Here is a 908,701-nt window from a genome sequence, read left to right as displayed (position 1 = left end):
CGGCGGCGACGCAACCGAATTCATGAACCGCGTGAAGAACAAGGAAAAAGGCGTCCGCCTCATGGGCTTCGGCCACCGCGTGTACAAGAACTACGACCCGCGCGCAGCCATCGTCAAGGAATCCGCACACGAGGTGCTCAACCACCTCGGCGGCGACCACCTGCTGGACCTGGCTATGGAGCTCGAAGAGATCGCCCTGAAGGATGACTACTTCGTCGAGCGCAAGCTGTACCCGAACGTCGACTTCTACACCGGCCTGATTTACCGCGCCATGGGCTTCCCGACGGACTTCTTCACCGTCCTGTTCGCCATCGGCCGCCTGCCGGGCTGGATTGCCCACTACCGTGAGCAGTTGGCGATGAACACGAAGATCAACCGCCCGCGCCAGATCTACACCGGTGAGACCCAGCGCGAGTTCGTACCGCGCGACCAGCGCTAAGGAGCGATTTTTCCATGGAGAAGCCCACCATCGACATCCCTGCCGAGCCGGCACCGGTCGACCTGGTCATTGAGGACCTGGTCTCCGGCGAGGGCGAGGAAGCTCAAGCAGGCGGCATGGTCAAGGTCCACTACTTGGGCGTTGACTACGAGACAGGAGAGGAGTTCGACTCGTCTTGGGACCGCGGCGAAGCCGCTGAGTTCCCGCTGACCGGCCTGATCGAGGGATGGCAAGAAGGTATCCCGGGCATGAAGGTTGGCGGCCGCCGCGAACTGACCATCCCGCCGGAGAAGGCCTACGGGCCTGCCGGCGGCGGACACCCGCTGTCGGGCCGCACACTCATCTTCGTCATCGATCTCCTCGAGGCGAATTAATACCCAACGCTCACCCCGGTGAGCGTGCACAATAGGGGGCTATGGAACATTCCGTAGCCCCCTTCGCCACGCTTAACGACGGTTCATCTCTCCCCCTCATCGGCCTCGGCACCTATAAACTGACCGGGCCGGACGCGGCACCCATCATCCGCCGCGCCATCGAGCTGGGGTACCGCCACTTCGACACAGCATCGATGTACGGCAACGAGGACATCCTCGGCCAGACGCTCCGTGAAGCCATTGCGGCCGGTGATGTCACCCGCGAAGAACTCTTTGTCACCTCCAAGGTATGGAACGATGACCAGCACCGAGCCGGTGAAGCTCTAGAGGAGTCGCTGACGCGGAGCGGTCTCGACTACTTCGACCTGTTCCTGGTGCACTGGCCGTGGCCGCAGAACGAAACGTTCATTACCGCGTACGAACAGCTGCTCAGCGCCCGTGAAGCTGGCACGATCCGTTCGGTCGGGGTGGCGAACTTCTACGAAGAAGTGCTGGCCGAGCTGATCGACGCCACCGGTGTCGCCCCCGCCGTCAACCAGGTGGAGATGCACACCGGATTCACCCAGCCTGATCTGCGTGCCTTCCACGATCGCCACGGCATTATTACGGAGGCATGGGCACCGTTGGGTAGGGGAGAGGTGCTTGGTGGGGAAGTGGTGCGGCGAGTCGTCGATAAGCATGCGGACAGCGGGGCAACAGCCGCGCAGGTCGCGCTCGCGCACCTCATGGCGCACGGCGTGTCGGTGATTCCAAAAACCTCGGATCCGCAGCGCTTGGAGGAAAACCTCGGGGCGGTGCACCTCGAGCTCGACAGTGACGATGTGCGTTCTTTAGATGGTGTCGTCGGGGCGCGCCAGTCCAACGATCCGCGTGTTTTCCCTGGCTGAAAGTACTTGCAGTAACTACCTATCGTTGTGGGGGTGGAAGCTCCACAATAGTTTTCGCACGTAAACATGTTTTGCGGGGGTAACCGGGGATGCATGGACGGTTAGATCGTTCAATTCGCCCACGGTTTTGTGTGCTTTAAGTTACATTCGTTGCAGGTTGTAATCACCTCAACTGATGAAAGGACACGGCCATGGCCAATGGTTCGACAGCGGTGTCGCAGCGCAGGGAGCCCACCCCGCAGGACTTCGTGAACATGCAGCAAAGCGAGCAGTTCCAGAAGCTCCGGGGCACCTACCGCACGTTCACCTTCCCGGTCTCTATCGCCTTCTTTGTCTGGTACATCTTCTACGTCGTGTTCGCGACGTTCTGGCCGGACGTCATGGCACAGCCCTTCCTTGGCCTGAACGTGGGCCTGTGGCTGGGTATTGCACAGTTCGTGACCACGTTTGCCATCACCTGGGCATACGTCGTCTACGCGAACAAGAACATCGAGCCGCAGGCAGCGGCGATCCGTGAAGAGATGGAGGGCTAACCCATGAACCCCGACGTTTTTCACCTCGCCCAGGACGCTGCTCCAGAGGGCGCGGGCAACCCGATCCTCAACATTGTCGTCTTCGGTCTGTTCATCGTGATCACCATGGGGATCGTGACAAAGGCCGGCAAGACCACTTCCGAGGCATCCGACTTCTACACCGGCGGCGCACAGTTCTCCGGTACTCAAAACGGTCTGGCCATCGCCGGCGACTACCTCTCTGCCGCGTCCTTCCTCGGCATTGTCGGCGCGATTGCTTTGAGCGGTTACGACGGCTTCTTGTACTCCATCGGCTTCTTCGTCGCATGGTTGGTCGCCCTGCTGCTGGTTGCCGAGCCGCTGCGCAACGTCGGCCGCTTCACCATGGCTGACGTGCTGTCCTTCCGCCTGCGTCAGAAGCCGGTTCGTGTGGCAGCTGCCTTCGGCACCCTGTTCGTGTCGCTGTTCTACCTCATCGCCCAGATGGCCGGTGCCGGCTCGCTGGTCTCGGTGCTGCTGAACCTGCACAGCTTCAGTGCGCAGGCCATCTGCGTCGCCATCGTCGGCGTCATCATGATCGCCTACGTCCTCATCGGCGGTATGAAGGGCACCACCTACGTGCAGATGATCAAGGCCGTCCTTCTGGTCGGCGCCGTGGCCATCATGACGATCCTCTGCTTCGTTGCCGTCAAGGGCGGCATGAACGCGCTGTTCGACCGCGCCATCGACATGCACGCCGGTTCCGAGTACATCAAGGAACAAGGCTACGAAGCATCAGAGATTCTCGCACCGGGTCTGAAATATGGCGGTTCCGTGACCAGCCAGCTCGACTTCATCTCTCTGGGTCTCTCGCTGGTCCTGGGTACCGCTGGCCTGCCGCACGTGCTCATGCGCTTCTATACCGTCCCGACGGCCACCGAAGCACGTAAGTCCGTGACCTGGGCCATCGTCCTCATTGGCTCGTTCTACCTAATGACCCTCGTCCTCGGTTACGCCGCCGGTGCCCTCGTCGGCCCGGACAACATCAACGCTGCGCCCGGTAAGGCGAACTCCGCGGCGCCGCTGCTGGCCTTCGAGCTCGGTGGCTCCATCTTCATGGCGGTCGTCTCCGCCGTCGCGTTCGCGACAGTGCTCGCGGTCGTCGCCGGCCTGGCCATTACGGCATCTGCGTCTGTCGCGCACGACATTTACGACGCCGTGCTTCGCGACGGCCAAGCCTCCGAAGAAGAGCAGGTCCGCGTCTCCCGCATCACCGTGGTCGTCATCGGTATCGTCGCCATCGTCCTGGGCATCCTGGCCATGAAGCAGAACGTGGCCTTCCTGGTCTCCCTAGCATTCGCGATCGCCGCTTCGGCGAACCTGCCGACCATTCTGTTCTCCCTGTACTGGAAGCGCTTCAACACCACCGGTGCTGTTGCCTCCATGTACACCGGTCTGGTCGTCGCGCTGGTGCTCATCTTCTTCTCCCCGGCAGTATCCGGGGCAGAGACCGCAATGTTCGCTAACGCAGACTGGGCATGGTTCCCGCTGACCAGCCCGGGCATTGTCTCCATCCCGGCGGCCTTCCTGGCCGGCATCATCGGCACCTTCGTGGGCAAGCCGGACAACCTGGATGAACTCCAGGCTGAGATGGAAGTCCGCTCGCTGACCGGTGTTGGTGTGGAGGCCCCGGTCGACCACTAGAGCGTTCGCCGGCACGCGTTCACTAGCGAAAAGAAGAGAGGCTGCCCCGTCGTGGGGCAGCCTCTCCGCGTTGCCGGATCCGGGCCAGATTTAGATTGCATCCTTGCCACGTCACGCGAAAACGACCTGGGGTTTTGACGCTGGAAGAAGGTGCCGATGTCATCTATATCTTGGCGGTCCTGCGGCGTCGCCCGCCGCGGCCTAGTTGATGAACTGCTTGGCGAAGTTCACCGCGTTCTCAATATCCTGCGGTTTGACGTTCTGCGCGAAACGCTGCGCCTCCGAGGACATGCCCTGCGGAGTCGGATCGGAGGAGAAGTCTGGCAGGGACGAGTTATCCGGGATGCCCGGAATGCCCTGTGCTGGCTGAGGTACGGGGGCAGGCTTCGCAGGAGCCGGAGCTGGTGCGCGGTTGTTGTTCGCTGCGACCGGTTGCCATTGGCCCCAGTCGGCGGCGTAGACGTTGTTGATGTCGCAGAGGTGGCCGTCGATATGCGTTTGCCACTTGGCTTTCTGGTGAATGGTCGCCCGCGGGTGGAGCTTTCCGCCGGAGCCCCAGTCGTGCTGCCAGTAGTAGGTGCCGATGCCATCTTTGATGCACCACTCAATGGTGTTGTAGTTGCCGTAGACACCGGTGCGCAGGCCCGCCGTGGCAAGTGCTGCCTGGAACGCACGCAGGTACGGGCGGATCTGGTTCTCGTACTGAGCGCGGGAGGGATTGTCATCAATGGCGACGTAGATGGGCTTGTTGTTCGGGCCGCCCGCCGCACGGTGCAGGTTGATGGCCTGCGGAGCGTGGGTGGCTGCAGCGCCCGCGCCGCCGAGCCAGTCAGCGGTCTCTGCACGACCGAACTGGTAGACCGAGGCGGTCCACAGCCCGTTGGCGGCGAAGTCGCGGGTCTCCTTCAATGAGACCGGCTTGCCCAGCATCCAGTCGGCGCCGGGGCGGCGCTGGGACACGTAGCGCACCGCGCCCAAATGGCCGGCCGCACGCACAGAGCGTCCCGACGGAACACCAGCGGCGTAGTCCACCACCGTTCCTACAGGGCGGCGGCCCTGGGCGTCGGCGGACGGGAGGCGGGAGACTCCGGCGGCGCCGAGCAGGGCGAGGGCGGATGCTCGGCTCAGGAAGCGGCGGCGGGAGAAATCGTTAGTAGTCACAATCAAAACATTAGCAACATGAATAACAAGTAGCCAGCGCAAACGTCGAAGCCTCAATTTTCCACTTGTTTTCTAGTCTGGAAAGTGTCATGCTTTCTTATGTGGAAAACAAGGGAGATGCAATGAATGTGACAGAGGTGAATAAATCGCTCGCGGCCGTCCGCGATATTGAGGCGCGCGCCGCGCAGGTGCCGATCCCGTGGGGCATGGTGACTGCCGCGGGGCTGACCTTCGGTCTCGGTGTCGGCATCATGGTGGCCGGATACGTGTGGGGACTGCTTGTCTTTCTCGTTTCGCTAGTTCTCATGATCGTGCTTGATTTTGGCAGCAAGCGGACTGTCCGCACAGCAATGAAGCAGGACGTGCAGTCGGAAGAGAACACATGGAGCTGGAAGCGCTTCTTCACGTTCATCGTGCTCTACACGATCGCGTATATCGGGATGCAGGTCTATGCCGACCATTACCCGGACGGAAACACGGCGGTCGGCATCGTCGTGGGAATCATTGCCGCCGCAGCGATGATTGCGGGTTACGGCCTGACGTGGAGGAAATACCATTGATCGACCCAGTTATTCATCCCCTCAACCGGCTGAAGATCTGCGCGGCACTGCGCGCTGGAGGTGCGACGGAGGGCACGACGCGCCGCGAAATGAAGTTCTCGCGGCTGCGGGATATCACTGATCTGTCGGACGCGACTTTGTCCAAGCAGCTCAGTGTCTTAGAGGAGCACGGCTACGTCTCCAGGTTCCGCGAATACGGGTCAACCCGTGCGAAGGACACCGTGTGGGTGACACTCACCAAGGCAGGGGAAAAGGCCCTCGAAGGCCACCTCGACGCACTCAACCGATACGCTGAGCCGCATGACAACTCTGACTAGGACTCCGCAGGAGCTTGAGCAAGCGCTTATCGACGCCCCCGGGGTCTCCCTCGTACCCACCATGGGTGCGCTGCACAGCGGCCATATCTCGCTCGTCCGGGAGGCTCAGAAGCTGGGCAACCCCGTGGTGGTGAGCATCTTCGTCAACCCCCTGCAGTTCGCGCCGGGGGAGGACCTGGACGCGTACCCGCGCACGCTCGAGGAGGACATCGCGAAGCTCGAGGCGGAAGGCGTTGACGCGGTTTTCGCGCCGAGCGTATCGACGATGTACCCCCACGGTCCCCGCACCACGATCCACCCGGGGCCGCTCGGATCGGTGCTGGAAGGAACAACCCGCCCGACGCATTTCGCTGGTGTGCTCACTGTGGTGGCCAAACTGTTCTGTCTCACCGGTGCCAGCGACGCGTTCTTCGGTGAGAAGGACTACCAGCAGCTGGCTCTCATCCGCCAGATGGTCGAAGACCTGCACCTGCCGGTGCGCGTGCACGGCTGCCCAATCATCCGCGAGGACAGCGGACTGGCATTGTCGTCGCGCAACCGCTACCTGAGCGAGGACGAGCACCGCACTGCGCTGACGTTGTCGCGCGCCCTGGCGGCGGGCAGCTATGACGGGGCCCTGGCGGTTCTCGAGTCCGCCGACGACGTCGACCTCGACTACCTCGCCGTGGCCACGCCGGAACTGGAAGAACTGCCCGATGGTTACACCGGCCCCGCACGCCTGCTCGTCGCCGCCAAGGTGGGGCAGACCCGCCTCATCGACAACGCTGAAATTCAGGTCTAGGCGCTAAAAGGTGTGTTCGTCCGCGGGGAATTCGCCCTCGTGGACGGCGCGCTTGTAATCTGCCGCGGCTGCGCCGAGCGCCTCGCCGACCGCACCGAACTGGCGCACGAAACGCGCGCGGTGGCCGCGTGCTGGGAAATCGGCCAAATCGTGCCAGACCAGCACTTGCGCATCCGTGTCCGGGCCAGCGCCGATGCCGATGGTGGGAACGGGGCAATTGGCGGTGATCTCCTCGGCCAGCTCAGCCGGGACCATCTCGAAAACGACCATGTCCGCGCCCGCTTCGACGACCGCGTTGGTGTCGGCCCAGAGCTGGTCGGCGCTGTCATCGCGGCCCTGGACCTTGAAGCCGCTCAAATTGTCCACGGACTGAGGGGTGAAGCCCACATGGGCGCACACTGCGAGACCGGCGTCCTTGAGCGCCTTGATGCGCGGCGCGATGCGGACACCGCCCTCGAGTTTGACCATGTGGGCGCCGCTGCGGCGGATCATCTCGGTGGCGGTGCGCACGGCTTGCTCGTCGGAAGCTTCATAGCTGCCGAAGGGGAGGTCGGCCACAACGAGCGCGTTACCGGCGCCGCGCACGACGGCTGCGGCTAGGTAGGTCATCTCGTTGACCGAGACTTGGTTGGTGGTCTCGTAGCCGTAGACGACATTGGCGGCGGAGTCGCCGACGAGCATGCATTCGATGCCGGCTTCCGCGAAGACGCGGGCGGTGGAGTAGTCGTAGGCGGTGAGCATCGCCCACTTCTCGCCGTCGAGCTTCTTCTGCCTCAGGTCCGCGACCCGAACTTTCTTGGTGGGGGCCAGGTATCCAGTCATGCAGACAGTCTAGGCACGCGCCGAGGTGATGGCGTCGATAACGTCGGGATCCGCGTCTTCCACATTCACCGCGATGGGGCCCATCGGGCCGGCGTCGGTCGGTGTTTCGTGGCGGGGGAGACGCAGTACTGGGCAGACGATCGGCACGCCGGCGTCGTTGATGATGCGGGCGGAAATGCCGTAAACGCGCTCGAGAAGCTCGGGGGTGAGCACTTCTGCCGGGGTGCCCTTGGCGATGGCGTGCCCGTCCTTGATCACCAGTAGCTCGTCGCAGAAGCGGGCCGCCAGGTTCAGGTCGTGGAGCGCCACGAGCGCCTGGCGGTCGTCGCCGCGGACCTCGTCCTGGATGATCTGCAGCAGTTCCACCTGGTGGCGCAGGTCGAGGGCGGAGGTGGGCTCGTCGAGAAGCATGATGCGCGGTGAGCGCACGAGCATCTGCGCGACGGCGACGAGCTGGCGCTGGCCGCCGGACATGTCGGAAATCATGCGGTCGGACAGCTTCGTGATACCCAGGCGGTGCATGACCGCCGCCGTGTTCTCCAGTGCGTTGTTGGTGCCTTCGCCGCGGCGTCGCGCGGAGACCATGACGGACTCGAAAGCGGTGAGTGTTGCGCGCGAGAGCATGTCCTGCGGCACGTAGCCGACGGCTTGGACGCGCTCCTTGGCGCTCAACGTGCGGCCGTCAACGACGATGTCCGCGCTGCCCTCGGACGGCTTGTTGATGCCGGCGAGCGTTTTCACGAGCGTCGATTTGCCGGCGCCGTTCGGGCCGATGAGGCCGGTGATCTTGCCGTCGTCGAGCGGGCCGAACGTCATGTCGTCGATGATCGTCGTCCGGCCGTACCGCACGGTGAGATTTGTTGCGCTGATGGCCATGGGGGCTTAAGCACTCCTTCCACGCGAGCGGGTGAAGATCAGGAACACGAAGAACGGTACGCCGACGAGCGAGGTAATGATTCCCAGTGGAATGGCCACGCCGGGAATGATCGAGAGCGACACTGCGTACGCGAGGCTCATGAGCATGGCGCCGGCAGCGGTCGCGCCGGGGAGGAAGAATTTCTGGTCTTCGCCGACGATCATGCGTGCGATGTGCGGGCCGACCAGGCCGATGAAACCGATGATGCCGGTGAACGCCACAGACGCGGACGCCAGCAGCGAAGCGACGATCAGGGTGGTCACGCGCAGGCGCTGCACGTTGATGCCGAGCGCCGCCGCACGGTCGTCGCCAAGCCGCAGCGCGGTGAGCCGCCACGAGTTGACCACACAGAAGGGGATCGCCAGAGCGAGCACGACGGCGATCACGATATTCGCCGTCCACGACGCGCGCTGCATCGAGCCCATCGTCCAGAACACGATCTGCTGGAGCGCCTCATTGGAAGCCACGTATTGCAGCAGGGAGAGCACCGCCTGGAAGAAGAAGGACAGGGCGATGCCGAGCAGAATCATCGATTCCGCGTTCGCACCGCGCCAGATCGCCGCGCCCGCGATGATCAGCACCGCGAAGAGAGCGGAGAGCGCCGCGGTGAGCGCGAGGTTGAGCTGCGCGTTCAGGATGAGCGTCCAGCCCATCACGATGGACACCGCCGCGCCGAGAGCAGCCGCGGCTGAGATGCCGAGGGTGAACGGCTCCGCCAACGGGTTGTCCAGGATCGTCTGCATTTGCGCGCCGGACAGCCCCAACGACGCGCCGACGAGCACCGCCATCACCGCCGCCGGGAGGCGGAGAGTGCGCACGACGGTCTCAGTCTGCTGGTCGACGGAATCGGGGTCAAAGACGGCGCGGAAGACGTCGCTAAGCGAAAGATCGATGGGCCCAACGACAACCGCGACGAGGAAGCTCGCGATCGCACCGAGGATCAGGAGAGCAATTGCGATTGCTTTACGACGGCCGCGGCGACGGTAACTTTCAATCCCACGGTCCGGCGAATCCTTCTCTTGCTCGGTGTCGGGCGCTACGCGTGTGGTCATTGAGCTCTTTTCTTATCGCTTATTTGGCTTCGTATCCGTCGAGGAAGAAGGTGCCGCTGTAATCGATCGGCATCCACTCGGCGTGGAAGTCCTCGAAGTCCTTCGCCGGGTCCAGGTCCCCGAATTCCTCCGGGTGGAGCCACTTGGCGAATGCCTCGAGAGCGAACACGTTGTACGGGCTGTCGTAGAACTGATGGTAGACGGCGAAGAAATCGCCCTCCTTAGGGGCCGTCAGTTGTTCCATACCCGGGCCGTGGAGCGGGCCGCCGAAGGACTCGCGTGCCGCTGCCTCGTCGGCCTGGTAGCCCAGCTCGACATGGCTGAACGCGTCGGTCTTCTGCGGGTCGGGCGCCCACTCGCCGCCGGAAACGACGAGCTTGTCCGGGTTGACCTCGACGAGCTTCTCCGGGGTGATCTCCGTTTCATCGGTGCCCAGAATCTCCGGGCCGACATTGTGGCCTCCCGCCGCATCGACGAGCTTGCCCAGGTTGGCGTCGCCCGCGATGGCGCAGCAGTCCTTGAAGCCGGCTGCCATCCACACAACGGTCTTGGGCTTCTCCGTCGTTGTGTCGACGCGCTCGGTGATATCGCTGACTTTCTCGGACCAGAACTTGTTGTAGCTTGCCGCGCGGTCGGACTTGCCGAAGAGATCGCCGAAGAGCTTCATGGACACCTCGGTGTTATTCAGCGGATCCTGGCGGAAGTCGGTGAAGACGTACTTCAGGCCGACCGCGTCCATGTCGGTGAGGAAGCCGTTCTGCTCGGCGACCGTCTTCTGGTCCAGCGTCATGACAACGACATCCGGCTTCTGTGCCAGGAGGTTCTCCACGGTCACATCGCCCTTCTGCAGGGAACCGATCTGCGGCAGCTCCTTGGCCTCCGGGAACTTCTCCAGGATCTTGTCGCGCATGGCCGGCGCCGCCTTTTCAAAGTCGTCGCCGTATGCCACGACCTTCTCAAACGGATTGTCCTGCAAGATAGAGGTGGCGAAGATGCCGCGGCCTTCAGCCAGCAGGATGCGCTCCGGCTGCTTGTCGAAATCGACCGTGCGGCCCGCCGCGTCGGTGACGGTCAGAACTGCCTCGCCGTTTTTCTCGTCCCCGTTGGAACCTGCGGCGTCACTGCCGCTGGAATCGGAGGCGCAGCCGGCGAGACCGAGCACTGCGATGAACGAAAACAGCAGCGCTGCGAGTGTGCGTGGAAACTTCACGATCCACCTTTCGATATAAGTAAGCCTATGCTTAGTTTCGGGTAACCCTTAAAAGGCTAAGGCATGCCTAATTAGAAAACAAGATTGTGCCCTAATGCGGATTTCAGGGTGAGATCCTCGGCCAATGCGGTTCCCTGCACCTACCATTGGGCGCATGATGCCTAGGAGCCTGTCCCCATCTCGCACGCTGAAAGCTCTCGGAGCCGCCGCACTGCTCATGTCTGTTGCTGGTTGCAGTTCAAGCGACGAGACTGCCCAGCAGCAGGAGCGCCAGGCAGACGGCATTAGCGCCAAGAGCGAGCAAGCATGAACGTCGATAACTTCACGATGGCGGACCTTGATATCGACAGCTTCACACTCATAGCTGAGGCATCGGATATTGCCGACTACCGAATCTTCGATGACGGGGTGGATAAGGATAAGTGCAGCTCGTACACCTACGAGGCGCACGGAGTAACTCAAGAAATCACACAGAAAGAGCTCCCATTCAACGCCGATGCCGAGAAGGGCGCTGCGACGCTCCAGCATTCAGTCTTCGATGACGGAATGGAGTTCCCGCTGTACAGCTTGGCTGCTGTTAAGAACGGAGCCTTCATTTCCATCGCTTTGAAAGACGACTCTGAAGAGTCCATCCAAGCCGCCAACGAGACACTCGACCAGGTACTGGCGAGACTGTAGTTTTTCGCGGCCGGTCAAAGGCAATCCGGGCCGCTTCTTTCGTGGCGAGAAGTCGGTGCGGTAACGTAGCTTCTCGTTGCCTCAGTAGCTCAGTGGATAGAGCACGGCTCTCCTAAAGCCGGTGTCGGAAGTTCGATTCTTCTCTGGGGCGCAACTTTTCTGAACACGGAAAGCTCCTCTACCTGTATGCATAGGTGAGGTGTTTTGTGTTGTGCAGGGACCGGCACCAAGGAAGTTCGGGCCGAAACCCGCGCATATCAGCGACCCAATCATTGGCCCGTGTTCTCGGAGGCTAGTCGCGCGTATACGAGGGTGTCGGTCCATTCGCCCTTGCTGAACCAGTTTTGGACGTGATGAGCTTCGAGCCGGAGTCCAACGCGCTTAGCGAGCGCCGCGGAGCCACTGTTACGGGCATCCATCTGCGCGGTGATGCGGTGGAGATGGTATTGATCAAACCCGAGGGCAAGTACCGCGCGGACGGCTTCGCTGGCAAAGCCTTGTCCACCGTGCGTGGGGTGGAGCACCCACCCAATCTCCGCCTGGCGGTGTTCCTTATCTGTGAGCCACAGTGCGACGTCTCCGATAGGGGTGTCGTCATGCTCAATGACCAGTGCAAGTGCAGCAGCCTCTCCATCGAGGTCAGTCTTTGATAGCCGCTCCGTGAGATTGTCGCGGGTGACTTCCAAAGTCCATGGCTCGTCCAACAGGTAACGAGCAACGTCAGGTCGTGAGTACAAATCGTGAAGCCATGCGGCATCGTCTGTCTCATGCAGGCGGAGTCGAAGCCGTTCTGTCGTCAACGGCCACGTGGGTGTGGACACGAGATTGCGCCGGTAATGGATCAACTCCTCGCGATGCCCTGCGGGCGTGGTTCCTACATCTTGTCCAGTCTCGCGGAAGCCCGCCGTCGTCAAGCAGCGTTGGGAGGCCGTGTTCTCCGGAAGCGTGCGTGCCGTCAAGGTTTGAAGCCCACTGCTGCGCGCGAAGCGTGATGCCAGCTCCAAGCCCCGACGGGCATGTCCATCCCCTCGTGCATCGGGATGAATCCAGAACCCAACCTCGGCAGCCGCGGGGCTGATGTCAAAGAGAACCACGGAACCCACGAACCGGTCGGTCTCAGCGTCGGCAAGTGTGAGGGCGGCCAACGTGCCGGACGAGAGGCCCGTCGCGACCTCCTCACGGATCATCCGTCGCACGGACTCGGGGGTGTAGTCGGGTTCGGGCAGGTGGGCGAAGCGCCGAACAGCTTCATCTTTGCTGCCGGCTGCATACGCGTCTGCATCTAGTTCGGAGAGAGGGCGTAGGCGAGTGTTCTCAAAGGTGATCGGGAGGTTTGTGGCATCCAACATATGCCAAAACTAACATAGTTTGGATAGGTGCATGTTTGGTTAGGCTGGTGGGGTGAGTTACTGGGAACACCGAAAACCTGTTCAGCGTCTCCGCGCCGTGGATATTGCGGACATTGCAAGAGCATCAGCGAGGTTGCTGGACGAAGGTGGGCTGAGGGCGCTCACCATGAGAGCTGTGGCTCAACAAGTCGGCGTCGCTCCAGCCAGCCTATACTCCCGCGTGGAGTCAGTCGATGACCTATTCGACCTCGCCCTCGATACAGCGCTTGCAGACGACCCCGTGATGTCGGACTCGATCCGTACCTCCGACCTGCCCACCCTGATGCAAGATTTCTTCACACACCTCACGACCCACCGGTGGGCAGGTCAGGTCATTGGGATGCGCGCGCCCAGGGGCCCTGCTTACCTGGAGTTTTCTGAGCGCATGTGCGTCCTCCTCGAGCGAGAGGGAGTCCCGGACCCGTTGGGAACTGCCTACCGGTTGTCAAACCTAGTAATCGGCGCCTCTCTGACCGCTCCCATGGCACCCGACGAAAAGCGTGTTGCCATCGACCCCGAACAAGCCCCGGCTTATGCGCGCCTCCACGCGGCGCACCACATTAGCCCACAAGAGATCCTCTCCGAAGGCATCAAGAAACTCTTATCTTGACGAACCATCCCGTTTCTCGGGCCAAAGCCGTGACTGTGGAAGACCTTTTTAGCTGCTTATAGGCTTGCGTAGTGTTGTTTTCCCAGGATGGACGATTGCAATCTAGGGTGCCAGCTTAAGCATCTATTTTTCAAAAAGCCCGTATTTTGCAAAATACGAGCTTGAGTGGGCGTTGAAAATTGCAGCCTGGGGGCTAGTTCAGCTCGGCGATCTTCGCCAGCACCTCGCCGGCGGGTGGGTTGGTGGCGTGGGTGCCGTCGGAATAGAGGACGGTGGGCACGACGCGGTTGCCGTTGTTGACGGACTCGACCCAGGCGGAGGCGTCCTCGTTGCCGGGGGCTTCGACGTCGACGATCTCGTGCGGGGCATCGGCGGAGCGCAGGTCCGCGAGCAGCCTGGTGCAAAACGGGCACCAGGAAGTGGCGAAGACGGTGACGGGGGACGTTGTCTCAGGGGTGGCAGCCAACGTTATTGAGCCTTTCGTTTGAATCGTTGGAAGCGGTAGCGAAGGGGAGATTCCTCCACGCCCTCGATGGTCACGCGGCCGCGCTCTGAGGTGAGCCAGTCGGATTCACTGACCAGCTCGAAATCCTCGCTGATCCGCGGGGCGTATACGGCATTGTGGGGGAGGACAGGGGCGAGGGAGACGTCGATAAGCGTGCGCTCGATGACGTCGACCTCGTCGAGCGTGGCTTCGTAGAGTTGTGCCCCGCCGATGATCCACGCGTCGGTGTCGAGGTCGGGCAGGTCGCGGTAGACGTACGCGCCCTTCGACCAGGTGTCCGCTTCACGCGAGGAAATGATGATGTTGGTGCGGCTCGGCAACGGCTTGAAGGGGAGCGATTCCCACGTGCGGCGGCCCATGATGACGGGGTTGCCAAGTGTGGTCTCCTTGAAATGCTTGAGGTCCTCCGGCAGGTGCCACGGCATGTCTGCGCCATCGCCGATGATGTGGTCGACAGACTGCGCCCAGATTGCGCCGAGCATCGCTACACCGAGACCTTCGCTGCGATCGTCGGGTGCGGGTCGTAGCCTGTGACCGCAATGTCGTCGAAGCCGTAGTCGAAGATGGACTCCGCCTTGGCGAGCTCTAGTTGCGGATACGGGCGCGGCTCACGCGAAAGCTGCTCTTTGACCTGTTCAATGTGGTCGTTGTAGATGTGGCAGTCGCCGCCCGTCCAAATCAGCTCGCCGACCTCAAGACCCGCTTGCTGAGCGAACATGTGGGTCAGAAGCGAATAGGACGCGATATTGAACGGGACGCCCAGGAACATGTCTGCCGAACGCTGGTAGACCTGCATGGACAGCTTGCCATCGGCGACATAGAGCTGGAAAAGCAGGTGACAGGGCATGAGCGCCATCTTGTCCAGTTCCGAGACATTCCACGCGGAAACGACGTTGCGGCGCGATTCCGGGTCTTGTTTAAGCAAATCGAGCGCATTCTGGATCTGATCGATGTGCTGGCCATCCGGCGTGGGCCAGGAACGCCACTGCACACCGTAGACAGGGCCGAGCTCGCCGTTGTCATTCGCCCACTCGTTCCAGATGCGGATGCCGTTGTCCTGCAGCCACTTCACATTCGAGTCGCCCTTGAGGAACCACAGCAGCTCCCCGACAACACCCTTGAAGTAGACCTTCTTGGTGGTCAGGAGCGGGAATGAGTCCGACAGGTCGTAGCGCAGCTGCTTGCCAAAGACACTGACCGTGCCTGTGCCCGTGCGGTCTTCTTTGGCAACACCAGTGTCGAGGATCTCGCGGAGGAGGTCCTCGTACGGTGTGTTGATAGCGCTATTGGTGTTAATGGAATCTGTCACTTTGCGATGCCCTCGTAACTGCCATTCTCTTCGAGGTAAGTGGCGGCGTGGGAGAGAATATCGTCGGCAAGCTCGGGGCGGCAAATGAGCAAGTCCGGAATGTAGGTGTCTTGGTTATTGAAGCGGATCTCGGAGCCGTCGAGACGCGAAGCATGCAGGCCTGCTGCCTTAGCGACACCCACCGGCGCCGCCTGGTCCCACTCGTACTGGCCGCCGGCGTGAATGTAGGCGTCATAATCACCGAGCAGCACGTGCATCGCCTTCGCACCGGCCGAACCGATACCTTCAGCGCCAAAACCGAGCTTGTCCGCGATGAAACGGGCGACAGCCGGCGGACGGTTGTGGGACAGCGCAATCTTGCGGGACAGCGGGCCGGCAACGTGGCGGACATCGGAGGACTTGAACACCACGCCCAGGTCCGGCAGGCCGACAGCCGCGTGCGTGGGTACCCCGTCCTCGACGAGGGCGATGTGCACTGCCCAGTCCTGGCGGCCGGTCGCGAACTCTTTTGTTCCGTCGAGCGGATCCACGATCCACACGCGGTTGTTCTCCAGACGGGAAAGATCATCCACTGCTTCTTCGGACAGGAAACCGTCATCCGGGCGGTGCTGCTCTAGGACCCGGGCAATCCAGTTCTGAGCAAGGTCATCGCCGGCTTCCCCGAGCTCGCGTCCGCGCAACAGCCCGACACCGCGGATGCCTTTGAGGATTTCGCCGGTGCCAAGAGCAATCAGGTTAGTCAACCGTGAGTCCGAGTACGTTGCCGTCATGGTTCAAACCATACCGCTATACCGCCAGTGCGCGCGCGCCGTGCCGGGTCGTGGTCGCCGGGGAACTTAACACTCAACTTCACACTTATCTTCACACAAGTGTTATGTAGTGTTATGTTGAGTGTGAAGTTGGAGAGTCTGAGGTGATTTCCGTGAATAAGGATGAGGTAGACGCGCTCATTGCAGATCTGCGCGTGATCGGGGCGGAAGGCCAAGCCGTCGAAATCAAGAGTGGGGTGGGCAAAAACATTCGTGAGACGCTCAGCGCATTCTCTAACTCTGGCAACGGGATCCTTATTGTGGGTTTGAGTGAGGTTGACGGTTTTCAGCCAGTCGTGGGTTTTGATCCCGTCAAGGAGCGCGACGCGCTCGTGTCGCGATGCGACGAACTCACGCCTCCGGTCCGTCCGGTTGTTGACATACACCACATTGATGATGCGCCTGTTCTCGTCGCTGAGATATCAGAACTGAACCGCGAGGATAAACCCTGTTACGTCACAAGTCAGGGGCGGTACAACGGATCCTACATCCGCTCAGGTGACAGCGAGAGACGGCTGAGCAAGTACGAGGTCGACCGGCTTCTTGAGGAAGAGGTTCCACCAAAGTGGGATGAACAGCCAGTCGCTGAAGCGTTTGTAGACGATTTGTCGGAACCTGAATTGTCAGGTTTTCTCAAAGTGCAGAGAAAGCAGCGCCCGAAGACATTTGCCGATGGGGAAGAAAAGGCACTTCGGCGACTCAAAATTCTCGATGGGGACCATCCCACGCTCGCATCTTTGCTCACCATGGGGGATTATCCGCAACAATTCTTTCCCCGTCTCACTGTGACCTTCGGCTTGTTCCCCGGAACAGGTAAGGGCGATGTCACAACCGGAGCGCGGTTGCTGGATAGTGCTACATTCGCCGGAACAATTCCGGAACTCGTCGAAGCTGGTGTGGCAGCCGTCGAGAAGAATATGCGAACTGCAAGCGTGATTGGGGAGGTCTACCGCACCGATGTGCCTGATTATCCGCTGGTGGCTGTGAGGGAAGCGCTGGTGAACGCCCTCATGCACCGCGATTACTCCCCAAGTGCGCAGGGGGGTCAGGTGCAAATCAATATGTTCGTGGACCGGTTGGAGATTACGAGTCCTGGTGGGCTTTACGGCGGTGTGACCGTGGAGAATCTCGGGGACGCAGGCGTTAGTTCATCTCGTAACCAAAGGCTGGCGTCTTTCCTTGAAGATCTGACTTTCGACGGTGGTGGCCCGGTTGCGGAAAACCGCGGTTCAGGCATTGCAACGATGAACCGAGCGCTGCAGGAAGCACTAATGGCGCCACCAGAGTTCATCAACAGGATCACTGATTTCACAGTGATCTTCAGGAAGCGACGCGTGGCACCCCAGGAACGCCACGTCACCGCTTCGGATAGAGTGCACGACCTGTTTACTCAGAGGGAATCGTGGTCAGCGGCGGAGCTGGTCGCCGAAACAGGCTTGAGCCGTAGCGCGGTCACTGGTGCTGTTAAGCAGCTCATCAACTCCGGCACTGTTGAAGCTACTGAGCCGGTCCGCTCGCCACGTCAGCGCTACCGGCTGTCCCGGCGGTCGACATAGCACTCAACTTCACACTTAACTTCACACAGGTGTTATGTAGTGTGAAGTTAAGTGTGAAGTGCTGCCGGGCTAAAGTGATCCCATGCCCGCGAACGTCCTCGACCGCTTCCACCCCCAGGTAGCCACCTGGTTCGAAGAGGTCTTCGCGGGGCCGACTGCAGTCCAGGACCAGGCGTGGCGGTCGATTTCGGAGGGGGAGAACACCCTCGTGGTCGCCCCGACCGGTTCAGGTAAGACGCTCGCCGCCTTCCTATGGTCCCTCAATCAGATGGTGGGTCGCGCGGGGCAGCAATCGCTCCACTTCACTGAAAACGCGGCGTCGCAGCGCAGCACTGAGGGGACGCGCGACGGCGTGCGCGTCCTCTATATCTCTCCGCTGAAAGCGCTCGGTGTGGACGTGGAGAACAACCTCCGCGCGCCGCTCACCGGTATCGCTCGCGTAGCCCAGCGGATGGGTCTGGACATGCCGGACGTTTCCGTCGCGGTGCGCTCGGGGGATACTCCGCAGTCTGAACGCAACCGGCAGGCCCGCAAACCTCCGGACATCCTCATCACTACGCCGGAAAGCCTGTACTTGATGCTGACCAGCAAGTCGGCGGGGATTCTGAAAACCGTCGATACCGTGATCATCGATGAAATCCACGCGCTTGCCGGCACGAAACGCGGTGTGCACTTGGCGCTGTCGCTGGAGCGGCTGCGCCGCCTTGCCGGGAATTTCCAGCGCATTGGTCTCTCGGCAACCGTCCGGCCGCTCGACGCGGTGGCGAATTTCCTGGGGGAGCGCACAACCATCGTCAACCCGCCCGCGGAGAAGAAGTGGAAGCTCGACGTCCACGTGCCCGTTGAGGACATGAGTGACCTGCCGGTGCCCGAAGAGGGATCCCCGATCGGGGATGCGGTTATCGATGTCACTCCGACAGCCGAAGATGTCATTGACTTCGACCTCGCCCCGCCGCCAACTCCGGGCCAATCGTCCATCTGGCCGCACATCGAGGCGCAGTTGTACCGGGAGATCATGGCGCATCGCTCGACGATCGTGTTCGTCAACGCGCGCCGGACCGCGGAGCGCCTGACCAGCCGCCTCAACGAGATCTGGGCGGCGGAGCACGACCCGGAAGCACTCAGCCCGGAACTTCGGCGCCCACCAGCGCAACTGATGAAGGCGACCGACTTGGCAGGCAAAGCCGCGCCAGTGATCGCCCGCGCCCACCACGGCAGCGTGTCCAAAGAAGAGCGCGTGACCACGGAGACTGCCCTGAAGGAAGGCACCCTCAAGGCAGTGGTGTCTACGAGTTCGCTCGAGCTCGGCATCGACATGGGTGCGGTGGACCTGGTCGTCCAGGTCGAATCCCCTCCGTCGGTGGCCTCGGGGCTGCAGCGCGTCGGTCGCGCCGGGCACTCCGTCGGAGCCGTGTCAGAGGGCTCGTTCTACCCAAAGCACCGTTCCGATCTCGTCCAAACAGCGGTCACCGTGCCCCGTATGCGTGAGGGCCTGATCGAGGAGCTGCACACCCCGAAAAGCCCGCTTGACGTGCTCGCACAGCAGACCGTCGCCGCTGTCGCGGTGGAGGACCTCGAAGTCGACGACTGGTACGAGACCGTCACCCGCGCCTGGCCGTACCGTGACCTGGCCCGCGAAGTTTTCGACGCGGTCATTGACCTCGTTGTCGGCGTCTATCCATCCACCGACTTCGCGGAATTGCGTCCCCGCGCGATCCTCGACGGCACCACCCTGAAAGCCCGCCCAGGAGCCCAACGCGTCGCTGTCACGAACGCCGGCACGATTCCAGACCGCGGTATGTTCGGCGTGTTCTTGATCGCAAGCGATCAAGACGGAGGAAGAGGACCGCGCCGCGTCGGGGAGCTCGACGAGGAGATGGTCTATGAATCCCGCGTCGGAGACGTGTTCACACTCGGCGCATCCAGTTGGCGGATTGAGAACATCACGCGCGATCAGGTCCAGGTCAGCCCCGCGCCGGGCCACACCGGCCGCTTGCCGTTCTGGTCCGGCGACAGTTTGGGCCGGCCGTATGAATTGGGTCTTGCGCTTGGCGAGTTTCGTCGAGAAGCGAAAAGCGGCGGTGAGATCGACCCGAGCCTGGATGCGTACGCCCGCGACAACCTCCTGAAATACCTCGACGAGCAGGAGGAAGCGACTGGCATCATCCCTGATGAGAAAACGCTGGTCCTCGAACGCTTCACGGATGAGGTGGGGGACTGGCGGGTCGTGCTGCACACCCCGTTCGGCAAAGGGGTCAATGCCGCGTGGGCGTTGGCGACGGGGTGGCGCGTGGCGCAGGAGACCGGTATGGATGCCCAGGCTGTCGCGGGTGATGACGGCATTGTGCTGCGCCTGCCGCAGGGCGAGAAGGAGCCGGATGCGTCAGTGTTCGGCTTCGACGCAGACGAGATCGCGGACATCGTGACTGAGCAGGTGGGCAACTCAGCGCTCTTCGCCTCCCGGTTCCGCGAGTGCGCCGCCCGCGCGCTGCTTCTTCCGCGCCGCAATCCGGGCAAGCGCGCGCCTTTGTGGCAGCAGCGCCAACGCGCCGAGCAGCTTCTTGACGTCGCCCGCAACTACCCGTCCTTCCCGATCATCCTCGAGACAGTCCGCGAGTGTTTGCAGGATGTCTACGATTTGCCGGCGCTGCAGGACGTGATGCGCCAGCTGGCTACCCGCCGCATCCGCGTCGCTGAGGTGACCACGGATCAGCCGAGCCCCTTCGCCTCGTCGTTGCTGTTCAACTACACCGGCGCGTTCATGTACGAAGGCGACACCCCGCTGGCGGAAAAGCGCGCCGCGGCCCTCTCGCTCGACCCGTCGCTGCTAGCTAAATTGCTGGGCACCGTGGAGCTGCGCGAGCTTCTCGACGCTGATGTCATCGCAGAGGTCGATGCCTCCCTTCGTCGCGTCGGTAAGGCGGACACCTCCGAGCAGTTCGCGGACACGCTGCGGATCGTGGGCCCCATCCCTCTGGATGAATTGACCACTTATACCTCGGTTCCTTTGTCAGGTCTCGAAAAGAGCCTGACAAAGCGAGTCATGGTGGTCCGCATCGGCGGCCGCGAGCATCTGGCGCAATCACTCGATGCGCCATTGCTTCGCGACGGGCTCGGCGTGCCGATCCCTCCCGGCATTCCCGCCCAAGTGGCCACCATCCCGGACGCGCTGAACCAGTTGGTGAGCCGCTGGGTGCGCACGCGCGGGCCGTTCACGCTCCGCGACCTGGCTGAGGCATTCGGCCTGTCGGTCGGTGCGGCCTACACGGCGTTGACCCCGCTGGTTGACGCCGACAAGGTCATTGAAGGCCGCTACCGCCAGGGTGTTGACGAGCAGGAGTACATGGCCGCCGAGGTTCTGCGCATCGTGCGCACCCGGTCGCTCGCCGCTGCCCGCGCGCAGACTCGCCCGGTCTCACAATCGGCGCTCGGCCGGTTCATGCCGGCCTGGCTCAACATCGCCCCTGCCGGCACGCGGCCGCCGTTGCGCGGTGCGGACGGCGTGTATTCGGTCATTGAGCAGCTCGCTGGCGTCCGCCTTCCTGCCAGCGCGTGGGAGTCCATGATCCTCCCGTCGCGCGTGGGCGACTACTCCCCGGAGATGCTCGATGAGCTGACGCTGGGCGGCGAAGTCGTCATCGTCGGGGCTGGCAAGGCCGGCGCACGCGACCCGTGGATCATGCTGCTGCCCGCCGACTACGCCGCCCAACTCATGCCGATCCCGGAAGAACCCTTGCTCAGTCTCACCCAGCAGCAGGTGATGGACAAGATCCGCGCCGGCGGCGGCTACCTGTTCACTGACTTGTTGGATGGTGTCGGTGGTGCGCGCAGCGCGACCACCGACGAGCTCCGCGAGTCCGTGTGGGATCTCGTCGAGGCGGGTCTGATCGCACCTGACTCGTTCGCTCCGATCCGTGCTCGCCTCGCCGGCGGTAAGCATGGGAAGACGGCGCACAGGGCGAAGCGGCGGCCGTCGAGAAGCAGAATCCGCTCTGGGCGCACCACCTTCACCACCGTGACTCCGCCGGACATGACCGGGCGCTGGGCTGCGACACCAACGCCTGACACTGATCCGACGCAACGTTCGCTGGCGCACGGTGAAGCGTGGCTTGACCGTTACGGCGTGGTCACCCGCGGCAGCATCGTCTCCGAGGACATCCCCGGCGGTTTCGCCCTGGCCTATAAGACGCTCTCCGGTTTCGAGGAGTCCGGCAAAGCCATGCGCGGCTACCTCGTCGAAGGGCTCGGCGCCGCGCAATTCTCCACGCCAGCCACGATCGACCGTTTGCGCGGGCACCAGGACTCAGATGACCTCGTCGGCTGGCCGTCCGGCACCAAGGAACCGAAGGTCTACGTGCTTGCCGCCACCGACCCCGCGAACCCCTACGGCGCAGCGTTACCGTGGCCCGAGTCAGGGCCGACACGGACTGCCGGCGCGCTCGTCGTGCTTATCGACGGCCTCCTCGCCGCCCACATCACCCGTGGCGGCAAGACCATGACCACTTTTTTCGACGGCTTCCCCGAAGGGGTCGTCGCTCACGGCGAAAGGGACGCGGAGCTTCTACGCATGGTCGTCGGGGCGCTCGCCGATGTTGTGGGGCAGGGGCGGATGACGCCGTTGACCGTCGAAAAGCTCAACGGCGGGCCCGCGTTCACCCTGAAAGAGTACGGTGCGGCCGGTTCACCGAAGGGCGCGAAGATCGGCGGCAGAACGGTTGCTTCGCCGAAGCGCCGTGGCCGGACGGTGACCGACGCGATCAAGTCGATGGAGCTGGACGACCTCAGCTTCGACGACCCGTCTGACGAGGAGGACACAGATGCCCGAGGGTGATTCCGTCTACCAGCTGTCCAAACGGCTGCAGTTCATGACCGGCCGCGAGGTGACCAAGTGCTCTCTGCGCGTTCCCCGCTTTGCCACCGTCGACTTCACCGGCATGACCGTCGAGCGCGTCTGGCCCTACGGTAAGCACTTGTTCATGCAGTTCGGCGCGGACGGCTACGAGCCCGAGATACTGCACACCCACCTCAAGATGGAGGGAACCTGGTCCGTTCACCGCGCGGGCAGTCGCTGGAAGAAGCCTGGTCACACAGCTCGAGTCGTGCTCCAGCTTGCGGATGCGGCCGGCGATATCGAGCTGGTCGGCCATTCCCTCGGTCTTGTCGACGTCTTCCCTGCCGTCGCGTACGAGGAAGAGATGGGCTATCTCGGCCCAGACATGCTCGCGGAAGACTTCGATTCTGCGGAGGCTTATCGACGCATTCTCGCCGCACCGGAAAGAGAGATCGGGCGCGCGCTGATGGACCAATACCGTGTCGCGGGAATTGGCAACGAATACCGCGCCGAGATCTGCTTCCTCGCCGGCGTCCACCCCGCCCGCACCGTTGGGGAGTTGGGGGAGGAGAAGGTTCGGTCGATCATCGATATCTCCCGCCGCCTCATGTGGACGAACAAAGAGGAGGTCAAACGCGTCTCCACCGGGGTGAAACGGGCCGGGGAGACGGCTTACGTCTTCGGCCGAAACAACAAGCCCTGCCGGCGCTGCGCCACCTTGATCAAAAACGGATTCCTCGGCGGTGCGGGTGACCTAGAGCGCGTGATCTGGTGGTGCCCCACCTGCCAGCCAGAGCCAGAGGGCTGGCCAGAACGCGCCGTGCGGAAAAGTTGACACAGCGGGACCGTGCTCAAACGACTAAAACGCCGTGACCTGCGGTTACGTTGCTAGACGGAAATCCAGTTTGTCAACTTTTCCGCAAGGGACCCGTGAACCCCTACGCCTGCGGTGCGGTCTCGTTGCGCTCACGAATGGCGCGGCGGATGAAGAAGACCAAAAAGCCTAGGATGATGAGGATGAGCAGGACGTAGACGACCTTGGAGTATTGGTCGACGTAGCGCTCGACAACGTCCCAGTTCTCACCGAGCTTGAAACCGAGGTAGATCAGGATGAAGTTCCAAATGCCGGAGCCCAGGGTGGTCCACAGGCCGAAAGTGAGCAGGTTCATTCGGTCGAGGCCGGCGGGAATGGAGATCAGCGAGCGCACGCCGGGGATGAGACGCCCGAAGAAGATCGACGGCTTGCCGTAACGGTCGAACCACTCCAGAGCTTTATCCACGTCGGAGGCCTTGACCAGCCACATCCAATCCGCGATGGCGCGCAGGCGGTCGGCGCCCAACCACGCACCCAGGCCATAGAGCATGTACGCGCCGACGACGGAACCAATGGTCGCCCAGATGAACACCGACACGAAGTTCAGGGAACCCTGCGCGACGGTGAAGCCGCCCAGCGGCAGCACGACCTCCGAGGGGATTGGCGGGAAGAGGTTCTCCAGCAGGATCGCGATGCCGACGCCAGGGGCGCCGAGGGCATCCATGAGGTTGACAATCCAATCGATGATTCCGGACACGCGTCACTCTTTCTTCTGGCGGTCAGTCGTCTAGCACTCTATCCGCTAAAGGTATCTGGACTAGAAACGCGCACCGTTAGATATCTGTTGACCAGGTATGCACCGGGGCGGAGGTCTTCTGATTCTCCAGGTACGCCTCGAGCACACGGGCAAGTGCGTCCTGGCGTTCCGGGGAACCGGGCTTCGTGCCCGCGCCGGTGGAGACCAATGCATCGAGCTGCCACGATGCGCCGTTCTGGCGCCGCCACGCGCGCCCTTCGATGACGCCCAGGTACTTGTCAATCAAGTTCTCGTCGACCTCGAGCATCTCCAACCCGAGTCGCGCTTGGTCTAGGAGGTGGTTGAGGACGAGGTTGGAGACGTCGATACGCCCCAGCGTGGGCCACACAACCCGGGCACCGAGGCCGTCGCGCGCGCCGGCGAAGAAGTTATTCGTCGCATCGGTGAAAGTCAGGCGCGACCAGACGGGTCGAGTCTGTTCGCCGAGGAACTTGACCATGCCGTAGTAGAAGGCTGCGTCCGCAATGATGTCGATGGTCGTCGGGCCCGCCGGGAGGATGCGGTTCTCCACGCGGATGTGGGACAGCTCCGTCGACGGATCGTAAATCGGCCGGTTCCACCGCCAGATCGTGCCGTTCTGCAGATTGAGGTAGTGCAGGCCGGGGCTGTTGCCGTCCATGATCGGTTTGCCTGCTTCGGCGCGGCCTTCCGGGATGAGCGGGGAGAAGTAGCGGACGTTTTCCTCGAACAGGTCGAACACGGACGTGATCCAGCGTTCACCGAACCACACGCGCGGCCGCACGCCCTGGTTAACCAGCTCCGCGGTGCGGGTGTCCATGGACTGTTGGAAGATGGGGATGCGGGATTCGTGCCACACTCGGTGGCCTAAGAACAGTGGGGAATTTGCTCCGAGCGCCACCTGCACGCCCGCGATAGCTTGGGAGGCATTCCACGCGTCCGCGAAACGGTCGGGGGCGACTTGCAGATGCAGCTGCATCGAGGTGCAGGTGGACTCGGTAGCAATGTCCTCAAAGGATTCTCGGTACCGCTCTTCGCGCGCGATGTCGATGTCTACGAGTTCGCCGCGGGCCTGCATCACCGAGTTCGTCAGGGCAGCGTAGCGGTTCTCTTTGGTCATCCACTCGGGGCTTTTCAGGAATTCGGTGGTGACGGTCGGCAGGGTGCCGATCATCGCCATCCGCGCTCCTGCCGCCGTCGCGGCTTCCTGCACATTGTGCAGGCGCTCGTTCAGTCCGTTGTGCAGCCTCGTGAGCCCGTCGCCTTCCATCGACAACGGAGGGTGGTTCACCTCGACGTTGTAGCGCCCGACTTCGGCCTGGTATTCATCTGAAAGCTCAGCGAGCACCGCATCGTTGCAACCCGCAGGCGCTGCATTCTCGTCGACGAGGTTGAGCTCGAGCTCCAAACCGATCGTGCCGTGATCGACGAATTCGGCCTTTTGGAGGTGCTTGTCAAAAACCTCGAGCTCGTCGAGCAGGTAATTGCGGTACTGCGTCCGCTGTTTCGGGGTATAAGAATCGCGTGATACGGCGTCGCCCATGGTTGTCAAGAATAACCGCAGGCGGCGCCGATCAACCGCATTTCATTTACTTTTGTTCGCGGTACCAGCGAATCAGCGCGTCCGTTGAAGCGTCGCCGGTGTCGGGTGTTTCTTCGCCGCTGACAGCGCCCGCCAGCTGGTTGGCCTGCTCTTTGCCCAGCTCAACACCCCACTGGTCGAAGGAGTTGATGCCCCAGATCACGCCTTGGGTGAAGGTGATGTGCTCGTACAGCGCGATGAGCGCGCCAAGCGCGTGCGGTGTGAGTTCTGGGGCGAGGATCGTGGTGGTCGGGCGGTTGCCCGGCATGACCTTGTGCGGCGCCAGCTGCTTATCGACGCCACTTGCCTCCACCTCTTGCTGCGTCCTCCCGAAAGCAAGCACCTTGGTTTGAGCGAAGAAATTCCCCATGAGCAGATCGTGCATCGATCCTTCACCGGTGGCCGTCGGCAGGTCTTCCTTCGGGGTGGCAAAGCCGATGAAGTCCGCCGGGATCATCGTCGTTCCCTGGTGGATGAGCTGGTAAAAGGCGTGCTGCCCGTTCGTGCCCGGTTCTCCCCAGAAGATCTCGCCGGTGTCGACGGTGACGGGGGAGCCGTCGATACGCGTGCTCTTGCCGTTGCTCTCCATGGTGAGCTGCTGAAGGTAGGCGGGGAAGCGGGAGAGGTCCTCGGAGTAGGGGAGCACGGCGTGGGTCTGCGCGCCGTAGAAGTTGCGGTACCAGACGTTGAGCAGGCCCATCAGTGCCGGGACGTTGCGCTCGTTCGGGGTGGTGCGGAAGTGCTCGTCCATCGCGTGGAAGCCCTCGAGGAAACGCATGAAGTCCTGCGGGCCGATGACCGCCATGAGCGACAGACCGATTGCAGAATCGACCGAGTAGCGGCCGCCGACCCAGTCCCAGAACGGGAACATGTTGTCAGTGTCGATGCCGAACTCGGCGACCTTCTCCGCGTTCGTGGACACCGCTACGAAGTGCTTCGCGATGGCGGACTGGTCACCGTCGAACTGCTCCAGCAGCCAACGCTTCGCAGCATGCGCGTTGGACAGGGTCTCCTGCGTGGTGAAGGTCTTCGATGCAACGATGAACAGCGTTTCCTCCGGATTGACCTCATCGAGGACCCGGGACATGTCAGCTGGATCGACGTTAGAGACGAACTCGGCGGTAATGCCCGCCGTGGCGTACGTGCGCAGCGCGTTTGCCGCCATCGCGGGACCCAGGTCCGAGCCGCCGATACCGATGTTGACCACCTTCTTGATCGTGTGGCCGGTGTGTCCCTGCCACTCGCCCGAGCGCAGCTTGGAGGCGAAATCGCGCATCCGGCCCAGCACTTCGTGGACGTCTGCTGCAGCGTCCTGGCCGTCGACTTTCAGATCCCGCTCCGCCGGGATGCGCAGCGCGGTGTGCAGCACAGCACGGTCCTCAGTGGAGTTGATGCGCTCGCCGGTGAACATTTTCTCCGTGGCACCCTTCAGGTCGGCCTCCTCGGCAAGCTCCACGAGCGCGGCGAGAATGTCGGCGTCAACGAGGTTCTTGGACAGGTCGACGTGCAGGCCAGCAGCGTCAAAAGTGTAGGTCTCAGCGCGGTGGTCATCGTGGGCGAACAGTTCGCGCAGGGTGGTCGCCTTCTTCTCGGCGTGAAGCTTGAGCAGGTTGTTCCAGGCAGCGGTGGAGGTGATGTCGGTCATGGCCCCAAGGGTAGTGAAATATCCCGGGCTCTCGGGGTTAATTTTCGGGGATAATGGGCCGCATGAGCATTGTGAAGATCAACGCAATCACTGTCCCTAAGGACGCTGGCGAGCACCTGGAGGAGCGTTTCAAGGCCCGCAAACACGCCATTGACAATCAGCCCGGTTTCGAAGGCTTTCAGCTGCTCCGCCCCGTCAAGGGGGAAGAGCGCTATTTCGTGGTCACCCGCTGGGCGGATGAAGAGTCCTACAACAACTGGTGGGCTGGGGAAGGCCGCTCTGCACACGCACACGGCGAGGGCCGGGAAGGCGGGGAGGCCCGCAAGCCTGTCGCATCCGGTGCGGAACTGCTCGAGTTCGAGGTCGTGCTCGACTCGCTCGAGGAGGACTAGGGGCCCGAGATTTAGTTTGCATAGTTGCACAGGCAAACAATTCTGAACTGGGGTTTTGTCCAGACCGTCACGAGCGAATGCAAACAATATCTTGACGCCGCCTCTAGGCCCTTTCCCGGAGCAACGCGAGGAGGATTCTGGGGAGGTCGTAGAGCGTCCCAGCTGAGATCCGCACGACGGTCCATCCCATGAGCTGGCATTCCAGGTTGATCCGGAAGTCGGTGTCTCGTTGGCCGCGAGCTAGGTGGTGTTCGCCGTCGTACATCAGGGCAATCTTGAGGTCTGTAAGGGCGAGGTCGAAGGTGGTGATGAGGCGTGGGCCGTCGTAAAGCGGGACTTGCTCGGTGAAGGCGAGCCCGTGTGATCCGAATTCCCGCGCGGCCTGTGCCCATTCAGTGTCGCCAATGAGGTTGGGTTTTTCCGTCAGCGCTGTGCACATGAGACGCATCTCAGTTTCTTTGGGCGATTCAGCCCGCGCGCTAGAGAGCTGGAGAACGTTGCGCAGCCATCGGTTGTCCACTCGGCCGCGCGCGGCATCCAGGATGGATTCGGGGGTTACTCCAAGTAGGTGGCGTGAGGCGTCGACTAGCTGGACAGCCCACAGGACGATAGGGTCAGCTACCCATGCTGGGCTTGACCATGAGTGGATCCCTGCGCGGACATCTTGAACAGCTTCAACGACAGCGTCGGCTGGTGCGCTGACGGGTATTTCTAGCCCGTTCCAAATGACGGTCCACGTGCCCTTCGCTTTTCGACGCCTCCTGACCAGCCCCCATTCCCTTTCCCTCCGATCCACCGGTGTGTTCATCGTGGTGTCGCACGAGTCGGCTAGGTAGGGAAAACCCAACAGGGCGAGAGCGCTGAGACCGGCGACCACGCAGTTGGGGTTCTCATGGGCGTGGGCTACAGCTCGTAGACCGGCAGGCACTCGGTAGGCGGTGTTGTGGGGGTGGAATCGGGCATCGTGCCGGGCAAGTTCAGGTGATCGAACCGGGAAGTCTGACGCGAAGAAACCGGAAGAAACCTGAATTCCCCCGCCTGTCCGGTTGAGGGTGCCGGGGACTCGGCGGGAAATAGCCATCCGATCGACGCACGCAAGTTTTGTGTAGCCCATGCCCTTCTTAGACTGCGGGAAGGGTGGTTCGGTTCCCTTGAATCGCGAACAGTGTGGCCTTGTTGGATATAGTTTGCACGCTTGCCGTGGAAGTTAAATCTGACCTGCGGTTTTGTCAGCTCGGAAGGGGCCGGGTGCAAACTATATCCAGGCCGCCCGCTAACTTAGCCCAACTTGCCCCGCCCGAGCCTGAGTAGGATCGCCGCCAGGTTCGGGCCTTCTTCTCCTAGCTCGTCGCGGAACTGGTTGATGATGGCCACCTCGCGGTTGTGCACCAACCGCGTCCCGCCGGAACCCATGCGGGTTTTGCCGATCGCTTGGGAGATCTCGGTGCGGCGCTTCACGGAGTCGAGGATCAGCCGGTCGAGTCGGTCGATTTCTTGACGGTAGCGCTGAATTTCAGCGTCGGAAAGCGGATCGTCGGTGCCCGACGGATGCCTGATCTCGAACTCGCTCATAGCGCTTTATTCTGCCATGACCGGCTGCGGGACAGGTGTGGTACACCCGCCTAGTACGGTTGTACCCATCATGGGAACTGACTTGACTTTGGGGTTGAATCCGCAGCAGAAGGCCGCCGTGGAGCACACGGGCAGCCCGCTGCTCATTGTCGCTGGCGCGGGCTCTGGCAAGACGGCTGTGCTGACGCGGCGCATTGCGTATCTGCTGCAGGAGCGTGGGGTGGCGCCGTGGGAGATTCTGGCGATCACCTTCACCAATAAGGCCGCCGCCGAGATGAAGGAGCGCGTGGGTGCTCTCATCGGCCCGCAGGCGGAGCGAATGTGGGTGGCCACGTTCCACTCTGTGTGTGTGCGTATTCTGCGGCAGCAGGCGCAGCTGGTGCCGGGGCTGAACACGAACTTCACCATTTATGACGGTGATGATTCGCGCCGTTTGCTGGGCATGATCGCCAAAGAGATGAACTTGGACCTGAAGAAGTTCTCCGCGCGGACGCTGGCCAACGGGATCTCGAACCTGAAAAACGAGCTCATTGGTCCGGAGGAGGCGGCTGCGAACGCCCAGACGACGAAGAACCCCTTCGAGGTCACCGTGGCCGCGGTGTACACGCAGTACCAGCGTCGGCTGCGGGAGGGCAATGCGGTGGACTTCGACGATCTGATTGGCGAGGTTGTCGGGTTGTTCAAGCAGCATCCGCAGGTGGTGGAGTACTACCGTCGCCGCTTCCGGCACGTGCTTGTGGATGAGTATCAGGACACCAACCACGCGCAGTACGAGCTGATCCACACCCTCGTCGGCAATGGCCCTGATGCGCCGGAGCTGGCGGTCGTTGGTGATTCGGATCAGTCGATCTACGCCTTCCGCGGCGCGACGATCCGCAACATTGAGGAGTTCGAGCGTGATTACCCCAACGCCACGACGATCCTGCTGGAGCAGAACTACCGCTCGACGCAGAACATCCTTGCCGCAGCGAATGCCGTAATCGCGCAGAATGCTGGCCGTCGCCCGAAGAAGCTGTGGACTGACACGGGCACAGGGGAGAAGATCGTCGGTTACGTCGCGGACAATGAGCACGATGAGGCTCGTTTCGTCTCCACCGAGATCGACGAGCTCACTGATCGGGGAGTGCAGTATGGCGACATTGCCGTGATGTACCGCACCAACAACTCGTCTCGCGCGTTGGAGGATATTTTCATCCGCGCCGGTGTCCCGTACAAGGTTGTCGGCGGCACGCGCTTTTACGAGCGCCGCGAGATCCGAGACATCGTTGCGTACCTGCGCATTCTGGACAACCCGGATGATTCGGTGAGCATGCGACGCATCATCAACGTGCCCAAGCGCGCCATCGGCGACAAAGCGCAGGCGATGGTCGCGCTTCACGCGGACAATCACGGGATGAGTTTCGGGCGCGCGCTTATCGACGGCGCAGCGGGAGAGATCCCCACCCTAGGCCCCCGCGCGAAGAACGCGATCGGCGGTTTTGTCGAGATGATTCAAGGGCTGCGGGACGAGTTACCGGAGCTGAGAAACGAAGTCACCGGAATGCCCGACTTGGGGGCTTTGGTGACGCGCATTCTCGACGTCACTGGGTACAAGGCGGAGTTGGAAGCTTCGAATGATCCGCAGGACGGGGCGCGTTTGGACAACCTCAACGAGTTGGTCTCTGTGGCGCGCGAGTTCTCCTCTGAAGCGGCAAACCAGATGGCCTACGGCGAGGAGTGGGACCCGGAGAGCGGTGAGGCCCAGCCGGGGTCTTTGCAGGCCTTTCTGGAGCGTGTGTCCTTGGTCGCAGACGCGGACCAGATCCCGGATGAGGGTCAGGGCGTGGTCACGCTGATGACTTTGCACACGGCGAAGGGCCTGGAGTTCCCGGTCGTCTTCGTTACCGGATGGGAGGACGGCCAGTTCCCGCACATGCGGGCAATGGGCGATCCAGCTGAGCTCGCGGAGGAGCGTCGTCTCGCCTATGTAGGCATCACGCGTGCCCGGGAGCGGCTCTACCTGACTCGCGCGCTGACACGCTCTTCGTGGGGCAGTCCGATGAACAACCCTGCCAGCCGCTTCCTCGCGGAGGTCCCGGAAGACCTCCTCGACTGGCGCCGGGTTGAACCGGAGTACTCCTTCTCCAACGAAGCGTGGGGGAGTCCCGCGCCTTCGCGGCGTGCAATGCCGCGCCGCGAGCGCACACCTGTGAACAAGGATCTGCACCTGGCTAAGGGCGACCGCGTCAACCACGCTAAGTACGGGCTGGGCACGGTCATGAGTGTCGATGGTGTCGGAGCCAGGGAGACCGTCACCATCGACTTCGGTTCCAGCGGAACCGTGCGGCTGATGCTCATCGGCGGTGTGCCGATGGAAAAGCTCTAGCTACATCTCAATGCCGCGGTCCTTGAGCCACGGCACCGGGTCGATGGCGTTGCCGCCGCCCGGACGGACTTCGAAGTGCAGGTGTGGGCCGGTGGACTGGCCCTCGTTGCCCATCTCGGCGATTTGCTCGCCGGCGGTCACTCGCTGGCCAACGCTCACGTTGAAGGAGTGGACGTGGCCGTAGACGGTGATGGTGCCGTCGTCGTGACGCACGCGGACCCACTTGCCGAAGCCCTGTGCCGGGCCGGCGTTGATCACGGTGCCGTCCATGACGGAGTAGATCGGGGTGCCGATGCCGTTGGCGATGTCGATGCCGTTGTGCATGCGGCCCCAACGCGGGCCGTAGCCTGAGGTGAAGCGGCCCTCTGCCGGAAGGACGACCTTCTGGCCGCTTGGCGCGGTGCCCTCCTGCGGGGTCACGGAGGTGGTGGGGACCTCTACGGTCGCTTCCTCCTCGTCGTACTCCGGCAGCGCGCGTGGGTCGTATACGATGCTGTAGCCGGCCGCAGAGAACGTGGCTCCCTGGGACAGGATGTCGTCGAGGGCCATGCCGATGGACGGCAGGGCGGGGGCGAGACCGTCGACGTCTTCGCCGTCGACAGACACGTTGATGGCGTGCGCGGGGATGGCGGCCAGGGTTGTGAGGGCCACCGCTGCGGCGATCAAGCGTCGTTTCATTGCATCCTTCTTTGCTTCTTCGTCTCTACGCATGGAATGGTCCGTTGAACTCGCCACATGCTAACTGGCTCTGGAGCCCCGATCAATGCTTGGACACCGCCGTTGACGTGCAAATTCGCTCCTGTTGGGGAAGGATCCCACGGAAACGCGCTGGATACGGTAGTTAACTTCTGTGACTATTGTGAAACCTGTGAGTTTTGAGGCGGGGGTATCGGGCGGGGGTGATTTTCCGTGATTGAAACCTGTAACAGAAGCGCCACCATGCAACGAAAAACGCCCCCTTCCCGATAAGGAGGGGGCGTTCTACGGAGGTTCTAAACCGTAATGCCGCGAGCTGCGAGCCACGGCACCGGGTCGACCGGGGTGGTGCCGTCCGGGTGGACCTCAAAGTGGAGGTGGGAGCCGGTGGAGAAGCCGCGGCTACCCATGCCAGCGATCTTCTGACCGGCCTTGACGCGCTCACCGACGGCGACGTCGAGGGTCTCCATGTGGCCGTAGACGGAAACGGTGCCGTCATCGTGGCGCAGGCGGATCCAGTTGCCGTAACCCTGTGCCGGGCCGGAGTCGATGACCACGGCATCAGCCACAGCGATGATCGGGGTGCCCACGGCGTTGGCGATGTCGATGCCGTTGTGCATCGCGCCCCAGCGCATACCAAAACCGGAGGTGAAAGTGCCCTCTGCCGGCTTCATGGACTTCGGTGTGCGGGCAGCCTCGTCTGCTGCCTTGCGCTCCTGTGCGAACTCAACAGCCTTCCCCAGCTGTTCAGAAAGATTGTCCACCGGCTTGTACTCGCTGATCGCCAGGATCTGCGGTGCTTCCTGCGGAGCTGCCTCTTCGGCGGGGGCAATCCCGTCAAAAGCAGTCTGCGCATCGGCAAGGCGGTCATTATTGGCCGCGGTAGCTACCGAAGCGCCGCCAGTTGTCACTGCGCCCGTGGTCAGGGCGACAAGTGCGACACGGCCCTTGTTAGGGGTCTGCTTCCGGTGCTTGCCGTGGGTGCGGCGTGCGCTCGAAGAGTTCAACTTAAACCTCGTTAGATCGTCAATGGGTTACGGGTCGTTCCATAATCGTAACCGAGTTGTTATCTACCGGACACAGATTAGTCAGTTCCAGAACGTTAAGCAACCTTTCGGGCAACTTTAACCAAATCGGGTGGAAGATCTCATGTGTTACGTCGGAAAGCGAAGTGTCTCACAAACGTGTCTGACCACGATTCGCACGTCACCCGTGACAAGGTGGAATGCAATGAGTAAGAAGTCTAGTCCTCCGACGCGTTCGTCCCGAACGTCGCCCACGGTCGCTCGTCGTCGCCCGCGCTCAGTGAATGTATCAGATGCTGCGCGGGCGAACGCGACACCGGCAGCGCCGTCGACGATGAAGGAGCGCGTCCGCCATTACGCGCCGTACATCGGCGTGCCCAATATCGTGCTTGTGCTGGGCATTATCGCCGTCTGCTTGGCTACTATCCTGCTCGCTGGTGGTCGTGTCGCCGCGTTGCCCGCCGCGATCGCAGAGACGTGGTTCGTGCTCCACGGTGTACCTGTGATCCTCGATGGTGTGATCTTGGGCTCACTTCCGCTCTTGCCGGCGGTCTTGGTGGCTGCGTTCATTGCGTGGCGTGTCCGCGTCGCCACGCGTGAGCGGGTGAGTGTGCTGGATCTGTATGCGATCTTTGGCCTTGTGGTGCTCATTCCGTTCACCCTGTCCGCGATAGCGTGGTTCATGGTGGGGGATGCGTCGAGTGTTTTTCCCGTCAGTCCGCCTGCGATTCACAAGGCGCTCTTCATTCCGGTGTTCGTTCACCTCGTTGGGATGGCGTGCGGCATGAGTGAGCGGCTGTGGCGCGCGCTGTTCGACCGTGCCTCATTGCCGGTCGCGTTGATCGGCGCCACCCGCGCAATGGCCACGCTCGCGCTACGCCTCCTTGCGGCCGCGGCGATCGTTTACCTTGTGCTTCTCGCTGTCGGCTACGGACGCATCGCGGACCTTGTCGCCCAGTTCCCGGTTTTGGATGGGGGAGGGGGACTCGCGCTGGTGGGGCTGTGCATCCTCTATCTGCCGAACGCGGTCATCTCCACGCTGTCCGTGTTGCTCGGCGCTCCGATGCAGATCGCCGAGGGCGGTGTCTCTCTCTTCAGTGCCGCACTTGTGCCGCTTCCGCCGCTGCCGCTCTTCGGCGCGATCCCAGGCACTGTGCCCGCGTGGGCGCCAGTGCTGATGATCGTGCCGGCAGCGGTGCTCATCCACTTCGTCGCTTCTCGACGTTTCCTCCCCATCGACATCGCCGCCTGCACCCTCATCGCTGCCGTTTTCGCTCTTGTTGGCGCGCTCATGGCTGGCGGCCATGTCGGTGCGTACGGCTGGATCGGGCCGTCACCTTTGTTCTTCGCCCTAGCGGCACTATGTTGGGTTGGAGGAGTGATTGGCTTGGCCTGGATCGTGGCAGCGATCAGAGGCCGCACTGTGGCAGCAGACGCCGAGGATACTGCGGATGCTGAGGACGCGGATGATGTTGACCACGCGGATGAGGCGGATGTCGTCGACGTGCCAAGGGAGCTCGAGACGGACGAGCGTGAAGACGGCCACCGCGAGGTCGAAGAACCTCAGCCCGAGTCCAAACCCGAGGCGGAAGAATCCGATGAGGGTGTCTCTGAGGGAGAGCAGCCAGCAGGCGGATCCACTGCCTACTCAGTTCTGAAACAGCGGGAAGGCGAAGCCGGGCTCGAGGCCGATGAGGCTGACCCGTTGAGTGAAACGCAGCGCCCCGTCACGGACTAGACTTGGCCGTTGTGTCAGACTCTTCAGGCTCTCCAGAGATTTCCGTTGCCGTGTTGGTGTCGGGGTCGGGGACGCTATTGCAGGCCATCCTTGATCACCAAGGCCGCTACAGCGTAGACTTCGTCGTCGCCGACGTTGAGTGCCCTGCATTGGACCGGGCGCGCGCTGCCGGGATCCGCGCCGAGGTTGTCGCAGTGGATGGTGACCGCGACGAGTGGAATGTCCGTCTCGCGGAGACGGTGGCGAGTACAGACCCCGATGTGGTCGTCTCCGCCGGATTCATGAAGATCCTCGGGCAGGGTTTCTTGGATCGGTTCGAAGGCTCGCTCATCAACACTCACCCAGCACTTCTGCCGGCGTTCCCCGGAGCGCACGCCGTCCGGGACGCTCTGGCGTACGGCGTGAAAGTCACCGGAACGACGGTGCACTACATCGATTCGGGGGTAGACACGGGCGAAATCATTGCCCAGCGTGCGCTGAATGTGCGCGAGGGTGAAACTGAAGAAGAGTTGCACGAACGGATTAAGGTGATGGAGCGCGAGTTGATCGTCGATACGCTCCATCGCGCCACCCCCACGACGACCGGAAAGGTTGAGTTCTCCGCATGACCCGCACACCTATCAAACGTGCCCTGATCAGTGTCTTCGATAAGACGGGCCTGGATGAGCTCGCGACTGCTCTCGCCGAGGCTGGTGTGGAGATCGTCTCCACTGGTTCGACTGCGCAGCACATCAAGGACGCTGGCGCGAACGTGACTGAGGTCGCGGAGCTGACCGGCTTCCCGGAGGTGCTCGAGGGCCGTGTGAAGACGCTGCACCCGCGCGTTCACGCCGGCATTCTGGCTGACCTGCGCAAGGAAGAGCACGTCAAGCAGATCCAGGAGCTCGGTGTGGAGCCGTTCGATCTCGTCGTGGTCAATCTTTACCCGTTTAGTGAGACAGCTGATTCCGGTGCTAGCTTCGACGAGGTCGTCGAGATGATCGACATTGGTGGCCCCTCGATGGTGCGCGCTGCCGCAAAGAACCACCCGTCCGTTGCAGTCGTGGTGGACCCGTCGCGGTACAGCGAAGTCATTGACGCCGTGCGAGGCGGTGGATTCGATGAAGCGCAGCGCCGCCAGCTGGCAGCAGACGCGTTCACGCACACGGCGATCTACGACTCTGAAGTATCCGCCTGGTTCGTTGAGCAACTGGACGAAGGGAGCACGCGGACGACTCTCCGGTACGGCGAAAACCCGCACCAGTCCGCGACCCTCATCTCGGACGGCACCGGCTTGGCGGGTGCCACCCAGCACGGGGGTAAGGAGATGAGCTACAACAACTATCAAGACGCTGACGCTGCCTGGCGCGCGTGCTGGGACCACGAGCGTCCATGCGTGGCCGTGATCAAGCACGCGAACCCGTGCGGCATCGCAGTCTCGGACACCTCTATCGCCGAGGCGCACTCCAAGGCCCACGCCTGCGACCCGGTCAGCGCCTACGGCGGTGTGATCGCCGCCAACCGCGAAGTCACCGTGGAGATGGCTGAGCAAGTCGCCCCGATCTTCACCGAAGTCATCATTGCGCCGGGGTACGCCCCGGAAGCCCTGGAGCTGCTGCAAACCAAGAAGAACCTGCGCATCCTCACCGCCGAGCAGCCAGAGCGTGAAGGAATGGACATCGTGCAGATCTCCGGTGGCACGCTGCTGCAGGATCGCGATATCTACCAAGCCGACGGTGACAATCCGGAGAACTGGGAGCTTGCCGCCGGGGAGCCGGCTGACGAGCAAACTCTTAAGGACCTCGAGTTCGCATGGAATTCCGTGCGATGCGTGAAGTCCAACGCCATCCTCATTGCCCGTGATGGAGCCGCGGTGGGTGTCGGGATGGGGCAAGTCAACCGTCTCGACTCGGCCCGTCTGGCAGTCGAGCGCGCGAACACCCTTGACGAGGGACGTAACCGTTCCAACGGAGCCGTTGCCGCGTCCGATGCTTTCTTCCCCTTCGCCGACGGCTTCCAAATCTTGGCGGACGCAGGGGTGAAGGCAGTGGTGCAGCCGGGCGGTTCCATCCGCGACGATGAGGTTGTGGCAGCGGCCAAGGAAGCTGGCGTGACCATGTACTTCACGGGCACCCGCCACTTCTCGCACTAACCGCCGGTCAAGCCACGCGCCCTTGTAGTGCTTTCCCTGGAAACAGTGCAATAATCAACAGTGTGAGCAACGAATACTGGGGCGCACCCCACAACCAGTACCAGCCTGGTATGTATCCCCCGCAGTACCCGCCGGTGACGCAACAGAAATCATCCAACGCAGGGATGATCATCATGAGCGTCATCGCCGGGCTGTTAGCCATCGCCCTGACGGGATTCCTGGTCTATTACTTCACGACGAATTCGGACGCGAACCGCGCGGCCAATGAGCCCGCCTTGACCAGCGTGCAGCAGCCGAGTGAGGGCGATCGCCCCACCGTCACCCAGACGGTGAACGCGCCCTCGCCGAACGAGCAGCAGCAACCGAAGCCTGCGAACAAGCCCACGAAGAACTACACGGATTATTGGGTCAACGACTCTGATGTGACGACTCCGCAGTTCGCGGCAAACGTGTTCTCCGCCTTTGTGGCTAAGTACAACTCCACCGGTAGCCCGAACGTCACTCTGTACGGTGTGTACAGCCCCGTCACCGGTAAGAACTACGACATGACCTGCCGTGACCAAGGAGCGCACGTGGCATGCACCGGCGGGAACAACGCGGCTGTCTACATTTCTTAGGTCCTGTGCGACGATTTCCCGCGTTCTCATGCGCGACCGTGTGTGCGTTGTTGTTGTCTGCATGCACGGTCGGTTCCAGCAGTCCGGCAGGCGGCGGTGACAGGGGTGTCCTGCCAGAACCATCCATGGGAGCCCCCGCTGACAATGATCCGGTGCACGTGCCCCCGCCGCAGGAGCAGGTCATTCCTCCGGCGCCAGTAGGTGATGCCCAGACCGTGCTGAACGATGCTGTTGCCAATGTGCTCGACGGCTTTGGCGGCCGCGCCGAAGTCGCGGTGTCCGGCCGCGGAGGTGAGTTCTCCGCCGGGGACACCACAGGCTTTGCGGCATGGTCCACAATCAAGGTGCCCATTGCTATCGCCGCGTTGAAGGAGCACCCAGAAATGGCGGGGCAGGCTTCGACGGCCATCATGGTCTCCGACAACGACGCCGCGATGGCGTTGTGGAACAGCGTGTCGCCGGAAGCTGTGGAAGCGGTGCTAGCGGAAGGCGGTACGCCGGTTCCGGTCCAGCGGGAGCGGATCCGGCCGGAGTTCTCGCCCTTCGGCCAAACTGTCTGGTCTGTGGCTGAGCAAGCCCGCTTCGCCTCCAACTTGCAGTGCGTGACCGGCTCTGAACCAGTACTCAGTCTCATGGGCGGGATCACGGTCGACCAGTCCTACGGGTTAGGTACTCTCCCGGGGGCGAGGTTCAAGGGCGGGTGGGGGCCGTCGTCAAGCAATGGTGCGTACGAGGTCCGTCAATTCGGACTTGTGCACGACAGTGTGGGGCGGAATGTCGCCGTAGCTATCGCTGTGACCGCGGGCGACGGCAGTTACGAAAGCGGACAGGCGATGGCGACTCAACTGGCAGCGCAGATCGCTGGTTCGCTCGAGAGTGCTCCTGCGGCGAACTGTTAGCTGTTTTCCAGCAGTTCGATGGTGCGCTCGCCGCGGTCCGGCGGAAGTTCTGCGTGCAAGACGTCGAGCACCGCGTCCGCGAGCATGACCGATGGCGACGGCAGCGCATCCGTGACGAGAGGGTAGGGCGCCTTTCCCGTGTTGTCGCGCATTTCGACGGCTGCGAGCGACATGTGGAATGGCATCTCCACCAGCGGATCGTCGTCTCCGACAATCTCAGCCGCAAAGGAGCGGAAGTAATCCTCCAGCTCAGCGCGTTCCTTATGATACTCCACAAACTCCTCGGAGGTGGCCACTGGCAGCTGGTACAACCGGCCGATATTCCACTTTGAGGACAGCAGTAAGCGAGTTTGAGCAGCAACGAGCGCCCACAGCTTCTGGTTCGCAGACGCATCCGAATCTCGCAGCACCGCGCCAAGAGCGAGCGACGGTTCGATCGTGGACTTCAGCAGGGTCAAGAAAATATCGGCCTTGGAAGGGAAGTGGTAGTACAGCGATGCCTGACGCACGCCCACGGCATCGGCGATTTCGTGTGTGGAGGTTGTGGCGAAACCCTGTTTGGTGAACAGCTCCGCAGACGCGTCGAGGATTTCCTCGCGTGCCGTGCGTCCTGAGCGTCGCGGCGACGACTTCCGTGGCCGTCCGACACTTCCTGCCATTTCTTCCTCCTGGCGACACTGTAAACCTGTCAAGCAAAAGATACCCGATCTTCCGTGCGGCAGCCTAAACCCTTGCCCTGCTTTCCCTGGAAAGCAGGGCTATGATCTGTAGCCATGATGCGCCACCTCGCCGCTTTCCTCGCTGCAGCCGGGATCGCGATGCCCACTATTGCAGTCCCGAACATCGCTGAAATGCCCGTTATCGGCCCTGCCGCAGTGGAAGCGTTCAACCAGATCCCCAGTAACGTCAAGCGTGATCTCGGGTGGCCAACCCCAATGTCCAGCCAAGCTCTGGGATTGAACTCAGCCGCCCCGCAGCAACGCCCTCAACCGGTGAGCATCCAGCCGCAGCTGCAGGGAATTGTCAACCGCGTCAACGCGCGCCACGGCGGGCAGGTCACCATCTCTGTGTTCAGTCCCGGCGCCAGCGCGACGGCAGGGGATAACCGGCCGCAGCCGGCTTTTTCAACAATGAAGGTGCCCGTCTCCATCGCAGCGCTCAAACAGGACGGTCCTCGCTGGTACCGCGATGCAGAATTGGCCGTGACAGTATCTGACAACCCAGCCATGCACCGCATGGCCAATGCCATCCCCACCCACCAGGTGCAGACAGTGCTGGGCGAAGGACGCACCCACACTGCTACTTCCCCGGCGCACAAGATGTCCACACTGTGGACCACGAGCGAGCAGGCGCGCTTCGCGGCGAACCTTCCGTGCGTGAATGGCTCGGGCCCGGTTGTGGGCATGATGGCACGAATCACGCCCGATCAACGTTGGGGATTGGGGCGAATGCCCGGAGCGCGCTTCAAAGGCGGGTGGAACCACCAGGGTGGGGGATACCTAGCCCGCCAGTTCGGTCTCGTGCGCGGGCCGCGCGGCGACGTGGCCATCGCCATTACGGCGTATGCACCCCATGGCGGCTACGGCAAAGCAACGCAAATGCTCAACGACATTGCCTCTGAGCTGAACGGTCAGCTCGGATCCCTGCCTGTCGCCCGCTGCGGCTAGCCCGCGCAAGGCGGCGACAAACAGGCCGCGAAATAGAAGAAGCGCCCGTCTCCCTACATAGGGGAGCGGACGCTTTTCTTACGCTGCTGTCAACCAGTGATTTAGCGGCTGGTGAACGGCAGCAGAGCCATCTCGCGGGCGTTCTTCACGGCGGTGGCCACCTGGCGCTGCTGCTGTGGCGTCAGACCGGTCACGCGGCGGGAACGGATCTTGTGGCGGTCGGAGATGAACAGACGCAAGGTCTCGATGTCCTTGTAGTCGACTGCCTCAATGCCCTTGGCCTTGAGCGGATTCTTCTTCGGGCGGCGGGACTGCTCCATCCGCGCCTTACGGTTGTTGTTGCGCTTCATTATTGGTGCACTCCTTGCTTACCAGGACGACTTGCGGACGCCCGGCAGCTCACCGCGGTGAGCCATCTCGCGCATGCGGACGCGGGAGAGGCCGAACTTGCGGAGGTAGCCGCGGGGGCGACCATCGTGGGAGTCGCGGTTACGAACGCGAGCCGGGGAGGCGTCGCGCGGCTGACGGTTGAGCTCGAACTGAGCCTCGAGACGGTCCTCGTCGGACGTCTCCGGGTTGCGGATGATCGCCTTGAGCTCCTGGCGGCGCTGCGCGTAACGCTCGACGATCTCCTTGCGCTTTTCGTTCTTAGCGATCTTGGACTTCTTAGCCATTTCTATCGCTCCTCGCGGAATTCAACGTGCTTGCGCGCGACCGGGTCGTACTTCTTCAAAGAGATGCGGTCCGGGTTGTTGCGCTTGTTCTTACGGGTGACGTAGGTGTAGCCGGTGCCCGCGGTGCTCTTGAGCTTGATGATCGGGCGGATGTCGTTCTTGGGCATTAGACCTTCTCCCCTCGGGCGCGGATCTGAGCGACGACGGACTCGATGCCGTCACGGTCGATGATCTTCAGACCCTTGGTGGAAACGTTCAGCGTGATGGTACGGCCCTCAGAGGGCAGGTAGAAACGCCGCTTCTGCACGTTGGGGTTCCAACGACGCGAGTGGCGGCGGTGCGAGTGAGACACGGTTTTGCCGAATGACGGCTGCTTTCCCGTGACCTGGCAATGTGCCGACATGGTTACTTCTTTCTCCTAGCCGCTTGAAAACTCGGAGACATGTAATAGCTGACACCACACTCGAAACTAGAAATCGGCCTGGTAGTGAGGATGGCCGGGTGAGCTCGAGGGCGTCAAAAGTCACCGGTTGACTAAGCGTAAACGTGTACTTCGACAACAGCGAGAGTCAACACTACACCCACAGCCGGCGAACTCCTAATCGCTGGAACGGCATCTGCGGCGGCGTCCATGACAGCTTGCATGGTGGGGCAGTGGCCGCAAAATCGGGGACAACCCTGAGGGGAAATCGGTGCGATCCCCGTGGCGGGAGAAACGGTGTTCTTGGTGGGATGAAACCATGAATACTTCCCGCGCTGCGTCGCCTCCTGATGACTTCATTTCTCTAACCACCCCTTCAGATCCAGCCACCCCGCCTCGGCTGCCGCTGACGTGGTGGGGTATCACTGTGCGCGGCGTGGTCGCGGTGGTGATCGTCCTTGGTGCTACCTTCATCCCTCTCGGGCTGATGCTGGTGACGGGCGTCTCAGATCAGCCTGTGGTCGCTGGTCTGCAGCGGTTCGGGTTGAGCGCGATCAACTGCGTGCTGGCGTTTCTGGCTGTCTGGGCGTGGATGCGTTATGCGGAACGACGGCCTTTTGCTGCCACTGGTTTTGGCGGCGCCAAGGTGGTCACGGGGTTGGTCGCAGGAACCGTCGCGGCGGGCGCACTGGTTCTCTTGGCGCATTTGATCGCGGTTGCGTTAGGGATGACCAACGGTGAGATGCCCGAGGAGTTTCCATCTGAGTCGGCCGCAGTCATCATCGGCGCTGTGTTTGAGCTCGCCGGCTTCGCATTTTTGCTGCAGGGCATCCCAGAAGAGTTAGTGTTCCGCGGTTGGCTACTTCGGTCCACGCCAGGCCGCCCGTGGCTAGGGTTCTGGTGGTCGACCGTCGTGTTCACGGTCATGCACTTGTTGTCGCAGGCGGGACAGGAAGGGATTGTGGATCACCTGCTTTATCTGGTCACTTCTTTCGGTATCGCCGTCTTTGCGGCGGTGTGCGCGATGCGCTGGGGTAATGGATGGATAGCGGCGGGTATTCACAGCGGCTTTCACGTGGGAACCCTCATAGCTACCTACACCCTTCCGCCGATCGAGCCGCGGGTGATGTGGGTGCTCCCAGGCGTTCTTTTCACTATCGCGGCTGGTGCGCTCCTTCGCGGCGCCACGCGCAGGGCAGCGGTGCTATTGTCGCGCGCATGAACCCGCAACCCCAGGGGCATGCTTATCGACGCATCGTTGCCCTCGACATCGCCCGCGGCCTGGCGATCCTGGGGACGCTGCTGACAAACATTTGGTTGTTCGCCGGATCGACCGAGGATTTTCTCACCGGCTATTTCCCGGACAAGTCCATCGCTGCACAAGCAATGGATTTTGTACGTGGAACGAGCGGGGCCGACGTCCGATTCGACACCTGGCTGATTGATTCTCTCCTGTATCTGGTCACCGACGGCAAATTCCTAGGTCTATTGACCATCATGTTCGGCATCGGCGTGTAGATCCAACGGCAGAGCCGGTTGCGCCGCGGCATGCCCTGGCCAGGCGGCTACATGTGGCGTGCCGGCGTTCTCGTGCTTGAGGGATTGCTGAACTACATCTTCATCTTCGAGTTCGACGTGCTCATGGGCTACGGTCTGACCGCTCTTGCTGTCGCGCCGATTCTTGCGCGCAGTGAGAAGGTGCAGAAGGGGTGGATGATTGCCGGGCTGTGCGTGCACGCGCTCGTTGTATCTGCATTCACCATGGTTGCCATCGGGTTGAACGTCATGCTGAAGGAGAAGGGCCCGGAGGCGTTGGGCCTTGATGAAATCATGGGGGATTACTCCACCGAGAGCTACTGGGGCATGGTCGAGTTCCGCGCGCGTGACCTCCTCGGCGGCCGATGGGAGGTGCCCATCATGTTCTTCATGGGCATCGGCGTGTTCATCATTGCTGCACGCCTGTACCGTGCAGGGCTCTTCCAACCTGACGGCCACCGGCTGCGCGGGAAGGTCATGGCAATCGGCTTCGGTATCGGTCTCCCGCTGGATTGGATTGTGAGAATTTTCCTCACCATCAGTGGTTTTCCGGTCGCCCGGTACGTCACCTCAACGATGGTGGCTTTCGGGGTTTTGGCGCTCGTCGCTGGTTTCTACGTGAGGAAAGACAACGTGCTCGGCAGCGTGGGCAAGCCCTTCGCGGCCGTCGGGCGCATGGCGCTGACGTGCTACATCCTGCAGAACGTCATTGCATCCGTCATCTTTTATGACTTCGGCTTCGGGGTTGCGCGGCGCATTCAAGGCCCACTTTTCACTTACTGGGTTCTGCTCATCTTCGCGGCTATCGCGGTAGCACTAGTTCTCTTGAGCGTCGTTTGGCTGAATAACTTCAAGCTGGGGCCGGTGGAGATGGTCATGAAACGGATCTATGAGCCGCTGGCGAAGCGGCGGGATCAACGAATTTTGCGCAAGCGGGGCGTAGCGGTGACCACGGGCCCGGAACCGGCAGGGGCGTGATTTTCCTTTTCAACGTGCTGCCGGTAACATCCCTGCAGTCCATTTCGCACCCAACTCAGGCACGATCCGTTTCTGGCGCAGATAGCAGCGCAGAGAAGTGGAACCGACCTGAAGTATCAATCCTGAGGGAAACGAAGAGATGAAAAACGATATCCACCCTGATTACCACCCGGTGATCTTCCAGGACGCAGGTACTGGCCACCAGTTCCTGACACGTTCCACTGCCACCTCCGGCCGTACCGCCCAGTGGGAGGACGGCAACGAGTACCCGCTCATCGTCGTCGATGTCACCAGCGAGTCCCACCCGTTCTGGACGGGCGCGCAGCGTGTCATGGACACCGCTGGCCGCGTTGAGAAGTTCAACCGCCGTTTCGGCGGTATGGCTCGCCGCAAGAAGAAGTCCGACAACTAGTAACGGCCGTTAAGGAGGAGAAGACACCATGGCAACCCCGAAGTTCCGTAAGTCGCGTTCGAACACGCACCACCGCCGCTCCCAGTGGAAGGCCGACAACGCCGCTCTGGTTGAGACCAAGATCGACGGCCAGACTGTGCGTATCCCGCGCCGCCTGGTCAAGGCTGCACAGCAAGGCCTGATCGACGTCGAGCAATTTTAATTCTGCCAATCCCATGTGAAAACCACCACGAAAGTGGTGGTTTTTTCTGTCTAAAAACAGTTAAAGGCCCCTCAATGTCATGAGTTTTAGCTAGGTATGGTCATAATAGTGATATGAAGATCTTGGTGGTCGACGACGAGCAGGCGGTCCGGGAGTCTTTGCGGCGCTCCCTGCAATTCAACGGATACGACGTTGCACTGGCAAAAGACGGTCAGGAGGCGCTTGCGAGCATTGAGCAAGAGCAACCGGACCTGACAGTTCTCGATGTGATGATGCCGCAGCTCGACGGTCTGGGAGTATGCCGTGAATTGCGCTCGTCTGGTTATGACCGGCCGATCCTCATGCTCACTGCCCGCGATGGCGTCTCCGACCGTGTGGCTGGTCTGGACGCGGGGGCGGATGACTACCTGCCCAAGCCATTCGCGCTGGAGGAGCTGCTGGCGCGTGTACGCTCCCTGCTGCGTCGCGCTCGCGCCGATGCCATTCAGCAGGATGCTGAAGGCGGCTCGGAGCTCAGCTTTGAAGATCTCCACCTCGACATTTCTTCTCGCGATGTCCGTCGCGGTGACCGCCACATTTCGCTCACCCGCACGGAGTTCTCCCTGCTTCACCTGCTGTTGCGGAACCCCCGCAAAGTGCTCACCCGGCAGAAGATTCTCGAAGAAGTGTGGGGCCACGAGTTCCCCTCGTCCGGCAACGCCCTTGAGGTCTACATTGGATATCTGCGCCGCAAGACCGAGGCAGACGGGGAGCCCCGTCTCATCCACACCGTGCGCGGTGTCGGGTACGTGATGCGGGAGTCTGCGCCGTGATCCTCCGGCGTGTAGCCGGCGAAACCCAAGACATTCAGGGGGTTAGGTCGCGGGAACTCGAGCTGTCGCGCCCCTCGTCGCTACGCAGCAGGATTGCAACGCTTGCGGCGGTCCTTGTGACCCTCGCTGTCGGTGCAACAGCCCTGCTGTCCTACGTTGCCGTCTCAGGGGCCATGGAGGACGGCGAAGTTCTCGAGCTGGAAGCCCGTACTGTGGCGCTGATGCGCCAAACGCAATACGTGCTTGATACCTCGGGCACGGATGTCGAGATGCTCGGTATGCTGGTTGACCAGTTTCGCACTGACAATCCGGGTTACCGGGTAGCGGTGTCACCTGGTGAGAATCAACCGTTTGTCGGTGATCCCGTTCCCGTAGACAGGTTCGCGCGGAAGGGGCAGGGCCCCGATTGGACGCAGGAAACCTTCAGCAACGAGTGGGTTTCGGTACTCCGCGACGGCGACGGCGTGACTGTTGCGCTTGCCCGCGACACGGGCGGAGTGCTCGCCCAGGACAACCGGTTGCGGGCCACACTCATGGGCATTGTCGGTCTAGGAACGTTGCTGGCCGCACTCAGCGGCTCGCTGATTGCCCGCAGTACGTTGCGTCCGTTGGAGCGTCTCCGGCGTTCTGTCGATCGTGTCCGAGATAGCAACGAGCTTGAGCCTATTGAGGTCGAAGGCGACGACGAATACAGCCGCCTGGCTGAATCCCTCAACGAGATGATGGCTTCGCTCAATGACTCCCGTGTGCGCCAATCGCAGCTCGTCGCCGATGCTGGCCATGAGCTGCGCACCCCGCTGACGTCGATGCGCACCAATATTGAGTTGCTGACAATGCTCCACCGCTCCGGTCAGCGCACCATGATGGCCGAGCAAGAGCTCAACGATCTGGAAGACGATGTCACCGCCCAGATGGAAGAGATGTCGACGTTGATCGGCGACTTGGTGGATCTCGCACGCGAGGATGTTCCGCAGAAGGAGTTCGAGCCGGAGCGTCTGGACGGGGTCCTCACTGACGCTGTCGAACGCGTCAAGCGCCGCCGTCCAGATGTGGAGTTCCGCTTCCGCGCGGACCCGTGGGTGATGGACGCTGATTCGAACGCCCTATCCCGCGCCCCCGTCAATCTCTTGGATAACGCGGCGAAGTGGTCGCCGCCGGGTGGGGTGGTCCGTGTGTCCCTACGTGCAGCGAAGCGCAGCGCCGTGCTCATCATCGACGACTCCGGCCCCGGAATCCCGGTGGAGGAGCGGAGCAAGGTTTTCGAGCGTTTCTACCGCGCGCCAGAGTCCCGCGCTATGCCGGGATCGGGCCTTGGTCTGGCGATCACGCAGCAGGTTCTGCATCGTCATGGGGCCACCATCGCCGTCGAAGAGTCCGACGACGGAGGCACGCGTATCCGCGTCGTCTTTCCCGGCCGCCCGGTGTCGGAGTAAAGCGACCCCGGCACCACACAGTGAGCGAGTAGGAAGTACTACGATGAGCTGAGATTCATCGCGATGTTAGTGACAGCTAGCGGGAGGACAATACCCGATCATGACGTACACGAATGACCCGAACGGTGCTTTTGCCCCTCAGCCGGCCCGGCAACCCATGCTGCAGCCGGAAGCGCAGCCTTTTTCTTCTCAGCCCGTGACTGTGAACACGCGGCAGAAGAAAGGCTTGGGCGCCGGTGGGGCAATCGCTCTGTCACTGGTGACAGCGCTCATCGCGGGTTCGGCCGCCGGCTATGCTGTGAGCCACTTCGCCGGTAACGGATCTGGCTCCGGGCAGAGTCTTGGCATGGGGGCCAGCGACCAGGACAACGCGCTCGAAGCACCTGTGGACAATGACAGGCCGCCAGCGCCGGATGGTTCGGTGGAAAAGGTCGCCGAGTCCGTGCTTCCCGCCGTGGTGTCCATTTCTGTCGTAGCCCGCTCCGGCGCAGCTGAGGGATCCGGTTCGATCATCTCCTCCGACGGGAAGGTGCTAACGAACCACCACGTGGTTGCGGAAGCAGCCGATGGGGATACGAAGATGCAAGTCACGCTTAACGACGGTTCCAAGCATCCCGCCTCATTCATCGCCTCGGATGTCAATACCGATATCGCTGTGATTCAGATTGAGGGGGTGTCTGACCTCCCGGTCGTCCAGTTCGGCAACTCCGACAACTTGGCGGTGGGGCAACCCGTTGTGGCGATCGGTTCGCCGCTGGGGCTGTCTGCGACTGTCACCACTGGCATTGTTTCGGCACTGAATCGACCAGTCCGTGCAGCTCAGGGTGGCGGCGAGAGCTCACTGATGGACGGTATCCAGACGGATGCTGCGATTAACCCGGGCAACTCAGGCGGTCCGCTGGTGGACATGAACGGCCATCTTGTCGGCATGAACTCCGTGATCGCGTCCTTGTCGCAGGGTGCGTCCGGTGAGTCGGGGTCGATCGGTCTCGGGTTCGCCATCCCGTCGAACTTCGCTCGCCGTGTAGCGGACCAGCTGATCAACGAAGGCGAAGCGCGTCAGCCGATGATGGGTGTCCAAGTGGACATCCGCCACAATGCCGACGGCGCGTTGATCGACTCTGTGCAGCCAGGCAGCCCTGCTGACGAGGCTGGATTGAAGCCTGGCGATGTGATTATCCGCGTCAATGACCGGCCGATCGATTCTTCTGATGCCCTGGTGGCAGCTACCCGTTCCTACGACTTCGGTGAGACGGTGACCTTGGAGGTCAAATCTGCTGGATCGGATGAGACCAGAACGGTAGATGTGACTCTGAGTTCGGAGTAGATTTCTAGATGCGAAACTTTTCGGAGTAGCACACCACCTGCCACGAACTGAAGACGAGGAGTAACGGTCATGTCGGACACTCTTGACGCGCTGGACATCCACGAGCCGGACGAGGCTTTTCTGATGGCAACGGAAGCCGAGGTGGAAGTCCCCAGTCAGCCGTGTGCACTCGCAGTCCTGGTGAGCGATCACAAGCAGGGTGGGGCGATCGACGAGGGGACTGACCGTCTCGTCTTCGAACTTCTCCAGGAGATCGGCTTCAAGGTGGACGGCGTCGTGTACGTGAAGTCTAAGAAGTCCGAGATCCGCAAGGTCATCGAGACGGCTGTCGTAGGCGGTGTGGACCTCGTGGTCACGGTCGGCGGCACCGGTGTCGGCCCTCGCGACAAGGCCCCGGAGGCGACCCGCGGTGTCATCGACCAGCTCGTGCCCGGTGTTGCCCAGGCGGTGCGTGCTTCCGGTCAGGCCTGCGGCGCGGTCGACGCATGCACGTCCCGCGGCATCTGCGGCGTGTCCGGGTCCACGGTAGTGGTCAACCTGGCCCCCTCGCGCGCGGCGATTAGGGACGGCATTTCTACGATCTCTCCTCTGGTTGCGCACCTCATCAGCGAGCTGCGCAAGTACAGCGTCCAGTAGTTCCCGCGGTCTTTTCAGGGCAATGGCTTCACGGAAACCCCGCCGCCGCGCTTCTCGTCGGGCTGAGACCGACTATGACAGGCACGCCGACACCCCGATTACTGAGAAAAAAGGAGACGGCGAGCGCTACGTCAATTTCGATGAAGAACCACCGATTCTTGACGAGCGCCCGCCGCATTACGGAGGGGACTAATTTTCTAAGTTGTTTGGGCCTTACGCGCGGGGCGTGTCGGTCGGGGCAGTGCCGTTCTTGCCGGCGAGCAGGTCGCGGATCTCGGTGAGCAGCTCCTGCTCGGTCGGGTCCTCTGCCTCCGGGTCAATGCCCTTGCGGCGCTTCTGCGCTGCGTCCAGCTTGTTCATCGGAGCAACGATGAGGAAGTAGACCACAGCAGCGATCAGCAGGAAGTTGATGATCGCGGTGATCAACGCGCCGAAGTCCACGAAAGTGGCATCGTTGTCCGGCAAGACGTGGAAACCGAGGGGGGAGAAGTCCGCGCCGCCGACCGCGTTGATCAGAGGGTTGATGATGTTTTCAGAGAATGCAGTGACAACCGCCGTGAACGCGGCACCGATGACGACACCGACAGCCAGGTCGATGACGTTGCCGCGCATGATGAAATCTTTGAATCCTTGTAGCACGGTGAGACAAGTTAACATATCAAATGACTATTTGTCTTGCCTGACGCGTTCACCAGTGAGAACAACAGCGAGCGGGGAGGACAGCGAGGCCGCCGCCACCGCCTCCGCTTCGTCGTGAAGGAGAAGGAGTAGAACGCTTCCGGCGGGCGAGTCTTCTGCTCCGCCGGCCAGGACCACTACGCCGTTTGTGGCGATTGTGCGGGCCGCTCCTTCCTGTTCACCGTGATTAATGGTCACCACGGAGACTCGGTCGCCGTGGTGGAGCATCGGAATGATGTCGGGCTCAGCAAGCTTGACGGGCACCATCGTGTAATCTGCACGGTCGCCGGGCACGAGCGCTGAGACGAGATCGGGCCCCAGCAACCGCGTCGGAGTGACTACTTCGCCCGCACTTGCCGTCGACGCCACGATCTGCCCCTCTACATCACTGACCTGGTCGAAAGCGCCGTCGGGCACGATCGCCTCCGGCATTCTTTGCAGCTCAACGTCATCGGCGCTGAGTGGCTCGCCGGGAGAAACTTCGCGGGTGAATGCCAGCACGGCCGGGTCATTGGCCGCTCTGCCGGTGACGGTGGTGAGGGCGGCGGCGAGGAGTAACAGGGCGGCGGTGAGACGTCGTAAAGCAAGCGCGCGGCGGTAGCCAGGAGCGAGTGTGAGAAAGTCCATGCCTTATTGGACTGTCGCAGCCCCCGGACTGGTTCCCTTGAAACGCAAAAACCCTTGCGGGGTGACAGCGCCGTCCACAGGCTTGTCGTGGGGCTCGGAGGGCAGGACGTCGTGCACCTCGTCGTCGTAGACCAGCGCAATCCGGGGAACTGCACCTGCATGCACCAGTGCTCGGTCGTAGTAGCCCGCGCCTTGGCCGAGCCGCATCCCGCGCCGATCCACCCCCAACGCGGGAACAATCACCACGTCACAGCTGCTCAACATCGACGATGGGAAACGCTCACCGGTGGGCTCAGTAATGCCGAAGTGCGCCCCGCGAGCAAGCTGCCCCGGCACATGCAGTGCCCACTCCAACACCCCAGCACCGAGTGTGACGGGCAAGAAGACCTCTAATCCCGTTGCCGCGAGGACGTCGGGAAGCTCCTCGCCCCCGGGTTCAGTAGGCATAGGGGAGTATGCGGCTACGCGGGCGCAGCTGCGGAGATGGGTGAGCAGGTGGTCGCGCACAGCGGCGTCGATAAGCGCCTTGTTTTCGCGCACTCGTCTGCGCTGACGCGCAACCGCACGCAGCTGCCCCTTTGAATCCATCGCTATCCTTTGTACAGCCTGCGGGAGGCTTTAGCTGAATGTCGAATCATTGTGGGTAGACTCACCACTTATGGCATCTACGCGCAAGTCCAACGTGAAAACCGTGATCGTGCCCGCCGCAGGCATGGGCACGAGGTTCCTGCCCGCCACGAAGACGGTGCCGAAGGAACTGCTGCCGGTCGTGGACACTCCGGGCATTGAGCTCATCGCGGAAGAAGCAGCGCAGTTGGGGGCACAGCGCCTGGCAGTCGTGACCGCGCCAGGCAAAGGCGAGGTCATGGAGCACTTCGGCCCATTCGATCAATTGCGCGATACCCTGCTGGCACGCGGCAAGGACGAGCAGGCGCAAAAGGTTGCCCGCGCATCCGACATCATCACGGCGGAGGCTGCCGTGCAGGAAGAGCCGCTGGGCTTGGGCCACGCTGTGGGGTGCGCGGAATCTCTGCTGGGTGATGACGAAGATGTTGTCGCCGTCATGCTGCCCGACGACCTTGTGCTGCCCACCGGCGTGATGGAAAAGATGGCTGAAGTCCGCCACGCTCTCGGCGGGTCAGTACTGTGCGCCTTCGAGGTCGACCCGGAAGACGTGTTCAACTACGGCGTGTTCGATGTCCGCGAGGTTGAGGCCGGCGCTGATGTCGACGCAACCCACGTCAAACGCGTCATGGGCATGGTGGAGAAGCCAGAACCCGCCGAGGCTCCGTCCAACTTCGTCGCCACCGGACGCTACCTGCTCGACCGCGGCATCTTTGACGCTCTGCGCCGCATTGAGCCGGGCAAGGGCGGCGAGCTGCAGCTCACTGACGCGATTGAGCTGATGATCAACGAGGGCCACCCAGTTCACGTCGTCGTCCACGACGGCAAGCGCCACGACCTGGGCAACCCGGGTGGGTACATTCCGGCGAACGTGGACTTCGGCCTCAACCACCCGAAGTACGGTCCCGCGCTCTACAAGGCCATCAAACAGATCGTCGCGGACTTCGAGTCGGAGAACCCACACCTGCGCGACCAGTAGTAGGTTCAAACCATGCGCAGTGTCGACGAGCAGCTGGACATGATCATCGACGCGACGATGACGCCCGAGCCCATCCGCATCGGCATCACCGACGCGTTGGGCTTGATGTGCGCCGAAGAAGTCCAGGCCTCCTCACCACTGCCGGGTTTCTCGCAGGCAGCTGTCGACGGTTACGCGGTGCGCGCGGTCGACGTCGGCGGCGGTCAAACACTGGGTAAGAAAGAAGGACCGGCCGCGGCGGAGACCGAAACGTCACTGCCCGTGGTGGGCGAGGTCGCGGCAGGCTCGCAAAAACCACTGCGCCTCCAGCCACGCCAAGCTGTCCGTGTGGCCACGGGCGCCCCGCTGCCGACGCTTGCAGACGCTGTCTTGCCGCTCGAATGGTCCGACCGCGGCCGCAAACGCGTCTCCCCGCACCGTCCGGTGCGCTCTGGTGATTTCATCCGTAAGGAAGGCGACGACATCCAACCCGGTGACCTGGCTGTGCGCGCTGGTGCCGTGCTCGGCCCAGCGCAGATTGGCCTGCTGGCTGCCACCGGCCGCGATAAGGTGCTGGTGTACCCGCGTCCGCGTGTGACAGTGATGTCTTACGGTCTTGAACTGGTTGACGTTGACCGCAACCCCAGCCTGGGCCAGGTGTATGACGTCAGCTCCTACGCCGTCGCCGCTGCAGCGAAAGACGCAGGTGCGGAGGTCAACCGCGTCGGAATCATCAATGCGGAACCCCGCCGCCTCAAGGAGCAGATTGCCACCCAGGCGCAGCGCAGCGAATTCCTTATTATTACGGGTGCCGTTGGCGGCTCAAGTGCGAAGCCGCTCCAGGAAGCGCTCGGTGAGCTGGGGGAGATCGACACCTCGCGCGTTGCCATGCACCCTGGGTCTGCCCAGGGCTTCGGTCTGATCGGCGAGGACCGGATCCCGGTTTTCCTGCTGCCGTCAAACGCGGTCAGTGCGCTGGTGATCTTCGAGGCGCTGATCAGACCTGCGGTCCGAACGTCGCTGGGCAAGCGCGTGCCCACGCGCCGCACCGTCAAGGCGCGCTCGCTTAACCACATCGAGTCGATTCCGGGCCGCGTGGGCTACGTGCGCGCCCGCCTCATGCGCGATGCGGAAACACGCGACTACCTGGTGGACAGCATTGGTGGCCCGTCCGGCGGCCCGGCCCACCTTCTGGCCGGTCTTGCTGAGGCGAACGCGATGATCCGCATCCCCGTCGACGTGGCGCACGTCGGTCCTGGCGACATCGTCGATGTCATGTTCCTCCAGCAACGGGCATGATCTTCGGCAAGAAATCCCGCCCGCGCTCGGGCCAGCGTCACCCAATCCACCCCGGTTGGCCGGAGCCCACGCCGACGGTGTTCATCCCGGGTGAGAACCGTTTGCGCTTGCGTCCGCTCACCATCCAGGACGGCAGGGACTGGGCGCGCATGCGCATTGCCGACGAGCCCACCCTGCGCCCTGTCGAGCCCACGGTCAGTGGCACGTGGCGCGAGGCCCACTCGCAGTCCGCATGGATGTCTACCTGGACCAACCTGCGCCGCTACGCCCAGGACGGTGTCATCGTTCCGCTGGTCATCGAGCTCGACGGTGCCTTCATCGGCCAAGTCACGTTGGGCAACATTCAGCACGGCGCGATCGGGGAGTGCTGGATCGGGTACTGGGTTCATTCGCCCTATTCGGGCCGGGGCATCGCGACGGTCGCGTGCGCCCTCGGGGTGGACCACGCCTTTGCCCGGATCGGCATGCACCGCGTGACCGCGACCTACCTTCCGGACAACCCGGCTTCCGGCAAGGTACTGGCCAACGCGGGCTTCCGGGAGGAAGGCTTCCTCAAAGAGAATCTGCATATCGACGGCCGCTGGCGTGACCACCACTTTGTCGCCCAGAACATTGATGATTTACCCGGATCAGCTGTGGAAAGGCTCGCCGCACAGGGTTGTTTGTGGATTTAAATTCTGCACCAATTTTCACGGCGTGGTTCGGTCAGAGGCCCACTTTCCGTGGCTAGTGTCTAGCTAACAACTAGCAACCTGTCCTGTGTGCAGAAAGGTCGTGGGCCCATGTCCGGCAGCCTCAGCCTGATCATCGTCCTCATCGTCGTGGTGTGGGCGATCGTTCTCGCTCCGATGGTGTTCGGGGACTCCAAACCCATCAGGCGTTCCGGAGAGGGGTACGACGAAACTCGCGTCCTTCACCAGGGCGGCACCGCTGATGTGCAGGGTCGACGCCGTCCGCGCGTTACCAAAGCGGACATTCACCACTTCGACGACGACAATGATTATGAGGTCGTTGAGCCTGTGAAATCCGACAGCGGTTCGACCTCCTGGAAGAAGCGCAGTGCCGCCGCAGAGCACGATGTCATCGACGCAGAGCCCGAGCCCGCGGCGCTTATCGACGACACCGCAGCCACCGACGACGAGACCGTCACGTATAGCGTCGTTCGCGCCGGTGATTTCGATGACAGTGACGTAGGTGCCGCCGAGTACGAGTTGGACGCGACGTACTTCTCCCCGGAGGATTACGGTTACAGCACCGTCGTCACGCTCGAAGCAGATGAGACTGCGGATCTCGACGCAGATACAAAAGCAGACGCTGATGCCTTCGCTGACGACGAGAGCGCCTCTGATGTGGAGCTGGCCGTTGAGGACGATCTCGACGCAGAAGACCTCGATGTTGACGCTGACGCTGAGGTCGAGCTCGACGAGAGCGAAATCTCTTACGCCCGCGCACGCCGTGGCCGCGGCGGCTGGGACCCGCAGACCGCGCAGCGCGCCCGCGAGGACCGTGCTCGTCGCCGCCAGCGCACCATCCTCGGTCTCGCCGCCGCGACTGCGATCGCAGTCGTGCTCGCGCTCGTCGCTGGCGGCTGGGCATGGGCAGCACCGGTTGTCGTTGCCGGACTTTTGGTCTGGTACTTGGTGGCACTGCGCACCCAGGTCATGCAGGAGCGTGAGCTTCACGCGCGCCGTATGCGCCAGCTCCACCGTGCCCGCCTGGGTGTCGTCTCCTCCGAGGAAGGGGCTCCGGTTCCTGCTCACATGCGCCGTCCAGGCGCTGTGATTGTGGAGATCGACGACGAAAGCGCCGACTTTGCCAACCTGCCCACCTACCGCCGCCCGGTCGAGCAGCTCGACGAACCGGAGACGCAATACCGCGACATCGCCTAACTGCGGCCAGTAACATCACGGGGTATGACTGACGCTTCCGTGACTACTGCTGACCCGACCACCCAGACCAACCCCAACCCGGGCAAATCCGCCCAGCTGTGGGAAAAGTTCAGTGACACCGCGCTCAAGCGTGCGGTGTTTTCTGCCTTTTACTCGGTCAAAGCCCCCTACTTCCGCACCGTCATGCCGCGCGTGCGCGAGGCCGTCCCGGGCCGCTGCGTGGTGCGTTTGGGCAAGTGGTGGGGTGTGCAGAACCACATTGGCACCTTCCACGTGATTGCTGGGCTGAACGGCGCTGAAGCCGCGATGGGCCTGCTGTGCGAAGTGTCGGTTCCGGACACCCACCGTTGGATCCCTCGTGGCATGCGCGCGGACTACCCGAAGAAGTCCACCGGAGGCCTGACCATTACCGCGACCGCGGACTTCCCGGACTTTGACTCCATCACCCGCGAGACGGGCGGACAGCTGGTCACTATTGATTGCCAGATCGTCGACGATGCAGGTGTTGAGCCCATCACCGCCGAGATCGACGTCTGGGTCACCGCGAAGAAGTAACCCCTGAGCCTGAAGGTTCCAGAGACTACGGCAAAGGCTCCGCCTGCTCCTGGTCCACGCGGACGTGGAGCAGCGCCACCCGGCCGTCCGCCACCTGGCGGACGGCCTCTTCCACGGTGTTGTCCACTTGTGCAGGGTCGTCCAGCTTCGCCGCCCACGCGCCGTTCGCTTCGGCCAGCTTGCAGAACTCCGGGTTCTCCAGCTGGGTACCGCTGACCCGACCTGGGTAGTGCTTCTCCTGGTGCATGCGGATCGTGCCGTACTGGGCGTTATCCACGACCACGATGAGAACCGGGGTGTGGTAGCGCACGGCGGTGATCAACTCGTTGCCGTTCATCATGAATTCGCCGTCGCCGGTGAACACGACCGTGAAGCGGTCCGGGAACGCCAGCTTCGACGCGATCCCAGCCGGCAGCGAGTAACCCATCGAACCCAGACGGTTCGCGATCATCGATGGGAATGTCCGCGTAGGGAAGAACCGCTGCGGCCAGAAGCAGTGGTTGCCGGCCCCGTAGGTGCAGATCGCGTCGTCGGGAAGCTGTTTGATGAGTGCCTCCATGACGTCGTGCATGTCCACGCACGCGGCGGGTTCGTCGTAACGCTTTGCGACAGTGGGCAACGTGGAGTGCTCCAGGTGCAGCTCGCGCGCCCGGGTGAACCATTCGCTGGTGTCGGGCGTGGAATCGAGCTCGAGGCTGCCCAGCGCTTCGGCGAAGGCCACCGGGGAGGCGATGATGTGACGCGTGACGGCGGCAGTGTGGCCGACCAAGTCCGGGTCCGGCGTGATCACGATGTTCGCTGCACCAAAGTCCTGCCGGCGGGTGAAATTGTCGGTGGGCTTGTCCCACAGGACGCCGCCGACGGTAATGAGCAGGTCGGCGTCGTCGAGAAGCTGCGCGGTTTCCTCTTTGCGCGCGGTGCCTAGCCACCCGGCGTTGGCAGGGGAGTCGAAGCCGATGCGGTCGGAGGAGCGGGTGTCGCCCACGACCGGGATCTCATGCTCCTCCGCAAACTGCTGGACAGCGTCGCACGCTTCCTGCGTCCAGCCCTGGCCACCTTCGAAGATGAGCGGGCGCTCGGCCTTCTCCAGGTGTTCCTTGAGCACCGCCGCATCGGCATTGGACACGCCTCCATGCGCGACCTTGATGGGCGGAGCGAGCTCACCACCTGGGCACTCGGCGGCTACGACATCTTCCGGCAACCCGACAACGACCGGGCCCGGACGGCCCTGCTGAGCCAAACGCATCGCATTCGCGACGACACCGCTGGCGCGGTCTGGCTCATCAACAATGAACACGCCCTTGGCAATCGAGCCGAACCACTGGTGCGGGTCGAATTCCTGGAAAGACTCGCGGTAGCGGTCTTCGCGCGGAATCAGACCAATGAACAGCACGAGCGGGACGGCGTCCTGCCAGGCGGTGTAGACACCGATCTTGGCGTTGGCAGCACCGGGGCCGCGGGTGACCATGACCACTCCGGGTTTACCGGTCGCCTTACCGTAGGCATCTGCCATGTAGGCGGCGCCGCCCTCGTGGCGGCACACAATGGTGGAAATATCAGTGTCGTGCAAACCGTCAAGCACAGCGAGGTAACTCTCACCGGGGACCAGGAAGACGTGTTCCGTCCCGTGGTCTTCGAGGGTCTGGGCGATGGCCGAACCGACGTGCATGGCTCTCCTTGGTGGGGGCTACTTACCCCACCAAGAGTGCCCTGTCATGCCGGTTTCTGCCACTGACTTAGAACTCGAGCGGCGTCATCCGCAGTCCCGCATCGCGACGCCAAGAGCCCTGCAGATGGGTGTTCACCACACCTGCCGCCTGCATGAACAGCCACGCAGACTTCGGGCCGATGAAGGTGAAGCCGCGGGCTTTGAGGTCTCTGGCCAGCGCAGCAGATTCTTCTGTCCGTTCAGGGATGTCCAGCATCGTTTCCGGTTGCGGCATGATGGCTGGCTGGTAGGCCCACACGAGTTCGGGCAGGCATGTTCCGTCGCGTCGCATCGCCACAGTGGCCTCAGCGTTGGTGATGACGGCGCTGAGTTTCGTCCGGTTACGGATCAGGGCTGGATTGTCCAGCATTTTCTCCACGTCAGCCTCCGTCATCTGCGCCACGACATAGGGGTCAAAATCGCTGAAGGCACGGTTGAGGGCGGGGAACTTCCGCAGCACGGCGCGCATGGAGAGTCCGGATTGCAGGACTTGGAAGCACAGGGCGCGGAACATCTCATTCTCGCTCAGCCCGGGCACACCCCACGTCGTGTCGTAATACAAACGTGTCAGTGGGTCTGTGGCTGCCCACGGCGGGCGGGCCTTGCCGTCTTCGCACATGACGGGGCCGACAATGGCCGGTTTGTCTTCCAACAGGGGCGCGAGCAAGCGGGCGTGCAGCGGGCAGTCGTCGATGGTGAGGAAGTCGAAGGGGAGGTGGTCGTAGGAGCAGGTGCAGTGTGTTTCAAAGTCGAGGTATGTCGTCATACCCTCGTTAGACTGCTGGACGTGCCCGTTTGGTTCCACGTTGTAGGGTTGAATTCATGAATAGACCGGCTGTCCGCGACTTTGCGCTGCTCCTTGCACGTTTCATCGTGGGAGTGGTGTTCATTGCCCGGGGTTACCAGCACTGGGTGGGAACGGGGATGAGCGAGACTGCGCAGCAATTCGCCCAGGCCGGTGTACCGCAGCCACGGTTGGTCGCGTATGTGGCGGGCTCAGTCGAGTTGATCGGCGGTGCCATGCTCATCATCGGGTTGCTCACCACTATCATCGCCGGGTTGATGGCCGTGATGGTGCTGGTGGCAGGCTATTTCATCCACCTTCCGCACGGTTTCTTCGCAGAAGACGGCGGACTAGAGTACCCGCTGATTCTCGCCGTTCTCCTGGGGCTGATCTTCGTGTTCGGCGCGGGCCGGGCGAGCATGGACCGGGTGCTCGTTGATGGTTAGCCACAGCGAGGTGCAAAAAGCGCTCTCTGCGCGTATCGACGGTGAAGACCCCGGCCTAGACAACGCCGTCCTCGACGCTCACCTCGCCGGTTGCCCCGAGTGCCTGGCCTTCTGGGAACGGTCGCTGCGGCTGACCAGCTCCTTGAGCCTGGTGGAGGCTGATGGTGCCATGGTCCCGCCTACAGATCTCTCCGATGTCATCTTTGCTGGGGTGGAGGGCGAATTCCGCCGCGTTTCCTCCCGGCGCGTTGTGGCGTTGGCGGTGGGCCGGATCCTCCTAGTTGTGCTCGGTGTGGTTCACGCGTTCTGGGCCGGTGACTATGTCTTGTCCGCAACGGCTGTCACCGATGATTCCTCCACGGCCCAATTGCTCATCGGGATGGCCGCGGTTCATGTCGGCATTACATCCGCCTTGCTTTTTGCTGCTTGGAAGCCTGCTCAAATCCCCGGAATCTTGCTCATCGTGGGCGCAATGTTCGGCTTCACGGTGGGCTTCGTCGTGCTGGAGGCCGTTTCTGGCAGCGGCACAGCGCCGTGGATGCAGCTGTTCACACTGTTGCTCACCTGTGCTGCGCTGGTGTTCATGTGGTTTGCCGACAAGGGGCTGGCTAACCCGCTGCGGCGCCTCAGTTCGGGCCCGCTGCCGTAGCTAGGTCCAACTCGGTAGCCACATGATCTGCTGGAACCAGCTGTCGGGGATGACAAAGCCGTAGAGGATCGGGGAGAAGTAGAGGAACATCCCGATCACCACAGCTAAGTAGCTCACCACCGTGAACTGGCCCCATATGATCGGGTAGCCGGCGATCTTGTGCAACTTCGGCACGGGCCCGCCCTTCTGCGCTAGGTTCCCCAGCGCCAAAGCTATGAGCACGATGGTGAAGGGGACCAGCGGCGCAGCATAGAAGAAGTACATCTGGCGGTCGAAAGCCGCCAGCCACGGCAAAAAGCCCGCCGCAAAGCCGATCAGCGGCAAGATGACGCGGCGGTCACCACGGGAGATCCACGCCCAGATCGCCCACAGCAGGATCGGGACTGTCAGCCACCAGATCGCGGGTGTGCCGAAGAGGTAGATCATGCGGCGGCACTCTTGCCCGCCGGCGCATTCGATGCCGGTGGAGGAGTAGAACAGGATCGGGCGCGACGCCACCAGCCAAGCCCACGGCTTAGAGTCCCACGGGTGCGAGTGGCCGGATGAGGAGGTCAGCTCACTGTGGAAGTTGAGCACGGACAGGTGGTAGTACAGCCAGCCGCCCAAAGCGTCGGGCAGGTTGCTCAGCCAAGGCCAGTCGGAGTCGGCGATGGTGCCGTCGACCGCCGCGTGGCGGTACACCGAGGTTTCGGAGGCGAACCAAGCGCGCCACGACCACAAGTAGAGAACTGCCGGGATGAGCACGATCGACGCCAGCGCTGATGGAACGTCGCGCAGCAGCGTTCCGGCCACGGGCTTTTCCACGTCGTAGCGCCGCCGCAAGTACACGTCATAAAAGGACGACAGCAATCCGAAGAAGGCGATGTAGTACAGGCCGGACCACTTCACGGCCAGAGCGCACCCGAGTACGACACCGGTGGCAAACCGCCACCAGCGAAAACCCAGCCGGGGGCCGTACGGGCCGGAGGCGGCGATGGTGCCGTCACGCCACGCGCTGTAAAGCCTCTGATGCACTTGGCGCATATCTCCCGCGAGCGTCCACGCGGCTACAACAACGGGAAGCAGAATGAACACATCCAGCATGCCGAAACGGCTGATGACCAGCAGCACACCGTCGCAAAGAGCAATGATGCCCGCGAACATCGCCACTACCCACGACTGCGAGATGCGCCGCGCGAGCAGCATGATGAACACCACAGTCAACGCACCGAACAGGGCCGCCACGAAACGCCAGCCGAGCGGGGTGTAGCCGAACAGTGTTTCACCGAGTGCGACGAGTTTCTTGCCCAGCGGCGGGTGTACAACGAGGCCGTAACCCGGGTTCGACTCAATACCGCCGATGACCGGGTTGAACGACGAACGGTAAATGTCCCAGCCCTGAGGGACGTAGTGCTTCTCGTCGAAAACCGGGGTGCCTTTCGACACTGCCGTGGTCACTCCGATGAATCGCGTGAAGAACGCCAGCACGGCCACCACCGCTGTGGTGATCGTGTCGCGGCGGTCCCAGGGGACCGTCACAGGTGCGGTGGGGGCGGGACGGTCCACGCGCACTTTCTCGGCCACTAGTGTCGAACTCACGGGTGATGATCTTACTGTGTGCCCCGCGCTGCTTGTGACAAGCTGGGTGCATGGACAACACTCTTCCCGCCCATGGTGTCGTGGTGGCCGCCACTCCGTTGGGCAATATCGGTGACGCGTCCCCGCGCCTGAAGGCAGCGCTGGAACGCGCCGACGTGATCGCCGCTGAGGACACCAGGCGGGCCCGCAACCTGGCGGCAGCGCTCGGGGCGGAGATCCGCGGCAGAGTCGTCTCCAACTTCGACCACAACGAGGACAAGCGCACGCGTGAGCTTATCGACGCTGCACGTGCAGGCATCGTCCTCATCGTCACCGACGCAGGCATGCCGCTGGTGTCCGACCCAGGGCATTCCCTTGTCAGCGCTGCCCACGATGCCGGCGTGCCGGTGACGTGCCTGCCTGGGCCGTCGGCCGTGACCACCGCGCTCGCTCTGTCCGGACTGGGCGTGGGCCGGTTCATTTTCGACGGTTTCGCTCCACGGAAGTCTGGTGCGCGTCGGTCATGGCTCGAGTCGCTGCAGACCGAAAAGCGCGCCGTGTGCTTCTTCGAGTCACCCCACCGCACCGCAGCCACGCTCGAGGAGGCCGCGGAGGTCCTCGGGAATGACCGCCGCGCCGCCGTGTGCCGGGAATTGACCAAAACATTTGAGGAAGTCCGCCGCGGAACCCTGGGCGAGCTCGCCGCGTGGGCGGCCGAGGGCGTGCGCGGGGAAGTCACCGTTGTCATCGACGGCACCACCGAAGTGGGGGTAGAGCCGGAGGACTTGGTGGGGGACGTCGAAAAGCTCACAAAAGGCGGCATGCGCTTGAAGGATGCAGTCAAAGAGGTCGCGAAAAATGCGGGAATTAAAGCAGGAGAGCTTTACGACGCCTTCATCGCCGCCCGCAGCCAATAGTCAGCAAAGGTGCACCCTGCGCACATCTCCGTTACCGTCATGTGGGTGAGTAGTGAAGAGAAGATGACAGATCCGCATGACCCGAACATCGACCCGCACGCTGACGACCCGATCGTGACCCACAACCGCCCCGCTACCGCCGAGCTTCAGGACCTTCTGGATGCGCGGAACGACGGCGACCAGCAGAAGATCAGCGACCCGGAGGATGCTATTGAGCGTGCCTCCGAAGACGAGAACCTGAAAATCGACTGGGCGATTGTCGCCCCGCTCGCCGTCATCGTGGTCGCCGTAGTCGTTTGGGGCCTGGCCGCAAAGGAGAGCTTCAGCGCCTTTTCCAGCGCGTCGTTCAGCTGGGTGATCGAGAACCTCGGTTGGGCGTACGTCCTGTTCGGCACTATTTTCGTCGTGTTCGTCATGGTGCTTGCGGTCTCCAAATTCGGCAAAATCCGGCTCGGCGCTTCCGACGAGCAACCGGAATTCACCACCATGTCCTGGATCGCGATGATGTTCGCCGCCGGCATGGGCATCGGCCTGATGTTCTTCGGCGCATCCGAGCCGCTGAACTTCTACCGTGACGGCGTGCCTGGCATGGACAGCGCGGATGCCGTGGGCACATCCATGGCGCAGACGATGTTCCACTGGACCCTTCATCCGTGGTCCGTCTACGCCATCATCGGCCTCGCCATCGCCTACTCCACGTTCCGCCTCGGCCGCAAGCAGCTGCTGTCCAGCGCGTTTATCCCGCTCATCGGACAAAAGCGCGCGGACGGATGGCTGGGCAAGCTTATCGACGGCCTCGCCATCTTCGCCACCATCTTCGGCACCGCCTGCTCCCTGGGACTGGGCGCCCTGCAGATTTCCACTGGCCTGGAGGCCTCCGGACTCGTCGATTCCCCGTCGACCATGTTGACCGTCGGCATCGTCAGTGTCCTGACCCTGGCGTTCCTGCTGTCCGCCATGTCCGGAGTGGGCAAGGGCATCCAGTGGGTTTCGAACTTCAACCTGATCGTGGCGGCGGTGCTGGCCATCTTCGTGTTCGTCTTCGGGCCGACCCTGACGCAGCTGAACCTGCTGCCGACTGCCATTAGTTCCTACCTGGACCAGTTCTTCCTCATGGCGTCGCGCACTGCCGAGTCCGCCGACACCGAGGCAGGGGAGTGGCTCGGTTCCTGGACCATTTTCTACTGGGCATGGTGGATCTCCTGGTCCCCGTTCGTGGGCACCTTCCTGGCTCGTATTTCCCGTGGCCGCACCATCCGTGAATTCTGCTTTGGTGTCACTCTCATCCCGGCTGGCTTGTCCACCGTGTGGTTCTGCATTTTCGGCGGCACCGCCATCCACCTCGAGCAGACCGGTGAGTCCATCTATGGCGAGGGATCGTCCGAGGAGCAGCTGTTCAACCTGCTGCACTCCTTCCCGGGCGGTTTCGCCATGGGCATCCTGGCGCTGATCCTGCTGGGCACCTTCTTCATCACCTCCGCGGATTCCGCCTCGACTGTGATGGGCTCCCTGTCCCAGAACGGCAAGACCGACGCGAAGCCGCTACTGACCGGCATGTGGGGCCTTGCCACCGCAGCCGTCGGCCTGACCCTGCTCATCGCGGGCGGTGACGACGCTTTGGACTCCCTCCAGAGCGTGACCATCGCGGCTGCCACCCCGTTCCTGGTCATTCTCATCCTGCTGATGTTCGCCATCGTGAAGGACGTCAGCAATGACACCATCTACCTGGACATGAAGGAGGAGCAGCGCTTCAACCACCAGCTGGCTGTCGAGCGCCGGATGCACCGCGATGCCATTGCCAAGGCCCGCAAACGGCAGCGCATGTTCGGCACCAAGCGGTAGTCACTTATGCTGGGGCGTATGACTGTCTCCCCGAACAACGCCACCTCCGAAAATGTCCTCGTGTGCGTGGCGTGGCCCTATGCAAACGGGCCACGCCACATCGGCCACGTCGCCGGCTTCGGCGTCCCTTCCGATGTGTTCGCGCGCTACCAGCGCATGGCGGGAAACAACGTGCTCATGGTGTCCGGCACCGACGAGCACGGCACGCCGCTGCTCGTCCAAGCGGACAAGGAAGGCGTGACGGTCAAGGAGCTGGCGGACCGCTACAACCGCCAGATCGTCGAGGACTTGGCCGGTTTGGGTTTGTCCTACGACCTGTTCACCCGCACCACCACCCGTAACCACTACGCGGTGGTGCAGGAGTTGTTCAAGGGCTTGTACGACAACGGGTACATGATCAAGGAGACGACCAAAGGCGCGATCTCCCCGTCGACGGGCCGTACCTTGCCGGACCGCTACATCGAGGGCACGTGCCCGATTTGCGGTGCAGACGATGCCCGCGGCGACCAGTGCGACAACTGCGGAAACCAACTCGACCCAGTCGACCTGATCAATCCGGTTTCTAAGATCAACGGTGAAACACCGGAGTTCGTTGAGACCGAGCACTTCATGCTGGACTTGCCGTCACTAGGCGATGCCCTCAAGGAGTGGCTCGAGGCGCGCCAAGACTGGCGCCCCAACGTGCTGAAGTTCTCGCTCAACCTGCTCGAGGACATGCGTCCGCGCTCCATGACTCGCGACATCGACTGGGGCATCCCCGTTCCTGTCGAAGGCTGGGAGAACGACCCAGGCAAGAAGCTCTACGTGTGGTTCGATGCGGTTATCGGCTACCTGTCCGCCTCTATCGAGTGGGCTGCCCGCTCGGGCAACCTGGACGCCTGGAAGGATTTCTGGCAGGACCCGGCCACGCGCGGTTACTACTTCATGGGCAAGGACAACATCACGTTCCACTCCCAGATCTGGCCCGGTGAGCTGCTGGGATATGCAGGTAAGGGCACGAAGGGCGGCCAGGAGCACCGTCTGGGCACACTGAACCTCCCCACTGAGGTTGTGTCCTCGGAGTTCCTCACCATGTCCGGCTCGAAGTTCTCCTCCTCCAAGGGCGTGGTCATCTATGTCAAGGACTTCCTGGCGGAGTTCGGACCTGACCCGCTGCGCTACTTCATTGCCGTGGCTGGCCCGGAGAACAACGACACTGACTTCACGTGGGACGAGTTCGTCCGCCGCATCAACAACGAGCTGGCGAACGGCTGGGGCAACCTGGTCAACCGCACCGTGTCCATGGCGCACAAGAACTTCGGCGAGGTGCCGCAGCCGGGGGCGTGGAACGAGTCGGATCAGCGCATTCTCGACCTGGCTGCCCGCACGTTCGGCGAGGCCGGCGCGGAGCTTGGTGAGGCCCACTTTAAGAACGCCATCACCAAAATCATGCACGTCGTCGGCGAGGCCAACGCCTACATCGCGGAGCAGGAGCCATGGAAGCTGGCCAAGGACGAGTCTCAGCGCGAGCGCTTGTCGACGGTCCTCTGGACCGCCCTCCAAGTCGTCTCCGATTGCAATGCGATGCTGACCCCTTTCCTGCCGCACACCGCTCAAAAGGTGCACGAGACTCTCGGCCGCGACGGTGTGTGGGCCGCATCCCCGCGCGTGGAGGAGGTCGTGGATAACGCCGAGCATGACGATGCTGGCATGAACCTCATCGGTGTCGGCCTGCCCGAAATCGGCCAGACCTACCCGGTGATCACAGGTGACTACGAACAGCAGCAGGCAACCTGGTCCCGCGTCGACGTTGTGCCGGGCACTCCTTTGGAGAAGCCGCAACCCCTCATTGCGAAGCTCGACCCGGAGCTCGGCGGGACCGGCCCCGAGTGGGCACCGGTGCAGTAGCGGGCTCGGGTCCGGGCTCGCCCCTGCAGAGCTCGATCCTGCTGGGCTCGATCCTGCAAAAGATGACAAACTCGATTCCCGTGTAGAAAAATCCCTGCAGGTCAAGGACTTTTGGGGGACTAAATCGGAATCGAGTTCGTCAACGTTTGCAGCGGGGGGTGAAGTGCTGCGAGTTAGGGTTGCCAGGGCGCCCGTGCGGAAAAGTTGACAAACTGGTTTTCTGTCTAGAGCCATTAGCGCAGGTCAGAACGGTTTGAGCTGCCAACTCGCACTCGAGCTCGTCAACTTTTCCGCAAGCGGGCCGGGAGAGGGTCCATCCAGACCGGCCAGACCATCCAGACCGGCCAGACCCCCTTCCAGCCCTACTCGCCCAAGAACTGCGCGATGAACGCAGTCAGTTTCCCTGTTTCGTCATCTTCGAAGCGGGTATCCACCACGACGAGGGGCGCGGTGTACATGTCGCGGCTGGGGGAGGCGACGACGAGGTCGGTGCCGTAGTCGTCGTTAAGCATCTGCCATTGGAAACCGTGCTCGCGGATGAAGGCGTCGCCGAGCGCGGTGCCGAAGATGCGGGCGGTGTCGCCGCGCGGGTAGGCGCGCTGCAGGTCGGGGTCGAGTGCGAGGTATTCGCCGAGGGTTTCTTCGAAGCTGGCCACGATGTCGCTGATGGAGCCGTTGATTCCGGCGACCGCTGCTTCGGCGAGGTCGCGGTCGATGTGGGCGCGGGTGGCATCGTCGATGTCGGTGAACATGCCCCTAATATAGGCTCGGAGGTATGTCCAAGAAGAAACCGCGCCCTACGCCTGTGTCAGCCGAAGGAATCGCTGGGCTTATTGATGCCCACACGCACCTCGCCTCCTGCAATGCCCGCACCCGCGAGGAGGTCGACGCGATCGTTGAAAGGGCGGTCGACGCTGGTGTGGAGCGGATGTGCACCGTCGGTGACGGGTTGGAAGAAGCGGAGCTGGCTTTGCAGGCTGCCCACTTCAACGAGCGTGTGTTCGCGGCGTGCGCAATTCACCCGACGAGAGCGCATGAGCTTGACGACGCCGCGCGTGAACGGCTTTCAGAAATGGCCCGCGACGAGCGTTGCGTAGCGGTGGGGGAGACCGGTGTGGACACCTATTGGCTCAAGCATGACCCGGAGCGCACCGCCCCGCTCGAGGTGCAGGAGGAGGCGTTTCGTTGGCACATCCAGCTCGCGTGTGAGACGGGCAAGACCTTGATGATCCATAACCGCGAGGGCGACGACGACATGATGCGAATCCTCGCGGATGCGCCGCAGCCGAAGCACGTGATGCTGCACTGCTTCTCTTCACCTCTCGACGTGGCGCGGGAGGCGATCGAGCGCGGTTACGTTTTGTCGTTTGCCGGCAATGTCACGTTCAAGCGCAATGAGGAATTGCGTCAGGCTGCTGCCGAAGCACCGGTGGGGCAGGTGTTGATCGAGACCGATGCGCCGTACATGACGCCCGAGCCGTTCCGGGGCGCACGGAATGAACCGGCCCTGATTGGTCATACTGCGCGCGTTGTGGCTGAGTCTCGTGGGGTTGATGTGACTGAATTGGCGCATGAGGTCAGGAGCACTTTTGGCCGGCTGCTTCAACCTGCGAACTCGCTTGATTAACATGGGAAGTTATCGTATTGTTATCTTCCATGTCACGTCATCGTCGGATCAATAAGAACTCCACCACCCGTGCAGTGATCGCCTCTGGCGCTATCGGAGCTGTCGTCATTGGTGGTGCGACCACTGCTGCCGCAGCCCAGAAAACAATCACCGTTGACCTCAATGGAGAGGAGACGGAACTGAACACCTTCGCGGGCAGTGTTGACGGCGCGCTGGAGGCTGCCGGCGTGGATGTCGGAGACAAGGATCTGGTGCACCCGGCACCGGGCGAGTCGCTGTCCAACGGTGACACCGTGACGGTGCGTACCGCGAAGCCGGTGGGTGTGCGTATCGACGGCGGCCAGGTGCAGCAAGTCACCACCACGGCTGCGACGGTGAATGACTTCTTGGGTGAGATGCCCGGCGTTGCCGGCGGCTCCGCTCACGACTACTCCGCCGACCAGCGCGTCGAGGACGGCATGACGATCGACGTGACCTCCCCGAAGATCGTCTCCATTACTGACGGTGGCAAGACCACCTACACCTCCGCCCCAGCGCGTACTGTCGCCGAGCTGTTGGCGGCCCGCGGCGTGGTCATCGATTCTAACGACCGCGTCACTCCGAGCCTGAACACCCCGGTGACCGAGGATATGGCCGTCAAGATTGAGCGCGTGGACATCACCCAACGCACCGCCACCGAAGAGTTCGAGGCGGATCCGACGTACGTCGACGATGACAGCCTTGCACCGGGTGAAGAGAAGGTCCGCGAGAAGGGTGAGAAGGGCGAGCGCAAGGTCACCCGCCGCCTGGTCACCGTGAACGGCAAGGTCGAGTCCGATGACGTGCTCAAGCGCGAGGAGACCCGTAAGGCTCGCCCCGCTGTGATTGCCCGCGGCAAGCAGCAGGCAGGCGGCAACACTGGCGCGTCCGCACCGGCAGTCGCTGGCGGTTCCGTGTGGGACTCCATCGCACAGTGCGAGTCCGGCGGAAACTGGTCCATCAACACCGGTAACGGCTATTACGGTGGCCTGCAGTTCGCGGCGTCCACGTGGTCCGCTTATGGTGGCGGCCAGTACGCTCCGACGGCTGACCAGGCGACCCGCGAGCAGCAGATTGCCGTCGCTGAGAAGGTCCAGGCGGCTCAGGGGTGGGGCGCGTGGCCAGCGTGCACCGCATCGCTGGGTATCCGCTAGTCTCGGAGGGCATGACTACTTCCCAGCTGCTTGGCCCCGCGGAGATCCGCGCGTTGGCTGAGGAGCTCGAGGTCTCTCCGACGAAAAAGTTGGGGCAGAACTTCGTGCACGACCCGAACACGGTCCGTCGGATCGTTGCTGCCGCTGACCTGGAGGAGCCAGGCATTGCTGAGATGGTTCTCGAAGTCGGACCGGGTTTGGGCTCGCTCACGCTGGGGCTTATCGACGTTGCGAATCACGTCGTCGCCGTCGAAATCGATCCGCGGCTGGCAGCCAAATTGCCGGAAACTGCCGCCGAGCGTAGCGACGCGGATAAGCTCACCGTGCTCAACATGGATGCACTCATGGTGTCCTACGCCGACCTCGACCGGGAGCCGACGGCGCTGGTGGCAAACCTGCCGTACAACGTGGCGGTGCCCGTGCTCCTTCACCTGCTCGAGGAGTTCCCCAGCATCCGCCGCGTGCTGGTCATGGTCCAGCTTGAAGTCGCGGACCGTCTCGCGGCCGCTCCCGGTTCAAAAATTTATGGTGTGCCCAGCGTGAAGGCGTCCTTCTACGGGGATGTGCGCAAGGCGGGGACGATCGGCAAGAACGTCTTCTGGCCGGCGCCGAACATCGAATCGGGGCTCGTGCGCATTGATGTGAACGAGACATTTGACCGCTCGCTGCGGCCCAAGGTCTTTCCGCTTATCGACGCCGCATTTGCCCAGCGCCGCAAAACCCTCCGCGCGTGTTTGACCGGGGTCTATGGATCTGGCCCGGCTGCGGAAGAAGCCTTGCGGGCAGCGGGCATTGACCCGGGTCTACGCGGTGAGAAGCTCTCCGTGGAGGATTTTGTCCGGCTTGCGGAGGTGACTGACTAATGTCACCCGCAGTTCCACTGTTCACGGAATCGTTCTCGGGCCGTGCGCACGGGAAAGTGAACCTCCACCTTGGTGTGGGGGAAGCAAGGGCCGACGGGTACCACGAGTTGTCGACAGTGTTCATGGCCGTCGACAGGCCGGAGACGGTCACCTTGACGCCGGCGGAGGAGGCGTCGATAAGCACGACCTTTCATGTCGAAGAACCTGACGAGGATGTGGACACCCCGCGAAACCTGGCCTGGCGCGCGGTGGAGGCGCTGGCTGGCGCGGCCGGAGACACAGAGGGGGCTAATCTGCCGCCAGTGCGGATTGAGGTAGATAAGACCATCCCCGTCGCAGGCGGCATGGCCGGTGGCTCCGCCGATGCGGCTGCCGCGGTTGTCGCTGCTGAGGCCCTGTTGCTCCACTACGGGTACACAGTGGAGCCGGAAGATCGAGACAACGTATTGAAGGCCCTCGGGGCAGACGTGCCGTTTGCTGCGATGGGCGGCGTCGCGTTGGGCACGGACCGCGGGGACAGCCTCGTGCCGATGATGTGCCGCGGCTCCTACTGGTTTACTTTTCTCAACCCGAAGGTGGGGCTGTCGACTGGAAAGGTCTTCGAGAAGCTCGACGATCTACGCTTCACCTACGCTTCGATGGTCCCGCACATGGACACCGCACTCATTTCCCGGGCGCTGCTTTCTGGCGACCCTCACCAGGTCGGCGCGGCGATGCACAACGATCTTGAACCGGCGGCCCTGGCGTTGCGGCCGTCATTGCAGCAGATCATCCACGATGCCGAAGACGCCGGCGCAATCCGGGCAATGGTGTCTGGATCCGGCCCGACTATTGCCGCGCTGTGTGAGGATCAGGCGGTGGCGCTGCGCGTCGTCGATAAGCTCACGGCGCAAGGAAACATTGATGGTTTCGCCGCACAGGGTCCCGTCGGTGGTGCAGCTCTTCTCTAGAATGGCCACATCATGGCTAACCTGATCAACCTGGAAAATGTGTCCAAGACGTGGGGGCTGAAAACGCTCTTGGATGGAGTCTCTCTCGGCGTGCAAACAGGCGACCGCATCGGCGTTGTCGGTCTCAATGGCGGCGGAAAGACCACGCTGCTGGAGGTGCTCACCGGCATCGAGCCGCCAGATGAGGGGCGCGTGTCCCACACGAACGATCTGCGGATGGCGGTGGTGACGCAGCGTTTCGATCTGCCAGATGAGATGACCGTTGGCCAGGCAGTTGTGGAGCCGCTTGGATTGGAGGTCTTCGAGTGGGCGTCGAATGCGAAGGTCCGCGAGGTGCTTGCCGGCACCGGTGTGGCTGAGCTCGGGTTGGACACACCCGTGGGGCAGTTGTCGGGTGGTGAGCGCCGACGCGTGAACCTTGCCGCTGCGCTCGTGCGTGATCTCGATCTGGTTGTGCTCGATGAGCCGACAAACCACCTCGATGTGGAAGGCGTGCAGTGGCTCGCTGACCATTTGATGAAGCGCAAACTCGCCATCGTGGTGGTCACGCACGACCGCTGGTTCCTGGACACGGTGGCCACCCTGACCTGGGAAGTCCATGACGGCAAGGTGGATGTGTACGAGGGCGGCTACAACGACTGGACCTTCGCCCGTGCTGAGCGTGCACGTCAGGCCGACGCGATTGAGCAGCGTCGCCAGAATCTCGCCCGCAAAGAGCTCGCGTGGTTGCGCCGCGGTGCGCCGGCGCGCACGTCGAAGCCGCGCTACCGCATCGAGGCGGCGGAAGCACTCATTGCGGACGTTCCTGCCCCGCGCGACACGGTCGAGCTCATGGCGTTTTCCAAGCAGCGCCAGGGGCGCGTTGTGATCGAGCTGGAGGACGCACGTATTGACGCTCCGGACGGGCGAACCCTTGTGGACCATCTCACGTGGCGTCTCGCGCCGGGGGAGAGGATCGGTCTCGTCGGCGTGAACGGATCCGGCAAGACGACGCTGCTGCGCGCGTTGGCAGACGATTACCCCCTCGCTGCAGGCCGCCGCGTTGAAGGCCAGACGACCCGTATTGGATGGCTACGCCAAGAGCTCGACGACCTCGACCCGACCCGCCGGGTTATCGACGCCGTCGAAGACGTGGCCACCTACATCACCCTGGGCAAAAAGGAGCTATCTGCCTCCCAGCTGGCGGAACGCCTCGGGTTCTCGCCCAAACGTCAACGCACCCCCGTCGGGGATCTCTCCGGTGGAGAGCGCCGTCGCCTGCAACTGACGCGTGTGCTCATGAGCGAACCGAACGTGCTGCTTCTCGACGAGCCAACCAACGACCTCGACATCGACACCCTCCAGGAACTCGAGGACCTGCTCGACTCGTGGCCGGGGACGCTCGTGGTGATCTCCCACGACCGCTACCTCATCGAGCGCATCGCTGATGTCACGTACGCCCTTTTCGGCGACGGGGACTTGACCAACTTGCCGGGTGGGATTGAGCAGTACCTGGAGCGCAGAAAAGCAATGGAACAGGACTCGGGCGTGCTCAACCTGGGGCAGAACGGGCCGAAGGCTGCGGAGAAGCCGGCTGGCGTCTCACCGCAAGAACGCCGCGAGCTGTCGAAGAAGATGAAGTCGCTCGACCGCAAGATGGAGAAGCTCGACGAGCAGGTGGCCGCGTTGGAGGCGCAGATCACGGCGATGTCGCAGGAGGATGCCCCGGATTTCGAGGCCATCGGAGCCAAGACGGGTGAAGTCGCAGAACTGCGCGGACAGCGTGAAGAACTCGAGCTCGAGTGGCTTGAGCTGGGAGAAATGCTCGAGGGCTAAAGCTCTCAACGTTGTCGAGAACGCGCTGACTTAGCGTCGCTCGACGGGCAGCTCGACCTTTCGCACTGTCCATCCCTCGCGCGACAGGCCCGCCAACACGCCGTGGTCGAGAGGTAGGTGGGCAGCGCCGACGAGAACCAACCCCTCTTTGTCGCGCAGCACGTGATCCAGCTTGCTGGCCAGAGTACGATTGCGCTCAACCATGGCGGGCGAGTTCAGGTCCTTGTCCCGAACCAGTAGCAAGTTTTGCTCTACATAACGCTCAAACATGTCGAATGCGTCGTCCGCGTAGTACTCGTCTAACGCTTCCGCGAGGTCCTCGTTTTCGTGCATGTGTGCAAACTGCTCTTCAACACGTTCAAGGGATTCAACCGGAATCTCTTCCTTCATTGCAACGTCGACGAAGTGAGTTTCAGGCTCGAACGTGCTCTGGTCGAAAAGCTCTGAGCGCAGCTGGGTTTCCACTCTGACCAGCTGCGCAAGTGAACCAACGGGTAAGTGCTCAAGGTGATCTTTCATTGGTGAAAGTCGCGGGGACGCGTTCAACACATTCCGAAGCCGCTCTAAGTCCTCCGGGGAAAGGGTTTCGGATGCAGTTTTCTGGCTCATCTCAGTTTCGCTGCCGAGTTGTTCGAGCCCCTGCTCCCGCAGATCATCAAGGTCGTGGGGGTTGATCTCAACGAACAGTGCCTCTTTGCTCTTGAGGATCTGTTCGAGCTCGCTCACCGGCAACGCGATCTTCGTGTCGTCGATGACGTGGAGGGTTCCGAAGAGAAAGGATTCTTTTCCCTCCGGTGACCTGAGCGACCAGAAGAGAGAATCAGCGAACGGTGTGGATGAGCTCATGAGATTGAGGGTAGCGGACCCCGATTCCCGGCATTCGGGTCCGCAAGGGTAGGTTCACGCCTTAAACTAATCGCAAAATTTTCTCCCTAGGAAAGGAGGGCCCGATGACTACTCAGGACGGCTCCACCAAGGCAGAGGTTGAGACCTCTAATAACGGAAAAGTGGAGGCGCCCAAGGGCGTCGGCTCCGTTATCGGCGCTGTGTTCCTCATGGCGACCAGCTCGATCGGCCCGGGCTTTCTCACCCAGACCAGTGTGTTCACCGTCCGGTTGGGCGCTGCTTTCGCGTTCGCGATTCTCATCTCCATTCTCGTGGATATCGCGATCCAGCTGAATGTGTGGCGCGTGCTCGGTATCTCGGGGCTGCGTGCTAACGAGCTCGGCAACTCGGTGATTCCTGGGCTGGGATGGGTGATGTCGTTACTGGTCTTCGCAGGCGGCATGATCTTCAATATCGGCAACATCGCCGGTGCAGGGCTGGGAATGAATGCCATGCTCGGCCTTGACCCGAAGATCGGCGGCGGGATCTCAGCGGTGATCGCCGTATTGATCTTCCTGTCCAAACGCGCAGGTGTTGCGCTGGACCGCATTGTTGTGGGCCTCGGCGCGATCATGATCCTGCTCATGCTGTACGTCGCTATTGTCTCCCAGCCGCCCGTCGGAGATGCGTTGAAGCAGACGGTCCTCCCCGAGCAAGTGGACTTTGCAGTCATCGTCACGCTAATCGGCGGCTCGGTCGGCGGCTACATCACCTTCGCCGGTGTCCACCGCATCATTGATTCGGGCCAGACCGGTGTGGAGAATATCAAGAATATTTCGAATGCATCTGTGCTGGGCATCGTGGTGATCGGCATCATGCGTGTGCTTCTCTTCCTCGCGGTGCTCGGCGTGGTTGCTACCGGCGTGGTGCTATCCAAGGACAATACGGCCGCCGATGCTTTCTACCAGGCCGCCGGAGAGTTCGGGCTTCGTGCCTTCGGTCTGGTGCTGTGGGCGGCGGGCCTGTCGTCGGTGATCGGTGCGTCCTACACTTCGCTGACATTCGTGACCACGCAGAAGACAGATGTGAAGCTGCGCAACTGGCTCACGGTGGCGTTCATCGTGGTATGCACGATCCTGTTCCTCCTCCTTGGCACTGCGCCGCAGAAACTGCTCATCTTCGCTGGTGCCTTCAACGGGCTTATCCTGCCGATCGGTTTTGCCGTGGTCATGTGGGCCGCGCTGTTCCGCAAGGATCTACTCAAGGGATACAACTACCCGGTGTGGATGAAGGTCATAGGAGTGATTGTGCTCGCAGGAACCTTCTGCATGGGCTTCCGCTCACTCTCCGGATTGGCAGCACTGTGGGCGTAGAAAAGGATCCCGCCCGCGCGCGGGACTACTTCCGCACCCACGACGTGGGCACCACCGCGGGGTGGGCGCCCGGCTACGCGCAGGCGAACCTTATTGCGGTTGACCAGAAGTACGCTTTCGACTTCTTGCTGTTCGCTCAGCGCAACCCGAAGCCGTGCCCGGTGCTCGGCGTTCTCGAGGCAGGCCAACTTAATTCCGAGCTCATGGCCGGCGGCGACATTCGCAAGGATATTCCGGCGTACAGGATCTACAAGCACGGTGTGCTTATCGACGAAATCACCGACGCCACCGGCTACTGGACCGACTCCACGGTGGCATTTCTCATCGGCTGCTCATTCACATTCGAAGACGCCCTCATTGCCGAGGGAATTCCAGTCGCGCATATTGAGCAGGGGCGCAATGTGCCCATGTACCTAACCACCCTCGAGACGGAGCCAGCTGGGGTCTTCGGCGGGCCGATGGTGGTGTCTATGCGCCCGATCCCTGTTAACCGCGTCGCGGACGCTGTGCGGGTCACTTCGCGCTATCCAGCGGTGCATGGTGCGCCGATCCATGTCGGCGACCCGGCGGCGATCGGCATTAAGGATCTTGGGGCACCCGATTTCGGTGACCCCGTGGACATCCCCGCCGGCACTATCCCAGTGTTCTGGGGTTGCGGCGTGACTCCGCAGTCCGTCGTGATGAGTTCCAAGCCGGAGCTGGCCATCTGCCATGCCCCGGGCAAGATGCTCATCACTGATATTCCGGACCGGTCCTACCAGGTTCCGTAAAGAGGGCTTAGGCGATCGTTGCGATCGTCGTTCCCGCCTTCACACGGTCCTTCTCCGACGCGGAGAGCGAGATCGTGCCGGCGGTCGGGGATTTGATGGTGGATTCCATCTTCATGGCCTCGACGGTGGCCAGCGGCTGATCCTTTTCCACGGTGTCGCCGTCGCTGACCATCCACTTCACGATGGTCGACTCGTACTTCACCGTCACAGCCCCTTCACCGCCGCTACCAGCAGTATTCTCCGCGGCGGAAGAAGGTGACTCGCCAGTGACGCCGCCGCGGAGCAAGCTGCGGGGGAAGCCGATCTGGTGCAGGCGCCCGTCGATTTCGATGACGACGGTCTCCCGCTCGTCGTAAATGTGCTCGATATCGGCCGTTTCGTGGTTGGCGCTGGGGGAGTAATTGCCGTCCACCCAGTCGGTGTAGATATCCAGAGAATCGCCGTTGAGCTCCGGAGTATCCACCATGTCGCGGTGGAACGGCAACACTGTGCGCACTCCCTCAATGGTGAATTCCTTCAGGGCTTGGCGGGAGCGCGCCAGAGCCGCGTCGCGGTTCGGGCCGGTGACAATCAGCTTGGCCATCAGCGAGTCGTAGTAGGCGGGGATCTCACTGCCTGTCCGCACCCCAGAGTCGACGCGAATGCCGGGGCCGGTGGGGACGTCGAAACGCGTGACGGAGCCCGGCGCAGGTGCGAAACCGTTGGTGACGTCCTCGGCGTTGATGCGGAACTCGAAGGCGTGCGTGGTGATCTCCGGGTCCCCACCGAAGGACAGCTCCTGGCCGTCAGCGATGCGGAACTGCTCAGCGATGATGTCCACGCCCGTGACCACCTCTGTGACGGGATGCTCCACCTGCACGCGGGTGTTCACCTCCAGGAATGACACGGTGCCATCTTCGGAAACGATATATTCGACGGTTCCGGCACCCACGTAGTTCGCTGCGCGACAGATCTCGCGGGCACCGTCCTCGATGCCGGCGCGCTGCTCGTCGGTGAGGAAGGGTGCGGGGGCTTCCTCGATGAGTTTCTGGAACCGGCGTTGCGTCGAGCAGTCTCGGGTTCCTAGCACTGCGACGTTGCCGTGGGTGTCGGCAAGCACCTGAGCTTCAACGTGGCGCGGGTGGGTGAGAAACTTCTCCACGTAGCATTCCGCACGGCCGAAAGCTTCCTTGGCTTCGCGGCCGGCAGATGCGAAAGCGTCCTCGATGTCAGCCTCGTCGTGGACGACCTTCAAACCGCGTCCACCACCACCGTAAGCGGCCTTAATCGCAATCGGCATGCCGTGTTCTTCCGCGAAGGCGCGGGCCTCCTCCCAGTCGCCGATCGGATCTTCGGTGCCAGGGGCCAGCGGCGCTCCAACCTCCACGGCGACGCGGCGGGCGGCGATCTTGTCACCGAGCAGCTCGATCGACTCGGGAGTGGGGCCAATCCAAGTCAGGCCAGCGTCAACAACTGCACGGGCGAAGTCAGAGTTCTCCGACAGGAAGCCGTAACCGGGGTGGATGCAGTCTGCTCCAACTTTATGCGCCAGGGAGATCAGTGCCGGGACGTTCATGTACGTCTCGGAAGCGCTATTGCCGGGCAGGCGGTAGGCCTCGTCGGCAACGAGCGTGTGCAGCGCGCCGGTGTCAGCGTCGGAATAGACCGCGATGGATCGGATGCCCAGGTCGCGCGCCGCGCGGGCGATGCGGACCGCGATCTCCCCACGGTTGGCAATGAGCACCGCTTTCAAGGATGTCTGAGGTGCAGGAGTGGTCATGGTAGTTAATCTCTTTCGCTGTATCGTTCGAAGCGGATGGTGGAGCCAGGGGAAAGTTGCGCGGCAATGTCGACGTCTTCACTGATCACGGTGGCAATGACGGGATAGCCACCGGTCACTGCGTGGTCACGCAGGAACACGACGGGCTGGCCGCTGGGCGGGATTTGCACGCTGCCGGCCACCATGCCTTCTGAGGGAAGTTCGCCACTGCGATCACGCTGCAGCGGTTCGTCTGTTTCTAGGCGCACGCCGACGCGGTTGGATTCGCCGGTCACCGTGAAAGTCGTGTCAAAGAAACGCTCGACTTCATCTGTGCTGAACCAGTCATCGCGCGGGCCGAGCACGCAGCGCACGGTCGCGGTGTCAGCGGTGACGCGCAGTGGGTTGGACAACAGGGCGTTCGCAGTGTCCGGCTTCTTCAGCGACACGGAAACGGTGTCGCCAGCCTGGATCGGTGCGGGGCCGAGCCCGGAGAGCAGGTCGGTCGCGGCGGAATCCAACTCGGTATCGGCGATGAGCCCGCCGCGCACAGCGATATAAGAGCGCATGCCCACCCGGGGTGGGGCGACAACGAGCTGCGCACCGGCCGGCACAATGATCGGGGTGGCGAGTGGGAACGACCTCTGGCCCACGAACACGTCGGTGTCGGCACCGGTGACGCACACGACGGTTTCCGTCAGTGCCGTCATAGTCAGCCCGCCGATGTTTTCCAGGAGAGTCGCGTTGCGCTTGTTGCCCACCACGTCGTTCGCGATGCGCGCGGACGCACGGTCCGACGATCCGGACGTGGTCACGCCGAGGCTGCCGTTGCCTTGCCTGCCCAGGTCCTGGTAGAGCGTCTGCAGTCCAGCGTCGTCCACAGTGAACAGCGGCATGCGTGGGGGAGTGTCCAGCTCGAAGTGGCTGGTCTCTTGCTCGTGCGCAAGCTTTTCGACGCTGACATAGCGCACCGTATCCCCAGGGCTGACCAACGCCGGAGGCTTAGCGGTGGAGTCCCACATCGGTGTCGTGGTCGTGCCGATGAGCTGCCACCCGCCTGGTGAGGTGCGCGGGTAAACGGCGGAGAAGTCACCAGCCAATGCGACGGCGCCGGCTGGGACCTCAGTACGGGGGGATGAGCGGCGTGGCACGTCGAGTGCGTCTGCCTCGTTTTCAGGGACGCAGTAGGTGAATCCGGGAGCGAATCCGCCAAACCCGGCCTTCCACACGGTGGACGTGTGCCATTCGATGAGTTCGTCGCGGGTCTTGCCCAGGTGTTCAGCTAGTTCGTCGAGGTCTGCGCCGTCGTAGCAAACCTCAATTTCGATCTCGCGGGATTCCTTGCTTCCTGCCGCCTCGGGTTCGAAGTCGCGGAGGAATTCGGCTGCTGCTGTAGCCGCTGAGGTGGAATCAAAGGTGACCAGCACGGTGCGGGCGCCGGCGATGACGTCGGTTTGGCGCTCGAGAGGCTCGGTGCTTAAGGCCGCGTAGAGATCCATGACCTGTTCGAGGCTGTCTAGGTCGACCATGAGTCCGCGCGTGCCCACGCGCTTGATGTCGCGTTTGATGGTGCCGCTCACAGGAAGCTCCTGATCTCAATGCCTTCGTCCTGCAGCTTCGCCACAACGCTGCGGGTCAACTCAACAGAGCCGGGGGAGTCGCCGTGCACGCACACCGATTCCGCAGCAACGTCGACGATACTGCCGTCGATGGCAGTGACGGCACCGGTTGAGGCGACCTGCAACACGCGCTCAGCCACCTGTTGGGCGTCCGTCATCACAGCGTTCGGTTCGCGGCGGGAGACCAAAGTGCCGTCCGGGTTGTACCCGCGGTCCGCGAAGGCTTCACGGATCACCCGCAGGCCAGCCTTTTCTGCGATGTCCACCGCGGCGCCGCCAGGCAGAAGCATGACTGGGAGATCCCCAAAGGCTTTGATGCCGTCGATCACGGCTTGGGCGTGCTTGTCGTGGTGAACGATGGTGTTGTACAGCGCACCGTGCGGCTTGACGTAACGGACCTCCAATCCCTGCGCACGGGCCAGTGCGTCAAGAGCGCCAATTTGGTACAAAGTCTCGTCAGCCAGCTCGGCTGGGTCGTAGTCGATGAAACGACGTCCGAAACCGGCCGGGTCCTTGTAGGCGATGTGGGCGCCGACGGTCACGTTGCTTCTTTTCGCGTCGACAAGCGTCCCTTTAATGGAATGCGGATCACCCGCGTGGAAACCTGTAGCCACGTTGGCGCTGGAGACCATCTCCAGCATGGCTGCGTCGTCGGCGACGGGGTTACCCGCCGTCGTCTCGCCAAGGTCGGCGTTGAGGTCGATGTGCTCGCTCACGGTGCACCACGCTTTCCAGTTCGTCGAAAGTAGTTCTTCCCAGTGTAGTGAGCCGCTCTACACTGGGACTCATGATCCTCATCAATGTCCGTTTCAAGCCCTTGCCCGAAAACACCGAGAACTTCCGCGAACTGGTCGCCGACTTCACTGATGCGTCCCGCAACGAGGCCGGATGCCTGTTCTTCGAGTGGTACCGCAACACCGACCAGCCTGGCGAGTACATCCTCGTCGAGGCGTTCCAGGACGATGCCGCCGAGGCCCACGTCACCTCTGACCACTTCAAGGCCGCACAGGAGCTGTTCCCGAAGATTTTGGAGGAGACCCCGGAGATCATCAACACCCTGATCGAAGGCAAGACCGAGTGGGACGAGATGGCTGAGTTCAAGGTGAACTAGCTGGGGGAATCACCCCGCCGCCTGCCGGGGCGACCCCGCTTGTCAGGTATCTCACAGCCGGGACTACGGTGAAAGCCCATGAGTTCCGACATCAATTCCGAAGCCCGAGATTCCAAAGCAGAGGAATACACTAAGCCCCCGAAGCTGTCGAAGAAGGCTTATGAGAAAGAGCTGCTGCGGCTCCAGGCCGAGCTGGTGAAGTTGCAGCAGTGGGTCGTTGCCACGGGTGCCCGTATCGTCATCGTGATGGAGGGTCGCGACGCCGCTGGCAAGGGCTCGGCGATCAAGCGCATTACCCAGTACCTCAACCCGCGGGTGTGCCGCATTGAGGCATTGCCTAAGCCGACGGAGCGCGAGCAGACGCAGTGGTACTTCCAGCGCTACATTGAGCGCCTGCCTGCGGCTGGGGAGATCGTCATCTTTGACCGCTCCTGGTACAACCGCGCCGGTGTTGAGCGCGTGATGGGCTTCTGCACGACGGACGAGTACCGCCGTTTCCTCCACCAGGCGCCGATCTTTGAACGCCTGCTGGTCGAGGACGGGATCTTGCTGCGCAAGTACTGGTTCTCTGTCTCCGATGAAGAGCAGATTGCGCGTTTCCAGTCCCGCCGCGAAGACCCGTTGCGCCAGTGGAAGCTGTCACCGATGGATCTGGAATCCATCACGAAGTGGGAGGAGTACTCCCGCGCGAAAGACGAGATGTTCGTCCACACCGACATCCCAGAGGCGCCGTGGAACACGGTGGAGAGCGAAGATAAGAAGCGCTCGCGCATCAACGTCATCTCGCATCTGCTGGCCTCGATCCCGTACGAGGACGTTGCACTCGACCTCCCTGAGATCCCGGAGCGGCCCGCCTCCAGCAACTATGAGCGGCCACCGCGCGAGGAGTTCCGTTACGTCCCCGATGTCGCTGCCGACTTGGAGCGCAACAAAAAGGGCAAGAAGAACTAGCGCTTCTTTCCCCGGAACTTGCTCACGGTCCGGTCGCCGGGGATCCAGAAACGGTAGGGGGCGTCAACGTTTTTGCTGATGCCCACCCGCGGCCCAGACTCCCACTCTGGTTCTTCATCGCGTTCGGTCAGCTGGACGGGGGTGCCGTTGTCGGGCAGGGACAGCCCCAGCGCCTGCCCCAAATTTCCGGGTCCGCGCGCAAGGTTCTCGTCGACGACAATATTGCCTTTCGCTTGTCGACGTTCCCGCGCCACGTCGACCCCCTCTACAACCTCACCACCACGCATGAGGCATCCCTGGCCCGTGCCTTCCGGAGCGCAGACAATGTTGCCGTTCAAGTGGATGCCGTAGGAGAGGTAGACGTAGAGCCGGCCCGGCTCGCCGAACATGGCAGCATTACGCTGCGTCTTTCCGCGGTAGGTGTGTGCGGCCTCATCCTCCTCGCCGAGGTAAGCCTCCACCTCTGTCAGCCGGATTGTCACGCCGTTGTGGGTGATCAGGCAGCCGAGCAACTGTGGGCCGACAACGTCAGCGGGTGCGGTGAAATCGATCATTTTCTAGGCGTTGGCCTCCAGCCACCTACGGATTGCTTTGAGAGCACCGTGCTCCGCATTGGTGCCGGTGATCTCGTCGGCGATGGCTTTCAGGTCGCTGTGCGCGTTTCCCATCGCCACGGCGGTGCCAGCAGCTTCGAGCATGGACGTGTCGTTCAGATAGTCACCGATGGCGGCAGTGTCGGCGATGTCGACATCCAGCGATTCCGCGAGTGACGTCAGCGCGGCACCCTTGTTGGCATCGTCGGACATGATGTCCAGCCAGTGCTCGGAGCTGACCGCCGCGTTCACACCGGGGGCTGCTTTCTCAATCAGGGGCACGCCGTCGTCTTCGGCATTGGACTCCACGAACAGGGACACTTTGGTGGTGGGGTTGGAGTCGGTCCGTGCAGCGTCGATAAGCGAACCAACCGCACGCTGCGACACGTAGTACTTGTCCGTCTCCTCCTGTACCCACTGCGGCATGGCCTCGGCAACGTAGGCGTACTCGGGCATGCACACGACGGGGTGAATGGCGGTGTTGCTCTCGCGGACAGCGTCGAGGATCGAAGTGACGGTGTCCAGGGACATCGGCTTGGTAGAGACGATCTCTCCGCGGTGCCACACGACGGCGCCGTTTTCGGCGATGAACGTCTCCAGTCCGCGGCCGTCGAACATTGTCTGCAGTGTGGCCAGCTGGCGGCCCGATGTGGGGGCGATGATCATCCCAGCGTCCTGGGCACGCCCCAGCAGCGGCCAGAATTCGTCGGGAATGTTGCCGTCCGGGTCGACGAGCGTGCCGTCCATGTCCAAAGCAACGATGCGGGGAAAGCTCATAGCAGTCCTTTGTAGGGTATGGAACACTGGTTTCATGAGTGAAAGCAACGAAAATGCGACGCAACCAGTGAAAATCGATGTGGTTCAGTCTACCGGAGTGGTCACGCTCGACCGGCCGAAGGCGCTGAACTCGCTGAACCCGGACATTCTCTACCCGATCATCGAAGCGTTGCACGCCTGGCGCGAGGACGACGCGATTGAGCAAGTGCTGGTTCAATCGAGCGGCAAGCACTTCTGTGCGGGCGGCGATGTGCGGTACGCGCGCGAGCAGATCATGGCCGGCAACCACGACGGCGTCGACGAGTTCTTCCGCCGCGAATACGAGATGAACTACCTCATCTCCGAGTTTCCAAAGCCGTATATCTCACTCATCTCCGGAGTGGTCATGGGTGGCGGTTTGGGCCTGTCTGCACACGGCAGCCACTTCGTGGTCACGCCCGACGCATTCGCTTCGATGCCGGAGATGAACATCGGCTACTTCACCGACGTGGGCATGAGCTGGACGCTGCAGAACCTGCCGAAGCACCCGTCGCAAGGCTTGGGCACGTTCGTCGCGCTTACGGGGTACCGCCTGAAAGCGAATGACATGATGGCCACGGGCCTAGCCACGCACCTCGTTGAATCGCTCGATGGTGTCGCGGAGCGCGTGATCAACGAGGGGGTTGGTGCACTCGACGCGATGGGCATGGAGCACGGCGAAGCGGAGATCGAGAGCATGTATTCGCTTGTCGACGGCACTTTCGCCGGCCCCTGGTCTCACATCCGTGAGCAGCTGACTGGTGAGCTCGGCGAGCTGGCCAACCCGCTGCTGAAGCAGGCCTCACCGGCATCATTGGTCGCCTCGGCGGAGCTGATGGATGCCAACGCCAAGCACGATCTGAAGGGCAGTCTCGACAACGAAGAGAGGTTGGGGTTGAAGATCCGCCGCGAGCCGGATTTCCTCGAAGGAGTACGCGCTGTGCTGGTGGATAAGTCCAACGATGCGGACTTCGCCCCGGAGCCAGGGCCGGAGCGGTACAGGAAAGTACTAGACTAAGTCACTTAGTGGCCTGTGAGCAGGCCAGCTGAAGCACTAACGCATGTAGAGAATGTAAGGAAGGACGCAGACGTGACGGAAGCCGCAGGGCAGCCCCAGAACCTGACCGAGGACTGGAACAACAAGCTGAAGCTCGCCCAGGAAATGCTGCCGCTGATCAGTAAGCTCCACCGCGAGAACAACGCTGTGACATCGATCTACGGCCGCATTCTGGTGGGAATGACAGACATTGAGATCATCAAGGCCCACCGCTACGCCCGCCGCGTGGTCGCCCGCGAGCTTCCGCTGGACGCGACCCTGCCGATTATGCGTGAGCTGTCCACGATGGACCTGGGCACTGCGTCCATCGATCTAGGCCGTCTGGCCAAGAACTACAGCCGCACCGAGGGTGTGGAGCTGCGCACCTTCCTCGAGGAAGAGCTGGCGGAAGTCATCGGTGCTGACAGCCACCGCGTCCCGCGTGACGTGGTCCTCTATGGCTTTGGTCGCATTGGCCGCCTGCTCGCCCGCATCCTTATCGCGCGTGAGGCCCAGTACGGCGGCGTGCGCCTGCGTGCTGTTGTGGTGCGCAAGAAGGGCGAGGACGACATCGTCAAGCGCGCGTCCCTGCTGCGTCGCGATTCCGTCCACGGCGCGTTCAACGGCACGATCACCGTCGATCGTGAGAACGAGATCATCTGGGCTAACGGCACCCCAATCCAGATGATTTACTCCGATGATCCGGGTGCGATCGACTACACCGCCTACGGCATCAACGACGCGATCGTCGTGGACAACACCGGCCGCTGGCGCGACCGTGCTGGCCTGTCCCGCCACCTGGATTCCAAGGGTGTCGCCCGCGCGCTGCTCACCGCGCCGGGCAAGGGCGACGTGAAGAACATTGTCTACGGCGTGAACCACGACATGATCGACGATTCCGAGCAGGACCGTGTGCTGTCCGCCGCGTCGTGCACCACTAATGCGATCACACCAGTGCTCAAGGTCGTTGGTGACCGCTGGGGGGTCAAGCACGGTCACGTTGAGACCGTCCACTCCTACACCAATGACCAGAACCTGGCTGACAACTTCCACAAGGGTGCCCGTCGCGGCCGCGCCGCCGGCCTGAACATGGTGCTCACCGAGACCGGTGCAGCCAAGGCCGTGTCCAAGGCGCTGCCGGAGTTTGAGGGCAAGCTCACCGGTAACGCTATTCGCGTTCCCACCCCGGATGTGTCCATGGCTGTGCTCAACCTCGATCTGGATTCCGAGGTGAACAAGGACGACGTGAACAACTACCTGCGTCGCGTGTCCACTGACTCGGACCTGCGCCAGCAGATCGACTACATCCAGTCCCCGGACATTGTGTCCACCGACTTCGTGGGCACCACCCACGCCGGCATTGTGGACGGGTTGGCCACCATCGCCACCGGCAACCACTTGGTGCTCTACGTGTGGTACGACAACGAGTTCGGCTACTCCAACCAGGTTGTGCGCATCGTCGAGGAGATCGCGGGTGTTCGCCCGAAGATCTTGCCGGAGCGCAAGGATCCGCAGGACATCCGCTAGTGCTCAAACTGACAGGGCAGCTGCAACATTATCCCTGGGGCGATGACTCCAGCATTGCTTCGCTGCAGAACCGCGAACCTTCAGGCAAACCGGAAGCCGAGCTATGGTTCGGTGCGCACCCGAGCGCGCCGTCTTTGACCGATGCCGGCCCGCTCGATGCTGTCATCGCCGCCGACCCCGCGGGGATTCTCGGCCCGCAGTGCGCGGAGACTTTCTCCGGCACGTTGCCGTACCTCGTGAAGATTCTCGCGGCCGCGCAGCCCCTGTCCATTCAGGCGCACCCGTCCATTGCGCAGGCGCGGGAGGGTTTCGCACGGGAGAACGCCGCCGGCATCCCTGTGGACGCGCCCGCACGTAACTACAAGGATGACAACCACAAGCCGGAGATCCTCATTGCGCTGTCTCCGTTCCGTGCGCTTGCAGGATTCCGCCCGGTGGCCAAAACCCGGGTGCTTATCGACGTTCTTGCGCTCCCGGCGCTTAACCCCGCCCAAGAGGTTCTCGCCGACGAAACGATGAGCGAGGAACAACGCCTGCACACGGTGCTGGAGGGGTGGCTGTCGTTGGATGACCCTGCCCCGTTGGCCACCGCTGTCGTTCAGCGGGCGCAAGCCCTCGCTGACGGTGAGACGGATGAGGCGGAACTGATCACCATCGCCCGGAACCTGGAGTTCATTGGGGAGCGGTTCCCCGGCGATGTGGGCATCCTCGCCGCGCTCTTGCTCAACCACGTCGAGCTGGACACAGGTGACGGGCTTTTCTTGCCGGCCGGTAACCTACACGCCTACATCAGCGGCCTCGGTGTGGAAGTGATGGCCAACTCCGACAATGTGCTGCGCGGCGGATTGACCAGCAAGCACATCGATCAGGCAGAACTGCTGAGCATTCTGGAGTTCACGCCGCTGGAGGACCCCACCTTCCACGGCAAGGCCACAGAAACGCTCAGCCTGTACACGCGCAACTTCGACGTTGGCATCCCGGATTTCCGGGTCACCCGCTACTTCGACGAAACTGATGACGAAGAAGAAAACGGCACAATGGTCCGCATTGACGGTGGGGAACCGACCATCATCCTGGTGGTGGAAGGCACCCTGACCATTGCGACTGAGACTTCCTCGCCGCTGGAGTTAGCCCCGGGGGAAGCCGTCTTCGTCGGTGCAGACGAAGGCCTCATTCACGTGGAGACCACCCCAGGGTCTGGTGCCCGGTTCTTCGAAATTGCACCTGGAGAAATAACGAAAGCCGGGTCAATCGACCCGGCCGAGTTCGACTAGCAGCCAGCTACTAGTACTGGTAGCCGCCCGGAGCGCTCGGTCCGCCCGGTGCAGTCTGGGTGACGTCGTTAGCCCGCCACTTGTCTTTGTTCCGGCGGCCCCACAGCAGCCAAACCAGCGCGGCGAAGATGCCAGCGAAGAGAAGGGCGACCAACCAGATGATCCTCGAGGTGCTATCCATCGGCTTGGTGCGGGCGAAGTCAATGACCGCCCAGAGCCACACGATGAAGGAGATCAGGCTGGCGATTCCTAAACCGATGAGCAAGCCTTCGGGGATGACCACGTCGGTGGTGGTGCCGTACTCGCTGTAGGTCTGGGCGAAAAGGTGGACAGATTCGTTGAACATGAGAGGGAGGATTTCCTTTCGGGAAAGTGAACGTCTCGTACAGCGACATCATCAACTGATGTCCTGATCCTTAGACTTTGCATAGAAGCGTAAGGTTACACGTCGAGAGAAAAATTATTTGGCGTGCCCGCTGATGCACTGCTCGTAGTACTCGACCAGTTTTTCTGTGGCCGCGCGCCACGACCACCGCTGCGCCTCTTCGCGGGCGAGGGTTCCCATGGTGTGGCGGCGAGGGGCGTCAATAAGCAACTGCGCGAACGCGTCCGCCCATTGCGCGGCTGAGGCCTCTTTATCCACGAGCAGGCCCGTCTCGCCGTCGTCGATGACGAACGGGATGCCGCCCGCGCGGGCGCCGACGACCGGGACACCAGACGCGAATGACTCCAGCGCGACGAGGCCGAGAGTTTCGGTCAGCGAGGGGAACGCGAACACGTCCGCCGACGCGAATGCTTGCGCGAGCGGTTCGCCCGACATGTAGCCGGTGAAGTGGGTGAACTCGGGGTTGAAGGCCTTCTTCATCTGCTCGTACAGCGGGCCTTCGCCGACCATGGCCAAGCGCGCGCCGGGGATCTTGTCGCGCAGCAGCGGCATGACATCGTTGAGGATGGTCAGATTCTTCTCCGCCGACATGCGCCCGACGTAGAGCAGTAGGGGAGCCTCCGGATTGCCGTCAGTGAGACGCGCCCGCATCTGCTCCGAGTACTTGTCCGGGTGGTAACCGACGGTGTCGACAGCCTTCGGCCACAGCGCCACCTTCTTGAAGCCGTAGCCTGCGGCAGTGTCCATCATGGGGCCGGAGGTGACCAGGTTCATTCCCGCGAGATTGTGCCAGTTCTTGATCAGCCAGATCGACTGCTTATGCACGAAGCCAATGCCCAGATCCTTCGTGTAGGCGGGCACATCCGTGTGGAAGGACGCCAAGAGAGGGATCTTCTGGCGGCGGGCCACAACGGCGGCGTATCCGGCGTACGCGACGGGGTTGACGATGTGCACGATGTCCGGGTCGAACTCTTTGAGGCGCTTGGATATCCGCGGCATCGGCAGACCGACTTTGATCTCCGGGTAAATCCAGTGGAAGGAAATGCTGGGCACAGTCTCCACAGGGAAGCCCGCGTAGGTGTCAGGGGCGTCGCCGGTGGCGAAGATGACTACGTCATGTCCCATTTCCGCCAACTGGTCCACGGTGCGAATGATGCGGGTGACCACACCGTCGATTTTGGGGAGGAAGACCTCCGTGAAGATGGCAATGCGCATGAGGTCGAGCTAGCGCTCGGTCTCCGGCACACCCTCAGCCTGGTTCCCGGTCCACAGGGAGCGGGCGGGGATCTTGGAGCGGTCCACGCGGTCGGCGTAGCGCTTCGCTACCTCTTCCACCTCCTGCAGCAGGCCTTCAGCGAGCTTTGTGGGCTCGAGGCCGAGGCTTAAGAAGGTGTCGTTGGAGACAAAGAGATCGTTCTCGTCGGCCTCCTTGCGCGGGTTGGGCACGAGCGCGTACTCCGTGCCGGAGATGTCGGCGATGAGCTTGGCCAGGTCGCGGACGCGGTGAGTCTCCGTCATCTGGTTGAAGATCTTCACGCGCTCGCCGTTCTCCGGCGGGTTTTCCACCGCGAGCTGGATGCACTTTGCCATGTCGCGGATGTGGATGAACGCGCGGGTCTGGCCGCCGGTGCCGTGCACAGTCAGCGGGTAGCCGATGGCTGCCTGCATGAGGAAGCGGTTGAGCACGGTGCCGTAGTCTCCGTCGTAGTCGAAGCGGTTGATCAGGCGCTCGTCGCGCTCCGTCTGCGGGGTGTGGGTGCCCCAGATGATGCCCTGGTGCAGGTCGGTGATGCGCAGTTCGTCGTTCTTGGCGTAGTACGCGAACAGGTTCTGGTCCAGCACCTTGGTCAGGTGGTACACCGAGCCCGGGTTGGAGGGGTAGAGGATCTGCTGGTCGATCATGCCGTTTTCACCGACGTCGACCTTGATGTCTAGGTAACCCTCCGGGATCTCCATTCCAGCGGTGCCGTAGCCGTACACACCCATGGTTCCCAGGTGGACGATGTGGATGTTCAGGCCAGACTCCACCACCGCCACGAGCAGGTTGTGGGTGGCGTTGACGTTGTTGTCCACGGTGTAACGCTTCGTGCGGTTGTTCTTCATCGAGTACGGTGCGGCGCGCTGCTCGGCGAAGTGGATGATGGTGTCCGGGCGTTCCTCTTCTATGAATCGCTTGAGCGATTCATAGTCTTGGGCGACGTCGATGTTGCGGAACTCGATCGTCTTGCCAGAAACCTCTTTCCACGCTTCCAGACGCTCCTCGATGGGCACGATCGGGGTGAGCGACTGAGCGCCGAGCTCTTCGTCGATGGCACGGCGGGAAAGGTTGTCCACGATGGTGACGTCGTGCCCGAGATCCGAAAGGTGCAGGGAGGAGGGCCACCCGCAGAATCCGTCTCCGCCGAGAACTGCAATCTTCATCGTGTTGTTTCACCTTTCAAGTCGCATGCACAGGTCGCGCGCGTGAACTTTCATGCGCGCAAGCTTCTAGGTCACGTTACCTGCCCGGCTCTACCGGCGCGCGGTATGCAGAGTGAACGTTAGATGACATGGTTGATCAGTTTCTATAACGCCCTCAAACTCGTTCTCAATCTGCTCACGGGCTCACGGGGAGCCGGTATTCTTTTTGGCATGAAAACTTCTGATTCCATCATTATCGTCGGCGCGGGCCTGGCCGGACTTGTCGCAGGCCACGAAGCCGTGAAGGCAGGCCGCAAGGTCGTGTTCATCGACCAGGAAAGCAGGGCGAACCTAGGCGGGCAGGCGTTCTGGTCGCTCGGTGGGCTGTTCATGGTGGGTACCCCGGAGCAGAAGTTGATGGGGGCGAAGGACTTCGAAGACCTCGCGTGGGCGGACTGGGAGAACTCCGCTGATTACGACGATGCGACCGGGCCTGGTGGCGAGGGCAACCACGACTATTGGCCGCGCAGGTGGGGCCGTGAGTTTGTTCGTTTCGCAGCTAACGAGATGCGCGATTACCTCGGCGAGCTGGGTTTGCGTGTGCTCCCGACCGTCGGGTGGGCTGAGCGTGGCTCTGGTGATGCATCTGGGCACGGCAACACTGTGCCGCGTTTCCACCTCACATGGGGCACCGGCCCCGAAGTCGTCCGCGTCTTCCTCGAGCCGCTCGAGGCCGCCGAGAAGCAGGGCAAGGTGGAGTTCCGTAGCCGTCACCGCATGGACGAAATCATCGTGGAAAACGGCAGAGCAGTGGGAGTCAAGGGCATGGTGCTTGCCGACGATTCCTCCGAGCGCGGTTTCGCCTCCAACAACGATGAGGTGGAACCGTTTGAGATCCGCGGCGACGCCGTTGTCATCTCCACCGGAGGCATTGGCGGAAACTTGGATAAGGTCCGCGAAATGTGGCCGGACGACCGTTGGGGCCCGTGCCCGGAGAATATGGTCACGGGTGTTCCCGAGTTCGTCGACGGCCGAGGCATCGGCATCGCGGAGGCAGCTGGTGCGAACCTGGTCAATACCGACCGTATGTGGCACTACCCGGAGGGCATGATCAACTGGGATCCGATTTGGCCGGGCCACGGCATCCGCATCATTCCCGGCCCATCGTCGATGTGGCTCGACGCGACTGGCAAGCGCTTGCCCACGAACCTGTTCCCGGGCTCGGACAACGTTGCCGCCCTGGCCCACATCGGCCGTACGGGACACGGCTATTCCTGGTTCCTTCTCAACCAGCACATTGCCGACAAAGAGTTCATCTTCTCCGGCTCAGAGCAGAATCCGGATCTGACCGACAAGTCGTTCAAGAAGCTCGCCGGCAAACTCGGTCCCGGCACGCATGTGGCCGTCAAGGCGTTCATGGACAACGGCGCGGACTGGGTCATTGCCGACAACCTTGAAGATCTGGTGCGCAAGATGAACGAGCTGGCTGCCGAAACTGCAGACGGTGAGGCCATCGAGGTGAACTACGACCTCGTGCACAAGCAGGTCGTCGAGCGTGACGCCCAGCTGACCAACACCTTCTCCAAGGACGCGCAGATCAACTACATCCGCACGGCACGCAATTTCCTGGGCGACAAGATCGTGCGCTGCGCCGAACCCCACCGCCTTCTGGACGAGAAGGAGGGCCCGCTCATTGCCGTCAAACTGCACATTCTCACCCGCAAGACCCTTGGCGGCATTGAGACAGACTTGAACGGCCGCGCTTTGCACGACGACGGCTCCGTCTTCCCCGGCCTCTACGCCTGCGGTGAAGTCGCCGGATTCGGCGGTGGCGGCTACCACGGCAAGAACGCCCTGGAGGGCACCTTCCTGGGCGGCTGCATTCACTCCGGCAAGCGCGTCGGAGAAAGCGTTGCCAGCGACTCTGCCTAACGTGCAGCCTGGATAGCGGCGGTGGCCGCTTGTCCGCGCAGTCGTTCCCGGTCCTGGTCGGGGATGAGTGAGCCACCGGTGAGCCAGACCAGGTGCGTGGCAGTGTCGGGCACATCAGGCAGCCGCCACGGGATAGTCAGGCCGGCTGTCGCAGACGGTTCGACAACGATGCCGGTGGTGCGCTCGAGCCAGTTGACTCCGGCGAGGAATGTCACGTCTTCGAGGGTGTGGATGCCGTCGAAAAGCGCATCCGCGTGCTTGACGACGAGCGGCGACGGGCGCTGCACAGCTAAACCATCGGCAATGGTGCGCCCGCTCAGGCCGAAGTCCGCGCAGGTGATGTCGGCGCCTTTGCCGGTGGCGAGGCCGAGAGCCATGCACGGGCTGGTGACGGGTTCGACGATATGGCACTGCACCGCGCGGCCGAAGGCCTGCTTGAGACCGAACGCGACCCCGCCGGGGCCGCCGCCGACACCGCAGGGGAGGTAGACGATAAGCGGGGAGTCCGGCGTGAACTCCTTGCCGAGGGCATCGAACTGGGCCTTGAGGCGACGGCCAGCAACGGCGTAACCGGTGAACAGACCGAGCGAGTTCTCGTCGTCGATGAAGAACGCCGATCCGGCTTCGGTAGTTGTGCTTTGTGAAGTCGCCCGGGCCGCCGCGACGGTGTCCGTGAACAGTCCAGGGTGCTCGATGACGGTCGCGCCGCCAGTGCGCAGCCGGTCTTTCTTCCACTGTTTGGCGTCGACGGACATGTGCACCTCGGTGGGGAAGCCCAGCTGCGGGCCGACTGTGCCGATGGACAGCCCTAGGTTGCCCGTGGAAGCAACAGTGATCTTCACACCGGGCTGCTCCTCAGCGAGGCGGAAGACTTCGTGGATCCCGCCGCGGGCTTTGATCGAGCCGCTGATCGGCAGGGCGTCGTCACGCTTAATCCACAGCGGCCCCGACAGGTCGCGCTCGAGGATGCGGGAGAGATAGTCCTTGGTGTCCGGTACTTCCTTGACGGGAGATTCGATGATGCCGGGGCCGAACGCGCCTGACCCAGCGCGGGTTTCGGGATAGTGCTCGGCCACCCACGGAGCGAAGCGGTCGAAACGCTCCGCGGCCTCGTCCACGGCGGCCGCGATATCGGCGTCGAGCTCACGGGTAGTTTCGCGGGCCCAGGAGATTTCTTGGGCGGTGCGGAGGGCGTCGATAAGCGAAAGGGCGCTTGGGGGAGGGGAAGCGGGACGGTCCCAGGGCATGGTCATAAGCACCCATTCTATAAATCTGTTGGAAAGTAGATATTAGCGGGAGTAGAGTTACCCGGGTCACAACCGTTGCATTGTTCCGCGGGAGGAGGCACCTGCAATGACCCGCACCTTCACGCCGAAAGACTCCAAGACTGTCTTCATGAGCGTGGTAGCGTTCCTCATCTCTGCCGGATGGGCCGCGAACCACTTCGCGTCCGTGCTCGTGGTGCTCCGGGAAAACCAGGACATGTCGACGCTGCTAGTCAACAGTGCGTACGGTATCTACGCCCTGGGTCTGTTTCCGTGCCTGATCGCTGGCGGCCTCATCGCGGACCGTTTTGGTTCACGCCCGGCGGTGATGGTCGGCGCGACCGTGGCCATGCTGGGCAACATCGCGCTCATGTTTTGGCAGGAGCACCCGGCGGTATTGCTGGGAGCGCGCTTCGTCGTCGGGCTGGGCGTGGGCCTGGTGGTCAGTGCGGGCACTGCTTGGGCCGGGCGTTTGCGCGGCACAGAAGGCACGACGCTGGCTGGCATCTTCCTCACTTCGGGCTTCATGCTGGGGCCGATCGCCTCCGGGATCATCGCGCACACGGTCAGCGCTAGCAACGCCATTTACATCCCGTACGTGGCGTCGATCCTGCTTTCGCTGTGTGCGATCGTGTTCTCCTTCATCGTCGGCGATGTTCCGCACACTCGGGAAGTCCTGCATCAAGAGGTGGATGAGGAAGACATTCAGCGCGATGCGCTCGACGATGCAGACGATGCAGACGGCGCTCACGACGCAGATGAGCTGGCGCCGGCGGTGGAGCAGTCCGCCGGCAAGGCGTTGGCGACTGCATTCCCCATGGGTCTGTGGGTCTTCGCATGCATGACCTGTGCGATTGTCACCCTGTCCGGACGCGTGGGACAGTACTTCGAGTCTGGGGCGTTCCTGCCGGGCGTTGCCGCTGTGACCGCCTTCGGGTCGGGTCTGGTGATCCAGGCGATCGGCCGGAAGATGAACTTCGGCCCGTACTCCGGTGTCGTCGGTGCGTTGTGCGCGGTAACGGGCATGACGCTGGTGGCGCTCGGCGGAGCAAGCCCATCGATGGTCATGTTCATCGTGGCGTCGGTCTTCTTGGGCCTCGCGTACGGGCTGTGCTTGCGCGAAGGGCTTCTGGACGTTGATACATTCAGCCCGCCCGAAAAGCGTGGCTCTGTCATCGGCATTTACTACGTGGCCACCTACATTGGCTTCGGGTTCCCGCCGTTGATTGAGTGGCTGAGCGGCTTTGTCGGACCATCCCTGCCGTACTGGGTGCTCGCGGTGCTCGCGTTGGCGTCCGCGACAATCCGCACGGTGCAGATCCGCTCTGGTTACCTCACCAGGCCGCAGGCAGCGTAAACGGCTGTTCAAGCACGTGCTGAAGTAGCGCGCATTACTCCAGAACAATGAGTCCCACGTGAATCGTGGCCAACTCATGCTCGTCCGGACCTGGCGGGAGAGCGTGGAGCTCCTCGCGGGTCGCGTCTGTGACGGGAATGATCCAGCCGTAGTTCGGGTCCAACGTGGGGGCACCGCCGGTGATACCGGTCACGAATGTGACGGGACGGGATGTAGGGGAGGTGAGGCGCAAGGGAGCGTCGATAAGCGAAAGCTCCTGGAACGCATCTTCGTCTAGCGTGATGATGACAATGATTTCATCTGTGTCGGGGCTCAAGTTCGCGGTGTGAACCTCGAGTGAGCGTGCTTCCACTTCGCGGGGGTCGCGCGGCATGGCAACGAGCGGGACGGTATCACGGCCGAAGAGCGTGCGGACACGGTCGAAGAGACCCATGTGCTACCTCGGCATGTAGTTCGGGTCGACGCTGCGCCCGGATCGCTTACGACCCGCGAATAGCCACACCAACGAGCCGATGAGGGGGAAGAGGGCGCAGACGATGACCCAAATGAGTTTGGAGACCCCATCGAGATAATCAGCTCTGATAATGGACGCGATCGCCCACACAAAGAGAACAAAAGAAGCCACTGCGAGGAGGGCCATGCCGCCGAGGATCAGGACTTCTAGCCAAGAAACATTGAAACCGAGTTCACCGAATTCAGTCGTGCCCATGGATATAACCTTCCTTTAGTCCTTGCGCTCCCACGGTGGCGGTTCTTGTCCAGGCTGGAGTGGGGTGGTGTGACGCCCCACCTTGTGGCCGAGAAAGATCCACAGCAAGGGCCCGATGACCGGAAGCAAAAGCACCACAATGACCCAGAGCAGCTTGGGCGCAGGTTGAAGGCCTTTATCCAGGATGATGCTGAACAGAGCCCAGAAGAACAGGACGACCGCAGCCACACCGAGCAGCATCATGAACAGGAAGCCGAGACCAAAGGCCGTATCCCCGCTGATGATGGGATCACTTGCCACAAGAACCATGTCTTTAATTTTAACCGAGAAACCTGGCGCAAAGCTGCTGTGAACATGCGCTGCACGTGTGAGCCGGGCAGATAAGGTGAGGGATATGAGCGAGGACGACAGCGCAAAGGGCGCAGACAAAGAGATCATCGCGCGCCCTGCGCAACTAGTCCAAACCTACGGGCCGGGCGAGACAGTCCTGGTGGATCCGCCTGACAAGAACCCCAAGGCTTTGCAAAGGGGAAACCGTCTGAGCTGGAAGGGTTGGAAGCTCGTCATCGCGCGCACTGTGCTCGATTTCGGGCCGATCGCGCTCATGGACCGGGGTGCGACGCTGACGTATTTCACTATTACTGCGATGGCGCCGACTCTGCTCGCGTTTTACTCGCTGGTCACGCTGATGTTCCCGTCAGACAAAGATGACTTGCGCGAGTTCATGGGCGGGGTGATTGAGGACACGGTGCCTGAAGAGCTGCGAGAGCAAGCACTCGACCTTCTCCTCAACGTCGCCGGTACCCCGGAGCAGAGCACCGTGGCCATCATCATTTCGCTATTAGTGTCGCTTTTCTCTTCGTCGGCGTATGTGAGGGCGTTTTCCCGTAGCTGCAACGTGATCTACACCCGTACCGAGGGGCGCAGCTTACCGGTGACCTGGCTGACCATGTGGGGGATCACGGTGCTGATGGTGCTCGGTGGCGTGATCATGGTCGCAGGTGTAGTGCTGCGCACATCGATCGTGGACGCGGTATTAGGGCCCATCGCGGAGCCACTGCGGCTCCAAGGGGTGGTGGACTACCTCAACCAGATCTTCATCCCCGTCTGGAACTGGTTGCGCTACCCAGTGGTGATTCTCGCCGCGATCGCATTGGTGTCCTGCCTGTACTACTTCGCACCGAATGTGCGGCCGGGGCGGTTCCGCCTACTCACCGTCGGCTCTGCACTGGCGCTTGTGGTCATTGGCCTGCTGTGGGCGCTGTTCAACTGGTTCGTGTCCAACTTCGGGCTTCAGAGCGCCTACGGGGCCTTCGGGTCTGTCCTGGCGATGCTCGTGATGGTCTGGGCAATGAATATTGTGCTGCTGCTCGGAGTGAAACTCGACGCGGAGATCTTGCGGGCCAAAGAGCTCCAGATGGGGTGGAACGCGGAAGAGATGGTGCAGGCGGCGCCGAGGTCGCAAGACGCCGTGCTGTTCCGGTATAAGATCGTGGGTTTCCTGCACCGGCTGGCGCGGGATGTCTACGAGGATGCACAGTCCAAGCGCGAGATGGAGGAGCAGGAGAGCGTCAAGCGCAGCGGCGACCGGGACTAACGTTCTTGCGTACGGTGGGTGTCATGTCTCTCATTGACCCCCGCAGCAAGTACCCGACAATCTCCCCGCCCGAACAGCGCCAGCCCCACCCGGGCCTGGACGTTGAAATGGAACCGACCGCCGACATCGGTTTGGAGTCTTACGTGGGTCGTGGCCGCCTCGAAGGCCGCAAAGCGCTGATCACCGGTGGTGACTCCGGCATCGGTGCTGCCGTCGCCATCGCTTACGCCCGTGAGGGTGCTGACGTTGCCATCGCGTACCTGCCAGAAGAGCAGGTCGACGCTGACCGCGTGCTGGCCGCCATTGAGGAGGCCGGCCGCAAGGCTGTGGGCATCCCAGGCGATCTGCAGGATCCAGATACCTGCACCAAGACCGTGCAGACGGCCCTCGACGAGCTGGGTGGCCTGGACATCCTGGTCAACAACGCATCGCGCCAGATCTTCGCCGAATCGTTCCTGGACATCGACGATGAAGAGTTCGATGCCACGATGAAAACCAACATCTACGGCTCCTTCCGCGTGACCAAGGCGGCGTTGCCGCACCTGAAACCCGGCTCGTCCATCCTTTTCACCTCCTCCATTCAGGCGTATGACCCGACGCCGGGCCTGAACCACTACGCCGTGACCAAGGCCGCGATGAACAACATGGCGAAGGGCTTGAGCATGGAGCTGCTGGAAAAGGGCATCCGTGTCAATGCTGTCGCGCCGGGTCCGGTGTGGACCCCGCTGCAGCCGAGCTACGGCCAGCCGATGGAGAAGCTCACCGAGTTCGGCCAGGAATCCGGTCTGGGACGGGCAGGTCAGCCCGTCGAATGTGCTGGTGCTTACGTGTTCTTGGCATCTGAGGAAGCCTCTTTTATCTCCGGTGAGACCCTCGGCGTTACAGGTGGGGCGCTCACGCCCTAAATGGTCCGCAGGCGGCCTGTGACCCCGTACACTGGTGAACCATGATTGACGCACGTGATACTGCTCTCGTCATTGAGGGCGGCGGAACCCGTAACTCCTACACCGCCCCGGTGATCATCAAACTCATTGAGGAAGGTGTCCAATTCGGCTGGGTAGGCGGGGTGTCCGCCGGCGCCATCCACTCCGTGAACTTCCTGTCCGGGGATGCGGAGCGCACCCGCGAGGCATTCACCACCTTCATGGGCCACCCCAAGATCGGCGGCTTGCGCTCGCTCGCACTGGGACGCGGTCTGCTCAACGCAGAATTCATGTTCCAGGACCGCGGCGGTGAGCTGCCGTTCAACATGGACGCGTTCAAACAGGCTGAAACACCGCTCCACATCGAAGCCGTGCGTGCGGACACTGGCGAATCAGTCGCATGGCACAACGAGGAGCTTTTCGACGAAGACTTCATGAACCTGGTCATCCGCGCCTCTTCCACGATGCCGATGTTGATGCCGATGGCGCACATCGACGGCGTGCCGTACGTCGACGGTGCTCTAGGTGACGGCGGTGGCCTTGTCATCGATGCTGCCGAGCAGGCTGGTTTCAAGAAGTTCCTGGTGCTGGGCACCAAGGACCGCAACTATGTGCGCGAGCCGGTCAACCGTCCAGCGATGATCCGCCGTATGTTCCCTAAGTATCCCGAGGTCGCGCGCCGTACGATCGAGCGCCCAGACAAGTACAACCGCGCCAAGGATCGCATCGTTGAGCTGGAGAACGCTGGCAATGCGTACGCGTTCTTCCCGGAGAACATGATGGTGGAAAACGCTGAGTTCAAGGTGCACAAGCTGGAGAAGAACTTCGCCGCTGGTGAAGAGCAGCTGGAGCGCGAGTGGCCCGCTATGAAGGCTTTCCTCGAGGGGTCCGGCGCGTAAACTAGCAAGTTATGATCGATGCCACCGACACTGCCCTTATTCTCGAGGGTGGTGGGATGCGCAACTCTTATACCGCTCCCGCCATCGTCAGATTCATCCAGGAACACGTCGTATTTGGCTGGGCTGGGGGAGTGTCGGCTGGTTCGGGGCATGCGATCAACTACGTGTCCCGCGACGCACACCGTGCCCGCGAGGCGTTCACGAATATGGCTGCCAATGCAGAGTTCGGCGGCTGGAAATCGCTGGCCCGCGGTCGCGGTTACTTCAACGCCGAGTTCATTTATGAGCGCTCCAACGATGTCTTGCCGTTCGACTGGGACGCGTTCCTGTCCAACACGGACACTGAGGTTCACATTGAGGCGGTCCGCGCCGACACTGGCCACACCGTGCAGTGGACGAAGAAGGATCTCGCGAACATCGAGACCGTAGGCAAAGTCACGCGCGCGTCGTCCACGCTGCCGAAGATCATGCCGATGGCAGAGATCGACGGTATCCAGTACGTCGACGGTGCGTTGGGGTATTCGGGGGGCTTGCTTATCGACGCCGCCGAGAAAGCCGGCTTCACCAAATTCCTCGTTCTCGCCACCAAGGAACGGGACTACGTCCGGCCGACGGTGACACGGCCGATCGCGACCCGCAGGTTGTTCAATAAGCATCCCGCCGTCGCAGAGGCATTAATTGTCCGGCCGGGGCGGTACAACGCGTCCAAGAAACGCATTCTGGAGCTAGAGCAAGATGGCCGAGCGAAGGTCTTTTTTCCGGATCAGATGAGCGTGGATGCATCAGAACGCAATGTGACCAAGCTCAACACGAACTACATTCTGGGGCAGGCTCAAATGGAGCGTGAATGGGACGAATGGATGGAATTCCTGGGCGGCTAGGCGCTACAGGCCAGTCCCACGCAATCCGGCGTCAGCCACGTTCAATCCGATAGATGCGCTGCGGGCCATGAACGAAACGTTGGAGGGTTGTGTGAGCTAAAACGCATGCCCTAAACCGGGGCTGACCAGTCATTTCAGGTCTCAGGCGGGCGTATTCTGGAAGGTGACCCCTTTGAGGAGAGTGCGTCCGCATGTCTCTCCACTGACTTTGATTGGAGTGTTCCGCTTGTCATCCGCGGTCAACAACCCCGCGTCATCTTCCACCCCGTCCGAACCCTCCGGTGCCACCGCGCCCTCGACGGCGACGGACCCCAACACCCCCACAGCTGAAGCTAGCAGCGGTGCCCCGGAGAAACCCCAGAGCTCTGGCCGGGGCAAGCTGATTGCTTTCTTCTTGGCCTTCATTGCCCTCGGTGCGGTGCTGATCATCCCGATCGAGACCATCGACTGGCAGGGCCAGATCGCGCTCGGTCTGCTCGCCTTCGCAGTGATTATGTGGGTCACCGAGGCGGTGTCCTATCCGGTCAGTTCCGTGCTGATCATCAGCTTGATTTCCTTGCTGCTCGGATTCTCGCAGGACCCGGAAAACCCCGGTGAGATCGTCGGCACGTCCGCGGCCCTGAAGACAGCGATGGCTGGCTTTTCGTCCTCGGCCGTCGCACTCGTTGCCGCCGCCCTCGCACTGGCCGTGGCGATGCAGGCGACCGGCTTGCACCGCCGCCTCGCCCTGTACGTTCTGCGGTTGGCCGGCGAGAAGACATCGAACATTGTCATCGGCGCGATCATCATCTCCATCATCTTGGCGTTCTTCGTGCCGTCTGCAACGGCCCGCGCCGGCGCCGTCGTGCCGATTCTGCTGGGCATGGTCGCGGCTTTCGGGTTGGCCACCAACTCGAAACTGTCGGCGCTGTTGATCATCACAGCGACCCAGGCCGTATCGGTGTGGAACGTGGGCATCAAAACGGCTGCCGCCCAGAACCTCGTTGCCGTCGGATTCATCGAGTCGGAAATGGGCCGGACCGTGTCGTGGGGTGAATGGTTCCTCTGGGCCGCGCCCTGGTCCGTCCTCATGTCGATCGCGCTCTACTTCATCATGCGCTGGGCGATCAAGCCGGAAACGGAGTCGATTGAGGGCGGGAAGGCGCTCGTCGACAAGCAGCTGGAAGAGATGGGACCGATGTCCGGCGCAGAAAAGCGTCTTACCGCGATCGCGGTAATCCTGTTGCTGTTCTGGGCGACCGAAGGCGTGCTTCACCCCATTGATTCCTCGGTGATCACCATCGTGGCCATCGGCATCATGCTGTTGCCCGGCATTGGCGTCATGGACTGGAAGTACGCTCAGGAGAAGATCAACTGGGGAACGCTCGTCGTCTTCGCTGTCGGTATTTCCTTGGGCATGTTCATGCTGGAGACTGGCGCCGCGACGTGGTTGTCGGAGAAGACCTTCGGCGCCATTGGTTTGCAGAGCATGCCGCTTCTGGCCACCATCGCGCTGGTTTCGCTGTTCAACATCGTGATCCACCTTGGTTTCGCGTCCGCGACCTCGCTGTCGTCGGCGCTCATCCCTGTGTTCATCGCCCTCGCAGCGACATTGGATGTGCCCAACGGCGGATTGGGCTTCGTGGTCATCCAGCAGTTCGTCATCTGCTTCGGCTTCCTGCTGCCGGTCTCCGCCCCGCAGAACATGCTGGCCTACGGTACCGGCGCGTTCACCACCCGCCAGTTCCTCAAGACCGGTATCCCGCTGACGATCATCGGGTACCTGCTGGTGCTGTTGTTCTCGGCGACCTACTGGAACTGGATCGGGCTGGTCTAAACAGCTCGCACCAAACGCGCTAGTCGGCGACGAGCGGCTCCATGGTGAGCTCCGGGTGCTCCTTCTCCACGAAGGCGAGCTTCCACTTGTCGCCGAACAGCGCGATGAGTTCGCCGTCGGTGCGGGTGAAAATTTCTACGCCGCGCTGACGGCCCAGCTCGGGCGCCGACTCCGCGTCGGTGCGCCGCGCCACCGAGTAGGGGATCGGCTCGGTCACTGTCTCGACGTTGTATTCGTTTTCCATGCGGGCCTGCATGACCTCGAACTGCATGGGGCCGACGGCGGCCATGACGGGGGAGGCGTCGCCGCGGGCGTCGTTACGCAAGATCTGCACCACACCCTCGGCATCGAGCTGCTCCAGCGCTTTGCGGAACTGCTTGTATTTGCCCAGCGATTTCGCGCGCAGCGTGCGGAAGTGCTCGGGGGCGAACTGCGGCATCGGCGGGAACTGGACTTTGCGGCCCGTGTAGATCGTGTCGCCCGGCGCCAGGGCGCCTGCGTTGACCAGACCGATGATGTCGCCCGGGAACGCGGTCTCCACGGTGTCGCGGGTGCGGCCGAAGACGGTGAGTGCGTATTTCGTCGAAAAGCTGCGGCCCGACTGCGCGTGAGTGACCTGCATGCCGCGGTCGAACTCGCCGGAGACGACACGCATGAACGCGAGCGTGTCGCGGTGGTTCTTGTCCATGCCCGCCTGCACCTTGAACACGACGCCGGAGAATTCATCGCCGACCGAACGCGACTCATCCATCGCGCTTGTCGACGCCTCCACCGCCGCCGGATCCGACTCACGGCCCTCCGGAGCGGGCGCAATGGCGCACAGCGTGTCCAAAATCTGGTGGACGCCGAAGTTGAGCATGGCAGACGCGAAGATGAGCGGCGAGGTCACGCACTGTTCGAACAGGTCCTGGTTGTGGACGGCACCGTCGGCGGCGAGCAGCTCGGCTTCCTCGATGGCGGTCTCCCACACGTCGCCTTCCTTAGCGGCAGCGTCGTCCGGGGCGAAGTGCTCTTCCGGGGCAATGGTGGAACCACCGGCGGTGCGGGTGAAGTGAATGTACTCGTCGGCTTCACCGTCGTCGTTGACGTGCGCGAGGCCGCGGAAGTCGCCGGCCTCACCGACGGGCCAGTAGAGGGGAGTGGGTTGGAGGTCGATTTCGGTGACGATCTCGTCGACAAGCTCCAGCGGCTCGCGGCCCACGCGGTCCCACTTGTTGATCACCGTGACAATCGGCAACCCGCGGGCTTTGCAGACGCGGAAGAGCTTGAGAGTTTGAGGCTCGAGGCCCTTCGCGGCGTCGATCAGCATGACGGCAGCATCGACGGCAGACAGCACGCGGTAGGTGTCCTCGGAGAAGTCCGCGTGGCCCGGGGTGTCCACGAGGTTGACCACATACGGCTCACCGGTGTGGCCCTCGGGCGCGTATTCGAACTGGAGCGCTGACGATGCGATGGAGATGCCGCGGTCCTTCTCCATCTCCATCCAGTCAGACACCGTGTCCTTGCGGTTGCCCTTGCCGTGCACCGCGCCCGCCTCCGAGATCGCGTGGGCGTGCAGCGCCAGCGCCTCCGTCAACGTCGACTTACCCGCGTCCGGGTGGGCGATGACGGCGAAGGTGCGGCGGCGGGCGGCCTCGGTGACGGTACTCATGACCTGTAGAGGGTAGTCGCTTGTGCGGTGGGAGGGCGAACCAGTGCAAAGCAGCGAAATTAGGACAGCTTCTCGGAGAAAAGCGCCTGGTCGATAGCGATCCCGACGGCCGCCCCTGCACCTGTCGCCTGCGACACTTGGTCGGGAGAGCTGACCACATTGCCCGCTGCCCAGAGACCCGGCTGCGATGTCCGGCCGCGTTCTGTGCGGACCCATCCGTCGACGACATCGCAACCAGCTTCGCGCAGCAGCTCGTCGTTCGGTTCGAAACGTGGGCCGGTGAAACAGGATTCGAACACGAAATGGTGGTTAGTCGTGCGAATTACGGCTTGGTCACCCTCCGCCGAACTGACTTCTAGGACGGGTTCGTCGACGATTTCGATGTTCAGCGAGGAGAAGAGGGCGAGCTCCTCGTCGGGAAGCTCAAGGCCGTTGGGGAAGAAAGTCACGGTCTTCGCCCACTTGGTGAGTAGCTTCGAAATATGGAATGTGAAGCCGGGGTTCTCTCCACCGATGACAGCGAGGTCCGTCCCGTTCACTTCGTACCCGTGACAGTAGGGGCAGTGGAAGACCCGCGTTCCCCACAGTGCGGACAAACCGTACACGTCAGGCAAGACGTCGGTGATTCCGGTAGTGACGAGAACATGCGGGGAATCAATGGCCTTGCTGCTCGCGAGAGTTACGGACCACTTGTCGTGCGACTTTGTCAGGTTCTCAGCGCGGTCCCGCACGATCGTCCCGCCGAACGACTCGAATTCAGCATGACCCTTTTCGAGTAGCTCGACTGGTTTGATCGAGTCCATTCCTAGGATGCCGTGGGCGTGCTCGCTGAACCGGTTGCGCGGCCGCCCTTCGTCGACCAAGCAGACGGACCGATTCGCTCTTGCCAAGTTGATTGCCGCCGCGGTCCCGGCGAAACCTCCGCCGATGATCGTGACATCCATGTCTTAGCCTCCTGGAATTCTTTGGACTGGTTCTCGTTGAAGAAACTAGTTGCTCGAGCTCCACCGCGGGAGGCCCTGATGGCCTTCATTAGAGTGGAGCCGAGTTAGGTGACTTGTACGCAAACGAGAGGAGAAGCAATGAAGATCGGCGTCATCGTCGGATCTATCCGTAAGGGCCGCACCGCGGAGAAGGTGGCCGCCTGGGTGCAGGAGCAGGTGGCCGATCGCAGCGGCGCGGAGTACCAGCTCATCGACCTCGCCGACTTCGACCTGCCGATGTATGACGGTGCCGGCATGCCGATGCTCATGAACCGCGAGTACGACAACGATGAGGTCACCCGCTGGTCGCAAGCCATTGACGCCTGCGACGCGTTCATCTTCATCACGCCGGAGTACAACCACTCGGTCCCGGCAGCGCTGAAGAACGCTGTGGATACGCTCGGCCCCGAGTGGGTGGGCAAGCCGATCGCGTTTGTCGGCTACGGCGGTGTCGGCGCGATCCGCGCCATCGAGCATTGGCGCCAGATCGCCGCGAACTTCCACATGCATGACATCCGCGAGCAGCTCGGCTTTATCCAGGCGATGGAGATGCGCGACGGCTTCCAGCCGATGCCCCATCGCGCCAAGGAGCTCGCCGCGATGTGCGACCGCCTCGAGACGCTCACCGCCCAGCTGAACAAGTAACTCAGCTACGCGGGTGGATCTCGTTCTGCGCGCGCTGCACCCCGTGCTTAACGACGATCCCAGCCGCCTCGGCCGTCAACTCCAACTGCTCCGTCAGAGCTTTCTCCTCGTGTTCTGAGTCCTGCGGCAGCGAGCTGAGCACCCACTCCGGCACGGGCATTCCTTTCGGCGGGCGCCCGATTCCGATCCGAATTCGCACGTAGTCGCGCGTCCCCAGGTGCTCAGTGAGGGACTTCAATCCGTTGTGCCCGTTCTCGTTGCCGCCGAGCTTGATGCGGACTTTGCCGGGTGGGAGGTCGAGCTCGTCGTGAAGCACCACGACGTGATCGGGCGTGATACCCAGTTCACGGGCCAGGGGAGCGATACCCTCGCCGCTCAAGTTCATGAACGTGGTGGAGCGGGCGTAGGCCACCCCGTCAGCGACGGCGACGGTCACTTTGTGTCCGTTGAGCGGGGCCAGGGTGGCCGCGACCTGGTCGAGGAGGATGTCCTGCACCATGTAGCCGACGTTGTGCTTCGTAGCGTCATACCTCGCGCCGGGGTTGCCCAGGCCAACGACAAGCCATTTGGCGTCGGGTAGCCCAGCCGGATCCTTTTCCGCTAGCTGACGGGCGCGAAAGAGGGAGAGCAAGTAGTCGAACACGGGTGCCAGTGTAGGCAGGTTGTCTCTAGGATGATTTCCATGGGTGCGCACCTCCTCGCTTCAACGAGCGATTCAGAGACTGCTGGGCTAGTTTTGTTTCTCATCGTTTCGGTCGTGTGGGTGGTTTTTCTGGTGACTTTCGAGATAGTCAGTACGAGGAGGCGGAAGCGAAAGTACGCTAAAGAGTGGCTCGCTACGTACGGTGAAGCTTCTTTCCGGGCGGCTCAGGAAACGGACTGGCTGGTCAAGGGGCTCAGATCCCCACTCACATTTCCAATGGTCCGCAACCAGTGGGAAACGATCAAGAACCGGTTCGCTGCTGAGCCGTCGTCGCAAGAGGCTGCACGGGATGTGATCAACGCGCACCGCAACATTGCTTATCTTTCGGGGATTGAAAACGGGGACGAACGGTTGCGGAGCCAAGCCGTTAACGAGCTCATGTCAGATGCTGTGGTTTTCGGTGATGAATGGGTATGGCGCAAACTCGGCGCCATGCGGGGAAAAGTGAATGAGCCGGGGTTCTGCGAGGAATTAGCCCGTCATGTGCACGATATGGGTGTCTCCTCGCGCGAGTGGAATGACGCGAATCTCGCTTCCATGGATCTATCGCGATCGAGCTTGAAGAAGTACGCCGGGGTAGTACCGCCGACAGTTGCCCAGCGTGAGTACCGGCCTGGTGCAGGGTTGAACGGGTACATGCCGGCAGCCGCGATCTGGAGCGGTTACGTGAAGCACCTTTCGCTGCAGTCCGCGATCAGAAGCCAGGGTCTTGAGTCCAGAGCTCAAGCCCGCTTCTATCGCCGCTGGTTGCACGGGGAGGTACTGAGGTGACCCCCCATTACTGGAAGAAAGATAGCGCGATCATAGGCGGCGATGTCTATGCCGCCGGTGAGGAGCGAATCGCACGCGACGACGCTTTCTATCACCGCGCAATGGCGGGCATACCAGAAACCGACTGGCTCATTCCGCAGCTGCGTTCACCGCTATCTTTCGGGGCAGCCGAGCAGTGGGCACGTGCGAAGGCGGATATTGTTCCATTGCCCCCAGGGACTAAGAAGAAACAGGTCACAGCTGCCATGCGGTCAGCGCGCCAGATTGCCCGAATCAGTTCCCACACAGCCATTCTCGCTGCCGCGGAGGGCGAAGACGAAGATGCCCGACTGGCTATTGTCGATGATTTGGTCAGCGATCTTGTTTTTGCCGAGAACCACCGGCGTTTCAGCTACAAACCAAACCTGGACATCGAGATGTCTATCCATCGGCTCACCGATCAGGCCCGCGCACTGAAAGGCGATCTGCGGTCCCCGCATTTTTTCGAGGACTTCTTACTTGTGGTGGGGGAGTATGCGATGGTCGTTGTCGCGGCGCGCCCGTGGGCTTTCGTGAATATTAGGCGAGATATCGACTTCGTCCCGCCCCGTTTCGGGGATGAGCTTTTCGTCTTCGGCGCCGGGTACAACGGCTTCATTCCATGGCAATACGCCACTGCGGTTGAAGAGCATCTAGACCGCAGCTCCGCTGATGGCGGTTCCGATAGCGGCGGTGACGGTGGTGGCGGCGACTAAGGGTCGAGTTCATTACATTGGATTGCATGCCCACCGACCTGCCTGCCCCGTTGCCCCGCGTCGTCGCCGCCCCCATGGCCGGCGGCCCGTCCACGCCCGAACTGGTGAATGCCGTCAGTTTTGGGTTCCTGGCCTGGGGCACCTGTTCGTTGGAGCAGGCGCGGGAAGAGCTGGCCCGCGTCGAGGAGCCCTTCGGCATCAACCTCTTCTACCCGCAGGCCGATGAGCCAGCCGCGGCGGACCTGGAGCGGCTCTCCGCAGAACTCGACGAGCCTGTGCCCCCAGCCGACCTGACTTTCGGCTTCCACGACAAGCTGCGTTTGGCCATCGAGGACGGACGAGCCACCATCGTGTCGTCGACCTTCGGCTGCTTCACTCCTGAGGAAGTCCGCATGCTGCATGACGCCGGGATCCAAGCCTGGGTCACCGTCACCAACGAAGTCGACGCGGTCAAGGCGGCCGAGTACGCCGACGGACTCATCGTGCAAGGTCCCGAAGCTGGTGGGCACCGCGCGACGTGGCGGCTGGGGGAGGAGCCGGGGGACCGTAGCGTCGAAAAGCTTCTTGATGGCATCTTCCGCCTCATCAACATCCCCCTCATGGCCGCTGGCGGCGCCCGCGGCCCCGCCGACGTGGAGCGCCTCATCGAGTGGGGCGCGTCATCCGTTGCGTGCGGCAGCGCCTTTTTGCTTGCCGACGAAGCCGGCACCTCCGACACCAACCGCGCCCACCTTCGCGATGCCCGCACCGGCGGTGAGCGCAGCGTTTCTACGCGTGCTTTCTCGGGCCGTTACGCCCGCGGCCTCGGGACCGAGTTCACGCGCACCCATCCCGACCTGCCACCGGTCTATCCTCATCTCAACGCCATGCTCAAACCTCGGCGCAACGACCCAGATTATGCGTATTGCCTGGTCGGTGAGCGGCCGGAGGAGTTGCGCGAGGGCCCGGCGGCCGAGATCGAGGGGTACTTGCTGGGCGCGCGTTAGTCAGGTTCAGTCCAGAACCTCCGGTTCGTGATCGGAGTTCTCCACATTGACGGCATCAGGGGGGAGTCGCTATGTCGGAGCCATACCTCAGTTGATCTGCACGGGCGATGACACGGATGCGCTTGTCGACGTATTTGGTCCAGTCCAGCGGTTGCGGCGAGGTGTCATTACCCAGGATTGCCCACAGCGGGCTTTGGGTAGTTTCTATCCCTCCGGCGACAAGGCCGTCAACTGGTTTCACTGGGTCAAGCTCGATTGCATAGAAAGTAGAAACATTGTCTACGTCGTCCGCGACCTCTTCATGCACTCCTGGGGGAAGCATGTCCTTGAAGTGAACCGCCTTGAGCGTTCCTTCCAGCACTTGCTCTCCTGGCGCAAGGTTGAGGTCTTCCCCCGAATCTCCACTCTCGCCCGGCGCGGCCAATGAATCGGGCTCTGGAATCGGTGCTTCAGTGGAGCATCCCGTGACGCCGACACTGAGAATCGCTGCGGTGAGGACCGCGGCGAGCGCCCGCGTTGTCAGGTGGCGGGTGGACTGGTGCATGGAACCGACCTCTCTACGAATGTCACGCCGTTTCCCGGGGGCAGAATACTGCTGAGGGTTTTCCGGAATACTGCTCGGATAAACATACTGGTCAAAAACGTGCGGCGTGGCTTATTCGGGCGAGCAGTATTCCAGCAGCCCGTCGGCCACGTCCGCGAGCACGATCGGAAGCTCCGCGAACTCCTGCTTGCTGAATGGCTTGAGCACGTAATCTGCGGGGGCTTGCCGCCCGGGCGGGCGCCCGATGCCCACCGCGAGACGGTGGTAATCGGAGGTACCCAATGACTTGGTGACGGACTTCAACCCGTTATGGCCGTGGTCCCCGCCGCCGAGACGGAGCTTGAATTGGCCGAAGTCGAGGTCCAGCTCGTCGTAGATGACGTGAATGTCGGCAGGCTTCGTTCCGTAGTAGCTGGCCAGCGCCTTGACGGGGCCGCCGGAGACATTCATGAAGCCACGCGTGCGCGCGAGAATCGTGCGTCGCGGCATGAGACGACCCGCGGCGAGTTCAGCGACCTCAGTGTTGGTCTTCTTGTGCACGCTCAGTTGGGCGGGCATCGGGGTAGCGCGATCCAGAAGCTCGTCGATCACCATCGCCCCCGCATTATGTCTCGTCTGCGCATAGATAGTGCCCGGGTTGCCTAGGCCCACGACCAGAATGGGGGAATCAGTAGCCACGGGAATTAATTCTACGGGCAATACGGATCAACGGGTGGCGGGTAACCCCGGGACATGCCGAGAGTTGCCGGACCAATGCGAAAGGCCGGCTCCCCGGGGTGGGGGAAGCCGGCCTTGGCAAGTGGGGCGTCGATAAGCGACTTACTCGCTTGCGCCCTCGTCGCCCTCGCCGCCGTCGGCGATCTCGACGGTGCCCTCTGCGTCGCCGTCCTCGCCTTCGGTGTCAGCGCCAGCCTCAGCGCCGCCCTCCTCAACATCAGCGGCAGCAGCCTCGAGCTCTTCGTCGACCTGCTCGTAGGTGACGTTGATGACCAAGAACTCCGGATCGGTGAGCAGCTCTGCACCCTCCGGCAGCTGCAGGTCGGAAGCGAAGATCTGGTCGCCGATCTCCTTGCCCTCGATGGACACGATGATCTCGTCCGGAATCTTCAGGGCCTCGACCTCGATCTCGACAACGTCGAGCTCCTGCAGGACCACGGCATCGGCAGCAGCCTCGCCCTCGTAGGTGACCGGGACCTCGACGTTGACCTTCTCGCCGCGCTTCACGCCCAGCAGGTCGATGTGGTCGATGTTCAGGGTCAGAACGTTCTGGTCGATGTTCTTGACCATGGCGAGGTTCTTCTCGCCGTCGATGTCGAGCTCGAGAATGGCGTTGGTGCCGTCGTTACGCACAAGCGCACTAATCTCGAGGATGTCGACGTGGAAGTGCAAGTTGTCCTCGCCAGAGCTGTAGAGAACGCCGGGGACGCGGCCCGCGGCGCGAAGGCGGCGGGAAGCGCCCTTGCCGAACTCTTCGCGCTTCTCGGCCTTAATAACCGGGTTAGCCATGATGGTTACTCCTGTGTGTTCGGGCCACAAAAAATGCGGCCACTGTGATGACGATGTTCGTGTGCTCGTCGAGTGACCGCGCGCTGTTCTGTCGCTTCTGCTCAAGAACAGCGAGTAAGTACGTATTCGAATCGCGTCGATAACGGCTCCCCGTAGGGCGCCCTCGCCGAGACGCAGTAGAGCTTAACAGCCCACCGCAGGCGGGACCAAAACCCCCGTGCCGCGAATAGTGGGCTAACACCCAACGTTGGCGGTGGTAGACCGGAAAGGGAAAGCATAAGCAATCCGCGATTGAGGGAAACCCCGCATGATGTCCAAGATTGATATTGACCAGCTTCTGGAAAAGGTAGAAAAGCGTCTCCTCATCGGCGGCGAGTGGCGCGACGGCTCGGAGGGTGAGACGTTCGAGGTAGAAAACCCGGCCACGGGGGAGACCATTGCAACCATGGCGTCGGCAAGCCGCGAGGACGCGCTCAAAGCGCTCGCAGCGGCTGATAATGCCCGCGCCGAGTGGGAGCATACCACCCCGCGCGAGCGAGCCGAGATCCTGCGCACGGCATACGACCTCATGCACGAGCGCAAGGCGGAGTTTGCCACCCTTATGTCCCTGGAGATGGGAAAGACGTACGCCGAGGCTGAAGGTGAGGTCGACTACGGCTCCGATTACCTGCTGTGGTTCTCTGAGGAAGCCAACCACTTCTTCGGCAACACCAACGCATACCCAGCCAAGGGCAACCGGATGCTCACCTTCCGTAAGCCGATTGGTCCCTGCCTGCTGATTACGCCGTGGAACTTCCCGCTGTCGATGGCCACGCGCAAGGTGGCTCCGGCGTTGGCGGCCGGCAACACCGTCGTGGTGAAACCTGCTAGCAAAACCCCGCTGACCATTCAGTACTTTGCGCAGACGATGATGGAAGCTGGCCTGCCCGCCGGCGTGATCAACCTGGTTTCCACCGCGAGCTCGAAGGATGTCTCCGAGCCGATCCTGGCCGACAGCCGCCTGCGCAAGCTTTCCTTCACCGGATCGACTCCCGTGGGCGTGACCTTGCTCAAACTGGCGGCGGAGAACGTCGTGCGCACGTCGATGGAGCTCGGGGGTAACGCGCCCGCCATCGTTTTCGGTGATGCTGACATGGATGTCGCAGTCGAGGGTGTGAAGATGGCCAAGATGCGCAACAACGCAGAGGCTTGCACCGCCGCGAACCGGATCTTCGTTCACGAGTCCGTCGCCGACGAGTTCACCGAGAAGTTCGTTGCCGCGGTCAAGGAGATGAAGGTCGACGACCCGTTTGCGGAAGGCGCTGACATCGGCCCGCTCATTGACGAACAGGCGCAGCAAGACATGCAAGAGCTTGTCGACGACGCTGTCTCCCACGGCGGCGAGATCCTCTGCGGAGGCACGCAACTCGACCGCGACGGCTACTTCTTCGAGCCCACCGTGGTCCGCGGCTGCTCCAAGGAAGCCAAGGTATACCGTGAAGAGATCTTCGGCCCGATCGCGCCGATTTTCACCTTCAAGGATGAGGACGAGTTGTGGGAGCTGGCCAACGACACCGAATACGGCCTGGCTTCCTACGTGTTCTCCCAGAACCCCGACGTGATCTTCCGCGCCTCCGACAACTTGGAGTTCGGCATCGTCGGCTTCAACACCGGCGCAGTGTCCGATGCCTCAATCCCGTTCGGTGGTGTCAAGGCGTCGGGTCTGGGGCGCGAGGGCTCGAAGGAGGGCATGCTCGAGTACACCGAGGTGCAGTTCGTCGGCATGCCAGACCCGTACGCGAATAACTAGAGGGTGTGAGGCTGTACAGTCTCGCGCCGCAGCGCCCCGTGACCACCGGGACGCTCCATGACTGTCGCCGCGATGAACAGGCCGATCGCCCAGACAGCCATGGCGATGAGGCCGACGCGGTAGTCGGGCAGTGCGGCCATGAGCACCAGGACCAGCACGAAGTAGGCTCCGCAGATGTAGTTCGCAGCGGGGAAGAGCGGTGCTGTGAAGCTCGAGCTGCGTCCGCTCTTGCGGAAGTTCAGGTGAGCGAAGTTCACTGCAGCCCAGGTGATCAGCTCGGAACCGACCACGACGGCAAGCAACACAGTGAAGATCTTGCCCTCGAAGAAGTAGTTGAGCAGCACGACAGAGCCCATGAGTGCGCAGTTGAACAGCAGCGCACGCAGTGGCAGACCCTTCCTCGTGGTCTGGCCGAAGTACGCGGGGGCTTGACCGTTGAGCGACAGGTCGCGCAGCATGCGGGCACCTGAGTACGTCATGGTGTTGCACACCGAGGCGACCGCGGCGAGGATCACGAGGTTGAGCACGTGGGCGGCGCCGTCAACACCGACAAAGCTAAGCACGCGCACGAAGGGGCTTTCCGACGAGTCCTGGCCATCCCACGGCGCCAGCAGCAGGATCACGCTCATGCCGCCGATGTAGAAGACCAAGATGCGCCAGATCACGGAGTTGATGGCCTTCGGGATCGTGTGTTCCGGATTCTCTGTTTCTCCGGCGGCGGTGCCGATGGACATGATGCCGCCGAAGGTGAAGGTGACCGCAACGAGTGAGAAGACCACGCCGGAAGCACCGAAGGGGAAGAAGCCGCCGTGGTCGGTGAGGTTGTGGAACCCGGCGTCGGCGGAGGGGGTGAGCACCAGCACGAAACCCAGAATGATCATCGCGACGAGTGCGATGACTTTCACGAGGGACAGCCAGTATTCGGCTTCGGCGAAGATGCTCACGCGGGCGGCGTTGATGATCAGCACGACCACCAAGGTGACCAGCGCCGTGATCCAGTGGGGGATCTGCGGGAACCAGAAGTCCAGGAACGTGCCCATGGCGGTGAGCTCGATCATGCCCACCACGATCGTGGTGTACCACCAGTTCCAACCCGCGACGAAGCCCGCGCGGGGGCCGATGAAGTCGCGGGCGTACGCAGCAAACGACCCAGAGACAGGGTTGGCCACCGCCATCTCACCCAGCATGCGCATGAGCAGGTAGACGATTGCACCGACGAAGAGGAAGGTGACCAGCACGCCTGGACCGGCGTAACCAATCGATTCCGCGGATCCAAGGAACAGACCGGTGCCGATGGCGGAGCCCAGCGCGATCATCTGCAGCTGGCGGCTTTTCATTGCCCGCTGCAATCCAGCGTCGCGCTGCTGCAGCGAATGCGGTGCATCCGATGTCACGGTCGCGGCAGGCCCAGCGGGCACGGTGGAACTCCCGCCAGCTGACCCGGCGCCGGCGGGATCAATGTGAGGGGCAGGCACCTTAAGCTTGGCCCTCAAACAGCGTGGTCACGGAACCGTTTTCGAAGATCTCGTGGATCGTGCGGGCGAGCAGCGGCGCAATAGACAGCACGGTGAGGTTCTTCCAGCCCTCGGTGGACTGCGGCAGGGTGTCGGTGGTGATGATTTCTTCGGCGCCGCAGTCGTTGAGGCGCTCGCGGGCCGGGTCGGAGAACACGCCGTGGGTGGTGGCGATGACCACCGAGCGGGCGCCAGCGTCCTTGAGCACGCCGACAGCCCCGGCGATGGTGCCGCCGGTGTCGATCATGTCGTCGAGAAGCACGCAGTCCTTGCCTTCAACGTCACCGACAACGCGGTTGGCCACGACCTTGTTGGCCGCGTCGATGTCGCGGGTCTTGTGGACGAAGGCCATCGGAGCGTCCCCAAGCGTGTTGGCCCACTTCTCAGCCGTCTTCACACGGCCGGCATCGGGGGAGACCACGGCGAGGTTGTCCATGGAGTACTTGGACTTGATGTAGTCGGTCAGGATCGGCATCGCGTGCATGTGGTCGACCGGGCCGTCGAAGAAGCCCTGGATCTGGTCGGTGTGCAAGTCCACGGAGACGATGCGGTCGGCACCCGCGGCGGTGAGCAGGTCAGCGACCAGGCGGGCCGAAATCGGCTCGCGGCCGCGGTGCTTCTTATCCTGGCGGGCGTAGGGGTAGAACGGCAGGATCGCGGTGATGCGCTTGGCGGAGCCACGCTTGAGCGCGTCAATCATGATCAACTGCTCCATGAGCCACTTGTTCAGCGGCTGCGCGTGGGACTGAATGACAAAGCAGTCCGCGCCGCGGACGGACTCGCCGAAGCGAATGAAGATCTCACCGTTGGCGAAGTCGCGGGCGGTGGTGGGGACCAAGTCGATGCCGAGTTCCCGGGCCACGTTCTCCGCCAGCTCTGGGTGGGCGCGGCCGGAGAAGACCTTGAGGTCCTTGTGGCTTTCGACTTTCTTACCGGTCATGGGTGGTGTCGCCTTTCAGTTAGCTCTCGCGTGCGCGCTGGGCAGCCTCCGCCGCGGCGGTGCCGGGGCGCTTGTCTTCCACCCAGCCCTCGATGTTGCGCTGGCGACCTTCCTTGATGGCCAGGGCGCCTGCGGGCACATCCTCAGTGACTACTGTACCTGCGCCTGTATACGCGCCATCACCGACGGTCACCGGAGCGACGAACATGGTGTCGGAGCCGGTGCGGCAGTGGTCGCCGATGGTGGTGCGGTGCTTGTTCACGCCGTCGTAGTTGACGAAGACACTGGACGCGCCGATGTTGGACTCCACGCCGACGGTCGCGTCGCCGATGTAGGTCAGGTGAGGCACCTTTGACCCTTCACCGATCGTGGCGTTCTTGGATTCCACGAAGGCACCGAGCTTGCCGCGCGCGCCCAGTTCTGTACCCGGCCGGATGTAGGTGAACGGGCCGACAGTAGCGTCGTCGCCGATGACGCCGAGTTCGCCGTGGGTGCGCACCACCGACGCCCGCGCACCGACTTCCATGTCGGTCAGGGTGGTGTCAGGGCCGATCACGGCACCGTCGCCAATCTTCGTGGAGCCCCACAGCTGCGTATTCGGGTGGATGGTCACATCTTGGCCGACTTCCACGTCGACGCCGATCCACGTCGTGGCCGGATCGATCACGGTCGCGCCAGCGCGCATCGCGCGTTCAACCAAGCGGCGGTTGAGTTCCTTGCCGGCCTCGGCGAGTTGCACGCGGTCATTCACGCCGGCGAGTTCGCGCGCGTCGGGGGCGATGTGGGCGGCGACTTTGCGGCCGTCGTTACGCGCGATGCCCAGTACGTCTGTGATGTAGAGCTCGCCCTGGGCGTTGTCGGAGGTGATGCGTGTCAGAGCGTCGCGAAGCACGGCGCCATCGAAGGCGAAGACACCGGAGTTGACCTCGCGCACGCGGCGCTGCTCGTCGTTCGCGTCCTTCTCTTCGACAATTTCTTGCACCTGCCCGGCAGAATCGCGGATGATGCGTCCGTACCCGGTGGGGTTGTCGAACTCGAGGGAGAGCACCGTCACCGCGGCCTCTTCGCGTTCATGCTTATCGATGAGCCCCTCAATCGTCTCCGGCGTCAACAGGGGCACATCACCGTTCGTGACCACAACCGTGCCGGTGAACTCGGGGATCGCGGTCAGACCAATCTGCACGGCGTGGCCGGTGCCGTTTTGCTCCTCCTGCACGGCCTGGAGGATCTGGATGCGCATTTCCTCTGCCACCGCGTCGACAGCAGGGGAGACCTGGTCGCGCTGGTGTCCCACCACCGCCACGACATGCGCCGGGTGGATCGCCGCCGCCGCGTGCAGCGAGTGCGACAACAGGCTGCGGCCGCCAATCTCGTGCAGAGTCTTCTGCTTGGTCGACTTCATGCGGGTTCCGGCGCCGGCAGCGAGGACGACAACGGCGCGGGGCTGGTTCGCAGTGTTCGCAGTGTTCGCAGTGTTCACAGCGGGCACAAAAGCTCCTTCTTCAGTGATGGGGAGTCGTGGGCAGTTCGCCCCCACTTTACGCACTGCCATTTAGGAGGCGGAGACTTCCTTCAAGTTCCTCGCTCCGAACACTCCGCACACACCCAGCACAGCCAGGAAGAGCAGCACGGCCTGGGTGCCGAGGACCGCGATGACCGAGTTCACCGCGCCGACGACAAGCAGCATGATGCCCATCACCGTGTTGGAGGCACCCGTGATCAGCGTGCGGCGGTCGCCGTCCGCCATGTCCACGAGGTAGGTCTTTCGGCTCACTCGCACGGTGGTGTGCGCTAGGTTCACCGCGAAGAATCCGAGCGGCATCACCCACGCGTTCACGCTTTCCGGTGCCAGGCGTGCGCTGAGCACCAGCAGCACCAGCACGACAGAGGCAGTTGCGGCGGCCCACGCCATTGTGCTTTTCGACGACTTATCCGACCACCACCCCGACACCCGTCCTCCCAGCAGAGCAGCCCCGCCGGAGGCAACGATGAACGCACCGAGACCTGCGAGATCGGTACCTTGCTCTTGGGCCAGCACCACGATGAATGGGGTGGACAGTGCGGTCACCAGCATCAAGGAGCGCACCACGAGGAACTTCTGCAGGTCTCGGTCACCTTTGACCAGTTCCCACATGTGACCGAAGCCGTGTGCTGTCGCGTTGTCTTCTGGTTCGTATTCCGGTTCCCGAATGCCCGCGAAGACGAGCGCCGCCAGCGCCCACGTGGAAGCGCCCAAAGCTAGCAGCGCGACCATGACCCACTGCGGCAAGTCGTTCGGCAAGAAGAACAGAATCAGGCCGACTGCCAAGGTGAAGCCGCCGCCCAGAGCAGTCGCCCGGCCCGTGATCATTCCGCGGTGACCCTTGGAAATGGTCCGTCCTTGGACGTCTTTGCCGGCAATGGAGCACATGGCTCGGAACAACGCGAGGCCGGCAAGCAGGATGAGGACGGAGATGCCGAGGGCGGTGCCGTCGAAAAGCAATGCGGATACAGCGATGAGCGCGGCGCAGATTGCTTGGCCCACGGATCCTAGGATCCACACGCCTTTGCGCGAGCTCTTGGATGTCACCCACGGCCCCAGTGCGAACTGTGGCAGCATCGAGCCCGACTCGCGGATCGGCACGAGGAAGGAGGTGAATGCCGCCGGTACGCCGGCGGAGGTGAACAGCCACGTCAATACGGTTTTGGGGGCGACGATCTGGTCGCCGATGTTCTGGAACCCGTTGGACCAGATGAAGCGGCGGGCGTTGTGCTCCTCGTGGGGGAGGCTCGTGCCGCCCGATTCGTTCTCGTCTGCGGTCATAACGGAAATAGTAGGCTGGGCAGGAACGCGTGGAAAGCAAGTGTGGGCTAAGAAAGGCTCGCTTGATCTGCGTCCTTGATCAGCGTCGATCGACTTCCTGGGAGGCTATGTGGGCACTATCAGCAGGCGGACGTTCTTCAAAGGCATGATTCTGGCCAGTGCCGCCGCGCTGACGGCCTGCGCTGGCCCCGGTGGTGTGCGCCGCGGCCAACCAGCGCCTGCTGGTGCCGACGCGGACCCGCGTCCACTGCCGATTCCGCCGCTGTACGAAGGCGAGTTGGACGGCACGGACGGCACGACCCGCCGCTTCGAGCTCACTGCGCAGGAAGGCGAATACGAGATAGTGCCCGGCCACACCACGAAGACCTGGGGGTTCAACGGGGCGTGGTTGGGGCCGACGCTACTCATGCGCCGCGGCGAGCACATCGAGATGACCGTGCGCAACGAGGTGCCAGAACCCACCGTCGTGCACTGGCACGGCCTGCACCTCCCGGCCGCAGCCGATGGTGGTCCCGCCTTAATGTTTCCGCCGGGGGAGTCATGGACACCGAGCTGGGATGTCGACCAACCTGCCGCGACGTGCTGGTACCACCCGCACCCGCACGAGACTTCCGCGCTGCACGCCTACCGCGGGCTCGCCGGCGCGATCATCGTCGCCGACGAAGGGCCGGAGACGATTGACTTCCCGTCCGACTACGGTGTCGACGACATCCCGGTGATCATCACCGACGCGAAGTTCACCGCGGACTACCAACTCGACGAGACGATTGACCCCACCTACGGCTTGCTCGGCGACACCCCGTTAGTCAACGGCATCACGCGCCCGCGGTTTGAGGCATCCAGGCGAGTACTGCGCCTGCGGCTCGTCAACGGCGCGACGATGCGCTTCCACCACCTTGAACTCGGCGTGCCGTTCCAGGTCATCGCCACTGACCAGGGGGTACTCAGCGGCCCCGCGCTTGTCGACGGCATCCTGCTCAGCCCCGGCGAACGCGCCGAGATCCTCGTCTACCTCGAACCCGGCAAGGACCTCACGCTGCGCAGCACGGGCGTGCCCGACGGCGGGGGCTTGCCCCGCGAGGAAGCCGCCAACGGATTCGGCCTCCGCGACACCTTCGACCTGCTGCAGATCGCGGTGCCGGAAACCTTGGAGGGCTCCGGCGAGGGTGAAGAGGGAAAGCTGGTCTGGGACATTCACAGTGAAGAACCTTCCGCTGAAGGGGTGCCGGAACGTGAGTGGCGGCTCAACGGCTTCCAGATCAACGAGCAATCCATGGACATGGCGCGTGTTGACGCCGTGATTGACCACTCCGGCCCCGAACTGTGGCACGTGATCAACGAGAACGCAGATTGGCCCCACAACTTCCACATCCACAACGCCCGGTTCAGGGTTCACGACATCCAGGACGGAGAGATTGCCTTCCGGGACGGATGGCACGACACCATCACTATCCCACCGAGATCGCGGGTGTCTTTACTTGTCGTGTTCGGCCAGTATCCCGACCCCACCTTGGCCTACATGTTCCACTGTCACATGCTCTTCCACGAAGATGAAGGCATGATGGGTCAGTTCGTCATCGTGGAACCGGGACAGGAGCCGGCACTAGACCATCCCAACCACTAGGCCTAGCGCCGGCAAGCAAAGAACTAGAGCTTGCTTAAGGCGTAATCGATCTCCTCGTCAGTGAACCCAGCTGCGATGGAAAGGTAACTTCTTAGTTCTTCATCGCTGGTGTCTTGAATGTCTCGTAATTCTTTAGCAGCTTCCAGCGCTTCTTCGTTCCAATCGACGTCGACGTTATCGAGTGCGTAATCGATAGCTTCTTGGGTGTAGCCGTGTCCGTACGTCGTGTTGCCGAGAAGCGACTTCAAGTTGCGCTTGGAAACGCCGCCTACATCAACGTACATCTGCGCGGCTTCGAGGGCGTCTTCGTTGCTGCCAGCGCCACTGGCGGCACCAGTGCTTGCTTGAGAGCTCGGTGCCGTAGACGGCTCTGTTTCTTTTCCGGTCGCACCGCCTATACCGGGCGCGATGGCGCTCGTCGGTGCTGACGTTGCTGACGCTGACGAGTCTGCGTCGTCTCCGTCGGTGAGCAAGAGCACAGCGGCGAGAAGCCCGAGTGCTGCCAGCAGCCCAATGACCGCGATCGCGGTGATCAACCCGTTGTTACTTTTCTTCGTCCCCCCTTGCGTGTACGGGTTGGATGCCCCGGGACGGCCTTGATATCCAGGCATCTGCTGGCCCTGCTGGTACCCGAAACCAGGCCCGTTGGGCCCGGCGGCAAAGTTCTGCTCCGACCCCTGGTGCGGCTGCTGGGCGCCTTGGAACGGATACTGCTGCACCGGTTGAGTGAACTGCCCGCCTTGGTAGGGCCCGCCCTGATTGACCTGCCGGTGGTAGGAACTTTGGGGCTGACCAGTGTTACCGGGGTGTGCTGGTTGCCCGGGTTGGGCGTGTCCTTGCTGCTGGGACAGGTACGGGTTTGGGCGAGGTGAGGTGCCTCCGCGCTGGTTGGAGTCGTTGTTCGGGCCGGGATAAGCGGTGTTCATGACAGGAATGACCTTTCGGGGAAGTTGACGGCACTCATCTTCCTGTTAGATGGGATCAGGAGCGCCCCGGGTTACAAGACATTGTGACAAAGTCGGCTTGTGCGCATACTCACTCGGCGTCAGGTCCGGTTTGAGCCAGACCATCTTCACCGTCGGTGGCCTGCGTGCCTTGTCCCACATTGAACGGTTCTACGCCTTCCATACTGGGCTTTTGGCTGAAAGCGTTGCCCTCGCCGCTGCAGTGCACCGAGGCGAGGAGAGCAACGAAGGCTTATTAGGGGCAGGAGCGGGGATGCGGTATGCTCTTGATCGTCTTTCCCCATGGTGTAATTGGCAACACTACGGTTTTTGGTACCGTCATTCTAGGTTCGAGTCCTGGTGGGGAAGCTTTTTTATTGCCTGCCCAACACCCCAAGCGCTTCGCAGAAAGATTCCATGGCCAACCACACCGAAGACCTTCCCATGCTCGCCGGAGTGCTCACGCAGGCTGCGGGCGACCCGAAGCTGACGGGCTTGCGCGCACGCGTGGGGGATCCCGCGCTCCACGTCACCGGCATCGACCAAGTGCGTCCGTGGGCTGCGGCGGCGCTCTCACGTGAGGTGCCGGTCCTGCTCATTACCGCCACCGGGCATGAGGCAGAGGATCTCGCGGCGGAGATCGCGGCGCTCATCGGCCAGGAGCAGGTCGCTTTGATGCCGGCGCTGGAGACCTTGCCGCACGAGCGCCTTTCGCCTGCGGCGGATGTCATCGGTGCGCGCAACAAGGTGGTGCACAACATCGCATCCACGCGTGTGGTCGTGGCGTCGGCGCGCGCGGCCTGCCAGCCGGTGCTGCCGCCGGTGGCCCCGGTCACGGTGAAACTCGGCGAGGAATACGACTTCGGTGAGCTCACCGAAACCCTGGTCCGCTTCGCGTACGAGCACGTGGACATGGTGGCCAAGCGCGGCGAGTTCGCCACCCGCGGCGGCATCATCGATGTGTTTCCCACGACCGCCGAGCACCCCGTCCGCATCGAGTTCTGGGGTGATGAGGCCACTGATCTGCGCACGTTCGCGGTGGCTGATCAGCGCACCATCGATGATGTCGCCTCCGTCGAGATGCACCCCGCGCGCCAGTTGCTTATCGACGACTCCGTCCGCACCCGCGCCCAAGCCCTTTCCACCGCGCACAGCGGCAACCCGACGTTGGCCCAGTTGCTGGAGCGCGTATCGGAAGGGACCTACGTCGACGGCATGGAGGCGATCGTTCCCGCCCTGACGGATGCGAGCTTCTCCGTGCTGCCGGAGCTCATGCCGGCCGGCTCGATCGTGTTGGTGACCTCTCCGGAGAAGGTGCGCGCCCGCATTGCTGACCTGCAAGCGACCGACCAAGAGTTCCTCGAAGCGGGCTGGGAGGCCGCCGCCATGGGAGCAGAGGGCCCTGTCGCCGCGGAAGGACTCGACGTGTCGGCCAGCTCCTACCGCTCCTTCGAATCACTCGAGGTCTCGGCGCGCGACGCGGACAACGCCTGGTGGACGTTCGCACCGCCCGGCATGTTCACCGCTAATGATGAGGCCACCTTGCCGCTCGAGTACGAGCCCGCCCCCGCACCAAAGGGCGACCCGAAGCAGATCGAGGCGCTGTACGGCCAGGTGAAGCTGCACCTGCAGGGCGGCGGCCGCGCTGCGTTCGTCGCACCAGCCAAGGGCACGATCGAGCGTATGGCGGAAAGGCTGCGCGAAAACAGCGTCTCCGCGCGCATTGCTACCCCGGGCCTGGAGCCGGTCGATGGCCAGGTGACTCTCTATCAGGCTCTGTCCCATGCCGGCCTGAGCTTCCCCGGCCCGGGTCTGGTCGTTTTCACTGAGACCGACGTGACCGGCAACCGTGTCGGCGACATCGCCGGGGCCAAGCGTCGCGCTCCGCGCCGCCGCAACCGCGTCGACCCGCTCGCGCTTAAGCCGGGGGACTACGTTGTTCATGACACTCACGGCATTGGCCGCTTTGTGAAGATGGCTGAGCGCACGATCGGCACCGGCTCTGACGCTGCCCGGCGCGAGTTCATCGTGCTCGAGTACCAGCCCGCCAAGCGCGGCCAACCCGCGGACATGCTGTGGGTTCCGATGGATTCCTTGGACCTGCTGAGCAAGTATTCGGGCGGGGAGCAGCCGTCGTTAAGCAAAATGGGCGGCTCCGACTGGAAGAACACGAAGCGCAAAGCTCGCGCCGCGGTGCGTGAAATCGCCGGTGAACTTGTGGAGCTCTATGCGAAACGCGCGTCCGCGCCGGGGCACGCGTTCGCGGCGGATTCGCCCTGGCAGATGGAGATGGAGGACAACTTCCCCTTCGTCGAAACCGAAGACCAGATGGCTGCGATCGAGGCCGTGAAGTCCGATATGGAAAAGCCCACGCCAATGGACCGCGTCATTGTCGGTGACGTTGGCTTCGGCAAGACCGAGGTCGCCGTGCGCGCCGCGTTCAAGGCGGTGCAGGACGGCAAGCAGGTCGCCGTGCTCGTGCCCACCACACTGCTCGCCCAGCAGCACTACTCGACGTTTTCTCAGCGCATGGACGGGTTCGGGGTGGAGATTCGCGAGCTGTCGCGCTTCACCACGGCCGCGGACGCGAAGAAGATCAGCGCCGGGCTTGCCGACGGCTCCGTCGACATCGTCATTGGCACCCACCGGCTGCTGCAGACGGGTGTGCAGTGGAAGAACCTGGGGCTCATCGTCGTCGATGAGGAGCAGCGCTTTGGTGTCGAGCACAAGGAGCACATCAAGGCCCTGAAATCGCATGTCGACGTGCTCACCATGACCGCGACGCCGATCCCGCGCACCCTGGAGATGTCCCTGACCGGCATCCGCGAGATGACCTCGATCACGACCCCGCCGGAGGACCGCCACCCGGTGCTGACCTACGTCGGCCCGCAGGAGGACAAGCAGGTCGCCGCCGCGATCCGCCGTGAGCTGCTGCGCGACGGCCAGGTGTTTTACATCCACAACAAGGTCGCCGACATTGAGAAGACCGCCCGCCACCTGCGCACCCTTGTACCGGAGGCGCGCATCGTCGTCGCCCACGGCCAGATGAGTGAGCAGGTGCTCGAACAGACCGTGCAAGGGTTTTGGGGCCGCGAATTCGACGTGCTCGTGTGCACGACGATCGTGGAAACTGGCTTGGACATTGCCAACGCCAACACGCTGATCGTCGAAAACGCTCAGAACATGGGTCTGTCGCAGCTCCACCAGCTGCGTGGACGCGTCGGCCGTTCCCGCGAGCGCGGCTATGCCTACTTCCTGTACCCCAAGGACAAGGTGCTCACCGAGACGTCCTACGACCGCTTGGCCACCATCGCCCAGAACAACGACTTGGGCGCCGGCATGGCCGTCGCGCAGAAGGACCTGGAGATGCGCGGCGCCGGCAACGTGCTCGGTGCGGAGCAGTCCGGACACATCGCCGGAGTCGGCTTCGACATGTACGTCCGCCTCGTCGGCGAAGCGGTGGAGACTTTCAAGTCCCTCATGCAGGGTGAAGTCGTCGACGCCACCGACCACGGCCCCAAGGAAATTCGCATCGACCTGCCTGTTGACGCCCACATTCCGGAGACCTATATCAACTCCGAGCGCCTACGCTTAGAGAGCTACCGCAAGCTAGCCGCCGCCCGCGACGAGGACGAGCTGACAACGGTCGCCGACGAACTTGTCGACCGTTTCGGCGATCTTCCCGCCGAGGTCCAGCGTCTCTTCGCGGTGGCACGCGTGCGCCATCAGGCCCGCAAGGCCGGGGTTGCTGACATCACCATGCAGGGCACCCGCCTGAAGTTCCACCCGGTGGACATGGCCGACTCGAAACAGATCCGGCTGAAGCGCCTCTACCCGGGCGCGAACTACCGTGCCGCCGCAAAGGCCATCCAGGTGCCTTTCCCGCGCGAAGGCGGGACGAAGAAGGCGCTCAACGCACCCAACCTGCGCGACGAAGAACTGCTCCAGTGGGTCGCCGACTTCCTGTCTGAGATGTTCGACGTGGACCCGGTGTCCGTGTCGGGGTCCACGGCAGTGGGGGATGGTGCTGCGGACGGCGCAGCCGGGAACGGCGATAAGCGGAAGAAGCGTGTGTTCTCGGTGAGCGAGTAGCCGACTGAACGGGCCAGTGTTCGGTCATGCGCGCACGATGGTGGACAGAACCTCGGCCAGTTTGGTGTTCTCGCCGGTGTCTTGGGAGTGAAAGCGGGCAGCAACGAAAGCGTCGCGAAGCGGATCATCAAGGAACACCGCTGGTTCCAGCACGTAGCCCGCGTTGCGGGCGAGCTCGCTGAAGAACACCACCTGCGCGCGGGTGTTGCCCTCTCGGAAGCTGTGGATGACATTGATTTCACCCCAGGCTTCCGCAAGTTCGATGATGAACTCCTCTCGCGTCAAACCTTTGAGTAGGTTCTTTTCGTCCAAAAGCCGGTACTGCTTTTCGGCTGCTTCGGTGAGGACGGGTCCGGCGGGGTAGTAGGCGTGGCCGTCTTTGGCCATCCATTGCCCAGTTGGGGCGACGCGTTCTTCGCCCGCTCACTCGTACACATCCTGGAAAATGTGGCGGTGGATCGCCTTCATGTGGGCGTAATCGAAGTTGCCGGGGAGGGGGTTGGTGGCGAGCTCATTCAAGCGGAACTCCGTGTTAACCGACTCCAGTACCCGCAGTTTTTCTGGGTCTTCAACGCCGAACGGTTCTTCATCGCTCACGAAGAGGTTGCGTAATGTACGTGTTCCAGGGATGAAGTAGTCATCCCAGTTTCTGAACGCCCCCCGCCGCGCCATTATCCGAGGATGTGTTCTCGAGCCAGCTGTTGAGCTTGTTCGGTTGTGAGCTCACCTGCAGCGTGGGCATCGAGCAATTCCGACAGGTAGGGGTCGGCTGTGCGCCCGCCGGCTAGATTCGCGGCGCCTGCGGAATATTCCCGGATTTCCTTGGGTGAAAGATCAGAAGTTGGGTTGAGGTTTTTCATCGTCCGAGTCATGTGCGACCTCCTTTCTTCCTGCTGATTCTACAGTTGGGAGGCGCTAAAGCTCCAGACCGTCCACCCAGTCCCTGGCGATGACGGCCGGCTCGGCGCGCTCGTCGCCGACGTTGCGGAGGTTCATTTCCACCAGGTCATCAGTGGTCAATGAGGCGTTGACGTTGTTGAGAACGTCGAGCGCTTCGGGCGGCAGTTGGCCGGCGCGGATGACGGGGACGACGTTCTGCGGCGGGATGAGGTTTAGGGGGTCCTCAAGAATCACGAGGTCGGGGCGGTCACCCTTGCCGGTGATGGCGGGGGAGGTGGTGAAGATGTTGGCGGTTTCTGCCGCGCCCTCGACCAACGCCTGAACGGTGAGCGGGCCGCCAGCATCCGAGATCGGCTTCACCCTGATCTTGGACGGGTCAATGCCGTAGACCGACGTTAAACCGGGTGGGCCGTAACGCCGTTCAGCAAATTCGGGCGGGGCAGCCACGGTGATCTGGTCGAGCTTGTCCAAATCGGCGATGGTCTGGATGTCGTTGTCCGCGGCGGTCTCGGCAGTGACGCGATAGGCGTCGGCTGATTCTGCGGGACTGAACTCGCCGACCTCGATGGTCTCGGGCAGGGAGGAGGCGAGGGTGTCGCGGATGGTCTGCTCGTCGGCACCTTCGGGCAGGTCGTCGTAAAAGGCGGCGAGGTTGCCGGCGTACTCGGGCACGACGGTGACGTCGCCGTCCTCCAAGGCGGTCATGTAGACCTCGCGGGAGCCGATGCCGGAAGCGACGTCGACATCGAAACCGGCATCAGAAAGCGCGGCCGCCCAGATCTGGCCGATGATCTCAGCCTCGGGGAAGTTGGCGGTGCCGATGACGATGTCCCCGCTGGCCTCGATCTCCGGCTCCTCGGTCGTCTCAGTCTCCAGCGGGTCACCGGAGGCGCACGCCGCGAGAACCAGTGGCAATAACAGCACCCACACGCGTTTGAGCATTAGCCGTTTCCTTTCACTCGCAGGCCCGCAGGCGTGGCCCAGCGTTGCACAGCAGCCAACAGGAGGTCCATGACCAGCGCCACAAGCGTGACGACGATCGCGCCCGCCACCATCCGTGCGTAATCCTGTACCGCAAGCCCATCGATCAGGTATCGGCCCAACCCGCCCATGCCGATGTAGGCGACGACCACCGCGGTGGCCAGCACCTGGACGACGCAGGACCGCAACCCGCCAAGGATTGTCGGGGCAGCAATGGGTAGCTCGACGTGGCGGAGAATCTGCCGTTCGCTGAATCCGGCAGCGCGGGCGGAGTAGACCACGTCGCGCGAGACCGAGTCGAAGCCTGCCACCACGCCGGCGAGCAGCGGGGCCACGGCGAGCAGCACCAGCACGATGGTGGCGGGAATGATCGGCCAGCTGATCCCGCGCGGAATGGAAATGGCCAACCAGGTGAGCAGGCCGAGGGCAGGCAGAGCACGCAGGGCACCGGAGACAGCGAGCACTGCTGAGGCTCCGCGTTGTGTGTGGCCCACATACATCCCGATGGGCAGTGCAATGAGCACGGCGCAGAGCACAGCCAGGAACGTGTATCCGAGGTGTTCGGCGATCCGCATGGGAAAACCGGTGGCGCCGGACCAGTGGGTTGGGTCGGTGAGGTAGGTGAACGCGTCGATAATCGGTTGCATGGCGGTCAGTGCCTCCACGGCATGGTGAGGCGGGCGATGAGGGTGAGGCAGACGTCGATAAGCACTGCGAGCAGAATCGTGCCCACGAGCCCCGCAATGATCTCGGTGGGGAAGGCGCGCTGGAAGCCTTCCGTGAACAGCGTGCCGAGGGATTGCACGCCAACGAGCGCGCCGACGGAGATGAGTGACACTGTCGATGCCGCCACGACCCGCACCCCGCTCAGCAGCCCGGGGCCGGCTAACGGAAGTTCAACCCGCATCACGCGTGCCAGTGGCGTGTAACCGGCTGCAGTGGCGGATTGGCGTACGGCCCCGGGAACGGCATCGAACGCGTCGGCGGCACTGCGGACCATCAAGGCAATGCCGTAGAGCGTCATCGCGACGACGACGTTGATGGGGGAGAGAATCGAGGTTCCCAACACCAGCGGCATGAAGACGAACATGGCCAAGCCCGGGATGACGTAGATCAGGCTGGTCACCACAACGATGACTTCGCGGAACCGGCCTGAGCGGTGCGCGGCCCAACCGAGCGGGACCGCAATGAGGAAGGACGCAATGATCGCTGGTAGCGCAATGAGCAGGTGGTGCCCGGCAAGGCCTGCGATCATGCCGAGATTGCTGGAAAGCCACGCCCAATTCACCGCAGCACCCCTTTGATGTTGCCGCCTGCGTCGAGGACGAGCGTCTCGCCGTCGCGCTCTACGGTGCGCAGTGTGCGCGCGTCCATGCCGACGAAGTCGCGCACGGCATCGTTCGCGGGGCGCGCCATGATCTCTTCCGGGGACGCTGCTTGCTCGATACGAGCCTGTTCTCCGAGGATGACCACGGTGTCACCGAGATAGAACGCCTCCTCAATGTCATGACTGACAATGAGGATCGTGGTGGCAAGGTTCTCCCGAATGCTCATGATCTCCTGCTGGAGGCCGCGGCGCACCACCGGGTCGACGGCGCCGAAAGGCTCGTCCATGATGAGCACGTCCGGCTGATTCACCAGACCGCGAGCCACCCCGACGCGCTGCGCTTGGCCGCCGGAAAGCTCCGCGGGGTAGCGGTCCTCCAATGCGGGGTCGAGGTTGACCAGCTCGAGCATCTCGGATGCCTTGCGTTTCGCCTCTGACTTGCTCGCTCCGCCGAGTTTGGCGACGTCGGCGACGTTGTCGCGGACGCTGCGGTGGGGCATCAGACCGGAGTGCTGCATGACGTAGCCGATGCTGCGGCGCAGTTGAACTGGGTCCGTGTCCGCAACATCCTCCCCACGCACAAGAACTGCGCCGGTATCGGGCTCGACCATGCGGTTGACCATGCGTAACAGGGTTGTTTTGCCGCAACCGGACGGGCCGACGAAGGCGGTTGTGGAACCCTCCTTGACGGTGTGGGAGAAGCCATTCACTGCCGGTGCAGAGGTTCCAGGGTACGTCTTTGAGACGTCGCGGAATTCAATCACCAAGCCCAGCGTAGCTTGTTGAGCCGGAAAGGAGTGGGTTTACATGTACGGGTTAAAAGAAAAGCGGCATGACGAGCAGCATGGTCACGCTCCACGTCAGGTGCACGGCGATCGGTGAGTACAACCGCCGCGAGCGCGATGCCTCGTAGAACGCCACGGCGCCGAGAACCAGGGCTGAGAACACCAGCAGCGGCACGCCCATTGCGATGGTGACCACGCCGTAGATCAGGGTGGACACCACGCCGACAGAGATTTCCGGGAGCCGGGGGAACCGTTCGCGCAGTTGCCGCGGCACCATGTCGCGGTACACCAGCTCCTCGCCGATCCCGTTGATGACCAGCACAAAGAACGTGGGCAACAGCCCGCCCTGATCCGGGGTGTTCAGCAGCTGCTCGACGGGGCCTGCCAGGAACGGAATGTTCTGCACCACTAGCGCGCCGAGCACGAAGACGATCGCTAAAGCAGCACCGATGAGCACGCCACGGCCGAGTTCACGCCCGATCCTCGGCCCAGCGAACGCGCTCTTGCTGCCCCACAGCCACCAGCCGAGTGCGTACACCGTCGCGGCAAAAAAGGTAAAAGCGTAGAACCCGAGGCTGCCGTCACCCGCATTGCGCGCCAAGAACAGCCCGAGTGCGCCCAGCACGCAGGGGATGACCCAGCCAAAATTCATGCCGCCAGTATAGGTTGGGGGCATGACTCGCACAGCTCTTGTAACAGGTGCCACGGGATTCATCGGGGGAGAGGTCGTGAGCAATTTGCTTGACGACGGATGGCGCGTGCGCATCCTCTGCCGCTCCGCCTCGAAAGCGAGAAAACGCCCTTGGGGCGATAACGTAGACATCGTGGAAGGAGACGCCACCGACCGCGAGGACGTCTCCCGAGCTCTTGAAGGCGTGGACTGCGCCTGGTACCTGCTGCACTCCATGGACAGCGGCTCTGGCTTCGCCGACGAGGAAGCGACAATGGCCCGCCAGTTCGGTGAGGAAGCTGCGCGCCACAAGGTAGGCCGGATCGTTTACCTCGGCGGCTTGCACCCTCAGGGCGTGACCGGGGACTCCGACGATGTCTCCGAGCACCTTGCCTCCCGCATCAAGGTGGGAGAGATCCTTCTGGGTTCCGGCGTTCCCACCGCCGCACTCCAAGCAGGCGTGGTCATCGGTGCCGAATCATTGTCGTTCAAGCTTTTGCGTCACGTGACTGAGCGCGTTCCGCTCTTCATCGCGCCAGATTGGATCACCAACGAGATCACCCCGATTAGCCAGCGCGACATTGTCCACTACCTCGTTGCCGCCGCTGACCTCCCATCCGATCTCAACCGCACGTTCGATGTCGGCGGCCCGGACACCATGCCGTACGTGGAGATGATGCAGCGCTACGCCGAGACCGTGCAGATGCGGCGCCGTCCCTACTTCACCGCCCCAATCATGACCCGCCCCATGGCAGCCCTGGGATTGTCGTTTGTGACGCCGTTGACGTACGGGGAGATCTTGCCGATCTTTGACTCCGTTTCCTCCGACACTGTGGTCAAAGAGCGGGACCTCGAAGACCTCGTCGGCACTCCGGAGGGTGGCAACGATTCATTCGAGTCAGCCGTTATTGAAGCCGCCCTTGGAACGTACCCGCATCACTACAGGTCCACGGCCACCATGTACCACGCGCTCGCGGCGATCTGGTCCCTCTTCGCCCCCGGTAGGAAGTGGTGGCTGCCGCTGAATCTCACCCAAGCGGTGGTCATGGTGCCCACCCTTGCCGACATCAACGAACGGGATGATTCGCAGACCCTGGATGATGCTTCCGGGCTGTCGCCGCTTGGCGCGCCAGCCTCACAGGCTGCCCTAGCGACGGCAATGAACTGGGACTTCAACTGGATCGCCCGTCGGTGGCCCAACAAGTGGACCCGTGGCGCGTGGATGGTCTCCTCGCTCGACCTTGCGCGCCGGGCCTACAAGGAAAAACCGGTGCGTGCCCTCGCTCTGCTGCCGTACATCGCGGGCCAGTTCTTTCTCGTTCCCCGCTCCCGCCGCTAGCGGCGACCGTTGTCATTGACGGCTTCGGGGTGCCGTAGACTCTGGTTCTGTGCGAGCGCTCGCCGCCCGCACGCCCCTATAGCCCAATTGGCAGAGGCAGCGGACTTAAAATCCGTTCAGTGTCGGTTCGAGTCCGACTGGGGGCACTATTTCTTCAGCGCTTCGGGTCGATGACGCAGAACGTCAGCGGGGCAGACCGCATCCGGTAGGTGCCGGGTTCGGCCTCGAGCACAGCCATGATTTCGTGGCGCAGGGCTCGGTTGACCTCGACGGTGATGTGCGCGGACAGCGGGGGTTCCTGAGTGCGCCGCTGTTTGCCTGGACTGTCGCGGCTGAAGGTGACTGACGACGATGCGGCATCCTCGTCCGGCAGAAACCGCAGCCACGCTTCGACACCGTTGCCCGCACCCATGACCGCGAAGGTCCTGTCGTACCCAAGCCGCCAGCGCATAGCGCGGACAACATCTGCGGCAGCTTGAGCGGTCATGTCAATGCGCCCCGATTCATCCACGGCGAAGTAACTGGAGGACACCGCAGATATCGACGAGCCTTCCGCCTCAGTGTGGGAGGTGATGAGGGGGAGGGAGGAGGCGTCGATAAGCAAGGAGCTGCGACGCGGATCGCTCAAGCCGAGCGGAATGCTGTCGCCGAGAACACCCGCGAACTTCAAAGGATCCCAGCGCAATGCCGCCTCAAGCTCATCTGCGGTGACTGCGACGGCGTAAATGAAACGGACCCAGCCGGTGGGGGAGATCGAGAGCTCCAGAATCGGGTCGTTGACGAAGATGAACGCTGACAGCGTCGCGTCCGTGCAGACAGGCGAACGTAAGTCCATGTAGTGGCCCGGCTCGAGCGAATCACCCGATTCACGCAGGTACGCCGCCAAGCGGCGGAGACGGTGGACCGGCCACGTGGGAGGCTCTTCTGTCAGAGGGACCCGCAGGGAAAGCTCTGTCTGAAGCCCGGCGACTGGCTGCGAGCTGTTCGTCCGGGAAATCCCGTGCGTGACGTAGAGGTAGTGGGAGACAGGCTGGTCGAAACGGTATACGAGCACCGCGACACCGTCGCTGAACTCCAGCTCGCCATGCACTGCGACGGGATCCGCGCCCGCCAGCGCCGCGAGATGGTCAAGCAAGAACTCGCTGCCGGTGCGCTTCTTCACCCGGTCGCGCGAGAAGAACCTACGCCTCCAGACCATGGCTTACATACTATTTTGCGCCCGGCGGGAACGAAACGGGCAGTTCTCCCGTTGAACGGTATGATCGAATACCGGTCGAATCTTTGCTTCGAGCTATAAATCAGAAAGGAAACAGGCCAGTGAAATCTTCCAACCCCGTGATGGCGCGACTTCCTCAGTCTGCACAGCAGGCTGGGTTCGGCCAGCCCCAGGGCGGCCACGGCTACAACCCGCAGGGCGGCTCCTACGGCTACGACCAGCAGGGCGGCTACCAGGACCCCTACGGCGCTAGCCAGAACCCTTACGGCCAGGCCGGTTACGCGCAGGATCCGTACGCTGGTGCGACTGGTGAGCGTCCCATCACCGTCGACGACATCGTGACCAAGACAGGCATCACCCTCGCCGTGATCGTGGCATTTGCCCTGATCAACTTCGGTATCGGCATCGCAGTCGACCCGAGCATCTCCATGATCCTCACGTTCGTGGGTGCCATCGGTGGCTTGATCACCGTCCTGATCCACAGCTTCGGCGGCAAGTACGGATCCGCTGCTGTGACCCTGATCTACGCCGCGTTTGAGGGCCTCTTCGTCGGCGGCTTCTCCATGGCCGTCTCCGGCTGGATGCTCGGCAACGCAGACGCTGGCACCCTCGTCTTCCAGGCCGTACTGGGCACGGTTGGTGTCTTCGCCGGCATGCTCTTCGTGTACAAAGTCGGCGCGATCCGCGTTACCCCGAAGTTCACCCGCATCCTCACCGGCTGCATCATCGGCGTGGCCGTCCTGGCCGTCGGCAACCTGCTGATGTTCATCTTCACCGGTATGTCCCCGCTTCGTGATGGCGGCCCGCTGGCCATCGGCTTCTCCCTCGTCTGCATCGTGCTGGCATCCCTGAGCTTCCTCGTCGACTTCGACACTGCCGACAAGCTCGTCCGCATGGGTGCGCCGGCCAAGATGGCATGGGGCGTTGCCCTCGGCCTGGCCGTCACCCTGGTCTGGCTCTACACCGAGATCCTGCGCCTCCTGTCCATCCTCTCCCGCGACTAGGCAACAGGTAGTAACCAACCCGCCTGCCTAGGCGTTTCCTAGGCACCTGCAGCTCGAAGCAGGATTCGTGCCCCCGCACACCGTTCAGCTCCTGAATGGGTGCGGGGGTTTCGATCTGCGGGGGTGCCGCTGACGGGAGCGGGGCTGGGTGGTCGGAGTGGGGTGCGGCCGGTCGGAGTGGGGAAGTGAACGGGAATGAACCTTTGCCTATGAACAAGGTCAGCGCAGAGGGTTTCACCCCAGCACTCAGTTCATAGGCAGAGGTTCATGACACTTTCGGGGTGGATTGCAGAGGGGCGCGCCCGCACTCCTGTCGCGTTCCTGCCGCCCCGCCGCACCCGCCCCCCTTAGGAACGACGAGAAACCCCCGGCAAACAACTGGGGGCTGCAGAGACTCTATTGTTTAGTAGTCCGACTGCGGCATGACATCCTTGCCGTCGATAGAGACCTTGGAGAACACCAGCTGGCCGTCTTTGACATCAGGGGAGGTCAGGGTGATGTTCACGTTCTCCTCGACTCCTTCACGGCCGCCATTGTTGCGGGTGGTGGTGCCCTGTGCGATCTCGTCGGACCACTCTTCCCACACGATGTTAAGGGCGAAGTCGTTGTTGTCCTTGCAGTTCAGGTTGATCTCGACGGGCTGGTGCACGGGGTCGCCGTTGCAACCGATGTACAGCGGGGTGCCGTCCGGTGCGGCCGCTGCACTCTCGCGCTCCGCAGCGGTGGTGGTTGCACTTGCCGTATTCGCGTCGGTGACGTTGGCGGCACTGGTGCTGTCGGTCTCCTGGACCTGGCCCGCGCCCGTCAGGGAGTCAGGGTCCTGGCTCTGTGCGGTGTCCACCTTCTCCTCGGATGCCTGCTCGTTCGGCGGGGAGCAGGCTGCGAGGCCGAGGGCGGTGGCGGCGGCGAAGGCGACTGTGGCGACCTTGCGGGAAGTGCGGGTAGTCACTGCGGAGATCCTTATCGGGTAGAGATGTTGTTGAAGAGGCGGCGCGGTCTACTGAGCTGCGCGAGGAGTCTTGGCCTTAACCGAATCATACGGCTTTGCGGACTCGATCGTCACCGAAATTTCGCGGCCGTTTGGTGCGGTGTAGGTGCGGGTCTCGCCCTCGGTGGCGCCGAGCACGGCTGCGCCGAGCGGGGACTGCTCGGAGTAGGTCTCCAGGTCCTTGTTGTCGGTGGAGGCGGCGCGGGTGCCGATGAGGAAGGTTTCCTTATCGTTCTCGTCGCCGTTGTAGTAGACGTGCACCACGGAACCGACCACGGCCATGCCCTCGACAACGCCGGTGCGCTCAGTGGTGGAGTTGGCCAGCAGCTCGGAGATCTGCTTGATGCGGGCTTCTTCCTGGTCCTGCTGTTCGCGCGCGGCGTCGTAGCCGGCGTTCTCCTTCAGGTCGCCTTCTTCGCGGCGCTCGTTGATCTCGGCGGCGATGGCTGGGCGGTTGTCGATGAGCTGCTGCAGCTCGGCCTCAAGCTTGGCCTTCATTTCCGGGGTGATGTATTGCTGCTGCGAATCAGCCATGGAAGTGTAACCCTCGTTTCGGTTTTTAACGTCAGTGGTCGGTTGGGATCCTAACACAGCGCATGCTTATCGACGGCAGCCGGGTAGGGTCTCCGGCCTGCGGTTTTTAGCGTGCGGCAGTGTGTGCCGCCTCCGTGTCGAGGTAAGAGGGGAACGTGGTCGAGCAGCCGTAGACGCCGCCGGAGACGGGCTGGTCACCCACCGGGATATCCACGTGCATGCGCATCTGCTTCTCCCCGCCGGGTGGGATGACCACGTCGCGGCGGCCGATCTCGGTCATGTCGTAGTTCAGGGAGGTGATGATGCAGTAGGAGGGGACGTCGATAGCTGAGTCGTCGCGTTGGACGTCGAACCAGACGCGGGATGTGGTGTCGTCGACGCGCTCGTGCGAGACGAGGGTGGCGCTGATCGGCTGTGCCTGGCGCTGCATGACGTAACGGCCCAGGAAGACCACGATGAGAGCGACGAGAATGACAGCGACCACGGCGACGACTTTCCCGGAGGTTCCCGACGTGCGTCGCGGCTGCTCGCTGCCGTAGCGTGCGGCGGGACGGTCGATGGTGGTCACGGTGGCTCCTCTACTAAGATGATCTCCCGATCAACCTTAACTCAACCAGCTAACTCAACTAGAGGTGAGTACTACGTGACGGGCTTTCGCTTGCTGGCTATCCACGCGCACCCTGACGATGAGTCATCGAAAGGTGCGGCGACGATGGCGAAGTATGCCCATGAGGGCCACCGCGTCAAGGTGCTCACCTGTACGGGCGGGCAGCGTGGCGACATTTTGAACCCGGCGATGAACAAGCCGGGGATCATTGAGAACATGACCGATGTGCGCCGCGAGGAAATGGCGGCAGCTGCCAACGCGCTGGGTGTGGAGCATGAGTGGCTCGGCTACGTCGATTCCGGGCTGCCGGAGGGCGATCCGCTGCCGCCGCTGCCGGACGGCTGCTTCGCGCTGAAAGATCCGGAGGTTGTGGCGAAGACGCTGGTGGCGGAGATCCGCGAGTTCCGCCCCCACGTGATCATCACCTACGACGAGAATGGCGGCTACCCGCACCCGGACCACATCATGGTTCATAAGGCATCCATGATCGCGTGGGAGAAGGCGGGCGATCCAGAGTTCGCTCCAGAGATCGGTGCACCGTGGGAGCCGCTGAAGCTGTACTACACCCACGGTTTCGTGCCGCAGCGCATGCGTCTACTGCACGACCGCCTGTTGGAAGATGGTGTCATCGGTGACGGTGAGACCAGCCCGTATGAGCCGATGCTGCGCCGGTTCGAGGAGAATTCTTCCGACATCATGCAGCGCGTGACCACTCAGGTGGACTGCGGCGACTACTTCCAGAACCGTGCTGACGCTTTGACAGCCCACGCGACGCAGATCGATCCAAACGGCCCGTTCCTCGCCAGCACCCCTGAGGTGCAGGCTGAGCTGTGGCCCACTGAAGAATTCGAGCTCGCGCGCACCCGTGTGCAGACCGACCTGCCGGAGACGGACCTCTTCGCAGGCATTGAGGAGGAGCATTAATGCTTATCGACGTCACAACCGACACGATCATTCTCGCCCAGCAGATGAACCCCGATGCTCCGGTCGGTCCGGAGTTCGGTAAGGCGGAGCCGATCGGTGCCTTCATCGTGTTGGCTTTGGCCGTCGTCATCTTGCTCATTGGATGGGCGTTTCATCGGAGGTACTCGCGGTTCAATCGTCGTAAAGCATTTGCCGAAGCTCGCGGACTCGACGTGTTCGATGAAGCTGCCGTGGATAAAGCCATGGAAGAAGAAGGTCTGCTGGACCGCCGAAAGAAGTCGATTTTCTAGCGGCTGCGCGCGCTAGGATGAGTGCCATGGCCCTGCTTGAACGAATTCTGTATCCGCTGTACGAACGGCGTTTGAAGCATGAGCTGCAGGGTAAGAACCAGCCGAAACACATCGCCGTCATGGCCGATGGCAACCGCCGCTGGGCGCGCGAGGCTGGATTCACAGATATCGCGCACGGCCACCGTGTCGGGGCCGCGAAGATCGCGGAGCTCGTCGCGTGGTCGGCTGAAATGAACGTCGACGTGGTGACCATTTACTTGCTCTCCACCGAGAACCTCTCGCGCACAGCGGAAGAAGTCCAGCTGCTCTACGACATCATCTCCGGCGTCGTCGATGAACTGTGCAGCGACGAGTTTGAAGCTCGCATCCGGCTCGTGGGGCATCTGGATCTGCTGCCGGAGAAAGTCTCGCAGCGGATGCGTTCGGCAGCGGCGGCGACGGAGGCGAAGAACGGCATCGTGGTCAACATCGCGGTCGGCTACGGAGGCCGCCAGGAGATCGTCGACGCGGTGCAGCACTTCATCCGCGCCAAGGTGGATGAGGGTGTTCCTGCCGCGGAACTCGCGGACCATGTCAGTGTCGAATCGCTTTCGGAGCACCTCTATACCTCCGGCCAGCCCGACCCGGACCTGGTGATCCGCACATCAGGGGAGCAGCGGCTGTCTGGCTTCCTACTGTGGCAGTCCGCCTACTCGGAGATCTGGTTCACCGACACGTACTGGCCGGCGTTCCGCAAGATCGACTTCCTTCGCGCTCTGCGAGATTACTCGCAGCGCTCGCGCCGCTTCGGCAAATAGTTAGATCTTCCGCATCCGGACGCGCTGCACGGAGTGGTCCGCCGCCTTCGACATCACCAGCGATGCGCGGACACGCGTGGGCAGGATGTTCTCCACCAAGTTCGGCAGGTTAATGGTTTGCCAGATGCGGCGGGCTTCGGCGGCGGCGGCTTCGTCAGAAAGCGGGGCGAAGCGGGCGAAGTGCGCGCCTGGCTCTTGGAATGCTGTGTTCTTGAGTTTGATGAAGCGGTCGATGTACCAGCGCTCAATATCTTCCGTCTTGGCGTCGACGTAGACGGAGAAGTCGAACAAGTCGGAGACCATCAGCGTCGGGCCAGTCTGCAGCACGTTGAGGCCCTCGAGGATGAGAATGTCGGGATGGTCTACCACCTGGTACTCGCCAGGGAGAATGTCGTAAGCGTCGTGGGAGTAGACGGGAGCCTTGACGTTGTCGCGGCCAGCTTTGACGTCGGTGACAAAGCGCAGCAGATCGCGCCGGTTATAGGACTCTGGGAAACCTTTGCGCCCAGTGAGATTGCGGGCCGTGAGCTCCGCGGTGGGCAGCAAGAAACCGTCGGTGGTGACCAGATCCACCCGCGGGTGGGACTTCCATCGCTCCAGCAGCACTTGGAGCACACGGGCCGTGGTCGACTTGCCCACCGCGACGGACCCGGCGACACCGATGATGAAGGGCACGTGCCCGGGGTTTTCCCCAAGGAAGGTTTCCGTGGCGGCCGTGAGCTTCTGGCGCGCACGAACCTGCAAATGCAACAGACGCGACAGCGGCAGGTAAATCTCGGCGACCTCGTTGAGATCCATGCTCTCACCGATACCGCGCAGACGCGCAAGCTCGTCCTCGGTGAGCACCTGCGGCATCTCCGCGCGGCGCTCCCGCCAAGCGTCACGCGTCAAATCCAGATAGGGGCTAGGGTCTGCTGGTCGCGGCATGAGGACCATTCTTACACTGCCGTGTGTGGTTGGCCTACTGTGGTGTGCGTAGAAGGCTCGACCCGAAAGGAACGATGATGACCGACGATCTCCGCTACCAAGAGCTCGCCCAGCTAGACCCGGATGTTTATGAGCAGATCCTCGGGGAGGTCTCCCGCCAGCGCAACACTCTGGAGATGATTGCCTCCGAGAACTTCGTGCCGCGCGCTGTGCTGCAGGCCCAGGGGTCGGTGCTGACCAATAAATACGCGGAGGGTTACCCGGGCCGCCGCTACTACGGTGGCTGCGAGAACGTCGACGTCATCGAGGATATCGCGCGCGACCGCGCCAAGGAGCTGTTCGGCGCGGAGTACGCCAACGTCCAGCCGCACTCTGGCGCACAGGCGAACGCCGCTGTGCTGCATGCCCTGATTAAGCCGGGCGACACCATCATGGGTCTGTCCCTGGCTCACGGCGGCCACCTCACCCACGGTATGAAGATCAACTTCTCCGGTCGTCTCTACAACGTTGTCGCCTACGAGGTCGACCCGGACACCATGCTCATCGACATGGATAAGGTCCGCGAGCTGGCGTTGGAGCACAAGCCGCAGGTCATCATCGCTGGCTGGTCCGCTTACCCGCGCACCGTCGACTTCGAGGCGTTCCGGGCGATTGCCGATGAAGTCGGCGCTTACCTGTGGACCGACATGGCCCACTTCGCCGGCCTTGTAGCCGCCGGCCTGCACCCGTCCCCGGTCCCGCACTCTGACGTGGTGTCCACCACGATTCACAAGACCCTCGGCGGCCCGCGCTCCGGCATGATCCTGGCGAAGCAGGACTATGCGAAGCAGCTCAACTCCGCTGTCTTCCCCGGCCAGCAGGGCGGGCCGCTCATGCACGTAGTCGCCGCGAAGGCCACCGCGCTGAAGATTGCCGGCACCCCGGAATTCAAGGACCGCCAGGAGCGCACCCTCGAGGGCGCCCGCATTCTCGCCGAGCGCCTCACCGCATCCGACTGCAAGGAAGTCGGCGTCGACGTTCTTACCGGCGGCACGGATGTCCACCTTGTGCTGGCTGATCTGCGCAATTCCGAGCTCGATGGCCAGCAGGCCGAGGATCTGCTCCACGAGGTCGGCATCACCGTCAACCGCAACGCTGTCCCGAATGACCCGCGCCCGCCGATGGTCACCTCCGGTCTGCGCATCGGCACCTCGGCCCTGGCGACCCGCGGATTTGACCAGCAGGCGTTCACCGAGACCGCCGACATCATCGGTACCGCGCTGGCTCAGGGCACCAACGCCGACGTCGAGTCTCTGCGTGCCCGCGTGACCAAACTGGCGGAGAACTACCCGCTGTACCCGGGTCTTGAAGACTGGAAGATGCTCTAACGCTCTTTCGACTCTTCCGCAGGCCCGTTGCCGCGCTCTTTCGCGTGGATCCGGCGGGCCTCACGCAACCATGCGGGCTGATCCGCCAGAAGAGCCTTGATCTCGTCCGTGGTCAGCGGCTTATCCATGTCGTTCTTCTTCAAGGCAGTAATGGAAATGCCGAGTTTGCGGGCGACTTCGGGGCGGGGGTGGGGGCCGTCGGCGCGCAAAGAACTCAGCCACTGCGGCGGGTTCGTCTGCAGTTCGCGCAACTGGGCGTGTGTGACGGCACCGTCCTGGAACTCCTGCGGTGCTGCCGGAAGGTAAATACCGAGCTTCTTCGCGGCAGTTTCCGGTTTCATGGCTGTGCTGGACGGGGTGTTCGAGGGCGTTTCGCTCATGCCACAGACGGTAGCATCGTGGCATGTCCAGCCCCCTCCGCCTCGCGTTCGTCACTGGCACTGAGCCCGGCAAGTGGTTCGCCCGCTACCGCGCAAACCACCAACTCGAGGAGATTCCCAGCGACGACCCGTTCGAACTCATCGACAGCGGTGCCGCCCAGCTCGCCCTGATGCGCGTACCCGACGAGCGTATCGGGCAACCAGGAGAGCGGTTCCACCACGTGCGTCTCTACGAGGAAAAACCCGGTCTCGCTGTCCCGAAAGACTCGCTCTATGACATCGGGGAGCCCATTTCGCTTATTGACGTCACCGACGAGCCCGTCAACTACACCTATCCCAACGGAACGACCGACGACCTGCGGATGGCGCTCCAAGTCGTAGCAGCGAACGTGGGAGTGGCGTTCGCCCCGGCACCGTTGCTGAAAGTGCTGTCTAAAAAACAGGTCGTTGTCGCGGAGCTGCAAGGGGAGCCGGCGCATGAGCCAACGGCGATTGCGCTCGTGTGGAAGGTGGAGGAAGACTCCGATGCGATCCAGGATTTCGTTGGGGTGGCGAAGGGAAGGACGCGGAACTCGTCGAGAAGCAGCGCTGAGAATCGGGACCGAAACCATCGTTCGGGCGACAAACGAAAACACAAAGTAAAAAGCAAAAGCAGTGGCCAGCGCAAGGGATCCCGCCGCAATTACCCCAAAAAGGGGGGAAGCAGAAAACGTATGTAACGTGAAGTTTGCATAATGGTGAACGGTCTTAAAAGTTAGCTTATGAAAGGACTTCATATTATGAACATCAAGATTAACCGTAAGCTCGGCGCTTCCGTCGCAGCTCTCGCACTGGCCACCAGCCTTGCTGCTTGCTCCGACGATGCTGACAACGCTGACGGCAACGTCGAAGAGGTCGAGGCAACCGAGACCAATGTCGAGACCGTGACCGAGGAGACCGACGCTGAGGGCGAGGGTGAGGACGGCGAGACCGTCGAGATCACCACTCAGGACGGCGAGTCTGTTCTGGTTCCGGCTGCCGCACAGGAAGCTGCTGAGGAGCACAGCGGCGGCAACTGGGGCGACCCGTTCAACGTTGAGTCCCGCGAGGACGGCACCACTCTGATCGAGTACGACGCTGAGAAGAACATCGTTTACTCCGAGGAGACGGGCGCTGTGCCGGTCGTCGGCGAGATCTCTAAGACCTGGAAGGAAGAGGGTGGCTTGGACGCAGAGGTCGGCCTGCCGACCGCGCCTGAGGAGAAGCGCTCCGACGACAACGGCTGGATCCAGGAATTCCAGAACGGCACCATCGAGTGGCTCGAGGAGAACGGCGAGTTCACCGCGAAGATCAGCTAGTTGACGCTGTAACCGGAAATTCACCTTACATCGATGTAATTTCCACTTTGCTCCCCTAGTGTGGCAGGTGTCAGGTACCGCGAAGCACGGTCCTGGCTACCCGACAACCGCACTAGGGGAGCAATTGCATGTTTGACCCTTCTGTTACCCAGATCGACTCCGCACCTGAGCAGCTCACGGCGCACACCGCCTTGAGAACCTACGTGATCGACACGTCAGTCCTTCTGTCTGATCCGTGGGCGTTGAAAAAGTTCGCGGAACACAACGTGGTTCTGCCGCTCGTGGTCATCACGGAGCTCGAGCAGAAGCGCCATCACCCAGAGCTTGGCTGGTTCGCCCGCCAAGCTCTTCGCTTTTTGGAAGACCTGCGCGCCGACTACGACCGGCTCGACCAGCCCATGCCCGTCAACCTTGACGGTGGCATGCTGCACGTGGAACTCAACCACCAGTCTCAAGACAACCTGCCGTCCGCCCTGCGCGGCGGGGAGAATGACAACCGCATCCTCGCCTGCGCCTACAACTTCATGCAGGAAGGTAGGGACACTGTTTTGGTGACTAAGGACGTGCCGCTGCGCGTCAAGGCCGGCGCTGTTGGTTTACCTGCGCAGGAGTACCGCGCACAGGATGTCGTTCTGACCGGGTACACCGGCATGGCTGAGCTCGAGGTCTCCGGGGAAGAGATCGACGAGCTTTATGCCACCGGCTTCTGCGCCATCGACACCGGTGAGCTTCCGGTCCACTGCGGCCTGACGCTCAACGCCGGCAACAAGTCGGCGCTGGCCCGTGTTGCACCTTCGGGCGGGGTCAAGCTCGTGCGCGGCGATATCGACGCGTTCGGTCTGTCCGGCCGTTCCGCTGAGCAGCGGGTCGCGCTCGATCTGCTTCTCGACGATTCCGTCGGCATCGTCTCCATCGGCGGTCGCGCCGGCACCGGTAAGTCGGCGCTGGCACTGTGCGCCGGCCTGGAGTCTGTCCTGGAGCGCGGGGAGCACAAGCGGATCATCGTCTTCCGTCCGCTCTACGCCGTCGGCGGCCAGAACTTGGGCTACCTGCCGGGCGACGAGATGGAGAAGATGAACCCCTGGGCCCAGGCGGTCTACGACACCCTCGAGGGCGTCGTGTCCGATAACGTGCTCGAGGAAGTCGCAGCGCGCGATCTCGTCGAGGTGCTGCCGTTGACGCACATCCGCGGCCGCTCGCTGCATGACGCATTCGTCATCGTCGACGAGGCCCAGTCCCTCGAACGCAACGTGCTCCTGACTGTCCTGTCCCGACTCGGTCGCGGCTCCCGCGTGGTGCTCACCCACGATGTCGCCCAGCGCGACAACCTGCGCGTGGGCCGCCACGACGGTGTTCAGGCTGTCATTGAAAAGCTCAAGGGCCAGGACCTCTTCGGGCATGTGACCCTGACGCGCTCGGAGCGTTCTCCGATCGCGGAGCTGGTGACAGACCTCCTCGAGGACCACGCCTAACCCGTGGGCTCAGCCACGCCGCAGGGCGCTAACCTGCGTCTGCGGCGCGGTTTTCGTGCTGTGGGAGTGACTTGTACGATGGTCGCCATGCCGATTCCCGAGTCCGAACGCGATTTCACAATCCGCCCCATCCGGCCGGAGGACTACCCGCAGGTCCGCGACATCTACGAAGCAGGCCTAGGCACTGGCCATGCTTCGTACGAACAGAATGGGCCGACGTGGCAGAAGTTCGCTACGAACAAGATCATTGAGACGGTGTTTGTCGCCGTCGAAAAGCATGATGATGACCGTGTGCTTGGCTGGGTTGCTGCAGCGCAGGCGTCGACACGCAGCGTGTTCCACGGTGTTGTGGAGGATTCGATCTACATCCACGACGATGCGAAAGGCCGTGGCGTCTCGGGTGCTCTACTGGACAAGCTCATCGAGACGTGCATTGGGTTGAACAAGTGGTCCATCCACTCGTGGATCTTCCCGGAAAACACTGGCTCGGCGGGTCTGCACGAGTCGCGCGGGTTTGTGAAGGTGGGCACCTACCACCAGATGGCACTGATGACATACGGCGAGCTGGCCGGCACCTGGCGCGACACCGACATTTATGAGCTGCTGCTGCCCAAGCCGGGCAAGCAATAGCTGGCAATAACTACTCGACGGTTTCCTTCAGTTTCACCTGCTCAACAGGGAACAACAGCGCCATCGCGACGAGCACGAGCGGAATGAGCAGCAAGAACACTGGAGTCAGGCCGTCGTTGTAGCTGGAGGCGATCGCGTCATGAATAGGGCCGGGTAGCTGGTCCATGATTTCCGGCGTGAGCGCGTTGGGGTCGAAGCCGTCGGTGTACTTCGCGGCTTCTGGACCGAGCTGCTGCAGTGCACGTGGCAGCCGTTCTTCCATGTTGTTTTGCGTGTTGTGGATGAATATGGTGCCCACCACAGACGCGCCGACGGACATACCGATCTGGCGGAAGAAGTTGTTCGCCGCCGTCGCGGTGCCCACCACGCGGATGGGGAAAGAGTTCTGCACGATGAGGATGAGCACCTGCATCACCATGCCCAGCCCGAAGCCGTAAATGAAGATGTAGACGCCGAGCACGCTTAACGACGTCTCCGCCGTCAACCTCGACAACAAGAAGCACCCGAGAGCCACAATGCCCATGCCGACGATCGGGAAAATCTTGTACTGGCCCGTCCGCGAGATCAGCGCGCCGACTCCGATGGAGGTGAGCAGCATGCCGCCGACCATCGGGATCATCATCAGGCCCGCCGCCGTCGGCGACATGGAGTGGACCATTTGCAGGTACGTCGGCAGGTAGGCCATGACGCCGGTCATGGACACACCCAGGACAACACTGGCAGCAGTGGTCAGCGCCATGTTGCGGTTGTCGAACAGGTGCATCGGCACGAGCGGATCGCCCGCCCGCAGCTCCACGAAGACGAAGATTGCGCCCACGACTGCGGCCGCCGCGAGCAGCCCGAGGATGGTCGGGGAGCCCCACGGATACTGCAGCCCGCCCCACGTTGTCGCCAGGATGAGGCACGTCGTCGCAACCGCAAGCAACACCGCCCCGAACCAGTCGAAGCGGAAGTTCTCCCTGTCGCCCTTGGACAGCTTCAACACGATCGCGGAGATCGTCATGGCCAAAATGCCCAGCGGGATGTTCATCCACAATCCCCAGCGCCAGCCGGGACCATCGGTGAACCAGCCGCCGAGAACAGGTCCCAGCACCGAGGAGATGCCGAACACCGCACCCATAACACCCATGTACTTGCCGCGCTCGCGCGCCGGCACGACCTCCGCGATGATCGACTGCGAATTGATCATCATGCCGCCCGCGCCGAAGCCTTGGACCGCGCGGCCGATGATGAGCAACTCCATCGTGTGGGCGAAACCGCCGATGGCCGACCCGATGACAAACAGCCCGATGCAGCCGATGTAGAACCATTTGCGTCCCAAGCCGTCGCCAAGCTTGCCGAAGACAGGCAAAGCAATGGTCATGGTCACCATGAACGCCGAGATCACCCAGCTCATGTGCTCCACACCACCGAGCTCGCCGACGATCGTCGGCAGGGCAGTAGAGAAGATCATCTGCCCCAGCGAGCTCATGAGCATCGTCGTCAGAAGCGCAGCGAACACCAGCCCGACGTTCGGTTTGCCGGCTTCCTGCTCGTGTTCTTCAGTGTGCTGATCGTGTTGAGTTTCCGTCACTCATCGAAGACTACACCTGAAAAACGACATGAAAGAAGGCCCAGCGAGCGAGCACGCTGAGCCTTAAACCGTGGCAGCTAGTTGCGGTCGGTGTTCGCCATCGACAGCACGTCGAGGCGCTTGTCCATCTCTTCTTCAGTGAGGTCGTCGCCGATGAAGCCCAGGTCGATGGTGGCCTGGCGGATGGTGATGCCTTCCTTGACCGCGTGCTTGGCAATCTTGGCGGCGTTTTCGTAACCGATTGCAGAGTTCAGCGGGGTCACGATCGACGGAGAGGACTCGGCGAGGGTGCGCATGCGCTCCTCGCTGGGCTCGATACCGTCGACAAGCTTGGTGGCGAACTGACGGGAGGTGTTCGCCAGCAGACGCGCGGACTCGAGAACGTTGCGCGCCATGACCGGGATGAACACGTTGAGCTCGAACTGGCCCTGGGTGCCGGCGAACGCAACAGCTGCATCGTTACCGATGACCTGCGCAGAGACCTGGGTAGCGGTCTCGCACAGCACCGGGTTGACCTTGCCCGGCATGATGGACGAACCCGGCTGCAGGTCCGGCAGGTGAATCTCGGCGAGGCCGGCGAGCGGGCCGGAACCCATCAAGCGGATGTCATTGGCGATCTTGTACAGGGAGACAGCCACAGAACGCATCGCGCCCGAGAATTCGACCAGACCGTCGCGGTTGGCCTGCGCCTCGAAGTGGTTCTTGGCCTCGGACAGCTGCTCGACACCAGTGAGCTTCTTCAGCTCCTCGGTGACCTTGCCGCCGAACTCAGCCGGAGTGTTGATGCCGGTGCCCACAGCGGTGCCGCCGATGGCCAGCTCACCGAGATGCTCCAGGGTGTTGCGCACGCGCTCAATGCCCAGCTCGATCTGGCGGGCGTAGCCGGAAAACTCCTGACCCAGGGTGACCGGGGTAGCGTCCATGAGGTGGGTGCGGCCGGACTTGACCACTTCCTTCCACTCATTGGCCTTCTTGTCCAGGGACTCGTGCAGCACCTGCAGCGCCGGGATGAGGTCGTTCGCAGCTGCCTCGGTCGCGGCGACGTGGGTCGCGGTGGGGAAGGTGTCGTTGGAGGACTGGCCCATGTTCACGTCATCGTTCGGGTGAACCTCTACACCGTTCGCCTTCGCGATCGACGCGATGACCTCATTGGTGTTCATGTTGGACGAGGTACCGGAACCGGTCTGGAAAACGTCGATCGGGAACTCGTCGTCGTGCTGGCCGTCAGCGATTTCCTTCGCGGCGGCGATAATGGCATCGGCCTTCTCGGCGTCCAGGTTGCCCAGGTCCTTGTTCACCTGCGCACACGCAGCCTTGAGCAGGCCGAGTGCGCGGATCTGCTGCGCCTCGAGCCCACGGCCGGAGATGGGGAAGTTCTCCACGGCACGCTGGGTCTGTGCACGCCACAGCGCGTTCACGGGCACCTTCACTTCACCCATGGTGTCGTGCTCGATGCGGTATTCCTGATCAGCCATAATCATCCTTTGCGGTTGGAACGTGTTCCGGCGCGGGTAGCGCCGCTCCTGACATCCGCCATTATTCCTGATTTGCCGATCCGAGGAGACCGAATAGGGGATACGTCGATCGGCCGCGTTAGTCGTTTTTGCATAAGAAAACCGCCCAGTGATACCGGGCGGCCTAAGTGGGAGGTTTCGTCGTAAAGCGCGGAGCTTAGTTGTTCGGACCGGAGTAGTCCACAACGGAGTATTCGCGCAGCTTGGCCAGCTGGTGCTGGGATTCGACGAGGCGGACGGTTCCGGACTTTGAGCGCATCGCCAAGGAACGGGTGGTAGCGCCGTTGGCGCGGTAGGAGACACCGCGCAGCATGTCGCCGTTGGTCACGCCGGTGGCGGAGAAGTAGCAGTTGTCGGAGCTGACCAGGTCGTTGATGCCCAAGACGCGGGTCAGATCGTGGCCGGCTGCGACGACCTTTTCACGTTCTTCGTCGGACTGCGGGGCGAGCATGCCCTGGATTTCGCCCTCAAGGCACTTCAGGGCGCAGGCAGTGATGACGCCCTCCGGGGTGCCGCCGACGCCCATCGCAATATCGATGGAGTTGTTGTTGCGTGCTGCAGCGATGGCCCCAGCAACGTCGCCGTCCATGATGAAGCGGACCTTCGCACCAGCGGCGCGGATGTCAGCGACGAGCTCGGCGTGGCGCGGGCGGTCGAGGACAACAACAGTAACGTCGCGCGGCTCAATGCCCTTCGCCTTCGCAACGACCTCGATGTTGTGCGCCACCGGCGCCGTGATGTCGATCTTGCCTGCTGCCTCGGGGCCGACGGCGATCTTGTTCATGTAGAACGCATCGGCCGGGTCGTACATGGTGCCGCGCTCAGCGACCGCGATGACGGAGATGGAGTTCGGGCGACCCTCGGCCATCAGGCGGGTGCCGTCAACAGGGTCGACAGCGATGTCGAGCTCTGCACCCTGACCGTTGCCGACGCGCTCGCCGTTGTACAGCATCGGCGCTTCGTCCTTCTCACCTTCACCGATGACGATGATGCCGTCCATGTTCACGGAGTTGATCATCTTGCGCATCGCGTCGACAGCGGCTCCGTCGCCTTCGTTCTTCTTGCCGCGGCCGACCCAGCGGCCGGAGGCTAGGGCGGCGGCCTCCGTGACGCGAACGAGTTCCATCGCTAGATTGCGGTCGGGTGCTTCGACGGGGTTACCCATTGGTTTGTGCCTCCTGGGGCAGTTGCAGATCGATACGTGTATTAGCCTATTGTGGCATTTTTCCTGCTGCTCCGGAGCAATTGGGGTGGGGCGCAGCGGGCATGCCATACTTGCAGGCGTGGCTGACGAGAAACCGCGGATTTTCCAGGACGGCAGGGACATGACGATCAATGTCGTGCTCATTGCCGCGCTCATGATCCTGTCGGTGGCGTTCACTGGGATGTGCGAGTTCAACCCGGGCCGCCCGGAAAACGGCCCAGTACATGAGGTCGACGGCCGCACGTTCATGGAGATGGAGGCCCGCGCAGCCGATTTCCCGGTGCGTTTCCCTCAGATGCCGGAGGGGTGGACGAATAACTCAGCACGCCGCACGCTTATCGACGGCACCCCCGCCCCCGTCGCCGGCTGGGTCACCCCCGGAGAAGGCTTTTTGCAAGTGACCGAAACCGGTGTGCCGGCCGATGAGGCAGCGCAAGCCGATGGGAAGTACCGCGAACTCTCCCGCGAAGAGACCGTCGCGGACTTTCCGGCGACCGTTTACACCTCGGATGCCAAAGATGTGCGTGATCTGTGGGTCGTTGACCTTGACGATGTCCGCTTGCTGGTCACCGGCGCCGCCCCCGATGCCGAATTCCGCGAACTCATTGAAGCGTTCGCCGCTTCCGAGCCGCTGTAATTCGATAGCACTAGCTCACAACAGACCCCAACCCGTCCCCAGTCGCGCCCCGGCCCGAAACCCGGCCCCAGGCCAACCCGTCCTGCCCCGTCCGCGATTAGCTAGAAACAAACGACTGGAATGATCCTTTCGGGCCTGATTTTCGGACGTTCTAGTCGTCTGTTTCTAGCTAATCGGGTTAGGGGAGGGGTAAGGAGGGTTAGGGAGGCTACGCGATGAGTCAGCTGGGCTGGATGAGGCAGCTGGGCCGGATGAGGCGGCTGGGCCGGATGAGTCGGCGGCCTCGGCTGAAGGCGGCTTTACTCTGCCTGTTCCTCATCGTCGGAGCCCTGTTGTAGGGCTTGTTCGATGCGTTTCTCGGCGCCGTCGAGAAGCACTTCGCAGCGCTTGGCTAGGGCTTCACCGCGCTCCCAGTACTTCAGGGATTCGTCGAGGCTCATCTGGCCGAGTTCGAGAATCTTCACGGTTTCAACCAGTTCATCGCGCGCCTGCTCGTAGGACAGGGAGGACGGGTCCGGGATTGCGTCGGCGTTCGGGGTGCCTTGGCCGAAAGTGTTATCTGCCATGGTGGGTTCTCCTTGGGTGCGTAGCTGTTATTCGGCGGGTGTGGCGGCCATGCTGGCTGCGGTGATGGAACCGTCACCAACTCGGATGCGTAGCTGCGAGCCGGGCGGAGCCTGGGCGATGCTGGTCACCACTTCCGGCTCGCTGCCGTCGCGCGGCTGGACCTGGACCACCGCGTAGCCGCGGGCGAGTGTTGCGGCTGGACCGAGGGCGGACACCTGTGCACGCAAGGCCTTGACCTCGGCGGTCTCCTGCTTGAGCAGGCGTGTGATGTCGCGGCGGATGGCTGCGGTGGCGCGGTCGAGTTCCTCGCGGCGCAACGTCACCTGGGTCAGGGGGTTCGCCATAGCGGGGCGGGAACGCACCTGGCTCAGGCCGTGGCGTTCGCGCCTGACCCAGGAGCGCAGGGCGGAGGAGAGGCGGGAGCGGGCGTCGTCAAGCATCTGGCGTTCAGCGACGACATCCGGAACCACACGCTTCGCGGCATCGGTGGGGGTCGCCGCGCGCAGGTCAGCGACGTTGTCCAAGACAGGGTTGTCCGGCTCGTGGCCAATCGCTGAGACGACCGGCGTCGACGCCTCCGCGACCGCACGCTGCAGCGCCTCCTCGGAGAAGGGGAGCAGGTCCTCGACGGAGCCGCCGCCGCGGGCGATGATGATCACGTCGACAGTCTCGTCATCGTCGAGAGTGCGCAGCGCCTCCACGACCTGCGGGACGGTGCCGGCACCTTGAACCGGGGTGTTGATCACGCGGAAGTCCACCGCCGGCCAGCGGTCTTTCGCCACCGACAGCACGTCGCGCTCGGCGGCAGATCCGCGGCCGGTGATCAGCCCGATGCGGCGCGGCAGGAACGGCAGAGGCTTCTTCCGCGCCGGATCGAACAGCCCCTCAGCAGCCAACGTCTTGCGCAGCTGCTCGATCTTCGCCAGCAGCTCACCCTCGCCGACGTGGCGGATCTCCGTGACCCACAAAGAAAAGGAACCGCGTCCGGCGTAGAAGGCGGGTTTGCCGAGGACGATGACGCGGTCGCCGTCGTTAAGCGGGGCGTCGAGCGAGCGCACCATCTTCGTGTCCGCAGTGAGCTGAATGCTCATCTCTTTCTGCGTGTCACGCAGCGTCAGGTAGGAAAACCGCCACGACGGCTTCACATTGATCTGCGTCAGCTGGCCCTCAATCCACAGCCAACCCAAACGCTCAATCCACTGCTTGACGCTGTCATTGACCTGCGAAACAGACCACGGCCTCTCCGGCGTGCTCTTCGGCGGTTGTGCGCCCGCCATGGGCATCAGCCCCCTTCCGTTGTGCGGGACCAGCTTACCTTTTCGCCCGCACATCCATTACCCTTGGGCACATGACGAGCACCGGAAAAAACGTCCTTCTCGCCGCCCCTCGCGGGTACTGCGCTGGTGTTGACCGTGCAGTGGAGACGGTGGAAAAGGCGCTGGAGAAGTACGGCGCCCCCATTTACGTGCGCAAAGAGATCGTGCACAACAAGTACGTCGTGGAGACGCTGTCCAAGCGCGGTGTCATCTTCGTCGAGGAGACCGATGAAGTGCCTGAGGGCGCGCACGTTGTCTTCTCTGCACACGGCGTTTCACCGGCCGTGCGCGAATCGGCACAGCAGCGACAGCTCATTGCTCTCGACGCGTCCTGCCCGCTGGTGACCAAGGTCCACAATGAGGTCAAGCGCTTCGCCCGCGACGGCTACCACATTCTCCTCGTCGGCCATGAAGGCCACGAAGAGGTCGAAGGTACCGCTGGCGAGGCGCCAGACGTGGTGCACCTGGTAGACGGTGTCGAGGGCGTCGACGCCGCCCCTCAGTTCCCGGAGGACCAGAAGCTGGTGTGGTTGTCGCAGACCACGCTGTCGGTCGACGAGACCATGGAGATCGTCGCTCTGCTGCGCAAGAAGTACCCGAATCTGGAAGATCCGCCGAGCGACGATATTTGCTACGCCACCCAGAACCGCCAGGTCGCGGTGAAGGCGATCGCTGAGAAGTGTGAGCTGATGATCGTCGTCGGGTCGCAAAACTCCTCAAACTCGAAGCGTCTCGTTGAGGTTGCTCTGCAAAACGGCACACGCGGTGCGCACCTCATTGATTATGCGCATCAGATCGACGATGCGTGGTTCGACGGTGTGACCACGGTCGGTGTCACCTCCGGCGCATCCGTGCCCGAGATCCTTGTCCGTGAAGTCGTGGAATACCTCGCCGAGCGCGGCTACGACAACGTCGAGCAGGTCACCACGACCACCGAGACCATCACCTTCGCGCTGCCGCGCGACCTGCGCCCGCCGCGCCAGGCTGGGTAGTCGCGGCTAGTCTTCGTAGAGGTCTTCGCGGAGACGGTGACTGACCCGCCGGGATGATCCGCGGCCGCCATCCCGGCTGTCCCACGCACTGTCGCGGCCGTCTTGCGCGCTGACGCGACGGAGATCACGCCCGTCCGAGCGTCGAGCATTGCTGCGCTGCACGGGCTCGTCTCGGCCCTTCGAACGTGCGTTGCTGGGCGCGAGGCGTTGGGCGGGACGCCTAGAAGCGGAGGGCTCGTTGCTTCGTGCCAGTAGCTCTTCAACGGTGACCTTGCCCGGCGTGGTGGTCCGCTCACGGGAGCGTGTCGCCTCACGTCGGGTACGACGATTCGATTCGGAAGCCTGCCTGCGCTGGCGCTGTTCCTGCTGGCGGATCTCTTCGTTGTGCCTTTTCAGCAGCTGGTAGCGCAACAACGCGATGACCAGCGCACCGAGGGTCACCATTGCCATCACGGGGAAGAACTGCACCAGCGGATACAAAATGAGCAGGGCAGAGGTGCGTCCCAGCGATGTTTGGCCTTCCGGAAGTTGGAAGTACGCGTTGAGGGTGCCCGTTACCAACAAAAACAATGTGTACAGCAGCGGGATGGATGCAACGATGAGAAACAGCCCGCGCGGGTTGACAAACGTGACCACGACCAAGGAGGCCACCGCGAACAGCGCTAGGAACGGCCACCCGATTGCTTCGTTGTAGACGGACAGTAGGCCGCCAGTGACAAGGGCCGCGATGATGATGCCCACGCCGGATCCCGTCGAGAAACCGGGCATTGCCGGGTCTGACTGCGTTGAGGATCGGGACGTTGCATGCGACACGTTGTGTGATGTTACCGTGCCGCCGCGCGCGGACAGCTTTTACTCGACGTGGGAGTGCGAACTTTCTTCCCCGTTGGCGGTGCGTGCCCGGGCTGTCACCGCACGGAGTTCAGCGGGTTCACTCGTCGTACGCCCGGGCAAGTCGAGGTCTTTCAGCCGGCGTGCGGTGACCATGACGCGGGCGTCCATTGACCCGAGCGTGGCATTGAACGCCTCGACGGCCTTATCCAACGAGGCGCCGACGCGGTTGTAGTGCTCCGCCATGGTCCCCAACCGCGTGTACAGCTGCGCACCGAGCCGCTGCACCTCGGCCGCCTTTGCGTTGATGTCTTCCTGCTGCCATCCCAGCCCGACGGTGCGCAACAACGCGAACAGGGTGGAGGGGGTGGCGATGACAACGCCTCGCGCAAATGCGTCGTCAAGCAACTGCGGATCTTGCTCGAGCGCTGCGTCGAGGAAGGGGTCGGCGGGGATGAACATGACCACGAACTCGGGCGTCGGCGCGAAAGCCTCGACGTACGCTTTCTGCCCGAGTGTTGCCACGTGCTGCCGCAGTAGGTGGCTGTGCCTGCGCAGATAGCCGGCTTTCTCCTCGGGATCCTCCGTGTTGAGCGCGTCGAGGTAGGCGCTGAACGGCACTTTCGCATCCACCACGATGTTGCGGCCGCGGCTTAACCGGATGATCATGTCGGGGCGGAGCAGCTGACCGTCGATACGCGCTGCTTGCTGCACGTCGAAGTCGCAGTACTTGACCATGCCGCCGAGCTCCACGACACGTTCGAGCTGCATCTCGCCCCAACGCCCGCGCGTGTTCGGTGAGCGCAGCGCGTTGACCAGCTGATCCGTGCGATCGCTCAGCCGTGAACTCGCACGCGTCACGGCCTGCACCTGCCCGGCGAGCGCTGAGTGGGCGACAGCGCGATCTTCATCCATGTCACGCAACTGCGCCGCGAGCTTATCGACGGCCCTCTCCAACGGCTCCAACTCCCGCCGCACATCCTGCCGCGGCGGCTGGGAAGGCGGGGATGCGGGGCGGCGCAATAGGTGCATCGCGGCCGCACCGGCAAGCAGCCCGAGAATGAACGCGAGGAAGACAAGGGTGAAAGTCAGCGCTGGGGACACAGAACTCATGTGTCTCACCCTTGCATACGGTTAGGACATGTCCTCGCCGCCACCCTTGGATGTACCGAACGCAAGTTCGAAACGGCGAGTTTTCCGTGCTGAGCCGTTCGAGCCGTTCGCGCCGTCGCCGCCGGTCTTCGCTGAGGCGGTCTTGTCCTCTGTCGTGTCCGCCGTCTTGTCCATTGCTTTGTCGGAGCGGCGTCGGGCGGCCACCTTGTTCCACTGGCGCACGAGCGTTGAGCCGGGGGAGGGGGCGGGTGCGTCGGGCTCGTCGTCAATGCTCGGCGCTTTCCAGACATGGTTGTCGATGAGCTCATCGCGTTGCGCCGCGCTTTCTTGCTCTTCTGCTTCGGCGAGCGCCTTGCCCACGTCGGTGGCGAACTCGAGATCGTCCGCGCTGACTTCGCCGGCGTGCAGCTGGAGCATGTCCTGCATGTAGCGGAAGATCACGGCAACGGTCGCGGCGGCGGGAACAGCTAGGAACGCGCCGACAAGGCCGAAAAGACCGCCGCCGACGGTGACGGAGACCAAGACGACCACAGGGTGCAGGTTCATCGCGCGAGACTGCAGCAGCGGGGAGAGTACGTTGCCTTCGAGCTGCTGGACGGCGATGACGATGCCCAGGACGATGAGCGCCTCGGTGAACCCGAGCGAAACGAGCGCGATGATGACGGCAAGCGCCCCAGCGACAATTGCGCCGACGAGTGGGATGAAGCCCGCCATGAACGTGATCACCGCAAGGGTGAACGCCATGGGCACGCCGACCGCCCACAGGCCGACGCCGATACAGACAGCGTCGATAAACGAGACGACCGCCTGGGCGCGAATGTATCCGCACAGCGTGTTCCAGATGCGGGTGAGCAGCTCGGTGGCGTGCAGTCCGGCGCGGCCGCCGGTGGCGGAGCGGACCCAGGGGAGGAACTTGGGGCCGTCGTTAAGAAAGAAGAAGGTGAGGACCACGACAACGACGAAGGTGATCATCATCGACGTCGCCGTGCTGATACCGGAGAAAATGCCGCCTGCGATCGCGCCGGCGCGGTTTTGCACCCAGGTGATCGAGTCTTGGACGACTTCGTTGATCTGCTCCGCATCCACGCTGAACGGCAGCGAATCCTGGTTCTGCAGCCATAGCGCCAGGCTTTGCAGCCCTTGCCCAGCCTGGATGGCAAGGACGCGGGAGTTCGTGATGATGTCCGGCAGGATCATCGACACGAAGAACACCAGCACAGCCAGCGCCAGCAGCATCGACATCAGCGCCGACAACGCACCGGGGAGGCCGTGTTTGCGCAGGAAGCTTGTCACGGGTTCGAGCACGGTGCACACGATCAGTGCGAGGACGATCGGCAGGATGCCGGCCCAGAATTTGCCCACGAGGTAGGCCAGCGCACCGATCAGGATGAAGATGGCCACCATCCGCAGCGAGAACAGCGCGGTCGATTTCACCCACGAGTTGAACACCACCGCGCGGTCGACGCGGTTGTCGTATTCGTGGGATTTCTTGTCGCCGGCGTTAGCTTTATCGGAGGCTTTGACCTCCTCCGCGAGCTTTTGCGCGGAACCGGAGGCCATGGCGGCGCCCGCGTCCTCGCCACCCTTCGTCGTTTCAGTCACGGAGACTATTGTGCCCGAAGCACCAGCAGCCCCGCTAAGCAATGCTTATCGACGATTCCTCCCCGCTCACCCAGCAACCACACCCCGTCCGTGATACCTTGCCTGCGAACGCTGCTCTTCCCGTGCCGCGCCTGTTTGCTGAAAGGCCTCCCATGTCGCTGACTCCCGCCCGTTCCCTGAAAGTGACCGCAGCCGCGATGTCCCTCGCGCTCGGTCTGTCGTTCACCGCCGTACCAGAAGCTGTTGCGCAGTCCAGTCAGCCTGGAGGATCCAGCCAGGCAGCCGGTGGGCCGATCTCGTCCAGTCACGTGCACGTCGGTGCTACCTCTGCCGACATGAACTTCTCCTGGCGCACCGCTTACAACGGCCAGGAGTTCGTGAAGTACTACCCGACGGCTAACCCTGAGGCGGTGAACGAAGTGGCCGCTACGGAGGCTGACTTCGGCGCCATCGCCTACCGCGCCAACCACGCCACCGTCACCGGTCTGCAGCCGGGCACCGAGTACACCTACCAGCTCGGTTCCGAGCAGGGAGGCTGGAGCGAAGCGGCGACTTTCCGCACCCAGCCGGCAGGAGACAGCTGGAACTTCCTCACCTTGTCCGACGCGCAGATCGGTGTGAACCTCAAAGTGGACGAGCAGGCTGAGGCGTGGCGCACTGCGGTCCGCCAAGCCACCGGCGCCTACCCGGACTCCCAGTTCATCGTCCACGCCGGTGACCAAGCTGAGGGGTGGGGTGACCCGATCAAACAGTGGGAGGCGTTCTTTACCGCTGAAGAGCTGCAGTCCTACCCGCTCGCTATGGCGAAGGGCAATCACGAGCTGTTGCCCACGTCTATCGTCGATAAGCACTTCAAAGAGCACGGGAACCTGCCAAACGCGAAGCCGGGTGACGCGAACTATTTCTTCGAGCGCAACAATGCCCTGTTCATCGTTTTGGACTCTAACGAAACGGGAAACAAGTACTTCGAGCCGATCGACTCGAAGCGCAAACGGGCGATCGAAAAGCAGTCTCAGTTCGTGCGCGAGACTACCGCTGCCCACGGCGCGGACAAGGATTGGACCATCGTGGTCATGCACCACGCTCCGTACTCCCACGGTGGCCGCTACCACGAGAAAGAGATCACGCAGATGCGCGAAGGCCTTGCGCCGGTGTTCTCCGAAACCGGTGTGGACCTGGTGCTCAACGGCCACGACCACATGTACAACCGCAGCCACCTGATGAACGGCACCGAGCCCGTCATCCCGGAAGACACGCCGAAGCCCGGCGACGTGCTGCGCCCGAAGGCTAATGAGACCGTCTACATGACAACCACGACCGCAGGCGGCGGCAAATACTACGACTTCCACACCCGCGACGGTAAGAAGCGCAAGGAGTTCACCGATGTCTCGCAGACTTACGGTAAGGACTTTGCCATCCCGGAGATCGCCGTGTGGCGCCAAGACTACAACCCGGATTACGCCAACATTGAGGTGAGCAAGAATACGCTCACCGTGCGTACGCACAACGTCGCTGACAACTCGGTTGTCGACGAGTTCACCATCGACCGCAGCGGCGCAGCCCCTGCGCAACCCGGTGGTGGCGAAGGCAATGGCAGCACCTCCGGTTCTTCTGGCTCTTCCCAGCGCAATAGCTAGGGCGGTTCCGCTTGCTCGGCAGGCGGGCGGCATTGCCCGTCAATTCGGCCTCGAGCTGTAACCGTAGCCGCGATAACCTGCGCCTGCCTGTGCCCCGGCCCAGTCTGAACTGGCAGCCGGGGCGTACGTTATGATTGGCCAGCGTGAGCCTTACTCTTGGAATCGTCGGCCTGCCTAACGTGGGCAAATCCACCCTGTTCAACGCGCTGACCCGCAATGAGGTCCTGGCGGCGAACTACCCGTTTGCCACCATTGAACCCAACGTCGGCTTAGTGCCGTTGCCGGACAAGCGCCTGGACCGCCTCGCGGAAATCTTCGAGTCCGCGGAGATCCTTCCGGCGACGGTGTCCTTTGTAGATATCGCCGGCATTGTCAAAGGCGCGTCCGAGGGCGAGGGCATGGGCAACGCTTTCTTGGCCAACATCCGTGAAGCGGACGCGATCTGCCAAGTCGTTCGCGCGTTTTCCGACGACAACGTCATCCACGTCGACGGTCGCGTCGACCCTGCCAGCGACATCTCCGTGATCAACACTGAGCTCATCTTGGCCGACCTGCAGACGATCGAGAAGGCCTTGCCGCGCCTGGAGAAAGACGGCCGCAAAGACAAGGACATCGCCGCCCAGGCCGCCGAAGCCAAAAAGGCACAGGAGATCCTGGAGTCAGATCGGACGCTGTTCGCCGCCTCCAAGTCAGGCGAGATTGACCTCGCGCTCGTGCGCGACTTGCACCTGATGACCGCGAAGCCGTTCCTCTACGTGTTCAACTCCGACGAGGGCGTACTCACCGACGACGCGAAGAAGGCCGAGCTGCGCGAACTCGTCGCACCTGCTGAAGCTGTGTTCCTCGACGCGCAGACTGAGACCGAGCTCCTTGAGCTTGACGACGAAGACGCCGCAGAGCTCCTCGCCGCCGTCGGCCAAGACGAGCCAGGCTTATCGACGCTTGCACGCGCCGGCTTTGAAACCCTCGGCCTGCAGACCTACCTGACTGCTGGTCCGAAGGAGTCCCGCGCCTGGACGATCCACAAGGGCGACACTGCTCCGAAGGCCGCCGGCGTGATTCACACCGACTTTGAGAAGGGCTTCATCAAGGCTGAGATCGTGGCCTTCGAGGACCTCGATGAGCTCGGCTCCATGGCCGAGGCGCGCGCGAAGGGCAAGGTCCGCCAGGAGGGCAAGGACTACGTCATGGCCGATGGTGACGTGGTGGAGTTTCGTTTCAATGTAACCTGAGGCGCGCTAGTGTTAGCGGCATGACGACACGTGCTGCTATTTACCTCCGTATCTCGCTCGATGCTGCCATGGACGGTCTTGCCATCGACCGGCAGCGTCAGGACTGCGAAGCCCTTGCCGAGCAACGCGGCTGGGACGTTGTGCATACCTACGTCGATCAGTCGATCTCCGCGTCAAAGAAGGACGTGGACCGCCCCGACTACGACGCGATGGTGGCGTCTTTCGAGCGCGGCGAGATCGACGCAATCATTTGCTGGGACCTCGACCGCCTCACGCGGCAGCCCTGGCAGCTCGAAGAGTGGATCGACAGGGCAGAAGAGCAGGGGCTGAAACTCGTCACCGCGAACGGTGATGCTGACCTTGCCACCGACGGCGGCAGAATGTACGCGCGTATCAAAGCAGCCGTGGCGCGCGGCGAGATCGAACGCAAAAGCATGCGCCAATCCCGTGCGCAACAGCAGCGCGCCGAGCAGGGCCGCTGGTACTCCGGCGGTGTCCGCCCTATCGGCTACACCTCCACCGGCGAGATCATCCCCTCCGAAGCCGCCGCCGTGCTCGGGATGTTCCGCGCTGTCGAGCGGGGCAACTCCATGCGCGACATCGCACGCGCCCTGTCTGGGGTCAATCAGCCGGGCTTGCCGGATATCCCGACCACGCCGCGCCATATGCACACCGTGGTCACAGAGCGCAACGCACGTCGCCGCGCTGCTGGCCAGGAAGAAAAGCCTGTTCCCGACGCGCAGCCGTGGGCCTACACGTCGTTGCACTCGATCCTGCGCAACCCTGTGTATGCCGGCTACTCCACCTATAAGAAGGCCGAGCGCAAAGGCGTGAAGAACAAGTACCGCCGTGTCACACATATCGTCCGCGACCCCGATACCGGCGAGCCGGTGAAAGGGCAGTGGGAGCCTATCGTCACACCCGATTTGTGGTGGCGTGTGCAGAACGTGCTCGATGATCCCGACCGGCTGACAAACAAGGAGCGCCGGAACACTCGCCGCCATCTCGGCTCGGGCCTGTATGTCTGCGACGAGTGTGGCAACCCCGTGCGCACGCATGCCGACCGCTACCGCTGCGCGGCCTGCGGCTTAGTGCGCACTCACAGCGTTGATGATTTTGTGCTCGCCGTGATCCGCGCCCGCCTTGGCCGTGACGACCTGGCGGACCTGCTGCCGACTGCGGACGACGACGAGGTCAACGCCATCGACGACGAACTCGCTGAGCTTCGCGCAAAGCTTGCCCGCGTCCAGGCTGACTACGACGAGGAGCTTATCGAGGCCCGTGACCTCAAGCGCGCGCGAAACCGTTATGAGCCGCAGATCGAGAAACTCGAAACGCGCCGTGCCCGCCTTGCTGGCGCATCGGCCCTGCTTGACACAACCGGCTACGCCTCGCCCGTGGACGCCTTCGACAACGCAGAGCTTGCCGTGCAGCGCCGTGTCATCAACACCTTGTGCCAGGTGCGCCTGCGCCGTGGCGTGCGTGGCAGCAAGACCTTCAACCCCGAATCAGTCCAGATCGTGTGGAACTAGGTTGCAGTGTATGACACGTCAACAATCGCGCGCATATGCTGTAGTGCGCAACGCTCCTACGAAAGAACGCCACGGGAGCTGGCAGTTCGGGGGAGATCTGCCTTCGTGTATCGGGGGGTGACACTGCTCAACCGTGGCGTTCGCAGGAAGTATGACACGGCTCTTGTCACCCCGCACGTTGAGTGTTGGAGACGTTGATCCTAGTTGTGCCGCATCAGCTTAACCAGCGGCGACGCGGGGATCTAACCATGCTGCGTCGCTAGCGCTCGCACCCGGTAAGCCAAGTATCGGGCTGCGCTAGCGACGCCCGGCGCACATAGGCGCTGCACTGCTGGGATACGCCTGCGACCGGCAGAGCCGGGCCGAATTCGGGATTGGCCATGTACACCCCGTATTCGTGCAAAGGAGCACTGCCATGTCCACTCATTCCCACACGCTTGCATCCCACGGTGAGATCCTCGCGAACCTCCCCGGCATCCTCGGGTTTTACCCGAACAACTCGCTGATCCTCGCGTTCTTCGTCGACGACGAGGGTGTCGACACCATCCGTCTCGGCCCGGTCGCACGGTTCGACCTGGACGAGGCCGTGGAGAAGCTCGCCGAGAGCCGCGAGCGGTTCGCAGCGTGGGTCCACCACCTCGAACTCGACGCTGTTATCGCGTACATGATCAGCGATGACATTGCGCAACCGGTCTTCGACGAGACGGCAACGTATCTCACCAGCGGGGCAGTGCACCTACCGCCGCTGCTCGGGGTGGTGCAGGTGCCCGAGATCGTCACCGGGGCTGCGTGGTGGTCCGTGTATCAGCATCCGCTCATCGACGAGCCGCGCCACGGCGTTGTCGGCGAGGTCGCTGCATCGGCGGCGCTGCGACAAATGCTAGAGCACACCGGCGAGCTGCCGGAGCCGAGCAAAGACGACATCGAGGCACGGTTGAACAGCACCGATCACGGCATCGACGCCGCCGAGCACGCCGACATCATCGAAGACGCGCTGGCGTATATCCCGCCCATGTTCGCAGACATGCTGCAGCGTGAATACGAGCAGGCGGCGGCAGGAATCACCCAGCCGAGCACGCGCGCTGTTCGATCGGCGCTGAAATGCTTCACCACGCCGCGCTTGCGGGACACGCTGCTTGCCGCGCTGCTCGATGAGCCGCAGGCTGGTCTTGCGTTCATAGAGCAGGTTATGCGCGCTGTCCCGACCAGCTGGCCGGGGATGCGGGCGCAGCTCACCGCCACTGTTGCCGTGCTTGCGCACGCCACAGGCCAGCCGGGGCTAGCTGGCGTGGCTGCGCAGCGAGCCACCGAGATCGGGCCAGACGAGAACTTCCCGTCGCTGGTCGCGAAGCTCACCGACATCGGCCAAGGCGAGCGGATGGTCGAACTCGTCCGTGAGGGCGCTGAGAAGACCCGCACGATCTTGTTTGCCGAGTAGCACCACACACCCCGTTGCAGCAATGCAATGGGGTTTCTTTTTCTCGCGGGGCAGGGGAGCGACCCCTAGACAGCAGAGCTGTCTCCAACAGACGGATTGACCATCAATCCGAACAAGGAGGCACGTGATGCGCGATTTCATTCACACCGACCTGGAACTGCTCTACCAGCTCGCCGACGGCATCGACGGCGAGGACGCCGATCCGGGCGCAGCACAAGAACTGCGCGACCTAGAGGCGGCAGGCACACCGCTGCCCTGGGCAGTGCTGTAGCGACAGCGCAACCACCCCGCAGCAGCAAATCCGCTGCTTAAGTGCCCAAATTGCACGGCAAATCACACCCACTCACGTAAGGAGAACCATCATGTCCAACCCCTTCAACAACGGCACCATCGTCGGCAACGCAGCTCGCGCACCGAAGCTGTTCGAGCACGCAAACGGTGGCGCGACGGTGAAACTCAGCGTCTATGCGCGCAACACCTTCAAGAACAAGGCCACCGGCAAGGTGGAAAGCGAGATCGTGGAGCTGACCGGCTACGTCCAGGACGCGAAGAACCCCGGCGTGTTCGGCTACATCGGCTCCGGCGACCGCGTTGCGGTGAGCTACTCGCTGAAAACCGACGTCTACACCGACAAGGACGGCCAGAAGCAGTACCCGCTGGTGGCGCGCATCGACACGGTGCAGCTGATCGATTCCAAGAAGGAGTCCGCTGCGCGCGCAGCCCGTCGCGGAGGTGAGGCGGCGAACGCAGCGCTCGCAGACGCTGAACAAGAACCGTTCTAGTTACAACAACACCCCGCAGGTTTCCCTGCGGGGTTATTTTTTCTTCAAGATACTAGATCCGCCGAGGTCGTGGTCGACCCATACATCGATTCGTACAGTTTGAAGCGTCCCGGGTTTAGTTCCTACCTCAGGTAAGGAAGGATTAGGCACTATGCCCAGAAAGTATTCCGTTGAGTTCAAGGAGAGGGCGGGCCATCAGATCATCGAAATGGTCCGACCCGTGGACGTCGGTCGGAGAAGTCGAACTGGCCACCTTGCGGTGGGTGCATTAGTGGAACACTAAGCGACTTCACGAAGCATTGGACTACGCCACCCCACAGGAAATAGAAACCGAGTACTATCTCACCGAGCCCATCAACACAGGGCCGTAAAAGAAGCGGAACTAAACCCAGGACGCTGCAGAAATTGTGTAGCGTGAATCATGCCGTGGATTTCACTGAGTAAGGATTTCACTCATGATCACTTTGAAGAGACCCTTGATTTTGGCGCCAATGGCAGGGGGGCCATCTACTCCTGAACTTTGTGTCGCGGTAACGAATGCCGGCGGTTTGGGAAATATTGCTGCAGGTTACTTAACTCCAGAAAAGCTGATATCGGCAATTCAACAGGTTGAAGGTGAAGCGGACGGCCCGTACGGGATAAATATATTCTGCCCGCCTCCGGATCGAGAGCGTTCTTCTAAGGAGCAGGACCTATGGAAGCGATACCGCGTCTTACTCGAAACGGATACCCAGATACTTGGGGAGCTACCTGATCGACCCTTTACGGGGGACGACTTTTACCGGGAAAAGATAGACATTGCTTTAAGCTCGCAGGCTCAAGTAGTTTCTTTTACGTTTGGCTACCCTGATGAAACGTTGATCCATGAGTTTCAAGAAGCAGGGAAAAGTGTTGTTTTAAATGCGACAACGCCTCATGAGATCGACTTTCTCGCATCCACCTCGTGTGATGCTATATGTGTTCAGGGGGCAGAAGCTGGAGGCCATCGAGCGACTGTGCTCTCTACCGAGAGTGAGGGATCGACTCATTCTACTTCTGAACTGCTGGAATATGCCTTATCTAAAGTAAGTAAGCCTGTTATTGCTGCAGGTGGTATCGCGACTGCAAAAGAAGCCCTCGCACTCCTTCGCCGGGGTGCATGGGCCATACAGGTGGGCACCCATTTTCTTCTCGCAGATGAGGCGGGGACGAAACATACCCACAAGATTGCTCTGAAAGAGTTACGCGGTCGGCCGACCACCCTTACTAAAGCGTTCACCGGAAGATCGGCTCGCGCCATCACCAATACTTTTACTGAAAAGTACTCCCAGTCCGCTCCGTCGATGTATCCGGAACTTCACCATTTGACTTCAGAGTTAAGAGCAAATGCTAATTACGCTGGCGATGTGGAAAGCCTTAACCTTTGGGCGGGAGTGAACTACGGGTGCGCCCATTCGGCACCTGCGGCCGATATTGTTGATGAGCTGACCCCATATTCTACTTCTCTAGGCGTCGGTCGAGTCGTTCCTCTGGCTGCCCAGGTAGCTGTTGTGGGCGGGGGGCCGAGAGGGCTGGCGGTCGTCGAAAGAACCCTGGACCGGTTGGCGCACAGTATTGATCAAGAAGAAACACCCGTACTGGTCTGGTTTGATGATTCATCCTTCGGATCCGGCAAGGCGTGGAATCCTTATCAGACCCCTGCTCTCCTCATGAATACTGTGGCATCTCAGCTTAGTGGTTTCCCTGATTCCAGCGCCGGTATCGAGGGGAGGTATCTCGAGGGTCCCACATTTTACGAATGGCTGAAATCTGACAAAGCCTCTGCCTTCCTACACTCAGATCCTGTCCTTTTGGAAGAGGCTCTGCAAACGGGTCCAGACACCTATACATCCAGGGCTCTCTATGGCGCTTATCTTCACTGGGTAGCTTCTCAGGTAGTTACTGCCTATCGAGATTATGTAGATATTCGCTTAGTGCCCACGCGAGTGCTATCTATTTCCGATCAAGAGGGGGCATACGCTCTCATGGACTCTGATGGGCACACGGTAGTGGTCAAAAATGTTGTGTTGGCAGTTGGGCATACCTCTCAGCAAATGATTGCACAGGAGGAAAACAATCAGGAGGAAAACAATGGGGAAGCCTGAGGGAGACGCTCACTCCGCTGCGACTGAAACTACCCACCGGGATGCTCTTTTGGTGTCGCGTGGTACCGCCGGCCTAGCAGTAGCCATGGGCTTGGGCAGATTCTTTTACACCCCCATTTTGCCTTTGATGGTAGGTTCCCTGGGTTGGTCGGGACAGTCCAGCGCGTGGATCGCCACCGCCAACTACGCCGGGTATTTTGCGGGTTCTTTGGCGGCCTCCCGAGGGTGGGTGCCGATTTCTAGAAGATTATACAGGGCAGCCCTTGTGTTGACGACAGTGCTCCTGGCGGCGGTTGCTTTCTCTGGCTCACCGTGGTGGCAAATAGCGGTCCGCTTTTTGGCTGGGGCCATCTCAGCTCTAGTTTTCGTCTCGGTGACGCAGAATATTCCCGTGGTCAAACGCCGAGCCCATGATGGTGGAATAATTTACGCTGGGGTTGGGCTAGGCATCCTCATCTCCGGAGGAATTGTCCTCATGGGGGGAAGCGTTCTCTCATGGCGGGCACTGTGGCTTATCTGCGCAGCAGTGAGTGCAGCACTTTCGCTTCTTGCATGGAATTGGCCAATACGTGAAAATCGCTCCGATTCTTCTACTCGGCCACGAAGTGACCAAGGACAGGAATCTTCGCTTGAACCATTGCGGTGGTTATCTGCTGGATATCTCTTCCAAGGCGCAGGCTACATCATCATCGGTACATATCTGGTGGTTCTAGCGCAGCCGGTTTTCGGGCAAACAGCCGCCGCCTCGACGTGGCTGGTAGCTGGATGCGCCACCGCTCCATCCCCGTTGTTTTGGTCGTATGCGGCAAACCGAGTGGGAACCTTCAAAGCGCTTGCTGGATGCTATTTCCTGCAGGTTACAGGTGCTGTCGTGGCAGTCTTCAGTTCTGGGCCCGGTCTTTTGTTTGTGTCGGCGTTTTTGTTCGGAGCTACCTTCATGGGGGTAACGATGCTGACTATTGAAGCGGGTCTCAAAGCGGGGAGCCCAGTTGCGGCGGCTTCCCTAACGACATGGTACAGCTTGGGGCAAATTATGGGCCCTGCGGTTATCGCTGTGGTGTTTAGTAACTCAACTACCTTGAGTTTCGCAGTGGCGGCTGGTTCATTGATTGTCGCGATGTTTTTCACGCTGCGCGGCGCCCACCTTCCTGTTTCCGGCACTGGTAGAAAGCAGGGGTGAAAATGGATAGCACAGAGCATGCCGATTTTCTTCACGTGAGGTTTTATCTCACTGCCTAACGGCAGGGGAACCGTATATTGCGAGCCTTCCAGCTGAGGCTGGTGGCTAAGCTTAGAAGTTCATCTTGAAGCGTCCTGGGTTCAGTTCCTACCTCTGGTAAGGAAGGATTAGGCACTATGCCCAGAAAGTATTCCGTTGAGTTCAAGGAGAAGGCGGGCCATCAGATCATCGAAATGGTCCGACTGGAGTCTTGCTCACTGCAACGCGCCTACACGGAGGTCGGTGAGCTGCTTGGAGTATCCCACCACGCGTTGCGGGCTTGGTACCGTGACAGCGCTTCAGTACGAGATAATTCTGACGCTTCAGGCGGCGAAACAATGGAAGAAGAGCTCAAGCGTCTGCGCCGCGAAAACCGTGAGCTGAAACGAGCAAACGGGATTCTTAAGACAGCTTCGGCTTTTTTCGCAGCGGAACTCGACCGACCCGCGACCAAATGATCTCCTGCATCGACGCGTACAAAGATCAATTTGGGGGCGGACTAAACCCAGGACGCTTCAGTTCCCGTGTCGCTGAGATGGGATTCATCCAACCTTGCCCCCGGAAGAGCCCAGTGCAGGTTGTCGACCACCTGTGGGAGCTCCTGGGCTTACAAGGCCAGGTACCCGTTACGGCTCCCAGAAATACAAGATCTGACCCCTGCGAATGTCGCCCCGGACCTTGAGACCGTCGGTCCCCATTTCAGGTGCTGTTGCAAAGTTGGGGGGAGAGCAGCTTCTTCGACCTCCTCCGATGGTGCTTCATCACACAATGATTCTAAACTTCAGGTGTAACTGGCTCCTGTAGGTGACTGATGATGGTGGCAGCAACTACGAGCGCTGCGGCACCGAAGACTCCACCGGCGACCGCGACGGCTGTGTGGAAGCCTGTGAGGAACGCTCCACTGGCGACCATTTCGCCGAGGACTGCGACGCCGACGACGCTGCCGGTCTGGCGGGCGGCATTGATGACTCCTCCTGCGATGCCGACATGTTCCGGCGGGGCCGAGGCCACTGCGGCCGAGGTCGCGGCCGGCATCGCGAAGGCCATCCCGAATCCAGCTGTGAAGGTCAACACCGCGACCACCACGTAAGGGGTTTCTGCGGTGAGCAGCACGAGGCTGCTGAAGCCGATCGTGCCGACTACCAGGCCGGTGAGCATGGTGGGGAACGCGCCCCACCGGGCGACGGCACGGCCGCCCAGCGGTGACGCGACCACGGCGCTGCACGCCTGTGGTGCCAGCGCGAGGCCTGCCAGCCACGGCTCGTATCCCAGGTACTGCTGGAAGAAGAGGGAGAGCACGAAGAGTTGTCCGAAGAAGCTGAAGTTGAGCGCGAGCCCTACCATTGCGGCCACGGAGAACCGGGCACGAGTGAACAAGGCCATCGGCAGCATCGGGTCCGGGTGTCCTCGCTCTGCGATGATGAACAGGGCGAGGAAGACGCCCCCGGCGATCAGCACGGCTACCTGCCAGGGTGACCATCCGTGTTCGCCTGCGGTGATGACTGCATAGGTTACTGCCACCAGCGTGAGCACGGAGAGCACCTGTCCGGGTAGGTCCACCCGTCTCGCGCGACTGCCCGTGAGCACGGGAATTGCCCACAAGGTGAGCAGACAGCCGATAGCGACGATGGGGAGGTTGACCCAGAACACCGCCCGCCACCCGATCGTCGACACCAGCGCTCCGCCCAGGACCGGTCCGATCGCGGCGGCAACACCTCCTGCGCCGCCCCACAGCCCGATGGCGCGTGCTCGTTCCTTCGGATCGTCGTACACAGCCGACAGCAATGCCAGAGAGCCCGGCACGATCGCTGCCGCGCCCACGCCCTGGACGGCGCGACCAGCGACGAGGAACCCGCCTGTGGGAGCGAGGGCGCACACGGCCGAGAGCACAGCAAAGACCACCAGGCCAGCGAGGTAGACCCTGCGGGCCCCGAGACGGTCGCATGCGGCCCCAGCTGTGAGAAGGAACGCGGCGAACACGAGGGTGTAAGCGTCGACGACCCACTGCAGTGAGCCCACCGTCATGTCGAGGTCAGTGCCGATCTCGGCGAGGGCGACATTGACGATGGTCGTATCGAGCATGACGATGAAGAAACCGAGGAGGGTCGCGACCAGCGCCGTGCGCCGATGCGCGGTCATACGCGAGACTCCAGCGAAGCCTCGGCGGGCGGGTGGCCGAAGTAGGTGCGCTTGTAGAAGTCCTCATCGTAGTGCCCGCGTAGCCGTTGGCGGTCCCCGTTCATCGCGATCGCTCCCTTCGTCTCCTGATGCAATGAATCTGGTGAGTTCAAACTACGCCTGCGATTGTTCGGTCGTCACCGAACAGTTCCGGGTGCACACTGGAGACATGGTTGCGCGCGTGTTTCCTGAAGCGGTCCCGGATATCTCGACAGTCGCGTCGGCTCTGGCTGACTCGTCGCGGGCGGCCATGTGTGCTGCGCTCATGGACGGGCGGGCCTGGACGGTTGGTGAACTGGGCAGGTACGCGGGCCTGGCCCGGTCGACGGCGAGCGAGCATGTTGGCGTGCTCGTCACCCACGGTCTCGTCCACGACATTCGGCAGGGCCGGCACCGCTACATTCGCCTGGCCGGGGAAGACATCGCACGAGTGGTCGAGAGCCTTGGCGTGGTCGCCCGCTCGCCCCTGCCCACTCCTCACAGCCTCAGCGCGTCACGGGCGAATGCGAACCTACGTGAAGGCCGCACCTGTTATCAGCACCTCGCCGGTAAGCTCGGGGTGCGCCTGGCTGAACAACTGGAAGAGCACGAGTTCATCGACTCGCACTGTCAGGTCACTAATCACGGTCATCGCTTGTTCATACAGTGGGGTGTGCCCCCGAAGATGCTCGACACGGGCAGGTCGTGCATGGACTCCACCGAACGCCGCTTCCACCTCGCCGGCCCTCTCGGCACGGGAATCTGCAAGACTCTGCTGGATAAGGAATGGCTTTCCCGCAGGGGTCGTACCCGGGCCGTGCGTCTCACTCCCGCCGGGCGGGCAGCGCTCAACGACGCGGGGATCTCCCTCAATTGACCGACAGCCGTCCCTGAGGGCTTCAGTCGTTCTTTGGCACCGGCGTGACCTTTCGGACGATCGAAAGCCGGTCGGCTTCCGGCCCTAGACGCGGAGATTAACAGTTCGCTCTTTATTCTCTAACGTCAATTAAAAGATTGACCATGATGTCCATACGAGTATTGGGGTCTTCTGTCCGTAGAAGTTCTTCTACCTTGTTTTTAAACTCTGGAGATTCCTTTTTAAAAACAGGTTTTTGTGGCATGTGATAAAACGCCTTCAATAGACGTTCATCTTTTTCAATTTCGCGTGCTACTGAAGAGATTTGCTCGTTAGTCGCCCGGAAGGGGTGAATTTCACAGGCACCGAGTGCTCCAGCCAGAGAGACCCAGTCTTCGGTCTCTTCCATTTCTTTCTTGATGATTCTGAATAAATCATTACGCAACGTGGATCTTAAAAATCTTGCTGTTGACGTTGTTGTTGATGTCGATTGTGTAGCCGCCTGACTTGCTGTCTGTTCGAAAATCAAGTCGGGTTCCGTCGTCTAAGAATACTGTAGAAGGGTTTACCACCGGTTCTTGTCCTTGGGAGGTTTTCGGTTGCCCTTTTCTTGGGTGGTCACCGGTAACAAGTCCGTTCCCCTCATCCCGTAGGTTTTTGGCTGCGTCTGCTTTGCGCTTCGCTGAGTGCGCAATCTGTGAGCTCACCTTTGAGAGGGGGTAGCGTACGTTTGTTTTCGGCTGGTTAATCCATTGTTTATTGCTTTTCGGGTTTTGGTCGCTGCTCCGCTCGTCAACTGTTTCGCTGCTTCTCCCATAGATATCTACGGATCAAGAAGATGGGCAACACTAAAACGAAGTAAAAAGTCATATACCCCGCTACGTGAAGAAGTATACCGTCAGAACTTACTTCGCTCCATGGAACCCCCTCTACGCTTGATGAGGAAACTCCACGCCAACCGGTCACTTGGCTTACGTAGAAGCCAGCGATAACCATTAGCGGTAGTACGATGAAGGAAAACCACCACGGAGGTATCCATGGTTTTCCATTTTTCTGAGTTCTACGTAAAGCCCCTCCGAAACCCATTATAACTTCCTTTCCAGTCCAACTTTTCGCTGATAGCACAAGGACCTGCATAAAGTGCAATCTTTCCAACCCACGCTACGGGCCCACCGATTGCACTAATTCCGTAGTCAAGGGCAACCGTTGCAACATTAACAGAGGCTACTTGGACGATCTTGTCCGCAGCAGCTTTCCACTGTTTATTTTTCAACATAGATCCAATGGCCACCGCCACCCTTCAACGGCATTTTCGCCCAGCTTCCGCGCCAGCCAACATAAGCCATGACGATGGAAGCGCCCACCCAAATGCACACTCCAAGGATCTTGGCACGGGGAACCGTATATTGCTTACAGCCTGTCCAGTTTCTTGTCCCACTCGCGTGGCAGAATGATTCCCGCGCGAGGGTCGGTAGGGGTTTCGCTTCGAGACTCGGGGCGGGGGTCGTTGCGGGGTGTGTAAGGAAGCGTCGGAAAACGTGTAAGCCGCCGTGTAAGTGGCGGCGTGTCTAGAGGTTGGGGAGTTTGGTGAATGCCCCTAATGACACCTGAATTGAGCAGTGAAGTTGCTTGTCATCGTATTAACACATTTGCTGCGCAACAGAATGTCGCTGTCATTTTGCCGGCCCTTCTGCGGGTGTCTCTTCTGCGCAGCACACGCGCCATTGTCCCGGCGGACGTGCTGCGCAATATCTCCGCCACTCAACAGGCCAATTCGCTGCGCAACGTAGTGACACTCCGCTCAGCGTGGCCCAGATTTCTTCGATTCTCGCTGAATTAGAGCGGTTTTAGCGCTATCTCTGGACACTGACCCTGGCGACACCCTGCTAGGCCGCTACAGGGCCGTACAGGGCGGGGGAGAGCAGTGCTACAACTAATCACCGCCATCACGGTCACGCTGCTGTTGCTGCTGGAGGCGGCGTTTCTCGATACGCTCCTGTGCACGTCGGCGCGCGTCACTGTGCTTGCTTGAGGTCTGCGACTTCTTGAACTGCGTATAGCGCTCAAGCAACTCCGGGCTGTCGTGCAGTTCTAGCACCAGGAACTTCTTGTCCAGATGCTCCAACTGCTGTCCTGACTTCACCGCTTCTTCGATGATGATCTTCGCCTCATCTTGTGCTTCGCTGCGGATCTTTTCTGCGTCTCGCTCGGCTTGCTTACGTGCCTCGTCGACTTGGCGTGTGATCGTCTCTGCTTCGCTGCGGGCCGTGGCTGTAATCTCGCTCGCCTTGGACCGCGCAGTCTCTTCGGCCAGGTCGTGCAACTCATCTGCTTGCGCTTCGGCAAGGCCCATGGTCTGCTCAGCATCCTTGCGTGCGTCGCTGCGGATCTGCTCGGCTTCTTGCTCCGCCTTCTCACGTGCCTCGTTGAGCACACGCTCGGCAACAGCGCGGGCCTGTTCTTCGGCGTGCTGCAGCACACTTTGCGCTTTCTCGTTGGCTTCTTGGGCCTGCTTGAGTTCTTTTGCTGCCTGCTCGCGATCACGCTCGATCGCGTCCATGTCGCGCTGCACGGAGCGCTTCTTGACTTCCACTTCACCTTCGCGGTTCTTGAGATCCCGCTCTCGGTCTTGCTGCTCGGTGTAGCGGTCGAGGTTCAGCGACTCGTCGTGTCGTTCGGAGACTTCCAGTTCAACCGGATAACCGAGCGCGTGCATGTGTTCGCGCAGGCCCCGTTGCGCATCGATGAACTTCTGTTGGCCCGATATCTGCTTGCCCTTCTTCGGGCCGGATGTGTACCGCACCGTGGGGTCTGTGTTGTACGCGATGCCAGGGCGGCAACGCAGCGTACCGGGCTTGTCCGGATGAGGGGAGAGGGTGTCCGCCTGAAACTGGATGTGTGGCGTCGATTCGTCGAAGTTCATGTCCCCGCCGGCGACTGCGTCGATACCGCCGGGAATGAAGTTCTCGGCGAGCCAACGCATTGACTCTTCGGGGTACTTCTTTGCTTCTTCGTAGTCGCGGGCGACATAGCGCGGACGTTTCACTTCGCGCCCGTCCACCTCACTGGTGTAGTAGTCGGGGATCTCCTTGCACATCGACTTCGGCAGATACACGACGAACAGCGACGTCTCGAAACTGTTCTTCTGCACGCGCACTCCGTCCATCCGAGGCGTGTACAGCCGCCACAGGACCGTACAGCCATTGCCACAGGGGCGAACCAATCGAGTCGCGGCGCTATGTATCTGTGTCAGCAGCTGCCGCTGGATCTGCTGCGAGCCTGCCGCTCGCAAAACACACGTCGCTGGCGGTGCTCATCACATGCGCTTGCGCGCATATGGCCGCCGCGAGCGTGATACGTCTGCACCGATAGTGTGCTTGTGGCACGGGCCGATATGGAGTGTGTTACTCAGCCCGTGTTGTTGACACCCGCAGCGACATCAACACCGCCTTGCGGCGGATAGCTCGCTGCGGGATTTTCACCACCCTGCAATGACCGCCTGACGGCGGTGCCAGGGTGCAGGGTGTGGCTGTGCGCACCACGTAGGCGATGTCGGTCTTGCCGTGCGGTTAGACACCTTGCGCTCGCAGGCTCGCTGCAGGTGTCTCGATGACGCGGGAAGACGCCGCAAGCGGCGTTTCCACCCGTCATCGGCCCTTACTTTAAGACCGACATACAACGGCTGGCGCCGCATGTGGTGCGCACAGCGTGGCGACCTGCAGGTTTTGCATAGGCACCATGTGCGCTTCGCGCATCAACGGGCCGTTTCGGGTAAGGGTCGAAGACCACTTTAAGACCCGAAACACGCAGGTCGCAGCCCCCTTCTGTGTCAAAACCCCTATGAGTTTGTCGTTATAGGGGTAGAAGGGGGAAAAAGGGCATAAGGGGGTGCGACGCCTCCGCTGCGCTCCGGCGCTCGGCATAGCCGAGGCACTGCACCGGGTATTACTGCTCGCTGGCGCTCGCATAACCCGGTGCCCGGCGCTGGCGCGCCGCCCCCTACAGCCCCAGTCTCAGACCTCGCTCGCTCGGTCTGGCTGGTGCTGTCTTGCCCTCCGCTGCGCTCCGGTCAAGATGCCCAATAGTGCAGCTGACGCTGCACCTTGTGTGATGACCCATGCTTTACGTCACGACACTGCTGGCAATCCGATATATCTTGTCGATATACATTCGGATATGCCAGCATCGATGTGTCGTGTTTGGGTCATCACGAAACGCTCCATTACACCAAGCGTGGCGGCGCATCCTCCTTCGGCTTCGCCGCCTCATCGGCGACGGTGGGTGCGGGCTTATTGCCGTTAAGGTTCATCTCGAACTCTTCGGCATACCCGTGCAGCTGCGCAACCCGTTCTTTCGCCGCTTTGTATGTACGGCGCGCTTCATTCACGGCATCTTTGGCCCGCTGCTCTTCAAGCAGCGCGGCTTCATAATCGTCTTTGAACGACACTGGATCTTCTCCTTGGTTGAGGGACAATTTCTTCATCAGCGTGGGTACACGGCGGCGGGCCGCGCGTGTGCAGTAGCTCGACCACCTCGCATCAGTCCTTGCACCCAGCCCAGGACTCAGCGGGGCCAGCTGAGTCGGACAGCACCGGCACATCGACGTCACCCTTACAGGGCAGTGTCACAGCCTTGAACGCATCCATCACGGTCTGCTTGATGTCCTCTGCACGCTCCCGTGGGACCGAGAGCACGATCTCGTCGTGGACGAAGATGCGCACCATCTCTAGCACCTCGGCAGGCAGGTTCAGCACGCCTTCTAAGAACACGTCTCGGGCCGTGCCTTGGCCGTAGGCCGCCGGGGCTTGGGTGTACGCCTTGGCACGGTCTACCGCGACGCGGCGTCCAAAGCCAGTGGCGATCCAGCCGAGTGCCTTAGCGTGCTTACGCAAGTGGTCTTTGAACGCTTCGAGTTGCGGGAACTCGAAATGCAAACGGTCCAGCTGCTCCTTCGCCTCGACCTCGGAGATGCCAGCGTGGGCTGCAAAACTCTTTGGTCCCATGCCGTAGTTCGCGGCGTGGCCGAGCGCCTTCGCGTCAGACCTGCGCGCCGCGTCACCGAAGACGCGAATCGCCATCTCCGTGTGTGCATCACGGCCAGGGGCGAAGAGGGCAGCATAGGCGGCATCTCCACTACCCGCTGCCATGCAGCGCGCGTCGATCTGCGACAGATCCACCGAGATCAGTTCCTCGTCGGCGCTATCGGCCACGATCATCTCGCGCTGGCGGATGAGCCGCTCATCGCGAGAACCGAACACCGTCATGCCGGGGTTCGTCGTGCTCAGCCGGCCCGTGGCCTGACTCGACGTGATGTGTGGATACACCCGCTCACCGCGCAGGTACTTCTTGATCGTCGTCGCCGGGGTGGAGGACTGCAGCAGTGTCTCCATCTTTGCTGCCAGCTCGACGACCTCGGGCACGTCGGCGTGTGCCTCGGCCAAGTCATTGAGTGCCTTCGCACTGGTGCTGATCGCACCCTTGGCCGTGCGTGGTGCGGCAACACCGAACCGTTCTAAGTACTCGGCAATCGCCTGCTTGCCCGCAGCCGAGGCCCACGGGGCCTTGCCCTCGTCGGGGATACCGACGGTATCGACGAGCCAGGCGCGGATCTCGGCCTTGGTCTGTGCTTCCTCTGCGATGAAGGCGTCGACCTTGGCTGTATCTACGCGCACACCGTGGGACTCGACAACGCTCAATGAGTGCATTTTCTCGTGCTCACGGCGCAGATAGTCCTCGCCGACAGCCTCGATCGTGGCCGGTAACAGCTTTTCATAGACCGCCCCGTTGGCACGCACGTCCTGCAGGGCATATTCGACGTACTCGGGGTTGTCCACCGGGATTTTGTCGAAGCCGCCGTACTGCTTCGCCAGCGCCTTGAGCGCAGACTCGCTACCTGCCAGCAGCTTGCCGTCGACGCCACACCTATGGGCAACAGCGTCGAGGTTGTACTCGAGGTTGCGATTACCACCAGAAGCCAGGCGGACCATGATCAGTGTGTCGCGCACCTTGCCAGCCTTGATCAGCGCACCGACGTCGAGGCCGTAGAGACGCTGCAGCACTGGCAGATCGTACTGCACGATGTTGTGTCCGACGATGGTGTCCGCCTGTTCTAGCAGCGGGATCAGCTCACCTGCGATGTCGGTGGTCGCCACCGGCTCGGCGCCGCCTACCGAGTACGTGGCAAGACGCACGAAGCCAGGATCATCGGTGACGTGCTGGTCATCTGCGCTGCCAGTCTCAAGATCGAACACGACAGTGGTGCTGTCAGCCGGTGCTGCAGGTGCGACAGGCTCATCTGCTGCTGGAGCTGGAGCTGGCGCAGGTGTCGGTGCCGGGGAGGGCGGGGGAGTACCGCCATCGTCACCGTCGTCTCCTCCGCCGAGCGGACCACCACCGCCGAGCGGATCGTCTTCCGGCTTGCCGCGCCACACGACCTTGAACCGGCGTTCGGCGTACTTCGGGACCTCAAGGCTTTCGATAGCTAATCCCTCAAGCGTGCGGTTGTTCAAACTCAGGTACGCACGCTCCAACGCAAAGGCCCGGGCGTCGTCGGTGCCATAAATATCTGCAGGCAGCGGCACATGGGGATCATCCATCCCGAGTTTGGCCCACGCCGTGTCTGCGGAATCGAGATCGTCCTGTTCTTTGATCTTGGCGATGATCTGCTGGATGTCATACCCGCGAAAACCGTTCGGGTAGTCCCCGGAGCCTTGCACCTTGGTGTAGAGCCAGTACAGATGCAGGATATCGGCCAACTCGCCGTCATTGCGTACACGGCGCTGCTCGGCGACACCATCCATGAAATCGCCGTAGCCGACGTGTGTGAGGACACCACCAACGCACTTGTACCACTGCTCAAAACCACCCGTCGGCATACCGTCGCGAGGCAGGGGCCGCCCCGCTGCGATCCATGCCTGCACCAGGGTAAGAACAGCGGTCATCAACTCACGCCGGTGCTCTTTGATATATGCGTTGAGCTGCGGGTACTTGAATCCGCTTCGCGCCTCCGCAAAGTCAGACTGGACCACCAAATCGATATACACGAAGCGTCGGGCCAGATCCCGAGACACTGCTACGTTGTTGCCCGCAAAAATCATCTGCATCACGTTCGGCACACTCACCGTGCGCGATTCACCAAGCACACGGCCGGAGTGCGTCTTTTCGGTAATAGCTGCGGCTAAGGCTTTCGAGTCGATCACACCGCCAGGCTCGTCAAACATCACCAGGGTTTTGCCCTGGATCAACATCGCCGTGAGCACCTTCTCGAACTCATCGTCCTTTGACGGGCACTTCGTCACCGGAACAGGCGCACCAGTGACCAACGTCGACACTGCAGATGCCATCATGCCCTTACCCACGGCTGGGCCGGAGCCAGAGAACAAAAACGCCGGCGAAATCGACACCGAGGGTCGAAACACCATGCTCATGATGAGCGCCATGACACGGCTGAGATCTTGAGGGGTTTTCAACGGGAAGTCGCAGAACAAATCTTCAAGACGTTCTTTGGCCCAAGCGACATCCTCGTCAGTCGGGTTTTCGGGGATATCGAGATCTGCGACATCATCGTCGAGATCGACGAACAGACCCGTCTCCGGCTCAAACTCAGACGTTAAGACAAGCCGCCCGCTCGGCGTGACAATCGGCGTGAAAACAAGGCCGTTGAGATGCGGCAGCTGCTTCGCCCACTTCGGCTGAAAGATCGTGTCGATGTCTTTGGTCGTTGGATCGACAAACTGCACGGAATGTTTTGTCGTGTAATACAGCGTGACCGCATCGCAGATAAGGCTCAAACCGTTTGCACGTGTGACCTTCACGATCGCACGCCGGTTATCCTCAGGCTGGCTTTTGCCGTCAGTTACCTCAAAGATTTCTTCAGGCTCGGTACGCGGCAGCATCTCAACAGCAGTGTTCTCCTGCCGGAATAGCGACTTCCTTCCGTGCATCTTGTAGACCGCCTGCAGCATCATCTCGCGGCGAGCTTGCGGCGTGCCCTCGTTGCAGTCGATCACTGTCGTGTGACGCAGGTTGTTCTCGTCGAGCTTTTCCTCCAGCACTTCTGCGATGGTTTCGCTCTCGTCCAGCTCGGGCATCTTCGGCATCTTGCGTGCGGGCTTGTCCTGCGCCTTGTCGACCCACATGTCGAGCATCTTCGCGCGACTGTCTTCGGGCATCTCGGCAAGCACATCGTCCAGACCTTGCTTGTCTCGACCTGGAACCTGCACAAAGCGCACAGGGGTTGCACCCCACTGCACAAGCAGCTCCCGAAACTCCCGTGCACCGTCGTAGACGTACCGATTCGTGCTCGCGTCAGCATCAGGGATGATGTAAACGGGCAGGTCCATGAACTGTGCAAGCACTGCGTAGTTCTGCATACCTTTCCAGCTCCAGATGCCGGCGATCCGGTAGACGGCGGTTGTTTCGTCGGTGTGCGACAGCGCAGCGAACGCTTGCTTCGCACCCTCGACGATGCACACGCGCTTTGTGTCGTCAGTGACAGCGCGCAGCACCGTCAGCGCAGGCGGTGGTGTGCCCCACTCGTTGTCCTTGGCGGGACCGACATACTTCTTCGGCCGGCCCTTGCTGTCGCACACTGAGCCAGGCTGCGGCTTGACTTGATACGTGGTCCCAGCGCCGACCTCTTCCATCGGAACGACCAGCATGGGCAGGGCAGCGGGGTTGTTCTCGGCGAGATAGCGAAGCGGGGCAGGCACGGCTTCGACGGTGCGCGCTGAGTAGATGCCGCTGGACTCGATGACGTCGTCCGAGATCGCGCTGCTGCGCAACTCGTCGAGGTGCTCGTCGGTGAGCTTCGGCGTCACGGTGTATTCACACGAATCTGTATCATCCGCTTGACCATCAGATACCATAACGGTATCATTAGACGCAGAAACTTCCGCGTCCTGGTTTTGCGAAAATTCTGTTTGCCCCCCGCTGCCCACGGGGGTCTTTTTCTTTGTGTCCATAGCTAAGCAGCACCTCCCAGCACCGTGACAAGCTGCTGTCGCTGGTCATTGGTGAGGCGAGGCGCTGCTTCTGCAACGGCATCGACGAAGCTGTCGAACAGCTGAGGGGCCGGCCGACGCGCGGCCATGAGATAGGCGTCGAGATCGTCTTGGCTAATGCGGTAACCCGACCCGAAGCGGTGGAAAGGCAGCAGACCTTCTTTAATGGCCTTGCGCAACGTCGATTCGGAGCCGAGGCCAAGATCAGTAAGTTCCTGCAGCGTGTAAAAACGCGGTGCCAACGTGGCGGTGCTTGGTGCAGACATGAAAAACACTCCAAGGTTTGTCGAACAGATCGATTCCTTGGTCTGTGAGGTTCACGTCACTAGCAGGTAACGAAACGAGTATCTCGGAGGAACCGCGCCTATCACGGTCGAGGGCAAGCCTCTTTATGAATTATCCTCGGGGTAATCCCCCGCACGTCGCTGGCGCGATCATGCCTGTGATCAGTCGCAACGTACGGTCTGCCACCTATCCTACGGAGCGGGCGCGCATTGCGCAAGCTTTTTGTGAATATCTGTTCACGCAGCGGCTGCGCTTCGCTGACGGCGCTGTGGCGCGCTCTGCGTGGAAAACATCGCGGGTTCACGGAAACACATCTATGTTTCACGGAATCACACATCGGTTCTGCGGAATATACGGGTCTATGCGGAAAACCTATGGGGTACACAGCGCCGGTCTGAGAGGCCGCTGCCGGTGTACTCCGGAAAAATGAAAAAATGAATAGTGGGGACAGACCAACCTTTCATTTTTTTCATTTTTTCGAGGCTCAGGATATTGAAGGGGCTGGGGCCGGGTCTGTGAACCCTATATGTTTTCCGCGCATAGCGGTTTTTAACAACGCACCCTATAGGTTTTCCGCAGAACATAGGTGTGTTTCTGTGCACCACCATATGTTGTCTGTTTTTAGCGGTATGTCGTTGTAGATTCCGCTACAGCGCATCAGCTGCCGCACTTACGCATCGAGCGGTTATTTATCGACGACACTCCGTGGAATTTAAGTTCAATGTGTAGGTTAGCCGAATAAGAAGCTCTGGCAGATGGTGGGGTAATCCTGCTCTGACATCTTATTCCAGCTTGGATGCGCTGGGATTAGGACTGGTCACGTGTGAGAAGGTTTCGTGTACAACTAGGGACATGAACTTTTTGTTGCTCGGTGGTACCGGTTTCCTTGGAGGGCACATTGCGTTTGCAGCAGTCGAGCGAGGACATCAAGTTACTTGCCTCGCGCGGGGTAACGGGAAGGTTCCCAACGGAACCGAATTTGTGAGTTCAGACCGTGACCGTGACGGTGCGTACGATGAGGTTGCGGGGAAAACTTGGGACACCATTGTGGATCTGACGAGTCAGCCGAAGCATGCGCGGGATGCGGCGGCGAAACTCCAGGCCAAGCATCGTATATTTGTGTCTTCGAGCAGCGTATATGAGGATCAGGGAAGTATTTCTTCCGAGTCTGATTCTGTAGTCGCTCCGCTTGAAATTGACTACATGGAGAACATGGGGCAGTACCCAGCCGCAAAGTCTGCTTGCGAAACGACTTATCGAAGCACAAATCGGTCGGTAATGGTAGTTCGACCCGGTCTGATCGCCGGCTACGGCGACGAAACAGGGCGCAGTGGTTACTATCCGTGGCGCTTCGCGCATCCCACGGGTGAGAACGTGATCGTCCCAGACCCGGCGTTTCCCGTCGCTATGATCGATGTGAAAGACCTTGCAGGCTGGATAGTTGAGTCCGCAGAAGTCGGGACTTTCGGAACCTTTAATGCTACGGGGTTTGCTACTTCCTTGTCCGATGTGTTCAAGATTTCGCGGGAGTTAACCGCATCGGAGTCTACGGAGCGACCTTGCTCTGATGAACTGCTTCTCGCTAATGATGTAACCCCGTGGATGGGCCCAAAATCGTTGCCGTTGTGGGTACCAGGTGAACAGTTTCGCAACATCGCGCTACTCGATTGCACCGCAGCCTACGAAGCGGGCCTGCGGATTCGCCCGTTGAAAGAAACATTGGCGGATGCGCTGCGATTCGAAGAGGAACAACACGGTGAAAGACTTGCCGGGCTCAGCGATGAAGAAGAAGTCGTGCTTCGCCAGCGGTTAGAAGATGGTATTTAGTTTCGGCACCAACAGTTCTAGCTGCAGCCAGGACCGTGCTCAGTTGGTTTTCGTTCCGCGACTGACTGTGAGAATGAGTCCGAATCTGGCGTGAGGGCAACTTCGGCGGTGCCAGCTCTTCGTGACGGGGAGCGATCTAGCCTGCGGAGGTTGCCTTTCCGAGCAGAAAACGCCTTGCGGCACACTTTTCAGGTTTCTCGAATCGCTTACAACTGAGTGAGGTAGCCTTCTTTCGCCACTCCGTTGAATTCAAATTTAATGTGTAACGCGGAGCGTTAATGACGTTTCGCGTTATTGGGGGGGGGGAGGTTGAAGAGCGCTGTCTCTAACTCCGGTTTTCGTTCGGCCTCGGTCCATTCCGCTACCTCGTGTGTAGAATCTGCAAGCGGTATCGGGCCGTTGAACTATTAGGTTCACCCACAGTTCCCGTGCCTGCACGCATCGAGAAGGACCAGGTGGTGAACTCGAATGACTCGCCTGGTCCAACGTGTGTGCGCTCGGCGCGTGGTTTAACTCTTATAAGACTTGCCGGTCACAGCCTCAGCGTTTCGCTCGTGCAGCCCGCAGGCCGTTCAAGATCACGATGACTTCAGCGACTTCGTGAACCAACACGACGGCGGCCAGGCCCAGCACACCGCTGATCGCCAGTGGCATCAACACGATGATGATGGCCAGAGACAGCACGATGTTCTGGTTGATGATCCTGCTGCCTCGGCGGGCGTGCTGCAGCGCCTGCGGGATCAGCCGGAGGTCGTGGCCAGTGAAGGCGACGTCAGCGGACTCGATCGCGGCGTCAGAGCCGGTTGCTCCCATCGCAATGCCCACCGTCGCGCCCGCCAGTGCCGGCGCGTCGTTGATGCCGTCGCCGATCATCGCCGTCGGCGTCTTGGAGGAAAATTCGGCGACGATGCTTGCCTTGTCCTCAGGGCGCAGCTCGGCGCGCACGTCGTCGATTCCGGCGATTTCAGCCAGCGCCCGGGCGGTGCGAGTGTTGTCGCCGGTGAGCATGCTCACTTCCACATCGTTGGCGCGCAGGGTCTGCACGGCTTCGGGAACCTCGGGACGCAGCTCGTCGCGGACACCGATCGCTCCGGCGAGAGCGTCATCGACGGTGACTAGGACGCAGGTCTGGCCTTCGGACTCCATGCGCTCAACGTCTGCCTTCAGTGGCCCGGCGTCGATCCACCGGGGGCTGCCCACCAGCACCCGTCGGCCTTCGACGGTGCCGCTGATGCCGTGCCCGGCTTCCTCGCTGATGTCCTGGGCGGCGGGCGCTTCGGGCCCCGCTGCCGCGATCGCCGCGGCGAGGGGGTGCGTCGATTGCTGCTCAACTGCCGCCGCGAAAGTAAGCACCTGCGCCCGATCAAACCTGTCTGCCGGGACCACGCCGGTAACCTCGGGCTGGTTGCGGGTGAGGGTTCCGGTCTTGTCCACCGCCAGGTGACGGATGCCGCCGAGCCGCTCGAACGCCGCGCCAGACTTGATGACCACGCCGAACTGGCTGGCCGCGCCGATCGCGGCCACGACCGTCAGCGGCACGGAGATTGCCAGCGCGCACGGCGACGCTGCGACCAGAACCACCAACGCACGGGTGATCCACGTCTCGGGGTCGCCCAGCAGCGAGCCGATCACGCCGACTAGCACCGCCAGGATCATCACCCCGGGCACTAGGGGTTGGGCAATCCGGTCGGCGATCCGGGCGCGGTCGCCCTTTTCCGCCTGCGCCTGCTCGACCAGGTCCACGAGTGTGGTCAGCGAGTTGTCCGTTCCAGCTGCGGTCGTCTGGACTTCCAGCACACCGGCGGAGTTGATCGCTCCCGCGGGCACCTCGTCGCCGGGCGCAACCTCCTCCGGAATGGATTCTCCGGTGATCGCTGAGGTGTCAAGGCTGGAGCGCCCAGACCGAATGATGCCGTCCGTGGCGATCCGCTCTCCGGGGCGCACGAGCATAAGCTCGCCAGCCGCGAGGTCCTTCGCTGCGACCTCGACCGACGTGCCGTCGCGCAGCACCGTCGCGGTCTGCGGTACCAACTTCAACAGTGCCCGCAGTCCGCCCTGCGCCCGGTCCATCGCCTTGTCTTCCAGCGCCTCGGCGATCGAGTACAGGAACGCTAGCGCCGCGGCCTCTCCGACGTAACCGAGGATTACCGCGCCGACCGCGCTGATGGTCATCAGCAAACCAATGCCGAGCTTGCGCTTCGTGACAAGGTTTCGGATCGCGTCGGGCGCGAACGTATACGCCCCTAGCAGCAGGCCGACCCAGAACAGTACTGTCGCGGGTGTCGCTAGCCCGGACCAGCCCAGCGCCAGGCCTACGCAGAGGGCTACGCCGGAGAAGATCGGCAGTAGCAACTCGGGGTCCTTCCACCATGGCCGATCGAGTTCTTCGATCTCCGTGGCGGGTTCGTGTTCGCATCCACACGCCGAGCTCATGCGTCCTCTCCCTTCTCGCCGCAGCCGGGCACCGAGCACTCAGGGTCGATGCACGGGGCGTTTTCGTCGACAGCCAACGTCGCGTTCACCAGCGCGTTGAGCGCTGCCGCGAGGTGCGGATCGGCGATTTCGTAGCGTGTCTTGCGGCCCTCCGGCTCGGCAACGACGATGCCGCAGTCACGCAGGCAGGTCAGGTGGTTCGAGACGTTTGAGCGGGTCAGGCCCAGGTCGCGCGAAAGTACGGCCGGGTAGCTCGGGCCGTCGAGTAGTGTCATCAGGATTCTGGAACGCGTCGGATCCGCCATGGCCCGGCCGAGCCGGTTCATGACGTCGAGGCGTGAAGCAATAGTCAGCATGTGCTGAACAATACATCGTGTGCTGAACTATTCAAAGTGTGCTGAACTGACAGTTACGCGAAGGTCCTGCGACCTGCAAGAATTAGTCGATGGGATAGCAGATGACTGATCCTTTGTGGTTCGGCTGCCACCCAACGCGGGAGCGACGTGGGTGGCGAGGTTCTCGAGAAAGTTACTTTGCAACTACATACCGTCGAGTTCAAATTTAACGTGTAGTGCTTAACCTCTGCGATGAACTCTTTGATCCCGGGACGTGATGAGGACTGGGGCTATTGTGCTCCCCCGAACGCTACGGCCCGGGGGCACGAGGCTGTGTCGCAGGTGCAAGCGAGAGGACCAGGAGCGAAACACAGACCGCTGAGTCGACGCAGTCACGGTAAAGACGGAGCCGTCTAGGCGGTGCTCGAGGTTGCGCGAGATACGGTGACGCTGGGCGTCGGTAAGCGATGCGCATTCGGCGACATCGATGGAAAGCTGGACTTTGCCGTCCGTCGTGTTGACGCCCTGGCCGCCTGGAGTCGACGATTTCGCGAAACGCTCCGCGAGATCGGCGGCGATGACCGCACCGTCGGGGATCCCCGGGCCGGGCGCTATGGTCAGGTCGTTCATGCCGCCCAGCCTAGGTGCCCACAACCCTTTCTCGTCTCGGCGGAAGCGGAGACCGCGTCGCGACGGCCGGGATCCAGCCTCAGTATTATCCTCGTCACCGGTTGATTCGAACGCTTTTTGCTCCTCCTTCTCCCGTCGGGCTTCGATTTCAGCGGCCTCCGCAGGTGGCAGTGATCGCTGGATCCGCTCGAACTACCGGTTCCGATCAGCGGTCGAAGGATTTTCGCAGCAGCCGGACCTGCGGCGCCGGTGCCGCCGCCGTAGCCTGACGAGCATCCCCGCCATGACGGCCATCACGACGGCGGTCCCGGCACCGATGATCCAGGGATTACCGAGGAGCCCACCGACGCCTGCAAGTGCTCCGCCCGCCGCGATGAACGGCAGGCCGCAGCAGAGCAGCGACGGAAGCGCGCAGCATGCCAGCAAGAGCAGCCCGGTCACTGCAGCGACGACGGGACCGGCGCGCCATTCGTCGCGGTCCTGATCGGCGCTCATCGTCTGCTTCAGGATGAGATCTCCCCGATTGCCTGTGTTGCCGTTCATGCGCAGCACGACAGCAGCGACGGGTCGGTGGTGAAGGCCTTCGCGGCGATCCGGATGCCCTCGGCCATGGTCAGGTAGGGGGCCCAGGCGTTGGCGACCTCGGCGACGGTCCTGCCGAGCACGTGGACGCCTGCGGCGGCGAGCTCCCCGGCGTCCTTGGCGACGGCGGTCAGGCCGAGGATCTCGTTCGTCTCGGCGTTCACGACGATCTTGATGAACCCGCGGGTGTCGCGGTTCACCAAGGCGCGGGGCACGTGGTGCAGGGGCAGGACGCGGCAGTCGCAGCGGATCCCCGCGGCGAGGACGTCCTTCTCGGTCATCCCGACCGCGCCGATCGCGGGCCCGGTGAACGTCACCCGCGGCAGGCGGGCGTAGTCGACGGACCGGTCGGCGTCGGCGAACGCGTTCTCGGCGACGAGGGTGCCGTGGTGGGCGGCGACGTAGACGAACTCGGGGTGCCCGGTCACGTCGCCCGCGGCCCAGACCCGCGGGTTCGAGGACTGCAGCCGGTCGGAGACGACCACCTCGCCGGAGTCTCCGGTATTCACCCCGACCGCATCGAGGTTCAGGCCATCGGTGGCGGGACGGCGTCCGAGGGCGACCAGGACCTGGTCGGCGCGGAACTCCTGCGAGCCGCCGGACAAGGCGGCGGTCACGACGGCCTCGCCTCCCGTGCCGCGGGAGACCCGGGTGGGCACTGCGCGGCTGACGACGCGGATGCCCTCGTCGGCGAACACCTCCTGGAGCGCCTTCGACACCTCCGGCTCCTCCTTCGACGCGAGCCGGGACCGCACGAGCAGCGTGACCTGCGAGCCGAGGCGGGCGAACAGCTGCGCCTGCTCCAGGGCGACGTAGCCGCCGCCGAGCACCAGCAGCGACTCGGGGACCTCCGTCAGCTCCATCGCCGTGGTCGAGGTCAGGTATCCGGTCTCCTCCAGGCCGTCGATCGGCGGTGCCCACGGGCGAGAACCAGTCGCGACCAGGTAGTGGTGGGCCTCGATGGTCTCGACGCTTCCGTCGGATCCGGCAACATCGAGAACCGGCGCATCAGGGGTGCCCACGAACGAGGCGTCGCCGCGGAGGACCTGCCAGCCGTAGGAGTCGGCGACGTCGGCGTACTTCTCGCCGCGCAGCGACTCCACCAACGCTTGCTTCCCAGCGATCAGCGCGGGCATGTCGACGGGATCCGCCGTCGTCGCGATCCCGGGGAACCGGGTTGCGGCGTCGACCGCGACGTGCCGCGCGCCGGCCGCGGCAATGAGCGCCTTCGACGGGACGCAGCCAGTGTTCACGCAGGTGCCGCCGAGCGTCCCGCGCTCGATCATCACCACCGACTTCCCGAGCGTGCTGGCGCGGATCGCAGCGGCGAACGCGCCGCCTCCCGATCCGATGATGGCGAGATCGTACTTCGTAGGCATCGCTGCTCCTGTCAACTCTTGGCTTTCTGCTCTGTCTCAACCATACTGGACCTTCCAGTGCAGGGGAAGGTCAAGCGCGGCCACGGAGGGAGACAGTAATGTGGATCGGAGAACTCGCCGAGAGGGCGGGCACTACCGCGAAGACCCTTCGCTTCTACGAGGAACAGGGCCTTCTGCCCCCGACCGAGCGCACGCCGTCCGGATACCGCGACTACGCGCCCGAGACGGTCGCTCGGATCGACTTCATCCACCGCGGCCAGGCCGCGGGCCTCACCCTCGCCCAGATCCGCCAGATCCTCGACATCCGCGACGGCGGCCATGCGCCCTGCGAGCACGTGCGCGACCTGCTTGACGTGCGCCTCGCTGAGATCGAGCAGCAGATCGCGCAGCTCTCCGTGCTGCGCGACACTATCGCGGACCTTAGCCAGGACGCCGCGCACCCGGATCCTGAAACGTGCAGCACCGATCAAGTGTGTAGGTACTTGTAGACGGCGGGAGTCAATGACTCAAACGCTACAACCCCGATATGCGCTAGCGCATGTCGATGCCGCCGGTGCCCACCTCGATGATTTTGGTGGTGGCCGCGATAGCACACAGCAGCGGCACCGGGGCGGAGGCCTGCAGCGCGAAGTGGTGGACTCGGAAGACGCGTTGTTCACGCCGATTTCGTCCGCAGCCTGGGTGATCTCCAGACGAGTCTTGGCGATCTTTTCCGCAGATGGCCCGCACTAGCTGCCGAAGGCGTAATGCCCGAAGCTTAAGAAGCCGAACGCTTTCATTGGATAACACTCCTTTTGATGGTGTTAACGAGAGGGAGTAACTTTGCAACGACATACCGTTGAGTTCAAATTTAACGTGTAGCGTTATTGACGCTTCGCGTTATGGGGGATAGGGTGAAGCATGATCCAGTCGTTCGCTGACAAGGACACTGAGCGTCTGTGGAATCGAGAGCGGGTTCGCTCGATCGATTCCCGCATTCACTCAGTAGCGCTGCGCAAGCTTCGCCAGCTTGGGTACGCGCAGACTCTTGATGAGTTACGGATTCCCCCGGGAAACCGGCTCGAGGCGTTAAAAGGTGATCGGCGGGGTCAGTTCAGCATACGAATCAACGACCAGTGGCGGATCTGTTTTCGGTGGTCCGCCGCGGGGCCAGAGGAGGTTGAGATCGTTGACTACCACTGACAAGCTCCCTCCGGTTCACCCCGGTGAGATCCTCATGGAGGACTTTCTCAAGGAAATGGGGATCACCCAGCACAAGCTCGCCGTCTCCATCGGCGTTCCGCCCCGCCGGATCAACGAAATTGTTCACGGTAAGCGCGCTGTAACCGCGGACACTGCTCTTCGTCTAGCGAAGTTTTTCGAGATGAGCCCCCAGTTCTGGCTCGGGTTGCAGACCCAGTACGACCTGGATGTGGCAGAAGACAAAATCCTCGCCGAGATCGAGCGAATTCAGCCGGTTCACGCTGTCTCGGCGTAGCGGTTACCCGAACCAGGTCCGTCAGCGTGAGGATATGCACGCGGATGATTCGAACTAGGGAATTTGGGGCCGCCGTCGCGTGGACTTGAGTTCCGAGCGCCGCTTTTTCGCTTCGAGACGGCGTCGCACCGAGCCGCGCGTCGGCTTCGTCTTCCGCCGCGGGGGAGGCGGCGGGGCGAGCGCCTCCCGCAATAGGGTGGCCATGCGCTCGCGCGCCTCAGCACGGTTGCGGACCTGAGACCGCTGCGTCGACGCGCTCACGGTGAGCACCGTGCCGTCCAGGCGGTGTTCTAGGTTGCGCAGGGCGCGGCGGCGTTGGGCGTCGGAAAGCGATGCGCATTCCGCGATATCGATGGAGAGCTGCACTTTGCTGTCCGTCGTGTTGACGCCCTGGCCGCCCGGGCCCGACGCCTTCGCGAACCGCTCCGTCAGATCCGCGGCGGCGACGACGAGGCCGCCGGGGATCCCCGGGCTGGGCGCGATGGTCAGGTCCTGCATGCCGCCCACACTACGTTCTTGCGTCCTGCGTCAACCAACCCAGACCGCAGCCCAGTTGCAACGCAAGTCTAAGCGACCGAACTCCCGGTAAATCTCATCCATCGTGAACCTCCTACCGGAGTCAATCTCGACGGCTGAGCGAAGTTCCTGCAGTTCCTGAAGATCTTCGATTTTCCGCGATGGCGGATCGAGCAAAACTCGGAAACAGTTACGCCCTCAGCACGCGCAAGTTTCGTTACGAGTGATACTTCCTCGCTGCTCAAACGGATTCTCAGGAACATAACTGCTACCGATCTCGTGGAGAAAACCTCTATGCTTTCTTCTCGTCTCGACGGAAACGGAAACCGCGTCGCGTCGTGCGGGTTTCTGTCGCAGATTGATCTTCGTCGCCGGTCGACTCGAGCGCTTTTTGCTCCCCCCGCTCCCGTCGCGCTTCGATTTCTGCGGCCTTTGCAAGCAACCGGTCGTCGTTCATGTCGCGAATTTTCTCAGTGGCTTTTTGCGCTTGATCCACCGCCGATTGGCGGGCGCGGTTCGCAGCATCGACGGTGTCGCCCGCTAGCGACACCACAGATTGACGCCATCCCTGGACGTGGAGACGCTCTGCGTCTTCTACGCCCATCCGCAAATGCTGCGCAAACGCACGAATAATGTCGTGAATTTCGTTCGCGTGCGCGGTGATGTGGCGAGCACGAATCGGGTTTGTGACCCAGACCTGATTGCTCAACGTGGCTGTCTCACGGACGGCTGTATCCATCTCGAGCAGACGTCGGGTGGTCGATTCCAATCGATCCTTGCGCGCGTCGTGTATTCCCTCTCGGTGAGAATCCAGCTGGCGGGGCTCAAACTCATTCACGTGGGCGATCTCCAAGATATACATCCGATCATGGAGGTAGATGCTCCGAGCAGCCACACCCAGCCAAAGCGGCAGATCGCCTTTCAACCCAGCTAGGAGGGTTTCAAGTTTCTTGGAGTTGTTCTTCTGCTTCCGGAGCTGATCAATGGTGTCATCGAGTTGTTCGATGGCGTAAGACTCGATGCCGTTGAGCGCTGATCCGAGGTCGTCGACCTTCGACCAAGTAGTTGAGGAGACGCTACTGCTGCGCCGGTAAGATTTTTCCGCTTCTTCAATCGTGTACTGGATACCCCCAAGCTGCGCTAGTGCGTCAACCTTGCGCTGCCGGAGGAGAGTATCGAGCTTCTCATCGATGACCTCTAGATACTCCTTGATTTCAGCAATTGCTGCCTCAATTGCGGCCTGAGCTGCGATGCCCGCGGCGGTCGAAGTCATAGCGGGCGAAAACTTCACCTCTTGAAACGAGGTGTGTTTGAAGAATCGACTTGGATTGTCAGCGAGCCCAAGATCGCTTCGGCGTAGGACTCCAGGAACCGGTCCAGACGACGTGCGCTGCTGGAGCAGCTTCGCAGTTTCGTCCGTAGCTTTGTAATATTTGCCGGATTTGAACTGCCGGTTTGAAATCGTGCTCAGCACATTGTTAGCGCGGAAAAGCACTTGCGGTGACGCAGGCGAAAACGCGGGTGCAGAAGTAGCGGGAAAGCGGTCTTCCTCGCTAAGGATCAGCAGACCCTCGCCATCTGCCAGGAAAGCCAGGTCCTTGCTTGAAGTCTCCATGTCCAGAAACTGTAGTACTGGCGGGCGGCAAATTCGTCGCAAAGCACTTGCGTTAGCGCCGCGGCAGCACGACCTTGGGGTACTTGCGCACGTAGCCGACCGCGATGACGACGAGTGCTGCGAACGCGCCGATGACGGTCTCCGCGGTGCGGGCGAGCAGCATCGGCCAAACGGGGGAGGCCTCGACCGTCTGCACCATCAGCAGGGCGGTTGGGGTGATGAAGCTGGCGGCATCTTAAGCGGAAAGGTTTCTTTGCGCCGACACGCCGTGGAGTTCAAATTTAACGTGTAACGCGGGGCGTTAATGACGCTTCGCGTTTTTGAGGGTAGGTTGAAGCGCGGTCCAGTCGTTCGCCGACAAGGACGCTGAACGATTGTGGAATCGAGAGCGCGGCGGAGATTGTTGACTACCACTGCCAAGCCCCCTCTACATCCGGGGGAGATCCTCATGGAAGATTTTCTCTGGGAGATGGACATTACTCAGCACAAGCTCGCTTTCTCTATCGGCGTTCTCCCTCGCAGGATCAACGAGATTGTTCACGGAAATCGTGCGATTGCTGCTGACACTGCTGACCTTTCGATCGCGGGCATGAGTGCGAGCGAGGGACTCACAGTCGATCCAGCTTGCTGGCCCGCTGGATAAGGGTAAGCTCGTGGAGTTGAAAAAGCGTGCATGGCTGAACAACTGCGAGATGGAGGCATGCGCGTGAAACCGACCACTCTCGATGGGGGCGTCGCGGAGACATAACTGGGGTGGGCATTTGTCCTAAGCGACACTGAGCGGCGCTTCCGGGAGATTATGGAGGGATAATCGATTGGCTGAGCATCACACGGCCATCGTCGTCGGTGGTGGCCAATCGGGTTTAGCCACGGCATACTACCTGCGGCGCTTCAAAGTGGACTTCTTGATCTTGGACAATCAAGAGGAACCCGGCGGAGCGTGGTTGCACGCGTGGCCGTCACTGACGCTTTTCTCCGCCGCGGGGTTCTCCAATCTGCCCGGCTGGTCTATGCCGCAGTACCCGGGGTACCCGCCGGCAAGCCATGTCATCGACTACCTCGAAAGCTACGAGCGGCGCTACGACCTCCCGGTTAGGCGCCCAGTGCACGTTCGCAGAGTGTCCCATGAGGGAGGGATGTTCTACCTAGATTCGACCGTCGGTCAATTCACAGCGGAGCACGTTGTCGCGGCCACAGGCACGTGGTCTGCGCCCTTCGTGCCCCACTATCCCGGCACCTTCCGCGGACGCCAGTGGCACTCGTCGAACTACCCCGGTCCCGAACCATTCCGCGGCGCGAAGGTCGCGGTGGTCGGTGGGGCGAACTCGGGTGCGCAGATTGCTGCGGACCTTATCGGGACGTCGGAGGTCACATGGTTCACACTTGAGGAGCCTCGCTGGATGCCTGATGATGTCGATGGCCGTGATCTTTTCTTACGCAGCCGCCGTCGGATTCTCGGCGGTGATTCCGGCCCGACCCTCGGGGATATTGTCGCGCTTCCTCATCTACGTGAGCTCCGCGATTCCGGCCAGCTCACCGCTACCCCCATCTTCGATAGCTTGAGCGAGCTCGACCACGACCACTTGATCTGGTGCACTGGTTTCCGTCCAGCCCTCGGCCCATTCCGCCACCTCATGCGTGGCCGCGAACCCGCGGTGCAGAATCTGCATCTCGTCGGTTACGGCAACTGGACCGGCGACGGCTCAGCAACGCTGATGGGTGTCGGGCCCTTTGCCAAACACACTGCCCAGGTAGTCGCGGGCCGTGTCGATGAAGCTCGGCACCAAAAGTTTTGAGATGACGCTTGGTCCCTGAGCAGCTCGATCCTTCCAAGATCCGCGTTGGAGAGCCAGCGCGCTGGGCGAAGGCGTGTCTCAGCGCTTCGCTTGCGCAGCCCGCAGGCCGTTCAAAATCACGATGACTTCGGCGACCTCGTGAACCAACACGACGGCGGCCAGGCCCAGCACGCCGCTGATCGCCAGCGGCATCAACACGATGATGATGGCCAGAGACAGCACGATGTTTTGGTTGATGATCCTGCTGCCTCGGCGGGCGTGCTGCAGCGCTTGCGGGATCAGCCGGAGGTCGTGGCCGGTGAAGGCGACGTCAGCGGACTCGATCGCGGCGTCAGAGCCGGTCGCTCCCATCGCGATGCCCACCGTCGCGCCCGCCAGTGCCGGCGCGTCGTTGATGCCGTCGCCGATCATCGCCGTCGGCGTCTTGGAGGAGAGTTCGGCGACAATGCTCGCCTTGTCCTCGGGTCGCAGCTCGGCGCGCACGTCGTCGATTCCGGCGATTTCAGCCAGCGCCCGGGCGGTGCGAGTGTTGTCACCGGTGAGCATGCTTACTTCCACGTCGTTGGCGTGCAGGGCCTGCACGGCTTCGGGCACCTCGGGCCGCAACTCGTCGCGGACCCCGATCGCCCCAGCGAGAGCGTCATCGACGGTGACCAGGACGCAGGTCTGGCCCTCGGACTCCATGCGCTTAACGTCCGCTTTCAGTGGCCCGGCGTCGATCCATCGGGGGCTGCCCACCAGCACCCGTCGGCCTTCGACGGTGCCGCTGATGCCGCGTCCGGCTTCCTCGCTGATGTCCGAGGCGGTGGGCGCTTCGGGCCCCGCTGCCGCGATCGCCGCGGCGAGGGGGTGCGTGGATTGCTGCTCAACTGCCGCCGCGAAGGCAAGCACTTGCGCCCGATCGAATCCGTCTGCCGGGATCACGCCGGTAACCTCGGGCTGGTTGCGGGTGAGGGTTCCGGTCTTGTCCACCGCCAGGTGACGGATGCCGCCGAGCCGCTCGAACGCCGCGCCGGACTTGATGACTACTCCGAACCGGCTGGCCGCGCCGATCGCGGCCACGACCGTCAGCGGCACGGAGATTGCCAGCGCGCACGGCGACGCTGCGACCAGAACCACTAACGCACGGGTGATCCACGTCTCGGGGTCGCCCAGCAGCGAGCCGATCACGCCGACCAGCACCGCCAGGATCATCACCCCGGGCACTAGGGGTTGGGCAATCCGGTCGGCGATCCGGGCGCGGTCGCCCTTTTCCGCCTGCGCCTGCTCAACCAGGTCCACGAGTGTGGTCAGCGAGTTGTCCGTTCCAGCTGCGGTCGTCTCGACCTCCAGCACACCGGCGGAGTTGATCGCTCCCGCGGGGACCTCGTCGCCGGGCGCGACCTCCTCCGGAATGGATTCTCCGGTGATCGCTGAGGTGTCAAGGCTGGAGCGCCCAGACCGAATGATGCCGTCCGTGGCGATCCGCTCCCCGGGGCGCACGAGCATCAGCTCGCCAGCCACGAGGTCCTTCGCTGCGACTTCGACCGCCGTGCCGTCGCGTAGCACCGTCGCGGTCTGCGGTACCAACTTCAACAGTGCCCGCAGTCCGCCCTGGGCCCGGTCCATCGCCTTGTCTTCCAGTGCCTCGGCGATCGAGTATAGGAACGCTAGCGCCGCGGCCTCTCCGACGAAGCCGAGGATCACCGCGCCGACCGCGCTGATCGTCATCAGCAAGCCAATGCCGAGCTTGCGCTTCATGACAAGGTTCCGTATTGCGCCGGGCGCGAAGGTATACGCCCCTAGCAGCAGGCCGACCCAGAACAGTACTGTTGCGGGTGTCTCCAGCCCGGACCAGTCCAGCGCCAGGCCTATGCAGAGGGCTACGCCGGAGAAGATTGGCAGTAGCAACTCGGGGTCCTTCCACCATGGCCGATCGAGCTCTTCGATCTCCTTGGCGGGTTCGTGTTCGCACCCACACGCCGAGCTCATACGTCCGCTCCCTTCTCGCCGCAGCCGGGCACGGAACACTCAGGGTCGATGCAGGGGGCGTTTTCATCGACAGCCAACGTCGCGTTCACCAGCGCGTCGAGCGCTGCCGCGAGGTGCGGATCGGCGATTTCGTAGCGGGTCTTGCGGCCCTCTGGCTCGGCGACGACGATGCCGCAGTCGCGCAGGCAGGTCAGGTGGTTCGAGACGTTCGAGCGGGTTAGGTCCAGGTCGCGCGAAAGCACGGCCGGGTAGCTCGGGCCGTCAAGTAGGGTCATCAGGATTCTGGAACGCGTCGGATCCGCCATGGCCCGGCCGAGCCGGTTCATGACGTCGAGGCGTGAAGCAATAGTCAGCATGTGCTGAACAATACACGGTACGCCGAACTATTCAACGTAGACTGTACTGACAGTTACGCGAAGGTCATGTGACCTGCAAGAATTAGTCGATGGGGTAGCCGATGACTAGTCCTTTGCGGTTTGGCTGGCACCCCAAGACGGGGGTGACGCGGGTGGCGAACTTCTCCAGAATCTTCACGTTGGCGTCCACGCCCATCCCGCAAAACCAATGCGTGTTTCCGTGCGCCCCATATGTTCTCTGTGTACTGACGCAAATTACTGTTTTTTGATTGTTGCAGGCTAACGAGAAAGTAACTTTGCAACGACATACCGTGGAGTTCAAGTTCCACGTATAGCCCGGTGCTCACCACCCACCCTTGCGGATGAACATGGCAGGCGAAGGAACCCCAATGCGTGATATCGAAAGCCTCGTCGCCGTCGACAATCCGGCCTGGCCCCATCTTCAGCAGGCGCTGGCCGAATCCGACGCCGCCGTGCTGCCCGTCGACCCAGAGCAAGGGCGGCGCTCGCTGTGGGAGCTGCAGGTCACCGCCGCGTCGGCGATGGGAGCCGTCGCGCTGCACACCGGTGGCATCGTCGTAGACCACGGCTGGGTGCGTCTGTACGGCGGCGGCAGCGAGCACTTGCCGAGCATCGCCGAAGCCAACGGGCTGGGAGGTTCCGTTTCAGCGCCGCCCGGCGAGCTCGTCGTCGGGCACGATGTTCTAGGTGGCCTATTCGCCATCGACGGCGGTGCGCTGGGCGTCGCACCCGGCGAGGTCTGCTATTTCGGGTCGGACACCCTCGAATGGGACGGGCTCGGTGGCGGCTACTCGGCATTCCTCCTGGCAGCGCTGGCCGGGCTGGCAGGACGAGGTGGCGTCCTTGGCGCTGAACCAGGGCATCTTTCTCTACCCTCCGCCGTCCACCGTCCAGGGCGGTGGCGTGAGCAAGGCGACGAGGTCGGTCGTCAGTATCCGGGAGCTGCTGGGCACTGCGTGATACGAGGGTCGGTGCAGAGGATAGGACCAACTCCCTTCGAAGTCCCCTGCGACGGTATCCTCCGACTGGATCCCGATCCCGGTGATCTGCCCCGAACTAGGGGATCTGCGGCCGTCGCCGCGTCGACTTGAGCTCTGAACGCCGCTTCTTCGCTTCGCGGTGTCGCCGCACCGAGCCCCGCGTCGGTTTGGTTTTGCGGCGCGGGGGAGGGGGTGGGACGAGCGCCTCGCGCAACAGCGCGGCCATACGCTCGCGAGCCTCGGCGCGGTTGCGGGCCTGCGACCGCTGGGTCGACGCGGCCACGGTGAGGACGGTGCCGTCCAAGCGGTGCTCGAGGTTGCGTAGGATGCGGCGACGTTGGGCGTCGGAAAGCGATGTGCACGCAGCGACATCGAGGGAGAGCTGCACCTTGCTGTCCGTGGTGTTGACGCCCTGACCACCCGGACCCGACGACTTCGAGAACCGTTCCGTCAGGTCGGCGGCGGCGATGACCACACCGCCGGGGACCCCCGAGCCGGGCGCAATGGTCAGATCTTTCATGCTGCCCACCCTACAAGCGGATACTCACAGCTTTGGTATAGGCTCGGTGCTGGTGTAGGAGCTAGCCGCGCTCGGGGTAGCGCACGAGGAGGTCGTCGCCGATGACGGCGCCGTCGTTGAGCGTGGCCTTGCTCAACTTTGCCCCGTCCACACCCATCCCCATGATGTGCTCAACTTCGTCGCCGTGGGCGAGGAGATGGTCGGCGATGATGCGTCGGTGGCAGCGCCACCACACCGCCTCGGAGCACATGATCGCTGTGGGGGTTTCGGTGGCGCTCGCCCGTAACTGCGTGAGCGCGTCTGAGAACTCCTCGCCAAGCGCATGGTCGGCGTAATTGTGGAAGCTGCGGTTACGCCAGTTGCCGTTGACCTCAAACGGTACGGAGTGAGACACGTTGCGCCGCCCGGTCAGGCCCTCGCTTCTGCTGTAAGTGATGCCGCGTGTGGGAAGGTGTTCGGCGAGGTGGTCGTCGTTGAACCACGGGTACTTCCTGGACCCGGGCAGCTTGCGCACATCCACGATGGATTCCACACCAGCAGCCCTGATCATCTCGGTAAAGTCCTCGAACTCGAGGTTGGAGTGGCCCACAGTGAAAATGCGCATGCCTACAACGTTACGCGCGAGGCCGTCACACCCGTATCAGTGTCCGAGTGAAGCAAGCTAGGCTTCGGGGTTGCCTACGCAGAACTCGTTGCCTTCCGGATCCTGCATGACTGTCCATACGAGCCCCGGCGCCTCGTGGGTGCCCAGTTCGGTGGCGCCCAAACCCTTGAGACGCTCCACTAGAGTCTCGCGTTCAACGCCGCCGCCATCGATATGCATGCGGTTTTTCCCAGGCGTGGGATCCTCAACGCGCTGAAACCCCAGCGCCGGAGTCGAATCGACCATGACGAAGTCGCCGTAGTCGGCAGAGATCCCGCAGCCAGTTGCAGCTGACCAGAACTCGGCGAGCTTAGAAGGATCGTGGCAGTCGAAGGTGATTTGGCGGATACCGAAGGTGGTGTCACTCATGGTCCCCATTGTGGGCTCGAGCCATGGCACCTGCAATATTTCTTCGTTTGGTGACATAACCGCTCGGTTAAGTGTCTGATTGAGTGAAGGGAAACTTGAGATGGGTGCCCTCTTTCGTTTCAGTCGCGTTAGGCTGTCGGTGGTCAAGGTCTCATCGGGCCGAATCGATTCCGCGCGATATCGATCTGCCAAGAATCTAGGTTTAGTTGGCCATGACGATTATCTCCGGTCCCGATCACTCTTCCGTCATCCTTCACTCCCACAGTGAAAGCGCTTCCAGCAACCACCGCTACAATCCGCTGCCAACTTCGAACATCGCACTGGCCGTAGTCATTGCTGCCTGCAGCCACTACTGTGCCCTCGGAGGTTAACCCGACGCTGTGGTAGGCACCGGCTGACACGGAGACAACGTTCTCCCACTGCTCGCACCCATCCCCAGTGTGCCTTCATCCCAGCGCAGCTTACGTGACCATCGGACATCAAACCGATTGAGTGTAGATAACCGGCGGAAACGCTCTGAAGATCTCTCCAGTCCGAAACGTTGCACTGGCCTCGAGAGTTGTTCCCCGCTGCTAACGCCCGGCCATCAGCGCGCCCGCTAACGACGTGCCAGTCTCCCGCTGCAACCTCGATTACTTCTCGCCAGTCGTGAAGAGAATCGGATTCGAATCGGCCGGCAACACGCACATTCCCTTCGTTGTCGGTCCCAATGCTGAAGCGCCATCCTGCGGCAACGGATACCATGCTCATCCATTCATCGACATTGCATTGTCCGGCGTGGTTCCAACCGACCGCTTGAACCGTTCCGTCCGTTTGCAGGCCAAGGGTGTGGGACTTCCCAGTATTACGGGCCAGGTGGACCGGAGATGCACTGACCGAATGCAGGCCATTCCATTCGGAGACATTGCACTCTCCATCGAAGTTTGCTCCGGTGGAAAGCGTCGTTCCATTCGAGGCAATACCAATGGTGTGGTTTGCCCCGCGGCAACAATGCTCCTACCCCAACGGGTAGCGGAGCCCGCGTTCTGCATGGCTCACCACCTTAACGGTCATCTAGGTCGTAACGCATGGATGTTTTTAGCGCAGAGGCTGGGAATGCGATTTTTTGGTTCTGTTCCTCGAGTATCCAACCTTGCAGGCTCTCCTGGTTATCCTCATTTATGTCTGATTATGTAGACGTAGTTTGGCCGAGAAGCGGTCCAAGATATTATCCCTGCATATATCGAGGTAATCGTCGAGTCGGCAGAGCACCAGCAGAACAAGGAATACGGAAATGTCAGACACTAGCGAGTTTGAAGATCGTTCAAGCGATTGGAAAACGGGCACCTGGCCACAGAAACTGTGGCGCGAGGCGGTAGGGGAAACCATTCGCGAAGCGAGGACTGAACGTGGGGACCGGCTAACAGACGTCGCGGAGCGTGCGGGGGTTTCCACGCAGTATCTATCGGAGATTGAGCGCGGCTTAAAAGATCCGTCATCTGAGGTGCTTCATGCTGTCTCGGGTGCGCTCGATCTGACAACACGTGAAGTAACGCGCCGGTCATCCGAGCTAATAGAGTGTGCAACCGCGCGTCTAGAGGTGTTTCTCGCGGCTTGATTCTGCTAACAGCAGAATGCGTTGCTGCCAGAGAAGAGCCGATTTTACCATCCACTCATGAACATTCTTCTTCTTGGTGGAACTGGGTTTTTAGGAGCGCACATTGCGCGAGCTGCCCTGACGCGAGGGCACAAGGTGACGTGTTTGGCGCGGGGAACCAACCCTCCCATAGACGGCGTACGGTTCGTGAAAGGCGACCGAGATACTGAAACGGCTCTGAATCCAGTAGCAGATGATTCATGGGATTCGGTCATTGATCTGACGAGCCAGCCGAAACACGCGAGCCGGGTGGTCGAGCAACTTACGGCTGGTCAGGCTATATTCGTATCTTCGAGCAGCGTCTATGCAGACCCGTCTGTGATCAATGCAGAATCAGATGAGATCGTTCCCCCCCTCCAGGATGACTTCATGGTGGACATGCAGCAATACGCCGCGGCGAAGGCAGCATGCGAGAAGGCGTACTTAACAGCATTTCCAAAGGTACTCGTCATTCGACCAGGGTTGATTGGCGGCGCAGGAGATGTAACAGGGCGCAGCGGTTACTACCCATGGCGGTTCGCTAATCCTGTTGCGGATGAAGTCGTTGTGCCGGATCCAAGCTTCCCCGTTGCCATGATCGATGCTCAGGATCTAGCAGACTGGATTGTTAGGTGCGCAGAAAACCGTGCGGACGGTGTAGTAAACGTGGCCGGCGAGCCGACCACCCTTGCAGAGGTGCTCGCAATCTCGCAAAAGATTGCGGGTAATGGTGCCCAGCCGAGAGTAGTAAACGACCAGATGCTTTCAGAACATGGTGTGTCTCCGTGGATGGGTCCTGAATCTTTACCGTTGTGGATACCTGGAACTGACCTACGCAAGATTGCGCTTCTTGATCGCAGTCTCGCGGTAGGAATGGGGTTGAAGATTCGATCGCTCGGAGAGACTCTAGTCTCAGCCTTGAACTATGAACGGCAGCGCGTTGAACCTCGACAAACGGGCCTTAGCGACACCAAAGAACGTGAAATTCTTTCGGCCCCAGGAGCGGGTTCTGGTGCGGAGGCCAATGACTAGGAACGTCTCGCGGAGTTGAGTACGAAGGCGATCACACCCTGCGCGCCATATCCGGGTAGAGGAGCACCACTCCGTCATCGTCAACCTGCAGTTCGACATCGACTCCGCGCGTGCCGCTGGCGTGGCTCACCGTCTGAGAATCAACCGACGCGTAGTACTGGTCGGATGCGATCACCTGGAGCGACGGCATGTCGATCCACGCCATGATGAGTTTCGTTTCCGGTACTGCCGAGCCCAGCAAGCCTAACCGGCGTATCGGCATCGTGTTCGTGAGCGGGCATAGACCGAGGTCGCAATCGAGTGCTTGGGTGAGATCCTCACCCGTGGCGATGCCTGGCGGGGCCATGTCGGCCGGCTGTTGACCGTCCAGCGCAGTTTCGGAGGACCACTTTCCCGTAGCGGACCGGGAGAGGATCAAGCTCCGCTTCCAATCCTCGCCCACAACGGATACGGCAACCCGCTGAGTCGTCCAGTTGTCCCGCGCGTCGAGCTGCCATTCCGCCTTGTAGTCGGAGCCGGTCTGAGTGCCCGTGGCCGCCAGCCCGCCCACTTCGAACCGAACTGTTGCCTCGTTTCGGATGCGGCGATCGCTGACGTGCTCCCACTCATAACTGCGTTCCATGTCGGCGAGTTTAGCCCGCAGCAGGATTAAGCCCGTCGGGCTGGTTCGTAGATGGAGGGGAGGATCAAGGCGGTTCTACATGTTTAATATCGCCCTCCGCGGCGGCACGGTAACGTTTTCCCAGGTGGGATCTTCGCCAACTGACTGAAAGGCGATACTAAAAATCTAGATCCGCCGAGACCCGGGGGCGTATGCGGCGGAGCGGAGTCTTCCTAACCTCTAACCGGCGGTGAAACCGAAAAACCAAGAATGCTATGTGGCCCCGATGGCACGAAGGGACTGCTGGATCTCGTGGTCTAGGTCGAAGGGCTTCTCTGTGCGGCGTTTGACCCATTTGCCGTTCACTCGTTCCAGTTCCCAAGACGCGCCAATACTCCACGAACGGCGGGTACTCCATTGGACGCTAGTCAAAGGGACGGCTTCGCTATAGTGCCCCCTGCGTCCAGTCCACTGACGGTCCCGGTGCTTGAATCCCGTAGGTGTTTCCGTGAGCGTGATGGTGAACCAGTGGCCGTGGGGCAATGAGTCCGGGGCGGATTCGATAACCACGCTGTCCGGGGTGGTGAACACGCGGCAGGGGGTTTCTGCGAGGCGGCGAGACAGTTCTGTCGCCAGGGCGATAACGCCAGGAGTGCCGGTGGTGAAGTGAGGAGGGACGGTAGGGGACACCGTTGGGCGTTGGGGAGCCATAGCCCGGTTCTGTGACGTCTTCTGCGAGGTGAAAGAACAGCGCTCCGGCAATATTCACGAGTACGAACACGATAAGAAACCCGACGGCGATGGTCGCATCGATGTTCATGGCCTCATTCTAAACTGCTCAGCGAGGTAGGCTGTGAGGAAACTGAGCAAGGAGGACGAAATGGCGGAGTCGCACGGTGCGCCCAATGTTCGAGTAGGGGATACGGAGCGCTCGACGGCGTTGGACCGGCTGGGGGAGCACTTCGCCAATGGATATCTCACGCCGGCGGAGTTTGAGGAGCGTTCCGGACAGGCTGCGGCTGCGCGCACCCGCGGTGAAATTAGCGCGCTGTTCACAGATTTGCCTGAGGTCAGTGAGGGTCCGGTTCCAGCTCCAGCGCATCGTGACTCTGACGCCGAGTTGGAGAACATGATTGCCCGTAAACGCAAGCTCGACAGCGCTTTGGCGGTGTTGTGGGCAGCGACGATGACCATGTTCTTCTTGGGCATGTTCGTGTTCAGCTGGGACTACTTTTGGGTCGTCTTACCCGTCGCGGGTGTGTTGACAGCGGGTTTGTACACCTTCTACGGGATCAGCGATGAAGACGATGAGGTGCTCGAAGAAATCATGGAAGACGCCAACAAGGAGCGCGCTGAGCGTCTCCGCTTGGCACACCAGCGCCGCAAAGAGTTGGGGAAGTAGGCCTTAGACCGGCAGTCCGCGGTCGCGTCGCCGCTGCCTGTTTACTAACGCTGCGGCTGTCGCGGCGACGAGCATGACGTTGACCACCCACACCGCGCGCAGGCCGCCGAAGAACGCGCCGACGAACCGTTGCGACATTTTCACCAGCGTGCCCGTCATGTAGGTCAGGGAGATGCTCACTTCGCCGCCGCGCTCGAACGTGGAGTTCATGGCACCCACAGTGAAGGACAGCACATACACCGCGAGCTTATCGACGCCTCCTGCCACCAACCCCGAAGCCACCGTCGACGTGAGACAAATGAACAGGAGGATAGCTTCGCGGGTGCGTGTCGGCGGCAGGTACCGCTGGCCGAGTTGGCTGATCAACGCTCCTACTGCGACGCCGATGAGGAATATCAGCATGATGCTGCCAGCGATGGTGGCCACGTCCCATTTGCCGGCGTTCACGGCGGCGGTCATGCGCGTGGTGTTTCCTCCGTGAGCTCTAGCGGCGGTTAGACATACGGGTCGAGAACCTGCGAACGGGTGATCTTCGGGATCAGCACGATCGCGATGACGGCAACAAAGAGGTAGATCGCGCCCTCGATAGTCCAGTTCCAGGGCGTACTCATTTCCAAACCCATGCTCACCGCGAGGTTGAAACCGACATGCATACCTCCGTGAATACCGCAGGCTGCCCACACTGAGCGAAAATGAACCGCGAGAGCCCCGGCGAGCAGTGCGAAAGCAAAAGTGGGGAAAAGGTAGAGGAATCGTTGTGCTATTCCGTCCTGGCCGCCGCTGGAGACCAGGTGGAGGATCGCGAACACCGCCGCAGAGAGCAGGAGGGCAGGAACCGGCCGCATCCGAGCGCTCTGCAACAGGTAACCGCGGAAAAGGAATTCTTCACCGATGCCTTGAGCCACGTAGGCGGTGAGGAGTACTTCGAACACCACGACACCCCATGGGCTCGGATTTGCGCCGGTGGATTCCGTGGTGGCATGTGTCAATCCAAAGGCATTGGTTAGCCATGCGGAGAACAGGGTGATGAGCGCGGCGAGAAGGGTACCGGCAAGAATGGCCGGAAGCGCGCGGCGGTCAAGCACCAGCCCGGCGGCGCGTGCGGGGCGACCGTCGATGAAGCGGGTGAGCGCCCATGTGAGAAATAGGTAGGTGGCCAACATGATGGTCGTCGCCGCTGCAGTCACAGCCAATGCGGCCCACGGGTTGTCACCGTTCAACGCATTGTTGACTCCGGGTATCAAAGCGAAGGGGACACTAGAGAGCGCGGCCACGAACAGGGCAACGGCGGTCAGCGCGCACCGGGCGATCAGCGGAACCCTTGGACGGGGCCGGGCATCCGGCTCCTGAGTTTGAGGGGCAGTGGTTGAGCGCTCGAGAGAGTGGTCGTCGGGCATGGGCGAGTTCTGTTGAGAGTGCATGCGGTGAGATTAAGACCAGACGAGCCGTCCCCACATCGGGCTGCGGTCACGGTTTTCGCCGCTAAAAGTCATGACCGTGGTCATGGGGTTTGCACCCGCGACCGCTTTAGGATGATGCTATGACACGATTACCTGCGCCTGAGCGCACCTCATCGCCTGAGCAGGATGCGTTGGCGGGTGCGGTGCGCCGTGACCGGAGCGTCGATAGTTTTGGTGCAGATGAACTGATCGGCTGGATGTTCGTGCCTAGCTTGGGTGCCACGGTGTTTCAGGCGGTGGAACTCTTCATTGCCGGCCGAAGGGGAGCGTCGGCGGTCTTGGTCGCCGGCGTGCTGTGTGTTGCGGCGCTGGTGGTACTTCGGCAACGGGTCGATGCCGGCACCGCGCGCGTTCGGGGTGCGTTGGTGTTGTGCATCCTGGCCAGCTTGACCATGATCGTGGCGAACGTCATGGCTGTGCCGTTGATGATGATGGCGCTGACCGTGCTCATCGTCGATGTCTCTTTGCTCGCTGGGATCGTTGCGTGGGTGCTTTTCGGAGTCTTTTTGCTGGTCTTGGGGTGGTGGTTCGGGATTGAGGATGGAGGCCTTTTAGGCAATCTCGTTTCAACGCAGCTGTTGACGGGCTTCGGGATTGCGCTTGGGGCAGCTCTGGCGGATTTGGAACGCCGCCGTGTTGAAGCGACGAGCTTGGCTGCGGAGGTGCAGCGTGGCGCTGTCGTGGAGAAGGAGCTCGTGTTGGCACAGGAGCGCCAGCGGGCGGCCCGGGAGCTTCACGACGGCTTGGGGCATAGCTTGACCTTGGTTGGGATGTCGCTCGAGTACGCGGACCGGATGCATGGCCGCGACCCTGAAGGGGCGATGGAGCAGGTTCGCTCGGCTCGCGCGTTGACGGTGGAGGCACTCGATGAAATGAGGCTATGGGTCAGGGCGCTCAATCCTGTGCGATCTGACCAGCTGCGCGGCCGTGAAGCTCTCGACGCGATCGCGGAATCGTTTCGCGGTACCGGTGTCGTGGTGGGTCTGGACGTCGATGAGCCTTTCCCTAACCTTGGCCATGCAGGTGACTTATTGGTGCTCAGATTCGTCCAGGAAGGATTGACGAATGCGTTGCGGCATTCGAACGCCCGCGTCATCGAGGTCGAAGCCACTGCGTGTGGGGACACTATCCAGGTTGCAGTGACGAATCGCGTTCCGCCAGAAGTAACGCAGCTTGACGACGGACCCTTACCCGAAGGCTTCGGATTGCGCAGCTTGCGTGAGCGAGCGGAAGATCTTGGCGGGACGGTCATGGCGCATGCGGAGGACGGTCAAGTGCGGCTCGTCCTCACGCTGCCATACCAGGAGGCGGCGGTGTCGTGAGTGCTACTGTGCGGGTTGTGCTTGTCGACGATCACCAGCTCATGCGAGGCGGTCTGAGCATGCTGTTAGGCACCGTGGGCGAGGTTGAGGTGGTGGGTGAGGCGGCTGACGGGGCGGAGGCACTGACCGTCATCGAGTGCACAGACCCCGACGTGGTTCTCGCCGATGCACGCATGCCCGGAATGGACGGGCTTGAGCTGACTGCCCAATGCGCACGGCATCATCCCGGTGTACCCGTCATTATTCTCACCACGTTTGACGACACCCCTGTCGTTGAAGGCGCTTTAGCGGCGGGAGCGGCTGGCTTCTTGTTGAAAGACAGTTCCACAGATGACCTCGTCAGCGCGGTGCGCGCGGCCGTCTCCGGCGGTTTGGTCATCGATCCCCGTGTAGCGCGCACGGTCATGACTAAGGAGAGCTCGGCATCCTCGTCGGCTCGGGAGGCGGGAGATTCTAACGGCTTCGGCATCAGCGTGGACGCGCTCCTGGAACAGCTAACTCCCACTGAGAGACGCGTCGCCTCGCTCATCTCCCGCGGGTGGAATAACCGCGAAATTGCCGGCGACCTCGTGCTGGCCGAAGGAACTGTCAAGAATCACGTGTCTGCTGTCATGCGGAAACTCTTGGTGCACGACCGGACCCGGCTCGCGCTGCTCTTGCGGGATCACGAGGACAAGCTCTAAGGCGCCAGCTCAAACTCGATCGGCTCGCTCTCGATGCCGTTGACTACGACGGACACGGCCTGCGTGCCGGGGTAGTAGGTGCGGGTCCCAGTCACGCGGAATGGGTGTGTCTTGGAAATTTCAAGCTCCTCGCCCGGCGCGAGAGTGAAACGGCCGAAGCGGAAGACAGTGGGGCGGCGGCCACCGTTGGCTTTGAGGAAGTGCAGTTTGTAATCCACGAGGACATCGCGCGCGGTGTCGCCGTGGTTGACCAGTGTGGCGGTGAGTTCGACGCTAGACCCAATCGCTGCAGCAACCGGGAATGCCACCGAGTGCAGTTCAATGCCCGCGTCCGGCGCGAAACCGACCACGTCGAGCGCTTCATGGTGGGACTGCTTCACCAGGCCGCGCAGGCTGCGTTCGACCACCCAGGTGACCTCGGGGGAGTCGTTTTCTTCGCGCCACCGCCGCGCTGTCGCCACCGCGAGGTCCGGGTGCGTCTTCGCGATGTCATTGAGGTTGTTGGCCACGGATGTGCGCACGTACAGCGACTCGTCGTTGTAGAGACGGTCGAGCACCGGCAGGATGGGTGACGGATCTTCAGTGAACGGCCTGTGGACGGCGGCCCAGGGGAGGCGGGGGCGGATGCCTTCCGTCGATAAGCGGCGGACATTGTGCGAATCCGACCGCGACCATACGTGGACACACTCCAGCGTGGCCTCCGGGTAGCGTGCCAGGAACGGCCGCACTGCCCACTCGCCGGTGAACACGCGGGTCAGTGCCTCAATCGCGTCAAGCGAGACCTCCGGATGCTCCAGCCCGTAGTCCTCGATGTAGCGGCTGACCGGCCACAGGTGGAACGAGTGGTTGAAATAGCCCTCGCCCTCCGCGAGTTCAGGCCCAAGCTTATCGACGATTCCCGCCACCACCTCCGGATACTCACCCGGTAACCGATCCTTCAGGCCGGCGGCGAACACGCTGACGCGGTCTTTGATCTCAAGGTCGTCGACGCGTGGGGCGACCCAGGCGGCGTACTCCTCGGCGTCGATCCCGAGCTGCTTGCCGAGCTTGTGGGCGGTGTCTGCGCCGAAGTAGTACTTCATCTTCATGGCAGCCACTGTACAGTCGTTCGATTAACCGGGCGGTTCGCAGCTCGCCCCCTACCAGCGAGGAGGCCCGGCAACTAGCTGGCTAGAGCATCACATCCACCACGAAGAACGCGTCTGAGGCAAACGTCAGGATGGGTTTGATCACGCTGTCTCAATGCAGTTTTCGTGCGGTGAAGGACTAAACCGGCAAACCGCGGTTGCGCAGGCGCTGCCGGTTGATAATCGCAACGAGAGCGCCGAACACAATCAGAGCGTTAACGATGTACACGGCATCGGTGCCGAACAACACATATGCGCGACCACCAAGAAGGGCGCCGCACGCCAGAGACGCCCACAAGGCGAAGTGTCCGAGCCAATGCTTGTGGGGGTCACCGAAGAGCGCACCCACAAAGCGCTGGGACATCTTCACCAAGGTCCCCGTCATATAGGTCAGAGCGATCGAGACTTCACCGTCACGCTCGAACGTCGAGTTCATAGCACCTACGGTGAAAGAGAGCATGTACATCGCCGCGAGCTGAGCATCGACAGTAATGAGAATTGATGCGAACGTTGAAGTTAGGCAAATGAACAGGAGAACCGCTTCGCGCGTGCGCGTGTGCGGGAGCATACGACGTCCCAACTGGCTAATGGCTGCGCCTACGCCGACACCTACGAGAAACGTGATCATGATGCTTCCGGTGAGGCCGGCGACTTCCCAGCGCCGCTCGCTCATTGCGGCGGTCAAGCGGGTGGTGTTGCCCGACATGAACGAGAGGAAGTACCCCCCGAGGTACATGAATCCGATGGTGTCCACGAATCCCGTGATCGAAGACAGGTAAATGGCCAAGGCACGCTCAGCATTACGGTACCCCTTCATTTAACTTTCCTTTCTAGAGATGGCACTCGAAAAAGGTTAGTGAGCCGATTCATGGGATCCCCGGAAAGAGAAATAACGGGTCACTGAGAATGAAAATGCGAACCTGTGAGCCGGAGGGCTGTCTGCTGTTGGTCATTCGGCCATTTCCGTCGGCCTGATGTAGTGAAGCGTGCGTGGTCCACGGCACTCAACGGAAGTATGAGTGAACCTAGTGAAACGGATGGTTAATGAAGTTGGGCACCATTTTGCTCAAGGGATTGTGCCCATGGTCTGTGCGGAAGCTGTGGGAACAGGGCAATCTCTTCGAACAGAACATTAAAACGATCTGGTCGATGCAGTCTTTCATGCGCAGGCCGTCTTCCGTCGGCGTGCTGATTCTTGGGTGGTCGATGAGGGTAGAGAAACGCGTCAGTCGCAACCAACCGGCTCAGAGCGTAGGTGCTATCTCTCGTGTCGCGAGAATAGGGGCCCGCAACGGTCTTCGGGGGTTACGTTGCTCGTCAGTCTAACGCGGCCGTTAGCCCGCAAAGCTACAGTGCTCAGAGCGTAGGCGATGGTCAAATGAAGAACCGGAATTGTGCATGTGGTTATATTTTGCTCGCTGCCTGGCAAACCGAGGGTTCATTCCGCCTTCTCCATACTGCAGCTTCGGGTCGGCGCATATGCAACGAAATCGCCGAAACGTACCGGGGCTAATGCACTAATTCTGTGGAATGCGCACAAACTCACGCTGAAAACTTATGAATTCCTGGGCGATTAGAGCTATATTCCTCTACAAAGTAATTTTGATCACGTCCGCTAAATATTGTGCTTCCAGTCAATGTGATGCGGGCGTCGAACCGGAGAGAGGTTACCGTTGAGCACCAAAATTACAGGCCAGGGCGATTCCGCCCAGGCTCAGGCCCGGGAAAACATGGGGCCGCTCGAACGCCTTCTGACCTGGCGTCCGTTTTCCGCGGTCGCACGCACGCTGATCATCCTGGCGATGGTCGTGCCGCTGCTGTTCGCCGGACTGTACATGTGGTCCATGTGGGACCCGACGGGCTCCGTGCCGCAGACGCGCCTGGCTGTGGTCAACAACGACAAGGGCGTTGACCGCGGTGAAGGTGCCGGGATGGAGAATATCGGCGACCAGGTCGTCGAAGGTCTGACCAGCCGCGACTACCTCGACTTCTCCAAAGTGTCGGATGAAGAGGCGAAGCAGGGCCTGCTCACGGGCAAGTACCTGTTCACCGTGACCATCCCGGAGGACTTCTCTGAGAAGGTCGTCAGCGTGATCGACCCGGAGCCGCAGCAAGCGGAGATCCTGATCAACCTCAACGACTACAACGGCACCAACGGTGCGGTGCTGACCTCCGGCCTGCTCCCGCAGATCCAGTCCGAGGTCAAAGCCGAGGTGGCTAAGACCTACGCCGAGGAGGTTCTCGGCGGCATCAACGAGCTTGGCGACGGCATCCGCGCCGCAGCCGACGGCTCCAAGCAGCTCGACGACGGTGCCGGCCAGCTCAAAGAGGGCGCCGGTCGTGCAGTCGATGGCATCAACCAGCTTGACGACGGTGCCACGCAGCTCAACGACGGTACGGGAGAGCTCAAGGAAGGTGTCGGTGAGCTCGGCGACGGTGCAGGTCGCCTCAAGGACGGTGCCTACCAGCTGCGCGACGGCCTGACGCAGCTCGAGGGCGGTACCGACCAGCTCGCCGACGGTGCCCGCCAGATCGACGAAGGCGTCAACAAGCTCACCGACATGCTCATCCCGCTGCTTCAGAACGTGCAGGGTGGCGTGGGCCAGCTCAAGCCGATCGTGGACACGCTGCGCACTGTGGGCATGAACGAGCAGGCCGACAAGATTGACGGCATTGTGAAGCAGCTCGACCCGGAGAATCCGCAGAACGTCGTCAACGACCTCAACCGTCTGCGCGACGGTACCGGCGAGCTCTACGCGAACCTCTCCGACCCGAACATGCCGTACCGTGACGGCCTCAACCGCCTGATCGACGGCTCCAACCAGCTGGCTGACGGTACCGACCAGCTCAACGGCGGTGTCACCCGACTGACCGACGGCGCGAACCGCCTGCACGACGGCACCACCCGCCTCAAGGACGGCACCACCCAGCTTGTCGACGGCGGCGCCCAGCTCCAAGACGGCACCACCCGCCTCAAGGACGGCTCCACCGAGCTGTCCACCAAGCTTGGCGACGGCGCACAGCGCGCCCCCGAGGTCAAAGACATGGACAAGTCCTCCGACCAGATCGCCGTCCCGATCGCCTTCATGGAGGCGAACGAGCACCCGACGCAGCTCGTTGTCGATGAGGCTGACCCGACCGTGAAGGAGCCGTCGAGTGGTTTCTCCATCATCGGCCTCATCGTGATCAACTTCATGCTCATGGCGGTCATGTCCATCCTGCTGCCGCATGCGATTGGCCGCCGCCACAAGGCATCCGGCGCCACCGGCCCGGTCCTGTCCGCGTGGTTGAGCAACTTCGGTGTCAACGTCGCGCTGACTGCACTGCTGGCGTTCGTGTCCATCACCCTCGGCTGGCGCCCGGTGAGCTGGCCCGTCATGATCATGACCCTGCTGCTGATCGACGTGATGGGTACCTCCGTCTTCCAGTTCTTCCGCATCCTGTTCGGACGCGTGGTGGGCGCGATGTTCAATATCGGATTCTTCGCTCTGGGCCTGTTCACCTCCGGCTCCGTCTGGCCGCTGTCTACACTGCCGGCACCGCTGGCGGCCCTGAACCCGTTCCACCCGATGAGCCACGCCCGCAACCTGTTCGTCCGCACTGTCGACGGCATCTACGACAGCGCGTTCTGGACCGGCCTGGTCGTCCTGGTTGTGGTGTCGCTGCTGGCGATCGCCGGATCCATCGTGATTTACAACGCCCGCCGCCAGGCGCTCCACATCGACGACCCGAACGAGAACCCGCGTCAGCGCGAGATCTACCAGCGTGAGATCCGCGAAGGCGAGGAGCCGCTGCAGTCGGTCTTCAGCCGCTAGCTGCTGCCGCGTCCGGCTTTATCCGGCGCTGACGACGAGGATCCACACAGCGATCAGGTGCACGATCGCAGCAACAATGGTCAGGGTGTGGAAGTGCTCGTGGTAGCCGTAGTAGCGGGCCTCGCGCCCAGGCCACTTGAAGCCATAGATCGCGGCACCCACGGTGTAGGCGACACCGCCGACGAAAAGAAGCCACAGCACGGCCGGGTTGGCGTTGTTCCATAGGTAGGGGATGAGCGGGATGATGATCCAGCCCAGCCCGACGTAGATGATGGGGGAGAGCCAGCGCGGGTGGCCCGACCAGAACAACTTCAGCGCGAGGTTGCCCAGCGCACCGACCCATGCGATGGCCAGGGTCCACGCCGCCATCCGCGGCGGTAGCGCGATGACGCACATTGGGGTGTACGTGGAGGCGATGAAGACGGCGATCATGGCGTGGTCGGCTCGCCTCCACGCCTCGACGCCGCGCTGGGTGCGCCACGGGAAGCGGTGGTAGGTCGCCGAGACCGAGAACAGTGCGATCAGGCCGGCACCGTAGATGGTCACGCTCAGCGCCTCCAGCCAGGTGAGCGTCATCCAGGAAAAGGTGATCAGCACGGTGGCGGCGATGGTGGCCGCTTGGGCCGCGAACAGGTGGGCCCAGCCGCGGATGAGGGGGCGCTCGCCACGGTCGGCGATCCAGTGGGTGACGCGGATTTGCTCGCCACTTCTACTTTGCGCAGTCATAACGCCTGCAAGCCTAGTCGCGGCGGGGTGCAATCCCCTCAGTCATCGTGCGAACCCACGCAGCGTCCGCTTGCTTGACGCCGTTGACCGCACCCGGTCCAACAGCGCGGTCGCTGCCCCACACGACCACGTTGCCGTAGCTGTTCCCAGAGAGCATGCCAGGCGTAGATAGTGCGCCGACGTGCGGAAACGCTTCCACCATCCCGGCGAGCTCTGCGCGTGTTTCGGCGAGACCTGCGCGGTCTCCAATGTTGGCCACATAGACCCCGCCGGGGGACAGGGCGCGTGCGACGGCGCGGTAGAACTCGACCGTCGTCACGTGGCGTGGGGTGGTGGGCCCGTCGAAAACATCGCGGATGACAGCGTCGACGCTGCCCGGGGATAGGGAGTGCACGTAGGTGCGGGCGTCGCTGGTGTGGAAGTGGGCGGGGACGTCGAAAAGCGAGCGGGTGAGTTCGCTCAACGCGCCATCGATCTCCACAACGATGTTGCGCGATTCCGGCCAGGATGTTGCGCGATTCCGGCCAGACGTCGGCGCAATAGCGCGGCAGAGAGCACCCGGCACCGCCGAGGTGGACGACGGTGCGCGGCTCGCGCAGGCACGCGGCAATCCACTCCATGTAGTCGAAGCCCAGCACCCGCGGCGCACCCAACACAATGCGTGACGACGGCACACCGTTGACCTCCAACACGTACGCCCCATCGCGCTCCGGGTCGGTGATGATCCGCGCTGACCCGGTGTCGATGGGGTAGGTGCCCGCGGGACGGAACTTCCTGGCGCGTGGCTTGTCCTGACGTCTGCGGGGGCGACTACCAGACGGCGGCAAAACGCATCAAGACGTGAGCGATCGGGTCCGGGAACGGCTTGCGCAGCCACTTCAAGCCACGGTCGGAGAGGCTGACCGAGTGGTGCTGCACCCACTTGATCCACGGCTGCTTGGAAGTGAGCACCTTGATCGTCTCATCCGCAATGTCGCCGGGAGTGAGGTTGACGCCCATGTTCTTCACCGACTGGGCCTTCACGTTGGCCACCTGGGTGGCGGCCCACAGGGGCATCATGTCGTGGACGCGGATGTCGTCATTGCGCCACTCGACCGACAGCGCCTCCGTCATGCCGTTGACGAAGAACTTCGATGCGGAATACGTGGAGATCTCCGGCTGGCCGAAGATCGCCGATGCCGACGACATGGAGATCATCACCGCGTCCTTCGTCGCCTTGAGGTAGGGGTATGCGGCCTGCGCACCGTAGACAACGCCGACGCAGTTGATGTCGGTGAGCAACTGGACCTTCTCCGGATCCTGGTCCACAACCTCGCCATCGATGATGATGCCGGCGTTGTTGAAGAGGAAGTCCAGGCGGCCGCCGGTCTTGGAGGTGAAGTCCTGAAGAGCCGCATCCCAGTTCTCGCGGTCGGTGACGTCCAGGTGGCCGGTGATCAGCTGGCCTTCGGGGATGTCGTCTGTGCCCCAGATGGTCTCGTTGACGTCATAGGAGCCGACGGTCCAGCCCATGTTCAGCAGACGCTGGGCCGTTGCCTTACCGATGCCGGATGCACCACCGGAAATGAAGGCCGCAGGACGCCTCGAAGCATCGGCGACAAAATCCTCCGGCTTCGCGTAGGGGGTTTCGTTCTCGTCATGGCGAAATGGCTTAGCTAAAGGGTTCCACATGAGATACACCTTAGAACTGCAAAACTGTTCGTGGGGGCGAAATGGCTAGAAATTTGTGACCCGGCGCACACATCCGCTAGTTGTCGTTCCACGTCCGAGTCTTATTGAAGAACAGCGCCAGTGCGGCGCCCGCAGCGAGGACTCCGGCAGGTAGCAGGATTGTGGCGGCCATCGCTGTGGCGAATGGTTCGTGCAGCGGCTCCGGGAGTGGCCCAGCGAACGTCGAGTCGCCGTCACCAACACGCGCGGCCAGCTGCGCCGACATCATCGCGGCCACGCTCGCCGACCCGATGACCGCACCGACCTGCCGCACCGTGTTGTACACACTCGACCCAGCCCCCGCCAGCCGCGGATCGAGATTGCGCGTGGCAATCATCGACAGCGGCCCCCACATCATCGAGTTCCCCAAACCATAAAAGACGGAGATGAGCAGCATCCACGCACTGCTTATCGACGGCTGTGTGATCCCCGCCGCCGCCACCATGCTCAACGCAGTCACACTCAAACCGGTGATCACGATCGGTTTCGGGTCGCGCGTATTGGTCAGCTTGCCGATGAACCCAGACAACGCTCCCGACACCACGCCCGAGGGCAAGATCAGCAGAGCTGCCTGCGTGGGCGTGAGAACCTTCACGCTCTGGACGTAAATCATCCACGGGATAGTGAAGGTCGATACCGCGAAACCAACGGTGGCGATGGTGAGGGAGGCGAGAGCGAAATTCCTGTCGTCGAAAAGCGAAAGCGGAACCAGCGCATCGCGCGACGTGCGCGTCTGCCACCACACAAACGCCACGAGCAGCACTGCGCCTGTCGCGATGAGGCCCACCACGCGAATGTCCCAGTTGAAGTTCGCACCCTCCTGAATCCCGAAGATCAAGCAGAACATGCCCGCAGCACTGAGCGCGACACCGAGCCAATCGAAACTGCGCGCGGTGAGTTCCAGTCGGGGGACGTGCTTCCACGCGAGAATGAGGCCGATGATGCCCACCGGCACATTGACGTAGAAGATCCACTCCCAGCCGCCGAGGTCCACGAGGAAGCCACCCAGCAGCGGACCTGCGACTGTGGCGACACCCGCCGTGCCGCCCCACAGGCCCATCGCGGTGCCGCGTTCGTTCGGCGCAAACGTGCGGATCATCACCGACATCGTCTGCGGGGACAACATCGCCCCGCCCAGACCCTGGAACGCGCGGGCGGCGATGAGCACCCCGACCGATCCGACCGCGCCCGCCATCCCGCAGACCAGTGAGGACACGCTGAACAGGGCGAGCCCTGTTAGGTACAGCTTGCGCGGACCGAAGCGGTCGCCCAACCGTCCTGTGATCAGCAGCGGGACAGCGTATGCCAGCAGATAAGCACTGTTGACCCAGATGACCTCGTTGTACGAGGCGTCCAAACTTCCAGCAATCGCCGGGATGGCCACGGCGACGATGGTGGAATCCACGAGGATCATGAAGAATCCGAGCATCATCGACCACAAAGCCGGCCATGGCGAGCGCTGATCTTGGGCGTACGTACTCACCTGGGCGAATCTACTCCTGGCGGGCTCTTCCGGGGTTGGTCGGGCGGGAGTTACTTTTTCAGTATCGCCTTTCAGGTTCATGTCCGAAATCTGACCTGCAGAAACGCTTTCGCTCCGCTGTAAAAGGCGATACTGAGAATCTAGAAACGCTCAGGCGCCGCCGGGAAACCCCAGCGGCGCCTATTCAGTGGTCGTGTCAGTTCCCAGTTACGACATCATTCCCGAGAAAAGGCTTCCGAGTGTCCTCGAAAAGCTTCGGGTTGAAGAAATTGAGCGCACCGATCAGCGCGGCGATGGCAGCCAGCGCACGGAAGAAGCGCAGCACTCCCTTGGCGGCAGAGGATGCGGCGGAGCCATTGTTGTCGTCGGTGTCGCTGTCGCCGTTGTTGCCCTCCACCTTGACCGGCATGGTGACGTCGGTCTTCGCGTCGGTGGTGATGCGCAGGACCAGATCGCCCTTAGCGTCAGTTGGGACGGCCAGCTTGACGGTGGCCTTGCCGGCCTCGCCGTAGCCCTGCTCGCCGAGGTCCGGATCGATGTCGGTAGATGCCTCGGCGAGCTTGTCGCCTCCAGCGTTCTCGAGTGAGACAGTGACTTTCTTGGCCGGGTCGTCGATGGTGTAGATCAGGGAAGACAGATCAATAGTGGCGTCCGTTCCAGGCTTGAGCGGCTGGTCCAGCTTCACGCCCACGGCGGACTGGCCGCGCGGGGCGAGTTCCTCGTCGCTCTTGAGGTACTGGATGAATGCGTCGACATCGAGCAGGCCAATGTTAGACATCTCGGACCCCCGGGTCAGGGCCTCGAAGCTGTCGCCACCGCCGAGCAGGAAGGTGGAACCGGCGATGACGTAGTCCTTCTCCATGTCCATCGGCTTGCCGTCAATGGTGATGGAGGTGATGCGCTGACCCTGCTCCGCGTCCGGGTTGTAGGTGTAGGACACGTTGTTGGACAGGCCGAGCGCAAGACGCGGGCGGTCCTGACCGGGCTTCCACTGCTGCTCGAGGACGTCCTTGAAGTCCTTGCCCTTGATGGACTTGTAGGAGTTCTCGTTGCCGAACGGCTGAACGGAAAACGCCTGCTTGTAGGTCACGTCACCTGCAGGGAGATCGTCGCGGACACCGCCCGCGTTCATGATGCCGATGTCCGGCGTGACGTTCGAGTTCGCCGCGACGCTCCACTTAGCGGCCTCCGCGAGCAGGTTGCTCAGTGAGGATTCGACACCGCGGTTCGTGCCGGATTCTGCGCCCTCGTTCCTGCCGCGAGTGAACGCGACCGGAGTGTTGGCCACGACCTGCTTGCCCTGCTCTTCGGCTTCCGCTGCGGCTGTCGAGACGGTCGTGGCAATCTCCGGGTAGGCCTTGTCACATGCGAGGACGGTGGCATTGTCGACGACCTTCGCCTCATCGACGGTGACCTGCTTGGTTGCACGGTCGATGCTCAAGTCAACGTTAGCGAAGCCCTGGGAGTACTGGCCAGCCTGCGCCACAACCGGGGTGGTGGAGGCATCTGGGTTAACAACCACGTGGGTGTGGCCGAGGAATGCGACGTCGACAGCCTCGAACTTGTCCGGGGCGATGCCGCCGGCGTGGACGAGGGCGACCACAACGTCGGCTTCGCCCTTGTCTTTGAGATCCTCCGCCAGAGTGTTGGTGGTGGCAACTGGGTCGTTCCACGTGATGCCCGCGATGCCGTCCGGGCTGACCAGGTTCGGCATGTCGGCGGTGACGGTACCGATGAAAGCGACCTTCACGCCGTCGACTTCCTCGACGTGGTACGGCTCCGTGCCGTTCACGGAATCAGCGTTCGCTGCAAGATAAGGGAAGGCAGCGTCCGGGATGACACGCTCGGACAAGTCTGCCGCGCCCTTGTCGAATTCGTGGTTGCCCACAGCGGAGACTTTCAGGCCCATCTGGTTGAGGACCTCGATGGTGGGAGCGTCGTCAAGCAGCATGGCCGAGAACGGTGAAGCGCCGATGTTGTCACCGGAGGAGGTGAAAATGTGCGCGTCGCCGAACGGTTCGGCCTCCTGGTCGATGGCGCACTTCAAGCGCTCGGCGCCGGGGATGGAGTTCTTCTCGTCGTGCTCGAAGCGGCCGTGGAAGTCGGTGATATTCGAGATGGAGATCTTGGCGGTCTGTTCGTCGGCGGATGCGACCGGCACGGTCAGAGCGGATGCGGACAGGGCGCTGATCGTCGCGGTAGCGATGGTGGCGCGCAAGTTCTTACGCATGCGTGGGCACCTTTCGGTTCGAAAGCGGTTGGGGGAAAATGTCGGTCCGTACTCAGCTACTGGCACATGCAGAGACAGAGAACCGCAATCGAACCTAAGTCAGAAAGGTGGCGGCGACGTGAAGCTGGAATGTCCGAAACGTTAAGGAATGCCCGAATAGCCACTCAGGTTCACTGTGTCACCACAAGCCGCCGAGGAACTCGCCGACGACCGCGGAACCGAGCTCGTCGAGGTCGGGGGCGACGACGCGGCCGCCGGCGCGGGAGGCTAGTGCGTCGAGAAGCGCGACGAGATTCGGGTCACCTCCAAGGCGGAAGAAGGTGGTATGCGCCCCGCGACGCGTGACAGTATCGAGCTGCGTGACGGTCAGCGCGAGGGTTTCGCGCGTGGTGGGCCAGTAAAAGACAGGCTCTCCGTCCTGGGTGAGGTGGGAGGTCGGTTCCCCGTCGGTGACGATGAGCAGCGTGCGGTTCATGTTCGGATGGCGGGAGAAGAACTGGTCCGCGAGCAGCAGCGCATGGTGCAAGTTCGTGCCTTTTTCCTGCAGCGGCGGCAAGGCGGTCAGCTCGGAGATGTCCATCGTCTGCGCGTAAAGGCCGAAACCGATCAGTGCAAGCTCATCGCCGCGGAACTGCGTAGAGATGAGGTGGTGCAGGGCCAGAGCAGTCTGCTTCATCGGCAGCCAGCGCCCTTCCATCGCCATGGAGAAGGACGTGTCCACGAGCAGGGCCACCGCATTACGGGTTCGGGCCTCCGTTTCCTGGACTTCTACGTCGCCGATCGTGATGTTCACTGGGCCCGCACTCAGGGATCCTTCTGCAGCTTGACGCTGAATCGCATTGGTGATCGTGCGGGTCGTATCCCACGGCTGGGTGTCGCCAAATTCCCAGGCGCGGCTCGAGCCGGTCGGTTCACCGGTCTGGCCGGCGGACGACGAATCCCGGGACCCCTCCCGCGGGGAGAGGTGCTGCGCGGCATCCTGCAGCAGTGACTGGCCGAGTCGGCGCATGGCTTGCGGGGAGAGTTTGAGGCTGCCGTCGTCACCCTTTTGAAGAAGCCCGCCATCGCGCAGCGCCTTCTCCAAGTCTGAGAGTGTGCGCGCGGACACGGCCGCGTCTTGGCCGAGCAGATCTTCGATGTCTTCGAGATCGGCATCCGACGGGGTGAGCCCGGAGAGATCATCGGCCAGTTGGTCGAGACGACCGAGGTCCTCCATTGCGCGGGCTGCGTCGCCCAGCCCCAGCCCCTCGTCTCCTTCGAACTGTTCGCCGCCGTGCCAGTCGAGGTCTGGCCGGATGCCGCGCAGGTTCGCGTCCAACTCGCCCATCAGGTTCATCAATTCCGGCGAGCCGAAAGCCTGCGCGGACAGCTCCATGAGTTCGCGGCGCTGCTCGTCCGTCATCGAGTTGAGCATGCGCTGGGCGGCCGCAGAGCGCTTGGCTAGCAGCTCCACGAGCTCGTCGATCGTGCTGGGGTTCTCCGGGAACTGCGCGCCGTGCTTGTCCATGAAGGCGCGGAAGTCCTCCTCGGTATCTTCGCCGAGGCGGTGCTTGCCCAACAAAATATTGAGGTCCCGCAGCATTTCTGCAATTGCGGCGCGGTCTTCGTCCGTCGCGTTCTCAAGTGCATCCTTCATTCCGGAGAATCGCTGGTCGAGCATCTCCCGGCCGAGCAAGTCCTTGATCTGCTCGAACTTTTCGCGCGCCTCCGAGGATGCCCACTCGTATGTGCCCAGTTCGCTCACTGCGCCGGCAGGGGAACCGGGTAGGTTATCCAGCTGCATTTCCCGCAGTTGCCGGTCCATGTCGTCCATGTGCACGTCGCGGGCGAGTTGGCCGCGTTCGGCGAGCACAGCGTCGTCGAGAAGCTTCTTCACGTCCTGCAGCGTCTTGCCCAAGTTGTGGCGCTGCAGCAGGTTGCGGCGGCGCTCGGAAATGCGCGCGACCAGATCGTCGTAGCCTTCGAAACCGTCAGCACCGCGGCGGAGGTATTCGCGCAGCGCGCGTTCCGGGGAGTAGCCGGCCATGACCTCATTGCCAATTTCTCGCAGTGCCTTCGTCAGGTCCGCCGGGGGAGCCAGGGGGTCCCGTCCGCCGGTATAGCGGGTGTAGCGGGATCTAGCCATAGATTGTTTCGCCTTCTCCAGAGTCTTTCGAGATCTTCCGGGACAAGTAGAGGGATTCGATGCCGAGCTCAATGGCTGCGGCACGGTGGCCGTCCGAACCAGCGCCGTTCTCGGGTGCGAAGGCGGCGGTCAAATCGTCGTACAGCGTTGCGCCGTCAAGGTCCGGCAGGCCGGCGAGGAACTGAGCAGCAGTGACGTGCTCACCCGTGGAGATTGTCCGGGTGCCGTCCAGCGCGGCAATGAGCGGAGCGAAGTCGATTTCGCGCACCGACCGACGCACGGCCCCGGCGATGGCGGTGCGCAGGATGTACTCCAGCAACTCCCATTCGCGTCCTTCCTCGCCGGGTTCGAACTCGACCTTGCCGCCCATCACGTCGACGGCGGCTTCAAGGTCCACCAGGCGGGCAACGGGGTCCTCGCCTGACACAGCGGCGCGGTGGCGAGCTGATGCGGCGACCGTTTCCGCGCCAGCAATGGCAAAGCGTGCGGAAACACCTGCACGCTGGTTCACGGCGGGGGATTCGCGCAGCGCGCGGGTAAACCGTGCGAGGACCTCGAGCAGCACAGGCGGGATCTCGGCTGTGAGATCCGCTTCCTGCTCGATGACTGCCATTTCCGCGGCCAGCTCGAGCGGGTAGTGGGTGCGGATCTCCGCGCCGAAGCGGTCCTTGAGCGGGGTGATGATGCGTCCGCGGTTCGTGTAATCCTCCGGGTTAGCACTCGCCACGACCAGCACATCGAGGGGCAGGCGCAGCATGTACCCGCGGATTTGAATATCTGCTTCCTCCATGACGTTGAGCATGGCTACCTGAATGCGTTCAGCCAGGTCAGGAAGCTCGTTGATGGCCACAATGCCACGGTTGGAGCGGGGGATGAGCCCGTAGTGGATGGTCTCCGGGTCACCGAGCCTGCGGCCTTCGGCCACACGCATCGGGTCCACATCGCCGATCAGATCCGCCACCGATGTGTCTGGGGTGGCGAGCTTCTCGGAGTAGCGTTCGTCGCGGTGCAGCCACGAGATCGGGGTCGCGTCGCCGTTCTCAGACACCAGCGCCCGGGAAGCGTCGGTGATCGGGTGCAGCGGGTGTTCGCGCAGTTCGGAGTTGGTGAGGACAGGGGTCCATTCGTCGAGAAGCGATGGCAACGTGCGCAGCAGACGTGTCTTGCCCTGGCCGCGCTCGCCGAGCAGCACGATGTCGTGGCCGGCAATGATCGCGCGCTCGACTTGCGGAATGACCGTGTTCTCCAGGCCGTGCAGCCCCTCCCACGGGTTGTCGCCTGCCGCCAGCGCTGCGAGAAGATTGTCTCGCAGCTCTTCACGGATTGTCCGGTACGGGTAATTCCCGCTTTCGCGCAGTTCACCGAGGGTCGAGATATTCGGAGCTGAAGTCATGCGCCCCAGACTACTCCGGCTCGCCATACACTGGCCGGGATGACAACTACGCGCGTTCTCCTCATCCGCCACGGTCAAACCCCTACCACCGGTGTCGTTCTGCCTGGTCGGGCGGCGGGCTTGCACCTTTCGGAGACGGGCCGCCAGCAAGCGGAACGTGTCGCTGTGCAGCTCAAGGAACGCTTTTCGCTTATCGACGCCATCTTCACCTCCCCCTTAGAACGTACCCGCGAAACCGCGGAGCCGACCGCCCGCGTTTTCGGGCTGGAGCCGGTCGTTGACGACGCATTCATTGAATGCGATTTCGGCGACTGGACGGGACAGAAGTTGACCGACTTGAGCAAGTTGCCAGAGTGGCAAACCGTGCAGAAGACTCCTAGCCAGTTCCGGTTCCCCGGCGGGGAAAGCTTTGTGGAGATGCAGGACCGAGTCGTCGCCGGAATCGAGCGCGCAGCTGCTCAATTCCCGGGCGGCGTTGTCGCGTGCTTCAGCCATGCAGATCCCATCAAGGCGGCCATTACCCACTACCGCGGTGTGAACCTGGACGAATTCCAGAAAGCGAAAGCAGATCCGGCGTCCGTGACCGTCATTGAGTTCGCCGAAGGAGTGGGCCGCGTTGTCTGACCACACGCTTCAGCCGCCGTTCACGCGGGAGCTCGAGCTGCTTACCCACGGTGAACTAGGTTTCGTGGGGCAGGTGGCTGGGTCGTCGAACATGACCTTCGTCTTCGACATCACCGCTGGCGGCGACCAGGATGACAGTGAGTACGCATGGGCTGTATTCAAGCCAGAAGCAGGGGAGCAGTACCTGCACGACTTCTCGCCCGCTTTATGGCGGAGGGAGCGCGCGGCGTTCCTGCTCAGCGAACACCTTGGATGGCACCTCGTCCCGCCGACTGTCGTGCGCGACATCGAGGGGCTAGGGATCGGTTCGCTGCAGCTGTACATCGACAATGACGGCTCCCACTACTTCCCGCTCTACGAAACGCGCGAGGACCTGCACGACCAGTTTCGCCGCATGGCCGTCTTCGACGTGCTGACCAATAACACCGACCGGAAGTCCGGCCATGTGCTGCTCGGGGAGGGGCCGTCCGGGCCCGAACACGTGTGGGGTATCGATCAAGGCCTGTGCTTTCACCAGGACCCCAAATTGCGTACCGTGATCTGGGACTTCGCAGGCGAGTTCATCGACTCGGCGCTCATCGAGGCCGTTTCGCCGCTCATTCATGACGTTCCGGCCGACATCGCCGAGCTGCTCGAGCCCGCAGAGGTCGAGGCACTGCAGGAACGCGCCCTACGTCTTGCGGGGCTGCCCATGTTCCCGGCTCCGCGCCACCAGTACCAGTTCCCGTGGCCGTTGGTGTAGGGGGGCGTCGACAAGCGAAAGGCCCCGCAACGCACCTCCAGTACGTTCGGGGCCTCTCCGCAGGACGAGCTTTAAACGCCGTCAGTCTCCTGCGGGTCGTTGTCCGCGTCAGCCTTCGTCTCGTGGCGCGTGCCGTGGTCGTGCTCCGGCGGCGCGTAGATGGAGTACAGCTTCGCGGGCTCCGAGCCCTCGTTGGTGAAGTTGTGCCACTTGCCAGCCGGAACGAACGCCGCCCAGTCAGCGCCGACAACCTGGTCGACCTCGAGGTCGGTCTCGGACGCGCCGATCATCGCGCGCAGCTCGCCAGCCTCGAGGCGCAGGAACTGGTCGTGGTCGTCGTGAATTTCCGCGCCGATCTCGCCGCCCGGCGGGATAGTCATCACGGTCAGCTGGAGCTTCTTGCCGGTCCACAGCGTGTCGCGGAAGGCCTCGTTATCCACCGTCGCCTTCTCAATGTCAACGACGTACGGGTTGGGTCCTTGATCAGCCATTGTTCCTCCTTATGTGTTGCGAACATCAGGCACCTTCAGTCTACCTAGAATCCAAGGGCATGGATCTCCCCGAACGCATCCCGCTTAACGACGCTCGACTAGCCCGCATCACCCGCACCAACGCCACCCTCGAGAACCTGCCCGAGCAGCTTGAGGAGGCCTGGGGTGAGCTGGCGCCGTTGATCGAGTACTACGAAACCGGCTGGAGCGGCGACATGCAGAACTACCCCGACGCGCAGTTCGGCGTCCTGTCCGAAGACGGCGTGTGGAACGAGATGGGGCGTTTCTACCAGGCAGTGAAAGAGATCGCCGCCGTCTCCGCGCGCATTGTGCGGGAATACCAAAACGGCGGCGAGTCTAGCGGAGAGGGTTAGTTCAGCGGCACGAGTGTGACGTCGGTAGCTTCCTCCATCGCCTGCTCCTTGTCCAGGCGGTCCAAGGCGTCCTGCGTGATGTCCGACTCGTTGACGTCGAGGACGGTCTGGTCGCCCACCGCACCGCGGTCGACCTCGGCTGGGGCATCCGACGGGGCGATGCCGAAGAACTTGTCCAGGCCCTTCACGTTGAACTGGGTGGACATGTAGCGGGAATTGTTGGACGTGTTCCACTGCGAGACAACCAAGTCCATATTGTCCAGAGTCGAACCCGGAACAATGTAACCGCCGTAGAGCTGGGTGAAGTTGTTCTCGTCCTGGCGGTGGCGCCAATTGCCGTCGCCAGCGACGACGGGGCGGGCCGGCGCAATCTCGTCCCAGTTGCGCGCGATGGTCTCGGACACGCGCACCTCGATGGAGCGGGTTTGAGCGTTGAACATTGCGAGCACCCAGTGGCCGTCGATGTAGCGCAACGACATCTCACCGGCCTTCATGTTCTTGGAGAGCATCGGCTTGCCCATCTTCGAACCCCACGTGCCGGTGGCGGGATCGTGAATCTCCCAGCTTTCGCGGTTGCCAATGTCCTGCTCGCGGAACCGGGACAAATACACCGAGTCTTGGCGACGGAAATCGGACGACACCACGTAGATGAAACCATCCGGCCCCATCTCCCAGCTGATCATGTTGCCCAGACCCCTCATATAGCGCGGGCTTGTCGTGCCCACCGACGTCCACGTGCGGCCGTTGTCAGTGGACTTCCAGATCTGGGTCTCCACGATGTTGCCCAGGCCCGCGTTCCACATGCCCTGCATGTACAAGACCCCGTTGATGTTGATCACATCAGACGGAATCAACGTCAAGTTGTTGTCGTGACGGTAGTTAATGAGCTGTCTTACAGAATCACCACTGTTCAGCGGGCGCTTCAAAGTGATCCGGCCGTTCCCGTCCATCTCAGCGACTGCACCGATGGGGCTGAGCCACTCGCCCTGGCCAAAACCGCGGCCGGTGAACGAGTCGCCGAAGACGATGGCGAATTCCTCCCCGATACCCAGCGGCGCCATGATTCCCAGATCCAACGCACCGGCACCAATGTCGTTTTGGTGAGTGCCCAGCAAGTCACCGACCATCGTGACGTCGAGGCCTTCGCTGACCCGGCTCCAGGGGTTGTTTCCGGGCTTTGCCGCTGGCTTCTCCAACGGCGTGCCGAAGAGCCCGGAGCTGAAGTCACTCGGCGAACTCGACGAGCTCGAGGAAGAAGACGAGCTCTGTGCGTCCGCTACCGCAGGGCTGATCAGGGATACAGCGGCAAGTCCAGCGAGCACGGCGGAAGACGTTGAACGCAGGGGACGCGGGGAACGACGGGAGCGACCGGGACGAAGGAAACGCGGGGTACGCGGGGTATGCATGGGGCTAGCTCGCTTTGATATCCGGGGGCGATGATGCAACCGGATTGGACTCTAGCAAAGGGCGAGTGCTTTATTCCGGCTTCCTGTGGCGCCCGACACTGGACGTATCGTCGGGGCGCCTGTGCCGGCCCGTGCCCTGTGCCGCGCGCCGAGAACGCGTAGCACGCCGCAACCGCACCTTTTCCACCTCGGACAAGTAGGTGTTCTCGCCGGCGAGGTCGGCCGAGGTACTGCTGCGGCCGGGGTTGAACGATATAGGAGCCGGGAAGGACTGCGTAGGCACATGAGCCTGCGCTCGGCGGTGCAGCTCCGACGAAGGCTCTGCAGGGAACAGTGGTCTTCGCCCCGCGCGGGACGCTGGCCGAGCCTCCGGTTCGGCCGGGAACAGCGGCTCCGGCTGAGCCTTCGGCTCTGCGGTGGACAACGGCTCCAGTTTCGCAGCCGGCTCGGGCGGGAACAGTGGCTCCGGCTTCGGACGCTCCGCCGGTTCGGCCGGGAACAGCGGTTCCGGCTTGGGGCGCTCCGCCGGTTCGGCCGGGAACAGCGGTTCCGGCGCTGGTGGCTCCGCGGGGGACGGCTGCTCTGGCGGGAGCACCGGCTCCGGCTCGGGCTTCGGCTCGGGCTTCGTCTTGAACACCGGCTCGAACACCGGCTCCGGCATGGGCTTTGGCCTCGGCGCGGGCTCCGGCTCTGGTTCCGGCTCCGGCTCGAACACGGGCTCCGGCTCCGGTGGCAGCAACGGCTCCTGCTCCGGCTCCGGCGGCAGCAACGGCTCCGGCTCCGGTGGCAGCAACGGCTCCTGCTCCGGTTCTGGGGGCAGCAAAGGCTCTGGTTCCGGCTCGGGCGCTGGTACCGGCTCGAAGACTGGCTCCACCCGCACCCGCGGGGCTGCTTCCGGGGTCTCGTCCTGCGCTGGCGGCTGGTATTTCGGTTCCCAATCCAGGAAGATCTCCCGCGCACCCGGGAACGGGATGACTTGGTCCTCCGGGTCGATGGCGGCATCGAGCTCGACGGTGATGGCTAGGGTGCCGTCGGCGTATTCGTAGACCTGCCAGGGGTCGTCGGAGGTTTCCGGCTCGAGAGGCAGCTCGGGAAGTTGCTGGATTGCGCCCGCCCCAGAAACAGGGGAGACATCGACGCCAATGCGTCCGTTGTTGGCGAAGGCGCGGGCTATGACGGGGGCGGGGGAGGCGTCGATAAGCGAGCGCAAAAGGTCGGCCTCGGGGTGGGGCAATGTGCCGAGTACGCGGCCGTCGCATGTGACCACAATGTCTTGCCCGCGCACCAGCAGCCCCACGAGCCACTGGCCGGGGGACATGTCCGTGATGTCGGAAGCGCTGAACTCGCCCGTGGAGATGTCGACGAAAACGGTTTCGTCGTAGCTGCCGGGCAGCATTACCGAACCGGGGAGCGGGTTGTTGCCCGGAATGACAAATTCGGCCGGTGCGAGGTTGACCGTGACGTCGCAGACACCGGTGCCTGGTGCGACGTCTAGCGTGGCGGTCGCGGTCGGGATCATGCCCGCGTCGTGCACGATGTCGATAGGGAACAGCGTGTCGCGGTCTGCGGCGGCGATCTCACCGATGACGCTGCCGTGCGCCTGCGGCCAGCGCACGCGCCACCCGCCGGAGATCGGGTGCGGTTCCAGTTCAACCGTTGTGAGGCCTGCCTGCCCAGCACCGCCAGCCGTGCCGAGGCTCTCATGCACCGTGGCGTGCATGACGTTGCCCACGCGCACGCGCATGCCGTCGCCTAAGGCGGTCGGCGCAAGGGGGTAGCGCGGGGTCGGTTCCATGACTCGAAACTTTACGCGTTAGGCAACGGCTGAACGAATGGCTGGGTTCGATTGGCAGGGATCATCCAGCTTGGTGGGACTTGCCCAGCATCTTTCGAACCAGCTCCACAACAGCCAGGACGGCGAAGCCGACGATGAGACCCATCACCAGCGACCCAGCAGTATCCACAAGCCAGCCGACGAAGCCGCCGCCGACTGCTTCCACACCGCGGGCGAGAATGTCGTGCGGCCAGTGCCAGCCAAAGACTTCGTCGAAACCACGAATGATCAGGTGTCCGCCGACCCACAGCATGGCTACCGTGCCCACCACACCGATCGCCTTGAGCACGTACGGCATGCCCTTGACCAGGGCAGTGCCCAGCTTTGGCGTATTGCCGCGCTCAACCATGCCCAGACCGATGTCGTCGACTTTCACCAGCAGCGCCACCGCACCGTAGACCGCGATCGTGATGAAGATGGCCACGGCCACCAGCACGAGGAATTCCATCCACAGCGGCTGGTCAGCGACTTCGTCGAGCGCGATGATCATGATCTCCGCAGACAGAATTAGGTCTGTCGTCACAGCGCGCTGGACCAGCGAGTCTTCGCTTTCAGCATCGCGGTTGACGGCGCGCTCTGCTGCTTCATCCTCGTCGTGCAGAAGCTTATCGACGATCTTCTCCGCACCCTCAAAGCACAGATAGGAACCACCAATCATGAGGATGGGCACCAAAGCCCACGGAGCGACGGCGTTGAGCAGTAGCGCGATCGGCAGAATGATGAGCAGCTTGTTGCGCAGCGAACCCTTTGTGATCCGCCAGATCATCGGCAACTCGCGCGCCGGCGTCACCCCCGTGACATATTGCGGCGTCACTGCAGCATCGTCGATTACAACACCTGCAGCTTTAGCGGACGTTTTCGCCGTCATGGCAGCCACGTCATCCATGCTGGATGCGGCGGTGCGGGCGATCAGGGCGACGTCGTCAAGCAGTGCGAGCAAACCACCGGCCATTGTTTGAGCCTTTCTGTAGGGAACGAGCAGAGCCTACCCCGTTATGTATGGTGTGAGCATGTCTGAAACGGTCACATCGACAGCCCGGGTGCGTTTGTCCAGCCCAGGGCGGTGCGGCAAGCGGCTGGCCGCCCACTTCGCTCAGACCATTGACGCGACGTGGGACAGCGACGGTTCCAAAGGCTTGTTCAAATTCCCGGACGCCACGTGCGATGTCATCGGCACCGACGGCGTGCTCATGTTCAGCGTCGAGGGTCCCCGTGACGGCGTTGAGGAGGCCGAACGTCAGGTAGCCACACGCTTGATCCACATCGCGAACGAAGACGATGTCGTCGTCGAGTGGCTACGCGGGGGAGAGACCGTCGCACGTTTCTCGCGCGACAGCGCCTAACCCACCGGCGCCAACTCCACTTCCTCAGCCCATGTCAGTTCGATGCCCTGGGCGCGGAGCCATTCCATCGCGTCGTCGTCGTGTCGGGTGATGCCCTCGACAGCGTTGAGCGTGGCATCGATCGCCTTCTCCGCTTCCGCGGCGCTGATCAGGCCTGCTGAGGTGGCCGCGGCAAGCTCGTCGATGTCGAGCACGTCGATCGCCTCGCCCTGGATGGCCACGAGGTCGACGTACAAGTCGCGTGTGCGCCACACTTCGCCCTCGTGATCAATGGCGGCGATGTCGAAGTAGAAGTCCTGCTCCACATCCACGCCCTCGCGGAAGTGGAAGATGTTGGCGCGCAAGTTGAGTTCCGGCAGCAACCAGCTCTCCAGGTAACCGAACTTCGGGTGGTTGGCCCCACGGGCCATGTACAGGCCGAAATCCGTCACCGTGAACGTGTCCACGTCGCGCAGGTACCCCTTCGGGTCCGTGTTCGTCTTCGACATCGTGTCGAAGGTCTCCTGCTTGACGGGGTGGAGATCCACGGCAGAATCTGCCGCGCCCGGGGTTACCTGGGGGCCTGTGCCAGTCATCTCGATCGCCTTTCCTACATCCGGCGTCCTACTTCACCGTCGCCGTCAGGGCCACCGGTGCGAAGCGGCAGGACTTCCCGCCTGTCTTCACCGCACCGTCGACCACTGCCAGAACGGGTCCGGGGCCCGTGGAGGCCACCCCGGACAAGGTTGCCGGTCCTGTGGGATTAATCCCGTTATTGCCCAGAGGCGTTACACCGCTGCGCAGCGAGCCAACATTCACCCAGTACACATTCATCTGGCCCTGCTGCTTCTCCGCAGCTCCCGTGCCCAGGGCGGTGAAGACGAACGTGCTCTCCCCGGCCTTCGGCGCCGGCTGCGGAGAGTTCGCCGGTCCCGGCACCGCGATAACGGACCCTGTGGAGTGCAGGCCCGGGCCCATGCAGTTCAGCGACACCGTTGGCCAGTACCCCTGGCGAAACGCCGGGCCGTTCGTCGGCAGGGCCGGTCCACCGGTCTGCCCCTTCCCGGCGGTGAACCCGACCGCTGCCAGAAGTGCGTCGCGCACCTGCGGCGGCACCCACGGCTGGCTAGCAAAATCGGTCACGGCGCGCTGGACCTGCGGGGTGGGGCGGCCGAGATCGTCGATAATTTGCGACGACGTGACGTTCGATAGATCCGGCAGTCCCGGGGCAGCGCTCTGCGCGGAGGCGGGAGCGGCCGCACCGGCCACGAGCCCGGCGGCGAGCATGGTCGCCGCAGCAGCAGCCTTCACAGGGCGCGACGGCACTGGCAGGGCCGGCAGGGCGGGGAGCTTCTTCAGCTTCATGGGAGTTGGGTCCTTCGCGTCGGGAAAGTAACGCATTATCACAGGACACTTTAGTTACTTTGAAAACAATTGCAACATAAATATCAATAGTATTCTTACGTCCCAATGTCGGGATTGGGGCGGGCGTTGCGTGTTGTTTCCTGGGTCCTGCTCCGCGTGTGTTGAGTTCTCTGTTGGGTTCTGTCTTCAGTTCGGCTGCGCCCCGACATCGCGTTACCCACCGTATGCGGGTAGGGTTTAACCGTTCAAGCGGGGCTGCCGTTGCGGTGGCGTCGTCACGCAAAAGCAAGAAGGAGCAGATCCGCAGTGTCGCACCCCGAATTCCGCAACGTCGCTATCGTCGCGCACGTTGACCACGGCAAGACCACCCTCGTCAACGGCATGCTGGAGCAGTCCGGCGTGTTCGGTGACCACGGCGAGGTCGCGGACCGCGTCATGGACTCCGGCGATCTCGAGTCCGAGCGCGGCATCACCATTCTGGCGAAGAACACATCCATCCGCCGCAAAGGCGCGGGCAAGGATGGCCGCGATCTAGTTATCAACGTCATTGACACGCCGGGCCACGCGGACTTCGGCGGCGAGGTGGAGCGCGGCCTGTCCATGGTCGACGGTGTTGTTCTGCTTATCGACGCCTCCGAAGGACCCCTCCCGCAAACCCGCTTCGTCCTGGGCAAAGCGCTCGAGGCGAAAAAACCCGTGATCATCTGCGTGAACAAGACCGACCGCCCGGACGCGCGTATCGACGAAGTCGTCGACGAGGCCCAGGACCTGCTCCTCGAGCTCGGCGCGTCATTGGAGGATCCGGATGCGGCTGAAGCCGCAGAGAACCTGCTCGAGCTGCCGGTGCTCTACGCCTCCGGCCGCGCCGGCCGTGCCTCCTTCAACAACCCGGGTAACGGCGGCCTGCCGGACAACGACGACCTGCAGCCGCTTTTCGACGTCATCTACGACGTCCTCCCCGAACCCTCCGCCGACATCGATGCCCCGTTCCAGGCGCAGGTCACCAACCTAGACTCCTCGTCCTTCCTGGGCCGTATCGCGTTGATCCGCGTGTACCGCGGCAGCGTGAAGAAAGGCGACAACGTCGCCTGGGTCCACTACGACTCTGACGGCAACGAGCACGTCAAGAACGTCAAGATCGCCGAACTGCTGGTCACCGAAGGTCTTGAGCGTGTTCCGGCCCAGGGCGAGGTCGTCGCCGGCGACATCGCCGCGGTGTCCGGCATCGACGAGATCATGATCGGCGACACCCTGTGCGACCCGGAGCACGTCGAGGCCCGCGAGCGCATCAAAATCGACGATCCCGCAATCTCCATGACCATCGGCGTGAACACCTCCCCGATGGCCGGCCGCGGCGGTGGCGACAAGCTCACCGCCCGCATGGTCAAGGCGCGCCTGGACCAGGAGCTGATTGGTAACGTCTCCATCAAGGTGCTGCCGACCGACCGCCCCGACGCGTGGGAGGTCCAGGGCCGCGGCGAAATGGCCCTGACCGTTCTGATCGAGACGATGCGCCGCGAAGGCTTCGAGCTGACCGTGGGCAAGCCGCAGGTGGTCACCAAGGAGATCGACGGCAAGACCTATGAGCCCTACGACCACATGGTCATTGACACTCCGTCCGAGCACCAGGGTGCTGTCACCCAGCTCATGGCCAACCGCAAGGGCCAGATGACCGCCATGGGCAACTCTGGCGCCGGTGACTGGGTCCGCATGGAGTTCGACGTCCCGTCCCGCGGCCTGATTGGCTTCCGCACGACGTTCCTCACCGAGACCCGCGGCGCTGGTATTGCCAACAGCTACTCCATCGAGCACCGCCCGTGGGCAGGGGAGATCAAGGGCCGCCCGACTGGCTCGCTCGTTGCCGACCGTTCCGGCCAGGTCACCGCCTACGCGTTGACGCAGCTGGCAGACCGTGGCGATTTCTTCGTCGAGCCCGGCGCGGAAACCTACGAGGGCATGGTCGTCGGCGCGAACAGCCGCGACGAGGACATGGACATCAACATCACCAAGGAGAAGAAGCTGACCAACATGCGTTCTGCCACCGCAGACGCAACGGTCACGCTGGCCAAGGCCAGGACCCTCTCCCTGGATGAGGCCATCGAGTTCTGCGACGACGACGAGTGCGTCGAGGTCACGCCCGAGGTCATGCGCGTGCGCAAGGTGATCCTCAATTCCACCGAGCGCGGCCGTGCACGTTCTCGTGCCAAGCAGATGAACAAGTAGCATTAGCGCGCATGAAAGCAGTTCGCTTGACGACGGTCACGCTCGCGTCGATAAGCCTGCTCTCCTCGTGCGCAGCCAACCCGGGCCCGCCCCCGATCGTCGAAGAGACGGTGACCACGGAGACAGCGACGACGACCGTCCAGCCCGGCCCGACGCGGTCACAAGTCCAGGTCGGGGTGCAGCCGCTGCGCAACGGGCTCAACCCGCACCTCATCGCCGATGAGAATTCGACGGTGCAGGATATTGCTGAGCTCACCCTGCCCAGCGCGTTCGTGGACGGGAAGATGAACACTGATCTGCTCGTCAGCACCAGCGAGCTGCCCGCCGGCGAGGGTGACGAGGACGCGGCAATGACCGTGCGCTACGAAATCAGCCCGGCCGCCCAATGGTCCGACGGCAGTCCCATCACCGGCGCCGACTTCGCCTACCTGTGGCGTGGCATGACCTCCACGCCGGGCACGGTCGACCCGGCCCCGTACCGTGCCGTGAGCGACGTGCGGGTCTCGGGCGGAGGCGGCAAGATCGTCGACGTCGTTTTTGACGAGCCGGTCGGCGATTGGCAGGGAATGTTCCGCAACCTGCTGCCGTCACACCTGCTCGATTCGACCGCAGCCGATTTCGCAGCGGCGCTCGCAGACTCGATCCCAGCTTCGGCCGGCCGCTACATGGTCGACCAAGTCGACCGCGGCAGTGGCATCATCACGCTGAACCGCAATGACAGGTTCTGGGGGCAAAGCCCGGCGAGCATTGACATTCTGACGCTGAATTCGGTGCGCTCCACCGAGCAGGTCGCCGACCGTTTGCGCGCCGGCCAGCTCGCCTTCGTCGATCACGTGCCGGGGGAGACATCGGCCGACGCGTACTCCCTCATCCCCGGAACCCAAGTCCGCACGGAGCGCGGACCACGAGAATTAGGCCTGGTCATGAGCGTCGATTCGCCCATTCTCAATGACCTTGCGGCACGCGAGGAGCTGCGCTCGCTTATCGACGTCCCCCTCATCGCCCGCATCGCCTCCTCCCGCTCCCGCGACGTCGATGCCGCCGAAGCGACTCCGGCGTTGGGTCGAGAAGCGGGAGAGTTGCGCGCGGCCGTCGATAAGCACAGGCCGTTGCGCATCGCCGCCGACCCGCGCGATGACGAGTCGATGCCGGCCACCAGAGCGCTCGTGGACATCCTCAACGGCGAAGGGATCTCCGCGGAGACCGTCGCCGCCGACATGACCGATATTGCGGAGCGACTGCCTGCCGGTGAGATCGATGCGGTGATGAGCTGGTCGTTCACCAACAGCTCGACTGCGTGGGCCAGCAAGGTCCAATGCCCCTACACCGCCGCAACGGAAGCCGGGGACAGCGGCGCCCAGGACAGTGGCGGCGATGGGGCCAACGGCAACGACGCAGGCGGTGCGGGCGCTGACCGCTACGCCTCCGGCAACCTGAGCGGATTATGCACCCCGGACACGGACCGACTAGCCGAGGCAATTCTCGCCGGCGACATCTCCAGCCAACAAGCCCGCGAACAGGTCACCGCCGCTACCGCAATCGAAGCCGTGTGGGTGCCGGTACTGCGCGAGCGCCGGATCATCGTCCTGGGGCAAGGCATCATTGGCCCGTCGCCGAACTTGGAAGAATGGGACCGTGGCCTTGCCGGGGCCGACACATGGAAAGAGGACACAACTGCCAATGAGCAACGCACCACAGAACCCGAGTAACCCCCGCCCCAACGCGCACGCTGATCGTAGAGACCTCACTGGGTACCGCGTCGTCGCCGTCCACGCCCACCCGGACGATGAATCCATCTCCACCGGCGGCGCCCTCGCTGACCTGTCTCGCCGCGGGGCCGACGTCCTCGTTGTGACCTGCACGCTCGGCGAGGAAGGCGAAGTCATCGGCGAGACCTACCAGGGCCTCGTCGACGACCAGGGCCGGGGCGCCAACCAGTTGGGCGGCTTCCGCATCCACGAGCTGGCCCGCGCGTTGGACATCCTCGGCGTGCGCGGCGAGTTCCTCGGCGGGGCGGGGCAGTACAGGGATTCGGGGATGGCGGGGTCGCTGGCGTCACGCAATGCGCGGGCACTCGTGAACTCGGGGCAGCGCGCGATCGACGACCTTGCCGCCGTCTTCGAACGGGAACGGCCCCACCTCGTGCTCACATACGACCCCAACGGCGGTTACGGCCACCCCGACCACATCCGCGCCCACGAGATCACGCACGCCGCCGCCGACCAGATCGGGGGATTACCGCGCATTCTCTGGGCCGCGCGCCTGCGCAGCGAGCTTGAAGCTGAAATCGCCGATGTGGTCCCCGCAGGCTGGACCCGTCCTGCGCCGGGCGAGCTCGATGCCGTCGATACTAGCGACACCTGGGTGGAGATGAACGACACCGTCTACGCCGCCAAGATCGACGCCATGCGCGCCCACGCCACCCAGATCTGGATTGCCGACGGCTCCACCTCCACCACCAACCCCCACGCCGCCTTCGGCCGCGCCCCCTCCGCCGACGTGACCACCTACGCGCTGTCCAATCTCATTGCTCAGCCCGTCATTCGCCGCGAGCACTACCAGCTCGGGGCCGGGCAGCCGCTGGACCACGGTGCTGACCTGCTCAGCGGCATCGCGCTGTGACGCCCGAGCCACCCATGCGCAGGGAGCCGCAGGTCCGCACTGACTTCAGCCCCTCCGAAGCACGCCGGGCCATCGCGTGGCTCAGCATCGGCGCGATGATCGCCGTGCTGCTGCAAGTCACCTCCATCAACACCGCGTGGGGGATCCCGTCTATCGCTACCGCGTTCCTCTTTCAGGGGGTGGTCACGCGGACGGGGCGGTTGTGGACGTCGAAAAGCGTGCGCGTGCTCGTGCCGACCCTCGTGTGGGCCGCCTGCTTTGCAATGCTCTATTTCGGCGTCGACGTCACCAGCGATATCCTGAACAACAATTCCATTCGCGCACTCGCGCTGTTAACCGCCGGTTGCCTCGGAGGGGTTTGGCCCCTCCTACGGCGCAAGTGACATACTTGACGGGCAACAGGAAAACCCAGAGGAGCAACAATGACCTACATCATCGCCGAACCGTGCGTTGATCTGCTCGACCGCGCATGCGTCGAAGAATGCCCCGTCGACTGCATCTACGAGGGCAAACGCATGCTCTACATCCACCCCGACGAGTGCGTGGACTGTGGCGCCTGCGAGCCCGCCTGCCCGGTCGAAGCCATCTTCTACGAAGACGACCTGCCCGAGGAGTGGAACGACTACTACGACGCTAACGTCGCATTTTTCGACGAGCTCGGCTCCCCAGGCGGAGCGGCTGCCGCCGGCAAGTACGACTTCGACCACCCATTCGTGGCCGCGCTGCCGCCGATGCGGGAGTCCTAAATGCCGCGCAGCCCGCTCTCCTCGACCCTGCCTGACTTCCCGTGGGACACGATCCTCGACGTCAAGAAGAAGGCGGCCTCCCACCCGGACGGTTTGATTGACCTGTCCGTGGGCGGGCCCGTGGATCCGGTGCCCCCGACGATCCAGCTCGCCCTCGCAGAGAATGCTGCCGCGCCCGGATACCCGCAGACCATGGGCACCCCGGAGCTGCGCGAGGCGATCGTGTCGGCTCTGGAGCGCCGCTTCGGCATCGCGGGGCTGAACGAGAAATCGGTTCTGCCGACGATCGGCCTGAAAGAGGCCGTCGCGTGGCTGCCGACGCTGCTCGGGCTGCGCGGCGAGACCGTGGTCATCCCAGAAGTGGCGTACCCCACCTACGAAGTCGGGGCACTCATCGCAGGGTGCAACATCGTGCGTTGCGACGATCCCGCCGACGCCCCCCGCGACGCCGCCCTGGTGTTCATCAACTCGCCCTCGAACCCGACCGGCGCCCTGGCATCGGTGGAGCAGCTGCGAGCGTGGGTTGAGTTTGCCCGCGACACCGGCGCGATCGTGGCCTCCGACGAGTGCTACCTCTACCTCGGCTGGACCACCGACCCAGTGTCCATCCTGCACCCGTCCGTGACTGACGGGGACAACACCGGGCTGCTCGCGCTGCACTCGCTGTCGAAGACCTCGAATCTCGCCTCCTACCGCACCGGCATGATCTCCGGCGACGAGAACCTGGTCCAAGAACTGCTGGAGGTGCGCAAACACGCCGGCCTGATCGTGCCTGGCCCGATCCAGCACGCAATGACCGCAGCACTGAGTAGCGACCTCCATGAGGAGCTGCAACGGTCGGTGTACGCCACCCGCCGCGTCGAGTTGCTGAAGGCTTTGCCCGGCGCTGGGTTCACGGTCGATGCATCCGACGCTGGCCTCTACCTCTGGGTGCGCCGCGAAGGCATGAACTCCCGCGAGGCGCTCGACTGGCTCGCCGAGCGCGGCATCCTCGCCGCACCGGGCGATTTTTACGGCCCTGCCGGCGCTCAGCACGTCCGCATTGCGCTGACCGCGACGGACGAGCGCATCGATGCCGCAGTCGCCCGCCTAGCGCAGTAGCGCTTCTGGTTCGTCGCAGCCGCGTCCACGGGCGGTTCGACCGGTTCGTGAGCAAGATAACGCCACGACAATCCCAGAGTTCGCGCGCTACCAGAGTAATGTTGCCGGGAAGTTGCGCGTCGATTCGGGCGCCACTGAGGACTAAGGACGCTCATTGACGGACACTGTGACACCGGCCGAACCACGGCCAGCTGAGGGCGGCGGGAGTACCGCTGTCCGCTTCGCTAACGGCGCACGAGAATTCATCAAATTCGGGATTGTCGGCGGGTCAGGGGTCTTCGTCAACCTTGCGGTGGTTTATGTAGTCAAGAAGGCGCTCGAGCTCGGGTGGGATATCCACGAGAACGAAGTCTTCATGAACTTGTTCGGCACGCGGTGGAACGTCCGCTGGTACCACGTCATCATGACCATTGCGTTTGTGGTGGCAAACACGTGGAACTACCAGCTCAACCGGTCGTGGACGTTCCGCAATGTGCCGAAGAAGTCGTGGTTGCGCGGCTATTTCCCGTTCATGACCACGGGCATTGTCGCATTCCTCGTAAGTCAGACCGTGGCGACGTTGCTGATGAATCCGACATCGCCCATCGCGCTTTCCGACGACATCTTCGACAACTCCACCGGCTTCCGCACAAAATTCTACTGGTCCGCCGCGATTTCGACCCTGGTGGCGATGCCGGTCAACTTCGTCATCAATAAACTCTGGACGTTCGGGAAACCGAAAAGCCCCCTCGCTGTCGTCTAGACCGGCTTCGCCGCCCCTCGAGCTCGCCGCCCTTCGAGTTCCCGCAGTCTAAGCGGCGGCAACTGCAGGACCGAAGAGAGCGTCCATGGCGCCGAACCTATGCCGCTGGTTGGTGCGCACGGTGCCGTACGGGGAGACCCATACTGGCCGGCCGGCGCGGATTGCAATGTGGCCTCGGGAGCGGCGCACGTCCGGGGTGTCGTCGTTAATACGGTTGTGGTAGCGGCACAGCGGAACCAGGTTGGCGATGTTAGTCTCCCCGCCGCGCGCCCATGCTTCCGCGTGATGGACTTGGCAGAAGTCGGCAGCATGGTGGCAGTCCGGGTGAGCGCACATCGGCTGGATTGCCTTGGCCAGGTCGCGTTGCTTGGCGTTGGCCAGACGCTCAGTGCGGTACAGATTCACGGCGCCTTCGGTGGGGTGGAACACTGCGGCTTCCATCTCGTTGCCGCCGGTGGCGATGAACCGGTCCATGAATTCCTTGCCGGTCATGGTGGTGCCGTCGGTCAAGCCGAGGATGACATCGTCGCCGTCGCCGCGCACAATACGCGTCCATTCCGGCAGGGGAACAAGGAGCATGGGGCGGGGTGAGGCTTCGGGGACGCTGCCGTCGCCACGCAATAAGGCGATGAGCTTGCGGGCCATGTGCGCCCCTGGAGATTCGTTAGCACCCATGCCGGCCGTAAGAACGTGCTTGAGGTCGGCGAGGAAGCGTTTACCGGTCGTCAGGGTCAGGGTGGCCATGTCGTCGTCGCCTTCACTGATGGTGGCGCGCTCCTGGCGCGCGGGTGGGTTTTTCGGCGGGACGATCTTCTTGATCAGTGCTCCCAAGGCTTTGAAAGTGCGGGTGGTGCGGCTGGCGGCGTCGAGAAGCTTCAGGCGCATGGTGTGGCGGCGTGTCGCGTGCTTGATGTGCGCGATGGAGCGCTCAATCTTCGCGAGCATGCCCACGGAGAGGCCCAAGCGCATCGCTTTGTTCGAGGCTTTCTCGCGCTTGGCTGCAGATAAGCCATCGCCGAAGTAGGCGTCATGGACAAGTTTCCAGTTGTTCACCACCGACGGCTCCACGCCGGCGCTGAGTGCTTGCTGTTTGTTGAAATCTTTCAACGCCCCCAACCTTGGGGCGCTGAACGCGCTGACAAGGTCATCGAAAGTTTCCATGCCTCAAACGCTAAAAGCCCCGCACAAGGCGGGGCAAGAGCGTGCACACTGCAGTGCGCAACGGGAGTTAGTTCTTGTGCAGTTCTTCGTTGAGCTCGACGGCGTGTGCGCGGGAAGCCTCGACGGCGCCGGTCAGGGAGTTGCGGCGGAACAGGATGTTGTTGTGGCCGGACAGCTCGACGGCCTTGACCTCGTCGCCGGCGGAGCGGCCTAGGTCGGCGGCGATGTTATCGGTGATGACGACCTTGGTGCCGGCGGTGACGTAAAGGCCGGCCTCAACGGTGCAGTTGTCGCCGAGCGAGATGCCGATGCCGGCGTTGGCGCCGAGCAGGCAGCCTTCGCCGATCTTGATGGTTTCCTTGCCGCCGCCGGACAGGGTGCCCATGATGGAGGCGCCGCCGCCGATGTCGGTGCCGTCGCCAACGACCACGCCAGCGGAAATGCGGCCTTCGACCATGGAGGCACCGAGGGTGCCGGCGTTGAAGTTCACGAAGCCTTCGTGCATGACGGTTGTGCCTTCGGCCAGGTGGGCACCGAGGCGGATGCGGTCGGCGTCGCCGATGCGCACGCCGGACGGCACAACGTAATCGACCATGCGGGGGAACTTGTCTACGGAGTAGACAACGACCGGGCCCCTGGCTGCCAGGCGACCGCGTACGACCTGGAAGTCAGACACCTCGCACGGACCGTAGTTGGTCCATACGACGTTGGCCAGCAGACCAAACAGCCCGTCGAGGTTCGCCTCGTGCGGCTTGACTAGGCGGTGGGATAGCAGGTGGAGGCGCAGGTACGCGTCGTATGCATCTGCGGGGGCATCGCTTATCGACGCAATCCGCGTCTCCACTGCCACACGCGCCACCCCACGATCCTCATCCGGCCCGGCCAGGTCTTCGAACTGCTGCGGGGTCTCTTCGAGGCGCGTGGTGCCGGCTTCGGTGACGGACTCCCCAATCTTCGGGGCCGGGTACCAGACATCCAGAACGGTTCCGTCGTGGGTGACGGTGGCCAGGCCCTTAGCAATTGCGGTGGTCATCTCTGTATCAGCTCTTTCTGCTCAGTGATGCGACGTGTCTACGGGGGACACGTCGCGTTGTTTCCGTGAGCCAGCTTAGAGAATCGGGGGCGATATCTCAGCTTTGGCACGCGTGAAACGCTATTAGGCAGAGGTTTTGTTCCCGTCCGGTGCGATTTCAGCGTTGTTTTTGACGCTTCTACCGCGGGTGAGAAGGGACAAGCCCACCAGCACGAGGGAGAGGATGGTGACGGAGATGACTTGGGGGCGGGCGGAGGCGTCGAAAAGCATCAGGACGACCAGGCCGAGGAGCGCGGCGAGCGTGACCCACGGGACCCAGGATGCGCCGCGGACCTGGACGGCGGAGTCGGCGATGCCCGGCTTGAGCTTGATGTAGCTCAGCGTGATCATGATCCACACCACGATGAGGCAGCCACCGGTGGCGTTCATGATGAAGTCGATCATGCCCGGCGGGTTCCACCACTGCAGACCGACAGCCACGAAGGCGAAGAAGACGGAGACGAGCACCGAGTTGATCGGCACGCCGCGGGCGTTGGTGCGCGCCATCCAGCGCGGAGCGTCACCTTCGAGCGCCTGCTGGTAGGCCAGGCGGGACGTGCCGTAGACCTGCGCGTTGAAGGCCGAGAGCAGCGCCAAGACGATGACGGCCTCCATGAAGCCGGCCGCGCCCGGGATGTTGGCCATGTCCAGCACCTGAGTGAAGGGGGATTCTGCGGCGGTGTCCGCGCCGTCGATCTGCGCGTAGGGAAGCAGCAGGATGATCACGATGACCGAGCCGATGTAAAATAGCGCGATACGCCAGATGATGGAGTTGACGGCGTTGCGCACGTTGCGGGCGGGGTCCTCGGATTCGGCGGCGGCGATGGTGACCACCTCGATGCCTCCGAACGCGAAGGCGACGGCGAGAAGGCCGGCGGCGATACCGGCGATGCCGTTGGGGGCGAAACCGGATTCGGTCACGTTGGAGAACCCGACGAAGCCGTTGGCGGGCAACAGGCCGAGCCATAGGGCGGCACCAATGACCAGGAAGAGCAAGATGACGGCGACCTTGATCATGGCGAACCAGTACTCGAACTCGCCGAATCCCTTGACCTGCGCGAGGTTGACGGCGGTGAGAATGCCCACGACGACGAGCGCCGGAATCCACTGCGGCACCCCGAACCAGCCCGCCATGATGGCGGATGCGCCGGTGATCTCCACACCGCACGCCATGATGAGCAGGAACCAGTAGATCCAGCCGAGGAGGAAGCCCGCCCAGTGGCCGTACGCTTGGCGTCCGTACGTCGCGAAAGACCCTGACGACGGGCGTGCCGCCGCCATCTCACCCAACATGCGCATCACGGAGATGACGACGATGCCGGCGATGACGTAGGCCAGCAAAATCGCCGGCCCCGCTGCGCGGATGCCCACGCCGACGCCGAGGAACAGGCCCGCACCGACGGCCGTGCCCAGGCCCATGAGCGTGAGGTGGCGCGACTTCAGGCCGCTGCCGAGTTCAGAATTCGCGTCGTTGGTCAACGCGGTGGGGGTTGCGGTGGCGCCGTGGTTGGCACCGGAGTCAGGTCCGGAGGTGTTAGCGGCAGTAGTCATCGGCGGGGTCCTTCGGTGGTCTTGGTTGTGTTTTCGGCGCGGCGGCGCTTGAACGCGCCGGTGTTGGTCCAGATCAGCCCGGCAACGGTGATCACGGTGACAACGACGGCGACGGCAATGACCTGGAAGCGGCCGCCGTCGTCGGTAAGCATGAGTACAACAATCCCAGCAGCCAGCGCAATGGTTGCCCACGGCAAGACAGACGGGGCCCACATGCGGACATCGGTCAGCTGGCCGGAGGCCTCCAGGCGCGGGTGGAGGCGCAGGAACGAGAACGCGATGGCGAACCAGATCACGATCAAGCAGCCGCCGACGGCGTTGAGCAGGAAGGCGAGCAGCCCCGGCGGGTTCCAGTATTGGAGGGCGACGGCGACGAATCCGAAGATGACGGAGACGATGACGGCGCGCAGGGGGACGCCGCGGGCGTCGGTAAGCGAAAAGGCGCGGGGGGCGTCGCCACGCACGGAGAGGTTGTGCAGGAAGCGCGAGGAACCGTAGATCTGCGTGTTGCACGCGGACAGCAGCGCGACGACGATGACCGCCTCCATAATGCCCACGGCGCCGGGGATGTTGGCCAGGCGCAGCACGGCGGTGAAGGGCGATTCGGAAGCGTCGGACGCGCCGCCGATCTGGTTGAACGGCAGCAACAGCACGATGAGCAGCACGGAGCCGATGTAGAAGACGGAGATGCGCCAGATGATGGTGCGGATCGCGGAGTGGACGGCGACCTCGGGGTCTTCGGATTCGGCGGCAGCGATGGTGACCAGCTCAATGCCGCCGAAGGCGAACGCGACGGCGAGCAGCGCGGTAGCCACGCCGCCCCAGCCGTTGGGCATGAAGCCGACGTCGCTGACATTGGACAGGCCGACAAACGACGTGCCCGGCAGCAGTCCCAGCCACAGCGCGACGCCGAGAATCAGGAACGCCACGATGACTACGACTTTGATCAGCGCGAACCAGAACTCGAACTCGCCGAAATTGCGCACGGCCGCGAAGTTGATCAACGTGAACACGACAATCGCCACAAGCGCCGGAATCCACGGCGAGATGCTGAACCAGGCGGCGATGATAGCGGAGGCACCGGTGATCTCCACGGCCATGATCATGATCATCATGAACCAGTACAGCCAGCCGATAAGGAAGCCGGCCCAGGGCCCGAACGCTTCCTCGGCATAGGTGGAGAAGGTGCCCGACGACGGGCGCGCGGCGACCATCTCGGCGAGCATCTGCATGACGCACACGGTGATGGCGCCAGCAATGATGTAGGCGATGAGCACGGCGGGGCCGGCGGCCTGAATTCCGACACCAGTGCCCAGGAATAGGCCGGCGCCGATAGCTGAGCCGAGTCCCATCATGGTCAGGTGACGGGTTTTCAGCCCGGCGTTCAGGGATGTTGACATAAATGTCAAGTCTAGGAATAGCGGGGGCTGACCAAGAAATCAGGGGAGGACTTCGCGTTACTGCGCGCGCTGCTCGCGGATCACCGGTGTGGCGCTGTGCGCTTCGTTGGTGATGGTGATGTCGGACTGGCCGTTGATGGTGCGGGCGGGAACATAGGATTCGAAGCCGGTGCCGATGCGTGAGTCATGGAGAATGGTGCCCGGTTCGAGCATGACGCCGGCGCCGATTTCGCAGCGGTCGCCCAGGTCGAGGTCAATGATGCCGGCGGAGGGGTGGATGATGCAGTCCGCACCAATGTGGAGCGGGGTGCGGTTGGATCCGCCGGAGCGGCCGGCCATGACGAGCGACGATAGGCCAAGGTCGGAGCCGCCGCCGACGACGCACGCCGATGACAGTCGCCCCTCGATCCGGGCGGCGCCGAGTGTTCCGGAGTTGTAGGAGACGTAGCCTTCGCGGTTCACACTGGTGCCTTCGGCGAGGTAGGCGCCAAGGCGGACGCGCTCGGCCTCGGCGATGGTCACACCGGTGGGCACGACGTAGTCGACCATGCGGGGCAGCCGCTCGATGCCGTAGACGTGAATGGTGCCGCGGGCGCGCAGGTTGGTGCGCACGTACTCGAAGTCGTCGGGCAGGCAGGGTCCTTTGTTCGTCCACGCCACGGGCACGAGGTGCTCGAGGCAGTCGGTCATGTTGATTTCCAGCGGCCGCACCTTGCGGTGGGAGAGCAGGTGCAGGCGCAGGTAGACGTCATGCGCGTCGACGGCGGGGGCATCCAGGTCGGCGATTTCAGTGAGGACGGGCACCACTTCAACGCGGCGGTCCCTGTCCATCCCGACGAGGTTGAGCAGTCGCTGCGAAAGGTCGTTGGCGCTGACGCGGCGGGTGGAGGGGGCGAGGATGTCGGCGGGGTCGCCGATAAGCGACACGGAGGGGTACCAGCTGTCCAGCACGGTACCGTCGGCGGCGATGTTGGCGATTCCTACTGCGCGTGCGGATTGACCCATGCGTCTCATCGTACGAAAGGCCAGTGGTGGTCGCGCGCTAAGATCGCCCACGTGACGTTAGATCTATTTCAGGACCCTGTTGAGCTGACGAAAGCGCTGATCGACATCCCATCGCCGTCGCATGAGGAAGAGAAGATCGCCGATGCGATCGAGGAGGCTTTGTGCGCGTTAGGCGGCGTGGAGGTGATCCGGCGCGGCCACACTCTCATCGCGCGCACGCACCGCGGGTTGGGGCAGCGGGTTGTGCTGGCTGGGCACATCGATACGGTGCCGATCGCCGACAACGTCCCGCACCGAGTTGAAGGCGATACGCTGTTCGGCTGCGGCTCGGTGGACATGAAATCGGGCCTGGCCTGCTATTTGCACGCGTTCGCCACGCTTTACGACGCTTCTTCCCTCACCACCGACCTGACCCTGATCTGTTACGAAGCCGAAGAGGTCGCCGCCCAATACAACGGCCTGGCGCACTTGGAGCGAGATTGCCCGGAGCTGTTCGACGGCGACTTGGCGCTGCTCGGCGAGCCGTCAGGGGCGATTATCGAGGCTGGATGCCAGGGCACGATCCGCGTGTTCGTCGATGCCCGCGGCACCCGCGCCCACTCGGCACGCGCGTGGCTGGGACACAACGCCATTCACGATCTAGCCGGGGTGCTCGGCCGCGTGGCGGCCTACGAGCCGCGCACGGTCACCATCGCCGGGTGCGAGTACCGCGAGGGCCTCAACGTCGTGGGGATAAGCGGGGGAGTGGCCACCAACACCATTCCGGATGAGGCGCGGCTGACAGTGAACTTCCGCTTCGCTCCGGACCGCTCGTTGGAGGACGCCAAGGCGCACCTTGAGTCCGTCCTAGACATTGACGAGAGCCTTGAACTCACCTACGACGATGCGGTCGGCGGCGCTCTGCCGGGTCTCGACGACCCCGTCGCGAAGGGTCTGCTGCGCGCCGTCGGCGGGAACTTCCGTGCCAAGTTCGGATGGACGGATGTGTCGCGGTTCTCTAGTCTGGGGGTTCCGGCCGTGAACTTCGGCCCCGGCGACCCCGGCTTTGCCCACAAGATTGATGAGCAGTGCCCGGTGGACCAGATCCGCACCGTCGCCGACTCTCTGCGCGAGTTCCTCGCTCCGCAGAGTAGGTAAGAGCTGGCAGATGCCGGCCACCTTATAAGTTCAGCACCCCCGCACCCTACGCAAAGGCAAGTTTCCCCCGTGGCCCCACAGATCACACCCCGCCCGGACAGAAACCGCACGCTGTCCGGCCCGATTCTCAAGCGCAATAGAGATAAGGACGGGAGTTCGACCTACGATCAGCGCCTGCTCGAGATGGGCCGCGCCGATCACGATTGGAAGCACGCGGATCCGTGGCGCGTCATGCGCATCACCAGCGAGTTCGTCTCCGGTTTTGATGCACTGCAGGATCTGGGCTGGGCCGTGACTGTTTTCGGGTCGGCACGCCTGGGCGAGGGCACCCCGGAGTACGAGCAGGCCCGCGAGTTGGGCAAGGCCCTTGTTGACGCTGGGTACGCCGTCATCACCGGCGGCGGCCCCGGCCTGATGGAAGGCCCGAACCGTGGCGCGCACGAGGCAGAAGGCATGTCCGTCGGGCTGGGTATTGAGCTGCCGTTCGAGCAGGGCCTCAACGACTGGGTCGACCTGGGTCTGAACTTCCGCTACTTCTTCGCCCGCAAGACGATGTTCTTGAAGTACTCCCAGGGCTTCATCTCGCTTCCCGGCGGCTACGGCACGATGGACGAGGTCTTCGAGGTCCTCTGCATGATCCAGACCGGCAAGGTGACCAACTTCCCGATGGTCCTGTTGGGCACCGAGTTCTGGTCCGGCTTGGTGGACTGGATCCGCGGTCAGCAGCTCGCCCGCGGCCTGATCTCTCCGGGTGATGATGAGCTTTTCCTTGTCACCGACTCCGTCGAAGAAGCCGTGGAGTACATTTGCGCGTCCCACCGCGAGATGACCGACCCGCGGAACATTCACACGCCGCACCAAGCCTGATGGGTGAGATGGCCCGGATCATGGGCATCCTCAACCGCACCCCGGACTCCTTCTACGACAAGGGTGCGACGTATGCCTTCGACAGCGCCGTCGAGCGAGCCCGCCGAATAGTCGCCGAGGGCGCGAGCATTATCGACGTCGGAGGTGTCAAGGCCGGACCCGGCGACACCGTCAGTGTGGCGGAGGAGATCGACCGGATCGTTCCGCTGATTGCTGCGGTCCGCGAGGAAGTCTCCGCAAGCACCGTCGACATTTCCGCCGACACGTGGCGCCCGGAGGTCGCCGAAGCCGCGATTGCGGCGGGCGCCACCATCATCAACGACACGTGGGCGGGCTGGGAGCCGGAGCTCGTCGAGGTCGCCGGCGCCCACAAGGTCGGCTACGTCTGCTCTCACACGGGTGGTGCCACCCCGCGGACACGCCCGCACCGGGTGCATTATGACGACGTGGTCGCTGACATCATCTCCGAAACCACCGCGCTGGCCGAGCGCGCAGTTTCTTGCGGCGTGCCGGAGGACAAGGTCTTCATCGACCCCACACACGACTTCGGCAAGAACACTTTTCACGGCTTGGAGATTCTCCGGCGTGTCGACGAGATCGTCGCCACCGGTTGGCCCGTCCTCATGGCCCTGTCGAACAAGGACTTCATCGAAGAGACACTGGGCAAGAACGGCCAGCCCGTCGGGGAGCGCGTCACCGGAACGCTCGCCGCGACGGCGTGGTGCGCTGCCCGCGGTGTCGCGGCCTTCCGCGTCCACGAGGTCGCCGACACCATGGACGTGCTCTACATGACCGCCGCGATCCAAGGGACTGTACCGCCCCGGGACACCGTCAGAGGACTGGGCTGATGCGCGTTTCAGTCGTGGTGCCGGCGTTGGATGAGGGGGAGACGGTAGGGGGCGTCGTCAAGCAAGCGCGTGCGTCGGGTGCTGATGAAGTTCTTGTCATCGACTCGGATTCGCGCGATGACACGGCGCAGCGTGCGGCAGAGGCGGGCGCGACCGTGGTGAACTGGCGCGACATTGACCCGCAACCTGTGCGCCCCGGCAAGGGGGAGGCGTTGTGGCGCGGGGTGAAGGCGGCGAGCGGCGATGTCGTTGTGTTTCTCGACGCTGATGTCACCACCGTCGAACCGTGGTGGGTCGATACGCTCGCCGCACCGCTCGAGGACCCGGCGATCCACCTGGTCAAGGCCGCGTACCGCCGCGCCAACGACGGCGGCCGCGTCACAGAACTGACCGCGAAACCCCTGCTGCGCCTGTTCTTTCCAGACGTGCCGCAGCTGGACCAGCCACTCGCCGGCGAGTACGCGATTCGCCGCGAGACTGCCCTGCGCCTGCCGTTCGCCGCGGGGTATGGCGTGGAGGCGGGACTGCTTATCGACGTCACCACCCACCACGGCCCCGCATCCGTCACCCAAGTGGACCTCGGGTTGAAAACCCACCGCAACCGGCCGTTGACGGAGCTGACGCAGATGTCCGAAACGGTCGCGCGGACCATTCTGTCGCGCGCAGGGGTGCTCGAGCCGCACGCCGAGCGTCCGCCGTGGGTGCGGTAATATCCCCAGCATGCTGTCTTGGTTGCTGCTCATCCTCGTCATCGCCGCCATCGCCGTGTTCGGCGCGTGGGTGTCCGCGTCGATCTTCGGCCGCGGCGAAGTGCTGCCGCCGATGGATGAGCCGCACGACGTCATGGAAGCCAACCGCGCCGCCGTCGAGGGCGGCCGCATCGACGACATCGCGCTCGAAGTCGTCCCGCGCGGGTACCGCCAGGATCAGGTGGATGCACTCGTGGAGCAGCTCGTCGCCAAGTGCGGGATAGCCCCTGGGGCGGTCCCGGAGCTGGCTCCGGCCGCGCCGAATGAGCGTAAGATTGTAGACACCTTAACCGAGGGTTCTGAGCGAGGATCCTCTCACCTACATGTCGAGGAGTGACACTGCATGGCTGCAATGAAGCCACGTACCGGAAATGGTCCCATGGAGGTTGTGGAGGAAAGCCGCAAGATTGTCATGCGCATTCCGTCCGACGGTGGCGGCCGTCTCGTTGTGGAGCTGAACAACGAAGAGGCGGCTGAGCTGGGCAACCTGCTGCTCGGCGTCGCAGGCGAGTAAGCCGCATGCTGCGAGATATTGTCGACGTTCTCGCTGACCCCGTCGACGGCACACCTTTGCACGGCGCAGATGATTTCGCGCGTCTGGTGTCTGAGTCCGGGCATTCCTACGATGTAGCACGCCAAGGGTATGTCACGCTCGCGTCCGGTGCGGGCATCGCGCATGAGGGTGACAGCCCGGCGATGGTCGTTTCCCGCGAGGCGTTCTTGTCGCGTGGGCACTTCGCGCCGTTCGTGGAGACAGTCACCGAACGCGTCCTCGACGCCCTTGCGCTTAACGACGATTCCTCCGATCCCTCCGCCCCCACCATCCTCGAAGTCGGTGCCGGCACCGGTTACTACCTGGCCCACACGCTCGATGCGGTGGACGGGGCACGCGGGGTCGGTGTGGACATTTCGGTCCCGGCGGCGAAACATCTGGCGAAGTCGCACCCGAGAGTGGGCGCGATCGTCGCGGATGTGTGGCAGGGGCTGCCGGTGCGTGACCAGTCCGTCGACGTGATCACGGTCATCTTCGCGCCGCGCAACCCGGCCGAGTTCGCCCGAGCGCTTGTTGGCGGCGGTGAGGCGATCATTCTCACGCCTCAATCCGGCCACCTCGACGAACTGCGTGAGCCGCTGGGCATCCTCGGCGTCGAAGAGGGCAAAGTCGAGCGAATGCTTGAGCAGGCCGCCGGCTACCTGGAACCGGTCGGCGACGACCCGCACGAATTGATCGAGTTCCCCATGAAGCTCGACCGCGAATCGATTGCCGCCCAGGTGGGCATGAGCCCCTCGGCACGCCATCTCGCCCCGGAGGTTCTCGCCGAGCGCGTCGCCGCTCTACCGGAGACGATGACGGTGACGGCGCGGGCGCAGCTCACCCGCCTCCGGAAGGTCTAGGCGCGAAGGACTTAGCGCGCGGCGTGTTTAGCGCGCAGCGCCGCGGCGCCACTGGTTGAGGATCTGCGCGTCACCGGAGGTGCTCACGCGCAATCCCGTCGCGCCGACCTCGGGCCAGAAGCGGCTGGAGAAGGTGACGGCGCCGCCGCCGGCGAAGATTTCGAGGGCGGAGCCGTCGATAAGCACGGAGATGTGGTCCTCGTCCTCGTCGTCGAGCGAGGCGGAGGCCGGATCACCGTCGTGCCTATCCACGGTGATCTGGTCGCCGGAGTGGGTGATGGTCACGCAGACGTTGTCGGCGGCGTCGACAATCTCGACCTTCACTTCGGAGCCGGCAGGGATGTCGCACATGCCGGTCCACAGCATCGCATGCTCGGTGGCGTCGACGGCGGCGGGCAGGCCCGGAGCGGGGGTCTGGTAGAGCTGCCCGCCGGCGAGGGTGACCACGCGCGGCAGGGACAGGGCGTTGGCCCAGCCTTCCGCTGCCCAGGACGGCTGGGATGTCGGGTCGCCACCGCGACCGGTTTCTGCGAGGAGGCCGAAGATGCGGGCTTCGGCGTAGCGCTCGTCGTCGGAAAGCGTGCCGGGCACGAAGTTGGTGGTGCGGGGGCGGGTGAAGTCGTGGCCGTGGTCGATGCGGCTAAACGGTGCTTTGACGGTGAATTCGTTGCCGTTGAGCTCGCCGATCAGGTAGCCGGATAGGTCCCATTTGTCCAGCTCTTGGGTGAGGAAGAGGACGTCGTAGATGAAGCCGTCGACTTCGTCTCGCAGGCGGAAGATGCGGGGAGCGACGACAGGGACGTCCGAAGGAATGCCGGTGTCGCCGACGAAGCGCAGCGGGCCGATGAGCGTCCAGGTGTCCTCTTCGGCGGATTCGAGCACGACGGGCATGGGGCTGTCGGCCTCACCGGTGCTGGCGAGCATGAGCCAGCCGGATTGGCCCTGCTCACGGTCGTCGGAGGCGCTCCAGTCGGGCACGACACACGGGGAGCGGAAGCGGATGAAGCGGCCTTTGTCTTTCACCACTGGGCCCATGCGGCGCACACCGGGGTCAATCTCGCTGGAGTCGGAGATGTTGTCGCAGAGGGAACCGATGTCGTCGATACGCGCGACCTGGATCGTGGTGCCGGCAGATGTCTCGGACGTGAAGTAGAGGTCGGTGCCTGCGGGTCCAGCGACGACAGAACCGGCGAGCACGCGCGTTTCGCCGCCGACGGGTGCGATGACATCGTTGCACTCGTAGAAGTCGAACGGGTTGCCCTCGGAGAACTTGTGCGCCCAGCGCGCGGGTGCGCCCGGTTCGGCTTCGTACTGGTAGAACAGGTGCCAGTCGTCGCCGTCGCGAAGCATGCCGGCAGCGGCGTCGAGGATGCCGTTGTCCGCAGTGACGTGCAGTTCCGGTCTCAAGGTGCTCAACTGTGCTCCTTTGTTAGATCAGCGACTTGTAAATGTCGACGGTCTCCTGGGCGATCTTGTCCCAGGTGAATTCTTTCTTCACGCGCGCCAGGCCTGCCTGCGCGTAGCGTTTGGTCAGGTCGGCGTCCGCGGCGAGCGTGTTGACGGCCTCGGCCAGATCCTTCTCGAAGGTTTCTGTGTCGTCTTTGTCGTAGTGGACCAGGGTACCTGTCTCACCGTCGACGACAACCTCCGGAATGCCGCCCACGTCGGAGGCGACAACAGCGGTTTCGCACGCCATAGCCTCCAGGTTGACGATGCCCAGCGGCTCATACACCGACGGACAGACGAAGATGTCTGCGGCGGAGTAAATCTCGCGGATTTCTTCCTTCGGCAGCATGTCGGTGACCCAGTACACGCCTCCGCGGCCTTCACGCAGCTTATCGACGAGCGCCTGCGTCTCGTCCGCAATCTCCGGCGTATCCGGAGCACCCGCACAGAGAATGATCTGAATGTCCTCGTCGAAGTCCTGGGCCGCCTTGACCAGGTGGGGGACACCTTTTTGGCGGGTGATGCGGCCGACGAACGCGACGACGGGCTTGGAGGTGTCTACGCCGAGGCGCTCGATGACACCGTTGCTCTCCGCGTCACTAGGGGCGACGCGGTGCCAGTCTTCCGTGTCGATGCCGTTGAGCACGACGTGGACCTTGTCTTCGTCGATGTTCGGGTAGGCCTCGAGGATCGCTTTCTTCATGCCGGTGGAGACACCGATGACCGCGTCGGCGTTTTCCATCGCGTTCTTCTCGGACCAGGAGGAGATGTCGTAACCGCCGCCGAGCTGCTCGCGCTTCCACGGGCGGTCCGGTTCCAGCGAGTGGGCAGTGACCACGTGGGGGACACCGTGCAGGAGGCCAGCAAGGTGGCCGCCCAGGCCGGTGTACCAGGTGTGCGAGTGGACCACGTCGACGTTGTCGGCGGCATGCGCCATCCGGAGACCAGTGGACAGCGTCTTGATCGCGCCGTTGGCCTCGGTCAGTTCCGGGTCGACGCCGTGGACGTAGATGTTCTCGCCCTCGCGCGGTTCGCCCATGCAGTGGACGTCCACGTCGACGATGTCACGCATGAAACGGGTCAGTTCAGTCACGTGGACACCTGCCCCGCCGTACACTTCCGGCGGGTACTCGCGGGTCATCATTCCGACTCTCATGCTTTCCGAGACTAGTGACATTTCAAACCGTGCGCACGGATGGGATTTTCCCTAGTCTGGGCAGTATGAACAGTCGCCAGCCGAATGTCCTCGCCATCGTCCTCGCCGGCGGTGAAGGCAAGCGCCTTTTCCCGCTGACTCTCGACCGTGCCAAGCCTGCCGTGCCCTTTGGCGGTAACTACCGCCTCATCGATTTCGTACTGTCCAACCTGGTCAACGCCGGATATATGCGCATCGCTGTGTTGACGCAGTACAAGTCGCATTCGTTGGACCGTCACGTGGCTACCGCGTGGAACTTCTCCGGCCCGACGCACCAGTACATCGCGTCCGTGCCGGCGCAGCAGCGCCTGGGCAAGCGCTGGTACCAAGGGTCGGCGGACGCGCTGCTGCAGTCGCTCAACCTGATCTTCGACGAGTCTCCGGATTATGTCCTGGTCTTCGGCGCCGACCACGTCTACCGCATGGACCCGGCGCAGATGGTGGAGGACCACATTGCGTCCGGCAAGGAATGCACGGTTGCTGGCATCCGCGTCCCGCGTTCTGAGGCCACGGCGTTCGGGTGCATCCAGGCTGACGAGAACGGCTCCATCACCGAGTTCCTGGAGAAGCCGGCTGACCCTCCGGGCACCCCGGACGACCCGGATGTTACCTACGCGTCGATGGGCAACTACTGCTTCTCCACGGAGGCGCTCATCTCCGCTCTGCGCGAGGACAATGTCAACGAGGCGTCTGAGCACGACATGGGCGGCGACATCATCCCGTTCTTCGTGCGTAAAGGCCAAGCTAATGTTTACGACTTCTCCTCCAACGAGGTTCCGGGCGCGACCGAGCGCGATAAGGGCTACTGGCGTGATGTCGGTACGATCGACAATTTCTACGACGCGCACATGGATCTCATCTCGATCCACCCGGTGTTCAACCTCTACAACAAGTCCTGGCCGATTCACTCGACCGAGGACGAGAACCTGCCGCCGGCAAAGTTCGTCTCCGGCGGTATTGCGCAGGAGTCCATCATTGCGCCGGGTTCGATCATTTCAGGTGCGACGGTGCGCAACTCGGTGCTGTCTACTGACGTGCACGTCGAGGACGGCGCGACGGTCGAATCTTCAGTCCTCATGCCGGGTGTGCGCGTGGGCAAGGGCGCCATTGTCCGCCACGCGATCCTGGACAAGAACGTCTACGTGTCCGACGGCGGCACGGTGGGCATCAACCGTGCCCACGACGAGGAGCGCGAGTTCAAGATCTCTGACGGCGGGGTCACCGTCGTGGGCAAGGGCGAGGTAGTGTACTAGCCTTTTCGCGTCACCAGCGTCACGCCGGCATCCAGCGGCAGACGCGTGACGACGGCCCCCTCAAACCCCTCCACAACCTCATCCGCTTCACGGGCGGCGAGGGTGTCGCGGTCTTTCCGGGAGGGGTCGGCGATGGTGCCGTCGAGAAGCGATCCCACGACCACGAGGGTGCCGCCGGGGCTGAGCAGTGGCCATGCGGCCTCGATCGCGGCCGGCAGGTCGACGGGCTCAACGTCCATGTAAACCACGTGGTACGCCTGCGTGGCCAGGCGGCCCAGCACGTCGACCGGGCGCGAGGGGAGGAACCGGGTGCGCGAGGTGGGGTAGCCCGCTTCGCGGAACAGCGCTTTCGCGCGGTTTTGGTGATCCGCCTCCGGATCGATACAGGTCAATGTGGATTTTTCGGGCAGGCCGTGGAGGATGTGCAGCCCGACGACACCGGCGGCCGGGGTGATCGCCACCGCGCCCGTCGCGCCAGAACCCGCCGCACCTGCGCCTGCAGCCAGGGTGCCCAGCAGGTTGCCGAGGGCGGGGGAGGGGGCGGTGAGGCCGTACTCGGCGGCGTCGGCACGCGCGATGGCATGGTTGGCGTCCATCGGCGCGGATTCGATGTAACTAGTCAGGGAAGTAAATGCAGAATCGCTCACGCGCCTCATCCTACTGGGCCGCGGGGGCAGGGACTGTCAGCAACTTGGCAGGACCTGTTATGGCGTGCGGAAAGGGGATGGGGGACAATAACACCATGAGTTTGGTGTCCTCCGATCAAGAGCTAAGCGGCACGGCCGCATTCGACGCGGGGCACTCTGCGATGCCGACCTGGGCGGAGCTCGTGGAGGAACACGCCGACAGCGTCTACCGTCTCGCGTTTCGTCTTTCCGGTAACCAGCAGGACGCGGAAGATCTGACGCAGGAAACGTTCATGCGCGTGTTCCGCAGCGTGAAGTCCTACAAGGCGGGCACCTTCGAGGGCTGGCTGCACCGCATCACCACCAACCTGTTCCTGGACATGGTGCGCCACCGCAGCAAGATCCGCATGGAGGCTCTGCCGGAGGATTATGAGCGTGTTCCGGGCACCGCGATGACGCCAGAGCAGGCATATAACGTCTCCAACCTGGATCCTGCGCTGCAGGAGGCGCTCGACGAGCTCAGCCCTGAATTCCGTGTCTCCGTCGTGCTGTGTGATGTGGTGGGCATGAGCTACGAAGAGATCGCCAAGACGCTCGGCGTGAAGATGGGCACCGTCCGCTCCCGCATCCACCGCGGCCGCAGCCAGCTGCGCGACTCCCTCGAGGCGAAAGCCCGCACCAACGAGGGGGCCCGCGAGCTCATCCGCGCGCGCTAAGGGGCTCGGCATGCGCCAGTTCGATTCCATCGACCACTTGAGTTACGAGGCTGTCGCCGCGCTTATCGACGGCGAACTGTCCCCCTCCGCCACCCAACGCGCCCACTCGCACCTCGCCGAATGCTCTGACTGCCGGGAGGAAACGCAGCGCCAGCAAGCGGCTGCTGCGGCAGTGCGGTTGCACAATGGGGATGGGTGTTTGCGGGCGCCGCGTTCGCTCGTCGAAAAGCTCGCGTTGATGACGGACGGTGAGATCCCCGCCGAAGAAACGCACTCGCTGTGGTCGAAGTTGCGCGGCGGGTTAAAGTAAAGGCGTGTTTGATTCCATTGGCTGGCTCGAGATCTTTGTTGTCATTCTCGTGGGCCTCATCGTCATCGGGCCTGAGCGCCTGCCTGGAGTCATCGAGGATGTCCGCGCCGCGATTTTCGCTGCCCGCCGCGCCATCAACAACGCCAAGGCCGAGCTGAACGGCGAATTCGACCAGTTCGAGGAATTCCGCCAGCCGATCAACACCGTCACCGAGTACGCCGCGATGGGCCCCAAGCGCGCCATCGCCAAAGTGCTTTTCGACGAAGAAGGCGACTACCTCGACCAATTCGACCCGCGCACAATGATGAACGAGGATCCGCGGCTAGCATCCTCCAGCAACGCGACCGGGTCCACAGCTGCTGGTACTGCTGCGCGGCAGGGCCAGCCGCAGCGGCCGCGGCGCCGTCAGCCGGGGGTGAAGAAGCAGGAGCCGCCCCAGCCCCCGCAGGCTTCGGGCGGGGGATTCTCCTGGGCTGACGTGACCTAGAGCCGCGACCCGCTTATCACGGTGAGCTAACTGTGTATCCCAGATCCTCTAGCACCGAAATTGCAGTTGGAATGTTGTCCCGGATAACCGAGCTGGCTTGTAGTTCGTAGAATTTATCGCGGCTTTCGTCAAGGTGGCGCTGCCAACCGTCCCGCGGCCTAGCTCCGAACTCCTTGACTAGTAGTTCGATGACATCTTCAAGACTAACTCTGAATCGTCGATGACCCATCGGGAAGTGAACGTCTTGCTGGTGCGCTGCGGCATCGTATTTTCCGGCTCGCGCGAGGAGTAGGCCCAACGGCACCGAATCAGAATGAAACTGAAAATGACTAGACGGTTTGTTTCGAGCATCGCGTTCATACTCAACCGCACGATCGGAACGAACTTCTGGAGAGCCTTGAACTGCACCTTGTAACTACTCGTTTCGATGGCTATCTGGGTTCCATCGGAACTCGTGCAGAGACGATATTCGCAGCGGAGGCTCAAACGGTCGCTCCCTGACTGCTCAATTTCCAGTGATTTTGTCAGGTTAAAGGTTGCACGGTTTTTATCTTTGGAGATGAGAAAGTCGCTCAACTCGGTTCTGCCGACGAGAGTGTCGTTAAGTAGGTCCTCGCTTTGCGAGGAGAAGTGGTGAACTTTCGCACTAAAAGTCTGCGAGTCCAAGGGATTCTAACCCTCGATGAGCCAGTTCAGAGATTCGTAGCGGTTGAGCAGACGCTCTTCTTCGAAGTTGATCGCACCCGCGTCTTTCAATCGGCGGAGCACATCAACGGTGTAGGGGGCCATTTCGTTCTTGACGCTGGTGAGCTGCTCCCGGAGCTGAGCTTCACTGAGCTCCTTGAACACTGGTGCTGACATGATTCCTCCTTCGCACTGAGAAACGTGACGTATTCGGGATGAATGCCACAAGAATACTGAACAAGTCAGCAGCCCGCGAATGGCTCGCCAGGTAGGGTGGGACCGCGCTAGTTACCCGTTACGCCGAGATTGAGGTTCTTGCCCGCCAGGGACTCTCGGCGCACCTTGAGCTTCTCAGCGATAGCGTTGATCGCCTGCGCCGAGGGGGAGTCAGGGGCGGAGATGGCAACGGGTGTGCCGTCATCGCCATGCTCGCGCAGCGAGGGATCGAGCGGGACGGAGCCGAGCAGGGGAACGTCCTCGCCGGTGATGACGGAGAGGCGCTCAGCCACGTGCTCGCCGCCGCCGGTGCCGAAAATGTCCAACATGGTGCCGTCGGGCATGGCCATCGCGGACATGTTCTCGATGACGCCGGCGATCTTCTGGCCGGTCTGCTGGGAGATGGAGCCGGCTCGCTCGGCGACCTCCGAGGCGGCGGCCTGCGGGGTGGTCACAATGATCAGCTCTGCGTTGGGCACGAGCTGAGCCACAGAGATGGCGATGTCACCGGTTCCCGGCGGTAAATCCATGAATAAGACGTCGAGCTCGGACCAGTACACATCGGTGAGGAACTGCTGAATAGCCCGGGTGAGCATGGGGCCGCGCCAGACAACGGGAGCGTTGCCTTCCACGAACTGGCCGATGGAGATGTGGCGGACGTCGTGGGCGATCGGGGGGAGGAGCATCTCGTCGACAACCGTGGGGCCTTGGCCGGCCGAGCCCATGAGGCCGGGCACAGAGTGGCCGTAGATATCGGCGTCGAGAATGCCCACGGTCAACCCCTGGGCCGCGAGCGACGTCGCCAAGTTGACTGTCATCGAGGACTTGCCGACACCACCCTTGCCCGACGCGACCGCGAACACGCGCGTCGTCGAACCGGGCTGAGCGAACGGAATGACCGGATCGGACTTGTCACCCTTGAGACGCTGCGCCAACGCGCGGCGCTGCTCCTCGCTCATGGTGTGCATGGTCACGCTGACTTCGCCGACGCCGTCGAGTTCCTCAAGCACCGCGCGCACGTTGCCGTGGATAGTGTCGCGCATCGGGCATGCCGCGATGGTCAGATAGATGCCCACGGCGACATCGCGGCCTTCGATCCGGACAGATTCGACCATGTCGAGGTCGGTGATCGGTTTGCCGATCTCGGGGTCGTCGACACGCGCGAGGGCGTTGCGGACAGCTGCTTCGGTAATTGGTGCGGTGTCACTCATCGTGGGAACAGTATATGTCAGTGCTCAACCTGCTCCTAGCCTGGCATTACAATCATGGGAGTACGCGATATCTATTACCGAATTGAGGATTAGCAGCCATGACCCAGCCGTATAACCAGCAAGCCCGCCCGCAAGCGTTGCAGCGCCCGTCCGGGTGGCCGGTCGGTAGCTTCAATACCTACGCCGAGGCGCAAGCTGCTGTCGACGGCCTGTCCGACCGAGAGTTCCCCGTCGAGAACCTGACCATCGTCGGTGTGGACCTGATGCAGGTGGAGAAGGTCACCGGGCGGCTGACTTGGGGGCGCGTCCTGGGCGGCGGTGCGCTGTCGGGCCTGTGGCTGGGTCTGTTCGTCGGTCTGCTGTTCGCAATGTTCAGCCCCAACGTCTGGGGTTCGCTGTTCACCGCGCTCGTTATCGGTGTCATCTTCGGCCTCATCTTCGCGGCCGCCGGTTATGCATTCACGCAGGGTAAGCGCGACTTCTCCTCCATGACCACCATCGTCGCTGGGCGTTACGACGTCCTCTGCGAAGCCTCCCAAGCCCCCCGCGCCAGGGACATGATCAACCAAATGGGCAAGCCGGGACAGCCCGCGCCGCAGCGGGAGCAGATCCAGCAGGGGCAGCCGCGGGAGCCGCATGTTGGTGCCCAGCCGCACGAGCCGCACGAGCCGCAAGCGCGTCCTCAGACCGCCCAGCCGGAACCGGCACCGCACGAGCGTCCGGTTCAGCCGGAGGAGCTCCGCTGGCGGCCGGTGGGGGTGGAGGCGTCGGAAAGCTACCGCGTTGAACCGCGCGACCACGCTGAAACCAACATTGACCCCGACAACCCGGCTCACCCGGAGCGTTAAGTGCTGGGGAGAAAACTCGCTGTCAACGTCCTCGCAGTGGCCACTGCGCTGACGCTTTCGTCCTGCGCGCAGGACGGTTCTGAACCGGTGGTCATTGCCGCCGATCCTTCCGATCCGGAGCAGTGGGTGCTTGCCGAGATCTACCGGCAGGTCATTGAACTCGACGGCCGCCCGGTCGGCATCGTCGGCGTTGAACTCGCGACTGCCTCAGACAAGCTGGAAATGCTCCAGTCGGGTGAAGCGAATCTGGGAGTCTTCTGCTCCGGCACCCTTGTGGAAGGCGAGAACCCCGGTGAGGAAGCGAAGCTCCGCGCGCAGATCGCCACCGCAAATGAAGAAGACCTGGATATCCAGCACGCAACGTACGACGCTGCTGCTGGCACGCTTCCCGGTGATTTCATGACGTTGGATCCTTCGCCAGCTCAAGGGTGCGAACCCGAGGACGACGGCGGTGCTTTGCAGAATCCGGAAAGCACACGCGGGGTTGAGCCGAGACGCGGGGGCAACGCGAAACCGGAGGACGATATCCCGGAGGGACAGCCCCCAGAAGGGCAACCCACGGACGCACCGCCAACGGACGCACTACCCACGAACGCACCGCCCGCCGAGGCGAGCGAACAGGAGACTCTGCCACGCAACATCATGCCCGTCTTCAAGGTGGGATTGTTCGATCGTGGTATCCGGCAAGCGATGCATAAGGCCACCCGCGCGCTGAGCACGGAGGATCTCCAAAGGCTGGTCGAGCGGACGAAGGCGGAGGGAGACCCGTCGCGTGCCGTGAACGACTGGATGATGGAGAAGACCGGTATGGGCGCTGAACTTCAGCGCATCGTCGAGGAAGGCGAAGCCCGGGACTCCTGAGTCGTGGCGCCCGATGCCCGTGGGGCGCTACAGGTGCCGCGCAAGCGTTACGAAAAGCCCGCCACCCGGAGGTTGAACTCCAGGTGGCGGGCTTTAGGTTCTCTAAGGGGAAGGGTTAGTCGGCGAAAGCTTCGTCGAGAAGCGCCTTCTCCTCTTGCTGGTGCACCTTGGACACGCCGGTCGCAGTCGTGGACTGGGAGCGGCGCGAGATGCGGCGCATCGGCGGCATGTTCTCCACGTAGTTGGCCAGGTGCTCGTTGTAGAACGGCCACGGACCCTGGTTTGCGGGCTCGTCCTGGACGAAGCGGATCTCTTCGGCGTTCGGGTAGTTGGCGAAGGCGTCGGAGAGGCGGTTGAAGGGGATCGGGTGGAGCATCTCGATGCGGATGATCGCGACGTCGTCACGCCCGTCCTTCTGGCGGCGCTTCTCCAACTCGTAGTAGATCTTGCCGGAGCACAGCATGATCGTCTTGACCTTCTCGGCATCGCCGATGACCTTGTTGTTCGCGTCAACGAGGTGCGGGTCATCGATGACGGAACGGAACCCGGTGGTCTCGATGAATTCTGCCGGCTGCGAGACAGCTGCCTTGTTGCGCAGCATGGACTTCGGGGTGAAGATGACCAGCGGGCGGCGCATTTCACCGAGCGCCTGGCGGCGCAGCAGGTGGAAGTGGTTAGCCGGGGTGGACGGCTGAGCGATGGTCATGGACCCCTCAGCAACGAGCTGCAGGAAGCGCTCGATGCGTGCCGACGAGTGGTCCGGGCCCTGGCCCTCGTAACCGTGCGGCAGCAGCATGATCAGGCTGGAAAGCTGGCCCCACTTGGTCTCACCGGAGGAGATGTACTCGTCGATGATGGTCTGGCCGCCGTTGGCGAAGTCGCCGAACTGGGCCTCCCAAGCAACCAGGGCGTCCGGGTTGCCGACGGTGTAGCCGTACTCGAAGCCCAGACCGCCGAACTCCGTCAGAGCGGAGTTGTAGATCTGGAAGCGGCCGCCGTTGCCAGCCTCGATGGCGATGGCGTCGAGCGGGTTGTACTGTTCCGCGGTGCTCGGGTCGAACAGGACACCGTGGCGCTGGGTGAAGGTACCGCGCTTGGAATCCTCGCCGGCGAGGCGGACGAGCTTGCCGCCGTGCGCCAGGGAGCCGAAGGCGAGCAGCTCGCCCCATGCCCAGTCGATGTCGCCACCGTCGAAGGAGCCGCCGCGGGCCTTCAGAACGGTCTTCAGGCGCTTGTTCGGCGTGAAGTCGTCCGGCAGGTTGGCGTAAGCATCAGCCAGCTTCTTGAACAGGTCCTCGTCGATGGAGGTGTCCAGGCCGCGGGTGAGCTCCTGGGACTCGGTGATGCCGGTCTGCTCGGCGGGGGAGCCGCCGCCTTCCTTGACGTCGTTGAACACGGAGTCCAGCTGGTCGTGGAAGTCCTGTGCGGCGATTTCGGCCTCTTCCTCGGTGATATCGCCACGGCCGATGAGGTCCTTGGTGTAGCGGGTACGCACGGAGGGGTGGGAGTCGATGCGCTCGTACATGACCGGCTGGGTTACCGATGGATCATCAGCCTCGTTGTGGCCGCGCAGGCGGTAGCAGATGAGGTCGATGAAGACATCTTTGCCGAATTCGCGGCGGTACTCGGTGGCCAGCTGGCCGACCCATGCGGCTGCTTCAGGGTCGTCGCCGTTGACGTGGAAGACCGGGCAGTCGAAGCCCTTGGCCAGGTCGGTGGCGTAGTAGGTGGAACGGCCCTGGTCCGGGGTGGTGGTGAAGCCGACCTGGTTGTTCACCACGATGTGGACGGTGCCGCCGACATCGTAGCCGGTCAGCTTGGACATGTTCAGGGTCTCCTGAACCACGCCCAGGCCGGTGAAGGAGGCGTCGCCGTGGAGCATCATCGGGACGATCGGGTGGTCGTCGGCGGGCTGGCCGTGGTTGATGATGTCCTGCTTCGCGCGGGCGATACCGACCAGAACCGGGTCGACAGCTTCCAGGTGGGACGGGTTGGCGGCCAGGGAGACCTTGATGTCGCCGTCGCCGAACATCTGGATGTGCTCGCCTTCGAAGCCGAGGTGGTACTTCACGTCGCCGGAGCCGCCCTGCTGGGCGGGCTGCAGGTTGCCCTCGAACTCGCCGAAGATGGTCTTGACCGGCTTGCCCACGATGTTGAACAGCACGTTCAGGCGGCCGCGGTGCGGCATGCCAATGACAACCTCGTCCAGGCCCTGGCCGGCAGCGGTGTCAATGACGGCATCCATGAGCGGGATCAGTGTTTCCGCACCCTCGAGGGAGAAGCGCTTCTGGCCCAGGTACTTGGTCTGCAGGAAGTTCTCGAAGGCCTCAGCGGCGTTGAGCTTCTGCAAGATGTACTTCTGCTCCGCGTTGGTCGGCTTGGGCATGCCCACCTCGAGGCGGTCGCGCAGCCAGTCGCGCTCGTCGCGGTCGAGGACGTGGGTGTACTCGGCACCGACGTGGAGGGTGTAGGCGGCGCGCAGGCGGGTAATCACCTCGCGCAGCGTCATGGTCTCCTTGCCGCCGAAGCCGCCGACGTTGAACGTGCGGTCCAGGTCCCACAGGGTCAGGCCGTGGGTCTCCAGCAGCAGGTCGGACACGTCCGGCTTGGGCAGGCCCGGCTGCTCCCAGTTGAGCGGGTTGGTGTCGGCGATGAGGTGGCCGCGGGAGCGGTACGCCTCAATCAGGTTCATCACACGGGTGGACTTGTCCACACCGGTGTTGGGGATGTCCTGCGCCCAACGCATCGGGGCGTACGGGATGGACATGGCGTCGAAGATTTCGTCCCAGAATTTATCGTCGATAAGCAACTGGGAGATGTCGCGCAGGAACTCGCCGGACTCCGCGCCCTGGATGACGCGGTGGTCGTAGGTGGAGGTCAGCGTGGTCAGCTTGCCCACACCGAGCTCGGCGAGACGGTCCTCAGAAGCACCGGCGAACTCAGCCGGGTAGTCCATCGCGCCGACACCGACGATGGTGCCCTGGCCCTTGGTCAGGCGCGGGATGGAGTGGCGGGTGCCAATACCGCCCGGGTTGGTCAGCTGAATGGTGACACCCTGGAAGTCGTCGATCTTCAGCTTGTTGTCGCGGGCGCGGGCGACAATGTCCTCGTACGCCCGGACAAACTGCTCGAAGGTGAGGGTCTCGCACTCCTTGATGGCGGCGACCACGAGCGCGCGGGTGCCGTCCTTCTGCGGGAGGTCAATAGCTAGACCGAGGTTAATGTGCTCCGGCGTGACCACGAACGGTTTGCCGTCCTTGACGGTGTAGTTGACGTTCATGCCCGGGTGGATCATGGCGGACTTCACAATGGCCCAGCCGATGATGTGCGTGAACGAGATCTTGCCGCCGCGGGTGCGCTTGAGGTGGTCGTTGATCTGCGCACGGTTTTCGAACATGAGCTTGACCGGCATGTCGCGCACGGTCGTCGCCGTCGGAACGGTCAGGGACTCGTCCATGTTCTTAGCGATGGCCTTGAAGGTGCCCTTCAGCTGGGTCTCGCCAGCCTCAGGCAGCGGCTTGACTTTTTCCATCGGGGACGGCTTCGGGGTCTTCTTAGCTGCGTTCTTCTCGGAAGGCTGGGACTTGGCCGTAGTCTCAATCGCCTTGTCCACCTTGGTTTCGCGGCCGTCCTGGGACGGGGCACCGGTGGTCTCAGCGACCTTGGTTTCGGTGCGGGCCCGGTGCGGGCGGTCGTTGGAGCCGCTGTCTGCTGCGGCCTTCTTAGCAGCCGGGGAGGCAAGCGGCGCTCCGGAGTCCGGGGTGCCCTTCTTGTCGAACAACTCGCGCCACTCTTCGTCGACGGAGTTGGGATCCTCCTGGTACTGCTGGAACATCTCATCAACCAGCCAGTCATTTTGGCCGAAAGTGTTCTCGCTGCTCACGGCAGTTGCTCGCCTCGCTTCTTTGTTGTTTTCCGTGTAATCGGTTTGTTTTATCGGGTCAGCTCCGTCACGTGCGGTGCTGGCCATCGACAGCCCACAATACTGCATACTTTCCGCCCTGGCGGAGCAGCTCCTCGTGGGTACCGTCCTCAATGATACGTCCTTGGTCTATGACGAGGATTCGGTCGGCCCTCCGCGCCGTAGCGAGGCGGTGCGCGACGATAACGGAGGTGCGTCCGCGGGTGGTTTTCGCGGCCGCGTCGAGCACGTCGCGTTCGGTCACGGGGTCGAGGGTGGCGGTGGCTTCGTCGAGAAGCACGACGCGCGGGTGGAGGATTTCCGCGCGGGCGAGCGCGATGATTTGGCGCTGGCCGGAACTCAAGCCCCGACCGCGTTCGCCGACGGGGTGGTTGAACCCGCCGGGGATGGAAGCGATGACGCCGAGCGCCCCGATACGCCTGACAGCATCCTCGATCTCGGCCGCGGTGGCATCCGAGACTCCATATGAGATGTTGTCGGCCACAGTCCCGGGAAAGAGGTAGGACTCTTGCGGCACCTGCGCCAGCGCGCGCCGCCAATCCACGAGCGGGAAGTCACGCACGTCCGCGCCGCTCGCGGTCACAGCGCCCGTCACGGGATCATAGAAACGCGCCAACAGCTTGACGACGCTTGATTTGCCCGCCCCCGTCGGCCCCACCAAGGCGACAGTCTGACCTGGCTGGACGGTGACGGCGACATCACTAAGCACATCGGGGCCGTCGGCGGTGTAGGAGAAAGTGACGTTCTCCAGGGCGAGCTCGCCCTGTGCGGCGGTGGCAGCGCCCGTGCGGGTACCGGTGTCGGGAACCGTGGTCTCAGTGTCGAGCAGTTCGCGGATGCGGTCGAAGCTGACGGTGGCTTGCTGCCAAGAGTCGAAAATCTGGCCCAGCTGCTGGATCGGCCCGTAGAGCAGGCTCAAGTACATGGTGAAAGCGACCAGCACACCGACCGACAGGGTGCCGTCGGCGACGCGGGTCGCGCCCACACCGACCACTACTGCTGTCATGATCTGGGTGATCGCTTGCATGCCGTTGAAGTAGAAGGCGACGAGCAGCTGGGAGCGCATGCGCAAGCGCCGATACTTCTCGCTTTCGTCGCGGAAGCCTGCTTCTGCAACCGGCTCCATCAGGTGCATCTGGCTGCTGCGGATGCCGCCGATGAGCTCCGCGAACTCGCCATTGACCGCCGAGATCTGTGCACGGGCTTGGGCGTGGAAACGCTTTGAGTAATGGCGGAACACCACCGTGATCACCGCGATGATCGGCACTGCGGCGAGAGCAATGAGTGCGAGTGAACCGTCCGTTGCCACGAGCATGACAGTGACACCAATGAGCGTGCCGACGGAGACCACCGCTTGCGCCAATCCCGTCTGCAGGAAACTGGATAGCGTGTCGATGTCGGTGGTCATCCGCGTCATGATCCGCCCCGACAGATTCGACTCGAAGTAGCTCAGACCCAGTTTCTGCAAGTGGTCATAACTACGGACCCGCAAGCCGTAGAGGAGCCGCTCGCCGGAGCGCGAGGACAGTACCGTCATTGCTGCGTTCGCAGCCCAGGCGATGACCACAACGATGAGGGCGGCCGCGCCGACGGCCCACAGTGCGCCCGGGTCGCCCGCCTGGATGCCGCGGTCGATCGCGGTGCGCACCAGGGTGGGGAAGGCCAAGTCCGTGAGCACCCCGACCACGAGTAAGAGAGTGACGGCGAGGATGAGCCAGCGCACAGAGCGCAGCATCGCGCGCACACCCTCCGGGATGGTGCCAGTGGGTTGTTCCGTGGCAGGAGGGAGGTGTTCGAGGCGCTCCAACAACTCCGGCGTCGCGGTGACCACGCGGGCGGCACCCCCGCCCCCGCCGCCGCGACCACCGCCACCGCCGAAACCGGCCCCGGCTCCGGCGCCCGCTGCTCGGGTGAGCACGTGCTCGTGGGTTTCCTCAGCGACCTCGGGCCAGAGTTGGTCGTGGGAAGGTTCGGGACGCTGGGCGCGGCCGACATCCGGGTCCATGAGCGCGCGGTAGAGGTCAGTCTCCACAATCTCCTCGCGCGGACCGTCGGCGACCACGCGGCTGCCGCCGCTGCCCTCACCGTCCGCAGGGGAGAGGATGATCACCCGGTCGGCGTGGTCCACCGTCGACTGCCGGTGCGCCACGGCAATGAGAGTCACGCCTTCGAGGTTGTCGCGCAGATTGCGCAGGATAGTCGACTCGGTGGAGGCGTCGATAGCTGAGGTCGCGTCGTCGAGCACGAGCACCGCCGGCTGAGACAGAAGCGCGCGGGCAAGCGCGATGCGTTGACGCTGCCCGCCAGACAACGTCAGGCCGCGCTCGCCGACGACAGTGTCGTAACCGTCGGGGAGGTTCTCGATGAACTCGTCGGCGCAGGCCATCCGTGCCGCGTGGGCGACCTCGGCGTCGGTGACGCCAGCACCCATGGCGATGTTGTCCCGGATGGAGACGGAGAAGAGGAACGCCTCGTCGAAGACGCAGGTGACTGCTTTGAGGATTTCCCTGGCGGGAAAGTCTGAGTAGCGGAACCGTTGCCCGGAGGCGTCGATAAGCGACATGCTCCCGGAATCTGGGGTGTAGAACGCGCCTGCGAGCTGGACTGCCATGGATTTGCCGGCGCCGGCGGGGCCGATGACGCTGACGTGCTCGCCGGGGGAGACGGTGAAGCTGACATCGTCGAGCACACAGCGTCCGTCGGTGGTGAAGGTGACGTGGTCGAAGTCGATGCCGGCGGGGCCGTTAGGCACCGTCGGGGCAGTGGGCGCGGGTTGCTCCGGGGAGAGGGCGAGCACGTCGTCGAGCCGATCAATGCCGCTCATGCCCATCTGCAGCGTGACGTAAGTGTTGGCCAGCATCGACATCGACTGCGTCAGTGACGTCAGATAGACGGTGAAGGCGACGAATCCGCCGACTGTCATGCCGCCGCCGAGCGCGATGAGACCGCCCGCGACGATGGTGACCACCAGCGCGATGTTGGGGAGTTGGGTCAACGTCGGTTGGAACCGGGCGGTGAGCTTGGCGGCGCGCATTTTCACCGCATAGAGGTCGCGGGCGAGCCGGTCGAGCACGGACACCTCATGTTCAGCTCGGCCAAAGGCTTTGACCACGCGGACGCCGGAGACGGTTTGCTCGACGTGGCTGGCTAGCTCTGCCGCAGACTGCTGGTTCGCCCACGTAGCGGCGTACATGGATCTGCGTGAGCGGCCGCCGACCCACACGATGAGCGGCAGGAATCCCAGCGACATCAGTGTCAGCGGAACGTCGAGGGAGAGCATGATCGCCAGCGTGAGCAGCAACTGCACGAGGCGAGTGAGGGCAAGCGGCGCCATGGCGAAGACCGAGAACAGCTGCCCTAAGTCAGTAATCGAGTGCGAAACGATCTGCCCGGTGACAATGTCGTCCTGACCGGGACCGTCAAGGCGATGCAGAGTTCTCAGCAGCTCCACGCGCACCCAGTGCTGCGAGCGGGTGGCCAATGAACCGGCTGCCCAGCGGCGCAGCACCTGGAACGCGAACTGGGCTGCCGCTATACCCACCATCGCCCACGCGATCGTGGTGATGGATCCCTCGCGGGCGCCGGTGGCGACATCAACAGCTGCACCAGTCAAGCCGGGAACGGCGACTTGCAGGACCGCCGCGACCACAGCGGTGATAAGCGTCAGGGCAGCGAATCCCGCATTCGCTTTCAGCGCGCGGGTCAGCAGGGGACTTATTCGGATTCACCCTTCGTGCCGCGAGAGAAGCGGCTGCGCAGAGCGTTTTCCTCCAGCTCGTCAGCGTTACCGGTGATGCCGAGCTTTTCCAGGATGCCCTTCGCCTCTGGGTCGCCTTCGATCTCCGGGCCGTTGTCGCGGTTTTTGCGGAAGACGGAAATCATCGCCGCGAGGCGGGAATTCTTGTCAGACTCTGCCTTGTCCAACTCTTCCTCGACCTCCGTCTTCGGTGGTAGCTCCTGAAGGAACTGGGCCGGCGGGTGACCGAGGTTGTTCGACACGTTGTCCACGACAGCCTTCGCCAGCTTGCGGTTGGCGTACAGGCCGGCCACCGCACCGATGCCGAACGGCATCAGCTTGCCGATCCACATCCGGCGCAGACGCTTCGAGATCGACTTCCTCAGCGCCCGCGTCATCATCGAGTTCGCCTGGTTGAGGGTGGGGCCGGTGAAGTTCTTCAACATCTTCGGTCCTGGCATTCGCGCGGCCTCGGGCCCGATGAGCGTATCGACGATCGCCGTGCCCTGCGTGCCCAGCAAGACCATGAGAACGATCGCTTTGCGGTGTTCCTCGTCGGAGATGTCTGCACCGCGCAGGTACGCGGAACCGACCGTGTAGACAGCCGCCAAATCCACAAACAGGAGGGACTCCCCGGCAATCGCCGCCGTGCCGGTGACGAATCCGACACCGGGGATGGCGGCAGCACCGCCCGCACCGGCACCAGAACCGGCCGCGATAGTGAGGAAGTGCTTATCCATCATCTCCTGGATCTGCTGCGGAGTGGCCTCCGGGTTCGCGCGGCGCAGGCGGTCCACGTAGGCCTCGATCAGCCCGCTCTGCAGCCGGACTGCGCGATCGAGGGCTTTGATGAAGCCCTTGCCGATGGCAGAGGCGTTCTCCTCGAGCTGCGCGGAGTCCGTGTAACCGCCCTGGGGGCCGTTTTCGGCCACGGCTTGATCGTTCTTCTTCTTGCGGCCGAACATGGTGATCTCGTCTCCTTGGGGGTTGGTTGGGGGAACATTAGTGTCGTGTTCCCGGCCACGTCATCATAGGCCGGGATTACATGACACGGCTACAGTTGTCCGCATGGCAGCTGTTTCCGCCACTGACCCCGTCGTGCACACCCATGCTGGGACAGTGCGCGGGGTTGTCGATCCTGGCTCGGGCATGCGCACGTGGCGCGGCATCCCCTACGGGGCACCGACCGGGGGGAAGCACCGCTTCCACGCCCCGCGCCCTCGAGAGGCGTGGCGCGGGGAATTCGACGCCTCCGAGTTCAGCCAGCCCGCCATGCAAGGCACCTACGGGTGGAACGACAAAGTCATTGGCACCGAGGACTGTCTCACCCTCGACATTGTCCGCCCCGACACCGACGATGTTCTGCCTGTCGTCGTCTACATGCACGGCGGGACCTTCCTCACCGGCGCCTCCCACGAGAAGGTGCTGCAAGGCCACGGTCTGGCCGCGGCGGCGGACATCGTCTACGTCTCACTGAACTTCCGGCTCGGTGTGCTCGGTTACCTGGATATGCGCTCGCTCGGGCCGGACTGTGTGGCCAACCCCGCCACGTTGGACCAGATCCTCGCTCTGCACTGGGTGCGCGACAACATCGCCTTCTTCGGTGGGGACCCGGACCGGGTGACCATCATGGGTGAATCCGCAGGCGCCAACGCTGTGACCACCTTGATGAGCTCCCCGCAAGCGCGCGGCCTGTTCCACGGTGCAGTCGCGCAGTCGAATCCCGCCAGCGCGGTGCATGCGCGCGTCCAGGCGGCCATGTGGGTGCGCTCGCTTCTCGACGGCATGGGCATGTCCCGCCTGTCCACCCTCTCCGACCTCCGCGAGGTCGATGGAGAAGAACTAGTCCGCGTAGGCAACTCGTTGCTTGTGCGCTCTGGTGAGATGAAGTACCTCAACCTCGCGTTCATGCCCACGGTGGATGAGAACGTCTTGCCCAAGCACCCCATCGATGCCTTCACCGACAATGAGGAAGCGCCGGTGCCGCTGCTCATCGGCTCTAACTCCGGCGAAGCCAGCTTCACCAAAGCCATGTTCGTCTCCAGCAAGGCCCGCGGCCGGGCCGCGCGCCGGCTGCTAGAGGTTTACGACCCCGACCACGCCGACGCGATCCTGGAGGCCTACGACTGCGCGACCGAACGCTCCGACTTCGCTGAGCTCGTTGCCGACGCCGTGTTCTGGGCGCCGTCGGTGCGCATCGCGACGGAGCACCGCCGGGTTGCGCCGGTGTGGATGTACCACTTCGACTATGTTGTCCCCGCCCTAGAGCGACTCGGAGTGGGCGCGATCCACACCGCTGACCTCGAGGCCATCTTCGGCCACCAGTTCGCGACCCCCGCTGGTTTGCTCACCCGTTTGGGCAAACGCGATGACTTCGCCGCCGTGAGCGAGCGCATGCAGCACCACTGGGGCCTGTTCTTCCACACCGGCCGCCCCGGCGACGACTGGCCGGAGTACGGTTTCCGTTCTGACCAGCGCCCCGGCCGCGCCACCGCCGTCATTCGCACTCAGCCAACCATCGTGTGGGACCCGAAACCCGCCAAGCGCCGCGCCTGGGAAGGCTTCGAGATGACCCAGTGGGGCACAGGCCGCCCTGAGCTGCTGGAGTCCATCGCGGACTTCATCGGCGTCTAGCAGCGAATCCTCATGCAGGCTGCGACCAGCGCAGCTAGGCTAGTGGCGTCCGGGCGCGACTAACCCCGGGAACCAAGGAAGGGAACCGGATCAATGAGCTTCTTCGAGGACATCGCCGCAGGTCTTGACCGTGAGGGCATTGAATCGCGCGTGCACGACGACACCATGTTCGTGCCCATTACCTCCGAGGTGGAGATCCACTTCGTGGAGATCGACCCGCACCTGCCGGCCGCGAACGTCTACATTGCCGCCGCGGACGTCGACGAGGATGACGAAGACTTCGAGGCTGTGCTCGTCTCCGTTGTTTTCTCTGTCGATGACGCAGTGGCGACCGTGGCACGCCACATGGCCACCGATCAGATCATCACGGTGCTGCGTGACCTGCTCGAAGGCACTGACGAGCGCATCGGCGACCTGGAGTTCTTCCAGGATCCGATTGACCCCCACCTGGTTCGTGCGGAGGTCGGTGAGAACGCTGAGCTCCACGTCCAGGTCGAGGTCACAGACGGCACCCCGTGCGCTGCAGTCACGTTTGTCGCGCTGCCTGACACCTACGACGACCTGCTCGACGACGCTATCGGTGAACTCTGGGATTCTGATGGTGATGCCGAGCTGACGGATGAGGACCGCGAGCGCCTCTTCGCCTCCCTCCACGCCGAGGCCTCTGCCGATGCCGAGTCCCTTGACCTGGGCACCTTCTCCGACTTCGACCGGCTTTTCGACGTCCTGTGCCTCGCCGCCGACCAAGCCGAGGATTGGGAATCCCAACTGCTTCCCTTTGACGACGATGACTTCGACGAGCCCGAGGTCTACGACATCTTCGGAGCCGACGACGGCGAAGACGACGAAGACGAGGATGACGACGCGGAAGACCTCGATCCCATTGACGACGTCGACACAGAGGACGAGATCTAACGCCCCTCGCTTAGGCCGCCGCTAGACCCTCGAACATGGAGGGCGGGGAGTAGACGGGGGCGAAGGTGCCGTCGACAAGCCAGACGAAGGTCGCGCCTGTGGGGGAGTAGACCTCGTGCACGGCGCCAGCCATGCTGGACGGAACCAGCGCGCGCACCCATGCCTCGGCGATGTCGCTGTCGACGGTGATGCCGCTGGCGTCAGTGAAGCGGACCTCAATGAGGTAGGCGGGGACATGGCGCTCGCCGAAGCCCTTGATGCGGGCGCGTGCCCGAGGGCCGACGCGGCGCCGGGTAATGGCCACGTTCAGTTGAGGCCCTCCGTCCATGCGGGGGAGAGTACGGGTCGGTGGCCGCCAGTCGGGGTTGGGTCGCGCCAGGGAGCGCGGGTGATGAATGACCGCCTCAATGCGGTCGAGGGTCGGTGCGTGGCTGGAACGGATCTGGCGGGCGAGTTCTTGGCTGTAAGAGCTGTGGCTGATGTATGTCATGGCCCAGAATCTACGAAGTGGCCCAGACACTCCCTCATCGAGGTTCGAACAAGCATTCTACTGCAAGCCGGAGTCCTGCACTTTCACGGGTTCATGTGGCGCAATATTCGGCCGAATCCCTAAATCTGTCCCGGCGCAGTAGGCTCAAACACGCCATGAGCACCCCGAAAAACTCTGAACATGCCGCGCTACCCAAGATCCCCCAGGAGATTTGGGTTCTTGTCGCCGCCGCTTTCCTCATCGCGCTCGGGTATGGGCTCATTGCGCCGATCATCCCGCAGTTCGCGGTGAGCTTCGGCGTCTCGATGGCGGCTGCGGCTGCGGTCGTTTCGGTATTCTCTGGCGCCCGGTTGGTGGGGGCGCCGGGGGCGGGATGGCTCGTCGATAAGCTTGGCTCGCGCAAGGTGTACATCACAGGTCTCCTGGTTGTGGCCGTGACCACCGCGCTTGTGGCGGTAGCGCAGGAGTACTGGCATATGTTGGTGTTGCGGTTCCTTGCGGGGCTGGGCTCGACGATGTTCACGATCTCGGCGCAAGCGCTCATCGTGAAAGTGGCGCCGCCGCGAATTCGTGGGCGGGCGAGCTCGACCTATGCCACGGCGTTCCTGCTGGGCAACATCATCGGCCCGGTTGTTGGTGCGGGCCTGTCGTTTCTAGGTATGCGCTGGCCGTTCGTCATTTACGGCGCTGCCGTTGCTGCCGCGGCCGTGGTCGTTTGGGTGCGTTTGCCCAAGCATGATCGGGACGTGGACCTCGCCGCGCGTCCGCCGATGCGCCTGGATGAGGCATTCGGCCATCCCAGTTACCGCGCGTTGCTCGCCTCCGCCTTTGCCAACGGCTGGGTGAACATGGGCGTGCGCGTGGCGGTCCTCCCGCTGTTCGCTGCCTCGGTTTTCCCGCATGGTGCGGCGGAGGCCGGTCTCGCGCTTGCGGCATTCGCGCTCGGCAACGCCGTCACGCTGCAGTTTTCGGGCAAGCTTGCCGACGACATCGGCCGCAAACCCCTCATCCTTACCGGCCTGGCAGTCACCGCCTTATCCACAGCGGTCATGGGATTCGCCGAGAGCTTCTGGCCGCTCATTGTGATCTCGGTTATCGCCGGCGTCGGTGGGGGACTGCTCGTGCCCAGCCAGCAAGCGAGCCTGGCGGACATCATCGGCAACGACCGCTCCGGCGGCAAGACTATGTCTGTCTTCCAAATGTGCATGGATGCCGGCCAGGTGATCGGGCCGATTCTGATCGGCGCAGCGGCCGGTCAGTTCGGTTTCCCAGTCGCGTTCGGAATCTGCGGTGCCATCGCAGTACTGGCACAGGTCGTCTGGGCAGTCGTCGGCAAGGAAACGCATCCGGAGAAAGCTGACCAATGAGAATCATCCTCGACTGCGACCCGGGTATTGATGACACCTACGCGCTGATCCACCTCACCGCCGCCGCGCACGCCGGTGAGCTGGAGTTGGAGTGCGTGACCACTACGGCCGGCAATGTCGAGGCCGACCAGTGCGCCCGCAACGCCGCTTGGATCCTCTCCCTGTGCAATGTCCCGTGGACTCCACTGGCCGCGGGCATCCCGGAGCCGCTTGGTTGGGAGTTGACCACCACGCCTGACACCCACGGCGACACTGGCCTGGGTTATGCGACTGCCCCTGAGCGTCACATCGAGAGCGACTGGGACATGCTCTGGATTGATGCGATCGAGCGCGGCACCGACGACCTCCATCTCATCGTCAGCGGGCCGATGACCAATCTTGCCGCCTTCGCACGCCTCCACCCGGAGCACTACAAAAAGCTCAAGCACATCACCGTCATGGGCGGCGCATTCAACTACCCGGGCAACACCACGCCCACAGCCGAGTGGAACTTCTGGGTGGACCCGCACGCGGCCAAGGAAGTCTTCGACTCCGCGCCCGTGCCCATCACTCTGTGTCCGCTCAATGTCACCGAGCGCATGGTGCTCACACCCTCTCGCTTGGACGACCTGGTGTCGGCGCTCAGCGGCTCACCGCTCGCAGAGCATCTCGAGCCGATCACGCGGTTCTACTTCGAATTCCACGAGGATGTAGGGGAGGGCTACCGAGCCCAGATCCACGACCTGCTCACGGTCATGGTCGCGCTCGGTCAAGTCCCCAGCGCGGGCGAACTCACCACAATCAACCTCGACCCCGACTCCGAGCTCTTCCGTGGGACCGCCGTTGCCGATGTCAAAGGCATCTGGGAGCGCGAGCCCAACGCCCGCATCATCAGCAACGCGGACATTGACGCAGCATGGGCGCTTTTCGACGCCTCCTGCCGCATCCACTCACGCATTGCCACCGGCGACGCGGAACTCGATCGGCTGAGGCACCTCCGGGCGGAGGACTAAGGGTTGAGAAAGCACCGAACTGGTTATTCTGCGCTAGACAGTTGGTCTGGTGGTCAGTGGAATGGCCCCGGGCAGCGTTTAAAACGGGTAATCTTTAGGGGCATTTATTACGGAATGATCTCCGATTGCTGCAGGTACTGAGTCTAGAAAGGCTATTCGTGTCAGAATTCGATGAAGGTTTCTACGTTATGTTCACTGCGCTCGCGCGTCAGCAGGGGCTTGACTCCGCGGTGCAACAAATGACGAATCTCAACATTTTGCCTGCAGATGAGATCGCGGCGATGCGAGAGAAGTACACAACTGGAATCGCGCGAGTTGCAGGTATCGGCGGGCCCGTTATGGCAAGGGCGCAGGAAAGCTGGTATGCGGGTGCCCAGGCCACTGATCCCAGTTGGAGTCAGTTTGTCAAGTCAATGGAAAGGGAAAACAGGGGAAACCAGGTCCAAGAAGTTCACCTGGCAAGCGATAAAATTATCGGGTTGACACCTAACACTAAGGCAGGAGAAGGAAAGAGAAGGGGGAAGGGTCTTGTAGTCGGTTTTGTTCAGAGCGGTAAGACAACAAACTTCACGGCTGTCGCCGCGAAAGCATCTGATTTGGATTATCGGATGGTCATCGTACTCGCGGGAATTCATAATTCGTTACGCCGCCAGACCCAAACGCGTTTGGAAGAGATCCTGTCTCCAGAAGAGAACCGCGGCCGATGGCAGCCAATCACCAGACGCAATCAGGATTTCGATCTCGTGAGATTGGATGAGGAAGCTAAGGAGGAGGGTAGCGCCTTCAATGCGGAATCTCTGCTCAACAACCCAGGAAAGACTCTGCTCGTTGTTGTTAAAAAGAATCACGTCGTTCTGAGAAAGCTCCGTGACTGGCTCTCTACAGATGCGGCCCAGAAGCAGCTCCAGGAGAATCACGTTCTCGTAATCGACGATGAGGCGGATCAAGCCTCCGTTGAAACAAATACAATCAATCCTCTTATCCGTGAGATCCTTCAGCTCATGCCATTGAGCACCTACATCGGGTACACGGCGACACCGTTCGCAAACGTATTTATTAACCCGCATGTCTCTGACGATCTATACCCGGAGGATTTCATATACCCGCTACCTCGCCCCGAAGGATACTTCGGACCGGAGAAGCTTTTTGGCCGAGACGTGCTTGACGGTGGAGAAGATTTTGACGGGTATGACATGATCCGTGAGATTCCCGAGGAAGATGAGTTCCTCTACAGACCTAGGAAGCGCAACGAGGTGTCCAGCTTCAATCCGACAATGACACCTGAACTGCGAGAAGCGGTGAGGTGGTTCTGCTTAGCCACAGCTGCCCGGTGGAACCGGGAGCATCCCGATGAGTTCGTGAACAGCTCTATGTTGATCCACACATCTTACCAGATCGAAGTGCATCAGAGCTACGAAGAAATGCTCAAAGAGGAAATTACTCAACTGAGCGAAAGTGTAACTTCTTTAGACGAAACTGTTCTGGATGAACTTAGAGAACAGTGGCTTCGAGAAACCGCTGCCGTCGATTCGTCGATCTTTGGTCGGGAGATTGAAACCTTCCACGAAGTTTTAGCTCAACTGCCTGCCGTCCTTAAAGATGTACGGGTAGTAATCGAAAATAGCGGCAGCGCAGAAAGACTCGACTATAAGAAAAAGCAAGATAACACGATCGTTGCAGTCGGCGGAAACACACTGTCCCGCGGCATCACTCTTCTCGGCCTTGTTTCCAGTGTCTTCATTCGACCGAGTAACACTTATGACACATTGATGCAGATGGGGCGATGGTTTGGGTTTCGTGAAGGGTACGAGGAACTCCCACGAATCTGGACGACCGATCAACTGCGAAGATCCTTCCGCCATCTCGCCTTGGTTGAACAAGAGATGAGGTCGGATATGGAAGTGTACGAAAGGCAATCTTTAACACCTAGGGAAGCAGCCGTGCGGATTAGGACTCACCCAACTTTGAGAATTACGGCCAAGATGGGTGCAGCAGTAGCGGCTCAGACATCATTCAATGGTGCTCGACTTCAAATTCGTGATTACGAAATCGATACTGAGACGCTTGAAAAGAACTGGAATGCCGGTGAAGCACTAATAAATGCAGCCAAGCGGCGGTCAACTCCGGAAGAAGTGCAAAGCACACACATCGTATACCGTGATGTTCCGGTTGAGCCTGTGCTGGAGTTTCTTGATAGATATCATGTCTCTTCGGATCAACCGGATGTGGATACTGATGCTATCAAACGCTATATTCAAGGGCGTCTAGCTGCCGATAATCCCCAAATGGGCCTCTGGAACGTGGCGATCCGCGGTGGCGATCGGGAAGAAAAAGTCACAGACTTCGCCGGTCACGAAGTGAGATTAGTCAACCGCGCCCCTCTTAAGGATTCAAAGAGCGGACGCGCTGACATCGGTACATTGATGGTCCCGCAAGATTTGGTTATTGACCTTGATATTCCGAATTCCGAGGCACGAAGGCTCAAGGAATCCGGAATGAAAGAAAAGAGATGGGAATCTCCTGAGGTGAAGGACAAGGGGCTTTTGGTTCTCTACCCGATTGACCGGGAGAGTACAGACACTAGAAAAGCCGGCAGGCGTGCCGATATGAATAGCGCACTCCACGTGCTGGGAGTCGCGATTGTCTTTCCAAGGGCCAACTACTCAGAGAGCGAGCGAACCAAGAAGCAAACTACCCACATGCATGTTGATCTGGGAGCAGTAGAGGCCAACGAAGTAGAAGTAGAACTTGCAGAATCTCCCGAGCAGGTTGATACGTCCAGGGAACTCTACAAAGAAGCGCCATGAATCTAACTCGTTTTGACCTGCACCGAGCGTGGAACCTTGCTGCAGGGTTGCCCAATTCGGATGAATGGAATGCGGTCCGGCTCGGCTTGACAGCAAACGGGAACCAGGTTCTGCTGGCTCTTGACGTGCATGGACTCCGACACTTATTGGTTCCAGCGAAAACGAAGCGCTACTCTCTTAGAGCAAATGGCGAATTAAACGTCGAGGTAGGGCAGAGAGCGTTCAAGTTCTTTGACGATACAACTGAGTATGGCCGTTATGTAGACATTGCATGCTTGAACCCAAATCTAAATGATCAGTTTGACCATTTGGTGCTAGCTGTACTTGAGCGACTGGACGGAAGCCTTGATGGTGCCGAAGAGGCTGTACTCGAGGTGGCAAAGTGGAGGACTCTTTTCGCTACCTTGGCAAAAGCATCCAAGCTTACGGTTGAAGAAAAGATTGGGGCTTTCGCTGAGATCTTTGTGCTCGAGAGTGTCATTCGAAGCCGAGAGGATTTTTCACCCGAAAGTTGGACCGGTCCCCAACGGGAGCCACACGATTTCGAACTCTCTAATTTGTCAATTGAAGTCAAGGGCTTCTCGCAAGACAAGAACCGTGTCCGTATCAATGGCTTAAGGCAGTTAGACCAGACAGATTCCAAACCGCTCCTTCTAGTGATGATCACTGTCGAAGCTCACGATGACGGTTTCGCAATCGGTGAATTGCTCGATCGTGTGATTTCGGGGCGGGTAGATGAACACGCATTACGACAAAGAGCCGCCATGTCTGGGGTTTTCGGCAGTTCTGAGGACAGTGATCGCTTTGTGGTAAAAGGTGCCATGACTTGCTGGGTGGAGGATCCGTTTCCCCGAATCACTGGTTCGGCAATCGAATGTAAGGGGATTACAAACGTGCATTACGACATTTCATTGAACGCAGTGCTCCCCTTCATGTCGGCAGTCGAACCCCAGGATTTGGGTGGAGTTTTCAATGAATGATGCTCGATGGTGGTCCCAGCCGATGCGTCCGGAGGGAGACAACACCGGATCCGGAATCAAGAAACAACTTGGAAAGCCCACTCAGCTCGGTGAGTATGAAGTTTTGATTCGCGAAGCGGTTCAGAACTCGTGGGATGCGCGATTAAGTGATCTTGGAGTTAAGTTTCGTGTAGAGCTTCGCACGCTAGGTGAGAATAGCGTCGAGTGGTCGCGCGTACTTAAAGATGACAATCTTCCAGAGGAACAAGCAGCAGTGCTGAACACTCTGGGTCCAGAGACTGTCATTCTTGTGATTTCAGATCGAGGTACTACTGGGTTAGGCGGCCCTATAAGGTCGGATCGAGTGAATACGACGGATGAGATAGCCAATTTCGTGCAGTTCATGAGGAATGTTGGAGAAGCCCGGGATTCCGAACTAGGAGGCGGTACGTACGGTTACGGGAAGGGAATCTTTTATAGGATTAGTAAAGCTTCGATGATTCTTGTCGACTCCCAGAATAATGGGGCTGGGGATACGCAACGGCGCCTTATGGGGGCTGCGCTCGGAGAAGCTTTCAACTCACCGGACGGTCGGCGATTTACCGGCCGGCATTGGTGGGGCGTGGTCAATGACGGTATCCCTGATCCATTACTGAACGAAGAAGCGCAGCAGCTCGCTACATCACTAGGGCTCCCAGGTTTTGAACGCAACGAAACTGGGACCGACATTATCGTACTTGCCCCAGACTTGACGCTAGAGGATGAGTCAGAAACGCTCTTGTCGCTCGCTACCCGAATTCGCAGTCATGTCTATTGGCATCTTTGGCCGAAGTTTATGACCCCTCAGCGGCCTCGTGGAATAGACTTCTCAATCTCAGTGAATGGAACTGAGCTAGAAATCCCGAAGATTTCTTCAGTGCCTGTCATCAGAAATTTTGCTCGAGCCTTAGACAATATTGCAAAGCGCGAAGGCATTGACTATGAGTTGAAAAAGTATCGTCCTAATTCGCTAGGCGAGTTTGCTGTAGATTATGTTGTTTCTGCGGCATCGCACACGCTGAACGATAATATTCGGAGCATTCTTGATCACGCGGTCATCCATCCTCCGTACCGTCACGTTGCTCGAATGCGTCAAGCAGAGCTCGTCGTTGACTATGTGCCAACTGCGCCTATGCAAACCACTGACGTTGGGTACGTAGGGGTGTTTCGGGCTAGTGCCTTCGCTGATGAGGCCTTCGCCGAATCCGAACCTCCTACGCACGATGTCTGGGCGACAGCAGGATTAACCGGAACCAATCTAGGCATCGTTCGCGGTGCGAAAGGATTCATTGAGTCCGAAACAAATGCTCTGGTGGCAGCGAAATCAGGGGCTCGTTCGCGCTTGGTTCAAGGGCTCGGGAAGGTATCGAGTGAACTGGGCAGTTACTTGGCTCCCACTGCTTTAGTAGGCAACGAAGATTCCCGGGAAGCAGGACAAACGGCTCGCGCTTCCCGAAGCACGAAAACTTTCATTGATCTTGGTCAATCACCTTTACGCCTGGTGGATGGTCGAGCCTGCGTAGAGCACTGTGTTCAAGTGATGGCGAACGAAGATGTTCATATCAGGGCTGTAGCCTACGTTCTACTGGCAAACGGGGCCCGGGAAGACCCTAACAATCGCCCAAGCGGCGCGCAGACCCCAAGTTTCAGAGGGTGGTATCGGGTAGATGACGAAGAGCTCATTAGTTCCGAACCTAAAATTTCCCTGCTCGATCTACGAACCGGTGAAATAGCGGCAAGATTTGATTTCCTTCCCGACACCGCAGTCAAGACGATAGTCGAGATTGTTCATGTTTAGACAAAAAACCGTTCCGTTTCTAACCCCGGAACCTACTACGATTACAGCTGAAGCCTGGCATTACGTAATGGGAGATGAGCGACACCGACTTCCAAAACAATTCGATAATTGGACGCAGGGTACACCTCTGCGGTTAACCAGGAACATCGAAATAGACCGAAACACGATCATCGAACAGACAGGGTTGCCCGAAAACGCGGAGCTTGCAATAGTAGTTAGCTGGTTTAGTGACGCAACGAAAATTCGGCGTCGGGTGTTTCGCGCTCCAATCCACGATCACCCACTTAACGTTGTAGCCAATCTCAACGGAGACGAGATAAGTGCCGGCATCGAGCTGCGGACATCGCTGATAGTCAATCGGGATGTTGCAGATTGCGCTCCTTGGGTTGCAAATAGAGTAGGGAGTGTCCTTCTTGATGAAAGGTTCAGGTTTACTCTTGATCGCGCCGCGTCAGGTTTTCCTATGGCGGTTGTGGATTTTTCGGTTACGCACTTACCCGCAGCAGCGTCGTGGCACTTAGAGTCCTCTACGGTACTTGATTCTAGATTTAGCTCTAGTTTCCAAGTTCTAATAAACGAAAAAGATAAAGCATTAATCGCTGCTCTCGAAGCAGATAAGCCTAACAAAGTGCAATCGCTGCTCTTAGACAACTTGATTTCCGAGGTCTTAGCAGAGACATTACGAATTGCTTACGCCTTGAGGTGCAGTGGAGAACTCGAACTCGAAGGGCACGAATATGGGTCGGTTGGTGAGGTTCTGGCCAATCTTGTTAAGCGAACGGGAGATGTTCCAGTGGATATCTCTTCCGAGGCCGGACGATTGCCATTGATTAGGACGCAATTTGAAGCTTTAGTCAGGGAGCTTGGTGTTGGACGGTTGATGCAATGAGCGAATTCCTAATTTGGCCTCGGATGGGACGTACGGGTGCGGAAGAGCGATTCGGAGAACTGGGGCTCGCGGCAGGCCCGAAAATCGACCTAAGTCTAGGTGCGTTCGACTTCGATGGCGTAGGCTCGCGCGTCCGTCAAGACGACCTTCTTCATGTCCGCGATGAACTCACTGGAATCGCCAGCAGGTACGGTTTTAATCCGCGGTACGGATATTCGCAAGAAGTACTCTTGGACCGAGCAGCTGCGAAAGTTTTGGACCGCGAGTTCATGGCATCATTTAGAGACTTGACACCCATGCGTTGGGCTGAGTCTGGAAGTCGGGAAGTCTGGAGCTGGTTCTCATTAGCACTATTGCCGGATCTCACTCACTGGAGGTGGAAACATGCAGTAGCTCGAAAACGCGGGTCTCGGGAAGGGGAGTGGTACAAGCCGCGCTGGATTGGGTCTGACTTAACAAGACATACCTGGGCTAGGTATTGGTGGCGCTCCGTGCAATTCGAAGCAGACCCTAATCTTATTGATGGATTGAATGAGCACGATTTCAACCATCTTCTGGAACGCGCGGACACCATAGGTGCCAACCCCTTTTTGGTATCGGCCTTTGGCCGAGAGCTACTTGCAATTAGTAACGAGTTGAGGGATGCCGGTGCGGTGAACCGGAGGGAAGTCTTCGAGGACTCCGCTCGTAGGATGCTTAGAAACTTGGCGTATGTGGACGATGCTGCACTAGACGAGACGGAAACTCGCGCTCTGGTCGATAGCTTCATCGCTGAAACTCGTAAGCGCCTAGGCTGACCGCGATACGGACTTTTCAGCCATCTTTTGAGCGGTGATAACATCAGGAGCCGACTGAAAGTGGTGAAGGGTGATCGAAAATTACGTTGGTGGCGATCCTTCGCCTTCGTTAGCTGGAAGTGACAATTCACACCGGTTGAAATCGAAGGGTGGGATTCGCCGCGAGTGGGAGTCCGTATTGGCGGCGGGTGTTGCGGCTAACCGCTTGGACGGGCAAGGCTCCCGGGTGGTCGACTTGTTCTCGGGATGCGGAGGGCTCTCTCTAGGTTTTCAGGCTGCAGGCTTTGACGTTTTGGCTGGCTTCGATCATTGGGAACCGGCAATCGAGACTTACAACTCTAACTTCGGCCATCATGCCGAAATGCTGGATCTCGCAAACTTCGATAAGTCGGCGGGTCGTCTGGGGGAGTTTTCAGCCCTCAGCGAGTTCCCGGCGATTATTGGTGGGCCGCCGTGTCAAGATTTTTCCACCGCGGGGAAAAGGCTAGAGGATGCGAACGCTGATTTGACAAGTCAGTTTGCGGCATTAGTGGGCTTATTTCAACCGTTTTTCTTTGTGATGGAAAACGTGCCCAACGCAAAAAATTTTGGAATTTACAATCGTGCCCTCCAGTCGATGGAACGTGCTGGTTATCATTTGTTTACTCGAGTACTCGATGCATCGGTGATTGGTACACCGCAACGTCGAAAGCGACTGTTCGCTATCGGTACTCAGGATGGCCGAATCACCAACGCCATTCTTGAAGCAATAGTTCGAAAAGAGGAGTCATTCGCTAGAAGTAGAGCCGCTGAAGGGCCTGTCACTCTTCTTGATTGGTTCGGTGAGGGCATTTTGCCGGACGTATACTATCGCCACCCATGGAGCTATGATCGCAGAGGCTTGTTCAGTGTCCGCGAGCCATCTCCCACTATCCGTGGAGTGAACCGCCCAATGCCGAAAACTTACCAATGGCACCCTAAAGACACTTGTGTTCCTGGTTTCGACGTAGCTGCCGCAGATCGTCCATCAATCGGTCCGTTGTCGATCGAGATAAGGAAACAGATTCAAACGTTTCCGGAAGAATTTAGCTTGCTGGGGGCGAGAACGACCCAGGAGCAAATGATCGGGAATGCTGTCCCGGTCTTGCTCGGTTATTTTATAGCGAAGTGCATTGCAGACACGATTTCTAGTGTCAGTTAGGGGGCCTCACGCTGTTCGTCGAAGAATTTCGCAGGCATAGCCCGGTGGAGGTCCCAATCGACTTGGACAGGTTTTTCGCCCCAGAATTTTTCTAGTTTGACATCACCTAGCAGTAAGTAGGGCTGGGCATAGCCGATCGAGTTCTCTCGTGCGGTACGGGCAGCCAATAGAACACGGATTTTCAGATCGTCGTGGTTGATCAGGCGACTCCCGCGTTTTGAATCGGGTGTCAAGTTTGCTGGGGAAACCCATCTAAATTTAGACGGCGAAATTGGGTAGTCCTTGAATCTTCTCGCTGCGCTGAAATTGCGTTTATCCTTCTCCAGTGTGACAAAGAGAAGCGAGCACTTCGGTTGCGTCCCTTAGTGTGGTGTAACGCTTGCTGATGGTGGGCCCAGCTAATGATGGGGCGGCCATCGCTAGTTAACCTTTCGACTCAACTACCACATCTCACCGAAAGGCACAGGACGATGACCGCTGCACCGCATTCTATCGACCCGACAACCTATCTGGACGATCTGCTGGCTCAAGCATCCCCTGATCTGATGCGGCAGATGCTGCAAGGGTTTATCAACCAGATCTTGTCTGCCCAAGCTGACACCGTTTGCGGCGCCGACTACGGTGTCGCCTCTGAGCAGTGCGTCAACCACCGCAACGGCTACCGCCACCGCGACCTGGATACACGTGTGGGCACAATCGATGTGGCTGTACCGAAACTGCGCCACGCCCGCGTTCTTCCCCGACTGGCTGCTTGAGCGCCGTACGCGGGCAGAACGCGCACTATCGACCGTGATCGCCACCTGCTACCTCAAGGGTGTCTCCACCCGCAGGATGAACGACCTGGTGGCCACATTGGGGATTAATAACCTGTCGAAATCCCAGGTGTCGCGCATGGCCGATGAACTCGACGATATGGTCGCCGATTTCCGCAACAGGCCCCTTGATCCCGGCGGGTATGCCTATCTGTCGTGCGACGCTTTGACGATCAAAGTGCGCGAAGGCGGGCGCGTAGTGAAATGTGCAGTCCTGCTCGCCACCGGTGTCAACGCCGACGGCTACCGGGAAATGCTCGGAATGCATGTTGCCACCACGGAGTCCAATGCGTCGTGGAAGGGCTTTTTCGCCGACCTGAAAGCCCGCGGGCTTACCGGGGTGTTCTTAATCACCAGTGACGCGCACGAGGGCATCCAACACGCCATATCTGAAGTCCTGCCCGCTGCCGGTTGGCAGCGCTGCCGCACCCACTTCGCGAAGAATCTCTACGAAAAGGTCCCGAAAACACAGTGGCCGATGGTCTCTGCGATGTACCAGACCATCTTCCAGCAACCTGATGCCACATCCACCTGGGCACAAGCCCGTGAAGTCGTCGATCTGCTGGAACCGAAGTTCCCGACCGTGGCGGCCTACTTGGAAGAATCCCTCGATGAGATCTTGGCGTTTACCGCAGCCCCGAAACCGGTATGGACGAAGATCTGGTCGAACAACCCCACCGAACGGTTAAACCGGGAGATCCGCCGGCGCACCGACGTTGTTGGCATCTTCCCGAACCGCGAATCCATCATCCGGCTTGTCGGCGCGGTCCTAGCCGAACAGCATGACGACTGGATCCAACAGAAACGCTACATGTCACTTTCCGCACTCGAACAAACCAAACAACTCATGCACCGCACACGAGACGATCATGGTGACTGAAGTGTCCTGGGTTTAGTTCCGATCGTTTCTAGAGGAGGATTGGATCATGCCTAGGAAGTTCAGTGACGAGTTCAAGGACAAGGCGGTGCGGTTAGCCGAGGAGCTCGTTGAGCTTGAGGGGTGCTCGAAGTGGGCGGCGGCGGAGGAGATCGGTGAGAAGCTCGGCGTCTCGGCGCACACGCTCAACAACTGGTTGAAGCCTGTCAAAGTGTCCCCCGACGTTCAGCGGAGCACTGGCGAGTCGGTCGACGAGGAACTGAAGCGTCTGCGGAAAGAGATTAAGGAGCTGCGCAGGGCTAATGAGATCTTGAAGACCGCGTCAGCTTTTTTCGCAGCGGAACTCGACCGTCCCACCAGAAGATGATCGAATACATCGACACGTATCGCGATCGCTTCGGGGTCGAGGCCATCTGTCGCACATTGAAAGAGACAGAATGTGGGTTTATCACCTCTCGTGGCTACCGAGCAGCGAAAACACGAGCCCCGTCGGCCAGGAGCTTGTCAGACGCGCTGCTTATCCCCGAATTGGTGAAAGTCTTCAAGGACAACTTCAGCGTGTACGGGGTACGCAAGATGTGGAAGGCCATGCAGCGCGCCGGCTGGGACATCGGTCGTGATCAGACCGCCCGGTTGATGAAAGACCGAGCTGATCTATCCCCACCGGCCGTGGGCATCGGTTGGGGAAGTCGAGATCGCGACCCTTCGATGGGTGCACTGGTGGAACAACCACCGCCTGCACGAGTCATTGGGATACATCACCCCACAAGAGATGGAAGACACCTACTATCAACAATCACACGCCCAGCCGTTGGGCGTTCAATAAGCGGAACGAAAACCAGGACGCTTCAGACCAACACCAGCTAACCGCCTAACCAAACCCAAACTTCATACCGAGCCGAAAGCAGAAACGGCCACACCACTACCCGGGACTTGACCGATGGATGTAAGCTCGAGCTCTTTCGTTGTCATAGATATGCAAGAAGGATCTCACTCGTTTCAGAAGAAATTGTTCCTTCTCAGCGAGTGAGGAAGGCGGCTGAACAAGGCCTTGGGAGCGGAGGACGTTTAGCCATCCACCATGATTCTTGCTTTCGTTCTGGGCCAAGAGTCTTTCCTTGCTGATTTAAAGCTGTTCCCAAGCTTGAACAATCATCTCCACCGCCGGCACATCCGCCGGGGCCCAGTCAAGGGAATCGAGCTCGTCGATAGGCACCCAGCGGGATTCAGCGTGCTCAGTGAGCGTGGGTTCTTGGTCACCGGTCAGGGCGCATTGAAACGTCGATAAGTGAACGGTGCCGAAGTCGTACTTGTGGTTGGTGGTGGTGATGTGGGGGCCGACGGTGGCGTCGATAAGCCATTCTTCTTTGAGCTCGCGCGCGAGGGATTCTTCGGGGGGCTCACCGGGCTCGATTTTGCCGCCGGGGAACTCCCACTTGCCAGCGAGTGCTTTGCCTGGGCCGCGCTGGGCGGCGAAGACGGTGCCGTTACGAATGATCACGGCACCGGTGACTTCAATTGCGGGCTTGGATTCGGCCATGGATTCATCGTAATGGTTGACGTAGCACACGTCTGGAAAAGCAGATAGCTACCAGTGCCAGATACCTCGAAAGTAAACGAAAGGCGAGCACGAGGCAAAAAGCTGGGATAGTGCTTCTGGCTCCCGGGCTGCTGGCAATGATCGGCTCCGCCGTTGATGGGGGCATCTTCATTTGCGTGGGAGTGAAACGCACGTATACCGACGCCCACTGCACCAGGGCTGCCGAACTAGCAGCTAGCTGGTCGTCTAGTTAAACAGGAAGTTCGCTCACCCGCTCCGGATCGACGGCGACGAACGCGATGCCCCTCGTATCTTCCGTGCCGCAGGCGGGGTAGTGGTTGGACTTAATGTCCTCATCACCCGGGACGAGGTAAGCGCTTCCGCTGCAACCCCATCCGTTGGGGGCGGTCCAGAACGCGCCGGAACCCTGCGGCGGCATACCGGACGGCGAGTCAGAGAAGTAGTCGGTGAAGACTTCCATTGCTTCCTCGCAGGTCAACTCGTCCTGCATAGCGACGACACTCAACGTCCCGCCCGTCGCGTTGGTCACCTCGCCGCAGACCGTCCCGGCAGCGGAAGTTTGCTCTTCTTCGGTGGAGGTCTCATCCTCGGAAGGCTCGTCCGACGTGGAGGGTTCTTCCTCGCTTGGGACGGTGTCGGAGGGGGAGGTGGGGGCGTCGTCAAGCGACGTGCTCTCAGAGCTTTGAACGATCGGCGGTTCCTTGATGGGCTCCACGCTGCCGCACGCTACGAGGGTGAGGGTGGAGGCGATGAGGAGTGCGGTGATGCGTCGTGAAGCTGCCATGGGGTTACTCCGGCTTGGGTAATAGCAGCACGCGCGTCTCGGCGTCCCAGCAGTTCACGGTGTATTCCTCGGCATCTTCGGGTTCGCCCTCGAGGCGAGTGCCGCGGCCGCAGCGCCAGTCGTTGGAGACCTGCCAGGTGTCCTCAGACTCCTCAACAGCCTCGGAGTCTTCGGAGGTGAACTCAGTGACGGCCTGCATTGCTTCGTCGCACCGCTCGCCGCCCTGGATGGCGATGACGTTGTATGCCTCGCCGTCGCGGGTGGCCTCACCGCATTGCGGGCCGACGGCCTCGCGGACCACGTCAGGGATGGGGCGCTCGTCGGCGGGAGTGGTCGCGCTCTCGCCGGCAGTTTCGGTGGCCACACTTGTCACGGTGGCTTCCTCGGTTTCCGGTGCTGCGTTCGTGTCCTCGGCGGAGCATGCTGCGAGCGACACGGTGGAAACGATGATGAGAGCGCCTAAACGCCACCTGCGTGAATTCATGCTTTTAAAGATAGTGAATGGCGGCCGCTAAAGGGCCGAAGTGGTGCATTCCATCACATGGGGTGTTGCGTTTGCGCTAAACTCCTCGCGTTAAACCGCATCCCACGGGGCCAGAGCGACGTTCCGCTATCCGAGACTAGGACAGCTCCCATTCGTGCCTCATACTTCGAAGGAGAATTGTGACAACCGGAGATTTTCTAGCCCTGATGGGGGTTTTCGTTGCTGCTGTCGCCGTACCCGGTCCGGATGTCGTGCAGATCATCCGGTTTAGCGTGAAATCACGTGCAGCTGGTGTCGCGTGCGCCACGGGAATCATGGTGGGTTACGCGATCTGGATCGCCACCTCTCTGCTGGGTTTGAGTGCCCTCATGCAAGCTGCACCGCATCTGCTTTCGGTACTGCAGTTAGTGGGTGGAGCCTACCTTTTGTACATGGGCTTCAGTGCAGTGCGAAGTGGCTTCAAAGCGTGGCGGTCTGGAATAGCTACTGATCTGCCTAGTAGCGGAGCTGCTCAGTCAACTGTATCCCAGAGAGCCTTCGTGGTGGGGTTGGCTACGAATTTGTCCAACCCGAAGTCAGTTCTCTTCTTTGGCGCGGTTTTTGCTCAATTTGTTAAACCGGGCATGGGATGGGAATGGATGTTCATCATTCTCGTCACGCTATTCGTGGTCGGTTTTGTCATGTCTGCCGGGTTCGCGGTCTTGGTCGACGTTTTCGCCGGTTTTTTGTCACGCTTCGGACACGCGGTGGACATGATCACCGGATCGATCTTCATCGGCCTAGGAACCTGGATGTTTTCCGAGGGCGCCGTGAACCTGAACAGCCCTCGGAAAGCCTGATTCACCACTACCGGCGGCAGCTATTCCTCGCCGAGATCGAATGCATCCACGTTCGCGAGGCTACGGGGATCCAACCGAGTGGTGATGCCGATCCGGTTCCACGCGTTGATAGTGACAATCGCCATGAGGAGATTGCGCGCGCCCTTCTCGCCGTGGTGCGCCTCAACGCGATCCCACAGCTCGTCCGGCACCGACTCTTCGCCGTGGATCTGCGTCACTGCATCAGTCAGTTCAAGCGCAGCTTGTTCTGCGTCCGAGAAGACGTCGCGGTGGTTCGTCCAGTCTTCAGCCTGGGAGACCTTGTCCTTAGACCAACCGTCTTTGCGTGCGTCACGACGGTGCATCGCCAGGCAGTAGACGCACTGATTGAGCGCAGACGCGCGGAGTTGGACAAGGTGGGAGAAATCTTTCTCAACCCGTGCCCGGACATAAGTTTCAAGGCCCAGCATGGGGGCGTAGGCGACTTTGGGGATGGGCTTTCTATTCCTGTCGGTCATGACACCACGCTACGCGCGAAGTAGTCGGCGGGGACTGTGCGCCCGGTGCGCTCGAGCACGGTAAGCAAAGCAAAAGCGCAGCAAATAGCTATAGATCGCGTGTTCACGTAGGCTTTGGCAGTGATGAATACAGATGACTTCGCGGCCGAGGACCAGGCCGACACCGCCGGCGAGGTTGCCGGCACAGAGGCTGATACGCAGCCTGACACCCACAACACCCAGACTGAAGAGAACACCGAAACTCCGGCTGAGGCTCCGGCCGAGACCTCTGCTGAAAACTCCGAGCCGAACCAGGACGGCGAGAACGCCGAGACTTCCGAGACCAAGCCCGAGGGCTTCAACGGCCTTGGGCTCCCAGCGCCGGTGCTCGACGCGATCAAGCGCGTCGGCTTCGAATCGCCGTCGCAGATCCAGGCTGAGACGATCCCGCTGTTGATGGAAGGCCGCGATGTTGTCGGCCTAGCCCAGACCGGTACCGGTAAGACGGCGGCATTTGCGCTGCCGATTCTGGCGCGCATCGATACGTCGGCACGCTACCCGCAGGCCCTTATCCTCGCGCCGACGCGCGAGCTGGCGCTGCAGGTGTCTGACTCCTTCCAGTCCTTCGCGGACCACCTCGGTGGCATCTCCGTTCTGCCGATCTACGGCGGCCAGGCTTACGGCATTCAGCTGTCGGGCCTGCGCCGGGGCGCGCAGATCATCGTCGGCACGCCAGGCCGCGTCATCGACCACCTGGAGAAGGGCTCGCTGGACATCTCCAACCTGCGCTTCCTCGTGCTGGATGAGGCAGACGAGATGCTCAACATGGGCTTCCAGGAAGACGTGGAGCGCATTCTGGAGGACACCCCCGAAGACAAGCAGGTCGCGCTGTTCTCCGCGACGATGCCGAACGCGATCCGCCGCATCTCGCATGACTACTTGAACGACCCTGAAGAGGTCACAGTCAAGGCGAAGACCCGCACGAACACCAACATCACCCAGCGCTACCTGTTCACCGCGCACCGCAACAAGCTCGACGCCATCACGCGCGTGCTTGAGGTGACTGAGTTCGACGCGATGATCGTCTTCGTCCGCACCAAGCAGGAGACCGAGGAGATCGCCGAGAAGCTGCGAGCACGCGGGTTCTCCGCGGCTGCGATCAACGGCGACATCGCTCAGCAACAGCGCGAGCGTACCGTCGACATGCTTCGCGACGGGCGCTTGGACATCCTCGTGGCCACCGACGTCGCCGCGCGCGGCCTGGATGTGGAGCGAATCTCCCACGTGCTCAACTACGACATCCCGAACGACACGGAGAGCTACGTCCACCGCATCGGCCGCACCGGCCGTGCTGGACGCACCGGTGAAGCGCTGCTGTTCGTTACCCCGCGTGAGCGCCGCATGCTGCGTTCCATTGAGAAGGTCACCGGCGCGAAGATCGAGGAGATGGACCTGCCCACTGTGGATGAGGTCAATGTCTCCCGCATGAACAAGTTCGCCGACTCCATTACCGAGTCCCTCGAAAACGACCAAATGGAACTCTTCCGCGGACTCGTGCGCAGCTACTCGGTCGACCACGACGTGCCAATGGAGGACATCGCCGCCGCGCTTGCCGCACAGCAGCAGGGTGATGAGTTCCTGATGAAGGAGCCCCCGAAGGACAAGCGCGACCGCCGCGAGCGCGAGCGCTTCGACCGTGAGGATCGTCGCGACCGTGACCGCGGGGATCGTGGCCGCGGCCGGGACCGTGGCAACCGCGGGGGCAAGGGCCGGTTCCACAACGACGACGTCAACTTTGACACCTACCGCCTAGACGTGGGCAAGCGTCAGAATGTTCGCCCGGGTGCCATCGTCGGCGCGCTGGCGAATGAGGGCGGTCTGACCAACCGCGACTTCGGCCGCATCACCATTGGCGGCGACTTCACCCTCGTCGAGCTGCCGAAGAACATGGATAAGAGCGTGCTCGACCGCCTGTCCGACACCCGCATCTCCGGCCAGCTGATCAACATTCAGCGCGACACCGGTGCCCCGCCGCGCGACCGTGGTGACAGGGGCGGCCGTGGTGGACGCGGCGGCTACCGCAAGCGTGACGACGACCGCGACCGCGGCCGGGGGCGCGGCGGCCACGGTGGCCGTGGCGGTGGCCGGGGCAAGCGCGACTGGCGCGACTAAGGTTGCGCGCCTGGGCATGAGAAAACCCAGCTACTGAGAGGCGAGGATTCGTCGAAAAGCGAATCTCTTGTTCTTGGTAGCTGGGTTTTGCGTTGGGCCCGTGGAGGGCAGAGGGGTTTAAGCCGGGGATGGCAGGAACATCAGAATCAGCGTCAGGAACCACAGCAGGTTGAAAATGCCTGCGCCGGCAGCTGCCTTGACGCGGGAGGACTCGAAGTCCGGGGTGACGTCGCGAGAGTCGGCCTCGGCCGGGTTGAGGGCGCCGAGGGAACCCATGATCTTGCGCTGCTGCGGGATCACCATGCCGAACAGGAAACCCCACGCCAGGACGGACAGCACGATCGCGGTGTGGAACCAGTAGTTAGAGCGGTAGGAATCCCAGTCGAAGGCCAGCACGGCAGCGCCGAGCAACGGAACCAGCAGGGAGATCATGCCGTAGGTGGAAGAGATGCGGTGGTAGATGGAGGCGCGTCCGAGGGTCTCCTCGCCACCAGCTTGCGCCTTGGCGGCGGCGCCGGGGAACGCGGAGGTGGCTACCATGACCGGACCGATGAGAATGATCGCGGCGGCAACGTGCAGGAAAATGAGGAATGTGGTCATGGCACCTCACTCTACGGAATGCACAGGCATTTCTACATTTGACACGAGTCCCTGCAGGCCAGAACAGTGCCGGCGGATAGCACGTAGATCGGCGCGGGGGAGGGGAAGCTCGTAGCCGCGCGCAATGGCGGCGAGACGTTCCCCGTAGGCGCAACGCACGCGGCGGTTGTCAGGAACCCACTCACTGGGCAGCATGTCGGACTTCGCCTGGTTGGCCTTGGAGGATGTGACCACGAGGTTGATCGGGTCGTTGGCGAAGGCGACGCGCTTCTCCGCCGGCCACGCGTGCGCGCCCATGTCCCAGGCGGCGCGCAGCGGGAAAATGTGGTCGATTTCCACGTCGGCCGGGTCGAGCGGGGCGCCGGTGTAGGGGTCCGTGAAAGGCACCGTATCGGACGGAGCCCACTGGCGGTAAGGGGTGCGGCATGAATCGACGTCCCACGCATCGGCCATGACGGCCTCGCGGGTGGTGCACCCGGTGGGCTGCATGCCCCAGTCGCCGAAGTCTGCGGCACGGTCATAACCCAGGATGGTGGGGCGAGGGGAGGGGGTCGATGGGGCGTCGATAAGCGAACGCGGCGTGGGGAACGGGACCACCGCGACTGTGGCGGCGATGAGCATGGCGAGATAGAAGCGGAACCAAGGCATACCTTGTTGGACTGCGCGGCGGGGGCGATCGGTTCCGTGGGAGGCGCAGACGCCATGAACCTCTGCCTATGAACTGAGTAAACGGCAGCGGCCGGGGGAGGCCACTCAGTTCATAGGCAGAGGTTCATGGACCAGGGGGCTGGGGGCCTGGATGCCGGGGCGCGACCTTGTAACCCAGGGCCCGATACATCACCGCGGCTCGTGGCCGGACATCGCGTTGTCAGTCCCACGCACCTGAGTGTCCTTCAACGCCTGGTCGAAGGGGACTTCCGGGTGCGCCATGGCGTACTCGGTGAGGGCGCCGGCGCGGTCGAACTCGGCCTCAGCGGCGGGGTCCGGCTTGGTGGCCAGGGAGACAATGACCATGGCCAGAGTGGCCAGGATGAAGCCCGGAACCATTTCGTAGATCAGGCCAGATGTGGCCGGAATGGAACCCCAGATGAACACGGTCAGCGCACCGACGATCATGCCGGCCATGGCACCCGGCGCGGTGAGACGGCGCCAGAACAGGGACGCAATGATGACCGGGCCGAATGCGGAACCGAAACCGGCCCACGCGAAGCCGACCAGTCCGAGGATGGTCTCGGACGGGTTGGCGGCCATGAGAATGGCCACCAAAGCGACGATGACCACCATGACGCGGGAGGCGATGAGCAAGGTGCGCTGGGGCAGTTCGCGTTTGGTGAAGCCGCGGAACAGGTCTTCGACAAGGGCGGAGGAGGTGACCAGTAGCTGGGACGACATGGTGGACATGATCGCGGCGAGGACAGCGGTGAGCACCAGGCCGGCGAACAGCGGGTGGAACAGCACGCGGGTCATGTCCAGGAAGATCGTCTCGAAGCCTTCGCGGTCGGTGACGGAGTGCTGCGTTTGGCCGAAGAAGGATGCGCCGATGATCGCGGTGAAAACGGCGCCGATGTAGCAGATGCCCACCCAGATCAGGCCAGAGTTGCGGCCTGATCGTGCCTCGTGCGGGCTGCGCAGCGCCATGAAGCGGGTGATGATGTGCGGCTGGCCCATGTAACCCAGACTCCACGCTAGGTTGCCGATGATGGCGGCCGCGGAGACACCGGTGAAAAAGTTGAAGTAGTCCGGGTTGCCGGTTTCCCACGGGCCGTAGGGGTTGTCCAGCGGGTAGGAGAAGATGCCGCCGGGGTTGTCGATGGCGAATAGGGCCATGACCGGCACGATGATCAGTGCTGCGAACATGACCAGGCCCTGGGCGACGTCGGTGTAGGACACGGCGAAGAATCCGCCGACGAAGGTGTAGATCACCGTGATGGCGCCGACGATGAGCATGCCGGTCATGTAGTCGCCGTCGAAGGTGGACTCGAAGTAACGCCCGCCGGCGACCATGCCGGAGGAGACGTAGAACGTGAAGAAGAAGATGATGATCACCGCGGCGATGACGCGCAGGGCGCGAGTTTGATCGTGTGTGCGGTTTTCAAAGAAGCTCGGCAGGGTGATCGAGTTGTTGGCCACTTCCGAGTAGGCGCGCAGGCGCGGAGCGACCCACTGCCAGTTGGCCCACGACCCGAGAAAGAGGCCGATGACGATCCACAGCTCACTCATGCCGGAGACGAACAAGGCACCGGGCAGACCCATGAGCAGCCAGCCGGACATGTCGGATGCGCCTGCAGAAATACCGGCGACGAACGGCGGCAGGTCGCGGCCGCCGATGACGTAGTCGCCGTACTGGGTGGTGCGGCGCCAACCGTAGTAACCGATGGCGAGCATCAGGCCGAAGTAGATCACCAAAGCGATGATCATCCACGTACTTTCAGTCATGTGCGCTCCTTGAATGAAGTTTCGCAGCGGATAAAAAGCTTGGAATAGGATAACACACAGCTGAGTGCCTGAACTTTTCGCGCCTGCTCTGTTGGTCACCCAGGGTGGTAGAAAAGAGGTTATGCCTAAATTCCTTCTCCACGGCCTGTGGCTTCCCGCCTCAGGGCTCAACTTGTGGGTTGAGCGTGTGGAGGGGCACAAGATTCTCTTGCCTTCGCAGGTTCCGGAAGGCACGTTCCCCCAGGTTGTGGAGTCGCTTATCGACGACTCACGTTTCCGCCGCCGCGACCCGATCACTTTGCAAACACCGAAGGGCCGGCAGGTGCAATTGAAGGTGCCCACGGCTGCGTTCTCGCCCGAGGAGACGGTGCGGTTTTTGAGCCAGGTGGCCATGCTGGATGAGCCGACGCCGGCCGCGACGGCGGCCCAGCGCGCCTCGATTGCCCCGGATCTGTACTGGATCATCCGTCTCTACACCGGGTTGACCCGGTTCGTCCGCGCCGGGCGGGTGAGCATCCGCGTGCGTCCTGACGACGGCATGTGGTTCCCCGAGTGGCAGTTGGGCACCGGGTTAGAGGAGCGCGGCTGGCTGGCGAACATGATCGCCGCCGCCCCAGGCGTGATCACGGTGAACAACTTGAACGTCGCGGAGGACGTTTCCACGAACCTGGTGCACTGGATTGCTTCCGGCTTGTTGGAGCATGTGCGTGGCGAACAACGCGCCTACCCGTGGCACGATTTTGCCGACGCGCTGTTGAAGTCCTCCCCGCTGCGGCGGGGTGGGGCGAGCGTGTCTAAACAGATCGCGCACTGGAACGGCTCGATCACTGCGGTGAACGTGCAGCTGGTGTTCATCGTTGAGGAACCGGCGGACCCGGAGTGTTATGACGCCGCCATGATGGTTGACGGATTGGGCGGGGAACGAGACGGCACGCCTGCCCCCGTGCAGTGGCCGGTGCGTGCTCAAGTCCGGTCCGGCACAGATGCCCCCCGGCCGATCCGGCTGGATGAGTTGGACATGTCCACCATGGCCAGCCTGCGCACCCAGCTGCGCAAGGCCGTCGAAGTGACGCCTTTGCTCGACCCAGAGCTGCACCCGCGCCACCCGGAGACCCCGCGCACACCTCAAGACGGTGACTGGGACAGCTACCTCAGCACCGACGAGATCATGAACCTCGTCGGCCAAACCGCCTACGTCCTCGGTGGGCGCGGGATCAAGGTCATGCTGCCGCGGGCGTGGCAGCGGATGGAGACCAGCGCGAAGCTCTCGGTGACAGAGCCTGCGGAATCAGAGCCGGGTGAAGTCAGCCGGTTCAGCTTCGACCAGCTGGTCGCCTACGACTGGAAACTCTCGCTCGGTGACACCGAGCTCACCCCGGAGGAGATGTCCCAGCTGGTGTCCTCCAAGTCCGGGTTGATCCGTCTGCGGGGCCAATGGGTGCTGGCGGACCAGGCGAGCCTGCGCAAGTCGCGCAAGTACATTGAGTCGCTGACGGAGCAGGAGGTCGAAGACGGCCTCATTACTGCCGACGAACTGCGCCAGCTCGCCCTCGAGTCTGCTGCAGAGCAGGAGGCCGGCGGGCTGGAGATCGCCGGCGACGTTGACGCCCCGGGCTGGCTTCACGCGCTCGTCGGCGGCACTGACCGCCCCGCACCGGAACGTCAGCCCATTCCGGACACCGTGCACGCGGAGCTGCGCGATTACCAGCGCCGTGGCGTGGACTGGTTGTACTTCATGTCGCGCAACAAGCTGGGGGCGGTGCTTGCCGACGACATGGGCCTCGGCAAAACCCTCCAACTGCTCAGCCTGCTCGCCGTGGAGGCGGACCAAGGCCGCAAGACCGGCCCGACGCTGGTGGTCGCTCCGACCTCAGTGGTGGGCAACTGGGCCAGGGAGGCAGAGCGCTTCGTGCCAGGCATGCGCGTCGGCGTTCACCACGGCTCTGGCCGCCTCAAAGGACAGGAGCTCGTGGACGCGATCGGTGAGCTCGACGTGCTGATCACCTCCTACGGCATTGCCGGGCGGGACTACAAGACGCTCGGATTGGTCGAATGGGACCACGTTGTGCTCGATGAGGCGCAGGCGATTAAGAATACGGGGACGCAGGCGTCGAAAAGCGTGCGGGCAATTGGAGCGCGCCACCGCATTGCGCTGACCGGCACCCCGGTGGAGAACCGGCTGGCGGAACTGCGCAGCATCCTCGACTTTGTCAATCCCGGGATTCTGGGTTCGCAGGCGTTCTTCCGGAACCACTTCTCCAAAGTCATCGAGTCGCGCCGGGATGAAGCGTTGGCTGACAATATGCAGGAGCGCCTGCAGCGGCTCACCGGGCCGTTTGTGCTACGAAGGCTGAAGACGGATCCGGCGATCATTGAGGACTTGCCGGAAAAGACCGAGCAAGTGGTCACCGTCGACATGACTCCCGAGCAGGCCGCGCTGTACACCGCGCTGGTCAACGCGATGCAGAAGGAGCTGGAAAGCCGCACCGGTATGGCGCGCAAGGGGTTGGTGCTGTCCACGATCACGCGGATCAAGCAGATCTGCAACCATCCGGCGCACTACCAGGCGGACGGCTCGCCCGTGACGGACAAGGGCAAGCACCGCTCCGGCAAGGTAGCCATGCTCATGGAACTGCTCGACCAGGCGATTGAGACAGACCAGCGTGTGCTCGTGTTCACCCAGTACAAGGCGTTCGGCGACATTCTCCAGCCGTACTTGAGCGACCGGCTGGGCCACGAGATCCCCTTCCTCCACGGGGGCTTGAGCAAGACGCAGCGCGACACGATGGTGGAGCGCTTCCAGGACCCGAACGGGCCGCGCGCGATGATCCTGTCTTTGCGCGCCGGCGGCACCGGCCTGAACCTCACCGCAGCGTCGATGGTGATCCACATGGACCGCTGGTGGAACCCGGCCGTGGAGAACCAGGCGACCGACCGCGCCTACCGCATCGGGCAGAACCGGAACGTGCAGGTGTACAAGATGATCACCCGCGGAACCATGGAGGAATCGATCCAGGACATCTTGGACGGCAAGCTGAAACTCGCCGGCGCTGTCGTGGGCGAAGGCGAAGGCTGGATCACCGAGCTGGGTACCGAAGAGCTGGCCACGTTGATGAGTTACCGCACAGCAGGGGAGGACTAAACCATGGCGCACCCGCAAGAAGGAAACGTCACCTGGGTCAACTTCGCGCAGCGCAAAAAGGTGACCAGTGCGGAAGAAGCGCGCAGCGAACAGGCTGAAGCCGGTGCTGAAGCCGTCGAGCTCCCCTTCAAGCGCACTGCACGCTCGCTGCGGCTCAACCCTGCCGCGGAGATCATTCTGCAAGCCGCTCAGCGCGGTGCCGACCAGGGGCGCTACGGCCGCGGACGCAAGTACGCCGATGAGGGCAATGTCCTCGAGGTCCGGACTGAGATCGGCCGCTTCACCGGCTCTGTCGCCGGCAGCCAAAACGAGCCGTTCACGACGATGATCTTGCTGCCGTACCGCGATGCGGACGCGATCCAACAAGCCCTGGAACTCATGGCGCACAATGCGAACGCGCTCAAGGCCGCCCGCACGGGACGATTCCACAAGGAGCTACTCAACGCACTTGTTGCCGCCGACGGGGAGAAGATCCGCTTCCGCTGCGACTGCCCGGACAACTACGACGTGTGCAAGCACGGGGTTGCGGTGGCCATCAAAGCCGCGGAGCTTATCGACGCTGATCCCACCCTGATCTTCCGCCTGCGCAACCTCGACTTGAACACCTTGGAACAGCAGCTGCGCACAACAGCTGGTGAGCGGGCAAAGCAATCTGCGGCTGAAGGCTCTGAGCAATTCTGGACGGGCCACGAGTTGCCGGATCTGCCGCAACCGAAGACCGCCCCGATGATCGAGGATTCGGACTTGGATCTGCTGCACAAGGCGATGCAGACGATTTCTTTCACCAACATCGACCAGCTGCGGGCGGTGTCTGATCTGGAGGATCTGTACGACGAGCTGACGCGCAGGTGAACGCGTCTCTCACCAGCGTGATCGAACGGATGTTCGGGGTTGTGGTGGCGGTGTCCGGGTCGTTTGGTAGTTGTTAAAGCATGGGCTCGGCACAGGACTCCACACACGTAACCTTCATTCACACCTCGGACTTTCAATGGGGAATGACGCGCTGGTTCCTCGACGGTGAAGACAGCGACGCTCAATCGCGTTTTGAGGATTCCCGCCTGCGCGCGGTGGAGAAACTCGGAAACCTGGCCCGGGAGCACGGTGCGGAGTTCATCGTCGTTGCGGGTGACGTCTTCGACGCGAACGCGTTGAGTGAACGCACGATGGGCCGCGCCCTCGAAGCACTCGGCTCGCTGCCCGTGCCGGTGTTCCTGCTCCCGGGCAACCATGACCCGCTGCTGCCTGGCGCTGCGCTGGAACACGCCGCTCAGCTCAGCAATGTCACCGTTCTGGCAGATAGCACGCCTGTCGAGGCCCGCCCGGGCGTGGAGATCGTCGGCGCACCGCTGCTGGCTCGTTACGCCAACGAGGACTTGGCCGCCCGAGCTCTTGCCCAGCTCGAACCGACTGACAGTGTCCGCATCCTCGTGGCTCACGGCCAGGCCGAAGGCAGGGGAGAGGATGACCCAGCCCTGATCTCACTGACCGGTCTGGAGCAAGCCCTGGCGAACGGAGTGGTCGACTACGTCGCACTGGGCGACACCCATTCGGCCCAGCCAGTGGGTGCCAGCGGCCGGATCTGGTTTTCCGGTTCCCCGGAGACCACGGACTTTCACGACCGGCGCGACAATGTGGCCGGGAATGAGGTGAACTCGGGGAAGGCGTTGGTGGTGAGCGTCGATAAGCGAGCGGCGACCGATGTCGACGTCGATGTCAACGAGCATGCCGTCGGCGAATGGACCTTTGATGCGCTGCACTGGGAGGTCAGCGACGGTGAGGACGTGCGCCGCGTCATTGCGGAGTTGGAGGCGTACCCGCACAAGAGTCGCACTGCGGTGAAGTATTCCTTGGCGGGCACGCTCGGCTTGGAGGCGACGCGGGAACTCGAGGAAGGCCTGGCCGCGCAGCGCAATGTGTTCGGGGCACTGTATGAGCGCGAACGGCTCATGGACCTCCACCTCGAGCCGAATGATGAGGAACTAGCCAATCTGCCGCTTGCCGGTTACGCCCGGGATGCCATGTCCGCATTGCTCGGCGCTGCCGAGACGAGCGATCCCCAGACCGCCCGTGATGCCGTCAACCTGCTGTTCCGTCTGAGCAAGGAGCCGAAATAATGCGCATTCACTCCCTGATCATTGACAATGTGCGCGCCGTGGAGCACCTCGAGCTGACTGACATCCCAGATACCGGCGTCATCCTCATCCACGGCGACAACGAGGCCGGTAAGTCGACCATCCTGGACGCGCTCGACGCGGTGCTGAACATCAAGCACACCTCCACGAAGATCCGGAAACTCAACCCGGTCGGGCGTGACGAGCTGCCGGAGGTGCGTCTCAACGCGACAGTCGGCCCGTACACGTTCGAGATCTACAAACGCTTCGCCAAAGGGGCAAAGGGAAAAGCCGAGCTGAAGATCTTCTCCCCGCGGCCCGAGAACCTTACCGGCGAGCAGGCGCATAACCGTCTGAACGAGATCTTGGCGAACCATGTGGACCAGCAGCTGATGGACACCTTGTTCCTACGTCAAGGGTCACTGCCGGATGCGATCGAAGCCGCCGGGATCCCCACCTTCACCCGTGCGCTGGGAACGTCGCAGGGTGCCGGTGGCCAGTCTGCGCAAGAAGCGGAAGATTCCGGGCTCATGCGCCGCGTGGAGGAGGAGTACCTGCGGTACTTCACCAAATCCGGCAAGCCGACCAAAGACCTCAAGGAATCCGAGACGGCGGTTGAAGCCGCCGAGCAGAAGGTCACTGCCGCCGAGCAGTCCATGCGGGCCTACGAGACCGCGGTCGACGCGTATGCCCAGCACGGCGCTGACATGGCCGCCATTGAGGCTGAACTTCCCGAGGCGGAGCAGGCGCTGTCCCGCCGTGCTGCCGAAGCGGAAGCTGCGCGCGAACTCGCCGCCACACTCGCCGCTGCACAGGACAAGGCTGACCGTGCCGAAAAGGATCTCACACGCGCCAACGACGACATCGAATCCCGCCAGGCTGTCATCGCCGGTGTCGAACACGCCGAAGCTGCCCTCAACACCCTCAAGGAGCAGCACGAGCCGGCCCGTGAGAAGGCTGATGCCGAAAGGAAGGCACTGGCCGAGGCAGAGAAAGCGCACGAGCAGGCCCGTGCGCACGCAGTCACCGCGCGGGACAACCTCGGGTCCGCTGAGCAAGCGCTTGCCGCGGCCAATGCACGGGCACGGGTGGAGGAACTCAACGGAGTTGTCACCCGTCTGGACGCTGTCGAGAAAGAGATCGCCCGCTTGGTCAAGGCGCAGCCGGAGCGCCGGGTCACAGATGCTGACGTCCGCGCGCTTGAGGACGCCACGAGTACCCTGACCGTGCAGCGCAGAATCGTGGAGTCGACAGCAGCACGGCTTGATATTGCCGGGCCGGCTGGCGCCGCATTCACGGTCAACGGTGACGAGGTCTCGTGCGGAGGCACAGACTCCATCGCGCTTTTCGACGGCACTGAGATCCGCATCTCCGACATCACCCTGACCTTCCGCGCCGCCGCCGGGACAGAGACCGCCACCACGGATCTGGACAACGCGGAAGCGGACGTCAACCGCCTGCTCGCTACGATCGGCTGCGAGGACCTAGACGGTGCCCGCCGCCTGCGGGATGAGCACCGCGAGTTGGCGGCAGCTCTAGAGGCCGCCCGTTCCCGTCGCGCTGACATCCTGCGCGGCGCCGAGGCTGACGAGCTGCGCGAGGAGCTGACCCGGCTGCGCGAAGCCGTCGCGACGCACGACGGCGAGATCCCCCCTGTCAACGAAGCGCAAGAAGCACTCGACGCGGCCCGCCGTGCCGATGCCGAAGCCCGCGACACCGTGGCGGACCTTGACGCGAAGATGACCCCGTTGCGCGCGAAACCGCACACGCTTGCGCTGACGGAACTGGAGACCCGCATTGAAGTGCAGCGCGGCAATGTCGAAGCCGCACGCGCCCAGCTCGCCGCCGCACGCGAGAAGCTTTCCGACGAGCAGTTGGCCACCAACCGCGATACCGCGACAGCTGCGCAGACCGCCGCGGCGGCAGAGGCTAACGAGTTGAAGAAGCAAGTCGAACTGGTCGACCCAGAACATGCTGAGGAGCGCCTCCAGGGTGAACGCAACCGTTTGGACAATCTGAACCGGCGCCACCGCCATGCCCACGAAAGTCGTCTGCAGCTGCTGAGCACTGTCAACAGCGCCGACGGTGAAGCAGAGAACCTCGACCGCGCCCGCGCTGAACTGGAGACCGCGACCGTGCGCCGAGATGCGCTGCACCGCAAAGCGAACGCGGCGAAGCTGCTGCGTGACACGATGGTCTTTCACCGTGACTCTGCGCGCGCGAAGTACGCCGCTCCGTTCGCTCAGGCGCTGCAGCGTCATGCGAGCCGCGTGTTCGGCCCCGGCACCGAGTTCACCCTCGATGATCAGCTCCGGGTGCAGGCCCGCACCGTCGACGGCACGACAGTGGATCTGTCGGAACTGTCCGGCGGCGCCAAAGAGCAGATGGCACTGCTCACCCGCTTTGCCATCGCTGACCTGGTGGCCGCAGGGGAGCAGGGGACAACGCCTGTGCCGGTGGTCATCGACGATGCCCTCGGCGCGACCGACCCGAAACGCCTGGAGTCCATGAACGCTGTGTTCACCAAGGCGGGCGAAACAGCCCAGGTCTTCGTTCTCACGTGTTTCCCGCACCGCTTCGATCGCGTCTCGGCGGCGAAGACCGCGTCCATCCAGGAATTGAAAAGGTTCGCAAAGGGAAATTCTTAACCGGATCACAGTTTATAGTTTTTCGTATTAATGTAGAACGCCATGAAGGCAGAACAGCGTTGGCTTACCGACGAGGAACAGGTTCTGTGGCGTCTCATGCTGCAGGCCGCCCGCAAGGTCTCCCGTGTCATGGAGGACACGCTGCTCTGCAGTGCGCAGCTGTCGACGTCCGAGTATGCAGTCCTCGTCGCTCTCAGCGAAGCTGAGGGGGAGAGTCTGCGCCTGCGCGACTTGTGCACCGAGTTGGATTGGGACCGCTCGCGCACGTCCCACCAGATCACGCGCATGGAGCGCCGCGAATTGGTGTCGAAGGAAAAGAGCCCGGGTGACGCGCGTGGTGTCTTGGTGCGCCTGACGGAGACCGGCCGGGATGCGCTCTACCGGGCAGTGCCGGACCACGTGGAAAGCGTCCGGCGCGTGGTATTCGACCACCTCAACACCGACGATGTCCCCGCACTCGAGCGGTTCTTCCAGGGAGTCATGGACGTCGAGAACGTGCCCGGCGGTAAGCGCCAGGTCCCGGACGGGCCGGAGCTGACCTCAGGGTAAAACCCAGGGTCAATATCAGGGCAATCCCCGTTGTCGCAGGTGCCGCGAATGGGTTGAATGGGTGTTGTCAGCGTGAACAGCAGTTAACAACAACATCCACCCCCACCCGAGAAAGGAACCGCCATCATGACCTACCAGCCCAGCCCCCAGCCGCGTAACAACAAGAAGCTCGTGCGCTCCATGAACGACCGTTACATCGCTGGCGTGTGCGGCGGCATCGCCGAGACCTACAACATTGACCCGACGCTCGTGCGCCTCGTGTTCGTCGCGCTGTTCCTCGCGGGCATGTCTGGTCTGCTCATCTACATCATCTGCTGGATCGTCATCCCTAACGCTGAGCTGTACTAATCTCAGCGAAATACGCCAAGTGGTCCCCGTTGCCGACGCGGACGGTTGCGCAGCCGTCCACCCCGGCTGCGGGGACTAACACGTGGTCGATGTGCGAGCGCAGACCCACGATGCCGTCCGTGGGCCATGTGCCCTCCGGGTAGCGGGAGCACATTCGTGCCGAGTCCTGCATCGGCCCCAAATCTGCCATGGGGCCGTGGCGCATGGTTGCGTTGAAGTCGCCGGCGATGATCGCCTTTTCATCGACGTTGACATCGACCCAGCCCGCGATACTGTGCAGGTCCCCGCGCCATTGATCCATGATGCTGGGCAGTGGGGCAGTCGTGTGCACGGCCACGATTGTTGGCCCGGCTGCGATTCGGAACGCCAGCGAACCCCACGTCGTGGGCGGGGCATCGATGTGTTCTAGTTCTCCGAGGTCAGGGTGCACCGCCATGCTCGTTGGTGCGATCCCGCCACCCTGCTCCGAGGTGAAGACACGCTCCGCGAAGGACGTCCCGGCGAATGCCGCTACCACCTTGTCATTGCTCGCCTCCGGAAGAACTACCACGTGCGGGTCAAAACGGTCGACGATGTCCTGCACGTCTGCGGCAGTCAGGGTGTTTTGGCTGTTGTAGGTGACCACCCGGAGCGTCGAAAAGCTTTCCGACGCCCCACTGTCAGAGGACATCTCCTGCGCGTGAAGAGAGCCCGGCAGAAGCGGCGGCACGGGCGCAGCGATGAAGCAGGCGGCGGCCACAGCCCAGACAAGCGGCGCCACGACAAACCGGAAGGCCCCAAGCACCGCCGCAATGACCGCGAGCCCGATGCCGAAAGCAATGGGGAAGGAGACAGCCTGAGCCACCACGACCCGAGTGCTGAGCCATTGCGAAATGCCCGCAGCCGGAAGGAACGCGAGTACGCACAGGAGTAACCCGGCGACGGTGAAGAGCGCGGAAAAGACGAGCTTGCCGGTGCTGGGACGGGTAGGGGATTCCTGCATAGTCAGTCCTATTCGAAGTACGAGCAGATCTCAGGGTCTGTGATGTATCCCTGTTGGCAGCCCCATTCAGCCTGCAATTCGCCGCTGGATGGGTTGGGGTTGCCGTATTCGTCGTACCCGTAACCGTTCACGGCTGCCCCTCCTGGGAGCAAACCAGACTGGCTTTCTTGCTCGAGATAGGCGGGCCCGTCGTTGGCGTAGAAGCAGTACTCGGAGTGTTCGATCGTTCCGTCCGACCATAATGCGGGGCCTGGCGTTCCTACGAGGCACTCGACTACGTAGGGTTCGGTTTCGCTGGTGACGGTATCGGGTTCTGCGGCCACCGATGCAGAGCTTGTAGAGCTAACCGTCTCACTTGTGGTGGTCGTGTGCGTTGCGGTGACCGTCGCGGTGACCTGGACTGGTTCGCTCTGCTCCGAGCTGCACCCGCTCACGCATAGAACACCCGCGAGGATTGCAGGCAACAACCGGTTCATTGTCTCTCCCGAGAAGGTAGGACTCGCGTCTGTCTTCTTTAATCTAGCGGGAGCGCGTGAGGCTCATGCCCGATTAAGTCTCTCATCACCGGCGGTGATAAAGTCAGGTGCGCTGCTTCAAGCAGTACGTCTCCGTAGCTCAGCGGATTAGAGCATCGGTTTCCGGTACCGAAGGTCGCAGGTTCGAATCCTGTCGGGGACACCATGTGTCATCAGTCGCGACATTGTTGACAGATGAGTCGCGACATGGTGGACAAACCGGCGTCTTGGTGTTTATTTTTTCCAAGGCGCCGGTTGTGGTTTTCAGGTCAGTGGGGGTTGGCCTTTTCGCCAGTATGGTTTTTGGTAGTTGCGGGATGTGTCGATGTAGTGCTCGGTGATGGGTTCGCCGGTTTCTTTTAGTGATGTCGTGATGTGGTTGTCGGTGATGATCATCAGGACTTCTTCGCCGCTGTGGGCTCGGCCGATTCCTAGGCTGTAGAGCCTGCCGGCGTAGCGGATGGTGACTTTGCCGCTGGCGGCGACGACGTCGTTGCGGGTGCGCCATTCTTCTTTCGGGGTGAAGGTTGGTTCAGCTTTAGGTCCTGTTGTGTAGGCCTGGTGTGGGGTACGGCGTCCGAGTGATCGGTGGGGGCGTTCGGTGTTGTAGTAGGCGGTGAATTCGTTGAGCTGCCGTTGTAGTTGGGGGATGGTTTCTGCTGGTGGTTGTGCGTTGATCCAGCGTTTGAGTGTTTGGTGGAAGCGTTCGATTTTGCCTTGGGTTTGTGGGTGGCCTGGCCGGCCGTTTTTCTGCTGGATACGGTTGTCGTTAAGTGTTTTCTCGAATGCGTTTCTGCCGCCTTTGCGTCCGGCTAGTCGGGCGGTGAACACCAGCCCGTTGTCAGTGAGTGTGGATGCCGGTGGGCCGTAGGTGTCGATGAGGCGCTGTAGTTCTGCTGCGACAGCTGGCCCTGTAAATGCTGGCCGGGCGGTGATCGATAGCAGGTAGCGGGAGTGGTCGTCGATGAAGTCGAGGACTTCTACGCGCCTGCCGTCGATGAGGAAGAGGTAGGTGATGTCGGCCTGCCAGCATTCGTTGGGCATGGCCGCTTCAAACCTGATGTAGGAGCTGCGTGGTTTCTTTTGCGGTTGCGGGGCAACAAGTCCGGCTTCAGTGATGATCCGGCGGATCGTCGATGTTGACGGCACACGCAGGCCTTGTTGTCCTAAGTGGAAAGCGATGGTGTCGGGCCCTGCGTCGAAACCTGCTTTGGTGAGTTCTTTGCGCATGTCGATGATGTGGTTGCGCAGGGTCTCCGGCACGGCATTGGGGTGGGTGTGCGGCGCGCGCGATTTGGGGGCGATGGCTTGTTCGCCTCCGGCGTCGAACTCGGAGAGGATCTTGTAGATGCGTTGGCGGGAGATGCCGAATCGTTTGGCGACTTTGGTGACTGGTTCGCCTTGATCGCGGACGGCTTTGACGATGGCGAGATTTCGGTTCGGGCTGTTCATCTGTCAACGATGTCCCGACTGATACCAGCACCGTCACTAAACACGCGGGGGTGGCGGGAGGTGTCAATGATGTCGCGACTGAGGTGTCAACCATCACCCCAGATTGTTTCTACCCCCTAAGTGTCAACAATGTCGCGACTGACCTGTCAACCATCAGGAATGCTGTCCCAGGCACGCCGTGTCAACTATGTCATGACTTCAGACACTGTCGGGGACACCATGTGTTGTCTCGAGACATCGTTCCGGTCGAGTTTCGAGATTTCGTCATTTGTGGGTGCCCCATAGTGGGTTGAGTTCGTTGTCTTTTTGGTTGTAGTAGATCTTGTCGTCGCTCATTGTGTAGGCCGCGATATGTTCCCCAGTGGCGGTGATTTTGATGTCGACGTGGTTGTCAACGCAGAGCATTGTGATGGGTTCGCCGCCCCATCGGCGCCCGCACCGCCAGGCCCGGAATGCGCTCGTCGCCGTCGTTGACGTGCTTGGAGCGGTCCTCATCCCACACCACGGTGCCGGAGAAAGCACCCGGAATAACCGGAGTATCAGGGGCGTCAATGACGGGTACAGCGGGGGCGCGTGCACTCTAAGGCTGTGGCTTCGTTCGCTCGATGGCGCGGTTTTGCAGCGCTCCATGGCGGTCTTGTTGCTGCGATCACGCAGGACTGGCTGCAGGTAGGTGTCGCGGACTGAACCGAGAGGGGTGCGCCCGGCCGGGGCCGTTTAGATCGCTGCCGCTACGTCAGAGTCCGAAGGCTCCGCGGCTGACGAGGATCACGATGCCGAGGCCGATGAGAACAATGGGGAAGAGGATGTGCTCCCAGCGTTCGAGCACTTCCGCGATCGGGGGGCGGGTGGCGACGAACTTTGCCAGGGCCACCAGGACCGCGACAAGCGCGAGGAAGATGATGCAGTAAGCGACTACTGCGAGAGGTTCCACGCTGAGGAAGACAGGGGTGTAGACACCGATGTTGTCGCCGCCGTTGGCAAAGGTGACGCCTGCGACTGTCCCCACGCTGACTTTCTTGCCGGCAACCTTGGCCTCGTCGTCATCGTCGTCATCGTCTCCGCTCCAGGCCTGCCATGCGGCCCAGAGGCCGAGGCCCAGAGGGATGAGACCAAAGTACGGGATGGCTGCCGAGGGCAGGAATGCTCCGGCGCCGATGGTCACCAGGATCGCGGCACCGAGGATGCCGGCGAATCCGAGGTACTGGCCGGCCAGAATGCGGGCGGTAGTGCCGCGCTGGCCTGCCCCTCGCGCGAAGAAGAGGGAGAGCACGATGATGTCGTCGATGTTGGTAGCTGCGAACAGGCCTATCGCCTGCAAGACCGTGGTGAGGATCATGCGTCCTCCCCAGCTGCGTAACATCCGGGAAGCGAGCAGGCGGGATCGATGCACGGGGCGCCTTCGTCTACTGCCAGAGTGGCATCGACCAGTGTCGTCAGCGCCTGCGTCAGGTGCGGATCGGCGATCTCGTATCGTGTCCGACGACCCTCTGGCTCGGAGACGACGATCCCGCAATCGCGCAGGCATGCCAGGTGGTTGGACACGTTCGGGCGTGTCAGGTCCAGATCTCGAGCCAGTTCCGCCGGGTAAGCGGGATGGTCGAGCAGGGTCAAGATGATCCGGGATCGAGTGGGGTCGGCCAGTGCACGACCCAGGCGGTTCATCACGTCGAGACGCGAAACGATAGTCAGCATGTACTGAACTATACAGCGAGCACTGAACATGTCAAGTCCGAGGTAGTGGCGTAGCCGCGTGTGCTGCTCAGGAGACAGTGGAAGTGGCAGAGATTCCGGCAAAGTTGCGAAAACAGCGTCGCCCGCTCGAGATCCAAGTTGTGCGCGAATCGTTCTACCGATCAAATAATCCCGCTCCGGTCTCTCAAGCCAGTTTGCTGCCTCGATTATCCTGTGTACCTCTTATGGGAAGTACGGAACGCTAGCGGACTTTGAGCTGAAGGTAGTCGTCTGGGTGAGCTGTGTCCTCAATGCTCAGATTGGTGGGCTGCTGGTCCGCAGGCATGGGGGACACCCAGATCATCTGCTTAGTCTCGCCCGGCTTGAGCATTTCACCGCACGCTGGGTTTCCCGGGACGCGCTCCAGGTAGCCTACGTTTCCCCAAGAAGAACCGTTCGCGAGAATGTTCACGTCAAGCTCGAGTCCGCACGCTAAGTCGATTTCGCGGGTTCCGTTATTGGTCACGTCCGCGGCGACCGAAACCTGCTTCCTGCCCTCGAAAATCGGGCATTTCGACCTCAACGATCGTCGAGGGATCGGCCAAGTTTGTGACACGAATGGTGAAATCGCCGACTGTGCCAGTGAAACGATCGCCGAGTTCAGTGCCAGACTCCTCGGGTGCTTCCCCTTGAGCTCCGGGTTCCTCTTCGGGTTGTTCTTTGCTCTCCTGGGCGCAAGCGGCGAGGCTTAGGGCGAAAGCGAAGGCAGCAGACAGGGTTAGTTTCTTTTCCCTTTTTTCTGATATTCACAACCAGACTCAGAGAATTAGTAAACGTGGAAAGTTGGGCCGCAGCGGGGGAGCGGCAACCTTCGCGGCCGGCCACTTGAGGGGCCAGTGAAGGAAAGATGACCGACGCTCGACGGCACCACTAGTGTCCGGTGGGGCTTTCGTGAACGTGCTGTTAGATGCGTTATGAATATCGCGATGAAGTTTCGCTGTTAAAGGTTCGTTGCCGCCGGCTACACATGTGGCTACAGTCGGCCTTGTCCAACTTAGTGGACGAGTCAACATTGTTCCCAAAGGAGATCCCATGAGCACACTCACTGGCACCTACAACCTAGACCCCGCCCACTCTTCCGTCGGCTTCACCGTGCGCCACGCAATGGTGACGAAGGTCCGTGGCGAGTTCACTGATTACGAAGCGTCCATTACCGTGGCGGAGGACCCGTCGGCAAGCACTGCTACCGGCACTGTGCGCACGGAGAGCATCGACACCCGCAACGAAGACCGCGACGCCCACGTCCGCGGCGAGGACTTCTTCGCAGTCGAGCAGTACCCGGAGATGACGTTCAACGCCACCAGCTTCGACGTCGACGCAAACGGCAACGGCACCGTCACCGGTGACCTGACCATCAAGGGCACCACGAAGCCCGTCACGTTCGAGGTTGAGACGTTCGGTGTGGAAGAAGACCCGTTCGGCAACATCCGCATGGGCTTTGAGGCGCGCACCACGATCAATCGCAGCGAGTTTGGCATCGACTTCCAGGCTCCGTTGAACTCCGGCGGCATGATGCTGAGCGAGAAGGTCGGCATCGAAATCGAGGGTTCTGCGATCAAGCAGTAGCTTATCGACGAGCGTCCGCCCTCCGCCCGCCACTTTCGTGGCGGGCCTTTTGTGCGTGCCGGCAGGTTTCGCTCTTTCTGAAGATGACTCTTGACGGTCAGCGTCCGAGACAGTACTTTCCAAACTGGAAAGTACTTCACGACCCTGGAGAGATGACCATGAACCCGTCAGCTTCTGAAGCGCGCGAGATGCTCGCTCGCGCAAATACCCTGTCCCGCAATGCCGCCCGATTCCCATTAAGCTGGATCGGCTACATCATGCTCTGTGCAGCCGGGCCGCTGTATCTCATCGCTTCCTACTTCAATGGCGGTGGCCCGCCACCACCGATCGTGTGGGCGGTGATTGGGGCATGGGTGTTCTTTGGGATGAACTCGTCCGCTATCTTCGGGGCGCTTTCGGGCCCGGCACCGAAAGGCTTTGGCGCTCGGTGGGGTGTCATGATCGGACTGTGGGGAATCATGTGGGGGTTCAGCCTCTTGGGTCCGAGCATCACTTCCGGACAACTCGTCCTGCAAAGTTACGTTTACCTTGGTCTCGCCCTTGCAGGGCCGGTGTGGGACTATGCCTCGCTGCGCGTTCAGAGGATGAAATAATCCATGGCGCACCTGCGAAACGAGCTTGACCCGGTACTGGCGAATCCGCTGCGCTTTTCCTTGCTCGCTTCTCTTTCCAACGTCGTTGAAATGACGTTCAAGGATCTGCGGGACCATCTGGACACGACGGACTCCACATTGTCGAAGCATGCGACTGCACTGGAATACGCTGGGTATGTCCGAGCCAAGAAAGGCTTTGTCGGTAAGTTGCCGCAGACCCGGTTCGTGATCACCAGGGCTGGGCGAGAGGCGCTCAGCCACCACCTGGAAACGCTCAACCGCATCGCGCAGGGCGGGTGATGCGGAAGCGGCCAGAAAAAGTCAGGGAAACACGCCGGGGTTCAGTAAAATCACAGAGTTCACGGTCTACTATCAGGTTATGAAGCAATGCACTGTCCTCGGCGGACTGCTTTTCGGCGCCGTGAGCTTTCCCATAATCGCGGTTCTAGCTGCGCTTTCCGCGGCAGATCCGGACGGGGCCAATCAAGCTACTACCTCAGCGATCATCGCGCTAGGCAACACTGTAGCGACGCTGTGGATCATCGGCTTGACGTACTACCTCGTCAATCGGCCGGAGATCTCACAGGGCAAGGGCGCGGCTATGCAGACCGCTGTCACCGGGGCAATTCTGCTTGTGCTCGGCTTCGGCTCGACCGCGTTCTACGCCTGGGAGGAAGTAGCCGCAGGTAAGGAACTGCCGACGATCAATCTGCTGGTCTTTCTCATTCCTGTCGGGTTGTTCGTCGTTACAGTCGCGCTATTCATGGCGATGCTGCAAGGCCCTGGAACTCCCACTGGCAATCCCAGGGTGCAGGTCGCACACGCGCACTAGAAACCAGTTCGAACTAAGGGGCTTTCGGTGAACTGGCAAACTCTCACGCCTCCGCGGGCCAAAGACGCACTCGTTGCGGCGTTAGCTATTGTCTCGATGTACGCGCTGCTCATCGGTCAGGCTGTCGGGCTGTGGAAACTAGACGTCGACAGAAGTGTCCTCATCGTTGCTATGCCGTTCATGATGGTGATAGCGCTTGGTCTTCCCGCCTGGTTGTTACTGCGCTACATGCGCAACCGCGGGATCGAAGCGGGGTATCTCCCACTGGGCAAGCGCGGTTGGCACCTCCTGTGGCAGGTGCCGGCCATCATCATCAGCGCCGGCATTGTGACTTCGATCTTGGGGCCGCTCCTTGGGCTGAACAATGCAGAGGACACGTCGGTCTTGGAAGAAGTGGGTGTCGGGCGTGCTCTTCCCATCATTGTCACTTTGGCGGCCTACTTGCTCGTAGGGCCGTTCCTGGAAGAGCTGGTCTTCCGCCGGGTTCTCATGGGGTACTTCGATACGCTCATGCCTGCCGCGCTGAGCGTGATCCTCAGTTCGGTGATCTTCGGGATCGCCCACGTAAGCCCACCGGCAATTCTGTACACGACCTTCTTTGGTCTCGGGTGCGCCCTTGTCACCCGCTGGCACGGCACCTTATGGGCTGGCTTGATCGCGCACGTTGCAAATAATGCGTTGATCCAGCTCACCACGCTGGCTGTGCTCCTAGGGTGAGTGGGGCCAGCGGTGCCAGAACGGCGTAGCTAAATGGAATCTTCTTTGTAAAAGCTTGCCTCAATCTAAGATTGAGAACTACCCGTCCCGCAGAGCTGTAAGAACACCGAATCACACGAAAAGGAAGCACCATGTTGACATCACGCGCACTGAAAACGATTGGGGCGTCCGTCGCTGCGTCCACGCTGCTGCTAGTGGCCGGGTGCAGCTCGGACGAGCAGGGCAATGCAGAAGGGCCGGCCACGGAAACCCAGGGGGAGAGTGCTGAAGCAGCCCCGTCCGAAGAAACGGCGGCTGAGAACTCCGAGTCGGCCGAGGTGAAAGATCTCTCCCAGTTGTTCGATGGCGTCACCTTCAAGAGCGAGCAGGTGGTCACGCAATCACCGGAGCAGATCAAGGACTTGCTCCAGGTGATGAAGGACGTGCAAGCGGCGGATATGTTCGAGTTCGATCCCCCTGAGTGCGGCGAGGAGTTCCAGAGGAACCAAGACGACTTCAACGATGAAGACGTTTCGCCGGAGACCTTCACTGCGGGTGACGTTCAAACCGACGGTTTCGCAGTGGTTGCCTATGACCTAAGCGTGACCAAGGATCCGGAGCGCGATAGAACGACGCCGGACTCAGAAAAGTGCGGAAACTACTCGTTCACGTCGCCCGCAGGCGTAATGAGCGTCGCGGCTGAGGAGCTCCCCTTCACTGCAGATGCGGATGGGGGCTACGCCGTCATCCAGCGGACCGACTCCGAAATGGAGCAGATGTCCACTTACAACACTGTGGCCGAGAAAAACGGCACGCTCGTCAGCTTGAGCGTCAATGATCCCAGCGAGGAAAACATCAAGGCGGCCGAGGAAACACTGGGCATGATCCTCGACCGCCTGTAGGCGGGATTTAGGAGTCCAGCAGCTCCAGCACAGCCTCGCCGACACCGGCTGCGCTCATCGGGTTCTGCCCGGTGACCAGCTTGCCGTCCACGACGACATGCTTCGTCATGGGCAGCTTAGCGGTGGTGTACTCGCCGGCTTGCTCCTTCAGCTTCTCCTCGAGGCTGAAAGGGACTTCGGCTGTGCGCTGAGCCAGTTTCTCTTCGGCCCAGGAGTAGCCGGTGACGTTGCGGCCGTCGAGAAGCGAAGAACCGTCTGCGAGGGTGACGTCGAGCAAACCGACCGGACCGTGGCACACAGCCGAGACAATCTTGTCGGCGTCGGCGAAGTGGGCCACAGCGGCGGTGACTTCCTCGTTAGTGAAGTCGAACATCGTGCCGTGGCCGCCGATCAAGTAGATCCCGTCATAGGAGTCGAGGTCGACGTCGGTGATGGCGGGGGTGTCGTCGAGAAGCGCCATGAACTCCGGGTCTTTGTAGCGCTTGTTCGTGCCGCCCATCTGGATCACCGGGGTTTTCAGGCTCACCGGGTCAATAGGGACAGCGCCGCCATCGACGCTGGCAAGGTCGACCTCGTGGCCGGCCTTGGTCAGCACGTCGTAAAAGTGCGTGAATTCGCCGAGCCACATGCCGGTGTGAATACCGGAGCTCTGGTAGCGGTGGACGCTGGTCGACAGTGCGAGAAACTTCATTCTATTGTCCTTGTGCTTCGAAGTAGCCGGGCGCGTTGAGGGTGGTTGCCTGGCCGGTGCGCAGGTAATCCACCACGAGGCGATCAACAACGGGGTTGCCGAACGCCACGTGGCCATGGCCCGGGCCGTGCACGGTCACCAACTGCGTGCCCATCGTGGAGTGCAGGGTGCCGCGGCCAGCGTACACAGTCTGCGGATCGCGCGTGGCGTTGATCTGCAGGGGACGCACGGCCAGCTTGGAACCGTCGAGATGCGGGCGTCCAACGACCGGTGCAGCTCCGTTGCACATCAATCCGCTCTTGTACATGGCGTTGATGGCGGTGAAGATGTCCCCGGAGATGTAATTGGTGTACAAAGCCTGCGGGATGAGCGTGTAGTCCGGCGGGGTGATGTTCTCGTTGCAGGTCTGCACAGAGAGCAACTGCTGGGTGTGCATTTGTGACAGCTTGAGCTCTTCAGCGACTGCTGGCGGAGGAACCTCACCGACCTGGTCGGCAGTGCCGTTGGTCATGGTGGCCAGCAGGTGCCACTGGCTCGGCTGCGGAATGAGCAGGCGGGTCATGAGCAGCAACTGGGAGTTGGCCTGGTTCGCTCCGGGGTTGAGAATCATGTTGACCACGTTCTCGCCCTCCACGCGGGCCTTGCCGGTGGCGGTCATAAGGTCTGCGCCAGCTTGGCCGGAGCTTGCAAGCCCCGGAGGCAGGTCACCCACGCGCGCCGGCGGGGGAACGAGCGTCGGGTTCGTGCCGGTCTCGGCGACGATCTGGCGGGACCAGTACTGGTAGGCCTTGAGCGGTGTGTCGCCCATCTTGTACTTGTGGTCGTTCATAGACAGCCAGGTGAAGTACTCGTGCAACACCGTCTCGTAGCCTCCCTGCTGGGACGCCATGACGTCGTTCCACGCCATGTTCGGATCCATTGCGGAATCCAGGACGACCTTGTCAGTGTTGGCCGGGTACATCGTGGCGTACACAGACCCGAGAAACGTACCGTACGACAAGCCCATGATGGAGATCCTGTCGTACCCCAGGGCCTGGCGGACCATGTTCCAGTCGCGCGCGTTGTTGTCCGTGGTGATGGACTCCGGGTAACCGGGGCCGCCGGTCTGGCAGCTGCGGCGGACGTATCCGCCCATGTTGGTCACGGAGTCGACCGTGTCGCGCACCACCGCCAGCGGATCTTGTCCGGTCGCCGGGTCTTGGCATTCTAGGGGAGTGGAGTGCGCCAAGCCGCGGGGTTGCACGGCGACCAAGTCCCACTCGTTGCGGATCTCTTGCGGCCAGTTGTACCCGACGTTCTTCGACCCGAAGTAGGTGTAGGCATCGCCGCCAGGGCCGCCCGAGTTACCAAAGAGCACACCGCGCTTCGCTGCCGGCTGCTGCGCCTTGATCTGCAGGAAGCCGAGCGAGATCTTGCGGCCGTCCGGCTGGTCGTAGCGCATCGGAACATCAATCCGGCCGCACTGAGCGCCGTCGACGTCAACGGTGGCGGGGCAGTCTTCCCACGTAATCTTCGGTGCGGACTGAGCTCCGGCCGCCGGAATGACGGCCATCGTCGCGGCTGTGGCAACTGTCGCAACGACAGTTGCCGCCCGCTTCAAGGAAAATACGGTGAACACTGCGATACCTCCCAGGTAAGAAGAATCCTTTTCAAAACTATGTCGCCCATAATAAATCTTGCGCGCGAGAAAAGCGCGGCACGGGAAATGACAGCAGATCGGCCCGCACTTTCCACTCGGAGGGTGCGGGCCGATTTGTGTTCTGGCTGCGGTTGCAGCCGGTAATTAATCCACCACGAACACGATCAAGTCGCGCGGGCCGTGAACGCCTTCCACACGCACGAGCTCAATGTCGGACGTTGCCGACGGACCAGAGATGAGCGTGGCCGGTTTGTACGGGTCGATCTTGCCGAACATCTCGGGCACGCCGTAGACCACGGTGTCCATGGGCACGATGCACAAGTGGCGGTCGGGCACCAGGGACAGGGAGCGGCGGCCGCAGACGGCGGGGCCGTCCTCTAGAACGTCGGACTGCAGCACGATCGTGCCGGTCTGTGCAGCGGACACGACAGAGCTGGTGACCACCGCATCAGCGTCCCCAAGGGTGCGCGGGTCCACAGAAGACTCGTCCGGGGCAGCAGTGCCGGAGAAACCGTCGAAAAGCGACTTCTCCAGGCCCGGCGCGTAGCGCACGTCGTCGCACTCGCGGTCGTGGAGTACCTCGACGATCTTGCCCGGCAGCTCGTCCGCGGAGCACTGGATCACATCGGCCTTGTAGTCCACGAGCCTGTCGACGAGGATTTCACGCAGCTCGTCGCGGCCCAGCGACGACTCAGTGCGGTACTCGTGGGAGTGCTCGACGCTCGCAGACGCGTCTGCGAGCTTCTGCGCGTCGCGGATGCGGGAGAGAATTTCCTCTTTAGCGCTCGTCATTGCGGGCCTCCCCTTGGTTGGTCGAGGCATTGTCCTCGATGGTGTCAGCTGCGACGGAGTCAGAATTCGGGTCAGTGTTGCGGGCAGCACCCTGTGCGCGGGCATCCGCGAGCAACTGCTGCGCCTCATCCGACTCAAACCACTCACGGAAGGACTTCTTCGGCGGCACCGCGGTGTCGCGGTAGTCGGACCAGCCAGACATGAACAGCGGCAGCGAATCAATCACGCCGTTGAAACCGCCGAGGATGCGGCCGGCGGCGGCCATGCGCACCGCCTGGTTCCACAGCTTCTGGTTGCCCATGACAAAGCCAATGGAGGAGAACATCGAACCCTCGAGTGCCGGACGGTGGTTCTTCACCTTCTGGTGGCGCATCTCCAGCAGCACATCGGTGATCGGGATCTTAACGGGGCAGACCTCGTCGCAGCGGCCGCACAGCGAGGACGCGTATGGCAGCGACGCGGTGACGTCATCCGTCGAATCCATGCCCGCCAGCTGCGGGGTGAGGATTGCGCCGATCGGGCCGGGGTAGACCGAACCGTAGGAGTGGCCGCCAGCGCGCTCGTAGACCGGGCACACGTTCAGGCATGCAGAGCAGCGGATGCACTTGAGAGCCTCACGGCCGATCTCGTTGGACAGTGCGGCAGTGCGGCCGTTGTCCATGAGGACAATGTGGAACTCCTGCGGGCCATCTTCCGCGGTCACGCCCGACCAAATCGAGGTGTACGGGTTCATGCGCTCACCGGTCGAAGAACGGGGGAGCAGCTGCATGAACACGCCGAGGTCGTCGAAGGAAGGCAGGAGCTTTTCGACGCCCATCACCGTGATCAGAGTTTCCGGCAGGGTCACGCACATGCGGCCGTTGCCCTCAGACTCCACGATGGACACCGAACCGGTCTCGGCGATGCCGAAGTTGCAGCCGGAGATAGCCACCTTGGCCTTCATGAACTGGTCGCGCAGGAAGGAACGCGCAGCGTCCGCCAGCTCCGAAGGGTCCTCAGTGAGGTCCTGGCGCGCGCCAGGCATCTTCTCGGTGAAGATGTCACGGATCTCTGCGCGGTTGCGGTGGATGGCCGGCACAACGATGTGGGAGGGGAAGTCCTCGCCCAGCTGGACGATGAGCTCCGCCAAGTCGGTCTCCTGAACGTGGATGCCGTCTTCGGCGAGGACCTCATTCAGCGCGATCTCTGCAGTCGCCATGGACTTGACCTTGACCACTTCAGTCTCACCGGTGGCTTTGACCAGGTCGGCGACAATCTGGTTAGCCTCGCGGGCGTCGCGCGCCCAGTGGACGTGGCCGCCGCGGGCGGTGACGTTCTCCTCGAACTGCTCGAGCAGCTCCGGCAGGCGAGCCAACGTGTTGCGCTTGATGGTCGAGCCTGCCTCACGCAGCTGCTGCCAGTCATCCAGCTCATCGACAACACCCTGGCGCTTGAGACGGATCTGAGTAGTCGCGTGGTGCAGATTCCGGCGCTGCGTAGAGTTGTTCAGCTCGTGCTTCGCGTTCTTCTGGAACTTCTCGTACTCGCGGAAGTGACCCGGCTCGAGCGGGGCATGCGGCGGGGTAGTGGGGGTACCGAGTGAGACCTTCACAGCATCTTCTCCTTCGAGTATGCAGCCGACGTCGGCGTCCACGGGTGCGAGCGGGTGGATGCGAGAATCTCCGCGATGTGGATCGCGCGGATGCCGGAGTGCTGGCGGGACATAGCACCGCCGATGTTCATCAGGCAGGACGAGTCGCCAGCGGTGACGTACTCGGCCTCCGTGTCCTTAATGTGGCGCACCTTGTCGCTGACCATCGCCGCCGAAACGTCGGCGTTCTTCACCGCGAAGGTGCCGCCGAAACCGCAGCACTCTTCGACGTTGTCCAGCTCGACGAAGTCGATGCCCTCGACGTTCTTCAGCAGATCCGTCGGGCGGCTGCCGACCTTGATCATGCGGCGCGAGTGGCAGGTGGAGTGGTAGGTCACGCGGTGAGGGAAGAACGCTCCCACATCGGTGGTGCCCATGACATCCACGATGAACTCGGACAGGTCCAAGGTCTTGTTAGCGGCGCGCGTTGCACCGTCGACAAGCCCCTTGGAACCGTAACGGTCAGCGATGCGCACGTGCTGCTCGCGGACGGCACCAGTGCAGGAGCCGGACGGGGTGACAACGTAATCGATCGAATCGTCCGCGAACGCGTCAACGTAGTTCTCAATAATGGGCACCACTTCCTTCTGGTACCCGGTATTGATGTGCATCTGTCCGCAGCAGGTCTGCTCTTTCGGGAAGACGACTTCGCATCCGAGGCGGGACAAAACCAAGGCAGACGCCTTGTGGGCATCGGGGAACAGGGCGTCCCCGATGCAGGTGGAAAATAGGGCTACACGCACTGGTGGCTCCTTTCTGGGTGGGTTGCCGGCCAGTCAGCGTAGAGGTTACTCCCCTTTAGCCCACAGCGGGCGCTAGGGCACTGAGCACGTTCGTCTGCAGGAAGACCATGGTGCACACAGCCAGCAAGAAGACGAAGGACCAGCCGACGACTTTCTTGAAAAGCTCCGACTCTTTGCCCTCCATGTTCACCGCCGTGGCGGCGATGGCGAGGGACTGCGGGGAGATCATCTTGCCCACGACACCACCGGTGGTGTTGGCCGCCAGCATGAGATCCGGGTTGAGGTCCAGGCGCTCGGCGGCCGTGACCTGAAGGTTGGCGAACAGCGCGTTCGCGGACGTGTCCGAGCCGGTGACCGCCACGCCGATCCACCCCAGCATCGGAGCGAGAAAGGCAAACGCGGCGCCGAGGCCTGCGAACCAATAACCAATGGTCACCGTCTGGCCGGAGTAGTTCATCACGTACGCAAGCGCGAGAACCACCACGATGGTCAGCGCGGACCAGCGCATGCGGTAGGCCGTGTCCACGAATTCTTTGCCCACCTGGGCCCAGTTGAGCTGGTAGCGGCCGTTCTCGTCGAAGATGATGTAGACCAACGCGACGATGAGCCCGGAGATGACCAGCAGGGTGCCCGGGTTGTGCAGGTAGGCGAAGGTGTAGTCGGTCTTGACGTCGGTGCCGGTGGAGCTGAGGATGCTGCCTGTCTCAATCCCCGGCCACGGAATGGCCAGTTTGAACGACTTCAGCCATTCAGGGATCGTCGTGCCCAAGTTGGCAATGCCGAAGATGAACACCACGACGGCATAGGGCATCAGTGCCATCCAGACGCGGTTGCCGGGAAGGCTCTCATCTGCTGCTTCAGCGCGCGTCTTGATCGCGGTGGAACCAGCTACCTCGGTCTCGGCATCGTCGCCGTGGGTTCCTGTCCCCGCGTTCGGTGCTACGTCTGCGTCCGGCTGGTCAAGGCCAAGGCGCTCACGCAGCTCCGGCACACCGACCGGTTTCCAGAACTGCAGCAGAACAAACGCCGCGCCAAGGGCGACGATGCAGGCGATGACGTCGGTGAGCTGGTAAGCGAAGTAGTTGGAGGTCCACCACTGTGCAATACCGAAGGACAGGCCGATGGTGACGGCGGCGGGGATGGTCTCGCGGACGCCGCGTCCGCCGTCTACCAGGAAGGCGATGATGAACGGCACGAAGAACGCCAGGAACGGGGTTTGGTGGCCGACAATCGCAGCGATGTTCTCTGTCTGCTCGAGAGTGCGGCCACCGACCTCACCGGCAGTGGTGATCGGGATGGACACCGCGCCGAACGCAACGGGGGCGGTGTTGGCGATCAGCACAATCGATGCCGCCTTCAGCGGGGGGATGCCGAGGGCGAGAATCATCGTCGCGGTGATGGCCACCGGTGCGCCGAATCCTGCGAGCGCTTCAAGCAGGCCACCGAAACAAAAGGCGATGAGCATCGTCTGGATGCGCACATCTCCGTTGCCCATTTTGTCGAACACCCTGCGAAGGTCTTCGAACCGGCCGGCTGCCACGGTGATCTGGTAGAACCAGATCGCGGTGAGGATCACCCAGACAATAGGGAAGAGTCCGTAGAGCCCGCCGCGGAACGCGGACGATACTGCCATGCCGACCGGCATATTGAAGCCGAGCACAGCAACAAGCAGCGCCACGCCCAGCGCAACCAGACCGGACGTGTGAGCGCGCGCTTTGAAACCCAGCAGCATGACGAAAAACGCCAACAGCGGCAAGACCGACACAAGTGCGGATAGTCCTACGCTTCCCGCTACTGCGTCGGTGTGAATCTGAAAGGTCCCCATTGACCATCTCCTCTGCGAATACTTTGCACGGGCAAAAATAATGCAGTCAAAGTATTCCAGTAGCCGCGTGTGTCCGGAGGAAAACGGAGATTTTCACCCAGTTTCATTAAAGGATGAGCAGCGCACCTGCCAGTTCTGCCGGTGTCCGGCCCCTGATCTAGACTTGCTGCCCATGACCCCTGCTGACCTCGCCGCGACTGTCCGCGCCATTACTACCGAAACGCTCGATGCCCACGGGCTTGATTCCTCCGTCGTCCCGGAGACGGTCACCGTCGAGAGGCCCCGCAACCCGGAGCACGGTGATTACGCCACCAATGTCGCACTTCAGGTGGCCAAGAAAGCAGGGACGAACCCGCGGGAGCTCGCCGGCTGGCTTATCGACGCTCTTGTCGCCCTCCCCGAGATCGATTCCGCAGATGTTGCCGGCCCCGGCTTCATTAATCTGCGCCTTGGGGCTGCTGCCACCGGTGGCATTGTGGCCGACATCCTGGCGAAGGGGGAGGCCTACGGCAGCTCGGACATCTACGACGGGGAGAAAATCAACCTGGAGTTCGTCTCCGCCAACCCGACTGGCCCGATCCACCTGGGCGGCACCCGATGGGCAGCCGTCGGTGACTCGTTGGGCCGTGTGCTGGAATTCTCCGGCGCGGAGGTGACCCGCGAGTACTACTTCAACGACCACGGCGGCCAGATCGACCGCTTTGCCCGCTCCCTGGTAGCTGCAGCCAAGAATGAGCCGACCCCCGAGGACGGTTATGGCGGGGAGTACATCGCCGACATTGCCAGCGCGGTTGTCGCGGAGAACCCGGGCATCCTGGAGGGCGATGCAGCGGTAGTGCAAGAAGCTTTTCGGCGCGAGGGCGTCGAGAAGATGTTCGCGCAGATCAAACAGTCCCTGCACGACTTCGGCACCGACTTCGATGTCTTCTTCCACGAGAACTCCCTGTTCGAGTCCGGAGCTGTGGACCGTGCGATCCAGACGCTGAAGGACAACGGCAACCTCTATGAAAACGATGGAGCGTGGTGGCTGCGCTCGACCGACTTCGGCGATGACAAAGACCGCGTCGTGCTCAAGTCCGACGGTGATGCCGCATACATAGCTGGCGACATCGCGTATGTAGCAGACAAGTTCGACCGCGGACACACTCTGGCCATCTACATGCTGGGTGCGGACCACCACGGTTACATCGCCCGCCTGCGCGCAGCCGCCCAGGCGCTGGGATACAACCCGGAGGCAGTCGAGGTCCTCATCGGCCAAATGGTCAACCTGGTCCGCGACGGCCAGCCGGTGAAGATGTCCAAGCGCGCCGGGACAGTGATCACCCTCGACGACTTGGTGGATGTCATTGGTGTGGATGCCGCGCGTTATTCGATGGTGCGCTCCTCGGTCGACTCCACTCTGGACATCGACCTGGACCTGTGGGAGAAGCAGTCCAACGACAACCCCGTCTACTACGTGCAGTACGGCCACACGCGCCTGGCGTCGATCGAACGTAAGGCTGCCGAGGCCGGTGTCGTCCTCGCACGCTCGGACGACGATGAAGAAGTTGATCTGTCCTTGCTCACCCACGAGAAGGAAGGCGACCTGATTCGTACGCTGGGCGAGTTCCCTGCCGTCGTCAAGGCAGCGGCTGAGCTGCGCGAACCGCACCGTATCGCACGCTACGCCGAGGAACTGGCCAGCGTCTTCCACAAGTTCTATGACGCCTGCCAGATCCTGCCCAAGGCAGGGGAGGACCCGCAGCCGATTCACGCCGCCCGTCTCACGCTCGCCTCGGCCTCGCGCCAGGTGCTGGCCAATGCTCTGCGCCTGCTCGGCGTGACCGCTCCGGAGAGGATGTAGACCGATGCTCGATCCCGTTCTGAACACTGCCAATTTGTCGCGCGATGACCTGTTGCGCATGCGCCACAATGAGGCCGGGTGTTTCAATGACCTGCCCGCCCATGTGTGGCCACGAAGCGCGCAGCGGCTTGACGACGGTACAGTCACTATCGCCGGCGTGCCGCTGCCGGACATTGCAGCTGAGTACGGCACCCCTGTGATGGTTGTCGACGAGGACGATTTCCGGTCCCGCTGCCGCGACATGGTTCGCGCTTACGGCAAACCGGAGAACGTGCACTACGCCTCCAAGGCATTCCTGACCACTCACATTGCCCGCTGGGTCAACGAGGAGGGACTGTCGCTCGACGTGGCGAGCGAGAACGAGCTTCTCATTGCCCTACACGCGGGATTCCCGGCAGAGCGCATCACCGTGCACGGCAACAACAAGCCCGATTCGTTCCTGCGCCGCTGCGTGCGCGAAGGTGTCGGCGAAGTGGTCATCGACTCCCACCAGGAGCTCGAGGAGCTTGAGCGCATCGCGGGTGAGGAAGGCACGGTGCAGGAGGTGTTCATCCGCGTCAAACCCGGTGTGGAGGCGCATACGCACGAGTTCATCGCCACCAGCCACGAAGACCAGAAGTTCGGTTTGTCGCTGGTATCTGGCTCCGCCTACCGCGCCGCCGTGGCCGCCAGTGAGGCTGACAACATCCAGCTGACCGGTCTGCACTGCCACGTCGGTTCCCAGGTGTTTGACGCAGAGGGCTTCAAGCTCGCCGCCGCGCGTGTACTGGGGCTGTACGCGCAGATCTACCGCGAGCTGGGCCTGGAGCTCGGCTACCTCGACCTCGGCGGCGGTTACGGCATCGCCTACACCAACGAGGAGCAGCCGCTCGCCGTTGATGACGTGGCGAAGGACTTGCTCAAAGCCGTAGCCGAGAAGGCGGACGAGCTTGGCATCACCCCGCCGGAGGTCATTGTGGAGCCGGGTCGCGCCATTGCCGGCCCCGCCGCTGTGACTGTGTACTCGGTGGGCACGGTCAAGGACGTGCACGTGACTGATGAGGCGACGCGCCGCTACATCGCCGTCGACGGCGGTATGAGCGACAACATCCGCACCGCCCTGTACGGCGCGGATTATGACGCACGCGTGGTCAACCGGCTCACCGACGGCACCCCGCAGGCCACGCGCATGGTCGGTGCGCACTGCGAGTCCGGCGACATCCTCATCAACAACGCCCTGTGGCCGGACGACATTGCCTCCGGCGACCTTATCGCGCTCGCCGCGACGGGTGCCTACTGCTACTCCATGGCATCGAACTACAACTGCTTCGGCCGGCCGGCCGTCGTCAGCGTCAAAGATGGCGTAGTCACTCCGATGGTGCGTAGGGAGACGGTAGAGGACATCCTCGCTCGAGAGGTTTTGTAGACTCGAGAACCATGACTTCACAGACCACTCACAGCGCTGAGGGACACAACGGTAATTACCCGGGCAAGGGCATCGGCCAGCCGGTCGGTGTCGCTGTTCTGGGAATGGGCACGGTGGGCACTGAGGTGCTCCGCCTGATTAGCGAGTTCTCCTCCAATTTGGAGCAGCGCATCGGCGGCCCCATTGATGTTCGTGGTGTCGCTGTGTCTGACTTGGGCAAGCGCCGCGAAGTGCTCGATCTCTTCCCGGACATCGCGCTCACGGACAACGCCTTGGAGCTGATCGACCGCGACGACATCGATGTCGTGGTCGAGGTCATTGGCGGCATCGAGTACCCGCGCCAGTGCGTTCTCGCCGCGCTCAAGGCCGGCAAGTCCGTGGTCACTGCGAACAAGGCTCTCATCGCGGCGCACGCCGACGAGCTTTCCGACGCCGCTAATGAGGCCGGTGTTGACCTCTACTACGAAGCAGCCGTTGCCGCCGCAATCCCCGTCGTGGGAACGCTGCGCCGTTCGCTCGCCGGCGACCAGATCCAGCGCATCTCCGGCATTGTCAACGGCACGACCAACTACGTCCTCGACGCGATGGCGTCGACCGGTATGAGCTACGACGAGGCACTGGCGGAAGCCACCCGCCTGGGGTACGCCGAGGCGGACCCGACCGCCGACGTCGAGGGCCACGATGCCGCCTCTAAGGCCGCCATCTTGGCATCGATGGGCTTCCACTCCCGCGTGACCTACGACGACGTGCACGCGGAGGGCATCACCAACATCACTGCCGAGGACATCGAGGCAGCTAAGGACGCCGGCTTCACCATCAAGCTGCTGGCGATCTGCGAGCGGCTTTTCGACGATGCCGGCAACACCACTTCCGTCGCCGCCCGCGTCCACCCGACGCTGGTGCCGAACGAGCACCCACTGGCGAGCGTCGACAAGTCCTACAACGCTGTCTTCGTTGAGGCCGAAGCCGCTGGCCGTCTCATGTTCTACGGTAACGGCGCGGGTGGCGCGCCCACCGCTTCCGCTGTGCTCGGTGACCTTGTCGGCGCTGCCCGCAACAAGATTCACGGCGGCCGCGCCCCGGCGGACAACCCCTACGCTCACTACCCGGTCGCAGACTTCGGCGATGTGCCGACGCGCTACCACATCGACATGTCGGTCGTGGACCGCGCAGGTGTCCTTGCGGATATTTCTCGCCGCTTCGCTGATGCAGGCATTTCCATTTCGGCTGTTCGTCAGGAAGAGCACGGTGATGCGTCGCGCCTGATCGTCGTCACGCACATGTCGATTGAGCGCAAGCTTGCGGCGATCGTCGAAGAACTGGCCACGCTTGACGACGTCAAGGTTGTCAACTCCGTCATCCGCCTCGACGCCGACGCTGCCGAGTAGTCATGAGCACCGATCTTGAGGTGGGCTTGCGCGCCCGCGTGACCGTGCCCGGTAGCTCGGCGAACCTGGGTCCCGGCTTTGACACACTCGGTTTGGCTTTGGGGATCTACGACACCGTCGAGGTGGAAGTCACCTCCTCCGGCCTTGAGGTGGAGATCTTCGGTGAAGGTGCAGACGACTTGCCCCGCGACGGCTCCCACCTGGTGGTCAAGGCGATCCGGCAGGCGCTGAAGGCCGCCGATGTCGACGCGCCCGGGTTGAAGGTGACCTGCACGAACAATATTCCGCAGTCGCGCGGGCTTGGTTCGTCTGCCTCGGCGGCTGTGGCTGGTGTGGTTGCCGCCAATACTCTCGCCGGCGACGTGCTGGACACCGAGGAAATCGTCCAGATCAGCTCCTCGTTTGAGGGGCACCCGGATAACGCCGCGGCCAGTGTGTTGGGCCAGGCCGTGGTGAGCTGGACCGACATCCCTGTCGATGGTGTATCGCATCCCGTCTACCGCGCCGTTCAGCTTCCAGTCCACCCTGACATCAAGGCGACTGCGCTGGTCCCGAGCTTCCACGCGTCCACCAACGCGGTGCGCAAAGTGCTCCCGTCGCATGTCACCCATACGGATGCGCGGTTCAACGTTTCCCGTACCGCCGTGATGACGGTGGCGGTCCAGCACCACCCGGAGCTGCTGTGGGAAGGCACCCGCGACCGCCTCCACCAGCCCTACCGCGCCGACGTTCTGCCGGTCACGGCTGAGTGGGTCAACCGTCTGCGCAACCGCGGTTACGCCGCGTACCTGTCCGGCGCCGGTCCGACCGCTATGGTGCTCCACCGCGACCCGATCGACCCGAAAATTATCGAGTCCGCGAAGTCGGACGGTTTGCGCGTCCTCGACCTCGAGATCGCCGGGCCGGTAACGGCCGAGCTCTCCCGAGCGTAGGCGCGCAGGGCCGCGTGGGCCCGCAGGGTCCGCGTAGGCTGCGGAAAAGTTGACATCCGCGATCCGGCCTAAACGGCCAACAACTCTCTGACCTGCGTGGACAGTTCTAGGCGGAAATCCGGTTTGTCAACTTTTCCGCACCGGCCGCGCGCACCGGCCGCACCGCTTCGTGCACGGATCGAAAAACCCGGGAATGCCAAAGGGCCGAGGGCATCACGCCCTTGGCCCTTTACTCATGCCCGACCCATGAACGGGGGCGAGCAGCTTTAGTGCTCAGCCACGTACTTGACCGGCTCCGGCAGGCCGCGGTCCTCGCGGACGCGACGGGAGATGGACTCGAGGGAAACGAGCGCATCGACGACCAGTTCTGGGGTGACCGGGAATGGCATGTTGTGGATGGTCTCGTCCTCGGCGGTGGCGGCCTTGGCCACTGCCTCGAGCTCTTCGGTGTCGTCGGGGGAGAGGCCGACTTCGGTCAGGGAGTTCGGCAGGCCCACCTTGGTGGTGAAGGCGATGAAGTCCTCGATCTCCTCGGCATCAGCGCCCTCCATGATGAGCTGGGCGCAGGTGCCCACGTTGACCTTCTGGCCGTGGGTGAGACCGTGGGTCTGATCGGCCGCGGTCAGGCCGTCGTGGATGGCGTGCGCTGCGGCGAGACCGCCGGACTCGAAGCCCAGGCCGGAGAGCAGGGTGTTGGCTTCGACGACTGCGTCGAGGGCGGGGGTGACCACGCCAGCTTTGACGGAGTCGATTGCTGCGAAAGAGTGCTCCCAGAGAATGTCCCAGCACAGTTTTGCCAATGCGCCACCAGCGCGGGTCGGGTGGCCGCCGTTCATGGTGGTGCCGTTGCCGCGGGCGGCGGCGCGGGCCTCGACCCAGGTGGCCAGTGCGTCGCCGATGCCGGCGATGAGGAATTCCACGGGTGCGCCAGCAACGATCTGGGTATCGATGAGAACGAGGTCCGGGTTCTTCGGGTAGAAGCGGTACTCGTCGAAGGCGCCGTCCTCGGTGTAGATCACGGCCAGTGTCGAGGTCGGTGCGTCGGAAGATGCGGCGGTGGGAACGGATGCCCACTTGATGTCGGCCAGGTAGCCGGCGGCCTTCGCGGCGTCGATAGTGGAACCGCCGCCGACACCGACGATGATGTCGTGATTGTTCTCTTTGATCTTTTCGGTCAGTTCGTCGACCGCCTTGGCGGTGGCGAAACGCTTGAACCCGACGCGGGTCAGCGGCAGGTCTGCTTCTTTGAAGCCGTCGGTGAGCTGCTTTTCGACGATGCCCCACACCGTGTCGTCAGAGACGAGCAGCGGGTTATCGCCGAGCTTTTTCAGGTGGGTGCCCAGTTCGTGGATGGCACCTTTGCCTTGGATGTAGCGGGATGGGCTGGAGAAAATATCCGGTGTAGTAGCCATGCCTCCAGGCTACGCAGATTTATAAGGTCGTGTTTTCGGATTGTTCAGTACTTTCGGCACTGCGGGTTCCCGGCCCAGGTAGAGCGATAATGTCGAATTCGTCACGTGAGAGGTGGCCGCGTAGATCCACCTTGTCGAATTTGCCCACCGAGGTCTTGTCGATGGAGCCCACGAACGTCCAGTACTCCGGCGCCATCCACGTCGGCAGCTCTTGGTGGAGTTCCTTGCGCAGCTTCTTGGCCAAGTCGACGGACGGGGTCACGTCGGCGTGCAGGACTGTCACGGCCAAGGGGCGCTCGCCCCATTTCTTGTCGGGGTAGCCGATGACGGCGCACTCGACGACTTCGTCGGCCTCCATGATGAGGTTTTCCAACTGGGCGGAGTAGATCCACTCGCCGCCGGAGCGGATGACGTCGCGGGAACGGTCATAGAGGGTCATGAACCCGTCGGAGGTCACCGTGCCCACGTCACCGGTGCGCATCCAGCCGTCCGCGGTAAAGTGCTCCTCATCGTCGTTGGCGTCTTTACCGCGGAAGGACTGTGCCCGCTCGAGCGCCTCCGGGTTGGCGGGCTGGTAGTAGGAGGCGGCGACCATGTTGCCGCGGACCTGGATTTCACCGTTGTTGCGGTCGGTGCGGGAAACGATCTTTCCTTCGTTGACCACTCGGTATTCCAGCCAGGGGGCGAACCGGCCTTGGGAGATGCGGTAGGCCCAGCGGCGCTCGCCACCGACGCCTGACGGTGGGCGGGCTACCGTGCCCACAGTGGAGGTTTCGGTCATGCCCCAGACGTGGATGACGTCCACACCGTAGCGCTCCTCCCACACCTTGATCAGCGCGGGCGGGGCAGGGGAGCCGCCCACGAAGAGCTCAGTCAAGGACATGCGCTCCGGCGGGTTGTGCAGGTAGTGGACCATGAGCTGGATCCACAGGGTGGGCACGCCGTGGGCGACACGCGGGTGGGTGCCGGCGATGAGCTTCGCCAATGTCGGCGCGGACACGTCCGAGTCAGGCAAGACCAGGGGAGTGCCGGCCAGGAACGCGGTGAACGGCACGCTCCAGCTGAGTACGTGGTAGATCGGGATGCAGCATAGGAAGGACTCACCGTTCGCGATCCCCATCGAGTCGGTCGACCGAAGACTGGTAGCGGTCAGCCAGATAGAACGGTGCGAGTAGGCGATGCCTTTCGGGGCGCCGGATGTCGCCGTCGAATAGCAAATAGCTGCCGCGGTGTTCTCGGGGAGGGAGGGCCAGGTGTAGATGGTGGACGAGCCGTCGAGAAGCGCCTCGTATGCGTGCACCTCGACCCCGTCGAGTTCGGGGATGTCGCCCAAGCCAGTGAAGCAGACCGCGCGCACCGTCGGGCACGACGGCAAAATGCGCCCCAACTTGCCTGCCAAACGCGGGTCGGCGACGATGACTTCTATCTCGGAGTGGTTGATGATGTAGGCGATCTGATCCTCGAGAAGCTGCAGGTTGAGCGGCACGAACACCGAGCCTTTCGCGGCAACGGAGTACATCACTTCGAGGTGCTCAGCGCAGTTGTACATCAGCGTGCCTACGCGCTGATCCCCGTCAATGCCCAGCTTGTCTTCCAACGCGTGCGCGAACGCAGCGGCGCGTGCTCCAATGAGCTCGAAGGTCGTTTCCTCCGCTTCGCCTGAGCGCCATGTGGTCACCTTGGTGCCACCGTGCACGGACGCTCCAAAGTCGAGGATCCGTCCGATGGAAAAAGGCACTTCCTGCATCGTGGAGAGCATGTTGTACACTCTAGCGCGACCACGTTGCCCGATTGTGGTGGGCGTGGGTTACACTAAACGGCAGATCGCGACCCGAGCGGCATTTTCTGCGCTCCCCATACCGCCATTTTTGGCCGTGCGTCCGATCAATCCTTTTCTGGGCTGTCACTTCAAAGTGCGCCTTCAAATGCTTATCGACGTTTGAAGCCCCCGGAAAAACGAGCCACGTCCACACCGCGTGATGCGACGCGGTGAACAATAAGACGAAAGGACATCCGTGACCGATACGGACAACGCAGCGGGCCAGGACCGCCAAGACCTTGCTTCGCTGAAGCTGCCTGAGCTACGCAAGATCGCTGCTGACAAAGGCCTTCGGGGGACCTCCGCCCTGCGCAAGGGCGAACTGATTGAAGCCATCACCACCGGCACCGTGCCGCAGCGCGCCAAGCAGCGCGCTTCCGAGCAGGCAGCCGCAGAGGCATCCGGTGAGCAGCCGACCGGGCGGAACGAGCAGAACGAGCAGAACAACCCGGAGCAGGGGGAGAAGTCTGGCTCCGAAAAGTCTGGTTCTGACAACGATGGCGCAGATTCCGATGAGCAGCGCTACGAATCCCGCTCCGCAGCGCGCCGTGCACGCCGCAACCGCGCCAAGCACGAGCACCGTGCCGAGCAGCGCGGCGACCGCAACGACCAGCAGGACGAGCAGCAGTCCGACGATCACGGCCAGCGTGACAACCGCGACAACGGTGATAACCGCGACAACCGCGACAATCGTGACAACCGTGACAATCAGGGCGGCAACAACCGCCAGAACAATAACCGCGATAACAACCGCGACGGTGAGGGTGGCGGCCGCCGGGGCCGCCGCAACCGCCGGAACCGCCGAAACCGCGACGGTAACAACAACCAGGGCGGCGGCAACAACAACCAGGACTTCGATCCGGAGGATCTGCAGGAGATCGCGGGTATCGTCGACATCGTCGACAACAATGCCGCGTTTGTCCGCACCACGGGTTACCGCGCTAGCCAGGCTGATGTCTTCATCAACAACAACTTGGTCCGCCGCTGCGGCCTGCGCTCGGGCGACGCTGTGATCGGTCAGGTCCGGGCTAACGGCCAAGGCCACACGCACGGTTCTGGCCGTAACCGTCAGCGCTACAACCAGCTGGTGCGCGTGGACACGGTCAACGGGATGAAAGTGGACGACGCGAAGCAGCGTGCTGAGTTCCACAAGCTCACCCCGCTGTACCCGAACCAGCGTCTGCGCCTTGAGACGGAGCCGAATATCCTGACCACCCGCGTGATCGACCTGGTCATGCCGATTGGTAAGGGGCAGCGCGCCTTGATCGTGTCCCCGCCGAAGGCCGGTAAGACGACGATTCTGCAGAACATCGCGAACGCGATCGCGCACAACAACCCTGAGTGCTACCTCATGGTCGTGCTTGTGGATGAGCGCCCGGAGGAAGTCACGGACATGCAACGCTCCGTCAAGGGCGAGGTCATCGCATCGACCTTCGACCGTCCGCCAAGCGAGCACACCGCTGTCGCCGAGCTGGCCATCGAGCGTGCAAAGCGCCTGGTGGAGATGGGCCAGGACGTTGTGGTCCTGCTGGATTCCATCACCCGCCTGGGTCGCGCGTACAACAACTCGTCGCCGGCGTCGGGCCGCATCCTTTCTGGCGGTGTGGACTCCAACGCGCTTTACCCGCCGAAGCGATTCCTGGGTGCAGCGCGCAACATCGAGGACGGCGGTTCGCTGACCATCATCGCTACCGCCATGGTGGAGACCGGGTCCGCTGGTGACACCGTGATCTTCGAGGAGTTCAAGGGCACCGGCAACGCTGAGCTCAAGCTCGACCGCAAGATCGCCGAGCGCCGCGTGTTCCCAGCGGTCGATGTCAACCCGTCCGGCACCCGCAAGGACGAGCTGCTGCTCGCACCGGAGGAAGCGCGCGTCATGCACAAGCTGCGCCGCATTCTTTCTGCGCTGGACCCGCAAGCGGCGATCGACCTTATGATCAAGCAGCTGAAGAAGACGAAGAACAACGGCGAGTTCCTCGTCGGCGTGGCGCAGTCCGCGCCGATGGCCGCCGACACGGAAACCGAGGAGTACCAGTAAATGGCAGCTAACACGCAGGTTTCGCTTGTCGACGACTACGTTTCCGAATACCAGGGCATCCAGGCCCAAATGGGTGACCCGGACGTTGTCGGCGACCAGGATCTCTTCCGCAAGCTGTCGAAGCGCTACGCGCAGCTCCAGCCGATTATCAACGTCAATAACGAGCTGACGCAGGCCCGCGAGGACCTTGAGGCAGCTCAAGAGATGGCGGCCGAGGACAAGGAGTTCGCCGAGGAGGCCACGCGCCTTGAGGGCGAGATTGTCCGCCTCGAAGAGGAGCTGGCTGACCTGCTCGCGCCCCGCGACGAGCATGACGCCGATGACGTGATCATGGAGATCAAAGCCGGCGCCGGCGGCGAGGAAGCCGCGTTGTTTGCTGGCGATCTGGCGCGCATGTACCAGAAGTACGCGGAGAAAGCTGGTTTGTCCTGGGACGTTTTAGACCTGTCCGAGTCCGATCTCGGCGGCGTCAAGGACATGACTGTCGCCGTGAAGGCGAAGAACCCCTCCCGCGACGGTGCATGGTCGATGCTGAAGTTCGAAGGCGGTGTCCACCGCGTGCAGCGTATTCCGGTGACGGAGTCACAGGGACGCATTCAGACGTCGGCAGCCGGCGTGCTGGTGTACCCGGAGCCGGAAGAGGTCGAAGCTGTCGACATCGACGAGAAGGACCTCCGCGTTGACGTCTACCGTTCTTCCGGTAAGGGCGGCCAGGGAGTCAACACGACTGACTCCGCTGTGCGCATCACTCACCTACCCACGGGCATTGTGGTGACGTGCCAGAAAGAGCGTTCCCAGATCCAGAACCGCGCTCGCGCGATGCAGGTGCTCCAGGCCCGCCTGGATCAGCTTGAGCGTGAGAAGGCGGAAGCCGAAGCGGCAGAAGGTCGCGCATCCCAGGTCCGCACCATGGACCGGTCTGAGCGCATCCGCACCTACAACTGGCCGGAGAACCGCATCTCGGACCACCGCATCAACTACAAGTCGAACAACTTGGACGCGGTGCTCGACGGCAACATGGACGACATCATCACCGCGCTGCAGACCCACGAGCGCCAGGAGCGCCTCGAAGCAGAGCAGTAAGGAGACGCAAGGTGCGCTGGAACTCGTCAGAGCTCGCCAATGCAGTGTCGGCAGCTGAGCGCAGGTTCACCGAGGCAGGGGTCGCCTCGCCGTCCTACGATGCGCGGTTCATTGCCGCATCGCTTCTCGACGTATCCAGCCACATCTCCTTACCATTCACCTCTCCCACGGAGATCCCCGACGGGTTCTTCGCCCGATTCGAGGAAGCCGTTTCGCGCCGAGAGAAACATGAGCCGCTGCAGCGCATCATCGGCACCGCACCGTTCGGGATCCATGATCTGAAAGTGGGCCCAGGGGTGTTCATTCCGCGGCCAGAGACTGAAGTCCTCGCGGAATGGGCGGTGGCGGCGTTCGCGGAGTACCTCGACAGTCTCTCCGACGATGAGATTGACGCCCCTGATTTTCAGCCGGTCGTCGTAGATTTAGGTACCGGCTCGGGTGCGTTGGCAATCTATATTGCGCAACGTGTCGATGCGGATTTGGTCATCGGAGTGGAGAAATCTCCCGTAGCGCTTGCCGCGGCCCGAGCCAACGCAGACGAGCATGGTGGTCGCGGTGCTGAGATCCAGATCATCTCCGGTGACATGACCGACCCGCACTTGCTGGAGGAGTACTCCGGCAAGGTCGGCCTTGTGGTGGCGAACCCGCCGTACGTGCCGTTTGAACCCGAAGAGTCCGGCGCTTTGCAGCCGGAGATCTATCACGACCCTCCTGAAGCCGTCTTCTCTGGTGCTGACGGAATGGACGCTATCCGGGGTCTCATCCCCGTGGCGGCGCGTTTATTGGCACCGGGGGGAAAGCTCGGGATTGAGCATGACGACTCGACGGCGGGCCGCACGCGTGAGCTCGTCGATAAGCACGGGGCGTTTGAGCGCGTCGAGAACCTTGCGGACTTAACCGGCAGGGATCGGTTTGTCACGGCGAGTAAACTACGAGAAATCGACTAGAAGGGATTCGCACATGCCGAGCAGAGTCTACGACTGCCTCGACCCGCAGGGCCGGAAGGAAGGCATTGAGGCCGCGACGAACGCTGCGCGCGCGGGGCAGTGCGTGGTCATTCCTACCGACACGGTCTACGGCATCGGTGCCGACGCCTTCAATCCGGATGCCTGCGCGAAACTGCTGGCCACCAAGCGCCGCGGACCGGACATGCCGGTGCCTGTGCTTGTCGGGTCGTGGACCACGATTCAGGGCCTCGTGCGCGAGTTCACCGACACCGCGAAGACCCTTGTGGAAGCTTTCTGGCCCGGTGGCCTATCCATCGTTGTGCCGGAAGCGCCCTCCTTGCCGTGGAACCTGGGCGACACGCGCGGCACTGTGCTGCTGCGCATGCCGCTTCAACCAGTCGCAATCGAGTTGCTGCGCGAGACCGGCCCCATGGCGGTGTCCAGTGCGAACATTTCCGGTGAAGCACCGCCCGTGACAGCGCTGGGTGCGCGCAACCAGTTCGGCGAAGCTGTTCAGGTCTACTTGGACGGCGGCAAGGCAGAGGTGGGGGAGCCGTCCACCATCATCGACATCTCAGGGCCGAGCCCAATCATTCTGCGCGAAGGCGCGATCTCGCCGGAACGCATCGGCGGGGTTCTGGGAATGACGCCTGAACAACTCCGGCGGAAAGATCGCTAAATGTCAGGCGCTGGCGTCCCGCTCCGCGAGCTGGGTCTGGTGATCCTCGTGGCCGCGGTGATCACCTACCTGGCTACAGGCCCCGTGCGCTCCATGCTCGTGCGCACCGGACGAGTGGCCGAGATCCGCGAGCGCGACGTGCATACCCAACCCACTCCGAGCCTCGGGGGAGTGGCGATGTTCACCGGTTTCTTGTCCGCGGTATTCCTGGCCATGCAGCTGCCAGCTCTGACCCGCGGATTCGCTCCGGTCACGCCGGAGATGACGGCTGTGGTCATCGGCGCATTCCTCATCGTCGTGGTAGGCGTCATCGATGACCTATACGAGCTCGCGGCTTTGCCGAAGTTCGCCGGCCAGGTGCTCGCCGCCGTGACCATGGCGGTATTGGGGCTGTCGTTCAATGTCATCTACTTACCTTTCGACGGTGGGACCACGCTCATCCTCGACCAGACGCAAGGCATCATTGTGTCCACGCTAATCACTGTGACTTTGATCAATGCCTTCAACTTTGTCGACGGCATCGACGGCCTCTCCGCTGGGCTGGGGCTCATCGCCGGGGCAGCGATTCTGGTGTTCTCCCTGACTGTCCTGCACGACCAAGGCGGCGCCGTGTCCGCATACCCGCCGGCAATCATCTGTGCCGGTCTCGTGGGCATCTGCGGCGGCATTCTTCCGCACAACTTTGAACCTGCCCGGATCTTCATGGGGGACACCGGAGCAATGCTCATCGGCCTGCTGTTGGCGGCAGCGTCGATCTCCGCGTCCGGCAAGATCAACATGTCTCTGTATGGCACCGCGGACTTCGTGGCACTGATCAGCCCGTTCATTGTCGTCGTGGCCGCGATTGCGCTACCTGTCATCGACCTAGTCATGGCCGTGATCCGCCGCGTATCTCAAGGGAAGAGCCCTTTCTCGGCGGACCGGCAGCACATTCACCACCGACTCCTCGCCCTCGGCCACACCCACCGGCGCACTGTTCTCGTCCTGTATATGTGGGTGACTGCTATCGCGTTCGGTACCGTGAGCTTCTCCATCGTGCCTGCGCGCTACGCGGCGGCATTCACGGCAATCGCGCTCGTGCTAGCAATCGCGGCGACCTCAGTACCGTGGATGCGCGGAAAGATCGGCCCGCAATCTGAGGGATAGTGCGCTCGAGGGACCTGCATCTTATCAATAACTGGCATTCGCCTAAGGTTCTTCCAAGCAGTTTTAATGATTTCGAGGTATCTTGTGGACATGCAAGGTCCCTCGATGCTCAATGAGTTGATAAACGCAACATTAAACTGCTTTAATGGGCACTCCTTAAATGAAGTCTAAGAGCTGAATAATTGATGTATCAGGTAGCAGTCATCCGTTACGGTTCAGCGTTTCCTAGCTTGAAGTCAACTGTGATGCCTACTGCTGCCGATCGAAACTTGCACTAGGAGGTTTGCGGTGCATACAGAGGACAATCGGACATCGGACGAGTTCGATGATCCGTCACTAGCTATCTACGGTGTCGAGGAAGTCCCTGAACCCAGGACATTGGTCGACATCTTTATGGAAACTGTCAATCAGTTTCCAGATGCCCCGGCACTGTCCGGTTCAGATGGAACGCTGACATACCGGGAGCTTGCCGAGCGAATCGATGAACAGGTCGAGATTCTTGCAAGCTACGGAATCGGTGTCGGTGATCGAATTGGAATCCGCGTGCCGTCGGGAACGACCGACCTCTACGTGGCAATTCTGGCAACCATTTGTGCCGGGGCTGCTTACGTGCCTGTGGACTGGGATGACCCAGATTCACGCGCCACGACTGTGTGGGAAGAAGCCAATGTTGCGGCGGTGTACGGCGCGCGCCTGATGCTCACCATGCACCGTGAAGTCGGCGCACAGGTAGAACCCGGACGCCCGGGTCTCAGCGATGACGCATGGATCATCTTCACCTCCGGTTCCACCGGTAAACCGAAAGGCGTTGCGGTGAGCCACCGCTCTGCAGCTGCCCTGGTTGACGCAGAAGCCCGGATGTACCTTGTGGATGCTCCGCTTGGACCGCAAGATCGCGTCATGGCCGGACTGTCCGTTGCCTTCGATGCCTCGTGCGAGGAAATGTGGCTGGCATGGCGCTACGGTGCGACCCTGGTCGCTGCTCCGCGCGACATTGTCCGCTCGGCAGACGCCCTGGGGCAGTGGATCACTGAGCACGAAATCACTGCGGTGTCTACTGTGCCTACGCTCGCGTCTTTCTGGCCCACCGAGTCCCTTAGCGCAGTACGCCTTCTCATTTTCGGTGGAGAAGCACTACCCAAGGAACTTGTGAACCGCCTTGTCGCGCCAGGGCGCGAATTGTGGAACACCTACGGGCCGACCGAAACGACAGTCATCTGTTCGGGCCACAAGATGGAACGACTTGAAAACGACGAACCGGTCCGCATCGGCCGAGCTACACCCGGGTGGGAACTCGCGGTGATCGACCCTGAAACCGAGCAGCCGGTCGAGTGGGGACAATCGGGCGAGCTGGTTGTCGCAGGAGTCGGCCTTGGTAGGTACCTCGACCCTGCTAAGGACGCAGAGAAGTATGCTCCCATCCCTGCCCTTGGGTGGGACCGTGCGTACCGCACAGGAGATCTTGTCGTCGCCGAGCGAGACGGATTGATCTTCGCCGGGCGCACCGATGATCAGATCAAGTTCGGTGGTCGACGAATGGAGCTCGGTGAGATTGACCGAGCCCTGGCCAGCACGCCGGGCATTTCGGCTGCCGCGGCCGCGAAAAAGACTACTGCGGCCGGATCGGACATCATCGTCGGCTACGTCGTTGCTGAGGGTGAGCTTGACCTCCAGGAGGTTCGCGCTCACCTTTCCACAGTGCTGCCGGGCGGCATCGCACCGTCGATCTGCGTCATGGATTCGCTCCCGATGAAAACGTCGGGAAAGGTGGACAGGGGTGCCTTGCCATGGCCGCTGCCAGACTCCGGAGAAGTGACCGCTGGATTGTCCCCTGAGCTGCACTGGCTCGCAGGCAAGTGGGCAGACCAGCTGGGTCCTGTTCCGCTCGAAGCAGATGCCAACTTCTTTGAGAATGGCGGGTCGTCGGTCGCATTGGCCAAGCTCGCCGTCGACTTGCGAGCGGACTACCCAGCACTCGATATCGGCGCGTTGTACGACAACCCGACTCTCGAGGACATGGCCGCCTACCTTGAGACCTTGAATGCGACGCTGGAACCTCGGCCGACGCCGAAGAAGATTCCTTGGTGGACGGGCATCTTCCAGTTCCTTTGGGTGTGCGGAATCTACCTTGTCAACGCGGCGCGCTACGTGGTCGGTGCGTTACTGGTCGTATGGGCCCTCGACGTATTCCTGGATGCCCCGTGGGTCCCGGCACTTCCTTTCTGGCCGCTGCTCATTGGCTGGATCGTCCTGTTCTCGCTACCCGGCAAGGTGGCACAAGCCACGCTTGTCTCACGTTTGCTCACCATCGGTATTCGACCAGGTGAGTATCTCCGCGGCGGGTGGACTCACATGCGAGTGTGGGCTGCTGAGCGGTACGTCACGTACTTGAAGCTCGAGACACTTCTGGGCACCCCGATGGCTCCACTGTTCTTCCGTCTCTTGGGTAATTCGGTCGGACGCGACGGAGAACTGGCGACCATGCCTCCTGTCACCGGTTTGGCCACAATCGGCGACCGAGTGTCGCTGGAACAAGAGGTCGATATCTTGGGCCACTGGATTGAAGGGGACACGTTCATCCTTGGCAGCATCGATATCGAAGATGGGGTCCGTGTCGGCCTTCGCACCTTTGTCACGCCTAACTCCCGCATCGGCGCCAACGCCGAAATCCTCTCGGGCTCGTGTGTTTCCGGTGAGGTCGCTCCGGGTCGCCTTTACGGTGGATCACCACTGGCAGACCGCGGCGAAGCCGGATTGACGTGGCCGGAGCTTTCTCCGGAGGAAGCTGCACGCCGCGGCTCTGTGACACTGGTGAACCGTTTCGAGCGCGGTATCTACTTCGGTGCAGGAATGGCGTGGATGACGCTGCTGCCCGTACTGGCAAGTCTGCCAGGCATCTTGCTGATCTATCCGACAGTGTGGTCCCGCGACCGGTACCAAGATGTGTTTCCGATTCTCGCAGCATGGACACCAGTCTTCATTCTTCTGGTCATGGTGACATGGCTCGCTTTGGTCGTGCTCAGCGTGCGGTTCTGCTCTGTGTTCATCCAGCCCGGGTACTTCCCGCAGCGAAGCACTACTGGCTGGGCGGTGTGGATGACCCACACTCTCCTGCAGAAGACATTGACCTCCACCTACTTCATGTACGCAGGGTGGTTGCCCCCGGCATTCCTGCGCATCCTTGGTGCTCGTGTTGGCGAGGACACCGAGATCTCAACCGTCGAGACCATTCCGCACCTGACCTCCATCGGCGACCGATGCTTCCTTGCGGACCACTCACTGTGCAGTGCTGCACGACAAGGCAACGGATGGGTCCACCTCGGAACGACGGTGGTGAGTGACGGCTCCTTCGTCGGTAATTCCGGAATTGTCGGTGCTGATCACGATCTTCCCGAAGACGCCCTCATCGCAGTGTTGTCTTCTTCCCCTTACCGGCCGGGCCGAGGCACCTCGTGGCTCGGACGTTCCATCCGTGAGATTCCCCGCGCCCACGTCGAAGCCGACGTGGCTCACACGTTCAAGCCACCGCGTTATCTCAAGGTGGCCCGCGCAGTCGTCGAGGCGTTCCGCATCGTGCCGATCATGGTGACGGCGTACCTCGATCTGTTCATCGTGTGGGTGCTCACCGAGATCTACATGCGTGCAGGCATGGGTCAGGCTGGATTCAACGCCGTCTTGTTGTGGGTGTTCCCGGTTGTGCTCGCCGCCGGAATCATCGCAAGTACTGTTCCCATCGTCGCGAAGTGGCTGCTGGTCGGAAGGTTCAAATCAGGCGACCATACCCTGTTCTCCACATTTGTGTGGCGCGGTGAGCTCGTCGATAACTTCGCCGAGTTGCTCGCTGTCCCGTCTTTGATCCGGATGTCGCTGGGTTCCCCTATGCACAACTGGTGGCTGCGCATGATGGGCTGCCATATTGGCAAGCACGTTTGGTGTGAATCGTGGTGGCTGCCTGAATTCGACTTGATCAGGCTCGGCGACCGTTCCACGGTCAACCGCGGAACCGTGTTGCAGACCCACCTGTTCCACGACAGAGTGATGGCCTTGGAGACCGTCGAGTTGGGCATGGGAGCCACCCTCGGCCCGAACAGCTTCATGTTGCCAGGATCGTCCCTAGGCGATCGAACGACGATCGAACCGGGCTCCCTGGTCTTGCGCAACGACGGTATCCCCGCGGATACTGTCTGGTCCGGCAACCCGGTCGCGCACGTAGAAGCGCCAGCAGACGAAGCGCCGGCAGACGATCAATCAGGCAAGGTCACTCTCTCAGATGCGCACTATTCCGCCGTTTGATGCAGTTGATGAAGTAGGAAAACAGCAGTATGTCATCATCAGTGAATCCCTCAACTGAGGAATCCGTAGCTCGCCCCACCCCAGGACCAGCGGGAGTCCGGCCCATTTGGGATGGACAAAAGGAGACGCTACCTCCACCGGAGGATGGTCCGAGCCCCGAAGTTTTGGGGCCGTCCAGGGTACGTTGGACCTCTGATCGGGCGTTCGGGCCCAGTGGCAACCCGAAGCGCATCGTCGGCCTCGATGTCGCGCGCGGGTTCGCGCTGCTTGGCATGATCGCGGTGCACATTCTGCCCGCGTACAGCCCCTATACGGGGCGGCCGACCGTGGTCTGGCAGCTCCTAGCGGGTAATGCCGCTGCGCTGTTCGCTCTCTTGGCGGGAATCTCCGTAGCGCTGATTACTGGCGCGAATAACCCGCATCAGGGCCGGCGGATGACGCGTAGCAGGGTTTCCCTTGTTACCCGTGCGATCCTGATCTTGCTGTTGGGCTTGGCCATCAGCGAGCTGCCCCTGCGTGTCTTCAACATCTTGCCGTACTACGGTCTGATGTTCTTGGTAGCGGTGTTGCTCACCGGGATGCGGATCCGCAGTCTCTTGATCACCGCCGGAGGCTTCATCGTTCTCGGGCCGCTCGCGATTTTCGCGTTGAACTCCTTCGTTGATTACAAGGGCCCCGCAAACCCGAACTTCACGTCCTTGTTCACGCAGCCAGTAGAAACCCTTCTGACACTCCTTGCCGGAGGCACTTATCCCGTGATCACGTGGATGGCCTACATCTGCGTCGGCATGGCGCTAGGACGGATGAACCTGCGCTGGTTGCTGACTGAGGCGCGGCTCATTCTCTGGGGCCTTGTGCTCATCGCCATTGGTTCGATCACGTCGTGGTTTCTCATCGACTACCTTGGCGGCTTTGAGGCGCTCTACTACTACACCGACGGTTATGACGCGGAAGACATCATCGACACGATCGATTACGGTCCCTCGAAGCATCTTCCTACCGACACGTTATGGTGGCTAGCCATTGACGGCCCGCACACGAACACGCCTTTCTCGCTGGTGAAATCACTCGGCTTCGCGGTGCTGTTCCTCGGGCTCACGTTGGTTATCTCGCAGGCACTGCGCCACGTGCTGTTCCCGCTGATCGCGGCTGGATCGATGACGCTGACCATTTATGTCACCCACCTGGTCTCATTCGCCTACTTCACCGACTCGATCAAGGCCTACCGGACGGAATGGTTCCTGGGCCAAGTAATATTCTTCCTCATCTTCGCCAGCTTCTGGCATCTTGCATTCGGCCAGGGGCCCTTGGAGCGCATCATCTCTAAGACGTGCAAGGGCGTGAGTAAGCGACTGGTGCCGAAGAATGCGCCAGTCAGCGAAGACCGCTCCACCGCGGCGCCGGCTGCTGCAGGTGAGAACACCCACACCCCAACAGATGCGGAGCAAAGCGACCCTAGAGAATAAACCTTCAACATTGAGGTACCCGTGACATGAAGAAAACTAAAGAAATGGGCCGCGTACGACACGTGGCGCAACGAGCTATCCTCTCGGTGATCACCGCCGTCGGGGTGGGGCTAAGTGCTGCCGCCTGTAGCAGCGGGGCACACCCAGAGCCCATGACCGCGCGGGACGGAAAAGAATCGCTGAAGCCCATCGGTAGCAAGAGTGGAGAAGCTCAATCTGAGGAAAGCCCCGTCGACAACGAGGGTGAGTTGAGCGACAGCGCTGAGCAGTCGAACGAGCCCGCGCCAAAGATCCCCGAGGTTCTTTACCCGAACGGTGTGGAAACGAGACTGACTCCACCGGGGACAGAATTGCCCTTCGGTGAGCCCGCGATTGTTGCGAGCGCTGATGCTGAAGGCCGTCTGCTGGTCTGGTCCGTGACCCCGTACCAGGGAATTGACCTTGCCCCTGAGCAGGTCGCACTGGCCCCGGCCACGGCCGCCGAAGGCAACAAGGAGTACGTGTGCTTCGCCTACGACATTGCGTACCTCGGCGCGGTCGCCAAGGCTTCTGGTCGCGATGATGTCGTCCCCGGAGTGGGTGACATCAGCGGGGCGGCTGTCGTGCCCCCGGAACTGTTGCCCGGCACCACCGAAGGCGAAACGACAATGCGACTTGTCGGCGGTGCGGACGACGCTTGCGGCATCCCCCCGGCATCGCGGGTGCCGGTGGCCCAAGCGGGTTTGGTTATGAACTACCCATACGCGCGCGCTGCTGTAGCCGCCGTCGAACTGGGCGGCAAAGATGCAGCGCGGCCGGCGACGTTGATGTACCCGTTTGACTACGGTCTTCCCGGTGTTGCCGATGCCGGTAATACCGTGGAGCCGATTATCTGGCGTTAGCAGCGGAGCGTCGAGAAGCAACTGGGCCTTCTGTAGTATCAGGGTCCGTGAACACTTCCGACGCCCGAACATCCGGCCACGCCGTGAACGATACTTCTGAGTTCCAGGACCACCGCCGCCCGCTCATCCGTGCTTTCAAAGCAGGCGGATGGGCGCTCATTGCGATGACCATCATCTCTTTGGCGATCTGGGGGAGCATCCGGGACCTGCCGGGCATTTGGGGCGTGCTCATCGGTGCGGCGATCGGCGGCGGGTTCGTCCTATTGACCGTCGCGTCAGTTCTGGCGACGTCGGGTACATCCCCCTCAACAACCATGGCGGTCGTCCTGGGCAGCTGGTTGGTCAAGCTCATCGTCTTGATCCTGGCGCTCATGTGGCTGCGCACCATGGACTTCTATGACACTACCGCGCTCGGTGTGACTGTCATCCTCGCGCTCATCGTCGTTCTCGCCACCGAAGTATGGGGCGTGATGACGACGAACGTGACGTATGTGGGGTGACGCACGGGGCGTCGACAAGCGCGCGGGGGAGCTGTTCTGCCCCCTGTGCTCCGTCTGTGACTGACGTAACAGGCGCATGAAAATCGCCTACACCTGCCATAATGTGACGGCTGTGAGCCAGCAGGTAAATCGGCGAAGACTACCTCCCCCCAACATGCACGTTTTGGGGGTCCTGCTGATAGGCTAATCGCGGGTCTCACCCCTGTCCCGCGGTAGCTGATGTGCGACGGAGTCCGCCGCGGTAGGCAGAACTTCAAGACGTCCATCGCACCGCGAATCCCGACAGGTTCGCGGCCCGAGAACGGGAGAGAACGCTGAGCGTTACAACTTTGGCCATGAAGGGTAGCTTCCACGCGCCTGAACTTGGCCCAGAATTTTTCCCGGGGCAAACATACAATGAGGGCCTACACATCATCGGGGAAAACTTCCTCGGTGGTTGGTTCGCGCTGGACCGCATCATGATCGTCCGTCTTCTGATGGCGCTCGTGCTTGTGGTCCTTTTTGCTGTCGCCTTCCGGAACCCCAAATTGGTTCCGTCGGGCCTGCAAAACCTTGGTGAGATCGCCGTGGACTTCGTCCGCGTGCAAATCGCCGAAGACATCTTGGGCAAGAAGGAGGGGAAGCGGTTCCTGCCGGTTATCGCCACCATCTTCTTCACGGTCCTATTCATGAACGTAGCCACGATCATTCCGGGGTTGAACATCTCGCCGAACTCTCGCATTGGCATGCCGATTGTGCTGGCGCTGGTGGGATACATCGCCATGATCTACGCGGGTGCCGCCCGCCACGGCTTTGGCAAGTACGTGAAGCACTCCCTTGTGATTCCGAACTTGCCGCCGGCTCTTCACCTTCTGGTGGTGCCGATCGAGTTCTTCTCGACGTTCATTCTGCGTCCGGTCACGCTGGCTCTTCGTCTCATGGCGAACTTCCTTGCGGGCCACATCATTCTCGTCCTGTTGTACTCCGCCACGAACTTCTTCTTCTGGCAGCTCAACGCATGGACGGCAGTGAGTGGTCTGACTGTGATCGCAGCGCTGTTGTTCACCCTGTACGAGCTGATCATCATCTTCCTGCAGGCGTACATCTTCGCCCTTCTGGTCGCGGTGTACATCGAGCTGTCGCTGCACGCAGATTCGCACTAGTCAGGCGCGAACTGACTGACAGGCCAACTGAATAACCCCACACATTTCGTCACCGTCCGGGCCAGCAACGGGCCGGACATCAAGAAAGGGAACGACTTTCCATGAACGACATCATCCTCGCCCAGGCAAACGAGCAGACCGTGACCGGTCTCGGCACCATCGGCTACGGCATTGCCACCATCGGCCCGGGCCTCGGCATCGGCATCCTCGTCGGCAAGACCGTCGAGGGCATGGCACGTCAGCCGGAGATGGCTGGCCAGCTGCGCACCACGATGTTCCTGGGTATCGCCTTCGTCGAGGCACTGGCCCTGATCGGCCTGGTCGCCGGCTTCCTGTTCTAAAAGAACACTTCGCACAAAAGAAGTTTGTAAGACCTTTTAGATCAGGAGTAACCAATGACGAACGTCATTCACCTACTTGCGGCTGAGGGCGGCGAGAAGCTGAACCTCGAGGGAGATCCCGCTGGTGCTTCTCCGAGCATTCTGCTCCCCGCGCCGTACGACATCGTCTGGTCCCTCGTCGTCTTCATTATCGTCTTCATCCTCTTCTGGAAATTCGTTCTGCCGAAGTTCCAGGAAGTTCTGGCTGAGCGCGAAGACAGGATCAAGGGCGGTATCGAGCGGGCTGAGTCCGCTCAGGCACAGGCAAAGGCTGCTCTGGAGAAGAACAACGCTCAGCTGGCACAGGCACGCGCCGAAGCTAACGAGATCCGCGAAGCTGCCCGCGAAAAGGGCAAGGAAATCGAAGCACAGGCACGCGCCAACGCTGAGGCTGAGTCCCGTCGCATTGTCGAAGCTGGTGAGAAGCAGCTGATGGCCTCCCGTGAGCAGGTCATTGCTGAGCTGCGCAACGAGATCGGCCAGAACTCCATCAACCTCGCAGAGGAGCTCCTCGGCGAGGAACTGTCGGATTCCACCCGCCGTTCCAACACCATCGACAGTTTCTTGAGCCAGCTGGACACCGTGTCCGCACGCTCGGCATCCGGAAAGTGAGGCGTCGATGAGAGCAGCTAGCCGCGAAGCACAGTCGGCCGTCGCAGAGAAACTGGACGCGATCATCCGCGACAAAGCCGACGCAGGCGAGTCCGTATCCGTCGCAGCCCAGGTGGGCACCGAGCTGTTCCTTGTTGTGGACCAGCTGGACAAGAACCGTGCGCTGCGCATCGCCGTGGCTGACTCTTCGCTCGCCGAAGAGCAGCGTGTTGGCATCATGAGCGAGATCTTCAGCGGCAAGGTCGCTGAAGCAACGCTTGAGGTGCTGCGCGAGGCAAGCGCACGCGAGTGGTCCGCCCCGCGCGAATTCCGTGAGGGACTCGTGCACTTGGGCCGCAGGGCACTCCTGCGCGGCGCAGAGAGCGAGAACAAGTTGGGCGAGGTCGAATCCGAGCTCTTCCAGCTGTCTCGTCTCTTTGAGCGCGAGAGCGAACTCACCCAGCTGCTGTCTGACCGCACCGCCACCACGGACCAGAAGCGTCAGCTTTTGGCCAGCGTGCTCTACGGCAAGGTGTCTATGTACACCGAGGCGTTGGCGCTGCAGGTGGTCGGCCGCCCAGAGGACAATCCGGTCGACGACATCGCAGGCATCGCACGCGAGTCGGCCGAACTGACAGGTCGGGAGTTTGCGGCAGTGACCGCTGCAACTGAGCTGACTGATTCTCAGCGCGAGGCACTGGCAGAAAAGCTTGGACAGATTTACGGCCGCGAGATGGCCATTCACACTGAGGTTGACCCCAGCCTCCTCGGTGGTGTGACCATCCGCGTTGGCGATGAACTCATTGACGGCTCCACGCGCGGAAAACTTGAGCGCATGCGTGCCGACATGGCAGCCAACACGGCTTACTAAAACGAAATTGCTGGAAGAATCTACCGAGAGCAGGAAAGATTATGGCGGAGCTGACGATCTCCTCCGATGAGATCCGTAGCGCGATAGCGAACTACACCTCGAGCTACTCCGCGGAGGCCTCCCGTGAGGAGGTCGGCGTGGTGACGTCGGCTGCAGATGGTATTGCCCAGGTTTCCGGGCTGCCGAGCTGCATGACCAACGAGCTGCTTGAGTTCTCCAACGGCGTCATCGGCGTCGCACAGAACCTCGACACCGACACCGTCGGCGTGGTGGTCCTGGGTGACTTCGAGACGATCTACGAAGGCGACAAAGTTTCCAGGACCGGTGAGGTCCTGTCCATCCCGGTCGGGGAGGCATTCCTCGGCCGCGTGATCAACCCCCTGGGCCAGCCGATTGACGGCCTGGGTCCGATTGAGGCTGACGAAGAGCGTGTGCTCGAGCTTCAGGCAGCAGGCGTGCTCGACCGTCAGCCGGTTGAGGAGCCGATGCAGACCGGCATCAAGGCGATTGACGCCATGACGCCGATCGGCCGCGGACAGCGCCAGCTGATCATTGGTGACCGTAAGACCGGTAAGACTGCGGTCTGCATCGACACCATCCTCAACCAGAAGGCCTACTGGGAGTCCGGTGATAAGACGAAGCAGGTCCGCTGCATCTACGTTGCCATCGGCCAGAAGGGCTCGACCATTGCTGGTGTGCGCCGCACCCTCGAGGAGCACGGCGCACTCGAGTACACCACCATCGTTGCCGCTCCGGCATCCGACTCCGCAGGCTTCAAGTGGCTGGCACCGTTCGCCGGTGCTGCTCTGGGCCAGCACTGGATGTACCAGGGCAACCACGTTCTGGTGGTCTACGATGACCTGACCAAGCAGGCTGAGGCCTACCGCGCCATCTCGCTGCTGCTGCGCCGCCCGCCGGGCCGCGAGGCATACCCGGGTGACGTCTTCTACCTGCACTCCCGTCTGCTGGAGCGCGCTGCCAAGCTTAACGACGAGCTCGGCGCCGGCTCTCTGACGGCCCTTCCGATCATCGAGACCAAGGCGAACGATGTCGGTGCCTTCATTCCGACCAACGTCATCTCAATTACGGACGGTCAGTGCTTCCTGCAGTCCGACCTGTTCAACCAGGGTGTCCGCCCGGCCATTGACGTCGGTATTTCCGTCTCCCGTGTCGGTGGTGCCGCACAGACCAAGGGCATGAAGAAGGTCGCGGGTAACCTCCGTCTGGACTTGGCCGCATACCGCGACCTCGAGTCTTTCGCAGCGTTCGCGTCCGACCTGGATGACGCTTCCAAGCGCCAGCTCGAGCGCGGCCAGCGCCTCGTCGAGCTGCTGAAGCAGCCGGAGAACTCCCCCCAGCCGGTCGAGTTCCAGATCATCTCCATCCACCTCGCTAACGAGGGCGCATTCGACTCCGTTCCCGTCGAAGATGTCCGCCGTTATGAGGCAGAGCTGCACGAGACGATCCGCGCTGAGGCCCCTGAGGTCTACGAGCAGGTCGACGGCGGCGCAGCCCTGTCCGACGAGTCGAAGGAGACCCTGGCCCGCGTCAACGAGAGCTTCGCCCAGAACTTCCAGACCTCCGGCGGCGAGCGTGTCGTGCGCGAGCCGGAGGCTGATGCTATGGACGAGAGCGACATCTCGAAGCAGCAGCTCAACGTCTCTCACAAGTCGCAGAAGAAGGATTAGTTCAGACTCGCGCTGTTCTGGGCTAAAGAACCTAGAGAAACACGACTTAAGAGAGAGGAGGAGCACACACTATGGCAACACTTCGCGAACTGCGTGACCGCATCAAGTCGGTCAACTCGACAAAGAAGATCACCAAAGCCCAGGAACTGATCGCAACATCGCGCATTACCAAGGCCCAGCGTCGCGTGGAGGCGGCTCAGCCGTACGCCAACGAGATGCAGGATGTCATGGAGCGGCTTGTCGCTGCGACCAACCTGGACCACCCGATGCTTCGCCAGCGCGAAAACGCCAAGGTCGCCGCAATGCTGGTGGTCACCTCTGACCGCGGTATGGCCGGCGGTTACAACCACAACGTGCTCAAGAAGGCTGGCGAGCTGGAGCGCATGCTCCGCGACGCCGGCTACGAGGTTGTCCGCTACGTCACCGGCGGCAAGGGTGTGACCCACTACGACTTCCGTGATCAGGAGATCGCGGGGGAGTGGACTGGTTGGTCCCAGGACCCGACGTGGGAGGGTACGCACGACGTGCGCCACCACATGGTCGGCGGTTTTGAAGCCACCTCGGAAGGTGAGGTCAAGTGGCGCGAGGGCATCCGCGCGCCGGAAGGCCAGGCCATTCGAGGCTTCGACCAGGTCCACGTGGTTTACACCAAGTTCGTCTCCATGCTGTCGCAAGAGGCAACGGCTCACCAGCTGCTGCCCATCGAGCCCGTCTTCGAGGACGTCGAGTTCGAGCAAGAGGACTTGTTCACCACGTCAGGCGAGACCATGCCGGACATGGAGTTCGAGCCGGACGCTGAGACGCTCATGGAGAGCCTTCTCCCAGCGTACGTGTCCAGGACGCTCTACTCGATCTTCCTGGAGGCGTCGGCGGCGGAGTCTGCATCGCGCCGTACCGCGATGAAGAATGCGACGGACAACGCGACGGAGTTGGCTAACGGGCTGTCCCGTGAAGCCAACCAGTTGCGTCAGGCAAAAATTACTCAGGAAATCACCGAGATTATCGGCGGCGCTGGAGCGTTGTCCGGTAGCGGAGAAAGTGACTAAATCATGACTACAGCTCTATCTCACGATGAGCGTAACGACGAGCCGACCGGGGCTGAGGACAACGTCGCAGCCTCCGGTGCCGCCAACCAGGCTTCCGCTGATGAGCGCAAGCCGGCTGGTTCGGATAACGGCCGCGTCGTCCGCGTCATCGGTGCAGTCGTCGACGTGGAGTTCCCGCGCGGCGAGCTGCCTGAACTCTACAACGCACTCGAGGTCGACATTGAGCTCGATGCAGTGGCTAAGACTGTCATCCTCGAGGTGGCACAGTTCCTCAACGACGGCCTTGTCCGCACGATCGCCATGGCTCCGACCGATGGCCTCGTCCGTGGCGCGCAGGTCCGCGACTCCGGTAACCCGATTTCGGTTCCGGTTGGTGACCAGGTTAAGGGCCACGTCTTCAACGCGCTCGGCGAGTGCTTGGATGATCCTTCTGTGGGCAAGGACGGCGATCGTTGGGGTATCCACCGTGAGCCGCCGGAGTTCAAGGACCTCGAGGGTAAGACCGAGATCCTGGAGACCGGTATTAAGGTCATCGACCTGCTCACCCCGTACGTCAAGGGCGGAAAGATCGGCCTGTTCGGCGGTGCCGGTGTGGGTAAGACCGTTCTGATCCAGGAGATGATTACCCGTATCGCTCGCGAGTTCTCGGGTACGTCGGTCTTCGCCGGTGTCGGCGAGCGCACCCGTGAGGGTACGGACCTCTTCCTGGAAATGGAGGACATGGGCGTCCTTCCGGATACCGCCCTTGTCTTCGGCCAGATGGATGAGCCGCCGGGGGTTCGTATGCGCGTGGCCCTGTCCGGCCTGACCATGGCGGAGTACTTCCGCGATGTGCAGAACCAGGACGTGCTGCTGTTCATCGACAACATCTTCCGTTTCACCCAGGCAGGTTCTGAGGTGTCCACGCTGCTCGGCCGCATGCCGTCCGCTGTGGGCTACCAGCCGACGCTTGCCGACGAGATGGGTGTCCTCCAGGAGCGCATTACCTCCACCAAGGGCCGTTCGATTACGTCCCTGCAGGCCGTTTACGTGCCTGCGGATGACTACACCGACCCGGCCCCGGCGACGACCTTCGCCCACCTGGATGCGACGACCGAGCTGTCGCGTTCCATCGCCTCGAAGGGTATTTACCCGGCTGTGGACCCGCTGACCTCGACCTCCCGCATCCTGGAGCCGGGTATTGTCGGCGAGCGCCACTACGGTGTCGCTCAGAAGGTGATCAACATCCTGCAGAAGAACAAGGAGCTGCAGGACATCATCGCCATCCTCGGTATGGACGAGCTGTCCGAAGAGGACAAGATCACCGTTATGCGCGCTCGTAAGATCCAGCGCTTCCTCGGCCAGAACTTCTTCGTTGCGAAGAAGTTCACCGGCGACGAGGGCTCGTACGTCCCGCTCGAGGAGACCATCGAGGCCTTTGACAAGCTGGCTGAGGGCGAGTTCGACCACTACCCGGAGCAGGCCTTCAACAACCTTGGTGGCCTCGAGGACGTCGAAGCTCAGTACAAGAAGCTGCAAGAGAAGTAGGAGAAGCTCATGGCTGAAATCACCGCAGAACTGGTCTCCGTTGATCGCATGCTGTGGTCCGGCGAGGCATCCATTGTCACCGTCCAGACCACCGATGGTGAGATCGGCTTCATGCCCGGCCACGAGCCTTTCCTTGGCCAGCTCAAAGAAGATGGTGTAGTGACCATCAGCCCGGCCGACGGCGACAAAGTCGTCGCCGCTGTCCAGGGCGGGTTCGTTTCCGTGGTGGGAAACAAGGTCACCGTCTTGGCTGACTCCGCGAAGTTCGCCTCTGAGGTGGACAGCAACGAGCAGTTCGACGACGAGGATCCGGCCCAGAAGGCGCGCCGCGATTCTGAGCAGGCTGCTCTTCGCCGCATTGGCAGCGCGTAGTACGCGCACTCGCGATTTATCGGGTTGAACCCCCGTCCAGGTCAGTCTGGACGGGGGTTCACCCTTTGCGTGCGGGGGTGGTCAAACTTTCGTCTATTCACTGTGAACAATCTGGCGGTTACACTGGCTCTTTATGAAGATCGTCGGGTACCTGCTTATCGTGGTGGCGGTCATCGCCGTCTGCGCGGCGGTGTGGCGGTTTCTGACGGTGCGCAACAACGGCACTCAGGCGCTGATCCGGGTGCTACCGGCGCAGGGGACGCACGGTTGGCGCCACGGCGTGATCACGTACTCCGGCGACCACATGCGCTTTTACAAGCTGCGCTCCCTGTCTTTCGGGGCGGATGAGGTACTCACGCGCAGCGACATTTCCATTACGGGACGCAGAAAAGCCACTGAGACCGAGCGGGATTTCATGCCCGGGGTCGAGGTGGTTGTTCTTTTTTCTGCGGATGGCAACGACTACGAGTTCGCCACGGAGTGCCATGCGTCGATGGCGCTGATCTCATGGCTGGAGTCTGCCCCGGATAAACGCCATGTGCGTGCTGATATCGAGCACCTGCGCAACCGCGCTTTCAAGGCGCAGACCTAAGCCCGCTAGGCTGGAACCCATGCGTCTCGTTATTGCCCGTTGCTCTGTGGACTACGTCGGCCGCCTCGACGCACACTTGCCCTTGGCGGACCGGTTGATCATGATCAAAGCTGACGGGTCGTTGTCGGTGCACGCGGACGACCGTGCCTACAAGCCGCTGAACTGGATGACTCCGCCGTGCACGATTACAGAAGAGCCGATTCTCGACGTCGACGACGAGGACACGGGGGCCCAGTTGTGGGTGGTGGAGAACCCGAAGGGCGAGCAGCTGCGCGTGACTCTCGAAGAGATCCACGAGGACTTGTCCTACGACTTGGGCACCGATCCGGGGTTGGTCAAGGACGGCGTGGAGGCGCATCTCCAGGAGCTTTTGGCAGAGCACATCACTACACTGGGCGACGGTTTCACCCTGGTCCGCCGCGAGTACCCAACCCCGCTCGGTCCGGTGGACATCATGGCCCGCGACGGCGAGGGGATAGCGGTCGCCGTGGAGGTTAAACGCCGCGGCGGCATCGACGGCGTCGAGCAGCTCAGCCGCTATTTGGACATGCTCGGCCGCGACAGCCTCGTCGGGCCTGTCAAGGGCGTGTTCGCCGCGCAAGAGATCAAGCCGCAAGCGAAGACACTCGCCGAGGACCGCGGCATTCGGTGCGTCACGCTCGACTATGACGAACTGCGCGGCATCGAATCCAACGAACTGCGCCTGTTCTAGGACCGCGAGATAGAAAGCAGCCCATGCCACGGAGAAATCGGCGCGACAGGGGAGCGTACATGCCGGGCCGCAGCCTCCCTCGCGACGGCGGCACCTATTGGGGCACGCGGGAGGAAGAAGGCCCGCACGGGGACATCTACTTGGTGCGCCAGATCGGATCTGCTTCGGCGACGAAGTTCTACGTGTGCCCCCGCTGCAATCAGAACATTCCGCCCGGGGTGGCGCATATCGTCGCATGGCCGCGCGACACCGGCAGGCAAGGGGATGACCGGAGGCATTGGCACCGCCATTGCTGGGAGCGTAGATAAGCGATCCCGCTAAGCTTAGGGCCATGATTCTCGCGTTCTCCGTTGCCCCGACCGAAACTCCCGACAACACTGCCGCGATGTCTGAGGCGGTCTCACGCGCGGTGAAAATCGTGCGCGATTCGGGTCTGCCTAATGAGACGAACGCGATGTTCACGCTCGTCGAAGGAGAGTGGGACGAGGTGATGGACGTGGTCAAACGCGCCACTGAAGCCGTGCAGGAAGTGTCTCCGCGCGTGTCGCTGGTGATCAAGGCCGACATCCGCCCTGGGTACACGGGGCAGATTGAGGGCAAGGTGGCTAGCGTCGAAAAGCATTTGGGCGAGGGTTAACTCACGTCCCTCGCCCTGCCTACCTCACCCGCGCTTACCGCAGCGTGTAGTACTGCACGCTCATAGCCGGGATGTGGAAGGTTGCGGACTGCTCGAAGGTGTCCCATTCACGGTCCTCGGTGGCGACAGTGTCCGGCAGCTCATTACCAGCACCCTGGTACTTGGCGTCGTCGGTATTGAGGATGAGCTCCCACTCGCCAGCGCGGGGTAGACCAAGGCGGTAATCCGTCTGCGGGGCGCCGGACAGGTTGACCACGGCCAGCACCGGCACAGAGTCCACGCCCCAGCGGATGTAGGCCAGGACGTTGTGGTCAGCGTCATCGCCCTTGATCCACTGGAAACCCATGGGGGTATTGTCCTGGCTGAACAGTGCCGGGGTGTCCTTGTACAGGTGGTTGAGGTCGCGGACGAGTGTGCGGATGCCCTCGTGGTATTCGGCGCCCCAGCCTTCCAAGTTGTCCCAGTTGACGGAGCCGGCTTCAGCCCACTCGGTCTGCTGGCCGAACTCGCAGCCCATGAACATCAGCTGCTTGCCCGGGTGGGAGAACATGTAGCCGAACAGGGTGCGCACACCGGCGGCCTTGTTCCACTCATCACCCGGCATGCGCTCCCACAGGGATCCCTTTCCATGGACCACCTCGTCGTGGGAGAAGGGGAGCACGTAGCTCTCGGAGAAGGCATAGACGAGGGAGAACGTGACCTCGTTGTGGTGGAAGGAGCGGTGTATCGGGTCGAGGGAGAAGTACTCGAGGGTGTCATTCATCCAACCCATGTTCCACTTCAGGGAGAAACCTAGGCCGTCGGCAGAGGTCTGCGCCGTGACACCCGGCCACGCAGTGGACTCTTCGGCGATGGTGAGCACACCGGGGTGGGAACGGTGCACGGTGGCGTTGAACTCCTGGAGGAACTGAACTGCGTCGAGGTTCTCGCGGCCGCCGAACTCATTGGGCAGCCACTCGCCCGGCTCGCGGGAGTAGTCCAGGTACAGCATCGAGGCCACCGCATCGACACGCATGCCGTCGAGGTGGAACTCCTCGAACCAGTACAGAGCGTTGGCCACGAGGAAGTTGCGCACCTCGTTGCGGCCGAAGTCGAAGACGTAGGTGCCCCAGTCTTTCTGCTCGCCGCGGCGCCAGTCCGGGTGCTCGTAGAGGGCGGTACCGTCGAAACGACCCAGGGCCCAATCGTCCTTCGGGAAGTGCGCGGGCACCCAGTCAACGATCACGCCGATGCCGGCCTGGTGGAGGGTGTCTACGAGATAGCGGAAGTCATCCGGGGTGCCCCAGCGCGCGGTCGGTGCGTAGTAGCCGGTGACCTGGTACCCCCAGGATCCACCGAAGGGGTGCTCGGCGACAGGCAGGAACTCCACATGGGTGAAACCGTTCTCGACCAAGTAGGGGACAAGCTCCTTGGCCAGCTCGCGGTAGCCGTAACCGACGCGCCAGGAGCCGACGTGGCACTCGTAGACGCTCATCGGGGCGTTCGTAGCGTCAATGCCCGGACGGGCCGCCATCCACTCGTGATCGCGCCACTCGTAGGTGCTCTCGCCGGCGATGACCGACACCGTCTCCGGCGGGGTCATTGTCTGCTTGGCCAGCGGGTCGGCCTTGTCGCGTGCGACACCATCCACACCCTGGACAGTGAACTTGTACTGGGTGCCCGGCGCGAGGTCCGGAATGAAGATCTCCCACACGCCCGTCGAGCCCAGGGTGCGCATCGGGTACTGGTTCGGGTTCCAGTTGCAGAAGTCACCGACGACGGCAACGCCCTGTGCGTTCGGGGCCCATACAGCGAACGAGGTACCGGAAACATCGCCCATCGGGGTGTGGTAGGTGTGCTGGTTCGCGCCGAGGACTTCCCACAGGCGCTCGTGGCGGCCCTCACCGAGAAGGTGCAGGTCGAACGACGTGAGCGTGGGCAGGAAGTGGTACGGGTCCGCCGTGATCACCGGGTCGCCCTCCGGGTAGGTGATCTGCAGGCGGTAATCCGGCGCGAGGTCATCTTCGAGCCCGAGTACCCAGATGTCGTCCCCGATGGGGGTCATGGGCAGGCCTTGGTTGTGGATGAGCACGTCCACTGCGGTCGCGCCGAGCACGCGGGCACGGATCACGGAGCCGGATGGTGTCGAGTGCCAGCCGTAGAAGTCGTGGGGAGCGTGGTGCTTGCACTCGATCAGGCGCTGACGGTCTGCCTCGGGGATGAGCAGCTGGGGGTCAGGGGAGGTCATGGTGTTCCTTTGCGGGTTATCTAAAGCGTTAGGGGCGGTAGTCAGCGTCTGCGAGATCGCGGAAGGCGAGGCGCTCGCGCAGGGATGCGTCGATAAGCGGGAGCCTGAAGATGTGCGCGACATTCTCCATCGGGCTCAAGCGCACGTAGTTGCGCATGGTCCATTCGTAGTCGGCGCCGGAGACGAGGTCGTGCACCGGGAAGGTGGCACTGGGGGCCAAACCGAGGGCCTCCATGTTCAGCGTCACGTTGCATTCCTGTGCGTAGGTCGGATCGAGGTTGACCACGACGAGGATGCAGTCGCCGGTGGCTGCATCGAACTTGGAGTACGCAATGACCTGGTCGTTGTCTGCGGTGTGGAAGTGCAGGTTGCGCAACTGCTGCAGAGCAGGGTGGTCCTTGCGGATCTGGTTGAGCAAGGTGATGTACGGGGCGAGCGAATCCCCGCGCTCCTCAGCACCAGCGAAGTCGCGCGGGCGGAGCTGGTACTTCTCGGAGTCCAGGTACTCCTCGCTGCCCGGGGCGACCGGCTCGTGCTCGTACAGCTCGAAACCGGAGTACATGCCCCACAGCGGGCTCAAGGTCGATGCCAGGGTGGCACGGATGGCAAATGCCGCCCGGTTCCCGGTCTGGATGAAGGCCTGGAGAATGTCCGGGGTGTTCACCCAGAAGGACGGGCGAGAGATGTCGGCGAAGCGAACGCAGTCTTGTGCGAAGCCGGTCAGCTCCTTTTTCGTGGTCTTCCACGGGAAGTAGGTGTAGGACTGCGAGAACCCAGCCTTGGCCAGGCCGAGCAGGCGCGGTGGGCGGGTGAACGCCTCTGCCAGGAAGATCACCTCAGGGTGTGTCTCGTGGACTTTGGCGATTAACCAGTGCCAGAAGTCAACCGGTTTCGTGTGCGGGTTGTCCACGCGGAAGGTGGTGATGCCCAGGTCCACCCACGTCATCAACGCGCGGTAGATCTCTTCGTAGATGACATCAGAGGCGTTGTCGAAGTTGATGGGGTAGATGTCCTGGTACTTCTTGGGCGGGTTCTCGGCAAACGCGATGGTGCCGTCCGCCAGCACGGTGAAGAAGTCAGGGTGCTCCTTGGCCCACGGGTGGTCGGGCGCGGCCTGGAGAGCGAAGTCGAGCGCGACTTCCAAGCCCAGCTCTTCAGCTCGGTCCAACAGCGCGCGCAGATCCTCGGTCGTACCCAGCTCCGGGTGGACCGCGTCGTGGCCGCCCAATACGGAACCGATCGCCCACGGGGAGCCCACGTCGCCGTCCTCAGCCACCAGAGTGTTGTTCGGGCCCTTACGGTTGACTTCCCCGATGGGGTGGATCGGCGGGAAGTAGACGGTGTCAAAACCCATCGCGGCGACACGCGGCAGAGCCTCCGCAGTAGTGGCGAAGGTGCCGTGGACGGGGCGGCCCTGTTCATCCCACCCGCCGGTGGAGCGGGGAAAGAGCTCGTACCAGGAGCTGAACAGGGCCTTGCTGCGCTCGACGAGGATTTCGCACTCCGGGCCCTGGGTGATCAGGTCGCGGACGGGGTGGGAGTGGAGGGACTGGGCAACATCGTCGGCGAGCGCCGGGGCAAGACGCTCCCGCAACGGGGCATCCGACGACAAGGCTGTTGCGGCAGCGGTGAGCAATTCGCGCCGGGAGGAATCGCCCTCGGCCGCTGCACGCTCGAAAAGTTCAGCGCCGTGGATGAGGTCGTTCGACATCTCTTCGGCGGACTGGCCTGCTGCGGACTTCTTGGTCACTGCGTTGCGCCACGTTGCCACCGGATCAGACCAAGCCTCAACCCGGAAGCGCCACAGGCCTTCCATGTCTGGAGTGAACACCGCGTGGCAGTAGTCGGGGCGGTTTTCCTCCGGTGTCATGAGCACGGAGCGGGACGAACCGTCCGGGGCAGTGATCACCACTGTCGCCGCGATAGCGTCGTGTCCCTCGCGCCACACCAGCGCGGAGATCGGCACGACCTCCCCAACAACTGCCTTCGTCGGTAGTGCCCCGTCGGTGGTGCGGGGCCTCACATCGTCGATACCCAAGCGTCCGATAGCCATGGCTCCCACACTAGCGAAGTCAGGGTCACACCACCGGGCAAGAAAATGCGCCACAATAGGGGGCGTGACTGATCAAACTGCCCAGAATCGACCAGAGGAACCCCAGACGGATCCAGACCTGCTCATCGACTTCCGCGGAGTGGATTTCCGCCGCGGCGGCAACGTGTTGGTAGGGCCCGTGGACTGGAAAGTTGAGCTGGATGAACGGTGGGTCGTCATCGGGCCCAACGGCGCGGGAAAGACGTCGTTGATCCGGATGGCGGCCGCCCAGGAGCATCCGTCGTCAGGCACGGCGTTTGTGCTGGGTGAGCAGCTGGGCAAGACGGACATGCGCGATCTGCGCGCCGTGATCGGCATGACCACATCGGAACTGGGGGATCGTGTTCCCGCTGACGAACTGGTGGAAGATCTTGTGCTCTCCGGCGGCTACGCCGTTGTGGGGCGCTGGAGGGAAGAGTACGACGAGGTGGACTACGAGCAGGTCCACGACGCCCTTGACCACGTTGGCGCGTTCCACCTCCTTGGCCGCCGCTGGGGCACACTGTCGGACGGTGAAAAGAAGCGTGTCCTCATTGCGCGTGCGATCATGGTCAACCCCGAGTTGCTCATCATGGATGAGCCGGGAGCGGGGCTTGACCTGGGTGGCCGCGAGGATCTCGTGGCGTATTTGGGTGATCTCGCGCTCGACCCTGATGCCCCGGCGATCGTGATGATCACTCACCACGTCGAGGAGATTCCCTACGGCTTCACCCACGCGATGCTGCTCAGCGAAGGCGATGTCGTTGCGCAAGGGCTGATCGATGACGTTCTCACCAGTGAGAACCTGACGAAGGCCTATCACCAACCGATCACGTTGACGAAGGAAGACGGCCGTTTCTTCGCCCGCAGGACCCGCCGTGCTGGAGCGCACCGGAGGGCATAATGGGCTCACGCAACGAGGAGGACATGAAGGGGATCAACTACGGCCGTTTGGCGGCCACAGTGATCCTCGTGCGCGACGGCATTGCAGGCTTAGAGGTCTGGATGCAAGAGCGCGTTCTCACGATGCGCAATTACCCCGGTATGACGGTCTTTCCCGGCGGTGGAGTGGATATCCGCGACTTCCCGGCCGACAAGGAGGACGCGAAAGAACTCTGGTCCGGCCGTAGCGTGCACGACTTGGCCAAACAGCTCGACGTCAAGCCGCGCCAAGCCCACGCGCTCATGTTCGCCGCTGTGCGTGAGCTTTTCGAGGAAACAGGCACGCTGTTGCTTGTCGACGACAACGACAAACTCCTCCAAGACGCCCGCCCCTTCCACCAAATCCGCAAGCGGTTGGAAAGCCACGAACTCTCCTTCACCGAAGTGCTCGAAGAAACCGGCCTGGATGTCGATGCGACCTTGCTCAAACCTTCTGGCCGCTGGGTGGGCAAGAGCGAGAAAGGCACGTGGTTCGACACATTCACCTTCGTCGCGGAGCTTCCGCACGGTCAAGAGCCTGACGTAGCCACGGGCGAGGCAAGTGATGCGAACTGGTTCCCGCCGAGCTTGCTCATTGACGGGTGGCGCCAAGGCCTTGTCCGCTTCGCCCCGTCGACCTGGGCGCAGCTGTACGACATCTCCGAATTCGCCTCCGTCGACGAAATCATGGACAACGTCAAGGGCAAAGAGATTGAAGCGGTTGTCGGCGACCCCGTCGACATTCCCCGCTACCGGGAGCTGTTCGAGTCCAACCCGGTCAACCGGATGGGCAAGAAATTTGAGCTTTAACCCCGAGGAGGTCCGCTTCCTCGCCAGCCGGCTCGACGCGATCGCCGACGCAGCGGGGGAGTTGGAGCTGACGAAGAAGTCCGTCCTTGCTGACCGCCAGAGGCTCCAGCCTGTCTTCGGCGAGCACTCCCGCGCCGTCATGGAACTGGTGACCGCCCAGCGCGCGCTCGCTTCAAAGCTCCCCGACGCAGCCAACGCAGCATCCTGGCTGACCGATACGGATGCGGCTCAGCAGGCCACCCCGCACACTGTCGCCCAGGTGCGCGCTGAGCGCATCGCCCGCGCCGGGGCTTCGTTGGTGCACGACGTGACGTGTTCCATCGGCACCGAAGCCCCCGCTGTCACAGCGCAGGGCATGGATTGGCTGGGCACAGACATCGACTTCTCGCGCGTGCTCATGGCACGCCACAACGTGGGGCCGCATGTGGCTGTGGCTGATGCGCTGCATCCCGTCACCACTCCCGCGAGCAGTGCGGGCCCGACGCGCCGGATGTGCAGCGGCTCTGGTCCAGGACGCGTCATTGTCGCCGATCCCGCCCGGCGCAAGGACGGACGCCGGATCACCGACCCGGCTAAGCTCATCCCGCCGCTGCCGGACCTGCTTGAGGCCTATCCCTACGCCGAAATGGCCGTCAAATGCGCACCCGGCATCGATTATTCGCAGTGGCCCGGCCTGGTCAGTATCGTCAGCGAGAACGGGGCCGTGAAGGAAGCCTGTCTCTACACTCCCGGCCTTGACCCCGCGAAACGGGAAGCAGTGGTGATCCAGCCGGGGTTCACCGAACGGATCACGGATGGGGCCGGGGAGGCTGTGGACGTCGGTACGCCGCGGCGCTTCATTATCGAGCCCGACGGTGCCGTCATCCGCGCTGGCCTGGTGCGCCACTGGGCGGCCAAGCACGATCTGGCGATGCTCGATCCGCACATCGCGTTCCTCACGGGCGATCGTGTGCCGGAGCACCACTCCGGATTTCCATTCATCGAGGAAGTGCCGCTGAAGAAGCTGAAACCGGCCCTGCAGGCTCATGGTGCGGGCGCACTGGAGATTCTCGTGCGTGGTGTCGATGTTGACCCTGACCAGCTGCGCAACAAGATGAAACTCAAGGGCAGCACACCGATGGCGGTGGTCATCGCGCGCATCGGCGACACGGCCACTGCATATCTATGTGGTGCGCGTGTGCGCTAGGCTCGCACCCATGTCCACTATTGCCGTTCTAGTGAAAAACGTGCCCGACACGTGGTCGACAAAGACCCTCGCGGCCGACAACACGCTCGACCGCTCCAGCGCCGACAACGTGCTCGACGAGATCAGCGAATACGCCGTCGAGGCTGCCCTGCGCCTGCGCGACGAAAACGATGGTTACAAGGTCATTGCCGTCACGATGGGGCCGGAGGGCTGCGAAGAAGCATTGCGCAAAGCGATCGCAATGGGCGCAGACGACGCCATTTCGCTTATCGACGACTCCTTGGCCGGCTCCGACGCCATCGCCACTGCATGGGCCCTGAACAGTCTGCTCAGCACCATTGAGGACCTCTCTCTGGTGATCATGGGCAACCAGTCCTCCGACGGCTCCACCGGTGTGCTGCCCGGCATGCTCGCCGAGTACCGCCAGGTGCCGGCGCTGACGCAGGCGTACAACCTGCGCATCGAGGCACAACAGATCCACGGCACCCGCGATGACGAGCGCGGAACCTGGGAGGTCGCAGCAGCGCTTCCGGCAGTGGTGGCCGTCACTGAGCAGTCCGACAAGCCGCGCTTCCCCAACTTCAAGGGAATGAAGGCTGCCAAGAAGCACGAGATCACTCGCTACAGCGCCGCCGACATCGGCCTGGAGGCTGTTCCGTCCGCTACCGCCGTCACCAGCGCGACCGAGGTGCCGCCGCGCACTGCCGGTGAGCTGCTGGAAGGCCCTGCCGACGACATCGCAGCTCAGGTGGTTGAGCACCTGGCCGCCCGCAACCTGATCTAAGGAGCCCACATCATGCACGTGTACGTACTTGCAGAACACGCCGGCTCGGAAGCGGGCCGTGAACTCAGTCCCATCACCGGCGAGCTGATCACCGCCGCCCGCGACCTGGGGGTCGTGTCCGTCGTGGTCGTTGGCAAACCTGGCGTCGCCGAGCACCTTGCGCCAGAACTCGCTCGCCTCGGTGCCGCCCAGGTCATCGATGCATCCACGGAGGATTACGAGGAGCGCTTGATCACCCCTGAGGTCGACGCGCTGCAGGCCCTCGGTGCCGCCAACCCCGCGCCGATCGTCATCGCGGCGACGGTGACCGGCAACGAGATCGCCGGCCGCCTCGGCGCGCGACTCGGCGCCGGTGTGCTGGCCAACGTCACCGGTATCGAGACGAACAAAGCCGGCCACCACGAGATCTTCGGTGGCAGCTACACCACCACCGCCGTGGCCGGGGGAGAGACCCCGATCTTCACCCTGCGCCCCGGCTCCGTGAAAGCGCAGCCGCAAGAGGCTGCGGGTGAGCTTGCTCCTATGCCGCTGCCGGCCAAGACCGACCGCGATGTGACCGTGAAGGGCTTCACCCCGAAGGCTCGCGCTGACCGTCCGGAGCTCACCACCGCGTCAACGGTCGTCTCCGGCGGCCGCGGTGTCGGCTCGGAGGAGGGTTACAGCGATTACGTGGAAAAGCTGGCCGACGTGCTCGGCGCCGCCACCGGCTCCACCCGCGACATCGTCGACCTGGGCTGGGCCGCCCCTGAAACGCAGATCGGACAGACCGGCGCGACTGTCTCCCCGGACCTGTACATTGCCCTGGGCATTTCCGGTGCGATCCAGCACACCTCCGGTATGCAGACGTCCGGAACGATCGTGGCTGTGAACCAGGAGCGCGACGAGCCGATCTTCGCCATTGCGGACATCGGTGTCGTCGCCGACATCGAGGACTTCGTTCCCGAGCTCATCAAGGCCCTTGAGAACCGCCGTTAGGTACTTCGACCACGCCGCCACCACGCCCATCCGGCAGGTGGCGGTGGATGCTTGGGCCGAGCACGCCCACCTACTCAATCCGGCTTCGCAATACGGTTCCGGCCGCGCCGCGAACGCTGTCCTGTCCGAGGCGCGAGAGACTATTGCGGCGCTGCTCGGCGCTGACCCGATCGAGGTCATCTTCACCGGATCCGGCACGGAAGCAGACAACCTGGCCGTACAGGGGTTGTTCCACGCCAGCCCGTCCCACCGCGTCATCTCGACGGGGATTGAGCATCCGGCGGTGCGGGAAGCCGTCGAAAAGCTGCCGGGTGCTGATGTCGAGCTACTCCCGGTCGGCTTCTCCGGCCACGTCGAGCCGACCGAGATTCTCGATCAGCCCGCCGCCCTGGCGACGTGCATGTGGGCGAACAACGAGACCGGGGCAATCCAGCCTGTAGAGGACATCGCGGCGCGTGCCACGGCCGCCGGCACTCCTGTGCACGTCGACGCGGTGCAAGTCGTGGGGCATATACCCGTCGACTTTCACGCGCACCAATTCAGCACGCTGGCGGCATCCGCCCACAAATTCGGCGGGCCACGTGGCGTGGGTCTTCTGCTTGCCCGCCGCAGCCCGAAGCTCGAACCCGTCATCCACGGCGGGGGACAGGAACGCGGGATCCGCCCCGGCACCGTCGACGCGGCATCTGCGATCGCTACCGCGGCGGCGCTGAAAGAAGCCGTCGGGGAGATGGACAGTGAACGCGCGCGAGTCAGTTCACTGCGAGACCGACTGGTCAGCGGTGTCACGGCAGAGATAAGCACCGCACGCGTGACGACGACCGAGCCCGCCCTTCCTGGGCACGCCCACTTCACGTTCCCCGGTGCGAACGGCGATGCAATGATCATGCTTCTCGACGGCCTCGGCATCGAAGCTTCCACCGGTTCCGCCTGCAACAGTGGGGTGAACCAGCCCAGCCACGTGCTCGAGGCGATGGGTGTGGGATCTGACGGCGCGTTGCGGTTCACACTTGGGCGGACGACAACGCAAGAGGATGTAGACGCTGTGGTGGCTGCTCTCCCAGAGGTCATTGAGCGCGCCACGTTTTAATTCATGGGTCACAGGTAAATTTGCGTGTCGCATGTGAATCTTGTGACGTTTGTGGTTTACCGTTGCACCTATGATGACTCGATCCTTGCGTCCTGCTGCCCTTTTCGGTGCGGTTGCCCTGTTTGCCACAGCGCTCGTGGCCGGCCCGGTCAACGCCAACACCGACGCCAACTTCGTCAACGGCGTGGATGTCTCCAACCACCAGAACACCGGGGGAGAGACCCCGATCGACTGGAACGCCGTCAAGGGCGACAACCAGCGCTTCGCCTTCATTAAAGCCACCGAAGGCACGGACTTCACGGACAAGTCTTTCCACAAGTTCGCGCAGGAAGCGGCCGACACTGGCCTCTCCGTCGGCGCGTACCACTTCGCCCGCCCGGCGCGCGATGCCTCTGCCCAGGCGCACCACTTCTCCAACGTGGTCAACACCGGCCCGCAGACCGCGCTGCCGCCTGTGCTGGACCTTGAGGTCGATGAGGACCTGAGCCCTAAAGAGCTCCAGGACTGGACGCGCACCTTCCTTCAGATCGTGGAGAGTGAGACCGGCCGCACCCCGATCATCTACACCTACCGCTACTTCTGGGAAGAGAAGATGGGGGGCACAGAGGAGTTCTCCAACTACCCGCTGTGGTTGGCGGCGTGGCAGAACAAGGCGCCGCGTCCCGTCGGCGGCTGGGACAAGGTGGACATTTGGCAGCGCTCCGACAACGGCCGCATCTCCGGCATCAACACCCCGGTGGACACCAATATGTTCAACGGCAACCAGGGCCAGTTCGCGCGCTTCAGCGCCGGCGAACTGAACGCCACTGGCGGCGTGCTCGAGCAGTTCCAGGACACCAAGATCGAAAGCGAGATCTCTGACTCGCTAGAGGTGCTGGAGAAGAACAATACTGCACTCGTCGCTGCGATCCTGGGTCTGACCACTGGCATTGTGGAGGGCCAGCAGGTGGAGGACGCTGCGAAGACATTCGGCTTCGACGCCCAGGACGCCCGCAACATCGCCGACACCGCCCGCATCCAGGTGGAGAACGGCGAACTGCCGGTCGAGGACTTGAACAACATGATGCTCGATAGCGAGTACTCCGTCGGCGACCTGCTCATCCTGCTGGACAACGCCAACAATCAGCAGGGTTCTAGCGAATAGGCGGATCCCGCCGCACTGCCCCCGAAGCAGCGAGGTTCCTCGCCCACGAGTCATCTTTGAAGTGGGCAGGAACGGCACCCCCGAGCAACCGTTTGGTCAGCTCGGGGGTTTCTGCTATCTCCACCGCTGAGCCGAGCAGCACGATGTTTCCGTATCTCCGCCCCTTGAGCATCGGCGGATCCGCGATCACGGCCAGGTGCTCAAAGACCTCCGCCATTCCCGCAAGCTCTTCGCGTGCTTCCTTCAGGTCGCCGTGGGAGCCGCAGTTAGCCACGTACAGGCCGTCCGCGGAGAGGGAACGTGAGCAGGCCTGATAGAACTCGACCGTCGTCAAGCTGCGCGGTGTGGTCGCGGACTCGAACACGTCGCGGATGATCACGTCGCGGCTGGCGTCGACGAAACCGTCGGTCTCTTCGCGGGCGTCACCGACACGGATTTTCACTGCGGGTTTGTGCGGGATGTCGAACTTCTCCCGTGCCAGCACCGCCAAGTCCATGTCCCATTCCACGACCGTGTTGCGCGAATGCGGCCACACGTGCGCGAAGTAGCGCGCGAGCGTGCAGCCCCCACCGCCTAGATGTGTTAGCCGCGGCTTTTCCCAGCTCCTGGTTTCCACTGCCGCAGCGATCCACCGCATGTACTCGAAGTCAAGGCGCTCCGGCTCACCCGGGACAATGTGCGAGCTGGGCACCCCGTTGACCATGAGCAGCATCGACCCGTCCGGCTCGTGAACGATCTCCGCGACGCCGGTGTCGATCTCATGGAATTCGCTGTCGTGGGCCATGAAGGTCGAGACTACAGGCGCGCATCAGTTCTGCGCAGATACGTGGTAGCCGCCGCCCAGGCGATGCTCGCGAGAACGATCGAGGCAAGGAGTACCTTCAGGATTCTGCCGACTTCAAGCGCTCCTGCATACACGACGGCGGTGCTTCCCAGCCACATTGTGTCCGTGAGCAGAGCTTGGGGCACGACGAACTGCATACCCGGCGCACCGGAGGAGAGAACTCCGAATGCGACTATGCTCGCGACGAGCCCGATGGCGATTGGCACTGCAAAGCTGCGGATTGTCATCGATAGCAACGACTGCCATGACGCGACAGCGACGGCTGGTATGAGCGAGAACAACGCGGCCCCGACCAGGCTTGCTGGCGGCGGCCCTGAAAGCCCCGTCAACCAGCCCGCTCCGATACTTAGAACCAAGAAAACGAGCTGCATAAGTATCGTCAACGTCATGATGGTGGCGAGTTTAGAGGTGATCAGAGCTGCGTAAGAGCGCGGTGAAGTAAGCAACGGTGCCCAGTTACCGCCCCGATGCTCAACCCGCCACACCGCCGCCGTGAGAATGGCGATGCCCATGCCCATGAATAACATTCCGTAGAACAGCAGTGCTTGGGACCAGTAGCTGTCCCACCCTTGGTCAAGAGTCTCTAAGTTGGCTGCGTAGTTGCCGGCTCCGAATGCGACAGCAATGAAAGGCACGCCTAGAACGACCGTCCATATGTAGGAGCGGTGCAGTTTAAGCATGTCGTTGAGGTACAACTGCATGGCTAGACTTCCTTTCTATTGAGTCGGCAGGTTAACGCCAAGAAACCGACAGTGATCAGTGTTAAGTACGCGAGCCACGCCATCCAGCTTGGATCAGTGGCGGAGATGCCCGAATCTGAGAAACGGTAGGGAGTCGTAACCGCGAAGTATCCGAATGGGTTCACCGCTGCGAGCCACGGCGGAGACAACATCGCGCCAACCCCGAGGAAACCTCCGACGACTCCGAGCGCTAGCACTCCGACTTGGGATTCGGTCACGCCAGAGAGAATCAGCATCACGGCAAGCACGAGAATGCTCGTGATCACGCTGGCCGCGTAGAAGCCAAACCACGCTAGGGCAGCTTGTCTAGGAGGCAGCGGGGCCCCAAGCAGAATGGGAAGCGAAAAGGACAAACTGAACTCGAGAGTCTTCAACGCGGTGACCAACGGTGCGGTTACGAGCAGTTTGCGGCGTAGAAGTGAGCCGGTTGGCACACCAGCCATCGCGTTGAGCATCCACCCTCCACTCGCGTGTTCGGTATCCACAGCGCGGCTGGCAATGAGGGCAAGCTGTAGCGGGGACATCAGCGACAGCGAGATGGCAAGGACGACCAGGTGGCTGCCCCAAGCATTGTCGGGAAAGGCTGAGAAGTAGCCCACGGACTTTTCGGCGAAGAGATTTATGCAGGAGAAGAGCAGGACTGCAATAGATGTCAGCAATCCAAGCAGGATCACTTTCGTGCGTCGCAGTTTCGCGATTTCAACTATCATGCGCTCAACCCCTCCGTTCCGGTTAGTCCAATGAAGACTTCCTCCAAACTGCGGCGTTTACGAACAACTTGGTAAAGCGGCACACCGTTGCCGACAAGCCGGGCGCAGATTTCGGCAACTTGTTGGTCGGTTACTCCAGCGAGTTCAATCCCGTTGTCACCGCGCACCGGTCGGAACGCGGCCAGAAGATCTGCGGCGATGTCCTCGGATGGGGTTTGGATGAAGAGGTCGGGCAGTTGAGCGTTGTAAAGCTGCTCTTGCGAACCTTGGAAGATGAGCCTGCCGCGGTCGATGATGGTCAAATTCGTCGCCATCTTTTCTATTTCCGAAAGTAGGTGGCTGGAAACGAGCACCGTGCGGCCTTCATCTCGGGAAAGGCTGACAATGAGCTGACGGATCTCTTCGATGCCGGCGGGGTCGAGACCATTGGTGGGTTCGTCGAGTATGAGAAGTTGCGGGTCCCGAACGAGCGCCATCGCAATTCCGAGACGCTGTTTCATGCCGAGCGAATAGTTCTTCACTAGCTTGTCCATGTGCTTGCCCAGACGCACGAGTTCGATTGCACGCTGCGTGTGAACTGGATCGGCCTCGAACAGGCGGGTGGCGATCTGGATGTTCTCACCGCCTGTGAGGTGCGGATACGCCGAGGGCGCCTCAATTAGAGAGCCGACACCGCGGAGAACCTGCTGCCGCGTTTGTCGATTCATCGGCTGTCCGTGGATCTTGATTTCACCGCTAGTTGGAGTGACAAGTCCGAGAAGCATCTTCATGGTCGTGGATTTGCCTGAGCCATTCGGGCCAAGCAGACCGTGCACGGTGCCAGCTGTCACTTTGAGATTGAGGGAGTCAACGACAGTCGTGGAACCGTAGGTCTTTGTTAACCCCTGTGTTGCAATGATCGATGATGTATCCATGCCCTCAAGGCTTCCGCAGGACAGGGGCTGTGCGCGTCGGCGCGGGGCACGATCTTCTGCGTGATACCCGGGTATGAGGGCTTAGGAATCTAGCAAATCGGAGCGCGAGACCAACCCGGTCCGGTAGGCAAAGAGTGCGGCATGCACGCGGTCACGCGAATGCGTCTTCATTAAGACACGGCCAACGTGCGTTTTCACCGTCGGCATGGAGATGAACAGTCTTTCTGCGATTTCCGTGTTGGTCCATCCGCGTCCCACCGCAATGAGGATCTCGTGCTCCCGCTCAGTCAACTCTTGAATGGCGCGGCGGTCGGCCGTGGAGAGGGGAATGGTTTCAGCTGGGGCTTCGCTGAGCTTGGCGACGATCCGGTTGGTTGCCCGCGGTGAAATCACAGCATCACCGGAGGCGACGGTGCGGATGGCGTCGAGAAGTGTTTCGGGCTCAGCATCCTTGAGCAGAAAACCGCTCGCTCCGGCGGCGAGTCCGCCCATGACATAGTCCTCGTCGTCGAAGGTGGTGAGGATAATGACCTTGGCACCGGGAAATCGTTTCGAAAGCTGGCGGGTTCCAGAAATGCCGTCGAGAACAGGCATCTGCACATCCATAAGCACGATGTCCACCGGATGTTCGCTCATCGCGGCCAGAGCTTCCTCGCCGTTACCGGCGATCCATTGGACATCCATGTCTGGTTGCGAGTTCACGACATTGCGGATGCCATGGAGGAACAGTGCTTGGTCATCGACGAGGCCAATGGAATGAATCCTCATCAGCGCACCTCGCTGGTGATGCTCAGAGGCAGTCGAGCTTGCATCACCCACGTGTTGCTACCGGCAGGGGCGGAAGTGACGGAGCCGTCGATTAGCGCCGCGCGTTCGTGCATACCGGTTAAGCCATGCCCGGGACCAGTGTGGGCTCCCGGCTCGAACCTGTTGTCCACGCGAATGCCCACTTCGTCGGCGGCCCATGACACAGTCAGGTGTGCGTGGCCATCGCCGTGTTTGAGCGCATTAGTCAGCGCTTCCTGCACGATGCGGTGCGCCGTCAGCGAAGTCGCAGGATCTAATTGAACGGGTTGTTCGCCGCTGACATTCACTCTGACGTCGAGACCGCCGGCGCGGCTGGTTGTGACAAGTTCGTCGATATCGAGCTTCGTCGACAACGGTGTGAGCGGGCGGGGATCTGGATCGCGCAACAGTCCCACGATCCCGCGCATCTGACGCAGCGACTCACGGCTGACAGAGCTGATCGTGCGCAGCGCAGCGTCCCGGTCAGAACCGTAGAGCGCGCCGTCGGTTTGCGCCACGATGACGGTGAGTGAATGTGTGACGATGTCGTGGATTTCGCGCGCGAGGTGAGCGCGTTGTTCCGCTGAGGCGCGTTCGAGTTCGTCGCGCTGGCGCTCGAGTTGGAACTGCATTTCCTTTTCTGCGGTTTCTATCGCGCGGCGTCGGAGCTCGCCCATAAGCAAGCCGACGACCAGAAGAGTCACGCTCCATGCGATGTAGGGCACGCGCTGAGGGAATGGCACAGCGACGAGCGGTGCGGAGATGAAGGTCGTAGCTACGAATACTCCGGCAAGAAGAGCTGCCGTAGTGACGTCGCGGAGGGGCGACGGCAGGTGGCGGCGCGCGGTATAAGCCATGAAGACTGCGACCGATACTGTTCCAATCGGCAGTTCCGGCTGGAATGCGCACGCTGCGAGCAAGATGATCGCGACACCAATTGTGGGCAGTGGCCACCGCCATCGTGTAAACGGTGCGGTCGCCGCGCACACAGCGAGCGCACCATCGATGATGCTCGGGCCGTTAGTAAGAGGGCCTATCTGGCCGAAGGAGACAAGCAGTAAAGCCAGCCCGACATCGCGCAGGCTCACATGGCTCGACTGGATCTTCATGATTTACCACCGTAACTTCCGTCTGCGCCGAATACGTCGTACCCGGGTACCACTTCGCCGATTCAGCCGTTTCGTCTCCGCGACGTGGGGGACTACACTCACGCACCGTGCGAGTTTTGGCAGCAATGAGCGGCGGCGTCGATTCCTCTGTGGCGGCGGCGCGACTTGTCGATGCCGGACACGATGTCGTCGGTGTCCACCTCGCCCTATCGAAGGACGCGCATCAGACCCGCGAGTCCGCCCGCGGCTGCTGCTCGCTGGAGGACTCTGCCGATGCGCGCCGCGTGTGCGACAAGCTGGGGATTCCGTTCTACGTGTGGGACTTCTCGGACCGCTTCAAGGAAGACGTCATCGACGATTTCGTCGACAGTTACGCCCGCGGCGAGACACCGAACCCGTGCCTGCGCTGCAACGAGAAAATCAAGTTCGCAGCACTTCTCGAGCGCGCGGTGCAGCTCGGTTTCGACGCGATCGCGACAGGGCACTACGCGCTGATCGACGGCGCCGGTAACCTGCGCCGCTCCATAGACCCGCAGAAGGACCAGTCTTACGTGCTTGGCGTGATGACCCGCGACGAGCTGGACCGCTGCATTTTCCCGGTCGGCGATACGGAGAAGCCGCAGATCCGCGAGGAAGCTGCCGCCTACGGCTTCTCCACCGCTTCGAAGCCGGACTCCTACGACATTTGCTTTATTCCGGACGGGAACACCCAGGCCTTCCTCGGCCGATCCATTGGCATGCGCCCCGGCATGATCGTCGACGAGTCGGGTGCGGAACTCAAGGAGCACGACGGCGCTTTCCAGTACACGATTGGCCAGCGCAAGGGCCTGAACATCCGCGTTCCCGCCGCTGACGGCAAGCCGCGCTACGTCACTGATATCGACGCCGCGACCGGCACAGTCACTGTCGGCCCGCGCGCCGCACTCGACGTGCGCACGATTCACGCCGACCGACTGAAAATCCTGCACGAGGCCATGTCCGCAGCTTCCCAGTGCAGCGATCCCATCGCTGCACACGTGCAGATCCGCGCGCATGGGGGAGTTGTGTCCTGCACCGCCCATGTTGACCTGGACGCTGACACGATGACCCTCGAGCTGGCCGAGCCGCTCTCTGGCGTGGCACGCGGCCAGGCCGCCGTGCTCTATCTCCCGGATCCTGACGGTCAGGGCGATGTCGTGCTCGGGTCCGGTACGATCTGCGGCACGGAATAGGGGGCTGACCCAGCTCCGCTATCCTCACTAACGTGGACAAGCATCTCATCTGGATCAACCCCCTGTCGCTTCCGTGGCGCCTGGGTCTGCTGGGGGCACTCGTGCTCATCGCGGGCGGGGTCATCGCACTCATGGCCACGCAGGGGTTACCAACGGTCATCGGCATCCTCCTTCTGCTTCTCGTCGCCGTGGTGACCACGGTGGTCCATCGCATCGGCACCTTCCTCCACGTTGACGGGGGCGTGCTCCGGTTCGGCCGCTACCCGCGCCCCCAAGACGAGATTCCGCTCACCCGCATCAAGGGAGCGCGCGTGGAAGACCTCTCCGCAGACGAGCGCGTGACAAAGCCGTGGGGGACGCTCGCGCCCGACGCGTCGACGACGCTTGTCGACGTCAACCGCTCCACCCGCGCCGTCGTGCTTTCCCTTCGTGATGGGCGCACCGTCAAGATCGGTGTCGGCAGCCACAGCCCCAGCGCCGAAGATTTCGTAGCTGGCTTGCGGGAGCAGAACAGGAGCATCCATGGCTGATCCTGCCGGTGCCACTCCCACAGCCTTCGGACTGGGCCCTGTCCCCGGCACCGACCTCGTCGCAGCGGCGGACGTGGTGCTGTCCGAAAGCCCGCTGCCGCACATTCCCCACCTCCCGGAGCGCGGAGCCGGATCTGATGTCATCGGCCGTACTGCCGCGTTGCTTCCCCTCAACGTCGACATTGGTCCGCGCAGTTGGCAGATTCACGCCCGCCCGCAGATTGCGACCATGCGCGCCCGCGACCAGTGGATGCGCGATCTCGACCTCCTTGAGGAACTGTGGGCGGGCAAAGTGCCGGAGCTCAAAATCCAGCTGGTTGGCCCATGGACGCTTGCCGCTGAGATTGAGATGCCGAACGGGCATCGCATGATCACGGATCACGGGGCTCTCCGCGACATCACTGACGCGCTGGTGGAGGCTGTGGGGGAGCACAGACGGGACGTCGAAAAGCGCATGGGTGCAACGACTGTATTGCAGCTCGATGAGCCGAAGCTCGACGCGGTGGTGCGCGGTGCGTTGCAGGGAACGACGGACTATGAGGACATCCCGCCGGTGAGTGAAGACGACGTCCTCGAACGCTTGGGGGTGTTCGGTCCGCACCTGCTCAACGCGTCGCGGCCGATGTATGGTGCGGATTGGTTCACCGTTGGGCGTGCGGTGGATACCGACGGGCTGGGCGAAGCGCTCGACCGCGGCGCCCGGACTGTGTTCCCGGTGATGGAACCGAACGACGTCTTCGCGCTCTTCGACCGGATGCAGCTCGACCCGGCGCAGCACGGGTTCGACGTGTACGCCGATCCTGCCCCGACCTTGCTCTCAACTGCCCACAACTATCGCGCTGCGGTGGAGATGGTGGAGGCTCTGGCCCCAAGATCTAGTTGACATAGGTGCCGCGGAAACGTCGTAAAAGACCAGGTCATAGTTGCATGACGTGGCAATGATGCAATCGAGATCTCGGGCAGGTTCCGTCGTTGACCGGTAGTCTGTCTTCCATGAGCGACGCAAAGCTCTCGTGGGAAAAGAGCCAGAATCACATGTGGGTGCTCGCGCTTATGGCGGTGCCGCTATTTCTCGTCTTAGGGGAGTTGCTTGATAGCTACATCATTGCTTTTCCCATCGCAATGGGCTTTGCGTTGCCGTTCTTCTTCTTGGGTTCTACCCGTTATGCGCGCCTCGATGCCACAACCTTGAGCTACAGCAACGGTAGCGAGGAGAAGACCCGTCCGGTGGAGGACATCGCCCGGATCACCCAGGAACCGATGTCTGGGTCGTTGATTTTCGAGTTCACTGACGGCACGAGCGACTACGTCGAAAACGGCGGTGACGAACAGGGCGTCAGTGAGTTCGTCGGTAAGGCGCAGCAGTACCTAGGCACCTAGCTGAGCATCGGCCACGCTGTGGTGATGCCCTTGGTGTCCCGCCCGCGTGATTCGCAGAATTTACGGAACTCCGTTTGAATTTCGAAGTGCTGCACGGCCTGGAACTCCATGAGTTCGTCGAGTTCCATCTGGGACAGCTGCGGCCAGACCTTGTTCACCTGTTTCCACGCGATGCGCGCGGCGGCGGTGGCATCCGATGTCGCCTCGTGCGCGTTGTCCAGGCGCACCCCGTAGAACTCCGACAACGCGCCCAGGTTCCGCTTACCGCCCTTGCGGTACCGGTCCATCGCGCGGTCAATGAGCAGTGGGTCGAACACCGGCCCCGTCACCGTGAAGTCGCCGGTGAGTGCGCGCAGCACGGACAGGTCATAGGGCGCATTGAAGACGACCAAGGTCAAGCCTTCATCCCACGCTTGCTTGATCGCGGCTACCGTCTCCTGGAGCACGTCGTCATGGGGCCGCCCCTCAGCGCGTGCTTTTTCCGTGGTGATGCCGTGGATGCGCGCCGCCTGCTCCGGGATGTCTACACCTGGGTCGGCGAGGGTCTCGGTGGCGGTCATGGAAGAGCCGTCGATACGCACCAGCGCTGAGGTGACAATTCTCGCTTCGCGCGGGTTCGCGGACGTGGTCTCCAAATCAAAGGAGAGCATGCGCGAGGCGTTGAAGGTGGCAGCCATGCCCATCATTCTAATGAGCATATGGACAACCCCATTGACCTTGCCCCAAGGTCAAGGTTCACACTTGTCGTATGAGCTACTCCATCAGCGAAGTCGCAGACATTGTGGGCGTGAGCGCGAAGGCCTTGCGCCACTGGGAGAGCCTCGGACTGCTCGCTCCAGAGCGCACGAGTGCCGGCTACCGCGAGTACTCCGACGCGGACATCGAACGCGCGGCCGCAATCGCGCTCTACCGCGGTGTCGGCATCGCGCTCGAGAGCATCGCAATGCTTATCGACGCCCCCGCCCACACCCTTCACACTGCGCTCCTGAAACATCGTGACGTGCTGGGTGGGCAGCTCAGCGCCATGCGTGAGCAGATCGCTGCAGTGGACAAGTTGATTGCGCAATCTGAGAACGGGACCGTCGACATGGACGCCATCAAGGCGTACCTCGGGGAGAAAATGCCCGAGTACCAGGAGGAGGCAGAGCAGCGCTGGGGTGACACGGCCGAGTGGGCTCAGTCCCAGGAGGTGTTGGCCGGCATGGGGGAGGAGGACTTCGCCCGTCTGCAGCGCGAGCAGGAAGAATTCGCAGCTGACCTTGTCGCCGCCCGCGATGGCGGGGTCGCGCCGGGATCCGCGCAAGCGCGGCAGATCGTCGACCGACACCGGGCAATGATCGGCCAGTGGTACGAGGCGACACCGTCGCGCCAACTCATCCTCGCGCGGATGTACGTGGCCGACGCACGCTTCCACGACGCCTACGCAGGCGCGCAGGACTTTCTTCTCGAGCTGGTCGAGGCGCAGGCTGCTGCGGAAGGCGTTGACGTTAACGACCCTCAGTGGTGAGTCATCTCTACACTTGAATTCCGTGACTGAAGCTCAAGTTAGTGAAGACCTGCTGCGCCAGTGGAACGAGCTGGCGAAGGAGGTCCGCCGCCACCGCGACCTCTACTACAACGGCGACCCCGTGATCACGGACGCGGAGTTCGACGAGATGTTCCGCCGGCTGCAGCAGCTGGAGGAGGATCACCCGGAGCTCGCTGTGCCTGACTCGCCAACAAAGGAAGTCGGCGCGGCACCCACGAGCACGGCATTCGAGGATGTCGAGCACCTTGAGCCGATGATGAGCTTGGACAATGTGTTTTCCGCCGAGGAGTTGTCCGACTGGTTGACCAAGACCCCAGGCCCGTATCTCACCGAGCTGAAGATCGACGGTGTGTCCATTGACTTGGTTTACGAAAACGGCCAACTTACCCGCGCTGCCACTCGCGGCGATGGCAGGGTGGGGGAAAACATCACCGCTAACGCCCGCGTCATCGACGACATTCCGCACGAGCTCACCGGTGACTTCCCGGCATTGTTGGAGGTCCGCGGTGAGGTGTTCATCCGCCCGGAGGACTTCCCGGAGCTCAACGAGCTGCGCCAGAAAGAGGGCGGCAAGCCTTTTGCTAACCCCCGCAACACGGCAGCCGGCGGCCTGCGTCAGAAGGATCCGGAGAAGGTCCGCAACCGTAAGCTGCGCATGATCTGCCACGGCATCGGCGCCCGCGAGGGGGTTGAGTTCTCCTCGCAGCATGATGCCTACGAGAAGCTCGCGGCGTGGGGTTTGCCCGTCAGTGAATACACCAAGCGAGCGGAGACTGCCGAGGAAGTGCAGAAAACCGTCGAGTACTGGGCCGATCACCGCCACGACGCGATCCACGAGATGGACGGCTTGGTGATCAAGGTCGACGATCTAGCTGCCCAGCGCCAGCTCGGCTTTACTTCCCGCGCCCCGCGCTGGGCGATCGCCTACAAGTACCCGCCGGAAGAGGTGACCACAAAACTCAAGGACATCGCCGTGTCCGTTGGCCGCACCGGCCGCGCTACGCCGTTCGCGGTGCTCGAGCCGGTGTTTGTGTCCGGATCGACGGTATCCATGGCCACGCTGCACAACCAGCACGAGGTCAAGCGCAAGGGCGTGCTGATCGGCGACACCGTCGTCGTCCGCAAGGCAGGGGAGATCATCCCGGAGGTCCTTGGCCCTGTCGCCGACCTGCGTGACGGCACTGAGAAGGAGTTCGTCTTCCCGGAGAATTGCCCGGTGTGTGGCACGAAGCTTGCTCCCGCCAAGGAAGGCGATGCTGACTGGCGCTGCCCGAACACCCGCTCGTGTCCCGCTCAGCTCGGCCAACGCTTGGAGTACCTCGCGTCCCGCGGCGCGTTCGACATCGAAGCGCTCGGTGAGAAGGGTGCGCAAGACCTCATCGCTTCGGGCGTGCTTATCGACGAAGGCGACCTTTTCACCCTCACCGAATCCGACCTTGAGAAGTCCTCGGTGTACACCACCAAGGCCGGCACAGTGAACGCCTCCGGCAAGAAGCTGTTGGCCAATCTCGAGCAGGCCAAGGAAAAAGAGCTGTGGCGTGTCCTCGTCGCGTTGTCGATCCGCCACGTCGGTCCGACAGCTGCCCGGGCGCTCGCATCGCGCTACGGAAGCATGGGAAAGCTTCTCGACGCTTCCGTCGACGACCTCGCCGACACCGACGGCGTGGGCGGAATCATCGCCGAGTCGTTCAAGGAGTGGTTCGAGGTCGAGTGGCACCGCGACATCGTGCGCAAGTGGGGGGCCGCCGGTGTGAACATGGAGGACGAGGCCTCCGATCTCGAGCAGACCCTCGAAGGGTTGACGGTTGTGGTGACCGGATCGCTGGAGAACTTCAGTCGCGACGGTGCGAAAGAAGCGATCCTCTCGCGCGGCGGCAAGGCGGCTGGCTCCGTGTCGAAGAAGACTGACTACGTAGTGGTCGGGGAGAACGCGGGGTCCAAGGAGACAAAGGCGCGGGACCTTGGCATCACAATCCTCGACGAAGATCAGTTCCGGACACTCCTTGAGACCGGTGATGCAGAATAGCAAGGAGTAAATAATTGTGGCGAATGAGTGTTTCTGTTGTTGAAGTGACAAGTGTCTGGTAATTTCATGGGCATGAAGAAGAAGTTGCTTTCCCTTGTCATTGCTGGATCTCTCGCGACTGGAGCAGCGGTCTCGGTTCCGGAAGCCGATGCCCAAGCTCAAAGTAGCCTCGGTATCGCCCTCGCTGTCATTGCCGGAACTGCCGCAGTCGTCGGATTGGGAGTCGCTGCCTCGTCCGCCATGGATAACACTGCGGTGCCGCCGCAGCCAGAGCCCGAGCAGCCTCCGGTGCCGGAGGAACCGGTCGAGGAACAGCCTGCCGTTGAGCAACCCGCTGTCGGGCAGCCCGTTGTCGAGCAGCCTGTCGCCCCCGCTCAGCCTGCGGCGCCAATTGAAACTCCGCGTCAGCCCGTGCAGTCTGTTCAATCTGGCGCGACCGAGAAGACCCCCTTGGTTCCCGCCTACATCTAAACCGTATCGAGGTTAGTTAAAGGGCCCGGCTCCGGACTATCCGTACCTGGCCCTTCTGGCGCACTCGACGCACGCTGGCGAAATCTTGCAAATCGCTGAGTAAATGTTGATGAGCTGTTGACCGTCTGATAGATTCTGGATCGTTTAAAAGGAAACCTTCCACATCACGCACGCCCGATTAAGGGATTAAGGAATGAGATGAGAAATAAACTCGTTGCCGCCACCGTCGCTTGCACTTTGTGTCTGGGTAGCGTCGCAAACGTCGCTGCTGCTCCAGAGAGTCACGCCGACTCTCGCCGCATTGGTGTAATCATTGGTATCACCGCCGGCGCCCTGGCTCTCGCTGGATCCAGCTTCGCCGCGGGTGCCGCTTTGAGCTCTGAAGGTGGCTTCGAGCCGCCGCAGCCGCCTCAGCTGCCGCAACCGCCTCAGCTGCCGCAACCGCCTCAGCTGCCGCAGCCAGCACCGGCCCCTGCGCCCGAGGAGGTGCCCGCACCCGCTCCGGAGCAGGCCCCGGCGCCTGCTCCGGAAGATGCCCCAGCGCCCGCGCCTGCGGATGCGCTTCAGCCGGCACAGCCTGTACAGCATCCCGCAGAAGCGCCGGCTCCGGCACAGGCGGAGGCACCCCGGCAGGAAATCGCATCCGTGAAGTCCGGTGCGACGGAACTTGCGCAGGGTATCGCCCGCTTCATCTAAGGCATTACCCAAAGGGGGATCGGGGCGGACGTGCTCGTTCGCCCCGCTGGTTTTCTGTCCGCCGCAGTTCCAAGCGCGCTTCGGCGCGCTTTTTGTTTATTTGCTGATTGTTACGCGACGATTCCTTACTTGTCGAGTGTGGAACATCAAAATTCTGACAGATCGGAAACGGATTCTATTGGCGTGGAACGCCGAGAACCGAGGGATCGTTTAGAGGCAGTCGAAACACGCGTCGCCGCGTTCGAATCAGTTGCGCCCCGTCACACGTCCTCCGGAGACTTCTGGGGCGTGGACGGCATCGAGTCCTTGAACCGGTCCAACGCGCCAAATGAAACGAGCCTCGGTTCCGTCGTCTTTGGGGGTTCTGTATGTCTTGGGCCGCGAGTGCTCCTACCAGTGGGAGCGCGGCGCTGACTCACTCATCGGTCACGGTTGGGACGAATCTGTCGAACGCATCGCCGCCATTACGCATCCCGTCCGTGGTGCGATCCTGCGTCGTTAGTTCCGCCGGTGCCGGCTACCACCACGTCGGCTCGCTTCATGACACTGGCTGGATCGCAAAGCTTGACGGTCGCTACGAAGTCCGCCGCTCCCGCGTTATCTCCCTGCTGACCATGAGCAGCGTCATTCTCGTCGTCTGTCTTTTGGCGCGAAGAGCGAGCTGGAATGGCGATGTCCCAGTGTTCATTTGGTGGTTGCTGGCTGCGTGGTCCGCTGTACTCGTCGGCATACAAGCTTCGCGATGGGGTAAGGCGGGCGTCTGCCTTAAGTAGACGTAGCTCGCGCTAGCGGACGAGCGCGCCCACAATCGCCCCCAGGTCCCCAATGTGTGTCACCTCGGAGGCGAGGAAGTCCGGCCCGCCAGTGCGGCCGATGACAAGGAAAAGGCCCGACGATGCCAGCGGTGTGATCGCCAAGGTGGAGTCCAGCAGCCACCAGGATTCGGGCACCCACGTGTCAATGTCGTCGCGGAGGATGCGGGCCTCGGGTGCGTCGATAAGCGCAGGCACAGAGCCGTCGTCCGCGGGAGCTGCCTGAGAGCCGGCAACGCGCTCAATCCCGTCCTCGGTCTCGCGCAGCACGACTGCCCATGAAGACGTCAACGCCTGGGGCATGACTGACACAAGCTCCTCCATTGCTTGTGGAAGGTTGTGGACTTGACCAGCCACCCGGGCAAGCATTTCCACTTGACCGCGGCGGTCGACGCGGCCGGTGAATGGGCGAATGGAATCGACCTCAACGCCGTCGAGAGCAGCTGCGGCAGTGATGATCGAGTCGACCATGCCGCCGGTGAGAAGATCTACGACGATATCGTCGGTGACCACCGGCTGGCCGTCTACGTAGGTGGATTCCACGATATCCACGGATTTGATGTTCGCATCGGCCATGCCGAAAGCCTCCGCCAGCTCACCAAGGCTGCCAGGGGTATCGGGGAGGACGACGCGGATTAGGTAGGACATGGCCTCATTTATATCAACTCGCAAAATCGTGGGCGGGCGTACGATCGAGATTGAGACACACTCAACCGCATGAGAGGTACAAGATGCAGCCCCACGAACTGCACGAATCGACGCTTGCAGGAACCGAACCCCGACAATATGCAGACGCCCTCCACAGTGCTGGGAACAAATTGGCGAAGGACGGCGATGAGGTCGTTGTCGCCGGCCACGACCTCGCCCGCGAAGTCGCTGAGAATCCCGAGCATTACTCATCCGCAGTGTCGCGCTTCATGCAGCTGCCCAACGGGCTCGACGGCGAGCAGCACGCTAAAGTCCGCGCAATGATCGAGCGCTACCTGGATGCCCCTGCAGTCGAAGGGCTCGAACCCGTTCTGCGGGAGATCGCACGCGAGATCATCAATGATGCGCTCGCGCACGGCACTGCAGATGCGGTAGGAGACCTGGGCACGCAGTACGCAGTGCGCGCGATGACGGCCTGGCTTGGATGGCCTTCTGCAGTCAACGACGAGCTCGTCGTATGGGTGGCAGATAACAACGCTGCCACCCGCTCCGGGCAACTCGAGCGCACGGCCGAAGTCGCACGGCGTTTCGATGACATTATTCGTTCCGTCGTCGAACCGTTGCGAGAGAATCCCGATGATTCTGTGACCTCACGCCTTGTTCACGACGAGAGTTTGGGGCGCCCGCTGGAGTTCGAGGAGGTCGTCTCCGTGCTCCGCAACTGGACGGCTGGCGATCTGAGCTCTATGGCCTACTGCATAGGGGTTATCGTGGAGGCCCTCCTCGCACGCCCAGAGTTGCAGGAGCGTCTGCGTCAGGGTGTTTCTCGCGTCGAGTTCACCGCGATGGTCGATGAGATGCTTCGCGCAGACTCCCCGTTTGTGAGCAACCGCCGCGTCACCACGTGCCCCGTGACTCTTGGCGGGGTCGATCTTCCCGAGGGGCAGCGGGTGCGCATTCACTGGACAGCGGCGAACCGCGACCCTGAGACTTTCCCGGACGTTGACGGCTTCGACCCGGAGAAGAACGCGGGGGAGAACCTGGTGTGGGGTGCTGGCCCGCACGCCTGCCCTGGCAAGGCGCTCTCGGTGATTGAGCTACAGGCGTTGACTGAGGAGCTGTGCGCCGCGGCGGAACTTTCGCCAGCCGGCGATGGGGAGCGGGAGGTTCACCCGGTGGGCGGATGGGCATCGCTTAAGGTGCGGCTTACCGCTCGCGGATGATGAACCCAGCTTGACGTAAGATGAGGCGCGTTAACCACAACCCGAAGATTGAAGAAGGTGGGACAACGTGGCTGAAGCCTCAGGAATTTCCCGCGACGAGGTCGCAGGCATCGCGCGTCTGGCACGCATCGCCGTGAGCGAGGAAGAACTGGATCAGCTAGCAGGCCAGCTGGACACGATTGTGGAAGCCGTGTCAGCAGTGCAGGCCGTGGACACTGAGGGCGTGGAGCCGATGAGCCACCCGCACTCCATTGACGCGGGCATGCGCCCCGACGTTGTGCGCCCCACCCTGACTCAAGAGCAGGCGCTCGACCAGGCACCAGAGGTCGAAGAAGACCGCTTCATGGTTCCGCAGATTCTGGGGGAGGAGTAAACAATGGCGAACTGGACCGAACTGTCCGCACACGAACTGGCAGAAAAGATCCAAGCTGGTGAGGTGACCTCCCGCGAGATCACGCAAGCGTTCCTGGACAAGATCGCCGAGACCGACGGCGACATCGGCGCCTTCCTGCACATCGGGGCAGAAGAAGCATTGCAGGTCGCTGATGAGGTCGACGCGCAGGTCGCCGCCGGTGAGAAACCAGCCTCCCCGCTGGCCGGTGTGCCGCTGGCGTTGAAAGACCTGTTTGTCACCACCGACGCGCCGACCACTGCCGCCTCCAAGATGCTCGAGGGCTACATGAGCCCGTATGACGCCACGATCGTGACCAAGATCCGCGAGGCAAAGATCCCGATCTTGGGCAAGACGAACCTCGACGAGTTTGCCATGGGGTCCTCGACCGAGAACTCCGCGTACAAGATCACCCGCAACCCGCACGACCTGGAGCGCACTCCAGGCGGTTCCGGCGGTGGCACGGCTGCGGCTCTGGCTGCCAACCAGGCTCCGTTGGGAATCGGCACCGACACTGGCGGTTCGATCCGTCAGCCGGCGTCGCTCACCGGCACTGTCGGTGTGAAGCCGACCTACGGTGCTGTGTCCCGTTACGGCATGATTGCTAACGCTTCCTCCCTGGACCAGTGCGGTCCGTGCGCCAACTCTGTTCTCGACGCGGCGCTGCTGCACGAGGCCATTGCCGGCCACGACGAGTACGACGCGACGAGTGTGGACCGCCCCGTCAGCTCTGTGGTCGAAGCTGCGAAGCAGGGTGCGTCCGGCGACCTGTCTGGCGTCAAGGTGGGCCGCGTGAAGCAGTTCGGCGGTGAGGGCACTCAATCTGGCGTCGTCGAGGCTATCGACGCAGCATTCGCTCAACTGGAGAAGCAGGGCGCGGAGATTGTTGAGGTGGACTGCCCGAATTTCGAGCACGTCATGGGTGCGTACTACATCATCCAGACCTCCGAGGTCTCGTCGAACCTGGCCCGTTTCGACGGCATGCGGTACGGCCAGCGCAAGGGTGAAGGATCGGCAGAGGAGGTTATGGCGCGCACCCGCGGCGAGGGCTTCGGCGACGAGGTCAAGCGCCGTATCATTCTGGGCACCTACGCGCTGTCTGTCGGTTACTACGACGCTTACTACCTGCAGGCCCAGCGCATTCGCACCCTTGTTGCGCAGGACTTCCAGAAGGCCTTCGACCAGGTAGACGTCATTGCTGGCCCGGCCACGCCGACAACGGCGTTCAAGCTGGGTGACAAGGTCGATGACCCGCTGGCGATGTACAACTTCGACCTGTTCACGCTGCCGCTCAACCTCGCGGGCCTGCCCGGCATGAGCGTGCCTGCCGGCACGGCGTCCGACACCGGGCTGCCGGTGGGCCTCCAGCTCATTGCTCCGGCCTTCGCCGATGAGCGCCTCTACCGCGTCGGCGCCGCTTTTGAGGCCGGCAGGGCGTAGGTTTCTTGCACGGTTCGCGGCCCTGGTTCGCACTGTCGGCGCTGACGATCGGGTATTTCCTGATCATGTTCGATCAGGGCCTCATGCCGGTGATCACACCGCACCTTCCGGGTGAAGTGTCCGGCGCGGTGTGGCTCACCAGCATCTACCTGTTGTGCACGGTCGTGCCGATGCCGGTGACTGGCAGGCTGGGGGACAAGTACGGCCAGCGCACTGTCTACCTCGCCGGGTTGGGCACGTACGCGGCCAGTCTGGTGCTCGCGGCGATGTCATGGTCGTGGCCGGTCATTGTGATCGCCCGCGCGTTGCAAGGCCTTGGTTCCGCGATCTTCCTGCCGCAGGCATTCGGCCTGATCAATCGCATTTTCCCTTCCGACGGTAGGGGTAAGGCGTTCGGGTTCTGGGGCGTTGTCGGCTCGGTCGGATCACTGCTCGGCCCTATTGTTGGCGGAGTTTTCGTGGGCAGTTTCGGTTGGCGCTCAACCTTCATCCTGCAGGCCGGCATTGCCGGGGTCGGCCTCGTCTTGGCCGCCTTCTGGCTTCCGCGTCTCGCTCCAACTTCCGCACTCATTCCCGTCGGTGCTGCGGCGATGTCTTTCGTCGGCCTTGGCGCGTTGGTGTACGGCATCCACTTCGGCTCGTGGATCCCGCTGGTCGGCGGTGCGATCGTGGTGCTTTTCCTGGCGCGATCGTCTTCATTTGTTCCCCGTGAGCTCTACCGCGACCGCAACTTCGTCCTGGGCACCTCTGCCATTGTCGCCATGGGTTTCGCGGTCGCGGCGATGTTCATCCCGGTCATGTACTGGCTGCAAACCGTCGCAGGTGTCAGCGCACAGACCGCCGGCCTACTCACGGCCCCGATGTCGGTGGTGGCCATGCTGCTCACCCCGTGGGCCGGAGCGCTGTCAGACAAAATCAGCGCCAGACTTTTGTGCACTGCGGGCTTTGCGACGATGGTGGCCGCTCTCATCATCGCCTGGTCCATCACAGTTTCTGCTGCCGACTACCGTTGGTTCGCGCTTGTGACCGCGCTGTTGGGACTTGGCAGCGCCTTCGTCTGGGCGCCCAATGCCACCACGACGATGCGCAATGTGCCGGATTACGCCGCCGGGGCGGCCAGCGGGGTGTACAACACGCTGCGCCAGATCGGCAGCGTCGTCGGCGTGGCGTTGACCGGCGCAGTCCTTGCCTCCGGCCAGGTCGCTTCTACCGCTGGACCTGCGATCTTGCTGTCGGCGATCATGCTGGCCATCGGGGCGGCCGCGTCGGTCTTTCTTCGTACGGACATCCCCGCGCAATCGCGCTAGTGTGGAGCGCATGCGCCTAGCCACTCTCACCTCCGGCGGCGACTGCCCCGGCCTCAATGCTGTCATCCGTGCCCTCGTCCGTACCGCCAGCTCAGAATTCGGGTCCACGGTCGTCGGTTACCAGGACGGCTGGGTGGGTCTCATGGACGACCTGCGCACGGACTTGTACGACGACGCGTTCATCGACTCTATCCTGCTGCGCGGCGGCACGATCCTGGGCACCGGCCGCCTCCACCCGGATAAATTCAAGGCGGGCATCGACCAGATCAAGGCGAACCTCGACGACGCGGGCATCGACGCGCTGATCCCGATCGGCGGCGAAGGCACGCTCAAGGGTGCCAAGTGGCTCTCCGACAACGGCATTCCGGTGGTGGGCGTGCCGAAGACGATCGATAACGACGTCAACGCCACCGACTACACCTTCGGCTTCGACACCGCGGTGTCGGTGGCCACGGACGCGATCGACCGTCTGCACACCACGGCGGAATCGCACAACCGCATCCTCATCGTCGAGGTGATGGGCCGCCACGTCGGCTGGATCGCCCTGCACGCGGGTATGGCCGGCGGCGCGCACTACACGGTGATTCCTGAGGACCCCTTCGATATCGAGGACATCTGCAAGGCGATGGAGCGCCGCTTCCAGATGGGGGAGAAATACGGCATCATCGTCGTCGCCGAGGGCGCCGTGCCGAAGGAAGGCACGATGGACGCGGGACTTGGCGAAGAAGACGAATTCGGCCACAAGACATTCACTGGCATGGGCCAGATCATCGGCGACGAGATCCACCGCCGCCTGGGCTACGACGTGCGCACGACGGTGCTCGGCCACACGCAGCGCGGCGGCACGCCGACGGCCTACGACCGGGTGCTGGCGACACGTTACGGCGTGCACGCCGCGCGCGCGGCGCACGAGGGCAATTTCGGCACGACGGTCGCGCTGCGCGGCGAGGACATCACGCTCGTCCCGCTCGGCGATGCGGTGGAGAACCTCAAGCGCGTGCCGGAGCGCCGTATCCGCACGGCGCGGTCCATGTTCGGATAGCCGTCAGTTAGAATCACCGCGTGCGAACTCTCGTCACCGGCGGTGCCGGCTTCATTGGATCTCATCTCGTCGATCAGCTCGTCATGGCAGGCCACGAGGTCGCCGTGCTGGACAATTTGAGCAGCGGTCGGCTCGAAAACATCAGCCACCAGACTGCAGTCGAGCTCGTCGAGGGGGACGTGGGGGATAAGGGGCTAGCAGATGTCGTCGATAAGCTTGCTCCTGAAGTGATCTTCCACCTCGCCGCGCAGATCGACGTGCGCAAATCCGTCGAAGACCCGATCCTCGATGCGCAGGCGAATATTCTGGGCACGATCAATGTCGCGGAAGCCGCGCGGAAGGCTGGCGTGCGCAAGATCGTGCACACCTCGTCGGGCGGCTCGATTTACGGCACACCCAGCGAGTTTCCCGTCGACGAGTCCTTCCCGGTCGACCCGCACTCGCCGTATGCCGCGTCGAAGCTCGCTGGTGAGCAATACCTGGGCATTTATCGCCATCTGTACGGAATGCAAGCGAGTTTCATCGCGCCGGCGAATGTGTACGGCCCGCGGCAGAACCCGCACGGCGAAGCCGGGGTCGTGGCGATTTTCTCGGAGAACCTCTTGCATGGCCGTCCGACGAAGATTTTCGGCGGCGGCACGAACACGCGCGACTATGTTTACGTGGGCGATGTCGCGCGCGCATTCGTCCTCGCGGCGGGTGAGCGCGGCGACGGGGTGCGCTTCAATATCGGCACCTCTGTGGAGACGACTGACCGCGAATTGCACACGTTGGTAGCCAAACATGCGGGCGCGCCCGATGCGCCCCAGAATTTCCCGCCGCGGCTTGGCGACGTCCCCCGCTCCGCCCTCTCCGCCGCCCGCGCGAAGGAGATACTCGGGTGGGAGCCCACCGTCAGCCTCGACGAAGGCGTGGCACGGACCGTCGACGATTTCCGGAGGACGCAGTGAATTTTTGCGACAACCCCACCCTGAGCAACCAGTGGGTCACTCTCGAACCGTTGAGCCTCGATCATGCGGCGGCTCTGGCGTTAGCCGTCGGGGACTTGTGTGACCTGTGGTACCAGGACCACATTCCCACGCCTGGCGGCGTGCCGGAATACATCGAGAAGAACCTCGCCGATCAGGAGCGCGGCGAGCGCGCCCCGTGGGCGATCGTCGACCCGGCCGGCAACGCCATCGGCGTGACCACGTTCCTGCACCCGGATCCCGTGAACCGAAGCATCGAGATCGGGTCGACGTGGATCACTAAAGACGCTCAGGGTGCGCCGTTCAATAAAGCGGCGAAGCTCCTCATGCTGCAGCGCGCGTTCGAGGACCTGGGGTGCCTGCGCGTGGAGATCCGCACGCACTTCATGAACCGGCAGTCGCGCGCCGCGATCGAGAGCCTCGGTGCCAAGCTCGACGGGGTACTACGTCGCCACAAGATCCTCAAAAGCGGCCTCGTGCGCGACACGTGCGTCTACTCCATCTTGGACACCGAGTGGCCCGAGGTTAAGACCGCGCTTCAGGCGCGGCTGCGCGCTTAAGACCGCTGCCTGGCTTCTCGGGCTGAAACTTCCTCAACAGTCGCTGCGGAAGCTCCATGCGAGGCGGATTCAGTCCCCTCAGTCGTCTCCGCGATGTCTCGGCGGCCGATCTTGCGGGTGTGTAGGTAGAGCCAGATTCCGCCGATCCAGGTGAACGCAATGACCGCGATCAACGCCACCAGCGGGACGATCTCGCCGGGTAGCTCGGTTGAGGCGTTGAAGATCGAGTGAATGGCGAATCCGAGGAAGTACCAGATGACCAGTTGGCCGATGCGCCAGCCGAGAGATTTGTCCGTGCGGCACAAGAAGACGCCGAGGCCCCATGCCGAGAGACCGAGGTAGAGCGAGTGGCCCCATGGTCCAGGGACGGTCCGGGCGGCATACCCCATGAGCGAGCCCTCGACATCGGAGTTGAGGTTGTCGAGCGCCGCTTTCAAGATGTAGGTGGCGTTCTCCAGCGCCGCGAAGCCGAAACCGACGGCAATCGCGATGGTCACGGCCTCAATGGGGCGGCGGATGCGGAAGATCATGGTGCTCAGGATGAACACCGTGGCGAATTTGAATAACTCCTCGGCTGTGGGGCTCAGCAGAGCGAATCCCAAACTGCCCAAGCCCAGCCAATCCTTGAAGGCGATGATGGATTCATTCGTGGTCACTGAAGGGGCGCACAGAGCCATACCTGAGACGAACCCCGCGAAGATGAAGGCGGGAGAGGAATGAACAGGGCGACCCGGGTGGTTGCGCAGCAGAAGCCACGCCAGCAGTAACCACAGCGCCGCGAGCAATGCGCTCATTGCCGCGATCGTTGCGTTGAAGGGGAGCTGGCTGAAGTAGATAACCGACCAGACAGCGGAGGCGAGGAGGATCAGGATTCCTGCGATGCGGAGGATGAGGTTCATTTTGTCGGTCACTAGTCGCCCTCCGTTTCCTCGGAATCGTCAGCGGAACTATCAGTGTTCACGTCAGCGGAGTCGATCAAACGTTGGGCGAGCTCTTCTGCGTCGTCCCCGCCGAAAGAGAAGTAGCGGGTGGTCTGCCCGTCGGCAATGGAGACGGCCACGAGATGGCGTTCGGCGTCTGCCTCGGTGCGCTTCACATGCACGCCTTCACGCGGGGACCCGACGTTGCCGGTTTCCACGTTCCGGTCGAGTGTCACTCTGCGGTAGAAGCGGGCGAGGGCTTTCTCTGCGTTGTTGGGTGCCGGTTCGGAGCGGCCAAGAATGCGCGTCGAATCGCAATCCCACGCCTTCGTGCTTTCCGCGAAGCCCGCCGGGTTGCTGCACACAAGCTGCCCGCCGTTCTCGTCGGGCACGCCAATGCTGCCCAACTCCACAGGGTTGTCGGGCACCTGGGACTCTTCGGGTGTCGTGGTGGCGTCGACAACGCGCGGAAAGGCCAGCGCGGCGGCGACGAGGAATAAAAGAATAAGCCCGAGCACGATCGGTGCCCGGGAGGATTTCAAATCATTCATAACGCCGATCATGATACATAACGGCGGCTATCACTGCTATACGGCGTCCAGTCCGATGTCGAGGATGGCAACCGAGTGCGTGAGCGCGCCGACCGCGAGAAAATCCACGCCGGTCTCCGCGTAGGCGCGGGCTCGGTCGAGCGTCAATCCGCCCGAGGATTCCAGCTTCGTCCCGGGGGACAGGGCATCGCGCTTATCGACGGCTTCCCGTGTCGCCTCCACGCCGAAATTATCCAGCATGACCAGATCTGGTGTGAATGCCAGGACTGCTTCAAGCTGGCCGAGGTCGTCGACTTCAACTTCGCGGGGCAGGTCCGGGAAGGCGGCGGTGGTGCGCCGGTACGCTTCTGCCACGGTTCCGACGCTGGCAACGTGATTGTCCTTGATGAGAACGGCGTCGCCCAGGCTCATTCGGTGGTTGACTCCGCCGCCGCACCGCACCGCGTATTTAGCTAGGTCGCGGTATCCGGGCAAGGTCTTGCGGGAATCGCGGACTCTGGTGCCGGTTCCTGCGAGCTGTCGGGTCCACTCGTGCGTGCGGGTAGCGATGCCGCTGGCGTAGGTGAGCAGATTCAGTGCCGTGCGTTCAGCAGAGAGGATCGACCGCGCGGGGCCGGAGACTGTCGCGAGACGGTCGCCTGGCGCGACTAGGTCGCCGTCGGCCGCGTGGACCGCCACGTCGATGTCTGGGCTGACTTCGTGCATGGTCCACGCGACGGTGTCCAGGCCCGCGACCACGCCGGGTGTGCGTGGGACGACGATGGCGGTGAGGTGGGCGTCGGCGTCGACAGTCGCCTCGGTCGTGGCGTCGGGGCCGTGCGTGAAATCTTCCTCGAGGCCGAGGCGGATGAGGCGCAGCGCGGCGTCTTTATTCAGTGGTGCACTCATCCGCGGGTCACTCTCCGCTGCCCGGGTTGCCGATGGCGATCATGCGCTCCAGCGACTGGCGCGCCTTCGCGGCGGTCTCCTCGGGCACAGTGACTTCGTCGCGCATGTCCCGAAGGCTGGCCACGAGTTTCTCCGGGGTGATCATTTTCATGTATTTGCAGGAGGCCTGGGGGTTGACGGGCTGGAAGTCCGCCAGCGGGGATTTCTTCTGCAGTTGGTGGAGCATGCCCACCTCGGTAGCCACGAGGACTGTGCCTTCAGTGTCCCGGTCCGCCTGGTCCAGCATGCCGCCGGTGGAGAGCATGTGCACGCGCTCCGGGGCGATGACGCCCTCGCTGGCGAGATAGATCGCTGAATTCGCGCAACCGCACTCCGGGTGGATGTACAGGGGAGCATCCGGGTGCGCGGCTGCCTGGCCGGCGAGCTCCTTGCCGTTGATGCCGGCGTGCACGTGGCATTCGCCGGCCCAGATGCGGATATTCTCGCGGCCGGTTTGCCGTTTGACGTGCGCGCCGAGGAATTGATCCGGACAGAAGAGGATCTCTGCGTCGGGGTCGATGGAATTGACCACGTCGACGGCATTGGAGGACGTGCAGCACACATCGGTGAGGGCCTTCACATCCGCTGTGGTGTTGACGTAGCTGACCACCACGGCGCCCGGGTGCTCGGCCTTCCACTCGCGCAGCTGCTCGGCGGTGATCGAATCGGCGAGGGAACAACCGGCGGCTTCGTCCGGGATGAGCACGGTCTTGTCGGGGCTGAGGATCTTCGCGCTTTCCGCCATGAAGTGCACGCCGCAGAAGACGATGACATCGGCGTCCGTGTCGGCCGCAATCCGGGACAGCGCTAGGGAATCGCCGGTGAAATCCGCGATGTCCTGGATCTCCGGGATCTGGTAGTTATGCGCCAGAATAACGGCGTTTCGTTCCTTCTTGAGTTTTTGCACTTCATCGGTCCACATATGTTCAATGTAGCGCTCATGGCCGCAGTGAAATAACGGAATGCCGCACTAAGGTCGGAAAACATGCATGACCGGATTCCCAATCCTTGCCGTCTGCTCATCGTGGGCATCAATCCCGGAACGCTGTCCGAGGAAGTGGACGCGCCGTTCGCACACCCGGGCAACCGCTTCTGGCCTGCGCTCGACAAAGCGGGCATCACCCCGTACCGGGTGTACGCCAGCGAGGGGTTGTCGGAACAGGACGCAAAGATGCTCGCAGAGCGGGGGATCGGCTTCACCAACCTCGTTGCCCGTATGACACCGAAAGCGTCCGACCTGGCCACAGAAGAGTTGGTGGAGGGAGGGGAGAGGCTTGAGGCTGTCGTCGATAAGCATCGCCCTGGCGCCGTGATGTTCGCGGGCATCGGTGCGTACCGCGGCGCATTCGGGAGGAGGAAAGCGCAGCGCGGGTTGCAAAGCGGGATGATCGCGGGCGTGCCCGTGTGGGTGGTGGGGAATCCGAGCGGGCTGAACGCGCATGAGACCGTCGAATCGCTTGCGGCGAGCTACCGCGAGGTGTGGGAGGCAACGGCTTGACCCCCTGTTGCAGGAATCCCGCTATATGGACGCTATAGTCCACAGTATGGAATCTATGAATCTTGCCCAGAGCCGGCGCGCGGAAGAGCGCTCGGCGTTCGTCGCCACCCTCGGCTTCCCGTTGCTGGTGATCGCCGGCGGCGTGATCGGCTTCGCCGCGCCCGGGGTCGTTGAACCGATTTCCGGGTGGACGACGTGGCTGCTCGGCGTGGTCATGTTCGGCATGGGTCTGACGCTGACGGGCAACGACTTCGTGTTCGTGGCCAAGAAGCCTCTGCCGGTCGTGATCGGCGTGGTGGCGCAGTTCGTGATCATGCCGCTTGCTGCTGTCGCGCTGACGTGGGCGCTGCGCCTGCCGCCGGAGATCGCCGCGGGCGTGATCTTGGTCGGCTGCGCGCCGGGCGGAACCTCGTCGAATGTGGTCTCCTACCTGGCGCGCGGCGATGTCGCGTTGTCGGTGACCATGACATCGGTGTCGACGCTGCTCGCGCCGATCTTCACGCCGCTGCTCACCCTGTGGTTGGCGGGCGAGCACATGGATGTCAGCGCTGGGCCGATGGCGTGGTCGATCGTGAAGATGGTCATCCTGCCGGTCGGTCTCGGCCTGCTCGTCCGTTTGCTGGCACCGCGATTTGTCGCGGCGGTCTTGCCGGCGCTGCCGTGGGTCTCCGTGTTGGCGATCGCGGCGATCGTGGCCATCGTCGTGGCGGGCTCCCGCGACAAGCTCGCGCAGGCGGGGCTCATCGTGCTTCTCGCCGTCGTGCTGCACAACGGTCTCGGCTACATCCTCGGCTATGTCACCGGCAAGGTGACGGGCCAGCCGGAGGCATCCTCGCGCACGATGGCCGTGGAGGTCGGCATGCAGAATTCGGGTATGGCGGCCACCCTCGCCGCGGCGTATCTCAGCCCGCTGGCCGCGCTGCCGGGCGCGGTGTTCTCCGTGTGGCACAACATTTCCGGCGCGATCCTGGCGCTGCTTTTCCGCGCAAAGGACAAAAAGGAGCAGTCCGGGCAGCCAGACAAGGCGCAGGTGGAAGCGTAAGAGGAGCTATCGTCTCGGCGAAGGGCTAAGGGCACTACACTTGGCAACCATGACTGCGTACGACCTGATGGATTACAGCGACGTCCTGGAAAAGTACGACCCAGTGATGGGTCTCGAGGTGCACGTGGAGCTGTCCACAGAGACCAAGATGTTCTCCACCTCCTCGGCCCACTTCGGTGCGGAGCCGAATACCAATATCGACCCGGTGTCGCTCGGTCTGCCGGGCGCTCTGCCGGTGGTCAACGCCAAGGGCGTGGAATGGGCCATCAAGATCGGTCTGGCGCTCAATTGCAAGATCGCCGAGTCGTCCCGCTTCGCGCGCAAGAATTACTTCTACCCGGACCAGCCGAAGAACTACCAGATCTCGCAGTACGACGAACCGATCGCGTACGACGGCTACCTCGACGTCGTGCTCGACGACGGCACCGAGTGGCGCGTCGAGATCGAGCGCGCTCACATGGAGGAGGACACCGGCAAGCTGACCCACCTGGGTTCCGCGTCGGGCCGCATCTCCGGCGCGACGGCGTCTTTGGTGGACTGCAACCGCGCGGGCATCCCGCTGATCGAGATCGTGACCAAGCCGATCGTCGGCGCCGGGGAGCGCGCTCCAGAGGTCGCCCGTGCGTACGTCGGTGCGCTGCGCGAGCTGGTCAAGGCGCTCGGCGTGTCCGACGCGCGCATGGACCAGGGCTCGATGCGCTGCGATGCGAACGTCTCCCTGCGCCCCAAGGGCCAGGAGGAATTCGGCACCCGCACCGAGACGAAGAATATTAACTCGCTCAAGTCCGTCGAGCAGGCGGTGCGCTACGAGATGCAGCGCCACGCAGGTGTGCTCGAAGCCGGCGGAGAGATTGTCCAGGAGACTCGCCACTACCAGGAGACTGACGGCTCTACCTCGAAGGGACGCCCGAAGGAGGAGGCGAGCGAGTACCGCTACTTCAACGACCCGGACTTGCCGCCGGTCATTGCGAAGCCGGAGTGGGTCGAGGAGATCCGGGCGACTCTGCCGGAGCTGCCGTGGGTCCGCCGCGCGCGCATCCAGGAGGAGTGGCAGCTGCCGGAGAAGGAATTCCGCGACCTGGTCAACGCCGGTGCCCTCGACCTCATCGTCGACACCGTCGAAGCGGGCACGACGCCGGACGAAGCCCGCGCATGGTGGGTGTCCTACATCGCCGGTAAGGCCAACGAGGCTGGCCGCGACCTGGACTCCCTCGGTGTCGAGCCCGCCGATGTGGCTCGGGTGGTCGAACTGGTCAAGGAAGGCAAGCTGACCACCAAGCTGGCTCGCCAGGCAATTGACGGTGTCATTGAGGGTGAAGGCCGCGTGGACGAAGTCGTCGATAAGCGCGGGCTCGAGGTCGTGCGTGACGACGGGGCGATCGAAGCCGCAGTCGACGAAGCTCTCGCAGCGAACCCGGACATCGTGGAAAAGTACAAGGCCGGCAACACGAAGGTCACCGGCGCCATTGTGGGTGCGGTCATGAAGGCCACCCAGGGCAAAGCAGACCCCAAGTCAATCAACGAGATCATTGCGAAGAAGCTCGCGTAGCCGTGGAACGCTACCAGCGTCCGTACATCGGGCCTGTCGAGATTCGCGATGAGTCAGGGCGCGTAATTCCCTACGGACGTAGGTGGGAGGGTTCGCCGCCGGATGAATCCTACGAGCTGCTGACGCATCCGGAACGGTTCGCTCCGCTGCACCCTGTCGCTGACGCTCTGGTGGATTACCTCATCGCTCAATACAACGTGGCGGTAGATCACTACCCCCTGCTGGATTCTCTTCATCAACAGCCAGCTCCCACCGTGGTGCGTGCCGTGCGTTTGACACCGTTGGCACCGCAGACCGCGCCGTTGACTTTCGTCTATTCCGGTCTACCGGGCATTCATCTTCACGCCGGCGCGGTTTCCTGCTGGCCTTTCCCGTCCTGCGGTTGCGACGCCTGCGACGAGGTGTGGGACGAGGCAGCTGATCAGCTCGAGGAGATCGTACGAGACGTGGTCAGCGGGCGCTTTGCCGAGCGTTTACGACACCAGGGATCGTCATGGTGGATGGAAAGCACTAACGTCTTTTCTGACGGCGACAGCTGGGCAAGCACCCAGGTCAACCGCGAGACGCTCGCAGATGTGCAGCGCCGTATGGCAGGTGTGCCCGAGAAGTGGCGCCCCTGGCCGCGGCTGTAACTTCGGTGGCACCCAGGGTAAGGCCGACTAAACGTCGACCTCCTACCTCGTGTCGGGTTTGACCGCGGGGAACTCGCCGGTCTTGTACATCTCTTCGTAGGACTTCCAGTGAATTTCATCGCCCGGGGTCTCGGGCGCGCCGTCGTAGGCATCCGATTCCGGGTCGAGAGCGGGGACGTCGGCTAGTGCGAAGTCGCTGGAGTCATCCGCGTCGAGATCAGCTGCGACCTCTTCCTGCACGGACTGCCACAATTCTTGGTCGCCGACATGGGAGTCGGATGCCAGTTCTTCGACCTCGGCCCGTTCCTCGTGCGTGAGGTCGTCCGAGTCCGGGTCGAGCTGTGTTTCCGCTAGCTCGGCGAGGCGCTCGCGGCGCCCAGCCTCATCCTTAATGTTCTGGCGGTCGCGGAACCACGCCACACCCATGATGATCGCCAGGATGAGACCGAGGTACCCCAGGACTGGGTAGACCCATCCGACCAGGTCCGCGAAGCCGATGAAGGACAGGGCGAAACCGATGAGCACGACGATGAAGTAGTAGGGGCGGAACTTCGCCGGTTTGTCGTGGCTGAGGCGACGGCCGAGCGCGTAGAAAAGACCGACGGCAGTGTTGTAAATCATCAGGTAGATGACCACGGAGACCACGGTGCCAACAGTTGGGTGCATGGAGTCGAAGACCTTTAGCAGCGGCAGGTCCGCATCCATGACGTGCTCCATGTTGAAGAAGAGCACGAACACCAAGATCATCAGCAACACAGCGAACATGATTCCGCCGAGCAGGCCGCCCTTGCCGGCCTGCGCCGGGTTGAGGTGGGAACCGGCGAACACCAGCATCATGGAGGCGTCCATGATGAGCACCAGCGTGGCGTAGTTGAGTGCGGTGACAAGCCAGTTACCGAAGGTTCCCGAAGCGTGCTGGTTCTGCTGCGCGAGCTCGTTGATGCTGCTGAGGTTGTCCGGCATGTTCATCACGGTGATCACGAACGCGCCGAGGAGACAGATGATCAGCAGCGGGGTGATGAAGGAGATCACGTTGGTGAGCTTGTCGATGTCCAACAGGCCCGACAGCAAGAGCAAAACCACCATGATCGCGGAACCGACCCAGGTGGGGAAGCCGAACTGCTGCTCCATGTTCGAGCCGGCACCGGCCACCATGACGAAACCGATGCAGAACAAGGTGAACATTGTGGTGATGTCCATGTAGCGCGCCACCCATGGGCGCGAGACGCTGCGGAAGACCGCACTGTGGTCCTCCGCTAGGTAGTAGGACCCGAGCTGGTAGATCCAGGCACTGAAGACGGCGATGGTCACACCGGCTACGGCGGCACCCACGATGCCCCAGTAGCCGAAAGAGAGGAAGTACTGGATGACTTCTTGTCCGGAGGCGAAGCCGGCTCCGACAGTCAGACCGACAAGGGCGAGCGCCATTTTGAATGATTTCTGCATGAAAAGCCTTATTTTGAGGGAGAATTCGAGCGGTCCGAGAGTACCAGATGTCTGGCACAATTGGTGAGCATGAGTTCTTACACAGCAGACCCTGACCGCTATGCCCGCGGAGGCGAGAACTGGTTCAGGCGGTGCGGCAACTCTGGGTTGAAACTGCCGCCTGTGTCGCTGGGGTTCTGGCACAACTTCGGCGATGACAAACCGCTAGAGACGCAGCGTGCCATTATGCGCCGCGCGTTCGACCGCGGTGTGACCCACTTCGATCTGGCCAACAACTACGGTCCGCCGAACGGCTCCGCAGAGATCAACGCCGGCAGGATCCTCCGTGAGGATTTCAGCAGTCACCGCGATGAGTTGATCATCTCGTCGAAAGCTGGCTGGAACATGTGGGACGGTCCCTATGGATTCGGCGGGTCCCGCAAGTACCTCATGTCGTCGCTGGATCAGTCGCTTGAGCGTCTCGGGCTGGATTACGTGGACATCTTCTACCACCACCGCCCGGACCCGGACACGCCGCTGGAGGAGACAATGTACGCGCTGCGCGATATCGTCGCGTCTGGAAAAGCGTTGTACGTCGGCATTTCGTCCTACGGCCCTGAGCTGACAGAGGAAGCCGCTGAGTTGATGGCGGGGGAGGGGTGCCCGCTGCTTATCCATCAGCCGAGCTACAGCATCTTCAACCGCTGGGTGGAGGATGGTTTGCTCGACACGGCCGCCGAGAATGGTTTGGGCGTGATCGCGTTCTCGCCGCTGGCGCAGGGTCTACTCACCGACCGCTACCTCGACGGGATCCCGAAAGATTCCCGAGCGGCTGCGGGCAAATCCATTCGCGATGGAATGCTTTCCGAGTCCAACCTCGAGGCGGTGCGCAAGCTCAACGCTATCGCTGAGAAGCGCGGCCAGACGCTGGCACAAATGGCTATTGCTTGGGTTCTGCGCGACGAAGGCGAACGCAGCGTGACCAGTACGCTCATCGGCGCATCCAGTGTTGCGCAGCTCGACGACAACCTCGACGCGGTGAATAATCTCGCGTTCAGCGATGAGGAGCTTTCGCTTATCGACGGCATCTCCGCGACCGTCGACGGTACTTCCATCAACATCTGGGGTGGCGCTACAGCTTCGCGCACACGCGGTTAGCTTCGCGGGTTTGGGCCCAGTGCTGGCCTAGATTGAAGTGCATGACTGATTCAGGCAGCACCTCCTACCGCAAGAACCTCGAGCCCGTGAACGAGCTGGATGACTTCGGTGACGTTCCCGAGGCTCCATCTGTGTATGACCGGACGGGCAAGGCCGCGCCCACTGAGGTGTTTCCTTCGGCACCCACGCCGCAGCCGGAAACTGAAGTGGGCGAGCCAGTGGCAGCGTCTCCCGCCGTAGGCGAGTCTGTCAGTATCGGTGCCCGCGAGCCTTTGGCTCGGCCGGTCGACGTTGAAGTCAACGGCCCCGCGGCTCCGGTCGGCACGGTGCCTGCAGCTCCAGCGGTTGTAGAACCCGCGGCCGAAGCACCTGTCGGCCGCGGCACGATCGATGTCGGTGCGTTGATTCTCCGTCTCGTCCTCGGTGCCCTGTTGATCCTCTCGGGCGTGGAGACCTTCTTCCAGCTGGGCGGCAACCCAGGTCTGCCGGGGCTAGAGGAGCAGTTCGCCGGGTACAGCTATCCGAGCATCCTCGCCATCGCCTTGCCAACGCTGCAGTTGGCGGCGGGCGTGTTCCTGGTACTCGGTCTGCTCACTCCAGTCGCCGCGATGCTTGCCATTGCTGCCACTGGTTTTGAATCCCTCCACCTGATCACGGTGTCGGAGAACGGTGCGAACGCGTTCACCTGGAACCCTGCTGTGTGGCTAGCGATCGCCCTTCTGGGCATGGCTGCGTCCGTCCAGTTCACCGGACCGGGCCTGTTCAGCGTCGACTTCGGCCGCAGCTGGGCCCGCCGCCCCATGACCAGTTCCTGGATCTGCGCCGCCTTCGGCGTCGCTGCGGCGTTCCTCATGTGGTGGTTCCTGTAGCGCTACCGCCAAGTAGGCGATGAAGACCGTCAACCCCATCAACCCGATGATGTTGGTGTTGAGCCACAGCGGCCACGCCCACACCTGCGCCTCGCTCTCGTCGATAATCGTGTAGCTCGGCGAGATCAGCGCACCTGCTGCAACCGCGAGTAGGACACGCAGGTTCTTCTCTCGGGCAGCGAAGATGAGCGGGAGGATGAGAATGACTCCCACCCAGTGGTGCGAAACCGCGATCGGTGCGCCCAGCGAAATGCCCAGCACCACGACGAGGAGCGCTTCGACACTGCGGCCGCGCTGCTCGAGGCGGTACGCAATGAAGATCGACAGCAAGGCGAATGTCAGCAGAATGAAAGGCGCGAGCGACTCGACGGTCCCTGCGCTGAGTAAACCGCGCGAGAGCATGCCGCCGACACCCTGGTTGGGCGGGTAGAACACGTCGCCGCCACGATCGGTGGCGAAAAACTGCTCCGTCCAGAAGTAGATGGACTCCTTCGGCCGTAGAGCGAACCCGATCAGCGCCGTGAGAGCGAAGAACCCGGCGGAGCGCGCCACAGACCACCAGTCTTTGCGCACCAGAAAAATGACACCGTACGCGGCCGGGGTGAGCTTGATCCCGGCTGCGATGCCCACGCCAATGCCGCGAATCTTCTTCGGGGTGTACCCGAGCACATCCGCTGCCACCAGCAGGATCAAGAACACATTGATCTGGCCGTAGTAGAGGTTCATGTACACGGTGTCCAGCAGCGTGGACAACCCCGTCAGCCCGATCGCCCACATCCACCATCGCTCCAGTCCGAGGCGGTGGCAGGCCATCCCGATGACGGCGAAGATGGCCAGAATGATCGCGGTGTTCCAGGCAATGTCCATCGCTACTTCGGGCAGCCAGGTCAGCGGCACGAACAGCAACGCGGCAAACGGCGGGTAGATGAAGGCGAAGCCCGAGCGGGTGGGAAAACCGTCGTAAAGCGGATCGCCGTTGACTAACGCATTGCCGGCGTCGCGGAACACACCGACGTCGAGAAGCGTCTCGTTCGCCGCCAGGTAAAAGCTGTGCCCGAGGTTGATTGCGCCGATGAGCGCGCCGAGCAGGACGAAAACTACAGGCATGCTAATCGACGCGCCGAACAGCGCCCTTGTCTGCAGACGTGGCCATCTTGCTGTACGCCCGCAGCGCCTTCGTCACGTGCCGGGTGCGAGTAGGTGTCCACGGGTTCTCCGAAGCCTCCATGGCCTGGCGGCGGCGATCCAGCTCATCCTCGTCAACATCGAGAGTCAGCTTGCGGTCACGCACAGAGATGGAAATCTGGTCACCGTTTTCAATCAAGCCGATCAATCCGCCGTGCGCGGCCTCGGGGGAGATGTGGCCGATGGACAACCCCGACGTGCCGCCGGAGAAGCGGCCGTCGGTGATCAGCGCGCACTTCTTGCCCAAGCCAGCGCCCTTGAGGAAGGACGTCGGGTGGAGCATTTCCTGCATGCCGGGGCCACCCGCCGGACCCTCGTAGCGGATCACCACGACTTCACCCGGCTGAACCTCGCGGGACAGGATCATTGAGACGGCCTGTTCCTGCGAGTCAACGACACGGGCGGGGCCGGAGAACTCCCAGAGTTCCTCCTCCACGCCAGCGGTCTTCAAAACCGCCCCGTCCTCCGCGAGATTGCCGCGCAGGACCACCAGTCCGCCATCAGCGCTGAAGGGGTGGTCGAAGTCGTGGATGACGCCATTGACCGAGTCGGTGTCCAGTTCGTCCCAGCGGTTGGACTGGGAGAACGCTTCGGTGGAGCGCACACCGCCGGGGGCAGCGAGGAAGAGTTCCTTAGCTTCGTCGGTCGCTTTGCCGCCGCGGATATCCCAGTCGTCGAGCCAGTCCTGCAGGTTCTCATAAACGACAGAGCGAACGTCGGTGTGCAATTTGCCGGCGCGGTTGAGCTCACCCAAGATGGCGGGGATGCCGCCTGCACGGTGGACATCTTCCATGTGTGCGGTGCCGTTCGGGGCGACCTTCGAGATGCAGGGAATCTCGTGCGACAACTCGTCGATGTCCTTGAGGTCGAAGTTGACCTCGCCCTCCTGAGCAGCGGCCAAGGTGTGCAGGATGGTGTTGGAGGAGCCACCCATAGCCATGTCCAGTGCCATGGCGTTGCGGAAAGCATCGCGGTTAGCAATGCTGCGCGGCAGCACCGACTCATCGCCCTCGCCGTAGTACTGACGGGTGATGTCCATGATCGTGCGGCCGGCGCGTTCGAAGAGCTGGCGGCGGGCAGTGTGCGTGGCCAAGGTGCTGCCGTTGCCCGGCAGGGACAGGCCGAGAGCCTCGGTCAGGCAGTTCATCGAGTTCGCGGTGAACATGCCCGAACAAGAACCGCAGGTGGGACAAGCGGACTCCACGATGCGGTCCAAGTCCTCATCGGAGATGTCGTCGTTCGCCGAATAGGAGATCGCGTCAACAAGGTTGGTCTTCTTGCCGGACTGCGCCACGCCGTCAATGACGACAGCCTTACCGGCCTCCATCGGGCCGCCGGAGACGAACACGGCGGGTATGTTCAAACGCATGGCGGCGTTGAGCATGCCTGGGGTGATCTTGTCGCAGTTGGAAATGCACACCATCGCATCGACAGTGTGGGCATTGACCATATACTCCACGGAGTCGGAGATGATCTCGCGACTGGGCAGAGAATAGAGCATGCCGCCGTGGCCCATGGCAATCCCGTCGTCCACCGCGATGGTGTTGAATTCCTTGGGCACACCGCCAGCTTCACGCACCGCCTCAGCGACGATGTCACCGACGTTCTTCAGGTGCACATGCCCGGGCACAAACTGGGTATAAGAGTTCACAATGGCCACGATGGGGCGGCCGAACTCGTTGTCCTTCGTGCCTGTGGCTTTCCACAGAGCACGGGCACCGGCGGCCTGACGGCCAGCGGTGGTGACCCGAGAACGAAGGGGGATCGCGTGAGACACGTGCTTGCTCCTTTAGCTGTCGTGTGCGTTGTCTCGGCGCTCGTATTCCTCTTTCGTGATGAGCACCGAGTTGCCTTCCTGGTCTGTAACTTCGACCATCCCGTCTGCGGCTTCAGCGGCTTCGGTGATCACGTCGGTGATCCGTCCGCCGGAGGCCTCTGACAGCGCGGGCAGTGAGTTGAACGTTACTCCTGGCATGGCGTACTGGCTGCCGTCGGCCACAGTTGCTTTCGCACCGGCACCTTCGAAACTGACACCCTCCAGGTCGTCCCAGTCGATGGAGACGTTCTTCCTGAATAGGTACGTCAACTCCAGCCCGTGGTCACTGACATGAGTCTTGGCAGTGAAGACCCACGCCAAGAACAGAATGGGGAAGATGAGCAGCCAGCCCAGGTACTGCGGTGCCCAAGAAATGCCGATGAGAGCGATACCCATGATGAGCCCGACCGCGAGCACGTGGGTGCGTTCGGGTGTGAAGGTGCGGCCTTCGGAAGTCATGGGAGACATGCTATCGAATGCCCCGGACACTCTCTAAAACACAGCCAAGTACCGGTAGGGTCAGCTAGTTTTGCGTCTGCTCGGTCTGCTCTGCCTCTTGCGGAGCGCCCGTCGGCTGGGACGGGGCTTCGCTGGGCTGCTGCTGAGTGGGCTGCTGCGCGGGTGTCGTGGCCGGCTGTTGCTCCGGCTGTTGCTGGTTCTGCCGTTGTTGCTGCTGCTCCGACGTCGGCGCCTGGGTCTGCTCGGTTGCCGGTGTCTGCTCCGTAGTCGGCGGCTGCTTCGTTTCAGTCGGCGTTGTTGATTCTTCCGGCACAGTTGATGTCGGGTTCACCCGTGGCGGGGCGAGAACACCGGATCGCGCTTCGCTATCTTCGGCAGCGGACATGGTCAACCCGCGGAAGATGAGCAGCACGATGAAGGCTGTGATGAGCGCTCCGGTGGACGCGCGGACGCGTCCGCCGAGTGTGCCAAGCGCGTGCCTGCGTTGAGTCTGATCTTGGGCAGCTGGGTCGTTGTCTGCCTCCGGAATCTCCGTGTCACCGGCGGTGATGCCGGTTCGGTTCGCGGGGATCACTGTCGTGTGAGCCTCTTCAGCGCCTTCGAGGCCCCAGTCCGAGGCGTAGCGTTTCGACGCGAATGCGGGTGCGAAGGCGGACGTCTTTGGGTTGTCAGGGTCATCCGTGGTCTCGCCGCTGACGGGGGTAGCTGAACCGTACTCATCGAAGAACTCTTCGAGAACATAGACGTTGATGGCTCGCTCGATGGGGAACTGGTCGCCAGGGGAGCAGCGGATCATATACCGGATGTCCAGTGTCCACGGCATTCCCACAGTCGTGGGAGCGTTCAAGTTCAAACCCGGTTGGGAGAGCAGTTCGCCCCGGATGAGCGGTTCGATCTCCGGGTCGGCGATGGCGCGGCGGGCGGCGCTGTCGGCGCGTGCGATGACTTCCTCGGTGTCGCGCGAACCCAGCAGCGGGACCGGGACGACGACTAGCGCCCGCGACCAGTGGTTGGAATTGTTAATGCACACCTGGGCGGCGGAGTTCGGGATGGTCACCGTGTACTCCTCCAGCGTGCGCACCTGCGTGGAGCGCATGGTGATCTGGATGACGGTGCCCGTGAGATCCACGCCGTTGCCCTGGAAGGTGACGAGGTCGCCCACGCCGTACTGTTTCTCGGACAGGATGAAGAACCCTGCGACGAAGTCGGCGATGATCTGCTGCGAGCCGAAACCGACAGCGGCGGAGATCACGGTGGCGGGGATGGCAGCGCCGGCGAGCGAGAACCCGATCTGCTGCAAGAGGAAAACCAGGATGAGGAAGTAGGCGATGATCTGGATGATGTAAATGCCTACTCCGGCAATTGCCAGCGAGGACTTGCCCTCGTCTTCGTCCTGGGAAGCTTGGATCCGCTTCTCGACGATCCGGTTTGCCAAACGCCCTGCACGCGGCACGAGCATCGCGAGGATGATCAGGAGCGCAAGGTTGATGCCTGTGTCGGCGATCCAGCTCCACACCTGGTTGAAAATTAGTTGAAACGGCATAGCAGTTTTAACCCTATCCCGTTATTGCCTATAGAGACCTGGGAGATGTGTATGATCTAGGCATGTTCACATTCGACCTAGTGGTAGTACCAGCGCGGCGCTCGGCCTACGCGTGAAGTACGTCACTGCCTGAGGTCGGAAACGACAAGCGCCCCCGCTAATCTAAAGCGGGGGTTTTGTTCTGGTAGACACCGCACAACTCATAAAGGAGTTCGAGAAAAGTGGCAGCGTCACAAAGCAAACAGTCGGAGAGGATGACGGGAGCGGAAGCGATCGTCCGCAGTCTCGAAGAGCTCGGCACTGAAGTCATCTTCGGTATCCCGGGCGGAGCAGTGCTGCCGCTGTACGAGGCTTTGTTCTCCGCTGAGAAACTGCGCCACGTTTTGGTGCGGCACGAACAGGGCGCGGGTCACGCCGCAGAAGGTTACGCCTGGGCATCCGGCAAGGTCGGTGTGTGCCTGGCCACGTCAGGACCGGGTGCCACCAACCTCGTCACCGCGCTGGCGGACGCGTACCTGGACTCCGTGCCGCTTGTCGCCATCACCGGTCAGGTCGGTTCCTCGCTGTTGGGCACCGACGCCTTCCAGGAGGCGGACATCCGCGGGATCACCATGCCGATCACCAAGCACAACATCATGGTGAGCCACCCGGACGAGATCCCGGGTGCGCTCGCCGAAGCGTTCCACCTCGCCAGCACCGGCCGCCCGGGCCCGGTCCTGGTCGACTTTCCGAAGGACGTGCAGAACGCGGAGCTCGACTTTGCCTGGCCCCCGGCTGTGGACCTGCCGGGCTACAAGCCCACGACAAAGCCGCACTCGCGCCAGATCACCCAGGCGGCGAAGCTGATCGCCGAGGCGAAGAAGCCGGTGATCTATGCCGGCGGCGGCATCATCAAGGCGGGCGCACACAAGGAGCTGCGCGAATTCGCCGAACTGACCGGCGTCCCGGTTGTCACCACGCTCATGGCTCTCGGGGCTTTCCCGTCCCACCATGAGCTGTTCATGGGAATGCCGGGCATGCACGGCACCGTTCCGGCGGTAGCCGCGCTGCAGAAGGCTGACCTGCTCATCACTATCGGCGCGCGTTTCGACGACCGTGTGACCGGCGACCCGGACCGCTTCGCTCCCGACGCGCAGGTCATCCACGCCGATGTGGACCCGGCCGAAATCGGCAAAATCCGGGTTGTGGACGTGCCTATCGTGGGCGATGCCCGCCAGGTGCTCTCCGAGTTCACGGATGTCTTCAAGAAATCGAAGAAGATTTCCGCTCCGAAGATCGACGAGTGGAAGGGTTACCTGGGCGACATGAAGCAGCGCTTCCCGCGCGGATACGACCCGCAGTCGGACGGGTCTCTGTCCCCGCAGTACGTCATTGAGACTTTGTCCAAGGAAGTCGGGCCCGAAGCCATCTACGTTGCTGGTGTGGGCCAGCACCAGATGTGGGCTGCCCAGTTCATCGACTTCGAGCACCCGCGGACCTGGCTCAACTCCGGTGGCCTGGGCACCATGGGCTTTTCTGTTCCGGCAGCGCTCGGTGCGAAAGCCGCGTGCCCGGACAAGGAAGTCTGGGCGATCGACGGTGACGGTTGTTTCCAGATGACCAACCAGGAGATCACCACTGCGGCGGTGGAGGGCTTCCCGTTCAAGGTCGCCCTGATCAACAACGGCAACCTGGGCATGGTCCGTCAGTGGCAAACGCTGTTCTACGAGGGCCACTACTCCCACACGAAGCTGCACCAGGACACCACGTACGTGCCGGATTTCCTGGGTCTCGCGTCTGCGCTCGGTGCTGAAGCGATCCGTGTGACCACGGAGGATGAGGTGCTGCCCGCGATCCAGCGCGCCCGCGAGATCAATGACCGTCCGGTGGTCATCGACTTTGTGGTGGGCGAGGACGCTCAGGTGTGGCCGATGATTTCCGCCGGTAGCTCGAACTCTGAGATCCAGTACGCGCGTGATCTGCGCCCGCTTTTCGACGAAGAAATCTCCGCCGGTGAATCACCCGCCGACATCCACGAAACCGTGCAAGAAGTGAACGAGGAGAACTAGCAATGACTACCAACGATCTTTATGACGATGTGACCCGCAGCGTCCTGTCTGTGCTGGTTCAGGATGTCGACGGAATCATCACCCGCGTCACCGCCATGTTCACCCGCCGCGGCTTCAACCTGGTCTCCTTGGCCACAGCCAAGACGGAGACTGAGGGGATCAACCGCATCACGGTGGTTGTGGACGCCTCCGAACATGCCGTGGAGCAGATCACGAAGCAGCTGCACAAGCTGATCCACGTGATCAAGGTGATCCGCCTGGAAGAGGACAAGTTCATCGCGCGCTCCCTGATGCTGGTGAAGGTCAACGCGAACAACAGCAACCGACCGCAGGTTGTCGATGCCGCGAATATTTTCCGCGCCCGCGTGGTGGATGTGTCGCCGGATTCGGTGGTCATCGAGGCGACCGGTACGTCGAGCAAGCTGAAGGCTCTGCTTGAGGTGCTCGAGCCCTTCGGTATCCGCGAACTGGTTCAGTCTGGACGTGTTGCGCTCAACCGCGGCGCGAAGACGCTGGCACCCTCTAAGTAAATTTGAAACGCCCCTCCCGTATAGTGGGATAGGCACATATCCCGACGAAAGGTTTCTCACCATGGCTATTGAGGTCTTCTACGACGACGATGCCGATCTGTCCATCATCCAGGGTCGCAAGGTCGCCATCATCGGCTACGGCTCCCAGGGTCACGCGCACGCTCAGAACCTGCGCGAGTCTGGTGTCGAGGTCGTCATCGGTCTGCGCGACGGCTCCAAGTCCGCTGATAAGGCAAAGGAAGCTGGTTTCGAGGTCAAGTCCAACGCGGACGCAGCTGCTTGGGCTGACGTCATCATGCTGCTGGCCCCTGACACCTCCCAGGCTGAGATCTTCAAAAACGACATTGAGCCGAACCTCAATGAGGGTGACGCTTTGTTCTTCGGCCATGGCTTGAACATTCACTTCAAACTCATCGAGCCGGCAGAGAACATCACCATCGGCATGGTCGCGCCGAAGGGCCCGGGTCACCTGGTCCGCCGCACCTTCGTCGACGGCAAGGGCGTGCCCTGCCTGATCGCCGTCGAGCAGGACCCGAACGGCAACGGCCGTGAGCTTGCCCTGTCGTACGCAGCCGCGATTGGTGGCGCACGTGCGGGCGTCATCCCGACCACCTTCGAGGCTGAGACCGTCACCGACCTCTTCGGCGAGCAGGCTGTGCTGTGTGGTGGCCTGGAGGAGCTGATCATGAACGGCTTCGACGTCCTGACCGAGGCTGGCTACGAGCCGGAGATGGCGTACTTCGAGTGCCTGCACGAACTGAAGCTGATCGTTGATCTGATCTACGAAGGCGGCATCGGAAACATGAACTACTCCGTTTCGGACACTGCCGAGTTCGGCGGCTACCTCTCCGGCCCGCGCGTCGTGGACGAGGGGGCTAAGGACCGTATGCGTGAGGTGCTCAAGGACATCCAGTCCGGCGAATTCACCCGCCGCCTTGTCGCCAACGTCGACGGCGGCAATAAGGAGCTCGAGGGCCTGCGCGACCAGATCGCACAGCACCCGATCGAGACGACCGGCGCTAAGCTGCGCGACATGATGAGCTGGGTCAAGAACCCCCTGACAGACACGGCGCAGTAAATCGCTTCTCGACGACAATGAGCTCCCCGGTAGGGGAGCTCATATTTGTTTGTCAGTTTTCTTTGGGTTTCAGATACGACAACGCCCCGCTCCCCAACGACAGGGGAGCGGGGCAGAAGCCTTTCGCGCTTAGTTGGTGGCGTTCTCTACGGCGTCACCGGCAGCGTCCTCAGCCTCATCAGCAGCGTCGCCTGCGGTGTCGGCAGCGTCACCAGCGGCATCGCCAGCGCTATCAGCAGCGTCGCCTGCGGCGTCACCAGCATCGCCGGCAGCGTCCTCAGCACCCTCAGCCGGGCTAGCCTCGCCAGCCGGAGCCTCGGTGGTGGTCTCGTCGACGGTGGTGGTGCCAACGGTGGTGGTGGACGGGTCAGCGTCGCCCTCGTCGCCGTTGCCGGAAACCAGAGCGTAGATCAGCCAGCCGAGCAGCAGCAGGGCGAGCAGACCCAGCAGCCACTTCCACCAGTTGCCGCCGCCGTTCTCGGTCTCCTGAGCGGCGGTGGAGCCACCGGTCGTGGTCGCCGGACGGTTTGCCGCAGCGGTGGTCTCGGTGCGGGCGGTGTTCTCCTCGTCCGGGACGATGCGGGACTCGCTGACGCGGGTTTCGTCGATCGGCTCGCCGCGGCCGATGCGGTCCTCAGCGTTACCGATGCGCTCGGTCGGCAGGTTGTTCGCGTCGTGCGGCAGCTTGTTCGGGTCGTTCGGGTTCAGGTTCGGGTTCTTGGAGGTCATCTCGACACCTTTCTAAATAACGCATCTCGTTAACGTACAAGTAACCAAGGTAACAACTTTTCCGGTGACGTGACGGGAGGGGGTGAAACAAGTTGGGGATGGGTCACCTAGATTCATGAGTTTACTCCCAGGTGAGGCACAGTTTTCGTCGATTTCCAGTTTTCAATAGAGTTTCAATAAGAGCCAAAATGTCATAAAGTGGTGACCGTGAGGGAACACAAGCACGACCATGGACACCATGGGCATGGTCACCAGCACCATGATTCCGCGCCCATGTGGGCGCTTGCGGTCGCGCTTGGGATCACCGCGATTGTGTTCCTCGCGGAACTTGCCGGCGGCTGGCTGTCCGGGTCCATGGCGTTGCTCGCAGACGCGATGCACATGCTGTCGGATGCCACCGGTCTCATCATCGCACTCATCGCAGTGCTGATTGGCCGGCGGAAAGTCTCGGCGTACGCGACCTTCGGATACCGCCGGGTGGAGGTGCTCGCGGCGGCACTGAACGCCGTCACCGTTGTGGTCATCTCCATCGGGATCGTTGTGGGGGCGGTGCGCCGTCTGGGCAGTGGGGAAGAGGTGCACACGGCCACCATGATCACAGTGGCATTCGTGGGTCTGGTGGCCAACATCCTTTCGGCGGCAGTGCTCTATTCCCAGCGGAAGCACTCCATCAACGTGGAGGGTGCGTTCCTTCACGTGATGGTGGACTTGCTCGGATCAGTCGCGGTCATCGTGGCGGGTCTGGTCATTGCCTTCACGGGGTTTCAAGCTGCAGATGTCATTGCGTCCCTTTTGATTGCAGGGATGGTGCTCCCGCGGGCGTGGGAGCTGCTCAAGACGTCGATAAGCGTGCTGCTGGAACGAGTGCCAGCGCACATTGACCCTGCTGAAGTCGAGGCCGCACTGTTGTCGATTGACCATGTGGAGGGCATTCATGACCTGCACCTGTGGTCAATGAGTGGGAACAACGTGCTGTGCACTGTTCACCTCATCACACGCGGCGATCAGGGGGTGCTGCTTGACCGTGCGCAGGCGCGTCTGCGCGAATTCGGGATCGACCACGCCACCATTCAGCTTGAGGGGCCTGAGCACTCAGCTCACGAGGTATTCTGCGCCCCTCATGAACACGCGCAGTGATCTAGAGTTGTGGTCATGGGGTTTACCACGCCGAGCTACTCCTTGACCGACCTGTTTGCGCGCATTGATCGTGGCGAACTGCAGATTCCTGACTTTCAGCACACATATCTGTGGGATGTGGATCGCACGCGCACCTTGATTTCCTCTGTGCTGCGCGGATACCCGGTGGGCACCTTGCTGGCGTTGGATACCCGCAATGAGCCGATGCGCTTCAAACCGCGCACGCTTCCTGGGGCGCCGGAGACAGACAACGAGCCGGGGCTTCTGCTTCTCGACGGCCAACAGCGCCTCGCCTCTCTCTACCTTGCCCTGCAAGGTGACGGTCGTCTGGAGGTGCTGGATTTCCGTCAGCGCCGGATCCATCGCCGCTACTTCGTTGATGTGCGTGCGGCGGTACGGGCTGAGCCAATACCAGAGGAGGCCATTTTCGCCGTGGATGATGAGGGAGTGATTCGCTCCCACTTCGGTCCGGACATTCCCGGCGGCATCACTGACCGCCAGACGATGGTGGACAATTACGTCGTGCCGGTGTCGGCGCTGCTGTGGGAGGAGGGAAATGATCTCCTGTTCGATATGGCGGCCAATGCGGAGGATCCGTCGTTACGCGAGGATGTGAAAGCTTTCCACCGCAGCATTGTCCGTCCGCTGGCCGCTTACGACTTGCCGATGACCCGTCTTGAACGCGGCACATCCCAAATCGGTGTCGGGCAGATTTTCGCGCAGGCGAACTCCCAGGGCGTGTCGATGGACGTGTTCGAGCTGCTCACTGCAGTGTTCGCGCTGGAGAGCCCGGACTTCTCACTGGCAGCTCACTGGGAGGAGTGCGAGGGGGTGCTGCACCAATACCCAGCGCTGCGATCGGTGACGCGCGTGCGTTTCCTGCGCGGTGTTTCGCTGCTGGTATCCGGCATGAACGGTTTCGCGCGCGGTCACCGCGGTGACATTCTCAACCTGAAACTGGATGAGTACCTGTGGGCCTCCCGCGATCTGCTCGCCGCGTTCGAGCGCGCTGCGCAGTTCCTTTCGGACCGTTGCATCTTCAGCGTCGACCAAGTGCCCTATAACGGCCAATTGGTGCCGCTGGCTGTGATTCTCGCGCGCCTGTCCTACGAAGACGGTTGCCTGGACAATCCGGCGACGTGGGACCGCATTAACCAGTGGTACTGGAGCGGGGTGTTCGGAGAACTGTACGGAGCGCACTCGCCGTCGATACGCGCGGGCTCGGACGTGGACCAGGTCACCCCATGGGCGAAGGGCGAGACCGAGGTTGTGCCCAAGACGGTTCAGGATGCAGAGTTCGTCGAATCCCGTCTCATCACCGCTGACGAAGACTCGGGCGTCTACCGCGGTCTTTTCTCACTCCTCATGGCGCGCGGTGCGAGGGACTGGCGCACGGGCAAGCTTTTCGACGGAACCACCGTCGCCGAACTTCAACCTGGCTTCTACCAAGTTTTCCCGCCCGGTTTCTGCCGCGTGCACAATGTCGATCCGCAATTGGCGGCCTCCGTGCTCAACCGCACACCGCTGGGTAAGCGGACAGAAAGCGTCATGGAGGGCAATGACCCGAAGCGTTACCTGTCCCGGCTACAGTCCAAAGCCATCATGGAAGATGACGAATTTGATGCGCTGCTAGCCACCCACGAGATTGAGCCGGAGTACCTGCTCACGTCGAACTGGCAGGCGTTTTTCGCGGACCGCCACGAGCGGTTCCTGGGCATGATCGAGTACGCCATGAACAAGCCGGCGCAGCGAGACCGCGTATGAAGCTACGTCGCAGCCTCGCTGTCTTCGGCTCGTGCATTGTGCTCGCCGGCTGCACATCCGAGAGTCCTGGCCCTGAGGCGGACACGTCTACCGCTGGCAGCACGAGCAGCACAAGCAACACGGCAAACAAGGACCCTGAACTCCAGGAAGCCCGCACTGTGAATTCTTCCCGCCACGTGGCGGAGCAATTTGAGGGCCATCCCGTCGTGCTCGACGATCCGCATGGGTTCGCAGCGACCGAATTGTTCTTCGAATCCTCCGAGATTCTGATTCTCTCGGACGGGGACATGCATTCGCAGCTGCGCGCGGCATCCGTGGCTGCGGTCGCACATGCCCCGATGGTCATTTACGACAGCGACCACCACAATCAGGTCATTCAGGAAATTGAGCGACTCGGCGCGCACACTATCTTCGCGGTGGGTTATGTTCCGGTGCTCAACTACACGGAGGATCTCGTGATCGTGCGTGACCCGGGCGGGCTGGAGGCGCTTGAGCAAGCGACGTCTTTAAAATTCACCGAACACGTCGTGGAATCGCCAGACGATGCCGCTGTGGCGGTGGCGGACCTCAACGCCTCTGAACCCACGTGGCTGCGCGCGGGATTCCCCGGGGAGCAGAAGGTTCCGGAGAACGCGGAAAGCGGGACGGTGCCTCTTCAGTCGCGGCTGGATGCAGAGATGGCGCCGCAGGTCATCGCACTGGACAGCGCTTCTGTTCCGGCGATCGCTACTGCCCGGGCCTACGGAGCAGCGGTGACCGTGGTGCCGGATCCGGATCCCCGGGCCGCACGGGAAACCCTGCTTGCCACAGCCGGTTTGGCGGACAAACCCTTAGTCGCCCTCGGGCGTGACTTTGGAACGGGAGAGGATCTGGCAGACCGCATCGCGGAAGCGGAAGCGGGGGCGCTAAACTAACCAGCGCTGCTGATATCCCGTTTCCAAGGAGAGTACCCACCGTGTCTAAGCCCGTCGTTCTCATCGCCGACAAGCTCGCCCAGTCCACTGTTGATGCCCTCGGAGACGCAGTAGAGGTGCGGTGGGTTGATGGCCCGAACCGTGCGGAACTGCTCGCAGCTGTGCCCGAGGCTGAGGCTCTTCTCGTGCGTTCTGCAACGACTGTGGACCGTGAGGTTCTCGAGGCTGCTCCGAACCTACGCATCGTGGGCCGCGCTGGTGTCGGCCTGGACAACGTCGACGTGCCGACGGCCACGGAGCGCGGCGTGATGGTCGTCAACGCACCGACCTCGAACATTCACTCTGCTTGCGAGCACGCAATCGCGTTGCTGCTGTCCACTGCCCGCCAGATCCCGGCGGCCGACAAGACCCTGCGCGACGGTGAGTGGAAACGTTCTTCCTTCAAGGGCGTGGAGATCTTCGGAAAGACCGTCGGCATCGTCGGCTTCGGCCACATCGGTCAGCTGTTCGCGCAGCGTCTGGCCGCCTTTGACACTGAGATCATTGCGTATGACCCGTACGCGAACCCGACGCGTGCCGCGCAGCTCGGTGTTGAGCTGGTCGAGTTGGATGAGCTGGTCTCCCGTGCAGACTTCGTGACCATTCACCTGCCCAAGACGAAGGAAACGCAGGGCATGTTCAATGCTGAGCTGCTGGCAAAGGCGAAGGAAGGCCAGATCATTGTCAACGCGGCCCGCGGCGGGCTTGTCGACGAGCACGCGCTTGCCGACGCGATCACAAACGGCCCGATTCGCGGTGCAGGTTTCGATGTCTATGCCAGCGAGCCGTGCACCGACTCCCCGCTGTTTGAGCTGGAGGAGGTCGTGGTGACCCCGCACCTGGGAGCGTCGACTGCGGAGGCACAGGACCGCGCTGGCACTGATGTCGCAGACTCTGTGCTCAAGGCTCTCGCGGGCGAATTCGTCCCGGACGCGGTCAACATCATTGGTGGCGCGGTGAACGAAGAAGTGGCAGTGTGGCTCGATCTGTCCCGCAAGCTCGGTCTGCTGGCCGGCAAGCTTCTCGACGACGCACCGGTCTCCCTCAAAGTCACCGCCCGCGGGGAGCTGTCCCACGAGGATCCGGCCACGCTGGCGCTGTCTGCCGAGCGCGGTCTGTTCTCCGGCATCGTCGAAGAGCCGGTGACCTTTGTCAACGCCCCGGCTATCGCGGAGGCCCGTGGCCTGAACGTCGAATCCGGTGTCGCTTCCGAATCCCGCGGCCACCGTTCCTCCCTGGAAGTTCAGCTCGTGTCCGCCTCCGGTGACACCGCCACCGTCGAAGGGGCGCTTACCGGCCTGGAGCACGTGGAGAAGATCGTCCGCATCAATGGCCGCGGTGTGGACATGCGGGCAGAGGGCCGCAACTTGTTCCTGTCCTACACCGACCAGCCGGGCGCCCTGGGCAAGGTCGGTTTCCAGCTGGGCGAGCACGACATCAATATCGAAGCTGCCGCGCTGACCCAGTCCGCAAAGGACGACGGCGCGTTCCTCATTCTCCGAGTCGAGTCCGAGGTGCCTGCTGATCTTGAAGCTTCGGTCGCGAAGACCATCGAAGCGGACTGCTTCCAGCTGGTGCTCGACTAGCTCATGCGCGTATATATTCGTGCCTGATTAGGTCATCTCGCTCGACCGATACGCTCCAGCGAAAGAAACTTATCCCGGATGTGAATTAATCCGGGATTTTTTCTGCGCCCGTCTCCGCGCATATGCGAGTATTTACGCACTTCATTTTCTTAGCCTAATTAAGGGGGCGAACTTGACCACCGCAGTTGAACGCGACGAGTCGCAAGCGGGCGCAGTGCCGCGCGAAAGGCTCGAAATCACCACGACACCCGACGGGAAAGAGCACGTCGTCGGTGTGAAGCCGAGGAAAGCGATCGGCGCCGTCGAACGTATCGTCATCGGTTTCGCGGCAGTGCTCGCCGCGCTCGGCTGGGGCGCGATCGCGTTGCACCGCGGCGAGACCATCAATTCGGTGTGGCTCGTGCTCGCCGCCATTGGCACATACATCATCGGGTTCAGCCTGTATGCCCGTCTCGTCGAGTACAAGGTGGTCAAGCCGCGGAATACCCGGGCGACACCGGCCGAGTATGTCAATGACGGTTCTGATTTCGTTCCCACCGACCGCCGCGTGCTCTTCGGCCACCACTTCGCCGCGATCGCCGGCGCCGGCCCTCTCGTCGGCCCGGTCATGGCCGCGCAGATGGGGTACCTGCCCAGCACGCTCTGGATCATCATCGGCGTCGTGCTTGCCGGCGCGGTGCAGGACTACCTCGTTCTCGCCGTGTCCCAGCGCCGCCGCGGCCGCTCCCTGGGGCAGATGCTCAAAGAGGAAGTCGGCCAGGTCGGCGGCGTCGCCGGCAGCATCGCCACCATGGTCATCATGGTGATCATCATCGCCGTGCTGGGCCTGGTCGTGGTCAACGCCCTGGCGGAGTCTCCGTGGGGTGTGTTCTCCATCGCGATGACCATCCCGATCGCCTTGTTCATGGGGGTGTACGGCCGTTTCCTTCGTCCGGGCCGTGTTGCGGAGGTCTCCGCCATCGGCGTGGTGCTGCTCATGGCGGCGATTCTCGGCGGCGGGTACGTCGCGGAGACCTCCTGGGGCGCGGAACTGTTCACCCTGTCCAAGGCCACGCTGGCAGTCTGCATCCTGATCTACGGTGTGGTCGCCTCCATCTTGCCGGTGTGGTTGCTGCTCGCCCCGCGCGATTATCTGTCCACCTTCATGAAGATCGGCGTGATTGTCATGCTGGCGCTGGCGATCCTCATCGACAGGCCCGAGGTTCACATGCCGGCGATCACATCCTTCGGCCTAGAGGGCGGCGGCCCGGTATTCTCCGGCAACCTGTTCCCGTTCCTGTTCATCACCATCGCCTGCGGCGCGCTCTCTGGTTTCCACGCACTGATTTCTTCCGGCACCACCCCGAAGCTGCTGGAGAAAGAGACGCACGCACGCGCGATCGGGTACGGCGGCATGCTCATGGAGTCTTTCGTGGCCATCATGGCGCTGATCACCGCTGTGGTGCTCGATCGGCACATCTACTTCGCCATCAACTCCCCGAAGGCAAAAACCGGCGGGGAAGAAGCTACCGCGGCTGAATTCGTTAACAGCCTGAACATCCCGGGGCAGGGAGTCTCCGCAGAGCAGCTGACGGCCCTCGCCGAGGCAGTGGGGGAACCGAGCATCGTGTCCCGCACCGGCGGCGCACCGACCTTCGCCATCGGCATGTCCGAGATCATGACCAATATCTTCAGCCACCCGGGCATGCAGGCATTCTGGTACCACTTCGCCATCATGTTTGAGGGCCTGTTCATCCTTACCGCCATTGATGCCGGCACCCGCGTCGCCCGCTTCATGATGGGCGACATCATCGGCAATGTCTCTGGCCTGGAGAAGTTCAAGGACCCGTCCTGGCGCGTGGGCAGCTGGGTGTCCACCGTTCTCGTCTGCGGTATGTGGGGCGCGATCCTGGTCATGGGTGTGACCGACCCGCTCGGCGGCATCAACGTGCTCTTTCCGCTGTTCGGCATAGCCAACCAGCTGCTGGCGGCGATCGCGCTGTGCCTTGTCACCGCGATCGTGTTCAAGAAGGGGCTGTTCAGGTGGGCGTGGATCCCGATGGTTCCGCTGGTGTGGGACCTGATCATCACCATGACGGCGAGCTGGCAGAAGATCTTCAGCGACGATCCTGCGATCGGCTACTTCGCGCAGCACTCGAAGTACAAGGATGCGCGCAACCAGGGCCTGGAGACATTCCAGGCGGCGGGCAGCCCGGAGGAGATCGACATTGTCGTGCGGAACACGATGATTCAGGGCATTTTGTCCATCTTCTTCGCAGTGTTGGTGATTGTCGTGGTCGTGGCGACGGTGGTGGCGTGCGTGCGTGCGGTGCAGGCCCACAAACGCGGAGAAGAGATCGAGACCAACGAGGAACCCGATGTCTCGTCCACCCTGTTCGCCCCGCGCGGGATGCTCGCCACGGCGGAGGAGAAAGCAGTGGCGAAGGAGTACGGGCTCGAATTGAATTCACCGGCGGAAGCGGGGCATTAATGGGTGCTATCGCACATGGTGCCGTCTCGGCATTCAAGTGGACGAGTTGGTACATCAAGGAGCTGATGGGCGATAGCGACTACGCGAAGTATTGTGCGCATCAGCGCGCCCACCACCCGGACGCAGAATTGATGACGGAACGGGAGTTCTGGAAGACGCGGTGGGCACACCAAGAGGCGAATCCGGGGAGCCGTTGTTGTTAAGCTGAGCTGCATGAAAGTTGCGGTTATTGCAGGGGACGGCATTGGTCCCGAGGTGATGGAAGAAGGTCTCAGAGTTCTGCGCGCGGTGCGCGGAGACGTGGAGCTCACCGAGTACGACCTCGGCGCTCTCCGCTACCTGCGCAACGGCGAGCTGCTGACCGATGAGGACTTGGACAGCTTGCGGGAGCACGACGCGATCTTGCTCGGCGCGATTGGCGACCCAGACCGCGTTCCGGCAGGCGTGTTGGAGCGCGGTTTGCTGTTGCCGCTGCGCTTCAAACTGGACCATTTTGTCAACCTTCGCCCATCGAAGCTGTACCCGACGGCGGTGAGCCCGTTGGCGAACCCTGGGGATATCGACTTTGTCGTTGTGCGCGAAGGAACAGAGGGCCTGTACTGCGGAAACGGCGGCACCCTGCGCCAGGGCACCCCCGCGGAGGTTGCCAGCGAGGTCTCCCAAAACACCCGCTACGGTGTGGAGCGCCTTGTCCGCCACGGTTTCGAGACCGCCATGGAGCGACGCAAGAAGCTCACTCTCGTGCACAAGACGAACGTGCTCACCAACGCCGGTGCGCTATGGCAGAACACCGTCAACGATGTCGCCCGCGAGTACCCGGAGGTGAACGTCGATTACAACCACATCGATGCCGCGACGATCTACATGGTCACCGACCCGTCGCGCTATGACGTGATTGTCACCGACAATCTCTTCGGCGATATCCTCACCGATCTTGCTGGTGCTGTCGCCGGTGGTGTTGGTTTGGCGTGCTCGGGCAACATCGATGCTTCCCGCACCAACCCCTCCATGTTCGAGCCGGTCCACGGATCCGCACCGGATATTGCGGGCAAAGGCATCGCGGATCCGACCGCGATGATTCTCTCCGTCGCCATGATGCTGCGCTGGCTTGATGATGAAGATGGAGCCTCCCGTATCGAGGCTGCCGTCGCCAACGACGTGTCTGCACGGGGCGGGGAGGAGATCTCCACGGAGCGCGTCGGCACCCGCATCGCGGAGGCTCTCAAGTAGACTTCGGCCTATGTCTTATAGGCCAGTCACGGCTGCCGTCCTGGTAGCGTCCGCTCTCGTTCTCTCATCCTGCACCGACGACGGCCAGGATGCAGACCCAGAGCTCAGCCGCGAGGAGCAGCTCGCAGCTGATCTTGTTTCGGACGGTTCGGTGGTGATCGCTGATCCGGACGGCACAGGCGCCGAAGTATCCCAGCAGTTCTTTGAATCCTCTGACACCGTCGTGGTGTCTTCTGCGGAGAAGGACGACCAGCTGCAGGCTGCAGCGATCGCCATTGATCTGGGTGCGCCGATGCTGACACAGCAGGAGGAGTCCAGTTCGGCCGTCGACGCTGAGGTGCAGCGCCTGGGGGCGGAGCGTGTGATTGAGGTCGGCACCGGATCCGAGCAGGACGACGAGGATTTGCAGGCGATCGAAGACACCGCTGCGCTCACCGCAGAGGACGGCCACGAGGTTGCTGCGGTGGCTGAGGCGGGGGAGCAGACCCACGATGGCGGGAGCAGCACGCTGATCTTCGTCACTGAGCTGACGTCTCGTGCCGCAGCTGCGACCGCAGCAGCATCAAAGCTTCCGCTTACCGTGCTGCCGTACGCAGATCCCCGGGTGACTAGTGAATCCATCGCGCAGGTCGATGGCCACGACGCGGTCGCGCTGGGCCAACAGTTCGGCGACACCGAGCACTTCCGCGACGTGATTTCTCTTGCCGGCAACGGTGAGCTTCCCGGCGGTGGCGGGTTGGTGTTCCCGGGACGCCGGATGATCGCGCTGTACGGCCACCCGTCTGGTCCCGCACTGGGTCAGATGGGTGAGCAGCCGCCCGCGGAATCTGTTGATGTGGTCAACCAGTATGTGGAGGAATACAAAGCGTTCTCCGACGAGCAGGTCATTCCTGCCTTCGAGATCATCGCTACTGTCGCGTCGGAACACCCAGGGGACGACGGCAACTTCACAAACGAGTTCGATCCCGCCGAGCTGGAACCGTACATCGACGCGATCGTGGACGCCGGGGGATATGCAGTCATTGACCTGCAACCGGGTCTGACCACCTTCAAGGAGCAGGCACTTCTCTACGAAGACTTGCTCAAGCGCCCCAACGTCGGCCTGGCGCTCGACGCGGAGTGGAAACTTCAGCCAGGCCAGGCGCCGGCCGCGCAGGTCGGTTCTGCTGACGCGGCGGAGATCAACGAGGTCACCGAGTGGCTCGCTGATCTGACCCGCGAGAATAACCTGCCGCAAAAGGCGCTCATCGTGCACCAATTCCAGGTGGCTATGTTGCCGGACCGTGAAAACATTGACACGTCCCGCCCGGAGCTGTCCTTCATTCTCCATGCGGACGGTCACGGCTCCCCGGGCCAGAAGTACGACACCTGGAATGTGTTGCGTGAGGGCTTGGACCCGGGCTTTTTCCTGGCGTGGAAGAACTTCATTGACGAAGATGAGCCGATGTTCACGCCGGAGCAGACCTACAACGAGGTCGATCCACGCCCCTGGTTTGTGAGCTACCAGTAACTCTAAACTGCTTTATCCGGGCTAACTTTCTGGCAACGTTAGCCCCATGACAGTTGAGCTCGACGAAGTCCGCAGCTTCCTTGCCCAGCACGAGCCCTTCTCGCACCTGCCAGAGGAGACCCTTCGTGAGCTGCCGCGGCACATGCGGATCATTTACGTCCGGCGCGGTGAGACGGTTGTTGACTACGGCCAGGTGAACGACAACCTGTACATCATCCGGTCGGGAGCGGTGGATATTCTGGCCGAGGGGGACGCCCTCATTGACAGGCGCGATTCCGGCCGCAACTTCGGATACTCAACACTTGTCGATGAGCCTGAGTCCAGATACGCCATGGTCGCCATCGAGGACAGCATTTTGCTCGTGCTCCCGCGCGCACCGTTCACCCAGCTGATCACTGACAACCCGGACATCAAGCGGTTCTTCGAGTCGCTGTCCCGCCGTGTCGCTGCGCGCGCCCACGAGATCAATGACCCCGGCAATTCCGATACCCTGCGCATGACCGTCAGCGACATGATCCGGATGGGGAACCTGGTCACCGCGCGTTTCGATGAGTCTATCCGCGCAACCGCGGAGAAGATGGTTGAGGCGAACGTGTCCAGCATCGTCATCTGCGGCGGCGCGGAAACAGGCATTCTCACCGACCGCGACTTGCGTAAACGTGTGGTAGCGAAAGGTCTGGACACCTCGGTACAGGTGGCGGAGGTGATGACAGCGCCGGTGCGCACGATCGCCCCGGACACGAAGTTGTTTGAAGCCATGCTCATCTTGAGCGAGTTGGGCATTCACCACCTCCCGGTGACCCAAGACGACCAGATCGTCGGTGTGCTGACCAGTTCGGACATCATGCATCAGCTCCAGTCCGACCCGATCTACCTCGCCGCAGACGTGGCGGGAAGCAACAGGGAGGAGCTCAAAGATGCTTATCGACGAGCCGCCGCCGTGGCGGCCCGCTTCCTGGACAGGGGCTCGTCGGCACGCGAAGTGCAGCAACTCCTGACCAGCATCGCTGATGCGATCGCACGCAGACTCGCTGAACTAGCGGCTGAAGAGTTCGGCCCCGCGCCCGTGCCGTACGCGTTCGTCGCAGTGGGCTCCCAGGCACGCCGTGAAATGGGCCCAGCGTCGGACCAAGACAACGCCCTGGTGCTGGATAACTCCTACAACGAGGCTGAGCACGGCGACTACTTTCGCCGCTTCACGGAGTTCATCTGCACCGGACTGGCCGAAGCTGGCCAGGCGTTGTGTCCGGGTGAAATGATGGCTTCCCAGTCGCAATGGCGGATGACGGAGGACGAGTGGAACGCGACCTTCCACACGTGGATCACCGCTCCCGAGTCCGAGGCGCTGCTTAACGCGCAGATCTTCTTCGACTTCCGCTGCCTGTTCGGCGACGAGGAGATGGCGCAGCGCGTCCACGACAACGCAGTGGTCGCCGCGCATGGTTCACAGCGCCTGCACGCGCATCTCGCGGCGCTCGCGACGCGACGCGAACCCCCGATCGGATTCTTCCGCGGCTTTGTTGTGGAGCGGTCCGGCGAGTACGCCGCCACCCTCGACGTGAAGAAGGGCGGCACTGCGGCGGTGGTGCAGATGGCGCGACTTTATGCGATCCTGGCGAGCGCTACCGACGTGGGCACGCAGAAGCGCATTGAGGCATCGGCAGGGCAGAGCATTTCTCCGCGGGGCGCCGAAGATCTCTTGCGCGCCTACGACTACATTTCCAACCTCGCGCTGCGGCACCAAGCGAATCAGGTCCGTGCTGGTGAAGAACCGAACTACCGTATCGACCCGACCCAGCTGTCCAGTATTGACCGCGACGCACTGCGTGACTCCTTCCGCATCATCAAGGGACTGCAATCCGCGATGGCGTCGAAATTCCCGGTTGGGTCGATCTAGATGCTCGGTCTGAAAGGCGGCGGCCTGTTCGGTCCGCCCAAGCGAGACATCGTCGACGGCCAGCTGCTGGCGGTGGATGTGGAGACTACCGGGCTGAAACCGGATAAGCACCACCTCGTCTCCATCGGGTGGGTGCCGGTGACGGACCGAGTGATTGATCTCTCCGGTGCCGGCTATTTCGTGTTGGCGGGGGCGTCGGTAGGCGACTCTGCAACGGTGCACGGGGTCACTGACGACGACATCGCGCGCGAGGGTGTGGATGCGCAGGTCGCTCTCGATGCTTTCCTGCAGGCTATCGAGGGGCGCGCGCTGCTGGCGCATTTCGCGCAAATGGAGACTGGCTTCATTGATGCACTGCACAAGAGGGTGTATGGAAAGCGCTTCCGGCTTCGTGAGGACGAAGTCGAAGACACTCTCTCCCTCGAACGCCGCCATATGGAGCGCATGGCCACCTATCCACGCGGGGAGGATCTGCGTCTCGCTCGCGTGCGCAGCCGGTATAACCTGCCCGATTACGGTAACCACAACGCGTTGACTGACGCGCTCGCCTGCGCGGAACTCTATCTGGCGCTGACAGCCAAATAGCCCTGAATATTTTTCGTCGCGTATGCTCAACCCCATGCGTTTTGGACGAATTGCGACACCCGAGGGAATGACTTTCGCAGTCATCGACGACGACGGCACGACCGCCAAGCAGATCGCCGGTACTCCGTTCACTGAGCCGGAATACACGGGCAAGGAGTGGGCGCTAGAGGACGTACGCCTTCTCGCCCCGATGCTGCCCAGCAAGGTGGTAGCCATTGGCCGCAACTACGCCGACCACGTCGCTGAGGTGTTCAAACAGTCCGCAGAGCACTTGCCGCCGACTCTCTTCCTGAAGCCGCCGACAGCCGTGATCGGACCGGAGGCGGCCATCAAGATTCCCGAGTTCGCCACCCGCGTCGAGTTCGAGGGCGAGCTCGCATTGGTCATCGGAACACCGTGCAAGAATGTCAAGGCTGAAAACTGGAAGTCCGTCGTCCGCGGCGTCACGATCGTCAATGACGTTTCCTCCCGCGATCTGCAATTCGCTGACGGCCAGTGGGCGCGCGCCAAGGGCATCGACACTTTCTGCCCGCTGGGCCCGTGGATCGAGACCGACCTGGACAAGTTCGACTTCGACGACCTGTCCATCAAGGCACACCTGACGCACGACGGTGAGACCGAGACCAAGCAGGATTCCAACTCCAACCAAATGATCTGGAAGCTGGGCAAGATCATCGAGTTCATCACCTCCGCTTACACGCTGCTCCCGGGCGACGTCATTTGCACCGGCTCCCCAGCAGGAACTGCTGAAATGGTTCCGGGCGACCGGATTGAGGTGGAAATTGCCGGAATCGGCTCGCTGGCCAACCCGGTTGAGCGCGCGTAACAAGCGCTATCGCTGACTAGAGGCCCAGCGCACGCTGGATGGTGAGGAGCTTCGCGGTTGTTTCCGCGAGCTCCTCTTCTGGTTTCGAGGCTGCCACTAGGCCGCCGCCGGCCCACGCGCGGGCAGCAGTACCGTCACCATTGACCTCGGCGCAGCGGATGGACACCATGTATTCACCGTCACCGTGGGAATCGCACCAGCCAACCGTTCCTGCGTAGAACGATCGGTCCGTCTCCGCGGTGGTGATCAACGCTTCCGCAGCGTACTGCGGGGATCCGCAGACAGCGGGAGTGGGGTACAGGCGGGTGGCTAGGTCGAGTGCGCTGGGGGCGGGGTCGTAGAGCACGCCTTTGATCGGTGTGGCAAGGTGCCACATCTCGTTCGTGCGGTCGAGAACGGGCCGGTCCGGAATGGTCAGCTCCCGGCACAGCGGAGTGAGAATGTCTCGAATGTGCTCGACGACGTAGGAGTGCTCGTCGAGATCCTTTGTAGAGTTGTACAGCTTCTCGCCTGCTGCACGGTCAGCATCCTCATCGTCGAAAATGCGGGGTGCGGAACCGGCAAGGGGATATGAGGTGATCTCCAGCCCCTGCTTCCGTATGAGGAGCTCGGGGGAGGAGCCGACAATCATGTGTCCGGGCTTTCCAGCGGGAGTCAGGTCGGCGATGAACCCGTCGCGGGTGGAGGAAAGTTCAATCAATCGCGCTGCAACAAGGCGTGGGTCGACAGGGGGATCGAAGACGAAGTCGACGGACCGGGCCAGTACTACCTTGTCCAGGATCGAGTTGCAGATTGTGTCCACCGCCGCCTCCACACGGCGTAGGTGTTCGTGGGGTTCTGGGTCATACCCGGCAACCGCCGCGTGGAGTTGAGCGCCCGGCCCTTCGCGGTAGTACGAGTGCGGCTGTAAGGTTCCCGCCTCGGTAATGATCTGCTCTGGCACAGTGAGGGCGGCTGGCGCATCCCGGTCGAACGGGAGTGCTCCCACCACCATGTTCACCTCTCGACGCTGCAGAGCAGCTACCGCATCCCACGGTTCGATGAATGTCGAGGTGGTTCCCTGAGTGCGCACGGAACCGCTGGCCCGCGACAACAGGAAGTCGGGCGCAGTTTCAGGGCGGGGTGAGGGCATGAGCAACGATTTTAGCGTCCCCGGCAAGCACCGCATCCGCCGGGTTGACAGGCAATTTGGGTTCCGCGTTGAGCAAATTAGTGCGTGCTACTCAAGTGGCATGTGTGTCCCGCGGGATGCTCCAAGCCGACGCAGAGAGTCAAGGTGCAAGGCTCCGGCCACAACTGGTGGTACGACCCGTCGGCAGCTAACGACATGTGGGCGGTGCTCTCGCGCGTGCACAAGTAGCCGCCCGCTACAGTTGGGGGCATGACTGATGCCCCTGTGAGAGTTCGTTTTTGCCCGTCGCCTACCGGAACGCCCCACGTGGGAATGGTCCGGACGGCGCTTTTCAATTGGGCGCACGCCCGCCACACCGGCGGCAAGCTCGTTTTCCGCATTGAGGACACTGACGCAGCCCGTGACTCGGAGGAGTCCTACCAGGCCATCATCGATTCTCTGACCTGGCTGGGTTTGGATTGGGACGAAGGCGTGGTCACTGGTGGCCCGCACGAGCCGTACCGTCAGTCGCAGCGCATGGACATCTACAAAGAAGTTCTGGACAAGCTGATTGATGCCGGTGAAGTGTACCCGGCGTACTCCACAGCAGAGGAAGTCAAGGAGCGTCACATCGCGGCCGGCCGCGACCCGCAGTTGGGATACGACAACTTCGACCGCGAGCTCACCGAAGAGCAGGTCGCGGCCTACAAGGCAGAGGGACGCGAGCCGGTGTGGCGCCTGCGCATGCCGGAGAAGGACTGGGCGTGGAACGACCTCGTCCGCGGAGAGATGGAGTTCAAGGCCGCGACGCAGCCAGACTACGTTGTCGCCCGCTCTACCGGTGCGCCGCTGTACACCCTGGTCAACCCTGTCGATGACGCGCTCATGGGCATCACGCACGTGTTGCGCGGTGAGGACCTGCTCTCGTCGACCCCGCGCCAAATCGCTCTCTACGAGGCACTGCAGCGCATTGGTGTCGCTGAAATCACTCCGGAGTTCGGTCACCTGCCGTTCGTCATGGGGCAGGGCAACAAGAAGCTGTCCAAGCGCGACCCCGAGTCGAACCTGTTTAACCACCGCGACAACGGCATCATCCCCGAGGGAATGATCAACTACCTCGCGCTGCTGGGGTGGTCCTTGTCCGCAGACCAGGATGTGTTCTCCGTCGATGAGTTCATCAAAGCCTTCGATATCAATGACGTGCTATCAAACCCTGCGCGTTTTGACGAGAAGAAGCTCGAAGCCATCAACGCTGACCACATTCGCATGCTGGAGCCTGAGGATTTCAAGAACCGCCTGCGTGACTACCTCACCGAGTACACGGACTTCCCGGCCGACTACCCCGAAGATAAGTTCGCTATCGCTGCGGATCTTGTGCAGACGCGCATCAAGGTGCTTGGTGACGCATACGGTCTGCTCAAGTTCTTGGTCACACCGGATGGAGAATTGGAGCTCGACGAGAAAGCTGCGAAGAAGAACCTCAAGGAAGATGCCGCGGAGCCGCTCGACGCCGGCCTTGCGGCACTTGAAGCAGTTGGGGAGTGGACCACCGCGAACATCGAAGCGGCCTTGAGCAAGGCGCTTATCGACGATCTCGGCCTCAAACCCCGCAAAGCCTACGGGGCCTTGCGAGTGGGCATCTCGGGTGAAGCTATCTCCCCGCCGCTGTTTGAGTCTATGGAGCTCCTCGGACGTGAATCGACCATGGCGCGTTTGCGTGTAGCGCGCGAGCAGACCCCGTTTGCTGCCGGGCAATAGCAAATGACAGCGCCGTAATTTGCTGGCATCACCAGCGGATTTGGTGCTCATTGCGCACCGTGGTTATAGTTATCGACGTTGTTCAGTGCGGCTGACAAGCAGCCGCACAGTATGACGATGGCCTATGGTGTAATTGGCAACACTACGGTTTCTGGTACCGTCATTCTAGGTTCGAGTCCTGGTAGGCCAGCTGCAGTCCGCTTCAAATAGTGAACTGCAAGACAGAAAAGTCCTAATGCCCCGTTCGTCTAGCGGCCTAGGACGTCGCCCTCTCACGGCGGTAACACGGGTTCAAATCCCGTACGGGGTACAGCGAGAAAACCCTTTCATTCCACAGTGGAGTGAAAGGGTTTTTCTATATGTCTGAATATCTGGGTTAAACGACAAAAGAGGATGCGGACGTTTTTTGGACAGTTTCAATCTCACGCTACATTGACTTTTCGGTATTCGGCAATGCTCAAACCATCGAGGCTGATCTTGATTCGGTGATCGTTGTAGAACTCAATGTATGTCGCGATTGCTTCTTTGAGCTCTTGGGGGTTCTGCCAGGTTCTGCCGTAGTACATTTCGTTTTTCATTCGGCCGAAGAACCCCTCGCATGCTGCATTGTCGGGGCTACAACCTTTCTTCGACATCGAGCGAAGTATTCCGAACTTCTCGGTCATACTTCGCCAGCTGCTGCCTCGATAATGTGCTCCGCGGTCTGAGTGAATCACCAAGGAGCCATCCATTGCCGGCTTTTCGGTTGCGATTGCTGCGTACAAAGTTTCTTCTGCTAACTCCATGGTGGGATGAACACTTGTTTTTGCTGCCACGACCTTCCCGTCAAAACAGTCGATGATGGCAGACAGGTACACGCGACCTTGGTTAGTAGCGAAAACACTGATGTCAGTCAGCCACAACCGATTTGGATGCTCAGCATGAAAATTGCGGTTCACCAGGTTAGGTGGTGCGGGAGAAATTTCCCCTTGATAGCTGGAGTAACGCCACTTTCGTTTCGGGAACCAGGGACGAATTCCCTCTTCGTGCATGAGACGGCGGACGACCTTCTCACTGATAACGATCCCGCGATGGCGCAGTTCCCACCAAAGTCGGCGATAGCCGTAGGTGTTATTCGACTCAGAACTAATCTCATGAAGCAATTCGCGGATACGCGCGTGCTTATCCGGAGCAAATCGCTGTTGGAGTTGGTAGTAGAAGCTTGATGCCGCAAGATCAATAGCAGCAAGCAGCATAGATAACGGAAACTCGCCGCGTAACGCGTCAACCACTTCAGCCTTGTGCTTATTGCTGAGCTGACCCGGGATGACGCTGACGTCTTTTTTTACAAGTTCCAGCTCCTTTTCCAAAACAGCCTTGTCAACGAGCAGTTGAGCCATTTGCTTTTTCAGTTCTGCAGGATCATCGGCTAATGATTTCTCGAATGCTGCTCGGGTGGGCATGCGAGTGTGCTCTTTGCGTTCTCTTTTCGACATCAAACCCCATTTTCCCTCTTCACGGTGGCGTTGTGCCCAAGAATAGACACTCATCTTTGAGCGCAGCTCGCATTCCACAGCGATGTCAGCTGGCCTCCAACCAGCGTTGAAGAGCTCAACAGCACGAAGCTTGACCTCAAACGGGTAGCGGGTCAATGTTTTTGACTGTTTGCGGGGTCGACCAGGTTTGGCGGGTTCACGCAACCATTTGTACAGCGTCCATCGCCCTGGATAACCAAGTTCACGGACGGTCTTGGTCACCGATTGAGTGCGCTTGTAAACCTGCAGAGCTCTGCGTCGCTGCTCCTTGGTGTATGAGCGGTTCATGATGGAATCCTCCAAGATTCCGTCCGCATCCCCTTTTGTCGTTTAACCCGTGGAAGGGTTTTTCTTTTGTTCAAGAAGCCCTGTGCACATTGGCGTAACGAATCCCGGTTGAATCCTGATTAGGTCAGTGAAACGAGATGCCAATGGAGGGGTTGTCATGGTTAGAAATATTGTTGGTCTGTTGCTCGCGCTGTTCGCCGCTACGGTTTGGACAGTTGTCGCCGTTCGGATCGGGGTGGAAGATTCTCTCATGCGGACCATGATTTCGTGTGCGCTAGCGGCGACCATATTCTGCGCATTCTTCTTTTCGGGCAACAAGCCCGATGAGCCAGAAGCTCCTGCGGCTACCTAACCGTGACCGATCCACGCCCCGGCGGTTGTTTGCAAACCGCCGGGGTTTTGTCGTGTTTCGCTGACGTAGCGTCCGCTCAGGAGTAGTGTTTGCTACACAAACATAAAGGAGCGTGGGCATGGGACACACCAAGAAACTCCGGTTTGCTGTTATCACCGGTGTGGGGCTGATCATTCTCGCCGGTGAAGGTGTGGCGATGGCGCAGAACGGGCTCACCGCTGGTCTCGCATTGTCGAATGTGATCTTCACCCAGCAGGTCGGCGGCATTGAGGCCGACAACTTCAGCCTCTTCGTCGACCGAGAGACCTTGAAGGACAGTGAAGTAGCCGTGTCTCGCCTCAAGCTGGAGGACGCGACGATCACCGACCTGTGCATGTCCGCGCCGATTAAGCTCCCCGGTTTGGGGGATCGTCGCTTCCAAATGAAGGCCCCGGGGGCAAGCACGAAAGCTACCAACCTGGTCATCGGCGCCAAGGAACTCAACGGCACCATGACAATGACCAACCCGCAGATCGGTGTGGACGCCCGGCAATTGTCCGATAAGGCTGAGCCGGGCTCCTTCGGTATTTCCATGACGCACCTGTCTGCAAAGAACCAGCTGATCTACGCCACGTCCCTGTCCGCTGACAAGCTCACAGCCGCCGGCGGGCAGATTAAGGTGGTGAAAGAGGGCGAAGGTGAGTGCTAATTCACGTGGGCCGGAGCACGGGGGCATCAACGAACTCTTCGACGGTCCCACCAACGTCCCCGGCACGGCGGAGGGTCCCGCCGACACAGATGACAACGTCGAGAAGATCAATCGCGGTTTCGCGGGATGGCGCGGCGGACGGCCGTTCGGCGCGGGGCTGTGCATGATCATCGCCGGTGTGATCATCCTCATGCCGGCCTACCTCTCCTTCGAGGTGTCTAACATCATGATCCAGATCAGCACGATCTCGGGCGTGTCCACCTTGCTCGTGGGTGTTCTGCTCATCGTTTGTGGCTTGATGACGTGGGGGCAGCCGCAGGCCCGCATTCTCACTGGGGTGACCGCCATGCTGCTCGGATTCATTGCTTTGCCCACGTCGAATTTCGGCGGTTTCATCATCGGCACCCTCTTCGCTCTCATCGGCGGGGCGTGGGCCTTGTCCTGGGCGCCAGGGGAGAAAACCGCATGAAAGTCAGGGGACAAGTAGCAGCTGCACTCACGGCCGCAACCATGGTCGTGGCCGCGCCGCAGGTCGCTGTCGCGCAGTTTCCTCCCGTGCCTCCGTTGCCTTCGTTGGAACTGCCACCGCCGCCGCCACTTCCAGCACCGTCATCACTGCCCCCATTACCTCCACCGCCGCCGGTGCTTCCAACCCCCGAGCTTGAAGGCCTTGACTTTCCACCCCAGCTAGCGGATCGCGGTGTGGTGCCCAGGCAGATCGGCGGCTTCGACTTCGACCCGCCGCCGCCGATCGAGAACATGATGACCCCTTCGGGGGAGACATACACGGTCCAATCGGATTCCACGAAGCTGCTGGGCGACGTCAAGATGTCCTACGTCCAGGTAGACACGATGCAGGGGTCCAAACCCGCGATCCGCATCGATTGCAACCGTGTGGAGCTGGACAATCTGCGAGTCCGATTCCCTGGCGCCGCCGCCGGTGTGGAGGATATCTGGCAGCGGTCCGGCCCAGGGGTGATCACCACTCTCAACGGGAACTTTCACATCCTCGTGGCCAGGATGACCATCACGTCTCAGATCGCAGGCGTGACTCTTCCCATTCCCATCACGATTGACGCGTCGTGGGCACCGGAACAGATCCGTGCCGAGCTCAGCAAAGCCGGTGCAGGGCTGCCCGATGACATGTCCAACCTCATGGTCGTGGTCGACGGAACGATGGAAACGTACTACATCTCCGCAGATGACCTGCGTGCTGAGCAGGGATTGAGCATTAAGCCTTAGTCCTTCGGGCCGAGCTCGTTTTCTAGCACTTCTTGGGCCACCTTCATCGCAGAAAGCGCTGCGGGGGCGCCACAGTAACCGGAGGAGTGGATGATCGCCTCGGTGATCTCCTCGCGCGTGAGACCGTTGACAAGTGCGCCGCGGACATGGCCACGCAGCTCCTCAGTGGCGCGCAGTGCGACCAGCATGCCGATGTTGAGCAAGCTGCGGTCGCGGCGGGAAAGTCCGTCGCGCGTCCATACCGAGCCCCACACGGTGGCTGTGACGTGGTTTTGCAGTTCTTCGCCGTCTTTGCCGGTGTTGCGCTCGAGCGCCGCGTCGACAAAGTCATCTCCCATGACGTCGCGGCGCACGGCCATGCCAGCGTCGTAACGGTTGTCCTGAGTATTGTTGTCGCTCATGCGCCCAAGCCTAACCCCACCCGCTTCACATAAGCTGGCGGGCATGATTGAAAACCGTCGGTTGCTCGACACCATAGGTTCCACGCCCCTCATACGTCTCGACACCGGCGACGGGGCCTCCAGTGGCCAGCGGGTATGGGGAAAGCTGGAATCATTCAACCCAGGTGGCAGCGCGAAAGACCGCACAGCGCGGGCTCTGGTGAAGGCCGCAGAAGAACAGGGGCTCGTCGGCCCCGGTGTGACGGTGGTCGAGTCGAGTTCCGGCAACCTCGGTGTCGCTCTCGCGCGTGAGGCCGCCGTCGGCGGCTGGGATTTCCACTGCGTTGTGGACCAACGCACGAACTCGTCAACGGTGGCGCACATGGAGGCGCTCGGTGCGACGATCCATGCGGTCACGAAACCGGATCCACGCACGGGGGACTGGTTGGCGGCGCGGAGGATCAAGGTCGCGGAGCTCGTCGATAAGCTCGGCGCGGTCAACTTGGACCAGTACTCCAACCGCGCGGCGTTCATTGCGCACAGCGAGGGCACGATGCGCGAGATTGTGGACCAACTTGGGCACGCGCCGGACTACTTGGTCGTGGCAGTGAGCACGACGGGCACTGTCGGAGGATGTCTGCGCTACATCGAGGAGCACGGCATGGATACCACTGTGATTGCTGTCGACGCAGAAGGGTCGGTTCTTTTCGGCGGTGAGCGCGGCGAGCGGCTGCTGCCTGGCTTTGGCGCTGGCGTGGTTCCGGATCTCGCCGGCGACGTCACACCGCACGAGGTCGTGCGGGTCAGCGCAGCTGATTGCGTGGCGGCCGGTCGCCGCCTGGCCGCCGCGACGGGATTCTTGCCGGGGGCGTCTGGGGGAGCGGTGGCTGCGTGCGTCGAAAAGCATGCGGAACTAGAAGGCGATGTCGTGGCGATCTTCCACGACTCTGGTGTCGCGTACCTGGACACGATGTACAACGACGAGTGGGTGGCAGAGAAGCTGGGAGTGGATTTCAATGGGTAGAACAGTGGCGATCATCGGTGCCGGACCGCGCGGACTGTGGGCTGCTGAAAAGCTCTTCGAACTCGCCCGCCAGCGCGGCGTGGCTATCGATCTCACGGTGTTCTCCTCCGGCACTGTGGGTGCGAGGAACGCGTACGAGCTGGATCAGCCTGAGCAGTGGGTGCTCAACGTGCCGCACAGTGCGATCCGGTCGCACAGCTCCAGTTTCGAGGACTTCAGTCGTGAAGATGAACCGGCCTCGCGCAGCACCGCCGGTGACTTCCTCGGAAAAGCATGGCGCGATCTGCAGACATTCGCGCCGCGCACCTGCACGATCGACTGGCTGCGCACGTGGGTCAAGCACATTCGTCCCCGCGGTGAGCAATGGGAGGTCGAGGGCACGCTTTTCGACGACGTCCTGATCACCACCGGCCACGCCGACGACTGGCCCGGATCGTTGGCCCACGCGGATCTGGGCCTGGGGGAGAACGTGCGGGTCATTGCGCCCGCCACCCCTCAGGCTCTCGCGACCGTGACTCCCGACGACGTGGTGGTCGTGCGCGGCGCCGCGCTGACGTTCATCGACATCACCCGCGTCATCTCGGCGAAGGCGATCTACCCCGTGACGCGCTCGGGCAGGTTCATGGAGGCCAAGCATGAGCCCACGACGCTTATCGACGACCTCGTCGACCGCGCCCAGGACGCAATCCGTACCGCAACAAACACGCAGGACATCGTGGACGCACTGGCCGAATGCGCGGCAGGGATTCTTGAGCGCGAGACCGGTGACGCAGACCGGAATGCCATCGAGCAGGTTCTCGCCGGGACCGACAAAGGCGATCCGGTGGAGGATTTTCGGCGTTCCGTCACCGAGCCGGTCACGCCCGCGCACGCGGTGGGCATCGCCTTCCGCAAGGCCTATCCGGCCGTGATTGAGCGTGCATCCTTCGGCGGGCGGGGGAGCCTCGACAGCTTTGGCGACCTCACCCGCCGCCTCGAGCGCGTCGCGTTCGGGCCGTTTGCCGGCCCTGCTGCTGACCTGCTGGATCTGATCGAAAAGGGTGTCGTGCGGACCGACATTCTCGACCGTGGGGGCGATAACGCTGATCTGGCAGCCGCCGCGCGTGAGGTCAAAGCGACAGTCGTGATCGACGGGGTCATCGCGCCGCCCGGAGTCGTTCCGGGCACTCTGGTGGCCGACCTGGTGGACCGCGGCATCGGCACAATCGACCCTGAAACGAATGGTCTGGTCATTGACCGAGACGCCACGATCACCGGTCAGCGCCACATTGCGGCGGCGGGACGGATGACTGAAGGGTGGGTCTTGGGCCTGGACACCCTGAACCGGACGCAACATGACGAGATCCCGCGGTGGGCACGCCGCGTTGTCACTGAGGCGATGGAGAATCCCGAGCGCGTGCACGGTGTCCCGCCGATGACGGCCCGGATCGAGCCCTGGGCTGAGGAACTCACCAACAGCTACAACGACTGCCGGAACCTGCTCGAGGAATTCTCAAGCCCGGTCAATGTGCTCAATCCGGAACCGATGCTGGCGAACGTCGACGAGCTCGTCAGCGCGGGCGCCTCCACGGGAGTCGAGGTGAAGATCTTCTTCGCCCGCAAAGCCAACAAGGGACTCGTGTTTGTGGACACGATGCGCGACGCCGGGCATGGTGTTGATGTGGCCAGTGAGAACGAGCTGCGCCAAGTCCTGGATCGGGGCGTGCCGGGGGAGCGGATCATTCTCTCCGCGGCGATCAAGTCGGACGCGTTGCTCGAGCTCGCCATCGCTAACGGCGTGGTCATCTCCGCCGACAACGTGACCGAGTTGGAGCGCATCATCGCCATTGCCGGTGACCGCACCGCCTTGGTGGCTCCGCGTCTCGCGCCGGATCCGACAACCATGCCGCCGACTCGCTTCGGTGAGCGATCTGAGGTTTGGGCGCAGCGGTTGAGCGAGCCAGCTGGCTCCGTGACGGTTGCAGGGGTGCACGTTCACCTCCACGGTTACGCTGCTGCGGACCGGTCTGCAGCGCTGCGGGAGTGCGTGGGGCTCGTCGATAAGCTGCGGGCGAGCGGGCACGACCCGCAGTTCATTGATGTGGGCGGCGGTGTGCCGATGAGCTACCTCGATGATGAGGAGCAGTGGAACCACGCCCAGGACTCGCTACGCGCGATGCGCGAGGGCTACGCGGAGCCGTTCACGTGGAAGGGCGACCCGCTGCACAACACCTACCCTTACTGGCAACGGCCCGTGCGTGGCGCATGGCTGCGCGACGTGCTGGCCGATGGTGTCGCGCAAGAGCTCACCAAACGCGGCTTACGGTTGCATTTGGAGCCAGGCCGCTCGCTTCTCGACGGCTGCGGCCTCATCCTCGCCACCGTCGAATTCACCAAGCACCGCAGCGATGGGCTGCCGCTCGTCGGCCTGGCGATGAACCGGACGCAATGCCGGACCACATCGGATGACTACCTGGTCGATCCGATTCTGGTGACGGACGCCCCCGGTTCCACCGACGAGGAGGTCGAGGCGTTCCTGGTGGGCGCCTACTGCATCGAAGACGAGGTGATCCTGCGGCGACGGATCCGTTTCCCCCGTGGGGTACGGCCGGGCGATATCGTCGCGATCCCGAACACTGCCGGCTACTTCATGCACATTCTGGAAAGCGCTTCCCACCAGATCCCGCTGGCGAAGAACGTGGTCTGGCCGGTCGGCGCGCTTGACTCTATCGACGCAGGTTAGATTGCGGCCATCAAGGCGTCGGCTGCCCTGAGCAGTTCGGTTCCCCACATCTGCGCAGGGGAGGGCTTGAGGCGCTCGACCGGGCCGGAGATGGACAGCACGGCAAGAAGCGCACCGTTGGCGTTGTGAATGGGAGTGGATACGCTGGCCAGCTCGACCTCACGTTCGCCGACGGATTCGGCCAGACGGGTGGTGAGGATCCGGTCGAGCTCCGCAGGGTTGAACGGGGTGTCGATGTGCTCATAGGCGGCAAACACCTTCGCAGCAGAGCCACGGTCGAGGGGCAGCTTCGAGCCCACGGGAACAGTGTTGTTGAGTCCGCTCGGCGGCTCGATCGCTGCCACACACGTGCGGGTTGCTCCAGTGAGCTCGTAGAGCTGGACGGACTCGTGCGTGGTGCGCACTAGCTCGCCCATGATGGGCTTAGCAGCGTCAATCACCTGTGACGGTCCAGCCGCGGCATAGCGTGCGAGCGCGGGGCCGATCGCCCATGCGCCGGCTTCCGTGCGGACGAGGATGTGGTGAATCTCCAACGCCGTGGCAAGGCGGTGGGTCGTCGCACGGGGGAGTTCCGTCGCGGCGCTCAGCTGGGCGAGGGTCTTCTCGCCGGCGGCGATGGCGTCGATGATGGCGATGGAACGGTCAAGGACCTTGATGCCGGAAGGTTCTGCAGTGTTTCCCACGGTGCGGATGATAGCAATCCACTATGTGGACAGTGGTATCGACCGTGGTAGGGGTGTGTTCGTTCAGGGCGCAGGGTGAACGAGGGTGGCAAAACGGTTTTGCCTAGGATTGCGTGAAACGGTCTGGCCTCCGCTAGACTGTCCGATTGAATGGACTCGATTGTCCCGCCTATTGGGAACATGCTTTAAGGAGAGTGTTTGAGGTGGCCGTTAATGCGGACAAGCCATTGACTTTGGCGGAAAAGGTTTGGCGCGATCACGTGATCACCAAAGGTGAGAACGGAGGCCCGGATCTGATTTACATCGACTTCCAACTTCTCCACGAGGTCACCTCACCGCAGGCGTTCGACGGCCTGCGCATGAACGGACGCACGATCCGCAACCCCCAGCAACACCTAGCTACTGAGGACCACAACGTGCCCACCGTGGGCATTAAGTCCGGCAATCTGCTGGAGATCGAGGAGCTGACCTCCCGCACCCAGGTGTCCACCCTGCGCAAGAACTGCGAAGAGTTCGGTGTCCGTCTGCACTCTATGGGCGACGTCAAGCAGGGCATTGTCCACACCGTTGGCCCGCAGCTGGGCATCACTCAGCCGGGCATGACGATCGTGTGCGGCGACTCCCACACCTCGACCCACGGTGCGTTCGGATCGATCGGCATGGGCATTGGCACTTCCGAGGTTGAGCACGTCATGGCGACCCAGACGCTGCCGCTCAAGCCGTTCAAGACTATGGCTATCGAGGTTTCCGGAGAATTGCAGCCCGGAGTCACGGCTAAGGACTTGATTTTGGCGATCATCGCGAAGATCGGCACCAACGGCGGAGCCGGCCACATCATTGAGTACCGCGGAGAGGCCATCGAGAAGCTGTCGATGGAAGCACGCATGACCATCTGCAACATGTCCATCGAGGGCGGGGCACGCGCCGGCATGGTGGCCCCCGACGAGAAGACCTTCGAGTACGTCAAAGGCCGTGAATACGCACCGCAAGGCAAGGACTGGGACGACGCCGTCGCTTACTGGAAGACCCTGCCGACCGATGAGGGTGCCGAGTTCGACACTGTCGTCGAAATCGATGGTTCTGCGCTCACCTCGTTTGTCACCTGGGGCACCAACCCTGGTCAGGGTCTGCCGCTGGCTGAGTCTGTGCCGGACCCGGAGTCCTTCGGTGATGACACGCTCAAGGCGGCCGCCGAGAAGGCGCTGAAGTACATGGATCTTGAGCCGGGCACCCCGCTGCGCGACATCAAGATCGACACTGTCTTCCTTGGTTCGTGCACCAATGCGCGCATCGAAGACCTGCGTGCAGCTGCGGAGGTCATCAAGGGCAAGAAGATTCACGAGAACACCCGCATGATGGTCGTTCCCTCTTCCGCAATGGTGAAGCAGCAGGCGGAGGAAGAAGGACTGGACCAGATCTTCCGCGACTTCGGAGCGGACTGGCGTACCGCCGGCTGCTCGATGTGCTTGGGCATGAACCCGGATCAGTTGCAGCCGGGGGAGCGGTCAGCGTCGACAAGCAACCGCAACTTCGAGGGCCGTCAGGGCCCCGGCGGCCGCACCCACCTAGTGTCGCCGCTTGTCGCAGCGGCAACCGCAATCACTGGCCACCTTGCCTCCCCGGCGGACCTCTAAGGAGCAATCATGGAAAAGTTCACCACCCACACCGGCGTTGGCGTTCCGCTGACCCGCTCCAACGTGGACACCGACCAGATCATCCCCGCTGTGTACTTGAAGCGTGTCTCGCGCACCGGGTTTGAGGACGGTCTGTTCTCCAACTGGCGTAACAACGAAGCAGACTTTGTGCTGAACCAGGATGCGTTCAAGAACGGCTCCGTGCTCTTCGCCGGCCCCGACTTCGGCACCGGCTCCTCTCGCGAGCACGCCGTGTGGGCGCTCATGGACTATGGCTTCAAGGCCGTGTTCAGCCCGCGCTTCGCCGACATCTTCCGTGGTAACACCTCCAAAGCAGGCCTGCTCGCCGGCCAAATGACTGAATCCGACATCGAGCTGATCTGGAAGCAGCTCGAGCAAAACCCCGGTATGGTGGTCACGGTGTCGCTCGAGGACCGGACCGTGACGGTGGGGGAGAACACCTTCACCTTCGAGATCGACGACTACATCCGCTGGCGCCTCATGGAAGGCCTCGACGACATCGGCCTGACCCTGCGTGATGAGGGCGCAATCGAGGACTTCGAAGCGAAGCGGCCCGCGTACAAGCCAGCTATCGACGTCTAGAAAGGCCGGAGAATGAACGAAACGCGAAACGCGAGAATGCTCTCGCTTGATGTGATCCGCGGAATCGCACTGTGCGGGATCGCCTTCGTGAACTTTCAACAGCAATGGCTCCTCTATCCAGGGCCTGAAGGGGAAAAGGAGGCGTACCGGGCGCTAGATCTCCTTGCTCACCAACGCTTCTTCACAGCGTTCACATTTCTCTTCGGGATTGGATTCGCCCTGATCGTCGATGGGGCTCGCCGACGCGGGATGATGGCGCAGTCCGTCATGTGGCGGCGGCTGCTGCCTCTTTTTCTGCTCGGAATCGTGCACCAAATCCTCCACCCCGGGGAGGCGCTGCTGTACTACTCAGCCTTCGGCTTCGTATTCCTGTACCCGCTCACTTTCGTCACCGACCTGAAACTTCGACGGACATTAGCCACCGTCGGAGGCATCGTGCTGACTTTGCTCGGAGCGCCGTTCGGAGGAATCGTTCTCATTCCCGGCTTGCTCTTGCTCGGATTCGCATTCGCTATGTGGGGGCTACCGCAGGCTCTGGACGAGAACCCTAAACCGGCGGCGATGGCACTGCTGGTTCTGGTTCCGCTGACGCTGGGAATGAGCTACCTCCAGTACCGGAGTCTTGGAACGGTCGCATATAGCCACGTTGCTGCAGTGACTGGCCTGATCTACACAGCCATGTGGATGGCACTGGTGTATGTCCTGCTGCGCACGCCCCTGCGGTCCGCGCTCGGAGCGATGTTCGCGTCGCTGGGCCGAACGGCTCTGACGAACTACATTCTGGCGACGTTGGTGATCATCGGAAGCGGCCTGCTGTTGGGATATCCACGCGAAGATGCGGGAGCGACGAACGAAGACTTCTACACAGCTTTCGCGGTCGCCGCAGTGATGCTCGTCATCCAAGCTGTGCTCAGCTGGCTGTGGCTGCGCCGCTTCGGCCAGGGGCCGTTGGAGAAAGGCTGGCGCTACCTCACCTGGGAAGCGTTTGGCGGGCCGAAGAAACTGCAGCAAGCCGAGGCAGCGCACCCAGACGCTTAATTTCTACCGCACCGGCAGGGCAGTGGGCATGTAGTCAGCGCCAGTCAGCTCGCCGCTGTTGAAGGACAAGACCCACACGCAGCCCTTCTTGCAGTTGATCTCACCGTCGATCGGCAGGCGGCCGTTCTCTGAGAGCCACTGGATCATGTTGGGCATCACGTCGCCCTGGGCTACGACGACGCTCGTGCCACCTTGATCGATGACAGCTTGGAAAGCCTGCTTGGCACCGGACGGGTCTGACTGCCACGCGTTGTCACCGAAACGCAGGTCGACGTCGACAGGCATGTTCAACTCGTCGGCAAGCGGCGCGATGGTTTGCTGGCAGCGGTCCGGAAGAGCGCTATAGATGCGCTCCGGGTGGAAGGCCGCGAGCATCGGGACGAGCATCTCCGACTGACGGCGGCCCTTCTTGTCCAATGGGCGCTTGTTGTCGTCGCCTGACCACTTCTCGCGGTCGTGCGCCTTCGCGTGGCGCACATAAAGGATGCGGCACGTCGCCGGGAGGCGGAAGCGCTTCTCCGCTTTCGTCAGAACCTGGCGGTCGAGGTCGTAGGACATGATTTCTTTGGCATCGTCGAAGGTGAGCCAGCGGATCTCGTCGACCTCGTCGTTCGGCTCGAACTCGCCGCCGAGCACCTGAGCGATCCAGTAGTAGACCACCTTCGTGCTGTCCATGACGGGGTACACCGTCTTACCCAGCAGCTTGCCCAGGCGGATGTCGTAGCCGGTTTCCTCCTTGATCTCGCGGACCGCAGTGACCACGAGAGACTCGCCCGGGTCCACCTTGCCCTTGGCCAAGGACCAGTCGTCATAGCGTGGGCGGTGAATGCACGCGACTTCAATCGAGTCGATGTCGTTGACGTCGCCGCGCCACAGCACGGCGCCCGCAGCCAGAGTAGTCTTCTTGAATTCCTCATCCGGTCGCCGTGGAATCTCCTGGTGGCGGCCGGTGAGGAACATCTCGCCCTGGATGTCCTTGTCGTCTTCGTGCATCTTCGACTTCTTGCCCATGGCATTCATCATATGCGCCCAACCGAGCCTGGCTCCTCTACACTGGCACGGAACGTAAGAGAGAAGGAGCGCACATGGTCAAGGTGGCTGTTCTCGGCGCCGGGTCGTGGGGGACCGCACTAGCGAAGGTCTTTGCGGACGCCGGAAACTCTGTGAGCCTGTGGGCGCGCCGCACCCAGTTGGCGCAGACAATGGCGTCCACACGCGAGAATCCCGATTACCTCGAGGGCATTGAACTGCCAGAGGCGATTGAAACGACCGATGACGCCGAAGCCGCAATCGAGTCTGCACAGATCGTGGTGCCCGCTGTGCCGAGCCAGACGATGCGCGACAACCTGGCCACGTGGGCGCCGCACATCAGCTCGGACGCCACAGTGCTGTCTATCTCTAAGGGCATTGAGACGGGCACGTATAAGCGCATGTCCGAGGTGGTGGCAGAGGTCACCGGCATTAACGACGACCGCGTGGCCGTTTTGTCGGGCCCGAACCTGGCCCGCGAGGTCGCTGAGGAGCAGCCAGCGGCTACAGTCATCGCCTGCTCAGACCTCAACCGCGCGAAGCTGGTCCAGGCCGCCTGCGCAACCACTTATATGCGCCCGTACACCAACACCGATGTCGTTGGCTGTGAGATTGGCGGGGCCTGCAAGAACGTCATCGCGCTAGCGTGCGGCATGGCTGCGGGCAAAGATCTGGGGGAGAACACCCGCGCCACCTTGATCACCCGTGGCCTGGCGGAAATCACCCGTCTGGGCATGGCTCTCGGTGCAGACCAGCGCACCTTTGCCGGCCTCGCCGGCTTAGGCGACCTTGTGGCCACCTGCGGCTCGCCGCTGTCACGCAACCGCACGTTCGGTGAACGTCTCGGCCGCGGAATGTCGCTGGCCGATGCCCGCGAGGCGACGCACGGCCAGGTCGCAGAAGGCGTGATCAGCTCCAAGAGCATCTACGAGCTGGCGCTGGCCAATGGAGTGGACATGCCGCTCACGGAGGCAGTGCACTCCGTGTGCCACGGCGACCTCAAGGTCGATGAGATGGTTGTCGCACTGATGGGTCGCTCGAAAAAGTCGGAGTAGGTGCCTTGTAGTGTGGTCTGCATGATCACACTTGCCGTCATTTACGGTGGAATGTCCTCCGAGCACTCCATTTCTTGCATTTCTGCTGGCGCCATCATGGCGGAGTTGCCCAAGGACAAGTACAAAATTTTCCCGGTAGGCATCACTCAAGATGGCGTGTGGGTGGAAGGCACGACGGACCCGGTCGGGGATTCTCAGCTGCCGTCGGTCGCGGGCGAGCGCGAGGTCGCGCTGTCGGTCAATCCTTCCCGCCGCGGTGAGTTTTACGATGCTCGCACGGGCGAGGTGCTGGCCACCATCGACGCTGTCTTCCCGGTTCTGCACGGCACCTACGGCGAAGATGGCACGATTCAGGGTCTGCTCGACCTTGCTGGCGTGCCGTATGTCGGTCCGGGTGTGCTGTCGTCCGCCTGCTCGATGGACAAGCAGTTCACGAAGATTGTCGCGCGTTCGGCAGATGTGCCTGTCACCCGCGAGGTCGTGCTTGTCGACGACGAGCACCTCGACGACAGCGACCGCGACTACCTCGGCCTTCCCGTGTTTGTGAAGCCGGCCCGCGGTGGATCCTCCATCGGCATCAACAAGGTCGACAGCTGGGATCAGCTCGATGACGCCGTGCGTTTTGCCCGCCTGTATGACTCCAAGGTCATCATTGAGGCGGAGCTGGTTGGCGACGAGGTGGAAGTCGGCGTGATCGAGCGCCCCAACGGCGATCTCATCGCCTCGCCTCCCGCAAAGCTCAACGGCACCTCCGAATCGGAGGAGGGCTTCTACGGGTTTGAGACCAAGTATCTCGACGACGTTGTCACCGCGACGATCCCGGCGGGCTACGACGACGTGATGAACGCCAAGCTCGAAGAGCTGGCCATCCGCACCTTCCGCGCTCTGGACTGCCGTGGTTTGGCGCGCGTGGACTTCTTTGTCACATCGGAGGGCCCGATGCTCAACGAAGTCAACACCATGCCCGGCTTCACCTCGATCTCGATGTTCCCGCAGGTCTTCCAAGCTGCGGGCATGAGCTACGGGGAGCTGCTCGAAACACTCATTGCTACTGCGCTGGAACGTTCTCCTCAATAAGGTTGGTTAGCTTCGTCAGCGCTTCTTCGCCGACACCCATGGGCAGCGACACTGCGATATCGGTGCGCCGGCCCAGCGCGTAGAGCAGCGTCGCAGTTCCGTCAGGGTTCTCCTCCTGGAACCACGGGGTGTCGTTGATCTGGGTCAGCTGGGCTCCAGGTTCATAGCTCGCCGGTGCCGCGACACCGCAGCGGATGACAATGGGTTCCACGCTAGTCCCACCCCATGCGGCTGCAGATGCGTCGTCAAGCGAAGCGACGTTGCTCAGATCCAACCGTGCGTAGCCCGGGACGAGCTCGTCGGGGAGTGCTCCCAATAGCGTCTCGCACTCGGCTACAGCGCCCTCTGCGGGTTCAAGCCCGGCCAGCGGCGCGGGTGCAGGTTCGCTCGCCTCTTCCGGTAGAGCAGACAGGTCGAGCTTATCGACGGGACTCTCACCCTCCCGCACAGCCTGATGGTCCGCCGTCACCGCCACGACCGGCGAGCGGTCCACTGTGAACCATGTGGACAAGTCCGCCCCCGCCGTAGGGTCGCTGATTTCTATCCACCGTGCTCCGGCCGCTTCAAACGTGGGGGTGAGCTCGGTGTAGTGGAGAGGGGCTTCGACACCGCAGCGCAGCGTGACGCGTTCGTCGGAGGTAGACTGCCACACGGCAGCACCGGCAGGAGCCGGGTCGAGCAGCTCGGCGCGGCGGTGACCGGCAAGCTCGTCGGGCAGAGACTCGACCAACTGGGCGCATTCGGCGGAGTCCGCCATAGGAGACGGCAACTCCGACAGCGAGACCGGCTGGTTGTTAAGCTTTTGCATAACCACCTTGGACCCGACGAGCACTCCGACGACAAGCGCTAGCGCCAAGCCCAGACTGACGTAGATCAGTGTCTTGTTCATCGGCGGCGCGGCGGTAGTCTGTTCGGCTGAGCTCGTCATAACGGCCCAGTCTATAAGGCCCAGAACCGAGAAAGGCCCCACGCACCTATGATTCACACCGGTTTTCCCGTCAGTGGCCCCACGCTCGGGGAGGTCGGGGAACACGCGGTAATCCAGTCGATCATCGATGCCAGTCCGTCGCCGGTTAACGGGGATGACGCAGCTGTTCTGTCGCCGGCGTCGCCGAACTCGCGCGTGGTGGCTACGACGGACATGCTCGTGGAAGGGCGTCATTTCCGGGCGGATGTGACAACCCCGTGGCATCTGGGCCGCAAGGCAGTCGTGCAGAACTTCGCCGATATTGAAGCAATGGGTGCGCGCCCGATCGCTGTGTTGCTCTCCCTGTCTGCTCCGCCCGCAATGGCGGCGTCCGTGGTCGGGGAGATCGCCCGTGGGATCGCCCACGAGATTGACAAGTACGCCGCCGAGCTCGTCGGCGGCGACGTCACAGCGGGGGAGAGCCTTGTTCTCTCGGTCACCGCTATCGGATCCCTCGGCGGCAACCGGCCGCCGCTGACCCTATCCGGTGCGCGCCCGGGCCAGAACCTTGTTGCCCACGGTGCGATCGGTTACTCCGCGGCTGGCTTGGACCTGCTGGAATCGGGCATGGAGATCCCCGAAAAGTTGGAACCGCTCGTGCTGGCCTACCAGGCTCCCGTTATCTCGCCGAGCGCTGGCGTGGTCGCGCGGTCCGCCGGAGCGAGTGCGATGACCGACAACTCCGACGGTCTACTGCACGACCTCACTGCGATCGCTGAGAACTCCGGTGTGCGGTTCGATCTGGATCCCGCCACGATCGCCCCCGACGATTTGCTGCTTCATGCCGCTGAGCTCCTTGGCGCTGACCCGTGGAAGTGGGTGTATGAGGGCGGGGAAGACCACACTTTGCTTGGCACGTTGCATGGGAATGCGCCTGTCGGGTTTCGCAGCATCGGCAAGGTGTGTCGCCCCAACGATGCAGCGTGCGTCACCGTCGATGGTGCTGCACCCAATTACTCCGGAGGATGGGAGAGTTTCGCATGAGTTTGCCTGTGCATGAGAGTTGGAAGGAACCACTGAAGCCCGTCGAAAAGCGCATTCATGAAATGGGTGACTTCCTGCGCGCGAACCAGCCGTACCTGCCAGCCGGCAACGACGTCCTGCGCGCGTTTCAGGACCCGTTCGACGATGTGCGTGTGCTCATCGTCGGCCAAGATCCGTACCCGACACCAGGGCACCCCATGGGCCTGAGCTTTTCGACGCAACCAGGTGTGCGCCCACCCCGCTCCCTGGTGAATATCTACACTGAGCTGGAAAGCGACCTGGGCATCCCGCCCCGGAAGGACGGCGACCTGTCCAACTGGGCGAGCCAGGGAATCTTGCTGCTCAACAGGGTGCTCACCGTGGCGCCCGGAAAATCTGGCTCGCACCGCGGCAAGGGCTGGGAAGAGGTCACAGAGCAAGCGATGCGCGCCCTCGCCGAGCGTGACACACCGCTCGTGGCCATCCTGTGGGGACGCGACGCCCGCACCGCCAAAGAGTTCCTAGGTGACACTCCATGCATCGAGTCGACGCACCCCTCACCGTTTTCCGCGCGCAACGGATTCTTCGGCTCCCGGCCGTTCTCGCGGGCCAATGAGGCGCTGCAGGCCCAAGGGGCCGACGGTGTTGACTGGGCACTGTAGAGTAAGTGCCCATGACCACCCTCTCCGGCGTTTCTGTGCTTGACGGTGCCCGCCTTCTGGTGTGGGCACGTAGCGGCGCTGAAGCGTTGGAGGAGCACCGCGAGGACATCAACAGCCTGAATGTCTTCCCCGTGCCGGATTCAGACACTGGCTCCAACATGGCGTACACAATGGCCGCAGCCGTGCGCGAAGCCGAGAATGTGGATCCGTCCGCCGGCGCGGACGCGGTCGCTGAGGCGCTGGCGTTCGGCAGCATTAAGGGTGCCCGCGGTAATTCTGGGATCGTCCTGTCGCAGGTATTGCGCGGTGTCGCGCAGGCGGCACTCGATGGGGAGTTGGACGGCAGCAGCGTCGCAGACGCGCTGACCAACGCTGTCACGTTCGTGGAGCGGGCTATCAATTCGCCCGTCGAAGGCACGATCATCACAGTCTTGCGCGAAGCGGCTAATGCGGCACGAGCGGCCGCGGGGACCGGTGAGCTTGCTGACGTCACTGCAGCAGCCCTTGGTGCCGCCGAAGAAGCGCTTGAACGCACTCCGTCACAGCTCGCTGAACTCCGCGAAGCGGGGGTTGTGGATGCCGGCGGTACTGGGCTGGTGCTGTTGCTTCAGGTGCTGCACGACAGCGTCAGCGGCGAAAGCGGCGATGACCGTCCCGTAGGTTCTGCAGCTGGTTCGGACCATGAACACGGGGACGGCCACGGCGCCCCCGGTTGGCTCGAAGTTCTGTTCATGTTCTCTGGCCCACTCGACGACCTTGAGCCGGTGCTCTCCGGCATGGGGCGCAGCCTTGTCGTGGCGCGTGTGACGGACACGCGGGGCAAGGTGCACATTCATACCCCGGAAGCGGGGCCGGTCATCGAGAAGGCCTTCGCCATGGGGGAGGTGACCGAGTTGCGGCTCGAGGTGTTGCCGGATGCGTCCCCGTTGCATGAAGCGCGCCGTGTCGGCCGCCTCATCGTTGCGGTGACTCCTGCCGGTTCGTTGATGGATCTGTACACCCAAGCCGGTGCCGTCGCTGTCGTACCCGGCCCAGGTGTGGTTGAGGATCTCCGCCGCGAGATTGTCGCCTCGGGCGCGCACGAGGTCCTTGTGCTGCCCAATGGCCAGCTCGACTCCGAAACGCTCGACGCTGTCGAAGCAGTTAGCGAGACGGATGACATGGAGATCGTTTTGCTCCCGACAGTTCGCCTGGTCAACGGTATCGCTGCACTCGCTGTCCATGACCCGCGTTTGCCTCTCGACCAGGCGGCTGCTTTGATGCAGGAAGCCGCGCAGGAGATGGATGTCGCTGATATCCAGGCCACCGACGACGGGATCTATGTCCTCGGTGCGGACGGAGCTATTGCCCAGGCAGACGACCTCGCTTCGGCCATTGAGCAGGCGTGCACCGCTTTGCTTGCCGACGGCGGTGAGCTCATCACCCTCCTTCTCGCCCCGGACGACGCCACCGCGGTAGACAGCGATGCCCTCGAAGAGAAACTCGGGGCGGAGGTACTAGTCTACCCGGCAGATGGCCTCGGAACGCGCGGCCACATCGGAGTGGAGTAGCCCCGTGCTCGGCCTGACGTACTCCACGCCGCTCAACCTGGTCATTCCCACCCGCCCCGCGCGAGCCATCGCGACCAACTTCGGGATCGAGACAGCAGAAGGGCTGTTGGAGCACTACCCGCGCAAGTACCTCCACTACGGTTACGGCGACGCGCTCGAAGGGGCGCTGCCAGGTGACACGATCTCTTTCATCGGCGTGATTCAGTCCACGCGCATGATTCACGGCAAGCGGACAATCTTCAAAGCGCAGGTCTCCGACGGGCGCAACACGATTGACATGTCGTTCTTCAACGCCCGCTACGCTCCGCGGGTGCTCGCGGAAGGCACCCTCGGCATGTTCACCGGGAAGCTGTCCTACTTCAACGGCATGCCGCAGCTGCAGCACCCGGACTTCATTCTGCTCAACCAGCCCAGTTTCTCAGGCGAGAAGTCAAGCGGTGCTACGCACAGTTCCGGGTCGATGAAGCAGCTTGCCGCCTTCGGGGACCCCGATGAGATGTTGGCTGGCCGTGAGTGGTTGCCGGTCTACGCGGCAAAGAAGAACGTCTCCACATGGACCATTATGGGTGCGGTCGCCACTGTTCTCGAACACATCGGGGAGGTGGAAGAGCCGCTCGGCTTCACTCCCGAGGGCTTCATTTCTCTTCAGGACGCTCTGTGGCAGATCCACTTGCCCGGCCCCCACGGCCCCGACGCCGCCCGGAACCGGCTGAAATACAACGAGGCGCTGCGGGTGGCTCTCATCATGGCGGTGCGCCGCGAGGATACGGCGCATCGGACGGCGCCGGCGCTTCCGCGCGTCGATAAGCGCAACCAAGCGCAACTCTTGAGCGCTTTGCCGTTCTCGCTGACCGACGGGCAGCTCGGTGTGCTCGACGAGATCACCTCAGACCTACAGCGCACGATCCCGATGACCCGCCTGCTGCAGGGCGAGGTCGGTTCCGGAAAAACGATCGTGGCGTTGGCTGCGATGCTCCAAGCGGTGGACAACGGCATGCAGTGTGCGCTGCTCGCCCCAACGGAAGTACTCACCCTGCAGCACGAAAAGTCCCTGCGTAAGACCTTGATGCGCACCGGTGTCCATGCCCGCGTGGTGGCGCTGACGGGGTCGATGCCGACTGTGCAGAAACAGGAGGCGCTGTTGGCGATCATGACGGGGGAGGCCGACATCGTCGTGGGCACGCACGCGATCATTCAGGAGAGCGTGGAGTTCTTCAACCTCGGTTTCGTCGTCGTGGATGAGCAGCACCGCTTCGGTGTGGAGCAGCGCGACATGCTGCGCGACAAGGCAGGGGATATCACCCCGCACTTGCTGGTGATGACGGCGACACCGATTCCGCGCACCATCGCCATCACCGTCTTCGGCGACTTGGAAGTGTCCACTCTGCGAGAGCTTCCCGGTGGCCGCAAACCCATCCAGTCGGCGATCGTGCCGGAGTTCAAGGAGACGTGGGTGGCGCGTGCCTGGGTGAAGATTCGCGAGGAGGTCGCCGCCGGCCACCAGGCCTATATTGTGTGCCCCCGCATTGAGGGGCCCGGCGGGGTGCTCGAGATGGCGGAACGCCTGCAAGCCGTGGAGTTGCAGGGCCTGCGAATCGAGATTCTGCACGGGCGAATGAAAGGCGAGGACAAGGACCGGATCATGTCCGAGTTCAGCGCCGGAGAGATCGATGTGCTCATCTCCACGACGGTCATCGAGGTCGGTGTCGACGTACCGAATGCAACGGTGATGATGGTGCGCGAATCCGAGCACTTCGGCGTCTCCCAGCTCCACCAGTTGCGCGGACGCGTGGGTCGTGGTGGGCACCAGTCGCTGTGCTTGTTCCATACCTTCGCCGAGCCCGACACACCCCAGCTCGAGCGTGTCTCGCGCATTGCCGAGGTTTCCGACGGGTTCGAACTCGCCGAGCTCGACCTGGAGATCCGCCAAGAGGGCGACGTGCTGGGCACCTCCCAGTCCGGCAAGGAGCGACAGCTCAAGCTGCTCAACCTGGTCGAAGACTATGAGATCATCCAGCGCGCCTACGACGACGCCGCCGAGATTGTCGCCCGCGACATTGAGCTGGCCCGCTCCGTCACCGAAGAGATGATCCTCGAAGAATTCGAGTATCTGGATAAAAGTTAAAGTGGTCGCATGAGCCGAATCATTTCGGGCGAAGCCCGCGGACGCAAGATCAAGGTGCCGCCGGAAGGCACCCGCCCCACCTCCGACAGAGCGAAAGAGGGGTTGTTCTCGTCGCTGCAGGTGCGGTTCGGCTTCGTCGGCAAGCGTGTGCTCGACCTGTTTTCCGGCTCGGGCGCGCTGGGGCTCGAGGCCGCATCGCGTGGCGCCGACGAGGTCGTGCTTGTCGAGTCCGACCCGAAAGCCGTTGAGATAATCAAGCACAACGCCCAGGCCGTCGGCCATCCGAACGTGCACATTGAGCCCGTCAAGGCCTCCGCCTATGTGCCGCGTGCCCCGCGCGCGTACTTCGACATGGTGCTCGCCGACCCGCCCTACGACCTGCCTGACGAGGACGTTGCCGCCATGCTCGAAGCGCTCAAGCCCGCGCTTATCGACGGCGCAGCTGTCGTCATCGAACGCCACCGCGATAGCGCAGAAACCGCATGGCCGGAGGGCTACACACCTACTGGTCAAAAGTTGAAGAAGCGCCTGTATGGTATCGCTCGTATGGACATGGCTGTCTACGGCAGTGCCGACAAGAACGAGGAAGAACAATGACGAAGGCAGTATGCCCAGGATCCTTCGACCCTGTGACCAACGGTCACCTGGACATCTTCACCCGCGCCGCGCGTAGCTTCGATGAAGTCACCGTCCTGGTGACCGGCAACCCGAACAAGCAGTCCGGCCTGTTCAGCATTGACGAGCGCATGGACCTCATCCGCGAAGTCACCAGCCACATTCCCAACATCACCGTGGACACGTGGGGCGGGCTGCTGGTGGACTACACCACTGCGCACAACATCGGCGCGCTGGTCAAGGGTCTGCGCTCCTCCCTCGACTACGACTATGAGCTACCCATGGCGCAGATGAACCGGCGGCTCTCCGGCGTGGACACATTCTTCCTGATGACCGACGAGAAGTACGGCTACATCTCCTCGTCACTGTGCAAGGAAGTGGCCAAGTACGGCGGCGACCTGAAGGGGCTTGTGCCGGACCCGGTTTTCGAGGCGATGAACCAGAAGTTCAGCGGCACTACTTAGGTCCAAGGGCCGCTTGCGGAAAAGTTGACAAACCTGAAGCCGGTCTAGCGCCCCAGATCGCTTCTACCTGCGGAAACGGTTCTAGGCGGAAATCGAGTTTGTCAACTTTTCCGCACGCAGCGATCGGCGAGGATCCGCACTGGGGCGCGGCCCCCGAAGATCCCTAGAAGATCGAGGAGAGGAACTCCTGAGTGCGGGCTTCCTGGGGGGTGTCGAGAACTTGCTCGGGAGTGCCGTACTCAACAATGGCGCCGTCAGACATGAAGGCGACTGTATCGGCGACCTCGCGGGCGAACGCCATCTCGTGGGTGACTACCAGCATGGTCATTCCGGATGCGGCCAGCTCGCGCATCACGCGGAGGACTTCGCCGACGAGTTCGGGGTCGAGGGCGGAGGTGGGTTCGTCGAAAAGCATGAGCTTGGGGTCCATAGCTACCGCGCGCGCGATGGCGACGCGTTGCTGTTGACCTCCGGAAAGCTGGACGGGGTAGGCCTCCGCTTTGTGGGCGAGGCCGACTTGCTCGAGCAGCTCCATGGCCTTCTTTTTGGCAGTTTCCGGCTTCTCGCCCTTGACGTGGATGGGCGCTTCGATGATGTTCTCCAGGGCGGTGCGGTGGCCGAAGAGATTGAAGGACTGGAAGACCATGCCGATGTCGCGGCGCTGGCGGGAGGCATCCTTCTCCGAGAGTTGGTATAAAACACCGTCTTTCTCGCGGTACCCGATGAGATCCCCGTCGACGTAGAGACGGCCGGCGGTGACCTGCTCGAGGTGGTTCACGCAGCGCAGGAACGTCGACTTACCAGACCCCGACGGGCCGATGAGGCAGGTGACCTCGCCTTTTTGCACTTCGAGGTTGATGCCCTTGAGCACGTCGAGCGAGCCGAAAGACTTCCAGACGTCGACGGCCTGAACCATGGGTGTGCTAGTCATGAGCGCTTCCTACCTTTCCTCGATGACGGTGACGTTGTGGGGTGTTTTGCCTTCAGCGTCGGTCAGCGCCGCGAGCTGGCGGGCCGTGAGTTCGCGAGTGACACCACGGTCGAAGTAGCGCTCCAGGTAGTACTGGCCGATCATGAGGATCGAGGTGATCACCAGGTACCAGGTGGCGGCGACAAGCAGCATCGGCACTGGCTCGAAGAGCGCGGCGGCAATGTCTTGGCTGCGGCCGTAAAGCTCGAGCGAGTAGGGGATAGCCACCACCAGCGAGGAGGTCTTCAGCAGGGAGATGAACTCGTTGCCAGTTGGCGGGATGATGATCCGCATTGCCTGCGGCAGGACCGTGCGGCGCATGGTCATGCCCCAGCCCATGCCCAAAGCTTTCGACGCTTCGATCTGCCCTTCCGGAACCGAGTTGATGCCGGAGCGGACGATTTCGGCCATGTAACCAGCTTCGTTGAGGCCCAGGCCAAGCACCGCGAGGGCGAAAGCGGAGGACGTGAGTGCCTCCATGGAGATCTCAGTGAAGCCGAGGTTGACGGTCTGGTAGATCGCTCCGAGAAGTCCCCAGAACACCAGTTGGACATATACCGGGGTACCCCGGAAGACCCACAGGTACAGCCACGCAATGGATTTGAACACTGGGTTCGGCGACATACGCATGACTGCCAGGATCACGCCGAGCACCACACCGATGATCATGGCCAGCACCGTCAGCGCCAGGGTGTGGCCGGCGGCGGTGAGGATGCGGGTGTCAAAAAGGTACGCGAAGTAAGTGCCCCAGCCGTAGGCCTCGCGGCGCGCGGCGTCGAAGATGAAGAGCGCGAAAAGCACCAACAGGATCACCGCGGCGACCCAGCGTCCCGGGTGGCGCAGCGGTTTAGCCTCGATGCGTTGTGGGCGTTCGTTGCGTTGAGCCATTAGTGTCCTCCCACTGGCTGCTCGTTGATCAGGGCCTCATCCAACAGGCCGGTTTCCACATTCCACTGTTCCAAGATGCGCTGGTATTCGCCCGTATCAATAAGGTGTTGCATGGCTGCGGCGAGCGCGTCCGCCAGCGGCGAATCCTTCGGCACCGCGATGCCGTAGGGTGCGGCGTCGAACATCTCGCCCGTAAGCTCGAGCTGGCCGTCCGAGCGTTCCACGGCCCAGGCCGACACAGGTGAGTCCGCGCTAAGCGCGTCAGCGCGCCCGACGAGCGCTGCCAATGCAGCATTGTCCGACGTGTCGTAGGACAGGATCGTGATCGGGTCGCCTTCTTCTTCGCACTTCTCGGCTTTCGGGCGGATGTCGTCCGTCTCTGACACCGTCGTGCGCTGCACGGCAACGGTGAGCCCGCAGGGGTTCTCCGGGTCGACCCCGCTGCCGGGCTGAGTCGCCCACTGGATGCCGGCGTAAAGGAAGTTGACGAACTCGAAGTTCTCGCGCCGTTCCTCCGTGTCAGTGAAGCCAGACATTCCCGCGTCGAGCGTTCCGGCCTGAACGGCGGGCAAGATCATGGAGAAATCCTGCTCCTGAGCTTGGAACTCCAGACCCATAACGCTGGCGAGGGCGTGGCCGAGATCCATCTCCAGACCAATCATCCGGCCTTGCGAGTTCTTGAACTCAAAAGGAGCGAACGGGGGGTTGGTACCGATTGTCAGGGTGCCGGATGCCTGTATATCTTCAGGCACCATCGCGGCGATCCCGGGAACCTCATCCGGCGTGATCTGCTCCCAACCGTCAGGGTGTCCGCCCTCGACGTTGGTGACGCAACCAGCGAGCATGCTTATCGACGCAATGCTGGCCGCGCAGGCTGCCACCTTGAAAGGTTTGAACATAGAAGAAGCATACAATGCCTTCGAGTGAAGAAATTGTATGCCTCGGTCTTGGCTCAGTCCCACTCGGAACGAGCATTGGTGCGGTCTAGCGCGGCATGTTAGCCATGACCAGCTGGATGATCTGGCCGATGATGGTGATGCCCGCTGCGATGATGACGTAGTTGAGGATGGCGCGGGTCAAGCCCTCGGAGCTCGTCGCAGTGTCCATAGAGGACATATCCCCAAAGGGCTCGAGGCCATTTTTGAAGAAGTCCTTGGTGCTGGAGTTTTCCTGCAGAACCGACTTCTCGGGATCTATGCCGCGTTCGATGCCAGTGGTGATTTCCTCGGAGATTTTTCCGATCTTGTCCTGTGCATCTGCCACGGCGGGGAAAGCTCCCAGGGTCAGGGCAGCCGCGGTGGCGACGGAGACGGCTTTAGTAACGATGGATTTGCGCATGCGGGCAGTGTACCCCGCGGGTGCCCCCGACGAAACTGCGCTGAGAGCAAACTGGCCGTTTCCTGTTGGGGTTTCCTTGTATGTGCTTTATTCTTAGTTGGTCTTTACGCGGAAACCGATGCCTCACGGGGCGCGAGGAATAAGAGAATGTTGCTGAAGAAGATTGCGGCGGTCGCTGTCGCGCTCGGGTTTGTAGCGGGCGGTGCTGCGCAGGCGAGTGCTCAGGATATGAGCTCGGTGCTGGAGTCGCCGAATGTGAACACGTGCTCGCGCGAGTTCCTCATTACTATTCCCGGTGGTGCCAACACTGCTTCGTTCCTCCCGGAGAAGGCTCCTGTCGGCCCGAAGGTGACTCCGGTGGCGCAGCGCGTGCACCAGCGCACCGGTGGGACGACGCAGCCGGTGTGGATCACCTACCCGGCCGTGCCGTTCACGCTGATGACGTACACGGATTCCGCGCGTGCCGGATATAACGATGCTTCTGCGACGATGCGTCGATTGTCCCGCATGTGCCCGGATGCGACCTTTAGCATTACCGGCTTCTCTGAAGGCGCTGGCATCGGTGCGCAGTTGATCAACGACATCGCCCACGACCGCGGGCCGATCCAGAAGGAGAAGTTTCGCTCAGCTGCGCTGATCTCCAACCCCCACCTGGCTGACAACGGTGGCCACTTCCGCGCTGGTGCCACGGCCGCCGATAAGGGCGCGTTGGAGACACTGGAGGGTGGTTACGGTGAGCTGGGCCCGCGCGTGCTGGATATCTGCCGCCCCGATGACCCGATCTGTTCGCTTCCCGACGAGTGGCGCCGCCACGTCGACCCCATGCTGCGCGTGGCCACTTTGAGGGGGCAGATGCCGATCACTGAGTTGGCGGCGATCGTCGCAATGCGCTCTCCCACGACGTTGCCGCTGTTGTTGAGCGTTTACAACCACGGCCAGTACGGCGAGGTCTCTTACGGTGAGGCCGTGAACTGGATTACCGCCGCCCGTTAGTCAGTTCTTGACGTCGACCATCGGCTCCGGGTACATCGGGGTGTGTCGCTCCGGCACCCACTGGTTGATGTAAATCCCCTGGGGGTCGAACTTCTCCTCCTGAAGAAGGGGGTTGAAGATGCGGAAATAGGGTGCGGCATCGTCGCCGCAGCCGGCGACCCATTGCCAGTTGAAGGGGTTGGAGGCGTAGTCGGCGTCGACAAGCGTGTCCCAGAACCACTCTTCGCCGTGACGCCAGTGGATGCCGAGGTTCTTTGTCAACCAGCTGCCGACGACCATCCGCACCCGGTTATGCATCGTTCCGGTGGCCCACAACTCGCGCATCCCGGCATCGACCATTGGGATTCCTGTTTCACCTTTCTGCCACAGGGCGAGCTCATCGAGGTGCTGGGCCTCGTCCGGATCGTTCGGCACCATCTCGGGGTGGGCAAAGGCTCGCGTTGTGGAGCCAGGGGTGGGCTGGTCCGTCCACGCCCAGGGAAACGCGTTGAACTGCTCGCGGACATTGCGCGTGGCCAAAGTGGGAATGTAGTAGAGCCGGTGCCACGCGAAATCTCGCCACAGCAGCTGGCGCAAGAACGCCCAAGCATCTGCGGCGACGGTGTGATTGGCGTCTGCGAAAGCGGCCGTCTCCGCCCAGATCTGGGCGGGACTGATCTCCCCGAAGCGCAGGTGCGCTGACAGGCCCGACGTCGCATCAGCCGAGGGGATGTCGTTGTTGTCCTTGTAGCTTGTATCCGCCAATCCCTCGAGGAAGTCACGGAACTTCCGTTGCGCTTGCATCTCACCGGGATGGCAGTGCGTGGCGAGGGTCTCCACCGCCCAGAACGGTTCATCGAAGGTCGGCGGTGCACTCGTCACGTCGGTTCCGTGGAGGTCGGGGATAGGGAGGGGGTGGGTGGAGCGTCGATAAGCATGCTTTGCGACGCCTTGCCATACGGCGTGAATACCCTAAACGGCGTGCCACTACCTGTCTGCACAGTCCACGGCTCGTTCAGCAGGTAGCCGGGGTGAGAGGTGACCTCGCACGATTGTGCCAGTGTGCGCTTGAGTTCAGCATCGACATCGCGGAAGAGGAGGTGGTAGCGGCGGTTCCACGTCACCGCCGTGGCACCCAGCTCGGCGGCGATCCTCGGGATGATCTCACGGGGATCACCGTGCTCGATGATCAGGTGTACACCGCGTTGCGCCAGATCAGCGTGTAGTTTGCGGACGCTTTCACGCTGCCACCACGCCGCTGCGGCACCCAGTGGGCGAGCGGCATCGATCTCCTCGAAAATGAACAGCCCGACCACATGGCCGTGCTGCGCTGCCCACGTGAGGGCGGCGTTATCCGTGAGCCGGAGGTCGTCGCGGAACCAGGCAAGTGCAAGAGGTTGCGGGGTGGGGGAGACCATGCGTTCCAGCCTAAACCCGGTCAGCTAGCGGGGAGCCGCGCGGTTTGGGAGGGTGACTGCGTAGACGCTAGAGCACCTGCATCACGCGGGTAGCCACGTAGCGCGAACCAGCGTGGGAGGGGTGGTAGGCCATGTTGTAGTTCTCGGTGGTGGTGTCGATGAACCCGGTGCCCCAGCGGTTCTTGTCCGGCGCGCAGGAATGGTTGTTGCGGGATTCGTTCTTGATGTCAATGAAGGTGGCGCCGATCTCACGCGCTGCACGCATCTGGACGTCGCGAGCACCCAGTTCCATCGCCTGAAGATGGCCGAGCGGAATGCCCCCGGGCATGTTCGGAATCACGTTGACCAAGCAGATGCGCTGCAGGCCGGTGGGCTCAGAGATGGAGAGCAGGCCGGGCATGATAATGCGGGCGTTAGGGGCAATGCGGCGAATCTTGCCGGCAGCGGTGTGCAGGTTGCGGACGTAGACGTTCTGGATGTCCCGGAAGTCGCCGGACGCTCCGTTCATGACATTCATGGGTGCGTAGTCGTTGAACCCGGTGGATATTAAAACGGTGGTGGTGCCTCGGTTGAGGTCGCCTTTTGCAATGGCGCGGTCGATGCGGTGGAGCAGCGAGGTCGAGTTTCCACCGGATAGCGTCACATCTGTTACTGATGTGACAGAAGTGACGTATGTTCTTTCTGGATGGGTAGTGGAGCTCAATTGTCCTGTCATTTGAGTATCGGACCCCGCGTGCGCACTCGGTTGGGGGTAACTGCGAAAAATATGGGAATGAGTGCATAGTTGGCTCTTCCCATGGTCTATAGTTTGACCAATATTTAGAACTTGCCGACGTGGGAGGACCCCCATGGAAGATCTCATCAGCACGCTTGAAGGCCTGATCTGGTCGAATGCGCTCGTATTCCTCTGTCTAGGTGCTGGCGTGTACTTCACAGCCGTGACGTTGTTCTTGCAGGTGCGTTGCTTGCCAGACATGATCAAACAAATTCGTTCGGGGGAGGACTCTGAAGCGGGAATTTCCTCGTTCCAGTCGCTGATGGTCTCACTGGCGGGCCGCGTCGGCGTGGGAAACATCTCCGGCGTGGCCACGGCTATCGCCTTCGGTGGTCCGGGTGCGGTGTTCTGGATGTGGCTGGTGGCCTTCCTGGGGTCGGCCACCTCCTTCGTCGAGTGCTGCCTGGCCCAGGTGTACAAGGAGAAGGATCGCGACACGGGAGAGTACCGCGGCGGTCCGGCCTACTACATTGAAAAGGCGTACTCCCACACTAAGGCCCGCCCGTTCGCGCTTGCCTATGCCGTCCTCTTCGCCGTCATGATGATCCTGGCTACCTCGTACTTCTTGCCGGGTGTTCAGGCCAACGGTGTGGCCGCAGCCGTCGATAATGCGTGGAGCGTTCCCACGTGGGCGACTGCGCTGGTGATGGTCGCGCTGCTCGCTGTCATCATTATCGGTGGTGTCAAGCGCATCGCCTGGTTCGCGTCCATGGTCGTGCCCTTCATGGCGGTGTTGTACATCCTGGTCGCCGTGATCATCCTGTTTGTGAACGCGTCGGAGATTCCCGATGTCTTCGGCCTGATCTTCCGTTCCGCGTTCGATCGCGAGGCACTGTTCTCCGGCATGCTCGGCGCCGCCATCCTGTGGGGTGTCAAGCGCGGCATCTACTCCAACGAGGCCGGCCAGGGCACCGGCCCGCAGTCGGCCGCTGCTGCCGAGGTGTCCCACCCGGCGAAGCAGGGGTTCGTGCAGTCGTTCGCCGTGTACGTCGATACGCTGCTCGTCTGCTCTGCGACCGCATTCATCATCATCTCCACCGATATGTACCGCGTCTTCGAAGGCGACGAGGAAGGCCCGGTTCGCTACTCCGGTGCGATCTCCGAGACGATCGCTGTCGGCCCCGGCTATGTCCAGTCGGGTCTTGACACATTGATCCCGGGCTTCGGCGCGAGCTTCGTGGCGTTGGCCATTCTCTTCTTCGCCTTCACCACGATCGTCGCTTACTACTACATGGCAGAGGTCAACTTCAGCTACCTCAACCGGTGGATCGAGAACGACACCGCCCGCAGCGTGGTCATTTGGTTCCTGCGCGGTCTGATTCTCGTGTCTGTGTGGGTCGGTGCAACCACGACTCCGGGCACTGCGTGGGCGCTCGGCGACATTGGCGTCGGCGTGACGGCGTGGCTGAACATCGTCGCTATCCTCGTGCTGCAAGTTCCCGCACTGAAGTGCCTTTGGGATTACCGCCGCCAGAAGAAGGCTGGCCTCGACCCGCAGTTCGATCCGGAGGCAGTGGGCATCCGCAACGCGACGTTCTGGGAGGCGCGCAAAGAGCAAATGCTTATCGACGGCTCCTGGACCACCCCCTCCACCCACGAATCCAACAGCATTCTGGAACGGTATCCCCGGGCCTAAAACCGCACGTGCGTGGCGGTCCACGGGCCTAGGCTGGGAGGTAGAACCCTTTCATCTAAGGAGGTATCCCAATGGCCACCGAGAACTTTCAGAAACTGATTGACACTCTGGAAAACACGCGGGCTGAGCGCGAGGAACTGTACAAGTGGTTCCACCAACACCCCGAGCTCTCGATGGAGGAGCACGAGACCGCCGCGCGCATTGAGGAAGAACTCAAGCGCTTAGGCCTCGAGGTGCAGACATTCGCTGGCACCGGCAAAGTCGCTGTCATCCAAAACGGTGAAGGCCCGGTAGTCCTGTTCCGTTCTGACCACGACGCATTGCCGATCGCCGAAGAATCCGACGTCGACTACGCCGCACCGTACGAGCTAGGCAAGATGCACGCCTGCGGCCACGACATGCACACCACCGCCCAGCTCGGTGCGGTCGGTGCACTAGTGCGCAACAAAGACCTGTGGTCCGGCACGTTCATCGCGCTGTTCCAGCCCGGTGAGGAAGCCGGCGGAGGGGCGCGCCGCATGGTTGAGGACGGTCTCGTCGATAGGCTTCCGAGGCCTGACTACGTCTTCGGTCAGCACATCTTCGCCGAGGACCCGCCGTACGGCTTCATCTTCACCCCTGGGCGCATGACCACCGCCGCGTCGAATTGGAAGGTGCGCATCCACGGTAAGTCCGGGCACGCGTCGCTTCCGCACCGCTCCGTCGACCCGATCCCAACTGCCGCGTCGATCGTGACCCGCCTGCAAGCCGCCGTCGCGCGCGAGGTCGACCCATTGGAGATCGCCATCATCTCCGTCGGTTCCATCAACGGCGGAACCACCTCGAACTCAATCACGGACATGGTGGAACTAGGCATCAACACCCGTGCCTCCACTGACGCGATCTCCGAGCAGATCCAGAACATCATGAAGCGCGTGGTCACCGCGGAGTGCGAAGCGGGCAACTGCCCGCAGCCGCCGGAGTTCGAATACCTCGACTCCGTCCCGGTGGTCTACAACGACCCGGAGCTCACTGAACGGGTCAAAGACACCTTCACCGAGTACTTCGGTGAGGATCTGGTGCAGTACGGCCCCGGGTTCCCCGGCTCCGAAGACTTCCCGATCATCCCGAACGCCTGGGACGTACCGTACTTCTTCATCGGCTGGTCCGGTTTTGAAGAGGGGCAGGCTGGCCCGCCGAACCACTCCAAGGGATTTGTGCCACAGATCCAGCCGTCTTTGGACCGTGGCTCGATCTCCGTGCTGCTCGCAGCCGCCACGGTGATGGGGACGGACGATTAGGCGGCTGGGCTTTACAAGGTCCTGCGGGGCGCCTTCTGGGGCCCACGTGCTATGACCCCCAGGGCGTGACCTTCAAGGCCCCGTTCGCCCGCACGTGCCATGAACCTCTGTCTATCTCTTCGGTGCCGATGTTCACAGCTGACGGGAATTCTTGATCGGGAAGGTGAAGCCGAGCATGAAGATGATTGTGACGAACGGAACGAGCACGAAGCGCATGTAGAATGGCCAAGTTACCGTCCGTCTATGCAGAATGAGGTACACATCATGACCACACGCAAGACCATGGCAATCGCAACCGTTGCAGTGACGGGTTTGTTCGCTGCTACGGCGTGCTCCTCCGAGAACACTGAGGTGCCTCAGACCCCTGAGACCACAGTCCAGGAGGAGACGAGCGCGGAACAGAACCACGAGCACGGAGACGACGCCAGCGGCCACGAGGGTCACGAGCACGCCGAAGACGGAGGCCCCGCCCCGGAAGGCATGACTGAGGCTGCTGACCCGACTTACCCCGTTGGTACGGAAGTCATTCTCGCCGCGGACCACATGCCCGGCATGGATGGTGCGAAGGCCACCATCGTCGGCGCTTTCGATGGCACGTACACCTACGCCATCTCCTACGACCCGACCGACGGGGGCGAGCGTGTGACCAACCACAAGTGGGTTGTCCAGCAGGAGCTCGAGGATGCTGGCGAGGAGCGCTTGGCCGACGGCACCGAGAAAGTTGTCACCGCCGAGCACATGAAGGGCATGAAGGGTGCGACAGCCACGATCGACAGCTCTACCGATGAGACTGTCTACATGGTCGACGTTGAGGCTGACGGTATGACCATGAAGAACCACAAGTGGGTCGTCGAGAGCGAGATCAAACCCGCGAACTAGCAGAGTCATGAAACTCACTGTCATTCGCGGAGACATCACGCGAGAGCTTGTCGACGCTATCGTCAACGCCGCCAACTCTTCCCTCCTCGGGGGAGGTGGGGTCGACGGGGCGATCCACCGTGCTGGCGGCCCGGAGATCCTCGCTGCCTGCAAGAAGGTCCGTGCGGAGCAGTACCCCGACGGGCTACCCACCGGTGACGCTGTAGCGACTACCGCGGGCGACCTTTCTGCCACATGGGTCATTCACACTGTCGGTCCAGTGTACGGTCGCGGCACGCGTCAAGAACTCGTATCGTGTTACCGCCGCTCCATGGAGGTAGCAGGCGAGATCGGTGCCCGCACTATTGCCTTCCCGCTGGTGAGCGCGGGTGTTTACGGTTGGCCGCTTGACGACGCCGCTGGCTGCGCCATCGAAGGCGTTACCGAGTCCGGCGTCGAAATGGACGAGGTGCGCTTTGTCGCCTTTTCACCGGAGACTGAGGAAGCGTTGCAGAAAGCTCTCGGCGGCCGGTAACAATGCCTGCTAGTGCACAAGAGGGCAGCGCCGTATCGCCGCTGCGCCCAGTGATCCTCATCCTCATCGGATCGTTGGGGAACCAATCATCGTCCGTCATTTCCTCGACGTTGTTTGCTCAGCTTGGCACGGTGGCTGTGTCGACGCTTCGTCTTGCCCTCTCTGCGGCGTTCCTGTTCGTCATCTTCCGGCCAAGGCTCACCAAGCTCAGCCGCGAACGATGGATCAATGCCGTCATCTACGGTGCGGCCATGGCGGCAATGAACCAATTCTTCTTTGCTGCGGTCGCCCGTATCCCGTTGGGCGTCGCGGTCACATTGGACTTCCTCGGGCCGTGCTTAGTGTCGTTTTTTGGGATCAAGTTCTGGCAGGGCAGGGTATGGGCTCTCGTGGCGTTTGCAGGGATCGTGCTCATCACGGGCCCTTCCTCAGGTCTGGACCCGCTCGGGATCACATTCGGTCTCATTGGGGGAGGCTTCTTTGCTGCCTACACTGTGTTCGCTGAACGCGTTGGAAAAACCGAAGGCGGGCTTGGGGACTTAGCAATCTCCGTAGCAGTCGCCGCGATTCTCACCTTCCCACTGGTTGCGCCGTCGCTTGGAAACGTCGATAAGCGCGCATGGCTGATCCTCACCATTGCCGCAGTTGTGGGAGTGGTCATTCCGTACATTGCGGACACATTGGCGGCGAAGTTCTCCTCGGCACAGGTCGTCGGCACGCTTTTTGCTCTTGATCCTGTGCTTGGTTCTCTGCTCGGATGGCTCTTCGCCGGTGACCAACTCACCGCGCGCATGGTCATCGGCATTGCGATGGTGACCGTTGCGGGCGCGGCCATTACCTGGCAGTCGGCTCCGAAGAACGAGACAAAGCCCGAGCCTTTCTAATCGGTCTACAGCCTCATCAGGCCGGCGGAAAACTTTTCCCGAAAGCCATCGGGGGCGGAAACGCGCTGGCCTGGAAAACCGCCGGACCGGAACACGCGGTTGAGATAGTCGACGAAGGGCTCGTGGATGGGTTCTGCGTGCGCGTCCTCGTTCACGAATGTGCCTTCAACCGTGGGAGCGGGAAGTTCGAAACCGTACGGTGCCCCTCCGGAAATATTCGCTTGGTGCAGGCTATCTGGCGCCACGGACAGGTCATGCGGCAAGACTAAGGCCCCGCGCAGTAGAAAGAGAACCATGATCGACGCAGTATTCCGGCCGCTGTCAGACGGCGACCGCGTATTACTGGGGCAGGCCACGCTCGGGAACGTGAATTGGAACGGTGATCGTTTCACCCTTGATCAGGTCAGGGAGACCGAAGCGTTAGCTCATTGCCTCGAGTTTGATCCTGAGCGCGGGGACATCGGGATTGTAGCGGAGAGGGATGGTCGGGCTGTGGGCGTCGCGTGGGTGTTTTTCCTGCCAGCTGAGAACCCGGGGTTCGGGTACGTTGATGCGGATATCCCCGAGTTGAGCCTGTGGGTTCATCCCAATGCGCGCGGCCAAGGGCTTGGCCGTCAGCTTCTGCGGGAGCTTCTTGACGCTTCCTCGCAGCGAGCAATCGATGCGGTCAGCTTGTCCGTTGAAGAGGGAAATTTTGCCCGGCAGCTCTACCTCTCGGAGGGGTTTAAGGACGTCCCCGGATCCGGAGTTAACGGCGTCATGGTACGCCAACTCCGCCGCTAGGGTCTTGGTTCTAAACCCGGGGGTTGTTGTTCTTGCCGATGGCGATGCCCAAGACGATTCCGACGATTAGGGCGATAACAGCAACGATAATGGTGATTAAAGAGAAACCAAACACAGCTTTTCCTTTCCTAGACGGGTGACTTAGGTCACAATACCCCCGTTACGCCAAACCGGCAGGAAATCGGAGAAAGTAGTGGTGCCCCAGGTGAGACTCGAACTCACACTGGACGGGTTTTGAATCCGTTGCCTCTGCCAATTGGGCTACTGGGGCTTGCTGAATAAGAATAGCGCAGCGTGTTTCACGGACGAAATGAGGTCTAGACCAGCAAGAAAGCTGCGCCTTTAGTCGGGGTCTTCGTCGATGTCGTTGACTGCGGAGACAAATGCCTCAGCGCCTTCCCGCTCGAGGGCATCAAGAGCTTCCTGGAGAAGGGTTTGACGGTGAGACCCACCCAGCCTGTTGGCTTTGTTGATCACTTCCGGGGTGATGCGGTCAAGCCCGGGGTCTAACAAGGAAAGCGGAATACTCCCGACCTCGTATGGCGCGTCAGGAGGAATCCTCTTGTGCAGGACGTACATCACTACGAAAATCAGCGCTGGAGCGATGAGAAAAACCCAAAGCATGAGAAGTGCGGGGTCCCGGGGCTCACTGAAGAGGTAACCGATCAGTCCCAGCAGCGCGAAGGGGATGAGCATGCTCGCGAGACACCCGGCGCACCCTAACCAGATGTAGATCGTCCTGATCCGTTCGATCGTTGGGGTTGTTGGAGACGCTGTCGTTGTCACCACCATGGCCGAAGAATCGGGCGCTAGTTCGATCGAGATGCTTTTGTTCTTCGATGGCGGCAAGTCCGGGTATGGCCATACGTTTCGCGTCTCCAAGCGTTGCTCCTTTCTCCGTCATGGGTGAAACGCGCGCATCGGGCTGGAAGTTCGAGCAAGTGGCAAAACTAGAAGACTGCTGGAGGAGATAAACCAAAGACGATGCTTTTGACCTGCAGGTTTACGTGAGCGGTATTCCGGAAACCGGCCAGTAGTATTCCGGGCGCGGGGAGGTGTCCGGGCCACTCGGTAAAGTGGTGCCTTGTGACTGCGAACAAGAAACGCCTTTTGCTTATCGACGGCCACTCCATGGCCTTCCGCGCCTTCTACGCCTTGCCGGCCGAGAACTTCTCCACCTCCGGCGGGCAGAACACGAACGCGGTGTATGGCTTTCTGTCCATGTTCGCGAACATCCTCTCCGAGGAGCAGCCGACGCATGCTGCCGTCGCCTTCGACGTGGGGCGCAAGACCTTCCGCACAGAGAAATTCCCGGAGTACAAAGCCCAGCGCGAAGCCGCCCCGGAGGAATTCAAGGGGCAAGTTCCGATCATCCAGGATGTGCTGGGCAGCTTGGGCATCGTCACGTTGACAAAAGACAACTACGAGGCCGACGACATCTTGGCCACACTGACCACGCAAGCGCAGGATGAATACGAGGTGGTCATTGTCACCGGCGACCGCGACTACATCCAGCTGGTCAACGACGACGTCACCGTTTTGTATCCGACCCGCGGTGTATCCACCCTGACCCGTTTCACCCCGGAGGAAGTGGAGAACAAATACGGTCTCACACCGGCCCAGTACCCGGATTTCGCGGCGTTGCGTGGCGACCCCTCGGACAACCTGCCTAACATCCCGGGCGTGGGGGAGAAGACCGCCACCAAGTGGATCGTGGAAAACGGGGACTTGGAGGCCCTTATCGCCAACGCCGACTCCATTAAGGGCAAAGCTGGCGATGCTTTTCGTGAGCGTATCGAGCAGGTCAAGCTCAACCGCGAACTGACCCAGATGGTCACCGATCTCGTACTGCCTGTCGGCCCGGATGATCTGGAGCTCAAACCGGCAGATGTCGGTGCAGTGGCGAAGGATTTCGATGATCTCGAGTTCGGCGTCAACCTCCGCGAGCGCGTTTTGGCAGCTGTGCCGACGGACGGCAGTGCGCCGGAGCCGGAGACCGTTCAGCTCAGCGAGGTCACGGTGGACGACGGCCCGCTTGACGAGTGGTTGTCCGCACATAAGGGCCAGGGTCTCGCCGTGTTCGTCACGGGTCATGGGGCGCCGGCGGCGGGGGATGCTGTGGCGGTGGGAATCGTCGACAAGCAGCGGCACGCTGTGAGCAAGCAGCTAGCGGAATTAAGCCCGGGGGAGGAGTCCGCGTTGCAGACGTGGCTCGAGTCGGCCGCACCGAAGTACCTGCACAGCGCGAAGGAGACGTTCCACATGCTGCGCGGCCGCGGGATCACTTTGCGCGGCATTGCGCACGACACAGCGATTGCGGCGTACCTGCTGCGCCCTGGCCAGCGTACGTATGATCTCGGCGACGTGTACCAGCGTCACCTGCAACGCCAGCTCACTACGGGCAGCGACCAGCTGAGCCTGCTTGATGAGGACACAACGCTTGTGGACTCGGCCGCGGCGATCCTGGAGCTCGCGGAAAAGCTCACCGAGGACTTGCGCGCGATCAATTCTTACGAGCTGTACGCCGATCTCGAATTGCCGCTAGTGACCATCCTCGCTGAGATGGAGGACACCGGAATCGCCGTCGACATGGACGTCCTCGAAGAGCAGCTGAAAGAGATCGCGCAGAAAGTCACCGACGCCGAAGACACAGCACGTTCGCTTGTCGACGAACCCGACCTGAACCTCTCGTCCCCCAAGCAGCTCTCCGTCGTCCTCTTCGACAAACTCGAGCTGCCCAAGACGAAGAAGACCAAGACCGGCTATTCCACCGCCGCCAAGGAGATCGAGACGCTCGCCGCAAAGAACCCGCACCCGTTCTTGGATCAGCTACTCGCGCACCGCGAATGGCAGAAGCTCAAGTCCACCATTGAAGGCCTGATCAAGACCGTCCACGACGACGGCCGCATCCACACCACCTTCAACCAGACTGTCGCATCCACTGGGCGCCTCAGCTCCACCGAGCCGAATCTGCAGAACATCCCCGTGCGCACCGAGGCCGGCCGCCGCATCCGCTCCGCCTTCACCGTGGGTGACGGCTACGAATGCCTCCTCACTGCGGACTACTCCCAGATCGAGATGCGCGTCATGGCGCACCTGTCCGAAGATCCCGGCCTCATCGAGGCGTACAAGGAAGGGGAGGACCTGCACAACTTCGTCGGCTCCCGCGTCTTCGACGTGCCCATCGACGACGTCACCCCCGAGCTGCGCCGCCGCGTCAAAGCCATGAGCTACGGCCTCGTCTACGGCTTGAGCGCATATGGCCTGTCCAACCAGCTGGGTATCCCCGCCGGCGAAGCGAAGAAAATCATGGAGTCCTACTTCCAGCGCTTCGGCGGCGTGAAACGCTACCTCGACGAGGTTGTTGAACAAGCCCGCCGCGACGGCTACACATCCACCGTCTTCGGCCGCCGCCGCTACCTGCCGGAGCTCACCTCCGACAACCGTGTCGCGCGCGAAAACGCAGAACGCGCCGCCCTCAATGCTCCCATTCAGGGCACCGCGGCCGACATCATCAAGGTCGCCATGATCCGCGTCGACGCCGCGCTTAACGACGCCTCCCGCGACCAACCTTTCCAATCCCGCGTCCTCCTCCAAGTCCACGACGAACTCGTCGTCGAAATCGCCCCCGGCGAGCTCGAGCAGGTTCAAGCGATCGTCGAGGAGGAAATGGACCGCGCCATCACACTGCGCGTCCCGCTGGAAGTCTCCGCCGGAACCGGCACCAACTGGGACGAAGCAGCACATTAGCCCGGGGCCGGCGCTTGTTCCGCGCGGCACCCGGGCTAATAGGGAAGGCAGGGGGGAGGCCCCTCTAGATTTTCCTAGATCTTCGTGGAGCCGGAACCCGTGCTGGAATCGGCGGCCGCGTCAGAGCCCTCGCTGTCTGTACCGTCTGCACTGTCTGCGTCTTTGGTGTCTTCATCGTTTTCGTCCTCGACCTCGGACTGGAGGGCTTTCTGGAATTCTTCGTCATCAAGCATAGATTCCTCAGCCAGCTCGTCGAGCGACATGTCCGCGAACTCGCTGTCCGGGTCGAGATTCTCCTCGTCGGTCACCAGATCGACAGCGGCAGTGCGCAGCTCGCCCTCGCGGTCCAGGCGGTCACGGTAACGGAAGTACTGGTAGACCAACACCGCGATCACGAACAGGCCCAAGTAACCCAGGATCGGGTACAGGTTGGCCACCAGTGGCTTGAAGCCGATGAACGACAGCACGAAGCCGACCAGGCAGGCGCCGACGTAAACCTTGTAGAAGTTGTCCGGGTTGTTGCGCGTCACGCGCTTCGCCAGCGCGTAGATCATGCCCAGGCACGTGTTGAACACCATGAGGAAGATGACCCACGTCATGACCTGGCCGAGTGCTGGGTTGATGTTGAACAGCACGGTCAACAGCGGCAGATCGTCGCCGTTGATCTCCTTGGCCTCCATGAACAGCGTGACAACGAGCAGAGCCAGCATCGCCGCGTACAGGAAGCCCGCGACTATCCCGCCAATGCGGACCGACTTGTTGTCGAAGTTGTCGCCGCCGATCACAATCGCCATGGACACCGTGCACAGCGCGTTCAAGCCTGTGTGGTTCAGCGCGCCCAGCCACCACGTGGGAGCGCCCGTCGCGCCCTCCACATTCTGCTGCGCCCATTCGCTTTGCGACGCAAAGTCCACGCTCGTATGCGTGAACGTCCAAATCGACGCGATCAGGACGAAAATGATGAGCAGTGGAGTGACTAGCCCCAGAACCACTGAGATCTTGTCCACATCCAGCCGGCCCACCAGCAGCATGATGACCAGCATGGCCACACCGCCGACATAGATCGGCCAACCGTATGCTTGCTCAAGGTTCGAACCGGCACCGGCGAACATCACGAAGCCCACACTGAACATGCAGGCGATCGCCGACCAGTCCATGATCTTCGATGAAAGCCCGTCCGAGACTTCGCCGAACACACGCGTGTGCTCGTTCGCCTGGAAATAGGAACCGAAAGCGAGGAAGGCCACCGCGGCAAAAGCCATGACCACACCGGCCAGGACAATGCCCCACATGCCCATCTCGCCGTACGAGACGAAGTACTGGAACGCCTCCATGCCGGAAGCGAAACCGGCGCCCACAACGACGCCGATGAAAGCGAAGCCGATACCGATACCGCGCTTCAACATAAAAACACCACCTATATGCCCTGCGGGCACTATCAAATTTGGTTGACTGTCTAAGGATAAAGAGATTGGTGTGAAAATGGTGAATTCGCGCCACAGATTTCTTCACCACTCGCCCGGAAAGTGACCTGCGACGCGCGAGATCAAAGTTTGCTCGAGCTGGGCAAATGAACTAATCTCGGCAAGGCGTATCTACGCTGCCCGCGTGGCCCCGGTCGTAATAGGAGGGCCGCCCACGGCGGGAGCGAGATCGAAATCCCAGCGTGACCGGCCTCTCTTGGGGCGTCGATAAGCTGCTTTTTCGAGAGATGCGCTCATGTCCAACCGCTATCTCCTATCCATATTCGGAGCAACTAACACATATGCCCACTTCTACTACCCCGCAGGTTGCCATCAACGACATTGGCAGCTCTGAGGAATTTCTTGCCGCAGTTGACGCCACCATCAAGTACTTCAACGATGGTGACATTGTCACCGGCACCGTGGTCAAGGTCGACCACGACGAGGTTCTCCTTGACATCGGTTACAAGACCGAAGGTGTCATCCTGAGCCGTGAGCTCTCCATCAAGCACGACATCGACCCGGATGAGGTCGTTCAGATCGGCGATGAGATCGACGCTCTGGTCCTGACCAAGGAGGACAAGGAAGGCCGTCTTCTTCTGTCCAAGAAGCGTGCACAGTACGAGCGCGCTTGGGGCACCATTGAGGAGCTGCAGAAGAACGACCAGCCTGTCACCGGTACCGTCATCGAGGTGGTCAAGGGTGGCCTGATTCTCGACATCGGTCTGCGCGGCTTCCTGCCCGCATCCCTCGTTGAAATGCGCCGCGTCCGCGACCTGGACCCCTACATCGGCCAGGAACTCGAAGCGAAGATCATCGAGCTGGACAAGCACCGCAACAACGTCGTTCTCTCCCGCCGCGCTTACCTGGAGGAGACCCAGTCCGCGGTCCGCTCCGACTTCCTCCACCAGCTGGAGAAGGGCCAGGTCCGCAAGGGTGTCGTGTCCTCCATCGTCAACTTCGGCGCCTTTGTCGATCTCGGCGGTGTTGACGGCCTGGTCCACGTGTCCGAGCTGTCCTGGAAGCACATCGACCACCCGTCCGAGGTTGTCACCGTCGGCGACGAGGTCACTGTCGAGGTGCTCGACGTCGATCTCGACCGCGAGCGCGTCTCCCTGTCGCTGAAGGCGACCCAAGAAGATCCGTGGCGCGTCTTCGCCCGCACCCACGCTGTGGGCCAGATCGTTCCGGGCAAGGTCACCAAGCTCGTTCCGTTCGGCGCATTCGTCCGCGTCGAAGAGGGCATCGAGGGCCTGGTTCACATCTCCGAGCTGGCACAGCGCCACGTCGAGGTGCCGGATCAGGTCGTCGAGGTGGGCCAGGAGGTCATGGTCAAGGTCATCGACATCGACCTGGAACGCCGCCGCATCTCCCTGTCTCTCAAACAGGCAGACGAGGACTACATCGAGGAGTTCGACCCGTCCCGCTACGGCATGGCCGACTCTTACGACGAGCAGGGCAACTACATCTTCCCGGAGGGCTTCGACCCGGAGACCAACGAGTGGATGGAAGGCTACGACGAGCAGCGTCAGGAGTGGGAGGCCCGCTACGCCGAGGCTGCCCGCCTGCACGAGGCTCACACTGCTCAGATCGAGCGCAACCGCGCCGCTGCAGCCGAGGCTGAGGAATCCGGCGAGGCAGCAGCTCCGTCCAACTACAGCTCCACCGGCGATGCTGCAGCTCCGGCAGCTCCGTCCGCTGGTGAGGCTGAGCAGGGTGGCTCGCTTGCCTCCGACGAGCAGCTCGCGGCTCTGCGCGAGAAGCTCGCAGGCAACTAACGCCTAGCATTTGTGGCCCGCACTCCGGTGCGGGCCTTTTTGCATGCTTATCGACGCCTTCCCCGCAACCCCTCCCTTGCGTCCCTGTGGATAAGTCTGGTTGTGGGGTGGGTTATCCACAGATTTTTGGTGGTTTTCTTATCGAGGGTGCCTTTTTGCTTAGCGTGTGTGCCATGAGCGATTTTGACGCGTTTCTTGGTTCTCTTGGCAGTCCGATGGGTGCCCTGGCTGGTTTCGACCGTCAGGCTGCTTGTGCTGCCGGTGTCAAGCCTGCCATCTATATCGAGTGGGAGAAGGCTCACGAGGTCTATTTCGGGAAAACTCGCTCTACTCGCAAGCAGGCGCAGGCGGTGCGTGTTGCGCGTCAGACGGGCAAGTCGTTGGATCAGATTCTGTTCATCGAGCAACACGTCAAAGCCGCCGGCTCCGAACGCGAAAAATGGAACTTGGCGGTGTTGTGTAGGTATCACAACCGGACCAACGACGACGGCCCCCACCGGAACCATCGGGGTCGAATACGGATGCGCGGCGGGACCCCGGTGTGGGTCTCACCGCGCGGAACACCGGTACCGAACACCACACACCAGTTTGGTGCGATGCACCTCCTGTTCGGGAAATAGCGAAACAGCCGAAGAGCACACACCGGGGCGAAGCATGCCCTGCGGCCGAAGAGGCGCGCGCCTAGGCGTCCCGATTTTTGTATCGTTCCGCGAGGCGTTCGATGAGTTCATCGGTGAGCTTGGCGTCGGACAAAATGATGTCCAGCATGTCCGCATGCATTGCTTCGGTCTCGGCGGGGTCGGGTTCCGTCGTTTCCCCGTCGTAGGAGTCGCCGGCGAGGTCGACACCGATGCCCTCGAAGAGGTTCTCGTCTTCAGTGGGGGTCTCGACTCCAGCGGCGGCAAGTGTTTCAGCATCGATGGCGGGGAACTGGTTGGTGAATTCGGTGAGAAACTCGTCGGCGTCGCTGCGGGCCTCGGCTGGGTGCTTACCCTTGCGGATCTCCGCCTCGATGCGCCGCTGCAAGGCTTTCTCCATCTGGCGGTGGCGCCAGGCACGCACGCTTTTGGGCTCCAGTCCGCGGGCTACGGCGCGGGAGCGGTCTTCGGCCTTCCGGGCAAGCGACGCCACTTGCGTTGCTGTGGCAGTCACGGTGGCGTTTACCGGCGCGAAGTCCGGATCTTGGCTGACCCGCCAGTTGCCGTAGTAACCGAAGAGGAACAGCGTGAAACTCGCGACCGGTCCCAGCACCATCGATATGGCCAGGTAGCCGGTGGCGTTACCGATCAACACGATCACCGCGCAGGCCACCGCCGGAATCACGGCTGGCTGGTTCCCGCCGAACACGGCTGGCTCGCGACCGGTGACGACGTCGCGGATCATGCTGCCGCCAGTGGCGGTGAACACACCCATCATGATGGTGGGCAGAAGCGGTAGCCCGTACTGGATGGCCTTGGACGCACCGGTGGCGGCCCACAACGCAGAAACGAGGGCGTCGCCGTGCGACTGGAGGAACTCCCACGCACGGCCCTTGAAGTATGTGAACCGGGAGATCAGCGCGCCGGTGAACGCCAGGATCAGGTATTCAGGCTGGCTCATGGCGGCGACGGTGCCTTGGTTGATGAGGACGTCGCGAAGCATGCCGCCGCCCAGCGCCGAAAGCATGGCGATGAACAGAAACCCCACGATGTCATAACCGAGCTGGCGCGCAAGGGTGCCGCCGATGATCCCCATCAGGAGAACGCCGGAGACGTCCATCCATTGGTAGATAGAGCTGATGAGCGGGTCGACCTGGTCCACGGACATACCTGGTGATTGTAGAGCTAGCCCCACTAAAAGGCATGTCAGGTGCGCTGACGGCTCCGGGGCATAGAACCCAACCTGGCAGTTACGCGACGTATTTCTTTGTCTCGGCGAGCCAGGTATCCAGTTCGCCGGCATTTTCCCACAGGTCGTAGAGCTCGGAGCTACCCGGCCGCAGGGCCTGGCTAGCGCGACGCCGAATCCAGCGGCGGTCGTCGAGGGTGAACGGGAAGTGAAGCGCGGGTGCGAGAGCTTTGGAGGGCACGTACCCGTTCAGCACGGCGGCTAAAGCGATGACGGATTCAGCTTCGTCGGTGCCGAGCGGTCCGCGGCCGCAGTCGAAACGGAACTGGTCCATGCAGAAGGAGCCGTCAGCAAGCGCTGCGACGGCGTCCACTGCCGGGTCGTTGTCGAACGGCCCGATGTCCCACGTTCCCATGGCCGGTCACCTTAGGCAACGTAGGTGAATGGGACGTAGCGTGGCCTTGAACGTTGTTCGACTAATGGGCGAAACTTCAGGCCCTCAGGCGCGCGATCAGCTGGTCGACCTGCGGTTTAAGAGCGTCCAGGTCGCCGTTGTTGTCGATGAGGACGTCGGCGGCGGCGTTGCGGGTGGCGTCGTCAAGCTGCTGCGCGATGCGGGCGCGGGCGTCGGCTTCGTCGAGGCCGCGCGCCGTGACGAGCCGCCGCACGCGTTCCTCGGCGTCGACGTCGACGACGACAGTGAGGTCCATGTCGCGGTGCATGCCGAGGTCGACGAGCAACGGCATGTCGTACACGACGGCCGGTTCGCCGGCAGCTTCCGCCTCCGCGAACCGGCGCTCGGACTCCGTACGGATCGCCGGGTGGGTGATCGAGTTCAACTTTTCAGTTGCCCGCTTATCGACGAACGCCCTTCCTGCCAATGTCCCCCTATCCAGCGTCCCGTCCTCACGGATGATGTCCGCGCCGAATTCCGCCGCGACGCGGTCGAGGACGGGTGAGCCCGGTTCCATGATCTCCCGGGCGATCTGGTCGGCGTCGACCACCGCGAAGCCTTCCTCTTCGAGCATCTTCGCCACAGTGGATTTGCCGCTGCCGATTCCGCCGGTGAGTCCGATCTTTTTCATGTGCTTCCGCCTTCCCGTTGGCTGGCTTGTTAGATACTCGTTTAGTCGATGTCGCTTAGCGGATCTCGCCGCAGAAGTCCCAGAACATTGCCGCGGCTGCGACGAGATTCGCGCGGAATTTCGCAGGCTGCTCAGCGGTGCTGGTGTTCCAGGAGACGCAGAATTCGGCGTCGTTAGGAAGCGGGGTATACGAGATGCCGAAGCCTTCCGGCAGGGTCGGCGCGAAGCAGTAGCGCACGATCTGGTTAGCGCCGCCGATGGAGGTCGTGGACAGGAAATCGCGACGTGCGGCCGTGGCGGCGAGGTCGGTGAAGAAAACGTCGGAGTCGTCGATGCTGGCCATCATCTGGATGTGGCGGTCGAATCCATTGCCGGACTTGCAGCGCTTCACCCAGCCGCGGTGGGCGTCGAGGGCGGAGGTGAGGTCGTGGGGGGTGGCGGTGCCGTCGATAAGCTTTTCTGCGAACAAGACCGCTTCGGGCGTGGCGGCGCGCAGGCACTCGGTGCGGCCGGCGCGGAATTCGCGCATATCGACGGCCTCATACACCGCGCGCACGTGCCCGTACGTGAGCTGCTGGGCGATGTGCATGGTGATCTGTGCCGACGCGTCGCGGCTGATCTTGAACGGCGGCTCCGCCGGGATGGTGTGAGGGACCGTGATGATGTCCGCCGCCAGCTTCCCGGCAGCTTTCCGGACATCGTCCAGTTGCGCGGAAATCGTCTGCTGTGTCGCGTCGTCGAGGTCCCACGCGAGCTCTTCCGGTTCGGCGCTTGCGTCGGCCGAGTCGGCCGCGTCGGTCGTGTCGGTCGCGTCGGTCAGCTCCGCATCCTGCATGCGGCTGATCGCGGTAACGAGGGTCGCGCCGTCCTGGCACGAGTGCTCGACATGCACGGCAGCCCAGTCGCTGTTCAGGCTGATTTGGTAGCTCAATGGCTTGTATACCCAGGCGCCGCGCGGGGCGAAGGTGGCCTCGCGGATGCGCTCGGTGTCGCTTGTCGCGGGGGCGTCGGCTGCGGCGTCCTGGATGTCAATAGTGAACAGCATGTCGCTGAGGCGCTCGTAGGTGGCGCGGTTGCTGCCCTTGTCGAGGATCATCGGCAGAAGGTCGGCGAGAATGCCGGAGCCGAGCAGCGACGGGGCGTTGAAGTCCTGGGCGGCCTCGCCAGGTTGCGCCGCGAGTTCCAGCACCGTGGCGAGACTGTCGCGCAGGGCACCGGCGGACAGGGGAGCGCCTTCGGCGTTACTGACAGGTAGCGCGAAAAGTCGGCCGTCGACGAACACGCCGATCTCGCGGTTCGCGGCGCCGAGCTGTGTCGCGATGATCCCGTCTTCCCCCTCCTCCGGATGCCTGATACCGCCTGCGTAGACGAACCACTGGTTCATGGTAATGCGGTTGCCACGGGCATCGACATCCTCGGGCAGGGCGTCAGCTGCAGCGGCGAGGTGGACGGCAGCGGCACGGCGGATGAATTCGACGGCGCGGTCCAGGTCGGCAGGGTTGGTGGCCGCAGCACCGGCTGCGGTAGGGCCACCGGACGCAGGGAAGGCGATCTGGAACCCCACATTTGACGCCAGGGTCAAGGGGGAGCGGGTGGAGAGGTAGGAGGAATACCATTCGTCGTTAAGCCAATTGGTGCCCGCTGCTTCGCGCTGGGCCGCGCGTTCCCGCAGCTGCGCGTCGAGGCGTGGACCGGCTCCCGTGCGGAAGCTTTCGACGACCTCCCGCGCATGCTCCAGTGCGCTGCCGTCGAGGACCGCTTCGAGGGCGTGGCTGTACGCGTCGAGCGTGCCGTCGAGCGGCGGGACGGGCAACGGCTTGAGGTCTGTCGTTGCGGGGTGGGAAGTGGGGTGTGCCACGGCGTTGTCCTCCTGTTTTCGCCTGCGGATATACACACCTCACACTACCCACGGGGCGCAGTGGCTAGAGCGACGGGATATTCGTTAGCAAGCTGCGCGTGTAGTCGTGGAGCGGGTTGTCGAGAACGTCGTCGACAGGACCGTCGTCGACGATGACGCCCTTGTTGAGCACAGCGACGCGTGTGGCGATGTGCCGGGCGAGCGCGATGTTGTGCGTGACAAACAGCAGCGATAGGCCACGCTCGTAGCGGAGTTCGGCGAGCAGCTGCAGGATCGACGCCTGGACTGACACGTCGAGGGCCGAGGTGATCTCGTCGCACACGAGGACCGACGGCGCGTTGACGAGCGCGCGGCCGATCGCGGCGCGTTGGCGCTCGCCGCCGGACAGGTCGCCGGGACGGCGGTCGTAGAAGCTGCGGTCGAGCTGCACGGCTTCGAGGGTCTCCTCGACGATGGCGCGTTGCTCGTCGCGGGACAGTTCGCCCGCCATGATAAGCGGCACGCTCATCGATTCACCGATGGTGCGCCGCGGGTTCAGCGATGAAAACGGCGATTGGAAGATGTACTGCACGTCCTTGCGGTGCTCGAGGGTGCGGTCGCGGCTGGAGTGCGCGAGTTCTTTGCCGCGCAGCAGCACGTCGCCGGTGTAGCCGGGGTTGAGGCCGGCGATCGAGCGGGCGAGGGTGGTCTTGCCGGAGCCGGATTCGCCGAGGAGTAGCGTGGATTCGCCGGCTTCGATGGCGAGGTTGATGCCGTGCAGGACCTTGTTGTCGCCGTACGCCATTTCGAGATCGCGGACTTGGAGAAGCGGCGTTTCAGCGGACGCTGCGGGGTCGCCGTGGACCTCGGCCCAGGAGTTGGTCCAGCGGTCGTTGCCCGCGATGTCCTTGTCACCTTCCAGGTCGGGGATGGCGCCGAGGAGCTTGCGGGTGTAGGCGTGCTTCGGGTTATACAGGACGGCGTTGTAGGGGCCTTCCTCGACGATGTCGCCGCGGAGCATGACGATGACGCGGTCGACGAGCTCGCCGACGACAGCCAGGTCGTGGGTGATGTAGAGCGAGGCGACGTCGTTCTTCATCGTCATGGTGCGGATCGTTTTCAGGACATGGTTCTGGGTGGTCACGTCGAGGCCGGTGGTCGGCTCGTCGAGGATGAGCACGTCGGGGTACATGGCGAACGCCATGGCGATGCCGACGCGCTGCTGCTGCCCTCCGGAGAGCTGGTGCGGCCAGCGTGCCAGGTATTCGTCGGTGTCGGGCAGATCGACATCGCGCATGACTTCGCGGACGCGTTCGGCGCGCTCGGACGAGCTGGAGCCGTACCCGTGGATGTCGAGGACCTCGCGGATCTGGTCGCCGATGCGCATCGCCGGGTTGAGGCTGAGCGCGGGGTCCTGCGGGATATAGGCAACGCGGGAGCCGCGCATGTCGCGCACGTCGTCTTCGCTAAGCGTAAGGACATCGGTGGTTTTGTCGTCGCGGGAGTAGAGCGTGACGGATCCGTCTGTGATGGTCAGGCCGGTGCGCACGTGGCCGAGCGCTGCAAGTCCGGCGGTGGTCTTACCGGAACCGGATTCGCCGACGAGGCCGACAATTTCGCCGCGGTAGAGGTCGATGTCGACGCCGTGGAGGATCTCGGTGCCGCTGTAGGTCGCCATCCGCAGGTCGCGGATGCGCAGCACGAGCGTGTCGTCGTTGCGTACAGGGGGTACGTAGTCGCCTTCGCCGCCAGTCGAGGACCACAGCGAGTCTCTTCCGCTTATCGACGACTTCTTCGGCCCCTTGCCGTCCGCATTAATCGAGGTGGTCATGCGTTCTCCTTCGGGGCAGCCTGGGTGGTGCGGCTGCGGGTGTCTTCGTTGATGATGGGGGCGACCTTGTCCTGGCGGTCGCTCGGGATAGTGGTGCCGGTGCGCTTGATGGGGGTGGCGGTGGAGGCGGTGGCGCGGGCGGTGGCGTCGGCAAGCATGTTGGTGCCGATGGTGAGCACCGCAATGGCGATGACCGGCAGAACCACGCCCCACGGCTGGATGGACAACGCGATGCGGTTCTCATTGATCATCAGGCCCCAGTCAGCGGCCGGCGGCTGGATGCCCAGGCCCAGGAAGGACAGGGACGCAATGGAACCGATGGAGTAGGTCAGGCGCAGCCCGGCCTCGACGGACAGCGGGCCGGTGATATTCGGCAGGATCTCTTGGGTGAGGATCTTCCAGTGCGGCACCGAGTACATCTGGGCGGCGCGGATGTAGTCCTCGTTGGTGACCGACTGGGTGGCCGAGCGCGCCACGCGGGCGATGCGCGGTGCGTGGGTCAGGCCGATGACGAGCACTAGGACGGTCGCGGAGGGGCCGAAAATCACGATGGCGAGCATCGCGAAGATCAGCTGCGGGAAGGCCAGGAGGACATCGTTGATGCGCATGATCACAGCGTCGGTTGCACCGCCGGTGTAGCCGGCGATCATGCCGAGCACCGTGCCGACGACCATGCCCAGCACCGTCGCCAAAAACGCCGTGATGAGCAGGATCAGTCCGCCGCCGATGAAGCGGGAGGCGACGGAGCGGCCGAGGTTGTCGGTGCCGAAGACGCCGTCGGAGGTGAACGGGAGGCCGAGGAACTCGGTGGTGGAGTAACCGGTGAGCTGCTCGGTGAAGAAATAACCGATCAACGCGATCAGGAGCACTAGACCGGTGAGGATCATGCCGACCTTGCCCTCCGGCTGCGCCCAGATGCGCTTGAGCAGCGGGTCGGGTTTGGACAGGGAGGCTTTCAGCTCGTCGCCGGTCCTGACATCGCAGGGGGCGCCGGTAGCGCTGTTAGCGGCGCTGCTTTCGGTGTGCGCGGCAGCCGGCTCAGTCGCGGCGGCCTTGTCAGCCTTGAGCGACTCTACGGACTCGGCGCCAGTATTGTGCGGCTGGGTCATTAGTTGCTCCTTAGCTTGGGGTTGGCCATGATGCCGATGACATCGGCAAGCAGGTTGACAACGACGTAGACGGCGGCGATCAGGAGGGTGACCGCCTGCACGACCTGGACGTCTCGGTAGTTGACGGCGTCGATCATGGCGACGCCGAGGCCCGGGTAGCGGAACAGGTACTCGACCACGACAATGCCGCCGGCGAGCCATGCCAGCTGGATCGCGACGACCTGGGCGATGGGGCCGATAGCGTGGGGGAGCGCGTGGCGGAAGATGACGCGGCGCTCAGGCACGCCTTTGAGACGGGCCATTTCGACATAGCCCGAGTCGAGGGTCTCGATCATCGTGGCGCGGGTCATGCGAGCGATGTACGGGCTGACGACCAGCGCGAGGGTCAACGTCGGCAGCACGAGCTGCGACGGGTACGACCAGACAGAGGCGCCCGGCTGCGACATCGTCACCGCGGGCAGCACCTGAAAGACCGAGGTTGCGAAAACCGTGACCAGCAAAATACCGATGACGAATTCCGGCATCGCGGCGAGGATCAGGGTGACCCAAGTGATGGCCTGGTCGCGGCGGAAGCCACGCCACCACGCCGCATAGATGCCGACGAGAATGCCCAGCGGAATCGCGATCAACGCCGCCAAAACCATCAAGACCAAAGAGTTGACCAGCGGTTCACCGAGCAGCTCGGACACCGGGCCGCCGGTGGTGGTGGAGGTGCCGAAGTCGCCCGTCAACACGCCGCCGAGCCACAGGAAGTAGCGTTCGACGGGGTTTTTGTCCAGGTTCATTTCGGCTTGGAGCGCGGCGATGCGCTCCGGGGTAGCCTGCTGGCCCAGGATGGCGCGGGCGGGGTCGCCCGGCAGGAGCAGCGTGGCGCAGAAAATGATGACGGACACTGCCAAAAGAATGAAGATGCTCAAGCCGAGTCGGCGAGCGATGAGTTTGCCCATTGTCTAGGCCTCCGCAATCCACATGTCGTAGAACAACGCCTGGGACAGTGCAACGCCACTTGGGTGGGGGCGCGCTCCGACCACGTAGTTGTGGTACGCGTCCACCTGGTTGGGGAAGCCCCAGATGATGTATCCGCCGCGGTCGTAGAATTCGCGCTGGAGCTCCTTGATCTCCTTGCTGCGCTCGCGGTCGTCGACAATGCCGCGGGCGGCTTCGACGCGGGCGGTGAATTCGTCGTCGACCCAGTGCGTCTCGTTGAACGGTGCCTCCTCGGTGGCGCAACGGTTGACTTGCTCGAGGAAGTTTCGCGTGTAGTAGAAGGTCTGGGAGAAGGGATAGGACAGGTAGTTTCCGTCGGCCCAGAAGGTGGTGGAGTCGACTTGGTCGATCTTCACGCGGATTCCGGCGTCGCGGACCTGCTCCGTGAACACCTGCGCGGCGCGGACAGCGCCTGAGGCGATTTCGGAGGTGGCAAGGGTGACGTCGATGCCGTCGGGGTAGCCGGCGTCGGCAAGCAACTTCTTTGCTTCTTCGATGTTTTGCTCGCGCTGGGGGAATTCGTGCGGGTACGCCGGGTCGTAGAGGGCGAACATGTCGTTGCCGACCTGGCCCTCGCCGGAGAAGACTTGGTCGACCATGCCGGGGCGCGCGCAGGCCAGGCGCATGGCTTGGCGGACGCGCTCGTCATCGAAGGGCTCGTGGTCGACGCGCATGGTGAAGGGGAGCCACATGCCGGTTTCAGAACTGACGACGTGCATGCGCGGGTCAGACTCGATGACGCGGACCAGTGCGTGGTTGAGCGCCCCGATGCCGTCGACCTGGGAGGACAAAAGCGCGTTGAGCATCGCGTCCTCCTGGTAGAAGTCGACGACCTCGACGCGGTCCAGGTTGGCGGGGCCGAGGAAGTAATGCTCGTTGCGCTCCATGACAGTCTCACGGCCGGCGGAGAAGCTGACCAGCTTGAAAGGGCCGGCACCGATCGGATTCTCCGGGTCGTAGTCTTCAGGGACGATGCCCATCTGGTACTCGGCGAGCGCATCGGTCAAGGTCGCGTCGGGTCGCGACAACGAGATGGTCAGCGTGCGGTCGTCGACGACGTTCATGGCTTCGATGTGGGCGATGGACCCTGCGCCGTTCTTCGGGTCGTCCGGGTCGGCGACACGCTCGTAGGTGGCAATCACATCCTCAGGGCGCACCGGGCGGCCGTCGGAGAATTTCACGCCCTCACGCAGCCGAATGGTCCACTCGGTCGCGTCCCCATTCGGCTCGAGGCTCTCGGCGAGACGGTTTTCCAGCTCGTATTCGTAGCCGCGGCGTACGAGGGGCTCGTACAGATTGACCACGCGGGCGGCATCGCTGGCACTGGCGGGAATGTGCGCGTCGACGGTGTCGGCGGTGGAGCCGCCCACGAGTCCGACGCGCAGGGTGCCACCCTTGCGCGGCGGGCCCGACGTATCGATATTTTCAGCAGGCATCGTTGGCGAGCATGCCGCGAGGGCAGTCGCCGAACCAGCGACCGCCGCGGTGCCCAGCAACTGCCGGCGCGAAAGTTCAACCATGTTTATGTGTTCTCCTTCACGAAGACAGCGTCCGCTGTCATCCACGTATTCAGATATGCCGTCACAGCGTCCGCCGCGTCCGTTGCCGACAGTGCGCCGATGAGCATTTGCACACCGAGACCGTCGATCGTCGCCGTGACAGCGCTCATCATGTCCTCGGGTGCGGAGGCGGTGAATTGGCCGGAGGCCATCCCTTCGAGCACGATGGCGCGCAGCTGCTGGTCCCAGCGGCTGTACGCCACGGCAGTCGCCTCCTTCGCATCCGCGAATATCGGCGACGACGCCCAGAATTGAGCCCACGTCGTCCACTCCCGGGTGGCTTCCGCGGAACCGTCGAGCTGCACGTGCGCAAAGCGCACCAAACGTCGTGCAGGATCGCTTATCGACGTCACCGCCTCCCGTCTTCCCGCCGCCTGCTCCGAACACAAGTCGAGAGTGGCGAGGAAGATGTCGTTTTTCGAGTGGAAGTAGTAGTGGACAGCTGAGCTGGACATTCCTGCTTCCCGGGCGATGTCGGCCACCTTGACCGCCTCGTAGCCGTTCGACGTGAACAGCGGCCATGCGGCCGCGGCGATTGCGCGGCGCCGGGCGGCCCAATCTGCTTCGCGCGGGCGGGCGGCCGGTGCGTGGCCGGTGGCCGTTGTGGACAGCGGCCTCAGACTGTCCACGGTGACGCCGGTGATCTCCGCCAAACGCTGCAGCTCGGTGGCGCTGAAGCGCCGTACGCCTGAGAGCGACTTGGACAGTTTGCTGGCGTCGATCCCCAAATGGGTGGCCACATCCGCGTGCCTCAAACCCGCCGCGGTGATCGCGGCGCGAGCTGCAGTGTTCGGATGTGTCTGGGCCATGGGCACAACCTTATGTGCAGCTGAGAGGCAATCGCAACAATTTGACTTAGGCGCGAAGGGAATCGCAACTGGCGCGGGGCGTCGATTAGCGAATCGCGGAACTGACCTAGACTGGTGTGCATGGCTTTTGCTGCTGAGCACCCCGTTTTATCGCACTCCGAATTCCGCCCCGTGGGAGAAGTGGAGCGCTCCGAGAAGCTCTTCGAGGTCGAATCTGAATTCGAGCCGTCCGGCGACCAACCGACCGCGATCGCAGAGCTGGACCGTAGGCTGCGGGCGGGGGAGCCGGACGTGGTGCTCATGGGTGCCACCGGTACCGGTAAATCGGCGACGGCGGCCTGGCTCATCGAGCAACAGCAGCGGCCCACGCTCGTGATGGCGCCGAACAAGACGCTCGCCGCCCAGCTGGCCACGGAGCTGCGCGCACTGCTCCCGAACAACGCCGTCGAGTACTTCGTGTCGTACTACGACTACTACCAACCGGAGGCGTACATCGCGCAGACGGACACCTACATTGAGAAGGATTCGTCGATCAACGACGATGTCGAACGCCTCCGCCACTCTGCGACATCGGCCCTGTTGTCCCGCCGCGATGTGGTGGTGGTGTCTTCGGTGTCCTGCATCTATGGCCTGGGTACGCCGCAGTCCTACTTGGACCGTTCTTTGCTTCTTCGGGTCGGGGAAGAAGTGGAGCGCGACCGGTTCTTGCGTTTGCTTGTCGACGTCCAGTACGAACGCAACGACGTGGACTTCAAGCGCGGGACATTCCGCGTGAAAGGCGACACGGTGGACATCATCCCTGCCTACGAGGAAGTTGCCGTGCGCGTGGAGTTCTTCGGTGACGAAGTCGATTCGCTCTACTACATTCACCCGCTCACCGGTGACGTTCTGCAGCAGCGCGAGGAGCTGCGCATCTTCCCGGCAACGCACTACGTTGCCACCGAGGACCGGATGGAGAAAGCAATTGAGGCGATCAAGCTGGAACTCGCCGACCGTCTCGAAGAGCTGGAAAACCGCGGGAAACTGCTCGAAGCGCAGCGTCTGCGCATGCGTACCGAATACGATCTCGAAATGATTCAGCAGGTCGGGTTCTGCACTGGCATTGAGAACTACTCGCGGCATATTGATGGCCGTGGTCCTGGATCCGCTCCCGCCACCCTCATCGACTACTTCCCGGAAGACTTCCTCACCATCATCGACGAGTCTCACGTCACCGTGCCCCAGATCGGCGGCATGTACGAGGGCGACATGTCGCGTAAGCGCAACCTCGTCGAGTTCGGCTTCCGTCTGCCGTCCGCGGTGGACAACCGTCCGCTGACGTTCGACGAGTTCGAGGACCGTGTCGGCCAGACCGTGTACATGTCTGCGACCCCGGGCGACTACGAGCTGGAGGCCGCCGGTGGCGAGTTTGTTGAGCAGGTGATTCGCCCGACGGGCCTGGTCGACCCGAAGGTAACGGTCAAGCCCACCAAGGGCCAGATCGACGACCTGATCCACGAGATCCGCGAGCGAACTGAGAGGGATGAGCGCGTCCTGGTGACCACCTTGACCAAGCGCATGGCTGAGGATCTCACTGATTACTTCCTGGATAACGGCATCCAGGTCCGCTACCTGCACTCGGACATTGACACCTTGCAGCGTGTGGAGTTGCTGCGCCAGCTACGCCTCGGTGAGTTCGACGTGCTCGTGGGCATCAACCTGCTCCGCGAGGGCCTCGACCTGCCGGAGGTCTCTCTCGTGGCAATTCTTGACGCCGACAAAGAAGGCTTCCTGCGTTCGACGAAGTCGCTCATTCAGACGATTGGCCGCGCAGCCCGCAATGTCTCCGGCGAGGTCATCATGTACGCCGATGACATCACTGAGTCAATGCAGGAAGCCATCGACGAGACGGAGCGACGCCGCACCAAGCAGATCGCGTACAACAAAGAGCACGGCATCGATCCGCAACCGCTGCGCAAGAAGATTGCCGACATCCTCGACGAGGTTTACGAGCGCGCCGAGGACGATACGTATGGCGACGGTGCAAAGCGCGGCAGCAGCGGGGAAGAGGCGATGATCGAAGGCCGTGACACATCGTCGATGGCTTCGGACGAGATTGAGAAGCTCATCGCGGACCTGACAACGCAGATGACCGCAGCTGCTCGGGAGCTGAAATTCGAGCTCGCTGGCCGCCTGCGCGATGAGATTGCGGACTTGCGCAAGGAGCTACGCGGGGTCAAAGAAGCCGGTATATAGTGGCCACCATGAGCAAGAACTACAACACCGTTGTTGTTGGCACAGACGGGTCGAAGTCCTCGATGCTGGCTGTTGAGCGTGCCGCGGAACTCGCGGCTGCGTTCGATGCCACGCTGGTCATCGGTTGCGCCTACTACGAGTCAGAAGCAGATGTTTCCACTGCGCTGCGCCAGGACTCGAACACGATTCTGGGCGATGAGACCGCACGCGAGAATCTTGCCAAGGCCGCTGAGCACGCGTCAGCTACCGGTGTGAAGGACGTGCAGACCACCGTTCGCCCGGGTACCCCGGTCGAGGCGTTGATGAGCATCGTCAACGATTACTCTGCAGAGCTGCTCGTCGTGGGTAACCGCGGCATCAACTCTCTGACCGGCCGCCTGCTCGGTTCCGTGCCGGCTGACGTCGCGCGCCAGTCTGACTGCGACGTCATGATCGTCCACACCGTTTCTTAAGCGCCGGAGATCAGGAAACGGGGAGTTCCCCAATCACGGTCAGAGTCTGCGTCGCTCGCGTGACTGCGACGTAGAGGTCTTGCCAGCCTTGCGGTGAGGCATCCACGATCGCCGCTGGATTATCGACGATGACGTGGTCGAACTCCAACCCCTTCACCTCATCTACATTGTCTGCGGTGACTACCGCGACCATCCCGCCGTGGGCGGCGAATTCACACCTGACGTTCTCGGCGTTTGTGCCTTCAGGCAACCACCGGACCGAGTCGTGTTCGCTCACGCCGCCCGATTCGCGCACAGTAGCTGCAGGCGTCGCCTCTGGATCAATGACACGGAGGATTGTGTCGGCGACGCGCATGATGTCGCCAGGGGTGCGGTAGTTCACCGTGAGTTCATGGGAGCGGTAGCGCTGGCCGACGAACGGCTCGAGCGCGCTGTCCCACGTGTCCACGCCCGCCGGTGAGGAGGTCTGCGCAGTGTCACCCACCAGCGTCATCCACCGCGAGGGGCAGCGGCGGAACACCATCCGCCACTCCATTGCGGACAGCTCCTGGGCTTCGTCGACGATGACGTGCCCGTACGCCCAGGTCATATCCGCTTGTGCTCGCTGGGCGGTGGACCGGATGTCCGTCTCACGTTGGCGGCTGGCGAGCGCCTCAGCGTCGATGATGTCGTGCGCGGAAAGCACCTCAGCTTCAAACTCGTCGTCGGTATCGGTGTTTGCTGAGGATGCGAGGATGTCGAGTGCGTCTTCAGCGTCCGCGACAAGCTCCCGCCACCGCCGCTCGGCCTTCTCAGCCTCATCGCTGGGTGTGGGGATGCCGACGAGGGTGTACAGCTCGTCGATAAGCGCCGTGTCAGACGCCGTGAATGCGGTGCCGTCAGCGCGGTAGAGCGCGTCTTGGGTCAGCTCGTCGTAGTCGAAGGCTGCGGCGGCAATTGCCTCCCGGTCGCTGAGGAACTCGGCGAGCACCTCCACCGGATCAAGCTCAGGGAAGTGCTTATCGACGAGCTGAGCCACCTGCGGGTCATCCGCGAGATCATCATGAAGTTGATCGACATCCGCCTGGGACAGCAGGTTAGACCCGCCGAGGGGGTCTTCACCGATGCGCTTGGCCAGGGCCTCCGCAACCAGTTGCGTCAACGCTTCGGCGAAGAACGGGCGCGCTTCGTTGTGGGGTTTGCGCGAGCGACGGGCCCGTGTGCGGGCAGCGGTGATCATGGACGCAGTGGCGGCCAGATCAATGCCGTCGACGCGCAGCAGCTCGTCTTGCTCGGGAACTGTCTGATAGTTCCACACCGCCCGCTTGAGAATAGTGGCCATGTCCTGGGACCCCTTGACCTCGCGGGCGACAAGACTGTCAGTAGCGGCGGGGTCAAATCCTGGCACGAGCTGATCCACGGTGTTCAAGACGACACCGGTTTCACCCAGTTCCGGTAGAACCCGGGAGATGTAATCGAGGAAGGTGCGATTCGGCCCGACAATGAGGACACCAGTGCGCGCGAGCTGGTCCCGCCACGTGTACAGCAGGTAGGCAACGCGGTGCAGGGCGACCGCGGTCTTGCCCGTTCCCGGTCCACCAGAGACAACCAGGACTCCACGGGTCGAATCCCGGATGATCTGATCCTGCTCGCGCTGGATAGTTTCCACGATCGACTGCATGTGCCCGGTGCGCGGTGCGTTCATGGCACGGCGCAGAGCCGCTTCGCTGCTGACGTCACTTGTCGTGCCCGACGTTTCCCCAATGGTGTCAGCGTCATCCCAGCCGGAGAGCACTTCGTCATCCACCGCCGTCACGGAACGGCCGCGCATACGGATGTTGCGGCGCGTCTCCACGCCTTCGGGGTGGGCAGTTGTGGCCAAGTAGTAGGGCCGCGCCATCGGGGCGCGCCAGTCCAGCAAAAGAGTGCGGTAATCATCGGCGCGGTCGTCGATGGCCATACGGCCGATGTAGCGGCGGTCCACGTTCTCCCGGCCGTCGGCGGGATTCTCCGGGGAGTCATCCGCGACGTCGATCCGCCCAAAAACCAAGCCGGTTTCAGCGACGTTGAGATCATCCAGTTTCGCGTTCAGGCCGTGATACTCCGTCTCACGGCGAACCAAAGCATCCGCATCCGGGTTGTCTGGGTCCACGTCCAACGCCACAGCCTCAAGCCGTCGCTGGGCAGCCTGAACCTCCGCGTCGAGCCTGCCGAACAAAGCATCCGCGTAGTCCTGTTCCTGGGCGATCCTGGAATCTGTCACCGAGCGCCTAACCTTTCTCTTCCCACCGAAGGAGTGTGCCAGTAAGCAAACAGCCCCGAGACAGGGAGTATTCCCTGCCGCGGGGCTAGTAGGTGCGACCCGGTGAATTAACCGAGCTTCTTCTGCACCTTCTTCACAGCCTTCTTAGCCTGCTTCTCGGCCTTGTTCGCCCTCTTCTTCCACTTACGCTTCTGCCACCAGCTCGGGGAGGCGTCCAGCTCATCGAAAGCGTGCTGCAGGTTCGTGATGGCATCCTGCGCACGGCCCTGCGCCTTGTCAGCAGCCTTGTTGACCTTGCGCTTGCCCTTGAACTTCTCCCACTCGGACGGGCCGAGGTCATCGAGAGAACCCTGCAGGTCGCTCACAACGGAATTGACCTTGCGCTTGGCCTTGAACTTGTCCAGCTCGGACGGGGTCAGATCCTGGACCTTGTCCTGAGCGTCACCAATGAAGCCCTTGACCTGGCGCTTCATGCGGGCCTGCTCGAGCTTGTTCGGCTTGAGGTCCTTGTAGGTGCCCTCAGCCCAGTCGGCAGCGTCAGACGCAGCATCCTGCGCCTTGTCGGCGAACTTGGACGCGGTCTTCTTCCAGTCATCCTTGTTGTCGTCGACGTAGTCAGCGACCTCGGAAGCTGCCTGCTGTGCACCCTCGGAGACAGTCTCCGCGGTGTTCTGGAACCACTCGCTGGCCTTGCTCATGGCCTTCTCGGTCTCAGACTGAGTCGGCAGAGCGGACTGGATGTTCTTGTTCGCACGCTTCGCGGCGTCCTGTGCGCGCCATGCCAGACCCGGCTTGCCTTCGGTGTCAGCAGTAGCCAGCAGAACACCGCCAAGCAGAGCGACGTTGGTCAGAGCGCCGGTGCGCATCTTGGCCTTCTCCTCGTCGTTCTTGGCCTCCCAGAACGCGTTGCGGGCCATCAGGGTGCACACGGTGGACCCTGCGAGCAGGCCAGCGGAGAGACGCGGCATCTTGCCCAGAGCGAAGGTGGCACCTGCGCCGATCTTCACACCACCGTTGATCTTTGCCACAGTCTCCGGGTCCGAGGGAATGTAGCTTGCGTACTGTGCCGGCAGCACAGACTTAATGGTGTTGACGACCTTCTCTGCGCCCTTAGCGTGCTCAGAGGAGCTCGTCACCGTTCCCACGCCGTCTGCGATGTACACAGACGCAAGCATGGGGCGAGCAAGTTTGCGGATCATACTCACTATTCCTTTTCTTATAGGGGTCTTTCTCTAACCACTGTAGACCGATTCCACGGCAAGCGTGCCGGAAATTCTCCGGCAGAGACCTACCAGCGGCGCTCCCACCACTCGTCTAGCTTCGGCCGTTCCTCACCGAGAGTTGTCGGGTCGCCGTGGCCCGGGCGGACAATCGCGTCATCGGGGAAGCGATCGAAGATGCGCTCTTTCACGTCGTTGAAGAGACGGATGAAGTCGCCTTCACCGTTGGTCTTGCCCAACCCGTCAGGGAAGAGGGAGTCTCCGACGAAAAGATTGGTGGTGCCGTCGATCTCAGCCGCGATAGCGGCACCGCCCGGAGTGTGGCCGCGCAGAATGTAGACGGGGAAGGAGTGCCCGGCGAACTCGAGGGTGTCTTCGTTGTGCAGTTCCTTGTCGGGAGCAACCGGCAGGGCAGGGGCATCGAGGAAGGAACCCCAATGGGTCGCACCGGTGCGTTCAAGGATGTCTTCGAGCGCACCGACGTGGTCCCAGTGCCGGTGCGTTGTCAGCACATCGGTGATCTCCACTCCGGCAGATTCGGCCATGGCGAGCAGGGTGTCGGGCTCGCAGGCGGCGTCGATAAGCAAGCCCTGCCCCCGCGAGCACAGCAGATAGCAGTTGTTGTCCATCTCAGAAACAGACACGTGATGCAAGGTGAGGTCCATGCCGCCCCACTGTAGGGGAATGAACAGGGGCGTAGATGTGTTGGTAAATTCGTTCGAGGACCCGCAACGCCCGAAACGGAGGACAAGTGGCCGACAAACTCACTGTGCGCGGAGCGCGCGAACACAACCTCAAAGGCATCGACGTGGAGCTGCCACGCGACAAGATGGTCGTGTTCACGGGCTTGTCGGGCTCGGGCAAGTCCTCGCTGGCGTTCGACACGATCTTCGCGGAAGGGCAGCGCCGCTACGTCGAATCGCTCAGTTCTTACGCGCGCATGTTCCTCGGCCAAATGGACAAGCCGGATGTCGACTATATCGACGGTCTGTCGCCGGCTGTGTCCATTGACCAGAAGTCGACCAACCGCAATCCGCGCTCGACGGTGGGCACGATCACGGAGATCTACGACTATCTCCGTCTGCTGTACTCGCGCGCCGGCACCCCGCACTGTCCGGTGTGCGACGCCGTCATCGACCGGCAAACTCCGCAGCAGATTGTGGACCGCGTCATGGAGAACCCGGAGCGCACGAAGTTCCAGGTGCTCGCGCCCATCGTGCGCAAGCGCAAGGGCGAGTTTGTCGACCTGTTCTCTGACCTGTCCGCACAGGGCTATGCCCGCATCAACGTCGACGGTGAGACCTACCAGCTGTCGGATCCGCCGAAGCTGGAAAAGCAGGTCAAGCACAACATAGACGTCGTCGTCGACCGTCTCACTGTGAAAGAAAGCCAGAAGCAGCGGCTCACGGACTCCGTCGAGACAGCATTGAAGCTTGCCGACGGTCTCGTCGGGTTCGATTTCGTCGACCGCGACGAGGACGACCCGAACCGCGTGGAAATCTTCTCCGAAAAGATGGCCTGCCCGAACGGGCACACGCTCAACGTGGAGGAGTACGAGCCGCGCGCGTTCTCCTTCAACTCTCCCTTCGGCGCATGCCCCGCGTGCGACGGCCTGGGCACCCGCAGCGAGATCGATCCGGACCTGGTGATTCCGGACCCAGACGCACCGGCCGTCGACGCGTTCCAGCCGTGGAACTCCTCGCCGAACAAGGGCTACTTCACCAAGCTCATCGTCGCGCTCGGCAAAGCGGAGGGGTTTGATCCGTACGAGCCGTTGTCGTCGTTAAGCAAAAAGCACCGCACGGCGCTGATCGACGGCACCTCCACGAAGGTGTCCGTCCGCTACAAGAACCGCTACGGCCGCCAACGCAACTTCACCGCCGCGTTCGAAGGCGTGAAGGGCTACTTGAACAGGAAGATCGAGCAGTCCGAGTCGGAGCACGCGAAGGAGAAGTACCTCGCCTACACCCGCGATGTCGCCTGCCCGACGTGCAACGGTGCGCGCCTCAAGCCCGAGATCTTGGCGGTTCGCCTCGACTCGAAGACGCACGGGGAGAAGTCCATTGCGGGGCTGACCGAGCTGTCCGTCGAAGACGCGTCCCAATACCTAGACAACCTCGTGCTCGGATACCGCGAGGAAATGATCGCCGGGGCTGTGCTGCGCGAGATCCAGGCGCGCCTGCACTTCCTGCTCGACGTCGGACTGAACTACCTGACGCTGTCGCGCTCTGCGGGAACGCTCTCCGGCGGTGAGGCACAGCGCATCCGTCTGGCTACTCAGATCGGTTCGGGTCTGGCTGGTGTGCTTTACGTGCTCGACGAGCCGTCGATTGGCCTGCACCAGCGCGACAACCAGCGCCTCATCGCGACGCTGCAGAAATTGCGCGACTTGGGTAACACCCTGGTTGTGGTCGAGCACGACGAAGACACCATTCGGGCCGCCGACTGGCTTATCGACGTCGGCCCCCTCGCCGGTGAATACGGCGGCAAAGTTGTGTACCAGGGCGAGCCGAAGGGCATTGAGAAGGTCGAGGAGTCCCTGACCGGTGCCTATATCTCCGGCCGCAAGGAGATCACGGTTCCGGATGCACGCCGCCCGCTGGACAAGGAGCGGAAGCTGCGCGTCGTCGGTGCCCGCGAGAACAACTTGGACAACGTGTCTGTCGACATTCCGCTGGGCATGCTCGTCGCGGTGACGGGTGTGTCCGGCTCCGGTAAGTCCACGCTGGTCAACCAGATCTTGGCGAAGACCCTGCAGAACCGCCTCAACGGTGCGCGCCAGGTGCCCGGACGTGTGAAGAAGGTCGATGGCCTCGAGCACCTGGACAAGCTCGTGCAGGTGGACCAGTCGCCGATCGGCCGCACGCCGCGCTCGAACCCGGCGACGTACACCGGTGTCTTCGATAAAATCCGCAACCTGTTCGCGGAGACACAAGAAGCGAAGGTGCGCGGTTACAAGGCGGGGCGTTTCTCCTTCAATGTCAAGGGTGGACGCTGCGAGGCTTGCCGCGGTGACGGCACGATCAAGATTGAGATGAACTTCCTGCCGGACGTCTACGTCCCCTGCGAAGTGTGCGGCGGCGCGCGCTACAACCGCGAAACGCTCGAGGTCCGCTACAAGGGCAAGAACATCGCCGAAGTTCTGGACATGCCGATCAGTGAGGCGACCGATTTCTTCGAGCCCATCACATCGATCCACCGCTACTTGCAGACGCTGTGCGATGTCGGCCTTGGCTACGTTCGACTGGGTCAGTCCGCTACGACTCTTTCCGGTGGCGAGGCCCAGCGTGTGAAACTCGCCGCGGAGCTGCAGAAGCGCTCCAACGGCCGGACGATCTACATCCTGGATGAGCCCACAACGGGCCTGCACTTCGAGGACATCCGCAAGCTCATGCTCGTGCTCAACGGCCTGGTGGACAAGGGCAACACCGTCTTGGTGATTGAGCACAACCTTGACGTGATCAAATGCGCTGACTGGATCATCGACATGGGTCCGGAGGGCGGCTCCGGCGGCGGAACCGTTGTTGCGCAAGGCACGCCGGAGAAGGTGTCCAAGGTGAAGGGGTCCTTCACGGGCGAGTTCCTCGCGGATGTGCTGACGACGTAGCAAGGAGGGGACCATGTCCGAGTCCACGAGCGACGACCTCGTTGTGCTCTTCACTGACGGGGAGAAAGTAGTCCTGCCTGACGGCCTCGAGCACTCCGATCCGCTGTACGTCGTGTGTTTTTGGGAGTACAGCGGAGACGGTGAGAAGGACTACTTCATCCAGCGGACTGAAATTGTCCGCGGAGCGACCGACGTGCTCCAGGTCATCGACTACGCGCGGGAGTCGCTCGCTGAGGACGAGCTAGGCACGACCTTCGGTGTATTCGTGATTCCACCGGATCCGTCAGGCACGCGTGAACACATTGACCTCGTCCGTCTGTATGGAGAGGTGCCGGAAGGGCCGTTTGAAGACCCCGCGACCTTCGGCTGGACCATGTACGTAGCCGAAACGGAGGCCTCCGGGACAGTGCGGGGGATCGGCGACCCGCCCGACCCCCGCGAAGCACGGCTACTCCGGGCGGGAGCGCGGGTGGAGAAGTAGCGCTCCTACATCTCGGGGGCTGGCGGTGGAGTGTCCTGCGGGGGTTGGGGTTTGTGAGGTACCGGGCCACCATGTGCCGGTGTTGCGGCGGGGGCCTGTACACCACAAGGTCCCGGTGTCTCTGGTGCTCCTGGTGCCGCCGTTGCCGCGGGCTGAGGTTTCGAGCCGCTGTTTCGTTGCGCTCCCAGAACCGCGACCGCGATAAGGAGCAGGCCGGAGACGGTGAACGCCAGTACCCTTGGAATGCCGCTCAGGGAGGCCATGTCGAAGAACACGAGCTTTCCTGTTGCGACTAAGGCGAGAACCAGGCCGGCTGTGCGAGCGGACTTCGGGTTCGAACCGGATTCGGGGCGTGGTCGTTTCAACAGCAGCCAGGAGGCGAGAGCCATCACGGCGATCGAGACGGACATATGGCCGATCAGGAATCCAATGTCAGCGCCTGTCAGCGAACTGCGATCTCGAGAGGAGAATGGCTGATCGCTCGGGTCAGGCCGCGGCGCGATGAAATCACCGATGATAGTGGTGATGCTGACCCACGAGACCATTGCCAAGATGAGTCCTGCTCCCGCGAGAGCGTTTTGGGCCTCGGTGGGCATTGTGCGCCAGAGTTTCCTTTGAGTCGCGACGACGATGAGGACGGCTGAGAGTGCGATCGCCTCAATGAAGATATAAGGATCGAGTCCGAACCCCGTGTAACCGCCCGTCGTGATCAAAAGGAGCACACGGACGTTGATGAAGAGGACGATCACCCACGCAAACGTCACGCCGGGAAGATGTACAGGGCGGGTACGGAAGAGGAAGGTTGCGCCGATGAAGGCCATCATGAAGACGATTACGTAGATCGTGTAGCCGAGAACGGACCACTCCAAGGATGCAACTGCATAAGCGACAAGGAACGTCAACGGCGTGACAATGAGCCAACCGTTGACCATGGTGTGGGAGCTGCGCCTAGTGAGAGTGACGAGGACGCACACGATGCATGTTGCAACCACGGGCAGCCAGACGGTCCAAGCGTCTGTGATTCCAAAACATGTCCACATGACAAGAGTGGGCATGATGACCGCGTTCAGGATCGGCGGGTTCTGTGACTGGGCGGCCGGTGTGGCCGGGATGAACAGCTCTGACACAACGAGCATGACTGCACCGGCTACCGCGATAACAACGATGACGTTTACTGGGCCTTCCTCGAGCATGTTCGAGACCCACAGAGTCTGCCACGCAAGTAGCGCCGCCGTAGCGGTGCGCACCAAAGCGTGGAGATTCTTTTCGCCGGCACGGAGTTTCCACGTGACTACGAGTGCCGAGAGCGGTGCGACCATTGCGATAGTCGTTTGAAGCACATCGAATGGGTACAGGCAGAAGTGGTAGACGAACATGGACAGACACATGCACAGCACGAGGCCCAGATTGTTCCGTACGGTCGCTAGAACGAGATAGATCATCCACAGGAATATGAAGAACGCGCTCAAGGCGAGGGCTGGGAGCCAGGGCTTTACCCAGGTGACGTAGTACAGGTCGGCATAGATGACCAGTAGAGATGTGATGTACAACGCCGTGACACCTGCCGATGGACCGCGGCGTGTGTCTACCCGGATACCGATGCCCAGTAGCGCGACCCCGAAGATGAGCGCGCCCACCGCGCGGCCAACGGGGCCGAGGAGACCGGTTTGAATGGCCAGGGCGATACCGAAACTGGCGCCTGCGAAGGTAATGAGAGAACCGATGATGGCTGCTACCCGGACTATCTTCTGCTCCGGAGTCAGACTCGGCTTTCGTGGGGCTGAAGGGGCGACAGGCATCGTCGGGCCAATGGGCGGCGGTGACGCTGGATACGGCGACGGTTGCCCCGCCTGGGGTTGGGGAGGCTGCGGCTGCTGAGGCAGTGGTGGCGCGACGGGAGCTGACACAGCTGCGGGGGCAGGTTCTGGGGCGGAAGCTGGTGAGGAAAGGGAGTGGACAATGTCGTCGATAAGCTGTTGGCTGTGCGTGGTCACACGGCGCAGTTCTTCTAGCTGGCTTAGAAGCTTCTCGTTGCTTGTCATACCCTTTAGACTGAAATCCGCTCCAAATGGTTCCATCCGGGTAGGTGTTTTTATCACCTCGTTACCGAGATTTGGCCGAACGTGACCTTGGATGCTAGGGTTCTATTCACTACCGCCTTGCGCGATGTTTCACCGATTTCTCATTGGAGATGCAAAGCGCGGGTTGCAAGTGGAGTTACTCCCACCTGATGCCGCCAGCTAGATGGAAGGCTAAGGGTCAAAACCATGGTAGGTTCGCGTAAGCGCGCCTGCCGTGGACGGATGAACTCCCACGCTATCTCTGAGAGAGCGTGGGTTTTTGTTTGGGGGAGCTGCGTTTGCGGTTCGGTAGCGAACCATTGAAACCCTTCACACTCTAGGAGTTCTCATCAGCGCTGAAGCTCGGATCAACGAACGTATCCGTGTTCCCGAAGTACGTCTCGTCGGCCCGTCCGGCGAGCAGGTTGGCATTGTCCGTACCGATGACGCACGCAAGCTCGCATACGAGGCAGACCTCGACTTGGTTGAGGTTGCGCCGAATGCAAAGCCGCCCGTGTGCAAGATCATGGACTACGGCAAGTACAAGTACGAGCAGGCCCAGAAGGCCCGCGAGTCCCGCAAGAACCAGCAGCAGACAGTGGTCAAGGAGCAGAAGTTCCGGCCCAAGATTGATGAGCACGACTACCAGACCAAGAAAGCCAACGTTGAGCGTTTCTTGGAGAAGGGCAACAAGGTCAAGGTGACCATCATGTTCCGCGGCCGCGAGCAGTCGCGTCCGGAACTTGGCTACCGCCTGCTGGAGCGCCTCGCTGAGGACATTCAGGAGGTCGGCCAGGTCGAGTCCCGTCCGAAGCAGGACGGCCGCAATATGACGATGGTCCTGGGCCCGGTTCGCAAGGGCAAGAAGTAGATCGTAGAAGCACCAAAGGATTTACAGACATGAAGCAGAAGACCCACAAGGGCACCGCTAAGCGCATCAAGGTCACCGGTTCTGGCAAGCTCCGCCGCGAGCAGGCCGGTAAGCGTCACCTGAACGAGAAGCTGTCGGCTAAGCGCCGCCGCAAGCTCTCCGGCACCACCGACGTTGCTAAGGGTGACGTCAAGCGCACCAAGCGTCTCCTCGGCAAGGCTTAAGAGCGCCCTGCCTCCCAGAAACAATCCGTAACGAGAAGTAAGGAAGTATCACTGTGGCACGTGTCAAGCGCTCAGTTAACGCCAAGAAGAAGCGTCGCGCCATCCTCAAGTCCGCGAAGGGCTACCGCGGCCAGCGTTCCCGCCTGTACCGCAAGGCGAAGGAGCAGTGGCTGCACTCCCAGACCTACGCGTACCGCGATCGTCGCGCACGCAAGTCTGAGTTCCGCAAGCTGTGGATCCAGCGCATCAACGCTGCAGCCCGCATGAACGACATCACCTACAACCGCCTCATCCACGGCCTGAAGCTGGCTGAGGTCGAGGTTGACCGCAAGATCCTCGCGGACCTTGCTGTGAACGACTTCGCTGCATTCTCCGCCATCTGCGAGGTGGCCAAGAACGCTTTGCCGGAGGACGTCAACGCCCCGAAGGCAGCTGCCGCCTAAGTCGCGTTGTGCGGTTCTCCGCGCATTGCTTATCGACGCCCCGTGCGCCACGGTTCCGAACCTGGCCGCGGGGCGTTTGGCGTGTATGCCCCTCATTGGGGCTTACCGAAGTTCCGCGGGTGGGGTGAGCGGGGGTGGTGTTTGGTGGTGTTTGCACCCGGTATTCCTGTCAATTTTTCCGCGGTCGATCATGGCGCGGACCTCGGCCATCCCGCGTTTGTGCTCAGGTAAATATCAGCTCAGACTTCGTTTCCGCTTACATTCTGTGACATTGATCTTTTACACTTCGGCACCGCTCCGTCGCTGAAACGACGGGCGGGTGGATGCGACATGACGCTTCACCGAGGTACCGACAGAAAAGGAACGTCAATGAGACACAAGAAAACAGCGGCCGTCGCGGTAGTGCCTGTAAGCCTCGTGCTGTTAGCCGCAGCGCAAATACCGGTTGCAGGGGCGCAAGATGCGCGCATCACCGATGCTCCGAGAATTGACACGCAGGTGCAGGACGATGAGGCTCCGACGCGCTTCATCGTCGAGTTCACAGAGGAGCCAAGTGCTCCTGAGGAGCGCGCCAGCATTCTCAATTCAGCGACGGACGACCCGCTTCCCGAGGTCACTGAAGTTCGTGAGCGTGAAGACGGCACGAGTGTCGTGGCGGCTGACAAGCGCATGAGCGATGAAGAAGTCCAGGAGTTCATCAAGGACACCCAGAACAGCGGGAAGGTCGCGCACATTGAAGAGGATGTGCGGATGTTTCCCATGGCTGTCAATGATCCTCGCATGGGGCAACAGTGGGCGTTGAACGGAATGGCAGGCCCGAGCATCGAAAGCGCGTGGGAGAATGCTCCGAAGCGGGGCGACGGGCAGACGATCGCTGTTCTGGACACCGGCATCACCTCGCACCCTGATTTGGATGAGAACGTGGCCGGGGGTTATGACTTCATTTCTTCTTCCAAGCAGGCTCGCGACGGGGATGGCTGGGACCCTGACCCCCGTGATGAGGGCGACTGGGGGGAAGCGGGCATCTGCGGTGGCGGTGGCGGCAGGCCGTCACCATCTTCCTGGCACGGCACCCACGTTGCAGGTACGTCGGCCGCAGTGACGGACAACGGCGAAGGGGTAGCCAGCGTTGCGCCGAATGCAACGCTACAGCCGGTGCGCGTCATGGGACCGTGCGGTGGCTACAGTTCCGACATCTTCGATGCGATGGATTGGGCCTCTGGTGGCACAGTGAGGGGAGCTGAAGACAACCCGAATCCCGCCGGCATCATCAACATGTCGCTGGGTGGCCCGGGCACGTGCTCCCGCTACTACCAGGAAGTCATCGACAGGGTACGCAGCCGCGGCACCGTCGTCGTTGTCGCCGCTGGCAATGAGAACCAGAACGCGGCCAATGTTTCGCCAGCTAGCTGTAGTGGAGTAGTGACGGTGGCCGCCTCAGGTCAACGGGACGAGAAAGCAAGCTACTCCAACTATGGGGAGTCAGTAGACATCACGGCTCCTGGCGGCGACGCACGCCAAGGCGGCGGGATTCTGTCTACCTACAACTCCGGGAGCAAGCAGCCGGAGCAGCCGAACTACGGCTCGCTGCAAGGCACGTCCATGGCGACGCCGTTTGTTTCCGGTGTCGCTGCACTAATCCGTGGAGAGAACCCTGACATGAGCCCGGAGGAGGTTGCAACTCGACTACGGGACACGGCGCGCCCGATCAAGGGCTCGTGCGAGGATTGCGGTAGCGGCATCGTCGATCCGGCAGCTGCCGTCGGCGGGCAGGGTGGCGAGACCCCGGCGGTCCCGAAACCCGGTGATTAATCACTGGCCTCCGGTGGTGCGCCGAGCGCGCCCTGCTTGTCGACGCCCCGTGCGCCACGGTTCGCAACCTGGCCGCGGGGCGCTCGGCTTACGGAACCTACCTGAGAAGGCTGTTGTGAGTGTAGGTTGAACCCCAGCAGCGAGGTCAGGAGGGTATCGGTATGGCGGTGAGAGTGGGCGGTGCGCCGTCGGAAAGCGCGTGGCTCTTCTTCGACCGTACGCTGAACACGTCGTGGGGAACGTCTGCAAAGCCGCCCAGCGAAGATAAACCGAAGCGCAAGCCGAATCCCGTGGTGAGAGCGATGAAGGATTTCGCGATGCAGTTGATTGGTCTCCACCTGGGGTACTTGCTCCCGGTTGCCGTGGTTCTCACGTTCGGATTGCCGGCGGTGCTGGTCATCGTTTTCTTCCTGAACATTGAGCGGATGAATTCCGGTGTCGGTGGTCTGGTCATGTTCGCAATCTTGATAGCGCTGGGAATCGCGTGGTTCTTCGTCATGAAACGCATCGTGTCTGATCCCGACTTTCCTCAGTCGATCTCGAGGAAGGCGCGCGGCGTGCTGACCAATCCGCTTGTGAAGCAAGCGCAGCGCGGCACGTTCAACGGCATCAACGAAGTTCCGCACGCCTTGCCTTACGCGCGAGCGTTGTTTGAACGGCAGCAGCGCGGGCTCGAAATAGAGAACATGCTGCCTTTTGACGTGCAGATCGCTCACGACATCAAGTTGAACCCCGGCCGGAGTTCGAATCTCATTCGCGTCGCGGAAACTGAGGTGCGCGCAGTCAACCCCATTGCGTTTACTCGCGTCGATTCCGCAGCCTCGGCCACGAACCCGGACCCGAACGACCGTTTCCTCCGGGCACTGGTCGACGAAGCCCGATCGACGAGGACCCTTCCCGTTGGGCATATCATTTCCACCCGTGGAGGCGTTGTTGTGGCAGACGTCAAGTACTGGCGCGGCACACTGACTCAGACATCGAAGCACACCTTGGTGGATCATGCCCTCGGTCTCGAGGAGCTGTCGCGCCACCGGTCGGTGACCGCGCTTGCCGAAGCAGGACGGTTCATCAACGGCGGTGACGTAGCTTTGATCCTCGTCATCGTTGTCGGAGGCAAGGTCGAGGGCGGACAGCTGGAGACACGAATGAAGGGGTTTCCGGTCGTCGTCGCTGAGTGGGAGGAAGCAATGTCGGTTCTCCACCACCTCGATGCGAAGAAGAATGTCGAACCGGTCTCTATCGACACCATTCTCGAGAACAGCCCAGTTGCTTAAGCAGGGTGGGTGCGCTGCCATGAAGTAGCTACGCGCTAGGTAGCGGCGTTCACTCGGTACTCTTGGGGGGTGTGGCACAAGTTATCGAGCTCGGCTTCCCGTTCACCGGATGGTGGCGCGCACGTAATAGCCCCGCCCGCCGGGTGCCCAGTCACGGCTCGCACATGCTGGGGACTACGTACTCAATTGACTTCATCGGTCTGTCCGAAGGTGGTCGCACCGCGCCGTGGAGCTGGTCCACTCCTTTCGGATTGGAGGATCCGGAGTCGTTCCCGTCATTCGGGCGCGACGTGCTCGCTCCCGTTGGCGGGGAGGTGGTGGAGGCATGGGACGGAATTGCAGACCATGAAGCGCGCCGGTCGCCGTTCCGGCTGCTGCCGTACATGCTTGGCCAGCGGAAACGCTTGCGCACCGGCGGCATCCGGGCAATCACCGGAAATGCCGTGGCGGTGCGGTGCGCAGCAACCGGGTACTACGTTGCTCTTGTGCACCTGAAGCAGGGGAGCGTGACGGTAACAGTCGGGGATAGTCTCCGTGCCGGCGACGTGATCGGCCAGTGCGGAAATTCGGGGAACAGCACCCAACCACACGTTCACGTGCAGGTGACTGACTCACTGGACTGGACGCACTGCACAGGCATCCCAATGGCTTTTCGTGCGAGCCCGGATGAGACGGCGTGGATGCCGGGGGAGAACGAGATTTTCCATGTTGCCGAAACGCACCGGTGATACGCGGTGGCGGGTACCACGATGACACGGATGCACGCGAAAGCGCTTAGCATCGAAGTCACATTGCACCCGATTCCGGAGGCTGTCGCCTAATGGCTCTCGACTTTTCTGAACCGTTCACCGAACGCACCCCGCGCGTGGTCAACGCCGCCAAGCTGAACCGGGCGGCCGGCCGGAAGAAGGCTGGTCGGTTCCTTGCAGAAGGAGAGAATTCGGTGGAGGCCGCCGTTGCCACGGGCGCGGCAACAGACCTCTTCGTCACTGAAGCCGCTGCCGATCGCTTTTATGACGTAGTGACCACCGCCGCCTACATGGACGTGTTCACTCACGCCATCACGGACAAGGCCGCCCAGTCTCTCACTGACACAGTGCACACAACCGGCGTTTTCGCCGTGTGCAAGCCGGTCACCTGGACGCTCGGCTCTGTGCTCACAGGTCGCCCCAAACTCGTCGCGGTGTGCGTGGGCACGAATGATCCGGGCAATGCGGGAACCATCATCAGGCTTGTCGACGCGCTCGGTGCCGACGCCGTCATTTTCGCCGGTGACACAGTCGACCCAGAGTCCCCGAAGGTAGTCCGTTCTTCTGCCGGCTCGCTCTTCCACGTGCCGGTGGCGCGTGAGCGCGACGTGAACGGTGCGATTGGTCAACTCCGAGCAGCGGGTCTGAAACTGGCGGCGACCACAATGGGCGGAGAAGTCTCGCTCGACGACCCCGGCAACGCGCTTGATCAGCCGACTGCCTGGCTGTTCGGCAACGAGGCGCACGGGCTTCCCGACGATGTACTGGCTGCCGCTGACTATCGCGTCTCCATCCCGATCAAGGGCTCGGCCGAGTCGCTGAATCTTTCCACGGCCGCGTCCATCTGCCTGTGGGAATCCGCCAAGATGCTGGGGGATTGAACCTTTAGCCGAGGCACGGTGGAACGGGGCTAGCGCCCGGGCAAGAATGACAGTATGCTGTCATGTATGACCAAGCTGCTAGCTTGCTACGCCACAGACACCATGGCCGACTGGGAGTTTGCCTACCTCACGACGCTGGTTGCTCGGGCGCAGCAAGCGAAACCGGGGACCTGCGAGATCCAGTTCGTGGGAGACAGAGTGGAAGACGTTCACACTCTCGGCGGTTTGAACCTCAAGCCAGATGTTGATCTCGATGAGCTTGATCTCGACCAGTTGAGTGTCTTGGTTATCCCAGGAGGGGACACCTATGGCTCGGGTCATGAACCACTCTTAGAGATTGTCCGAGAATGCGAAAGGCAAGGAGTGCCGGTTGCCGCCATCTGTGGCGGCACTATCGCACTCGCGCGGGCTGGAGTACTCGATCATCGCAAACACACCTCAAACGCCATGGAGTTTCTGGTCGGGACCGGTTATCTAGGGGCCGACAACTACTCGGACGCGCCCACGGAAAGTGACAGGGGAGTGATCACAGCGTCTGGCATCTATCCCGTGCAGTTCACGGCCGCTGTTCTGCGTGAGATTAATTTGCTCTCAAACGACCTCATCGACTCATGGGAGAAGCTCTACTTGGGTGACCCTGAGATATTCCCAGAGTTTATGGAGGCTCTAGATGCCTGGCAGAACGCCTGAGGGGGATGCTCTCACAGACCTCGTTCTGCCCCTCTTTGAGGTCGCTGCTGAACTGGAGAGCGCAGCTATGTCGATCACGGATGGTACGAGCCTGTCGCCAGCGATGTGGAAAGTTCTGGGCTTGGTCATCGATGAACCGTTGACGGTCGCGGAGATCTCCCGCCGATTAGGAAACGCGCGTCAGAGCGTGCAAAGACTGGCTAACGTTGCCGTCGAAACGGGGGCAGCACAGTGGCAAAGCAATCCCGCGCACAAACGTTCGCCTTTGCTCGCACTCACTCCAGTAGGCAAAGCCAACCTTGCTGAACTCCGGCCGCGCCAACACAGGTGGGCGAATGCGGTTGGCGGCAAGATGGGCGAGGAGGAATTGCAATGCCTCTCGAGCCACATCGAGAGGCTTCTTAGTACCTTGCGGGATGTGAGCATTAATAGGGCCCAGCTCACGGTAGCCGAATAACTGGGCCTTGCCGCGGGGAAACCGAGGTGCGCAGGTATGCTGGTGACCGTTTTGAAAACGTATGTCTGGAAAGGCGCGGGTGAACGGTAGCGTGGCTGATCAGAGCACTCCCACACCGGAAATCGAACTGACCGAAGAGAGCTTGAATGCCGCTGCGGATGCGGCCATCGCCGCCTTTGAGGCGGCGGAGGATCTCACCGCCCTCCAGGCCGCCAAGCGCGCGCACCTTGGTGAGCAGTCGCCGATCATGCAGTCACGCAAGGCGCTCGGTACTTTGCCCAAGGACCAGCGTAAAGATGCCGGACGGTTCGTGAACATGGCCCGCGGCCGGGCTGAGAAACGCTACAGTGAACTGCACACCGAGCGTGAGGCGGAGTACCGCGAGCAGCAGCTGCGCGAGGAGAAGGTCGATGTCACCCTGCCGACGTCCCGTGCACAGGCCGGTGCAATGCACCCAATTACGACTCTCAGCGAGAACATTGCAGACATCTTCATCGGCATGGGCTGGGAGGTTGCCGAGGGGCCGGAGGTTGAAGCTGAGTACTTCAACTTCGACGCGCTCAACTTCATCCCGGACCACCCGGCGCGCACGCTGCAGGACACGTTCTACGTCGGCAGCGAGCGTTCTCGCCAGGTCATGCGCACGCACACCTCACCGGTACAGGTGCGCACGATGCTCGAGCGTGATCTGCCGATTTATATCGCATGCCCGGGCCGTGTGTTCCGTACGGATGAGCTCGATGCGACGCACACGCCGGTCTTTCACCAGGTGGAGGGGCTCGCCGTCGATAAGGGCCTGACCATGGCGCACCTGCGTGGCACCTTGGATCACCTGGCCAAAGTCCTGTTCGGGCCGGAGACGAAGACGCGCATCCGCACCAATTACTTCCCGTTCACGGAGCCGTCCGCAGAGGTGGATGTGTGGTTCCCGAACAAGAAGGGCGGCGCCGGCTGGATCGAGTGGGGCGGCTGCGGCATGGTCAACCCGAACGTCCTGCGTGCGGTCGGCGTTGACCCGGAAGTCTACTCCGGGTTCGCGTTCGGGATGGGTATTGAGCGTACGCTGCAGTTCCGCAATGGACTGACCGATATGCGCGACATGGTTGAAGGCGACGTGCGGTTCACCCAGCCGTTCGGTGTGCAGGCTTAAGGGATAAGGGGAGGAAAAGAAAGATGCTGATTTCCCAGAACTGGTTGATGTCCCTGCTGAACAACGCCGGCAACCCCGGCTGGACCGTGAGCGCTGAGGAGCTCGACGCCGGTTTCGTGCGCGTGGGTTTTGAGACGGAAGGCTATGAGCCTCTGCCGGAGATCACCGGCCCGCTCGTTGTGGGCCGCGTGAAAGAGATCGAAGAGCTCACGGAGTTCAAGAAGCCGATCCGTTACTGCCAGGTCGACGTTGGCCGGGCCAACGGCACTGGCGAACTGCAGGGCATTATCTGCGGTGCTCGCAACTTCAAGGAGGGCGACCTCGTGGTCGTCTCCCTCCCAGGTGCCGTGCTGCCGGGCGGCTTCGAGATCGCCGCGCGTGAGACCTACGGACACATCTCCAACGGCATGATGGCCTCGGAGGCTGAGCTCGGCTTCACCGCCACGAGCGACGGGATTATCGTCCTCGAGGAGGGTGCCGGCGAGCCCGGCCAGGACGCCCGTGAGGTGCTCGGCGGCCCGGATACGGTCTTCGACGTTAATATCACCCCGGACCGCGGATATGCGCTGTCTGCACGTGGTCTCGGCCGCGAGGTCGCTTCCGCATTCGACCTCGAGTACAAGGACCTTGCCGCAGATCCGTCTATCGCGGGCATCGATGTCAGCGATGTTCCGGCCCCGGCCGGCGATCTCATCCCGATCACTCTTGAGGAGTCCACGAAGGCGCAGCGCTTCGGCCTGCGCATGGTCGAGGGTATTGACCCGAAAGCTCAGGCGCCGTTCTGGCTCAAGCGCGTGCTCATGCTCGGTGGTGTCCGTTCCGTCAACGCCGCGACCGACGTGACCAACTTTGTCATGCTGCTCACCGGCCAGCCAATGCACGCCTTCGACGCTGACAAGATCGCCGGCGGTCTGCGCGTCCACAACGCTCAGGGTGGGGAAGAGTTCGAGACGCTTGATCACGTCAAACGCACCCTCACTGCGAACGATGTGGTCATCTCCGACGACAACGGCATCCAGTCCCTGGCGGCGATCATGGGCGGCACGACATCGGAGATCTCCGACGAGACCACCAATGTCTACTTCGAGGCGGCATCGTGGGACGCGCTCACCGTCGCACGCAGCGCACGCCACCACAAGCTCAGCTCTGAAGCTTCTCGACGTTTCGAGCGCGGCGTTGACCCCGCCATCATCGAAATCTCCCTCGACATTGCCTGCGCACTGCTGGCAGACATCGCTGGCGGAACCATCTCCGACAAGCGCACCCTCGTCGGCGACGTCAAAGACCGCGCGCCGATCGAGATGCGAGTGAGCCGCCCGTCCGAGCTCATCGGTGTCGACTACTCCAAGGAGACAGTCGTACGCCGCCTCGAAGAAGTGGGGTGCGCTGTAACGGGCGACGACGAGACTTTGCGCGTCACCCCACCGACGTGGCGCACTGACCTCAACGAGCCGGTCGAGCTGATCGAGGAGATTGTTCGTCTCGAGGGCTTGGACGATATTCCGCTCGAGCTGCCGACCCCGCGCGGTGGTCGCGGCCTGTCCCCGGTGCAGCGCCGCCGCCGCGCCGTCACGCACGCGCTAGCGTACTCCGGCTATGTGGAGATCATTCCGACGCCGTTCATGCCCAACACGGTTTTGGACACCTGGGGACTCGAGAGTGGCGACAAGCGCCGCAAGACCGTGCAGGTCCAGAACCCGCTTGATGCCGACTACGCCGTACTGGCCACGACGCTGCTGCCGACGATGCTCGAGGCCGTCGGCCGCAACGTCGCTCGGGGCCGCACGGACCTGGCCCTGTACTCGGTCGCGCAGACCGTGTTCAAGACCGCCGACGAATCTCCGATGCCGAGCGTGCTGGAGCGTCCGACTCCGGAGGTGCTTGAGGAGCTCATCGGTTCCCTGCCAGAGCAGCATCTGCACGCCGCTACCGTGGCGATCGGCAACAAGGAGCTTGAGGGCCCCTGGGGCAAGGGTCGTACGTATACGTGGGCGGATGCGATCGAGTCGGCTCAGATCGTCGCTAAGTCCTGCGGTGTGGAACTGGACATCGAGTCTGCCGAACACCTGCCGTGGCACCCCGGACGTTGTGCGCAGCTTTCCGTCGATGGCAGCGTTGTCGGCTACGCGGGTGAACTCCACCCGCAAATTCTCGAAGCCCTCGGTCTGCCCGAGCGCACCTGTGCGATGGAGATCGATCTGACCGCGCTACCGATAAGCGAGAACCTGCCGGCTCCGGTTCTCTCGGCGTTCCCAGCACTGCACCAGGACATTGCGCTCGTTGTCGATGATGACATCCCGGCTGAAACTGTGCGTCGCACGCTCGTCGAGACGGCAGGCGAGCTGCTGGAAACCGTTGAGCTTTTCGACGTCTACCGCTCCGACGCCCTCGGCGACGGTAAGAAGTCGCTCGCATTCGGTTTGGTGTTCCGTGCCTCTGACCGCACTTTGACGGACGAGGAAGCTAATGAGGCTCGCCTGGCTGCTGCGGAAGCGGCTGCTCAACGTCTCGGAGCCCAGATGCGCGCATAAAATGAATATGGTGGAATAGTTTGCAAGTGTCTGGTCAGATGCGTAGCATGACCGCTATGACAGACAACCAGGGCACTGCAACCGGTACTGACACCGTCACCGTGGCTGTTGCCGGCGCCACCGGGTATGCGGGCGGGGAGATCCTCCGCCTGCTGCTCGGACACCCGCGCTATGCCGACGGGACGTTGAAGATCGGGGCGTTGACGGGCAATTCCAATGCAGGTCAGGGCGTCGATACGCTCATGCCGCACCTGCCGCAGCTCGCGGACCGCGTCATTGAGCCGACGTCGCCGGAAACATTGGCCGGCCATGACGTTGTCTTTCTCGGCCTTCCGCACGGATTCTCTGCAGAGATTGGCTCTGCTCTGCCGGAGGAGACCCTCGTGCTTGACTGCGCTGCGGACTTTCGCCTGCGCAATGCCGACGATTGGACAAAATACTACGGCGGCGAACATGCAGGCTCATGGCCGTACGGCATTCCGGAGATCCCGGGTCGCCGCGAGGAGATCGCCGCGGCCAAACGCATTGCGGTCCCGGGCTGCTTCCCGACGGGCGCTACCCTCGCCGCTTTGCCTGCCGTTGCACATGAACTCGTGGAGCCGCGGCTCAACGTCGTCTCCATCACCGGTGTTTCCGGTGCCGGCAAGAAGGCGAATGTTGACCTGCTGGGGGCAGAAACCATGGGATCGCTGAAGGCCTACAACACCGCCGGCAAGCACCGCCACACTCCCGAGATGGTGCAGAACCTGAGCGAGGTCACGGAGAAGGACGTGAAAGTCAGCTTCACGCCGGTGTTGGCACCACTGCCGCGCGGGATTCTCACCACGGTCACTGCTCCTTTGACGGAAGGGATGACCGAGGATGAGGCGCGGGGCGTGTACGCGGAGTACTACGCGGGCGAGCCATTCATCCACCTCCTGCCGAAGGGCGTACAGCCCCAGACACAGAACGTGGTCGGGTCCAACATGTGCCACGTCCAGGTGGAGGTCGATCAGGATGCGGGAATGCTGCTGGCTACCTCGGCGATTGACAACCTGACCAAGGGCACGGGCGGTGCCGCCGTGCAGTGCATGAACATCGCGCTGGCTGAGATGGGGTTCAACGAAACGGACGGACTGCCCCGGGCGGCAGTCGCGCCCTAAGCAGGTGAAGGAGAGACAATGAGCGCATCTGAGAAAACGGGTGTGACAGCACCCGCAGGCTTTAGCGCCGCGGCAACGACGGCCGGAATCAAGCCGTCCGGAAAACCCGACCTGGCGCTGGTGGTCAACCATGGCCCGCGCTTTGACGCCGCCGCAGTGACGACCCGCAACAAAGTCGTCGCATCACCGGTGAAGGTCACTCGTGACGCGATGACGACGGGCTCACTGGCCGCCGTGGTGTTCAACTCCGGTAATGCCAACGCCTGCAATGGCCGTCAAGGCGATGTGGACGCAGTGGAGATGCAGTCGCTGGCAGCCCAGTCGATCGGCGTAGCACCCGAGGATGTCGCGGTGTGCTCCACGGGCCTGATCGGTGAACTCATGCCCATGGACAAGGTCCGCGCAGGCATCGAAACACTCGGTGGCCAGCTCGGCGACAACGGTCATGAGGCTGCTGTGGCCATTCTGACGACTGACACAGTGGAGAAGCAAGCGCTTGTAGAGCGCGACGGGTGGAGCATCGGCGGCATGGCCAAGGGCGTGGGCATGATGGCCCCGTCGCTGGCGACCATGCTGGTGTGCTTGACTACCGATGCTGATGTGTCTGCGGGGGAGTTGGATCAGGTGCTCAAGGAAGCGTCGAAAAGCACCTTCAATACGCTCGACATTGATGGAGCGACCTCGACCAATGACACTGTCATCCTCATGGCGTCGGGAGCTTCTGGTGTCCAGCCCGACAAGAGCGAATTCGCCGGGGCTATCGGTGAGATCTGCGCTTTTCTGGCTGACCAACTCCAGGCGGACGCTGAGGGTGTGACCAAGCGCGTAGCCGTCACTGTCGAGGGCACTGCCGACGATGAGCAGGCTCTCAACGCCGCACGCACGATCGGACGCGACAACCTGTTCAAGTGCGCCATGTTCGGCTCCGATCCGAACTGGGGCCGCGTGCTCGCCGCGGTGGGCATGGCGGATGCGGAAATGGACCCGGACAACATCAGCGTCTACTTCAACGGCCAGCCGGTCTGCGAGGGCAGCACTGGTGCACCTGGTGCGCGCGAAGTCGACCTCAGCGGCATTGACGTTGACGTGCGCGTTGATCTCGGGACTGGCGGACCCGGAACGGCCACGGTGCGCACCACTGATCTGTCCTACGCCTACGTGGAAATCAACTCGGAGTACTCGACGTAAATGGAACCTTCACAGCTCTCCCGGGCTCTCTCCAATCAGGACCGGGCACACGTGCTCGCCGAAGCTCTGCCGTGGCTGCAGCACTTCCGCGACAAGATCGTCGTGGTCAAGTATGGCGGCAATGCCATGATCGACGAGGACCTGAAGTCCGCCTTCGCCGCTGACATGGTCTTCCTGCGCACCGTGGGGGCGAAGCCCGTCGTCGTGCACGGTGGCGGGCCGCAGATCACCGACATGCTGGGACGTCTGCAGCTCGACGGCGGCGAGTTCGTCGGCGGGTTCCGCGTGACTACACCAGAGATTCTCGATGTGGTGCGCATGGTGCTCTTCGGCCAGGTCGGCCGCGACCTGCTGGGCCGCATCAACTCGCACGGGCCGTACGCGGTGGGCACCTCGGGCGAGGATGCAGGACTGTTCACGGCGGAGAAGCGTCTTGTCGAGGTCGATGGGGAACTGACCGACATCGGTCTCGTCGGTGAGATTGTCGATGTTGACCCGTCTGCAGTGATGGACATTATCGACGCCGGTCGCATCCCAGTCGTTTCCGGCATTGCCCCCGGAGCGGACGGAAACGTCTACAACATCAACGCCGATTCTGCTGCCGGCGCACTCGCTGCCGCGCTCGATGCTGAGCGCCTCGTTGTACTCACCAACGTCGAGGGCCTCTACACCGACTGGCCGAACAAGGACTCGCTCGTGTCCAAGATCGAGCTCGAGCAGCTCGACGAAATCATGCCGTCGCTCGACTCCGGAATGATCCCGAAAATGGAAGCCTGTGTGACCGCTGTGCGTGGGGGCGTCAGCGCCGCCCACGTCATTGACGGACGGATCCCGCATTCCGTGCTGCTGGAGCTGTTCACCATGGGAGGCATTGGCACCATGGTGCTTCCGGACGAATACGACACCGCAAACTATCCCGACGGAACCGTGTTCAGGAAGGATGATCTGCAGTGAGCAACCAGCAAGCTCTCGGGCAGTGGACCGAGGCGCTGATGAATACCTACGGCACCCCGCAACTGCCGCTGGTCAGCGGCCGCGGCGCCACGGTGCGCGACGCCGACGGCAACAGCTACATCGACATGCTCGCCGGCATCGCAGTGAACTCACTGGGCCACGCCCACCCGAGGCTGGTGGAGGCCGTCGACAGCCAGTTCCGCACGCTCGGCCACATCTCCAACTTCTTCGCCTCCGAACCAGCACTGAGCGTGGCTCAGTCGCTCAAGGAGCGTTTCGGTGATCCGTCTGCAAAAGTCTTCTTCTGCAACTCCGGTGCAGAGGCGAATGAGACTGCGTTCAAACTCACCCGCTTGACCGGCCGCACGCGCGTGCTGGCGGCGCTCGATGGCTTCCACGGCCGCACTATGGGCTCGCTGTCTTTGACCGGCCAGCCAAGCAAGCAAGCGCCCTTCGAGCCGCTCGTGCCTGGGGTGGAGTTCTACCGTTACGGCGACATTGACCACCTGCGCGAACTCGTCGAGCAGAACGCTGGGAACACTGCCGCCGTCTTCCTTGAGCCGATCCAGGGTGAGACCGGTGTCATCCCAGCGCCGGAGGGATTCCTAGAAGCGGTCCGCCAGCTGTGCGATACCCACGGCATCCTCATGGTCGTCGATGAGGTGCAAACCGGCGTCGGACGCACCGGAGCCTTCTTCGCCCACACAACCTCGGGGGTGCAGCCGGACATTGTCACCATGGCCAAGGGGCTGGCCGGCGGGCTACCGATCGGGGCTGTCATCGCGCGGGGTGATGTGGCCGATCTGTTCACGCCCGGTTCCCACGGGACCACCTTCGGAGGCAATCCGATCTCCTGCGCGGCTGCCCAGGCAGTGCTGGAGGTCGTCGACGATCAGTTCTGTGCTGAGGTGAGGCAGAAGGGGGAGGGGTTGGCCCGTGACGTCGATAAGCTTGATGGCGTTGACCACGTGCGTGGTTGCGGATTGATGCTCGGCGTCGTGCTGGACAAGCCCGTGGCCAAAGAGGCCGTGCAGATTGGGCTGCAGCACGGTGTTATTCTCAACGCCCCCACTGAGTCTGTGCTGCGCCTGACCCCGCCGCTGGTGATCACCGGCGACGAACTGCGCGCAGCGACGGACGCGATCGCAACTACGCTGGAGGAAGCACTGTCCCGCTTTGCCAGCACCAACGGAGGACACCAGTGACCACACCACGCCACTTCCTAGCCGACGACGATGTGACCCCCGCTGAACAGGCGGAGATTCTGGCTCTCGCGGCCGAGATGAAGCGCGACCGCTATTCCCGCCGCCCGCTCGAGGGGCCGCAATCTGTTGCCGTTCTCTTTGATAAAACGTCGACGCGCACGCGCTTTTCTTTCATGGCGGGCATCGCTGAGCTCGGCGGATTCCCCATCGTCGCCGAGACCGGCAACTCGCAGATGGGCAAAGGTGAGACTTTCCAGGACACTGGCGCGACCTTGTCGCGTTACGTCTCCGCGATCGTGTGGCGCACGTACGCGCACTCGAACTTCACGGAGATGGCAGAGGGGGCGAGTGTGCCGATCATCAATTCGCTTTCCGACGATCTTCACCCCTGCCAAATGTTGGCCGACCTGCAAACAGTCATCGAGAACCTATGCCCGGAGGAAGGCCCGGCGGGCCTTCGGGGTAAGCATGCCGTTTACCTAGGTGATGGCGACAACAACATGGCGAATTCCTACATGATCGGCTTCGCCACCGCTGGGATGGACATCACCGTCATCTCCCCGGAGGGATTCCAGCCGCGCACGGAATTCGTGGAACGCGCACGGGCCCGCGCTGCAGAAACGGGTGCAACGGTCGCCGTCACGTCCGATGTGGGGGCCGTGGATGGTGCTGATGTCGTCATCACCGACACGTGGGTGTCCATGGGCATGGAAGAAGACGGCAAGGACCGCCGCACTCCGTTCCTGCCGTACCAAGTGGATGCAGCGATGATGGGCCGTGCCAGCGACGGCGCGATCTTCCTGCACTGCCTTCCGGCATACCGCGGCAGTGAAGTCGCAGCTGAGGTCATCGACGGCCCTCAGTCGCGCGTGTTCGACGAGGCAGAAAACCGCCTGCACGCGCAGAAAGCGCTGCTTGCCTGGCTGTTGGAGAACCAGTAGATGAGCGCACCGAATTCGCGTACCGCGCGCCAGGCGAAGATCCTGGCGATTCTCGATCACACCCGGGTGTCCTCGCAAGTGCAGCTGTCCGAGCTGCTCCTGGATGAGGGCATCGATATCACCCAGGCCACTTTGTCGCGCGACCTCGACGAGCTTGGAGCGCGGAAGGTGCGACCGTCGGGCGGCGGGCGTTCCTACTACGCAGTCGGGGAGGCGGCCCAGTCGTTCCAGGCCTCGCCCAAAGGCCCGCGCGACAAACTCCGCCGGATGCTCGCGGAACTGGTGGTGTCTGTCGACTACACCGGCAACATCGCAGTACTGCGCACACCGGCGGGGGCTGCGCAGTACCTGGCCAGCTATATCGACCGGGTCGCGCTGGAGAAAGTCGTCGGCACCATTGCTGGCGACGACACGATCTTCGTGCTGGCACGCGAACCACTCTCCGGCAGGCAACTCGCCGAGGAATTCATGGGCGACCGGGTCGACGGTGCCGAGGACGCTGAAGAGTAGACTTTCTTCGGCTTAGATCTCAAACAGAACCAATTGAACCGATAAGCAAAACAAGGAGCTTTGACACCAATGACTAACCGTGTTGTTCTCGCGTACTCCGGTGGACTGGACACCTCTGTGGCCATCCCGTACCTGGCAGAGATGACTGGTGGTGAAGTCGTCGCCGTCTCCCTCGACCTGGGGCAGGGTGGAGAGGACATGGAGTCGGTGCGTCAGCGCGCGCTCGACTGCGGCGCTGTCGAGTCCATTGTGGTGGATGCCCGTGACGAGTTCGCTGAGGAATACTGCCTGCCCACCATCAAGGCGAACGCGCTGTACATGAAGCAGTATCCGCTGGTGTCCGCGATTTCGCGCCCGCTCATTGTGAAGCACCTCGTGGAGGCCGCGCAGGAGCACGGCGGCACGCACGTCGCCCACGGTTGCACCGGTAAGGGCAACGACCAGGTTCGCTTCGAGGTCGGATTCGTCAACCAGGACCCGGACCTGGAGATCATTGCCCCGGCCCGCGACTACGCATGGACCCGCGACAAGGCCATTGAGTACGCCGAGGGCAAGGACCTGCCGATCGAGCAGTCCGCTGCGTCTCCGTTCTCCATTGATCAGAACGTGTGGGGCCGTGCCGTGGAGACCGGTTTCCTGGAGAACCTGTGGAACCCGCTGACCAAGGACCTGTACTCCTACACTGAGGACCCGGCGCTGGGTAATGCTCCGGACGAGGTCATCATCTCCTTCGAATCCGGTAAGCCGGTGGCTATCGACGGCCGCAAGGTGACCGTGCTGGAGGCCATCGAGGAGATGAACCGCCGCGCCGGTGCACAAGGTATCGGTCGCTTGGACATGGTGGAGGACCGCCTGGTGGGCATCAAGTCCCGCGAGGTGTACGAGGCACCGGGTGCAGTCGCACTGATCACCGCGCACCAGGCGCTCGAAGACGTCACCGTCGAGCGCGAGCTCGCGCGTTACAAGAGGCTTATCGACGCTCGCTGGTCCGAAGAAGTCTACGACGGCCTCTGGTTTGCACCGCTGAAGCGCTCCCTCGACGCCTTCATCGAGTCCACCCAGCAGCACGTCACCGGCGACATTCGCATGGTTCTGCACGCTGGCACCGCCACGGTCAACGGCCGTCGTTCCAACCACTCCCTGTACGACTTCAACCTGGCTACCTACGACACCGGCGACACCTTCGACCAGTCCCACGCCAAGGGTTTCGTGAAGCTGCACGGCCTGTCTTCTGAGATTGCCAACAAGCGCGACAGGGCAGCCGCTAACGCAACTGCCCAGGAGTCCTAATGGAAAAGCACGGAACCAACCAGGGCGCACTGTGGGGCGGTCGCTTCTCCGGCGGGCCATCGGAGGCGATGTTCGTGCTGTCTGTATCCACTCACTTTGACTGGATCCTCGCCCCGTATGACGTGCTCGCGTCGAAGGCCCACGCGAAGGTCCTCAACCGGGCGGGACTGCTGACCGATAGCGACCTCGAGGCCATGCTCGCTGGCCTCGACCAGCTTGGCCGTGATGTTGCTGATGGTTCCTTCGGCCCTGAGCCGACCGACGAGGACGTGCATGGCGCGATGGAGCGCGGTCTCATTGATCGCGTCGGCCCCGAACTCGGCGGCCGCCTGCGCGCTGGCCGATCCCGTAATGACCAGGTCGCTGCGATGTTCCGCATGTGGCTTCGTGATGCGGTGCGTGCTGTCGCACAGGACACGGCTGACCTGATCGAAGCTCTGTCCACCCAGGCAGCCGCGCACCCTGACGCCATCATGCCCGGCAAGACCCACTTCCAGGCGGCGCAACCGATCTTGTTGGCCCACTCGCTGCTGGCGCACGCGCAGCCTCTGCTGCGCGACATCGAGCGCATCCGCGACCTGGACAAGCGTCTAGCTGTGTCCCCGTACGGCTCCGGCGCTCTGGCTGGTTCGTCGCTGCAGCTCGACCCCGAAGCGATCGCGGAGGAACTCGGGTTCGACTCTGCGGCCGATAACTCCCTCGACGGTACGTCGTCACGCGACTTCGTTTCGGAGGCCGCCTATGTGCTCGCGCAGATCGGTGTAGACATCTCCCGTCTAGCCGAAGAGATCATTGCGTGGTCGACGCCGGAATTCGGCTACGTCACGCTTGCTGACGCGTGGTCAACCGGGTCATCCATCATGCCCCAGAAGAAGAACCCGGATGTTGCGGAGCTGGCCCGCGGTAAATCCGGCCGGTTGATCGGCAACGTGACCGGCCTGCTGGCCACATTCAAAGCGCAGCCGCTTGCCTACAACCGCGACCTGCAGGAGGACAAGGAGCCGATCATCGACTCGATCGACCAGCTCCGCATCCTGTTGCCGGCGATGACCGGGTTGGTGTCCACCCTGACTTTCCACGAGGACCGGATGCGTGAGCTCGCCCCGGCTGGGTTCACGTTGGCCACGGATCTTGCGGAGTGGATGGTCCGCCAAGGCGTGCCGTTCCGTGAAGCGCACGAAGCCTCCGGCGCATGCGTTCGGATCGCCGAGTCTCGCGGGGTGGATTTGATCGATCTGACGGATGAAGAGCTGGCAAGCGTCGATAAGCGACTCACTCCGCAGGTGCGCGACGTGCTCACGATCGATGGTGCTGTGGCATCCCGCGCGACGCGCGGCGGCACCGCCGGAGTGCGTGTCGCGGAGCAGCGTGAACGTGTGGACGCCGCGAACGCCGATGCCCGTCGTTGGGCACAAACCCCGGTGCGTTCTTAAACGTCAAGTGAATCAAATGAATTCTGTATTCATAATTCCTACCTAGCACCGTGGTTCACAGGCGCTTGACGCGTCCTATACATAAACTGTGGCCATGACCACACAACAAGGCGCACAAGAGGGGTTGCGGAAACCACCTCGAGGGTGCGCCATTTTCATTGGTGTCTTGCTGGCCATCATTGCCCTTGTCGCGGTCTTCATCGGACGCGGGGGCTTGGGTGAGGGGTCGTTCATCTCCGGGCGCGGGTCGAAAGAAGTCACCGGTGTGATCGGTTCGGAAAAGCGCGAGTACTTCGAGGACCCGGAGGTCGTTGACCGTCTGACAGAGCTCGGGTTCACGGTGAATTTCACCACCGCCGGTTCCCGCCGCATCGCCAATGAAACGAATTTGGCGCAGCAGGATTTCGTTTTCCCGTCGTCAGGCCCGGCAGCCCAGAAGATCACTGACCAGGACTCCAATTACTCCGTGGAGTACCCGTTCTTCTCGCCGATGGCGGTAGCAACGTTCAAACCAATCGCTCGCATCCTTGAGAAGGAGGGCGTGGCCACGGAAGCTGCCGGAAAGTACACCCTTGACGTCGGCGAGTTCATCACCCTGACGCAGCAGGGGAAGCGCTGGCGTGATTTCGGGAACACGTTCCCGTCGCAACGCAATGTACAGGTGGCCACCACCGACATCCGCACCTCGAACTCTGCAGCGATGTGGCTGGCAATCCTGGCATGGGAGTTTGGGGAGAGCAACCCCGACAAAGCAGATGACATTGGCTGGCTGACCAACCAGATCGCTCCATTCTTCACCGGCCAGGGTTACACCCAGTCGTCGTCCGCCGGCCCGTTCGCCGACTACCTCAGCCAAGGCATGGGAGCGGTGCCCATGGTGTTGGTCTACGAGGCGCAATTTTTAGGCGAACAGATGAAGGAGAGCTCCCGCATCAAAGACGACATGGTCCTGATGCACCTCGAACCGACCGTACTGGCCAACCACGGCATCGTGGGAATCTCGCCAGAAGGCAAGGAGCTGGCCCAAGCGCTGGCCTCGGACCAAGAACTGCAGCAGCTAGCCGCTAGGCACGGTTTCCGGCCGGCCACCGGAGACTATCTCACCACCGCTATGGAGGGCCACGGCCTTGGCTCCCCGGCGCACTACGACAACTCAGTCGACCCGCCCAGCTTCGACAGAATGGAGAAGCTCATCGAGGGTGTGGGCAACCGGTACGGATCCGTCCCCCCACGTAACCGGGAGGAACAGGAGAAATGAAGAAACTTCTAGCGACGCTTGCGGCACTGCTCGCCGGAACCGCCCTCGTAGCATGCAGCGACGATAACGGAGGCGGGGGAGGAGGCTTCGGCGGCCTTGGCGGGGGCTCCAAAGGCCCACTGACTATCGTGGCCGCGACTGAGTTGCAAGACCTGGAGCCGCTGGTGCAGCAGGCGTCGGAGGACCTCGGCTTCGACATCACCCTGCAATTCCCGGACGGTACCCTGCAGAACTCCCAGGAGCTCAAAGCGGGCAACTTTGACGGTCAGGTGGATGCGACGTGGTTTGCCACTAACCGCTACGTCAATCTCATTGATGCCCAGGGCAAGCTGGCCGATGAAACGAAGATTGCCACCAGTCCCGTTGCTTTCGGTGTGCAGCGGGACAAAGCGCAGGAGCTCGGCTGGGACACGAAACAGCCGACGTGGTCGGACTTCGCCGATGCCGCACGCGAGGGAAAGTTCTCCTTTGGTATGACCGACCCGTCGACCTCCAACTCTGGTTTCTCCGCGCTGGTGTCTGTAGCGACTGCGATGGCGGACACTGGCTCCGCGCTGACCCAGGAAGACATCCAAAAGGTCGGCACACGGTTGACTGAGCTGTTCCAGGCGCAGTCGTTGGTTTCTGGCTCGTCGGGCTGGCTCAAGGACGCATTTTTGGAGAGCCCGGAGCGCGCCGACGCGATCATCAACTACGAATCCACTTTGCATGCCATGCGCAACGAGGGTGCAAATATCGAGGTCATTGTTCCGGCGGACGGCGTTATTTCCGCTGATTACCCGCTGTCCACACTCGCTCAACCGAAAAACGAGAACGCCGCTGAACAGGTTCGCCAACTCGCTGAATGGTTGCTTGAGCATGAAGAGCAGATCGCGGACAGCTACCGCCGCCCCGTCACCAACGCTGACCTGATGCCCGCTGAGATGAGCAATCAGACCGTCATTGAGCTTGCATTCCCAGCCAGCTACGGCACTGTCGAAGCGCTGCTGGACCGCTACAACAACGACTACCGCCAGCGCGGAACTGCCACCTTCGTCCTGGATACTTCTGGCTCCATGGAAGGTGAGCGCATCGCGTCCCTGCAGCAGATCATGACGTCGCTTATCGACGGCTCCGCTGCCACCGCCACGGGCGACGTGGCCCTGCGCGATGGCGAGCTGGTGACGTTCCAATCCTTCTCAACGGCACCTCACGAGCCATTACTGGGCGAGTTCCTACGCGATGACCGCATCACCAAGGCCAAGTACCAGGGCTACGTGAATGACCTTGTGGCAGACGGCCAGACCGCAATCTACGACACGTTATTCGATGCGCTACGCAGTTCCGACCCGAACGCAGGTATCAGCTCGATCGTGCTCTTGTCCGACGGTGAAGTCACGCACGGCATGGACTACTACGCCTTTGAGAAGCAGTACCAGGGGCTTTCCCCGGAGCAGCGCTCCATCCCGGTCTTTGTGATCCTCTACGGGGAGGCCAATGCGAGCGAGATGAACAACCTGGCAGAATTGACGGGCGGTGCCGTCTTCGACGCGTTGAACGGCGACTTGGATGCAGCTTTCAAGGAGATTCGTGGCTACCAGTAATACGCCCAGCCCCTACCGGCCAGGAGGTCCCGCAGCGACAGGAGTGGGGGAGGGGAACTTCTTCACCTCCCGCAAGAACAAAGTCGGGATGAGCTTGGCGGCTCTTGTCATCATTCTGCACGTCGTCCTGATCATGGCCACTGGAGTTGGCCTGGGGTTCTTGTGGCCTGTCGTGGCCGTGGCTGCATGGGGTGCCGGCGTTGCTCTGACCCCGCCGCCGGCGCCGAAGGCAATAGCGCCGCCCGCGCCGATGGAACCGGTCAACGTCCAGTTGAACCGCGACGTGCGCAACACACTGCGGGAACTCGTGCGCGCGAAGCCGCCGGAGCGGGTGCTCAACCAAGCGTCCGAGCTGGAAGACAACATGCGCTTCATTTTGGATGAGTGGGATGAGTTGCAGTCCACCCCGGAGCACCAACAAACGGTATGGAACATCGTGAAGATCTACTTGCCGGAAGTGGTGAACACCTACGTCAACGCCCCGCAGTATCACAGCGCTGAGGCAGCTGCGGTCATGGAGGATTCACTGTCAACGCTGACCGGCGCGCTCGAGCGGATCAAGCTAGGCGTGGTCGACCACAGTCTGCGCACGATGGATTCCCAGGCCCGCACACTGCGCGAGACCTTCGGCAATCTTCCGGGGCTGGACCAGACCTAGCCCGAGCCCGAGAATGCGCAGGGGTACGATTGACCACTATGACGGCCGATAAACTCACGCTCGACCCCCAGCTCCTCGAGGTCCTAGCGTGCCCGCAAGACAAGGGTCCGCTCGACTACGACCACGAGGAGCAACTGTTGATCAACCCGCGGATGGGCATTGCCTACCGCATTGATGACGGTATTCCGGTGCTGCTTATCGACGAAGCTCAGCCGCACCCCGCAGACAACGAGGTTTGAAAAGAACTACTTTATGGCGAACATCATTGATGAACTCCAGTGGCGTGGATTGGTCAACCAGTCCACGGATCTCGAGGCACTCAAGGACCAGACAGCGAACCCAATCACGCTGTACGCGGGCTTCGATCCGACCGGTCCGTCCCTGCACGCCGGCCACTTGGTTCCCCTGCTCATGTTGCGTAGGTTCCAGGAAGCCGGACACCGGCCAATCGTTCTCGCTGGCGGTGCAACGGGTTTGATTGGTGATCCGCGTGAGGTCGGTGAGCGGTCTATGAACACTGCCGACACTGTCGAGGATTGGGCGCAGCGAATCACCGGCCAACTGCAGCGTTTCGTGTCCTTTGAAGGCGACAATGCCGCCGTGCTGGTCAACAACGCCGAGTGGACCAACGACATGTCGGTGATCTCGTTCCTGCGCGACATCGGCAAGCACTTCTCTTTGTCGACGATGCTGTCGCGCGAGACGGTCAAGCGCCGTCTTGAGGGTGACGGCATTTCCTACACGGAGTTTTCCTACATGCTGCTGCAGGCGAACGACTTCGTGCAGCTGCGGCGCCGTCATGATTGCATGCTGCAGATCGGCGGGTCGGACCAGTGGGGCAACCTGGTCGCGGGCGTCGACCTGAATCGCCGTGTCGACGGCGCATCGGTCCATGCACTGACCGTGCCGCTGGTCACGGACTCGGAGGGCAAGAAGTTCGGTAAGTCCACCGGTGGCGGGTCACTCTGGCTCGATCCCGAGATGACCAGCCCGTACCGCTGGTACCAGTACTTTGTGAACACCGCGGATGCCGATGTGATCCGTTACCTGCGCTGGTTCACCTTCCTGACGCAGGATGAGCTCGCCGAGATGGAAACCGAGGTGGAGGAGCGCCCGTTCAAGCGTGAAGCCCAGAAGCGTCTCGCCCAGGAGATGACCGACCTTGTTCATGGGCCCGAGGCGACAAAGGCTGTCGAACTGGCCTCACAGGCCCTGTTCGGTCGTGCAGAGTTGTCTGAGCTGGATGAGCAAACGCTCGCTGCCGCTGTCTCTGAGACGGATGTGTTCGAGGTTGAGGCGGGTGCGCCGCGCACCATTGTTGATCTGCTGGTGGGCACTGGCCTGGTGGATTCGAAGGGTGCTGCTCGTCGGGCTATCAAGGAAGGTGGTGCTTACGCCAACAACGAGCGTATTGAATCTGAGGGGTGGGAACCTGCCGCGGAAGATCTGCTCCACGGTTCATGGGTTGTTTTGCGCCGCGGCAAGAAGAACTTTGCCGGCGTGAAGGTGCACGGCTAAAGGAGGTCTGAGATGAGCAAAGACGGCCAACCGAGAACGCATGCCAACCGGGGGCGCCGGGACGGACGTGAGGACAAGAAGGTCCGGCACGACCGCTCCAACCCGTACCGCCAGGGCTTCCGCGAGGAGCGCATGGCGCAGAAGGAGAATGAGCCGTCCATTCCGGACGACATCGACCCGTCTGACCTTGACCCGTCCGTTCTGCAAGACCTGCGAGTGCTGGCGAAGGACAACGCTGACAAAGTAGCTAAGCACATGATCATGTCTGCTACGTGGATGGCGGATGATCCCCGGCTGGCCTTGGCGCATGCCCGCGCCGCAAAAAACCGTGCGGGTCGCGTTGGTGTCGTCCGTGAGGCAGCAGGCATTGCTGCGTACCACGCTGGGGAGTGGAAGGAAGCGCTGTCTGAGTTGCGAGCAGCCCGCCGGATGAGCGGTGGCCCCGGTCTGCTTGCTGTCATGGCTGACTGTGAGCGAGGCCTGGGTCGCCCCGACAAGGCGATCGAGATCGGGCGTAGCCAGGAAGCACAGCAGCTCGATCCTGAGTCGCAGGTCGAACTGGCCATTGTTGTTGCGGGGGCACGCCACGACCTCGGCCAACACGAAGCTGCGCTGGCGACGCTGCAGCAGCTCAATCCCACCATCGATGAGAAGAAGGTGGGGGACTTCGCCCACACCCGTCTTTCCTACGCCTACGCGGATGCTCTTGCCCAGGTTGGCAGGACTGATGAGGCCCGGACGTGGTTCGAGCACGTCAAGAAGGTCGATAGCGAAGAGATGACGGATGTCGCGCAGCGTCTGAAGGAGTTCAGCTAAGCAATGCTTATCAGCGGTTACGACGCTCTGCTTCTCGACCTTGACGGAACAGTCTGGCACGGCGATGCTTCTATCCCCGGCGCAGTCGATGCGATCAACGCCGCTATTACCTCTGGGCGCCGCGCTGCATACATCACGAACAACGCTTCCAAGGCGCCACGTGATGTTGCGAGCAAGCTGCAGTCCATTGGCCTCAAAGCGACTGAAAAGGACGTGATGACATCTGCGCAAGCCGCAGTCCAGCTCGCGCAGCAGCACGCGGCTCCCGGCGCGGCAGTGCTCGTGGTGGGTGCTGACTCATTCCGCGACCTTGTCCGTGAGGCTGGTTTCACTGTCGTGGACTCCGCTGACGACGCACCGGCCGTCGTGCTCCACGGGCACTCGCCCGACAACGGATGGCGGCACCTGTCGGAGGCAGCACTGGCTATTCAGGCCGGGGCGACGTATCTGGCGAGCAACCTGGACTCGACGTTGCCAATGGACCGCGGGTTCATGGTGGGCAACGGGTCCATGGTCGCGGCAGTCACGAACGCCACCGGTGTCACCCCGCGGGCTGCGGGCAAACCCGGCCCTGCCATGTTCACCCTCACACGCGACAACCTCGGTGTGACAGCGCCACTTGTCATCGGTGACCGCCTCGACACCGACATCGCCGGTGGTGTCGCCGCAGGCATGGACACGTTGCACGTGCTCACAGGCGTCTCCGGCCCACGCGCACTCATTTCTGCGCCAGCCGATCAGCGCCCGACGTTCATCGCCGAAGACATGTCTGTGCTTGTCGACGCTTCGGTGGAAGCCGACCAGCTGCGCCCATGCGCCCAAGGCGGATTCACTGCGGCGGTGGAACGGGACGACGACACTGGGGGATCGGTGGTTGTGCTGGACGGGGGAGATGAGACGTCGACAAGCATGCAGGCTCTGCGCACAGTGTTGAAGGCGGCCTGGAGCCTTGGTGCTGGTGAGGTGCCCGATGTTGAAGCAGCATCAGCTGCTGCGCGCCGTGCCGTGGAAAGCTGGTGGTGATAGTGAGTACTCCCGAGCAGCTGACCGAGCGCTTCGAGACGGCGATGGCTCAAGCACCAGAGGACCTCGCCGGCGAACTAGCCCAGTACGAGGCCGCGTACACCGTCCTCGCCGATGCGTTGCAGGACCAGGCCTAATGGGGCAGGGTCCAGGGCGCCGTCGCCTTGACGCGGAGTTAGTGCGCCGCAAGATCGCGCGGTCCCGTGAACAAGCCGTCGAGTGGATCAAAGCGGGCCGAGTCGAGGTCGGCGGGTTCACCGCGACGAAGCCTGCGACGGTTGTCGAGCCTGAGGTGTCCATTAAAGTCGCTGAAGTCGACGGTGATGATTGGGCGTCTCGCGGTGCCCACAAGCTGCTCGGTGCCCTTGAGGCATTCGAGCCGCACGGCCTGTCCATTGCAGGAAAGCGCGCTCTTGATGCTGGTGCCTCCACAGGCGGATTCACCGATGTCCTGCTGCGCCGCGGTGCCCGCGAGGTCGTAGCTGTTGATGTCGGGTATGGCCAGCTGGTCTGGCGGTTGCAGGACGACGACCGTGTCACGGTGCTGGACCGGACTAACATCCGCCATCTCACCCCTGAATTCATGGATGGAACAGCGGAGCTGATGGTCGGCGACCTGTCTTTCATCTCGCTCGAGCTGGTGCTGCCTGCTATCGCACAATGCATGGCCGACGGTGCGGATCTGCTACCCATGGTCAAGCCGCAGTTCGAGGTGGGCAAGGACCGCCTGGGCAGCGGCGGAGTGGTTCGGTCGGCGGAGTTGCGCGCAGAAGTCACCCTCGATGTCGCCCGTTTTGCGCTGTCATTGGGGTTGAGTTGCCGCGGTGCGGTGGCGTCACCGCTACCCGGGCCGAGCGGGAACGTAGAATACTTCCTATGGCTCGTTCACGATGGTGGCGAAAGCGCACCCGATGATGGGGAGCTGACTGCCATGATCACGCGTGCAGTAGAGGAAGGACCGAAGAACTAATGACACAAAGCGACACCGACCGCTGCGTACTCTTGGTCCCGCACACCCGGCGCGAGGGCAACATTGCTTCTGCGGCGCGTGCGACAGAGCTGCTCATGCAGGCGGGCATCACCGTCCGTCTTGTCGGGGAGGATGAGCTGCCGTTCACGGACAACTATCCGGTTCTCGGCCAGATCGAGCAGGTCGCCCCGAAGGATGAGGCGGCAGCCGGATGTGAACTCGTGCTCGTGCTCGGCGGTGACGGCACCTTCCTGCGGGCAGCTGGTATGGCCCGTGCACAGGATGTCCCCGTTTTGGGCATCAATTTGGGCCACATCGGCTTCCTCGCCGAATGGGAGGAAGACAGCCTGGAAACCGCGATCCGGCGCGTGATCGACCGCGAGTACACCGTCGATGACCGCATGACGATCGACGTGACGGTGCACGACTCCAACAACGACCAGATCGGCCAGGGGTGGGCGCTCAATGAGGCAAGCCTGGAAAACCTCGACCGCCGTGGTGTGCTGGACGCGATTCTGGAAGTCGACTTCCGTCCGGTGAGTTCTTTCGGGTGCGATGGCGTGCTCATTTCCACGCCCACGGGTTCGACTGCCTATGCGTTCTCCGCAGGTGGCCCGATCTTGTGGCCGGAGCTCGACGCGATCCTTGTTGTGCCGAACAACGCCCACGCGCTGTTCACCAAACCCCTAGTCGTCTCGCCGCGTTCCAGGGTGGCGGTCGAGTCGCTCATCACCACGACCCCTGCTGACGTTGTACTCGACGGCTTCCGGCACCTGGACATGCCGCCGGGGTCCCGCCTTGACGTCGTACGCGGTGTAAAGCCCGTGCGCTTGGTGCGTCTGGACGATTCGCCGTTCACCGACCGCCTCGTGCATAAGCTTCAGCTGCCGATCAATGGCTGGCGTGGCCCGGTGCTGAAAGAAGACAAGACGTACGGCGACAACGTGACGCGACGCTAATGCTTCTCGATCTCACTATTGACAACTTGGGCGTCATCCCGCACTCCCATGTCGAATTCGCCCCGGGGTTGACCGTTCTCACTGGTGAAACCGGTGCTGGTAAGACCATGGTGGTTACCGGGCTTCGCTTGCTCACGGGTGGTCGCGCCGACGCTTCGAAGGTGCGCACGGGTGCGGACCATGCGAGCGTGCAAGGATCCTTCAGCACGGAGGGGCTTGTCGACGGCGCCAGCCACGCCGTCGCCACCCTCGCCGAGGATGCCGGCGCTGAGCTTGATGAGAACGGCGACTACCTAGCCGCCCGTTCGGTCAAAGCGACAGGTCGTTCCCGGGCGCACCTGGGCGGCCGCACCGTTCCGGCCGCCACCCTGGCTGACTTCACTGCGCACGTGCTCACCATTCACGGACAGAACGACCAACTCCGTTTGCTCTCACCGGCAGAACAGCTCAGCGCTCTCGACTCTTTCGATCCAGCAATTGCTCCTCTGCGTGAGGCCTATGGGGAATCCTTCTCTGCGTGGCGGGCTGCGGTCAAAGACTTGAAAGAGCGCACGGAGAAGCGCCGTGAACTCGCCCAAGAGGTGGACCGCCTGGAGTTCGCCATCGGAGAGATCGACGAAGTCGACCCCCAGGAGGGGGAAGACGCCGAGCTAGTGGAGACCATTAACCGGCTGCAGGACGTCGACGCACTGCGTGAGGCTGCAGAGGAAGCAGTCGTGGCCATTGACGGCGCCGAATCTGTCGGCGGTTTCGGCGGCAGCGCCGACGGTGACGCCTCCGCATCATCGCTCGTCGGTGCAGCTGGCGCCGCGCTGACTGGGGCGAGCGACGGTCAGCTACGCGAACTGGGCAACCAACTGGGCGATGTCGCCGCGATCCTTTCGGATGTCTCCGGTGAGCTGAACGCGTACTTGTCCAACCTTCCCAGCGACCCGGAAGAGCTCGACCGCCTTCTCCAGCGCCAGCAAGAGCTCAAGGCGCTGACCCGTAAGTACGCTCCCGACGCCGCCGGCATCATTGCGTGGCGCGCGAAAGCAGCGAAGCGTTTAGAGTCCATCGATACGTCCGCGGAAGCGATCGAGGAGCTGAAGAAGGCCGTGGCGTCCCACGAAAAGTCCATGACAGCTGCGGCATCCAAGTTGACGGCAGCGCGGAAGAAGGCCGCGAAGGCGCTCGAGAAAGCGGTCACGGGTGAGCTACGTGGCCTGGCTATGCCCAAAGCGCGCATTGTCGTCGCCGTGGACTCAGCCAAGGATCCGCAGGACTTCGCGCGCGACGGGGCAGACGTCGTGGAGTTGCGGCTTGCACCCAACGACGCGTTGGAACCACAGCCGCTGGCATCGAGCGCATCCGGTGGTGAGCTCTCGCGCGTCATGTTGGCCCTCGAAGTCATTTTGTCTGAACGGCGCAGTGGTGCCACGCTGGTCTTTGACGAGGTTGACGCTGGCGTCGGTGGCCGTGCGGCCGTGGAGATTGGGCGTAGGTTGGCGCGGTTGGCAATGAATAATCAGGTCATCGTCGTCACGCACTTGCCGCAAGTCGCGGCGTACGCCGACTCGCATCTGCATGTGTCCAAGAATGTGGGCGATGAGTCGGTGACTTCTGGCGTGCAGCTGCTCGGCGACGATGACCGCGTCGATGAGCTCGCTCGGATGCTAGCCGGTATGGACGATTCCGCGACCGGTCGAGCGCACGCCGCGGAGCTATTGAGCAAGGCCAAAGCCGACGTGGAGGGCTTTTCCCCGCGCGCCTAACCCGATTTGAGTGCTTGAAACGGCAAGATCTGGGGTTATGAGCTCAATCTTCAACCCCGCCTCCACGAGCACCCCGAGCACTCCCAGCGCAGCAGAGAGTGCTGATCTCACCGGTGCGTTGCGCGACTGCACCCCACAGGGCAAGGGTCTGCGCAAGCTGTCCGAGGGCGACATTGCGATTGTCGACGCCCCGGACATGTCCCGCCGTGAAGCTCAGCTGCTCGTGGAAAAGCGCCCCGCCGCAGTGGTGAACATTGCCCCCTTCTCGTCCGGCAATATCCCGAACTACGGGCCGCAGCTGCTGCTCGACGCCGATATCCGCTTGCTTGAGGGGGCTGGCGCTGCCACCCGCGAAGCGTTCCGCGACGGCAAGAAGGCGACGTTGACTGCTGACGGCGAGATTATCGTCGGCAAGAAAGTCATCGCTCAGGCCGAGCCGCTCGATCAGGCGACCGTTGAGTCCTCCTTCGACAACTCGCAGCGCGAACTCGTCGACCACATGGAAGCCTACTTCGGCAACACCACCGAGTTCATTCACACCGAATCGCCCTTGCTTGTCGACGGCGTAGGCGTCCCCGAACTCGGCGACGTGATGGACGGCAAGAAGGTGCTGGTGGTCAGCCCGACGCTGGACACCCGCGAGAAGATCTCCAATCTGCGTCACTTCATCCGCGAGTTCCAGCCCGTTGTCATCGGTGTCGGCGCTGCGTCTGACACGCTTCTCGACCTCGGCTACTCCTGCGACTTCATTGTCGGTGATCCGGCGGACATCTCGTCCGACAACCTGCGCGGTGATGCCCGCGTGATCCTCCCCGCTGACCCAGATGGCCACGCCGCGGGTCTCGAGCGCATCCAGGACCTCGGCGTCGGTGCCGTGACGTTCCCAGCCGCCACTGACTCGCCGACCGATCTCGCGATTCTCTTGGCGGTCTACCATAACGCAGAGATCATCGTCACGGCCGGCGACTCAGTAGACCTCGACAGGATCTTCGCCGGTGCGGACCACGCTGCGCCACCTGCCATGCTGGCTCGTCTCAAGGCAGGGGACCGCATCGTCGATTCGCAGGTGATTGAGAACCTCTACCGCCCGTCGTCTAGTGGCGGTGTCGCTTGGGCGTGGGCAATCCTCGGCCTGTTGGTGGCTATCGCAACGATCGTCGTCATCGTCGGTGTCATGGGTAACGGCACGTTTGTGGACAACCTCATCGACTCGTGGAACAACTTCGCCCTGGCCGTTCAGAACCTGTTCAAGAACTAGAGGAGAGGAGGGAAACAAACATGCCGAAACAGAATTCCGGGGGTGCTGGCTGGTTCACCAGCGGTGTCACGTGGGGCATTGCCGGGGGCATCGCTCTCGGTGCTCTCGTGGTGGCTCCGGCGATGGCGCCGATCGCGAACAACTCCTTCAACAACATCGGGGGTTCTTCGACCCCTGAAGGCGAGCAAAAGGATAAGGGCCGAGCTGACAATCGTGAAGCGAACGCGGCGAATGCGCTGCTGGCGCAGTCGTCGACACGCATTGTCGACGGCACGCTGACCGGTCGCCCGTACCTCATCATCCGCACTCCGGACGCGAACGACGATGATGTGAGCACCACGAGCTGGCTTGCTGAAATGGCAGGCGGCACCAAGGCTGGCCAGATCACGCTGACGGACAAATTCCTCTCCCAGGATGGTGCGGACGAGCTGCGCTCGATCATCGCCAACACTCTCCCTGCCGGCGCTCAACTGTCGGTGGATAACCAAGCGCCGGGCATTCACGCAGGCGAATCCCTTGGTGCGGCGCTCATGTTCGATCAGGCCACGGGTGCACCGCTGGCGACCGTTGAAGATCGTGCGATGGTTCTGCAGACTCTGCGTGAAGCGGGCTTCCTCGAGTACGAAGACGGCACCATCACACCGGCTCAAGGCATCATCGTTGCCACCGGTGAGGCCGAGGGCGGCAACGAGTTCGCCTCGAATGTCCTTGCAGATCTTGCCCGCGGTCTGGACTCCCGCGGGGATTCTGTTGTCCTCGCCGGCCGCCGGGGCGCCGCAGAGGACAAGGGCCCCATCGCGGTGGTCCGCGACGCCCCGAAGGCGAACGAGAACATCTCCACCGTGGACTCGCTGGAATCCGAAACAGGCCGAATCTCGGCCGTGCTGGCCCTGGCAGAACAGATCAACGGCGGCTCCGGTTCGTACGGTTCAGCAGACAATGCCCAGGCACCAGCCCCGGAGCGTGGATAGTGCGCCACGAATTCACGGTCATGGATTCTGAGCTGCTTGTTGACGCTCCCATTCTCGCCCTGCGCCGCGATACGGTCACTATGCCCGGTGGAAACACCGCAAAGCGGGAGATTGTCGAGCACTTCGGGGCGGTAGCGGTCGTCGCGCTCGACGATCAACAGCGCATCGCCATGGTCGAGCAGTACCGCCACTCCGTCGGCGCGCGGCTGTGGGAGCTGCCCGCAGGCATTCTCGACTTCGCAGGCGAGGACGAGCTGAACACCGCTAAGCGCGAGCTGGTGGAAGAAGCCGGCCTCGAAGCGGCGGAGTGGTCGCTGCTCGTTGACCTGGTCACCTCTCCCGGTTTCGCCGAGGAAGCCGTCCGCATTTTCTTTGCCTCTGACCTATCCCACGTTGAGCGCCCCGACGCCGAGGATGAGGAAGCTGACATGGACTTCGCGTGGGTGCCGCTGGACGATGCCCGTGCTGCCGTCATGGACGGCCGCATCACCAACTCCATCGCTATCGCCGGTGTGCTCGCCGCGTCCGAGGTCGTTGCAGGCCGCGCTACAGCGCGCAGCACCGATGTCCCGTTCGCTCTCCGACCGACCCACATGGCAGATAGGCGCCAAAAGCAGGGCATTGTGCCCGACATGAAGAAGAAGCAGTGAGCGCCGAAGCACTCGGCAAGCTGTGGCTCGATCACCTCGCGGTGGAGCGCGGCTTGTCGGCCAACACGCTGAGTAACTACCGGCGCGACGTTGACCGCTACGTCACATGGCTGGAATCAGCAGGAAAAACAGACCTGAATAGCGTGACCGCGTCCGACCTCGGGGACTATGTAGCGGATCTGCGTCGTGGGGGACTGGCGGCGTCGTCCGCTGGTCGTGCACTCGTCGTTGCGCGCGGGCTGCATAAGTTCGCCACCGTGGAAGGCGCCGTCGCCGCCGACGTTGCCGCCGGGGTGTCACCGCCGAAAACAGGCGAGAAGCTTCCGGACACGCTCAGCATTGAGGAAGTGGGCTTGCTTCTCGACGCATGCCCCACCGACACCCCAGCAGACCTCCGCGACAAGGCACTACTTGAAGTCCTTTACGCCACTGGGGCGCGCGTTTCCGAGGTGCTCGGTCTCGTCGTTGACGATGTGGTTGGGCTGGAAGACGGCACGTTCATCAAAGTCACCGGCAAGGGAAATAAGCAGCGCATCGTTCCCGTCGGCAGCGCTGCCCGTGACGCGGTGGAGGCGTACCTTGTCCGCGGCCGCCCCGCATTGTCGAAGGGCAAGACCCATGCACTGTTTCTGAATAAGCGCGGCGGTGCCCTATCGCGGCAAAGCGCGTGGACGGTGATCAAGGAGGCGGCGGGGCGAGCGGGCGTCGATAAGCATATTTCTCCGCACACTCTGCGCCACTCGTTTGCAACGCACCTACTGGAAGGCGGGGCAGATGTGCGTACGGTGCAGGAGTTACTCGGCCACGCTTCTGTGACAACGACGCAGATTTACACCCACGTCACCCCGGAGAATTTGCGCGAAGTATGGCGCACGGCGCACCCCCGATCCTAAACGTGGAAAATGACATCTGTGTAAGATAGCCACCATGACGGAGGATGGACTCTTCGATACGCCGGGTATCGGCCTGACGGGCCGCCCTATCCGCGAACTGCCGCAGCCGGAGCGGCTAGATAAGCACGGCCCCGCCACGATCATCTCCATGGTCAACCAGAAAGGCGGCGTGGGCAAGACCACGTCATCCATCAACCTCGGGGCTTGCCTCGCCGAACATGGGCGAAAAGTCCTCCTCGTCGACCTTGACCCGCAGGGCGCGCTCTCTGCGGGGCTGGGGATTACCCAGGACGAAGACCAGGTCACCGTCTACGACTTGATGTTGGACAACACCGCGTCCATCCATGCCTCCATCAAGCACACGAACGTGTCCGGCCTGGACATGGTTCCGGCGAATATTGATCTCTCCGCGGCGGAGATCCAGCTGGTGAACGAAGTCGGTCGCGAGCAAACGCTTGGCCGCGCACTGCGTCCGGTGCGCGGTGAGTACGACTACATCATCATCGACTGCCAGCCGTCCCTCGGGCTGCTTACTGTGAACGCATTGGCCTGCTCGCAGGGCGTGATCATCCCGATGGAGTGCGAGTACTTCTCCCTGCGTGGTCTCGCACTGCTGACGGACACCGTGGAGAAGGTGCGCGACCGCATTAACTTCGACCTCGACATCGTCGGAATTCTGGTCACAATGTTCGACCGCCGCACCACCCACTCCCGCGAGGTCATGGACCGCGTGGTGGAAGTCTTCGGCGACCGGGTCTTCGACACCGTGATCACCCGCACCGTCCGCTTTCCAGAGACGTCCGTGGCAGGCGAGCCAATCATCACCTGGGCGCCGAATTCACCAGGCGCGGAGCAGTACCGCACTCTCGCGCTCGAGGTCATTGAACGGACAACATGACCGCGAACATTCAAGAGGGCTACCAGCCGGAGATCACCGGCTTCACCTTGGTCCTCAACAACTTCGAGGGCCCGTACGACCTGCTTCTCAACCTCATCGGGGCACGTAAACTCGATGTCACTGAGGTCGCTCTGGCCGAGGTCACTGATGAGTTCATCGATTATGTGCGTCAACTGGGGGAGACCGCTGAGCTCGACGAGATCACAGAGTTTCTTCTCACCGCCTCCACGCTGCTGAGCCTGAAAGCACAGCGCCTGTTGCCGAAGAGCGGGGAAGAAGACGAGGACGACCTTGAGCTGCTGTCGACCCGAGACCTTCTCTTCGCACGCCTGCTGCAGTACCGCGCCTACCAAAAGGCCGCTGATCAGTTTGAGCGCTGGCAACGCGAAGCTCGCCGCCGCTACCCGCGCGCGGTGGGCATGGAAGAGCAGTTCCTCGACCTCTTGCCGCCGGTGCAGCTGGGGCACACTGCAGGCAGTTTCGCGGAACTGGCTGCGTCAGTCTTCCGGCCTAAACCACCGGAGGAAGTGCGGGTCGACCACCTCCACGCCCCGCCTGTCTCCGTGCCAGAACAGGCAGGCAAGCTGCTGGACACCCTCAAGGTTGCGGGTCCGGACACGTGGCTGACGTTCGCAGCTCTCACCCGGGACTGCACTCGGTCGATGGAAGTAGTTGGCCGGTTCCTCGCCGTGCTGGAGCTCTACAAAGCGCACGCCATTGACACCCAGCAAGAAGAGGCGCTGGGTCCGTTGGACATTGCGTGGACCGGTAAGGACGTTGACCCTGCCGTCATCGCTGCGCAGAACTGGGAGTAGACGTGAACTCATCGCATGAGCTGCCCATGGTCTCCCAGCTGAGATCGCAGATCGAGTCCATCATCCTGGTCGTGGAGACTCCAGCCACAGCAGAGGATTTGGCTGGTGCGCTGTCTGTCCCGGTGAGCGATGTGCGGGGTGAGCTCGAGGCCTGGGCGGCAGAACTCAACGACCGCGGATCCGGTATGGACCTGCGGGAGACGTTGGAGGGGTGGCGGCTGTATACCCGTCCAGCTAACGCCGAGGTTGTTGAGGCATTCCTGCTCGACGGCACGCAGACGAAGCTCTCCCGCGCCGCCATGGAGACGCTCGCCGTTGTCGCTTACCGCCAGCCGGTCACACGAGCACAGGTGGCAGCAATCCGCGGTGTGAATGTGGACGGTGTCATGCGCACCCTGACGCTGCGCGGGCTGATCGCCGAGGTTGATCCAGATGAATCCTCAGGTGCTCACCGCTACATCACCACGGAGCTTTTCCTCGAGCAGATCGGAATAGACTCGCTGGACCGCCTGCCCGATCTTGCGCCGTTGCTGCCGGATGTGGACGCGATCGAAGAGTCTTGGTAATGGCCCTAACACACTGGTAGCTTGGGAAACCATGACTCCTCCCGCTCGCCGAGAAGGCACACCGGACAAGTTCTATCTCTCCAACGCGAAGCCCGCCAAGCACCAGAACGTCAGCTTGAGCAAGCGCCGCGAGGCCGCTGAGAAAGAACCCCACCCACTCGAAGACAACTGGTGGGACCATCGCGACGACCCAGTTGCCCCCGAAGGCAAAGCCATCAGCGACGATGCAGAAACCGCGGCACAGAAAAAGCGTGGCGACGGCATCCGTCTGCAAAAGGTCCTCGCCCAGGCTGGTGTGGCGTCCCGCCGCCACTCCGAGGTGATGATCGATGAGGGCCGCGTCGAAGTCAACGGCAAGATCGTGCGCCAGCAGGGTGTGCGCGTTGACCCGAACGTGGACATCATTCGCGTCGACGGCGTGCGCGTGAACGTCAATGAGGACCAGCAGTACTTCGCGCTGAATAAGCCGCGCGGCGTGCACACGACCATGGAAGACGAGCTGGGCCGCCCGTGCGTGGGTGATTTCGTCGCGGACCGCGTTGCGGCAGGCCAGCGTCTTTTCCACGTCGGCCGCCTTGACGCTGACACGGAGGGCTTGTTGCTGCTCACCAACGACGGTGAGCTGTCCAACCGCCTCATGCACCCGAAGTACGGCGTGGAGAAGACCTACCTGGCCACAGTTCTCGGCGAGGCCAAGCCCGCGCTTGTGCGCGAGCTCAAGAAGGGCATTGAGCTTGAGGATGGGGTGGCGAAGGCTGACTACGCTCAGATCGTCGATACGCACCAGGGCCAGTCGCTGATCCGCCTGGTCATTCACGAAGGCCGCAAGCACGTCGTGCGCCGCATGCTCAAGGAGGCCGGCTACCCGGTCCAGCGACTGGTGCGCACGAAGATTCACACGGTGCAGCTTGGCGAGCTCAAGCCCGGCGCGATGCGCGCCCTCAACGATTCCGAGCTGACTGCGCTGTACAAGGCGGTGGAGATGTAATGAGCCAGATTTCCAATATGCCCAACGGGGGCCTCATTCTCGCTGTCGATGGCCCTTCCGGTACCGGCAAATCCACGACGTGCCGCACGTTGGCGAAGCAGCTCGACGCGAAGTACGTCGATACAGGCGCGATGTACCGAGTGGCGACGCTCGCTGTCTTGCGCGCTGGTGTCGATCCCTCCGATACAGATGCGGTCATCGAAGCCACGCGCGATCTTCCGTTGGAGGTCAGCGACGATCCGGATTCCACCGAGGTGCTTTTCGACGGTGAAAACGTCGCCCGCGAGATCCGCGAACGCGAGGTCACGCAAAACGTTTCTGCTGTGTCCGCCATTCCTGAAGTGCGCGTCAACCTCGTCGAGCTGCAGCGCAAGCTGGCGCATGACGCGCACCGCGCCATTGTTGAAGGCCGCGATATTGGCACCGTCGTGCTTGTCGACGCCCCAGCCAAAGCCTTCCTTACCGCCTCACCCGAGGTGCGGGCCACACGGCGCTACAACCAGGACGCCGCAGCCGGCCGCGATGTGGATTACGACACCGTTTTAGCCGATGTGATCCGCCGTGACGAGCTCGACTCTTCCCGCGCGACGAGTCCGCTGCGCCCCGCTGAGGATGCAGCCGTGATCGACACCTCTGAGATGGGCAAGGACGACGTGCTGAACAGCCTGATCGGGCTGATCGAAAGGAGCGCACAGTGACGCATCCACACGATGAAGACGAAATCGAGTTCTTCGAGGGTGATTTCGACGAGGGTGATTTCGATGAGTCGGAGTTCGGTGAAGCTGATTACGGAGAGTCTGAGTCCGATTCCGACTTTTCTGACGATGACCTGACCGAAGAAGATTGGGCGGAAGTAGAGGAAGCCTTCGGTGTCACCGCCGATGGCCACCTCGAAGAAGCCTTGCCTACGGTGGCTATTGTCGGCCGGCCAAACGTGGGCAAGTCCACGTTGGTCAACCGGTTCCTTGGGCGCCGTGAAGCTGTCGTGGAGGATCACCCTGGTGTGACCCGTGACCGCGTGAGCTACCTGTCGGACTGGAACGGACAGCGCTTCTGGGTGCAGGACACCGGTGGCTGGGATCCGGACGCGAAGGGCATTCACGCCTCCATCGCGCACCAGTCGGAAGCGGCGATGGCTGATGCTGACATCATTGTCATGGTCGTCGACTCCCATGTCGGTGTCACCGAATCCGACGCTGTCATGGCGAACAACCTGCAGCGCTCCGAGGTCCCTGTGATCCTTGTGGCGAATAAGTTCGAGTCCGAGTCCCAGTGGGCGGATGTCGCCGAGTTCTATTCGCTAGGTCTTGGTGACCCGTGGCCCGTATCGGCGTTGCACGGCCGCGGGGGTGCCGACGTTCTCGATGAGATCGTGAAGTCGTTCCCAGAGGAGCCCAAGTCGGCGAACTCGGTCACGGAAGGACCGCGCAGGGTTGCGCTCGTCGGAAAGCCGAACGTCGGCAAGTCTTCGCTGCTGAACAAGCTGTCGCGGGCGGACCGTGCGGTCGTCGATAATGTCGCTGGCACGACCGTTGACCCCGTCGACGAGCTCATTCAACTTGACCAGAAGCTGTGGCGTTTCATCGACACCGCTGGTCTGCGCAAGAAGGTCAAGAACGCCGAGGGGCACGAGTATTACGCGTCGCTGCGCACACGAGGCACGATCGATGCCGCCGAAGTGTGCGTTGTGCTTATCGACGCCTCCCAGGAGATCACCGAGCAGGACCAACGCGTCATCAGCATGGTGCTCGACGCCGGTAAAGCAATGGTCATCGCGTTCAATAAGTGGGACTTGATGGACGAGGACCGTCGGTACTACTTCGACCGCGAATTCGACATGCAGCTGGACCACCTGCCGTGGGTGTCCAAGATCAACATTTCTGCGGAGACGGGCCGTGGGCTGCACCGCCTGGAGAAGGAAATGACCACGGCGCTGGAGAACTGGGATAAGCGCATCTCCACCGGCCAGTTGAACAACTGGATGCGGGACGCGATTGCCGCGAACCCGCCGCCGATGAAGAACAACCGCCTGCCCAAGGTGCTCTTCGCCACCATGGTGTCTACGCGCCCGCCGACCATCGTTCTGTTCACCACTGGCTTCCTCGACGGCGGGTACCGCCGATACCTCGAGCGAAAGTTCCGTGAACAATTCGGCTATCACGGCACCCCGGTGCGCATTGCCGTCCGCGTGCGTGAACGCAAGCCCCGTAAATAAGGAGACGCCATGACCGGACAGTCACGCCGTATCACCCGCACCGTCACAGTCGATGGGGTCGACCACACCTACCAGTGCTCTGTTCCGGTCACCTTAGAGGGGGACAAGTTACCGGTCATTCTGGCGATTCACGGTAAGGGTGACAACGGGCATGACTTCCTCGTGGGCACGGGACTCGGTGCCGCCAAAGCGATTGTCGCTGCGCCGACCGGGCGTGGTCTGGCGTGGAGCCCCGCGCCCTACGCCGTGACGACGGTCGAGGAAGACACCGCACTAATTCACGCCATCCGTGACGACATCATCGCCACCTACTCCGTCGACCCGGAGCGGGTGTATCTGGCCGGGTTTTCCAATGGCGGAGGGTTTGTCGCCGTGCTTGCCGTGAATGATCCGTCAGCCTATGCCGGTGTCGCGACCGTCTCAGGGGCGATTCGTGTGGATATGGATCTGCTGGAGCAGGGCACTCCGATCGACTACCTGAACATTCACGGCACCTGGGACGACGTTGTTCCCTACATGGGCCAAGACCGTGGAGTTCTGGGCACCATCATGCCGGCTCCCGACGTGGTCGCCGCCTTTGAACGCCGAAATGGCGATACTGCTCGCACAGTGCACATCCCAGTGGAGGGCATGAGCCACGAATGGCCCTCAGGGATATGGGCCAGGGGCCGGGGCATCGACGTGACCGATGAGATCCTCGGCTTCTTCGATATCGAGAAGTTGGCGGAGCAGGAGTAAACGGTGCGACGCGCAGTCCGATCGACCGCGTTAGGCGTCTTCGCCGCCGTTTTGCTCGCATCCTGCGCTGGTCCGGAAAGCTCCCCGCCAGAGACGAGTAGTGCCTCGGTGCCAGCGGAGGTCTCGCAACGCACCGTCAACGCCGCAGGACGGGAGCGGACCTATACGGTCTCCACCCCGCACGATGCGGACGAGCCTTTACCGGTCATCATTGCTTTTCACGGGCGTGGTGGCACCGGTGAGAGTTTTCTCACGGGCACAGGGTTGGACGACGCACCAGCAATCGTGGCTGCACCTGACGGTGTTGGTGGCGCATGGGCCCCGGCACCCTATGCCGACACCACACTGAAGGACGAAACCGCATTCATTGAAGCGATCGTCGCCGACGTGAAAGCCACCTTTCCGGCTGAAAATTCGCAGGTCTATCTCGTGGGGTTCTCCAACGGTGGGGGACTGGCCACCGCTGCCGCGGCAGCTCACCCTGACCGCTATGCGGGCGTAGCCACAGTGGCTGCAGCCGTGCGCACAGATCCGGCACAGTTCACCACAGGTGAAGCTATCGACTACCTGAACATCCACGGCACCTCCGACATCAGGGTTCCCTACGACGGCGAACTTCGCGGCACTAGTGACCGCATTTACGGCGCCGATGACGTCGTGGCGGCCTTCCGCAAACGCAATGGCGATGCAGGCCGAGTCGAGCACCTTGCCGTTGACGGCATGGGGCATGGGTGGCCGGCGGGATCTGGGGCCGACAGCGTGGACGTCACCGAGGAAATTCTTTCCTTCTTTGGTCTGAGTGCTCTCCCGTAACTGTTCAACTTTTCGCCGAAAAGGCGGCGCATCATTCTTCCGCTGTGGAAAAGGGGTAGCCAGCAGGGCGGAAGAAGGCGTGGATGTCGTACTCCTCGTCGCAGTAGCTGTGCGGGTCGTCGGGATCGAAGTCTGCATCGCGGCCCGTGCCGTCGTAGGTGTTGAAGAATTGGTTGTCGGGGACTACGAGCTCATCGTCTGGCACGGCCTTTGGCGGGAGCGGGTGGTAGTGGAAGATTTCGTCGAATTCTTCCTCGAGGTCCTGCAGATCAGCCTTGCACTGTTTGTAGAGGTCCCAGGCAGCTGTTTGCTCCTCCGGAATGTACGGATCGTAGGCTTGTGCGGTGGTCTCGTAGGCGTCGAGAACTGCGTGACTTTTCGCCAGAAAGTGCTCGGTTTGCTGTCTGAGGCGCTCGACATCGTCAACACTGCGCCGCCACCTGGGCGCTGTGGGGGTGGTGTAGGCGGCGAGCAAGCCATTGGGATCGGTCCAGTAGTAGGTGCCGTCTTCGAGAAGCCACACGATTGATCCTGTCACCGGGTCGGGGACATAGAATGCGCGGCGATCGGTTTTCAGGTTGTGGTGGTGCTGGCATAGGCAGAACAGATTGTCGGCCGTGGTCATGCCACCTTCGTCGTAAGGCTGGCGGTGATCGAGCTGGCAAGCCTGTGCCGGGCGTGTGCAACCCGGGTACACGCACGTGCCGTCCCGGCCGCGGACGTAGGCGGCGACATCAGCTGGCGCGTCGTGCCCAGCGACGACCTTCTTCGACGCGACGTCTAGGTCCACCTCGGTCGTGCCGTAGGTGGCGGCGAAGTGGTGCAGCAAGGCTGTGGAGTTCGGCCCGGTGTGCCCGAACCCGGGAATGAACGCCGCGGCCTCTTGGTCGACCTCACCGTCAGCATTTTTGGGGGCGTAGGCGTAGATCGTCGCCATCGCAGCCGGAGTGACGTCACCGGTGGCAAGCTTGACCAACGCGTTGGCCTGCGTGGTTCCAAGTTCGCGCGCGGTCGCCTCAATGCTTGCTCGCATGGCTGCAATAGTGGCGTTGTCAGCGTTCAGGGTCATCCATGCTGTATCAGCGCCCGCAGCGCCAGGGCCGAAGTCGAGATCATTCGTGCTGGGAGGACCCTTCTTACGCTTCTTCCGCCGCTCAGGATCGAATGCGGCTGCGTTGTCGAACTCCGCGATCATCTTGTTCAACCGCAAGCTGATCGTGTTGCTCGTGGGCAACGGTTGCCGGGTCCGGGTGGGGGTGAATATGTCCACCAGCACGTCATCGAAAGCTTCGTAGGCTTCGGCGGGTGCCTCGCAACCAAGGGCAGCGATTGCTCTTGCGATGGCGTCTAGTCTGTCGACGTCTAACCGCCAATGCTCTTTTTGGATCGCACGGAGACCCGGTAGCCGGCGCAGCGACTGGTAACCGTAAATGCCTTTCTCAACTTCGCCCTTGCGCAACCCGCTGCGTTGCGTCAAGCGGGTCACTTCCAGGTCGTAGTCGCGGGATCCCGCCAACACGTTCTCAGCGTCGGCGAATTCCATGAAGGCGTCGGCTTGACCTTGCCGGATGGACTTTCCGGCAGTTGCAGCGGGACAGTCCGGGTCTTCGGTGACGAAGAAAGGGGCCCGCTTACCCTTCTTCGCTTGCCTACAAGTGTCCATAGTGTCCCCCTCGACGTCGTCGGTTCCGTCCGGATAGCTATGGGAACATTCTTGCAAACCGATGTACCAACATAGCCAGAAACCGAACCCAAAATAGAACGCGCGTTCGAACGATGGACAGATCGCCCAGTGTCTGGCGAGGTCGTTCGAAAAGGCCGGGACGTCGTTAAGCTAGCGCCGCTCGTACACGAACGCGTCGGTGCGATAGGGGAGGGGAATGGGCTGACCTTTGTCGAACCCGAGGCGATCAAAGAGGTACCACCGGAGATTCTCGGTGACCTTCGCGCGCGTGGCCTCATTCGCCCGCAGCCAGTACGATCGCGTGCGTGCGAGTGCGAAGAGGTCGTCCGTGGTCACGGCTTCAAACCACTTCGTGCGCAGTTCGCGTGAAAGCGCCCATTGCTTAGCGACGTCGGGATAAAACCCTTCCCTCTGAACATCCCCCGAGTGACTGATCCGGGAGAGCCGCAGAACCCACGGATGCGACACGTCGAGAGTGTTCCAACACAGGAGCAGTTTGCCTCCAGGCGCGACGACACGGTGGGCCTCTGCGCTGGCCGCCGCGGTGTCGACCCAGTGCCAGGTTTGGGCACAAGTGATGGCGTCAACGGAGGCGTCAGTAAGCGGGAGTGCTTCACCGACTGCTCGGAGAGTTTTCACCTCGGGCATGCGAGAGCGCAACACCCTGAGCATGTCGTTGGAAGGATCAGCTGCGTAGATGGTGCGGCCAGGCTGCACCAGCAGCTCTGTGAGCTTGCCCGTCCCCGCGCCGAGATCGAGTACGCTGCCCGCCGTGCTTATGAGCTCGGGGATGGTAGTGGGGTAGGAGGGGCGTGTGGCGTCGTAAAGCTGCGCCCCGGACGCGAACGCTCTCGCTGTGTGTTGTCGCGATGCGGCGTCGCGGAACCCCGGCATATCTTTGGCGCTGGGTTTGAAGTTGCGTGGAGTGGGGCTGGCTTCCATTACGTGTCAACTTACCGGTCGACGCTTTGATTGCTAAGGTTGCCCACGAAAGCAGCGCCACGATTCCTAAGGATGCACCTTCACCGTGCGAAAACTCACACGATCAGCAGCGATAACCTGCTCTTTCCTGCTCTCTGCCGGGGCGCTTGCAGCATGCGGGGATGGCAATAAAGAGTCGATGCGCGCCGACAGCGTCGCCGAGGAAGTCACGCAGAAGGTTCGTGAGGAACTTGTGCAACCGGTGCGCGATTTCGAGGGTGAACCGTTCACTGAAACCCGGAAGATCAAAGCTGGTGGACTCGACCGGGAATTCATCCTCACCGTGCCGCCGGAAGTCGATGAGCGGTCTGATCTACCACTGATTTTCGCGTTTCATGGGTATACGAACAACGCGGAGGCAATGCGTCAGTTCACTCAGTTAGATAAAGCACATGCAGTGGTCGTGTACATGAACGGTGTGGGCAGCGCATGGGCGCCGGCGCCCTACGCGAAGACATCGGGGGAGCAGGATCTGGCGTACTTCGACGCGGTGCGGCAAGAGATGCTCGAGGAGTTCTCGATCGATCCCGCCAAAGTATTCGTCACCGGCCTGTCGAACGGCGGCGGGTTTGCCGCCTATGCCGCGTGCCACCGTTCCCATCAGATCACCGGCATTGCGACAGTGTCTGCCGCGTTCTACGACAAAGTCTTCGATGATTGTTCGCCAACCCCGGTCAAGCAGATCGACATGCACGGCACCAAAGACGGCATCATCGACTACTACGGGGGAGTGCGCCACAACGAGGCCATCCTCAGTATTCAAGACGTCATGGCTAACGCAGCTCGGCGAAACCACTGCGAACCCGAACCCGTCCGCGCAGAGATCCGCCGTCCCGGCGAAGAGCTCGTGTGGGAGGGCTGTGATGCGCAGCTGCGCCATTACCGCCTCGACGGCGGTAGGCACGTCTGGCCGGGCAGTAAGCAGGACGACAGCTTCGCCACCCAACCATCTGACGGATTCGGAACAGAGACGATTCTGGACTTCTTCGGTGTGGATTTCACCGGCGCGGTGGGGCCGAACCCGCAGTAACCGCACAATCAATTGCTCCGGCGGGTTTTTACCTATCCTGGTGTCCACGATCTCGAAAGTAAGGAGCAAATAGTGAACCGTGAACTTGTTTTCATCGTGTACGCCTCGGACATCGACGCATCGGTCGCTTTCTATAGTGACCTCCTGGGTCTTGAGACCGACTTTGTCACGCCCCGCTACGTCACCTTCGCGCTGGGTGAGGGGGTGTTCTTAGCGCTATGGTCGGGAAATGCCAACTCGCTGGAAGGTGCAGCGAATCGCACTTCGGAGGTATGCCTGAACGTGCCTGCCGAAGAGGTCACCACCACGTTCGAACAGTGGAAGAACAAAGGGGTAACGATCCTCCGCGAGCCCTATGAGGAAGTGTTCGGCACGACGTTTGTAATCGAAGACCCCGACGGGAATCTTATTCGCGTCGCGCCTATTGACTAGGTCTGCTGACGAGGCCAACAGCTGCAAAGAGTAAAGGCCTCGGACAACTCATCTTTCGACCCCTCAGCGGTGAGCCCGATCTAACCCCACTCCTGATTTTCGCGTGCCGGATGAAAGCCACCGCAACTCGACGAATAGCCTTTGTTTTACTGGCGAAAGTTTCACACTGCCTAAAAACGTTGCGCACTCAAAGAAGTCGGGATTACGCTCGGCCACACCCTAACCATGGAAAGGTTCCCCATGAAAGCACTGACCTGGCAAGGGAAACGCACCGTGAGTGTCGAGGACGTCCCCGACCCCAAGATCATCGAACCCACCGACGCCATCATCCGCGTCACCTCCACCGCCATCTGCGGCTCTGACCTCCACCTCTACGAGGTCCTTGGACCCTTCATGGACAAGGGCGACGTGATCGGGCACGAGCCGATGGGCATTGTCGAGGAGGTCGGCAGTGCTGTGACCAACCTCAAGCCCGGCGACCGCGTCGTGGTCCCCTTCACCGTCTCCTGCGGTCACTGCTTCATGTGCGAGCGCGGCTTTCAGTCTCAGTGTGAGACCACGCAGGTGAAGGAGTACGACAAGGGAGCTACCCTGTTCGGTTACTCGCGCCTCTACGGCTCGCTGCCCGGCGGCCAGGCCGAGTACCTGCGCGTCCCGCACGCCGACTACGGCCCCATCAAGGTCCCCAGCGTCGGCGAGGACGAGCGCTACCTCTTCCTTTCTGACGTTCTGCCGACCGCCTGGCAGGGCGTCAAGTACGCAGGTGTCCCTGACGGCGGCACCCTCGCTGTGCTCGGCCTCGGCCCGATCGGGCAGATGGCTACCCGTATCGGTGCGCACTTCGGCTACCGCGTCATCGGAGTCGACCCCGTCGCGGAGCGGCGCGCCATGGCGGCCCGGCACGGGATCGAGGTCATCGAGGACGGCGAGGATGTCGTCGAGAAGCTGCAAGAGCTTTGCGACGGCCGCGGGTCCGACTCCATCGTCGACGCCGTCGGCATGGAAGCCCACGGTTCTCCCGTCGGCGGCGTCTACGGCGGGATGAAGGACCCGATGCCGATGATGACGCTCTTTGACAAGCAGATCCAGATGCGGATGGGCCAGTGCAACGTGCGCAACTGGACCGATGACATCCTCCCGCTGGTCGACGACCCGTCCGACCCCCTCGGCGTGCTCGACCTGAAAACGCACACCGCGCCGCTTGACGACGCCCCTGCCATGTACGAGAAGTTCCAGAAGAAGGAGGACGGCTGCATCAAGGTCGTCCTCAAGCCGTAAGAACCCGTGAAAAGAATTGTCGGGCTGACAGTGTCTGAAGTCATGACATAGTTGACACGGCGTGCCTGGGACAGCATTCCTGATGGTTGACAGGTCAGTCGCGACATTGTTGACACTTAGGGGGTAGAAACAATCTGGGGTGATGGTTGACACCTCAGTCGCGACATCATTGACACCTCCCGCCACCCCCGCGTGTTTAGTGACGGTGCTGGTATCAGTCGGGACATCGTTGACAGATGAACAGCCCGAACCGAAATCTCGCCATCGTCAAAGCCGTCCGCGATCAAGGCGAACCAGTCACCAAAGTCGCCAAACGATTCGGCATCTCCCGCCAACGCATCTACAAGATCCTCTCCGAGTTCGACGCCGGAGGCGAACAAGCCATCGCCCCCAAATCGCGCGCGCCGCACACCCACCCCAATGCCGTGCCGGAGACCCTGCGCAACCACATCATCGACATGCGCAAAGAACTCACCAAAGCAGGTTTCGACGCAGGGCCCGACACCATCGCTTTCCACTTAGGACAACAAGGCCTGCGTGTGCCGTCAACATCGACGATCCGCCGGATCATCACTGAAGCCGGACTTGTTGCCCCGCAACCGCAAAAGAAACCACGCAGCTCCTACATCAGGTTTGAAGCGGCCATGCCCAACGAATGCTGGCAGGCCGACATCACCTACCTCTTCCTCATCGACGGCAGGCGCGTAGAAGTCCTCGACTTCATCGACGACCACTCCCGCTACCTGCTATCGATCACCGCCCGGCCAGCATTTACAGGGCCAGCTGTCGCAGCAGAACTACAGCGCCTCATCGACACCTACGGCCCACCGGCATCCACACTCACTGACAACGGGCTGGTGTTCACCGCCCGACTAGCCGGACGCAAAGGCGGCAGAAACGCATTCGAGAAAACACTTAACGACAACCGTATCCAGCAGAAAAACGGCCGGCCAGGCCACCCACAAACCCAAGGCAAAATCGAACGCTTCCACCAAACACTCAAACGCTGGATCAACGCACAACCACCAGCAGAAACCATCCCCCAACTACAACGGCAGCTCAACGAATTCACCGCCTACTACAACACCGAACGCCCCCACCGATCACTCGGACGCCGTACCCCACACCAGGCCTACACAACAGGACCTAAAGCTGAACCAACCTTCACCCCGAAAGAAGAATGGCGCACCCGCAACGACGTCGTCGCCGCCAGCGGCAAAGTCACCATCCGCTACGCCGGCAGGCTCTACAGCCTAGGAATCGGCCGAGCCCACAGCGGCGAAGAAGTCCTGATGATCATCACCGACAACCACATCACGACATCACTAAAAGAAACCGGCGAACCCATCACCGAGCACTACATCGACACATCCCGCAACTACCAAAAACCATACTGGCGAAAAGGCCAACCCCCACTGACCTGAAAACCACAACCGGCGCCTTGGAAAAAATAAACACCAAGACGCCGGTTTGTCCACCATGTCGCGACTCATCTGTCAACAATGTCGCGACTGATGACAATTGTCGGGCTGACAGGATTTGAACCTGCGACCCCTACACCCCCAGTGTAGTGCGCTGCCAAACTGCGCCACAGCCCGTTGCTCCCAAAGCATTCTTGGGGAACTTCGATAGATTACAGCACGGTCAGTTTAATCAGTAATCAGCAGGTCACGTAGAGTCGCACTATGGGTAAGTTTGACTGGTTCTGGAAAGCGATGGGCTCTACGTCTGAGCGCAACGACAAGAAGTCGAAAGGCATTGTCGCTACCGCGCACGAGCTCATGCCTGCGTACGAGGGGCGCAGTGATGCGGAGCTCGCCAAGGAGATCCGGGCAACCGTTGTGGACGGGCAGATTCAGAAGAAGCCAGAGTTTCTCGCCATTCTTTCTGTGGCCTCAGCCCGCACGTTGGGGATGACGCCGTTCAACGTGCAGAATCAAGCGGTACTGCGTCTGCTCGAAGGCGACGTGATTCAGATGGCCACCGGTGAAGGCAAGACGCTCGTGGGTGCGATGGCTGCCACGGGCTTCGCACTCACTGGCAAGCGTGTGCACGTCATCACCGTGAACAACTACCTCGCGCAGCGTGACGCGGAGTGGATGCGCCCGCTCGTCGAATTCTTCGGGCTCAAGGTGGGCTTTGTCACCGAATCGAGCGAGCGCGAAGACCGGGTTGAATCGTACAGGGCGGACGTAGTCTACGCGCCAGTTGCGGAAATCGGATTTGACCACCTGCGCGACAACCAAATCACGAGTCGCGGCCAGACTGTTCAGGCGCGAGCTGACGTTGCGCTTGTCGACGAAGCAGACAGCGTGCTTGTCGACGAAGCCTTAGTCCCGCTCGTCCTCGCCGGTTCCAAGCCAGGAGAGCAGGCTACCGGGCAGATCACGGAAGCTGTTTCCCATTTGAGGGAGGGGATCGACTACACGATCGATGCGGATCGCCGCAATGTGTTCCTGACCGACGACGGCGCCGCCAAGGTGGAGAAGTCTCTCGGTATTGACTCGCTGTATTCGGATGGGAACATCGGCACGATTCTCGTCCGCGTCAACCTCGCATTGCACGCGAAAGCGCTGCTCATCCGCGATGTCCACTACATCGTTCAGGACGGCAAGATCGACCTAGTGGATGCCTCCCGTGGTCGCGTCGCTGAGCTACAACGCTGGCCCGACGGTTTGCAGGCGGCTGTCGAAGCGAAGGAAGGACTCGATGTCAGTGAGGGCGGCCGCATCCTCGACTCCATCACGCTCCAGGCACTGATGCGCCGTTACCCGCTCGTGTGCGGGATGACAGGTACTGCGGTGGAGGCGACGGATCAACTGCGCCAGTTCTACGATCTGCGCGTCTCGGTCATCGAGCGGGCTAAGCCCCTGCAACGTTTCGACGAGCAGGATCGCGTCTACGTCACCATGGATGAGAAGTTCAAAGCCATCGTCGCCGAGATTGCCCACCTTCATGAAACGGGGCAGCCAGTGCTCGTCGGCACGCACGACGTGGCTGAGTCTGAGGCTCTTGCTGACGCTTTGATGCAGCGCGGCATCGAGGTCAACGTGCTCAACGCCAAGAACGATGCGGAGGAGGCGCGCATCGTGGCAGAAGCGGGCGATCTGGGCCGCGTCACGGTGTCGACGCAGATGGCCGGACGAGGTACCGACATTCGCCTGGGCGGCGCTGACGAGGCCGACCACGACGCCGTTGCGGAACTCGGTGGACTAGCGGTGATCGGTACGGCCCGCCACCGCACAGCGCGCCTGGACAATCAGCTCCGTGGCCGCGCGGGACGCCAGGGCGATCCTGGCTTGAGTTTGTTCTTCGTGTCCCTCGAAGATGACATCGTGGCCGCGGGTGGAGCGGACGAGAAGATCTCTGCGCAGCCCGATGCCGATGGCCGGGTGGACGCAAAACGCATCCACGACTTCGTGGCTCACTGCCAGCGTGTCACTGAAGGCCAACTGCTGGAAATCCACGCGCAGACGTGGAAGTACAACCAGCTCCTTGCAGATCACCGGGCTATTATCGACGAGCGCCGCGGCATCCTCTTGGACACCGACCGTGCATGGGTCGAACTGTCGCAGCGTGCGCCGGAGAAGGCTGCGGAGGTCGAGGCTGCGGGCGTCGATAAGCATGTGCGTGAACAGGCCGCGCGCGAGATCATGCTTTTCCACCTCGACGACGAATGGTCCGAGCATCTGGCCCATATGGACGATGTCCGCGAGTCCATCCACCTGCGGGCCATCGCGCGCGAAACCCCGCTGACCGAGTATCACCGAATTGCCGTGCGGGAGTTCAAGGAGCTGGCACAACGCGCTGTCGATCGTGCCGTTGACACCTTTGAGCAGGTGCTTATCGACGACCGCGGCGCCCACCTCGCTAACGCCGGCTGGAAGCGCCCGAGCGCAACGTGGACCTACATGGTGTCCGACAACCCGCTCGCCGGGGGAGGAAATTCGGTCATCTCTGGGATAGCCAGCATGTTCCGGTAGGTTAGAGCGCGAACCGCCCACGATCGCAGCGCGGTCGACGAAGTTGTCGGTATGATGGGCGTGAAGTTGAATAACGATTGACATCCGTCGAAAGCGTCAGGAGAAGACATGAGCGAGAACACCGGTACGCCGGAGGCACAGGTAGAAACCACTTCGGTATTCCGTGCCGATCTTCTGAAGGAGATGGAGACGGGAGCTACCGCCTCTGACAACGTCGGTGGCGTGGAGGGCCTGCCGGAAGGCGCAGCCCTCCTCGTTGTGAAGCGTGGCCCGAACGCAGGTGCCCGCTTCCTGCTGGACCGTGACACCACCACCGCAGGCCGCCACCCCGAGGCAGACATCTTCCTCGATGACGTGACTGTGTCCCGCCGTCACGCTGAGTTCCGCCGCAATTCCGGCGAGTTCGAGGTCGTCGACGTCGGATCCCTCAACGGCACCTACGTTAACCGCGAGCCGCGCAACTCCCAGGCGCTGTCTACCGGCGACGAAATTCAGATCGGCAAGTTCCGCCTCGTTTTCATCTCTGAATCTGAGTAATCCTTCTGCACAGTGACCGCGATCCGGAAAACCCAACAACAGGCACCCCAACAGGCAAAGAAGACGGGGAACAAGACCATGTCCATCGGCGTGGTCATCCAACGCCTGCGCGAAGAATTTCCGGATGTCACTGTGTCGAAGATCCGGTTCCTCGAAGCGGAGGGGCTGATCAGCCCGGAGCGCACAGAGTCGGGGTACCGGCGCTTCACTGAGGCTGATATTGATCGCCTGCGCTACATCTTGGTGACGCAGCGGGATAACTACCTGCCGCTCAAAGTCATTCGCGAGCAGCTTGAAGCCATGGATTCCGGAGACGTCGTCGTGGTCTCTGAGCAGGTCATTTCCTCGGAGAGCATCGGCGCGGCGAAGGCGACGCGCCTGACAGACAAAGACGTGGCCGTGCAGGCTCAGTGCGAGCAGCCCTTCGTAACGAAGTGCATCAATGCTGGATTGATTGTCCCGGACTCGAGTGGGTTGTTCTCCGCCGATGACGTACGGATCGTCAGCACGGCGGCTTCGTTGGCTGAATTCGGTCTTGATGGACGCCACCTGAAAGCCCTTCGTAACGCTGCAGGCAGGCAAGCGGACATGGTGGCAAAGGTCGTTGACCCTGTTGCGAAGTCGGGTAAAGCCTCCGCAAAGCAGGAAGCTGACGAGCTCGGGCAGCAGGTGGCCTCGCTTGTGGTGTCTTTGAACTCTGCCTTGGTGAAGAACGAGCTGCGCCGCGGGCTAGGGGCGTAGGCCTATGACCTCTGTTCCCGTCACATTTTGTGGGGTCTTTCCCGTCGGGCCGGAAAGCTTCCTGTGTGCACTGCTCCTATGGGAGGAGCGTCGCCGTTTCGTCCCGGTGTGGTTGCCGCCCGTCGGTGGGGCGCAGCTCATTGGACGCATCGGTGACTGGGAGCCGACGCGCCCCGACACGCATGATCTGCTGCTCGATCTCATCGAGCAGTCCACTGCCGGCATCGCTGCTATTGAGCTGACTAACTATCACAATGGCGTGTTCATGGCGCAGATCACGATGGAGGACGGTGCCGAGTTCGATTGCCGCCCGACGGACGCGTTCGTCCTGTCCGTCATGCTGGACATGCCGATTGAGGTTGATGAAACTGTCTTGTCGCAGTCGTCATTGTGGCTGTCAGCGGAGGATGCGCTGGATTACTTCGACATTGAAGTCGATGACGAAGCGGTACCAGCCGGATCTGATTCTGCCTCTGGTGATGCCAAGGCAGACGCTGATTTTCAGCAACTGATGCGCGATCTCGGCGTATCAGAGCAGGACCTCGGATTCGAAGGATCCGAGGTTAAAGATGTGACTGAAGATGACAGTGGGGAAGAGTAGCTCTAAAGTTAAAGTTGAGCTTGAAGTTACGGCGTGTCGGTGTCCCTGGTCTTGACCGCAGCTTAAGCTTGGCTTTAAATAACTAGTGCGCCCTTCTCTAAACATCATGGGAGTAATTACGTGAGTATCTTCGACAGTCACGATGACATCGACGCCCCTGTCCAGGAAAGCCTGTTTGACCTCGGGCCGTCGGATGAGGTTGGCTACCGCGTGCCCATCGCATGCCAGGTTGCCGGCATCACGTACCGCCAGCTGGACTACTGGGCGCGCACCGATCTGGTGAACCCCTCCATCCGAAACGCCACAGGCTCCGGCTCGCAGCGTCTCTACTCCTTCACTGACATCCTCGTCCTGAAGATCGTCAAGGGCCTGCTGGACACCGGCATCTCCCTGCAGAACATTCGCCTCGCCGTGGACAACCTGCGTGATCGCGGCATCAACGAGATCTCCGAGATCACCCTCGTTTCCGACGGTACCACCGTCTACGAGTGCCGCAGCAACGACGAGATCATCGACCTGCTCGGCGGTGGCCAGGGCGTGTTCGCCATCGCTGTTCCGCAGATCGTCAAGGAGCTCACCGGCACCATCTCGGCGTTCCCCTCCGAGCGGATCGGCGGCGACGCTGTCGCAGAAGAATCCGACAACGTCGTCGCACTCGATGAACTGGCTGCCCGCCGGGAGCGTCGCAGCTCCTAGGGTCAACCGAAGATACGTCAAACCCTGCTGGATAATCTCCAGCAGGGTTTTCCTTTTACGTAGGGAGTTTTAGAGTCCTACTGCCTCGCGGATAGCGGAATCGACTGGGGAAGAGAGGTCAGTGGAGGAGGTTGCTGCGTCGATAAGCACCTGGTCTTTTGGCGCGGCACCAACGTGAACGACAGACAGTTCAACTCCAGCTGCACGAGCGTGTGCGATAGCCGGTGTCACGTCAGCGTCGTCGACAGTGCCTGAGGTAATCAACATCACTCGGATGGGAGTTTCAACAGACTCTGCATACTTCAGCGCGGCTGCGACGGCTTCACGGGTGCGGGGGGCACCGGCATTGATGAAGCCTTGTGCGGCGGCACCGATCTGCGCGCCATCGTTGGTGAACTCCACGTTGCGGCGGAAGCTCTGGGTGACGCCGGGGTTGAGCGGCGAGGAGTAGTTCCACAGCGCAACTTGGCGCCCAGCGTCCGTAAGTGAAGTAGCCACCGCTCCAATGCTTTGGGCCACCGGTTCCGCAAAGTGTGCCATTTGATCCGAGGTGTCCAGCAGGAACAGGGTGTCAATCGGTTCACCGATCTCCGTCTGCGCTGGTTCGTGCTCCTGCGCCGCTGTGGAGATGCGTTCTCCACCGTTGGGGCGGGCAGCGGCCCAGACCGACTCAGCGACGACCGGGAGCTGGGAGTCGTTGCCGTACTGTTCACTCGCGAAGTCTGCGAATGCTTGAGCCGCTCGAGTTTGGTCCTCTGTGACGGCGTCCGTCGTATTCAGCGGGATGGCAGAGTAGACGACAGAGGTATCGGCTAACGGGCTGAATGTGAATCCGTCGGGGACGTTGGATTCATCGCTGGCAACGAAGCGGGTGGAGTTCGCGGTGTCGGATGCGGCGGTGCCCACACGCTGTTCGGTCAGGGCGGCAACGGCGGCGTTATCGTTGTCAGCTACAGCGGAGGCGACAACTGCAGATGCTTCGGGCTGTTCATCGGTGGGGAAGTCCACCTGTTTGATGTCCACTGTGGCCGGGTCGATCTCATTAGGCCCGGCAAGTCCGACGACCGACGAATACACGGAGGCGGGCTCGTTGGTCGTGGCACTGCGTTGTGCATGCGCGATCTCCTGGTGGGAGATCGGTGTGTTAGGCGCAATGTATACAGCGGCCTCGCTCAGGTTGTCCACGTAGACAGGCTGAACACAATAATCGCGGACCACAGGCTGGGAGTTGGCGTAGGCGTTGATCACCTCGCGGGCCACGCCTTCCGACGACGCAGCGACGGGCAGGGCTAACTCACCGGACACGCACTCGGGCGCGGCTTGGTTCCCGCCCGCTTTGCCACGATGCGTTCCCCACACCACCCCCGCAGCCGCAACCGCAAGCATCATGAGGGCGAGCAATACGAGGAACGCAATTGCGCCCTTGGACAGGGCGTAGTTGTTCTTGCCGTTGGAATGCCGAGCCATGGTCTGCCTTTCGCAATAGTTACGATAGACAGCTTATCGGGTAAATGCAGCGTCAAGAAGTTGAAGCAGCTGATTTCGCAAAGGTTCCGCTCGCGCAGAGAACGCGCGCTGCTTTGCTACGTACTCAGCTTTGCCCTCCGGCGTCTCAATCGGGACCACCCCGAAGCCGAGCGTGCGGCAGTCATACGGGGAGGCCTCCATGTCCAGCAGTCGAATATCCATCGCCAGCTCCAGGCAGTCCAGCATGAGGTCACCGGGCACAAGCGGGCCCATCTTGGTCGCCCATTTGTACAGGTCCATGCCCACGTGAAGGCATCCGCACTGGTCATTCGCGGGGCGGGTGGCAGAGTCAAGCACGGTCAGATTGAGCGGTTTCGCGGGTGGAGTGAAAAAGCGGTACGCGTCAAAGTGCGTGCACTTCAGATCGTGCTGCTTGACCACGTCATCTGTGCCCCGTTGCCCCAACCGCAACGGAACGTCGTGACGGGGTCGCCCGGTGTTGTAGACCATGGCCCATTCGTGCAAACCGAAGCAGTCGAACTGCGGGCGGTTGTGATCAATAGCGCGCAACAGAACCCGAATATTTTCCATATCGGACCGCCGGCGGGCGAGGAACGATTCGACGTCGAGGGTGACTGTTCCGTCAGGGCCGCGCTGGTAATCGCGCCATGAAGTGTGAGGGGCATCGGACGCGTCGAGAAGCTTCGTGCCAAGGCCCGGGTGCCAGCGCGTGAGGTGCGTGGGGCGAACAGGGTAGTAGTCGAAGAGGAAATCCCAGATCGGATGCTTCTCACCACGGCTGCGCCGCGCTATGTGCGGATCGACCCACTGTCGGGCACGCTTCTCGTGGGTTTCAGCGAGTTCGCTCCACTCCTCACGCGCGAGCGAGATCATTGCTCATGGGTCCAGTCGGTCACGGTGCCCACGTACTCCTCGATCAGGTCCTCAAGCGCGAGAACACCCACTAGCTCACCGTTGTCGCGGACCTGGGCCATGTGAGCGGAGCGACGGTGCATTGCGGTCAACGCGTCGTCGAGGCTGCCGGAGCCGTCGACAATGCTCAAGCGACGGACGCGGTTGTACGGGATGACCGGGCTCTCCATCTCCGAGTCGAGGAGGTCGAGGACGTCCTTGACGTGGATGTACCCGAGCAGTGCGCCATCGGTGCCCTCCACCGGGAAACGCGAGTATCCGGTCTCACGGACAGCGTTTTCAAGGACGCGCAGAGGAATCCCTTGCCGGGAGTAGGGGATGGTCACCAGCTTGTCGATGGGGATCATCACCTCCTGCAGGCTGCGCGACTCGGACGACAGGGCAGAGGCAAGGCGGGTGGTCTCCTCTTCGTCCAGAAGCCCTTCCTGCCGGGACTCCCAGATCATGTTGGCCAGCTGCTCCTGGTCCACTGTGGCGTCGAGTTCGTCGCGCTGCTCAATGCCGAAGAGGTAGAGCGTCCAGCGGGCGATCTCGTTCAACGCGAAGATCAAGGGCCGGGTCAGCTTCACCCAGACATTCATCACCGGTGTCAGCCACACAGCGAGCGTTTCAGGCCCGGCGATCGCGATGTTCTTCGGGATCATCTCGCCGAAGATGATGTGGAGGATCGTGATGATGAGCAGGGCGATGACGAACGAGATCGGGTGCAGGAGGTTCTCCGGCACTCCGATGCTGGTGAAAGGATCCTCCAAAAAATGCGCGATGGCAGGTTCGGCGACCTTACCCAGAATGAGCGAGGCGAAAGTGATGCCGAACTGAGCGCCGGCCAAGTACAGCGACAGATGCTCCGTGGCTTCCAAAGCGCGCCGTGCGCTGGTCTTGCCCTGCGCGATCATGGATTCGAGGCGATCGCGTCTCGACGAGACGAGCGCGAACTCCGTGGCCACGAAGAAGGCATTGGCAGCTAGCAGGGCGATGATGAGGATGGTGGCAGTCCAGATGCTCATGACTGGTACCTCCCGATATCATCGGAGGAGATTGGCGTCAGAATGGCTTTGTCCAGTCGACGGCCCTCCATGATGGACACACGAGCCAGCCAACGGCCAGCGTTCGCTTCCTCGAGCTCCTCCGAAAGATCTTGGGCAGGGTGGGGGAGAACCACAGTATCGCCGACAGAGGGGACTTGGCCGAGCGAGGCCATGATCAACCCTCCAAGAGTTTCATACGGCCCGTCAGGGGCGGTGTAACTGATCCGCTCCGACAGTTCGTCGAGGCGTACAAGGCCGGAGACTTCCCACGACTTTCCGAAGCGCTGGAAGTCGCGCTCGGACTCGCGGTCGTCGTACTCGTCGTAGACTTCGCCGAGGATTTCTTCGACGACGTCTTCAATGGTGACCAAGCCCTGGGTGCCGCCGTACTCGTCCGCAACGAGCACAACCTGTGAACCGGCGGAACGCACTTGATCGAGAACAGCATCTCCGTCGAGTGTGCCGGGGACGTAGCTGACCGGCTTGGCTAGATCGCCTAGCCGCGTCGTGGCGCGTTGGTCCCGGGCGACCGAGAACGCGTCTTTGATGTGAACCAGTCCCACGGTGTCATCCAGGTCACCGTTGCGGACAGGGAAGCGGGAGTGGCCGGATTCCATCGCCAACGCGATCAGGTCATTTACCGTATCCGAGACATCGAGGGACTTGACCGTCGACCGCGGCGTCATGACCTCTTCCGCGGTGGTCTCACCGAACTGAAGGGAGCGGTCGATCATGCGGGCGGTCTGCTCATCGAGTCCACCCGCTTCTGCGGAGCTGCGGACCATAGCGCCCAACTCAGGACCTGAGCGGGCGGAGGCGAGCTCATCTGCCGGCTCAATCCCGAGCTTGCGCACGAACCAGTTTGCCGATGCATTCATCGCCTTAATGAACCACTTGAACACCGTGTTGAAGGCATTGACGGGCGGCACGACGAAACGGGCCGTGGCCAACGGCTCAGTAATCGCGATGTTCTTCGGTACCAGCTCGCCGAACACCATGGACAGTGTCGTTGCCACGACGAGGGCGAGGATGAGGGCGACGGCGCTCGAGGCGGACTCACTGAGCCCAACGAGCTCGAGCGCGGGGCCGAAGAAGCGAGCCAGCACCGGCTCTGCAAGAAAACCAGTCGCAAGAGTAGTCAGCGTGATGCCCAGCTGCGCCCCCGAGAGGACGAAAGAGAGGTTGCTGTGGTCGCGTTGAACGGCCAGAGCGGTCTTATCTCCCTTCTCCTGCACATGGTTGTCCACGGTTGAGCGCTCCATGCCGGTGAGCGCGAATTCGATGGCGACAAACAGACCGGTTGAGGCCGTGAGCAGCACAAAACCCAAAAGGGCGAGTAGAGAGATGAGAAGATCCATAGGTGGTGTTGTTAGCGCCGTTTCCCGCGGGAGCGCTTGGTTGTCTGCGGTTGGCCGGGCGGCGGTAGCGGGCGGCCGTGGGGCTCCTGCGCGCCCGTAATCTTAACTAACTCGTCGGACATCGGGGTAACGCGGACCTTTTGCGCGTCCACGCCCGCTTTGCGGAGCAGTTGATCGACTTCTTTGCGCTGTTCGTCCATGACCAAGGTCACCACAGTGCCAGACGTGCCTGCGCGGGCGGTGCGCCCGGCACGGTGCAGGTAGGACTTGTGCTCGGCCGGGGGATCGATGTGGACGACCAAGGACACGTCGCTGATGTCTATACCGCGTGCAGCGATATCGGTTGCGACCAAAACAGGAACAGACCCGTCTGTGAATCCTTCGATAGCCCGGGTGCGTGCGCCCTGGCCCTTGTCACCGTGGAGCGGCTGAGCCTCAATGCCGACGCGACGGAGCTTCTTCACCTGCCGGTCCACGCCATGCTTCGTGCGCATGAACATGATGGTCTTGCCCTCGCGCGCGGCGATGAGCGGCACGATCTCGTTCCTGGACTCTCGGCTGCCCACCAGCAGCTGGTAGTGCTGCATCGTGTCCACGGCAGCCTGGGCAGGGGCCGTCGAGTGCGTCACAGGATCCGTCAGGTACCGCTGCACAAGCTTTTCCACGTCACCGTCCAGCGTCGCCGAAAACAGTAGGCGCTGGCCGTTTTCAGGTGTGGCGTCGACAAGCTTGCGGACCTGGGGGAGAAAGCCCATGTCGGCCATCTGGTCAGCCTCGTCAATCGCTGTGACGGCGACGGAATCGAAGCTGAGCTTGCCCTGGTTGATCAGGTCCTGGGCGCGTCCGGGCGTAGCGACGAGCAGGTCCACTGGCGCTGCGAGCGAACGAATGTGGTTGTTGATGTTCACCCCGCCCACAACCTCGAGCACACGCAGACCAGCGGCAGCAGCAGGATCGTCGAGTCGCTGGCGGATCTGCGCTGCGAGCTCACGGGTGGGGGCGAGGACGAGGCCGCGCGGGTGGCCGGGTTTGGACGGGGAACCGGCGAGCAGCGCCAGCATCGGTAGCCCGAAGGCAAAAGTCTTACCCGAGCCCGTCGGCCCGCGCCCAAGCACATCCCGTCCGTCGAGAACAGCGGGGATCGCCGCTTCCTGGATTGGGAAGGGTTCCTCGATTCCTTGTTTCGTGAGAACGTTGACGATGGGGCGGGGCAGGCCGAGATCAGAGAATGTGGGCATCGGATGAAGTGTACAGCCCTACCGGGCTAGTACGTGATTTCCTCACGCTCACCGGACCACGTGGTGTGGTAGGTGCCCTCCATGTCCACGCGCTTGTAGGTGTGGGCGCCGAAGAAATCGCGCTGGCCCTGGATGAGAGCAGCCGGTAGGCGCTCCGCGCGCAGCGAGTCGTAGTAGGACAGGCTTGAGGCGAACACCGGGATCGGCAGACCCAACTGGGTGGCAATGATGACCACACGACGCCAGGAATCGACAAGGCCCTTCTCCAGCTCAGACTTGAAGTAAGGGTCGAGCAAAAGCGACGGCAGCTGCGGGTCGTTGTTGTACGCCTCGGTGATGCGGTTGAGGAACTTCGCGCGGATAATGCAGCCACCGCGCCAGATCGTCGCGAGGTCTTGCGGCTTAATGCCCCAGCCGTACTCCTGGGAGCCGGCGTTGATCTCGTCGAAGCCCTGCGCGTAGGCCACAAGCTTGGAGGCGTACAGGGCGCGGCGGACATCTTCAACGAACTGCTGCTTATCGACGCCGAGCGTCTCCAGCAACGTGACCTCACCCGACGGCAAACCCGTGTCCTGGACGGCCTGGCGCTGCGCCAGCGCCGAGGACAGGGCGCGGGCGAAGACGGCCTCCCCAATCCCCGTTGTGGGCACGCCAAGGTCGAGTGCTTCCTTCACAGTCCAGCGGCCGGTGCCTTTCTGGCCAGCGGCGTCGACAATGACGTCCACCAGCGGCTTGCCCGTCCTCGCATCGACCTGGCGCAGCACCTCTGCAGAGATCTCGATGAGGTACGAGTCCAGATCACCCTGGTTCCACTCGGCGAAGATGTCTGCCATCTCAGCCGGCTCGATGCCCGCCGCGTAACGCAGCAGGTGGTAAGCCTCGCCGATGACCTGCATGTCGGCATACTCGATGCCGTTGTGGACCATCTTCACAAAGTGACCAGCACCGTCAGGGCCGATGTGAGTCACGCACGGCACGCCATCGACTTCAGCAGCGATGGATTCCAGCAGAGGACCGAGGGTCTCCCACGACTCTTTCGGGCCACCCGGCATGATCGACGGCCCCTTCAAGGCGCCCTCCTCGCCACCGGAGATGCCCGCGCCGACGAAGTGGCGGCCCTTCGCTGCGACCTCTTTCTCGCGGCGGATGGTGTCGGTGAACAGAGCGTTTCCGCCGTCGATAATGATGTCGCCCTCGTCCATGGCCTCGACGAGCTGATCGATCACTGCATCGGTGCCGGCACCGGCCTGCACCATGATGACTGCCTTGCGCGGGCGTTCCAAAGACGCAACGAAGTCCTCAATGGACTCCGAAGGGATGAAGTTGCCTTCGTGGCCGTGCTGCTCCATGACGGCGCGGGTCTTCTCGGGGGAGCGGTTGTAGATAGCTACCGTGTGGCCGCGGGAGGCGAAGTTGCGGGCCAAGTTGGAGCCCATCACAGCCATGCCCACGACGCCGATCTGCGCAAGATTCTCGTTAGTCATGCCCAAAGCATACGCAGGCCAGTCGGTCCTACGCAGGCGATGGGCCATATAAGAACCCTTTAAATACAAACAGATCTATAACCGCGCACGCGATCTAGTTTCGTTGGTAAAATCTCTGGCCATGGAGATGGATTTCAGCAAACTCATGGAACTACGCGACCGTCAGCTCACCGACGACGAACTGGCGTACCTGAACGCTCACCACGTCGAATTCGACAGCTTCATCGGGCTGCACTTCACCGCTTTCGGCCCGGAGAAGATCACCGCGACGGTGGAAGCGGACCCGCGCCACCACCAACCCGCCGGCCAGGTCAACGGTGGGGTGTTCTGCGCCATCGGAGAGAGCATGGGCTCTTACGCTGGGTACGCCGCCGCGGGCGCGCCCGTTGTGGGCATGAACAACAACACGGATCTGATCCGCAGCGTCACTTCCGGCACGATTGAGGCTGAAGCATCGCCCGTCCACCTGGGCCGGCGCACCCAGATCTGGCGCATCGAGATGAAGCAGGGGGGCAAGATCGTCGCGATTACCACCCTGCGCACCATGGTGATGGCCTAACAGCTGGGTTAGAGCCAGTTGTTCCGGCGGAACCACCAGTACATGGCCACGATGGAGCCGAACATCACCACTAAGACAACCGGATACGCATAGCGCCACGACAGCTCTGGCATGTACTCGAAGTTCATGCCGTAGATTCCGGCGATCATCGTCGGAAGGGCCGCCATTCCCACCACGGCTGAGATCGTGCGCATGTCGGAGTTCTGCTGCATGCTCACCTTGGCCACGGACGCGTCGAGAAGCGAGGAAAGCCGCTCATCGAATCCGTTGACGTTGTCGGTGACAATCATCGCGTTGTCCTGCACGTCACGCAGGTAAGAGCGGATCTGCTTGCTCAACAGGTCCTTGTGCAGGTTCAGTCCTGTCTTCAACGCGGGACCCAGCGGGTCAATCGCGTGGCGCATCTCCAAGATCTCACGCTTGTAGGAGTAGATCTTGTCGATGTTGATCTGCCGGCGCGGAGTGAAGACTTCGTTCTCCAGCTCATCGACGTCTTCGCGGAGGAAGGTCGTGATCATGGCGTAGTTCTCTACGACGTGGTCTGCGACCTTCCAGGCGACGGCAGCGGGTCCCAGCGCGGAAATCTCCGGGTCTTCGACAAGCTCCTGAGTGAGGTTCGGAAGCTCCGCGTTGTGGCGGATTGTGATCACGAAGTTCTCGCCGATGAGCATCTGCACTTCACCGGTCGAGATGATCTCGCGCAGGTCAGTGACCTCTTCGTCGTCGCGGTACTCAATCGTGCGGATGACCAGAAACAGCTGATTGTTGTAGCGTTCCACCTTCGGGCGTTGATGGGCGCTCACGGCATCTTCCACAATGAGATCGTGAATGCCGAACTCTTCGGCGACCTTCTCCATCTGCTCCACGTTGGGCTCGCGGAGGGACAACCACACGTAGCCGCTCTCAGCTTCATTCACTTTCTTGAGAGCGGTGGAGTAGTGGCAGCTGCCAGGTTCAAGTTGACCATCCACAATCACGCGGCAGAAGTCGATCGAACGTTCCACCGGGACAGGGATAGGTTTCTGGGTCGCCTTTTCTGTCTGCTTCGACTTTCCCAGGGAAAGCGGGTTCTTCGGTACCAAGGCAACCCCCTTCGGGCAGATGTATCAACTGGATGAACGGGCAGAATCATACGCCCGCCGCCGGATTCGGGGGAACCGGGGGCGGGCGTAGGGGAGAAGAAGAGCGAGCTTAGTTCTCGCCGTTGGTGTCACGCACCTCGACGAGGTGCTCAGCCTCCTCCGCGGCGTACTTCTCCAGGTTCAGCAGGGCAGTGCGGCCGTGCATTTGCTGCTGGGTCGCGGCGAGGTTGTAGCGCTTGGGGGACAGGGCGTTGAGCGTCCAGGTGAACATAGACACGATGCGGTTGCGCTTGGACACGAGGAAGGACACGTGGACGAGCAGCCACATGATCCAGCCCAGGAAGCCGGCGATTTCTACCTTGCCCATCTTCACCACGGCGTGGAAGCGCGAAACGATGGCCATGGAGCCCTTGTCGAAGTACTCAAACGGCTCGCGCTGGTCCGGCTCCTGGTCATTCTCCACGCCATCCTTGATCGCCTTAGCCGCGTACTCACCGGTCTGGATCGCCACCTGAGCCAGGCCCGGCAGCTTGTCCAAATTCATCATGTCGCCGACGACGAAGACATTGCGGTGGTCGCCCACGGAAAGGTCCTTGTTCACCGGGACCTTGCCGGCACGGTCGACCTCGAGGCCGGCCTGGTCGGCGACGAGCTTGCCCAGCGGGGAAGCGGCCACACCCGCGGACCAGATCTTGGTGTAGGACTCGATCGTCGTCTCTTCCTCGGTCTCCATGTCCTTGTAGGTCACCGAGGTCTCGTCGATGTTGGTCACCATCGAGTTGAGGTGGACCGTCACGCCGATGCGTTCGAGCTCGCGCTGCGCCTTGCGGCCGAGGCGCTTGCCGAAGGGCGGGAGGACCTGGGGTGCGCCGTCGAGAAGAATGATCTTGGCGGAGGAGGGGCGGAAGTGCGAGTACTCGTTGCGGAAGCTGCGGTGCGCCATCTCGGCGATCTGGCCGGCGAGCTCGACACCGGTCGGGCCCGCACCGACGATGACGAAGGTGAGCAGGCGCTCGCGCTCGGCCGGGTCCTCGGTGACTTCGGCGCGCTCGAACGCGGTGACGAGGCGGGAGCGGATCTCCAGCGCGTGGTCGAGCGTCTTGAGTCCGGGGGCGAACTCGGCGAAGTGGTCGTTGCCAAAGTAGGACTGGCCGGCACCGGCGGCGACGATGAGAGAGTCGTATTCGTAGGTGTAGGTGTACGGACCCTCTTTGCAGGTGACCGTCTTAGCGTCGAGGTCGATGTCGGTGACATCGCCGCGCATGATGTCGGTGTTCTTCTGCTTGCCCAGGATCTGGCGGGTGGAGGTAGCAATCTCGCCCGAGCCGAGAATGCCCGTGGCCACCTGGTAGAGCAGCGGCGGGAAGAGGTGGAAGTTGGTGCGGCTAATCAGCGTGACGTCAACGTCAGCGCCGTCGAGTTCGCGTGCGGCAAAAAGGCCACCGAAGCCGGAACCAATGATCACGACATGGTGGCGGTTACCTGCGGGGCGGTACGGTTTGTCGGACATGTATGAACTCCTTTTAGCCTTCTAGAACAACGTTGTGCGGATCCGCCATGAAATCATACGCGGGTTTGCAGCAAGTGCGCGCCGTGGCACCGCTACACCGCTGCCACGGCGGTCTATTCTAAACGGCGTGCCCGACAATGCTTCCTATCGTCCCCAGTTAGACCACTTGGCAACTGTGGATCCCGCGCAATGGCCGAGCATCGCGCACGTTCCGTCTGGGCGTGCGATGGGACTTCGGTCGCGGCGGGCGGAGGCGAAGTTCGCGAAAGCGTGCATGCAGGCCGGCCTCGATCTTGATCCGAACGGTCAGCCAGACCTTGTTGTCGATCACGAGGCCATGTTTGCCCGCATCGCCGCTCACGGTTGGATTGGGCTGGCGGAGGCCTACATGGCAGGAGAGTGGCGCACGCAGACCCCGGTAGCGCTCGTCAAGGTGCTCTCCGGCCTGATTGAATCGGGGTACAACCCCCGAACCTCGAGCGCGAAAGCGGATACACGTTTTATCGGTGGGGATGTGCCACCAGAGCTCGTCGCCCGTTACGCCGGGGACGGAATGAGCTCTTTCGCCGGCCATTTCTCAACAGGGGTGCCCACGACGGAGCGCCGCAGCGTCAAGTCGTTCTCGCCGAGCGCGGGCAAGCGCGGGGAGCCGGCCAACTATTTCGTCTCTGTGACGAATTTCAGCGAACCGTTGAGCACGGAAAAGCTGGATCTTGCCGACGCACAGCGCAGAAGCGTCGGCATGCTTCTCGACGCCGCCGGTGTCCACGCCGGCTCCCACATAGCGGAACTTCCCAGTTCCGGCGGGGCAGTGGCTATAGCGGCGGCCGGAAGGCAAGCTACAGTGGATTCGCTCGTAACAGATCCCGGTACCGTACCGGGGCTGCGCGAGCGCCTGACTCTGGCGGGAGTCGACGACAGCGTGCATATCAACGTCGTACAGAGCGTCCAGCAAGCACTCGCACGACGAGAGGGGCGTTATGACGCAGTTGTTTCCGTCGAGACTCTCGAAACCCTCCCGATGCGTCTGCGCCCCACATACACCGCAGTCATGGACGAGTTGCTCACACGGGGAGGCCGTGCCGTCATCCAAACTGTCGTGGCGACAGAGAAGCTCACCCCGGTCGCTGCGTCATCTCTGGAATCGCTCCGCGCCTATGTCTGGCCCGCGTTGGAGTACGGCACGAAGGAGTCGCTGCGCAGGCTCGTCGATAAGCACAGCGGCTTGCGCGTCATCGGTGAGACGCACGCGCCGGAGCACCTCGCATTGTCCTTGGGACACCAACGCACGACATTTCAAGGGCAGCTACGCGAGGCGGCGGCCGACGGATTCGATGCGGTGTACCGGCGCCTGTGGACGTGGCAGCTTGCCCTCCGTGAAGCGCTTGCGCGGTTGGGGATGCTCGATGCGGTTCAGTACACGCTTGCGCACAAGCATCGCCGGGGAGTGCGGTAGGGGCAACGTCGAAAAGCGAGCGGAGCTAGGCGCGCGTCCTACTTGACATAATGTACATTATCGGACAAAAGGGGATGTTTTACTGCTTATCCATCTTGAGGCGGATATTGATCTCGCCTTCTTCCGCAATCTTCGCAGCCACGAACTCCGGCGTTTCCACGCCATAGTCGAGACGGTTGAACGGAATGTCGGCGTGCACGATCACGTTGTCTTCCGTGCGCAGCGCGTTGAACTCCTGCGTGATCGTGTTTGTCTCCCCGTGAATGGTCATGTCACCCGTGAGCGTGACGGTGCCGATACTGCCATCGTCCGGAAGCTGCGAAACATCAACGGGCTCCGTCAGGACAAATGTCGCTTCCGGGTACTCCTCCGTGTGGAGGATGCTCCTCCGCACATTAACGTCACGAACATCGCGATCCGTGACGATATTAGTCATATCCACAGTCACCTCACCGGCGGTCAGCGTGCCGGCCTCGATGGTCATTTCACCCGTGACAGCTGGCGTAGAGCCGGATGTGACGCGCTCATCGCCCGGTAACAGCTCACTAAATGTGAACCCAGCGGACGTCGCATTCTTTCCCATCTGGTTGCTGACCACCCAGTGCCCGTCCACATCGGTTGTCGCGGCTTTGGCACCACTGTCGTCAATGGGCTCGGTCTTGATGCCAGGCGAGTTGAACAGCGCAAAGACGAGCGGAACGATCGCTACCAGAGTGAGAGGAATGATCACCGCCAGACCACCAAAGAACACGATCTTCTGGGTGCGTGTCTGCATGACTTCCCCTCTTTCTGCTTGCAAAACTTCTCAAAACTTCTAGTGAAGCTTTTCGATTCTCTTAGCCATGGTAACCAGCTCATCGCACAAGGACTCAATCTCGTTGATGTCCGCACCCTCAGAGACAGCCGTGGCGATGTCCTCTGCCGCGCAGCGCAGCGCGAATAACCGATCGCGCAGAGTGTCGTCGTTGTGCGGACGCGCGCGGCCCGAACGCCCAAGGTTGCCTGGGACATTGTGCCGCCGCTCGTAGGCGCGCTGCTTGCACGAATCGCTGCAGTACTTGCGGCGGCGGCCGCGCCCCTGCAGTTGTTCAACGGGAGCACCGCACCACAGGCAGGCGCCCGGTTCGTCCTTAGTGTGAAGTGGCTGGTTCATGATCGGATCACTTGTGATCGTAACTGCTGGAACAAACGGTGTGGGTGAGCCGTTGCTATGGGTGGCCGTTATACTTTGAAGATTGCATGGGGCTGCACGACCGCCCCGCAAGCTTCTACAGACCAATAGATGAAGGGACAGATGCAGCATGGCTGATCGGGTACTGCGTGGTAGCCGGATGGGTGCAGTGAGCTACGAGACGGATCGTGACCACGATCTCGCCCCCCGCAGGATGGCGAAGTACCGCACCCCTTCCGGTGAGGTCTTCGAGATCCCGTTCGCAGACGACGCCGAGATCCCCGAGGAGTGGCCGTGCAAAAACGGCCAGACCGGCACCCTCATTGAGGGCGAAGGTGTAGAGTCCAAGCCGGTCAAGCCACCGCGCACCCACTGGGACATGCTGCTGGAGCGCCGCACCATCGATGAGCTCGATGAGCTGCTTGAAGAACGCCTAGAGCAGCTGCGCAAGCGCCGCCGCAACGCGGCACGCATTGCTAAGGAGCAGAAAGAAGCTCAAGAGAACCAGGCTTAGTGGCGGTTGTTCACCAGCCGCTGCACCTCATACTTCGCCAGACGCGCCCCCTCTTCCACGAAGCCGACAAGACTGCGGCCCAAGGAAGCCAGGGGGCGCGTGTCTACTTCGTCAGAGTTCCGCTTGAGCTCGTATGCCAGCAGCTTCGAGCCTTCTTCGACCATGTCGCCGGCGACAGAAAACGCACCGGTGATCTTGCCCGGGATCCGCTGCACTCCCAGTTGTTCAAGCTCGTATTTACCCAGGCGTTTCAGCTCATAAGCCATCTCCTTCGCCTGACTTGAGCGGCGCGTCCAACCCCACTTGGTCACTTCGGTCAGGGAGTCTTTGGCAAAGCTGGCGTCCAGCTTGGATTCGCCGAGCTCGCGGTCGACGAAGGTGATGGGCACCTCGCGCACATCGAAGCCTTCCTGGACGACGACATCGGCGATCTGCACCTGGAAGATATAGCCCTTGCGGGACAGGTCATCGAAGTCAATGGCTTCGAGCACCTCGCGACGGAACGCGCGGTAGCCAGCAGTCATGTCCGCAATCTCGTCGCCGAGAGCGATGGAAATATAAAGATTGCCCAGCTTCGACAGGTAGAAACGCTCCTTCGGCCAGTTCACCGCTTCCCCACCAGGGACGTAGCGCGAACCAATGACCAGATCTGCACCCTTATCCACCGCATCCAGCAGATCCTGCAGCTGCTCCGGCGCGTGGGAACCATCCGCGTCCATCTGGCAAATGACTTTGTACTCGCGCTCAAGCGCCCACTCGAAGCCTTCACGGTATGCGCCCAGCAGGCCCGACTTTTCCTCGCGGTGGGCAACGTGAACGTGCTCGTCCGCCGCAGCGAGGGTGTCCGCCTTGTCACCGGTTCCGTCCGGGGAGTTGTCGTCGACAACGAGGATGTCCACCTCCGGCGTGGCGGCACGGACACGCTCAACGATGCGCGGAAGGTTCTCCAGCTCGTTGTACGTCGGGATGATCACCAACGTGGAGTCACTGGGTTTGTCAGCCACAGGCACGGTTTCTCCTTATTACCAGGGATGTCGTTTCTCTCGTGTTTCTCTAGGCAGTGTACCCGCGTCGCGCGCCGATCATGGATGCGGCCATCACCGCGACTCCCCCTGCAACGAGCAGCCACTGCACCCACTGCCCATAGCGCACGGCAAATGTCACGGAATCACGCAGCGGAAGCTTTTCGACGAGATACCCCGGCTGGAAGATCTCCGTATGCTGCGACACCGAACCATCCGGGTGGACAATCGCAGAGGCGCCGGACGTGGCAGACACGACGACGGCCCGGTCGGTCTCCATCGCGCGAATGCGGCTCATGGCTAGCTGCTGGTAAGTCATGTCCGTGAACCCGAACGTAGCGTTGTTCGTCGGGGTAGTCAGGATCTGTGCACCAGCCTTCACCGCATCGCGGTAGGCCATGTCGAATGCGACCTCGTAGCAGGTGGCCACGCCGACAACGTGGTCGCCCATCCGCACGGTGCCGTTGCCGTCACCGGGCTTGAAGTTGCCAGCCATGTCGACATACTCGGAGAAGTTCCGGAAAAAATCACGGTAGGGCATCCATTCGCCGAACGGCTGCAGATACTTCTTGTGGTGGTAGTCCCCTGGCCCGTTGTCTGGGTCGAAGATGACGGCAGTGTTGCGATCGCCGACCTCGTCCTTTGTCAAGGTGCCCACCAGAGTGGGCGCATCCGCCTCTGCCACGGCGCCGGAGATGCGCTCGAAAGCTTCATCGTCCGCGAAGGGGTTCACATCAGAGGCGTTCTCGGGCCAGAAGACCATGTCGACGCTCTCCCCTTTCCCGTGCACGTCGGTGGCCATCTCTTTGGTCACGTTCACGTGGTTGGCCAACACCGCGCGGCGCTGCGCGTTGAAGTCCAGGCCCATGCGGGGAACATTGCCCTGAATTGCGGCGACAGTGACCTCCCCTGTTGTCGGGGCGTCGCGGTTGACGGCCAGGCCCGCGATCATGCTCGTGGAGATCATCAACCCCGCCACAACCATCGACCAGGCGACCACACTCCCCTTCGGCGACCACTCGACGCGAGAGAGAAGCCCATGCACGCAAGCGGCTATAGACGCACTGAGCAGCACAGTCGCGAACGTTATCAATGCGGGGCCACCCCACGGCGCCAAGTTGGCCAGCGGGCCGTTGATTTGCCCCCAGGCCAGACGGACCCAGGAGAATCCGCCGAAGGGGAACGAGGACAGCGCGTACTCGACGGCGACGTAGACCAGAGGGAACGCGAGAAAACCGAAACGCCACCGGGCAACAAGAGCGCCGAACGCGCCTGTGATGAGCGAGTACAGCGCGCACGCCAAAGACAGCGCGATCCACGGCAATGCGCCCACAAACTCACCCACCCACGGCAACAACGGCAGGTAGAGGCAGACTGCGTGAACGTACCCGAGCAAGGCACCGCGGCCGGCGGTCGGTGCGGCAGCTTTATCGGTGGCGGCAACGAACGGCCACGGCATCAGAGCAAAGTAAAACAGCGCCACGCCGAAAATCGCCGCCCAGAAGTGCCCGTGCGGTTCGTGGGAGAAGTACACCAGCACTCCCCCTGCGCCTGCCAGCAGCAGGCGGCCGCCAGTGACCACCGCATTCGAGTTAGCGCTCACTCGGACCTCCGAAGTCTTCCGGTCGAGCATCACGCGACCACTTTTCAATCTCTTCAGAATCAATCACTTCTTCCGAAGCCGAGCCGTCACCGAACGTGCCGTAGGAGGTTGCGTGCCGCTGCATATTGGACACGTCGTACACCTGGGCACCAAACGTCTCTACACGCTTGCGCAGGGACGCCGCCATGGACTGACGGATGAGGTCACGGGTAGGGCGGAACAGCAGCAGGACACCGACCGCTGAGGTGATGTACCCCGGAAGGACGGTCAACGCTCCCCCAGCCATGGCAAGGGCGGTGCCTCCCGCAAACTGGCCGATGCTGGCGCGCCCGTGGGAGGCGCGGGCGACCTCAGCGCGCATGGCTCCGGAAGCACCCACGGCGCCGACAATCATGAGAATGAAGATGCCGGCTAAGGCCCATCCGACTCCGATGAGCTGGCTCACACCCCAGAACGCGAGCGCCTCGAGGATCAGGTAGATCAGGAAATAAGCGGCATAGGGCATGCGGCCAGACTACCTGCCTGAGGCCCCAGAACTCTCAATCTGCCGGATCAACCATGTTGCATCGTCGTGCATCCAGATGAAGAACGGCACGAGGTGCTTGGCTACGTCGAAACGTAGCAGCGGAAACAGGCGCCGCGTGGTCAGCTCGATACCCCAATCGCGTGCCAGTTTCTCGGTTGAGTGGTACGGAATGATGTCGTCGTGAACGCTTGCCCACAGGCGCGTCGGAACCTGCGGAGAGGTGTGGCCAAGGAGTTTGTCGCCGATGAGCGAGTTGGTGATCGGCAGCTCCTTGATCACGTCGACGAGCGTGCGGCCATCGGTGGTCCACGTCGTGGTGTCTTGGCGGGCGCTATGGGGCATCGCGCCGAGCACGCACCGGGTACGTGCCAGCCCCAGCAGTTCGCCAGCGCTCTCCGTGAGGTGTGGAAGAAGCTCCCCTGCAATCTCGGGGTACGAGGCCATCATTCCGTCGAGCGCGTACGGCAGCACGAACGTCGCGGTTTCGCCGTCGACGTGGTTGAGAATGTCCTCGAGGTCTGACGGCGGTGCACCGCACACCGCAGCGACAACCGGAATGTCAGGGGCGTACTCAGGCTCCTCGAGCGCTGCAGCGACGCACCCGCCACCCTGGGAGAACCCGGACAGGCCTACGCGGTCGCTGGTGACGTCGAGGTGCTTGGCGGCACGGAGGGCGTCGTAAAGCGAATGCGCCCCTGCTACGTGGTCGCAGTAGAGCTGCTTGCCTGTTTCCGGATCCCGCGGGTAGTCGGTGACCACCACATGGCAGCCGGCGGCGACGTACATGTTCACTGCGGGCTGCTCGTACGCGGAAACGATGTCGAAGGGCCACCGCGCGTCGAGGAACATGCTGAAGGAGTACGACGGATCACAGTGGCGCGCCGTGCCCTGCGTTCCGGGCGCGAACCCGATAACGGGACGCGGGCCTGTTCCCTCCCACGGATTCTCCGAGCGGATCACGGCGGCCGTGGCGGACAGTGGGCGCCCGTGCGCGTCCGTCGTCGCGTACTCGATCCGCCACATCGTGCCCTTGTTCATAGACGAGTTCAGCCCGAGTGCGCGAACCTTCTGAGTCCGCAACAACTCTCCACCGGTGGCACCGGACAACCACTGCGGCGGCTCGAACTCGGGATCGGTGACGGGGCGGTTGATGATGTCTTTTGCTAGATCCACAAACAGCGGCAGCCATGCCCGCGTGACCAGTCCTCGGGTGCCTGATTCCCGAGAGTTCTTCCACAGATGACCAGCGGCAGCAGCGGCCCCGAGACCGGCTACCACACCGACAATGTTGCTCGTCTTGCCCACGTTTCCTCCCTTGTCGCACCAGTTTTTCCGAATTCTACCGTGGCATATGCCTCCAGATCGGGCGCGGAACAAAGCGCATGATCCAGGCCAACACCTGCAGCTGACGGGGAATCCAGACAGTGCGGCTGCCCTTCTTTTGCGCTGCGGCAATGACCGCCTCGGCGACATCCTCCGGTATCACAGACAGGGGTGCAGGCTTCATGCCCTCGGTCATGGAACCGATGACAAAACCCGGCCGCGCCGTGATCAGCTTCAGCGGTCCGCCATGCAGTTTGTCCGCTAAGCCTTGGCAGAACGCGTCGAGCCCGGCCTTGGTTGACCCATACACGTAGTTCGCGCGCCGCGCCCGCCATCCTGCAATCGACGAGAACGCGAAGATTTCCCCGCGGTGCATGGCATCTGCCAGCACAGTGAGCATGTTCACCTGCGCGGTGTAGTCGATCATGGCGATTTCGGCTGCATGTGCTTCGTCGTGCTCCGCGCGCTGTTGGTCACCGAGAATGCCGAAGGCCACAATCGCCGTTGTCACCGGGCCAGCTGCGTCTACGACCGCTCGGTGCGAAGAGAGGTCCATCGCTTCGAAGGGGACGCTACGCACACTCGTGGCTCCCGCATTGCGCAGTCGCTTTTCGACGTCTTCCAGCGCCTCTGGTCTCCGGGCTGCCAGAACCACATCGCGACCGGAACAGATGCGCACAGCAATCTCCCCGCCGATGTCGCTGGTCGCGCCGAGGAACAGGATAGTGCCGGCGCCCGGTGTGGCCTGTGTCATGACTGCAAACCATAGCGGAGTTGGCGGGCAGCGTTGTTGAGGCGCCGGGCGCCGCCGGCTTCCAGCACGACAATGTCTTCGATCCTCATCCCCCACTGCCCGGGCAGGTAGATCCCCGGCTCGATCGAGAACACCATGCTTTCTTCGAGAACCGTGTCGCTGCCCTCGACGATGAACGGTGCCTCGTGCAGGGCCAATCCAATCCCGTGACCGAGCCGGTGGGAGAAGTTCACTCCGTACCCGGCGTGGTTGATGATGGAGCGTGCCACGGCATCGAGCTCCCCCGCCGTCATACCGGGTCGTGCGGTATGAACGGCTGTGTCCTGCGCGGTGCGGAGCACGTCATAGGCACGCTGGAACGAGGGGTCTTGAACGGTTCCCGCCACGTAGGTGCGGGTGCAGTCGGAGTGGTAGCCGGCACCGACGGCACCGCCGATATCCACCACGACTGGGTCGCCGTCCTCCAGCACGCGGTCTGAGTGGTCGTGGTGAGGGTTGGCGCCATTCGGGCCCGAGCCGACAATGATGAAGTCCACCGATGCGTGTTCACGCTTGATCAATTCGGCGAGGTCCGCTGCTACCTCGTTCTCTGTGCGGCCGGGACGGAGCAGGTCCGGGACCTGTTCGTGGACGCGGTCAATGGCGGCGCCTGCAAACTCCAGCTGCGCGATCTCATCGGTGTCTTTCACCATGAACAGGTCCGGCACCGCATCGTCGATAAGCACGGTGTCTTCGACGACCTCCATGAGGCGAAGCACGTGGTCGGCAGTCAACGATTTGCCCAGCGCCACCGTGCCGCCACCGAGGTGCGCCGCAACGATGCGATAGGGATCTTGGCCGTCACGCCACGTGTGCAGGGTGATGCCCAGCTGCTCCACGAAGGCCAGGTCGGCAGCATCGGTGGCCGGGGCGATGAGCGTGGGGTCGCCCAGCGGCGAGATGACAAGCGCGGTGAGACGCTCATGCGACTGTGTCCACGCGCCGGTCAGGAACGCGAGTTCCGGACCAGTTCCCACCACTACCCCGCCGAGTCTCCGCTGCGTGCACAGGGTTTCGGCCCGCTTAATGCGGTGCGCGTAGACGGCCGGTGGGAAATGCGTGGGAAGAGCATTCATGCCCGCCATTGTAGGTGGATAGGATGGGCGGCAATGTTTCCTGCTTCGCTTGTCCGCATCTCATCTGGGGCTGCTTATTGCTCGGGCACGCTGCTCGATCCTGAGACGGTGCTGACGTGTGCGCACTTCTTCCGGGAGCATCCCACAGGAGCCACGGTGAAGGCCCACGGCGCTATCCGAACCATTAGGCAGGTCACAACCGTGCCGGGCACAGATATTGCCATCGTGACCGTGCGTCCCTTTCGGAAGTTGTCGGGTGAGACCTTCCCGCGGATCGTTGAGGGCGCTGCGCCACGGATCGGCACCCCAGCCGTCACGTTCGGGTTTGGCGGACGCGCGCGGAGGATGCAGGCGCGTCCAGGCCTGTGGTTGGGCACGATTCCTATGGCGATGTCGCGGTCTCGGGCCACGCGCGTGCGGCCGGCTGGGCTGGTCTTCAACACGAAGCCCGCAGTCAAGGGCGATTCCGGCGGCCCGGTCATGGTCGGCGGGAGGATCGTTGGAGTGCAGTCGCTGATCCTCGACCCGTTCGGGAAGAATCTCCGCGTGGCCACGGTGAACCTGCTCCCAGAAGGGACGGTGCGCTAGTTGCCGATCGCCACCACACCGCGCCGGATCGCGTCGACTGCCCTGCGGGCGCTGTGCTTGATGTCGGCGGAGTACCCGGTCTGCACAATTTGTTCCAAGAGGTCGATGACCTGGCGCGACCAGCGTACGAAGTCGCCCGGTGTCAGCTCCGCACCAGACTCGGCGGCCGCGGCCAGCGCGTAACCCAACGGTGCGCCGGCAGTCCACTGGTGCATCGACAAAGCAAAGCCAGGGTCCGGGATGCCCGTCGGCGGCAGGCGGTGGCGCTGCTCGTCGCTAGCGAGCTCGCCGTGAATGCGCACCGTGTCGTTCATCGCATCTGCCATCCGGTCTGTCGCGGCCTCCGGATACCCGCCGGTCGACTTGCGGTTCTCGAACACGCACATTGAAACAACGCCAGCCAACTCGGCAGGATCAAGGTCATCCCAGATCCCCCGCTTCAGACACTGGGCGACCAGCAGGTCGGAAGGATTATGGATGCGCGCGAGACGCTCGCCTTCGTCGGTGACGGTGGGCTCGCCGTCGACAAGCTCCACGTAGTCCATCTCCGTGAGCAGGCCGATGATGCGTTCAAACATGCGCCCCAACGTGTCCGTTTGCTTATCGACGCTTTTCTGCGCCCGCTCCAGCGACCTTTCCTCACGCACCAACTCATCTCCGAGCCGAGCGAGCTGCTCCCGCTGCGCAGCCGGCCAGGAGTGCACCGGGTGGGACCGGATCGCATCGCGCAGTTCGAGCATGCGTTTCGACGGCCGGTTGCGCGCCTCCTGCTTCAACTTCTTTGGCGCGTTGAAGCGGCTGCGGGAGAGCTCGCTGACCACCTTCCGGGTGTGCTTGCGCGGTTTGTGCGCGATGTCTCGCGGCACCTTGATGCTGCCGACCACGACAGGGGCGTTGGCGAAGGCGGAGGCGTCAATGCGTCCCGACCAGCCGCGCTCGGTGGTGATCCACGGCCGCGGGTCATCCTTCTTCCCTGCGGGCGCAACGACAGCGGCGAGCTCCGGACGGCGTTTCGACGGCAAAGCGATGACATCACCGATCTGCAGCCGGCCTAACACGGCCTGAACTTCTTGACGGCGCTCAGTAATGGAGTCCTTCTTGTTGCGCTTCTCTTCCTCGGTGAGGTCCCGGCGCAGGTTCATGTACTCCATGAGGTCGTCGCTGACGTCGGCGCCTGCGGCGTCGATAAGCTCAGCGCGCAGCGTGTCTACCTTGGCGCGCTGGCGCTCGATGGTGCGCACCTCGCCGACGACGGAGCGGTCGGTTTGGAACTGAGCGAAGGACTTCTCGATAAGTCGGATTGAATCTTCAAAGCCGTTCATCTGCAGCATGTTAATGGCCATGTTGTAGCCGGGTGTGAACAGCGAGATGAGCGGGTAGGTGCGGGTGGAGGCGAGACCGGCGACTTCCCGGGGATCCATCGCTGGCGCCCATTGCACGACGGCGTTACCGATCGTGTCGATCCCGCGGCGGCCTGCACGTCCCGTCAACTGGGTGTACTGCCCCGGGGTGAGATCCACGTGGGCATCGCCGTTGAACTTGACCAGTTTCTCTAAGACCACGGTGCGGGCCGGCATATTGATGCCCAGCGCAAGCGTCTCCGTGGCAAAGACAACACGGACGAGACCTTCGACGAAGAGCTGCTCCACGATGTGCTTGAACGCTGGCAGCAGGCCTGCGTGGTGGGCAGCGAATCCGCGCGACCAGGCTGTACGCAGTTGGCGAAAGTTCAGTACCTCGAGGTCTTCTTCGGGAATGCCCTCCACGCCTTCGTCGGCGATCTGCTTGATCCGCTCAGCTTCCTCCTGCGTGGTCAGTTCCTTGCGGGAGCGCAGGCATTGAAACAGCGCGCCGTCACACCCCGCGCGGGAGAAGATGAACACGATGGCGGGCAGCATGTCTCGCCCCCGCAGGGCCTCCACGACCTCGGGGCGGCCAACAGGTCGGATCCGGTCCTGGCCCCGCGGTGCGCCACTGCGGCCGCCGCCAGCACGCGAGCGGAAGCCTTTACCTTGGCGGAAATCATCGCGACCTTCGTTGGCGGCGCCGGATTCGAGCCGCTCGATGGCGCGCTCCAGATCCTTGTTCACGTTGCCGGGCGCTTCGACCGCGCCGGGCTCGAACAGCGGCATGATCTTGCGCTGCACCATCATGTACTGGTTAAGCGGGACTGGGCGTTTCTCCGAGACGATGACCGCGGTATCGCCGCGGACCTCGTGCAGCCACTCGCCGAACTCTTCCGAGTTTGAGACCGTGGCAGACAGACCAATGATGCGAGCAGACTCCTCGAGATTGAGGATGATTTCCTCCCACACTGCACCGCGGTCGCGGTCTGCGAGGTAGTGGATCTCGTCCATGACCACGTGCGACAAGCGGTCGAGCGCGCTCGACCCGGCGTAGATCATGTTGCGCAAGACCTCGGTAGTCATGACGACGATCTCCGCGTTGCCGTTGATGCTCACATCACCCGTGAGCAGGCCGACGGCATCCTCCCCATGCTCATCGACAAGGTCGTGGTACTTCTGGTTGCTCAGAGCCTTGATCGGAGTGGTGTAAAAGCACTTCGTCCCGCGCGACAACGCCAGCGAGACCGCGAACTCCCCCACCACGGTCTTTCCGGAGCCCGTTGGGGCGCACACCAGCACCCCGCGATCCTCCTCCACCGCCTGGCACGCCTCCACCTGAAAGTCATCGAGGGGAAACGACTTAGTGGCGCGGAATTCATCCAGGTGCGTGTGGAGCGTCGAAGACATGGCTACCACCCTAGAGCACGTCGTCGAAATAGCCCGGTTTGTTGAAGTCGTCTACGGGTCGAGGGGCAGGTGATGCCACCGGAGTCGGAGTACTTACGGGAGCGGCAGCGCTAATGGGCTCGGCAGGAGCGATGGGGCCGGAAGCTTCGTCGTCACGCATATCGCCCCAGTCCCCGGTCTTCTTCTTGCGGCGCTTGTCGTTGATGCGGCAGAACTGGAACGCCATTTCCACGAGGAAGCACAGCGACAGGGCGAGCACGATCATGGAGAACGGATCCTGGCCGGGCGTCATGAACGCCGCGAAAATGAACAGGGCCACGATGATGATCCTGCGCTTGTCTTTCACCTGCTCGTACTCGAGCAGCCCGGCAAGGTTGAGCATGATGATGATCAGGGGCACCTCGAAGCTCACGCCGAAGATGATGATCAGTGCGAGGACGAAGTTGTAGTACTCGCCACCGGACAGGGCGCTGACCTGGTACTCACTACCGATCGACATGAGCACGTAGAGGCCCTGGTCGACGATGAAGTACGCGAGAACTGCGCCGGCGACAAAGAGCGTCACAGCGAAGGTGACAAACGACATCGTCCAGCGCCGCTCATTCTTGTGCAGGCCCGGAGTGATGAACGCCCAGATCTGCTGCAGCCACACCGGAGACGACAGCACCAGACCCGCGAGGAAACCCACCTTGAGACGCAACATGAACATCTCGAACGGCGAAGTAGCGATGAGACGGCACGAACCGTCAGAGGTCAGATCCGCCCGCAAGTGCTCCGGCAGAGAGCAATAGGGACGGCGAATGATCTCGCCCAGCGGCATCGTCGGCCCCGGAGCCCACTGGTACCAAATGAAACCGATGATGGTTCCAACAACGATGGCGATGAGCGACACGACTACGCGTCGGCGCAGTTCCTGCAGGTGCTCCGTGAGGGTCATCGTGCCCTCGGAGTTCTTGCGGGACACGGCTAGTTAGCGGGGCGCTGCTGGTTCTCCGGCTGGTCCCAGAAGCCCTGCTGCGAGTTGGGGGGCTGAGTCGACTCGGCGCCCGAGGTCAGCTCACGCTGAGGGTTCGCGACAGACTCCTTTGCAGCCTTGTCGTTGTTCATCTCGTTGACCTCGGACTTGAAGATGCGCGCAGAACGGCCCACAGAGCGAGCCAAGTCCGGAAGCTTTCCAGCTCCGAAAAGCAGGAGGATGATGAAGACGATCAGGAGGATTTCCATCAGGCCAAGGTTTGGCATGGGAGTTCCTTTCATTCAAGGGCTTAAAGCGCGTGTGGCTCTAAGCATAACGCTCAAGGGCCGCAGAACTGCGACCGGCGACCTCTTCGGCAATATGAGTCGGCTCCACAACGCTCACTCGGTCGGCCTGGCTGAGGCAGAAACGAACCATCCAGTCGTCGCTGCCGTAGGGCATGGAGGCCTCGACCCACTCACCTTCGGTGAGCGCCGTGGGCTCAGTCTCGTGCAACTCGATCTGCCAGTAGTCTGCCAGCCACGTCGCGTCACTGCGGATGCGCAGTGTGGCGACGTTCTCCTGCCCGAACCCGAAGGGGTCTGCCGCGTCGTAGTCGCGGTGGGCAGACGGGGCGGCGGGGACGTCGAGAAGCGATGCGTCCTGGATACGGTCCAAGCGGAAGGTTTTCGGTGAGCCGTCCTCGAACGCCGACAGGTAGGTCGCACCGTCACGGTGAAACATGCCCACCGGGGAGACCGTGCGCGTACGCGTCGTGTCCGAGGTGGCCGAGTAGTAGGTGATCTCCAGCATGCAGCGCTGCGTCAGCGCCTGGGACACCATGCGTGCCGGTCCGGGAGTCTCCGCATGGTCGGAGTCGGGAACACCGGCATCGTGCATGACGTCCCGGAGTTTCTGCGCGGCGGACGCCACCGCGGTTTGATCCACGAGACCCGGCATGGTTTCCAACGATTCCAGGGTGAGCAAGAGGGCATTCGCTTCCGTAGGCGTGAGACGCAGCGGCGCGTTCAACCCTTGATCTTCGATGAGCGTGATGCCAGTCCAATCTGCGGAAAGGTCGATCATCTCGCCCGGTCCTTTACCCACGCCCGACATCTGCAGCCGCTTCAGGTCCTCCATGACCTCGGTGTGCGGATACCCCAGGTTGCGGGCGATCTCCATTGGCGTCGCATCCGGGTGTTGGTGCAGGTACGGGATCAAGTTCAGAGCGCGGACGAGTTGGCCGAGCTTTTCCGGGCTATCTTTCATTCTGCGCCTCCTGAGTCGCACTCAATAGCTTGACGACGTCCTCGCGCACATCCCCCGGCAACTCCACCACCGCATGCGGAGCGAAGCTGGCGGTAGTGCGCACCAGCCAGTCACGCTCCACGTCGACGAGACGGAAACGGTTATCACCGAGATCTGTAGCTTTCGCGACGAGCTCCCCCGCCGTTCCCGGGTCAACGCGCACCACCGCTTCTTTCACCGTGGGGCCGCGTAGAGAATCCTCAACGATCTGCTGGACCGGGCGGTCTGGCAGGTGGAAATCCCCTGCGGGCACGTCACGCACTTTCCGGACCTCGCTGACGCGCACCGCCCGGAAACTGCGTTCAGCTTCGCGTTCCACGTCGTAGCCGACGACATAGGCGCGGTTGTTCAGCGCGATGAGCCCCCACGGGTCCATCGTGCGCGTTTGCGGCGGCGCTGTCGGAGAGGGCTGGTAGGTGAAGCGCATCCGGGTGCGGGAACGCACGCACGCGGTCACGGCCGCGACGACATCAGTGTCGAGCCGGGAAATGTCGTTGTCCAGCGCGCTAATCGGAGCATCGTCAAATGCCCGCGTTGCACCGCCCGCTGCGATCTTGGTCCACCCGGAGCGCGCGAACGCACCCAAGCTTCCCGACGTCCCCAAGTCCCCCGCCAGCCCCAGCACGTACGCTTCTTCCTCGGTGAAGCTGATCGGCGGGAGTTCGTAAGAGTCTTTGTTCACCCAGACCAGCCCGTTCTCGCTGCGCGCGGGAACGCCAGCCCGGCGCAATGATTGGACATCGCGCTTGAGGATGCGCGCCATGGCGGTATCCGTCTTGTCTTCGTAGCCGTCAACATGCGTGCGGATCCACTCGATATCACGCGGCTTATTCGACCCCAGCAATGCGAATGTGAGGTTGGTCAGCCGTTGGATCACTCGCGCATCGTTAGCCACGGATTCCCCCTTGCGCGTTGCCAAGCACCTCGCGGTTGTCGTGCATGTACGCCACGAGCTTATCGACGCCTACGTCCTCCGTCGCGAACGGATCCTGCACATCCACCGTCTGCGGCTCTGGGCGGTCAACCTTCATGTGCACCCAGTCGACGGTGTAGTGGGCGCCCAGCTCACGGGCCGTATCGAGGAACTGTGCGCGCAGAGTGGCGCGCGTTGTTTCCGGCGCGGTAGTCGCTGCGTGGGCGATTGCCTCATCGGTGGTCCACCGCTGGACTAATCCTTTATTTTGCAGGTGGTAGAACAGCCCGCGGCGCGGGTTGATGTCGTGGTACGCCAGGTCGATCTGGGCGAGCTTCGGGTCATTCCAGTCCCCGCCCAAGCGGTCGCGGTAGCGCTCAAGCAAGTTGCGTTTGATCACCCAATCGATCTCGCCAGAGACTGGCTCGAAGTTCTGCGTCCCGATGGCCGTGAGTGTCCTGCCCCACAGCTCCACGACCTTCTCCAACTCAGCATTCGGCGTGCCCTCGTCCTGGCGCTGGGCGAGCCAGCCCTTCGCGGCCTCGAGGACGGCCTGCTGGACCTCGAGCGCGGTCACTGTGGTGTCGTCTTTGAGCGCGAGTTCTGTCTGGCCGGTCGGGTCGAGCGCGATCTGTTTGATGTGCTTGATCGGCTCGACCACGTCGAAAGTCGGTATGTCCCAATCCGCTTCGAGCATCTCGATGACCAACTGCGTCGAGCCGATCTTGAGAGCAAAGGAGGGCTCCGCCATGTTGGAGTCACCAACGATGAGATGCATGCGGCGGAACCGGCTCGAATCCCCATGGGGTTCGTCGCGGGTGTTGATGATCGGGCGTGTCCTCGTCGTTGCTGACGAGACTCCCTCCCACACCTGATCGGCGCGCTGCGAGATGACGAAACGGCCGTTCTTGATCATGCCCGCACCGCAGAGCAGCTGCCGGGTGATCAGAAACGGCAGGAGACGTTTCCCGAAGTTCTTCAGCGACAGCTCCCGGCTGATCAGGTAGTTCTCGTGCGTACCGTAGGAGTTACCTGCAGAGTCAACGTTGTTCTTGAACAGGTACACGTCGCCGCCGATGCCTTCAGCCGCGAGGGTCTTTTCCGTCTGGGCGGCGAGATCGTTGAACAGTACTTCACCCGCTTTGTCGTGGTTGAGCAACTGGGTGAGCGAATCGCACTCCGCTGTCGCGTACTCCGGGTGCGCACCGACATCGAGATACAGACGGGCCGCGTTGTCGGTGAAGATGTTCGTGCTCTTGTACTGGGCCACGACTGGCTTGAACAAGTACCGCGCGATCTCTTCCGGCCCTAAAACCGCCTTGCCGTCACGGATGGCGGTCAGCCCGAATTCAGTCTCCACGCCCATGATGCGGCGCGGATACACCGTCATTACTGGCCGCCCTTTTGCACGTAGGAACGGACGAACTCCTCGGCGTTGTTATCCAGCAAAGAGTCGATCTCGTCGAGCAAGTCGTCGGTGCCTGCGGTGTTGACGTTCACCTGACCAGCCTCCTGGCCGGTGCCCTCCTCGTCCGAGCCTCCGTCGGAGTGGGTATTGATCTGTTCTTGAGCCATAGCTCTACCCTACTTAGCACTTATGGGTTCTCGTTGAAAGCGGCGACAATCTCCTCCACGGATGCCGCACGGTCCAGCAACTCACCGACATCATCGCGCGTGAATCCGTCCACTGCGTGGATGGAGACAGTCCGCGGGCCAGCGGTCGTGTTGAACTGGATGGTCTGCCAACTCGAGGAGAGGACGTCTTCGCCGAATTCCTTCGCGATCCTGCCGCGGAAATACGCCCGGGAGTTCTCTGGTGGTGTGGCCGCCGCCCGGGCGATGTCCTCGTTGCTGACCAACGTTTTCATCCGTCCAGCCCGAACCAGCGTGTGGTAGAGCGACTTGTCCGAATCGATGTCGGTGTATTGAAGGTCCACGGCCTTGAGCTTGGCGTTGCCGATGTCGATTCCGCGGTCCAGGTAACCCTTGATCAACGCCCACTTCGCTGTCCAGTCGAGACGGTCCGCGGTAGACAGTGGATCGCGATCAAGATCGTCCAGGATCTCTCCCCATAGAGCCACGACCTGTTTGTCCACATCTGTTTCGGGCGTGACGCGTGCAAGGTACTCGCGCTGAATCGCCAATGCTGTGAGCGTACGGCCATCCTTGAGCCCGAGCTGGTGCGTCAGGCTCAGATCACGGGACACCCGCTTGAGTTCCTCAACTGGTTCCTTGAGCTGGAGGTCCGAGAAGTCGACGCCTTCTTCGATAGCGTCGAGGACGAGCTTCGTCGTGCCCAATTTGAGCAGGTTGGCGTACTGCGACATGTTGGCATCGCCGATGATGACATGGAGCCGGCCGAACTGGGTTGCGTCCGCATGCGGTTCGTCGCGGGTGTTGATGATGCCGCGGTTAAGGGTGGTCTCCAGCGAGATCTCTTGGAAGAAGTAGTCGGCCCGCTGGGAGATCTGGAATCCGTCCTGCTCCCCCGCTTCCCCCAGTCCCATTCGGCCCGCGCCCGCGAAGACTTGGCGGGTCACAAAGAACGGGATCAAACCCTCAGTGATCGCCTCGAATGGGGTCTGCCGCGAGTATTGGTAGTTTTCGTGGGCACCGAACGATGCGCCTTTGCCGTCGACATTGTTCTTGTACAGCTTCAGCGGCGGGCAGGGGTCGTGGCCGCCCAGCACTGAGACGCCGTCTTCCCACAGCTCTGCGATCCGGGCGGCGGCATCGTTGAGGACGTGGTCGCCGGCAGCGTCGTAAAGCATGGCGCTGAATGCGTCCGGCACCTCGGGCGATGAGTACTCGGGGTGCGCGTGGTCGACGTAGAAGCGCGCACCGTTCTCCGTGACCACATTGGCCACACCGATCGCGTTAGGGTCGACGATGGGAACTGTTTGGTAGCGCTTCAGATCGAACCCGCGGGAATCCTTCAGCGGGTGCTCGTCCTGATAATCCCAGCGCGCACGGGCGGCGGTGTGCATCGCCGCATACGCCACCACCGCGTGCGTCGAGCTCACAATCGGGCTCAAGCTCGGGCTATCCGGCGTGAGAATGCCGTACTCAGTTTCGGTTCCCATGAAACGCGTCATGGTGCACCAGTCTAAAGGGGCGTACGTCGCGGGTGAGAGCCCCGGTCCTACATTTTCAGTATCGCCTTTCGCGACCCCGCAGCTGCGTTTCCGCAGTTCGCCAGTTGGCTAAACGCCTGAAAGGATACTAAAGATCTATTGCTGGCTACCAACCGCGCTCGGCAAGACGGTGCGGAGCCGGTAGATCAGAAACATTGATGCCGACCATTGCTTCACCGAGACCGCGGGACGCCTCGGTGACAGCAGCGATGTCGTTCCAGTTCTGGGTAGCTTTCACCACAGCAGCTGCACGGGCCTCCGGGTTGCCGGACTTGAAGATGCCGGAGCCGACGAAGACACCGTCGGCACCCAGTTCCATCATCAGGGCCGCATCGGCCGGCGTGGATACGCCACCGGCGACGAAGAGTGGTACCGGCAGTGCGCCGTGCTCGGCCACGTAGGCAACCAGTTCGTAGGGCGCCTGCAGTTCCTTGGCGGCAACGTAGAGCTCATCGCGGTTGCCGTTCCACAGTGCTTGCAGGCCAGCGATCTCACTCTTGATAGTGCGGAGGTGCTTGGTGGCCTCGGATACATCACCGGTGCCGGCCTCGCCCTTCGAACGAATCATTGCTGCACCCTCGTTCACGCGGCGCAGTGCCTCGCCCAGGTTGGTCGCGCCGCAGACAAACGGCACGTCGAAGCCGCGCTTATCGATGTGGTTGACGTAGTCCGCCGGGCTGAGCACCTCAGACTCGTCGACGTAGTGAACACCGAGGTGCTCGAGAATCTTGGCCTCCACCGAGTGGCCAATACGAGCTTTGGCCATCACGGGAATGTCGACGGCACCGAGAATGCCTTCGATAAGGTCCGGATCGGACATGCGGGCAACACCGCCCTGAGCGCGAATGTCGGCGGGCACGCGCTCGAGCGCCATCACAGCGATAGCGCCGGCGTTCTCGGCGATCTTCGCCTGCTCGGGCGTGACCACATCCATGATCACTCCGCCCTTGAAGGACTCGGTCAACTCAGCTTTAGAGAGGTTCGTGGAAAACGTCATTGCACTAGTCTCACCCTCCCACTGGTAGATTCCTAGTGCCAGTTTGATTTAGATTCTTTGGACCAGTTACCTTCGGGCAATGCTTATCGACGTCTCCCGCGACCTCCCCGCTCCCCTCCCCGCGCAAGTAGCAACCGCCATCCGGACGGCTATCACCGAAGGAGAACTGCAGCCCGGGGATGAGGTGCCGTCGACACGCGAGCTTGCGCGACTGGCCGGGATCTCACGCGGTAGCGTCGTCACGGCGTACGACCAGCTCATCAGCGAAGGGTACTTGCTGGCCTCGCAGGGTTCACCGACGCGCGTGCATCCCGATCTGCCGGCGGGTGCACCTAGTGGCATCGATGCACCAACTTTTCGGCCAAAAGTTGAGCAACCGCGAAAGTTCATTTCTTTGAAGCCGTCGTCCGGGCACGCCGGAGCAGTACGTCCCGCCGCATGGCGCCAAGCGTGGCGGGAGGCAGCAGCTGAACCGTCCATCGCGATCGATTCTGCAGGACAACCCGAGCTCCGTAGGGCGATCGCAGAGCACCTCCGTCTCGCCCGCGGACTGGCGGTCAGCGAGGACCAGATTGTGGTCACCGGCGGGTCACGCGAAGGCCTCATGCTGATTCTGCTCACTCTCGCCGGGCGGCAGCATCATCTCCGGGTGGGGGTCGAGGACCCTGGCCACCCAGGCCTCCGCCGCGTCATTCCAACCACCGGGCACGACGCGGTCCCATGCGCAGTCGACGAGTACGGCGTGAACGTCCAACTCTTGCCCGACAAATTGGTTGCTCTTCTGGTCACTCCCGCTTTCCAGTACCCGCTCGGCGCATCGATGCCGGCTGCCCGCCGGTCCGAACTGCTCGCGTGGGCGCATGAGAGGGGCACAGCTCTCATCGAGGATGACTTCAATGCTGAGCTGCGCTACCGCCTTGCCCCGCAACCTCCGCTGGCCGCCCTGAATCCCCAGGCCGACGTGTTCACGCTGGGTACCTTCTCGACGTTGCTGAGCCGCAACCTTTCTGCCGGGTACGTGGTCACTCCCCCAGCATTCACTGAAAGTGTGCAGCAGACGCGGAAGGTCCTCGGCATGCCCGTATCCGCGGTCACACAGCTAGCCGTCGCGCATCTACTTCAGAACGGGCATGTCCGCCGGAACACGAAAGCTGTCCGTAACCGTTTGGCACGTCGGCGGGCGATCATCCACACTGATCTCGTTCCAGCGCTCGAGGCCAGCGGTGCACACGTCAACGAAATGGCCGAGTCGAACGGAGTGGATCTCACACTGAACTTCGACTCACCTGCCCACCGGAACCAATTCGCTGACAAGCTTCGGTCACATGGGATCGAGTGCGGCCGCCTCGAGTCGTTGTGGTCGAGCCGCGATGGGCGCACGGAAGGATTAATCATGAGCTTCGCGCACCTCAGTGACCACGACTTCGACATTGTCCTACGGACCCTTGCTAGCAGTTCGGCTCTTTGAAGCACGACCCCGGACACCTACAGCACCTCAGCAGCCACGACTCGTTTGCCGGTGCGGCCCGAAATGCGCGCCCATTCGTCCGGGTTGGACACGTTCGGCATGTCCTCGCTCTCGTCCTGCTCGGCACGTACGGCGGCACGCACGTGCTCGACGGAAACTCCCGAACCCGCGCCCGAAATTTCATCCTTAATGGCCAGCTTCTTCGCACGGTCGACGACGTTCGCGATCATCGCGCCGGAGACGAAGTCGGAGTAGTGCAGGGTTTCGGTGGTGCCGTCGACAAGCGTGAGCTGGACGAAAGGACGCGGGGCAAAGAGCTTATCGACGCCCGCGTTCACCAGATCTTCCACCTCCTCCGCGTGCGGAACATCGTCGGTGATGTAGCGAGCAAAGATCTCGCGGGCCTCCTCGCGTGAGGGACGGTCGACACGGATTTTGATGTCTAGGCGGCCGGGCCGCAGAATCGCCGGATCGATGAGTTCTTCCCGGTTGGTGGCGCCGATGACGATGACGTTGGCGATGTCTTCCACACCGTCGATCTCCGTAAGCAACTGGGGGACGACGGTCGTTTCCATGTCGGAGGACACACCGGAGCCGCGGGTCCGGAAGATCGACTCCATCTCGTCGAAGAAGACGATGACGGGCCGTCCTTCGCCGGCGAGTTCGCGGGCGCGCTCGAAGATGAGGCGGATGCGGCGCTCTGTTTCGCCGACGTACTTATTCAGCAGCTCGGGGCCCTTGACGTTGAGGAAGTGCGCCGCTCCCCCGTCACCGATGCGAGTGGACAGCGAGTTCGCGACCGCTTTGGCGATCAGTGTCTTTCCACAACCGGGCGGGCCGTAGAGCAGCAGCCCCTTCGGCGGTTTCAAGTTATAGGCCTTGTACAGCTCCGGGTGCGTGAACGGCAGCTCGACAGAATCCCGGATCGTCTCGATCTGGTTCCGCAGGCCGCCGATGTCGGCGTAGGTGACGTCGGGAATCTCTTCGAGGGATAGCTGGTTGACCTCAGTTTTGGGGATGCGTTCGAAGGCGTAGCCCGCTTTTGCGTCGATAAGCACGGTGTCGCCTGCGCGGGCCTTGGCGCGAACATTCTCGGCAAGCTGGACGACCTGTTCCGCGCCCTGCATGTCAGCGACGATGGCGCGGTCAAACCCGATTTTCTCCGACAGGGTTGCCAGCTGCCCGGCCTTAGGGAAACCGGCCGCCTCCACGACAATCGACCCTTCGCCGAGGCGCACAAGTCCACCCGGAGTGAGCGTGCCCGGCTCAATATGCGGCGAGACCTTCAAACGCATCCGTCGGCCGGACGTGAACACTTCAGCTTCTTGTCCGCGGCGCGCTGGGGCGAGGTAGATGCCGTACGTCGACGCCGGCTCGGACAATGCGTCGACCTGCGCGGAAAGGTCCTTGAGCTTGTCGCGGGAGACCTTCAACATCTCCGCGAGCTGCTTGTTGCGCGCGGAGAGAGCCTGGTTCTGCTGTTTCAGCTCGCGGAGGTCGGCATCGTTCATGACTCCAGCTTATCTGCGGGCTCGACGCTGCGGACGAGGGGGCGTGACACCGTCGGCAAGCCTGCGGGTCCACACCAAAAACGCTGTGTGCGCGTTCATGCGGTGCTCCGGGCGGGTGGCCAGGCCCTCGACTTTCCATTCGCGCAGGAGGGTCTCCCAGGAGCGCGGTTCGGTGAAGCACTTCGCTTCGCGGATACCTTCGACGATGTTCATCAACTGCGGCACTGTGGCCACGTACGTCATGAACACCCCGCCCGGGATGAGGATGTCCTTCACCGTATCGATGAAGTGCCACGGCTCCACCATGTCCAAAATGACGCGGTCGACGGGACCGCCGAGGTCTTCTTGGGTCACCTCGCCGAAGTCGCCCAGGCGCGGGGTCCACCAGGACGGGCGCTGCCCGAAGTAGTCGTCGACGTTATCCTCGGCAAAAGCCAAGTGATCGTCACGAATCTCGTAAGAGAACACGTGACCTTCCGGGCCGACTGCGCGCAGCAGGGACATCGTCAGCGCACCGGAGCCAGCACCAGCCTCCAGCACGCGGGCACCCATGAAAATGTCGCCCTCGACGAGGATCTGGCCGGCGTCCTTCGGGTAGATAACCGCCGCGCCGCGGGGCATCGACAGGACATGGTCCACGAGCAGGTGGCGGAAGCACAGATAGTCGGCACCGTTGGAGGACTTCACCACGGAGCCTTCGTCGGCGCCGATGATGTCGTCGTGGGAGATGCCGCCCTTGTGCGTGTGGTACGTCGCGCCGGGGACGAGCTCAATGGTGAAGTGGCGGCGCTTCGCGTCGGTCAGCTGCACCTTGTCGCCGGGGCGGAATGGGCCTGAATACATGGGAGTCCTTTCTAGCAGTCGCCACGCAGGAAGGCGGACAGCGCATCCTCGAACCAGGCCTGGTCCTGCACGCCGACCAACTCGCGGGCAGAGTGCATCGATAGCAGCGGCACGCCTACGTCAACAGTGGGGATGCCTAGGCGCGTCGAGGCAATCGGGCCGATCGTCGACCCGCATGGCACCCCGTTGTGCCCGACGAACGTCTGCACCGGCACGTTCGCGTTGCGGCAGGCACGGATCCAGGTCGCTTCCGTTTCCGCGTCCGAGGAGTAGCGCTGGTTCGCGTTGATCTTCAGCACCGGCCCGCGGTTCATCAGCGGACGGTGGGTCGGGTCATGCTTGCCCGGGTAGTTCGGGTGCACAGCGTGGGCGGCATCAGCCGAGATCATCGTCGACTCGGCGAAGATATCCAGCGGGTCACCCAGATCGCGGGCAACGCGTGTGAGCACCCGCTCGAGCAACGGCCCGCCCGCCCCGGTGGCCGAGGCTGAGCCGACCTCCTCGTGGTTGAATGCGGCGAGGACGAGCACGTCCTTCACCTCATCCTTCGCGCGCACCATGGCCTGCAGCGACGCGTGCACACTCGACAGGTTATCCAAGCGGCCCGCAGCCATGACATCGCCCATCACGACCGGGGGCTGAGCATCAGCGGAGCTGAGTTCGTGCGCGATGATCTCCTCCGGCTTCACACCGAGCTGCTCAGCCACGACGTCCATGAACGGCCGGTCCACAGCCATCACCGGCTGCATGTGCACTTGCCTGTCCATTTCCGGCGCGTCACCGCGGTAGAGGTGGATCGCTAGGTTGGGTACTCGCGCGATGGGGCCGGTGGATACGAGGTGGGTGGAGCCGTCGATAAGCGACACACGCCCGGCGAAGGTGAGCTCGCGGTCGAACCACGAGGACAGAATCGGCCCGCCGTAGACTTCAACGGCGAGCTGGCGGAACCCCTCACGGACGAAGTCGGGGTCGGGCTTGAGCATCAGCCCCGGCGAGTCGGTGTGCGAGCCGATGATGCGGAAACGCGGGTTCGGGTTCTCCGGGATCCACCATGCGATCACGGCGCCGCCGTGGACGAGGATCTGGTCGTCGGGAAAGCCTGCGGCCACCAGCTCGTCGCGGACGTTCGCGGCGGCATGGAACGCGCTTGGGCTTGCTGCGATAAATTCGGAGAGGTTCATGGCTCCACCTTAGAATGGTGGGCACGATGAAACCGCTTGCCCTCTCCCCTTCGCGCGCCAACGACTACCTGCAGTGCCCGTTGAAGTATCGCCTCCGCGCAATCGACCGGATCCCGGAACCGAAGACGGAAGCGCAGGTCACCGGCACGCTTGTGCATGCTGTTCTCGAGGAGATGCACGCCTGGCCCCGCGAGGAGCGGACTTACCCCGCCGCGGTGAAGCGCATCAAGCCGGCATGGCAGAAGATGCTTATCGACGATTCTTCCTGCGCCGACCCTATTGCTGACGAGTACGCCCTGTTCGTCGCGGCGCGTTCCCTGCTGCGCGGGTACTTCGAGATGGAGAACCCGCACGGTTTCGACTCACACGCCCAAGAAATGTACGTCGATGCCGTGCTGCCGAATGGTGTTCCCGTGCGCGGGTTCATCGACCGCGTGGACATTGCGCCCACGGGTGAAATCCGTGTTGTCGACTACAAGACGGGCAAGAAGCCCTCGCCCCGCTTCTCTGACGAAGCAAAGTTCCAGATGCGTTTCTATGCGCTGGTGTATTGGCGCATGTTCGGCACGATTCCGCACCAGCTGAGGCTGATGTACCTCAAAGTGATCGATTCGCTCTTCCTTGCCCCATCGCGGGAAGAACTCGAATTCTTCGAGCGCGATCTGGGCGACCTGTGGCACAAGATTCAATCCGACGGGCAGTCCGGCAACTTCCGCCCAAAGCCGTCGAAGCTGTGCAACTGGTGCTCGTTCCAAGCCCTGTGCCCGATCTACGGTGGGACACCGCCGGAGTACCCCGGATGGCCGGGGTCCGCAGCGGAGACTGTTCCGGAGGTTTAGAACAACCCGCTGATCGTCCCGTTGGCGTCGACGTCGATATTGTTGGCGGCGGGCACCTTGGGTAACCCCGGCATGGTCATCACGTCGCCGGTCAGAGCGACGATGAAGCCAGCTCCGGTGCGTGGGATGAGCTTGCGCACGTGCAATGTGTGTCCCTCCGGTGCACCAAGCGCAGCTGGGTCATCCGAGAAGCTGTACTGGGTCTTTGAGACGCACACCGGAAGGGTGTCCCAGCCGTTGTCCTTGATCGTCTTCAAGTCGCGCTGTGCATTGACCGAGTACTGCACCTTGTCGGCGCGGTAAATCTCCCGGACGAGGGTTTCGATAGCATTCTCAATCCCATCGGCAGGGTCATACAGTGTCTTCGACGTGCCTTCGGTGAGGTTGTCCAACAGCGTTGTGGCCAGTTTCTGGGCTCCTTCGCCGCCTTTCGCCCACACCTCGGCTTCCTCCAGGGCGACGCCGAATGTGTCGGCCCATTCACGCATGAAGTCGCGTTCTGCCTGCGTATCGGACGCGAACAGGTTGAGCGCGACAACTGGCGTGACACCGAACTTCCGCACGTTCTCCACGTGGCGCTCGAGATTGACCACGCCCGCCTTGAGCGCCTCAAGGTTCTCGTCCGTGAGCTTCTGCTTGTCGATGCCGCCGTTGTACTTCAGCGAACGAATCGTCGCCACAATCACTGCGCCGGCGACATCCAAGTTCCCGTATGCGGCCTTGATATCGAAGAACTTCTCTGCACCCAGGTCAGACCCGAAGCCCGCCTCGGTGAGTACGATGTCGGCGCACTGCTGCGCGGTGCGGGTGGCGATGAGGGTGTTGCAGCCGTGCGCAATGTTCGCAAACGGGCCGCCGTGAATGAACGCTGGTGTACCCCCGAGAGTCTGCACAAGGTTCGGGTTGAGAGCTTCCTTGAGCAGCGCTGCCATGGCACCTTCGGCGTGGAGATCACCGGCGGTGACAGGATTCCCGTCGAAAGTCAGGCCAATGGTGATCCGCGCCAGCCGCGCTTTCAGGTCTTCGAGGTCGGTGGCGAGACCGAGCACAGCCATGATCTCGCTGGCCGCGGTAATGGTGAAGCCGGTCTGGGCTGGGACACCAGAGGCTGGGCCACCGAGCCCGGTGACCACGTTGCGCAGGGAGCGGTCGTTGACGTCCAAGCAGCGCTGCCATGTCACGCGCCGGGCATCGATTCCCAGCTCGTTGCCCTGCTGGATGTGGTTGTCGATCATCGCGGCAAGCGTGTTGTTGGCCGACGTGATCGCATGGAAGTCACCGGTGAAGTGAAGGTTGATGTTTTCCATCGGCACCACCTGCGAGTAACCACCACCGGCGGCACCGCCCTTGATGCCCATGACTGGGCCCAGCGACGGTTCACGCAGAGCGACCATGGCGTTGTGGCCCTGCTGCGCCAATGCGTCGGTCAGACCAATCAGGACGGTCGACTTGCCTTCGCCAGCCGGGGTCGGCGACACACCGGTGACGAGGATGAGCTTTCCATTCTTGTGGTCGCGGCCCGCCGATTGAAGCGCACTGACATCCACCTTCGCCATGTTTCTGCCGTACGGGATGAGTGCACCGTCGGGCACACCGGCCTTCGCGGCGATGTCCCCGATCGGTTCGAGTGTGTGGGCTTGGGCAATAGCGACGTCAGTGGTAGGAGCGTTCATACCTCCCAGCGTAGGCGCCCTATATCAGCACCGCACCGAAACCGTAACCCAACAGGACGGAGAGAATGATGCACACTGTGCCCGGAATGATGAACGGGTGGTCAAAGACGTATTTTCCGATCCGCGTGGAACCGGTGTCGTCCATCTCCACTGCCGCGAGCAGAGTCGGGTATGTAGGCAAGACGAACAGCGCGGACACTGCCGGGAACGCGGCGACTGCAGTCAGCGGGCTAACTCCAATGGCAATAGCCGCTGGCATGAGCGCCTTCGCGGTGGCTGCCTGGGAGTACAGCAGAGATGCCGCAAAGAAAAGCACGACCGCCAACAGCCACGGCTGAGATTGCAGCACGTTACCGGAGATGTCCTGAATCTCGTCGATGTAGTGGTTAATGAAGGTGGTGCCCAGCCATGCGACACCGAGCACACAGACCGCGGCCGACATTCCGGAGCGGAACACCTGGGTGTTCAAAACCTGCGCGGCTTGCTGCTTTGTCACCATGAGAATGATGGCCGCGGCCGCCAGCATGATGGTCATGATCGCCTCATTGCGCGGGATCGTGGGTTCTGCGATGAGACCCACTTGATCGGAAATGATCGTCGCGTACACCATCACTACGACAATGGCGACGAGGAAAATGATCACAGATGTTTTCGCGCCCTTTGTCGGTGCGAAACCGGTCTGCGAGGCGGGAGGCTTGACCAAGCCTTCCTCGAGTCGCTGGCGGTAAACAGGATCGTCTACAAGGCCCTTGCCCATTCGGTTGGCCAACCATGCCGTGGGAAAGATGGCCAGGAATGTTGCAGGAATCATCACACCGAGCAGCTGCAGGTAACCCACGCCGTGAGGCTCAAGCAGGTCTGCCATGAAGACCACAGCGGCCGAGATCGGTGAAGCGACAATGGCCATCTGGGAAGCGATGACCGCCACCGTCAGGGGGCGCGACGGCCGGACCTTGCCCTCCTTCGCCACCTCCACAATGACGGGCAGCGTGGAGAACGCGGTGTGGCCGGTTCCGGCTAGGACGGTCATGAGCCAGGTGACAATCGGCGCGTACAACGTCACGCGCTTCGGGTCGCGGCGGAGGAACTTCTCCGCCAGATACACCAGGTAGTCCATTCCGCCGGCGAGCTGCATCGCTGAAATCGCAGCGATGACGCACATGATGATGCCGATGACATCGAAGGGAATGTCTTCGGCAGTGACCTGCATGCCGGTCAGGCCGAGCGCGATAACGCCCAAACCTCCGGCGAAACCGATAGCGATGGAACCCAGGCGGGCGCCCAAAATGATGGCGCCGAAGAGGATGATGAGCTGAAGCACTAACAGCACAACGGGGTCCTTTCTCGAGCACAGTGAGAGCTCTGTTGAGTTGCGATACCTCCAGTATGCGACGCAAAAGACCGCCCTACCATGCTGGTAGAGCGGTCAGAGGCGGATTGTGGCGAGGCTAACCCCCGTTTGCGTCTCACTCCAGGTAGAGCTTGCCGCGGAACTCCGGGTGCATGAGGTTTTCCTTGGAGAGAATCTTGTCGAGGGTTTCTTCGTCGAGAAGCTCCTTCTCCAGCACGAGCTCGCGCACACCGCGGCCCGTCTCAGCGGCCTCCTTACCGATCAGGTCACCATTGTGGTGGCCGATGAACGGGTTGAGGTAGGTGATGATGCCGATGGAGTTCTCCACATAACCCTGGCAGACGTCCTTGTTGGCGGTGATGCCAGTGACGCACTTCTCACGCAGCGTCTTCGCGGCGTTGCGCAGCAGTGAGATGGACCCGAACAAGCTGCGAGCGATGACCGGCTCCATCACGTTGAGCTGGAGCTGGCCGGCCTCGGCGGCCATAGAGACGGTGACGTCGTTGCCGAACACCTTGAAGCACACCTGGTTGACCACTTCGGGGATGACCGGGTTGACCTTCGCGGGCATGATCGAGGAACCAGCCTGGCGCTCCGGCAGGTTGATCTCATTCAGGCCGGCGCGCGGGCCAGAGGACAAAAGGCGCAGGTCGTTACAGATCTTCGACAGCTTCATGGCTGCGCGCTTCAGGGCGGAGTGAGCCATGACGTAACCGCCGGTGTCACTCGTTGCCTCGATAAGGTCCGGGGAGGTGGAGATTGGCAGGCCAGTGACCTCGCGCAAAGCGGCGGTGACTTGGTCGCGGTAGCCGCCCGGAGTGTTCACGCCGGTGCCGATTGCGGTGGCGCCCAGGTTGATCTCCAAAAGCGAGTCCGCTGCCTGGCGCAGTCGGTCCTGCTCCTCCGCGAGATTGGCACCGAAGGCGGTGAACTCTTGGCCCAGAGTCATGGGGACAGCGTCCTGCAGCTGGGTGCGGCCCATTTTGAGGATGTCGTGGAACTCATCGCCCTTGGAACGGAACGCCTTCTGCAGTTCATCCAGTTCCTCGATGAGGCCCTGGAATGACTGGTGCAGGCCCAGGCGGAAACCAGTCGGGTACGCGTCGTTCGTGGACTGCGACATGTTGACATCGTCGTTCGGGTTGATGACGTCGTAGGACCCCTTCGGGTGACCCAGGAGCTCGAGCGCAAGGTTGGCCACGACCTCGTTGGTGTTCATGTTCACCGAGGTGCCCGCGCCGCCTTGGTAGGCGTCGATAGGAAACTGGTCCATGCACCGGCCGTCGTGAAGAATCTGGTCGCATGCGGCGATGATCGCGTCAGCCTTGTCCTTCGGCAGGGTGTGCAGACGGCGGTTGGCCATCGCGGCGGCCTTCTTGACCATGACCATGCCGCGGACAAAATCCGGGTAGTCCTGGATCTTGGCGGACGAGATCTGGAAGTTGTCGATCGCGCGCATCGTGTGCACGCCGTAGTACTTGTCGTCGGGAACGTCGACGGTACCGAGCAAATCTTCTTCTGTTCTGTAGCCCATACGTGCCCAGTGTAGCCAGATTTAGATTCGCGCGATCTTGAGCTCCGAGGCGAGGATAGCTTCAGCGCCAGCTGCGGCGAGACGGTCCATGAGTAGGTTCGCTTCCTTGCGCGGAACCATTGCGCGCACGGCGACCCAGTTCTCACGCTGCAGCGGGGAGACCGTCGGCCCGGTCAGCCCCGGGGTGATGTCCACCGCGGACTGCAGGTTGTCGCGCGAGACGTTGTAGTCGAGCATGACGAAGTTGTGCGCGGTGAGAATACCGCGGATGCGCGAGAGCACGATCTCATCTTCTACGGTCAGCTCGCGCCCGGTGCGCTTGACCACGATTGCCTCGCTTGCCACAATCGGCTCCCCGAACGGGGCAAGCCCCTGTTGGTGCAGCGTGGCACCGGTGGAGACCACGTCGGCAATAGCATCGGCCACACCGAGCTTGATGGCGATCTCTACTGCACCGTCGAGACGGATCACTTCAGCGTTAATGCCGCGGTCGGCGAGGTAGTCGGCCGCCAAGTGCGGGTAGGAGGTCGCCAGGCGCTTGCCCTCAAGATCTGCAATGGTCATGCTCTCGGCCACATCGGCGGGCGCAGCGAAGCGGAAGGTGGAGCCACCGAAACCGAGATCGAGGATTTCCTCAACATCCGCACGCGAATCGAGCATCAGGTCGCGGCCGGTGATGCCCAGATCAAGATGGCCTCCGGCGACATAAATGGCAATGTCTTTCGGGCGCAGGAAGAAGAACTCGACTCCGTTGGCTTCGTCGACAATGTTGAGAGCCTTGGTGTATCCGCGGCCCTTGTAGCCAGCTTCTTTGAGGATGCCGGTCGCAGCCTCAGACAGGGAGCCCTTGTTGGGCACGGCGATCTTGATCATGGGGGGTGTCAGGGCTCCTATTAGAGGTATTTGTAGATGTCGTCCGGGATCAGGCCGCGGTGGACCATCATCACCTGCGTCCAGTAGATCAGCTGGCTCATCTCCTCGGCGAGTTCCTCGTCGGACTGGTACTCGGAGGCGGTCCACACCTCACCGGCTTCTTCGAGGATCTTCTTGCCGATGAAATGCGCACCCTTGTCCAGAGCATCCACCGTGCCCGAACCGGCCGGACGCTCGGCTGCTTTGGTGGTCAGTTCCGCGAAAAGATCCTCGAAGTTTTTCACGCGAGTTACTTTATCCGATCCCGGGCAGCGCTGAACCATGCGGACACATCGTGTGCATCAGCGCCGACGAACTCGGCTGGATCAAACCGCACCACACCTTCCGGTACTTCTTCGGCAAGCCCAAGCACAACGCACCCGGCCGTGGCGGCTGCGGACATACCGGCCCAAGAATCCTCGAAAACGAGGCAATCGACGGGATCCTCCCCCACGATCTCGGCAGCACGCAGATACATGTCCGGCGCCGGTTTCGGCTGGGCCACCTCATCACCGGTGACAGAGTCGACGAAGAACTCACGGCCGACGATGTCAATGCAGTAGTCCGCCAGTTCGCGTTCCGTGTTCGTGGTCACCAGCATCCGCATCCCCGCGCCCTTGAGAGAGGCGAGAAAGTCGCGCACGCCGGGATTCGGCTCCACATCGCCGGCGAGCAATTCGCCCATCCGCTGGTACATCCAGGACCGGTAACGGTCATAATCACCGTCGACAAGCTCGACTCCCGCCCACTCCGCGCACACGCGCAACGTGTTCGCAAAGGCACCGCCGACTGTCTCTTCGCGCTTTTCTGCGCTTAACCTGCGGCCAAGCAGCTCTGAGAGCTCGTAGGTGGCAATGCCCCACAGCGGCTCAGTGTCAACCATCGTGCCGTCCATGTCCCAGAACACGGCCTTCGGCGCCGTGCTTGGTGTGCGGCTAGTCAAGCTCGGGAAGGGAGTTGAGTGCTTCGTCGTCAGCGCCGGTGGCCGCAGCCGCGCGGTACGCAAGGTCCTGCAAGTCCGACTTCTCCTCCGGCTCCAGGACAGCTTCAGCGTGCTTGGCGTTGAACTCGTCGAGCTTGGCAAAGAACGGTTCCACGACCGAGTTCAGCTTCTCCCCGTCCGGGTCGTCGCCGATGATCTCCAGGGCGTCGAGGTACTTCTCGATGAGCTCTTTCAGGTCCGGCAGGACTGCCGGGTCAAACGGCTCCTCCCACAGTTCCTTATCGCTGTCCTGCAGGTACGAACCGGTTGCAAACGTGGTCAGGTCGTCGATGAACTCGTCGACGTCGCTCTGGAACTGATCGCGGATTGTCATACCCGCTATTGTGGCGCAGTTTCGCTACACCCGCACGCCAAGCAAGCCGTCCAGTGCAGCTGCAACGATCCCGTTGTGGTCACCGTGTGCTGCGTCCACAATGCGCAGCGCCTCTGGAGTGTTCAGGTCGTCCGCGAGAGCAGCACGCAGCTTATCGACGGTACCTACCGCCTCGTCTTCGCTGACCTCATTCGCGAGAGCTTCGCGCCAATTGGCCAAACGCTGCTCGGCCTGGTCCAAGACGGCGTAGGAGAAGTCGCGGTCGTCACGGTAGTGGCCGCCGAACACTGCGAGACGGATCGCGGACGCGTCGTGCCCTTCTTCGCGCAGCTTGTGCACGAAGACGAGGTTGCCCAGAGACTTAGACATCTTCACCCCGTCGAGCGCGATCATGCCGGCGTGGACGTAGTGGCCGGCCATGCGCGGGACGTCGTACGCGGCCTCAGCGTGGGCGGCGGAGAACTCATGGTGCGGAAAAGCTAAGTCAGAGCCGCCGCCTTGAATGGCGAACTGCGTTCCCAAACGATTCGTCGCAATTGCGGAGCATTCGATGTGCCATCCCGGCCGGCCTGCACCGAAGCGGGCCTCCCACGACGGTTCGCCCTCACGGTGGCCGCGCCACAGCAGCGCGTCCAGCGGGTCGCGCTTGCCTGTACGCTCCGGGTCGCCGCCGCGCTCGGCGAAGTACTCCTCCATCGTGGCGCGGTCGAGGTTGGACTCGTAGCCGAACTGCTCGGTTGCTGTGATGGGCGCGTAGATGTCGGTGACGGGGTGGTCACCGGAGTCGTCGACAAGCTCATACGCACTGCCGTTGTCCAGCAGCGTCTGCACCATTGCAATGACCTCATCGACGGATTCCATCGCGCCGATGTAGTCGCGCGGGGGGATGACGGAGAGGATTTCCATGTCGGTGCGGAACAGGTCGGTCTGGCTCTGACCAAGTTCGCGCCAGTCCACCCCGTCGCGCTCGGCGCGCTCGAACAGCGGGTCGTCGACATCAGTGATGTTCTGGACGTAATGGACACTGTGGCCGTTGGCGTTGAGCTGGCGGTGGACCAGATCAAACGTGAGGTACGTCGCTGCGTGGCCCAGGTGAGTGGAGTCATACGGCGTGATGCCGCAGACGTACATCCCGATTTCACCGCCACTGGTCGTGGCCGTGGTGTCAACCTCCTTGGCCTGCTGGTCAGCGGTGTCAAAAAGGGTCAGCGGGACAGGAGTTCCGGCGACTGCGGGGACGGAGGGCGCGGGCCAAGAGTGCATGTGGTCAGCCTACAGAACTGCTATGTGCACCGGCGCTACACCGGCTGCATCACGCCGGTGGCCAGCAGGATCATCACGATCACGCCGAGCGGGATGCGATACGCCGCGAACCACGCGAACGAGTGGTGCGACACGAAGCGCAGCAGCCAAGCACATTAATCGAGCTCAGCCGAGTGAAAGCTCACCGCACCTGGCATTGCACGATATCCCGGATATGCACGGATACCGGCGGTCGAACACTTTTGCGTTCTACCTGGAGTCCCTTCTCATGCTTTTGAAGCCTTCAATCCCCAAGGCGGTGAAGGAACAAATTGCCGCCACCACCGCAACCAGCATTAGGCGAGAAGCTAAGGGCTCACTGAGCCCGAAATACTGCCGGGCCACAAACAATCCGAAGATTGAAAGCAAAGACAACATCGCGAAGAATCTCAAGTTACGCAAAGTCATGTGCCAAGTTTCCTCTTCCTATCGAGCCCAACGCTAGTTGCGAGATGTCACCGATACAACGTGGCTTCGATCTGAGATATTACGAAACTCGAACTTGTTCGCAGGCCGGCCCCTAGGGTGCGACAACGAATCGCAAGCCCGCTACACCGGCTGCATCACGCCGGTGGCCAGCAGGATCATCACGATCACGCCGAGCGGGATGCGATAGGCCGCGAACCACGCGAACGAGTGGTGCGAGACAAACCGCAGCAGCCACGCAATCGAGATGTAGCCGAGCACAAAGCCGATACCCGCCCCGACGAAGAGCTGAATACCGGAGGCGGCTTGACCGGCCTGGGGGTCGAAGGCGTCGGGAAGCGAAAAGAGCCCGGAGGCGAGCACTGCCGGAATCGCAAGCAGGAAGCTGAAGCGCGTGGCCACCTCGCGGTCGAGGTTCAAGAACAGACCACCGGAGATCGTGCCGCCGGAGCGCGACACGCCCGGAATGAGCGCGAGGCACTGCCACAGGCCCATGATGATGGCGTCTTTCATGGTCAGCTCGTCGAAGCCGCGCGTTTTGCGGCCCTTGCGCTCGGCGAGAATGAACACGAAGGAAAAGACGATCAGTACCGTCGCGGTGATCCACAGGTTGCGGAAGTTCTCACGGATCAGGTCTTTGAGCAGCACGCCTGCTAGGCCGACAGGAATGGTGCCGACAATGACCATCCAACCCATCCGGTAGTCGAAACCGCGCTTGCTCTTGTCGACGAGCCCAGCGAACCAGGCCGTCAGAATCCGCCAAATGTCCTTCGCGAAGAACACGAGAACGGCCAGCTCTGTGCCCAGCTGGATGACGGCGGTGAAGCTGGCGCCAGCGTCTTGGCCCCAGAACAGTTCGGAGACAATCCTCAGGTGCCCAGAGGAGGACACGGGCAAGAACTCGGTCAACCCCTGGACGATCGACAGAACGATGACCTGAATCCACGACATGTTTTCAGCTGCTTCAATCACGGAGCACAACGATATACCCTCCGCGGCTGAATACCGGCAATCATGGCGCACGGCCAGCAAATTGGTGGCGGTTGGCCAGTTGATAGGCTGACAACCGTGAAAAAGCGTGTGTTCTTGCCTGTTGTTGTCTCTGCCAGCCTGGTTTTGACCGGCTGCACCCAAGGCATGATCGAGCAGGGCGAGGAGCAGATGGACACCATGGGCAACGCCGAGCCCGTGGCCTCACCAGACGCAACTGACCCAGCGGGTGAGGTCATCGACTTCGACCCGATCCAAGACATCGATCTCGTGCCGGCAACGCGCACCGATACCGAGATCAAAGACGGCGGCCTTGGTGTGCGGGCTGGCGACAAACTGCTCGTCGGCGACATCGACATGCTCACCTCCGGCAATGCGCGGGAAACCGCAATCGATCCCGACGCCGCGGACATCTCGGCGAACGCCGGCAAGTTCGCGGTTGCGCGCGCGGACCACAACGAGGTCGAACTGGTCGACCCTTCTGCCCCGAGTAACCCGAACACAATCGTTCCCGTCGGCGACGACGTGACTGTTGCTGCTCCCCTCTTCGGCGGCGGCATCATCGCTGGTTCCGACACGGAAGAACGCGTCTGGATCTACGCCGAGGACGGCACCGAGCTAGATACCTTCACAGTGGCCCGTCCGTCCGACTACCTCCTTGCGCAGGAGCAGACGGACGACGATGACCGAGTCGTGCGCATCAACCGCTTTGACACCACGATCCAAGACCTTCACGTCGAAGGGCGCCAGGGCGGAACACTGCGTGTTGGATTGGGCGTGGGCAAAGTCGCCTTCGGCGAAAACGGCATGGTGCTGGCTGCCGATGCCACCGGCAACCGCATGCTGGTCTACACCACGGATGAAGTCGTCCGACTGCACCAAATGGTGCCTACCGACGGCAGCCCCTGGGATGTCGCGTGGGACTCGAAGCGCCGTCTTGCCTGGGTGAGCTCCACCGAGACCAACACGGTCACCGCCTATGACCTTTCCCAGGGTGTACCCCTGGAAAAGGGGAAGCTGAACACTGTTGCTGATGCTCAAAGCCTCATAGTGCTGGAAGACGGCTCACTCGTGCTCGGCTCCGCCTCAGGCGACGGGCTGCAAGTCATCGATCCGGCTACTGTCGATAGTGCCACCAACTAAAAGGAGACCGCTGTGAGCGCCTACGACCGTCTTCTCAAGGTCATGTTCCTACTCCCCCCGGAGCGTATCCACGGCATCATCGGTGGCTCGCTCACGCTGTTGAATGCGGTCACCCCAGCCAACCGCGGCATGGAAAAACTCGTCCGCGTTCATGACCCCGTGCTCAAGCAGACGCTTTTCGACGTCTCCTTCCCCGCCCCACTCGGCCTCGCCGCGGGCTTTGATAAGAACGCCACGGCCATCGACTCGTGGGGGGCAATCGGCTTTGGATACGCCGAGCTCGGCACCGTTACCCCGCGCCCGCAGCCAGGCAACCCGGCCCCGCGCCTGTTCCGTTTGCCAGCCGATAAAGCGATCTTGAACCGCATGGGCTTCAATAATGAGGGCGCGCTCGATGTGGCCCGCAGGTTGGAGCGCAAGCACTCCAACGACGTTGTTGGAATCAATATCGGCAAAAACAAGACCTCCAAGAATGCTGTCGCCGACTACCGCACTGGTGCCTCCTTGCTCGGTCCGCTTGCCGACTACCTGGTGGTCAACGTCTCCTCCCCCAACACACCCGGCCTGCGTGACCTGCAAGCCATCGAGGAGCTGCGCCCCATCCTCACCGCAGTGCAGGAATCGACCGACACCCCGGTCCTGGTGAAGATCGCCCCGGATCTTTCCGACCAGGATGTCGATGCCGTCGCCGACCTCGCCCTTGATCTGGGTCTGGCAGGCATTGTGGCCACCAACACCACGATCAGCCGCGAGGGGTTGAAAACCGACGCGGACGAGGTCGCGGCGTTGGGGGCTGGCGGGGTGTCTGGCGCGCCCGTCGCAAAGCGCTCGCTCGAAGTGCTCAAGCGGCTGCACGCGCGTGTCGGCGGGAAGCTCGTGCTCGTGAGCGTGGGCGGCATCTCTACCCCTGAACAGGCGTGGGAGCGCATCGCGGCTGGTGCTCACCTGCTGCAGGGCTACACCCCGTTCATTTATGGCGGGCTGGGATGGATCCGCGGCATTCACAAAGGACTTGCCGCGCAGGTGAGAGCGCACGGGCTAAGCAACATCAGCGAAGCCGTCGGCAGCGGTCTCGAGTGGAAGGCCTAAGCGGCGGCTGAACGGCGCAGAGTGAGCGCACAGATTATCGCCATGCCGGCCCACAGGAGAAGCCAGTAGGTCTCGGTGGTGAAAACGGTGGTCGTCTTCGGCGTGACCACCGACGCAAGGATGAGCACTGAAGTCAGAGCCAGTGCGATAACGCGTGTGAGGGAGCCCCGTTCTTCGCGTGTGAATGCGCCGAAACTGCCGAAGAGCAAAGCAGCAACACACAGCATCAGGTCAGACGGCGTGAACGTGAAAACGCTGTCTCCGGAGATGAACGCCATAATGGCGAGGATGATCAGGACGACGGCCAGAGCCATGAAGGCACCGCCGACACGGAGCTGAACGGGGACCATGCCGGCGACCTTACCTCACGGGGGTATGCTGCCCAGCCGCGTGCGGTGTGTTGGCTAGATCTTGAACGAGTATGGGTTCACGCCCTCTGGAAGCGTTGCACAGGGACTCCACACATCAATGGTGAGCATCGACAAATCGTCCGGACGGTCAAGAGACGAAATGATGGCCGATCCGGCGCTCAGTGTCCTTGTGCAATTAGTGCTTGCAGCTCACGATGGATGGCCACCGACTTCTCCTTGGCCTCCTGAATAGTCGGAGTTTCAGCCGGCGAAAGAGCCGTAGACGACTCAGAAGGCGCAGACAGAGATGGCACCAGCACCTCGCTCATGCTGCACCCGGCAAGAAGCGCCGGAAGCAGACACAGCGCTGGAAGAACCTTCGCGCGCAATGCTTAGTTCTCGTACCAGCCCCACACGATGGCGCGGCCAAGCGCATGGAAGTTCAGGTTGAAGCCGAGTTGCGTTGGGTTGGCGATCTCGTCGACAGGCAGCTCAGTGTCCACAGCGTGGACAGCGTAGAGGTAGCGGTGCGGGCCGTGGCCCTCCGGCGGGTTGGCGCCGTAGTAGCCCTTGATGCCGGACGAGCCGGTCAGGGTCGTCGCACCGACACCGAGGTCCTCCTTGGAGCCAGCGCCCGACGGCAGTTCTGTGACATCAGCCGGGATGTTGAATGCCGACCAGTGCCAGAAGCCCGATGCGGTTGGGGCATCCGGGTCAAAGCAGGTCACCGCGAACGTCTTCGTGCCTTCCGGGAAACCGGACCACGCCAGCTGCGGGCTGGTCGCGTCATCGCCGGCCAGCTTGTCGTCCAGGCGCTCACCATCGACTATGTCGGTCGACGTGAGCTCGAAGGCCGGCACGTCAGCCAGCGGTGCGTACGGATCGGGGCCGGGGAAACGGTCTTGGTCATAAGAAGCAGTCATAGCTCCTTTGTACCGGAAACTTCCTATCCTGCCCACGATCTCGGCCGAGACTATCTCGGCACCGCTCTATGCAAACGCACATCTACCATGCGATTTGCTCCCCGTGCGACGCACGCCTTATAGTCTTACGAGTGCCCGGCCACCCGGTTATCCTGGTGGCCGATAACACCCAAAGCCCGGGTGGCGGAATGGCAGACGCGCTAGCTTGAGGTGCTAGTGTCCTATTAACGGACGTGGGGGTTCAAGTCCCCCCTCGGGCACCATTGACCGGCTCCCCCGAGGAGCCGGTTTTCACGTTTCAGGAGGCTTTACATGCGCGACCCTCGCCGCATCGCAGCCCTCCTCGTGGCGGTTGTCGCCTTCGTTGCGCTGTGGATGCTTCTTGACGTCCCGGACCTGGCCACTCTTCGCGCCTGGGCCGATCAAACCGGCCCCTGGTTCCCCGTCGTTTTCTGGCTTTTGTACATCCTGATCACGCAATTTCCAATCCCCCGCACCGTGATGACGATTTCAGCTGGCATCCTCTTCGGAACCGTGCAAGGCATCCTTCTCGCGCTCACAGCGACCACAGTGGCCGGCACGATCTCGCTGCTCATTGTGCGCTTTCTGCTCCGCGACTGGATTGAACCCCGGCTGACGCACCCGTCGGTTCTGGCCATCAATCAACGGTTAGAGGAACGAGGATGGCTAGCTATCCTCAGCCTCCGGATGATCGCAGGAATCCCGTTCTCCATCCTCAACTACACCGCCGCACTCACCCGTGTGCGCGTGGTTCCGTTCACAGTGGCCACGCTCATCGGCTCCGCACCGGGCACGATCCTGGTCACCATCTTCGGCGACACACTTACCGGTGAGGCGAACCCTGTTTTCATCGCGATCATGGCGGTGCTTGCGGTTGCCGGCCTCGCCGGTTTGCTTATCGACGCCCGACTCCCCACCCGTCAATCCCCTACCCTAGACCACTAGCTTTAGCGGGTAGAATAGACCGCATGATTGCTGTCCACGCCCGCTACCGCGGCCGCGACACCCGCCGCGCCCAATTGGTCAAGCGCTCCGCCGAGGCACTGTCCACCCTCGATGGTGTCGGCAGCTTCGATGTCGTCGGTGTGGAGGACATCCGCGCACACGTGGATGGCGCCGAAGCCGCTTGCATGCTGATTATGGCACTTCTATCCGACGGCGACTGGGCGATCGGACTGGGGATCACCGCGGAATCATCCGCAGTAAGCCCCGCTGTCTACGCCGCAACGGACGCGGTGGGCAACCGTCCGGGAACTGTCAGCGTAGTAGTGGAAGCCGGATCCGCCGACGCAACCGGTGCTGACGACATCGCAGCCGCTTTTGCGCTCTTGAGCCACGTCCTTGCGAAGCGCACCCTTGAGGGCCGCGAAGCAACCTCCCTAGTGCGCTCAGGACTGAATCAGAACGAGGCAGCCGAGGAGCTCGGCATCTCTAAACAGGCGATGAGCCAGCGGCTTCAGGCCGCCGGCTGGCAGGCCGAGCAGGCTGGGTGGCAGCTCGCCGTGAACCTGATCAACCGGGCCGCCAGCTAGTTGCAGCTAACTACTGGTGGCCCGGAAAACCGGGTTGACCAGGCTGACCGGGCTGACCGGTCGGCGGCTGCTCGTAGGCTACCTGCGGGAACTCTTGCTGATGGGGCTCCCCTGGCATCGCCACCGGGCGGGAAGCACCGTCACCAGACGGGCCAACCGCGTCGCCGTTACGCTTCACTCGCGAGCTGATCGCCGGCTTTTCGCGCTCTTCCTGCTCGTCGAGCGGAGAGTCCACCGGCTTATTGGCCACAGCGCGGGCTTCTGCCACGGCACGGGCGATCTCCGGGTCCTGGGCGGTCTCGAACCATTGGTCGGTGTCTTCGCGGCCGGCGAGGTCCTTGGTCTCTTCGTCGACAAGCGCCGCCTCGTAGCGGAAGACTCCGTCGTCGTCCTTCTTCGCATAGGCCTTCGCAAACTGCTCCAGCGCGTCGCCGAACTGCGACGGAATCATCCACATCGACGAGCCCTTGCCCTCGGCAATCTGCGGCAGCTTGTCCAGGTACTGGAACGCGAGCAGCTCGGGAGTAACGCCAGAGGTCTTGATCGCGGCGTTGACCTTCTGAATTGCGCGGGCTTCACCCTGCGCATTGAGGTACTTCGCGGCGCGCTCACCCTCAGCACGCAGGATGGTGGCCTGGCGCTCGGCCTCGGCTGCGAGAATCGCGGCGTGCTTCTCACCCTCCGCGGCGAGGATGCGTGCCTGCTTCTCACCTTCTGCAGTCTTAATGTCGGACTCGCGGCGACCCTCGGAGGTGAGGATCATCGCGCGCTTTTCACGGTCCGCCTTCATCTGCATCTCCATGGACTGCTGGATGGACGGCGGCGGATCAATCGCCTTGAGCTCCACTCGGCTAATGCGCAGGCCCCACTTCGCAGTCGCTGCGTCGAGCTCACCGCGCAGGCGGCGGTTAATCGTCTCACGCGAGGTCAGGGTCTCTTCCAGCGTCATACCGCCGACAACGTCACGCAGTGTTGCGGTGGAAATCTGCTCCACACCGACGATGTAGTTGTCCACGCCGTAGATCGCGCGGGCGGGGTCGTTGATCTGGAACGTCACCACCGTGTCAATCGCCACGGTCAGGTTGTCCTGGGTGATCACGGCCTGCGGAGGGAAGGACACAACGCGCTCACGCGTATCGACGCGCTCACGCACCCGGTCCACAAACGGGACCAAGAGCGTGATTCCGCCCGACACGGTGCGGGTGTAGGTTCCCAACCTTTCGATGACGGCAGCTTCGCCCTGCGGGATCAACGCGATAGAGCGGAAGATGACGAAGATGATGAAAAGGAAAAGGACGATGAGAAAGATCGTCAACGGCATGGCTATTCCTTCCAGACGACGGCCGTTGGCCCGTCGATATCAGCAACAATGACGTGTTCACCCGCCGCGATGACATGGGCGGGGTCAATGGCCCGGGCAGACCAGATGGAACCGTCGAGACGCACTTGGCCGCTCGACGGAGTGATGTCTTCCAGCACGTGCGCTTTCGATCCGACCAGCGCTTTCGGAGACGTGTCGAGCGCGCGCGGCTTCGAATACCGACGGTGCAGCCAGGGCCTGAGGAACAGAATCAACGCTGCCGATGACAGCCCGAAAATGACAATCTCAGCCCACACCGGCAATCCAAACAGCGACGCCCCCGCGGTAACCGCAGCACCTCCGGCGAGCATGAGGAAAGTGAACTCACCGGCCGCAAGTTCAAGACCGGCGAGAACAAGTGTGCCGATAAGCCAAATAACTGTTCCCACGCTCAAAAGACTACAGGTCTTCTTTGCTCAGCTCCGGGTTAGTTACAAAGTCGACGAGTCTCTCCACCGCACCGATCAGCGTGTAGTCGATGTCCCTGAAGGTCTCCACCGCGTTGTACACGCGATTCCACCCCTCACGCGGATCGGACCAGCCGAGACGACGGCAGATGCCCGTCTTCCAGTCCTCGCCCTTGGGCACGTCCGGCCATGCGCGCATACCAAGCTTCTCCGGTTTCACCGCAGCCCAGATATCCACGTAGGGATGACCGGTGACCAGCACGTGCGGCCCGACATTCGCGACGAGCCGGGACTCCTTCGACCCCTCGATGAGGTGATCCGCCAACACACCGATGCGCCGGCCGGGGCCGGGCTGGAATTCCTCGAGCCGCTGCGGGAGATTATCCAGTCCCTCCAGGAACTCGACCACGACACCTTCAACCCGCAGGTCGTGCCCCCACACCTTTTCCACAATCGCGGCATCGTGCACGCCCTCGACCCAAATGCGCGACGGCATAGCCACCTTCGCTTGCACGTTGTCCACGCGGCGCGAGCCAGAATTCGACTTGCGCGGCTCCTGCTTGACGACGGGCCTGCCCAACGTCACCCTCTCCCCCTCCACCAGAAACGCTCCGGGCAGCATTTTGAACAACCGCTGGGTGCCCCGGCGGTCTTCGAGGCGGACGAAATCCCCGTCGTAGGTCCGCTCGAGTCCAACGACGGCCCCGACGAACTCGTCCGGGTCGCCGAAGACCTCCGCGATAACGTCCGGAGTTGCCTCCACGGTGCGGAACGTTCGCGGTTTTTTACGGTCGTGGCCAGCGAAAATATCGCCGCCATAAGGATCATGGGATGGGCTCATAGTGGCCAAGAGTGTAGCCGATCCATTCTGTCTGATCGGGGCCCCGCGCTATACTTCTCCGGCGTGAATGCCCGCACCGAAGTCTATTCTCCACTCCAGAACGCAGCTGTCTGGTTGGCTGCGTGGCTCTATGGGCACGAGTCCACTGACGCGCTCGTGTCGGCGCTGACGGACCTCGGCGGGGACCACCACTATGCCGGCCAACCGCTGGCCCACCTGCTGCGGGAGGTCCGTTCCGAAGCCGACCTGGATACAGAAGGGCCAGCAGTCCGCCTCATCCTATCCGGACCTGGCCAACCGCCGGAGTTGCCCGCCGGTTCGCCAGCGGCAGCGGCCCTTGGTGAAGCCGGTGCGGTGGTCATCCGCGGCCACGCAGGGGCGAACCACATCCTGATTCCCGAATATGGCGATAACGGCACGCAGTGGCGCTGGTTCGAGGAGCACGAGCGCCTGCCTGAACCGGCCTGGCTCTCCCCCGGCGAGGCGGATGCGCTTCTCTCCCGCGCCACGAACGAAGCTGCGGTCCTCATCGAGGCGGCCGGGGGTATCCGGTCAGATCTGCCCAACCCGCGTTTGACGGTGGGGACACTGGCAGACTTCTACGACACCCCGGGGTTGCCCATGCGAACCCCGCCGCGTGCGGCCAAACTGTTCGCCCGGGCGGATGCGGTTGCGGCGGTGGTGGAGACGGTCGTCGATACGCTAGGCGACCATTCATTTGACCCGCACCTGTTCGCCCTGTGGCGCCACATCCGCACGGCACGCATGGCCGGTGTCGCCGACGCTGTGCTCGACTACCAGCGCGGCGACTAACGCAGGCTTAGCTCTGCGGCTGGGGACGCTGCGGGGTGCAGCAGCCTTCCTTACACGGCGCGCCATTGAGCGTGCAGCCCTGAACCGTGATCGTGGACAGCGTCTTCGGTTCAGTCCCGGCGGCGGTGTTCTCCACGAGATCGAGGACGAGGTTGGCGAATTCCGGCTCGAGTCCGACCGTCGGCGTACGAGTCAAGGTGATGCCGCGCTCGTCGCAAGCTTCTTTGAGCTCAGTGTCGAGATCCCAGATGACCTCCATGTGGTCAGTGATGAAGCCCACCGGCACGCAAATGATGTGCTTGATCGAGCTGTCCTCATCATGCAGCTCTTCGGTGCGGTCGACCACGTCCGGCTCCAGCCACGGCGTAGCCGGGTTACCGGAGCGGGACTGCCACACGACCTCGTAAGACGGCAGGCCGGCAGCCTCAGCGATCAGCCGGGACGCCTCCTCGACCTGGCGCGAGTACAGGTTGGCGTCGGTCGGGCCACCGGAAGCGTCATCAGCCGCGTTGGGAACAGAGTGCGCAGTGAACAGCACGCGCGTGGTGGCCTGGTCTGCGGCCTCCCACGCCTGGCGGACATGGTCGGCCATGAGCGAGACGAAGGTCGGGTGACCGTAGAACTGCCACAACTTCGTGAACTCAATGTCGCCGTGGGACTCGCGCAGCTTCACGATGTCTTCGTCATACTGGCGGCACGCCGAGTACCCACCCCAGGCCGAGGTGGCGAAGACAGCGACATTACGGTGGCCGTCCGCCTTGATCTCATCGGCCGCTTCCAATGCGAACGGGCGCCAGTTGCGGTTGCCGAAGTAGACAGGAAGGGTTTCGCCTCGCCGCTCAATCTCCGCCTCAATATTGGAGATGATCGTGCGGTTCTGCTCGTTGATCGGGCTCACACCACCGAAGTTGAAGTAGTGCTCACCGACCTCAGCGAGGCGCTCGCGGGGAATGCCGCGGCCTTTGGTGACATTCTCGAGAAAAGGAATAACCTCGTCCTCCCCTTCGGGGCCACCGAAGGAAAGGACGAGGAGGGCATCAAAATCACTCAGGGACATAGACCCCAGTCTAGATCACGTGGGGGTGGGCCCGGGCTAGATCAGACGGACCGCGTAAGGAGCCATACCGCTGTGGCGAACCGGGGACTTCTGCACGTTCGAGCCGTTCTGCGGTGCCTCGAGCATCATGCCGTCACCGAGGTAGATGGCCACGTGCTGGTTGCCGCCGTCGCCCCAGAACAGCAGGTCACCGCGCTCAGCTTCGGCGGCAGGGATCTTCTCGCCGCGCTGGTACTGGTAGCCGGTGTAGTGCGGCAGATCGACCCCAGCACCCGAGTAGGCGTAGAGCACCAGACCGGAGCAGTCATAACCCGCCTGCCCCGTGTGCGCGCTCACACCGTCGGGGATACCGGTGGTCGGGCCGTTGGCGTCGCCGCCGCCCCACACATACGGAGTGCCAATCTGCGATTCACCGCGCGCAATCACAGCCTCGATCTGGTCCTCACGGGCCGTCGCAGCCGCCGGCTGCTCTGCGCCACGGATCTCCTCAGTCGCCTGCGCAGCGTCCATGACCTCAGGCAGCACCTCGGCGACCGAGGTTCCGTTCTCTTCATCTGCTGCAGCGACAGCGTTGTCCGCCTCTTCGCTTGACGACGTCGACGCGATCTCGCGGTCACCCTCCGAGTAAGGATCGTCGAACACACCGTGGTCAGGCTGTGCTTCCCCAACAGCCTGAGCGAAAGCGTCGACAGCCGCTGCTACCGAATCCGGGTTGGACAAGTCACCCAGGACCGGGCGACTCGGGCCGGCAGGCGCTTCCTCCACAGTCACGGAAGCCTCAGCAGGCACTTCAATTTCAGCAGTCTCGGATACGTTAGCGTCACTCTCCCCAGTTTCGGAGCTCTCCTCCACCGGGGTTTCCTCCACCGGGGTTTCCTCAGCAGCCGGCTCCGGCGTTTCTGTATTCTCCGCATCCGGGGTCACTGAAGTTTCGCCGTCAGCGGTCTCGGACGCCTCTGCCGACTCGAGAGTCTCCGCGGCTTGTTCCGTTTCCTCAACGGGTGTAGCAGAGCCGGACGGAATTTCACTCTCGTTCGCTCCCTGAGGGGCCGCGGTCTCAGACGCAGCTTCCGGACGCAGCTCGCCCAACGCTTCCCGCGCAGTCGAGAGATTCTCGTGCGCGTCATCGCGAAGCCCAAGCTGCTCGTTCAGAGAAGACAGCGAGTTCTGCAAAGTTTGTCGAGCCTCGGACTCCGCAGTGGTTGCTGCGCACTCACGCTCTTCGGCAAGCTTGCTGGCTTGACGCAGCGTCGATTCCTCGTTCGCCGCTTGGGTACGCGTCCGCTGCAGCTCCTCGAGCGTCGCTCGCTTGCCCTCAGATTCCTTCCGCAGATACGTCTGACGGTCAAGGGAGTCCTTACGTGCATCACCGTTGGCCTGAACACGTGCGCCGCCGCCATTACTAGACCGGTAGGCGGAACGGGAGATTTCGTCCAGCTCCGACTGTGCGCGCTCAACATCGACCTGGGTCTCGTTGAGACGGTCGCGTGCCACAGAAGCACCGCGGCGGGCCTGCTCAGCAAGCGATTGAGCATCGTGGAGATCAACCAGCGCTTGGTTGACTGACTCAGCGAGACCGCCGATCTCCAGATTGAGTCGATCGATCTCGGCCTCGCCTTGAGAGATCTCAGAGATAATCGAGGGCACGGGCGTGTCCTGAGCGACAGCGGTCGTCGACGAGCTGGCGATGGACAGGGTAACTGCGCATGCTGCGGCCGGGACGACGCTCCGGAAACGGAAACGAGTCCACGACGCCTGCGCGGAACGAACGGCGAATCCCACGGAGGTATTCCTCTCACCGCACAACCCACCGTGCAGCGGGCGGTCGCGCCGAACTTAGTCGGATAGCCACGCGCGGCACACTGGGCCAGACAGTCAAGTCTGACGTGCGGACGATTGAATGGTCACGGATGTGAACCCGCGGGAATGAACGCGGCCCATCGGCGCCGCATGGCGTAACAAGAGAGAGCTCACGGGAGCGCCGGGACTTCTTCCTGGCGCTTCCGTCAACTCCAATCCTTGGCGTGCTTCCCCACATGCCCGAATCGAGTTTCCGTTTCCGGATCTGTTACGTATGCGTTTGATGTAACTGCGATCAGCCCACGAGCTGACATGGAAACCATAGGTCACTTAATTAGTCTGTTGCACAACCTTTACCAATTCTCACACTGGTCAAGGCGAATCACATGACTGTTACTTCTGCACACCCTGCGGTTTTAGCCGCGGAAACCATTCATGTGACGTCGGTCACGTTCGAGCCACAACCGTTAACACACGCCCCAAAAGAAGAAATTAGACACGCCGGGACGCTTTGCTAGACAAGCCAGATAACTTGACTAACGCCCACTATCGTCTCTGTCGCGCCACCGAGAAGAACGTCATGAGCACAACTACCGCCACGATGGCCGCCAGAACGAGAAAGACAACAACCCACGGAGGCGCGAACCCGTCGGCTTCAGCGGCGAATGCCTCCAGACCAACGGCGTAGTCGGGCTCGCCCACCATGGCCAATTGCCCGCTTTCAATCTCGGCGCGTGAAAGAGAATTACTCACTGCAGCCGCCGAATTGGGCGTGCGCACCACGACCGTGTCCAATCCAGTGACATTCTGGAGATCCTGCGCGATGTCCCGCAGGTCCCCCGGTCGCTCTGGTGTCGTCTCCAGCACCACGACGCCGATGTCGCCCACATCCGCCGCACCCGCCGCATCGATATTGCCCATTGCTCGGGTGAGATCCCCGGCCAGGGACTCGTTCACCGGATTGTCCGTGCCGAAAGCGACCCGTCCGTCACGCAGTTGGGCGGACAGCGCATCGAGGTCAGCTTCGGGGTGCGGCATGGTTGTCAAGGGTAGCGGTGGGAAACGTCGATAAGCGTGACGACGCGCAAATACCCAAACGGGGTAACTAAAAGGCTTACAGAACTTTCAAGTGTGCCTAGAATTACCCCTTATATCTGGTGTGTGCCTTACCATTGTCGGGTAGGGACCCGAATGGGTCACAACACCCAGAATTTCACAGTTCGACAACGAGAAACGGAGCTCACGTGTCTGAAAGCAAGAACTCTTTCAACGCCAAGAAGACTCTCGAGGTAGGCGGCAAGTCCTATGACTACTACGCCCTCGACGCAGTCGAAGGCATGGAGAAACTCCCCTACTCCCTGAAGGTGCTGGGTGAGAACCTGCTGCGCACCGAAGACGGCAAGAACGTCACCGAGGAGCACATCAACGCCATCGCCAACTGGGACCCGTCGGCAGAGCCGTCCATCGAGATCCAGTTCACCCCGGCCCGCGTCCTCATGCAGGACTTCACCGGTGTCCCTTGTGTCGTCGACCTCGCCACCATGCGTGAGGCCGTTTCTTCTCTCGGCGGCAACCCGGACCAGGTCAACCCGCTCAACCCGGCGGAAATGGTCATCGACCACTCCGTGATCATCGAGGCCTTCGGTTCCGAGAGCGCCATCGACAAGAACGTCGAGATCGAGTACGAGCGCAACGAAGAGCGCTACCAGTTCCTGCGCTGGGGTGCAGAGAACTTCTCCAACTTCCGCGTCGTTCCCCCGGGAACCGGTATTGTCCACCAGGTCAACATCGAGTACCTCTCCCGCGTCGTCTTCGACAACGACGGCGTTGCCTACCCGGACACCTGCATCGGTACCGACTCCCACACCACCATGGAAAACGGCCTGGGCATCCTCGGCTGGGGCGTTGGCGGCATCGAGGCTGAGGCAGCCATGCTGGGCCAGCCGGTGTCCATGCTCATCCCGCGCGTTGTCGGCTTCAAGCTCACCGGTGAGATCCCGGTTGGCGTGACCGCAACCGACGTCGTTCTGACCGTTACCGAGATGCTCCGCGAGCACGGCGTGGTCCAGAAGTTCGTCGAGTTCTACGGCAACGGTGTCAAGGAGATCCCGCTGGCTAACCGCGCGACCATCGGTAACATGTCGCCGGAGTTCGGCTCCACCTGTGCGATCTTCCCGATCGACGAGGAGACCATCAACTACCTCGAGCTCACCGGCCGCGACAAGGAGACCATCGACCGCGTCGAGGCGTACGCCAAGGCACAGGGCATGTGGCTCGAGCAGGACGCTCCGGAAGCAGAGTACTCCGAGTACCTCGAGCTGGACCTATCCACCGTCAAGCCGTCCATCGCTGGCCCGAAGCGCCCGCAGGACCGCATCCTCCTGGAAGAGTCCAAGACCACCTTCCGCACCCAGCTGCCGGACTACAACACGGCAGGCGAGGGCCAGGCAGAGCCGGTCCGCGCAGAGAAGGTCGACACCGTCGAGTACAACCAGTCCTGGCCGGCTAACGGCGAGTCCGCTGCTGAGGGTGCAGAGGGCCGCGCTTCCAAGCCGGTCATCGTGGAGTCCCCGCAGGGCGGCGAGTACACCCTCGACCACGGCATGGTCGCGATTGCCGCGATCACCTCCTGCACCAACACCTCCAACCCGTCCGTCATGGTCGGTGCTGCCATGCTCGCCCGCAAGGCCGCCGAGAAGGGCCTGAAGGCTAAGCCGTGGGTCAAGACCATCATGGCTCCGGGCTCCCAGGTGGTCAACGGCTACTACGAGCGCGCCGACCTGTGGAAGGACCTCGAGGCTGTCGGTTTCTACCTCTCCGGCTTCGGCTGCGCATCCTGCATCGGTAACTCCGGCCCACTGCCGAACGAGATCTCCGAGGCCATCAACGAGTACGACCTGACCGCCACCGCTGTGCTGTCTGGTAACCGTAACTTCGAAGGCCGCATCTCCCCGGACGTGAAGATGAACTACCTCGCGTCCCCTCTGCTCGTCATCGCCTACGCGATCGCCGGCACCATGGACTTCGACTTCGAGTCCCAGCCGCTCGGCCAGGACGCTGACGGCAACGACATCTTCCTCAAGGACGTCTGGCCGTCCCCGGAGGAGATCGAGGGCGTCATCGCCGAGACCATCTCCCGCGAAATGTACGAGGCTGACTACGCCGACGTCTTCAAGGGCGACGAGCAGTGGCAGAACCTCGACGTTCCGGAGGGCAAGACCTTCGCTTGGGACGAGGACTCCACCTACATCCGCAAGGCACCGTACTTCGACGGCATGCCGGAGGAGCCCAACGATGTTGGCGACATCACCGGCGCACGAGTCCTGGCCAAGCTGGGCGACTCCGTGACCACCGACCACATCTCCCCCGCCTCGTCGATCAAGCCGGGCACCCCGGCTGCGAACTACCTGGACGACAACGGTGTGGAGCGCCACGACTACAACTCCTTCGGTTCCCGCCGTGGTAACCACGAGGTCATGGTTCGCGGCACCTTCGCCAACATCCGCCTGCGCAACCAGCTCGTTGAGGACGCCGGCGGCTACACCCTGGACTTCACCCAGGAAGGCAACCCGCAGGCGTTCATCTACGACGCTGCTCAGAACTACGCCGAGCACGACATCCCGCTGGTTGTTCTGGCCGGTAAGGAGTACGGCACCGGTTCCTCCCGTGACTGGGCTGCCAAGGGCACCAACCTGCTGGGCGTGAAGGCTGTCATCACCGAGTCCTTCGAGCGCATCCACCGCTCCAACCTGATCGGTATGGGCGTGCTGCCGCTGCAGTTCCCGGAGGGCGAGTCCCACGAGTCCCTCGGCCTGGACGGCACGGAGACCTTCGACATCACCGGTATCACCGCCTTCAACGAGGGCGACACCATCCCGGAGACTGTCCACGTCACCGCCACCAAGGACGGCGGCGAGACCGTCGAGTTCGACGCGAAGGTCCGCGTTGACACCCCGGGTGAGGCTGAGTACTACCGCCACGGCGGCATTCTGCAGTACGTGCTGCGCCAGATGGTCAAGAGCTAACCGTCTGTAGCTGATTGGGGCCGGGGTTTCCCCGGCCCCTTTCGCATTTCTGCTTATCGGCGCCTTGGGATTCCTTCCCCCGGATGTGCGAGCCTTCACGCATGCGGTTTAGACTTACCCGCTATGCTTCTCTTCCTTTCCCTGCGCAACGGCCCTGTCGGCCCGGCGGTGTCCCACGCGGAATACCACGACACGCTCCGTGCCACTGGACTCACCACCGACGACGTAGAGCTGCGTACAATTAGCGACGAGCACGCCGAGCTGGGCAGCTTGAACGGCATTCAGGGGATTTTTGTGGGTGGCAGTTCGCTCAACATCACGAACGGCACCTACGACGCCTGGCAGCAACACGTGCACACCCTGCTCGGAGAGGTCGTCGAAGGCGACATCCCTGTCTTCTTCGTCTGCTACGGCCTGAGCTGGCTCACCCACCACCTCGGCGGGAACGTGACCCACTCGCACCCAGAGGCCTCGGGCCCGACGATCGTGAACCTGCTTTCCTCCGCCGACGAGGACCCTCTGCTGCGCGACCTACCGAAGTTGTTCACTGCTCTGACTGGCCACACCGAGAACGCCGAGCCGCACAGCACGCACCCAGAACTCACTCTGCTTGCCGACGGCCCCTCGTGCCCCGTTCAAATCGTCCGCTACCGCGACCGCGTGTGGGCCACCCAGTTCCACGCTGAAATGGACGCTGCGGCGATGAAGACCCGCATGGACTTCTACTACGACTACGGCTACTTCCCGCAAGAGGCCTACGACGACATCATCGCGGGACTACCCAGCGTGGATACGGAAACGGCGAACGAGATCGTGAAGCGCTTCGCGCAGTTCTGCCTCGCCGGGCAGGCAGCGAGTTAGACGGATTAGACGGAACTGACCGGCTCGGTGCCGTCTTCGAATTCGAAGGGGTTCGGCGACATCTCACCACGGTCGACGGCCTCCACGATGACCTGGGCGACGAGCTCACGCGACGTCTTGGAATCCGCGTTGCGCGCATCGGTCAACACCGTCACGCCCTTCGACGGCTCATCCGTGAGAAGAGTCGGCCCCAGGATCGTGTACGTGAGATCGGACGCGAGCAGTCGCTGATCCACGGCCTTCTTCGATTCCACGTACGCGTACCACGAGCCGCCGTCGTCCTCAGTCGTGGCCTCGGCGGCACCGGCGTAGGACACCATGATGAAGTGCGGTGTGTATTCGCCCAGTTCCTCCAGGGCGTCAATTGCTTTCATCGCTGCATCGCGGTCCACCGCGTACGTGCGCTCAGCGCTACCGCCGCCGGCACCCGCGGACCACACAACGGTGTCGAATGGAGTGATCAGGCGCGCCCATCCTTCCTCGTCCAGCGTGGTGAGGTCTTGAATGATGACGGTGGCGCCAGCGTCGATAAGCGACGGTGCGTGCTCTAGATTGCGCACGAGTGCTGCGACCTTGTGCCCCGACTCGGTCAGCAGCGGAACGGTGTGCTTGGACACGTTGCCGCCCGCGCCGAGAACGAGGACGAACTTGCTTGCTTTGTCTGCGCTTTCTTCAGTGCTCATGCACCCCACCGTAACCGTGAATGCTGGCTCCTGCCGATTTACCCGCGAGTCGTAGGATGGGGCGCATGTACGCAATCATCACCACCACTGGACCAGACCGCGTCGGCATCATTGCCGGCGTTGCGCAGGTAGCCGCGGAGCACGACCTCAACATCGTCGACGTCTCCCAGACCATCATGGACGACTTTTTCACTATGATCATGCGCGCGGAACTACCCGGCGAGGGGTTCGACCTCGCCGGACTCCAAGACACGATGGGTGAACTGGGCAAGAGTCTCGGCGTGGACATCCGCGTCCAGTCCGAGGCACTGTTCACCGTCATGAACGAGGTCTAAGCGGGCATGGCGAACCAGCTCAATTTCAAAGCCTCGAGCATCGTCGACGTGATCTCGATGATCGAGGACTACCGCCTCGACATCCGCACCGTGACCATGGGCATCTCGCTTATCGGATGCACCCGCGGCACGATGGAAGCAACTGCAGACGCAGTCTATGACCGCGTCACTCAACGCGCCTCCCGCCTCGTCGAGGTCTGCGAGGGCATCGAGCGCGAGTTGGGCATCCCGATCGTGAACAAGCGCGTGTCCGTCTCCCCCATTGCGATCGTTGCCGCGGGTGTCGACGGCAACCCCGCTGACATTGCCCGTGCTCTCGACCGCGCCGCGAACGAACTCGGGGTGAACTTCATCGGCGGGTACTCCGCTCTCGTGGAGAAAGGCGCGACCGAGGCCGACGAGCGCCTCATCCGCTCCATCCCGGAGGCATTGTCGGAGACCAGCTTCGTGTGCGGATCGGTCAACGTCGCATCCTCCCGCGCCGGCATCAACATGGATGCCGTGAAGACCATGGGTGAGGTGGTCAAGGACGCCGCCGCCCGCACTGCGGAGGAATCCTCCATCGCCTGCGCGAAGCTCGTCGTCTTCGCCAACGCTGTCGGCGACAACCCATTCATGGCCGGCGCCTTCCACGGCATCGAGGAGCCCGACACGGTCGTCTCCGTCGGGGTGTCCGGCCCGGGTGTTGTCGACTACGCCATTACCCCGCTCGCGGGTGCAAGCCTGAACGAGGTCGCCGAAGAGATCAAGAAGGCAGCCTTCAAGATCACCCGCGCGGGCCAGCTCGTGGGCTCGCTCGCCGCAGAACGGCTCGGGGTGCCGTTCGGCATCGTCGACCTGTCGCTCGCCCCCACCGCGGAGGTCGGCGATTCCGTCGCGCACATCCTCGAGCACATGGGGTTGTCCCAAGTGGGCACGCACGGCACGACCGCCGCTCTGGCGCTGCTCAACGATGCGGTGAAGAAGGGCGGCATGATGGCGTGCTCGCGCGTCGGTGGGCTTTCCGGTTCCTTCATCCCCGTTTCCGAAGATCAAGGGATGATCGACGCTGTGCGCGCGGGTTCGATCACGATGGACAAGCTGGAGGCGATGACGTCGATCTGCTCGGTCGGTTTCGACATGGTCGCGATTCCGGGCGACACCTCAGCCGCCAGCATTGCCGGCATGATCGCCGACGAAGCGGCCATTGGCGTGATGAACCACAAGACGACCGCAGCACGCCTCATCCCCGTCCCCGGCACTCAGCCTGGCGACGAGGTCAACTTCGGCGGGCTGTTGGGCTACGCTCCAGTCATCCCCGTCAACCAGGTCAGTTGCGCGCCGTTTGTGGAACGGGGCGGTTTCATTCCCGCACCGGTCCACGGTTTCCGAAACTAACGCTTGACCCTCACGCGGCGTCATAGTTCAGACTGGTGCCATGAAGATCTCCGATGTCGCGCGCGCCGCCGGTTGCTCTGTGCGGGCGGTGCGCCACCTGCACGAAACTGGCGCGGTGCCCGAACCGCCGCACGGACACGCAGATTATTCTGCTTGAACCGGTGAGGGCCACCGAAGACACCTACCCATGGCAAAAGAAGCGGACCGCGCCCGTGACGCGTATCCGCTTCTATGCGGGTGGTGTGCTCTAGTACTTCTTGCCCACGATGAAGTAACTCAGCCAACCAATGGTGTTGACAGCGCCGATAACGGACGTCCACAGCCACTTCGGGCCGCGGAGCTTCTTCGAGTCGGTGCGGGCGAGGTCCCACAGGGCGATGCCCTTCGCGGCGGTGTCAATGGCACCGAGGACGCCTGCGGCGGTTTTCTCCTCTTTGCTCAGGGCGTTCCACGCTTCACGGAGTGATTGAATCGGGTTCATGGCAGCGATCTTACACACGCAGGCCGATTTCCCGCCGAAACTTGCCGGGGGCTAGATTAATCACGGTGAGTACTTTCCGCCCGTTCCTGTTGTTGAGCACCCGCCCCGAAGACGAGGCCGCGGCCGAGGAGCTGGAAAGCTTCTCCAACGCAATGCAAGTAGATAAAAGCGCGATCGAACAACGGCGCCTCGAGCGCTCCGAACTCGGCCGCGTCGACCTCGATGAGTATTCGGGCGTGCTGCTGGGCGGCAGCCCGTTCAATAACCTGGAACTACGTAAGTCCCCCTTGCAGCTGCGTGTCGAGCGCGAAGTCGGCACTCTCATCGCCGAATGCATCGACCGGGACTTCCCTGTTCTGGGAGCGTGCTACGGTATCGGGGCGATCGGGACGGTCATCGGAGCGACGCTCTCGGACGAGCACGCCGAGGAGGCGGGCCCTGTGACGGTGCGCCGCGTCGAATCCGACGACGCGGTTTTGGGGGCCACCCCCGCGACATTCGACACGCTTGTCGGGCACAAAGAGGCGCTCGCCGCACTCCCCGAGGATCCGCGCGTGACCGTCCTCGTCACTGGTGAAGCATGCCCAACCCAAATGTTCCGGGTCGGCCAGAATGTCTACGCCACGCAATTCCACCCGGAGCTCACGGCCGAGGCGCTGGAATTCCGCCTGCGCCTGTACGCGCACCTGGGCTACACATCGCTTGAGACATTCGAGACCCAGATCGCCCGCTCCTACGACTACGACTACTCCGCCAACAACCAGATTCTGGCCAATTTCGCTCAGCGTTACCGGCGTTAGCGAGTTAGGCTTCTGGGTTTCGCTTCACGGAATCGAAAAGTTCGTTCCGTTTCGGCGTGGCGGTGCCCTCCGCGGCTCCGATCACAGAGATCGTGCCGTCAGTCTCCAAGATGACCGCCGCCACATCGTCCATGCTCGACGAACCGCTGCCGCGCACTGCTTGCAGCACTTCGCGTCTAGTCACCCGCTCGTTCTTCATTGTCTCATCGTTGAATTCGCCGGAGTAGAAGAGCAACGCTGGATCGGACTTCACTAACTTCTCGAAGGACTCAGAGCCCAAGGCCAGTTTAGAAATGAGGTATTGCCCGCCCAGAAGGACGACAATCGCGGTGACGGCCTGAGCCAACTTCACGTCGTTGCTGGTCAGGGTCGACGCGAAAATAGATCCGATGGCGATGGTGATCACGAAATCGAAGATGTTGAACTTCGACAGTGAGCGCTTCCCGCTGATGCGCAGCATCGCGATCAATGCGATGTAAATCAGCACACCCTTGGCTGCGGTGACACCAATGGTGGACCAGTCGTTGTAAAGGATATTCTCCATTAGGCCAGCTCCACAATCTCCATGTAGTCGTCGCTCCAAATGTCTTCGTCGCCCTCGGGCATGATGATAACGCGCTCAGGCTCGAGCGCTCTGACCGCGCCGGGGTCGTGTGTGACCAGAACGACGGCGCCGGTGTAGGTCTTCAAGGCGTCGAGGACCTGTTCACGGGATTGGGGGTCGAGGTTGTTGGTGGGTTCGTCGAGAAGCAATACATTGGCGCGGGAGGAGACGAGCGTGGCGAGCGACAGGCGCGTCTTCTCGCCGCCAGAGAGCGTGCCGGCCGGCTGTTCGAGTTTGTCACCGGAGAACATGAACGCGCCGAGGAGGCCGCGCAGATCCTGCTGGCCGGCGTCGGGGCAGGCGGCGATGGTGTTCTCCCAGACGGACTTGTCGCCGTCGATCGTGTCGTGCTCCTGAGCGAAGTAGCCGATCTTCAGGCCGTTGCCTGTCACAAGGCCGCCTTCACCGTCCGTGCGCTCCACACCGGCAAGCAGTTTGAGCAGCGTCGTCTTGCCTGCGCCGTTGGTGCCCAGCACGACCACGCGCGAGCCCTTGTCAATGGCCAGGTCCACGCCTGCGAAGACCTCGAGCGAGCCGTACATCTTCGTCAGGCCTTTACCGAACAGCGGTGTTTTTCCACAGGGGGCGGGCTCCGGGAAGCTGATGGAGGCGACCTTGTCGGCGACTCGGACGTCGTCAAGCTCATTCATCATGCGGTCGGCGCGAGCAAGCATCTGTTTGGCGGCTGCGGCCTTCGTCGCCTTCGCACCCAGCTTGGCGGCTTGCTTCTGCAGAGCAGATGCCTTCTTCTCAGCGTTGGCACGTTCGCGGCGACGGCGCGCTTCGTCCTCGGCCCGAGCATCCTTGTACTTGGAGAAGCCCATGTTGTATACGTCGGCTTCGCCGCGGACGGCATCGAGGAACCAGACCTTGTTGCACACTTGGTCGAGCAGCTCGACATCGTGGGAGATCATGATCAGCCCGCCCTCGTGCCTGGACAGAAAGTCGCGCAGCCAGGTGATGGAATCGGCGTCGAGGTGGTTGGTGGGCTCGTCGAGAAGCAACGTCGTCGTGGACTTGCCTGCGCCGTCATTGGCGGCAAAGAGGATTTGTGCGAGCTCGACGCGGCGGCGCTGACCGCCCGAAAGGGTTTTCAGTGGCTGGTCGAGAATGCGCGACGGCAGGCCGAGGTTGTCGCAGATTTGCGCCGCCTCCGCGTCGGCTTCGTACCCGCCGAGGGCCTGGTAGCGCTCCTCAAGGCGTGAATATTTTGAAATCGCGGCGTCGCGCTTAGCGCCGTCCTCGACCTCCATGATTTCCTGCTGGCGCTCCATGGAGGCGCGGATCTGGTCGAGCCCGCGGGCCGAGAGCACGCGATCACGCGCAGTCTGTTCAATGTTGCCCTCGCGGGAGTCCTGCGGGAGGTACCCGATCTCCCCGGAGCGCGTCACCGTGCCGCCGTAGGGCTCGGTCTCCCCCGACAGGATGCGCATCGTCGTGGTTTTACCCGCGCCGTTGCGCCCGACCAAGCCGATCCGGTCGCCGGCTTGCACACGCAGGTGCTGGCCAGGGGCGTTCAGCAGGGTACGCGCGCCGACGCGGACTTCAAGGTCGTTGGTGACAATCACAAGGGGTCACTCTACCCCCGCGGTCAAATCACCTAGACGGCGAACCCGAGGGCGCGCAGCTGCTCGCGGCCGTCCTCGGTGATCATGTGCGGACCCCACGGCGGCATCCATACCCAGTGCAGAGCGATGGCATCGACGGTGCCGGAGCCGACAGCGGCAGCTTCGACTTGCTCTTCGATAACGTCGGTCAGCGGGCACGCCGGCGAGGTCAGCGTCATGCTGATCACAGCTGTCTTCTTTCCGCCCTCTTCCTCGATCCACAGGTCGTAGACGAGACCCAAGTCGACGACGTTGATGCCCAGCTCGGGGTCAATCACGTCGTGCATGTACTCAGCGACGTCAGCGGCAATCTGAATCTGCTCTTCGGTCTGCTCGGGTCGCTCACCGGGCCCGTCGAAGCTGGAGGATCCGTCCTTCTCCTGATCCTCCTGGGCCTCTTGCGCCGCCTGAGCGGTCTCCATGTCGGTCGGGGCGAGCTCGCCGTTCTCGTCGACAGCGTTGTTGAGCGTGTTGTCGGTGGGGTTGGTCATGTCTACTCCTTTTCGTTCAGCGCATCGCTCGTGGCGGCCTGGAACGCCTTCCAGCCGAGCAGGGCGCACTTCACGCGTGCGGGGAACTTTGCTACACCGGCAAAGGCAATGCCATCGCCGATCATTCCTGGGTCGCCTTCTTCCTCGCCCTTGGAGGTGATCATCAGCTCGAAGGCGTCGAGCTTCTTCATCGCCTCCGCGACAGGCAGGCCGATGACCTCCTCCGTGAGCACGCTTGTCGACGCCTGCGAGATCGAGCACCCGACCGCGTCATAGGAGATGTCCTCAACGGTGTTCCCGTCTTCGGACAGCTGCACGCGCAGGGTCAGCTCATCGCCGCAGGAAGGGTTGACGTGGTGCACCTCAGCGTCGAACGGGTCGCGCAAGCCGGCGTTCTGCGGGTTCTTGTAGTGGTCGAGGATGACCTCTTGATACATCGCTTCTAAGTTCATAGTGCTCCCTAGAACGCCGTGGCTAGCCGAAGAATTCCTTGGCGTGACCGATGGCGCTGACAAGCGCGTCGATCTCGTCGGTGGTGTTGTACAGGTAGAAGCTCGCGCGTGCCGTGGACTGGGCGTTCAGGCCGCGGTGAGCGGGCCACGCACAGTGGTGCCCCACACGGATGCACACGCCACGGGAATCAAGGACTTGGCCCATGTCGTGCGGGTGAATCCCGTCAACAGTGAAGGACACCGCTCCCCCGCGCATCTCCGGCGTCGCCGGGCCGGCGAGACGCAGCCCGTCGATCTCCTGCATGCGCTCGAGTGCGTAGGCGGTGAGCATGTGCTCGTGAGCCTGGATGTTCTCCATGCCGACTTCGTTCAGAAAATCGACAGCTGCGCCAAGCCCAACAACCTGACTGGTCATCTGCGTGCCAGCCTCGAAGCGCTGCGGAGCAGGCGCAAAGGTCGATCCCTCCATGCGCACGACCTCGATCATCGAGCCACCGGTGAGGAACGGCGGAAGCTGATTCAGCAGCTCCCCCTTGCCGTAGACGACGCCGACGCCGGACGGGCCGCACATCTTGTGGCCGGAAAAGGCCGCGAAGTCGACATCGAGGGCGTGGAAATCCACCGGCTGGTGCGGCACGGACTGGCACGCGTCGAGCACGGTGAGCGCTCCCACGTCCTTTGAGCGGCGCACAATTTCGGCGACATCCGGAATTGCGCCTGTCACGTTGGACTGGTGGGTGAACGCCACAACCTTGACGGTCTCGTCGAGCTCGAGAGAATCGAGGTCGATGCGGCCGTCGTCGGTCAGCGTGTACCACTTCAACGTCGCACCAGTGCGGCGCGCAAGCTCCTGCCACGGCACCAGATTGGCGTGGTGCTCCAGCTCCGTGATGACGATCGTGTCGTCGGAGGTGATTTGAAGGTCACCGGCTCGATCGTCGCCAAGCGTGAAGGCGACAAGGTTGAGCGCTTCCGTCGCGTTCTTCGTGAACGCGATCTCGTGGCCTTCCGCACCAACGAACGCGGCGATCTTCTCGCGCGCGGACTCGTAAGCGTCGGTGGCCTCCTCTGCGAGCTGGTAGGCACCGCGGTGCACCGGGGCGAAGGTGTTCAGCACGAACTCTTCCTCTGCGCGCCAGACGCGCTCAGGCCGCTGGGAGGTCGCACCGGAGTCCAAATAGACCACCGGCACGTCGTCGCGGACCGTGCGGTGCAGAATCGGAAACTCGGCGCGCACCGCACCCACGTCGAGCGTGCCGTCGGGGTTAAGAAACGTCATTTAGACGAACGCCTCGTATCCCTCGGACTCGAGCTTCTCAGCCAGCTCAAAGCCGCCGGAGTGCTTGATCACGCCGTCCGCGAAGATGTGGACGTGGTCCGGGCGCACGTAGTTGAGGATGCGCTGGTAGTGGGTGATCATCAGGATGCCGCCGTCGGTCTCCTGCTGGTAGCGGTTGATGCCCTCAGAGACAATGCGCAGGGCGTCGACGTCGAGGCCGGAGTCGGTCTCGTCCATCACAGCGAACTTCGGCTTCATCAGGGCGAGCTGCATGACCTCGTGGCGCTTCTTCTCACCACCGGAGAAGCCTTCGTTCACAGCACGCTCGGAGAACGACGGGTCGATCTTCAGGTCGTCGCGGGCCTGGTTGAGCTCCTGAACCCACTCGCGCAGCTTCGGTGCCTCGCCGCGCACGGCGGTGACGGCGGAGCGCATGAAGTTCGAGGAGGACACGCCCGGGACCTCGACCGGGTACTGCATGGCCAGGAAGAGGCCGGCGCGTGCGCGCTCGTCGACTTCCATGTCGAGGATGTTCTCGCCATCGAGAAGCACCTCACCGTCAGTCACCTCGTAGGACGGGTGGCCGGACAGGGTGTAGGCCAGAGTGGACTTGCCGGAGCCGTTCGGGCCCATGATGGCGTGGGTCTCACCGGAGTTGATGGTCAGGTTGACGCCCTTGAGGATCGGGGTCGGCTCCTGCCCCTCCTCGAGCGGGAGGACCGAAGCGTGAAGGTTCTTGATTTCAAGCGTGGACATAGTGCTCTTTCTAGATTGGAAGGGTCAGGGTTTACAGTTCGACGTTCTCGAGCTCGCCGGAGACGCGGTTAATCAACTCTTCGCGCACATTCTCAACCGGGATGCGGTTGAGAACCTCGTTGAAGAAGCCGCGGACAATGAGGCGGCGTGCCTCGCCGTCGGGGATACCGCGGGACTTGAGGTAGAACAACTGCTCCTCGTCGAATCGGCCAACGGTGGCGGCGTGGCCTGCGCCCGGGATGTCACCGGTCTCGATCTCGAGGTTCGGGATCGCGTCAGCGCGTGCGCCGTCAGTCAAAACGATGTTGCGGTTGGCCTCGTAGGTCTCCGTGCCGGAAGCGTTGGAGCGGATGAGCACGTCGCCGACCCAGCAGGTGCGGGCGTCAGGGAGCTTGGAGTCCTTGCCGCCCTGCAGTGCACCCTTGTACAGCACGTTGGAGCGGCAGTACGGGTGATTGTGGTCCACCAGCAGGCGGTTTTCAATGTACTGCCCGTCGTCGGCGTAGTAGACACCGGTCAGCTCGACGTCACCGCCGGAGCCTGCGTACTTCACGCGCGGGGTGTTGCGGACCAGCTCACCGCCGAAAGTGGCCACGGTGTGGCGCAGCACGGCGTCGCGGCCGCAGACGATGCTCTGCGCACCAACGTGAACGGCGTCGTTATTCCACTGCTCGTCGACCACGACGTTGACCTGCGCGTTGTCACCGATGACGAAGTTGACGTTGTCGGCGTGGGTGCCGGAGCCTTCGTACTGCACCAGGATGGTAGCGGTCGCGCTCTGGCCCACCTCGATGTGGAGGCCGGAGAAGGTGGTCACGTCCAGACCTGCACCGGTGGTGGTGATGACCACTGGCTCGGTCAGCTCGGCATTCGCCGGGACGGAAACAATCGTCGCGTGCGGCATGGAGGTCCATGCCTGAGCAGCGATGCGGTCGACCGGGGCGGACGTGGTCTTGAGTCGCTCGTCGTCAGGCGACACCTGCTCGACAGTGACCTCGGCCGGGCCGGACACGTTGACCTGCGCCTCACCCTGGTCCGGGAAGGTGCCGTTGTGCAGCCCACGCAGGCGGCGCAGGGACACGAAACGCCAGATTTCGTCGCGGCCCTGCGGCACCTCAAAGTCGTTGACGTCGTAGGAGGCGAACAGGTCACCCTTGTTGTCGTGGAACGTGGCGTTGCCGACGCGTTCCTTCTTGGTAACGGTCTCGGTCAATTAACCCACCGATCCTTCCATCTGCAGTTCAATGAGGCGGTTGAGCTCGAGCGCGTACTCCATCGGGAGTTCCTTGGCAATCGGCTCGATGAAGCCGCGGACGATCATCGCCATCGCGTCTTCCTCGGAGATGCCGCGCGACATCAGGTAGAACAGCTGCTCTTCGCTGACCTTGGACACCTTGGCCTCGTGGCCCAGGGTGACGTGGTCGTTGCGGATGTCGTTGTACGGGTAGGTGTCGGTGCGCGAGATGTTGTCCACCAGCAGTGCGTCGCACTCGATGTTGGAGGTGGAGTTCTTCGCGTTGGCGTTGATCTGGACCAGGCCGCGGTAGGCTGCGCGGCCGCCGTTGCGGGAGACGGACTTGGACACGATGTTGGAGGACGTATTCGGCGCCATGTGGACGACCTTGGCACCGGTGTCCTGGGTCTGGCCTTCGCCACAGAACTGCGCGGAGAGGACTTCGCCGCGGGCGTTCGGGCCGGTCATCCAAACAGCCGGGTACTTCATGTTCACCTTGGAGCCGATGTTTCCGTCGACCCACTCCATCGTGGCGCCTTCTTCGGCGCGGGCACGCTGGGTGACCAGGTTGTAGACGTTGGTGGACCAGTTCTGGATCGTGGTGTAGCGGCAGCGCGCATTCTTCTTCACGATGATCTCCACCACGGCCGCGTGCAGCGAGTCGGACTGGTAGATCGGAGCGGTGCAGCCCTCCACGTAGTGGACGTACGCGTCCTCGTCGACGACGATGAGCGTGCGCTCAAACTGGCCCATGTTCTCGGTGTTGATGCGGAAGTATGCCTGCAGCGGGATCTCCACGTGCACACCCTTCGGCACGTAGATGAAGGAACCGCCGGACCACACAGCAGCGTTCAGCGCGGAGAACTTGTTGTCGCCAGCCGGGACGACGGAGCCAAAGTACTCCTTGAACAGCTCCGGGTATTCGCGCAGACCGGTGTCGGTGTCAACGAAGATGACGCCCTGCTCCTCCAAGTCCTCGCGGATCTTGTGGTAGACGACCTCGGACTCGTACTGCGCAGCGACACCTGCGACGAGGCGCTGCTTCTCAGCCTCCGGGATGCCCAGCTTGTCGTAGGTGTTCTTGATGTCCTCCGGCAGGTCCTCCCAGCTGGTGGCCTGCTTCTCGGTGGAGCGGACGAAGTACTTGATCTGGTCGAAATCAATGCCGGACAGATCCGGGCCCCACGTCGGCAGCGGCTTCTTGTTGTAGATGTCCAGTGCCTTCAAGCGCTGCTCGAGCATCCACTCCGGCTCATTCTTGGCTGCGGAGATGTCGCGCACGACCTGCTCGTCGAGGCCGCGGCGGGCAGCCGCACCAGCCTCGTCAGAGTCGTGCCACCCGTAGTTGTACGGGCCCATCGACTCAATAATCTCATCGTCATTCATCGGCTTTTCCAGGCCGGGTGCGGGAGTCGTACTAGTCATCGTCTCCGCTCCTTTCCTTGTGGGTTCCTCCAGCTTGGGCATTGCTTGCAGTGCCGTCAGCGCGGCTGATGTGGGCTGTGCAGACACCGTCCCCGTTAGCGATGAGCGCCAGCGGGGACACAGCGGCTCCAACGAGCTCCGCGATCAGATCGTGCTCGGCTTCACATATCTCCGGGTATTCGGCGGCGACCGCATGAATGGGACAGTGACGCTGGCACAGTTGCAGAGACGAGCCTACGTTGTCCGCGTTCGCGGCGTAGCCATGGGCTGCGAAAGCGGCTGCGACATCATGCGTTCGCTTATCGACGTCCCCTTCACCAGCGACATCACCCAGCACCTTCTCCGCGCGTTTCCGGGCGAGATTCTTTACCGCGTCACGCCCGCCGAGGGCTTCCACTTCAGCGAACGCCGCCAGTGCGAGCTCATCATAACCGTGTCCGTTGCGTTCACGACCGTCCCGGGTGAGCTGGTAATACTTCGCCGGACGGCCGCGGGTAGCAGGGCCAGCTGTGTCAGCCTCGGCGAGTTCCGCCAGACCTTCTGCAAGCAGTTTGTCTAGGTGCCTGCGCACGCCGGCGGGCGTGATGCCCACCTTCTCAGCCAGTTCGGCGACGGTCACAGGCCGCGACGTGAGCATCGCGGACATGATCAGGCGGCGCGTCTCGCCGTCAGTGGAACGGGTGACTGCCATTGCCGTCTCCTTTCCGTGAACTCACAACACCTTTAGACATCACTAGTGTGCCTTAAATCAATCACGCTCGGCAACGGGGGTCGGGTGTCGGATCCGTTTTGTACACTGACCGGTGTGAAAATCCGTCCCGCCCCTGCCAAGCAACCGCTTGCCCGTTTCACGGGCGAGCTACCCCGCTTGGGCCGGCCGGGTTCGCGCTCTGCCGAACTACACGCGGGAATGATCGAAGGCACTCCCTCCGTCCAGCCTAGCGTGTGGGAGCGTAACCGCTTCGAAGTCCTGCGCGTGCTCGGCGTCATCGGCACTCTACTCATGGGCCTCGGAGGCTTAGGCGGCGGAGCGCTACCCGTGGTCAACAACGCCTACGGTTCTTTCCCGTTCGGCGCGTTGATGGGGCGGATGATGGTGGCGTCATCAAGCATTGTGCTGCTGGGCGTCGCCTTCGTTGTTCTGGCGTGGTTGCTCATGGGCACCTTCGTCGGCGCTGCCGGCGGACCGTCGCGTGTCGGGGTGCCGGTGCTGCTGCGCACATTCGCGGTCTGGGTGGCGCCCCTGGTGTTCACCGCTCCCCTGTTCACACAGGACATCTATTCCTATCTCGCGCAGGGGTCGATCGTCGCACAGGGCATGGACCCCTATTCCGCAGGGCCTGTGGAGCTGCTCGGGCGAGAGAACCCGCTGGCGCGTTCCGTGCCGTTCATTTGGGCCGAATCGCCCAGCCCCTACGGACCGGTGGCGCTGGGGATCTCGGCGGGAATCTCCATCCTCACGGGTGACTCGGTGTTCTGGGGTGTCGTGTGTCACCGGCTGGTGTCACTAGCGGGTGTTGCGGCCGCAGCGTGGGGCATCGTGGCGCTGGCTCGCCGCTGCAACGTTTCCGGTGCGGTAGCGGTGTGGATGGGCGTGCTCAACCCGTTGGTGATTCTCCACTTGGTCGGCGGGATCCATAATGAGGCCGTGATGATGGGCATCCTGCTCATCGGTCTGGAACTAGGTCTGCGCGGCACTGACGCGCTCAACGCTGGCCTGGCGAAACGTCGGGGCGTCGTGCTGCTGGTCGTTTCAGGTTCGTTAATCACGTGCGCCGGCATGGTGAAAGTGCCCGGCTTCCTCGCGCTCGGCTTCGTCGGCATGTCTCTCGCGCGCCGGTGGGGCGGCTGGACCGGCATCGCCAAAGCCGCTGCAGCGCAGACGCTCATCATGGTGACCACGATCGCCACTGTCACCGTGGCCACTGGCATCGGGCTGGGTTGGGTGACGGGCCAGGGCGGTGCCGCGTCCATACGCAGCTGGCTCTCACTGACCACCGACATCGGCGTGATCTCTGCATTCTTCGCCCAACTACTGGGCTTGGGCGACCATTCTGAAGCGACACTCGCCATTGCTCGCACCGTGGGGTTGGTGGCCGCAGTCGCGTTCTGTGTGCGCATGCTGTGGGCGACGTTCAAGGGCACGATTCACCCCGTTGGGGGGTTAGGCGTGGCCACGCTCGTCCTCGTGCTTCTTTTCCCTGTTGTTCATCCCTGGTACCCGCTGTGGGGCATCATGCCGCTTGCCGCCTGGGCCAACCGCAGGTTCTTCCGGGTGGCTGTAGCTGGGTATTCGGCGGTTTTCAGTTTCCTCGTCCTGCCGCGGGGGCTTGCCCTCCCAGCGGGGACCGTAGTGACGATCTACTCATTGCTCATCGTTTCGGCGATGATTCTCGCGCTGATGGCGTGTGGGTGGTTAAAGGCCCGGGGCAGCAAAGTCTTACACTGACGGCAATGAGTACGGATGAGGTTGCCCTGCGTGTGAGCAACGTGGTGAAGACATTCGGCAGCACCACTGCTGTCAACGGAGTGTCCTTTGCTGCTCGCCGCGGCGAAGTGCTCGCCTTGCTCGGCCCGAACGGCGCAGGCAAGACCACCACGATCGAGATGTGTGAGGGATTCACCACCCCTACTTCCGGCTCGATCGACGTATTGGGCATGGACCCGCAAACAGAGCCAGAAAAGGTGCGCGAGCGCATCGGCATCATGCTCCAAGGCGGCGGTTCCTACTCCGGCATTCGCGTCAAGGAGATGCTCAATCTCACCGCCTCCTACAACGCAGATCCCCTCGATCCCGAATGGCTCATGGACGTCCTCGGCCTGCGGTCAGTGGCATCGACGACGTACCGGCGGCTCTCGGGCGGACAGCAGCAACGCCTATCGCTTGCGCTGGCGCTCATCGGGCGCCCTGAACTTGTTTTTCTCGACGAGCCAACCGCCGGCATGGATGCCCAGTCACGGCGCACCGTGTGGCGGCTCATCAGCGCTTTGCGCCGCGACGGCGTGACCATCATCCTCACCACGCACCTCATGGACGAGGCAGAAGAGTTGGCCGACAACGTGGTGATCGTCGACAAAGGCGCGGTCATCGCAGAAGGCAGCCCTAACGAACTCATTGCCGAAGGCGCTTCTGAAACGCTCGAAGTGCGCACTGTTGGCAGCCTCGACGTGGCTGCTCTCCCCGACCTGCAAGAGGTGGAGCCAGGGCTGTACCAGCTCACTGTCGCACCCACGCCGGAGATCATCGCCGCCGTAGCGAGTGCAGCCGCGCGACAGGGAGTACTGATCAGCTCCATGGGCACTCGCCGCCGCAGTTTGGAGGACGTGTTTCTGGATCTCACGGGAAGAGAGTTGAGGGCCTGACATCATGACCACTACTGATTTCCCACCCGGCACCTTCACCCCGGCTCCGCAGCGGGCGAGCGCCGCGGCGATGGCGGCGGCGCAAGGCCGCATCGAGTCGAAGCTCATGCTCCGCCACGGAGAGCAACTTCTGCTCAACCTCATCGTGCCGGCAGCCATCCTCATCGGTGCCGTGTTCGTGCCCGTCTTAGGCGACAATGTCACCCTCAATGAGCTTGTCCCCATGGTCTTCTCCATCGCCGCGGCCGGTGCCGGGTTCACCGGACAAGCCATCGCGTTGGCGTTTGACCGCCGCTACGGGGCACTCAAACGCACAGGCGCATCAGGCGTGCCAGCGTGGACAATCATCGCCGGGAAGGTCATCGGCGTGCTGTCTACCGTGGTGGTGCAGATTCTCGTGCTCGGCGCAATCGCGCTGTTCTTAGGATGGCGGGTTTCCGTCGGCGGAGCGTTGCTGGGGTTGCTTACTCTGCTCATCGGTGTCACTGCGTTCACGGCGTTGGGGTTGCTGTTGGGGGGCACGCAGTCGTCGGAAAGCGTGCTTGCCAGCGCGAACCTGATCTGGTTGCTACTGCTCGCCGTACTGGGGTGGGTCGTCTACGCCGGTCTCCTCGGCTCGCCTGGGGTGTGGGACGTGGTGCCCACCGTGGCGCTCGCGAGCGCGATGACCGGCGCGTTGAACGGCACTATCTACCTCACCGCGTGGATGTCGCTGTCCGCTTGGACAATTTTGGCGGTTTTGGGAACTATCCGGTGGTTCCGTTTCGACGGATAAAGAGCGGGCCAGATTAGACATTGGCGCCGCGAAAAGTAGATGATCAAAGCAGCACTGGTACCGCAAAGGAGAAGGGCCCGACGTGAGCACGACAACCCAGGACGACAATCGGACATTCCGTGAGAAGATCCGCGACGTGCCGTCGGTCAAGACTCAGCGCATCTTCGCGCTCATCATGCTCATCGCGCAGGGCGGGATCACCTTCACCGGCTCACTCGTGCGCGTCACCGGTTCCGGGCTGGGCTGCAACACATGGCCGCTGTGCCACGAGGGATCACTGTTCCCGGTGCCGGGCGCGGCGCCGTGGGTGCAGCAGGTCATCGAGTTCGGCAACCGCACCCTGACATTCGTGGTGGTCGCGACGACGATCCTCGTGTTCTGGGCTGTCATGAAGGCTGGTCGACGCAACTCGATCATTGTGCTGTCAGTGCTTTCCGGTCTTGGCGTTGTCCTGCAGGCCGTCATCGGCGGCATCTCGGTATTGCTGGACCTGCAGTGGTGGTCTGTAGCCATTCACTTCCTGCCGTCGATGCTGCTCGTCTGGATCGCTGCTGTTCTCTACATGCGCATTAAAGAGCCTGACGATGTCGCACCCACCGAGCGCTTCTCCCCCGCTACCCGTTCTCTGGTCGTCGTCGCAGCGGTCGCGCTGTGCCTCGTTTTGGTGACCGGCACGATGGTCACCGGTTCCGGCCCGCACTCCGGCGATTCCGGTGTGGGAATGGAAGGTCGCCTGGCTATCGACACGCAGCTGCTCGCGTACGCGCACGCGGCGTGCATGTACATCTACCTTGTGTTCACCCTCATCGCTGTCTACATGCTGCGCCGTCAGAACGCCCCGAAGGACGCGTTCAACACCGCGTTGGTGCTCGTGGCCATGATCGTCGTGCAGTGGGCCATCGGTGTGGGCCAGTTCTACCTGGGTGTGCCGCGCTGGACGGTGCCCATGCACATCATCATGTCCTCTGTGGTGGTGGCCTACAGCGCGTTCCTGTACAGCCACGGCAGCCGCCGGCTTCCCCTCCTTGAGCCGCACCAGCACAACACGCTCGCGAACCGGGATGCCCTCGACTCCAGCAGCAACCCCAGCGACCCTAGCGACCCCAGCGACCCAAGCACCGCTGCCGCCGTCTAAAACGGGGTGAACCGGCCCCGCAGCGCCGGGCGGCACGTAGCCTGGAGCCATGAAGGCTATCCAGATCACCCAGCACGGCGGCCCCGACGTCCTCACCGTCGTCGAGACAGCGGACCCCACACCACAGGACCATCAGGTTCTCGTGGAGGTGCTCTACGCGGGTGTCAACTACATTGACACCTATTTCCGCGAGGGCATCTACCACAGCGAGCTGCCCTTCATTCCGGGCAAGGAAGGCTGCGGCCGCGTCATCCACGACCCGCGCGGTGAGATCGCCGACGGCACTGTTGTCGCCTGGGCCTCCGCCGAAGGGTCCTACGCGGAAAAGGTCTGCGTGGACCGCGCCCGCCTCGTCGCCGTACCGGACTCGATTTCACCCGAGGTTGCCGCTTCGATGCTGCTGCAGGGCATGACCGCCCACTACCTGCTCTACGGGGTGCGGGACACTCAGCAAGGCGATTCCATGCTGGTCACTGCTGGGGCGGGCGGCGTGGGTCTGTTGCTCACCCAGCTCGCCCACGCCCAGGGCGCGACGGTCTATTCCGTGGTGTCTACCGATGAGAAAGAAGAACTCGCCTACGCCGCCGGGGCGACCGAGGTGTTCCGTTACAGCGAGGGCTTGGCGGAAACCGTGCGGCGGCGAAACGCTGGCCGCGGGGTCGACGTGGTCTATGACGGCGTGGGCAAAGACACCTTCCAGGAATCGCTCGAGTCGGTCCGCCCACGCGGCCTGGTCTGCCTTTTCGGCGCTGCGTCAGGCCCAGTGGAGCCGTTTGACCCGCAGCTATTGAACAAGCACGGCTCGATCTTCCTCACCCGTCCGTCGCTTGGCGCGTACACAGCGACCGACGACGAGTTCCGGATGCGTGCGCAAGCCGTCGTGCGCGCGGTTGAGGAGGGGACGCTAGACATCCGCGTCCACGAGCCCTACGCGCTTGACGACGCTTCCCGCGCCCACCACGATCTTCAATCCCGTAGCACGACCGGCTCCGTCGTGTTGAAAGTGGCCGATTAGTGGCGCTTAGGCGGGGAAGAGTTCCGCGATCGTCGGCAAGCCGAGGATCGCGTCGACAGACAATCCGAGGAAGAGCACTGCCAAGTAGTTGTTCGACAAAATGAACAGCTTGAGCGGCTTGACGTCTTCGCCACGCTTGATGGCGTTGTGCAGGCGCGTGGCCATGAGCAGGAAGGCCGCCCCGGACAGTACAGCGACTGCGAGGTAAATCCAGGATGTCGCCGGGACGAGTGCCAGCGAGATGAGCACGGTCAGCCACGAGTAGATGAGGATCTGCTTCGTGGTTTCTTCCGGGCTGGCGACGACAGGCAGCATCGGCACGTTCGCACGGGCGTAGTCGTCCTTGTACTTCATGGCCAAGGCCCACGTGTGCGGCGGTGTCCAGAAGAAGATGATGAGAAACAGCACGACCGCCTGCCACCATCGGTCCGGGCTACCGTCGAAAACGTTATCGCGGATGACAGCCCAGCCGACCATGACCGGCATGCAGCCGGCAGCGCCACCCCAGATGACGTTCTGCCAGGTCTTGCGCTTGAGCCACTTGGTGTAGACGAAGATGTAGAACCAGTTGGTCAGGATGATGAAGAACGCGGCCAACCAGGACCTGCACACCAGCCCCAGCCACAGCACCGACAGAATCAGCAGCGCCCAGGCGAAAACTCGGGCGCGTTCCTTCGTCACCGTGTGGCGGACCAGCGGGCGGGCACGGGTGCGCCCCATCTTCTGGTCAATGTCGTAGTCGGCGACCATGTTGAACGTGTTCGCTGCACCGGCCCCCATCCAGCCACCGAAGAGGGTGGCCAGGATGAGCAGAGCGTGGACCTCACCACGGTCCGCCTGCAGCATTGCAGGAATAGCGGCGACCAGCAAGAGCTCGATGACCCTCGGCTTCGTCAACGCGAAATACGCCTTGATGGTCTCCAACAAATACTCCTCAACAACACACGTTTCACACAGCGGGGGTTCGCCCTGGGATGGTTCCTCCCGGGGGGCCGAACCGGTAGAGAACTAGTCGGCAATGTCAGCGCAGAAGTTCCCGGGATCCCCGCAAACACCCGGATATCGTACCGTCGGAAAGCATGCGGGCGGAAATCACATACTGATAAATTGAAATGCATGTCCCGCCGCGTCACATTCACCGTGGTTTCCGCTATCACCATGGTTTCCGCCGCAACAATGAGCTCCTGCAGCCTCGTTGATCAAGCCGTGCAGTCCTCCCCTTCTATACCGGCAGACTCTGGTGAGGACACCGCTGTGGCGCTTCCAGAGCAAGACGACATCGAGGCATCGATCACGATCCGCTCCATTGGCGACATCCTCCCCCATGAAGAGGTTTACGCCGACGCGGCGAACCGTGCGGGCGGGACCGGCTACAACTTTGCGCCAATGCTCGACCCCGTGCGCCCGTACCTGCAAAACGCCGACATCACCACGGCGAACATGGAGGTCCCCGTCGCCGGAGAAGAATTCTTGCTTTCCGGGTACCCGGCCTTCAACTCACCCCCGGAAGTCGTCGACGCACTCTCAGGGGCAGGCGTGGACATAGTCAACAACGCTTCGAACCACTCGCTGGATCGTGGGCTGGAGGGGCTGCAAGCGTCGACAAGCAATCTCCGTGAACGCGGAATGCTGTATGTGGGCAGTTACAGCTCACCTGAGGACCGTGCCACGCCGCGCGTGATTGACCGCAACGGTTTGAAGGTGGGGTTCTTGTCCTACACCTACGGTACAAACGGCATCCCGGTGCCGGAAAGTGCGGAGTGGTCGGTCAATCTCATTGACCCCGAACTCATGCGTGCGGACATTGCTGCGTTGCGGCCAGACGTCGACGTGCTCATCGTGATCATGCACGCCGGCGAGGAATATGAGTCCTTCGCCGTGCAGTACCAAATCGACACCGCCGACACCGCGCGCCATGCTGGAGCGGATTTTGTGCTCGGCGGGCACCCGCACGTGATCGAACCGTTCCAGCGCTACCCCGACAAAGAGCCGGGCCTAGGTGTCTGGTGGGGTCACGGAAACTTCCTGCACGGACAATTCGCGGAGGAGACGAAGTATGGCGGCATCGGTGAATACACCATCACCCGCCGCAAAGATGGCACCTTGACGCTGGATTCAATCCGGTTCATGCCGACATACAACGTGGGTATGCCGTACACGCCTGAGTTCAAAGTGATTCCGCTTGCCGACGCAGACGCGCTGCCCCACGTCGACCCCGCCGCCTCCAAAGCCGTGATCGAGCGGATGATGAACCACTACACCGACGTCGAGGTGGTCGACTACTTGGACTAACCGCGCGCGAACCCCGGTCCCACCTGCGACCGGCGCGATGATTCCCACTAGTGTGGTGTGGAGTAATCACCCCGAACCCCCGGTAAGCGAGGACATAGTGACTTCCGAGAACTCTGACAACGCCGCACACCTGCCCGAGGAGCTGCAGGCCATGACTGTGGCCCGCTACCCGGAAGATTGGACTGACACCGATACCCGCGCCGTGGACACTGTGCGCGTGCTGGCCGCAGACGCAGTAGAGAACTGCGGTTCCGGCCACCCGGGAACGGCCATGTCGCTGGCGCCGTTGGCATACACCCTCTACCAGCGCGTCATGGTGCACGACCCATCTGACCCGCACTGGGTCGGCCGCGACCGCTTCGTGCTGTCCAACGGTCACTCCTCCCTGACCCAGTACATCCAGCTGTACCTGGGCGGCTTTGGCCTGGAGATCGAGGACTTGGTTTCCCTGCGTACTTGGGGTTCCAAGACCCCGGGCCACCCCGAGTACAACCACACCGCCGGCGTGGAGATCACCACCGGCCCGCTGGGCCAGGGTTTGGCCTCCGCAGTGGGTATGGCGATGGCCTCGCGCCGCGAGCGCGGTCTCTTCGACCCGTCCGCCGCGCCGGGCGAGTCCCCCTTTGACCACTTCATCTACGTCATCGCCGGCGACGGTGACCTGCAGGAGGGCGTGACCTCTGAGGCTTCCTCGCTGGCGGGCACGCAAAAGCTGGGTAACCTCATTGCCTTCTGGGACGACAACCGCATCTCCATCGAGGACGACACCCAGATCGCCTTCACTGAAGATGTCATGGCCCGCTACGAGGCTTACGGCTGGCAGACCCTGACCGTTGAGTCCGGCGAGGACGTCGCTGCCATCTTGTCCGCCGTCGAGGAGGCGAAGGCCGACACCTCTCGCCCGACGATGATCCGCGTCAAGACGGTCATTGGCTACCCCGCCCCGACCATGATGAACACCGGTGCCGCGCACGGTGCCGCCCTCGGTGCTGAGGAAGTCGCGGCCACCAAGAAGGTGCTCGGCTTCGACCCGGAGGTCATGTTCGGCGTCGAGGAGAAGGTGATCAACCACACCCACGGCCTGGCCCAGCGCGGTGCCCAGGCGCACGCGCAGTGGCAAAAGCGTTTCGACGAATGGGCCTCCGCCAACCCTGACAACAAGGCCCTCTACGACCGTGTGACCGAACGCCGCCTGCCTGAGGGCTGGGCCGACGACATGCCTACCTGGGAGCCCGACGCGAAGGGCCTGGCTACCCGCAAGGCATCCGAGGCCTCCATCCAGGCTGTGGCCGCGACGCTTCCGGAACTGTGGGGCGGCTCGGCCGACCTGGCTGGCTCCAACAACACCCTGATCAAGGGAGAGCCGTCCTTCGGCCCGGAATCCATCTCCACCGACATGTTCACCGCCGAGCCCTACGGCCGTAACCTGCACTTCGGCATTCGCGAGCACGCCATGGGCGCGATCATGAACGGTATTGCCCTGCACGGTGGCACCCGCGTCTACGGCGGCACCTTCCTCATCTTCTCCGAGTACCTCTACCCCTCCATCCGCGTCGCGGCGCTATCTGGCATTGACGGTTACTACGTGTTCACCCACGACTCCATCGGCCTTGGCGAGGACGGACCGACCCACCAGCCGGTGGAAACACTGACCGCCCTGCGCGCCATCCCGGACCTGGCAGTCATCCGCCCGGCCGACGCGAACGAGACGTCCGCTGCGTGGAAGGCCGCCATCGAGGCTGACGAGCAGCCGAAGGCATTCGCTCTGTCCCGCCAGAACCTCCCCGTTCTGGAGGGCACCAAGGAGAAGGCTTTCGAGGGCGTGGCCCGCGGCGCTTATGTGCTCGTTGAAGGTTCCAAGGAGACCCCGGATGTGCTTCTCATCGGGACCGGTTCCGAGGTCCAGCTCGCTGTTCAAGCTGCTAGCCAGCTGGAACAGGACGGTATCGCCGCCCGCGTCGTGTCCATGCCGTCGATGGAGTGGTTCCTGCAGCAGGATCGCGAGTACATCGACTCCGTGATCCCGCCGCAGGTGCGCGCCCGCGTCTCCGTCGAAGCTGGTGTGTCCATGCCGTGGTTCCGCTTCACCGGTGACCACGGACGCAACGTCTCGCTCGAGCACTTCGGCGCGTCCGCCCCCGGTGACGAGCTGTTCAAGCGCTTCGGCATCACCGCTGACGCCGTCATCGAAGCAGCGCGTGAATCCATTGCATCCGCCAGCTCCGAATCCGCTGGCCCCGCAGACTCCGCCGCTGACCCGCAGCGCACCCGCGTCCGCGGCGACAACATTTAAGCCACCACCACCAAGGAGAACAACCATGACCGCAATCGACCGTCTCTTCGAGCTGGGCACCTCCACGTGGTTGGACGACCTGTCCCGCGACCGCATCACCTCCGGCAACCTGGAGCAGATCAGGGCTGAGAAGTCCATCGTCGGCGTGACCACCAACCCTGCGATCTTCGCCAACGCGATGTCCAAGGGCAACGCTTACGACGAACACATCCAGCAGCTCAAGGAAGGCAAAGCCGGCGTAGATGAGGCCGTCTACGCCATGTCCATCAAGGATGTGCAGGACGCTTGCGACCTCTTCCTTGACGTCTACGAGTCCACCAGCGGGCGTGACGGCCGCGTGTCCATTGAGGTGGACCCGCGCCACGCCGACGATGAGGCGCGAACTGTCTCCCATGCTGCCGAGCTGTGGGAGATGGTGGCCCGCCCGAACGTGATGATCAAGATCCCGGCAACGGACGCATCCCTGCCGGCCATCACCGCCTCCCTGGCGGCGGGCATCTCCGTCAACGTCACACTCATCTTCTCTGTCGAGCGCTACAAGCAGGTCATCGACGCCTACAAGGACGGCATCAAGCAGGCTGCGGCGAACGGCCACGACGTGTCCACGATCCACTCCGTAGCGTCCTTCTTCGTCTCCCGCATGGACACCGAGGTGGACAACCGCCTCGACGCCATCAGCGACGAGCACGCCGACGCAGCGCAGGAGCTCAAGGGCAAAGCCGGCATCGCTAACGCTCGCTTGGCCTACCAGCTATTCCTCGACTCCTTCGATGACGCCGCCATGGCTGAATTGCCGGACGGTGCGAACAAGCAGCGCCCGCTGTGGGCGTCGACAGGCGTGAAGAACCCTGCCTACCCGGCAGACATGTACGTCACGCAGCTTGCCGGCCCCGACACCGTCAACACCATGCCAGAGCCGACCATCGACGCTGCGATTGAGGGCAACAACGTCTCCGGCGACACGCTTAACGGGACGGCTGAGGACGCGCAGAAGGTCTTCGACCAGCTCGAAACCGTCGGTATCGACATCGCCGATGTGGTCCGCGTGCTGGAGAAGGAAGGCGTGGACAAATTCGTCGACGCATGGCAGGAACTCCTCGACTCCATGCTCGAGAATCTAAAATAACCGAAACCTTCATCCGGCCCTGGCGATTAAGGTTTAGTGAATGAAAGTCGCTCGGGCCGGCACCACGGCTCAACGGTTGCTCCCCTTCTACCGGGGGGCAACCTTTCCGCTTATCTCACGAAAGGTCCGCCAGCCATGACGGAACCGGCACCCGAATGGTCCAATCCTCTTCGTAACCGCGCCGACCGGCGCCTGCCCCGCATCGCGGGACCGTCCGGCATGGTCATCTTCGGCGTGACCGGCGACCTAGCTAAGCGCAAACTTCTGCCCGCCATCTACGACCTGGCCTACCGCGGTCTTCTCCCCGCCGGCTTCACCCTCGTCGGTTTCGGCCGCAGGCCGTGGTCGAAGGAAGAGTTCGAATCCTACGTGCGCGAGCAGGTCGAAGAAGGCGCCCGCACCGATTTCGACGAGCACGTCTGGGACCGGCTCGCCGAGGGCATGCACTTCGTCCAGGGTGCGTTCGATGACGATCAGGCCTTCGACAACATGGCCGAGCTCCTCAAAGAGATGGACGCCACGCGTGGCACCGCCGGCAACTGGGCGTTCTACCTCTCTGTGCCGCCCGAGTACTTCGCCAACGTGGTCAACCAGCTCGACCGCACCGGCATGGCCCACGGAACGGACCAGCAGTGGCGCCGCGTCATCATTGAGAAACCGTTCGGCCATAACCTGGAATCGGCCAAGGAGCTCAATGAGACGATCAACTCTGTCTTCCCGGAACGCGCCGTGTTCCGCATCGATCACTACCTGGGCAAGGAAACCGTTCAGAACATCCTCGCCTTCCGCTTCGCCAACCAGCTGTTCGAGCCGATCTGGTCCTCGCGCTACGTCGACCACGTGCAGATCACCATGGCCGAGGACATCGGCTTGGGCGGCCGTGCCGGCTACTACGACGGCATCGGCGCTGCCCGCGACGTGATCCAGAATCACCTGCTGCAGCTTTTGGCGCTTGTGGCTATGGACGAGCCGGTGAGCTTCTCGCCGCGCCAGCTGCGCTACGAGAAGCTGAAGATCCTGCGCGCCACCAAGCCCATTGGCCCGTTTGAAGAGACGACGGCCCGCGGCCAGTACACCGCTGGCTGGCAGGGCTCGGAGCAGGTCGTCGGCTTGCGCGAGGAAGAGGGCTTCGACCCGGAATCCACCACTGAGACATACGCTGCCTGCACCCTGGGCATCAACTCGCGGCGCTGGGCGGGCGTACCGTTCTACCTCCGGACAGGCAAGCGCTTGGGCCGCCGCGTCACGGAGATCGCCCTCGTGTTCAAAAAGGCCCCGCACCAGCCATTCGATCCTGGGTTGACCAGCCAGCTTGGCGCAAACACCCTGGTCATCCGTGTCCAACCGGACGAGGGCATTCTGCTGCGCTTCGGCTCCAAGGTGCCCGGCTCCACCATGGAGGTCCGGGACGTCAACATGGACTTCTCCTACGCCGAAGCGTTCACCGAGGAGTCGCCGGAAGCCTACGAGCGCCTCATTCTCGACGCGCTTCTCGACGAAACCGGCCTCTTCCCCACCTCCGCCGAGGTCGAGCGTTCCTGGGAGATCCTCGACCCGATCCTGGACTACTGGGCTGAAAACGGCCGCCCGGACGAGTACCCCGCCGGCACGTGGGGTCCGTCATCCGCCGATGAGATGATGCACGCTACCGGCCGCACCTGGCGCCGCCCCTAGCAGGAAAGAACCAGAGAAGGAACACCATGTACGTCACCCTCTCCGATACGTCCACCCGGGACATCGCCAAGCTTCTCCTGGACACGCAAGAGAACCACTCGCTGGCTACTGGCCGCGTGCTCACCCTCATCGTCGTTGCCGACATCAACGATGATGTCGAGTCCATCCTCGACCAGGTGCGCGTGGCTTCCCATGAGCACCCCTCGCGTGTGCTCATGCTCATCACCGGCAATGTTGACGGCCCATCCTCGCTCGATGCGCAGGCCATCCTGGCTGCGGACGCCGGGGCCTCCGAGATCGTCGTGATGGACCTGCACGGCGAGCTCGCGCGGAACCTCGATTCCGTCGTCACGCCTTTGCTCTTGCCGGACACCCCGATTGTCGCGTGGTGGCCGTCGACGGCGCCGGCGCGCCCGAGTGAGCACCCGCTCGGCCGCATCGCGCACCGCCGCATTACCAACGCCCGTGAGAACGTCAGCGGCAACGCCCTGCTCCGTCTGAAGAACGGCTACGCGCCCGGGGACTCGGACATGCTGTGGTCGCGCATCACCCACTGGCGCGGCGTGGTGGCCTCCGCGTTCGACGCGTACCCGCGTGACCCGGTCACCTCCGTCGACATTGACGGCCCGGACGACAACCCGAGTGTCGATATCGCCGCCGGCTGGCTCTCCGCCTCTCTCGGCGTTGAGGTGCGGCGTATCGCGAGCGAGCAGTCGGCTTCAGAGCCGTCACGCTTGTTCCCTATCCGCCGTCTGACCCTGCACCGTGACTCCGGGCCTGTGAAGGTCGAAATCAAGGACGACAAGACGCTGAGCGTGAAGATCCCGGGCGTTGCAGAAGCCTTCGTGGCCATGAGCGTGCGCAGCGACGCCGACTGTCTCGCGGAGGAGCTGCGCCACCTTGACCCCGACTGGGCGTACTCTCAAGCACTCAAGTCTCTGCCCAACGTTAAAGTTGTCTAGAGTCGAAGACGAGCTGTTTTTCAAGGCTTTCAAGGAGCGATCACAATGACTACCGTCAGGAACGTCCCCAACCTCGATGTGCTTATCGACGAAGCATCTACCCAGTTCGTCGAGACCATCGAAACCATCGTGTCTACCCCCACCGGTGGGGTGCACGGGGACGGGATCGCGCGCGTAGTGTTCACCGGCGGCGGCGCCGGCATCAAGCTCTTATCCCGACTCATCCGCGCGAAGATCGATTGGACCCGCGTCCACGTGTTCTTCGGCGATGAGCGCAACGTGCCCGTGTACGATCCGGACTCTAACGAAGGCCAGGCGCGTTACGCGCTGCTCAACCACGTCAATATTCCGGAGGCGCACATTCACGGGTACCGCCCGGGCAGCGGGCAGCTCGATGAAGCGGCCTCGAACTACGAGGATGCCATCCGCAGGCACGCCCCCGAAGGATTCGACCTGCACCTGATGGGCATGGGACCCGACGGCCACGTCAACTCGCTGTTCCCCAACTCGGAGCAGCTGGATGAGACCGAAAAGCTCGTCGTCGCCGTCACCGAGTCCCCGAAGCCGCCGGCCGAGCGCCTGACCCTCACTTACCCGGGCATTTCACGCGCCGAGGAGGTCTGGCTCCTCGTTTCTGGCTCCGAGAAAGCCGAGGCCACCGCTGCCCTGCTGAAGGACTCCCCGACTCCGCAGTGGCCTGTCAGCCGCGTCCCGGAGCTGGCCAAGACCACGCTCTTCGTCACAGACGACGCCTACGGCGAATCCACGAGCTAGGCGCAGACAGCAGAAAAGGCCGGGATCATTCCCGGCCTTTTTTCGTGCGGTTGTCGGACTGCTTACAGCCCGTACGCCTGAATCAGAAGGAGCGCGATGATGCAGACGATCCAGATGATCGCGACTGCCACGGTGTAGCGGTTGAGGTTCTTCTCCACCACGGTCGAACCGGACAAGTTCGCCTGAACGCCGCCACCGAACAGGGAGGACAAGCCGCCGCCTTTGCCCCTGTGGAGCAGGACCAAAATAGTCATCAAAAGCGAGGTGATGACCAGGATGATCTGAAGAGCCAGCGTCATGGGGTGTGTGCCTCCGAAGTTGGGTGCGGTTAACCGTTCACATGTTACACCAGCACGGTGCCACGCTCTGAATCGGCGCGCACGGTGCTGGTGTTCGGTACCCGTTTATGCCTGGGCGCGGACTGCGTCGCCAGCGGCTGCAACGAGCTTGGCAAAGTCCTCGCCGTCGAGCGATGCGCCGCCGACCAGACCGCCGTCAACATCCGGCTGGCCGATGATGTCGGCAATCGTGTCGGTCTTGACCGAGCCGCCGTACAGGATACGGATGCCGGCTGCGACCTCATCCCCTGCGAGTTCGGCGATCAGACCGCGGATAGCTTTGCAGATCTCCTGAGCATCTTCAGCGGATGCGCTCTTCCCGGTTCCGATAGCCCAGACCGGCTCGTACGCAATGACGATCTCGGACAGCTGGGAGGTCTCCAGCTCGGCCAGGGACTCGCGGGTCTGCTCGACCACGAAGTTCACGTGGTCCCCTGCCTCGCGCACATCGAGCTGCTCACCGACGCAAATGATCGGCGTGACGCCCTGGGACAGTGCGGCCTTCGCCTTCTGGGAGACGAGCTCATTGGACTCGGCGTGGTACTCGCGGCGCTCGGAGTGACCGACGACAACCCACGTGCAGTCCAGTTTGGCCAGCATCGGCGCGGAGATCTCACCGGTGTAGGCGCCGGACTCGTGTGCGGATACATCCTGCGCACCGTAAGTGATCTGCAGGTTGTCGCCCTGGACGAGCGTCTGCAGGGAACGCAGGTCGGTGAACGGGACGGTCAGTGCGACATCAACGTCCTCGTAGTAGTCCTTCGGCAGTGCGAAGGCGAGACGCTGCGCCTGGGAGATCGCCTCGAGGTGGTCGTGGTTCATCTTCCAGTTGCCAGCGATAAGGGGCTTACGTGCCATGAAAATCTTCCTTTCGGCTTATCCGTTGGTCCGCTTAGTTCTGCTCAAGGACGGAGACGCCGGGCAGTTCCTTGCCCTCGACGAGCTCGAGAGAAGCGCCGCCGCCGGTGGAAATGTGAGAGAAGCCGTCCTCGTCAAGGCCGAGCACGCGTACCGACGCTGCGGAGTCGCCGCCGCCGACGACCGTGAAAGAGCCGTTATTGGCGGTAGCGTCAATCATCGCCTGTGCGACAGCGCGGGTGCCGTCGGCAAAGTTCGGCTTCTCGAAGACACCCATCGGGCCGTTCCAGAACACGGTCTTGGAGTCGGCGATGATCTCTGCGTACTTCTTAGCAGTCTCGGGGCCGATGTCGAGGGAGAGCCAGCCCTCCGGGATGCCGTCGAGGTCGACGGTCTTGCGCTCAGCGTCGTTGTCGAACTCGGAAGCGGCCACCAGGTCGACCGGGAGGACGATCTTGTCGCCGTACTTCTCAATGAGCTCCTTGCAAGTGTCCACCATCTCCTCCTGGAGCAGAGACTCCTGGGTGTTGTGCCCCTGAGCAGTGAGGAAGGTGTAGCACATGCCGCCACCGATGATGACGTGATCGGCCTTCTCTGCCAGCGCCTCGATCACACCGAGCTTGTCAGAGACCTTCGAGCCGCCGAGCACGACGATGTACGGGGCGGTCGGGTTGTCCTTGATCGCGGCGAGCTTGTCCACTTCGTCCTGGACGAGGTAGCCGGCGTATGCAGGCAATCGCTTGGCCACGTCGTACACCGAGGCCTGCGCGCGGTGCACCACACCGAAACCGTCGGAAACAAACGCACCGTCATCAGCAGCGAGAGCTGCGAGCTCGTCGGCGAAGCTCTCACGCTCAGACTCATCCTTGGAGGTTTCGCGGGCATCGAAGCGCACGTTCTCGACGAGCAGCACATCGCCCTCGGACAGGCCGTTGGCACGCTCATGCGCGTCCTCGCCCGTCACATCAGATGCGAGTGCGACGTACTGGCCCAGGCGCTCGGACAAAGCCTCAGCGACCGGCTTGAGGGAGTACTTCGGGTTCACCTCACCCTTCGGGCGGCCCAGGTGGGCGGTGAGGATGACCTTGGCGCCACCGTCGATAAGCGCCTGGATGGTGGGCAGAGATGCGTCGATACGCCCTGCGTCGGTGATGTTGCCGTCGTCGTCGAGCGGGACGTTGAAATCGGAGCGCACGAGCACGTGGCGGCCGTCGACGCCCTCCTTGAGCAGCTCATCGATGGAACGTACAGCCATGGTTTTGATCTCCTTGAAAGTGTGTCAGCGTAAGTGAAAGCCCGGGAAGGAGTGAGCACTCCCCCGGGCTTCAAGCTAGGGACGCACGGGGTGCGCGCCCCTGCTTAGAGGTTGTCAGCGACGTGCTTGGTCATGCGGATGTACTGGGAGGTGTAGGAGTACTCGTTGTCGTACCACGAGATGATCTTCACCAGGTTGCCGTCGATCACGCGGGTCATGCCAGCGTCGAAGATGGCGCCGTGGGAGTTGCCGATGATGTCGGAGGAGACGATCGGGTCCTCGGTGTACTCCAGTGCACGGCCGAACTCCGGGTCCTGGACAGCGTTCTTGACAGCCTCATTGACCTCGTCGACCGTGACGTCGCGGCCAACGTTGACGGTCAGGTCGGTGGCGGAACCAGTGATGGTCGGCACACGCATTGCGAAGCCGTCGAGCTTGCCCTCCAGCTCCGGCAGAACCAGAGCGACAGCCTTCGCCGCACCGGTGGTGGTCGGAACGATGTTCTGGGCAGCAGCGCGGGCGCGGCGCAGGTCCTTGTGCGGAGCGTCCTGCAGGCGCTGGTCGCCGGTGTAGGCGTGGATGGTGGTCATCAGACCGTTCTGGATGCCGAATGCATCGTTGAGCACCTTGGCAACCGGAGCCAGGGAGTTGGTGGTGCAGGATGCGGCGGAGATGATCTTGGAGTCAGCGTTGTAGTCGGTGTGGTTCACACCCCACACGTAGGTGCCGTCGACGTTCTTGCCCGGTGCGGAGATGATGACCTTCTTGGCGCCAGCATCGATGTGTGCCTGCGCCTTCTCGCCGTCGGTGAAGATACCAGTGGATTCCAGGACGATGTCGACGTTAGCGTCGCCCCATGCCAGGTTCGCCGGGTCCTTCTCAGCGGTGACCTCAATGCGCTTGCCGCCGATGGTCAGGGAGTTGTCGTCGTACTCGACCTCGTGGCCGAGCTGGCCGTACGCGGTGTCGTACTTGATCAGGTGAGCCAGGGTCTCGTTGTCAGTCAGATCGTTGATCTTCACAACCTCGAGCTCGTCCGCGTAGTTTTCCAGGATGATGCGGAATGCGGAGCGGCCGATGCGGCCGAAACCGTTAATGCCGATGCGGGTGGTCACTGAATTTCTCCTTTTATCGGATTGGTGTCGTGGCACGTCGTGCCCTCATCACCCAAGTGTAGAGAATTGCAGGCACCCCTGCAGGTGCTTTTCCGCGGCTCTAACTGTCCTCAGCGACGGCGGCATTTGTGTCGGGAATCCCCAGCTCTTTCGCCCGCTTGTCGGCCAACGACAGCAGGCGGCGGATGCGGCCGGCGACAGCATCTTTGGTCATCTGCGGGTCCGCGAGACGGCCGAGTTCCTCCAGCGACGCGTGACGGTGTTTGACGCGTAGATAGCCAGCGTCGGCAAGGTGTTCCGGCACGTCGTCGCCGAGGATCGACATCGCTCGGTCGACGCGGGCAGCCGCGGCTGCGGCAGCTTGGGCTGAACGGCGCTGGTTCGCGTCGTCGAAATTGGCGTGGTGGCTAGCGGACTGCTTCGCTTGGCGCTTCTTGCGCTTCTCGTCCCACTCGAGGCGCACGCGGGGTGCGCCCATGCGGGAGAGCAGAATCCCGATCGCGTCGCCGTCGCGCAGATAGACGCGCTCGGTGCCGCGCGTCTCCTTCGTCTTCGCAGCGACGGACAGGCGGCGGGCGAGCCCCACCAGCGCCAGTGCTGTCTCCTGGCGCGGGCAGACGACCTCCAGCGCTGAGGTGCGGCCGGGTTCGGTGAGCGAGCCGCGCGCCAGGAAGGCCCCGCGCCACGCTGCTTCCACCTCTGCGATGGTGCCGGAGATGATGTGGCGCGGTAAGCCCACCACGGGGTGTCCGGATGCGGTGACCAATCGGAAGCGGCGGATGACATCGCGGGCACCGTCGGTGACCTTGACCTCGTAGCGCACGTCGCGGGATTGGCTCCCCGGCGAAGAGGACGTCACGTCGACTTTCACGTCACACACGTCGCGGATGGTGGCGGCCAAGTGGTCGGCGACGGAGCGTTCCGCGAAATCGGCGCGCAACTCAATGCCGCGCAGCCCCTGGTCGAATTCTCCGGCGACGCGCAGCATCGCGGTTGCTTCGGCAATGCGCGCGTCAGTGCTGGAGGGGTTCACACCCAACAGCTCATCTTTGACCTGTGCTGTCAATGCCACCGTGTCGCCTCTCTTCGTGTCGGATGGGGACAATCTCCCCAAAAGCTTAGTTTCCGCGCAGCAGCGAAGTGATGGCAGCTGCAAGTTTCTCCGGATCGTGCCTGTTCGTGCACTGGTTTTCCTCGTCGCGCTCACACATGTCGGCGAAAGTGATCGCAGCACCGGCGCCTTCTGCCGCCCGTTCAAGGTAGGAACGCTCTCCTGGCGAGAGCTGAATATTGGAGTCGGCGAGGAAGTAGTCCACCTTTAACTCCGGGGCGTGCTGGTTGAACACATGGATGTGGCGTTCGGTGGTGAAGCCAGGGGTCTCCCCCTGCTCCGGCGACAGGTTGAGGATGACGACGACCTTGGCTGGAGTATTGCGTAGCGCCTCGACGATCTCCGGAACCAGCAGGTGCGGGATCACCGACGAGAACCACGAGCCTGGACCAATGGTGACCACGTCGGCGCTCATGATGGCGTCGATCGCGGCAGGGTTCGCCGCAGGCTCCTCTGGGATCAAGCGCACACGCCTGACGGAGCCCGGTGTCGTCGCCACAGCCACCTGCCCGCGCACGGCGCGGAGGACACGGAAGTCGTCGTCAAGCCCGGCGACCTCAGCCTCGATGTCGAGCGGCTGCAGCGCAACCGGCAGAACGCGCCCAGTGCTGTCTGTCCATGACCCCACGGTGTCCAAGGCGAGCTGAATGTCGTCGGAGGCTTCGGTCATGCCGGCGATCATCAGGTTGCCCACGGCGTGCCCCGCCATGGCGCCGTTTCCGCCGAAACGATGCTGCAGCACCTTCTTCCACACTGCGCCTTCTTCGGTGGGCGGTGTCAGCGCGGCCATCGCCATGCGCAGGTCGCCCGGCGGCACAATGGACAATTCGCGGCGCAGGCGACCCGAGGAGCCGCCGTCGTCGGCGACGGTGACGATCGCGTTGACGCGGCAGGTCTCGGGGCTGCAGCCGTCGCCAAGCTGTGCCCCCGCAATCTCGCGCGCGGCGAGCAATGTCTGGTGCAGGCCGTGACCGCCGCCTAAGCTAGCCACGCTGAGAACATCGCGATGTTCGGTCATGGGAGTGATCTCCTCTTTCCTAGCGTGGCGTTTAGTTCCGGTTGAGGTCGCGGTGCATGACGGACACGCCGACATCGCCGCGCTCATTCAACCGCCGACCGATCTCTTCCGACACCGCGACAGATCGGTGATGCCCACCGGTGCAACCAATACCCACGGTGACGAAGTCTTTGCCCTCGTGCTTGTAACCAGCCATCATGGAGCTGAGCAGGTTCACCACACCGTCGACGAACTCATCAGCGCCTGGCCGCGACAGCACATAATCGCTGACAGGGGCATCAATACCGCGGAAATCACGCAGCTCCTCGATCCAGTACGGGTTCGGCAGAAAGCGCACATCGAACACAAGGTCCGCGTCGCGCGGCGAGCCATGCTTGAAACCGAAGGATTCAATGGTCACGTGCTGCTTCGTTGAATCCAGGTCACCGACAGACGCTTCGATGGCGCGGCGCAGATCGTGGATGGACAGGTTGGACGAGTCAATGATCACGTCTGCTGCCTGACGCACGCGCGCCAACTCTGCCCGCTCGCGGGTGATCCCGACATGCAGCGGATTGTCGTCCTGCAGCGGGTGGGTGCGGCGCACACTGTCGAACCGCTTGATCAGCACATCATCCCGGGCCTCGAGGAAGAGCACGAAGGGGTTGTAACCGCGTTCGTGCGCCTTGTCAATGACGTCCATGAGCGAACCCTTGAAGATGCGGGCGCGCACATCTGTCACCACGGCGAGCTTGTCCACGGGCGAGCTCTTCTCCGCCGCGAGGTCCATCAGCTCGATGATCAGCTGCGGCGGCAGGTTCTGGGAGACGAAGTACCCCTTGTCCTCGAAGACGCGCGCCGCCGAGGACAGCCCTCCGCCGGACATGCCGGTGATGATCACTGGTCGCAGTTCAGATGCCATGGACACCATTTTAAGCTATTCGCTTGACGACGGATCCTTGCGCAAATGCTGCCACACCGTCTCCGCCAGTTTCGGGCCGATTCCCGGCACTTCCTCAATCTCTTCGGCGCTGGCTGCTTTGAGCTTCTTCACACTGCCGAAGTGCTTCACCAAGTCGCTGCGGCGGGCTGGGCCGAGGCCGGGGATACCGTCGAGGGCAGACGCCCGCATTCGCTTCGACCGCTGCTGCCGGTGGTAGGTAATGGCGAAGCGGTGGGCTTCGTCGCGGATCTGCTGCAGCAGGTACATGCCCTCGGAGTTGCGCGGGAGGATGAGCGGTTCGTCGTCGTCGGGCACCCACACTTCCTCGAGGCGCTTGGCCAGGCCGATGAGAGTGACGTCTACAATGCCCAACTCATCGAACACCGCTTGGGCGGCGTTGACCTGCGGCTTGCCGCCGTCGACGATGAACAGCTGCGGCGGGTAGGCGAAGCGCTTGTTGCCTGTGGATTCCACTGCTGAGTCTTCTTCGTCGTCGAAGACCTGGTCGCTTTCTTCCGGGTTGGCCAGCTTATCTTCGTTGTGGCGCTTGAAGCGGCGGCGGGTGACTTCCGCAATGGAGCCGACGTCATCCGAACGCCCGTCGCCCGCGGCTTCCTTGATGCGGTAGCGGCGGTAGTCCGCCTTTTTGGGCAGTCCGTCTTCGAAGACGACGAGAGACGCCACGACATCAGTGCCCTGGATGTGGGAGATATCGGTGCACTCAATGCGCAACGGGGCCTCGTCCATCATCAACGCGTCTTGAATGTCCTGCAACGCCTGGGAGCGCGCAGTGAGGTCGCCGACGCGCTTGAGCTTGTGCTGGCGCAGTGACTCCTTCGCGTTGCGGTGCACGGTCTCCATGAGAGACTTCTTGTCGCCGCGCTGCGGCACGCGAAATGACACTGGCCCGCCGCGCAACTTCTCCAGCAGAGCCTGGGTCTCCTCCGCCTCCGCCGGCATGACCTCCACGAGGATCTCACGCGGCACCGGCATTGGCGGCTTCACCTGTGCGCGCGACTCTTGGTCCACGCCGCGGCGGCGGACTTTTTTCGCAGCCAAACGCTCGTCTTCAGCTTGCTCCTGCTCCATCCGCTCAACGGCATCGGAGTAGTACTGCACGAGGAAGTTCTGCATGAGGACGGGCAGGGCGGGGTCGTCCTGGCCTTCGTCGAGACGCTCCATGGAGCCCGGCTCATCACCGGTCTTCTCCACGACCCACCCGCGTTGGGAACGGATGCGCCCGTCGCGGACGGTGAAGATCTGCACGGCGGCCTCGAGCTCGTCGGTGTCGAAGGCGATGACATCCGCATCAGTGTCGATGGACAGCACGACCGTCTGCTTCTCCATCACTTTGTTCACGGCGCCCAGATCGTCGCGCAGCCGGGCGGCTTTTTCGAACTCGAGGTTCTCGCTCGCCTCCATCATCTGGGAGGTGAGACCCTTCACTACGGCATCGGTGCGGCCGGACATGAAGCCCATGAAGCCGTTCACAATGTCGTCGTACTCCGGCTCGCTCACGCGCGACACGCACGGCGCTGAGCATTTGTCGATGTACCCCAGTAGGCACGGCCGCCCCAGCTGCTCGTGCCGGTTGTACACGCCGTTGGAGCACGTGCGAATCGGGAACACGCGCGTGAGCAGGTCGAGGGTTTCGCGCACCGCCCACGCATGCGAGAAGGGGCCGAAGTAACGCACGCCTTTGCGGCGCGGACCGCGGTAGAAGAATGCCCGCGGGTACTTCTCCCCCACGCTCACCGCGAGCATTGGGTAGGTCTTGTCGTCGCGGTACATGACGTTGAACCACGGGTCGTACCGTTTGATCCACGTGTATTCGAGCTGCAGCGCCTCGACCTCGCTGGCTACGACCGTCCACTCGACCTTGGCAGCCGTGAAGACCATCTGACGCGTGCGCGGGTGGAGCGTTTGCGGCGGCTGGAAGTAGTTGTTCAGCCGGGAGCGCAGGTTCTTCGCCTTGCCCACGTAGACGACGCGGCCGGCGCCGTCACGGAATTTGTAGACGCCCGGATCAGTGGGGATTGTTCCCGGTGCCGGGCGGTAGGACTCTGGGTTAGCCATCTAGTCCTCGGGCATGTACTGGGCTTCGAGCTCGCGGAAGTCCTTCACCGCAGCCACAGCGCGTTCTTTGTCGGCGGACTGGATCGCCCACAGCGGCACGTATTCGAACTCCGGCAACTCCAACCGCGCCATGCGCGACCCACGCGGGAATGCCAAACCGTAGATGACCACCCACGGGTAGAAGCGTGTGCCGATGATGTTGCGCACCTCCACGCCGTCCTCGTTCGCCCGCACACGTGGCCGCGACAAGCCCCACCAGGTGAATGCGGACAGAATCAGGCCGATGCCCGGGAAAGCGAGCTTGTCCAGTGTCGTGATAGCGGCGCCTGTGAACTCGATGTCGACGACTGCCCCCATGAAGATGTGCACAGCCATGATCACCACGATGGCGATCACCGCAATGCGCTTGAGTGCCGGAGACGTTGCTTCGAACTCCCACGGCTTCGTCGAGGTCACGGCGTGAGGGTCAAGAGCGTTGAAGTATGCGAGTTCCTCATCGCTCAACGGCGCCCGCTTGTCAGGGCTGGTCATCTCGGGGCTGTCGGAACTGGTGTCAGGGCTCATCTCACTGGCTATCCTAGTGTTCGCGCTAGTCGCGGGCCAAAAGCGGAAATGTGCGCACCTGCGCCAGCGTCTTAGCTGCACCGAGCGCCGCAGCAACAGCTTCTGCGCCCTTGTCTTCCTTCGCGCCTTTGCCGCCGGCGCGGTCAAGTGCTTGCTGCTCATTGTCGACGGTGAGGACACCGTTGCCCACAGGCACTTCCTCATCGAGCGCCACCCGGGTGAGGCCCTCCGTCACAGAATCGCAGACATAATCGAAGTGGGCCGTTTCACCTCGGATGACGCAGCCGAGGGCGACGACGGCGTCGAAACGCTTCGCGCACGCCTGCACGACAACCGGCAGCTCCAGCGCGCCAGCGACAGAAAAGACTTCGACCTTCGCGCCAGCGTCGCCTGCGGCGGTCACGGCGCGGTCGCGCAGCTTATCGACGATGCCTGCGTTCCACTCCGTCACCACCACCGCCACCGACATTCCCTCGGCATTCAACTGTGCGAGCTGGGGCGCTCCGGTCGTAGCCATACGGTTTCTTTCCCTTCTTTTGCCTGTGTGAATGAGAGCTTCACACACCGTGCGTGCGTTCCCATTCGGTGACCAGCGGCAGGTCATGGCCCATCCGGTCGCGCTTTGTGCGCAGGTAGTAAATGTTGTCGTGGGAGGGGGCGATTTCAATGCGGGTGCGTCCGGCAATGACAGGTCCAAAACCGCTCAAGGCCTCCACCTTGTCCGGGTTGTTGGACAGCACCTCCGCCGAGGCTACGCCGAGATCGGCGAGGATGTGGCCGGCAACGGAGTATTCCCGCGCGTCGATCGGCAAACCCTGCTCCAAGTTCGCGTCGACGGTATCGAGCCCGTCGTCCTGCAGACGGTAGGCCTGCAGTTTGGCCACCAGTCCGATACCGCGACCCTCGTGCCCGCGCACGTACACGATCACACCGCGCCCGGCGGCTTGGATCCGGCGCATGGACTCGTGCAGCTGCGGGCCGCAGTCGCAACGCGTCGAGGAGAACGCATCCCCCGTCAGGCACTCCGAGTGGACACGGACCAACACTTCGTCGTCCCCGCCCGCCTCGGTGACGTCGCCGACGACGAGGGCGACGTGCTCGGTGCCGTCGACAAGCGCGCGGTAACCGTACGCCGTGAACACGCCGTAATCAGTGGGCAATGTTGTCGTAGCTGCTCGCTCGACCATTGGCTCGGTGCGGCGACGGTACTTAATGAGCTGCGCGATCGAGATCATTGGTAGGCCGTGCTCGTCGGCGAAGCGGCGCAGTTCAGGCCCGCGCGCCATGTCGGTCGGGTCGTCTTCGGACACGATCTCGCACAGCACGCCCACCGGCGCACAGCCGGCCGTGCGGGAAAGATCGACAGCGGCCTCGGTGTGCCCGTCGCGGGCGAGCACCCCGCCGGCGCGGGCACGCAGCGGAACAATGTGACCGGGTCGGGTGAACGCCTCCGGGCCACAGTTCGGGTCGGCGAGCCGGCGGATCGTCTCTGCGCGCGAGCGGGCTGAAATCCCCGTCGTTCCCGTCGCCGCATCCACGGTCACGGCATAGGCCGTGCCGCGTGCGTCCTCGTTCTGCGCCACCATCGGCGGCAGGTTCAGTTCACTGGCGCGGGAGTCCTCCATGGACACGCAGATGTAGCCGGAGGAATAGCGCACCATGAACGCAACGAGCTCAGGCGTTGCGTGATCTGCTGCGAAGATGAGGTCGCCCTCGTTTTCACGGTCTTCATCGTCGACAACCACGACCGCCCCACCGCGGGCGATGGCTGCCACGGCGTGATCAATAGAATCCAGTCGCAGGGTGTCGCTCATGGGGACTAATGGTAGCCCGCCACCATTTTTTCGACGTATTTGGCCACCACGTCAACTTCCATGTTCACCGGCTCGCCGACGGCCAACTCACCGAATGTCGTTTCAGCCAACGTCGTCGGGATGAGCGAGACCTCCACGTAGTCCGCGCTTACCGCAGAGACTGTCAGCGAGGTGCCGTTGAGCGCGATCGAGCCCTTCTCCACGATGTAGCGCGTGAGCTGCTCGGGCAACGAGAAACGCAGCACGTCCCAGTGCTCTGAACTTTCACGGGAGATGAGCTCGCCGACACCGTCGACATGCCCCTGCACGATGTGGCCACCCATTCGCGCCCCCGCCGCCAGGGCTCGCTCGAGGTTGACGTTCGAGCCGACCTCGTAGCTGCCCAAGCGGGAGCGGTTCAGCGTTTCCTGCATGACGTCGGCGGTGAACACGTCACCTGCAGCCTCCACGACCGTTAGACACACGCCGTCGACCGCGATCGAATCGCCCGGCTGGGCATCAGCAGTGACTTTCGGTCCTCGCACCGTGAGTCGCACGGCCTCATCGAGCCGTTCCAGCTTCTCGACGCTGCCCACTTCCTCCACCAAACCCGTGAACATTAAGTCTCCTCTTCCTCGCACTCTTCGCAACGGCGAAGCGCAATGAGCACGTCGTCGTTACTGGTGTAGTCGACGTAGTCGATCTCATAGCGTTGCGCCTGCGCAAGCGTGCCCACCAATGGTCCATCGATCATGCTGCGTCCAGCCCCGAAAAGCATCGGGGCGACGTATGCGTGAATCGCGTCGACCACGCCGAGCTCGAACACGCTGCGCATAAGCGTCGGCCCGCCTTCTACGATGACGTGCCGCGCCCCGGTCTCCCACAGCGCATCGAGTGCCTCCTGCGGGGTGGCGTACCGCTCGAACCCAAGCCGGGTCAGATTGCCCTCCGGTACCTCACGCGTGCCGACGACCACCCTGCGCGGCTGCCTCTCCGCCAACGATCCGTCAGCTTTCCGGGCAGTCAACGACGGGTTATCAGCCAAGGCCGTTCCGGTGCCGATGATGATCGCGTCCACCCGCGAGCGATCCTCATGCACCCACTCGCGGGTGATCGGACCGGTGATCCACTGGCTCGACCCGTCCGGCGCAGCCACGAACCCGTCGAGGGTAGCGGCGAACTTGGCGGTGACCGACACCCGGCCATGGCGCACCGCCGTCAACCATGGCGCAAGTCCGGTCACGTCGTAGGTCTTGTGGTGCACTTCCACCCCGTGCCGGCGCAGGTACTCGGCACCGCCGGATGCCTCCGGATTCGGATCCGGCTCGATGTAGACGACTTTGGCGATACCGGCCGCCACGATCGCTTCCGCACACGGCCCTGTCCGCCCGGTGTGGTTGCACGGTTCAAGGGTGACCAGCATGCAGGCACCCCTCAGCCCGTCATCCCCGACCTTTTCACGCGCCGCGTCCAGGGCGACGATCTCCGCGTGCCGTCCGCCGGCAGGTTCAGTTCCCCCGGTGGCGATGATCTCCGGCTCGGCCTGATCCCAGTCGTCCACGATCACCGGCTCAACCTCGCGGTAGATGACGCACCCGACAGGCGGGTTGGGGCTCGTCGTGCCCCGCACTTCAGCACCGGCGTCGAGCGCTTCCCACAGCGCTGTTTCTTCCTGTTCGGTGAATGTGTGGGTGTAGTGCCTCATACAGCATCCGCCGGGCGGGCCTCGGTCGCCAACCCGCGCAGCTTCTCCACTGCCTCTGCCGGGTCGTGCGCGCCGAACACCGCCGATCCCGCGACGAAAGACTCCACGCCAGCCTCAGCGGCTTGCTTGATGGTGGATTCGCCGATGCCGCCGTCGATGCCAATGATCGTCGATAAGCCAGCGTTTGCGATGTGCTCGCGTAACGTGACCACCTTGTTTAAGACCTCCGGCATGAATTTTTGGCCGCCGAAACCGGGCTCGACGCTCATAATCATGACTTCCTCGAAGTGCTCGAGGTCGTCGAGATACGGCTCGATCGGCGTGCCGGGCTTGATCGCGAATCCAGCCTCGACGCCCAAGTCATGCAGCTTCTTTGCTGCGTTGATGTGGTCGTTCGTTGCCTCGATGTGGAAGACGAGACGGTCGCCGCCAGCATCGATGTAGGTCTCGAACCAGCGCTCCGGCTCCTCGATCATCATGTGGATGTCCAGGAACTGGTCGGTGACGCGGTTGACGGCCTTGGTCACGTCCGGCCCGAATGACAGGTTAGGCACGAAGTGGCCGTCCATGATGTCCACGTGGATCAAGTCGGCGGTGGGTACCTTTTCCACGTCCGCGCCGAGCGCGGCGTAATCGGCGGCCAGGATCGACGGGGCGATGTAGATCATGACTTCATCTTACGGAGAACGGACAGAAACATAGCGTCCGTGCCGTGCCGGTGCGGCCACATTTGTGCGCTGAGGTGCTCACCAAGCTCGCCCATCTCCGAAAGGAACTCGCGCGCGTCCAGCTCTTCAACGTCCCCCTTCGCCAGTTGCTTATCGACGATCCCCCGCGTCTCCCGCGCATCCGGCGAACACGTGGAATACACCACCACACCACCGGGCTTGGCCAGATTCACGGCGGAGGCGAGCAGCTCTTCCTGCAGCGTGTTCAACTCAGCAACGTCGTCTTCGCTCTTGCGCCACCGGGCTTCAGGGCGGCGGCGCAGGGCACCTAGGCCGGAGCACGGGGCGTCCACAAGCACGCGGTCAAAGCCCGCCTCGAGACCGGGATTGCGTCCGTCGGCGACGTGGACCGTCACCGGCAAGCCTTCGGTGCTCTTGCGGATCAACTCAGCGCGGGTCTCCCCGATCTCCACCGCATCGACCGTTGCGCCGTCGATCGCGGCGATGGAGCCCATGAGCGCGGCCTTGCCGCCTGGGCCTGCGCACAGATCCAGCCAACGGCCGTGGTCGCCGCCGTCAGCCTCGACGGGCACTTCGGTCACCGCGCGGGCGATGAGCTGCGAACCCTCGTCTTGCACCGCCGCCATGCGGTCGCGCACCGGTTCGAGTGATCCTGGGTCACCGCCGTCGAGGTAGACAGCGTAGGGGCTGTAGCGGCCCTCCTCGCCACCGGTGACCAGTGCGAGCTCCTCCGCGCTCATCTCCCCCGGCCGTGCAACGAGATGCACTTTCGGCCGCTCCGAATCAGCTTTGAGCGCCGCTTCCAATTCTTCTGCGGGTAACACCTGCGCGAACGAGCGCGCGATCCATTCCGGGTGCGCGGTGCGAAACGCGGTCGCCGACGGCTCGTCGGACGGCGCGAGCTTATCCATCCATTCTTGCGCCGACGTGCGCGCGACAGTGCGCAGGATGCCGTTGACAAAGCCCTTCGCCTTGCCTTGGCCTGCGGCCTCCGCGAGGCGCACCGATGTGTCGACGGCAGCGTGGTCATCCACCCGCGTCATCAACAGCTGGTAGGTGCCAAGTCGCAGCGCCGTCAGCACGGCTGGGTCGAGCTCAGTCAGCGGACGCGACGAGCATTCCGCGATGACCGCGTCGAGGACCCCCAGTGTCCGCAACGTGCCGTAGGCCAGCTCGGTGGCAAAAGCAGCATCGCGGCCTTTGACTTTGCGTTCACGGAGGATTTGCGGCAGGACCAGGTTGCCGAACGCGTCCTCCGTCTCCACGCGCAGCACCGCGTCGAACGCGGCCTCGCGTGCAGCGTCGCCAATGCGCGAGTGCGCCTGCGGCCGCTTCTGCGTGTTGTGCCTTTGCTTCGGCTTTCCCTGCCTGGACTGGGACTGCCCTGGCTTGCCCTGCTGCGCGCTCTTCGTGCGCGACCGGAATCCGCCGCTCATTCGAAGACCACCTCCGCGCCAGCTCCAGACCTGTCTTCAGAGCCGGAGGTGTGGAGGCCGCGGGCCCAGTCGGTGGCCCGCATCATCTTCTTTCCCGGGGGCTGGATCATGCCCAGCACAACGGACCCGTCGCCGGTGCCAACACGCACTTCGTCCTTGGAAATGGCCACATGCCCCGGCGCGAGTTGCTCGTGGGAGGGGGTGATGGGGCCGACTTTGTAGCGGGCGTCGTCAAGCGTTGTCCACGCTCCGGGGCCCGGTGTGTGGGCGCGAACGGCGCGGTCAATCTCCGCCGCGGAGGACTGCCAGTCAATGCGGGCATCATCTTTAGTGATCTTCGGCGCGTAGGTCGCCTCCCCCTCCTGCAGGGTGAATGTCGCGGCACCGGATTCCAGGTCATCCATGGTGCGGACGAGCAGGTCAGCACCGTCATAGGCCAGGCGCGTCAGCAGGTCATCCGCCGTGTCGGTGGCGCGGATTTCTTCACGCTGTTGACCGATGATGTCACCAGTGTCCAAGCCCTGGTCGATCCGGAACGTCGTGGCGCCGCCGAATTCGTCGCCGTGGAGAATCCCGGCCTGCACGGGTGCGGCCCCGCGCCATTGCGGCAGCAGCGAAAAGTGCAGGTTGATCCAGCCGTGGCGGGGAATGGCCAGAAAGTCCTTTGGGATGAGATTGCCGTAGGCGACAACGGGAATGGCATCGGGAGCCAGCTCCGTCAGCCGGGCATGCACCTCCTCGTTGCCGCGCAGAGTCTCTGGGGTGAGCACCTCGATGCCGTGCTCCATAGCCAGCGCCTTGACCGGCGACGGATGCAGGGTGCGGCCGCGGCCCTTCTTCGCGTCCGGGCGGGTGAGCACTGCGACGACCTCGTGATCGGAGGCGATGAGCTTCTGCAGTGCGACGACGGCCGGTTCGGGTGTGCCTGCGAAAATCAATCTCATGCCCTGTCTCTTTCCTCAACCAGCTCCCCCTGTGCCTGGTGCCAATCCGCACCGCGGATAACCGCCATGGCTTCCTTGCGCACCTCCGGCTCCAAACGCCGCAGGAACAGCACCCCGTCCAGGTGGTCTGTTTCGTGCTGGATGCAGCGCGCCAGCAAGCCGTTGCCGCGGATTGCCACCGGACGGCCGAACTCATCTTGGCCGCGAGCGATGACGTTCTCGTGCCGCTCCACCTCAGCCTGAATGCCCGGGATGGACAAACAGCCCTCTGGGCCGATCTGCACGTAGTCGTCGATCGGCTCCCACACCGGATTGATCAGGGCGCCGCGCATGCCGTTGCAGTCGTAGACGAAAATGCGCTTGGTCAGCCCGATCTGGTTGGCAGCCAAGCCCACGCCGCCGGCGGCATCCATCGTCTCCAGCATGTCGCTGACCAGCGTGCGTAGCGCTTCGTCGAACGTGTCGATGCGGGTGGCTTCGGAATTGAGCACCGGATCCCCGAAGATCCTGATGGGGCGAACTGTCATGGGCGCGAGTCTAACCAATGTCCATCGGATTGACGGTGATGCGCAGCGGCACCTCCTGTTTGCGGGTGGCACGGTTCACGTTCGCCGCCCGCAGCGCCTTGCCCAGCGCAGTGCGCGTCGACAGCGGGGCGCGGATGAGCACGCGCTGTTGATAGGTCTCGTCAGCAAGGTCAACCGGGCCGAGCACCTCCGCGTGCGGCGGCAAATCGATGTGCGCCAGGAAATCCGTCAGCGACTCCCTAGGCGAATCCACCGCCGCCATGTGCACCGCGGGCGGGAACCGCACCTCACGCCGCGCTTCCAGCTCGTGGGCCGCATATCCGGGCGCATCCCAGCGGATGAGGTGCTGGACGACGGGCAGCGCGGGGTCTGCGACAACGACAACGTCGCCTTGCTTATCGACGAGCCCCGCCGCCCCCATCCACTTCGCCAACGCCTCCTCACTCGCCCGCATGTCCGGGCGGCCGAGCAACGCCCACGTATCTAACAGGACAGCGGCACCATAACCTCCGCTGGCGCGTGGTTCTGCCCCCGGCGTGGCGACGACGATGGCGGGCCCGCCCGGCACCTCCTTGAGAATCTTCTCTCCCCAGGACATGATCACCTTGGCCGGTGCGAAGGCGCGGCCGAGTTCTTCCGCGGTGCGCTGCGTTCCCAGCACGACGGCCCTCAGGCGGTGCGAGCCGCACACCGGGCACACGTACGACGAGTCCATCCGCCCACACCAGCGGCATGTCGGCGCGGCGGCTTCCCCGCCACTGGGCAGGCCCAGCGGTCCGTTGCACGCGCGGCAGCGAGCTGGTTCGCGGCAATTTCCGCACGCCAAGGACTGCACATACCCGGTGCGCGGTACTTGGAACAACACCGGCTTGTCGGCGGCCAGCGCCTTGCGTGCGGCCTCGAACGCGACAGACGGGATGCGGGCAGCGGCCGCGCGCGGGTCTTTCTCCAACGCGAAGTCGCTGTCGCCAGCAGCGTGAATGAACGGCGACCGAGCCCGCACCGTCGCACGCGGCGCCACCAAGTCGTGCGCCCACCCGGATTCCACAAGCAACTGCGTCTCCGCCGTGCGTGCGTGACCGCCGATGATGAGCGAGGCCTTCTCGATCGCTGAGCGCGTAGTCAGCACCTCTCGCGCGTGGGTGTACGGGGCGCGCGGGTCGACGAGAGAATCGTCGCCGTCGAACATCACGACGGCGAGTTGCAGCTTTTCGACGGGCGCGAACCCCGCCGACCGCGTCCCCACCACAATCCGGCCCTGCCCATGCAGCACCGACAGGAACCGGCTGTACCTTGCCTGGGGGCCAAGTGAGGCCGTGAGCGTGGTGATCTGCCGCGGCCCCACCAGCTCGCGCAGGGCTACGTCGACCGTGTCGACGTCCGTCTGGTCGGGTACGACGATGAGGACTCCCCCGCCGTCCTTCGCCACCTTCGTGGCTAGCGCCGCGAGTGCGGCAGCCCAATCGTCGCCGGGCGCAATTTGCCAGGCCGCCCGCGCGAGTGTTCCGCCGATGACGGCATCGACAAAGGATTCCCCGTGCTCGTAGGCGCTCCAGGCGCTCAAGTCCGGCTCGGCTGCCTCGCCCAGCTCTTCCCACGCTGTGGTGGTGTCCGTTTCCTCGGCTTTGGTGTGGCGCGGCGGGATAGCGGTGCGGATGAGGTCGGACCGGGTGGCGGCGTATCGGTCGGCTAATGCGTCGATAAGCAAGCGCATGCGCTCTGGGTAGACCACCTCCGGGGAAACGACACGCTCAATGAACCGCAGTTTCCCCTCGTGGTCGCTGGTGGCGGCGCGCTCGAGCACCAGCGCGTCCACGAGCCGCCCCGCGAAACGAATGCGCACACGCACGCCCGGCTGCGCGGCTTCCGAGTCTGATTCGGCCACCAGGTAATCAAACGGCCGGTCCAAATGCGGCAAACCCAGAAGCGGCAAGACACGCGCAACAGGGTTGTCCGTGGCGAGCGTCTCAGGCATGCCCCACATCGTAGCTTGACCCCCGGACACCACCGACGCATACTCAATGCAGCTGTGTGCAGTGCGCATTCAGTTGCGCGCTGACTGTCTCTACCCTGTTGTGCCCCGGAACATGATGAAACGCTCTCTATTCTCCGTGCTTGTGGCTGCCGTCTGTGTAGTTCCCCTGGCGGCGCCTGCCGCCCCCGCAGCGGCTGACCCGAGCTCTGCTGACCCCGCACTCACGCTCGACACCGAGACGCTGCAGACACCGTCAATGAGCGTCGTGCCAGAGCCATCCGGCGAGGCCATGCCGAAGCTCGATGTCCCGTCGGAGGACTGCTCCGACTGCGTAGCGGTCACGTTTGATGACGGCCCTTCCGACGAGACCGTCCGGCTGCTCAACATTCTGCGCGACATGGATGCCAAGGCCAGCTTCTTTGTCATCGGGACGGGTGCCGAACTACGACCCGGCATATTGCGCCGCATGCTCAACGACAAGCACACCATCGCCAACCACTCGCGCAACCACCCGCCGCTGTCCACGCTCGCCGACGCTGGCATTATGAACGAGCTCGACGTGACCAACGCCGACATCAAGGATGCCGTGTTCTGGGGTCCGCGCTGGCTGCGCCCGCCCTATGGCGACATGGACGCCCGTGTGGCCTCCATCGCCGGCAGCCGCGGTCTCTCGCTGGCAATGTGGGATGTGGACACGAACGACTGGCAGCATCACAACGCAGCAACGTCGTGCGATATCGCCGTCGATCAATCCCAGCCTGGCTCGATCATTCTGCTGCACGACATCCACACAGAAAGCGTCGACGCCGTCCCGTGCATCATTGACGGGCTGCGCGCGAAAGGCCTGCGCCCTGTCAGCCTCGACGAGATGATTCCCGAGCCGGAAGCCGGCAGGACCTACACCAACAAATTCACCCCCGCGTCTTAGGCACCTTCACGCCCGGCCCCCGGCAGCGCCTAGAGTGTGAGGCCATGGACGAAGAGAGAACTGGCTGGACTAAAGCGACCCCCTACATCGTGATTGCCGCCTACGTGGTGGGGCCGCTCGTGCTCATTCCCCTCGGCAGCGTCGCGCTCGTCATCGCGTTCATCTTCGCCACCGCCGCCATCGCCGGGCTTATCGACGGCTACACTCACCGGTTCACGTGGTCGCTCCCCTTCCTCACCGGCGCGGGCTTCGCTATCGCCAAGATCCTCTACTTCAACGACGGGACCTTCATCTACGCGTTCGGGTGCTTCCTCCTCACCGCGGCGGCTGCGGGGATTGGCGCGGCGCTGTCACCAAAGGCGCCTGCGCGCCCCGAGGAGGCTTAACCCATGGAAACATGGAGTTTGCGCCACCCCGAATACGGCCTCATTGAGGTCCGCGCCGGTTTCGACCGGGAGTTCCGGGACATCCACTCCGATTGGCCCAGCAGCAGTGACGACGAAAAGAGCGGCGGCACGCAGCTCAGCGCAGACTCGTCGCTTGTCGAACGCGCCCAGTCGAGGTTCCGCAATCCGCGCACCCGCGTCGAAGTGCTTGTCGACGGCCGCCCCCAACACCGCTTCGAGCAACTCGAATCCGACCGCTTTCACCTGTTCGTCCGCGCTCCCTCGCAAGGCGCGCCAGACGAACTGCGCCCCATGGCGACCCTCGGTGTCGACCGCAGCAAACCCAACCTGAAGGTCGTCGTGAGCCCCTTCAGGGAGATCCTCCAGATCGACTTCCGCGAGGGCGACACAGTTGTGGAGTTCGATCCGCCGCCGGGGAGTCGGGGTGAGAAACGTCGTCAAGCGATGGAGTCGAGCGACCTGAAGCGCACCGCAATCCCTATCCTCGAGGGGCTGGGCAAAGGTGGCTGGGCTCTGCTGATCCTGCTGCTCGGGCCGCTGCTGGCGCGGCTGCTTCCTGACTGGGAGATACCAGACATCACCCTGCCCTCGCCGCCGCAGATGGATCTGCCGGTGCCGAACCTGCCGCAGATGAACCTGCCGACCTTCGACCTCTCGCTGGATATACCGGACCTGCCGGAGCTGCCCGAATGGGTGAAAGTGGTCATCGAGCACAGCAATATTTGGCTGCCGATCGTCGTCGGCATCGTGGTGGGCATTGTCGCGCTGCGCAACCACCGGAAATCGGAGGCGCAGAAGCGGCAATGGGGCGAAACCCGCGACGAACGCGAACCGCGCGACTAGATTCCTGCGGCGGCCTTCAGGTCGTCGACCTTGTCCAGCGCCTCCCACGGGAAGTCCACGTCGGTGCGGCCGAAGTGGCCATACGCCGCCGTCGGCGCGTAGATCGGGCGCAGCAGGTCGAGCTCGCGGATGATCGCTGCGGGGCGCAGGTCGAAGACCTTTTCCACGGCCTGCTGAATAGACTCACTGGTCTGTCCGTCGGCAGCGGTGCCGAAGGTCTCCACATAGAGACCCACCGGCGTCGCCCGGCCAATCGCGTACGCGACCTGGACCTCGACGCGCTTAGCCAGGCCTGCCGCGACAATGTTCTTGGCCACCCAGCGCATCGCATACGCCGCAGAACGGTCCACCTTTGACGGGTCCTTGCCGGAAAACGCGCCGCCGCCGTGGCGAGCCATGCCGCCGTAGGTGTCCACGATGATCTTGCGGCCGGTCAGCCCCGCATCCCCCATCGGTCCGCCGAGCACGAAGGATCCCGACGGGTTGACCAGCAGCTTCGTCTCGGCAGTTAAGAAGTCTTCCAGGCCCGCTTCGCGGAGGACGTGCTCGAGGACGTGGGTGCGTAGCGCGTCGACAAGCTCCTGGCCCGTGAAGTCTGGATCGTGCTGCGTGGAAATGACCACAGTGTCCAGGTAGACGGGTGTGTCACCGTCGTAGGCGAAAGTGACCTGCGTTTTGCCGTCCGGGCGCAAGCCGCGCACAATACCGTCCTTGCGCACCTGCGTCAGGCGGCGCGACAGGCGGTGGGCCGTGGAGATCGGCAGCGGCATGAACTCGGGCGTTTCGTCGGTGGCGTAGCCGAACATAAGGCCCTGGTCGCCGGCACCGGCCTTGTCCTCCGCCTCGGTCGACTCGTTGGAGCGGACTTCGAGCGAATCTGTCACGCCGTCGGAAATCTCCGTGGACTGGTCACCGATCGCAATGTTGACGCCGCAGGTGCGACCGTCGAATCCGACCTCCGAAGAGGTGAATCCGATCTCTACGAGTTTGTCGCGCACCAGCTTCGCAATGTTCGAGTAGGCCTGGGTGGTCACCTCGCCCACCACGTGCACCTGGCCGGTGGTCACGAGCGTTTCCACCGCCACACGCGAATGCGGGTCCTGGGCGAGCATGTCGTCGAGGATGGTGTCAGAAATGGCGTCACAAATCTTGTCCGCGTGGCCTTCAGTCACGGACTCGCTGGTGAAAAGGCGGTGGAATGTCATGGTGCCCAACAATAGACCAAGCGGTCTAATTGGGCAACAGCTTCTCAATCGCGTCCCAGATACCGGCCGCCACCTCGTGCTTTGTGCCGTCAGCGATCTCTTCGACACCGCCGTCCTTCGCCAGCAGCCAGCCGCTGTTGCGCTTCTCGCCGAACACCTTGCCGCCGCTGACGTCGTTGACCATGAGCATGTCCGCGCCCTTGCGCGCGAGTTTCGCTTTGCCGTGCTCGAGCGGGGTGTCCGTCTCCGCCGCGAATCCCACGATCGTCGCAGGCACGTGCTTGTCGACGAGCCCCTTCAAAATGTCCGGGTTCTCCACCAATTTCACGGTGCTGAGCGAGTCGTCCGCCTGGCCCTTCTTCAGCTTGCTGGTCGCCTCTTCTTCCGGGCGGTAATCGGCGACGGCGGCGGCCATGATGATGATGTCCGCGCCTTCCGCCGCGTCATTGACCGCCTGTTCCATGTCGCGGGTGGAGCGCACCCTGACAATGTTTGCGCCCGGTGGGGTGAACAGCTCATCCGTGGCACCGGCGACGATCGTGACGTCCGCCCCACGGTGTACAGCGATGTCCGCGAGCGCAAACCCCTGACGCCCCGACGACCGGTTGCCGATGAAGCGCACGGGATCAATATTCTCCTGCGTCCCGCCGGCGCTGATGACGACCTTCTTGCCCTCCAGCGAGCGCTCAAACCGCCCCCGCTTGACGACGGTGCGCGCCATCTCCGCAATCTGCTCCGCCTCCAACATGCGACCCGCACCAGTGTCCGTGCCCGTCAGCCGGCCGTGGGCAGGTTCGAGCACGATCACGCCGCGGCGGCGCAGCGTTGCAACGTTGTCGCGCGTAGCCGGGTTCTCCCACATCTCCGTGTGCATTGCCGGGGCGAGCACCACCGGACACGTGGCGACGAGCACAGTTGCCGTCAACAGATCATCCGCCCTGCCTGCCGCGATGCGCGCGATGGTGTCCGCTGTCGCCGGGGCGATGACAATGAGGTCTGCCTCCTTGCCCACGCGGACGTGCTGGACCTTATCCACCTTCGCGAACACGCCTGTATCCACCGGGTTGCCCGAAAGAGCCTCGAACGTAGCGGCGCCGACGAAGTTCAGTGCGGCCGGGGTAGGCACGACGCGCACGCTATGCCCCGCTTCGGTGAACTCGCGGACGAGGTGGCACGCCTTATAGGCCGCAATGCCTCCGGCAACACCAACGACGACATTGAGGGGCATGTGCTCGGGCGTCATCTCTGCAGACTGGTCGCTCATGGGGTCCGAGCTTACCTGCAGTAGCGGCCATAATCTGGTCGCTCCTCTGGCACTGCCCGGCTGCAGCTATCCGCCTGGCCGCAGCCCGGTCGCGGCTATCTGCGCGGTTCGCGCACCCACGCGCCGATCACACCCGGCACCACTTCGGGTGCCTCGCCGAGCAGCGCCTTAAGGTTGCCTTCGCGCTCGACAGCAGACGTGACCGCCTGCACCCGGCCCTTCTTGCCCTTCCGGCCGCGGTTGGCTCCACCGCCGTAGGCCCCCGGCACACCCGCAGCACCACCACGTGCTGCTTGGTTGCCCTGACCGCCAATGAAGGTGTTCGACCCCGCGCCGCCAGCACCCGCACCTGCTCCTGCGCCCGGTCCAGCGCCCACACCGGGGCCAAGACCTCCCGCTCCGGCACCAGCACCTGCTCCCAGGCCTCCCGCACCGGAGCCCGATCCGGCACCAAGCCCGCCTGCGCCTGCTCCGGCTCCAAAGCCGCCAGTGCCGAAGCCGCCAGCGCCCATGCGGCCGAGTCCACCTGTCCCCCGGGCTCCGCCAGCGCCTGCTCCTGTGCCGGCCCCCGCGCCAGCGAACGGCACGCCACCAAAGCCTGACGCGGCACCCGCTGGCCCGCCGCCAGCACGGCCCGGATTCCCCATCGGTGCCACTGCCAAGCCAGGCCCGCCACCAGTCATTGCGCCACCGACTGGTGCCGACAAGCTACCCGGCAAAGAAGCCCCAGCGCCCGCCGGCAGAGGCGGAAGTGAAGGCGCTGCCGCACTCGCCGCCTGGGTCGGAGTCGCACCGGCAGCGATAGATTGCAACATGTCGGGGTTGGGGCGGCCGACTTGAGAGATGACCTCGGCTGGCGTTGTAGCACGGGCAAGTTCACCGTAACCGGCGTCCGCAAACGCGTCCTGCATCACCTTGGGCAGCGGAATCGACTCGAAAGCACGACCGGCCTGAACGTCCGGCGCCGTCACCCCGGAACCGCCACCGCTTGGAGAATCCAAAGGCAAGAGCAGTTGCGTAAAGCTGGGGGTTACCGGCACCAATTCGGCCGTCAGTTTCGGGGAGAATGTTTCAAGAAACGTCTCTTCGAACGCCTTTGCCAGGCCTGGACTCCCTGACGCCCTCATCACCGCTAACGCCGACGCCGTTTGAAGTGAATTGGATTCCGTCACAAGAACAAGGTCTGCAGTATGCGAAGCCAATATCCCCGCCTTGGCCGAATACGCGGTGCCGGCGATTTCCACCGAACTGAGATGAGACATGGCACGCTGGATTGCGGGAGTCTCCGACGACGATGCCAGCAGACTGAGCGCCTGCGGAATAGCGGCCACAGCGTCCCCGACGGATGTGGCTGTACCGAGCCAGTTCTCCGAGATACCCGTCATCGAACCAACATCCGTCGCGATGAGCTGGCCAAAAAGGGTCTCCAGACTGAAGGGACGTCCAGCAAAAGGGTTCAAAGCCGCGAACAGGCTCGTAGTCGGCTTAGCAACGGTGAGCGAATCGATCTTCTCCTCCGTGCGCGCACGCGCTGCACCGCCATCGACCTGGTCGAACGCAGTGGCGTTCATTAAGTCCATGTTTCGAAACGCAGCCGAGTTGAACCGCAATATGTCCGCAGCGTTTTTAAGGAGCTCAGCCAAAGCCTTAGTAGCCTCCGGCTCACTGACGGAACTGATTGCGTTGTGCATCGAACCAGCATGATCAAGTCCCGAAACCTGCGAATATGCTGCCGCTCCTCCGAAAGACGAAAACCTCGTATCTTTAGCCAATGATCGGCTCGCATTTTTCAATGTTTCGGCTGCTGACTCGATCGAGGCTACATCAACAACAACATTCATGATTCCTCCCCCTGTAGATCCATCTAGATCTCGTATAAGTGATCGAGAACGGTCACTGCCTCATTGCAAAGCTCCTCAAAAGTGACCGAGCCTTCAAACCGTCCTGCTAGAACCGAGAATTGCCCCCGTACGGTATCTACGGCTGCGATACAAGACTCTTCCTCGTCGTCGAATCCGCGGTACGTGACAGCGTCGTCTACGACATCAGACATGTCGACTGATACCCGTTCCGCACCTGCGACAATTTCATCCTTCGTTGAAGATGCGGTTGCGACCAAGTAGATAAGGTTTGGATCGCCCCCTTCTAGTGCGCAACCCCAACCACCGTTGTGGATCAAGTAGCGGCTTTGCCCCGTTGATTTGAATCCGATTTGTGCAAATTCTTCAGCGGAGATCTCTTGGCAGGGGTCAAAGAGGTTGTCTTTGATATCTTCGTAAACGAAGTCCCCTAGCTCAAGAGTTCCGCTCCGGAAGTGGAACGCTGGGCGTTCCACTTCCGGTTCCCCTGTGGCCGGTAAACCGCCCTCGGTCTGGTTGTCTCCCTGGGCTGGTATGCCCAAGTTCTGAACTTCCAAACCGCAGCCAGCTAGAGTTAGCGCCAACATAACCCCAATGACGATGGAGAACCCCCGATCTCTCATTTCCCCCGTCCTTTCCCAGCGCGGCGGATCATCGTCGGTTAGTGCTGACTCTGGCTAGCTACCACCTCGGTGTTCAGACCCCTAGACCTAACCTTGGTGGTGAAAATGATCTTATCCGGTGCCGCAGGATGCGCGACCGGAAGCGCTCTGCATACGAATTTGATTGCTCAGGCAACCATCAGCTAATGGCAGGTGGGAACGCGTGTCGCATAACGGAAAACTCATCAAAACAAACAAAATCGGCGGCACCCCCAAATTAGGGTAACCAGCGTCTTGATTCGACATTTACGCTGGCTAGATGCACTTTCCGGGCGTAGAAGGAAGCTGCAACCTGCGATCCCTAACACCGTTTGCGTTGCACACTGTAGTGCGCAACGCACGCTTTACCGGGTCTTGAGGCGTCGTTAGCCTGAGAAACATGAACTTCACTTCGCTAATACAAGCTGTGGCAGAGGCACCGTTAGACGCCTTGTCGGGCTTCGACCGGTCTGCCGCGCTCGCTGCGGGCTTGTCCCCCGCGCGCGTTGGCGAATGGCAACTCGTCCACAGTGCGTACTTCGGGCCCACGCGCTCGACTCAAGCGGCCCGTGATCAACGTGACGCCGCTTCGGCGGCCCGCGAGGCTGCAATTAGCCTTGACATGCTCGCCGTGATTGAACGCAGCATCAGCCATCTGGAGTCGGACGCGCAGCGCGGGGAGTTCAGGGGGCGGTTGCTTAAAGCGTCGACAAGCGTGACGACGTGCCAAGCGCTGCGCAGCCTCGCCAAAAGCATCGTCCCAGCCAGAAAGCCGAGCCCGAACAAGTCCGTCCGCGTCAGCACGTCGTGCAACGGACTACGCACCGCGGTCATCACCGCATGCGAGCACGTCATGGCCGACCTCGAAGCCGCGCTGAGAGCAGATATCGACGCCGATCACCCCGCCGGGCCCCAGATGGCCGCCGCCTTCGAGGAGCTCATGCGCAGCGGTGCGGGTGTTCCTCACGCAGCGCCCCGACCGTTGATTCTCGTGCCAGCCCCTGAGCTGTCACGCATCATCGCAGGTGAAGGGGATGAGGTCGTGCTTGGGCTGACCGACGGCACCACGATCACCGGCGCCGATTTCCTGGCCTCCTACTTCGCCAACGGCGTGCACGGCCTCGAAGTCGCGTTGTTCCACCCTACGGAGGGTCCAGTCAACCTCTACCGCAGCCGTCGTTTCGCCAGCCCGAAGCAACGCACGTTGGCCAAGGCGACGCAACCGATCTGCGCGAGCCCGGACTGCCGCATGCCGGCTGAGCACTGCGAGGTCCACCATGTTGACCCGTGGAAGAACGGCGGGCCGACCAACATGGACAACCTCACCGTTTTGTGCAGCTACCACAATCGCATGAACGACGATGACGAGCACATTTACAAACGCGGCCGCATCGCCATCAATAACGGGCGCCCCACCTGGGTCTCCCCGACCGGTCACCCGCGGGCGAACAAACGCCACCCGTACGGTGCGATGACGACGCTCTTCGGCGACTCGCCAACGCCGAAAGCGCGAGCCGGCCAGGCGATGGCTAGTTAAACACCATTCCGTATGACCCGGACCGCGCGGCGGCCACCGTGCAATTCGGCGCGCCCAAAAATAGCTGAAATAGTGAAAGGCGCGGGCTTCGACGTTGTTCGTCGATGAGCTCGCGCCATAGAGCGTGGGTTCTTACTGGCCCTCTTCGTGCTCCAGCAAGCCTGCTTCGATCTCGCGGAGAGCGATGGACAGCGGCTTCTCACCCTGCTGCGGGGTGACCAGCGGGCCGATGAATTCGAACACGCCCTCGTCCTGCTCCTGGTAGTAGCTGTTGATCTGGCGGGCGCGCTTAGCGGCAAAGATCACCAGGGCGTACTTGGAGGAGACCTTGGTCAGCAGTTCGTCGATAGGCGGGGCGGTGATGCCTTCGGGCGCGTCGTATACGTGCTCGTTGACATCTGCGTTAGCTAGGTCGTTGGTCATGCTCACACCTATTCGTTGTTCGGACGGCGGACGCTCAAGAGAATATCATTGATCTCTTGGACCGCGTCATCCAGGTCGTTGTTGATAATGACGTCGTCGAACTCGTCTTGGGCGGCGAGCTCGGCGCGGGCCGTTTCAAGTCGACGCGCAATGACGTCATCGGACTCGGTGGCGCGGCCGGTAAGACGCTCCACAAGCACCTCCCAGGACGGGGGCGCCAGGAAGACGGTCACTGCCTCAGGCATGATCGCCTTGATGTTGCGGGCACCTTCCAGGTCGACTTCGACGAGAACCGGCCGGCCAGCTGCCAGCGCCTCGCGCACGGGCTGCGCCGGAGTGCCGGAACGTTGCAGGCCGCCGTGAATCTCAGCCCACTCGAGCATCTCGCCGGAGTCGATGCGGTTCTGGAATGCCTCCCGAGTGACAAAGAAGTAGTCCTTGCCGTCCACTTCCCCAGGCCGCGGGTCGCGGGTGGTCATGGAGACGGAGAAGTACAGGTCCTCGACAGCCTCGCGCAGCCGCCGCACGATGGTTGACTTACCAACGGCGGAAGGGCCAGCCAAAACTACCAGCCGGCCCTTCCCGTTCACGTTTGTCACGGATTGTGCCTTAAGCGTCGAAGCCGAAGCGCTCGAGCAGAGCGCGGCGCTGACGGTCACCGAGGCCGCGCAGACGGCGGGTCTGGGCGATCTCGAGCTCCTCCATGATCTCGCGAGCCTTGACCTTGCCCACCTTCGGCATTGCCTCGAGGAGTGCGGAGACCTTGGTCTTGCCGATGATCTCGTCGGACTCAGCCTTGTCCAGGACTTGCTTGAGGTCGGTGTCGCCGCGCTTGAGGGATGCCTTGAGCTCGGCGCGCTGCTTGCGTGCCTCGGCAGCCTTAGCGAGTGCTTCCTGGCGCTGTTCCGGGGTCAGTTCGGGAAGGGCCACTGGGTTCCTCCATGTCTATTGGGGTCTGTTGGGTCTGGTGAAAACGGACCAGGGATGATCCTGTCCAACGCCGACGCATCGAATTACATCGCTGCAATCCGCCGACTTCGGGCAAGTGTATCACTGGGAATTTTCTGACGCGATCGACACGACTGCATTTTGCCATGTCAGCGCATGTGGCCGCGTCAACGCCTATAACCTACCAGCAGTTTTAGTTGAGCTGTTAACTAGGGTCACCACTACGCGCGTCCCACCAGCGCTTTCGCACGTTTTCGCAGTTCAGAAGTATCGGGTCCGGCGCTGAGAACCGAGCGGGAAACGTTGGGAAAGGCCAGGTTATCGCCGGCGATGCGGGTGACGTCGTCAAGCGTTGCGCCCTGCGCGCCGACGCCGGGCATGAGCACGGGAGCATTGAGTCCGTCAAGCACGGGAGGCTTTGCGACGGTCGCACCCACCACCACCCCGACGTGCCCGATGCGCATACCGCGGTTGTAGTCGGCGCACTCATCGACCATGGTCTGCGCGAGCGTCGTGCCGGTGCCGGACAGCGTTTGCGACTGCAGAGCTTCGGCTTCCGGATTCGAGTTCGCCGCCATGATGAACACGCCCCGGCCTTCACGCCCCGCCATCTCAATCGCTGGTTCGAGCGATCCGACGCCGAGGTACGGGGTGAGCGTTACCGCGTCGGCCCGCAGCGGCGAGCGGTCGTCGAGCCAGGCGTAGGCGTAACCTTCCATCGTCGAGCCAATGTCGCCGCGTTTCGCGTCGGCGCAGCTCAAGCTCTCGCTTTCGCGGATCTGCTCCAACGTCTCCTCCAGCACCGCGAACCCCGCCGCGCCGAAGTGCTCGAAAAAGGCGACTTGCGGCTTGATCAACGCGACGTGGCCGACGAAGGCGTCCACGCACCGGCGGGAGAACTCTCGCAGGCCGTCGACGTCGCAGCTCAAGCCCCAGTCACGCAGGAGCGACTCGTGCGGGTCGATGCCGACGCAGAGCCGACCGAAGTCGTCGCCTGCGGCGGCGAGCCGCTCACCAAAAGGCGCACGCACCACTACTTCGCCTCCGTAGTTGCGGGGGTGTGCTCGAGTTCTTGCAGGCTGGTCACGGTGATCTCGTTGGCGCGCAGAGCTTCGATGCCCTGGACCGCAGCGACGATGCCCTGCACGTTTGTCATCAGCGGCACGTTGCTGGTGACAGCAGCCGCGCGAATCTCGTAGCCGTCTTGGCGGGCGCTGCCGGAGCCGGCAGGGGTGTTGAGGATCATGTCGATCTCACCGTCGTAAATCCGGTCGACGATCGACTTGCCGTCGGCACCGTCACGCACCTCGGAGGCCTTCAGCGCGGTCTCGCAGTCAATCCCGTTGCGGCGCAGCATCTGGGCGGTACCGCCGGTGGCCACGATCCGGAAGCCCATCGTGAACAGGCGCTGGATGGGGAAGATCACCGCACGCTTGTCGCGGTTGGCCACCGACACAAACACTGTGCCCTCCTTCGGCAGCGCGCCGAAAGCAGCCGCCTCGGCCTTGGCGTAGGCCACACCGAAGCTGGGTGCCAGGCCCATGACCTCACCGGTGGACTTCATCTCCGGGCCAAGGGTGGTGTCCATGACCTTGCCCTCTGGGCTGCGGAATCGGGTGAACGGCAAGACTGCTTCCTTGACTGCGATCGGGTGCTCGAGTGGCAAGGACCCGCCGTCGTAGGTGCGGGGAAGCAGACCTTCGTCGATAAGCTCAGCGATGGTGGAGCCCATCATGATGCGCGAGGCAGCCTTCGCCATGTGCACGCCGGTCGCCTTGGAGACGAACGGGACCGTGCGCGACGCACGCGGGTTGGCCTCAATCACGTAGAGAATGTCGTCCTTCAGAGCGAACTGCACATTCATCAGACCCTTGACACCGATGCCTTCGGCGAGTGCGACGGCGGAGCGGCGGACCTTCTCAATGTCCTCCGGGCCGATCGTCATCGGCGGCAGCGCGCAGGCGGAGTCGCCGGAGTGAATGCCGGCTTCCTCAATGTGCTCCATGACGCCGCCGAGGTAAATGTCGGTGCCGTCGGACAGTACGTCGACGTCGATCTCGATCGCGCCCTCCAGGAAGCGGTCCACCAGCACCGGGTGATCCGGGGTCAGCTCAGTGGCACGGTTGATGTAGTCCTCCAGGCTGGCCTCGTCGTACACGATTTCCATGCCGCGGCCGCCGAGCACGTAGGACGGGCGAACCAGCACCGGGTAACCGATCGACCTAGCCACCGTACGCGCCTCCTCGAAGGAGGTCGCGGTGCCGAAGGCCGGGGCGGGCAGCTTGCCGGCCTCGAGCACCTTGCCGAATTCTCCACGGTCTTCGGCCAGGTTGATGGCTTCGGGGGTAGTGCCCACGACCGGGACGCCAGCGTCGGCAAGCTTCTGGGCGAGGCCGAGCGGGGTCTGGCCACCGAGCTGAACAATCATGCCAGCGACAGTGCCGCTTTCCTGCTCCGCGCGGTAGATCTCCATGACGTCTTCGAAGGTCAGCGGTTCGAAGTAGAGGCGGTCGGCGGTGTCATAGTCCGTGGACACGGTCTCCGGGTTGCAATTGACCATGACCGTCTCGTAGCCGACGCGCGAGAGCTCAAGTGCGGCGTGAACGCAGGAATAGTCGAACTCAATGCCCTGACCAATGCGGTTCGGGCCGGAGCCCAGGATGATCACCTTCTCGCGGGAACTGTCGCCAGCGCTCGCGCCAGAAGACGAGACTTCGGACTCAGCGTTCGGGTCATACTCGTAAGCGGAGTACAGGTACGGCGTCTGGGCCTCGAACTCGCCGGCGCAGGTGTCGACAGTCTTGTACACCGGACGAATGCCCAGCGACCAGCGCAGGGAGCGCACGCCGTCTTCGCCGGCCAGCTCGGGACGCAGGGCTGCGATCTGGGCATCAGATAGCCCATAGACCTTGGCTTCGCGCAGCAGCTCGGCATCGAGCACGGGGGCGTCGATGAGCGTCTGGCGGAAGTCGACGAGCGCCTTGAGCTCGGCGAGGAACCACGGGTCGATGCTGGACGCTTCGTTAACCTGGTCGATGGAGGCGCCAAGCCGCAGCGCGAGTTCTGCGTCATAAAGGCGCTTATCGGTGGGCACGCGCAGGTCATCGAGCACCGCAGCGAGGTCGTTTTCGCGGCCTTCGGCGAAGTAAGCATCCGGGCGCGTCCAGAAACCGTTCGGTTTGTCCTCCATGGAGCGCATGACTTTGTTCAGGCCCTGGATGTAGTTGCGGCCGATGCCCATGGCCTCGCCGACTGCCTTCATGGAGGTGCCTAGCGTGTCGTCGGCGCCGGGGAATTTCTCGAAGGCGAAACGCGGCATCTTCACGATCACGTAGTCGAGCGCCGGCTCGAACGCGGCCGGGGTGACGCCGGTGATGTCATTGGTGATCTCGTCGAGCGTGTAGCCGATGGCGAGCTTGGAGGCGATCTTCGCAATCGGGAAACCGGTCGCCTTCGACGCCAATGCCGAGGAACGGGACACGCGCGGGTTCATTTCGATGGTGATGATGCGACCGTCGACCGGGTTGACCGCGAACTGGATGTTGCAGCCGCCGGTATCCACGCCGACTTCGCGGATGATCGCGATGCCTTGGTCGCGCATCGTCTGGTACTCGCGGTCGGTCAAGGTCAACGCGGGAGCGACGGTGACAGAGTCGCCGGTGTGCACGCCGAGCGCGTCGACGTTCTCGATCGACGCGATGACCACAACGTTGTCATCGCCGTCGCGCATGAGCTCCAGCTCGAATTCTTTCCAGCCAAGGATGGACTCCTCGATCAAGACGTTCGCTTCCGGGGATGCTTCCAACCCGTCGCCGGCGATGCGCTCGAGGTCCTCCATGGTGAACGCCAGGCCAGAGCCGAGGCCGCCCATGGTGAACGACGGGCGGACGACGACGGGTAGACCCAGCTCAGCGACAGTGTCGCGGACCTCGTCCATGTTGAAGCAGACACGGGAGCGGGCGGACTCGCCGCCGATCTTCTCCACGATGTCCTTGAACATCTGGCGGTCTTCGCCGCGTTCGATCGCATCGATGTTGGCACCGATGAGCTCCACGCCGTGCTTGTCCAGGATGCCCTGGCGGTCCAGTTGAATCGCGGCGTTGAGCGCCGTTTGTCCACCGAGAGTCGCGAGAATCGCGTCGACGGGGTTGCCCTGCTCCGCCTCACGGGCGAGGATCATGTCGATGTACTCCGGCGTGATCGGCTCGACGTAGGTGTGGTCGGCGAACTCCGGGTCGGTCATGATCGTCGCCGGGTTGGAGTTGATCAGGGTGACGCGCAGGCCTTCTTCTTTGAGCACGCGGCAAGCCTGGGTGCCGGAGTAGTCGAATTCGCAGGCTTGGCCGATGACGATCGGACCGGAGCCGATGACCAGGACGTGGTTGATGTCTTCGCGTTTCATTTAAGCATCCTTCCCATTGGCCGAGTGGTTCTCCATCAGGCCGATGAACTGGTCAAAAAGCGGGTTTGCGTCGTGCGGCCCGGCTGCGGACTCGGGGTGGTACTGCACGGAGTAGGCCATGCCGGTTTCCAGGGCGACACCTTCGACGACATCGTCGTTCAAGCAGGTGTGGGTGACCACGGCAGGGCCGAAGTCAGTGTCGAAGGTGCGGCTGTCCTTGACATCGTCTGCTGTGAATCCGTCCGGCATCTGCAAGGCAAAGCCGTGGTTCTGCGAGGTGATGTCGATCTTGCCGGTGACGTGGTTTTTCACCGGGATGTTCACACCCCGGTGGCCGAATTTGAGCTTGTAGGTCTCCAGTCCCAGCGCGCGGCCGAGGATCTGGTTGCCGAAGCAGATGCCGAACAGTGGAATGCCTTTCTCGATGACGCCGCGCGTGACGTCGACCATCGTGTCGGCAGTTGCCGGGTCGCCCGGGCCGTTGGAAATGAACACGCCGTCGGGGTTGTGGCCAAGTACCTCGTCGACCGGCGTGTTGGCCGGCACGACTACAGTCTCGATCCCGCGCTGCGCGAAATGCCGCGGCGTGGCGGTCTTAATTCCCATGTCATAGGCGACAACTGTGAAGCGCTTCTCCCCCTCCGCTGGGATGACATAGGTCCCGTCGGTGGAAACTTCGCCGGCGAGGTCGGCGCCTTCCATCGATGGTTGCTCGTTCACGCGCGCGACAAGCTTATCGACGGACTCACCTGCCTCCTCACCAACGAAGATCCCAGCAGCAATCGAGCCGTAGTTGCGCAGGTGGCGCACCAGTGTGCGGGTATCCACACCGTAGATGCCGGGGATGTTCTGGGACTTCATCTCGTCGTCGAGGCTGCGTTGCGCGCGCCAGTTGCTCACGGTGCGCGACAGGTCACGGATGACCAAGCCGGCGACCCAGATCCGGTTGTCGTGGGATTCGTTGTCCTCGTCGTTCCAGCCGGTGTTGCCGATCTGCGGGGCCGCTGCCACGACAATCTGGCGGTGGTAGGACGGGTCGGTCATGGTCTCTTGGTAGCCGGTCATGGCCGTGGTGAACACGGCTTCGCCGAAGACCGGGTTTGCGGCGTCGCTGGCACCGAAGGCGAAACCGGGGAAGGTCTTTCCGTCGGCAAGGACCAGCACGGCCGGGATGCGGGTGGTGCTCATGGTAGTGCTCCTTTTGTCTCTTGAGTGCTGGTTAGCGCTGGAATGTCGGGCGACCGCGGAGGATGGTGGCGCTCACGCAGGCGTTGAAGTTCATGTTCTCGTACGGGGTGTTGTTCGCCTTGGAGGCCATGTCCGCGCCGTGCGCGGTCCATCCGGCGTCCGGGTCGACGAGCGTCAAGTTCGCCGGCTCCCCCACCGCGATGGGGCGGCCCTGGTCGGATAGGCCGAGAATTTCGGCGGGCCGCTCGCTCATGACGCGCGCCACAAAGCGCCAGTCAGCCAGGCCCGACTCGACAAATACTTGCGCCACAATGCTTAACGACGTCTCCAGCCCGAGCATCCCCGGCTTCGCGTGCTCGAATTCCACGCATTTGTCTTCGGAGCCGTGGGGGGCGTGGTCGGTGGCGATGACGTCGATGGTGCCGTCGAGAAGCGCGTCGCGCAGCGCGATGGTGTCGCGGTCTTCGCGCAGCGGCGGATTGACGCGGAAGAGGCCGTCGTAGGTTTCCAGCTTGGCGTCGGTGAGCAGCAGGTGGTGCGGTGTGACCTCGGCGGTGGCCTCGATCCCCTGCTCTTTGGCCCAGCGCAGCAGCGCCACGGTGCCCTCGGTGGAGGCGTGGCAGATGTGGTAGCGGCCGCCGTAGTCGCGGGTCATGATGAGATCGCGTGCGACAATGGACTCTTCGGCCACACGCGGCCAACCGCGCAGGCCGAGGCGGGCGGCGTTGGCGCCTTCGTGTGCACTGGCGCCCTCGGTCATCCGGTGGTCCTCAGCGTGCTGTGCCAGCACGACGTCGTGAGCCTTGGCGTACTCGATCGCGCGGCGCATTAGTTGCGGGTCGTTGACGCAGCGGCCGTCGTCAGAAAACATGCGGACGTGGTTGCGAGCGAGCAACCCGATCTCGGTGAGCTGTTTGCCCTCCAGGCCCTGCGTGATGGAGCCAACCGGGTAGACATCGCACTTACCGTAGGCTTGGCCCTTCTCCCATACCGCTTCGGCGAGGAAAGGCTGGTCAATGACCGGCTGAGTGTTCGCCATGGTGAACACGGCGGTGAAACCGCCCTTGGCGGCGGCATCGGAGCCGGTAGCGATGGTCTCGGTGTCCTCGCGGCCGGGCTCACGCAGGTGCACGTGCATATCGACGAGCCCCGGCAGCAGCACGTGGCCATCAGCGTCGATCGTGTCGGCGGCGTCAAAGCGGGAATCCCCCATCTCCGCGATGACACCGTCGCGGATGAGGATGTTGGTCGTGTCCTCGCCGTAAGGGCGGACGTTGTTGATCGCAAGCGTGGTCATCTAGATCTCCTCTCCGCTCGCCAGCAAGGTGAATAGGACCGCCATGCGGGTGTACACGCCGTTGGTCACCTGGTTCAGAACCACCGCGTTGGGGCGGTCGGCGACGGCGAAGTTGATCTCCATGCCGCGCAGCATCGGGCCGGGGTGCATGATCAGCGCGTCGCTGCCCAGTTTGTCAGCGCGAGCCTCCGACAACCCGTATAAAGTTGCGTATTCGCGGTGGGACGGGAAGAACCCGCCGAGCATGCGCTCCGCCTGAACGCGCAGCATCATCACCACATCGGGCGCGACCCCGTCAGCACCGCCCTCCAACTCGGCATCGAAGTCGTAGCACACCTTGCACGGCCAGGTCTCCACACCGGCCGGCATGAGTGGCGGCGGGGCGACCAGCACAACCGTCGCGCCAAGCGCCGACAGCAAGTCCACGTTCGACCGCACCACGCGCGAGTGCAGGCAGTCGCCGACGATGAGGACTTTCTTGCCCTCTAGGTCGCCGATGTGTTGGCGCATCGTCACAGCGTCGAGAAGCGCCTGGGTGGGGTGCTGGTGTTGGCCGTCACCGGCGTTGATGATGCTCGCATCCGGCACCCACTGGCGCAGCAGATTAGGCGCGCCGGAGGCCGGGTGCCGCATGATGATCGCATCCGCGCCGACCGCCTCGATGGTCAGGGCGGTGTCCTTGAGTGACTCGCCCTTTTTCACCGACGAGCTAGAGGCAGAGACGTTGATGACATCGGCGCTCATCCATTTGCCCGCTGTCTCAAAAGACGAGCGTGTGCGCGTGGAGTTCTCGTAGAACAGCGTGAACACCGTCCGCCCGCGCAGCGTCGGCAACTTCTTCATCTCGCGGCCGTCGAGGGCTTCGCGGAACCGGTCCGCCTCATCCATCAGGCCGATGATTTCTTCGCGGGACAAGTCCGCGATGCTGATCAGGTGCTTCATCATTCACCGTCCTTGATCAAGGTGACGCCGTCGGAGTCGTCGATCGGCGTGAGGGTGACTTCGACATCCTCACTGCGCGAGGTGGGAATGTTCTTGCCCACGTAATCCGCGCGGATCGGCAGCTCGCGGTGTCCGCGGTCAACAAGCACCGCCAGCTGAATGACCTGCGGTCGCCCGATATCCGCAATGGCATCGAGGGCGGCGCGGATGGTGCGGCCGGAGTACAAGACATCGTCGATAAGCACCACGATCGCGTCGTTGATGTCGACCGGAATGTCGGTGGGCAACAGCGCGCGGTGCGGACGTGCCCGCAGATCGTCGCGGTACAGCGTGACATCTAAACTGCCAACCGGGACGGTGACCCCGGCGAACTCTGCGATCGCCGCGGAGATGCGCTTTGCCAGCGGCACTCCCCCCGACGGAATCCCCAGCAAAACAACCGACGGTGCGTCGGGTGCATCAAGCGCTGTTTTCTCGATGATTTGATGCGCGATGCGTGCAATCGTGCGCGACACGTCGTTGGCGTCAAGCAACTGTGTGGCACTCATCGAACCTCCTTCCCCGCCTCTCTGTGCGGAATTTAAAGGATGCGTTTCTGTGTGCGTGTCTAAGCTGGAAACCAGCTTTTGAACGACACCCGCAAGATTATCACTCAAACGCGTAAAGCAGGTTCCCAATGTCGATCACCACCACCCACCTCGTGCCCGCGCCGCTTGAGCGCGTCTGGGAGTGGCACACCCGCCCGGGCGCCGTGCAGCGCCTGACCCCGCCTTTTCTGCCGATGAGCGTTGTCTCCGGCGCTGAATCGCTGCGCGACGGCACCACTGTGCTCAAGCTGCCTGCCGGCCAGAAATGGATCGCGCAACACGTTGCCGAGGAATACATCGAGGGCTCCCAGTTCGTCGACGTGGCAGAGAACACCCCCGTCAAACAGGCGACCCAATGGAAGCACACCCACATCTTCGAGCAGGCAGACAGCGGCACCCGCATCACCGACACCGTGGACACGCGCGTGCCGGAGGCCATGCTCAAGGCGGCCTTCGCCTACCGCCAACGCCAGCTCGTCGAAGACCTCGCGTTCCAAGACCGGCTCGAGCAGATTGCCGATGTCGCTCCGAAGACGATCGCGATGACCGGCTCGCGCGGGCTCGTCGGTTCCGCCTTGAGTGCGCAGCTGACGACCGCCGGCCACACCGTCGTCCAGCTTGTGCGCGGCGACGCAGAGGAGGGCCAGCGCCACTGGGACATGGAGAACCCTGACGCATCGCTTTTCAGCGGCATCGATGCCGTCATCCACCTCGCCGGCGAGTCCATCATGGGCCGGTTCACCGACACCCATAAGTCGAAGATTTATTCCTCGCGCATCGGCCCGACGCGCAAGCTGGCCCAAGCTGCAGCGGACGCCGGGGTGGAGACGTTCGTATCCGCCTCAGCCGTCGGCTTCTACGGCACCAACGCCGGCGACCGCGTCCACACCGAAGCTGACGGCCAGGGAGACGGCTTCCTCGCCGAGGTCGTTGCTGAGTGGGAAGGTGCCACCGACTACGCCCGCGACGCCGGGGTGCGCACCGTGAACATTCGCACCGGGCTCGTCCTGTCCGGTGAAGGCGGACTGCTGCCGGTGCTGCGCTTCTCCGCGTCGACTGCCCTGTCGGCGCGCTTCGGCGACGGCGACTTCTGGATGTCGTGGGTTGCCATCGACGACCTGACGGACATCTACATCCGCGCGCTTTTCGACGATCAGCTCTCCGGCCCCGTCAACGCCACCGCCCCGAACCCGGTGACGAACGCCGAGATGTCGAAGGCGCTGACCTTGACACTCAACCGCCCCGAGCTGATGGGCATCCCCTCGCTCGGCCCAAAGGTGCTCCTGGGTGAAGAAGGCGCCCGCGAGCTCGCGCTGGCCGACCAGCGCGTTGAGCCGGCAAAATTGAATGAGCTCGGCCACCACTTCCGCTACCCCACCCTGCAGGAAGCACTCGACCACGAACTCGGCAAGGAGGAACTGCTGTGACACGACCAACTAATGGTGAAGACGGAGACGTCGATACGCCCCGCGATGTCACGGTGAACGACATTGCGGCTGTGCTCGACGCTGAAAACCTCGAGTACCGCATCGAAGAAGCTGACGCTGGCCCCGGCGAACCAACCCGTACGGTGCTGCGTACTGGCTTCGTCAACGCCGCGATGGTGTTCGCCTTCGACGACGGCCGGCTGGTGTTCGAGTCCGTGTGGCGCGGCGAGTTCACCCCGATGGATGCCTCGTCGCTGCTCTTCGCTGTGAACGAGTACAACCAGACGCGTTTCGCGCCGACGCTGCGTTTCTTCCAGAGCGAGGAGAACACACTGGTCATTACCGGCATCCGCTCGCTGGAGGTCTCCCAGGGGCTTTCCGACAACCAGCTCGGGTCCTTCGTGGTCACCTCGATCGACGCGACGTTGCAGGCCTTCGACTTCTTGGCTGAATCATTCCCGACCGCTGTGACATGGGAGGAGTAACCGTGAGCGACAACAACGTTTCGACTGTCACTATTGACCGTATTGTGGACGCCGCTGCTCAAGCGGGCATCGGTGTAGAGGCAGACTCCACCGGCCGCGTTGCCCAGGGGCTGCACGAGGACCTGCAAATCATGATCGTGCTGCTGGACTCCGTCTTCATCGCCCGGGCTGACTCCGCCACCGATACCCCCGCCGACACGCCGGAAGCGACGCTGTACCTGGCTGCCAACGAGGTCAATTCGACGTTGGTGGGCGCGCGTGCGATTGTCGGCAACCGCTCCGAGAATCTCATCGTGCGCACCGAGTCCGAAGTGCATTGCGCAGCGGGCATGAACGATCCGCAACTGCGCGCAACTGTCACAGACGCGGTAGACAAGGTGGTCAGCGCGCACAACGCGATGGTTGTCCTCTCCGAGCAGATCGAGGCAGCGCAGGCCGAAGTAGAGCAAGCCGAAACCGAGCGCAGCAGCGGAGATTCTGAACTCGAGCAGTAGCACTGAGCGGCGGTCATGTACGCTGAACCTGATCGCGGGAGGAGTGCAGCATGTCGAATCAGTGGAACCAGCCACCCCACGACGGCCGTAATGGCGGATTAGCGTTCGTGATTGGCTTCGGTGTGCTCTTCGCGACCGTTGATGAGTCGACACCGACCTCCACCTCCACGTCCGTGACCACCACGCGCAGTTTTTAGCGCTGTAGCCCCCCTGAAGACACATGGCGCTGCACGATCTTGACTTCTTCGAGGTCATAGGAGCTTTCTATGCGCTTGACGCCGACAGCGCGATGGACGAGCTGTCCGCGTGTCCACCCAGTTGCTGGACGGGGCTCGCTTACGAGTGGAAGAGCGACAACGCCTCCGAGTATCATCAGTTCATTCAGTACGTCGTCGACGTACTCCCCTCGCACGCGCCGATGGGCTGGGTGTTTTCTCTCGTCGAAGAATATCTGCACCCGATCGTGCACTTGCCGGACGCCGTGGACAACGCCGCGGAGACGCTCGTCCGGTTCTGGAACGCTCACCCGGAGTGCCGGACCGCTGACAATGAGCGTGAACTGCGCGACTATCTCCGGCTGCTCCATGACCACCCGGATTCCGAGCGCGTTTCTGACATCGCCAGGCACATCACGCCCCGGTGACGCGGTCTTTAAGACTCTTCGAGGCGCGTCAGTTCGGTCTCGACATCGAAGTCCGGTTCCGGCCAGGACAAGTCGAGCTCGCGCAATGCGCGTGCCAGCAGAGTTTTGACCACGGTGCGGCAGTAATCTTTGTCGTCGGACGGGATGCAGTACCACGGGGCAACGTCGGTGGAGGTACGCGTCATCGCGATCTCGTAGGCCTTCTGGTACTCGTCCCACAGCCGACGGTCGTCGATGTCGCCGGGGTTGTACTTCCAGTGCTTGTCCTCGCGCTCGAGACGCTTGCGCAGGTTCTCCTTCTGGAAGTCCTTGGAGATGTGCGGCATGACCTTGATGATCTTGGTGCCGTTCGCAGCGGCTTCGTTCTCAAAGTCGACGATTGCCTCGTAGCGCCGTTCGATCTCCTCCGGCGGGGCCATGTTCTTCACGCGCTGAACCAAGACGTCTTCGTAGTGGGAACGATCGAAGACAGACACCACGCCCGGCTCCGGCAGGTGTGGGCGGATGCGCCACAAGAAATCGTGCTTGCGCTCTTCTTCCGTCGGCTTACCGAAGGCCTTGATGTGCACACCCTGCGGGTCCATCACGTCGCCGACGACGTTGCGGACAATGCCGCCCTTACCGGACGTGTCCATGCCCTGGAGGACGAGCAAGACCGAGCCGGCGTTCTCGTTGCCGGCGCGGCCGTTGGCGTAGAGGCACTCCTGCAGTTCGGCGATTTCTTCGTCGAAGTCGGAGTAGGCGCCGTCGACATTGCCGTCGGAAAGCCCCGGCGTGGATGCCGGATCGACGGAGGCAATCTCGAAGTCAGGCCCAACGCGGAGGGACTCTGCCTCCTCAATCGTTACTTTGGCCATCGGTGGGCTGCTGCTCCTTCGATGTCTCGGCGGGGGTGGAAGGCTCTTCCACCTCGGAGGGCACAGCTGGCTCGACAGCATTGGCGTCGATAAGCGACGTCCCAGCCAGGTCGGTGTTTTCCGTGACCGCTGCGGCCTCGGCGGTGTCGGTGAACTGGCCGAACTCGTCTGTTGCTTGAGCGATCTCGGGCGCATTCGACGCGTGTGCCTGAATGATGTCGTCGAGCACGGCGTGGATGTACGGTGATGCGTTATCGCCGGCGTACTCGGTGGACATTTCCATGGCGTTAGCAATGGAAATCGGCGGCTCGACCTCGTCGTTGTAGAGAATCTCCCAGGTAGCCACGCGCAGGATGGCGCGGTCGACGGCGGGGATCCGGTTGAGCTCCCAGTTGTCGGACAGGAAGCGCTCGATCGCGTTGTCGATCTCGTCCAAGGCGGCGGCCGCACCCGCGATGATCTCGCGGGTGTAGTCAGCCACAGGCGCGACGGCGTTCGTGGGATCGCCGGCCAGAGCGGCGCGGTCCTCCACGATCGCCACTGGGTCGACGTCGCGGGTCTCTGCCTCGAAGAGGATGTCTACAGCGCGGCGGCGCGCACGGTAACGGGCGCCGTGACGTTTGTAGTCAGGCATCTTAGTTGTTCACGCGGGAGAGGTACTCGCCAGTGCGGGTGTCCACTTTGACCACGTTGCCGGTCTCCAGGAACAGCGGAACCTGGATCTCAGCGCCGGTCTCCAGCGTGGCCGGCTTGGTGCCACCGGTGGAGCGGTCGCCCTGCAGGCCCGGGTCGGTGTGCTGGATGCCCAGGTCGACAGAGATCGGCAGCTCGGCGAACAGTGCCTCACCCTCGTGGAAGGAGACCTGCACACGCATGTTCTCCAGCAGGAAGCGGGCGGCGTCGCCGAACTTGTCCTCGGGCAGCTCGTACTGCTCGTAGGTCTTGTCGTCCATGACCACGTAGTTCTGGCCGTCGTTGTACAGGTAGGTCATGTCGCGGCGGTCCACAGTCGCGGTCTCCACCTTGACGCCGGCGTTCCAGGTCTTGTCCACGGTCTTGCCCGTGACCACATCTTTGAGCTTCGTGCGCACGAATGCGGGGCCCTTGCCCGGCTTGACGTGCTGGAACTCGATGATCTGCTGGAGCTTGCCATCAACGTTGAGGACAAGGCCGTTCTTGAAGTCGGCGGTAGTTGCCACGTGAAATCCTCCTTGTGGGGGCCGTCAAAACATGCCCATGCTACACGAACAAGGCTAGATACTAAATGACTGTGAGTTCCTTGGGGAACTCGGTAATGATCCGCGGCGCGCCAGAGGTGATCACCACGGTGTCTTCGATGCGCACGCCACCCTTGTCGGGCACGTAGATGCCCGGTTCGACGGTGAGCGTCATGTTCTCCTCAAGCGTGCCCACACCCTTGGCACGCGCGTACGGTGCCTCGTGGACGTCCAGGCCAATGCCGTGGCCGGTGGAATGCACGAAGTGCTCGCCGTATCCGGCATCAGCGATGATGTCGCGGCAGTGCTTATCGACGTCAGCCAGTCCCCTCCCCGGTGTCGCCGCCTTCACCCCGGCTAACTGCGCATCGAGGACAACCCCGTAGATCTCCGCGGCGAAGTCGGTCGCGTGGCCGATGCAGAACGTGCGCGTCATATCCGAGTTGAATCCGCGGTAGTGCGCACCGAAATCGATGGTGACCAGATCACCGTCCTCAAGCACCCGGTCGCCGGCGCTGTAGTGCGGCAGGGCAGAGTTCGGGCCGGAGGCGACGATGGTGTCGAAGCTAGGTCGTTCTGCCCCGCCGAGGCGCATCCGGTATTCGAGGTCGGCAGCAATCTCGCGTTCGGTGCGGCCGGCGCGGAGCTCGCCAGCATCGATAAGCGCGGTCAGCGCGCCCACCGCAATGTCGGCGGCCTCCGTCAAACGTCGGATCTCAAAGCCGTCTTTGATCAGGCGAATGTCCTCGACGACTCCAGTGACCGGGACGAGTGTCACGCCCTCCGGGCAGACCTTCTGCAGGCGGTTCAACCCGTCGACGGTCATGTGCGCGGCATCGAAGCCCACGCGCCAGCCGTCAGCCACACCGGCGATCAGAGTTTCCGCCGGCGTGGAGACAATCTCTGCCTCAATGTCCGGAACTTCGGCCGCGATCTGCATGGTGTAACGGCCGTCGGTGGCGATCTTGGCGGAGAGGTCCTTGTTCACCAGCAGCGCACCGTTGGAGCCGGAGAAACCGGAGAAGTACCGCACGTTGACCGGGTGGGTCAACAAAAACGAGTCAATACGCTGACCTGCCAGTTCCGCCGAGAGTTTGCGGCGGCGGGTCAGGAAACGGGAATCGGCGAAACCCATCATGCCCTCCTCAAGAAGTATTCCAACGCCAGCTCATAACCGTCAGCCCCCAGGCCAGCGATGACGCCAGTCGCGATTGGCGAGAGGAAGGAATGCTGCCTAAACGGCTCGCGCGCGTGCACATTGGATAGGTGCACTTCGATGAAGCCGGGCCCGTTCTGCAGTTCCACTAGCGCGTCACGCAGAGCCACGGACGTGTGGGTGTACCCGCCCGGGTTGATGATGACGGGCCAGTCGTTGTCGGCGGCGTTATGAATCGCGTCGATAAGCACGCCCTCGTGATTCGACTGCCGGAAGTAAATCTCGGCACGATCGCCCGCGCGCGTTTTCAATCGCTCCTCGATATCGGCGAGCGTCATGGAGCCGTAAATCTCAGGCTGCCGTTGGCCAAGACGGTTGAGATTGGGGCCGTTGAGCACGAGTACCTTCATGCCAACTCACTATAGGCTGCGCGCAGCTCCTCCATGGTCGCATCTTCTAGGCGCGTCGTGGCACCAATACCTTCGAGCACGACGAAGCAGATGCGGCCGTCGCGGTTCTTCTTGTCGTGCGTCATGCCTTCATGTAGTTCCTCGAAGGCATCCTGATCGTACGTGGTGGGCAAACCGACCGATGCGCAGATCCTGCGGTGGCGGTCAACGACATCCTGGTCGATGAGCCCACGGTTGCGCGCCAGCACCGCAACGAAAATCATGCCGACAGCGACAGCGTTGCCGTGGCGCCAGCGGTAATCTTCGCGCTTTTCCACGGCGTGGCCCAGCGTGTGGCCGTAATTCAGGATCTCCCGCAGGTGGGATTCCTTGAGGTCTTCGCTGACAACGCGGGCCTTGACGGCGACGGAACGCTCGATCAGCTCGGCGATGCGGTCCTTCGGAACGTCACCCTCCGGGCTCTGCGCCGCTTCTTCATAGATGTCCAGGATGACCGGGTCGGCGATGAAACCGGTCTTGATGATCTCGGCGGAGCCGGCGACGAACTCCTCATGCGCGAGGGTCTCCAGGCGGTCTAGGTCGATGTACACGGAGTCCGGCTCGTGGAACGCGCCGACTAAGTTCTTACCAGCGTCGGTGTTAATACCGGTCTTGCCGCCGACGGCAGCGTCGACCATGGCCAGCAGCGTCGTAGGCACCTGAATGACCTTGATGCCGCGCATCCACGCCGCGGCGACAAAGCCGGCAAGGTCCGTTGTCGCCCCGCCACCAAGGCCGATGACAATGTCCTGGCGCGAGAAGTTCTGCGCGCCGAGCGTGTCCCACAGCTCCCCTGCGACGCGCAGGGTCTTGCCGTCTTCCGCATCCGGGATCGGTGCGAGTGTGACGTTCAGGCCTGCGGCCTCGATGAGGGTGCGCAGCTGTTCCGCTGTATCCGCCAGCGGCGTTTGATGCACGATCATCGCCTGTCGTGCGCCAGTCTCCTGCGCACGCTGGGCGATCTGCTCGTTCAACCCACGGCCAATGTGGACCTGGTACGGGTTGGGGCCGGTGACGTCGATGACAGCCATGGGAGGTGCTCCTAGCGGGGGGTTGTTAGCGCGATTCGATGAGCGCGAGGATCTCGGCCACGAGACGCTGCGGCGGGCGCGAGTCGGTGCGCACGCGGTGCATAGCTACCTCGCGGTAGTATGGTTCGCGGGCTTCTAATAGAGCGCGGTAATGCGCCTCGGGGTCGTCTGCTTTGAGGACCGGGCGGGAGTCGTTACCGGCCGTGCGCCGCACGCCCTCCTCCACAGACACGTCGATCCACACCACATTGTGGGCTGCAAGCAACCTGCGAGTGGACTCTGTGAGCACGGCACCGCCGCCCAAGCTGACCACGCCGCCCGAGGCGAGAGAGCGCGCGACGTACTCGGCTTCCACTTCACGGAAGCGCTCCTCCCCCAGGTCTGAGAACACCTCGCCGGTGGGCTTGCCTTCGCCTTTGGCAATGAGCTCATCAGAATCCACCAGCGGCAGATTCATAGCGCGCGCCAGACGCCGGCCAATTGTCGACTTGCCTGCTCCGGGCGGGCCGACCAGGACCACGCGCGGAGAGGCATGCACCACGGGCTCATCCATCGTGCTCATGTCCGCCGGATCGGATGAGGCGTTGCTCATCGGCATGTTTCCGGGCGTGGGTGTGCCAGCGGTGGCGGGGAACTTTGCCGGGCGCTGGGAATCAGCGGTCGGATCAGTCATTGTTGTTCTCACCGTCCCCGAAGGCGAGACGTTCCGAGACGTACTGCTTGTAGGCCTCGACATTGCGCTTGGTTTCTTCGACACTGTCACCGCCGAACTTCTCCAGCGTGGCGCGGGCGAGCACGAGCGCGACCATCGCTTCTGCGACAACGCCCGCAGCGGGCACCGCGCACACATCAGAACGCTGGTGGATCGCAGTGGCTTCATCGCCGGAGACCATGTCGAGCGTCTTCAGTGCGCGCGGCACCGTGGAGATCGGCTTCATTGCGGCGCGCACGCGCAGCGCCTCGCCATTGGTCATGCCGCCTTCTAGGCCGCCGGCACGGTTCGTCGTGCGGTGCACGCCCTGCACGTCGCGCACCATCTCGTCGTGCGCTTCCGAGCCGCGGCGGCGGGCTTCCTCAAAACCGTCTCCGACCTCGACGCCCTTGATCGCCTGAATGCTCATCAGCGCTGCTGCGAGCTGCGCGTCTAGGCGAGTATCGCCAGAGACGTGCGAGCCCAGGCCGATCGGGAGGCCGTCGACGATGACCTCGACGATGCCGCCAAGAGTGTCGCCGTCCTTCTTCGCGGCTTCAATCTGCGCGATCATGGACTCCTCGGCAGCCTCACCCGCGGCGCGGACGGGGGAAGCGTCGATCCGCTCCAGGTCGTCGAAGTTGGGCAGCGGGCCGTCGTACGGCTGCGACTGGCCAATGGAGATGACGTGCGAGAAAACCTCGACGCCAAGCACCTCCCGCAAGAACGAGCGCGCGATCGCGGCTGCTGCCACGCGCGAGGCTGTTTCGCGTGCCGACGAGCGCTCCAACACCGGCCGAACCGCGTCGAAACCATATTTGACCATGCCGGAGAAGTCCGCGTGGCCCGGGCGCGGGCGGGTCAGCGCCGCGCCCCGGCCGGAGTTCATAGCTTTCTGCACCTCGGGATCTTCCATGTCGAGTGCTTCGGCCGACATGATCGTCGTCCACTTTGGCCACTCGGTGTTACCGATCATGACGGCGATCGGGCTGCCAATCGTCTTGCCGTGAATAATGCCGGTGAGAAGGGTCAGTTCATCCTGCTCGAATTTCATGCGTGCGCCGCGGCCGTATCCGAGCCTCCGGCGGGCCAGCTGGTAACCGATCTCTTCTTTTGAGACGGGCACCCCGGCCGGCATATTCTCGATCATCGCGATCAGAGCCTGACCGTGGGATTCACCTGCAGTAGTCCAACGAAGCATGGAGGCATTGTCTCATAAAGACCAACTGTTCGTGCATGCAAGCCCCACTATCCACGCGGCCGCCAGCATGGCCGGCCCGTGCGCTGTGTCGGGCAGACGCTTGATCAGCAAGAACACGATGGTCAGCGCACTTGCCAGCAGCATGGCGGCGAGCACGGCGAGCGCACCTCCCACCCCGGCCAGGGCGACCCCCAGCGGCACCGCGAGCTTGATGTCTCCGCCGCCGATGCCTGCATCAGTGCTTCGGTCAGAGCTGCCGCGTACAGCAAGGAGAAGGTACAGCGCCGGCCACACAAGCCCCCACACCCCTTGCGGATAGAACACGCAGAAGATCAAGGCCAGCGCGGCTGCTGGAAGGGTGAGAAAGTCTGGGAGGCGGCGCTGTGAGACGTCGTAAAGCACGAGCGCAATTGACCAGACCCCCGCAACAATTCCCCCCGCCACCATGAATCTAACCGCCGAGACGTTTGACCCCGGTTGGTGAGATCCACCCGACGTGGCGCATGAGCGCTTCGTGCATGTCCGCGCGCGGGGCGGGGATGCCGGTGAACTGCTCGAACTGCGAATAGGACTGGCAGGCGAGCATCGTCAGTCCACCGACGGTGAGGTGGCCGTTCGACGCCGCCTCCGTGGCTAGCGGTGTGGGCCACGGGTCGTAGATAACGTCGAGTACCGGTGCGTGGCCGAGCTCTTTGACCCACGGTTCGATCACGTGAGCCGGAACCGTAGACACAATCAGGTCTGCGCTGAGCGCAATCGGCTCGAGGTCGCGCTCAAAGTCCAGGAACTCCGCCTCCGCGCTGGCACCGGTCTCCCGCAGCAGCGGCAGCAATTCTTCGCTGCGGTTTGTGCGGTTGAGCACGGTGAGCTTATCGACGCCGCGGTGCGCCAACGCCCACAACGCCGGCCGCGCGGTCCCGCCACCCCCGATGACAATGGCGTGTCCGATGCGCGCCTGCCCGATGAGCTGGTCGAGCGCTCCGTCGATGCCCTCACAGTCAGTGTTGTCGGCGCGCCAGCGACCGTCGTCTAGGCGGACGAGCGTGTTCGCGGAACCGATCGCCCGCGCGCGCTCCGTCGCCTCGTCGGCGAACTCGAGTGCGGCGAACTTGCCCGGCATGGTCACGGAGAATCCGCGGTAGGAACTGTCTGCTCCGCCGACAATGCCTGGCAGTTGCTCGGCGGTGCACTCAATGCGTTCGTAAGACCAGCCCGTGAGTTCCGCAGCGTCGTATCCTGCGCCGTGAAGCACCGGCGAGAGCGAATGCTCAATCGGGCTGCCCAAAACGGCGGCCTTGCTCGTAGCCTCGCTTCCGCCAGTGATCGCAGTGCTCATGGTCTAACGCTGGGAGTCGAGGATGCCGGAGTCGTAGGCCTTCTGGACTTCAGCTTGGTGCTCCTCGAAGGTGTTGGTGAAGATCGTGGTGCCGTCGTGGTCGATCGTGACGAAGAACAGCCACTCGCCGTCAGCCGGGTGCTCCATCGCGTGGATTGCTTCATCCGACGGAGAGGCAATCGGTGTCTCCGGCAGTCCTTCCTTAGCGTAGGTGTTCCACGGCGTTTGCCTCTGGCGGTCAGAGTCGCCGGTGGCCAGCTCCACGGATTCCAGGTCGTAGTTGACGGTGGAGTCGAACTCGAGGCGCATCGGCTCGTCGAGGCGGTTGAGGATGACACGGGCAACCTTGTCGAACTCCCCTGCCGGTGCCTCGCGCTCCACGAGGGAGGCAGCGACGAGCAGGTCGTACGGGCTCAGGCCGATCGCCTGGGCACGGCCGACAATGTCGGTGCTGTTGTACTTGTCGGCCGAGCGAGTGACCAGATCAGTGAGAATCGTTTGGGCGTCAGCGCTCGGGTCGACGATGTATTCGCCCGGGGCGATGAGGCCCTCGAGACGCTTCGGGTCGCCCTTGCGCGCCTCGACTGGCTGGATCGCCCACTCAGGCACGCCGAGGGAGGCAGGGTCGGCGTTGGCAGCGACGTCATGAAGCTGCTCAGCGCTCACGCAGCCCTCGGCATCGCCGTCTGGGCCGCAGGTGACTGTGGAGATGTTGGAGTAAATACCAAAGCGCGTTTCTCCACCGACAACGCGGACATCCATCAACGTCGAACCACCCGGGATCTTCAGCAAGTCGATCTTGTTGGCGGGGTCGAGCAGTGCTGCAACAGCAGCCTCAGCACTCATCTTCTCCTGCAGACGGTAGAAACCGGGCTGGATGCTGTCGGCGTCCGGGGTCGACATTGCCGCAGCTTGGAAAGACTGGTCAGAGCGGACCACGCCCTCCTCTTGCAACGCTGGGCCCATTTGGCTTAGCGTCGTGCCCTCGGGGATCTCGACGACCTTCTCCACACCGTTGCCGGCACCTTGGAAGTCGCCGCCGTTAGACATCGAGCGTGCAACGGCGATGTAGACGATCGCTCCGATGATGAGCAGAATAGACGCCACCAGCACCGCGATGCCGCGGGTGCGCCCTTGGGAAGTCCTAGCCGAGCTCACGTTGTCGTCTCCTTGAGGTTGAGCTGATTAGCGCGGCCGTCCAGCCACGATTGGAGAATAGCCACAGCGGCTGCTTGATCAATCACAGCACGACCGTCGCGGGCGTTCACCCCAGACAAGCGCAACGCATTGGTTGCCTCGACGGTGGTGAGCCGCTCATCTGCGAAGCGGACAGGAACGTCCGGGTTGCGGCGACCAATCCGGAAAGCAATCTCCTTGGCGTGCTTGACGCTTGAGGAACCGTTTCCCTTCAGATCGCGCGGCAATCCGACGACGACCTCTACAGCGTCATATTCGCTAATGATGTCGAGTAAGCGGTCAATGTCCGCACCATCGCGGTCTTTGAAACCGGTCACGCGCTCCACAGTCTCCACCGGGGTGGCCAACAGACCATCCCGGTCAGAAGAAGCCACACCGATCCGAACAGTGCCCACATCGATACCGATGCGGCGCCCCGGACCGGGATCGTCGACCCCGGGGGTATCCGGCTGGATCTTCATGTCGTGGACCTCAATATTGCTATGGAAACTACGGAGAACGCAGCGTCTTTCCTATGTTGTCAGTGTCGTGATCGATCTGTGACCTAACAGCACCCTAGCTTATACTTTTCCGATTTCTTCACGCAGGGCCGTGAATCCAGCCTCGATTCCGGAGGCGTCGGAACCGGATCCCTGCGCCAGGTCCGGCTTTCCTCCGCCCTTGCCGCCGACGTAGCCACCGAACATGCCAACATACTGACCAGCCTTGATGCCCTTATCGACGGCACCCGGTGTTGCCGCCACCGCGAACGGCACCTTGCCGTCGGTGCTAGATGCCAGCACGATGACAGCCGGATCGCTGCCCAAGCGGCCGCGCAGGTCGGTGGCCATGGTGCGCATGTCGCCGCCAGTAAGGCCGTCCGGAAGCTTCACGGCAAGGAACTTGATGTCTCCTATCGTCTCCGCCTGCTTGACCAGTTCGCCGGTCTGGTTGGCCAGCTCCTTCTTGCGTAGGTTCTCGATCTCCTTCTCCGCCGCGCGCAGGCGCTCAGTGAGTTGGGCGATGCGCTCTGGAAGCTGGTCGGTCGGGGTCTTCAGCTCCTCTGCCAGGCCGCTAGCGAGTGCTGCTTCCTTGGAGAAGAACGCGAAAGAGTCCATGCCCGAGTAGGCCTCAATACGGCGCGCACCGGAACCGACGGAAGATTCACCCAGCACAGCCACCGGGCCGATCTGGGACGAGTGCTCCACGTGGGTACCGCCACACAGCTCGATGGAGAACGGGCCGCCGATCTCCACGACGCGGACCTCATCGCCGTAGTTCTCACCGAACAGCGCCATCGCTCCCATCTCTTTCGCGCGCTCAAGAGATGTCTCAAACGTGTTCACAGCGAAATCGGCGTCCACCGCCTGGTTGGCAATGACTGCGATCTCGTCGAGCTGCGCCGAGGTGAGCTGATCGGTGTAGTTGAAGTCGAAGCGCAGGTAGCCCGGCTTATTCATCGACCCAGCCTGGACAGCGGTCGGGCCGAGCACCTGGCGCAGCGCGGCGTGGATGAGGTGGGTGGCGGTGTGCGCCTGACGGGCGCCGTGGCGCCACGTCGGGTTCACCTCCGTGCGCACTGTTTGACCCAGGTCGAGCCCGCCGTTTTCCACGGTCGCCTTGTGGACCCAGAGCTTCTTGTTGCCCACCTTCTGCACGTCGTGCACGGACAGGACGGTGTCGCCCACGACAATGCGGCCGCGGTCAGCCAGCTGGCCGCCGCCCTCGGCATACATCGGGGTGATGTCCAGGATGACCTCGACCTCATCACCCTGGCCGACCTCACCGACCTTCTCACCGCCGCGGACCAGCCCGATGACCTTCGAGTCATGGTCAAGAGTGTCGAAGCCAACGAACTCGGTGGGGTGCGCGTCGACCCATTCGCGGTACAGCGACTCGTCGATATTTCCCGTCTTCTTAGCCTTGCTATCAGCCTTGGCGCGGTCGCGCTGCTCCTTCATCGCAGCATCGAACGCAGCCATGTCCACCTCGAGGCCAGCTTCGGCGGCCATCTCAAGGGTGAGGTCAATCGGGAAGCCGTAGGTATCGTGCAGCTCAAACGCTTGCCCACCCGGCAAAACGGTTTGGCCGGAACCCTTGACGGTCGCAGCGGCTTCGTCGAAACGGTGGGTGCCGGACTCCAGCGTCTTCAGGAAGGCCTTTTCCTCGTTGACGGCCACGCGCAGGATGCGCTCGCGGTTCTGCTCAATCTCCGGGAAAGACGGGGCCATCGTGTCCATGATCGTGTTCATGAACGTCTCGATGGTGGTGCCCTGCGCACCGAGCAGGCGCGCCGAGCGGACAATGCGGCGCAACAAGCGGCGCAAGATGTAGCCGCGCCCCTCGTTCGACGGCGTGACACCGTCAAGGATGATCATCATTGCGGTGCGGGAATGATCGGCGATGACGCGGAAGCGGACGTCGGAAAGCTCCCCTTCTTTACCCCCCGCACCGTACGTGGTGCCCGTGAGCTTCTCCGTCGCCTCAATGACCGGGTGCAGCAAGTCAGTCTCGTAGACGTTGTCCACACCCTGCAGGATGCAGGCGAGACGCTCAATGCCCAGGCCGGTATCGATGTTCTTGTTCGGCAGCTCACCGAGAATCTCGAAGCCGCCCTTCTTGTCGCCCTCGCCGCGGATGGACTCCATGAAGACCAGGTTCCAGATCTCCATGTAGCGGTTGTCGTCAGCGATCGGACCGCCTTCCTTGCCGTGCTCGGGCCCGCGGTCGTAGTAGATCTCGGAGCTCGGGCCGCACGGGCCAGGCACGCCCATGGACCAGAAGTTGTCCTCCATGCCCATCCGCTGAATGCGCTCTGCCGGCACGCCGATCTTGTTCTCCCAGATCTCAGCAGCCTCATCGTCCTCGGTGTACACCGTCACCCACAGGCGCTCGGGGTCCAGGCCGAAGCCACCGTCGGCCTGGCTATTGGTCAGCAGCGACCACGCCAGCTCAATCGCTCCCTCTTTGAAGTACTGACCGAAGGAGAAGTTGCCCGCCATCTGGAAAAACGTGTTGTGGCGGGTGGTGATGCCCACTTCCTCAATGTCCAGAGTGCGCACGCATTTCTGGATGGACGTGGCCGTGCCGCTGTCGAACGGCGGGGTCTGCTGGCCGAGGAAGTACGGCTTGAACGGCACCATGCCTGCGTTGACGAACAGCAGGGTGGGGTCGTCGAGGATCAGCGAGGCACTGGGCACCGGGATGTGGCCGGCGTCGACGAAGTGCTGGGTGAAGCGGTCCCTGATTTCGTGGGTCTGCACAGACGTGTCCTTTGCGGGTCGTTGGACTTTTCTCGTCCAGCTACTTTACCCGCGGACCATTCCTCGCAGTCGCTCGGCGTAGTCCTGGATGCGCTTTTCGGCGCCGTGCCCGGTGGGCTCGTAGTAGCGCGCTTCATCCAGCCCCTCTGGAATGTAGCGCTGCTTGACCACACCGCGTGGATCGTCGTGCGGATACACATACCCCACCGCGTTCCCGATCTTTTTAGCCCCCTCATAATGGCCGTCGCGCAGGTGGGGTGGGACGGTCCCGGATTTGCCAGCGCGGACGTCAGCAAGCGCGGCGTCAATCGCTTTGATGACCGACGGCGACTTCGGCGCTGTCGCGAGATGAATCGTGGCCTGCGCCAGCGGGAGCCGGCCCTCCGGCATGCCGATGAACTGCACCGCCTCGGCCGCAGCGGTGGCTGCTTGCAGCGCGGACGGGTCGGCCATGCCAATGTCCTCGGAGGCGTGAATGACCAGCCGGCGGGCAATGAACCGCGGGTCCTCCCCTGCCTCAATCATCCGGGCGAGGTAGTGCAAGGCCGCATCGACATCGGAACCACGGATGGACTTGATGAAGGCTGAGATGACGTCGTAATGCTGATCGCCATCACGGTCGTAGCGCACCACAGCGCGGTCGACGCTGCGGGAAACCACATCAGCGGTGATCGTCCCATCGGCCCCTTCTGCGGCCGCCTCAAGGTACGTCAGCGCGCGGCGGGCGTCACCGCCGGCGAGCGTCACCAGCTGCTCCCGCGCCTCCGGTTCTAAGGTCACCGAGCCATTCAGGCCTCGTTCCGAGGACACGGCGCGGTCGACGACGGAGGCAATATCAGCGTCGGAAAGCGACTCAAGCCGCAGCAACAGCGACCGCGATAGCAATGGCGCCACCACACTGAATGAGGGGTTCTCCGTGGTCGCCGCGACAAGCAGCACCGTGCGGTTTTCCACCGCGGCCAACAGCGCGTCCTGCTGTGTTTTGGAGAAACGGTGGACCTCGTCAATGAACAGTACTGTGCGCTGGCCGCGGGCGAGATTGCGCCGAGCGCCGTCCAGCACCTCGCGCACCTGCTTGACACCCGACGACAGCGCCGACAAACCGACAAAGTTCTGCCCCATCGCCGCCGCGATGAGGGAGGCGATCGTAGTCTTGCCCGTGCCGGGCGGTCCGTAGAGAATCACGGACGCTTCACCCGATCCCTCGACGAGACGGCGCAGCGGGCGGCCTTCACCGAGCAAGTGGTCCTGTCCGACGAGCTCATCGAGCGTGCGCGGGCGCATGCGTGCTGCCAGCGGCGCAGACGCCCCAGCCTCGAAGAACGCAGTGCCGCGCTCCCCTGCGGACGCCGCGGCGTCAGAGAGGTCGGAGAACAGCCCTCCCTGCGTCACTTCAACCGCTCCGCGACGTGAGAGGCGAAATCAGCGATGACGGCGTTGCGCGGTGTGTCGCCGGCTGCGGCGTACCACGCCAACGCAGAGAAAGCATCGCCGATGTCGCGGCGGATCGCTTTCTCCACCGCGGTGAAGTCGGTGTGGGCTGGGGAACGCAACACACTCGCGCCACGCTCCACGTCTTCTTCCAGCGCCTCGGGATCCTGGACGAGCTCGTAGTTGCCGTTGTCCGCCATGATCCAGCCGCCGCCGTAACGCGTCGTTCCGCGCGGCTCTTCGCCGTCCAGGTACAGCAGCGAGACACTGAAGAACGCCCAGCCAACCAGCGCAGCTGTAATGCGGGAGTGCAGTGTTTCAGTGTTCTGCAAGGCCGGCCACACGCCGGCGACCTCGGCAATCCACGCCTCCAGGAACACCTTCGTCTCCGCCTCGCTGATCGGGCGGGCGGAAATGTACTGCGGGAAGCCCGCGATGACACCAGCTACGTCGAAGATGACGTCACGGAACCCGGCCCACTCATAGTCGAGGAACTGGGTGCGGTCGGCGAAAATGATGTTGTCCGGCGAGAGATCGAACGGCGTGAACGCGCGCGATTCGCCGTGCAGCATGTGCACCTGCACCGTGCCGGCAATGTCGGCGACGTCCGCGGGCACATCAATCCCAGCGCGGCGGACGATCTCCAAGCCGTCGAGGATGCGGTTTTCCAGCATCGATTCGCGCATCGCCTGAATCTCTCGGGCACCGTCCCTCGCGCGTACCATCCGGGCCAGCAGAGTGTTGAAGCTCAGCTCCGCGCCTGCCGTGCCAGCGTGCATCTTGCCCAGCGACGTGCCAAGGTTGCGCAACAGCCGAATGCGCTGCTCTTCGTCCGAGTTTTCCAGCAAGGTAGCCAGCGTGTCGCCGTCGCCAGAGTCGGTGAGAATGATCGCGTGCTGCTCAAGGTCGTAGCCCAGCATCACGGGCCCCGGACGCGCTTCTTCGCTTAACGACGTTGTGAACTGGTACGCCACCACTTCCCGCAGAAAAGCAGCGTCATCGATCGGATCATCGGTCTGTGGCGAGTACTTGACCACGACGGAGCGGTACGACAGGAAGGGGTTGTTGGCCACACGCAGTCGCAGCACCACCGTGCCACTGGCGCCAGAGAGTTCCTCCGGTTCAGTCAGGTGCTGTTGCCCGCCGTAACGCTGCGTGAGCACCGCTTCGGCGACGGCAATGATCTGCTGCTGGTCCAACATGGCGTGTGCCCTCGCTACTGGCCGGGCGTGCCTGCTTCATTGAGGGACGCTTCGTCGCCGAGTTTCACCTCGTTGTCCGCGCCCGCAGCAGCCTCATTCGGCTTCTTCTCCGGCTTGAAGTCAACTCCGGTCTCCTTGCGCTGTGCAGCCGGAATCGGTCCCGGAGCGTCCGTCAGCGGGTCGACGCCGCCGCCGGACTTCGGGAAAGCGATGACGTCGCGGATGGAGTCGAAGCCGCCCAGCAGGGAGACAATGCGGTCCCAGCCGAAGGCGATGCCGCCGTGGGGCGGGGCTCCGAAGGAGAAAGCGTCGAGCAGGAAGCCGAACTTCTCCTGCGCTTCCTCATCACCAATGCCCATGACGTCGAAGACGCGCTTTTGCACATCCTGGTTGTGGATACGGATCGAGCCGCCGCCGATCTCGTTACCGTTGCAGACAATGTCGTAGGCGTAGGCCAGAGCCTCACCCGGCTCCTTGTCAAAGCTGTCCAGGTACTCCGGCTTCGGCGAGGTGAAGGCGTGGTGCACGGCCGTCCACTGGGAGTTGCCCAATGCGACGTCGCCGGATGCCGTGGCGTCCGCTGCGGGCTCGAACATCGGGGCGTCGACGACCCAGGTGAAGGCCCACGCGTCATCGTCGATAAGCCCGAGCTTGTTGGCGATCTCACCGCGTGCGGCACCGAGAAGCGCACGCGAAGATTTCGTGTCGCCGGCGGCGAAGAAGATGCAGTCGCCCGGCTTCGCGCCCACGTGCGCGGCAATGCCTTCGCGCTCAGCGTCGGTGATGTTCTTTGCCACGGGACCAGACAGCTCGCCGTCCTCCCCGATGAGGATGTACGCCAGGCCCTTGGCGCCGCGTTGCTTTGCCCATTCCTGCCAAGCGTCGAGCTGGCGGCGCGGCTGGGAGGCACCGCCCTCCATGACGACGGCGCCGACGTACTCGTTCTGGAAGACGCGGAAGGTGGTGTCCTTGAAGAAGTCGGTGCACTCCACCAGCTCGATGTCGAAGCGCAGGTCCGGCTTGTCGGAGCCGTACTTCTCCATCGCTTCCTTGTAGGTCATGCGCGGAATCGGTGTGGGGATCTCGTAGCCGATGAGCTTCCACAGCTCCACCACGATTTCCTCGGCGAGCTCAATAATGTCGTCCTGGTCGACAAAGCTGGCCTCAATATCCAGCTGGGTGAATTCCGGCTGGCGGTCGGCGCGGAAGTCCTCGTCGCGGTAGCAGCGCGCGATTTGGAAGTAGCGCTCCATGCCGGCCACCATGAGCAGCTGCTTGAACAGCTGCGGCGACTGCGGCAGCGCGTACCAGGAACCCGGGCGCAGACGGGCCGGGACGAGGAAGTCACGGGCACCTTCCGGGGTGGAACGCGTCAGCGTCGGGGTTTCGATTTCCACGAACTCGTGCTTGCTCAGCACGTCGCGGGCAGCCTTGTTGGCCTTCGAGCGCAAACGCAGGGCTTCGGCCTGGCGCTCACGGCGCAGATCCAGGTAGCGGTAGCGCAGGCGGGTTTCCTCGCCGACCTCGCCGGAAGAGAAGTCTTCGACCTGGAACGGCAAGGCCGCAGACTTGGACAGCACCTCAAGCTCGGTGGCGTTGACCTCGATCTCCCCAGAGGCCAGGTTCGGGTTTGCAGAGCCCTCCGGACGCGGTTCCACCACACCGGTGACCTTGACACAGAACTCGCTGCGCAGGTCGTGAGCGGCCTCAGCGACATCAGACTCACGGAAGACCACCTGCGCGTAACCGGAACGGTCACGCAAATCAATGAAGATCACGCCGCCGTGGTCACGGCGACGACCAACCCAGCCGGTGAGGGTGACGGTCTGGCCGTCCATGTCTTTACGGAGATCTCCCGCAAGGTGAGTGCGCAGCACGGTGTACTCCACGTCCTTCCACGTTTCGAGCTTGAACGATTGCGTTTAACTCCCGCGAGTCTACCCAATGGCCCGACCACTCCCACGAACGGCTGTTCTCCACGGTTCGCGTCGACTATGACCCGGTGCTGTGGCAGTTCACGGCAGCAGTGGCGCGATGCTGTGGCACAATTCACGTATGACGTTCAAGAGCGGTGTGACCCCGACGGGTCAAGGTGTAAGCACCTCCGGCGGCAGCGGCCGCCGTGGCGGTGGCGGTATGCCCATCATGGTTGGCGGCGGCGGACTGGGCACCCTGGTCCTCGTCGCTTTGTTCCTCTTGCTGGGCGGCGGGGGCGGTGGCGGCGGTACATCGCCCGCCCCGCAAGGCCAGGGCCAGCACAGCGAGCAGGGTGGCGACGGCTTCGATCTGGCCCAGTGCCAGCGCGAAGGTGCTGTCAACGAGATTCCGGAGTGCCGCGCTGCTGCCACCGCAGATTCTTTGAACAACATTTGGGGCGGGGTCCTGCCGGAGCAGGCGGGCATCGACTACTCCATGCCGAACATGCGCATGTTTGAAGGCGACGTACAGACCGGCTGCGGTTTCGCCAGCGCTGACACCGGCCCGTTCTACTGCCCGCGGGACAAGACGATCTATATTGACGTGAGCTTTTACAACCAGCTCGAGCGCATGGGCGGTTCTGACGGCTCTCTGTCACAGATGTACGTCGTCGCCCACGAGTGGGGCCACCACCTTCAGAACCTCGAAGGCACCCTGGGCCTGAGTGACTACAACAACCCAGGCGAAGACTCTGCTGCGGTCGCCATTGAGCTGCAAGCCGACTGCTACGCCGGTGTGTGGGCATCCCGCGCCGACAAGGGCGAGGACGCCATGCTGGAACCGATCACTGAAGAGCAGGTCAAGCAAGCAGTCCAGACCGCCCGCGCGATCGGCGACGACCACATCCAGGAGCAGTCGGGCCGCGAGGTCAACCCTGACGCGTGGACCCACGGTTCATCCGAGCAGCGCCAGCAGCTCTTCCTCGCCGGCTACAACTCCGGCTCCATGTCCCAGTGCGACACCCTAAACCGCGGCGCCTACAAGTAGACCCCTTTCACTGAGTAGTTATGAGCGAACCCACCAACCGTGCCGTCCCCTTCATGGCCGCCTTCAACGACATTGAGAGCTTTCTCCGCACCGCTTTGGACGCGAAGAAGTCGGACAGCTTCAACTGGATGGTCTCCAAGGCGGAGAAGAAGAACATTGTCACCCCCGCCCAGGCCAACGACCTGAAAGAGTTCGCCAGCCTCCGCAACGCCATTAGCCATGGTGAGTGGCAGGACTTCCGCCCCATCGCCGAGCCGCTGGCGGAGACGGTCGCGGAGATCGAGCGGATCCGCGACCAGCTTCTCGATCCCCCGCTGGCCATCGACATCCTCGGCCACCAGGACGTGATCACGTTCTCACCCGATGACGACATTCACGAGCCCCTGCGCGTCATCCGTGACACCGGTATCTCCCAGTTCCCCGTTTACGACGACCGCCAGTGCATTGGTGTCCTCACCACAAACACCATCGCTCGCTGGCTCGCTGAGGACCTGGCTGAAGACGACACCATTAGCGCCAAGCCCGTCGGAGAGATCCTCTCCCACAATGAGCCCAAAGACCACGCGATCTTCATGCCGCGCACTGCCACTGCAGTCGAGGTCATTCACGCGCTCACCTCGCCCGGCAACGAGCGCACACTCCCCCGCTTGGTCATCATCACCGAGCACGGGAACCCGAACCAGCAGCCGCTGTGCGTGGTTACTGCCTCCAATTTGCCCGCGCTTTTCGACGCCGCTTAGCCCCCGGCCCCTCACCGCAGCCCCCGGAACGAACGCTCCCGGTTCATCCCGCCCCGCCGTGAACATATAAAGGCTTTGTGATTTTCGTGCCGTTGAAATCGGCTGCACAAACGCCCAGTTCAGTTGTTACTTATGGGACAGGAGTTACTTGACGCGTGGACGGCACGAAAATGCGGCTCCCTGAACGCGCTCGCGCCCGCCACCCCGGCCCCCGGGTTTAATCAGCGAGCTCCTGCCCGAGCGGGCGCGCCAGCACGAGTCGCACGAGGTACAGCGCAACGGCGGGAATGAAGAAGAACGCCAGTGGCACTGATAGGGCAACCGGCAGTTTGATCGCGACAAGCGCTGCTCCTGCCACGACAAGGACAGCGATGACTGTGCGGCCGAGGAACCGGAACGTGTTCTGAATCGCAGCTGTAGCCAGTTCCACGAAACCATCCCGGTCCTCCTCCGCAGGCAATGAGGCGAGGGCAAAGAACCACACCGTGATGCCGGCGATCATGATCGCCCCGGAGAGAGCAAGCCCTTGAATGACGGTGAGTGCAGCACCGTCGATACCAGCTTGGAACACCACGAATTGCTGGTAAACCAGCAGCGCACCCGCCAGAAGCAGCAGGATCCAGTAGAGGGATACGCTCTTCCACCGCACGGTGAGGTGCCGGATGAACATGAGCCCATAACGGGATCCCCGCCCCTGCACCATGTCCCCGACCACGGCGTTCGCGGCGCGCCACGCGGCACCCCCGGTCACCACCGGTAAGGATGTGACCACCAACAGCATGTTGAGGATCACGATGTCCGCGAGCAGCGTGAACGCCGCCATGAACTTCGAGTCGGGGTGGAAGATCTGCATGTGCTCTCGCAGCTAGCCCTTCACAGCACCTGCGGCGACGCCTTCGATGATGTGCTTCTGTGCGGCGACGTAGAAGATGATGATCGGGGTGATGGCCAGCACCAGCATGGCCATCATCGCACCGAGGTCGCGGTCGCCCTGGGATCCGATGAACTGCTGGATGACAACCGGGATGGTGCGGTACGGGGTGGACAGGCCGATGACCAGGTACGGCAGGAGGTAGTCGTTCCAGATCCACATGGCGTTGAGGATGGCCACGGTGATGGCCGTGGGCTTGAGCATCGGAAGGACAACGCGGAAGAACGTCGCCAGCGGCGAGCACCCATCGATGTAGGCGGCCTCCTCAATCTCGAGCGGAATGGATTTCACGAATCCGGAGAACATGAACACGGACAATCCGGCACCGAAGCCGAGGTAGAGCACGACCATGCCCAGCGGGTTGGCCAAGCCGAGCCGGTCGGCGATGACGACAGTCGGGAACATGACCATCTGGAACGGGATGACCATCGAGAACACGAAGGCGTAGTACAGGCCGTTGGTCCACCACGTCTTCACACGGGTGATGTAGTAGGCGGTCATCGCGGAGAAGAACACGATCACCACGACAGAGCTAATCGTGATCACGAACGACCACACGATCGCCCATCCAAACCCTTCGCCCTGCACACCAGTGACGTAGTTGGTCAGCCCAGCCCACAGCTCACCCACCGGCAGCGCGAACGGGTTGGTGGAAATGGCGAAACGGTCTTTGAACGAGTTCAACAGGATGAAGAAGATCGGCCCGAGGAACACAACGGTCAGGAAGATCAGCACTGCATAAATGAGGACCTTCGCACCGCCGGACACTGTGGATTCGTCGGCAGCGGCGCGTTTGTTGCTTTTCGACGGCGTCTTCATCCCGGCTGCTTCAGTCTCTCCTTCGACAGCTTTATCGGTTGCGTTGATGCTGGTAGTCATGATTTAAGCCTCCACTTCCCGGCTGCGGGTGGCGCGCAGCTGGAACATTGCGATGGCGACGACTACGACGACGAAGATGACTGCCTTCGCCTGCCCCACGCCTTCGGCGCCCACGCGGTTGAACATGGTCTTGACAATGTTGAGGGCGACCATTTCGGTCTCGCCTCCGGGTGCGCCGTCGGTAAGCGCCAAGTTCTGGTCGTAGACCTTGAACGTGTTCGACAGCGTCAGGAACAAGCAGATGGTGATTGACGGCATCATCAGCGGAATGGTCACGTGACGCAGCTCTTCCCATTTGGACACACCGTCGATCTCAGCGGCCTCGATGAGTTCCGGCGGGACGTTCTGGAGCCCGGCGATGTAGATGATCATCATGTACCCGATGAGCTGCCAGTTCATCAGCATGATCAGGCCGGCGTATCCGAAGCGCCAGTCTGCGGCGATCGTGGTCTCGTAGTTCGCCAGCACAGCGTTGATCATCGACTGCCAGGTGTAACCGAGCACGATGCCGCCGATCAGGTTCGGCATGAAGAACACCGTGCGGAAGAAGTTGGTGCCGCGCAGTTTCCGCGTCAGCGTCCACGCGATTGCGAAGGCGATGACGTTGACGGTGATGATGGACACCACCGCCACCAGGATGGTGAAGAGCAGCGCTGAAACGAACCCTTCACGCTCGGAGAAAACGCGCGCATAGTTGTCCAGGCCGACCCAGGTGGCATCGGTAATAGTGGTGAAGTCAGTGAATGATAGCGCCGTACCGACGAGGAACGGCACGAAGAACGCGATGCCGAATGCGATCAGTGTCGGCAGCACGAAGATGGGGAAATATTTCTTCAGTGTCTCTTGCATGGTGTGGTCCCTTGGTTGCTCCCGGTCCGCCTAATCCATCAAGGCGATCTGGTTGTCCATCTCGTACGTCCAGTCCTCTTTGAGCTTGCGCACGAGGTCCTCCCACGACATGTTTCCGTTGGCGTACTGCGCAAGGTTCTGGCCGTACAGGTCGCGGAACTGCTGGTTCGGTGAGTACTGGAAGTCCCACGGGAGGGCCTCGACGGAGTCGTCGTTAAGCGCTTCCTGCACTTGGCGTGCAAGCGGATCTTCTGGAACGTCGTCGATGCCGTAGTTCTCAAACGGGGCGATGAAGCCCAACTCGTTGATGACGAGCTCCTTGCCGCGTTCGGACAGGAAGAGCCAGTCAAGGAAGTCTTGCGTGGCCTGCTGGTCTTCTTCGCTGGCCTTGTTGTTGACTGACAGGAAGTTCTCAGTGCCCACGTTGAGTCCGACTTCTTCCTCGTTCGGCAGCCCCATGTACATGGGCATGAACTTGATCTTGTCCTCTTTGACGGTGTTGCCGCCCTCCCCGGAAATCTGGCCCCAGGCCCAGTTGCCGTTCTGGACCATCGCGGCCTTGCCAGTGGCGAATTCCGCCATCGCATCGGACACCGCGCGGGCAGGCGCCAAGCTGGGGTTGACGGTGGAGTTTTCCAAGTACAAGTCGAGCAGGTTGTGGTAATTCTCGCCGTAGGTGAACTCAAGCTCCCGCAGATCAGAGAAGTCTTGGACACCGCGGTCTTCAATCTCGTAGTGCAGCGGGCCGTTCATGAGGTGGTTCGTCCACCGCCACTCTTCGCCGGCTCCGAGCGAGGTCGCCGCGAACACGCCCTCGATGCCCAGCTCGTCTTTGCGCGCCTGCATGTCTTCCGCCACGACCTTCAAGTCGTCGAAGGAATTGAGCTCCTCCATCGAGGTGACCTTCGCATCAGGAAGCGCGAAGTAGGCTTCCATGATCTCTTCGTTGTAGAGAATGCCGAAGCCCTCCATCGCGAAGGGAACGCCCACGATCTTGCCGTCCGGATCAGTGATGGGCTGCGCGTCATCCTGCAGCGACGTGGCAATCTCGAAGTCGGACATGTCAGCCAGATAATCCTTCCAGATGCCGTAGCCTTCTTGGCCGTTGATCTGGAACAGCGTCGGCGCGTTGGACTTGGCCATCTCGGCCTTGAGCGTCTGCATGTAGGAACCGGAGGCAGCGGTGACTACTTTGACCGGCACTCCGGTCTCTGCGGTGTATTCCTCGGCGATCTTCTCGAATGCCTCGGCCTGCTCCGGTTTGAAGTTCAGGTAATACACGTTCGGGCCGTTGTTTTGCCCGCAGGCAGTGAGCAGCGACGCGCTCAACCCGACGGCAGCAACAGCCGCCAGTACGCGGGTGGTCGATTGCATGGAATGTACCTCACTCATCATCGATCGTCGTTTCAAGATCTTGGGTTTCAGCAGTGTAAATGCGCGCCTCATCGGGCCGGGCGGGCAGGATGGTGCGGAAGTAGGATTGGGCTGCTTCGTCGAGGGGAACGTAGCGCGACTCGTTTTCGGAGACGAACCAGCGGTGGTCCAGAATTTCGTGGAAGACTTGGACGGGCTCAAGCTTCGCGCGCAATGCGGGCGGCGTGAGCGCGACGATCGGATCGTACCGGTTCACCAACCAGTCGAGCGCGACTTCCTCTTGGGACAGTGCACCGTCGTGGTGGAGCGCCCGGTAGACCTCCATCTCACCCAGCAACCGCTGCGCTTGCCTGTCCTGGACGTCCAACCCAGTGAGTTGTTTGAGCTTGCGGCGATGGAAACCAGTGGAGAACACTGCCGGCTCGATGCTCACACGGTAGACATCGACGGTCTCGTTGTCAGCACCGGTCCTACTCTCATGGCTGATCTCGGTCTCACCGATGTCGAAGCCGAGGGCGTGAATCTTCTCCACGTGCTCAGCAATCTGAGCGAACGCGTCACCTTCGACAACCAGCTCCTCCGTCATGAGGCCCCACAGTTCGTGGTAGATCGCGTCGACGGCATTGCCGAGGGCGATGACATCCACAGCGGCGTCGATGTATCCACCTGCTTGAAGGTCCATGAGTTCGCCGATGATGTTGACCCGGGCGAGCTCGACGTCGTAAAGCCTGCGGCCGCGCGAGAGCGGCTCGTGAAACTCACCAGTCTCAGCGTCAACCAGGTACGCGGAGAACTCGTCTGCGTCGCGGCGGAACAAGGTGTTCGACAACGACACGTCGCCCCAATAGAAGTTCAGCAGGTGAAGGCGAACGAGCAGCACCGCGAGTGCGCGAATCAGCTTGCTCACCGTCTCTGGACCCAGTGCCCGGCTGAACACGTCGCGGTACGGCAACGAGAATTCCAGGTGCTCCGTGACCAGGCACGGTGTGAGTTGCTCTTCCCCCGACGCGCTGGTGCGGTTAGCCACGACAGCGACCGGGGTCACACACGGAATGTCGAGGGTACGGAGCTTTTTCAGCGTGCGGTACTCGTGGTACGCCACTGACTCGCCGATCTCTTTGATGGCCAGAGCCGCTCCCCCGGCAGAAATCAGTCGAACCGTATGCCGCGAGATACCCCGCGGGTGCGCAGCGAGCAGCTCAGCCGGCCATTTCTCCAGCGGGGTGGACCATGGCAGGCGAAGCAGCACCTTGGCATACGCCGGCGACTGGATGCTCATTTTCTCTGACATGGTCACTTCACCCCGCGCCGAAAGCGCGGCTTGTTCTAGATCCTTTTCCCGGTGGCCTTGGAGAACACGTGCAGGCCGCCCTCATTGACGGTGACGTGAATGATGTCACCGTCTTTGATCCCGGACATCGGTGCCACGCGCACCACAATCTGGCCTGCCGCGGAATCGTCCACGCCCTCTTCGCGCCACTCGCCGCCGACCAGGTGACCGTAGATGAAGGAATCGGAGCCGAGTTCCTCGATGAAATCGACCTCAACGGGCACAGTGTGCTCGGTGGTCTCCGGAACAACGGTCAGAGCCTCCGGGCGGAACCCGATGATGATCTGGTTGTTGTCCTCCGGCGTGAGAGCCTGAACGTGCTCAGATGCGAGCGGGATGGATGCATCGCCGAGTCGCGCCACATTGCCTTCAACATTGAACGTGGACAGGTTCATCGCCGGAGAACCGATGAATCCGGCGACGAAGACGTTGACGGGCTCCTCATACAGCTCGCGCGGGGTGCCCACCTGCTGCAGCACACCGAAGTTGAGCACAGCGATCCGGTCGCCCATGGTCAAGGCCTCGGTCTGGTCGTGAGTGACGTAAATGGTGGTCACACCCATGCGGCGCTGGAGGCTGGCAATCTGGGTACGGGTCTGCACACGCAGCTTCGCATCCAAGTTGGACAGTGGCTCATCCATGAGGAAGACCTGCGGCTCGCGTACGATGGCGCGCCCCATGGCCACACGCTGACGCTGACCACCGGACAGCGCCTTCGGTTTGCGGTCGAGGTACTCAGTCAGGTCGAGCGTTTTCGCGGCTTCCTCGACGCGTCGATCGATATCGCCCTTATCCATGCCCGCGATCTTCAGGGCAAAACCCATGTTCTCGCGCACGGTCATGTGCGGGTACAGGGCGTAGTTCTGGAAGACCATGGCGATGTCGCGGTCTTTTGGCGACTCGTTCGTGACATCGCGGTCGCCGATCAGAATGCGCCCCTCGTTCGTCTCCTCCAAGCCCGCTAGCATGCGCAGCGCGGTGGATTTTCCGGAGCCAGACGGCCCAACGAGAACAAGAAACTCACCGTCCGCAATTTCAAGATCGAGCTTATCGACGCTTGGTTTGACCGCCTTCGGATAAATCCTCGTGGCCTTGTCGTAGATCACCGTTGCCATATGCTTCTCCTCTGTTAGCCGGCGAACCCATCGGTTTAGTTTTCATCAAACCTTAGGTTGACCTTAACATCGGCGATTCACTTCCAAGGCATTCTGCAGCTATGGGCTTACTCACCCCCACTACCCCCGCATTCACGCACGCGATCATCCATCTGCTGTCCTGGACACCCCAACGCCATATGCGAAGTCGCCGGGTCCGTGGATGCTTGCTGAACTACTCCACTGACTCTTGGTTCAAATGGGCGGAATCCACGTTGTCATTAATTTTGCGTCGACGGTTCGAAATCTACGGTTAAGCTTTACAGCGAAAGTAGTCAGGTCTGGCCCCTGCCAACCGACAAGCATATGACACCAATGGAGGCTGGCAATGGGCTTACAAGACGCTACCGGATTCGATCCGCAGAAAGATGATCATGACAAATCGTCGAAAGAGGTTGAACACGCCCGGACTCACCCCCTAATGAAAGCTCTGGACGAGGCTCTCGTTAAGGGAGCCAGCCTGAGCGCGCGGCGCGTCGAAGCTTTGCGAACGAAGCGTCCAACAGCGAGTACAAAAGAACTTGCAAACCAGCTGGAACGCGATTTTCGGCAAAGTGTGACTGTCACTGGTGTCGCCACCGGAGCTAGTAGCGCAGCACCTGGAGTAGGCACGTTCGTAGGGTTAGCGGCCGCAACTGGGGATATGGCATGGTTCATCACGAGTGCAGCGAGGTACATTCTTGCTCTCGCGAGGCTTTATGACCTCGATCTAGAAGACATAGAGCGTCAGAGGGGTCTAGTCATGACCGTTTTGTTAGGGGGCAGCGCTACAGGAGTGGCTACCCGCGCAGCAGAAACCACTGGGCAGCATTTGGGCAAGAAGGCGGTTCAGCAGATTCCCATGCAGACGGTGCGAAGCATCAATAAGAAACTGGGTCCCTATTTTGTCACCAAGTTCAGCCAGCGCGGAGTCATTCAACTGGGCAAAGTACTTCCTTTTGGATTCGGTGCCGTGATCGGCGGAGCTGGCAACTACGCTGTTGCCCACAGCACGATTCTCAGTGCGCGTAAGGCATTCGAAGAGTTCGAATGATACCGAACAGACGCCAAGGTGAACGCAGTTGATGAAAGGCTAAACCTCACCAGGTTCATTGGCATCGTCGGGGATGAAGATCGCGTCGATGATCTCGTGAACGTCGAGGGCAACGGTCTTCTGAGTTTGGTCCTCGAGGTTCTTGACAGTGATCTCACCGGCTTCGAGTTCGCGCTCGCCCAGGACCAGGGCAGCTCCTGCTCCGGAACGGTCTGCACCCTTCATGGCTCCCTTGAGACCGCGTCCACCGTAGGACATGTCGGCGGAGATGCCGTTGGCGCGGAGCTCGTCGATAAGCAATGCCATACGCTTCTGGGCCTGTTCCCCAATGCCCACGCCGTATGCGACGACGCGCTGGTCAACACCCTCGATCTGCACTCCTTCAGCTTCCAGAGCGAGCACAGTGCGGTCCACGCCTAGGCCGAAGCCGATGCCGGAGAGGTCTTGGCCGCCGATCTGGGCCATGAGGCCGTCATAGCGCCCACCCCCACCGATGCCGGACTGTGCGCCAAGGCCGTCGTGAACGAACTCGAAGCACGTCTTGGTGTAGTAGTCCAGGCCGCGGACCATGCGCGGATTGATCGTGTAGGCGATACCGAGGTCATCGAGCGAGCCGGTGACCGTCTCGAAATGCGCACGGCACTCATCACTCAAGTGGTCGAGCATGAGCGGCGCGTCAGCGGTCATCTCCTGGACCTCGGGGCGCTTGTCGTCCAGGACACGCAAGGGGTTGATCTGGGCGCGGTGACGGGTTTCTTCATCCAGCGGAAGGTCCAGGAGGAAGTCCTGCAGTTTCTGGCGATAGGCCGGGCGGCAGGTGCTATCCCCCAGGCTGGTTAGCTCGAGGCGGTAGCCGGTCAGGCCCACGGCGCGGTAGCAGCGATCTGCCAGGGCGATCACTTCAACGTCGAGAAGCGGATCATCAACACCGATCGCTTCCACACCGACCTGCTGGAGCTGGCGGTAGCGGCCGGCTTGCGGGCGCTCGTAGCGGAAGAACGGGCCATAGTAGTTGAGCTTGACCGGTAGCTGGCCGCGGTCGAGATTGTGCTCGATGACGGCGCGCATGACGCCAGCTGTGCCCTCCGGGCGCAGTGTGACAGAGCGGTCACCGCGGTCGGCGAAGGTGTACATCTCCTTCGAAACCACATCGGTGGACTCGCCGACGCCGCGTGCGAAGAGCGTGGTGTCCTCAAAAATCGGCAACTCGATGTGCTGGTAACCAGCCAGCTGCGCCTGGCGGACGAACTCGGAGCGGACCGCATGGAACGTGGCGGACGTCGGCGGGACGTAATCCGGCACGCCCTTCGGGGCGCTCAGCGGCTGAAACTTCTCGGTCTTTTCGGGCTGGCCAGTGTTGCTCACGTCGGTCGATCTTAGCGCGCGGAGCGTGCCTCGATGAGAAACGGGTTCGTCCGACGTTCCTTGTCCATTGTGGTGGCTGCGCCGTGGCCGGGCAGAAGGGTGAGCGAGTCGTCGAGATCCCACACGGGCCCCGCCAAAGACTCATTCATTGCAGCCGGGTCGCCGAGTGGTAGATCTGTGCGGCCGATCGTTCCGGCAAAAAGAACGTCGCCAGTCAATGCCACGTTCTCCTCGTCGTTGACAAGGATCGTTGACCCCGGTGAGTGACCGGGCGCGTGAACGATCCGAAAATCGATCCCGGCGAACGTCATCGTGGAGCCAGCCTCAAGGTGGCGCAGATCTTCCGGCATCTTCATGTCGTCGGTGCGGAAAAGCTGCGCGAACTGGCCGGGTGCGCCCCACTTCGGGTCGAGCATGACCTCATCGTCGGGGTGAATGTAGACGGGCACGTCGAACTCAGCACACTCACGGGTGTGATCAATGTGACCGTGGGTGAGTACAACGCACTCAAGCTGCGCACCGAACTGCCCCAAAAGTTCGCGCACCTTATTGACGGTGCCGAGCCCCGGGTCCACAACAAACGCCGCCGGCCGGTCAGACCCGTCCGCCGTGCCGACCACGACGTAGGTATTGGTCTGAAATGGCCCGGCAGTGAAACCAGAAAGTTGCATTACTTGCCCAGCGCTTCCTTGGCCGCGTCGTAGTCGGGCTCGTTCGCGATCTCACCGACGAGTTCGGTGTGCACGACGTTGTGGTCCGCATCGGTCACCACGACGGAGCGCGCGAGCAGCCCCTCGATGGGCGAACCCTGCATGACCACGCCGTAGTCCTCGCCGAAGGTGGAACGGAATGCGGAGGCGGCAACAACGTTGTCGATCCCCTCAGCCGCGCAGAAACGCTGCTGTGCAAACGGCAGGTCCTTGGAGATGCACAGCACCACGGTGTCGTCGACATCAGCGGCGAGCTTGTTGAACGTGCGCACGGACTGAGCGCACACGCCAGTATCCAGGGATGGGAAGATGTTGAGCACTAGTTTCTTGCCAGCGAAGTCGGAGTCGCGGACAGTGCCCATGTCGCCGCCGACGAGTTCGAAAGACGGGATTGCGGAGCCCACTGCAGGCAGTTCACCAGAGGTCGTGGTCGGTTCGTTGCGGAATGTCACCTTATCCATGCGCCCCACAGTAAATAAGGGCGCGCAATCCCGCCACGATCGCTGAACACTCGACTCGCGACCCATCGCACCCCCGCGAAGCACCCACCGACTAGTCTTTTTATGCATTCGACCACCTAGGCCCATTACTTAAAGGGAGTTCACGTGACCAACAATGCACAGCGCGGTAAGGATGCTCTGAAAGAGCTCGACCGCGAGATCAAGGCGCGCGACCGCAAGGAGCAGCAGCGCCCCTGGACTATTGCGGCCCTGTCGCTGCTGGTGATTGCGCTTGTCGGTGGCGGCATCTACTTGGCCGCAACCTGGGGCAGTGATGACGAAGAGATCTCGGCCGAGGAACAGGAACAGACCGAGGAGCAGCAGGAGATGGACCCGGTGGCCCTGTCCCGCCAACGCTCCGAGCCGTTGGAAGAGACAGTCTCTTGCACCTACGAAGAGGACGGCACGGACGAGTTCTTCAAGGGCCTGCCGGAGCAGGAGAACGTCTCCACCCAGGGCACGGTGGACATCACCCTGGACACGTCTGCCGGCCCGATCGGCATGACGCTGGACCGTTCCGTCTCCCCGTGCACGGTCAACGCGATCGAGTACCTGGCGAAAGAGGGCTACTACGACGACACCATCTGCCACCGCATCACCACTGAGGGCATTCATGTTCTGCAGTGCGGTGACCCGTCCGGCACCGGTTCCGGTGGCCCGGGCTTCAAGTTCGCCGATGAGTACCCGGTCGATGACCCAGCCGAGAACGAGAACATGACCTCCCTTTACGAGCGCGGCACCATCGCCATGGCCAACTCCGGACCGGGCTCGAATGGTTCCCAGTTCTTCCTCAACTACCAGGATTCTCCGCTCCCGCCGGCGTACACCTACTTCGGCACCATCAGCGACGAAGGCCTGGCGACTCTGGACAAGATCGCCGAGAAGGGCGTGAAGGAGCCGGAGAATGAAGAAGAGGCGATGGGCATGATGAGCCCGGGCGACGGCACCCCGGCTGAGGAAGTCCGGATCACCTCCGCAACGGTCGGATAACACCCCAAGCCCCCTCCCCCGCTTCGTGATCTTCATCACAGTGGCGGGGGACTTCCTTTTGCTTTTCGCTTTACGACGCTCCCAGCTACCCCACAGCAAACATCCACCATTCCCTCAAGCACATAGGCAATCACCACGTCAGCCGGTTTTCTCTGGCCGGGCAAACAATGGACCGCCCTACTAGTAACTTTTGAGCTCAAACACAGATTTGCCCGGTTCCAAAGGAGAATCCGTCCAAATGTGGTGAATTGCCTGTGAACCACCTTGCCCGCCTGATACCCGATATGTAAGGTAACCACCGACATAACGAGCTTCTTCTGAAAGGCATTCACATGAAGATCCGCAAGGGCCTCCTCGCCGCTGCAACCGCCGCCACCGTTTCCATCTCCGGCATGACCGTTCCGGCTTTCGCTGAGGAGCCTGCCGACAACAACACCAGCAGCTCTAAGCTCGGTTCCTCCGCCGGCGTGGGCGGTTCCTCCACCCCCAAGGGCGAGAACGGTGAGGCCGAGGCTAACAGCTTCCTTGACGAGGTTACTGAGCTTTCCTCCAACGACGAAGGCAAGCTGGATCCGAAACTGATCACCGCATGGATCGGCGTTTTCAGCGCCATCATCACCGCTCTGGGTGCACTGTTCACCTTCATCGACAAGAACTTCAAGAAGTAACCTTCGTTTCGAAGAACTTCGAGGTCTAGCCCATGAGACCGCCGGGTTTTTCCGGCGGTCTTTTTCATGCTTATACAGGCGTGCCCCAATGGTCAGTCAGTGTAACGCTGTTGCTTCCCCACCCCGGTGATCGGTAGGAGCGTTCTCGCGCGGTAGCGAGTCGCCTTAGGCCGTCACGCGGTAGACGTCGAAAACGCCCTCGATGTTGCGCACCTGGTTCATCAGGGTGCCCAATTGTTTGGTGTCTGAGACCTGGAATGTGAAACGCACGGTAGCGATGTGGTCGTCGTCGCAGCGGTGGTTGAAAGCAATAACAGGCAGCTTCTGGTCGTTGAGCACCCGGGTGAGTTCGGCGAGCAAGCCCTGCTTGTCCAGCGCCTCCAATTGCATGGTGGCCAGGGAGACGCCGCCGTGGCGGGATCCGCGGTCCCAGGCGACGTCGATAAGCCGTGCTTCTTCCGCACGGAGCTTGTCCGCATTCGTGCAATCGGAACGGTGCACCGAGACTCCCCCGCCGCGGGTGACGAACCCGAATATCTCATCACCCGGCACCGGTTGGCAGCAACGTGCAAGCTTCGCCATGACATCCGGGGATCCCTGCACCAGAATGCCGGGCCCGTCGGAGCTGCTGGGCGCCTTGGTCATTTCTGACATCGGGGTGCGCGCGGTGAGCGCATCGACGGCGTCATCCTCGTCGCCGAGCATTTCAACGAGCATGCCCACCACATGCTTGGCGGAAACTTGGCCAGCACCGATCGCCGCGTAAAGCGAATCAATGCCGTCATGGTGCAGCTGAGCGGCCACCTTGTTCATGGAGTCGGTCGTGAACAAGCGGTGCATCGGCAAACCGCCGCGCTGCACCTCAGCGGCGAGCGCGTCACGCCCGGCTTCCAGGTGCACCTCGCGGCGCTCCTTGGCAAACCACTGGCGGATCTTGTTGCGCGCACGCGGCGAGACGACGAAGTCCTGCCAGTCGCGTGACGGGCCGGCGTTGGGGTCCTTAGAGGTGAACACCTCCACGCGGTCGCCTGACTTCAGTGTCGACTCGAGCGCGACCAGTTTGCCGTTGACCTTCGCGCCGATACAGCGGTGACCGACCTCCGTGTGGACGGCGTAGGCGAAGTCCACCGGAGTGGACCCAGATGGCAGGTTGATCACATCACCCTTCGGGGTGAAGCAGAAGATCTGGGCGGATGTCAGGTCGTAGCGTAACGAGTCGAGGAACTCGTTCGGGTCGGCCGCTTCTTTCTGCCAGTCGAGCAACTGGCGCATCCAGGTCATCTGGTCCAGCTCGGCCTGGTCGCCCTTGTGCGAGCCCTTCGTCTCTTTGTAACGCCAGTGCGCAGCCACGCCGAACTCGGCGTTATAGTGCATCTCGTGCGTGCGCACCTGGATCTCCAAGGGGCGGCCTGAATCATTCATCACCGTGGTGTGCAGCGACTGGTACACGCCAAAGCGCGGGTTGGAGATGTAGTCCTTGAACCGGCCCGGCATCGCCGAGTACATCGAGTGGACCACGCCGATCGCCGCATAGCAGTCGCTGACGTTGTCCACCAAGATGCGGATGCCCACCAAGTCGAAGATCTCGTTGAAGTCGCGGCCGCGCACCACCATCTTCTGGTAAATCGACCAGTAGTGCTTCGGACGCCCCATGACATCGGCCTTCACACCGTTGGTCTTCAGCTCGGTCTGAATCTCCGCGGTGATCTCCTTCAGGGCCCGGTCGCGCGAGGGGGCGCGCTCGGCGACAAGGCGCACGATCTCCTCGTACTTCTTCGGGTACAAGATGGCGAAAGCCAGGTCTTCGAGCTCCCACTTCACCGTCGCCATTCCCAGGCGATGCGCCAGCGGAGCAATGACCTCCAAGGTTTCGCGGGCCTTCTTCTGCTGCTTTTCCGGCGGCAGGAAGCGCATCGTACGCATATTGTGCAGCCGGTCGGCCACCTTGATCACCAGCACGCGCGGATCTTGGGCCATGGCCACGACCATCTTGCGGACTGTCTCTGCCTCAGCGGCGGAGCCGAAGGCGACTTTGTCGAGCTTGGTCACACCGTCGACAAGCCGCGCGACCTCAGGCCCGAAGTCTTCCGTGAGATCCGCGAGCGAGTAGTCGGTGTCCTCCACCGTGTCGTGCAGCAGTGCGGCGACCACGGTGGTGGTGTCCATACCGATCTCCGCGCAGATCGTGGCCACTGCAAGCGGGTGGGTGATATACGGGTCACCGGACTTGCGGGACACACCCTCATGCAAACGTTCTGCAGTGTCGTAGGCGCGGGTAAGCACCTCAGCGTCGGCCTTGGGGTGGTACTTCTTGTGAATCGCGAACAGCGGCTCCAACACCGGGTTCGTCTTCGGGCGTCCACCGGTCAGCGACCGCGCGAGGCGGGCGGAAACACTGCGCATGGACGCGCCCGATCGGCGTTGGGGCTTGTCGGTCGACGTCATACGGACATTCTAGGCTGCGTCCGGCTCACCGCTGTTAATGACCACGAGCGGAACATCGCCCAAGCGCTCACGTCCGCCCAAACCGGACACCTCGAGCACGACCACGCATCCGGCGACGGTGCCGCCAGCACGCTCAATCAAGTGGCGGGCTGCGACGAGGGTGCCACCGGTGGCCAAAACATCGTCGACAAGCACAATGCGCTTGCCTTCGACATTCATGCCCTCCGCCGGAATCTCCAGCGCTGCTTCGCCGTACTCGAGCGAGTACTCCTCACTGATCACCGGCGGGGGCAGCTTCCCCTTCTTGCGGATCGCCAAGATACCCAACCCCATCTCATAGGCGACCGCGGAGCCGAGCAGGAAGCCGCGGGCGTCCAGACCGCCAATCATGTCGGCACCGAGGTTCTGGGACGCCTGGGCCATCTCTTCGATGACGATGTGGAGCGCGTCGCCGTCTGCGAGCACCGGCGTCAAATCCTCGAACAACACTCCCTCTTCGGGAAAGTCCTGCACGTAGCGCATCTTGTCAGCCAATGCCTCGCGCGCGCTGCGGTACTTCGGCTTACTGCCGTGCTCGTTAGCGAGGGCTTCTTCAGGGTTGTTGGCAGGGGTATTCACGGTGCGACAGCGTCCTTACGTGGATTGCGCGGGCTCAATACGGCTAGGCGGGGGTTCAGGATTCCGAACCGGGGACCAGCCAGCGGTCCATGTTCCAGCCAATCCCGACAGGGCCAGTGTAGACCACGACGTTCTGGATGTTCTTGTTCACAATGAACGTCCGCGGCTGCGCCGACAACGGAATCGACGGGACCTCGTCCCAGAGGCGCTCTTCTTCCGAGCGCAGGCTGCTCAGCTCTTCGGAGCGAGCGTTGGAGGTGTCATATTCGCTCATCGGGTCGACGGCACCAAGGAACGCGTCAATCGGCTCAGATTCAGCGCGGTCGTTCCAGGCCGGCTCACGCTTCATCAGGTCGGCGCGGGTTTTCCCGGGGCCCGTCACGTCGGTGACAGTGATGCCGGCGGGTTCACACGCTTTCCGCATCTCTTCCACCATGGCTTGCATGCGCGGGCTCGGCGTCGCGTACCCCACGCGCAGCTCGACGCCCGACGCAGATTGCGCTTCCTCGATGTTCTGCTCTATGTGCGGGTTCGCAATATCGCCCAGGCGGCGCGCCAAAGGATCGTTGTGGTTGAGCACGTGGACAGGCGAGACGGGAACTTCAATCCCGGCAACGCGTGACGACGCCTCCGCCACCGCCCTATTATCGATGCACTTCGACAACGCCTGACGGTTCTCCTTGGTCGCCCACGGGCCTGCGTCGGCGAACACGAGCGTGTCCGTCATCTCCCCGATCACGGTCTGCAGCTCCTGGTGGCTTTCCGGAGCGTCACTGTCCTCCACGGACTGATCCTCGTTAGTCGGCTCAGTGTGGTCGGGGTTGTCACCAGCCACCGCGTCGTCGGCGTGCGCCCCTTCATCGGGCAGCGGCTCAGCGTGGAACCACTCCGGGTTGTGGTCATTGAGGTCAGCGACCATGAGAGCGCCGACGTTCTGCAACTCTGTCGAATCCTTCGACGGCGGCCAGACAACGATGCGGTCCATGTCCGGTGCGTCCCCGTAGTAGTTCTCGTTGGGGACTAAGGTGACCTCGCCGCCCTCGCCCACGCTCTCAATCGAGTACGGGCCGAAGGACACCTGCAGCTCTGGATCGAACCCAGCCATGGTGAAGCCGTAGCGCCACACATCCGCCGTCCTTGCGAGGACGTCCTCATTCATGTCCTGCAGCGCGGTAGTCAGTTCGGCTTTGCTCATCCCCAGCTTGCGCGCGATCGCGTGCGCCGGCAGCACCGTTCCGGCGCCAAAGAGTTCGCGCCAGCGTCCACCCTTGCCTTCCTCGAACACGACCGTGAATTCTTTCGCGCCCGGCTTGCAGTCAACACTTTCCACCTGCTGCATCTGCGGCATGTGGGAGGAGAAAATCTGCGGGTTGGCACCAGCCGTGTAGGCAAGGGTGTAGTCGTCGCACGTCACCGGCTCACCGTCGGAGAACACAGCCTGGTCGGACAAGGTGTACACGACTTGGCGCTGCGGGCCGGGGAGAACCTGCGTTTCCATCAGGTCGGTGTTCGGGATGCGTTGACCGGACGGCCCGGGAACGAAGACTCCGGGAAACACGCGGCCAGACAAGCGCTGCATCTTCAAGGAATCACCGACGTTTGACCCGGCGTTGGTGGTCACCAGCGGGTCCGACAGCTGGTAGCCGAAGGAATCAAGAGCATCAGCGCTGGAGGAGTCCTTCTCAGATTCACTGCACCCGCTCAACACCATCGCTGACACGGCAAGTATAGCCGCGACCTGCTTTCCACGGTTCCACCTCACGGGTAGTTCCCCTTCCTTCCGGACATTGTCTCGATAGCGTTTGAGCTTAGGCTACAAACCAGCACACTAGCGCTGGCTCGGCCTCCACGTCGTGGTGGTTGTGCGTGCCGCATCCGTCTCGACCTCATTGTAGGAAGCCGACGTCACCGGAGAGGTCACCGTGCGCTTGGACTTTCCACCAGCAACATCAGCGTCGTCAGCGTCGCCGTCTTCCGCACCGTTCTTGCCGGCACGGTAGTCAGCCACAGCCTGGTTGTGCTGCTTGTACTTGCTCTGCATGTTGGTCAGGCTGACCAGCAGCGGAGTAGCCAGGAACAGGGAGGAGAAAATGCCCTCCACAACGCCGATGAGCTGAATGAGCGCCAAGTCTTGCAGGGTGCCCACACCGAGCATCCACACGGCGACAACCATCAGGGCGATGATCGGCAGCGCCGAGATGACAGAGGTGGAGATAGAACGCATGACAGTCTGATTGACTGCCAGGTTCGCTTCCTCCGCATACGTCGACCTGCGCGAGTCCAAGACGCCTGCCGTGTTCTCCTTGACCTTGTCAAAGACAATGACGGTGTCGTAGATCGAGAAGGTCAGCACGGTCAGCAGACCGATGATCATCGCCGGGGTGACTTCCAGGCCGAAGAGCGAGTAGATGCCCATGATGATGATGCCGTCGATAAGCAGGGCGAGCATGGCCGCGATCGCCATATTGCGCTGCAGACGGATGGCCACGTACGCGGCGGCGGCGATGAGGAAGATCACCATCGACAGGATCATGCGCTGGGTGATCGTGGAACCCCAGGATTCGGAGACAGTCGAGTCGCCGATGGCGTCGGGGGTCGCTTCGCCGGCAGCATCCTTCGGCTGGTGCTGCTCGTAGATGGCCAGGCGGGCAGCGTCGATCTGCTCCTGAGTAAGGTGCTCCGAGTTGATTTCCAGCGAGCGCGCGTCACCGGCACCGACGATCTGGGTCAGCTCCGGGGTGACACCCGTGGCATCGACGAAGGTCTCCTCCACTTCCTCAGCCACAAGATCGCCGGCCGGCATCGTCATCTTGGTGCCGCCCTCGAAGTCGATGCCCAGGTTGAAGCCGCGAATGAGCATGGCCGCGATCGAAATGACCAGCAGCGCGACGGTGATCAGGTACCACAGCTTCGAACGGCCGACGAAGTCGATCGCACCAGAGCCCTCATACAGGCGCTCCACACCCTTGGTGGCCGTGGTCTGCTTCGTCTGCGTGGTCTTTGCCGCCGTGGCAGCAGAGTCGGAGGTAGTAGCTCCGTTGTCGTGAGCGTTGACGGAGGTAGTCATGGTTACTTCTCCTCTTCGTTGCCGGCGGTGAAGCGCGTGCTGCCGCGCGTAGCATCGGTGCGGATGGAGTCCGGTGCGGTACTGGGATCAGAGTCGCTGACCGGGACTCCGGTCGTGTCCTGGGATGTTTCGACGATCTTGAGATCGCTGTCTTCCAGGTCCTCGTTGACCCCTGCGGTAACCGGAGCACCAGCGCCGACGAGCGCCGGCTGCTTTGCCCGGCGCACGGACTTCCTCGGGTTAGCATTCTTGGATTTCGCTGCCTCGAACGCCTTGCCCATACCGTTGACGGACGGCTTGGCCCAGAACGGGTTGCGGGACGCGAGAATCATTAGCGGTGCAGTGACCAGGAAGGTCACCAACAGGTCGAAGATCGTGGTCAGACCCATGGTGAAGGCGAATCCCTTGACCTCACCGACAGCGAGGATGTAAATCACCACGGCACCAATGAGCGTGACGATGTTACCGGTGACAATGGTGTCCTTTGCACGATCCCAACCATTGAGGGTTGCAGAGCGCAAGGTTCTCCCGCGGCGGACCTCATCCTTAATGCGTTCGTAGAGGACCACGAAGGAGTCGGCGGTGGTACCGATACCGATGACCAAACCGGCCACACCCGACAGGTCGAGCGTGTAGCCGATCCAGCGTCCCAGCAGCACGAGGGCGCCGTACACCAAGGCGCCAGCGGCGAATAGGGTGAACAGTGAGATCACACCGAACAGTCGGTAGTAGTAGAAAACGTAGGCGGCCACGAGCAACAGGCCGACGAGACCTGCGATGATGCCTGCGTTGAGGGAGGCGACACCCAGTGACGGCGGAACCGTCATTGCAGTTCCACCCGGTTCGCCGTTCTCACCGGCAAACGACAGCGGCAATGCACCGTAGCGCAGGTTGTTCGCCAGAGTTTCAGCTTCCTCCTCGGTGAACTGCCCGGTGATGGAGGTCGCGGAACCGACCGGAGTGGGCGACTGAATCTGCGGTGCGGAGATGACCTGCGAGTCCAGCGTGATGGCGACCTGTTGGCCCACCATGGCACCAGTCAGCTCAGCCCAGGTGGAGGAACCGTTGAACTCGCCGTCCTGCTTGAAAGCGAAGTTAATCTCCATCTGGCCCGTCTGCGGGTTGAACCCGCCCGTGATCGGACGGTTGGTGTCAATCTCGCTACCGGTCAGGCGCGGCCCCTCGGGATCCTCCACGCCCTGCAGCAGCGGCACGGCCTCGAGCAGCATCGGTTGGCCGCCGCTGGAATCGCAGGCCACCAGGGGCTTGGTCGGATCGTCGGTACCCGCCAGCGGATCGGCCGGGACAGTGCCATCTTCGCCCTTCGGCGTGCACAGAGCCTGCATGAGGATGGTGGCGGCCTGCAGCTTCGTCGGGTCATCAGACTGACGGTCCTCGCGAAGCATCTCCGTAGTCTCCTGGCGGAAGTCAGACGCCTCGAGGGTGTTGTCCGGTTCCGGCTTCGGCTGAGCGGTGATCTCCGGGGCCTCGATCGGCTCTGGCAGTTCCATCCCTTCCGGGACCTCTTCGCCCTGCTCTTCTTGAGCCCTCTTCATGGCCTCGATCTGCTGGTTCATGCCGTCAGCGAACTGCTTGACGGTAGTCTCCGCCTCCTCCGGGGTGAGTACGCGGTATTCGACCCAGCGGTTGGCCATCTCACCGAAAACGTCCGGGAACGCTTCCTGATCGATCATCGGGCTTTGCTGGCCGACCGGACGGAACAGCAGCTGGGAGGTTTGGCCGATGTTGCGTACTTCGGAGGTGTCCTCACCAGCGACCGTGATCACCAAGGTGTTGCCGTCGACGACAACAGATGCGTCGGACACGCCCATACCGTTGACGCGGTTCTCCAAAATGGTGCGGGCCTGATCGAGCTGCTCCTGCGTGGGTTGCTCGCCCTGAGGCACCAGTGTGACACGGGTACCTCCCTGCAGGTCGATACCCAGCTTCGGAGAAGCCGTCCTATCCCCAGTGAAGAACACTAGGGCGTAGGTAGCCACGACAATGAGCGCGAACAGCGCCAGCGCACGTGCCGGCCACGCCCGTTTCGATCCCCCCTCGCGAGAGGATCGTTTCTTGGAAGTCTTCGAAGTCACGTACGTGCTCTCCTCATAACCTACTGCGTCAACCCCGCCGCGCTCCGCAAGCCATGGTCGGCCCCGGGGCATGGCGGGGAAAAATCTTCAAAAGGTGATCGTACGGCATGGACCCGGATTTGAATAAGCCGGTTCCGGCCGGGTGCTACGGGCGCGGATCCTGCTCCGGGTCCACGTAGCCCTCGGGGTGCTCACCATCGTCAGCACTAAAACCGTCAGCACTACCGGCATTCTCAGCGCCCGGCTGCACTGTTTCATCGTCGATAATCTTCATCACACCGGCGCGGTCCATGGTCACGACAGCGCCCGGGGCGAGTTCCACTTCCACAGTTTGCTCGGTGCCGCCGACAATCTCTCCGTAGAAACCGGAGACAGTGAGGATGCGATCGCCCGGCTTCGCAGACGCCTGCAGTTGTTTGGCCTCAGCGATGCGTTTGCGGTTCACCCGCGACATCACAATCATGGGCAGCGCGAACAGGGCGAAAACAAGAAGCAGAAGAATTAAATCCATGGCTCCTCATTGTGGCATAGCTCAGTCAGTACAAATGGAGCTGTCCCGGCGCTTCCGGCGGCGGTGTCATTCCAAGGTGGTGCCAGGCCGAGGCAGTAGCCACACGCCCACGTCCTGTGCGCGCCATTAACCCAGCGCGAACAAGGTACGGTTCGCAGACCTCTTCAACTGTCGACGGTTCCTCCCCGACCGCAATCGCCAACGTGGACACGCCCACCGGGCCACCCCCATGAGACTTGATCAAAGTCTCCAGCACGGCCCGGTCAAGGCGATCGAGTCCGAGCTCGTCGACGTCGAAAACCTCGAGAGCTTGTTGGGCCGCCTCGACCGTGACGCGGCCGTCGCCGTTGACCTCAGCCCAGTCGCGCACGCGGCGCAGAAGACGGTTGGCAATACGGGGTGTGCCGCGCGAGCGGGAGCCGATCTCCACCGCGGCGTCGCGGTCGATGTCCACCCCGAGGATCGATGCCGCACGTGTGATCACCCGGGTCAAGTCGTCTACGTCGTAGAACTCCATCTGCGCAGTGAACCCGAAGCGGTCGCGCAGCGGCCCGGTGAGCATGCCCGCTCGCGTGGTGGCGCCCACGAGGGTGAACGGCGGAATATCCAGCGGGATCGATGTTGCTCCCGGCCCTTTGCCGACGATGACGTCAATGCGGAAATCCTCCATCGCCATGTAGAGCATTTCTTCGGCGGGCCGAGCGATGCGGTGAATCTCGTCGATGAAGAGCACGTCGCCTTCCATGAGGTTCGACAACATCGCCGCCAGATCGCCCGCACGCTCCAGCGCGGGACCAGACGTCATGCGTAGCGACGTCCCCAGCTCCTGCGCAACAATCATCGCCATCGTCGTTTTACCCAGGCCGGGCGGGCCGGACAGCAGAATGTGGTCGGGAACGACATTGCGCTTCTTCGCGCCTTCGAGCACCAACCCGAGCTGCTGGCGGACTTTCGGCTGACCGATGAACTCATCAATCGACTTCGGGCGCAGTGCTTTCTCGAAGTCGCGTTCCTCGGTGTGCTCAGTGGCGTCGATAGGCGAATTGACCTGGCGCGCGAGCTCCGGCGGAAGTTCGAACTCAGTCTTTTCCACATCCGACATTTACTTCTTCCCCAATCTGTTCAGCGCAGCGCGCAGCAAGACAGAAGATTCAGCACCGTCGTTCTCTGCCGCGACAGCATCGACAGCAGCCCGCGCGCTCTTCTCCGGGAAGCCCAGTCCGACGAGAGCTTCCACGACCTGCTCCGTCGCGAACGAGCTTCCGCTTATCGGCGGCACCTCCCCAGCGGCCTCCGGCGCCTCCGATTGGGCTGCCCCCGGGTAGAGCCCCTGGAGCTTGTCCTTGAGCTCGAGCACCATGCGGTCAGCCATCTTCTTGCCCACACCCGGAATCGACTGGATCGTCTTCGCGTCCCCGGAAGTGATGTGGGCGGCCAACTCACCTGGGGTGAAGACAGACAAAGCGGCGATGGCCAGTTTGGGTCCGAGCCCCGAGACTGCGGTGAGTCGATGAAACATGCTGCGCGCGTCATCGTCAGTGAACCCGTAGAGCGTCATGTCGTCTTCGCGGACCACCAAAGTGGTCAGCACACGGGTTGTCTCCCCGCGGACCAGACGGGCCAGCGTCGGCGGCGGGGCCAGGAAACGGTACCCCACCCCAGCGCATTCGATGACCGCGTGGTCCAAGCCGATGGAGATGACCTCGCCGTTGAGCGAATCGATCATGGGTTCACTACGCCTTTCCTGTGGTGGAGTTCAAAGCCAACGCTGCGGCGTTGCCGCGCGCGAGCAACGGGGCGCGCCAGCAATGGCATACAGCGATTGCCAGCGCGTCAGCGGCGTCAGCTGGTTTCGGTGGCGCGCCCAGCCCGAGGATGCGGGTGATCATGGACGTCATCTGCTTTTTGTCCGCGCGCCCGTTGCCCGAGACCGCTTTCTTGACCTCGGACGGGGTGTACATGTGCACGGGGATGTCGCGCTTCGCCGCCGCCAGCACCATCACGCCCACCGCATGGGCGGTATGCATGACTGTGGAGACGTTGCCGCGTTCGAAAATGCGCTCCATGGCGATCACGTCCGGCTGGTAGTCGTCGATCCACTCTTCCACCGCCTGCGACAGACGCAGCAGACGGTGCGCCAGTTCAGCATCGGAGGGGGTGCGCACAACACCCACCGCCACAGGAATGACCTGGCGTCCCTTCCCAGCCTGAATGACAGACAGGCCGCACCGGGTCAAGCCCGGGTCAATGCCCATCACACGCAGGCCTTCGAGGTTCATCGCTCCCCTTGTCCACCCCGACCTTCGGAGTCACACATTTGTTCTACCACACGGTGTGGACACAACCGGGGACCGACGTACTCTGCTTACTCTGCGGCCAGAGCTTGCGCCACCTCGTCGGAAAGCGTCATGTTGGTGTAGACGTTCTGGACATCGTCGGAGTCGTCCAACGCGTCGATAAGCTTCTCCAGCTTCTTCGCGCCATCGAGATCCAGATCGACCTCGACTGAAGAGCGGAAGTCCTGCTCGGTCTCCTCGACCTCAATTCCAGCTTCCTGCAGTGCGTCGCGCACGGCGTGCAGGTCAGATGCCTCGGAGACGACCTCGAAAGACTCACCCAGGTCGTTGACTTCCTCGGCACCAGCCTCAAGCACTGCCAGAAGGACATCGTCCTCAGTCAGCTCGCCCTTGGCCACGGTGTTCACGCCTTTGCGGGCGAACATGTAGGCCACAGAACCGGACTCTCCCAGGTTGCCGCCGTTCTTGGTCATGGCGGTGCGGACCTCAGTAGCTGCACGGTTGCGGTTGTCCGTCAGGCACTGAATCAACATGGCCACGCCGTTGGGCCCGTAGCCCTCGTACGTGATGTCTTCCCAGTCGGAACCGCCAGCTTCTTCGCCGGAACCGCGCTTGCGTGCACGCTCAATGTTGTCACCGGGAACGGAGGCCTTCTTGGCCTTCTTGATCATGTCGTCCAAGGTCGGGTTGCCCGCCGGGTCACCACCGCCAGTGCGTGCCGCGACCTCAATGTCCTTGATCAGCTTCGCCCACAGCTTGGAGCGCTTCGCGTCGTTAGCCGCTTTCTTGTGCTTCGTGGTTGCCCACTTTGAGTGGCCTGCCATGTGCCTCTCCCCTCTACGCGGTGATGAAGTGTCGGCTGTTCAGTATACGGAGGGGTGCCACAGCCACTTACTTGAAGGCCGGTTTGCCTTCCTCCAGTGTGCGCGTGAGCCCTTCCTGCACAACCATTGCCACCAGGTTGCCCTCCCGGTCGAAGATGCGGCCCTGGGTCAACGCGCGGCCAGCGTGCGCTGACGGTGAGACTTGGTCGTAGAGCATCCACTCGTCGGCGCGGAAAGGACGCAAGAACCACATCGCGTGGTCCAGCGACGCCATCTGCACATGCGCATCACGGTGCGGCACCAGCGCGGAGTGCAACAACGTCAGGTCCGACATATAGGCCAGGGTGCAGATGTGGAATGTTTGGTCGTCGGGAAGCTCCTTCTTGGAGCGGAACCACACGACTTGCTGGCTGGGTGTGTACTTGTTGTGGTCGAACTCGTCCTCGGGCACGATGCGCACGTCCCAGTCCTTCGCCCACAGCTTGAAGAATTTCAGCGGGCCGTCCACCTGCTCCAACGGAACCACGTTTTCCGGGTCCGGGACGGTGCGCATCGTGTCGGAGTGCTCAATGCCGTCATTGTCGGTGACGTGGAAGCTGGCCTCCATATGGAAGATGGCCTTGCCGTCCTGGATCGCGCGCACAACACGGGTGGCAAAGCTGCGGCCGTCACGCACCCGCTCAACAACGAAGATGGTGTCCTTGTCGGACTGGCCGGGGCGGACAAAGTACCCATGCAGGGAATGAACGATCTTGTCGTCCTCCACTGTTTTCGTGGCCGCGGACAAGCACTGCGCGGCGACCTGTCCACCGTAGGTGCGCTGCAGACCGGTGAACACGCCCGTGCCGCGGAAGATGTCGGAGTCCAGCTGCTCCAGATTCAGGATCTCATCAATGGTGGGTACTACGAAGTCCATGAACAAACACCTTAGCCCGAGTGAACCTCTCCCGGAGGCTGCGGGCAAAATTCCGGCATTGGTGCTGTACCGGCCAACCGCAGCGCTCTCACCCCCGGTTTGAGGCGCACGGCGCGCGCCGCTGACACAGCATCGTTGTACAAGCGCAGCGCTAAACCCACGCGTTCGTCGGCGCGCGCGAGTTCCGCTGCCTGCACCCGGGACGACAGGGTGGGTAGCTGGTCGAGCACGCGCCTTTCCGCCAGAAGCCGGTCATGAAACTGTGCTGGGGCAAACCCGATGCTCTCCGCCTCCCGGGCTGCAGGCGCAAGCGGCGGGCACAGGGCGGCGACAACCGCCATGCGGCGGTCCAGAGCTGCCCCTAAGCCGTCATGCGCGCGGTCGAGACGGATGTGGAGCCGGTCGAGACGGCGGGCCGTGAGCACTGCCCACAGGGACACAATCGCTAGGACAGCAACAATCACGCACACAACCGCGATCACTAGTTCCACGATTGCCCTCCCATCACGGTCTCATACACTTCCATCACCTCGCGGGAGACGACACCCCAGTCGTAGCGAAGAGCGCGGGCCTGCCCGGCGCGGGCCAGCTGTGCGCGCGCCGATGGGTCTTGGATGAGTCCGGCAAGGGTGGCGGCAAGAGCGTCAGAGTCCCCCACCGGGAAGAGAAGGCCGGCTGGGGTGTCAGATTCTGTGTCGCAAACGGCGGCGAAAGCTTCAATGTCGCTGGCAACAACAGCACACCCTGCAGCCATTGCTTCCACGAGGACGATGCCGAAGGACTCCCCACCGGTGTTCGGTGCGACATAGATGTCCGCCTCCCCGAGGATCTGCGCTTTCTCCTCCTCGGTGACCCGTCCGACGAAGTCGACGCCAGGAAACGCGCGGTGGGTACCTCCCCCGATGACGGTGACACGGAACTCGCAGTCCACCATCGCCCGCAGAGACACTACGGCGTCGAGGAAGATGCCCAGCCCTTTGCGAGGTTCGTCGAGACGCCCAAGAAAGACAAGGCTAACCGGGCCGCTGTCACTGTGTCGCTGCGCGTCACGGAACCGTGCGCTCTCCACCCCGTTGGGGATGAGCAACGGGTCCCCACCAAGCTGCTCCACTTGCCAACGGCGGGACATCTCGCTGACGGAAATCCCCGCGTCGATTTTCTCCAGTGCGGGCCGCAGGAACGGCCTGGCGAGTTTCAATAAGGTCGATGACACCGCCGACGCGTGGTACGTCGCCACCACCGGGCCGCGTGCCACGATGAGCGCGGCTAGGGAGTAGCTGGGGGCGTTCGGCTCATGCAGGTGAAGGACGTCGAAGTCCCCGGCGAGAAGGAAGTCCCGCACGACCCGGAAGGTCTTCGGCCCGAACGCGATGCGCGCCACCGAGCCGTTGTAGCTCAGCGGCACAGTGCCCCCACCGAGCGTCACGTAGTCCGGCACTTCTGACGGGTCCGTCCCCGGCCCGAGCACTGCGACCTCGTGCCCCTGGCTGATGAACACCTCTGCGAGGTCGAGAATGTGCGCCTGCACCCCGCCGGGGTGGTCGAAGGAATACGGGCACACCATGCCAATTCGCATTCCGGCCTCACTCCCCGTACGTGCGAGGCTTGCGGGTTTTCTTGTCAGCAAGGAAGACCGGCTGCAGCGCATGCCAGTCCTGGGGGTGGGCGGCGATGTTCGCGGCGAAAAGATCCGCCACGCGCTGCGTTGTCTCCTCGACGGTGGTCACCTCCACCTCCGGGGAGCCCGATAGCCCCCAGCGCGGATCACGGTCCGTACCCATGAACCATGAGTGCGCCACATGCAACCCGGCGCCGGTCTCCAAAGCGAGCTTCGCCGGGCCTGCCGGGAACGTCGCCTGCTCACCGAAGAAGGACACGGGCACTCCCCGCGGCGTCATGTCGCGCTCCCCCATGAGGCACACCACCCCGCCGGCAGCCAGCACCTCTTTCATCTGCTGGTACGGCGGCACCTTTTCCCCTGTGGCGGCGAGAACGTTGAATCCGAGTTGCTGCCGGTAGTCCACGAACGCGTCGAAAAGCACTTCGGGCTTGAGCCTTTCTGCGACGGTGGTGAAGCCGCCGTAGCGCTGCACGAACCACATCCCTGCCATGTCCCAGTTCCCGGAATGCGGCAGCGTGAGAATGAGGCCTTTGCCGCGCGCGAGGGTGGCATCGACGTACTCGCGGCCAGTGACGTCTTCGTCGAGCCGCGCCATGAGCGCCTCATTCCCCGCGATCGCCGGCAAGCGGAAGGCTTCGCGCCAATAGCGCGCGTAGGAGCGTATCGACGCCCGCACCAACTCCCGCGTCACATTCTCCGCCCCCACAACCCTGGTGAGATTGCGGCGCAGCATCTCCGGTCCCGTGCCCTTGCCGGAAGCGTAATCCGCACCCGCGTTGAACAACGCCACCGCCACAGGATCCGGCATGCGGCGCACGAGTTTCCACCCGGCGATGTAACCCGCGGCGCTGAGCTTTTCGCCAATGCTCTCCTTAGACATTGGCTGCCTCCGGAGCGCCGGCGGGCGCGGCAATGCGCTGCTGCGCGCGGGGATCGCGGGAGGCTATGATCAGCCGCTGCACCACCGTGAACACGGAGCCAACCATGAGCAGCCATAGCGCGCATTCAATCGCGTGCGGTACACCAAGCCCTTCTAAGAACAGCCCGACCAGCGACACGATGAGCCGCTCGGGGCGTTCCACCAAGCCACCGTCGACTTTCAAACCGCCCGCTTCCGCGCGCGCCTTGATGTAGCTAATGGTTTGCGAGAGCACGAGGACAGTAAGGGCAACGACGATATGCGCTGGATGCGCCTGGTCGACGTAGATGAGCCAGAGGCAGATGGCGCCGAACAGTGCGCCGTCGGTAAGCCTGTCGCAACTCGCGTCCAACGTCGCGCCGAACGCGGTACCGCCTCCGCGCAGACGCGCCATCGTGCCGTCGACCATGTCGAAGGCGGAGAAGAAAGCGATGAGTACCGCCGCCCACACCAGATTGCCAGTGGGAATAAGCACGACGGTGACGGCGATCGCGGCAAGCGTTCCCAGCAGCGTCACGGCGTTGGGACTCAGGCCCATGCGCAGAAGAAGCTTTGCGACGGGCTCAGCCACCGGCGCCGCCGTCTTCCTCCCATGCACACTAAGCACGGGCGTCCTCATCGCAGATTTCGGCCCACGCCTCCGCAAGCAGTGCGCGCGTGTCCTTGAGCAGCTGCGGCAACACTTTGGTGCCACCGATGACGGTCATGAAATTCGAGTCCCCTGCCCACCGAGGTACGACATGGAGATGCAGGTGGTCACCGACCGAACCACCGGAGGCCTTGCCTAGGTTGAGCCCGACATTGATCGCCTCCGGCTGGGACACGCGCTTAAGGGTGCGCACCGCCAACTTGGCGAAGACAGCCATCTCCGCCGTCTCCTCTTCCGACAGCTCCTCAAGATCCGCAATCTTGCGGTACGGCACGACCATGAGGTGCCCGGCGTTGTACGGGTACAGGTTGAGCAGCGCATACACCGTCTCCCCGCGGGCGATGATCAGCCCATCCTCGTCTGATTCCTCCGGGGCAGCTAGGAAGGGGTCTTCGTGCCGCTTCTGCTGGCCGGGGATCTTCGAGATGTAGTTCGAGCGGTACGGTGCCCACAGGCGCGTGAGCCGGTCCGGCTCGCCCACGCCCTGGTCGACGTACGCGTGGCCGTTATTGTCGCTGTGCCTCAATGGACACCTCGTTCGGCTGCTCATTGTTCTGGCCGTCTACCCACTGGCTGATCAGCTCGATCGCCTCATCCACGGGCACACCGTTGACCTGGCTGCCGTCGAGGAAACGGAAGCTCACCGCGTCCGCCTCCACATCGCGCGCGCCGGCGAGCAGCATGAACGGCACCTTGCCGGTGGTGTGGTTGCGGATCTTCTTCTGCATGCGGTCATCCGAGTGGTCCACACTCGCGCGGATTCCGCGTTTGCGCAGCTTGTCAGTGACGGCATCCAAGTGCGGCGCGAACTCGTCCGCCACCGGAATGCCCACCACCTGGCGCGGTGCCAACCAGGCGGGGAACGCGCCGGCGTAGTGCTCCAGCAGCACGCCGAAGAAGCGCTCAATAGAACCGAACAGAGCACGGTGAATCATCACCGGGCGCTGCTTGGTGCCATCGGAGCTCGTGTACTCCAAGTTGAAGCGGTCCGGCAGGTTGAAGTCCAGCTGAACGGTGGACATCTGCCAGGTGCGGCCGATCGCATCGCGCGCCTGCACCGAAATCTTCGGACCATAGAAGGCAGCACCCGCCGGGTCTGGCACCAGCTCTAGGCCCGACCTGGTGGCCACGGACTCCAGGATGTTCGTCGAACGCTCCCAGATGTCGTCGTCGCCGATGTACTTCTCCGGATCCTTCGTCGAAAGCTCCAGGTAGAAGTCATCCAGGCCGTAGTCCTGCAGCAGGGAAATGATGAACTCGAGGACGTCAGTCAGCTCTTGCTCCAGCTGGTCCTCAGTGCAGTAGATGTGCGCGTCGTCCTGCGTGAAGCCGCGGGCACGGGTCAGGCCGTGCACCACGCCGGACTTCTCATAGCGGTAGACGGTGCCGAACTCGAATAGGCGCAGCGGCAGCTCGCGGTAGGACCGCCCGCGGGAGTCGAAGATGAGGTTGTGGAACGGGCAGTTCATCGGCTTGGCGTAGTAGTCCACCGGTTGCTTGACGCAGTTGCCGTCCTCATCCCACTCGCCGTCGAGCTGCATTGGCGGGAACATGCCGTCGGCGTACCAGTCCAGGTGACCAGACTGCTGGAACAGGTCACCCTTGGTCACGTGCGGGGTGTTGACAAACGAGTAGCCCGCCTCCAGGTGGCGCTTGCGGGAGTGGTTTTCCATCTCCATGCGCACAATGCCGCCGTCCGGGTGGAAGACCGGCAGACCGGAGCCGACCTCGTCCGGGAAGGAGAACAGATCCATCTCGGCACCGAGGCGGCGGTGGTCGCGCTTCTCCGCCTCCTCCAGCATGTGCTGGTACTCTTCGAGCTTCTCCTTGGTTTCCCAGGCAGTGCCGTAGATGCGCTGCAGACCGGCGTTGGACTGGTCGCCGCGCCAGTAGGCTGCCGACGAACGGGTCAGCGCAAAGGCTGGAATGTACTTCGTGGTGGGCACGTGGGGGCCGCGGCACAGGTCGTGCCAGACGACCTCGTCGGTACGCGGGTTGACGTTGTCGTAGTGGGTCAGGTCACCGGCCCCGACTTCGGTGGCCTCGTCAGAATTCGGATCGACCGAGCCCTTGTCCTGGATCAGTTCAAGCTTGTACGGCTCGTTCTTCAGGTCTTCCGCTGCTTCCTCGGTCGAGGCGTAGACACCACGGACGAACTTCTGGCCCTGTTTGATGATCTTCTTCATCCGCTTTTCCAGCGTCTTCAGATCCTCAGGCGTGAACGGCTCCTTGACGTCGAAGTCGTAGTAGAAGCCATCATTGATAGCGGGGCCGATACCCAACTTCGCGTCGGGGAATTCCTCCTGGACAGCCTGCGCCAGCACGTGCGCGCAGGAGTGGCGGATGACGCTGCGACCCAGTTCCGTGTTGGCCGCTACCGGCATGAAGGTTGCAGTTTCCTCGGGCACATGGGAAAGGTCCTTGAGAGTGCCTTCCTCATCCTGGACGACCACAATGGCGTCTTCGCCCTTATTCGGTAGGTTCAACTCCCGCATTGCCGCCCCGACCGGGGTACCGGCAGGAACCTCGAAAGGCTCGAAAGCTGGGGCTGGGGACATCCCGCTCGACATATCTGTTTTCAGCGCTCCTTTGCGCTCGCGCACCGGCGGCATACCTGGCCGCTGGCACTGGTCTTGGTGCTTCGCGTGTGCGATCTTACCCCGGGCCGGTCACAGACCTGCTAGTTGCGCGGATCTACACCGTCTTCTCCGTCGGTTTCACGCTCGGCGGTGCCGGCTCCCTGGGTGCCTTCCCCTGCCGTGTAGCCGGCTCCGGTGTGGCCGGAGCGGTTGTACTGGTTACCCTCTTTGGTCTCGTTGTAGTCCAAGTCGCGGATCCGCTTATCCGCTTTCTTATGTTGTTGGCGCTTGCCCATCGCAGCAATGCCGACACCGCCGAGCAGCAGGACACCCATGAGCAGCCACAGCCAGGTGTAGCCTCCGTCGGTCACCTCATCGGAGTTCTGCGATGTCTCGTCAGACCCCACTTCAGAAGAGTCCTCCTGGTGCACGGTCGCGTCTTCGGTTTCCTGGGCAGCCTGCATTCCGTCGGGGGCATAAGTGAACTGGGTCATGCCCTTTGTCGCGTGCCCGTCGGAGGACGTGATCTGGAAACCGATCCGGTAGTCACCCGGCTCTGGGTTCAGACCGTCCGGCACATCGATGCTCACGTTGCGGCCGTCTACCTCAGGCTCGCCGCTGAACAGTACCTCGTCGTCGGAGATGCGCGACAGCGCGAAAGTGTTGAAGTCCGGCTTCGGATTCCCGGAAAACTCGAGCGTCAATTCCTCGGGGAACTCCGTCACCGTTTCCTCAATGCCCGGTGTCGCGCTGACCACTGAGTCGTGAGCGTGCGCCAACGGCGTGGCCGCCAATGCGAGTGCGGGTGCGGCAACGATGAGCGCCATACTGCGGCGGCGCAATCCAGCCATGGGAGTCTCCTTAGCGTCTTAACGTCTCTGCTGCGAAACTGCGAAACTGCGAATCTGCGAAACTGCGAACAGTCAGGGTCATATCCAGGCTAACTGCTGTTGCAGTAGAACTGGACAAAGCGCCCACAAGCCCCGGGTGGTTCGGGGCTCGACTTACCCGACGCGGTTTCGCGGGGTAGGTTAGCCGGGTGTCCCGCGATCGTGTCCCCACCGCAAGTAGTTGGCCGTTTTTCACGGTCATCTCCCTCGGCTTGGTCATGGTCGCGCTAGATAACGCGATCCTGTACACCGCGCTTCCAGCGCTGAACGCGCAGCTCGGTGCCACCCCTTTGCAGTCGTTGTGGATCATCAACGCCTATCCCCTTCTCATCACCGGCCTGTTGCTGGGGACGGGCACGCTTGGCGACAAGATCGGCCACAAAAAGATGTTCCTCATCGGCCTAGTCATCTTCGGTCTCGCCTCGCTCGCTGCCGCATTCGCCCCCTCCGCGTGGGCGCTTGTCGCGGCGCGTGCGGTGCTCGGCACCGGGGCTGCTGCGATGATGCCGGCAACACTGGCGTTGATCAACCAGATCTTCGTCGAGGAGCACGAGCGCAACGTCGCCATCGGCATCTGGGCGTCGACAGCAATCATCGGCGCAGCTGCCGGCCCGCTTGTCGGCGGTCTCCTGCTCGAGTTCTTCTGGTGGGGCTCCGTCTTCCTCATCAATGTCCCCATCGTCACCGTTGCACTCGCCGGTACAGTCCTCCTCGGCCCGCCGAATAAGGCCAACCCCGCCAAACATTGGGACTTCATCAGCTCGGCCTACGCCCTGTTGGCGTTGTCGGGCCTGACCATGACCATCAAGGAAGCCACCCGCACCGGGTCCGGAAACGCGCTTCTCATCGGTGCTGTGATCGCAACAGTCGTTGGAGCTGTCGCTTTCCATCAGCGGCAGAAGCGTCTCGACGACCCCCTTCTCACCTTCGACATCTTCCGCAGCCGCATCTTCGCCGGCGGCGTCCTCGCAGCGACGGGCGGCATGTTCGTTCTCATCGGCATGGAGATGACTTCCACCCAACGCCTTCAGCTTGTCGACGGCTTCTCCCCCTTCCACGCCGGCCTCTCCATCGCCGCAGTCGCACTGGTGGCATTCCCGTTCTCCATTGCAGGCGGGGCGTTGCTCGATCGGATCGGGTTCCTCAGCATCATTGGCTCCGGCTTTCTCGCCAACGCCCTCGGTGCCGTCATGTCCTGGTGGGGATCCCAATCGGACAGTTTCCCGCTCTTCCTCGCCGGCTTTCTTATCCTGGGTGCGGGCTCGAGCTTCATCATGTCGGTGTCCTCCATCGCCATCATCGGTGCTGCCCCGCTGGAGCGCTCCGGCATGGCCGCCGGCGTTGAGGAAGTCTCTTACGAGTTCGGCACACTCATTACCGTCGCCATCACTGGCTCCATTCTGCCTGCCGTCTACGCGTCCAACCTGCCGCCCGAGCTTGCTAGCGCCGGCATGGACGCCATGTTCAACCCCACCACCAACCCGCTCGCCTCTCCTGCGTACACCCACGCGCACGAGGTGGTCATTCTCTTTGTCGCCACAGCCGCCGCCCTCTTCGGAGTCGCTACGGCATGGTGCTTCCGCGGGAATCCGAAGTCTGCAGTACCGCGCTAGACCGACCGGCCCGCCGCTTCCCGATTGACTAGTTCTCAACGACTAGATCGTTGCTTTCTCGGCCCAAATCCGAACGATCTAGCTGTTTGGATCTAGCTAATCGCACCGCGCCCCCCTTCGGCCTTATCTATGGCCTCAACGTTCTGCGTCACTCTGGCGCGCGAAAGCGGCAGTCGCGGCACAAAGAAACCCCAGTTCAGACCAGAACTGGGGCTATACTGTGGTCCTAGCTGTGTCTGAAGTCATGACATAGTTGACACGGCGTGCCTGGGACAGCATTCCTGATGGTTGACAGGTCAGTCGCGACATTGTTGACACTTAGGGGGTAGAAACAATCTGGGGTGATGGTTGACACCTCAGTCGCGACATCATTGACACCTCCCGCCACCCCCGCGTGTTTAGTGACGGTGCTGGTATCAGTCGGGACATCGTTGACAGATGAACAGCCCGAACCGAAATCTCGCCATCGTCAAAGCCGTCCGCGATCAAGGCGAACCAGTCACCAAAGTCGCCAAACGATTCGGCATCTCCCGCCAACGCATCTACAAGATCCTCTCCGAGTTCGACGCCGGAGGCGAACAAGCCATCGCCCCCAAATCGCGCGCGCCGCACACCCACCCCAATGCCGTGCCGGAGACCCTGCGCAACCACATCATCGACATGCGCAAAGAACTCACCAAAGCAGGTTTCGACGCAGGGCCCGACACCATCGCTTTCCACTTAGGACAACAAGGCCTGCGTGTGCCGTCAACATCGACGATCCGCCGGATCATCACTGAAGCCGGACTTGTTGCCCCGCAACCGCAAAAGAAACCACGCAGCTCCTACATCAGGTTTGAAGCGGCCATGCCCAACGAATGCTGGCAGGCCGACATCACCTACCTCTTCCTCATCGACGGCAGGCGCGTAGAAGTCCTCGACTTCATCGACGACCACTCCCGCTACCTGCTATCGATCACCGCCCGGCCAGCATTTACAGGGCCAGCTGTCGCAGCAGAACTACAGCGCCTCATCGACACCTACGGCCCACCGGCATCCACACTCACTGACAACGGGCTGGTGTTCACCGCCCGACTAGCCGGACGCAAAGGCGGCAGAAACGCATTCGAGAAAACACTTAACGACAACCGTATCCAGCAGAAAAACGGCCGGCCAGGCCACCCACAAACCCAAGGCAAAATCGAACGCTTCCACCAAACACTCAAACGCTGGATCAACGCACAACCACCAGCAGAAACCATCCCCCAACTACAACGGCAGCTCAACGAATTCACCGCCTACTACAACACCGAACGCCCCCACCGATCACTCGGACGCCGTACCCCACACCAGGCCTACACAACAGGACCTAAAGCTGAACCAACCTTCACCCCGAAAGAAGAATGGCGCACCCGCAACGACGTCGTCGCCGCCAGCGGCAAAGTCACCATCCGCTACGCCGGCAGGCTCTACAGCCTAGGAATCGGCCGAGCCCACAGCGGCGAAGAAGTCCTGATGATCATCACCGACAACCACATCACGACATCACTAAAAGAAACCGGCGAACCCATCACCGAGCACTACATCGACACATCCCGCAACTACCAAAAACCATACTGGCGAAAAGGCCAACCCCCACTGACCTGAAAACCACAACCGGCGCCTTGGAAAAAATAAACACCAAGACGCCGGTTTGTCCACCATGTCGCGACTCATCTGTCAACAATGTCGCGACTGATGACACTGTGGTCCTAGCTGGGATCGAACCAGCGACCTTTCCGGTGTGAACGGAACGCTCTTCCACTGAGCCATAGGACCTCGCAAGCGATCAAGCGATGCTGTACTTAGCGCGAGAGATACATTAACACCAGGTTGCCAAAAGACCATAATCGCGGGACCTTCAAGGGTGGGGTGGAGCCGTCGATAAGCATGCGCGCGACAGTGACCACCGCAAATGTAAGTAACATGGTGGCGATTTGGCTTAGGCCACGACGACACATTAAAGTTTTGAGTCGCACTAGTTCAGATGAACAGAGTTCAACACAGTTCATCTGGGCGCAGTGAGTGCGGATGTAGCGCAGTTGGTAGCGCATCACCTTGCCAAGGTGAGGGTCGCGAGTTCGAGTCTCGTCATCCGCTCCAAGTCCCCTCACGGGGGCTTATCGTTAGCGCGATTAGCTCAGCGGGAGAGCGCTTCCCTGACACGGAAGAGGTCACTGGTTCAATCCCAGTATCGCGCACGAAGGGTCTCTGACCCTTTTGCGGATGTAGCGCAGTTGGTAGCGCATCACCTTGCCAAGGTGAGGGTCGCGAGTTCGAGTCTCGTCATCCGCTCCAAGTCCCAATTGGCAGCAATTGGTACTGTGAAAGAGGCGGAAATCGCCCACGGTGGAATGGCCGAGTGGTGAGGCAAAGGTCTGCAAAACCTTGTACACGGGTTCGATTCCCGTTTCCACCTCCATATTCATTTGAATATTGCGCGCGTTTAGCTCAGCGGGAGAGCGCTTCCCTGACACGGAAGAGGTCACTGGTTCAATCCCAGTATCGCGCACCAGGAGTCCGTTAAGGGCTCCGTTGTGCAAACTGTAGTTTGCACAACGCGGATGTAGCGCAGTTGGTAGCGCATCACCTTGCCAAGGTGAGGGCCGCGAGTTCGAGTCTCGTCATCCGCTCCACTACCCCGGCGGCAATAGTCGCCGGGGTTCGTCGCGTCTGGAGGCGCCGCGGCAAGAGCTTGCACGCGGGAAACCGGGCGCGTTTTCGTGCCGTCCACACGTCAACTAACTGGAGTCACTTTCGAAACATCTGACCTGGGCGTTCACCGACCGGTTTCAAACGGCACGAAAATAAGCCATTATTTATGGATGTAACAACAAAAGCGCGCCAAGACATCGGCATAGACGATCAGCTGCCCCCCAGCGCCCACCCCACTACGATCGGCCTCATGCTCGACATGATCATCGGCCCGACAAGCGCCCGCGAAGAAATCCGCGCTGTCGCGGTCACCACGGTTTTCGGCTCGTTCACGGCTGGTGGAACCTCCGAGGAGCTGGGCAATGACACGGACTCACAGGTCCTGGCCGCCCTACGTGAGTGGGCGGATGTCATCCTGGTCGGCTCCGGCACGGTCAAAGCGGAGGATTACGGCCCGGCGGACACTCCGATAGCGGTGGTGTCGCGCTCACTCAACTTCGACACCTCCGCGATACTGTTCGGCGGGGCTCCCCCGCTCATTCTCACGCCAGAGGCGTCGCTGACAGACACCGCGCTCGCCGACCGCCGCCAGGCTCTGACCCGCGCGGGTTGCTCTTTGGTGTCCACGGGGGAAGGGGGTGCGGGTGAGATCGTCGAAAAGCTGCGGGAGCTGGGGTACGGGCGAATCATTTGTGAAGGCGGCCCCTCGCTGTATGCGGACATGTTCGCGCATTCGCTTATCGACGTCCTCCATCTCACCATCGACCCCCGCACCAACGGCGAACCCGCCGGTTTGCAGGGCGATTTCACCGTGAATCTCGAGTTGGAGCAGGTGCAAACGGACGGGTCGTTCCTCTTCGCGCGCTATCGCCGCGTGTAGGTTGAGGGGGTGACTACCCGCCTGAGCCAGTTGACCCAGCTGTGGACCGCCCAGCCCCCTGATCGGGCTCCGCGCTGGCAGCAGGTGGCAAACGGGGCTCTGTGGCCGCTGGCAATCCTTCTGGTCATTCATCGCATTATCGTGCTGGCGCTGCCGGGCACCGCGACGGATGATTTCACCACGGTCTGGTCCGCTGCACGCCGCTTCGTTGAGCGCGTGCCGGTCTACAGCGAGACCTACCACCACGTGGACCCGCACTACCTCTACAACCCTGGCGCGACGCTGTTGTTGTCGCCGCTGGGTGTGTTCCCGGACATGTCTGTTGTGCGGCCACTGTTCATCCTGTTCAACGCCGCGTGCATCATTGGGGCACTGGCATGGCTGACCCGTCTGGTTGGCCGCGGTCTGGCCCACCCTGTGTTCCCTGGCGCCATCGCCGCATGCTTTGGGACGGAAGCCGTCACCAACACTCTGATGTTCACCAACATCAACGGCGTTCTCTTGCTCGGTTTGACCGCCTTCTTGGCGCTGTTGCTGCACGGGAGCAGGGGAAGCTCATGGGCTGCGGGGGCTGTGTTGGGCCTGTGCATTCTGGTCAAGCCGATGTTCGCCCCCTTGATTGTGTTGCCGTTGATGCGGCTGGAATGGCGTGCGGTCGTGTCCGCCGTGGCAATGCCGGTGCTGTTCAACCTTGTGGCGTGGCCGCTGACGCCAGGAGCACGCGATTACGTCGACATCGTCGTTCCCTACCTGGGCATCACGCGCGATTACGCGAACTCTTCGCTGGCCGGTGCCGCCGTGTACTTCGATATGCCGGGGTGGCTGCACGGGCTGCTGTTCGGGATCATCGCCGCCGCCGTCGCGGTGGCCGTGCTGGGACTTGCCCGCTACCGCTACTCCGACGAGTTCATGTGGGCGGCCACTTCCGCCACCGTACTGATTACGGGGGTGTGCTTGCTGTCATCGCTGGGCCAGGCGTACTACTCCATGATGGTCTTCCCCGCTGTATTCACTGTTCTGGGCCGCCACAGCGTCTTCCACACTCCCGCGGCATGGGTGGGAATATTCCTGTGCCTCTCACCGCTGACGTGGGTGACCGATGGCACCTACTTGGCAGGCCGTTGGGCGAACACGTTCTTGCCCACCGCAGGATGGATGATCTTCATCGTCGCCGTCGCGGCCTGGGTAGTGTCAGAAGCACTGATTCGGAGGGAGCCGAAACATGACCATGGACAAGCCGACGAACTACCGCGACTGGACCGAGGAGCAGTGGCGCGAGAAGCTCAGCCCTGAGGAGTACTACGTTCTGCGCGAGGCCGGAACTGAACCTCCCGGGGTCGGTGAGTACACCGACACCACCACTGAGGGTGTGTACCGTTGCCGCGCCTGTGGAGCGGAGCTGTTCCGCTCCACCGAGAAGTTCTCCTCCCACTGCGGCTGGCCGTCTTTCTTCACCCCACTGGCCGGCGACGCAGTGATTGAGCGCGAAGACCGCTCGCATGGCATGGTGCGCACAGAGGTGCTCTGCGCCACCTGCAACTCGCACCTGGGCCATGTCTTCGCCGGTGAGGGCTACCCCACCCCCACCGATCTGCGGTACTGCATCAACTCGATTTCGCTGACGCTGGAGGAAGGCGCCGCGGACAAGCGTTAAGGCAGCGCTTCAATGATCTCCGCGACGTCGTTGACGCGGCGGCCGGAGAAGAACGGCAGCTCTTCACGCACGTGCAGGCGCGCTTCGGTGTAGCGCATCTTGTGCATCAAGTCGGAGATGCGTTCCAGCGAGGGCGCCTCAAACGCCAGCATCCACTCATAGTCGCCGAGTGAGAACGCCGACATCGTGTTGGCGCGCACATCTTTGTAGTCCGCGGCGGCCTGGCCGTGCTCGATGAGCAGATCGCGGCGTTTAGCCGGATCCATGATGTACCAGTCGTAGGAGCGGGTGAACGGGTAAACAGTGATCCAGTCCTGCGGCTCCTCGCCCATGATAAATGCCGGCAGGTGGCCGCGGTTGAACTCCGCCGGGCGGTGCAGACCGACACCGATCCAGAACACCTCGAGCGCCTGGCCCAGCACCGTGGTGCGGCGGAACGCGTTGTAGGCCTCCTGGATCTCATCGAAGTTCTCGGCGTGCCACCAGATCATCACATCAGCCTCAGCCCGGATGCCGGAAATGTCGTAGATCCCGCGGACGACAACTTTGCCTTCGTCCTCAAGGCCAGAGAAGAAACGCTGCGCTTCTGCGATGATCTCGCTGCGGTCGGCACCGAGTGCGCCCGGAATCACCCGGAAGGTCGCCCACTGAGCGTATCGCTGGGTGTTGTTGAGCTTTTCAATATCTAGTTCCGCCATAGCGAAGACCTCCTGAAACAATCAAACCAAAGTATTATCTTTCACCCTACCCCCTCGCAGCGGCGCGCCTCCACGTAATCAGCGACAGGCTGGATAGCTTGGAACCCGTGACACATTCGGACCACCCTAAGCTCTCCGCCGCAACATCATCCGAGAGCGCCGAAACCACCCAGATCCCAGCGGAATTCACGGAAGCTGTCGAATCGATGCACCGCGCCCAGCTGCGCCCCGAGATCAGCCTGGGCACCATCCGTCCCCCGCAGCGCCCGGCCCCGTTCAGCCACGCAGTGGGCCTGGAAGTTCGGGGCAACGACGATGACGGTCCGATCCCGACCGACGCCCAAGGTGATGCCTTCGGCCGTCTCATCCTGCTGTACTCGCCGTCCGGGGAGGAGCAATGGGAAGGCTCCATGCGCCTTGTCGCCTACATCCAGGCGGATATGGACGATGCCGTTGCGTCCGATCCGCTGCTTCCCGACATCGCATGGCAGTGGCTCGGTGAATCCCTGGCTGAGACACACGCCGGGTATACGGATCTGGGCGGCACGGTGACGTCCACGTCATCGGTGCGCTTCGGCGACATCGGGGGCCCTCCGCGCGCCTACCAGATCGAGATGCGCGCCTCGTGGACGGCTGACACCACCGATCTCTCCCACCATGTTGAGGCTTTCTCTAAGGTGCTCGCCCATGTCGCCGGTCTCCCGCCGGAGGGCGTGGCGGGGCTCGACCGAAGGTGACCGTCTAAGCTGTGGGGGATGCACTACGAACTCGTTCACACCCCCGACGGGTTCGCGCGCGCTGCGAAACAACTCGCCGCAGGGCACGGACCTTTCGCCGTGGATACGGAGCGAGCGTCTGCGTACCGCTACGACGACCGCGCCTTTCTCATCCAGATTCACCGCCGCGGCGCAGGAACGTTCCTCTTCCAACCAGAGGGCCTACGCGAAGAACTGACGTCCGCCCTCGCGCCTGCTGTGAACGGCGAAGACTGGATCATTCACGCCGCCCCTGAGGACCTGCCGAGTCTCGCTGAGCTCGGTCTGCATCCCGGAACACTCTTCGACACTGCTCTCGCTGGCCGCATTGCCGGCTTCGAGAAACCGAACCTCGCCGCCATGGTCGCCGAGTTCTGCGGAGTCGAGCTGGAGAAGGGCCATGGCCGCGAAGACTGGTCGCTTCCAACCCTTCCGCGGGAGTGGCTGGACTACGCCGCCCTCGACGTGATTTACCTGCCCGATCTGGCAGAGGCTCAGGCGGAGTTGCTGGGTGGGCTGGGCAAGCTGGACTATGCGGAGCAAGAATTCGCGCACATCGTGGACACGTTCGCGGAGTGGACTGCCCCCACGCTGACATGGGAAGGGCTCAAAGGCGTGAACAACCTTCCCTCTGCCCTCTCCCGTGCCATCGCTCGTGCAGTGTGGGAGCAGCGCAACGCCGATGCTTTACGACGCGACATCTCCCCCTCCCACATCCTGCCGTCCAAACTGATCATCGCGATAGCGAAAGAACAACCGCGCTCCCCCGCCGATCTCGCGGCCATGAAGGGCTTCCCTGCCCGCCGCACAGGCGCGAGCCACAAGTGGTTCCGGGTCCTGCGCGGGGTATATCAATCTGATCCCGCCACGTGGCCGGACAAACCGCGCAACAATGAGGGCACACCCGGGAAGTCTGCCTGGCAGCGCCACCACCCGGAGTCGTGGGACTACCTGCAAACGATGCGTTCCGCCATCGCAGAGGCCGCTGATGACATGGACCTGCCTGCCGAAGTGCTGCTAACCCCGGCAGTTCTCCGGGAAACCGCCTGGGCACTTTCCCAGGGCACGGTCTCATGGGACACACACGCTGTCGCCGGCCTTCTGGCCGAGCAGGGGGCACGTCCATGGCAGGTCGCAAACACAGCGGATCTGTTCGCCGCGAACAGGCCAGGCGAAGAAGTTTAGGCCAGCCCTTCAATCCACTCGCGGATGGATTCGCGGGCGGAATCGGCGTCGAGTCCAACCTCGGCAAGCAACTCGGAGCGCGACGCGTGCGGCGGGAAGATATCCGGGAAGGCCAGGCGTCGCAGCGGGGTGTCCACTTCGGCAGCGGACAGCGCCTCAGACAGTGCCGAGCCGATGCCTCCGCGAACAACACCGTCTTCGTACACGACCACCAGGTCCGCTTCGGCTGCCATGTCGATCAGCTCAGGGTTGATCGGAATGATCCACCGGGGGTCAACGACGGTGATGCGGGCACCGTCGTCATTCAGCTCGCGTGCAACCTGAACTGCGTTCTTGCTGAACTCACCGATTGCGACGAGAAGCACCTCGGGGATGTCCTCGTCGGCGTCTCCAGCGGGCTCGACGAGAATGTCGCTCCCACCGTCCGTGCGGCGAAGTTCCGTGACCGGGTCCCCCACGTCGCCCTTCGGGAAGCGGACGACGGTCGGGCCGGTCTCCACAGCGATGGCTTCTTGGAACTCTTCGCGCAAACGGTCAGCATCGCGCGGGGCGGCGACACGAATACCCGGAACAATGGAGGTCAAGGCCATGTCCCAGACACCGTTGTGGCTCGCGCCGTCGCTGCCGGTCACGCCTGCTCGGTCGAGCACGAACGTCACCGGCTGATTGATCAGGGCTACGTCCATGAGCAACTGGTCAAAAGCGCGGTTGAGGAACGTCGAGTAGACCGCCACCACCGGGTGCAACCCGCCGAGAGCCATGCCCGCCGCCGACGTCACAGCGTGTTGCTCAGCGATGCCCACATCGAAGAACCGCGAGGGGAACTTCTCCGCGAACGGTGTCAACCCCGTTGGGCCCGCCATCGCTGCGGTGAGTGCCACGATGTCTTCGCGCTCGTGCCCGGCGCGGAGCAGCTCCTCGGAGAACACCGATGTCCACCCCGGACGCGCTTCCCCCAGCGCCTCGCCAGTGACGGGGTCAATGACACCGGTGGAGTGCATCTGGTCGGCAATATCGTTGACCGCCGGGGCGAAACCGTGGCCCTTCTCAGTTGCAACGTGAATGATCAGCGGTCCGTCGTACTGGTGCGCATAGGTAAATGCGCTCAGCAGCGACGGAATGTCGTGTCCTTCGATCGGGCCGACGTATTTCAGACCCAAATCTTGGAACATCTGCGTCGGCACCACCTGGTGCTTGATGCCATCCTTCACCATCTTCATAGCGCCGAATGCGCGCTCGCCGACCCAGCCCATGGACTTCAAGGTGCGCTTTCCCTGCTCCATCACTTCGTCGTAACCAGGCTGAATCCGGATGGAGGCGATCTGGGAACGGAGATTGTCCAGGTTGCGGGCGAACCCGCCGATGGTCGGTGAGTAGGACCGGCCGTTGTCGTTCACCACGATGGTGACGTTGCGCTCCCCTTCAGCGATGTTATTCAGCGCTTCCCAGCACATTCCGCCGGTCAGAGCACCATCACCCACCACTGCGACAACATTGCTGTCGGCGTGGCCCTGAAGCACCTTCGCCTTTGACAACCCGTCCGCGTAGGACAACGCCGCGGAAGCGTGGGAGGACTCGGTCCAGTCATGATCGGACTCGCTGCGGCTGGTGTACCCGGACAATCCATCCTTTTTGCGCAGTGTGTCGAACTGCCCGGAACGCCCCGTGAGGATCTTGTGCACGTAGGACTGGTGGGACGTGTCGAAGATGATAGGGTCGCTCGGCGAGTCAAAGACGGCGTGCAGGGCGACCGTCAGCTCGACGACCCCCAAGTTCGGTCCGAGGTGGCCGCCGGTGGCGGAGACCTTCTGGATGAGAAACTCGCGGATTTCCCGCGCGAGACGTTCGAGCTCGTCCGCCGACATGCCCTTCAGTTCGGCCGGGGATGTGAGGTGCTCAAGCCTGCTCACTGCTCGTCGTAGCTCCTTGGTCGAGGTTGTCGGACGGTTGGAGAAAGCGTCTCGAATGGTTGAAGGACAATTCTACACTTTCCCCGCTCTAACCCGGCATCGGCTTTTCAGGCCGGAACGAGGCTGGTGAGGACTTCGAAGTGGTGGGTGGCGGGAAAAGCGTCGATAAGCGCCATGCGTTCGACGACGTATCCTGCCGCGCCCCATGTGGCCAGATCGCGCGTGAATGTCGCCGGATCGCACCCGACGTGGATGACGCGCTGCGGGCGGCGCGCAGCGATGCCGGCGACGACGTTTTCCCCGGCCCCTGTGCGCGGAGGATCGAGCACCACGAGCCCTGGGTCCGGCAGCTCATCCAGCGCCGCTTCCACTTTCTGGTTGCGCATGTCCACGTTGAACGCGCTCAGTGCGGGCTGCGGCGTGCGCGTCGCGGCGGGAGAGTAGTCGACGCTGACGATGCGCGGTGCCTGGTCCCCCTCCATGGCAGCGCTTATCGACGGCACAAACAACCCCACCCCGCCATACAAATCCCACCCTGTGCGCTCACCGTAGTCGTCCGCAGCCCAATCAAGGATATAGGCCGAATAGGCCGCAGGAGCAGCGAGATGTGCCTGCCAAAACGCTGTCGGGGGAAAGCTGAAATGGAATTCCTCCCCGGCGACCGGAACGATCTCGGTCGCGGCATCGCCACCCTCGATGCGCGTATCAATGTGCTCCACACGTTTACCGCGTTGCGCCCGCCGCGTTTCGACGACGTGACGCTGCCCTGCCCCGTCAACGACCACCACGAGCTCAGCACCGGGGGTGAATCTGGCATCACCGCCGACGATTCCATCGAGGGCCTCCGGGACCACCTGGGAGCACGGCTGCCCCGCAACGATCTCGCGGCTGCGTGCGCGGCGCATTCCAGCACGCCCCTGTTCATCGACACCAAGACGGACACGGGTGCGCCACCCAAGGGTCGGTTCGAGCGATTCTTCTTCGAGGTCGATCGCTGCGTCAAAGCCCTCGAGTACACCACTGGGCCGGGCGTGCTTTTCCAACTGCCCGACCAAGATCTCGCGCTTGAACCGCGTTTGCGCGGCGGGATCGATGTGGGAGTAGTCGCAGCACCCTGCGCCAGCTGCCGCTGCTGGGCAGGCGACCTCAGTCCGGTCAGGCGACGGTTCCACTACCTGGGTGAGCGCGGCACGAGCCCACCGCTTCTTCACAGTGGTCAGCTCGGCTTCCACCACATCACCGGGAAGTGCTCCTGCCACGAACACCACGCGACCGTCCGAGGCGTGCGCAATTGCCTCGCCCCCGTGCGCCATCGCGGTGGGTTCAAGCCTGACGCGATCGCCAGAAGTAAGCTCCATATTACTGCTGTTCGGGCTGGTCAGGCTGGCCGGTCTGCTCTCCCTGCCCCTGTTGGTTCTGTTGGTTCTGCTGGTTCTGCTGCCGCAGCTGTTGCTGCTGCATAGCTTGCTGGATTTGCAGAGCGAGCTGTGCGGGCAACTCGACCGGCAGGGAGTTGCCTGCCAGCACGGGCGTGTTGCCGCGATAGATGAAGGAGCGAGCGATGATTTCGCGGCCGAGATCCGCCAACCGGTCTTCCTTACCGTGCGGCGCTGCGAGGGTGACGCGGTACAGCCAGCGCGGGCCTTGCACACCGATGATGCGGATGATGCCGTTGTCGCCAGTGCCGACCACTTCGCGGCCCCATGGGCCCTCTTCATATTCGACCGGCATGCCTTCAGCGCGCATGCCCTCTGCGATCTCATCGGAGGACTCTTCCCACATGCCGCCGGAGTTCGGTGCGGCGAACGCCACCGGGGTGACACGGCCGAATTCGGTGATGACGTGGAGCATGCGCGGGCCCTGCTCACCCATCTCCACCTGGACCTGGGAGTTCTTCGGAAGCGCTAACTGGATCGAGCCGAGGTTGAGCAACCCTGCGGAGAAGTCGCTGAAGTCGAAGTCGTTGATGTCAACGTTGTCACCATCAAAGGGGCCGGTCTTCCCGTTCACGGCGTCGTGCTCACGCTGGACAACGGCAGCCTCTTCGGCCTCTTTGACCTGCTCGGGATCAGGCGTGGTCTGGACGATTGTGCTGCCCTTGTCTTTCACCGGGTTCATGTATTGCACGTCGTGAAAGTCCCCGCTAGATGCACGGGGCCGCGTGGGGGTGGCGGGGGCCTCCGCGGGACGAGAAACAAACGGGTCTTCCCATTCCCGCCTGCGGTAATTGCCATATTCAGCGGAGTCGCTGTTCTTTTTCTTGCCGAAGGGCCACAGTGCCATGATTGTCTCTTTCGCTCGTTCCTTAAGTGCTAAGTTGCTGCTAATTCACGCCGGTGGAGCCGTATCCGCCCGAACCGCGGACAGTCTCATCGAGGTCGTCGACTTCGATGAAGTCCGGCAGTTCCACTCGTTGCACCACCAGTTGGGCGATGCGCATCCCGCGGGTGACCTCAAAGGGAGTGTCTTTGTCCGTGTTGAGCAGGCACACCTTGAGTTCCCCCCGGTAATCCGCATCGATCGTGCCGGGAGTGTTCACGATGGTCAGGCCGTGCTTGGCCGCCAGGCCCGAACGCGGGTGGATCAGACCCACAGTGCCAAGCGGCAACGCGATAGCGACACCGGTACTCACCAACGCGCGCTCACCGGGGCCGATCGCGACATCGTGGGCGGAATACAGGTCCACACCGGCATCGCCGCGGTGGGCGCGTTGCGGAATGGGTAGGTCCGGATCGAGCCGCTTGAGGGGGATCGGTCCGATCGATTTCGTCTCTTTGGTCACGTCCCCACACTACGTGAGGTTGACGGGGCACGTATCTCCGCCATTCGCCAAACCATTTAAGGAATCATGGGGCACTTGCCTACCATGGACGGTGTGACTGAAAGCGCGAACACCCCGTCAACACCGCCTACTACCCCTTCCGCGGCGCCAGAAGTGCTGTACTCCGAACGCCAGTGGGTGCCGTTGTGGTGGTGGATCGCGGGGACTGCATTCGCGGCGCTGTTGGGTGCTCAAATGGGTGTCAACCGCGGGATGTGGTGGTTCGTCGCGACGTTCATTGTCATCGGCGCCCTGACCGCATGGTTCCTTATTCACTTGTCGTCGACTGTGGTGCGCGTGGAGCGCGACGGTGACGGAACGCGCTGGCTCGTCGTGGGTGACGCGAACTTGCCGTCGTCAGTGGTGTCGCGCTCTCTGGCTGTCCCCCGTTCGGCGAAGCAGAACGCGCTTGGCCGGCAGCTCGATCCCGCGGCGTATCTCGTCCACCGCGCATGGGTGAAAGAAATGGCCTTGTTCGTTCTCGACGACCCGGAGGACCCCACCCCTTACTGGCTCGTGTCCTCTAAGAATCCGGAGGAACTGCTTCGGGCCTACGTTCCGGAGCAGGCTGACACGGCCGCCGAGCCCCTCCACCGCACTGGCCAGTAGGCCAACGCGGGACGTCGGTTACTCGCAGTCGAGGCAAATCTTCGAACCGTCTGGCTCAACGTGGCCCAGGCGGTTGTGCTTCTGCACTAAGAAGCAGGATGCGCAGGTGAACTCGTTCTCCTGTTTCGGCACGACAGAGACATTGAGTTCTTCGCCGGACAGGTCGACGGTCGGCGGATCGAATGCGTCAACAACTTCCCCATCGTCGTCCATGCTGCTGCCGGCGACCTCTTCGGCCTTGAGACCTTCAAGGGAATCCGTCTCGATCTCATCATCGAGGCGGCGGCGAGGGGCGTCGTAATCGGTGGCCACGAGGTCTCCTTCTGAGCCTGAGAATGCTTTCAAAATGCTTACTGTCAGCGTGATATTAAAACAAGAATTTCTTTATGTCATGTTTGCCCCGCGCACAGACGTTTCGGCGTGTCGCACCTCGACTTCCCCTTTCTAAATCAGACCTGGTCAGAGAATGGTTTCAGGGGCTGATCTGCCCCCGCTTCCGCAAGGAGGGCGCGGAAGTTATTCCAAATCCCCGGAGCGGATGCCATTGTCACCGCCCCGTCATGGCCGCTGGCACCCAGGCCAGGATGCTCAACCTGTGCGCCAGCCTCGGTGGCAATCACGGCTCCGGCGGCGTAGTCCCACGGGTGGGTGGCGTGCTCGTAGTAGGCATCCACTACGCCGTCTGCAAGCATGCACAAGTCTAAAGCAGCACTGCCGGCGCGGCGGATGTCGCGCACACGCGGCAATACCGCGCGCAGAATGTCCGCTTGCTGGGCGCGCCACTGTGGCGTGTAGGAGAAACCGGTGGCCACAAGCGCGAGAGGCACATCGCTTATCGACGACACACCCAACCGCCGCCATTCCTCTTCCCCTCCCCCACGCGTGAAGGCCCCGCGACCTCTACCTGCCTGATAGGCGCGGCCAGTAGCAACATTGACTACCGCTCCAGCAAGCAGTTCCTCCCCGCGCGCGGCTGCGATCGACACCGCATACTGCGGGACCCCATAGAGAAAGTTCACCGTGCCATCAATCGGGTCGACGATCCACCGCACTCCGGAACGAGACGGAACGTCGGCGCCTTCTTCCCCCAGAATGCCGTCGTCTGGTCGACGCTCGAGAAGAGTGGACATGATCAACTGCTCCGACTCTTTATCTACGACAGTGACCGGGTCCACTGCCGAGGATTTTGTCTCCGCCGCGGTCAATGCGCCTTCACCGATCAGTTCGGCCCGCCTATCGCGGACGTGACCTGCGGCCAGCAAGCAGGTGGAAAGGGCGACGTCGAGAAGCTCGTCGACAAGCAAATCTGCGGTACTCATGCTTGCCATCGTGCCTCAAAGTAGCCAGCGTCCGCGCGGGGTGCGGAAGTGCGTAGAATCGGCGGGTATGGATCACACCTCGGGCAACTACTGCTGCGGCATCGACATCGGAGGCTCTGGCGTTAAAGGCGCGATCGTCGACATGGACACCGGCGAGTTCGCCACCGACCGCATCAAGATCGCCACTCCCCAACCCGCGACCCCAGAGGCTGTGGCAGAAACCGTTGCTGAGATTGTCCGCCAGCTCGAATGGGACGGACCCGTGGGCATCTGCCTACCCTCCGTGGTCAAGGAGCAGGTAGCAATGACCGCCGCGAACATCGATGACGCGTGGATCGGCACCGACGTTCATGAGCTGTTCAGCGAGCATGTGCCTGGCCGCGACATCGCGGTGCTGAATGACGCTGACGCAGCCGGCCTGGCCGAAGTCGCGTTCGGTGACGAGATCTGTCGCACCGGGGCTGTGATGTTCTTGACCTTCGGCACCGGAATCGGCTCGGCGCTGCTCATGGACGGCGATCTGTTCCCCAATACGGAACTTGGCCACATGTTTGTGGGCAAGAAGGAGGCAGAGCACCAGGCGTCTTCGGCTGTCCGCGACCGCGAAGAACTGAGTTACTCACAGTGGGCGAAGCGCGTCGACAAAGTCCTGACTGAGTACGCGCGGCTGTTCAATCCCATTGCCTTCGTCGTCGGTGGCGGCATCTCGCGCAAGGCAGATAAGTGGGTGCCGCTGCTTACCGTGGACACGCCCGTTATCCCGGCCAAACTGCGCAATCGCGCGGGAATCGTCGGTGCCGCGATGGCTGTGTGGAAGCACGTCGCGCCCTAAAACCCCCGCATTCGCGAAAATAATTCGCTGGAGGGGGTGGCGGGAACCGGGGAGCCGTGCCTATGCTGTAGGGTTACCGCAAAGGCCGCGTAGGAGCGGTCTACGTCATGGTGGGAGGAATAGCCTTCCGCTTTCCGCGGTTAACGTCATCGGAAATCAACCGGCTCACCCCGCTACCGACTTGATTATGCAGGTTTGCGTATCGTGGTGGGACACCAACGTAGTCAAGCGATGAGTGCACGAAAGGTCGTACGTGGCAGCTAGCACCCCATCCACCAATAACAGCCCTGATGCCGCTGTCGAGGAAGACGCGGGTCAGGCGTCTCAGCCTGCGCGGAAAAAGGCCGTGAAGAAGACGGCTAAGAAGGCCGCCAAGAAGACTGCGGCTAAGAAGACCACCAAGAAGGCTGCGAAGAAGACCACGAAGAAAGCCGCCAAGAAGACGGTGAAGAAGACGGCCGCGAAGAAGACCGTGCGCAAGTCCGCACAGGCAGCCACTGCGGCCGACGCAGCTGAGAACGAGGACGAGTCCGCTGACGCCGACGACACCGATGACGTAGACGATGTCGACGACGTGGACGGTCTCGGCGACGACGACATGCTCGACGGCGACCTGGATGAGGATCTGGCCGACGAGGACATGGACGGCGACGACTTCGATCCGGAGCTCGAAGAAGACGAGGAGCTCGACAGCGAAGCTGTCGTCGATGCTGCCACTGCCACCGACGAGGAGGATGGCGAGGAGGACTCTGACGAGTTCGTGCCGGAACTCGGTGAAGAGGGTGAGGCCGCAGCCTCGGCTCCGGCAAGCGACGATGACGACGAAGATGATGCTGCTCCCCCGTCAGTGTGGGACATCGAAGAGTCTGCTGCTCTGCGCCAAGCACGCAAAGACGCTCAGCTCACCGCCTCTGCGGACTCGGTGCGTGCTTACCTCAAGCAGATCGGTAAAGTCGCGCTGCTTGACGCTGAGCAGGAAGTCTCTCTGGCCAAGCGCATCGAGGCCGGTCTCTACGCCCAGCACCGCCTGGATGAGATGCAGCGTGCCGCCGACGAAGGCGACAAGGACGCGAAACTCACCCCGGCTGTGAAGCGTGATCTGCGCGCCGTCGCCCGCGACGGCCGCAAGGCGAAGAACCACTTGCTTGAGGCGAACCTGCGTCTCGTGGTGTCCCTGGCAAAGCGCTACACCGGCCGTGGCATGGCTTTCTTGGACTTGATTCAGGAAGGCAACTTGGGCCTGATTCGTGCCGTGGAGAAGTTCGACTACTCCAAGGGGTACAAGTTCTCCACTTACGCCACATGGTGGATCCGTCAGGCGATCACCCGCGCGATGGCAGACCAGGCCCGCACCATCCGTATCCCGGTGCACATGGTCGAGGTGATCAACAAGCTCGGCCGCATCCAGCGTGAGCTGCTGCAGGACCTCGGTCGCGAGCCGACTCCGCAGGAGCTGGCGAAGGAAATGGACATCACTGAGGAGAAGGTCCTTGAGATCCAGCAGTACGCGCGCGAGCCGATCTCCCTGGACCAGACCATCGGTGATGAGGGCGACAGCCAACTCGGCGACTTCATCGAAGACTCTGAGGCTGTGGTGGCCGTCGACGCTGTGTCCTTCACGCTTCTACAGGACCAGCTCCAGGACGTGCTGCACACGCTGTCCGAGCGTGAGGCGGGCGTTGTGCGCCTGCGCTTCGGATTGACCGACGGCATGCCGCGCACCCTCGACGAGATCGGACAAGTCTACGGCGTCACGCGCGAGCGCATTCGGCAAATCGAATCGAAGACGATGTCGAAGCTGCGCCACCCGTCGCGTTCGCAGGTGCTGCGCGACTACTTGGACTAAAGCAGCGAGCCCCCTCGCCACCACCTAGCCAGACAGCCCGGCTCAACCGGGAGTGTCTGGCTAGGTGTTTTCTTTATACGCCCGGTCGCGGTCCGCTGTGCGCTCGAGCACACTCTCGCTGCTGCTTTCCGGCCCTTTATTACTGCCAGTGCCAGAGTCCACCTCCTGCTCCAGCTCATAAATGGCAAGTGCCATGAATGCGAGAAAAGCAATGGCCATGAGGGTGCTGATGATGCTCGCTATCAGGCCGGTGATAGCCATTCCCATACCGTTGGAGCCGGGGAAGCGACGGCTGTTGGTGATCCCCATAATGCCGCAAATGATGCCGCAAATGCCGAGCAGCAGGGCGAACGGCCCAGCGATGAACACCATCGCGAACGAACAAAGGCCGACCACCAAAGCGGCGACGGCTGTTTGGTTCTTCTCTGCAGGTACCGGCGCGTAGGCGTGGGGCACGAACCCGGTCGCGTACGCGTTCGGCCCGTGCGGGTTGTAGCGCCCCCACTGGTCGACAGGACCAGCTTCAAATGGTTGACCGTAGCCGTCTAGCTGTCCCCGTTGCTCGTGGCTGTAACCGCCGTATGGTTCGTTCATCGGGTCCCTGGGGCTGCGGGGGTACTGCGGGCCGTAAGGATTGGGATGCACCATAATGCCCGCTAGCCTAGCAGCGTTTACCAGTCACGCAGATAGTCGATACGCGCCCGAAGTTGCTCCGCAGAGCACAGCGCCGTCGGCGGGCCGCCGCAGGCATTGCGGACCTCCGTATGGATTGCCCCGTGGGGCCGGCCCGTGCGCGACGCAACAATTGCCACGCGGGCGTTGAGCTCCTGGCGCAGTGCCGGGATGTCTTCGGAAGCCACGCCAGTGCCGGCACCTGCGGAGGGAGCATCGCTTATCGACGCACCCATCTTCTCCTTCCGCACCTTTTCCTGTTCGGCTTTAGCCTTTTCGGCCTTCGCCTCGGCTTCCCGCGCGTCGAGCTGGTCAGACTGGCGCTTGCTCAGCAGCAGCTTCACCTGATCGGCGTCGAGGAGCCCCGGCAGGCCCAGAAAGTCCTGTTCCTCATCGGAGCCGGTGAGGGTCGGCGTTCCGTAGGTCGATCCGTCGAAAATGAGCGAATCGAGCTCTGCAGACGCACCGATGGACTGATACGCCGCTGCTTCATCAGGCTCGGTTTCCTTCCGGTTCGCCTGCTCGAGCAGTTCATCGGACCAGCCGGATTCACGGTGGGCTTTGCCGAGCACATGGTCACGGGAGACCTCCATCTCCTCGGCCAGACGCAGCAGCACAGGAACAGACGGCAAGAAGATCGATGCTGACTCTCCTGGCATGCGTGAGCGGACGAAACGGCCGATTGCCTGGGCAAAGAACAGTGGCGTGGAGGCAGAGGTGGCGTACACGCCGACCGCGAGACGCGGCACGTCCACGCCCTCAGAGACCATGCGCACCGCCACCATCCATTCGTCCTGGGAGGCGGAGAATTCTTCGATGCGCTTGGAGGAACCGGGCTCGTCAGAAAGCACCACGGTGACAGGCGTGTTTGAGATCGTGCGCAGGATCTTGGCGTAGGCACGTGCGGTCGTGGTGTCGGTAGCGATGACCAGTCCGCCGGCATCCGGCATGTTGGCGCGGATCTTGGTCAGGCGGGTGTGGGCTGCTTGCAGAACAGCCGCGATCCAGTCGCCCTTCGGATCCAATGCGGTCTTCCAGGCGCGGGTTGTCTGCGCGGCGTCGAGGGGCTCGCCCAAGCGTGCCGAGTACTCCTCCCCTGCTGAATCGCGCCACTGGGCCTCACCGGAATACGCGAGGAAGACCACGGGGCGGACAACGCCGTCGCGAAGCGCTTCGGCATACCCGTAGGTGTAATCCGCGCGGGAGACCAGATGCCCCTCACCGTCATCGTCGTAGGTGACAAAGGGGATCGCGGAATCGTCGGAGCGGAACGGCGTACCGGTCAGCGCGAGACGGTGTTCGACGTCGTTGTACGCCTCGCGGACGCCGTCACCCCAGCTCTTCGCGTCGCCGGCGTGGTGGATCTCGTCAAGGATGACCATGGTTCTGCGTGCTGATGCCACAGCGTGGTGCTTGAACGGGTGCATGCCCACTTGCGCGTAGGTGACTACCACACCGTCATAGGCAGGATTGACCGCAGACGAGTTGGTGAAGGCGTGATCCAGCGACAGCCCGAAGCGCGCTGCCGCCTGCGCCCACTGGATCTTCAGGTGCTCCGTGGGCACGACGACAATGATGCGCTCGACGGTCTTATCTGCGTGCAGCGTTGACGCTAGGGTCAGCGCGAAGGTGGTCTTTCCTGCACCGGGGGTAGCCACGGCCATGAAGTCCTTCGGCTTGCGCTGGAGGAAAAGATCGAGGGCCTCCTGCTGCCATTGGCGGAGCGAAGGCCCTTTCGTTGTGCCTGGAACTGACGTCACCGCCGACGCAGCCCCTTGTAGATCCTCTCGCAATCCGGGCACACGGGTGAGCCGGGCTTCGCTTGCTTGCGCACAGGGAACGTCTCGCCGCACAGGGCAACCACCATGTCACCGCTGACAGCGGAGTGCACGATCTGGTCTTTTTTGACGTAGTGGAAGAACTTCGGGGTGTCGTTGTCCTGCGACGTGTCTTCCCGGACGTCGGGGCGTTCGATCGTCTTCGTGGTGGTCTGGCTCATGTGCGTCACGCTCCCCATCATGCCTCAAGGTGCCTACCGGAATGCAATGTGCTCTACCCTAGAAGATCATGAGCACAGCGAGCAGTTTCGGTGACCACGAGACCGTGGACCAGGCCGAAGATGCGCGCGATTCACGGCCGAGCAGGAAGTTCTCCCGCAAGCGGGCTGAACTGATCACCTCCGCCCAGCGCTCCCCCGCCCAGAACCGCAAAGAGCGCGAGATCAAGTACTTGATTTTGCAGGGCATGCGCATCCCGTTCGTGCTGTTATCTATTGCCGCTGTGCTGTGGTGGGAGAACTGGTGGCTGGCGTTGATCTTCTTCTGCATCTCCATCCCGTTGCCGTGGATCTCCGTTGTCATTGCCAACGACAGCAATGAGGTCCGGGACAAACGCACCGCCAACGTGTACAAGCCGGCCGCCGCCCGGCAGGCCGCGCTGGCCTACCAGCAGCAAGCCCAGCTGCAGTCTGCGCCTCGCCCAGACGCGGCGGGGCCGGGCACAATCGACCACGAAGAGTAAACGAGCAGGAGGAAGAGGATGAATCCGGCTGACATCGCACGAGAGTTGACCCGCGAGTTGGAGCGGGCTGGCTTCACCGCCGACACCATCGCTGCCCACCTGGGCCCGGATGCGACGGAAGCCCTCCACCGCGGTGAGCCCGGCGCGGTGCTTGAAGCATGCGACGATTGTGTCCTCTCCGGGCTCATTCGCTTCTTCCTCCTGCGCCAGCCCATGAGCGCCGAAGAGCTGGCTAGGTTCCTCCCGGCGCGGCTCGTGCTTTCGCTTATCGACGCTTCTGTGGCCACCCGCACCCCCTCCGGCGACATCGAAGTCGCCCTGGATGTCCGTCCGCACATCATTGCTGGTGCAGACCGGTTCATTTTCTCCGACATGGACGCATCGGTCACAGAGCACGTCCCTGGGCCAGACCACGTGCTCGGTGTGGGCGCGGCGAGCCTATCGCTGCTCTCCGCGACACCGCTGACACCGGTGGGGACTGTCCTGGATCTGGGTACCGGTTCAGGCGTGCAGGCGCTGGCGCAGGCGGGTACGGCACAACACGTCACCGCGACCGACGTTCATCCAAGGGCGCTCGACCTCGCCGCTGCCACCATGGCTGGCGCCGACATCACCAACGTTGAGCTGCGGGAAGGACCGTGGTTCGACCTGGTGGCAGGGCAACGCTTCGACCGTATCGTCGCCAATCCCCCGTTCGTGGTTGGTCCGCCGGAGGTCGGCCACGTTTACCGTGATTCGGGGTTGGATCTGGACGGGGCGACGGAGCTCGTCGTCAAGCAAGCTCCTGAGCATCTCGCCGCGGACGGGACCGCGTACATTCTCGGGGCCTGGGTCCACACGGATGACCAGCCGTGGGAGCACCGCGTTGCAGCGTGGCTGCCTCCCAATGGAGTTTCTGCCTGGGTATGCCAGCGGGATGTCGTTGACCCGGCACTGTATGTGTCCACGTGGCTCAAGGACGAGTCGATCGATCCACGCTCGAAGGAGGGCGTGGAGCGCACGCGCCGTTGGCTGGACCACTTCCGTCAAGCCGGAGTGCGTGCCGTGGGCTTTGGCTGGATTTTCCTTCGCGACATCGGAGATGCCCCGACCGAAGCCACATTTGAAACGCTCGACCAACCGTTCACCGATCCTCTTGGCCCGGAGGTCGAAGAGTACTTCATACGTATGGACTGGCTGCGCACCGCAACCACCGATGACATCCTGGACTCCCGCTTCACCGTGCGGCCCGGTGTCGCGCTCGAAGATGTCGCTGTGGCTGACTCCGAAACAGGCATGGGCTTTGAAACGCAGGTGAAGCGCCTCACGCGTACCGACGGCCCGCGTTTCACCCACGAGATCGACGACGCTGTCGCGGCCATCGTCTCCGGCCTCAACCCAAACGGGCTTCCGCTGCGCGACATCGTCTCTATCTTCGCCGCGTCGCAAGGGCTTGATGACACCGACGAAGAGACCCTGACCAAGCAAGCCGCCAGTGTGGTGGTGGACCTGATCCGCCACGGCCTAGTGCTCCCCCAGGAGGTGGTTCTGCCGTGAAAGCAGTATTGACTCGAGTGACCCAAGCATCTGTAACGGTTGACGGAGAGGTGGTCGGCGCGATCGACTGTCCCGACACAGGCGGAGTCCTGGCGCTCGTGGGCATCGGTCGGGAGGACGCCGACGACGCGTGGGAAACCATGGCACGCAAGATCGCCGAACTGCGCATGCTCGACGGCGAAGTGTCGGTCGAAGAAGCCGGAGCGCCGGTGCTTCTGGTCAGCCAGTTCACCCTCATGGGCAGGACCAAGAAAGGCCGCCGCCCATCGTGGTCCGATGCAGCCCCCGGGGATCAAGCAGAACCAATCATTGCGGCGATCGCTCAGGCGCTGCGCGAACGCGGAATTCACGTCGAAGAAGGCCGCTTCGGAGCGATGATGGAGGTCAGCTCGGTCAACTCCGGCCCCTTTACGCTATTGGTTGAATGTTAGGCAGAAACTGCTAGAGTTCCATGCACGGCAACCGTGCATCCGCTCCCGTAAAGCAACGCCTCTGAACTGCACAAACTCTTCAGTCCGCGCTGACGTTTCACAGCGGGAACAATGTCGCTTTGTCCGGCGTTAGTAGGTTAGATTCGCGAGATTTGAAGGAGCACCATCTCATGACTCAACCCGATGTGGATCATGTCGATGAAAAAGAAGAGGTCGACCGCGGAAGCCGCCGGAACCAGACGAACGATAATCCGTCTGCTGACCTTGTCCGTGTGTATCTGAACGGCATCGGCAAGACCGCACTCCTCAACGCTGAGGAAGAGGTTGAACTGGCCCAGCAGATCGAGGTCGGTCTGTACGCGCAGCACCTGCTCGACGATCCTGACACCGAGTTGACCCGCGCGAAGTCGCGCGACCTGAAGATCTTGGCTAAGCAGGGCCGCAAAGCCCGCGCTCACCTGCTGGAGGCGAACCTGCGTTTGGTTGTCTCTCTAGCCAAGCGCTACACCGGACGCGGCATGCCGCTGCTGGATCTCATCCAGGAGGGCAACCTGGGCCTGATTCGCGCGATGGAGAAGTTCGACTACTCCAAGGGCTTCAAGTTCTCCACCTACGCCACCTGGTGGATCCGCCAAGCGATCACCCGCGGCATGGCTGACCAGTCGCGCACCATCCGTCTCCCAGTCCACCTTGTGGAGCAGGTGAACAAGCTCTCCCGCATCCGTCGCGAGATGTACCAGTCTCTTGGCCGCGAGCCTTCCAACGAGGAGTTGGCGGAAGAGTCTGGCATTGATGAGTCCAAGATCGAGATGCTGTTGCGCCAGTCCCGCGACCCGGTGAGCTTGGACATGCCGGTCGGCGCTGACGAGGAAGCACCGTTGGGCGACTTCATTGAAGATGCTGAGGCCGCGGACGCTGAAGATGCTGTTGTTTCCGTGCTGCGCCACGACGACATTCACGACATCATTAACGGTCTTGAGCAACGTGAGCAGGACGTTATTCGTTTGCGCTACGGCCTGGATGACGGTGTGCCGCGCACCCTCGACCAAATCGGCCGCAAGTTCGGCCTTTCGCGTGAGCGTGTGCGCCAGATTGAGCGCGAAGTAATGAGCAAGCTGCGCGTCGGCGAGCGCGCAGATCGCCTCCGCGATTACGCCCAGTAGTTCGAGTCCCGGCCATGGGCGCGTGAGTGCGCTACCATGGTCCCGAGTTTTGGGCATGTATCGGGCCACGCAGGCTGGGCCGACTGAGTTGGTCAAGTAGGTAAGGAATGCAGTTTTGAGAGACCTCGTCGACACCACCGAGATGTACCTGCGCACGGTGTATGAGCTGGAGGAAGAAGGCATTACTCCGCTGCGTGCGCGCATTGCGGAACGCCTCGACCAGTCCGGCCCGACCGTGTCCCAAACCGTCGCCCGTATGGAGCGCGACGGCCTCATTGTCGTCGAGCACGATCGTTCTCTCAGCCTGACCAAGCGCGGCCGCGAGTTGGCCACCTCGGTCATGCGCAAGCACCGCTTGGCGGAGCGTCTGCTGACGGACGTGCTCGACTTGGATATCAGCCAAGTCCATGCTGAAGCCTGCCGTTGGGAGCACGTGATGAGTGAAGAGGTGGAACGCCGCCTCATCCACGTGCTCGACGATCCAACCCGCTCCCCCTTCGGAAACCCGATTCCGGCGTTGGACGAATTGGGATACTCCGACGCTGTCGGAGAGACTCTGGGCACCCGTGCCACCGAACTGGATCTCAGTGAACCGGTCACGGCTGAAGTCGTGCAGATCAATGAGATTCTGCAGCTCGACTCGGAGCAGTACTCTTCGATCTGCCGCTATGGTGTCGATCGCGGGTCAGTGGTCACTCTGGAGAAAAAGAGCAACGGCATCATCACGGTGATCACCAGTAACGATGGCCACGTGGATCTCGCCCCCGACTTGGCTCACGCGCTGCGCGTGAAGCCGCTGGAAGGTTAATCAATGGCTCGTCTCGTAGTCACCGGCGGCGCTGGATACGTCGGCAGCGTCTGTTCGAAGGTGCTTGTAGAAGCTGGCCATGATGTGACCATTATCGACGATTTCTCCACGGGTAACCGCGACGCAGTCGTCCCGGAGGCCACCTTGGTGGAAGGCACCATCACCGATGTGATCGACGATGTGCTGGGCGACCGCAGCGGCGGCCCCGTCGATGGTGTGCTCCACTTCGCGGCACGGTCCCTGGTGGGTGAATCTGTGGAAAAGCCGGATGAGTACTGGCGCGACAATTTTGTCACCTCTCTGGCGCTGCTCAACGCGATGCGCGACCACAATGTGAACTCGCTGGTATTCTCCTCCACCGCCGCGACCTACGGCGAACCGGAGCACGTGCCGATCACCGAGGACATGCCCACGGCACCGACAAACCCGTACGGCGCGTCGAAGCTAGCCATCGACTACGCAATGAGTTCCTACGCTGCGGCGTTCGGGCTCGGTGCGACCAGCCTGCGCTACTTCAATGTCGCTGGAGCCTACGCGGGCTACGGTGAACGCCACGCCACGGAGACTCACTTGATTCCGTTGGTGCTGCAGGTGGCTCAAGGAAAGCGCGAGAAGATTCTCATTTTCGGTGACGATTGGCCTACTGCGGACGGCACGTGCGTGCGCGACTACATCCACATCCGCGATTTGGCGGACGCGCACATGCTCGCCTTGGAGGCGAACACACCGGGCACCCACAAGATCTTCAACCTCGGTTCTGGCGACGGCTACTCCGTGAAAGAGGTCATTGAGACTTGCCGCAGCGTGACCGGGCACGACATCCCCGCCGAAGTAGCTCCGCGTCGCGCAGGCGACCCAGCCACCCTGATCGCCTCCTCGCAGCGCGCGAAAGACGAACTCGGTTGGAACCCCACCCGCACACAACTGGACCGCATTGTCACCGACGCGTGGGAATTCACCCAGGCAAGGGGTTAAGCGCTTTTCCTCATTGGCGGATCCGCTGGGCCGAGCAGCTTCTCGCAGGCGAGCTCGCACCCTTCGAGGATGGTAGTGACCAGCTTCTTCTGCTCCCCCAGCGCCAACACTTCCAGGCAAATCGCGGACATGGAGTGCTCGGGCATTTCCTCTTGAGCGCAATGCAGTGCCGCTGATGCCCACGACGACACACCGCGGGAGATGGCCACGAGCGCCCAGATGCTCAATGCATTTGCTCGGATGACGCCCCGGAAGGACCGCGCGACGGCGAGGAGCGCACTGGCGGATTCCTGTGGGTGGCGGACCGCCTCCCCGATGACGCAATCGCGCAGCGTGGGGCGCGCGAGAACGGTAGCGAGTGCAAGAAGACTGTTCTGATCCGGAACAGCTTCGGCGACGCTGAGCGGCTCGTCGGCCCCGATGATGGGCTGCGCTGGGGCATTGATCAAAGCCGTGCACGCCTGATGCACAACACTCGCTGGGCGGGAGCTGCTGCCCCGGGCAAGTTCCACCTGGAGTTGAGCAGAACGCGCAAGCGCCTGCTGGGTCAGCGAGGTGATGCGGTGCTCTTCCGCGCCGGACAGGACGACAGGCTCGAAGTAGGAAAAAGTGTCGTTGCGATCTAAGGCGGGCAGTGTGCCGTTGGCACGCATTGCTTCCATCGCAGGCGATGCCATGACAGAGCCCACGACCCCATGCTCCCAGGCCAGCTCGGACCAGAACATGCCCAACTCGGCAGGCTCGGGCCCGAAAACCATAGAGTACGGGGTGCCGTGGGCGATTTCGGAGACGTGCCACAACACGTCGATAAGCGGCTCGCTGTTGGTGCGCTCCAACTTCTCCAATTCTTCGACGGCGTTAAGCGCCGCACCGGACCCCGGCACGCGCGTGACCAAAATGCCCAGGAACGCAATGCACGTGTCCACGGGCGCGCTGCCCAGATAGGCAGTCAGTTCGCGCACGCGGCCAAGGTCTGCGCGCAGAACAGGGCCGAGATACACGCTGTCGGTGTCCTCGCTGGCGATGAGCCCGATGACGACGACTGATTCGTGCGGGTAGTAGCCCAGGGTGCCGGGCACCGTCGCAATGATGGTTGAAGGGTTGTCTACTGTCGCTTGATGGTGGTGATCTGAAGAATGCGTCATGCCCTTGTTAGTCTTCCCAAACCCCCTATACGGTTCCCTGCCCGTCGCGCACTGCAGTGCGCAACCGTGTGAGGCTGGCTGCGGCCTGACAGTTTCTGCAATTCACTGACAATCGCCGACGCAGTCCACACCCGAGAGGCAATCGGATCTAGAGTGGGAATTTAACTGAACCGACATTGTTGTGATTATTGTCGAACGCTAACAAGCTCACACGAAAGTGCGCATAGGTAAAGGAGGATGCGACATGACCTCGAACGAGAGGAAAATGTACGAATTGGAGTACCCCGCTCCAGCTGTCGACGGCACCTCCTCTGGCCCGACTCTCATTGTGGCCATGCAGGGTTACGCTGACGCGGGGCACGCAGTCGAAGGTGCCGCCGGGCACCTCAAGGCGGCACTGGATTCCCGCACGGTGGCGACATTCAATAACGACGAGCTCATCGATTACCGCTCCCGTCGCCCCATGATCACGATGAGCGAGCACGAAATCACCGACATCGAAGAGATCGACTTGGACATCCGCGTCATGCGCGATGCTAAGGGAGAATCCTTCCTGCTGTTGTCGGGTCCGGAGCCGGACCTGCGGTGGGAGGCATTCTCCAAGGCGGTTGCAGATCTCGCAGACCGGTTCAACGTGGACAAGACAATCTGCCTGTACGCCGCTCCGATGGGTGCGCCGCACACGCGTCCCCTGGTGGTCTCGGCGCACGGCAATGACCGCGATTTGGTCGGCCCGATGTTCACCTACGACGGGATGGTCTCCATGCCGGGTGCTGCCGCTGTGATGATCGAGCGTGAGCTGCACAACCGCGGTCGCCGGGTCGCCGGCTACACCGCGCATGTGCCGCACTACGTCGCAGCCTCCCCGTATCCACAGGCTGTCTACCAGCTCCTGCAGTCGGTGTCTGACACGTCCAAGCTGCAGTTCCCGCTGCGCTCCATCGAGCAGGACATCGCGCGCGTCCAGCAGCAGCTGGCGGAGCAGACGAACGAGTCGGAGGAAATCGCGCAAGTGGTCTCCCAGCTCGAGCAGCACTACGACTCTGAGATGGCTTCCTACCGCGACAAGAACCCGCAGAAGATGATGCCGGGTGAAGCTCAGATGCCGTCCGGCGACGAGATCGGTGAGGCGTTTGAGAACTTCCTCGCCGCTATCGACGACAGGGATCGCGGCCTGAACAAGGGCATTGGCTCTGGCCAGTCAGACCAGACCGGCCAGTCGGGTGAGTCCAGCATGTGGCAGGACAACGACCAGATCGATCTCACCGACGACGATGAGTGACGCCACGCTCGGTGACAGCCTTGCGGATCTGAGTGACGTCCCGCAGTCGCTTTTCGACGACGCCGTCTGGGACACCTTCATCCGCTGGACCACCGACCGTGGCATCTCCCTTTATCCGGCGCAGGAGGAGGCCTCTGTGGCCATTCTGGCCGGAGACAATGTCATTCTGGCTACCCCCACCGGGTCAGGAAAATCCATGGTGGCCAACGCCGCCCATTTCATCGCCATGGCCCGCGGCCAGCGTAGCTTCTACACCGCTCCGATCAAAGCGCTGGTGAGTGAGAAGTTCTTCGCGCTGTGCGAGATCTTCGGCCCGGAGAACGTCGGCATGATGACAGGCGATGCCACCGTGAACGGCAATGCACCCATCATTGCGGCCACTGCGGAAATCGTCGCCAACATCGCCTTGCGCGAGGGAAAGAACTCCGACATCCGCCAGGTGGTTATGGACGAGTTCCACTACTACTCGGACCCAGAGCGCGGCTGGGCGTGGCAGGTGCCGCTGTTGGAGCTTCCGAAAGCACAATTTCTGCTCATGTCCGCCACCCTCGGCGACACGGCCTGGCTGGAGGAGGACCTCACTCGCCGCACCGGCCGTGAGACGACCTTCGTTGGTGGTTCGCAGCGCCCGGTCCCGCTGGATTTCCACTACGTGTTCACCCCCGTTCACGAGACGATTGAGGAGTTGCTCGAAGACGGGAAAGCGCCGATCTACGTGGTGCATTTCTCGCAGCGGGAGGCGACAGAACGGGCGCAGGCTCTGACGTCGATAAGCGACATGCTCACGCGCGACGAGAAGGACGCGATCGCTGAAGCGATCGGAGACTTCCGCTTCACGACGACCTTCGGCAAGACGCTGTCAAAGCTGCTGCGCCGCGGCATCGGCATCCACCACGCTGGGATGCTGCCGAAGTACCGGCGTCTGGTCGAGCGACTGTCGCAGACTGGTCTGCTGAAGGTCATCTGCGGCACGGACACGCTCGGGGTGGGCATCAACGTCCCGATCCGCACGGTGCTCATGACGGGGCTGGCGAAGTATGACGGAACCCGGCAGCGCATCGTGAAATCCCGCGAATTCCACCAGATTGCAGGACGTGCGGGACGCGCTGGCTACGACACAGAAGGAACGATGATCGTCGAAGCGCCCGAGCACGAGATCGAGAACGTCAAGCTGCGGCGCAAGGCCGGCGACGATCCGAAGAAGCTGAAGAAGATCCGCAAAAAGTCCGCGCGCGACGGTGAAGTGTCGTGGTCAGAAAAAACGTATCTGCGGCTGACCGAGGCAGAGCCGGAAGAGCTGCAGAGCCAGTTCACGGTGTCCAACTCGATGTTGCTCAACGTGGTCGCCCGCCCAGGTGACGGGTATGAGCACATGAAGCATCTGCTGCGCACCAACCACGACACCCGGGCGAAGCAGAACCGCGATATTCTCACCGCCCTCGACCTGTTCCGCGGCCTGATCAACGCCGGTGTGGTGGAACGAACCCCGGACTCGCCCGCGTTCCGGCCGTACACGTTGACGGCGGAGCTTGACCGCGATTTCGCGCTCAACCAGCCGCTGTCCCCCTTCGCTCTGGCTTTTCTCACCCTGCTTGACCCGGAGAGCGAGACGTACGACCTGGATGTCATCTCCGCGTTCGAGGCGATCCTGGATGATCCGCGCCAGTTGCTCCAAGCCCAGCAGTCGGCGGCTCGCGGTGAAGAGATCGCGGCGCTCAAGGCTGACGGTGTGGACTACACAGAACGCATGGTGCTCATCGAAGACGTCACCTACCCGCAGCCACTGCGCGAGGAGCTGGAAGACGCCTACGAGACCTTCGTTCAGGGAAACCCGTGGGCCAAAGAGTTCGAGCTGCGCCCCAAGTCGGTCGTGCGCGACATGATTGAGCATGCGATGACCTTCTCCGATGTCATCGCGACTTACGGTCTCGCCCGCAGCGAAGGCGTGGTGCTGCGCTACCTCACCGACGCGTGGCGCACGCTGTCACACTCCATTCCAGAGGCGTACATGACACAGCGGCTGGACGACATCATCGTGTGGCTCGGTGAGCTTATCCGCCAGGTCGACTCCTCGCTGATCGACGAATGGGCCCACATGACCGACGAGACCACCCCGATCTCTCAATCCGACCTGGAACGAGAGCTGGCCTTCGGCGTGGAGGACCCGACAGCGCTGACGGCGAACCGCCGCGCGTTCACCATCATGGTGCGCAATTATTTCTTCCGCTTGGTTGAGCTCTTCGCCTACGAGAAGGAGAAACAGCTCGAGGAGATGCTCGATTATATGGACTTTGCGGACCAGCCTGACTGGCCGGCACTCATGGACGATTACTTCGACGACTACGAGGACGTGGAGTTGGACAACGACGCCCGCGGCCCGTCCTACTTCAGCGTCTCCGGCGACGACACCCGAATGTGGGAAGTCGTGCAGATTCTCAAAGACCCAGAAGGCGACAATGCCTTCCAGCTGCATGGCACGGTGGACCTCGACGCATCAGACGCCGCCGGTGAAGTGCGTTTGAGTTCGCTGGAGATGAAGCAGGTATAAACCGTCTACGGAGACCTTCATCCTTAGGGCTGGAAAACAAGAATCCCAAATAGGCCATTTCTACCTATTGCCGGTTGTAGCCTAATAGGTATGAACAATAAGGAGTATCGTCCGACGCTTGCGCAGCTGCGCACGTTTGTCACGATCGCGGAGAACCGCCACTTTGGCTCTGCCGCGGCCAAGCTGAATATCTCCCAGCCCTCACTGTCCCAGGCGCTCGTCGCGCTGGAGTCGGGATTGGAGATCCAGTTGATTGAGCGCTCCACACGTAAAGTCATTGTCACCCCCAGCGGCGAAGAGCTGCTCCCCTACGCCAAAGCCACCTTGGAGGCTGCCGATGCGTTTGTGCATCGGGCACGCGGTGCACAGGGCATGCTGACGGGGTCGCTAGCAATCGGCATCATTCCCACCATCGCGCCGTACATTCTGCCGGAGCTGCTGCGCATTATTCACGAACGCTTCCCGGCACTGAACCCGAAGATCGTGGAGGAAACGACCCCTACGCTGCTGGACCAGCTGCGCGACGGGCGCCTCGACGTCGCTCTTATCGCGTTCCCCTCCAACGTGGCCGGATTGAGCGAAATCCCTTTGTACACCGAGAACTTCGCGGTAGCGGTCAAAGACGACCACCCGTTGGCGGGCAAGCACGACCTCGAGCTCAGCGTGCTCGACGACCTTGATCTGCTGCTGCTTGACGACGGCCACTGTCTCCGTGACCAAATCATGGACCTCTGCCGACTGGCCAAGATCAGCCTGACCGAGGTCACCGAGTCCGTCACCCGGGCATCGTCACTAACCACGATCATTCAGCTCGTCGCAGCCGGCTTCGGTTCCACACTGCTGCCGGTGTCAGCAGTCTCCGCCGAATGCTCCCGCCCCGGCGTGACAGTGGCTGAGTTCGATACCGCCGTGGCGGCAGAACGTAACGTGGGGTTGGTCTACCGTTCCTCCTCCACCCGCGCCGCAGAGTTCACCGCGCTGGGCGCTGCGATTACAAAGGCCTACGAGAACACTGTCGCCGAAGGCGAACCGCTGGGTCTCACTGTCTAGTCCCGTTCGCTCAGGTTGTTCACTCTCAGTAGCTTCTACCTTTACCTGCTGCGCGGGTAAGATCAGCCGTTGATTATGAGCACCCCCGAGTCTTCCCCGCCCATCACCCGCGACGCCCTCAAAGCGCGTCTCGACGAGCTGCCGATTGCCCAAGTCCGCCGCTTTGACAGGCGCCTGAAGAAGGCGAAGGCTCCGAACGCTTTAGCCGCGATCCACACCGACTTAGAAGAAGAAGTTGCGAAGGTCGCCGCGATTGACGCTCTGGTCCCGCAGATCACCTACCCGGAGCAGCTTCCTGTCTCCGCCCGACGCGAGGACATCAAGAACCTCATCAGGGACAACCAAGTCGTCGTCATTGCAGGTGAAACGGGATCTGGTAAAACTACCCAGATCCCGAAGATGCTGCTTGAACTGGGCCGTGGCCGGCGTGGGCTGATCGGCCACACCCAACCGCGGCGAATCGCTGCGCGCACTGTCGCTGAGCGCATCGCCGACGAGCTCGGCCAGGACATTGGGCGCTCCGTCGGCTACGCCATCCGCTTCGATGACCGTGTGTCTGCCACGACCGCGGTCAAGCTCATGACGGACGGCATCCTGCTCGCCGAGATGCAGCGGGACCGCTACCTGAACGCCTACGACACGATCATCATCGATGAGGCCCACGAGCGCTCCCTCAACATCGATTTCTTGTTGGGCTACCTCAAGCGGCTTTTGCCGTACCGGCCGGACCTGAAAATCATCATTACCTCCGCCACGATCGACCCAGAGTCGTTCGCGGAGCACTTCGCCGACAGTGACGGTAACCCGGCGCCCATCATTGAAGTCTCGGGGCGCACCTACCCAGTGGAGATCCGCTACCGTCCGCTTGAGACGGAGGTGCCCACGAAAGACGGCGGCACGAAGGTCGTCGACACAGACATGCTCGACGGGCTGATTGAAGCCTTGAAGGAGCTCATGGCGGAAGGTGACGGCGACATCCTGTGCTTCTTCGCCTCCGAGCGTGACATCCGTGACGCAATGGAGCTCATTGAAAAGCAGCGCTGGCGCGGTGTCGAGGTCACTCCCCTGTTCGGCCGACTCTCCAACGCCGAACAGCACCGGGTATTCTCCCCGCACTCCGGGCGCCGCATCGTGCTAGCCACCAACATCGCGGAGACGTCACTGACTGTCCCCGGCATCCACTACGTGGTGGACACCGGCCTGGCGCGCATCTCCCGCTATTCCACGCGCACCAAGGTGCAGCGCCTCCCCATCGAAGAGATCTCGCAAGCCAGCGCCAACCAGCGCTCGGGCCGCTCCGGCCGCATCGCGGACGGTATCGCGATCCGCCTTTATTCAGAGGACAATTTCCACGCCCGCCCCGAATTCACCGACCCCGAGATTCTGCGCACCAACCTGGCCAGCGTCATCCTCCAGATGACGAACCTGCGCTTGGGCGACATCGCGGAGTTCCCGTTCGTCCAGCCACCGGACAAGAAGGCTGTGCGCGACGGCCTCATGCTCTTGCACGAGCTCGGCGCCATCACCGATAAGGAAGACCAAGACATGCCGGTGCTCACAGGCATCGGCCGCGACATCGCGCGCATTCCTGTCGACCCGCGGATGGCCCGCATGCTGGTGGAGGCACACCGCCTCGGTGTACTGGACGATGTCACTGTCATTGTCGCCAGCATGACCATCCAGGATGTCCGCGAACGTCCGTTGGAGTTCCAGGCGCAAGCCGACCAGGCCCACGCGCGTTTCAAGGACAAGACCTCCGACTTTCTCGCTGCGCTGAATTTGTGGGATTACCTCAAAGACTCCCGGAATGAACTGTCCGGCAACGCCTTCCGCAAGCGCATGAAGAAGGAGTACCTCCACTACATGCGCATCCGCGAGTGGTTCGACCTTGTGCGCCAGCTCCGTGAGGCGGAGAGGCAGCTCGGCTGGGCCCGCACCGCCACCGCAACGGACGATCACGATGACTCGCGGGACCGCGACCCCAAGTCCATCCACCAGGCCTTGCTCACCGGCCTGTTGTCCAATATCGGTGCCCGCGACGGCACTTCGAAGGAGTTCAAGGGAGCACGCGGCACACGCTTCATGATCTTCCCCGGTTCGGTGCTGGCGAAGAAGCCGCCGGAGTTCGTGATGGCTGCCGAACTCGTCGAAACGTCTCGTCTGTGGGCGCGTGACGTCGCCGCTATCGATCCCGCCTGGGTGGAGAAAGTCGCCGGCGGCCTGCTCAAGCACAACTATTCCGAGCCGATCTGGTCCATCAAGCGCGCCGCGCCCATGGTGCATCAAAAGTCCATGCTCTACGGAGTCACGGTTGTCGCTGATCGCCTGGTGCCGTACCACCGCGTGGACATGGATGCTGCGCGCACCATGTTCATCAGGCACGCGCTTATCGACGGCGAATGGAACGCCCACCACGCCTTTCTCAAACACAACGCCAAGCTCCTCGAAGAGGCCGCCAAAGTCGAGGAGAAGGTGCGCCGCCGCGGTCTCGTTGTCGACGAGGAGGCGTTGTTCGACTTTTACGACGAACGCCTGCCGGACAACATTGGGACCGGCCGCCACTTCGACGCATGGTGGAAGAAGAAAAAGCATGAGGACGCCGCATTCCTCGACTTCGACCCGAGCGCACTTATCGACGATTCCGACGCTGACACCAGCGAAGACTCCTTCCCCGACAAGATCCGCCAGGGAAGCATTGACTACGACCTGCAATACAAGTTCGAACCGGGCGACCCCTTTGACGGCGTCACCGTCCTTGTCCCTGTTCCCCTGTTAGCGGGTCTGGAGGAGCGCGAATTCGACTGGCTCGTGCCCGGTTTGCGCGAAGAACTAGTCACAGAGCTCATCCGCTCCCTACCAAAGGCGTTGCGCAAGACAGTCGTTCCTGCACCAGAGTTTGCCGCGCGCGCCCTAGACAAGCTCGTTCCTTACGAATCTCCGTTGAACGAGCAGCTCGCCGAGGTGTTGCGCTCCCTCGGAGGGCACGGCATTAACGCATCCGATTTCCGGCCCGAAGCGTTGCCGCCTCACCTGAAGATCACCTTTGCCTCCATCGACCGTAAAGGGAAGATCACCGACCACGACACGTCGCTGGCCGCGCTGAAGAAGCGCCGCGCCGGCCAAATCACCTCGTCTGTAGCAAAGGCGACCAAGAAGGCTGAATCCGACTCAGTTACGAAGTGGACGGAAGACACCCTTGGTGATGTGCCGGAAACTGTGACAACAAAGATCGAAGGCAACAACGTCGATGCTTTCCCCGCCTTGGAGGCGACCAATGACGGCGTACGTGTGAAGGTGTTCCCGACAAAGGCCGCTGCTGATCAATCCATGGTGACGGCGACGTTGGCAATGCTCATGCGCCAAATCGACGTCTCGGTCTCCCAGATGGTGAAAGGCCTGCCGTTGCGGCAGCGTGTGGCCGTCGATAAGTATCCGCACGGTGGTGCCGCTGGGCTGGTCGAAGATGCGCGCGTCGCCGCGATCCGCGATCTCATGTTCGCCCACGGTGGACCAGTGCGTACACCTGCAGAATTCGACGCGCTACTGAACAAGGTCAAGCCCGAGGTGGCCGGCATGGTTCGGCGCACGGTCGTCGGCATCGCCGGTGGTGTGGTCGAATACATCAACACTGCGGCGGAACTTCAGAACTGGGATGGCCCAGCTATCGACGACATCCGCCAGCAGATGAACTTCCTTCTACCCAAGAACGCCATCACAGTGCACGGGATGGAGAATCTTCAACACCTTCCGCGGTACATGTCGGCGATCCAGATTCGGCTCGAGGAGATGAACCGCGACCCCGACCGCGATGCAGACCGCCAATCGGTAGTCGACGACGTGAAGAAGTACCTCGATGCCAAACTGGCCCGGCTACCGCAGGCGGCCCGTAAATCCCGGGCAGTCAAGGACATTCTGTGGCGGATCCAAGAGCTGCGTGTGAGCTTATTCGCTCAGCGACTCGGTACAGCGAAACCGGTAAGCCCGAGGCGGATCGAGAAGATGGTGGATAAGCTCTAGATGCCTTCCATGCCGCGGTCTTTGCGGCGCATCAGCCTGATCTCGGATTCGAAGTCGTCGGCGCTTTCGAAAGACTTGTACACGGACGCGAAGCGCAGGTAGGCGACCTCGTCGAGTGCGCGGAGCGGCTCGAGGATGGCAAGGCCGATTTGGTTCGACGGAATCTGCGAGCTTCCCTGCGCGCGGACGATCTCTTCCACCTCTTGGGCGAGGCGCTTCAAAGCGTCATCGGAGACATCGCGTCCCTGGCACGCGCGGCGTACGCCGACAATGAGCTTGTCACGGTCGAAGGGTTCGCTGACTCCGTTGCGCTTGACCACGGTCAGGACAGCTTTCTCGACCGTGGTGAAACGACCACCGCACACGGTGCATTCACGTCGGCGCCGAATGGCCGATCCTGCGTCGACTAGGCGCGAGTCAGAAACCCGAGAGCTATCGTTCTGGCAAAAGGGGCAGTGCACCCCTCAAACTCTACTCCCCCAGAAAAATCTTTAGCGGTTGTTCACTGTTGCAACGGCGTTCTGGAGATTCGCAGACTCGTTCACCGGCTCCGGGCTGAAACCGTCGTCCTCGAAAGAGAACGCGCCGCCGAAGATAGAACCCGCAACGAGACCGAGGCCGAGCAGTGCGCCCATAAGCGTGGCCGCGCGCTTCTCGCGGCGAGTTTCGAGAGCCGTGTTCGGGCTGTCCGGATCCTCTGGGCGCGCTCGCAGGGGTGATTCATTCATTCGATTATGCTCATCGAGTGTTCGAACATGACGGTGCGAGGCACGAATCACCGGTGCACGGTCAAGGTCCCAAACATCCGCTGGCTCAACCTCAGCAGAACGGAGGTTATCGGTAGTATTAGCACTGTTAGGGCGGGCGAGAGAGATAGTCATCATTCTTCCTTTCTTGGTTCGGATTTGATTCTACGAACCGCACCGGACATGTTCGATTGCAATGATCGCTAGAATGTTCGATAGTTCCTATGTTCGATTTATAGCAAGGGCCGTAGAGTTTGTCTAGACGTGGTCAAGAAATATCGAACAAATTTGCCTACGCATGGTAAAAGTGGACACAAGGGAACCGAACGGTGCCGCGTGTCGTCGAACATTGGTGAGGAATTCCAGCGCTGAGTTTCTCGCCACACCGATAGGAACAAGGCACCGAGGACAACCGATCAGAGGAGAACAGGAACATGCCCCAGAGCGCAGACAAGAAACCGGACATTAAGACCCTGACAGAGAGGCAGCGCCGCATTCTCGAAGTCATTCAGGATGCGGTGGTGCTCCGCGGCTACCCGCCGAGCATTCGGGAGATCGGCGATGCCGCCGGCCTTCAGTCGACGTCGTCTGTGGCCTACCAGCTCAAGGAATTGGAGAAGAAGGGCTTTCTCCGTCGCGACCCGAACAAGCCCCGCGCCGTTGATCTGCGTCACCTGCCGGAGAATGGCCGGAAGAAGCGCAAGGCTGATCCGAAACCGGACGATGCGGCACCGCCGCGCTACATCCCCGTCGTCGGGCAGATTGCTGCGGGCAACCCGATTCTCGCTGAAGAGAACGTCGACGGCTACTTCCCTCTGCCGGAAGAACTCGTCGGCGACGGTGATCTCTACCTGCTCCAAGTCGTGGGTGAGTCCATGCGCGACGCGGGCATCCTCGACGGCGATTGGGTTGCCGTGCGTACCCAGCCGGTAGCGGAGGAAGGTCAGTTCGTCGCGGCGCTTATTGAGGGGGAAGCAACGGTGAAGGAGTTCCACAGGGATTCCTCCGGTGTGTGGCTTCTCCCCCACAACGAAGCCTTCGCCCCGATCAAGGGGGATGATGCTGAAATCATGGGGCTCGTTGTCTCCGTGTTTCGTAAGCTCTAGACCATGTCCCCTTTGAGCAGGTAAGGAAGACCCATGAACGCCGAAGAGCGATGCCAGCTCACCGCCTCCCACGGGCATGTGGAGTCTGCTGACCCGCGCTCGCAATCGGCCTCTCGGGCGAGCTCCTCTATCGCTCGAGCAGCTTTGGCGCACCTGCCAGACGATGGCGTCGTGTTCGTTGATTCCGGTGCAATGGCCGTGCATGTGGCCCAATCGTTCGCAGAGGCGGTGACATCAAGCGGCACCGGCAACGCAGCGGCGTTGTCCTTTGTCACGCACTCCATTCCTGTCGCCCTGGAGTTATCCAGCACAGCCGGTACACATGTTCAGCTCCTGGGCGGCTCCGTGAACTACGCGGCACAGTCCACCGCTGGTGACACGACCTTGCGTACGCTCGCGTTGATGCGGGCAAAGGTCGCCGTGATCGATGCCGACGCTCTCACCGTCAACCACGGCCTGTCTACGGATGATGCCCAACAAGCCGCAGTGAAGTCGGCAATGGTGATCAACGCTGAGAAGGTCGTGGTTCTTTGCAACTCCGCACGGTTCGGCCAGGAAGCGGTAGTCAGTTACGCCCCGCTCGACAGCATCGACGTGCTCATCACTGACGCGGACGCTTCGGATGAGGTGGTGCAGAAGCTGTCTGAACACGGCATCGACGTAGTCCGAACCGACCCAGACCACTAACTCGGTTCTACGCTACGACGAATTCTGCGTACTGCTCGGCGAGGACGCGGGGCAGGCGGACGTCGATAAGCGTGCCCTCTTCGTTGTACTCCTCGCTGCGCACAGTGCCCTCCTCATGGACGCGTGAGACAACATCGCCGCGGGTGAACGGGACGAGCAGCTTCACGTGGGCATCGAGAGTGTTCAAGAACATCTCGATCCGGCCCTCAAGCTCGTCAATCCCCTCGCCGGTCACGGCGGAGACGAAGACGACATTGTGCTTCGAATCCGCGAACGCGTGGCGTAGCTCGGCTAGCACGACGGGGTCCGCTTCGTCGATCTTGTTCACCACGATGATCTCCGGCGGAATCTCCTCGCCCGTGTCCCGGGTGATCTCCGCCAGGACATCGTTGACGGCCTTGATCTGCTTCAACGGGAACGGGTCGGAGCCATCGACAACGTGGAGCATGAGGTCAGCGCCGACCACCTCTTCCAGGGTGGACTTGAACGCCTCGACAAGCTGCGTGGGCAGGTGGCGGACGAAGCCGACAGTGTCGGTCAGGACGACGGTGCGGCCGTCAGCAAGCTCGGCGCGTCGCGTGGAGGGATCCAGGGTGGCAAACAGTGCGTCTTCGACGAGCACCCCAGCGTCGGTCATCGCGTTGATTAGCGAGGACTTGCCGGCGTTCGTATACCCGGCGATGGCGATCTTCGGCAGCGTCGAGCGCTGGCGCTGAGCGCGCTTGATGTCGCGGGCGGTCTTCATCCCGGAAAGGTCGCGGCGTAGCTTAGCCATGTCAGTGCGCAGACGGCGACGGTCGGCCTCAATACGCGTCTCACCAGGACCACGCAGACCCACACCACCGTTGGAGCCTGCCCGGCCGCCAGCCTGACGCGACAGGTTGCCACCCCAACCACGGGTACGGGTGTAGAGGTATTCCATCTGCGCCAAGGACACTTGCGCTTTACCCTCTTTGGACTTCGCGTGCTGGGCGAAGATATCCAGAATGAGCATGGTGCGGTCGATGACTTTGATCTTCAGGGCTTCCTCAAGCGCCACCAACTGGCCCGGCGAGAGACCACCATCGCACACGACGGTGTCGGCGCCGGTGGCGTGCACAATGTCACGTAGTTCGCTCACCTTTCCGGAACCGACGTAGGTGCCCGGGTCCGGCTTGTCGCGCTTTTGGTAGATCATCTCTACCACTTCAGCGCCGGCGGTTTCAGCCAGAGCCGCGAGCTCGTTCATGCTTGCCTCGACTTCGGCCGTCGTCCCTTCCGTCCACACGCCGACGAGGATGACCTGCTCCAGCTGGAGCTTTCGGTACTCAACCTCGTAGACATCCTTGTGCTCTTCGGAGCGGATTTCGGTCTCGCGGGTGACACGCCGAAAAGCATTGCGTTCGGCCAAGTCCAGCGTGCCGACAGACGGCTCATGGGCCTCGTCGCGGCCCCGATCGGTCGGTTGCGGCGCATTGTGGCGGAAAGCCTGGGCGAGCAGCTCGTCATGGCTGGGTTGAGAACTTGCGTGCGAAGAAGTGGTCATTGAGTCCTTATTGTTGCACAGTAGTTTTCTACCTCAACAACCCAGCCATCCAGCTTGTTCCCTCCGTATGCGGGATTCTTTGACGGCAGTTGTAGGATCTGGAGACATGACTCAAGCGATCAGCACGGATCTTTCCAGCATCGGCATGAACTATGCGCGATGGCAGGACGCGGTGGAGGCGGCGATCGCCTCGAATCAGCTTGCCGTTACCGGCGAGGTCCGCGGGGGCCAGCTCATCCAGTTCGCCGACATCTCCGGAGCGCAGCTGAACATCCTGGCAGTCGAGCCGTTCGCAACATTCGCCGGCTTCGACTCCACCACCCGCACGTACGCGAACGTCACCATGGTCACGGATGTCGTCGGGTTCTGCGAGATCATCGATCCCACCGGCACGGTGCTCACCTCCGTCACGGCCAACATCGCCCAGGGCCCGCTGCTTGTCGACGAATCCACCCTCACCTGGCAGGAAATGGGCTTCACCATCCTCGGGATGGACGTGGCACGGTACGACAGTGTTGATCACTACCTGTCCGAGACCGGCGGGGTGATGGGAACCATCACCTCGAAGGGTGCGGAGATCGTCTCCACGGGAGCCCCGGCCAGCCCGGATGCAGGTGCCCAGTTCTCTGCCCGCGTGCTGGAATCCGAGTACCGCACCAACATGCTCACCGGTGAGCAGTTCATCCACGTCTCTGTCGACGGCGCGTTCCCCTTCGATGTGGTCCTCCCCAACGCGGACACGCTGCCCGAGCGCAACACCGTCATCGCTGGCACCGGTGTCCTATCCGGCTCCGTCATGATGGCCACCGGTGGCGGCTGCGGTGGCGGCGCTTGCGGATGCGGCTCTGGAGGCTGCGGCGGCCACTAGTCCCCCTAAAAAGAACCCGGCCAGTGACATTGTGATGGCGCAGAACCACAAACCGCGACGCAGCGTCGAGGCAGCCATATGGCTCACCCTCGCGCTGGTTGTGGCGATCCTGCTCGGAGCACGCTTCGGCTGGCTAGGGCTGATCCTCGGTGGTGTCGTCGCGGCCGTCGCGTTCATCGGTTTCTGCAACAGCACCACCGACCCGGAGATTGAATCCCTCCGGGCATCGCTGCGTGTCGCGCGCGACGACATCGAGCAGGTCCTGGGCGAGTACGACGACCTGCTCCAAGGCCCCTCCACAGACGCTCTCGCCGACCGCACCCTGCACTACCCCGAGCTGGCCAACCCGCATTCGCGGCTCGCGGAGGTGCAAGATTTCCACTTGCGGCGCAGCTCTGCGAAGCGTTTCCTCGCGCGCGTTGACACGCATTTGCTGAGCGACGATCTCGACCGCACCTCCCTCGAACGCATGCTCTCCATCGCTGACCAGCGGGCAGCGGACCTTGCTGAGTCGTGGACGGATGCCCGCCGAGCCGCGCGCGACTACGGGCCTGCATAGAACTCCTGCACAGCGCTGCTGTGGCAGGCGGGCATGTTGTATCTTTGAGCAATGCCCAAGCTATTCCGGGCCGGAATGTGGCTCATTGCCGCCGGATTCTTCATCGCGCCGCTGTACCTCGTGGTGGGCCTTGCTCTGGGCGGAAACCAGATCCCCGTCCTGATTGAATCAGGTCTTGGCCGGGCGGCCTGGAACTCCTTCTACTCGACGCTGTTGTCGTCTTTGTTCGCGGTGGTCGTGGGAACGCTTGCCGCCGTCATCGTGGAGCGCACCACCATCGCCGGTGCCCACGTGGCGCGGTTGCTGCTGCTGTCCCCGCTGCTTGTGCCGCCGTTTGTCGGCGCGATCGCGTGGCTGCAGCTCTTCGGCCGCAACCAGGGCTTCAACGCCATCTTCGATCGACCGATCTGGAACATCTACGGTGCTGACGGCGTCATTTTTCTGCTCACGCTGCACGCCTACCCGATCGTCTACGTCATCATGGCCGCTGCGCTGCGCAAAATCCCGCGCGATCTAGAGCTCGCTGCGCGCCTGTCAGGTTCTGATACCTGGACCACCCTGCGCACCATCACCTTGCCGCTGGTCCGCCCAGCCTTGCTCAGCGCATTCACCTTGACGTTCGTGTCCAACCTGGGGGACTTCGGCATTCCGGCCCTGGTCGGATCACCTGCCCGCTTCGAAACGTTGGCCACGATGGTGTACCGCTTCGTCGAATCCGGAACGGTGCCTAACCCGTTGCAGGTGGTGTCCACAATCGGTGTTGTGCTGCTGGTGATGGGCATTTTGGCAGTCATCGCGGACTACATCGTCGCCGAGCGCGCCGCCAGCTCCGGTACGAACGCTGGCGCACCGCTGCGTTTCGAGCTCGGCGCCGCCACGTGGCCGGTGACAGTGGCCACCTGGATTACTGGCCTCGCCGTGACCTTGTTGCCAATCGGCGGGTTGATCTACCGCGCTCTCCTGCCCGCTCCGGGTGTGCCGCTAACGTGGGAGACGCTGACATGGCGCAACTTCGAACGCACCCTACAGAACCCGCGCGTCATCGACGGGTTCACTAACTCCCTGTGGATGTCGCTCACCGCGGCGGTGCTGTGCGGCGTACTCGGCTGGCTCATCGGCATCCTCGTCACCCGTACCATTAGCCGCGACAACACCCTGTTGACCCTGGTGACGCTGTTACCCACCGCCCTTCCGGGGCTCATCATCGGTGTCGGCTGGCTTATCATCAGCCGCTACACCGGCACCTACAACACCCCGTGGATCATTCTCGCCGCCTACCTGTGCGCCTACACCGCCACGGTGCTGCAGGCAGTCCGCGCGCCGTTGAAAAGCACTCCACTCGCCATGGAAGAGGCCGCGCGTATCTCCGGGGCGGGGCCGCTGCGCGCCATCTTCAACACCTCGGGTGCCATGGCGATCCCCGCCGCGGTCTCGGGTGCCGTCCTTGTCGCCGTTACCGCGATCCGCGAGTTGACGGTCTCGGTCCTGCTCATCGCTCCCGGCACCACCACGCTCGGTGTGCAACTGTTCAACCTGCAGCAAGCCGGAAATTATAACCAAGCCTCCGCGCTGGCGTTCATGTTCACGCTCGGTGGGCTTATCGTTCTCGTCCTCGCCAGCGCGGGCATTTCCCGTGGCTCGGCATCCGCTAGGAGGTAGACCGTGGAAGACATCCGTTTCGACACCGTCAGCGTCACGTTCCCGGGTGGCACGCAGGGCCTGCGCGATGTGACCCTCGACATCGAAGCCGGCGAATTCCTCGCGCTCGTCGGCCCGTCCGGCTCGGGCAAGACGACGCTGTTGCGTGCCCTCGCAGGGTTCGTCGAGCCGAACTCCGGTTCCATCTACGTGGGCGGCAAGGACATGACCGGCATTCCGCCGGAGGACCGCCACATGGGCATGGTCTTCCAGCAGCACGCGGTGTGGCCCCATATGACTGTCGCCCAGAATGTGGAGTACCCGCTGGTGCGGGCGGGCGTCGATAAGCGTGAGCGCGCAAGCCGCGTCACCGACGCACTTGAACTGGTGGGACTCGACGGCCTCCAGGAACGCAAACCGGACGCCCTGTCCGGCGGCCAGCGTCAGCGCGTCTCGCTCGCTCGCGCCATTGTGGGCGATCCGCGCGTTTTGCTTCTAGACGAAGCCCTCTCCGCCCTCGACGAACCCTTACGCGACGTGCTGCGGCGTGAACTTGTGGCTCTGACTCGCACCCACGGACTGACCACGCTGCATGTCACGCACGACCGCGGCGAAGCCCTGGCCATGGCCGATCGCATCGCAGTGCTTGCCGACGCGCAACTTCAACAGGTCGCCACCCCCGATGAGCTCTACTCCGCACCCGCCACGGCCTGGGTCGCACAGTTCTTCTCCGACGCGACCGTGCTGCGCGCCCGCCGCAACGGATTCGAATACGTCAGCCAGGACCCGGCTATGAGCTTCCATACATCCAATCTGGTAACCGTCGGCGGCCGAATGGAGGATCTCGGCGAGGTCATCGACATCGCGGTCCTGCCAGCTGCCGTGCGCGTCGTCGACTCCTCCGACCCGTATGCCGCGCGCGGCACGATCGAATCCGCTCTGTTCGAGCTCGACGGGCACTCCGTCACCCTCGATGTCGACGGCACAACCTTCCGTGCCAAGGTCCGCGGCCGACGCCCGCGCATTGGCGAGACCGTCGGTGTGCGCACAGAACGTGTACTCGCCTACCCGGTGGATGACAGGACCGCCGCCGACGAGAGGACCGCACCGTGACCTTTTCTGCAAACCTCGCCCGCAGCCGCACCTCGCTCGTGTCAGCCGTTCTCGCAACGTCACTGGCGTTCCTGTCCTCCTGCGCCGAACCGCCCGCGGAGGGCGAACGCTCGCCAAACATGCGCAACGGCGTCACCACCATCACCCTGTACACCTCCGAGCCGGAAGCGAAGGCGGACATCGCCATCCGCGAGTTCGAGGAACTCAACCCCGACATCAAGGTGAAGATGTACCGCGCAGGAACCGGCGAGCTTGTCGCCCGCGTCGCCTCCGAGAAAGCCACCGGCGGGATCGAGGGCGACGTGCTGTGGTGCGCCGACGCCCCCACCTTCGAGGTGTACAAGCAGGAGGGCGACCTGGCGGAGTTGACCAATATCGACCTCACCGCGATCCTGCCGGAGGCGATCGACGACGACGGTTATTACGTAGGAACCCGCATGATGCCCACCATCATCGCCTACAACTCCAACCGGATCCCGGAGAACGAGGCTCCCACATCCTGGGGCGACCTGACCGACCCGAAGTACAAGGGCGAGATCGTGCTCGGCGACCCAGCAGTGTCCGGCGCCACCGCGTTCAATGCGGCGGTGTGGCTGCAGACTCCCGAACTCGGCGAAGACTGGGTGAACAAGCTGGGCGAAAACCGCCCGATGATTGCGCAGTCCGCTGGCCCTGTCGCAGAAGAGGTCGCTGCTGGCGGCCACCCTATCGGCATCGTCACTGATTACCGTGTGCGCGACTTGGCCGACGAGGGCTCCCCCATCAAGGCCGTTTATCCCGCCGACGGCGCCCCGTACATCACCCAGCCCGCGGCGGTCTTTGCGGCATCGCCGTCACGCGAGGCTGCCCAGCGGCTCGTGTCTTATCTTGTCTCCCGCCAAGGGCAGACCACCGCCGCGGAGCTGAACTACCTGCCGGTGCGCACCGACGTCGACAGTCCGCCAGGCGCGCCCACGCTGGAGGACATCGCTCTGCTCGAAGCCGACTTAACCAACATCACGCAGGAGAAGACGGACGCTGTCGCGTTCTTCCAGCGCGCAATGCGCTAGTTACGTGAAGTCCTTGCGCAGCGATTTCAGCGAGACCTCGCCGCGCGCGACAATGACAGACGGCCCCGTCATCGTCGCCTCGCCGTCATTGATCGCGATGGTGAGTGTGCCGCCCGGAACGTCAACGGTAATGGTGCCGTTCTCCACGCCGGCATCGGCAAGCGCTGCCCGCGCTGCGGCGACAGTGCCTGTGCCGCACGACCGGGTTTCGCCCACGCCGCGTTCCCACACGCGCATTCCCACCCGCATGTCGCCGTCGGCGGTTTCAGGGTCGGTGACGATCTCCACGTTCACGCCCTCGGGGAAGAACTCGTGGTCGAAGGCCGGCTGCTCAAAGGCCAGCTCCGCCAGCTGCACAGGTGTCAAACCCGGGATGACGGCAGCGAGGTGCGGGTTGCCCACATCCACGCCTAGTCCAGCGAATTCGAAGTCCCCCATGCGGCCTGTGGATACCCCGGTCACGCCGACGGGGCCCATCCCCACTTCCACGACTGCGTGCGTCGAGCCGTTCGGGTCCTCCCCCGTCAGGGAGTGGATGGTGATGTGCTTGACCCCGGCGCGGGTGTCCACGTCGAACTGGCGAGCCTGCTCCAAGCCTTGGGCGACGAGGACGTGGGCGAACACGCGGATGCCGTTTCCGCACATTTCCGCGATGGAGCCGTCGGCGTTACGGTAATCCATGAACCAGCGGTTGCCGTTCGCACCCTGCGCATCGTGAGCGTCCGAGCTCACTATGCGCAGGAATCCGTCGCCTCCTACGCCGGCACGCCGGTCGCACAGCGAGGCGACAAGGTCATCATCGAGGATGCCGAGTTGTTCTAGTTGGTCGTCGACGTCGATAAGCACCACGAAGTCGTTCTCTGTTCCGTGCGCCTTGATGAACAGCAGGGTGGACAGGTTCTCCGGTGCCTGGGTCGTCTGCGGCTGCGGGGTGTTCTCGTTCACGCCAGCGAGTCTAGCGCGGCGGTGAGGATCGCCTCGCGGCCCTTGTCGGCTGTGGAGGCGTCGAGCCAGGTGATGCGCTTGTCGCGATTGAACCAGGAACGTTGCCGGCGCACGTAGCGGCGGGTCCCCGTGACGGTCCGCTCCTGAGCTTCCTCGAGGGTGATCGCGCCGGCAAGGTAGCCGAGAACCTGCGAGTAGCCAATCGCGCGGCCGGCGGTGGACTCCGCGACCAGTCCCTCGGCTATCAAACCTCGGACCTCGTCGACGAACCCGGCAGCGAACATCAACTCGGTGCGCCTATCGATGCGCGGGTTGAGCCACTCCGCGTCCGTCCGCAACCCCAGAATCCGGGTGCCCCACCGCGGCGGCGCGTCTTTCGGCGGCTGCGAGGCTTGAAACGGCCTACCCGTCAGTTCAATGACCTCCAGCGCACGCACCGTTCGGCGCGGATCGTTGTCCTCAATGATGGCCGCGGCCTCTGGATCAACTTCAGCCAATTCTGCGTGGAGCGCGTGCACACCAACGTCTTCCAGCCGTTGCTCGTATTTATTGCGGACGGCGGGATCGGTCGGCGGGAACTGCCAGTCGTCGATCAGCGATTGGACGTACATCATCGAACCGCCGACGAGGATGGGGACCCTGCCCCGTGCAGCGATGGCCTCGACAACCTCGATCGCGCGTGCCTGATACTCGGCAACTGAGGCAGTCTGCGTGACATCCCAGATGTCCAGTAAGTGGTGCGGGATACCTTCACGTTTAGCCAGTGGCAGCTTCGCCGTGCCGATGTCCATGCCACGGTAGAGCTGCATGGAATCGACGTTGACCACTTCCCCACCGAGCTCATGCGCGAGCGCCAGCCCGAGATCAGATTTCCCGGACGCGGTGGGGCCGACGACAGAGATAGGCCTGATCATGCGTGAACCTCCCACGCCGCAAGGAAGCGCCCGACGCCGAGTGTGTCATCGCTTAGAAGCACGCTTTTCGACGCTTCCAGTTCCCCCAACTCTTCCCACAACCCCGGCTCTATCACTCCGGGCAGATCGGTGGGGAGTTCACCGGTGCCGTCAAGGAAGGCGGTCATGGCGTCGTGGGTGTCGGTGGCGCCGTCGATAAGCGCAAGGGGTGCGCGGGGAGTGAGTCCGGCGGAGCCATCGACGACCACCACGGTGAGCGCGTCGGGGTTGAGCGGCTGGATGTGCTCGCGGGAATCCCCAATGGTGCGGCCCGGCAGGATGTAGCGTGCGATGAGTTCCGGCAGGTAGTTGCCGCCTCCGACGTGCACATCAGCACCCCATGCGCGGAAGCTGCCAGTGTGCTCGGTGCGCCACCGCGGATCGCGCGAACCGACGATCTCAACCGGGCGGGTATCTCCCTCGGTCAGCTCGCGAGCTTTGGCTACGATCGCGCGCCCCGCCGCATCCTGCGGAGACAGCTCAGCGACTACCGCTGGGGACCCCGGAACGACAAGCAGATTGAAACCGCGCATGAACCTCACCCTATAGAAGAGTCCGTGTGAGCCGAACCGTTACATTGCGCTCCCCGTCGCGGTATTGTTTTGGGGCATAACGGCAGCCGCGACGCGCGGCACAGGATGAAAGGACGGCCCACTATGACGCAGCCCCCCACCCCTGAGAACAACCGGCCCTCGCCGGTTCCCTCCCCCGGCGCAATGCCTTCTCGGGCACCGAAGCCCGGCCCGCGCCCTGGTGCACGTCCCGCTGCTCCCGCTGGTGCCCCGTCCACGCCGAGCCCTGTGCCCGCTTCTGCCGCTGACACCGCGAAGGCCGCTGAGTTCGGTCGCGTGGATGAAGACGGCACTGTCTACGTCATCCGCGGCGGTGCTGAACGCGCCGTCGGTTCTTGGCAGGCTGGCAGCCCCGAGGAGGGCCTAAAGCACTTTGCCCAGCGCTTCGCTGATCTGTCCACGGAGGTCGGCGTGCTGGAAAACCGCCTGCGCACCCGCCCGGAAGACGCGAACTCGGTGCGCACCCAGGCGCAGCAGCTCATCGGCTCCCTCGATGAGCAGGCTGTCGTCGGTGACTTGGACGCGATTGAAACACGTTTGAAAACCCTCCTGGAGGAGGCCGACACCGCCGGCGAGAAGGCTAAAGAAGCCAAAGAGGCTCGCCGCGCCGAGGCTATTCAGCGCAAGGAAGCCCTCGCCGCGGAGGCCGAAGACTTGGCCGAGAACTCCACTGAGTGGAAGGCAGCCGGCGACCGTATCCGCGACATCCTCGAGGAATGGAAGACCGTCCGCGGCATCGACCGCAAAACCGATGACGGGCTGTGGAAGCGCTACTCCAAGGCCCGCGATTCCTTCAACCGCCGCCGCGGGGCCCACTTCGCCGAACTTGACCGCGGCCGCGCCGCCGCGAAGGCGAAGAAGGAGGAGCTCATCGCGCGCGCCGAGAAGCTCAAGGACTCCACCGACTGGAACGACACCGCCCGCGCCTACCGCGACTTAATGACGGAATGGAAAGCCGCCGGCCGCGCCCCGCGCGACGTCGACGACAAGCTGTGGAACCGCTTCCGCGCCGCTCAGGACCACTTCTTCGCGGCCCGCAACGCCGTCAATGACGAGCGCGACCGCGAGTACGAAGCCAACGCGCAGGCCAAGGATGCACTCATCGCTGAGTACGACTCACTGATTGACCCGGAGAAGGGCCTCGGCGCCGCCAAGTCCAAACTGCGTGAGCTGCAGGAGAAATGGGACGCGATCGGTTACGTCCCGCGCAATAAGATGCGCGAATACGAGGACAAGATCGGCGACATCGAGCAGCGCGTGTCCGACGCCGAGGAAGCCCAGTGGCGCAAGTCCAACCCGGTCCAGCAGGACAAGGCCAACCAGTTCCAGGTCAAGGCGGACGATTTCCGCGCCAAGGCCGACGCCGCCGAAGCCAAGGGCAATGCAAAGCAGGCCGCGGAGCTGCGCGGGCAGGCGGAGCAGTGGCAGGAGTTCGCTGATGTCGCCGCGAAGGCGTTGAACGACTAGCTTGCTCACTCCCCTCATCTACGCCCACGGCGGCCGCGACTCCGGCGACGTCGTGGGCGCGTATGTGTTCTCAGCGACCCTCGCCATCCAGGACATCACCGGCAGCCCCTACTCCGGCGTGAGCGCCGCCCACATGGCGAAGCGCCTCGAGGGCTCCGCGGAGTCCGAGGCTTTTTTGTTCGCGCTAACTGACCTGCAGGCACCGCGTCCGCTCGGCCCGCTCGGATATCCGGAGGTGCATGTCGACGATCTCGCCGACATCGCCGCGTGGGTCTTCATCTCCCTGCCCCTACTCGAGGACACACGCGTGATCGAAGCGACCGTCACTCTCGACGCCGCCGTCGCGCCCGTCCCCGGGTCCGGAGAGCCCGTTCCGCGTGAGCCGTGGGTCGCCGCCCTTTCGCTTATCGACGCCCTTTCCGCCTCCTTCGACCGCCCCATCCGGCAAGTGTGGGTCACGCACTCGGGCGAGCCTCTAGTTGAACCCGAACTGAGTCTCACCAGTCACGGATATTCAGCTGCGTACCACGAGGCGCAGGCGACGTTCTCGCTGGGCGCGGTTGCGGCGGAGGCAGCAGGCCCGGGCATCTCCGTTGTCCGCAACATGGGCTTCAACCCTGATGACCTACCATCGCTGCGGGCATTGTTGTCCGGTTCTTCGCGGGATTATCCGCGCGGTGACCTCATCCTCGACTCGATCAATTGGACTGAGCAGCGTCTCCGTGACGCGAGCGCCCGCTTGATGGACCGGGGCGGGACCCAACTCACCGCGGTCGCCCACGCCCCTGATGGCAAAGTGATCGGGATGGCAGAAGCCGTCCACTACGATGTCGACGACGACCGACTCATGGAGCTCGGGCTCATCTACGTGCTTCCCGAGTATCGGGGCCAGGGCGCCGCAAAGCGGATGCTTGAAAATCTCCTCGCCGCCGCGAAGACTGAATGGCCGAAGGTCGAGACAGCGTATGCCTCCTACCCCGCCGAGAGCGAACCTGCTGCACGGCTTCTCCGGCCGTTGTCGCCCGAAATCATCTCGTATGCGACCGCGTGGCAGAAGCACGTGCGGAAAAGTTGACAAACTGGATTCTTGTTTACCCACCCTCAGCCCTCTGACCTGCACGAACTTTCAAAGCGCGGATCGGGTCTGTCAACTTTTCCGCAGACCTCTTTCCTAGGCGAGGGAATTGCTCCTCAGACAGCGCAGCGGCGAATAGGTACGTTGGTGAGCGGAACAATCCCGTGATCATTGAAGGTGATGGCTAGTGGGTAAGCGATTTTCGTCGATAAGCAAACTTGTAGGCAGCAACCCGGGCAAAACAGTGGCTGGCGCTGTGGCGGCCGCGGCCGCGGGCCTTGCTGCGAACGATTTGATCCAGCCGAAAAACAACATTCTGCGCAATTACCCTGTGCTGGGGCACGCGCGCTACCTGGCAAAGGAGATCCGCCCGGAGATCCATCAGTACTTCATCGAGGGCGAAGCCGACGGCAAACCGTTCGACGCGCAAACCCGTGAAGTGATCAACCAGCGCGCCGACGGCACCGATGGGGAACGGTCCTTCGGCACCGAGAGGGAAGTGTCGCAGGCGGGTTATGAGTACCTTGTGCACTCGGTGGTCCCGGCGGAGGTGCCGGAGGACCCGCCGCGGGTGAACATCGGTGGTGCGGAGTGCTCGCAACCATACGACATGGCGCTGATGAACATCTCTGGCATGTCCTTCGGCGCACTGTCCGCCAATGCCATCCGCGCGCTGAACAAGGGTGCTGAGCTCGGCGGATTCGCCCATAACACCGGCGAAGGTGGCCTGAGCAAATACCACCTGGAGAACAACGGTGACATCGTGTGGCAGCTGGGCACCGGCTACTTCGGCTGCCGCACCGAAGACGGCGGCTTCGACGAGGCGAAGTTCAAGGACATCGCGCAGATCGACCAGGTGAAGATGATCGAGCTGAAGCTGTCGCAGGGTGCCAAACCCGGCCTCGGCGGCATGCTGCCCGGCCCGAAAGTGACCGAGGAGATCGCCCGCGTGCGCGACATCCCCGTCGGCGAGGACTGCCTCTCCCCCAGCCGCCACCGTGTCTTTTCTACCCCGGTCGAGCTGATCGAGTTCATCGCCCACATCCGGGAGGTCTCCGGCGGCAAGCCGATCGGCTTCAAGATGTGCGTCGGCTCCATGATCGACGTGCTGTCAATCTGCAAAGCAATTGAGCAGGTGGGGACCGCGCCAGACTTCATCACTATCGATGGCGCGGAAGGCGGTACCGCCGCCGCCCCGCTCGAGTTCGAGGACCACATGGGGCTCCCGCTGACCGAGGGCTTGCAGATGATGCACAATGCGCTCGTCGGCACGAACCTGCGCGACAAGGTCAAGCTCGGGGCATCCGGCAAGGTGGCGGCGTCGAATGACATTGTGAAGCGCCTCATCCAGGGCGCTGACTACACCAACTCCGCCCGCGCAATGATGATGGCCGTCGGCTGCATCCAAGCCCAGAAGTGCCAGACCGGCAAGTGCCCCTCCGGCGTGGCCACCCAGAGCAACTGGCGCCAGCGCGCCATCGACGTCGACCTCAAAGCCCAACGCGTGCAGCGTTTCCAGCAGGCTACCGTGCGCCAAGCCACCACCATGATGGCGGCGTGCGGCGCATCCCACCCGGACGACCTCACCCCAGCGATGCTGCGCAAAGTCATCGAGCCAGGTGTCACGCTTTCCTACGAGGCACTGTTCGACTGGCTCGAGCCCGGGCAATTGCTTGACGACGCCCCCTCTCAATGGTCCGAAGCCTGGCGCCACGCCTCACCCGACGAGTTCCGACTGCCTGTGAAGACGCAGCACAGGTAGCCGCCGGGAGGAGCACTCTTTCCGTTAGGCGTTGCCATCTCCACCACCTTGTTCGCGCAGCGCCTGGCGCCATTCGGCGTGAGCAGACTCGTGGGCATCACGATCGTTGTTAATCAGGTACAGCACGATCGATGCAGCTACGGAGGTAAGGAACAAAGCGTAATAGCCGGAGCTGTAACAGTTCTCGGCCCCGGAAGCGCAGCCGTCAGCTGCCCGCACGAAAGTCCCCAGAACCCAGAACCATTGGCCCAGGCAGGCAAGTAACCAGGCCCAGTACACCGCGTTTCCGGCGCGGTTGCTCATGACAATCCACGCGCCAAGCACGACGACTCCGAGCGTGGCGAGCACGAGGAACACCCACTCTGTGTCAAAACCAAGGAACTGCCCGGTGGTGATCAAGATGCTCAGAAACTTCCAGCCGCTCATCTGGTCCAACGAAGGTGTAAACATGAAGACCACGAATGCACCAGTACACCCCAGCATCAGCCACCTCTTCCACCCGACGTCCCGGCGCGAGACACGTTCGTACGGCGGCGGGACGGTAAGCATTCCATTGTAGTTTCGGATCCATAGCCGCCGTACGAGCTCGTAGAACTCGTTGCCGTTCGCACGAGTCGCCCATTCGTGTCCCTTCCACACGCCTCTCAGCATCACAGCCATCGCCAGCGTGATAAGTGGGAGAAGGTAGTAAGCAACGTGGAACTCATGGGTACCGACAGAGGCGGAGCCGGCAACCGTTTCAACTGCACGAAACACTGCCCCACAACACCACAAGGCAACGGATGCGAAGCACAGGACTGCTGCCAGGACGATGAGCGCGTAGAGCGCCAGGTACATAGACACGATTGCCACCACCATCATGGCGACGAATCCGAGTACTACAGACACAGCCTCGAAGACATTCGCAGGAGGGGATCCCATGTCTTTCGAGCTTGCATAGGAGCTTCCCAGCCAACCGTAGTTGTCGATGTATGGCAGCATGAAGGCGATCATGAACGTCATGGCCAGTCCAAACAGCGGCGTGCGAACCATGTTGCCCATGTACATCCGCGTCCACGGCCGCAGCTTTCCGGGGGGTTCCAACCCGTTCGGGGTAACACGGTACTCCGGGTGGTGATCGGTACCGCCGCCGTACGTTGGTCTCTTCTGCATGAGCTACCGCCCCTTTTCCCGGTTTCCCGCACGAACACTGTTAGTTCAATGTGACGAAAGCGGGGCAAAGTTCCCACCGCAGCGGCACGACAATCCATCGCTACAGAGCGACAGGTTCGCTCGGGGCTCGAATGCTAAGCGAGCCGCCCCTTACCGCAAGTAGATGTTGAACCTCGCCATCGTTTCGTGTCGTTGTGCCTGGCGCCACTGGGCGTTCGCAGACTCGTGGGCATCGCGGTCGTTGTTGATCAGATACAGAACAATCGACGCAGCGATAGATGTGAAGAATAGCCAGTAGTACCCGTAGTCGTAACAGCTCCCTGTTCCGCCGGTACAGCCTTCCTTCTCCTGTATGACAAGGCCGAACATCCACCACCACTGAGCTGAGCAGGACAACAACCACGCCCAGTAAACGGCATTGCCGGCACGGTTGCTCAGAACCACCCACATGCCAAAACCAACGACTCCAACGATGGCAAGTACGAGGAATATCAGCTCGATTCCGGTACTGCTAATGGGCTGGTTATCGCCCACGACGGAAAAGACATCAAACGTGTTCAAGCCATCTACCACCGGTGCGGACAGCAAGAAAACGAACGCGCCCACACATCCGAGAAGCAGCCATCGCTTGCCGCCGACCTCACGACGCGGGACCCGTTCGAAAGGCCGTTTAATTTCGGCCACCTTGTAGTACCGGCGGTCCCACGCATAGCGGTTTCGCTCGTATAACTGGTTGCCGTTCGGACGGGTGGCCCATTCGCATCCCTTCCACACGCTGCCGAGCATCAGTGTGAGGCTCGCCGTCAGCACGGGCAGCAGGAAGTAACCAATGTGCACCTGGTTGGCTGCCGCAGAAGATGGGTTACTCATCGACTCGGCGAATCGCTGCAATGCGCCGATGCACCAGCATGCAGTGGAAACAGCACACGTCAGTGTCGTTGTGACGATGAGGAAGTAGAACCGAAAATTCGCTGCGACAAGCATCACGAGCAAAATGCCGAGGAGACCCGCCCAGAAGGAGACCGTCTCCGCTAGATTCGCGGCCGCAGGCTCCGACGGCGCACCACCGTAGGTCAAACCCAACCACCCAGAATTACCGACGTAGGGCAATCCCGCAGCAAAGCAGTACATGAACGCTAGGCCCATGGGTGGGTGCAACACCATGTTGCCCATGTACAACATGGTCCACGGCTTCAGCTTGCCCGGAGGCTCCAACCCGTTCGGGGTAATGCGGTACTCCGGATGGGTGTCGGTACCGCCACCGTATGTCGGCTTCTCTAACCTTCTTCGCTGCTCGTTCACGCTGCACTCCGTCCATTCACACTCTGGAAGTGGAATGCTGCGTCAGTATGAAAAGTTCCTGATGCTGCGGTGGTTGTACCGATCCCGGGCGGTGAGCCTATGCTCTGCGTACTGCGTCCCGCCCCTATTTAGTCGTGCGCGTACCCGGTTTGACGGTGGCGCTGGGCTGCCCGCTGGCGGCGGTCGTCGACAATGGAGCCCGCGCCGTCTGTGCGCCGCACGGCCTGCGTCGCCGCATCCGTCTGCAGATCAGCGACGGGGTTGAACTCCGTCTGCTCGCGCCGCTGCTCCTCCAGGCGTTTTTGCTCGGGGGTGCGGCGCATCCAGGCGACCGACAGCACCGGAATAGCCACGATGACCGCGAGGATTGCCACGTAAATACCGGCCCCAGATGTCACCCCCGCGGCGGCTGCCGAGCTGGTCTGGCGCAGCCACAAGCCCAGCAGCGCCATGACTAACGCGACGCAACCGGCCATCCACGCCAGCAAGGCTAACGACGTGCGCCGCAGGATCACCGTCAACAGCGTGAATACCACCAGGCACAGAAACGACAAGAGAGTGAATAGCCGCTCCGTGACCGCGATCGACATGCCGTCCGCCTCGGTGAACGTGAGCATCTGAAGGCCCGTGGTGTCGCCAGCGAAGGGTAGGAACAGAGACACCACGTAAACAACGATCGCACCGACCAGTAGCCATTGGTGCCAGCCTAGATCGAGGGTGTCAGCGGAGTGCTTCTCCTGCTGGGCGAGTTCGGTCTGCGTCGGGTTGCTCATGATCCTCCTATCCGCAGCTCCCGCATGCCCCGCCCGCGCCGGCCGCGCCAGCTGCAGCGGGCGCAGCTACCGGCGCACCGATCTTCGGCATGCCTAACCCCACCCCGACAGGCGCGGTCGTAGGCACCTGGCCGGCTTCGGAGTTGTCGCCGGCCAGCGTGCGGCGGTGCGCCGTAACGCCCGAATCCGCGATGAGGTAGAAGGGACGGGCATCGGTGATGGTGACGTGGACGATGTCGCCGGGGCGGACGGCGTCGATAAGCGAACCGGCGTCGAAGTGCACCAACCGTCCGTCACGTGCGCGCCCGGACAGCCGCGTGCTCTGCGCGCGGTCCGCCTTCTTCTCGTTCGTCTCCTGGACGAGCAGCTCCTGGGAGGTGCCGATGAGCTTCAGGTTCTCTTCGTAACTGATCCGCTCCTGCAGGGCGAGCAGGCGCTCGAAACGCTCCTGGACGACCTCTTTGGGAACCTGGCCGTCCATTTCCGCGGCGGGCGTGCCGGGGCGCGGCGAGTACTGGAACGTGTACGCAGACGTAAACCGCGCCTTTTCGACGACGTTGAGCGTCGCTTGGAAATCCTCCTCCGTCTCACCCGGGAAACCCACGATGATGTCCGTGGTGATGGACGCGTGCGGCAGCTTCGCGCGGACCTCGTCGAGAATGCCGAGGAACTTCTTCGAACGGTACGATCGGCGCATATCCTTGAGCACCTTGTCGGACCCGGATTGCAAAGGCATGTGCAGCTGCGGGCAGATGTTCGGTGTCTCGGCCATTGCGTCGATGACATCGGAGGTGAATTCCGCCGGGTGCGGGGAGGTGAAGCGCAGCCGCTCCAGGCCCTCGATCTCGCCGCACGCGCGCGGGAGCTTCGAAAACGCCGAGCGGTCGCGCGGCATGTCCGGGTCGACGAAGTTCACGCCGTACGCGTTGACGTTCTGGCCCAGGAGAGTCACCTCGGACACACCCTGGTCCACGAGCGCCTGCACTTCAGCGAGGATGTCGCCCGGGCGGCGGTCCTGTTCCTTGCCGCGCAACGACGGCACGATGCAGAACGTGCACGTGTTGTTGCACCCCACCGACACGCTCACCCAGCCGGCGTAGGAGGACTCTCGCTTCGCCGGCAGCACCGACGGGAAAACTTCGAGGGATTCGACGACCTCGACCTGCGCCTCCTCCTCAACACGGGCGCGGTCAAGCAGTGCCGGCAACGCCGACATGTTGTGCGTGCCAAACACCGCGTCAACCCACGGCGCCTTCTCCACCACCGTGTCGCGGTCCTTCTGCGCGAGGCAGCCGCCGACCGCGATCTGCATGCCCGGGTGGTGCCGCTTCTTGTCGCGCAGCGCACCCAGCGTGCCGTAAAGGCGCTTGTCAGCGTTTTCGCGGACGGCGCAGGTGTTGAAGACGATCAGGTCGGCGTCGTCGTCAGTCGCCGCGACGTATCCAGCGTCTTCCAGCAGGCCGGACAGCCGCTCGGAATCGTGCACGTTCATCTGGCAGCCGAACGTGCGCACCTCGTAGGTGCGGGGGTGCTGGCTGGTTCCGTTTGCAGTGCTCGTCGCTAGTGTCACGGTGACACAGTGTATTCCGCGCACCGAGAGAGTCCTAACCGCGTAACGTTGGTCCCATGCGCTCGATCCACCTTGCTGCCGCGCTCGTCTCGGTTCTCGGAGTCAGTGGACTCAGTGCGTGCGGTTCGCCGGATGATCAGGATCTTCTGGCCCAGATCGAATCCGGCCGCGTCGATGTGGGCTCCGCGTTCACAAATCCCGGTCTGAGCATGATGCGTGACGACGGCTCCCCCGCCGGCCTCGACATCGACATCGCCACCTACGTGATCAACTCGATCGCCGACGACAACGGGTGGGACCACCCCGAGATCGAATGGCGCGAGACCCCGCCCGGCCAACGTGCGTCACTGCTGGACAACGGGTACGTGGACATGGTCGCCTCGAACTATTCCATCGACGCCAAGCGCACTAAAGAAGTTTCTTTCGCTGGGCCGTACCTGCTGACCCACCAGGCGCTACTCACGGTGGACGGGTCTGACATCACGGGGCTGGAGTCGCTCGACGGCAAGAACCTGTGCTTTGTCACCGGCACGACGGCCGCGAAAACACTGCGCGAGGACATTCCGGGCGTGGTCCTTGCCGAATACGACAGCTACACCGCGTGCCTCGACGCTCTGCGCGCCGGGGCGGTCGACGCCCTGTCCACCGACGCGGCGATTCTCTCCGGGTTCTCCGCGCACGAGCCAGGGGTGTTCCAGCTCGTCCCATTGGAGCGCGATGGCGCACCGCTTAACGACGAGCACTACGGCCTCGGCCTCCCCCGCGACAATGATGCCAGCGTCTCAGCCGTCAATGAGGCGCTGGAGAAAATGCACGACGACGGTTCCTTCGACCGCTTCGTCGACGAGCACCTCGCCTCCGATGCCGCCGTGCAGGCGGACACCCCGGGCGACATGTCCTTCCTGAACTAGCGCTGCCATCGTCGCCCGGGCTCAGCCCACCTCAGCGATGCGCGCGTCGAGCGTTTCCCGCGCAACGCGCATGGTCAGCTCCGAGTTATACCCACGACGAGCCAACACGCCGACGACGCGGCGGAGCACCTTGTCGTACTCGGCGCGGTCTTCCGGCGGCGCCTTCACTTCGCGGACTTTCTTTTCCGCGACTACCCGCGCTTGAGCTTCCTCATCCTCGGCTGTGATCTGCGCGAGCGCTTCGGCACGCAGCGGCTCGGCAACGCCCTTGTTCCGCAGCTCGAGGTCAAGGGCGCGAGCGGACTTGCCCCGGGCAGTAGCGCGCTGGCGGACCCATTCGTGGGCGAAGGATGCGTCGTCGATAAGCCCGCTCGACTCTAAGGCGCCCAGCACCTCGTCGATGAGGTCCGGCTCGAACTGCGGCTCTGGCCCCGTGCCCACCAGCCGCTCGCGCAGCTCGTGGCGCGAGCGGGAGCGCTGGTCCAACAACCGCAGTGCTTTCTCGCGGATGCGCGAGGTTTCCTTCTCGTGGGCTTCGTCGATAAGCGGGGCGTGTTGGCCCGCCGCATACTCGTCGAGCGCTTCCTGCAGCTTGCGCAGCTTCTCCGGGTCAGGCGCGGGATAGTCCGGCACTACTCTTGAGCGGCGCCGGCGAGCTCGTCGGCTTCATCGTCGTCGAAGTCGATGTTGGGCACCATGTCCACCGGGTCGTCGGACAGCTGGTCCTGACCGGCGAACTCGCCCACCCCGAGCTTCTCGAAGATCTTGCGCTCCAACTCATTCGCCAGCTCCGGGTTCTCCTTCAAGAAAATGCGCGCCTTTTCCTTGCCCTGGCCCAGCTGATCGCCCTCGTAGGTGAACCACGAACCGGACTTCTTGATGATCCCGTTGTCCACACCCATGTCGATGATCGACGACTCGCGCGAGATGCCTTCGCCGTACATGATGTCGAACTCGGCGACCTTGAACGGCGGGGAAACCTTGTTCTTCACGATCTTCAGGCGCGTGCGGTTACCGATCGAGTCCTGTCCGTCCTTGAGCGTCTGGATGCGGCGGACATCGCACCGCACGGACGCGTAGAACTTCAGGGCCTTACCACCGGTGGTGGTCTCCGGCGAGCCGAACATGACGCCAATCTTCTCACGCAGCTGGTTAATGAAGATGGCGGTGGTGCCGGAGTTGTACAGCGCACCCGTCATCTTGCGCAGCGCCTGGGACATCAAGCGGGCCTGGAGGCCGACGTGGCTGTCGCCCATTTCGCCTTCGATCTCAGCCTTCGGGGTCAGGGCGGCGACGGAGTCGATGACGATCATGTCGATCGCGCCGGAACGCACCAGCATGTCCGCAATCTCCAGCGCCTGCTCACCGGTGTCCGGCTGGGAAACCAGCAAGTTGTCGGTGTCCACGCCGAGCTTCTTGGCGTACTCCGGGTCCAGCGCGTGCTCCGCGTCGATGAACGCTGCGATGCCGCCAGCGCGCTGAGCTTCTGCGATGGCGTGCAGCGCCACCGTGGTCTTACCGGACGACTCCGGGCCGTAGATCTCGACAATGCGGCCGCGTGGCCACCCGCCAATGCCCAGCGCCACGTCGACGGCAGTGTTGCCGGAGGAAATCGCCTGGATCGGCGGGCGGTTATCGTCGCCCAGGCGCATAATGGCGCCCTTGCCGAAGTCCTTCTCGATCATGGCCATCGCCGCGTCGAGCGCGTTTTGGCGGTCGTTGCCTGTGTTGCTTGCCTTCTTCTTCGTCGCCATCGCGTGGTCAGTCCTTTCGCTAATAACTGTGCTGTCTGTGCTGTTATCTGGGTCGGTTACGGTCTGCATATTTCGTTAGACCGCCGAAGACCCGTTTCCGGTTCCCCGTTGTCAGAAACTCAATCTACTTTGGCAACGGACATTGTTTCGAATATACACGCACGAATGTTCGAAAAGAAAGTTTCCGTCGCGTCACTCCCCTGGCTTATCCACGCCCAACCTGCGCTCTTCCGGCACGTCAAACGCCTCGCACAGCCCCTCCCACACGTAGCGCGGATCGACTCCACTTTCGATCAGCTCCTCCGCCGTCTTACCCTCCCCGGGAAAGACGTGGGATGACACGACCCACTGGCCTTTCGCGTCACCGAACTCGTCGTGGATTAGCTGTTGGAATTCCGTCAAGCGCATGCGGCCAAGGATACGCGCACCGCCGTTCGCTTATCGACGGCCATTGCCCAACCCCATATAAGACTGCCCGGCAACGGGACACGTTCTTTGAGTTTGCTCACTGTAGTGCGCAAACATCCCTTGCCAGCCATGGTGAGGCCCACTTAGCGTGAGGGCGTGAACTTACTTGACTTCCTCACCAGCATCGGGGTGGACGACCTCGCGGGTTTCGACCGCGATGCCTTCCTCGCGGCCGGCCTTGCACCAGCCCGGGTAGCCGAGCTGACCTTGGTGCATGCGGCCTACTACGGGCCAGCACGGTCGTCGTCGTTAGCCGTGGCGCAGCGCGACGCCGCCGACGCCGCCCGGTCGGGCGGGGTGTGCGTCGACATGCTCGCCCAGATCGAACGCTCCATCAAGCACGTCACCTCCGACGTCGAGCGCGCCGGGTTCCGGGCAAAGCTCATCGCTGCGGCTGCCAGCACCGTAACAACGTGTGCGGGGCTGGCGCGCTACGCCAAGGCGATTCTTCCGGCGAAAGAAGTCAACCCGCGCAAGGGCGTGTCATTCGGCGCATCGGTCAAGGGGATGCGCACGGCAGTCATCACCGCCTGCGAGCACGTCATGGCGGCGCTCGAAGCGACGCTGCGCTCGAACATTTCTCGCGATTTGCCGGCCGCGCCGCAGATGGCCGACGCCTTCGAAGAGCTGATGCGCTCAGGCGCAGGAGTCCCCGAGGCGGCACCGCGGCCGACCATCATCGTCCCCGCCCCTGACCTGGCGCAGATTCACGCCGGCAAGGGTGATGACGTCCTCCTAGGCTTGACCGACGGCACCACCATCACTGGCAAGGACTTCCTGGCACAGTACTTCCAGAATCCCGCCTACGGCCTTGAGGCCGCCCTGTTCCACCCAACCGAGGGCCCGCTCAACCATTACCGGGACCTGCGTTTCGCGTCGGAGAAGCAGCGCACCCTGGCCAAAATCACTCAGCCTATCTGCGCGAACCCGGATTGCCGGATGCCCGCCGACCTCTGCCAAGTCCACCACGTCGACCCGTGGAAAAACGGCGGTGTCACCAACATTGACAACTTGGCCATCGTCTGCGAGTACCACAACCGCGTCAACGACGATGATCCCCACATCAGCAAGCGCGGCCGCATCGAGATCCGCGCGGGCCGCCCGGTGTACGTCTCACCGAGGGGCTACCCGCGGACGAACACGAAGCATCCGTACGGAGCAATGGACGCGCTCTTCGGCACCGTGCAGTACGCCGCAGCGAGCTAACGCAGGGTTCCCCGCGCAGCACCTCTTGAACGGTGTTCAATTGGGTCCGCTATTGTGTTGTCCATGACGACAACGACTGACACCACTGCCCGCGGCAACGGCAGCTCTAGTACCGCGCTCGATATCGCCTACGTCGCAGTCTTCGCCGCCCTGATCGCCGTGCTCGGTTTCTTGGCCATCCCGGTCGGCGCTGCCGGTGTGCCGATTGTCTTACAGAACGCCGCCACCATCCTCGCCGGCCTCGTCCTCGGTGCCCGTCGGGGGTTCCTTGCCACCGGCCTGTTCCTTCTCGTGGGACTTTTTCTTCCGGTTCTCGCCGGCGGCCGCACCGTCATTCAAGCTTTCGCGGGCGTGACAATCGGATATCTGGTCGGTTACCTCATCGGTGCCTTCATCGCTGGTCTGATCGCCTACCGCTCCCCCTGGGTGAAGAAGGGCGCGACCGTGGCCATATTCATTCTCGCCGGCGTGGTCGCCCTCGCTTTGCAGTACCTCTTCGGTTCGCTGGGCATGATGTGGCGCGCGGACATGAGCTTCGGCGCGGCGATCGCCGCCCAGGGCGCGTTCGTTCTCCCCGATTTGGGCAAGCTCGCCGTCATGATCGCCATCGCGCTTGCTGTCCACGCGGCATTCCCGCAACTGCGCCGCAGCTAGGCGTGCACCGTGCCCACAATCACGTTCGACCGCGCGTGCGTCGCCTACGACGGCTCGGTCATTCTCCAGCCGCTGTCCTTCGAGCTGTCTGAGCAGCGCATCGGCATCATCGGCTCCAACGGTTCAGGCAAGTCGACGTTGGTGCGCATGGTCAACGGTCTCATTGAGCCGACGTCGGGCGCCGTGCGTTACGACGGACTAGCCACCCACTCCCACGGCAAAGACATCCGCCGCCGGGTAGGGTTCATCTTCTCCGATGCCGAAGCCCAGATCGTCATGCCGCGGGTCCGCGACGACATCGCCTTCTCTCTGCGCCGGTTCAAACTGCCCAAACAGGAGGTCAACGCCCGAGTCGACGAGATGCTGGAACGTTTCCAGCTCGGCGACCGCGCCGAAAACTCGCCCCACACCCTCTCCGGCGGCGAAAAGCAGATGCTCGCGCTAGCCGCCGTGCTCGTCATCGAACCGGAGACGATCATTGCGGACGAACCAACCACCCTTCTGGACCTGCGTAACCGGCGCCGGATTATTCAGGAGTTGGAGGGGTTGGACCAGCAGTTGATCGTCGTCACGCATGACCTGGAGATGCTCGACAACTTCGACCGCGTGCTGTGCATCAACGACAGTGAGCTCGTCTACGACGGCCCTCCCGCTGACGCGGTCGCGTTCTACCGCGATTTGATGAAGCGCACGCCATGAGCCTGCGAGAACTCCCGCTCGGTGTTTACGTGCCCGGCGACACACTGCTGCACCGCGCGTCCCCAACTGCGAAGTTCGTCGCGCTCGTCGTGTTCATCATCCTCGTGGTGTGGCTGCCCACCCAGCCGTGGCATGCGCTGGGTGTCCTTGCTGGCATCTTCGGCTTCTACGCCATTGCCGGCATTCCGGTGGACACAGCATGGCGGCAAGTCGCCCCGGTCCTGCCGATCATGGCGTTCCTCGGCGCATTCATGTGGTGGCAGAACGGGTGGATGAACATGCTCACCACCTTGGTCGGGCTGATTGCCACCTTCATGGCGGCCACGTTGCTGACCCTGACGACCACCATCGAGGAACTCATGGAGGCCCTCGAGTCGAACATGGCGCCGCTCGCACGCATCGGGGTGCCGGTGGACACGATCAGCCTGGCTATCGCCCTGACCATCCGTCAGATCCCGCTGCTGTTCAACACCGCCAATGAGTCCCTAGACGCGCGAAAAGCCAGGGGCGCGAATACGTCGCTCCTGGCTTTCGGGACTCCGCTGGTGATCCGCAGCGTTCGCCGCGCTCAGCTCACGGGTGAGGCGCTCATGGCGCGAGGAGCCGTCGATTAGCGGCTTCGCCGCAGGGGTTTTTAGTGATCGCCGCGCAGCTCACGCATGCGCTCTGCGACAGCATCGCTAGACACGTCCGGCGCATCGGTGTTGGACTGGTAGCCACCCTGAATCTGCGGCTGCTGGCTCGGCGCCTGGTTGGCCTGCGGCAGAGCCTGCTGCTGACCGGACTCGAGAGCGCCACCGCCCATTTCTGCGCGGATCTGCTCGAGACGGGAGTGGCCGGCCATCTGGATGCCTGCCTGCTCCACCTCAGCCATGCGGCCCTGGACGGAGTTCTGTGCCAGTTCAGCCTGGCCGAGTGCGTTGGAGTAGCGGCGCTCGATCTTCTCGCGGACCTGGTCCAGGTTCGGCTGGTTGCCGCCGGTGATGGAGTTCATGGACTGCAGGGACTCGGCGACCTTCTCCTGCATCTTGGCCTGCTCCAGCTGGGACAGAAGCTTGGAGCGCTCAGCGACCTGCTGCTGGAGCTGCATGGAGTTGCGCTCGACGGCCTGCTTAGCCTGCTGTGCCTGCTGCAGCGCCTGATCGTGCAGAACCTTGGTGTCCTCCACGCCCTGCTCCGCGGTGACCAGCTGGGCGGCGAAAGCCTCGGCCGCGTTTTCGTACTCGGTGGCCTTCTGCATGTCGCCCTCGGACCGTGCCTTGTCGGACAGCTGCAGCGCCTGCTTGGTGTTCGCCTGCAGCTTCTCGACATCCGCCAGACGGCGGTTGAGCTGCATCTCCAGCTGGCGCTGGTTGCCGATCACGGCAGCTGCCTGCTGGCTCAGGGCCTGGTGCTGGCGCTGGGCTTGGCCAATCGCCTGCTCGATCTGGATCTTCGGGTCTGCGTTCTCCTCGATCTTGTTATCGAAGAGGGCCATGAGGTAGTTCCAGAACTTGGTGAACGGGTTAGCCATGAGTGTTCGAGCCTTTCTGCGGCGATGTCTAAAGAATCTTTAACGCCTACATGGTAGCCGAGTGGTGCCAGCCGTGCGCGGGAGAACGCGGCGAACAGGCAGCGCTTAGACCTCGGCGGCTGCCGGCGGGGTGTGAGCCAGTTCGTCGGCCATCGCCTGCAGCGACAGGTTCGCTGCTGCCTCGAGCAGCAGATCGGACACGGTGGTATCAAGCGCCAGGCACACGGAGGCGAGCAGCTCGGAGGAGACTTCCTTCCGGCCGCGTTCGAGCTCGGAGAGGTAGCCCGGCGACACGCGCGCCTGCGTGGCCAGTTCGCGCAGGGTCACTCCCTTATCTGCACGGAAAGCGCGCAGGGACATGCCGAGCGCCTCACGCAGCAGCGGTTCACGAATGCGTGTCGACGTCGCCGGCTGCTCCACCGGAGCAGCATGTGCGGGCTGGTATTTGAGCGTTGTTGTAGTTGCCATCGTGTTATTCAACGGTTGGTCGGCAGATATTGTTCCCGTCGTGTTCCCGACAGTCTAGCGCCTGCTCACACCCTCGATTTCATAGCGCAGGGCGAACATGGCGGCGAGCACAGCGTTCTCGCGAATTTGTTGACGGTTCCCTGCCACGACCCGCTGCGGGGTCGCAGACCACGGGACGAGCGAGTACCGCACCGCGTTCGGGTAGTCGAGCGCGAGAATGCCGGCGGCTCTCGTCGCGGCGGTACGCCGCGGCCCCGATACCCCGATGTACACCTCTCCCACGGGGTGATCGTCCTGGCTGTCGGGTCCTGCGACGCCGGTCAGCGCTACGCCCCAGTTGGCACCGCACGCTGTTCTCGCTCCGCGCGCCATGTGGCGTGCCGTCGCCGAGTGGATCGGGCCGTGCAGATCCAGCACCGCCTCGGGCACACCGGCGAGTGTTTCCTTCAGGTCTGTCGCGTAGGTGACCAGGCCGCCGCGCAGCACATCGGACGCGCCCGGCACGGAGGCAACGGTGGCGGTGGCCAGCCCGGCCGTGAGAGATTCGCAAAGCGCCAGAGTTTCTTTCCGCCGACGCAGCGCGTCGATAATGTCGGCTGCGAGTGCCTCCGCGACACGAATCTGGACGCTGCGCTCGACATCGACCTGTTCGATCCGGGGGACTAGGGAGCGGGTCATGCGGAGGCCTTACCTGCTGCGTTGGCCCGCGCACCGTCGACAAGATATTGCACGCCCGTGACCACGGTGACCGCGACCGCGATGAGCATTACCGCCAGCGTCGGAATGTCCATCCAGCCAGGCAGCGGGCACAGGTACATAGCCACACCGACGGTCTGCAGGACGGTCTTGAGCTTTCCGCCTTTCGACGCTGGGACCACCTTGCCTTGCCGGAGCATCCACATCCGCCAGAACGTGATCCCCAGTTCGCGGACCAAGATGACCACGGTGATCCACACCGGCAGGTTGCTGGCGATGTTCAAGGTGACCAGCGCCGTGATCATCAGCGCCTTGTCGGCGATGGGGTCGGCGATCTTGCCGAAGTCCGTGATCAGCCCCCGTGAACGCGCGATGTCCCCGTCGAGCTTGTCGGTGATCATGAGTGCGACAAACACCCCGAACGCCCACCACCACTGCTGGGAAAGCACCAGCCACGCGAAAACTGGCGTGAACAGGATACGCAGCGAGGTCAGAATGTTGGGCAGGTTCCAGTTGGACTGTTTGGGTGCTGGTTCGGTCACAGTTCTAACCCTACATCCCTAGACTCGGGGTCCATGACGTACTACGCAGTGACCTACACCTATGGTGAGCGCTCGCTCATCAGCGCCACCCGCCCCCGCCACCGCGACTACATGACCGCCCTGAAGGACGATGGCATCGTGGTCGCGGCCGGGCCGTTCGAGGGCGACGCCCAGTCGCTTATTCTCTTCCGCGTGGCGGACCGAGCGGCGCTCGAGGAGATTCTCGCCGCGGACCCCTACACCGAGGCGGGCGCGCTCGCGGACCGCGAAATCCGCGAGTGGAACCCGGTGATCAACGCGTTCTAGCTCCGCCTCCGGCGGTTACGCTTGCTGGCCGCCGCGTGAGACGTCGAGGTGGCCGGTGTCGCGCGATCCAGTGGCGGTGTGGTCGCCCTTGCCGGACGTCGCAGGATCATCAATCCACTCGAGGTGGTTGCCGTCTGGGTCGACCTTGCGGCGGTTGCCGTGGTCGTCGTAATCGATGTGGAACTGCGGGCCGTTCGGGTCCTTTTCGCCGTTCTTGACCATCTGGCGTTCTTTGATCAGAGAGGCGATGGCGGTAATGGCCAGCACGCCGACAATCACAACGAGCGAGGTGACCGTGCCAATCTCAGGCACTGCAAAGCCTTCGCCGCCGTTGATGAACGGCAGGTTGTTCTCATGCAGGGCGTGGAGCAAAAGCTTGATTCCGATGAATACCAGTACCACGGCCAGGCCGTATGGCAGGTACACCAGCTTGTCCAGCAAACCGTTGAGCAGGAAGTACAGCTGGCGCAGGCCGAGCAGCGCGAATGCGTTTGCGGTGAAGACGAGGAACGGTTCGGTGGTGATACCGAAGATGGCTGGGATGGAATCGAAGGCGAACATCACGTCGATGAAGCCGATTGCCAGCAAGGCCACGAACAGCGGGGTGACGGCCTTCTTGCCTGCTTCGGTGACAGACATGAGCTTGTCGCCGTGGTAGGACTGCGTCACCGGAATAGCCTTGCGCAGCGTCTTGACCACCAGCATGTCGTTCGGGTCGGTCTCAGGTTGATCGGTGGCCTCGTCGTACACCAGCTTGATCGCCGTGTAGAGCAGGAACGCGGCGAAGATGTAGAACACCCACGACCACGCCGAGATGATCACAGCGCCCAGCAGAATGAAGATCAGACGGAACACGAGCGCCATGACGATACCGATGAGCAGCACCTTCTGCTGGTACGCGCGCGGAATCTTGAAGGCGCCCATGATCAGCGCGAAGACGAAGAGGTTATCCACCGACAGCGACAGCTCGGTGATGTAACCGGTGAAGAATTGCACACCGTGCTCCGCGTCCCACTGCCACCAGACAATGCCGCCGAAGATCGCCGCCATGGTCATGTAGAACGCTGCCCAACCACCGGATTCCTTCATGGAGGGCTCGTGCGGAGTGCGGACGTGGGAGACGAAGTCAAAGATGAAGAAGCCGAGGATGACTGCCGACGTGACAAGCCAGATCCACAAAGGGACGTGCATGATGTGACCTCCGGTCAAAACGGGTACGGACCGGAGGTCTCCCCCACCTGCGCGTTGCGACGGCGGGCCGCCTGGACCGGGCAACGCGCGACCATGCGGCCGCCCGTCGAACCGTGTTGACGATCCAAGGCGCTTTCGGGGTACTCCCCTCCAACGGATGGCAATACTACACCGCCCAGCTTGAACACGCACCATCGGCGCGCGGCGGTGTGCTACCTAGAACGCTCCGCCGGATGGGTTGTACGTGGCCTTGACAGTTTTCGTGTCGCCTTCGGCATCCGACGACGGAGTCGCATCGCCGTCGTCGGCGGCACCGTCGGTGGCATCGGAGGCGTCGTCAAGCACTTCCTTGGGCGCGTCTGCCGGATCTGCACCCTTGATCATCCACAAGATGGTGTCCAGCTCTTCCGGCTTGACCAGCACCTCGCGGGCCTTTGAGCCTTCGGACGGGCCGACGACGCCGCGGGTTTCCATCAGGTCCATCAAGCGGCCGGCCTTGGCAAAGCCGATGCGCAGCTTGCGCTGCAGCATGGACGTGGAGCCGAGCTGGGAGGTGACCACGAGTTCGACGGCCTCGAGGAGGTCGTCCATGTCCTTGCCGATCTCCTCGTCAATGTCCTTCTTCTCGGCAGCTTTCTCCTCGGTGACACCCTCGGTGTAGTGCGGCTCGCCCTGCTCCTTGACGGCGTCCACAACGGCCTGGATTTCCTCATCGGACACGAACGCGCCTTGCAGACGCTGCGGTTTGCCAGCGCCCTGCGGGATGAACAGGCCGTCACCCATACCGATGAGCTTCTCGGCGCCGCCCTGATCCAGGATGACGCGGGAGTCCGTGAGAGAGGACGTCGCAAAGGCGAGACGTGACGGCACGTTCGTCTTGATCAGGCCGGTGACCACGTCGACAGACGGGCGCTGCGTGGCCAGCACCAGGTGGATGCCCGCCGCGCGGGCCTTCTGGGTGATGCGGACAATCGAATCCTCGATCTCCTTCGGCGCGGTCATCATCAGGTCCGCGAGCTCGTCGACAACGCAGATGATGAGCGGGTACGGACGCATTTCACGCTCGGACCCCGGAGGTGCCTGCAGCTCGCCGGAGCGGACCTTCTTGTTGAAGTCCTTGATGTGGCGCACGCGCGCGGACTTCATGTCCATGTAGCGCTGCTCCATCTCTTCAACCAGCCACTGCAGGGCGGCCGCGGCCTTCTTCGGCTGCGTAATGATCGGGGTGATCAGGTGCGGGATGCCTTCGTACGGGGTGAGCTCGACCATCTTCGGGTCAACGAGGATCAGGCGCACCTCTTCCGGCGTCGCACGCGTCAGCAGTGACACCAGCATCGAGTTCACAAACGCCGACTTACCGGAACCGGTCGAACCCGCCACCAGCAGGTGCGGCATCTTCTGCACCGACGCGGACACGAAATCGCCTTCGATGTTCTTGCCCAGGCCGATGAGCATCGGGTCATGGTCGCCACGCACATTCGGCGCTTCGAGCACGTCGCGCAGGCGGACCATCTCACGGTCGGCGTTGGGGACCTCAATACCCACAGCGGACTTGCCGGGAATCGGGGTGAGCAGACGGACGTTGTCGGTTGCCACAGCGTAGGCCAGGTTGGACTGCAAGTTCGTGATCTTGGAGACCTTCACACCAGGGCCGAGCTCGACCTCATAACGCGTGACTGTCGGTCCGCGCGAGAACCCGGTCACGCGGGCGTCGACATTGAACTCCTCGAAGACATCGGTGATCGCCTCGATCATCCGGTCATTGGCCTCAGTGCGTGTCTTCGGCGCTTGGCCAGCCACGAGCAAGCTTGTCGACGGCACCGTGTAATCCGTCTGCGACCACGTCTCCGGCTCACGCGCCTGAGGTTGGTCAGCGGCGTCACCCTTGTCGGCCTGGCCGGACTTCGCCTTCTCCTTCTCCGAGTTCGGAGTAGATGCGGGCACAGCCGATGCGTCAATGCCGGAGCGAGCGATGATCGCCTGGCGCATCTGCTCACGCGACTGCGCGACAGGGTCTGCAGAGTCAGCAGCGTCAGCGGTGTCCGTTGCGTGGGTGTCGGCACCGTCAATGTCAGTGCCGTCGATGTCGTCGTCCACGGTGGTCGGTGCGACAGCGACCTTCTTGCGGGTCGAACGCTTCTTCCGCGGTGGTTCTGCCTGCGGGTCCAGCACTTGGGTGCGGTTAGCGCCACCGCCACGGTCGACCTGGTCGTAGTCGTCGTAGTCGTCGTAGTTGCTGTCGGTGGGGACGTCGAAAAGCGTGGGCTCTACGCGAGCGCTGGACCCGCGCGGGCGGCGTGAGCGACCCTCGGCGATGTTATCGAGGTCGTCTTCGACATGGCCGTACATGTCATCGTCGGCGAGGTCGTCCTCCGGGTCGGGCGTGCGCGCATTGTCAGCGATGCTGCGGAACAGTGCGCGGATGTAGTCGAAGGATTCACGCACGGTAATACCCGTAGCCAACAGCGCAGCGTAGACGATGACGAGAATCAGCAGCGGCACAGCGACGTACGGGCTAAAGCCTGCGCTGAGCGGGCCACCGACGAAAGCGCCGATCGCACCCCCGGCGACGCGTCGGCCTTCCCATGTTTCGGGCGTTCCGGCGAAGATGTGGATCAGACCGAGCATGCAGATGCCGATGATGGTCAGACCCAAACCGCTGTGCGCGCGCTCGGACGCGTTCGACCCCAGGCGGAGCATGATCGCGATGGCAACGCAGACGAGGATCACGGGCAGCACGAGAGCGCCGGCACCAATGACCCAGTGGGTCCCGTTCGCAATGGCCGCCCCGACCGGGCCGGCAATATCCAACCACACCGAAGCGCCAAGGATCGCCGCTAGGCCGATGAGCACAAGGCCGACCGCGTCAACGCGTCGGCCGTTGAGCCCCACGGCGGCGTCGGCATAATCAGCGTCAGCAGAACGGGAATCAGCTGCCGGTTCCGTTGCGGGAGAAGTGTCGCGCGTCGTCCGCTTGCGCCGTGTCGACTTCGGGGTGGTCTCGTCGGCGTAGGCCTCTTCAGGGGTCAAGGCGCGGGATCCGCGGCCAGTGGTGGGCTGATCGTCGTCAAGCAAGTTTTCGTCGCGGCGCTTACGGCCGCGCCCACCGCTGGCTCCCCCACCAACGGCCCGGAATGAGCTGGTGGCCCCGCGAGCGGCGTTGCCCAGCCCGCGCCCGACGGCGCCGACAGCAGAGCCGACACGCTCGTTGGCGGTGTCGGCTGCACGTGTGGAGCCGGTGGAATCGGACGTAGAGCGGCCACGGTACGGGCGAGTTCCGCCGGTGTCGCGCGCGCCGCCGCGGCGCTGGGTACTGGTGACAGACATGGCCACCATGTTAATGGCCAGCACACCTCAAGTCACATACGCCACACCGGTTTCAGTGGTTCAATGATTGAGAATGCGCGTCAAGCCTAAAGACTAGAACTGGCGCTTCACTTCCTGGATGTCCGCCTCGTTGCCCTCGATTTCGACCTGGACAGCGTCGCGGCCGGTGACCCAGAGCAGCAACTCGCCCGGCTCGCCTTTCACGCGCACGACACGGTCGCCTTGCTCAGCCAGACCGCGCTTGCCGCCGAGCGTGACGGGAGGGTGGTTCGGTGGAGTGAGCACCACCGGCACGTCGGAGGACGTCAAGGCCATCTTCCCCATCATCTTGGCTGCGCCCATCAGCTTCGTCTCGACAGCGCGAGAGAACTCGCGCGGTTCTACGGTGCCGGAACCGCGACGCACGTCCTCATGGTGGATGAAGTTCTCGGAGACGTTCATGAAGCTGTCCAGAGGCTTGATGTGCAGCGGTGGTCCCGCCGCCCACTCGTTGACCAAGTGCTCATACGACTCTTGCTGCTTGGCTTTCTCCTGCGCAGATCGAGTCAGGTCCTTGAGGGCCGATACGACGTACCCACCCGCGAGGTGCGTGCGGTGCTCGCGGATGAACAGGTGGGCTGCTAGGTCATAGGTAGTCCAGCCCTCGCACAAAGTCGGGGCGTCGGGGCCGACCTCGAGCATGAGTTCGGCGAGCTTCTCGCGTTCTTTTTGCTGAAACGACATGAGCCCCAGCCTAGCGCGGCTGGGGCGAGCGAGTCTGTGCGCATCTACCGCCCAGATGACAAGGAAACGCCCTGCCGTTACTACGGCAGGGCGCGTCGATAAGCAATGCTCGTCTACAGCGACTCGCGGGACTCCGCGATCTCCTCGGGCGACGCCGGGGTGATGTCGTCGGTGTTCATCGGCACCACGGTCGGCAGAATGACTGGCTCGCGCTTGTACTTCTGCTCGATGGTGCGGGAAATGCGCCGGCGCAGCTGCTGCACCATGCGGTACGGGTCATTCTCACCCTCGGCAGCCAGGTCAGACATGGTGGTCTCCACCAGCTCCTGGATGACCGGGACGACACCACGATCATCGTCGATGAGACCTGTGGTAGACACCTTCGGCTTCTCGATGAGGCTGCCTGTGCGGTCGTCGATCAGACAGGTAATGGAGATGACACCGCCGGACGCCAGTGAAGTGCGGTCTGCCAGAACATCCGGGTCGACATCGCCCATGGTGGTGCCATCAACGTAGAGGTGACCAACCTGGTACTGGCCAGCGACCGTGATCTTGCCGTCGACCATGTCCACGACCACACCGTTCTGCGCCAGAACAGTGTTCTCTGGCTTCACGCCAGTCGCAATTGCCAGCTCCTTGTTGGCACGCAGGTGGCGCCACTCACCGTGGACCGGCATGGCATTACGCGGGCGAGCAATGTTGTAGAGGAACAGTAGCTCGCCGGCGTAACCGTGACCGGACGCGTGGACGTGAGCATCCTCGTTGGTCACCACCGTCGCACCGATCTGAGCGAGGTTGTTGATCACAGCGAAGACCGCTTCCTCGTTGCCCGGAATGAGCGAGGAGGACAGGATGATCAGGTCGCCGTCACGTACCGTGATCTGGCGGTGTTCGCGGCGCGACATGCGCGACAGCGCCGCCATCGGCTCACCCTGCGTACCGGTGGTGATGAGCATGACGCGGTGCGGGGCCATCTTCGCGGCCTCTTCGATCGGGATGATCGTGCCGCGTGGAGCCTTGAGCATGCTCATCTTCTCCGCGATCTCCATGTTGCGGATCATGGAGCGGCCGTTGAAGGCGACCTTGCGGCCCGACGCCACCGCAGCGTTGATCGCCATTTGCACGCGGGACACGTTCGAGGCGAAGGATGCGAGGACGACGCGCTGCTTCGCACCCTGGACTAGGCGGATCAGTGTCTCCTCGATGCCAGCCTCCGAACTGGAGATGCCCGGAATGGTGGCGTTCGTGGAGTCGCAGAGGAACAGGTCGATGCCCTCGTCGCCGTAGCGGGCCAGCGCGGGCAGGTCCGTCGGCTTGTTGTCGTACGGGGTCATGTCCAGCTTGATGTCACCGGTCATGCATACGGTGCCGGCACCGGTCTTGATCACCACACCGAGGCAGTCCGGAATCGAGTGGCCTACGCGCCAGAAGCGCAGGTTGAACGGGCCTGCTGTGATCTCCGACTTCTCGTTGACCTCGTGCAGCTTCGGCTTCTGGCGGTGTTCGCGGGTCTTGGCCGCGATGAGCGCGTTGGTGAAGCGCGCGGAGTAAATCGGGATGTCCGGGCGCAGCTTGAGCAGCCACGGAATCGCGCCGATGTGGTCCTCGTGCCCGTGCGTGACCACGAGCGCGTCAACCTTATCCAGCTTGTTCTCGATCGGACCGAAGTCCGGCAGGATGAGATCCACACCCGGCTCGTCCGAAGACGGGAAGAGCACACCGCAGTCCACAATGAGCAGGCGACCGTTGTACTCGAACACGGTCATGTTGCGGCCAATCTCAGAGATGCCGCCGAGCGCGTAAATACGCAGCGCACCGTTTGCCGGCTTCTGCGGGGCGGGCAGACGCTTCGTCAGGTCCGCACCCTGCATCGACTTCATTGGGTTACGGCGGTTGTCACCGCGGCCTCCCCCACGGCCGCCACGTCCGCGTCCACGGCCACGGTTGTTGCCACCGCCGCCATTTCCGCCGTTGCCACCGTTTCCGCCGCGGTTGTTGCCAGAGCGGTTACCGCCGTTGTTCGAACCGCCACCGTTGCCGCCGTTGTCGTTCTTGCCGTTGCCGCCGCCGTTATTGTTGGAGCCCTGGTTATCCCGGCCCCCACGGTCGTTGCCGGCATCGGCATTGTTGTCGGCGGGCGGGGTGTCCGGGGTCTGGAACACCGGTTGCTGGTCGCCAGCCTCTGGCGGGCCCGCCTTGCGGGACACCTTGCGGGAGCGGTTACGGGATTCATTCATACTTAAAGGACTCCAGCCTTTTCCATGTCACGTCGCAGCGCCTCCAGCTGCTTCTCGTCGGGTGCGACGATGGGCAGACGGGGGTCTCCGACCTCGATGCCCTGCAAGCGCAGGGCTGCCTTTGCAAATGTCACTCCACCAAGCACGGCCTGCTGTCCAGCAAGCACGCACATGGTGTTGGCGTTGATTTCCCGAGCTCGGGCGAGGTCGCCTTCCTCGAAGCTTGTCACCATTTCTCTCATCAACCCTGGTGCGGCGTGCGCAATCACGGAGATCACACCGATCGCGCCGAGGGAGAACCACGGCAGGTTGAGAACGTCGTCGCCAGAGTACCAGTCCAGCCCCGTGTCATTGATAATCGCGGTGGCCTCCAGCATGTCGCCCTTCGCATCCTTCACGGCTTTGACGGTAGGCAGTTCCGCCAACGCGCGGATGGTGTCGCCGGCGATGGGGATCGCGGAGCGGCCGGGAATGTCGTAGAGGCAGATCGGTAGTTCCGTCGCCTCCGCCACAGCGCTGAAGTGAGCGAGAAGTCCCGCTTGGGACGGCTTGGAGTAGTACGGGGTGACAACCAGCAGGGAGTCTGCCCCGGCATCGCGGGAGGCCCGCGACAGCTCGATCGAGGAGCGGGTGTCGTTCGTGCCCGAGCCGGCCATGATCTTGACGCGGTCGCCGAGCTCCTCACGCACCGCTGTGATCAACTGGAGCTTCTCATCGGCGGACGTGGTCGGCGATTCTCCGGTCGTGCCACCCAAGATCAGCAGGTCGACCCCGTTGTCTACGAGGTGGGCCGCCAACCTCCGGCCTGTCTCGAGATCCAGGTCACCGTTGCTGTCGAACGGGGTGGCCATGGCGACGCCGACGGTTCCTAATTCATTCTTAGTAATGCCCATAGCTCAACAGGTTACTATCCGGCGTACGGGCTGGTGGCCATGACGGAACCGTCGGCAAGCGTACTGATGAGGAAGTCGTCGAAAAGCGCTGGTGCTTGCTTTTTAAGAATCTCTAAGCACGCGATGGCGAGCGCGCGGATTTCCACGTCAGCGTGTTCACTGGCGCGCGCCGCAATGAAGCCGCGCCAGGCGCGGTAGTTGCCGGTGACCACGAAGCGCGTCTCAGTGGCATTCGGCAGGATCGCGCGCGCGGCCTGGCGGGCCTTCTTCTTGCGCAGCAGCGCGTTCGGCTCGTCCTCAGTGTTCTCCTCCAGCGCGCCCAAAAGCTCCTCGTAGACGAAGCGCGATTCATCGACAGCGGCGAGGAAGATGCGTTTGAGATCCGCGTCGTCCGCGATGGCGTCCGGGATGACCACATCTGCTTCAGCGGCAGGCACAAAGCGCTGGCTCAATTGCGAAAACGACAGGTGGCGGTGGCGCAGCAACTCGTTGCCTGCAGAACGCGACAGCCCGCGGATGTACAGCGTCGCGGTGGCGTGCTCGAGCAACGCGTCGTGCCCCACTTCGAGGATGTGTCGCAGGTACGCGTCGTTGGCAGCGGTGTGCGGGTTGGGCTTGTCGAAGGTCTCGTAACACGCCCGGCCCGCGAACTCCACGAGTGCTTCGGCATCCGTGGCCTGCCCATCCTGCTCCCACGCGACATCCGCTGGCGCCGCAAACGAAGTTGCGGCGATCAGTTGGACATCGAGATTCCTGCTTTGCGTCATTACAGCCCCAGGTAGGAGTCCAGGCCGATCGTCAGTCCCGCATGCTTATCGACGTTCCGAACACCCGTCAACACACCCGGCACGAACGAGTCACGCCCATAGGAATCCTGGCGGATGGTCAGGGACTGGTCGGTGGTGCCGAAGATGATTTCCTCGTGGGCGACCATGCCCTGCATGCGCACGGCGTGCACGTGGACACCGTCGACATCGGCACCGCGCGAACCGTCGAGAGCCTGCTCTGTCGCATCAGGCATCGCACCCATGCCGGCGTCCTTGCGGGCCTGCGCAATGCCCTGGGCGGTCTTCACCGCCGTGCCCGACGGAGCGTCAAGCTTGTTCGGGTGGTGGTACTCCACGACCTCTGCAGAGTCGAAGAACGGAGCTGCTTGGCGGGCGAACGCCATGGCCAGCACAGCGGAGATAGCGAAGTTCGGCGCGATGAGTACACCGACGCCCTGGTTGGCCTCGAGCCAGGAACGCACCTGGCCGTAACGTTCCTCGTCGAAACCAGTCGTGCCCACCACGGCGTGAATGCCGTTATTGATACAGAACTCCAGGTTGTCCATGACCACGCCCGGGGTGGTGAAGTCCACCACGACCTCAGCACCGTTGTCGGTGAGGAGATCCAAAGAATCGCCTGCGTCAACCTCTGCGACCAGTTCCAAGTCCTCAGCGGCGTTCACACCCGCCACGACTGCCGAGCCCACGCGGCCCTTCGCTCCGAGAACTCCCACCTTGATAGTCATGCGTTGCCCTTTCTGTCGCACTTTGCTTCGTCTGCTTTCTCTGGACCACCTTAGCGCGGCATCGCTGGCCGCCGTTCGCCACCGTTGCGTGCTGTCCCCGGCCCGTCGCAACCGCTCCGGAGTCCGCACCCAGCTAGGCTGTCACATATGAAACACACACCACAGAAGAAGACACATGCCTCAGCGGCTGTCGCTGTCCTCGCGGCGGCTGGTCTTGCTCTTTCTGCCTGCGACACCGGCGAGACCGTTCCAGAACCCCAGATGAGCACCTCCACAAACCCTGATGCCGACGCTGCCGATAAGGACGCGGAGAACTCTGCGACGAAGCCGACAGGAACGGAAGATGGCCAGCAGAACACACTGGGGGCCGCAGACATGCAACCCGGCGCTGACGGCGACTTCAGCACTGAACCCACAGAGCAGTTCGACGGCGACCCCGCGGAACTGCGCACGACCGATATCCGCGTGGGTAGCCACGAGAATTACGACCGCCTTGTCTTCGAGTTCGAAGGAACCGGTCAACCGAGGTTCCACGCTGGATACACGGATGATCCGCGCCAGCATACGTCGGGCAATCCGGTCGAGGTGCCCGGCGATGCGCACTTCGAATTGCTCATCCACGGCACCTCGCTGGATATGACCCCGGACCACAAGTACGCGGGCAAGACCAACCTGGGTTTGGCTAGCGGTGCGGTCGTAGATGTCGTGAACCAAGGCACGTTCGAGGGCGCATCCCAGTACTTCGTGGGCCTGAAGGACACCCGCCCGTACAAGGTGAGCATCCTGGAGAACCCAACGCGCCTAGTCGTCGACTTCGAGAAATAGAAAAACGCCCCGTGGGGCGCTTCTCCGCGATTCCCTCCGACCCGGTTATCAGCCGGATCGGAGGGACTTTGTTTTCGGCTTAGTTCTCGTCTTCGTCCTCAGAGACCGGGACGAGCGAGATCTTGCCGCGGTTGTCGATGTCCGCGATCTCCACCTCGATCTTGTCGCCGACGTTGACCACATCCTCGACGTTCTCAATGCGCTTATCGCCGCCGAGCTTGGAGATGTGCACCAGGCCGTCGCGGCCCGGGGTGAGCGAGACGAACGCGCCGAACGCGACCGTCTTGACCACAGTGCCCAGGTAGCGCTCCCCCACCTTCGGCTGCTGCGGGTTGGCAATCGAGTTGATCTGTTCGATCGCAGCGTCAGCAGCCTCACCGGTAGCGGCGGACACGTAGATCGTGCCGTCATCCTCGATGGAGACGTCAGCGCCGGTGTCCTCGGTGATCTGGTTGATGGTCTTGCCCTTCGGGCCGATGACCTCACCGATCTTGGAAACGGGGACGCGCACCGTGGTGATCTTCGGGGCGAGCGCGCTCATCTCATCCGGGCCTTCGATGACCTCAGCCATGGTGTCCAGGATGGTCTCGCGGGCTTCCTTCGCCTGATCCAGAGCGCTGGCCAAAACGTCGGACGGGATACCGTCGAGCTTGGTGTCCAGCTGCAAAGCAGTGATGAACTCGGACGTACCAGCGACCTTGAAGTCCATGTCGCCGAACGCGTCCTCAGCACCGAGGATGTCGGTCAGTGCCACGTACTTGGTCTCACCGTCGACCTCGCCAGAAACAAGGCCCATGGCGATGCCGGCCACCGGAGCAGCCAGCGGCACACCAGCGTTGTACAGCGACAGCGTGGAGGCACAAACAGAACCCATGGAGGTCGATCCGTTTGAGCCGAGAGCCTCGGAGACCTGGCGGATCGTGTACGGGAAGTCCTCCTTCGACGGAATGACCGGAATCAGGGCGCGCTCGGCGAGAGCACCGTGGCCGATCTCGCGGCGCTTCGGAGAGCCAACCCGGCCAGTCTCACCGGTGGAGTACGGCGGGAAGTTGTAGTGGTGGATGTAGTGCTTGGATGTCTCCGGGTGGAGGGAGTCCAGCTGCTGCTCCATCTTCAGCATGTCCAGGGTGGTCACACCGAGGATCTGGGTCTCGCCGCGCTCGAACAGGGAGGAGCCGTGCGCACGCGGAATGAGCTCGACCTCGACCTCGAGGTCGCGGATGTCGGTGACACCGCGGCCGTCAATACGGAAGCCCTCGGAGAGGATCTTGTCGCGGACGATCTGCTTCATCACCGCGTTGTACGCGGCGCGAATCTCCTTGCTGGCGTCCTCGCCAGCGAAAGTCTCGAGCAGATCTGCCTCGATCTCTTCCATGTACTCGTTGGTCGCGTCATCGCGCTCGTGCTTGCCCGGGATGGTCAAGAGCTTCGACAGCTTCTTGGACGCCTTCTTCTCCACAGCGTCGAAGACCTCGTCGGAGTACGGCGGGAACAGCGGGAAGTCCTGGGTTTCCTTCGCGGACTTGTCTGCCAGAGCGTTCTGCGCCTCGCACAGAGTCTGGATGAAGGGCTTAGCAGCCTCCAGGCCCTCGGCGACGGTGCGCTCGGTCGGGGCGGGAGCGCCACCGTCGATAAGCTTCACGGCGTTAGCGCCCGCACCTGCCTCGACCATCATGATCGCGACATCCTGGACCTTCTTCCGGCCCTTCTTCTTTTCCACAATGCGGCCGGCAACGACCATCTCAAACACAGCGGCTTCGTGCTGCTCGTGGTTCGGGAACGCGACCCACTGGCCCTCCGGGTGCTGGTCGTCGGCGATGAGCGCCATGCGCACACCACCGACAGCGCCCGAGACCGGCAGGCCGGACAGCTGCGTTGCGGCGGATGCACCGTTGATGGCAACGACGTCGTAGTACTCCTCCGGGTTCCAGCTCATGACCGTGACCACAACCTGCACCTCGTTGCGCAGACCCTTCACAAACGTCGGGCGCAGTGGGCGGTCGATCAGGCGGCAGGCCAGAATAGCCTCGGTGGAGGGACGGCCCTCGCGGCGGAAGAAGGAGCCCGGGATCTTGCCCGCGGCGTACATGCGCTCTTCCACGTCGACGGTCAGCGGGAAGAAGTCAAAACCCTCGCGCGGCTGATTAGATGCGGTCACAGTGGACAGCAGCATCGTGTCATCGTCGAGGTAGGTCGTCACCGACCCGCCAGCCTGGCGTGCCAGCTGGCCCGTCTCAAAACGGATGGTGCGCTCACCGAAGTCACCGTTGTCCAGAACAGCGACGGATTCGGTGATCCCGAACTCCTCGTCGACATTGACCTCAACAGCGTTGTCCGGGGTGTGCTTGTTCTTGCTCAAAAGATCCCTTTCTGGGGGGTTGATTCGGCGATCATCGGTGCCGCCGCATGTTTGACTTGCAACACCCCGGCATACTACCAGGTGGGCATGAAAAATGCCCAGTTCAGACGAACTGGGCACGAGGCGCTGTGCACTTCAGCGCGTGGGCTTAGCGGCGCAGCCCCAGGCGAGCGATGAGGTCACGGTAACGCTCAACGTTGTTCTCGCGCAGGTACTTCAGCAGACCGCGGCGGCGACCGACGAGCAGCAGCAGGCCACGACGGGAGTGGTGGTCGTGCTTGTGGGTCTTCAGGTGCTCGGTCAGGTTGTTGATGCGCTCGGTCAGCAGTGCGACCTGAGCCTCCGGGGAGCCGGTGTCGGTCTCGTGGACGCCGTACTCCTTGAGGATTTCAGTCTTCTTCTCAGTGGAAAGAGCCATGAGTGTTTCTCCTTGTTTGTTTCAGTCCGCAATCATCGGATCTAGCCGTGGGAAGGACTGCTGCGGACCACAGTCGTTGGTTTCACGGCCGAATGAGCATGTTAACGCACGTGCCGCGCGAGATCCTAATCGCCACTGCGCGAGGAGTTCGCGGCAAGCGCGGTAATGCGCCGCATGAACTCATCCAAGAAGCGCTGCTTATCGACGCCAACAGCAACCCGCGCCGTCTTCTCCTCGTCATTCAGCCGGGTCTCGTCGCCGATTGTGCGGCCGCGGGTCTCCCCTTCTGTGTCGACCTTGAGGTTGATGTCGATGGTGGTCACCAGCGACGGGTCAATCGCCACACCGACAGCCAGCGGGTCGTGCAGGCCGCAGCCACCCAGGTGCGGGGCCGTGGTGTCGTAGGCCTTGATGTAGTAGTTCGTGGCAGCGGCTAAGAAGTCTCCGCCCGGGGTGCCCAGTGCTTCCCACTTCGCGGTCTCTTCGTAGGTGAGCAACGTCTGCAGGGTGACGTCCAGGCCGATCATGGTGACGTCCTTCGCCCGGCGGAAGAGCAAATCAGTAGCTTCGGGGTCCTGGTTGACGTTCGCCTCGGCCCACGGTGCCACGTTGCCGGGGACGGTCAGCGCACCGCCCATCATGACAATGTGGGCTTTCTCAGCGAAGGTCTCACTCGCCTCAATCGCTGCGGCAATCGTCGTCGACGGGCCTGTCGGGACAATGACCAGGTCGTCTCCGTACTGTTCCACCGACTCCACGAGGAAGTCCACCGCGGACTTTTCCTCCACCGAGCGAGTCGGCTCCGGCAGCTGAGCCTCGCCCACGCCGTTGACTCCGTGGATGAACTCGGAGATCTCCAGCACCTCAAAGGAGTCCTTCACACGCGCGTGGTCCGGTCCCGCAAAGACCGGCACGCCGGTGCGGCCGAACAATTCGAGGATGGCAAGGGAGTTGCGCACACCGGTGTCCACCAGCACGTTGCCATAAGTGCCGGTCACACCGATGAGGTCGACTTCCTCGGAACCGAGGGCGTACGCCAAGGCGAGCGCGTCGTCGATGCCGGTGTCCAGATCCAGAATCATCTTTTTGCTCATGGGACACCACACTAGCCGTTAGGCGCAGGCGAGCTAGGAAAGAATGTCGCGGACCCGTGCGACATCGCGGGCCATGTTCTCCAGTAGTTCGTCGACAGAGTCGAACTTGACCATGTCGCGCACCTTGGCAATGAACTCCACGCGGGCGAGACGGTCATAAAGGTCGGCATCGCGGTCGAGGACGAACGATTCGACGCTGCGGCGATCGTCGCCGAAGGTCGGGTTAGTGCCCACCGAAATCGCAGCCGCATAGCGGATTCCAGGTTCCATGTCCCCGTCGAGAGGTGAGGAGTCGAGGACAGTGAACCAGCCGGCGTAGACCCCGTCACCAGGCACAGCACCGGTATCGGCGACGTACTGGTTCGCTGTCGGGTAGCCCAGTTCGCGCCCGCCGCGGCCGGCACCGCGCTCCACCGGGGCGGTGATGGAGAATTCCCTCCCCAGGAATTCGGCTGCCCCGGCGACGTCACCGTCGCGCAAGGCGGAGCGGATGGAGGTGGAGCAGATGCGGGCGGATCCGTCGAAAAGCAAGGAAACGACATCGACGTCGACGCGGTACTTTTCACCGAGCGCCAGCATGGTCTGCGCGGTACCGGAGGCGCCTGCGCCGAATGTGAAATTCTCGCCGACGACAACGCGGGAGGCGTGCAGCTTATTGACGATCACCGACTCGAAGTACTCCTCCGGGCTCTCTCCTGCGAGCTCCCGGGTGAAGTCGATGACGAGCATGTAGTCCACTCCGAGGTCCGCGATGAGACGAGCGCGCTCGGCGAGCGGAAGCAATACAGGCGGTGTCTGGTCGGGCGCGAACACGGCGACGGGGTGCGGGTCGAACGTCATGACCACGCTGGGCACTCCGGCCGCTTGGGCGTGCTCGACCGCCCGGTTGATCAGCATCTGGTGGCCGCGGTGCACACCGTCGAACACGCCGATGGTGACTACCGGGTCCTTAAGATCAGCGGGAATGTCCTCGAGCCCAGACAAAATATCCACCCGCGCCAGAGTAGTGCATAGGGTTGGATCCATGAACTCTGATGCGCAGACCGCCAACCACACCGATCCGCTGGCGAATTCCGGCATTGTCGTCGTGGATAAACCGGCAGGAATGACCAGCCACGATGTGGTCGCGCAGCTACGCAGGTTCTTCGGAACGCGCAAGGTGGGACATGCGGGAACGCTCGACCCGATGGCCACTGGTGTGCTGGTCGCGGGCATTGAGCGCGGCACGAAGCTGCTTGCGCACCTGGTGGCCGATGACAAGGTCTATGCGACCACGATCCGCCTCGGTGCGTCCACCACGACCGACGATGCCGAGGGCGACGTCCTCGCTGAGACCGACGCGTCCACGCTCACCGACGAACAGATCATGGAACAGGTCACTGCACTCACCGGGGAGATCATGCAGGTGCCGTCGAAAGTCTCCGCCATCAAAATCGACGGCAAGCGCGCCCACGAGCTCGTCCGCGAAGGCAAAGAGGTGAACATCCCGGCGCGGCCGGTGACAGTGTTCTCTTTCGACGTCGCCGGCATCCGCCGCGAGGGTTCCTTCGTCGACGTGGATGCACGGGTGCACTGCTCTTCGGGAACGTATATCCGCTCGCTCGCCCGGGACATGGGCGAGACGCTCGGAGTGGGTGGGCACCTGACGGCGCTGCGCCGTGAAGCAGTCGGCCCTTTCACGTTGGAGCACGCGCGCACGCTCGAGCGGCTCGAGGACTCCCCCGCGTTGTCGCTCTCGCTCGATGAAGCACTCACCGCTGCGTGGCCTGTCCTGAACGTCACCGCTGACGAATTCGCTGCGCTGGCCATGGGCAAGTGGCTCGAGCCGCGCGGGCTCGACGGCGTTCACGCCGCTGTGGGACCGGATGGCCGCGCCGTGGCGCTTGTCCGCGAAAAGGGCAAGCGCTTATCGACGCTCTTTGTCGCCCGTCCCTCGACGCTGTAACGCCGGCACGAACGTCGAGGCGTAGACGTACCCTCCGCGCACGACCCACCGGCCGCGGATATACGGGACCGGAGTGGGCCGCACCAGGAGGTACGCGATGAAGGTGCCGTCGGAGCGGATTTCGATCTCGGCATCTTCGAAACCGAGCCACTGCCGCGCCATGGGGAACCACGCCTTATAGGTCGCTTCCTTCGCGCAGAACAACAGGCGGTCTGCCCACGCAATGCCCGCAGACTTTTGCTTATCCACCCAGTGGCGTTCGGTTGAGCGTGCGATCTGGTCGAGCACGCCTTCGGGCAACGGCTCGGCGGGCTCAGCGTCAATGCCGACGGAGAGCAACTCGCTCGACGGGGCGGCGACGGCAACGCGCAAACCTTCCGTGTGGGTAAGGGAGCCTGTGTAACCGTCTGGCCACAGCGGCATTCCCTTCTCACCCTTCAGGATCGAGCCCGCCGATTCCAACCCGAGCTCCTGCAGCGCGCGGTGAGCGCACCAGCGGGCATCGCCGAACTCACTCTTCCGAATGTCGACGGCCCGGCTGACCACCACCCTCTCCTCTGGATGCAGGTCGTTGTAGTTGGTCAGGTCGGTGGTCTCTGCGGTGTCGTCGATCCGCATGTACACCACCCGCGCCGGGTCAGGGAACAGCTCTTTGTCGATCACTGCTGCACCTCCATCACCGGGTACGGCCACGTGGGACGGTTGGTCTGACGCTTCCATTCTTCGGGGTAGCCGAGAGAGACCTCGATGTGGTCGACGTCGTCGATCCGCTGCACGCCGGGCATGTGCAGGTGACCGTAAATGACAGCGCGCGCGTTGTAGCGCTTGGCCCAGCCGCGCGTGTGCCGGGTGCCGCACCACAGCGCGATCTCACGGAACATCATGTAGTTCGTCGGTTCCTGCACCAGGGGCCAGTGGTTGACCAGGATGGTCTCGCCTTCAATGCGCGACAGCCGGCGGGTGGAGTACGCCAAGCGGTCCCAGCACCACGCACGAATGTCGACAAACGGCGCGATAGCCACTTCGTCAGTCAGTACGATCTGCTGCGCGTGCGCCGACTCGAGCGCTTCCTCCACAGTCATGGTGGGCATGCGGAACGAGTAGTCATACAGCGTGAACAAAGGCACGATGGTCACGCCCCCGAAAACGGGGTACGGGTCCTCCGGGGTGATCACACCTAAAGCACGCAGCTTTGCGACGAGATCCGCGTACTTCTCCCTCCCCTTGTACCTATCCATACTGCGGCTGAAGAGTTCATGGTTTCCCGGAACCCATACGACAGTGTCGAACCTCTCAGCGAGTTTCGCCATGACACGAACCACCAGGTCAGTGCGCTCGGCGACGTCGCCGGCAACGATGAGCCAGTCGGAGGGATCCTGCGGCTGGATTTCATCTAGCCATGGCCGGTTCGCTTTCACAGTGAGGTGAAGGTCCGAAACTGCCCACAGCGTGCTGGTCGTGCTGGTCGCGGTAGTCATGGTGAGTTCACTCTAACCGCTGCTCACTGCGCCCACCGCATCGACGTGAAACGCCAGATGACACCAGCGAGCCGGATCGCGATCATCGCGGCCAACCCCGCCCAGATTCCTGTCAGACCAGTGCCAGCCCAGTAGGCGATGAGTACGCCGGGCAGGAATCCAAGGAGCACCGAACCGATGGTGAGGTTGCGTAGGAACGCCGCATCGCTGGCGCCGAGCAGCACGCCGTCGAGCGCGAAGAGCACTCCGCCTGCCACGATCATGGCGATGAGCAGCCACCACGGTGTGGCCATGACGTCGAGAACAGAAGCGTCCGTGGTGAATAGCCCGCGGATCAGCGGCCCACCGATGGCGAAGACAGCGGCGAGGAGGAACGCGAACCCGGCGGAGAGTTTGGTCACCTGCTCCCCCACCCGGCGCGCGTCCTGCACCCGGCCGGTGCCCAGCGCGGACCCCGTCATTGTCTGGGCGGCAATCGCCAGCGAGTCGAGCACCAGGGTGAGGAAGTTCCACAACTGCAGCATGATCTGGTGCGCCGCCAACGCAGCGACACCCACGCGCCCTGCCACCGCCGCTGCGGAGACGAAAGCCACCTGGAACGACAGAGACCGCAGGATCAGGTCACGTCCGAGCACCAGCTGGCGGCGGATGACCGCGAAGTCGGGAGCCCACCCGCCGTTGTGGGACCGGGTCAGCGCAATAAGGAATCCTGCGGCCGTAATGCCCATGCCGATCACATTCGCCCACGCCGACCCCACGAGCCCGAAGCGGTTGACCAGCAGCGGCAGCGCCGCCGCGCCGGGGATGAGTCCGCACAGGGTCAGATAGAACGGCAGCTTGGTGTTCTGGATCCCGCGCAGCCAGCCGTTGCCCGCCATGATGATCAACGTCAGCGGGATCGCGATGGCGGCGACGTGCATCCAGTTCGCAGCAAGGTCTGCGGTGGCGGAGTCGTTGGTGAGGAACAGCGCGATCGGGCGGGCGAACAGCCACACGATGGTGGCCAGCAACAACCCGACCCCCATGGCCACCCACGTCGCCTGGACGCCTTCGGCCACGGCATCTTCCTTCTTCCCCGCACCGTAGAACCGGGAGGAACGCGCCGTGGTTCCGTAAGAGAGGAACGTCAGCTGCGTGGTCACCGTCGACTGCACGGTCGCGCCGGCGGCAAGCGCAGCGAGCTCACCTGCTCCCAGCCGGCCGATGACGGCTGTGTCCAGCAAGAGATACAGCGGGTTGGCCGCAAGCACACCAAGCGCAGGCAGCGCCAAAGCGAGAACTCGGCGCGCAGTGACAGTTTCAGCAGGCGATTCAACCACAGGTCACAGCGCCGTCGCGTCGAGGGCAGCCACGGTCGCGTGCAGCGCATCGATAGCGTCTGCGACAGGACCGCGGGCCGAATAACCGGCCGCCGGGATATGTCCGCCGCCGCCGTGCACTGCAGCGATCTCGGCGACATTCACCACGCTGGAGCGCAGCGACACCGACCAATAACCGGGGTGGAGCTCCTTGAACACCACACCGATGTCGCTGCCGGTCAGCGCGCGGGAGTACTCGATGATGGATTCCACAGCGGTCTGGTTCATGCCGTGCAGATGCTCGTCATCAATAGCCAGCACCGACATGGTGTGGTGGCCGGCCACACGGGTCTCCATTCCGGCCATGACAGCACCCATCAAGCGCAGATCCTCAGCAGAGACCGCATCCATGAGCGCCATCGCGGCAGAGCGCGGTTCCACGCCCAGTCCCATCAGCTCAGCGGCGAGCAGGTGCATCCGCGGGGTGCCCCAGCGGAAACTGCCCGTGTCGGTCACCAAACCGGCGTACAGACAGTAAGCCATCTCCGGGGTGATCTCCACACCCAAATGCCCGAACAGCTCGCGGATGATCACGGTCGTGGACTCCGAGGGCAAGACCAAGTTCATACTTCCAAAGCCTGGGTTGGACTCGTGGTGGTCAATGACCACGACCCGGTCACGCTCCTGCTGGATCACCGAGCGGTAAGACCCAGTGCGGTCAATTGAAGCGCAATCAGTGGTCACCACCAAGCCGTCTGCGGGCAGTGGCTCGCCGAGGATGACATCGGTGACACCCGGGATCGTCGCCAAGTTCTCCGGGATCTCCTCGTGCTGGCCAATGCGCACCGTCGCCTCCACGCCGATCGACTGCAGACCGAGAGCGAGCGCCGATGCGGACCCGATGGCGTCTGCGTCCGGGCGGATATGGGTCACCACGTGCACGACGGGAGCTTCGCTCAGGCGCTGCGCAACCGCGGCGAACTGGCCTTCACCCGGCGCGAACAAACCGGGCATTGCGGCCATTACTCGTCCCCCGCTCGGGTCTTGTAGGGGTCAGCGGCACCAGCAGGCTGCGCGTTCTTTTTCAGCTCCGCGAGCTCTTCGTCGCGCGCGCGGGCACGGGCCAGCAGCTCTTCCATGCGTGCCGACGCCTCCGGAACCGTGTCCAGCTCAAACGTCAACGTCGGAGTGAACCGAACGCCCAGCTCCTCACCGACAATCTTGCGTAGCTGTCCCTTGTGGCGGGTGAGTGCCTCTGCAGCAGCGTCGTAATCAGGCTCATCATCAATGCCCTCGCCGCGCACCGTGTAGTACACCGTCGCGTCGTGGAGGTCACCGGTCACACGGACATCGGTCACTGTGACAAGCTCCAGCCGGCGATCCTTGATCTGGCGCTCAATAGCGCTAGCGACAATCGTCTGGATCCTTTTAGCTAGTCGTTGTGCGCGCGTGTTATCCGCCACAGTAACCACTCCTTGACTCACGTTGAGCTGCCGTCAATTCAAGCCACCACTCTACCCCGCGCATGCACAACGCCCCGCGCGAGAGGGGTCTCTCTCGTCGCGGGGCGCTGCCGGGGAATCGTCGATAAGCAATTATTGCTTTTCGACGTTACGTGCGCGGCACCTCGACCATCTCGTAGGTCTGGATGATGTCGTCGACCTGAATGTCCGGGTAGGACAGGACCATACCGCACTCGTAGCCCCTGGCCACCTCGGTGACATCGTCCTTCTCGCGGCGCAGCGAATCGATTGTCGCGTCCGGTGTGATGACGTTGCCGTCGCGGACCAGACGGACCTTGGCACCGCGCTTGACCGAACCCTCGGTGACCATGCAACCGGCGATGAGGCCGACAGCGGAGGCCTTGAAGATCTGGCGGATCTCCGCCGCACCCAGGTCGCGCTCCTCGTAGATGGGCTTGAGCATGCCCTTGAGAGCGGCCTCGACATCGTCGATGACCTGGTAGATAACGGAGTAGTAGCGGATCTCCACGCCCTCGTCGTTGGCTTCCTCGGTGGCCTTGCCTTCGGAGCGGACGTTGAAGGCCACGATGACAGCGTCGGACGCCGCAGCCAGCGAGACGTTGGTCTGGGTCACAGCACCGACACCGCGGTCGATGATGTTGACCTCCACCTCGTCGTCCACCTCGATCTTGAGCAGAGCCTCCTCGAGGGCTTCCACCGAACCGGCGTTGTCGCCCTTGAGGATGAGGTTGAGGGTGCTGGTCTCCTTGAGCGCCTGGTCCAGGTTCTCCAGGGAGACGCGCTTCTTGCGGCGGGCCTGCATCGCGGCGCGCTGACGTGCGTCACGCTGTGCAGCGATCTGGCGCGCGACACGGTCGTCTTCCACCACGAGCAGGTTGTCGCCGGGGCCGGGAACGCCGTTGAGACCCTGGACCTGAACCGGACGGGACGGGCCAGCCTCCTCAACGTCATTGCCCCACTCGTCGACCATGCGGCGCACGCGGCCGAAGTTGCCGCCGACGACGATGGAGTCGCCGACGCGCAGGGTACCGCGCTGAATGATCACCGTGGAGACAGGGCCGCGGCCGCGGTCCAGGTGGGACTCGATGGCCAGACCCTGAGCGTCCATGTCCGGGTTCGCAGTCAGCTCGAGCGCTGCATCGGCGGTGAGCAGGACGGCTTCGAGAAGCTCGTCGATGCCCGTGCCCTGCTTTGCCGAGATGTCGATGAACATCGTGTCGCCGCCGTACTCTTCCGGAACCAGCTCGTACTCGGTGAGCTGGCCACGGATCTTGTCCGGCTGGGCGTCTTCCTTATCCACCTTGTTCACAGCCACCACGATCGGCAGCTCCGCTGCCTTGGCGTGGTTGATGGCCTCCACCGTCTGCGGCATGACACCGTCGTCGGCTGCGACCACCAGGATGGCCAAGTCGGTCGACTTCGCACCGCGGGCACGCATCGCCGTGAAGGCCTCGTGACCCGGGGTATCCAGGAAGGTGATCTTGCGCGGCTCGTCTTCCAGGGTGACCTCGGTCTGATAAGCACCGATGCCCTGGGTGATGCCGCCGGCCTCACCCTTACCAACATTGGCCTGGCGGATGGAGTCCAACAGGCGGGTCTTACCGTGGTCGACGTGACCCATGACGGAGACCACCGGCGGGCGCTGCTCGAGAGCTTCCTCGCCACCTTCGTCCTCCCCGAACTGCAGGTCGAAGGACTCGAGAAGCTCGCGGTCCTCGTCCTCCGGGGAGACGATCTGCACCTCGTAGTTGATCTCCGCACCCAGCAGCTGCAGTGTCTCCTCAGACACAGACTGGGTCGCGGTGACCATCTCACCGAGGTTGAACAGAGCCTGCACGAGGCTCGATGCCTCGGTGCCGATCTTCTCAGCCAGGTCGGTCAGAGTCGCACCCTGACGCAAGCGGACGGTCTTGCCGCCGCCGTCGGGCAGGCGAACGCCACCAATGACGTTCGGTGCGTGCATCTCCTCGTACTCGGCCCGCTTCTGGCCCTTGGACTTACGGCGCTTGCCCGGTGCACCACCGGGACGACCGAATGCACCGGCGGTACCGCCACGGCGCCCACCGCGACCGCGGAAACCGCCGCCGGGACCACCGGGACCACCAGGTCCGCCACCGGGACCGCCGAAGCCGCCACCGCGGCCACGACCACCGGCGCCTTGTCCACCGCGGCCGCCCGCACCGCCGCCGCGCTTACCTGCGGCGCGGGACGGCATCTGTGCCGGGTTCGGGTGGTTCGCCATATCTGCGGGGCTCGGAGCTCCTCCGCCGCCACCGGGACGTGCGCCCGGGCGCGGTGCGCCTTGGCCGCCGCTGCGCTGGCCCTGGCCACCGCCGCGCTTCTGCTGGCCGCCGGGGCCACCGCCCGGACGCGGCTGCGGGCGCGGACCGCCTGCATTCGAGGAGAACGGGTTATTGGCCACGCGGGGGCGGCCACCCGGCTTCGGCATCGGACGCGGCATGGCGGATCCAGCATCGCCCTCACCAGGCTTTGCGCCCGGCTTCGGGCCGGGCTTCGCAGCCGGCTTCGGTGCGCCAGGCTTCGCCGCTGCCGGCTTCGGAGCGGGCTTGTCCGCAGGTTTCTCAGCAGCCGGCTTGGACGCGGGCTTGGGTGCCGCGGGCTTCGGCCCCGGCTTCGCGGCGGGCTTTGCAGCTGCCGGCTTCGGCGCGGCAGATTCAGCCTGAGCGCTGTCAGACTTCGGGGCAGCCGGTTTCTTCGCGGCAGGCGTCTTGGCGGCAGGCTTCGCCGCCGGCTTAGCAGCCGGTTTCTTCGCAGCCGAATCGGCCTTGGTGTCCTTAGCATTCTTCGCGTCGCCGCTGTCTGCGCCGCCGCGGGCCTCATAAACCGCCTTCATCTTCTTCACCACCGGCGGTTCGATGGTGGAGGAAGCGGTTTTGACGAACTCGCCTTCCTCCTTCAGGGTGGCGAGCAATTCCTTACTTGTTACGCCGAGCTGCTTCGCAAGCTCGTGAACGCGTAGCTTTCCGGGCACGTGTCTCCTCGTGGTTGGGCTAGAGACGGGCCGCTGCTACGCGACCGGACTCTAGACGATGGTCATGACGTTCATCGCTGATGCATTTTCTGCTTCATGGTTGAAGACTCATCAGTTCTTTAGTCCTTTTCACTTACGTACTTCCGTACATCGCTTGTGTCCACTTGCGCGGACACGCGGAGAGCCCGCCCGAAGGCGCGGCGTTTCTCCGCCAGCTCAAACGCTTCCAGCGTGGGGGTCAGCCACGCACCGCGGCCCGGCATGGACCGCTTCGGGTCCGGGACGATCCGCGACGGATCATCCGGGGCGACGACCACACGGAGAAGGCGAGCATCCGGCAGTGCACGGCGTGTGCCAATGCACGTCCGGATAGGTACATGTTTTTCGCTCATACTCCCTTGTGCGGCCCCGACCCCGCACGGGCGTGCGGGAAAGAAGCCAGTGTCCTACCTTACGCCACCCAGGCAGAAAACTGTTACTCAGCCGCTATTGCCCAGCGCTGAGGTCTGCATCGGAGTGAATGTCGATCTTCCACCCCGTCAGTCGGGCCGCCAGGCGTGCGTTCTGGCCCTCGCGGCCGATGGCGAGCGAGAGCTGGTAATCCGGCACGACCACGCGGGCTGTTTGCGCGTCGTGGTCGACCACGTCCACCCGCACGACCTTCGATGGTGCAAGCGAGTTACCGACGTACACAGCCGGGTCGTCGGAGTAGTCGACGATATCGATCTTCTCCCCACCGAGGGACTCCATGATGTTGGTGACCCGGGCGCCGCGCGGCCCAATACATGCGCCCTTGGCGTTGATGCCCTTGGCCACACCCTTGACAGCCACCTTTGAGCGGTGACCGGCCTCGCGGGCAATCGCGACGATCTCGACAGAGCCGTCAGCGACCTCAGGGACCTCAAGGGCAAACAGGCCGCGCACGAGCTCCGGGTGCGTCCGCGAGAGGTTGACGGTGGTCCTGCGGTCACCGCCGGAGACACCGACGACATAGCACTTCACGCGGTCGCCGTGCTCCAGCTTCTCGCCCGGAATCTGCTCCGCAGGCAAAAGAATGCCGTCTTGGGGGTCAGATTCCGTACCCAGTTGCACCACGACGATGCCGCGCTCGTTCGCGCTGGCGTCGCGCTGGACGACACCGGAGACGACCTGACCTTCCAGCTCCGAGTACGCACTGTAAGCACGGTTGTCGGCGGCCGTGCGCATGCGCTTGAGGATCGCGTCGCGCACCGCTTGCGCACCCACGCGGGAAAAGTTCACCGGGGTGTCGTCATACTCGGAGATGACGTTGCCGTCGTCGTCGAGCTCGCTGACCATGACGGCCACGGCACCGGTCTGCGTATCAATGTCGACACGAGCCTTCGTGCCCTCCCCCGCTGCGCCAGTGCCGAATTCATCTTTGCCCTCGCGGTAGGCGAAGAGCAGCGCGCTGGCGATCGTTCCCAGCAGGTCATCGACGGGGATTCCTGCCTCCGACTCGATCTGCTTCAGCGCGGCAATGTCGATATTCACTTGTCGTCCTTCCTGACTTCAGCTTCTGCACCGGATTGCTCCGCACGGCCCTCCACGTCGGCAAAGCTCATGTTGGACAGTTCAACTTCTGCCTCCGGCGCTGCGTTGAACTCAATTTCTACCACCGCACCCGACACATCCGAAATGGGAGCGACCCGCACGCCCGGTTCGTCGGACTTCTTAGCTGCTGGGCTGATCAACGCGACATTTTCCTCCGCGTCATCGAGCGGGCCAACACGGTAGATGTCACCACCTAGCTTCACGCGGCGCCCCCGGTTGCGCCGCCAGTGACGCGGCTGCGTCAGCGGAAGATCCACGCCCGGAGTGGTCACCTCCAGGGTGTATCCCGCGCCGAAATTGACGGTGCCGGCGGCTTCTGCGGCGTCGAAAAGCTCGCTGAGCTCGCCCGAGACTTCCTCGAGCTGGTCCAACGTCGGTGCTTCGTCAGCCGCGAGAGCGACGACCACCTGCGATTTCTTGCCGGCCTTGACGGTGCGCACAGCCTCTATGTCCAGCCCGCGCGCGTCTGTGACGGGGCGGATGAGCTCTTTCAGTTCTTCGACTTCCGGAAATGCCATGAGAACCACTGTACGGGCGGGCCGGTACAGTCTTCCACGTGAAGTTTTCCCGCACTCTTGCCGCAGTAGCTCTCACCGCGGCGGCGCCCTTGACCGCCTGCTCGCCTATCTACGTCTTCGGCCCCCACCCCGACGGAGACCTGCTCACCCTGGCGCGCCAAGCGGAGGCGGACGCGGGAACGCTCGATGGGGATGCTGCAGGAATGCGCGAGTTCCACGCCCGCCAGCTTTTCGACGAAATCACCCGCCTCTGCGGCACCGACTCCGCAGGTCTTCCTCCCTCATCCTGTGACGTGGAGCGCGGCCCCGGCGAGACGACCGGCGCCAAGGACGATGTGGCAGCGGCGGTCGCCTTGACCGACGCACTCGTCACCCAGAGCGGCAAGCTTCCCGACGAGTCCGTTCCGTTGGTCGTGGCGCAGGCGGTCGACCTCACTGCCAGCCTGGACGCTCCCGAATCCGACGACTGGGATTTCCCGGTGCCGGAGGAACCCATCGCCGACGAGTCCGTGGCAGAGACCGCCGCCGAGCTGATCAAAGAAGAGTATGCCGTTCAGTTCGGCCTCGATCTCGCCTCTGCGTATGCCGACGACAATCTCCAGGCACGCATCGACAATCTGCGTCCGCTTCACGACATGCGCATCGACGCCATGCGCGACGCCTTCCCCGAGCTTCCCCCGCGTGCGCCCGGTTATGAGGTCGACGGCGGAGGCCCCACCAACCCCGGCGAAGCTGCCGCATTTGTGGACAACATCGAAGCCACCCTTGTTGACCGGTGGCGCACAGCTGCCTCCGACGCGTTCACCGAGGATGCCCCGGCCGAGTGGCGCACACTGGTGATCCATTTGGCGGCGCACGCCCAGCGCGCCGCCAACACCGCTTAACCGGCTTAACAGTGGCGGAGTGGCTCAGACCACCAGTGTGAGCTCTCTGTCGCTGATCTCGACAGTCATCCCCGCAGCCTCAGCGATCGCGGCAACTCCTTGAATACCCGTCACCGAATCCGCATCCGGTGCCGATGCCAGCACGCGGGCCAGCTCGCCTTTGTAGTGCTTGTTGAAGTGGCTGACGACCTTTCGGCTGCCGTCCTCCTGCACCGACTCCACCCGCACCGTCACCGCGCCGAGCACCGGCCCGAGCTGCTGGTACGCACCGGAGCGCATGTCCACGACGAAGCCCTGCTCCTGTAAGACATCCGTGATCGCGCTGCCCCAGCGCTTCTTCATGGTGGGGATCGAGTTCTTCTGTGCGGCAGCATCAGTTTTCCGTACAGGCAACTTCGACCCGCCCGAGAGTCGGTAGCGCGGAATCGTGTCCGACCCCATCACCACGCCGAAGAGTGCTGAACCGATCGCGATCCGCGAGACGGCGGGGTCGGTCAGGGTGGCGGCGTCGAGGGCGTCGTAAAGCACCCCGGTGTAGCGGTAGATGGCCGGCATGACAGGGGCGCGCAAAAGCGCTCTGTTCTCCTCGGCCTCTTCACGCTTGGTCGCGGGCAGTTTGAGCGCGGCCATCATCTCGTCGACATCGAGCGCAGCCAGATCCTCCATGATCTCCTGGCGGATCGGATCGAGGCTGGAAAATGACACGTCGAGGCCGTCCGACTCGCCGCCGGGGGCCTTCGTTTCAGACGGTGGGAGCACGATGAGCATGGCCCACACCCTAGCGCTAAACTTGCAGCTTATGATCACACGCCTCTCCACCCTGTTCCTGCGCACGCTGCGCGAAGACCCCGCCGACGCCGAAGTGCCCAGCCACAAGCTGCTGGTGCGCGCTGGGTACATTCGCCGCGCCGCGCCGGGCGTGTACTCCTGGCTGCCGCTGGGGTTGAAGGCCGTGCGCAACATCGAGGAGATTGTGCGCGAAGAGATGAACGCCATCGGCGCCCAGGAGCTGCTCTTCCCCGCGTTGCTACCGCGCGAACCCTACGAGGCGACCAACCGCTGGACCGAATACGGCGACGACCTGTTCCGCTTGCAGGACCGCAAGGGAACGGACATGCTGCTCGGGCCGACGCACGAGGAGATGTTCACCCTCGCTGTGAAGGATCTTTACTCCTCCTACAAGGATTTCCCGGTCACGCTGTACCAAATCCAAACCAAGTACCGCGACGAGGCGCGCCCGCGCGCCGGAATCCTGCGCGGCCGTGAATTCGTGATGAAGGACTCCTACTCTTTCGACATGACCGACGAGGGACTGTCCGAGTCCTACGCTGCTCACCGTCGTGCTTACCAGGCGATTTTCGACCGTGTCGGCCTGAAGTACGAGATCTGCCAGGCTACGTCGGGCGCCATGGGCGGTTCCGCGTCCGAGGAGTTCCTCGCCTACTCCGACAACGGTGAAGACACCTTCGTGGTGTCCACTGCAGGCGACTTCGCTGCCAATGTGGAGGCTGTGCAGACGATCGCCCCTGCAGACCGTCCGGTCGAGGGGCTGCCGGAGGCGGTTGTCCACGAAACCCCGGCGTCCGAAACGATCGAGTCGCTCGTGGATTGGGCCAACTCGGCCGGTGTGAACGTCGAAGACCGTGAAGTCACCGCCGCTGACACGCTCAAGTGCATGGTGGTCAAGATCGATGACCCGCGCGTTGTTTCTGAGGATGGCACGCCTGTCGGACCGCAGCTGACCGGCATCCTCATGCCCGGTGACCGCGCTTTGGACGAGAAGCGCCTTGAAGCCTCGCTCGAGCCCGCGGCGTTTGAGCTTGCCTCCGACGAGGACTTCGCGAAGTCGTCCTTCCTGGTCAAGGGCTATGTCGGCCCGCGCGGCCTCAACGCTAACGGCGTGCGCGTGCTCGCCGACCCGCGAGTGGTGGCTGGCTCTTCGTGGATCACGGGTGCCGATGCTGCGCAGCAGCACGTCGTCGGCCTCGTCGCCGGACGTGACTTCGAGATCGACGGCTACATCGAAGCCGCAGAGATCAAAGAGGGCGACCCCTCCCCGACCGGCAACGGCACCCTTCGCCTGGCGCGCGGTATCGAGCTCGGCCACATCTTCCAGCTCGGCCGCAAGTACACCGAAGCCATGGATGTGCAGATCCTCGACGAGAACGGCAAGCGCGCCGTGCCCACGATGGGCTCCTACGGCATCGGCGTGACCCGCATGCTCGCCGTGATCGCTGAGCAGCTTCACGACGACAAAGGCCTGGTCTGGCCTGTCGAAATCGCCCCCTACCAGGTACACCTGGCGGTGGCGAACAAGGACGCCGCTGCGATGGAAGCTAGCGAGCGCCTCGTCGGCGAGTTCGAGGCCGCCGGTATCGACGTGCTTGTCGACGACCGCCCCAAAGTCTCCCCCGGCGTCAAGTTCAAAGACGCCGAGCTGCTGGGCATGCCGTTCATCGTCATCCTTGGGCGCTCGTTTGCCGACGGCATCATCGAGCTGCGCATCCGCGGCGGCGAGAATGGCGGGGAGATCCTCGAGGTGCCGGCTGACGAGATTGTTTCCCGCGTCCAGGAGCTCATCGCGGCGGCCCGCTAGCCGCTGGCCCGGCCGCCCGCACGCTGGCCCGGCCAGCGAGCCTCGCATGGTTCGCCGATCATGGTTCGCCTTCTAGCGCGACCAGGGGTTTTGCGGAACGGCGAACCATCGAAGGCGAACCACCAACGGCGAACCACCGACCGCAGACCGCTACGCAGCACCGTTCTCGATCCCCATCAGTGCTTCCCTGACCATCCTCACAAACCCGCCGGGATCCTGGAGGAGCTCAGCTGGCTGAACCCGCCGTAGTGGATAGCCTTGATTCTGGATGTAAACGGCTCGATCTCTTTCTCTGCGCAGGGTCTCATCTAGCGGTTTGTAGGTGACGCCGTCGTACTTCTCCTCACCGTCCACTTCGACGCCCAAGCGGCCTATCATCATGTCCACCGTGAACGGTCCGATCTGCACCTGGGTTTGGATGCAAGTAATCCCGTCCTCGATGAGAAGTGCTCGAGCGTAGCTCTCGTAGGCTGATTGCGAGTTGTCTACTGCGTAGGCCAGGATCTGCCGTAGGACTGGTACTCCTCGTCGGCCGCGCATCATCTGTATGCGCCGTTTGAGTTCGCGTTTGGTTACTGTGCCGGTCATTAGCAACCAGTCGAACGCGACGAGTCCTTCTTTGAACCCATGAGTCACTGCAATGTCGAAGGCGGTCCGCACGTGGTCGGTTACCCGCACCCCGTCGATGTCTAGCACTTCGGTGTCGCATGGAGCCCCTTTTCTGTATACGATCCCTCTTCCCCATTTGTGCTTCCCCGGCACTGCTCCGGACGGCAGCATCAACTCGGCTTGTTCCGTGCTGGTTGCGACTACCCACATCCCAAGAACCCGCGCAGATGTCCTTCCGCTCAGGACAGCCTTCTTCATAGTTTTTCCCACCGCTACTGCTCGGAGCCATTGCTTTTCGTGGTATTTGAGCTTGGTAAGGACTGTTCTTTCGATGGCGTACTGGCGGGAGAGCGCGATAAGTTCCCCGTCCACCAGCCGCTGCAGCAACTCTGTGTTCCCCCGGGACGCCTCGCGCACATCCACGAGCATCCACAACAATTCTTCCGCACGATTCTTCTTCAAGGTTCCGCCTAACACTTAGCCTTACCTCGTTAGACCGCTCCCGACCCCCTTTCGGTTCCCTGTTAACCTGAAACAATGCGCACCCGGCACATTTACATCGCGTCTCTGCTGGTTTCATTGGCTGCGTTCGTGTTCATCATGCTGCAGTTCGACCAGGTTCCCAACCAGGTTCCCATGCAGACTGGATTTGATGGCACGGTCAACCGCACGGAACTGAAATCGGTGAAGTCGGCGACGTTCGGTGTGTGGTTCGCCGCGTTGTTGACGTTCGCACTGTGGGTGTCGGGCCCCAAAGCGCCCTTTGCTTATCGACGCATGCCTGTCCCCGACAGTTCCGACATCCCGTTCTCTCAGACGGCGGCGGACAAGACGGCGCGTTTCCTGGCAAGTCAGGACCGGGCGATGGCGTGGATGGCCCTCGCGGTGGCCGTCTCGAGTGCTTTCCTGCAGATCACGATGAGCCTGCCCGCTTTCCGGGTTCCTGAAGGGGTCGGCATTGTGGTGCTCATCGTGGCCATCGGCGCAGCAATGGTCAACCTCTTCCGTAGCATGCTGCAATGGCAAAACGTCCTGGCTGAAATGCCTACCGATGAGGACGAAGTGGAGCGCAAGAAGCACTTCGGCTATGGCAGCGCAATGGGTGTGTACAAGGAGCCGAACGACCCGATGGTGATGCAGATTTCGCCGTTCAATAACGCGAACGTGGAGATGAACTGGGCTCATAAGCCGGTGCGGCAGCGCACCTTCCTGATGCTGGCTGCATTCGTAGTCGTCTTCGTGGCAGTGTTCATCTAAGGGTAAGCATGCGCAAAACTGCTCTCGGTTTTCTCGCCGCCTTGTTGATTGTCTTTGGCATCGTCCTCGAGATGACGCTGCAGGAAGACGCTCCGCCCCCGGCTCTGGCCGATGGCGAAACCGCACAGGTGGAGCGGGTTGTCGATGGCGACACCCTTATCGTCCACTCCAGCGGTGAGCGGCTGCGGCTCCGCCTGCTCAACATCGATGCCCCGGAGCTCGCCCGTGACGGCCAGCCAGAGGAGTGCATGGGCAGCGCGGCCGCGCACCGTCTCGAGGAACTGGCTCCCGTCGGCTCAACAGTCACCCTTGTCTACGATAAGGAGCGCCAGGACCAGTACGGACGCGACCTCGCCGCGGTGTTCGACGGGGACGTCTTCATCAACGAGCTCCTGGTCGAAGAGGGGCTAGCGTGCGCTGTGGTCTATCAGTCGAATGACACCTACTATTCGCGCATGCAGTCGGCGGAGGCCGCCGCCCGCCAAGCGCAGTTGGGGATGTTCAGCCCCGAGTGCCACGCAGGACGGTGAACTTCTGATTCCTCGCCACCTGCTCCACGGACTTCAACCGCGCCTCGACCTCGCCGCGGTAGCGCAGGTGCGAGTTATGCACCATGAATAGCTGACCGCCAGGCGCTAGCAGACGCACGGAGGCATCAAGCAGGTGTTGGACCAGCGTCGCGTCTACGCCTGCGCGGTCATGAAACGGCGGGTTCAGGGCGACTGTGTCAAAAGTCCCCGCCTCCCACTGCGAACCTGCATCGTCCCACGTCGCCTCGATCCCCAGCGCGCGCGTGGAGAGGACGGCGTCAGCATCAGCGTCCGTCGCGGTCGCATCGACTCCCGCTTCGAGCAGTCGCTTGACGACGCTCCCGTTCCCGCACCCCACATCCAACACCTTCCCCAGTTCCGCCCTGGAATCCAGGAGCGTGGACGTGAGCAGCGCCCCGCCGTAGTCTTCCCGCGCACCGGAGAACACTCCCCCGACGGCAGTGAACCCGCCTGCCTCCACCGGCGAGTAGGCAACATCGCGCGGCCCTGACGCGACGAGGCAGCGAAACTTGCCGCGGCCTCGCGAGGCAGCTACCTCAGCAAAGGAGGAGGCAAGCACGTCGTTCATGGAACGAGCAAGGTGCTTGTTGTTCCCTCCGAACACCACTCGGCCGACACCAGCCGAAGCCAGTGAGCGCGCGAGATAGTCGAGCCGGCCCAAAGACTTCGGCATCTCTCCGACGGCCACAGCTCCCGCAGGAGCGCAGGAGACCAGGAACTCATCGGCACGCAAAGGGCCGTCGATGCCGGCGACAACGGCCCCAGCTGCGTGGGCGGCGTGGGCGCGGGTGTAGTCGGAATCAACGCAGTACACCGGCACCCCCAACTCCAGGGCAGCAGCAACAAGGTCACCTGTCGGGTCGTCGCACACGACCACAGCCCCAGGCGTAGAGAGATCGGCGACTTCGAGGATGAGGCTATCCAAGGACCTCAAGGCCAGCCACCTCCCCGATGACGTACACAGCCGGGTTGGTCACGCCTTCTTGCTCCATGACGTCCGCTAAGTCCCCGAGCGCCGCCCGGAATTGCCGCTGGTCTGCGGTTTCGCCGTCTTGGATGACGGTGGAGGGGGTGGAAGGGGGCAGGCCTGCGTCGATAAGCGCACGCGTGATGGGGCGCACCTGGCGCACGCCCATGATGACCACGATGGTCCCGCCGACGCGCCCGAGAGCGTCCCAGTCGACCAGGGAGCGCGGGTCACCGGGTGCGAGATGGCCGGAGACAACCGTGAAGGAATGGGTGACCCCGCGCTGTGTGACAGGCACGCCGGCGGCTGCGGGGACAGACGTCGCGCTGGTCACGCCAGGAACAACTGAGCACGGGACGCCGGCGGCGGCACAGGCCTGCAACTCCTCAAAACCGCGGCCGAAAACATACGGGTCCCCGCCTTTGAGCCGCACGACGCACTGGCCGTCTTGGGCGTGGGTGACCAGCAGCTCGTTGATGCGCTCCTGTGCGACCTGCTTTTTGTACGGCAGCTTGGCCACGTCAATGACCTCTTTGCCGGTGAGGTCAAGAAACTGGTCAAGCTGATTCGTGGGGCCCAAGTGGTCGGTGAGAATCACATCCGCCGCCTCAAGAGCACGCAGTCCGCGCACAGTGATCAGGTCCCACTCGCCCGGGCCGCCGCCGACTAGGGTCACGTGTCCGTTCGTCATGGCGATCAAGTCTAGGCTAGGGCCATGCCTCACATTGTCGACGCACTCCCCGACATGGCCATCCCCGCGCGCGGCGCGGACTTTCCTGACCCGCAGATCGTGGTGCTCAACGAGCCACTCGCTGCGGAGCTCGGCTTAGATTCCACCTGGCTGCGCAGCACAGACGGCATCGCGTGGCTCACTGGAGCGAGCGGCGGCCACGCCATGGCGTACGCCGGGCATCAGTTCAGCCAGTTCGTGCCCGTGCTTGGCGACGGCCGCGCCCTCCTCCTCCCCAACCCCGATCCCGCGAATGAACGTTACGAGTTCCAGGCCAAAGGCTCCGGCCCGACTCCGTTCTCACGGCCCGGTTCGGACGGGCGCGGTGCGATTGGCCCGATGCTGCGGGAGTACCTGGTCAGTGAGTTCATGCATGCAGTGGGCATCCCGACCACCCGCTCACTGGCCGTGCTGAACACTGGGGAGACGGTGCTGCGCCAGCAGGGGCACGTCCCGGGCGGCATCGTGGTGCGGGTGGCGCGCAGCCACCTTCGTGTCGGCTCCGTGCAGTACGCGGCCATGCGCTCGCACGAGCTAGTGCGCGACGTGGTTGCCGCTGCTGGATTCGAGGATCCGGAGGACCTGTTGTCTACCGTCATGCAGCGCCAGCTCGACCTTGTGGCGCAGTGGATGAGCATCGGCTTCGTCCACGGTGTGATGAACACCGACAACACCGCCCTGTCTGGCGAGACCATCGACTACGGGCCGTGCGCGTTCACTGAGAAGTTCCGCGGTGACGCAGTGTTCTCTTCGATTGACCGGGGTGGGCGCTACGCCTTTGGCAACCAGCCCAACATCATGGCATGGAACCTCGCACGCCTCACCGAGGCGCTGCTTCCCGTGAGCAATGAGGACGCACTGCGCGAAGTGCTCGCGGAAGTTGAGCCGACCTGGGAGAGCGCTTGGGCGAAGCACATTCCCGATCCAGACGCTCTCGCTGCCGCTGAGGACATCACCGCCTACAACCATGAGCACCGCGATGGGCCAGTCTTCATTCCCCGCAATCAGATGCTGGAGCGAGCTATCACTGCTGCCGAGCAGGAAGGCACAGTCGAGCCCTACCTTGAGCTGCTCGGCGCCGTGACTGACCCCTATAACGACAAAGCGGGCCCGGCCTGGATGGCCGAGCCCCAGGGCGACATCCCGTTTGTCAGCTTCTGCGGGACGTAGCCGGCGCTAGATCACGCCTACCGATAGCTTAGTCGTGTGCGCTGGTCGTGCCGGAAAACTCCCGAGGCTCGTCGAGGCGCAAGGTCTTCAGGGTGTAGGCCCACTGCTCGTCGTAAACGCTCTTCTCACGCATGAGGGACTTGCCGTAGGTCGGGATCATGTCGTAGAGCTTCTCGCTCCAGTCGATCATGCGCTCACCGAAGCAGCGCTCGAGCAGCTCGAGCATTGCAGCCGGGGCGATAGACGCACCCGGGGAAGCGCCGAGAATACCGGCGATCGTGCCGTCCTGATCGTTGACCAGAGCGGTACCGAACTCGAGCGAGCCGAAGTGCGGCGGGGTGGCCGGTTTGATGATCTGGACGCGCTGGCCAGCGATGACCTCTTCCCAGTCCTTGCCGTCAGCAGACGGCATGTACTCGCGCAAATCCTCAACGCGGCCTTCAAACGGCTTGAACACCTCTTCGACGAGGTACTTGACCAAGTCGAAGTTCCAGCCGGCAACGCCCAGGTAGGACGGAATGTTGTCGACGCGGATGGACTTGAACAGATCCAGGTAGGACCCCTTCTTGAGGAACTTCGGGGTCCAGCCACCGAAGGGCCCGAACAGCAGGGACTGCTTGCCATCGATAACACGCAGGTCCAGGTGCGGTACCGACATCGGCGGAGCACCGACCTTCGCCTTGCCGTAAACCTTGGCCTGGTGCTGCTTGACCAGTTCCTGGTTGGTGGTACGCAGCCACGCACCGGAGATCGGGAAACCGGCGTAACCGCGGACCTCGGGCACGCCAGCCTTGCGCAGCAAGTCCAGCGCGTAACCGCCGGCGCCGACGAAGACGAAGCGTGCGCGGGTGGTCTCCTTCTCACCGGTGTGCAGGTTCTTGGCGGTGACGTGCCAGAAGTTGCCCTTCTTCTTGATGTTGGTCACTTCGTGGCCGTAACGGACCTCCGTGCCTACCTGCCCAGCGTGGTCGATGAACTGGTTAGTGAGCGCACCGTAGTTGACATCGGTACCCGCCGTGGTCCAGGAGATCGCGACTGGCTCCTTGTCGAAGTCGCGGTCCTTGGCCATGAGCGGCAGCACCTCGGCGAACTTGTCGCGGTCGGTCGTGAATTCCATGTCCGGGAACATGTAATTGTCCTTCAACGCGTCGTAACGGCGCTGAAGATAATCGATCTGATCTTCGCCCTGGGCGAAAGAGACGTGCGGGACCGGGTTAATGAACGCGGTGGGGTCCGTCAACACGCCTTCGAGAACCTGGTGAGACCAGAACTGGCGGGACACCTGGAACTTCTCGTTGATGTTGATGGCCTTAGAGACGTCGATACGGCCGTTCTTCTCCGGCGTGTAGTTGAGCTCGCACAGCGCGGAGTGGCCAGTACCCGCGTTGTTCCACGGGTAGGAGGACTCCAGGGATGCGCCGTCGAGACGCTCGTAGATCAGCTGGGACCAGCTCGGCTCCAGCTGGCGGATCATCGCGCCGAGCGTGGCGCTCATGATTCCGGCACCGATAAGCAGGACGTCAACCTCGTCCCCTTGGGTGTTCTTCTTGGACTGCTGGGACTGGGTTGCTGACACCTTTATGACCTCTTTGATCTTGTCATCTCTGAATACTTTTCCGCATTCTACTCCTCCCCCATTCCACGCGAGTAACAACGCCTTAGCAAATCAGCTCGCGGACACAGTGACGCGAAGAAGAGACCTAGGACACGCTCTAGAATGGGCGGCATGGATTTCGACACAACGGACCTGAACTCATTGAGCTGGACCAACGATGAACTTGACGGTTTCCTCCGCGCCACTCTCCCCCTGGGCCGCGACCCCGACGGGGAGGGCGAGGTCGCAGCGGTCCTCGTCCAATCCCAGCCCGATGAGCCGAACGGTAAACCCGCTTTGCTGTGGGTGCACGGGATGTCGGATTACTTCTTCCAAGAGCACGTCGCACAGCACTACAAAGAGCTGGGCTATCCCTTCTACGCGATCGACCTGCGCAAGTGCGGCCGCGCCCACAAGGAGGGCCAACGCTGGCACTACACCACCGACCTGCGTTACTACTACGACGAGCTGACCGCAGCGACGAAGCTCATCGCCGCCAAGCACGGTGCCGTCATTCCGCTCGCCCACTCCACTGGCGGCCTTATCGTCCCGTTGTGGATCGACCACGTCCGCCGCCACGACTGGCGCACGCACCAGCAGATCGCCGGCCAAGTGCTCAACAGCCCCTGGTTGGACATGCAGTTTCCGGGCTGGGCTGTGAAGGTGCTCAAGCCTGTCGTCGACGTTCTCGGCGCGACGTTCCCCAACCTCCGTCTGCCCGCCGTGGGCGAAGGCACATACGGCGAGTCCATTTACAAGGGCCTGCATGGCCAGTGGGACTTCGATACAAAGAAGAAGGCTATCGGCGGCCACGACAAATACCTCGGTTGGCTACGTGCGGTCATGGTCGGCCAGGACCGGATCCACGAGGGTTCTGTCGACGCCGGCGTTCCCACCCTGACGCTGTGCTCGTCCCACTCGTACTTGGGCAAGTCTTACTCGGCGGCCGCCGACTCCGCTGACACGGTTCTCGACATCGAGCAGATCCAGCATTGGGCCCCGTTTGTCTCCGACAAGCACAACGAGACCAAGCCTATCGACGGCGCCCTTCACGATGTCTTCCTATCCCTCCCGCACGCACGCCAAAAGGCGTTCGACACTCTCGACGAATGGTTGGAGAACCTGTGACAAACCCGACCCACTACGACGTGATCATCATCGGTTCCGGCTCCGGCAACTCATTGCCCGGCCCGGAGTTCGACGACAAATCCATTGCGCTGATTGAGGAGAACCCGCAGTTCGGCGGCACTTGCCTTAACGCCGGATGCATTCCGACGAAGATGTACGTCGTCGCCGCCGACACTGCCGCTTCTGCCGCGAACTCAGAGCGGCTCGGCATCCACACCACCTTCGAGGGTGCGGATTGGCCGGCCATCGTCGACCGTGTCTTCGGCCACCGCGTCGACGTGATCTCCCGTTCCGGCGAGGAGTACCGCCGCGGTGAGGAGTGCCCGAACATCACCCTCTACAACGGCCACGCCGAGTTCATCGGCCCGAAGACGCTGACCACCTCCATCGACGGTGAGCCCGCCACGATCACCGGCGACACGATCCTCATCGCCGCCGGATCCCGTCCGTTCATTCCACAGGTCATCCTCGACTCTGGTGTGCCGTTCCACACCAACGAGGACATCATGCGTCTTCCGGAGCAGCCGAAAACGCTTACCATCCTCGGCGGTGGCTACATCGCGATGGAGTTCGCCCACGTGTTCCAGTCGCTGGGCACGCACGTGCGCATTGTGAACCGCTCTCCGTTCATGCGTCACCTGGACAAAGACATCCACGACCGCTTCAACGCCCTGGCAGCTCCGCGCTACGAAACGCACGTGGGTCGAACGGTCGCCTCCGCGTCGCACGATGACAGCGGCGTCACGCTCACGCTTGACGACGGCTCCACCCTCACCTCCGATGCTCTCCTCGTTGCCACCGGACGCGTGGCCAATGGCGACCGTCTCAACCTGGATGCCACCGGGATTGAGATGCATGACGACCACCGCATCAAAGTTGACGAGTATGGCCGCACGACCTGCGAGGGCGTGTGGGCTATTGGCGATGTCTCCTCCCCACACATGCTCAAGCACGTTGCCAACGCGGAACTGCGCGCAGTGCGCCACAACCTTCTCAACGACGACCTGGTCAAACTCCCCCACGACCACGTTCCGTCCGCAGTGTTCACCTACCCGCAGATCGCATCTGTCGGTCTCACCGAGCAGCAAGCGCGCGACGAGGGGTACGAGGTGACCACCAAGATCCAGTCCTACGGCGACGTCGCTTATGGCTGGGCCCTGGAGGATTCCACCAGCGCCGTCAAGCTCATTGCCGACAAGAAGACCGCCAAACTCCTTGGTGCTCACTACATGGGCCCACAAGCCGCGACTCTGATCCAACAGATGATCACCGTCATAAGTTTTGGATTAGATTTGCGTGACGTGGCGCGTCGCGAGTATTGGATTCACCCTGCCCTCGCGGAGGTCACGGAGAACGCGATTCTGGGTCTCGATTTCGAGTTTCCGCCGGTCTAAGGTTCCACCGCCGCTCAATCCGCGCAGTCTGTACGCTCCCTGGCAGCCGTCCAGGTTCCTGAGAGACACATCAGAACCTGAAAATTACCAGGTCATATAGGCAAAGCAGCCTGCCATGCGCTAGTATGTTTCTCTGGAAAGTGGATCAGACTTCCAGCAAACTCCAATCTTGCTTGAAGCCTGGTTCCGCTGGCCCCCACCTAGATCCACAGAAAGGGATTCGTATTATGCGTAAGTTCCGCAACGCCGCACTCGCCGGCGCTACCGCCGTTGCTGTTGCATTCGGCAGCACCTCCGTTGCAATGGCCCAGGAGAACACCGACACACAACCGGCCGCGCAGGCTCCGGCAGACGCCAATACCCAGCCTGAGGGCGACGAGAACAAGAAGGAAGAGGCTACCGAAGGCGAGAAACTCTCGGAGAAGCAGACTGAGGCTAAGGGCGAGGACATCTTCGGCGACAAGAAGAAGTGGAAGGACGTCCCGGCTGGTTGGAAGGCCCTGTACGTCGGAACCTGGATTCTCGGCATCGCTGCTGTGATTGGCGCGATCGCTGGCCCGATCGACAACTTCATCAAGTACGGTCCGTTCGCTAAGTAACTGCGTTCGAGCTTCGAAAATCACCCGACCTTTCAGTAGTAAGGAAATATCATGCGCAAGTTCCGCAACGCTGCCCTCGCAGCCGCAACCGCTACCGCTGTCGCTTTCGGTGGTACCTCCGTCGCAATGGCAGAGGAGACTCAAGACACCAAAACACAGAGCTCGGGCTCCAGCATCGGTTACAACCAGGAGGGTGACACCCCCCTGAAGGACCTGCTCGGCAAGCTCGGCGGGGGTAACGTGCGTCACGAGATCGGCAAGGCCACCGATGCTGGCAAGCCTGCCGATATCAACAACTTCTTCACGAACCCGGAAGATATGCCGCAGTGGGCGCGCATCTGGCACGAGGCTTTCACTGCCGTTTCCGTCCTGGCTGCCATCGGCGCTGTGATCGGTCTGGGCAACTACGCCCTGAACCAGGGCCTGCTGCCGCAGATCCCGTGGTAAATAGACTTCTAGATTCGCTCTAGATTCCCATAGAGAAAGGGGAGCCGCTTCGGCGGTTCCCTTTTTTCGTGCGTACGCCAAGCAGGCGGAAGATCTACGACCTAGCGCTGCGAGTCCGGAATGGTCAGGATCTCGTTGCCGTCATCGGTAATGACGATGGTGTGCTCGAACTGAGCGGTGTACTCACCGTCGCGGTTCTGGACGGTCCAGCCGTCGTCCCAGACGTCGTACGGCAACTCGCCCAGGTTGATCATCGGCTCGATCGTCAGGGTCATGCCGGGTTCGAGAATGTCGGTGTAGGAATCGGAATCGTAGTGCAGGACAACGAGACCATTGTGAAATGTCGGGCCGACACCGTGGCCGGTGAAATCGGTGACCACGTTGTAGCCGAAGCGCTTTGCATAGGCCTCAATCACTCGACCGATGACGTTGATCTGACGGCCAGGCTTGGCGGCCTTGATGCCGCGCATCATGGCTTCCTCAGTGCGCTCGACCAAGTGGCGGTGCTCCTCGGCAACCTCGCCAGCGAGGAAGGTCGCATTGGTATCACCGTGGACTCCGTTCTTGAAGGCAGTGACGTCGATGTTGACGATGTCGCCTTCCTGGATCACGGTCGTATCCGGGATGCCGTGGCACACGATCTCGTTGAGCGAGATGCAGGTGGATTTCGGGTAGCCTCGGTAGCCCAACGTTGACGGGTAAGCACCGTGGTCGATCATGTATTGGTGGGCGATGCGATCGATCTCATCCGTCGTCACGCCGGGGGCAACGGCAGCGCCAGCCGCTTCGAGAGCGTTCGCCGCGATACGGGACGCCTCCCGCATCGCCTCGATGGTCTCCGGGGTTTGGATGACCGGCTCGCCGACATTCTCTTGGACCTCGTTCTTCCAGACGTATTCAGGGCGTTCAATGTCCGCAGGCACCTCGAGTTGCGGGGTCGGCTTACCAGGAGTGAGTTTTCCACGTGGGTTCATGCGGGCCATGTTAGTCCCGCGCACCAAAACCGAACGGGGCGGGTCCGAGGCAGCATTCTAGTACCGCCCTTCAGCCCGAAAACTGGCCCAGAACCGGCCGGAAAAGATCCGAAAGGCGATACTGTGAAGCGTCCTGGTTTTCGTTCCGCTTATTGAACGCCCAACGGGTGGGCGTGTGATTGTTGATAGTAGGCGTCTTCCATCTCTTGTGGGGTGATGTATCCCAATGACTCGTGCAGGCGGTGGTTGTTCCACCAGTACACCCAGCGAAGGGTCGCGATCTCGACTTCCCCAACCGACGCCCACGGCCGGTGGGGATAGATCAGCTCGGTCTTGTAGAGACCGTTGACCGTTTCCGCCAACGCGTTGTCGTAGGAATCGCCGACGGTGCCAACGGACGGATCGATCCCAGCTTGAGCAAGTGCCTCACTGTAACGAATGGACACGTACTGCGAGCCGCGATCGCTGTGGTGGACAAGTCCTTCAGCACGGAGATCACCTGCGTGATAAACAGCGTGCTCAAAAGCCTCCAAAGGCAGCTCATCGGTGCGCATGCTCGCCCTGGTGGCAACCCCGACAATCTTGCGGGAGTACGCATCGGTGATGAACGCGGTGTACGCAAACCCCGACAGGGTACGCACGTAGGTGATGTCAGCGACCCACAGCCGGTGCGGCGCTGACGCGGTGAAGTCACGATTGACCAGATCAGGACGACAATCCGGGACATCAGCCCGAAGCGTTGTGATCGGAGTGCGGCCCCTTCTGCGGCCTTGGATGCCGGCGAGTTTCATCAACCGTGCCGTCTGATCACGACCGATGTCCCAGCCGGCGCGCTGCATGGCCTTCCACATCTTGCGTACCCCGTACACGCTGAAGTTGTCCTCGAAGACTTTCACCAATTCGGGGATAAGCAGCGCATCTGACAAGCTCCTGGCCGACGGGGCTCGTGTTTTCGCTGCTCGGTAGCCACGAGAGGTGATAAACCCACACTCTGTCTCTTTCAATGTGCGACAGATGGCCTCGACCCCGAAGCGACCGCGATACGCATCGATGTATTCGATCATCTTCTGGTGGGACGGTCGAGTTCCGCTGCGAAAAAAGCTGAAGCGGTCTTTAAGATCTCGTTTGACCTGCGCAGCTCTTTGTTCTCCTGCCGCAGACGCTTCAGTTCGTCGTCGACCGACTCGCCAGTGCTCCGCTGAACGTCGGGGGACGCTTTGACAGGTTTCAACCAGTTGTTGAGCGTGTGCGCCGAGACGCCGAGCTTCTCGCCGATCTCCTCCGCCGCCGCCCACTTCGAACACCCCTCAAGCTCAACGAGCTCCTCGGCTAACCGCACCGCCTTGTCCTTGAACTCGTCACTGAACTTCCTAGGCATGATCCAATCCTCCTCTAGAAACGATCGGAACTAAACCCAGGACACTTCACTGAAAATGTACAACCGGCGAGACCCGCGCCCGCCCCTGCAGTTACTCGGGCTTCGGCGCTCCCGCCTCCGGCCCCGGCTCATCAATGTTGCGGAACATCGCGTCGGTAACTGCGACCGCCGCCTCGGACCCGCCCCCGAGAACGATGAGGGTGGCAAAGGCGATGTCGTCGTCACGGTATCCGGTGAACCAGGAGTGGGATCCTTCATTGATCTCGGCCTCACCGGTCTTTCCGCGGATGTCACCGCCAGCACCCATGCCGCCTGCGGTACCACCCGGCCCGGTCACGGACTGCATCATGGAGCGCAGACCGTCGATAGCCTGAGGGTTCGGCTTCGCGGCCGTCTCGCTGGCCTTGGTCTCCTCCCCCTTGATCAGGTACGGCATCGGCGTCTCCCCGCGCGCTGCGGTGGCGGAAACAAGCGCCATTCCAAAGGGGCTGGCAAGGTCGAGGCCCTGGCCGTACCCGGCTTCCGTGCGGTCGAGCGGTTCCTCGCCGACGGGGATGGAACCAGTCATGGATTCCAACCCCGGAATCTCGTAGTCGATCCCCAGACCGAACTGCTTACCCACGCTCTGCAGCTCCCCCGACTCGAGCTTCGTGGAAATATCGGCGAAAGTGGTGTTGCACGAACGCGCAAACGCAGTGTCCATCGGCACGTTGCCCAGGCCGAATCCGGCGTAGTTGTTCACCACGCGCCCGTAGATATCCATCGATCCCGGACACGGCACGACCGACTCCGGCGTGAGCCCCTGCTTCTCCATTCCGGCGAAGGAGGTGATGATCTTGAACGTCGAGCCCGGCGGGTACTGCCCCATCATGGCCAGGTTGCCGTCTTCATCGGCGGCTTTCGTCTGCGCCACAGCGAGAATTTCCCCGGTCGACGGGCGAATGGCCACGATCATCGCCTTCTGCCCGTTGATCGGCTCGAGCGCTTTCTCCGCCGCCGTCTGCACTTCATGCGACAAGCTGATGCTTATCGACGGCGACGGCCGCGCCTCATGAAACTCCACATCCTCCATCTCATTACCGTTGTCGTTGACAACGGAGACCTTCCACCCGGAGTCGCCTTCAAGGTCATCGCGGACGACTTCGCCAACGCGGGCCATGATGTCGGGAGCAAAAGATGGGTCGTTGTTGACCATTGAGGCTTCTTCGTTGAGCCGCACACCCGGGGTGCCCTTGACGGCGTCTTGGACGATCTTGTGCGTGCCAGCCGGAATCATCGCCACGGAGTAGACACCGGTGACGGACACGAATGAACTCTGCAGCTCACCTGCGTCCCGGGTGGGCACAGACGGGTCCTCGGCATGGGCCTTCTCCAGCGCAGAGGAGACGGCGGAGGCGACCTCGGCGTGGTTGCGCACTGCCTCGGTGTCCACAAGCAGACGGTAGGCAATGCCGGGGCTGAGCAGCGCCACACCATCGGAGGAGACCACATTTGCTTGATCAGCGGGTACGGTACGCAGCTCCAAGTGGTGGCTGGCGCCGAGCCGCGGGTGGAGGATCGAGGGCTGCCAGCGGATCGTCCAATCATCGTTGGACTGGGTCAAGGTCATCGACGCGTCATAGGACACGTTGCGGCCGCGCGGAAGATGCCAGTCGAAGGTGTAGTTCGCCGTGGCGATGTTCTCTTGCTGGTTCACGTGGTTCAACGTGGCGGTGACACCCTCCATTTGCAGGCCACCGACGGTGGCTTGGATAGAGGGGATGGCGGTGTCGGGGTCGTCGACAAGCTCCGACATCGCGTCGTAATCGAGCTCCTGCAATGCTTCGAGGAAGTCGTTGGCCACCGGCTGAGCGGGGTTCGGTTTCGGTGTGCAGGCCACCACCCCGAAGGCGAGTGCGAGCACAGCGAGGATCCCCGCAACACGCACTGTCAGCCTGGATTCCATGGGGTTCAAAAATAGCAGCGCCGGAAAGCTTTCCAGCGCTGCCACTCTGAGCGGGGTGAAGGTCTACCTGGTGACCTTGACCTCAGCCTTGGCGCCCTCGATCTCCTCAAGGCCTTCCTCTTCGGCGATGCGCTCTGCGTGAGCGATGAGGGTTTCCACAATCTTGGACTCGGGCACGGTCTCTACCACCTCGCCCTTGACAAAGATCTGGCCCTTGCCGTTACCGGATGCCACACCGAGGTCGGCGTCGCGTGCCTCACCGGGACCGTTGACAACGCAGCCCATGACGGCGACGCGCAGCGGGTACTCCATGCCCTCGAGGCCGGCGGTGACCTCCTCGGCAAGTGAGTAAACATCCACCTGGGCGCGGCCACAAGACGGGCAGGACACGATCTCCAGCTTGCGGGGGCGCAGGTTGAGCGACTGGAGGATCTGGTCGCCGACCTTGATCTCCTCGACCGGGTCAGCGGACAGGGAGACACGGATGGTGTCACCAATGCCCTCGGCAAGCAGCGCACCGAAGGCCACGGAGGACTTGATCGTGCCCATGAAAGCCGGGCCAGCCTCCGTCACGCCGAGGTGCAGCGGGTAATCACACTGCTCAGCCAGTTGACGGTAAGCCTCCACCATGAGCACCGGGTCGGAGTGCTTCACCGAGATGGCAATGTCGCCGAACCCGTGCTCCTCAAACAGGCTCGCCTCCCACAAGGCGGACTCCACGAGCGCTTCCGGGGTGGCCTTGCCGTACTTCTGCAGCAGGCGCTGGTCCAGGGAACCACCGTTGACACCAATGCGGATCGGGATGCCAGCGTCACCGGCTGCCTGCGCCACCTCTTTAACGCGGCCGTCGAACTCTTTGATGTTGCCGGGGTTGACGCGCACGGCGGCACACCCTGCCTCAATCGCAGCGAAGATGTACTTCGGCTGGAAGTGAATGTCGGCGATGACCGGGATCGGGGATTTCTGGGCGATGGCCGGCAGCGCTTCAGCGTCCACCGTCTTCGGGCAGGCCACACGGACAATGTCGCAACCGGACGCGGTCAGCTGCGCGATCTGCTGCAGCGTGGCGTTGATGTCGTGCGTCTTCGTGGTGGTCATCGACTGCACGGTGATGGGGTGCTCCGAACCGACACCGACACCGCCGACGAAGAGCTGGCGGGTCTTACGGCGCGGAGCGAGGGTCGGAGGCGGGCCTTCGGGCATGCCCAAACCGATGGGTTGATTCATGGTCTACAGCCTAGCCGAAGAGCCGGACAGGATTAACCACGTCCGCCACCATGACCAACGCACCCACGCCGAGCAGCAACGCCGCCATGAAATAGGTCAACGGCATGAGTTTCTCGTAGTTCACCGGCCCACCCGGAGGCAGGCCGCGAAGGCGGCGGAAGACGTCCCGCACCTGCTCGAACAGGACGACGGCAATGTGACCTCCGTCCAGCGGCGGCAGCGGCACCAAGTTGAACAGGGCGAGGAAGAAGTTCAGCGACACCAGCAACATGAAGAACACGTCCCACATGGACCGCTCCACCAGCTCTCCACCGGTGCGCGACGCACCAACGACGCTGATCGGGCCCTCCACGTCACGCTCGCCGCCGAAGATCGCGGTGACTACGCCTGGGATCTTCGCCGGGAACGCAATTAGGCCTTCAACAGAAGCTTGGAGCATCTCCCCCGACAGGTTCACCGCAGCGGGGAAAGCCTCGACCGGCCCGAACTGCTTCATTGCGTCCTCCACCGGCGCGCTGGTGAGACCGATTGCACCCGCCGTGTAGGGCTGACCTTCAGGGTCCAGGCGTTGGACAGTGGCGAGGAGGACGCGAATAAGCACCTCGCTCTCACCGCGCCCTACCGTGAGTTCAATGGTCTCACCCGGGCGCTCGAGCACGTAGTCGCGCAGATCGACGAAGCTTTCCAGCGCCTGTCCATCGACAGCAAGAAGCCTGTCGCCCGGCTCGATGCCGGCGGCACCAGCAGGGCCGGGGCCAGTGCAGTCAGCGAGCGTTTCCGCATCTACCTGGTCGGAGGTGCAGCTGACCTCCCCCACCGTCGGCGTGCGGTCCGCGTACGGGTTGGGGATACCGGCTGTCACTGCGACGATGTAGAGCACGAGGAACCCGAGGAACAGGTTCATGATGATGCCGCCGCTCATCACCGCCACCCGCTGCCACCACGGTTTGCGATACATCGCGTACGGTTCTTCCTCCGGCGTGAGCGGATCCATCGCCGTCATCCCGGCGATGTCGCAGAACCCTCCGAACGGCAGCGCGGCGAGACCGTACTCGGTCTCCCCCACCTTCTTCGACACCAGCGTCGGGCCGAAACCGATGAAGTAGCGGCGCACGCGCATGCCGAATGCCTTCGCGGTGAGCATGTGCCCGGCCTCGTGCAGCGCAATCGACAGCGCAATGCACAGCGCGAATACAACGACGCCTAGGAGCATGCGTCCACCAGCTCATTCGCGTGCACTCGCGCTTGCTTTTCGACGTCCACTATCTCCCCGAACGACCCCGCCTGAACCGCGAAATCGGACGCGGAGTCGAGCACCTCGCTCACCACGTCGACGATCTGGGGGAAGCGGATCCGGCCGGCAAGGAACGCGGCCGCAGCTTCCTCATTGGCAGCGTTATAGACGGCGGGGTACGTCCCGCGCAGGCGGGAGACCTCGCGGGCGAGCTTGACGGCGGGAAAAGTGTCTTCGTCCAGGGGCTCAAAACGCCAGTCCATCGCCTGGGTGAAGTCGAGGCTGTGCTGCGCCTTAGGCACGCGGCCCGGCCAGGCCAGCGCATGGGCGATCGGCATCTTCATCGACGGCGGGGAGGCCTGGGCGATGGTGGCACCGTCGCAGAACGTGACCATGGAGTGGACGATGGACTGCGGGTGAACGGTGACGTCGATGATGTCGGGGCTGATGCCGAACAGCAACGTCGCCTCAATCAGCTCCAAGCCCTTGTTCACCATCGTTGCGGAGTTGAGCGTGTTCATCTGCCCCATCGACCATGTCGGGTGCGCGGCCGCCTGCTCCGGGGTGACATCCCACATCTGCTCGCGCGTCCAACCGCGGAAAGGGCCACCGGAGGCCGTGAGGACGTAGCGGGACACTTCCTCCGTGCGGCCTGCCCGGAGGCACTGGGCCATCGCGGAGTGCTCCGAATCGACGGGCACGAGCTGGCCTTTCTTCGCGCGTTCCAGGACGAGGTCACCGCCAGCGACGAGGGACTCCTTATTGGCTAGCGCCAGAATCGCCCCAGTATCCAGCGTCGCCAGCGTGGCAGCAAGCCCGAGGGAGCCCACGAGAGCGTTCAGGACGACGTCCGCGCTCGTATTGGTCACCAGCTCCTCGGCGGAGGTGAGAACCTCGCCGCCCAGCGCCACCGAGATGACCTGCGCAGCCTCAGGCTTGGACACGGCTACTTGTTCGGCCGACAGGCCGAACTGCCGGGCTTGAGCAATGATCGCCTGCGGATCCGATCCCGCTGCCGCGATGCCCGCTACCTCGAAATCCTCCGGATTGTCTCCGATGACGTCCAACGCCTGGGTGCCGATCGATCCTGTCGAGCCGAGAATGAGTACCTTTCGCACCCGACCATTCTCACACACGCCGACCGTTCTACCCCGCTGCCCTGGTCATTTCGCTGGTCTTTCTAGGCGGGGTCAAACTAACGGTTAACGGGTCGGGCCGATCGTGCTGAAGATCGCAATCATTCGGGGGGACCAATCGTCCCAACCGGGTGCGATGTGCCAATATAATAGGAACGTACTTCTATTTACCGTGCTATTTCCGTGCAAGGAGTTTGCTGTGAGCGCTAAGGATGACGCACCCCAGGTCTACAACGGTGTTTCCGAGGCTGATGTCCCCTCTGCCAAGTTCGGCTGGAGCGAGCTGAAGCCGGCCACCATCCAGATTGCCGGCTGGATCTCTGTGGCGTTCCTCATCGCCTACAACTTCGGTAACCACCAAGGCCACGTCGAAACGATCTGGCTCATCTCCCTTGCTGTGCTCATCGCGCTGGGCCTGATCCTCTTCGCCATCCGCCCGGAGCTGTCCACCGCCCGCACGGTCACATCCCACAACAAGCCGGTCGGCCACGTCGAGCCGAACTGGACTTACATGCAGAAGACGCTGACTGGCCCCTACGCGGAGCTGACGGACAGCCAGCTGCGCGCTCTGAATATCGACCCGGCAACGGTTCGCCAGCAGGCTCCGGCCGGCCAGCGCACCGCCGTGGGCGCAGGCCACTCCACTCACTCTGGCGCGGCCTTCGACGAGGTCATTGCCGCACCGGAGATCCCGAACCGCCGCGAAACCCTGCACGTCGAGGACAAGTAGTCCCCGTAGCCTTCGGCCGCAACGCAAAAACCCCGCTTCAGCGGGGTTTTGTTGTTATAGCGCTAGGAAACGTGGGGGTGAGACCCGGTGGGACTAAGCGCCGGCCTTCTCCCCCGCCTGCTTTTCATCGGCAGCTAGCTGGCCACAAGCAGCTGCGATCTCTTGACCCTTGGTATCGCGGACCGTGCAGGTGACGCCTTGGGCAATGACGCGGCGAACAAACTCGTCCTGGCGCTCACGCGGGGAGGCATCCCACTTCGACCCTGGGGTCGGGTTGAGCGGGATGAGGTTGACGTGGACGAGGGGGCCGAGCGCGTCGTGAAGCTTCTGGCCCAGCATGTCCGCGCGGAAGTCATGGTCGTTGATGTCGCGGATGAGCGCGTACTCAATCGACACACGGCGCCCGGTCTGGTCCGCGTAGTAGCGGGCGGCATCCAGCACGTCCTGAACGGTGAAGCGGTTGTTCATCGGGACGAGTTCGTCGCGCAGTTCATCGTCGGGCGTGTGGAGGGACACAGCGAGAGTGACGGAAAGGCCTTCGTCGGCAAGCTTGCGGATCGCCGGGGCGAGACCGACCGTGGACACCGTCACGTTGCGCTGGGAGATGCCGAAACCGTGCGGGGCCGGGCTGACAATCTGGCGCACCGCGGACACGACGCGGTTGTAGTTGGCCAGCGGCTCGCCCATGCCCATGAACACGACGTTGGTCAGGCGGGAGCCTTCGGCCTCCATCATCGCGGCGGCTTCACGGACCTGGTCGACGATCTCCGCAGTGGACAGATTGCGGTCGAGGCCGCCCTGGCCGGTCGCGCAGAACGGGCACGCCATGCCGCACCCTGCCTGCGACGAGATGCACAGGGTGGCGCGGCCCGGATAGCGCATCAAGACGGACTCCAGAAGAATGCCGTCGTGCAAGCGCCACAGCGTCTTGGTGGTGTCGCCGTTGTCGGTCTCCACCTTGCGCACCGGGGTGAGCAGACGCGGGAACAGGGAATCCTTGACCAGCTCGCGCTGCGCGGCGGGCAAATCCGTCATCGTGGACGGGTCCGCCTCGAAGCGGCCGTAGTAGTGGCGCGCGATCTGATCGGCGCGGAACTTAGGCAGGCCGAGTTCACCGAGCGCTTCAATCCGCTCTTCCTCGCTCAGGTCGGCGAAGTGCTTCGGCGGCATGCCGCGCTTGGGCGACAGCAACTGGATCTTTGGAAAATCACTCATGACGTGCCCCATTGTGGCACGGGATAGCGCAGTTAGCGAATAGCAACCAGAGGCACGGGTGAGACGGCCGTTAGATCACCACGACACTCATCAGCAGCCACGTCGCAGCGGCGGCCGGCAGAATGCCATCGACGCGGTCCATCATGCCGCCATGGCCGGGCAAAAGCCCCGACATGTCCTTGATGCCCAGCTCACGCTTGAACTGGCTTTCCACCAGGTCGCCCATGGTGGCGCAGAGCACGGTCCCCACGCCAAAGATGAGTCCCGTCCACCACGGGCTCGCCAGCATGAACATGCCAGTCAACACGCCTGTCACCGCGCCAAACAGCACTGAACCCGCAAAGCCTTCCCAGGACTTCTTGGGGCTGACGGCCGGTGCCATGGGATGGGAGCCGAACAGAACTCCAGCGACGTAGCCACCCACGTCGTTCGCCACCACACACGCGATGAATGTGAGGATGAAATGGCTACCGGTGACATCCCCTGACTCCAGCCGGGAAATCATCGCGGCGAAGGAGCCAAACAGCCCGATCCACACGAGCACGAAAATGCTCACCGCAGTATCGCGGACGTAGTTCTGCGGCGGAGTGTTCCTCCCGTGGAAGAACAGACGGGAGAACATGATGGCCAGCGCACTGACCGTGAACGTGGCCAGCAGGCCCGGGTACCCGAACGGCCAGGTGGACACGACCATGCTCAAACCGAGCACGATGATGGTGAACCTGTACACCCCGAAACCGTGCTCGCGCAGGCGCGTGAGCACCTCCCACATGGCCAACGCCATGGCGAGACACACCACGGGGTACCACATCACGGGACCCACCCATGTGGCCACCAGCACGAGGGCGATCAGCGCGAGACCCGTCGCGATGGCGGCGGGGAGGTTACGGCCTGCGGAGTTCTTCGGCTTCGGCAAATGCACCCGGCGTGAATGGCCGGCTGCTGGTGCCTCGCTGTCTGTCACAGGCTTATACCTCGAGCAGTTCTGCTTCCTTCTTGTTCACCAGGTCGTCGATCATGTCGACGTACTTGGCAGTGGTCTTGTCCAGCTCTTTCTCCGCAGCGGAGACTTCGTCCTCGCCGGCGTCGCCGTCCTTCTGGATCTTCTTCAGCGCATCCATGCCGGAGCGGCGGACGTTGCGGATTGCAATCTTGCCGTCTTCGCCCTTGCCCTTAGCCTGCTTGACCAGGTCACGGCGACGCTCCTCCGTCAGCTGCGGGATGGTCACACGGATGACCTGGCCGTCGTCCGTCGGGTTGACACCCAGGTCAGAGTTACGGATGGCGTTTTCAATCTCACCCATGGTGGACGGGTCGTACGGCTTGATCAGCAGCATGCGCGGCTCCGGCACGGAGATGGTGGCCATCTGGTTGATCGGCGTGGGTGCGCCGTAGAACTCCGCCATGACGCTGTTGAACATCGCCGGGTTCGCGCGGCCCGTGCGGATGGTCACCAGCTCGCCGCGGGTGTGCTCCACGGAGTTGGTCATGCGCTCTTCAGCGTCGAGCAATACGTCATCGATCATGGGTTCATCCTTCACTGATCCTGATTGTGTTCTCTACCAACTTAGCAGTGCCAGCTACCGTCATAGACTGTAGAACACTATGCACCCCGCCTTCGCGTATCTTGCCCCGGATCCGCAGCCCGTAACTACGGGCCGCTTGAGCGGCTGGGTCATCCCTGCTAAAGATCTGTCCGATGTCGCAGGCATGCCCACCACCGGCGGAAACCCGCAGCGCACATACGTTGCGGGGACCACCAGCCCCTTTTTAGCTGCTCTCCAGCGCGAGGGCGCGACGATCAACGGCAAGACAGCCACCTCCGAGCTTGGCGCCACGATCTATGCCGAGCGTCCCGACGTTCCTGTGCTCACTTCACCTGCCTATCCGGGCGCGACTCCAGGCGGGTCATCCACCGGGGCTGCTGTCGTCGTCGCCGAGGGCCTGCACCGCGCGGCGCACGGCAGCGACGCGGGCGGCTCTTTGCGCGTTCCGGCCGCCGCATGCGAGGTTGTCGGTTTCAAGCCCGCGGGTACCAGCAAGACCGTGTCCACCGACGGCTTCATCACAGCGACAGTCGCGGACCAGCAGTTCTTGCACAACGCGCCCAATGCTTATCGACGCCTGCGCGTCGGCCTCCTCACCACTCCCCTCTTCTCCACTGAATCGGTGGTCAGCCCCGACCGAATAGCAGTCGTTGAGCAGGCGGCGGAGGTGCTCGGGGGCAGCTGCGACGTCGTTAAGCTCCACCCGTATCAGGCGGCCGCAGAGACGTTTACGCACTTCACCCGCCGTATCCAGCAGGCGTTCGTGAAGGTGGACCCGCTGGACAGTGCCTACATTTCCTGGTTGAAGGAGCAAGGTATCGCCGTGACTGCCGCGCAGCTCGCGGAGGGTCAGCGCCATATTGCCGGATTGTCGCAGGCATTGCAGCGTGAGTGGGGTGTGGATGTGCTGCTCACCCCGACCGTCGCTACAGATCCCCCGCCGGTGGGTCACTTTTCCGCGATGAGCCCAGCGGAGAGCTTCGCCGCGCAGACTGCGTGGTCGCCGTGGTGCTCTCTTTTCAACCTCACTGGCGGGCCGGCGATTGCTGTCGGGCCCATCCACATCGGCGGTATTACTGCCAGCGACAGCGAGGTGCTCGCGCTCGCCGCAGAAGTCGAAGACGTGTGGCAGGAATGGAAGGCGGCTAGAGGAGTCTGACCATCGCCACGCCGGCGAAGACGAGGACAAGCCCCCCGATACGCGCACCGTTGATGCGCGTGCGGGCCGAGCCGAACAACCCGAGCGCCTCAATGACCTGGCCGCAAATAATCGCGCCGGCCAGCTGAGCAATGACCGTCGTTCCGGTGCCCAAGATGGGTGCGAGCGTGGCCATGCCCACGACGAAGATCGCGCCGAAGACACCCCCGAGCCACATCCACCACGGCCCGGGCTCAATCCCGGTGAGCAGGGCTTTGCGGGAGGTCGGTTCGAGCATGCTGAGCAAAAGCAGCAGGACAACACCGACGAACAAGCTGATCGTGCCGGCCTGCAATGAACTGCCCAGCACAGTGCCCAGGTGGCCGTTGACGGCGGTCTGCGTAGCCGAGCACATGCCCATGAGCACTCCGAAGGCGCGCCATCCCCAGGCGGCACCGGCGTCAGCGCGTCCCTCCCCGAGCCCCGGCTGCGAACCGGGAGTGCCCAGGACATGAACAGTCACAATGCCAGCCACCACGACGAACGCCCCGAGCACGCGCCAGAACGTCGCCTCGTTCTGGGGAGAGTTATACAGCCCGAAGTGGTCGATGACCAGGGCCATGATCACTTGCCCCAGGATCGGGATGATGATCGTTTCCACCGCGCCCAGCATGGGGAACAAAACCACGCTGCCGGTGAGGAAAACCACGCCCATAGCGCCGCCGATCCACACCCACCACGGCTGCGCGGCAGCCGCCGCAAAATCGACGTTCGGCCCGGAAATGGCCAGGGCTACCGCCGCGGCGCAGCACAGCGCGACGAAGAAGGAAATGAGCGATGCCGGGATCGGTGCGCCGATGCTGCTACGCAGCCGGGCGTTCACCGCAGTCTGGGCAGGAACAACTGACCCGACACCGAGGGCGGCTCCAACTAGCAATTACCGGGCCGCCTACTGGACGAGGGTGCCGATGCGCTCACCGGCGACAGCACGCGCAATATTGCCCTCTTTGAGGAGGTTGAACACCAAGATGGGCATGTTGTTGTCCATGCACAGGCTGAACGCGGTGGCGTCGGCGACCTTGAGACCCTTCTCGATCGCCTCGCGCGGGGTGATCTCGGTGTAGAGTTCCGCGTCCGGGTTGGTGCGCGGGTCGTCGGAGTACACGCCGTCGACAGCCTTAGCCATGAGGAGTACCTCACACCCGATCTCGAGGGCGCGCTGAGCAGCAGTCGTGTCGGTGGAGAAGTACGGCATACCCATGCCAGCGCCGAAGATGACCACGCGACCCTTCTCCAGGTGGCGGGATGCGCGCAGCGGCAGGTACGGCTCCGCGATCTGCGCCATGTTAATGGCTGTCTGCACACGGCAGTCCACGCCCAGCTGCTGCAAGAAGTCCTGCAGCGCCAAGCAGTTCATCACCGTGCCCAGCATGCCCATGTAGTCGGAGCGGGCGCGGTCCATGCCGCGCTGCTGCAATTCCGCACCGCGGAAGAAGTTACCGCCACCGATGACCACCGCCACCTCGGTGCCGCTCTGAGCAATATCGGCGATCTGGCGGGCCACGTTCTCCACCACATCCGGGTCGATGCCGACCTTGCCGCCGCCGAACATCTCACCTCCCAGCTTGAGCATGACGCGGTTGTATCCGCGGCGAGACTGGACGTGATCTTCGTTGATCGGGTCGGTCACCGAAAGCTCCTTCGACGGGGTTCGACAGGGGGCGGGCTATTCCGCCGACCCAGTCTACTCGCACTGGAGGCTGCAAAAGCAAGACCCCGGTGCCGTCGACAAGCGACGATACCGGGGTCCGCGGAAAGCGTGAGCTTACTGCTGGCCAACCTCGAAACGGATGAAGTCAGTCACAGTGATGCCGGACTCCTCAGCGAACTGACGGACAGTCTTCTTGGAGTCAGCCAGGGACGGCTGCTCGAGCAAAGCAACATCCTTGAAGAAGCCACCCAAGCGGCCTTCGACGATCTTCTCGATGGCAGCTTCCGGCTTGCCCTCGTTGCGGGTGATCTCCTCCTGGACCGCGCGCTCCTTCTCCACGACATCAGCCGGGACGGAGTCCTTGTCCAGGTAGCGGGCCTTCATAGCGGCGATCTGCAGAGCAACCTGGTGAGCAGCCTCAGCGCTGTCACCGGTGTAGGCGACGAGCACGCCCACTGCCGGCGGCAGGTCGGCAGCCTTCTGGTGCAGGTAGACCTCCACGTTGTCGCCCTCGATGGTGGCGGCGCGGCGCAGCTCCAGCTTCTCGCCGATCTTCGCGGACAGGTTCTGCAGCACCTCGGTAGCCGGCTGACCGTTGACGTCAGCGTTGGCCAGCTCCTCCGGGGTGTTCGCCTTCACAGCGGCCGCGGCCTGGGCAATCTGGTCGGCGGTCTGCTTGAACTCCTCGTTCTTGGCAACGAAGTCGGTCTCAGAGTTGATCTCAACGATGGTATTGCCGGAGACGGCGACCAAGCCCTCCAGGGCGTTGCGCTCAGCGCGCTTGCCCACGTCCTTTGCGCCCTTGACGCGCAGGATCTCAACGGCCTTGTCAAAGTCTCCGCCGGCCTCTTCCAGGGCCTTCTTGCAGTCGAGCATGCCGGAACCGGTGGTTTCGCGCAGCTTCTTCACGTCTGCAGCGGTGTAGTTCGCCATAGTGGGGCGAGCCTCCTCGTTATTGGATCTTCGTTCTTTATGTAGTTCGTTAGACAGCGTAGTGGACTCGCGCGGAGTTTGCCGGAGCTGTCTTACACCACGACAAACCCCCGCGTCCCGCACCCTTCGTGGCGTTTTATGCTCACAGGGCGCACTGCGGGCGCGGGGGTCACATTCGCGATGTCACGTGTTTTAGACCGGGTCGACGTCGTTGTTCGGGTTGTCGACGTTCTCCACAGCCTCAGCTGCAGCCTCCTGCGCCGGAGCGGAAGCAGCGTCTGCCTCCTGAGCGGCCGGGGTTGCCGGAGTGCCCTGCGGCGCACCGGTCTCGGTGGCCTCCACGTCTGCGACAGCCTCAGCAACGTTCTCGCCAGAAGCGTTTGCCGGAGCCTCAGCCTGAACCTCGGCGATGCCGGCGTCCTGGGTGGTGCCAGCTGCCGGAGCGTCACCAGCAGCCTCGCGAGCCTTTGCCAGCTGGCGCTCCTCGCGCTGCTGCTTACCAGCAACAACAGCCTCGCCCACGATGTGGGTGAGCAGCTTGACGGAGCGGATCGCGTCGTCGTTGCCCGGGATCGGGTAGTCGACGGTGTCCGGGTCGCAGTTGGTGTCCAGGATGGCGACAACAGGGATGCGCAGCTTCTCTGCCTCGGCGACAGCGATGTGCTCCTTGTTGGTGTCCACGATCCACAGTGCGGACGGGGTCTTGGTCATGTCGGAAATGCCGCCCAGCACGCGCTCGAGCTTGGTGCGCTCGCGGTTGAGCATGAGGATTTCCTTCTTGCCGCGGCCAGCGTAACCGTCCTCGGCAGCGTCCATGGCCTGCAGCTCCTTCATGCGGGCGAGGCGCTTGGACACGGTCTGGAAGTTGGTCAGCATGCCACCGAGCCAGCGGTGGTTGACGTACGGCATGCCCACGCGGTCAGCTTCTTCCTGGACAGGCTCCTGAGCCTGCTTCTTGGTGCCGACGAAGAGGATGGTGCCGCCGTGTGCGACGGTCTCCTTGACAAACTCGTATGCCTCGTCGATGTAGGTCAGCGTCTGCTGCAGGTCGATGATGTAGATGCCGTTGCGGTCGGTGAAGATGAAACGACGCATCTTCGGGTTCCAACGACGCGTCTGGTGGCCGAAGTGCACACCGGCGTCGAGGAGTTCACGCATGGTTACGACTGCCATGGGAATGTCTCCTTGGGAGTGAATCGTGTTCGGTTACTTGTCTGTTGTGCGGGTTTTGCCCGCACCCTAGCGACGAGCCACACCCACGCCCTCAAAAATTTTCACCGGGCAGGGAACCGCCCGTGTGCTCATGTTCGTGGGACCGTTGCGGGTAATAGCACCTGTGTTGCGCAAGGCCCTTGACGCAAGGGTCTTACCAGGCATTTTCATCGCGCGTAGTCAGCACACCCCGTAGGGCACACTGCTAGTAGTGGAGTCTACATCGTTCCAGCGTATGCGCCAATTCACGGCACGCGGACGAATCGGGGTTGTGGACAACTCCGGGTTTTCCACAGGGCATTTCGCTTAGCGACGCATCCTCCCACCATCCCCGCCACACTGAACCCCATGAACACCCGCACCGCTTCACCCCCGTTAGCCGCGCTTGTGATGCTCATGACGCTTGTGACGGGCATCGCCGCTGCCACCCCGGCCGCCGCCTATGTCGACCCGACAACAGGTACCCCGCACGCCACTGGCGTCACCCGCAGCGCCGACATACCCGAGAAGAACTGGCTGCCCGGCCACCGCGGCGTCGACCTAGCTGCCCGCACCGGCCAAGACATCCTCGCTGCCGGAGAGGGAGTGGTCGCTTTCACCGGTCTTGTCGTCGGCGTACCGACGGTCTCCATCGACCACCCCGACGGAATCCGCACCACCTATCAGCCTGTCCACGCCACCGTGAAGGTAGGCGACCATGTCCACGAAGGCCAACCGATCGGAAGAATGGCCCACCCCATGGCAGACCATGCGGGCCTCCATTGGGGTGCGCGCACCGGCAAAGACTCCTATATCAACCCGCTGAGCTTGCTCGACGCCCCGCCGATCCGGCTCAAACCCGTCACCGGTCAGCGTGTCACGCCCGCGGGTGCGCCTGGTCGTACACGTTCTTGAGCCGCTGCGCGGAAACGTGCGTGTAGATCTGCGTCGTCTGCAGCGACGAGTGCCCCAGCAACTCCTGCACCACACGCAGGTCCGCCCCGCCTTCGAGCATGTGCGTTGCCGCACTGTGGCGCAGGGCGTGGGGGCTCAGATCGGTGTCACCGGTGCGCTGCGCAGCGCGCTCCACCACGCGCCGGACTTGCCGCTGATCAATCCGCCCGCCACGGGAGCCGAGAAACAGCGCGTGTCCGCTCTTGTCACTCACGAGTTCCGTGCGGCGGGTCTTCCATTCCTCGATGGCTGCCGTGGCACGCTCCCCAAACGGCACAACCCGCTGTTTGTTGCCTTTTCCGGTGACGCGGGCGAGCCCCTGCTTGGTATCGACATCATCAACATCCAGCCCCGTCAGCTCCGCGACACGCATGCCTGTCGCGTACATCAGCTCGAGCATGGCCCGGTCACGTGCGGCTTCTGGTCCGTCGGAGTCAGGATTGATTTCCGCCTCGACGAGCTCGCCCGCACGCGATGAAGTCACCACATCAGGCAGGTGACGGTTGATCTGGGGAGTCACCAGCCGCGCTGCGACATCGGAGTCGAGGTAGCCGCGCTCGTACGCCCACGTCGAAAAGCTTCGCGCTGCGGCGGTACGCCGCGCCATTGTGGAGCGCGCAAGGCCCTGCCGCATCGCGTCGGCGAGCCACCCGCGCAGGGCGATGAGGGTGAAATCGTCGAAGGTCGGAGCAACCTCGGCCAAGGTGCGCAGGTCGCTGCGGTAGCCCTTGACTGTCGCCTCGGAGCGGCCTTTGACCAGCAGCGCGTGATCAGCGAAGTCATCGATAGCCTCTTCTAACTGCGCCATCGCCCAACCTCCGGAACTCTACTTCTCATCTTCAGTGGAAGTATAAGACTGCCGATTCCGCTTTCCGGAACATCCGCGCATGCCCCGATTCAGGTTCACGGCCTTGCTGAGCGAACACCCAAGAAGACCAGGACCGCCCCGCCGGCCAGATCAATCCGCCTTTTCCATGTGGCGATGTTGAATCGAGCTGACATGGCCACCAAACCAGTCGACCAGAGCCCTAACCACGCGGCCATCACTAAGACATGCACGAAGGCGAGAGTGACCATCGATCCCACCCCGACAGATTGGACGGGCACAAACTGCGGAGCCAACGTGAGATACACGGTAGCCGCTTTTACGTTCAGCACATTAGCGAGGTACGCACGCCCAATTTCTTTCGCTGCGTTTTTTGCTGGAGGACGAACAACGGCCGTGCTGGATCCTTGCCCGCGAGCAGCTCGGACTACCAAGAGCGAGCCAAGCGCTACGAGGTACACCGCGCCGACTAGGCGCAGTATTTGATAAGCCTCAGCGGAACGCATCACCACCGCTGCGAGCCCGACACCAGCAAAGAGACCGTGCGTGAGAATTCCCAGGGCAGTGCCCGCAATGACCGCCCGAGCTCCGCGACGATCCCCTGCCAGACCGCGGGCACTGACCAAAGTGAAGCTCGCACCCGGCGTGACCACGAGCGGCGCCACCGCGAGACCGAATCCGAATAGTGCAGCAAGTGAAAGCACACCGGAATTATGCCAGAACGACGCTGCCCGGCAGCCAAAAGTTTCAGACCCGGTAAATCATCGCCAGCCCAACATCCGGTCCTGCGCTGCACCCCAGCTCGGCTAACAATGGAAACCCATAATATTTTTCGCATTTTCGTGCCGTTGAAATCGCCTCTACAAACACCCAGTTCAGCTGTTACTGCTGTTGCAGGTGTTACTTGACGCGTGGACGGCACGAAAATGCAGCAGCCAGCGCGGCGCTTCACACGCGAAAGTGCCGCGCTGCCGTCTAGCTCTCACTCCTTTCCCACATCTTCCCTTTCCTGACCACGAGCCCTTTCTTGTGCAGGTCCATAAGCAAGTGAACTGCGAGGGCGATTGTGAACCCGCTCGCCTGGGCAACGGCCTCGGCGTCGATTCCGCCCGCTCCGGCCACTGGCAGCGAGTCGTAGACGCGCAGCTCGTTGCGGGAGAGCTTCTGGATCGCGTCTGCCTCGAAGTCGATCTCCAACTGTCCATCGGCATCAGTGGAGCCGATCGCACCGAGCTGCTGGTGCGCATCGTCGGCACTGAGCACCATGTCAGCCCTGTCGTTTCTGATGGCCAGATTCGTTCCCAGCGAGCCCGGCCCCAGGATTGGCCCCGGCACTGCGAGGGGAACGCGGTTGTACGTCTTCACCCATTTCAGCGTGTTTAACGCGCCCGACCGGAACGCAGCCTCGACGACGATCGACCCTTGGGTCAGCGCCGCCACGAGCCGGTTTCGAGTCAGGAATCGGTGCCGGTCCGGAGTCATTCCAGGCGGGTACTCGGTGACAATGGCCCCGCCCTCGGCCGCGATCCGGTCGAAGAGCTTGCCGTTGCGCTTCGGGTAGATCTGCCCCGGCCCGCACGCGGCCACAACAACGGTCAACGCCTGGTTGTTCAACGCGGTCTCGTGGGCGACGGTGTCAATGCCCAGCGCCCCGCCGGACACGATCGTGTACCTATGCCGCGCAAGACCGGTACACAAGTCGGCGGTTGCATGGTGGCCGTAGGCGCTCGCCGCTCGCGTGCCGACGATCCCCACCGACTGCGCGAATAACTGCGCCAGGTTCGTATTGCCCCGCGCCCACAATGAGTGCGGTGGGTACCCCTCAGGCGGGAGGGGCTCTTCGTCGGCAGCCGGTCCCAACCCTCGCTCCTGCTTGCTCAACGCGCTGCCGAATGACGCTGCGATCTCATCGGCGGGCCACTCCGGATGCTCCGGGGTGATCAACGAGTATCCGTGCTGCGCGGCCTCCTCCAGGTCCTCGGCGGGGCGGTCCCAGGTGTAGCGCGATTCTGTCGCAGGACCCAGCTCCCCCAGCCAACTCGCGCGGGTGCGGATCCCATGAGCGATCTCGTCGGCATCACGCCCGGCGTTCAAGTGCGCCAGCAGGTGCCGGTTGGGCCCCTCCACGACTCGGTTCAGATAAGCCCACGACTCAAGTTTCGATGCACTCATACCAGTACTCCCCTCTCCTTGGATGCGCGCAGTTCCAGCGCATCGAAAACGTGCTCCAGGCTCGGCCGCTCCGCGCCCGCGAGATCGGCGATGGTCCACGACAGACGCAGGATCCGGTCGACTCCCCGCTGCGTGATGTCGCCATTCGCCAAGGCACCCTCAATCACCGCCATGCCGGCGTCATCCGCCGGAAAGTGCCGCCGCAATGTCGCCCCCGCAACGCGCGAATTGGTTGCCGCGCGCACGCCTGCTTTCTCCCACCGGTGCTTGGCCCGGTCACGCGCCGCCAGCACTCGCTGCGCGATCGCTTCCGACGGTTCGTTGTCGGCCCTGCCCACCACCGCCCCGACCGAAGACGTCCTGAGCGAGATATCGACGCGATCACGCAGCGGGCCCGACACATTGCGCAGATAGTTAACGCGTTCCATCGGCCGGCAGGTGCACTTCTCCGGCACGTCCACCCCGCAACGGCATGGATTCGCCGCCATGACCAGCTGAAAGTTCGCCGGGTACACCACCTCCCGGCGCGCCCGGGTAAGCCGAACTTCCCCCTTTTCCAGCGGCACGCGCAGCCCGTCGAGGGTGTCGGCAGGGATCTCGCTGACTTCGTCGAGAAACAGCACGCCATGATGCGCGTGGCTCACGGCACCCGGTCGCGGAATCCCGGAACCACCACCAATCAGCGCCGCCTTGCTTAACGACGGATGCGGCGCCACAAAGGGAGCTTGCCCTATCACCTCACCACTCGACTCCCCGGAAATGGAATGAATCGCGGTGGCCTCGACGACTTGCTGTGACGAAAGCTCGGGCAGGATGGACGGCAACCGCTCGGCCAGCATGGATTTGCCCGAACCCGGTGCGCCGATCATGAGAATGTGGTGCGCCCCGGCGGCAGCGATCTCGAAAGCGCGGCGCTCTTGCTCTTGCCCGACGACATCCCGGAAATCGGCAACCGGGACCGAACGCACGACGTGGTCGACCTTCTCCAAGCCGGGCAGTTCCCGCTCCCCCGCGAGCCATTGCCACGCTTCGGTGAGACTCTGCGCAATCCGCACACTGGGGTGGCCAACCAATGCCGCTTCTTGAGCGTTACCGGCGGGAATGACGATGTGCTCGATGGTTCGGAGCGGGACGCTGTGGAGGGCATCGAGGATGATCTGCAAAATGCCGTCGACACGCCTGAGCTGGCCACTCAACCCCAGTTCGCCGACTACCAGGCAGCCCTTGAGGCGACGCTCGATAACCGGATCCATGCTGGCCAAAACGGCCAGCGCGATAGGGAGATCGAATTGTGAGCCGGCTTTCGGCAAGTTGGCCGGTGAGAGCGAGACCATGATCTTCGTCCGCGGCCACGGCAAGCCCGAGTTGGCCACCGCGGTGCGGATCCGGTCCCGGGACTCCCCGACAGCTTTGTCCCCGAGGCCGACAATGTGCATCCCCGGCAAGCCGGGACCGACGTTGGCCTCCACGGTGACCGAATGTGCCGTCACGCCTTCGACCGTGGCGGAGTAGGTACTAGCAAGAGCCATCGTCGACTCCTTGGTAGAGGCGGGTGTGGCAGTCGTGACCGTCGAAAAGCACTTCGACAACGTCGAACCGCACCTGCCTGAACGGTTTATCTCTGAGCCAGTGCACCGCGGCTTTGCGCATGCGCGCTAGCTTGCGTGCGGTCACGGATTCAGCGCCGCCGAAGCACGTGCCCCGGCGCGTTTTCACCTCCACGAACACAGTCGTGCCGTCTGTGGCCATGGCGATAATGTCTATCTCCCCATCGCGACAGCGGTAGTTGCGCGCCACGATGATGTACCCCGCTTGTTCGTAGCGGGTGGCTACTTCTGTCTCCCCCAGTGCTCCCAGCATGTACTGGTCGCGCGGCGTGATGCCCGCAGTCATGTGTCCCCCCTGTTGTCCAGAACCTGTGTGAAGAGTCGTGCTGAAACGATCTACTTCGTTGGACTACCGGAGAACCTCGATCGGTTCCGTCAGGGGGAGAGAAACATCCGAGAACGACAAAACCTGTGGATAACCACCGTTATCCACAGGTCCTATTAGCGGTCAGAGCTAGAAAAGGGGTCACTCAGGAATGACCATCTCCGGCTTATCCAGCTCCTCGATGTTGACGTCCTTGTAGGTAATCACGCGGACGTAGCGGACGAAACGGACCGCACGGTACATGTCCCAGACCCACGCGTCTGACATGCGGACCTCGTAGTAGACATCCTTGCCCTCGGTGTGCGGGATCAGCTCCACGGCGTTGGCCAGGTAGAAGCGGCGGTCTGTCTCGACCACGTAGGAGAACTGGCTGACCACGTCGCGGTACTCGCGGTAGAGGGACAGCTCCACCTCTGCTTCGTAGTTGTCCAGTTCCTCAGCACTCATTGTGTCCGGCTCCTCATGTACATCTCGTGGGCAGCTGCAACGTTGGCATAAGTGTAGCGATGCTCCGCGCTCGCACCGTGACGGCGCACCGCATCCATGTGCGCCGCCGTGCCGTAGCCCTTATGGCTCTCCAAGCCGTAGTCAGGGAAAGTCTCCGCCATCTTCGTGATGAGCCGGTCGCGGCTGACTTTCGCCAGCACGCTCGCCGCGGCGATGCAGCGGGCGGTGTAGTCCCCGCCGATGATCGGCAACTGGGGCATGGTAAGACCCGGGACGCGGAATGCGTCGACAAGCGTGAAGCCCGGAGCAAGTCCGAGACCCGCTACGGCCAGGCGCGCGCCGTCAAGGTTGGCGTTGTGGATACCGCGCCGATCCACCTCCGCGGCAGGGATATGCACGACACAGTGGGCGTCCGAGGAGGTGAGGATAGCGTCGTAAAGCGAAGCTCTTTTGGCAGGCGTGAGCTTCTTGGAATCCGTCAGACCGTCGAGCGCTGGAATGGGCTTGTCGGGCAGCACGCACGCGGCGATAGTGACAGGGCCGAAGCATGCGCCGCGGCCGGCTTCGTCGATACCTGCGACAGGTCCCAAGCCCGCTTTGCTCAGCGCGACTTCATACGTGCGCAACTGCTTGAGTCGCCTCACGCTACTGCTGCTGCGGCTGAATGTCCTGGTTGTTCACAGACCCAATGCGCGTCAGCGGCAGAATGATGAAGGAGACTTTGCCGCGGATGTTCTCCTCCGGAATCGTTCCCTGGAACTGGTCGCCCATGTGGGCGCGGGAGTCGAGCGAGTTCGTGCGGTTATCGCCCATGACGAAGACATGATCGTCCGGCACTGTCAGCGGCCCGAAGAAGCTTCCACCGCAGGCCTCTGAAGCCTCATCACCGATGATCGGGTTCGCGTGGGGCTGAAGAATGTAGGACTGGTCAATCGGCTCGTCGTCAACCATCACGGCAGGGTCTCCCGCCTGGCACGACACGGTCTGGCCACCGGTTGCGACAATGCGCTTGACCAAATCGTTCTCGTCGGGGGCGACCAAGCCCACGTACGAACCGAGCTGCTGCAGCCCAGCCACAATCGGGTTGTCCGAGCGGTTAGACACGTAATTGGTGTTCCAGGAGTCAGTGCCCTCGAAGACCACAATGTCGCCCGGCTCCGGGTCGGAGAAGTAATAGGAGACCTTCTCTACGAAGATGCGGTCACCGTTGCAGCCCTCACAGCCGTGCAGCGTCGGTTCCATCGACGCCGACGGAATCAGGTAAACGCGTCCCACAAACGTCTGGAGCAGGAAGATCAATCCCAGCGTCAGCACGACCACCATGGGGATCTCCACGTACCACGGCATCGTGGCCTTGTCGTCCTTCGGTGCCTTCTTCGGCTCACCAGAAGGGCGGGGCTGGTACCGCGCCGTCACAGGACTACCGGACTGCTGCGGAAGTTCGGGCCACGGGGCGGTTCGGCGGGAAGACCGGGGATCAGGGTTGTGGGTCACGGGCAATCACCTTAGCACCAGGAAATCCAAACGCCCCCACCACCAGGTGAGGGCGTTTCGCACGGCAGGAGCTTAGCGGCGCTCCTTGATGCGCGCTGCCTTACCGCGCAAATCGCGCATGTAGTACAGCTTCGCGCGGCGGACACGGCCGCGGCGGACAACCTCGATGTGGTCGATGTTCGGGGAGTGAACCGGGAAGGTACGCTCCACACCGATGCCGAAGGAGATCTTGCGGACAGTGAAGGTCTCGCGGATACCAGAACCCTGGCGGCGGACCACGAAGCCCTCGAAGAGCTGGGTACGGGTAACGTTGCCCTCAATAACCTTCACGTGGACACCCAGGGTGTCACCGGGACGGAAGTCGGGGATGTCATCGCGCAGCTGGCCTGCGTCGACCTTGTCGATAATGCCGTTAGACATAACGAATGTTCCTTTTCAGATTTGGACAGAGGACCCTAGCGGCTCTTCCCTATGCAAGGCGCTCGGCTGGTTCGTGTCGGCTACATGACCCGAATATTCAAGCACACCACCAGGGGTTCACCCAAATCGCCGTGCGGTTTTCTCCGTCGTCGTTCCGTACCAGTACTGGACACCGGGAAGTGCGTTGACCACGGCCTGAGTCGCGTCCTTCAGCGGCAGCGCCGTGCGGCCCTCCACAACAACGCGGTACACCGGATCGAGCAGCGGGCCGTCTTCAGCCTGCAAATATTGCGTGACGACGGCATTGTCCACCACACACATCTGATCCTGCAGCTCCACTGTCACGGCGGCATCCATGAATCCCGCCCGGCGCAGCTTCTTCGCCACTTTGCCCTGGGACTTTTCCCACGCGACCGCATTCATGATCACCGCGATGTCGGTGGAGACATCCCGCGCATCGAGCGTGAATAGGTCATCTCCATCCAGCCCACCTTCTGCGCGCAGCTTATCGACGAGTTCCGGCCGCACCTGCTGCGTCCTGCGCAAAGCCTCATCACGGCGCCACCGGGCGATCTTGCCGTGGTCTCCCGATACCAGCACCTCCGGTGCCGAGAGTCCCCGCCACTGACGCGGCTTAGTGTAGGACGGTCCCTCGAGTAGGCCGTCAGAGAAACTGTCTTCCTCGTGGCTCTCGGTGTTGCCCAGCACGCCGGGAATGAGTCGCGTCACGGCCTCGGCGATGACCAATGCCGCCACTTCCCCACCGATGAGCACGTAGTCGCCGATGGAGACCTCCCGCACCCGGTAGCGCTGCGCGGCGTCCACGAACACACGCTGGTCAATGCCTTCATAGCGCCCGCAGGCGATAGCAATGTGCTCTTCGCGCGACCACGCCCGCGCATCCGCCTGCGTGAACGGCGCCCCGGCGGGAGTGGGCACGAGCAGAAGCGGTGCATCCGGGTCTTCGCCGTCCCGGTAGTCCCGCTCCTCTTGGTACGGCCGCGGCGCCACAGCGGCGACGTCGTCATGGCGCGCTTTGTCGTTGCGGTGCGGGGTGGCGGAGTGGAGTTGGGGGGCGCTGCCGTCGCTAAGCGGAAGTTGCGCCACGTGATCGAGCGCTTGGCCCCAGACTTCCGGGAGCATCACCATGCCGGGGCCGCCACCGAATGGCGAATCGTCCACCGCTTTGTGGTTGCCGGTGGCCCAGTCGCGCAGATTGTGCACGCCGACGGAGAGGATCCCCTGCTCGATCGCTTTGCCCAGCAGCGCGTGGCGCAGCGGGTCGAGGTACTCGGGGAAGATCGTGATGATGTCCAGTCTCATGCTCACAGCTCCAACAGACCCTCCGGCGGAGTAATCACCAGGTAGCCCTCATCCAGGTCGATCTCCGGCACGATGTCCATCACGAACGGCACCAGCACTTCTTTGCCGTGGTAATCCACTTCGAGGAGTTTGCGGTTGGGCATGGTCATCACGCCCGTGACCTCGCCGATGTGCGTGCCTCCGGCATGGTCAAGGAGCACTTTCAGACCGATGAGCTCGTGGTCGTAGTACTCGTCGGAGTCCTCGTCGCGCTCGAGCGGCTCGGCGAAGAACTGCATGCCGCGCAGCGAATCGGCGGCAGTGCGGTCCGCAACCTCCTCGAACGTGACCAGCAGGCGCTTCTGGTGCGGGCGCACCGACTTAATGGTCAGGTCACGCTCCTTGCCCGTCTGGCGGCCGTGGAGAACTTCGCCCTCGGCGAAGAAGATGTCCTCGTCGTCCGCGAGCGGCTCCACAACGACCTCGCCGCGCACGCCATGGGACTTCACTACCCTGCCAATCCTGATTTCCATGCAGCTCAGGCTACCGCGATCTCCTTCCGGGCATGAGAAAACCTCCCCAGGCCCTAGCCCAGAGAGGTTCGCGGGATGGCGACTAGTTCTCTTCTGCCTCAGCCTCTTCAGCCGGTGCGTCCTCAGCAGCGTCATCGGACTCAGCCTCAGCCTCAGCTGCCTCTCCAGCCTCAGCTTCAGCGGCGGCCTCAGCAGCAGCCTTAGCCTCTGCCTCTTCCTTAGCCTTCTTGCGCTTCTCGGTGATGGCCTCGGCGGTCGGGCCGCCAGCAGCTTCCTCAAGAGCCTGGTTGAACAGGTCGAGCTTGGACGGCTTCTCATCAGCAACCTTGAGGGTGCCCTCTGCACCGTCGAGGCCCTTGTGCTTCTGCCAGTCGCCGGTCACCTTGAGCAGAGCCGCAACCGGCTCCGTCGGCTGTGCGCCGACGCCGAGCCAGTACTGTGCACGCTCGGAATCGATGCGGATGAGCGACGGCTCTTCCTTCGGGTGGTAGATACCGATGTTCTCGATGACCTGACCGTCGCGACGGGTGCGGGCATCGGCAACGACAACACGGTACTGGGCATTGCGGATCTTGCCCACGCGCTGCAGCTTGATCTTGACAGCCATGTTTAAGTACTTCCTTACGGTCACTGGGCAGTGCAGACATCCGCCACTTATTGGCGGACCGGTTCAACCCTTAGATTTCCCTGCGTGTGACTGGCCGGCCGGTTGTGTGCTGTACTGGCACTACCGGGGTCGGCGCTTACGCAGCTCGAATCACCCTACCCGCTGCTGGCCTATACACCAAAAGAGGCGTGGGTTATGAGGTTTACAGGGAAAGCGCGGTAAGGTCTGCGGGGATCAACAAAACATACGAGCGAGACACGCCGGACAAGATTGCATGACTACCACGGTAAGCACACAGAAGCCACGCGAGCAGGGGCAAGCCCCCTTGCCTAGGCTGACGTACCGCAACGACCTTGACGGCCTGCGCGGGTTTGCCATCGCCTTAGTCGTAGTCTTCCACGTCTTCGTCGGGCGCGTTTCCGGTGGTGTGGATGTCTTCCTGCTGCTGTCCGGTTATTTCTTCATGGGTGCGCAGCTGCGCTATGCAGTCCGCCCGAACCCGTCGCTCAACCCATGGTGGCCGTTATGGCGCACCGCACGGCGTCTTCTGCCAGCGCTGGCGGTGGTGCTATCCGCGACCTACCTGGGGATCAAGTATCTCACGCCGGAGTTGCTCAGCCTAGAGCTGACTCAGCAGTTCACCGCGTCCGTGTTGTACTACCAGAACTACGAGCTCGCTGCGCAAGACGCCGCCTATGCCGCCGCGGGTTCGGAGACATCCCCGCTGCAGCACCTGTGGTCTATGAGTGTGCAGGGGCAGTTCTACCTCTTCGCCATCGCGGCCGGCATCATCGTGGCGCTGTTGGCTACCCGCGCACATATCGGTGTTAAGCGACTGCGCCGCGGCGCCATTGTCGTGCTCTCACTGGTCACTATCGCGTCCTTTGCCTACGCGTCGCGGCACGGGCTCGTCGGCACGCCGGAGAACTACTACGCCTTCCCCTCCCGCCTGTGGGAGCTGAGCTTCGGTGCACTGCTGGCCATGATTCCCTTCGCCGACGTCATCCCGGCACGGCTCCGCTCGTTCGCAGCGGGTCTCGGCCTAGTGATGATCACGATCACCGGCTTTGTCATCTCCACCTCGCTGGCATTCCCCGGCCCCGCCGCACTGCTCCCGCTGCTGGGTGCAGCTCTGGTCGTCGTCGCTGGGCCGGATCACGCTGTCGCCCGCGTACTGGCGTCCTCCCCGATGAAGTGGTTGGGCAAGGTGGCCTACTCCCTCTACTTGTGGCACTGGCCGCTGCTCATTCTGTTCACGGTGAGATCGGAACGCGACACGCCGTCGATCGCTTTGGGCATCCTCGTCATCGGCCTGTCGCTCGCGCTCGCGCACCTGACCTACAGCTTGGTCGAAGACCCGTTGCGCCAGCACGCCAAGCGCCCTAAGACGACGGACAAGCCCGTTCAACGCGCCAAAGCAAGCTTGACGACGCTTCCTGGCCGCCTCCGCGCCGCCGGCGGCGCCGTCATCGCTCTACTGTTGGCAGGTCTGCTGGCGATTCAGCCGGTCTTTGCCCGCCAAGTGGACAACGCCGAAGGCGTCCTGGACGCGGCCACCTACCCGGGCGTGATGGCGCGTTTCGGCGCCGATGTACCGGAGGCCCAAGCAGAACCGGACCCCACCTTGATCGCTGACATGTTCCCGCCGACCGTTGATGACGGCTGCTTGATCTGGATGGACCAGCCAGCCGACATAATGCCTGGCGAGCATTGCGTTTACGGCGACACCGAAGCCGACACCACCGTGGTTCTTTTCGGCGGCTCCCACTCGGAGCCCTGGGTCATCCCCCTGGACATCCTCGGCCGCGAACACGGGTTCAAGGTCGTACCGTACATGCGTCAGGAGTGCCCGCTAGTCCTCGATGATCTGGACACTGTGTCTGAAGTGTGTGCCGAGTGGTCCCAGCAAGCCTTCCAAAAGATCATCGACCTCGACCCGGACCTGGCGGTGTCCACCTCGACCCGGCCGGCCGGCCGCGCCGGCGAAGGCAGTGTCGGCCCTGACCTCGTTCCAGCCGCCTACGCACACGTGTGGGACACTCTCCGCCTGAACGACATCCCCTTCCTGGGCATTCGCGACAACCCGTGGGTATTCAGCCGTGAGGGCGAGCACATGGACCCCAACGAGTGCCTCGTTGCCGGCAACTCCATGGAAGCCTGCTCGACCGTCCGCGAAACCGTCTACGGATACGAAGACCCGGGCGAGGCGTTCCTCTTCCCTGAGAACCAGCAGTGGTCCCTGGATACGTCCGACTGGTTCTGCGACGACACGCTGTGCCCGCCGATCATCGGAAACCTTTACGTCTACCGCGATCAGAACCACATCTCCAACGCCTACGCGCGAACCACCACCCCGCTTGTGTGGGAGAAGCTCAGAGAGATCTTCGACGCCCTGGAGATTCCGCACAACGGCGGCACCGATGCCACCGATGCCACCGATGCCACCGATGCCACCGATGCCACTGAAGCCACCGGCGAAAGCAGCCCGACCACGCCGCCTGCACCGGAGAATGCTGACCCTGCCACCGACGACGGGGACCCTACCGGCGAGGCTCACCCCAACGGACCCTACGCACCCGCGGACCCGAACAACCCCGCGCTGGGAGAACCGGGCAAATTGATCTTCAACTAACGCGCGACACCGGAATACTACTCGGGGTTTTCCGTAATACTGCTCACGTGAAAGCCCTGGTGAGAAACATGCAGATCGGCTTATAAGCTCGAGCAGTATTCCGGGTCCGAGTAACTCTCGGACCTTACTTCTTTCTCTTCCCCCCGAAGCCCGGGAAGCCACCGCCCATTCCGGGCATGCCTCCCATTCCGGGCATGCCGCCCATGCGCTTCATCATCTCGTTCATGTCCATGTTGTTCAGGTTGCCTAGGTCCAGCCCGTCCATGCCGGGAGGCAGCTGCTCCTGAATCTTCTTCAGCTCAGCCGGATCGAGGCCGTCCATCCCGGGCATCCCCGGCATTCCACCAGGACCGGCGGGGGCTGCCGGGGCACCGGGCGCTCCGCCCATCGGCGGCATCTTCGGCCCGTTCTGCTTCTTCGGCGGCTTGCGCTTGCCCTTCTTGTTCTTGCGGCCCTTCGGCTGCTTCTTCGTCGCGGACCGGCCGCCGCCCATGCCAGGCATCCCCGGCATGCCGGGCATTCCGGACATGCCGAACTGGTTAGCCATCTTGCTCATCATCTTCTTCGCCTCGAAGAAGCGCTCCACCAGCTGGTTGACGTCAGCGACGGTGACTCCGGAACCGTTAGCGATGCGCTTGCGCCTGGAAGCGTTGAGGATTTTCGGATCTTCACGCTCCTGCGGTGTCATACCGCGGATGATGGCCTGGATGCGGTCGAGCTGCTTCTCGTCGACCATGTCAGCCATGTCGTTCATTTGCTTGCCGCCGGGCATCATTTTCAGAAGGTTGCCGATCGGCCCCATGCGGCGGATCATCAGCAGCTGATCCAGGAAGTCCTCCAGCGTCAGTTCGCCCGACCCCAGCTTCATGGCGGCTTCTTCCGCCTTCTGCTGGTCCATCATGGTCTCTGCCTGCTCGATCAGGGAGAGCAGGTCACCCATGCCGAGGATGCGGCTGGACATGCGGTCCGGGTGGAACACATCGAAGTCTTCGAGCTTTTCGCCTGTCGACGCAAACAGGATCGGCTTGCCCGTCACCTCACGGATCGACAGTGCTGCACCACCACGGGCGTCACCGTCGAGCTTGGTCAGCACGACACCGGTGAAGTCCACACCGTCAGCGAAGGCTTGCGCGGTGGTCACCGCGTCCTGGCCGATCATGGCATCGATGACGAAGAGGACTTCGTCCGGGTTGACCGCGTTGCGGATATTGCGGGCCTGGGTCATCAGGGTTTCGTCAATACCCAGCCGGCCGGCGGTATCGATGATGACCACGTCGGCGTTCGTGCGGCGGGCTTCGTCGATACTCGCCTGGGCCACGGAAACCGGATCGCCGTGAGAGGTGCCCATTTCGTGTTCTGCGGAATCCAGCGAGGTACCCGGGTCCGGCGCGAAAGTACGCACCCCGGCGCGCTCGCCGACGATCTGCAGCTGCTGGACAGCACCAGGGCGCTGCAGGTCGCAGGCCACAAGCATGGGGGCGTGCCCTTGCTTCTTCAGGTGCAGTGCGAGCTTGCCGGCCAAGGTGGTCTTACCGGCACCTTGCAGACCGGCCAGCATAATCACAGTCGGCGGGTTCTTCGCCAGGTTCAGGCGGCGCGTCTCACCGCCGAGGATGTTGGTCAGTTCCTCGTCGACGATCTTGATCACTTGCTGCGCCGGGTTGAGCGCCTCAGACACGTCGGCACCGAGCGCGCGCTCCTTGACCCGCTTGATGAAGGCGCGGACGACGGTCAGGGAGACATCGGCTTCAAGCAGCGCGATGCGGATCTCACGGGCGGTGGCGTTAATGTCCTCTTCCGTGAGTTTGCCCTTGCCCCGCAGACCTTTCAGCGCTGTTTGCAAGCGGTCTGACAATGACTCGAACACGAAAAAAGCTCCCTCGTAGCAAATGAAAAAAGTGGTGGGTACAGCCTAGCTGCTACCCACCACCTAAATCACATTGCTATTTCGACGTGCCCAGCAGCGCGTCGACAAAGCCCTCCACCTCGAACGGTGCGAGATCGTCCGCGCCCTCGCCGAGGCCGACGAGCTTGACCGGCACGCCAAGCTCTTCCTGCACCTGGAAGACGATGCCGCCCTTGGCTGTGCCGTCGAGTTTGGTCAGTACCACACCGGTGATCTCCACAACGTCCTTGAACACGCGGGCTTGAGTCAGGCCGTTCTGCCCCACTGTCGCGTCGAGGACGAGCAGAACTTCATCGACCTGAGACTTCTTCTCGACGACGCGCTTGACCTTGCCCAACTGATCCATCAGGCCGGTCGAGGTGTGCAGGCGCCCAGCGGTGTCGACGATGACCACGTCAGCCTGCTCCTCGACGCCGGTCTTCACCGCGTCGAAAGCAACTGCGGCGGGGTCAGCACCCTCAGCACCACGGACCGTGGACGCACCGACACGGCGACCCCAAGTCTCAAGCTGGTCGGCGGCTGCAGCACGGAAGGTATCAGCCGCGCCCAGCACAACGCGGTGGCCCATGGAGATGAGCACGCGGGCAAGCTTGCCCGTCGTAGTGGTCTTGCCGGTGCCGTTCACACCCACGACCAGAATGACGGCGGGCTTGCCCTCATTCGGCATCGCTTTGATGGAGCGGTCCAGCTCGGGACGGCCTGCCTCGATGAGGGTCTCCCGCAGCATGGCGCGAGCTTCTTCCTCAGAGGCCACACCGCGCTCAGCGATCTTCGCGCGCAGATTCTCCGTCACCTTCATGGTCAGCTCTGCACCGAGGTCTGCCATGATGAGGGTGTCTTCGATCTCTTCCCACGCGTCCTCGTCCAAATCACCGGCGGTGAGAATGCCCAGCAGGCCCTGACCGATGGCGTTCTGGGAGCGGGACAGGCGACCGCGCAAACGGCCGATGCGGCCAGCAGCCGGGGCAATGTCATCCAGTGGCTGCTGCTGAGGGGCAGGTTCGCCTTCGGGCACCGGGGTCTGCGCACGGGCTTCCTCAGCCACATCCGCAGTGGTGCGGGCGATTTCAGCCGCTTCTTCTGCTTCCTCCTCCGGGGTCTGGTTGACTGGGGCAGCCGGCTCGGCAACATCGGCTGCGTCGTCGTGCACCTGGGCAGACACGGCATCCTCAGCTGCATCATCAGCCGCACCAGCTTCCGGATTGGCGGACATCGCCCCGAGTGGCTTACCCACGCTCAAACCGTCCGGATCAACAGCCTCGGCCGGTGCGTCATCAAGCAGTTCGTCCTCAACCGGCTCTTCCTCAACCGGCTCCTCGACCTCGACAGGCTCGTCGACCTCGACGATGTCGTCGTCGACGACCGGATCACCGTCAACATCCACCACAGCATCAGGCTCAGCGCTGGCCGCAGCAGCTGCCGGCTCAGGCTCGGCGGGTGTCGGCGTGTTCAAGGGCTCGTCGACACGCACGGGCTCTTTCTCCGCGGTCGCAGCACCCGCCGGGGCGAAGTTGAAACCGCCTTTAGCCTGGTAGTTACCGGACTTCTCCTGCTGGGTGAGTTCCTTCGGCTCCTCCGGCTCCGCCTTGTCAAAGGAGACGGTCTTGGACTTCTTGCGGTTGTTGCCCACCACCACGATGATGCCCACGATGATGAGAAGCACCACGATGACGGCGACAATGATCCACAGAACGGTTGAATTCATCATGGCCCCCATAGTGCCACCAGATCACAGCGAGCGGGGCGGCACCCTACTCCTGCGGGTTCGGCGAGGGGCTCATGCGCTGGGAGATCACGCGGGTCACACCGTCGCCACGCATGGTCACGCCGTAGAGCACGTTCGCGACATCCATCGTCGGCTTCTGGTGGGTGATCACAATGAGCTGCGAGTCCTCGCGGAGCTCTTCGAGGAGGGCGATGAGGCGACGGAGGTTGACGTCGTCAAGCGCTGCTTCGACCTCGTCCAACACGTAGAACGGGCTCGGGCGGGCACGGAAAATGGCCACGAGCATCGCCAACGCCGTGAGTGACTTCTCCCCGCCGGAGAGCAGCGAGAGCCGTTTGACCTTCTTGCCCGGGGGACGCGCCTCGATCTCGATCCCGGTGGCGAGCATGTCCGAAGGGTCAGTCAGCAGCAGCCGCGCTTCACCGCCGGGAAACAGCGTCTGGAATACGCGGGGGAATTCGCGTTCCACGTCGTGCCACGCGTCGGTGAACAGCTGCAGGATTTGCTTATCGACGTCATCGATCACCCCGGTGAGATCTTTCCGCGCCTGGACGACATCAGCGAGCTGGGTGGACAGGAAGCTGTACCGCTCCTCCATCGCCTTGTACTCTTCCAGCGCCAGCGGGTTGACCTTGCCTAACGCGGCGAGATCCTTCTCGGCCTGCTTGAGGCGCTTGGTTTCGGCATCCTTGTCGAAGTCTTCGCCGGGCGTGTACCCCTCGAGAAGATCGTCGATGGCGATGCCGAGCTGCTCGACGATCTTCTCCTCCGCCTCAGAAGTGCGCACCTGCGCCTGCTCACGGGCGATGTCAGCCGCATGTGCGGTGTCACCAAGCCGGCTCAACTGCTGGCGCAACGCGCTGACTTTGTCGCGCGCCTGTGACTGCGCGACGGTGAGCTGCTTGACCTGGGAGGTGAGCTCGTCGCACTGTTCGGTCGCGCGGCTGAGCGCGTCGGCGATGCGTTCCTGCAGCGTTTCGGCGTGCGCTGCGACGGTCCGGGCGAGCTGTGCCTGGGCTCGCTTCCGCGCCATTGCTGCCTCGTGACGTGCTTTGGCTTGCTGTTCGCTTTCCGCTTGACGACGCAGCGCAGCGCCCCGGCCCGCAACCTGCTCCACCGCCTGTTGGGCGGAACGGGCGGCCAGTGTGGCTTCCATTTCGCGGGATCGGGCGTCCGCTAGTTGCGCAGCTGCCTCGTCGCGGGCAGTAGAATCTGCCTCTTCGTCAGTGTCGGGCTGCTCGACCCGGGACAGCCGGTCGCGGGTCTCCGCAAGGTGCTTCACCCGGTCAGCGAGCCGGATTTCTGCCTCGGTGGCTTGTTTGGCGGCGCGCTCATGCTGCTGCCGCGCCTGCTGCGCCTGACTGGTCAGGCGTTGGTGGTCGCGTTTCCACGAGGCGGCGTGCGCGTCGTGCTCCTTGAGCGCAGCTTTCGCTGAGGCGGCTGCGACCCGGGCTTCCTCCGCAGCGATCTTCGCGCCCTCAAGGGTGCCGGAGAGCTCATCGAGCGCAGCCTGAGCGCGTTCCAGTTCCGCTGTCGCTTGTTCTATCTGGGCGGCGACCTCAACCGACGACGCACCACCGGATCCGGCCGCGATCCAGCCCTCACCGACGACGGTGCCGCCCGCCGTCACGGCACGCAGGCGCGGATCATCCTGCACCGCAGCACGGGCGGAGGTGACATTCTTGGCCAGAATGACATCGACAAGCACGCGCGTGACAGGGCCGGTGATCTCCGGTGCCAGTGTCACGTGATCGAGCAGCCAGGTCGTGCCGGCTGGGGGTGCACCGTCGAGACGCCAGGAGCGGCCACCGGCCTGGGTGTCCACCACCACTGTGCGCGTCGCCTGACCGAGCTCACTTGCAACCTCCTCGCCGACCTCGCCGGCGAGAGCCTCAGCGTGCGGGCCGAGCGCCGCTGCCAAAGCTTTCTCCAACCCTGCTTCTGCCTTGACCCAGTCGGCCAACGGGGCGAAACCTTGGCCTAAGACATCGGCCGCGTCGGCGACCGGGGCGGTTTCAGCGAGTGTGGAGATGCGTGCAGATAGAGAGTAGACAGTCTTCTCACGCTGTTTTTGCTCCTCACGGAGCTGGTCGAGGCGCTTCTCCGCCGCATCGGCTTCCGCCCCGGCGCGGGTGTGCGCCTGGACGAGAGGTTCCCGCTCACTGTCGACGGACGCCAGCTTCTCAGCAGCTTGTGCCGCCTGCTCCTCCGCATTGCGGGCCTGCTGGCGCGTCTCCTCCGCCGCTGCCGCAAGCCTTTCCACTTCTTGCTGGGCGGACTCAACCGCTCCCGCTTGGCTCTCCTCCTGGGCGAGCAGGCGGACTACGCCTTCACGCCGGTCAGCAATCGCCCTGACTTGGGCTTTGTGCTCAGCTTCGGCCGCGGCGGCTTTCTCCTTCAGTTCCGCGACTTCGGACAGCACAGCGTTCAATGCAGCCTGGGCCTTGTCGTGCGCGGCCTGTTTCGCGGCGTGGTCTTCCTCCGCCCGCTCGGCGAGCGCAATCAGCTTCTTCGGATCCTGGCCGCGGTAGTCCACAATCTCGTCAGCATGACGGGCGCGTTCGGAGGCAATGCGCAGTGTCGCCGACGTTCGCTCTGCCAGCGACGACAGGCCGAACCAGAGCTGTTGCGCAGCGTCAGCAGCGGCCGTCGCGCGTGCCTGGTTTTCTTCTACTGTCTGCTGGTGTCCTTCGGCGTCTTCCAACTCGGCGGTGACGTCCTGGACTTTCTGGGCGTGGAGTTCGGCTGCGCGAGTGGCGTCGATAAGCGACGCGCGAAGAGTGACAACCCTGTGGCCTGCGATTTTCAGGCGAGCGTCGCGCAGATCCGCCTGGACCGTCGCCGCCCGCTGCGCGGCTTCAGCTTGGCGCGCCAACGGCTTGAGCTGCTTGCCCAGCTCGTCGGTGAGGTCGGTGAGGCGGTCCAGGTTCGCCTGCATGCCCGTCAGCTTGCGCTGTGCTTTCTCCTTGCGGCGGCGGTGCTTGAGCACACCGGCAGCTTCCTCGATGAACGCGCGGCGGTCCTCCGGGCGCGACTCGAGAATCTCATTGAGCTTGCCCTGGCCGACGATGATGTGCATCTCGCGGCCAATGCCTGAGTCCGACAGCAGCTCCTGAATATCCATCAGGCGAGCCTTGGAGCCGTTGATCTCATACTCCGACGCGCCATCGCGGAACATGCGGCGGGTGATGGCCACCTGCGTGTACTCGATTGGCAGCTTGCGGTCCGAGTTGTCGAACGTCAGCGTCACCTCCGCGCGGCCGAGCTGCTTGCGCTCGCCAGCACCAGCGAAGATGACGTCCTCCATCTTCCCGCCGCGGAGATTCTTGGCCCCCTGCTCCCCCATCACCCACGCCAGCGCATCGACCACGTTCGACTTGCCAGAACCGTTCGGGCCAACGACCGCGCAGATGCCCGGCTCGAATTTCATCGTCGTCGATGACGCAAAGGACTTGAATCCTTTAAGCGTCAACGAACTGAGGTGCATTCGGGTGATTCTAGTCGACAGTTAGTTGACGGAGTACCTACCGCTCCTCAAAACCCTGCGCGCCCTTCGGCTCACTGTGCTGCGCCTCAACGTGAGTCACGTTCCCCGGGCGGTCAGCCGTCGACGGGTCTTCGCGCAACAGCGCCAGAAGCTTATCGACGTCCGCCTCTTCCCCCTCAGCCACAACCTCCACGCGGCCATCTTCGAGGTTCTTCGCGTAACCGGTGATGTTGTGCTTCTTCGCCTGGGATTTCACCCAATAGCGAAAGCCCACGCCTTGGACGTGTCCGTGAACGTGGGCTGTCATGCGTGTGTCTGCCATGCAGACCAGATTAGCGTGCTTCTGTCAGGCCGCCCTCGTCGTTGCTCTCGCCAGAGCGGCGTGCATCGCGTGCGGTGACACGGTCTTCGATGCTGCGGCGGGTGACTGGGTCGGAGCCGTCCCAGAACTCGACGTTCTTCACCTCAGGCAGCATGTCGCGGTGGAAGACCGGATCCATGCCCTGCTGGCGTTGCTCGTTGAAGTTCTTCAGCAGCTTGATGGCCACTCCGCCAAGCGGAACAATTGCCGCAATGTTGAAGACGGCCAGCAGACCAGCCATGGTGTCGCCGAGCGCCCACACGAGCGGCACGGAGCCGAATGCACCGAAGATGACGAAGCCAATCACCACAAGGCGGAAGACGAGCATGACGGTCTTGTTCTCCGTCAGGTACTCCACATTGGCCTGTGCAAGGTAGTAGTTGCCCAGCACGGAGGAGAACGCCAGGAAGAACAAGATGAATGTGATCGCGTGGGCGCCCCATGCACCGACGGAATCAGCCAGCGCGGACTGGGTCAACGCGGCGCCCTGGATGTCGTCTTTTCCGTAACTCACCGCCGGGCCGAGCAGCACGACGAACGCCGTGATGGAACAGACGATGAGGGTGTCAAAGTACACGCCGAGCGTTTGCACCAGGCCCTGCTTGACCGGGTGGGAAACGGTTGCCGTGGCGGCAGCGTTCGGCGCGGAGCCCATGCCTGCCTCGTTGGAGAACAGGCCGCGGCGCATGCCCTGCATGAGCGCTAAGCCGACCGTGGCACCAGCAACCTGCTGGAAGCCGAGGGCGTGGCCCACGATGAGGCTGACCATGCCAGGGACCTCGCCGATGTTCAACACAACGACGGTGACACCGATGATGATGTATGCGCCGGCCATGAACGGCACGATGACCTGGGTCCAGTTAGCGATGCGTGTGACACCGCCGAAGATGACCACTGCAGTCAGCGCCGCGATAATCGCTGCGACCGCGCCCTTCATAACCAGTGAGTCGGTGCCCAGGGAACCGCCGACTGCCTCAACGATCGAGTTGGTCTGGATGGCGTTGTAGACGAACCCGTAGGTCAACGCGAGAAAGACGGAAAAGATCGTGGCCAGCGGGGCCCAGCCCAGACCGCGGGTCATGTAGTAAGCGGGGCCACCGTGGTAGTTGCCGTCCTCGTCCTTGGTCTTCCACAGCTGGGCAAGCGTCGACTCAACGAAGGCCGTCGCTCCTCCGAGAAGGGCGAGCATCCACATCCAGAACACAGCGCCGGGACCGCCGACAGAGATAGCCAGGGCAACACCGGCGACGTTGCCGGTGCCCACACGGGAGGCAGCAGAGATGGTGAAGGACTTGAACGCGGAGAGCCCACCGTATTCCTCATCCAGGTCGCGCCCTTCCCGGTCCTTGCCCTTTGGGGACTCGGTAATGGCTTTGAACATGTCCGGCAACGACCGAATCTGCACGAAGATCGTGCGCAGGCCGAAGTACAGCCCACCCAGCACCAGGAAGAGTGGAACGATGTATGTCCAGAGAATGTCGTTGATGGTGCCGTCAACAACGTTTAAGGCGGTTTCCATGCCGGGGAGTTTATCGGCAACCCGCCCCATCGACGTAATGGTTACTAGGAGCAGTGCCTAAAGCACCTGGCAGACCGGGCAAAAATAACTGGATCGGCCATTGACCACGGTCCGGGCGATGGGGGTACCGCAGCGGGCGCACGGCTCGTCCGCCTGCCCGTACGCATTCAAGGATCGGGAGAAGTAACCGGAGGCGCCGTTGACGTTGACGTAGAGCGAATCGAAGCTCGTTCCGCCTGCCTGGAGCGCGCGGGCCATCACGGCGCGAGATTCCTCCAGCAACCGGACTGCGTCGCGCTGCCGTAGGGCGCGCCCCTTGCGGGTGGGTTTGATCCATGCAGCCCACATCGCCTCGTCGGCATAAATAGAACCGATGCCGCTGACCACCGACTGGTCCAGCAAAACCGTCTTAATGGCCACGTTCTTCTTCCGGATCGCACGGGCGGTAGCCACTGGGTCAAAATCCGTCTCGAACGGGTCCGGGGCGATATGCGGGATGGCGGCGGGGATGCCGTCGATAAGCTGCGTATACTGCCAGGACCCGAATGTGCGCTGGTCAATGAAGTCGAGCTCGAATGGCGCGGAACCCACGCCGTGCATGAGCGCGCGGATGCGCAGATGAGGGCTGTCGACGAGCCCTGGTTCCCCGACGATCATCTGGCCGGACATGCGGAGGTGGACCATGACCGCGGCGCCGTCGGAAAGCTCGAGCCACATGAACTTGCCGCGCCTACCTGTGCCCGTGACACTCAGGCCAGGCAGGATCTCCGTGAGATCGACATCGTTGCCGCGCACAGCGCGCGGGTGAAGCACCTCGACGGTGTCGAAGGTGCTGCCGACGATGTGCGTGTCCAACCCCCGCCGGACTACCTCGACTTCGGGGAGTTCGGGCATTTACTTCTGCCTCAGCGCGACAGCTTCAGGGTGCTCCTTGAGGAAGAAGAATGCCTCGCGGGCCGAGTTCTGCTCCGCTGTCTTCTTGTTCTGGCCGCGGCCTACGCCACGGCGAACCCCGTCGATGGCGACTTCGGCGGTGAAGATCTGCTCGTGCTCCGGCCCCTTGGCCGTGGCGGTGTAGACGGGCGGGTTGCCGCCGAGCTCTGCGACGCGTTCTTGCAGCTCCGTCTTCCAGTCCTGGATCCAATGCGCGTTCTCGATCTTGTCGTCGAAGAGCCGGGTAATCACGTCGCGGGTCACATCAAAGCCGTGCTGCCGGTAGATCGCACCCAGCACAGCCTCGGTCGTGTCCGCCAAGATCGAGTCCTTCTTGCGGCCACCGGTGGCTTCCTCGCCTTTCCCCAAAAGGACGTGTGCGCCGAGGTCGATGCTGCGAGCAACATCCGCCAACCCGTAGCGCGAGACGATGCGGGCGCGCATGGGCGACAGGTCAGACTCCGGCCGGGACGGGAAACGGTCGAACAGCTCGTTGGCAATCGTGAGGCCCAGCACGGCGTCACCAACGAACTCGAGACGCTCGTTGTTCGGTAGGGTCCCGTGCTCATTCGCGAAAGACCGGTGAGTCAGCGCCAGTTTCAGCAGATCAGGCTCAACGTCAACACCGAGACGCTCGAGCAGTGAAGCGTGATCGATTCCCGCGAACGCCTCAGCCCACGCCTGAGAACCCGAGATCTTGTTCTTCTTCGCCCGCGGCACTATTTGCTCCCGCTGTCCCCGTCGCCGAGGAACTTCTCCAAACCGGCCCAGCGCGGGTCGACGCGGTCCGTCTCTTCTTCGGAGATACCGTCGGGCGCGGGAACCTCGGAATCTTCCGGGCACTCCGGCTGGCAGGTGGGGTTGAACGGCAGGTTCAGGCCTGCTTCGTCGACAAACGCCTGTTCCAGATCGACTGTGTCGTCCACAATGCGGGGCACATCGTCGCCGGAGCCGGCATCCGCGTCATCCTCAGCGTCGCCGGTGATGAAGTCGTCTCCACCGGAAAAGACCTGGGAGACGGTCAGGGTCTCGGTCGGGGTGAGGGGACGCAGGCAGCGGACGCACTGGCCTTGCAGCTGAGCGGTCGCTGTAGCATCAACGAGCACGCCACTGCCCAGCGGCGTGATCGTTGCCTCCACCTCAACTTCGGCGCCTTCCGGGATCGCGATCATCTCGGGGCCGATGCGTGAAGGGGATGGGCCGGTGTGAGTGAGAGTTTTCGGAAGGCCGTCGCCGCGCAGGACGTCGGCTACATCGAAGACAAACGGATTCGTAGCCATAACGCGCACAAGCCTACCGTGTCCCCGCCCCCGCGACAGATTCAGGCAGAGCAGGTGGCAGGGGCGGTGATGCGTTAGTTCGAGCGCGGGCGACGGGCGCGATCAGCGCGGTCGGCACGGTCGGGGCGCTCTGGACGCTCAGCGCGCTCACGGTCGTAACGAGCGTACCCATCGGCGTGCGTAGCACGGCCGGATGCTCCGGCGCCGTGGCGCAGAGCGGAACGGTCAGAGGAGACGGTGCGCAGCACACTGGTCAAAGTTTCCTCGAACTCGCCCAACTTGGAGTCGACGTACTCATCGCATTCAGTGCGCAGGCGGTTGGACTCGGTGTGGGCGGTCTCGACGATACGGTGCGCTTCCTCGTCGGCGCGGCGGGTGACCTCAGCCTCGGAGACGAGACGCTGCTGCTCTTCGCGGCCTTCGGCCACAGAGCGCTCGTAGGATTCGTTACCGTCAGCGATAAGGCGCTCAGACTCGCGACGGGCGCGATCGACCGTTGTGTCGGCCTCCTCGCGTGCGCGGTCGACGAGCGTGTTCGCGTCGTCTTCGGCGGTGGCAACGAGCATGGTGGCGCGCTGCTGCGCCTCACCCAGCATCGACTCGGACTCGTTGTGGGCGTCGGAGACAAGGCGCTGAGCTTGATCTTCGGCCTCGACGATCATCTCGTCTGCGCGCTCCTCGGCGCCGCGGAGGATCTCGTCCTGCTTGTCCAGGACGTCTTGTGCATCGTCGACTTCGACGGGGAGGGCGTTGCGGATGTCGTCAAGCAGCGCGAGCACTTCGTTGCGGGGAACCATGCAGTTCGATGTCATGGGCACGCCGTAAGCCTGCTCGACAGTGGTGACCAACTCATCCAATGCTTCAAATACGCGGTACATGACTTCTAAAGTACTGGTAGAAACACTAAAGCCCCGGCAGGCCGGGGCGGTGTGTTGCAGGTGGCGCAGCCTAGATCAGGCTAGATAACGCCCTGAGCAAGCATAGCGTCGGCGACCTTCTTGAAGCCGGCGATGTTGGAGCCGACAACGTAGTCACCTTCGTGATCGTATTCTGCCGCAGTATCGGAGATGTTGCGGAAGATGTTCTCCATGATGCGCTTGAGGCGCTCGTCGGTGTAGTCGAAGGACCAGGAGTCACGGGAGGCGTTCTGCTGCATCTCCAGTGCAGAGGTTGCCACGCCGCCGGCGTTAGCGGCCTTGCCCGGAATGAAGTGGGTGCCGGACTTGCGGAAGACCTCAATGGCATCAGCGGTGGACGGCATATTCGCACCCTCGGCGACATACTTCACGCCGTTGTCCACGAGTTTTTGGGCGTGATCGCCGTCGAGCTCGTTCTGGGTTGCGCACGGCAGAGCGACATCGGCGGACAGGTCCCAGATGGAGCCGTCGGAGTGGAAGGTGCCTTCTGCCTCCTTGCAGTACTCGTCAACGCGGCCGCGGCGGACTTCCTTGATCTCACGGAGCAGCTCAAGGTTGACACCGTTCGGCGTCTCCACCCAGCCGGACGAGTCGGAGAAACCGATGACGGTGGCGCCAAGCTCCTGCGCCTTCTGGATGGCGTAGGTGGCTACGTTGCCGGAGCCAGAGACGATGACCTTAGCTCCGTCAAAGGAGTCACCGTTGTGCTTCATCGCCTCGTTGGTGATGTAGACAACGCCGTAGCCGGTGGCCTCGGTGCGGACCAGGGAACCGCCCCATGTCAGGCCTTTGCCGGTGAGGACACCGGACTCGTGCTCGTTAGAAAGGCGGCGGTACTGGCCGAAGAGGTAGCCGACCTCGCGGCCGCCGACACCGATGTCACCCGCCGGGACGTCGCGGTACTCACCGATGTGGCGGTGCAGCTCCGTCATGAAGGACTGGCAGAAACGCATGATCTCCTGCTCGGACTTGCCCTTCGGGTCAAAGTCGGAGCCGCCCTTGCCGCCGCCGATGGGCAGGCCGGTCAGGGAGTTCTTGAAGATCTGCTCGAAGCCGAGGAATTTGATGATGCCGAGGTTCACGCTCGGGTGGAAGCGTAGGCCGCCTTTGTAAGGTCCCAGCGCGGAGTTGAACTGGACGCGGAAGCCGCGGTTAACGCGTACCTCGCCGGAGTCAGTGACCCACGGCACGCGGAAGATGATCTGGCGTTCCGGCTCGCAGAGGCGCTCGATGAGGCCGTAGTCGTTGTAGTGAGGATCCTTCTGCAGGACGATCTTCAGGGAGTCGAGGACTTCAGCGACTGCCTGGTGGAATTCGGGTTCGCCGGCGTTGCGGCGGAGCAGCTTGTCGTAGTAACCGGACATTTCATCGTCGTAGTTAGCCATGCTGGATCCTTTCCTTTTCTAACGGTTGACAGGTAAGCACTATAGTCCCGCCTCGGCCGACCGCGCTTCTTTCCTGCCATCCCGTTGCTATCGTCTTCGGTGAACTAGCAGCAATGAACCTACCGCGTCCGGCAACACCCAGCTGGATGAGCAAAGAACAAAGGACCTCGATGACGCACTCCTACCCCGCCCTCGGCCCGCGTAACGACGACGAAGGCAACGCGGGACTACCTGCTAATTTTCAGCCAGATGCGCGGACCATCCGCGTCATCGTCGCCCCAGACTCGTTCAAGGGCACGGCCTCTGCCGCCGACGCTGCGGAATGGATTGCGGAAGGAATCCGGTCCGTCATCATCGACTGTGACATTGAGCACATGCCTATGGCGGACGGGGGCGAAGGCACTTCTTCGCTTTTCGACGGCACCGTGGTCACTCTCCCCACCACCGATGCCGCTGGACGTCTCACCGAGGCGAGCTACGTCTACAACGCCGCGGAGGAAACCGCGTACATCGACGTCTCGGCAGCAACAGGGCTACCCGCTGTGAAGGACAAGCCTGTCCCGCTCACCGGCGACACCTACGGCACTGGGGTTCTCATCGCTGACGCGCAGAGCCGCGGCGCGAAAACGATCGTGCTGGGCATGGGCGGATCTGCCACGATCGACGGTGGCACCGGCATCCTCGTTGCCCTAGGCGCCAACCCGATGGATGCCAACGGGCATCCCCTGCGCCACGGCGGCGGGAACTTGGGCGACCTCCACGACATCGACACCGCGCAGCTGAACATTCCGGCAGCGTCTGTGGACTGGGTGCTCTTGGCGGACTCCGAGTTCCCCGCAACCGGCCCACGTGGCGCTGCCCGCATCTTCGGTCCACAGAAGGGTGCCAGCGACGAAGACATCGAGCGTGTCGATGCCGCGTTGCACCACTTCTGCGAGTTCGCCGGCATCGACCCGGACCAGCCCGGCTATGGTGCCGCCGGCGCGCTGCCCGTGGGCATCACGTGGCTGTCGCGGTTCCTGCACGGCAACGACGAGCACGTCCACGTCGTCTCCGGTGCCCGCACCGTCGCCTCTTCCTACGGCCTCAAGGAGAAGATCGCTGGGGCCAACCTCGTGGTCACCGGCGAGGGCACATACGACGAGCAGTCCGCGGGCGGCAAGGTGGTCTCCGTCGTCGCCGAGCTCGCAGAGGGCACCGGTGCTACCGTCGCAGTCATTGCGGGCGGCTTCGAAGAAGAGCTGCCAGACGATGTGATCACGGTGGAGATCGGTGAGCCCGGCGAGTCCGAGGAGGACGTTCGCGATCAGCTCATCCGTGCCGGCGCCCAGGCCGCGGTGGGTTACCTCAACACTTCCACGGCCCAGGGATAGACAGCCGGAAGCTCGAAGTCCATCTGGCGCTCCAGCGCCACCGGATCCTTCGGCAAATCCGCCTTCGGGGTGAGTACGCGCGACAAGCCCATGGCCAGGCTGTTCATGGAGCTAGCCCCGTCGGCCTCAATGACGTAGCGGTGCACGACTGCCCCGTCCGGCTCTTCCCCACGCTCTTCGCGGTAGGCGCCGCGCAGCTGCTCAAGGGTGTCCCCGTGGAGGTCGGGTGTGCCGGTGTGGCGGACGGAGCCGTCGCTAAGCTTGCCGCGCCGCACCAAAATCTCCACCGCACGCGTGAATGCCTCCCCCACTTCGCGCGCGGCGGAATCGTCGGGAACAAGCACGTCAAACTGAATAGCAGGCATGAAAACAGACTAGCTAATAGCCTTGAGGAGCATGACTCACCGCGACCCGATCAGCCACATGGCGGACGGAACCATCAAACAGTACAACCCGTTCTCGGGCACCCAGGTGTGGACGGTGCCGGGGCGCGGCAACCGGCCGCTGGCCGTACCCAAGCAAGAACCGCACTCCCTGGAGCCGCACGACTTCACCGACTCCTGCAATTTCTGCGCGGACCGTAAGCTGAAGACCCCGCCGGAGAAATCCCGCATTGTCCAGCGCGACGGCGGGTGGGAGATCCTCCGCGACCTGTTGCCGCATGAATTGGACGACACGCAGCCGATGTTCCGCCGCGTGCCTAACCTCTTCGAGATCGTCTCCTACGACTACTGGGCGAAGAACTACGGCTTCCACATGGACACCTCCCGCGAAGACCACATGGAGCGCTACCTCGCCGACGATGCCGGGCGCCACCACGTCTTCGACGTTGTGCGCATGCGCCTGAAAGCCGGCGGCCACGACGACAACCTGACCGAAGAGGAATTGCTCGCGCACGTGCCCGCCTACTTCGGCGGCGGACACGACGTGATCATCGGCAGCCGCCACTTTGTCGACGGCGCGCAGGACTCTTCCCAGCTCGCGTCCTCCGGCACGCTGACGCCCGACGAGCACCACGCGTTCATTGCGTTCACCATCGATTCCTTGCGCGACCTCTATGAACGCAACCGCTACGCGCCGTACGTGTCCGTCTTCCAAAACTGGCTCGCTCCTGCCGGTGCCTCGTTCGACCATCTGCACAAGCAGCTCGTTGCGATCGACGAACGTGGTGTGCAAGCCGACTTTGAGATAGACAAACTGCGCCAGAACCCCAACATTTACAACGAGTGGGGCATCAACTACGCCAGCTACCACAACCTCATCATCGCGGAGAACGATCACGCGGTGATGACGGCGGGCATCGGCCACCGCTACCCCACCATGAACATTTACTCCAAGTCTGCGACCCCGGAACCGTGGCTGCAAACAGCAGACGAGGTGCGCGGGATGTCCGACCTCATTCACGCCGCCCACGCGGCGACCGGCCCGGAAGTACCGAGCAACGAAGAATGGCACCACAAACCCATCGACCTGGACATGCCCATGCCGTGGCACATCAACCTGAAATGGCGTGTATCCACCCTGGCCGGCTTCGAAGGCGGCACCAAGGTCTACGTGAACACCTTGTCCCCCTACGACATCCGCGACCGCATGGTGAGCAACCTCTACCGGTTGCGTGAAGAGGGACGACTCGCCGACAGGCTGCGCATCGCCACAGAATGCTCTCCCGTGCGCAACGCGTTGCGCTACAACCCAGTGCTGCAGTAGCCCTGTGTTGCTCGAGATTACCCGATGCTGCTCGGTGCTGGTCGATGTCGTCTGATGTTGCGCGGGTGCACTAGTTGGGGCGGCACCCAGTATCCGCAATCTCGGTACAGTGGCAGGCGCACGAAAGCGCACCCTGATGAAACCAGATGAATAACTGAGGTAAACACCGCAATGAACATGCCAGCACATCCGCCCGCATTCGTTGACACTGTTGGAGGCCACGTCCGCTCGGTCTCTGGTTCCGCCCCCGACTCCGCATCCCGCAAGAAGTTCTGGACCGGCCTGTCCCTGGCCGTCATCGAGAACATCGGCGACAAGTGGGAGGCTACTCGCGAGGCGTACTCTGCCACCCGCCAGCAGGCGTACTTCTCCGCAGAGTTCCTCATGGGTCGCGCGCTGCTGAACAACCTGACCAACCTTGGGCTGGTGGACGATGCGAAGCGCGCAGCAGCAGAGAATGACCACGACTTCCTCGATGTGCTCGAAGCTGAGCACGACGCCGCGCTGGGTAACGGCGGCCTGGGCCGCCTGGCTGCGTGCTTCCTCGACTCTGCCGCCGCGCAGGACTACCCGGTCACCGGCTACGGCATCCTCTACCGCTACGGCCTGTTCCGCCAGGAGATCGTTGACGGCTTCCAGAAGGAGCACCCGGACGCGTGGCGTGAGAGCTTCCACCCGTTCGCGGTCCGCCGCGGCACGCAGCAGCGCATCGTCAAATTCGATGACATGCACGTCCGTGCCATCCCCTACGACATGCCCATCACCGGGTACGGCACCGACAACGTAGGCACCTTGCGCCTGTGGGATGCCTCCCCGATGAGCGAGTTCGATTACGACGCATTCAACTCCCAGCGCTTCTCTGACGCCATCCTTGAGCGCGAGGCCGTGCATGACCTGACCCGCGTGCTCTACCCGAACGACACCACCTACGACGGCAAGGTGCTGCGCGTGCGCCAGCAGTACTTCTTCGTCTCCGCCTCGCTGCAGGAGATGGTGGACAACTACATTGAGCACCACGGGGATGACCTGCGCGGTTTTGCCGACTACAACTCCGTGCAGCTCAACGACACCCACCCGGTGCTGGGCATCCCGGAGCTCATGCGCATTCTGCTCGATGACCACGGCATGACCTGGGAAGATGCCTGGGACGTTGTCACCAACACGTTCGCCTACACCAACCACACTGTCCTCCAGGAGGCCCTGGAGACCTGGGATGTATCCATCTTCCAGCAGCTCTTCGGCCGAGTGTGGGAGATCGTTGTGGAGATCGACCGCCGCTACCGCGAGGACATGGCGTCCCGCCAGCTTTCTCCCGACACGATTCACCAATACTCGCCCGTGCACGACAACAAGGTGCACATGGCGTGGATCGCCTGCTACGCCGCGTACTCCATCAACGGTGTCGCCGCGATCCACACCGAGATCATCAAACGCGACACCCTGGGTTACTGGAACGAGCTGTACCCGGAGAAGTTCAACAACAAGACCAACGGCGTCACCCCGCGCCGTTGGCTGCGCATGTGCAACCCGCGTCTGTCGGAATTGCTGGACCGTCTCGTCGGTTCTGACGCATGGGTCACCGACATGGACAAGCTCAAGGAGTTGCGCCGCTACGCTGACGATGGCGCAGTGATGAAGGAACTGCGCGCGATCAAGTCCTCCAACAAGCGCGACTTCGCCGACTGGGTCCGCGTCCACGAGCACGTGGAGATCGATCCTGAGTCCGTCTACGACACCCAGATCAAGCGCCTGCACGAGTACAAGCGCCAGTTGCTCAACGCGCTCTACATCCTGGACCTGTACTTCCGCATCAAGCACGACGGTGAGCGTGACGTGCCCAAGCGCACCTTCATCTTCGGCGCGAAGGCGGCCCCCGGTTATGACCGCGCCAAGGGCATCATCAAACTCATCAACGCCATCGGTGACCTGGTGAACAACGACCCGGAGGTCTCCGAGTTCCTGCGCGTTGTGTTCGTGGAGAACTACAACGTCTCGCCGGCAGAGCAGATCATTCCTGCCACCGATGTCTCAGAGCAGATCTCCACCGCCGGTAAGGAAGCTTCCGGTACCTCCAACATGAAGTTCATGATGAACGGTGCGTTGACCCTGGGCACCATGGACGGCGCCAACGTGGAGATCGTCGATTCCGTCGGCGAGGAAAACGCCTACATCTTCGGTGCATGCGAGGAGGAGCTGCCGGAGCTCAAGGAGAACTACCAGCCCCAGGAGGTCTACGAGAACAACCCCGCCATCAAGCGTGCGATCGATGCGCTTACCGACGGCACCCTCGATGACTCCGGCACCGGTATGTTCGCCGATCTGCGCGACTCCCTGCTTATCGACGGCGGCTGGAACACCGCCGATCCGTACTACGTGCTCGGTGACTTTGACTCCTACAAAGAGACCCGCGACCGCATGGCAGCCGAGTACTACGCGGACCCGCTGCACTGGGCACGCATGTGCTGGATCAACATCTGCGAGTCCGGCCGCTTCTCCTCCGACCGCACCATCCGCGACTACGCGAACGAGGTGTGGAAGATCGAGCCGACCCCGATCAACCGCTAAGTCCCCTGCTCGAATCCGCCCCTGCGCAGCGGATCGGGGCAGGAAACAGCTCATTACCTAGCACCACCCCACAACACCTGCCATATTGACGCTGACACCGCCACGCTGAGAAAGGCCCACAATGATTCTCCCAGAAACGATTCGTGCGGCACACGAGGAACTTGGCCGACCTACCGATGAGGAAACGATTCAAGCCGCTTTCGAGGACGCAAACGAAGCAGCCTGCGAGCGCTGCGATGATCACTTCGCGCGAAGAAAACGGTGGCAACCCGTGGATACCGGGTGAAGTCACTGGTCGTTGCCACGGACAAGCCATGCGCCTGGCGGAAGCCGAGATCTTGGAGGAGTGGTACAACGAGCCGATCCGCGCGCTGATTGACAGCAAGGTCGAAGCAGGCGAGGACGGCTGGTAACTCTCCCTGACCCCTGAATTCACACACAGAAGGACCCCAGCCATGGACAACATTGCAGGACAAGAGTTCAATCCCGACGACCTCGTCGCTTCGCGCTTCACCCCCGTCCTCGGTGAGGACTACTGGGTCTACCACGAAATACTCGGACTGGACGGGCAACCGGTCCACATCTACTGCTGGCGGCCCACCGAAGAGCGTCCATTATGGACACTGGTCACGTCCGGTATGAGCTGGCACAAGATGGAGATGCCTCAGGGCAGAGAAGACTTCGATCGCATTGAGTTGATCATGACTCTGCCGGGTGACTGGCCCCTAGATGAGGTCACGTCGAGTGCGAATGAAGGGCGAGAAGGGATCTCATGGCCGCTAGACTTGCTGAAGATGACTGCGCGCTTGCCCCGGAGCACGAACTCGTGGTTGTCGTACGGCTCCTCTTCCCAGTGGGGTGAGTCCCTGGAGGAAACCTATCCGGGCAGTGACTTCTCTGGATTCGTTCTCGGTGGCGCGGTTTCCCTGGATACTGAGTTCGACCTGCTCAAGACACAGTTCGGCGGTGAGACAGTCCACTTCTTGGGTCTTTTCCCGCTGTACGCGCAGGAAATTGAAGCCTACCTAGCTGGGGTCGAGGTGCTCGATCTCCTCTACGAAGCTGGTTTTGCAGAAGGTGTCCATCCCGGCCGTCCGCCAGTGGCCTAAAAGATAGTTTTCCCGCAGGTGCAGTTGTGGAGTGTGCCCTATGATGTCACTTCAGTTTATTCCCTTTTATAAAGGCGAGGATGGATTATAGGATTGATTTTGCTCCAACGTTACCGAAGTGAGGGCTTTGAAATCATCGAGGTTCAAAGTCGCACTAAGAGTGTCGCCGGTGCGTACTGTAGCGCATGCACCATTGGAAACCTCCTTGGTAGCACATGATTGGATTAGACGTTCCGAGCGCGCAGTACTTCACGCTTGCGCGTGACGCTAAACGATTCTGTCAGGCTGTTGTCAGCAATAGTTTCCACCGCGCACACGGATTCGCGCGGTATGGTTGATGAACTTACCGACACGGGCGTGACTGTTACTTTTCTTCATTAGAATCTCACGTTTGCGAAAGGCACCACGGATCCGCGTGCGGATCCAATGCTCGGCATTTTGGTTCGTTTGCGAAGTTTGAGCGGGCCATTATCCGTGAGCGCCAGGCTGAGGGTATTGCGTTAGCGAAAAGGTCAGTCGGCCAAGGTTTCCGCCAGAATAGTTAATGGCTATCCCAATCTTTCGGAACTACTTCTGTCAAGTTGAAACCTTTGGGGCCCAGACGGGTAGAGTACAGCCCCCTTCTGGTACCTGCTAATTTCTGTCAAAAATTGGTGAAGATCTAAAGCTTCACGCCATGTCGTAAAGCGCGGGTTCCTTTCGTTTGTCAATAATTCCTTCCAGAAACGAACCAGCTTGTCGCAGCCCTCCGGATAGTTGCCTAGGGTGGGTTCATAAACGGTGGTTTTGAAAGCCTTAGATCCTGCGGAGGACCAATGAGATAGATGATCGTAGTCCCATCGAGGATCATCAAAAGTTAATTCAAAGTATTCACGCTCGCCATCGGTTGAAGAGGCTATTATATTTACTTTCCGCATCCTACTGGAGTATCCAAAGCTAGCAGAACCGGTCACAATAGTATCTGCCAAGCAGAAAGTAACTTGGGCGGTTTCCGGCAGGACTTTGCTCGGTGAACCGTAATTAGACCCAACAATCGATGCGTCTAGGAGCTGTAAATTAGCGGTGTCACTGCCTGATAGGTAGCAGCATAAATCAAGCGGGTGAATAATTTCTGAAACCACTCCCACCGTCGGGCGAGGATCATCGAACCTGTTCTTTGCCCAGATAAAATCAATCCGATTTACGGTTAATCCCGATTCGCTAATCTTCTGCTTTACTTCTGTAGCTGCTGCAGAGTAGCGTTCAATACAATTGAGAGCAAAGGTATTATCCGTGCTCCATTTTTCATTTAATCCTTCGGGGATTCTTTCTCCAGGAGCTGCCAACGGTTTTTCGGATAAGATGAAACATTTAGTATGTTGGAGAATCTTCAGGACTGAAAGGTGCTGGTCATCGTTAGTTGCATTCACAACCATATCAACATCGGAGAAGTACCTCTCGATATCCTCTGGTGGTGCGAACTCTAAAGCCTTTGTTTCTTCCTTGGAGAGGAAGGATACCTCTGTACTTTCTTTCTCCTCAGCAGTAACAGCCGCCAAAAGTGACTGGTATAAGCGCTTTCCTTCGTATCCCGCCCCTATAAAAACAAACCTACCCAAGATCTATACCCCCCTCAGATAATGGGCTTCCCCGTCTAAGATGAAACCGCAGGATTGGTAGGTTCTTTCCGCAGCTTTGGTGGAAGCTAGGGTTACAGTAGGAATATTGTGCTCTTCTAGCCACTTCAAGGCTCGAAGCGTAAGGTTCTTTGCCAATCCATGCCCTCGAGCGTCAGGAGCCACGAACACTCCTTGTATCCATCCAACTTTTCCTTCGGTCGAAGAAGGAGAGGGCAGGTGACTATCAACGATTATTGTTAGTGTTGCAACAATCTTATCAGTTGATTCGGCTACGAAAGTAATCCCTCGTGAACTACAGGAAATCTGCTCCTCAATAAAAGAGCGGTAGTAATAAATCCAGTCGTCCGAGCCAATCGCCCATGAAGCCGACGGATCCGTGAGAAATAATTGTTTACGTAGGTCAACTAGCTGATCTAGATCTTCACGGACGCATTCTCGAATGCGAAAAGCAGTCTTACTGTTCATTGGGAACCCTCTCCATTACCTTTGCTAAGGATGAAGCAAGATACTCCATTTGTTGCTCAGTGTGAGTCGGCGTCACATTAATCCGGAATCTGCTCGTACCGACAGGAACAGTGGGCGCATTGATCGGTTGAACGTAGATTCCGTAGTCCTCCAGCAGTATTCGCGCCGATTCAGTACACCGGTGTGCACTTCCAATGAGTATTGGCAGTACATGCGTTTCTGACTGCGGCATTACTTCAATTCCATTGTGGATGAAAATTTCACGCAATCGCTCCGTCTTATCCGCCAACTCCCTCCGCGATGATTCTTGTTGTCGAATAATCGAGATGCTGGTTCTTGCGGCTGCGCATATGGAAGGAGGCATGGCGGTGGTGAAGATGAAGCCTGGAGCAAAACAGCGGATTGCGTCTATTAACCAGTCTGCGCCTGCTACGAAACCGCCGATAACGCCGATAGATTTGGCTAGAGTTCCTTGGATGATATCGATCTCCTCGGACAACCCGAGGGAGGCCGCGATCCCTCTCCCTTCTGGGCCATACATTCCAATGGCATGGGCTTCGTCGAGGAAAACTAAACTTTCATACGACTTAGCGACATGAACTATGTCTGCCAAAGGAGCGATATCACCGTCCATGGAGTAGACAGACTCCAATATCACCAGCTTTGGAGCGTGTGGGTCAGCCGAATCAAGCAGACTTTCTAAATGCTTCGCATCATTGTGCCGGAAAATGTGCCGTACACCTTTGCTCCTCCTAACCCCAGCAATAATTGAAGCATGGTTCAATTCGTCGCTGAATATTTGCAGATTCGGGAAGATCGTAATCAACGATTCGATGCTAGCGTCGTTGGAACCGTAACCGGTTGGAAACACTAGAGACCGCTCTCGGCCCAACCAAGATGCAATTTCTTCCTCAAGGAGTTGCACCTCGTCATTGGTCCCGCCGATATTTCTAGACCCACCGGCTCCAGCGCCGTATTTAAGAATCGCTTTACCTGCAGCTTCTAAAACTTTAGGGTGTTGCCCCATTCCCAAATAGTCATTACTACACCACACAACAACATCTTGAAGTTCGTTGTTCGGTTTTCTGAGCTTAGCGACTGGAAAGCTCCCTGCTTGACGGTTAATAACAGAGAAATTGCGGTAGGTGCCCTCTTCTTTGAGGGTTTGGATTTTTCCCTCAGCCTGAAACTGTAGATCTTTCAGCGATAGCATTCTCTCTCCTTTAAAAAGAAGAACTTTTCAACGAAAGAGTAAGGCTCTGGTTTAAAATTCAACTGACTTATAAGTTAAATAGAATTAAACTATAGCCGAATTATGTGGTTGCACATAGGACGCTCGCTTTTCTTCCCTAACTGCGAAACCATGCATAATCCCCCCCAAGAGAACGAACGCGAGCGCGCCCCAAAGTAGAAAGTCGAAATTAGGAACTACTAAAGCTCCAAGTGCGGAACCAAGGGCTGAACCCAAATAGTTGGCTGATGAATTTGCCGCTACAGCGGTAGCCCCATCTGAAGGATTCGTCTCAAGGAGAGTTTTTTGTTGAGGGGCCAGCGAAGACCACCCCAGTAGACCCCAAGCAAAGATGGCTGTGACAACCACGATCATGTTCGTTGCACCGAACAGTATAGCAATGAAAGATAGGGCCATTGCGCAGATAATGCTCAAAGTGAGTGTTCTTGGCTTTCTAAACCCATCAAGTAGATGCCCTACCCCAAAAGCGCCGATAGCGCCGCCAATTCCCCAAACCCAGATTCCCACAATCTGATGATTGTCTAGAGGGGTATGCGCTAGCACCGTCGATATGTAGGTGTAGAGACCTAGGGAAGCGGTGCCCACAAATAACGTCACTAATATAGTGAATATATTAGTCTTTTTTGCCATGACCTTTGCCCGCTCCTTGAAGGAAGATGCAGGAATAGTCGGAACCGTTTGCTTTTTATTGAGGGCCACCCCTAGGAGTGCAATTACTCCTATTGCAGTAATCATCGCGATAGTTAACCGCCACCCGAAATTAGTTGCAATGATTAAGCCGGTGGGGACACCGAGAACAGTACCTAGAGCGAGGCCTGCTAGAACAAGAGAGAGGGCTTTGCCGCTTTTCTCTTCAGGTACGCTGTGGGCCGCAACTGCGGACGATAGTGGAGAATAGACGCCCGCTGCAGAGCCTGCTATTACGCGCGATAAAATGAAGGTCACAGCGTTAGGGGAGAGTGCAGTGGCGAGGTTTGCCAGCGAAAATACAATAATGCCAATTACTAAGCTCTTGCGGGCATGTACTCCAGCTTTTCCTGAGAGGATCGGTCCCGATAAGGCGTATGCTGCGGTGAAAGCAGTTACTCCCAAACCGATGATGGACTCGGATGCGTCCAAGTCTTTCGCGATGTTGGACAATAAGCCTGCAATGACGTATGCGTCTAACCCTAAGGCCACGCTTCCCAATAGGTAGGGCCACAGCTTTTTAAGCATTTCGAATTATTCCTTCCAATAATCCTGGAAACTTCTCATTGACTTCTTTTCGAAGTGAGATTAGGCAGGATCTACCTTGACTACGCGTCCAGGTAAGACCACACTCCCTCAGCTTCCGTGTGTGGTAGCTGAGGGTAGACCTGGGCAGATCTTCTGCGAGAGTAATGCTGTCTCTTTCGGACCCATCAGAAAGAGTTTTTAGAATTTGCAACCGGACAGGATCAGATAGGGCAGAAAATATCTGTTCGAGCGATATTTCTTCCAAAGTGGGGTGTGTGTACTGTCTTGAATTCATGCCATATCCTCCCTGTGCGCAAGGTACTCGCCAAACGACAATCGTGCAACAATAGTTGAACAATTACTCGCGCCGCAGGCCGGCTTCCGTAACTACGCGTTAGGTAAACGGATCCCGTCTTCACAGTGAGCAATCGCGTTCTACCTGCGGAAATCGACCGAATTTTTGGCCCTCTAAAGACAGTTAAGCTCTTTTAGATGTCCGGGAAATCAGTAGATTGCGATCCAGACTCTGGGTTCCTCGACAATCATCCACTTTGGTAGGTGCCAACCTTCAATATCCCCTCGCAGCTTCTGATCAGATCTCGTTGAGATGGACAGGTTAGGCAGGAGAACCTGCATGCTGATGAATTGACAGAGGCGGATATTCCAAGTTTTCTAGTGGTTAACAGGATGTAAGTCACTACGGTGCGAATTTTTCACGGTAGATAACCGTAATTACCCACTTTCCGCCCTGAGGCCCTTTTCTCGTTTCCGGCCTAACCTAAACGGATCACGCCTAGGGGCACGTCCGGAAAGGTTGAAGCTACAAGACAACTACCCACTTAAAACTTTATTCCGATCGTAGTGCCCGCTATGGGGATCAAGCTGGAATGCAATCACTGTCCGTCATGGCGCCGTGCGTTTGGTATCCAAGAGGTGGCATCCCCCTAATAGCGCAACGAGTGAAGGATCCTTCGACGTTTGAAAAATGAACTGTAGCCTGCTTCACAGTCGCGTTTTTGCGCGCATATGGACCGCCGTGTAGGAACGTGACCCGGCGACTACGCGAACGAGGTATGGACGATCGAGCCGACCCCGATCAACAACAGCTATACGCGGGGCGCCGTCCTTCGGTGCTCCAACTCTTCCTCAGTGCAGAACCGCGGGACGAGACCGTCGCACACTAGCTCCCGCGGGACGAGACCGTCGCACACTAGCTCCCGCGGCGCGAACTGCGCGAGAACAAGGCTCGACAGCCCGAGCGGGAACATGAGCATCTTGATAACCGCGATGACCGCCTCCTTGTAGAGCGACTCGGCGGACCCCAGTACGGCTGGCAAGGATGGCAACGGCTCTGCGGAAGCAACCGGCGTGTCCACGGCTGTGGCACCGAGCGAGACCGTGGCTGCCACTGCGAGGGTAGCGATACGTTTGCGGAACATGCTTCTCCTTTTGAACGTCGACTGGATGGTTTCCCTTTCAAGATCGTTGTGCGTCGATGATTGATTACATGCTCAGTCCGGTGAATCCAAAGTTTCACGCAAGCGCGGTTGTGGAGTGTAGCCTGCTTCACAGTCGCGTTTTTGCGCGCGTACGGACCCCTGTTTAGGAACGTGACCCGGAAAGGCAGACCATGGCTGGTTCTACCTCAGTGAACGCGACCTCCCAGAAGCCGAAGGTGGCTGGGGACGAGTCGTCGAAAGCAAAAAGGGCGATAAGAAGGTGTCCTCCGACGGTTCGTCGATGGGCGGCTTCCTCGGTTTCATTGAGACTGTCGGCAACAAGCTCCCCCACCCGTTCTGGCTGTTCGTCATCATTGCCGGCATCGTTGCTGTGTCCTCCTGGATCGGCTCAATGGTGGGCATGTCCGCTGTGGATCCGGCCTCCGGCGAGACTGTTTATGTCAAGAACCTCCTGACATCGGAGGGGCTGTCGATGATGGTCACCGACGCGGTGGAGAACTTCGTCTCCTTCCCGCCGCTGGGTGTGATCCTCGTGGTCATGCTCGGTGTCGCTGTCGCCGAACAGACGGGCATGCTTTCGGCTGCGATCCGGGCGATGGTTGCTCGCGTCAGCCCGAAGATGCTCACCTTCATGGTGGCGCTTGCCGGTGTGACTGGCTCTGTGGCCTCCGACGCGATCTACGTCATCATCATCCCGCTGGGCGCCATGGCCTTCCACGCGAAGAACCGATCCCCGGTCGTGGGCGCGATGGTGGCATTTGCGGCCTCGTCTGCGGGCTTCAACTCCTCGTTGATCCTGAACATCACGGACCTGCTGTTGGCCGGTATTTCCACCTCTGCGGCCAACCTGGTCGATGATGCGTATGAGGTCTCCCCGCTGGCGAACATCTTCTTCGTCATTCCGTCCGCGATTGTCCTGTCGCTCATCATCACCGCTGTCACCGAGCTGTACGTGGATAAGAAAGCTCGCGACCTGGTCGACCACGACGAGATCGATGAGAGCGAGCTCTCTTTCGACGACGCCAGCAAGGACCCGGACGAGCTCGCGGAAGAATCTGACAGTGCTGAAAACGAAGACGCTCAGGATGACTCCGAGTCGTCCGGGCCGGTCACGGATGAGGACCTGGAGCTCGCACCGCACGAGGTCAAGGGGCTGATCTGGGCAGGCGTCACCCTGGTTGTGTTCATGGTGATCTACTTCCTGTTGCTCTTCATTCCGGGCTCCCCGTTCGCGCGCCCGGACGAGGGCTTCATGGAGTCCCCGCTGATCCGCCAGGTGGCCGTGCCCATCACCTTGATCTTCTTCCTCACGGGTCTGGTCTACGGCCTTGTGGCTAAGACCATCACGCAGGCTTCCGATGTTCCGGATTTCATGGCGAAAGGTCTGAAGAGCATGCTGCCGATGATGGTGCTGTTCTTCGTCGTGGCCCAGTTCCTGGCGTGGTTCCAGTGGTCGAACTTGGGCGCGTGGACGGCGATTACCGGTTCGGAGCTCTTGCAGCGTTGGGATCTGCCGACGGTCGTGCTGTTCGCCTGCTTCGTCATCATGGTCGCGGTGATCAACCTGTTCATCACGTCCGGTTCCGCACAGTGGGCACTCATGGCGCCGATCGTGGTGCCGATGATGATGTACGTCGGCGTGTCCCCGGAGGTCACCCAGATGCTGTACCGCATGGGCGATTCCCCGACGAACATTCTCACCCCCATGTCGCCGTACTTCGCGCTCGCGCTGACGTACCTGCAGCAGTACTACAAGAAGGCCGGTGTGGGCACGCTGATCTCCCTGTCGCTGCCGTACTCATTGTCGATGATCATCGGCTGGTTCTTGTTCTTCCTGTTGTGGTACTTCGCCGGTATTCCGCTCGGCCCGGGTACGCCGATGACGTACGGCGGGTAAATCTCCGCCCGACATGATTCTGCTTGTAGACAACTACGACTCCTACACGTTCAACCTCGCCCATCTCATCGCGGAAGTCTCGGGCGAGGAGCCGGCGGTCGTCCCTGCGGCTGACGCATTGTCGCTTATCGACGATGTCTCCTCCGGCCGTTTCACCCACGTCATCATCTCTCCTGGACCGGGCACCCCAACCAACGACGATGACTTCGCGGCCTCCCGCGCAATCATCGAAGCCGCTTCGGAAACTCCCCTTCTCGGTGTGTGCCTGGGGCACCAAGGGCTCGCTCACCTCGCGGGCGCGACGGTCACCCGCGCGCCGGAGCCCCGGCACGGGTTCGCGAGCACGATTAGCCACAGCGGCGAGGGAATCTTCGATGGCGTCCCGCAGGACTTCAAGGCGGTGCGTTACCACTCGCTGCACATTGAAACCCCGATTCATGGCCACGATGAGGGCGAGCTGGAGATCGCCGTGCATGCCCGCAGCGAGGATGGAGTCATCCAAGCTTTGGAGGTCGTCGGTCGTCCGCACTGGGGTGTGCAGTTCCACCCTGAGTCGATCCTGACAGAGCACGGACGCACCATCATGGAGAATTTCCTTCGCCTCGGCAGCTGGACGCTCACCCACCGCGCAGTCGACATCGATCTCGATTGCCAGCGCGTCTTCGCTGCTCTCCGTGCCCGCGGGAACGACGCGTTTTGGCTCGACTCGGCGGATACCGATCGCGGACGGTATTCGATCCTGGGCGACACCGCCGGTCCTCTGAGCCGGTCTGTCTCCTACCGCCTCGGCGACGATCCCGACATCTTGGACGTCCTCGAACGCGAACTCGCCGCGGATATCCAGTCCCCCGTCGACCTCCCGTTCACCGGCGGGTGGGTCGGTTACCTCGGGTACGAGTGCGCTCAGCTCACGCTGCCCGGCGCGGATCTCGGCCGGCACACCTCCCCTGTCCCCGACGCCTACTTCGTGCGGCCGCAGTCCTTCATCGTGTACGACCACTGGGAGCACACCGCGCACCTGTGCGGCCTCGGGGACGCAGAGGAACTCCTCGACCAGCTTGAAACACTGCTGGGCGGGGTGGATGAGGGGGACGAGGGAACGTCGATAAGCAGCGGCTCATGGCGCACCCTCAATTACCGCGAACGCATCGGGTTAGCGCAGGACCTGTTGCACGCTGGCCAGAGTTACGAAGTGTGCCTGACCGACGCGTATGAGGCGCATGCCTCCGGCGAGCTCTATCCCGCTCTTCGCGCACACAACCCGGCACCGTACGCCGCGCACCTCGTCTTCGACGGTGTGGAGGTGATGAGTGCGTCTCCGGAGCGTTTCCTCACGGTCCGCGATCGCCGCGTGGAGGCGAAGCCGATTAAGGGCACTATTGCGGCAGATCAAGATCCCGCGTTGCTTCACGACGACAAAACACATGCCGAAAACCTCATGATCGTCGACCTCATGCGCAATGACGTAGCGCGCGTGTGCCGCCCCAGCTCTGTGCGTGTGCCCAGCCTCATGGCCGTCGAGCGTTACGCCACCGTGCAGCAGTTGGTCTCCACGATCACGGGCGAGCTGAACCCCGATGCGACTCTCATTGATCTGTTGCGGGCGACGTTCCCGCCGGGATCCATGACGGGCGCGCCGAAGGTGCGCACCTGCGAGATCATCGACCGGCTGGAAACTGGCCCGCGCGGGGTGTACTCCGGTGCGTTGGGCTATTTCGGGTTCGACGGGCAGGCGGACCTATCCGTGGTGATTCGCACCGCGGTGAGGGAAGGGGACCGCATGAGCGTCGGCGCAGGTGGGGCGATCGTGCTGGCCTCCGATCCGGGTGCAGAGGTCGCAGAGAAACAGCTCAAAGCCGACGCGGTTCTGGGGGCTTTCACATGAAGTCCTACGAATGGATCAATGGTACCTTCGCTCCGTGCTCCCCTGCGTCCTCTCGTGTGGCTGGCCCGTTCGACCGTGTTGACTCGTGGCGTCACCGCGACGGCCGCGCGAACGGTCTCACGCATCACCTAGAGCGTTTCGGGGGCGTCCCGGACGGATTCGTCCAAGCGATGCTGCCGCTCATCTCAGCTGGCGACCTCTTTCCGCGGATCGCTCGCTGCGGCTCCCGGTTGTTTCTCGATGTGCGCCCCGCCCCCGCGCCACGCACGACGACCGTGCTCACCTACACGCCGACTGCACCCGACCCGCGAACGCAGCCATTGCTCAAAGGGCCGGATTTGGATGCCTTAGCGCAGTACCGGGACAGCCACCAACTGCCCGGCACGGATGACACTGTGATCGTCGGTGCCGAAGGTGGCATGCTCGAAACCACTACCGGTGCGCTGCTCGCCTGGGACGGCGACACTCTCGTGCTGCCGTCCGGCACCTGGCTGCCCAGTGTCACTTCAGCGCAGATCGTCGACCGCGCGCGAGCAATCGGACTGAGCGTGTCCAGCCGTCCCCTCTACCCTGACGACAATATGCCGCTATGGTTCGCTAACTCACTGCACGGCATCAGCCCTGTTACCGAGATTCGAGGCCAACACGCAAAAACGCCACCAGCTCACCCGCGCACTGTCGAATGGCAGGCGTGGTGGTGGGGCAACTTTGCAAAATCCGCCTGACGGCTCCTAGCCGGGTCTCAACAGTGGTGACTCCGAACTAAGCCGAACGGGAAGCCAACACGTTTCCCGTCGCGGTATCAAACTCGGCCAACTCAGCCGGGGTGCCCTCGGCAATCACTCGTCCGCCGTCGGCACCCGCGCCCGGGCCCATCTCGATGACCCGGTCCGCCTGCGTGATGACCGACAGATCGTGCTCAACCACGATGACGGTTTGTCCTGCATCAACGAGCCCATTGAGTTCCTTGACCAACAGCTCCACATCCGCCGGATGCAGGCCTGTCGTCGGTTCGTCGAGGAGGTACACGGTGTGGCCGCGCCGGGAATTGCGGGAGCGCTGCAGCTCGGTGGCGAGTTTAATGCGCTGTGCCTCACCGCCAGAGAGTTCCGGTGCTCCCTGCCCTAAGCGGAGATACCCTAGTCCCACTGCCTGCAGGGTTTCAACCGCCCTTAAGATCGTCGGTTCGTCTGTGAATACCTCGGCAGCGTCATCCACGGTGAGTTCCAGGACATTCGCGATCGTGCGCCCCTGCCACGTCACCTCGAGAGTCTCATCGTTGTAGCGGGCACCCTCGCAGTCCGGGCACGTGGTGTATGAGCCGGGGAGGAACACCAGCTCCACCTCGATCTTCCCGGCGCCGCCGCAGGTTGGGCACTGCCCCTGTTTGACGTTGTAAGAAAACCGCGAGACCGTCCAGCCCCGCTTTTTCGCTTCGTCGGTGGAGGCGAAGAGTTTGCGTACGCCGTCGAAAAGCCCGGTGTATGTGGCCAGTGTCGAGCGCGGCGTGCGGCCGATCGGTTTCTGCGTGATCTGCACGACGCGGCTGACTGCGTCGAAGCCGCTGCGCTTCTCCACGCTCCACTCCGCCGGCTCCTGCGATGCGTCTTCATCATCCTGATCCGTGACTGCAGCAGCTGCTTCACACAACACGCCGGCAAGAACAGTGCTGACAAGGGTGGATTTGCCAGAACCAGACACGCCGGCCACGGCAGTGAACTGCCCGAGCCCGAAATCCACGGCGACACCCTCGATCGACCGGGCGCGCACCCCTTCGAGAGTGAGCGTTCCCGTGGCCTCACGCGGTGCGTCGTTCGACGTCAGCGCACGATTGTTCAGTGCGTGAGCTGTAGGAGTGTCCACGTTGTAGTCGCTCGTGGGGCCGGAGTAGACCACTTTTCCGCCCTGCTCGCCGGCGAGCGGGCCGACGTCGACCAGCCAATCGGTCTGGGCAACGAGCTCCATGTCGTGCTCCACGAGCAGGACGGAATTGCCGGCGGCAATGAAATGGCGACACATGTCCAATACTGCGTCGCGCTCCGCCGGGTGCAAACCCGCAGACGGCTCGTCGAGCACGTACGCCACGCCGAAGAGACCCGAGCGCAACTGCGCGGCGAGACGGATGCGCTGCAGTTCGCCGCCGGACAGCGTCGGCGCGGGGCGATCGAGACTCAGGTGAGCGAGCCCAAGGTCGAGCGCCGACTGCAGCGCGGGCAAAATCTGCTGGAGCAGAAGATCCTCGGCGGAATTGTCTTCCGGGGTCTGCTCGGCCAGCACCTCGTGGACTCGGTCGAGGGGCAGGGCGCCGAGCTCGTCGATAGGCATGCCCGCGTAGGTGACTTTCAGCGCCTCCGGGTTAAGGCGACGCCCATGGCACGTCTCACAGGTGCGCGACTCCATGTAGGACAAGACGCGTTTGCGCAGTGTGTCTGACTGGGTTTCGGCGAGAGTGTTGGTCAAGTAGCTGGCCACCGAACGCCACGTGCCTTTGTAGTTGCGCTGGATCTGGTCCTCGCCGCGCAGTGGCTTCACCGTCACAACCGGGCGTTCCTCAGTGAAGAGGATCCAGTCCCGGTCCTCTTGCGGCAGGTCTTGCCACGGAGAATCGAGGTCGTAGCCCAGGGTCTTTAGGATGTCATGGAAGTTCTTCCCCGCCCATGCGCCGGGCCACGCCTGGATGGCACCGTCCTCGATGGACAGCGTCGGGTCCGGCACCATGGACTGCTCCGTGGGCTCGTGGACGACACCTGTGCCCTGGCACGTCGGACACATGCCCTCAGGAGTGTTCGGGGAGAACGAATCGGAGTACAGGCCCTTCGGGTTATCGCCCGCACGCGAGTAGAGCAAGCGAATAGTGTTCGACAGTGCAGAAACCGTGCCCACTGTGGACCGCGCACCGCCACCTGATGTGGACTGCTGGAGCGCGACCGTCGGCGGCAAGCCATTGATCTCACTGACCTGCGGATCCACAGCTGAACCGATGAGACGGCGTGCGAACGGCGCCACCGATTCAAGGTAGCGCCGTTGCCCCTCGCCGTGGATCGTGCCGAACGCGAGGGAGGATTTGCCCGAACCGGACACACCCGTCACCGCGACGAGCGTGCCCCGCGGAATGTCCACATCGACATTCCGCAGATTGTGCAGGTGGGCGTCCCTGACTTCGATTCCGGCGGCTAGCTCAGCAGCTTCAGACATACCCACCAGGGTAACCAGAGCTGGCGGCTACTGCGGACGCTGCGTGTCCTCACCAAGCTGGTGGACGTGAATCATGTTGGTCGTGCCAGCCACGCCCGGCGGGGTGCCGGCCACAACGACCATGACATCGCCTTCGTCATACGCATCGACGGACAGCAGAATCTCGTCGACGGTCTGCATCATCTCGTCGGTGTTGTCCACCTGCGGGCACAGGAACGTCTCCGCGCCCCACGTCAGGGCGAGTTGGGAGCGGACCGCCTGGTGCGGGGTGAACACCAGCAGCGGCAGGTAGGAGTGCAGGCGGGCCAGACGACGAGCGGTCTCACCCGAGCTGGTGAACGCGACCAGCGCGCGCGAGTTGAGGCGCTCAGCGATGTCGCGGGCAGAGTAGGAAATCACGCCACGCTTGGTGCGCGGAATGTGGTTCAGCGGCGGCACGGAACCCATGGACTCGGCAACGCGGACGATGCGGTCCATGGTGCGCACAACATTGTGCGGGTCCGCACCGACCGACGTCTCGCCCGAGAGCATCACGGCGTCGGTGCCGTCGAGCACAGCGTTGGCAACGTCGGAAGCCTCCGCGCGCGTCGGGCGGGAATTGTCAATCATCGAGTCGAGCATCTGAGTAGCCACGATGACCGGCTTCGCGTTCTCGCGGGCAATCTGGATCGCGCGCTTTTGCACCAGCGGCACCTGCTCTAGGGCGATCTCCACACCCAGGTCACCACGGGCGACCATGATGGCGTCAAAGGCGAGAATAATGGACTCCAGCGAGTCCACAGCCTCCGGCTTTTCCAGCTTCGCAATCACCGGAACGCGGCGACCTTCTTCGTCCATGATCTCGTGAACCAGGTCGACATCAGACGGTGAGCGCACAAACGACAGTGCGATGAAGTCCACCCCGAGGTTCAGCGCGAAACGCAGGTCTGCCTTGTCTTTTTCCGACAGAGCCGGAGCAGAGATGTTCATCCCCGGAAGAGACACACCCTTGTTGTTGGAGACAGGGCCGCCCTCAACGACTTCGCAAACGACATCATTTCCGTCGACCTCTTTGCAGACGAGGGCGACCTTGCCGTCGTCGACAAGCAAGCGGTCGCCGGGCTGCGCATCTTCAGCGAGGTTGTTGTAGGTCGTCGACACACGGTCGTGCGTGCCTTCAATGTCGTCGACAGTGATGCGGACCTCTTCACCGGTCTCCCAGTAGGTCTTACCGTCACCTTCAAAACGGCCGAGACGGATCTTCGGACCCTGCAGGTCGGCGAGAATACCCACTGCGTGGCCGGTCTCATCGGTGGCCTCACGCACCCAGCGGTAGTTCTGCTCGTGGTCGGGGTAGTCGCCGTGGGAGAAGTTCAACCGGGCAACGTCCATGCCGTCGCTCACGAGTCCGAGAATGGCGTCCTTGCTGGCTACAGCTGGTCCGAGAGTGCAAACGATCTTGGTGCGTCTATCCACAATTTCCTACTTCGTCTCGTGGTTCATCTCGTGGGTTTTCTCGCGAGAGATTGGATACGCGCCCCACGCTACCGAAACACAGCGTCTTTCGCCGAGCGGTGTTCGCAGTGTGCGCACTCAGCGCTTTTCAGGTGCTTTCCGCTTATCGACGTCGGCCTCCGCAGTCTCTTTTTCCGCCTGATACCCGGGATCAACTTCTTCGGGAGTCTCACGCCCGGAGCGCATCCGGATGAACACGATGACGGCCGCGATGAAGATGACCGCGGAGATGAACATGTTGATGCGGATGCCGAAGATCAGGTGCGCTTCATCGGCGCGCATGAACTCCATAAGTACGCGGCCGAGCGTGTAGGAGGCGACGTACAGGACGAAAACGCGGCCGCGGCCCAAGTTGAAGCGCTTCTCCGCCCACAGCAGGAAACAGAAGGCGGCGATGTTCCAGATCATTTCGTAGAGGAACGTGGGGTGCACACTCGCGATGACTTCGCCCGTTGACCGGCCTGTCAGCGGAGCGAAATTGCCGGCCTCGTCGACGCGGTAGTAAATGTCCAGCGCCCATGGGACGTCAGTCGGGCGGCCGTAGAGCTCCTGGTTGAAGTAATTGCCTAGTCGGCCGATCGCTTGAGCCAGGATGATCGTCGGACCGACTGAGTCCGCGAACGGTGCCAGCGGCACACCGCGGTATTTGAACAAACCCCATACCGCGAGCGTTCCCAGAGCCACCGCTCCCATAATGCCTAGCCCGCCGGCAGAGAAATTGAAAACTTGCAGCGGATCCTTGCCAGGGCCGAAGTAATCGTCGTACTGCGTGATCACGTGGTAGGCACGGCCGCCGATGATGCCCGTCGGGATAGCCACAATTGCAGCGTCCCAGACCATGTCCGGGTTGCCGCCGCGGGCTTCATAGCGGCGCAAGGTCAGCGCCATGGCGACGATGATGCCGGTAATGATGCACAGCGCGTAGGCGCGGATCGGGATCGGCCCGAGGTACCAGACGCCCTGCGGCGGCGAAGGGATGTTGGCAAGGATGTGGGTACTCACAGATAGCTAGCTTAGCTGCCGCGGCGCGACGGGCAGGCCGGGTGCTGGCCGGCGGCCACCAGCGTGCGGGTGGCTGCGGTGATGTCATCGCTCGACATGACGGCCTCACCGGCAATGACAGCGTCAGCCCCAATGGAGGCTGCGGACATGAGGTCGCGGGCGTTGCGTACGCCGCCGAGACTGATGCGGAAGACGCTTTCCGGCAATCCGGGCTCGATCTCGCTGAACGCTTCACGGTTGACCTCGTTCGTGTCGAACGTCCATGAGTTGACCCCGATCACCGTGGCTCCCGCCTTCAGCGCGCGGTCCGCTTCTTCCGGCGTGCGCACCTCTGCCATGGCGACCATGTTCAGGGACTCGACGCGGTCGAGCAGGCTTTCCAGGCGCGCTTGTTCTAAAAGCCCGACTTGCAGCGGCACCATGTCGGCGCCGAAGCAGCGGGCTTCGTGGATTTGGTAAGGGTCGACGATGACGTCTCGGCAGACCATCGGCAGTCCGGTGGCCCGGCGGGCCTCCTGCATGTCGTGGAGGGAACCGTCGAAACGCAACCGCTCGGTCTGGCAGGCGATCAGTGCCGCTCCCCCGGCTTCAATGTCGGCCGCGAGCTGCCGGAGGTCACTGGCACCGGTGGGGCCGTGCACGGGTGAGGTGCGTTTGATCTCCACGATCACGCCGCACCCCGGTCCCTTGAGTGCCCCCATCACATCGCGGGTGTCGGTCAGGGAACGGGAGCGCGCCTTGATCTCTTTGAAGGGGATGTTGGCTTCGCGGGCGGCGACATCGGCTAGGACACCAGCCACAACGGGATTGACCTTCCGTTCACCTTGCACCGCGGTCATACTTCAAAAGAGTATCGGGTCTACGTGCCCCGGCGAAATTGAGCGTCCTGATCAGTCGGATCGATGTCCGCGTCGATAGCGTCCCACAGCACGCGGCCCGACTCGGGTTCATCCTGCAGATCCTGCTCGATCTTCTCGCGACGCTGCGACGCCTTTTCGTATTTATTCTTGGTGGCTGTGTCCTCGCCGGGCCGTAATGCCAGGGCAATTCCGCCTGCAGCCGCAGCCAGGGCGCCTAGCAATCCGACCAGCGGGCCGGCGGCATGCGTGGTCACCTCCACGATCTGCGCCCACTCCGGCAGGGCCGCCTGGCCCGTCGTGGAACCGATTGCGCCCTCTTCCCCGCCGTAGGTGAGCAGAGCCTTGATGCGTTCAGGATCCGGCGATGCGACAAGCACTGTCAGCGGCGGCACCGTCACCAGCGCCGCAGCGGCAGCCCCGACGGCACCGACAATGCGACGGCCGATCTTCGTCAGCGCAAGCCCTGCCACGGTCGCGGCGAGCAAGAGGAGAACAACGGCTGTGACTTCAGTGGACCACTCGCCGCCGGCAACCCCTATCTGGCCATCACCTGTGCGGTCATCAGCGTACGAGACGGTCATCCATGTCAGCCGCGATGCGAGCCAGAGGACTATCGCCCCCAGCCCCATGAGCAGCGGACCTATACGCCTAGCGTTCATCGTCCGCTCCCAGCAGTAGGTCCGCCTCGAAGCACGTACGGTCACCGGTGTGGCACGCGCCACCGATTTGCTGGACTGAAAGGAGCACGGTGTCCCCGTCGCAGTCGAGCCGCACCTCGTCCACATGCTGGGTATGGCCGCTGGTCAGACCCTTGATCCAGTACTCACCGCGGGAGCGCGAATAATACGTTCCCTGCCGAGTGGCCAAGGTGTAGGCCAGCGCAGGCGCATCCATCCACGCCATCATGAGCACCTCGCCGGTCCCCGACGCCTGCACGATCGCGGGGACGAGTCCGTCGGCATTGAAGCGGACGCGGTCGCGGATGAGCGGATCAAGCACTGCATCCTCTGGCTTTTCCGGAATCACAGACGCACCTCGCATCCGGCATCCGCCAACGCCTGCTTCACCTCGGGGATGGAGACTTCACCGAAATGGAAGATAGACGCCGCCAACACTGCGTCCGCACCAGCGTGGACGGCCGGCGGGAAGTGCTCGGCTGCCCCGGCGCCGCCGGAGGCGATGATCGGGATGGACACAGCTTCGCGCACCCGCTGGGTGAGCTCAATGTCGAATCCGGCCTTCGTGCCATCACCGTCCATGGAGTTGAGCAAGATTTCGCCGACGCCGAGCTTTTCTCCGGTCTGGGCCCACTCGATCGCGTCAATACCGGCGGAGCGGGTGCCGCCGTGGGTGGTCACCTCGAAACCGCTGGGTTGGGGTTGGCCTCCTTCGGGAACGCGGCGGGCATCGACGGACAGCACGATGCACTGTGCGCCGAACTGGCGCGATAACTCACCGAGAAGTTCCGGCCGGGCGATAGCCGCCGTGTTGACGGAGACTTTGTCAGCACCCGCCCGCAGCAGCTCGCGGACGTCGTCAGCTGTGCGCACCCCACCGCCGACCGTCAGGGGGATGAAGACCTGCTCCGCGGTGCGGCGGACAACCTCCAGCATCGTGCCGCGGCCTTCCTTCGAGGCGGTCACGTCGAGGAACGTCAACTCGTCAGCCCCCTGCTGCCCGTACAGCTTCGCCAGTTCAACCGGATCACCCGCGTCGCGGAGATTCTCGAAGTTGACGCCTTTGACCACGCGGCCGTTGTCCACGTCCAGGCACGGAATGACACGGGTTGCCACCGTCACTGCAGACACTCCTTCATGGGGGTTGTCGGGGTTACTGGATCGACTTAATGGTACTGAGCACCCTTTCGTGCGCCCCGGGTGACCCAGCGATCACACCGATGGAGTCCAGCGTCCACGGCTGCCCGTCGATGTCGGTGACCACTGCCCCTGCGCAGCGGGTGAGCAGCACGCCGGCGGCGTTGTCCCATGGGTGCGGAGAGAAACTCACCGCTGCCTCGTAGATGCCTTGAGCGACGAACGCGAGGTCGATACCGACCGAGCCGCTGATCCGCGGGCGCATGTTCGTCCGCTCGAGCTCCTTGACCAACCGCAGGCGGCTATCCGGCGGGATCCGGTTTGTGTCATCAGAACCGACAGCTCCGACACCGACTTGGTTGCTCACAATCGGGGTGTCCGTCAACCGCGGCAGCTGGCGGTCGTTGAGCCACACATGGGACCCTTCCCGGGCAGTGAGGCGCATATCCAGAAGCGGGATGTCGGTCACGGACAGCACCGGTTGGTTATCCACGACCAGGGAGATGAGCACTGCACAGTTCGGGTTTCCGGAGGCGAAGTTCGCGGTGCCGTCGATCGGGTCGACGACCCATGACGCGTCGGAGCGCAACACTCCGCCCTCTTCTTCCCCAAGGACAGAAATGCCCGTGGTGTAGGCAAGCTGCTCACGCAGCATGCTCTCGATCTGCAGGTCGATTTCGGTGGCATAGTCGCCGCCCCCCTTGTGCAAGGCGGGAGCGGCACCGAGGCCCTCGGTGAACATCCGGCGGGCTTTATCCGCTGCATCCTCCGCAATCCGCAGGTACTCGTGAATCTCATCCATGCCCATGGTTCACCAACTCCAGTGCCTCGCGCAGCGTGAAGCGGTTTTCGTACAGCGCCTTGCCCACGATGACGCTGTCGATGCCTTCCTCGGCGTACTGCACAATCTCGGCAATGTCATCCAAGGTGGATACTCCGCCTGACGCGGTCACGGCGGCATCCGTGGCGGCGGAGACGTCGCGAAGCAAATCAACGTTGGGCCCGGTCAGCGTTCCGTCTTTGCTCACGTCGGTCACCACAAAACGTGCACACCCAGCGGCATCAAAGAATTCGAGAACCTCCCACAGGTCGCCGCCGTCAGACGTCCAGCCACGGCCCTTGGTGCGCCATTGGCCGCCCTCCTCACGCACCGCGATGTCGATCGCGATCGCCTCGCCATAACGGGCAATGGCATCAGCCGCCCAATCCGGGTTCTCCAGCGCCGCGGTGCCGATGTTCACGCGTTTCGCCCCGGTGGCAAGCGCTCGCTCCAACGTCGCGTCATCGCGGATCCCACCGGTCAACTCCACGTTGATCGATAGCTCACGGGTGATCTCCGCCATGAGCTCATGATTGGATCCGCGGCCGAACGCCGCATCCAGATCCACAAAGTGCAGCCACTGAGCCCCCTGCTCCTGCCACTGCAGCGCAGCTTCGAGCGGGGCACCATAGCTCTTCTCCGTGCCCGCCTCACCTTGATCCAGGCGCACAGCCTGGCCGTCTACAACGTCAACAGCGGGCAGCACAGTGAAATCCATATTCACATCCTAGTAGAGACTGAGATTCATATGAGCACATCCACGGAGCTGTCGATCCTCGCCTCTATCCGATCGTCTTGACCCAGTTCTCCAACAGGTGCAACCCAGCGTCACCGGACTTCTCCGGGTGGAATTGAGTCGCCCACAACGGCCCGTTTTCCACTGCTGCCACAAAACGGGAGTCGCCGTGCGTGGACCACGACACCTTCGGATACGCGATGAACTCGTCCTCCTGCATTTCCCAGGTCCGCACACCATAGGAGTGCACGAAGTAAAACCGCGTTTCCGGGCCCAGACCCGCGAACATGTCGGAGCCATCTGCGACATCAACGGTGTTCCAGCCCATGTGCGGCAACACGGGGGCAGAGAGCTTATCGACGACTCCTGGCCACTCCCCGCAGCCTTCCGTCTCAATCCCGTGCTCAACTCCGCGGTCAAACATGACCTGCAACCCCACGCAGATGCCGAACACCGGCCGGTCCCCCGCTAGGCGTTTCCCGATGATCCGCGGCCCAGCAACCTCGCGTAAACCCTTCATGCACGCGTCGTACGCCCCCACCCCCGGCACGACCAGGCCATCCGCCTCGACGGCGACCATGGGTTCACGGGTGACCACCACTTTTGCACCTACGTGCTCGAGGGCGCGCTGCGCAGACCGCAGGTTTCCGGCACCGTAATCAAGGAGGGCGACAACTGAACTCATGGGCGTGATTCTAGCCAGGCGACGTACAGCTGATGCCCGATGCCCTCCGGTGTGGAATCGCCGGCGGCTGTACGAATGACAACCTCGAACCATTGGTCGTCTGAGATGCGCATATCGTCGATTCCGTGGGTTCGCAGAACTATGGAACCCAGTAAGACATCTAACCGCTTGTTGCCGTCGACAAGCGGATGGATTGACTCAATGCTGTGGATAAGCGCACCCGCTTTCAACCACGGATCGGGGTACAGCTCCTTCCCCTCGAACGTCACCCATGGCCGGTCAAGTGCAACAGCCAGAAGCCCCATGTCCCGAACACGAAATCCCGCCGCATCGAGAATTGGCTCGATAGCCTCGAGTGTGAACCGCTGTCGAATGGTCACGCGTTCTTCAACCGTTCCATCAGTTCGGAACGCGCATCCATGATTTCCCAGAAATCCCGCTCATTGGCCCGCTTAGCTTCAGAAATCTCCCACTCTTGCCGGATTAGACGCGAGATCACTTTTTGTTTTGAGGTGCCGGCGGTCTCTGCGAGAGCGGTGAGTTGCTGGTCTTCTTCTGGGGAGAGCCTAAGGTTGAGCGCCATAGCAAAATGGTACCAAATTGGTACTTACGGGTGGCGCCGCCTGCCCACAGCCCAATCGGCAACAGACAGCATGATCCCGGCGATGACGATCATCCCGCCGACAACAAAGGACCCTGTCGCGCCGATGCCAGCGATGATCAGCCCGAAGAAGAACGACCCGATTCCTTGCCCACCGTCGAAGGAAATGTTCCACACTGCGGAGGCATGGCTCACCTTCGACTGCGGCAGGCGATGGAACATGGTGAGTAGGGATTCGTTCTGAATCACTCCGAATCCGGCACCGAATAGCAGGGCCGCGACGACAAGCCACCACTCCGATGCCCCTGCGGCGAGGCACCAGGCGAAAAGGAACATGCTCGCGCCAAGACAGACCTGGAAGGGGATCATGAGGGTTCCCGGTTCGCCGCGGCGATCGGCCACCGATCCGGCGCCGATGCGAGCCAGCATGACGGCGAGGTTCACCACGGCGAGCAAGACGCCGCCCAGTGCGGTGCCGGATGCGATGCCCATGTCGCGTGCCGCAGCGGGCAGGAAGTTGGCGATGAGACTGAATGCTAATGATCCGACCGCCAGAGCCATCGCCGGGATGAGCAGTAGTTTCCACGTTGGTGCGGAGACCGCGCCTTCCATCACGGGGTCGGCCGGGGCACCCTTGACCGCAGGAATAAAGAAGCACGACACCAACCCCGCGCCGGCAATGACCAGTGCGATGATCCACACCGGCAGGTAGCCAACGCGTTCCCCGATGAAAAGACCGAGCGGCAGCGTGAGCATCTGCGCTAAGCCGCCAGAGGCACCGAACACTCCCGTGGCCTTACCCAGCATTTTCCGGGGCACGAGCTCTGGAATGATCGCGGATTCGGACACCGTCATGGCACCGAAGCCGACACCGCGCACAACGGAAACGGCCAGGACCATTGCCGGCGCCATCGACAGTTCGAACAATAGGGCCGGCACACCGAGCAACACGGCGGACACCGCGATCGCGGATCGGTAGGTGAAGCGCCGCAGTAACCGGGGCATGAACACCTGCGTGATCACCGTTGCGAGCATGAATACGCCTGTTGACGCGCCCGCCAGCGCCGACGATCCGCCGGAGTCCAGCACGGCCACTGGAACGACCGGGAGCAGCATGCCCCACGAGCCGAAGGCCGCGGCTACGGCGACAAGCGCTGGCACAAACCCGCGGACAGCCCACACAGAGGTGGGCTGTCCGGGCGTTCCAGGTGACACGGGTGTCACAGATGTCACGGCATCGCCCCGAACAGCACGACCAGCGCGCCGGCGAGCGAGACTGCAGCGAGGATGCCCAGCACGATCGTCACTGGCTTATTGCCCTGCTGGTAGAACGACCACGTCCCGCCAACCAACAGGCCGGCCAGGATGAACAGCATCCACACGGCGATGCTGGAACCAACCTCCATTACAGCGCGCCCTTCGTTGACGGCACGCCGCTGACCCGGGGGTCGATCTCGTAGGCGGCACGCAAAGCACGCGCTACAGCCTTGTACTCGGCCTCGGTGATGTGGTGCGGATCGCGGCCGTATTCGACGTTGACGTGCAGGGTGATGCGCGCGTTGTAGGCGAGCGTCTCAAAGAAGTGGCGGTTGATCACAGTGGCGTAGTGCCCGCCGATGATCTGCCATTCCATGGACTCCGGTTCACCGTTCATGACAAAGTACGGCCGGTTGGAGATGTCCACCACGGCGCTGACCAGGGTCTCATCCATCGGCAGTGCCATGGAGCCGAAGCGGCGGATGCCCTTCTTGTCCCCCACAGCGTCGATCAGCGCCCAGCCCAGCGTGATCGCGGTGTCCTCGATGGTGTGGTGCGCGTCAATCTCGATGTCTCCGCGCGCCTTGATGGTCAGATCGAAGGACCCGTGGGTGCCGAAAGCCGTGAGCATGTGGTCGAAGAACGGCAGTCCAGTGTCAACGTCGACGTTGCCCGTGCCGTCGAGGTTGATTTCCACCGAGATGTCGGACTCGCTGGTGGTGCGGGTCGCTGTACCCACGCGGTCAGTCATTGCTCTTAATCTCCTTCGCCGCGGTCAAGAATGCGTCATTCTCCTCGTCCAAACCAATTGTCACACGAAGATACCCCGGCACGCCGATATCACGGATCAAGACACCGCGGTCCAGAAACTGCTGCCACGATGCGTGGGTGTCGGCGAAGTGCCCGAAGAAGAGGAAGTTCGACTCGCTCGGCACGACCTCGTATCCCATCTCTGCGAGCGCATCTTGGACGTGCTTGCGTTCGCTCGCGAGCTTTTCGACGTTTCCGAGCGTCTCGTCCGCATGCCGCAACGCTACACGGGCAGCCGCCTGGGAAATGACCGACAGGTGGTACGGCAGGCGGACAAGCATGACGGCCTCAATGAAGGCAGGATCAGCGACGAAGTAGCCGAGACGACCGCCGGCGAAGTCGAACGCCTTCGACATCGTGCGGGAGACCACCAGCTTGGTCGGGTATTTCTCCACCAGCGTCACGGCGGATGGCGAGGGGGAGAATTCCGCGTATGCTTCGTCGACAATCACGATGCCGGGCGCAGCGTCGAGGATTCGCTCGATGTCATCGATCGAGGTGACATCACCGGTCGGGTTGTTCGGGGTGGTGACGAACACTACGTCCGGCTGCTGTGCGTTGATTTCGCTGATGGCGTGATCGATATCGATGCGGAAGTCCGGGCCGCGGTCAATGCCGATAAACTCCGTCTGCGTTCCTGCACTCAGGATCGGGTGCATGGAGTAGGACGGCGCAAAGCCCATGGCAGTCCGTCCGGGCCCACCGAATGCCTGTAACAGCTGTTGGAGGACTTCGTTGGAGCCGTTGGCGGCCCACACATTGTCCACGGTCACTGCCACGCCGGTCTGCTTACTCACGTACGCCGCGAGGTCCGCTCGCAGCTCCACGGCGTCGCGCTCCGGGTAGCGGTTGAGGCTACCGGCGACGCGAGAGATCTCTTCCAGCAGATCGCTGATCAGCGCCTGCGACGGCGGGTACGGGTTCTCGTTCGTGTTCAGCGCGTACGGAACCTCAAGTTGGGGCGCGCCGTAGGCGGACTTGCCGCGCAGTTCTTCGCGCAGCGGAAGATCAGAAAGCTCGGCCATTATTGCGCCTCCGTTCGCGCCTTGATTGCCTCGCCGTGGGCGGGCAGTTGTTCGTCGGTGGACAGGGTGATGATGTGCGGTGCAACCTCGGCGAGCGCATCCTCGGTGTACTCGATGAGATTGACCGGCCGCAGGAAGGTGTGCGTGGTCAGGCCCGGAGTGAAGCGCGCCGTGCCAGACGTGGGCAGCACGTGGTTGGAGCCAGCGATGTAGTCACCCAGCGGCACCGGGGAGAATGGGCCGATGAAAATCGCACCGGCGTGCTTGATGCGCCGGGCCACGTCCGCGGCGTTGCGGGTGTGGATTTCTAGGTGCTCAGCGGCATAGGCATCAGCGACGGCAATGCCTGCCTCCAGATCATCAACGAGCACAATGCCCGACTGCGGCCCGCCTAAAGCAGTGCCCGCGCGGTCGGCGTTGAGGGTTGCGGTGGCACGCTCGTCGATAAGCATATCGACGGCTTCCGCCACCTCTGGCGAATCCGTAATCAGCACTGATGCAGCATTCTCATCGTGTTCGGCCTGGGAGATCAGGTCGGCGGCGACGTAGAGCGGATCTGCGGTGTCGTCTGCCAGCACCGCGATCTCGGACGGGCCGGCTTCCGCGTCGATGCCCACGACACCGTTGACTACCCGCTTGGCGGCTGCGACGAAAATGTTTCCCGGACCGGTGATCATGTCCACCGGCTCAAGCTGCGCCTCATCGTCGCCGTAGGCGAGCAATGCGACTGCCTGCGCACCGCCGACGGCCCACACCTCATCGACACCGAGCATTGAGCAGGCGGCCAGGATCGTCGGGTGCGGCCACCCGCCGAACTCTGCCTGCGGCGGGCTGCACACCACGAGGGATTCTGCACCCGCCTCCTGGGCCGGGATAACGTTCATGAGCACCGACGACGGGTAGACAGCTTTACCACCCGGGACGTACAGGCCCACGCGCGGGACCGGCAGGAAGACTTCTGTGACAGTCGCACCGGGAGCGACGTCAGTCGACTGCTCCTGCGGCTTCTGCGCAGCGTGGACCGTACGGATCCTCCGAATCGCTTCCTGCACAGCGGCGCGAAGAGAGTCATCGAGATTGTCTGCGGCAGCGGCCATGACATCCGCCGGGACACGCACGGACGCAGGGCGCACACGGTCGAATTGCTCACCGTAGTCCAGAGCCGCTGGCGCACCGCCGGTCTTCACCGCATCAATGATCGGTGTGACAGTGGGCAGGACGGACGCCACATCCATCCCGCCACGCGGCAGGATGCGGCGCAGCTGCGCGCTCGACGGGGTTTGGCCCCGCAGATCAGTCACTTTCAGCATGGGAGAATCTCCTTCAAACCTTGTTGAAGTACATCCTATTCACCCACTTGGACACTCCCCCGTCCGCCTTCGAATGCGGCTGTGCTGACCAGCCCCAGCCAATAAGCCAGACTCGCCATGAACGGCGCAGCACACCACGCGATGCCGGGTTGGAACGCGGGCACCAAAGTGAATGTGTCAGACTCCGCTGCCGCGTGCGGAGGGTTGGCAAGATTAGCTGACCATTGGCCGAGAACGTGCAGCGCCCAGCTAGAAAACAACGCCACGCATGCGGCGAAAACCATGCGGGAAAGGCTGCTTTCCCGCTCCCCCGTCCCGTACGCCACAAGGCCGACAGCCAGCCCGAGGAGAGTAGAAAGGATGACAAACCAACCGAAGGATGCGAATTCGACGCTGTCAGGACTCAACACATGGTTGATCTGAACTCCGCCGTCAACAACCTCGGCAACATAGCCGGGGCGCAGGAACCCCCATATAACACCGATGACGCACCCGAGGATGACCCCGAGTGCGACGACCCCCGCTCCCCAGCGAAGCTTTAGTTGCACACCTTCCACTGGCCGTTCTCACGAGCGAAGCGCTGCACGCCGGACTCGGTCTGGCCGTTGGTGTTCACCGTCACGTTGGCGGAAGCAGTGTCGCCGTTCACACGCACGTCGGAAAGCGATGCCTGCGTCGCCGGGACCGGCGGAATCGGACGACCCTGCGCCTTAGCAGCATCGACTGCGAGCTGCATTTCGCGCTCGGTCTTCTCCAAGCTGGTGCCCTGGCTAGCCAGCTGCTGGTTGGTCTGGTCGACCACCTTCTTGCAGGAGTTGTCCATGATCACGCGGGTCCAGGAAACGAAATCGCCCGGGTTGTAAATGCGGTTCATGGTGTCGGTCATGGCCCGCACGTCAGCCTCGCTTGCGGGCTGCCCGTTCTCGATCGGCTGAATGTCAGGCGTCGGCAGCGTACCGTCCTCGAAGGGGTTGACCACGCCAGCACCCGGGTTCGGAGCGCCCTGTGCCTGAGGATCGTCAGCGTTCTCGCCCTCACCCTCCGGCTTATCCTTGTCGTCCTCTTTCTTTTCATCAGCCAGCGGATCGACCTCCGCGCCAGCGGTGACCTGGTTGGTTTCGGTAGCCACCTCGGACACGACGTCGCTCTGATCCTCGCCGGAGCCGCACGCAGCTAGTGCGAGGGGGGCAACCAAGACGGCGGTGGCGAGGGCGACGGCCTTCTTCGAGTTAGACATGAATCGGAACTCTCCTCTAGGTTTTCGAGAACTGCTCCCGACACTCTAGCAGCGTCAAGCTTCAGTTACTCAATTGTTGCGCAGGGAAGTACCAGTGAAGTAGCTGTGAATATCGGGTGTACCCTTGCGTGTTATGCAGCTGTCCCGGTCCACTATCGCACAAGCGGCGGTGGGCATCCTAGACGAGTACGGCCTTGCTGACGTGTCCATGCGTCGGGTCGCCGCGTCGCTTGACGTCGCGCCTGGAGCCTTGTACTGGCATGTGGACAACAAGCAGGAACTCATTTGCGCGATGGCAGAAATCATTATCGCGCCAGTCCTCGAGCGCACTTATGCCGGGCCGCGTGAAGCTTGCGCCGCCCTGCGCGGAGCTGTTCTCTCCCACCGCGACGGCGCGGACGTGGTCGCCACAGCCGCAGCACTGCCCGGCGCGGACATTCACGCGCACCTCCTGGATGCAGTCAAAGCGACGCTCAGCGACGGGCCCTCGGCAGACAGCGAGCGCGCGGCGCTTATCGACGCGACCGCGACCGGGTTGCTCTATCTCACTCTCGGAGCGGCGAACATGCACCAGGCCGGCGTTCAGTTCAACGAAGCTGCCCGCCAAACCTCGGCTGCCACGGCTCCCCGCGGCAGTGTAGAACACGTTGAGCAGGCAATTGACCTTCTGCTCGCGGGCCTCGACGCACAGTGAGCTAGAGCTATTACTATCGAGTCTCATGACAACTCCTAGCGAGAACGCGCAGACCCAAGTTTGGCCTGGATCCTCCTACCCATTGGGCTCCACCTACGACGGTGCGGGCACTAACTTCGCCCTTTTCTCCAACGTCGCCGAGAAGGTTGAGCTGTGCCTGCTCGACCGCGAGGAGAACGAGACGCGTATTCCCCTCGAAGAGGTAGACAACCACGTCTGGCACGCCTACCTTCCTGGCGTCCTGCCGGGACAGCGATACGGCTACCGGGTCCACGGCCCGTGGGACCCTGAAAACGGCAAGCGCTGCGACCCGTCCAAACTGCTCGTCGACCCGTATGCCCGCGCATTCGACGGCGAGTTCGATGGAGATTCTTCCCTGTTCTCCTACGACATTCACGCCGAGGAACCCGGCACCGGCCGCAACGAGGAAGACTCGCTCGGTCACACCATGAAGTCCGTGGTGATCAACCCGTTCTTCGACTGGGGCGACGACCGTTCTCCGCGCATCCCGGATAATGACACTGTCATTTATGAGACCCACGTCAAGGGCATGACGCAGCTGCACCCCGATGTCCCGGAGAACTTGCGAGGCACCTATGCCGGCATGGCGCACCCGAGCGTGATCGCGTACCTCCAAGACTTGGGGGTCACCTCTGTCGAGCTCATGCCCGTCCACCAGTTCCTTCAGGATGACCGCCTGCGGGACTTGGGCCTGCGCAACTACTGGGGCTACAACACCTTCGGCTTCTTCGCGCCGCACCAGGATTACGCCGCCAGCGAGAAGCCGGGCGATGCCGTCGCCGAGTTCAAGGGCATGGTCCGCGCCTACCACGAGGCCGGCATGGAGATCATCCTCGACGTCGTGTACAACCACACCGCCGAGGGCAACCACCTAGGCCCCACCATTGCGTTCCGCGGCATCGACAACGAGGCGTACTACAGGCTTGTCGACGGTGACGCCTTCCACTACATGGACTACACCGGCACCGGTAACTCCCTCAACGTCCGCGACCCGCACTCACTGCAGCTCATCATGGACTCTCTGCGCTACTGGGTCTCCGAGATGCACGTCGACGGCTTCCGTTTCGACCTCGCTTCCACTCTGGCGCGTGAGTTCTCCGACGTAGACCGCTTGGCTACCTTCTTCGACTTGGTCCAGCAGGACCCAGTCGTCTCTCAGGTCAAGCTCATCGCTGAACCGTGGGATGTCGGTGAGAACGGTTACCAGGTGGGCAACTTCCCGCCGCTGTGGAGCGAATGGAACGGTAAGTACCGCGACACCGTCCGCGATTTTTGGCGCGGTGAGCCCTCCACCCTGGGCGAGTTCGCTTCGCGACTCACCGGTTCGTCGGACTTGTACAACCACAACGGCCGCCGCCCGACGGCGTCGATCAACTTCATCACCGCCCACGACGGCTTCACACTCAACGATCTGGTCAGTTACAACGAGAAGCACAACTGGGACAACGGTGAGGAAAACCGCGACGGTGAATCTCACAACCGTTCCTGGAACCACGGTGAAGAAGGCCCCACCGACGATCCGGAGATCCAGGAGCTGCGTTCGCGCCAGCGCCGCAACTTCCTGACCACGTTGTTGCTTTCCCAGGGGACCCCGATGATCGCCCACGGCGACGAGTTCGCCCGCACGCAAAACGGCAACAACAACGTCTACTGCCAAGACAACGAGCTGGCCTGGATGGACTGGAACAGGCTGGACGAGTCGGAGGAACTGCACGACTTCACCCGCCGTTTGATCAGCATCCGTAAAGAGCACCCTGTCTTCCGCCGTCGCCGCTTCCTGGCCGGCGGTCCGCTGGGCATGGACGCTCAGGACCGCGACATTGCGTGGCTGGCTCCCGACGGTCAGATGATGACCAATGATGACTGGGGCTTCGCCTTTGGCAAGGCCCTGCAGGTCTACTTCAACGGCAACATGATTGCTGAGCCTGATTCCCGTGGCCAGCAAGTCGTGGACGATTCCTTCGTGTTGATGTTCAACGCCTACCACGAGGACATCGAATTCACCCTGCCGCCGAAGAACATGGGCGCGAAGTGGGAAGTCCTCATCGACACCACTGAGCCGCTCGGGTACCCGGCGGAGAAGGAGGAGATTGAGGCGCAGGGTACCGCGAACGTTCCGGCACGCTCCACCCTCGTCCTGCGGCAGATCGAGCCGCCGGTCTTCGAGGACGGCGACGATGAGGCAGAGCAGGACGCAGCGGAAGAGGGCGCTGTTGTTGGTGGCGGTTCGACCCGGGTGAACCCCGAGTCATGATCTCAGCTCTCGGCACGCGCGTCGTCGTCACCGGCGCTGCTGCGGAAATTCACCCGGAGGAGTTAGAGGCCGCGCTTCGTGGCTCGTCGGAACCGACGGTGATCAACCTCGACGACATCACGAACACCGAGGTTCGCTCCGGGGACTCGTGGGATGAAAGCACGGTCGCGATCGAATCCGGCGGTGAAACCGTCACGGTGCGCTTTGCCCCCGGAGATACGGAAGGCCCGCAGCAGCTGTGTGCGTTGCTGACCGGGGAGTCCGTCAACGTCGACACCATCACCGGTTTCTCCTTTGTTGCCGTGGCTGTGCACACCGCCAGCCAGGACTGGGGCTCTGTGGACCGAGTGGACCTCGCCCGCGTCACCGACGGCGAGGTCACCGAGCGATTCAGCCTCGAACCACCGACGAAGGAGGCGTTAGCTGACTTCATTGGCGATAGCCCCCTCGTCGGCTACAACGGATACTTCGACGCATCTGCCCTGCACTATGCAGGCCTTGTTTCCGATCTCACCTTCGCGTGTGTGCTCACGCAGGCTCGCGCAGCTGAACTTGACGTGCCCAACCACAAGCTGGACACCCTCGCCGACTTCTTCGGAGTGGACGCCGACCCGGCATCGGTGATGAATGCTCTCGCCCGGCACGCCAAGCACACTGGCTCTCTGGAAGACTTCGTCCACGCAAGCGGCTTCGCCATGGGCACTGTCAGCGCTGACCGCGTTATTCCTGTGTTGCGCGACTTCTCCGGTGCAGCCTCGAGCATCCAGAAGGCCAGCAAGGCTGAGAAAGACACCCCGAAAAAAGAGCAGCAGGGCAACAACAGGGGTCCCGCGCCGTGGCAATCTGTGGCTACCCCGGACACCATCCCGGATCCGGCAGTCGATGCGGACCCGAACTCGCCCCTGTACGGGCAAAACGTCACCCTCACCGGAGAGTTCGATCCTTTCGATAAAGGACAGCTCTGGGATGGCATCGCCAACCAGGGCGGCCAAGTAGGAAAGAACGTGACCAAGAAGACAACCATCCTGGTCACCGGCGAGTGGGCCACCATGACGTCAAAGGAAAAAAGGGCCCGGGAATTGATGGATAAAGGCCAAGACATTGACATTTGGCCAGCAGAGAAGCTACTCAACGTGCTCGGTCTCGACGAGGAACCTCCCTTCTAGCCTTTTCCGTCCGGCACCGGGAACCAGACGGGGCGGTGGCGCAGTCTAACTAGGGCATGACCACCACATGCTCTACCGATCTGCTTCCTGTCACCGGGTTCGTCGCGTTGCCGGTGCGGGCGGAAGTCGTCGAAAAGCGGCCCTGGGGCGAGCGCGGGGACTCGCCCGCGTATCTCAACCTCTCCCCCAACGTCGTGGCAGTGCTCATCTCCGAAACCGGGCACTTACTGTCCCGGATTGACCTGTGGGACAGGGGCCTCAGCGTGAAACAGGCGTGGGATTCTGCCGCCTACACCTTGTTGGAGCGCCAGAATTCTCACCGCGTCGAGTTCCAGGTACGCAACGCTTCATGCGCACTCGGCACTACTGCGCCACGCGGATTCGAAATCGCCCCCTTTGATGTGCCTGCAGTGGCGTGGCTGTCGCACCCGAAAACGTTTCAAATGCTGCACCAGCACTTTCTCGAAGTGCTCGTTCCGAAAACCGGACTCGTGTACGTCACCCGCGACCAGCGCGACCTGTTCGTGCTGGACACCACAATCGAAGCTGCTGCGAAGGCTGTACCGCAGGCGACCGTCATGACGTACTCCCTTGGTTTCCCTGTCGTGACTAGGGTGTGAGGGGTACCCACCATTTAAGGAGCGAAGCATGCACCGCCCGATCACGTCCACTTACCGTCTGCAGTTGCGGGGGACGCAGGCTGATCCGTCGGGCCGCGGCTTCGGTTTCGCGGACGCGGAAGCCCAGGTCCCCTACCTGAAATCGCTGGGCATCTCCCACCTGTACCTCTCCCCCGTGTTCACCTCGTACCCGGAGTCGAACCACAACTATGACGTCACCGACCCAACGGTGGTCAACCCAGAGCTCGGAGGTTTGGAGGGATTACGAGCGCTGGCTCATACGGCACACGAAGCGGGACTGGGTCTGATCCTGGACATCGTGCCCAACCACCTGGGTGTGGAGACACCGCAGAAGAACAAGTGGTGGTGGGATGTACTCAAGAACGGCCAAGACTCGGAGTACGAGTCCTACTTCGACATCGACTGGCACGAGGACAATGGCGCTGGCGGAAAACTGGGGCTCCCGGTGCTGGGGCAGCCTGGCGACGAAGACGAGTTCGAGCTGACGCTTCTCGACGAGATCGATGAGCCGGTCCTGAAGTATTACGAGAACTACTTCCCACTCAGGCCTGGGTCCTTCGAGTCGCTTGACGACGATCCGCGTGAAGTCTACGAACGCCAGAGCTACCGGCTGATGTACTGGCGCGACGGTGTCATTTCCTACCGCCGTTTCTTCTCCGTCAACGGGCTGGCCGGTATCCGCCAGGAAGATCCGCTCGTTTTCGAGCACACGCACCGGGTGCTGCGGCAGCTCATTGCTGAAGACCTCATCGACGGTATCCGCGTCGACCACCCGGACGGTCTGGCGGATCCGTTCACGTATCTCAACCGACTTCGTGACCTCATTGGGGATGACCGCTGGCTGGTCGCAGAGAAAATCCTCGGAGTCACCGAGCCGCTCGATCCACGCCTGGCGGTCGATGGCACGACCGGCTACGACGCGTTGCGCGAACTCGACGGGATTTTCATCAACCGCGAAGCCGAAGACTCCATGAGCATGCTGTCTTTGCGCCAGTCCGGGTCTACCTGGGATGAGCCCGCCATCGAGGCCGCAGAGCACCAGCTCAAGCGCGACGTCGCCGAGTCCGAGCTCGCCGCAGAGATCCGCCGTCTGACACGCGCCATCCGCCGCGACAACTTCTCCACCGCCGGCTCCAATGTCTCTGAAGAAGACTTGACCAAGACGGTGATCGACCTCATTGCTGCCATGCCGGTGTACCGCGCTGACTACATCTCGCTGTCACGTCAGACTTCTACTGTCGTGGCCGACATGGTGCGCCGTTTCCCGTCCCGGCGCGCTGCCCTTGACCTGATCTCCGCGGCGTTGCTGGCCAACGGTGAGGCGAAGACGCGTTTCGCGCAGGTCTGTGGAGCCGTCATGGCCAAGGGTGTAGAGGACACGCTGTTCTACCGCGCCTGCCGCCTTGTCGCCTTGCAGGAAGTCGGCGGGGCACCTGGACGGTTCGGTGTCTCGGCGGCTGAATTCCACCTGCTCCAGCAAGAGCGCAATAACTTGTGGCCGCACGCCATGACGGCGTTGACCACCCATGACACGAAGCGCAGCGAGGACACCCGCGCACGGATCATTGAGCTGACAGAACGCCCGAAGACATTCGCTGAACTCGTCGCGCAAGTCACGGCGCTCGTTCCCGCACCAGATCAGGCCACCGCGCACTTCCTGATCCAGAACATTATCGGGGTGTGGCCGGCTGACGGCATCACCGAAGATGTTCAGCAGCGTCTGCGCGATTATGCCGTCAAGGCGGTGCGCGAGGCGGGTGTGCATACCTCCTGGTTCGACAACGCCCACGACTTCGAAAAGGCCATCACCGACTGGGTCGACGCTGTCGTGGAGGGGCCGGCAAGTGGCATGATCACTGACTTTGTCAAGGAGATCCACCGGGGTGCTGTCCAGGTCTCCCTCGGCAGGAAGCTGCTTCAACTCGTGGGGCCGGGTATCCCGGACACGTACCAGGGCCAGGAGTTCATCGACCTATCCCTGGTGGATCCGGATAACCGCCGCTTTGTTGATTACGTCAACCGCGAACAAACGCTCTCCCAGTTCAAGGAGAGCGAGGACCACTACGCAGATCTCTGCTTCGCCCACGATAATGCTGACGGCACTGGACTCTACCCGCACCTAGAAGACGTGGCGGACCGCGCGAAGCAGGCAGTTGTCCACGAAGGCGCGATGCTGCGCCGCCAGTACCCGGACATCTTCCTGGGTGGTGACTATCAGGCAGTCTTCGCTGTCGGCGAGGCCGATAACCATGTTGTGGGGATCGCGCGCGGGGCGGATTCGGCCAGCCTCTCCGTGATCGGCTTGGCTGTGCGCCGGCCCCTTATTCTCGAAGACAGTGGCGGATGGGGCGACACCACCGTCACCCTCCCCGAGGGACAGTGGACAGACCGCCTCACCGGGAGAACCTACGAGGGCACGATCCCGTGCGCAGAGCTTCTCGACGTTCTGCCCACCGCACTTTTAGTCAGCCACCACCTCGACTCCGCCCGCTGGGACAGCTAGGCGGAAAGATGGCTAGGCGAAGATGAGCACGAGGGTCACCACAATGGTGACCACGATCACGGCCAGGACCAGCTGGGTGGTGTAGGAGACCTTCACGGGCGACAGGCCTTGCTTCCAGAACTCGTAGTTCTCGCCGTAGGGGTCGTCCTTCTTCGGCTTATTCGCGGCCGGGGCCGACGGGCGGTAGTTCGGCTGGGGCCGGTTCGGGGGCGGATCGGGCAGGAATGCGTCGCCAGAGAAGGTGGCACTCGGCTCCGGGTAGGTGTTTAGGTCAGCCACTGGCGTTCTCCGATCGCTTCGCGGATGTTCAGTTCGAACTGCTCGGGGGTCATGTCGACGTTGTTCGCTTCTTGGTGGACATCAATCCACTTATTGAACAGTTCGGGGATGGTCGCTTCCGGTGCAGGGCTCTGCATCGCGAAGTCGAGGGCGTGCAGGATGCGCATCAGTCCGGTGCGGTTGAATCCGATCCAGTTCACTTCCCCGTCCACGGCTTTGAGGGTAAGTGTCGGCTCTTCAGCCGGCCCGTACGGGCGGCCGCAGAATCCGGTGAGCCATGCGTGGTCGATCACTGTTACTTGGCCCGGTGCAGTGCCCAGGAACAGCCGCGAGGAGGTGCACACGCACGCCGACGTGAACCCGGGAGCGCTCGTGAGTGCAACCTCCAGGATTTCCTCTCCAGGACCGAGCACCTGCATGACGTCGTTCACGACGGCCGGTGCGATTTGGGTGTCGCCGCAGCGCTCTAAAGCTTTACGCGCAAACTCGTTCTCATTCACCACATACGGCAGGTTATCATGTGCGTTGCGTGAAAATGGACTTAGAATCTATGTAGCGAACTCTGAGTGAGCTGAGGTTTGAGTCCGCTGTTTGAGGAAGGAATCCCCCGATGACCGCCATCACTGCTGCACGGTTTGAACGCCCCCGCGCTAAGGCTGAGGATGTTGCCGTTGACCTGTGGGAATGGAGCACCCCGCAGCCGGACCGTCAGACAGTGCTGGAAGCCTCCTTCGCGCTGCCGTACCGGGTCGGGCATGACCGGCCCGTGGACACTCCCACGCTGCCTGTGAAGAAGGACCGCGTGCAATACAAGCGCATGCTCGAGCAGTGGTGGGGTATCACTTCCGCCGAGGAAGCTCGACAGATGACGGAGAGGCTCATCGCCGGCGACGTGCACACAGCCTCGTCAGATGCGGTGCTGCACACCGCCGAGATGCTCACGGGCGAGTTCGCACCGCAGGAATGGCGTTCGCAGGATTTCGCCGAGCGCCGCCGAACAATGGAGATCTTCCTGGAGCACCTGGCTATTTCCAACTGGATGGATCCGAAGCAGCTCTGGACAGACTTCGACCACTGGCTCGCAGTGCGCACCCACCCGTCGTTTGCGAACGTCAATGCGCCGTCGGCCCCGGCAACGACCCGCGCCTGGGACATCATGCGCGTGGAGATGACTGCTGCGACGGCCGCCCTCGTCGGCATCATCACCCCGGAGGAGTACTCCAGCTACGCCGCCCGCGCCGTCGCTGAGCTACAGAAGCACTTCATGTCCTGGGCGGATGCCGCCGCGAGCTTCTGGTGGGGCCGCGCGATTTGGTCAGCTGACACCATCCGCGACAACGCGGACGACATGCAGGGTGAACTCCAGGTGTTTGACCACATTCTCACGGAGGCGTTGACTGACCCGAACTCCCCTTGGCGGCGCTTCCCGCTCCACGCTTAGCCGCTCCTGCCGCGCAGTTTGTCCAGCTCGCGGCGTTCTTTCTTCGTCGGCCGGCCAGCGCCGCGGTCACGCTTCGGCATGGAGTAGAAGTACTCCTTCGGCGGTGGCGGCGGAGAGTGGTCGATGTAGCACTGCCGCGCAATGGGTGCGCCGACGCGTTTCCGGGGCGTGTCGACGACCTCGTAAACCAGGTCGCGGTAATCCTTCCAGGCTTTGACGCGGTCCCCCGGCACGACTTGAGCTGAGGGTTTGACGGCATTGCCGTTGAGTTTCACGTGCCCGGCGCGCACAGCGTTCGCGGCCTCTGTGCGGGTTTTATACATGCGCACCGCCCACACCCACACGTCGATGCGGACGGCGGATCCGTCTGGCACTAGTACTGGTCCCGGTGGTTGATGATCTTCTGAACCTTGCTGTAGTTGACCATTCCGCCGACAACGGCAACTACGAAACCGAGCACGATAAGCGACCACGTTTGGGTCAGAAGTGCCAGTGCGACACCGCCCACAACACCTCCGCCGACCCACAACGCGCCATTGCGGGAATAGCGGCGCACGGCTTGCTTGCGTGCTTCGATCGGGTTATTCGGGCGGGGCTGGATCGTCATGGGGTTCAGTCTAACGCACGCTCCACCCACGTCTGCCCCACCGTGCGTGCTTCGCTCGTGCCCTGAGTCAGAGCCGCCAACAGCTCGTTCAACTCCTCCACACCACCCGGCGCAACGGCGAGGGTGTAGGCGGCCTGAGCGCCGTATTCGACATCGACCACGTCCACTCCTGCAGCACGCAGGTCCGCCTCCACTCTGCCTGCGTCAGCATGCGGCAAGTCGACGCGGGTGAGTTCGCGCATTCGTTTTTCGACGGGTTCCACCAGCTCCAGCGCCTGCGACACCGATTCCGAGTACGCGTGGACGAGACCTCCCGCGCCGAGCTTCACGCCGCCGAAATAGCGGGTGACCACAGCGACCGCACAGCGCAGCCCCGACCCGCGCAGCGCGTCGAGCATTGGTTTGCCAGCTGTGCCGGACGGTTCGCCGTCGTCGGAAGAACGCTCGATGCGTCCTTCCGGGTCCGCGATGAAGGCGGTGCAGTGGTGCCGCGCGTCGGGGAACTCGGCGCGGGCACGCGCGATCACGTCGCGGGCTTCCTCCTCGGATTCAGCGCGGGCGATCCAGGTGATGAAGCGAGATTTCTTGATCACTATCTCGTTGACCACCGGGTCGCCTGGCGGAGGAAGGGTGAATGTCGTCAGCATGAGTTTCAGATATTACTTAGTGTGGGAGACATGAGGTTTGAAGTCTGGGCCCCGCACGCGCACGATGTTCGTCTCATCGTCGACGACACCGAGCACGATATGCGCCGCGATGACAGCCGCCGCGGGTGGTGGACCAGCGATGTCGAGCAGGTTCCTGGCCAGCGCTACGGCTTCACGCTTTTCGACGGCAACGACTGGTCCAAACCCCTCCCCGATCCGCGCTCCCGGCGCCAGCCGGACGGCATTCACGGACTCTCGGAAGTCGTCAGTACAGACTTCCCGTGGACCGACGACCACTGGGTCAACTACGAGTTGCAGGGCCAAGTCATCTACGAGCTTCACGTGGGCACGTTCACGCCGGAGGGAACGTTCGATGCGATCGTCGATAAGCTTGATTACCTCGTTGAACTCGGTGTGACCACGATTGAACTCATGCCTGTCCAGCCGTTCGGGGGCGAGCGCAACTGGGGGTATGACGGTGTCGACTGGTTTGCAGTTCAGGAGTCCTACGGCGGACCGGAGGGCCTCAAACGGCTTGTCGATGCTGCCCACCACCGTGGCGTGGGCGTCTTCCTCGACGTGGTGTACAACCACTTCGGCCCCGACGGCAACTACAACGGCATGTTCGGCCCCTACACCACCGCCGGCTCGACAGGCTGGGGCGATGTGGTCAACCTCTCCGGGGCCAACTCGGACGAGGTGCGCGCCTACGTGCTTGATTCTGTCCGGCAGTGGCTCGACGAGTTCCACATCGACGGGCTGCGACTCGACGCGGTGCACTCCTACGACGACCGCGCGGCGTACTCCATCATGGAGGAGATCAACATGCTCGCCGACGAGATCGAGGTGAAGAACGGCCCGAACCCGATCATCATCGCAGAGAGCGACTTGAATGATCCGCGCATCATTGCCGACTACGCCCACGGCGGGTACGGGCTGGACGCGCAGTGGCTTGACGACGTCCACCATGCCCTCCACACCGTCATCACCGGCGAAAACATCGCTTACTACGAGGACTTCGGAACGGTGGAAATCCTCGCCGACAGCCTCCGCCACGGCTACCGCTTCCGCAGAGACTGGTCCAACTTCCGCGGACGCACGCACGGGCGCGCGCTGAACCTGGAGCAGATCGCCCCGTGGAAGCTGATCACCTACACCACCACGCACGACCAGGTAGGCAACCGCGCAGCGGGCGACCGGCCGTCGCAAAACCTGACGATGGCGCAGCACGCGTTGAAGGCGGCAGTGATCTTCTTCAGCCCGTTCACGCCGATGATCTTCATGGGCGAGGAGTTCTTCGCCCAAACCCCGTTCCCTTTCTTCGTCTCCCACACTGACGAGGACTTGCAGCGGCTCACCCGCGAAGGCCGCGCGCACGAATTCGCCCGCTACGGCTGGAACTTCGACCATGTGCCCGACCCGGTCGACCCCGAGACCTTCGAGTCGGCGAAACTCGACTGGAACTTCGCCGGCGACAACGTGAAGATGTACGAGATCTACAAGGATCTGCTCACGCTGCGCCGCCGGCTCGGGCTGGCCAAAGACGACCTGCGCGAGCTCCGGGTCGATCACGGAGCAGACGGCGAGAAGTGGTTGACCATGGGGTACGACGACGTCTTCCTCGCCGCCAACTTTTCCGACGAGGAGGTCACAGTGCCCGCGGGTGGTGAGTTGGTGTACTCGTACGGCTCGCCGCGCGTCGATAAGCAGCAGACCGTGCTGAGCGCATGGGAGTTCGCGATCATCGCACGCTAGCCCCGCGCTGACTCGCGCTAACCGGTGACGATGAATTCGTACTCCGGTGTGCCCGGCATGAGGCGCTGACAGTCGAAGGAGGCATCCTCCATGCGCGCAAGCAGCGGATCGAGATCCGTCGCGCGAGCCAGTTCGATGCCGACGAGCGCGGCACCGGTCTCCCGGTTGTTCTTCTTCAGGTATTCGAACAGCGAAATATCGTCGTCCGGGCCCAGCACATCGTTGAGGAAACGGCGTAGCTGGCCCGGCTCCTGAGCAAAGTTGACCAGGAAGTAGTGCTTCAACCCGCGGTGGACTAGGGAGCGCTCCATGATCTCCGCGTACCGCAGCACGTCATTGTTGCCGCCGGAGATGACGCAGACGACCGTGCTGCCTGGTGCGAGCTTGACCTCATCGAGCGCGGTGACCGACAGCGCGCCCGCAGGCTCCGCGATGATGCCCTCGTTCTGGTACAGGTCCAGCATGTTCGTGCACACAGCGCCTTCATCGACGTCGACGATGTGGATGCGTCCCTGGTTTTCCTCGATGATGCGGTAGTTGACGTCGCCGATGCGCTTGACCGCGGCCCCATCGACGAACGGATCAATCGCCTCGAGCGTGACCGGTCCGCCCGCGTTCATCGCAGCTGCCAGGGACGCAGCGCCTGCTGGCTCAGTACCGATGATGGCCGTGCGCGGCGACATGTCGGCGAGGTAGGCGGCGATTCCTCCGATCAGACCCCCACCGCCAACGGGGACGAAGATGGAATCGAGCGATTTGCCGAAACCGGTCAGCTGCGTGAGCACTTCTGCCGCAACGGTGCCCTGACCGATGACGGTGTCACGCGCGTTGAAAGGCTCCACGAGGGTGGCACCGCGTTCTTCCGCATCTCGGCGCGCTGCTTCCGCGGCTTCGTCGAAGTTGTTGCCCACGAGCACCAGTTCCACGCTGTCCCCGCCGTGGACCATGATCCGGTCGCGTTTCTGCTTCGGGGTCCGCTTGGGCACGAAGATCTTGCCGTCAATGCCCATCGCCCGGCACGCGTACGCCACCCCTTGCGCATGATTGCCTGCCGACGCTGCGACGACCCCAGCCGCTTTCTCCTCATCGCTCAAGTTGGAAATGTTGTAGTAGGCGCCGCGGATCTTGTACGACCGCACGTCCTGGAGGTCTTCCCGCTTCAGGTACACCTCCACCCCGTGCTGCTGCGACAAGCGCGGGCAGAACTGCAACGGAGTGGGCGCGATGACGCTGGAAATTCCAGCCTGCGCACCCTGGATATCGGAGGCGTGCACGGGCGTGAAATCAGGCGCGGAAGTCATAGAAGATCATCTTAGACCCCTTGGATTTCGCCCGGAAAGCGACTAAACTTCTTCGCGGTTTCTAATCCACTTACTGCACATTGCATGTACGCCCCAAGCGTACTTTTTGAAGGAGTCTTTCCCCGTGAAGAAGCGCACTGGCCTTGTCGCCGCCGCCCTGTCCACCACCCTCATCCTCGGTTCCGTCACCCCCGCTTTTGCTGAGAACGCTCAGAACATTTCTGCCGAAAACGAGGGCAACGACACCCCGTCTGACGACGACAAGGAAGAAAACGGTGATTCCAAGGACCCTTGGAACAAGAACGGCGCGTCCAGTGAGGGACCACTGGACGGCAGCTTCGGTTCTTCCGGCCTGAACCGCCTCGAGAGGTACGTTAACTCCAACCACTTTGAGTCGGTCAGCGCCATCGTCGCTGCTCTTGCCGGCGTGGTTACCGTGGCCACTCAGCTCGCCGCGCTGATCATCAAGATCAACCCGGCTGCGAAGGCGCAGTTCGAGTCCCTCTTCAAGAAGTAGACGCGTGGTAGATAGCTAGCTGAGCTAGTTATCCCGGCACGTTAGCTGGCGAGTAGATGCGCTCGCCAGCTTTTTCTATCCCAGGACTCCGGCACCCATGGCGGCCTTCAAATCGCCCATGAGGCTGCCGGATCTTTCTACTCGCAGGTGGTCCCCCAAGATCATCAATTGGGACTGGTCACCGTTGACCAGGTTCAAGTAGACGTCCGAGTCACCCGGGTTATTCGACAGAACCTGCTTGAGTTTGCGGATGTTGTCCATCGTGCACTGCTCCGTCTTCAGAGTCAGGCGCAACGGTAGACCGGCACCGTTACCGGGGCCGAGCTCTGGGACTTTCACGTCGTCGCCGAATAGGCTCATGCGGTCGTCGCGGATGGACACGTGCGCCTTGACCAGTATGATGTTGTCCTCGACGATCTGCGGCGCCACCAGCGCGTAGACCTTGTTGAACAGTAGCACTTCGACCTGCGCACCGTGGTGGTCCTCGAGGGTGACGATGGCCCATGGGGAACCGTCCTTTTTCGAGTACCGCCGATCCACGCCGGAAATAATGCCGCCGATGGTCACTTCATCACCGTGGCGCATCTCTCCTTCTAGGATCTTCGGCAGCGGAGTGTCGGTCTGGGCGTCAATGGCTTCCTCGAAACCGTCGAGCGGGTGGCCCGAGACATACAAACCGAGCATTTCACGCTCGAGGGCGAGTTTGTGCTTCTTCTCCCACTCGTCGTCAGGCACCTCAATGGAAAACGCGTTCGTGGCCTCCTGGTCTCCCCCGAAGGCAGAAAACAGGTCGAACTGCCCCTTGTCGGCCGCCTTCTTCGTGGTCAGCACCGAATCCACAGCGTCGTCGGAAACCAACAGCAAACCCTTGCGCGGGTGATCCAATGAATCGAACGCGCCCGCCTTGATCAGCGACTCGGTAATGCGCTTGTTGCACGGCAGCAGATCGATCTTGTCCAGGTAATCGGAGAAGTTCGTGAAAGCGCCCTTGGTGCGGCGGGACTCCATGATGGACTCCACCACTTCTGCACCGACATTGCGGATCGCGGCAAGGCCGTAACGGATGTCCTTGTCCACAGCCATGAAAGTCTCTTCAGACTCATTAATGTCCGGCGGGAGCACCGAGATGCCCAGGTGCCTGCAGTCAGCCAGGTAGATCGCGGACTTGTCCTTCTTGTCACCGACGGAGGTCAGCAGAGCGGCCATGTATTCCGCGGCGTAGTTCGCCTTCAGGTAGGCCGTCCAGTAAGACACGAGCGCGTAACCAGCGGCGTGGGACTTGTTGAACGCGTAGGACGCGAACGGCTCGATCGTGCCCCACAGAGCGTCGACAGCAGCCTTAGAGTAACCGTTGTCGAACATGCCCTGGGAAAACTTCTCGTATTCCTGGGCGAGCACCTCGGGCTTCTTCTTACCCATCGCCTTACGGAAGCCGTCTGCTTGGCCGGCGGTGTAGTTGGCCACCTTCTGGGAGATGTTCATGATCTGCTCTTGGTAAACGATCAGACCGTACGTCTCATCGAGAATCTCCTTGAGCGGCTCCTCCAGCTCCGGGTGGATCGGAGTGATCGGCTTGCGGCCGTTCTTGCGGTCCGCGTAATCCCAGTGCGCGTTCACACCCATCGGGCCGGGACGGTAGAGCGCCAACGAGGCGACAATATCGTTGAAGCCGGTCGGCTTCATGCGCTTGAGCAGCTCCTGCATGCCGCCGCCGTCGAGCTGGAACACACCGAGTGTGTCACCACGGGACAGCAGCTCGTAGACCGCTTCATTGTCCGTGTCCAATGCCTCAAGATCAATGGTCTCGCCGCGGTTCTTCTCAATGTTCTCGATGGCGTCACCGATCACCGTGAGGTTACGCAGCCCCAGGAAATCCATCTTCAGCAGACCGATGGCCTCACACGCGGGGTAGTCCCAACCGGTGATCAGTGCGCCGTCGGCAGGCCTCTTCCACATCGGGATGTGGTCCATAAGCGGCACCGACGCCATAATCACGGCACACGCGTGCACGCCCGCTTGCCTGACGACGCCTTCCAGACCCCGCGCCGTCTCATAAATCTTCGCCACGTCTGGGTCGGTCTCAATCATCGAGCGGACTTCAGTGGCCTCGGAGTAGCGGTCGTGCTCCGGGTCGGTAATACCAGACAGCGGGATGTCCTTCGCCATGATCGCCGGTGGGAGTGCAGCGTTGATCCGGTCGGCTTTCTGGAAACCTTCCTGGCCAAAGTTGACCTTGGCGGAGTCCTTGATCGCCTGCTTCGTCTTCACGGTGCCGAAGGTGATCACCTGGGCGATCTTGTCCTCGCCCCAGTTCTCTGCTGCATAGGTGAGCATCTCGCCGCGGCGGCGGTCGTCGAAGTCAATATCGATATCGGGTGCGGACGGACGCTCGGGGTTCAAGAAACGCTCGAAGAGCAGGCCGTGCTCCATCGGATCGATATTGGTGATGGTCAGCGCGTACGCGACCAGGGAACCTGCTGCGGAACCACGGCCCGGACCAACGCGGATACCGATGGAACGTGCGTGCTTGATCAGCTCAGCGACGATGAGGAAGTAGGACGGGTAGCCCTTCATGTCGATGACGTCGATCTCGTAGTCGGCGCGGGTGCGGTAGTCCTCCGGCACCTCCTTGCCCTCGAACCGCTCATCCAGGCCGCGGTGCACTTCCTTGCGCAGCCACGTCGTCGGGGTCTCCCCCTCCGGCACGGTGGCAATCGGCATGCGGTCGTGCGGGTGCTCCGCCCACAACTCGCCATAGTCGCCGACGCGCTCAGCGACCCAGAGAGTGTTGTCGCAGCCGTCGGGCACCATGTCATCCCAATCGTTGCGCATCTGCTCGGCGGACTTGATGTAGTAGCCGGTGCCGTCGAACTTGAACCGGTCCGGGTCCAGCAGCGTCTTACCAGTCTGGACACACAGCATCGCCTCGTGGGCGGGTGCCTGGGATTCCAGCACGTAGTGGCAGTCGTTGGTAACCAACGGCGGCAGGTCTAGAGCTTCGCCGATGCGCAGCAAATCCTCACGGACGCGGCGTTCAATGGTCAGACCGTGGTCCATGAGCTCGAGGAAGTAGTTGTCCTTGCCGTAGATGTCCTGCCACATCGCAGCGGCCTCGAGTGCCTGGTCGTACTGGCCCAATCGCAGGCGCGTTTGCACATCACCGGACGGGCACCCCGTCGTGGCGATAATGCCGTCGGCATGCTCGGCGATGAGCTCCGCATCCATACGCGGCCACTTACCTAGCTGACCTTCGTAAGATGCCAGCGAGCTCAAGCGGAACAGGTTGCGCAACCCTGTCGCGTTCTCCGCCAACATGGTCTGGTGCAGGTACGCACCGGAGGCGGAAACGTCATCGCCCTTCTGGTCCGGAGTGCCCCACAGCACACGCTTCTTATTGAAGCGCGACTCGGGTGCCATGTAGGCCTCGATGCCAATGATGGGCTTGATGCCCGCGTCTGTCATCCGGCGGTAGAACGCATTCGACCCGAACATGTTGCCGTGGTCGGTCATGCCGACCGCGGGCATGCCCTGGCGGGAGACCTCCTCCGCCAGCAGATCCACCTTGGCCATGCCGTCGAGCATGGAGAACTCGGTGTGGTTGTGCAGGTGGACAAAGGAGGATTTTTTGGCCATGAGGAGAGTCTACTCGTAGCGCAAAGCGTCGATCGGTTGCATCTTGGCAGCCTTGTTTGCCGGGTAGAAACCGAAGAAGACGCCGATACCCATTGAGAACAACAGCGAGAACACCACTGCCCCGATCGGTGGGAATGCCACCGGGCCGTAGGAGTCACCTTCGATGAAGCCGAGCAAGCCACTCGACAACACGCCGATGAGGCCGCCGAGTA

At 62.4% G+C, this 908,701-nt stretch carries 861 protein-coding genes, 15 tRNA genes and 12 pseudogenes (2 of these 888 only partly in view); 426 read left to right on the top strand and 462 right to left on the bottom strand.

The genetic code is table 11. The annotated features are described in order from the left end of the window. From HMPREF0291_RS10775 to HMPREF0291_RS10755, 5 genes are all read left to right on the top strand, one after another. On the top strand, positions 1-439 hold the 3' end of the coding sequence (locus tag HMPREF0291_RS10775; RefSeq protein ID WP_005291444.1) for a citrate synthase. Its footprint begins 854 nt before the window's first position; the window shows 439 of its 1,293 coding nt (coding positions 855-1,293); its start codon lies off the left edge, out of view; its stop codon occupies positions 437-439. Positions 440-453: 14 nt separating this feature from the next. Then, positions 454-813, top strand: a complete 360-nt coding sequence (locus HMPREF0291_RS10770) for an FKBP-type peptidyl-prolyl cis-trans isomerase (protein WP_005291441.1) — start codon at positions 454-456, stop codon at positions 811-813. Positions 814-854: 41 nt separating this feature from the next. Continuing rightward, the gene (locus HMPREF0291_RS10765) at positions 855-1,700 is read left to right on the top strand and encodes an aldo/keto reductase (protein ID WP_005291439.1); all 846 of its coding nucleotides are present in this window, start codon (positions 855-857) and stop codon (positions 1,698-1,700) included. Between the two features lie 191 nt (positions 1,701-1,891). After that, positions 1,892-2,233, top strand: coding sequence for a DUF485 domain-containing protein (locus tag HMPREF0291_RS10760; protein ID WP_005291437.1), 342 nt, complete (start codon positions 1,892-1,894; stop codon positions 2,231-2,233). 3 nt (positions 2,234-2,236) lie between these two features. Further along, positions 2,237-3,895, top strand: coding sequence for a solute symporter family protein (locus HMPREF0291_RS10755; RefSeq protein WP_005291434.1), 1,659 nt, complete (start codon positions 2,237-2,239; stop codon positions 3,893-3,895). A 201-nt stretch (positions 3,896-4,096) separates the two neighbouring features. On the opposite strand, the gene HMPREF0291_RS10750 is transcribed toward HMPREF0291_RS10755, so the two are convergent. Continuing rightward, positions 4,097-5,062, bottom strand: coding sequence for a DUF1906 domain-containing protein (locus HMPREF0291_RS10750; protein ID WP_005291433.1), 966 nt, complete (start codon positions 5,060-5,062; stop codon positions 4,097-4,099). Positions 5,063-5,178: 116 nt separating this feature from the next. Between HMPREF0291_RS10750 and HMPREF0291_RS12105 the strand changes: the two genes are divergently transcribed. The 3 genes from HMPREF0291_RS12105 to panC are packed head-to-tail and all read left to right on the top strand — an operon-like array spanning position 5,179 to position 6,714. After that, on the top strand, positions 5,179-5,616 hold the full coding sequence (locus tag HMPREF0291_RS12105; protein WP_040423812.1) for a hypothetical protein: 438 nt from the start codon (positions 5,179-5,181) through the stop codon (positions 5,614-5,616). Continuing rightward, complete coding sequence (locus tag HMPREF0291_RS10740; RefSeq protein WP_005291429.1) at positions 5,613-5,933, top strand: transcriptional regulator; 321 nt, start codon at positions 5,613-5,615, stop codon at positions 5,931-5,933. Before HMPREF0291_RS12105 ends, HMPREF0291_RS10740 begins: the two co-directional genes overlap by 4 nt. Then, on the top strand, positions 5,917-6,714 hold the full coding sequence (panC, locus tag HMPREF0291_RS10735; protein WP_005291427.1) for a pantoate--beta-alanine ligase: 798 nt from the start codon (positions 5,917-5,919) through the stop codon (positions 6,712-6,714). Before HMPREF0291_RS10740 ends, panC begins: the two co-directional genes overlap by 17 nt. 3 nt (positions 6,715-6,717) lie before the next feature. On the opposite strand, the gene panB is transcribed toward panC, so the two are convergent. The 4 genes from panB to HMPREF0291_RS10715 are packed head-to-tail and all read right to left on the bottom strand — an operon-like array spanning position 6,718 to position 10,714. Further along, entirely contained in the window at positions 6,718-7,536 is an 819-nt protein-coding gene (panB, locus tag HMPREF0291_RS10730) for a 3-methyl-2-oxobutanoate hydroxymethyltransferase (protein ID WP_005291422.1), read from the bottom strand. Between the two features lie 9 nt (positions 7,537-7,545). Then, positions 7,546-8,412, bottom strand: coding sequence for an ABC transporter ATP-binding protein (locus HMPREF0291_RS10725; protein WP_005291420.1), 867 nt, complete (start codon positions 8,410-8,412; stop codon positions 7,546-7,548). 6 nt (positions 8,413-8,418) lie between these two features. Continuing rightward, a complete protein-coding gene (locus HMPREF0291_RS10720; protein ID WP_005291418.1) occupies positions 8,419-9,504 on the bottom strand; it encodes a FecCD family ABC transporter permease in 1,086 nt (361 codons plus the stop codon). A 19-nt stretch (positions 9,505-9,523) separates the two neighbouring features. After that, a complete protein-coding gene (locus HMPREF0291_RS10715; RefSeq protein ID WP_005291416.1) occupies positions 9,524-10,714 on the bottom strand; it encodes an ABC transporter substrate-binding protein in 1,191 nt (396 codons plus the stop codon). A gap of 154 nt (positions 10,715-10,868) precedes the next feature. Here HMPREF0291_RS10715 and HMPREF0291_RS11910 point away from each other — a divergent pair, with 154 nt between their 5' ends. The 3 genes from HMPREF0291_RS11910 to HMPREF0291_RS10705 all read left to right on the top strand — a co-directional run bounded on the left by HMPREF0291_RS11910 (position 10,869) and on the right by HMPREF0291_RS10705 (position 11,543). Beyond that, complete coding sequence (locus tag HMPREF0291_RS11910; protein WP_005291414.1) at positions 10,869-11,024, top strand: hypothetical protein; 156 nt, start codon at positions 10,869-10,871, stop codon at positions 11,022-11,024. Continuing rightward, positions 11,021-11,392: a hypothetical protein gene (locus HMPREF0291_RS10710; protein WP_005291412.1), complete on the top strand. Its 372-nt coding sequence runs from the start codon at positions 11,021-11,023 to the stop codon at positions 11,390-11,392. The genes HMPREF0291_RS11910 and HMPREF0291_RS10710 overlap by 4 nt, the downstream gene beginning before the upstream one ends. 78 nt (positions 11,393-11,470) lie before the next feature. After that, positions 11,471-11,543, top strand: a tRNA-Arg gene (locus HMPREF0291_RS10705). Between the two features lie 118 nt (positions 11,544-11,661). On the opposite strand, the gene HMPREF0291_RS10700 is transcribed toward HMPREF0291_RS10705, so the two are convergent. Next, a complete protein-coding gene (locus HMPREF0291_RS10700) occupies positions 11,662-12,741 on the bottom strand; it encodes a GNAT family N-acetyltransferase (RefSeq protein WP_005291410.1) in 1,080 nt (359 codons plus the stop codon). Positions 12,742-12,793: 52 nt separating this feature from the next. Here HMPREF0291_RS10700 and HMPREF0291_RS10695 point away from each other — a divergent pair, with 52 nt between their 5' ends. Beyond that, positions 12,794-13,390, top strand: coding sequence for a TetR/AcrR family transcriptional regulator (locus HMPREF0291_RS10695; protein WP_332247646.1), 597 nt, complete (start codon positions 12,794-12,796; stop codon positions 13,388-13,390). 193 nt (positions 13,391-13,583) lie between these two features. Here the strand turns inward: HMPREF0291_RS10695 and HMPREF0291_RS10690 are convergent, their stop codons facing one another. Genes HMPREF0291_RS10690 through HMPREF0291_RS10675 form a run of 4 tightly spaced genes read right to left on the bottom strand, consistent with a single transcriptional unit; the run spans position 13,584 to position 15,974 of the window. Beyond that, the gene (locus HMPREF0291_RS10690; protein WP_005291406.1) at positions 13,584-13,856 is read right to left on the bottom strand and encodes a mycoredoxin; all 273 of its coding nucleotides are present in this window, start codon (positions 13,854-13,856) and stop codon (positions 13,584-13,586) included. A 2-nt stretch (positions 13,857-13,858) separates the two neighbouring features. Further along, positions 13,859-14,377, bottom strand: coding sequence for a dihydrofolate reductase (locus HMPREF0291_RS10685; RefSeq protein WP_005291404.1), 519 nt, complete (start codon positions 14,375-14,377; stop codon positions 13,859-13,861). A 2-nt stretch (positions 14,378-14,379) separates the two neighbouring features. Then, complete coding sequence (locus HMPREF0291_RS10680; RefSeq protein WP_005291402.1) at positions 14,380-15,204, bottom strand: thymidylate synthase; 825 nt, start codon at positions 15,202-15,204, stop codon at positions 14,380-14,382. Beyond that, positions 15,201-15,974, bottom strand: coding sequence for a 3'(2'),5'-bisphosphate nucleotidase CysQ (locus tag HMPREF0291_RS10675; protein ID WP_005291399.1), 774 nt, complete (start codon positions 15,972-15,974; stop codon positions 15,201-15,203). Before HMPREF0291_RS10675 ends, HMPREF0291_RS10680 begins: the two co-directional genes overlap by 4 nt. A 143-nt stretch (positions 15,975-16,117) precedes the next feature. Between HMPREF0291_RS10675 and HMPREF0291_RS10670 the strand changes: the two genes are divergently transcribed. From HMPREF0291_RS10670 to HMPREF0291_RS10660, 3 genes are all read left to right on the top strand, one after another. After that, positions 16,118-17,569, top strand: coding sequence for an ATP-binding protein (locus HMPREF0291_RS10670; protein WP_005291397.1), 1,452 nt, complete (start codon positions 16,118-16,120; stop codon positions 17,567-17,569). Between the two features lie 82 nt (positions 17,570-17,651). Next, the gene (locus HMPREF0291_RS10665; RefSeq protein WP_005291395.1) at positions 17,652-22,400 is read left to right on the top strand and encodes an ATP-dependent helicase; all 4,749 of its coding nucleotides are present in this window, start codon (positions 17,652-17,654) and stop codon (positions 22,398-22,400) included. After that, a complete protein-coding gene (locus tag HMPREF0291_RS10660; RefSeq protein ID WP_005291393.1) occupies positions 22,387-23,235 on the top strand; it encodes a DNA-formamidopyrimidine glycosylase family protein in 849 nt (282 codons plus the stop codon). Before HMPREF0291_RS10665 ends, HMPREF0291_RS10660 begins: the two co-directional genes overlap by 14 nt. 103 nt (positions 23,236-23,338) lie before the next feature. Here HMPREF0291_RS10660 and HMPREF0291_RS10655 read toward each other — a convergent pair whose 3' ends face one another. The 3 genes from HMPREF0291_RS10655 to pgi all read right to left on the bottom strand — a co-directional run bounded on the left by HMPREF0291_RS10655 (position 23,339) and on the right by pgi (position 27,216). Next, entirely contained in the window at positions 23,339-23,971 is a 633-nt protein-coding gene (locus HMPREF0291_RS10655) for a DedA family protein (RefSeq protein WP_005291391.1), read from the bottom strand. A 76-nt stretch (positions 23,972-24,047) separates the two neighbouring features. Next, positions 24,048-25,532 carry a glutamate-cysteine ligase family protein gene (locus HMPREF0291_RS10650; RefSeq protein WP_005291389.1) on the bottom strand — a complete coding sequence of 495 codons (1,485 nt, stop codon included), beginning with the start codon at positions 25,530-25,532 and terminating at the stop codon, positions 24,048-24,050. A 46-nt stretch (positions 25,533-25,578) separates the two neighbouring features. Beyond that, entirely contained in the window at positions 25,579-27,216 is a 1,638-nt protein-coding gene (gene pgi / locus HMPREF0291_RS10645; RefSeq protein WP_005291387.1) for a glucose-6-phosphate isomerase, read from the bottom strand. Between the two features lie 62 nt (positions 27,217-27,278). Here pgi and HMPREF0291_RS10640 point away from each other — a divergent pair, with 62 nt between their 5' ends. Continuing rightward, positions 27,279-27,608 (top strand): antibiotic biosynthesis monooxygenase family protein, encoded by a 330-nt coding sequence (locus tag HMPREF0291_RS10640; protein ID WP_005291386.1) that lies wholly within the window; start codon positions 27,279-27,281, stop codon positions 27,606-27,608. A 103-nt stretch (positions 27,609-27,711) separates the two neighbouring features. Here the strand turns inward: HMPREF0291_RS10640 and HMPREF0291_RS10635 are convergent, their stop codons facing one another. Both HMPREF0291_RS10635 and HMPREF0291_RS10630 read right to left on the bottom strand, forming a co-directional pair. Next, a complete protein-coding gene (locus HMPREF0291_RS10635; RefSeq protein WP_156774849.1) occupies positions 27,712-28,722 on the bottom strand; it encodes a hypothetical protein in 1,011 nt (336 codons plus the stop codon). 164 nt (positions 28,723-28,886) lie between these two features. Then, positions 28,887-29,180 carry a chorismate mutase gene (locus HMPREF0291_RS10630; RefSeq protein WP_005291382.1) on the bottom strand — a complete coding sequence of 98 codons (294 nt, stop codon included), beginning with the start codon at positions 29,178-29,180 and terminating at the stop codon, positions 28,887-28,889. Between the two features lie 70 nt (positions 29,181-29,250). On the opposite strand from HMPREF0291_RS10630, the gene pcrA reads away from it, so the two are divergent. After that, entirely contained in the window at positions 29,251-31,545 is a 2,295-nt protein-coding gene (gene pcrA / locus HMPREF0291_RS10625) for a DNA helicase PcrA (protein WP_005291380.1), read from the top strand. On the opposite strand, the gene HMPREF0291_RS10620 is transcribed toward pcrA, so the two are convergent. Both HMPREF0291_RS10620 and HMPREF0291_RS10615 read right to left on the bottom strand, forming a co-directional pair. After that, positions 31,546-32,223, bottom strand: a complete 678-nt coding sequence (locus HMPREF0291_RS10620) for a M23 family metallopeptidase (protein WP_040423808.1) — start codon at positions 32,221-32,223, stop codon at positions 31,546-31,548. 314 nt (positions 32,224-32,537) lie between these two features. Continuing rightward, positions 32,538-33,248 (bottom strand): M23 family metallopeptidase, encoded by a 711-nt coding sequence (locus HMPREF0291_RS10615; RefSeq protein ID WP_005291376.1) that lies wholly within the window; start codon positions 33,246-33,248, stop codon positions 32,538-32,540. Between the two features lie 223 nt (positions 33,249-33,471). Here HMPREF0291_RS10615 and HMPREF0291_RS10610 point away from each other — a divergent pair, with 223 nt between their 5' ends. The 5 genes from HMPREF0291_RS10610 (at position 33,472) to HMPREF0291_RS10590 (ending at position 38,651) form a co-directional block, all read left to right on the top strand. Further along, positions 33,472-35,004: a cell division protein PerM gene (locus tag HMPREF0291_RS10610; protein ID WP_156774848.1), complete on the top strand. Its 1,533-nt coding sequence runs from the start codon at positions 33,472-33,474 to the stop codon at positions 35,002-35,004. A 2-nt stretch (positions 35,005-35,006) separates the two neighbouring features. Beyond that, positions 35,007-35,612, top strand: coding sequence for a phosphoribosylglycinamide formyltransferase (gene purN / locus HMPREF0291_RS10605; RefSeq protein ID WP_050748831.1), 606 nt, complete (start codon positions 35,007-35,009; stop codon positions 35,610-35,612). Next, positions 35,609-37,135, top strand: coding sequence for a bifunctional phosphoribosylaminoimidazolecarboxamide formyltransferase/IMP cyclohydrolase (gene purH / locus HMPREF0291_RS10600; protein ID WP_005291371.1), 1,527 nt, complete (start codon positions 35,609-35,611; stop codon positions 37,133-37,135). Before purN ends, purH begins: the two co-directional genes overlap by 4 nt. Positions 37,136-37,197: 62 nt before the next feature. Beyond that, positions 37,198-37,752, top strand: a complete 555-nt coding sequence (locus HMPREF0291_RS11685) for a hypothetical protein (RefSeq protein WP_156774847.1) — start codon at positions 37,198-37,200, stop codon at positions 37,750-37,752. A 125-nt stretch (positions 37,753-37,877) separates the two neighbouring features. Then, positions 37,878-38,651 carry a serine hydrolase gene (locus HMPREF0291_RS10590; protein WP_005291367.1) on the top strand — a complete coding sequence of 258 codons (774 nt, stop codon included), beginning with the start codon at positions 37,878-37,880 and terminating at the stop codon, positions 38,649-38,651. On the opposite strand, the gene HMPREF0291_RS10585 is transcribed toward HMPREF0291_RS10590, so the two are convergent. Continuing rightward, positions 38,648-39,310: a TetR/AcrR family transcriptional regulator gene (locus tag HMPREF0291_RS10585; RefSeq protein WP_005291364.1), complete on the bottom strand. Its 663-nt coding sequence runs from the start codon at positions 39,308-39,310 to the stop codon at positions 38,648-38,650. The genes HMPREF0291_RS10590 and HMPREF0291_RS10585 overlap by 4 nt on opposite strands. Positions 39,311-39,424: 114 nt before the next feature. On the opposite strand from HMPREF0291_RS10585, the gene HMPREF0291_RS10580 reads away from it, so the two are divergent. Then, positions 39,425-40,318 carry a serine hydrolase gene (locus HMPREF0291_RS10580; RefSeq protein ID WP_005291362.1) on the top strand — a complete coding sequence of 298 codons (894 nt, stop codon included), beginning with the start codon at positions 39,425-39,427 and terminating at the stop codon, positions 40,316-40,318. Positions 40,319-40,419: 101 nt separating this feature from the next. Here the strand turns inward: HMPREF0291_RS10580 and rpsR are convergent, their stop codons facing one another. The 4 genes from rpsR to rpmB are packed head-to-tail and all read right to left on the bottom strand — an operon-like array spanning position 40,420 to position 41,395. Beyond that, the gene (rpsR, locus tag HMPREF0291_RS10575; RefSeq protein WP_005291360.1) at positions 40,420-40,668 is read right to left on the bottom strand and encodes a 30S ribosomal protein S18; all 249 of its coding nucleotides are present in this window, start codon (positions 40,666-40,668) and stop codon (positions 40,420-40,422) included. An 18-nt stretch (positions 40,669-40,686) separates the two neighbouring features. Beyond that, positions 40,687-40,992, bottom strand: coding sequence for a 30S ribosomal protein S14 (gene rpsN, locus HMPREF0291_RS10570; protein ID WP_005291358.1), 306 nt, complete (start codon positions 40,990-40,992; stop codon positions 40,687-40,689). A gap of 2 nt (positions 40,993-40,994) precedes the next feature. Then, a complete protein-coding gene (gene rpmG / locus HMPREF0291_RS10565) occupies positions 40,995-41,159 on the bottom strand; it encodes a 50S ribosomal protein L33 (protein ID WP_005291356.1) in 165 nt (54 codons plus the stop codon). Continuing rightward, positions 41,159-41,395, bottom strand: coding sequence for a 50S ribosomal protein L28 (rpmB, locus tag HMPREF0291_RS10560; RefSeq protein WP_040423806.1), 237 nt, complete (start codon positions 41,393-41,395; stop codon positions 41,159-41,161). Before rpmB ends, rpmG begins: the two co-directional genes overlap by 1 nt. Before the next feature lie 337 nt (positions 41,396-41,732). Between rpmB and HMPREF0291_RS11390 the strand changes: the two genes are divergently transcribed. The 10 genes from HMPREF0291_RS11390 to HMPREF0291_RS11905 all read left to right on the top strand — a co-directional run bounded on the left by HMPREF0291_RS11390 (position 41,733) and on the right by HMPREF0291_RS11905 (position 48,942). Further along, entirely contained in the window at positions 41,733-42,635 is a 903-nt protein-coding gene (locus tag HMPREF0291_RS11390; protein ID WP_083770334.1) for a CPBP family intramembrane glutamic endopeptidase, read from the top strand. Further along, on the top strand, positions 42,632-42,931 hold the full coding sequence (locus HMPREF0291_RS11385; RefSeq protein ID WP_005291351.1) for a hypothetical protein: 300 nt from the start codon (positions 42,632-42,634) through the stop codon (positions 42,929-42,931). Before HMPREF0291_RS11390 ends, HMPREF0291_RS11385 begins: the two co-directional genes overlap by 4 nt. Positions 42,932-42,982: 51 nt before the next feature. Next, entirely contained in the window at positions 42,983-43,927 is a 945-nt protein-coding gene (locus HMPREF0291_RS10550; protein ID WP_005291349.1) for a DUF418 domain-containing protein, read from the top strand. A gap of 139 nt (positions 43,928-44,066) precedes the next feature. After that, positions 44,067-44,339, top strand: coding sequence for a type B 50S ribosomal protein L31 (locus HMPREF0291_RS10545; protein WP_005291347.1), 273 nt, complete (start codon positions 44,067-44,069; stop codon positions 44,337-44,339). A 28-nt stretch (positions 44,340-44,367) separates the two neighbouring features. Beyond that, positions 44,368-44,541: a 50S ribosomal protein L32 gene (rpmF, locus tag HMPREF0291_RS10540; RefSeq protein ID WP_005291345.1), complete on the top strand. Its 174-nt coding sequence runs from the start codon at positions 44,368-44,370 to the stop codon at positions 44,539-44,541. 113 nt (positions 44,542-44,654) lie between these two features. Further along, positions 44,655-45,353 carry a response regulator transcription factor gene (locus HMPREF0291_RS10535; protein WP_005291343.1) on the top strand — a complete coding sequence of 233 codons (699 nt, stop codon included), beginning with the start codon at positions 44,655-44,657 and terminating at the stop codon, positions 45,351-45,353. Further along, positions 45,350-46,786 carry a sensor histidine kinase gene (locus tag HMPREF0291_RS10530; RefSeq protein ID WP_005291341.1) on the top strand — a complete coding sequence of 479 codons (1,437 nt, stop codon included), beginning with the start codon at positions 45,350-45,352 and terminating at the stop codon, positions 46,784-46,786. The genes HMPREF0291_RS10535 and HMPREF0291_RS10530 overlap by 4 nt, the downstream gene beginning before the upstream one ends. A 100-nt stretch (positions 46,787-46,886) precedes the next feature. Next, the gene (locus HMPREF0291_RS10525) at positions 46,887-48,113 is read left to right on the top strand and encodes a S1C family serine protease (protein WP_005291337.1); all 1,227 of its coding nucleotides are present in this window, start codon (positions 46,887-46,889) and stop codon (positions 48,111-48,113) included. 69 nt (positions 48,114-48,182) lie between these two features. Beyond that, the gene (locus HMPREF0291_RS10520) at positions 48,183-48,749 is read left to right on the top strand and encodes a MogA/MoaB family molybdenum cofactor biosynthesis protein (protein WP_005291333.1); all 567 of its coding nucleotides are present in this window, start codon (positions 48,183-48,185) and stop codon (positions 48,747-48,749) included. Between the two features lie 22 nt (positions 48,750-48,771). Then, a complete protein-coding gene (locus HMPREF0291_RS11905) occupies positions 48,772-48,942 on the top strand; it encodes a hypothetical protein (protein ID WP_005291331.1) in 171 nt (56 codons plus the stop codon). A 20-nt stretch (positions 48,943-48,962) separates the two neighbouring features. On the opposite strand, the gene mscL is transcribed toward HMPREF0291_RS11905, so the two are convergent. From mscL to HMPREF0291_RS10505, 3 genes are read right to left on the bottom strand one after another with little or no spacing between them, the layout of a single operon-like run. Further along, complete coding sequence (gene mscL, locus HMPREF0291_RS10515) at positions 48,963-49,388, bottom strand: large-conductance mechanosensitive channel protein MscL (RefSeq protein WP_040423805.1); 426 nt, start codon at positions 49,386-49,388, stop codon at positions 48,963-48,965. Between the two features lie 27 nt (positions 49,389-49,415). After that, entirely contained in the window at positions 49,416-50,054 is a 639-nt protein-coding gene (locus HMPREF0291_RS10510; protein WP_005291327.1) for an SAF domain-containing protein, read from the bottom strand. Between the two features lie 3 nt (positions 50,055-50,057). Further along, positions 50,058-50,642: a 5-formyltetrahydrofolate cyclo-ligase gene (locus tag HMPREF0291_RS10505; protein ID WP_005291325.1), complete on the bottom strand. Its 585-nt coding sequence runs from the start codon at positions 50,640-50,642 to the stop codon at positions 50,058-50,060. A gap of 70 nt (positions 50,643-50,712) precedes the next feature. On the opposite strand from HMPREF0291_RS10505, the gene HMPREF0291_RS10500 reads away from it, so the two are divergent. From HMPREF0291_RS10500 to HMPREF0291_RS10480, 5 genes are all read left to right on the top strand, one after another. After that, a complete protein-coding gene (locus HMPREF0291_RS10500; RefSeq protein ID WP_005291323.1) occupies positions 50,713-51,657 on the top strand; it encodes a UTP--glucose-1-phosphate uridylyltransferase in 945 nt (314 codons plus the stop codon). Positions 51,658-51,669: 12 nt separating this feature from the next. After that, positions 51,670-52,935: a molybdotransferase-like divisome protein Glp gene (gene glp / locus HMPREF0291_RS10495; RefSeq protein ID WP_005291320.1), complete on the top strand. Its 1,266-nt coding sequence runs from the start codon at positions 51,670-51,672 to the stop codon at positions 52,933-52,935. After that, positions 52,932-53,609, top strand: a complete 678-nt coding sequence (locus HMPREF0291_RS10490) for a GNAT family N-acetyltransferase (RefSeq protein ID WP_005291318.1) — start codon at positions 52,932-52,934, stop codon at positions 53,607-53,609. The genes glp and HMPREF0291_RS10490 overlap by 4 nt, the downstream gene beginning before the upstream one ends. A 108-nt stretch (positions 53,610-53,717) precedes the next feature. Next, entirely contained in the window at positions 53,718-54,824 is a 1,107-nt protein-coding gene (gene sepX, locus HMPREF0291_RS10485; RefSeq protein WP_005291316.1) for a divisome protein SepX/GlpR, read from the top strand. A 24-nt stretch (positions 54,825-54,848) separates the two neighbouring features. Then, positions 54,849-55,379, top strand: coding sequence for a hotdog fold domain-containing protein (locus HMPREF0291_RS10480; RefSeq protein ID WP_005291314.1), 531 nt, complete (start codon positions 54,849-54,851; stop codon positions 55,377-55,379). Positions 55,380-55,404: 25 nt separating this feature from the next. Here HMPREF0291_RS10480 and HMPREF0291_RS10475 read toward each other — a convergent pair whose 3' ends face one another. Both HMPREF0291_RS10475 and HMPREF0291_RS10470 read right to left on the bottom strand, forming a co-directional pair. After that, the gene (locus HMPREF0291_RS10475; protein WP_005291312.1) at positions 55,405-57,048 is read right to left on the bottom strand and encodes a thiamine pyrophosphate-dependent enzyme; all 1,644 of its coding nucleotides are present in this window, start codon (positions 57,046-57,048) and stop codon (positions 55,405-55,407) included. Positions 57,049-57,115: 67 nt separating this feature from the next. Beyond that, positions 57,116-57,853, bottom strand: coding sequence for a DNA-3-methyladenine glycosylase I (locus tag HMPREF0291_RS10470; protein ID WP_005291310.1), 738 nt, complete (start codon positions 57,851-57,853; stop codon positions 57,116-57,118). A 56-nt stretch (positions 57,854-57,909) separates the two neighbouring features. Here HMPREF0291_RS10470 and HMPREF0291_RS10465 point away from each other — a divergent pair, with 56 nt between their 5' ends. Continuing rightward, positions 57,910-58,317 carry a DoxX family protein gene (locus HMPREF0291_RS10465; RefSeq protein WP_005291308.1) on the top strand — a complete coding sequence of 136 codons (408 nt, stop codon included), beginning with the start codon at positions 57,910-57,912 and terminating at the stop codon, positions 58,315-58,317. Between the two features lie 10 nt (positions 58,318-58,327). Continuing rightward, entirely contained in the window at positions 58,328-58,966 is a 639-nt protein-coding gene (locus tag HMPREF0291_RS10460; protein WP_198002204.1) for a zf-HC2 domain-containing protein, read from the top strand. Here the strand turns inward: HMPREF0291_RS10460 and HMPREF0291_RS10455 are convergent, their stop codons facing one another. Further along, positions 58,967-60,544 (bottom strand): dolichyl-phosphate-mannose--protein mannosyltransferase, encoded by a 1,578-nt coding sequence (locus tag HMPREF0291_RS10455; protein WP_198002203.1) that lies wholly within the window; start codon positions 60,542-60,544, stop codon positions 58,967-58,969. A gap of 50 nt (positions 60,545-60,594) precedes the next feature. On the opposite strand from HMPREF0291_RS10455, the gene rsmI reads away from it, so the two are divergent. From rsmI to metG, 3 genes are read left to right on the top strand one after another with little or no spacing between them, the layout of a single operon-like run. Next, positions 60,595-61,440, top strand: a complete 846-nt coding sequence (gene rsmI / locus HMPREF0291_RS10450) for a 16S rRNA (cytidine(1402)-2'-O)-methyltransferase (protein WP_005291302.1) — start codon at positions 60,595-60,597, stop codon at positions 61,438-61,440. 39 nt (positions 61,441-61,479) lie between these two features. Continuing rightward, on the top strand, positions 61,480-63,282 hold the full coding sequence (locus tag HMPREF0291_RS10445) for a BCCT family transporter (protein WP_005291300.1): 1,803 nt from the start codon (positions 61,480-61,482) through the stop codon (positions 63,280-63,282). 18 nt (positions 63,283-63,300) lie between these two features. After that, positions 63,301-65,169 carry a methionine--tRNA ligase gene (metG, locus tag HMPREF0291_RS10440; protein WP_040423804.1) on the top strand — a complete coding sequence of 623 codons (1,869 nt, stop codon included), beginning with the start codon at positions 63,301-63,303 and terminating at the stop codon, positions 65,167-65,169. A gap of 362 nt (positions 65,170-65,531) precedes the next feature. Here the strand turns inward: metG and HMPREF0291_RS10435 are convergent, their stop codons facing one another. Beyond that, a complete protein-coding gene (locus HMPREF0291_RS10435) occupies positions 65,532-65,921 on the bottom strand; it encodes a DUF3806 domain-containing protein (protein ID WP_005291296.1) in 390 nt (129 codons plus the stop codon). A gap of 23 nt (positions 65,922-65,944) precedes the next feature. Here HMPREF0291_RS10435 and HMPREF0291_RS10430 point away from each other — a divergent pair, with 23 nt between their 5' ends. The 5 genes from HMPREF0291_RS10430 to HMPREF0291_RS10410 are packed head-to-tail and all read left to right on the top strand — an operon-like array spanning position 65,945 to position 71,596. Further along, a complete protein-coding gene (locus HMPREF0291_RS10430; protein ID WP_005291294.1) occupies positions 65,945-66,796 on the top strand; it encodes a TatD family hydrolase in 852 nt (283 codons plus the stop codon). A 29-nt stretch (positions 66,797-66,825) separates the two neighbouring features. Then, positions 66,826-67,968, top strand: a complete 1,143-nt coding sequence (locus tag HMPREF0291_RS10425) for a resuscitation-promoting factor (protein WP_005291293.1) — start codon at positions 66,826-66,828, stop codon at positions 67,966-67,968. Between the two features lie 11 nt (positions 67,969-67,979). After that, a complete protein-coding gene (gene rsmA / locus HMPREF0291_RS10420; RefSeq protein ID WP_040424612.1) occupies positions 67,980-68,831 on the top strand; it encodes a 16S rRNA (adenine(1518)-N(6)/adenine(1519)-N(6))-dimethyltransferase RsmA in 852 nt (283 codons plus the stop codon). After that, entirely contained in the window at positions 68,831-69,781 is a 951-nt protein-coding gene (locus HMPREF0291_RS10415) for a 4-(cytidine 5'-diphospho)-2-C-methyl-D-erythritol kinase (protein ID WP_005291288.1), read from the top strand. The genes rsmA and HMPREF0291_RS10415 overlap by 1 nt, the downstream gene beginning before the upstream one ends. Before the next feature lie 12 nt (positions 69,782-69,793). After that, positions 69,794-71,596, top strand: coding sequence for an ABC-F family ATP-binding cassette domain-containing protein (locus tag HMPREF0291_RS10410; protein ID WP_005291287.1), 1,803 nt, complete (start codon positions 69,794-69,796; stop codon positions 71,594-71,596). Positions 71,597-71,626: 30 nt separating this feature from the next. On the opposite strand, the gene HMPREF0291_RS10405 is transcribed toward HMPREF0291_RS10410, so the two are convergent. Then, entirely contained in the window at positions 71,627-72,442 is an 816-nt protein-coding gene (locus tag HMPREF0291_RS10405; RefSeq protein ID WP_005291285.1) for a TraB/GumN family protein, read from the bottom strand. A 104-nt stretch (positions 72,443-72,546) separates the two neighbouring features. On the opposite strand from HMPREF0291_RS10405, the gene HMPREF0291_RS12100 reads away from it, so the two are divergent. Beyond that, on the top strand, positions 72,547-73,794 hold the full coding sequence (locus tag HMPREF0291_RS12100) for an NRAMP family divalent metal transporter (protein ID WP_005291282.1): 1,248 nt from the start codon (positions 72,547-72,549) through the stop codon (positions 73,792-73,794). Next, a complete protein-coding gene (locus HMPREF0291_RS10395; protein ID WP_040424610.1) occupies positions 73,773-74,564 on the top strand; it encodes a putative hydro-lyase in 792 nt (263 codons plus the stop codon). Before HMPREF0291_RS12100 ends, HMPREF0291_RS10395 begins: the two co-directional genes overlap by 22 nt. Before the next feature lie 7 nt (positions 74,565-74,571). On the opposite strand, the gene HMPREF0291_RS10390 is transcribed toward HMPREF0291_RS10395, so the two are convergent. The 3 genes from HMPREF0291_RS10390 to HMPREF0291_RS10380 are packed head-to-tail and all read right to left on the bottom strand — an operon-like array spanning position 74,572 to position 78,637. After that, the gene (locus tag HMPREF0291_RS10390) at positions 74,572-76,323 is read right to left on the bottom strand and encodes an ATP-binding protein (protein WP_005291276.1); all 1,752 of its coding nucleotides are present in this window, start codon (positions 76,321-76,323) and stop codon (positions 74,572-74,574) included. A 5-nt stretch (positions 76,324-76,328) separates the two neighbouring features. Then, a complete protein-coding gene (locus tag HMPREF0291_RS10385; protein ID WP_005291275.1) occupies positions 76,329-77,882 on the bottom strand; it encodes a 5-oxoprolinase subunit B/C family protein in 1,554 nt (517 codons plus the stop codon). Then, on the bottom strand, positions 77,879-78,637 hold the full coding sequence (locus HMPREF0291_RS10380; protein WP_005291273.1) for a LamB/YcsF family protein: 759 nt from the start codon (positions 78,635-78,637) through the stop codon (positions 77,879-77,881). Before HMPREF0291_RS10380 ends, HMPREF0291_RS10385 begins: the two co-directional genes overlap by 4 nt. 71 nt (positions 78,638-78,708) lie before the next feature. On the opposite strand from HMPREF0291_RS10380, the gene HMPREF0291_RS10375 reads away from it, so the two are divergent. Next, entirely contained in the window at positions 78,709-79,032 is a 324-nt protein-coding gene (locus HMPREF0291_RS10375; protein WP_005291270.1) for a putative quinol monooxygenase, read from the top strand. Between the two features lie 78 nt (positions 79,033-79,110). Further along, entirely contained in the window at positions 79,111-79,983 is an 873-nt protein-coding gene (gene ppk2, locus HMPREF0291_RS10370; RefSeq protein ID WP_005291267.1) for a polyphosphate kinase 2, read from the top strand. On the opposite strand, the gene HMPREF0291_RS10365 is transcribed toward ppk2, so the two are convergent. Together HMPREF0291_RS10365 and HMPREF0291_RS10360 are read right to left on the bottom strand one after the other, a co-directional pair. Then, entirely contained in the window at positions 79,980-80,537 is a 558-nt protein-coding gene (locus HMPREF0291_RS10365; RefSeq protein ID WP_005291264.1) for a DNA-3-methyladenine glycosylase, read from the bottom strand. The two genes, ppk2 and HMPREF0291_RS10365, sit on opposite strands and share 4 nt — an antisense overlap. A 3-nt stretch (positions 80,538-80,540) precedes the next feature. Further along, entirely contained in the window at positions 80,541-81,353 is an 813-nt protein-coding gene (locus HMPREF0291_RS10360; RefSeq protein WP_005291261.1) for an HAD family hydrolase, read from the bottom strand. 34 nt (positions 81,354-81,387) lie between these two features. On the opposite strand from HMPREF0291_RS10360, the gene HMPREF0291_RS10355 reads away from it, so the two are divergent. The 3 genes from HMPREF0291_RS10355 to manA all read left to right on the top strand — a co-directional run bounded on the left by HMPREF0291_RS10355 (position 81,388) and on the right by manA (position 85,208). After that, positions 81,388-82,389 carry a 3-hydroxyisobutyryl-CoA hydrolase gene (locus HMPREF0291_RS10355; RefSeq protein ID WP_005291256.1) on the top strand — a complete coding sequence of 334 codons (1,002 nt, stop codon included), beginning with the start codon at positions 81,388-81,390 and terminating at the stop codon, positions 82,387-82,389. A gap of 72 nt (positions 82,390-82,461) precedes the next feature. Beyond that, positions 82,462-83,934 (top strand): glyceraldehyde-3-phosphate dehydrogenase, encoded by a 1,473-nt coding sequence (locus tag HMPREF0291_RS10350; protein ID WP_005291253.1) that lies wholly within the window; start codon positions 82,462-82,464, stop codon positions 83,932-83,934. Beyond that, the gene (gene manA / locus HMPREF0291_RS10345; RefSeq protein ID WP_005291250.1) at positions 83,934-85,208 is read left to right on the top strand and encodes a mannose-6-phosphate isomerase, class I; all 1,275 of its coding nucleotides are present in this window, start codon (positions 83,934-83,936) and stop codon (positions 85,206-85,208) included. Before HMPREF0291_RS10350 ends, manA begins: the two co-directional genes overlap by 1 nt. Positions 85,209-85,218: 10 nt before the next feature. On the opposite strand, the gene HMPREF0291_RS10340 is transcribed toward manA, so the two are convergent. From HMPREF0291_RS10340 to HMPREF0291_RS10330, 3 genes are all read right to left on the bottom strand, one after another. Then, entirely contained in the window at positions 85,219-85,554 is a 336-nt protein-coding gene (locus tag HMPREF0291_RS10340) for a PLD nuclease N-terminal domain-containing protein (protein ID WP_005291246.1), read from the bottom strand. 114 nt (positions 85,555-85,668) lie between these two features. Continuing rightward, a complete protein-coding gene (locus HMPREF0291_RS10335; RefSeq protein ID WP_005291244.1) occupies positions 85,669-86,808 on the bottom strand; it encodes a glycosyltransferase family 4 protein in 1,140 nt (379 codons plus the stop codon). Positions 86,809-86,817: 9 nt separating this feature from the next. Further along, positions 86,818-88,014: an NAD-dependent epimerase/dehydratase family protein gene (locus tag HMPREF0291_RS10330; protein WP_005291242.1), complete on the bottom strand. Its 1,197-nt coding sequence runs from the start codon at positions 88,012-88,014 to the stop codon at positions 86,818-86,820. A 210-nt stretch (positions 88,015-88,224) separates the two neighbouring features. Here HMPREF0291_RS10330 and HMPREF0291_RS10325 point away from each other — a divergent pair, with 210 nt between their 5' ends. Next, a complete protein-coding gene (locus HMPREF0291_RS10325) occupies positions 88,225-89,925 on the top strand; it encodes an FAD-binding dehydrogenase (RefSeq protein WP_040424602.1) in 1,701 nt (566 codons plus the stop codon). Here the strand turns inward: HMPREF0291_RS10325 and HMPREF0291_RS10320 are convergent. After that, complete coding sequence (locus HMPREF0291_RS10320) at positions 89,922-91,178, bottom strand: D-serine ammonia-lyase (RefSeq protein WP_005291235.1); 1,257 nt, start codon at positions 91,176-91,178, stop codon at positions 89,922-89,924. The two genes, HMPREF0291_RS10325 and HMPREF0291_RS10320, sit on opposite strands and share 4 nt — an antisense overlap. Positions 91,179-91,278: 100 nt before the next feature. Between HMPREF0291_RS10320 and HMPREF0291_RS10315 the strand changes: the two genes are divergently transcribed. Beyond that, positions 91,279-92,547 carry an MFS transporter gene (locus HMPREF0291_RS10315; RefSeq protein WP_005291233.1) on the top strand — a complete coding sequence of 423 codons (1,269 nt, stop codon included), beginning with the start codon at positions 91,279-91,281 and terminating at the stop codon, positions 92,545-92,547. Between the two features lie 34 nt (positions 92,548-92,581). On the opposite strand, the gene HMPREF0291_RS10310 is transcribed toward HMPREF0291_RS10315, so the two are convergent. Genes HMPREF0291_RS10310 through HMPREF0291_RS10300 form a run of 3 tightly spaced genes read right to left on the bottom strand, consistent with a single transcriptional unit; the run spans position 92,582 to position 93,565 of the window. Further along, a complete protein-coding gene (locus tag HMPREF0291_RS10310) occupies positions 92,582-92,980 on the bottom strand; it encodes a hypothetical protein (RefSeq protein ID WP_005291230.1) in 399 nt (132 codons plus the stop codon). A 3-nt stretch (positions 92,981-92,983) separates the two neighbouring features. After that, positions 92,984-93,256, bottom strand: coding sequence for a PLD nuclease N-terminal domain-containing protein (locus HMPREF0291_RS10305; protein WP_005291227.1), 273 nt, complete (start codon positions 93,254-93,256; stop codon positions 92,984-92,986). 15 nt (positions 93,257-93,271) lie between these two features. Next, a complete protein-coding gene (locus tag HMPREF0291_RS10300; protein WP_005291223.1) occupies positions 93,272-93,565 on the bottom strand; it encodes a PLDc N-terminal domain-containing protein in 294 nt (97 codons plus the stop codon). Positions 93,566-93,650: 85 nt separating this feature from the next. Here HMPREF0291_RS10300 and HMPREF0291_RS10295 point away from each other — a divergent pair, with 85 nt between their 5' ends. From HMPREF0291_RS10295 to HMPREF0291_RS10275, 5 genes are all read left to right on the top strand, one after another. Then, positions 93,651-94,853: a YihY/virulence factor BrkB family protein gene (locus HMPREF0291_RS10295; protein ID WP_005291220.1), complete on the top strand. Its 1,203-nt coding sequence runs from the start codon at positions 93,651-93,653 to the stop codon at positions 94,851-94,853. 23 nt (positions 94,854-94,876) lie between these two features. Next, positions 94,877-95,758 (top strand): SDR family oxidoreductase, encoded by an 882-nt coding sequence (locus tag HMPREF0291_RS10290; protein ID WP_005291217.1) that lies wholly within the window; start codon positions 94,877-94,879, stop codon positions 95,756-95,758. 41 nt (positions 95,759-95,799) lie between these two features. Then, a complete protein-coding gene (locus HMPREF0291_RS10285) occupies positions 95,800-96,675 on the top strand; it encodes a patatin-like phospholipase family protein (RefSeq protein WP_005291214.1) in 876 nt (291 codons plus the stop codon). A gap of 11 nt (positions 96,676-96,686) precedes the next feature. After that, positions 96,687-97,556, top strand: coding sequence for a patatin-like phospholipase family protein (locus HMPREF0291_RS10280; protein WP_005291211.1), 870 nt, complete (start codon positions 96,687-96,689; stop codon positions 97,554-97,556). 226 nt (positions 97,557-97,782) lie between these two features. Then, the gene (locus HMPREF0291_RS10275; protein WP_005291208.1) at positions 97,783-99,372 is read left to right on the top strand and encodes an SLC13 family permease; all 1,590 of its coding nucleotides are present in this window, start codon (positions 97,783-97,785) and stop codon (positions 99,370-99,372) included. 19 nt (positions 99,373-99,391) lie between these two features. On the opposite strand, the gene HMPREF0291_RS10270 is transcribed toward HMPREF0291_RS10275, so the two are convergent. Continuing rightward, positions 99,392-101,023 (bottom strand): peptide chain release factor 3, encoded by a 1,632-nt coding sequence (locus HMPREF0291_RS10270; RefSeq protein WP_005291205.1) that lies wholly within the window; start codon positions 101,021-101,023, stop codon positions 99,392-99,394. A 59-nt stretch (positions 101,024-101,082) separates the two neighbouring features. After that, positions 101,083-101,967, bottom strand: coding sequence for an NAD(P)/FAD-dependent oxidoreductase (locus tag HMPREF0291_RS10265; protein WP_005291203.1), 885 nt, complete (start codon positions 101,965-101,967; stop codon positions 101,083-101,085). A 138-nt stretch (positions 101,968-102,105) separates the two neighbouring features. Here HMPREF0291_RS10265 and HMPREF0291_RS10260 point away from each other — a divergent pair, with 138 nt between their 5' ends. Next, positions 102,106-102,651: an NADPH-dependent FMN reductase gene (locus tag HMPREF0291_RS10260; protein ID WP_005291198.1), complete on the top strand. Its 546-nt coding sequence runs from the start codon at positions 102,106-102,108 to the stop codon at positions 102,649-102,651. Between the two features lies 1 nt (position 102,652). Here the strand turns inward: HMPREF0291_RS10260 and pth (HMPREF0291_RS10255) are convergent, their stop codons facing one another. Beyond that, the gene (gene pth, locus HMPREF0291_RS10255) at positions 102,653-103,282 is read right to left on the bottom strand and encodes an aminoacyl-tRNA hydrolase (RefSeq protein WP_050748886.1); all 630 of its coding nucleotides are present in this window, start codon (positions 103,280-103,282) and stop codon (positions 102,653-102,655) included. A 51-nt stretch (positions 103,283-103,333) separates the two neighbouring features. On the opposite strand from pth (HMPREF0291_RS10255), the gene HMPREF0291_RS10250 reads away from it, so the two are divergent. The 3 genes from HMPREF0291_RS10250 to HMPREF0291_RS10240 are packed head-to-tail and all read left to right on the top strand — an operon-like array spanning position 103,334 to position 105,845. Continuing rightward, entirely contained in the window at positions 103,334-104,125 is a 792-nt protein-coding gene (locus tag HMPREF0291_RS10250; RefSeq protein WP_083770330.1) for a hypothetical protein, read from the top strand. Then, the gene (locus HMPREF0291_RS10245; RefSeq protein WP_005291192.1) at positions 104,122-104,859 is read left to right on the top strand and encodes a hypothetical protein; all 738 of its coding nucleotides are present in this window, start codon (positions 104,122-104,124) and stop codon (positions 104,857-104,859) included. The genes HMPREF0291_RS10250 and HMPREF0291_RS10245 overlap by 4 nt, the downstream gene beginning before the upstream one ends. Before the next feature lie 26 nt (positions 104,860-104,885). After that, positions 104,886-105,845, top strand: coding sequence for a nitronate monooxygenase (locus tag HMPREF0291_RS10240; protein WP_005291189.1), 960 nt, complete (start codon positions 104,886-104,888; stop codon positions 105,843-105,845). Positions 105,846-105,900: 55 nt separating this feature from the next. Here the strand turns inward: HMPREF0291_RS10240 and HMPREF0291_RS10235 are convergent, their stop codons facing one another. From HMPREF0291_RS10235 to HMPREF0291_RS10225, 3 genes are all read right to left on the bottom strand, one after another. Continuing rightward, on the bottom strand, positions 105,901-106,389 hold the full coding sequence (locus HMPREF0291_RS10235; protein ID WP_040423803.1) for a hypothetical protein: 489 nt from the start codon (positions 106,387-106,389) through the stop codon (positions 105,901-105,903). Between the two features lie 111 nt (positions 106,390-106,500). Continuing rightward, positions 106,501-107,067: an aminoacyl-tRNA hydrolase gene (pth, locus tag HMPREF0291_RS10230; protein WP_005291183.1), complete on the bottom strand. Its 567-nt coding sequence runs from the start codon at positions 107,065-107,067 to the stop codon at positions 106,501-106,503. Between the two features lie 141 nt (positions 107,068-107,208). Further along, the gene (locus tag HMPREF0291_RS10225) at positions 107,209-107,895 is read right to left on the bottom strand and encodes a 50S ribosomal protein L25/general stress protein Ctc (RefSeq protein ID WP_005291181.1); all 687 of its coding nucleotides are present in this window, start codon (positions 107,893-107,895) and stop codon (positions 107,209-107,211) included. A 307-nt stretch (positions 107,896-108,202) separates the two neighbouring features. On the opposite strand from HMPREF0291_RS10225, the gene HMPREF0291_RS10220 reads away from it, so the two are divergent. Further along, positions 108,203-109,684 carry an NAD-dependent succinate-semialdehyde dehydrogenase gene (locus HMPREF0291_RS10220; RefSeq protein ID WP_005291177.1) on the top strand — a complete coding sequence of 494 codons (1,482 nt, stop codon included), beginning with the start codon at positions 108,203-108,205 and terminating at the stop codon, positions 109,682-109,684. Here HMPREF0291_RS10220 and HMPREF0291_RS10215 read toward each other — a convergent pair. The 4 genes from HMPREF0291_RS10215 to HMPREF0291_RS10200 all read right to left on the bottom strand — a co-directional run bounded on the left by HMPREF0291_RS10215 (position 109,681) and on the right by HMPREF0291_RS10200 (position 114,941). Beyond that, the gene (locus HMPREF0291_RS10215) at positions 109,681-111,159 is read right to left on the bottom strand and encodes an amino acid permease (protein ID WP_232210306.1); all 1,479 of its coding nucleotides are present in this window, start codon (positions 111,157-111,159) and stop codon (positions 109,681-109,683) included. The two genes, HMPREF0291_RS10220 and HMPREF0291_RS10215, sit on opposite strands and share 4 nt — an antisense overlap. 1 nt (position 111,160) lies before the next feature. Continuing rightward, positions 111,161-112,138: a ribose-phosphate diphosphokinase gene (locus HMPREF0291_RS10210; RefSeq protein ID WP_005291171.1), complete on the bottom strand. Its 978-nt coding sequence runs from the start codon at positions 112,136-112,138 to the stop codon at positions 111,161-111,163. A gap of 19 nt (positions 112,139-112,157) precedes the next feature. Then, a complete protein-coding gene (glmU, locus tag HMPREF0291_RS10205) occupies positions 112,158-113,618 on the bottom strand; it encodes a bifunctional UDP-N-acetylglucosamine diphosphorylase/glucosamine-1-phosphate N-acetyltransferase GlmU (RefSeq protein WP_256001614.1) in 1,461 nt (486 codons plus the stop codon). A gap of 72 nt (positions 113,619-113,690) precedes the next feature. Continuing rightward, positions 113,691-114,941, bottom strand: a complete 1,251-nt coding sequence (locus HMPREF0291_RS10200) for an MFS transporter (RefSeq protein WP_005291165.1) — start codon at positions 114,939-114,941, stop codon at positions 113,691-113,693. Positions 114,942-115,050: 109 nt separating this feature from the next. Here HMPREF0291_RS10200 and HMPREF0291_RS10195 point away from each other — a divergent pair, with 109 nt between their 5' ends. Continuing rightward, positions 115,051-116,565, top strand: coding sequence for a multicopper oxidase family protein (locus tag HMPREF0291_RS10195; RefSeq protein WP_005291162.1), 1,515 nt, complete (start codon positions 115,051-115,053; stop codon positions 116,563-116,565). Between the two features lie 23 nt (positions 116,566-116,588). Here HMPREF0291_RS10195 and HMPREF0291_RS11680 read toward each other — a convergent pair whose 3' ends face one another. Then, positions 116,589-117,491 (bottom strand): Ltp family lipoprotein, encoded by a 903-nt coding sequence (locus tag HMPREF0291_RS11680; RefSeq protein WP_005291159.1) that lies wholly within the window; start codon positions 117,489-117,491, stop codon positions 116,589-116,591. A 435-nt stretch (positions 117,492-117,926) separates the two neighbouring features. Between HMPREF0291_RS11680 and mfd the strand changes: the two genes are divergently transcribed. Continuing rightward, positions 117,927-121,601: a transcription-repair coupling factor gene (gene mfd / locus HMPREF0291_RS10180; protein WP_040423801.1), complete on the top strand. Its 3,675-nt coding sequence runs from the start codon at positions 117,927-117,929 to the stop codon at positions 121,599-121,601. Between the two features lie 24 nt (positions 121,602-121,625). On the opposite strand, the gene HMPREF0291_RS12025 is transcribed toward mfd, so the two are convergent. The 8 genes from HMPREF0291_RS12025 to HMPREF0291_RS10145 all read right to left on the bottom strand — a co-directional run bounded on the left by HMPREF0291_RS12025 (position 121,626) and on the right by HMPREF0291_RS10145 (position 126,246). Next, the gene (locus tag HMPREF0291_RS12025) at positions 121,626-121,988 is read right to left on the bottom strand and encodes a Fic family protein (protein WP_005291156.1); all 363 of its coding nucleotides are present in this window, start codon (positions 121,986-121,988) and stop codon (positions 121,626-121,628) included. Positions 121,989-122,024: 36 nt separating this feature from the next. Further along, complete coding sequence (locus HMPREF0291_RS12020) at positions 122,025-122,198, bottom strand: hypothetical protein (RefSeq protein ID WP_198002202.1); 174 nt, start codon at positions 122,196-122,198, stop codon at positions 122,025-122,027. 74 nt (positions 122,199-122,272) lie between these two features. After that, complete coding sequence (locus HMPREF0291_RS10170; RefSeq protein WP_005291148.1) at positions 122,273-122,473, bottom strand: antitoxin VbhA family protein; 201 nt, start codon at positions 122,471-122,473, stop codon at positions 122,273-122,275. Between the two features lie 43 nt (positions 122,474-122,516). After that, positions 122,517-123,443, bottom strand: coding sequence for an ABC transporter substrate-binding protein (locus tag HMPREF0291_RS10165; protein WP_005291146.1), 927 nt, complete (start codon positions 123,441-123,443; stop codon positions 122,517-122,519). Then, positions 123,443-124,129: an ABC transporter permease gene (locus HMPREF0291_RS10160; RefSeq protein ID WP_040423800.1), complete on the bottom strand. Its 687-nt coding sequence runs from the start codon at positions 124,127-124,129 to the stop codon at positions 123,443-123,445. The genes HMPREF0291_RS10165 and HMPREF0291_RS10160 overlap by 1 nt, the downstream gene beginning before the upstream one ends. Positions 124,130-124,134: 5 nt before the next feature. Further along, positions 124,135-124,770: an ABC transporter permease gene (locus HMPREF0291_RS10155; protein ID WP_040423799.1), complete on the bottom strand. Its 636-nt coding sequence runs from the start codon at positions 124,768-124,770 to the stop codon at positions 124,135-124,137. Continuing rightward, positions 124,767-125,573, bottom strand: a complete 807-nt coding sequence (locus tag HMPREF0291_RS10150) for an ABC transporter ATP-binding protein (RefSeq protein ID WP_005291138.1) — start codon at positions 125,571-125,573, stop codon at positions 124,767-124,769. The genes HMPREF0291_RS10155 and HMPREF0291_RS10150 overlap by 4 nt, the downstream gene beginning before the upstream one ends. A gap of 52 nt (positions 125,574-125,625) precedes the next feature. After that, on the bottom strand, positions 125,626-126,246 hold the full coding sequence (locus tag HMPREF0291_RS10145; protein ID WP_005291135.1) for a CPBP family intramembrane glutamic endopeptidase: 621 nt from the start codon (positions 126,244-126,246) through the stop codon (positions 125,626-125,628). A gap of 22 nt (positions 126,247-126,268) precedes the next feature. Here HMPREF0291_RS10145 and HMPREF0291_RS10140 point away from each other — a divergent pair, with 22 nt between their 5' ends. Both HMPREF0291_RS10140 and HMPREF0291_RS10135 read left to right on the top strand, forming a co-directional pair. Beyond that, complete coding sequence (locus tag HMPREF0291_RS10140; RefSeq protein ID WP_005291131.1) at positions 126,269-127,603, top strand: NAD(P)H-binding protein; 1,335 nt, start codon at positions 126,269-126,271, stop codon at positions 127,601-127,603. Positions 127,604-127,675: 72 nt separating this feature from the next. Beyond that, positions 127,676-127,749 (top strand) — tRNA-Leu (locus HMPREF0291_RS10135). Positions 127,750-127,757: 8 nt separating this feature from the next. Here the strand turns inward: HMPREF0291_RS10135 and HMPREF0291_RS10130 are convergent. Further along, complete coding sequence (locus tag HMPREF0291_RS10130) at positions 127,758-128,801, bottom strand: suppressor of fused domain protein (protein WP_005291126.1); 1,044 nt, start codon at positions 128,799-128,801, stop codon at positions 127,758-127,760. Positions 128,802-128,920: 119 nt separating this feature from the next. Here HMPREF0291_RS10130 and HMPREF0291_RS10125 point away from each other — a divergent pair, with 119 nt between their 5' ends. After that, positions 128,921-129,823, top strand: coding sequence for a Bax inhibitor-1/YccA family protein (locus tag HMPREF0291_RS10125; protein WP_005291123.1), 903 nt, complete (start codon positions 128,921-128,923; stop codon positions 129,821-129,823). 403 nt (positions 129,824-130,226) lie between these two features. Here HMPREF0291_RS10125 and HMPREF0291_RS10120 read toward each other — a convergent pair whose 3' ends face one another. From HMPREF0291_RS10120 to HMPREF0291_RS10110, 3 genes are all read right to left on the bottom strand, one after another. Next, a complete protein-coding gene (locus HMPREF0291_RS10120) occupies positions 130,227-130,772 on the bottom strand; it encodes a hypothetical protein (protein ID WP_005291120.1) in 546 nt (181 codons plus the stop codon). 48 nt (positions 130,773-130,820) lie between these two features. Beyond that, the gene (gene greA, locus HMPREF0291_RS10115) at positions 130,821-131,345 is read right to left on the bottom strand and encodes a transcription elongation factor GreA (protein ID WP_005291118.1); all 525 of its coding nucleotides are present in this window, start codon (positions 131,343-131,345) and stop codon (positions 130,821-130,823) included. Positions 131,346-131,451: 106 nt separating this feature from the next. Then, positions 131,452-131,913, bottom strand: a complete 462-nt coding sequence (locus HMPREF0291_RS10110) for a DUF4307 domain-containing protein (RefSeq protein WP_005291115.1) — start codon at positions 131,911-131,913, stop codon at positions 131,452-131,454. Between the two features lie 75 nt (positions 131,914-131,988). Between HMPREF0291_RS10110 and mca the strand changes: the two genes are divergently transcribed. The 3 genes from mca to HMPREF0291_RS10095 are packed head-to-tail and all read left to right on the top strand — an operon-like array spanning position 131,989 to position 133,963. Further along, entirely contained in the window at positions 131,989-132,876 is an 888-nt protein-coding gene (gene mca, locus HMPREF0291_RS10105; protein ID WP_005291112.1) for a mycothiol conjugate amidase Mca, read from the top strand. Beyond that, positions 132,876-133,166: a hypothetical protein gene (locus HMPREF0291_RS10100; protein ID WP_005291110.1), complete on the top strand. Its 291-nt coding sequence runs from the start codon at positions 132,876-132,878 to the stop codon at positions 133,164-133,166. Before mca ends, HMPREF0291_RS10100 begins: the two co-directional genes overlap by 1 nt. 26 nt (positions 133,167-133,192) lie before the next feature. Then, positions 133,193-133,963 carry an isoprenyl transferase gene (locus tag HMPREF0291_RS10095; RefSeq protein WP_040424585.1) on the top strand — a complete coding sequence of 257 codons (771 nt, stop codon included), beginning with the start codon at positions 133,193-133,195 and terminating at the stop codon, positions 133,961-133,963. On the opposite strand, the gene coaA is transcribed toward HMPREF0291_RS10095, so the two are convergent. Next, on the bottom strand, positions 133,964-134,890 hold the full coding sequence (coaA, locus tag HMPREF0291_RS10090; protein WP_040424583.1) for a type I pantothenate kinase: 927 nt from the start codon (positions 134,888-134,890) through the stop codon (positions 133,964-133,966). A gap of 77 nt (positions 134,891-134,967) precedes the next feature. Here coaA and glyA point away from each other — a divergent pair, with 77 nt between their 5' ends. Beyond that, positions 134,968-136,257, top strand: a complete 1,290-nt coding sequence (gene glyA, locus HMPREF0291_RS10085) for a serine hydroxymethyltransferase (RefSeq protein ID WP_040423798.1) — start codon at positions 134,968-134,970, stop codon at positions 136,255-136,257. On the opposite strand, the gene HMPREF0291_RS10080 is transcribed toward glyA, so the two are convergent. Further along, a complete protein-coding gene (locus tag HMPREF0291_RS10080) occupies positions 136,254-136,637 on the bottom strand; it encodes a DUF5997 family protein (RefSeq protein WP_005291097.1) in 384 nt (127 codons plus the stop codon). The genes glyA and HMPREF0291_RS10080 overlap by 4 nt on opposite strands. Positions 136,638-136,660: 23 nt before the next feature. Between HMPREF0291_RS10080 and HMPREF0291_RS10075 the strand changes: the two genes are divergently transcribed. The 4 genes from HMPREF0291_RS10075 to HMPREF0291_RS10060 all read left to right on the top strand — a co-directional run bounded on the left by HMPREF0291_RS10075 (position 136,661) and on the right by HMPREF0291_RS10060 (position 140,076). Further along, positions 136,661-137,356: a substrate-binding domain-containing protein gene (locus tag HMPREF0291_RS10075; RefSeq protein WP_005291094.1), complete on the top strand. Its 696-nt coding sequence runs from the start codon at positions 136,661-136,663 to the stop codon at positions 137,354-137,356. Positions 137,357-137,416: 60 nt separating this feature from the next. Next, on the top strand, positions 137,417-137,974 hold the full coding sequence (locus HMPREF0291_RS10070) for an LGFP repeat-containing protein (RefSeq protein WP_005291091.1): 558 nt from the start codon (positions 137,417-137,419) through the stop codon (positions 137,972-137,974). Positions 137,975-138,102: 128 nt separating this feature from the next. After that, a complete protein-coding gene (locus HMPREF0291_RS10065) occupies positions 138,103-139,446 on the top strand; it encodes a PhoH family protein (RefSeq protein WP_005291089.1) in 1,344 nt (447 codons plus the stop codon). A gap of 78 nt (positions 139,447-139,524) precedes the next feature. Next, entirely contained in the window at positions 139,525-140,076 is a 552-nt protein-coding gene (locus HMPREF0291_RS10060) for a GNAT family N-acetyltransferase (RefSeq protein WP_005291087.1), read from the top strand. Between the two features lie 10 nt (positions 140,077-140,086). On the opposite strand, the gene HMPREF0291_RS10055 is transcribed toward HMPREF0291_RS10060, so the two are convergent. The 3 genes from HMPREF0291_RS10055 to glpX form a co-directional block, all read right to left on the bottom strand. Further along, the gene (locus HMPREF0291_RS10055) at positions 140,087-141,649 is read right to left on the bottom strand and encodes an MDR family MFS transporter (protein WP_005291084.1); all 1,563 of its coding nucleotides are present in this window, start codon (positions 141,647-141,649) and stop codon (positions 140,087-140,089) included. A gap of 77 nt (positions 141,650-141,726) precedes the next feature. Beyond that, positions 141,727-143,124 carry a class II fumarate hydratase gene (locus tag HMPREF0291_RS10050; RefSeq protein ID WP_040423797.1) on the bottom strand — a complete coding sequence of 466 codons (1,398 nt, stop codon included), beginning with the start codon at positions 143,122-143,124 and terminating at the stop codon, positions 141,727-141,729. Between the two features lie 196 nt (positions 143,125-143,320). Continuing rightward, positions 143,321-144,328 carry a class II fructose-bisphosphatase gene (gene glpX, locus HMPREF0291_RS10045; protein ID WP_005291075.1) on the bottom strand — a complete coding sequence of 336 codons (1,008 nt, stop codon included), beginning with the start codon at positions 144,326-144,328 and terminating at the stop codon, positions 143,321-143,323. Positions 144,329-144,446: 118 nt separating this feature from the next. Here glpX and HMPREF0291_RS10040 point away from each other — a divergent pair, with 118 nt between their 5' ends. Continuing rightward, positions 144,447-145,004: a DUF4245 domain-containing protein gene (locus HMPREF0291_RS10040; RefSeq protein WP_005291073.1), complete on the top strand. Its 558-nt coding sequence runs from the start codon at positions 144,447-144,449 to the stop codon at positions 145,002-145,004. Between the two features lie 299 nt (positions 145,005-145,303). Here HMPREF0291_RS10040 and HMPREF0291_RS10035 read toward each other — a convergent pair whose 3' ends face one another. Continuing rightward, the gene (locus HMPREF0291_RS10035; RefSeq protein ID WP_005291071.1) at positions 145,304-145,570 is read right to left on the bottom strand and encodes an exodeoxyribonuclease VII small subunit; all 267 of its coding nucleotides are present in this window, start codon (positions 145,568-145,570) and stop codon (positions 145,304-145,306) included. A 27-nt stretch (positions 145,571-145,597) separates the two neighbouring features. Next, positions 145,598-146,854: an exodeoxyribonuclease VII large subunit gene (gene xseA, locus HMPREF0291_RS10030; RefSeq protein ID WP_005291068.1), complete on the bottom strand. Its 1,257-nt coding sequence runs from the start codon at positions 146,852-146,854 to the stop codon at positions 145,598-145,600. Positions 146,855-146,919: 65 nt separating this feature from the next. Between xseA and HMPREF0291_RS10025 the strand changes: the two genes are divergently transcribed. Next, positions 146,920-147,879: a 4-hydroxy-3-methylbut-2-enyl diphosphate reductase gene (locus tag HMPREF0291_RS10025; RefSeq protein WP_005291066.1), complete on the top strand. Its 960-nt coding sequence runs from the start codon at positions 146,920-146,922 to the stop codon at positions 147,877-147,879. Positions 147,880-147,885: 6 nt separating this feature from the next. On the opposite strand, the gene HMPREF0291_RS10020 is transcribed toward HMPREF0291_RS10025, so the two are convergent. From HMPREF0291_RS10020 to HMPREF0291_RS10010, 3 genes are read right to left on the bottom strand one after another with little or no spacing between them, the layout of a single operon-like run. Then, positions 147,886-148,692: a DUF6542 domain-containing protein gene (locus HMPREF0291_RS10020; protein ID WP_198002201.1), complete on the bottom strand. Its 807-nt coding sequence runs from the start codon at positions 148,690-148,692 to the stop codon at positions 147,886-147,888. Between the two features lie 39 nt (positions 148,693-148,731). After that, entirely contained in the window at positions 148,732-149,823 is a 1,092-nt protein-coding gene (locus tag HMPREF0291_RS10015) for a DNA recombination protein RmuC (protein ID WP_005291060.1), read from the bottom strand. Positions 149,824-149,844: 21 nt separating this feature from the next. After that, the gene (locus tag HMPREF0291_RS10010) at positions 149,845-151,425 is read right to left on the bottom strand and encodes an AI-2E family transporter (RefSeq protein WP_232210305.1); all 1,581 of its coding nucleotides are present in this window, start codon (positions 151,423-151,425) and stop codon (positions 149,845-149,847) included. A gap of 152 nt (positions 151,426-151,577) precedes the next feature. Here HMPREF0291_RS10010 and HMPREF0291_RS10005 point away from each other — a divergent pair, with 152 nt between their 5' ends. From HMPREF0291_RS10005 to HMPREF0291_RS09970, 10 genes and pseudogenes are all read left to right on the top strand, one after another. Further along, complete coding sequence (locus HMPREF0291_RS10005) at positions 151,578-153,062, top strand: purple acid phosphatase family protein (RefSeq protein ID WP_198002200.1); 1,485 nt, start codon at positions 151,578-151,580, stop codon at positions 153,060-153,062. Between the two features lie 143 nt (positions 153,063-153,205). After that, positions 153,206-154,294 carry a redox-regulated ATPase YchF gene (ychF, locus tag HMPREF0291_RS10000; RefSeq protein WP_040423794.1) on the top strand — a complete coding sequence of 363 codons (1,089 nt, stop codon included), beginning with the start codon at positions 153,206-153,208 and terminating at the stop codon, positions 154,292-154,294. 20 nt (positions 154,295-154,314) lie between these two features. After that, positions 154,315-155,826 (top strand): recombinase family protein, encoded by a 1,512-nt coding sequence (locus HMPREF0291_RS09995; RefSeq protein ID WP_005291050.1) that lies wholly within the window; start codon positions 154,315-154,317, stop codon positions 155,824-155,826. A 415-nt stretch (positions 155,827-156,241) separates the two neighbouring features. After that, complete coding sequence (locus HMPREF0291_RS09990; RefSeq protein WP_005291048.1) at positions 156,242-157,264, top strand: DUF4192 domain-containing protein; 1,023 nt, start codon at positions 156,242-156,244, stop codon at positions 157,262-157,264. Positions 157,265-157,391: 127 nt separating this feature from the next. Continuing rightward, positions 157,392-157,535: a hypothetical protein gene (locus tag HMPREF0291_RS12015; RefSeq protein WP_005291046.1), complete on the top strand. Its 144-nt coding sequence runs from the start codon at positions 157,392-157,394 to the stop codon at positions 157,533-157,535. A gap of 91 nt (positions 157,536-157,626) precedes the next feature. Beyond that, complete coding sequence (locus tag HMPREF0291_RS09985; RefSeq protein WP_005291043.1) at positions 157,627-158,046, top strand: single-stranded DNA-binding protein; 420 nt, start codon at positions 157,627-157,629, stop codon at positions 158,044-158,046. 218 nt (positions 158,047-158,264) lie between these two features. After that, a pseudogene (locus HMPREF0291_RS11900) lies at positions 158,265-158,417 on the top strand (integrase core domain-containing protein); the annotation flags it as partial. Positions 158,418-158,501: 84 nt separating this feature from the next. After that, on the top strand, positions 158,502-160,169 hold the full coding sequence (locus tag HMPREF0291_RS09980) for a nitronate monooxygenase (protein WP_232210304.1): 1,668 nt from the start codon (positions 158,502-158,504) through the stop codon (positions 160,167-160,169). Then, entirely contained in the window at positions 160,156-161,349 is a 1,194-nt protein-coding gene (locus HMPREF0291_RS09975) for a YbfB/YjiJ family MFS transporter (RefSeq protein ID WP_005291037.1), read from the top strand. Before HMPREF0291_RS09980 ends, HMPREF0291_RS09975 begins: the two co-directional genes overlap by 14 nt. A gap of 176 nt (positions 161,350-161,525) precedes the next feature. Continuing rightward, positions 161,526-161,881 (top strand): annotated as a pseudogene (locus HMPREF0291_RS09970) (transposase); the annotation flags it as partial. Positions 161,882-162,162: 281 nt separating this feature from the next. Here the strand turns inward: HMPREF0291_RS09970 and HMPREF0291_RS09965 are convergent. Beyond that, complete coding sequence (locus tag HMPREF0291_RS09965; RefSeq protein WP_005291032.1) at positions 162,163-163,527, bottom strand: MFS transporter; 1,365 nt, start codon at positions 163,525-163,527, stop codon at positions 162,163-162,165. A 133-nt stretch (positions 163,528-163,660) separates the two neighbouring features. Here HMPREF0291_RS09965 and HMPREF0291_RS09960 point away from each other — a divergent pair, with 133 nt between their 5' ends. Beyond that, positions 163,661-164,422, top strand: coding sequence for an ArsR/SmtB family transcription factor (locus tag HMPREF0291_RS09960; RefSeq protein WP_005291027.1), 762 nt, complete (start codon positions 163,661-163,663; stop codon positions 164,420-164,422). Positions 164,423-164,534: 112 nt separating this feature from the next. On the opposite strand, the gene HMPREF0291_RS11890 is transcribed toward HMPREF0291_RS09960, so the two are convergent. The 5 genes from HMPREF0291_RS11890 to HMPREF0291_RS09940 all read right to left on the bottom strand — a co-directional run bounded on the left by HMPREF0291_RS11890 (position 164,535) and on the right by HMPREF0291_RS09940 (position 173,669). Beyond that, on the bottom strand, positions 164,535-164,930 hold the full coding sequence (locus tag HMPREF0291_RS11890) for a hypothetical protein (RefSeq protein WP_156774845.1): 396 nt from the start codon (positions 164,928-164,930) through the stop codon (positions 164,535-164,537). A 1,404-nt stretch (positions 164,931-166,334) separates the two neighbouring features. Further along, a complete protein-coding gene (locus tag HMPREF0291_RS09955) occupies positions 166,335-167,552 on the bottom strand; it encodes a cell envelope integrity TolA family protein (RefSeq protein WP_198002199.1) in 1,218 nt (405 codons plus the stop codon). Positions 167,553-168,623: 1,071 nt separating this feature from the next. Continuing rightward, positions 168,624-168,848, bottom strand: coding sequence for a hypothetical protein (locus HMPREF0291_RS09950; protein WP_040423792.1), 225 nt, complete (start codon positions 168,846-168,848; stop codon positions 168,624-168,626). Positions 168,849-168,939: 91 nt separating this feature from the next. Then, positions 168,940-173,220 (bottom strand): DNA polymerase, encoded by a 4,281-nt coding sequence (locus tag HMPREF0291_RS09945; protein WP_198002198.1) that lies wholly within the window; start codon positions 173,218-173,220, stop codon positions 168,940-168,942. A gap of 146 nt (positions 173,221-173,366) precedes the next feature. Further along, positions 173,367-173,669, bottom strand: a complete 303-nt coding sequence (locus HMPREF0291_RS09940; protein WP_005291016.1) for a helix-turn-helix domain-containing protein — start codon at positions 173,667-173,669, stop codon at positions 173,367-173,369. An 871-nt stretch (positions 173,670-174,540) separates the two neighbouring features. Here HMPREF0291_RS09940 and HMPREF0291_RS09935 point away from each other — a divergent pair. Further along, complete coding sequence (locus tag HMPREF0291_RS09935) at positions 174,541-175,515, top strand: NAD-dependent epimerase/dehydratase family protein (protein ID WP_005291014.1); 975 nt, start codon at positions 174,541-174,543, stop codon at positions 175,513-175,515. A 540-nt stretch (positions 175,516-176,055) separates the two neighbouring features. On the opposite strand, the gene HMPREF0291_RS09930 is transcribed toward HMPREF0291_RS09935, so the two are convergent. The 5 genes from HMPREF0291_RS09930 to merA form a co-directional block, all read right to left on the bottom strand. Continuing rightward, a complete protein-coding gene (locus HMPREF0291_RS09930; protein WP_005291011.1) occupies positions 176,056-177,948 on the bottom strand; it encodes a heavy metal translocating P-type ATPase in 1,893 nt (630 codons plus the stop codon). After that, entirely contained in the window at positions 177,945-178,304 is a 360-nt protein-coding gene (gene cmtR / locus HMPREF0291_RS09925) for a Cd(II)/Pb(II)-sensing metalloregulatory transcriptional regulator CmtR (protein ID WP_005291009.1), read from the bottom strand. Before cmtR (HMPREF0291_RS09925) ends, HMPREF0291_RS09930 begins: the two co-directional genes overlap by 4 nt. 219 nt (positions 178,305-178,523) lie before the next feature. Continuing rightward, a complete protein-coding gene (locus HMPREF0291_RS09920; protein ID WP_005291006.1) occupies positions 178,524-178,913 on the bottom strand; it encodes a peptide chain release factor I in 390 nt (129 codons plus the stop codon). Between the two features lie 192 nt (positions 178,914-179,105). Then, entirely contained in the window at positions 179,106-179,456 is a 351-nt protein-coding gene (locus tag HMPREF0291_RS09915; protein WP_005291003.1) for a hypothetical protein, read from the bottom strand. After that, complete coding sequence (gene merA / locus HMPREF0291_RS09910) at positions 179,453-180,874, bottom strand: mercury(II) reductase (RefSeq protein ID WP_005290998.1); 1,422 nt, start codon at positions 180,872-180,874, stop codon at positions 179,453-179,455. Before merA ends, HMPREF0291_RS09915 begins: the two co-directional genes overlap by 4 nt. 98 nt (positions 180,875-180,972) lie before the next feature. Here merA and HMPREF0291_RS09905 point away from each other — a divergent pair, with 98 nt between their 5' ends. Beyond that, positions 180,973-181,362 (top strand): heavy metal-responsive transcriptional regulator, encoded by a 390-nt coding sequence (locus tag HMPREF0291_RS09905; RefSeq protein WP_005290994.1) that lies wholly within the window; start codon positions 180,973-180,975, stop codon positions 181,360-181,362. Positions 181,363-181,408: 46 nt separating this feature from the next. Here the strand turns inward: HMPREF0291_RS09905 and HMPREF0291_RS12095 are convergent. Further along, a pseudogene (locus HMPREF0291_RS12095) lies at positions 181,409-181,653 on the bottom strand (LLM class flavin-dependent oxidoreductase); the annotation flags it as partial. A 121-nt stretch (positions 181,654-181,774) separates the two neighbouring features. On the opposite strand from HMPREF0291_RS12095, the gene HMPREF0291_RS09900 reads away from it, so the two are divergent. After that, on the top strand, positions 181,775-182,056 hold the full coding sequence (locus tag HMPREF0291_RS09900; protein WP_005290974.1) for a type II toxin-antitoxin system RelE/ParE family toxin: 282 nt from the start codon (positions 181,775-181,777) through the stop codon (positions 182,054-182,056). Positions 182,057-182,090: 34 nt separating this feature from the next. Beyond that, positions 182,091-182,351, top strand: coding sequence for a HigA family addiction module antitoxin (locus HMPREF0291_RS09895; protein ID WP_040424570.1), 261 nt, complete (start codon positions 182,091-182,093; stop codon positions 182,349-182,351). A gap of 54 nt (positions 182,352-182,405) precedes the next feature. On the opposite strand, the gene arfB (HMPREF0291_RS09890) is transcribed toward HMPREF0291_RS09895, so the two are convergent. The 3 genes from arfB (HMPREF0291_RS09890) to HMPREF0291_RS11885 all read right to left on the bottom strand — a co-directional run bounded on the left by arfB (HMPREF0291_RS09890) (position 182,406) and on the right by HMPREF0291_RS11885 (position 184,681). Continuing rightward, complete coding sequence (gene arfB, locus HMPREF0291_RS09890) at positions 182,406-182,849, bottom strand: alternative ribosome rescue aminoacyl-tRNA hydrolase ArfB (protein ID WP_040424568.1); 444 nt, start codon at positions 182,847-182,849, stop codon at positions 182,406-182,408. A gap of 310 nt (positions 182,850-183,159) precedes the next feature. Beyond that, a complete protein-coding gene (locus tag HMPREF0291_RS09885; protein ID WP_005290957.1) occupies positions 183,160-184,482 on the bottom strand; it encodes a hypothetical protein in 1,323 nt (440 codons plus the stop codon). A 52-nt stretch (positions 184,483-184,534) separates the two neighbouring features. Beyond that, a complete protein-coding gene (locus tag HMPREF0291_RS11885; RefSeq protein ID WP_005290955.1) occupies positions 184,535-184,681 on the bottom strand; it encodes a hypothetical protein in 147 nt (48 codons plus the stop codon). A gap of 249 nt (positions 184,682-184,930) precedes the next feature. On the opposite strand from HMPREF0291_RS11885, the gene HMPREF0291_RS12210 reads away from it, so the two are divergent. Then, positions 184,931-185,125: a helix-turn-helix domain-containing protein gene (locus HMPREF0291_RS12210; protein ID WP_005290953.1), complete on the top strand. Its 195-nt coding sequence runs from the start codon at positions 184,931-184,933 to the stop codon at positions 185,123-185,125. A gap of 172 nt (positions 185,126-185,297) precedes the next feature. Next, complete coding sequence (locus HMPREF0291_RS09875; RefSeq protein ID WP_005290950.1) at positions 185,298-186,278, top strand: NAD(P)-binding domain-containing protein; 981 nt, start codon at positions 185,298-185,300, stop codon at positions 186,276-186,278. A 78-nt stretch (positions 186,279-186,356) separates the two neighbouring features. Here HMPREF0291_RS09875 and HMPREF0291_RS09870 read toward each other — a convergent pair whose 3' ends face one another. The 3 genes from HMPREF0291_RS09870 to HMPREF0291_RS09860 form a co-directional block, all read right to left on the bottom strand. Continuing rightward, entirely contained in the window at positions 186,357-188,249 is a 1,893-nt protein-coding gene (locus tag HMPREF0291_RS09870; protein WP_005290946.1) for a heavy metal translocating P-type ATPase, read from the bottom strand. Next, entirely contained in the window at positions 188,246-188,605 is a 360-nt protein-coding gene (cmtR, locus tag HMPREF0291_RS09865; RefSeq protein WP_005290942.1) for a Cd(II)/Pb(II)-sensing metalloregulatory transcriptional regulator CmtR, read from the bottom strand. Before cmtR (HMPREF0291_RS09865) ends, HMPREF0291_RS09870 begins: the two co-directional genes overlap by 4 nt. A gap of 82 nt (positions 188,606-188,687) precedes the next feature. After that, positions 188,688-188,795 (bottom strand): alkane 1-monooxygenase, encoded by a 108-nt coding sequence (locus HMPREF0291_RS09860; RefSeq protein ID WP_232210303.1) that lies wholly within the window; start codon positions 188,793-188,795, stop codon positions 188,688-188,690. A 199-nt stretch (positions 188,796-188,994) separates the two neighbouring features. On the opposite strand from HMPREF0291_RS09860, the gene HMPREF0291_RS09855 reads away from it, so the two are divergent. Then, entirely contained in the window at positions 188,995-189,717 is a 723-nt protein-coding gene (locus tag HMPREF0291_RS09855; RefSeq protein WP_005290940.1) for a DUF2625 family protein, read from the top strand. Here the strand turns inward: HMPREF0291_RS09855 and arfB (HMPREF0291_RS09850) are convergent. The 5 genes from arfB (HMPREF0291_RS09850) to HMPREF0291_RS12200 form a co-directional block, all read right to left on the bottom strand. Further along, entirely contained in the window at positions 189,683-190,126 is a 444-nt protein-coding gene (gene arfB / locus HMPREF0291_RS09850; protein WP_005290937.1) for an alternative ribosome rescue aminoacyl-tRNA hydrolase ArfB, read from the bottom strand. The genes HMPREF0291_RS09855 and arfB (HMPREF0291_RS09850) overlap by 35 nt on opposite strands. A gap of 61 nt (positions 190,127-190,187) precedes the next feature. After that, on the bottom strand, positions 190,188-190,730 hold the full coding sequence (locus tag HMPREF0291_RS09845) for a DUF488 domain-containing protein (protein ID WP_005290934.1): 543 nt from the start codon (positions 190,728-190,730) through the stop codon (positions 190,188-190,190). Between the two features lie 57 nt (positions 190,731-190,787). After that, positions 190,788-191,138, bottom strand: a complete 351-nt coding sequence (locus HMPREF0291_RS09840; RefSeq protein ID WP_040424564.1) for a VOC family protein — start codon at positions 191,136-191,138, stop codon at positions 190,788-190,790. A 143-nt stretch (positions 191,139-191,281) separates the two neighbouring features. Further along, positions 191,282-191,539: a hypothetical protein gene (locus tag HMPREF0291_RS12205; RefSeq protein ID WP_198002254.1), complete on the bottom strand. Its 258-nt coding sequence runs from the start codon at positions 191,537-191,539 to the stop codon at positions 191,282-191,284. After that, positions 191,469-191,882, bottom strand: coding sequence for an RCC1 domain-containing protein (locus HMPREF0291_RS12200; RefSeq protein WP_198002197.1), 414 nt, complete (start codon positions 191,880-191,882; stop codon positions 191,469-191,471). The genes HMPREF0291_RS12205 and HMPREF0291_RS12200 overlap by 71 nt, the downstream gene beginning before the upstream one ends. A gap of 529 nt (positions 191,883-192,411) precedes the next feature. Between HMPREF0291_RS12200 and HMPREF0291_RS09835 the strand changes: the two genes are divergently transcribed. Together HMPREF0291_RS09835 and HMPREF0291_RS09830 are read left to right on the top strand one after the other, a co-directional pair. Further along, complete coding sequence (locus tag HMPREF0291_RS09835) at positions 192,412-192,735, top strand: helix-turn-helix domain-containing protein (protein ID WP_005290928.1); 324 nt, start codon at positions 192,412-192,414, stop codon at positions 192,733-192,735. 57 nt (positions 192,736-192,792) lie between these two features. Next, positions 192,793-193,785: an NAD-dependent epimerase/dehydratase family protein gene (locus tag HMPREF0291_RS09830; RefSeq protein WP_040423790.1), complete on the top strand. Its 993-nt coding sequence runs from the start codon at positions 192,793-192,795 to the stop codon at positions 193,783-193,785. A gap of 31 nt (positions 193,786-193,816) precedes the next feature. On the opposite strand, the gene HMPREF0291_RS09825 is transcribed toward HMPREF0291_RS09830, so the two are convergent. Continuing rightward, positions 193,817-194,407 (bottom strand): putative glycolipid-binding domain-containing protein, encoded by a 591-nt coding sequence (locus HMPREF0291_RS09825; RefSeq protein WP_005290920.1) that lies wholly within the window; start codon positions 194,405-194,407, stop codon positions 193,817-193,819. An 859-nt stretch (positions 194,408-195,266) separates the two neighbouring features. Here HMPREF0291_RS09825 and HMPREF0291_RS09815 point away from each other — a divergent pair. Beyond that, positions 195,267-195,788 (top strand): DUF1707 SHOCT-like domain-containing protein, encoded by a 522-nt coding sequence (locus HMPREF0291_RS09815; RefSeq protein WP_040423788.1) that lies wholly within the window; start codon positions 195,267-195,269, stop codon positions 195,786-195,788. Positions 195,789-195,791: 3 nt separating this feature from the next. Here the strand turns inward: HMPREF0291_RS09815 and HMPREF0291_RS09810 are convergent, their stop codons facing one another. Continuing rightward, positions 195,792-196,382 (bottom strand): DUF1275 family protein, encoded by a 591-nt coding sequence (locus tag HMPREF0291_RS09810; RefSeq protein ID WP_269493021.1) that lies wholly within the window; start codon positions 196,380-196,382, stop codon positions 195,792-195,794. Next, entirely contained in the window at positions 196,283-197,209 is a 927-nt protein-coding gene (locus HMPREF0291_RS09805; protein ID WP_005290902.1) for a CPBP family intramembrane glutamic endopeptidase, read from the bottom strand. The genes HMPREF0291_RS09810 and HMPREF0291_RS09805 overlap by 100 nt, the downstream gene beginning before the upstream one ends. Before the next feature lie 119 nt (positions 197,210-197,328). Between HMPREF0291_RS09805 and HMPREF0291_RS11375 the strand changes: the two genes are divergently transcribed. Both HMPREF0291_RS11375 and HMPREF0291_RS09795 read left to right on the top strand, forming a co-directional pair. Then, positions 197,329-198,570 (top strand): sensor histidine kinase, encoded by a 1,242-nt coding sequence (locus HMPREF0291_RS11375; protein ID WP_083770326.1) that lies wholly within the window; start codon positions 197,329-197,331, stop codon positions 198,568-198,570. Continuing rightward, positions 198,567-199,253: a response regulator transcription factor gene (locus tag HMPREF0291_RS09795; RefSeq protein WP_005290898.1), complete on the top strand. Its 687-nt coding sequence runs from the start codon at positions 198,567-198,569 to the stop codon at positions 199,251-199,253. The genes HMPREF0291_RS11375 and HMPREF0291_RS09795 overlap by 4 nt, the downstream gene beginning before the upstream one ends. On the opposite strand, the gene HMPREF0291_RS09790 is transcribed toward HMPREF0291_RS09795, so the two are convergent. After that, complete coding sequence (locus tag HMPREF0291_RS09790; protein WP_005290896.1) at positions 199,250-200,341, bottom strand: hypothetical protein; 1,092 nt, start codon at positions 200,339-200,341, stop codon at positions 199,250-199,252. The genes HMPREF0291_RS09795 and HMPREF0291_RS09790 overlap by 4 nt on opposite strands. Positions 200,342-200,519: 178 nt before the next feature. After that, positions 200,520-201,197 (bottom strand): YoaK family protein, encoded by a 678-nt coding sequence (locus HMPREF0291_RS09785; RefSeq protein WP_005290893.1) that lies wholly within the window; start codon positions 201,195-201,197, stop codon positions 200,520-200,522. 856 nt (positions 201,198-202,053) lie between these two features. Here HMPREF0291_RS09785 and HMPREF0291_RS09775 point away from each other — a divergent pair. Then, the gene (locus HMPREF0291_RS09775) at positions 202,054-204,195 is read left to right on the top strand and encodes a YhgE/Pip family protein (RefSeq protein ID WP_005290886.1); all 2,142 of its coding nucleotides are present in this window, start codon (positions 202,054-202,056) and stop codon (positions 204,193-204,195) included. Between the two features lie 18 nt (positions 204,196-204,213). Here the strand turns inward: HMPREF0291_RS09775 and trhA are convergent, their stop codons facing one another. From trhA to HMPREF0291_RS09740, 7 genes are all read right to left on the bottom strand, one after another. Further along, positions 204,214-204,921, bottom strand: coding sequence for a PAQR family membrane homeostasis protein TrhA (gene trhA, locus HMPREF0291_RS09770; protein WP_005290883.1), 708 nt, complete (start codon positions 204,919-204,921; stop codon positions 204,214-204,216). Positions 204,922-204,934: 13 nt separating this feature from the next. Continuing rightward, positions 204,935-205,531 (bottom strand): spermidine synthase, encoded by a 597-nt coding sequence (locus HMPREF0291_RS09765; protein ID WP_050748824.1) that lies wholly within the window; start codon positions 205,529-205,531, stop codon positions 204,935-204,937. Between the two features lie 200 nt (positions 205,532-205,731). Then, positions 205,732-206,592, bottom strand: a complete 861-nt coding sequence (locus HMPREF0291_RS09760; protein ID WP_005290877.1) for an SDR family oxidoreductase — start codon at positions 206,590-206,592, stop codon at positions 205,732-205,734. Positions 206,593-206,668: 76 nt separating this feature from the next. Beyond that, positions 206,669-208,114, bottom strand: coding sequence for a DHA2 family efflux MFS transporter permease subunit (locus HMPREF0291_RS09755; RefSeq protein ID WP_005290874.1), 1,446 nt, complete (start codon positions 208,112-208,114; stop codon positions 206,669-206,671). 196 nt (positions 208,115-208,310) lie between these two features. Next, positions 208,311-210,344 (bottom strand): bifunctional metallophosphatase/5'-nucleotidase, encoded by a 2,034-nt coding sequence (locus HMPREF0291_RS09750; RefSeq protein WP_005290872.1) that lies wholly within the window; start codon positions 210,342-210,344, stop codon positions 208,311-208,313. Positions 210,345-210,522: 178 nt separating this feature from the next. Beyond that, positions 210,523-212,469, bottom strand: coding sequence for a vWA domain-containing protein (locus HMPREF0291_RS09745; protein ID WP_005290869.1), 1,947 nt, complete (start codon positions 212,467-212,469; stop codon positions 210,523-210,525). Continuing rightward, positions 212,462-213,862 carry a P-loop NTPase family protein gene (locus HMPREF0291_RS09740; protein ID WP_005290865.1) on the bottom strand — a complete coding sequence of 467 codons (1,401 nt, stop codon included), beginning with the start codon at positions 213,860-213,862 and terminating at the stop codon, positions 212,462-212,464. The genes HMPREF0291_RS09745 and HMPREF0291_RS09740 overlap by 8 nt, the downstream gene beginning before the upstream one ends. Before the next feature lie 39 nt (positions 213,863-213,901). Here HMPREF0291_RS09740 and HMPREF0291_RS09735 point away from each other — a divergent pair, with 39 nt between their 5' ends. Together HMPREF0291_RS09735 and HMPREF0291_RS09730 are read left to right on the top strand one after the other, a co-directional pair. Then, positions 213,902-214,486: a histidine phosphatase family protein gene (locus tag HMPREF0291_RS09735; protein ID WP_005290862.1), complete on the top strand. Its 585-nt coding sequence runs from the start codon at positions 213,902-213,904 to the stop codon at positions 214,484-214,486. Then, positions 214,479-215,228: an SCO1664 family protein gene (locus HMPREF0291_RS09730; protein WP_005290859.1), complete on the top strand. Its 750-nt coding sequence runs from the start codon at positions 214,479-214,481 to the stop codon at positions 215,226-215,228. The genes HMPREF0291_RS09735 and HMPREF0291_RS09730 overlap by 8 nt, the downstream gene beginning before the upstream one ends. A gap of 71 nt (positions 215,229-215,299) precedes the next feature. Here HMPREF0291_RS09730 and HMPREF0291_RS09725 read toward each other — a convergent pair whose 3' ends face one another. Next, on the bottom strand, positions 215,300-215,719 hold the full coding sequence (locus HMPREF0291_RS09725) for a cupin domain-containing protein (RefSeq protein ID WP_005290855.1): 420 nt from the start codon (positions 215,717-215,719) through the stop codon (positions 215,300-215,302). A 59-nt stretch (positions 215,720-215,778) separates the two neighbouring features. On the opposite strand from HMPREF0291_RS09725, the gene HMPREF0291_RS09720 reads away from it, so the two are divergent. Next, positions 215,779-216,093 (top strand): DUF4298 domain-containing protein, encoded by a 315-nt coding sequence (locus HMPREF0291_RS09720; protein WP_005290853.1) that lies wholly within the window; start codon positions 215,779-215,781, stop codon positions 216,091-216,093. Here HMPREF0291_RS09720 and HMPREF0291_RS09715 read toward each other — a convergent pair. The 3 genes from HMPREF0291_RS09715 to HMPREF0291_RS09705 all read right to left on the bottom strand — a co-directional run bounded on the left by HMPREF0291_RS09715 (position 216,090) and on the right by HMPREF0291_RS09705 (position 220,285). Next, complete coding sequence (locus HMPREF0291_RS09715) at positions 216,090-217,436, bottom strand: DUF4185 domain-containing protein (RefSeq protein ID WP_040424551.1); 1,347 nt, start codon at positions 217,434-217,436, stop codon at positions 216,090-216,092. The two genes, HMPREF0291_RS09720 and HMPREF0291_RS09715, sit on opposite strands and share 4 nt — an antisense overlap. 133 nt (positions 217,437-217,569) lie before the next feature. Beyond that, positions 217,570-219,294, bottom strand: coding sequence for a hypothetical protein (locus HMPREF0291_RS11370; RefSeq protein WP_005290847.1), 1,725 nt, complete (start codon positions 219,292-219,294; stop codon positions 217,570-217,572). Positions 219,295-219,355: 61 nt separating this feature from the next. Then, complete coding sequence (locus HMPREF0291_RS09705) at positions 219,356-220,285, bottom strand: DUF808 domain-containing protein (RefSeq protein ID WP_005290844.1); 930 nt, start codon at positions 220,283-220,285, stop codon at positions 219,356-219,358. Positions 220,286-220,343: 58 nt separating this feature from the next. Here HMPREF0291_RS09705 and HMPREF0291_RS09700 point away from each other — a divergent pair, with 58 nt between their 5' ends. Next, positions 220,344-220,676 carry a DUF2218 domain-containing protein gene (locus tag HMPREF0291_RS09700; RefSeq protein ID WP_040423787.1) on the top strand — a complete coding sequence of 111 codons (333 nt, stop codon included), beginning with the start codon at positions 220,344-220,346 and terminating at the stop codon, positions 220,674-220,676. Here the strand turns inward: HMPREF0291_RS09700 and HMPREF0291_RS09695 are convergent. Then, positions 220,673-221,251 carry a ribonuclease FAU-1 family protein gene (locus tag HMPREF0291_RS09695; protein WP_005290838.1) on the bottom strand — a complete coding sequence of 193 codons (579 nt, stop codon included), beginning with the start codon at positions 221,249-221,251 and terminating at the stop codon, positions 220,673-220,675. The genes HMPREF0291_RS09700 and HMPREF0291_RS09695 overlap by 4 nt on opposite strands. Before the next feature lie 28 nt (positions 221,252-221,279). After that, positions 221,280-222,020 carry an Rv1157c family protein gene (locus tag HMPREF0291_RS09690; protein ID WP_232210301.1) on the bottom strand — a complete coding sequence of 247 codons (741 nt, stop codon included), beginning with the start codon at positions 222,018-222,020 and terminating at the stop codon, positions 221,280-221,282. A gap of 306 nt (positions 222,021-222,326) precedes the next feature. Between HMPREF0291_RS09690 and typA the strand changes: the two genes are divergently transcribed. From typA to HMPREF0291_RS09655, 7 genes are all read left to right on the top strand, one after another. After that, positions 222,327-224,243 (top strand): translational GTPase TypA, encoded by a 1,917-nt coding sequence (gene typA / locus HMPREF0291_RS09685; RefSeq protein WP_005290834.1) that lies wholly within the window; start codon positions 222,327-222,329, stop codon positions 224,241-224,243. Between the two features lie 11 nt (positions 224,244-224,254). Continuing rightward, complete coding sequence (locus HMPREF0291_RS09680; protein WP_005290831.1) at positions 224,255-225,952, top strand: ABC transporter family substrate-binding protein; 1,698 nt, start codon at positions 224,255-224,257, stop codon at positions 225,950-225,952. Further along, positions 225,924-226,865, top strand: a complete 942-nt coding sequence (gene mshB, locus HMPREF0291_RS09675) for an N-acetyl-1-D-myo-inositol-2-amino-2-deoxy-alpha-D-glucopyranoside deacetylase (RefSeq protein WP_005290826.1) — start codon at positions 225,924-225,926, stop codon at positions 226,863-226,865. Before HMPREF0291_RS09680 ends, mshB begins: the two co-directional genes overlap by 29 nt. After that, entirely contained in the window at positions 226,862-227,248 is a 387-nt protein-coding gene (locus HMPREF0291_RS09670; RefSeq protein WP_050748822.1) for a hypothetical protein, read from the top strand. The genes mshB and HMPREF0291_RS09670 overlap by 4 nt, the downstream gene beginning before the upstream one ends. Before the next feature lie 39 nt (positions 227,249-227,287). Next, a complete protein-coding gene (fdxA, locus tag HMPREF0291_RS09665; protein ID WP_005290821.1) occupies positions 227,288-227,611 on the top strand; it encodes a ferredoxin in 324 nt (107 codons plus the stop codon). Next, positions 227,612-228,712: a succinyldiaminopimelate transaminase gene (gene dapC / locus HMPREF0291_RS09660; protein WP_005290818.1), complete on the top strand. Its 1,101-nt coding sequence runs from the start codon at positions 227,612-227,614 to the stop codon at positions 228,710-228,712. Positions 228,713-228,878: 166 nt separating this feature from the next. Continuing rightward, the gene (locus HMPREF0291_RS09655) at positions 228,879-229,454 is read left to right on the top strand and encodes a GtrA family protein (RefSeq protein WP_156774926.1); all 576 of its coding nucleotides are present in this window, start codon (positions 228,879-228,881) and stop codon (positions 229,452-229,454) included. A 48-nt stretch (positions 229,455-229,502) separates the two neighbouring features. On the opposite strand, the gene HMPREF0291_RS11365 is transcribed toward HMPREF0291_RS09655, so the two are convergent. From HMPREF0291_RS11365 to HMPREF0291_RS09630, 5 genes are all read right to left on the bottom strand, one after another. Then, entirely contained in the window at positions 229,503-230,615 is a 1,113-nt protein-coding gene (locus HMPREF0291_RS11365; RefSeq protein ID WP_005290814.1) for an HNH endonuclease signature motif containing protein, read from the bottom strand. A gap of 67 nt (positions 230,616-230,682) precedes the next feature. Beyond that, positions 230,683-231,648: a 2,3,4,5-tetrahydropyridine-2,6-dicarboxylate N-succinyltransferase gene (dapD, locus tag HMPREF0291_RS09645; RefSeq protein WP_005290811.1), complete on the bottom strand. Its 966-nt coding sequence runs from the start codon at positions 231,646-231,648 to the stop codon at positions 230,683-230,685. A 123-nt stretch (positions 231,649-231,771) separates the two neighbouring features. Next, positions 231,772-233,238: an amino acid permease gene (locus HMPREF0291_RS09640; RefSeq protein ID WP_005290808.1), complete on the bottom strand. Its 1,467-nt coding sequence runs from the start codon at positions 233,236-233,238 to the stop codon at positions 231,772-231,774. Further along, entirely contained in the window at positions 233,235-234,638 is a 1,404-nt protein-coding gene (locus HMPREF0291_RS09635; RefSeq protein ID WP_005290806.1) for an amino acid permease, read from the bottom strand. The genes HMPREF0291_RS09640 and HMPREF0291_RS09635 overlap by 4 nt, the downstream gene beginning before the upstream one ends. Before the next feature lie 57 nt (positions 234,639-234,695). Beyond that, the gene (locus HMPREF0291_RS09630; RefSeq protein ID WP_083770324.1) at positions 234,696-235,652 is read right to left on the bottom strand and encodes a 2,3,4,5-tetrahydropyridine-2,6-dicarboxylate N-succinyltransferase; all 957 of its coding nucleotides are present in this window, start codon (positions 235,650-235,652) and stop codon (positions 234,696-234,698) included. Between the two features lie 42 nt (positions 235,653-235,694). On the opposite strand from HMPREF0291_RS09630, the gene dapE reads away from it, so the two are divergent. The 7 genes from dapE to HMPREF0291_RS09600 all read left to right on the top strand — a co-directional run bounded on the left by dapE (position 235,695) and on the right by HMPREF0291_RS09600 (position 240,639). Next, on the top strand, positions 235,695-236,780 hold the full coding sequence (gene dapE, locus HMPREF0291_RS09625) for a succinyl-diaminopimelate desuccinylase (protein ID WP_005290800.1): 1,086 nt from the start codon (positions 235,695-235,697) through the stop codon (positions 236,778-236,780). A 69-nt stretch (positions 236,781-236,849) separates the two neighbouring features. Further along, entirely contained in the window at positions 236,850-237,647 is a 798-nt protein-coding gene (locus HMPREF0291_RS09620; RefSeq protein WP_005290797.1) for an LOG family protein, read from the top strand. Next, positions 237,647-238,495, top strand: a complete 849-nt coding sequence (folP, locus tag HMPREF0291_RS09615) for a dihydropteroate synthase (protein WP_005290793.1) — start codon at positions 237,647-237,649, stop codon at positions 238,493-238,495. The genes HMPREF0291_RS09620 and folP overlap by 1 nt, the downstream gene beginning before the upstream one ends. After that, positions 238,495-239,205 carry a glucosyl-3-phosphoglycerate synthase gene (locus HMPREF0291_RS09610; protein ID WP_005290790.1) on the top strand — a complete coding sequence of 237 codons (711 nt, stop codon included), beginning with the start codon at positions 238,495-238,497 and terminating at the stop codon, positions 239,203-239,205. Before folP ends, HMPREF0291_RS09610 begins: the two co-directional genes overlap by 1 nt. Before the next feature lie 10 nt (positions 239,206-239,215). Further along, on the top strand, positions 239,216-239,581 hold the full coding sequence (locus HMPREF0291_RS12085) for a hypothetical protein (protein ID WP_005290787.1): 366 nt from the start codon (positions 239,216-239,218) through the stop codon (positions 239,579-239,581). Between the two features lie 6 nt (positions 239,582-239,587). Further along, complete coding sequence (locus HMPREF0291_RS11660; RefSeq protein ID WP_083770323.1) at positions 239,588-239,758, top strand: DUF3117 domain-containing protein; 171 nt, start codon at positions 239,588-239,590, stop codon at positions 239,756-239,758. Positions 239,759-239,763: 5 nt separating this feature from the next. Beyond that, positions 239,764-240,639 (top strand): methyltransferase domain-containing protein, encoded by an 876-nt coding sequence (locus HMPREF0291_RS09600; RefSeq protein ID WP_005290781.1) that lies wholly within the window; start codon positions 239,764-239,766, stop codon positions 240,637-240,639. Between the two features lie 27 nt (positions 240,640-240,666). Here HMPREF0291_RS09600 and HMPREF0291_RS09595 read toward each other — a convergent pair whose 3' ends face one another. Together HMPREF0291_RS09595 and glgA are read right to left on the bottom strand one after the other, a co-directional pair. Next, positions 240,667-242,055: a GH32 C-terminal domain-containing protein gene (locus HMPREF0291_RS09595; RefSeq protein WP_005290778.1), complete on the bottom strand. Its 1,389-nt coding sequence runs from the start codon at positions 242,053-242,055 to the stop codon at positions 240,667-240,669. Between the two features lie 13 nt (positions 242,056-242,068). Beyond that, positions 242,069-243,241, bottom strand: coding sequence for a glycogen synthase (glgA, locus tag HMPREF0291_RS09590; RefSeq protein WP_198002196.1), 1,173 nt, complete (start codon positions 243,239-243,241; stop codon positions 242,069-242,071). 65 nt (positions 243,242-243,306) lie between these two features. Here glgA and glgC point away from each other — a divergent pair, with 65 nt between their 5' ends. Further along, positions 243,307-244,533 (top strand): glucose-1-phosphate adenylyltransferase, encoded by a 1,227-nt coding sequence (gene glgC / locus HMPREF0291_RS09585; RefSeq protein WP_005290771.1) that lies wholly within the window; start codon positions 243,307-243,309, stop codon positions 244,531-244,533. Here glgC and HMPREF0291_RS09580 read toward each other — a convergent pair. Further along, positions 244,530-245,189: an O-methyltransferase gene (locus HMPREF0291_RS09580; RefSeq protein WP_040423786.1), complete on the bottom strand. Its 660-nt coding sequence runs from the start codon at positions 245,187-245,189 to the stop codon at positions 244,530-244,532. The two genes, glgC and HMPREF0291_RS09580, sit on opposite strands and share 4 nt — an antisense overlap. Before the next feature lie 86 nt (positions 245,190-245,275). Between HMPREF0291_RS09580 and sigE the strand changes: the two genes are divergently transcribed. Genes sigE through tatB form a run of 3 tightly spaced genes read left to right on the top strand, consistent with a single transcriptional unit; the run spans position 245,276 to position 246,672 of the window. After that, on the top strand, positions 245,276-245,875 hold the full coding sequence (sigE, locus tag HMPREF0291_RS09575) for an RNA polymerase sigma factor SigE (protein ID WP_370687255.1): 600 nt from the start codon (positions 245,276-245,278) through the stop codon (positions 245,873-245,875). 10 nt (positions 245,876-245,885) lie between these two features. Next, positions 245,886-246,185, top strand: a complete 300-nt coding sequence (locus HMPREF0291_RS09570; RefSeq protein ID WP_005290762.1) for a zf-HC2 domain-containing protein — start codon at positions 245,886-245,888, stop codon at positions 246,183-246,185. A 4-nt stretch (positions 246,186-246,189) separates the two neighbouring features. Beyond that, positions 246,190-246,672 (top strand): Sec-independent protein translocase protein TatB, encoded by a 483-nt coding sequence (gene tatB / locus HMPREF0291_RS09565; RefSeq protein WP_005290758.1) that lies wholly within the window; start codon positions 246,190-246,192, stop codon positions 246,670-246,672. A 177-nt stretch (positions 246,673-246,849) separates the two neighbouring features. On the opposite strand, the gene HMPREF0291_RS09560 is transcribed toward tatB, so the two are convergent. The 3 genes from HMPREF0291_RS09560 to HMPREF0291_RS09550 all read right to left on the bottom strand — a co-directional run bounded on the left by HMPREF0291_RS09560 (position 246,850) and on the right by HMPREF0291_RS09550 (position 248,783). Continuing rightward, complete coding sequence (locus HMPREF0291_RS09560; protein ID WP_005290755.1) at positions 246,850-247,338, bottom strand: hypothetical protein; 489 nt, start codon at positions 247,336-247,338, stop codon at positions 246,850-246,852. A 6-nt stretch (positions 247,339-247,344) separates the two neighbouring features. Further along, the gene (locus HMPREF0291_RS09555) at positions 247,345-247,533 is read right to left on the bottom strand and encodes a hypothetical protein (protein WP_040423784.1); all 189 of its coding nucleotides are present in this window, start codon (positions 247,531-247,533) and stop codon (positions 247,345-247,347) included. Between the two features lie 107 nt (positions 247,534-247,640). Continuing rightward, positions 247,641-248,783, bottom strand: coding sequence for an Mrp/NBP35 family ATP-binding protein (locus HMPREF0291_RS09550; RefSeq protein ID WP_005290749.1), 1,143 nt, complete (start codon positions 248,781-248,783; stop codon positions 247,641-247,643). A gap of 98 nt (positions 248,784-248,881) precedes the next feature. Between HMPREF0291_RS09550 and HMPREF0291_RS12080 the strand changes: the two genes are divergently transcribed. Together HMPREF0291_RS12080 and HMPREF0291_RS09540 are read left to right on the top strand one after the other, a co-directional pair. Next, positions 248,882-249,631, top strand: a complete 750-nt coding sequence (locus HMPREF0291_RS12080; protein ID WP_005290746.1) for a YflT domain-containing protein — start codon at positions 248,882-248,884, stop codon at positions 249,629-249,631. Between the two features lie 36 nt (positions 249,632-249,667). After that, on the top strand, positions 249,668-250,492 hold the full coding sequence (locus HMPREF0291_RS09540) for a hypothetical protein (protein ID WP_156774842.1): 825 nt from the start codon (positions 249,668-249,670) through the stop codon (positions 250,490-250,492). A 115-nt stretch (positions 250,493-250,607) separates the two neighbouring features. Here HMPREF0291_RS09540 and HMPREF0291_RS09535 read toward each other — a convergent pair whose 3' ends face one another. The 3 genes from HMPREF0291_RS09535 to HMPREF0291_RS09525 form a co-directional block, all read right to left on the bottom strand. Continuing rightward, positions 250,608-254,375, bottom strand: a complete 3,768-nt coding sequence (locus HMPREF0291_RS09535) for a multifunctional oxoglutarate decarboxylase/oxoglutarate dehydrogenase thiamine pyrophosphate-binding subunit/dihydrolipoyllysine-residue succinyltransferase subunit (RefSeq protein ID WP_040424536.1) — start codon at positions 254,373-254,375, stop codon at positions 250,608-250,610. Positions 254,376-254,442: 67 nt separating this feature from the next. Continuing rightward, positions 254,443-258,132, bottom strand: a complete 3,690-nt coding sequence (locus HMPREF0291_RS09530) for an ABC transporter ATP-binding protein (RefSeq protein WP_408639917.1) — start codon at positions 258,130-258,132, stop codon at positions 254,443-254,445. Further along, on the bottom strand, positions 258,129-259,115 hold the full coding sequence (locus tag HMPREF0291_RS09525; RefSeq protein WP_005290735.1) for a hypothetical protein: 987 nt from the start codon (positions 259,113-259,115) through the stop codon (positions 258,129-258,131). The genes HMPREF0291_RS09530 and HMPREF0291_RS09525 overlap by 4 nt, the downstream gene beginning before the upstream one ends. A gap of 103 nt (positions 259,116-259,218) precedes the next feature. Between HMPREF0291_RS09525 and HMPREF0291_RS09520 the strand changes: the two genes are divergently transcribed. Then, positions 259,219-260,784, top strand: coding sequence for a carboxylesterase/lipase family protein (locus HMPREF0291_RS09520; RefSeq protein WP_005290732.1), 1,566 nt, complete (start codon positions 259,219-259,221; stop codon positions 260,782-260,784). Positions 260,785-260,877: 93 nt separating this feature from the next. Next, positions 260,878-261,699 carry a hypothetical protein gene (locus HMPREF0291_RS09515; RefSeq protein WP_005290727.1) on the top strand — a complete coding sequence of 274 codons (822 nt, stop codon included), beginning with the start codon at positions 260,878-260,880 and terminating at the stop codon, positions 261,697-261,699. A gap of 10 nt (positions 261,700-261,709) precedes the next feature. Here the strand turns inward: HMPREF0291_RS09515 and HMPREF0291_RS09510 are convergent, their stop codons facing one another. After that, complete coding sequence (locus HMPREF0291_RS09510) at positions 261,710-262,189, bottom strand: hypothetical protein (protein WP_005290724.1); 480 nt, start codon at positions 262,187-262,189, stop codon at positions 261,710-261,712. A 155-nt stretch (positions 262,190-262,344) separates the two neighbouring features. Between HMPREF0291_RS09510 and HMPREF0291_RS09505 the strand changes: the two genes are divergently transcribed. The 7 genes from HMPREF0291_RS09505 (at position 262,345) to HMPREF0291_RS09480 (ending at position 273,017) form a co-directional block, all read left to right on the top strand. Next, on the top strand, positions 262,345-263,556 hold the full coding sequence (locus HMPREF0291_RS09505) for an MFS transporter (protein WP_005290721.1): 1,212 nt from the start codon (positions 262,345-262,347) through the stop codon (positions 263,554-263,556). Continuing rightward, positions 263,553-264,548, top strand: a complete 996-nt coding sequence (locus tag HMPREF0291_RS09500) for a nucleoside hydrolase (protein ID WP_005290719.1) — start codon at positions 263,553-263,555, stop codon at positions 264,546-264,548. The genes HMPREF0291_RS09505 and HMPREF0291_RS09500 overlap by 4 nt, the downstream gene beginning before the upstream one ends. A gap of 158 nt (positions 264,549-264,706) precedes the next feature. Next, positions 264,707-267,355: a Z1 domain-containing protein gene (locus HMPREF0291_RS09495; protein ID WP_156774841.1), complete on the top strand. Its 2,649-nt coding sequence runs from the start codon at positions 264,707-264,709 to the stop codon at positions 267,353-267,355. Beyond that, complete coding sequence (locus tag HMPREF0291_RS09490) at positions 267,352-268,335, top strand: PD-(D/E)XK motif protein (RefSeq protein ID WP_005290713.1); 984 nt, start codon at positions 267,352-267,354, stop codon at positions 268,333-268,335. Before HMPREF0291_RS09495 ends, HMPREF0291_RS09490 begins: the two co-directional genes overlap by 4 nt. Then, a complete protein-coding gene (locus tag HMPREF0291_RS11880; protein WP_005290710.1) occupies positions 268,328-270,151 on the top strand; it encodes a hypothetical protein in 1,824 nt (607 codons plus the stop codon). Before HMPREF0291_RS09490 ends, HMPREF0291_RS11880 begins: the two co-directional genes overlap by 8 nt. Before the next feature lie 67 nt (positions 270,152-270,218). Further along, positions 270,219-271,040: a hypothetical protein gene (locus HMPREF0291_RS11875; RefSeq protein WP_156774840.1), complete on the top strand. Its 822-nt coding sequence runs from the start codon at positions 270,219-270,221 to the stop codon at positions 271,038-271,040. An 867-nt stretch (positions 271,041-271,907) separates the two neighbouring features. After that, the gene (locus tag HMPREF0291_RS09480; RefSeq protein ID WP_232210299.1) at positions 271,908-273,017 is read left to right on the top strand and encodes a DNA cytosine methyltransferase; all 1,110 of its coding nucleotides are present in this window, start codon (positions 271,908-271,910) and stop codon (positions 273,015-273,017) included. On the opposite strand, the pseudogene HMPREF0291_RS12195 reads toward HMPREF0291_RS09480, so the two are convergent. Next, positions 273,014-273,346: pseudogene (locus HMPREF0291_RS12195) on the bottom strand (DUF3427 domain-containing protein); the annotation flags it as partial. The gene HMPREF0291_RS09480 and the pseudogene HMPREF0291_RS12195 sit on opposite strands and share 4 nt — an antisense overlap. Positions 273,347-273,487: 141 nt before the next feature. On the opposite strand from HMPREF0291_RS12195, the pseudogene HMPREF0291_RS09475 reads away from it, so the two are divergent. From HMPREF0291_RS09475 to HMPREF0291_RS12215, 3 genes and pseudogenes are all read left to right on the top strand, one after another. After that, a pseudogene (locus HMPREF0291_RS09475) lies at positions 273,488-274,709 on the top strand (IS256 family transposase). Between the two features lie 46 nt (positions 274,710-274,755). After that, positions 274,756-275,348: pseudogene (locus HMPREF0291_RS11870) on the top strand (IS3 family transposase); the annotation flags it as partial. A gap of 7 nt (positions 275,349-275,355) precedes the next feature. Continuing rightward, positions 275,356-275,532, top strand: coding sequence for an integrase core domain-containing protein (locus HMPREF0291_RS12215; RefSeq protein ID WP_462935965.1), 177 nt, complete (start codon positions 275,356-275,358; stop codon positions 275,530-275,532). A gap of 300 nt (positions 275,533-275,832) precedes the next feature. Here the strand turns inward: HMPREF0291_RS12215 and HMPREF0291_RS09465 are convergent, their stop codons facing one another. The 3 genes from HMPREF0291_RS09465 to HMPREF0291_RS09455 form a co-directional block, all read right to left on the bottom strand. Continuing rightward, positions 275,833-276,246, bottom strand: a complete 414-nt coding sequence (locus HMPREF0291_RS09465) for a (deoxy)nucleoside triphosphate pyrophosphohydrolase (RefSeq protein WP_005290691.1) — start codon at positions 276,244-276,246, stop codon at positions 275,833-275,835. 250 nt (positions 276,247-276,496) lie between these two features. Beyond that, the gene (locus tag HMPREF0291_RS09460; protein ID WP_005290688.1) at positions 276,497-277,051 is read right to left on the bottom strand and encodes a hypothetical protein; all 555 of its coding nucleotides are present in this window, start codon (positions 277,049-277,051) and stop codon (positions 276,497-276,499) included. A gap of 4 nt (positions 277,052-277,055) precedes the next feature. Then, a complete protein-coding gene (locus tag HMPREF0291_RS09455; RefSeq protein WP_005290685.1) occupies positions 277,056-277,535 on the bottom strand; it encodes a hypothetical protein in 480 nt (159 codons plus the stop codon). Positions 277,536-277,714: 179 nt separating this feature from the next. On the opposite strand from HMPREF0291_RS09455, the gene HMPREF0291_RS09450 reads away from it, so the two are divergent. Further along, on the top strand, positions 277,715-278,374 hold the full coding sequence (locus tag HMPREF0291_RS09450) for a LysE family translocator (protein ID WP_040423781.1): 660 nt from the start codon (positions 277,715-277,717) through the stop codon (positions 278,372-278,374). Between the two features lie 20 nt (positions 278,375-278,394). Here the strand turns inward: HMPREF0291_RS09450 and HMPREF0291_RS09445 are convergent, their stop codons facing one another. After that, entirely contained in the window at positions 278,395-278,871 is a 477-nt protein-coding gene (locus HMPREF0291_RS09445) for a carboxymuconolactone decarboxylase family protein (RefSeq protein WP_005290679.1), read from the bottom strand. A gap of 123 nt (positions 278,872-278,994) precedes the next feature. Between HMPREF0291_RS09445 and HMPREF0291_RS09440 the strand changes: the two genes are divergently transcribed. Further along, positions 278,995-281,022, top strand: a complete 2,028-nt coding sequence (locus HMPREF0291_RS09440) for a DEAD/DEAH box helicase (protein WP_005290676.1) — start codon at positions 278,995-278,997, stop codon at positions 281,020-281,022. 117 nt (positions 281,023-281,139) lie between these two features. Here the strand turns inward: HMPREF0291_RS09440 and HMPREF0291_RS09435 are convergent, their stop codons facing one another. The 3 genes from HMPREF0291_RS09435 to putP all read right to left on the bottom strand — a co-directional run bounded on the left by HMPREF0291_RS09435 (position 281,140) and on the right by putP (position 284,058). Beyond that, a complete protein-coding gene (locus tag HMPREF0291_RS09435) occupies positions 281,140-281,622 on the bottom strand; it encodes a hypothetical protein (RefSeq protein WP_005290671.1) in 483 nt (160 codons plus the stop codon). A 6-nt stretch (positions 281,623-281,628) separates the two neighbouring features. After that, positions 281,629-282,270 carry a GmrSD restriction endonuclease domain-containing protein gene (locus tag HMPREF0291_RS09430; protein WP_005290668.1) on the bottom strand — a complete coding sequence of 214 codons (642 nt, stop codon included), beginning with the start codon at positions 282,268-282,270 and terminating at the stop codon, positions 281,629-281,631. 189 nt (positions 282,271-282,459) lie between these two features. Beyond that, positions 282,460-284,058, bottom strand: a complete 1,599-nt coding sequence (gene putP, locus HMPREF0291_RS09425) for a sodium/proline symporter PutP (RefSeq protein ID WP_005290666.1) — start codon at positions 284,056-284,058, stop codon at positions 282,460-282,462. A 121-nt stretch (positions 284,059-284,179) separates the two neighbouring features. Between putP and HMPREF0291_RS09420 the strand changes: the two genes are divergently transcribed. The 6 genes from HMPREF0291_RS09420 to HMPREF0291_RS09395 all read left to right on the top strand — a co-directional run bounded on the left by HMPREF0291_RS09420 (position 284,180) and on the right by HMPREF0291_RS09395 (position 292,856). After that, positions 284,180-287,200, top strand: a complete 3,021-nt coding sequence (locus tag HMPREF0291_RS09420) for a DEAD/DEAH box helicase (protein WP_005290664.1) — start codon at positions 284,180-284,182, stop codon at positions 287,198-287,200. A gap of 3 nt (positions 287,201-287,203) precedes the next feature. Beyond that, on the top strand, positions 287,204-288,052 hold the full coding sequence (locus HMPREF0291_RS09415; RefSeq protein WP_005290661.1) for a hypothetical protein: 849 nt from the start codon (positions 287,204-287,206) through the stop codon (positions 288,050-288,052). Positions 288,053-288,132: 80 nt separating this feature from the next. Next, positions 288,133-289,314, top strand: a complete 1,182-nt coding sequence (locus tag HMPREF0291_RS09410; protein ID WP_005290659.1) for a metallophosphoesterase family protein — start codon at positions 288,133-288,135, stop codon at positions 289,312-289,314. Beyond that, positions 289,314-291,959 carry an AAA family ATPase gene (locus HMPREF0291_RS09405; protein WP_005290657.1) on the top strand — a complete coding sequence of 882 codons (2,646 nt, stop codon included), beginning with the start codon at positions 289,314-289,316 and terminating at the stop codon, positions 291,957-291,959. The genes HMPREF0291_RS09410 and HMPREF0291_RS09405 overlap by 1 nt, the downstream gene beginning before the upstream one ends. A gap of 42 nt (positions 291,960-292,001) precedes the next feature. Continuing rightward, on the top strand, positions 292,002-292,508 hold the full coding sequence (locus HMPREF0291_RS09400) for a MarR family winged helix-turn-helix transcriptional regulator (RefSeq protein ID WP_005290654.1): 507 nt from the start codon (positions 292,002-292,004) through the stop codon (positions 292,506-292,508). Between the two features lie 126 nt (positions 292,509-292,634). Further along, a complete protein-coding gene (locus HMPREF0291_RS09395) occupies positions 292,635-292,856 on the top strand; it encodes a PspC domain-containing protein (RefSeq protein ID WP_005290651.1) in 222 nt (73 codons plus the stop codon). On the opposite strand, the gene HMPREF0291_RS09390 is transcribed toward HMPREF0291_RS09395, so the two are convergent. Together HMPREF0291_RS09390 and HMPREF0291_RS09385 are read right to left on the bottom strand one after the other, a co-directional pair. Continuing rightward, entirely contained in the window at positions 292,837-293,838 is a 1,002-nt protein-coding gene (locus HMPREF0291_RS09390; RefSeq protein ID WP_005290649.1) for an endonuclease/exonuclease/phosphatase family protein, read from the bottom strand. The genes HMPREF0291_RS09395 and HMPREF0291_RS09390 overlap by 20 nt on opposite strands. A gap of 8 nt (positions 293,839-293,846) precedes the next feature. Next, complete coding sequence (locus HMPREF0291_RS09385) at positions 293,847-294,161, bottom strand: hypothetical protein (protein ID WP_156774839.1); 315 nt, start codon at positions 294,159-294,161, stop codon at positions 293,847-293,849. 281 nt (positions 294,162-294,442) lie between these two features. On the opposite strand from HMPREF0291_RS09385, the gene HMPREF0291_RS09380 reads away from it, so the two are divergent. Continuing rightward, positions 294,443-294,519: transfer RNA gene (locus HMPREF0291_RS09380), tRNA-Arg, on the top strand. A 98-nt stretch (positions 294,520-294,617) separates the two neighbouring features. On the opposite strand, the gene HMPREF0291_RS09375 is transcribed toward HMPREF0291_RS09380, so the two are convergent. The 5 genes and pseudogenes from HMPREF0291_RS09375 to HMPREF0291_RS09355 form a co-directional block, all read right to left on the bottom strand. Continuing rightward, the gene (locus HMPREF0291_RS09375; RefSeq protein ID WP_005287373.1) at positions 294,618-295,805 is read right to left on the bottom strand and encodes an IS481 family transposase; all 1,188 of its coding nucleotides are present in this window, start codon (positions 295,803-295,805) and stop codon (positions 294,618-294,620) included. A 264-nt stretch (positions 295,806-296,069) separates the two neighbouring features. Then, positions 296,070-296,240: pseudogene (locus HMPREF0291_RS11645) on the bottom strand (IS481 family transposase); the annotation flags it as partial. A gap of 301 nt (positions 296,241-296,541) precedes the next feature. After that, positions 296,542-297,144 carry a cadmium resistance transporter gene (locus HMPREF0291_RS09365; RefSeq protein WP_005290642.1) on the bottom strand — a complete coding sequence of 201 codons (603 nt, stop codon included), beginning with the start codon at positions 297,142-297,144 and terminating at the stop codon, positions 296,542-296,544. Next, the gene (cmtR, locus tag HMPREF0291_RS09360; protein ID WP_040424527.1) at positions 297,141-297,500 is read right to left on the bottom strand and encodes a Cd(II)/Pb(II)-sensing metalloregulatory transcriptional regulator CmtR; all 360 of its coding nucleotides are present in this window, start codon (positions 297,498-297,500) and stop codon (positions 297,141-297,143) included. The genes HMPREF0291_RS09365 and cmtR (HMPREF0291_RS09360) overlap by 4 nt, the downstream gene beginning before the upstream one ends. 241 nt (positions 297,501-297,741) lie before the next feature. After that, on the bottom strand, positions 297,742-298,005 hold the full coding sequence (locus tag HMPREF0291_RS09355) for a hypothetical protein (protein ID WP_040423780.1): 264 nt from the start codon (positions 298,003-298,005) through the stop codon (positions 297,742-297,744). A gap of 566 nt (positions 298,006-298,571) precedes the next feature. On the opposite strand from HMPREF0291_RS09355, the gene HMPREF0291_RS09350 reads away from it, so the two are divergent. The 6 genes from HMPREF0291_RS09350 (at position 298,572) to HMPREF0291_RS09325 (ending at position 302,128) form a co-directional block, all read left to right on the top strand. Beyond that, a complete protein-coding gene (locus HMPREF0291_RS09350; protein ID WP_005290628.1) occupies positions 298,572-299,105 on the top strand; it encodes a YceI family protein in 534 nt (177 codons plus the stop codon). Positions 299,106-299,257: 152 nt separating this feature from the next. Further along, complete coding sequence (locus HMPREF0291_RS09345; protein ID WP_005290626.1) at positions 299,258-299,698, top strand: hypothetical protein; 441 nt, start codon at positions 299,258-299,260, stop codon at positions 299,696-299,698. A 3-nt stretch (positions 299,699-299,701) separates the two neighbouring features. Beyond that, positions 299,702-299,998, top strand: a complete 297-nt coding sequence (locus HMPREF0291_RS09340; RefSeq protein ID WP_005290622.1) for a winged helix-turn-helix domain-containing protein — start codon at positions 299,702-299,704, stop codon at positions 299,996-299,998. A 79-nt stretch (positions 299,999-300,077) separates the two neighbouring features. Beyond that, positions 300,078-300,530, top strand: a complete 453-nt coding sequence (locus tag HMPREF0291_RS09335) for a hypothetical protein (protein ID WP_005290619.1) — start codon at positions 300,078-300,080, stop codon at positions 300,528-300,530. Between the two features lie 27 nt (positions 300,531-300,557). Next, a complete protein-coding gene (locus HMPREF0291_RS09330; protein ID WP_040423778.1) occupies positions 300,558-301,247 on the top strand; it encodes a CPBP family intramembrane glutamic endopeptidase in 690 nt (229 codons plus the stop codon). Between the two features lie 131 nt (positions 301,248-301,378). Further along, positions 301,379-302,128 (top strand): hypothetical protein, encoded by a 750-nt coding sequence (locus HMPREF0291_RS09325; protein WP_005290613.1) that lies wholly within the window; start codon positions 301,379-301,381, stop codon positions 302,126-302,128. 7 nt (positions 302,129-302,135) lie between these two features. Here HMPREF0291_RS09325 and HMPREF0291_RS09320 read toward each other — a convergent pair whose 3' ends face one another. From HMPREF0291_RS09320 to HMPREF0291_RS09295, 6 genes are all read right to left on the bottom strand, one after another. Continuing rightward, entirely contained in the window at positions 302,136-302,819 is a 684-nt protein-coding gene (locus HMPREF0291_RS09320) for a type 1 glutamine amidotransferase domain-containing protein (RefSeq protein WP_005290609.1), read from the bottom strand. Position 302,820: 1 nt separating this feature from the next. Beyond that, the gene (locus HMPREF0291_RS09315; RefSeq protein ID WP_232210298.1) at positions 302,821-304,419 is read right to left on the bottom strand and encodes an alpha/beta fold hydrolase; all 1,599 of its coding nucleotides are present in this window, start codon (positions 304,417-304,419) and stop codon (positions 302,821-302,823) included. 183 nt (positions 304,420-304,602) lie between these two features. Next, positions 304,603-305,250 carry a LutC/YkgG family protein gene (locus HMPREF0291_RS09310; protein WP_005290602.1) on the bottom strand — a complete coding sequence of 216 codons (648 nt, stop codon included), beginning with the start codon at positions 305,248-305,250 and terminating at the stop codon, positions 304,603-304,605. Then, positions 305,237-306,841, bottom strand: coding sequence for a LutB/LldF family L-lactate oxidation iron-sulfur protein (locus HMPREF0291_RS09305; RefSeq protein ID WP_005290599.1), 1,605 nt, complete (start codon positions 306,839-306,841; stop codon positions 305,237-305,239). Before HMPREF0291_RS09305 ends, HMPREF0291_RS09310 begins: the two co-directional genes overlap by 14 nt. After that, the gene (locus tag HMPREF0291_RS09300) at positions 306,838-307,623 is read right to left on the bottom strand and encodes a (Fe-S)-binding protein (protein WP_005290598.1); all 786 of its coding nucleotides are present in this window, start codon (positions 307,621-307,623) and stop codon (positions 306,838-306,840) included. Before HMPREF0291_RS09300 ends, HMPREF0291_RS09305 begins: the two co-directional genes overlap by 4 nt. 55 nt (positions 307,624-307,678) lie before the next feature. Continuing rightward, positions 307,679-309,448, bottom strand: coding sequence for an L-lactate permease (locus HMPREF0291_RS09295; RefSeq protein WP_005290595.1), 1,770 nt, complete (start codon positions 309,446-309,448; stop codon positions 307,679-307,681). A 172-nt stretch (positions 309,449-309,620) separates the two neighbouring features. On the opposite strand from HMPREF0291_RS09295, the gene argS reads away from it, so the two are divergent. The 4 genes from argS to thrB are packed head-to-tail and all read left to right on the top strand — an operon-like array spanning position 309,621 to position 315,016. Beyond that, complete coding sequence (gene argS, locus HMPREF0291_RS09290; protein ID WP_040423776.1) at positions 309,621-311,291, top strand: arginine--tRNA ligase; 1,671 nt, start codon at positions 309,621-309,623, stop codon at positions 311,289-311,291. Positions 311,292-311,349: 58 nt separating this feature from the next. Then, positions 311,350-312,696 (top strand): diaminopimelate decarboxylase, encoded by a 1,347-nt coding sequence (gene lysA / locus HMPREF0291_RS09285; protein WP_050748885.1) that lies wholly within the window; start codon positions 311,350-311,352, stop codon positions 312,694-312,696. A gap of 11 nt (positions 312,697-312,707) precedes the next feature. Beyond that, the gene (locus tag HMPREF0291_RS09280; RefSeq protein ID WP_005290585.1) at positions 312,708-314,084 is read left to right on the top strand and encodes a homoserine dehydrogenase; all 1,377 of its coding nucleotides are present in this window, start codon (positions 312,708-312,710) and stop codon (positions 314,082-314,084) included. Between the two features lie 2 nt (positions 314,085-314,086). Continuing rightward, positions 314,087-315,016 (top strand): homoserine kinase, encoded by a 930-nt coding sequence (gene thrB, locus HMPREF0291_RS09275; protein WP_005290583.1) that lies wholly within the window; start codon positions 314,087-314,089, stop codon positions 315,014-315,016. A 266-nt stretch (positions 315,017-315,282) separates the two neighbouring features. Here thrB and HMPREF0291_RS09270 read toward each other — a convergent pair whose 3' ends face one another. Both HMPREF0291_RS09270 and HMPREF0291_RS09265 read right to left on the bottom strand, forming a co-directional pair. Continuing rightward, a complete protein-coding gene (locus HMPREF0291_RS09270) occupies positions 315,283-316,428 on the bottom strand; it encodes a glycerol dehydrogenase (protein WP_005290581.1) in 1,146 nt (381 codons plus the stop codon). Positions 316,429-316,447: 19 nt separating this feature from the next. Next, positions 316,448-318,187: a long-chain fatty-acid--CoA ligase gene (locus HMPREF0291_RS09265; protein WP_040424525.1), complete on the bottom strand. Its 1,740-nt coding sequence runs from the start codon at positions 318,185-318,187 to the stop codon at positions 316,448-316,450. Between the two features lie 256 nt (positions 318,188-318,443). On the opposite strand from HMPREF0291_RS09265, the gene rho reads away from it, so the two are divergent. From rho to HMPREF0291_RS09165, 21 genes are all read left to right on the top strand, one after another. Continuing rightward, positions 318,444-320,285 carry a transcription termination factor Rho gene (gene rho, locus HMPREF0291_RS09260; RefSeq protein ID WP_005290574.1) on the top strand — a complete coding sequence of 614 codons (1,842 nt, stop codon included), beginning with the start codon at positions 318,444-318,446 and terminating at the stop codon, positions 320,283-320,285. After that, a complete protein-coding gene (prfA, locus tag HMPREF0291_RS09255; RefSeq protein ID WP_005290571.1) occupies positions 320,286-321,368 on the top strand; it encodes a peptide chain release factor 1 in 1,083 nt (360 codons plus the stop codon). Between the two features lie 11 nt (positions 321,369-321,379). After that, positions 321,380-322,315 carry a N5-glutamine methyltransferase family protein gene (locus tag HMPREF0291_RS09250; RefSeq protein WP_005290570.1) on the top strand — a complete coding sequence of 312 codons (936 nt, stop codon included), beginning with the start codon at positions 321,380-321,382 and terminating at the stop codon, positions 322,313-322,315. 13 nt (positions 322,316-322,328) lie between these two features. Further along, positions 322,329-322,994 carry an L-threonylcarbamoyladenylate synthase gene (locus HMPREF0291_RS09245; RefSeq protein ID WP_005290567.1) on the top strand — a complete coding sequence of 222 codons (666 nt, stop codon included), beginning with the start codon at positions 322,329-322,331 and terminating at the stop codon, positions 322,992-322,994. Further along, positions 322,995-324,140: an MraY family glycosyltransferase gene (locus HMPREF0291_RS09240; protein WP_005290564.1), complete on the top strand. Its 1,146-nt coding sequence runs from the start codon at positions 322,995-322,997 to the stop codon at positions 324,138-324,140. Between the two features lie 288 nt (positions 324,141-324,428). After that, the gene (locus tag HMPREF0291_RS09235; RefSeq protein WP_005290562.1) at positions 324,429-328,433 is read left to right on the top strand and encodes a Pls/PosA family non-ribosomal peptide synthetase; all 4,005 of its coding nucleotides are present in this window, start codon (positions 324,429-324,431) and stop codon (positions 328,431-328,433) included. 29 nt (positions 328,434-328,462) lie between these two features. Beyond that, on the top strand, positions 328,463-329,899 hold the full coding sequence (locus tag HMPREF0291_RS09230) for a heparan-alpha-glucosaminide N-acetyltransferase domain-containing protein (RefSeq protein ID WP_083770315.1): 1,437 nt from the start codon (positions 328,463-328,465) through the stop codon (positions 329,897-329,899). Between the two features lie 26 nt (positions 329,900-329,925). Then, the gene (locus HMPREF0291_RS09225; RefSeq protein WP_005290557.1) at positions 329,926-330,780 is read left to right on the top strand and encodes a hypothetical protein; all 855 of its coding nucleotides are present in this window, start codon (positions 329,926-329,928) and stop codon (positions 330,778-330,780) included. A 47-nt stretch (positions 330,781-330,827) separates the two neighbouring features. Next, positions 330,828-331,280 (top strand): hypothetical protein, encoded by a 453-nt coding sequence (locus tag HMPREF0291_RS09220; protein WP_005290555.1) that lies wholly within the window; start codon positions 330,828-330,830, stop codon positions 331,278-331,280. Positions 331,281-331,615: 335 nt separating this feature from the next. Further along, positions 331,616-332,422: a F0F1 ATP synthase subunit A gene (atpB, locus tag HMPREF0291_RS09215; protein ID WP_005290553.1), complete on the top strand. Its 807-nt coding sequence runs from the start codon at positions 331,616-331,618 to the stop codon at positions 332,420-332,422. 101 nt (positions 332,423-332,523) lie between these two features. After that, positions 332,524-332,763: an ATP synthase F0 subunit C gene (locus HMPREF0291_RS09210; RefSeq protein WP_005290550.1), complete on the top strand. Its 240-nt coding sequence runs from the start codon at positions 332,524-332,526 to the stop codon at positions 332,761-332,763. 54 nt (positions 332,764-332,817) lie between these two features. After that, complete coding sequence (locus HMPREF0291_RS09205; protein ID WP_005290548.1) at positions 332,818-333,414, top strand: F0F1 ATP synthase subunit B; 597 nt, start codon at positions 332,818-332,820, stop codon at positions 333,412-333,414. Between the two features lie 7 nt (positions 333,415-333,421). Further along, complete coding sequence (locus HMPREF0291_RS09200; protein WP_005290546.1) at positions 333,422-334,264, top strand: F0F1 ATP synthase subunit delta; 843 nt, start codon at positions 333,422-333,424, stop codon at positions 334,262-334,264. A gap of 41 nt (positions 334,265-334,305) precedes the next feature. Then, a complete protein-coding gene (gene atpA / locus HMPREF0291_RS09195; RefSeq protein WP_005290544.1) occupies positions 334,306-335,952 on the top strand; it encodes a F0F1 ATP synthase subunit alpha in 1,647 nt (548 codons plus the stop codon). A 71-nt stretch (positions 335,953-336,023) separates the two neighbouring features. Beyond that, a complete protein-coding gene (locus HMPREF0291_RS09190) occupies positions 336,024-336,998 on the top strand; it encodes a F0F1 ATP synthase subunit gamma (protein ID WP_005290542.1) in 975 nt (324 codons plus the stop codon). 3 nt (positions 336,999-337,001) lie between these two features. After that, positions 337,002-338,525: a F0F1 ATP synthase subunit beta gene (gene atpD / locus HMPREF0291_RS09185; protein WP_005290540.1), complete on the top strand. Its 1,524-nt coding sequence runs from the start codon at positions 337,002-337,004 to the stop codon at positions 338,523-338,525. Between the two features lie 9 nt (positions 338,526-338,534). After that, positions 338,535-338,897 (top strand): F0F1 ATP synthase subunit epsilon, encoded by a 363-nt coding sequence (locus tag HMPREF0291_RS09180; RefSeq protein ID WP_005290538.1) that lies wholly within the window; start codon positions 338,535-338,537, stop codon positions 338,895-338,897. A 133-nt stretch (positions 338,898-339,030) separates the two neighbouring features. Then, positions 339,031-339,489: a DUF2550 domain-containing protein gene (locus HMPREF0291_RS09175; protein WP_005290537.1), complete on the top strand. Its 459-nt coding sequence runs from the start codon at positions 339,031-339,033 to the stop codon at positions 339,487-339,489. 19 nt (positions 339,490-339,508) lie between these two features. After that, positions 339,509-340,201: an endonuclease NucS gene (gene nucS / locus HMPREF0291_RS09170; RefSeq protein ID WP_005290536.1), complete on the top strand. Its 693-nt coding sequence runs from the start codon at positions 339,509-339,511 to the stop codon at positions 340,199-340,201. 23 nt (positions 340,202-340,224) lie between these two features. Next, positions 340,225-340,509 carry a hypothetical protein gene (locus tag HMPREF0291_RS11640; protein WP_083770313.1) on the top strand — a complete coding sequence of 95 codons (285 nt, stop codon included), beginning with the start codon at positions 340,225-340,227 and terminating at the stop codon, positions 340,507-340,509. Between the two features lie 23 nt (positions 340,510-340,532). Beyond that, positions 340,533-340,838, top strand: a complete 306-nt coding sequence (locus HMPREF0291_RS09165; RefSeq protein WP_005290533.1) for a thiamine-binding protein — start codon at positions 340,533-340,535, stop codon at positions 340,836-340,838. 34 nt (positions 340,839-340,872) lie between these two features. Here HMPREF0291_RS09165 and glgB read toward each other — a convergent pair whose 3' ends face one another. Beyond that, on the bottom strand, positions 340,873-343,065 hold the full coding sequence (gene glgB / locus HMPREF0291_RS09160; RefSeq protein ID WP_005290531.1) for a 1,4-alpha-glucan branching protein GlgB: 2,193 nt from the start codon (positions 343,063-343,065) through the stop codon (positions 340,873-340,875). A gap of 28 nt (positions 343,066-343,093) precedes the next feature. Then, positions 343,094-345,118, bottom strand: a complete 2,025-nt coding sequence (locus HMPREF0291_RS09155; RefSeq protein WP_005290529.1) for a maltotransferase domain-containing protein — start codon at positions 345,116-345,118, stop codon at positions 343,094-343,096. 64 nt (positions 345,119-345,182) lie between these two features. Between HMPREF0291_RS09155 and HMPREF0291_RS09150 the strand changes: the two genes are divergently transcribed. The 7 genes from HMPREF0291_RS09150 to HMPREF0291_RS09120 all read left to right on the top strand — a co-directional run bounded on the left by HMPREF0291_RS09150 (position 345,183) and on the right by HMPREF0291_RS09120 (position 352,046). Continuing rightward, on the top strand, positions 345,183-346,040 hold the full coding sequence (locus HMPREF0291_RS09150; RefSeq protein WP_005290528.1) for an ABC transporter ATP-binding protein: 858 nt from the start codon (positions 345,183-345,185) through the stop codon (positions 346,038-346,040). Beyond that, positions 346,040-346,867: an NUDIX hydrolase gene (locus tag HMPREF0291_RS09145; protein ID WP_005290527.1), complete on the top strand. Its 828-nt coding sequence runs from the start codon at positions 346,040-346,042 to the stop codon at positions 346,865-346,867. Before HMPREF0291_RS09150 ends, HMPREF0291_RS09145 begins: the two co-directional genes overlap by 1 nt. After that, on the top strand, positions 346,857-348,053 hold the full coding sequence (locus tag HMPREF0291_RS09140) for a THUMP-like domain-containing protein (protein WP_005290525.1): 1,197 nt from the start codon (positions 346,857-346,859) through the stop codon (positions 348,051-348,053). The genes HMPREF0291_RS09145 and HMPREF0291_RS09140 overlap by 11 nt, the downstream gene beginning before the upstream one ends. 10 nt (positions 348,054-348,063) lie before the next feature. After that, entirely contained in the window at positions 348,064-348,837 is a 774-nt protein-coding gene (locus tag HMPREF0291_RS09135; protein WP_005290523.1) for an electron transfer flavoprotein subunit beta/FixA family protein, read from the top strand. Positions 348,838-348,846: 9 nt separating this feature from the next. After that, a complete protein-coding gene (locus HMPREF0291_RS09130; RefSeq protein ID WP_040423771.1) occupies positions 348,847-349,812 on the top strand; it encodes an electron transfer flavoprotein subunit alpha/FixB family protein in 966 nt (321 codons plus the stop codon). Then, positions 349,796-350,902, top strand: coding sequence for a cysteine desulfurase family protein (locus tag HMPREF0291_RS09125; protein WP_005290520.1), 1,107 nt, complete (start codon positions 349,796-349,798; stop codon positions 350,900-350,902). Before HMPREF0291_RS09130 ends, HMPREF0291_RS09125 begins: the two co-directional genes overlap by 17 nt. A gap of 70 nt (positions 350,903-350,972) precedes the next feature. Continuing rightward, positions 350,973-352,046 carry a glycoside hydrolase family 25 protein gene (locus tag HMPREF0291_RS09120; protein WP_005290518.1) on the top strand — a complete coding sequence of 358 codons (1,074 nt, stop codon included), beginning with the start codon at positions 350,973-350,975 and terminating at the stop codon, positions 352,044-352,046. On the opposite strand, the gene HMPREF0291_RS09115 is transcribed toward HMPREF0291_RS09120, so the two are convergent. The 6 genes from HMPREF0291_RS09115 to HMPREF0291_RS09090 all read right to left on the bottom strand — a co-directional run bounded on the left by HMPREF0291_RS09115 (position 352,036) and on the right by HMPREF0291_RS09090 (position 357,149). Then, complete coding sequence (locus tag HMPREF0291_RS09115; protein WP_005290516.1) at positions 352,036-352,830, bottom strand: spermidine synthase; 795 nt, start codon at positions 352,828-352,830, stop codon at positions 352,036-352,038. The two genes, HMPREF0291_RS09120 and HMPREF0291_RS09115, sit on opposite strands and share 11 nt — an antisense overlap. Positions 352,831-352,841: 11 nt before the next feature. Continuing rightward, positions 352,842-353,591: an ABC transporter permease gene (locus HMPREF0291_RS09110; RefSeq protein WP_005290513.1), complete on the bottom strand. Its 750-nt coding sequence runs from the start codon at positions 353,589-353,591 to the stop codon at positions 352,842-352,844. Positions 353,592-353,593: 2 nt separating this feature from the next. Beyond that, positions 353,594-354,340 (bottom strand): ABC transporter permease, encoded by a 747-nt coding sequence (locus HMPREF0291_RS09105; protein ID WP_005290510.1) that lies wholly within the window; start codon positions 354,338-354,340, stop codon positions 353,594-353,596. Further along, complete coding sequence (locus tag HMPREF0291_RS09100) at positions 354,337-355,254, bottom strand: ABC transporter ATP-binding protein (RefSeq protein WP_005290508.1); 918 nt, start codon at positions 355,252-355,254, stop codon at positions 354,337-354,339. The genes HMPREF0291_RS09105 and HMPREF0291_RS09100 overlap by 4 nt, the downstream gene beginning before the upstream one ends. A gap of 81 nt (positions 355,255-355,335) precedes the next feature. Beyond that, on the bottom strand, positions 355,336-356,022 hold the full coding sequence (locus HMPREF0291_RS09095) for a response regulator (RefSeq protein WP_005290506.1): 687 nt from the start codon (positions 356,020-356,022) through the stop codon (positions 355,336-355,338). Beyond that, the gene (locus tag HMPREF0291_RS09090; protein WP_005290502.1) at positions 356,022-357,149 is read right to left on the bottom strand and encodes a sensor histidine kinase; all 1,128 of its coding nucleotides are present in this window, start codon (positions 357,147-357,149) and stop codon (positions 356,022-356,024) included. The genes HMPREF0291_RS09095 and HMPREF0291_RS09090 overlap by 1 nt, the downstream gene beginning before the upstream one ends. Positions 357,150-357,256: 107 nt before the next feature. Between HMPREF0291_RS09090 and mnmA the strand changes: the two genes are divergently transcribed. The 4 genes from mnmA (at position 357,257) to HMPREF0291_RS09070 (ending at position 360,270) form a co-directional block, all read left to right on the top strand. After that, complete coding sequence (gene mnmA / locus HMPREF0291_RS09085; RefSeq protein WP_040423769.1) at positions 357,257-358,360, top strand: tRNA 2-thiouridine(34) synthase MnmA; 1,104 nt, start codon at positions 357,257-357,259, stop codon at positions 358,358-358,360. 32 nt (positions 358,361-358,392) lie between these two features. Continuing rightward, a complete protein-coding gene (locus HMPREF0291_RS09080) occupies positions 358,393-358,890 on the top strand; it encodes a hypothetical protein (RefSeq protein ID WP_005290498.1) in 498 nt (165 codons plus the stop codon). Then, the gene (locus HMPREF0291_RS09075; RefSeq protein ID WP_005290497.1) at positions 358,883-359,773 is read left to right on the top strand and encodes a uroporphyrinogen decarboxylase/cobalamine-independent methonine synthase family protein; all 891 of its coding nucleotides are present in this window, start codon (positions 358,883-358,885) and stop codon (positions 359,771-359,773) included. The genes HMPREF0291_RS09080 and HMPREF0291_RS09075 overlap by 8 nt, the downstream gene beginning before the upstream one ends. A gap of 110 nt (positions 359,774-359,883) precedes the next feature. Then, a complete protein-coding gene (locus HMPREF0291_RS09070; RefSeq protein WP_005290495.1) occupies positions 359,884-360,270 on the top strand; it encodes a hypothetical protein in 387 nt (128 codons plus the stop codon). Here the strand turns inward: HMPREF0291_RS09070 and HMPREF0291_RS09065 are convergent. Continuing rightward, on the bottom strand, positions 360,267-360,947 hold the full coding sequence (locus HMPREF0291_RS09065; protein ID WP_040424511.1) for a 3'-5' exonuclease: 681 nt from the start codon (positions 360,945-360,947) through the stop codon (positions 360,267-360,269). The genes HMPREF0291_RS09070 and HMPREF0291_RS09065 overlap by 4 nt on opposite strands. Before the next feature lie 71 nt (positions 360,948-361,018). Here HMPREF0291_RS09065 and HMPREF0291_RS09060 point away from each other — a divergent pair, with 71 nt between their 5' ends. From HMPREF0291_RS09060 to HMPREF0291_RS11855, 6 genes are all read left to right on the top strand, one after another. Then, positions 361,019-361,777, top strand: coding sequence for a MerR family transcriptional regulator (locus HMPREF0291_RS09060; protein WP_005290490.1), 759 nt, complete (start codon positions 361,019-361,021; stop codon positions 361,775-361,777). 22 nt (positions 361,778-361,799) lie between these two features. After that, positions 361,800-363,824: an NAD-dependent DNA ligase LigA gene (gene ligA, locus HMPREF0291_RS09055; RefSeq protein ID WP_005290488.1), complete on the top strand. Its 2,025-nt coding sequence runs from the start codon at positions 361,800-361,802 to the stop codon at positions 363,822-363,824. A gap of 72 nt (positions 363,825-363,896) precedes the next feature. Further along, on the top strand, positions 363,897-364,295 hold the full coding sequence (locus HMPREF0291_RS09050) for a hypothetical protein (RefSeq protein ID WP_156774838.1): 399 nt from the start codon (positions 363,897-363,899) through the stop codon (positions 364,293-364,295). 198 nt (positions 364,296-364,493) lie between these two features. Then, positions 364,494-364,991 (top strand): hypothetical protein, encoded by a 498-nt coding sequence (locus HMPREF0291_RS12000; RefSeq protein ID WP_005290485.1) that lies wholly within the window; start codon positions 364,494-364,496, stop codon positions 364,989-364,991. Between the two features lie 328 nt (positions 364,992-365,319). Then, positions 365,320-365,493, top strand: coding sequence for a hypothetical protein (locus tag HMPREF0291_RS11860; protein ID WP_156774837.1), 174 nt, complete (start codon positions 365,320-365,322; stop codon positions 365,491-365,493). Beyond that, positions 365,471-365,764 (top strand): hypothetical protein, encoded by a 294-nt coding sequence (locus HMPREF0291_RS11855; RefSeq protein ID WP_156774836.1) that lies wholly within the window; start codon positions 365,471-365,473, stop codon positions 365,762-365,764. The genes HMPREF0291_RS11860 and HMPREF0291_RS11855 overlap by 23 nt, the downstream gene beginning before the upstream one ends. Positions 365,765-365,776: 12 nt before the next feature. On the opposite strand, the gene HMPREF0291_RS09040 is transcribed toward HMPREF0291_RS11855, so the two are convergent. Next, the gene (locus HMPREF0291_RS09040) at positions 365,777-366,451 is read right to left on the bottom strand and encodes an ACT domain-containing protein (protein ID WP_005290480.1); all 675 of its coding nucleotides are present in this window, start codon (positions 366,449-366,451) and stop codon (positions 365,777-365,779) included. Between the two features lie 83 nt (positions 366,452-366,534). Between HMPREF0291_RS09040 and HMPREF0291_RS09035 the strand changes: the two genes are divergently transcribed. The 7 genes from HMPREF0291_RS09035 (at position 366,535) to HMPREF0291_RS09005 (ending at position 373,382) form a co-directional block, all read left to right on the top strand. Then, positions 366,535-367,674 carry a cytochrome P450 gene (locus HMPREF0291_RS09035; RefSeq protein ID WP_005290478.1) on the top strand — a complete coding sequence of 380 codons (1,140 nt, stop codon included), beginning with the start codon at positions 366,535-366,537 and terminating at the stop codon, positions 367,672-367,674. 67 nt (positions 367,675-367,741) lie between these two features. Continuing rightward, complete coding sequence (gatC, locus tag HMPREF0291_RS09030; protein WP_005290474.1) at positions 367,742-368,047, top strand: Asp-tRNA(Asn)/Glu-tRNA(Gln) amidotransferase subunit GatC; 306 nt, start codon at positions 367,742-367,744, stop codon at positions 368,045-368,047. Positions 368,048-368,050: 3 nt separating this feature from the next. Then, positions 368,051-369,505 carry an Asp-tRNA(Asn)/Glu-tRNA(Gln) amidotransferase subunit GatA gene (gene gatA, locus HMPREF0291_RS09025; protein WP_005290472.1) on the top strand — a complete coding sequence of 485 codons (1,455 nt, stop codon included), beginning with the start codon at positions 368,051-368,053 and terminating at the stop codon, positions 369,503-369,505. 5 nt (positions 369,506-369,510) lie between these two features. Next, on the top strand, positions 369,511-370,812 hold the full coding sequence (locus HMPREF0291_RS09020; protein ID WP_005290470.1) for an MFS transporter: 1,302 nt from the start codon (positions 369,511-369,513) through the stop codon (positions 370,810-370,812). Positions 370,813-370,822: 10 nt separating this feature from the next. Continuing rightward, positions 370,823-371,854 carry a 6-phosphofructokinase gene (locus HMPREF0291_RS09015; RefSeq protein WP_005290468.1) on the top strand — a complete coding sequence of 344 codons (1,032 nt, stop codon included), beginning with the start codon at positions 370,823-370,825 and terminating at the stop codon, positions 371,852-371,854. Between the two features lie 20 nt (positions 371,855-371,874). Continuing rightward, positions 371,875-372,804 (top strand): NAD-dependent epimerase/dehydratase family protein, encoded by a 930-nt coding sequence (locus HMPREF0291_RS09010; protein ID WP_005290466.1) that lies wholly within the window; start codon positions 371,875-371,877, stop codon positions 372,802-372,804. Further along, entirely contained in the window at positions 372,801-373,382 is a 582-nt protein-coding gene (locus tag HMPREF0291_RS09005; protein ID WP_005290464.1) for a GNAT family N-acetyltransferase, read from the top strand. Before HMPREF0291_RS09010 ends, HMPREF0291_RS09005 begins: the two co-directional genes overlap by 4 nt. Here the strand turns inward: HMPREF0291_RS09005 and HMPREF0291_RS09000 are convergent. From HMPREF0291_RS09000 to nadA, 4 genes are read right to left on the bottom strand one after another with little or no spacing between them, the layout of a single operon-like run. Further along, the gene (locus HMPREF0291_RS09000; protein WP_005290463.1) at positions 373,379-374,293 is read right to left on the bottom strand and encodes a PrsW family glutamic-type intramembrane protease; all 915 of its coding nucleotides are present in this window, start codon (positions 374,291-374,293) and stop codon (positions 373,379-373,381) included. The two genes, HMPREF0291_RS09005 and HMPREF0291_RS09000, sit on opposite strands and share 4 nt — an antisense overlap. Then, a complete protein-coding gene (locus tag HMPREF0291_RS08995) occupies positions 374,293-374,853 on the bottom strand; it encodes a hypothetical protein (RefSeq protein ID WP_156774835.1) in 561 nt (186 codons plus the stop codon). Before HMPREF0291_RS08995 ends, HMPREF0291_RS09000 begins: the two co-directional genes overlap by 1 nt. 36 nt (positions 374,854-374,889) lie before the next feature. After that, on the bottom strand, positions 374,890-375,741 hold the full coding sequence (gene nadC / locus HMPREF0291_RS08990; RefSeq protein ID WP_005290458.1) for a carboxylating nicotinate-nucleotide diphosphorylase: 852 nt from the start codon (positions 375,739-375,741) through the stop codon (positions 374,890-374,892). Positions 375,742-375,748: 7 nt separating this feature from the next. After that, positions 375,749-376,702: a quinolinate synthase NadA gene (nadA, locus tag HMPREF0291_RS08985; RefSeq protein WP_005290456.1), complete on the bottom strand. Its 954-nt coding sequence runs from the start codon at positions 376,700-376,702 to the stop codon at positions 375,749-375,751. Positions 376,703-376,765: 63 nt separating this feature from the next. Between nadA and HMPREF0291_RS08980 the strand changes: the two genes are divergently transcribed. The 4 genes from HMPREF0291_RS08980 to HMPREF0291_RS08965 are packed head-to-tail and all read left to right on the top strand — an operon-like array spanning position 376,766 to position 380,501. Then, positions 376,766-377,278 (top strand): mismatch-specific DNA-glycosylase, encoded by a 513-nt coding sequence (locus HMPREF0291_RS08980; protein ID WP_005290455.1) that lies wholly within the window; start codon positions 376,766-376,768, stop codon positions 377,276-377,278. Between the two features lie 46 nt (positions 377,279-377,324). After that, the gene (locus HMPREF0291_RS08975) at positions 377,325-378,320 is read left to right on the top strand and encodes a bile acid:sodium symporter family protein (protein ID WP_050748818.1); all 996 of its coding nucleotides are present in this window, start codon (positions 377,325-377,327) and stop codon (positions 378,318-378,320) included. A gap of 49 nt (positions 378,321-378,369) precedes the next feature. Continuing rightward, positions 378,370-379,869 (top strand): Asp-tRNA(Asn)/Glu-tRNA(Gln) amidotransferase subunit GatB, encoded by a 1,500-nt coding sequence (gatB, locus tag HMPREF0291_RS08970; RefSeq protein WP_005290451.1) that lies wholly within the window; start codon positions 378,370-378,372, stop codon positions 379,867-379,869. A gap of 2 nt (positions 379,870-379,871) precedes the next feature. Beyond that, positions 379,872-380,501, top strand: coding sequence for a DUF6226 family protein (locus HMPREF0291_RS08965; protein ID WP_005290449.1), 630 nt, complete (start codon positions 379,872-379,874; stop codon positions 380,499-380,501). Positions 380,502-380,543: 42 nt separating this feature from the next. Here HMPREF0291_RS08965 and HMPREF0291_RS08960 read toward each other — a convergent pair whose 3' ends face one another. Beyond that, positions 380,544-381,947, bottom strand: coding sequence for a YkvI family membrane protein (locus tag HMPREF0291_RS08960; protein WP_005290447.1), 1,404 nt, complete (start codon positions 381,945-381,947; stop codon positions 380,544-380,546). Between the two features lie 69 nt (positions 381,948-382,016). On the opposite strand from HMPREF0291_RS08960, the gene mgrA reads away from it, so the two are divergent. Then, positions 382,017-383,084: an L-glyceraldehyde 3-phosphate reductase gene (gene mgrA / locus HMPREF0291_RS08955; protein ID WP_005290445.1), complete on the top strand. Its 1,068-nt coding sequence runs from the start codon at positions 382,017-382,019 to the stop codon at positions 383,082-383,084. Between the two features lie 41 nt (positions 383,085-383,125). Then, the gene (locus tag HMPREF0291_RS11630; RefSeq protein ID WP_083770309.1) at positions 383,126-383,953 is read left to right on the top strand and encodes a DoxX family protein; all 828 of its coding nucleotides are present in this window, start codon (positions 383,126-383,128) and stop codon (positions 383,951-383,953) included. Between the two features lie 264 nt (positions 383,954-384,217). On the opposite strand, the pseudogene HMPREF0291_RS12075 reads toward HMPREF0291_RS11630, so the two are convergent. The 4 genes and pseudogenes from HMPREF0291_RS12075 to HMPREF0291_RS08935 form a co-directional block, all read right to left on the bottom strand. Next, positions 384,218-385,060 (bottom strand): annotated as a pseudogene (locus tag HMPREF0291_RS12075) (glycosyltransferase 87 family protein); the annotation flags it as partial. A gap of 1 nt (position 385,061) precedes the next feature. Beyond that, positions 385,062-386,915 (bottom strand): dihydroxy-acid dehydratase, encoded by a 1,854-nt coding sequence (ilvD, locus tag HMPREF0291_RS08945; protein ID WP_005290441.1) that lies wholly within the window; start codon positions 386,913-386,915, stop codon positions 385,062-385,064. Positions 386,916-386,927: 12 nt separating this feature from the next. Beyond that, positions 386,928-387,413, bottom strand: a complete 486-nt coding sequence (locus tag HMPREF0291_RS08940; RefSeq protein WP_005290439.1) for a PH domain-containing protein — start codon at positions 387,411-387,413, stop codon at positions 386,928-386,930. 64 nt (positions 387,414-387,477) lie between these two features. Further along, positions 387,478-388,956, bottom strand: coding sequence for a mechanosensitive ion channel family protein (locus HMPREF0291_RS08935; RefSeq protein WP_005290437.1), 1,479 nt, complete (start codon positions 388,954-388,956; stop codon positions 387,478-387,480). A 254-nt stretch (positions 388,957-389,210) separates the two neighbouring features. On the opposite strand from HMPREF0291_RS08935, the gene HMPREF0291_RS08930 reads away from it, so the two are divergent. The 3 genes from HMPREF0291_RS08930 (at position 389,211) to ilvC (ending at position 392,612) form a co-directional block, all read left to right on the top strand. Further along, entirely contained in the window at positions 389,211-391,004 is a 1,794-nt protein-coding gene (locus HMPREF0291_RS08930; RefSeq protein ID WP_040423762.1) for an acetolactate synthase large subunit, read from the top strand. Between the two features lie 2 nt (positions 391,005-391,006). Next, on the top strand, positions 391,007-391,534 hold the full coding sequence (gene ilvN / locus HMPREF0291_RS08925) for an acetolactate synthase small subunit (RefSeq protein WP_005290434.1): 528 nt from the start codon (positions 391,007-391,009) through the stop codon (positions 391,532-391,534). A 61-nt stretch (positions 391,535-391,595) separates the two neighbouring features. Beyond that, positions 391,596-392,612, top strand: a complete 1,017-nt coding sequence (gene ilvC, locus HMPREF0291_RS08920) for a ketol-acid reductoisomerase (protein WP_005290432.1) — start codon at positions 391,596-391,598, stop codon at positions 392,610-392,612. A 129-nt stretch (positions 392,613-392,741) separates the two neighbouring features. Here the strand turns inward: ilvC and HMPREF0291_RS08915 are convergent, their stop codons facing one another. Beyond that, entirely contained in the window at positions 392,742-393,341 is a 600-nt protein-coding gene (locus HMPREF0291_RS08915; RefSeq protein WP_005290430.1) for a hypothetical protein, read from the bottom strand. A 273-nt stretch (positions 393,342-393,614) separates the two neighbouring features. On the opposite strand from HMPREF0291_RS08915, the gene HMPREF0291_RS08910 reads away from it, so the two are divergent. The 11 genes from HMPREF0291_RS08910 (at position 393,615) to HMPREF0291_RS08860 (ending at position 407,299) form a co-directional block, all read left to right on the top strand. After that, on the top strand, positions 393,615-394,478 hold the full coding sequence (locus HMPREF0291_RS08910) for a cation diffusion facilitator family transporter (RefSeq protein WP_005290428.1): 864 nt from the start codon (positions 393,615-393,617) through the stop codon (positions 394,476-394,478). Positions 394,479-394,493: 15 nt separating this feature from the next. Next, positions 394,494-396,242, top strand: coding sequence for a DUF262 domain-containing protein (locus tag HMPREF0291_RS08905; RefSeq protein ID WP_005290426.1), 1,749 nt, complete (start codon positions 394,494-394,496; stop codon positions 396,240-396,242). Continuing rightward, positions 396,239-397,156, top strand: coding sequence for a hypothetical protein (locus HMPREF0291_RS08900; protein ID WP_005290424.1), 918 nt, complete (start codon positions 396,239-396,241; stop codon positions 397,154-397,156). The genes HMPREF0291_RS08905 and HMPREF0291_RS08900 overlap by 4 nt, the downstream gene beginning before the upstream one ends. A gap of 41 nt (positions 397,157-397,197) precedes the next feature. Further along, on the top strand, positions 397,198-398,781 hold the full coding sequence (serA, locus tag HMPREF0291_RS08895; RefSeq protein WP_005290421.1) for a phosphoglycerate dehydrogenase: 1,584 nt from the start codon (positions 397,198-397,200) through the stop codon (positions 398,779-398,781). A 214-nt stretch (positions 398,782-398,995) separates the two neighbouring features. Beyond that, positions 398,996-401,251 carry a carbon starvation CstA family protein gene (locus HMPREF0291_RS08890; RefSeq protein WP_156774918.1) on the top strand — a complete coding sequence of 752 codons (2,256 nt, stop codon included), beginning with the start codon at positions 398,996-398,998 and terminating at the stop codon, positions 401,249-401,251. After that, positions 401,251-401,454 carry a YbdD/YjiX family protein gene (locus HMPREF0291_RS08885; RefSeq protein ID WP_005290417.1) on the top strand — a complete coding sequence of 68 codons (204 nt, stop codon included), beginning with the start codon at positions 401,251-401,253 and terminating at the stop codon, positions 401,452-401,454. Before HMPREF0291_RS08890 ends, HMPREF0291_RS08885 begins: the two co-directional genes overlap by 1 nt. A gap of 10 nt (positions 401,455-401,464) precedes the next feature. Continuing rightward, the gene (locus HMPREF0291_RS08880) at positions 401,465-402,481 is read left to right on the top strand and encodes a 3-isopropylmalate dehydrogenase (protein ID WP_005290415.1); all 1,017 of its coding nucleotides are present in this window, start codon (positions 401,465-401,467) and stop codon (positions 402,479-402,481) included. A 10-nt stretch (positions 402,482-402,491) separates the two neighbouring features. Beyond that, positions 402,492-403,991, top strand: a complete 1,500-nt coding sequence (locus tag HMPREF0291_RS08875) for a hypothetical protein (RefSeq protein WP_005290413.1) — start codon at positions 402,492-402,494, stop codon at positions 403,989-403,991. Positions 403,992-404,037: 46 nt separating this feature from the next. Next, positions 404,038-405,888, top strand: a complete 1,851-nt coding sequence (locus tag HMPREF0291_RS08870) for a DUF294 nucleotidyltransferase-like domain-containing protein (RefSeq protein WP_005290411.1) — start codon at positions 404,038-404,040, stop codon at positions 405,886-405,888. Next, entirely contained in the window at positions 405,889-406,473 is a 585-nt protein-coding gene (locus tag HMPREF0291_RS08865; protein ID WP_005290409.1) for a 3'-5' exonuclease, read from the top strand. Between the two features lie 34 nt (positions 406,474-406,507). After that, positions 406,508-407,299 (top strand): fumarylacetoacetate hydrolase family protein, encoded by a 792-nt coding sequence (locus HMPREF0291_RS08860; RefSeq protein WP_083770360.1) that lies wholly within the window; start codon positions 406,508-406,510, stop codon positions 407,297-407,299. A gap of 16 nt (positions 407,300-407,315) precedes the next feature. On the opposite strand, the gene HMPREF0291_RS08855 is transcribed toward HMPREF0291_RS08860, so the two are convergent. Continuing rightward, on the bottom strand, positions 407,316-408,431 hold the full coding sequence (locus HMPREF0291_RS08855; RefSeq protein ID WP_040423755.1) for an isochorismate synthase: 1,116 nt from the start codon (positions 408,429-408,431) through the stop codon (positions 407,316-407,318). Positions 408,432-408,680: 249 nt separating this feature from the next. Between HMPREF0291_RS08855 and gltX the strand changes: the two genes are divergently transcribed. The 3 genes from gltX (at position 408,681) to HMPREF0291_RS08840 (ending at position 410,478) form a co-directional block, all read left to right on the top strand. Next, positions 408,681-410,168, top strand: coding sequence for a glutamate--tRNA ligase (gene gltX / locus HMPREF0291_RS08850; protein ID WP_040423753.1), 1,488 nt, complete (start codon positions 408,681-408,683; stop codon positions 410,166-410,168). Between the two features lie 118 nt (positions 410,169-410,286). Next, positions 410,287-410,358, top strand: a tRNA-Gln gene (locus HMPREF0291_RS08845). A gap of 47 nt (positions 410,359-410,405) precedes the next feature. Further along, positions 410,406-410,478 (top strand) — tRNA-Glu (locus HMPREF0291_RS08840). 112 nt (positions 410,479-410,590) lie between these two features. Here HMPREF0291_RS08840 and HMPREF0291_RS08835 read toward each other — a convergent pair. Next, a complete protein-coding gene (locus tag HMPREF0291_RS08835; RefSeq protein WP_005287188.1) occupies positions 410,591-411,970 on the bottom strand; it encodes an IS3 family transposase in 1,380 nt (459 codons plus the stop codon). Between the two features lie 470 nt (positions 411,971-412,440). On the opposite strand from HMPREF0291_RS08835, the gene HMPREF0291_RS08825 reads away from it, so the two are divergent. The 3 genes from HMPREF0291_RS08825 to HMPREF0291_RS08815 all read left to right on the top strand — a co-directional run bounded on the left by HMPREF0291_RS08825 (position 412,441) and on the right by HMPREF0291_RS08815 (position 414,252). Continuing rightward, the gene (locus HMPREF0291_RS08825) at positions 412,441-413,010 is read left to right on the top strand and encodes a DUF6230 family protein (protein ID WP_005290398.1); all 570 of its coding nucleotides are present in this window, start codon (positions 412,441-412,443) and stop codon (positions 413,008-413,010) included. Beyond that, positions 413,000-413,479, top strand: coding sequence for a DUF6114 domain-containing protein (locus HMPREF0291_RS08820; RefSeq protein WP_005290396.1), 480 nt, complete (start codon positions 413,000-413,002; stop codon positions 413,477-413,479). The genes HMPREF0291_RS08825 and HMPREF0291_RS08820 overlap by 11 nt, the downstream gene beginning before the upstream one ends. A 236-nt stretch (positions 413,480-413,715) precedes the next feature. Then, positions 413,716-414,252, top strand: a complete 537-nt coding sequence (locus HMPREF0291_RS08815) for a hypothetical protein (RefSeq protein WP_232210296.1) — start codon at positions 413,716-413,718, stop codon at positions 414,250-414,252. On the opposite strand, the gene HMPREF0291_RS08810 is transcribed toward HMPREF0291_RS08815, so the two are convergent. Next, positions 414,249-414,653: a carboxymuconolactone decarboxylase family protein gene (locus HMPREF0291_RS08810; protein WP_005290392.1), complete on the bottom strand. Its 405-nt coding sequence runs from the start codon at positions 414,651-414,653 to the stop codon at positions 414,249-414,251. The genes HMPREF0291_RS08815 and HMPREF0291_RS08810 overlap by 4 nt on opposite strands. Positions 414,654-414,696: 43 nt before the next feature. On the opposite strand from HMPREF0291_RS08810, the gene HMPREF0291_RS08805 reads away from it, so the two are divergent. Together HMPREF0291_RS08805 and HMPREF0291_RS08800 are read left to right on the top strand one after the other, a co-directional pair. Beyond that, on the top strand, positions 414,697-415,656 hold the full coding sequence (locus tag HMPREF0291_RS08805) for a pyridoxal-phosphate dependent enzyme (protein ID WP_005290390.1): 960 nt from the start codon (positions 414,697-414,699) through the stop codon (positions 415,654-415,656). Beyond that, positions 415,649-418,378 (top strand): FAD/NAD(P)-binding protein, encoded by a 2,730-nt coding sequence (locus tag HMPREF0291_RS08800; RefSeq protein ID WP_005290388.1) that lies wholly within the window; start codon positions 415,649-415,651, stop codon positions 418,376-418,378. Before HMPREF0291_RS08805 ends, HMPREF0291_RS08800 begins: the two co-directional genes overlap by 8 nt. Here HMPREF0291_RS08800 and HMPREF0291_RS08795 read toward each other — a convergent pair. Next, positions 418,375-419,061 (bottom strand): IclR family transcriptional regulator, encoded by a 687-nt coding sequence (locus HMPREF0291_RS08795; protein WP_005290386.1) that lies wholly within the window; start codon positions 419,059-419,061, stop codon positions 418,375-418,377. The genes HMPREF0291_RS08800 and HMPREF0291_RS08795 overlap by 4 nt on opposite strands. Positions 419,062-419,255: 194 nt before the next feature. Between HMPREF0291_RS08795 and leuC the strand changes: the two genes are divergently transcribed. The 3 genes from leuC to HMPREF0291_RS08780 are packed head-to-tail and all read left to right on the top strand — an operon-like array spanning position 419,256 to position 422,336. Continuing rightward, entirely contained in the window at positions 419,256-420,695 is a 1,440-nt protein-coding gene (gene leuC, locus HMPREF0291_RS08790; protein WP_005290384.1) for a 3-isopropylmalate dehydratase large subunit, read from the top strand. Between the two features lie 9 nt (positions 420,696-420,704). Continuing rightward, entirely contained in the window at positions 420,705-421,298 is a 594-nt protein-coding gene (gene leuD / locus HMPREF0291_RS08785; protein WP_005290383.1) for a 3-isopropylmalate dehydratase small subunit, read from the top strand. Positions 421,299-421,310: 12 nt separating this feature from the next. Beyond that, on the top strand, positions 421,311-422,336 hold the full coding sequence (locus tag HMPREF0291_RS08780) for a DUF418 domain-containing protein (protein ID WP_005290381.1): 1,026 nt from the start codon (positions 421,311-421,313) through the stop codon (positions 422,334-422,336). Positions 422,337-422,339: 3 nt separating this feature from the next. On the opposite strand, the gene HMPREF0291_RS08775 is transcribed toward HMPREF0291_RS08780, so the two are convergent. Further along, positions 422,340-423,347, bottom strand: coding sequence for an NUDIX hydrolase (locus HMPREF0291_RS08775; protein ID WP_040424492.1), 1,008 nt, complete (start codon positions 423,345-423,347; stop codon positions 422,340-422,342). Between the two features lie 74 nt (positions 423,348-423,421). Between HMPREF0291_RS08775 and HMPREF0291_RS08770 the strand changes: the two genes are divergently transcribed. Beyond that, on the top strand, positions 423,422-424,420 hold the full coding sequence (locus HMPREF0291_RS08770) for an NAD(P)H-dependent glycerol-3-phosphate dehydrogenase (RefSeq protein WP_005290376.1): 999 nt from the start codon (positions 423,422-423,424) through the stop codon (positions 424,418-424,420). A gap of 21 nt (positions 424,421-424,441) precedes the next feature. After that, positions 424,442-425,497, top strand: coding sequence for a D-alanine--D-alanine ligase family protein (locus HMPREF0291_RS08765; RefSeq protein WP_050748816.1), 1,056 nt, complete (start codon positions 424,442-424,444; stop codon positions 425,495-425,497). Here the strand turns inward: HMPREF0291_RS08765 and HMPREF0291_RS08760 are convergent. Next, positions 425,469-426,425 carry a DUF3515 domain-containing protein gene (locus HMPREF0291_RS08760; protein ID WP_005290372.1) on the bottom strand — a complete coding sequence of 319 codons (957 nt, stop codon included), beginning with the start codon at positions 426,423-426,425 and terminating at the stop codon, positions 425,469-425,471. The two genes, HMPREF0291_RS08765 and HMPREF0291_RS08760, sit on opposite strands and share 29 nt — an antisense overlap. A gap of 48 nt (positions 426,426-426,473) precedes the next feature. Here HMPREF0291_RS08760 and HMPREF0291_RS08755 point away from each other — a divergent pair, with 48 nt between their 5' ends. The 6 genes from HMPREF0291_RS08755 to coaD are packed head-to-tail and all read left to right on the top strand — an operon-like array spanning position 426,474 to position 432,843. Further along, entirely contained in the window at positions 426,474-427,448 is a 975-nt protein-coding gene (locus tag HMPREF0291_RS08755; RefSeq protein WP_005290370.1) for a thiamine-phosphate kinase, read from the top strand. Continuing rightward, positions 427,445-428,089 (top strand): uracil-DNA glycosylase, encoded by a 645-nt coding sequence (locus tag HMPREF0291_RS08750; protein ID WP_005290369.1) that lies wholly within the window; start codon positions 427,445-427,447, stop codon positions 428,087-428,089. The genes HMPREF0291_RS08755 and HMPREF0291_RS08750 overlap by 4 nt, the downstream gene beginning before the upstream one ends. 11 nt (positions 428,090-428,100) lie before the next feature. Beyond that, positions 428,101-429,639, top strand: coding sequence for a DAK2 domain-containing protein (locus HMPREF0291_RS08745; RefSeq protein WP_005290367.1), 1,539 nt, complete (start codon positions 428,101-428,103; stop codon positions 429,637-429,639). Positions 429,640-429,643: 4 nt separating this feature from the next. Further along, complete coding sequence (locus HMPREF0291_RS08740) at positions 429,644-431,764, top strand: ATP-dependent DNA helicase RecG (protein ID WP_050748815.1); 2,121 nt, start codon at positions 429,644-429,646, stop codon at positions 431,762-431,764. Between the two features lie 9 nt (positions 431,765-431,773). After that, a complete protein-coding gene (locus HMPREF0291_RS08735) occupies positions 431,774-432,361 on the top strand; it encodes an RsmD family RNA methyltransferase (protein WP_005290364.1) in 588 nt (195 codons plus the stop codon). Further along, positions 432,358-432,843 (top strand): pantetheine-phosphate adenylyltransferase, encoded by a 486-nt coding sequence (coaD, locus tag HMPREF0291_RS08730; RefSeq protein WP_005290363.1) that lies wholly within the window; start codon positions 432,358-432,360, stop codon positions 432,841-432,843. The genes HMPREF0291_RS08735 and coaD overlap by 4 nt, the downstream gene beginning before the upstream one ends. A 163-nt stretch (positions 432,844-433,006) precedes the next feature. On the opposite strand, the gene HMPREF0291_RS08725 is transcribed toward coaD, so the two are convergent. From HMPREF0291_RS08725 to HMPREF0291_RS11995, 4 genes are all read right to left on the bottom strand, one after another. Next, positions 433,007-433,774, bottom strand: coding sequence for an amino acid ABC transporter ATP-binding protein (locus tag HMPREF0291_RS08725; protein WP_040423744.1), 768 nt, complete (start codon positions 433,772-433,774; stop codon positions 433,007-433,009). Between the two features lie 9 nt (positions 433,775-433,783). Next, entirely contained in the window at positions 433,784-434,701 is a 918-nt protein-coding gene (locus HMPREF0291_RS08720) for an amino acid ABC transporter permease (RefSeq protein ID WP_005290359.1), read from the bottom strand. Then, a complete protein-coding gene (locus HMPREF0291_RS08715; protein ID WP_005290358.1) occupies positions 434,701-435,600 on the bottom strand; it encodes an ABC transporter substrate-binding protein in 900 nt (299 codons plus the stop codon). Before HMPREF0291_RS08715 ends, HMPREF0291_RS08720 begins: the two co-directional genes overlap by 1 nt. Before the next feature lie 85 nt (positions 435,601-435,685). Further along, positions 435,686-436,039 carry a hypothetical protein gene (locus HMPREF0291_RS11995; RefSeq protein ID WP_005290356.1) on the bottom strand — a complete coding sequence of 118 codons (354 nt, stop codon included), beginning with the start codon at positions 436,037-436,039 and terminating at the stop codon, positions 435,686-435,688. 147 nt (positions 436,040-436,186) lie between these two features. Here HMPREF0291_RS11995 and HMPREF0291_RS11990 point away from each other — a divergent pair, with 147 nt between their 5' ends. After that, the gene (locus HMPREF0291_RS11990) at positions 436,187-437,032 is read left to right on the top strand and encodes a cutinase family protein (RefSeq protein WP_005290353.1); all 846 of its coding nucleotides are present in this window, start codon (positions 436,187-436,189) and stop codon (positions 437,030-437,032) included. Here HMPREF0291_RS11990 and HMPREF0291_RS12190 read toward each other — a convergent pair. Next, positions 437,033-438,429, bottom strand: a pseudogene (locus tag HMPREF0291_RS12190) (cryptochrome/photolyase family protein). 67 nt (positions 438,430-438,496) lie between these two features. Next, positions 438,497-439,072, bottom strand: a complete 576-nt coding sequence (locus HMPREF0291_RS08690) for a GDSL-type esterase/lipase family protein (RefSeq protein WP_005290348.1) — start codon at positions 439,070-439,072, stop codon at positions 438,497-438,499. A 205-nt stretch (positions 439,073-439,277) separates the two neighbouring features. On the opposite strand from HMPREF0291_RS08690, the gene HMPREF0291_RS08685 reads away from it, so the two are divergent. From HMPREF0291_RS08685 to HMPREF0291_RS08665, 5 genes are all read left to right on the top strand, one after another. Then, a complete protein-coding gene (locus HMPREF0291_RS08685) occupies positions 439,278-440,840 on the top strand; it encodes an alanine/glycine:cation symporter family protein (RefSeq protein ID WP_005290346.1) in 1,563 nt (520 codons plus the stop codon). A 71-nt stretch (positions 440,841-440,911) separates the two neighbouring features. Beyond that, positions 440,912-442,120, top strand: a complete 1,209-nt coding sequence (locus HMPREF0291_RS08680) for an amidohydrolase (RefSeq protein WP_005290345.1) — start codon at positions 440,912-440,914, stop codon at positions 442,118-442,120. 264 nt (positions 442,121-442,384) lie between these two features. Then, a complete protein-coding gene (locus HMPREF0291_RS08675) occupies positions 442,385-442,999 on the top strand; it encodes a YdhK family protein (RefSeq protein WP_040424482.1) in 615 nt (204 codons plus the stop codon). Positions 443,000-443,006: 7 nt separating this feature from the next. Then, positions 443,007-443,513, top strand: coding sequence for an O-acetyl-ADP-ribose deacetylase (locus HMPREF0291_RS08670; RefSeq protein WP_005290340.1), 507 nt, complete (start codon positions 443,007-443,009; stop codon positions 443,511-443,513). A gap of 2 nt (positions 443,514-443,515) precedes the next feature. Next, on the top strand, positions 443,516-444,397 hold the full coding sequence (locus HMPREF0291_RS08665) for an EamA family transporter (protein ID WP_005290338.1): 882 nt from the start codon (positions 443,516-443,518) through the stop codon (positions 444,395-444,397). A gap of 5 nt (positions 444,398-444,402) precedes the next feature. On the opposite strand, the gene HMPREF0291_RS11850 is transcribed toward HMPREF0291_RS08665, so the two are convergent. Continuing rightward, positions 444,403-444,552 (bottom strand): hypothetical protein, encoded by a 150-nt coding sequence (locus HMPREF0291_RS11850; protein WP_156774834.1) that lies wholly within the window; start codon positions 444,550-444,552, stop codon positions 444,403-444,405. Positions 444,553-444,691: 139 nt separating this feature from the next. Between HMPREF0291_RS11850 and HMPREF0291_RS08655 the strand changes: the two genes are divergently transcribed. Then, positions 444,692-445,180 (top strand): GNAT family N-acetyltransferase, encoded by a 489-nt coding sequence (locus HMPREF0291_RS08655; protein WP_005290334.1) that lies wholly within the window; start codon positions 444,692-444,694, stop codon positions 445,178-445,180. Positions 445,181-445,374: 194 nt separating this feature from the next. Here HMPREF0291_RS08655 and HMPREF0291_RS08650 read toward each other — a convergent pair. Together HMPREF0291_RS08650 and HMPREF0291_RS08645 are read right to left on the bottom strand one after the other, a co-directional pair. Beyond that, positions 445,375-445,451 (bottom strand) — tRNA-Leu (locus tag HMPREF0291_RS08650). A gap of 71 nt (positions 445,452-445,522) precedes the next feature. Beyond that, a complete protein-coding gene (locus HMPREF0291_RS08645; protein WP_040423742.1) occupies positions 445,523-446,062 on the bottom strand; it encodes a hypothetical protein in 540 nt (179 codons plus the stop codon). 204 nt (positions 446,063-446,266) lie between these two features. On the opposite strand from HMPREF0291_RS08645, the gene polA reads away from it, so the two are divergent. Next, positions 446,267-448,930, top strand: a complete 2,664-nt coding sequence (polA, locus tag HMPREF0291_RS08640; protein ID WP_005290328.1) for a DNA polymerase I — start codon at positions 446,267-446,269, stop codon at positions 448,928-448,930. 74 nt (positions 448,931-449,004) lie between these two features. Here the strand turns inward: polA and HMPREF0291_RS08635 are convergent, their stop codons facing one another. Further along, on the bottom strand, positions 449,005-450,336 hold the full coding sequence (locus HMPREF0291_RS08635) for a YkvI family membrane protein (RefSeq protein ID WP_005290326.1): 1,332 nt from the start codon (positions 450,334-450,336) through the stop codon (positions 449,005-449,007). Positions 450,337-450,695: 359 nt separating this feature from the next. Between HMPREF0291_RS08635 and rpsA the strand changes: the two genes are divergently transcribed. Continuing rightward, complete coding sequence (gene rpsA / locus HMPREF0291_RS08630; RefSeq protein WP_005290323.1) at positions 450,696-452,171, top strand: 30S ribosomal protein S1; 1,476 nt, start codon at positions 450,696-450,698, stop codon at positions 452,169-452,171. A gap of 173 nt (positions 452,172-452,344) precedes the next feature. After that, on the top strand, positions 452,345-452,791 hold the full coding sequence (locus tag HMPREF0291_RS11985; RefSeq protein WP_005290321.1) for a hypothetical protein: 447 nt from the start codon (positions 452,345-452,347) through the stop codon (positions 452,789-452,791). A 61-nt stretch (positions 452,792-452,852) separates the two neighbouring features. On the opposite strand, the gene HMPREF0291_RS08620 is transcribed toward HMPREF0291_RS11985, so the two are convergent. The 9 genes from HMPREF0291_RS08620 to HMPREF0291_RS11350 all read right to left on the bottom strand — a co-directional run bounded on the left by HMPREF0291_RS08620 (position 452,853) and on the right by HMPREF0291_RS11350 (position 463,215). After that, entirely contained in the window at positions 452,853-453,977 is a 1,125-nt protein-coding gene (locus HMPREF0291_RS08620; protein ID WP_005290319.1) for a trimeric intracellular cation channel family protein, read from the bottom strand. Positions 453,978-454,059: 82 nt separating this feature from the next. Then, positions 454,060-454,413, bottom strand: a complete 354-nt coding sequence (locus HMPREF0291_RS08615) for a DUF4259 domain-containing protein (RefSeq protein ID WP_005290317.1) — start codon at positions 454,411-454,413, stop codon at positions 454,060-454,062. Between the two features lie 76 nt (positions 454,414-454,489). Further along, positions 454,490-455,083, bottom strand: a complete 594-nt coding sequence (coaE, locus tag HMPREF0291_RS08610) for a dephospho-CoA kinase (RefSeq protein WP_005290316.1) — start codon at positions 455,081-455,083, stop codon at positions 454,490-454,492. 55 nt (positions 455,084-455,138) lie between these two features. Beyond that, on the bottom strand, positions 455,139-456,941 hold the full coding sequence (locus tag HMPREF0291_RS08605) for a choline/carnitine O-acyltransferase (protein WP_050748814.1): 1,803 nt from the start codon (positions 456,939-456,941) through the stop codon (positions 455,139-455,141). Between the two features lie 64 nt (positions 456,942-457,005). Further along, positions 457,006-458,751: an ABC transporter ATP-binding protein gene (locus tag HMPREF0291_RS08600; RefSeq protein ID WP_005290314.1), complete on the bottom strand. Its 1,746-nt coding sequence runs from the start codon at positions 458,749-458,751 to the stop codon at positions 457,006-457,008. Beyond that, complete coding sequence (locus HMPREF0291_RS08595; RefSeq protein WP_005290313.1) at positions 458,748-459,860, bottom strand: ABC transporter permease; 1,113 nt, start codon at positions 459,858-459,860, stop codon at positions 458,748-458,750. Before HMPREF0291_RS08595 ends, HMPREF0291_RS08600 begins: the two co-directional genes overlap by 4 nt. Beyond that, positions 459,860-460,807: an ABC transporter permease gene (locus HMPREF0291_RS08590; protein WP_005290312.1), complete on the bottom strand. Its 948-nt coding sequence runs from the start codon at positions 460,805-460,807 to the stop codon at positions 459,860-459,862. The genes HMPREF0291_RS08595 and HMPREF0291_RS08590 overlap by 1 nt, the downstream gene beginning before the upstream one ends. Positions 460,808-460,810: 3 nt before the next feature. Then, on the bottom strand, positions 460,811-462,367 hold the full coding sequence (locus HMPREF0291_RS08585) for an ABC transporter substrate-binding protein (RefSeq protein WP_005290311.1): 1,557 nt from the start codon (positions 462,365-462,367) through the stop codon (positions 460,811-460,813). A gap of 2 nt (positions 462,368-462,369) precedes the next feature. Next, on the bottom strand, positions 462,370-463,215 hold the full coding sequence (locus HMPREF0291_RS11350) for a TetR family transcriptional regulator C-terminal domain-containing protein (protein ID WP_005290310.1): 846 nt from the start codon (positions 463,213-463,215) through the stop codon (positions 462,370-462,372). A 120-nt stretch (positions 463,216-463,335) separates the two neighbouring features. Here HMPREF0291_RS11350 and uvrB point away from each other — a divergent pair, with 120 nt between their 5' ends. Then, positions 463,336-465,450 carry an excinuclease ABC subunit UvrB gene (gene uvrB, locus HMPREF0291_RS08575; RefSeq protein WP_005290309.1) on the top strand — a complete coding sequence of 705 codons (2,115 nt, stop codon included), beginning with the start codon at positions 463,336-463,338 and terminating at the stop codon, positions 465,448-465,450. 8 nt (positions 465,451-465,458) lie between these two features. Beyond that, positions 465,459-465,902, top strand: a complete 444-nt coding sequence (locus HMPREF0291_RS08570) for a universal stress protein (protein ID WP_040424470.1) — start codon at positions 465,459-465,461, stop codon at positions 465,900-465,902. A 10-nt stretch (positions 465,903-465,912) separates the two neighbouring features. On the opposite strand, the gene HMPREF0291_RS08565 is transcribed toward HMPREF0291_RS08570, so the two are convergent. The 3 genes from HMPREF0291_RS08565 to HMPREF0291_RS08555 all read right to left on the bottom strand — a co-directional run bounded on the left by HMPREF0291_RS08565 (position 465,913) and on the right by HMPREF0291_RS08555 (position 470,029). Continuing rightward, positions 465,913-468,144 carry a HelD family protein gene (locus HMPREF0291_RS08565; RefSeq protein WP_005290307.1) on the bottom strand — a complete coding sequence of 744 codons (2,232 nt, stop codon included), beginning with the start codon at positions 468,142-468,144 and terminating at the stop codon, positions 465,913-465,915. A 107-nt stretch (positions 468,145-468,251) separates the two neighbouring features. After that, positions 468,252-469,343 (bottom strand): DoxX family protein, encoded by a 1,092-nt coding sequence (locus HMPREF0291_RS08560; protein WP_005290306.1) that lies wholly within the window; start codon positions 469,341-469,343, stop codon positions 468,252-468,254. Positions 469,344-469,432: 89 nt separating this feature from the next. Continuing rightward, the gene (locus HMPREF0291_RS08555; RefSeq protein WP_005290305.1) at positions 469,433-470,029 is read right to left on the bottom strand and encodes an MBL fold metallo-hydrolase; all 597 of its coding nucleotides are present in this window, start codon (positions 470,027-470,029) and stop codon (positions 469,433-469,435) included. Positions 470,030-470,115: 86 nt separating this feature from the next. On the opposite strand from HMPREF0291_RS08555, the gene uvrA reads away from it, so the two are divergent. Both uvrA and HMPREF0291_RS08545 read left to right on the top strand, forming a co-directional pair. Then, the gene (uvrA, locus tag HMPREF0291_RS08550; RefSeq protein WP_005290303.1) at positions 470,116-472,971 is read left to right on the top strand and encodes an excinuclease ABC subunit UvrA; all 2,856 of its coding nucleotides are present in this window, start codon (positions 470,116-470,118) and stop codon (positions 472,969-472,971) included. A 13-nt stretch (positions 472,972-472,984) separates the two neighbouring features. Further along, entirely contained in the window at positions 472,985-473,452 is a 468-nt protein-coding gene (locus HMPREF0291_RS08545; protein WP_005290302.1) for a hypothetical protein, read from the top strand. 5 nt (positions 473,453-473,457) lie between these two features. On the opposite strand, the gene HMPREF0291_RS08540 is transcribed toward HMPREF0291_RS08545, so the two are convergent. Next, positions 473,458-475,494, bottom strand: coding sequence for a DUF2339 domain-containing protein (locus HMPREF0291_RS08540; RefSeq protein ID WP_198002194.1), 2,037 nt, complete (start codon positions 475,492-475,494; stop codon positions 473,458-473,460). A 337-nt stretch (positions 475,495-475,831) separates the two neighbouring features. Between HMPREF0291_RS08540 and infC the strand changes: the two genes are divergently transcribed. The 42 genes from infC (at position 475,832) to HMPREF0291_RS08335 (ending at position 516,601) form a co-directional block, all read left to right on the top strand. Further along, a complete protein-coding gene (infC, locus tag HMPREF0291_RS11620; protein WP_083770299.1) occupies positions 475,832-476,383 on the top strand; it encodes a translation initiation factor IF-3 in 552 nt (183 codons plus the stop codon). Positions 476,384-476,412: 29 nt separating this feature from the next. Next, positions 476,413-476,607, top strand: a complete 195-nt coding sequence (rpmI, locus tag HMPREF0291_RS08530) for a 50S ribosomal protein L35 (protein WP_005290299.1) — start codon at positions 476,413-476,415, stop codon at positions 476,605-476,607. A gap of 53 nt (positions 476,608-476,660) precedes the next feature. After that, entirely contained in the window at positions 476,661-477,050 is a 390-nt protein-coding gene (rplT, locus tag HMPREF0291_RS08525; RefSeq protein ID WP_005290298.1) for a 50S ribosomal protein L20, read from the top strand. 369 nt (positions 477,051-477,419) lie between these two features. Next, the gene (locus HMPREF0291_RS08520) at positions 477,420-478,862 is read left to right on the top strand and encodes a S8 family peptidase (protein ID WP_005290297.1); all 1,443 of its coding nucleotides are present in this window, start codon (positions 477,420-477,422) and stop codon (positions 478,860-478,862) included. Between the two features lie 161 nt (positions 478,863-479,023). Further along, the gene (locus HMPREF0291_RS08515; RefSeq protein ID WP_005290296.1) at positions 479,024-480,136 is read left to right on the top strand and encodes a hypothetical protein; all 1,113 of its coding nucleotides are present in this window, start codon (positions 479,024-479,026) and stop codon (positions 480,134-480,136) included. A 71-nt stretch (positions 480,137-480,207) separates the two neighbouring features. Next, on the top strand, positions 480,208-480,864 hold the full coding sequence (locus tag HMPREF0291_RS08510) for a M23 family metallopeptidase (protein WP_198002193.1): 657 nt from the start codon (positions 480,208-480,210) through the stop codon (positions 480,862-480,864). 92 nt (positions 480,865-480,956) lie between these two features. After that, positions 480,957-481,766 carry a TrmH family RNA methyltransferase gene (locus HMPREF0291_RS08505; protein ID WP_005290294.1) on the top strand — a complete coding sequence of 270 codons (810 nt, stop codon included), beginning with the start codon at positions 480,957-480,959 and terminating at the stop codon, positions 481,764-481,766. Between the two features lie 66 nt (positions 481,767-481,832). After that, positions 481,833-482,456 (top strand): DJ-1/PfpI family protein, encoded by a 624-nt coding sequence (locus HMPREF0291_RS08500; protein ID WP_005290293.1) that lies wholly within the window; start codon positions 481,833-481,835, stop codon positions 482,454-482,456. Continuing rightward, a complete protein-coding gene (locus tag HMPREF0291_RS08495) occupies positions 482,437-482,913 on the top strand; it encodes a MarR family winged helix-turn-helix transcriptional regulator (RefSeq protein WP_005290290.1) in 477 nt (158 codons plus the stop codon). The genes HMPREF0291_RS08500 and HMPREF0291_RS08495 overlap by 20 nt, the downstream gene beginning before the upstream one ends. Before the next feature lie 61 nt (positions 482,914-482,974). Next, a complete protein-coding gene (gene pheS, locus HMPREF0291_RS08490) occupies positions 482,975-484,063 on the top strand; it encodes a phenylalanine--tRNA ligase subunit alpha (protein ID WP_005290287.1) in 1,089 nt (362 codons plus the stop codon). Positions 484,064-484,086: 23 nt separating this feature from the next. Further along, the gene (gene pheT, locus HMPREF0291_RS08485) at positions 484,087-486,594 is read left to right on the top strand and encodes a phenylalanine--tRNA ligase subunit beta (protein ID WP_005290286.1); all 2,508 of its coding nucleotides are present in this window, start codon (positions 484,087-484,089) and stop codon (positions 486,592-486,594) included. Positions 486,595-486,650: 56 nt separating this feature from the next. After that, positions 486,651-487,736 (top strand): N-acetyl-gamma-glutamyl-phosphate reductase, encoded by a 1,086-nt coding sequence (argC, locus tag HMPREF0291_RS08480; protein ID WP_050748882.1) that lies wholly within the window; start codon positions 486,651-486,653, stop codon positions 487,734-487,736. 18 nt (positions 487,737-487,754) lie between these two features. Further along, complete coding sequence (gene argJ, locus HMPREF0291_RS08475) at positions 487,755-488,924, top strand: bifunctional glutamate N-acetyltransferase/amino-acid acetyltransferase ArgJ (protein WP_005290282.1); 1,170 nt, start codon at positions 487,755-487,757, stop codon at positions 488,922-488,924. Continuing rightward, positions 488,925-489,878 (top strand): acetylglutamate kinase, encoded by a 954-nt coding sequence (gene argB, locus HMPREF0291_RS08470; protein ID WP_005290279.1) that lies wholly within the window; start codon positions 488,925-488,927, stop codon positions 489,876-489,878. Next, positions 489,875-491,083, top strand: coding sequence for an acetylornithine transaminase (locus HMPREF0291_RS08465; protein WP_005290277.1), 1,209 nt, complete (start codon positions 489,875-489,877; stop codon positions 491,081-491,083). Before argB ends, HMPREF0291_RS08465 begins: the two co-directional genes overlap by 4 nt. Then, positions 491,080-492,024, top strand: a complete 945-nt coding sequence (gene argF / locus HMPREF0291_RS08460) for an ornithine carbamoyltransferase (RefSeq protein ID WP_040423730.1) — start codon at positions 491,080-491,082, stop codon at positions 492,022-492,024. The genes HMPREF0291_RS08465 and argF overlap by 4 nt, the downstream gene beginning before the upstream one ends. Continuing rightward, on the top strand, positions 492,025-492,534 hold the full coding sequence (locus HMPREF0291_RS08455; RefSeq protein WP_005290273.1) for an arginine repressor: 510 nt from the start codon (positions 492,025-492,027) through the stop codon (positions 492,532-492,534). Between the two features lie 69 nt (positions 492,535-492,603). Then, positions 492,604-493,824 (top strand): argininosuccinate synthase, encoded by a 1,221-nt coding sequence (locus HMPREF0291_RS08450; RefSeq protein ID WP_005290272.1) that lies wholly within the window; start codon positions 492,604-492,606, stop codon positions 493,822-493,824. Then, entirely contained in the window at positions 493,824-495,257 is a 1,434-nt protein-coding gene (argH, locus tag HMPREF0291_RS08445; protein WP_005290270.1) for an argininosuccinate lyase, read from the top strand. The genes HMPREF0291_RS08450 and argH overlap by 1 nt, the downstream gene beginning before the upstream one ends. A gap of 94 nt (positions 495,258-495,351) precedes the next feature. Further along, positions 495,352-496,515, top strand: coding sequence for a hypothetical protein (locus HMPREF0291_RS08440; protein WP_005290268.1), 1,164 nt, complete (start codon positions 495,352-495,354; stop codon positions 496,513-496,515). After that, positions 496,512-498,098, top strand: coding sequence for an extracellular solute-binding protein (locus HMPREF0291_RS08435; protein ID WP_005290266.1), 1,587 nt, complete (start codon positions 496,512-496,514; stop codon positions 498,096-498,098). Before HMPREF0291_RS08440 ends, HMPREF0291_RS08435 begins: the two co-directional genes overlap by 4 nt. Beyond that, entirely contained in the window at positions 498,085-498,756 is a 672-nt protein-coding gene (locus HMPREF0291_RS08430) for a hypothetical protein (protein ID WP_156774832.1), read from the top strand. The genes HMPREF0291_RS08435 and HMPREF0291_RS08430 overlap by 14 nt, the downstream gene beginning before the upstream one ends. A 38-nt stretch (positions 498,757-498,794) precedes the next feature. Next, positions 498,795-498,995 carry a Trm112 family protein gene (locus HMPREF0291_RS08425; protein WP_005290262.1) on the top strand — a complete coding sequence of 67 codons (201 nt, stop codon included), beginning with the start codon at positions 498,795-498,797 and terminating at the stop codon, positions 498,993-498,995. A gap of 13 nt (positions 498,996-499,008) precedes the next feature. Next, entirely contained in the window at positions 499,009-500,274 is a 1,266-nt protein-coding gene (tyrS, locus tag HMPREF0291_RS08420) for a tyrosine--tRNA ligase (RefSeq protein ID WP_005290260.1), read from the top strand. A gap of 12 nt (positions 500,275-500,286) precedes the next feature. After that, positions 500,287-501,090, top strand: coding sequence for a tetratricopeptide repeat protein (locus HMPREF0291_RS08415; protein WP_005290259.1), 804 nt, complete (start codon positions 500,287-500,289; stop codon positions 501,088-501,090). 3 nt (positions 501,091-501,093) lie between these two features. Then, positions 501,094-502,113 carry an HAD-IIA family hydrolase gene (locus tag HMPREF0291_RS08410; RefSeq protein ID WP_005290257.1) on the top strand — a complete coding sequence of 340 codons (1,020 nt, stop codon included), beginning with the start codon at positions 501,094-501,096 and terminating at the stop codon, positions 502,111-502,113. Between the two features lie 2 nt (positions 502,114-502,115). Next, positions 502,116-502,250 carry a hypothetical protein gene (locus tag HMPREF0291_RS12130; protein WP_255994883.1) on the top strand — a complete coding sequence of 45 codons (135 nt, stop codon included), beginning with the start codon at positions 502,116-502,118 and terminating at the stop codon, positions 502,248-502,250. After that, positions 502,250-503,083 (top strand): TlyA family RNA methyltransferase, encoded by an 834-nt coding sequence (locus HMPREF0291_RS08405; protein ID WP_005290252.1) that lies wholly within the window; start codon positions 502,250-502,252, stop codon positions 503,081-503,083. Before HMPREF0291_RS12130 ends, HMPREF0291_RS08405 begins: the two co-directional genes overlap by 1 nt. After that, positions 503,083-504,042 carry an NAD kinase gene (locus HMPREF0291_RS08400; protein WP_005290249.1) on the top strand — a complete coding sequence of 320 codons (960 nt, stop codon included), beginning with the start codon at positions 503,083-503,085 and terminating at the stop codon, positions 504,040-504,042. The genes HMPREF0291_RS08405 and HMPREF0291_RS08400 overlap by 1 nt, the downstream gene beginning before the upstream one ends. Then, entirely contained in the window at positions 504,042-505,796 is a 1,755-nt protein-coding gene (recN, locus tag HMPREF0291_RS08395; RefSeq protein WP_005290246.1) for a DNA repair protein RecN, read from the top strand. The genes HMPREF0291_RS08400 and recN overlap by 1 nt, the downstream gene beginning before the upstream one ends. A gap of 37 nt (positions 505,797-505,833) precedes the next feature. Then, a complete protein-coding gene (gene steA, locus HMPREF0291_RS08390; protein ID WP_005290244.1) occupies positions 505,834-507,054 on the top strand; it encodes a putative cytokinetic ring protein SteA in 1,221 nt (406 codons plus the stop codon). 20 nt (positions 507,055-507,074) lie between these two features. Then, a complete protein-coding gene (locus tag HMPREF0291_RS08385) occupies positions 507,075-508,025 on the top strand; it encodes a copper transporter (protein WP_005290242.1) in 951 nt (316 codons plus the stop codon). A 20-nt stretch (positions 508,026-508,045) separates the two neighbouring features. Further along, positions 508,046-508,675: an NUDIX domain-containing protein gene (locus tag HMPREF0291_RS08380; protein ID WP_050748880.1), complete on the top strand. Its 630-nt coding sequence runs from the start codon at positions 508,046-508,048 to the stop codon at positions 508,673-508,675. Next, a complete protein-coding gene (gene xerD, locus HMPREF0291_RS08375) occupies positions 508,672-509,568 on the top strand; it encodes a site-specific tyrosine recombinase XerD (protein WP_005290238.1) in 897 nt (298 codons plus the stop codon). The genes HMPREF0291_RS08380 and xerD overlap by 4 nt, the downstream gene beginning before the upstream one ends. A gap of 34 nt (positions 509,569-509,602) precedes the next feature. Next, entirely contained in the window at positions 509,603-510,466 is an 864-nt protein-coding gene (locus tag HMPREF0291_RS08370) for a ParA family protein (protein WP_005290237.1), read from the top strand. Then, positions 510,463-511,281: a segregation and condensation protein A gene (locus tag HMPREF0291_RS08365; protein WP_005290234.1), complete on the top strand. Its 819-nt coding sequence runs from the start codon at positions 510,463-510,465 to the stop codon at positions 511,279-511,281. Before HMPREF0291_RS08370 ends, HMPREF0291_RS08365 begins: the two co-directional genes overlap by 4 nt. A gap of 26 nt (positions 511,282-511,307) precedes the next feature. Then, positions 511,308-511,847: an SMC-Scp complex subunit ScpB gene (scpB, locus tag HMPREF0291_RS08360; RefSeq protein ID WP_050748812.1), complete on the top strand. Its 540-nt coding sequence runs from the start codon at positions 511,308-511,310 to the stop codon at positions 511,845-511,847. A 31-nt stretch (positions 511,848-511,878) separates the two neighbouring features. After that, complete coding sequence (locus HMPREF0291_RS08355) at positions 511,879-512,835, top strand: pseudouridine synthase (protein WP_005290231.1); 957 nt, start codon at positions 511,879-511,881, stop codon at positions 512,833-512,835. Beyond that, positions 512,835-513,533, top strand: coding sequence for a (d)CMP kinase (cmk, locus tag HMPREF0291_RS08350; protein WP_005290229.1), 699 nt, complete (start codon positions 512,835-512,837; stop codon positions 513,531-513,533). Before HMPREF0291_RS08355 ends, cmk begins: the two co-directional genes overlap by 1 nt. Further along, on the top strand, positions 513,530-515,050 hold the full coding sequence (gene der, locus HMPREF0291_RS08345; RefSeq protein WP_005290225.1) for a ribosome biogenesis GTPase Der: 1,521 nt from the start codon (positions 513,530-513,532) through the stop codon (positions 515,048-515,050). The genes cmk and der overlap by 4 nt, the downstream gene beginning before the upstream one ends. Before the next feature lie 9 nt (positions 515,051-515,059). Continuing rightward, on the top strand, positions 515,060-515,788 hold the full coding sequence (locus tag HMPREF0291_RS08340; protein WP_005290224.1) for a CE1 family esterase: 729 nt from the start codon (positions 515,060-515,062) through the stop codon (positions 515,786-515,788). A gap of 3 nt (positions 515,789-515,791) precedes the next feature. Further along, the gene (locus tag HMPREF0291_RS08335) at positions 515,792-516,601 is read left to right on the top strand and encodes a CE1 family esterase (RefSeq protein WP_083770297.1); all 810 of its coding nucleotides are present in this window, start codon (positions 515,792-515,794) and stop codon (positions 516,599-516,601) included. A 31-nt stretch (positions 516,602-516,632) separates the two neighbouring features. On the opposite strand, the gene HMPREF0291_RS08330 is transcribed toward HMPREF0291_RS08335, so the two are convergent. After that, positions 516,633-518,264 (bottom strand): HNH endonuclease signature motif containing protein, encoded by a 1,632-nt coding sequence (locus tag HMPREF0291_RS08330; RefSeq protein ID WP_005290221.1) that lies wholly within the window; start codon positions 518,262-518,264, stop codon positions 516,633-516,635. A gap of 171 nt (positions 518,265-518,435) precedes the next feature. Beyond that, entirely contained in the window at positions 518,436-519,227 is a 792-nt protein-coding gene (locus HMPREF0291_RS08325; protein ID WP_005290219.1) for a class I SAM-dependent methyltransferase, read from the bottom strand. A gap of 178 nt (positions 519,228-519,405) precedes the next feature. Here HMPREF0291_RS08325 and HMPREF0291_RS08320 point away from each other — a divergent pair, with 178 nt between their 5' ends. The 4 genes from HMPREF0291_RS08320 (at position 519,406) to HMPREF0291_RS08305 (ending at position 523,430) form a co-directional block, all read left to right on the top strand. Next, positions 519,406-520,296, top strand: a complete 891-nt coding sequence (locus HMPREF0291_RS08320) for a CE1 family esterase (RefSeq protein WP_005290218.1) — start codon at positions 519,406-519,408, stop codon at positions 520,294-520,296. Positions 520,297-520,368: 72 nt separating this feature from the next. Next, entirely contained in the window at positions 520,369-520,728 is a 360-nt protein-coding gene (locus HMPREF0291_RS08315; RefSeq protein ID WP_040423721.1) for a VOC family protein, read from the top strand. A 240-nt stretch (positions 520,729-520,968) separates the two neighbouring features. Next, positions 520,969-522,006, top strand: coding sequence for an alcohol dehydrogenase catalytic domain-containing protein (locus HMPREF0291_RS08310; protein WP_040423719.1), 1,038 nt, complete (start codon positions 520,969-520,971; stop codon positions 522,004-522,006). A gap of 236 nt (positions 522,007-522,242) precedes the next feature. Then, on the top strand, positions 522,243-523,430 hold the full coding sequence (locus HMPREF0291_RS08305) for an IS481 family transposase (protein WP_005287373.1): 1,188 nt from the start codon (positions 522,243-522,245) through the stop codon (positions 523,428-523,430). A gap of 100 nt (positions 523,431-523,530) precedes the next feature. On the opposite strand, the gene HMPREF0291_RS08300 is transcribed toward HMPREF0291_RS08305, so the two are convergent. Beyond that, positions 523,531-523,604, bottom strand: a tRNA-Pro gene (locus tag HMPREF0291_RS08300). Positions 523,605-523,691: 87 nt separating this feature from the next. Here HMPREF0291_RS08300 and secA2 point away from each other — a divergent pair. From secA2 to HMPREF0291_RS08275, 5 genes are all read left to right on the top strand, one after another. Further along, the gene (gene secA2, locus HMPREF0291_RS08295; RefSeq protein WP_005290213.1) at positions 523,692-525,989 is read left to right on the top strand and encodes an accessory Sec system translocase SecA2; all 2,298 of its coding nucleotides are present in this window, start codon (positions 523,692-523,694) and stop codon (positions 525,987-525,989) included. A 108-nt stretch (positions 525,990-526,097) separates the two neighbouring features. Beyond that, complete coding sequence (odhI, locus tag HMPREF0291_RS11840) at positions 526,098-526,526, top strand: oxoglutarate dehydrogenase inhibitor Odhl (protein WP_005290211.1); 429 nt, start codon at positions 526,098-526,100, stop codon at positions 526,524-526,526. Positions 526,527-526,538: 12 nt separating this feature from the next. Further along, on the top strand, positions 526,539-527,267 hold the full coding sequence (ftsR, locus tag HMPREF0291_RS11835) for a transcriptional regulator FtsR (RefSeq protein WP_005290209.1): 729 nt from the start codon (positions 526,539-526,541) through the stop codon (positions 527,265-527,267). Positions 527,268-527,271: 4 nt separating this feature from the next. After that, positions 527,272-527,868, top strand: coding sequence for a bifunctional nuclease family protein (locus HMPREF0291_RS08280; RefSeq protein WP_005290208.1), 597 nt, complete (start codon positions 527,272-527,274; stop codon positions 527,866-527,868). Positions 527,869-527,988: 120 nt separating this feature from the next. Then, complete coding sequence (locus tag HMPREF0291_RS08275) at positions 527,989-528,564, top strand: MerR family transcriptional regulator (RefSeq protein WP_005290205.1); 576 nt, start codon at positions 527,989-527,991, stop codon at positions 528,562-528,564. 69 nt (positions 528,565-528,633) lie between these two features. Here the strand turns inward: HMPREF0291_RS08275 and HMPREF0291_RS08270 are convergent, their stop codons facing one another. Genes HMPREF0291_RS08270 through gndA form a run of 6 tightly spaced genes read right to left on the bottom strand, consistent with a single transcriptional unit; the run spans position 528,634 to position 536,072 of the window. After that, complete coding sequence (locus HMPREF0291_RS08270) at positions 528,634-530,031, bottom strand: vWA domain-containing protein (protein WP_005290204.1); 1,398 nt, start codon at positions 530,029-530,031, stop codon at positions 528,634-528,636. A 33-nt stretch (positions 530,032-530,064) separates the two neighbouring features. Beyond that, positions 530,065-530,925 carry a hypothetical protein gene (locus HMPREF0291_RS08265; protein WP_005290202.1) on the bottom strand — a complete coding sequence of 287 codons (861 nt, stop codon included), beginning with the start codon at positions 530,923-530,925 and terminating at the stop codon, positions 530,065-530,067. After that, a complete protein-coding gene (locus HMPREF0291_RS08260; RefSeq protein WP_005290200.1) occupies positions 530,922-531,971 on the bottom strand; it encodes a hemolysin family protein in 1,050 nt (349 codons plus the stop codon). The genes HMPREF0291_RS08265 and HMPREF0291_RS08260 overlap by 4 nt, the downstream gene beginning before the upstream one ends. Further along, the gene (locus HMPREF0291_RS08255; RefSeq protein WP_005290198.1) at positions 531,968-533,350 is read right to left on the bottom strand and encodes a hemolysin family protein; all 1,383 of its coding nucleotides are present in this window, start codon (positions 533,348-533,350) and stop codon (positions 531,968-531,970) included. Before HMPREF0291_RS08255 ends, HMPREF0291_RS08260 begins: the two co-directional genes overlap by 4 nt. Before the next feature lie 11 nt (positions 533,351-533,361). After that, the gene (locus HMPREF0291_RS08250) at positions 533,362-534,588 is read right to left on the bottom strand and encodes a DEAD/DEAH box helicase (RefSeq protein WP_005290196.1); all 1,227 of its coding nucleotides are present in this window, start codon (positions 534,586-534,588) and stop codon (positions 533,362-533,364) included. Between the two features lie 26 nt (positions 534,589-534,614). Continuing rightward, on the bottom strand, positions 534,615-536,072 hold the full coding sequence (gene gndA / locus HMPREF0291_RS08245; RefSeq protein ID WP_005290194.1) for an NADP-dependent phosphogluconate dehydrogenase: 1,458 nt from the start codon (positions 536,070-536,072) through the stop codon (positions 534,615-534,617). Positions 536,073-536,193: 121 nt separating this feature from the next. Here gndA and HMPREF0291_RS08240 point away from each other — a divergent pair, with 121 nt between their 5' ends. Further along, positions 536,194-536,631, top strand: a complete 438-nt coding sequence (locus HMPREF0291_RS08240) for a PaaI family thioesterase (RefSeq protein ID WP_005290191.1) — start codon at positions 536,194-536,196, stop codon at positions 536,629-536,631. Between the two features lie 8 nt (positions 536,632-536,639). On the opposite strand, the gene HMPREF0291_RS08235 is transcribed toward HMPREF0291_RS08240, so the two are convergent. After that, positions 536,640-537,713 carry a magnesium and cobalt transport protein CorA gene (locus tag HMPREF0291_RS08235; protein WP_005290189.1) on the bottom strand — a complete coding sequence of 358 codons (1,074 nt, stop codon included), beginning with the start codon at positions 537,711-537,713 and terminating at the stop codon, positions 536,640-536,642. A 109-nt stretch (positions 537,714-537,822) separates the two neighbouring features. Then, a complete protein-coding gene (locus tag HMPREF0291_RS08230) occupies positions 537,823-539,223 on the bottom strand; it encodes an NAD(P)/FAD-dependent oxidoreductase (protein ID WP_005290188.1) in 1,401 nt (466 codons plus the stop codon). 127 nt (positions 539,224-539,350) lie between these two features. Here HMPREF0291_RS08230 and HMPREF0291_RS08225 point away from each other — a divergent pair, with 127 nt between their 5' ends. Next, on the top strand, positions 539,351-540,679 hold the full coding sequence (locus HMPREF0291_RS08225; RefSeq protein ID WP_040423714.1) for a class I SAM-dependent methyltransferase: 1,329 nt from the start codon (positions 539,351-539,353) through the stop codon (positions 540,677-540,679). 79 nt (positions 540,680-540,758) lie between these two features. On the opposite strand, the gene HMPREF0291_RS08220 is transcribed toward HMPREF0291_RS08225, so the two are convergent. Together HMPREF0291_RS08220 and HMPREF0291_RS08215 are read right to left on the bottom strand one after the other, a co-directional pair. Then, positions 540,759-541,454, bottom strand: a complete 696-nt coding sequence (locus tag HMPREF0291_RS08220) for a YceI family protein (protein ID WP_005290183.1) — start codon at positions 541,452-541,454, stop codon at positions 540,759-540,761. Positions 541,455-541,493: 39 nt separating this feature from the next. Beyond that, positions 541,494-541,832 carry a hypothetical protein gene (locus tag HMPREF0291_RS08215; protein WP_005290182.1) on the bottom strand — a complete coding sequence of 113 codons (339 nt, stop codon included), beginning with the start codon at positions 541,830-541,832 and terminating at the stop codon, positions 541,494-541,496. 148 nt (positions 541,833-541,980) lie between these two features. On the opposite strand from HMPREF0291_RS08215, the gene HMPREF0291_RS08210 reads away from it, so the two are divergent. After that, positions 541,981-542,364 (top strand): RNA polymerase-binding protein RbpA, encoded by a 384-nt coding sequence (locus tag HMPREF0291_RS08210; RefSeq protein ID WP_083770293.1) that lies wholly within the window; start codon positions 541,981-541,983, stop codon positions 542,362-542,364. Here HMPREF0291_RS08210 and HMPREF0291_RS08205 read toward each other — a convergent pair. From HMPREF0291_RS08205 to HMPREF0291_RS08180, 6 genes are read right to left on the bottom strand one after another with little or no spacing between them, the layout of a single operon-like run. Then, positions 542,361-543,368 carry a polyprenol monophosphomannose synthase gene (locus HMPREF0291_RS08205; protein ID WP_005290178.1) on the bottom strand — a complete coding sequence of 336 codons (1,008 nt, stop codon included), beginning with the start codon at positions 543,366-543,368 and terminating at the stop codon, positions 542,361-542,363. The genes HMPREF0291_RS08210 and HMPREF0291_RS08205 overlap by 4 nt on opposite strands. A gap of 49 nt (positions 543,369-543,417) precedes the next feature. Next, the gene (gene lnt, locus HMPREF0291_RS08200; protein ID WP_005290176.1) at positions 543,418-545,019 is read right to left on the bottom strand and encodes an apolipoprotein N-acyltransferase; all 1,602 of its coding nucleotides are present in this window, start codon (positions 545,017-545,019) and stop codon (positions 543,418-543,420) included. After that, positions 544,979-545,494: an FxsA family protein gene (locus HMPREF0291_RS08195; protein WP_005290174.1), complete on the bottom strand. Its 516-nt coding sequence runs from the start codon at positions 545,492-545,494 to the stop codon at positions 544,979-544,981. Before HMPREF0291_RS08195 ends, lnt begins: the two co-directional genes overlap by 41 nt. Positions 545,495-545,503: 9 nt before the next feature. Continuing rightward, positions 545,504-546,820 carry a lipase family protein gene (locus HMPREF0291_RS08190; RefSeq protein ID WP_005290172.1) on the bottom strand — a complete coding sequence of 439 codons (1,317 nt, stop codon included), beginning with the start codon at positions 546,818-546,820 and terminating at the stop codon, positions 545,504-545,506. Positions 546,821-546,854: 34 nt separating this feature from the next. Next, positions 546,855-547,592 (bottom strand): SDR family oxidoreductase, encoded by a 738-nt coding sequence (locus HMPREF0291_RS08185; protein ID WP_005290170.1) that lies wholly within the window; start codon positions 547,590-547,592, stop codon positions 546,855-546,857. Further along, the gene (locus HMPREF0291_RS08180; protein ID WP_005290168.1) at positions 547,589-548,716 is read right to left on the bottom strand and encodes a M24 family metallopeptidase; all 1,128 of its coding nucleotides are present in this window, start codon (positions 548,714-548,716) and stop codon (positions 547,589-547,591) included. Before HMPREF0291_RS08180 ends, HMPREF0291_RS08185 begins: the two co-directional genes overlap by 4 nt. Before the next feature lie 24 nt (positions 548,717-548,740). Here HMPREF0291_RS08180 and HMPREF0291_RS08175 point away from each other — a divergent pair, with 24 nt between their 5' ends. Next, positions 548,741-549,295: a trypsin-like serine peptidase gene (locus HMPREF0291_RS08175; RefSeq protein ID WP_005290166.1), complete on the top strand. Its 555-nt coding sequence runs from the start codon at positions 548,741-548,743 to the stop codon at positions 549,293-549,295. On the opposite strand, the gene HMPREF0291_RS08170 is transcribed toward HMPREF0291_RS08175, so the two are convergent. The 9 genes from HMPREF0291_RS08170 to pdxS all read right to left on the bottom strand — a co-directional run bounded on the left by HMPREF0291_RS08170 (position 549,292) and on the right by pdxS (position 559,355). Next, positions 549,292-552,048: a DEAD/DEAH box helicase gene (locus tag HMPREF0291_RS08170; protein WP_005290165.1), complete on the bottom strand. Its 2,757-nt coding sequence runs from the start codon at positions 552,046-552,048 to the stop codon at positions 549,292-549,294. The genes HMPREF0291_RS08175 and HMPREF0291_RS08170 overlap by 4 nt on opposite strands. Positions 552,049-552,058: 10 nt before the next feature. Then, positions 552,059-552,985, bottom strand: a complete 927-nt coding sequence (tatC, locus tag HMPREF0291_RS08165) for a twin-arginine translocase subunit TatC (RefSeq protein WP_040424446.1) — start codon at positions 552,983-552,985, stop codon at positions 552,059-552,061. Positions 552,986-553,014: 29 nt separating this feature from the next. After that, positions 553,015-553,290 (bottom strand): Sec-independent protein translocase subunit TatA, encoded by a 276-nt coding sequence (gene tatA / locus HMPREF0291_RS08160; RefSeq protein WP_005290161.1) that lies wholly within the window; start codon positions 553,288-553,290, stop codon positions 553,015-553,017. A gap of 40 nt (positions 553,291-553,330) precedes the next feature. After that, positions 553,331-554,272 (bottom strand): helix-turn-helix transcriptional regulator, encoded by a 942-nt coding sequence (locus HMPREF0291_RS08155; RefSeq protein ID WP_005290160.1) that lies wholly within the window; start codon positions 554,270-554,272, stop codon positions 553,331-553,333. After that, the gene (locus HMPREF0291_RS08150) at positions 554,262-555,206 is read right to left on the bottom strand and encodes a helix-turn-helix transcriptional regulator (RefSeq protein WP_005290158.1); all 945 of its coding nucleotides are present in this window, start codon (positions 555,204-555,206) and stop codon (positions 554,262-554,264) included. Before HMPREF0291_RS08150 ends, HMPREF0291_RS08155 begins: the two co-directional genes overlap by 11 nt. Beyond that, positions 555,199-556,614: a Pup--protein ligase gene (gene pafA / locus HMPREF0291_RS08145; RefSeq protein WP_005290156.1), complete on the bottom strand. Its 1,416-nt coding sequence runs from the start codon at positions 556,612-556,614 to the stop codon at positions 555,199-555,201. Before pafA ends, HMPREF0291_RS08150 begins: the two co-directional genes overlap by 8 nt. Further along, entirely contained in the window at positions 556,614-556,799 is a 186-nt protein-coding gene (locus HMPREF0291_RS08140; RefSeq protein ID WP_005290155.1) for a ubiquitin-like protein Pup, read from the bottom strand. The genes pafA and HMPREF0291_RS08140 overlap by 1 nt, the downstream gene beginning before the upstream one ends. A 20-nt stretch (positions 556,800-556,819) precedes the next feature. Next, positions 556,820-558,319, bottom strand: coding sequence for a depupylase/deamidase Dop (gene dop / locus HMPREF0291_RS08135; protein WP_005290153.1), 1,500 nt, complete (start codon positions 558,317-558,319; stop codon positions 556,820-556,822). Positions 558,320-558,464: 145 nt separating this feature from the next. Further along, positions 558,465-559,355 carry a pyridoxal 5'-phosphate synthase lyase subunit PdxS gene (pdxS, locus tag HMPREF0291_RS08130; protein WP_005290152.1) on the bottom strand — a complete coding sequence of 297 codons (891 nt, stop codon included), beginning with the start codon at positions 559,353-559,355 and terminating at the stop codon, positions 558,465-558,467. A gap of 79 nt (positions 559,356-559,434) precedes the next feature. On the opposite strand from pdxS, the gene pdxR reads away from it, so the two are divergent. Further along, complete coding sequence (gene pdxR, locus HMPREF0291_RS08125; RefSeq protein WP_005290150.1) at positions 559,435-560,823, top strand: MocR-like pyridoxine biosynthesis transcription factor PdxR; 1,389 nt, start codon at positions 559,435-559,437, stop codon at positions 560,821-560,823. Between the two features lie 17 nt (positions 560,824-560,840). On the opposite strand, the gene arc is transcribed toward pdxR, so the two are convergent. Genes arc through HMPREF0291_RS08110 form a run of 3 tightly spaced genes read right to left on the bottom strand, consistent with a single transcriptional unit; the run spans position 560,841 to position 564,358 of the window. Then, the gene (arc, locus tag HMPREF0291_RS08120) at positions 560,841-562,334 is read right to left on the bottom strand and encodes a proteasome ATPase (RefSeq protein ID WP_005290149.1); all 1,494 of its coding nucleotides are present in this window, start codon (positions 562,332-562,334) and stop codon (positions 560,841-560,843) included. A 9-nt stretch (positions 562,335-562,343) separates the two neighbouring features. Then, positions 562,344-563,177, bottom strand: coding sequence for a tRNA (adenine-N1)-methyltransferase (locus HMPREF0291_RS08115; protein ID WP_005290147.1), 834 nt, complete (start codon positions 563,175-563,177; stop codon positions 562,344-562,346). An 11-nt stretch (positions 563,178-563,188) separates the two neighbouring features. Continuing rightward, positions 563,189-564,358, bottom strand: coding sequence for a M18 family aminopeptidase (locus HMPREF0291_RS08110; protein ID WP_005290145.1), 1,170 nt, complete (start codon positions 564,356-564,358; stop codon positions 563,189-563,191). A gap of 26 nt (positions 564,359-564,384) precedes the next feature. On the opposite strand from HMPREF0291_RS08110, the gene HMPREF0291_RS08105 reads away from it, so the two are divergent. Beyond that, positions 564,385-565,197 carry a RecB family exonuclease gene (locus tag HMPREF0291_RS08105; protein ID WP_232210293.1) on the top strand — a complete coding sequence of 271 codons (813 nt, stop codon included), beginning with the start codon at positions 564,385-564,387 and terminating at the stop codon, positions 565,195-565,197. On the opposite strand, the gene HMPREF0291_RS08100 is transcribed toward HMPREF0291_RS08105, so the two are convergent. The 10 genes and pseudogenes from HMPREF0291_RS08100 to HMPREF0291_RS08055 form a co-directional block, all read right to left on the bottom strand. Next, positions 565,194-566,870, bottom strand: coding sequence for a formate--tetrahydrofolate ligase (locus tag HMPREF0291_RS08100; RefSeq protein WP_005290141.1), 1,677 nt, complete (start codon positions 566,868-566,870; stop codon positions 565,194-565,196). The genes HMPREF0291_RS08105 and HMPREF0291_RS08100 overlap by 4 nt on opposite strands. Positions 566,871-566,889: 19 nt before the next feature. Then, positions 566,890-568,200, bottom strand: a complete 1,311-nt coding sequence (locus tag HMPREF0291_RS08095; protein ID WP_005290139.1) for an anaerobic C4-dicarboxylate transporter — start codon at positions 568,198-568,200, stop codon at positions 566,890-566,892. A 136-nt stretch (positions 568,201-568,336) separates the two neighbouring features. Next, positions 568,337-569,755: an aspartate ammonia-lyase gene (gene aspA / locus HMPREF0291_RS08090; RefSeq protein ID WP_005290137.1), complete on the bottom strand. Its 1,419-nt coding sequence runs from the start codon at positions 569,753-569,755 to the stop codon at positions 568,337-568,339. Positions 569,756-569,776: 21 nt separating this feature from the next. Beyond that, the gene (gene hisG / locus HMPREF0291_RS08085) at positions 569,777-570,628 is read right to left on the bottom strand and encodes an ATP phosphoribosyltransferase (RefSeq protein ID WP_005290136.1); all 852 of its coding nucleotides are present in this window, start codon (positions 570,626-570,628) and stop codon (positions 569,777-569,779) included. 20 nt (positions 570,629-570,648) lie between these two features. Further along, positions 570,649-570,912 carry a phosphoribosyl-ATP diphosphatase gene (locus tag HMPREF0291_RS08080; RefSeq protein WP_005290134.1) on the bottom strand — a complete coding sequence of 88 codons (264 nt, stop codon included), beginning with the start codon at positions 570,910-570,912 and terminating at the stop codon, positions 570,649-570,651. Positions 570,913-570,917: 5 nt separating this feature from the next. Further along, on the bottom strand, positions 570,918-571,610 hold the full coding sequence (locus tag HMPREF0291_RS08075; RefSeq protein WP_255997654.1) for an HAD family hydrolase: 693 nt from the start codon (positions 571,608-571,610) through the stop codon (positions 570,918-570,920). After that, positions 571,603-571,983: a hypothetical protein gene (locus HMPREF0291_RS08070; RefSeq protein WP_005290130.1), complete on the bottom strand. Its 381-nt coding sequence runs from the start codon at positions 571,981-571,983 to the stop codon at positions 571,603-571,605. Before HMPREF0291_RS08070 ends, HMPREF0291_RS08075 begins: the two co-directional genes overlap by 8 nt. 24 nt (positions 571,984-572,007) lie before the next feature. After that, positions 572,008-573,246, bottom strand: coding sequence for a cysteine--1-D-myo-inosityl 2-amino-2-deoxy-alpha-D-glucopyranoside ligase (gene mshC / locus HMPREF0291_RS08065; protein ID WP_005290128.1), 1,239 nt, complete (start codon positions 573,244-573,246; stop codon positions 572,008-572,010). 35 nt (positions 573,247-573,281) lie between these two features. Next, positions 573,282-573,398 (bottom strand): annotated as a pseudogene (locus HMPREF0291_RS11830) (undecaprenyl-diphosphate phosphatase); the annotation flags it as partial. Between the two features lie 436 nt (positions 573,399-573,834). Continuing rightward, entirely contained in the window at positions 573,835-574,662 is an 828-nt protein-coding gene (locus HMPREF0291_RS08055; RefSeq protein ID WP_083770291.1) for an undecaprenyl-diphosphate phosphatase, read from the bottom strand. Between the two features lie 117 nt (positions 574,663-574,779). Between HMPREF0291_RS08055 and HMPREF0291_RS08050 the strand changes: the two genes are divergently transcribed. Together HMPREF0291_RS08050 and HMPREF0291_RS08045 are read left to right on the top strand one after the other, a co-directional pair. After that, a complete protein-coding gene (locus tag HMPREF0291_RS08050) occupies positions 574,780-575,844 on the top strand; it encodes a WD40 repeat domain-containing protein (RefSeq protein WP_040423707.1) in 1,065 nt (354 codons plus the stop codon). Between the two features lie 12 nt (positions 575,845-575,856). Next, a complete protein-coding gene (locus tag HMPREF0291_RS08045; RefSeq protein WP_005290123.1) occupies positions 575,857-576,933 on the top strand; it encodes a quinone-dependent dihydroorotate dehydrogenase in 1,077 nt (358 codons plus the stop codon). Here the strand turns inward: HMPREF0291_RS08045 and HMPREF0291_RS08040 are convergent. Further along, entirely contained in the window at positions 576,930-577,283 is a 354-nt protein-coding gene (locus HMPREF0291_RS08040) for a hypothetical protein (protein WP_005290122.1), read from the bottom strand. The two genes, HMPREF0291_RS08045 and HMPREF0291_RS08040, sit on opposite strands and share 4 nt — an antisense overlap. Before the next feature lie 392 nt (positions 577,284-577,675). After that, a complete protein-coding gene (locus HMPREF0291_RS08035) occupies positions 577,676-578,206 on the bottom strand; it encodes a YbhB/YbcL family Raf kinase inhibitor-like protein (RefSeq protein ID WP_005290120.1) in 531 nt (176 codons plus the stop codon). Between the two features lie 174 nt (positions 578,207-578,380). On the opposite strand from HMPREF0291_RS08035, the gene HMPREF0291_RS08030 reads away from it, so the two are divergent. From HMPREF0291_RS08030 to HMPREF0291_RS08020, 3 genes are all read left to right on the top strand, one after another. Then, positions 578,381-578,469 (top strand) — tRNA-Leu (locus tag HMPREF0291_RS08030). A 49-nt stretch (positions 578,470-578,518) separates the two neighbouring features. Beyond that, positions 578,519-579,172 carry a TVP38/TMEM64 family protein gene (locus HMPREF0291_RS08025; protein ID WP_005290119.1) on the top strand — a complete coding sequence of 218 codons (654 nt, stop codon included), beginning with the start codon at positions 578,519-578,521 and terminating at the stop codon, positions 579,170-579,172. Between the two features lie 23 nt (positions 579,173-579,195). Next, positions 579,196-579,759 (top strand): hypothetical protein, encoded by a 564-nt coding sequence (locus HMPREF0291_RS08020; RefSeq protein WP_005290118.1) that lies wholly within the window; start codon positions 579,196-579,198, stop codon positions 579,757-579,759. Between the two features lie 10 nt (positions 579,760-579,769). Here the strand turns inward: HMPREF0291_RS08020 and HMPREF0291_RS08015 are convergent, their stop codons facing one another. The 3 genes from HMPREF0291_RS08015 to HMPREF0291_RS08005 are packed head-to-tail and all read right to left on the bottom strand — an operon-like array spanning position 579,770 to position 582,367. Beyond that, on the bottom strand, positions 579,770-581,080 hold the full coding sequence (locus HMPREF0291_RS08015) for an SPFH domain-containing protein (protein WP_005290116.1): 1,311 nt from the start codon (positions 581,078-581,080) through the stop codon (positions 579,770-579,772). A 2-nt stretch (positions 581,081-581,082) separates the two neighbouring features. Beyond that, a complete protein-coding gene (locus HMPREF0291_RS08010; RefSeq protein ID WP_040423705.1) occupies positions 581,083-581,508 on the bottom strand; it encodes an NfeD family protein in 426 nt (141 codons plus the stop codon). 10 nt (positions 581,509-581,518) lie between these two features. Continuing rightward, positions 581,519-582,367 (bottom strand): DUF3097 domain-containing protein, encoded by an 849-nt coding sequence (locus tag HMPREF0291_RS08005; RefSeq protein WP_040423703.1) that lies wholly within the window; start codon positions 582,365-582,367, stop codon positions 581,519-581,521. Positions 582,368-582,430: 63 nt separating this feature from the next. Here HMPREF0291_RS08005 and HMPREF0291_RS08000 point away from each other — a divergent pair, with 63 nt between their 5' ends. Further along, positions 582,431-583,180 carry a hypothetical protein gene (locus tag HMPREF0291_RS08000; protein ID WP_040423701.1) on the top strand — a complete coding sequence of 250 codons (750 nt, stop codon included), beginning with the start codon at positions 582,431-582,433 and terminating at the stop codon, positions 583,178-583,180. A 7-nt stretch (positions 583,181-583,187) separates the two neighbouring features. On the opposite strand, the gene HMPREF0291_RS07995 is transcribed toward HMPREF0291_RS08000, so the two are convergent. The 3 genes from HMPREF0291_RS07995 to HMPREF0291_RS07985 all read right to left on the bottom strand — a co-directional run bounded on the left by HMPREF0291_RS07995 (position 583,188) and on the right by HMPREF0291_RS07985 (position 587,075). After that, the gene (locus HMPREF0291_RS07995) at positions 583,188-584,237 is read right to left on the bottom strand and encodes a ferrochelatase (RefSeq protein ID WP_005290109.1); all 1,050 of its coding nucleotides are present in this window, start codon (positions 584,235-584,237) and stop codon (positions 583,188-583,190) included. 36 nt (positions 584,238-584,273) lie between these two features. Then, the gene (locus HMPREF0291_RS07990) at positions 584,274-586,019 is read right to left on the bottom strand and encodes a DIP1281 family NlpC/P60 protein (protein ID WP_005290107.1); all 1,746 of its coding nucleotides are present in this window, start codon (positions 586,017-586,019) and stop codon (positions 584,274-584,276) included. A gap of 564 nt (positions 586,020-586,583) precedes the next feature. Then, a complete protein-coding gene (locus HMPREF0291_RS07985; protein ID WP_005290105.1) occupies positions 586,584-587,075 on the bottom strand; it encodes an Rv1476 family membrane protein in 492 nt (163 codons plus the stop codon). Between the two features lie 206 nt (positions 587,076-587,281). On the opposite strand from HMPREF0291_RS07985, the gene acnA reads away from it, so the two are divergent. Together acnA and HMPREF0291_RS07975 are read left to right on the top strand one after the other, a co-directional pair. Continuing rightward, positions 587,282-590,062, top strand: coding sequence for an aconitate hydratase AcnA (gene acnA / locus HMPREF0291_RS07980; RefSeq protein WP_005290103.1), 2,781 nt, complete (start codon positions 587,282-587,284; stop codon positions 590,060-590,062). 123 nt (positions 590,063-590,185) lie between these two features. Further along, positions 590,186-590,923 (top strand): glutamine amidotransferase-related protein, encoded by a 738-nt coding sequence (locus tag HMPREF0291_RS07975; RefSeq protein WP_005290101.1) that lies wholly within the window; start codon positions 590,186-590,188, stop codon positions 590,921-590,923. 5 nt (positions 590,924-590,928) lie between these two features. Here HMPREF0291_RS07975 and HMPREF0291_RS07970 read toward each other — a convergent pair whose 3' ends face one another. Then, complete coding sequence (locus tag HMPREF0291_RS07970) at positions 590,929-591,606, bottom strand: NAD(P)H-binding protein (RefSeq protein WP_005290099.1); 678 nt, start codon at positions 591,604-591,606, stop codon at positions 590,929-590,931. Positions 591,607-591,671: 65 nt separating this feature from the next. Between HMPREF0291_RS07970 and HMPREF0291_RS07965 the strand changes: the two genes are divergently transcribed. The 3 genes from HMPREF0291_RS07965 to HMPREF0291_RS11825 are packed head-to-tail and all read left to right on the top strand — an operon-like array spanning position 591,672 to position 593,475. Next, complete coding sequence (locus HMPREF0291_RS07965) at positions 591,672-591,941, top strand: ACT domain-containing protein (protein ID WP_040423699.1); 270 nt, start codon at positions 591,672-591,674, stop codon at positions 591,939-591,941. Positions 591,942-591,947: 6 nt separating this feature from the next. Next, the gene (locus HMPREF0291_RS07960; protein WP_005290096.1) at positions 591,948-593,318 is read left to right on the top strand and encodes a PFL family protein; all 1,371 of its coding nucleotides are present in this window, start codon (positions 591,948-591,950) and stop codon (positions 593,316-593,318) included. A 40-nt stretch (positions 593,319-593,358) separates the two neighbouring features. Further along, positions 593,359-593,475, top strand: a complete 117-nt coding sequence (locus HMPREF0291_RS11825) for a MerR family transcriptional regulator (RefSeq protein WP_232210292.1) — start codon at positions 593,359-593,361, stop codon at positions 593,473-593,475. A 90-nt stretch (positions 593,476-593,565) separates the two neighbouring features. Here HMPREF0291_RS11825 and HMPREF0291_RS07955 read toward each other — a convergent pair whose 3' ends face one another. Further along, complete coding sequence (locus tag HMPREF0291_RS07955) at positions 593,566-593,799, bottom strand: PLDc N-terminal domain-containing protein (protein ID WP_005290092.1); 234 nt, start codon at positions 593,797-593,799, stop codon at positions 593,566-593,568. A 65-nt stretch (positions 593,800-593,864) separates the two neighbouring features. Between HMPREF0291_RS07955 and HMPREF0291_RS07950 the strand changes: the two genes are divergently transcribed. After that, positions 593,865-594,599, top strand: coding sequence for a glutamine amidotransferase-related protein (locus HMPREF0291_RS07950; RefSeq protein ID WP_005290091.1), 735 nt, complete (start codon positions 593,865-593,867; stop codon positions 594,597-594,599). 4 nt (positions 594,600-594,603) lie between these two features. Here HMPREF0291_RS07950 and HMPREF0291_RS07945 read toward each other — a convergent pair whose 3' ends face one another. The 9 genes from HMPREF0291_RS07945 to HMPREF0291_RS07905 all read right to left on the bottom strand — a co-directional run bounded on the left by HMPREF0291_RS07945 (position 594,604) and on the right by HMPREF0291_RS07905 (position 603,138). Beyond that, complete coding sequence (locus tag HMPREF0291_RS07945) at positions 594,604-595,143, bottom strand: DUF421 domain-containing protein (RefSeq protein ID WP_005290089.1); 540 nt, start codon at positions 595,141-595,143, stop codon at positions 594,604-594,606. After that, positions 595,143-596,771, bottom strand: a complete 1,629-nt coding sequence (locus tag HMPREF0291_RS07940) for an ABC-F family ATP-binding cassette domain-containing protein (RefSeq protein WP_005290086.1) — start codon at positions 596,769-596,771, stop codon at positions 595,143-595,145. Before HMPREF0291_RS07940 ends, HMPREF0291_RS07945 begins: the two co-directional genes overlap by 1 nt. 32 nt (positions 596,772-596,803) lie before the next feature. After that, entirely contained in the window at positions 596,804-597,232 is a 429-nt protein-coding gene (locus tag HMPREF0291_RS07935; RefSeq protein ID WP_040424440.1) for a metal-sulfur cluster assembly factor, read from the bottom strand. Between the two features lie 71 nt (positions 597,233-597,303). Beyond that, complete coding sequence (gene sufU / locus HMPREF0291_RS07930; RefSeq protein WP_005290083.1) at positions 597,304-597,753, bottom strand: Fe-S cluster assembly sulfur transfer protein SufU; 450 nt, start codon at positions 597,751-597,753, stop codon at positions 597,304-597,306. Between the two features lie 22 nt (positions 597,754-597,775). Next, positions 597,776-599,032, bottom strand: coding sequence for a cysteine desulfurase (locus HMPREF0291_RS07925; RefSeq protein ID WP_005290081.1), 1,257 nt, complete (start codon positions 599,030-599,032; stop codon positions 597,776-597,778). Further along, positions 599,033-599,788: a Fe-S cluster assembly ATPase SufC gene (gene sufC / locus HMPREF0291_RS07920; RefSeq protein WP_005290079.1), complete on the bottom strand. Its 756-nt coding sequence runs from the start codon at positions 599,786-599,788 to the stop codon at positions 599,033-599,035. It abuts the gene before it with no gap. Between the two features lie 31 nt (positions 599,789-599,819). Next, positions 599,820-601,001 carry a Fe-S cluster assembly protein SufD gene (gene sufD / locus HMPREF0291_RS07915; protein WP_005290078.1) on the bottom strand — a complete coding sequence of 394 codons (1,182 nt, stop codon included), beginning with the start codon at positions 600,999-601,001 and terminating at the stop codon, positions 599,820-599,822. Next, positions 601,002-602,447, bottom strand: coding sequence for a Fe-S cluster assembly protein SufB (sufB, locus tag HMPREF0291_RS07910; RefSeq protein WP_040423696.1), 1,446 nt, complete (start codon positions 602,445-602,447; stop codon positions 601,002-601,004). Next, complete coding sequence (locus tag HMPREF0291_RS07905; protein ID WP_005290073.1) at positions 602,440-603,138, bottom strand: helix-turn-helix transcriptional regulator; 699 nt, start codon at positions 603,136-603,138, stop codon at positions 602,440-602,442. The genes sufB and HMPREF0291_RS07905 overlap by 8 nt, the downstream gene beginning before the upstream one ends. A 219-nt stretch (positions 603,139-603,357) precedes the next feature. Between HMPREF0291_RS07905 and mptB the strand changes: the two genes are divergently transcribed. The 5 genes from mptB (at position 603,358) to HMPREF0291_RS07880 (ending at position 608,735) form a co-directional block, all read left to right on the top strand. Beyond that, complete coding sequence (gene mptB / locus HMPREF0291_RS07900; RefSeq protein ID WP_005290071.1) at positions 603,358-604,896, top strand: polyprenol phosphomannose-dependent alpha 1,6 mannosyltransferase MptB; 1,539 nt, start codon at positions 603,358-603,360, stop codon at positions 604,894-604,896. Positions 604,897-604,901: 5 nt separating this feature from the next. After that, the gene (locus tag HMPREF0291_RS07895) at positions 604,902-605,810 is read left to right on the top strand and encodes an ABC transporter ATP-binding protein (RefSeq protein WP_005290069.1); all 909 of its coding nucleotides are present in this window, start codon (positions 604,902-604,904) and stop codon (positions 605,808-605,810) included. A 4-nt stretch (positions 605,811-605,814) separates the two neighbouring features. Continuing rightward, positions 605,815-606,585, top strand: coding sequence for an ABC transporter permease (locus HMPREF0291_RS07890; protein ID WP_005290067.1), 771 nt, complete (start codon positions 605,815-605,817; stop codon positions 606,583-606,585). An 82-nt stretch (positions 606,586-606,667) separates the two neighbouring features. Beyond that, the gene (locus HMPREF0291_RS07885; RefSeq protein WP_005290065.1) at positions 606,668-607,720 is read left to right on the top strand and encodes a COX15/CtaA family protein; all 1,053 of its coding nucleotides are present in this window, start codon (positions 606,668-606,670) and stop codon (positions 607,718-607,720) included. A 49-nt stretch (positions 607,721-607,769) separates the two neighbouring features. Next, the gene (locus tag HMPREF0291_RS07880) at positions 607,770-608,735 is read left to right on the top strand and encodes a quinone oxidoreductase family protein (RefSeq protein WP_005290064.1); all 966 of its coding nucleotides are present in this window, start codon (positions 607,770-607,772) and stop codon (positions 608,733-608,735) included. Between the two features lie 6 nt (positions 608,736-608,741). Here HMPREF0291_RS07880 and HMPREF0291_RS07875 read toward each other — a convergent pair whose 3' ends face one another. Then, positions 608,742-609,662, bottom strand: coding sequence for a heme o synthase (locus HMPREF0291_RS07875; RefSeq protein ID WP_005290063.1), 921 nt, complete (start codon positions 609,660-609,662; stop codon positions 608,742-608,744). A gap of 189 nt (positions 609,663-609,851) precedes the next feature. Between HMPREF0291_RS07875 and HMPREF0291_RS07870 the strand changes: the two genes are divergently transcribed. From HMPREF0291_RS07870 to pgl, 6 genes are all read left to right on the top strand, one after another. Further along, positions 609,852-611,027: a CapA family protein gene (locus HMPREF0291_RS07870; protein WP_005290062.1), complete on the top strand. Its 1,176-nt coding sequence runs from the start codon at positions 609,852-609,854 to the stop codon at positions 611,025-611,027. Between the two features lie 151 nt (positions 611,028-611,178). Further along, the gene (gene tkt, locus HMPREF0291_RS07865) at positions 611,179-613,320 is read left to right on the top strand and encodes a transketolase (RefSeq protein ID WP_083770358.1); all 2,142 of its coding nucleotides are present in this window, start codon (positions 611,179-611,181) and stop codon (positions 613,318-613,320) included. 25 nt (positions 613,321-613,345) lie between these two features. Further along, positions 613,346-614,446 (top strand): transaldolase, encoded by a 1,101-nt coding sequence (tal, locus tag HMPREF0291_RS07860; RefSeq protein ID WP_005290059.1) that lies wholly within the window; start codon positions 613,346-613,348, stop codon positions 614,444-614,446. Positions 614,447-614,581: 135 nt separating this feature from the next. After that, on the top strand, positions 614,582-616,120 hold the full coding sequence (gene zwf, locus HMPREF0291_RS07855) for a glucose-6-phosphate dehydrogenase (protein WP_005290058.1): 1,539 nt from the start codon (positions 614,582-614,584) through the stop codon (positions 616,118-616,120). A gap of 26 nt (positions 616,121-616,146) precedes the next feature. Then, the gene (locus tag HMPREF0291_RS07850; protein ID WP_005290056.1) at positions 616,147-617,082 is read left to right on the top strand and encodes a glucose-6-phosphate dehydrogenase assembly protein OpcA; all 936 of its coding nucleotides are present in this window, start codon (positions 616,147-616,149) and stop codon (positions 617,080-617,082) included. 45 nt (positions 617,083-617,127) lie between these two features. After that, entirely contained in the window at positions 617,128-617,856 is a 729-nt protein-coding gene (gene pgl, locus HMPREF0291_RS07845) for a 6-phosphogluconolactonase (RefSeq protein ID WP_005290053.1), read from the top strand. A 62-nt stretch (positions 617,857-617,918) separates the two neighbouring features. Here the strand turns inward: pgl and secG are convergent, their stop codons facing one another. From secG to HMPREF0291_RS07755, 18 genes are all read right to left on the bottom strand, one after another. Further along, the gene (gene secG, locus HMPREF0291_RS07840; RefSeq protein WP_005290052.1) at positions 617,919-618,155 is read right to left on the bottom strand and encodes a preprotein translocase subunit SecG; all 237 of its coding nucleotides are present in this window, start codon (positions 618,153-618,155) and stop codon (positions 617,919-617,921) included. A gap of 105 nt (positions 618,156-618,260) precedes the next feature. Continuing rightward, the gene (gene tpiA, locus HMPREF0291_RS07835) at positions 618,261-619,052 is read right to left on the bottom strand and encodes a triose-phosphate isomerase (RefSeq protein ID WP_005290051.1); all 792 of its coding nucleotides are present in this window, start codon (positions 619,050-619,052) and stop codon (positions 618,261-618,263) included. 34 nt (positions 619,053-619,086) lie between these two features. Continuing rightward, a complete protein-coding gene (locus HMPREF0291_RS07830) occupies positions 619,087-620,307 on the bottom strand; it encodes a phosphoglycerate kinase (RefSeq protein ID WP_005290049.1) in 1,221 nt (406 codons plus the stop codon). Positions 620,308-620,411: 104 nt separating this feature from the next. Beyond that, positions 620,412-621,422, bottom strand: coding sequence for a type I glyceraldehyde-3-phosphate dehydrogenase (gene gap, locus HMPREF0291_RS07825; protein WP_005290047.1), 1,011 nt, complete (start codon positions 621,420-621,422; stop codon positions 620,412-620,414). Positions 621,423-621,522: 100 nt separating this feature from the next. Continuing rightward, entirely contained in the window at positions 621,523-622,494 is a 972-nt protein-coding gene (gene whiA, locus HMPREF0291_RS07820; RefSeq protein ID WP_040423690.1) for a DNA-binding protein WhiA, read from the bottom strand. A gap of 46 nt (positions 622,495-622,540) precedes the next feature. Next, positions 622,541-623,551 carry a gluconeogenesis factor YvcK family protein gene (locus HMPREF0291_RS07815; protein WP_005290043.1) on the bottom strand — a complete coding sequence of 337 codons (1,011 nt, stop codon included), beginning with the start codon at positions 623,549-623,551 and terminating at the stop codon, positions 622,541-622,543. A gap of 31 nt (positions 623,552-623,582) precedes the next feature. Continuing rightward, positions 623,583-624,461: an RNase adapter RapZ gene (rapZ, locus tag HMPREF0291_RS07810; protein WP_005290041.1), complete on the bottom strand. Its 879-nt coding sequence runs from the start codon at positions 624,459-624,461 to the stop codon at positions 623,583-623,585. A 6-nt stretch (positions 624,462-624,467) separates the two neighbouring features. Then, positions 624,468-626,549, bottom strand: coding sequence for an excinuclease ABC subunit UvrC (gene uvrC, locus HMPREF0291_RS07805; protein ID WP_005290040.1), 2,082 nt, complete (start codon positions 626,547-626,549; stop codon positions 624,468-624,470). Next, entirely contained in the window at positions 626,550-627,113 is a 564-nt protein-coding gene (locus HMPREF0291_RS07800; RefSeq protein ID WP_005290038.1) for a PH domain-containing protein, read from the bottom strand. A gap of 25 nt (positions 627,114-627,138) precedes the next feature. Next, positions 627,139-627,630, bottom strand: coding sequence for a 6,7-dimethyl-8-ribityllumazine synthase (gene ribH / locus HMPREF0291_RS07795; protein ID WP_005290037.1), 492 nt, complete (start codon positions 627,628-627,630; stop codon positions 627,139-627,141). Between the two features lie 40 nt (positions 627,631-627,670). Then, positions 627,671-628,927 (bottom strand): bifunctional 3,4-dihydroxy-2-butanone-4-phosphate synthase/GTP cyclohydrolase II, encoded by a 1,257-nt coding sequence (locus tag HMPREF0291_RS07790; protein ID WP_005290036.1) that lies wholly within the window; start codon positions 628,925-628,927, stop codon positions 627,671-627,673. A gap of 5 nt (positions 628,928-628,932) precedes the next feature. Then, complete coding sequence (locus HMPREF0291_RS07785) at positions 628,933-629,526, bottom strand: riboflavin synthase (RefSeq protein ID WP_005290035.1); 594 nt, start codon at positions 629,524-629,526, stop codon at positions 628,933-628,935. After that, on the bottom strand, positions 629,526-630,611 hold the full coding sequence (gene ribD / locus HMPREF0291_RS07780) for a bifunctional diaminohydroxyphosphoribosylaminopyrimidine deaminase/5-amino-6-(5-phosphoribosylamino)uracil reductase RibD (RefSeq protein WP_005290034.1): 1,086 nt from the start codon (positions 630,609-630,611) through the stop codon (positions 629,526-629,528). The genes HMPREF0291_RS07785 and ribD overlap by 1 nt, the downstream gene beginning before the upstream one ends. Continuing rightward, positions 630,608-631,279, bottom strand: coding sequence for a ribulose-phosphate 3-epimerase (gene rpe / locus HMPREF0291_RS07775; protein WP_005290033.1), 672 nt, complete (start codon positions 631,277-631,279; stop codon positions 630,608-630,610). Before rpe ends, ribD begins: the two co-directional genes overlap by 4 nt. Beyond that, on the bottom strand, positions 631,276-632,736 hold the full coding sequence (locus HMPREF0291_RS07770; RefSeq protein ID WP_005290032.1) for an RsmB/NOP family class I SAM-dependent RNA methyltransferase: 1,461 nt from the start codon (positions 632,734-632,736) through the stop codon (positions 631,276-631,278). The genes rpe and HMPREF0291_RS07770 overlap by 4 nt, the downstream gene beginning before the upstream one ends. Then, positions 632,733-633,680 carry a methionyl-tRNA formyltransferase gene (gene fmt, locus HMPREF0291_RS07765; RefSeq protein ID WP_005290031.1) on the bottom strand — a complete coding sequence of 316 codons (948 nt, stop codon included), beginning with the start codon at positions 633,678-633,680 and terminating at the stop codon, positions 632,733-632,735. The genes HMPREF0291_RS07770 and fmt overlap by 4 nt, the downstream gene beginning before the upstream one ends. Then, complete coding sequence (gene def, locus HMPREF0291_RS07760) at positions 633,677-634,207, bottom strand: peptide deformylase (RefSeq protein WP_005290030.1); 531 nt, start codon at positions 634,205-634,207, stop codon at positions 633,677-633,679. Before def ends, fmt begins: the two co-directional genes overlap by 4 nt. Before the next feature lie 10 nt (positions 634,208-634,217). Next, complete coding sequence (locus tag HMPREF0291_RS07755) at positions 634,218-636,182, bottom strand: primosomal protein N' (protein WP_040423685.1); 1,965 nt, start codon at positions 636,180-636,182, stop codon at positions 634,218-634,220. A gap of 142 nt (positions 636,183-636,324) precedes the next feature. On the opposite strand from HMPREF0291_RS07755, the gene HMPREF0291_RS07750 reads away from it, so the two are divergent. From HMPREF0291_RS07750 to HMPREF0291_RS07740, 3 genes are read left to right on the top strand one after another with little or no spacing between them, the layout of a single operon-like run. After that, positions 636,325-637,110, top strand: coding sequence for a polysaccharide deacetylase family protein (locus tag HMPREF0291_RS07750; protein ID WP_198002192.1), 786 nt, complete (start codon positions 636,325-636,327; stop codon positions 637,108-637,110). A 44-nt stretch (positions 637,111-637,154) separates the two neighbouring features. Next, a complete protein-coding gene (locus HMPREF0291_RS07745; RefSeq protein ID WP_005290027.1) occupies positions 637,155-637,496 on the top strand; it encodes a hypothetical protein in 342 nt (113 codons plus the stop codon). A 3-nt stretch (positions 637,497-637,499) separates the two neighbouring features. After that, on the top strand, positions 637,500-638,360 hold the full coding sequence (locus HMPREF0291_RS07740; protein WP_005290026.1) for a hypothetical protein: 861 nt from the start codon (positions 637,500-637,502) through the stop codon (positions 638,358-638,360). On the opposite strand, the gene metK is transcribed toward HMPREF0291_RS07740, so the two are convergent. The 4 genes from metK to HMPREF0291_RS07720 all read right to left on the bottom strand — a co-directional run bounded on the left by metK (position 638,357) and on the right by HMPREF0291_RS07720 (position 643,311). Beyond that, positions 638,357-639,565 (bottom strand): methionine adenosyltransferase, encoded by a 1,209-nt coding sequence (gene metK / locus HMPREF0291_RS07735; protein ID WP_005290024.1) that lies wholly within the window; start codon positions 639,563-639,565, stop codon positions 638,357-638,359. The genes HMPREF0291_RS07740 and metK overlap by 4 nt on opposite strands. A gap of 25 nt (positions 639,566-639,590) precedes the next feature. After that, positions 639,591-640,829, bottom strand: coding sequence for a bifunctional phosphopantothenoylcysteine decarboxylase/phosphopantothenate--cysteine ligase CoaBC (coaBC, locus tag HMPREF0291_RS07730; protein WP_005290022.1), 1,239 nt, complete (start codon positions 640,827-640,829; stop codon positions 639,591-639,593). 95 nt (positions 640,830-640,924) lie between these two features. Further along, positions 640,925-642,400, bottom strand: coding sequence for a hypothetical protein (locus tag HMPREF0291_RS11820; protein ID WP_040423683.1), 1,476 nt, complete (start codon positions 642,398-642,400; stop codon positions 640,925-640,927). A gap of 293 nt (positions 642,401-642,693) precedes the next feature. Then, entirely contained in the window at positions 642,694-643,311 is a 618-nt protein-coding gene (locus HMPREF0291_RS07720; RefSeq protein WP_005290018.1) for a DUF3558 family protein, read from the bottom strand. A 418-nt stretch (positions 643,312-643,729) separates the two neighbouring features. Here HMPREF0291_RS07720 and HMPREF0291_RS07715 point away from each other — a divergent pair, with 418 nt between their 5' ends. Continuing rightward, positions 643,730-644,866: an HNH endonuclease signature motif containing protein gene (locus HMPREF0291_RS07715; RefSeq protein WP_005290016.1), complete on the top strand. Its 1,137-nt coding sequence runs from the start codon at positions 643,730-643,732 to the stop codon at positions 644,864-644,866. A 132-nt stretch (positions 644,867-644,998) separates the two neighbouring features. Here HMPREF0291_RS07715 and rpoZ read toward each other — a convergent pair whose 3' ends face one another. From rpoZ to pyrR, 9 genes are all read right to left on the bottom strand, one after another. After that, complete coding sequence (rpoZ, locus tag HMPREF0291_RS07710) at positions 644,999-645,289, bottom strand: DNA-directed RNA polymerase subunit omega (protein WP_005290014.1); 291 nt, start codon at positions 645,287-645,289, stop codon at positions 644,999-645,001. Positions 645,290-645,297: 8 nt separating this feature from the next. Continuing rightward, positions 645,298-645,888, bottom strand: coding sequence for a guanylate kinase (gene gmk / locus HMPREF0291_RS07705; protein WP_040423680.1), 591 nt, complete (start codon positions 645,886-645,888; stop codon positions 645,298-645,300). A 10-nt stretch (positions 645,889-645,898) separates the two neighbouring features. Then, positions 645,899-646,219, bottom strand: a complete 321-nt coding sequence (gene mihF, locus HMPREF0291_RS07700; RefSeq protein WP_005290010.1) for an integration host factor, actinobacterial type — start codon at positions 646,217-646,219, stop codon at positions 645,899-645,901. A 239-nt stretch (positions 646,220-646,458) separates the two neighbouring features. After that, positions 646,459-647,271, bottom strand: coding sequence for an orotidine-5'-phosphate decarboxylase (gene pyrF, locus HMPREF0291_RS07695; RefSeq protein ID WP_005290008.1), 813 nt, complete (start codon positions 647,269-647,271; stop codon positions 646,459-646,461). Then, on the bottom strand, positions 647,271-650,639 hold the full coding sequence (carB, locus tag HMPREF0291_RS07690) for a carbamoyl-phosphate synthase large subunit (protein ID WP_005290006.1): 3,369 nt from the start codon (positions 650,637-650,639) through the stop codon (positions 647,271-647,273). The genes pyrF and carB overlap by 1 nt, the downstream gene beginning before the upstream one ends. Next, positions 650,640-651,827 carry a glutamine-hydrolyzing carbamoyl-phosphate synthase small subunit gene (gene carA, locus HMPREF0291_RS07685; protein WP_005290004.1) on the bottom strand — a complete coding sequence of 396 codons (1,188 nt, stop codon included), beginning with the start codon at positions 651,825-651,827 and terminating at the stop codon, positions 650,640-650,642. It abuts the gene before it with no gap. Between the two features lie 31 nt (positions 651,828-651,858). Beyond that, positions 651,859-653,124 (bottom strand): dihydroorotase, encoded by a 1,266-nt coding sequence (locus tag HMPREF0291_RS07680; protein ID WP_005290003.1) that lies wholly within the window; start codon positions 653,122-653,124, stop codon positions 651,859-651,861. After that, a complete protein-coding gene (locus HMPREF0291_RS07675) occupies positions 653,125-654,066 on the bottom strand; it encodes an aspartate carbamoyltransferase catalytic subunit (protein ID WP_040424427.1) in 942 nt (313 codons plus the stop codon). Then, the gene (pyrR, locus tag HMPREF0291_RS07670; protein WP_005289999.1) at positions 654,066-654,614 is read right to left on the bottom strand and encodes a bifunctional pyr operon transcriptional regulator/uracil phosphoribosyltransferase PyrR; all 549 of its coding nucleotides are present in this window, start codon (positions 654,612-654,614) and stop codon (positions 654,066-654,068) included. The genes HMPREF0291_RS07675 and pyrR overlap by 1 nt, the downstream gene beginning before the upstream one ends. Positions 654,615-654,742: 128 nt before the next feature. Between pyrR and HMPREF0291_RS07665 the strand changes: the two genes are divergently transcribed. Genes HMPREF0291_RS07665 through HMPREF0291_RS07650 form a run of 5 tightly spaced genes read left to right on the top strand, consistent with a single transcriptional unit; the run spans position 654,743 to position 657,702 of the window. Beyond that, positions 654,743-656,080 carry a TIGR01777 family oxidoreductase gene (locus tag HMPREF0291_RS07665; protein ID WP_005289997.1) on the top strand — a complete coding sequence of 446 codons (1,338 nt, stop codon included), beginning with the start codon at positions 654,743-654,745 and terminating at the stop codon, positions 656,078-656,080. Then, positions 656,077-656,565 (top strand): YbjN domain-containing protein, encoded by a 489-nt coding sequence (locus HMPREF0291_RS07660; protein WP_005289995.1) that lies wholly within the window; start codon positions 656,077-656,079, stop codon positions 656,563-656,565. The genes HMPREF0291_RS07665 and HMPREF0291_RS07660 overlap by 4 nt, the downstream gene beginning before the upstream one ends. A 2-nt stretch (positions 656,566-656,567) precedes the next feature. Continuing rightward, a complete protein-coding gene (locus tag HMPREF0291_RS07655; RefSeq protein ID WP_050748810.1) occupies positions 656,568-657,059 on the top strand; it encodes a hypothetical protein in 492 nt (163 codons plus the stop codon). Positions 657,060-657,109: 50 nt separating this feature from the next. After that, positions 657,110-657,256, top strand: coding sequence for a hypothetical protein (locus tag HMPREF0291_RS11815; protein WP_005289991.1), 147 nt, complete (start codon positions 657,110-657,112; stop codon positions 657,254-657,256). A 23-nt stretch (positions 657,257-657,279) separates the two neighbouring features. Continuing rightward, a complete protein-coding gene (locus tag HMPREF0291_RS07650; RefSeq protein WP_005289989.1) occupies positions 657,280-657,702 on the top strand; it encodes a hypothetical protein in 423 nt (140 codons plus the stop codon). Positions 657,703-657,710: 8 nt separating this feature from the next. Here HMPREF0291_RS07650 and HMPREF0291_RS07645 read toward each other — a convergent pair whose 3' ends face one another. The 16 genes and pseudogenes from HMPREF0291_RS07645 to aspS form a co-directional block, all read right to left on the bottom strand. Then, the gene (locus tag HMPREF0291_RS07645; protein ID WP_005289987.1) at positions 657,711-658,559 is read right to left on the bottom strand and encodes a PPK2 family polyphosphate kinase; all 849 of its coding nucleotides are present in this window, start codon (positions 658,557-658,559) and stop codon (positions 657,711-657,713) included. 118 nt (positions 658,560-658,677) lie between these two features. Next, positions 658,678-659,193, bottom strand: a pseudogene (nusB, locus tag HMPREF0291_RS07640) (transcription antitermination factor NusB); the annotation flags it as partial. A 1-nt stretch (position 659,194) separates the two neighbouring features. After that, on the bottom strand, positions 659,195-659,758 hold the full coding sequence (gene efp, locus HMPREF0291_RS07635; RefSeq protein ID WP_005289983.1) for an elongation factor P: 564 nt from the start codon (positions 659,756-659,758) through the stop codon (positions 659,195-659,197). Between the two features lie 61 nt (positions 659,759-659,819). Continuing rightward, positions 659,820-660,911 carry a M24 family metallopeptidase gene (locus HMPREF0291_RS07630; RefSeq protein WP_040423677.1) on the bottom strand — a complete coding sequence of 364 codons (1,092 nt, stop codon included), beginning with the start codon at positions 660,909-660,911 and terminating at the stop codon, positions 659,820-659,822. After that, positions 660,911-661,342, bottom strand: a complete 432-nt coding sequence (aroQ, locus tag HMPREF0291_RS07625; protein ID WP_005289979.1) for a type II 3-dehydroquinate dehydratase — start codon at positions 661,340-661,342, stop codon at positions 660,911-660,913. The genes HMPREF0291_RS07630 and aroQ overlap by 1 nt, the downstream gene beginning before the upstream one ends. Continuing rightward, positions 661,339-662,412, bottom strand: coding sequence for a 3-dehydroquinate synthase (gene aroB / locus HMPREF0291_RS07620; protein WP_005289976.1), 1,074 nt, complete (start codon positions 662,410-662,412; stop codon positions 661,339-661,341). Before aroB ends, aroQ begins: the two co-directional genes overlap by 4 nt. Before the next feature lie 25 nt (positions 662,413-662,437). Next, on the bottom strand, positions 662,438-662,974 hold the full coding sequence (locus HMPREF0291_RS07615; RefSeq protein ID WP_050748878.1) for a shikimate kinase: 537 nt from the start codon (positions 662,972-662,974) through the stop codon (positions 662,438-662,440). Positions 662,975-663,077: 103 nt separating this feature from the next. Beyond that, positions 663,078-664,304, bottom strand: coding sequence for a chorismate synthase (aroC, locus tag HMPREF0291_RS07610; RefSeq protein WP_005289973.1), 1,227 nt, complete (start codon positions 664,302-664,304; stop codon positions 663,078-663,080). Between the two features lie 12 nt (positions 664,305-664,316). Continuing rightward, entirely contained in the window at positions 664,317-664,751 is a 435-nt protein-coding gene (locus tag HMPREF0291_RS07605) for a prepilin peptidase (RefSeq protein ID WP_005289971.1), read from the bottom strand. A 4-nt stretch (positions 664,752-664,755) separates the two neighbouring features. Next, positions 664,756-665,640: a shikimate dehydrogenase gene (locus tag HMPREF0291_RS07600; RefSeq protein ID WP_005289969.1), complete on the bottom strand. Its 885-nt coding sequence runs from the start codon at positions 665,638-665,640 to the stop codon at positions 664,756-664,758. Between the two features lie 3 nt (positions 665,641-665,643). Then, a complete protein-coding gene (gene mltG / locus HMPREF0291_RS07595) occupies positions 665,644-666,798 on the bottom strand; it encodes an endolytic transglycosylase MltG (protein ID WP_005289967.1) in 1,155 nt (384 codons plus the stop codon). Beyond that, positions 666,795-667,298 carry a Holliday junction resolvase RuvX gene (gene ruvX / locus HMPREF0291_RS07590; RefSeq protein ID WP_005289965.1) on the bottom strand — a complete coding sequence of 168 codons (504 nt, stop codon included), beginning with the start codon at positions 667,296-667,298 and terminating at the stop codon, positions 666,795-666,797. The genes mltG and ruvX overlap by 4 nt, the downstream gene beginning before the upstream one ends. A gap of 99 nt (positions 667,299-667,397) precedes the next feature. Next, positions 667,398-670,079: an alanine--tRNA ligase gene (gene alaS / locus HMPREF0291_RS07585; protein ID WP_005289964.1), complete on the bottom strand. Its 2,682-nt coding sequence runs from the start codon at positions 670,077-670,079 to the stop codon at positions 667,398-667,400. A 45-nt stretch (positions 670,080-670,124) separates the two neighbouring features. Next, positions 670,125-671,471: a replication-associated recombination protein A gene (locus HMPREF0291_RS07580; RefSeq protein ID WP_005289962.1), complete on the bottom strand. Its 1,347-nt coding sequence runs from the start codon at positions 671,469-671,471 to the stop codon at positions 670,125-670,127. After that, complete coding sequence (locus tag HMPREF0291_RS07575) at positions 671,468-672,712, bottom strand: phosphotransferase (RefSeq protein ID WP_005289961.1); 1,245 nt, start codon at positions 672,710-672,712, stop codon at positions 671,468-671,470. Before HMPREF0291_RS07575 ends, HMPREF0291_RS07580 begins: the two co-directional genes overlap by 4 nt. 14 nt (positions 672,713-672,726) lie before the next feature. Continuing rightward, a complete protein-coding gene (gene aspS / locus HMPREF0291_RS07570; protein WP_040424421.1) occupies positions 672,727-674,589 on the bottom strand; it encodes an aspartate--tRNA ligase in 1,863 nt (620 codons plus the stop codon). 178 nt (positions 674,590-674,767) lie between these two features. Between aspS and ypfJ the strand changes: the two genes are divergently transcribed. Further along, positions 674,768-675,676, top strand: a complete 909-nt coding sequence (gene ypfJ, locus HMPREF0291_RS07565; protein ID WP_040423675.1) for a KPN_02809 family neutral zinc metallopeptidase — start codon at positions 674,768-674,770, stop codon at positions 675,674-675,676. A gap of 20 nt (positions 675,677-675,696) precedes the next feature. Further along, a complete protein-coding gene (locus HMPREF0291_RS07560; protein WP_005289953.1) occupies positions 675,697-676,416 on the top strand; it encodes a CBS domain-containing protein in 720 nt (239 codons plus the stop codon). A 217-nt stretch (positions 676,417-676,633) separates the two neighbouring features. On the opposite strand, the gene HMPREF0291_RS07555 is transcribed toward HMPREF0291_RS07560, so the two are convergent. The 6 genes from HMPREF0291_RS07555 to HMPREF0291_RS07530 all read right to left on the bottom strand — a co-directional run bounded on the left by HMPREF0291_RS07555 (position 676,634) and on the right by HMPREF0291_RS07530 (position 682,894). After that, positions 676,634-677,269, bottom strand: a complete 636-nt coding sequence (locus HMPREF0291_RS07555) for a MusI family membrane protein (RefSeq protein WP_005289951.1) — start codon at positions 677,267-677,269, stop codon at positions 676,634-676,636. A 12-nt stretch (positions 677,270-677,281) separates the two neighbouring features. Further along, positions 677,282-678,166: a carbohydrate ABC transporter permease gene (locus tag HMPREF0291_RS07550; RefSeq protein ID WP_040424420.1), complete on the bottom strand. Its 885-nt coding sequence runs from the start codon at positions 678,164-678,166 to the stop codon at positions 677,282-677,284. A 63-nt stretch (positions 678,167-678,229) separates the two neighbouring features. Continuing rightward, positions 678,230-679,075 carry a carbohydrate ABC transporter permease gene (locus HMPREF0291_RS07545; RefSeq protein ID WP_005289948.1) on the bottom strand — a complete coding sequence of 282 codons (846 nt, stop codon included), beginning with the start codon at positions 679,073-679,075 and terminating at the stop codon, positions 678,230-678,232. A 30-nt stretch (positions 679,076-679,105) separates the two neighbouring features. After that, the gene (locus HMPREF0291_RS07540; RefSeq protein WP_040423673.1) at positions 679,106-680,449 is read right to left on the bottom strand and encodes an ABC transporter substrate-binding protein; all 1,344 of its coding nucleotides are present in this window, start codon (positions 680,447-680,449) and stop codon (positions 679,106-679,108) included. A 10-nt stretch (positions 680,450-680,459) separates the two neighbouring features. Continuing rightward, the gene (locus tag HMPREF0291_RS07535; RefSeq protein WP_005289943.1) at positions 680,460-681,740 is read right to left on the bottom strand and encodes a DUF4032 domain-containing protein; all 1,281 of its coding nucleotides are present in this window, start codon (positions 681,738-681,740) and stop codon (positions 680,460-680,462) included. 35 nt (positions 681,741-681,775) lie between these two features. Beyond that, positions 681,776-682,894, bottom strand: a complete 1,119-nt coding sequence (locus tag HMPREF0291_RS07530; RefSeq protein ID WP_005289942.1) for an ABC transporter ATP-binding protein — start codon at positions 682,892-682,894, stop codon at positions 681,776-681,778. A gap of 367 nt (positions 682,895-683,261) precedes the next feature. On the opposite strand from HMPREF0291_RS07530, the gene HMPREF0291_RS07525 reads away from it, so the two are divergent. Further along, the gene (locus HMPREF0291_RS07525; RefSeq protein ID WP_083770287.1) at positions 683,262-683,966 is read left to right on the top strand and encodes a hypothetical protein; all 705 of its coding nucleotides are present in this window, start codon (positions 683,262-683,264) and stop codon (positions 683,964-683,966) included. A 39-nt stretch (positions 683,967-684,005) separates the two neighbouring features. Here the strand turns inward: HMPREF0291_RS07525 and hisS are convergent, their stop codons facing one another. From hisS to tpx, 3 genes are read right to left on the bottom strand one after another with little or no spacing between them, the layout of a single operon-like run. Next, positions 684,006-685,331, bottom strand: coding sequence for a histidine--tRNA ligase (gene hisS, locus HMPREF0291_RS07520; RefSeq protein ID WP_005289939.1), 1,326 nt, complete (start codon positions 685,329-685,331; stop codon positions 684,006-684,008). A gap of 11 nt (positions 685,332-685,342) precedes the next feature. Continuing rightward, complete coding sequence (locus tag HMPREF0291_RS07515; protein ID WP_005289938.1) at positions 685,343-686,002, bottom strand: MBL fold metallo-hydrolase; 660 nt, start codon at positions 686,000-686,002, stop codon at positions 685,343-685,345. After that, positions 686,002-686,502, bottom strand: a complete 501-nt coding sequence (gene tpx, locus HMPREF0291_RS07510) for a thiol peroxidase (RefSeq protein ID WP_005289936.1) — start codon at positions 686,500-686,502, stop codon at positions 686,002-686,004. Before tpx ends, HMPREF0291_RS07515 begins: the two co-directional genes overlap by 1 nt. A gap of 144 nt (positions 686,503-686,646) precedes the next feature. On the opposite strand from tpx, the gene HMPREF0291_RS07505 reads away from it, so the two are divergent. Then, on the top strand, positions 686,647-687,531 hold the full coding sequence (locus HMPREF0291_RS07505; protein WP_005289934.1) for a peptidylprolyl isomerase: 885 nt from the start codon (positions 686,647-686,649) through the stop codon (positions 687,529-687,531). A 332-nt stretch (positions 687,532-687,863) separates the two neighbouring features. After that, on the top strand, positions 687,864-688,199 hold the full coding sequence (locus HMPREF0291_RS07500) for a hypothetical protein (RefSeq protein ID WP_005289931.1): 336 nt from the start codon (positions 687,864-687,866) through the stop codon (positions 688,197-688,199). A gap of 165 nt (positions 688,200-688,364) precedes the next feature. On the opposite strand, the gene HMPREF0291_RS07495 is transcribed toward HMPREF0291_RS07500, so the two are convergent. The 18 genes from HMPREF0291_RS07495 to HMPREF0291_RS07410 form a co-directional block, all read right to left on the bottom strand. Next, entirely contained in the window at positions 688,365-690,644 is a 2,280-nt protein-coding gene (locus HMPREF0291_RS07495) for a RelA/SpoT family protein (protein ID WP_005289930.1), read from the bottom strand. Between the two features lie 9 nt (positions 690,645-690,653). Next, the gene (locus HMPREF0291_RS07490) at positions 690,654-691,262 is read right to left on the bottom strand and encodes an adenine phosphoribosyltransferase (protein WP_005289928.1); all 609 of its coding nucleotides are present in this window, start codon (positions 691,260-691,262) and stop codon (positions 690,654-690,656) included. 55 nt (positions 691,263-691,317) lie between these two features. Next, a complete protein-coding gene (locus HMPREF0291_RS07485) occupies positions 691,318-693,024 on the bottom strand; it encodes an ABC transporter substrate-binding protein (RefSeq protein WP_005289925.1) in 1,707 nt (568 codons plus the stop codon). 66 nt (positions 693,025-693,090) lie between these two features. Further along, positions 693,091-694,329: a protein translocase subunit SecF gene (gene secF / locus HMPREF0291_RS07480; protein ID WP_005289923.1), complete on the bottom strand. Its 1,239-nt coding sequence runs from the start codon at positions 694,327-694,329 to the stop codon at positions 693,091-693,093. Positions 694,330-694,331: 2 nt separating this feature from the next. After that, positions 694,332-696,497 (bottom strand): protein translocase subunit SecD, encoded by a 2,166-nt coding sequence (secD, locus tag HMPREF0291_RS07475; RefSeq protein ID WP_005289921.1) that lies wholly within the window; start codon positions 696,495-696,497, stop codon positions 694,332-694,334. A gap of 73 nt (positions 696,498-696,570) precedes the next feature. Next, entirely contained in the window at positions 696,571-696,936 is a 366-nt protein-coding gene (gene yajC / locus HMPREF0291_RS07470; RefSeq protein ID WP_005289919.1) for a preprotein translocase subunit YajC, read from the bottom strand. A 25-nt stretch (positions 696,937-696,961) separates the two neighbouring features. After that, complete coding sequence (gene ruvB, locus HMPREF0291_RS07465; protein WP_005289918.1) at positions 696,962-698,038, bottom strand: Holliday junction branch migration DNA helicase RuvB; 1,077 nt, start codon at positions 698,036-698,038, stop codon at positions 696,962-696,964. Continuing rightward, positions 698,039-698,662, bottom strand: coding sequence for a Holliday junction branch migration protein RuvA (gene ruvA / locus HMPREF0291_RS07460; RefSeq protein WP_005289916.1), 624 nt, complete (start codon positions 698,660-698,662; stop codon positions 698,039-698,041). A 7-nt stretch (positions 698,663-698,669) separates the two neighbouring features. After that, complete coding sequence (gene ruvC, locus HMPREF0291_RS07455; RefSeq protein ID WP_005289914.1) at positions 698,670-699,215, bottom strand: crossover junction endodeoxyribonuclease RuvC; 546 nt, start codon at positions 699,213-699,215, stop codon at positions 698,670-698,672. A gap of 86 nt (positions 699,216-699,301) precedes the next feature. Further along, on the bottom strand, positions 699,302-700,057 hold the full coding sequence (locus HMPREF0291_RS07450) for a YebC/PmpR family DNA-binding transcriptional regulator (RefSeq protein ID WP_005289912.1): 756 nt from the start codon (positions 700,055-700,057) through the stop codon (positions 699,302-699,304). Between the two features lie 67 nt (positions 700,058-700,124). Beyond that, positions 700,125-700,973: an acyl-CoA thioesterase II gene (gene tesB, locus HMPREF0291_RS07445; RefSeq protein WP_005289909.1), complete on the bottom strand. Its 849-nt coding sequence runs from the start codon at positions 700,971-700,973 to the stop codon at positions 700,125-700,127. Positions 700,974-700,984: 11 nt separating this feature from the next. After that, positions 700,985-701,464 carry a hypothetical protein gene (locus HMPREF0291_RS07440; protein WP_005289906.1) on the bottom strand — a complete coding sequence of 160 codons (480 nt, stop codon included), beginning with the start codon at positions 701,462-701,464 and terminating at the stop codon, positions 700,985-700,987. Next, positions 701,455-702,549, bottom strand: coding sequence for a glycosyltransferase family 4 protein (locus tag HMPREF0291_RS07435; RefSeq protein WP_005289904.1), 1,095 nt, complete (start codon positions 702,547-702,549; stop codon positions 701,455-701,457). Before HMPREF0291_RS07435 ends, HMPREF0291_RS07440 begins: the two co-directional genes overlap by 10 nt. Positions 702,550-702,556: 7 nt before the next feature. Further along, positions 702,557-703,474: a phosphatidylinositol mannoside acyltransferase gene (locus tag HMPREF0291_RS07430; protein WP_005289902.1), complete on the bottom strand. Its 918-nt coding sequence runs from the start codon at positions 703,472-703,474 to the stop codon at positions 702,557-702,559. Beyond that, positions 703,467-704,120 (bottom strand): phosphatidylinositol phosphate synthase, encoded by a 654-nt coding sequence (gene pgsA, locus HMPREF0291_RS07425; protein WP_040423670.1) that lies wholly within the window; start codon positions 704,118-704,120, stop codon positions 703,467-703,469. The genes HMPREF0291_RS07430 and pgsA (HMPREF0291_RS07425) overlap by 8 nt, the downstream gene beginning before the upstream one ends. Next, positions 704,113-704,712 carry an ATP adenylyltransferase gene (locus tag HMPREF0291_RS07420; protein WP_050748809.1) on the bottom strand — a complete coding sequence of 200 codons (600 nt, stop codon included), beginning with the start codon at positions 704,710-704,712 and terminating at the stop codon, positions 704,113-704,115. Before HMPREF0291_RS07420 ends, pgsA (HMPREF0291_RS07425) begins: the two co-directional genes overlap by 8 nt. Beyond that, on the bottom strand, positions 704,669-706,732 hold the full coding sequence (thrS, locus tag HMPREF0291_RS07415) for a threonine--tRNA ligase (RefSeq protein WP_040423667.1): 2,064 nt from the start codon (positions 706,730-706,732) through the stop codon (positions 704,669-704,671). The genes HMPREF0291_RS07420 and thrS overlap by 44 nt, the downstream gene beginning before the upstream one ends. Before the next feature lie 110 nt (positions 706,733-706,842). Next, positions 706,843-707,592, bottom strand: a complete 750-nt coding sequence (locus tag HMPREF0291_RS07410) for a copper resistance CopC family protein (protein WP_005289893.1) — start codon at positions 707,590-707,592, stop codon at positions 706,843-706,845. 188 nt (positions 707,593-707,780) lie between these two features. Here HMPREF0291_RS07410 and HMPREF0291_RS07405 point away from each other — a divergent pair, with 188 nt between their 5' ends. Both HMPREF0291_RS07405 and HMPREF0291_RS07400 read left to right on the top strand, forming a co-directional pair. After that, positions 707,781-709,244, top strand: coding sequence for an MFS transporter (locus tag HMPREF0291_RS07405; RefSeq protein WP_005289891.1), 1,464 nt, complete (start codon positions 707,781-707,783; stop codon positions 709,242-709,244). A gap of 438 nt (positions 709,245-709,682) precedes the next feature. After that, positions 709,683-710,870, top strand: coding sequence for an IS481 family transposase (locus HMPREF0291_RS07400; RefSeq protein WP_005287373.1), 1,188 nt, complete (start codon positions 709,683-709,685; stop codon positions 710,868-710,870). A 99-nt stretch (positions 710,871-710,969) separates the two neighbouring features. Here HMPREF0291_RS07400 and HMPREF0291_RS07395 read toward each other — a convergent pair. Then, positions 710,970-711,041, bottom strand: a tRNA-Val gene (locus tag HMPREF0291_RS07395). A 248-nt stretch (positions 711,042-711,289) separates the two neighbouring features. On the opposite strand from HMPREF0291_RS07395, the gene HMPREF0291_RS07390 reads away from it, so the two are divergent. From HMPREF0291_RS07390 to msrB, 9 genes are all read left to right on the top strand, one after another. After that, positions 711,290-711,365: transfer RNA gene (locus HMPREF0291_RS07390), tRNA-Gly, on the top strand. Between the two features lie 26 nt (positions 711,366-711,391). Then, positions 711,392-711,463, top strand: a tRNA-Val gene (locus HMPREF0291_RS07385). A 21-nt stretch (positions 711,464-711,484) separates the two neighbouring features. After that, positions 711,485-711,560, top strand: a tRNA-Gly gene (locus HMPREF0291_RS07380). A gap of 50 nt (positions 711,561-711,610) precedes the next feature. Then, a tRNA-Cys gene (locus HMPREF0291_RS07375) sits at positions 711,611-711,684 on the top strand. A gap of 18 nt (positions 711,685-711,702) precedes the next feature. Beyond that, positions 711,703-711,777 (top strand) — tRNA-Val (locus tag HMPREF0291_RS07370). Between the two features lie 45 nt (positions 711,778-711,822). Next, positions 711,823-711,898 (top strand) — tRNA-Gly (locus tag HMPREF0291_RS07365). 269 nt (positions 711,899-712,167) lie between these two features. After that, on the top strand, positions 712,168-712,797 hold the full coding sequence (locus HMPREF0291_RS07360; RefSeq protein ID WP_040424407.1) for a dihydrofolate reductase family protein: 630 nt from the start codon (positions 712,168-712,170) through the stop codon (positions 712,795-712,797). Between the two features lie 9 nt (positions 712,798-712,806). Continuing rightward, positions 712,807-714,090 carry a glycosyltransferase family 87 protein gene (locus tag HMPREF0291_RS07355; RefSeq protein ID WP_005289886.1) on the top strand — a complete coding sequence of 428 codons (1,284 nt, stop codon included), beginning with the start codon at positions 712,807-712,809 and terminating at the stop codon, positions 714,088-714,090. After that, positions 714,026-714,451: a peptide-methionine (R)-S-oxide reductase MsrB gene (gene msrB, locus HMPREF0291_RS07350; RefSeq protein WP_005289884.1), complete on the top strand. Its 426-nt coding sequence runs from the start codon at positions 714,026-714,028 to the stop codon at positions 714,449-714,451. The genes HMPREF0291_RS07355 and msrB overlap by 65 nt, the downstream gene beginning before the upstream one ends. Here the strand turns inward: msrB and hemQ are convergent. Continuing rightward, the gene (gene hemQ, locus HMPREF0291_RS07345) at positions 714,448-715,149 is read right to left on the bottom strand and encodes a hydrogen peroxide-dependent heme synthase (RefSeq protein ID WP_040423663.1); all 702 of its coding nucleotides are present in this window, start codon (positions 715,147-715,149) and stop codon (positions 714,448-714,450) included. The two genes, msrB and hemQ, sit on opposite strands and share 4 nt — an antisense overlap. A gap of 107 nt (positions 715,150-715,256) precedes the next feature. Here hemQ and HMPREF0291_RS07340 point away from each other — a divergent pair, with 107 nt between their 5' ends. Together HMPREF0291_RS07340 and HMPREF0291_RS07335 are read left to right on the top strand one after the other, a co-directional pair. Further along, complete coding sequence (locus tag HMPREF0291_RS07340; protein ID WP_005289880.1) at positions 715,257-715,886, top strand: DUF3000 domain-containing protein; 630 nt, start codon at positions 715,257-715,259, stop codon at positions 715,884-715,886. Positions 715,887-715,904: 18 nt separating this feature from the next. Continuing rightward, a complete protein-coding gene (locus HMPREF0291_RS07335) occupies positions 715,905-717,089 on the top strand; it encodes an HRDC domain-containing protein (protein WP_005289878.1) in 1,185 nt (394 codons plus the stop codon). On the opposite strand, the gene dxs is transcribed toward HMPREF0291_RS07335, so the two are convergent. The 4 genes from dxs to dut form a co-directional block, all read right to left on the bottom strand. Further along, positions 717,086-718,999: a 1-deoxy-D-xylulose-5-phosphate synthase gene (gene dxs / locus HMPREF0291_RS07330; protein ID WP_005289877.1), complete on the bottom strand. Its 1,914-nt coding sequence runs from the start codon at positions 718,997-718,999 to the stop codon at positions 717,086-717,088. The genes HMPREF0291_RS07335 and dxs overlap by 4 nt on opposite strands. Before the next feature lie 107 nt (positions 719,000-719,106). Further along, positions 719,107-720,357: a class I SAM-dependent RNA methyltransferase gene (locus tag HMPREF0291_RS07325; protein WP_005289876.1), complete on the bottom strand. Its 1,251-nt coding sequence runs from the start codon at positions 720,355-720,357 to the stop codon at positions 719,107-719,109. A gap of 1 nt (position 720,358) precedes the next feature. Beyond that, complete coding sequence (locus HMPREF0291_RS11340) at positions 720,359-721,282, bottom strand: DUF3710 domain-containing protein (protein ID WP_005289874.1); 924 nt, start codon at positions 721,280-721,282, stop codon at positions 720,359-720,361. A 40-nt stretch (positions 721,283-721,322) separates the two neighbouring features. Beyond that, on the bottom strand, positions 721,323-721,781 hold the full coding sequence (dut, locus tag HMPREF0291_RS07315; RefSeq protein ID WP_005289872.1) for a dUTP diphosphatase: 459 nt from the start codon (positions 721,779-721,781) through the stop codon (positions 721,323-721,325). Positions 721,782-721,865: 84 nt separating this feature from the next. Between dut and HMPREF0291_RS07310 the strand changes: the two genes are divergently transcribed. Next, complete coding sequence (locus HMPREF0291_RS07310) at positions 721,866-722,429, top strand: DUF3093 domain-containing protein (RefSeq protein WP_005289870.1); 564 nt, start codon at positions 721,866-721,868, stop codon at positions 722,427-722,429. 18 nt (positions 722,430-722,447) lie between these two features. On the opposite strand, the gene HMPREF0291_RS07305 is transcribed toward HMPREF0291_RS07310, so the two are convergent. Continuing rightward, positions 722,448-722,741, bottom strand: coding sequence for a DUF4193 domain-containing protein (locus tag HMPREF0291_RS07305; protein WP_005289868.1), 294 nt, complete (start codon positions 722,739-722,741; stop codon positions 722,448-722,450). Between the two features lie 137 nt (positions 722,742-722,878). Further along, positions 722,879-723,748 carry an inositol monophosphatase family protein gene (locus tag HMPREF0291_RS07300; protein WP_005289866.1) on the bottom strand — a complete coding sequence of 290 codons (870 nt, stop codon included), beginning with the start codon at positions 723,746-723,748 and terminating at the stop codon, positions 722,879-722,881. Positions 723,749-723,815: 67 nt separating this feature from the next. Here HMPREF0291_RS07300 and ppgK point away from each other — a divergent pair, with 67 nt between their 5' ends. Both ppgK and HMPREF0291_RS07290 read left to right on the top strand, forming a co-directional pair. Next, positions 723,816-724,580, top strand: a complete 765-nt coding sequence (gene ppgK, locus HMPREF0291_RS07295; RefSeq protein ID WP_040423659.1) for a polyphosphate--glucose phosphotransferase — start codon at positions 723,816-723,818, stop codon at positions 724,578-724,580. 253 nt (positions 724,581-724,833) lie between these two features. Beyond that, on the top strand, positions 724,834-726,426 hold the full coding sequence (locus tag HMPREF0291_RS07290; RefSeq protein WP_040423657.1) for an RNA polymerase sigma factor: 1,593 nt from the start codon (positions 724,834-724,836) through the stop codon (positions 726,424-726,426). A gap of 60 nt (positions 726,427-726,486) precedes the next feature. On the opposite strand, the gene HMPREF0291_RS07285 is transcribed toward HMPREF0291_RS07290, so the two are convergent. From HMPREF0291_RS07285 to HMPREF0291_RS07275, 3 genes are all read right to left on the bottom strand, one after another. After that, positions 726,487-727,020, bottom strand: a complete 534-nt coding sequence (locus HMPREF0291_RS07285) for a DUF4190 domain-containing protein (RefSeq protein WP_005289860.1) — start codon at positions 727,018-727,020, stop codon at positions 726,487-726,489. A 77-nt stretch (positions 727,021-727,097) separates the two neighbouring features. After that, on the bottom strand, positions 727,098-728,858 hold the full coding sequence (locus HMPREF0291_RS07280) for a DEAD/DEAH box helicase (RefSeq protein ID WP_005289859.1): 1,761 nt from the start codon (positions 728,856-728,858) through the stop codon (positions 727,098-727,100). After that, positions 728,855-729,115: a DUF3039 domain-containing protein gene (locus HMPREF0291_RS07275; protein WP_370687024.1), complete on the bottom strand. Its 261-nt coding sequence runs from the start codon at positions 729,113-729,115 to the stop codon at positions 728,855-728,857. The genes HMPREF0291_RS07280 and HMPREF0291_RS07275 overlap by 4 nt, the downstream gene beginning before the upstream one ends. A 50-nt stretch (positions 729,116-729,165) precedes the next feature. Here HMPREF0291_RS07275 and HMPREF0291_RS07270 point away from each other — a divergent pair, with 50 nt between their 5' ends. The 6 genes from HMPREF0291_RS07270 (at position 729,166) to galE (ending at position 734,531) form a co-directional block, all read left to right on the top strand. Next, positions 729,166-729,618 (top strand): DUF3099 domain-containing protein, encoded by a 453-nt coding sequence (locus HMPREF0291_RS07270; RefSeq protein ID WP_005289855.1) that lies wholly within the window; start codon positions 729,166-729,168, stop codon positions 729,616-729,618. Positions 729,619-729,636: 18 nt separating this feature from the next. Then, complete coding sequence (locus HMPREF0291_RS07265) at positions 729,637-731,154, top strand: DUF7782 domain-containing protein (protein ID WP_005289853.1); 1,518 nt, start codon at positions 729,637-729,639, stop codon at positions 731,152-731,154. Further along, positions 731,151-731,585, top strand: coding sequence for a D-aminoacyl-tRNA deacylase (gene dtd, locus HMPREF0291_RS07260; protein WP_040423654.1), 435 nt, complete (start codon positions 731,151-731,153; stop codon positions 731,583-731,585). Before HMPREF0291_RS07265 ends, dtd begins: the two co-directional genes overlap by 4 nt. A gap of 170 nt (positions 731,586-731,755) precedes the next feature. After that, entirely contained in the window at positions 731,756-732,748 is a 993-nt protein-coding gene (locus HMPREF0291_RS07255; protein WP_005289850.1) for a sigma-70 family RNA polymerase sigma factor, read from the top strand. Between the two features lie 115 nt (positions 732,749-732,863). After that, positions 732,864-733,556 (top strand): metal-dependent transcriptional regulator, encoded by a 693-nt coding sequence (locus tag HMPREF0291_RS11810; RefSeq protein WP_005289848.1) that lies wholly within the window; start codon positions 732,864-732,866, stop codon positions 733,554-733,556. Positions 733,557-733,559: 3 nt separating this feature from the next. Then, positions 733,560-734,531: a UDP-glucose 4-epimerase GalE gene (gene galE, locus HMPREF0291_RS11805; RefSeq protein ID WP_005289843.1), complete on the top strand. Its 972-nt coding sequence runs from the start codon at positions 733,560-733,562 to the stop codon at positions 734,529-734,531. On the opposite strand, the gene HMPREF0291_RS07240 is transcribed toward galE, so the two are convergent. Continuing rightward, the gene (locus HMPREF0291_RS07240; protein ID WP_005289841.1) at positions 734,528-735,676 is read right to left on the bottom strand and encodes a DUF4192 domain-containing protein; all 1,149 of its coding nucleotides are present in this window, start codon (positions 735,674-735,676) and stop codon (positions 734,528-734,530) included. The two genes, galE and HMPREF0291_RS07240, sit on opposite strands and share 4 nt — an antisense overlap. 244 nt (positions 735,677-735,920) lie before the next feature. Between HMPREF0291_RS07240 and HMPREF0291_RS07235 the strand changes: the two genes are divergently transcribed. From HMPREF0291_RS07235 to hrpA, 4 genes are all read left to right on the top strand, one after another. Continuing rightward, entirely contained in the window at positions 735,921-736,958 is a 1,038-nt protein-coding gene (locus HMPREF0291_RS07235; RefSeq protein ID WP_005289840.1) for a PAC2 family protein, read from the top strand. Continuing rightward, positions 736,951-739,506 carry a DEAD/DEAH box helicase gene (locus HMPREF0291_RS07230; RefSeq protein ID WP_005289838.1) on the top strand — a complete coding sequence of 852 codons (2,556 nt, stop codon included), beginning with the start codon at positions 736,951-736,953 and terminating at the stop codon, positions 739,504-739,506. The genes HMPREF0291_RS07235 and HMPREF0291_RS07230 overlap by 8 nt, the downstream gene beginning before the upstream one ends. A gap of 90 nt (positions 739,507-739,596) precedes the next feature. Next, positions 739,597-740,556, top strand: coding sequence for a hydrogen peroxide-inducible genes activator (locus tag HMPREF0291_RS07225; RefSeq protein ID WP_005289836.1), 960 nt, complete (start codon positions 739,597-739,599; stop codon positions 740,554-740,556). Positions 740,557-740,631: 75 nt separating this feature from the next. Next, on the top strand, positions 740,632-744,573 hold the full coding sequence (hrpA, locus tag HMPREF0291_RS07220; RefSeq protein WP_040423649.1) for an ATP-dependent RNA helicase HrpA: 3,942 nt from the start codon (positions 740,632-740,634) through the stop codon (positions 744,571-744,573). Here the strand turns inward: hrpA and nrdR are convergent. Then, positions 744,570-745,034 (bottom strand): transcriptional regulator NrdR, encoded by a 465-nt coding sequence (nrdR, locus tag HMPREF0291_RS07215; protein WP_040423647.1) that lies wholly within the window; start codon positions 745,032-745,034, stop codon positions 744,570-744,572. The two genes, hrpA and nrdR, sit on opposite strands and share 4 nt — an antisense overlap. Positions 745,035-745,064: 30 nt before the next feature. After that, positions 745,065-745,301 carry a hypothetical protein gene (locus HMPREF0291_RS07210; protein ID WP_005289830.1) on the bottom strand — a complete coding sequence of 79 codons (237 nt, stop codon included), beginning with the start codon at positions 745,299-745,301 and terminating at the stop codon, positions 745,065-745,067. 452 nt (positions 745,302-745,753) lie between these two features. Here HMPREF0291_RS07210 and lexA point away from each other — a divergent pair, with 452 nt between their 5' ends. Together lexA and HMPREF0291_RS07200 are read left to right on the top strand one after the other, a co-directional pair. Further along, entirely contained in the window at positions 745,754-746,425 is a 672-nt protein-coding gene (lexA, locus tag HMPREF0291_RS07205) for a transcriptional repressor LexA (protein WP_005289827.1), read from the top strand. Between the two features lie 33 nt (positions 746,426-746,458). Next, positions 746,459-747,112, top strand: a complete 654-nt coding sequence (locus HMPREF0291_RS07200) for a DeoR/GlpR family DNA-binding transcription regulator (protein WP_005289826.1) — start codon at positions 746,459-746,461, stop codon at positions 747,110-747,112. A 7-nt stretch (positions 747,113-747,119) separates the two neighbouring features. Here the strand turns inward: HMPREF0291_RS07200 and hflX are convergent, their stop codons facing one another. After that, positions 747,120-748,637 carry a GTPase HflX gene (gene hflX, locus HMPREF0291_RS07195; protein ID WP_005289824.1) on the bottom strand — a complete coding sequence of 506 codons (1,518 nt, stop codon included), beginning with the start codon at positions 748,635-748,637 and terminating at the stop codon, positions 747,120-747,122. Positions 748,638-748,755: 118 nt separating this feature from the next. Between hflX and HMPREF0291_RS07190 the strand changes: the two genes are divergently transcribed. The 5 genes from HMPREF0291_RS07190 to HMPREF0291_RS07170 are packed head-to-tail and all read left to right on the top strand — an operon-like array spanning position 748,756 to position 753,864. Then, positions 748,756-749,505, top strand: coding sequence for a hypothetical protein (locus HMPREF0291_RS07190; RefSeq protein WP_040424398.1), 750 nt, complete (start codon positions 748,756-748,758; stop codon positions 749,503-749,505). Positions 749,506-749,539: 34 nt separating this feature from the next. Continuing rightward, positions 749,540-750,064, top strand: a complete 525-nt coding sequence (locus HMPREF0291_RS07185; RefSeq protein WP_156774828.1) for a YgaP family membrane protein — start codon at positions 749,540-749,542, stop codon at positions 750,062-750,064. Between the two features lie 51 nt (positions 750,065-750,115). Then, positions 750,116-751,723, top strand: coding sequence for an ABC transporter permease (locus HMPREF0291_RS07180; protein ID WP_005289818.1), 1,608 nt, complete (start codon positions 750,116-750,118; stop codon positions 751,721-751,723). Positions 751,724-751,726: 3 nt separating this feature from the next. Beyond that, positions 751,727-752,815, top strand: a complete 1,089-nt coding sequence (locus tag HMPREF0291_RS07175) for an ABC transporter ATP-binding protein (protein WP_005289817.1) — start codon at positions 751,727-751,729, stop codon at positions 752,813-752,815. After that, complete coding sequence (locus HMPREF0291_RS07170; RefSeq protein ID WP_005289814.1) at positions 752,812-753,864, top strand: ABC transporter substrate-binding protein; 1,053 nt, start codon at positions 752,812-752,814, stop codon at positions 753,862-753,864. Before HMPREF0291_RS07175 ends, HMPREF0291_RS07170 begins: the two co-directional genes overlap by 4 nt. Here the strand turns inward: HMPREF0291_RS07170 and dapF are convergent, their stop codons facing one another. From dapF to HMPREF0291_RS07155, 3 genes are read right to left on the bottom strand one after another with little or no spacing between them, the layout of a single operon-like run. Further along, a complete protein-coding gene (gene dapF / locus HMPREF0291_RS07165) occupies positions 753,865-754,809 on the bottom strand; it encodes a diaminopimelate epimerase (RefSeq protein ID WP_005289812.1) in 945 nt (314 codons plus the stop codon). After that, positions 754,806-755,723: a tRNA (adenosine(37)-N6)-dimethylallyltransferase MiaA gene (miaA, locus tag HMPREF0291_RS07160; protein WP_005289811.1), complete on the bottom strand. Its 918-nt coding sequence runs from the start codon at positions 755,721-755,723 to the stop codon at positions 754,806-754,808. Before miaA ends, dapF begins: the two co-directional genes overlap by 4 nt. Then, on the bottom strand, positions 755,720-756,295 hold the full coding sequence (locus HMPREF0291_RS07155; RefSeq protein WP_005289809.1) for a hypothetical protein: 576 nt from the start codon (positions 756,293-756,295) through the stop codon (positions 755,720-755,722). The genes miaA and HMPREF0291_RS07155 overlap by 4 nt, the downstream gene beginning before the upstream one ends. Positions 756,296-756,478: 183 nt before the next feature. Here HMPREF0291_RS07155 and HMPREF0291_RS07150 point away from each other — a divergent pair, with 183 nt between their 5' ends. The 3 genes from HMPREF0291_RS07150 to HMPREF0291_RS07140 all read left to right on the top strand — a co-directional run bounded on the left by HMPREF0291_RS07150 (position 756,479) and on the right by HMPREF0291_RS07140 (position 760,638). Continuing rightward, entirely contained in the window at positions 756,479-757,801 is a 1,323-nt protein-coding gene (locus tag HMPREF0291_RS07150) for a DUF349 domain-containing protein (RefSeq protein WP_040424388.1), read from the top strand. 1 nt (position 757,802) lies between these two features. After that, the gene (locus HMPREF0291_RS07145) at positions 757,803-758,876 is read left to right on the top strand and encodes a GNAT family N-acetyltransferase (RefSeq protein WP_005289805.1); all 1,074 of its coding nucleotides are present in this window, start codon (positions 757,803-757,805) and stop codon (positions 758,874-758,876) included. Positions 758,877-759,063: 187 nt separating this feature from the next. Further along, positions 759,064-760,638, top strand: coding sequence for an FMN-binding glutamate synthase family protein (locus HMPREF0291_RS07140; RefSeq protein ID WP_005289803.1), 1,575 nt, complete (start codon positions 759,064-759,066; stop codon positions 760,636-760,638). 24 nt (positions 760,639-760,662) lie between these two features. Here the strand turns inward: HMPREF0291_RS07140 and HMPREF0291_RS07135 are convergent, their stop codons facing one another. From HMPREF0291_RS07135 to miaB, 4 genes are all read right to left on the bottom strand, one after another. After that, a complete protein-coding gene (locus HMPREF0291_RS07135; RefSeq protein ID WP_005289801.1) occupies positions 760,663-761,790 on the bottom strand; it encodes a hypothetical protein in 1,128 nt (375 codons plus the stop codon). A gap of 150 nt (positions 761,791-761,940) precedes the next feature. After that, on the bottom strand, positions 761,941-763,092 hold the full coding sequence (locus tag HMPREF0291_RS07130) for a hypothetical protein (protein ID WP_005289799.1): 1,152 nt from the start codon (positions 763,090-763,092) through the stop codon (positions 761,941-761,943). A gap of 128 nt (positions 763,093-763,220) precedes the next feature. Continuing rightward, positions 763,221-763,865 (bottom strand): Rv2732c family membrane protein, encoded by a 645-nt coding sequence (locus HMPREF0291_RS07125; RefSeq protein WP_005289797.1) that lies wholly within the window; start codon positions 763,863-763,865, stop codon positions 763,221-763,223. Positions 763,866-763,872: 7 nt separating this feature from the next. Beyond that, a complete protein-coding gene (gene miaB, locus HMPREF0291_RS07120) occupies positions 763,873-765,459 on the bottom strand; it encodes a tRNA (N6-isopentenyl adenosine(37)-C2)-methylthiotransferase MiaB (RefSeq protein ID WP_156774827.1) in 1,587 nt (528 codons plus the stop codon). Between the two features lie 32 nt (positions 765,460-765,491). On the opposite strand from miaB, the gene HMPREF0291_RS07115 reads away from it, so the two are divergent. After that, positions 765,492-766,346, top strand: a complete 855-nt coding sequence (locus tag HMPREF0291_RS07115; protein ID WP_005289793.1) for a glutamate ABC transporter substrate-binding protein — start codon at positions 765,492-765,494, stop codon at positions 766,344-766,346. A 21-nt stretch (positions 766,347-766,367) separates the two neighbouring features. Here HMPREF0291_RS07115 and HMPREF0291_RS07110 read toward each other — a convergent pair whose 3' ends face one another. The 3 genes from HMPREF0291_RS07110 to HMPREF0291_RS07100 form a co-directional block, all read right to left on the bottom strand. After that, positions 766,368-766,979: a regulatory protein RecX gene (locus HMPREF0291_RS07110; protein WP_005289791.1), complete on the bottom strand. Its 612-nt coding sequence runs from the start codon at positions 766,977-766,979 to the stop codon at positions 766,368-766,370. After that, a complete protein-coding gene (gene recA / locus HMPREF0291_RS07105; RefSeq protein ID WP_040423645.1) occupies positions 766,979-768,100 on the bottom strand; it encodes a recombinase RecA in 1,122 nt (373 codons plus the stop codon). The genes HMPREF0291_RS07110 and recA overlap by 1 nt, the downstream gene beginning before the upstream one ends. Before the next feature lie 192 nt (positions 768,101-768,292). After that, the gene (locus HMPREF0291_RS07100; RefSeq protein ID WP_005289788.1) at positions 768,293-768,508 is read right to left on the bottom strand and encodes a DUF3046 domain-containing protein; all 216 of its coding nucleotides are present in this window, start codon (positions 768,506-768,508) and stop codon (positions 768,293-768,295) included. 156 nt (positions 768,509-768,664) lie between these two features. Here HMPREF0291_RS07100 and HMPREF0291_RS11335 point away from each other — a divergent pair, with 156 nt between their 5' ends. The 4 genes from HMPREF0291_RS11335 (at position 768,665) to HMPREF0291_RS07080 (ending at position 771,741) form a co-directional block, all read left to right on the top strand. After that, positions 768,665-769,774: an HNH endonuclease signature motif containing protein gene (locus HMPREF0291_RS11335; protein ID WP_005289786.1), complete on the top strand. Its 1,110-nt coding sequence runs from the start codon at positions 768,665-768,667 to the stop codon at positions 769,772-769,774. 63 nt (positions 769,775-769,837) lie between these two features. Further along, on the top strand, positions 769,838-770,428 hold the full coding sequence (locus HMPREF0291_RS07090; protein ID WP_005289783.1) for a biotin transporter BioY: 591 nt from the start codon (positions 769,838-769,840) through the stop codon (positions 770,426-770,428). A 9-nt stretch (positions 770,429-770,437) separates the two neighbouring features. Further along, positions 770,438-771,127 carry an energy-coupling factor ABC transporter ATP-binding protein gene (locus HMPREF0291_RS07085; protein WP_005289781.1) on the top strand — a complete coding sequence of 230 codons (690 nt, stop codon included), beginning with the start codon at positions 770,438-770,440 and terminating at the stop codon, positions 771,125-771,127. Continuing rightward, positions 771,124-771,741: an energy-coupling factor transporter transmembrane component T family protein gene (locus HMPREF0291_RS07080; protein ID WP_005289777.1), complete on the top strand. Its 618-nt coding sequence runs from the start codon at positions 771,124-771,126 to the stop codon at positions 771,739-771,741. Before HMPREF0291_RS07085 ends, HMPREF0291_RS07080 begins: the two co-directional genes overlap by 4 nt. Before the next feature lie 20 nt (positions 771,742-771,761). Here the strand turns inward: HMPREF0291_RS07080 and HMPREF0291_RS07075 are convergent, their stop codons facing one another. The 4 genes from HMPREF0291_RS07075 to pgsA (HMPREF0291_RS07060) all read right to left on the bottom strand — a co-directional run bounded on the left by HMPREF0291_RS07075 (position 771,762) and on the right by pgsA (HMPREF0291_RS07060) (position 774,346). Beyond that, positions 771,762-772,640 carry a PspA/IM30 family protein gene (locus HMPREF0291_RS07075; RefSeq protein ID WP_005289774.1) on the bottom strand — a complete coding sequence of 293 codons (879 nt, stop codon included), beginning with the start codon at positions 772,638-772,640 and terminating at the stop codon, positions 771,762-771,764. Between the two features lie 105 nt (positions 772,641-772,745). Continuing rightward, positions 772,746-773,108, bottom strand: a complete 363-nt coding sequence (locus tag HMPREF0291_RS07070; RefSeq protein WP_005289773.1) for a helix-turn-helix domain-containing protein — start codon at positions 773,106-773,108, stop codon at positions 772,746-772,748. Positions 773,109-773,162: 54 nt separating this feature from the next. Then, positions 773,163-773,786: a CinA family protein gene (locus HMPREF0291_RS07065; RefSeq protein WP_005289771.1), complete on the bottom strand. Its 624-nt coding sequence runs from the start codon at positions 773,784-773,786 to the stop codon at positions 773,163-773,165. Further along, positions 773,783-774,346 carry a CDP-diacylglycerol--glycerol-3-phosphate 3-phosphatidyltransferase gene (pgsA, locus tag HMPREF0291_RS07060; RefSeq protein ID WP_005289769.1) on the bottom strand — a complete coding sequence of 188 codons (564 nt, stop codon included), beginning with the start codon at positions 774,344-774,346 and terminating at the stop codon, positions 773,783-773,785. Before pgsA (HMPREF0291_RS07060) ends, HMPREF0291_RS07065 begins: the two co-directional genes overlap by 4 nt. Before the next feature lie 33 nt (positions 774,347-774,379). Here pgsA (HMPREF0291_RS07060) and HMPREF0291_RS07055 point away from each other — a divergent pair, with 33 nt between their 5' ends. After that, complete coding sequence (locus HMPREF0291_RS07055) at positions 774,380-774,652, top strand: YciI family protein (RefSeq protein ID WP_005289767.1); 273 nt, start codon at positions 774,380-774,382, stop codon at positions 774,650-774,652. A gap of 15 nt (positions 774,653-774,667) precedes the next feature. Here HMPREF0291_RS07055 and HMPREF0291_RS07050 read toward each other — a convergent pair whose 3' ends face one another. The 7 genes from HMPREF0291_RS07050 to dapB all read right to left on the bottom strand — a co-directional run bounded on the left by HMPREF0291_RS07050 (position 774,668) and on the right by dapB (position 784,536). Next, positions 774,668-775,843 carry a TerC family protein gene (locus HMPREF0291_RS07050; RefSeq protein WP_005289765.1) on the bottom strand — a complete coding sequence of 392 codons (1,176 nt, stop codon included), beginning with the start codon at positions 775,841-775,843 and terminating at the stop codon, positions 774,668-774,670. A gap of 216 nt (positions 775,844-776,059) precedes the next feature. Next, positions 776,060-779,170, bottom strand: coding sequence for an FtsK/SpoIIIE family DNA translocase (locus tag HMPREF0291_RS07045; RefSeq protein WP_040424383.1), 3,111 nt, complete (start codon positions 779,168-779,170; stop codon positions 776,060-776,062). A 93-nt stretch (positions 779,171-779,263) separates the two neighbouring features. Beyond that, positions 779,264-779,893: a TIGR03085 family metal-binding protein gene (locus HMPREF0291_RS07040; protein ID WP_005289761.1), complete on the bottom strand. Its 630-nt coding sequence runs from the start codon at positions 779,891-779,893 to the stop codon at positions 779,264-779,266. Positions 779,894-780,006: 113 nt separating this feature from the next. Then, positions 780,007-782,130, bottom strand: coding sequence for a ribonuclease J (locus HMPREF0291_RS07035; RefSeq protein WP_005289760.1), 2,124 nt, complete (start codon positions 782,128-782,130; stop codon positions 780,007-780,009). A 2-nt stretch (positions 782,131-782,132) separates the two neighbouring features. Further along, a complete protein-coding gene (dapA, locus tag HMPREF0291_RS07030; protein WP_005289759.1) occupies positions 782,133-783,023 on the bottom strand; it encodes a 4-hydroxy-tetrahydrodipicolinate synthase in 891 nt (296 codons plus the stop codon). Positions 783,024-783,037: 14 nt separating this feature from the next. Then, positions 783,038-783,790 carry an FAD-dependent thymidylate synthase gene (thyX, locus tag HMPREF0291_RS07025; protein WP_005289757.1) on the bottom strand — a complete coding sequence of 251 codons (753 nt, stop codon included), beginning with the start codon at positions 783,788-783,790 and terminating at the stop codon, positions 783,038-783,040. Next, entirely contained in the window at positions 783,790-784,536 is a 747-nt protein-coding gene (gene dapB / locus HMPREF0291_RS07020; RefSeq protein WP_005289755.1) for a 4-hydroxy-tetrahydrodipicolinate reductase, read from the bottom strand. Before dapB ends, thyX begins: the two co-directional genes overlap by 1 nt. Before the next feature lie 147 nt (positions 784,537-784,683). Here dapB and HMPREF0291_RS11330 point away from each other — a divergent pair, with 147 nt between their 5' ends. Beyond that, the gene (locus HMPREF0291_RS11330) at positions 784,684-785,361 is read left to right on the top strand and encodes an AMIN-like domain-containing (lipo)protein (protein WP_005289753.1); all 678 of its coding nucleotides are present in this window, start codon (positions 784,684-784,686) and stop codon (positions 785,359-785,361) included. A gap of 79 nt (positions 785,362-785,440) precedes the next feature. Here the strand turns inward: HMPREF0291_RS11330 and HMPREF0291_RS07010 are convergent, their stop codons facing one another. The 4 genes from HMPREF0291_RS07010 to HMPREF0291_RS06995 all read right to left on the bottom strand — a co-directional run bounded on the left by HMPREF0291_RS07010 (position 785,441) and on the right by HMPREF0291_RS06995 (position 790,258). Beyond that, entirely contained in the window at positions 785,441-787,744 is a 2,304-nt protein-coding gene (locus HMPREF0291_RS07010; protein WP_050748872.1) for a polyribonucleotide nucleotidyltransferase, read from the bottom strand. A gap of 124 nt (positions 787,745-787,868) precedes the next feature. Further along, positions 787,869-788,138 (bottom strand): 30S ribosomal protein S15, encoded by a 270-nt coding sequence (gene rpsO / locus HMPREF0291_RS07005; protein ID WP_005289747.1) that lies wholly within the window; start codon positions 788,136-788,138, stop codon positions 787,869-787,871. A gap of 125 nt (positions 788,139-788,263) precedes the next feature. After that, positions 788,264-789,232 (bottom strand): nucleoside hydrolase, encoded by a 969-nt coding sequence (locus HMPREF0291_RS07000; RefSeq protein WP_005289745.1) that lies wholly within the window; start codon positions 789,230-789,232, stop codon positions 788,264-788,266. 33 nt (positions 789,233-789,265) lie between these two features. Further along, on the bottom strand, positions 789,266-790,258 hold the full coding sequence (locus HMPREF0291_RS06995) for a bifunctional riboflavin kinase/FAD synthetase (RefSeq protein ID WP_005289744.1): 993 nt from the start codon (positions 790,256-790,258) through the stop codon (positions 789,266-789,268). Here HMPREF0291_RS06995 and truB point away from each other — a divergent pair. After that, positions 790,257-791,177: a tRNA pseudouridine(55) synthase TruB gene (gene truB, locus HMPREF0291_RS06990; RefSeq protein WP_005289742.1), complete on the top strand. Its 921-nt coding sequence runs from the start codon at positions 790,257-790,259 to the stop codon at positions 791,175-791,177. The two genes, HMPREF0291_RS06995 and truB, sit on opposite strands and share 2 nt — an antisense overlap. On the opposite strand, the gene HMPREF0291_RS06985 is transcribed toward truB, so the two are convergent. The 9 genes from HMPREF0291_RS06985 to rimP all read right to left on the bottom strand — a co-directional run bounded on the left by HMPREF0291_RS06985 (position 791,139) and on the right by rimP (position 800,519). Next, a complete protein-coding gene (locus HMPREF0291_RS06985; protein ID WP_005289741.1) occupies positions 791,139-791,840 on the bottom strand; it encodes a 4'-phosphopantetheinyl transferase family protein in 702 nt (233 codons plus the stop codon). The genes truB and HMPREF0291_RS06985 overlap by 39 nt on opposite strands. After that, positions 791,837-792,655 carry a metallophosphoesterase family protein gene (locus tag HMPREF0291_RS06980; protein ID WP_005289739.1) on the bottom strand — a complete coding sequence of 273 codons (819 nt, stop codon included), beginning with the start codon at positions 792,653-792,655 and terminating at the stop codon, positions 791,837-791,839. Before HMPREF0291_RS06980 ends, HMPREF0291_RS06985 begins: the two co-directional genes overlap by 4 nt. A gap of 23 nt (positions 792,656-792,678) precedes the next feature. Then, positions 792,679-793,974, bottom strand: a complete 1,296-nt coding sequence (locus HMPREF0291_RS06975; RefSeq protein WP_005289738.1) for an MATE family efflux transporter — start codon at positions 793,972-793,974, stop codon at positions 792,679-792,681. A 3-nt stretch (positions 793,975-793,977) separates the two neighbouring features. Next, positions 793,978-794,976, bottom strand: a complete 999-nt coding sequence (locus tag HMPREF0291_RS06970; protein WP_005289736.1) for a DHH family phosphoesterase — start codon at positions 794,974-794,976, stop codon at positions 793,978-793,980. Next, a complete protein-coding gene (rbfA, locus tag HMPREF0291_RS06965) occupies positions 794,976-795,416 on the bottom strand; it encodes a 30S ribosome-binding factor RbfA (protein ID WP_040423637.1) in 441 nt (146 codons plus the stop codon). The genes HMPREF0291_RS06970 and rbfA overlap by 1 nt, the downstream gene beginning before the upstream one ends. A gap of 148 nt (positions 795,417-795,564) precedes the next feature. After that, the gene (infB, locus tag HMPREF0291_RS06960) at positions 795,565-798,429 is read right to left on the bottom strand and encodes a translation initiation factor IF-2 (protein ID WP_005289732.1); all 2,865 of its coding nucleotides are present in this window, start codon (positions 798,427-798,429) and stop codon (positions 795,565-795,567) included. 119 nt (positions 798,430-798,548) lie between these two features. Further along, the gene (locus HMPREF0291_RS06955; RefSeq protein WP_040423635.1) at positions 798,549-798,821 is read right to left on the bottom strand and encodes a YlxR family protein; all 273 of its coding nucleotides are present in this window, start codon (positions 798,819-798,821) and stop codon (positions 798,549-798,551) included. A 94-nt stretch (positions 798,822-798,915) separates the two neighbouring features. After that, entirely contained in the window at positions 798,916-799,941 is a 1,026-nt protein-coding gene (gene nusA / locus HMPREF0291_RS06950; protein ID WP_005289728.1) for a transcription termination factor NusA, read from the bottom strand. Continuing rightward, positions 799,938-800,519 carry a ribosome maturation factor RimP gene (gene rimP / locus HMPREF0291_RS06945; RefSeq protein WP_040423632.1) on the bottom strand — a complete coding sequence of 194 codons (582 nt, stop codon included), beginning with the start codon at positions 800,517-800,519 and terminating at the stop codon, positions 799,938-799,940. The genes nusA and rimP overlap by 4 nt, the downstream gene beginning before the upstream one ends. 38 nt (positions 800,520-800,557) lie before the next feature. Here rimP and HMPREF0291_RS06940 point away from each other — a divergent pair, with 38 nt between their 5' ends. Continuing rightward, positions 800,558-801,403 (top strand): hypothetical protein, encoded by an 846-nt coding sequence (locus tag HMPREF0291_RS06940; RefSeq protein WP_005289725.1) that lies wholly within the window; start codon positions 800,558-800,560, stop codon positions 801,401-801,403. Between the two features lie 24 nt (positions 801,404-801,427). On the opposite strand, the gene yaaA is transcribed toward HMPREF0291_RS06940, so the two are convergent. After that, positions 801,428-802,171, bottom strand: a complete 744-nt coding sequence (yaaA, locus tag HMPREF0291_RS06935) for a peroxide stress protein YaaA (protein ID WP_040423630.1) — start codon at positions 802,169-802,171, stop codon at positions 801,428-801,430. Positions 802,172-802,202: 31 nt separating this feature from the next. Here yaaA and HMPREF0291_RS06930 point away from each other — a divergent pair, with 31 nt between their 5' ends. Then, the gene (locus tag HMPREF0291_RS06930; protein WP_040424378.1) at positions 802,203-803,999 is read left to right on the top strand and encodes a proline--tRNA ligase; all 1,797 of its coding nucleotides are present in this window, start codon (positions 802,203-802,205) and stop codon (positions 803,997-803,999) included. Positions 804,000-804,149: 150 nt separating this feature from the next. Here HMPREF0291_RS06930 and HMPREF0291_RS11325 read toward each other — a convergent pair whose 3' ends face one another. Further along, positions 804,150-805,070, bottom strand: coding sequence for a hypothetical protein (locus HMPREF0291_RS11325; protein WP_156774826.1), 921 nt, complete (start codon positions 805,068-805,070; stop codon positions 804,150-804,152). Between the two features lie 75 nt (positions 805,071-805,145). Here HMPREF0291_RS11325 and HMPREF0291_RS06920 point away from each other — a divergent pair, with 75 nt between their 5' ends. Continuing rightward, on the top strand, positions 805,146-805,865 hold the full coding sequence (locus tag HMPREF0291_RS06920) for a hypothetical protein (RefSeq protein ID WP_005289717.1): 720 nt from the start codon (positions 805,146-805,148) through the stop codon (positions 805,863-805,865). 8 nt (positions 805,866-805,873) lie between these two features. Then, positions 805,874-806,395 (top strand): thermonuclease family protein, encoded by a 522-nt coding sequence (locus HMPREF0291_RS06915; protein ID WP_005289716.1) that lies wholly within the window; start codon positions 805,874-805,876, stop codon positions 806,393-806,395. On the opposite strand, the gene HMPREF0291_RS06910 is transcribed toward HMPREF0291_RS06915, so the two are convergent. After that, complete coding sequence (locus tag HMPREF0291_RS06910; protein ID WP_040423628.1) at positions 806,367-807,350, bottom strand: class I SAM-dependent methyltransferase; 984 nt, start codon at positions 807,348-807,350, stop codon at positions 806,367-806,369. The two genes, HMPREF0291_RS06915 and HMPREF0291_RS06910, sit on opposite strands and share 29 nt — an antisense overlap. Beyond that, positions 807,334-808,074: a uroporphyrinogen-III C-methyltransferase gene (cobA, locus tag HMPREF0291_RS06905; protein WP_005289711.1), complete on the bottom strand. Its 741-nt coding sequence runs from the start codon at positions 808,072-808,074 to the stop codon at positions 807,334-807,336. The genes HMPREF0291_RS06910 and cobA overlap by 17 nt, the downstream gene beginning before the upstream one ends. A gap of 24 nt (positions 808,075-808,098) precedes the next feature. Between cobA and HMPREF0291_RS06900 the strand changes: the two genes are divergently transcribed. Then, positions 808,099-809,283: a protein adenylyltransferase SelO family protein gene (locus tag HMPREF0291_RS06900; protein WP_005289709.1), complete on the top strand. Its 1,185-nt coding sequence runs from the start codon at positions 808,099-808,101 to the stop codon at positions 809,281-809,283. A 28-nt stretch (positions 809,284-809,311) separates the two neighbouring features. Here the strand turns inward: HMPREF0291_RS06900 and mqo are convergent, their stop codons facing one another. Next, positions 809,312-810,859 (bottom strand): malate dehydrogenase (quinone), encoded by a 1,548-nt coding sequence (mqo, locus tag HMPREF0291_RS06895; RefSeq protein ID WP_050748808.1) that lies wholly within the window; start codon positions 810,857-810,859, stop codon positions 809,312-809,314. A gap of 150 nt (positions 810,860-811,009) precedes the next feature. On the opposite strand from mqo, the gene HMPREF0291_RS06890 reads away from it, so the two are divergent. From HMPREF0291_RS06890 to HMPREF0291_RS06875, 4 genes are all read left to right on the top strand, one after another. Further along, positions 811,010-812,005, top strand: a complete 996-nt coding sequence (locus tag HMPREF0291_RS06890) for an alpha/beta hydrolase (protein WP_040424370.1) — start codon at positions 811,010-811,012, stop codon at positions 812,003-812,005. Then, complete coding sequence (gene mtr / locus HMPREF0291_RS06885) at positions 811,987-813,399, top strand: mycothione reductase (protein WP_040423625.1); 1,413 nt, start codon at positions 811,987-811,989, stop codon at positions 813,397-813,399. The genes HMPREF0291_RS06890 and mtr overlap by 19 nt, the downstream gene beginning before the upstream one ends. A 227-nt stretch (positions 813,400-813,626) precedes the next feature. Beyond that, entirely contained in the window at positions 813,627-813,998 is a 372-nt protein-coding gene (locus HMPREF0291_RS06880; protein WP_005289702.1) for a hypothetical protein, read from the top strand. A 51-nt stretch (positions 813,999-814,049) separates the two neighbouring features. Then, positions 814,050-814,445 (top strand): hypothetical protein, encoded by a 396-nt coding sequence (locus HMPREF0291_RS06875; protein WP_005289700.1) that lies wholly within the window; start codon positions 814,050-814,052, stop codon positions 814,443-814,445. Between the two features lie 101 nt (positions 814,446-814,546). On the opposite strand, the gene map is transcribed toward HMPREF0291_RS06875, so the two are convergent. From map to dxr, 7 genes and pseudogenes are all read right to left on the bottom strand, one after another. Next, on the bottom strand, positions 814,547-815,419 hold the full coding sequence (gene map, locus HMPREF0291_RS06870; RefSeq protein WP_040424368.1) for a type I methionyl aminopeptidase: 873 nt from the start codon (positions 815,417-815,419) through the stop codon (positions 814,547-814,549). Positions 815,420-815,568: 149 nt separating this feature from the next. After that, positions 815,569-816,654 (bottom strand): IS3 family transposase, encoded by a 1,086-nt coding sequence (locus tag HMPREF0291_RS06865; RefSeq protein ID WP_232210340.1) that lies wholly within the window; start codon positions 816,652-816,654, stop codon positions 815,569-815,571. Beyond that, positions 816,603-816,797: pseudogene (locus HMPREF0291_RS12060) on the bottom strand (transposase); the annotation flags it as partial. The pseudogene HMPREF0291_RS12060 and the gene HMPREF0291_RS06865, both read right to left, overlap by 52 nt. 91 nt (positions 816,798-816,888) lie before the next feature. Next, positions 816,889-818,742, bottom strand: a complete 1,854-nt coding sequence (locus tag HMPREF0291_RS06855) for a penicillin-binding transpeptidase domain-containing protein (protein ID WP_005289698.1) — start codon at positions 818,740-818,742, stop codon at positions 816,889-816,891. Between the two features lie 63 nt (positions 818,743-818,805). Then, positions 818,806-819,969: a flavodoxin-dependent (E)-4-hydroxy-3-methylbut-2-enyl-diphosphate synthase gene (ispG, locus tag HMPREF0291_RS06850; RefSeq protein ID WP_005289697.1), complete on the bottom strand. Its 1,164-nt coding sequence runs from the start codon at positions 819,967-819,969 to the stop codon at positions 818,806-818,808. Positions 819,970-819,979: 10 nt separating this feature from the next. Beyond that, on the bottom strand, positions 819,980-821,182 hold the full coding sequence (locus tag HMPREF0291_RS06845) for a M50 family metallopeptidase (RefSeq protein ID WP_005289696.1): 1,203 nt from the start codon (positions 821,180-821,182) through the stop codon (positions 819,980-819,982). Further along, entirely contained in the window at positions 821,173-822,321 is a 1,149-nt protein-coding gene (gene dxr / locus HMPREF0291_RS06840) for a 1-deoxy-D-xylulose-5-phosphate reductoisomerase (RefSeq protein ID WP_005289695.1), read from the bottom strand. Before dxr ends, HMPREF0291_RS06845 begins: the two co-directional genes overlap by 10 nt. Positions 822,322-822,538: 217 nt before the next feature. Between dxr and HMPREF0291_RS06835 the strand changes: the two genes are divergently transcribed. Next, positions 822,539-823,069, top strand: coding sequence for a DUF2631 domain-containing protein (locus HMPREF0291_RS06835; RefSeq protein WP_256001600.1), 531 nt, complete (start codon positions 822,539-822,541; stop codon positions 823,067-823,069). A gap of 93 nt (positions 823,070-823,162) precedes the next feature. Here the strand turns inward: HMPREF0291_RS06835 and rlmN are convergent, their stop codons facing one another. From rlmN to frr, 3 genes are all read right to left on the bottom strand, one after another. Continuing rightward, positions 823,163-824,284, bottom strand: a complete 1,122-nt coding sequence (gene rlmN, locus HMPREF0291_RS06830; protein ID WP_156774825.1) for a dual-specificity RNA methyltransferase RlmN — start codon at positions 824,282-824,284, stop codon at positions 823,163-823,165. A gap of 70 nt (positions 824,285-824,354) precedes the next feature. Beyond that, a complete protein-coding gene (locus tag HMPREF0291_RS06825; protein WP_005289692.1) occupies positions 824,355-825,248 on the bottom strand; it encodes a phosphatidate cytidylyltransferase in 894 nt (297 codons plus the stop codon). 4 nt (positions 825,249-825,252) lie between these two features. After that, positions 825,253-825,810 (bottom strand): ribosome recycling factor, encoded by a 558-nt coding sequence (gene frr, locus HMPREF0291_RS06820; protein ID WP_005289691.1) that lies wholly within the window; start codon positions 825,808-825,810, stop codon positions 825,253-825,255. 79 nt (positions 825,811-825,889) lie between these two features. Here frr and HMPREF0291_RS06815 point away from each other — a divergent pair, with 79 nt between their 5' ends. Further along, positions 825,890-826,990 (top strand): amidase family protein, encoded by a 1,101-nt coding sequence (locus HMPREF0291_RS06815; RefSeq protein ID WP_005289690.1) that lies wholly within the window; start codon positions 825,890-825,892, stop codon positions 826,988-826,990. Here the strand turns inward: HMPREF0291_RS06815 and HMPREF0291_RS06810 are convergent. From HMPREF0291_RS06810 to rpsB, 4 genes are all read right to left on the bottom strand, one after another. Further along, complete coding sequence (locus HMPREF0291_RS06810; protein ID WP_040423622.1) at positions 826,977-827,906, bottom strand: DMT family transporter; 930 nt, start codon at positions 827,904-827,906, stop codon at positions 826,977-826,979. The two genes, HMPREF0291_RS06815 and HMPREF0291_RS06810, sit on opposite strands and share 14 nt — an antisense overlap. Positions 827,907-827,918: 12 nt before the next feature. Further along, positions 827,919-828,602 carry a UMP kinase gene (pyrH, locus tag HMPREF0291_RS06805; protein WP_232210339.1) on the bottom strand — a complete coding sequence of 228 codons (684 nt, stop codon included), beginning with the start codon at positions 828,600-828,602 and terminating at the stop codon, positions 827,919-827,921. 192 nt (positions 828,603-828,794) lie between these two features. Further along, on the bottom strand, positions 828,795-829,613 hold the full coding sequence (gene tsf, locus HMPREF0291_RS06800; protein ID WP_005289687.1) for a translation elongation factor Ts: 819 nt from the start codon (positions 829,611-829,613) through the stop codon (positions 828,795-828,797). Between the two features lie 192 nt (positions 829,614-829,805). Then, a complete protein-coding gene (gene rpsB, locus HMPREF0291_RS06795) occupies positions 829,806-830,786 on the bottom strand; it encodes a 30S ribosomal protein S2 (RefSeq protein ID WP_005289686.1) in 981 nt (326 codons plus the stop codon). A gap of 387 nt (positions 830,787-831,173) precedes the next feature. On the opposite strand from rpsB, the gene HMPREF0291_RS06790 reads away from it, so the two are divergent. Further along, positions 831,174-831,719 carry a M23 family metallopeptidase gene (locus tag HMPREF0291_RS06790; protein ID WP_005289684.1) on the top strand — a complete coding sequence of 182 codons (546 nt, stop codon included), beginning with the start codon at positions 831,174-831,176 and terminating at the stop codon, positions 831,717-831,719. Here HMPREF0291_RS06790 and HMPREF0291_RS06785 read toward each other — a convergent pair. The 12 genes from HMPREF0291_RS06785 to rpsP all read right to left on the bottom strand — a co-directional run bounded on the left by HMPREF0291_RS06785 (position 831,682) and on the right by rpsP (position 841,491). Further along, complete coding sequence (locus tag HMPREF0291_RS06785; protein WP_005289683.1) at positions 831,682-832,566, bottom strand: tyrosine recombinase XerC; 885 nt, start codon at positions 832,564-832,566, stop codon at positions 831,682-831,684. The two genes, HMPREF0291_RS06790 and HMPREF0291_RS06785, sit on opposite strands and share 38 nt — an antisense overlap. Positions 832,567-832,661: 95 nt before the next feature. Then, on the bottom strand, positions 832,662-833,288 hold the full coding sequence (locus HMPREF0291_RS06780) for a LysE family translocator (protein WP_040423620.1): 627 nt from the start codon (positions 833,286-833,288) through the stop codon (positions 832,662-832,664). A 271-nt stretch (positions 833,289-833,559) separates the two neighbouring features. After that, a complete protein-coding gene (locus HMPREF0291_RS06775; RefSeq protein ID WP_005289681.1) occupies positions 833,560-834,756 on the bottom strand; it encodes a DNA-processing protein DprA in 1,197 nt (398 codons plus the stop codon). Next, positions 834,753-836,285 carry a YifB family Mg chelatase-like AAA ATPase gene (locus HMPREF0291_RS06770; protein ID WP_005289680.1) on the bottom strand — a complete coding sequence of 511 codons (1,533 nt, stop codon included), beginning with the start codon at positions 836,283-836,285 and terminating at the stop codon, positions 834,753-834,755. Before HMPREF0291_RS06770 ends, HMPREF0291_RS06775 begins: the two co-directional genes overlap by 4 nt. Next, entirely contained in the window at positions 836,272-836,649 is a 378-nt protein-coding gene (locus tag HMPREF0291_RS06765) for a YraN family protein (protein WP_005289679.1), read from the bottom strand. Before HMPREF0291_RS06765 ends, HMPREF0291_RS06770 begins: the two co-directional genes overlap by 14 nt. A 180-nt stretch (positions 836,650-836,829) precedes the next feature. Further along, positions 836,830-837,135 (bottom strand): DUF2469 domain-containing protein, encoded by a 306-nt coding sequence (locus tag HMPREF0291_RS06760; protein ID WP_005289678.1) that lies wholly within the window; start codon positions 837,133-837,135, stop codon positions 836,830-836,832. Continuing rightward, positions 837,132-837,779 (bottom strand): ribonuclease HII, encoded by a 648-nt coding sequence (locus HMPREF0291_RS06755; RefSeq protein ID WP_005289677.1) that lies wholly within the window; start codon positions 837,777-837,779, stop codon positions 837,132-837,134. Before HMPREF0291_RS06755 ends, HMPREF0291_RS06760 begins: the two co-directional genes overlap by 4 nt. A gap of 1 nt (position 837,780) precedes the next feature. Next, positions 837,781-838,482 (bottom strand): signal peptidase I, encoded by a 702-nt coding sequence (gene lepB, locus HMPREF0291_RS06750; RefSeq protein ID WP_083770353.1) that lies wholly within the window; start codon positions 838,480-838,482, stop codon positions 837,781-837,783. 219 nt (positions 838,483-838,701) lie between these two features. Continuing rightward, complete coding sequence (gene rplS / locus HMPREF0291_RS06745) at positions 838,702-839,049, bottom strand: 50S ribosomal protein L19 (RefSeq protein WP_005289675.1); 348 nt, start codon at positions 839,047-839,049, stop codon at positions 838,702-838,704. 117 nt (positions 839,050-839,166) lie between these two features. Then, on the bottom strand, positions 839,167-840,372 hold the full coding sequence (trmD, locus tag HMPREF0291_RS06740; RefSeq protein WP_005289674.1) for a tRNA (guanosine(37)-N1)-methyltransferase TrmD: 1,206 nt from the start codon (positions 840,370-840,372) through the stop codon (positions 839,167-839,169). A 2-nt stretch (positions 840,373-840,374) separates the two neighbouring features. Beyond that, complete coding sequence (gene rimM, locus HMPREF0291_RS06735) at positions 840,375-840,884, bottom strand: ribosome maturation factor RimM (protein ID WP_005289673.1); 510 nt, start codon at positions 840,882-840,884, stop codon at positions 840,375-840,377. 82 nt (positions 840,885-840,966) lie between these two features. After that, positions 840,967-841,491, bottom strand: coding sequence for a 30S ribosomal protein S16 (rpsP, locus tag HMPREF0291_RS06730; RefSeq protein WP_005289672.1), 525 nt, complete (start codon positions 841,489-841,491; stop codon positions 840,967-840,969). Positions 841,492-841,765: 274 nt separating this feature from the next. Between rpsP and HMPREF0291_RS06725 the strand changes: the two genes are divergently transcribed. Continuing rightward, positions 841,766-844,123, top strand: coding sequence for an acyltransferase family protein (locus HMPREF0291_RS06725; protein ID WP_005289671.1), 2,358 nt, complete (start codon positions 841,766-841,768; stop codon positions 844,121-844,123). Between the two features lie 124 nt (positions 844,124-844,247). Here the strand turns inward: HMPREF0291_RS06725 and ffh are convergent, their stop codons facing one another. The 10 genes from ffh to gdhA form a co-directional block, all read right to left on the bottom strand. After that, positions 844,248-845,990, bottom strand: coding sequence for a signal recognition particle protein (ffh, locus tag HMPREF0291_RS06720; RefSeq protein ID WP_005289670.1), 1,743 nt, complete (start codon positions 845,988-845,990; stop codon positions 844,248-844,250). Positions 845,991-846,066: 76 nt separating this feature from the next. Next, positions 846,067-847,746, bottom strand: a complete 1,680-nt coding sequence (ftsY, locus tag HMPREF0291_RS06715) for a signal recognition particle-docking protein FtsY (RefSeq protein ID WP_005289669.1) — start codon at positions 847,744-847,746, stop codon at positions 846,067-846,069. A 34-nt stretch (positions 847,747-847,780) separates the two neighbouring features. Continuing rightward, entirely contained in the window at positions 847,781-851,242 is a 3,462-nt protein-coding gene (smc, locus tag HMPREF0291_RS06710) for a chromosome segregation protein SMC (RefSeq protein ID WP_005289668.1), read from the bottom strand. Positions 851,243-851,279: 37 nt separating this feature from the next. After that, complete coding sequence (locus HMPREF0291_RS06705) at positions 851,280-851,564, bottom strand: acylphosphatase (RefSeq protein WP_040423615.1); 285 nt, start codon at positions 851,562-851,564, stop codon at positions 851,280-851,282. Between the two features lie 10 nt (positions 851,565-851,574). Beyond that, a complete protein-coding gene (locus tag HMPREF0291_RS06700; RefSeq protein WP_050748806.1) occupies positions 851,575-853,122 on the bottom strand; it encodes an alanine/glycine:cation symporter family protein in 1,548 nt (515 codons plus the stop codon). A gap of 57 nt (positions 853,123-853,179) precedes the next feature. Then, positions 853,180-854,016, bottom strand: a complete 837-nt coding sequence (gene mutM, locus HMPREF0291_RS06695; RefSeq protein ID WP_005289665.1) for a bifunctional DNA-formamidopyrimidine glycosylase/DNA-(apurinic or apyrimidinic site) lyase — start codon at positions 854,014-854,016, stop codon at positions 853,180-853,182. Continuing rightward, entirely contained in the window at positions 854,017-854,775 is a 759-nt protein-coding gene (gene rnc / locus HMPREF0291_RS06690) for a ribonuclease III (protein WP_005289664.1), read from the bottom strand. After that, complete coding sequence (locus HMPREF0291_RS06685; RefSeq protein ID WP_005289663.1) at positions 854,775-855,335, bottom strand: YceD family protein; 561 nt, start codon at positions 855,333-855,335, stop codon at positions 854,775-854,777. The genes rnc and HMPREF0291_RS06685 overlap by 1 nt, the downstream gene beginning before the upstream one ends. 74 nt (positions 855,336-855,409) lie before the next feature. Then, complete coding sequence (locus HMPREF0291_RS06680; protein WP_005289662.1) at positions 855,410-856,213, bottom strand: DivIVA domain-containing protein; 804 nt, start codon at positions 856,211-856,213, stop codon at positions 855,410-855,412. A gap of 80 nt (positions 856,214-856,293) precedes the next feature. Beyond that, positions 856,294-857,637, bottom strand: coding sequence for an NADP-specific glutamate dehydrogenase (gene gdhA, locus HMPREF0291_RS06675; RefSeq protein WP_005289661.1), 1,344 nt, complete (start codon positions 857,635-857,637; stop codon positions 856,294-856,296). A gap of 113 nt (positions 857,638-857,750) precedes the next feature. Here gdhA and HMPREF0291_RS06670 point away from each other — a divergent pair, with 113 nt between their 5' ends. Next, positions 857,751-859,010: a glycerate kinase family protein gene (locus HMPREF0291_RS06670; RefSeq protein ID WP_232210289.1), complete on the top strand. Its 1,260-nt coding sequence runs from the start codon at positions 857,751-857,753 to the stop codon at positions 859,008-859,010. On the opposite strand, the gene HMPREF0291_RS06665 is transcribed toward HMPREF0291_RS06670, so the two are convergent. Further along, complete coding sequence (locus HMPREF0291_RS06665; RefSeq protein WP_005289659.1) at positions 858,980-859,375, bottom strand: hypothetical protein; 396 nt, start codon at positions 859,373-859,375, stop codon at positions 858,980-858,982. The genes HMPREF0291_RS06670 and HMPREF0291_RS06665 overlap by 31 nt on opposite strands. 31 nt (positions 859,376-859,406) lie before the next feature. Here HMPREF0291_RS06665 and HMPREF0291_RS06660 point away from each other — a divergent pair, with 31 nt between their 5' ends. The 4 genes from HMPREF0291_RS06660 (at position 859,407) to HMPREF0291_RS11320 (ending at position 864,391) form a co-directional block, all read left to right on the top strand. After that, a complete protein-coding gene (locus HMPREF0291_RS06660; protein WP_005289658.1) occupies positions 859,407-860,717 on the top strand; it encodes a DUF4921 family protein in 1,311 nt (436 codons plus the stop codon). Between the two features lie 171 nt (positions 860,718-860,888). After that, positions 860,889-863,282 (top strand): glycogen/starch/alpha-glucan phosphorylase, encoded by a 2,394-nt coding sequence (locus HMPREF0291_RS06655; protein ID WP_005289657.1) that lies wholly within the window; start codon positions 860,889-860,891, stop codon positions 863,280-863,282. Between the two features lie 236 nt (positions 863,283-863,518). Then, positions 863,519-863,695 (top strand): hypothetical protein, encoded by a 177-nt coding sequence (locus HMPREF0291_RS11800; RefSeq protein ID WP_156774824.1) that lies wholly within the window; start codon positions 863,519-863,521, stop codon positions 863,693-863,695. A 42-nt stretch (positions 863,696-863,737) separates the two neighbouring features. Continuing rightward, the gene (locus tag HMPREF0291_RS11320; RefSeq protein ID WP_005289655.1) at positions 863,738-864,391 is read left to right on the top strand and encodes a suppressor of fused domain protein; all 654 of its coding nucleotides are present in this window, start codon (positions 863,738-863,740) and stop codon (positions 864,389-864,391) included. A gap of 548 nt (positions 864,392-864,939) precedes the next feature. Here HMPREF0291_RS11320 and HMPREF0291_RS11795 read toward each other — a convergent pair. The 6 genes from HMPREF0291_RS11795 to HMPREF0291_RS06640 all read right to left on the bottom strand — a co-directional run bounded on the left by HMPREF0291_RS11795 (position 864,940) and on the right by HMPREF0291_RS06640 (position 870,381). Next, the gene (locus HMPREF0291_RS11795) at positions 864,940-865,989 is read right to left on the bottom strand and encodes a Gfo/Idh/MocA family oxidoreductase (RefSeq protein WP_156774823.1); all 1,050 of its coding nucleotides are present in this window, start codon (positions 865,987-865,989) and stop codon (positions 864,940-864,942) included. A gap of 3 nt (positions 865,990-865,992) precedes the next feature. Beyond that, entirely contained in the window at positions 865,993-866,475 is a 483-nt protein-coding gene (locus HMPREF0291_RS11595) for a GNAT family N-acetyltransferase (RefSeq protein ID WP_083770281.1), read from the bottom strand. Next, on the bottom strand, positions 866,465-867,688 hold the full coding sequence (gene hemA / locus HMPREF0291_RS06645; RefSeq protein ID WP_005289654.1) for a 5-aminolevulinate synthase: 1,224 nt from the start codon (positions 867,686-867,688) through the stop codon (positions 866,465-866,467). The genes HMPREF0291_RS11595 and hemA overlap by 11 nt, the downstream gene beginning before the upstream one ends. 84 nt (positions 867,689-867,772) lie before the next feature. Continuing rightward, positions 867,773-868,942, bottom strand: a complete 1,170-nt coding sequence (locus HMPREF0291_RS11590; protein WP_005289653.1) for an MFS transporter — start codon at positions 868,940-868,942, stop codon at positions 867,773-867,775. Then, positions 868,935-869,237 (bottom strand): ArsR/SmtB family transcription factor, encoded by a 303-nt coding sequence (locus HMPREF0291_RS11585; RefSeq protein ID WP_083770279.1) that lies wholly within the window; start codon positions 869,235-869,237, stop codon positions 868,935-868,937. Before HMPREF0291_RS11585 ends, HMPREF0291_RS11590 begins: the two co-directional genes overlap by 8 nt. Positions 869,238-870,048: 811 nt before the next feature. After that, positions 870,049-870,381, bottom strand: coding sequence for a hypothetical protein (locus HMPREF0291_RS06640; RefSeq protein ID WP_005289652.1), 333 nt, complete (start codon positions 870,379-870,381; stop codon positions 870,049-870,051). A gap of 301 nt (positions 870,382-870,682) precedes the next feature. On the opposite strand from HMPREF0291_RS06640, the gene HMPREF0291_RS06635 reads away from it, so the two are divergent. The 3 genes from HMPREF0291_RS06635 to HMPREF0291_RS06625 are packed head-to-tail and all read left to right on the top strand — an operon-like array spanning position 870,683 to position 874,909. Next, positions 870,683-872,299, top strand: coding sequence for an AbgT family transporter (locus HMPREF0291_RS06635; RefSeq protein ID WP_050748805.1), 1,617 nt, complete (start codon positions 870,683-870,685; stop codon positions 872,297-872,299). Positions 872,300-872,312: 13 nt separating this feature from the next. Then, positions 872,313-874,184, top strand: a complete 1,872-nt coding sequence (locus HMPREF0291_RS06630; protein WP_005289650.1) for a chorismate-binding protein — start codon at positions 872,313-872,315, stop codon at positions 874,182-874,184. Beyond that, positions 874,181-874,909 carry an aminotransferase gene (locus HMPREF0291_RS06625; RefSeq protein WP_005289649.1) on the top strand — a complete coding sequence of 243 codons (729 nt, stop codon included), beginning with the start codon at positions 874,181-874,183 and terminating at the stop codon, positions 874,907-874,909. The genes HMPREF0291_RS06630 and HMPREF0291_RS06625 overlap by 4 nt, the downstream gene beginning before the upstream one ends. A gap of 37 nt (positions 874,910-874,946) precedes the next feature. Here the strand turns inward: HMPREF0291_RS06625 and HMPREF0291_RS06620 are convergent, their stop codons facing one another. The 19 genes from HMPREF0291_RS06620 to HMPREF0291_RS06530 all read right to left on the bottom strand — a co-directional run bounded on the left by HMPREF0291_RS06620 (position 874,947) and on the right by HMPREF0291_RS06530 (position 891,030). Continuing rightward, positions 874,947-877,379: an excinuclease ABC subunit UvrA gene (locus HMPREF0291_RS06620; protein ID WP_005289648.1), complete on the bottom strand. Its 2,433-nt coding sequence runs from the start codon at positions 877,377-877,379 to the stop codon at positions 874,947-874,949. Between the two features lie 27 nt (positions 877,380-877,406). Next, on the bottom strand, positions 877,407-878,834 hold the full coding sequence (gene pyk / locus HMPREF0291_RS06615) for a pyruvate kinase (RefSeq protein ID WP_005289647.1): 1,428 nt from the start codon (positions 878,832-878,834) through the stop codon (positions 877,407-877,409). 117 nt (positions 878,835-878,951) lie between these two features. After that, positions 878,952-879,875, bottom strand: a complete 924-nt coding sequence (lgt, locus tag HMPREF0291_RS06610; protein ID WP_005289646.1) for a prolipoprotein diacylglyceryl transferase — start codon at positions 879,873-879,875, stop codon at positions 878,952-878,954. 11 nt (positions 879,876-879,886) lie between these two features. Continuing rightward, on the bottom strand, positions 879,887-880,714 hold the full coding sequence (locus tag HMPREF0291_RS06605) for an indole-3-glycerol phosphate synthase TrpC (RefSeq protein WP_005289645.1): 828 nt from the start codon (positions 880,712-880,714) through the stop codon (positions 879,887-879,889). Between the two features lie 20 nt (positions 880,715-880,734). After that, entirely contained in the window at positions 880,735-881,394 is a 660-nt protein-coding gene (locus HMPREF0291_RS06600) for a TIGR02234 family membrane protein (RefSeq protein ID WP_005289644.1), read from the bottom strand. Beyond that, on the bottom strand, positions 881,384-881,776 hold the full coding sequence (gene hisI, locus HMPREF0291_RS06595; RefSeq protein ID WP_040423611.1) for a phosphoribosyl-AMP cyclohydrolase: 393 nt from the start codon (positions 881,774-881,776) through the stop codon (positions 881,384-881,386). The genes HMPREF0291_RS06600 and hisI overlap by 11 nt, the downstream gene beginning before the upstream one ends. Then, the gene (gene hisF, locus HMPREF0291_RS06590) at positions 881,758-882,534 is read right to left on the bottom strand and encodes an imidazole glycerol phosphate synthase subunit HisF (RefSeq protein WP_005289642.1); all 777 of its coding nucleotides are present in this window, start codon (positions 882,532-882,534) and stop codon (positions 881,758-881,760) included. The genes hisI and hisF overlap by 19 nt, the downstream gene beginning before the upstream one ends. A gap of 31 nt (positions 882,535-882,565) precedes the next feature. After that, entirely contained in the window at positions 882,566-883,357 is a 792-nt protein-coding gene (locus HMPREF0291_RS06585) for an inositol monophosphatase family protein (protein ID WP_005289641.1), read from the bottom strand. Beyond that, positions 883,344-884,087 carry a bifunctional 1-(5-phosphoribosyl)-5-((5-phosphoribosylamino)methylideneamino)imidazole-4-carboxamide isomerase/phosphoribosylanthranilate isomerase PriA gene (gene priA / locus HMPREF0291_RS06580; RefSeq protein WP_005289640.1) on the bottom strand — a complete coding sequence of 248 codons (744 nt, stop codon included), beginning with the start codon at positions 884,085-884,087 and terminating at the stop codon, positions 883,344-883,346. The genes HMPREF0291_RS06585 and priA overlap by 14 nt, the downstream gene beginning before the upstream one ends. A gap of 64 nt (positions 884,088-884,151) precedes the next feature. Then, a complete protein-coding gene (gene hisH, locus HMPREF0291_RS06575) occupies positions 884,152-884,790 on the bottom strand; it encodes an imidazole glycerol phosphate synthase subunit HisH (protein WP_005289639.1) in 639 nt (212 codons plus the stop codon). Next, on the bottom strand, positions 884,787-885,170 hold the full coding sequence (locus HMPREF0291_RS06570; protein WP_005289638.1) for a type II toxin-antitoxin system death-on-curing family toxin: 384 nt from the start codon (positions 885,168-885,170) through the stop codon (positions 884,787-884,789). Before HMPREF0291_RS06570 ends, hisH begins: the two co-directional genes overlap by 4 nt. Further along, positions 885,167-885,373: a hypothetical protein gene (locus HMPREF0291_RS06565; RefSeq protein WP_005289637.1), complete on the bottom strand. Its 207-nt coding sequence runs from the start codon at positions 885,371-885,373 to the stop codon at positions 885,167-885,169. Before HMPREF0291_RS06565 ends, HMPREF0291_RS06570 begins: the two co-directional genes overlap by 4 nt. A gap of 24 nt (positions 885,374-885,397) precedes the next feature. Next, positions 885,398-886,615: an MFS transporter gene (locus tag HMPREF0291_RS06560; RefSeq protein ID WP_156774822.1), complete on the bottom strand. Its 1,218-nt coding sequence runs from the start codon at positions 886,613-886,615 to the stop codon at positions 885,398-885,400. A gap of 5 nt (positions 886,616-886,620) precedes the next feature. Then, positions 886,621-886,797, bottom strand: a complete 177-nt coding sequence (locus tag HMPREF0291_RS11980; protein ID WP_005289635.1) for a hypothetical protein — start codon at positions 886,795-886,797, stop codon at positions 886,621-886,623. Beyond that, complete coding sequence (gene hisB / locus HMPREF0291_RS06550) at positions 886,797-887,399, bottom strand: imidazoleglycerol-phosphate dehydratase HisB (RefSeq protein WP_005289634.1); 603 nt, start codon at positions 887,397-887,399, stop codon at positions 886,797-886,799. The genes HMPREF0291_RS11980 and hisB overlap by 1 nt, the downstream gene beginning before the upstream one ends. Then, positions 887,392-888,483 (bottom strand): histidinol-phosphate transaminase, encoded by a 1,092-nt coding sequence (locus HMPREF0291_RS06545; RefSeq protein ID WP_005289633.1) that lies wholly within the window; start codon positions 888,481-888,483, stop codon positions 887,392-887,394. The genes hisB and HMPREF0291_RS06545 overlap by 8 nt, the downstream gene beginning before the upstream one ends. Beyond that, positions 888,483-889,793, bottom strand: coding sequence for a histidinol dehydrogenase (gene hisD / locus HMPREF0291_RS06540; RefSeq protein ID WP_005289632.1), 1,311 nt, complete (start codon positions 889,791-889,793; stop codon positions 888,483-888,485). The genes HMPREF0291_RS06545 and hisD overlap by 1 nt, the downstream gene beginning before the upstream one ends. 35 nt (positions 889,794-889,828) lie before the next feature. Then, on the bottom strand, positions 889,829-890,341 hold the full coding sequence (locus tag HMPREF0291_RS06535) for a hypothetical protein (protein WP_005289631.1): 513 nt from the start codon (positions 890,339-890,341) through the stop codon (positions 889,829-889,831). Beyond that, positions 890,332-891,030, bottom strand: a complete 699-nt coding sequence (locus HMPREF0291_RS06530) for a hypothetical protein (RefSeq protein WP_005289630.1) — start codon at positions 891,028-891,030, stop codon at positions 890,332-890,334. The genes HMPREF0291_RS06535 and HMPREF0291_RS06530 overlap by 10 nt, the downstream gene beginning before the upstream one ends. Before the next feature lie 133 nt (positions 891,031-891,163). Between HMPREF0291_RS06530 and HMPREF0291_RS06525 the strand changes: the two genes are divergently transcribed. From HMPREF0291_RS06525 to treY, 5 genes are read left to right on the top strand one after another with little or no spacing between them, the layout of a single operon-like run. Beyond that, complete coding sequence (locus tag HMPREF0291_RS06525) at positions 891,164-891,724, top strand: TetR family transcriptional regulator (RefSeq protein ID WP_005289629.1); 561 nt, start codon at positions 891,164-891,166, stop codon at positions 891,722-891,724. 25 nt (positions 891,725-891,749) lie between these two features. Further along, complete coding sequence (glgX, locus tag HMPREF0291_RS06520) at positions 891,750-893,999, top strand: glycogen debranching protein GlgX (protein ID WP_005289628.1); 2,250 nt, start codon at positions 891,750-891,752, stop codon at positions 893,997-893,999. Then, complete coding sequence (locus tag HMPREF0291_RS06515; protein WP_005289627.1) at positions 893,996-895,165, top strand: BRCT domain-containing protein; 1,170 nt, start codon at positions 893,996-893,998, stop codon at positions 895,163-895,165. The genes glgX and HMPREF0291_RS06515 overlap by 4 nt, the downstream gene beginning before the upstream one ends. 56 nt (positions 895,166-895,221) lie before the next feature. Further along, the gene (locus tag HMPREF0291_RS11315) at positions 895,222-895,785 is read left to right on the top strand and encodes a hypothetical protein (RefSeq protein WP_005289626.1); all 564 of its coding nucleotides are present in this window, start codon (positions 895,222-895,224) and stop codon (positions 895,783-895,785) included. A gap of 28 nt (positions 895,786-895,813) precedes the next feature. Continuing rightward, positions 895,814-898,309, top strand: a complete 2,496-nt coding sequence (treY, locus tag HMPREF0291_RS06505) for a malto-oligosyltrehalose synthase (RefSeq protein WP_005289625.1) — start codon at positions 895,814-895,816, stop codon at positions 898,307-898,309. 12 nt (positions 898,310-898,321) lie between these two features. On the opposite strand, the gene HMPREF0291_RS06500 is transcribed toward treY, so the two are convergent. Both HMPREF0291_RS06500 and HMPREF0291_RS06495 read right to left on the bottom strand, forming a co-directional pair. Continuing rightward, the gene (locus HMPREF0291_RS06500; RefSeq protein ID WP_005289624.1) at positions 898,322-898,588 is read right to left on the bottom strand and encodes a hypothetical protein; all 267 of its coding nucleotides are present in this window, start codon (positions 898,586-898,588) and stop codon (positions 898,322-898,324) included. Beyond that, positions 898,576-899,088 (bottom strand): hypothetical protein, encoded by a 513-nt coding sequence (locus HMPREF0291_RS06495; RefSeq protein WP_005289623.1) that lies wholly within the window; start codon positions 899,086-899,088, stop codon positions 898,576-898,578. Before HMPREF0291_RS06495 ends, HMPREF0291_RS06500 begins: the two co-directional genes overlap by 13 nt. A gap of 110 nt (positions 899,089-899,198) precedes the next feature. Here HMPREF0291_RS06495 and HMPREF0291_RS06490 point away from each other — a divergent pair, with 110 nt between their 5' ends. Further along, on the top strand, positions 899,199-900,029 hold the full coding sequence (locus HMPREF0291_RS06490) for a DUF1266 domain-containing protein (RefSeq protein WP_005289622.1): 831 nt from the start codon (positions 899,199-899,201) through the stop codon (positions 900,027-900,029). Here the strand turns inward: HMPREF0291_RS06490 and HMPREF0291_RS06485 are convergent. From HMPREF0291_RS06485 to HMPREF0291_RS06475, 3 genes are read right to left on the bottom strand one after another with little or no spacing between them, the layout of a single operon-like run. Continuing rightward, positions 900,026-900,403, bottom strand: coding sequence for an RNA-binding S4 domain-containing protein (locus tag HMPREF0291_RS06485; protein WP_005289621.1), 378 nt, complete (start codon positions 900,401-900,403; stop codon positions 900,026-900,028). The two genes, HMPREF0291_RS06490 and HMPREF0291_RS06485, sit on opposite strands and share 4 nt — an antisense overlap. Further along, positions 900,403-900,636 carry a hypothetical protein gene (locus HMPREF0291_RS06480; protein ID WP_005289620.1) on the bottom strand — a complete coding sequence of 78 codons (234 nt, stop codon included), beginning with the start codon at positions 900,634-900,636 and terminating at the stop codon, positions 900,403-900,405. The genes HMPREF0291_RS06485 and HMPREF0291_RS06480 overlap by 1 nt, the downstream gene beginning before the upstream one ends. A 5-nt stretch (positions 900,637-900,641) precedes the next feature. Next, positions 900,642-901,283 (bottom strand): YigZ family protein, encoded by a 642-nt coding sequence (locus HMPREF0291_RS06475; RefSeq protein ID WP_005289619.1) that lies wholly within the window; start codon positions 901,281-901,283, stop codon positions 900,642-900,644. Between the two features lie 30 nt (positions 901,284-901,313). Between HMPREF0291_RS06475 and treZ the strand changes: the two genes are divergently transcribed. Next, the gene (gene treZ / locus HMPREF0291_RS06470) at positions 901,314-903,038 is read left to right on the top strand and encodes a malto-oligosyltrehalose trehalohydrolase (protein WP_005289618.1); all 1,725 of its coding nucleotides are present in this window, start codon (positions 901,314-901,316) and stop codon (positions 903,036-903,038) included. A 17-nt stretch (positions 903,039-903,055) separates the two neighbouring features. Here treZ and ilvA read toward each other — a convergent pair whose 3' ends face one another. Further along, positions 903,056-904,339: a threonine ammonia-lyase IlvA gene (gene ilvA, locus HMPREF0291_RS06465; protein WP_005289617.1), complete on the bottom strand. Its 1,284-nt coding sequence runs from the start codon at positions 904,337-904,339 to the stop codon at positions 903,056-903,058. Positions 904,340-904,463: 124 nt separating this feature from the next. On the opposite strand from ilvA, the gene HMPREF0291_RS06460 reads away from it, so the two are divergent. Further along, positions 904,464-904,856, top strand: a complete 393-nt coding sequence (locus HMPREF0291_RS06460) for a hypothetical protein (RefSeq protein ID WP_040423606.1) — start codon at positions 904,464-904,466, stop codon at positions 904,854-904,856. A gap of 75 nt (positions 904,857-904,931) precedes the next feature. Here HMPREF0291_RS06460 and dnaE read toward each other — a convergent pair whose 3' ends face one another. Together dnaE and HMPREF0291_RS06450 are read right to left on the bottom strand one after the other, a co-directional pair. Continuing rightward, positions 904,932-908,489: a DNA polymerase III subunit alpha gene (gene dnaE / locus HMPREF0291_RS06455; RefSeq protein WP_005289615.1), complete on the bottom strand. Its 3,558-nt coding sequence runs from the start codon at positions 908,487-908,489 to the stop codon at positions 904,932-904,934. 9 nt (positions 908,490-908,498) lie between these two features. Then, a protein-coding gene (locus HMPREF0291_RS06450) for an ABC transporter permease (RefSeq protein ID WP_040423604.1) crosses the window boundary here: on the bottom strand, positions 908,499-908,701 show its 3' portion. Its footprint extends 1,096 nt past the window's final position; only the last 203 of its 1,299 coding nucleotides appear in the window; its start codon lies beyond the right edge, outside the window; the stop codon is at positions 908,499-908,501.

Source organism: Corynebacterium genitalium ATCC 33030 (assembly GCF_000143825.1).
GTDB lineage: Bacteria > Actinomycetota > Actinomycetes > Mycobacteriales > Mycobacteriaceae > Corynebacterium > Corynebacterium genitalium.
This window is presented reverse-complemented; position numbering and strand designations above follow the sequence as displayed.

Bases quoted from the DNA above. Each gene is read 5' to 3' on its own strand.
- HMPREF0291_RS10770 (WP_005291441.1), top strand. From the start codon at position 454: ATGGAGAAGCCCACCATCGACATCCCTGCCGAGCCGGCACCGGTCGAC.
- HMPREF0291_RS10765 (WP_005291439.1), top strand. From the start codon at position 855: ATGGAACATTCCGTAGCCCCCTTCGCCACGCTTAACGACGGTTCATCT.
- HMPREF0291_RS10760 (WP_005291437.1), top strand. From the start codon at position 1,892: ATGGCCAATGGTTCGACAGCGGTGTCGCAGCGCAGGGAGCCCACCCCG.
- HMPREF0291_RS10755 (WP_005291434.1), top strand. From the start codon at position 2,237: ATGAACCCCGACGTTTTTCACCTCGCCCAGGACGCTGCTCCAGAGGGC.
- HMPREF0291_RS12105 (WP_040423812.1), top strand. From the start codon at position 5,179: ATGAATGTGACAGAGGTGAATAAATCGCTCGCGGCCGTCCGCGATATT.
- panC (WP_005291427.1), top strand. From the start codon at position 5,917: ATGACAACTCTGACTAGGACTCCGCAGGAGCTTGAGCAAGCGCTTATC.
- panB (WP_005291422.1), bottom strand. From the start codon at position 7,536: ATGACTGGATACCTGGCCCCCACCAAGAAAGTTCGGGTCGCGGACCTG.
- HMPREF0291_RS10725 (WP_005291420.1), bottom strand. From the start codon at position 8,412: ATGGCCATCAGCGCAACAAATCTCACCGTGCGGTACGGCCGGACGACG.
- HMPREF0291_RS10720 (WP_005291418.1), bottom strand. From the start codon at position 9,504: ATGACCACACGCGTAGCGCCCGACACCGAGCAAGAGAAGGATTCGCCG.
- HMPREF0291_RS11910 (WP_005291414.1), top strand. From the start codon at position 10,869: ATGATGCCTAGGAGCCTGTCCCCATCTCGCACGCTGAAAGCTCTCGGA.
- HMPREF0291_RS10710 (WP_005291412.1), top strand. From the start codon at position 11,021: ATGAACGTCGATAACTTCACGATGGCGGACCTTGATATCGACAGCTTC.
- HMPREF0291_RS10700 (WP_005291410.1), bottom strand. From the start codon at position 12,741: ATGTTGGATGCCACAAACCTCCCGATCACCTTTGAGAACACTCGCCTA.
- HMPREF0291_RS10685 (WP_005291404.1), bottom strand. From the start codon at position 14,377: ATGCTCGGCGCAATCTGGGCGCAGTCTGTCGACCACATCATCGGCGAT.
- HMPREF0291_RS10675 (WP_005291399.1), bottom strand. From the start codon at position 15,974: ATGACGGCAACGTACTCGGACTCACGGTTGACTAACCTGATTGCTCTT.
- HMPREF0291_RS10665 (WP_005291395.1), top strand. From the start codon at position 17,652: ATGCCCGCGAACGTCCTCGACCGCTTCCACCCCCAGGTAGCCACCTGG.
- HMPREF0291_RS10660 (WP_005291393.1), top strand. From the start codon at position 22,387: ATGCCCGAGGGTGATTCCGTCTACCAGCTGTCCAAACGGCTGCAGTTC.
- HMPREF0291_RS10650 (WP_005291389.1), bottom strand. From the start codon at position 25,532: ATGGGCGACGCCGTATCACGCGATTCTTATACCCCGAAACAGCGGACG.
- pgi (WP_005291387.1), bottom strand. From the start codon at position 27,216: ATGACCGACATCACCTCCACCGCTGCCTGGAACAACCTGCTCAAGCTT.
- HMPREF0291_RS10640 (WP_005291386.1), top strand. From the start codon at position 27,279: ATGAGCATTGTGAAGATCAACGCAATCACTGTCCCTAAGGACGCTGGC.
- HMPREF0291_RS10635 (WP_156774849.1), bottom strand. From the start codon at position 28,722: ATGGGCTACACAAAACTTGCGTGCGTCGATCGGATGGCTATTTCCCGC.
- HMPREF0291_RS10630 (WP_005291382.1), bottom strand. From the start codon at position 29,180: ATGAGCGAGTTCGAGATCAGGCATCCGTCGGGCACCGACGATCCGCTT.
- pcrA (WP_005291380.1), top strand. From the start codon at position 29,251: ATGGGAACTGACTTGACTTTGGGGTTGAATCCGCAGCAGAAGGCCGCC.
- HMPREF0291_RS10620 (WP_040423808.1), bottom strand. From the start codon at position 32,223: ATGAAACGACGCTTGATCGCCGCAGCGGTGGCCCTCACAACCCTGGCC.
- HMPREF0291_RS10610 (WP_156774848.1), top strand. From the start codon at position 33,472: ATGAGTAAGAAGTCTAGTCCTCCGACGCGTTCGTCCCGAACGTCGCCC.
- purH (WP_005291371.1), top strand. From the start codon at position 35,609: ATGACCCGCACACCTATCAAACGTGCCCTGATCAGTGTCTTCGATAAG.
- HMPREF0291_RS10590 (WP_005291367.1), top strand. From the start codon at position 37,878: ATGGGAGCCCCCGCTGACAATGATCCGGTGCACGTGCCCCCGCCGCAG.
- HMPREF0291_RS10585 (WP_005291364.1), bottom strand. From the start codon at position 39,310: ATGGCAGGAAGTGTCGGACGGCCACGGAAGTCGTCGCCGCGACGCTCA.
- HMPREF0291_RS10580 (WP_005291362.1), top strand. From the start codon at position 39,425: ATGATGCGCCACCTCGCCGCTTTCCTCGCTGCAGCCGGGATCGCGATG.
- rpsR (WP_005291360.1), bottom strand. From the start codon at position 40,668: ATGAAGCGCAACAACAACCGTAAGGCGCGGATGGAGCAGTCCCGCCGC.
- rpsN (WP_005291358.1), bottom strand. From the start codon at position 40,992: ATGGCTAAGAAGTCCAAGATCGCTAAGAACGAAAAGCGCAAGGAGATC.
- rpmG (WP_005291356.1), bottom strand. From the start codon at position 41,159: ATGCCCAAGAACGACATCCGCCCGATCATCAAGCTCAAGAGCACCGCG.
- rpmB (WP_040423806.1), bottom strand. From the start codon at position 41,395: ATGTCGGCACATTGCCAGGTCACGGGAAAGCAGCCGTCATTCGGCAAA.
- HMPREF0291_RS11390 (WP_083770334.1), top strand. From the start codon at position 41,733: ATGAATACTTCCCGCGCTGCGTCGCCTCCTGATGACTTCATTTCTCTA.
- HMPREF0291_RS11385 (WP_005291351.1), top strand. From the start codon at position 42,632: ATGAACCCGCAACCCCAGGGGCATGCTTATCGACGCATCGTTGCCCTC.
- HMPREF0291_RS10550 (WP_005291349.1), top strand. From the start codon at position 42,983: ATGTGGCGTGCCGGCGTTCTCGTGCTTGAGGGATTGCTGAACTACATC.
- HMPREF0291_RS10545 (WP_005291347.1), top strand. From the start codon at position 44,067: ATGAAAAACGATATCCACCCTGATTACCACCCGGTGATCTTCCAGGAC.
- rpmF (WP_005291345.1), top strand. From the start codon at position 44,368: ATGGCAACCCCGAAGTTCCGTAAGTCGCGTTCGAACACGCACCACCGC.
- HMPREF0291_RS10535 (WP_005291343.1), top strand. From the start codon at position 44,655: ATGAAGATCTTGGTGGTCGACGACGAGCAGGCGGTCCGGGAGTCTTTG.
- HMPREF0291_RS10525 (WP_005291337.1), top strand. From the start codon at position 46,887: ATGACGTACACGAATGACCCGAACGGTGCTTTTGCCCCTCAGCCGGCC.
- HMPREF0291_RS10520 (WP_005291333.1), top strand. From the start codon at position 48,183: ATGTCGGACACTCTTGACGCGCTGGACATCCACGAGCCGGACGAGGCT.
- HMPREF0291_RS11905 (WP_005291331.1), top strand. From the start codon at position 48,772: ATGGCTTCACGGAAACCCCGCCGCCGCGCTTCTCGTCGGGCTGAGACC.
- HMPREF0291_RS10510 (WP_005291327.1), bottom strand. From the start codon at position 50,054: ATGGACTTTCTCACACTCGCTCCTGGCTACCGCCGCGCGCTTGCTTTA.
- HMPREF0291_RS10505 (WP_005291325.1), bottom strand. From the start codon at position 50,642: ATGGATTCAAAGGGGCAGCTGCGTGCGGTTGCGCGTCAGCGCAGACGA.
- HMPREF0291_RS10500 (WP_005291323.1), top strand. From the start codon at position 50,713: ATGGCATCTACGCGCAAGTCCAACGTGAAAACCGTGATCGTGCCCGCC.
- glp (WP_005291320.1), top strand. From the start codon at position 51,670: ATGCGCAGTGTCGACGAGCAGCTGGACATGATCATCGACGCGACGATG.
- HMPREF0291_RS10490 (WP_005291318.1), top strand. From the start codon at position 52,932: ATGATCTTCGGCAAGAAATCCCGCCCGCGCTCGGGCCAGCGTCACCCA.
- sepX (WP_005291316.1), top strand. From the start codon at position 53,718: ATGTCCGGCAGCCTCAGCCTGATCATCGTCCTCATCGTCGTGGTGTGG.
- HMPREF0291_RS10480 (WP_005291314.1), top strand. From the start codon at position 54,849: ATGACTGACGCTTCCGTGACTACTGCTGACCCGACCACCCAGACCAAC.
- HMPREF0291_RS10475 (WP_005291312.1), bottom strand. From the start codon at position 57,048: ATGCACGTCGGTTCGGCCATCGCCCAGACCCTCGAAGACCACGGGACG.
- HMPREF0291_RS10470 (WP_005291310.1), bottom strand. From the start codon at position 57,853: ATGACGACATACCTCGACTTTGAAACACACTGCACCTGCTCCTACGAC.
- HMPREF0291_RS10465 (WP_005291308.1), top strand. From the start codon at position 57,910: ATGAATAGACCGGCTGTCCGCGACTTTGCGCTGCTCCTTGCACGTTTC.
- rsmI (WP_005291302.1), top strand. From the start codon at position 60,595: ATGGACAACACTCTTCCCGCCCATGGTGTCGTGGTGGCCGCCACTCCG.
- HMPREF0291_RS10445 (WP_005291300.1), top strand. From the start codon at position 61,480: ATGTGGGTGAGTAGTGAAGAGAAGATGACAGATCCGCATGACCCGAAC.
- metG (WP_040423804.1), top strand. From the start codon at position 63,301: ATGACTGTCTCCCCGAACAACGCCACCTCCGAAAATGTCCTCGTGTGC.
- HMPREF0291_RS10435 (WP_005291296.1), bottom strand. From the start codon at position 65,921: ATGTTCACCGACATCGACGATGCCACCCGCGCCCACATCGACCGCGAC.
- HMPREF0291_RS10430 (WP_005291294.1), top strand. From the start codon at position 65,945: ATGTCCAAGAAGAAACCGCGCCCTACGCCTGTGTCAGCCGAAGGAATC.
- HMPREF0291_RS10425 (WP_005291293.1), top strand. From the start codon at position 66,826: ATGTCACGTCATCGTCGGATCAATAAGAACTCCACCACCCGTGCAGTG.
- rsmA (WP_040424612.1), top strand. From the start codon at position 67,980: ATGACTACTTCCCAGCTGCTTGGCCCCGCGGAGATCCGCGCGTTGGCT.
- HMPREF0291_RS10415 (WP_005291288.1), top strand. From the start codon at position 68,831: ATGTCACCCGCAGTTCCACTGTTCACGGAATCGTTCTCGGGCCGTGCG.
- HMPREF0291_RS10410 (WP_005291287.1), top strand. From the start codon at position 69,794: ATGGCTAACCTGATCAACCTGGAAAATGTGTCCAAGACGTGGGGGCTG.
- HMPREF0291_RS10405 (WP_005291285.1), bottom strand. From the start codon at position 72,442: ATGAGCTCATCCACACCGTTCGCTGATTCTCTCTTCTGGTCGCTCAGG.
- HMPREF0291_RS12100 (WP_005291282.1), top strand. From the start codon at position 72,547: ATGACTACTCAGGACGGCTCCACCAAGGCAGAGGTTGAGACCTCTAAT.
- HMPREF0291_RS10390 (WP_005291276.1), bottom strand. From the start codon at position 76,323: ATGACCACTCCTGCACCTCAGACATCCTTGAAAGCGGTGCTCATTGCC.
- HMPREF0291_RS10375 (WP_005291270.1), top strand. From the start codon at position 78,709: ATGATCCTCATCAATGTCCGTTTCAAGCCCTTGCCCGAAAACACCGAG.
- ppk2 (WP_005291267.1), top strand. From the start codon at position 79,111: ATGAGTTCCGACATCAATTCCGAAGCCCGAGATTCCAAAGCAGAGGAA.
- HMPREF0291_RS10365 (WP_005291264.1), bottom strand. From the start codon at position 80,537: ATGATCGATTTCACCGCACCCGCTGACGTTGTCGGCCCACAGTTGCTC.
- HMPREF0291_RS10360 (WP_005291261.1), bottom strand. From the start codon at position 81,353: ATGAGCTTTCCCCGCATCGTTGCTTTGGACATGGACGGCACGCTCGTC.
- HMPREF0291_RS10355 (WP_005291256.1), top strand. From the start codon at position 81,388: ATGAGTGAAAGCAACGAAAATGCGACGCAACCAGTGAAAATCGATGTG.
- HMPREF0291_RS10340 (WP_005291246.1), bottom strand. From the start codon at position 85,554: ATGTTCAACGAATCTGTCCACCTTTTCGCCCAGACCTACAGCGAGTAC.
- HMPREF0291_RS10335 (WP_005291244.1), bottom strand. From the start codon at position 86,808: ATGCGCATTGCCATCTTCACGGAGGTCTTCCTCCCCAAAATCGACGGT.
- HMPREF0291_RS10330 (WP_005291242.1), bottom strand. From the start codon at position 88,014: ATGAAGATTGCAGTTCTCGGCGGAGACGGATTCTGCGGGTGGCCCTCC.
- HMPREF0291_RS10325 (WP_040424602.1), top strand. From the start codon at position 88,225: ATGAAAACTTCTGATTCCATCATTATCGTCGGCGCGGGCCTGGCCGGA.
- HMPREF0291_RS10320 (WP_005291235.1), bottom strand. From the start codon at position 91,178: ATGACCATGCCCTGGGACCGTCCCGCTTCCCCTCCCCCAAGCGCCCTT.
- HMPREF0291_RS10315 (WP_005291233.1), top strand. From the start codon at position 91,279: ATGACCCGCACCTTCACGCCGAAAGACTCCAAGACTGTCTTCATGAGC.
- HMPREF0291_RS10310 (WP_005291230.1), bottom strand. From the start codon at position 92,980: ATGGGTCTCTTCGACCGTGTCCGCACGCTCTTCGGCCGTGATACCGTC.
- HMPREF0291_RS10305 (WP_005291227.1), bottom strand. From the start codon at position 93,256: ATGGGCACGACTGAATTCGGTGAACTCGGTTTCAATGTTTCTTGGCTA.
- HMPREF0291_RS10300 (WP_005291223.1), bottom strand. From the start codon at position 93,565: ATGGTTCTTGTGGCAAGTGATCCCATCATCAGCGGGGATACGGCCTTT.
- HMPREF0291_RS10295 (WP_005291220.1), top strand. From the start codon at position 93,651: ATGAGCGAGGACGACAGCGCAAAGGGCGCAGACAAAGAGATCATCGCG.
- HMPREF0291_RS10290 (WP_005291217.1), top strand. From the start codon at position 94,877: ATGTCTCTCATTGACCCCCGCAGCAAGTACCCGACAATCTCCCCGCCC.
- HMPREF0291_RS10285 (WP_005291214.1), top strand. From the start codon at position 95,800: ATGATTGACGCACGTGATACTGCTCTCGTCATTGAGGGCGGCGGAACC.
- HMPREF0291_RS10280 (WP_005291211.1), top strand. From the start codon at position 96,687: ATGATCGATGCCACCGACACTGCCCTTATTCTCGAGGGTGGTGGGATG.
- HMPREF0291_RS10270 (WP_005291205.1), bottom strand. From the start codon at position 101,023: ATGAGTACCGTCACCGAGGCCGCCCGCCGCCGCACCTTCGCCGTCATC.
- HMPREF0291_RS10265 (WP_005291203.1), bottom strand. From the start codon at position 101,967: ATGGATGTCACGATCATCGGCGGAGGTTTCGCCGGGACCGCGGCGGCA.
- HMPREF0291_RS10260 (WP_005291198.1), top strand. From the start codon at position 102,106: ATGAAGATCGGCGTCATCGTCGGATCTATCCGTAAGGGCCGCACCGCG.
- HMPREF0291_RS10250 (WP_083770330.1), top strand. From the start codon at position 103,334: ATGGGTGCGCACCTCCTCGCTTCAACGAGCGATTCAGAGACTGCTGGG.
- HMPREF0291_RS10240 (WP_005291189.1), top strand. From the start codon at position 104,886: ATGCCCACCGACCTGCCTGCCCCGTTGCCCCGCGTCGTCGCCGCCCCC.
- HMPREF0291_RS10235 (WP_040423803.1), bottom strand. From the start codon at position 106,389: ATGCACCAGTCCACCCGCCACCTGACAACGCGGGCGCTCGCCGCGGTC.
- HMPREF0291_RS10225 (WP_005291181.1), bottom strand. From the start codon at position 107,895: ATGGCTAACCCGGTTATTAAGGCCGAGAAGCGCGAAGAGTTCGGCAAG.
- HMPREF0291_RS10220 (WP_005291177.1), top strand. From the start codon at position 108,203: ATGATGTCCAAGATTGATATTGACCAGCTTCTGGAAAAGGTAGAAAAG.
- HMPREF0291_RS10210 (WP_005291171.1), bottom strand. From the start codon at position 112,138: ATGACCGGTAAGAAAGTCGAAAGCCACAAGGACCTCAAGGTCTTCTCC.
- HMPREF0291_RS10200 (WP_005291165.1), bottom strand. From the start codon at position 114,941: ATGACCGCAGACGAGAACGAATCGGGCGGCACGAGCCTCCCCCACGAG.
- HMPREF0291_RS11680 (WP_005291159.1), bottom strand. From the start codon at position 117,491: ATGAACACCGCTTATCCCGGCCCGAACAACGACTCCAACCAGCGCGGA.
- mfd (WP_040423801.1), top strand. From the start codon at position 117,927: ATGGCCAACCACACCGAAGACCTTCCCATGCTCGCCGGAGTGCTCACG.
- HMPREF0291_RS12025 (WP_005291156.1), bottom strand. From the start codon at position 121,988: ATGGCCAAAGACGGCCACGCCTACTACCCCGCCGGACCCGTCCTCACC.
- HMPREF0291_RS10170 (WP_005291148.1), bottom strand. From the start codon at position 122,473: ATGACTCGGACGATGAAAAACCTCAACCCAACTTCTGATCTTTCACCC.
- HMPREF0291_RS10165 (WP_005291146.1), bottom strand. From the start codon at position 123,443: ATGCTCAAACGCGTGTGGGTGCTGTTATTGCCACTGGTTCTCGCGGCG.
- HMPREF0291_RS10160 (WP_040423800.1), bottom strand. From the start codon at position 124,129: ATGCAACCGATTATCGACGCGTTCACCTACCTCACCGACCCAACCCAC.
- HMPREF0291_RS10145 (WP_005291135.1), bottom strand. From the start codon at position 126,246: ATGAATTTTGGCTGGGTCATCCCCTGCGTGCTGGGCGCACTCGGGCTG.
- HMPREF0291_RS10140 (WP_005291131.1), top strand. From the start codon at position 126,269: ATGACTCGCACAGCTCTTGTAACAGGTGCCACGGGATTCATCGGGGGA.
- HMPREF0291_RS10130 (WP_005291126.1), bottom strand. From the start codon at position 128,801: ATGGTCTGGAGGCGTAGGTTCTTCTCGCGCGACCGGGTGAAGAAGCGC.
- greA (WP_005291118.1), bottom strand. From the start codon at position 131,345: ATGGCTGATTCGCAGCAGCAATACATCACCCCGGAAATGAAGGCCAAG.
- HMPREF0291_RS10100 (WP_005291110.1), top strand. From the start codon at position 132,876: ATGCTTATCGACGTCACAACCGACACGATCATTCTCGCCCAGCAGATG.
- HMPREF0291_RS10095 (WP_040424585.1), top strand. From the start codon at position 133,193: ATGGCCCTGCTTGAACGAATTCTGTATCCGCTGTACGAACGGCGTTTG.
- coaA (WP_040424583.1), bottom strand. From the start codon at position 134,890: ATGCCGCGACCAGCAGACCCTAGCCCCTATCTGGATTTGACGCGTGAC.
- glyA (WP_040423798.1), top strand. From the start codon at position 134,968: ATGACCGACGATCTCCGCTACCAAGAGCTCGCCCAGCTAGACCCGGAT.
- HMPREF0291_RS10080 (WP_005291097.1), bottom strand. From the start codon at position 136,637: ATGAGCGAAACGCCCTCGAACACCCCGTCCAGCACAGCCATGAAACCG.
- HMPREF0291_RS10075 (WP_005291094.1), top strand. From the start codon at position 136,661: ATGTCCAGCCCCCTCCGCCTCGCGTTCGTCACTGGCACTGAGCCCGGC.
- HMPREF0291_RS10070 (WP_005291091.1), top strand. From the start codon at position 137,417: ATGAACATCAAGATTAACCGTAAGCTCGGCGCTTCCGTCGCAGCTCTC.
- HMPREF0291_RS10065 (WP_005291089.1), top strand. From the start codon at position 138,103: ATGTTTGACCCTTCTGTTACCCAGATCGACTCCGCACCTGAGCAGCTC.
- HMPREF0291_RS10060 (WP_005291087.1), top strand. From the start codon at position 139,525: ATGGTCGCCATGCCGATTCCCGAGTCCGAACGCGATTTCACAATCCGC.
- HMPREF0291_RS10050 (WP_040423797.1), bottom strand. From the start codon at position 143,124: ATGGCTGATCAGGAATACCGCATCGAGCACGACACCATGGGTGAAGTG.
- glpX (WP_005291075.1), bottom strand. From the start codon at position 144,328: ATGGGTAACCCCGTCGAAGCACCCGACCGCAATCTAGCGATGGAACTC.
- HMPREF0291_RS10035 (WP_005291071.1), bottom strand. From the start codon at position 145,570: ATGGCAGATAACACTTTCGGCCAAGGCACCCCGAACGCCGACGCAATC.
- xseA (WP_005291068.1), bottom strand. From the start codon at position 146,854: ATGCCCATGGCGGGCGCACAACCGCCGAAGAGCACGCCGGAGAGGCCG.
- HMPREF0291_RS10025 (WP_005291066.1), top strand. From the start codon at position 146,920: ATGACGAGCACCGGAAAAAACGTCCTTCTCGCCGCCCCTCGCGGGTAC.
- HMPREF0291_RS10015 (WP_005291060.1), bottom strand. From the start codon at position 149,823: ATGAGTTCTGTGTCCCCAGCGCTGACTTTCACCCTTGTCTTCCTCGCG.
- HMPREF0291_RS10005 (WP_198002200.1), top strand. From the start codon at position 151,578: ATGTCGCTGACTCCCGCCCGTTCCCTGAAAGTGACCGCAGCCGCGATG.
- HMPREF0291_RS09995 (WP_005291050.1), top strand. From the start codon at position 154,315: ATGACGACACGTGCTGCTATTTACCTCCGTATCTCGCTCGATGCTGCC.
- HMPREF0291_RS09990 (WP_005291048.1), top strand. From the start codon at position 156,242: ATGTCCACTCATTCCCACACGCTTGCATCCCACGGTGAGATCCTCGCG.
- HMPREF0291_RS12015 (WP_005291046.1), top strand. From the start codon at position 157,392: ATGCGCGATTTCATTCACACCGACCTGGAACTGCTCTACCAGCTCGCC.
- HMPREF0291_RS09985 (WP_005291043.1), top strand. From the start codon at position 157,627: ATGTCCAACCCCTTCAACAACGGCACCATCGTCGGCAACGCAGCTCGC.
- HMPREF0291_RS09980 (WP_232210304.1), top strand. From the start codon at position 158,502: ATGATCACTTTGAAGAGACCCTTGATTTTGGCGCCAATGGCAGGGGGG.
- HMPREF0291_RS09975 (WP_005291037.1), top strand. From the start codon at position 160,156: ATGGGGAAGCCTGAGGGAGACGCTCACTCCGCTGCGACTGAAACTACC.
- HMPREF0291_RS09965 (WP_005291032.1), bottom strand. From the start codon at position 163,527: ATGACCGCGCATCGGCGCACGGCGCTGGTCGCGACCCTCCTCGGTTTC.
- HMPREF0291_RS09960 (WP_005291027.1), top strand. From the start codon at position 163,661: ATGAATCTGGTGAGTTCAAACTACGCCTGCGATTGTTCGGTCGTCACC.
- HMPREF0291_RS09940 (WP_005291016.1), bottom strand. From the start codon at position 173,669: ATGTCTGCACCAAGCACCGCCACGTTGGCACCGCGTTTTTACACGCTG.
- HMPREF0291_RS09935 (WP_005291014.1), top strand. From the start codon at position 174,541: ATGAACTTTTTGTTGCTCGGTGGTACCGGTTTCCTTGGAGGGCACATT.
- HMPREF0291_RS09930 (WP_005291011.1), bottom strand. From the start codon at position 177,948: ATGAGCTCGGCGTGTGGATGCGAACACGAACCCGCCACGGAGATCGAA.
- cmtR (WP_005291009.1), bottom strand. From the start codon at position 178,304: ATGCTGACTATTGCTTCACGCCTCGACGTCATGAACCGGCTCGGCCGG.
- HMPREF0291_RS09920 (WP_005291006.1), bottom strand. From the start codon at position 178,913: ATGAACGACCTGACCATAGCGCCCGGCCCGGGGATCCCCGACGGTGCG.
- HMPREF0291_RS09915 (WP_005291003.1), bottom strand. From the start codon at position 179,456: ATGAACGGCAACACAGGCAATCGGGGAGATCTCATCCTGAAGCAGACG.
- merA (WP_005290998.1), bottom strand. From the start codon at position 180,874: ATGCCTACGAAGTACGATCTCGCCATCATCGGATCGGGAGGCGGCGCG.
- HMPREF0291_RS09905 (WP_005290994.1), top strand. From the start codon at position 180,973: ATGTGGATCGGAGAACTCGCCGAGAGGGCGGGCACTACCGCGAAGACC.
- HMPREF0291_RS09900 (WP_005290974.1), top strand. From the start codon at position 181,775: ATGATCCAGTCGTTCGCTGACAAGGACACTGAGCGTCTGTGGAATCGA.
- HMPREF0291_RS09895 (WP_040424570.1), top strand. From the start codon at position 182,091: ATGGAGGACTTTCTCAAGGAAATGGGGATCACCCAGCACAAGCTCGCC.
- arfB (WP_040424568.1), bottom strand. From the start codon at position 182,849: ATGCAGGACCTGACCATCGCGCCCAGCCCGGGGATCCCCGGCGGCCTC.
- HMPREF0291_RS09885 (WP_005290957.1), bottom strand. From the start codon at position 184,482: ATGGAGACTTCAAGCAAGGACCTGGCTTTCCTGGCAGATGGCGAGGGT.
- HMPREF0291_RS11885 (WP_005290955.1), bottom strand. From the start codon at position 184,681: ATGGTGCAGACGGTCGAGGCCTCCCCCGTTTGGCCGATGCTGCTCGCC.
- HMPREF0291_RS12210 (WP_005290953.1), top strand. From the start codon at position 184,931: ATGGAAGATTTTCTCTGGGAGATGGACATTACTCAGCACAAGCTCGCT.
- HMPREF0291_RS09870 (WP_005290946.1), bottom strand. From the start codon at position 188,249: ATGAGCTCGGCGTGTGGGTGCGAACACGAACCCGCCAAGGAGATCGAA.
- cmtR (WP_005290942.1), bottom strand. From the start codon at position 188,605: ATGCTGACTATTGCTTCACGCCTCGACGTCATGAACCGGCTCGGCCGG.
- HMPREF0291_RS09855 (WP_005290940.1), top strand. From the start codon at position 188,995: ATGCGTGATATCGAAAGCCTCGTCGCCGTCGACAATCCGGCCTGGCCC.
- arfB (WP_005290937.1), bottom strand. From the start codon at position 190,126: ATGAAAGATCTGACCATTGCGCCCGGCTCGGGGGTCCCCGGCGGTGTG.
- HMPREF0291_RS09845 (WP_005290934.1), bottom strand. From the start codon at position 190,730: ATGCGCATTTTCACTGTGGGCCACTCCAACCTCGAGTTCGAGGACTTT.
- HMPREF0291_RS09840 (WP_040424564.1), bottom strand. From the start codon at position 191,138: ATGAGTGACACCACCTTCGGTATCCGCCAAATCACCTTCGACTGCCAC.
- HMPREF0291_RS12200 (WP_198002197.1), bottom strand. From the start codon at position 191,882: ATGGTATCCGTTGCCGCAGGATGGCGCTTCAGCATTGGGACCGACAAC.
- HMPREF0291_RS09835 (WP_005290928.1), top strand. From the start codon at position 192,412: ATGTCAGACACTAGCGAGTTTGAAGATCGTTCAAGCGATTGGAAAACG.
- HMPREF0291_RS09830 (WP_040423790.1), top strand. From the start codon at position 192,793: ATGAACATTCTTCTTCTTGGTGGAACTGGGTTTTTAGGAGCGCACATT.
- HMPREF0291_RS09825 (WP_005290920.1), bottom strand. From the start codon at position 194,407: ATGGAACGCAGTTATGAGTGGGAGCACGTCAGCGATCGCCGCATCCGA.
- HMPREF0291_RS09815 (WP_040423788.1), top strand. From the start codon at position 195,267: ATGGCGGAGTCGCACGGTGCGCCCAATGTTCGAGTAGGGGATACGGAG.
- HMPREF0291_RS09805 (WP_005290902.1), bottom strand. From the start codon at position 197,209: ATGCACTCTCAACAGAACTCGCCCATGCCCGACGACCACTCTCTCGAG.
- HMPREF0291_RS11375 (WP_083770326.1), top strand. From the start codon at position 197,329: ATGACACGATTACCTGCGCCTGAGCGCACCTCATCGCCTGAGCAGGAT.
- HMPREF0291_RS09790 (WP_005290896.1), bottom strand. From the start codon at position 200,341: ATGAAGATGAAGTACTACTTCGGCGCAGACACCGCCCACAAGCTCGGC.
- HMPREF0291_RS09785 (WP_005290893.1), bottom strand. From the start codon at position 201,197: ATGAAGGGGTACCGTAATGCTGAGCGTGCCTTGGCCATTTACCTGTCT.
- trhA (WP_005290883.1), bottom strand. From the start codon at position 204,921: ATGACTGCGCAAAGTAGAAGTGGCGAGCAAATCCGCGTCACCCACTGG.
- HMPREF0291_RS09760 (WP_005290877.1), bottom strand. From the start codon at position 206,592: ATGTGGAACCCTTTAGCTAAGCCATTTCGCCATGACGAGAACGAAACC.
- HMPREF0291_RS09750 (WP_005290872.1), bottom strand. From the start codon at position 210,344: ATGCGTAAGAACTTGCGCGCCACCATCGCTACCGCGACGATCAGCGCC.
- HMPREF0291_RS09745 (WP_005290869.1), bottom strand. From the start codon at position 212,469: ATGGCTAGATCCCGCTACACCCGCTATACCGGCGGACGGGACCCCCTG.
- HMPREF0291_RS09740 (WP_005290865.1), bottom strand. From the start codon at position 213,862: ATGACTTCAGCTCCGAATATCTCGACCCTCGGTGAACTGCGCGAAAGC.
- HMPREF0291_RS09735 (WP_005290862.1), top strand. From the start codon at position 213,902: ATGACAACTACGCGCGTTCTCCTCATCCGCCACGGTCAAACCCCTACC.
- HMPREF0291_RS09725 (WP_005290855.1), bottom strand. From the start codon at position 215,719: ATGGCTGATCAAGGACCCAACCCGTACGTCGTTGACATTGAGAAGGCG.
- HMPREF0291_RS09720 (WP_005290853.1), top strand. From the start codon at position 215,779: ATGGATCTCCCCGAACGCATCCCGCTTAACGACGCTCGACTAGCCCGC.
- HMPREF0291_RS11370 (WP_005290847.1), bottom strand. From the start codon at position 219,294: ATGGAACCGACCCCGCGCTACCCCCTTGCGCCGACCGCCTTAGGCGAC.
- HMPREF0291_RS09705 (WP_005290844.1), bottom strand. From the start codon at position 220,285: ATGGCCGGTGGTTTGCTCGCACTGCTTGACGACGTCGCCCTGATCGCC.
- HMPREF0291_RS09700 (WP_040423787.1), top strand. From the start codon at position 220,344: ATGTCTGAAACGGTCACATCGACAGCCCGGGTGCGTTTGTCCAGCCCA.
- HMPREF0291_RS09695 (WP_005290838.1), bottom strand. From the start codon at position 221,251: ATGACTGGCACAGGCCCCCAGGTAACCCCGGGCGCGGCAGATTCTGCC.
- HMPREF0291_RS09690 (WP_232210301.1), bottom strand. From the start codon at position 222,020: ATGAAGCTGAAGAAGCTCCCCGCCCTGCCGGCCCTGCCAGTGCCGTCG.
- HMPREF0291_RS09680 (WP_005290831.1), top strand. From the start codon at position 224,255: ATGAAAGCAGTTCGCTTGACGACGGTCACGCTCGCGTCGATAAGCCTG.
- mshB (WP_005290826.1), top strand. From the start codon at position 225,924: ATGAGCAACGCACCACAGAACCCGAGTAACCCCCGCCCCAACGCGCAC.
- fdxA (WP_005290821.1), top strand. From the start codon at position 227,288: ATGACCTACATCATCGCCGAACCGTGCGTTGATCTGCTCGACCGCGCA.
- dapC (WP_005290818.1), top strand. From the start codon at position 227,612: ATGCCGCGCAGCCCGCTCTCCTCGACCCTGCCTGACTTCCCGTGGGAC.
- HMPREF0291_RS11365 (WP_005290814.1), bottom strand. From the start codon at position 230,615: ATGGAAACTTTCGATGACCTTGTCAGCGCGTTCAGCGCCCCAAGGTTG.
- dapD (WP_005290811.1), bottom strand. From the start codon at position 231,648: ATGACCACCGCAATTGCTAAGGGCCTGGCCACCGTCACCCACGACGGA.
- HMPREF0291_RS09640 (WP_005290808.1), bottom strand. From the start codon at position 233,238: ATGACTACTGCCGCTAACACCTCCGGACCTGACTCCGGTGCCAACCAC.
- HMPREF0291_RS09635 (WP_005290806.1), bottom strand. From the start codon at position 234,638: ATGTCAACATCCCTGAACGCCGGGCTGAAAACCCGTCACCTGACCATG.
- HMPREF0291_RS09630 (WP_083770324.1), bottom strand. From the start codon at position 235,652: ATGAGACGCATGGGTCAATCCGCACGCGCAGTAGGAATCGCCAACATC.
- folP (WP_005290793.1), top strand. From the start codon at position 237,647: ATGGGTGAGATGGCCCGGATCATGGGCATCCTCAACCGCACCCCGGAC.
- HMPREF0291_RS09610 (WP_005290790.1), top strand. From the start codon at position 238,495: ATGCGCGTTTCAGTCGTGGTGCCGGCGTTGGATGAGGGGGAGACGGTA.
- HMPREF0291_RS12085 (WP_005290787.1), top strand. From the start codon at position 239,216: ATGCTGTCTTGGTTGCTGCTCATCCTCGTCATCGCCGCCATCGCCGTG.
- HMPREF0291_RS11660 (WP_083770323.1), top strand. From the start codon at position 239,588: ATGGCTGCAATGAAGCCACGTACCGGAAATGGTCCCATGGAGGTTGTG.
- HMPREF0291_RS09600 (WP_005290781.1), top strand. From the start codon at position 239,764: ATGCTGCGAGATATTGTCGACGTTCTCGCTGACCCCGTCGACGGCACA.
- glgA (WP_198002196.1), bottom strand. From the start codon at position 243,241: ATGAGAGTCGGAATGATGACCCGCGAGTACCCGCCGGAAGTGTACGGC.
- glgC (WP_005290771.1), top strand. From the start codon at position 243,307: ATGAACAGTCGCCAGCCGAATGTCCTCGCCATCGTCCTCGCCGGCGGT.
- HMPREF0291_RS09580 (WP_040423786.1), bottom strand. From the start codon at position 245,189: ATGAGGCGCGTGAGCGATTCTGCATTTACTTCCCTGACTAGTTACATC.
- sigE (WP_370687255.1), top strand. From the start codon at position 245,276: ATGAGTTTGGTGTCCTCCGATCAAGAGCTAAGCGGCACGGCCGCATTC.
- HMPREF0291_RS09570 (WP_005290762.1), top strand. From the start codon at position 245,886: ATGCGCCAGTTCGATTCCATCGACCACTTGAGTTACGAGGCTGTCGCC.
- HMPREF0291_RS09555 (WP_040423784.1), bottom strand. From the start codon at position 247,533: ATGTCAGCACCAGTGTTCAAGGAGCTCAGTGAAGCTCAGCTCCGGGAG.
- HMPREF0291_RS09550 (WP_005290749.1), bottom strand. From the start codon at position 248,783: ATGAGTGACACCGCACCAATTACCGAAGCAGCTGTCCGCAACGCCCTC.
- HMPREF0291_RS12080 (WP_005290746.1), top strand. From the start codon at position 248,882: ATGACCCAGCCGTATAACCAGCAAGCCCGCCCGCAAGCGTTGCAGCGC.
- HMPREF0291_RS09525 (WP_005290735.1), bottom strand. From the start codon at position 259,115: ATGTTCGGCCGCAAGAAGAAGAACGATCAAGCCGTGGCCGAAAACGGC.
- HMPREF0291_RS09520 (WP_005290732.1), top strand. From the start codon at position 259,219: ATGGCAGCTGTTTCCGCCACTGACCCCGTCGTGCACACCCATGCTGGG.
- HMPREF0291_RS09515 (WP_005290727.1), top strand. From the start codon at position 260,878: ATGAGCTTCTTCGAGGACATCGCCGCAGGTCTTGACCGTGAGGGCATT.
- HMPREF0291_RS09510 (WP_005290724.1), bottom strand. From the start codon at position 262,189: ATGACATACATCAGCCACAGCTCTTACAGCCAAGAACTCGCCCGCCAG.
- HMPREF0291_RS09505 (WP_005290721.1), top strand. From the start codon at position 262,345: ATGAGCACCCCGAAAAACTCTGAACATGCCGCGCTACCCAAGATCCCC.
- HMPREF0291_RS09500 (WP_005290719.1), top strand. From the start codon at position 263,553: ATGAGAATCATCCTCGACTGCGACCCGGGTATTGATGACACCTACGCG.
- HMPREF0291_RS09490 (WP_005290713.1), top strand. From the start codon at position 267,352: ATGAATCTAACTCGTTTTGACCTGCACCGAGCGTGGAACCTTGCTGCA.
- HMPREF0291_RS11880 (WP_005290710.1), top strand. From the start codon at position 268,328: ATGAATGATGCTCGATGGTGGTCCCAGCCGATGCGTCCGGAGGGAGAC.
- HMPREF0291_RS11875 (WP_156774840.1), top strand. From the start codon at position 270,219: ATGGGAGATGAGCGACACCGACTTCCAAAACAATTCGATAATTGGACG.
- HMPREF0291_RS09465 (WP_005290691.1), bottom strand. From the start codon at position 276,246: ATGGCCGAATCCAAGCCCGCAATTGAAGTCACCGGTGCCGTGATCATT.
- HMPREF0291_RS09460 (WP_005290688.1), bottom strand. From the start codon at position 277,051: ATGGCAGCTTCACGACGCATCACCGCACTCCTCATCGCCTCCACCCTC.
- HMPREF0291_RS09455 (WP_005290685.1), bottom strand. From the start codon at position 277,535: ATGAATTCACGCAGGTGGCGTTTAGGCGCTCTCATCATCGTTTCCACC.
- HMPREF0291_RS09445 (WP_005290679.1), bottom strand. From the start codon at position 278,871: ATGACCGACAGGAATAGAAAGCCCATCCCCAAAGTCGCCTACGCCCCC.
- HMPREF0291_RS09440 (WP_005290676.1), top strand. From the start codon at position 278,995: ATGAATACAGATGACTTCGCGGCCGAGGACCAGGCCGACACCGCCGGC.
- HMPREF0291_RS09435 (WP_005290671.1), bottom strand. From the start codon at position 281,622: ATGACCACATTCCTCATTTTCCTGCACGTTGCCGCCGCGATCATTCTC.
- HMPREF0291_RS09430 (WP_005290668.1), bottom strand. From the start codon at position 282,270: ATGCCTTGGTTCCGCTTCTATCTCGCCATGCTCATCGCCGCCACAGTC.
- putP (WP_005290666.1), bottom strand. From the start codon at position 284,058: ATGACTGAAAGTACGTGGATGATCATCGCTTTGGTGATCTACTTCGGC.
- HMPREF0291_RS09420 (WP_005290664.1), top strand. From the start codon at position 284,180: ATGCCTAAATTCCTTCTCCACGGCCTGTGGCTTCCCGCCTCAGGGCTC.
- HMPREF0291_RS09415 (WP_005290661.1), top strand. From the start codon at position 287,204: ATGGCGCACCCGCAAGAAGGAAACGTCACCTGGGTCAACTTCGCGCAG.
- HMPREF0291_RS09410 (WP_005290659.1), top strand. From the start codon at position 288,133: ATGGGCTCGGCACAGGACTCCACACACGTAACCTTCATTCACACCTCG.
- HMPREF0291_RS09405 (WP_005290657.1), top strand. From the start codon at position 289,314: ATGCGCATTCACTCCCTGATCATTGACAATGTGCGCGCCGTGGAGCAC.
- HMPREF0291_RS09400 (WP_005290654.1), top strand. From the start codon at position 292,002: ATGAAGGCAGAACAGCGTTGGCTTACCGACGAGGAACAGGTTCTGTGG.
- HMPREF0291_RS09395 (WP_005290651.1), top strand. From the start codon at position 292,635: ATGACCTACCAGCCCAGCCCCCAGCCGCGTAACAACAAGAAGCTCGTG.
- HMPREF0291_RS09390 (WP_005290649.1), bottom strand. From the start codon at position 293,838: ATGCAGGAATCCCCTACCCGTCCCAGCACCGGCAAGCTCGTCTTTTCC.
- HMPREF0291_RS09375 (WP_005287373.1), bottom strand. From the start codon at position 295,805: ATGAACAGCCCGAACCGAAATCTCGCCATCGTCAAAGCCGTCCGCGAT.
- HMPREF0291_RS09365 (WP_005290642.1), bottom strand. From the start codon at position 297,144: ATGATCCTCACCACGGTCTTGCAGGCGATAGGCCTGTTCGCAGCTACC.
- cmtR (WP_040424527.1), bottom strand. From the start codon at position 297,500: ATGCTGACTATCGTTTCGCGTCTCGACGTGATGAACCGCCTGGGTCGT.
- HMPREF0291_RS09350 (WP_005290628.1), top strand. From the start codon at position 298,572: ATGAGCACACTCACTGGCACCTACAACCTAGACCCCGCCCACTCTTCC.
- HMPREF0291_RS09345 (WP_005290626.1), top strand. From the start codon at position 299,258: ATGACCATGAACCCGTCAGCTTCTGAAGCGCGCGAGATGCTCGCTCGC.
- HMPREF0291_RS09340 (WP_005290622.1), top strand. From the start codon at position 299,702: ATGGCGCACCTGCGAAACGAGCTTGACCCGGTACTGGCGAATCCGCTG.
- HMPREF0291_RS09335 (WP_005290619.1), top strand. From the start codon at position 300,078: ATGAAGCAATGCACTGTCCTCGGCGGACTGCTTTTCGGCGCCGTGAGC.
- HMPREF0291_RS09325 (WP_005290613.1), top strand. From the start codon at position 301,379: ATGTTGACATCACGCGCACTGAAAACGATTGGGGCGTCCGTCGCTGCG.
- HMPREF0291_RS09320 (WP_005290609.1), bottom strand. From the start codon at position 302,819: ATGAAGTTTCTCGCACTGTCGACCAGCGTCCACCGCTACCAGAGCTCC.
- HMPREF0291_RS09310 (WP_005290602.1), bottom strand. From the start codon at position 305,250: ATGACGAGCGCTAAAGAGGAAATTCTCTCCCGCATCCGCGACGCGCAG.
- HMPREF0291_RS09295 (WP_005290595.1), bottom strand. From the start codon at position 309,448: ATGGGGACCTTTCAGATTCACACCGACGCAGTAGCGGGAAGCGTAGGA.
- argS (WP_040423776.1), top strand. From the start codon at position 309,621: ATGACCCCTGCTGACCTCGCCGCGACTGTCCGCGCCATTACTACCGAA.
- lysA (WP_050748885.1), top strand. From the start codon at position 311,350: ATGCGCCACAATGAGGCCGGGTGTTTCAATGACCTGCCCGCCCATGTG.
- HMPREF0291_RS09280 (WP_005290585.1), top strand. From the start codon at position 312,708: ATGACTTCACAGACCACTCACAGCGCTGAGGGACACAACGGTAATTAC.
- thrB (WP_005290583.1), top strand. From the start codon at position 314,087: ATGAGCACCGATCTTGAGGTGGGCTTGCGCGCCCGCGTGACCGTGCCC.
- HMPREF0291_RS09270 (WP_005290581.1), bottom strand. From the start codon at position 316,428: ATGGCTACTACACCGGATATTTTCTCCAGCCCATCCCGCTACATCCAA.
- HMPREF0291_RS09265 (WP_040424525.1), bottom strand. From the start codon at position 318,187: ATGCTCTCCACGATGCAGGAAGTGCCTTTTTCCATCGGACGGATCCTC.
- prfA (WP_005290571.1), top strand. From the start codon at position 320,286: ATGGCAGCTAACACGCAGGTTTCGCTTGTCGACGACTACGTTTCCGAA.
- HMPREF0291_RS09245 (WP_005290567.1), top strand. From the start codon at position 322,329: ATGCCGAGCAGAGTCTACGACTGCCTCGACCCGCAGGGCCGGAAGGAA.
- HMPREF0291_RS09240 (WP_005290564.1), top strand. From the start codon at position 322,995: ATGTCAGGCGCTGGCGTCCCGCTCCGCGAGCTGGGTCTGGTGATCCTC.
- HMPREF0291_RS09230 (WP_083770315.1), top strand. From the start codon at position 328,463: ATGTCATCATCAGTGAATCCCTCAACTGAGGAATCCGTAGCTCGCCCC.
- HMPREF0291_RS09225 (WP_005290557.1), top strand. From the start codon at position 329,926: ATGAAGAAAACTAAAGAAATGGGCCGCGTACGACACGTGGCGCAACGA.
- atpB (WP_005290553.1), top strand. From the start codon at position 331,616: ATGAAGGGTAGCTTCCACGCGCCTGAACTTGGCCCAGAATTTTTCCCG.
- HMPREF0291_RS09210 (WP_005290550.1), top strand. From the start codon at position 332,524: ATGAACGACATCATCCTCGCCCAGGCAAACGAGCAGACCGTGACCGGT.
- HMPREF0291_RS09205 (WP_005290548.1), top strand. From the start codon at position 332,818: ATGACGAACGTCATTCACCTACTTGCGGCTGAGGGCGGCGAGAAGCTG.
- HMPREF0291_RS09200 (WP_005290546.1), top strand. From the start codon at position 333,422: ATGAGAGCAGCTAGCCGCGAAGCACAGTCGGCCGTCGCAGAGAAACTG.
- atpA (WP_005290544.1), top strand. From the start codon at position 334,306: ATGGCGGAGCTGACGATCTCCTCCGATGAGATCCGTAGCGCGATAGCG.
- HMPREF0291_RS09190 (WP_005290542.1), top strand. From the start codon at position 336,024: ATGGCAACACTTCGCGAACTGCGTGACCGCATCAAGTCGGTCAACTCG.
- atpD (WP_005290540.1), top strand. From the start codon at position 337,002: ATGACTACAGCTCTATCTCACGATGAGCGTAACGACGAGCCGACCGGG.
- HMPREF0291_RS09180 (WP_005290538.1), top strand. From the start codon at position 338,535: ATGGCTGAAATCACCGCAGAACTGGTCTCCGTTGATCGCATGCTGTGG.
- HMPREF0291_RS09175 (WP_005290537.1), top strand. From the start codon at position 339,031: ATGAAGATCGTCGGGTACCTGCTTATCGTGGTGGCGGTCATCGCCGTC.
- nucS (WP_005290536.1), top strand. From the start codon at position 339,509: ATGCGTCTCGTTATTGCCCGTTGCTCTGTGGACTACGTCGGCCGCCTC.
- HMPREF0291_RS11640 (WP_083770313.1), top strand. From the start codon at position 340,225: ATGCCACGGAGAAATCGGCGCGACAGGGGAGCGTACATGCCGGGCCGC.
- HMPREF0291_RS09165 (WP_005290533.1), top strand. From the start codon at position 340,533: ATGATTCTCGCGTTCTCCGTTGCCCCGACCGAAACTCCCGACAACACT.
- glgB (WP_005290531.1), bottom strand. From the start codon at position 343,065: ATGACCTCCCCTGACCCCCAGCTGCTCATCCCCGAGGCAGACCGTCAG.
- HMPREF0291_RS09155 (WP_005290529.1), bottom strand. From the start codon at position 345,118: ATGGCTATCGGACGCTTGGGTATCGACGATGTGAGGCCCCGCACCACC.
- HMPREF0291_RS09145 (WP_005290527.1), top strand. From the start codon at position 346,040: ATGGGCTCACGCAACGAGGAGGACATGAAGGGGATCAACTACGGCCGT.
- HMPREF0291_RS09135 (WP_005290523.1), top strand. From the start codon at position 348,064: ATGTCCACTATTGCCGTTCTAGTGAAAAACGTGCCCGACACGTGGTCG.
- HMPREF0291_RS09120 (WP_005290518.1), top strand. From the start codon at position 350,973: ATGATGACTCGATCCTTGCGTCCTGCTGCCCTTTTCGGTGCGGTTGCC.
- HMPREF0291_RS09115 (WP_005290516.1), bottom strand. From the start codon at position 352,830: ATGGCCCACGACAGCGAATTCCATGAGATCGACACCGGCGTCGCGGAG.
- HMPREF0291_RS09110 (WP_005290513.1), bottom strand. From the start codon at position 353,591: ATGCAGTTGTACCTCAACGACATGCTTAAACTGCACCGCTCCTACATA.
- HMPREF0291_RS09105 (WP_005290510.1), bottom strand. From the start codon at position 354,340: ATGATAGTTGAAATCGCGAAACTGCGACGCACGAAAGTGATCCTGCTT.
- HMPREF0291_RS09100 (WP_005290508.1), bottom strand. From the start codon at position 355,254: ATGGATACATCATCGATCATTGCAACACAGGGGTTAACAAAGACCTAC.
- HMPREF0291_RS09095 (WP_005290506.1), bottom strand. From the start codon at position 356,022: ATGAGGATTCATTCCATTGGCCTCGTCGATGACCAAGCACTGTTCCTC.
- HMPREF0291_RS09090 (WP_005290502.1), bottom strand. From the start codon at position 357,149: ATGAAGATCCAGTCGAGCCATGTGAGCCTGCGCGATGTCGGGCTGGCT.
- HMPREF0291_RS09075 (WP_005290497.1), top strand. From the start codon at position 358,883: ATGGCTGATCCTGCCGGTGCCACTCCCACAGCCTTCGGACTGGGCCCT.
- HMPREF0291_RS09070 (WP_005290495.1), top strand. From the start codon at position 359,884: ATGAGCGACGCAAAGCTCTCGTGGGAAAAGAGCCAGAATCACATGTGG.
- HMPREF0291_RS09065 (WP_040424511.1), bottom strand. From the start codon at position 360,947: ATGGCTGCCACCTTCAACGCCTCGCGCATGCTCTCCTTTGATTTGGAG.
- HMPREF0291_RS09060 (WP_005290490.1), top strand. From the start codon at position 361,019: ATGAGCTACTCCATCAGCGAAGTCGCAGACATTGTGGGCGTGAGCGCG.
- HMPREF0291_RS09050 (WP_156774838.1), top strand. From the start codon at position 363,897: ATGAAGAAGAAGTTGCTTTCCCTTGTCATTGCTGGATCTCTCGCGACT.
- HMPREF0291_RS12000 (WP_005290485.1), top strand. From the start codon at position 364,494: ATGAGAAATAAACTCGTTGCCGCCACCGTCGCTTGCACTTTGTGTCTG.
- HMPREF0291_RS11860 (WP_156774837.1), top strand. From the start codon at position 365,320: ATGAAACGAGCCTCGGTTCCGTCGTCTTTGGGGGTTCTGTATGTCTTG.
- HMPREF0291_RS09040 (WP_005290480.1), bottom strand. From the start codon at position 366,451: ATGTCCTACCTAATCCGCGTCGTCCTCCCCGATACCCCTGGCAGCCTT.
- HMPREF0291_RS09035 (WP_005290478.1), top strand. From the start codon at position 366,535: ATGCAGCCCCACGAACTGCACGAATCGACGCTTGCAGGAACCGAACCC.
- gatA (WP_005290472.1), top strand. From the start codon at position 368,051: ATGGCGAACTGGACCGAACTGTCCGCACACGAACTGGCAGAAAAGATC.
- HMPREF0291_RS09015 (WP_005290468.1), top strand. From the start codon at position 370,823: ATGCGCCTAGCCACTCTCACCTCCGGCGGCGACTGCCCCGGCCTCAAT.
- HMPREF0291_RS08995 (WP_156774835.1), bottom strand. From the start codon at position 374,853: ATGAATGATTTGAAATCCTCCCGGGCACCGATCGTGCTCGGGCTTATT.
- nadC (WP_005290458.1), bottom strand. From the start codon at position 375,741: ATGAGTGCACCACTGAATAAAGACGCCGCGCTGCGCCTCATCCGCCTC.
- nadA (WP_005290456.1), bottom strand. From the start codon at position 376,702: ATGTGGACCGATGAAGTGCAAAAACTCAAGAAGGAACGAAACGCCGTT.
- HMPREF0291_RS08980 (WP_005290455.1), top strand. From the start codon at position 376,766: ATGCATGACCGGATTCCCAATCCTTGCCGTCTGCTCATCGTGGGCATC.
- HMPREF0291_RS08975 (WP_050748818.1), top strand. From the start codon at position 377,325: ATGGAATCTATGAATCTTGCCCAGAGCCGGCGCGCGGAAGAGCGCTCG.
- gatB (WP_005290451.1), top strand. From the start codon at position 378,370: ATGACTGCGTACGACCTGATGGATTACAGCGACGTCCTGGAAAAGTAC.
- HMPREF0291_RS08960 (WP_005290447.1), bottom strand. From the start codon at position 381,947: ATGCAGAAATCATTCAAAATGGCGCTCGCCCTTGTCGGTCTGACTGTC.
- mgrA (WP_005290445.1), top strand. From the start codon at position 382,017: ATGAGTTCTTACACAGCAGACCCTGACCGCTATGCCCGCGGAGGCGAG.
- HMPREF0291_RS11630 (WP_083770309.1), top strand. From the start codon at position 383,126: ATGACTGATTCAGGCAGCACCTCCTACCGCAAGAACCTCGAGCCCGTG.
- HMPREF0291_RS08940 (WP_005290439.1), bottom strand. From the start codon at position 387,413: ATGACTTCCGAAGGCCGCACCTTCACACCCGAACGCACCCACGTGCTC.
- HMPREF0291_RS08935 (WP_005290437.1), bottom strand. From the start codon at position 388,956: ATGCCGTTTCAACTAATTTTCAACCAGGTGTGGAGCTGGATCGCCGAC.
- HMPREF0291_RS08930 (WP_040423762.1), top strand. From the start codon at position 389,211: ATGACGGGAGCGGAAGCGATCGTCCGCAGTCTCGAAGAGCTCGGCACT.
- ilvN (WP_005290434.1), top strand. From the start codon at position 391,007: ATGACTACCAACGATCTTTATGACGATGTGACCCGCAGCGTCCTGTCT.
- ilvC (WP_005290432.1), top strand. From the start codon at position 391,596: ATGGCTATTGAGGTCTTCTACGACGACGATGCCGATCTGTCCATCATC.
- HMPREF0291_RS08915 (WP_005290430.1), bottom strand. From the start codon at position 393,341: ATGACCTCCAAGAACCCGAACCTGAACCCGAACGACCCGAACAAGCTG.
- HMPREF0291_RS08910 (WP_005290428.1), top strand. From the start codon at position 393,615: ATGTGGGCGCTTGCGGTCGCGCTTGGGATCACCGCGATTGTGTTCCTC.
- HMPREF0291_RS08905 (WP_005290426.1), top strand. From the start codon at position 394,494: ATGGGGTTTACCACGCCGAGCTACTCCTTGACCGACCTGTTTGCGCGC.
- HMPREF0291_RS08900 (WP_005290424.1), top strand. From the start codon at position 396,239: ATGAAGCTACGTCGCAGCCTCGCTGTCTTCGGCTCGTGCATTGTGCTC.
- HMPREF0291_RS08885 (WP_005290417.1), top strand. From the start codon at position 401,251: ATGGGTGCTATCGCACATGGTGCCGTCTCGGCATTCAAGTGGACGAGT.
- HMPREF0291_RS08880 (WP_005290415.1), top strand. From the start codon at position 401,465: ATGAAAGTTGCGGTTATTGCAGGGGACGGCATTGGTCCCGAGGTGATG.
- HMPREF0291_RS08875 (WP_005290413.1), top strand. From the start codon at position 402,492: ATGTCTTATAGGCCAGTCACGGCTGCCGTCCTGGTAGCGTCCGCTCTC.
- HMPREF0291_RS08870 (WP_005290411.1), top strand. From the start codon at position 404,038: ATGACAGTTGAGCTCGACGAAGTCCGCAGCTTCCTTGCCCAGCACGAG.
- HMPREF0291_RS08865 (WP_005290409.1), top strand. From the start codon at position 405,889: ATGCTCGGTCTGAAAGGCGGCGGCCTGTTCGGTCCGCCCAAGCGAGAC.
- HMPREF0291_RS08860 (WP_083770360.1), top strand. From the start codon at position 406,508: ATGCGTTTTGGACGAATTGCGACACCCGAGGGAATGACTTTCGCAGTC.
- HMPREF0291_RS08855 (WP_040423755.1), bottom strand. From the start codon at position 408,431: ATGCCCTCACCCCGCCCTGAAACTGCGCCCGACTTCCTGTTGTCGCGG.
- gltX (WP_040423753.1), top strand. From the start codon at position 408,681: ATGACTGATGCCCCTGTGAGAGTTCGTTTTTGCCCGTCGCCTACCGGA.
- HMPREF0291_RS08835 (WP_005287188.1), bottom strand. From the start codon at position 411,970: ATGAACCGCTCATACACCAAGGAGCAGCGACGCAGAGCTCTGCAGGTT.
- HMPREF0291_RS08825 (WP_005290398.1), top strand. From the start codon at position 412,441: ATGGGACACACCAAGAAACTCCGGTTTGCTGTTATCACCGGTGTGGGG.
- HMPREF0291_RS08810 (WP_005290392.1), bottom strand. From the start codon at position 414,653: ATGAGCGACAACAATACTCAGGACAACCGTTACGACGCTGGCATGGCC.
- HMPREF0291_RS08805 (WP_005290390.1), top strand. From the start codon at position 414,697: ATGATTGAAAACCGTCGGTTGCTCGACACCATAGGTTCCACGCCCCTC.
- HMPREF0291_RS08800 (WP_005290388.1), top strand. From the start codon at position 415,649: ATGGGTAGAACAGTGGCGATCATCGGTGCCGGACCGCGCGGACTGTGG.
- leuD (WP_005290383.1), top strand. From the start codon at position 420,705: ATGGAAAAGTTCACCACCCACACCGGCGTTGGCGTTCCGCTGACCCGC.
- HMPREF0291_RS08780 (WP_005290381.1), top strand. From the start codon at position 421,311: ATGAACGAAACGCGAAACGCGAGAATGCTCTCGCTTGATGTGATCCGC.
- HMPREF0291_RS08775 (WP_040424492.1), bottom strand. From the start codon at position 423,347: ATGGGCAAGAAGTCGAAGATGCACGAAGACGACAAGGACATCCAGGGC.
- HMPREF0291_RS08770 (WP_005290376.1), top strand. From the start codon at position 423,422: ATGGTCAAGGTGGCTGTTCTCGGCGCCGGGTCGTGGGGGACCGCACTA.
- HMPREF0291_RS08765 (WP_050748816.1), top strand. From the start codon at position 424,442: ATGATCACACTTGCCGTCATTTACGGTGGAATGTCCTCCGAGCACTCC.
- HMPREF0291_RS08760 (WP_005290372.1), bottom strand. From the start codon at position 426,425: ATGACGAGCTCAGCCGAACAGACTACCGCCGCGCCGCCGATGAACAAG.
- HMPREF0291_RS08755 (WP_005290370.1), top strand. From the start codon at position 426,474: ATGATTCACACCGGTTTTCCCGTCAGTGGCCCCACGCTCGGGGAGGTC.
- HMPREF0291_RS08750 (WP_005290369.1), top strand. From the start codon at position 427,445: ATGAGTTTGCCTGTGCATGAGAGTTGGAAGGAACCACTGAAGCCCGTC.
- HMPREF0291_RS08745 (WP_005290367.1), top strand. From the start codon at position 428,101: ATGACCACCCTCTCCGGCGTTTCTGTGCTTGACGGTGCCCGCCTTCTG.
- HMPREF0291_RS08735 (WP_005290364.1), top strand. From the start codon at position 431,774: ATGAGCCGAATCATTTCGGGCGAAGCCCGCGGACGCAAGATCAAGGTG.
- coaD (WP_005290363.1), top strand. From the start codon at position 432,358: ATGACGAAGGCAGTATGCCCAGGATCCTTCGACCCTGTGACCAACGGT.
- HMPREF0291_RS08725 (WP_040423744.1), bottom strand. From the start codon at position 433,774: ATGACTAGCACACCCATGGTTCAGGCCGTCGACGTCTGGAAGTCTTTC.
- HMPREF0291_RS08720 (WP_005290359.1), bottom strand. From the start codon at position 434,701: ATGGCTCAACGCAACGAACGCCCACAACGCATCGAGGCTAAACCGCTG.
- HMPREF0291_RS08715 (WP_005290358.1), bottom strand. From the start codon at position 435,600: ATGTTCAAACCTTTCAAGGTGGCAGCCTGCGCGGCCAGCATTGCGTCG.
- HMPREF0291_RS11995 (WP_005290356.1), bottom strand. From the start codon at position 436,039: ATGCGCAAATCCATCGTTACTAAAGCCGTCTCCGTCGCCACCGCGGCT.
- HMPREF0291_RS11990 (WP_005290353.1), top strand. From the start codon at position 436,187: ATGTTGCTGAAGAAGATTGCGGCGGTCGCTGTCGCGCTCGGGTTTGTA.
- HMPREF0291_RS08685 (WP_005290346.1), top strand. From the start codon at position 439,278: ATGGAAGATCTCATCAGCACGCTTGAAGGCCTGATCTGGTCGAATGCG.
- HMPREF0291_RS08680 (WP_005290345.1), top strand. From the start codon at position 440,912: ATGGCCACCGAGAACTTTCAGAAACTGATTGACACTCTGGAAAACACG.
- HMPREF0291_RS08675 (WP_040424482.1), top strand. From the start codon at position 442,385: ATGACCACACGCAAGACCATGGCAATCGCAACCGTTGCAGTGACGGGT.
- HMPREF0291_RS08670 (WP_005290340.1), top strand. From the start codon at position 443,007: ATGAAACTCACTGTCATTCGCGGAGACATCACGCGAGAGCTTGTCGAC.
- HMPREF0291_RS08665 (WP_005290338.1), top strand. From the start codon at position 443,516: ATGCCTGCTAGTGCACAAGAGGGCAGCGCCGTATCGCCGCTGCGCCCA.
- HMPREF0291_RS08655 (WP_005290334.1), top strand. From the start codon at position 444,692: ATGATCGACGCAGTATTCCGGCCGCTGTCAGACGGCGACCGCGTATTA.
- HMPREF0291_RS08635 (WP_005290326.1), bottom strand. From the start codon at position 450,336: ATGTTGAAGCGCGGTATCGGTATCGGCTTCGCTTTCATCGGCGTCGTT.
- rpsA (WP_005290323.1), top strand. From the start codon at position 450,696: ATGCCCACTTCTACTACCCCGCAGGTTGCCATCAACGACATTGGCAGC.
- HMPREF0291_RS11985 (WP_005290321.1), top strand. From the start codon at position 452,345: ATGAGCGATTTTGACGCGTTTCTTGGTTCTCTTGGCAGTCCGATGGGT.
- HMPREF0291_RS08620 (WP_005290319.1), bottom strand. From the start codon at position 453,977: ATGTCCGTGGACCAGGTCGACCCGCTCATCAGCTCTATCTACCAATGG.
- HMPREF0291_RS08615 (WP_005290317.1), bottom strand. From the start codon at position 454,413: ATGGGAACGTGGGACATCGGGCCGTTCGACAACGACCCGGCAGTGGAC.
- coaE (WP_005290316.1), bottom strand. From the start codon at position 455,083: ATGAAAAAGATCGGACTCACCGGCGGAATCGGCAGCGGCAAATCCACT.
- HMPREF0291_RS08600 (WP_005290314.1), bottom strand. From the start codon at position 458,751: ATGACCACCTCGATTAATGCGGACGGCAAGGGGCCGAAGAAGTCGTCG.
- HMPREF0291_RS08595 (WP_005290313.1), bottom strand. From the start codon at position 459,860: ATGACCCAGCCGCACAATACTGGCGCCGAGTCCGTAGAGTCGCTCAAG.
- HMPREF0291_RS08590 (WP_005290312.1), bottom strand. From the start codon at position 460,807: ATGGGCAAACTCATCGCTCGCCGACTCGGCTTGAGCATCTTCATTCTT.
- HMPREF0291_RS08585 (WP_005290311.1), bottom strand. From the start codon at position 462,367: ATGGTTGAACTTTCGCGCCGGCAGTTGCTGGGCACCGCGGCGGTCGCT.
- HMPREF0291_RS11350 (WP_005290310.1), bottom strand. From the start codon at position 463,215: ATGGCCCAGACACATCCGAACACTGCAGCTCGCGCCGCGATCACCGCG.
- uvrB (WP_005290309.1), top strand. From the start codon at position 463,336: ATGGCTTTTGCTGCTGAGCACCCCGTTTTATCGCACTCCGAATTCCGC.
- HMPREF0291_RS08570 (WP_040424470.1), top strand. From the start codon at position 465,459: ATGAGCAAGAACTACAACACCGTTGTTGTTGGCACAGACGGGTCGAAG.
- HMPREF0291_RS08560 (WP_005290306.1), bottom strand. From the start codon at position 469,343: ATGATCCGCAAACTTGCTCGCCCCATGCTTGCGTCTGTGTACATCGCA.
- HMPREF0291_RS08555 (WP_005290305.1), bottom strand. From the start codon at position 470,029: ATGGACCTCACCTTGCATCACGTGTCTGTTTCTGAGATGGACAACAAC.
- HMPREF0291_RS08545 (WP_005290302.1), top strand. From the start codon at position 472,985: ATGTCCGAGTCCACGAGCGACGACCTCGTTGTGCTCTTCACTGACGGG.
- HMPREF0291_RS08540 (WP_198002194.1), bottom strand. From the start codon at position 475,494: ATGACAAGCAACGAGAAGCTTCTAAGCCAGCTAGAAGAACTGCGCCGT.
- rpmI (WP_005290299.1), top strand. From the start codon at position 476,413: ATGAAGCAGAAGACCCACAAGGGCACCGCTAAGCGCATCAAGGTCACC.
- HMPREF0291_RS08520 (WP_005290297.1), top strand. From the start codon at position 477,420: ATGAGACACAAGAAAACAGCGGCCGTCGCGGTAGTGCCTGTAAGCCTC.
- HMPREF0291_RS08515 (WP_005290296.1), top strand. From the start codon at position 479,024: ATGGCGGTGAGAGTGGGCGGTGCGCCGTCGGAAAGCGCGTGGCTCTTC.
- HMPREF0291_RS08505 (WP_005290294.1), top strand. From the start codon at position 480,957: ATGGCTCTCGACTTTTCTGAACCGTTCACCGAACGCACCCCGCGCGTG.
- HMPREF0291_RS08500 (WP_005290293.1), top strand. From the start codon at position 481,833: ATGACCAAGCTGCTAGCTTGCTACGCCACAGACACCATGGCCGACTGG.
- HMPREF0291_RS08495 (WP_005290290.1), top strand. From the start codon at position 482,437: ATGCCTGGCAGAACGCCTGAGGGGGATGCTCTCACAGACCTCGTTCTG.
- pheS (WP_005290287.1), top strand. From the start codon at position 482,975: ATGTCTGGAAAGGCGCGGGTGAACGGTAGCGTGGCTGATCAGAGCACT.
- pheT (WP_005290286.1), top strand. From the start codon at position 484,087: ATGCTGATTTCCCAGAACTGGTTGATGTCCCTGCTGAACAACGCCGGC.
- argC (WP_050748882.1), top strand. From the start codon at position 486,651: ATGACAGACAACCAGGGCACTGCAACCGGTACTGACACCGTCACCGTG.
- argJ (WP_005290282.1), top strand. From the start codon at position 487,755: ATGAGCGCATCTGAGAAAACGGGTGTGACAGCACCCGCAGGCTTTAGC.
- argB (WP_005290279.1), top strand. From the start codon at position 488,925: ATGGAACCTTCACAGCTCTCCCGGGCTCTCTCCAATCAGGACCGGGCA.
- HMPREF0291_RS08455 (WP_005290273.1), top strand. From the start codon at position 492,025: ATGAGCGCACCGAATTCGCGTACCGCGCGCCAGGCGAAGATCCTGGCG.
- HMPREF0291_RS08450 (WP_005290272.1), top strand. From the start codon at position 492,604: ATGACTAACCGTGTTGTTCTCGCGTACTCCGGTGGACTGGACACCTCT.
- argH (WP_005290270.1), top strand. From the start codon at position 493,824: ATGGAAAAGCACGGAACCAACCAGGGCGCACTGTGGGGCGGTCGCTTC.
- HMPREF0291_RS08440 (WP_005290268.1), top strand. From the start codon at position 495,352: ATGACCACACAACAAGGCGCACAAGAGGGGTTGCGGAAACCACCTCGA.
- HMPREF0291_RS08435 (WP_005290266.1), top strand. From the start codon at position 496,512: ATGAAGAAACTTCTAGCGACGCTTGCGGCACTGCTCGCCGGAACCGCC.
- HMPREF0291_RS08425 (WP_005290262.1), top strand. From the start codon at position 498,795: ATGACGGCCGATAAACTCACGCTCGACCCCCAGCTCCTCGAGGTCCTA.
- tyrS (WP_005290260.1), top strand. From the start codon at position 499,009: ATGGCGAACATCATTGATGAACTCCAGTGGCGTGGATTGGTCAACCAG.
- HMPREF0291_RS08415 (WP_005290259.1), top strand. From the start codon at position 500,287: ATGAGCAAAGACGGCCAACCGAGAACGCATGCCAACCGGGGGCGCCGG.
- HMPREF0291_RS08410 (WP_005290257.1), top strand. From the start codon at position 501,094: ATGCTTATCAGCGGTTACGACGCTCTGCTTCTCGACCTTGACGGAACA.
- HMPREF0291_RS08405 (WP_005290252.1), top strand. From the start codon at position 502,250: ATGGGGCAGGGTCCAGGGCGCCGTCGCCTTGACGCGGAGTTAGTGCGC.
- HMPREF0291_RS08400 (WP_005290249.1), top strand. From the start codon at position 503,083: ATGACACAAAGCGACACCGACCGCTGCGTACTCTTGGTCCCGCACACC.
- recN (WP_005290246.1), top strand. From the start codon at position 504,042: ATGCTTCTCGATCTCACTATTGACAACTTGGGCGTCATCCCGCACTCC.
- steA (WP_005290244.1), top strand. From the start codon at position 505,834: ATGAGCTCAATCTTCAACCCCGCCTCCACGAGCACCCCGAGCACTCCC.
- HMPREF0291_RS08385 (WP_005290242.1), top strand. From the start codon at position 507,075: ATGCCGAAACAGAATTCCGGGGGTGCTGGCTGGTTCACCAGCGGTGTC.
- HMPREF0291_RS08380 (WP_050748880.1), top strand. From the start codon at position 508,046: ATGGATTCTGAGCTGCTTGTTGACGCTCCCATTCTCGCCCTGCGCCGC.
- HMPREF0291_RS08370 (WP_005290237.1), top strand. From the start codon at position 509,603: ATGACGGAGGATGGACTCTTCGATACGCCGGGTATCGGCCTGACGGGC.
- HMPREF0291_RS08365 (WP_005290234.1), top strand. From the start codon at position 510,463: ATGACCGCGAACATTCAAGAGGGCTACCAGCCGGAGATCACCGGCTTC.
- scpB (WP_050748812.1), top strand. From the start codon at position 511,308: ATGGTCTCCCAGCTGAGATCGCAGATCGAGTCCATCATCCTGGTCGTG.
- HMPREF0291_RS08355 (WP_005290231.1), top strand. From the start codon at position 511,879: ATGACTCCTCCCGCTCGCCGAGAAGGCACACCGGACAAGTTCTATCTC.
- cmk (WP_005290229.1), top strand. From the start codon at position 512,835: ATGAGCCAGATTTCCAATATGCCCAACGGGGGCCTCATTCTCGCTGTC.
- HMPREF0291_RS08340 (WP_005290224.1), top strand. From the start codon at position 515,060: ATGACCGGACAGTCACGCCGTATCACCCGCACCGTCACAGTCGATGGG.
- HMPREF0291_RS08330 (WP_005290221.1), bottom strand. From the start codon at position 518,264: ATGGACACTTGTAGGCAAGCGAAGAAGGGTAAGCGGGCCCCTTTCTTC.
- HMPREF0291_RS08325 (WP_005290219.1), bottom strand. From the start codon at position 519,227: ATGGAAGCCAGCCCCACTCCACGCAACTTCAAACCCAGCGCCAAAGAT.
- HMPREF0291_RS08320 (WP_005290218.1), top strand. From the start codon at position 519,406: ATGCGCGCCGACAGCGTCGCCGAGGAAGTCACGCAGAAGGTTCGTGAG.
- HMPREF0291_RS08310 (WP_040423719.1), top strand. From the start codon at position 520,969: ATGAAAGCACTGACCTGGCAAGGGAAACGCACCGTGAGTGTCGAGGAC.
- HMPREF0291_RS08305 (WP_005287373.1), top strand. From the start codon at position 522,243: ATGAACAGCCCGAACCGAAATCTCGCCATCGTCAAAGCCGTCCGCGAT.
- secA2 (WP_005290213.1), top strand. From the start codon at position 523,692: ATGGGTAAGTTTGACTGGTTCTGGAAAGCGATGGGCTCTACGTCTGAG.
- odhI (WP_005290211.1), top strand. From the start codon at position 526,098: ATGAGCGAGAACACCGGTACGCCGGAGGCACAGGTAGAAACCACTTCG.
- HMPREF0291_RS08280 (WP_005290208.1), top strand. From the start codon at position 527,272: ATGACCTCTGTTCCCGTCACATTTTGTGGGGTCTTTCCCGTCGGGCCG.
- HMPREF0291_RS08270 (WP_005290204.1), bottom strand. From the start codon at position 530,031: ATGGCTCGGCATTCCAACGGCAAGAACAACTACGCCCTGTCCAAGGGC.
- HMPREF0291_RS08265 (WP_005290202.1), bottom strand. From the start codon at position 530,925: ATGATCTCGCTCGCGCGTGAGGAGTGGAGCGAACTCGCTGAAACCCAC.
- HMPREF0291_RS08260 (WP_005290200.1), bottom strand. From the start codon at position 531,971: ATGAGCATCTGGACTGCCACCATCCTCATCATCGCCCTGCTAGCTGCC.
- HMPREF0291_RS08255 (WP_005290198.1), bottom strand. From the start codon at position 533,350: ATGGATCTTCTCATCTCTCTACTCGCCCTTTTGGGTTTTGTGCTGCTC.
- HMPREF0291_RS08250 (WP_005290196.1), bottom strand. From the start codon at position 534,588: ATGCCCACATTCTCTGATCTCGGCCTGCCCCGCCCCATCGTCAACGTT.
- gndA (WP_005290194.1), bottom strand. From the start codon at position 536,072: ATGACTAACGAGAATCTTGCGCAGATCGGCGTCGTGGGCATGGCTGTG.
- HMPREF0291_RS08240 (WP_005290191.1), top strand. From the start codon at position 536,194: ATGGAGATGGATTTCAGCAAACTCATGGAACTACGCGACCGTCAGCTC.
- HMPREF0291_RS08230 (WP_005290188.1), bottom strand. From the start codon at position 539,223: ATGTCCGACAAACCGTACCGCCCCGCAGGTAACCGCCACCATGTCGTG.
- HMPREF0291_RS08220 (WP_005290183.1), bottom strand. From the start codon at position 541,454: ATGCAGACACGCACCCAGAAGATCGTGTTCTTTGGTGGTCTGGCGGTG.
- HMPREF0291_RS08215 (WP_005290182.1), bottom strand. From the start codon at position 541,832: ATGAACCAGCCACTTCACACTAAGGACGAACCGGGCGCCTGCCTGTGG.
- HMPREF0291_RS08210 (WP_083770293.1), top strand. From the start codon at position 541,981: ATGGCTGATCGGGTACTGCGTGGTAGCCGGATGGGTGCAGTGAGCTAC.
- lnt (WP_005290176.1), bottom strand. From the start codon at position 545,019: ATGCTCGACCGGAAGACTTCGGAGGTCCGAGTGAGCGCTAACTCGAAT.
- HMPREF0291_RS08195 (WP_005290174.1), bottom strand. From the start codon at position 545,494: ATGCCCTATGCCGCTTATTTCCTGATCTACCTGATCCTCGAGGCGCTC.
- HMPREF0291_RS08185 (WP_005290170.1), bottom strand. From the start codon at position 547,592: ATGACACAGGCCACACCGGGCGCCGGCACTATCCTGTTCCTCGGCGCG.
- HMPREF0291_RS08180 (WP_005290168.1), bottom strand. From the start codon at position 548,716: ATGGCGGGCATGAATGCTCTTCCCACGCATTTCCCACCGGCCGTCTAC.
- HMPREF0291_RS08175 (WP_005290166.1), top strand. From the start codon at position 548,741: ATGTTTCCTGCTTCGCTTGTCCGCATCTCATCTGGGGCTGCTTATTGC.
- HMPREF0291_RS08170 (WP_005290165.1), bottom strand. From the start codon at position 552,048: ATGTCTTCGACGCTCCACACGCACCTGGATGAATTCCGCGCCACTAAG.
- tatC (WP_040424446.1), bottom strand. From the start codon at position 552,985: ATGACCCTCACGGAGCACCTGCAGGAACTGCGCCGACGCGTAGTCGTG.
- tatA (WP_005290161.1), bottom strand. From the start codon at position 553,290: ATGCCAAACCTTGGCCTGATGGAAATCCTCCTGATCGTCTTCATCATC.
- HMPREF0291_RS08155 (WP_005290160.1), bottom strand. From the start codon at position 554,272: ATGAAAGATAGCCCGGAAAAGCTCGGCCAACTCGTCCGCGCTCTGAAC.
- pafA (WP_005290156.1), bottom strand. From the start codon at position 556,614: ATGACGGTGTATCCGCGCCGCATCATGGGCGTGGAGACTGAATTCGGG.
- HMPREF0291_RS08140 (WP_005290155.1), bottom strand. From the start codon at position 556,799: ATGGCTCAAGAACAGATCAATACCCACTCCGACGGAGGCTCGGACGAG.
- dop (WP_005290153.1), bottom strand. From the start codon at position 558,319: ATGACGCGTTTCATGGGAACCGAAACTGAGTACGGCATTCTCACGCCG.
- pdxS (WP_005290152.1), bottom strand. From the start codon at position 559,355: ATGACGTTTTCCACGAACCTCTCTAAAGCTGAGTTGACCGAGTCCTTC.
- pdxR (WP_005290150.1), top strand. From the start codon at position 559,435: ATGCTTATCGACGTCTCCCGCGACCTCCCCGCTCCCCTCCCCGCGCAA.
- arc (WP_005290149.1), bottom strand. From the start codon at position 562,334: ATGAACGATGCCGACCTCCGCGAGCTGAAACAGCAGAACCAGGCTCTC.
- HMPREF0291_RS08115 (WP_005290147.1), bottom strand. From the start codon at position 563,177: ATGTATTCAGGCCCATTCCGCCCCGGCGACAAGGTGCAGCTGACCGAC.
- HMPREF0291_RS08110 (WP_005290145.1), bottom strand. From the start codon at position 564,358: ATGAACCTCTCCGAATTTATCGCAGCAAGCCCAAGCGCGTTCCATGCC.
- HMPREF0291_RS08105 (WP_232210293.1), top strand. From the start codon at position 564,385: ATGAAACCGCTTGCCCTCTCCCCTTCGCGCGCCAACGACTACCTGCAG.
- HMPREF0291_RS08100 (WP_005290141.1), bottom strand. From the start codon at position 566,870: ATGAACGCTCCTACCACTGACGTCGCTATTGCCCAAGCCCACACACTC.
- aspA (WP_005290137.1), bottom strand. From the start codon at position 569,755: ATGGGCTACAGAACAGAAGAAGATTTGCTCGGTACCGTCGACGTTCCC.
- hisG (WP_005290136.1), bottom strand. From the start codon at position 570,628: ATGATCAAGATCGCCGTGCCCAACAAGGGCTCCCTGTCTGAGGCTGCG.
- HMPREF0291_RS08070 (WP_005290130.1), bottom strand. From the start codon at position 571,983: ATGACAATCCGCGATCAGTTCCAGAGCGACGTCGACGAGTTCATCGAC.
- mshC (WP_005290128.1), bottom strand. From the start codon at position 573,246: ATGCACTCTTGGCCCGCGCCCTCCGTCCCCGCAGTCGCCGGAACTCCT.
- HMPREF0291_RS08055 (WP_083770291.1), bottom strand. From the start codon at position 574,662: ATGTCGTGGATTCAGGTCATCGTTCTGTCGATCGTCCAGGGGTTGACC.
- HMPREF0291_RS08040 (WP_005290122.1), bottom strand. From the start codon at position 577,283: ATGGTCCCCGTTCAGCTCCGTGTCGGCGGTGCCTTCATGGCTCTGGCC.
- HMPREF0291_RS08035 (WP_005290120.1), bottom strand. From the start codon at position 578,206: ATGACTGCTTCTTATGACCAAGACCGTTTCCCCGGCCCCGATCCGTAC.
- HMPREF0291_RS08025 (WP_005290119.1), top strand. From the start codon at position 578,519: ATGCGCGACCCTCGCCGCATCGCAGCCCTCCTCGTGGCGGTTGTCGCC.
- HMPREF0291_RS08020 (WP_005290118.1), top strand. From the start codon at position 579,196: ATGATTGCTGTCCACGCCCGCTACCGCGGCCGCGACACCCGCCGCGCC.
- HMPREF0291_RS08015 (WP_005290116.1), bottom strand. From the start codon at position 581,080: ATGCCGTTGACGATCTTTCTCATCGTCCTTTTCCTTTTCATCATCTTC.
- HMPREF0291_RS08005 (WP_040423703.1), bottom strand. From the start codon at position 582,367: ATGAGCCCATCCCATGATCCTTATGGCGGCGATATTTTCGCTGGCCAC.
- HMPREF0291_RS07995 (WP_005290109.1), bottom strand. From the start codon at position 584,237: ATGTCCCTGAGTGATTTTGATGCCCTCCTCGTCCTTTCCTTCGGTGGC.
- HMPREF0291_RS07985 (WP_005290105.1), bottom strand. From the start codon at position 587,075: ATGCCGCACCCCGAAGCTGACCTCGATGCGCTGTCCGCCCAACTGCGT.
- HMPREF0291_RS07975 (WP_005290101.1), top strand. From the start codon at position 590,186: ATGCTTCTCTTCCTTTCCCTGCGCAACGGCCCTGTCGGCCCGGCGGTG.
- HMPREF0291_RS07970 (WP_005290099.1), bottom strand. From the start codon at position 591,606: ATGAGCACTGAAGAAAGCGCAGACAAAGCAAGCAAGTTCGTCCTCGTT.
- HMPREF0291_RS07965 (WP_040423699.1), top strand. From the start codon at position 591,672: ATGTACGCAATCATCACCACCACTGGACCAGACCGCGTCGGCATCATT.
- HMPREF0291_RS07960 (WP_005290096.1), top strand. From the start codon at position 591,948: ATGGCGAACCAGCTCAATTTCAAAGCCTCGAGCATCGTCGACGTGATC.
- HMPREF0291_RS11825 (WP_232210292.1), top strand. From the start codon at position 593,359: ATGAAGATCTCCGATGTCGCGCGCGCCGCCGGTTGCTCTGTGCGGGCG.
- HMPREF0291_RS07955 (WP_005290092.1), bottom strand. From the start codon at position 593,799: ATGAACCCGATTCAATCACTCCGTGAAGCGTGGAACGCCCTGAGCAAA.
- HMPREF0291_RS07945 (WP_005290089.1), bottom strand. From the start codon at position 595,143: ATGGAGAATATCCTTTACAACGACTGGTCCACCATTGGTGTCACCGCA.
- HMPREF0291_RS07935 (WP_040424440.1), bottom strand. From the start codon at position 597,232: ATGGAGACCGCTCAGGCGGCGCAAGAGGCCCAGGAGGATCAGGAGAAG.
- sufU (WP_005290083.1), bottom strand. From the start codon at position 597,753: ATGAACTTAGAAGCGATGTATCAAGAGGTCATCCTCGACCACTACAAG.
- HMPREF0291_RS07925 (WP_005290081.1), bottom strand. From the start codon at position 599,032: ATGACGTTTCTTAACCCCGACGGCACGCTCGACGTGGGTGCGGTGCGC.
- sufC (WP_005290079.1), bottom strand. From the start codon at position 599,788: ATGTCCACGCTTGAAATCAAGAACCTTCACGCTTCGGTCCTCCCGCTC.
- sufB (WP_040423696.1), bottom strand. From the start codon at position 602,447: ATGACTAGTACGACTCCCGCACCCGGCCTGGAAAAGCCGATGAATGAC.
- HMPREF0291_RS07905 (WP_005290073.1), bottom strand. From the start codon at position 603,138: ATGGCAGTCACCCGTTCCACTGACGGCGAGACGCGCCGCCTGATCATG.
- mptB (WP_005290071.1), top strand. From the start codon at position 603,358: ATGATCGAAGGCACTCCCTCCGTCCAGCCTAGCGTGTGGGAGCGTAAC.
- HMPREF0291_RS07895 (WP_005290069.1), top strand. From the start codon at position 604,902: ATGAGTACGGATGAGGTTGCCCTGCGTGTGAGCAACGTGGTGAAGACA.
- HMPREF0291_RS07890 (WP_005290067.1), top strand. From the start codon at position 605,815: ATGACCACTACTGATTTCCCACCCGGCACCTTCACCCCGGCTCCGCAG.
- HMPREF0291_RS07880 (WP_005290064.1), top strand. From the start codon at position 607,770: ATGAAGGCTATCCAGATCACCCAGCACGGCGGCCCCGACGTCCTCACC.
- HMPREF0291_RS07870 (WP_005290062.1), top strand. From the start codon at position 609,852: ATGTCCCGCCGCGTCACATTCACCGTGGTTTCCGCTATCACCATGGTT.
- tkt (WP_083770358.1), top strand. From the start codon at position 611,179: ATGACTGTGGCCCGCTACCCGGAAGATTGGACTGACACCGATACCCGC.
- tal (WP_005290059.1), top strand. From the start codon at position 613,346: ATGACCGCAATCGACCGTCTCTTCGAGCTGGGCACCTCCACGTGGTTG.
- zwf (WP_005290058.1), top strand. From the start codon at position 614,582: ATGACGGAACCGGCACCCGAATGGTCCAATCCTCTTCGTAACCGCGCC.
- HMPREF0291_RS07850 (WP_005290056.1), top strand. From the start codon at position 616,147: ATGTACGTCACCCTCTCCGATACGTCCACCCGGGACATCGCCAAGCTT.
- pgl (WP_005290053.1), top strand. From the start codon at position 617,128: ATGACTACCGTCAGGAACGTCCCCAACCTCGATGTGCTTATCGACGAA.
- secG (WP_005290052.1), bottom strand. From the start codon at position 618,155: ATGACGCTGGCTCTTCAGATCATCCTGGTCATCACCTCGCTTTTGATG.
- tpiA (WP_005290051.1), bottom strand. From the start codon at position 619,052: ATGGCACGTAAGCCCCTTATCGCTGGCAACTGGAAGATGAACCACGAC.
- HMPREF0291_RS07830 (WP_005290049.1), bottom strand. From the start codon at position 620,307: ATGGCTGTACGTTCCATCGATGAGCTGCTCAAGGAGGGCGTCGACGGC.
- HMPREF0291_RS07815 (WP_005290043.1), bottom strand. From the start codon at position 623,551: ATGACCGAACATCGCGATGTTCTCAGCGTGGCTAGCTTAGGCGGCGGT.
- rapZ (WP_005290041.1), bottom strand. From the start codon at position 624,461: ATGGTGTCCATGGCATCTGAACTGCGACCAGTGATCATCACCGGCATG.
- uvrC (WP_005290040.1), bottom strand. From the start codon at position 626,549: ATGGCTAACCCAGAGTCCTACCGCCCGGCACCGGGAACAATCCCCACT.
- HMPREF0291_RS07800 (WP_005290038.1), bottom strand. From the start codon at position 627,113: ATGAGCCCTGACACCAGTTCCGACAGCCCCGAGATGACCAGCCCTGAC.
- ribH (WP_005290037.1), bottom strand. From the start codon at position 627,630: ATGGCTACGACCGGAGCGCCCCAGCTCGCACAGTTGAATGCCGAGGGA.
- HMPREF0291_RS07790 (WP_005290036.1), bottom strand. From the start codon at position 628,927: ATGAGCGACACCCTGCGACTGGATTCTATTGATCACGCCGTGGCAGCC.
- HMPREF0291_RS07785 (WP_005290035.1), bottom strand. From the start codon at position 629,526: ATGTTCACGGGTTTGGTGGAGGAAGTGGGCAGCGTCGAGAAGCTGGAA.
- ribD (WP_005290034.1), bottom strand. From the start codon at position 630,611: ATGAGGCACTACACCCACACATTCACCGAACAGGAAGAAACAGCGCTG.
- rpe (WP_005290033.1), bottom strand. From the start codon at position 631,279: ATGATCTACATCGCCCCGTCGATCCTGGCCGCCGATTACGCCGCGCTC.
- HMPREF0291_RS07770 (WP_005290032.1), bottom strand. From the start codon at position 632,736: ATGAGCGGCGGATTCCGGTCGCGCACGAAGAGCGCGCAGCAGGGCAAG.
- fmt (WP_005290031.1), bottom strand. From the start codon at position 633,680: ATGAGATTGATTTTCGCAGGCACACCCGAACCGGCCGTCGTCGCACTG.
- def (WP_005290030.1), bottom strand. From the start codon at position 634,207: ATGACAGTTCGCCCCATCAGGATCTTCGGGGATCCGGTGCTCAATTCC.
- HMPREF0291_RS07755 (WP_040423685.1), bottom strand. From the start codon at position 636,182: ATGCCTGAGACGCTCGCCACGGACAACCCTGTTGCGCGTGTCTTGCCG.
- HMPREF0291_RS07745 (WP_005290027.1), top strand. From the start codon at position 637,155: ATGGACGAAGAGAGAACTGGCTGGACTAAAGCGACCCCCTACATCGTG.
- HMPREF0291_RS07740 (WP_005290026.1), top strand. From the start codon at position 637,500: ATGGAAACATGGAGTTTGCGCCACCCCGAATACGGCCTCATTGAGGTC.
- metK (WP_005290024.1), bottom strand. From the start codon at position 639,565: ATGACATTCCACCGCCTTTTCACCAGCGAGTCCGTGACTGAAGGCCAC.
- coaBC (WP_005290022.1), bottom strand. From the start codon at position 640,829: ATGAGCGACCAGTCTGCAGAGATGACGCCCGAGCACATGCCCCTCAAT.
- HMPREF0291_RS11820 (WP_040423683.1), bottom strand. From the start codon at position 642,400: ATGAACGCCACTGCGTTCGACCAGGTCGATGGCGGTGCAGCGCGTGCG.
- HMPREF0291_RS07720 (WP_005290018.1), bottom strand. From the start codon at position 643,311: ATGAGAGATCGGGGGTTCTCCATCGTCATTGGGGTTATGTTGGCGCTA.
- HMPREF0291_RS07715 (WP_005290016.1), top strand. From the start codon at position 643,730: ATGAACTTCACTTCGCTAATACAAGCTGTGGCAGAGGCACCGTTAGAC.
- rpoZ (WP_005290014.1), bottom strand. From the start codon at position 645,289: ATGACCAACGACCTAGCTAACGCAGATGTCAACGAGCACGTATACGAC.
- carB (WP_005290006.1), bottom strand. From the start codon at position 650,639: ATGAAACGCGAAGACATCAACCACGTCCTGGTCATCGGCTCCGGTCCG.
- carA (WP_005290004.1), bottom strand. From the start codon at position 651,827: ATGAGCACCACCCGCATCCCGGCCGTGCTGGTCCTTGCCGACGGAAAG.
- HMPREF0291_RS07680 (WP_005290003.1), bottom strand. From the start codon at position 653,124: ATGACCACGCTTGCGATCAACAACGTCCGCCCTTACGGCGAGGACACG.
- HMPREF0291_RS07675 (WP_040424427.1), bottom strand. From the start codon at position 654,066: ATGAAGCACCTGATCAGCATCGCGGACTTGTCCCGCGAAGAAATCATC.
- pyrR (WP_005289999.1), bottom strand. From the start codon at position 654,614: ATGAGTGCCACACAGTTGCTTGACGCCAACGACGTGTCGCGCACGATT.
- HMPREF0291_RS07665 (WP_005289997.1), top strand. From the start codon at position 654,743: ATGTCGATCACCACCACCCACCTCGTGCCCGCGCCGCTTGAGCGCGTC.
- HMPREF0291_RS11815 (WP_005289991.1), top strand. From the start codon at position 657,110: ATGTCGAATCAGTGGAACCAGCCACCCCACGACGGCCGTAATGGCGGA.
- HMPREF0291_RS07650 (WP_005289989.1), top strand. From the start codon at position 657,280: ATGGCGCTGCACGATCTTGACTTCTTCGAGGTCATAGGAGCTTTCTAT.
- HMPREF0291_RS07645 (WP_005289987.1), bottom strand. From the start codon at position 658,559: ATGGCCAAAGTAACGATTGAGGAGGCAGAGTCCCTCCGCGTTGGGCCT.
- HMPREF0291_RS07630 (WP_040423677.1), bottom strand. From the start codon at position 660,911: ATGGGTTTCGCCGATTCCCGTTTCCTGACCCGCCGCCGCAAACTCTCG.
- aroQ (WP_005289979.1), bottom strand. From the start codon at position 661,342: ATGAAGGTACTCGTGCTCAACGGCCCCAATCTCAACCGTCTTGGCCAA.
- aroB (WP_005289976.1), bottom strand. From the start codon at position 662,412: ATGGCTGTCATCGACGTCACCGGCCCCAACCCGTACCAGGTCCACATT.
- HMPREF0291_RS07615 (WP_050748878.1), bottom strand. From the start codon at position 662,974: ATGAGCACGATGGATGAGCCCGTGGTGCATGCCTCTCCGCGCGTGGTC.
- aroC (WP_005289973.1), bottom strand. From the start codon at position 664,304: ATGCTTCGTTGGACTACTGCAGGTGAATCCCACGGTCAGGCTCTGATC.
- HMPREF0291_RS07605 (WP_005289971.1), bottom strand. From the start codon at position 664,751: ATGGTGGCGGGGGGAATTGTTGCGGGGGTCTGGTCAATTGCGCTCGTG.
- HMPREF0291_RS07600 (WP_005289969.1), bottom strand. From the start codon at position 665,640: ATGAGCACTGCGATCACTGGCGGAAGCGAGGCTACGAGCAAGGCCGCC.
- ruvX (WP_005289965.1), bottom strand. From the start codon at position 667,298: ATGAAGATCCAGCCGGATACCCCCGGGGTCGACGATCCCGGTCCGGGG.
- HMPREF0291_RS07575 (WP_005289961.1), bottom strand. From the start codon at position 672,712: ATGTTGGACCAGCAGCAGATCATTGCCGTCGCCGAAGCGGTGCTCACG.
- ypfJ (WP_040423675.1), top strand. From the start codon at position 674,768: ATGACGTTCAAGAGCGGTGTGACCCCGACGGGTCAAGGTGTAAGCACC.
- HMPREF0291_RS07560 (WP_005289953.1), top strand. From the start codon at position 675,697: ATGAGCGAACCCACCAACCGTGCCGTCCCCTTCATGGCCGCCTTCAAC.
- HMPREF0291_RS07555 (WP_005289951.1), bottom strand. From the start codon at position 677,269: ATGCAGATCTTCCACCCCGACTCGAAGTTCATGGCGGCGTTCACGCTG.
- HMPREF0291_RS07550 (WP_040424420.1), bottom strand. From the start codon at position 678,166: ATGAAGACGCCGTCGAAAAGCAACAAACGCGCCGCTGCCGACGAATCC.
- HMPREF0291_RS07545 (WP_005289948.1), bottom strand. From the start codon at position 679,075: ATGCAAGAGACACTGAAGAAATATTTCCCCATCTTCGTGCTGCCGACA.
- HMPREF0291_RS07540 (WP_040423673.1), bottom strand. From the start codon at position 680,449: ATGCAATCGACCACCCGCGTACTGGCGGCTGTTGCTGCCGTCGGGTTG.
- HMPREF0291_RS07535 (WP_005289943.1), bottom strand. From the start codon at position 681,740: ATGTCAGAGAAAATGAGCATCCAGTCGCCGGCGTATGCCAAGGTGCTG.
- HMPREF0291_RS07530 (WP_005289942.1), bottom strand. From the start codon at position 682,894: ATGGCAACGGTGATCTACGACAAGGCCACGAGGATTTATCCGAAGGCG.
- HMPREF0291_RS07525 (WP_083770287.1), top strand. From the start codon at position 683,262: ATGGGCTTACAAGACGCTACCGGATTCGATCCGCAGAAAGATGATCAT.
- HMPREF0291_RS07515 (WP_005289938.1), bottom strand. From the start codon at position 686,002: ATGCAACTTTCTGGTTTCACTGCCGGGCCATTTCAGACCAATACCTAC.
- tpx (WP_005289936.1), bottom strand. From the start codon at position 686,502: ATGGATAAGGTGACATTCCGCAACGAACCGACCACGACCTCTGGTGAA.
- HMPREF0291_RS07500 (WP_005289931.1), top strand. From the start codon at position 687,864: ATGAAGATCCGCAAGGGCCTCCTCGCCGCTGCAACCGCCGCCACCGTT.
- HMPREF0291_RS07495 (WP_005289930.1), bottom strand. From the start codon at position 690,644: ATGACGTCGACCGACAAGCCCCAACGCCGATCGGGCGCGTCCATGCGC.
- secF (WP_005289923.1), bottom strand. From the start codon at position 694,329: ATGACTACCTCCGTCAACGCTCACGACAACGGAGCTACTACCTCCGAC.
- secD (WP_005289921.1), bottom strand. From the start codon at position 696,497: ATGCCCCGGGGCCGACCATGGCTTGCGGAGCGCGGCGGGGTTGACGCA.
- yajC (WP_005289919.1), bottom strand. From the start codon at position 696,936: ATGGATTTAATTCTTCTGCTTCTTGTTTTCGCCCTGTTCGCGCTGCCC.
- ruvB (WP_005289918.1), bottom strand. From the start codon at position 698,038: ATGTCGGATGTGGAAAAGACTGAGTTCGAACTTCCGCCGGAGCTCGCG.
- ruvA (WP_005289916.1), bottom strand. From the start codon at position 698,662: ATGATCGATTCGCTCAACGGCGAGGTCATCTCCATCGGCTTGGACCAC.
- ruvC (WP_005289914.1), bottom strand. From the start codon at position 699,215: ATGAACCTCGAAGGCCTGCGTGTGATGGGCATTGACCCGGGCTTGACC.
- HMPREF0291_RS07450 (WP_005289912.1), bottom strand. From the start codon at position 700,057: ATGGCAGGCCACTCAAAGTGGGCAACCACGAAGCACAAGAAAGCGGCT.
- tesB (WP_005289909.1), bottom strand. From the start codon at position 700,973: ATGGACTTCGTAGTACCCACCATTGATGAGATCCTGAATCTGGAGCAG.
- HMPREF0291_RS07435 (WP_005289904.1), bottom strand. From the start codon at position 702,549: ATGCGAATTGGCATGGTGTGCCCGTATTCCTTCGACCACCCCGGCGGG.
- HMPREF0291_RS07430 (WP_005289902.1), bottom strand. From the start codon at position 703,474: ATGTCTAAGGAGAGCATTGGCGAAAAGCTCAGCGCCGCGGGTTACATC.
- HMPREF0291_RS07420 (WP_050748809.1), bottom strand. From the start codon at position 704,712: ATGAGCAGCCGAACGAGGTGTCCATTGAGGCACAGCGACAATAACGGC.
- thrS (WP_040423667.1), bottom strand. From the start codon at position 706,732: ATGTCGAGCGGGATGTCCCCAGCCCCAGCTTTCGAGCCTTTCGAGGTT.
- HMPREF0291_RS07410 (WP_005289893.1), bottom strand. From the start codon at position 707,592: ATGGCTGGATTGCGCCGCCGCAGTATGGCGCTCATCGTTGCCGCACCC.
- HMPREF0291_RS07400 (WP_005287373.1), top strand. From the start codon at position 709,683: ATGAACAGCCCGAACCGAAATCTCGCCATCGTCAAAGCCGTCCGCGAT.
- HMPREF0291_RS07360 (WP_040424407.1), top strand. From the start codon at position 712,168: ATGCTCGACATGATCATCGGCCCGACAAGCGCCCGCGAAGAAATCCGC.
- msrB (WP_005289884.1), top strand. From the start codon at position 714,026: ATGGACAAGCCGACGAACTACCGCGACTGGACCGAGGAGCAGTGGCGC.
- hemQ (WP_040423663.1), bottom strand. From the start codon at position 715,149: ATGGCGGAACTAGATATTGAAAAGCTCAACAACACCCAGCGATACGCT.
- HMPREF0291_RS07335 (WP_005289878.1), top strand. From the start codon at position 715,905: ATGCACTACGAACTCGTTCACACCCCCGACGGGTTCGCGCGCGCTGCG.
- HMPREF0291_RS07325 (WP_005289876.1), bottom strand. From the start codon at position 720,357: ATGGAGCTTACTTCTGGCGATCGCGTCAGGCTTGAACCCACCGCGATG.
- HMPREF0291_RS11340 (WP_005289874.1), bottom strand. From the start codon at position 721,282: ATGGCACTGTGGCCCTTCGGCAAGAAAAAGAACAGCGACTCCGCTGAA.
- HMPREF0291_RS07310 (WP_005289870.1), top strand. From the start codon at position 721,866: ATGGACGGTGTGACTGAAAGCGCGAACACCCCGTCAACACCGCCTACT.
- HMPREF0291_RS07300 (WP_005289866.1), bottom strand. From the start codon at position 723,748: ATGAGTACCGCAGATTTGCTTGTCGACGAGCTTCTCGACGTCGCCCTT.
- ppgK (WP_040423659.1), top strand. From the start codon at position 723,816: ATGGATCACACCTCGGGCAACTACTGCTGCGGCATCGACATCGGAGGC.
- HMPREF0291_RS07285 (WP_005289860.1), bottom strand. From the start codon at position 727,020: ATGAACGAACCATACGGCGGTTACAGCCACGAGCAACGGGGACAGCTA.
- HMPREF0291_RS07275 (WP_370687024.1), bottom strand. From the start codon at position 729,115: ATGGGGAGCGTGACGCACATGAGCCAGACCACCACGAAGACGATCGAA.
- HMPREF0291_RS07270 (WP_005289855.1), top strand. From the start codon at position 729,166: ATGAGCACAGCGAGCAGTTTCGGTGACCACGAGACCGTGGACCAGGCC.
- HMPREF0291_RS07265 (WP_005289853.1), top strand. From the start codon at position 729,637: ATGAATCCGGCTGACATCGCACGAGAGTTGACCCGCGAGTTGGAGCGG.
- HMPREF0291_RS07255 (WP_005289850.1), top strand. From the start codon at position 731,756: ATGACTCAACCCGATGTGGATCATGTCGATGAAAAAGAAGAGGTCGAC.
- galE (WP_005289843.1), top strand. From the start codon at position 733,560: ATGGCTCGTCTCGTAGTCACCGGCGGCGCTGGATACGTCGGCAGCGTC.
- HMPREF0291_RS07240 (WP_005289841.1), bottom strand. From the start codon at position 735,676: ATGACGCATTCTTCAGATCACCACCATCAAGCGACAGTAGACAACCCT.
- HMPREF0291_RS07235 (WP_005289840.1), top strand. From the start codon at position 735,921: ATGACCTCGAACGAGAGGAAAATGTACGAATTGGAGTACCCCGCTCCA.
- HMPREF0291_RS07230 (WP_005289838.1), top strand. From the start codon at position 736,951: ATGAGTGACGCCACGCTCGGTGACAGCCTTGCGGATCTGAGTGACGTC.
- HMPREF0291_RS07225 (WP_005289836.1), top strand. From the start codon at position 739,597: ATGAACAATAAGGAGTATCGTCCGACGCTTGCGCAGCTGCGCACGTTT.
- hrpA (WP_040423649.1), top strand. From the start codon at position 740,632: ATGAGCACCCCCGAGTCTTCCCCGCCCATCACCCGCGACGCCCTCAAA.
- HMPREF0291_RS07210 (WP_005289830.1), bottom strand. From the start codon at position 745,301: ATGAATGAATCACCCCTGCGAGCGCGCCCAGAGGATCCGGACAGCCCG.
- lexA (WP_005289827.1), top strand. From the start codon at position 745,754: ATGCCCCAGAGCGCAGACAAGAAACCGGACATTAAGACCCTGACAGAG.
- HMPREF0291_RS07200 (WP_005289826.1), top strand. From the start codon at position 746,459: ATGAACGCCGAAGAGCGATGCCAGCTCACCGCCTCCCACGGGCATGTG.
- hflX (WP_005289824.1), bottom strand. From the start codon at position 748,637: ATGACCACTTCTTCGCACGCAAGTTCTCAACCCAGCCATGACGAGCTG.
- HMPREF0291_RS07185 (WP_156774828.1), top strand. From the start codon at position 749,540: ATGGCGCAGAACCACAAACCGCGACGCAGCGTCGAGGCAGCCATATGG.
- HMPREF0291_RS07180 (WP_005289818.1), top strand. From the start codon at position 750,116: ATGCCCAAGCTATTCCGGGCCGGAATGTGGCTCATTGCCGCCGGATTC.
- miaA (WP_005289811.1), bottom strand. From the start codon at position 755,723: ATGATCAGGCCTATCTCTGTCGTCGGCCCCACCGCGTCCGGGAAATCT.
- HMPREF0291_RS07155 (WP_005289809.1), bottom strand. From the start codon at position 756,295: ATGCGCGGTTTCAATCTGCTTGTCGTTCCGGGGTCCCCAGCGGTAGTC.
- HMPREF0291_RS07150 (WP_040424388.1), top strand. From the start codon at position 756,479: ATGCCTTCTCGGGCACCGAAGCCCGGCCCGCGCCCTGGTGCACGTCCC.
- HMPREF0291_RS07135 (WP_005289801.1), bottom strand. From the start codon at position 761,790: ATGCAGAAGAGACCAACGTACGGCGGCGGTACCGATCACCACCCGGAG.
- HMPREF0291_RS07125 (WP_005289797.1), bottom strand. From the start codon at position 763,865: ATGAGCAACCCGACGCAGACCGAACTCGCCCAGCAGGAGAAGCACTCC.
- HMPREF0291_RS07115 (WP_005289793.1), top strand. From the start codon at position 765,492: ATGCGCTCGATCCACCTTGCTGCCGCGCTCGTCTCGGTTCTCGGAGTC.
- recA (WP_040423645.1), bottom strand. From the start codon at position 768,100: ATGGCGACGAAGAAGAAGGCAAGCAACACAGGCAACGACCGCCAAAAC.
- HMPREF0291_RS07100 (WP_005289788.1), bottom strand. From the start codon at position 768,508: ATGCGCTTGACGGAATTCCAACAGCTAATCCACGACGAGTTCGGTGAC.
- HMPREF0291_RS07090 (WP_005289783.1), top strand. From the start codon at position 769,838: ATGACGACAACGACTGACACCACTGCCCGCGGCAACGGCAGCTCTAGT.
- HMPREF0291_RS07080 (WP_005289777.1), top strand. From the start codon at position 771,124: ATGAGCCTGCGAGAACTCCCGCTCGGTGTTTACGTGCCCGGCGACACA.
- HMPREF0291_RS07075 (WP_005289774.1), bottom strand. From the start codon at position 772,640: ATGGCTAACCCGTTCACCAAGTTCTGGAACTACCTCATGGCCCTCTTC.
- HMPREF0291_RS07070 (WP_005289773.1), bottom strand. From the start codon at position 773,108: ATGGCAACTACAACAACGCTCAAATACCAGCCCGCACATGCTGCTCCG.
- HMPREF0291_RS07065 (WP_005289771.1), bottom strand. From the start codon at position 773,786: ATGACCCGCTCCCTAGTCCCCCGGATCGAACAGGTCGATGTCGAGCGC.
- HMPREF0291_RS07055 (WP_005289767.1), top strand. From the start codon at position 774,380: ATGACGTACTACGCAGTGACCTACACCTATGGTGAGCGCTCGCTCATC.
- HMPREF0291_RS07050 (WP_005289765.1), bottom strand. From the start codon at position 775,843: ATGCACGTCCCTTTGTGGATCTGGCTTGTCACGTCGGCAGTCATCCTC.
- HMPREF0291_RS07045 (WP_040424383.1), bottom strand. From the start codon at position 779,170: ATGTCTGTCACCAGTACCCAGCGCCGCGGCGGCGCGCGCGACACCGGC.
- HMPREF0291_RS07040 (WP_005289761.1), bottom strand. From the start codon at position 779,893: ATGTCGTTTCAGCAAAAAGAACGCGAGAAGCTCGCCGAACTCATGCTC.
- HMPREF0291_RS07035 (WP_005289760.1), bottom strand. From the start codon at position 782,130: ATGAATGAATCCCGTAACCGCTCCCGCAAGGTGTCCCGCAAGGCGGGC.
- dapA (WP_005289759.1), bottom strand. From the start codon at position 783,023: ATGGGCATTACTAAGAATGAATTAGGAACCGTCGGCGTCGCCATGGCC.
- thyX (WP_005289757.1), bottom strand. From the start codon at position 783,790: ATGACGCAAAGCAGGAATCTCGATGTCCAACTGATCGCCGCAACTTCG.
- dapB (WP_005289755.1), bottom strand. From the start codon at position 784,536: ATGACTATCAAGGTGGGAGTTCTCGGAGCGAAGGGCCGCGTGGGCTCG.
- HMPREF0291_RS11330 (WP_005289753.1), top strand. From the start codon at position 784,684: ATGAAACACACACCACAGAAGAAGACACATGCCTCAGCGGCTGTCGCT.
- rpsO (WP_005289747.1), bottom strand. From the start codon at position 788,138: ATGGCTCTTTCCACTGAGAAGAAGACTGAAATCCTCAAGGAGTACGGC.
- HMPREF0291_RS07000 (WP_005289745.1), bottom strand. From the start codon at position 789,232: ATGAGCAAAAAGATGATTCTGGATCTGGACACCGGCATCGACGACGCG.
- truB (WP_005289742.1), top strand. From the start codon at position 790,257: ATGAACTCTGATGCGCAGACCGCCAACCACACCGATCCGCTGGCGAAT.
- HMPREF0291_RS06995 (WP_005289744.1), bottom strand. From the start codon at position 790,258: ATGGATCCAACCCTATGCACTACTCTGGCGCGGGTGGATATTTTGTCT.
- HMPREF0291_RS06980 (WP_005289739.1), bottom strand. From the start codon at position 792,655: ATGACTACCGCGACCAGCACGACCAGCACGCTGTGGGCAGTTTCGGAC.
- HMPREF0291_RS06970 (WP_005289736.1), bottom strand. From the start codon at position 794,976: ATGGCCGCAATGCCCGGTTTGTTCGCGCCGGGTGAAGGCCAGTTCGCC.
- HMPREF0291_RS06955 (WP_040423635.1), bottom strand. From the start codon at position 798,821: ATGAGCGAAAAACATGTACCTATCCGGACGTGCATTGGCACACGCCGT.
- rimP (WP_040423632.1), bottom strand. From the start codon at position 800,519: ATGGCATTTCCGGAAGTCGAAGAACTGAAAGAGCTCATCCGCCCCGTC.
- yaaA (WP_040423630.1), bottom strand. From the start codon at position 802,171: ATGCTCATCGTGCTCCCACCGTCTGAAACGAAGGCCCCCGGCGGCGAG.
- HMPREF0291_RS06930 (WP_040424378.1), top strand. From the start codon at position 802,203: ATGATCACACGCCTCTCCACCCTGTTCCTGCGCACGCTGCGCGAAGAC.
- HMPREF0291_RS06920 (WP_005289717.1), top strand. From the start codon at position 805,146: ATGCGCACCCGGCACATTTACATCGCGTCTCTGCTGGTTTCATTGGCT.
- HMPREF0291_RS06915 (WP_005289716.1), top strand. From the start codon at position 805,874: ATGCGCAAAACTGCTCTCGGTTTTCTCGCCGCCTTGTTGATTGTCTTT.
- cobA (WP_005289711.1), bottom strand. From the start codon at position 808,074: ATGACGAACGGACACGTGACCCTAGTCGGCGGCGGCCCGGGCGAGTGG.
- HMPREF0291_RS06900 (WP_005289709.1), top strand. From the start codon at position 808,099: ATGCCTCACATTGTCGACGCACTCCCCGACATGGCCATCCCCGCGCGC.
- HMPREF0291_RS06890 (WP_040424370.1), top strand. From the start codon at position 811,010: ATGGATTTCGACACAACGGACCTGAACTCATTGAGCTGGACCAACGAT.
- mtr (WP_040423625.1), top strand. From the start codon at position 811,987: ATGGTTGGAGAACCTGTGACAAACCCGACCCACTACGACGTGATCATC.
- HMPREF0291_RS06880 (WP_005289702.1), top strand. From the start codon at position 813,627: ATGCGTAAGTTCCGCAACGCCGCACTCGCCGGCGCTACCGCCGTTGCT.
- HMPREF0291_RS06875 (WP_005289700.1), top strand. From the start codon at position 814,050: ATGCGCAAGTTCCGCAACGCTGCCCTCGCAGCCGCAACCGCTACCGCT.
- map (WP_040424368.1), bottom strand. From the start codon at position 815,419: ATGAACCCACGTGGAAAACTCACTCCTGGTAAGCCGACCCCGCAACTC.
- HMPREF0291_RS06855 (WP_005289698.1), bottom strand. From the start codon at position 818,742: ATGGAATCCAGGCTGACAGTGCGTGTTGCGGGGATCCTCGCTGTGCTC.
- ispG (WP_005289697.1), bottom strand. From the start codon at position 819,969: ATGAATCAACCCATCGGTTTGGGCATGCCCGAAGGCCCGCCTCCGACC.
- HMPREF0291_RS06845 (WP_005289696.1), bottom strand. From the start codon at position 821,182: ATGCTCCTAGGCGTCGTTGTATTCGCGCTGTGCATTGCGCTGTCGATT.
- rlmN (WP_156774825.1), bottom strand. From the start codon at position 824,284: ATGAGTGATTTTCCAAAGATCCAGTTGCTGTCGCCCAAGCGCGGCATG.
- frr (WP_005289691.1), bottom strand. From the start codon at position 825,810: ATGATCGATGACGTATTGCTCGACGCTGAAGAGCGCATGACCAACTCC.
- HMPREF0291_RS06815 (WP_005289690.1), top strand. From the start codon at position 825,890: ATGCACCCCGCCTTCGCGTATCTTGCCCCGGATCCGCAGCCCGTAACT.
- pyrH (WP_232210339.1), bottom strand. From the start codon at position 828,602: ATGCTCAAGCTGGGAGGTGAGATGTTCGGCGGCGGCAAGGTCGGCATC.
- tsf (WP_005289687.1), bottom strand. From the start codon at position 829,613: ATGGCGAACTACACCGCTGCAGACGTGAAGAAGCTGCGCGAAACCACC.
- rpsB (WP_005289686.1), bottom strand. From the start codon at position 830,786: ATGGCAGTCGTAACCATGCGTGAACTCCTCGACGCCGGTGTGCACTTC.
- HMPREF0291_RS06790 (WP_005289684.1), top strand. From the start codon at position 831,174: ATGAACACCCGCACCGCTTCACCCCCGTTAGCCGCGCTTGTGATGCTC.
- HMPREF0291_RS06785 (WP_005289683.1), bottom strand. From the start codon at position 832,566: ATGGCGCAGTTAGAAGAGGCTATCGATGACTTCGCTGATCACGCGCTG.
- HMPREF0291_RS06775 (WP_005289681.1), bottom strand. From the start codon at position 834,756: ATGAGTGCATCGAAACTTGAGTCGTGGGCTTATCTGAACCGAGTCGTG.
- HMPREF0291_RS06770 (WP_005289680.1), bottom strand. From the start codon at position 836,285: ATGGCTCTTGCTAGTACCTACTCCGCCACGGTCGAAGGCGTGACGGCA.
- HMPREF0291_RS06765 (WP_005289679.1), bottom strand. From the start codon at position 836,649: ATGACTGCGGGCATCACGCCGCGCGACCAGTACATGCTGGGAGCACTG.
- HMPREF0291_RS06760 (WP_005289678.1), bottom strand. From the start codon at position 837,135: ATGAGTGCTGAGGAACTGGACAACTACGAAGCAGAGGTGGAGCTGTCC.
- lepB (WP_083770353.1), bottom strand. From the start codon at position 838,482: ATGCCGTGGTACGTGGAGATCCCCATGGTGGTCGTGCTGACGCTGGGA.
- rplS (WP_005289675.1), bottom strand. From the start codon at position 839,049: ATGTCTAACGGCATTATCGACAAGGTCGACGCAGGCCAGCTGCGCGAT.
- trmD (WP_005289674.1), bottom strand. From the start codon at position 840,372: ATGAGACTGGACATCATCACGATCTTCCCCGAGTACCTCGACCCGCTG.
- rimM (WP_005289673.1), bottom strand. From the start codon at position 840,884: ATGGAAATCAGGATTGGCAGGGTAGTGAAGTCCCATGGCGTGCGCGGC.
- rpsP (WP_005289672.1), bottom strand. From the start codon at position 841,491: ATGGCTGTCAAGATCAAGCTGCAGCGCGTGGGCAAGATCCGCAATGCC.
- HMPREF0291_RS06725 (WP_005289671.1), top strand. From the start codon at position 841,766: ATGACTACCACGGTAAGCACACAGAAGCCACGCGAGCAGGGGCAAGCC.
- ftsY (WP_005289669.1), bottom strand. From the start codon at position 847,746: ATGGGGGCCATGATGAATTCAACCGTTCTGTGGATCATTGTCGCCGTC.
- smc (WP_005289668.1), bottom strand. From the start codon at position 851,242: ATGCACCTCAGTTCGTTGACGCTTAAAGGATTCAAGTCCTTTGCGTCA.
- HMPREF0291_RS06705 (WP_040423615.1), bottom strand. From the start codon at position 851,564: ATGGCAGACACACGCATGACAGCCCACGTTCACGGACACGTCCAAGGC.
- HMPREF0291_RS06700 (WP_050748806.1), bottom strand. From the start codon at position 853,122: ATGGAAACCGCCTTAAACGTTGTTGACGGCACCATCAACGACATTCTC.
- mutM (WP_005289665.1), bottom strand. From the start codon at position 854,016: ATGCCCGAACTCCCCGAAGTCGAGGTAGTCCGGCGGGGGTTGGACACG.
- HMPREF0291_RS06685 (WP_005289663.1), bottom strand. From the start codon at position 855,335: ATGGCTACGAATCCGTTTGTCTTCGATGTAGCCGACGTCCTGCGCGGC.
- HMPREF0291_RS06680 (WP_005289662.1), bottom strand. From the start codon at position 856,213: ATGTACCGCGTATTTGAAGCATTGGATGAGTTGGTCACCACTGTCGAG.
- gdhA (WP_005289661.1), bottom strand. From the start codon at position 857,637: ATGGCTAACTACGACGATGAAATGTCCGGTTACTACGACAAGCTGCTC.
- HMPREF0291_RS06670 (WP_232210289.1), top strand. From the start codon at position 857,751: ATGAACCTACCGCGTCCGGCAACACCCAGCTGGATGAGCAAAGAACAA.
- HMPREF0291_RS06665 (WP_005289659.1), bottom strand. From the start codon at position 859,375: ATGCCTGCTATTCAGTTTGACGTGCTTGTTCCCGACGATTCCGCCGCG.
- HMPREF0291_RS06660 (WP_005289658.1), top strand. From the start codon at position 859,407: ATGACTCACCGCGACCCGATCAGCCACATGGCGGACGGAACCATCAAA.
- HMPREF0291_RS06655 (WP_005289657.1), top strand. From the start codon at position 860,889: ATGAACATGCCAGCACATCCGCCCGCATTCGTTGACACTGTTGGAGGC.
- HMPREF0291_RS11800 (WP_156774824.1), top strand. From the start codon at position 863,519: ATGATCACTTCGCGCGAAGAAAACGGTGGCAACCCGTGGATACCGGGT.
- HMPREF0291_RS11320 (WP_005289655.1), top strand. From the start codon at position 863,738: ATGGACAACATTGCAGGACAAGAGTTCAATCCCGACGACCTCGTCGCT.
- HMPREF0291_RS11595 (WP_083770281.1), bottom strand. From the start codon at position 866,475: ATGAACAGTAAGACTGCTTTTCGCATTCGAGAATGCGTCCGTGAAGAT.
- hemA (WP_005289654.1), bottom strand. From the start codon at position 867,688: ATGCTATCGCTGAAAGATCTACAGTTTCAGGCTGAGGGAAAAATCCAA.
- HMPREF0291_RS11590 (WP_005289653.1), bottom strand. From the start codon at position 868,942: ATGCTTAAAAAGCTGTGGCCCTACCTATTGGGAAGCGTGGCCTTAGGG.
- HMPREF0291_RS11585 (WP_083770279.1), bottom strand. From the start codon at position 869,237: ATGAATTCAAGACAGTACACACACCCCACTTTGGAAGAAATATCGCTC.
- HMPREF0291_RS06640 (WP_005289652.1), bottom strand. From the start codon at position 870,381: ATGTTCCGCAAACGTATCGCTACCCTCGCAGTGGCAGCCACGGTCTCG.
- HMPREF0291_RS06635 (WP_050748805.1), top strand. From the start codon at position 870,683: ATGGGCGGCTTCCTCGGTTTCATTGAGACTGTCGGCAACAAGCTCCCC.
- HMPREF0291_RS06630 (WP_005289650.1), top strand. From the start codon at position 872,313: ATGATTCTGCTTGTAGACAACTACGACTCCTACACGTTCAACCTCGCC.
- HMPREF0291_RS06625 (WP_005289649.1), top strand. From the start codon at position 874,181: ATGAAGTCCTACGAATGGATCAATGGTACCTTCGCTCCGTGCTCCCCT.
- HMPREF0291_RS06620 (WP_005289648.1), bottom strand. From the start codon at position 877,379: ATGTCTGAAGCTGCTGAGCTAGCCGCCGGAATCGAAGTCAGGGACGCC.
- HMPREF0291_RS06605 (WP_005289645.1), bottom strand. From the start codon at position 880,714: ATGACCGCGGTGCAAGGTGAACGGAAGGTCAATCCCGTTGTGGCTGGT.
- HMPREF0291_RS06600 (WP_005289644.1), bottom strand. From the start codon at position 881,394: ATGAACGCTAGGCGTATAGGTCCGCTGCTCATGGGGCTGGGGGCGATA.
- hisI (WP_040423611.1), bottom strand. From the start codon at position 881,776: ATGCGAGGTGCGTCTGTGATTCCGGAAAAGCCAGAGGATGCAGTGCTT.
- HMPREF0291_RS06585 (WP_005289641.1), bottom strand. From the start codon at position 883,357: ATGGGCATGGATGAGATTCACGAGTACCTGCGGATTGCGGAGGATGCA.
- priA (WP_005289640.1), bottom strand. From the start codon at position 884,087: ATGGATTTCACTGTGCTGCCCGCTGTTGACGTTGTAGACGGCCAGGCT.
- hisH (WP_005289639.1), bottom strand. From the start codon at position 884,790: ATGAGTTCAGTTGTCGCCCTCCTTGATTACGGTGCCGGAAACCTGCGG.
- HMPREF0291_RS06565 (WP_005289637.1), bottom strand. From the start codon at position 885,373: ATGGCGCTCAACCTTAGGCTCTCCCCAGAAGAAGACCAGCAACTCACC.
- HMPREF0291_RS11980 (WP_005289635.1), bottom strand. From the start codon at position 886,797: ATGGAGGTTGGTTCCAGCATCGCCGTGTGGATGCTGTTCATCCTGGCC.
- hisB (WP_005289634.1), bottom strand. From the start codon at position 887,399: ATGACTGACCGCGTGGGTACAGCGACCCGCACCACCAGCGAGTCCGAC.
- HMPREF0291_RS06545 (WP_005289633.1), bottom strand. From the start codon at position 888,483: ATGGCCGAGCTTTCTGATCTTCCGCTGCGCGAAGAACTGCGCGGCAAG.
- hisD (WP_005289632.1), bottom strand. From the start codon at position 889,793: ATGCTGAAAGTGACTGATCTGCGGGGCCAAACCCCGTCGAGCGCGCAG.
- HMPREF0291_RS06530 (WP_005289630.1), bottom strand. From the start codon at position 891,030: ATGTCTAACTCGAAGAAGGCCGTCGCCCTCGCCACCGCCGTCTTGGTT.
- HMPREF0291_RS06525 (WP_005289629.1), top strand. From the start codon at position 891,164: ATGCAGCTGTCCCGGTCCACTATCGCACAAGCGGCGGTGGGCATCCTA.
- glgX (WP_005289628.1), top strand. From the start codon at position 891,750: ATGACAACTCCTAGCGAGAACGCGCAGACCCAAGTTTGGCCTGGATCC.
- HMPREF0291_RS06515 (WP_005289627.1), top strand. From the start codon at position 893,996: ATGATCTCAGCTCTCGGCACGCGCGTCGTCGTCACCGGCGCTGCTGCG.
- HMPREF0291_RS11315 (WP_005289626.1), top strand. From the start codon at position 895,222: ATGACCACCACATGCTCTACCGATCTGCTTCCTGTCACCGGGTTCGTC.
- treY (WP_005289625.1), top strand. From the start codon at position 895,814: ATGCACCGCCCGATCACGTCCACTTACCGTCTGCAGTTGCGGGGGACG.
- HMPREF0291_RS06490 (WP_005289622.1), top strand. From the start codon at position 899,199: ATGACCGCCATCACTGCTGCACGGTTTGAACGCCCCCGCGCTAAGGCT.
- HMPREF0291_RS06480 (WP_005289620.1), bottom strand. From the start codon at position 900,636: ATGACGATCCAGCCCCGCCCGAATAACCCGATCGAAGCACGCAAGCAA.
- HMPREF0291_RS06475 (WP_005289619.1), bottom strand. From the start codon at position 901,283: ATGCTGACGACATTCACCCTTCCTCCGCCAGGCGACCCGGTGGTCAAC.
- treZ (WP_005289618.1), top strand. From the start codon at position 901,314: ATGAGGTTTGAAGTCTGGGCCCCGCACGCGCACGATGTTCGTCTCATC.
- ilvA (WP_005289617.1), bottom strand. From the start codon at position 904,339: ATGACTTCCGCGCCTGATTTCACGCCCGTGCACGCCTCCGATATCCAG.
- dnaE (WP_005289615.1), bottom strand. From the start codon at position 908,489: ATGGCCAAAAAATCCTCCTTTGTCCACCTGCACAACCACACCGAGTTC.